710 protein-coding genes, 4 tRNA genes, 1 other RNA gene and 7 pseudogenes are annotated in these 735,401 nt (G+C 67.4%); 316 read left to right on the forward strand and 406 right to left on the reverse strand.

Annotation, left to right across the window (positions count from 1 at the left end):
• From BN3385_RS29085 to rimP, 4 genes are all read right to left on the reverse strand, one after another.
• Positions 1 to 300 (reverse strand): translation initiation factor IF-2 N-terminal domain-containing protein (locus BN3385_RS29085; protein ID WP_059020556.1); only part of this gene is annotated, 300 nt, incomplete at its 3' end.
• A gap of 80 nt (positions 301 to 380) precedes the next feature.
• Entirely contained in the window at positions 381 to 734 is a 354-nt protein-coding gene (locus BN3385_RS27865) for a YlxR family protein (protein WP_082690774.1), read from the reverse strand.
• A gap of 54 nt (positions 735 to 788) precedes the next feature.
• Complete coding sequence (nusA, locus tag BN3385_RS23785) at positions 789 to 1,823, reverse strand: transcription termination factor NusA (protein ID WP_059020558.1); 1,035 nt, start codon at positions 1,821 to 1,823, stop codon at positions 789 to 791.
• The gene (gene rimP, locus BN3385_RS23790; protein ID WP_059020560.1) at positions 1,820 to 2,353 is read right to left on the reverse strand and encodes a ribosome maturation factor RimP; all 534 of its coding nucleotides are present in this window, start codon (positions 2,351 to 2,353) and stop codon (positions 1,820 to 1,822) included. The genes nusA and rimP overlap by 4 nt, the downstream gene beginning before the upstream one ends.
• A gap of 107 nt (positions 2,354 to 2,460) precedes the next feature.
• Between rimP and BN3385_RS23795 the strand changes: the two genes are divergently transcribed.
• Together BN3385_RS23795 and BN3385_RS23800 are read left to right on the forward strand one after the other, a co-directional pair.
• Positions 2,461 to 3,057 (forward strand): hypothetical protein, encoded by a 597-nt coding sequence (locus tag BN3385_RS23795; RefSeq protein WP_231748805.1) that lies wholly within the window; start codon positions 2,461 to 2,463, stop codon positions 3,055 to 3,057.
• Positions 3,054 to 3,521, forward strand: coding sequence for a ferritin-like domain-containing protein (locus BN3385_RS23800; protein ID WP_059020563.1), 468 nt, complete (start codon positions 3,054 to 3,056; stop codon positions 3,519 to 3,521). Before BN3385_RS23795 ends, BN3385_RS23800 begins: the two co-directional genes overlap by 4 nt.
• Positions 3,522 to 3,540: 19 nt before the next feature.
• On the opposite strand, the gene BN3385_RS23805 is transcribed toward BN3385_RS23800, so the two are convergent.
• The 3 genes from BN3385_RS23805 to BN3385_RS23815 form a co-directional block, all read right to left on the reverse strand.
• Complete coding sequence (locus BN3385_RS23805) at positions 3,541 to 5,748, reverse strand: YncE family protein (protein WP_059020565.1); 2,208 nt, start codon at positions 5,746 to 5,748, stop codon at positions 3,541 to 3,543.
• A 557-nt stretch (positions 5,749 to 6,305) separates the two neighbouring features.
• On the reverse strand, positions 6,306 to 8,060 hold the full coding sequence (locus BN3385_RS23810) for a proline--tRNA ligase (protein ID WP_059020567.1): 1,755 nt from the start codon (positions 8,058 to 8,060) through the stop codon (positions 6,306 to 6,308).
• A 25-nt stretch (positions 8,061 to 8,085) separates the two neighbouring features.
• Positions 8,086 to 8,751, reverse strand: coding sequence for a VOC family protein (locus BN3385_RS23815; RefSeq protein WP_059020568.1), 666 nt, complete (start codon positions 8,749 to 8,751; stop codon positions 8,086 to 8,088).
• Positions 8,752 to 8,879: 128 nt separating this feature from the next.
• On the opposite strand from BN3385_RS23815, the gene BN3385_RS23820 reads away from it, so the two are divergent.
• The 3 genes from BN3385_RS23820 (at position 8,880) to BN3385_RS23830 (ending at position 13,017) form a co-directional block, all read left to right on the forward strand.
• Positions 8,880 to 9,590: an ATP-binding cassette domain-containing protein gene (locus tag BN3385_RS23820; RefSeq protein WP_502688088.1), complete on the forward strand. Its 711-nt coding sequence runs from the start codon at positions 8,880 to 8,882 to the stop codon at positions 9,588 to 9,590.
• 3 nt (positions 9,591 to 9,593) lie between these two features.
• The gene (locus BN3385_RS23825) at positions 9,594 to 11,600 is read left to right on the forward strand and encodes a YhgE/Pip domain-containing protein (protein ID WP_059020572.1); all 2,007 of its coding nucleotides are present in this window, start codon (positions 9,594 to 9,596) and stop codon (positions 11,598 to 11,600) included.
• Between the two features lie 82 nt (positions 11,601 to 11,682).
• A complete protein-coding gene (locus tag BN3385_RS23830) occupies positions 11,683 to 13,017 on the forward strand; it encodes a purine-cytosine permease family protein (RefSeq protein ID WP_059020574.1) in 1,335 nt (444 codons plus the stop codon).
• On the opposite strand, the gene BN3385_RS23835 is transcribed toward BN3385_RS23830, so the two are convergent.
• The 8 genes from BN3385_RS23835 to mqo all read right to left on the reverse strand — a co-directional run bounded on the left by BN3385_RS23835 (position 13,014) and on the right by mqo (position 23,222).
• Positions 13,014 to 14,507 carry an MFS transporter gene (locus BN3385_RS23835; protein ID WP_059020576.1) on the reverse strand — a complete coding sequence of 498 codons (1,494 nt, stop codon included), beginning with the start codon at positions 14,505 to 14,507 and terminating at the stop codon, positions 13,014 to 13,016. The two genes, BN3385_RS23830 and BN3385_RS23835, sit on opposite strands and share 4 nt — an antisense overlap.
• Positions 14,508 to 14,591: 84 nt before the next feature.
• A complete protein-coding gene (locus BN3385_RS23840; RefSeq protein ID WP_059020578.1) occupies positions 14,592 to 16,169 on the reverse strand; it encodes an MFS transporter in 1,578 nt (525 codons plus the stop codon).
• 33 nt (positions 16,170 to 16,202) lie between these two features.
• A complete protein-coding gene (gene cobA, locus BN3385_RS23845) occupies positions 16,203 to 17,411 on the reverse strand; it encodes a uroporphyrinogen-III C-methyltransferase (RefSeq protein ID WP_059020581.1) in 1,209 nt (402 codons plus the stop codon).
• The gene (locus BN3385_RS23850) at positions 17,408 to 18,784 is read right to left on the reverse strand and encodes a cobyrinic acid a,c-diamide synthase CobB (protein ID WP_059020583.1); all 1,377 of its coding nucleotides are present in this window, start codon (positions 18,782 to 18,784) and stop codon (positions 17,408 to 17,410) included. Before BN3385_RS23850 ends, cobA begins: the two co-directional genes overlap by 4 nt.
• A complete protein-coding gene (gene cobO, locus BN3385_RS23855; protein ID WP_059020585.1) occupies positions 18,778 to 19,392 on the reverse strand; it encodes a cob(I)yrinic acid a,c-diamide adenosyltransferase in 615 nt (204 codons plus the stop codon). Before cobO ends, BN3385_RS23850 begins: the two co-directional genes overlap by 7 nt.
• A 19-nt stretch (positions 19,393 to 19,411) precedes the next feature.
• On the reverse strand, positions 19,412 to 21,235 hold the full coding sequence (locus tag BN3385_RS23860) for a magnesium chelatase subunit D family protein (protein WP_059020587.1): 1,824 nt from the start codon (positions 21,233 to 21,235) through the stop codon (positions 19,412 to 19,414).
• A complete protein-coding gene (locus BN3385_RS23865) occupies positions 21,232 to 21,702 on the reverse strand; it encodes a GNAT family N-acetyltransferase (RefSeq protein ID WP_059020589.1) in 471 nt (156 codons plus the stop codon). The genes BN3385_RS23860 and BN3385_RS23865 overlap by 4 nt, the downstream gene beginning before the upstream one ends.
• Positions 21,699 to 23,222 carry a malate dehydrogenase (quinone) gene (mqo, locus tag BN3385_RS23870; protein ID WP_059020591.1) on the reverse strand — a complete coding sequence of 508 codons (1,524 nt, stop codon included), beginning with the start codon at positions 23,220 to 23,222 and terminating at the stop codon, positions 21,699 to 21,701. The genes BN3385_RS23865 and mqo overlap by 4 nt, the downstream gene beginning before the upstream one ends.
• A 108-nt stretch (positions 23,223 to 23,330) precedes the next feature.
• Here mqo and BN3385_RS23875 point away from each other — a divergent pair, with 108 nt between their 5' ends.
• Together BN3385_RS23875 and mtr are read left to right on the forward strand one after the other, a co-directional pair.
• Positions 23,331 to 24,356, forward strand: coding sequence for an alpha/beta hydrolase (locus BN3385_RS23875; RefSeq protein ID WP_059020593.1), 1,026 nt, complete (start codon positions 23,331 to 23,333; stop codon positions 24,354 to 24,356).
• Positions 24,357 to 24,364: 8 nt separating this feature from the next.
• Positions 24,365 to 25,774: a mycothione reductase gene (mtr, locus tag BN3385_RS23880; RefSeq protein WP_059020595.1), complete on the forward strand. Its 1,410-nt coding sequence runs from the start codon at positions 24,365 to 24,367 to the stop codon at positions 25,772 to 25,774.
• 84 nt (positions 25,775 to 25,858) lie between these two features.
• Here the strand turns inward: mtr and BN3385_RS23885 are convergent, their stop codons facing one another.
• The 5 genes from BN3385_RS23885 to BN3385_RS23905 form a co-directional block, all read right to left on the reverse strand.
• A complete protein-coding gene (locus tag BN3385_RS23885) occupies positions 25,859 to 26,599 on the reverse strand; it encodes an energy-coupling factor ABC transporter ATP-binding protein (protein WP_059022369.1) in 741 nt (246 codons plus the stop codon).
• Positions 26,596 to 27,372 (reverse strand): cobalt ECF transporter T component CbiQ, encoded by a 777-nt coding sequence (cbiQ, locus tag BN3385_RS23890; protein ID WP_059020597.1) that lies wholly within the window; start codon positions 27,370 to 27,372, stop codon positions 26,596 to 26,598. The genes BN3385_RS23885 and cbiQ overlap by 4 nt, the downstream gene beginning before the upstream one ends.
• Before the next feature lie 5 nt (positions 27,373 to 27,377).
• Entirely contained in the window at positions 27,378 to 27,719 is a 342-nt protein-coding gene (locus BN3385_RS23895) for a PDGLE domain-containing protein (protein ID WP_059020599.1), read from the reverse strand.
• Positions 27,716 to 28,402 (reverse strand): energy-coupling factor ABC transporter permease, encoded by a 687-nt coding sequence (locus tag BN3385_RS23900; protein ID WP_059020601.1) that lies wholly within the window; start codon positions 28,400 to 28,402, stop codon positions 27,716 to 27,718. Before BN3385_RS23900 ends, BN3385_RS23895 begins: the two co-directional genes overlap by 4 nt.
• Before the next feature lie 117 nt (positions 28,403 to 28,519).
• Positions 28,520 to 28,852, reverse strand: a complete 333-nt coding sequence (locus tag BN3385_RS23905; protein WP_059020603.1) for an ArsR/SmtB family transcription factor — start codon at positions 28,850 to 28,852, stop codon at positions 28,520 to 28,522.
• Between the two features lie 78 nt (positions 28,853 to 28,930).
• Between BN3385_RS23905 and BN3385_RS23910 the strand changes: the two genes are divergently transcribed.
• From BN3385_RS23910 to BN3385_RS28755, 3 genes are all read left to right on the forward strand, one after another.
• Positions 28,931 to 29,635: a zf-HC2 domain-containing protein gene (locus BN3385_RS23910; protein ID WP_059020605.1), complete on the forward strand. Its 705-nt coding sequence runs from the start codon at positions 28,931 to 28,933 to the stop codon at positions 29,633 to 29,635.
• Positions 29,636 to 29,820: 185 nt separating this feature from the next.
• On the forward strand, positions 29,821 to 30,114 hold the full coding sequence (locus BN3385_RS23915; protein WP_059020607.1) for a hypothetical protein: 294 nt from the start codon (positions 29,821 to 29,823) through the stop codon (positions 30,112 to 30,114).
• 31 nt (positions 30,115 to 30,145) lie between these two features.
• Positions 30,146 to 30,730: a hypothetical protein gene (locus BN3385_RS28755; RefSeq protein WP_059020609.1), complete on the forward strand. Its 585-nt coding sequence runs from the start codon at positions 30,146 to 30,148 to the stop codon at positions 30,728 to 30,730.
• Between the two features lie 43 nt (positions 30,731 to 30,773).
• Here BN3385_RS28755 and BN3385_RS23925 read toward each other — a convergent pair whose 3' ends face one another.
• On the reverse strand, positions 30,774 to 31,448 hold the full coding sequence (locus tag BN3385_RS23925) for a DUF5134 domain-containing protein (protein ID WP_059020611.1): 675 nt from the start codon (positions 31,446 to 31,448) through the stop codon (positions 30,774 to 30,776).
• A 110-nt stretch (positions 31,449 to 31,558) separates the two neighbouring features.
• Between BN3385_RS23925 and BN3385_RS23930 the strand changes: the two genes are divergently transcribed.
• Positions 31,559 to 33,496: a cytochrome c oxidase assembly protein gene (locus BN3385_RS23930; protein WP_059020613.1), complete on the forward strand. Its 1,938-nt coding sequence runs from the start codon at positions 31,559 to 31,561 to the stop codon at positions 33,494 to 33,496.
• Here BN3385_RS23930 and BN3385_RS23935 read toward each other — a convergent pair.
• From BN3385_RS23935 to BN3385_RS23945, 3 genes are read right to left on the reverse strand one after another with little or no spacing between them, the layout of a single operon-like run.
• Entirely contained in the window at positions 33,454 to 33,762 is a 309-nt protein-coding gene (locus tag BN3385_RS23935) for a WhiB family transcriptional regulator (protein WP_059020615.1), read from the reverse strand. The genes BN3385_RS23930 and BN3385_RS23935 overlap by 43 nt on opposite strands.
• Before the next feature lie 39 nt (positions 33,763 to 33,801).
• Complete coding sequence (locus BN3385_RS23940; protein WP_059020617.1) at positions 33,802 to 34,014, reverse strand: heavy-metal-associated domain-containing protein; 213 nt, start codon at positions 34,012 to 34,014, stop codon at positions 33,802 to 33,804.
• A 3-nt stretch (positions 34,015 to 34,017) separates the two neighbouring features.
• Positions 34,018 to 36,267, reverse strand: a complete 2,250-nt coding sequence (locus BN3385_RS23945) for a heavy metal translocating P-type ATPase (protein ID WP_059020619.1) — start codon at positions 36,265 to 36,267, stop codon at positions 34,018 to 34,020.
• A 190-nt stretch (positions 36,268 to 36,457) separates the two neighbouring features.
• Between BN3385_RS23945 and sigC the strand changes: the two genes are divergently transcribed.
• On the forward strand, positions 36,458 to 37,012 hold the full coding sequence (gene sigC / locus BN3385_RS23950; RefSeq protein ID WP_059020621.1) for an RNA polymerase sigma factor SigC: 555 nt from the start codon (positions 36,458 to 36,460) through the stop codon (positions 37,010 to 37,012).
• A 32-nt stretch (positions 37,013 to 37,044) separates the two neighbouring features.
• Positions 37,045 to 37,578: a hypothetical protein gene (locus BN3385_RS23955; RefSeq protein WP_059020622.1), complete on the forward strand. Its 534-nt coding sequence runs from the start codon at positions 37,045 to 37,047 to the stop codon at positions 37,576 to 37,578.
• Here BN3385_RS23955 and BN3385_RS23960 read toward each other — a convergent pair.
• The 5 genes from BN3385_RS23960 to BN3385_RS23980 are packed head-to-tail and all read right to left on the reverse strand — an operon-like array spanning position 37,523 to position 42,514.
• Positions 37,523 to 38,245 (reverse strand): FadR/GntR family transcriptional regulator, encoded by a 723-nt coding sequence (locus BN3385_RS23960; RefSeq protein ID WP_059020624.1) that lies wholly within the window; start codon positions 38,243 to 38,245, stop codon positions 37,523 to 37,525. The two genes, BN3385_RS23955 and BN3385_RS23960, sit on opposite strands and share 56 nt — an antisense overlap.
• 13 nt (positions 38,246 to 38,258) lie before the next feature.
• Positions 38,259 to 39,044 (reverse strand): 3-oxoacyl-ACP reductase, encoded by a 786-nt coding sequence (locus tag BN3385_RS23965; protein WP_059020626.1) that lies wholly within the window; start codon positions 39,042 to 39,044, stop codon positions 38,259 to 38,261.
• On the reverse strand, positions 39,041 to 40,405 hold the full coding sequence (locus tag BN3385_RS23970) for an aldehyde dehydrogenase family protein (RefSeq protein WP_059020628.1): 1,365 nt from the start codon (positions 40,403 to 40,405) through the stop codon (positions 39,041 to 39,043). Before BN3385_RS23970 ends, BN3385_RS23965 begins: the two co-directional genes overlap by 4 nt.
• Complete coding sequence (locus BN3385_RS23975; RefSeq protein ID WP_059020630.1) at positions 40,402 to 41,145, reverse strand: gamma-glutamyl-gamma-aminobutyrate hydrolase family protein; 744 nt, start codon at positions 41,143 to 41,145, stop codon at positions 40,402 to 40,404. Before BN3385_RS23975 ends, BN3385_RS23970 begins: the two co-directional genes overlap by 4 nt.
• Entirely contained in the window at positions 41,132 to 42,514 is a 1,383-nt protein-coding gene (locus BN3385_RS23980) for a glutamine synthetase family protein (RefSeq protein ID WP_286141850.1), read from the reverse strand. The genes BN3385_RS23975 and BN3385_RS23980 overlap by 14 nt, the downstream gene beginning before the upstream one ends.
• A gap of 206 nt (positions 42,515 to 42,720) precedes the next feature.
• Between BN3385_RS23980 and BN3385_RS23985 the strand changes: the two genes are divergently transcribed.
• Entirely contained in the window at positions 42,721 to 44,292 is a 1,572-nt protein-coding gene (locus BN3385_RS23985; protein WP_059020634.1) for an amino acid permease, read from the forward strand.
• 76 nt (positions 44,293 to 44,368) lie between these two features.
• On the opposite strand, the gene BN3385_RS23990 is transcribed toward BN3385_RS23985, so the two are convergent.
• The 6 genes from BN3385_RS23990 to BN3385_RS24015 are packed head-to-tail and all read right to left on the reverse strand — an operon-like array spanning position 44,369 to position 49,589.
• Positions 44,369 to 45,226, reverse strand: coding sequence for a sulfurtransferase (locus BN3385_RS23990; RefSeq protein WP_059022370.1), 858 nt, complete (start codon positions 45,224 to 45,226; stop codon positions 44,369 to 44,371).
• Positions 45,227 to 45,231: 5 nt separating this feature from the next.
• Positions 45,232 to 46,140 (reverse strand): ABC transporter substrate-binding protein, encoded by a 909-nt coding sequence (locus BN3385_RS23995; protein WP_197415261.1) that lies wholly within the window; start codon positions 46,138 to 46,140, stop codon positions 45,232 to 45,234.
• Positions 46,137 to 46,694 carry a nucleoside/nucleotide kinase family protein gene (locus tag BN3385_RS24000; RefSeq protein ID WP_059020636.1) on the reverse strand — a complete coding sequence of 186 codons (558 nt, stop codon included), beginning with the start codon at positions 46,692 to 46,694 and terminating at the stop codon, positions 46,137 to 46,139. Before BN3385_RS24000 ends, BN3385_RS23995 begins: the two co-directional genes overlap by 4 nt.
• Complete coding sequence (locus BN3385_RS24005) at positions 46,691 to 47,509, reverse strand: energy-coupling factor transporter transmembrane component T family protein (RefSeq protein WP_082690619.1); 819 nt, start codon at positions 47,507 to 47,509, stop codon at positions 46,691 to 46,693. The genes BN3385_RS24000 and BN3385_RS24005 overlap by 4 nt, the downstream gene beginning before the upstream one ends.
• A complete protein-coding gene (locus tag BN3385_RS24010) occupies positions 47,509 to 48,975 on the reverse strand; it encodes an ABC transporter ATP-binding protein (protein ID WP_502688089.1) in 1,467 nt (488 codons plus the stop codon). The genes BN3385_RS24005 and BN3385_RS24010 overlap by 1 nt, the downstream gene beginning before the upstream one ends.
• 2 nt (positions 48,976 to 48,977) lie before the next feature.
• On the reverse strand, positions 48,978 to 49,589 hold the full coding sequence (locus BN3385_RS24015) for an ECF transporter S component (protein ID WP_059020638.1): 612 nt from the start codon (positions 49,587 to 49,589) through the stop codon (positions 48,978 to 48,980).
• Between the two features lie 500 nt (positions 49,590 to 50,089).
• Between BN3385_RS24015 and BN3385_RS24020 the strand changes: the two genes are divergently transcribed.
• The gene (locus BN3385_RS24020) at positions 50,090 to 51,889 is read left to right on the forward strand and encodes an N-acetylglutaminylglutamine amidotransferase (RefSeq protein ID WP_059020640.1); all 1,800 of its coding nucleotides are present in this window, start codon (positions 50,090 to 50,092) and stop codon (positions 51,887 to 51,889) included.
• Positions 51,886 to 53,667 (forward strand): N-acetylglutaminylglutamine synthetase, encoded by a 1,782-nt coding sequence (ngg, locus tag BN3385_RS24025; RefSeq protein ID WP_059022374.1) that lies wholly within the window; start codon positions 51,886 to 51,888, stop codon positions 53,665 to 53,667. The genes BN3385_RS24020 and ngg overlap by 4 nt, the downstream gene beginning before the upstream one ends.
• 2 nt (positions 53,668 to 53,669) lie before the next feature.
• Here ngg and BN3385_RS24030 read toward each other — a convergent pair whose 3' ends face one another.
• From BN3385_RS24030 to BN3385_RS24050, 5 genes are all read right to left on the reverse strand, one after another.
• Positions 53,670 to 54,233: an alpha/beta fold hydrolase gene (locus tag BN3385_RS24030; RefSeq protein WP_059020642.1), complete on the reverse strand. Its 564-nt coding sequence runs from the start codon at positions 54,231 to 54,233 to the stop codon at positions 53,670 to 53,672.
• 60 nt (positions 54,234 to 54,293) lie between these two features.
• Entirely contained in the window at positions 54,294 to 54,962 is a 669-nt protein-coding gene (locus tag BN3385_RS24035; RefSeq protein ID WP_059022375.1) for a hypothetical protein, read from the reverse strand.
• 10 nt (positions 54,963 to 54,972) lie between these two features.
• On the reverse strand, positions 54,973 to 56,478 hold the full coding sequence (locus BN3385_RS24040; RefSeq protein ID WP_059020644.1) for a cobyric acid synthase: 1,506 nt from the start codon (positions 56,476 to 56,478) through the stop codon (positions 54,973 to 54,975).
• A gap of 73 nt (positions 56,479 to 56,551) precedes the next feature.
• Complete coding sequence (map, locus tag BN3385_RS24045) at positions 56,552 to 57,412, reverse strand: type I methionyl aminopeptidase (RefSeq protein ID WP_059020645.1); 861 nt, start codon at positions 57,410 to 57,412, stop codon at positions 56,552 to 56,554.
• A 9-nt stretch (positions 57,413 to 57,421) separates the two neighbouring features.
• Positions 57,422 to 57,997 (reverse strand): DUF1707 SHOCT-like domain-containing protein, encoded by a 576-nt coding sequence (locus BN3385_RS24050; RefSeq protein WP_059020647.1) that lies wholly within the window; start codon positions 57,995 to 57,997, stop codon positions 57,422 to 57,424.
• 61 nt (positions 57,998 to 58,058) lie between these two features.
• Between BN3385_RS24050 and BN3385_RS24055 the strand changes: the two genes are divergently transcribed.
• Positions 58,059 to 58,445: a Rieske (2Fe-2S) protein gene (locus tag BN3385_RS24055; RefSeq protein ID WP_059020649.1), complete on the forward strand. Its 387-nt coding sequence runs from the start codon at positions 58,059 to 58,061 to the stop codon at positions 58,443 to 58,445.
• Positions 58,446 to 58,448: 3 nt separating this feature from the next.
• Here BN3385_RS24055 and BN3385_RS24060 read toward each other — a convergent pair whose 3' ends face one another.
• The 5 genes from BN3385_RS24060 to dxr all read right to left on the reverse strand — a co-directional run bounded on the left by BN3385_RS24060 (position 58,449) and on the right by dxr (position 64,902).
• Positions 58,449 to 60,272, reverse strand: coding sequence for a penicillin-binding transpeptidase domain-containing protein (locus tag BN3385_RS24060; protein WP_059020651.1), 1,824 nt, complete (start codon positions 60,270 to 60,272; stop codon positions 58,449 to 58,451).
• 119 nt (positions 60,273 to 60,391) lie between these two features.
• Positions 60,392 to 61,246 carry a GNAT family N-acetyltransferase gene (locus BN3385_RS24065; RefSeq protein ID WP_059020653.1) on the reverse strand — a complete coding sequence of 285 codons (855 nt, stop codon included), beginning with the start codon at positions 61,244 to 61,246 and terminating at the stop codon, positions 60,392 to 60,394.
• A gap of 47 nt (positions 61,247 to 61,293) precedes the next feature.
• The gene (gene ispG, locus BN3385_RS24070; protein ID WP_059022376.1) at positions 61,294 to 62,433 is read right to left on the reverse strand and encodes a flavodoxin-dependent (E)-4-hydroxy-3-methylbut-2-enyl-diphosphate synthase; all 1,140 of its coding nucleotides are present in this window, start codon (positions 62,431 to 62,433) and stop codon (positions 61,294 to 61,296) included.
• A gap of 31 nt (positions 62,434 to 62,464) precedes the next feature.
• Entirely contained in the window at positions 62,465 to 63,703 is a 1,239-nt protein-coding gene (locus BN3385_RS24075; RefSeq protein ID WP_059020655.1) for a M50 family metallopeptidase, read from the reverse strand.
• Positions 63,700 to 64,902 carry a 1-deoxy-D-xylulose-5-phosphate reductoisomerase gene (dxr, locus tag BN3385_RS24080; protein ID WP_082690620.1) on the reverse strand — a complete coding sequence of 401 codons (1,203 nt, stop codon included), beginning with the start codon at positions 64,900 to 64,902 and terminating at the stop codon, positions 63,700 to 63,702. The genes BN3385_RS24075 and dxr overlap by 4 nt, the downstream gene beginning before the upstream one ends.
• Positions 64,903 to 65,082: 180 nt before the next feature.
• On the opposite strand from dxr, the gene BN3385_RS24085 reads away from it, so the two are divergent.
• From BN3385_RS24085 to BN3385_RS24110, 6 genes are all read left to right on the forward strand, one after another.
• Positions 65,083 to 66,108, forward strand: a complete 1,026-nt coding sequence (locus BN3385_RS24085; protein WP_059020659.1) for an iron ABC transporter substrate-binding protein — start codon at positions 65,083 to 65,085, stop codon at positions 66,106 to 66,108.
• Positions 66,109 to 67,680 (forward strand): ABC transporter permease, encoded by a 1,572-nt coding sequence (locus BN3385_RS24090; RefSeq protein WP_059020661.1) that lies wholly within the window; start codon positions 66,109 to 66,111, stop codon positions 67,678 to 67,680.
• The gene (locus tag BN3385_RS24095; RefSeq protein ID WP_059020664.1) at positions 67,677 to 68,726 is read left to right on the forward strand and encodes an ABC transporter ATP-binding protein; all 1,050 of its coding nucleotides are present in this window, start codon (positions 67,677 to 67,679) and stop codon (positions 68,724 to 68,726) included. Before BN3385_RS24090 ends, BN3385_RS24095 begins: the two co-directional genes overlap by 4 nt.
• The gene (locus BN3385_RS24100; protein ID WP_502688090.1) at positions 68,719 to 71,178 is read left to right on the forward strand and encodes a non-ribosomal peptide synthetase; all 2,460 of its coding nucleotides are present in this window, start codon (positions 68,719 to 68,721) and stop codon (positions 71,176 to 71,178) included. The genes BN3385_RS24095 and BN3385_RS24100 overlap by 8 nt, the downstream gene beginning before the upstream one ends.
• A gap of 146 nt (positions 71,179 to 71,324) precedes the next feature.
• On the forward strand, positions 71,325 to 71,981 hold the full coding sequence (locus BN3385_RS24105; RefSeq protein WP_059020666.1) for a fasciclin domain-containing protein: 657 nt from the start codon (positions 71,325 to 71,327) through the stop codon (positions 71,979 to 71,981).
• A gap of 118 nt (positions 71,982 to 72,099) precedes the next feature.
• Positions 72,100 to 72,699 carry a fasciclin domain-containing protein gene (locus tag BN3385_RS24110; RefSeq protein WP_059020668.1) on the forward strand — a complete coding sequence of 200 codons (600 nt, stop codon included), beginning with the start codon at positions 72,100 to 72,102 and terminating at the stop codon, positions 72,697 to 72,699.
• An 81-nt stretch (positions 72,700 to 72,780) separates the two neighbouring features.
• On the opposite strand, the gene BN3385_RS24115 is transcribed toward BN3385_RS24110, so the two are convergent.
• The 7 genes from BN3385_RS24115 to BN3385_RS24145 all read right to left on the reverse strand — a co-directional run bounded on the left by BN3385_RS24115 (position 72,781) and on the right by BN3385_RS24145 (position 81,520).
• Entirely contained in the window at positions 72,781 to 74,247 is a 1,467-nt protein-coding gene (locus tag BN3385_RS24115; protein WP_059020670.1) for a sugar transferase, read from the reverse strand.
• 183 nt (positions 74,248 to 74,430) lie between these two features.
• A complete protein-coding gene (locus tag BN3385_RS24120; RefSeq protein WP_059020671.1) occupies positions 74,431 to 75,654 on the reverse strand; it encodes a lipase family protein in 1,224 nt (407 codons plus the stop codon).
• Complete coding sequence (locus BN3385_RS24125; protein WP_059020674.1) at positions 75,651 to 76,913, reverse strand: acyltransferase family protein; 1,263 nt, start codon at positions 76,911 to 76,913, stop codon at positions 75,651 to 75,653. Before BN3385_RS24125 ends, BN3385_RS24120 begins: the two co-directional genes overlap by 4 nt.
• Positions 76,910 to 78,154, reverse strand: coding sequence for a lipase family protein (locus tag BN3385_RS24130; RefSeq protein WP_231748806.1), 1,245 nt, complete (start codon positions 78,152 to 78,154; stop codon positions 76,910 to 76,912). The genes BN3385_RS24125 and BN3385_RS24130 overlap by 4 nt, the downstream gene beginning before the upstream one ends.
• Positions 78,151 to 78,822 (reverse strand): YveK family protein, encoded by a 672-nt coding sequence (locus tag BN3385_RS24135; protein WP_059020676.1) that lies wholly within the window; start codon positions 78,820 to 78,822, stop codon positions 78,151 to 78,153. The genes BN3385_RS24130 and BN3385_RS24135 overlap by 4 nt, the downstream gene beginning before the upstream one ends.
• Positions 78,819 to 80,063: a lipase family protein gene (locus BN3385_RS24140; RefSeq protein WP_059020678.1), complete on the reverse strand. Its 1,245-nt coding sequence runs from the start codon at positions 80,061 to 80,063 to the stop codon at positions 78,819 to 78,821. The genes BN3385_RS24135 and BN3385_RS24140 overlap by 4 nt, the downstream gene beginning before the upstream one ends.
• Positions 80,060 to 81,520, reverse strand: coding sequence for a tyrosine-protein kinase domain-containing protein (locus tag BN3385_RS24145; RefSeq protein ID WP_197415262.1), 1,461 nt, complete (start codon positions 81,518 to 81,520; stop codon positions 80,060 to 80,062). The genes BN3385_RS24140 and BN3385_RS24145 overlap by 4 nt, the downstream gene beginning before the upstream one ends.
• Before the next feature lie 192 nt (positions 81,521 to 81,712).
• Here BN3385_RS24145 and BN3385_RS24150 point away from each other — a divergent pair, with 192 nt between their 5' ends.
• Positions 81,713 to 83,035, forward strand: coding sequence for an O-antigen ligase family protein (locus tag BN3385_RS24150; RefSeq protein ID WP_059020683.1), 1,323 nt, complete (start codon positions 81,713 to 81,715; stop codon positions 83,033 to 83,035).
• Between the two features lie 13 nt (positions 83,036 to 83,048).
• Positions 83,049 to 84,581, forward strand: coding sequence for a hypothetical protein (locus tag BN3385_RS24155; protein ID WP_059020686.1), 1,533 nt, complete (start codon positions 83,049 to 83,051; stop codon positions 84,579 to 84,581).
• Here the strand turns inward: BN3385_RS24155 and BN3385_RS24160 are convergent.
• The 8 genes from BN3385_RS24160 to puuE all read right to left on the reverse strand — a co-directional run bounded on the left by BN3385_RS24160 (position 84,538) and on the right by puuE (position 92,993).
• Entirely contained in the window at positions 84,538 to 85,710 is a 1,173-nt protein-coding gene (locus tag BN3385_RS24160; protein WP_059020688.1) for a glycosyltransferase, read from the reverse strand. The two genes, BN3385_RS24155 and BN3385_RS24160, sit on opposite strands and share 44 nt — an antisense overlap.
• On the reverse strand, positions 85,710 to 86,867 hold the full coding sequence (locus tag BN3385_RS24165) for a lipopolysaccharide biosynthesis protein (RefSeq protein ID WP_059020690.1): 1,158 nt from the start codon (positions 86,865 to 86,867) through the stop codon (positions 85,710 to 85,712). The genes BN3385_RS24160 and BN3385_RS24165 overlap by 1 nt, the downstream gene beginning before the upstream one ends.
• Entirely contained in the window at positions 86,864 to 87,979 is a 1,116-nt protein-coding gene (locus tag BN3385_RS24170; protein WP_059020691.1) for a glycosyltransferase family protein, read from the reverse strand. Before BN3385_RS24170 ends, BN3385_RS24165 begins: the two co-directional genes overlap by 4 nt.
• Positions 87,980 to 88,600, reverse strand: a complete 621-nt coding sequence (locus BN3385_RS24175; RefSeq protein WP_059020693.1) for an acyltransferase — start codon at positions 88,598 to 88,600, stop codon at positions 87,980 to 87,982.
• Positions 88,597 to 89,607 carry a GDP-mannose 4,6-dehydratase gene (locus BN3385_RS24180; protein ID WP_059020696.1) on the reverse strand — a complete coding sequence of 337 codons (1,011 nt, stop codon included), beginning with the start codon at positions 89,605 to 89,607 and terminating at the stop codon, positions 88,597 to 88,599. Before BN3385_RS24180 ends, BN3385_RS24175 begins: the two co-directional genes overlap by 4 nt.
• A 9-nt stretch (positions 89,608 to 89,616) precedes the next feature.
• A complete protein-coding gene (locus BN3385_RS24185) occupies positions 89,617 to 90,642 on the reverse strand; it encodes a GDP-mannose 4,6-dehydratase (RefSeq protein ID WP_059020698.1) in 1,026 nt (341 codons plus the stop codon).
• Positions 90,639 to 91,745 carry a glycosyltransferase gene (locus BN3385_RS24190; RefSeq protein WP_231748807.1) on the reverse strand — a complete coding sequence of 369 codons (1,107 nt, stop codon included), beginning with the start codon at positions 91,743 to 91,745 and terminating at the stop codon, positions 90,639 to 90,641. Before BN3385_RS24190 ends, BN3385_RS24185 begins: the two co-directional genes overlap by 4 nt.
• Before the next feature lie 327 nt (positions 91,746 to 92,072).
• Complete coding sequence (puuE, locus tag BN3385_RS24195; RefSeq protein ID WP_059020700.1) at positions 92,073 to 92,993, reverse strand: allantoinase PuuE; 921 nt, start codon at positions 92,991 to 92,993, stop codon at positions 92,073 to 92,075.
• Between the two features lie 72 nt (positions 92,994 to 93,065).
• Between puuE and BN3385_RS24200 the strand changes: the two genes are divergently transcribed.
• Together BN3385_RS24200 and BN3385_RS24205 are read left to right on the forward strand one after the other, a co-directional pair.
• Positions 93,066 to 94,409: a cryptochrome/photolyase family protein gene (locus BN3385_RS24200; RefSeq protein ID WP_059022380.1), complete on the forward strand. Its 1,344-nt coding sequence runs from the start codon at positions 93,066 to 93,068 to the stop codon at positions 94,407 to 94,409.
• 64 nt (positions 94,410 to 94,473) lie between these two features.
• The gene (locus BN3385_RS24205) at positions 94,474 to 94,728 is read left to right on the forward strand and encodes a DUF2631 domain-containing protein (protein WP_059020702.1); all 255 of its coding nucleotides are present in this window, start codon (positions 94,474 to 94,476) and stop codon (positions 94,726 to 94,728) included.
• 82 nt (positions 94,729 to 94,810) lie between these two features.
• On the opposite strand, the gene rlmN is transcribed toward BN3385_RS24205, so the two are convergent.
• From rlmN to rpsB, 13 genes are all read right to left on the reverse strand, one after another.
• On the reverse strand, positions 94,811 to 95,902 hold the full coding sequence (gene rlmN, locus BN3385_RS24210) for a dual-specificity RNA methyltransferase RlmN (protein WP_059020704.1): 1,092 nt from the start codon (positions 95,900 to 95,902) through the stop codon (positions 94,811 to 94,813).
• Between the two features lie 25 nt (positions 95,903 to 95,927).
• Positions 95,928 to 96,821 (reverse strand): phosphatidate cytidylyltransferase, encoded by an 894-nt coding sequence (locus BN3385_RS24215; protein WP_059020707.1) that lies wholly within the window; start codon positions 96,819 to 96,821, stop codon positions 95,928 to 95,930.
• Positions 96,821 to 97,378 (reverse strand): ribosome recycling factor, encoded by a 558-nt coding sequence (frr, locus tag BN3385_RS24220; RefSeq protein WP_059020709.1) that lies wholly within the window; start codon positions 97,376 to 97,378, stop codon positions 96,821 to 96,823. The genes BN3385_RS24215 and frr overlap by 1 nt, the downstream gene beginning before the upstream one ends.
• A gap of 12 nt (positions 97,379 to 97,390) precedes the next feature.
• Positions 97,391 to 98,155 carry a UMP kinase gene (gene pyrH / locus BN3385_RS24225; protein WP_059020711.1) on the reverse strand — a complete coding sequence of 255 codons (765 nt, stop codon included), beginning with the start codon at positions 98,153 to 98,155 and terminating at the stop codon, positions 97,391 to 97,393.
• Positions 98,156 to 98,282: 127 nt separating this feature from the next.
• Complete coding sequence (locus BN3385_RS24230) at positions 98,283 to 98,636, reverse strand: hypothetical protein (RefSeq protein WP_059020713.1); 354 nt, start codon at positions 98,634 to 98,636, stop codon at positions 98,283 to 98,285.
• A gap of 114 nt (positions 98,637 to 98,750) precedes the next feature.
• The gene (locus tag BN3385_RS24235; protein WP_059020715.1) at positions 98,751 to 100,730 is read right to left on the reverse strand and encodes a primary-amine oxidase; all 1,980 of its coding nucleotides are present in this window, start codon (positions 100,728 to 100,730) and stop codon (positions 98,751 to 98,753) included.
• Positions 100,731 to 100,734: 4 nt separating this feature from the next.
• Positions 100,735 to 102,246, reverse strand: coding sequence for an APC family permease (locus BN3385_RS24240; protein WP_059020716.1), 1,512 nt, complete (start codon positions 102,244 to 102,246; stop codon positions 100,735 to 100,737).
• Positions 102,243 to 102,992, reverse strand: a complete 750-nt coding sequence (locus BN3385_RS24245; protein WP_059020718.1) for an ABC transporter ATP-binding protein — start codon at positions 102,990 to 102,992, stop codon at positions 102,243 to 102,245. Before BN3385_RS24245 ends, BN3385_RS24240 begins: the two co-directional genes overlap by 4 nt.
• Positions 102,993 to 102,994: 2 nt before the next feature.
• Positions 102,995 to 103,558: an ABC transporter permease gene (locus tag BN3385_RS24250; RefSeq protein WP_059020720.1), complete on the reverse strand. Its 564-nt coding sequence runs from the start codon at positions 103,556 to 103,558 to the stop codon at positions 102,995 to 102,997.
• A complete protein-coding gene (locus tag BN3385_RS24255; protein ID WP_059022381.1) occupies positions 103,558 to 104,727 on the reverse strand; it encodes an ABC transporter permease in 1,170 nt (389 codons plus the stop codon). Before BN3385_RS24255 ends, BN3385_RS24250 begins: the two co-directional genes overlap by 1 nt.
• Before the next feature lie 94 nt (positions 104,728 to 104,821).
• On the reverse strand, positions 104,822 to 106,240 hold the full coding sequence (locus BN3385_RS24260) for an amidase (RefSeq protein ID WP_059020723.1): 1,419 nt from the start codon (positions 106,238 to 106,240) through the stop codon (positions 104,822 to 104,824).
• A 136-nt stretch (positions 106,241 to 106,376) separates the two neighbouring features.
• A complete protein-coding gene (gene tsf, locus BN3385_RS24265; protein WP_059020724.1) occupies positions 106,377 to 107,192 on the reverse strand; it encodes a translation elongation factor Ts in 816 nt (271 codons plus the stop codon).
• A 12-nt stretch (positions 107,193 to 107,204) separates the two neighbouring features.
• Positions 107,205 to 108,038 carry a 30S ribosomal protein S2 gene (rpsB, locus tag BN3385_RS24270; protein ID WP_059020726.1) on the reverse strand — a complete coding sequence of 278 codons (834 nt, stop codon included), beginning with the start codon at positions 108,036 to 108,038 and terminating at the stop codon, positions 107,205 to 107,207.
• A gap of 282 nt (positions 108,039 to 108,320) precedes the next feature.
• Between rpsB and BN3385_RS24275 the strand changes: the two genes are divergently transcribed.
• Together BN3385_RS24275 and BN3385_RS24280 are read left to right on the forward strand one after the other, a co-directional pair.
• Positions 108,321 to 108,812 (forward strand): M23 family metallopeptidase, encoded by a 492-nt coding sequence (locus BN3385_RS24275; protein WP_059022382.1) that lies wholly within the window; start codon positions 108,321 to 108,323, stop codon positions 108,810 to 108,812.
• A 109-nt stretch (positions 108,813 to 108,921) separates the two neighbouring features.
• Positions 108,922 to 110,352 carry a protein adenylyltransferase SelO gene (locus BN3385_RS24280; protein ID WP_059020728.1) on the forward strand — a complete coding sequence of 477 codons (1,431 nt, stop codon included), beginning with the start codon at positions 108,922 to 108,924 and terminating at the stop codon, positions 110,350 to 110,352.
• 4 nt (positions 110,353 to 110,356) lie between these two features.
• Here BN3385_RS24280 and BN3385_RS24285 read toward each other — a convergent pair whose 3' ends face one another.
• The 4 genes from BN3385_RS24285 to BN3385_RS29245 form a co-directional block, all read right to left on the reverse strand.
• Positions 110,357 to 111,259, reverse strand: a complete 903-nt coding sequence (locus BN3385_RS24285) for a tyrosine recombinase XerC (protein WP_059022383.1) — start codon at positions 111,257 to 111,259, stop codon at positions 110,357 to 110,359.
• Between the two features lie 81 nt (positions 111,260 to 111,340).
• Positions 111,341 to 111,790, reverse strand: coding sequence for a DUF5078 domain-containing protein (locus tag BN3385_RS24290; protein WP_059020729.1), 450 nt, complete (start codon positions 111,788 to 111,790; stop codon positions 111,341 to 111,343).
• Positions 111,791 to 111,816: 26 nt separating this feature from the next.
• On the reverse strand, positions 111,817 to 111,984 hold the full coding sequence (locus BN3385_RS29485) for a DUF8730 family Cys-rich protein (protein ID WP_502688091.1): 168 nt from the start codon (positions 111,982 to 111,984) through the stop codon (positions 111,817 to 111,819).
• A gap of 28 nt (positions 111,985 to 112,012) precedes the next feature.
• Complete coding sequence (locus BN3385_RS29245; RefSeq protein WP_059020731.1) at positions 112,013 to 112,318, reverse strand: metal-sensitive transcriptional regulator; 306 nt, start codon at positions 112,316 to 112,318, stop codon at positions 112,013 to 112,015.
• A gap of 87 nt (positions 112,319 to 112,405) precedes the next feature.
• On the opposite strand from BN3385_RS29245, the gene BN3385_RS24300 reads away from it, so the two are divergent.
• A complete protein-coding gene (locus BN3385_RS24300) occupies positions 112,406 to 112,837 on the forward strand; it encodes an MmpS family transport accessory protein (protein ID WP_059020733.1) in 432 nt (143 codons plus the stop codon).
• Positions 112,834 to 115,812: an MMPL/RND family transporter gene (locus BN3385_RS24305; RefSeq protein ID WP_059020735.1), complete on the forward strand. Its 2,979-nt coding sequence runs from the start codon at positions 112,834 to 112,836 to the stop codon at positions 115,810 to 115,812. The genes BN3385_RS24300 and BN3385_RS24305 overlap by 4 nt, the downstream gene beginning before the upstream one ends.
• Here BN3385_RS24305 and BN3385_RS24310 read toward each other — a convergent pair.
• The 3 genes from BN3385_RS24310 to BN3385_RS24320 all read right to left on the reverse strand — a co-directional run bounded on the left by BN3385_RS24310 (position 115,809) and on the right by BN3385_RS24320 (position 118,354).
• Positions 115,809 to 116,657 carry a siderophore-interacting protein gene (locus BN3385_RS24310; RefSeq protein ID WP_059020736.1) on the reverse strand — a complete coding sequence of 283 codons (849 nt, stop codon included), beginning with the start codon at positions 116,655 to 116,657 and terminating at the stop codon, positions 115,809 to 115,811. The two genes, BN3385_RS24305 and BN3385_RS24310, sit on opposite strands and share 4 nt — an antisense overlap.
• A gap of 83 nt (positions 116,658 to 116,740) precedes the next feature.
• Positions 116,741 to 117,487, reverse strand: a complete 747-nt coding sequence (locus BN3385_RS24315) for a hypothetical protein (protein WP_059020738.1) — start codon at positions 117,485 to 117,487, stop codon at positions 116,741 to 116,743.
• Positions 117,488 to 117,691: 204 nt separating this feature from the next.
• Positions 117,692 to 118,354, reverse strand: a complete 663-nt coding sequence (locus BN3385_RS24320; protein WP_059020740.1) for a TetR/AcrR family transcriptional regulator — start codon at positions 118,352 to 118,354, stop codon at positions 117,692 to 117,694.
• 254 nt (positions 118,355 to 118,608) lie between these two features.
• Between BN3385_RS24320 and BN3385_RS24325 the strand changes: the two genes are divergently transcribed.
• Together BN3385_RS24325 and BN3385_RS24330 are read left to right on the forward strand one after the other, a co-directional pair.
• A complete protein-coding gene (locus BN3385_RS24325) occupies positions 118,609 to 119,760 on the forward strand; it encodes an acetyl-CoA C-acetyltransferase (protein ID WP_059020742.1) in 1,152 nt (383 codons plus the stop codon).
• A gap of 4 nt (positions 119,761 to 119,764) precedes the next feature.
• Positions 119,765 to 120,916, forward strand: a complete 1,152-nt coding sequence (locus BN3385_RS24330; protein ID WP_059020744.1) for an acyl-CoA dehydrogenase family protein — start codon at positions 119,765 to 119,767, stop codon at positions 120,914 to 120,916.
• A gap of 82 nt (positions 120,917 to 120,998) precedes the next feature.
• Here the strand turns inward: BN3385_RS24330 and BN3385_RS24335 are convergent, their stop codons facing one another.
• The 13 genes from BN3385_RS24335 to BN3385_RS24395 all read right to left on the reverse strand — a co-directional run bounded on the left by BN3385_RS24335 (position 120,999) and on the right by BN3385_RS24395 (position 134,219).
• A complete protein-coding gene (locus tag BN3385_RS24335) occupies positions 120,999 to 122,276 on the reverse strand; it encodes a cytochrome P450 (RefSeq protein ID WP_059020746.1) in 1,278 nt (425 codons plus the stop codon).
• 62 nt (positions 122,277 to 122,338) lie between these two features.
• A complete protein-coding gene (locus BN3385_RS24340) occupies positions 122,339 to 123,928 on the reverse strand; it encodes an FAD-dependent oxidoreductase (protein ID WP_059020748.1) in 1,590 nt (529 codons plus the stop codon).
• 28 nt (positions 123,929 to 123,956) lie between these two features.
• Complete coding sequence (locus BN3385_RS24345) at positions 123,957 to 124,142, reverse strand: ferredoxin (protein ID WP_059020750.1); 186 nt, start codon at positions 124,140 to 124,142, stop codon at positions 123,957 to 123,959.
• Positions 124,142 to 125,542, reverse strand: a complete 1,401-nt coding sequence (locus BN3385_RS24350) for an aldehyde dehydrogenase family protein (RefSeq protein ID WP_059020752.1) — start codon at positions 125,540 to 125,542, stop codon at positions 124,142 to 124,144. The genes BN3385_RS24345 and BN3385_RS24350 overlap by 1 nt, the downstream gene beginning before the upstream one ends.
• Before the next feature lie 7 nt (positions 125,543 to 125,549).
• Positions 125,550 to 126,341 (reverse strand): coniferyl-alcohol dehydrogenase, encoded by a 792-nt coding sequence (locus BN3385_RS24355; protein ID WP_059020755.1) that lies wholly within the window; start codon positions 126,339 to 126,341, stop codon positions 125,550 to 125,552.
• 39 nt (positions 126,342 to 126,380) lie between these two features.
• Entirely contained in the window at positions 126,381 to 127,919 is a 1,539-nt protein-coding gene (locus BN3385_RS24360; RefSeq protein ID WP_059020757.1) for an acyl-CoA synthetase, read from the reverse strand.
• Positions 127,920 to 127,923: 4 nt separating this feature from the next.
• On the reverse strand, positions 127,924 to 128,328 hold the full coding sequence (locus BN3385_RS24365; protein ID WP_059020759.1) for an SCP2 sterol-binding domain-containing protein: 405 nt from the start codon (positions 128,326 to 128,328) through the stop codon (positions 127,924 to 127,926).
• 151 nt (positions 128,329 to 128,479) lie between these two features.
• Positions 128,480 to 129,199, reverse strand: a complete 720-nt coding sequence (locus tag BN3385_RS24370) for a hypothetical protein (RefSeq protein ID WP_059020760.1) — start codon at positions 129,197 to 129,199, stop codon at positions 128,480 to 128,482.
• A gap of 2 nt (positions 129,200 to 129,201) precedes the next feature.
• A complete protein-coding gene (locus BN3385_RS24375) occupies positions 129,202 to 130,041 on the reverse strand; it encodes an HpcH/HpaI aldolase/citrate lyase family protein (protein WP_059020762.1) in 840 nt (279 codons plus the stop codon).
• Positions 130,038 to 131,360, reverse strand: coding sequence for a phytoene desaturase family protein (locus BN3385_RS24380; RefSeq protein WP_059020765.1), 1,323 nt, complete (start codon positions 131,358 to 131,360; stop codon positions 130,038 to 130,040). The genes BN3385_RS24375 and BN3385_RS24380 overlap by 4 nt, the downstream gene beginning before the upstream one ends.
• 22 nt (positions 131,361 to 131,382) lie before the next feature.
• Complete coding sequence (locus BN3385_RS24385; RefSeq protein WP_059020767.1) at positions 131,383 to 132,543, reverse strand: acyl-CoA dehydrogenase family protein; 1,161 nt, start codon at positions 132,541 to 132,543, stop codon at positions 131,383 to 131,385.
• 1 nt (position 132,544) lies between these two features.
• Positions 132,545 to 133,777 (reverse strand): enoyl-CoA hydratase-related protein, encoded by a 1,233-nt coding sequence (locus BN3385_RS24390; protein ID WP_059020769.1) that lies wholly within the window; start codon positions 133,775 to 133,777, stop codon positions 132,545 to 132,547.
• Positions 133,767 to 134,219, reverse strand: a complete 453-nt coding sequence (locus BN3385_RS24395; RefSeq protein WP_059020771.1) for a MaoC family dehydratase — start codon at positions 134,217 to 134,219, stop codon at positions 133,767 to 133,769. Before BN3385_RS24395 ends, BN3385_RS24390 begins: the two co-directional genes overlap by 11 nt.
• A gap of 190 nt (positions 134,220 to 134,409) precedes the next feature.
• Between BN3385_RS24395 and BN3385_RS24400 the strand changes: the two genes are divergently transcribed.
• On the forward strand, positions 134,410 to 135,441 hold the full coding sequence (locus tag BN3385_RS24400) for an MBL fold metallo-hydrolase (protein ID WP_059020772.1): 1,032 nt from the start codon (positions 134,410 to 134,412) through the stop codon (positions 135,439 to 135,441).
• Here the strand turns inward: BN3385_RS24400 and BN3385_RS24405 are convergent.
• The 12 genes from BN3385_RS24405 to BN3385_RS24460 form a co-directional block, all read right to left on the reverse strand.
• Positions 135,429 to 137,156, reverse strand: coding sequence for a class I adenylate-forming enzyme family protein (locus tag BN3385_RS24405; protein ID WP_059020774.1), 1,728 nt, complete (start codon positions 137,154 to 137,156; stop codon positions 135,429 to 135,431). The genes BN3385_RS24400 and BN3385_RS24405 overlap by 13 nt on opposite strands.
• Complete coding sequence (locus BN3385_RS24410; RefSeq protein ID WP_059022384.1) at positions 137,153 to 138,760, reverse strand: class I adenylate-forming enzyme family protein; 1,608 nt, start codon at positions 138,758 to 138,760, stop codon at positions 137,153 to 137,155. Before BN3385_RS24410 ends, BN3385_RS24405 begins: the two co-directional genes overlap by 4 nt.
• A 37-nt stretch (positions 138,761 to 138,797) precedes the next feature.
• On the reverse strand, positions 138,798 to 139,658 hold the full coding sequence (locus BN3385_RS24415) for an SDR family oxidoreductase (RefSeq protein ID WP_059020775.1): 861 nt from the start codon (positions 139,656 to 139,658) through the stop codon (positions 138,798 to 138,800).
• 62 nt (positions 139,659 to 139,720) lie between these two features.
• Positions 139,721 to 140,923 (reverse strand): acetyl-CoA acetyltransferase, encoded by a 1,203-nt coding sequence (locus BN3385_RS24420; protein WP_059020777.1) that lies wholly within the window; start codon positions 140,921 to 140,923, stop codon positions 139,721 to 139,723.
• Complete coding sequence (locus tag BN3385_RS24425; protein WP_059020779.1) at positions 140,913 to 142,268, reverse strand: OB-fold domain-containing protein; 1,356 nt, start codon at positions 142,266 to 142,268, stop codon at positions 140,913 to 140,915. Before BN3385_RS24425 ends, BN3385_RS24420 begins: the two co-directional genes overlap by 11 nt.
• Entirely contained in the window at positions 142,265 to 143,473 is a 1,209-nt protein-coding gene (locus BN3385_RS24430; RefSeq protein ID WP_059020781.1) for an acetyl-CoA C-acetyltransferase, read from the reverse strand. The genes BN3385_RS24425 and BN3385_RS24430 overlap by 4 nt, the downstream gene beginning before the upstream one ends.
• On the reverse strand, positions 143,470 to 143,724 hold the full coding sequence (locus tag BN3385_RS24435; protein WP_059022385.1) for a hypothetical protein: 255 nt from the start codon (positions 143,722 to 143,724) through the stop codon (positions 143,470 to 143,472). The genes BN3385_RS24430 and BN3385_RS24435 overlap by 4 nt, the downstream gene beginning before the upstream one ends.
• Positions 143,725 to 143,731: 7 nt before the next feature.
• Positions 143,732 to 144,265, reverse strand: coding sequence for an aromatic-ring-hydroxylating dioxygenase subunit beta (locus BN3385_RS24440; protein ID WP_059020783.1), 534 nt, complete (start codon positions 144,263 to 144,265; stop codon positions 143,732 to 143,734).
• Positions 144,266 to 144,269: 4 nt separating this feature from the next.
• Positions 144,270 to 145,538: an aromatic ring-hydroxylating oxygenase subunit alpha gene (locus BN3385_RS24445; RefSeq protein WP_059020785.1), complete on the reverse strand. Its 1,269-nt coding sequence runs from the start codon at positions 145,536 to 145,538 to the stop codon at positions 144,270 to 144,272.
• Positions 145,535 to 146,320 (reverse strand): enoyl-CoA hydratase/isomerase family protein, encoded by a 786-nt coding sequence (locus tag BN3385_RS24450; protein WP_059020787.1) that lies wholly within the window; start codon positions 146,318 to 146,320, stop codon positions 145,535 to 145,537. The genes BN3385_RS24445 and BN3385_RS24450 overlap by 4 nt, the downstream gene beginning before the upstream one ends.
• Entirely contained in the window at positions 146,317 to 147,120 is an 804-nt protein-coding gene (locus tag BN3385_RS24455) for an enoyl-CoA hydratase/isomerase family protein (protein ID WP_059020789.1), read from the reverse strand. The genes BN3385_RS24450 and BN3385_RS24455 overlap by 4 nt, the downstream gene beginning before the upstream one ends.
• Positions 147,117 to 147,887, reverse strand: a complete 771-nt coding sequence (locus BN3385_RS24460; protein WP_059020791.1) for an enoyl-CoA hydratase/isomerase family protein — start codon at positions 147,885 to 147,887, stop codon at positions 147,117 to 147,119. Before BN3385_RS24460 ends, BN3385_RS24455 begins: the two co-directional genes overlap by 4 nt.
• Before the next feature lie 208 nt (positions 147,888 to 148,095).
• Here BN3385_RS24460 and BN3385_RS24465 point away from each other — a divergent pair, with 208 nt between their 5' ends.
• Complete coding sequence (locus BN3385_RS24465) at positions 148,096 to 148,893, forward strand: SDR family NAD(P)-dependent oxidoreductase (protein WP_059020792.1); 798 nt, start codon at positions 148,096 to 148,098, stop codon at positions 148,891 to 148,893.
• A 35-nt stretch (positions 148,894 to 148,928) separates the two neighbouring features.
• Here BN3385_RS24465 and dprA read toward each other — a convergent pair whose 3' ends face one another.
• From dprA to rplS, 8 genes are all read right to left on the reverse strand, one after another.
• Positions 148,929 to 150,062, reverse strand: a complete 1,134-nt coding sequence (dprA, locus tag BN3385_RS24470) for a DNA-processing protein DprA (RefSeq protein ID WP_059020794.1) — start codon at positions 150,060 to 150,062, stop codon at positions 148,929 to 148,931.
• Positions 150,059 to 151,570, reverse strand: a complete 1,512-nt coding sequence (locus BN3385_RS24475; RefSeq protein ID WP_059020796.1) for a YifB family Mg chelatase-like AAA ATPase — start codon at positions 151,568 to 151,570, stop codon at positions 150,059 to 150,061. Before BN3385_RS24475 ends, dprA begins: the two co-directional genes overlap by 4 nt.
• Positions 151,570 to 151,935 carry a YraN family protein gene (locus BN3385_RS24480; RefSeq protein WP_059020799.1) on the reverse strand — a complete coding sequence of 122 codons (366 nt, stop codon included), beginning with the start codon at positions 151,933 to 151,935 and terminating at the stop codon, positions 151,570 to 151,572. The genes BN3385_RS24475 and BN3385_RS24480 overlap by 1 nt, the downstream gene beginning before the upstream one ends.
• Before the next feature lie 102 nt (positions 151,936 to 152,037).
• Complete coding sequence (locus tag BN3385_RS24485; RefSeq protein ID WP_156432870.1) at positions 152,038 to 155,388, reverse strand: beta strand repeat-containing protein; 3,351 nt, start codon at positions 155,386 to 155,388, stop codon at positions 152,038 to 152,040.
• Positions 155,389 to 155,504: 116 nt separating this feature from the next.
• Positions 155,505 to 155,810, reverse strand: a complete 306-nt coding sequence (locus BN3385_RS24490; RefSeq protein WP_059020803.1) for a DUF2469 domain-containing protein — start codon at positions 155,808 to 155,810, stop codon at positions 155,505 to 155,507.
• A gap of 47 nt (positions 155,811 to 155,857) precedes the next feature.
• Entirely contained in the window at positions 155,858 to 156,559 is a 702-nt protein-coding gene (locus BN3385_RS24495; RefSeq protein WP_156432967.1) for a ribonuclease HII, read from the reverse strand.
• A 12-nt stretch (positions 156,560 to 156,571) separates the two neighbouring features.
• Positions 156,572 to 157,387, reverse strand: a complete 816-nt coding sequence (gene lepB / locus BN3385_RS24500) for a signal peptidase I (protein WP_059020807.1) — start codon at positions 157,385 to 157,387, stop codon at positions 156,572 to 156,574.
• A gap of 63 nt (positions 157,388 to 157,450) precedes the next feature.
• Complete coding sequence (rplS, locus tag BN3385_RS24505; RefSeq protein ID WP_059020809.1) at positions 157,451 to 157,792, reverse strand: 50S ribosomal protein L19; 342 nt, start codon at positions 157,790 to 157,792, stop codon at positions 157,451 to 157,453.
• Between the two features lie 323 nt (positions 157,793 to 158,115).
• On the opposite strand from rplS, the gene BN3385_RS24510 reads away from it, so the two are divergent.
• Complete coding sequence (locus BN3385_RS24510) at positions 158,116 to 159,048, forward strand: serine hydrolase (RefSeq protein ID WP_059020811.1); 933 nt, start codon at positions 158,116 to 158,118, stop codon at positions 159,046 to 159,048.
• 1 nt (position 159,049) lies between these two features.
• On the opposite strand, the gene trmD is transcribed toward BN3385_RS24510, so the two are convergent.
• From trmD to BN3385_RS24540, 6 genes are all read right to left on the reverse strand, one after another.
• Positions 159,050 to 159,739, reverse strand: a complete 690-nt coding sequence (gene trmD, locus BN3385_RS24515; protein ID WP_059020813.1) for a tRNA (guanosine(37)-N1)-methyltransferase TrmD — start codon at positions 159,737 to 159,739, stop codon at positions 159,050 to 159,052.
• Positions 159,739 to 160,269: a ribosome maturation factor RimM gene (gene rimM, locus BN3385_RS24520; RefSeq protein ID WP_059020815.1), complete on the reverse strand. Its 531-nt coding sequence runs from the start codon at positions 160,267 to 160,269 to the stop codon at positions 159,739 to 159,741. The genes trmD and rimM overlap by 1 nt, the downstream gene beginning before the upstream one ends.
• Positions 160,270 to 160,294: 25 nt before the next feature.
• Entirely contained in the window at positions 160,295 to 160,537 is a 243-nt protein-coding gene (locus BN3385_RS24525; protein WP_003881089.1) for an RNA-binding protein, read from the reverse strand.
• Positions 160,534 to 161,031, reverse strand: a complete 498-nt coding sequence (gene rpsP / locus BN3385_RS24530; protein WP_059020817.1) for a 30S ribosomal protein S16 — start codon at positions 161,029 to 161,031, stop codon at positions 160,534 to 160,536. Before rpsP ends, BN3385_RS24525 begins: the two co-directional genes overlap by 4 nt.
• Positions 161,032 to 161,186: 155 nt before the next feature.
• Positions 161,187 to 162,101 carry an amidohydrolase family protein gene (locus tag BN3385_RS24535; RefSeq protein WP_231748808.1) on the reverse strand — a complete coding sequence of 305 codons (915 nt, stop codon included), beginning with the start codon at positions 162,099 to 162,101 and terminating at the stop codon, positions 161,187 to 161,189.
• On the reverse strand, positions 162,080 to 162,496 hold the full coding sequence (locus BN3385_RS24540) for a nuclear transport factor 2 family protein (RefSeq protein ID WP_059020819.1): 417 nt from the start codon (positions 162,494 to 162,496) through the stop codon (positions 162,080 to 162,082). Before BN3385_RS24540 ends, BN3385_RS24535 begins: the two co-directional genes overlap by 22 nt.
• A gap of 103 nt (positions 162,497 to 162,599) precedes the next feature.
• On the opposite strand from BN3385_RS24540, the gene BN3385_RS24545 reads away from it, so the two are divergent.
• Positions 162,600 to 164,174: a diflavin oxidoreductase gene (locus tag BN3385_RS24545; RefSeq protein WP_156432871.1), complete on the forward strand. Its 1,575-nt coding sequence runs from the start codon at positions 162,600 to 162,602 to the stop codon at positions 164,172 to 164,174.
• Between the two features lie 40 nt (positions 164,175 to 164,214).
• Positions 164,215 to 165,084 carry a D-alanyl-D-alanine carboxypeptidase family protein gene (locus BN3385_RS24550; protein ID WP_059020823.1) on the forward strand — a complete coding sequence of 290 codons (870 nt, stop codon included), beginning with the start codon at positions 164,215 to 164,217 and terminating at the stop codon, positions 165,082 to 165,084.
• On the opposite strand, the gene BN3385_RS24555 is transcribed toward BN3385_RS24550, so the two are convergent.
• Entirely contained in the window at positions 165,085 to 165,720 is a 636-nt protein-coding gene (locus BN3385_RS24555) for a DUF1942 domain-containing protein (protein ID WP_082690623.1), read from the reverse strand. It lies immediately after the preceding gene.
• A 158-nt stretch (positions 165,721 to 165,878) separates the two neighbouring features.
• Between BN3385_RS24555 and BN3385_RS24560 the strand changes: the two genes are divergently transcribed.
• From BN3385_RS24560 to BN3385_RS28390, 3 genes are all read left to right on the forward strand, one after another.
• A complete protein-coding gene (locus tag BN3385_RS24560) occupies positions 165,879 to 166,730 on the forward strand; it encodes a D-alanyl-D-alanine carboxypeptidase family protein (protein ID WP_286141851.1) in 852 nt (283 codons plus the stop codon).
• Between the two features lie 36 nt (positions 166,731 to 166,766).
• Positions 166,767 to 168,113 carry an HNH endonuclease signature motif containing protein gene (locus BN3385_RS24565; protein WP_059020825.1) on the forward strand — a complete coding sequence of 449 codons (1,347 nt, stop codon included), beginning with the start codon at positions 166,767 to 166,769 and terminating at the stop codon, positions 168,111 to 168,113.
• 141 nt (positions 168,114 to 168,254) lie between these two features.
• Positions 168,255 to 168,536, forward strand: a complete 282-nt coding sequence (locus tag BN3385_RS28390; protein ID WP_156432872.1) for a hypothetical protein — start codon at positions 168,255 to 168,257, stop codon at positions 168,534 to 168,536.
• Here BN3385_RS28390 and BN3385_RS24570 read toward each other — a convergent pair.
• From BN3385_RS24570 to ftsY, 6 genes are all read right to left on the reverse strand, one after another.
• Positions 168,533 to 169,597: an amidohydrolase family protein gene (locus tag BN3385_RS24570; RefSeq protein ID WP_059020827.1), complete on the reverse strand. Its 1,065-nt coding sequence runs from the start codon at positions 169,595 to 169,597 to the stop codon at positions 168,533 to 168,535. The two genes, BN3385_RS28390 and BN3385_RS24570, sit on opposite strands and share 4 nt — an antisense overlap.
• A 1-nt stretch (position 169,598) precedes the next feature.
• Positions 169,599 to 171,167 (reverse strand): signal recognition particle protein, encoded by a 1,569-nt coding sequence (ffh, locus tag BN3385_RS24575; RefSeq protein WP_059020829.1) that lies wholly within the window; start codon positions 171,165 to 171,167, stop codon positions 169,599 to 169,601.
• Between the two features lie 43 nt (positions 171,168 to 171,210).
• Positions 171,211 to 173,694: a [protein-PII] uridylyltransferase gene (locus tag BN3385_RS24580; RefSeq protein WP_059020831.1), complete on the reverse strand. Its 2,484-nt coding sequence runs from the start codon at positions 173,692 to 173,694 to the stop codon at positions 171,211 to 171,213.
• A gap of 72 nt (positions 173,695 to 173,766) precedes the next feature.
• Positions 173,767 to 174,105 (reverse strand): P-II family nitrogen regulator, encoded by a 339-nt coding sequence (locus tag BN3385_RS24585; protein WP_059020834.1) that lies wholly within the window; start codon positions 174,103 to 174,105, stop codon positions 173,767 to 173,769.
• Positions 174,106 to 174,110: 5 nt separating this feature from the next.
• On the reverse strand, positions 174,111 to 175,490 hold the full coding sequence (locus BN3385_RS24590) for an ammonium transporter (RefSeq protein WP_197415263.1): 1,380 nt from the start codon (positions 175,488 to 175,490) through the stop codon (positions 174,111 to 174,113).
• 177 nt (positions 175,491 to 175,667) lie between these two features.
• On the reverse strand, positions 175,668 to 176,990 hold the full coding sequence (ftsY, locus tag BN3385_RS24595) for a signal recognition particle-docking protein FtsY (protein WP_059020838.1): 1,323 nt from the start codon (positions 176,988 to 176,990) through the stop codon (positions 175,668 to 175,670).
• A gap of 66 nt (positions 176,991 to 177,056) precedes the next feature.
• On the opposite strand from ftsY, the gene fni reads away from it, so the two are divergent.
• On the forward strand, positions 177,057 to 178,076 hold the full coding sequence (gene fni / locus BN3385_RS24600) for a type 2 isopentenyl-diphosphate Delta-isomerase (protein WP_059020840.1): 1,020 nt from the start codon (positions 177,057 to 177,059) through the stop codon (positions 178,074 to 178,076).
• Here the strand turns inward: fni and BN3385_RS24605 are convergent.
• Positions 178,073 to 179,026, reverse strand: coding sequence for a DUF7064 domain-containing protein (locus tag BN3385_RS24605; protein WP_059020842.1), 954 nt, complete (start codon positions 179,024 to 179,026; stop codon positions 178,073 to 178,075). The genes fni and BN3385_RS24605 overlap by 4 nt on opposite strands.
• Positions 179,023 to 180,087, reverse strand: a complete 1,065-nt coding sequence (locus BN3385_RS24610) for a phosphotransferase family protein (RefSeq protein WP_059020844.1) — start codon at positions 180,085 to 180,087, stop codon at positions 179,023 to 179,025. The genes BN3385_RS24605 and BN3385_RS24610 overlap by 4 nt, the downstream gene beginning before the upstream one ends.
• Positions 180,088 to 180,216: 129 nt before the next feature.
• On the opposite strand from BN3385_RS24610, the gene BN3385_RS24615 reads away from it, so the two are divergent.
• Complete coding sequence (locus BN3385_RS24615) at positions 180,217 to 181,080, forward strand: lysophospholipid acyltransferase family protein (RefSeq protein WP_059020846.1); 864 nt, start codon at positions 180,217 to 180,219, stop codon at positions 181,078 to 181,080.
• Here the strand turns inward: BN3385_RS24615 and smc are convergent.
• From smc to BN3385_RS24685, 14 genes and pseudogenes are all read right to left on the reverse strand, one after another.
• The gene (gene smc, locus BN3385_RS24620) at positions 181,073 to 184,672 is read right to left on the reverse strand and encodes a chromosome segregation protein SMC (protein ID WP_059020848.1); all 3,600 of its coding nucleotides are present in this window, start codon (positions 184,670 to 184,672) and stop codon (positions 181,073 to 181,075) included. The genes BN3385_RS24615 and smc overlap by 8 nt on opposite strands.
• 26 nt (positions 184,673 to 184,698) lie before the next feature.
• Complete coding sequence (locus tag BN3385_RS24625; RefSeq protein ID WP_059020850.1) at positions 184,699 to 184,980, reverse strand: acylphosphatase; 282 nt, start codon at positions 184,978 to 184,980, stop codon at positions 184,699 to 184,701.
• A complete protein-coding gene (locus tag BN3385_RS24630) occupies positions 184,967 to 185,383 on the reverse strand; it encodes an OsmC family protein (RefSeq protein WP_059020852.1) in 417 nt (138 codons plus the stop codon). Before BN3385_RS24630 ends, BN3385_RS24625 begins: the two co-directional genes overlap by 14 nt.
• Before the next feature lie 63 nt (positions 185,384 to 185,446).
• On the reverse strand, positions 185,447 to 185,902 hold the full coding sequence (locus tag BN3385_RS24635) for a cupin domain-containing protein (RefSeq protein ID WP_059020853.1): 456 nt from the start codon (positions 185,900 to 185,902) through the stop codon (positions 185,447 to 185,449).
• Positions 185,903 to 185,923: 21 nt separating this feature from the next.
• Positions 185,924 to 186,787, reverse strand: coding sequence for a bifunctional DNA-formamidopyrimidine glycosylase/DNA-(apurinic or apyrimidinic site) lyase (gene mutM / locus BN3385_RS24640; RefSeq protein ID WP_059020855.1), 864 nt, complete (start codon positions 186,785 to 186,787; stop codon positions 185,924 to 185,926).
• 19 nt (positions 186,788 to 186,806) lie between these two features.
• Complete coding sequence (gene rnc, locus BN3385_RS24645; protein WP_059020857.1) at positions 186,807 to 187,499, reverse strand: ribonuclease III; 693 nt, start codon at positions 187,497 to 187,499, stop codon at positions 186,807 to 186,809.
• Positions 187,496 to 188,092 (reverse strand): YceD family protein, encoded by a 597-nt coding sequence (locus BN3385_RS24650; RefSeq protein WP_082690624.1) that lies wholly within the window; start codon positions 188,090 to 188,092, stop codon positions 187,496 to 187,498. Before BN3385_RS24650 ends, rnc begins: the two co-directional genes overlap by 4 nt.
• Positions 188,093 to 188,151: 59 nt before the next feature.
• Positions 188,152 to 188,889 carry a cell division protein SepIVA gene (gene sepIVA / locus BN3385_RS24655; RefSeq protein WP_059020859.1) on the reverse strand — a complete coding sequence of 246 codons (738 nt, stop codon included), beginning with the start codon at positions 188,887 to 188,889 and terminating at the stop codon, positions 188,152 to 188,154.
• Between the two features lie 212 nt (positions 188,890 to 189,101).
• Positions 189,102 to 189,581 carry a pantetheine-phosphate adenylyltransferase gene (gene coaD / locus BN3385_RS24660; RefSeq protein WP_059020860.1) on the reverse strand — a complete coding sequence of 160 codons (480 nt, stop codon included), beginning with the start codon at positions 189,579 to 189,581 and terminating at the stop codon, positions 189,102 to 189,104.
• A 22-nt stretch (positions 189,582 to 189,603) separates the two neighbouring features.
• On the reverse strand, positions 189,604 to 190,158 hold the full coding sequence (gene rsmD / locus BN3385_RS24665; protein ID WP_059020862.1) for a 16S rRNA (guanine(966)-N(2))-methyltransferase RsmD: 555 nt from the start codon (positions 190,156 to 190,158) through the stop codon (positions 189,604 to 189,606).
• Positions 190,155 to 193,553, reverse strand: coding sequence for a pyruvate carboxylase (locus BN3385_RS24670; RefSeq protein ID WP_059020864.1), 3,399 nt, complete (start codon positions 193,551 to 193,553; stop codon positions 190,155 to 190,157). Before BN3385_RS24670 ends, rsmD begins: the two co-directional genes overlap by 4 nt.
• 35 nt (positions 193,554 to 193,588) lie before the next feature.
• Positions 193,589 to 194,158, reverse strand: a complete 570-nt coding sequence (locus tag BN3385_RS29095) for a vitamin K epoxide reductase family protein (protein ID WP_502688113.1) — start codon at positions 194,156 to 194,158, stop codon at positions 193,589 to 193,591.
• Positions 194,141 to 194,926: pseudogene (locus BN3385_RS29100) on the reverse strand (DsbA family protein); the annotation flags it as partial. The gene BN3385_RS29095 and the pseudogene BN3385_RS29100, both read right to left, overlap by 18 nt.
• A gap of 75 nt (positions 194,927 to 195,001) precedes the next feature.
• A complete protein-coding gene (locus BN3385_RS24685; protein ID WP_082690626.1) occupies positions 195,002 to 196,099 on the reverse strand; it encodes an alpha/beta hydrolase in 1,098 nt (365 codons plus the stop codon).
• Positions 196,100 to 196,290: 191 nt separating this feature from the next.
• Between BN3385_RS24685 and BN3385_RS24690 the strand changes: the two genes are divergently transcribed.
• Complete coding sequence (locus BN3385_RS24690; protein WP_059020866.1) at positions 196,291 to 197,130, forward strand: aldo/keto reductase; 840 nt, start codon at positions 196,291 to 196,293, stop codon at positions 197,128 to 197,130.
• 94 nt (positions 197,131 to 197,224) lie between these two features.
• Here BN3385_RS24690 and BN3385_RS24695 read toward each other — a convergent pair whose 3' ends face one another.
• The 3 genes from BN3385_RS24695 to BN3385_RS24705 are packed head-to-tail and all read right to left on the reverse strand — an operon-like array spanning position 197,225 to position 201,797.
• Positions 197,225 to 197,932: an HNH endonuclease family protein gene (locus BN3385_RS24695; RefSeq protein WP_059020868.1), complete on the reverse strand. Its 708-nt coding sequence runs from the start codon at positions 197,930 to 197,932 to the stop codon at positions 197,225 to 197,227.
• Positions 197,929 to 200,148, reverse strand: coding sequence for an ATP-dependent DNA helicase RecG (recG, locus tag BN3385_RS24700; protein WP_059020870.1), 2,220 nt, complete (start codon positions 200,146 to 200,148; stop codon positions 197,929 to 197,931). Before recG ends, BN3385_RS24695 begins: the two co-directional genes overlap by 4 nt.
• A 2-nt stretch (positions 200,149 to 200,150) precedes the next feature.
• Positions 200,151 to 201,797 (reverse strand): DAK2 domain-containing protein, encoded by a 1,647-nt coding sequence (locus tag BN3385_RS24705; RefSeq protein ID WP_059022391.1) that lies wholly within the window; start codon positions 201,795 to 201,797, stop codon positions 200,151 to 200,153.
• Between the two features lie 341 nt (positions 201,798 to 202,138).
• Here BN3385_RS24705 and BN3385_RS24715 point away from each other — a divergent pair, with 341 nt between their 5' ends.
• Together BN3385_RS24715 and rpmB are read left to right on the forward strand one after the other, a co-directional pair.
• Positions 202,139 to 203,368, forward strand: coding sequence for an SfnB family sulfur acquisition oxidoreductase (locus BN3385_RS24715; RefSeq protein WP_059020874.1), 1,230 nt, complete (start codon positions 202,139 to 202,141; stop codon positions 203,366 to 203,368).
• A gap of 137 nt (positions 203,369 to 203,505) precedes the next feature.
• Positions 203,506 to 203,700 carry a 50S ribosomal protein L28 gene (gene rpmB, locus BN3385_RS24720; RefSeq protein ID WP_059020876.1) on the forward strand — a complete coding sequence of 65 codons (195 nt, stop codon included), beginning with the start codon at positions 203,506 to 203,508 and terminating at the stop codon, positions 203,698 to 203,700.
• 12 nt (positions 203,701 to 203,712) lie between these two features.
• Here the strand turns inward: rpmB and BN3385_RS24725 are convergent, their stop codons facing one another.
• The 3 genes from BN3385_RS24725 to BN3385_RS24735 form a co-directional block, all read right to left on the reverse strand.
• Positions 203,713 to 204,024 (reverse strand): hypothetical protein, encoded by a 312-nt coding sequence (locus BN3385_RS24725; RefSeq protein ID WP_231748809.1) that lies wholly within the window; start codon positions 204,022 to 204,024, stop codon positions 203,713 to 203,715.
• 61 nt (positions 204,025 to 204,085) lie between these two features.
• On the reverse strand, positions 204,086 to 204,814 hold the full coding sequence (locus BN3385_RS24730; RefSeq protein ID WP_059020879.1) for a uracil-DNA glycosylase: 729 nt from the start codon (positions 204,812 to 204,814) through the stop codon (positions 204,086 to 204,088).
• A 22-nt stretch (positions 204,815 to 204,836) separates the two neighbouring features.
• Positions 204,837 to 205,793 (reverse strand): thiamine-phosphate kinase, encoded by a 957-nt coding sequence (locus tag BN3385_RS24735; RefSeq protein WP_286141852.1) that lies wholly within the window; start codon positions 205,791 to 205,793, stop codon positions 204,837 to 204,839.
• Between the two features lie 161 nt (positions 205,794 to 205,954).
• Between BN3385_RS24735 and BN3385_RS24740 the strand changes: the two genes are divergently transcribed.
• Both BN3385_RS24740 and BN3385_RS24745 read left to right on the forward strand, forming a co-directional pair.
• Entirely contained in the window at positions 205,955 to 206,191 is a 237-nt protein-coding gene (locus BN3385_RS24740; RefSeq protein ID WP_059020881.1) for an Lrp/AsnC ligand binding domain-containing protein, read from the forward strand.
• Positions 206,181 to 206,747, forward strand: coding sequence for a DUF3515 domain-containing protein (locus BN3385_RS24745; RefSeq protein ID WP_059020882.1), 567 nt, complete (start codon positions 206,181 to 206,183; stop codon positions 206,745 to 206,747). The genes BN3385_RS24740 and BN3385_RS24745 overlap by 11 nt, the downstream gene beginning before the upstream one ends.
• Here BN3385_RS24745 and BN3385_RS24750 read toward each other — a convergent pair.
• The 3 genes from BN3385_RS24750 to BN3385_RS24760 form a co-directional block, all read right to left on the reverse strand.
• A complete protein-coding gene (locus BN3385_RS24750) occupies positions 206,744 to 207,841 on the reverse strand; it encodes a D-alanine--D-alanine ligase family protein (RefSeq protein ID WP_059020884.1) in 1,098 nt (365 codons plus the stop codon). The genes BN3385_RS24745 and BN3385_RS24750 overlap by 4 nt on opposite strands.
• 67 nt (positions 207,842 to 207,908) lie before the next feature.
• Positions 207,909 to 209,018: a cystathionine gamma-lyase gene (locus BN3385_RS24755; RefSeq protein ID WP_059020886.1), complete on the reverse strand. Its 1,110-nt coding sequence runs from the start codon at positions 209,016 to 209,018 to the stop codon at positions 207,909 to 207,911.
• 4 nt (positions 209,019 to 209,022) lie between these two features.
• Entirely contained in the window at positions 209,023 to 210,033 is a 1,011-nt protein-coding gene (locus BN3385_RS24760) for an NAD(P)H-dependent glycerol-3-phosphate dehydrogenase (RefSeq protein WP_197415264.1), read from the reverse strand.
• A gap of 87 nt (positions 210,034 to 210,120) precedes the next feature.
• On the opposite strand from BN3385_RS24760, the gene cofC reads away from it, so the two are divergent.
• The 3 genes from cofC (at position 210,121) to mutT1 (ending at position 214,016) form a co-directional block, all read left to right on the forward strand.
• On the forward strand, positions 210,121 to 210,762 hold the full coding sequence (gene cofC / locus BN3385_RS24765; protein ID WP_059020890.1) for a 2-phospho-L-lactate guanylyltransferase: 642 nt from the start codon (positions 210,121 to 210,123) through the stop codon (positions 210,760 to 210,762).
• 50 nt (positions 210,763 to 210,812) lie between these two features.
• Complete coding sequence (locus BN3385_RS24770; RefSeq protein WP_059020892.1) at positions 210,813 to 212,978, forward strand: RNA degradosome polyphosphate kinase; 2,166 nt, start codon at positions 210,813 to 210,815, stop codon at positions 212,976 to 212,978.
• A 69-nt stretch (positions 212,979 to 213,047) separates the two neighbouring features.
• On the forward strand, positions 213,048 to 214,016 hold the full coding sequence (gene mutT1 / locus BN3385_RS24775; RefSeq protein WP_082690627.1) for an 8-oxo-(d)GTP phosphatase MutT1: 969 nt from the start codon (positions 213,048 to 213,050) through the stop codon (positions 214,014 to 214,016).
• Positions 214,017 to 214,087: 71 nt separating this feature from the next.
• Here mutT1 and BN3385_RS24780 read toward each other — a convergent pair whose 3' ends face one another.
• The 3 genes and pseudogenes from BN3385_RS24780 to leuC form a co-directional block, all read right to left on the reverse strand.
• Positions 214,088 to 214,756 carry an HU family DNA-binding protein gene (locus BN3385_RS24780; protein WP_059020894.1) on the reverse strand — a complete coding sequence of 223 codons (669 nt, stop codon included), beginning with the start codon at positions 214,754 to 214,756 and terminating at the stop codon, positions 214,088 to 214,090.
• Positions 214,757 to 214,955: 199 nt separating this feature from the next.
• Entirely contained in the window at positions 214,956 to 215,552 is a 597-nt protein-coding gene (leuD, locus tag BN3385_RS24785; RefSeq protein ID WP_059020897.1) for a 3-isopropylmalate dehydratase small subunit, read from the reverse strand.
• 44 nt (positions 215,553 to 215,596) lie between these two features.
• Positions 215,597 to 216,988 (reverse strand): annotated as a pseudogene (gene leuC, locus BN3385_RS24790) (3-isopropylmalate dehydratase large subunit); the annotation flags it as partial.
• A 76-nt stretch (positions 216,989 to 217,064) separates the two neighbouring features.
• Between leuC and BN3385_RS24795 the strand changes: the two are divergent.
• Both BN3385_RS24795 and BN3385_RS24800 read left to right on the forward strand, forming a co-directional pair.
• A complete protein-coding gene (locus BN3385_RS24795; protein ID WP_059020899.1) occupies positions 217,065 to 217,766 on the forward strand; it encodes an IclR family transcriptional regulator in 702 nt (233 codons plus the stop codon).
• A gap of 68 nt (positions 217,767 to 217,834) precedes the next feature.
• Positions 217,835 to 218,332 carry a pyridoxamine 5'-phosphate oxidase family protein gene (locus BN3385_RS24800; RefSeq protein ID WP_059020901.1) on the forward strand — a complete coding sequence of 166 codons (498 nt, stop codon included), beginning with the start codon at positions 217,835 to 217,837 and terminating at the stop codon, positions 218,330 to 218,332.
• A 10-nt stretch (positions 218,333 to 218,342) separates the two neighbouring features.
• Here the strand turns inward: BN3385_RS24800 and BN3385_RS27875 are convergent, their stop codons facing one another.
• The 7 genes from BN3385_RS27875 to BN3385_RS24840 form a co-directional block, all read right to left on the reverse strand.
• On the reverse strand, positions 218,343 to 219,860 hold the full coding sequence (locus BN3385_RS27875) for a hypothetical protein (RefSeq protein WP_082690629.1): 1,518 nt from the start codon (positions 219,858 to 219,860) through the stop codon (positions 218,343 to 218,345).
• Between the two features lie 4 nt (positions 219,861 to 219,864).
• A complete protein-coding gene (locus BN3385_RS24810; RefSeq protein WP_082690630.1) occupies positions 219,865 to 221,382 on the reverse strand; it encodes a S53 family peptidase in 1,518 nt (505 codons plus the stop codon).
• 261 nt (positions 221,383 to 221,643) lie between these two features.
• Positions 221,644 to 222,468, reverse strand: a complete 825-nt coding sequence (locus tag BN3385_RS24820) for an alpha/beta fold hydrolase (protein ID WP_059020905.1) — start codon at positions 222,466 to 222,468, stop codon at positions 221,644 to 221,646.
• A 78-nt stretch (positions 222,469 to 222,546) separates the two neighbouring features.
• Positions 222,547 to 222,622: transfer RNA gene (locus BN3385_RS24825), tRNA-Glu, on the reverse strand.
• 95 nt (positions 222,623 to 222,717) lie between these two features.
• Positions 222,718 to 222,789, reverse strand: a tRNA-Gln gene (locus BN3385_RS24830).
• A 113-nt stretch (positions 222,790 to 222,902) separates the two neighbouring features.
• Complete coding sequence (gene gltX / locus BN3385_RS24835; RefSeq protein WP_059022395.1) at positions 222,903 to 224,384, reverse strand: glutamate--tRNA ligase; 1,482 nt, start codon at positions 224,382 to 224,384, stop codon at positions 222,903 to 222,905.
• Positions 224,384 to 225,160: a fumarylacetoacetate hydrolase family protein gene (locus BN3385_RS24840; protein WP_059020907.1), complete on the reverse strand. Its 777-nt coding sequence runs from the start codon at positions 225,158 to 225,160 to the stop codon at positions 224,384 to 224,386. Before BN3385_RS24840 ends, gltX begins: the two co-directional genes overlap by 1 nt.
• A 151-nt stretch (positions 225,161 to 225,311) precedes the next feature.
• Here BN3385_RS24840 and BN3385_RS24845 point away from each other — a divergent pair, with 151 nt between their 5' ends.
• Positions 225,312 to 226,502, forward strand: a complete 1,191-nt coding sequence (locus BN3385_RS24845; protein WP_059020909.1) for an MFS transporter — start codon at positions 225,312 to 225,314, stop codon at positions 226,500 to 226,502.
• Here BN3385_RS24845 and BN3385_RS24850 read toward each other — a convergent pair.
• Genes BN3385_RS24850 through BN3385_RS24860 form a run of 3 tightly spaced genes read right to left on the reverse strand, consistent with a single transcriptional unit; the run spans position 226,499 to position 229,781 of the window.
• Positions 226,499 to 227,509, reverse strand: coding sequence for a 3-isopropylmalate dehydrogenase (locus tag BN3385_RS24850; RefSeq protein WP_059020911.1), 1,011 nt, complete (start codon positions 227,507 to 227,509; stop codon positions 226,499 to 226,501). The two genes, BN3385_RS24845 and BN3385_RS24850, sit on opposite strands and share 4 nt — an antisense overlap.
• The gene (gene serA, locus BN3385_RS24855; protein WP_059020912.1) at positions 227,506 to 229,092 is read right to left on the reverse strand and encodes a phosphoglycerate dehydrogenase; all 1,587 of its coding nucleotides are present in this window, start codon (positions 229,090 to 229,092) and stop codon (positions 227,506 to 227,508) included. The genes BN3385_RS24850 and serA overlap by 4 nt, the downstream gene beginning before the upstream one ends.
• 50 nt (positions 229,093 to 229,142) lie before the next feature.
• Positions 229,143 to 229,781 (reverse strand): NAD(P)-dependent oxidoreductase, encoded by a 639-nt coding sequence (locus BN3385_RS24860; RefSeq protein WP_059020914.1) that lies wholly within the window; start codon positions 229,779 to 229,781, stop codon positions 229,143 to 229,145.
• Positions 229,782 to 229,881: 100 nt separating this feature from the next.
• On the opposite strand from BN3385_RS24860, the gene BN3385_RS24865 reads away from it, so the two are divergent.
• A complete protein-coding gene (locus BN3385_RS24865) occupies positions 229,882 to 230,538 on the forward strand; it encodes a MerR family transcriptional regulator (protein WP_059020916.1) in 657 nt (218 codons plus the stop codon).
• Between the two features lie 57 nt (positions 230,539 to 230,595).
• Positions 230,596 to 232,023 carry a phytoene desaturase family protein gene (locus tag BN3385_RS24870; protein ID WP_082690632.1) on the forward strand — a complete coding sequence of 476 codons (1,428 nt, stop codon included), beginning with the start codon at positions 230,596 to 230,598 and terminating at the stop codon, positions 232,021 to 232,023.
• An 8-nt stretch (positions 232,024 to 232,031) separates the two neighbouring features.
• On the opposite strand, the gene BN3385_RS29250 is transcribed toward BN3385_RS24870, so the two are convergent.
• The 5 genes and pseudogenes from BN3385_RS29250 to BN3385_RS24900 all read right to left on the reverse strand — a co-directional run bounded on the left by BN3385_RS29250 (position 232,032) and on the right by BN3385_RS24900 (position 237,563).
• On the reverse strand, positions 232,032 to 232,919 hold the full coding sequence (locus tag BN3385_RS29250; protein ID WP_502688114.1) for a PecA family PE domain-processing aspartic protease: 888 nt from the start codon (positions 232,917 to 232,919) through the stop codon (positions 232,032 to 232,034).
• A gap of 42 nt (positions 232,920 to 232,961) precedes the next feature.
• Positions 232,962 to 233,433: pseudogene (locus tag BN3385_RS29490) on the reverse strand (PGRS repeat-containing protein); the annotation flags it as partial.
• Between the two features lie 675 nt (positions 233,434 to 234,108).
• A complete protein-coding gene (gene ilvC / locus BN3385_RS24890; protein ID WP_059020924.1) occupies positions 234,109 to 235,110 on the reverse strand; it encodes a ketol-acid reductoisomerase in 1,002 nt (333 codons plus the stop codon).
• Between the two features lie 60 nt (positions 235,111 to 235,170).
• On the reverse strand, positions 235,171 to 235,683 hold the full coding sequence (gene ilvN / locus BN3385_RS24895; protein ID WP_059020926.1) for an acetolactate synthase small subunit: 513 nt from the start codon (positions 235,681 to 235,683) through the stop codon (positions 235,171 to 235,173).
• Positions 235,683 to 237,563, reverse strand: coding sequence for an acetolactate synthase large subunit (locus BN3385_RS24900; RefSeq protein ID WP_059020928.1), 1,881 nt, complete (start codon positions 237,561 to 237,563; stop codon positions 235,683 to 235,685). The genes ilvN and BN3385_RS24900 overlap by 1 nt, the downstream gene beginning before the upstream one ends.
• A gap of 245 nt (positions 237,564 to 237,808) precedes the next feature.
• Here BN3385_RS24900 and BN3385_RS24905 point away from each other — a divergent pair, with 245 nt between their 5' ends.
• Entirely contained in the window at positions 237,809 to 238,228 is a 420-nt protein-coding gene (locus BN3385_RS24905) for a PH domain-containing protein (protein ID WP_059020930.1), read from the forward strand.
• On the opposite strand, the gene BN3385_RS24910 is transcribed toward BN3385_RS24905, so the two are convergent.
• Entirely contained in the window at positions 238,229 to 239,056 is an 828-nt protein-coding gene (locus tag BN3385_RS24910) for a DoxX family protein (RefSeq protein ID WP_059020932.1), read from the reverse strand.
• Between the two features lie 146 nt (positions 239,057 to 239,202).
• Here BN3385_RS24910 and BN3385_RS24915 point away from each other — a divergent pair.
• Positions 239,203 to 240,361, forward strand: a pseudogene (locus tag BN3385_RS24915) (PQQ-dependent sugar dehydrogenase).
• 607 nt (positions 240,362 to 240,968) lie between these two features.
• A complete protein-coding gene (locus tag BN3385_RS24920) occupies positions 240,969 to 241,529 on the forward strand; it encodes a hypothetical protein (RefSeq protein ID WP_156432875.1) in 561 nt (186 codons plus the stop codon).
• On the opposite strand, the gene BN3385_RS24925 is transcribed toward BN3385_RS24920, so the two are convergent.
• From BN3385_RS24925 to BN3385_RS24970, 10 genes are all read right to left on the reverse strand, one after another.
• Positions 241,519 to 242,751: a cytochrome P450 gene (locus tag BN3385_RS24925; RefSeq protein ID WP_059020936.1), complete on the reverse strand. Its 1,233-nt coding sequence runs from the start codon at positions 242,749 to 242,751 to the stop codon at positions 241,519 to 241,521. The two genes, BN3385_RS24920 and BN3385_RS24925, sit on opposite strands and share 11 nt — an antisense overlap.
• Positions 242,748 to 243,584: a hypothetical protein gene (locus BN3385_RS24930; RefSeq protein WP_059022397.1), complete on the reverse strand. Its 837-nt coding sequence runs from the start codon at positions 243,582 to 243,584 to the stop codon at positions 242,748 to 242,750. The genes BN3385_RS24925 and BN3385_RS24930 overlap by 4 nt, the downstream gene beginning before the upstream one ends.
• Positions 243,581 to 244,759 carry an NHL repeat-containing protein gene (locus BN3385_RS24935; protein WP_059020938.1) on the reverse strand — a complete coding sequence of 393 codons (1,179 nt, stop codon included), beginning with the start codon at positions 244,757 to 244,759 and terminating at the stop codon, positions 243,581 to 243,583. Before BN3385_RS24935 ends, BN3385_RS24930 begins: the two co-directional genes overlap by 4 nt.
• Positions 244,756 to 245,646 carry a NifU family protein gene (locus BN3385_RS24940; RefSeq protein WP_059020940.1) on the reverse strand — a complete coding sequence of 297 codons (891 nt, stop codon included), beginning with the start codon at positions 245,644 to 245,646 and terminating at the stop codon, positions 244,756 to 244,758. The genes BN3385_RS24935 and BN3385_RS24940 overlap by 4 nt, the downstream gene beginning before the upstream one ends.
• Positions 245,647 to 245,649: 3 nt before the next feature.
• A complete protein-coding gene (locus BN3385_RS24945) occupies positions 245,650 to 246,906 on the reverse strand; it encodes a tetratricopeptide repeat protein (RefSeq protein ID WP_082690633.1) in 1,257 nt (418 codons plus the stop codon).
• A gap of 13 nt (positions 246,907 to 246,919) precedes the next feature.
• Complete coding sequence (locus tag BN3385_RS24950) at positions 246,920 to 247,171, reverse strand: hypothetical protein (protein WP_059022399.1); 252 nt, start codon at positions 247,169 to 247,171, stop codon at positions 246,920 to 246,922.
• Between the two features lie 21 nt (positions 247,172 to 247,192).
• Positions 247,193 to 247,957, reverse strand: coding sequence for a hydrogenase maturation protease (locus BN3385_RS24955; RefSeq protein ID WP_156432876.1), 765 nt, complete (start codon positions 247,955 to 247,957; stop codon positions 247,193 to 247,195).
• 98 nt (positions 247,958 to 248,055) lie between these two features.
• On the reverse strand, positions 248,056 to 249,663 hold the full coding sequence (locus BN3385_RS24960; protein WP_059022401.1) for a nickel-dependent hydrogenase large subunit: 1,608 nt from the start codon (positions 249,661 to 249,663) through the stop codon (positions 248,056 to 248,058).
• A gap of 45 nt (positions 249,664 to 249,708) precedes the next feature.
• A complete protein-coding gene (locus BN3385_RS24965; protein ID WP_059020942.1) occupies positions 249,709 to 250,680 on the reverse strand; it encodes an NADH-quinone oxidoreductase subunit B family protein in 972 nt (323 codons plus the stop codon).
• Between the two features lie 92 nt (positions 250,681 to 250,772).
• Complete coding sequence (locus tag BN3385_RS24970; RefSeq protein ID WP_059022402.1) at positions 250,773 to 251,309, reverse strand: helical membrane plugin domain-containing protein; 537 nt, start codon at positions 251,307 to 251,309, stop codon at positions 250,773 to 250,775.
• Between the two features lie 229 nt (positions 251,310 to 251,538).
• On the opposite strand from BN3385_RS24970, the gene BN3385_RS24975 reads away from it, so the two are divergent.
• On the forward strand, positions 251,539 to 252,600 hold the full coding sequence (locus tag BN3385_RS24975; protein WP_059020944.1) for an AraC family transcriptional regulator: 1,062 nt from the start codon (positions 251,539 to 251,541) through the stop codon (positions 252,598 to 252,600).
• 78 nt (positions 252,601 to 252,678) lie between these two features.
• On the opposite strand, the gene BN3385_RS24980 is transcribed toward BN3385_RS24975, so the two are convergent.
• A complete protein-coding gene (locus BN3385_RS24980; protein WP_059020946.1) occupies positions 252,679 to 253,884 on the reverse strand; it encodes a GAF domain-containing sensor histidine kinase in 1,206 nt (401 codons plus the stop codon).
• Entirely contained in the window at positions 253,881 to 254,531 is a 651-nt protein-coding gene (locus tag BN3385_RS24985; protein ID WP_059020948.1) for a response regulator, read from the reverse strand. Before BN3385_RS24985 ends, BN3385_RS24980 begins: the two co-directional genes overlap by 4 nt.
• A gap of 312 nt (positions 254,532 to 254,843) precedes the next feature.
• Between BN3385_RS24985 and BN3385_RS24990 the strand changes: the two genes are divergently transcribed.
• Entirely contained in the window at positions 254,844 to 255,419 is a 576-nt protein-coding gene (locus BN3385_RS24990) for an HAD-IA family hydrolase (RefSeq protein ID WP_197415265.1), read from the forward strand.
• A gap of 6 nt (positions 255,420 to 255,425) precedes the next feature.
• On the opposite strand, the gene gatB is transcribed toward BN3385_RS24990, so the two are convergent.
• The 5 genes from gatB to BN3385_RS25015 all read right to left on the reverse strand — a co-directional run bounded on the left by gatB (position 255,426) and on the right by BN3385_RS25015 (position 262,839).
• Positions 255,426 to 256,940: an Asp-tRNA(Asn)/Glu-tRNA(Gln) amidotransferase subunit GatB gene (gene gatB / locus BN3385_RS24995; protein WP_059020952.1), complete on the reverse strand. Its 1,515-nt coding sequence runs from the start codon at positions 256,938 to 256,940 to the stop codon at positions 255,426 to 255,428.
• A 110-nt stretch (positions 256,941 to 257,050) separates the two neighbouring features.
• On the reverse strand, positions 257,051 to 258,082 hold the full coding sequence (locus BN3385_RS25000) for an ATP-dependent 6-phosphofructokinase (RefSeq protein ID WP_059020954.1): 1,032 nt from the start codon (positions 258,080 to 258,082) through the stop codon (positions 257,051 to 257,053).
• Positions 258,083 to 258,123: 41 nt separating this feature from the next.
• Complete coding sequence (gatA, locus tag BN3385_RS25005) at positions 258,124 to 259,608, reverse strand: Asp-tRNA(Asn)/Glu-tRNA(Gln) amidotransferase subunit GatA (protein WP_059020956.1); 1,485 nt, start codon at positions 259,606 to 259,608, stop codon at positions 258,124 to 258,126.
• Complete coding sequence (gene gatC, locus BN3385_RS25010) at positions 259,608 to 259,907, reverse strand: Asp-tRNA(Asn)/Glu-tRNA(Gln) amidotransferase subunit GatC (protein ID WP_059020958.1); 300 nt, start codon at positions 259,905 to 259,907, stop codon at positions 259,608 to 259,610. Before gatC ends, gatA begins: the two co-directional genes overlap by 1 nt.
• Positions 259,908 to 260,028: 121 nt before the next feature.
• Positions 260,029 to 262,839: an AAA family ATPase gene (locus tag BN3385_RS25015; protein ID WP_059020960.1), complete on the reverse strand. Its 2,811-nt coding sequence runs from the start codon at positions 262,837 to 262,839 to the stop codon at positions 260,029 to 260,031.
• A gap of 141 nt (positions 262,840 to 262,980) precedes the next feature.
• Here BN3385_RS25015 and BN3385_RS25020 point away from each other — a divergent pair, with 141 nt between their 5' ends.
• The 4 genes from BN3385_RS25020 (at position 262,981) to BN3385_RS25035 (ending at position 266,302) form a co-directional block, all read left to right on the forward strand.
• Entirely contained in the window at positions 262,981 to 263,928 is a 948-nt protein-coding gene (locus BN3385_RS25020) for an alpha/beta hydrolase (protein WP_059020961.1), read from the forward strand.
• A complete protein-coding gene (locus tag BN3385_RS25025; protein ID WP_059020963.1) occupies positions 263,925 to 264,668 on the forward strand; it encodes an SDR family oxidoreductase in 744 nt (247 codons plus the stop codon). The genes BN3385_RS25020 and BN3385_RS25025 overlap by 4 nt, the downstream gene beginning before the upstream one ends.
• Positions 264,669 to 264,700: 32 nt before the next feature.
• A complete protein-coding gene (locus BN3385_RS25030; protein WP_059020965.1) occupies positions 264,701 to 265,384 on the forward strand; it encodes a nitroreductase in 684 nt (227 codons plus the stop codon).
• A gap of 258 nt (positions 265,385 to 265,642) precedes the next feature.
• Complete coding sequence (locus tag BN3385_RS25035) at positions 265,643 to 266,302, forward strand: ACT domain-containing protein (RefSeq protein ID WP_059020968.1); 660 nt, start codon at positions 265,643 to 265,645, stop codon at positions 266,300 to 266,302.
• A 1-nt stretch (position 266,303) separates the two neighbouring features.
• Here BN3385_RS25035 and ligA read toward each other — a convergent pair whose 3' ends face one another.
• Positions 266,304 to 268,379, reverse strand: a complete 2,076-nt coding sequence (ligA, locus tag BN3385_RS25040; protein ID WP_197415333.1) for an NAD-dependent DNA ligase LigA — start codon at positions 268,377 to 268,379, stop codon at positions 266,304 to 266,306.
• A gap of 84 nt (positions 268,380 to 268,463) precedes the next feature.
• On the opposite strand from ligA, the gene BN3385_RS25045 reads away from it, so the two are divergent.
• A complete protein-coding gene (locus tag BN3385_RS25045; protein WP_059022403.1) occupies positions 268,464 to 268,859 on the forward strand; it encodes an MmcQ/YjbR family DNA-binding protein in 396 nt (131 codons plus the stop codon).
• Here the strand turns inward: BN3385_RS25045 and BN3385_RS25050 are convergent.
• On the reverse strand, positions 268,856 to 270,364 hold the full coding sequence (locus tag BN3385_RS25050) for an alpha/beta hydrolase (RefSeq protein ID WP_156432877.1): 1,509 nt from the start codon (positions 270,362 to 270,364) through the stop codon (positions 268,856 to 268,858). The genes BN3385_RS25045 and BN3385_RS25050 overlap by 4 nt on opposite strands.
• Before the next feature lie 45 nt (positions 270,365 to 270,409).
• Complete coding sequence (locus BN3385_RS25055) at positions 270,410 to 271,420, reverse strand: uroporphyrinogen decarboxylase/cobalamine-independent methonine synthase family protein (protein ID WP_059020973.1); 1,011 nt, start codon at positions 271,418 to 271,420, stop codon at positions 270,410 to 270,412.
• 59 nt (positions 271,421 to 271,479) lie between these two features.
• On the opposite strand from BN3385_RS25055, the gene BN3385_RS25060 reads away from it, so the two are divergent.
• The gene (locus BN3385_RS25060) at positions 271,480 to 272,118 is read left to right on the forward strand and encodes a sensor domain-containing protein (RefSeq protein ID WP_059022404.1); all 639 of its coding nucleotides are present in this window, start codon (positions 271,480 to 271,482) and stop codon (positions 272,116 to 272,118) included.
• Here the strand turns inward: BN3385_RS25060 and mnmA are convergent.
• The 6 genes from mnmA to BN3385_RS25090 form a co-directional block, all read right to left on the reverse strand.
• Positions 272,096 to 273,178, reverse strand: a complete 1,083-nt coding sequence (gene mnmA / locus BN3385_RS25065; RefSeq protein ID WP_059020976.1) for a tRNA 2-thiouridine(34) synthase MnmA — start codon at positions 273,176 to 273,178, stop codon at positions 272,096 to 272,098. The two genes, BN3385_RS25060 and mnmA, sit on opposite strands and share 23 nt — an antisense overlap.
• Positions 273,175 to 274,377, reverse strand: coding sequence for a cysteine desulfurase family protein (locus BN3385_RS25070; protein WP_059020978.1), 1,203 nt, complete (start codon positions 274,375 to 274,377; stop codon positions 273,175 to 273,177). The genes mnmA and BN3385_RS25070 overlap by 4 nt, the downstream gene beginning before the upstream one ends.
• A 56-nt stretch (positions 274,378 to 274,433) precedes the next feature.
• Positions 274,434 to 275,270, reverse strand: coding sequence for a lysophospholipid acyltransferase family protein (locus BN3385_RS25075; protein WP_059020980.1), 837 nt, complete (start codon positions 275,268 to 275,270; stop codon positions 274,434 to 274,436).
• Positions 275,270 to 276,106 carry a GNAT family N-acetyltransferase gene (locus BN3385_RS25080; protein ID WP_059020982.1) on the reverse strand — a complete coding sequence of 279 codons (837 nt, stop codon included), beginning with the start codon at positions 276,104 to 276,106 and terminating at the stop codon, positions 275,270 to 275,272. Before BN3385_RS25080 ends, BN3385_RS25075 begins: the two co-directional genes overlap by 1 nt.
• Positions 276,107 to 276,236: 130 nt before the next feature.
• Positions 276,237 to 277,193 carry an electron transfer flavoprotein subunit alpha/FixB family protein gene (locus tag BN3385_RS25085; protein ID WP_059020984.1) on the reverse strand — a complete coding sequence of 319 codons (957 nt, stop codon included), beginning with the start codon at positions 277,191 to 277,193 and terminating at the stop codon, positions 276,237 to 276,239.
• A 39-nt stretch (positions 277,194 to 277,232) separates the two neighbouring features.
• On the reverse strand, positions 277,233 to 278,027 hold the full coding sequence (locus tag BN3385_RS25090; RefSeq protein WP_059020986.1) for an electron transfer flavoprotein subunit beta/FixA family protein: 795 nt from the start codon (positions 278,025 to 278,027) through the stop codon (positions 277,233 to 277,235).
• 206 nt (positions 278,028 to 278,233) lie between these two features.
• Here BN3385_RS25090 and BN3385_RS25095 point away from each other — a divergent pair, with 206 nt between their 5' ends.
• From BN3385_RS25095 to BN3385_RS25110, 4 genes and pseudogenes are all read left to right on the forward strand, one after another.
• On the forward strand, positions 278,234 to 279,046 hold the full coding sequence (locus BN3385_RS25095; protein WP_059020988.1) for a class I SAM-dependent methyltransferase: 813 nt from the start codon (positions 278,234 to 278,236) through the stop codon (positions 279,044 to 279,046).
• 20 nt (positions 279,047 to 279,066) lie between these two features.
• Positions 279,067 to 280,647 carry a 1,4-alpha-glucan branching protein domain-containing protein gene (locus tag BN3385_RS25100; RefSeq protein WP_059022405.1) on the forward strand — a complete coding sequence of 527 codons (1,581 nt, stop codon included), beginning with the start codon at positions 279,067 to 279,069 and terminating at the stop codon, positions 280,645 to 280,647.
• Between the two features lie 85 nt (positions 280,648 to 280,732).
• Positions 280,733 to 282,063: pseudogene (locus tag BN3385_RS25105) on the forward strand (glycosyltransferase family 4 protein).
• A 10-nt stretch (positions 282,064 to 282,073) separates the two neighbouring features.
• The gene (locus tag BN3385_RS25110; protein ID WP_059020991.1) at positions 282,074 to 282,454 is read left to right on the forward strand and encodes a carboxymuconolactone decarboxylase family protein; all 381 of its coding nucleotides are present in this window, start codon (positions 282,074 to 282,076) and stop codon (positions 282,452 to 282,454) included.
• On the opposite strand, the gene BN3385_RS25115 is transcribed toward BN3385_RS25110, so the two are convergent.
• Complete coding sequence (locus tag BN3385_RS25115; protein ID WP_059020992.1) at positions 282,451 to 282,816, reverse strand: DUF4345 domain-containing protein; 366 nt, start codon at positions 282,814 to 282,816, stop codon at positions 282,451 to 282,453. The two genes, BN3385_RS25110 and BN3385_RS25115, sit on opposite strands and share 4 nt — an antisense overlap.
• 212 nt (positions 282,817 to 283,028) lie before the next feature.
• On the opposite strand from BN3385_RS25115, the gene BN3385_RS25120 reads away from it, so the two are divergent.
• Positions 283,029 to 283,670, forward strand: a complete 642-nt coding sequence (locus BN3385_RS25120) for an NADPH-dependent F420 reductase (protein WP_059020994.1) — start codon at positions 283,029 to 283,031, stop codon at positions 283,668 to 283,670.
• A gap of 27 nt (positions 283,671 to 283,697) precedes the next feature.
• On the opposite strand, the gene BN3385_RS25125 is transcribed toward BN3385_RS25120, so the two are convergent.
• On the reverse strand, positions 283,698 to 284,435 hold the full coding sequence (locus tag BN3385_RS25125) for an acyltransferase (protein WP_059020996.1): 738 nt from the start codon (positions 284,433 to 284,435) through the stop codon (positions 283,698 to 283,700).
• Between the two features lie 88 nt (positions 284,436 to 284,523).
• Here BN3385_RS25125 and BN3385_RS25130 point away from each other — a divergent pair, with 88 nt between their 5' ends.
• On the forward strand, positions 284,524 to 285,810 hold the full coding sequence (locus tag BN3385_RS25130; protein WP_059020998.1) for an outer membrane protein assembly factor BamB family protein: 1,287 nt from the start codon (positions 284,524 to 284,526) through the stop codon (positions 285,808 to 285,810).
• Between the two features lie 3 nt (positions 285,811 to 285,813).
• Here BN3385_RS25130 and BN3385_RS25135 read toward each other — a convergent pair whose 3' ends face one another.
• The 9 genes from BN3385_RS25135 to BN3385_RS28405 are packed head-to-tail and all read right to left on the reverse strand — an operon-like array spanning position 285,814 to position 292,681.
• Positions 285,814 to 286,491, reverse strand: a complete 678-nt coding sequence (locus BN3385_RS25135; protein ID WP_059020999.1) for an esterase — start codon at positions 286,489 to 286,491, stop codon at positions 285,814 to 285,816.
• A gap of 3 nt (positions 286,492 to 286,494) precedes the next feature.
• Complete coding sequence (locus tag BN3385_RS25140) at positions 286,495 to 287,748, reverse strand: THUMP-like domain-containing protein (protein ID WP_502688115.1); 1,254 nt, start codon at positions 287,746 to 287,748, stop codon at positions 286,495 to 286,497.
• Positions 287,706 to 288,719, reverse strand: coding sequence for a class I SAM-dependent methyltransferase (locus tag BN3385_RS25145; protein ID WP_059021001.1), 1,014 nt, complete (start codon positions 288,717 to 288,719; stop codon positions 287,706 to 287,708). The genes BN3385_RS25140 and BN3385_RS25145 overlap by 43 nt, the downstream gene beginning before the upstream one ends.
• A 10-nt stretch (positions 288,720 to 288,729) precedes the next feature.
• Positions 288,730 to 289,443: an enoyl-CoA hydratase gene (locus BN3385_RS25150; protein ID WP_059021004.1), complete on the reverse strand. Its 714-nt coding sequence runs from the start codon at positions 289,441 to 289,443 to the stop codon at positions 288,730 to 288,732.
• Between the two features lie 3 nt (positions 289,444 to 289,446).
• Entirely contained in the window at positions 289,447 to 290,271 is an 825-nt protein-coding gene (locus BN3385_RS25155) for an NUDIX hydrolase (RefSeq protein WP_059021006.1), read from the reverse strand.
• Positions 290,268 to 291,122, reverse strand: coding sequence for an ABC transporter ATP-binding protein (locus BN3385_RS25160; protein ID WP_059021008.1), 855 nt, complete (start codon positions 291,120 to 291,122; stop codon positions 290,268 to 290,270). The genes BN3385_RS25155 and BN3385_RS25160 overlap by 4 nt, the downstream gene beginning before the upstream one ends.
• 13 nt (positions 291,123 to 291,135) lie before the next feature.
• A complete protein-coding gene (locus BN3385_RS25165) occupies positions 291,136 to 291,801 on the reverse strand; it encodes a nucleoside/nucleotide kinase family protein (protein ID WP_059021010.1) in 666 nt (221 codons plus the stop codon).
• Entirely contained in the window at positions 291,798 to 292,517 is a 720-nt protein-coding gene (gene yczE / locus BN3385_RS25170) for a membrane protein YczE (protein WP_059021011.1), read from the reverse strand. The genes BN3385_RS25165 and yczE overlap by 4 nt, the downstream gene beginning before the upstream one ends.
• Positions 292,514 to 292,681, reverse strand: a complete 168-nt coding sequence (locus tag BN3385_RS28405; protein WP_156432878.1) for a hypothetical protein — start codon at positions 292,679 to 292,681, stop codon at positions 292,514 to 292,516. Before BN3385_RS28405 ends, yczE begins: the two co-directional genes overlap by 4 nt.
• 65 nt (positions 292,682 to 292,746) lie before the next feature.
• On the opposite strand from BN3385_RS28405, the gene yczR reads away from it, so the two are divergent.
• Positions 292,747 to 294,243 carry a MocR-like transcription factor YczR gene (gene yczR / locus BN3385_RS25175; RefSeq protein ID WP_059021013.1) on the forward strand — a complete coding sequence of 499 codons (1,497 nt, stop codon included), beginning with the start codon at positions 292,747 to 292,749 and terminating at the stop codon, positions 294,241 to 294,243.
• Positions 294,244 to 294,277: 34 nt separating this feature from the next.
• Here the strand turns inward: yczR and serB are convergent, their stop codons facing one another.
• Both serB and ctaD read right to left on the reverse strand, forming a co-directional pair.
• Positions 294,278 to 295,510 carry a phosphoserine phosphatase SerB gene (serB, locus tag BN3385_RS25180; RefSeq protein ID WP_059021015.1) on the reverse strand — a complete coding sequence of 411 codons (1,233 nt, stop codon included), beginning with the start codon at positions 295,508 to 295,510 and terminating at the stop codon, positions 294,278 to 294,280.
• A 24-nt stretch (positions 295,511 to 295,534) separates the two neighbouring features.
• The gene (ctaD, locus tag BN3385_RS25185; protein ID WP_059021017.1) at positions 295,535 to 297,277 is read right to left on the reverse strand and encodes an aa3-type cytochrome oxidase subunit I; all 1,743 of its coding nucleotides are present in this window, start codon (positions 297,275 to 297,277) and stop codon (positions 295,535 to 295,537) included.
• A 203-nt stretch (positions 297,278 to 297,480) separates the two neighbouring features.
• On the opposite strand from ctaD, the gene BN3385_RS25190 reads away from it, so the two are divergent.
• The 3 genes from BN3385_RS25190 to BN3385_RS25200 all read left to right on the forward strand — a co-directional run bounded on the left by BN3385_RS25190 (position 297,481) and on the right by BN3385_RS25200 (position 300,092).
• Entirely contained in the window at positions 297,481 to 298,545 is a 1,065-nt protein-coding gene (locus BN3385_RS25190; protein ID WP_059022407.1) for an iron-siderophore ABC transporter substrate-binding protein, read from the forward strand.
• A gap of 94 nt (positions 298,546 to 298,639) precedes the next feature.
• Entirely contained in the window at positions 298,640 to 298,915 is a 276-nt protein-coding gene (locus BN3385_RS25195) for a YciI family protein (RefSeq protein ID WP_059021019.1), read from the forward strand.
• 124 nt (positions 298,916 to 299,039) lie between these two features.
• Positions 299,040 to 300,092, forward strand: a complete 1,053-nt coding sequence (locus tag BN3385_RS25200; protein WP_059021021.1) for an NAD(P)-dependent alcohol dehydrogenase — start codon at positions 299,040 to 299,042, stop codon at positions 300,090 to 300,092.
• Here the strand turns inward: BN3385_RS25200 and BN3385_RS25205 are convergent.
• Together BN3385_RS25205 and BN3385_RS25210 are read right to left on the reverse strand one after the other, a co-directional pair.
• Positions 300,089 to 300,421, reverse strand: a complete 333-nt coding sequence (locus BN3385_RS25205) for a DUF3349 domain-containing protein (RefSeq protein WP_059022408.1) — start codon at positions 300,419 to 300,421, stop codon at positions 300,089 to 300,091. The two genes, BN3385_RS25200 and BN3385_RS25205, sit on opposite strands and share 4 nt — an antisense overlap.
• A gap of 88 nt (positions 300,422 to 300,509) precedes the next feature.
• Positions 300,510 to 301,448 carry an oxygenase MpaB family protein gene (locus tag BN3385_RS25210; protein ID WP_059021023.1) on the reverse strand — a complete coding sequence of 313 codons (939 nt, stop codon included), beginning with the start codon at positions 301,446 to 301,448 and terminating at the stop codon, positions 300,510 to 300,512.
• 149 nt (positions 301,449 to 301,597) lie between these two features.
• Between BN3385_RS25210 and BN3385_RS25215 the strand changes: the two genes are divergently transcribed.
• The 4 genes from BN3385_RS25215 to BN3385_RS25230 all read left to right on the forward strand — a co-directional run bounded on the left by BN3385_RS25215 (position 301,598) and on the right by BN3385_RS25230 (position 304,899).
• A complete protein-coding gene (locus BN3385_RS25215) occupies positions 301,598 to 302,176 on the forward strand; it encodes a TetR/AcrR family transcriptional regulator (protein WP_059021025.1) in 579 nt (192 codons plus the stop codon).
• Between the two features lie 55 nt (positions 302,177 to 302,231).
• Positions 302,232 to 303,035: a hypothetical protein gene (locus tag BN3385_RS25220; protein WP_059021028.1), complete on the forward strand. Its 804-nt coding sequence runs from the start codon at positions 302,232 to 302,234 to the stop codon at positions 303,033 to 303,035.
• Between the two features lie 68 nt (positions 303,036 to 303,103).
• A complete protein-coding gene (locus tag BN3385_RS25225; protein ID WP_059021030.1) occupies positions 303,104 to 303,910 on the forward strand; it encodes a hypothetical protein in 807 nt (268 codons plus the stop codon).
• Between the two features lie 119 nt (positions 303,911 to 304,029).
• Positions 304,030 to 304,899: an ABC transporter permease gene (locus tag BN3385_RS25230; protein ID WP_059021032.1), complete on the forward strand. Its 870-nt coding sequence runs from the start codon at positions 304,030 to 304,032 to the stop codon at positions 304,897 to 304,899.
• 10 nt (positions 304,900 to 304,909) lie between these two features.
• Here BN3385_RS25230 and nrdF read toward each other — a convergent pair whose 3' ends face one another.
• The 3 genes from nrdF to BN3385_RS25245 all read right to left on the reverse strand — a co-directional run bounded on the left by nrdF (position 304,910) and on the right by BN3385_RS25245 (position 308,504).
• The gene (gene nrdF, locus BN3385_RS25235; protein ID WP_059021034.1) at positions 304,910 to 305,884 is read right to left on the reverse strand and encodes a class 1b ribonucleoside-diphosphate reductase subunit beta; all 975 of its coding nucleotides are present in this window, start codon (positions 305,882 to 305,884) and stop codon (positions 304,910 to 304,912) included.
• Between the two features lie 162 nt (positions 305,885 to 306,046).
• Complete coding sequence (locus BN3385_RS25240) at positions 306,047 to 307,597, reverse strand: flavin-containing monooxygenase (RefSeq protein WP_059021036.1); 1,551 nt, start codon at positions 307,595 to 307,597, stop codon at positions 306,047 to 306,049.
• 169 nt (positions 307,598 to 307,766) lie between these two features.
• On the reverse strand, positions 307,767 to 308,504 hold the full coding sequence (locus tag BN3385_RS25245; protein ID WP_059022409.1) for a TetR/AcrR family transcriptional regulator: 738 nt from the start codon (positions 308,502 to 308,504) through the stop codon (positions 307,767 to 307,769).
• Positions 308,505 to 308,656: 152 nt separating this feature from the next.
• Between BN3385_RS25245 and BN3385_RS25250 the strand changes: the two genes are divergently transcribed.
• Both BN3385_RS25250 and BN3385_RS25255 read left to right on the forward strand, forming a co-directional pair.
• A complete protein-coding gene (locus BN3385_RS25250) occupies positions 308,657 to 309,835 on the forward strand; it encodes a geranylgeranyl reductase family protein (protein ID WP_059021038.1) in 1,179 nt (392 codons plus the stop codon).
• Between the two features lie 44 nt (positions 309,836 to 309,879).
• Complete coding sequence (locus tag BN3385_RS25255; RefSeq protein ID WP_059021040.1) at positions 309,880 to 310,368, forward strand: hypothetical protein; 489 nt, start codon at positions 309,880 to 309,882, stop codon at positions 310,366 to 310,368.
• 10 nt (positions 310,369 to 310,378) lie between these two features.
• On the opposite strand, the gene ygiD is transcribed toward BN3385_RS25255, so the two are convergent.
• The 6 genes from ygiD to BN3385_RS25285 all read right to left on the reverse strand — a co-directional run bounded on the left by ygiD (position 310,379) and on the right by BN3385_RS25285 (position 316,130).
• Positions 310,379 to 311,155: a 4,5-DOPA-extradiol-dioxygenase gene (ygiD, locus tag BN3385_RS25260; protein WP_059022410.1), complete on the reverse strand. Its 777-nt coding sequence runs from the start codon at positions 311,153 to 311,155 to the stop codon at positions 310,379 to 310,381.
• Between the two features lie 62 nt (positions 311,156 to 311,217).
• On the reverse strand, positions 311,218 to 312,105 hold the full coding sequence (locus BN3385_RS25265) for a phytanoyl-CoA dioxygenase family protein (protein ID WP_059021042.1): 888 nt from the start codon (positions 312,103 to 312,105) through the stop codon (positions 311,218 to 311,220).
• 143 nt (positions 312,106 to 312,248) lie between these two features.
• A complete protein-coding gene (gene nrdE, locus BN3385_RS25270; RefSeq protein ID WP_082690635.1) occupies positions 312,249 to 314,414 on the reverse strand; it encodes a class 1b ribonucleoside-diphosphate reductase subunit alpha in 2,166 nt (721 codons plus the stop codon).
• On the reverse strand, positions 314,381 to 314,863 hold the full coding sequence (gene nrdI, locus BN3385_RS25275; protein WP_059021045.1) for a class Ib ribonucleoside-diphosphate reductase assembly flavoprotein NrdI: 483 nt from the start codon (positions 314,861 to 314,863) through the stop codon (positions 314,381 to 314,383). Before nrdI ends, nrdE begins: the two co-directional genes overlap by 34 nt.
• A gap of 27 nt (positions 314,864 to 314,890) precedes the next feature.
• A complete protein-coding gene (locus BN3385_RS25280; RefSeq protein WP_059021046.1) occupies positions 314,891 to 315,130 on the reverse strand; it encodes a redoxin NrdH in 240 nt (79 codons plus the stop codon).
• Between the two features lie 457 nt (positions 315,131 to 315,587).
• Complete coding sequence (locus tag BN3385_RS25285; RefSeq protein WP_059021049.1) at positions 315,588 to 316,130, reverse strand: NADPH-dependent FMN reductase; 543 nt, start codon at positions 316,128 to 316,130, stop codon at positions 315,588 to 315,590.
• An 88-nt stretch (positions 316,131 to 316,218) separates the two neighbouring features.
• Between BN3385_RS25285 and BN3385_RS25290 the strand changes: the two genes are divergently transcribed.
• Positions 316,219 to 316,821, forward strand: a complete 603-nt coding sequence (locus tag BN3385_RS25290) for a TetR/AcrR family transcriptional regulator (RefSeq protein ID WP_059022411.1) — start codon at positions 316,219 to 316,221, stop codon at positions 316,819 to 316,821.
• Positions 316,818 to 317,864 (forward strand): DNA polymerase IV, encoded by a 1,047-nt coding sequence (locus BN3385_RS25295; RefSeq protein WP_059022412.1) that lies wholly within the window; start codon positions 316,818 to 316,820, stop codon positions 317,862 to 317,864. Before BN3385_RS25290 ends, BN3385_RS25295 begins: the two co-directional genes overlap by 4 nt.
• 3 nt (positions 317,865 to 317,867) lie before the next feature.
• Here BN3385_RS25295 and BN3385_RS25300 read toward each other — a convergent pair whose 3' ends face one another.
• A complete protein-coding gene (locus tag BN3385_RS25300; RefSeq protein WP_059021050.1) occupies positions 317,868 to 318,737 on the reverse strand; it encodes an SDR family oxidoreductase in 870 nt (289 codons plus the stop codon).
• A 4-nt stretch (positions 318,738 to 318,741) separates the two neighbouring features.
• Positions 318,742 to 319,380: a TetR/AcrR family transcriptional regulator gene (locus BN3385_RS25305; protein ID WP_156432880.1), complete on the reverse strand. Its 639-nt coding sequence runs from the start codon at positions 319,378 to 319,380 to the stop codon at positions 318,742 to 318,744.
• Between the two features lie 135 nt (positions 319,381 to 319,515).
• On the opposite strand from BN3385_RS25305, the gene BN3385_RS25310 reads away from it, so the two are divergent.
• Positions 319,516 to 321,000, forward strand: a complete 1,485-nt coding sequence (locus BN3385_RS25310; RefSeq protein WP_059021054.1) for a cytochrome P450 — start codon at positions 319,516 to 319,518, stop codon at positions 320,998 to 321,000.
• Positions 321,001 to 321,045: 45 nt separating this feature from the next.
• On the opposite strand, the gene BN3385_RS25315 is transcribed toward BN3385_RS25310, so the two are convergent.
• The 9 genes from BN3385_RS25315 to BN3385_RS25350 form a co-directional block, all read right to left on the reverse strand.
• Positions 321,046 to 321,537, reverse strand: a complete 492-nt coding sequence (locus BN3385_RS25315) for a 2-isopropylmalate synthase (RefSeq protein ID WP_059021056.1) — start codon at positions 321,535 to 321,537, stop codon at positions 321,046 to 321,048.
• Between the two features lie 166 nt (positions 321,538 to 321,703).
• Positions 321,704 to 322,483 carry a gamma-glutamyl-gamma-aminobutyrate hydrolase family protein gene (locus BN3385_RS25320; RefSeq protein WP_059021058.1) on the reverse strand — a complete coding sequence of 260 codons (780 nt, stop codon included), beginning with the start codon at positions 322,481 to 322,483 and terminating at the stop codon, positions 321,704 to 321,706.
• Positions 322,480 to 323,208: a gamma-glutamyl-gamma-aminobutyrate hydrolase family protein gene (locus BN3385_RS25325; protein ID WP_502688092.1), complete on the reverse strand. Its 729-nt coding sequence runs from the start codon at positions 323,206 to 323,208 to the stop codon at positions 322,480 to 322,482. Before BN3385_RS25325 ends, BN3385_RS25320 begins: the two co-directional genes overlap by 4 nt.
• Positions 323,209 to 323,311: 103 nt before the next feature.
• Entirely contained in the window at positions 323,312 to 324,016 is a 705-nt protein-coding gene (locus tag BN3385_RS25330; RefSeq protein WP_059021060.1) for an ABC transporter substrate-binding protein, read from the reverse strand.
• On the reverse strand, positions 324,013 to 325,398 hold the full coding sequence (locus BN3385_RS25335) for a glutamine synthetase family protein (RefSeq protein ID WP_059021062.1): 1,386 nt from the start codon (positions 325,396 to 325,398) through the stop codon (positions 324,013 to 324,015). The genes BN3385_RS25330 and BN3385_RS25335 overlap by 4 nt, the downstream gene beginning before the upstream one ends.
• Before the next feature lie 30 nt (positions 325,399 to 325,428).
• Entirely contained in the window at positions 325,429 to 326,631 is a 1,203-nt protein-coding gene (locus tag BN3385_RS25340; protein WP_059022413.1) for a cytochrome P450, read from the reverse strand.
• Positions 326,632 to 326,740: 109 nt separating this feature from the next.
• The gene (locus tag BN3385_RS28760) at positions 326,741 to 326,923 is read right to left on the reverse strand and encodes a hypothetical protein (RefSeq protein WP_197415269.1); all 183 of its coding nucleotides are present in this window, start codon (positions 326,921 to 326,923) and stop codon (positions 326,741 to 326,743) included.
• The gene (locus BN3385_RS25345) at positions 326,899 to 327,564 is read right to left on the reverse strand and encodes a cache domain-containing protein (RefSeq protein WP_197415270.1); all 666 of its coding nucleotides are present in this window, start codon (positions 327,562 to 327,564) and stop codon (positions 326,899 to 326,901) included. The genes BN3385_RS28760 and BN3385_RS25345 overlap by 25 nt, the downstream gene beginning before the upstream one ends.
• On the reverse strand, positions 327,561 to 328,301 hold the full coding sequence (locus tag BN3385_RS25350) for a FadR/GntR family transcriptional regulator (protein WP_059021065.1): 741 nt from the start codon (positions 328,299 to 328,301) through the stop codon (positions 327,561 to 327,563). The genes BN3385_RS25345 and BN3385_RS25350 overlap by 4 nt, the downstream gene beginning before the upstream one ends.
• 145 nt (positions 328,302 to 328,446) lie before the next feature.
• Here BN3385_RS25350 and BN3385_RS25355 point away from each other — a divergent pair, with 145 nt between their 5' ends.
• Together BN3385_RS25355 and BN3385_RS25360 are read left to right on the forward strand one after the other, a co-directional pair.
• On the forward strand, positions 328,447 to 329,946 hold the full coding sequence (locus BN3385_RS25355; RefSeq protein WP_059021067.1) for an APC family permease: 1,500 nt from the start codon (positions 328,447 to 328,449) through the stop codon (positions 329,944 to 329,946).
• Between the two features lie 119 nt (positions 329,947 to 330,065).
• Complete coding sequence (locus BN3385_RS25360; protein WP_059021069.1) at positions 330,066 to 330,758, forward strand: DUF305 domain-containing protein; 693 nt, start codon at positions 330,066 to 330,068, stop codon at positions 330,756 to 330,758.
• Positions 330,759 to 330,766: 8 nt separating this feature from the next.
• On the opposite strand, the gene BN3385_RS25365 is transcribed toward BN3385_RS25360, so the two are convergent.
• The 5 genes from BN3385_RS25365 to BN3385_RS25385 form a co-directional block, all read right to left on the reverse strand.
• Positions 330,767 to 331,888: a HAMP domain-containing sensor histidine kinase gene (locus tag BN3385_RS25365; RefSeq protein WP_059021071.1), complete on the reverse strand. Its 1,122-nt coding sequence runs from the start codon at positions 331,886 to 331,888 to the stop codon at positions 330,767 to 330,769.
• Positions 331,885 to 332,598, reverse strand: a complete 714-nt coding sequence (locus BN3385_RS25370; RefSeq protein ID WP_059021073.1) for a response regulator — start codon at positions 332,596 to 332,598, stop codon at positions 331,885 to 331,887. Before BN3385_RS25370 ends, BN3385_RS25365 begins: the two co-directional genes overlap by 4 nt.
• Positions 332,588 to 333,001: a DUF302 domain-containing protein gene (locus BN3385_RS25375; RefSeq protein WP_059021075.1), complete on the reverse strand. Its 414-nt coding sequence runs from the start codon at positions 332,999 to 333,001 to the stop codon at positions 332,588 to 332,590. Before BN3385_RS25375 ends, BN3385_RS25370 begins: the two co-directional genes overlap by 11 nt.
• Positions 333,002 to 333,038: 37 nt before the next feature.
• Positions 333,039 to 333,308, reverse strand: a complete 270-nt coding sequence (locus BN3385_RS25380) for a metal-sensitive transcriptional regulator (RefSeq protein ID WP_059021077.1) — start codon at positions 333,306 to 333,308, stop codon at positions 333,039 to 333,041.
• A 67-nt stretch (positions 333,309 to 333,375) separates the two neighbouring features.
• Positions 333,376 to 333,957: a rhodanese-like domain-containing protein gene (locus BN3385_RS25385; protein WP_059021079.1), complete on the reverse strand. Its 582-nt coding sequence runs from the start codon at positions 333,955 to 333,957 to the stop codon at positions 333,376 to 333,378.
• A 97-nt stretch (positions 333,958 to 334,054) separates the two neighbouring features.
• Between BN3385_RS25385 and trxA the strand changes: the two genes are divergently transcribed.
• Positions 334,055 to 334,429 carry a thioredoxin gene (gene trxA / locus BN3385_RS25390; RefSeq protein ID WP_059021081.1) on the forward strand — a complete coding sequence of 125 codons (375 nt, stop codon included), beginning with the start codon at positions 334,055 to 334,057 and terminating at the stop codon, positions 334,427 to 334,429.
• A 24-nt stretch (positions 334,430 to 334,453) separates the two neighbouring features.
• Positions 334,454 to 334,591: a DUF8730 family Cys-rich protein gene (locus BN3385_RS28765; RefSeq protein ID WP_197415271.1), complete on the forward strand. Its 138-nt coding sequence runs from the start codon at positions 334,454 to 334,456 to the stop codon at positions 334,589 to 334,591.
• Positions 334,592 to 334,621: 30 nt separating this feature from the next.
• On the opposite strand, the gene BN3385_RS25395 is transcribed toward BN3385_RS28765, so the two are convergent.
• Both BN3385_RS25395 and BN3385_RS25400 read right to left on the reverse strand, forming a co-directional pair.
• Positions 334,622 to 335,437: a Fic/DOC family protein gene (locus tag BN3385_RS25395; RefSeq protein WP_059021083.1), complete on the reverse strand. Its 816-nt coding sequence runs from the start codon at positions 335,435 to 335,437 to the stop codon at positions 334,622 to 334,624.
• Positions 335,438 to 335,448: 11 nt separating this feature from the next.
• Positions 335,449 to 336,498 carry a putative nucleotidyltransferase substrate binding domain-containing protein gene (locus tag BN3385_RS25400; protein ID WP_059022414.1) on the reverse strand — a complete coding sequence of 350 codons (1,050 nt, stop codon included), beginning with the start codon at positions 336,496 to 336,498 and terminating at the stop codon, positions 335,449 to 335,451.
• 174 nt (positions 336,499 to 336,672) lie between these two features.
• Here BN3385_RS25400 and BN3385_RS25405 point away from each other — a divergent pair, with 174 nt between their 5' ends.
• Positions 336,673 to 338,205, forward strand: a complete 1,533-nt coding sequence (locus BN3385_RS25405) for an amino acid permease (RefSeq protein ID WP_059021086.1) — start codon at positions 336,673 to 336,675, stop codon at positions 338,203 to 338,205.
• 74 nt (positions 338,206 to 338,279) lie between these two features.
• Here the strand turns inward: BN3385_RS25405 and BN3385_RS25410 are convergent, their stop codons facing one another.
• Genes BN3385_RS25410 through hypF form a run of 5 tightly spaced genes read right to left on the reverse strand, consistent with a single transcriptional unit; the run spans position 338,280 to position 344,094 of the window.
• Entirely contained in the window at positions 338,280 to 339,323 is a 1,044-nt protein-coding gene (locus tag BN3385_RS25410) for a phosphotransferase family protein (protein ID WP_059022415.1), read from the reverse strand.
• Positions 339,324 to 339,355: 32 nt separating this feature from the next.
• On the reverse strand, positions 339,356 to 340,426 hold the full coding sequence (gene hypE / locus BN3385_RS25415; protein WP_059021088.1) for a hydrogenase expression/formation protein HypE: 1,071 nt from the start codon (positions 340,424 to 340,426) through the stop codon (positions 339,356 to 339,358).
• A complete protein-coding gene (gene hypD / locus BN3385_RS25420) occupies positions 340,419 to 341,522 on the reverse strand; it encodes a hydrogenase formation protein HypD (RefSeq protein WP_059021089.1) in 1,104 nt (367 codons plus the stop codon). The genes hypE and hypD overlap by 8 nt, the downstream gene beginning before the upstream one ends.
• Positions 341,519 to 341,794: a HypC/HybG/HupF family hydrogenase formation chaperone gene (locus tag BN3385_RS25425; RefSeq protein WP_059021091.1), complete on the reverse strand. Its 276-nt coding sequence runs from the start codon at positions 341,792 to 341,794 to the stop codon at positions 341,519 to 341,521. Before BN3385_RS25425 ends, hypD begins: the two co-directional genes overlap by 4 nt.
• Positions 341,767 to 344,094 (reverse strand): carbamoyltransferase HypF, encoded by a 2,328-nt coding sequence (hypF, locus tag BN3385_RS25430; protein WP_059021093.1) that lies wholly within the window; start codon positions 344,092 to 344,094, stop codon positions 341,767 to 341,769. The genes BN3385_RS25425 and hypF overlap by 28 nt, the downstream gene beginning before the upstream one ends.
• A gap of 268 nt (positions 344,095 to 344,362) precedes the next feature.
• Here hypF and BN3385_RS25435 point away from each other — a divergent pair, with 268 nt between their 5' ends.
• Both BN3385_RS25435 and hypB read left to right on the forward strand, forming a co-directional pair.
• Positions 344,363 to 344,698, forward strand: a complete 336-nt coding sequence (locus BN3385_RS25435; RefSeq protein WP_059021094.1) for a hydrogenase maturation nickel metallochaperone HypA — start codon at positions 344,363 to 344,365, stop codon at positions 344,696 to 344,698.
• A 24-nt stretch (positions 344,699 to 344,722) separates the two neighbouring features.
• On the forward strand, positions 344,723 to 345,499 hold the full coding sequence (hypB, locus tag BN3385_RS25440) for a hydrogenase nickel incorporation protein HypB (protein WP_059021096.1): 777 nt from the start codon (positions 344,723 to 344,725) through the stop codon (positions 345,497 to 345,499).
• A 3-nt stretch (positions 345,500 to 345,502) separates the two neighbouring features.
• On the opposite strand, the gene BN3385_RS25445 is transcribed toward hypB, so the two are convergent.
• The 5 genes from BN3385_RS25445 to BN3385_RS25465 all read right to left on the reverse strand — a co-directional run bounded on the left by BN3385_RS25445 (position 345,503) and on the right by BN3385_RS25465 (position 351,005).
• Entirely contained in the window at positions 345,503 to 347,632 is a 2,130-nt protein-coding gene (locus tag BN3385_RS25445) for a SpoIIE family protein phosphatase (protein ID WP_059021098.1), read from the reverse strand.
• Between the two features lie 150 nt (positions 347,633 to 347,782).
• Positions 347,783 to 348,448 (reverse strand): SIMPL domain-containing protein, encoded by a 666-nt coding sequence (locus BN3385_RS25450; RefSeq protein WP_059021100.1) that lies wholly within the window; start codon positions 348,446 to 348,448, stop codon positions 347,783 to 347,785.
• Between the two features lie 27 nt (positions 348,449 to 348,475).
• Positions 348,476 to 349,480, reverse strand: a complete 1,005-nt coding sequence (locus tag BN3385_RS25455) for an NAD-dependent epimerase/dehydratase family protein (RefSeq protein WP_059022416.1) — start codon at positions 349,478 to 349,480, stop codon at positions 348,476 to 348,478.
• An 89-nt stretch (positions 349,481 to 349,569) separates the two neighbouring features.
• Positions 349,570 to 349,965 carry a hypothetical protein gene (locus tag BN3385_RS25460; RefSeq protein ID WP_156432881.1) on the reverse strand — a complete coding sequence of 132 codons (396 nt, stop codon included), beginning with the start codon at positions 349,963 to 349,965 and terminating at the stop codon, positions 349,570 to 349,572.
• Between the two features lie 224 nt (positions 349,966 to 350,189).
• Positions 350,190 to 351,005, reverse strand: a complete 816-nt coding sequence (locus BN3385_RS25465; protein ID WP_059021104.1) for a class I SAM-dependent methyltransferase — start codon at positions 351,003 to 351,005, stop codon at positions 350,190 to 350,192.
• Between the two features lie 155 nt (positions 351,006 to 351,160).
• Between BN3385_RS25465 and BN3385_RS25470 the strand changes: the two genes are divergently transcribed.
• Positions 351,161 to 351,835: a winged helix-turn-helix transcriptional regulator gene (locus tag BN3385_RS25470; protein ID WP_059021107.1), complete on the forward strand. Its 675-nt coding sequence runs from the start codon at positions 351,161 to 351,163 to the stop codon at positions 351,833 to 351,835.
• Here BN3385_RS25470 and BN3385_RS25475 read toward each other — a convergent pair.
• From BN3385_RS25475 to BN3385_RS25485, 3 genes are all read right to left on the reverse strand, one after another.
• Positions 351,832 to 353,175, reverse strand: a complete 1,344-nt coding sequence (locus BN3385_RS25475) for a neutral zinc metallopeptidase (RefSeq protein ID WP_059021109.1) — start codon at positions 353,173 to 353,175, stop codon at positions 351,832 to 351,834. The genes BN3385_RS25470 and BN3385_RS25475 overlap by 4 nt on opposite strands.
• 87 nt (positions 353,176 to 353,262) lie before the next feature.
• Entirely contained in the window at positions 353,263 to 355,422 is a 2,160-nt protein-coding gene (locus BN3385_RS25480) for an acyl-CoA dehydrogenase family protein (protein WP_059021111.1), read from the reverse strand.
• Between the two features lie 78 nt (positions 355,423 to 355,500).
• Complete coding sequence (locus BN3385_RS25485) at positions 355,501 to 356,268, reverse strand: SDR family NAD(P)-dependent oxidoreductase (protein WP_059021113.1); 768 nt, start codon at positions 356,266 to 356,268, stop codon at positions 355,501 to 355,503.
• A 131-nt stretch (positions 356,269 to 356,399) separates the two neighbouring features.
• Between BN3385_RS25485 and BN3385_RS25490 the strand changes: the two genes are divergently transcribed.
• Positions 356,400 to 357,941 (forward strand): molybdopterin-dependent oxidoreductase, encoded by a 1,542-nt coding sequence (locus BN3385_RS25490; RefSeq protein WP_059021115.1) that lies wholly within the window; start codon positions 356,400 to 356,402, stop codon positions 357,939 to 357,941.
• An 88-nt stretch (positions 357,942 to 358,029) separates the two neighbouring features.
• The gene (locus tag BN3385_RS25495; RefSeq protein ID WP_059021116.1) at positions 358,030 to 359,565 is read left to right on the forward strand and encodes an ATP-dependent DNA ligase; all 1,536 of its coding nucleotides are present in this window, start codon (positions 358,030 to 358,032) and stop codon (positions 359,563 to 359,565) included.
• Here BN3385_RS25495 and BN3385_RS25500 read toward each other — a convergent pair.
• Complete coding sequence (locus BN3385_RS25500) at positions 359,562 to 360,836, reverse strand: ATP-binding protein (RefSeq protein WP_059021118.1); 1,275 nt, start codon at positions 360,834 to 360,836, stop codon at positions 359,562 to 359,564. The genes BN3385_RS25495 and BN3385_RS25500 overlap by 4 nt on opposite strands.
• A 132-nt stretch (positions 360,837 to 360,968) precedes the next feature.
• Here BN3385_RS25500 and BN3385_RS25505 point away from each other — a divergent pair, with 132 nt between their 5' ends.
• From BN3385_RS25505 to BN3385_RS25520, 5 genes are all read left to right on the forward strand, one after another.
• The gene (locus BN3385_RS25505; RefSeq protein WP_059021120.1) at positions 360,969 to 363,260 is read left to right on the forward strand and encodes a carbon starvation CstA family protein; all 2,292 of its coding nucleotides are present in this window, start codon (positions 360,969 to 360,971) and stop codon (positions 363,258 to 363,260) included.
• Entirely contained in the window at positions 363,260 to 363,397 is a 138-nt protein-coding gene (locus BN3385_RS27885; RefSeq protein ID WP_502688093.1) for a CstA-like transporter-associated (seleno)protein, read from the forward strand. Before BN3385_RS25505 ends, BN3385_RS27885 begins: the two co-directional genes overlap by 1 nt.
• A gap of 126 nt (positions 363,398 to 363,523) precedes the next feature.
• Positions 363,524 to 364,495 carry an esterase family protein gene (locus tag BN3385_RS25510; protein ID WP_059021122.1) on the forward strand — a complete coding sequence of 324 codons (972 nt, stop codon included), beginning with the start codon at positions 363,524 to 363,526 and terminating at the stop codon, positions 364,493 to 364,495.
• A 249-nt stretch (positions 364,496 to 364,744) separates the two neighbouring features.
• Positions 364,745 to 365,977, forward strand: a complete 1,233-nt coding sequence (locus BN3385_RS25515) for an acyl-CoA dehydrogenase family protein (protein WP_059021124.1) — start codon at positions 364,745 to 364,747, stop codon at positions 365,975 to 365,977.
• Positions 365,978 to 367,120 carry an acyl-CoA dehydrogenase family protein gene (locus BN3385_RS25520; RefSeq protein ID WP_059021125.1) on the forward strand — a complete coding sequence of 381 codons (1,143 nt, stop codon included), beginning with the start codon at positions 365,978 to 365,980 and terminating at the stop codon, positions 367,118 to 367,120. It begins immediately after the preceding gene.
• Here BN3385_RS25520 and BN3385_RS25525 read toward each other — a convergent pair.
• A complete protein-coding gene (locus BN3385_RS25525) occupies positions 367,117 to 367,956 on the reverse strand; it encodes an SDR family oxidoreductase (RefSeq protein ID WP_059021127.1) in 840 nt (279 codons plus the stop codon). The genes BN3385_RS25520 and BN3385_RS25525 overlap by 4 nt on opposite strands.
• A 132-nt stretch (positions 367,957 to 368,088) precedes the next feature.
• Here BN3385_RS25525 and BN3385_RS25530 point away from each other — a divergent pair, with 132 nt between their 5' ends.
• Together BN3385_RS25530 and BN3385_RS25535 are read left to right on the forward strand one after the other, a co-directional pair.
• Positions 368,089 to 368,727 carry an SOUL family heme-binding protein gene (locus BN3385_RS25530; RefSeq protein ID WP_059021129.1) on the forward strand — a complete coding sequence of 213 codons (639 nt, stop codon included), beginning with the start codon at positions 368,089 to 368,091 and terminating at the stop codon, positions 368,725 to 368,727.
• Positions 368,728 to 368,780: 53 nt separating this feature from the next.
• On the forward strand, positions 368,781 to 370,448 hold the full coding sequence (locus BN3385_RS25535) for a SulP family inorganic anion transporter (protein WP_059021131.1): 1,668 nt from the start codon (positions 368,781 to 368,783) through the stop codon (positions 370,446 to 370,448).
• Between the two features lie 12 nt (positions 370,449 to 370,460).
• Here the strand turns inward: BN3385_RS25535 and BN3385_RS25540 are convergent, their stop codons facing one another.
• Positions 370,461 to 370,928: a hypothetical protein gene (locus BN3385_RS25540; protein ID WP_059021133.1), complete on the reverse strand. Its 468-nt coding sequence runs from the start codon at positions 370,926 to 370,928 to the stop codon at positions 370,461 to 370,463.
• A gap of 318 nt (positions 370,929 to 371,246) precedes the next feature.
• Here BN3385_RS25540 and BN3385_RS25545 point away from each other — a divergent pair, with 318 nt between their 5' ends.
• From BN3385_RS25545 to BN3385_RS25555, 3 genes are read left to right on the forward strand one after another with little or no spacing between them, the layout of a single operon-like run.
• Positions 371,247 to 371,945, forward strand: a complete 699-nt coding sequence (locus tag BN3385_RS25545; protein ID WP_059021135.1) for a PAS and ANTAR domain-containing protein — start codon at positions 371,247 to 371,249, stop codon at positions 371,943 to 371,945.
• 20 nt (positions 371,946 to 371,965) lie between these two features.
• Entirely contained in the window at positions 371,966 to 372,874 is a 909-nt protein-coding gene (locus tag BN3385_RS25550; RefSeq protein ID WP_059021137.1) for a CPBP family intramembrane glutamic endopeptidase, read from the forward strand.
• A 20-nt stretch (positions 372,875 to 372,894) separates the two neighbouring features.
• The gene (locus BN3385_RS25555; protein WP_059021139.1) at positions 372,895 to 373,563 is read left to right on the forward strand and encodes a M15 family metallopeptidase; all 669 of its coding nucleotides are present in this window, start codon (positions 372,895 to 372,897) and stop codon (positions 373,561 to 373,563) included.
• Positions 373,564 to 373,569: 6 nt separating this feature from the next.
• Here the strand turns inward: BN3385_RS25555 and BN3385_RS25560 are convergent, their stop codons facing one another.
• The 6 genes from BN3385_RS25560 to BN3385_RS25585 form a co-directional block, all read right to left on the reverse strand.
• Positions 373,570 to 374,424 carry a 1-acyl-sn-glycerol-3-phosphate acyltransferase gene (locus BN3385_RS25560; RefSeq protein WP_082690640.1) on the reverse strand — a complete coding sequence of 285 codons (855 nt, stop codon included), beginning with the start codon at positions 374,422 to 374,424 and terminating at the stop codon, positions 373,570 to 373,572.
• An 8-nt stretch (positions 374,425 to 374,432) separates the two neighbouring features.
• Complete coding sequence (gene ppdK / locus BN3385_RS25565; RefSeq protein ID WP_059021141.1) at positions 374,433 to 377,147, reverse strand: pyruvate, phosphate dikinase; 2,715 nt, start codon at positions 377,145 to 377,147, stop codon at positions 374,433 to 374,435.
• Positions 377,148 to 377,229: 82 nt separating this feature from the next.
• Entirely contained in the window at positions 377,230 to 378,249 is a 1,020-nt protein-coding gene (dmpG, locus tag BN3385_RS25570) for a 4-hydroxy-2-oxovalerate aldolase (protein ID WP_059021142.1), read from the reverse strand.
• Entirely contained in the window at positions 378,246 to 379,202 is a 957-nt protein-coding gene (locus tag BN3385_RS25575) for an acetaldehyde dehydrogenase (acetylating) (protein ID WP_197415272.1), read from the reverse strand. Before BN3385_RS25575 ends, dmpG begins: the two co-directional genes overlap by 4 nt.
• Before the next feature lie 8 nt (positions 379,203 to 379,210).
• Entirely contained in the window at positions 379,211 to 379,999 is a 789-nt protein-coding gene (locus tag BN3385_RS25580) for a 2-keto-4-pentenoate hydratase (RefSeq protein ID WP_059021144.1), read from the reverse strand.
• The gene (locus tag BN3385_RS25585) at positions 379,996 to 380,631 is read right to left on the reverse strand and encodes a TetR/AcrR family transcriptional regulator (RefSeq protein ID WP_059021146.1); all 636 of its coding nucleotides are present in this window, start codon (positions 380,629 to 380,631) and stop codon (positions 379,996 to 379,998) included. The genes BN3385_RS25580 and BN3385_RS25585 overlap by 4 nt, the downstream gene beginning before the upstream one ends.
• 107 nt (positions 380,632 to 380,738) lie before the next feature.
• On the opposite strand from BN3385_RS25585, the gene BN3385_RS25590 reads away from it, so the two are divergent.
• The 3 genes from BN3385_RS25590 to BN3385_RS25600 are packed head-to-tail and all read left to right on the forward strand — an operon-like array spanning position 380,739 to position 384,189.
• Complete coding sequence (locus tag BN3385_RS25590; RefSeq protein WP_059021148.1) at positions 380,739 to 382,328, forward strand: bifunctional 3-(3-hydroxy-phenyl)propionate/3-hydroxycinnamic acid hydroxylase; 1,590 nt, start codon at positions 380,739 to 380,741, stop codon at positions 382,326 to 382,328.
• Positions 382,325 to 383,191: an alpha/beta fold hydrolase gene (locus tag BN3385_RS25595; RefSeq protein ID WP_059021150.1), complete on the forward strand. Its 867-nt coding sequence runs from the start codon at positions 382,325 to 382,327 to the stop codon at positions 383,189 to 383,191. The genes BN3385_RS25590 and BN3385_RS25595 overlap by 4 nt, the downstream gene beginning before the upstream one ends.
• Positions 383,188 to 384,189, forward strand: a complete 1,002-nt coding sequence (locus BN3385_RS25600; protein ID WP_059021152.1) for a VOC family protein — start codon at positions 383,188 to 383,190, stop codon at positions 384,187 to 384,189. The genes BN3385_RS25595 and BN3385_RS25600 overlap by 4 nt, the downstream gene beginning before the upstream one ends.
• A gap of 89 nt (positions 384,190 to 384,278) precedes the next feature.
• Here the strand turns inward: BN3385_RS25600 and BN3385_RS25605 are convergent, their stop codons facing one another.
• The 3 genes from BN3385_RS25605 to BN3385_RS25620 all read right to left on the reverse strand — a co-directional run bounded on the left by BN3385_RS25605 (position 384,279) and on the right by BN3385_RS25620 (position 389,010).
• Positions 384,279 to 386,522 (reverse strand): family 1 glycosylhydrolase, encoded by a 2,244-nt coding sequence (locus BN3385_RS25605; protein WP_197415273.1) that lies wholly within the window; start codon positions 386,520 to 386,522, stop codon positions 384,279 to 384,281.
• Positions 386,523 to 386,638: 116 nt separating this feature from the next.
• Positions 386,639 to 387,487 (reverse strand): alpha/beta fold hydrolase, encoded by an 849-nt coding sequence (locus BN3385_RS25615; RefSeq protein WP_059021158.1) that lies wholly within the window; start codon positions 387,485 to 387,487, stop codon positions 386,639 to 386,641.
• Positions 387,484 to 389,010, reverse strand: a complete 1,527-nt coding sequence (locus tag BN3385_RS25620; RefSeq protein ID WP_059021161.1) for a flavin-containing monooxygenase — start codon at positions 389,008 to 389,010, stop codon at positions 387,484 to 387,486. The genes BN3385_RS25615 and BN3385_RS25620 overlap by 4 nt, the downstream gene beginning before the upstream one ends.
• Before the next feature lie 94 nt (positions 389,011 to 389,104).
• On the opposite strand from BN3385_RS25620, the gene BN3385_RS25625 reads away from it, so the two are divergent.
• Positions 389,105 to 389,716: a TetR/AcrR family transcriptional regulator gene (locus BN3385_RS25625; RefSeq protein ID WP_059021163.1), complete on the forward strand. Its 612-nt coding sequence runs from the start codon at positions 389,105 to 389,107 to the stop codon at positions 389,714 to 389,716.
• 13 nt (positions 389,717 to 389,729) lie between these two features.
• On the opposite strand, the gene BN3385_RS25630 is transcribed toward BN3385_RS25625, so the two are convergent.
• The 3 genes from BN3385_RS25630 to BN3385_RS25640 form a co-directional block, all read right to left on the reverse strand.
• Positions 389,730 to 390,608, reverse strand: a complete 879-nt coding sequence (locus BN3385_RS25630; RefSeq protein WP_156432882.1) for a hypothetical protein — start codon at positions 390,606 to 390,608, stop codon at positions 389,730 to 389,732.
• Between the two features lie 125 nt (positions 390,609 to 390,733).
• A complete protein-coding gene (locus tag BN3385_RS25635; protein WP_059021167.1) occupies positions 390,734 to 391,426 on the reverse strand; it encodes a M15 family metallopeptidase in 693 nt (230 codons plus the stop codon).
• A 24-nt stretch (positions 391,427 to 391,450) separates the two neighbouring features.
• A complete protein-coding gene (locus BN3385_RS25640) occupies positions 391,451 to 392,341 on the reverse strand; it encodes a mycofactocin-coupled SDR family oxidoreductase (protein WP_059021169.1) in 891 nt (296 codons plus the stop codon).
• A gap of 117 nt (positions 392,342 to 392,458) precedes the next feature.
• Here BN3385_RS25640 and BN3385_RS25645 point away from each other — a divergent pair, with 117 nt between their 5' ends.
• Genes BN3385_RS25645 through BN3385_RS25655 form a run of 3 tightly spaced genes read left to right on the forward strand, consistent with a single transcriptional unit; the run spans position 392,459 to position 395,593 of the window.
• Positions 392,459 to 394,000 (forward strand): FadR/GntR family transcriptional regulator, encoded by a 1,542-nt coding sequence (locus BN3385_RS25645; RefSeq protein ID WP_059021171.1) that lies wholly within the window; start codon positions 392,459 to 392,461, stop codon positions 393,998 to 394,000.
• 8 nt (positions 394,001 to 394,008) lie between these two features.
• Entirely contained in the window at positions 394,009 to 395,253 is a 1,245-nt protein-coding gene (locus BN3385_RS25650; RefSeq protein ID WP_059021173.1) for an amidohydrolase family protein, read from the forward strand.
• Entirely contained in the window at positions 395,246 to 395,593 is a 348-nt protein-coding gene (locus BN3385_RS25655; protein WP_059021175.1) for a DUF4286 family protein, read from the forward strand. Before BN3385_RS25650 ends, BN3385_RS25655 begins: the two co-directional genes overlap by 8 nt.
• An 18-nt stretch (positions 395,594 to 395,611) precedes the next feature.
• On the opposite strand, the gene BN3385_RS25660 is transcribed toward BN3385_RS25655, so the two are convergent.
• Positions 395,612 to 396,001, reverse strand: coding sequence for a DUF4267 domain-containing protein (locus tag BN3385_RS25660; protein ID WP_059021177.1), 390 nt, complete (start codon positions 395,999 to 396,001; stop codon positions 395,612 to 395,614).
• Between the two features lie 2 nt (positions 396,002 to 396,003).
• The gene (locus BN3385_RS25665; RefSeq protein WP_059021179.1) at positions 396,004 to 396,375 is read right to left on the reverse strand and encodes a hypothetical protein; all 372 of its coding nucleotides are present in this window, start codon (positions 396,373 to 396,375) and stop codon (positions 396,004 to 396,006) included.
• Positions 396,376 to 396,450: 75 nt separating this feature from the next.
• Between BN3385_RS25665 and BN3385_RS25670 the strand changes: the two genes are divergently transcribed.
• Together BN3385_RS25670 and BN3385_RS25675 are read left to right on the forward strand one after the other, a co-directional pair.
• Positions 396,451 to 396,825 (forward strand): DUF732 domain-containing protein, encoded by a 375-nt coding sequence (locus BN3385_RS25670; RefSeq protein ID WP_059021182.1) that lies wholly within the window; start codon positions 396,451 to 396,453, stop codon positions 396,823 to 396,825.
• Between the two features lie 20 nt (positions 396,826 to 396,845).
• On the forward strand, positions 396,846 to 397,319 hold the full coding sequence (locus BN3385_RS25675; RefSeq protein ID WP_231748890.1) for a CAP domain-containing protein: 474 nt from the start codon (positions 396,846 to 396,848) through the stop codon (positions 397,317 to 397,319).
• 290 nt (positions 397,320 to 397,609) lie between these two features.
• Here BN3385_RS25675 and BN3385_RS29110 read toward each other — a convergent pair whose 3' ends face one another.
• Complete coding sequence (locus BN3385_RS29110; RefSeq protein WP_231748811.1) at positions 397,610 to 397,750, reverse strand: hypothetical protein; 141 nt, start codon at positions 397,748 to 397,750, stop codon at positions 397,610 to 397,612.
• Here BN3385_RS29110 and BN3385_RS25680 point away from each other — a divergent pair.
• Genes BN3385_RS25680 through BN3385_RS25715 form a run of 8 tightly spaced genes read left to right on the forward strand, consistent with a single transcriptional unit; the run spans position 397,749 to position 406,865 of the window.
• Complete coding sequence (locus BN3385_RS25680; protein WP_231748812.1) at positions 397,749 to 398,459, forward strand: MlaE family ABC transporter permease; 711 nt, start codon at positions 397,749 to 397,751, stop codon at positions 398,457 to 398,459. The genes BN3385_RS29110 and BN3385_RS25680 overlap by 2 nt on opposite strands.
• A complete protein-coding gene (locus BN3385_RS25685; protein ID WP_059021188.1) occupies positions 398,456 to 399,310 on the forward strand; it encodes an MlaE family ABC transporter permease in 855 nt (284 codons plus the stop codon). Before BN3385_RS25680 ends, BN3385_RS25685 begins: the two co-directional genes overlap by 4 nt.
• A 2-nt stretch (positions 399,311 to 399,312) precedes the next feature.
• Entirely contained in the window at positions 399,313 to 400,629 is a 1,317-nt protein-coding gene (locus BN3385_RS25690) for an MCE family protein (RefSeq protein ID WP_059021190.1), read from the forward strand.
• Between the two features lie 38 nt (positions 400,630 to 400,667).
• Positions 400,668 to 401,696: an MCE family protein gene (locus tag BN3385_RS25695; protein WP_059021191.1), complete on the forward strand. Its 1,029-nt coding sequence runs from the start codon at positions 400,668 to 400,670 to the stop codon at positions 401,694 to 401,696.
• A complete protein-coding gene (locus tag BN3385_RS25700; protein WP_059021193.1) occupies positions 401,693 to 402,958 on the forward strand; it encodes an MCE family protein in 1,266 nt (421 codons plus the stop codon). The genes BN3385_RS25695 and BN3385_RS25700 overlap by 4 nt, the downstream gene beginning before the upstream one ends.
• On the forward strand, positions 402,955 to 404,277 hold the full coding sequence (locus BN3385_RS25705; RefSeq protein WP_059021196.1) for an MCE family protein: 1,323 nt from the start codon (positions 402,955 to 402,957) through the stop codon (positions 404,275 to 404,277). The genes BN3385_RS25700 and BN3385_RS25705 overlap by 4 nt, the downstream gene beginning before the upstream one ends.
• Positions 404,271 to 405,413: an MCE family protein gene (locus BN3385_RS25710; protein WP_059022419.1), complete on the forward strand. Its 1,143-nt coding sequence runs from the start codon at positions 404,271 to 404,273 to the stop codon at positions 405,411 to 405,413. Before BN3385_RS25705 ends, BN3385_RS25710 begins: the two co-directional genes overlap by 7 nt.
• Positions 405,414 to 406,865: an MCE family protein gene (locus BN3385_RS25715; RefSeq protein WP_059021198.1), complete on the forward strand. Its 1,452-nt coding sequence runs from the start codon at positions 405,414 to 405,416 to the stop codon at positions 406,863 to 406,865.
• A gap of 5 nt (positions 406,866 to 406,870) precedes the next feature.
• On the opposite strand, the gene BN3385_RS25720 is transcribed toward BN3385_RS25715, so the two are convergent.
• Positions 406,871 to 407,503, reverse strand: coding sequence for a TetR/AcrR family transcriptional regulator (locus BN3385_RS25720; protein WP_059021201.1), 633 nt, complete (start codon positions 407,501 to 407,503; stop codon positions 406,871 to 406,873).
• A gap of 308 nt (positions 407,504 to 407,811) precedes the next feature.
• On the opposite strand from BN3385_RS25720, the gene BN3385_RS25725 reads away from it, so the two are divergent.
• The gene (locus BN3385_RS25725; RefSeq protein WP_082690643.1) at positions 407,812 to 408,489 is read left to right on the forward strand and encodes a TetR/AcrR family transcriptional regulator; all 678 of its coding nucleotides are present in this window, start codon (positions 407,812 to 407,814) and stop codon (positions 408,487 to 408,489) included.
• On the opposite strand, the gene BN3385_RS25730 is transcribed toward BN3385_RS25725, so the two are convergent.
• Together BN3385_RS25730 and BN3385_RS25735 are read right to left on the reverse strand one after the other, a co-directional pair.
• Positions 408,486 to 409,268, reverse strand: a complete 783-nt coding sequence (locus BN3385_RS25730; RefSeq protein WP_059021204.1) for a hypothetical protein — start codon at positions 409,266 to 409,268, stop codon at positions 408,486 to 408,488. The genes BN3385_RS25725 and BN3385_RS25730 overlap by 4 nt on opposite strands.
• A 12-nt stretch (positions 409,269 to 409,280) precedes the next feature.
• A complete protein-coding gene (locus tag BN3385_RS25735) occupies positions 409,281 to 410,066 on the reverse strand; it encodes a spirocyclase AveC family protein (protein WP_231748813.1) in 786 nt (261 codons plus the stop codon).
• 326 nt (positions 410,067 to 410,392) lie between these two features.
• Here BN3385_RS25735 and BN3385_RS25740 point away from each other — a divergent pair, with 326 nt between their 5' ends.
• Positions 410,393 to 410,977, forward strand: coding sequence for a TetR/AcrR family transcriptional regulator (locus BN3385_RS25740; protein WP_059022421.1), 585 nt, complete (start codon positions 410,393 to 410,395; stop codon positions 410,975 to 410,977).
• 66 nt (positions 410,978 to 411,043) lie between these two features.
• On the opposite strand, the gene BN3385_RS25745 is transcribed toward BN3385_RS25740, so the two are convergent.
• Positions 411,044 to 411,670: a TetR/AcrR family transcriptional regulator gene (locus BN3385_RS25745; protein WP_059022422.1), complete on the reverse strand. Its 627-nt coding sequence runs from the start codon at positions 411,668 to 411,670 to the stop codon at positions 411,044 to 411,046.
• Positions 411,671 to 411,868: 198 nt separating this feature from the next.
• Between BN3385_RS25745 and BN3385_RS25750 the strand changes: the two genes are divergently transcribed.
• Positions 411,869 to 412,903 (forward strand): hypothetical protein, encoded by a 1,035-nt coding sequence (locus BN3385_RS25750; protein ID WP_059021208.1) that lies wholly within the window; start codon positions 411,869 to 411,871, stop codon positions 412,901 to 412,903.
• Positions 412,904 to 412,996: 93 nt separating this feature from the next.
• Positions 412,997 to 414,712, forward strand: coding sequence for a phytoene desaturase family protein (locus BN3385_RS25755; protein WP_059021210.1), 1,716 nt, complete (start codon positions 412,997 to 412,999; stop codon positions 414,710 to 414,712).
• On the opposite strand, the gene BN3385_RS25760 is transcribed toward BN3385_RS25755, so the two are convergent.
• The 5 genes from BN3385_RS25760 to BN3385_RS25780 are packed head-to-tail and all read right to left on the reverse strand — an operon-like array spanning position 414,670 to position 420,308.
• Positions 414,670 to 415,434: a hypothetical protein gene (locus BN3385_RS25760; RefSeq protein WP_059021212.1), complete on the reverse strand. Its 765-nt coding sequence runs from the start codon at positions 415,432 to 415,434 to the stop codon at positions 414,670 to 414,672. The two genes, BN3385_RS25755 and BN3385_RS25760, sit on opposite strands and share 43 nt — an antisense overlap.
• Positions 415,435 to 415,439: 5 nt before the next feature.
• Complete coding sequence (locus BN3385_RS25765; protein ID WP_059021214.1) at positions 415,440 to 417,062, reverse strand: phytoene desaturase family protein; 1,623 nt, start codon at positions 417,060 to 417,062, stop codon at positions 415,440 to 415,442.
• Between the two features lie 53 nt (positions 417,063 to 417,115).
• On the reverse strand, positions 417,116 to 418,096 hold the full coding sequence (locus BN3385_RS25770; protein WP_197415274.1) for a spirocyclase AveC family protein: 981 nt from the start codon (positions 418,094 to 418,096) through the stop codon (positions 417,116 to 417,118).
• Between the two features lie 20 nt (positions 418,097 to 418,116).
• Positions 418,117 to 419,229 (reverse strand): phosphotransferase family protein, encoded by a 1,113-nt coding sequence (locus BN3385_RS25775; protein WP_059021218.1) that lies wholly within the window; start codon positions 419,227 to 419,229, stop codon positions 418,117 to 418,119.
• Between the two features lie 11 nt (positions 419,230 to 419,240).
• Positions 419,241 to 420,308, reverse strand: coding sequence for a DUF7064 domain-containing protein (locus BN3385_RS25780; protein WP_059022423.1), 1,068 nt, complete (start codon positions 420,306 to 420,308; stop codon positions 419,241 to 419,243).
• A gap of 86 nt (positions 420,309 to 420,394) precedes the next feature.
• On the opposite strand from BN3385_RS25780, the gene BN3385_RS25785 reads away from it, so the two are divergent.
• On the forward strand, positions 420,395 to 421,042 hold the full coding sequence (locus BN3385_RS25785) for a TetR/AcrR family transcriptional regulator (RefSeq protein ID WP_059021220.1): 648 nt from the start codon (positions 420,395 to 420,397) through the stop codon (positions 421,040 to 421,042).
• On the opposite strand, the gene BN3385_RS25790 is transcribed toward BN3385_RS25785, so the two are convergent.
• From BN3385_RS25790 to BN3385_RS25815, 6 genes are all read right to left on the reverse strand, one after another.
• On the reverse strand, positions 421,039 to 421,845 hold the full coding sequence (locus BN3385_RS25790; RefSeq protein WP_156432884.1) for a hypothetical protein: 807 nt from the start codon (positions 421,843 to 421,845) through the stop codon (positions 421,039 to 421,041). The genes BN3385_RS25785 and BN3385_RS25790 overlap by 4 nt on opposite strands.
• Before the next feature lie 148 nt (positions 421,846 to 421,993).
• Positions 421,994 to 422,263, reverse strand: a complete 270-nt coding sequence (locus BN3385_RS25795; RefSeq protein WP_059021225.1) for a cytochrome C oxidase subunit IV family protein — start codon at positions 422,261 to 422,263, stop codon at positions 421,994 to 421,996.
• Between the two features lie 2 nt (positions 422,264 to 422,265).
• The gene (locus tag BN3385_RS25800; RefSeq protein ID WP_059021227.1) at positions 422,266 to 422,859 is read right to left on the reverse strand and encodes a cytochrome c oxidase subunit 3; all 594 of its coding nucleotides are present in this window, start codon (positions 422,857 to 422,859) and stop codon (positions 422,266 to 422,268) included.
• Positions 422,856 to 423,575 carry a hypothetical protein gene (locus BN3385_RS25805; protein ID WP_059021229.1) on the reverse strand — a complete coding sequence of 240 codons (720 nt, stop codon included), beginning with the start codon at positions 423,573 to 423,575 and terminating at the stop codon, positions 422,856 to 422,858. Before BN3385_RS25805 ends, BN3385_RS25800 begins: the two co-directional genes overlap by 4 nt.
• Before the next feature lie 80 nt (positions 423,576 to 423,655).
• Entirely contained in the window at positions 423,656 to 424,273 is a 618-nt protein-coding gene (locus BN3385_RS25810) for a TetR family transcriptional regulator (RefSeq protein ID WP_059021231.1), read from the reverse strand.
• A gap of 63 nt (positions 424,274 to 424,336) precedes the next feature.
• Positions 424,337 to 425,872, reverse strand: coding sequence for an aldehyde dehydrogenase family protein (locus BN3385_RS25815; protein ID WP_059022424.1), 1,536 nt, complete (start codon positions 425,870 to 425,872; stop codon positions 424,337 to 424,339).
• A 167-nt stretch (positions 425,873 to 426,039) separates the two neighbouring features.
• On the opposite strand from BN3385_RS25815, the gene BN3385_RS25820 reads away from it, so the two are divergent.
• The 18 genes from BN3385_RS25820 (at position 426,040) to BN3385_RS25905 (ending at position 444,390) form a co-directional block, all read left to right on the forward strand.
• Positions 426,040 to 426,240, forward strand: a complete 201-nt coding sequence (locus tag BN3385_RS25820) for a ferredoxin (protein WP_059021233.1) — start codon at positions 426,040 to 426,042, stop codon at positions 426,238 to 426,240.
• Between the two features lie 130 nt (positions 426,241 to 426,370).
• Complete coding sequence (locus BN3385_RS25825; RefSeq protein WP_059021234.1) at positions 426,371 to 427,237, forward strand: SDR family NAD(P)-dependent oxidoreductase; 867 nt, start codon at positions 426,371 to 426,373, stop codon at positions 427,235 to 427,237.
• Between the two features lie 11 nt (positions 427,238 to 427,248).
• On the forward strand, positions 427,249 to 428,478 hold the full coding sequence (locus BN3385_RS25830; protein WP_059021236.1) for a cytochrome P450: 1,230 nt from the start codon (positions 427,249 to 427,251) through the stop codon (positions 428,476 to 428,478).
• A 7-nt stretch (positions 428,479 to 428,485) separates the two neighbouring features.
• Positions 428,486 to 429,667: an aromatic ring-hydroxylating oxygenase subunit alpha gene (locus tag BN3385_RS25835; RefSeq protein WP_059021238.1), complete on the forward strand. Its 1,182-nt coding sequence runs from the start codon at positions 428,486 to 428,488 to the stop codon at positions 429,665 to 429,667.
• A gap of 4 nt (positions 429,668 to 429,671) precedes the next feature.
• Positions 429,672 to 430,532, forward strand: a complete 861-nt coding sequence (locus tag BN3385_RS25840) for a hypothetical protein (RefSeq protein WP_059021239.1) — start codon at positions 429,672 to 429,674, stop codon at positions 430,530 to 430,532.
• Positions 430,529 to 431,278 carry a Zn-ribbon domain-containing OB-fold protein gene (locus BN3385_RS25845; protein ID WP_059021241.1) on the forward strand — a complete coding sequence of 250 codons (750 nt, stop codon included), beginning with the start codon at positions 430,529 to 430,531 and terminating at the stop codon, positions 431,276 to 431,278. The genes BN3385_RS25840 and BN3385_RS25845 overlap by 4 nt, the downstream gene beginning before the upstream one ends.
• Positions 431,275 to 432,441: a thiolase C-terminal domain-containing protein gene (locus tag BN3385_RS25850; RefSeq protein WP_059021243.1), complete on the forward strand. Its 1,167-nt coding sequence runs from the start codon at positions 431,275 to 431,277 to the stop codon at positions 432,439 to 432,441. Before BN3385_RS25845 ends, BN3385_RS25850 begins: the two co-directional genes overlap by 4 nt.
• Before the next feature lie 34 nt (positions 432,442 to 432,475).
• Positions 432,476 to 433,999, forward strand: a complete 1,524-nt coding sequence (locus tag BN3385_RS25855; protein WP_059021245.1) for a class I adenylate-forming enzyme family protein — start codon at positions 432,476 to 432,478, stop codon at positions 433,997 to 433,999.
• A 325-nt stretch (positions 434,000 to 434,324) separates the two neighbouring features.
• Positions 434,325 to 435,035: an MlaE family ABC transporter permease gene (locus tag BN3385_RS25860; protein WP_082690783.1), complete on the forward strand. Its 711-nt coding sequence runs from the start codon at positions 434,325 to 434,327 to the stop codon at positions 435,033 to 435,035.
• A gap of 37 nt (positions 435,036 to 435,072) precedes the next feature.
• Entirely contained in the window at positions 435,073 to 435,903 is an 831-nt protein-coding gene (locus BN3385_RS25865; protein WP_059022425.1) for an MlaE family ABC transporter permease, read from the forward strand.
• A gap of 2 nt (positions 435,904 to 435,905) precedes the next feature.
• The gene (locus BN3385_RS25870) at positions 435,906 to 437,291 is read left to right on the forward strand and encodes an MCE family protein (RefSeq protein WP_059021249.1); all 1,386 of its coding nucleotides are present in this window, start codon (positions 435,906 to 435,908) and stop codon (positions 437,289 to 437,291) included.
• A gap of 16 nt (positions 437,292 to 437,307) precedes the next feature.
• The gene (locus BN3385_RS25875) at positions 437,308 to 438,342 is read left to right on the forward strand and encodes an MCE family protein (RefSeq protein ID WP_059021250.1); all 1,035 of its coding nucleotides are present in this window, start codon (positions 437,308 to 437,310) and stop codon (positions 438,340 to 438,342) included.
• Positions 438,339 to 439,697, forward strand: a complete 1,359-nt coding sequence (locus tag BN3385_RS25880; RefSeq protein ID WP_059021252.1) for an MCE family protein — start codon at positions 438,339 to 438,341, stop codon at positions 439,695 to 439,697. The genes BN3385_RS25875 and BN3385_RS25880 overlap by 4 nt, the downstream gene beginning before the upstream one ends.
• Positions 439,694 to 441,019: an MCE family protein gene (locus BN3385_RS25885; protein ID WP_059021254.1), complete on the forward strand. Its 1,326-nt coding sequence runs from the start codon at positions 439,694 to 439,696 to the stop codon at positions 441,017 to 441,019. The genes BN3385_RS25880 and BN3385_RS25885 overlap by 4 nt, the downstream gene beginning before the upstream one ends.
• Complete coding sequence (locus tag BN3385_RS25890) at positions 441,016 to 442,167, forward strand: virulence factor Mce family protein (protein WP_059021257.1); 1,152 nt, start codon at positions 441,016 to 441,018, stop codon at positions 442,165 to 442,167. The genes BN3385_RS25885 and BN3385_RS25890 overlap by 4 nt, the downstream gene beginning before the upstream one ends.
• Position 442,168: 1 nt before the next feature.
• Positions 442,169 to 443,545: an MCE family protein gene (locus BN3385_RS25895; protein WP_082690645.1), complete on the forward strand. Its 1,377-nt coding sequence runs from the start codon at positions 442,169 to 442,171 to the stop codon at positions 443,543 to 443,545.
• On the forward strand, positions 443,512 to 443,886 hold the full coding sequence (locus BN3385_RS25900; protein WP_059021259.1) for a DUF732 domain-containing protein: 375 nt from the start codon (positions 443,512 to 443,514) through the stop codon (positions 443,884 to 443,886). The genes BN3385_RS25895 and BN3385_RS25900 overlap by 34 nt, the downstream gene beginning before the upstream one ends.
• Before the next feature lie 15 nt (positions 443,887 to 443,901).
• Positions 443,902 to 444,390 carry a CAP domain-containing protein gene (locus BN3385_RS25905; RefSeq protein WP_059021261.1) on the forward strand — a complete coding sequence of 163 codons (489 nt, stop codon included), beginning with the start codon at positions 443,902 to 443,904 and terminating at the stop codon, positions 444,388 to 444,390.
• A 223-nt stretch (positions 444,391 to 444,613) separates the two neighbouring features.
• Here BN3385_RS25905 and BN3385_RS25910 read toward each other — a convergent pair whose 3' ends face one another.
• The 5 genes from BN3385_RS25910 to BN3385_RS25930 all read right to left on the reverse strand — a co-directional run bounded on the left by BN3385_RS25910 (position 444,614) and on the right by BN3385_RS25930 (position 449,943).
• Positions 444,614 to 445,072 carry a MaoC family dehydratase gene (locus BN3385_RS25910; RefSeq protein WP_059021263.1) on the reverse strand — a complete coding sequence of 153 codons (459 nt, stop codon included), beginning with the start codon at positions 445,070 to 445,072 and terminating at the stop codon, positions 444,614 to 444,616.
• Positions 445,069 to 445,959: an SDR family oxidoreductase gene (locus tag BN3385_RS25915; RefSeq protein WP_059021266.1), complete on the reverse strand. Its 891-nt coding sequence runs from the start codon at positions 445,957 to 445,959 to the stop codon at positions 445,069 to 445,071. The genes BN3385_RS25910 and BN3385_RS25915 overlap by 4 nt, the downstream gene beginning before the upstream one ends.
• Positions 445,956 to 447,089 carry an acyl-CoA dehydrogenase family protein gene (locus tag BN3385_RS25920; RefSeq protein WP_059022426.1) on the reverse strand — a complete coding sequence of 378 codons (1,134 nt, stop codon included), beginning with the start codon at positions 447,087 to 447,089 and terminating at the stop codon, positions 445,956 to 445,958. The genes BN3385_RS25915 and BN3385_RS25920 overlap by 4 nt, the downstream gene beginning before the upstream one ends.
• Positions 447,090 to 447,096: 7 nt before the next feature.
• A complete protein-coding gene (locus BN3385_RS25925; RefSeq protein WP_059021268.1) occupies positions 447,097 to 447,891 on the reverse strand; it encodes an enoyl-CoA hydratase-related protein in 795 nt (264 codons plus the stop codon).
• Between the two features lie 372 nt (positions 447,892 to 448,263).
• The gene (locus BN3385_RS25930) at positions 448,264 to 449,943 is read right to left on the reverse strand and encodes an AMP-binding protein (RefSeq protein ID WP_059022427.1); all 1,680 of its coding nucleotides are present in this window, start codon (positions 449,941 to 449,943) and stop codon (positions 448,264 to 448,266) included.
• A gap of 62 nt (positions 449,944 to 450,005) precedes the next feature.
• Between BN3385_RS25930 and BN3385_RS25935 the strand changes: the two genes are divergently transcribed.
• From BN3385_RS25935 to BN3385_RS26000, 14 genes are all read left to right on the forward strand, one after another.
• Positions 450,006 to 450,737 (forward strand): FadR/GntR family transcriptional regulator, encoded by a 732-nt coding sequence (locus tag BN3385_RS25935; protein ID WP_059021270.1) that lies wholly within the window; start codon positions 450,006 to 450,008, stop codon positions 450,735 to 450,737.
• Positions 450,738 to 450,955: 218 nt separating this feature from the next.
• Positions 450,956 to 451,969: an amidohydrolase family protein gene (locus BN3385_RS25940; protein ID WP_082690646.1), complete on the forward strand. Its 1,014-nt coding sequence runs from the start codon at positions 450,956 to 450,958 to the stop codon at positions 451,967 to 451,969.
• On the forward strand, positions 451,911 to 452,987 hold the full coding sequence (locus BN3385_RS25945; protein WP_059021274.1) for a DODA-type extradiol aromatic ring-opening family dioxygenase: 1,077 nt from the start codon (positions 451,911 to 451,913) through the stop codon (positions 452,985 to 452,987). Before BN3385_RS25940 ends, BN3385_RS25945 begins: the two co-directional genes overlap by 59 nt.
• A complete protein-coding gene (locus BN3385_RS25950) occupies positions 452,984 to 453,808 on the forward strand; it encodes an alpha/beta fold hydrolase (RefSeq protein ID WP_059021275.1) in 825 nt (274 codons plus the stop codon). Before BN3385_RS25945 ends, BN3385_RS25950 begins: the two co-directional genes overlap by 4 nt.
• Entirely contained in the window at positions 453,805 to 455,112 is a 1,308-nt protein-coding gene (locus tag BN3385_RS25955; RefSeq protein ID WP_059021277.1) for an aromatic ring-hydroxylating oxygenase subunit alpha, read from the forward strand. The genes BN3385_RS25950 and BN3385_RS25955 overlap by 4 nt, the downstream gene beginning before the upstream one ends.
• Positions 455,109 to 455,603 carry an aromatic-ring-hydroxylating dioxygenase subunit beta gene (locus BN3385_RS25960; RefSeq protein WP_059021280.1) on the forward strand — a complete coding sequence of 165 codons (495 nt, stop codon included), beginning with the start codon at positions 455,109 to 455,111 and terminating at the stop codon, positions 455,601 to 455,603. Before BN3385_RS25955 ends, BN3385_RS25960 begins: the two co-directional genes overlap by 4 nt.
• Entirely contained in the window at positions 455,600 to 456,361 is a 762-nt protein-coding gene (locus BN3385_RS25965) for an SDR family NAD(P)-dependent oxidoreductase (RefSeq protein WP_059021282.1), read from the forward strand. Before BN3385_RS25960 ends, BN3385_RS25965 begins: the two co-directional genes overlap by 4 nt.
• 27 nt (positions 456,362 to 456,388) lie before the next feature.
• Complete coding sequence (locus tag BN3385_RS25970; RefSeq protein WP_059021284.1) at positions 456,389 to 457,135, forward strand: IclR family transcriptional regulator; 747 nt, start codon at positions 456,389 to 456,391, stop codon at positions 457,133 to 457,135.
• Between the two features lie 94 nt (positions 457,136 to 457,229).
• A complete protein-coding gene (locus BN3385_RS25975; RefSeq protein ID WP_059021286.1) occupies positions 457,230 to 457,664 on the forward strand; it encodes an ester cyclase in 435 nt (144 codons plus the stop codon).
• A 9-nt stretch (positions 457,665 to 457,673) separates the two neighbouring features.
• Positions 457,674 to 458,654 carry a quinone oxidoreductase family protein gene (locus BN3385_RS25980; protein WP_059021288.1) on the forward strand — a complete coding sequence of 327 codons (981 nt, stop codon included), beginning with the start codon at positions 457,674 to 457,676 and terminating at the stop codon, positions 458,652 to 458,654.
• Complete coding sequence (locus BN3385_RS25985) at positions 458,651 to 459,454, forward strand: enoyl-CoA hydratase/isomerase family protein (RefSeq protein WP_059021290.1); 804 nt, start codon at positions 458,651 to 458,653, stop codon at positions 459,452 to 459,454. Before BN3385_RS25980 ends, BN3385_RS25985 begins: the two co-directional genes overlap by 4 nt.
• A 66-nt stretch (positions 459,455 to 459,520) precedes the next feature.
• The gene (locus BN3385_RS25990; protein WP_059021292.1) at positions 459,521 to 461,191 is read left to right on the forward strand and encodes an AMP-binding protein; all 1,671 of its coding nucleotides are present in this window, start codon (positions 459,521 to 459,523) and stop codon (positions 461,189 to 461,191) included.
• Between the two features lie 10 nt (positions 461,192 to 461,201).
• Positions 461,202 to 462,392 carry an acyl-CoA dehydrogenase family protein gene (locus BN3385_RS25995; protein ID WP_059021294.1) on the forward strand — a complete coding sequence of 397 codons (1,191 nt, stop codon included), beginning with the start codon at positions 461,202 to 461,204 and terminating at the stop codon, positions 462,390 to 462,392.
• Positions 462,393 to 462,397: 5 nt separating this feature from the next.
• A complete protein-coding gene (locus BN3385_RS26000) occupies positions 462,398 to 464,365 on the forward strand; it encodes an AMP-binding protein (RefSeq protein WP_059022428.1) in 1,968 nt (655 codons plus the stop codon).
• On the opposite strand, the gene BN3385_RS26005 is transcribed toward BN3385_RS26000, so the two are convergent.
• Positions 464,335 to 465,090, reverse strand: a complete 756-nt coding sequence (locus BN3385_RS26005; RefSeq protein ID WP_059021296.1) for a FadR/GntR family transcriptional regulator — start codon at positions 465,088 to 465,090, stop codon at positions 464,335 to 464,337. The two genes, BN3385_RS26000 and BN3385_RS26005, sit on opposite strands and share 31 nt — an antisense overlap.
• 72 nt (positions 465,091 to 465,162) lie before the next feature.
• Here BN3385_RS26005 and BN3385_RS26010 point away from each other — a divergent pair, with 72 nt between their 5' ends.
• From BN3385_RS26010 to BN3385_RS26060, 11 genes are all read left to right on the forward strand, one after another.
• A complete protein-coding gene (locus tag BN3385_RS26010) occupies positions 465,163 to 466,245 on the forward strand; it encodes an acyl-CoA dehydrogenase family protein (protein ID WP_059021298.1) in 1,083 nt (360 codons plus the stop codon).
• Between the two features lie 73 nt (positions 466,246 to 466,318).
• Positions 466,319 to 467,485, forward strand: a complete 1,167-nt coding sequence (locus BN3385_RS26015; protein WP_059021300.1) for an acyl-CoA dehydrogenase family protein — start codon at positions 466,319 to 466,321, stop codon at positions 467,483 to 467,485.
• Positions 467,485 to 468,261: an SDR family NAD(P)-dependent oxidoreductase gene (locus BN3385_RS26020; RefSeq protein WP_059021302.1), complete on the forward strand. Its 777-nt coding sequence runs from the start codon at positions 467,485 to 467,487 to the stop codon at positions 468,259 to 468,261. The genes BN3385_RS26015 and BN3385_RS26020 overlap by 1 nt, the downstream gene beginning before the upstream one ends.
• A gap of 1 nt (position 468,262) precedes the next feature.
• Positions 468,263 to 469,465 (forward strand): thiolase family protein, encoded by a 1,203-nt coding sequence (locus tag BN3385_RS26025; RefSeq protein WP_059021305.1) that lies wholly within the window; start codon positions 468,263 to 468,265, stop codon positions 469,463 to 469,465.
• Entirely contained in the window at positions 469,462 to 470,688 is a 1,227-nt protein-coding gene (locus BN3385_RS26030; protein ID WP_059021307.1) for an acetyl-CoA hydrolase/transferase family protein, read from the forward strand. The genes BN3385_RS26025 and BN3385_RS26030 overlap by 4 nt, the downstream gene beginning before the upstream one ends.
• Entirely contained in the window at positions 470,685 to 471,629 is a 945-nt protein-coding gene (locus BN3385_RS26035) for a hydroxymethylglutaryl-CoA lyase (RefSeq protein ID WP_059021309.1), read from the forward strand. The genes BN3385_RS26030 and BN3385_RS26035 overlap by 4 nt, the downstream gene beginning before the upstream one ends.
• A gap of 32 nt (positions 471,630 to 471,661) precedes the next feature.
• Entirely contained in the window at positions 471,662 to 472,420 is a 759-nt protein-coding gene (locus tag BN3385_RS26040; protein ID WP_059021311.1) for an SDR family NAD(P)-dependent oxidoreductase, read from the forward strand.
• Positions 472,417 to 473,193, forward strand: coding sequence for an enoyl-CoA hydratase-related protein (locus tag BN3385_RS26045; RefSeq protein ID WP_059021313.1), 777 nt, complete (start codon positions 472,417 to 472,419; stop codon positions 473,191 to 473,193). Before BN3385_RS26040 ends, BN3385_RS26045 begins: the two co-directional genes overlap by 4 nt.
• A gap of 15 nt (positions 473,194 to 473,208) precedes the next feature.
• Positions 473,209 to 474,015, forward strand: a complete 807-nt coding sequence (locus BN3385_RS26050) for an enoyl-CoA hydratase/isomerase family protein (RefSeq protein ID WP_059021314.1) — start codon at positions 473,209 to 473,211, stop codon at positions 474,013 to 474,015.
• A gap of 32 nt (positions 474,016 to 474,047) precedes the next feature.
• A complete protein-coding gene (locus BN3385_RS26055) occupies positions 474,048 to 474,815 on the forward strand; it encodes an enoyl-CoA hydratase/isomerase family protein (protein ID WP_231748816.1) in 768 nt (255 codons plus the stop codon).
• A 12-nt stretch (positions 474,816 to 474,827) separates the two neighbouring features.
• Positions 474,828 to 475,628 carry an SDR family NAD(P)-dependent oxidoreductase gene (locus tag BN3385_RS26060; protein ID WP_059021318.1) on the forward strand — a complete coding sequence of 267 codons (801 nt, stop codon included), beginning with the start codon at positions 474,828 to 474,830 and terminating at the stop codon, positions 475,626 to 475,628.
• Here BN3385_RS26060 and BN3385_RS29115 read toward each other — a convergent pair.
• A complete protein-coding gene (locus BN3385_RS29115) occupies positions 475,589 to 475,831 on the reverse strand; it encodes a hypothetical protein (RefSeq protein WP_231748899.1) in 243 nt (80 codons plus the stop codon). The genes BN3385_RS26060 and BN3385_RS29115 overlap by 40 nt on opposite strands.
• Between BN3385_RS29115 and BN3385_RS26065 the strand changes: the two genes are divergently transcribed.
• Complete coding sequence (locus BN3385_RS26065; RefSeq protein ID WP_231748892.1) at positions 475,742 to 476,515, forward strand: alpha/beta fold hydrolase; 774 nt, start codon at positions 475,742 to 475,744, stop codon at positions 476,513 to 476,515. The two genes, BN3385_RS29115 and BN3385_RS26065, sit on opposite strands and share 90 nt — an antisense overlap.
• 20 nt (positions 476,516 to 476,535) lie before the next feature.
• Here the strand turns inward: BN3385_RS26065 and BN3385_RS26070 are convergent, their stop codons facing one another.
• Positions 476,536 to 478,197: a 1-acyl-sn-glycerol-3-phosphate acyltransferase gene (locus tag BN3385_RS26070; RefSeq protein WP_231748893.1), complete on the reverse strand. Its 1,662-nt coding sequence runs from the start codon at positions 478,195 to 478,197 to the stop codon at positions 476,536 to 476,538.
• A gap of 174 nt (positions 478,198 to 478,371) precedes the next feature.
• Positions 478,372 to 479,802, reverse strand: coding sequence for an HAD-IB family hydrolase (locus BN3385_RS26075; protein WP_231748817.1), 1,431 nt, complete (start codon positions 479,800 to 479,802; stop codon positions 478,372 to 478,374).
• A gap of 327 nt (positions 479,803 to 480,129) precedes the next feature.
• Between BN3385_RS26075 and BN3385_RS26080 the strand changes: the two genes are divergently transcribed.
• The 9 genes from BN3385_RS26080 (at position 480,130) to BN3385_RS29255 (ending at position 488,975) form a co-directional block, all read left to right on the forward strand.
• The gene (locus BN3385_RS26080) at positions 480,130 to 480,984 is read left to right on the forward strand and encodes an alpha/beta fold hydrolase (protein ID WP_082690647.1); all 855 of its coding nucleotides are present in this window, start codon (positions 480,130 to 480,132) and stop codon (positions 480,982 to 480,984) included.
• Between the two features lie 10 nt (positions 480,985 to 480,994).
• On the forward strand, positions 480,995 to 482,425 hold the full coding sequence (locus BN3385_RS26085; RefSeq protein ID WP_059022430.1) for a wax ester/triacylglycerol synthase domain-containing protein: 1,431 nt from the start codon (positions 480,995 to 480,997) through the stop codon (positions 482,423 to 482,425).
• 3 nt (positions 482,426 to 482,428) lie between these two features.
• On the forward strand, positions 482,429 to 482,755 hold the full coding sequence (locus BN3385_RS26090; protein WP_059021326.1) for a hypothetical protein: 327 nt from the start codon (positions 482,429 to 482,431) through the stop codon (positions 482,753 to 482,755).
• Positions 482,756 to 482,881: 126 nt separating this feature from the next.
• A complete protein-coding gene (locus BN3385_RS26095) occupies positions 482,882 to 484,219 on the forward strand; it encodes a cytochrome P450 (protein ID WP_059021328.1) in 1,338 nt (445 codons plus the stop codon).
• A 9-nt stretch (positions 484,220 to 484,228) separates the two neighbouring features.
• The gene (locus BN3385_RS26100) at positions 484,229 to 485,203 is read left to right on the forward strand and encodes a PDR/VanB family oxidoreductase (RefSeq protein WP_059021329.1); all 975 of its coding nucleotides are present in this window, start codon (positions 484,229 to 484,231) and stop codon (positions 485,201 to 485,203) included.
• Positions 485,200 to 486,231 (forward strand): Rieske 2Fe-2S domain-containing protein, encoded by a 1,032-nt coding sequence (locus BN3385_RS26105; RefSeq protein WP_059021331.1) that lies wholly within the window; start codon positions 485,200 to 485,202, stop codon positions 486,229 to 486,231. Before BN3385_RS26100 ends, BN3385_RS26105 begins: the two co-directional genes overlap by 4 nt.
• Positions 486,232 to 486,324: 93 nt before the next feature.
• On the forward strand, positions 486,325 to 487,776 hold the full coding sequence (locus BN3385_RS26110; RefSeq protein WP_059021332.1) for an aldehyde dehydrogenase: 1,452 nt from the start codon (positions 486,325 to 486,327) through the stop codon (positions 487,774 to 487,776).
• An 18-nt stretch (positions 487,777 to 487,794) separates the two neighbouring features.
• Positions 487,795 to 488,775 (forward strand): GAF domain-containing protein, encoded by a 981-nt coding sequence (locus tag BN3385_RS29120; RefSeq protein WP_059021334.1) that lies wholly within the window; start codon positions 487,795 to 487,797, stop codon positions 488,773 to 488,775.
• On the forward strand, positions 488,691 to 488,975 hold the full coding sequence (locus BN3385_RS29255; protein WP_059021337.1) for a response regulator transcription factor: 285 nt from the start codon (positions 488,691 to 488,693) through the stop codon (positions 488,973 to 488,975). The genes BN3385_RS29120 and BN3385_RS29255 overlap by 85 nt, the downstream gene beginning before the upstream one ends.
• Before the next feature lie 47 nt (positions 488,976 to 489,022).
• On the opposite strand, the gene BN3385_RS26125 is transcribed toward BN3385_RS29255, so the two are convergent.
• On the reverse strand, positions 489,023 to 490,129 hold the full coding sequence (locus BN3385_RS26125; RefSeq protein WP_059021339.1) for an NDMA-dependent alcohol dehydrogenase: 1,107 nt from the start codon (positions 490,127 to 490,129) through the stop codon (positions 489,023 to 489,025).
• Positions 490,130 to 490,230: 101 nt separating this feature from the next.
• The gene (locus tag BN3385_RS26130) at positions 490,231 to 491,145 is read right to left on the reverse strand and encodes a 1,4-dihydroxy-2-naphthoyl-CoA synthase (RefSeq protein WP_059021340.1); all 915 of its coding nucleotides are present in this window, start codon (positions 491,143 to 491,145) and stop codon (positions 490,231 to 490,233) included.
• On the opposite strand from BN3385_RS26130, the gene BN3385_RS29260 reads away from it, so the two are divergent.
• The 3 genes from BN3385_RS29260 to BN3385_RS26145 all read left to right on the forward strand — a co-directional run bounded on the left by BN3385_RS29260 (position 491,130) and on the right by BN3385_RS26145 (position 493,870).
• Positions 491,130 to 491,489 (forward strand): ferredoxin, encoded by a 360-nt coding sequence (locus BN3385_RS29260; protein ID WP_082690649.1) that lies wholly within the window; start codon positions 491,130 to 491,132, stop codon positions 491,487 to 491,489. The genes BN3385_RS26130 and BN3385_RS29260 overlap by 16 nt on opposite strands.
• 75 nt (positions 491,490 to 491,564) lie before the next feature.
• Positions 491,565 to 492,506 (forward strand): LuxR family transcriptional regulator, encoded by a 942-nt coding sequence (locus BN3385_RS29265; RefSeq protein ID WP_286141854.1) that lies wholly within the window; start codon positions 491,565 to 491,567, stop codon positions 492,504 to 492,506.
• 95 nt (positions 492,507 to 492,601) lie between these two features.
• Entirely contained in the window at positions 492,602 to 493,870 is a 1,269-nt protein-coding gene (locus BN3385_RS26145; RefSeq protein ID WP_059021346.1) for a cytochrome P450, read from the forward strand.
• Between the two features lie 21 nt (positions 493,871 to 493,891).
• Here the strand turns inward: BN3385_RS26145 and BN3385_RS26150 are convergent, their stop codons facing one another.
• The 3 genes from BN3385_RS26150 to BN3385_RS26160 are packed head-to-tail and all read right to left on the reverse strand — an operon-like array spanning position 493,892 to position 495,513.
• Positions 493,892 to 494,620: a hypothetical protein gene (locus tag BN3385_RS26150; RefSeq protein ID WP_059021348.1), complete on the reverse strand. Its 729-nt coding sequence runs from the start codon at positions 494,618 to 494,620 to the stop codon at positions 493,892 to 493,894.
• Positions 494,621 to 494,644: 24 nt separating this feature from the next.
• Complete coding sequence (locus BN3385_RS26155) at positions 494,645 to 494,920, reverse strand: cytochrome C oxidase subunit IV family protein (protein WP_059021350.1); 276 nt, start codon at positions 494,918 to 494,920, stop codon at positions 494,645 to 494,647.
• Entirely contained in the window at positions 494,920 to 495,513 is a 594-nt protein-coding gene (locus tag BN3385_RS26160; RefSeq protein WP_156432888.1) for a cytochrome c oxidase subunit 3 family protein, read from the reverse strand. Before BN3385_RS26160 ends, BN3385_RS26155 begins: the two co-directional genes overlap by 1 nt.
• Positions 495,514 to 495,679: 166 nt before the next feature.
• Here BN3385_RS26160 and BN3385_RS26165 point away from each other — a divergent pair, with 166 nt between their 5' ends.
• Complete coding sequence (locus BN3385_RS26165) at positions 495,680 to 496,318, forward strand: TetR/AcrR family transcriptional regulator (RefSeq protein WP_082690651.1); 639 nt, start codon at positions 495,680 to 495,682, stop codon at positions 496,316 to 496,318.
• Here BN3385_RS26165 and BN3385_RS26170 read toward each other — a convergent pair.
• On the reverse strand, positions 496,250 to 497,122 hold the full coding sequence (locus BN3385_RS26170) for a hypothetical protein (protein WP_059021354.1): 873 nt from the start codon (positions 497,120 to 497,122) through the stop codon (positions 496,250 to 496,252). The two genes, BN3385_RS26165 and BN3385_RS26170, sit on opposite strands and share 69 nt — an antisense overlap.
• A 114-nt stretch (positions 497,123 to 497,236) precedes the next feature.
• On the opposite strand from BN3385_RS26170, the gene BN3385_RS26175 reads away from it, so the two are divergent.
• Positions 497,237 to 498,280: an LLM class F420-dependent oxidoreductase gene (locus tag BN3385_RS26175; RefSeq protein ID WP_082690652.1), complete on the forward strand. Its 1,044-nt coding sequence runs from the start codon at positions 497,237 to 497,239 to the stop codon at positions 498,278 to 498,280.
• On the opposite strand, the gene BN3385_RS26180 is transcribed toward BN3385_RS26175, so the two are convergent.
• Complete coding sequence (locus tag BN3385_RS26180) at positions 498,271 to 499,515, reverse strand: acyl-CoA dehydrogenase family protein (protein WP_059021356.1); 1,245 nt, start codon at positions 499,513 to 499,515, stop codon at positions 498,271 to 498,273. The genes BN3385_RS26175 and BN3385_RS26180 overlap by 10 nt on opposite strands.
• 211 nt (positions 499,516 to 499,726) lie before the next feature.
• Between BN3385_RS26180 and BN3385_RS26185 the strand changes: the two genes are divergently transcribed.
• The 6 genes from BN3385_RS26185 to BN3385_RS26210 are packed head-to-tail and all read left to right on the forward strand — an operon-like array spanning position 499,727 to position 504,766.
• On the forward strand, positions 499,727 to 500,179 hold the full coding sequence (locus tag BN3385_RS26185; RefSeq protein WP_059021358.1) for a ketosteroid isomerase-related protein: 453 nt from the start codon (positions 499,727 to 499,729) through the stop codon (positions 500,177 to 500,179).
• 14 nt (positions 500,180 to 500,193) lie between these two features.
• Positions 500,194 to 500,694: a ketosteroid isomerase-related protein gene (locus BN3385_RS26190; RefSeq protein ID WP_059021360.1), complete on the forward strand. Its 501-nt coding sequence runs from the start codon at positions 500,194 to 500,196 to the stop codon at positions 500,692 to 500,694.
• 20 nt (positions 500,695 to 500,714) lie between these two features.
• Positions 500,715 to 502,286: an AMP-binding protein gene (locus BN3385_RS26195; protein WP_059022433.1), complete on the forward strand. Its 1,572-nt coding sequence runs from the start codon at positions 500,715 to 500,717 to the stop codon at positions 502,284 to 502,286.
• A gap of 15 nt (positions 502,287 to 502,301) precedes the next feature.
• Entirely contained in the window at positions 502,302 to 503,804 is a 1,503-nt protein-coding gene (locus BN3385_RS26200) for an aldehyde dehydrogenase family protein (RefSeq protein ID WP_059021361.1), read from the forward strand.
• Between the two features lie 18 nt (positions 503,805 to 503,822).
• The gene (locus BN3385_RS26205; protein ID WP_059021363.1) at positions 503,823 to 504,275 is read left to right on the forward strand and encodes a hypothetical protein; all 453 of its coding nucleotides are present in this window, start codon (positions 503,823 to 503,825) and stop codon (positions 504,273 to 504,275) included.
• Positions 504,272 to 504,766, forward strand: coding sequence for a flavin reductase family protein (locus BN3385_RS26210; protein WP_059021366.1), 495 nt, complete (start codon positions 504,272 to 504,274; stop codon positions 504,764 to 504,766). Before BN3385_RS26205 ends, BN3385_RS26210 begins: the two co-directional genes overlap by 4 nt.
• A gap of 2 nt (positions 504,767 to 504,768) precedes the next feature.
• On the opposite strand, the gene BN3385_RS26215 is transcribed toward BN3385_RS26210, so the two are convergent.
• On the reverse strand, positions 504,769 to 505,938 hold the full coding sequence (locus BN3385_RS26215) for a helix-turn-helix transcriptional regulator (protein ID WP_059021368.1): 1,170 nt from the start codon (positions 505,936 to 505,938) through the stop codon (positions 504,769 to 504,771).
• Complete coding sequence (locus tag BN3385_RS29130) at positions 505,935 to 506,930, reverse strand: LuxR C-terminal-related transcriptional regulator (protein WP_059021370.1); 996 nt, start codon at positions 506,928 to 506,930, stop codon at positions 505,935 to 505,937. The genes BN3385_RS26215 and BN3385_RS29130 overlap by 4 nt, the downstream gene beginning before the upstream one ends.
• A gap of 294 nt (positions 506,931 to 507,224) precedes the next feature.
• On the opposite strand from BN3385_RS29130, the gene BN3385_RS26225 reads away from it, so the two are divergent.
• The 6 genes from BN3385_RS26225 (at position 507,225) to BN3385_RS26250 (ending at position 514,876) form a co-directional block, all read left to right on the forward strand.
• Positions 507,225 to 508,094 (forward strand): NAD(P)H-dependent flavin oxidoreductase, encoded by an 870-nt coding sequence (locus tag BN3385_RS26225; RefSeq protein ID WP_231748820.1) that lies wholly within the window; start codon positions 507,225 to 507,227, stop codon positions 508,092 to 508,094.
• Between the two features lie 159 nt (positions 508,095 to 508,253).
• Entirely contained in the window at positions 508,254 to 509,852 is a 1,599-nt protein-coding gene (locus tag BN3385_RS26230; protein WP_059021374.1) for an acyl-CoA carboxylase subunit beta, read from the forward strand.
• A 5-nt stretch (positions 509,853 to 509,857) separates the two neighbouring features.
• Positions 509,858 to 511,843: an ATP-binding protein gene (locus BN3385_RS26235; RefSeq protein WP_156432889.1), complete on the forward strand. Its 1,986-nt coding sequence runs from the start codon at positions 509,858 to 509,860 to the stop codon at positions 511,841 to 511,843.
• Positions 511,844 to 511,895: 52 nt separating this feature from the next.
• Positions 511,896 to 512,681, forward strand: a complete 786-nt coding sequence (locus tag BN3385_RS26240; RefSeq protein ID WP_059021378.1) for a TIGR03084 family metal-binding protein — start codon at positions 511,896 to 511,898, stop codon at positions 512,679 to 512,681.
• Between the two features lie 18 nt (positions 512,682 to 512,699).
• A complete protein-coding gene (locus BN3385_RS26245) occupies positions 512,700 to 513,836 on the forward strand; it encodes an acyl-CoA dehydrogenase family protein (RefSeq protein ID WP_059021380.1) in 1,137 nt (378 codons plus the stop codon).
• Positions 513,837 to 513,844: 8 nt separating this feature from the next.
• Positions 513,845 to 514,876, forward strand: coding sequence for an LLM class F420-dependent oxidoreductase (locus tag BN3385_RS26250; RefSeq protein WP_059021382.1), 1,032 nt, complete (start codon positions 513,845 to 513,847; stop codon positions 514,874 to 514,876).
• Between the two features lie 358 nt (positions 514,877 to 515,234).
• Here the strand turns inward: BN3385_RS26250 and BN3385_RS26255 are convergent, their stop codons facing one another.
• Positions 515,235 to 516,185, reverse strand: a complete 951-nt coding sequence (locus BN3385_RS26255) for a LuxR C-terminal-related transcriptional regulator (RefSeq protein WP_156432890.1) — start codon at positions 516,183 to 516,185, stop codon at positions 515,235 to 515,237.
• Between the two features lie 193 nt (positions 516,186 to 516,378).
• Here BN3385_RS26255 and BN3385_RS26260 point away from each other — a divergent pair, with 193 nt between their 5' ends.
• The gene (locus BN3385_RS26260; protein ID WP_059021385.1) at positions 516,379 to 517,584 is read left to right on the forward strand and encodes a TetR/AcrR family transcriptional regulator; all 1,206 of its coding nucleotides are present in this window, start codon (positions 516,379 to 516,381) and stop codon (positions 517,582 to 517,584) included.
• Between the two features lie 5 nt (positions 517,585 to 517,589).
• Here the strand turns inward: BN3385_RS26260 and BN3385_RS26265 are convergent, their stop codons facing one another.
• From BN3385_RS26265 to BN3385_RS26290, 6 genes are read right to left on the reverse strand one after another with little or no spacing between them, the layout of a single operon-like run.
• Positions 517,590 to 518,360, reverse strand: coding sequence for an SDR family oxidoreductase (locus BN3385_RS26265; RefSeq protein WP_059021387.1), 771 nt, complete (start codon positions 518,358 to 518,360; stop codon positions 517,590 to 517,592).
• Positions 518,361 to 518,396: 36 nt separating this feature from the next.
• Positions 518,397 to 519,500 (reverse strand): 3,4-dihydroxy-2-butanone-4-phosphate synthase, encoded by a 1,104-nt coding sequence (locus BN3385_RS26270; RefSeq protein WP_059021391.1) that lies wholly within the window; start codon positions 519,498 to 519,500, stop codon positions 518,397 to 518,399.
• Positions 519,497 to 520,009: a flavin reductase family protein gene (locus BN3385_RS26275; protein ID WP_059021392.1), complete on the reverse strand. Its 513-nt coding sequence runs from the start codon at positions 520,007 to 520,009 to the stop codon at positions 519,497 to 519,499. The genes BN3385_RS26270 and BN3385_RS26275 overlap by 4 nt, the downstream gene beginning before the upstream one ends.
• On the reverse strand, positions 520,009 to 521,058 hold the full coding sequence (locus tag BN3385_RS26280) for an alpha/beta fold hydrolase (RefSeq protein WP_059021394.1): 1,050 nt from the start codon (positions 521,056 to 521,058) through the stop codon (positions 520,009 to 520,011). Before BN3385_RS26280 ends, BN3385_RS26275 begins: the two co-directional genes overlap by 1 nt.
• A 20-nt stretch (positions 521,059 to 521,078) precedes the next feature.
• The gene (locus BN3385_RS26285; RefSeq protein WP_059022434.1) at positions 521,079 to 523,601 is read right to left on the reverse strand and encodes a 2Fe-2S iron-sulfur cluster-binding protein; all 2,523 of its coding nucleotides are present in this window, start codon (positions 523,599 to 523,601) and stop codon (positions 521,079 to 521,081) included.
• 57 nt (positions 523,602 to 523,658) lie between these two features.
• The gene (locus tag BN3385_RS26290) at positions 523,659 to 524,768 is read right to left on the reverse strand and encodes an LLM class flavin-dependent oxidoreductase (RefSeq protein WP_059021396.1); all 1,110 of its coding nucleotides are present in this window, start codon (positions 524,766 to 524,768) and stop codon (positions 523,659 to 523,661) included.
• A 186-nt stretch (positions 524,769 to 524,954) separates the two neighbouring features.
• On the opposite strand from BN3385_RS26290, the gene BN3385_RS26295 reads away from it, so the two are divergent.
• The 8 genes and pseudogenes from BN3385_RS26295 to BN3385_RS26325 all read left to right on the forward strand — a co-directional run bounded on the left by BN3385_RS26295 (position 524,955) and on the right by BN3385_RS26325 (position 535,380).
• Positions 524,955 to 525,926: an enoyl-CoA hydratase gene (locus BN3385_RS26295; RefSeq protein WP_502688116.1), complete on the forward strand. Its 972-nt coding sequence runs from the start codon at positions 524,955 to 524,957 to the stop codon at positions 525,924 to 525,926.
• An 18-nt stretch (positions 525,927 to 525,944) separates the two neighbouring features.
• On the forward strand, positions 525,945 to 527,159 hold the full coding sequence (locus BN3385_RS26300) for an acyl-CoA dehydrogenase family protein (protein ID WP_059021398.1): 1,215 nt from the start codon (positions 525,945 to 525,947) through the stop codon (positions 527,157 to 527,159).
• 1 nt (position 527,160) lies between these two features.
• Positions 527,161 to 528,228, forward strand: coding sequence for an acyl-CoA dehydrogenase family protein (locus BN3385_RS26305; protein ID WP_059021400.1), 1,068 nt, complete (start codon positions 527,161 to 527,163; stop codon positions 528,226 to 528,228).
• A gap of 22 nt (positions 528,229 to 528,250) precedes the next feature.
• Positions 528,251 to 529,774: pseudogene (locus BN3385_RS29495) on the forward strand (long-chain-fatty-acid--CoA ligase); the annotation flags it as partial.
• Positions 529,772 to 531,406 carry an AMP-binding protein gene (locus BN3385_RS29500; RefSeq protein WP_059022436.1) on the forward strand — a complete coding sequence of 545 codons (1,635 nt, stop codon included), beginning with the start codon at positions 529,772 to 529,774 and terminating at the stop codon, positions 531,404 to 531,406. The pseudogene BN3385_RS29495 and the gene BN3385_RS29500, both read left to right, overlap by 3 nt.
• A gap of 53 nt (positions 531,407 to 531,459) precedes the next feature.
• Entirely contained in the window at positions 531,460 to 533,325 is a 1,866-nt protein-coding gene (locus tag BN3385_RS26315) for a class I adenylate-forming enzyme family protein (protein ID WP_082690657.1), read from the forward strand.
• Entirely contained in the window at positions 533,322 to 534,098 is a 777-nt protein-coding gene (locus tag BN3385_RS26320; RefSeq protein WP_059021401.1) for a class II aldolase/adducin family protein, read from the forward strand. Before BN3385_RS26315 ends, BN3385_RS26320 begins: the two co-directional genes overlap by 4 nt.
• Positions 534,099 to 534,111: 13 nt before the next feature.
• The gene (locus BN3385_RS26325; RefSeq protein WP_059021403.1) at positions 534,112 to 535,380 is read left to right on the forward strand and encodes an amidohydrolase family protein; all 1,269 of its coding nucleotides are present in this window, start codon (positions 534,112 to 534,114) and stop codon (positions 535,378 to 535,380) included.
• On the opposite strand, the gene BN3385_RS26330 is transcribed toward BN3385_RS26325, so the two are convergent.
• Positions 535,374 to 536,318 (reverse strand): D-2-hydroxyacid dehydrogenase family protein, encoded by a 945-nt coding sequence (locus BN3385_RS26330; RefSeq protein ID WP_231748821.1) that lies wholly within the window; start codon positions 536,316 to 536,318, stop codon positions 535,374 to 535,376. The two genes, BN3385_RS26325 and BN3385_RS26330, sit on opposite strands and share 7 nt — an antisense overlap.
• Before the next feature lie 56 nt (positions 536,319 to 536,374).
• Here BN3385_RS26330 and BN3385_RS26335 point away from each other — a divergent pair, with 56 nt between their 5' ends.
• Positions 536,375 to 536,794 carry a nitroreductase family deazaflavin-dependent oxidoreductase gene (locus tag BN3385_RS26335; RefSeq protein WP_059021405.1) on the forward strand — a complete coding sequence of 140 codons (420 nt, stop codon included), beginning with the start codon at positions 536,375 to 536,377 and terminating at the stop codon, positions 536,792 to 536,794.
• Positions 536,795 to 536,801: 7 nt separating this feature from the next.
• Here BN3385_RS26335 and BN3385_RS26340 read toward each other — a convergent pair whose 3' ends face one another.
• Positions 536,802 to 537,164: a YidH family protein gene (locus BN3385_RS26340; protein WP_059021407.1), complete on the reverse strand. Its 363-nt coding sequence runs from the start codon at positions 537,162 to 537,164 to the stop codon at positions 536,802 to 536,804.
• Between the two features lie 267 nt (positions 537,165 to 537,431).
• On the opposite strand from BN3385_RS26340, the gene BN3385_RS29270 reads away from it, so the two are divergent.
• Positions 537,432 to 538,880: a hypothetical protein gene (locus BN3385_RS29270; protein WP_197415277.1), complete on the forward strand. Its 1,449-nt coding sequence runs from the start codon at positions 537,432 to 537,434 to the stop codon at positions 538,878 to 538,880.
• A 5-nt stretch (positions 538,881 to 538,885) separates the two neighbouring features.
• Here BN3385_RS29270 and BN3385_RS26350 read toward each other — a convergent pair whose 3' ends face one another.
• A complete protein-coding gene (locus tag BN3385_RS26350) occupies positions 538,886 to 539,731 on the reverse strand; it encodes an alpha/beta fold hydrolase (RefSeq protein ID WP_082690658.1) in 846 nt (281 codons plus the stop codon).
• 467 nt (positions 539,732 to 540,198) lie between these two features.
• Between BN3385_RS26350 and BN3385_RS26355 the strand changes: the two genes are divergently transcribed.
• The 10 genes from BN3385_RS26355 (at position 540,199) to BN3385_RS26400 (ending at position 549,652) form a co-directional block, all read left to right on the forward strand.
• Complete coding sequence (locus tag BN3385_RS26355; RefSeq protein WP_156432973.1) at positions 540,199 to 540,993, forward strand: MlaE family ABC transporter permease; 795 nt, start codon at positions 540,199 to 540,201, stop codon at positions 540,991 to 540,993.
• Positions 540,993 to 541,853, forward strand: coding sequence for an MlaE family ABC transporter permease (locus BN3385_RS26360; RefSeq protein WP_059021413.1), 861 nt, complete (start codon positions 540,993 to 540,995; stop codon positions 541,851 to 541,853). The genes BN3385_RS26355 and BN3385_RS26360 overlap by 1 nt, the downstream gene beginning before the upstream one ends.
• Before the next feature lie 68 nt (positions 541,854 to 541,921).
• Positions 541,922 to 542,905, forward strand: coding sequence for an MlaD family protein (locus tag BN3385_RS26365; RefSeq protein WP_059022439.1), 984 nt, complete (start codon positions 541,922 to 541,924; stop codon positions 542,903 to 542,905).
• Positions 542,902 to 543,915, forward strand: coding sequence for an MlaD family protein (locus tag BN3385_RS26370; RefSeq protein WP_059021415.1), 1,014 nt, complete (start codon positions 542,902 to 542,904; stop codon positions 543,913 to 543,915). Before BN3385_RS26365 ends, BN3385_RS26370 begins: the two co-directional genes overlap by 4 nt.
• Positions 543,912 to 544,970 (forward strand): MlaD family protein, encoded by a 1,059-nt coding sequence (locus BN3385_RS26375; RefSeq protein WP_082690660.1) that lies wholly within the window; start codon positions 543,912 to 543,914, stop codon positions 544,968 to 544,970. Before BN3385_RS26370 ends, BN3385_RS26375 begins: the two co-directional genes overlap by 4 nt.
• 1 nt (position 544,971) lies before the next feature.
• Positions 544,972 to 546,141 carry an MlaD family protein gene (locus BN3385_RS26380; protein WP_059021417.1) on the forward strand — a complete coding sequence of 390 codons (1,170 nt, stop codon included), beginning with the start codon at positions 544,972 to 544,974 and terminating at the stop codon, positions 546,139 to 546,141.
• Between the two features lie 8 nt (positions 546,142 to 546,149).
• Positions 546,150 to 547,181, forward strand: coding sequence for an MlaD family protein (locus tag BN3385_RS26385; RefSeq protein WP_197415278.1), 1,032 nt, complete (start codon positions 546,150 to 546,152; stop codon positions 547,179 to 547,181).
• Positions 547,178 to 548,149 carry an MlaD family protein gene (locus tag BN3385_RS26390; RefSeq protein ID WP_059021421.1) on the forward strand — a complete coding sequence of 324 codons (972 nt, stop codon included), beginning with the start codon at positions 547,178 to 547,180 and terminating at the stop codon, positions 548,147 to 548,149. Before BN3385_RS26385 ends, BN3385_RS26390 begins: the two co-directional genes overlap by 4 nt.
• 28 nt (positions 548,150 to 548,177) lie before the next feature.
• Positions 548,178 to 548,879 (forward strand): hypothetical protein, encoded by a 702-nt coding sequence (locus tag BN3385_RS26395; protein WP_059021422.1) that lies wholly within the window; start codon positions 548,178 to 548,180, stop codon positions 548,877 to 548,879.
• Between the two features lie 5 nt (positions 548,880 to 548,884).
• The gene (locus tag BN3385_RS26400; protein WP_059021424.1) at positions 548,885 to 549,652 is read left to right on the forward strand and encodes a hypothetical protein; all 768 of its coding nucleotides are present in this window, start codon (positions 548,885 to 548,887) and stop codon (positions 549,650 to 549,652) included.
• A gap of 1 nt (position 549,653) precedes the next feature.
• Here BN3385_RS26400 and BN3385_RS26405 read toward each other — a convergent pair whose 3' ends face one another.
• The 4 genes from BN3385_RS26405 to pgm form a co-directional block, all read right to left on the reverse strand.
• Positions 549,654 to 549,986, reverse strand: a complete 333-nt coding sequence (locus tag BN3385_RS26405; RefSeq protein WP_231748823.1) for a hypothetical protein — start codon at positions 549,984 to 549,986, stop codon at positions 549,654 to 549,656.
• Positions 549,987 to 550,199: 213 nt separating this feature from the next.
• Positions 550,200 to 550,272, reverse strand: a tRNA-Ala gene (locus BN3385_RS26410).
• 142 nt (positions 550,273 to 550,414) lie between these two features.
• Positions 550,415 to 551,680: an MFS transporter gene (locus tag BN3385_RS26415; RefSeq protein WP_059021428.1), complete on the reverse strand. Its 1,266-nt coding sequence runs from the start codon at positions 551,678 to 551,680 to the stop codon at positions 550,415 to 550,417.
• A complete protein-coding gene (gene pgm, locus BN3385_RS26420) occupies positions 551,677 to 553,311 on the reverse strand; it encodes a phosphoglucomutase (alpha-D-glucose-1,6-bisphosphate-dependent) (RefSeq protein ID WP_059021430.1) in 1,635 nt (544 codons plus the stop codon). Before pgm ends, BN3385_RS26415 begins: the two co-directional genes overlap by 4 nt.
• Positions 553,312 to 553,379: 68 nt before the next feature.
• Here pgm and crcB (BN3385_RS26425) point away from each other — a divergent pair, with 68 nt between their 5' ends.
• The 3 genes from crcB (BN3385_RS26425) to BN3385_RS26435 are packed head-to-tail and all read left to right on the forward strand — an operon-like array spanning position 553,380 to position 555,204.
• Complete coding sequence (crcB, locus tag BN3385_RS26425) at positions 553,380 to 553,778, forward strand: fluoride efflux transporter CrcB (protein ID WP_059021431.1); 399 nt, start codon at positions 553,380 to 553,382, stop codon at positions 553,776 to 553,778.
• A complete protein-coding gene (gene crcB / locus BN3385_RS26430) occupies positions 553,775 to 554,140 on the forward strand; it encodes a fluoride efflux transporter CrcB (protein ID WP_059021433.1) in 366 nt (121 codons plus the stop codon). The genes crcB (BN3385_RS26425) and crcB (BN3385_RS26430) overlap by 4 nt, the downstream gene beginning before the upstream one ends.
• Positions 554,137 to 555,204 carry a DUF190 domain-containing protein gene (locus tag BN3385_RS26435; RefSeq protein WP_059021435.1) on the forward strand — a complete coding sequence of 356 codons (1,068 nt, stop codon included), beginning with the start codon at positions 554,137 to 554,139 and terminating at the stop codon, positions 555,202 to 555,204. Before crcB (BN3385_RS26430) ends, BN3385_RS26435 begins: the two co-directional genes overlap by 4 nt.
• Here BN3385_RS26435 and BN3385_RS26440 read toward each other — a convergent pair.
• Genes BN3385_RS26440 through BN3385_RS26450 form a run of 3 tightly spaced genes read right to left on the reverse strand, consistent with a single transcriptional unit; the run spans position 555,201 to position 556,854 of the window.
• Positions 555,201 to 555,533 carry a cupin domain-containing protein gene (locus BN3385_RS26440; protein WP_059021437.1) on the reverse strand — a complete coding sequence of 111 codons (333 nt, stop codon included), beginning with the start codon at positions 555,531 to 555,533 and terminating at the stop codon, positions 555,201 to 555,203. The genes BN3385_RS26435 and BN3385_RS26440 overlap by 4 nt on opposite strands.
• A gap of 16 nt (positions 555,534 to 555,549) precedes the next feature.
• Positions 555,550 to 555,984: a hypothetical protein gene (locus BN3385_RS26445; protein WP_059021439.1), complete on the reverse strand. Its 435-nt coding sequence runs from the start codon at positions 555,982 to 555,984 to the stop codon at positions 555,550 to 555,552.
• Positions 555,985 to 555,993: 9 nt separating this feature from the next.
• Positions 555,994 to 556,854, reverse strand: a complete 861-nt coding sequence (locus BN3385_RS26450) for an LLM class F420-dependent oxidoreductase (protein ID WP_059021441.1) — start codon at positions 556,852 to 556,854, stop codon at positions 555,994 to 555,996.
• Positions 556,855 to 556,886: 32 nt separating this feature from the next.
• Here BN3385_RS26450 and BN3385_RS26455 point away from each other — a divergent pair, with 32 nt between their 5' ends.
• Positions 556,887 to 557,081 (forward strand): hypothetical protein, encoded by a 195-nt coding sequence (locus BN3385_RS26455; RefSeq protein ID WP_059021443.1) that lies wholly within the window; start codon positions 556,887 to 556,889, stop codon positions 557,079 to 557,081.
• A gap of 4 nt (positions 557,082 to 557,085) precedes the next feature.
• Here BN3385_RS26455 and BN3385_RS26460 read toward each other — a convergent pair whose 3' ends face one another.
• Positions 557,086 to 557,421 (reverse strand): hypothetical protein, encoded by a 336-nt coding sequence (locus BN3385_RS26460; protein WP_059021445.1) that lies wholly within the window; start codon positions 557,419 to 557,421, stop codon positions 557,086 to 557,088.
• Between the two features lie 102 nt (positions 557,422 to 557,523).
• Between BN3385_RS26460 and BN3385_RS26465 the strand changes: the two genes are divergently transcribed.
• Together BN3385_RS26465 and BN3385_RS26470 are read left to right on the forward strand one after the other, a co-directional pair.
• Complete coding sequence (locus BN3385_RS26465; protein ID WP_059021447.1) at positions 557,524 to 558,021, forward strand: hypothetical protein; 498 nt, start codon at positions 557,524 to 557,526, stop codon at positions 558,019 to 558,021.
• A gap of 31 nt (positions 558,022 to 558,052) precedes the next feature.
• Complete coding sequence (locus tag BN3385_RS26470) at positions 558,053 to 558,454, forward strand: hypothetical protein (protein ID WP_059021449.1); 402 nt, start codon at positions 558,053 to 558,055, stop codon at positions 558,452 to 558,454.
• A 23-nt stretch (positions 558,455 to 558,477) separates the two neighbouring features.
• On the opposite strand, the gene BN3385_RS26475 is transcribed toward BN3385_RS26470, so the two are convergent.
• Entirely contained in the window at positions 558,478 to 559,320 is an 843-nt protein-coding gene (locus BN3385_RS26475; RefSeq protein ID WP_059021451.1) for an extracellular catalytic domain type 1 short-chain-length polyhydroxyalkanoate depolymerase, read from the reverse strand.
• A gap of 216 nt (positions 559,321 to 559,536) precedes the next feature.
• Here BN3385_RS26475 and BN3385_RS26480 point away from each other — a divergent pair, with 216 nt between their 5' ends.
• On the forward strand, positions 559,537 to 560,961 hold the full coding sequence (locus BN3385_RS26480; RefSeq protein WP_059021452.1) for a glycoside hydrolase family 183 protein: 1,425 nt from the start codon (positions 559,537 to 559,539) through the stop codon (positions 560,959 to 560,961).
• An 8-nt stretch (positions 560,962 to 560,969) separates the two neighbouring features.
• Here the strand turns inward: BN3385_RS26480 and BN3385_RS26485 are convergent, their stop codons facing one another.
• Entirely contained in the window at positions 560,970 to 561,251 is a 282-nt protein-coding gene (locus tag BN3385_RS26485) for a hypothetical protein (RefSeq protein WP_059021454.1), read from the reverse strand.
• A gap of 247 nt (positions 561,252 to 561,498) precedes the next feature.
• Positions 561,499 to 561,735, reverse strand: coding sequence for a hypothetical protein (locus BN3385_RS28430; protein WP_156432893.1), 237 nt, complete (start codon positions 561,733 to 561,735; stop codon positions 561,499 to 561,501).
• Positions 561,736 to 561,832: 97 nt separating this feature from the next.
• Between BN3385_RS28430 and BN3385_RS26495 the strand changes: the two genes are divergently transcribed.
• Positions 561,833 to 564,082, forward strand: coding sequence for a pentapeptide repeat-containing protein (locus BN3385_RS26495; RefSeq protein WP_156432894.1), 2,250 nt, complete (start codon positions 561,833 to 561,835; stop codon positions 564,080 to 564,082).
• Here BN3385_RS26495 and BN3385_RS26500 read toward each other — a convergent pair.
• The 6 genes from BN3385_RS26500 to BN3385_RS26525 all read right to left on the reverse strand — a co-directional run bounded on the left by BN3385_RS26500 (position 564,079) and on the right by BN3385_RS26525 (position 570,176).
• The gene (locus BN3385_RS26500) at positions 564,079 to 564,822 is read right to left on the reverse strand and encodes a ribonuclease T2 family protein (protein ID WP_082690662.1); all 744 of its coding nucleotides are present in this window, start codon (positions 564,820 to 564,822) and stop codon (positions 564,079 to 564,081) included. The genes BN3385_RS26495 and BN3385_RS26500 overlap by 4 nt on opposite strands.
• A gap of 54 nt (positions 564,823 to 564,876) precedes the next feature.
• A complete protein-coding gene (locus tag BN3385_RS26505; protein ID WP_059021460.1) occupies positions 564,877 to 566,436 on the reverse strand; it encodes a B12-binding domain-containing radical SAM protein in 1,560 nt (519 codons plus the stop codon).
• A 152-nt stretch (positions 566,437 to 566,588) separates the two neighbouring features.
• Positions 566,589 to 567,074 carry a hypothetical protein gene (locus BN3385_RS26510; protein WP_231748824.1) on the reverse strand — a complete coding sequence of 162 codons (486 nt, stop codon included), beginning with the start codon at positions 567,072 to 567,074 and terminating at the stop codon, positions 566,589 to 566,591.
• 67 nt (positions 567,075 to 567,141) lie between these two features.
• Positions 567,142 to 568,029 carry an alpha/beta hydrolase gene (locus tag BN3385_RS26515; protein WP_197415279.1) on the reverse strand — a complete coding sequence of 296 codons (888 nt, stop codon included), beginning with the start codon at positions 568,027 to 568,029 and terminating at the stop codon, positions 567,142 to 567,144.
• A 528-nt stretch (positions 568,030 to 568,557) separates the two neighbouring features.
• Positions 568,558 to 569,373, reverse strand: a complete 816-nt coding sequence (locus BN3385_RS26520) for a cutinase family protein (protein WP_231748825.1) — start codon at positions 569,371 to 569,373, stop codon at positions 568,558 to 568,560.
• 191 nt (positions 569,374 to 569,564) lie between these two features.
• Positions 569,565 to 570,176 (reverse strand): TetR/AcrR family transcriptional regulator, encoded by a 612-nt coding sequence (locus BN3385_RS26525; RefSeq protein ID WP_059021467.1) that lies wholly within the window; start codon positions 570,174 to 570,176, stop codon positions 569,565 to 569,567.
• 90 nt (positions 570,177 to 570,266) lie between these two features.
• On the opposite strand from BN3385_RS26525, the gene BN3385_RS26530 reads away from it, so the two are divergent.
• Complete coding sequence (locus tag BN3385_RS26530; protein ID WP_059021468.1) at positions 570,267 to 570,965, forward strand: P-loop NTPase family protein; 699 nt, start codon at positions 570,267 to 570,269, stop codon at positions 570,963 to 570,965.
• 4 nt (positions 570,966 to 570,969) lie between these two features.
• Entirely contained in the window at positions 570,970 to 572,916 is a 1,947-nt protein-coding gene (locus BN3385_RS26535) for a YhgE/Pip domain-containing protein (RefSeq protein ID WP_059021470.1), read from the forward strand.
• An 18-nt stretch (positions 572,917 to 572,934) separates the two neighbouring features.
• Here BN3385_RS26535 and BN3385_RS26540 read toward each other — a convergent pair whose 3' ends face one another.
• From BN3385_RS26540 to BN3385_RS26555, 4 genes are read right to left on the reverse strand one after another with little or no spacing between them, the layout of a single operon-like run.
• Positions 572,935 to 573,897, reverse strand: coding sequence for an NAD-dependent epimerase/dehydratase family protein (locus tag BN3385_RS26540; protein ID WP_059021472.1), 963 nt, complete (start codon positions 573,895 to 573,897; stop codon positions 572,935 to 572,937).
• A 34-nt stretch (positions 573,898 to 573,931) separates the two neighbouring features.
• Positions 573,932 to 574,813, reverse strand: a complete 882-nt coding sequence (locus BN3385_RS26545; RefSeq protein ID WP_082690664.1) for a formylglycine-generating enzyme family protein — start codon at positions 574,811 to 574,813, stop codon at positions 573,932 to 573,934.
• Positions 574,806 to 575,726 (reverse strand): HAD family hydrolase, encoded by a 921-nt coding sequence (locus BN3385_RS26550; RefSeq protein WP_059021475.1) that lies wholly within the window; start codon positions 575,724 to 575,726, stop codon positions 574,806 to 574,808. Before BN3385_RS26550 ends, BN3385_RS26545 begins: the two co-directional genes overlap by 8 nt.
• The gene (locus BN3385_RS26555; RefSeq protein ID WP_059021477.1) at positions 575,723 to 577,267 is read right to left on the reverse strand and encodes an arylsulfatase; all 1,545 of its coding nucleotides are present in this window, start codon (positions 577,265 to 577,267) and stop codon (positions 575,723 to 575,725) included. The genes BN3385_RS26550 and BN3385_RS26555 overlap by 4 nt, the downstream gene beginning before the upstream one ends.
• A 127-nt stretch (positions 577,268 to 577,394) precedes the next feature.
• Here BN3385_RS26555 and BN3385_RS26560 point away from each other — a divergent pair, with 127 nt between their 5' ends.
• Entirely contained in the window at positions 577,395 to 578,504 is a 1,110-nt protein-coding gene (locus BN3385_RS26560) for a serine hydrolase domain-containing protein (RefSeq protein WP_231748826.1), read from the forward strand.
• Between the two features lie 73 nt (positions 578,505 to 578,577).
• On the opposite strand, the gene BN3385_RS26565 is transcribed toward BN3385_RS26560, so the two are convergent.
• From BN3385_RS26565 to BN3385_RS26590, 6 genes are read right to left on the reverse strand one after another with little or no spacing between them, the layout of a single operon-like run.
• The gene (locus BN3385_RS26565; RefSeq protein WP_059022444.1) at positions 578,578 to 579,306 is read right to left on the reverse strand and encodes a hypothetical protein; all 729 of its coding nucleotides are present in this window, start codon (positions 579,304 to 579,306) and stop codon (positions 578,578 to 578,580) included.
• 5 nt (positions 579,307 to 579,311) lie between these two features.
• Positions 579,312 to 579,809, reverse strand: coding sequence for a PaaI family thioesterase (locus BN3385_RS26570; RefSeq protein ID WP_059021481.1), 498 nt, complete (start codon positions 579,807 to 579,809; stop codon positions 579,312 to 579,314).
• On the reverse strand, positions 579,806 to 580,681 hold the full coding sequence (locus BN3385_RS26575; protein WP_059021483.1) for an alpha/beta fold hydrolase: 876 nt from the start codon (positions 580,679 to 580,681) through the stop codon (positions 579,806 to 579,808). Before BN3385_RS26575 ends, BN3385_RS26570 begins: the two co-directional genes overlap by 4 nt.
• Positions 580,678 to 581,541, reverse strand: coding sequence for an alpha/beta fold hydrolase (locus BN3385_RS26580; protein ID WP_059021486.1), 864 nt, complete (start codon positions 581,539 to 581,541; stop codon positions 580,678 to 580,680). Before BN3385_RS26580 ends, BN3385_RS26575 begins: the two co-directional genes overlap by 4 nt.
• Positions 581,538 to 582,416 (reverse strand): SDR family NAD(P)-dependent oxidoreductase, encoded by an 879-nt coding sequence (locus BN3385_RS26585; protein WP_059021488.1) that lies wholly within the window; start codon positions 582,414 to 582,416, stop codon positions 581,538 to 581,540. The genes BN3385_RS26580 and BN3385_RS26585 overlap by 4 nt, the downstream gene beginning before the upstream one ends.
• A complete protein-coding gene (locus BN3385_RS26590; RefSeq protein ID WP_059021490.1) occupies positions 582,413 to 583,657 on the reverse strand; it encodes an NADH:flavin oxidoreductase/NADH oxidase family protein in 1,245 nt (414 codons plus the stop codon). The genes BN3385_RS26585 and BN3385_RS26590 overlap by 4 nt, the downstream gene beginning before the upstream one ends.
• Positions 583,658 to 583,738: 81 nt before the next feature.
• On the opposite strand from BN3385_RS26590, the gene BN3385_RS26595 reads away from it, so the two are divergent.
• The 13 genes from BN3385_RS26595 (at position 583,739) to BN3385_RS26650 (ending at position 595,113) form a co-directional block, all read left to right on the forward strand.
• Positions 583,739 to 584,371 carry a TetR/AcrR family transcriptional regulator gene (locus BN3385_RS26595; protein ID WP_231748827.1) on the forward strand — a complete coding sequence of 211 codons (633 nt, stop codon included), beginning with the start codon at positions 583,739 to 583,741 and terminating at the stop codon, positions 584,369 to 584,371.
• Positions 584,372 to 584,420: 49 nt separating this feature from the next.
• The gene (locus BN3385_RS26600; protein ID WP_059021491.1) at positions 584,421 to 585,101 is read left to right on the forward strand and encodes an SDR family oxidoreductase; all 681 of its coding nucleotides are present in this window, start codon (positions 584,421 to 584,423) and stop codon (positions 585,099 to 585,101) included.
• A gap of 41 nt (positions 585,102 to 585,142) precedes the next feature.
• Complete coding sequence (locus tag BN3385_RS26605; RefSeq protein ID WP_082690665.1) at positions 585,143 to 585,544, forward strand: DUF4345 domain-containing protein; 402 nt, start codon at positions 585,143 to 585,145, stop codon at positions 585,542 to 585,544.
• Between the two features lie 43 nt (positions 585,545 to 585,587).
• Positions 585,588 to 586,412 carry an SDR family oxidoreductase gene (locus BN3385_RS26610; RefSeq protein ID WP_059021492.1) on the forward strand — a complete coding sequence of 275 codons (825 nt, stop codon included), beginning with the start codon at positions 585,588 to 585,590 and terminating at the stop codon, positions 586,410 to 586,412.
• 73 nt (positions 586,413 to 586,485) lie between these two features.
• Positions 586,486 to 587,499, forward strand: a complete 1,014-nt coding sequence (locus BN3385_RS26615; RefSeq protein WP_059021493.1) for an NADP-dependent oxidoreductase — start codon at positions 586,486 to 586,488, stop codon at positions 587,497 to 587,499.
• 153 nt (positions 587,500 to 587,652) lie between these two features.
• Entirely contained in the window at positions 587,653 to 588,633 is a 981-nt protein-coding gene (locus BN3385_RS26620; protein ID WP_059021499.1) for an enoyl-CoA hydratase/isomerase family protein, read from the forward strand.
• A complete protein-coding gene (locus BN3385_RS26625) occupies positions 588,630 to 589,544 on the forward strand; it encodes an alpha/beta hydrolase (protein ID WP_059021501.1) in 915 nt (304 codons plus the stop codon). Before BN3385_RS26620 ends, BN3385_RS26625 begins: the two co-directional genes overlap by 4 nt.
• Positions 589,541 to 589,696: a hypothetical protein gene (locus BN3385_RS28435; protein ID WP_156432895.1), complete on the forward strand. Its 156-nt coding sequence runs from the start codon at positions 589,541 to 589,543 to the stop codon at positions 589,694 to 589,696. The genes BN3385_RS26625 and BN3385_RS28435 overlap by 4 nt, the downstream gene beginning before the upstream one ends.
• Positions 589,693 to 591,159, forward strand: a complete 1,467-nt coding sequence (locus BN3385_RS26630; protein ID WP_059021503.1) for a class I adenylate-forming enzyme family protein — start codon at positions 589,693 to 589,695, stop codon at positions 591,157 to 591,159. The genes BN3385_RS28435 and BN3385_RS26630 overlap by 4 nt, the downstream gene beginning before the upstream one ends.
• Complete coding sequence (locus BN3385_RS26635) at positions 591,156 to 592,781, forward strand: GMC family oxidoreductase (protein WP_059021505.1); 1,626 nt, start codon at positions 591,156 to 591,158, stop codon at positions 592,779 to 592,781. The genes BN3385_RS26630 and BN3385_RS26635 overlap by 4 nt, the downstream gene beginning before the upstream one ends.
• Before the next feature lie 17 nt (positions 592,782 to 592,798).
• Positions 592,799 to 593,536 carry a TetR/AcrR family transcriptional regulator gene (locus tag BN3385_RS26640; protein ID WP_082690666.1) on the forward strand — a complete coding sequence of 246 codons (738 nt, stop codon included), beginning with the start codon at positions 592,799 to 592,801 and terminating at the stop codon, positions 593,534 to 593,536.
• A gap of 51 nt (positions 593,537 to 593,587) precedes the next feature.
• Entirely contained in the window at positions 593,588 to 594,088 is a 501-nt protein-coding gene (locus BN3385_RS26645) for an SRPBCC family protein (protein WP_059021507.1), read from the forward strand.
• An 11-nt stretch (positions 594,089 to 594,099) separates the two neighbouring features.
• Positions 594,100 to 595,113 (forward strand): LLM class flavin-dependent oxidoreductase, encoded by a 1,014-nt coding sequence (locus BN3385_RS26650; protein WP_082690790.1) that lies wholly within the window; start codon positions 594,100 to 594,102, stop codon positions 595,111 to 595,113.
• A gap of 54 nt (positions 595,114 to 595,167) precedes the next feature.
• Here the strand turns inward: BN3385_RS26650 and ssrA are convergent.
• Positions 595,168 to 595,536, reverse strand: a transfer-messenger RNA (tmRNA) gene (gene ssrA, locus BN3385_RS27910).
• A gap of 256 nt (positions 595,537 to 595,792) precedes the next feature.
• Between ssrA and BN3385_RS26655 the strand changes: the two genes are divergently transcribed.
• The 3 genes from BN3385_RS26655 to BN3385_RS26665 are packed head-to-tail and all read left to right on the forward strand — an operon-like array spanning position 595,793 to position 598,611.
• Positions 595,793 to 596,341, forward strand: a complete 549-nt coding sequence (locus BN3385_RS26655) for a TetR family transcriptional regulator (protein ID WP_082690667.1) — start codon at positions 595,793 to 595,795, stop codon at positions 596,339 to 596,341.
• 9 nt (positions 596,342 to 596,350) lie between these two features.
• Positions 596,351 to 597,433 carry a DUF1214 domain-containing protein gene (locus BN3385_RS26660; RefSeq protein ID WP_059021514.1) on the forward strand — a complete coding sequence of 361 codons (1,083 nt, stop codon included), beginning with the start codon at positions 596,351 to 596,353 and terminating at the stop codon, positions 597,431 to 597,433.
• Positions 597,430 to 598,611, forward strand: a complete 1,182-nt coding sequence (locus tag BN3385_RS26665; RefSeq protein WP_059021525.1) for a sulfotransferase family protein — start codon at positions 597,430 to 597,432, stop codon at positions 598,609 to 598,611. Before BN3385_RS26660 ends, BN3385_RS26665 begins: the two co-directional genes overlap by 4 nt.
• On the opposite strand, the gene BN3385_RS26670 is transcribed toward BN3385_RS26665, so the two are convergent.
• The 7 genes from BN3385_RS26670 to prfB are packed head-to-tail and all read right to left on the reverse strand — an operon-like array spanning position 598,612 to position 604,128.
• The gene (locus BN3385_RS26670) at positions 598,612 to 599,457 is read right to left on the reverse strand and encodes a DMT family transporter (RefSeq protein WP_082690668.1); all 846 of its coding nucleotides are present in this window, start codon (positions 599,455 to 599,457) and stop codon (positions 598,612 to 598,614) included.
• Positions 599,454 to 599,960 (reverse strand): SsrA-binding protein SmpB, encoded by a 507-nt coding sequence (smpB, locus tag BN3385_RS26675; RefSeq protein ID WP_059021526.1) that lies wholly within the window; start codon positions 599,958 to 599,960, stop codon positions 599,454 to 599,456. The genes BN3385_RS26670 and smpB overlap by 4 nt, the downstream gene beginning before the upstream one ends.
• A gap of 2 nt (positions 599,961 to 599,962) precedes the next feature.
• Positions 599,963 to 600,859, reverse strand: a complete 897-nt coding sequence (gene ftsX / locus BN3385_RS26680; RefSeq protein ID WP_059021527.1) for a permease-like cell division protein FtsX — start codon at positions 600,857 to 600,859, stop codon at positions 599,963 to 599,965.
• Positions 600,860 to 601,549 carry a cell division ATP-binding protein FtsE gene (gene ftsE / locus BN3385_RS26685; RefSeq protein ID WP_059021528.1) on the reverse strand — a complete coding sequence of 230 codons (690 nt, stop codon included), beginning with the start codon at positions 601,547 to 601,549 and terminating at the stop codon, positions 600,860 to 600,862.
• Positions 601,550 to 601,584: 35 nt separating this feature from the next.
• Positions 601,585 to 602,073 (reverse strand): Rv3103c family proline-rich protein, encoded by a 489-nt coding sequence (locus BN3385_RS26690; RefSeq protein WP_059021529.1) that lies wholly within the window; start codon positions 602,071 to 602,073, stop codon positions 601,585 to 601,587.
• The gene (locus BN3385_RS26695) at positions 602,070 to 603,032 is read right to left on the reverse strand and encodes a mechanosensitive ion channel family protein (RefSeq protein ID WP_059021531.1); all 963 of its coding nucleotides are present in this window, start codon (positions 603,030 to 603,032) and stop codon (positions 602,070 to 602,072) included. The genes BN3385_RS26690 and BN3385_RS26695 overlap by 4 nt, the downstream gene beginning before the upstream one ends.
• Positions 603,022 to 604,128, reverse strand: coding sequence for a peptide chain release factor 2 (gene prfB, locus BN3385_RS26700; protein WP_059021533.1), 1,107 nt, complete (start codon positions 604,126 to 604,128; stop codon positions 603,022 to 603,024). Before prfB ends, BN3385_RS26695 begins: the two co-directional genes overlap by 11 nt.
• A gap of 188 nt (positions 604,129 to 604,316) precedes the next feature.
• Between prfB and BN3385_RS26705 the strand changes: the two genes are divergently transcribed.
• Complete coding sequence (locus BN3385_RS26705) at positions 604,317 to 605,681, forward strand: FAD-dependent oxidoreductase (RefSeq protein WP_059021536.1); 1,365 nt, start codon at positions 604,317 to 604,319, stop codon at positions 605,679 to 605,681.
• 37 nt (positions 605,682 to 605,718) lie between these two features.
• On the opposite strand, the gene BN3385_RS26710 is transcribed toward BN3385_RS26705, so the two are convergent.
• Complete coding sequence (locus BN3385_RS26710; RefSeq protein WP_231748829.1) at positions 605,719 to 606,888, reverse strand: MFS transporter; 1,170 nt, start codon at positions 606,886 to 606,888, stop codon at positions 605,719 to 605,721.
• A 127-nt stretch (positions 606,889 to 607,015) separates the two neighbouring features.
• Between BN3385_RS26710 and BN3385_RS26715 the strand changes: the two genes are divergently transcribed.
• Complete coding sequence (locus tag BN3385_RS26715; RefSeq protein WP_059021540.1) at positions 607,016 to 607,567, forward strand: TetR/AcrR family transcriptional regulator; 552 nt, start codon at positions 607,016 to 607,018, stop codon at positions 607,565 to 607,567.
• Here BN3385_RS26715 and BN3385_RS26720 read toward each other — a convergent pair.
• On the reverse strand, positions 607,564 to 607,887 hold the full coding sequence (locus BN3385_RS26720) for a hypothetical protein (RefSeq protein WP_059021542.1): 324 nt from the start codon (positions 607,885 to 607,887) through the stop codon (positions 607,564 to 607,566). The two genes, BN3385_RS26715 and BN3385_RS26720, sit on opposite strands and share 4 nt — an antisense overlap.
• A gap of 23 nt (positions 607,888 to 607,910) precedes the next feature.
• Between BN3385_RS26720 and hisN the strand changes: the two genes are divergently transcribed.
• The 3 genes from hisN (at position 607,911) to BN3385_RS26735 (ending at position 611,423) form a co-directional block, all read left to right on the forward strand.
• The gene (gene hisN / locus BN3385_RS26725) at positions 607,911 to 608,705 is read left to right on the forward strand and encodes a histidinol-phosphatase (RefSeq protein ID WP_059021544.1); all 795 of its coding nucleotides are present in this window, start codon (positions 607,911 to 607,913) and stop codon (positions 608,703 to 608,705) included.
• Between the two features lie 92 nt (positions 608,706 to 608,797).
• Positions 608,798 to 610,180, forward strand: coding sequence for an acyl-CoA dehydrogenase family protein (locus BN3385_RS26730; RefSeq protein ID WP_059021546.1), 1,383 nt, complete (start codon positions 608,798 to 608,800; stop codon positions 610,178 to 610,180).
• A gap of 28 nt (positions 610,181 to 610,208) precedes the next feature.
• On the forward strand, positions 610,209 to 611,423 hold the full coding sequence (locus BN3385_RS26735) for an acyl-CoA dehydrogenase family protein (RefSeq protein ID WP_059021547.1): 1,215 nt from the start codon (positions 610,209 to 610,211) through the stop codon (positions 611,421 to 611,423).
• Here the strand turns inward: BN3385_RS26735 and BN3385_RS26740 are convergent, their stop codons facing one another.
• Positions 611,424 to 612,278, reverse strand: a complete 855-nt coding sequence (locus BN3385_RS26740; RefSeq protein ID WP_059021549.1) for an oxidoreductase — start codon at positions 612,276 to 612,278, stop codon at positions 611,424 to 611,426.
• An 89-nt stretch (positions 612,279 to 612,367) separates the two neighbouring features.
• Here BN3385_RS26740 and BN3385_RS26745 point away from each other — a divergent pair, with 89 nt between their 5' ends.
• Entirely contained in the window at positions 612,368 to 612,844 is a 477-nt protein-coding gene (locus BN3385_RS26745; RefSeq protein ID WP_059021551.1) for a MarR family winged helix-turn-helix transcriptional regulator, read from the forward strand.
• On the opposite strand, the gene BN3385_RS26750 is transcribed toward BN3385_RS26745, so the two are convergent.
• Genes BN3385_RS26750 through BN3385_RS26775 form a run of 6 tightly spaced genes read right to left on the reverse strand, consistent with a single transcriptional unit; the run spans position 612,807 to position 618,590 of the window.
• Entirely contained in the window at positions 612,807 to 615,089 is a 2,283-nt protein-coding gene (locus tag BN3385_RS26750; protein WP_286141855.1) for a molybdopterin-dependent oxidoreductase, read from the reverse strand. The two genes, BN3385_RS26745 and BN3385_RS26750, sit on opposite strands and share 38 nt — an antisense overlap.
• 9 nt (positions 615,090 to 615,098) lie before the next feature.
• Positions 615,099 to 615,764 carry an FMN-binding negative transcriptional regulator gene (locus BN3385_RS26755; RefSeq protein WP_059021555.1) on the reverse strand — a complete coding sequence of 222 codons (666 nt, stop codon included), beginning with the start codon at positions 615,762 to 615,764 and terminating at the stop codon, positions 615,099 to 615,101.
• 1 nt (position 615,765) lies between these two features.
• Positions 615,766 to 616,473, reverse strand: a complete 708-nt coding sequence (locus tag BN3385_RS26760; protein WP_059021557.1) for a B3/B4 domain-containing protein — start codon at positions 616,471 to 616,473, stop codon at positions 615,766 to 615,768.
• Positions 616,473 to 617,057 (reverse strand): helix-turn-helix domain-containing protein, encoded by a 585-nt coding sequence (locus BN3385_RS26765; protein WP_059021559.1) that lies wholly within the window; start codon positions 617,055 to 617,057, stop codon positions 616,473 to 616,475. The genes BN3385_RS26760 and BN3385_RS26765 overlap by 1 nt, the downstream gene beginning before the upstream one ends.
• Positions 617,058 to 617,095: 38 nt before the next feature.
• Positions 617,096 to 618,376 (reverse strand): cytochrome P450, encoded by a 1,281-nt coding sequence (locus tag BN3385_RS26770; protein ID WP_059021561.1) that lies wholly within the window; start codon positions 618,374 to 618,376, stop codon positions 617,096 to 617,098.
• A 13-nt stretch (positions 618,377 to 618,389) separates the two neighbouring features.
• Positions 618,390 to 618,590 (reverse strand): ferredoxin, encoded by a 201-nt coding sequence (locus tag BN3385_RS26775; RefSeq protein ID WP_059021563.1) that lies wholly within the window; start codon positions 618,588 to 618,590, stop codon positions 618,390 to 618,392.
• Positions 618,591 to 618,724: 134 nt separating this feature from the next.
• Between BN3385_RS26775 and BN3385_RS26780 the strand changes: the two genes are divergently transcribed.
• Positions 618,725 to 619,306: a TetR/AcrR family transcriptional regulator gene (locus BN3385_RS26780; RefSeq protein WP_059021566.1), complete on the forward strand. Its 582-nt coding sequence runs from the start codon at positions 618,725 to 618,727 to the stop codon at positions 619,304 to 619,306.
• A 7-nt stretch (positions 619,307 to 619,313) separates the two neighbouring features.
• Here the strand turns inward: BN3385_RS26780 and BN3385_RS26785 are convergent, their stop codons facing one another.
• The 5 genes from BN3385_RS26785 to BN3385_RS26805 form a co-directional block, all read right to left on the reverse strand.
• Positions 619,314 to 620,153, reverse strand: coding sequence for a mycofactocin-coupled SDR family oxidoreductase (locus tag BN3385_RS26785; RefSeq protein ID WP_059021568.1), 840 nt, complete (start codon positions 620,151 to 620,153; stop codon positions 619,314 to 619,316).
• A 111-nt stretch (positions 620,154 to 620,264) separates the two neighbouring features.
• Complete coding sequence (locus BN3385_RS26790) at positions 620,265 to 621,698, reverse strand: aldehyde dehydrogenase family protein (RefSeq protein WP_059021570.1); 1,434 nt, start codon at positions 621,696 to 621,698, stop codon at positions 620,265 to 620,267.
• Entirely contained in the window at positions 621,695 to 622,501 is an 807-nt protein-coding gene (locus BN3385_RS26795; RefSeq protein WP_059021571.1) for a carboxymuconolactone decarboxylase family protein, read from the reverse strand. The genes BN3385_RS26790 and BN3385_RS26795 overlap by 4 nt, the downstream gene beginning before the upstream one ends.
• Before the next feature lie 13 nt (positions 622,502 to 622,514).
• On the reverse strand, positions 622,515 to 623,327 hold the full coding sequence (locus tag BN3385_RS26800) for a mycofactocin-coupled SDR family oxidoreductase (RefSeq protein ID WP_059021573.1): 813 nt from the start codon (positions 623,325 to 623,327) through the stop codon (positions 622,515 to 622,517).
• 6 nt (positions 623,328 to 623,333) lie between these two features.
• Entirely contained in the window at positions 623,334 to 624,164 is an 831-nt protein-coding gene (locus BN3385_RS26805; RefSeq protein WP_059021575.1) for a mycofactocin-coupled SDR family oxidoreductase, read from the reverse strand.
• A gap of 80 nt (positions 624,165 to 624,244) precedes the next feature.
• Between BN3385_RS26805 and BN3385_RS26810 the strand changes: the two genes are divergently transcribed.
• Entirely contained in the window at positions 624,245 to 624,847 is a 603-nt protein-coding gene (locus tag BN3385_RS26810; protein ID WP_082690670.1) for a TetR/AcrR family transcriptional regulator, read from the forward strand.
• A gap of 57 nt (positions 624,848 to 624,904) precedes the next feature.
• Here the strand turns inward: BN3385_RS26810 and BN3385_RS26815 are convergent, their stop codons facing one another.
• Positions 624,905 to 625,888, reverse strand: a complete 984-nt coding sequence (locus tag BN3385_RS26815; protein ID WP_059021577.1) for an esterase family protein — start codon at positions 625,886 to 625,888, stop codon at positions 624,905 to 624,907.
• A 192-nt stretch (positions 625,889 to 626,080) separates the two neighbouring features.
• Between BN3385_RS26815 and BN3385_RS26820 the strand changes: the two genes are divergently transcribed.
• The 27 genes from BN3385_RS26820 to BN3385_RS26950 all read left to right on the forward strand — a co-directional run bounded on the left by BN3385_RS26820 (position 626,081) and on the right by BN3385_RS26950 (position 651,820).
• Positions 626,081 to 627,196 carry a homogentisate 1,2-dioxygenase gene (locus BN3385_RS26820; RefSeq protein WP_059021578.1) on the forward strand — a complete coding sequence of 372 codons (1,116 nt, stop codon included), beginning with the start codon at positions 626,081 to 626,083 and terminating at the stop codon, positions 627,194 to 627,196.
• On the forward strand, positions 627,196 to 628,380 hold the full coding sequence (locus tag BN3385_RS26825; protein WP_059021580.1) for an alpha/beta hydrolase: 1,185 nt from the start codon (positions 627,196 to 627,198) through the stop codon (positions 628,378 to 628,380). Before BN3385_RS26820 ends, BN3385_RS26825 begins: the two co-directional genes overlap by 1 nt.
• Positions 628,381 to 628,383: 3 nt before the next feature.
• Positions 628,384 to 629,622: a CaiB/BaiF CoA transferase family protein gene (locus BN3385_RS26830; protein ID WP_059022450.1), complete on the forward strand. Its 1,239-nt coding sequence runs from the start codon at positions 628,384 to 628,386 to the stop codon at positions 629,620 to 629,622.
• On the forward strand, positions 629,619 to 630,524 hold the full coding sequence (locus tag BN3385_RS26835; protein WP_059021582.1) for a hydroxymethylglutaryl-CoA lyase: 906 nt from the start codon (positions 629,619 to 629,621) through the stop codon (positions 630,522 to 630,524). The genes BN3385_RS26830 and BN3385_RS26835 overlap by 4 nt, the downstream gene beginning before the upstream one ends.
• 2 nt (positions 630,525 to 630,526) lie before the next feature.
• Positions 630,527 to 630,892 carry an RNA-binding S4 domain-containing protein gene (locus BN3385_RS26840; protein ID WP_059021585.1) on the forward strand — a complete coding sequence of 122 codons (366 nt, stop codon included), beginning with the start codon at positions 630,527 to 630,529 and terminating at the stop codon, positions 630,890 to 630,892.
• Entirely contained in the window at positions 630,889 to 631,536 is a 648-nt protein-coding gene (locus tag BN3385_RS26845; RefSeq protein WP_231748831.1) for a TetR/AcrR family transcriptional regulator, read from the forward strand. The genes BN3385_RS26840 and BN3385_RS26845 overlap by 4 nt, the downstream gene beginning before the upstream one ends.
• A 19-nt stretch (positions 631,537 to 631,555) precedes the next feature.
• The gene (locus tag BN3385_RS26850; protein WP_059021588.1) at positions 631,556 to 632,800 is read left to right on the forward strand and encodes an acyl-CoA dehydrogenase family protein; all 1,245 of its coding nucleotides are present in this window, start codon (positions 631,556 to 631,558) and stop codon (positions 632,798 to 632,800) included.
• A 1-nt stretch (position 632,801) separates the two neighbouring features.
• On the forward strand, positions 632,802 to 633,773 hold the full coding sequence (locus tag BN3385_RS26855; RefSeq protein WP_059021590.1) for a phosphotransferase family protein: 972 nt from the start codon (positions 632,802 to 632,804) through the stop codon (positions 633,771 to 633,773).
• Complete coding sequence (locus BN3385_RS29150) at positions 633,770 to 634,123, forward strand: DUF6285 domain-containing protein (RefSeq protein WP_059021593.1); 354 nt, start codon at positions 633,770 to 633,772, stop codon at positions 634,121 to 634,123. Before BN3385_RS26855 ends, BN3385_RS29150 begins: the two co-directional genes overlap by 4 nt.
• On the forward strand, positions 634,120 to 634,500 hold the full coding sequence (locus BN3385_RS26865; RefSeq protein WP_059021595.1) for a nuclear transport factor 2 family protein: 381 nt from the start codon (positions 634,120 to 634,122) through the stop codon (positions 634,498 to 634,500). Before BN3385_RS29150 ends, BN3385_RS26865 begins: the two co-directional genes overlap by 4 nt.
• Before the next feature lie 16 nt (positions 634,501 to 634,516).
• The gene (locus BN3385_RS26870; RefSeq protein ID WP_059021597.1) at positions 634,517 to 635,044 is read left to right on the forward strand and encodes a YceI family protein; all 528 of its coding nucleotides are present in this window, start codon (positions 634,517 to 634,519) and stop codon (positions 635,042 to 635,044) included.
• Positions 635,045 to 635,085: 41 nt separating this feature from the next.
• Positions 635,086 to 635,490 carry an Rv3143 family two-component system response regulator gene (locus tag BN3385_RS26875; protein WP_059021599.1) on the forward strand — a complete coding sequence of 135 codons (405 nt, stop codon included), beginning with the start codon at positions 635,086 to 635,088 and terminating at the stop codon, positions 635,488 to 635,490.
• A gap of 163 nt (positions 635,491 to 635,653) precedes the next feature.
• Complete coding sequence (locus BN3385_RS26880; protein WP_059021601.1) at positions 635,654 to 636,013, forward strand: NADH-quinone oxidoreductase subunit A; 360 nt, start codon at positions 635,654 to 635,656, stop codon at positions 636,011 to 636,013.
• The gene (locus BN3385_RS26885; protein ID WP_059021603.1) at positions 636,004 to 636,558 is read left to right on the forward strand and encodes a NuoB/complex I 20 kDa subunit family protein; all 555 of its coding nucleotides are present in this window, start codon (positions 636,004 to 636,006) and stop codon (positions 636,556 to 636,558) included. Before BN3385_RS26880 ends, BN3385_RS26885 begins: the two co-directional genes overlap by 10 nt.
• Positions 636,555 to 637,235, forward strand: a complete 681-nt coding sequence (locus tag BN3385_RS26890) for an NADH-quinone oxidoreductase subunit C (protein ID WP_059021605.1) — start codon at positions 636,555 to 636,557, stop codon at positions 637,233 to 637,235. The genes BN3385_RS26885 and BN3385_RS26890 overlap by 4 nt, the downstream gene beginning before the upstream one ends.
• Entirely contained in the window at positions 637,235 to 638,545 is a 1,311-nt protein-coding gene (nuoD, locus tag BN3385_RS26895; RefSeq protein ID WP_059021608.1) for an NADH dehydrogenase (quinone) subunit D, read from the forward strand. The genes BN3385_RS26890 and nuoD overlap by 1 nt, the downstream gene beginning before the upstream one ends.
• A gap of 7 nt (positions 638,546 to 638,552) precedes the next feature.
• Complete coding sequence (nuoE, locus tag BN3385_RS26900; protein ID WP_059021610.1) at positions 638,553 to 639,254, forward strand: NADH-quinone oxidoreductase subunit NuoE; 702 nt, start codon at positions 638,553 to 638,555, stop codon at positions 639,252 to 639,254.
• Positions 639,251 to 640,564 carry an NADH-quinone oxidoreductase subunit NuoF gene (gene nuoF, locus BN3385_RS26905; protein WP_059021612.1) on the forward strand — a complete coding sequence of 438 codons (1,314 nt, stop codon included), beginning with the start codon at positions 639,251 to 639,253 and terminating at the stop codon, positions 640,562 to 640,564. The genes nuoE and nuoF overlap by 4 nt, the downstream gene beginning before the upstream one ends.
• An 82-nt stretch (positions 640,565 to 640,646) precedes the next feature.
• Positions 640,647 to 643,031, forward strand: coding sequence for an NADH-quinone oxidoreductase subunit G (locus tag BN3385_RS26910; RefSeq protein WP_059021614.1), 2,385 nt, complete (start codon positions 640,647 to 640,649; stop codon positions 643,029 to 643,031).
• Positions 643,028 to 644,269 carry an NADH-quinone oxidoreductase subunit NuoH gene (nuoH, locus tag BN3385_RS26915; protein ID WP_059021615.1) on the forward strand — a complete coding sequence of 414 codons (1,242 nt, stop codon included), beginning with the start codon at positions 643,028 to 643,030 and terminating at the stop codon, positions 644,267 to 644,269. The genes BN3385_RS26910 and nuoH overlap by 4 nt, the downstream gene beginning before the upstream one ends.
• Positions 644,262 to 644,846, forward strand: coding sequence for an NADH-quinone oxidoreductase subunit NuoI (gene nuoI / locus BN3385_RS26920; RefSeq protein ID WP_059021617.1), 585 nt, complete (start codon positions 644,262 to 644,264; stop codon positions 644,844 to 644,846). The genes nuoH and nuoI overlap by 8 nt, the downstream gene beginning before the upstream one ends.
• 125 nt (positions 644,847 to 644,971) lie before the next feature.
• A complete protein-coding gene (locus BN3385_RS26925; protein WP_059021619.1) occupies positions 644,972 to 645,733 on the forward strand; it encodes an NADH-quinone oxidoreductase subunit J in 762 nt (253 codons plus the stop codon).
• Positions 645,730 to 646,029, forward strand: coding sequence for an NADH-quinone oxidoreductase subunit NuoK (nuoK, locus tag BN3385_RS26930; RefSeq protein WP_059021621.1), 300 nt, complete (start codon positions 645,730 to 645,732; stop codon positions 646,027 to 646,029). Before BN3385_RS26925 ends, nuoK begins: the two co-directional genes overlap by 4 nt.
• A gap of 11 nt (positions 646,030 to 646,040) precedes the next feature.
• Positions 646,041 to 647,924 (forward strand): NADH-quinone oxidoreductase subunit L, encoded by a 1,884-nt coding sequence (gene nuoL, locus BN3385_RS26935; RefSeq protein ID WP_059022451.1) that lies wholly within the window; start codon positions 646,041 to 646,043, stop codon positions 647,922 to 647,924.
• A 4-nt stretch (positions 647,925 to 647,928) separates the two neighbouring features.
• Complete coding sequence (locus BN3385_RS26940) at positions 647,929 to 649,494, forward strand: NADH-quinone oxidoreductase subunit M (RefSeq protein WP_059021623.1); 1,566 nt, start codon at positions 647,929 to 647,931, stop codon at positions 649,492 to 649,494.
• Positions 649,491 to 651,056 carry an NADH-quinone oxidoreductase subunit NuoN gene (nuoN, locus tag BN3385_RS26945; protein ID WP_059021625.1) on the forward strand — a complete coding sequence of 522 codons (1,566 nt, stop codon included), beginning with the start codon at positions 649,491 to 649,493 and terminating at the stop codon, positions 651,054 to 651,056. The genes BN3385_RS26940 and nuoN overlap by 4 nt, the downstream gene beginning before the upstream one ends.
• Positions 651,056 to 651,820, forward strand: coding sequence for an enoyl-CoA hydratase (locus tag BN3385_RS26950; protein ID WP_082690671.1), 765 nt, complete (start codon positions 651,056 to 651,058; stop codon positions 651,818 to 651,820). The genes nuoN and BN3385_RS26950 overlap by 1 nt, the downstream gene beginning before the upstream one ends.
• 79 nt (positions 651,821 to 651,899) lie before the next feature.
• Here the strand turns inward: BN3385_RS26950 and BN3385_RS26955 are convergent, their stop codons facing one another.
• From BN3385_RS26955 to BN3385_RS26965, 3 genes are read right to left on the reverse strand one after another with little or no spacing between them, the layout of a single operon-like run.
• Positions 651,900 to 652,787: an SDR family NAD(P)-dependent oxidoreductase gene (locus tag BN3385_RS26955; protein ID WP_059021629.1), complete on the reverse strand. Its 888-nt coding sequence runs from the start codon at positions 652,785 to 652,787 to the stop codon at positions 651,900 to 651,902.
• A 31-nt stretch (positions 652,788 to 652,818) separates the two neighbouring features.
• On the reverse strand, positions 652,819 to 653,421 hold the full coding sequence (locus BN3385_RS26960; protein WP_059021631.1) for a TetR/AcrR family transcriptional regulator C-terminal ligand-binding domain-containing protein: 603 nt from the start codon (positions 653,419 to 653,421) through the stop codon (positions 652,819 to 652,821).
• A 41-nt stretch (positions 653,422 to 653,462) separates the two neighbouring features.
• Positions 653,463 to 653,837, reverse strand: coding sequence for a DoxX family protein (locus tag BN3385_RS26965; RefSeq protein ID WP_059021634.1), 375 nt, complete (start codon positions 653,835 to 653,837; stop codon positions 653,463 to 653,465).
• 81 nt (positions 653,838 to 653,918) lie between these two features.
• On the opposite strand from BN3385_RS26965, the gene BN3385_RS26970 reads away from it, so the two are divergent.
• The 3 genes from BN3385_RS26970 (at position 653,919) to BN3385_RS26980 (ending at position 656,781) form a co-directional block, all read left to right on the forward strand.
• On the forward strand, positions 653,919 to 654,437 hold the full coding sequence (locus BN3385_RS26970; protein ID WP_059021636.1) for a MarR family winged helix-turn-helix transcriptional regulator: 519 nt from the start codon (positions 653,919 to 653,921) through the stop codon (positions 654,435 to 654,437).
• A gap of 89 nt (positions 654,438 to 654,526) precedes the next feature.
• A complete protein-coding gene (locus BN3385_RS26975; RefSeq protein ID WP_059021638.1) occupies positions 654,527 to 655,666 on the forward strand; it encodes a phosphotransferase family protein in 1,140 nt (379 codons plus the stop codon).
• Between the two features lie 2 nt (positions 655,667 to 655,668).
• The gene (locus BN3385_RS26980) at positions 655,669 to 656,781 is read left to right on the forward strand and encodes an Rv3169 family protein (RefSeq protein WP_059021640.1); all 1,113 of its coding nucleotides are present in this window, start codon (positions 655,669 to 655,671) and stop codon (positions 656,779 to 656,781) included.
• 70 nt (positions 656,782 to 656,851) lie between these two features.
• On the opposite strand, the gene BN3385_RS26985 is transcribed toward BN3385_RS26980, so the two are convergent.
• Positions 656,852 to 657,829, reverse strand: coding sequence for a TIGR03617 family F420-dependent LLM class oxidoreductase (locus BN3385_RS26985; protein ID WP_059021642.1), 978 nt, complete (start codon positions 657,827 to 657,829; stop codon positions 656,852 to 656,854).
• Positions 657,830 to 657,942: 113 nt separating this feature from the next.
• On the opposite strand from BN3385_RS26985, the gene BN3385_RS26990 reads away from it, so the two are divergent.
• The gene (locus BN3385_RS26990; RefSeq protein WP_059021644.1) at positions 657,943 to 659,280 is read left to right on the forward strand and encodes a flavin monoamine oxidase family protein; all 1,338 of its coding nucleotides are present in this window, start codon (positions 657,943 to 657,945) and stop codon (positions 659,278 to 659,280) included.
• Here BN3385_RS26990 and BN3385_RS26995 read toward each other — a convergent pair.
• On the reverse strand, positions 659,270 to 660,217 hold the full coding sequence (locus tag BN3385_RS26995; protein WP_059022452.1) for an alpha/beta fold hydrolase: 948 nt from the start codon (positions 660,215 to 660,217) through the stop codon (positions 659,270 to 659,272). The two genes, BN3385_RS26990 and BN3385_RS26995, sit on opposite strands and share 11 nt — an antisense overlap.
• A 125-nt stretch (positions 660,218 to 660,342) precedes the next feature.
• Between BN3385_RS26995 and bluB the strand changes: the two genes are divergently transcribed.
• The gene (gene bluB, locus BN3385_RS27000; protein ID WP_059021646.1) at positions 660,343 to 661,008 is read left to right on the forward strand and encodes a 5,6-dimethylbenzimidazole synthase; all 666 of its coding nucleotides are present in this window, start codon (positions 660,343 to 660,345) and stop codon (positions 661,006 to 661,008) included.
• Here bluB and BN3385_RS27005 read toward each other — a convergent pair.
• The 3 genes from BN3385_RS27005 to BN3385_RS27015 form a co-directional block, all read right to left on the reverse strand.
• Positions 660,994 to 662,058, reverse strand: a complete 1,065-nt coding sequence (locus BN3385_RS27005) for an FAD-binding oxidoreductase (protein WP_059021648.1) — start codon at positions 662,056 to 662,058, stop codon at positions 660,994 to 660,996. The genes bluB and BN3385_RS27005 overlap by 15 nt on opposite strands.
• Entirely contained in the window at positions 662,058 to 663,740 is a 1,683-nt protein-coding gene (hcp, locus tag BN3385_RS27010) for a hydroxylamine reductase (protein ID WP_059021650.1), read from the reverse strand. Before hcp ends, BN3385_RS27005 begins: the two co-directional genes overlap by 1 nt.
• A 93-nt stretch (positions 663,741 to 663,833) precedes the next feature.
• Positions 663,834 to 664,535: a Crp/Fnr family transcriptional regulator gene (locus tag BN3385_RS27015; protein ID WP_059021652.1), complete on the reverse strand. Its 702-nt coding sequence runs from the start codon at positions 664,533 to 664,535 to the stop codon at positions 663,834 to 663,836.
• A gap of 69 nt (positions 664,536 to 664,604) precedes the next feature.
• Here BN3385_RS27015 and BN3385_RS27020 point away from each other — a divergent pair, with 69 nt between their 5' ends.
• Together BN3385_RS27020 and BN3385_RS27025 are read left to right on the forward strand one after the other, a co-directional pair.
• Positions 664,605 to 667,139, forward strand: coding sequence for a DEAD/DEAH box helicase (locus BN3385_RS27020; protein ID WP_059021654.1), 2,535 nt, complete (start codon positions 664,605 to 664,607; stop codon positions 667,137 to 667,139).
• A 66-nt stretch (positions 667,140 to 667,205) separates the two neighbouring features.
• The gene (locus BN3385_RS27025) at positions 667,206 to 668,849 is read left to right on the forward strand and encodes a peptide chain release factor 3 (RefSeq protein ID WP_059022453.1); all 1,644 of its coding nucleotides are present in this window, start codon (positions 667,206 to 667,208) and stop codon (positions 668,847 to 668,849) included.
• Positions 668,850 to 669,583: 734 nt separating this feature from the next.
• Here BN3385_RS27025 and BN3385_RS27035 read toward each other — a convergent pair.
• Together BN3385_RS27035 and BN3385_RS27040 are read right to left on the reverse strand one after the other, a co-directional pair.
• Positions 669,584 to 669,982 carry a hypothetical protein gene (locus tag BN3385_RS27035; protein ID WP_502688094.1) on the reverse strand — a complete coding sequence of 133 codons (399 nt, stop codon included), beginning with the start codon at positions 669,980 to 669,982 and terminating at the stop codon, positions 669,584 to 669,586.
• Between the two features lie 92 nt (positions 669,983 to 670,074).
• A complete protein-coding gene (locus tag BN3385_RS27040) occupies positions 670,075 to 670,905 on the reverse strand; it encodes a nitroreductase (RefSeq protein WP_059021658.1) in 831 nt (276 codons plus the stop codon).
• Positions 670,906 to 671,203: 298 nt separating this feature from the next.
• Between BN3385_RS27040 and BN3385_RS27045 the strand changes: the two genes are divergently transcribed.
• Positions 671,204 to 672,406: a pyridoxal phosphate-dependent aminotransferase gene (locus BN3385_RS27045; protein WP_059021660.1), complete on the forward strand. Its 1,203-nt coding sequence runs from the start codon at positions 671,204 to 671,206 to the stop codon at positions 672,404 to 672,406.
• A 107-nt stretch (positions 672,407 to 672,513) separates the two neighbouring features.
• Here the strand turns inward: BN3385_RS27045 and BN3385_RS27050 are convergent, their stop codons facing one another.
• The 8 genes from BN3385_RS27050 to BN3385_RS27085 are packed head-to-tail and all read right to left on the reverse strand — an operon-like array spanning position 672,514 to position 682,303.
• Positions 672,514 to 673,806 (reverse strand): cytochrome P450, encoded by a 1,293-nt coding sequence (locus BN3385_RS27050; protein WP_059021662.1) that lies wholly within the window; start codon positions 673,804 to 673,806, stop codon positions 672,514 to 672,516.
• Positions 673,806 to 674,918, reverse strand: coding sequence for a methyltransferase (locus tag BN3385_RS27055; RefSeq protein ID WP_059021663.1), 1,113 nt, complete (start codon positions 674,916 to 674,918; stop codon positions 673,806 to 673,808). The genes BN3385_RS27050 and BN3385_RS27055 overlap by 1 nt, the downstream gene beginning before the upstream one ends.
• Before the next feature lie 4 nt (positions 674,919 to 674,922).
• Positions 674,923 to 677,118, reverse strand: coding sequence for an MMPL family transporter (locus BN3385_RS27060; RefSeq protein ID WP_059022455.1), 2,196 nt, complete (start codon positions 677,116 to 677,118; stop codon positions 674,923 to 674,925).
• Positions 677,112 to 678,737 carry an AMP-binding protein gene (locus BN3385_RS27065; RefSeq protein ID WP_231748832.1) on the reverse strand — a complete coding sequence of 542 codons (1,626 nt, stop codon included), beginning with the start codon at positions 678,735 to 678,737 and terminating at the stop codon, positions 677,112 to 677,114. The genes BN3385_RS27060 and BN3385_RS27065 overlap by 7 nt, the downstream gene beginning before the upstream one ends.
• Positions 678,734 to 678,985 carry an acyl carrier protein gene (locus BN3385_RS27070; RefSeq protein ID WP_059022457.1) on the reverse strand — a complete coding sequence of 84 codons (252 nt, stop codon included), beginning with the start codon at positions 678,983 to 678,985 and terminating at the stop codon, positions 678,734 to 678,736. The genes BN3385_RS27065 and BN3385_RS27070 overlap by 4 nt, the downstream gene beginning before the upstream one ends.
• A gap of 2 nt (positions 678,986 to 678,987) precedes the next feature.
• Positions 678,988 to 680,001 (reverse strand): 3-oxoacyl-ACP synthase III family protein, encoded by a 1,014-nt coding sequence (locus BN3385_RS27075; protein ID WP_059021665.1) that lies wholly within the window; start codon positions 679,999 to 680,001, stop codon positions 678,988 to 678,990.
• Complete coding sequence (locus BN3385_RS27080) at positions 679,998 to 680,651, reverse strand: DUF8713 domain-containing protein (protein ID WP_059021667.1); 654 nt, start codon at positions 680,649 to 680,651, stop codon at positions 679,998 to 680,000. Before BN3385_RS27080 ends, BN3385_RS27075 begins: the two co-directional genes overlap by 4 nt.
• Positions 680,648 to 682,303: a thiamine pyrophosphate-binding protein gene (locus BN3385_RS27085; RefSeq protein ID WP_059022458.1), complete on the reverse strand. Its 1,656-nt coding sequence runs from the start codon at positions 682,301 to 682,303 to the stop codon at positions 680,648 to 680,650. Before BN3385_RS27085 ends, BN3385_RS27080 begins: the two co-directional genes overlap by 4 nt.
• A gap of 270 nt (positions 682,304 to 682,573) precedes the next feature.
• Here BN3385_RS27085 and BN3385_RS27090 point away from each other — a divergent pair, with 270 nt between their 5' ends.
• Both BN3385_RS27090 and eutC read left to right on the forward strand, forming a co-directional pair.
• The gene (locus BN3385_RS27090) at positions 682,574 to 683,986 is read left to right on the forward strand and encodes an ethanolamine ammonia-lyase subunit EutB (protein ID WP_082690791.1); all 1,413 of its coding nucleotides are present in this window, start codon (positions 682,574 to 682,576) and stop codon (positions 683,984 to 683,986) included.
• Positions 683,983 to 684,756 (forward strand): ethanolamine ammonia-lyase subunit EutC, encoded by a 774-nt coding sequence (eutC, locus tag BN3385_RS27095; RefSeq protein WP_059021670.1) that lies wholly within the window; start codon positions 683,983 to 683,985, stop codon positions 684,754 to 684,756. The genes BN3385_RS27090 and eutC overlap by 4 nt, the downstream gene beginning before the upstream one ends.
• A 3-nt stretch (positions 684,757 to 684,759) precedes the next feature.
• On the opposite strand, the gene BN3385_RS27100 is transcribed toward eutC, so the two are convergent.
• The 4 genes from BN3385_RS27100 to BN3385_RS27115 form a co-directional block, all read right to left on the reverse strand.
• A complete protein-coding gene (locus tag BN3385_RS27100; RefSeq protein WP_059021672.1) occupies positions 684,760 to 685,230 on the reverse strand; it encodes an LppA family lipoprotein in 471 nt (156 codons plus the stop codon).
• A gap of 95 nt (positions 685,231 to 685,325) precedes the next feature.
• Positions 685,326 to 687,134: an alpha/beta hydrolase gene (locus tag BN3385_RS27105; RefSeq protein ID WP_059021674.1), complete on the reverse strand. Its 1,809-nt coding sequence runs from the start codon at positions 687,132 to 687,134 to the stop codon at positions 685,326 to 685,328.
• Between the two features lie 6 nt (positions 687,135 to 687,140).
• On the reverse strand, positions 687,141 to 687,458 hold the full coding sequence (locus BN3385_RS27110; protein WP_059021675.1) for a WXG100 family type VII secretion target: 318 nt from the start codon (positions 687,456 to 687,458) through the stop codon (positions 687,141 to 687,143).
• 133 nt (positions 687,459 to 687,591) lie between these two features.
• Positions 687,592 to 687,665, reverse strand: a tRNA-Met gene (locus tag BN3385_RS27115).
• Positions 687,666 to 687,780: 115 nt separating this feature from the next.
• Between BN3385_RS27115 and BN3385_RS27120 the strand changes: the two genes are divergently transcribed.
• Positions 687,781 to 688,428: a hypothetical protein gene (locus BN3385_RS27120; RefSeq protein WP_082690673.1), complete on the forward strand. Its 648-nt coding sequence runs from the start codon at positions 687,781 to 687,783 to the stop codon at positions 688,426 to 688,428.
• On the opposite strand, the gene BN3385_RS27125 is transcribed toward BN3385_RS27120, so the two are convergent.
• The 3 genes from BN3385_RS27125 to BN3385_RS27135 form a co-directional block, all read right to left on the reverse strand.
• Complete coding sequence (locus BN3385_RS27125) at positions 688,429 to 689,343, reverse strand: ribonuclease Z (RefSeq protein ID WP_059021678.1); 915 nt, start codon at positions 689,341 to 689,343, stop codon at positions 688,429 to 688,431. It abuts the gene before it with no gap.
• Between the two features lie 41 nt (positions 689,344 to 689,384).
• Positions 689,385 to 692,390, reverse strand: a complete 3,006-nt coding sequence (locus BN3385_RS27130; protein WP_059021680.1) for a UPF0182 family protein — start codon at positions 692,388 to 692,390, stop codon at positions 689,385 to 689,387.
• Positions 692,391 to 692,493: 103 nt separating this feature from the next.
• On the reverse strand, positions 692,494 to 693,516 hold the full coding sequence (locus tag BN3385_RS27135; RefSeq protein ID WP_059021682.1) for a YlbL family protein: 1,023 nt from the start codon (positions 693,514 to 693,516) through the stop codon (positions 692,494 to 692,496).
• A gap of 120 nt (positions 693,517 to 693,636) precedes the next feature.
• On the opposite strand from BN3385_RS27135, the gene BN3385_RS27140 reads away from it, so the two are divergent.
• The 3 genes from BN3385_RS27140 (at position 693,637) to BN3385_RS27150 (ending at position 697,236) form a co-directional block, all read left to right on the forward strand.
• A complete protein-coding gene (locus BN3385_RS27140) occupies positions 693,637 to 695,010 on the forward strand; it encodes a zinc-dependent metalloprotease (protein WP_059021685.1) in 1,374 nt (457 codons plus the stop codon).
• A 65-nt stretch (positions 695,011 to 695,075) separates the two neighbouring features.
• Positions 695,076 to 695,888 (forward strand): TOMM precursor leader peptide-binding protein, encoded by an 813-nt coding sequence (locus BN3385_RS27145; protein WP_059022461.1) that lies wholly within the window; start codon positions 695,076 to 695,078, stop codon positions 695,886 to 695,888.
• A 1-nt stretch (position 695,889) separates the two neighbouring features.
• Positions 695,890 to 697,236 carry a macrolide-binding ATPase MABP-1 gene (locus BN3385_RS27150; RefSeq protein ID WP_082690674.1) on the forward strand — a complete coding sequence of 449 codons (1,347 nt, stop codon included), beginning with the start codon at positions 695,890 to 695,892 and terminating at the stop codon, positions 697,234 to 697,236.
• Positions 697,237 to 697,276: 40 nt separating this feature from the next.
• On the opposite strand, the gene BN3385_RS27155 is transcribed toward BN3385_RS27150, so the two are convergent.
• Together BN3385_RS27155 and BN3385_RS27160 are read right to left on the reverse strand one after the other, a co-directional pair.
• Positions 697,277 to 697,546, reverse strand: coding sequence for a WhiB family transcriptional regulator (locus BN3385_RS27155; RefSeq protein WP_059021687.1), 270 nt, complete (start codon positions 697,544 to 697,546; stop codon positions 697,277 to 697,279).
• Between the two features lie 132 nt (positions 697,547 to 697,678).
• The gene (locus BN3385_RS27160) at positions 697,679 to 697,855 is read right to left on the reverse strand and encodes a hypothetical protein (RefSeq protein WP_156432897.1); all 177 of its coding nucleotides are present in this window, start codon (positions 697,853 to 697,855) and stop codon (positions 697,679 to 697,681) included.
• 149 nt (positions 697,856 to 698,004) lie between these two features.
• Between BN3385_RS27160 and tpx the strand changes: the two genes are divergently transcribed.
• The 4 genes from tpx (at position 698,005) to BN3385_RS27180 (ending at position 701,061) form a co-directional block, all read left to right on the forward strand.
• Positions 698,005 to 698,496 (forward strand): thiol peroxidase, encoded by a 492-nt coding sequence (gene tpx / locus BN3385_RS27165; protein WP_059021691.1) that lies wholly within the window; start codon positions 698,005 to 698,007, stop codon positions 698,494 to 698,496.
• Between the two features lie 79 nt (positions 698,497 to 698,575).
• Entirely contained in the window at positions 698,576 to 699,040 is a 465-nt protein-coding gene (locus BN3385_RS27170; RefSeq protein WP_156432898.1) for a hypothetical protein, read from the forward strand.
• 43 nt (positions 699,041 to 699,083) lie between these two features.
• Positions 699,084 to 700,535 (forward strand): DUF1254 domain-containing protein, encoded by a 1,452-nt coding sequence (locus tag BN3385_RS27175; protein ID WP_502688095.1) that lies wholly within the window; start codon positions 699,084 to 699,086, stop codon positions 700,533 to 700,535.
• A gap of 94 nt (positions 700,536 to 700,629) precedes the next feature.
• On the forward strand, positions 700,630 to 701,061 hold the full coding sequence (locus BN3385_RS27180) for a hypothetical protein (RefSeq protein WP_156432899.1): 432 nt from the start codon (positions 700,630 to 700,632) through the stop codon (positions 701,059 to 701,061).
• Between the two features lie 3 nt (positions 701,062 to 701,064).
• On the opposite strand, the gene BN3385_RS27185 is transcribed toward BN3385_RS27180, so the two are convergent.
• Positions 701,065 to 703,164: an ATP-dependent DNA helicase UvrD2 gene (locus tag BN3385_RS27185; protein ID WP_197415281.1), complete on the reverse strand. Its 2,100-nt coding sequence runs from the start codon at positions 703,162 to 703,164 to the stop codon at positions 701,065 to 701,067.
• Between the two features lie 92 nt (positions 703,165 to 703,256).
• On the opposite strand from BN3385_RS27185, the gene BN3385_RS27190 reads away from it, so the two are divergent.
• Positions 703,257 to 703,508: a mycoredoxin gene (locus BN3385_RS27190; protein ID WP_059021699.1), complete on the forward strand. Its 252-nt coding sequence runs from the start codon at positions 703,257 to 703,259 to the stop codon at positions 703,506 to 703,508.
• A 71-nt stretch (positions 703,509 to 703,579) separates the two neighbouring features.
• On the opposite strand, the gene nudC is transcribed toward BN3385_RS27190, so the two are convergent.
• A complete protein-coding gene (gene nudC, locus BN3385_RS27195; RefSeq protein WP_059021700.1) occupies positions 703,580 to 704,494 on the reverse strand; it encodes an NAD(+) diphosphatase in 915 nt (304 codons plus the stop codon).
• Between the two features lie 4 nt (positions 704,495 to 704,498).
• Complete coding sequence (locus tag BN3385_RS27200; RefSeq protein ID WP_059021702.1) at positions 704,499 to 705,572, reverse strand: potassium channel family protein; 1,074 nt, start codon at positions 705,570 to 705,572, stop codon at positions 704,499 to 704,501.
• Between the two features lie 51 nt (positions 705,573 to 705,623).
• Between BN3385_RS27200 and BN3385_RS27205 the strand changes: the two genes are divergently transcribed.
• A complete protein-coding gene (locus BN3385_RS27205) occupies positions 705,624 to 706,028 on the forward strand; it encodes a DoxX family protein (RefSeq protein ID WP_059021704.1) in 405 nt (134 codons plus the stop codon).
• Here BN3385_RS27205 and BN3385_RS29155 read toward each other — a convergent pair.
• Positions 706,003 to 712,317, reverse strand: a complete 6,315-nt coding sequence (locus BN3385_RS29155; protein WP_082690676.1) for a UvrD-helicase domain-containing protein — start codon at positions 712,315 to 712,317, stop codon at positions 706,003 to 706,005. The two genes, BN3385_RS27205 and BN3385_RS29155, sit on opposite strands and share 26 nt — an antisense overlap.
• Positions 712,318 to 712,365: 48 nt before the next feature.
• Here BN3385_RS29155 and BN3385_RS27220 point away from each other — a divergent pair, with 48 nt between their 5' ends.
• A complete protein-coding gene (locus BN3385_RS27220) occupies positions 712,366 to 713,181 on the forward strand; it encodes an alpha/beta fold hydrolase (RefSeq protein ID WP_502688096.1) in 816 nt (271 codons plus the stop codon).
• Between the two features lie 2 nt (positions 713,182 to 713,183).
• Positions 713,184 to 713,483 carry an MGMT family protein gene (locus BN3385_RS27225; protein WP_059021708.1) on the forward strand — a complete coding sequence of 100 codons (300 nt, stop codon included), beginning with the start codon at positions 713,184 to 713,186 and terminating at the stop codon, positions 713,481 to 713,483.
• Here BN3385_RS27225 and BN3385_RS27230 read toward each other — a convergent pair.
• From BN3385_RS27230 to BN3385_RS27240, 3 genes are all read right to left on the reverse strand, one after another.
• Positions 713,480 to 714,334, reverse strand: coding sequence for a TIGR02569 family protein (locus tag BN3385_RS27230; RefSeq protein WP_059021710.1), 855 nt, complete (start codon positions 714,332 to 714,334; stop codon positions 713,480 to 713,482). The two genes, BN3385_RS27225 and BN3385_RS27230, sit on opposite strands and share 4 nt — an antisense overlap.
• A 36-nt stretch (positions 714,335 to 714,370) precedes the next feature.
• Entirely contained in the window at positions 714,371 to 715,549 is a 1,179-nt protein-coding gene (moeZ, locus tag BN3385_RS27235; RefSeq protein WP_059021712.1) for an adenylyltransferase/sulfurtransferase MoeZ, read from the reverse strand.
• Between the two features lie 216 nt (positions 715,550 to 715,765).
• Complete coding sequence (locus tag BN3385_RS27240) at positions 715,766 to 716,803, reverse strand: DUF3152 domain-containing protein (RefSeq protein WP_059021714.1); 1,038 nt, start codon at positions 716,801 to 716,803, stop codon at positions 715,766 to 715,768.
• Positions 716,804 to 716,968: 165 nt separating this feature from the next.
• Between BN3385_RS27240 and fasR the strand changes: the two genes are divergently transcribed.
• Positions 716,969 to 717,646 (forward strand): HTH-type transcriptional activator FasR, encoded by a 678-nt coding sequence (gene fasR, locus BN3385_RS27245; protein ID WP_059021716.1) that lies wholly within the window; start codon positions 716,969 to 716,971, stop codon positions 717,644 to 717,646.
• On the opposite strand, the gene BN3385_RS27250 is transcribed toward fasR, so the two are convergent.
• On the reverse strand, positions 717,643 to 717,891 hold the full coding sequence (locus BN3385_RS27250) for a DUF3107 domain-containing protein (protein ID WP_059021718.1): 249 nt from the start codon (positions 717,889 to 717,891) through the stop codon (positions 717,643 to 717,645). The genes fasR and BN3385_RS27250 overlap by 4 nt on opposite strands.
• 176 nt (positions 717,892 to 718,067) lie before the next feature.
• Here BN3385_RS27250 and BN3385_RS27255 point away from each other — a divergent pair, with 176 nt between their 5' ends.
• Positions 718,068 to 718,628, forward strand: coding sequence for an MmpS family transport accessory protein (locus BN3385_RS27255; protein WP_059021720.1), 561 nt, complete (start codon positions 718,068 to 718,070; stop codon positions 718,626 to 718,628).
• Between the two features lie 4 nt (positions 718,629 to 718,632).
• On the opposite strand, the gene BN3385_RS27260 is transcribed toward BN3385_RS27255, so the two are convergent.
• The gene (locus BN3385_RS27260; protein ID WP_059021722.1) at positions 718,633 to 719,310 is read right to left on the reverse strand and encodes a ferritin-like fold-containing protein; all 678 of its coding nucleotides are present in this window, start codon (positions 719,308 to 719,310) and stop codon (positions 718,633 to 718,635) included.
• A 249-nt stretch (positions 719,311 to 719,559) separates the two neighbouring features.
• On the opposite strand from BN3385_RS27260, the gene BN3385_RS27265 reads away from it, so the two are divergent.
• Both BN3385_RS27265 and BN3385_RS27270 read left to right on the forward strand, forming a co-directional pair.
• On the forward strand, positions 719,560 to 721,068 hold the full coding sequence (locus tag BN3385_RS27265) for a DEAD/DEAH box helicase (RefSeq protein WP_059021724.1): 1,509 nt from the start codon (positions 719,560 to 719,562) through the stop codon (positions 721,066 to 721,068).
• Positions 721,069 to 721,089: 21 nt separating this feature from the next.
• The gene (locus BN3385_RS27270) at positions 721,090 to 722,319 is read left to right on the forward strand and encodes an Rv3212 family protein (protein WP_059021726.1); all 1,230 of its coding nucleotides are present in this window, start codon (positions 721,090 to 721,092) and stop codon (positions 722,317 to 722,319) included.
• Here the strand turns inward: BN3385_RS27270 and BN3385_RS27275 are convergent.
• Positions 722,316 to 723,110: a ParA family protein gene (locus tag BN3385_RS27275; protein ID WP_082690677.1), complete on the reverse strand. Its 795-nt coding sequence runs from the start codon at positions 723,108 to 723,110 to the stop codon at positions 722,316 to 722,318. The genes BN3385_RS27270 and BN3385_RS27275 overlap by 4 nt on opposite strands.
• Positions 723,111 to 723,188: 78 nt before the next feature.
• Between BN3385_RS27275 and BN3385_RS27280 the strand changes: the two genes are divergently transcribed.
• Genes BN3385_RS27280 through BN3385_RS27290 form a run of 3 tightly spaced genes read left to right on the forward strand, consistent with a single transcriptional unit; the run spans position 723,189 to position 725,394 of the window.
• The gene (locus tag BN3385_RS27280) at positions 723,189 to 723,800 is read left to right on the forward strand and encodes an acid phosphatase (protein WP_059021728.1); all 612 of its coding nucleotides are present in this window, start codon (positions 723,189 to 723,191) and stop codon (positions 723,798 to 723,800) included.
• Positions 723,797 to 724,894: an isochorismate synthase gene (locus tag BN3385_RS27285; RefSeq protein WP_059021730.1), complete on the forward strand. Its 1,098-nt coding sequence runs from the start codon at positions 723,797 to 723,799 to the stop codon at positions 724,892 to 724,894. Before BN3385_RS27280 ends, BN3385_RS27285 begins: the two co-directional genes overlap by 4 nt.
• Complete coding sequence (locus tag BN3385_RS27290; RefSeq protein WP_059021732.1) at positions 724,891 to 725,394, forward strand: GNAT family N-acetyltransferase; 504 nt, start codon at positions 724,891 to 724,893, stop codon at positions 725,392 to 725,394. The genes BN3385_RS27285 and BN3385_RS27290 overlap by 4 nt, the downstream gene beginning before the upstream one ends.
• On the opposite strand, the gene BN3385_RS27295 is transcribed toward BN3385_RS27290, so the two are convergent.
• Positions 725,371 to 725,763 carry a hypothetical protein gene (locus tag BN3385_RS27295; protein ID WP_059021734.1) on the reverse strand — a complete coding sequence of 131 codons (393 nt, stop codon included), beginning with the start codon at positions 725,761 to 725,763 and terminating at the stop codon, positions 725,371 to 725,373. The two genes, BN3385_RS27290 and BN3385_RS27295, sit on opposite strands and share 24 nt — an antisense overlap.
• A 47-nt stretch (positions 725,764 to 725,810) precedes the next feature.
• On the opposite strand from BN3385_RS27295, the gene BN3385_RS27300 reads away from it, so the two are divergent.
• Entirely contained in the window at positions 725,811 to 726,764 is a 954-nt protein-coding gene (locus tag BN3385_RS27300; protein ID WP_059021736.1) for a diacylglycerol/lipid kinase family protein, read from the forward strand.
• A gap of 256 nt (positions 726,765 to 727,020) precedes the next feature.
• Positions 727,021 to 727,275, forward strand: coding sequence for a WhiB family transcriptional regulator (locus BN3385_RS27305; RefSeq protein ID WP_059021738.1), 255 nt, complete (start codon positions 727,021 to 727,023; stop codon positions 727,273 to 727,275).
• A gap of 88 nt (positions 727,276 to 727,363) precedes the next feature.
• Here the strand turns inward: BN3385_RS27305 and BN3385_RS27310 are convergent, their stop codons facing one another.
• A complete protein-coding gene (locus BN3385_RS27310) occupies positions 727,364 to 728,860 on the reverse strand; it encodes a sensor histidine kinase (RefSeq protein ID WP_059021740.1) in 1,497 nt (498 codons plus the stop codon).
• Positions 728,861 to 728,865: 5 nt separating this feature from the next.
• Complete coding sequence (locus BN3385_RS27315) at positions 728,866 to 729,081, reverse strand: biotin/lipoyl-binding carrier protein (protein WP_059022466.1); 216 nt, start codon at positions 729,079 to 729,081, stop codon at positions 728,866 to 728,868.
• A gap of 125 nt (positions 729,082 to 729,206) precedes the next feature.
• Between BN3385_RS27315 and BN3385_RS29505 the strand changes: the two genes are divergently transcribed.
• Entirely contained in the window at positions 729,207 to 729,281 is a 75-nt protein-coding gene (locus tag BN3385_RS29505; protein ID WP_085976515.1) for a 50S ribosomal protein bL37, read from the forward strand.
• Positions 729,282 to 729,318: 37 nt separating this feature from the next.
• Here the strand turns inward: BN3385_RS29505 and rsrA are convergent, their stop codons facing one another.
• Positions 729,319 to 729,615, reverse strand: coding sequence for a mycothiol system anti-sigma-R factor (gene rsrA, locus BN3385_RS27320; RefSeq protein ID WP_059021742.1), 297 nt, complete (start codon positions 729,613 to 729,615; stop codon positions 729,319 to 729,321).
• Positions 729,612 to 730,256 carry a sigma-70 family RNA polymerase sigma factor gene (locus BN3385_RS27325; RefSeq protein ID WP_197415339.1) on the reverse strand — a complete coding sequence of 215 codons (645 nt, stop codon included), beginning with the start codon at positions 730,254 to 730,256 and terminating at the stop codon, positions 729,612 to 729,614. The genes rsrA and BN3385_RS27325 overlap by 4 nt, the downstream gene beginning before the upstream one ends.
• A 245-nt stretch (positions 730,257 to 730,501) precedes the next feature.
• Here BN3385_RS27325 and BN3385_RS27330 point away from each other — a divergent pair, with 245 nt between their 5' ends.
• Both BN3385_RS27330 and BN3385_RS27335 read left to right on the forward strand, forming a co-directional pair.
• Positions 730,502 to 730,993 carry an aminoacyl-tRNA deacylase gene (locus BN3385_RS27330; RefSeq protein ID WP_082690678.1) on the forward strand — a complete coding sequence of 164 codons (492 nt, stop codon included), beginning with the start codon at positions 730,502 to 730,504 and terminating at the stop codon, positions 730,991 to 730,993.
• A gap of 5 nt (positions 730,994 to 730,998) precedes the next feature.
• Positions 730,999 to 731,844, forward strand: a complete 846-nt coding sequence (locus BN3385_RS27335; RefSeq protein WP_082690679.1) for an SDR family oxidoreductase — start codon at positions 730,999 to 731,001, stop codon at positions 731,842 to 731,844.
• Here the strand turns inward: BN3385_RS27335 and BN3385_RS27340 are convergent.
• Positions 731,841 to 733,379: an aldehyde dehydrogenase family protein gene (locus tag BN3385_RS27340; RefSeq protein ID WP_059021748.1), complete on the reverse strand. Its 1,539-nt coding sequence runs from the start codon at positions 733,377 to 733,379 to the stop codon at positions 731,841 to 731,843. The two genes, BN3385_RS27335 and BN3385_RS27340, sit on opposite strands and share 4 nt — an antisense overlap.
• A 55-nt stretch (positions 733,380 to 733,434) precedes the next feature.
• Positions 733,435 to 734,196, reverse strand: a complete 762-nt coding sequence (locus tag BN3385_RS27345; protein ID WP_059021750.1) for an SOS response-associated peptidase — start codon at positions 734,194 to 734,196, stop codon at positions 733,435 to 733,437.
• A gap of 908 nt (positions 734,197 to 735,104) precedes the next feature.
• On the opposite strand from BN3385_RS27345, the pseudogene BN3385_RS28455 reads away from it, so the two are divergent.
• Positions 735,105 to 735,401 (forward strand): annotated as a pseudogene (locus BN3385_RS28455) (hypothetical protein); the annotation flags it as partial.

The raw sequence follows: 735,401 nt of genomic DNA on the forward strand, positions 1-735,401 counted from the left end.
GGCCGGAGCCGGGGCGGCCGGCTTGGGGCCGGGAACCGGCGGCGCGGTCGCGACCGAACCGGCGTCGGCCACCGGAGCCGGGCTGGGTGCGCCGTTGCCCGCGGCCTTGGCCGGGGACGGCTTGGCCGCGGCGGGCTTGCCGCCGCCGAAAGATTCACGAAGGCGCCGGGCGACGGGTGCTTCCACCGTCGACGACGCGGATTTGACGAATTCGCCCTGTTCGCTCAGGCGGGCGAGAACTTCCTTACTGGTGACACCGAGTTCCTTGGCCAACTCGTGTACGCGGGCCTTACCTGCCACTACATCTCCTACTCAAGAGGCGACAGCGGTGGTAGGCCGCGCCTCGGGTTTAGCTACGACGCATGGTCATCGTCGGGACTTCACGGTGTGCTCATGTTCTTCGCTACCTGTTCTTCATGGGCCGTGGCGGCCGAGAGGTACTCGACCACCGCGGTTGTGTCCGGTGAACCGGTGATGCGCAACGCTCGCGCAAAAGCTCGCCGTCGAATCGCTACCTCAAGGCAGCGATCGTCGGGGTGCAACCACGCACCCCGCCCCGGGAGGTTACCTGCTGTATCAACGGTGACGGCTGATTGACCGTTCCCGTTCGACACCGCCACCGTCCGGAGGAGATCGACGGCCAACTCTCGCTTCCGGCAACCGATGCATGTCCGCACCGGTCCTTCGGTACGTCGATGCCGGTTTTCGGTGACCGGAATCTCGCGCTGGATCACGGCATAGTCTACCGTCACCGCGGCACTGCTCAGTACCACCCTTGAGACGGGCCTCTACTGCCCGGCGCCGGGCGCGCCGCTGCGATCGGCGGCCTCCTCCGGCTCGGCCGCGTCGCTGCGGATATCGATCCGCCAGCCAGTCAGCCGGGCCGCCAGCCTGGCGTTCTGCCCTTCCTTGCCGATGGCCAGCGACAGCTGGAAGTCGGGCACCACCACACGGGCGGCCCGCGCGGTGGCGTCGATGACGCTGACCGAGACGACCTTCGCCGGTGACAGGGCGTTGGCGACGAACCGGGCCGGATCCTCGTCGAAGTCGATGATGTCGATCTTCTCCCCCGACAGCTCGCTCATCACATTGCGCACCCGCTGCCCCATCGGGCCGATGCAGGCGCCCTTGGCGTTGAGCCCGGAGACCCGCGAGCGCACGGCGATCTTGGAGCGGTGACCGGCCTCCCGGGCCACCGCGACGATCTCCACCGACCCGTCGGCGATCTCGGGGACCTCCAGCGAGAACAGCTTGCGCACCAGGTTCGGATGGGTCCGCGACAGGGTGATGACCGGCTCGCGGGCGCCGCGGCTGACGCCGACGACGTAGCAGCGCAGCCGTTCGCCGTGCTCGTAGCGCTCACCGGGGACCTGCTCGGCGGCCGGGATGACCCCGTCGGCGCCCTTGGCCTCGCTGCCGAGGCGCACCACCACCAGGCCGCGGGCGTTGGCCCGGGCATCGCGCTGGATGACGCCGGCCTGGATGTCACCCTCGTGCGCGGCGAACTCACCGAAGCTGCGCTCGTTCTCGGCGTCACGCAACCGCTGCAGCATCACCTGCCGCGCGGTGGTGGCTGCGACCCGGCCGAAGCCCTCCGGGGTGTCGTCCCACTCGCTGATGAGGTTGCCGTCCTCATCGGTTTCGCGCGCCATCACCTGGACCGCGCCGCTCTTGCGGTCGATCTCGATGCGCGCGTCGGGCTGATGGCCCTCGGTATGCCGATAGGCGGTCAGCAGAGCCGACTTGACGGTGTCGAGCAGCTCGTCCACCGAGATCCCGCGATCGATCTCGATCGCGTGCAGTGCTGCCATGTCGATGTTCATGTTCCGGCCTCCGTTCCGGGAGCTCCGGCCAGCTCCAGTTCCCGTGGGTTGGGTGGCGAAAACTCCACCTGCACAACGGCTTTGCGAATGTTTGCGAGGGGGATCCGGCGCACCGACCAGTCCCGCTGACCGCGGACGACGAGTTCGACGTCACCGTCGGTGATACCGCCGAGACGGCCCTTGACCGTGCTCTCGTCATCGAGTTCGACCTCCACCAGGCGGGTACGGGCGCGGCGGAAGTGTTTCTCTTCGGTCAGTGGGCGATCCACCCCCGGTGAGGTGACCTCCAGGACGTAGGCCTCGTCGCCGGTGTCGAGTTCGTCGAGCAGGGCCGAGGCCGAGCGGGACAGGTCGGCGACGGTGTGCAGGTCCAGCGGGGTGTCACCGTCGGCAGTCACGATGATGCGCGCCGGACGGGAGCGCGCGTCGATCGACACATCGTCGATCTCGTATCCGGCGCGCGCGAACTCGCCATCGAGTAGCTCGATCACCTGCTGCGGGGACGGTAATCCCGTTGACCGGCCAGTCACGGCGAGCTCCTCATCTTGAGTTGTCCTGATCAACCGTCCACGATACGCCAGCGCAGGCGGTGGCAATGGCAGGATGTTTCGCGTGCTCATGCAGGACGGCGGCCCGGGTGCCGCGATCAGCCGACGACGGGTCCTCGCCGACGGCGGCCGCGACCTGGTGGCGTTCGCGCTGCTCGGCGGGGCGATCACGGCGTGCGGAACCGGCGCACCGTCCGGCCCGGACCCCCTCGAGGAGCAGGCCGAGCTGGCCCGCCAGGACAGCGCCCGCGCTGCTCGGCGGGGCGATCACGGCGTGCGGAACCGGCGCACCGTCCGGCCCGGACCCCCTCGAGGAGCAGGCCGAGCTGGCCCGCCAGGACAGCGCCCTGGCCACCGCCGCAGCCGTCGGCGCCCCACCCGCGCTGGCGCGGGCGTTCACCGAAGTAGCCGCCGAGCGGTCCCGGCATGCCACCGCGCTGGTCGAGGAGATCGCCCGGGCGGCCCGCACGCCGGTGCCGACGAGTTCGTCGACCACCACGTCGACAGCTGCCGCGCAGGCACCCGGCCTCGATGACGTCGCGGACGCGCTGCGCAACTCCGCGGACAGCGCCACGAAGGTGGTGCCGACGCTGTCGGGGTATCGCGCCGGTCTGCTGGGGTCCGTGGCCGCCTCCTGCACCGCCCTGCACACGGTGGCGCTGCCGTCCCGGAAGCCGGCGCAGTGACCTCCCCGACCCCGGACCCGAACCGGCCGTCGGAGGCCGACAAGGCCGCCCTCTTCGACGCGGTAGCGGTCGAACATGCCGCGATCTATGGCTACGGCATCGTCTCGGCGCACAGCTCACCGGAAGAGAATCCGCTGGTGTCCGAGGCGCTGGCCCAGCACCGCGAACGCCGGGAGGCGGCGATCGCGATGCTGACCGGGCGCTCGGCCAAGGCGCCGCTGCCCGCCGTCGGCTATCAGCTGCCGTTCCCGGTCACCGATCCCGACGACGCGGCGAAGCTGGCCGTGCAGATGGAGAACGACTGCGCGGTGGCCTGGCGCGCGGTGCTCGAACAGGCCACTGCCGAGGAGGATCGCCGGTTCGCGGTCACCGCGCTGACCGAGTCCGCCGTGCTGGCCGCGCGGTGGAATCAGGTGCTCGGGGTGTGGCCGGCGACGGTCGCCTTCCCCGGCGGCAGCGAGTAGCGGCGCGACAGTGCCGACGCTAGGCGGTCGGCAACGTCACCACCAGGGTTGAGGGCTGACCGAGACCGGGTAGGCCCCAGTTGGTTGTAGCCAACACCACCGCACGGCTGCCGTCTGGGGTGAAGGCTGGTGGCGGTGCGTAACCAATGCCAGACCCGTCGAGACCGACCAGGCTGTGCGGGTTTCCGATCTGAGCCCCCTGGACGGTGTCGATCACGGTCCACTGCTCTGAACTGAAGAGGCCGGTCAAGAAATTGGTCAGCAGCACGACCGGCAGAGCAACGGGATACAAGAGTGGAATGAAGACCGCGATACCGAGGAAGCCCTGAAGGAGTTCGGCGAGCGGTGCCGCCGGGACGGTCCGGATCAGCGCGCGCGTCCCGTCGGGGCTCAAGAAGAGATCTGGGGCGTTCACATCACCTCCGGACAGAACGCGGCCCGTGATGTCACGCGTCGTGCCGACCTGTCGGCCGGTCGCTGTGTCGATCACAACGACTCGCATGGTGTCGTTTCGGTGCGAGCTTTCGATCGTGTACGCACTGATCACCGCGCGCGAGCCAGCCGCGGTCACCACCATCGAGAAACTCGTGCTGTCGCTGGGAAGGTTCACGGTGGAGCCCACCTGGCGGCCGGTGGCCGTATCCAGCACCGCCACCCACGAGGTCACGCCCACGAAGTCATGCTGGTTGGCGGTCACGACGGCGCGGGAGCCGTCGGTGGTCAACACCGCCGACAGGTTGTTCCCGGTCAGCACGTCGCCGACCAGCTGACCATTCGACGTGTCGATCACCGCCGCATGGGAATGGGTGACCACTACCACGCGGGAACCGTCGGAGTTCAAGGCCGTCAGACGGACATCACCAGGGACTGTGACCGTGTGACCGATCTGCTGGCCGGTGGCTGTGTCAAGGACCATTACGGGCACGACGTAGCCAACTCCCCCTTCACCGCCGTCGTAGTTGCCGGGAGCCACGACTGCGCGAGAGCCGTCGGCACTGATGAACGTGGCCCCTGTCGGTCCACCGGAGCCCGGGACGGTGAGAGTGGTCCCGACCTGTCGACCCGTCGCGGCGTCGATCACCGCCACCCTCGATGACCACGTATTGGTGTTGGGGTCGTTGACCCTGACCTGGGCCACCGCACGCGAGCCATCCGGCGTGAGTACCGCCGTGGTCACCGTTTCGGCACCGGAGCCTGCGAGCGCGATCGGATCGGCGACCTGGTCACCGGTGGCGGTGTCGACGACTGCCACCGAACCACCGAGTGCGACAATCGCGCGGGCACCGTCGGCGCTGAAAACCGTTGCCCCGGATGGTATTCCGACGAAGTTCCCGAGGCTGAAGGTGCCGCCCACCTGACTGCCGGTTGTGACGTCGAGCACCGCCACTCGGGCCGTGGAGTGACCTGCGCTGGCCGGGTCGTCGGCCGCGCCGATCAGCACCGCTCGTGAACCGTCCGGACTCAAGGTACATACCCGGAACTGATCGAAGTCGGGATGGTATCCCGCCCCGTCGAAAGTGAACGGGGTGCCAACCTGCTTGCCGGTGGCGGTATCGACCACTACGACTCCGGTAGGCGAGTAGCCGTAGTGGGCGGGATCGAAGACACGGTTGGTCACGACGGCCCGCGAACTGTTCGGCGTGATGCTCAAGGACCCAAGGCCGGCGACGGTGAGTGTGTCGCCGACCTGCCTGCCGGTAGCCGTGTCGATCACCGTCACATGGGTCGACGCCGTGTAGGGGTAGGACGGTATGCCGTAGTTACCGGCTGGCAGTTCGGCATCCAGCCCGGTGGTCACGACGGCACGAGATCCGTCGGCAGTAAGCACAGTCGCCAGGGGCTTACCGGCGAGAGAGAGGGTCTGCCCGACCTGTCTGCCGGTGACGGTGTCGAGCACGGCCAGACTGGTCGTCGCGTTCTCGGCACCACGAGCGGTCACCACGGCCCGCGAACCATCAGCCGTCAACTTGGTCTCCGGGTCGCCGGCACCGGAGATGCTCAGGGTGCGGCCAACCTGCCCTTCGGTGCGGGGGTCGACCACTGCCACAGCGGAATCGGTGGTCACCACCGCGCGTGAGCCGTCTGCGGTGAGCACCCGGCTGATGGGATTGCCGGCGATCGTCGTGCTTCCGATCACGGAAATGCCGAACAGCTTCCGTTCAAGGTCGCGCACGGCGAGCACGACGCCGTCGAGGAACGAGGTGGCCGGCGGCGACGGCGCCGGCACGGCGGGGGCGACCGCGAGCGTGCGAGACGCGACGGTGCGTGCCGACGCTGCCCTTGCGTCATAGCGAACGCCGACCCGCGCAGGACCGGGGGTGAAGGTCGCGGTAGCCGCTGGGGACTGTGCGTCACCGTCGCCGGCTGAGCCCAGGGATGTCAGCCGCACCCCGCGCGGCGGGATTGCGGTGCGCGACCGGGACCGCCCGCCGATCGGCGCGCCGCCGGCATGGGGCCGCGAGACAGCCGCCCCGCGCGCCGGGCCGCCGTCCGCCGACCGAGACGAGTGCGGGCCAGGGGATGGACGCGCGCCGCCATCGTCGGCCCACGCGACTCCTTGCCCAAGCCACAACCCAGCACCCACGCCCAGCACGGCAGCCAACTGACCGACTCGCCCGACACACCGGCTAGCGCCCTCGCTCCGGGACGTCGCAATGATGTTTCGCATGGGCACACCGTGGCCCGTAGCTGCCGAGGCGGACGCAGTACTTCACTACCGCATTTCGGTGCGGAGACGGTGCACAGCCTTCGCTCGGCGACAGCCATAGCTTGGCGACAGTAACCTCAGGGCTGCGGTTCGGCGAGCGCGGCGACGACGGCGGTTGCCGCGTCATTCGCGCTGATGTTCTGCGTCTCTCCGCTGAACCGGTTGCGCAGTTCCACCACGCCGTCGGCCCAGCCGCGGCCAACCACGACGATCCACGGCACGCCGAGCAGTTCGGCGTCCTTGAACTTCACCCCCGGTGAGGCGGTGCGGTCGTCGAGGAGCACTTCCAGACCCAGCCGGTCCAGGTCGGCCGCCAGCTCCTCTGCCCCGGTGCGGGCTTCGGCATCCTTGTTGGCGATCACCACGTGCACATCGAACGGCGATACCGAGGACGGCCAGCGCAGGCCCAGCCCGTCGTGATGCTGTTCGGCGATCACCGCCACCAGTCGGGACACGCCCACCCCGTACGAGCCCATCGTGAGCCGGACCGGCTTACCGTCCTCGCCGAGCACATCGGCCGAGAAGGCGTCGGTGTACTTGCGGCCCAGTTGGAAGATGTGGCCGATCTCGATACCGCGGGCAGAGACCAACGGCCCGGCGCCGTCCGGTGACGGGTCACCGTCGCGCACCTCGGCGGCCTCAATGGTGCCGTCGGCCACGAAATCGCGGCCGGCCACCAGACCGACGACGTGCTTACCGGTCTCGTCGGCACCGGTGATCCAGGCCGTACCGTCCACCACGCGCGGGTCGACCAGATAGCGAACACCGTTGGCCAGCAACGCCTTCGGGCCGATGTAGCCCTTCTTGAGGAACGGGTACCTGGCGAAGTCGGCATCGTCGATCATCGCGTAGTCGGCGGGTTCGAGTGCCGCACCGAGCCGCTTGTCGTCGACGTCGCGGTCGCCGGGCACACCGATGGCCAGCAGTTCCCAGTCGCCGCCGGGCTGGCGGACCTTGAGCAGCACATTCTTCAGCGTGTCGGCGGCGGTGATCTCCCGGCCGAGACCCGCCGAGTTGGCCCAGTCCACCAGCGTCGCGATGGTCGGGGTGTCTCCGGTGTCGTGCACCGTCGGCTCGGGTAACCCGTCGAACGGCAGGGAGTCCGGCACCGCGGTGGTGACGGCCTCGACGTTGGCGGCGTACCCCGACTGCAGGCACCGCACGAAAGTGTCCTCGCCGACCTCACTTTCGGCCAGGAACTCCTCAGAGGCACTGCCACCCATGGCACCGGAGACCGCCGAGACGATGACGTAGCGGATCGCCAGCCGGTCGAACATCCGTTGGTAGGCGTCGCGATGCGCGTGGTAGGCGTTCTTCAGGCCGCCTTCGTCGATATCGAAGGAGTACGAGTCCTTCATGATGAACTCGCGGCCGCGCAGGATGCCGGCCCGCGGGCGGGCCTCATCGCGGTACTTCGTCTGGATTTGGAACAGCAGCAGCGGAAAGTCCTTGTAGGAGCTGTACTCCCCCTTCACCGTCAAGGTGAAGAACTCCTCGTGGGTGGGGCCCAGCATGTAGTCGTTGTCGCGACGGTCCTTGAGCCGGAACACCCCGTCGCCGTATTCGGTCCAGCGGTTGGTGGTCTCGTAGGGCGCCTTGGGCAACAGCGCCGGGAACAGGATCTCCTGGCCGCCGATGGCGACCATCTCCTCGCGCACCACCTGCTCGATCTTGCGCAGCACCCGCAGACCCAGCGGCAGCCAGCTGTACAACCCCGGCGCGACCGGCCGGACGTAGCCCGCCCGGATCAGAAGTTTGTGGCTGGGCACTTCGGCGTCGGCCGGGTCGTCGCGCAGCGTGCGCAAGAACAGCTCGGACATGCGGGTGATCACGGTGGACCAGCCTAGCCATGAGTGTTCAGTCGCGGCCCTGCCAGGTGCAGATGCAGACCTCGTTACCCTCCGGGTCGGCCAGCACCCAGTACGCCGGCGCTGCGGCGTCCGACAGCAACCGGCCCCCGGCGGCCAGTGCGGCGGCCAGCCGGTCGGGGGCGGCATCGTGGGCGACGTCGAGGTCGAGGTGGATGCGGTTGCGTTGCGGGCGCGGGGCGTCCATCTGCTGGAACCAGATCGCCGGACCGCGGCCGGCCGGGTCGATCAGCCCGTCACTGAGGTCCGACGGTCCCGGCTCGTCGACGTAGCCGGTGATCGCCTTCCAGAACGGCCGCACGGCACCGATGTCGAGCGCGTCGATGGCGATCTCGATCGCCTGCACGGTGCCCGGCCTCAGCCGCCACCCGTGCTGAGTGAGGGTCGAGGCCAGCGTCGTGGCCAGGGCGATCTCCACGCCGGAGACCGCACCGGTGGCCGCCGACTGCACCCGCAGCACGACGCGGTCGGCGCGGATGTCCACACCCAGGCGACCGTCGACACCGGCGGCTGTGGCCACCAGCCCGGCGACCTCGGTGCCCTGCGCCAGCGAGGTCGTGGCGACCTCGGCATAGAGGGCGCCGAGGACCAGCCGCCAGCCGGCGGCGCCGACAGCCTCGGAGATGTCCTGACGAGAGGGGGTGACAGGGCTCATAGCGGGCGAGCCTAGTGACGCCGGGTGACATCTCGCTGTTGCGCAGGGTTTTCGGCGCGCGTCCCCGGCCGCGCGTGTTGTGATGTGCGGGATAGCAACGAGCCGGGAGGGTCGCAGTGTCATCGGAAGTGCCCGACCAATCGGAGGATTCCGGCCCACCGGCCGTGCTGGCCCGCGGCATTCGGATGCGCGGACCGTGGGGGCCGGTCTACGGACCCGTCGACCTGGAGATCCCGCGGGGCGGGCTGACCGTGCTGGTGTGCCCGGCCGGGTCGGGCCGCACCGCGCTGCTGATGACGATCGCCGGCCGGATGGCGCCGGAATCCGGCGACCTCGACGTGTTCGGCACCGGCGATGCCCGCCGAATCTTCGCCGCCTCGGCGATCGCCGGAGTCGACGAGGTCGACACCGTGCCTGAGTCGGTCACGGTACGCGATCTGATCACCGAGCAAATGCGTTGGGACGCGCCGTGGTACCGGCTGGTGCGGCGCGCCGACGATGCGGCGTTGACGACGATGTGCGCGCGGGTGTTCGGCCCGCACCCGCTGCCGCCGCTCGACGAGTACTTCGAGGAGTTGTCCGAACTCGACCGCCTGCTGCTGCGGATCGCCTTGGCCAACACCAAGAACCCACCGCTGCTGGTGGTCGCCAACCTCGACTTCGTCACCAGTGACGTCAACCGCGATCTGCTCATCGAACGGCTCATCGACCTCGGCACCGACCAGACGGTGGTGACCGCGACCGTCAACGGGGTCAGCGGCCACGCCGTGCGGTCACAGATCGAAGTGGCCAATACCGACCGGGCCGAACTGTCCACCATGCACAAGGGAACGGGGTAACCGATGCTCGCCGGAATGTCGCTGGGCACCGATCTCAAGCGGTACTCGCGAGGTCTGCTCCCCCGCATCGCCTTGATGACGATCGTGCTGATGCCGCTGTTGTACGGCGCGATGTATCTGTGGGCGTTCTGGAATCCGTTCGCGGCGGTGAACAAGGTGCCCGCCGCTCTGGTCAATGAGGACACCGGCGCACAGGCTCAAGGCAAGCCGCTGCGGGCCGGCGATCAAGTGGCCAAGGCGCTGAAGGATTCCGGCGAGCTGCTGCTGCACGAGGTGTCGGCCGCCGACGCCGCGAAGGGCCTGGCCGACGGCACCTACTACTTCACCATCACCATCCCACCGGATTTCAGCACCCACATCGCCTCGCCGTCCGGTGGCAGCCCCGCTCAGGCCGATCTGCAGTTCACCTTCAACGACGCCAACAACTACCTGGGCTCGATCATCGGGCAGAACGCCGCCCGCGAGGTGATCAACCAGGTCAACGCCAGCGTCGGCGAGCAGACCGTCGGGACCGTGCTGACCGGGCTGACCGATGCCGGTAAGGGCTTGACCGCGGCCGCCGACGGCGCCGATCAACTGGCCTCGGGTCTGGTCACCGCTGACGGCGGCGCCCGCCAGCTGGCCACCGGTTCGGCCACGCTCGCCTCCAGCATGGCCACCGCGCGCGACGGCGCGGCACAGCTGGCGTCGGGCACCCGACAGCTGAGCACTGCGATCACCACCGCCACCGGCCCGCTGGTCGACGTACTGGCGCGGGTGGACAGCCTGGGCATCGACCCGGCGGAGGTCGGGGCGGCCGCCGAACGGCTCAGCGGAGCGGTGCGCTCCACCACCGACCGGATCGCCGCACTCAACATCGACCAGACCCAGGCGGCGGCAATCATCGATCAGGCGATCGCCACCCTGTCGGCCAACCCCGACCCGACGGTGCGCGACGTCGGCGGAGTGCTCGCCGGGGCACAGCGGCTGCTGAAGGCCCAGGGTATCGATCCGGCCACCGATGACGGCCTGAACCGGTTGCGCGACAGCGCATCCCGTCTTGAGGATGAACTCGGCGATCCGAACAGCAAGCTGCGCACTCTGCTCACCCACACCGTGGACGGCACCTTGCGCGCCGATGTCCTCAAACTCCAGTCCGGGGCCAAGCAGCTGGACTCCGGTGCCCAGCGGCTCAGCTCGGGCCTGGTGGCGCTGACCGACGGCAGCCGCCAACTGGCCGCCGGGGCGCAGCGGCTGGCCGACGGCACCGGGCAACTCAAGGCCGGCAGTCAGGAGCTGGCGGGCAAGTTGCGACAGGGCTCGACCCAGGTGCCGTCGTGGACACCGCAGCAGCGCCAGGTCGTCGCCAAGACCGTCGCCTCGCCGGTCAAACTGGATCTGGTCACCCACAATCCGGCGGCCACCTTCGGCACCGGTTTCGCCCCGTTCTTCCTGCCGCTGGCCCTGTTCATCGGTGCGCTCATCATCTGGATGTTGTTGACGCCGTTGCAGTCCCGGCCGATCATCAACGGGCTCGGGGCACTGCGGGTGGTGCTGGCGTCCTACTGGCCCGCACTCTTGGTCGCGGTGTGCCAGGTGGTGGTCATGTACGCGGTGGTGCACTACGGCGTCGGCCTCAAGGCGCGCTACCCGCTGGCCACCGTGGCCTTCCTGATCCTGGTGATCGCCGCCTTCCTGGCGATCATCCAGGCGTTCAACGCGGTCTTCGGGGTGGCGGTCGGACGGGTGGTGACGCTGGCGTTCCTCATGCTGCAACTGGTGTCGGCCGGCGGCATCTATCCGGTGGAGACCACCGCCAAACCCTTCCAGGTGATCCACCCCGCTGACCCGATGACCTACGCCGTCAACGGGTTACGGCAGCTCATCAACGGTGGTATCGACCACCGGCTGTGGGTGTCGGTGGCGGTGCTCACCGGCGTGCTGGCGGTGTCCCTGGCGGCCACCGCCTGGGCGGCCAGGCGCAACCGGCAGTACACCATGGAGCGGCTGCACCCACCGATCGAGGTGTAAGCCGGTCAGCCACTAGGGTGGTCGGGTGACACCTGAAACATCGTCGGGTTCGGCGTTGGCGGGTCAGAGCTACTCCGGTCGCATGCCGGCCCACGCCGGTGACATGGCCGTGGAGACGCACGGCATCGCCCCGATCCCCACCGGCAACCGCTACGGCAGCGCCCGCCGGTTGTTCACGGTGTGGTTCGCCCCGCAGGTCAACATGACGGTGGTCTTCACCGGCACGCTGGCCGTGGTGCTGGGCCTGGGGTTCTGGCTCGGGCTGCTCGCGATGGCCATCGGAACGGTGCTCGGGTGTGTGGCCGTCGGCTACCTGTCCACCTGGGGTCCGCGCACCGGCACCGCGCAACTTCCCAACGCCCGCATGGCTTTTGGCGGCACCGTCTCAGTGGTGGCGGTGATCCAGTGGCTGTCGTCGATCGCCTGGGACGGTCTGGTCGGGCTGTTCGGCGGCGAGGCGCTGGCCGAGTTGCTCGGCCTGCCGTTCTGGCTGGCGGTGGTGATCGTGCTGGCCGCCCAGGGTGTGGTCGGCGTATTCGGCTACGAGGTGATCCACCGCGTGCAGGCGATCATGACGGTCGTGCTGATCGTGACGTTCGCGGTGTTCGCCTGGAAGCTGATCGCCGGCCACCCCGTGGTCTCGCTGCCCACACTGTCCGGAGCCGACCTCAGCGGCGCCTTCGTGCTTGAGGTCACCATCGCACTGAGCCTGGCGATCTCGTGGGCCAGTTACGCCTCCGATTACAGCCGCTATCTGCCGGTGACCACCTCTCGCACCGCGGTGTTCGGCTACACGTTCGGTGGCCTGGCGGTGGCCTACATCGCGGTGCAGGCGATCGGCGTCGCGGCGGCGGGCACGCTGACAGATCAGACCGCAGCCGGTGTGCGCGAGATCATGGGCGGCGGCGTGCTGGGGGCGCTGGCGCTGCTGGTGATCGCACTGGGGTCGGTGGCCTCCAACGCGATGAACGACTACAGCGGGTCGCTGGCGCTGCAGACGGTCGGGGTGCGGGTGCGCAGGCCGGTGTCGGCGGTGGTGGTCGTGGTGATCGCGTTCGCGCTGATCATGTGGCTGCACTCCGGTGACCTGGCGGCCCGCTTCCAGGGTGTGCTGCTGTTCGTCAGCTACTGGATCCCGGCGTTCGTGGCGATCGTGGCCATCGACTGGCGCTACCGCAGTGCGGGCCGTGACGTGGTGAACCCGGCCGAGGAGACGACACCGCGGCGCGACGCCGTAGTGGCGCTGGTGAGCTTTTTTCTGGCGTTCGCCGTGGCGGTGCCGTTCATGCACACCAACCTGATCGTCGGTCCGATGGCCACTGCCCTGCACGGGGCGGATCTGGCGTACTTCGTGAATTTCGTTGTGGCAGCGGCTGTGTACGGCGGCTACCGGGTGTGGCAAGCGCGTCGGGCCTAGAGTTCGCCGGCCTCGACGGCTTCCCGGGTGTGCTGGGCGGTGGCGATCTGGCGCGCCGAGAACCCGATGAAGAACGCGGTGATGCCGACGAGCACCGCCACCGCCGCCACCCACAGCAGGGAATAGGTGTAGCCGGCGTCGAGAGCGTCGAGCTGGCTGGGCGTCATCTGCGCCACCGGACCGGTGGTGCCACCGAGGTACAGGGTGCGCGAGGTCTGCACCGCCTGGATGATCACCAGCACGATGGGACCGCCCAGGTTCTGCACCATGAGCGTGATCGCCGAGACCGGGCCGATCTCGCGGGGGCCGACTTCGGCCACCGCGCACAGCGGCAGGATGACCGAGATCACCCCGATCCCGAAGCCGCCCACCACGATCGGCACGAACAGGTCGGGGAAATACGGGATGGTGCGGGTCAACGTCGAGCCGAACAGCATCGCCCCGAGCACGAACAGCCCGCCGCCGATGATCAGCCAGCGCGGCGCGATATGCGGGGCGGCCCGGGCGGCGAGCACGTTGCCCAGGCCCAACGCCAACGCGAACGGGATGAACCCGATCCCGGCGCGTAAGGCGCTGTAGCCGAGCACGTCCTGGACGTAGAGGCCGATCATCACGGTCAGCGTCAGGAGCACGCCGCCGGCCAGGAACAGCGAGATGAACGTCATCACCCGGTTGCGTTCGCGGAACAACGACATCGGCACCAGCGGGTGGTCGGCGCGGCGTTCGACGAGCAGGAACGCCCAGAGTAGGAACACGGCAGCCACCCCGGCGCCGATCACCCACGGGTCGGCCCAGCCGCGCGGCGGGCCCTGGGTGAAGATCAACACGCCCGCGGCGCAGGCCAGGGTCGCCAGCATGGCACCGGTCACGTCCAGCTTGAGCCGCTCGTGGCGGGTCTCCTCGAGCCGGGTCAGCGCGATCGCGATGATGAGCACACCGATCGGCAGGTTGATCAGGAAGGCCAGCCGCCAGGACACCACGGTCAGTGCGCCGCCGAGCACCAGCCCGAGCACCGAGCCAATGCCCTGCATGGCCGCCGAGATCGCCATCGCCCGGTTGCGGGCGTGCCCGACGGCGTACGTGGTGGCGATCAGAGCGAGCCCGGTCGGAGCGGCCACCGCTGCACCGATGCCCTGGACCGCGCGGGCGGCGATCAGCAGCGGCCCGTCAGTGGCCAGCCCGCAGGCCGCCGAGGCGATGGTGAACACGCCGACCCCGGAGATGAAGGCCCGCTTGTGGCCGATCGCGTCGCCGACCCGGCCGCCGAGCAGCAGCAGACCGCCGAAGGTCAGCACATAGGCGGTGATCACCCAGCTCTTGCCGGCATCGGACAGCGCCAGCTCGGCCTGCATCCGGGGCAGTGCGACGACCACGATCGTGCCGTCCAGAGTGGACATCAGCTGCATACCGGTGATCGCGACGATCGCGACTCCGAGCACGCTGGAAGAAAGCGTTCTGGCAGCCGGTTGGGGACCCCGCGAGCCAGACATGGGTAGCTACCCTACCGAGGCGGCTCCGCCGCGTGATTTCGGCGCGCTCATCGTCGCTGCGCGACGTCAACCGCGCCGAAATCGCTAGAGCTCTCCGGCGTCGATCGCTTCCTTGACTTCCTGCGCGTGCGCCACCTGCTCAGAGGTGTAGCCGATAAACAGCGCCACCGCGCCGACGATCACGGCGACCGCCGCCACCCACAGCAGGCCGTAGGTGTAGCCCTGGTCCAGGGCGTGCAGCTGCGCGGGATTCATGTTCTTCACCGGGCCCGTGGTGCCACCCAGGTACAGGGTGCGGGAGGTGATCACGGCCTGGATGATGGCCAGCACTACCGGCCCGCCCAGGTTCTGCAGCATCAGCGCGATGGCCGACACCGGGCCGATCTGGTCGAAGCCGACACCGGCGATCGCCGACACCGTCAGCGGGACGACGATCATGCCGATGCCGAGGCCACCAACGGTGATCGGCAGGACGAGGTTCGGGAAGTACGGGATGCCGCCGTTGAGCGTGGAGCCGTAGATCATCGCGGCCAGCACCAGCACGCCACCGGCGATGACCAGCACCCGCGGCGGGAACTTCGACACCAGCTGCGACGACAGGCCCAGCCCGACACCGAGCGCGATGACGAACGGGATGAAGCCGATACCGGCGCGCAGTGCGCTGTAGCCCATGATGTCCTGCACGTACAGGCCGATCAGCACGGTGAGCGTGAACATCACGCCGCCGGCCAGGAACACCGCGGCGAAGGTGGCCAGCCGGTTGCGGTCGCGGAACAGCGCGAACGGCACCACCGGGTTGACGGCACGCCGCTCGACGAAGACGAACGCGATGAAGGCCAGCAGGGCGGCGCCGGCGGAGATCAGGGTGACCGGGGTCAGCCAGCCGTTCTCCGGCGCCTGGGCGAAGCCGAACACTGCGGCGGTACAGGCGAGGGTGGCCAGCAGCGCACCGCCGGCGTCCAGCTTCATCCGCTCGCGCTGGGTTTCCCGCAGCGTGGTGCGGGCCAGGTAGATCATCAGCAGGCCGATCGGCACGTTCACCAGGAACGCCAGCCGCCAGGACACCTCGACCAGGGCACCGCCGACCACGAGGCCCATCACCGAGCCGATACCGGTCATCGCGGCGAAGATCGCCGTGGCGGCATTGCGGGCCGGGCCCTTGGGGAACGTGGTGGCGATCAGTGCCAGGCCGGTCGGCGAGGCGATCGCCGCGCCGACACCCTGCAGCAAACGCGCAATGACGAGCGTCGCCTCATCCCAGGCGATACCGCACAGGACCGAGGCGATGGTGAACAGCGCGACACCGACGATGAAGGTGCGCTTGCGGCCGATGGTGTCGCCGAGGCGGCCACCGAGCAGCATCAGACCACCGAACGTCAGCACGTAGGCGGTGATCACCCAGCTGCGGCCCGCGTCGGACAGGCTGAGTTCGTCCTGGATCTTCGGCAACGCCACAATCGCCACCGTGCTGTCCATGGTGGCCAGCAACTGCATACCGCCGATGGCGATGACAGCGGCAATGAAGCGCCGGGACGGCAGCCAGTCCGGGTAGAACTTGCTGGTCTTGGTGAGAGCCTTGGGCTCGAGGCGCATCGGAAGGGCGCGCTCTGAACTGTCGGCGTGGCGATTCATCGCTCGCTCCGCATCGTTGAGAGCCGTCATGATTGGCTACCCTACAGTAATTTTAAGAGAACTTTAAGTGGCGAAGGCTGCCACCGGACCGATGACGACGATTGCCGGCGGCCGAATACCGTCGGTCCGAATTCGCATCGGCGCATCTGCGAGCGTAGTGGTCAGGATCCGTTCTGCGGCCGTCGTGCCGTGCTGCACCACGAGGACCGGCGTTTCCGCTGGTCTACCGCCCGAGATCAGGGCGTCGGCAAACAATTCGATACGTTCGACGGCCATCAACAGAACTAACGTTCCCGACAATTGGGCCAGTGCATTCCAATTCACTAACGATTCCGGATGATCCGGTGCTAAATGGCCGCTGACCACCACGAACTCGTGATTAACCCCGCGATGGGTGACCGGAACTCCGGCCAATGCGGGCACCGATATGGCACTGGTCACACCAGGCACAACTGTGACCGGAATCCCAGCCTCGGCACAGGCGAGAACCTCCTCATATCCGCGCGCGAACACGAACGGATCGCCACCCTTGAGGCGCACCACGAACTGCCCGGCGCGGGCCCGTTCGACGAGGACGTCGTTGATCGCGTCCTGGGCCATCGCCCGTCCATACGGGATCTTCGCGGCGTCGATCACCTCGACGTGCGCGCCGAGTTCGGCCAGCAGTTCCGGCGGTGCCAGCCGGTCGGCGACGACGACGTCGGCGCGGGCCAGCAGCCGCCGGCCGCGCACGGTGATCAGTTCCGGATCGCCGGGTCCGCCGCCCACCAGAGCGACGCCGCCGCGCATCACATCGGAGGTATCGGGGTTGATGACACCCTGCTGGAAGGCCTCCCGGATGGCCGAGCGGATGGCCGCCGAGCGGCGGTGTTCACCGCCGGCCAGCACACCGACCAGCAATCCGTCGTAGTCGAAGGAGGCGGGGGTGACGGCGGTGCCCTCGCGGGCCGCGTCGGCACGCACGCAGAAGATCTGGCGGCTCTCGGCCTCGGCGACGATCGCGGCGTTGACGGCGGGGTCGTCGGTGGCGGCGATGGCGTACCACGCACCCTCGAGGTCGCCGTCGCGGTAGTCGCGCAGCTGCAGGGTGATCCCGGGCTTCTGCTCGGCGAGTGCCTCCACGGCCGGGGTCGCGGCGCGTGCGATGACGTGCACGTCGGCGCCGGTGCCGATGAGGACCGGCACCCGCCGTTGCGCGACAGTGCCCCCGCCGACCACGACGACCTTCTTGCCGCTCAGCCGCAGGCCGACGAGGTAGGCGTTCTCGGTCACCCGGCGAGCTTAGTAAGTGAGGCCGCGGTGCTGACAAACCGTGCGACCGCGGCGGGCTGGGCGGCGGCGTGGGTGTGCAGATACGAAGCGTGCACCCCGCCCAGGACCGCACCGTCGCGAACCGGCTGACCGTCCGAGCCGCGGAACACCCAGGCCGGCTCGTAGTCGGAGCTGAATTCGACTGCGGTGCGGTGGAATTCGTGGCCGACGATCCGCTGCCCGGCTTGGTGCAGTGGCGAGTCCGCCACCGCGACCGCGTCGCGGTAGCCCAGGGTCAGCCGCGGCGTGAACCGGGCGCTGCCGCGTAATACATCGCACATCGGATGACCGTCGAGGTCGCTCATCAGGTAGGCCAGTCCCCCGCACTCGGCGTGGATCGGGGCGTGCCCGGCCAGTTCACGGATCTGGGCGCGCAGAGCGGTGTTGGCCGCCAGTTCCGGCAGGTACTGCTCGGGGAAGCCGCCGGGCAGGACCAGCGCCGCGGTCCCGGCCGGCAGCCCGTCGCTGATCGGGTCGAACTCCACCACCTGGGCTCCGGCGGCGGCCAGCAGTTCGGCGTGCTCGGTGTAGCCGAAGCTGAATGCACGGCCGGCGGCCACCGCCACGACCGGCGCCGACGCCAGTGGCTCCCCGACCGCGTCCCGCGCCGACCAGGGCGGTGCCTGCACGCGGGACGCGGCCAGTGCGGCGACGGCCGGCAGGTCGACGTGGCGGGCCACCAGTGCCGTCATCGCCGCGACCGCCGCATGCGCCTGGTCGCCGTGTTCGACGGCAGTGACCAGACCCAGGTGCCGGGACGGCACCGAGAGTTCGTCGTGGCGCGGGATCGCGCCGAGCACCGGCACCCCGGCGGCCTCACAGGCTTGCCGCAGCACCTGTTCGTGGCGTGGCGATCCGACCCGGTTGAGGATCACCCCGCCGATGTGCACGCCGCGGTGAAAACTCGAAAAGCCATGCAGCACTGCCCCGATGCTCTGGCTCTGGCCGCGGGCGTCGACCACCAGCAGCACCGGGGTGCTCAGTGTTTCGGCGACGGCGGCGGTGGATCCGCGTGCCGGGATCACCGCCTGCTCGTCGATGCGCCCGTCGAACAGGCCCATGACGCCCTCGATCACGGCGATGTCGGCGTCGGCCGAGCCGTGCCGGTAGAGCGGGCCGATCAGGTCCTCACCGACGAGCACCGGGTCCAGGTTGCGGCCCGGCCGGCCCGCCGCCAGCGCGTGGTAGCCGGGGTCGATGAAGTCGGGCCCGACCTTGAAGGGCGCCACCCGGTGACCGGCCTGACGCAGGGCGCCGATCAAACCTGTTGCGACGGTGGTCTTTCCGCTACCTGATGACGGGGCGCCGATGACGACGCCGGGGGTGCTCACCATTCGATGCCGCGCTGGCCCTTGCGGCCGGCGTCCATCGGGTGCTTGACCTTGGTCATCTCGGTGACCAGGTCGGCGGCGTCGAGCAGACGTTGCGGGGCGTCGCGGCCGGTGATCACCACGTGCTGGCCGCCGGGCCGGTTGACCAGCACGTCGACCACCGCGTCGACGTCGACCCAGCCCCACTTCAGCGGGTAGGTGAACTCGTCGAGGACGTAGAAGTCGTGCCGTTGCTCGCCGAGCCTGCGGGCGATCTCGGCCCAGCCGTCGGCGGCCGCGGCGGCGTGGTCGTCATCGGAGCCGGTCTTGCGAGACCAGGACCAGCCGGAGCCCATCTTGTGCCATTCCACCGCCCCGCCGACACCGTGTTCGGCGTTCAGCCGGCCCAGTGCGGCGAACGCCGACTCCTCGCCGACCTTCCACTTGGCGCTCTTGACGAACTGGAACACCGCCACGCTCATGCCGGCGTTCCACGCCCGCAACGCCATTCCGAACGCCGCGGTGGACTTGCCCTTGCCGGGACCGGTGTGGACGGCCAGCACCGGGGTGTTGCGCCGGGCGCGGGTGGTCAGGCCGTCGGCGGGTACGACGAGCGGTTGGCCCTGCGGCATCGGCGGTCCCCTTCCAGGCTCAGGCGGCGCGGCGAACGGCTTGCGCCAAATAGTCTGCGCGCAGCTGCTCGAGCTGCAGCAGCGGGGCCGCCAACTGCTCGGCCAGCTCACCGGCCAAGCCCAGCCGCACATACGAGGTTTCGCAGTCCACCACCACCGAAGCGGCACCTTCGGCCACCAAAAGTGCTGCGGCACTGCGACTGCGGCCCAGCGGGTCGGGCCCGCCAGTAGCGCGGCCGTCGGTGAGCACGACTACCAGCGGGCGGCGGGTGCGGTCGCGCACGCGCTCGCGCAGCACCACGTCGCGGGCGGCCAGCAGGCCCTTGGCCAGCGGTGTGGTGCCGCCGGTGTCGAAGCGGGTCAGCCGCCGCGACGCGATGTGCGCCGAGGTGGTCGGGGGCAGCGCCAGCCGGGCGTCCTCGCCGCGGAAAGTGATGACCGCAACCTTGTCTCGGCGCTGATAGGCATCGCGCAGCAGGGACAGGGCCGCACCGGTGACCACCGACATCCGGTCGCGGGCGGCCATCGAGCCGGAGGCGTCGACGACGAAGATGACGAGATTGCCCTCCCGGCCGACGCGTACCGCGCGGCGGATGTCGTCGGGATCGGGACGGCGACGGCCGTGCCCGGCCGCGGCGAGAACGGTGCCGAACAGATGCAGACCGTGGCCGGTCTCGGGTTGGTCGGTGGCGGTGATCACCGCGCCGGATCGGTTGCGGGCCCGCGACCGTCGGCCCGGGGTGCCCTCCCCCACACCGGGCACCGTCAGCGCGCGGGTGCGAAACGTCGCCGCGGGCGGGGCCGACGGACGAGTCGTCGATGACGACGAATTCTGTTGCGGAGCAGACTGTCCCGAGTCACCGTCGACCGACTGCCCGCCGCCGGGCGGATCGGGTTCGGGCTCGGGATCCGAGCCGGTCTCGGCAGTGGCGGCCAGCGCCTCGTCGAGCTGGGCCGGATCCAGGCCAGGGTCGTCGAACGGGTCACGACGACGCCGGTGCGGCAGAGCCAGTTCGGCGGCCACCCGGATGTCCTCTTCGGCAACGGCGTCGGCCCCGCGCCAGGCGGCGTGCGCGACAGCGGTGCGGGCCACCACCAGATCGGCACGCATGCCGTCGACGTCGAACGCCGCGCACAGCGCCGCGATGCGGTTCAGTTCGGCGTCGGGTAGTTCCACCGCAACCACCCGGGCGCGGGCCGCGGCGATCCGCGCCGCCAGCTCACGGTCCTGCTCGGCGTGGCGGGCGGCGAACCCGCCCGGGTCGGCCTCGTAGGCCAGCCGCTGTCGGATCACCTCGCTGCGCACCGCCACATCGCGGGAGGCTTGCACGTCCACGGTCAGGCCGAACCGGTCGAGCAGCTGCGGACGCAGTTCTCCCTCTTCGGGATTCATCGTTCCGATCAGCACGAAGCGCGATTCGTGTGAGTGCGACACCCCGTCGCGCTCGATGTGCACCCGGCCCATCGCGGCGGCGTCGAGCATGATGTCGACCAGGTGGTCGTGCAGCAGGTTGACCTCGTCGACGTAGAGCACGCCCCCGTGGGCGCGGGCCAGCAGGCCCGGGGAGAACGCGTGCTCGCCGTCGCGCAGCACCTTCTGCAGATCCAGCGAGCCGACCACGCGGTCCTCGGTGGCGCCGATCGGCAGCTCCACCAGCCGGGAGCCGGCGTCCACCTCGGCCAGCACCGCGGCCAGGGCGCGCACCGCCGTGGACTTGGCGGTGCCCTTCTCGCCGCGGATCAGCACGCCGCCGATCTCGGGGCGCACCGCGCACAGCACGAGAGCCAGCCGCAGCCGGTCATGACCGACGAGCGCGCTGAACGGGTAGGCCGGAGTGCTCACTGCTTGCCGGCTTCGAGCGTGGTGCGCCGCACCATCGGCACGTGCGGGATGCCGTCCTCGACGAACTCGTCGCCGTCGACCACGAACCCGTGCCGGGCGTACATCTCGGCCAGGTAGGTCTGGGCGTTGATCCGGCACGGGTGGTCGCCGACGTCAGCCAGGGCGGCGGCCATCAGGCGGGCGGTGTGCCCCTGACCGCGCTGGGAGCGGCGGGTGCAGACCCGACCGATCCGGAACGTCTTCTCACCCCCGGCGTGCTCCTCCATCAGCCGCAGCGTGGAGATCACCGCGCCGTCAGGCTGCTCGAGCCAGAAGTGCCGGGTCTCGGCGAGCAGGTCGCGTCCGTCGAGCTCGGGATAGGGGCAGGCCTGCTCGACCACGAACACCTCGACGCGCAGTTTCAGCAGCTCGTAGAGGGTCGCCGCGTCGAGGTCCTTGGCCCAGGAGCGGCGCAGGGCGACCGTCACACCACCCCTGCCGGCTCCGGGTCAGCCGAAACCGAGTGAGCGGCGCTACCCAGGCCCAGCACCTTGGTGCCGTGCGACCACACCTCGTCGAAGAGCTGCGGGTTCTCGGAGAGCTTGACGCCCAGCGAGGGCACCATCTCCTTGAGTCGCGGCTCCCAGCCCTGGTAGCGGTCGGGGAAGCAGCGGTGCAGCACCTCGATCATGGCCGGCACCGCGGTGGAGGCACCCGGCGAGGCGCCGAGCAGACCGGCGATCGACCCGTCGCCGGCGGCCAGCACGGTGGTGCCGAATTCCAGGACGCCGAGTTTCTTGGAGTCGCGGCGGATCACCTGCACGCGCTGGCCGGCGATATCGAGCTCCCAGTCGGAATCCTCTGCGGTGGGCGCGAATTCACGCAGCGTGTCGACCCGGGCGGCTTCGCTGAGGGCCAGCTGTCCGATCAGGTACTTCAGCAGACCCCACTCGGTGAGGCCCACACCGACCATCGACGCCAGGTTGTTGGGCTTGACCGACAGCGGCAGGTCGGTGACCTTGCCCTCCTTGAGGAATTTCGGCGACCAGCCGGCGAACGGCCCGAACAGCAGCCACGAGCGGCCGTTGATCACGCGGGTGTCCAGGTGCGGCACCGACATCGGCGGGGCACCCAGCGGCGGCAGGCCGTAGACCTTGGCCTGGTGGGCGGCGGCCAGCTCGGCGTCGCCGGTGCGCAGCCACTGGCCGCTGACCGGGAAGCCGCCGAAGCCTTTGGCCTCCTTGATGCCGGCCTTCTGCAGCAGCGGCAGCGCACCGCCGCCCGCGCCGACGAAGACGAACTTGGCGGAGAGCTTGCGCTTCTGCCCGGTACGGCGGTTGATGACCTTGACCGTCCAGCTGCCGTCGGACTCCTGGTGCAGGTCGCGCACGTCGTGGCCGAACAGCGTGGTCATCCCGCGCTGGGTACCGAAGCCCAGCAGCTGACGGGTCAGCGACCCGAAGTCGACGTCGGTGCCGTCGGTGGTCCAGTTCAGCGCGACCGGCTCGGTGAAGTCACGGCCCTTGGCCATCAGCGGCAGCCGGCGGGCGAACTCGTCGGCGTCGTCGATGAACTCCATGGAGGCGAACAGCGGGTTGCGCACCAGGGTGTCGCGGCGGCGGCGCAGGTAGTCGATGTGCTCGGCGCCGTGCACGAAGCTGACGTGCGGGATCGGGTTCAGGAAGTTGCGGACGTCGGGCAGGATGCCGTTCTCCACCGCGTACGACCAGAACTGCCGGGTCACCTGGAACTGCTCGTTGACGGTGACGGCCTTGGCGATCTCGATGCTGCCGTCGGCGTTCTGCGGGGTGTAGTTGAGCTCACACAGCGCCGAGTGCCCGGTTCCGGCGTTGTTCCACGGATCGCTGCTCTCGGCGGCGGCGGCATCGAGGCGTTCCACCAGCGTGATCGACCAGTCCGGCTCGACCAGCCGCAGCAGCGCACCCAGGGTGGCGCTCATGATCCCCGCGCCGACCAGCACCACATCGGTTTTGGTGGTTTCAGACACCGGTTCGTCCTTGTCTCGTGACGGCTGTACTACTTGTCAGGTTATCCCGAGCCACCCCGGACTATTCGGTCGAGTCGCCAGCACCACACCGCCGCTAAGGTAGGCCTCGTGACGGCAGCGCACGCCGAATGGTCGGACGACGTCCTGCTGGGCTTCCAGCAGACCACCGTGGCGCTGGGACCCGACCCCGACGGCGAGGGCGATCTCTTCGCCACCCTGGTCCGCCGCGGCGGCGAAGCGCCCCCCGCAGAGCACTGTGTGCTGGCGGTCCACGGCTTCACCGACTACTTCTTCAACACCGAGCTCGCGCACCATTTCACCGGCCGCGGCTTCCGGTTCTACGCCCTCGATCAGCACAAGTGCGGCCGGTCCTGGCGCACCGGGCAGACCCCGCACTTCACCACCGACCTCTCCCGTTACGACCGCGAACTCGAAGCGGCCGTCGCGATCATCACCGCCGAGAACCCCGGCACCCGGGTGCTGGTCTACGGCCATTCGGCCGGCGGCCTGATCGTCTCGCTGTGGCTCGACCGGGTACGCCGTCGTGAAGCGACGGCACGGCTCGGGATCGGGGGGCTGATCCTCAACAGCCCCTGGCTGGATCTGCACGGCCCGGCGATCCTGCGCACCCGGCTGACGTCGACCGCCATCGGCGCGCTGTCGCGGGTGCGTAAGACCTCGGTGATCCGCGGCACCGGCAAGGGCGGCTACGGGCTGACCCTGCACCGCGAGTACCACGGCGAGTTCGACTACAACCTGCAGTGGAAACCGCTGGGCGGGTTCCCGGTGACGTTCGGCTGGATCCATGCGATCCGTCGCGGCCAGGCCACGCTGCACCGCGGCCTGGACGTCGGGGTGCCCAACCTGATCCTGCGGTCCGATCGCAGCGTCAAGGAAACGACGGTGCCGGACACGATGCAGCGCGGCGACGCGGTGCTCGATGTCAGCCAGATCGCCCGCTGGGCGGGGTGTATCGGCAACCGGACCACGGTGGTGCCGGTGGTCGACGCCAAGCACGATGTGTTCCTGTCGTTGGCGCAGCCGCGCGCCGCGGCCTACCGTGAGCTGGCCGGGTGGCTGGACTTCTATCTCGCGCACTGTGCCGAGACCGCATCGGCATCGGGCCGGGATTAGGGGATCTTGTGGAGCATTTCGACATCGCGATCATCGGAACCGGTTCGGGCAATTCGGTTCTCGACGACCGCTACGCCGAGAAAAAGATCGCCATCTGCGAGCAGGGTGTGTTCGGTGGCACCTGTCTGAATGTGGGCTGTATCCCGACGAAGATGTTCGTCTACGCCGCCGAGGTGGCCGCGACGGTGCGCGACGCCGCCCGTTACGGGGTGGACGCGCACGTCGACGGTGTGCGGTGGTCGGACATCGTGTCGCGGGTGTTCGGCCGGATCGATCCGATCGCGGTGGGCGGTGAGCACTACCGGCGTTCGTTGCCCAATGTCACTGTCTACGACTCCCATACGACGTTCAACGGGCGCACCGACGCGGGCTACCGGCTGCGCACTGAGAAGGGTGAGGAGTTCACCGCCGAGCAGGTGGTGATCGCGGCCGGGGCACGGGCGATGATCCCCGAGGCGATCGCCGGCTGCGGCGTGGACGTCCACACCAGCGACACCATCATGCGGATGGCCGAACTTCCCGAGCACCTGGTGATCATCGGCGGCGGTTTCGTGGCCGCCGAGTTCGCGCACGTGTTCTCCTCGCTGGGATCGCGGGTCACCATCGTGATCCGCGGCGGCACGATGCTGTCGCACTGCGATGACACGGTCTGCGAACGGTTCACCGACATCGCGAGCAAGAAATGGGAGATTCGCAGCCACCGCAACATGATCGGCGCGCGATCGGCCGGCACGCAGACCGTGATCGAGCTGGACGACGGCTCGGAGGTGACGGCCGACGCGGTGCTGGTGGCCACCGGCCGGATCCCCAACGCCGACCTGCTCAACCTGGAGTCGGTGGGGGTCGACGTCGAGGACGGCCGGGTGGTGGTCGACGAGTACCAACGGACCACAGCGCGAGGCATTTTCGCGCTCGGTGACGTTAGCTCGCCGTTTCAGCTCAAGCACGTGGCCAATCACGAGGCCCGGGTGGTGAAGAACAACCTGCTGGCCGACTGGGATGACACCGAGGCGCTCATGCCTTCGGATCACCGGTTCGTACCGTCGGCGGTGTTCACCGATCCGCAGATCGCGTGTGTCGGGCTGACGGAGAATGAGGCCCGCGCAGCGGGTTACGACATCCGCACCAAGATCCAGGACTTTGGCGATGTGGCCTACGGCTGGGCGATGGAAGACACCACGGGGTTCGCGAAGGTGGTCGTGGAAGCCGATACCGGAACGATTCTGGGCGCGCACATCATGGGGCACCAGGCATCGTCGTTGATCCAGCCGTTGATCCAGGCGATGAGCTTCGGGCTGGCCGGTCAGGACATGGCCCGCGGCCAGTACTGGATCCATCCGGCGCTGCCCGAGGTCATCGAGAACGCACTGCTGGCGTTGTGCGGCGAGCCGCCGTGGCCACCCGCCAAGCGGCACTGAGCCATCCGCGAGTGTGCGGTCTCATCCGCACTGCGCGGCGTGTCGGGTATGCCGTTGCACAGTCGCGAGGGATGCCGGCTGCGCTCAGCGGGTGGGAACCACGAAACCCCAGGGCAATTCGAGCCGGTGGGCGGCCAGTAGCTCACTGTTGGACAGCACCGCGGTGACGGTGTCGTCGGCGACCACCACCCCGTGGTCCAGCACGATGGCGCGGTCGCACAGTTGCGCGGCGTACGGCAGATCATGGGTGACGATCAGCATGGTGGCAGGCAATGTGGCCAGCGTCGCGGCCAGCTCGCGACGGGCCACCGGATCGAGGTTGGCCGACGGCTCGTCGAGCACCAAGATCTCCGGTTCGCACGCCAGCACGGTGGCCAGCGCCGCACGCCGGCGCTGACCCACCGAGAGGTGTGCAGGGCTGCGCTCGGCATGCTCGGTCATCGACACGATGTCCAGGGCGGCGTGGACCCGGGCGGCCAATTCGTCGCCGGTGACGCCGAAGTTGGCCGGGCCGAAGGCGACGTCCTGGGCCACCGTCGGCATGAACAGCTGGTCGTCGGGATCCTGGAAGACCAGCCCCACCCGGCGCCGGATATCCCGAAGAGTCTTGCGGTCCAACGTGATCCCGCTGATCTCGATGGTGCCCGACGTCGCCGCGAGCACCCCGTTGAGGTGCAGCATCAGCGTGGTCTTACCGGCCCCGTTCGGCCCGAGGACGGCCACCCGCTCCCCCGGCGCAACGCTCAGGTCGACACCGTCGAGGGCCACCCGGCCGTCGGGGTAGCGGTAGTGCAGGCCCTCGACGCGGATGGCCGGCGGACTCATCGCAGCATCCACGCCGCACCTGCCACCGTGATCGCGGCCGCCGCCGGCGTCAGCGCCGCCAGCCACTGCGCCGATGTCGCGCGCGGCCGGGCACCGACGATCGCCAGTTCGGGCACCTTGCCGTCGAAACCACGCGAGGTCATCGCCAGGTACACCCGCTCGCCGCGCTCATAGGACCGCAGGAACAGGGCGCCAACACCTTTGGCGATGGCACCGGCCTGGTGCAGGGCACGCGGCGAGTCACCACGCGAGATCCGGGCCATCCGCATGCGGCTGATCTCAGCCGACAGCAGGTCGATGTAGCGGATCATCAGCACGAGCATAGAGGTGATCAGACCGGGCACCCCGAGTCTGCTCAGCGCCAGCGGAAGCTCCCGCGCCGAGGTGGTGGCGGCCACCGTCAGCGAGGCGGCCACGCCGAGAGTTCCCTTGACCACGATGCCCCAGGCCGCCCACAACCCGGCCACCGACAGCTGCAGACCGGCGACCTGCACGCGCTGGCCACCCTCGGCGAAGGGCAGCAGCACCGCCAGCACCAGGAACGGCGCCTCGATCAGCATGCGCGGCAGGATCCAGCGCAGCGGAATCCTGGCCACCCGCCACACGACGAGCACGATCACCGCGTAGAGCGCGAACGGCCAGATCATCTCCCGAGGGGTGGCCACCACCGCTAGCACGAACACCACGAGTCCGGCGATCTTGACCTCGGCGGGTGCGTGATGCACCACGGAGTGCCCGTCGCGGTAGAGCGGATGGGAGTGGCCCGCGCCCACGGGCGTCAGCTCCCGGAGCGGCGGCTGCGGGCGAGCAGCCAGAACGCACCGCCGGCCAGCGCCAGCACCACCACAGCGCCGATGATTCCGGCCGCCCCGACGCTGCCGGTATGCCCGAACAGCGTGTAGTCGGCCAGCGGTGACACCGACATCGGGTGCTCGGTGGCGTGCTGGGCGATACAGCTACCGGTGAGCTGTTCGCCGTGGTCGGTCGTGACGACCTGGCAGCCCTGCAGGGTTGCCGAGTCCAGCCCGTCGGGGCTGGAACTGGCGAAGTAGGACACCACCCCGGCGATCAGCACGATGGCGGTGGCGAAACCGGCCCAGAACCGCCAGTGCCGCCTCATGCCGGTACCGCCGTCTCGGTGCGGGTGCGCCGCAGCAGGTACACCAGGTCCGGCCGCGCCCGCGCAACCGCCATGACGGTGACCGCGGTGATCACACCCTCCCCGATGCCGATCAGCACGTGGGTGCCCAGCATGTAGGTCGCGACCGTGGTCAGCGACACCGGGGCGGCACCACCGATCGAATACTCGATCACGAAACCCATTGCTGCGCAGACTGTTCCCACTACGGCGGAGAGAAACGCGACAACGCCGAGGGCGGGGACCGACTGCCCCTGCCCGCGCCGTCGGACCACCGCGTACAGCAGTACGGCGGTCGAGTAGCCGGCTGCCACCCCGATCAGGGCCATATTGGTGGTGTTCATCCCCAGCGCCGTCACACCGCCGTCGGCGAACAGCAGCGACTGCACTACCAGCACGATCGCGATGCACAACACCCCGGTGAACGGGCCCACCAGGATCGCGGCCAGCGCGCCACCGAGAAGGTGTCCGCTGACGCCGGGCAGGATCGGGAAGTTGATCATCTGCACCGCGAAGATGAACGCCGCGACCAGTCCGGCCAGCGGGACGGCACGCTCGTCGAGTTCGGCGCGCGCCCGCCAGGCGCAGAACCCCACTGCGGCGATCGCCAGCGCGGCGAACAACATCGAGGTGGGAGCGTTCACCAGACCATCGCTCATGTGCATGGCTGTGATCTGGACGCTCAACCGGTCCTCCTCGACGCACGGGCACCCGACCGGTGCCCGTGTTCCAACCTAGTGCCGCAGCCAATCATCTGTCTACATGTTCAGATGAACTACTGGTTACTCGTTGTGGGCGGCACCGATCCAGTGCAGGAGGTCGTGGACGGTGTGGTCCTCCAGCCGGTAGCTGACCAGCCGGCCAACCCGGGTCGAGGTCACCCAGCCCTGCTGGCGCAACACCCGAAGAGCTTGGGAGACGGCGTTTTCCGAACGGCCCAGCGCCGACGCAAGATCGCCGACGCAGATGCCGGGAGCGCGGTGCAGGCAGAGCAGGATCTCCAGCCGGTGCGGGTCGCTGAGCAGGTCGAAGCGCTGGGTCCAGCCGTTGATATCGACGTCGGCCAGCGCCGAGGAGGCACGCTCGACCGTCACCTCGTCGCCTGGCCCGTCCATAGCTAAGGAATCTAGCCGAGCACCAGACCAATTCTGATCAGCTGGAACAATCCGGGGCCCGTGCGCGACTATTGATCCGTGGACTGCGATGTCGCCCGTGAGGCGTTGTCGGCTCGGATCGACGGAGAACGGGAGCCCGTGCCGGGCCCCCGTGTCGACGAGCACCTCGCCACGTGTGAGCAGTGCCGCGACTGGTACGCGCGTGCCGTCGATCAGACGCAATTGCTGCGCCGGCTGGCGGGGCGCTCCCAGGTGCAGGCTGTCGCCGCTCCGACCGCGCCAGCCCGGCGATCGCTCATCCCGGGCCTGACGGCGACCTGGCGCCGGTGGGCACTGGGCATCGTCGGCGCCGTCCAGCTCGCCCTGGCCGTCGCCCAGGGGTTCGGCGCTGACGTCGGGACCTCCGCCGGCCACCACGCCATGATGGGCGGGCACCTGCTCAACGAGTCGACGGCCTGGTCAGCGGCGCTGGGTGCGGTGATGATCGGCGCCGCGTTGCGGCCCGCCGCCGCCGCCGGACTCGCCGGCGTGCTGAGCGTGTTCACCGTGGTGCTCGCCATCTACGTCATCAGCGATGCGATCTCGGGGGCGGTCACCGTCGACCGGATGATGAGCCACGTTCCCGTCCTGCTCGGCACGATGCTGGCACTGCTGGTGTGGCGCGACACCCGAAACCCGGGACCGCAGGGCAGCGCCGACGCGCAGGATCTGGTCCTGCCCGACAACGCCGTGCGCGGACGCCGACGCGGACACCTCTACCCCACCGACGGTTCGGCCGCCTGAAACCGGGCAGCGAGGAACTTTTCGCCCTGCCGCGCGACTGATTGTCTGTGCGAATGCTGGGAGTCGCCTGTGTGCCACACCCGACGCGCACACCGATGGAGTAGCTGATCCCCGCAGATGCGATCCCGGGACCACTACACCCCTAACTACTACACAGCGTAGTAGTTATTGCGACAGGAGAACCCATGCAGCACAAACGAAGTCGTCAGGCCGCGCGCCTGCTCGTCACGGCATTCGCCGCGGGAGCGCTCGCCCTGGCCGGGCCGGCCGGCCCCGCGGCGGCACATCCCGGGCATGACCACGGATCGGATTCGGGCAGCGACTCCGGCAGCGGTAGCGGCAGCGGTGGCAGCGCCAAGTCGGGCGGCGCCAAGAGCGGTGCCAACTCCGCAGGCGGTGCGGGCAACGGCTCGAAGTCCGTATGCGCCGACGGCACCACCCGCACTGCCACCACGCCCTGTGACACCACCGCCCGCTGACCCACCCTCCCATCCGAAAGGTATCGACCCCATGACCACTCTCCAGCACACCACCTCACACCGGTTCCTCATCGGCTCCGCGGTCGGGGCCACGGCGCTGGCCGCAGCGCTCACACTGGCCGCCCCGGGTGCGGGGATCGCATCCGCCCACGGCTACAGCACCCCGTCGGGAGACGCCGTCGGGAGGCCGGGCTTCGGCACCGAAAGCGCACCGGGCAACCCGGCGCCCGGGGTCCGAATCGTCCAGGCGCTCGGTGACCGGGTGTTCAATCAGAGCACCCCGTTCAACAAGGCCCTCGACGACTCCGCGCTCGGCGTGGGCTACCACAACGCCTTCGGCACACCGAATTACGACCACCCCACCCACGGGTCCAACGGGTCGTTCGTCAGCCTGCTCAACGGCGGCCTGATCAAGACCACCTACGACCAACTGCAGGCGCAAGGCGTGGACCTGCCTGACGAAGCAGACCTGGACGCGACCTTCATCCGCGCGTTGTCGGGAGTGTCGACCAGCAGCACCCCGCATCGCACGACCGCGAAGGCAGCCGCGGCCAGCTCGAAGTCCTGCACCGTGACGGTCGCCAAGACCACGCTGCGAGCACAGGGTTCCTGCTAGAACGTCGGGCGCTGCGGCCCGGTCCCCGATCGGGTCGCAGCGCCTACAGCATCACGCCGAACATGACGGCCATTCCGATGGCCATCATCGCCTGGCTGAGCAGGCCGAGTTGGTGCACCGCGTCACCGGCTGAACGGTTCTGGCGCGCCACGAGATACCGGTACAGCCAGACCACCGCCGCCACCGCGAAGCCGATGGTGCACACCCAGTTGAGTGCGGCGATCCAGTCCGGGTATCCGGTTGCGGCACCCGCGGAGTCACCCATGTCCATCCCCGGCATGTCGGGCATGTCCATCCCGGGCATGTTCATGTGCCCACCGTGATGCCCGCCCGAGCCGGCGCCCGCAGCCTCCGCCGAGCCCGACGACTGCCCGGGCAGCACCCGGCCGTTCATCACCGCATACATCCACGCCATCGCCAGCATCATCAGCGCGTGGTAGATCGTCGCGATCCGGTGACCGGCCGCCGATGCGGTGCCGGCGATGACGACAAACCAGAGAGTCGCGAGCAGGAAGAAGATCATCGGCGGGATCGTCGGCAGGGCCGCACCACGCGGCCAGGCCATCACCGCCATCGCCACCGCCATGATCGCGTGCAGGGAGTAGCTGACGACGCTGGGCCACCGGCGATGCCCCACGGCGATGGCGAAGACGCATTCGGCAGCGCTGAGCACGAACAGCAGCGTGACGATCCAGCGCAGCGTCAGATCCTGGATCACCGGGCATCAACTTTCGGTCTCGGGACGTGTCTGCAATTGGTCGACCGGCGGCGGCCCGAAGTTCCCACCGCGCGGAATTCACTACGACGAAGAGTCGTAGACTAGCGGCGATGGAGTCGAGCCGCACAGGCAGCCGACCAGCCGGCCGATGGGCACTGGTCGGCGGATACCTTGTCCTGGCCGCAGCGCTGGCGGGGTATGCCGTGGCGTCCGGGGCCGCCCGATTCCGCGAGACCGGTGACTCCTTCCCCGGCCTGCCGACCAGCATCGCCGAGTTCATCGGCTTCTTCACCGCGACCCTGGCCGGGGCGGTGTGCCTGGGCGGTCTGGTCTTCGTCGTCATCACGGCGCGTCCCGACGAGCGCGGCGTGCTCGATGCCGCCTCCTTCCGGGTGCATCTGCTCGCCGAACGAGTCGCGCCGCTGTGGGCGGTGACGGCGGCCGTCATGGTGGTGGTGCAGGCCGCGGCTGCCGCCGGTGTCCCGGTAGCCCGGCTGGTGAGCAGCGGCGCGATCGGCTCGGCGGTGGGCGCCTCGGAGATGGCCCGCGGCTGGGCGGCGGTGACGATCTTCGCCGCGGTGGTGGCCGTGTCGCTGCGCCTGACCGTGCGCTGGGTCTGGCACGTCGTGCTGCTGGTGCCGAGCCTGATCGCGGTGGTCGCGGTTCCGGTGACCGGCAACGCCGGGCAGGGTCCCGACCACGACTACGCCACCAGCGCCGTGATCGTGTTCTCCCTCGCGCTGGCAGTGCTGGCCGGAATGAAGATCGCCGCGGCGATCGCCCCACCGGAGGATGCGCTGCGCCACCGCGTTCTGCTGATCGAACTGATTGCCGGGGCGGTGGCGCTGGTCTACGGCGCACTGCTGCTGTTCCTGCTCACCGATCCCGGCACGCTCACCGAATCGGATTACGGGCGGCTGGGGCTGCTGGCGGCGGCCGTACTGCTGGCCAGCTGGCTGCTCGACATCACGCGGCTGCGCACCGGTAAGCCGGGCGGTCCGGCCGGTGCGGTGGCGATGATCGTCGCGGTGGCCGCAGTGGCGGCGATGGCCGTGCAGACCGCACCCCGGCTACTGGCCCACCAGTTCACCGCGTGGGATGTCTTCCTCGGCTATGAATTGCCGCAGCCGCCGAATGCGGTTCGGCTGCTGACGGTCTGGCGGTTCGACGTGCTGCTCGGTATCGGCGCGGTGGTGCTCGCGGTGCTGTACGTGGTGGCCGTGGTCCGGCTGCGCCGTCGCGGTGACACGTGGCCGCCGGGGCGGACGGCAGCCTGGCTGTTCGGCTGCCTGGCCCTGCTGCTGGCCACCAGTTCCGGGGTGCGGGCCTACGGGTCGGCGATGTTCAGCGTGCACATGTCCGAGCACATGGCGCTCAACATGTTCATCCCGGTCTTCCTGGTGCTGGGCGCCCCGATCACCCTGGCGTTGCGCGCGCTGCCCGCCGCACCCGCCGACCAGCCCCCGGGCCCCCGGGAATGGCTGATGTGGCTGGTGCATTCACCGGCGTCGCGCTTCCTGTCCCATCCGGCGACGGCCTTCGTGCTGTTCGTCGGCTCGCTGTACGCGGTCTACTTCACGCCGCTGTTCGACACTCTGGTGCGCTACCACTGGGGTCACGAGTTCATGACCGTGCACTTCCTGATCACGGGCTACCTGTTCTTCTGGGGCATCATCGGCATCGACCCCGGCCCGCGCCGGCTGCCGTTCATCGGCAGGCTGGCAATGCTGTTCGCGGTGATGCCGTTCCACGCCTTCTTCGGCATCGCCACCATGACCATGACCTCGGTCATGGGAGAGAGCTTCTACAGCAAGCTCGACCTGCCATGGCTGTCCAGCCTGCTCGACGACCAGCACCTCGGTGGCGCAATCGCCTGGGGCTCAAGCGAATTGCCGGTGATCGTGGTGGTGGTGGCGCTGGTGGTGCAGTGGGCGCGCCAGGACCGCAAGGTGGCCACCCGCACCGACCGGCACGCCGACGCCAACTACGACGACGACCTGGACGCCTACAACGCGATGCTGCGGGAGCTGTCCAAGACGCGGCGCTGAGGCCGCAACAACCGCTCGCGCTCGGCGGCCGACAGGCCACCCCAGATTCCATAGGGTTCGCCGGCGTTCAGCGCATGGCGACGGCATTCGGCGATCACCGGGCACCCATGGCAGAGGGTCTTGGCGGCCCGTTCCCGGCGCACCCGCGCGGCGCGGGTCTCACCGTCGGGTCCGAAGAACACCGACGAGTCGGCCGCCCGGCACACCCCGCGGCGCTGCCAGTCCCACTCTTCGACTGCCGGGCGCGGAAAACGTTGTCGCCTCACGCTGTATCGGTCGCGGGGCGCCACTGTCTGGTTCCCGGCTCAGCCGACGACGGAGTACTCGCCCTCTTCGTCGAGGGCGGCCTGCACCTGTTCGACGGACAGATCGGTATCGGCCTGCACCCGCACCGTCGAGGGCTCGCCGAGATCCACCTCGACCCCACTGACGGCGGGTAGCGCCTGCAGCGCGCTGCTCACCACGCGCACACAACTCTGGCAGTGCAGCCCTTCGACCTTGAACGTCTGCTCCGACACGATTCAGCCTTTCCGACCGGTAGCCCCGAAGTTGCGCAGCCGCAAGCTGTTCGAGACGACGAAGAACGAGGAGAACGCCATCGCCGCACCGGCGATGAGCGGATTGAGCATGCCCGCGGCGGCGATCGGGATCGCGGCCACGTTGTAACCGAACGCCCAGAACAGATTGACCCTGATGGTGCGCATGGTGGCGCGGGCCAGATCCAGTGCCTGCGGGACGATGTCGAGATCGTCGCGCACCAGGATGATGTCGGCGGCCCCGATTGCGACGTCGGTGCCACGGCCGATCGCCAGGCCCAGATCCGCCGACGCCAGCGCGGGGCCGTCGTTGATGCCGTCGCCGACCATCGCGACCACCCGGCCGCGCTCGCGCAGTTGCTCGATGACGTCGACTTTGCCCTCGGGCAGCACTTCGGCGATCACCTCGTCGATACCGACCTGGGCCGCCACCGCACCTGCCGCCGAGGCGTTGTCGCCGGTGAGCAGCACGGTGCGCAGTCCCCTGCCGTGCAGGTCCGCCACGGCCTGGGCGGCGGACTCCTTGACCGCATCGGCCACCGCGATCGCACCGCACACCGCGCCGTCGACCGCGACCAGAACCACCGTCTCCCCACGGGATTCGCCGGCCCGCCAGGCGGTCTCCAGTTCGGCGGGCAACGCGGTATCGCCGCGCACCCACGACGGGCGGCCCACGGTGACCTGCCTGCCCGACACCTCGCCGGTGACTCCCCGGCCGGCATAGGAGCGGAAGTCCTCGACCTCCCCCCGGTCCGCCACCGCACCGGTGATCGCCACGGCCACCGCATGTTCGGAGGCCGCCTCGACGGCGGCGGCCAGCGCGAGCACCTCGTCGGCCGTCCAGCCCGGTGCGGCAGTCACGCCGGTGACGGTGAGATGCCCGGTGGTCAGCGTGCCGGTCTTGTCGAACACCACGGTGTCCACGGCGCGGATGGCCTCCAGCGCCCGGTAACCCTTGAGGAAGATACCGAGCTGGGCCCCGCGGCCCGAGGCCACCATCATGGCCGTCGGGGTGGCCAGGCCCAGGGCACACGGGCAGGCGATCACCAGCACGGCCAGCGCGGCCGAGAACGCCCGATCAGCTCCGGCCCCGGACAGCAGCCAGACCGCGGCCGTCACGGCGGCGATGACGAACACCGCGGGCACGAACACCCCGGCGATCCGGTCGGCCAGCCGCTGGGCGTCGGCCTTCTGCGCCTGGGCCTCCTCGACCAGCCGCACCATGCCGGCGAACTGGGTGTCGGCGCCGACCGCGGCCGCCTCGACGATCAACCGGCCGTCGAGCACCACCGTGCCGCCGATCACCCGGCCACCCGGGTGGACGCGGGCCGGCGTGGACTCGCCGGTCATCGCGCTCATGTCGATCGCTGCGCTGCCGTCCATCACCAGGCCGTCGGCGGCGATGGTCTCGCCCGGCCGCACCACGAAGCGCTGTTGTTCCTTCAGCTCGTCGGCGGGGATCACCATCTCGGTGCCGTCGCCCAGCAGGACCGTCACGTTCTTGGCGCTCAGCGCGGCCAGCGCCCGCAGTGCGCTACCGGCCCGCGACTTGGCCTTGGCCTCGAAGTACCGGCCGGCCAGGATGAACACCGTGACGCCGGCGGCGACCTCCAGATAGATCGCGTCGCTGCTGAGTAGGGCCTGCCAGATCCCGTTCGTCTGGCGCAGGCCGTGGCCGAGAAAGATCGTGTACAGCGACCACAGCGTGGCCGCGGAGACACCGACCGAGATCAACGTCTCCATCGAGGCGGTGCCGTGCCGGGCATTGCGCAGCGCCACCCGATGAAACGGCCAGGCGGCCCAGGTGACGATGGGTAGTGCCAGCGCGGTCAGCACCCAGCCCCACCCGGTGAACCGGGTGCTGGGCACCACGGCGAACATCACCGACAGGTCGGCCAGCGGAACGAACAACACGGCTGCGATCGCGAGCCGGCGCAGCAGGCTGCGCGCGGTCTGCTCGTCGGGGTCGGCCACCTCGACCGGCGTCGAGGTGCGCGGCGCGGCGTCGTAGCCGGCCTTGCGGACCACCTCGCACAGATCGTCGGTGGCCACCGAGTCAGCGGCATCGATGGTGGCGACCCGGGTGGCGTAGTTGACCGTGGCGTGCACGCCGTCGACCTTGTTCAGCTTGGTCTCGACCCGTGCGGCGCACGCGGCACACGACATTCCGGAGACGTCGAGTTGGACCCGGCGGACGTCGGTATCGGCGACGCCGCCGACGACGGATGCCGTCATCGTCCTCCTCGTCGATCGACAGTGTTCGGCTCAAGTCGATTAGTCGGACGCCGGCGGCATTCGGTTCCCGCGAAAAAGAAACCCCTGGTGCCGGGCCGTTCGACCCCCTCCAAACTACTCCCGCGGGGGCAGGGTCCGTTCCGACGGGGCTGGACGTGTGGCCGCGGCCGCGATCCCCTAGTCTGCTCTCGTGGCCGAACGCGACGAGGACCAGGTGACCTCATGGGCGCTGGCCGCCGGACGCGGTGACAACGCCGCACTCGACGCCTTCATCCGGGCCACCGAACGTGATGTGTGGCGCACGGTCGCCTTCCTCGGTGACCCCGGCAACGCCGACGACCTGACCCAGGAGACGTACCTCCGGGCGCTGGGTTCACTACCCCGGTTCTCCGGACGCTCCTCGGCCCGAACCTGGCTGCTGTCCATCGCCCGGCGCGTGGTGGTCGACCAGATCCGGCGCAATCAGGCCCGCCCCCGCTCCGCCGGCTACACCGTCGATCTCGACCAGGTGCTCGACACCCGGCGCAGCGCGGCCCGCTTCGAGGACATCATCGAGATCCGGATGCTTCTCGACGGACTGGACGAGGATCGCCGCCAAGCGCTGATGCTCACCCAGGTGCTCGGACTGTCCTACGCCGAGGCCGCCGAGGTGTGCGGGTGCCCGGTCGGCACCATCCGCTCCCGGGTGGCCCGGGCCCGTGATGACCTGATGGTCGCCGCCAGCCGCGACGACCAGGTGGGCTGAGCCGGGAACCACGGGGCGGCGGGATCCGACCAGTGAACGTGCACACCCGTAACGACGACCTCGACGCGATGTGTCGCCGCATCGAGCGACAGGTGTTCGAGGATGTCTGGATCGGACGGCGGCGCACCCGCCTCACCGGGGTGACCGTGGCGATCCTGGTCGCGGCGGCAGCCGCCGGTTGGTCAGACGTCCACACCCGCGCCGCGGACGGTACACCGGGAATCGCCATCTGTTCGGTGGCTCTGGTGCTGTTCACCGCCACGGCGGTGCTGTCATCAATTGCGTTGATGCACAGCACTTTCCGGCGGTGCACCGTGGCGGCTTACGGCGGCGGGCTGGGCACCGTCGTCGGCTTGGGTGTGCTGTGGTGGCATCAAACCACTCCGTACGCCTCGTGCCCCGGACCGGGACCGTGGATGGTGGCCGGGTTCTTGTCGTCGGCGGCGCTGACGCTGCTGTGGTTGACGGCCGTTCTCACCCCGCTGGAACGTTCGCAGCCCGATCTGCGGCTCAGTCCAGAAAGCCGTGCAGCAGCGCGGCCGAGCCCGCGACGTGGGCCCGCATAGCCGACTCGGCGGCCGCCACATCCCCGGCGAGGATCGCGATGACGATGGCCTCGTGCTGTTCGTCGGAGTGGGCGATGTTGCGCCGCAACAACGGAATCTGGTCCAGCAGCGCATTGAGGCGCATCCGGTTCTCGGCCACCAGCGGCACCAGTGATGGTGTGCCGGCGGCCTCGGCGATTGCCAGGTGCAGCCGCGAGTCCAACCGCCGGTAGTCGTCCGGGTCGGCTCCGCGCACGTCGGCCAGCCGCGACCACAGGCCTTCGCGCTCGGCGGCGGTCAGGGTGCGGGTGGCGGCCATCCGGGCGGCTCCGACTTCCAGGACTTCCCGCAGCCGCAGCGCGTCGTCGAGCTCGTCGCGGTTGACCCGGACCGCCTCGTCACTCGGGGCGGGCAATTCCTCGGCCAGGAACGTGCCGCCGTAGCGGCCGCGCCGCGACACCAGGTAGCCGGCGTCGGCCAGCGACTTGATGGCCTCCCGCACGGTGTCGCGGCTGACGCCGAGTTTGGCGGCCAGCTCCCGCTCCGGGGGCAGCGAGTCACCCGGGGCGAGCACACCGAGCCGGATGGTCTGCAGCAGCCGGCCGACGGTGTCCTCGAAGGCGTTGCCGGGCCGCACCGGACGCAGCAGGGCCTCGGAGGCCACTGCTGATTCCGGATCGGCCGACATAGGTGAAGCTCCTTTACAGCGGGGTCACATAGTGGCCACTGATACCACCATCGACCAGGAACGTCGAGCCCGTGATGAACGACGAGTCGTCACTGGCCAGGAACGCCACCGCCGCGGCCAGCTCTTCGGGCTCGGCGAAGCGGCCCATCGGCACGTGCACCAGCCGTCGGGCCGCCCGCTCGGGATCCTTGGCGAACAGCTCCTGCAGCAGCGGGGTGTTCACCGGTCCGGGGCACAGCGCGTTGACGCGGATTCCCTGGCGGGCGAACTGGACACCGAGTTCGCGCGACATCGCCAGCACACCGCCCTTGGACGCGGTGTAGGAGATCTGCGAGGTGGCCGACCCCATCACCGCGACGAACGACGCGGTGTTGATGATCGATCCCTTCTGCGCGGGCACCATGTGCCGCAACGCCGCCCGGCAGCACAGGTACACACTCTTGAGGTTGATGTCCTGCACCTTCTGCCAGGCCGGCAGCTCGGTGTTCTCGATCAGGTCGTCATCGGGCGGCGAGATGCCGGCGTTGTTGAACGCGATGTCCACCGAGCCGTAGGTGGCCGCGGCGGTGTCGAACAGGTTGTTGACCGCGATCTCGTCGGAAACGTCCACCGGCACAAAGGTTCCGCCCAGTTCCTCGGCGACGTCCTTACCGGTCTTGGGGTCGATGTCGCCCACCACGATGGTGGCACCCTCGGCATGTAACCGCCTGGCGGTGGCCAGCCCGATACCACTGGCGGCACCGGTGATGACGGCAACCTTGCCGGACAGCCGTTGGGTCAGATCGACTTTCGAGGTCATGCTTCTCCGATCGCGAAAAAGACGTTCTTGGTTTCCGTGAAGTGCAGCGGGGCGTCGGGTCCGAGTTCACGGCCGAGTCCGGACTGCTTGAACCCCCCGAACGGGGTGTTGTACCGCACCGAGGAGTGCGAGTTCACGCTGAGGTTGCCCGCCTCGACCGCCCGGGAGACCCGCAGCGCACGAGACAGGTTGTCGGTCCAGATCGAGCCGGACAGACCGTATTCAGTGTCGTTGGCCAGCGCGATCGCGTCGGCCTCGTCCTCGAACGGCAGCACGGTGACGACCGGCCCGAAGATCTCCTCGGTCACGGTGCGGTCGGTGCGCGCCGGGGTGAGCACGGTCGGCGGGAACCAGTAGCCGGGCCCGTCGGGCGCCGAGCCGCGGAACGCCACCGGGGCGTCGTCGGGAACATAGGCCGCCACCGAATCGAAGTGCTTGCGCGATACCAGTGGGCCCATCTCGGTGTCGCGTGCCGCGGGGTCACCGACAACCAGGCCCTTGACCGCGGGTTCGAGCAGCTCCATGAACCTGTCGAATACGCTGCGCTGCACCAGGATCCGACTACGGGCGCAGCAGTCCTGCCCGGCGTTGTCGAACACGCCGTACGGCGCAGTGGCCGCCGCCTTCTCCAGGTCGCAGTCGTCGAACACGATGTTGGCGCTCTTGCCGCCGAGTTCCAGGGTCACCCGCTTGACCTGAGCGGCAGCCCCGGCCATCACTGTGGTGCCGACCTCGGTCGAACCGGTGAACACGATCTTGCGGATGTCGGGGTGGCTGATGAAGCGCTCCCCCACCACCGATCCCTTACCCGGCAGCACCTGGAAGAGGTCGGCGGGCAGGCCCGCCTCGAGCGCGAGTTCTCCGAGCCGGATCGAGGTCAGCGGCGTCCATTCGGCCGGCTTGAGCACCACCGCGTTGCCGGCAGCCAGTGCCGGGGCGAACCCCCACGCGGCGATCGGCATCGGGAAGTTCCACGGGGTGATCACGCCGATCACACCCATCGGCTCGTTGAACGTGACGTCCAGGCCGCCGGCCACCGGAATCTGCTTGCCGGACAACCGCTCCGGGGTGGCCGAATAGAACTGCAGCACGTCGCGGACGTGGCCGGCCTCCCACTCGGCGGCGCCGACGGGATGTCCGGAGTTGGCGACCTCCAGGGCGGCCAGCTCACCGACATGGGCGTCGACGATCGCGGCGAACGCCCGCAGCGCGGCGGCCCGTTCGGCGGGGGCCTGTGCCGCCCAGGCCTTCTGCGCCACCGTGGCGCGGGCGATCGCGTCGTCGACACCGGCGACGTCGGTGAGTTCGACGCTGCGCAACACCTGCTCGGTGGCCGGATTGATCAGCTCTGTAGAGGTCACAGGTCAACTTTCTCGGTCGTATACGCCCGCGCGGCATTCACCAGTCCGGCGAACACCCGCAGGTCGTCCAGGGTTTCCTCGGGATGCCACTGCACGGCGAGCACGAAGTCGTGGCCGGGCATCTCGACGGCCTCGATCACGCCGTCGCTGTCCCGGGCACTGACCACCAGACCGTCACCGAGCCGGTCGATGGCTTGGTGGTGGTAGCACTGCGCATCGGAGGTCTCGCCGATCAGTCCGGCGAGCTTACTGCCCTCGATGGTGCGCACCGTCGAGGTGGAGAACACCGCGTTGCCCTGCTGGTGGCGGGTGTGCCCCAGGATGTCGGGCAGGTGCTGGTGCAGCGTGCCACCCAGAGCCACGTTGAGCACCTGGGCGCCACGGCAGATTCCGAGAATCGGCATCCGGCGGCGCAGCGCACCGGCCAGCAGCGCGAACTCCCAGGCATCGCGGTCACGGGCGGGCTCATCGGTGGTGGGGTGCGGGTCGTGGCCGTAGGCGGCCGGGTCGACGTCCTTGCCGCCGGTGATGATCAGACCGTCGATCCGGTCGAGCACGCGCTCGACGATCTCGGCGTCGACGGGCTGCGGGGGCAGCAGCGTGGCGATACCACCGGCCAGCGTCACACCCTGGATGTAGATACCGGGCAGGAAGCTGGCGTGCACATCCCACACCCCGGTCTGCGCCTGCTGAAGGTAGGTGGTCAGGCCGACCACCGGCCTGAGGTCAGAGCCGCTCAAATCCGCGCACCCTTTCCCAGTCGGTCACTGCGGAGTTGTACGCCGCCAGCTCCACGCGCGCGTTGTTCAGGTAGTGCTCGACGACCTCATCGCCAAAGGCCTCGCGGGCCACGGTCGAGGATTCGAAGAGCGCAGCCGCTTCGGCCAACGTGGTCGGAAGCTTTTCTGCCCCACTGGTGTAGGCGTTGCCGGCGAAGGCGTCCGGCAGTTCCAGACCGTTGTCGATACCGTGCAGACCACCGGCCACCAGCGCGGCCACCGCCAGGTACTGGTTGACGTCACCGCCGGGGGCACGACACTCCATCCGCATGGAATGCCCGTGGCCCACCACCCGCAGCGCGCAGGTGCGGTTGTCCAACCCCCAGGCGATCGCCGTGGGCGCGAAGCTGCCCTCGACAAATCGCTTGTAGGAGTTGATGTTCGGCGCGTAGAACAGGGTCAGCTCGCGCAGGGTCGCCAGTTGCCCGGCGATGAAGCTGCGGAACATCGGTGACATTCCGAGCGGTTCGTCGTGATCGGCGAAGACCGGGCTGCCGTCGGCCCCGCGCAGCGAGATGTGGATGTGACAGCTGTTGCCCTCGCGCTCATCGAATTTCGCCATGAACGTCAGGCTCTTGCCGTGCTGGTCGGCGATCTCTTTGGCGCCGTTCTTGTAGATCGTGTGGTTGTCACACGTCACCAGTGCACTGTCGTAGCGGAAGGCGATCTCCTGCTGGCCGAAGTTGCACTCGCCCTTGACGCCCTCGCAGTACATCCCAGCACCGTCCATGCCGAGCCGGATATCGCGCAGCAGCGGCTCCATCCGGGTCGAGGCGTGGATGGCGTAGTCGACGTTGTAGTCGGTGGACTTGGTCAGGCCGCGATAGCCCGCCGCCCACGCCTCGCGGAAGCTGTTGTCGAACACCATGAACTCGAGCTCGGTGCCGACGAAGGCTTCCAGGCCCCGCTGGGCCAGCCGGTCGAGCTGGGTGCGCAGGATGCTGCGTGGCGCCGCGGGCACCGGCCCACCGCCGACGAACGACAGGTCGGCCATCACCAGCGCGGTACCGGGCAGCCAGGGCAGCAGCCGCAGCGTGGAGAAGTCCGGGGTCATCACCATGTCGCCGTAGCCGGACTCCCAGCTGGACATGGCGTAACCGTCGACGGTGTTCATGTCGACGTCGACGGCCAGCAGGTAGTTGCAGCATTCGGCGCCGTGGGCGGCGACCTCCTCGACGAACAGCCGGGCCGCCACCCGCTTGCCGGTCAACCGGCCCTGCATGTCGGCGAAGGCGACGATCACGGTGTCGATCTCGCCGGCGGCCACCAGGGACTCCAACTCGACCTGAGTCAACAGCCCGGATCGGCGGGCACCACCCTCAGACGTCACACGCGTCCCCTTCATCGACGGAATGATTCGACGGAAAGTCAACCATTGGAGCTCGCCTGGTCGGCGCCCTCTGCCACCAGATTTACATAAACGTCACTCCAAAGGTAGGACACCAGACCAATAGCACTCTAAAGTCCCTACTCAGAGCGCGCCGTGCCGACGCCTCCCTGCCACCACGCCCAGAACGGATCAGAAGGAGTAGCGCTGTGCCAGAGGGTCACGAAATACTCGACGAGGACGAACGACACCTCGCCAGCCTGGGGTACTCCCAGGAGCTTCACCGCTCCTGGTCGAGCTTCTCCAATTTCGCCATCTCGTTCTCGATCATCTCGATCCTGGCGGGTTGCTTCACCTCGTTCGGCCTCGGCTGGAACAACGGCGGCCCGGCGGCCATCGCCTGGGGCTGGCCGATCCTGTCGGTGTTCATCCTGCTCATCGGCTTGTGTATGTCCGAGCTGGTGTCGGCATACCCGACGTCCGGTGGAATCTATTGGTGGGCAGCCAAACTCGGCGGCCCCAAGGCTGGCTTCTACACCGGCTGGCTCAATCTGGTCGGCCTGATCGCCATCCTGGCGTCGGTGGCCTACGGATCGGCGACCTTCCTGGATCTCACCCTCGGTACGTTCAGCGAGAGCTGGCTGGCCGGCTACAGCCTGACGCGCACCTTCATCATGTTCCTGGTGATCCTGGTGGTGGTCGCGACCATCAACATCTTCTCCAGCCACCTGCTGGCCGTGATCAACAACATCTCGGTGTGGTGGCACGTCATCGGCGCCGCCGCCGTGATCGTCATCCTGTGGGCCATCCCCGAGCAGCACGCCAGCTTCTCGACGGTGTTCGCCACCACGGTCAACAACACCGGCTTCTTCGGCGGCTCGACCTCCGGGATCGGGTTCCTGCTGTTCGTGCTGCCGATGTCGGCGATCCTGACCCAGTACACGATCACCGGCTACGACGCCTCCGCGCACCTGTCCGAAGAGACCAAGAGCGCGGCCGACGGGGCCGCCAAGGGCATCTGGCGGTCGATCTTCTACTCGGCGATCGGCGGCTGGATTCTGCTGCTGACCTTCCTGTTCGCCGTGCAGGACGTGGACGGTGTGACCAAGGGCGGTGGCGCGGTGGCCACCATCTTCGCCCAGGCGATGGACTCCAAGTGGGTGGCGGTCGTCCTGCTGATCTCGACGGCCGGTCAGCTGTTCTGCACCACCGCGTGCCAGACCAGCGCCTCGCGCATGCTGTTCGCGTTCAGCCGCGATCGCGCGGTGCCCGGCCATCAGCTGTGGTCGAAGGTCAACGCCAACAAGGTGCCGGCCAACGCCGTGATGATCACCGCCGCCATCGCGGCCATCCTGACGTTGCCCGCGCTGGTCGAGGTGGACATCAACGGCGCGCCGGTCCCGATCGCGTTCTTCGCGGTGGTCTCGATCGGCGTGGTGGGTCTGTACCTGTGCTTCGCGGTGCCGATCTACTTCCGCTGGAAGGCGGGCGACTCGTTCCCGCTGGGCAAGTGGAACCTGCGCGGACATCACAAGTGGATGGCTCCGCTGGCGCTGGCCGAGATCATCGTCACCTCGATCATCGCGATGTTCCCCACCTCGATCGGCGGCGCCCCGTGGGACGCCAGCTTCGAGTGGAAGTTCGTCAACTACACCCCGCTGGTCGTGGGCGGCGTGCTGCTCCTGCTGTGGATCTACTGGCATGCCTCGGTGAAGAAGTGGTTCACCGGCCCGATCAAGCAGGTGGATATCACCGGCGAAGAACTGGAGGGGGTTTCCTAACCAAGGAGACGTCATTTCCAGGCCCTCCGTGAGGCGGGCCCCGCGCCCCTCGTGCCATTCGGCCGAGGGGCGCGGTTTATCCGGCGACCTGCAGCGCCGCTTCGGGATCGGCGGCCCACTGCTCGAGCGACCCGTCGTAGATGCGGATGCCACCGACACCGGCCACCGTCAGGGCCAGCGCGTTGAGGCTGGCCGAGATGCCGCCGCCGCAGTACAGCACCACGGGGTGGGCCGTAATACTCGCGTACGCCGACCGCAGGGCCGCGACGGGTAGAAGCAGGCCGTCCGGCCCGAGATGGGCTCGCGCCGGGACGTTGACGCTGCCCGGGATGTGGCCGCGCCGGCGGTATCGGGAGGCCACGGTGCCCGCGAACGCCTCGGCGGACAGTCCGCAGATCAGGGTTCCGGGTGCGGTGCCCGCCGCAATCGCGGCCACCGCCGCCTTGTCGGCCCACACGTCGGCGGGGTGCTCGGGAATCCACGGATCGGCGGGGCCGGGTTCGGGCCGACTTGCGGATGCCACCGGGTAGCGCGCCAGCCAGGCCGACAGCCCGCCGTCGAGCACCCGCACGTCGAGCCCGATCCAGCGCAACGTCCACCACAACCGAGCCGCCCACAACATGTCGCCGCGGTCGTAGGCCACCACCGTGGTGTCCCGGCCGATGCCGCGCCGGGCCAGCCGGGCGGCCAGGTCAGCCGGTTCGGGGACGGCGAAGTGGTAGTCCGCTCGACTGTCGTGCAGTTCGGCGACGAGGTCCAGATGGATCGAGCCGGGAATGTGGGCCTGGTCGAAGAAGTGCCGTCCCGAGTGGGCTTGATGGTCGCCGTCGAAGCGGGGGCTCGGCAGGTCCACCGAGGCGTCGGCGATCACCAGATCCGCGTGCGGATCGGCTTGCAACGCCGCCAGTTCGGCCACCGAGATGAGGTCGGCCATCGCGGTCACACCGCCACTTCGGGGGCGGCGCACACCGCAGTCCATACCGAGGCATCGGCGATGATCCGGTGGCGGGAAAGCCAGTGCGCGTAGGGACCGATGAGCTCCTCACGCAGGCTCCCCCATCGGCCGTCGACGAGCCACGTGGTCGCCACCGCCCGCGCCGAATCCAGCAGGAGACGACGAGGAAAGTACGGCGTGACCGTTTCGTAGAGCTGAGCCACCGCCTCCGGGTCGGCTGCCGCGGCCTGATAGCCGCGGGCGGTGGCGGCCAGCAGCGCCCGCACCGTCGGGGCATCGTCGGCTGCGCTGGCCTCCCGGACCGCAAGTACGTAGTTGTGGTAGCTCAGCCCGAGATGCTCGTCGACGTTCCACGCCAACGCATCCGGGGCATCGTCGCGCAGGTTGTCCCAGGCCCAGTACGAACCGAACGTGGCATCGACGTGGCCGTCGGCGATCTCGGCGAGCGTCAGCTCCCGGGCGCCGAGGTCGACGAACTCGACGGTGTCCGGGTCTCCCCCGTCGCGCTCGACGAGGGATCTCACCACGGCCAGCCCACGCGGTGTCGGGTTGAGGCCGACGCGGTGACCGCTGAGGTCTGCCAGCCGGGTGATGCCGGTCCGGGCGACGGTGCGCACGGTGTCCAGGGCGCACTGGTTGACCGCTGCGACGGCCACCAGCGGTTGGCCCGCACTGCGGCGCTGCAGCAGCCGGTTGAGCGGGACGATCGCCGCGTCGGCATCACCGCGATGCAGGTAGTGCAGTCCGTCTCCGACACCGGGATCGGGCTGCAGGAACTCCAGGTCGATACCGGCCTCGGCGTACCAGCCGGCAGCGCGGGCCAGGTAGAAGCCCGCCGAGTTGGGCCACGGGTGAAAGTACTCGTTGACGATGCGAATCCGGCTGGTGCTCAAGGATTCTCCTCCACGTCGATGACGATGTCGGCCAATTCGGCGGGCCGGTGCGTGCGGATGAATGCTGCCTCCGCGTCGGCCCAGCCGTCCCAGTGCGGCGGGTAGAGTTCGCCATCCCTGGCGAAGGCCCGGCTGCGGCGCAGATCGGAGGGCGCTTCCAGCCACACCCGCCAGGTGGCGTGGGGTGCGCTGCCCTGCGACAGCGCACCCACCCCCTCGACCAGCACGGGCCGGCCCGGTTGGGCGCGGCGCACCGGACCCGGCGCCGCCTGCTGCCAGTCATAGGTCTGCCACTGCGCGTGGCGGCCGGTGGCCAGCGGTTCAACGATCTGGGTGGCCAGGATCTCCACCGCATCCGCCAGGCCGTCCCACCCCGGGTAGATGTCCTCCATGTGAATCAGCTGAACCCAAACCCCTTGTTGGGCAGCGAGATCCGATACCTTCTGGGCCAGGGTGGATTTTCCGGCACCGGATCTACCGTCGATCAGGACGATCGCATCGGAGGTCAGCACGTGCGGCAGTAGCGCCTGCGCCCAGCGGTCCGGTCCGCTCACAGGGTCCGCCAGGTCCCGACGTACACCGACACCCCGACCGCGGCCGCCGCCGTCAGCACGGCGAGCGCAACGAGCACGGCGTCAGCCCAGGACAACGGCGACGGCCGGGCCCAGGTGCGCTTGCCGGCCGCCCCGAAGCCCTTGGCTTCCATGGCGGTTGCCAGCTTGCTGCCGCGGCGGATCGCCAGGATCAGGAGAGTGAAAGCCTGTGCGGCCGTGCGGCGCATCCGGGTCGCGAGATTCCAGCCGTCCTCGACGCCGCGGGCCCGCCGGGCCAGCGACAGGTAGCGCCAGTCCTCGACGAACAACCCGACCAACCGAAGGCCGGCCAGACCGCCGAGGACGAAGCGCGCAGGCAGCCGCATGCGCTGGGCCAGTGCGTCGGCCAGATCGGTCGGGTCGGTCGTGGTGAAGAGCACGACCCCGGGCAGCCCGATGGCCAGAATCCGCAGCGCGGTGGCCACAGCCAGCTGTATCGACCCGTCCGACACGGTCACCGGGCCGAACGCGAAGTGCACCACTCCGCTGACCTGCCCGTACAACACGGTGGTGATCCCCGCCATGACGGCGCTGAGCCAGACCGGCCACGTGGTCACCAGCCAGCGCGGGGTTCCCCTGGCCACCCAGCCCAGCCACAGGGCCTCGCACGCCAGGGCCACCGCGGCCGATACCCAGTCGATCGACAGCAGCAGGACCACGGTGACGATCAGTACCGCAACGAGTTTCGCTGCCGGATTGATCCACCCGTCCGGCCGCGCCGCCGGCCCGGCGTGGGCATCGGAGTAGGAGGCCACGGCCTCACCGGTGCCGGTCATCACGCCGCCGATGCGCCCGGGTAGGCGGCCAGCTCAAGCACCTCGTCGGCGACCGACCCGACGAAATCGTCGTCGTGGGTGACCGCGACGACGGCATGCCCGTCGGCCAGTAGCGATCCCAACAGGTCGACGAGTTCACGCCAGGTCCGCGCGTCCTGCCCGAAGGTGGGCTCGTCGAGGATGATCACCCGCGGCCTGCTCGCCAGCACGGTGGCCACCGACAGCCGGCGCTTCTCCCCGCCGGACAGCGTGAACGGATTGGCCTGTGCCAAAGCGGTCAGCCGCAGCCGCTCGAGCAGATCATCGCTGCGCGCTCGAATCTCGTTGTCCGGCAGACCCAGTGCCCGCGGACCCACCTCGAGTTCGGCACGCACCGTCGTACTGATGAACTGATGCTCGGGTTCCTGGAAGACGGTGCCGATCCGGGTGAGCAGATCCCGGGCCCGCCACCGGATGGGCTGCGGCCCCAGATCGCCGGCGAGAACGTCCGCGGCGCGTAACGCTCCGGACGCCGGGCGCAGCAGGCCCGCCACTGTGAGAGCGAGCGTGGACTTTCCGGCCCCGTTCGGACCGGTGACGGCCAGCGCCCGGCCAGCCCGCACCTCGAAGTCCAGCGAATGTCCCAGCGGCTCATGCTTGGAACGCTCGACGCCGAGCGCCGCCGCGGACAGCAGCACCTCGGTGCCGGCGGGCCGCTCCCGTCGGGCAGGCGCACGGTGGCGGCCGGGCACCCAGACACCGGCGGCGGCCAGATCGTCGGCCCGGGTGGTCAGGACCTGCTCGGGCGGGCCGTCGGCCACTACGCCGTCGGTGGCATCGACCACGATCACCCGGTTGATCACGTTGAGCCACACCTCAACCCGGTGCTCGACGACCACCAGTGTGGCCGCGGTGTCGTCGAGGACCCGGGCCACCGCGTCGCGCACCTCGACGACCCCGGCCGGGTCCAGGTTGGCGGTCGGCTCGTCGAGGAGCAGCAGCCCGGGCTGCAGCGCCAGGATTCCGGCCAGCGCGAGCCGCTGTTTCTGCCCGCCGGACAGCGCCGCCGTCGAGGAGTCCAACGGCACGTCGAGACCGACCGAGGCCACCGCGCGGCGCACCCGCTGCCAGATCTGCGGCCGCGGCACACCGAGATTCTCCGGCCCGAACGCCACATCGTCGCCCACCCGGGATAGCACGACCTGCGAGTCCGGGTCCTGCATCAGCAGACCCACCGAACCCCGCCGGGACTGCGGGGCGGCACCGTCGAGCAGGAGCTGACCGTGCTGCTCACCTTCCTCCGCGCCGCCGAGGACACCGGCCAGCGCATGCAGGAACGTCGACTTGCCCGCGCCGGAGCGGCCCAGCAGCAGCACCCGCTCCCCGGGCTCGATGGTGAGCGTCACGTCGGACAGCGCCCGGGCCTTGCGCCCGGCGTGCCGCCAGCCCCATCCGCACGCCTCGACACGAACTCCGCCGGTCGGCACGCTCAGACCTCCCGGGTGACTTCCCGCCCGGCCGCGAAACGGCTCAGGACACCGGCGCGCGCCAGCGCCTGCACCAGGTAGAAGCCCAGCACACCGGCGATGACGAATCCGGAGATCAGCGAGCCGACCACATAGACGATCCGGAACGTCGCCGTCACGCCCGGGTACCACAGGATGAGGTCGTTGATCGCCAGCGCCAGACCGGCGGCCGCACCGGCCAGCGCGGCCACCCACACCCCGAACCGGCGATACAGGAACACGGCGAACACCAGCTCGGCCCCCAACCCCTGCACCGCACCGGACACCAGGGTCAGGAATCCCCACTGCGTGCCGACGACTGCCGACACCACCGCGGCGAGCAGTTCGGTATAGATGGCGGCCCCCGGTTTGCGGATGACCAGACCGCCGGTGACACCCGCGATGAGCCACACCCCACCGAGAATCGAGGACAGCCCGGGCAGGACCTGCAGCGGTGTGCTCAGCCCGTTGTAGGCGATACCCCACGCCCAATACACGACGCCGAACGCGACGCCGATGACGCTGGCAACGACGATGTCGACCACCCGCCATGTCGGCGTGGACGGTGAGGTGGATGCGACGGTGTCCGAAGACATGACGAGGTTTCCTTTCGACCTGGGAATCGGAGATGGCCAGGCCCACGACGGGTCGGCCTGATTATTCACTCGATGGAGGTACGGCGTCCTGACGACTGTCAGGCTCGGCAACACAGCTGCATGATCAGACCTCCAGGCGAAGTGGTGGTCCCATCCCTCCGATGAGCGGCTCGCGCGTGAGTCTCGGCTCATCCAGGTTCTACGGGTCAGCGAGGCCGTCGACGGCCTGCTCTCTCAGCGGTGCACCCCGTGGGTCCTGCGTGTCGCGAACGCTAGCACCGCACCGTGACCGGATCCGGTGCCGACGCGGCCGCCCGCACCGCGCTGAGCACCGAGAACGCCTGCATACGGGCGGTCCCGGAGTAATGATCACGCCGATCACAACGCGCCAGCCCGCCCGTCGGGCACACGGGTGGGTGTGAGGGCCGTCTCGGCCCGGATTGAGAACCGCGTCCCGCGGGTAAATATCAGCGGCACACAAGCGACAGACGGGATGGCGGATGTGTGGAGCGACCGGCGAAGTCCGGCTCGACGACCAGGCGCCAGATGTGGCGGCAGTGGCCACGATGGCCCAGACGATGACGCGACGCGGCCCGGACGGCTCCGGGGTGTGGTCGGGGGGCCGGGTGGCCCTCGGGCACCGGCGACTGAAGATCATCGACCTGTCCGAAGCCGGGGCCCAGCCGATGACCGATTCCGAGCTGGGCCTGACCATCTGCTGGAACGGCTGCATCTACAACTACGAGGCGCTGCGCGACGAGCTCGCCGGACACGGCTACCGGTTCTTCTCGCACAGTGACACCGAGGTCCTGATCAAGGCCTACCACCATTGGGGTGACGCATTCGTCGAGCGGCTGCACGGCATGTTCGCCTTCGCGATCGCCGAGCGGGACAGCGGCCGGGTGCTGCTGGGCCGCGACCGGCTCGGCATCAAGCCGCTCTACATCAGCAGCGACGCCCACCGGGTCCGGTTCGCCTCCACGCTGCCGGCCCTGCTGGCCGGTGGCGGCGTGGACACCCGTATCGACCCGGTGGCCCTGCATCACTACCTGAGCTTCCACTCCGTGGTGCCCGCACCGCGCACCATCCTGCGCGGGGTGCGCAAGCTCGCCCCGGCCACCCTGCTGGCCATCGAGCCGGACGGCACGCAGACCACCACCACCTACTGGCAGCCGGACTTCACCCGGCGCGCCGACCGGGCCGGCTGGTCCGAAAAGGATTGGCAGGATGCTGTTCTCGCCGCACTGCGCACCGCGGTGAAGAGGCGTCTGGTCGCCGACGTGCCGGTGGGATGCCTGCTCTCCGGCGGAGTGGACTCGAGCCTGATCGTCGGGCTGCTCGCCGAGGCGGGCCAGCACGGACTGTCGACGTTCTCGATCGGGTTCGAATCCGTCGGTGGGGTCAAGGGTGACGAGTTCGTCTACTCCGACATCGTCGCGCAGCGGTTCGGCACCGACCACCACCAGATTCGCATCGACACCGCGCGCATGCTGCCCGCCCTCGACGGGGCGATCGGGGCGATGAGCGAACCCATGGTGAGCCACGACTGCGTCGCGTTCTACCTTCTGAGCCAAGAGGTTTCCCGCCACGTCAAGGTGGTGCAATCCGGGCAGGGCGCCGATGAGGTGTTCGCCGGCTACCACTGGTATCCCCCGATGGGGCACCCGGATGCGGCCGGCCTGCAGGGTTCGGTGAACTCCTACCGGCAGGCGTTCTTCGACCGCGACCACAGCGGGCTCAACGCGCTGCTGTCCGAGGACCTCGCCGGCGACGACAGCCTGGCGTTCGTCACCGAGCATTTCGCCCGGCCCGGTGCGCAGACCGGGGTGGACCGGGCGCTGCGGCTGGACACCACGGTCATGCTGGTCGACGATCCGGTCAAACGGGTCGACAACATGACGATGGCCTGGGGGCTGGAAGGCCGCGTGCCGTTCCTCGACCACGAACTCGTCGAACTCGCAGCCAGCTGCCCGCCGGATCTCAAGACCGCCCACGGCGGCAAGGGTGTTCTCAAAGAGGCTGCCCGACAGGTCATTCCGGCGGAGGTGATAGACCGGCCGAAGGGCTACTTCCCGGTTCCCGCGCTCACCCACCTGGAGGGCCCCTACCTGGATCTGGTGCGCGACGCGCTCTACGCACCGCAGGCCAAGGAGCGCGGCCTGTTCCGCCCCGACGCGGTCGAACGCCTGCTCGCCGACCCGAACGCGACGCTGACACCGTTGGGCGGCAACGAGCTGTGGCAGCTCGGTCTGCTCGAACTGTGGCTGCAGCAGCACGGCATCAGCGCGGCGGCGGTATGACGGCCGAGCGAGTAGCCGAAGGCGGATCGCGCATCGAGCTGAGGTCGGAAGCGATCACGATGGGGCTGCATGATGCGTCGCCGCCCGAGCTCGTCGACGCGATGGACAACGACGTGGTGCTCGAACTGGGTTGGGGCCGTTTGATCTTCGGTCAGACGTTCAGCGACCCGGACAAGCTGGCCGCCGTGCTGCAGCAGGAGGAGCAGGGCCGCCGGGACATCTGCATCTACGCCCGCGAGTCCCACGTCCTGGTCGCCAAGTCCCCGGCCGAACTGTTCATCGACCCCAGCCATACCTATCGCATGCGTTTCACCGGCGACGACTCCCCCGCTCCGCCGCCGATCGGCTTCTCGGTGCGGCCGTTGCGGGACAAGGCCGAAGCCGATGCGATGAACCGGGTGTACGTGCGATGCGGCATGGTGCCCGCACCCACCGATCTGATCTGGGACAACCACCTGCGCGCCGAGGCGGTGGACTACCTGGTCGCGGTGCGCGACGACGACGGCACGGTGGTCGGCACGGTCACCGGGGTGGACCATCGGCAGCTGTTCAACGACCCCGAGGACGGCGCCAGCCTGTGGACGCTGGCCGTCGACCCGACCGCCAGCCTGCCCGGTATCGGCGCCGCCCTGACCCACACGCTGGCCGCCTTGTTCCGCGACCGGGGCCGCGCCTACCTGGATCTGTCGGTGGCCTACGACAACGAGGCCGCGATCGGCCTCTACGAGAAGCTCGGTTTCCAGCGAGTACCGGTGCTGGCGGTCAAACGCAAGAACGCCATCAACGAACCGCTGTTCACCCCGGCCTCGGAGACCGTCGACGACCTGAACCCGTACGCCCGGATCATCGCCGACGAGGCGATGCGCCGCGGGATCCACATCGAGGTGCTCGACGCCGAGACCGGTGAGATGCGGTTGTCGCACGGCGGCCGCAGCGTGGTGACACGGGAGTCGTTGAGCGAGTACACCTCTGCGGTGGCCATGAGCCGCTGCGACGACAAGCGCCTGACCCGCCGGATCGTCTCCGAAGCCGGGATCACCGTCCCACGGGGCAGGTTGGCCACCTTCGACGGCAGCGACCATACCTTCCTCGCCGAGGTCGGTGACGTGGTCGTGAAGCCGACCCGCGGTGAGCAGGGCAAGGGCATCACCGTCGGGGTGGACAGCCCCGAGGCGCTCGACGCCGCGCTCGCCCGCGCCCGTGAGGAACACCCCGAGGTGCTGATCGAGCAGCGCGCCCAGGGTGACGATCTGCGGCTGGTGGTGATCGACGGGAAAGTCGTTGCCGCAGCGGTGCGTAAGCCCGCCGAGGTGGTGGGCACCGGGCGCCACACCATCCGGGAACTGGTCGAGACCCAGAGCCGGCGCAGGTCTGCGGCCACCGGCGGCGAGTCCCGCATTCCGCTCGATGCGATCACCGAATCCACCATCGCCGAGGCGGGCTGGAGTTTCGACGACGTGCTGCCCGAAGGGCAGCGGCTACGGGTGCGCCGGGCGGCCAACCTGCATCAGGGCGGCACCATCCACGACGTCACCGCCGAGGTACATCCCGAGTTGTGCCGCGTCGCGGTCGTCGCCGCGGCGGCCATCGGTATCCCGGTCACCGGAATCGATCTGCTGGTGCCGGATGTGACGCGCGACGACTACGTGTTCATCGAGGCCAACGAACGTCCCGGCCTGGCCAACCACGAGCCGCAACCCACCGCGGCGGCGTTCGTCGACTTCCTATTTCCGGGCAATCCGGGACTACCGCAGGCCTGGACCCCCGCCGGCGCCTGAGTTCACCAGGTACTGGTGCGCAGGACGATTTCAGCGGCCAGCTGTGCGGTGGATTCGGCGGCGTTGCGCCGGCCGGTGAACTCCACCAGGCGGTAGTCGCTGTAGACGTAGCGCTGACTGGCCTTGGCCAGCGCGCGGGCCGCCGGGCTGCTGACCAGCGCGGTGGTGTTGATCTCCACCGGCGGGCAGTCCTCGTCGCGGATGACGCCGTTCTGGTCGGGTACCCGGGGATGACCGCGATCGACCACGACCAGGCCGGTGAAGCGGTCCAGCCGGGTGGCCGCCAGTTCCCAGGCGAGTTCGGCACCGGCCCGGTCGCCGACCAGCACACCCCAGCGCACGTCGAGGGTGTCCAGCAAACCGACCACGGCCTTGGGATGCAGCCGGGGGTCATGACCGATGACGACGGTGCGCACCGAGGCCGTGTGCAGGCGCTGACAGACGGCGTCATAGGCGGCGGGGGCATGCTGGGCAGCACCCAGCACCACCACGTACGGTCCCTTCTCCGGGCCGGTCACGCTCACCTGCACGGGGAACCCGTCGACTGTCACCATCGTCGAAGGCATTTCGCCACGCTACTCCGACAACAGGAAGCGGCGGGCGGTTTCACGAAGCTTCCTCAGCCGCTACTCAGGTAGCCGCATCTTGGCGGCCTGCTTGGTGAATAGATCCAAGAAGGTCTGTGGCAGTGACGCTTTGACTGCTATCGCGGGATTCGGTGTGGGAAAAGCGCTTCCGAACACGGCCAGCTTGCCGACATTCTGAAAAGCCATGTACACACTGTTGGATTCGCCGCCGAGCTTCATCGTCTGCTGATAGGCCAGCACACCATCGGCCGCTCCGGGAAGTTCTGTCGTGGTGATCGGAATGCCCGGTGTCGTGCGGTCGAACAGCGCCTCGAACTGGGCGCAGCGCTCGGCGGCGGCGCGCAGCTTGTCCATGTTCAGCGGCCAGGAGACCACGGTCATGACCATGCGCGCACCGTTGTAGGACACCGCGTATTTGACGGCGCTGCCGGGGCCGCGCTCGGCGGACTGGGCGATCACATTCGTCAGCGCATTGGCGCAGCCTTCCGGCCGCGACAGCATCGCCGGTGGGCCGCCGGCACCGTCGGGCTGACCGGGTTGCTCCACAATGCGGTCGAACTGGACCCCGGGTGGGACGTCGGCCGCGGTCAGGGCAACCTTCTCCAAGGTGGCACCCGGCCAGGTGGCGCTACCGGCCACGGTGGACCCGCAGCCGGCCGTCCCGAGAACCGCCGCCACTGCGACGACCACCGCCCACCGACCCGCCATGGCACCCAGGCTACCGACGCAGCGCCGTGGTGACCGTGGGGCGGCCGGGCGCCCCACCGTCCATCAGCGCGAGAACCGCGTCGATGTCGAGGTGCTCTGCCAGCAGGTCAGCCATCACGTCGAGCTGAGCATCCCGGCGCTCAGGCACGCTGATGTCGTCAGCCACCACGAACCCGTGCCGCCCGGCGGCCACGGCCGCATCGCGCAGCCAACGGCGGCGAAGCCCGTCGTTGTCCAGCAGCCCGTGCCAGTGGGTGCCGTAGACCGCGCCGCGGCGGTAGCCCTGCGGGACTGCGTCGGCTTCGAACCAGGTGTCCTCGTCGTAGCGGGTGACCCGGCCGTGGTGGATCTCGTACCCGGACAGCGGCGTCTCCCATCGGCACAGCACCTTGTCCGGGGCGAACACGACCTCGGCGTCGAGCAGGCCCAGCCCGGCCACCTCACCGCTGCGGGTCTCGACGTCATCGTCGATCCGCCGGCACAGCATCTGGAATCCGCCGCAGATCCCGAGCACCACCCGTCCCGAGCGGGCGTGTGACTCGATGGCGGTGGCCAGTCCCCGCTCACGCAGCCACTCCAGGTCGGCAACGGTGGCCTTACTGCCCGGGATCACCACCACGTCGGCGTCAGCCACCTCAGCGGGGTCGCTGGCCCAGCGCACCAGCACCCCCGGCTCACAGGCCAGCGCCTCGACGTCGGTGGAGTTGGAGATCCGCGGCAGCCGGATCGCGGCCACCCGCAGCCAGTCGCGGCCGCGCGGCGGGGCCGGGGTGCCGACCACCTCGCGGGCCACCACCGACACCGAGTCCTCGGCGTCCAGCCACAGGTCGTCGCAGTACGGCACCACCCCGTAGGTGGGCCGCCCGGACAGCGCCTGCAGCTGGTCGAGGCCGGGTGCCAGCAGTGCCGGGTCACCGCGGAACTTGTTGACGATGAAGCCCGCGATGAGTGCCTGGTCCTCGGGCTCGAGCACCGCGACGGTGCCGAACAGGTGGGCCAGCAGACCGCCGCGGTCGATATCGCCGACCACCACGACGGGCAAGCCGGCCGCCCGGGCCAACCCCATATTGGCCAGATCCGTTGCCCGCAAATTGATTTCGGCCGGAGAACCCGCGCCTTCACAGAGCACCACGTCGAATTCGGCACGCAGCCCGGCCAGTTCGTCGGCAACGACTCCGGCCAGCCGCTCGCGGTGCTCGATGTAGTCCACCGCGCTGACCTGACCGACGGCCCGGCCCCGCACCACCAGCTGCGAGGTGCGGTCGCTACCCGGTTTGAGCAGCACCGGGTTGAACCGGGTGCTGGGCGCCAGCCCGGCGGCACGCGCCTGCATCCCCTGCGCGCGGCCGATCTCCCCGCCGTCGACAGTGACCACGGAGTTGTTGCTCATGTTCTGCGCCTTGAACGGTGCCACCCGGATTCCCTTGCGCGCCAGGAATCGGCACAGCCCCGCGACCACCATCGACTTGCCCGCATCCGAGGTGGTGCCGGCGATCAACAACGCCCCGCCGGTCACGTCGGCCCGCCGAGTGTGCGGTGTCGTACGCGACACGCCGAGGCCGGCGTACGGGAACGCACACTCGCCACGACTACGGGGCCAGGGTCAGGATCTCGGCGCCGTCGTCGGTGACCACCAGGGTGTGCTCGAACTGGGCGGTCCACTTGCGGTCCTTGGTGGCCACCGTCCAGCCGTCGTCCCAGATCTCGTAGTCCAGCGCGCCGAGGTTGATCATCGGCTCGATGGTGAAGGTCATCCCCGGCTCCAGGATGGTCTCCACACTCGGCTGGTCGTAGTGCAGCACCACCAGCCCGTTGTGGAAGGTGGTGCCGATGCCGTGCCCGGTGAAATCACGAACCACGTTGTAGCCGAAGCGGTTTGCATACGACTCGATGACCCGGCCGACAGCCGAGAGCGCGCGGCCGGGCTTGACGGCCTTGATGGCGCGCATGGTGGCCTCGTGGGTGCGCTCGACGAGCAGGCGATGCTCCTCGGCGACGTCACCGGCCAGGAAGGTGGCGTTGGTGTCGCCGTGCACACCGTCGATGTAGGCGGTGACGTCGATGTTGACGATGTCACCGTCCTCGACGACGGTCGAGTCCGGGATACCGTGGCAGATGATCTCGTTGAGCGAGGTGCAGCAGGACTTCGGGAAGCCCTTGTAGCCCAGCGTGGACGGATAGGCCCCGTGGTCGATCATGTAGTCGTGGGCGATGCGGTCCAGCTCGTCGGTGGTCACCCCGGGGGCGACGGCCTTGCCGGCCTCGGCCAGCGCACCGGCGGCGATCCGGCCGGCCACCCGCATCTTCTCGATCACCTCGGGTGTCTGCACCCACGGCTCCGAGCCTTCCTGGACCGTCGGCTTCCAGACGTACTCGGGGCGCTCGATCGACTTGGGCACCGGCAGGGTCGGGGAAACCACTCCGGCACGAAGAGCGCTGCGTACGGTCATGATCAAAGCCTAGCGGCGACGCAGCAGCGGCCGCTTGGGGCCGCGGACGTTGACCATCCCCATCACCACCCGCCCGGTGAGCACCACATGCGGGCTGCCCTCGGCGGGGGCGTCCTTGCGGCGGTCGCGGGCACTGCCGCCGTAGACGGTCACATCGTCGATCGAGGCGCTGGCCCCGTCGGGCAGCCGCAGCTCCAGCGACCCGCGCACCAGGTCGAGTTCGATGACGACGACGGGCCCGGCGAACCGGGCGTTGGTCAGGTCCAGTTCCACCGACCCCACCCGGCGCACCAGGGCCAGCCGGGTCGGCACGGTCCACTCCCCCTGCCGTTTGAGCGATCCGAGCCAGCCCCGCAGCTCCACCCGGTCGGCGGCCGAGGTGACGATGGCGCCCGGCCCGGGCAGGTCGTCGACCAGAACGTCGAGCTCGGTGCGCATCCGGGCCGCCGAGACCTGCGCCGAGCGCTCCTCGAACTCGCCGATGTCGATCAGCCCGAGGGCGACGGCATTGTGCAGCCGCCGCAGGGTCCCGTTGCGGTCGGCGTCGGAGACCCGCAGCGCGGGGGTGTTGTCGATTCCGGTCATGACCTATCCACGGTACCTGCGCGGGACCTCGTGGGATGCCCCTGCACTAGCCTGACGGGCTGTGACTGAACTGACCCGCCGCACCGTGCTGATCGCCGGAGCCATCGGACCGCTGGCGGCCTGCGGGGCGGCCACCCAGAAGATCACCCCGGCCACCCCGCCGGTAGCGGGTCAGGCGCTCTCTGCCACCGCCGAGATCCCGGTGGGGTCGGGCAGGGTGGTCGGCGACACCATCGTCACCCAGCCGGCAGCCGGGACATTCGAGGCGTTCATCGCCCGCTGCACCCACGCCGGCTGCACGTTGCCCTCGGTCAGCGGCGACACCATCGACTGCCCCTGCCACGGCAGCCGGTTCGACCTCTCCGGCGCGGTGCTGCGCGGACCCGCCATGGCGCCGCTGACACCGGTGAAGGTGGCGGTGCGGGGCGGGCTGCTCGTCGCCGAGTAAGCCTCAGGCCAGGTAGTCCGCGGGCAGTTCGTCGAGCATCATCTTGACCATCCGCACGGCGTACTCCGAACTGCCGCCGCCGACGATCAGCGAGGCGAACGCCATATCGCCGCGGTAGCCGGTGAACCAGGCGTGCGATCCGCCGGCGAATTCGGCCTCACCGGTCTTCCCGCGCACGTCACCGGAGCCGAGGATGTCCTTGGCCGTGCCGTTGGTGACTACCAGTCGCATCATCTCGCGCAAACCGTCGAGCACCGCGGGATCGGGTGCCGGGTGCTCGCCGGTCTCGGTGGTCTGCCGTCCGACGATGAGGTGCGGCGTCGGCGTCTTGCCGGCGGCCACCGTGGCCGCGGCCAGCGCCATCCCGAACGGGGTGACCACGACCTTGCCCTGGCCGAAGCCGTCCTCGGTGCGTTCGGCGAGGTTGACGGTGGGCGGCACGCTGCCGGTCACGGTCGTCAGCCCGTCGATCGTGTAGTCCGGGCCGATGCCGTACTGGGAGGCCGCCGAGGTCAGCGCGCTCGGCGGCATCCGGCTGGCCAGTTCGGCGAACGTGGTGTTGCACGAGTTCGCGAACGCCTTGGCCATCGGGACCGTGCCCAGGTCGAACTTGTTGTAGTTCGGGATCGTGCGGTGGCCGATATCGATTTCGCCCGGGCAGCCGACCAGGGTGTTGGGGGTGGCCATATCGCGCTCGATGGCCGCGCTGGCGGTGACGATCTTGAACGTCGACCCGGGCGGGTAAAGGCCGGTGGTGGCCGCCGGGCCGTCGGCGTCGGCCGCCGCGTTCTGCGCCACGGCCAGGATCTCGCCGGTCGACGGCTTGATGACCACGATCATCGCCTTGCGGCCCTGGGTGTCGACGGCGTGCTGGGCGGCGTTCTGCACCGAGCGGTCCAGGGTGATCGACACCGACGGCGCCGGCTGGCCGGGCACCTCGTTGAGGACGTCGACGTCGTTGCCGTTCTGGTTGACGCTGACCACCCGCCAACCGGCCTCGCCGTCGAGCTCGTCGATCACCGACTTCTTGACCTCGGTGATGATGGCCGGCGCGAACGTGTCGTCGGTGGGCAGCAGGTCGGCCTGCGGGGTGACCACCACACCGGGTAGCGCGTCGAGAGCACCGGCCACCTTGTCGCGGTCTGCGGGCCGCAGGGTGATCAGGTCCAGCGGTGTACTCGACGAGCTGGCCTGTTCGGCCAGGCGCTGCGGGTCGAGGGTGTCGTCGAATTGGCGCAGCTGGTCGGCGACCACCCGCGCCGTGGCCATCAGGTCACCGCCGGCTTTGGCGGCGTCGAGCTGATAGCGGTACAGGTTGCCGGGCACCAGGACGTCGGTGCCGCCGAGTTCGTTGACCGACGCGCGGCGCGGCTGGTCGGCCCGCAGGGCGAAGGTCTGGTGCTCACCGAGCTTGGGGTGCAGGTCGCTGGCCGACCAGCGCACCCGCCACGTGCCCTCGTCGCGGATCATCTGCAGCACACCGTCGTAGGTCCAGGTGCGCTTCTTGGGCAGCTGCCAGGTAAAGCGGTAGTTCACGCTGCCGGTGTCCTCGGCGTAGCGCGTGCTGAGGATCTGGGCGTCCAGGTGCCTCGCCTGCAGTCCGGCCCACGCCTCGTTCAGCGCGGCCTGCGCATCGGAGGGCCGGTCGGACAGCTGGGCCGCCGAGGAGGTGTCGCCCTTGGCCAGGTCGGCGAGGAACTGCTGAGCCGCCGGGCCGGGGCCGTCCGGGCGCGGCGTGCACGCCGACAGCGTGGCCGAGGCCGCCACCACCGAGAGCACCGACAGCGCGCCTGTGACTCGTGTTGCTAGTGAGGTGCAAGTAGCCATTGGGGCAGATGTTATGAGTCTGTGACCCCGAACGGTCGGAGGCGCACCGTGGTGATGGCGTCGAACGTCGACTTCCGTGCGTGAAATCCCCGCCGGGGCAACAACAACTCGACGTTGGATCAGTCGAGCAGGACGGTCGCGAACATCCCGACCTCGGCGAAACCCACCCGGGCGTAGGCCGCACGGGCCACGGTGTTGAAGTTGTTGACGTACAGGCTGGCGATCCGCCCGCTGTCCACCACCGAGGCGGCGACCGCCGCGGTGCCGGCGGTGCCGAGCCCGCGGCCGCGGTACTCCGGATGCACCCAGACCCCCTGGATCTGGCCCACCACCGGCGACTGCGAGCCCACCTCGGCCTTGAACACCACCTGGCCGTGCTCGAATCGGGCGAACGCGCGTCCCGCCGCGATCAGCGAGGCGACCCGGCGGCGATACCCGCGGCCGCCGTCACCGATCCGGGGATCGATACCGACCTCGCCGATGAACATGTCGATCGCGGCCACCAAGTAGGCGTCGAGTTCGTCGACCCGCACCCGGCGCACCGCCGGGTCAATGGCACAGGCCGGCCGCCCGCCGATGGCCATCAACGGCTGGCGGTCGCGTACGTCGCGCGCGGGACCCCAGGCGTGCTGCAGCCGGTCCCACATCGGTAGCACGAGTTCCGCCCGGCCCACCAAGGATGAGCAGCGCCGCGCGGTGCTCATCGCCTTGTCGGCGAACGCGAACAAGTCAGACTGCGAGCCGCGCAGCGGGATCAGGTTGGCTCCGGCGTAACACAGCGATTCCTCGGCACGCCTGCGCGTCCAGAGTTCCCCGCCGATGGCCTGCGGATCGACACCGTGCTCGGCGACGCGGGCGGCCACCATGCACGAGCCGACCGGATCGTCGGCCAGCACCCGGCCCACCGCAGCGGCATCGCGAGCCACCGACACCCGTCGTTCATCGACCAGGCGGAACAGTGGCGGAGCCGACATGGGCTTACTTTCTGCGGGGTGTGAAAGCCGCTGCGCGGTTTACGCGCTCAGCTTACGGTCACCACCGGTGAACCGCTGGCAGATGTATCCGTGCCGCGCTGTTCTTCAGCAAGTCGCATCGCCTCTTCGATCAACGTCTCGACGATCTGCGCCTCGGGCACGGTCTTGATGACCTCACCCTTGACGAAGATCTGACCCTTGCCGTTGCCGGAGGCCACCCCGAGGTCGGCCTCGCGCGCCTCGCCCGGACCGTTGACCACGCAGCCCATGACCGCCACTCGCAGCGGCACGTCGAGCCCGTCCAGACCGGCCGACACCTCGTTGGCCAGGGAGTAGACGTCGACCTGGGCACGCCCGCAGGACGGGCAGGACACGATCTCCAGGCCGCGCGGCCGCAGGTTGAGCGACTCCAGGATCTGGGTGCCGACCTTGACCTCTTCGACCGGCGGAGCCGACAGCGACACCCGGATGGTGTCGCCGATGCCGTCGGACAACAGCGCACCGAAGGCCACCGCGGACTTGATGGTGCCCTGGAAGGCCGGGCCGGCCTCGGTCACGCCGAGATGCAGCGGGTAGTCGGTCTTCTCGGCCAGCAACCGGTAGGCCGCCACCATCACGACGGGGTCGTTGTGCTTGACGCTGATCTTGATGTCGCCGAAGCCGTGCTCCTCGAACAGCGAGGCCTCCCACATCGCGGACTCGACGAGCGCCTCCGGGGTGGCCTTGCCGTACTTCTCCAGGAAGCGCTTGTCCAGCGAGCCGGCGTTGACGCCGATGCGGATCGGAATGCCCGCTGCCCCAGCGGCTTTGGCCACCTCGCCGACCCGGCCGTCGAACTCCTTGATGTTGCCGGGGTTGACGCGCACTGCCGCACAGCCGGCGTCGATGGCGGCGAAGATGTACTTGGGCTGGAAGTGGATGTCGGCGATCACCGGGATCTGGCTCTTCTTGGCGATGGCCGGAAGCGCGTCGGCGTCCTCCTGGCGGGGACACGCCACCCGGACGATGTCGCAGCCGGCCGCGGTGAGTTCGGCGATCTGCTGCAGCGTCGCGTTGATGTCGTGGGTCTTGGTGGTGCACATCGACTGCACCGAGATCGGGTGATCGCTGCCCACACCGACATTGCGCACCATGAGCTGGCGGGTCTTGCGGCGAGGAGCGAGTACGGGCGGCGGTGCGGGGGGCATCCCCAGGCCGATGGAAGTCACGTGGGTTCTCCTACTGGAACAACCTGATCGGATTGACCAGGTCGGCGGTCACGGTCAAGAGCATGTAGCCGACCACCACGACGAGGATCACGTAGGTGGCGGGCATCAGCTTCAGGTAGTTGACCGGCGCCGCGGCGACCTTGCCGCGGGCCGATCGGATCATGTTGCGGATCTTCTCGAAGAAGGCGATCGCGATGTGGCCGCCGTCGAAGGGCAGCAGCGGCACCAGGTTGATCGCGCCCAGCACGAAGTTCAGCTGGGCCAGGAAGAACCAGAACGCCACCCACAGTCCGTGATCCACGGTGTCGCCGCCGATGATGCTGGCACCGACCACGCTGATCGGGGTTTCGGGGTCACGTTCACCGCCGCCGATGGCGTGCACCAGTGCACCCACCTTGGTCGGGATGGCCGCCAGCGACTTGCCGAGTTCGACGGCGAGGTCACCGGTGAAGGCGAAGGTGGCAGGAACCGCCGACAGCGGGTTGTACTGCGTCGGGCCGACATTGGCGGCGCTGATGCCGACGGCGCCGACGTTGGTCGGGGCGGCCTCGGTGCTGCCGTCCTTGGTGGTCCAGCGCTGGGTCGCAGCGACGTCGACGTTGGTGGTGAACTCGTAGGTGTCACCGTTCTGGGTGCGCTGCACCACGAACGGGGTGGGGCCGGAGGCCTTGCGGACCGCGGTGACCATCTCGTCGAAGTTCTTGACCTCGGTGTCGCCGACCTTGACGACGGCGTCGCCGGGCTTGATGCCAGCCATCGCGGCCGGGCCGGCGCCGGTGCACGGCTCCAGCTCGCCCTTGGTGACTTCGGCTGCCACACAGGCGGTTTCACCCACAATGGCCTTGGTCGGCGGATGCAGGTTGGGCAGGCCCCAGATCACCGCGATCGCGTAGATCAGGACCAGGCCGATCAGGAAGTTCATCCCGGGGCCGGCGAACAGCACCGCGACCCGCTTCCAGGTCTTCTGCTTGTACATCGCGTACGGCTCGTCTTCGGGGGCCAGTTCCTCCACCGAGGTCATGCCCGCGATATCGCAGAAGCCGCCGGCCGGGACCGCCTTGACGCCGTATTCGGTGTAGCCGAGCCGGTTGGGTCGCAGGGTCGACCACAGGGTGGGGCCGAAGCCCACGAAGTAGCGGCGCACCTTCATCCCGGTGGCGCGCGCCACCCACATGTGACCGCACTCGTGCAACGCCACCGAGACGAGGATGGCGAGGGCGAACAGCACGATGCCGAGAGCGAACATCATCGGATTGACGCGACCTCCTGTGTGACGGCGGCACGGGCGCGTTGCCGGGCCCACTGCTGCGCGTCCAGTACTTCTTCCACGGTAGCCGGTTCGGCAGCCCACTGGTCGGCGGCGTGCAGGACGTCAGCGATTGTTCGCACAATCGCCGGGAACCCGATCTGGCCGTTCAGGAAGGCCTCGGCGGCCTCTTCGTTGGCGGCGTTGTAGACCGCCGTCATGCAGCCACCGGTCTGCCCGGCATGCCGGGCCAGGTCGACGGCCGGGAACACGGCGGCATCCAGGGGTTCGAACTCCCAGGTGGAGGCGGTGCTGAAGTCGCAGGCCGCGGCGGCCCCGGCAACCCGGTCGGGCCAGCCCAGCGCCAGCGAGATCGGCAACTTCATATCCGGCGGGCTGGCCTGGGCGATGGTGGAGCCGTCGGTGAACGTCACCATCGAGTGCACGATCGACTGCGGGTGGACCACCACGTCGATGCGGTCGTAGGGGATGCCGAACAACAGGTGCGTCTCGATCAGTTCCAGGCCCTTGTTGACCAGCGATGCAGAGTTCAGCGTGTTCATCGGGCCCATGTTCCAGGTGGGATGTGCCCCGGCCTGCTCGGGTGTGACGGACTCCAGGTCGGCGGCGGCCCAGCCGCGGAACGGCCCGCCCGAGGCGGTCAGCACCAGCCGGGCCACCTCCTCGGGACGTCCGGAGCGCAGGCACTGGGCCAACGCGGAGTGCTCGGAGTCCACCGGCACGATCTGGCCGGGCGCTGCGGCGCGCAACACCAGCGGGCCACCGGCGACCAGCGACTCCTTGTTGGCCAGCGCCAGGCGTGCGCCGCTGTGCAGCGCGGCCAGCGTCGGCTCCAGGCCCAGTGCGCCCACCAGGGCGTTGAGGACGACGTCGGCCTCGGTGTCCTGCACCAAGCGGGTGACGGCGTCGGGCCCGCTGTAGGGCACGTCGCCGACTTTCTCGGCGGCCTCGGGGTTGGCGACAGCGATATTGGCCACCTGGGTCTCGGCACGCTGGCGGGCCAGCAGGTCGGGGTTACCGCCGCCGGCGGCCAGGCCCACCACCTCGAAGCGATCCGGGTTCTCGGCGATGACCTCCAGCGCCTGGGTGCCGATCGAACCGGTGCTGCCCAGGATCAGGACCCGGAGGCGGTCTGCGGAGTTCACCGTCCCATTGTGCCGCCTCCGGCGGCGATGTCCCACTGTGCCGTCTGCCGCCCCGGTTCCCCTCGCGAGCAGACGCGAACTCGCACGGTTGGGGGCGTATTGATGCGATTTTGTGTCTGCTCGCGGGCATCCTGGCCGGTGGGGCGGGCGCCTGGGCTTCCGGAGCGGGTGGTTATATGGTTAGCCAATCCTTATGGACCGTAGGAAGGGGCGAGGATGCGCCGGTGCTGGAACTCCGTGCGGGTGGCCGCAGCGCTGGTGGTCAGTGCGGTGCTGGCCGCGGCGGGTACGGCCTGCTCCTCCTCCGGCGGCGGTGACGAGCTACTCGTCTACAACGCCCAGCACGAGTCGCTGACCAAGGAATGGATCGAGGCGTTCACCAAGGAAACCGGGATCAAGGTGACTTACCGTCAGGGCGGTGACACCGAACTCGGCAACCAGCTGATCGCCGAGGGCACCAACTCCCCCGCCGACGTCTTCCTCACCGAGAACTCCCCGGCGATGGCCGCCGTCGAACGGGCCGGTCTGTTCGCGCCGGTGGACGCCGCGGTGATCGCCAACGTGCCTGCCCAGTTCCGGCCGGCCAGCAATGCCTGGACCGGGGTGGCCGCGCGCAGCACGGTATTCGTCTACAACCCGTCCAAGCTGCCCGCCGACCAGCTGCCGAAATCGCTGCTGGATCTGGAGAAGCCGGAGTGGAAGGGCCGCTGGGGCGCGCCGCCGCCGAAAGCCGACTTCCAGGCCATCGTCGCCGCGCTGCTCGAGCTGAAGGGGCCTGCGGTCACCTCCCAGTGGCTGACCGGCATGAAGACCAACGCGGTGCTGTACTCCGACAACATCGCCACCCTGCGCGCGGTCAACAGCGGCGAGGTCGCCGGCGGGATCATCTACCACTACTACTGGTATCGCGATCAGGCCAAGACCAAGGAGATGAGCGGCAACACCGCGCTGCACTACTTCGGCAACCAGGATCCCGGGGCATTCCTCAGCCTGTCCGGCGCCGGCGTGCTGAAATCCAGCAAGAAGCAGGACAAGGCCCAGCGCTTCCTGGAATTCGTCACCAGCAAGGCCGGCCAGCAGATTCTGGAGAACGGGACGTCGATGGAGTATCCGGTGGCCAGCGGCGTGCCCGCCAACCCCGCACTCAAACCGCTCGACCAGCTCGACCCGCCCCGGGTGGACCCGTCGGCGCTGCAGCCCCAGCAGGTGTCGGACCTGATGACGCAGGCGGGCCTGTTGTAGGTGACCGTCGTACACGCCCCACCGACCCAGGCGGTCGATCGATCCGGAGGCCGACGCCGGCCCGGACCGCTGATCGCCGCGGTCGTCGCGGGCCTGGTGGTGGTGACGTTCATTCCCCTGGGGTACGTGGCGTGGGCGTTCGTCAGCACCGGACCGGCGCGGGCGGCCGAACTGATCCTGCGACCCCGGGTCGCCGAATTGCTGTTCAACACAGTCGGTTTGGTCGTGGTCACGGTGCCGTTGTGCGTGGTGATCGGGGTCGGCGCGGCCTGGCTGGTGGAACGCACGGACGTGGCGGGCCGCGCGTTGTGGCGCCCGCTTCTGGTGGCGCCGTTGGCAATTCCGGCGTTCGTCAACTCCTACGCCTGGGTGGGTGTGGCACCGGGGTTGCACGGCTTCACCGGTGCGGTCCTGGTGACCACGCTGTCGTACTTCCCGTTCGTCTACCTGCCCGCGGCCGCGACGCTCAAGCGGCTCGATCCGGCGCTGGAGGAATCGGCCCGGTCGCTGGGATCGGGGTCGGCTGCGGTGTTCCTCCGGGTGATCGTGCCGCAGTTGCGGTTGGCGATCCTCGGCGGCGGACTGCTGATCAGCGTGCACCTGCTCGCCGAGTACGGCGCGTTCGCGATGCTGCGGTTCACCACGTTCACCACGGCGATCTTCGAACAGTTCCAGGCGACGTTCGACGGTGCCGCGGGTTCGATGCTCGCCGGCGTGCTAGTGCTGCTGTGCCTCGTGCTGCTGGTCGGCGAAGCCGCCGCCCGCGGTCGGGCCCAATTCGCCCGCGTCGGTTCGGGATCGCCGCGCCCGGTCGCACCGGTGCGGCTCGAGACTATGCGGCCGGTAGCCACGGCGTTCCTCATCGCGGTGGCCGCACTCTCGGTCGGGGTGCCCGCCTGGACGATCCTGCGCTGGCTGCGAATCGGTGGCGCCGCGGTGTGGGATGCCGCCGACATCGGAACGGCGCTGGGTCAGACTCTCGGTCTGGCGACCGCGGGTGCGCTGGCCGCCACCGCGCTGGCGTATCCGGTCGCGTGGGTCGCCGTGCGCACCCGCGGCCCGCTGGCCCGCTTCGTCGAGGGCGCCAACTTCATCACCAGTTCCCTGCCCGGCATCGTCACCGCGCTGGCGTTGGTCACCGTCGCCATCCGCCTCACTCCCCCGCTCTACCAGACGGTTCTGCTGCTGTTGTGCGCCTACGTGCTGATGTTCATCCCGCGCGCGCTGGTGAGCGTGCGGGCCGGGCTGGCGCAGGTGCCGGTCGGCCTGGAGGAGGCGTCCTCGACGCTGGGCACCTCACCGGCACTCACCTTCACCCGCGTCACCGCGCGGCTCACTGCGCCCGCCGCGGCCTCCGGTGCGGCCATGGTGTTCGTGGCGGTGGCCACCGAATTGACCGCGACCCTGCTGCTGGCGCCGACCGGGACCCGCACGCTGTCGATGCGGTTCTGGTCGCTGGCCAGTGAACTCGACTACGCCGCGGCCGCCCCCTACGCCGCGCTGATGGTGCTGCTGGCCCTGCCGGTCACCATGCTGCTGGTCCGGCAGTCGGCGAAAGTGGCCGCACTATGAGCCAGCTCCAGATACGTTCGCTGACAAAGGCTTTCGATCACCCGGTGCTGACCGACCTGGATCTGGACATCGCCGAGGGCAGCATCACCGCGGTCGTCGGCCCGTCCGGTTGCGGGAAGACCACGCTGCTGCGGATCATCGCCGGGTTCGAGACACCCGACGCGGGCACGGTCTCGATCGCCGGGCGCGAGGTGGCCGGACCGCGGGGTTGCGTTCCGCCACACCAGCGCTCGGTCGGTTACGTCGCCCAGGACGGCGCCCTGTTCCCGCATCTGACCGTGGGCCAGAACATCGCCTACGGACTCAAGGGCGGGCTGCGCACGCCGGCGGTCCGCGATCAGGTGACCCACCTGCTGGCGATGGTGTCGCTGGACGAGCACCTGCTGGCGCGGCGGCCCAGCGAACTGTCCGGCGGTCAGCAGCAGCGGGTGGCACTGGCCCGGGCGCTGGCCCGCCGGCCGGCCGTCATGCTGCTCGACGAGCCGTTCAGCTCACTGGACACCGGACTGCGGGCGGCCACCCGGAAAGCCGTGGCGCACACCCTGTCCGAGGCCGGCGTGACCACCCTGCTGGTGACCCACGACCAGGAGGAGGCCTTGTCGGTCGCCGATCAGGTGGCCGTGCTGCGCGGTGGCCGCTTCACCCAGGTGGGGTCACCGCGCGAGCTGTACCTGAACCCGGCCGACCGGTTCACCGCCGAGTTCCTCGGCGACACGGTGTTCCTGCCCGGCACCGTGCGCGACGGCGTCGTCGAGTGTGCCCTGGGACGCCTTGGCGCCGAAGGACATCCGGACGGCCCGGTGACGATCATGCTGCGCCCCGAGCAGCTGTACGCCACCGAGTTGTCCGATGCGATGGCCGATGCCGTCGGCACTGTCGTGGACACCGAGTTCCTGGGCCCGGACGTGCTTCTCACCATCGAGCCCAGTGCCGGCAGCGAGCTCCTGACCGTGCGCCAGCACAGCTTCGGATGTCCCGACCTGCACGCCAAGGTCAGCATCGATATCGTGGGACGACCAGTGATCTTGAAAGGCAGCGGTGCGTGATCTCATCGACCTGATGGCCGGCTTCGCCGATCGTCTCGCCGTCGCCACCGCCGACGAAACCCTCACCTACACCGAACTGGCACAGCGCACCGCCGCCGTCACCGCCGCCCTGGGCGTCGAACGCAAACTCGTCATGCTGGAAGTCAGCAACACCATTCCCGCGCTGGTCGCCTACCTCGCCACCCTGGCGGGCGGCCATGTCGCACTTCCGGTCTCACCCGGCGGCACGCACCGCGAACTCGTCGACACCTACAACCCCGACATCGTCATCGACGCGACCGCGGCGATCCGGCACCGCCGCCGCCACAGCCGCCACCGGCTGCACCCCGACCTCGCCCTGCTGCTGAGCACCTCGGGCAGTACCGGCTCCCCGAAGCTGGTGCGGCTGTCCGCGAGCAACCTGGTCTCCAATGCCGAGGCCATCGCCGAGTACCTGGACATCACCGAGAACGACCGCGCCGCAACCACATTGCCGATGTCGTACTGCTACGGGCTGTCGGTGATCCACAGCCATCTGCGACAGGGCGCGGCCCTGATCCTCACCGAGCAGTCCGTCACCGACGACGACTTCTGGACCCTGATCCGGCACCACCGCGCGACCAGCTTCGCCGGCGTCCCGTACACCTTCGACCTGCTCGACCGGGTCGGCTTCGACACGATGGACCTTCCGCACCTGCGCTACCTCACCCAGGCGGGCGGCCGGATGCATCCGGACTCGGTGCGCCGCTACGCGCAACTGGGTCAGCTCAAGGGTTTCGACTTCGTCGTGATGTACGGGGCCACCGAAGCCACCGCGCGGATGGCGTATCTGCCGCCCACCCTGGCCGACACGCACCCGGAGGCGATCGGCCGCCCCATCCCGGGCGGCTCGTTCACGCTGGCGCCGCTGGCAGGCTGGGCCGAGCCGGACGTCGGCGAACTGGTCTACCACGGCCCCAACGTGATGATGGGCTACGCGCACAGCCCGGCCGACCTGGCGGCCGGACCGGCACTCGACGCGCTGCACACCGGGGACGTGGCCCGCCATCTCGGGGACGGCATCTATCAGGTCGTGGGCCGGCTCAGCAGGTTCGTCAAGCTCTACGGGCTGCGTATCGACCTGCAGCGGCTCGAATCCGCGGTGCACGCGCCCGGTGTCGCGACGATGTGCACGGAGGCCGACGGCCGCCTGGTGGTGGCGGCAGCCGGCCCGGTCGACGCAGCCGACCTGCAACGCCGCACCGCAACCGCGGCCGGTCTGCCGGTGGCCGCCGTGCGGGCGATGCCGATGACCGAGCTGCCGGTGCTGCCGTCCGGCAAGCCGGACTATCCGGCGCTGCGCGACCTGGCCCGCGATCCCGAGCCCGACCCTGCCACCGACCTGCGCCTGCTGTTCGCCGACGTCCTTCAACTCGACGCCGACACGGTGACACCGCAGAGCAGCTTCGTGAGCCTGGGCGGTAACTCCCTGTCCTATGTGGCGGTGTCCATCCAGTTGGAGCGCCTGCTGGGCCGGCTGCCACCGAACTGGCAGGACCGGTCCATCGCCGAGTTGGAGGGTCTGGAACCGGCGACCGGCTCACGCTGGGCCGCCGCCCTGGAAACCAGCGTGGCCCTGCGCGCGGTAGCGATCGTGCTCATCGTCGGCTCGCATGCGGGGCTCTTCGAACTGTGGGGTGGAGCCCACATCCTGCTCGGTGTCGCCGGTTACAACTTCGCCCGGTTCTGCCTGGCCGCCCCGCCCCGCCGACGCCGGGTCCGCCACCTGGTCAGCACGATCGCCTGGATCGCTGTTCCGTCGATCATCTGGGTGGCGATCGCTCTGCTGATCACCAACGACTATGCGGCGACCAACCTGCTTCTGCTGCAGAAGGTTCTGGGGCCCGAGGACAGCATGACCGCCGGACGGCTGTGGTTCGTCGAGGTTCTGGTGTGGACGCTGGTCGCGCTGACGGCGGTGTGCTGGCTTCCCATCAGCGACCGATGGGAGCGCCGGTACCCGTTCGGCTTCGCTGCGGCGTTCCTGGCGCTGGGACTGGCACTGCGCTACGACCTGCCCGGTCTGGGGCTGGGGCGCGACGCCTGGTTCACCGTGCTCGCGTTCTGGTTCTTCGCCGCCGGGTGGGCCGCGGCGAAGTCCTCCACAACCGTGCAGCGGGTGGCGGTCAGTGCGGTCATCGCGGTGTCCGTCGCGGGGTACTTCGGCAATGGCCACCGTGAACTGCTGGTGGCCGCCGGACTGCTGCTGCTGGTGTGGGTGCCGGCACTGCCGGTACCCACCGCATTGACGACGGTGGCCGGGATCGTCGCCGAGGCATCGCTGTACATCTACCTCACCCATTTCCAGGTGTACCCGTTGTTCACCAGCCCACTGGCCGGGGTGCTCGCCTCGGTTCTGGTCGGCATCGGGATCGCCCAGGTGGTGCTGCTGGTGCGCAGCCGGATGCGGCTGCCGGCCCTGTTGCGGCACTAAGCCACCCCCGGGTCCAGGAGTTATGACGCGTTTGTGACCCAGCCATCCGTGACCCGTCCGTGATGCAGTGCACACCGAATCCCTTGCGTAAAGCCGATCAAGACGTGGTCGGTCCGCCGGAACCAGATACGACAAGGGAGTCACTCATGGGATTTCACCGCACCGCACTGACCGCAGCCGGGCTGACCGCAGCCGCCGTACTCTTCGCGGGCTGCTCATCGAGCAGCACCACCACAGCGGAATCGACCAGCACCGAGGCGGCCACCACCTCGACCACGACCACCACCTCGGCCGCGGCCGCTCCGGCGGGCACGCTGGTCGGACCGGGCTGCGCCAGCTACGCCGAGCAGGTTCCGACCGGACCCGGTTCGGTGGCCGGCATGGCCAAGGACCCGGTGACGGTGGCAGCGAGCAACAACCCGTTGCTCAAGACCCTGACCTCGGCGCTGTCGGGCAAGCTGAACCCGAACGTCAACCTGGTGCAGACCCTCGACAGCGGTCAGTTCACCGTGTTCGCTCCGACCGATGACGCGTTCGCCAAGCTCGACCCGGCGACCGTCGAGAAGCTGAAGACCGACTCCGATCTGCTGACCTCGATCCTGACCTACCACGTGGTCCCGGCTCAGGCCAGCCCCGCTCAGGTGGTCGGTGAGCACAAGACCGTGCAGGGCGCGACGGTCACCGTGACCGGCTCCGGCGAGAACCTGAAGGTCAACGATGCCAACGTCGTCTGCGGCGGTGTCCAGACGGCCAACGCAACCGTCTACCTGATCGACACGGTGCTCACCCCGCCCGCCCAGTAACTCCCTACATGAGCCGGCTGCGGGATCGCCGTTCCCCGGCAATGTCGGCGATCCCGCGCCGGCTCCCCCATCAGCGCTGAACCTCTTCCAGCGCAACGCAACACGAAAGGAAACATCGATGAAGGTGTACAAGAAGACCGCCTCCCTGGCGGGTGTGACGGCGGCCGCCGTGATGGGTCTCTCGGTGGCCCTGGCTCCCGCCGCCCTGGCTGACGATCCGGGTGCCAACCTGGTCGGCCCCGGCTGCGCCGCCTACGCGCAGCAGGTCCCGACCGGCCCGGGCTCGGTCGCCGGAATGGCGGTCTCACCGGTTGCCGTTGCGGCGTCGAACAATCCGCTGCTGACCACCCTGACCGCAGCGGTGTCCGGCAAGCTCAACCCGAACGTAAACCTGGTGGACACCCTCAACGGTGGTCAGTTCACGGTGTTCGCCCCGACCGATGAGGCGTTCGCCAAGCTCGACCCGGCTACTGTCGAAACGCTGAAGACCAACTCGGATCTGCTGACCTCGATCCTGACCTACCACGTGGTCCCGGGTCAGGCCGCACCGTCGGCGGTGGTGGGCACCCACAAGACGGTTCAGGGTGCGGATCTCACGGTCGCCGGTTCGGGCAACCACCTCACGGTCAACGGTGCCAACGTGGTCTGCGGCGGTGTCAAGACCGCCAACGCCACGGTGTACCTGATCGACTCGGTGCTGCTGCCGCCGGCCAACTAGGCCCGGCACCCGCAGACCGGCCGGCTGCGGCGGCGCGTTTCTCCTTCACGCCGCCCCAGCCGGCCTTCTGCTGTCCCGAGGTCAATACGCCCCGGTGGCGCGCAGCATGGCGCGCACCGTCTTGACGACGATCATGAGATCGGCCATCAGCGACCAGTTTTCGACATAGCTGATGTCGAGACGCACCGAGACTTCCCACGGCAGATCGGAGCGACCGCTGACCTGCCACAGACCGGTGATGCCGGGCCTCACCAGAAGCCGGCGCCGCACTTCGGCGTCATAGCTGGCGACCTCGCTGGGCAGCGGCGGACGCGGTCCCACGACGCTCATATCGCGGCGCAACACATTGAGGAACTGCGGAATCTCGTCGATGCTGTAGCGGCGCAGCACGCGGCCGACCGGCGTCACCCGAGGGTCACGCCGGATCTTGAACAGCACGCCACCGTCACTCTCGTTCAGTGCACTGAGCTCAGCCAGCATCTGGTCGGCGCCGTTGACCATGGTCCGGAATTTGATCATCCGGAAAGGTTTGCCATCCAGACCAATTCGCTCGGACAGGTAGAACACCGGACCCGAACTGGTGGCCTTGATGAGCAACGCCACCAGCAGCGTCAGCGGCAAGGACAACACCAACACCGCGACCGAGAACGCGATGTCGAACAATCGCTTCTCGAATCCTTTCGCGCCGTTGTACCGCGGCTTTTCCACGTGGATCAGCAGCAGCCCGCCGACCGGCCGCATCAGCAATCGGGGGCTGGCCACATCGACCATGCCGGGTGACACCAACAGGTCGATATCATGCTTCTCCAGCTGCCAGGAAAGATCCCGGATTCCCCTGGCGCCCAACCGCTCCGTGGCGGTCACCGCCACCGCGTCGGCACCGGTCTCCTGGACGGCCCGCACGAGTTCGCCACCGGCGTACACCGGCACCACCCCCACCGACTCGATATCGACGGCGTCGGTGGCTGCGGCCTCGGGGACACAGACGCCGACCACCACGTATCCCGATTCCGATTGCCGCGCCATCGACTCGGCGAGCTCACACACCGCACCGAGCTGTCCCATCGCCACCACCGGCGTGGCATAGCGGCCGAATTTCTTTCTGCCCCTGGCGATCGACCGCCGGACCACCCAGCGCCCGGTCAGCAGGAACGTCAGTCCCAGCGGCAGTGCAATCGCGAGATAGCCGCGCGCGATGTCCAGTTTGAGCAGCATCGCCACGATCGCAATGCCGCCGAACAGCGCCAGCGTCGCTGACAGCACCAGCCGATACTCCTCTGCCCCTTCGCCGATGATCCGCGGCGACCGGCTGCGGTAGATCGACAATGCCGCCAGCCAGGCAACGACCAGCGCCACCGACACCACCGTGTAATCGATCGACTGGAACGAATCTCCCCACCCCGCCGCCACATCGAAGCGCAGCCATTGCGCCGCACAGACCGCGGTGATCACGGCCACCGCGTCCACTTTGCGCAACCGGGACACATACCCCTGCCGCCACGACACCCTGGCCGTGGCTTTTCCTAAGAGAGTCGACTCTATCGACATGCGACGCCTGTCCGATCTCCCCGACCAGCACACGCCAATTTGCGACGATTGTTGCAATGAATACTTTCGCACACTTATTTGCGGAGTGCACGATAAAAACTGTGTCGTGAACTATCCCCAGCATTCACCCAGGTTTGTGCACAACAAATTTCGGAATGCATTCCCAGAATTGGGAGTTGCGGCTTAATTGACGCACCCGTTTGCCGCGGGCTTGTCGTGGAAACGGTCGACGAGCCAGGAGATCTGATCGGCTGCGTCAATATCGGCATGACCTTTCCCGTCCTCCAAACGCCACACGACCATGCCACCCCGGTCGCACGCCTGCGCGATCGCGCGGGTGGTCCACTCCGGATCGATATAGGTGTCCGCGGTTCCGTACACCACCGACAACGGGGCCGCCAACGGGCGCTGCGGCAGCGCCCACTCGCGCAGCAGGCCGGTGAGCACCGCGGCGGCGCGCGGACTACTCGGCGCGAAGTCGAAAGGACCGATATCGGGGGCGACCTCGGCCCTGGTGTGCACCAGTGCACCCGCGCAGGCCGACAGCGCATCCCAGTTCGCCGCGGCCACGCCGTGGCGGAAGTCGTCGAGGTTCAGCTGCGGATGCAGCCTGCCCAACGAGGCCAGCACCCACTGCAGGAGCGGACGCTGGTCGGTGGTGAGTGTGCCGCGCTGCGCCTTCTCCACCAGGCCGACCATGTCCGCAGCAGGCGATAAGGCCACCGCACCCACCAGCGTCAGTTCCGGTGCGTACTCGGCGACCTGCTCGTCGGCCGCCCACACCGCACCGCCGCCCTGCGAGCCACCGAAGGCGCCGAAATGACTCGAGACATCCGGGAAGGTCGCGCGCAGAGCCCGGACCGCGTCGATGATGTTGCGGCCCGCCGTCCGGGCATCCAGGTACGGGTGGTGACCGGGGGAACCCAGGCCCTGATAGTCGGCGAACGCAACCGCGAAGCCGAGTTTGATCCATCCCGCCACCACCGGAGCCTGGCCGAGCAGATTGTCCGACAGCGACGGCGCGCAGGGTTCCTGAATCCCGGTGGTCCCGTGCCCGAACGCCAGCACCGGCCAACCCCCCTGGGGTGCTGTGCCTTTCGGAACGAACACCGTCCCCGACACGACCGTGGGGTCGCCGCTGTCACCGTCGGTCGAGCGGTACACCACCCGCGCAGAGTGCACCCCCAGCGAGGTGAGGGCGCCGGTGAGGGTCGGCATCGTCATCGCACTGACCAGACTGCCCGGGCCGGACCCGCCGAGGGTCGCCGAACTCACCGGGACCGGCGCACCTGCGCCGGCTCCCCGCATCCAGAGCGCACCGGTGCGGTAGGCCACCACACCGGCGGCCGTGAGCACCAGCGAGGCCACCAGGGCACCGAGGATCACCACCGGGCGTGTCCACCTCATCGCCGGTATCGCTTCGCCACGGCCATCGCCGGCTTCTCCACGAAGCGGTGGGTCAGCGCGGCCAGTGCCAGGCTGACCGTCAGCACCGCAGCGACGTTGCGCAGCATGCCCGGCACGGTGTCACCGGCCATCAGCCCCCACCTGCCCAGCATCAGCAACACCGGAAAGTGCCAGAGGTACACCGACAATGAGATCTCGCCGACATAGCGCAGCGGAGCCCAGTCCAGTGCGCTGGCGAAGCGGGACTGCTCACCACGGGCCAGCGGTACCACGATGAACAGGATCATCAGCCCGGACAGCAGTGCCACCGCCGTGCTCGACACGTGCGAGTGCACGGCGATGAGCAGCAGGCTGGCGGCAGCCGCCGTCAGCAGCAGGGGCACGCAGTACCACCGCAGCCGGCGCACGACATGCCCGCTGAGAAGTCCCGAGGCGATCGCGGCGAATAGCACGGCGGCGATCATCCCGAAGGCGAAGTTGTCAGCCAGCGAGACGAAGCTGCGGTTGTACACCGCAAGCCAATTCGGTCCCCACTCCGCAAGATTCGGGTCGTACACGCCGACCCGCTGCTGCACCAGCGGCGCCAGCGCCTTGCCGACCGCACCGATCGCCACCAGAGTCAGTGGCGCCAGTAGTGCCACGGCGAGCGGTGCCAGCCGGGTCCGTCGGCGCAGCGCCAGGGCGATGGCGCCAAAGATCGGCAGGCAGAGATAGAACACCAACTCCAGCGACAGCGACCAGGAGGGGTTGATCCCGGTCTGGAAGTACTGCGGCAGATAGCTCTGCAGCAGAGTCAGATTCGCAAGCAGGGCAACCGGATCGGTCATCCGCCCGGTACCGGAATCGGTTCCGGGCGGTTGGATCGCGACGTTCTCCAGGTAGACGGCCCCGAACACCAGGCTGGTGATCAGGAAGATGGTCAGGTAGGCGGGGAACACCCGCAGCACCCGGTGCACGCCGAAGACCCGGGCGTCGGGTGCCCGCACTGTCCCGGGGTCAGCCAGGATGGCGCGAACGAACGGCAGGTACAGCAGAAAGCCGCTGAGCGCGAAGAAGAACACCAGCGCCTGCCCGAGCAGCTGCAACTTGAAGGCGTCCATCACCTGCGGCGAGTAGTGGGCGTTGACGTGCAGCACCAGCACCGCCGCGCAGGCCACACCGCGCGGGCCGTCCAGACCCATGATCCGGGCCCGCGCCGGTGCCACCGGCGGCACGACAGGTGGAGCTTGGGCACCGATCAGTTTGTCCTGCAGTGTCATTGGCGGTCCTGTCCTTGCGGCTCCTCGGCGCGTGGCGGGCACGCGTTCAGCGGTGGGTCGCCGTCGAACCGCTGGCGGATCCAGTCGAACGCCACCGCCGCGTCGATGTCACCGTGCCCCTTGTCGGGCTGCAGGTAGTACTCCACGGTGCTGCCCATCGAGCAGGTTTTGTCGAGTGCCTGTTTGGTCCAGGCCGGTGAGATGAGTTCGTCACGGCCGCCGTAGATCACGAGCATCGGCGCGGTGGAGCGCTGTTGCGGCACGCTCATCTTTGCCAGATAGCCGCGCAGCGCGTCGGTGGCGGCCGGACTCGAGGGCCGCAGGTCGTCGGCGGTGATGCGCTGGGCGACTTCGGCACGCTGGCTGGCGGTGTCGGGCGAGCAGGACGACAGCACCGCCCAGTTCTGCGCGACAACGCCGCGGCGGTAGTCGTCAAGGTTGAGTTGCGGATTCTCCTGGGCCAGCGCGTAGAGAATCCACTGCAGCAGCGGTCCCTGGTCGGCGGTCAGCGTGCCGGCCGCGGCCGCATCCGCCAAGCCGGTCAGATCGCTGGCGGGTACCAGGCTGACCGACCCGAGCAGATCCAGTCCCGACCCGTAGCTCGCGGCCAATTCGTTCGCGGCCCAGGCGGCCTGGCCCCCCTGCGATCCGCCGAAGGCCACCCAGCGGTTCGATGTTCCGGGGACCAGTTTGCGTGCGGCACGCACCGAATCGATCAGGTTGCGGCCCTCGGTTCCGGCGTCGAGGTACGGGTGGTAGGTGCCGTCGAGGCCGAGACCCTGGAAATCCGACACCGTGACCACATAGCCGCCTTTGAGCAGGGGCACCACCACCTCGGACGTGCCGAGCAGGGTTGGCGACTGGGACGGTGCGCAATCCTTTTGCACGCCGGTGGACCCGTGGCCGAAAGCCACGACCGGCCACCCACCGTCGGGCGGGGTGCCGCGCGGCACGAAGACCGTGCCCGAGACCAACTGGCTGCTGCCGTCGATCCCGGACTCCGAGCGGTAGGTGATGCGCGCGGCCGTCGACGATACGGCGGTGATCCGGCGGTCGATGGTCGGGATCGTCACGGCCGACGTCAGCGTCCCGGGTCCGGAACCGGAGAAGTCACCGGGAAGGGCCATGGCACCGACCTCCGGACGGGCCGGGGCCGGGGGGTGCTGCAGCGCCGAGCAGGACACCATCGCGAGCATCGCGGCCACCCAGATCGGTGTGTGCCACCACGTCTTCGGGTTCATCGGGCACCCTCTCCGATCGCGTCGAGCACCACATGATCGAGCTGACCCACGGTCAGCACGGTGGCACTGCGGATTCCTCTGGTGAGCACCAGCACCGAGCTCAGCACGGCGCCGAGAACCGCGCCCAGCAGGATGTAGCGGCCGACGGCCGGTGTGACCTCGACGACTGCGGCGCTGCCCAGCGGGATCAGGGCACCGGTCGGCCCCTGGCCGGACCATTCCAGTTCACCGGCCACAGCCACCAGGCTGCGCCCGATCGCGTCCGCGGTTGTGGCGGCCTGCCGCGGGTCCGGATCGCTGACCCGCACGTCGAGAACCACCGATCCGGGGTTCACCTGGGCGTTGACACGTTCGGCCAGCAGGCTGGGCGTGGTGGTCAGATCCCGCTCGGCGATCGCGCGGGCCAGCACCTGCCGCGAAACAGCAAGTGCCGCATAGCCTTGCATGCGGGCCAGCGCATCACGGCTCCCGCTGAAGGCACTACGGGGCTCGGCGGCGCCGGGCACGGCGGCGAACACCGCGACGTGGCCGGTGTAGGTCGGCTGCCGGGTCTGTGCCACCCCCCAGCCGACGGCTCCGGCCAGAATCGTGGCCACGACGAGCACCATCCAGGACTCGCGCAGAATCGTCAGGTAGTCGCGCAGCCGGGGCGCCGAAGGTTCGATCATCGTTGCCCCGCACACCCGTTGAACGGACGCTGACCGTCGAACCTGGCCTTGACCCACGGCAGCGACCGGCTCGAGTCCAGATCGGCGTGCCCCTCACCGATCCGTTCCTCGAAATCCACCACGTCGCCCTGCGCGCAGGCATTGCGGATCGCCGTCTTGGTCCAGTCGTCGTTGACGAGCGGATCCATGGTGCCGAACTGCACCAGCAGCGGTCCGGTCGCCGGGTGCTGCGGTAAGGCCATCTGGCGCAACAACTCCCGCAGCCGCGCGGTGGCCTCCCTGGTCGCCGGCCGTAGATCGGTGGCTTGCATACCGTTGACCACGCTGGCGTAGCGGCCCGGATCGGTGGGTGTGCAGTCGAGCAGCTCGTCCCAGTGCGCCCTGGTGTATCCCGACACGTAGTCGGCGAGGTCGAAATCCGGGTGCGACCATGCCATTCCCTGCAGGGCGAAGGCCAGTAGGGGCATCTGCTCGCGGGTCAGCGAGCCGTTGGCAGCGGCGTCGGCAAGCAACGTCATATCCGCCACCGGAACCAGCGCGGCAGTCCCCACCAGGGAGAGTCCGGCTCCGTAACGGCCTGCTTGGTCGGCTGCCGCCCACGCCGCCATGCCGCCCAGTGACACCCCGTAGGCGGCCCACCGCCGGCCGGCCCGCGGATCGATGCGGCGGGCCGCGCGTACCGCGTCGATCATGTTCTGGCCGAACACCCGGGAATCCAGATATGGGTGGGTGAAGCCGGGTACACCCAGGCCCTCGTAGTCGGTCATCGCGACGAGGAAGCCGTTCTGCACCAGTGCGGCGATCATCGGCGCGTTGCCGAGCAGGTTCTCGTACATCGTCGGCGCGCAGCGATTGAGCACGCCCGAGGTCCCGTGTCCGAACGACACCACCGGCCACCCCGCTTTGGGCGGTGGTCCCGGCGGAATGGCGACCAGGCCGGAGACCTCAGTCGGCTCCCCGGTCTCTGATGTCGACCGGTACACCACCCGGAAGGCGGTGGCGTCCACCTCGTCGAGGTCGGCATTGGCCCCGAATCGCTTCACGCTCACCAGGGAGCCTGGCCCGTCATCGCGCAGATCGGGCGGGGGCAGTTCGGCGGCACCGGCGAACGGTGCTGTCAGATCGCGGATCTCACTGCTGGGCGGTGGTGTCAGCGCCACCGGAGGACCCGGTGGAGTGCAGCCACCGACCAGTGCCGCGACCAGGACGAGGATCGCGCTGCGACGCAGGCCGAATGTCACGGCTCGCGGTCACCCACTCGGGACAGGGCCGCCGGCTCGGCGGGTACCTCGACGGTGTCGGCGGCCTGCGGGGCGAGGTCGGCGTCCCTGAGACGGTTACGGTGCCGGGCGATCTCGCGGCGATGACCGGCCTCGAATGTCGCCACCGTGCCGACGATCTCGGCGTGGGTGGCACGCAGTGTCGCGATGGCGCGACGCAGGGCGGGCAATCGGGTCTGGCCCAGTCGCACAACCACGAGCGCCCCGTCGCCCGAGCCGGCGACGAAGGCGCCCTCGGTCCCCAGCGACAGCGGAGGGGTGTCGATGAGCACGTAGTCGAACTGCTCGCGCAGGGCGGCCAACACTTCCCCGGCATCGCCGGCCGGCCACAACCGGCTGCTGACTTTGGGCACCGGACCAGCCGGGACCAGAGCGAACTGGTGGCCACCCGCGTCGGCGATCAGCGCCTTCGAGACGTCGTGATGGCCGGCCAGCACCGTGCTCAATCCCCGCCTACGGGCGGCTGATTGCTGCTCGGCCGTCAACCCCAGGCGCTTGGCCAGGGCCGGATGGGTCAGATCGCCGTCGACGACGACCACCCGGTGGCCGCACCCGGTCAAGGCGGCGGCCAGATCGATCACCACGGTGGTGCGGCCTTCGCCGCGGTTGGCGCTGGTGACCGCGAGCACGCGGGGCCTGCCACCCTCAGCGGTACGCGCGAACTGAAGATTCGTGCACAGCTCGGCCAGCCGATCGGCGTACGGTCCCCCGGCGTCGATGTCGGCGACGTCGACTGTCGCGCGGCCGGGGTCAGCGGGCAGGGTCGCCAGCACCAGCGAGTCGGTGGCGGCCTGGGCGGCTGTACTGCGCCGTAGCTTGGTGTCCAGCAGACCCACCACGATCGTCAGGACCAGGCCGGCCGCCAGACCGCCGGCCACGCCCAACAGGATCTGTGCCAGCACGGTGGGGCCGACCGGCAGCTGCGGGTAGGTGGCGTCATCGACAACGACCGCTCCCGCCGCGGGGCTGCCGCCGCGCCGTGAGGTTTCCAGCTCACTGATCACCTCGACAAGCTGATCGGACACGGCATTGGCGTACATCTGTGCCGTCGCCGGGTCCTTGTCGCGTACCGCGATGTCGAGCAGCACGGTCTTGTCCACCGGGTGCGCCGAAATCCGCGATCGCAGCTGATCCGTCGAGATGCCGGTCTTGAGCTGGTTGGCCGCGCGTGCGGCGACCTGTTCGCTGGTGGCCAGCCCGGCGTAGGAGACCACCCGTTCCTGCGAGAACAGGTTGTTCTGATAGGCCTCGCCGACCGACGTGCCGCCCTGAGTGCTCACGAACAACCGGGCGGTGGACTCGTACATCGGAACGCTGGTCGCCGCAAGGGCATATCCGATACCGCCACCCATCAGGGTGACGACCACAGTGACCCACCAATAGCGGCGGACGATTCTGAGGTAGTCGCCAATACCCAAGCCGGATCTCCATTCCCCATACCTGGTGCCCGACCACCGATAACCATAGACGTACCGAGGCGATTCGGCACAACAAAAGTGTGCTCGCCCTGTTGCATCACGCCGAAGAGATGTAAGCATATTCCTGTGCAGCGCAACAAAATTACGCTCCGGACAATAACTTCCGACCTCGTCATCGTCGCCCTCTGTTGTTTGCTGTCCGGAGCCGCACTGATCGGCGGGGCGCTGCCGGTGGCCATCCTCCTCGGCCTCAGCGCCGCGGTGGTGGGCACCTACATCGGTATCCGACATCCCCTGTGGCTCTACTGGTTACTGGCCGTTGCGTTGGCGGCGCTGCCCTTCGGCTACTTCCCGGGGGTGCACGCACCGCTCACGTTCGGCCTTGGCATCGCGGTTCTCTTAGCTTCGTTGCTACATCGCAACGACAACAACGCGTTGGCGCCCTTGGAGATTGGCCTGATCCTCTTGGTCGTCGCATCAGCGGTATCGGTGGCGGCCACCTTCGAGTCACCCACGGATATCGCAGAATTCGGGAAATGGACGGTTTCGACCCTGCTCGTGATCGCCCTATTGCGGCTTTCCGCAGCCGATCTGAACCGCTTCGGCCGCATCTATGTCATCGCCTCTGCTGTGGCGGCGCTGTTCGCCATTCTCATTGTCGTGGCTGATCCCAACGGTCGTTTGATCAGCTATCTGTCCTTCATCGGGTACGGCCGCGAGTCCAACAGCACCCGATTCGTCTACAGCGACAGCGGAAACACGGTGCGCCTGGCCGGAACATACATCGATCCGAACACCGCCGGGATCGGGCTGCTGGTGGCACTGGCCGTCGCACTGGTGGTCTTCACCGGCTGGCATCGTGTGGCATTGGCCACACTCTTCGTGGTGTCGGTGGCGCTGACCCTCAGTCGCGCAGCCTTGTTCAGCATCCTGGGCGGCCTGATCATCCTCGTGCTGTTCCACGCCTTGAGCGGCAGGCAGCGGCGAACCATCTTCGCGGCACTGGCCGCTGCGGTTCTTGCGGCGGCAGCCACCCCGCAGGTCCGGCGGCGAGTGTTCTCGTCCTTCGGCAGCGGTGACGCCGGCTCCTCGGCGCGGGCCGACGCACTGGACAACTTCACCTCGGTGATGCACGGCCACTGGCTGTTCGGACTGGGCTGGGGCAGGCCGGAATTCAAGGATCCCGGCAAGAGCTTCGAGGTGAACTACGTCGCCAATGCGCCGCTGCTCACGGTGTATCGCGGTGGGATCATCACCGGTCTGATCTTCCTGGTCGTCCTATTGATCGCCATGATCATCGCCTATCGGACCCTGCGCCGTGGCGACACGCCACAGGCTGCGCTGGCCGGCATCGTCATCGGGTTCACCGTGGTCGCGCTGCAGCTCGACTTCCCGGTCGTCACGATCCCGTCGGTGACGATGATGTTCTCGGTGCTCCTGGTGTTCCTCACGAAAGACGATCCACGCCAACAACCATCGGCGCCGCCCCTCGTGGTGGCCGCGGCAGCACACTAGGGCAGGGAGTCCCATGACACCGATCAGGGGCTTGCGTATCAGCAAGCTCGGAACACTGGGTACCGCGGTGCTGATTGCCGCGGCCATCGGCGCCGCGCTCGTGCTGTGGCCGGGCCGAACCGACCGCCACGACGCCGTCGCCGAAGCGGCCGTGATCAATCCCGCACCCACCACGATCGGGTTCTCCCAACCCGGCGAGTTCCTGTCGATGACGGCCACTGATATCGGTCGCACCCTGGACCTCATGGTGGCCACCGGTGCCAAGACCGTGCGCACCGTGATCCCGTGGTCGATCGTCGAACAGACCAAAGGCACGCTGAACTGGTCTCAGGTCGATACCGTCGTCAATGCCGCTGTGGCGCGGTCGATGTCGGTCCTCGGCATCATCGCGTTCACACCGGACTGGGCCAGAGCCGCTGGCACGGCCGCAATGATCGGCAAGCCGTCCTCGGCAGCCGATTTCGGGGCGTTCGCCAAGAAGGCCGCCGCCCGGTACTCGGGCAAGGTCTCGGCGTACGAGATCTGGAACGAGCCGAACTCGTCGCTGTTCTACTCGCCGGGACCTGATCCCGCCGGATACACCGCGCTGCTGAAGGCGGCCTATCCCGCGATCAAGTCGGTGTCATCGTCACTTCTGGTGGTCGCCGGCGCCCTCGGGGCCGACATCACCTCGGCGACGACCACCGATCCGGCGTCATTCCTCACCCAGATGTACGCGGCCGGGGCCAAGGGCTACTTCGATGCCGTGTCATTCCATCCGTATCAATACAGCCTGCCTTTCTCCTCGGGGGTGGATATCGCCAATTCGCCTGTACAGCAATTGATGGACATGCGAACGGTGATGGTCGCCAACGGCGACTCGACCAAGAAGATCTGGGCCACCGAGTACGGTGAGCCCACCGCGGCGGTCGACGAGAACACCCAGAGCACGATGATCAACGACATCGTGACCAAATGGCAGGAGATGCCCTACACCGGGCCGCTGATGATCTACACCACCCGCGACAAAGCGACCGGGAGTTCCGACCCGGAGGACACCTTCGGCGTCTTCCGGTCCGACTGGGCGCCGAAGATCGCCCAGCAGGTACTGCAGTGGCAGATCGCGAACGGAATCCCGAAAACTGCTGAGTACCAGCGATTCAGTGCGGTCACGAACGCGGCTTACGGCGCCGTGCTCAGCCCGGTGTTCAAGGCGACGTCGGCGACCTGGGCTCAGGTACGCGCCAACGCAACGGTTTTCGAGACGTCGGTGGGATATCTGTCCTCCCCCAATCCGGTGGCACTCAAGGCGCGACCCCTCGGCGTCGCTCCCACGGCCGCCTTCGCCAATGGCTACCAGGATTTCGACACCGGTGTGCGAATCTTCTACTCCGCGGCAACGGGAGCTCATGCCGTCGGCAGCGGGATCGCGTCGGCGTGGACATCGGCACTGGGACTGGCGATCACCGACGAGGTTCCGCTGGCCGGCGGCGGTGTCGCGGTCGATTTCCAGAACGGCCGGATCACCTGGACACCCGCGGCCGGCGCGGTGGTGACCCGGTCCTAGCCTGCCGGGCGACCGTCACCAAGTCGGCGAGCGCCCGGTGCGGACGCCGCTGCTCCCAGTGCACGGCGTTGACCTCGTAGAGGGCGGCCCCGTCAGACTGCGCGGCGGCGCGATCCAGCAGGTAGCGCCGGCACGCCTGCACGAACTCGTCGTCGGTGTCGTAGACCGGCAGTCGGAGATGGTCTTTGAGCGATCCCACCGCCGTCGAGCTCCCGACGATCGGCAGACCGGCCCGCGCGGCGTCGAGCACCTTCACCCGGACCCCGCCACCGGTCCGCACCGGCGCGATCAACGCGCGGCAGGTCGCCAGCAGACCGGGAAGATCGTCAACGAAGCCGACATCACGGACACCCGGCGGGTAGGGCGGGTCGACCGCGCCCGGCTTGCGTGCGCCGATGATCACCAGTTCCGCGCCGGGGATACCGTCGGCGATACGTGGCCACAGGCGCAGTGACTCGAGGAAGGCTTCCTGGTTCGGCGGCCAGTCGCGAGTGCCGATGAACGCCAGCCGCGGCCCCGTGCTGCCGAGATCCAGTTGCGGGGCGGGCGGCAGCGTGAGTTCGATCCAGCGGGCTGATGGCACCCCGGATTGCCGATACATCGCCGCTTCCTGCGCGTCGTAGGTCCCGACGGCGTCGGCGGCCCGGGCCACCCGCAGTTCGTCACGCAGCAATCGGGGCGTCTCCCATCGCCCCAGCCGTCCACGCGTCGCCTGCCATACCTCAGACTCGGAGTTCACGGTGTTGACAACCAGGCCCCGGTGGCCGGAATGCGCAGAGCGCAAGAATGATTCGGCCATGTAGCTGTGTTCGGCGAAGAAGACGTCGGCATCGCTGTTCTCGATGGCCGAGACCAGTGCAGGGCTGTCGAATCGGACGTGCACGAGGCTGCGCCGGGTGCGGGCCGACCCGAGCGCCATGCTCACCCGTCGCACCGGCGGCTTGGCCACCTTCACCAGCGGAACGCCGGCAGGCATCGGCACCGACCCCGTAGCCACGTGCGTCGACAGGCAGATGCTGTCGACGTAGCACGATTCCGCGACCAGTGACATCACCAGCCGCGACAGTGTGAGGTCACCGCCGTGTTCGGTCTCGGGATCCTTCGACAGCAGGAAGGTCACCCTCGTCATCAACCACCCCTTCGATACAGGATCTTCAGATACACCCCGAGCAGGACCGCGTCAGTCACGACCGAGGCGATCGCCGCACCCACCGCACCCAGCGGCGCCAGCAGCGCGACACCGGCCAGCTTCACCGGCACCAATCCGGCTGCCGCCCAGGCGCGCAGCAGATCCCGGTGCTGCATGTAGAGGACGGCGGTGTAGACGTAGTTCGCCGCCCGCATGCCGCAGAACACCGACATCAGCACCATCGCGACCCCGAGCTCACGCGGGGCGGGTGACAGCAGCAGCCCGATACCGACCACCGAGATCAGCAGGGCGGCCACCGCCGACACGGTGAGGATGGCCTTCACCGAAGGCCCACTCGCCAGGTCACCGCCGGACTCGCGCAGCGGCTCGTGATACGTCGCCACATACGACTGACCCAACGCCGCGACCGCCCAGGCCATCACGGATGCCACCGAGTACAGGCCGGCCACCCGGGAGTCGGTGAGAAAACCCAGCAGCAGCACATCGCCCTGGATGTAGAGGGCATTGCCGAGATGCTCGATCACCAACGCCGCCACCAGTCGTGGCGGCCCGGGCACGCCGGGCCGGTGACCGCGGACGGTGAACACCGCCAGGACCGCGATCACCAGGTAGGGCACGCAGTACAGCAGGCTGGCCGCCAGCAGGGTCGGATGCCCGACGGCGAACAGGTATCCGGTGGCCAGGGCAATGCTGCTGACCTGCCGGATGGTGTCCAGCCGCATGACCCGATCCGGGTGTCCGTCGCGCAGGTCCCGGCTCTTGTAGGCGTTGAAGATCAGCTCTCCCCCGCCGACCACCAGTCCGAACCACGCGATGTAGTGCACATCGAGCACCGCGACACCCGCGGCCATCAGCAGCAGGCCGAGCCCGACGCGGGTGGTGCGCTCCCGCAGGAAGCGCTCCTCGGACTCGCGCAGCGCGCGCACGTTGAACGGATTGTCCAGCGGGGCGCAGACGATGGCGGCCAGGGCGAATCCCATGGCGTAGAGGCCATAATCGGCGATACCCAGCCGGCTGATCACCGCCAGGGTCCACAGCAGACCGACACCGCGGCCGCCGTACATCCACACCGCGGCCACCACCGTCTTGCCGATTCTGCTGGCCGCGGGCGGCGCCGGGGCGGACACCTCGTTCATCGGGCGCGCACCAGACCAGACCAGTGCTCGGCGTAGGCTTCGGCCACCCGCTGCGGAGATCGCCGGTCACGTTCGAGGATGGCGTTGGAGCCAAGCTCATGGAGCCGGTCGGAGTCCTTGACGAGATAGTCGATGGCCCAGCAGAACTGCTCGACCCCGCCGGTGGTGTCGGTACTCGGTACCCGGACGACGACGGCGCCGTGCCGCTGGTCGAGGTCCACCAGCGCGCCATGGTCACTACAGATCACCGGCGTGCCGTAACCGATGGCGTGTGTCACGACCGCCGAGGACGGATAGGCCGGGCCGTAGAACGTCCGCCGCCCATAGGGCACGACGACGGCACGGACCGACTCAAAGAACGCGTCCTCCTCGGCGCCTTCGACGCCGCCGACGATGTCGATACCCGGGGTGGGCGTCAACTGTTCGGTACCGCGCCCGGCGACGCGGATCGCGACGTCGTCACTCAGCAGCTCGCGGATTCGGCCGATGAGCTCAAACCCCTTGCCGCGGTAGACCAATCCGAAGAATCCCACCGCGAGCGGCCGCTGCGGGGCCGGCGTCACCGCACGGCGCACCGGTGCGATGTGCGGCACCCGTGTCACCCGGGCCTGCGGGTAGGCGGCCGTCAGCGCCTTGGCTCCGCTGTCGGTCAAGGCGAACAGGTGCAGCCCGGCGGCCACCGATCGCTCCACGCGGCGCGACACGGCCTGCAGCGGAACATGCACACCGTGGTTGATCAGCCGGTGGTTGGCCATGAACCGGGTCCGCCAGGGCCACCAGATCAGATGGGGCGGGTCATGCACGGTGGCGCTCACCGCCACGTCGCGGCGCCCGGCAATCGACCAGAATGGTGTCACCGCACCGCCGCTGAGTTCGGCGTGCACCAATGTCGGACCGGGATAGGGCTTTTCGATCAGCGCAGTGACCGCCTGACGATGCCGCCGCAGGTCGGCCACGCCGTCCTCGCCGGGTCCGCCGTGGCGGTACTCGACGACCGTCCCGAACAGCGGGCGCACGGCGTCGAGGAACTGCTGGGCATAGTCCCCGACGCCGCCGGCCCCGTCCCGAGGACCGAGGTAGATGAGCCGTGTGTCGGCCAGCGAGCCGGTCATCTAGTAGAACAGCGGCCGGTACTTGGGGCGGTACTGCAGCGCATCCGGGTTGCGGGTGCTCAGCACCTTGGCGGGCACCCCCGCCACCACCTCCAGCGGGCCGACGTCACCGCGCACCATCGAGCACCCGCCCACCACCGCGCCGCGGCCCAAGGTCACACCCGAAAGGATCGTGGACCTGCTGGCCACCCAGACGTAGTCCTCGATGACACAGGGCTCCAGGATCGGCGCGAAGGACGGGTCGTTGTGATCGTGGTACCCGCCGATGATGTGGACATCGGAGGCCAGAACCACGTTGTCGCCGATCGTGATTCCTCCGCGCGCGTCGAGCATGCAGCGAAACCCGATCGAGCAGGCCTCGCCGATCGTCAGGTTACCGATGTCGAGGATGGTGGTGCCGCGGAAGATCGAGGAGTCCTTGCCGATCGTGGCGCCGAACAGCCGCAGGTAGGCCTGCCGCACATGGTGAGACGGGAAGTAGGTGAAGAACAGGTTGAAACCCAGCAGGCCGATCCGGTTGTACAGCTTGCGGGCGAAGGAGATGTCCTGCATCGGTGGCGGTTTCACCGGGTGCAACCGCGGCGGGGTGTCGTCGTCGGTCACCAGGGGCTCGCTGGTCATAGCTCTCCTCCTACGGCATGTTGTGGGGTTGCGATCTCGTCGAGGTCGTGGCGCACCATCGCGGCCACGATGTCGGTGAAGTCCACCGACGGTTGCCAGCCCAACGTGCGCTGGGCATGGGTGGAGTCGCCGACCATCTCCACCGGATCGGCCGGCCGTCGCAAGGTGGCGTCGGTCTCCACGAACGCCTCCCAGTCGTCGATACCGGCTTCGGCGAAGGCGGCGGCGACGAAGTCGCCGATCGAGTGCGAGGTGCCGGTGGCGATCACGAAGTCGTCCCCGGCACCGCGAAGGGCGATGCGGCACAGGGCGTCGACGTAGTCCGGTGCCCACCCCCAGTCCCGTCGGGTCTCGAGATCACCCAGCGTGACCGAATCCTGCAGGCCGCAAGCAATCCGGGCCACGGCCGTAGTGATCTTGCGGGACACGAAATGGTGCGGCCGAAGCGGCGATTCGTGGTTGTACAGGATGGCATTGGCTGCCGCCAGCCCGCGGGACCGGTAGATCGAACACATCATGTGGCCCGCCGCCTTCGACGCGCCGTACGGCGAGGTGGGCTCGATCGGGGTGGTTTCGGACTGAGGTGATTCCTCGGCACCGGAGAAGATTTCCGCACTGGAGGCGTTCACCACGACGATCGGACTGCCCTGCTCATCCTGCACGCGCAGGCACGCGTCCAAAAGTGCGGTCGTCGAGGTGGCGTTGAAGTTCAGCGTGGCCACCGGATCGCTCCAGGAAGCGGCCACCGACGTCACTCCCGCCAAGTGGAACACATACTGCGGGTCAACGGTTTTGATCAACCTCAGCACCGCGTGACTGTTCTCCAGGTCCACGCGGTGCTCGACCACGGGCGAACCGGGTCGGGTTCGGCCGGGCGGTGAGCCGGGCCGGACCGTCCCGTGCACCGTGAAGCCGAAGGTGTTCAACAACGGGGCGAGGTACTGGCCGTCCTGTCCGGTGACTCCGGTGATCAGAGCGGTGCCGCGCGGGTGGCGTGGGAATGCCATCGGCGACCGCTACAACGCGGCCGCGCGCATGGCGCGCGACTCGCTGTCGAGATCGCAGTACACCATCATTTCGATGAGTTCGCGGAAGCCTACGCTGGGCTGCCAGCCCAGGACGTTCTGGGCCTTGGTGGCATCACCGACCAACAGGTCCACCTCGGCAGGCCGGATCAGCGACTTGTCCAGCTGGACATAGGGTTCCCAGTCGTCGATGCCCACGGTGGCGAACGCGATGTCGAGCATGTCGCGGATGGAATGCGTGCGGCCGGTGCAAATCACGTAGTCGTCGGCCACATCCTGCTGCAGCATCCGGTACATCGCCTCGACGTAGTCGCCGGCAAAACCCCAGTCCCGCCGGGCATCGAGGTTGCCCAGGGTGACGTGGGACTGGCCGCCCAGTGCGATCCGGGCGACTGCCCGCGTCACCTTGCGGGTGACGAATTCCACTCCGCGCCGCGGTGACTCGTGGTTGAACAGGATGCCCGAGCTGGCGTGCATATCGTAGGACTCGCGGTAGTTGACCGTCATGTAGTGGCCGTACACCTTGGCCACCCCGTACGGCGAGCGCGGCCACAACAGCGTCGACTCGGTCTGCGGAACCTGCTGGACCTTGCCGAACATCTCCGAGCTCGACGCCTGGTAGAACCGGACCTTCCGGCCCGCGATGTCCTGGTAGAGCCGAATGGCCTCCAGGATGTTGAGTACCCCGCCGCCGGTGACATCGGTGGTCAGGCGGGCGTTACGCCAGGAGTACGCCACGAAGGACACCGCGCCGAGGTTGTAGACCTCGTCGGGTTCGGCGATGGTCAACGCCCGCATCAGACTCGACATGTCGAGCAGGTCGCCGGTGATGACCTGCACCCCGGGCACGGTCTCGCGCAGCATCGCCTCTTTGGGATTGTTCTGGCCGCGGATCAGCCCGTAGACGGTGTATCCCTTGGCCAGCAACAGCTCCGAGAGGTACAGCCCATCCTGTCCGGTGACGCCGGTGATCAGCGCCGACTTCTTCGGCTCGTTGGTTCCTGGTATGAGTCTCATGCCGCCACCCCTATCGTTGCTCGTATTTCGGAACGCAGCCCGGCGATGAACCGGGCTTCGCTGAAGCGCTCCATTGCGCCGCGGATCGTGTCCTCGTCGAAACGCGAGGACTCCAGCCGCCGGACCGCACGCGCGATATCGGGTGCCTCCGGCCGGTCGAAGAACACTCCGGTGACACCGTCGATCACGGTGTCGACGAACCCGCCCCAGCGCAGGACCACACTGGGCCGGCCCCAGACCCCGGCCTCGATCGGGGTCAACCCGTAGTCCTCGAAACTGGCGGCGACCACAGCGCGGCAGTTCTGGTACAGCCAGACCATCTCGCTGTCCGAAAGCCCTTCGAGCATCAGCACGTTGGGCGGTGCCAGTCCACGGATCCGCTCGGCTTCCGGTCCCCGGCCGACGACGACCAGGGGACGATCGAGCTCACCGAACGCCCGCACCACCTGGTCGACGTTCTTGTAGGGCAGTAGTCGCGAAATGCACAGATAGAACGCGTCATCGGATCGGCCCAGCCAATCCACCACCGCGCTGATCGGCGACGCCTGCTCCCGACCGGTCATCCCGACGGGCGCGGGCAGCACCGGAGCGTCGATGCCGTACGCATCGCGGATGCGTCCGCGGGTCACCGAGGAGATGGCCACGTATCGCTGGCAGGACAACGCCGCCCGCTTGTCCCACCGCTTCAGGTACGGACCGAGGGTGCTCAGGGCGGCCCTCTTCACCAGCCCGGCGCCCTCCCCCAGATACATGTCGCCGGCGTAGAGCCAGCGCGCCGGCGAGTAGCAGTAGACGAGCTTCTCACCCGCGGAGCGAAAACCGTGTGCCCACCCGCTCGAGCTCGTGATCACCAGGTCGGCATCGACCGTCATCGCCTGCGCGGCGAACGGGAGCACCGGCAACGCGGCCCGGTGATGACGGCGCAGGGGGCCGACGCGGTTGAGCGGTGAGACCCGGATGTCGCGGTCGGCGAACTCCGGATAGGTGCCATCAGGATCGAATAGCAACGTATAAATCGGGGCTTCGGGGAAAGCACGGCTAATTGCCAGCACAACTTTCTCGGCACCACCGCGCTGAGTCAGGTAGTCGTGGGCGATCGCCACCGGGTACGAGCCGATATCGTCCCTCCCAAGGTCGGCCGCCCCCAATGCGCAAGTCCGTGCCCAGTGGCACCGTGGACTCCATTGGCGCGGTTAGGTTTCCCGACCCGTGTGAGTATTCAAACTTGGCTGGGCGGGACCCACAACCCCAGGCGACCGCCATGTCTGCTTGTTCACAATTTCGCAATTCATGTAACGCCGCGCTGTTGCGATTTTGTTGTTGTCGAAAATGTTGCTCTAGCAGCAAAATGTCATACCGATATTTACCGGCAAGATAGTTAATATGTGATGCGAATCACACCGGGGGCCGTGAGGCGAATCCGTTGTCCGCTATGCGAATGAGGGCGGGAATCGTTCGATCCAGTGCCGCGCGATGTCGACGCGACGGGTGATCCACACCTTGTCGTGCGATTGGACGTGGTCGAGAAACCGCTCGAGGGCCGCCGTGCGGCCGGGCCGTCCGGCCAGCCGGCAGTGCAGACCGACCGACAGCATCTTGGGTGACCCGGCAGCCCCCTCGGCGTAGAGCACGTCGAAGGCGTCGCGCAGATGCGCGAAGAACTGATCACCGGACCCGAATCCGCCGGGGGTGGCGAACCGCATGTCGTTGGTGTCCAACGTGTACGGCACCACCAAATGGTTAGTGCCGTCCACCCGCGCCCAGTACGGCAGGTCGTCGGCGTAGGAATCGGAGTCGTACAGAAAGCCGCCATGTTCGACGACCAACCGCCGGGTCTGCGGCGAGTCCCGCCCGGTGTACCAACCCAAGGGTGGGGCGCCGGTCAGTTCGGCGAAGAGGCTGACTGCCCGGGCCATGTGCTCGCGTTCGGTGTCCTCGTCGACGAGCTGGTAGCTGATCCAGCGCAATCCGTGGCAGGCGATCTCGTCGCCACGCGCGGTGAACGCCGCCACCGCCTCCGGGTTGCGGGCTAGCGCCAATGCCACCCCGAACACGGTCAGCGGCAGGCCGCGACGGTCGAAAACCCGCAGCAGGCGCCACAACCCGGCGCGCGAGCCGTATTCGTAGAGCGACTCCATGCTCATGTGTCGGTTCGGAAAGGCCTGGGCGCCAACGATTTCGGAGAGGAACGTCTCGGATGCGGCGTCGCCGTGCAGGACGTTGTTCTCGGCACCCTCTTCGTAGTTGAGCACGAACTGCACGGCGATGTTGGCCTGCCCCGGCCACTGCGGATGCGGCGGGGTCGGACCGTAACCCACCATGTCGCGCGGGTAGCCGGCCGCACCGTCCATAGGGCTCATGGCTGCATTCTGGCAGGCAACCCCGACCGGCACCCGGTGGAGCGACAAGGCAGCATGGATGCCATGCCGTCCACACTGCTGTGGTTTCGCCGCGATCTTCGCCTGCACGACCTGCCGCCCCTGCTGGAGGCCGCCGCCGACGGCGCCGAGGTGCTCGGAGTCTTCGTGCTCGATCCCCGGCTCGAACAGTCCTCGGGTCCACGCCGACTGCAGTTCCTCGGCGACTCGCTGCGCGCCCTGGCCGATGCGCTCGACGGCCGGTTGCTGATCGTCCGGGGCAGACCAGAAGAACAGATCCCGGCACTGGCTGCCCAGATCGACGCGGCCACGGTTCACATCTCCGCCGACTTCAGCCCGTTCGGCATCCGGCGCGACAAGGCCGTCGCCGACGCGCTGGCCGCGGACGGCAGAACACTGCAGGCCACCGGCTCGCCCTATCTGGTCTCACCCGGCCGGGTGACCAAGGACGACGGCACCCCCTACAAGGTCTTCACCCCGTTCCTGGCCCGCTGGCGCGAGGTCGGCTGGCGCGGCCCGGCCCAGTCGGCGCAGGCGGGCACCTGGATCGACCCCGCCGCGCTCACCGGCGTCGCCCGGGTCGAGGCCCCCGATCCGGGCGCCACGATGGACATCGAGGGCGGCGAGGCCGCCGCACTGAGCCGGTGGGCGGAGTTCGTCGACGCCGGGCTGGCCGACTACGCCGAGGACCGCAACCGGCCCGACAAGCCGGGCACCAGCCGGATGTCGGGGCACCTGAAGTTCGGCACGATTCATCCCCGCACGATGGTCGCCGACCTCGACGTCCGGAACACCGGTGCCGCGGCCTACCTGCGCGAGCTGGCATTCCGTGACTTCTACGCCGCCGTACTGGCCGAGTGGCCGGACAGCGCCTGGTGGAACTGGAACCGCAACTACGACGCCATCGAGGTCGACACCGACGCCGCTGCGGAGAAGGCCTTCGAGGCCTGGAAGCAGGGGCGCACCGGGTACCCCATCGTCGACGCCGGGATGCGCCAGCTGCTCGAGACCGGATTCATGCACAACCGGGTACGGATGATCGTCGCCTCCTTCCTGGTCAAAGACCTGCACCTGCCCTGGCAGTGGGGTGCTCGGTGGTTCATGGAGCAGCTCGTCGACGGCGATATCGCCAACAATCAGCACGGGTGGCAGTGGTGCGCCGGATCAGGCACGGATGCCGCGCCCTACTTCCGGGTGTTCAACCCGACCGCGCAGGGCGAGAAGTTCGACCCGGGCGGCGACTATGTGCGCCGCTGGGTGCCCGAACTTGCTGACGTCGCCGACGTCCACAAACTCAAGGGCGGCAGGCCCACGGACTACCCGGAGCCGATCGTCGACCATGCCGCCGAGCGCGTCGAAGCGCTGGCGCGTTACGGCCGGATCGGCTGAGCCCGCGGGGGGTGGGTATGCCAGAATGACGGCAGTTGCTTATCTGAGTCCGACAGGAGCCGCAATGCCCAGCACCGAGGTGGAGCGCTACAACGACGTCGACCCCGCCGACGTACCCTCGGCCGCCTGGGGTTGGAGCAAGATCAACTACCGGACCTGGTACGCCTTCGGCATCTTCGCCATCGGCTTTCTGCTGCTCATGCTGCGCGGCAACCACGTCGGCCGGGTCGAGGACTGGTTCCTGATCGGCTTCGCCATCCTGGTGGCCGGCATCCTCATCCGCGACGTATGGGGCCGGCGCCGCGGCTGGCTGCGCTAGACCTCTGCGCCGAGATCGACGTTCTGGCGCGATCTACTCGCACAACCGCGGCGAAACGTTGGTTTCGGCGGATCTGGGCTGACTAGCCCTCGGCGGCGAGCTGACCGCACGCCGCGGCGATCTCACGACCACGGGTGTCACGCACCGTGCAGGACACGCCCTGTGCCTTGACCCGGCGCACGAACTCCCGCTCCACCGGCTTGGGGCTGGCGTCCCACTGACTGCCCGGGGTCGGGTTGAGCGGGATCAGGTTGACGTGTGCCAACGGCCCGAGCGCGCTATGCAACTTCTTGCCCAGCAGGTCCGCGCGCCACGGCTGATCGTTGACGTCGCGGATCAGGGCGTACTCGATGGACACCCGCCGGCCCGTCACGTCGGCGTAGTAGCGCGCGGCGTCCAGCGCTTCGGTGACTTTCCAGCGACCGTTCACCGGGACCAGGGTGTCGCGCAGCTCATCGTCGGGGGTGTGCAACGAGAGCGCCAGCGTCACCCCGAGATGCTCGTCGGCCAGTTTTCGGATCGCCGGGGCCAGCCCGACCGTCGACACGGTCACCGACCGGGCCGAGATGCCGAACCCTTCGGGCGGCGCGGCCGTGATGCGCCGGACCGCGGCCACCACGCGCGCATAGTTGGCCAGCGGCTCGCCCATCCCCATGAACACGACGTTCGACAGCCGCTCCCCGAACTCGTCGCGTGAGCTCACCGCGGCCGCGCGCACCTGCTCGAGGATCTCGGCGGTGGACAGGTTGCGAGTCAGCCCACCCTGGCCGGTCGCGCAGAACGGGCACGCCATCCCGCAGCCGGCCTGCGAGGAGATGCAGACCGTGTTGCGATTCGGGTAGCGCATCAGCACCGACTCGAAGGTGGTGCCGTCATGGGCGCGCCACAACGTCTTTCGGGTCTCCCCCGCGTCGCACTCGATCTCCCGGGCGGGCGTCAGCAGGGTCGGGAACAGGGCGTCGGCAACGGTGTCGCGCACCGCCGCCGGGAGGTCGGTCATCTGCTGCGGGTCGGCCAGCAGCCGGCCGTAGTACTGCTGGGCCAGTTGCTTGGCGCGGAAGGCCGGCAATCCCAGCTCCGTCACCGCCGCCACCCGGGCCTGCGCATCGAGGTCGGCGAGATGCCGCGGCGGCAGTGCGCGACGCGGGGCCTCGAAGACCAGGTCTTGTTTCATCTCGTCCAGTATCGCCGGATCGCGCTCACGCCAGCAGCGTCAGCACGATCCAGCCCACGACCGCCGACGGCAGCATCGCGTCGATGCGGTCCATGATCCCGCCGTGGCCGGGCAGCAGCGTGCCCATGTCCTTGATGCCCAGATCCCGCTTGACCTGCGACTCCACCAGATCGCCGAGGACACCGGTGATCACCAGCATCAACCCGAGCGGCACACCGACCCAGGCGGGCTTGTGCATCAGGAAGGTGACCGACAACACCGCCGCGGTGATACCGAACAGCAGTGAACCGCCCAGCCCCTCCCAGGACTTCTTAGGGCTGATCGCCGGCGCCAGCAGGTGCTTGCCGAACAACACGCCGGCGGCGTACCCGCCGATATCGGCGAACACCACCGTGGCGATCACCGTGAAGACCCGGGCGCCGCCGTTGTCCTGCAGGATCAGCAGGGCGGTGAAGCTGGCGAACAACGGCACCCAGGCGGCCAGCAGCACCGTGGCCGCGATGTCGCGCAGATAGTTGACCGGCTGCTCGCGCAAGCCCTGCCCGACCAGCCGCCACACCATGGCCAGCACGATCGTGCCGCCGTAGGCGCCCAGCGTTCCGGCCACGCCCCAGGGCCACGCCAGCCAGATCATCGCCTGACCGCCGAGCAGCAGCGGCACCGTCGGGATGGCATAGCCGTGTTCGCGCAGCCGCCGGATCACCTCATGGGTGGCGATGGCGATGGCCGAGGCCAGCAGGGGAAACCACCACTTCGGCGCAAAAAGCAGGCTGCCGATGGCCAGTGCGCCGAGAACCACCCCGACCGCGATGGCGGCGGGCAGGTCGCGTCCCGCACGGGATGCCTTCTTTGCCGGCACGTCGGAGCCGGCGGTGCCGGAGTCGGTGTCTGCCACGGGCGATGATTGCTGAGCGGTCATCAGACCTCCAGCAGTTCGCCTTCCTTGTGCTTGACCAACTCGTCGATCTGCGCGACGTAGGTGTGGGTGGTCTTGTCCAGGTCCTTCTCCGCCCGGCTGACCTCGTCCTCGCCGGCCTCGCCGTCCTTCTTGATCCGGGCCAGTTCCTCCATCGCCTTGCGACGGACGTTGCGCACCGAGACCTTGGCGTCCTCGCCCTTGGATTTGGCCTGCTTGACCAGGTCGCGGCGACGCTCCTCGGTCAGCTGTGGGATCGACACCCGGATGACGTTGCCGTCGTTGGTCGGGTTGACACCCAGGTCGGAGTTGCGGATCGCGTCCTCGATGGCCTTCAGCTGGGAGGCCTCGTAGGGCTTGATGACGACCATGCGGGCTTCGGGCACGTTGACGCTCGACAGCTGGGTGATCGGCGTCATCGACCCGTAGTAGTCGACGGCCACGCGCGCGAACATGCCGGGGTTGGCTCGTCCGGTCCGGATGGAGGACAGATCGTCGCGTGCGACGGCGACCGCCTTCTCCATCTTCTCCTCGGCGTCGAACAGCGCCTCTTCAATCATCAAATGTCCCTACTACGTCGTGACCAGCGTCCCGATCTTCTCACCTGCGACGGCCCGGGCGATATTCCCGTCGGTCAGCAGGTTGAAGACCAGGATCGGCATTCCGTTGTCCATGCACAGGCTGAACGCGGTGGCGTCGGCCACCCGCAGCTCGCGGTCGATCACCTCGCGGTGGCTGATCTCGGTGAGCAGCTCGGCCTCCGGGTTCTCCCGCGGGTCGTCGGTGAATACGCCGTCGACAGCCTTGGCCATGAGCACCACGTCGGCACCGATCTCCAGCGCCCGCTGCGCGGCGGTGGTGTCGGTGGAGAAGTACGGCAAGCCCATACCGGCGCCGAAGATCACCACCCGGCCCTTCTCGAGGTGCCGCACCGCACGCAGCGGCAGGTACGGCTCAGCCACCTGGCCCATGGTGATCGCGGTCTGGACCCGGGTGACGATGCCTTCCTTCTCCAGGAAGTCCTGCAGCGCAAGGCTGTTCATCACCGTACCGAGCATGCCCATGTAGTCCGAGCGGGTGCGTTCCATCCCGCGCTGCTGCAGTTGCGCGCCGCGGAAGAAGTTGCCGCCGCCGATGACGACGGCCACTTGCACACCGCTGCGCACCACCTCGGCGATCTGGCGGGCCACCTGGGCCACCACGTCGGGGTCGAGGCCGACGGCTCCGCCGCCGAACATCTCGCCACCGAGTTTGAGTAGGACGCGCGCATACTTCGGGCGCAGTGGCGACGCATTCGACGACGGCTCGGCGCCGTTGGTGCTGGCCGGCTCCCCCATCAGACTCCTCGGATTCGTCGGGCTCCTGGCATGAGAGTGCCATCCCGGCGACGTCCGAGACGGCACTTCCATCCTGCCTCATCGCCGAACTGGGCGAATTCCCGGGTTAGTGGGTGCTGAGGGGCCCTCACCAGAGCACGGCGATGGCCGCCGCAAGGAACGACAGCACACCCACCGAGACGAAGATCGGCCGCGGCACCGGCTCCCCGGTGCGGCGCTGGCGGGCGCCGCCCATGCCGAGCAGTCCGCCGATGATGATCAGGATGACGAGCTTGACGCCGATCTTCGGGTAGTTGTGCACGATGCCGGCCGGCCAGGGCGCGGCCAGCGCCAGCCCCGTCAGCAGCGAGAGCAGCAGCCCGTAGTCCATCACCCGGGTGGTGCGGAACCGCCGGGCCGCCGCCTCGGCGACCCACGCCCCGAAGGTGATGGCAAAGCCGACGATGTGCAGCAAGACGACTACGTGACGTAGTAGCTCCATGCGCGTCAGCGTACGTCACGCCGGGCTGCCAGCCCAGGTCAGCTCACACGCGCGGAAACCGGCGTGCAGGCCCAAGTCGGACCTGCCCGCCGGTCTCACCGCTGCGCGCGGGACTCAGTGATGGCTGTGGCAGCCCTTCGGCGGTGACGGCGGCACGTCCAATGCCGGGTTGCCGTCGAAGAAACCGACCGGCTTCATCTTGAATCCGGTGTAGTGACATGGCATCACCGGCCAGTCCTCCGGACACACGATGTGATGGGCCCCGACGGTGTACCAGAGCACGATGTCGGTGTTCTCCAGCGGCGCATCGTCGGCGACGTACTGCGGCAGCCCCTGGGCGTCGGCGGACTGGTACATGTAGTCCCCCGCGGCGAACTTCTCCGCAGGGTCGTACTTGGTGACCCACAGGTTGTGCTGGACGAAGCGGGCCCGGTCGTAGATGAACGAGCCCTCCTGCACCATCACCGGCACCGGATCGCGCGGCATCAGCTTGTAGCCCACCGGGCTGCCGAGCTCGTTGATCTTCGACGGGTTGACGACCTTCCAGTACCTGCCGGTGGACCAGTTCCAGTCCCGGGCACCGTCGGCCTCCGAGGCCACCAGGGTGTCCTTGGCGATCCAGGCGTTGTGATGCGGATTGAGCTCCGGATCGGGCTCCGGGATCGAATCCACCTCGTAGACACTGTTGTTCGGTCCGTCGACGGTCATGTCGAGCCGGAAGTTGAAGAAGTGCTGGTGATTCGGGCCGTAGATGCCCGGTGCCACCAGCTTGCCCCAACGCGGCAGCTCACCCTCGGGAATCGAGCCGGTGGTCAGCACCCCGGACAGCTTGACCTCCATCTCGATGGAGGCGTCGTTGTAGAGGTACCAGAAGAACCCGTACTCGTAGTTGCCGACGGTGCAGATCATCGAGATCACCAGCCGCCGGGACCGGCGCACCTCGACCTCGTCGGTGCGGAAGTCGGTGTGCTTCCACGAGATCCCGTAGTCCTCCTCATGCATACAGATCGCATTGGGGATCACCACGGCATTGCCGTCGGAGTCGTGCACCGTGCCGTCGAAGTAGAAGATCTCACCCAGACAGTCACACCCGAGCGTGAGCGGGTTGGCCGAGAAGCCCATCCCGACCTCGCCCATGTCGAAGACGTTCTTGTTCCAGTGCGTCGGTGAGGTGTCGCCGTACGGCACCACCATCTCCGAGAGCGCCGCCCGGTACATCACCGGCCGCACCGTGCCGCGGTCGTTGTAGGTGACCTCATGCAGTGTCAGGCCTTCGCGGGGGTTGAAACCCACTCGCAGAGACCACTTCTGCCACTCGACCTTCCAGCCGTCGACGGTGAAGCTCGGGCCGTCGGGCTGGGTGATCTCGATGGTCTTGACGTCATCGCGGAACTGGGTGAACGCCGGACGGTTGTTCTCGTCGAACATGTACTGCGCGGTGTAGTTGCCGGCCTTGGGCGGTAACGGCACCACACCGTGATCCTCGATGTCGAGCACCTTCATGGCGTCGAGGTCGAAGGTGACGATCAATCCCTCGACCGGGCGCGCATATCCATGCTCGGACGGCGCCGCCCGCATGAACGTCAGCGGCCGGCAGATCAACGGCGAGTTCTCGTAGTGGTCCTGCGCGCCGTAGTACCCGGCCGGCCACGGATCGATCATCGCGAGATCGAAGTCGGTGACACCACGCTTGCGCATGGCCTCCTGCCACCGCGGATCAGCGCGCACCACCTCCTCCACACCGGTCATGTGCTCGACGAGGTAGGACGGGAACCGTCCCGGAATCGGCGTCCACGAATCGACCGTGCGGGCTTTGATGTCGACGACGGCCTCGTAGATCAACTTGGCCGCCGGGTCATACATCGTGATGAAGGCCCGCCGTGGCACCTCGGCCGCGTCCGCGAACGTCAGCGTCGCGGTCTTGTCCGGCTCGGCGAGCTGGATCATCACGAATTTGACTGTCTCGCTAGCGAAATCGGATTCCTTGACGATCTGCGCAGCCGCCTCGATCTCGGCACCCGAGAGCGGATCGAGCGGGTAGCGCACGGCGTCGGTGGTCCCCGATCCGTTCAATACAACACTGTCCATCGTCATCGGATCAGGCTTCCTTCGTCTCGGACTTGGTCAGGTCGAGCACCGCCAGGTGCGCCAGGGCGTCTTCCTGGGTCACCTTGTGGGCGGCGCGGCGGCCGAAGATGTACACGATCACGCCAAGGCCGAACATGCCCATGGCGATGCTGCCGGTCCACGCCATCCAGGTGGAGTCGGGCACGTCGGCGATCCACGACTTGGCGAACGAGTAGTAGATGCCACCCATGGTGCCCAGCGAACCGATCACAATGGCGATCCACACCCCGACCATGCCGCCCGGAATCCGCCAAAACTTCTCAGCGGCATAGCGATCGGCGTACTTCTTGCGTGCGATGACGACCGGGATCAGGAAGAAGAACCCGGAGATCAGCCACGCGATGGACAGGCCACCCTGCAGGAACACCGTGACGTTGGCCATGCTGCTCTGCGAGTAGAGGCCCACGATGAGCAGCGAGGAGAGCACACCCTGGATCAGCACGGCGGTCACCGGGTTGCGGGTGCGCGGGTTGAGGTGGGTGAAGATACGCGGCAGGTGACGCTCCAGGCCGGAGACGAAGATCAACCGCGAGTAGGTGACCTGGTAGCTCATCAACGCCACGAACACGATGACGGCCAGCACGACGGCCGCCACTTCCATCACGCCCTTGGGTGCGGCGGTTCCGAGCATCCCGATGACGCCGGTGACCGGGTCGACCTGGTCGGCGGGCAGCACCATGATGGTGCCCAATGTGGTCAGCAGGTAGATCAGGATCAGCGCAATCGATCCGTAGACCACCATCTTCGGCCCGCTCTTGCGCACCGAGAGGAACTCCGCGCCCATGTTGTAGGGCGTCTCGACACCGACCAGGTACAGCAGCACGGTGCCGTAGAGGAAGCCGGCACCGGCAAAATCCGGGACCAGTGCGGCGTGCGCGGTGAACGGCTGAGCCGACCCGTTGCGCAGCGCGTAGATGAGACCGGAGATGAAGATGACCGCGGTCAGTACCCAGTACACGACGAAGACGGTGTTCATGATCCGCTGGTTGGCCGCCAGCTTGGCCAGCGCCAGACCGATGACGGCCCACAGCAGCGCGACCTGAAGGATGATGCTCAGCGTCAGGCCCAGTTCGGCATGGAACGCCAGCAGCAGGAACTGCAGGATGATCGCCGGAGAGGACGCCGAGTTGAGCACCACCGGGATCCACGACAGGTAGCCGCCGATGAAACCCCATGTCTCACCCATGGTTCGGGTGGCCCAGATGTAGACACCGCCTTCACCGGGCCACAGGTTGCCCAGTTCGGCGACGGCCATGCCGGCGGGGATCAGGAAGGTGATGATGCCCAGGATCCACATCGGGATCGCGGTCCAGCCACCGGCCGCCATGATCGACGAGCCGGTGATCCAGCAGATGATGAAAACGTAGGTCGCCGTGAGACCGAAGGTGGTCATCACCTTCGGCAGTACCTGCTCGGGGACGAGTTCGGTCGTCAGCAGCTTGTCGCGCTGGCTCGGCGGCGAGGCCTCGAGTTCTTGTGTCATGCGGTTTCTCCCGATGGCGTTTGACCAGTGATGATTTGTCCGTCTTTCATCCGGACGACACGGCTCGCTTCGTCGGCCACCGTGGGATCGTGGGTGCTGGCGACCACCGTGACGCCCAGCGTCGAGCACAGGTCACGCAGCATGCGCACCACCGTCTCCCCGGTCCGGTGGTCGAGATTGGCAGTGGGCTCATCAGCGAGCACCAGAGTCGGATTACTGATCAGTGAGCGGGCGATCGCGGTGCGCTGCTGCTCACCGCCGGACATCTTGGTCGGCTGGTGGTGCACCCGGTGGCTGAGTCCGACCAGGTCCAGCAGTTCGAGTGCCCGCTGGCGTAGTGCCTTGCGGTCGTAGGGCTCGAACATCAGCGGCAGCTCGACGTTCTCCACCGCGGACAGGAACGGGATGAGGTTGTAGCTCTGGAAGATGAAGCCGATGGTGTCGTGGCGCAGTGCCGCGAACTGACTCTCGGTGAGAGTGCCGGTGTCGCGTCCGCCGATGGTCACCGAACCCTTGGTGGGCCGGTCCAGTCCGCCGATGATGTTGAGCAGCGTGGACTTACCGCTGCCGCTGGGACCCATCAGGCAGACGAACTCCCCCGGCATGACCGTGAGTTCGACCGACACCAGGGCCTTGACCACCTCGTCGCCGAGCTTGTGCAGCTTCCACACATCGCTGACTTCGATGACGGGTGAAGCGCCGGACGCCTCGCCGGTCTCGGGCGTGGCGTCTTCGACTGCGGTCACGGTTAACCTCCGGTCAGGGAACGGATGGGCGGACGCGACGCTGCGTTCCACGTAGGCACGATGCTGGTGGCCACGGCGGCGACGATGCTGACCGCGACGGCGACGACGACACCGACGGACAGGCCCGCGATCGACACGCCGGTGGCAACGAATCCCAACGCCCCCAGGATGATCGAGGTGACGACGGCCAGGACCACACCGGCCAGTGCACCGAGGGTCGCCGCCACGACGGGTTCGACGAGCAGGGCGGCCACCACGGGTCCGCGTGGCACGCCGGTGGCGCCGAGGACGCCGAGTTCCTTGGTGCGGTGGGCCACCGTCCGGGTGGTGGCCACCGCCACCTCCACGACACCGACCAGCAGTACGGTGACCGCGATCAGGATGACCGCCCGCCCGATCTCGGCGGCGTGCCCCAATGACGCTGACTGCTCACGGATTCCGGCCGACATACCGAAGACGATGACGACCAGGAATGCTCCGGTGGCCGTGGTGACGATGGGCAGGATCATCTCACCGACCCGGCGCCGCGCGGCCAGCCAGCCGTAGGACAGTCCCTTGGCGATCATCAGCGGTCTCCCAGCAGGTTGACCGGACGCTGCTGCAGCAACCGGTGCACGGGTACCAATGCGCCGACGATGGCCATCGCCGGGACGAAGCCGGCTACCATACCCGCGGCCTGCAGCCAGGCGATCGGCGTGGCGATGCCTGGGATCACCAGTGCCACAGCCACTCCGGCCGCCAGCACGCCGATGACGTACGCCGCGACGAAGACCACTGCAGATTCCACCAGGAAGAAGTACAGCACCTCGTCGGCCAGGCCGATGCTCGACATGATGCCGAACTCACGGCGACGCTCCTGCACGGCGGCCAGGAATGACGAGACGGCGATGACGAATCCCAGCCCCAGACCGATGATGGAGATCAGTCCGAGCGTCGATCCGGTGACCTTCCCGGAGAACAGTGCGGAGAACTTCTGCTCGAAGGTCAGCGGACCGGAACCGCCGACGGTGTCATAAATCAGCCCGGGGCCGTTGGCTTTTGGCTTCACCGAAGGATCGGACGTCGACGGCAGCCCGACGGCTGCGCCGAGCGTCGAACCCAGGTCGCGGTTCTTCTCCTGGCCGGCCGGGGCGAAGATGGTCCACCAACCGTTGTCGCCCACCAGGGCGTGCGCCACGCCGGTCGGCACTGTCAGCGACTGGCCGGCGCCGACGACCTCGACGGTCAGGCTCTGGCCGCCGACCGTGACCCGATCACCGGTCTTGACACCGAGCCGATCAGCAAGGGCTGAGCCGGAAACAGCTGTACCAGAGGCGATCTCGTCACGTCCGCGGATTGACACCGGCGTGCCATTGACGTCGGCCACCCCGGACAGCGTCCGGAACCCGCGCCAGCCGTCGGGCAGCGTCATCGATGGAGCTGGCCCCTCGGCGACAAGCGCTTGGACGTCGCTGTTGTACTGCACACCGGCCGCGGGCACGGCCCAGAGCTGGGCGCCGCCGAGCACGTCGGTGACCGAATCTTCGCCTGTGATAGCGAAACTCGATGAAATGGTGCGCACGACAGTGACGCAGGTGATGGCCAGGGCGATCCCGAGCACCGACAGCACAAACCGCTCAGGCCTTCGGCGAATATTCGCCAAGGCGAACCGGAGAAGACAGACGAAAGTCTTGTTACCGGAATTGGTGGCGATCGCCGATGGTCGCGAAATCGTGGCGGACACAGTGGACTCCACACCGAAGAGAGTGAGCCCGGCTTGTTTCACCTGCCGCCGCGGCCGGTGTCCGTTTGGTTAACGGGCACCCGCAACCGTTACGGCGCTGTATCGGCTAGGCCGTCACCGCGGTCTGAATCTTCGGGAACGGCTTGGCCGCCTCGAGCTCGTACGCCAGTTCCAGCAGCCGGCGTTCCTGCCCGATCGCCGCGCCGAGCATCATGCCCACCGGCATACCGGATTCGGACTGGGTCAGGGGCAGCGAGATGGCCGGTTCCCCGGTGGCGTTCTGCAACGGCGTGAACGCCACCCAGTCGACAAGCCGGTCGATGATCTGTTGGTAGTCGGCGGTGGGGTCCAGATGGCCGATCTGCGGCGTCTCTTCGGCCAGTGTGGGCGTCAGCAGCACGTCGTAGTTCTGGTAGAACCGCGCAGTGACGCGGCGCAGCCTACTGAGCCGGGTGATGGCGACCGGCATCCGGTGCAGATTGCGGGTGGCGTGGCGGTCAAGGCCAAGGGTCAGGTTGTCGAGCCGGCTGCGGTCGAAGCTCAGGCCAAACGTCCGCTGACCGGTGCGCACCAGCGTCATCGCCAAAAGCGCCCAGTACAAAAGGAAGTCGTCGACGAAGTAGCGCGGGATCGGATTGTGGTCGAGGTGGTCCACGTGGTGGCCGAGGCTCTCCAGCAGCTCGGCGGTCTGCAGGGTCAGCGCCCGCACACCCGGGCTGCTCTGCCGGTTGACCGACTGGGTGACCACGGCAACACGCAGCCGCTGGGCGGCCGGCCCGGTGACCGCGCCAATCGGCAGCAGCCGGCGATCCCGCCAGATGCGTTCGGCCTCACGGTAAAACGCGGCGGTGTCGCGCACCGAGCGGGTCAGCACTCCGTCGTTGACGATGCGCACCGGCATCTGCCGCGACATCTTGTCCAGCGGCAGCCTGCCCCGCGACGGCTTGAGCCCCACCAGCCCGTTGCAGGCGGCCGGGATGCGGATGGACCCGCCGCCGTCGTTGGCGTGGGCGATGGGCACCACCCCGGCCGCGACGAACGCTCCCGACCCCGACGAGGAGGCCCCCGCGGTGTAGTCGGTGTCCCAGGGGTTGCGAACCGCCCCGAGCCGCGGATGCTCGGCCGAGGCGCTGAAGCCGAACTCCGACAGCTGGGTCTTGCCCAGCGGCACCAGACCCGAGGCCAGGAAGAAGCGGGCGAAGTCGCCGTGGCCGGGTTGCGGCCGCGGATCCCAGGCGTCGGTGCCCTGCATGGTGGGCATGCCCTCGACGTCGACGTTGTCCTTGATGAAGGTGGGCACCCCGTCGAAGTAGCCGCCATGGCTGACGTGGGCGTACTCCCGGGCCTTCGCGAACGTCTCGTGGGCCAGTCCGTTGAGGGCGGGGTTGACCGCCTCGGTGCGGGCGATGGCGGCGTCGACGAGGTCGGCGCGGGACACCTTGCCGGTACGCAGGGCATCGACCATGGCAACGGCGTCGAGGTCGCCGAGCGCATCGTCGCGGAAGGCATGCACGTGTCGGGTCACTGAACCGACGCTAGCAGACACGTGTTCAATAGCTTTGCCACTCAAGGCTCATCAATGGCAAAACCCCGCGCCTCCGGGATCACCGGATCTGGCGCGGGGTTTTCCAGTGAGCGGCTTGGTGTGCCGCTCAAGCTTCTTACTGCTGGCCGACCTCGAAGCGGACGAACCGGGTGATGGTCACACCGGCCTCGTCCAGCAGGGCCTTGACCGTCTTCTTGTTGTCGGACACCGACGGCTGATCCAGCAGCACGACGTCCTTGAAGAAGCCGGTGAGGCGACCCTCGACGATCTTGGGCAGCGCCTGCTCGGGCTTGCCCTCGGCCTTGGCGGTCTCCTCGGCGACGCGACGCTCGGTCTCCACCAGGTCGGCGGGGACGTCCGCGCGGGTGAGGTACTTGGCCTTCAGCGCGGCGATCTGCAGGGCAGCCGCGTGCGCAGCGTCCTTGTCATCACCGGTGAATTCGACCAGCACACCCACGGCGGGCGGCAGGTCGGCGGCACGCTTGTGCAGGTAGGCCTCGACGTTGCCGTCGAAGTACTGCACGCGGCGCAGCTCCAGCTTCTCGCCGATCTTGGCGGACAGCTCGGCGATCGCCTGCTCGACGGTCTTGTCACCGACGCTGGCGGCCTTGAGGGCATCGACGTCAGCAGCCTTGGAGGCCAGGGCGGCGTCAACGATCTGGTCGGCCAGGGTCTGGAACTCGGCGTTCTTGGCGACGAAGTCGGTCTCGGAGTTGAGCTCGATCAGGGCACCGCCCTTGGCGGCGACAAGGCCCTCGGCGGTAGCGCGCTCGGCGCGCTTGCCGACGTCCTTGGCACCCTTGATGCGCAACGCCTCGACGGCCTTGTCGAAATCGCCGTCGCTCTCGGCCAGGGCGTTCTTGCAGTCGAGCATGCCCGCGCCGGTGAGCTCCCGAAGCCGCTTGACGTCGGCAGCGGAGAAGTTAGCCATCAGTGCCTTTCCTTACGAGGTTTCTTCAGTGACGGTTTCGGTGGCGACCGGTCCGGCCTCAGTCGGCGCCGACGCGGTGGCACCGGCGAGCAGTTCCTGCTCCCACTCGGCCAGGGGCTCGGCGGCCTCGCCGGCCTCTGCCTTGTTGGCACCGGCACCGGCGCGGGCCTGCAGGCCCTCGGCGACCGCGGAGGCGATCACCTTGGTCAGCAGGGCGGCCGAGCGGATCGCGTCGTCGTTACCCGGGATCGGGTAGTTGACCTGATCGGGGTCGCAGTTGGTGTCCAGGATCGCGATGACCGGGATGCCGAGCTTGATGGCCTCGCTGACGGCCAGGTGCTCCTTGTTGGTGTCGACGACCCAGATCGCCGACGGCACCTTCTGCATGTCCCGGATACCGCCGAGGCTGCGCTCGAGCTTGTTCTTCTCGCGGGTCAGCATCAAGATTTCCTTCTTGGTGCGTCCCTCGAAGCCACCGGTCTGCTCCATGGACTCGAGTTCCTTGAGCCGCTGCAGACGCTTGTGGACGGTGGAGAAGTTGGTGAGCATGCCGCCGAGCCAGCGCTGGTTCACGTACGGCATGCCGACGCGGGTGGCCTCTTCGGCGATGGATTCCTGGGCCTGCTTCTTGGTGCCGACGAACATGATCGAACCGCCGTGGGCGACGGTCTCCTTGACGAACTCGTAGGCCTGATCGATGTAGGTCAGCGTCTGCTGCAGGTCGATGATGTAGATGCCGTTGCGGTCGGTGAAGATGAACCGCTTCATCTTGGGGTTCCAGCGACGGGTCTGGTGCCCGAAGTGGGTGCCGCTGTCGAGCAGCTGCTTCATGGTTACAACAGCCATGAGTCCATGGTTCCTTTATGTGTCGGTTGTCGTCCGGCTCGGGTGAGCCGGACCCTGGCGCCCGCTTCGATGCCGGACCCGCCTCGAGGACGGGACCGCCCGGCATACAGGTGACGAACCAAATGGGTCCGAGCCGCAGACGCGCGAAGTCAACCCGCTCGCGCGAGTTGCAGGGGAAAGTTTACCCGACGCCAAGGGGTGCTTTGTCCACAGCGCCGGGTGCGTGCACAGTTGGCGCCTGCCGGCCTTCCGCAACCGCGAGCAGTGCGCTGAACTGGGATGATGCGCCTGCTCGCGGTCGTGATCGTGGCCACGCTGGGGTTCGCGGCCCCGGCCGGCGCCGAGGGCGGGCGGCTGGCCTGGCCGCTTCGTCCGCCGCCGACCGTCACCCGCCCGTTCGACGCGCCGTCACCGGACTGGCAGCCCGGACATCGCGGCGTGGACCTGGCCGGGGTGCCTGGTCAGCCGGTGTATGCCGCTGGTCCCGGGATCGTGGTGTTCGCGGGTGACCTTGCGGGCCGGCCGGTGGTGTCGCTGGCCCACGAGGGCGGACTGCGAACCAGCTACGAACCCGTCGATGCCCTGGTTCGCGCAGGTCAGCGGGTTGACGAAGGCTCGGTACTGGGCCGGTTGCTACCTGGGCACGCTGGCTGCCCGGCCGCGGCCTGCCTGCACTGGGGTGCCATGTGGGGTGCGGCGTCCCGCGCCGACTACATCGACCCGATCGACCTGGTGGCGAGCACCCCGATCCGGCTCAAACCCGTCGCCGGCTGATCGCCCCGGCGAGCGTGCGTGTCGGTACGCAACACGCCGCCGGTAGCGAGGCGCACGCGCACGCTCGCGGGTACCCAACGTCGATGGGACGTGCGTACCGTGGTTCGCGATGAGCATTGCGCCGGACCCGACCGTCGTCCTCGGCCATCGATTCGCCGCCGAGCTGCCCGAACTCGCCGTGCAGTGGCAGGCCGAGGCCGCTCCCGACCCGCGGCTGCTCGTCCTCAACGAATCGCTGGCCGCCGACGTGGGGCTCGATCCCGAGTGGCTGCGCAGTCCTGACGGGATCGGTCTGCTGGTCGGGACACAGGTGCCGGCCGGCGCGCAGCCGGTCGCGCAGGGGTATGCCGGTCACCAGTTCGGTGGCTGGGTGCCTCGCCTGGGCGACGGCCGCGCCCTGCTTCTCGGCGAACTGACTGATCGCCAGGGCCGGCTCCGCGATCTGCACCTGAAGGGCTCGGGACGCACCCCGTTCGCCCGCGGCGGCGACGGTCTGGCGGCCGTGGGCCCGATGCTGCGCGAGTACCTCGTCAGCGAGGCGATGTACGCGCTGGGAATTCCGACCACCCGTTCGTTGTCCGTCGTCGCCACCGGTAGCCGCGTGCGACGCGAGACCCTGCTCGACGGCGCCGTTCTGGCCCGCGTCGCCGCCAGCCATCTGCGCGTCGGCAGCTTCCAATACGTCGGCGCTGCCGGTGACCTCGCCCTGCTGCGCCGCCTCGCCGACCACGCGATCGACCGGCACTACCCCGCCGCCGCCCGGACTGACAATCCCTATCTGGCCCTGCTCGACGCCGTGGTGAGCGCCCAGGCGACACTGATCGCGCAGTGGATGCTGGTCGGATTCGTGCACGGCGTGATGAACACCGACAACATGACGATCTCGGGCGAGACGATCGACTACGGGCCATGCGCGTTCATGGATGCCTTCGACCCGCAGACGGTGTTCAGCTCCATCGACTCCTGGGGCCGCTACGCCTACGGCAACCAGCCGCCGATCGCCGCGTGGAATCTCGCGCGGTTCGCCGAGGCGCTGCTGCCGCTGATCGCCGAGGATCAGGACCGGGCGATTGTGCTGGCGACCGAAGCGGTGCAGAACTTCCCGCAGCGGTACACCGCGGCGTGGACGTCGGGGATGCGCCGCAAACTCGGACTGGGCGACGAGGTGGACGATGCGGCCGCCGGTCAGCTCATCGATGACCTGATGGGGCTGCTCGCGAGTGAGCGCATCGACTACACCTCGTTCTTCGGCCGGCTGGCGCGCGGCGACGTCGAGCCCGCCGTCGCGCAGTGGGCCGACCGCTGGCGCGACCTGGATCCGGACACCGCTGCGATGCGCAGGGTCAACCCGGTCTACATTCCGCGCAATCATCTGGTCGAGGAGGCCCTGACCGCCGCCGCCACCGGCGACATGGCGCCGTTCCACCGGCTACTCGGCGCGATCAGCTCCCCGTATGACGAACGGCCGGGATGGGAACGCTACGCCGAGCCGGCGCCCGAAGAGTTCGGTCGCTGCTTCCAAACCTTCTGCGGTACTTGATCTTTCAGGCGCGCGGATGGGCCTGGTCGTGCACCGCCCGCAGTCGCGCGACGGTGACATGGGTGTAGAGCTGGGTGGTCGCCAGCGTCGAGTGGCCGAGCAGTTCCTGGACGATGCGCAGATCGGCCCCGCCTTCGAGCAGGTGGGTGGCCGCACTGTGGCGCAGGCCGTGCGGGCCGATACCGGGTGCGCCGTCGACCGCGCCGACGGTCTGGTGCACGACGGTACGGGCCTGGCGGGGGTCCAGCCGCTTACCGCGCGGGCCGAGGAGCAGCGCACTCCCGGAGTGGGCGTTCACCAGCGCCGGACGACCATCGGTGAGCCAGGCAGTCAGCGCGCCCAGCGCCGGCTTGCCGAACGGCACGGTGCGCTGCTTGTTGCCCTTACCCAGCACCCGCAGCAGCTGGCGCCCGGTGTCGACGTCGTCGACGTCCAGACCGCACAACTCGCTGACGCGGATCCCGGTGGCGTAGAGCAGTTCGACGATCAGGCGGTCGCGCAGCGCCAGTGGATCGCCCTGCTCGGCGCCGAGATCGGCGGCAGCCATGGCTGCCAGCGCCTGGTCCTGGCGCAGCACGGCAGGCAGGGTGCGCCGCGCCTTCGGCAGCTGCAGACGGGCGGCGGGGTCGGTATCGAGCAGTCCGCGTCGGGTGGCCCAGGCGGTGAACGTTTTCACCGCCGAGGTCCGGCGCGCCAGCGTGGTGCGAGCGGCGCCGGTGGCGGCCTGGGCGGCCAGCCACGACCGCAGCACCGGAAGGCTCACGGCGCTCAGGCCGGCGCCGGGGGCACGCTCGTCGACAAAGCTGAACAGTGACCGCAGATCGGTCAGGTAGGCACGACGGGTGTGCTCGGACCGGCCGCGTTCCAGCGCGAGGTACTCGGCGTACTCGTCGAGGATCGCGCTCAGGTCGACCGGATCGTGCACTCCCCTACGTTCGCACCGATTCACGGCCGCACCGCCGACCGACGCGGACCCGTATCCGTGCTGTTACCAGTTCCAGACGGACGGGTCGTCGGCCGGATACTGCGCACACACGTCGGTGGCGCGAGCGGCGACACCCTTGTTGTTGAAGAACAGCTTGGCCCAGTTCGGCCACTGCCACGACAGCGGTTCGTAGAACGCATTGGTGGCGGTGTCCTCGGAGTACTGCCGCCGCCCGGCGTAATCCATGGCGAAGAACCAGTGGATACGGTCCCGCACGGCCTGCTGCAGATCCGGCGACTTGTTGTTGTAGTCGATCAGGTAGCGCTCGTAGTACACCGGTCGGACATCACGGACTGCCGCCAGGATCTGCTCGGGCGTGCAGGACGTCCGCAGGATGCGGTTGGGAATCGGATAGTCGTCGGTGGCGTCGGCCGCGGCAGTGCCTGCCCCCGCCAGTGCCACGACGACCGACGCGACGGCCGCGGCCGTCCCGCGCAGCACGTGTCGCTTCATCGCTGTCTCACCTCTTGAACCCTGTCCTACCTCTTGCGCTTGAACGGATTCCACCGTGACGGCGGGGCCTCACTCGGGGCATGACCCGAGCACCACTGCCCGGCGGGCACGCTGCGACGCACGGCGTCGACATGCATACCGCAACCGGCCCAGGTGGTCTTTCCGCAGACGCGGCAGTTGACGGCACGGCACATAGGGAACTCCTCTCGATGGCGAGCCGGCTCAGGCCAGGCTCAAGAACAACTTCTCCAACTCTTCGATCGTCAGCGTCTGGGCGCCCGACCCGGAATCTCCGTCGATGCAGTCCCGCAGACCGGTGGCGATGATGGTGAACCCCGCGCGGTTCAACGCCTTCGACACCGCTGCCAGTTGGGTGACCACGTCTTTACAGCCCCGGCCGTCCTCGATCATGCCGATCACGCCGCCGAGCTGACCGTGCACCCGGCGCAGCCGGTTCAACGTCGCCGACACGGCTGCATCGCACTGCGGCTGTTGGTTGGCCGCATCAACTTTCTCGGTTCGCACCATTTCTATATACCATACCCCCTATGGTATATCTAGAACGTCGGGGCGGGATCCGCTCCGGCCTGAGATTCCAGACGAGGAGATGCGTCGATGCTCGGCTTGATGAAGCGGTTCTGGGTGGTGGCGGTGATCGTCATCGCGGTCATCGCGGCGGTCGCCGTGGTCAGCCGGCTACGCACGTTCTTCGATTCCGACCGGCCCTACATCGCCGCCCCGATGCCGGCTGACGCGATCAAGCCGATCAACACCAAGCGGGTGACCTACGAAATCGTCGGTCCTGCAGAGGCTTCCGGGCGGGTCAGCTACCTCGATGTCAACGGTAAGACCATCGAGGCCGGGTTCACCGGCCTGCCGTGGTCGGTGACCGTCAGCACCACCGATCCTGGCGTGCTGGCCAATGTCGTCGCCCAGGGTGACACCGACGCGCTGGGCTGTCGCATCCTGGTCAACGACAAGCTCGTCGCCGAGGACTTCGCCGACGGCCGCGACGCGCAGGCCTTCTGTCTGGACAAAGCGGCATGAGCGCGCATACCGAGAACAAGCGGACCCGGATACCACGCACCATCCGGTCACTCGCCGTTCCGATCATCCTGGTCTGGGTCGCCTTCACCGCGGCAGTGAATCTGCTTGTCCCCCAGGTGGAGAAGGTCGGGATGGCCAATGCGGTGTCGATGTCCCCGCAGGACGCACCCGCGGTGATCGCCGCCAAGCGGATGGGCCAGAAGTTCGGCGAGTCGACCTCCGACAGCATCGCGATGGTGGTGCTGGTCGGCGATCAACCCTTGGGTGACTCCGCACATCGCTACTACGAGACTCTGGTCGAGAAGTTCAAGGCCGACACCAAGCACGTCGAGCATGTCCACGACTTCTGGGGTGACATGATCACCGCTGCCGGCGTGCAGAGCAGCGACGGCAAGGCTGCCTACGTCCAGCTCAATCTGGCCGGCGACCAGGGCAGCACCGAGGGCAACCACTCGGTGGACGCTGTTCGCACCATCATCGACCACACCCCGGCCCCGCCCGGGCTAAAGGCCTATGTCACCGGTCCCGCACCGCTGACCACCGATTCCCTGGAGGCCAGTGACCGCGGCATGATCAAGATGACCGTGGTGACCATGATCGTCATCACGATCATGCTGGCCCTGGTCTATCGCTCGGTCAGCACGGTGCTGCTGATTCTGGCCATGGTCGGCATCGAGATGGGCGCGGCCCGCGGCACGGTGGCGGTCATCGGCCATCTGGGCGTGATGGACTTCTCGACGTTCTCGGTGCCGTTGATGACAGCGCTGGCGATCGCCGCGGGTACCGACTATGCGATCTTCCTCATCGGGCGTTATCACGAAGCCCGGCAGAACGGCGAAGATCCGGAATCCGCCTACTACACCGCTTTCCACGGTGTCGGCCACGTCATTCTAGGATCAGGACTCACCATCGCCGGTGCGATGCTGACCCTGCGGCTGACCCGGTTGTCCTACTTCAACTCGCTGGCCTATCCGTCGGCGCTGGCTCTGATCATCGTCGTGGCGGCGGCCATGACCGTTGCCCCCGCCATCCTGGTGGTGGCGGCCCGGTTCGGTCTGCTCGACCCGAAGCGGATGATGAAGACGCGTGGGTGGCGCAAGGTCGGCACCGCGACGGTCCGCTGGCCCAAACCGATTTTGGCCGCGGCCACCAGCGTGGTGCTGCTCGGCCTGCTGGCCATGATCGGCTACAAGACCAGCTACGACGACCGGCGCTACATCCCCGCCGACGTCCCCGCCAACATCGGCTACGCCGCCGCCGAAAAGCACTTCAGCACCGCGCGGCTCAATCCGGACATCATGACCATCGAGTCTGATCACGACATGCGCAACCCCACCGACATGATCGTGCTGGACCGGATCGCCAAGGCGCTGTTCCGGATCAAGGGAATTGCCATGGTGCAGAGCATCACCCGGCCGCTGGGCTCCCCCATCGCACACAGCTCGATCCCGTACCAGGTCAGCATGTCCTCGGTGCCGATCACCCAGAACCTGCAGTTCCTCAAGGAGCGAGTGGGTGACATCAGCACCATGTCCGACGACATGGGCGCGATGATCGCGTCGATGCAGCGGATGCAGGCACTGATGGTGAAGTTCTCCGACGCCATGCACACCACCGTCGGATCGGCCAACGGCATGGTGGACTCCGCGCATCGCAGTGTCGACGACATGAACACCATGAAGGCGACCCTCGACGAGATGCGGGACAACATCGCGAATTTCGACGACGAGGTGCGACCATTCCGGAACTACTTCTACTGGGACCCGCACTGTTTCAATATCCCCGCTTGCTTTGCAGTGCGATCGGCGTTCGATGCCATGGACGGCGTCAACACCTTCAGCGACAACATGGCCTCGCTGCAGACCGACATGACCGCGATGGTCGACGGTATGGACAAGATGGTCAACGGGATGGGCGAGATCGACACCCTGGCTCCCCAGATGGTCCAGCAGTTCGGCCCGATCATCGCCACAGCCACCACGATGCAGCAGACCCTGCAGACCATCCACAGCAGCTTCTCCGGGCTCATCGACCAGATGCAGCAGATGACAGATACTGCGACCGCGATGGGTGAGGCGTTCGACGCCTCCAAGAGTGACGACTACTTCTACCTGCCACCGGAGGTGTTCGCCAATCCCGACTTCCAGAAGGGCCTGAAGCTGTTCCTCTCCCCTGACGGCAAGGCGGCCCGGCTCATCATCACCCACGACGTGAATCCGGCGTCCGAGGAAGGCATCTCGGTGGTCGATGACGAGCTGAGCGCCGCGCACGAGGCGATCAAGGGCACCGCGTTATCGGGAGCGGACATCTACCTGACCGGCACTGCGGCCACCTACCGCGACGTGCAGTCCGGGGCCAAGTACGACACCATGATCGCCGCCTTCGCGGCACTGACGCTCATCTTCATCGTCATGCTGATCATCACCCGTGCGCTGGTGGCGTCGATGGTGATCGTCGGCACGGTGGTGATCTCACTCGGGGCGGCGTTCGGCTTGTCGGTGTTCATCTTCGAGCGCGTCGTGGGCATCCAACTGAACTGGATCGTGCTGGCCTTCGCGGTGATCATCCTGATGGCCGTCGGCAGCGACTACAACCTGTTGCTGGTGTCACGATTCAAGGAGGAGATCGGCGCCGGAATCAACACCGGCATCATCCGGTCGATGGGCAGCACCGGCACCGTGGTGACCGCCGCCGGCCTGGTCTTCGCGTTCACGATGGGCTCGATGATCTCCGGTGACCTGCTCAATGTGGGTCAGGGCGGCATGACCATCGGAATCGGCCTGCTGCTGGACACCCTGATCGTCCGGTCGCTGATGACACCCTCGATCGCCGCCATCCTCGGCCCGTGGTTCTGGTGGCCGCTCAAGGTGCGCCAGCGCCCGGCCTACAGCGAACGGATGGGCCTGATGACCCCTAAGCCGACGAGCAAGCAGGCCGACACCGGCGAGGACACCGAGGCGCTGACCCCGGCCTAGGCTTCGCCGGCCTCTGCGGCAGCCAGTTCCCGCTTCCACTGCCGGAAGGTCTCCTCGGTGCGACCCCGGCGCCAGTAGCCGGAGATGGACGCCCACTTGGCGTCCACCCCGCGCTCCTTGCGGATGTAGGGCCGCAGGTTGTGCATGACGGCTTGCGCCTCACCGTGGATGAACACCTGGACCTGACCGGGCAGCCACTGCGCGGTGGTGACCGCCTCGACCAGCGGTGCATGGTCACCGGCGCGGTCTTCCGGGACCAGGTCGGCGCGCCCGCCGCGGTAGATCCAGTAGATGTCCACGCCCTCGGGCGCGATTAACTCGATCTCGTCCTCCGGCCCGGCGACTTCGACGAAGACCTTGCCGATTGCGTTGGGCGGCAGGGCTTCCAGTGCAGCACTGATGGCGGGCAGACCGGCCTCGTCGCCGGCGAACAGGTACCAGTCGGCCGCGGGATCCGGCGCGTAGGCACCGCCGGGGCCCATCAGGTGGATGGTGTCCCCCGGCTGGGCGGCCATCGCCCACGGCCCGGCGACACCGTGTTCGCCGTGCACCACGAAGTCGACGGTGATCTGTCGGGCGTCGGGCTCGACCCGTCGCACCGTATAGGTGCGAACCGTGGGCTGATGCTCCGGCGGCAGCTCGGAGAAGCTGTCCATCGTCAGTGGTTGCGGCAGGGTCGCGACGTCGATGTCGTCCCGCACGAAGGCGAACTTGACGTAGGAATCGGTGTACTCACCCGGGGTGAACGTGTCGAATCCTGTGCCGCCCAGTACGACCCGCACCATATGCGGGGCCAGCTGCTCGGTGCTCACCACCTGAAACGTATGCAGTGGTCGACCAGCCATCGCGCCTCCTGACGGAACTCGTTAGTCAACCTCATCGACTATACGGTCCGCCGGGCGTTAGGGGCCGGCTACCTCCGGCCCGGTTACTGCGCCTCAAGCCGTCTGAGTGCCCGAAATGCATACGGCGTCACCACCGCGATCAGCACGAAGAACATGACGAACACCGCCCAGAAGTTCAGCAGCCCATGCCACGCGAACGGACCCGTTGTCACGAACGGGACCACGCTGAGCGGAAGGTAGATCGCCGCGGTCAGCAAGCTCAGGTAGCCGACCCAGCGCGGGAAGAGCGGCTCGGCGCGGGGATCCATCAGGATCGCGACGCCGAGCGCGACGCTCTGCAGGAACGAGAAGACGAAGGTGAGGTCGAAGAAGAACCAGCCGAAGTCGTACAGCGTCTGAATCGTCTCCGCTGACCGCACCTCCGCACGAAATGCTGCTACCTGCCAGACCACTGCCGGCACCGCCGTGACCACTCCTGTCATCAGTCCGCCGATCAGCTCGGTCATCGACAGGGGTCCCATCGGCCCCTCTATCCGGCTGATGATCTTCGACAGCACGATGCTCCAGGTGTAGTAGAAGGGAGCACCGACGACCATCAGCACCATGCCGGCCTGGATCGCTGTCTGATGTTCGCGAAAGTACGCCGCGATGGTGGCCGCATCCAGATGCTGAGCTGGTGGTGGCCAAAAGCCGGCGAACACGGCGAAGCCGAGTAGCCCCAAGCCGGCATAGACACACACCGAATAGAGCCCGACCCGCAGAAGCCGGAAGTCGACGCGGGCCGGGACAACACCCTGATTCTCAACCGGCGAACCGAGAGCTGCTGTCATAGTTCCTCCCTGAGATTCCCGAACGGGTGACGCGCGGCCGGTCACCGACCCCCGGGAAGCGTAATCGAATAGCGATTAAAAAACATCCGAACCGCGAATCTCCCACTGAAGCGGTCCTCAACAGTGCACAGGAGGGGGCCGCAGCGTTACTTTTTCATCAGGATTCAGAGATCGGCTCCTGACGCGGCCCCGCACCGACCGCGACTAAACGGTCGCCGTTTCGGCAAGCCCGTGCAGAATGACCGATTGGGCGGTCTTGACCACTGCGTCGACGGAGCCACGTCGTGGATTCCACCATTCGACCGCCCAGTTCAACGCCCCCAGCACAAGCATCTGGGCAATGTAGAAATCCAACTCAGGACGCAACAGACCCTCGCGGGCGACATCGTTGATGAGTCGTCGCCAGATTTCGCCGTACCGTTCCTCTTCCCGGATCTGGCGCTTGCGGATGGACTCGGGCACCTGCCCCGCATTCCGGATCGCCGCGGTGGTGTAGTCCGAAATCTCGAGCTCGTGACGGAGATGCGCCTCCACCGCCACCATCAGCCTGTCGGTTGCCGGTGTGCCATCGGGGACCTCGTCGAGCGCCGCCGCGACATGCTCACGCATGTCTGCAATCCCGGCCCACATCACCTCTTCGATCAACTCGTCACGGGACGGGAAGTAGTAGTAGATCGCCGGCGCCTGAAGCTCGGCAACCGCCGCGACGTCGGTCAGCCGTAGGCCTGCATAGCCCCGGTCGGACAGAACTCGAGCGGCGGCGTCGAGGATGCGAGACCGGGTCAACGCGGATTTAGACTCCGCCTCCGGCTCGCCGGGAGGCTTGTCAGCATTCCTCGTCGACAGTCGGGAGTTTTGCCTGGCCATCGGCTCATGATACGGCTGCGACGACTCTCGCCATGGCAAGCTCCGGCTGGTTGGCCGCGGGCGAGCCCGCCCCGAAGACACCGCCAACATCCCTTTTTCACGTCCACGATAAGTATCTGCCGGCCTCGCATCCCCGATGGAGGACAGTCCCGAATCATCGCCGAGCCATCCGAAACCCGCACTGCCCCGGGCCACTGCCCCAGGTCGGGTACCGCGGCTTTTGCCATTTTTGATTCTATGTTAAATTAATTTGCATGACTGAGGCTTTCATCGTTGATGCAACCCGAACCGCAGTGGGTAGGCGCAAGGGCGGTTTCGCTGACGCCCATCCGGCCGATATGGCCGCCCACGTCATCAAGACGATCGTCAGTCGCCACGACATCGACCCGGCCGCCATCGATGACGTGATCCTGGGCTGCCTGGACAACATCGGTTCGCAGGCAGGCGATATCGCCCGCACGTCCGCCCTGGCCGCCGGCCTGCCGGAGTCGGTACCCGGCGTCACGATCGACCGCCAGTGCGGTTCAGCACAGCAGGCCGTGCATTTCGCCGCCCAGGCCGTAATGAGCGGCACCTCCGACCTGATCGTCGCGGGCGGCGTGCAGAAGATGAGCCAGTACCCGATCCTGTGTGCGTTCAACGCCGGTGAGCCGTTCGGGTCGTCGGACCCGTGGACCGACTGCGAAGGCTGGCAGGCACGCTACGGCGACCAGGAGATCTCGCAGTTCCGCGGTGCGGAGATGATCGCCGAGAAGTGGAAGCTCAGCCGGGAGGACAACGAGCGCTTCGCGCTCGAAAGCCACCGCCGCGCATTGGAGGCCATCGCGGACGGACGCTTCGCCCGCGAGATCACCGAGTTCAAGGGCGTCAGCGTCGATGAGGGCCCGCGCGCCGACACCTCATTGGAGAAAATGGCGAGCCTGCCCACGCTCGTCGAGGGCGGTGTGCTGACGGCTGCCGTCGCCAGCCAGATCTCCGACGGTGCCGCCGCACTGCTGGTGGCGTCGAAGGCCGCGGTGGATCGATTCGGGCTCACTCCCCGAGCCCGCATCCACCACATGTCCGTGCGCGGCGCCGACCCGGTGATGATGCTGACCGCCCCGATCCCGGCCACCGAGCATGCTCTTAAACGCGCCGGGATGTCGATCGACGACATCGACACCGTCGAGATCAACGAGGCGTTCGCACCCGTCGTGCTCGCCTGGCTCGCCGATATCGGCGCCGATCCGGCCAAGGTCAACCCCAACGGCGGCGCCATCGCACTCGGCCATCCGATCGGCTGCACCGGCGCCCGCCTGATGACCAGCATGCTGCACGAACTGGAACGCACCGGCGGCCGCTACGGCCTGCAGACCATGTGCGAGGGCGGCGGACAGGCCAACGTCACGATCATCGAACGGCTCTGACGCCATGAAGCGATCACTCTACGACGCCGACCACGAGGCCTACCGCGAGACAGTCCGGGAGTTCCTGGCTCGCGAAGTCGCTCCCTACCAACATGACTGGGACAACGAGCGGTGGATTGACCGGTCGGTGTTCGGACGGGCAGCGAAGTCCGGCATCTACGCCCTGCAGATTCCGGAGGAGTACGGCGGCGCCGGTGAAGACGACTACCGGTACCGGATGATCGTCTGCGAAGAGGTCTCCCGGATCAATGCGTTGTCCTTCGGTCTCACCGTGAGCCTGCAGGACGATCTGGTGCTGCATTACCTGATCGACCTGACCAACGACGAACAGAAGGCACGCTGGTTGCCGGGGTTCGCCGCCGGTGACCTGATCGGTGCCCTGGCGATGACCGAACCCGGCGCCGGGTCGGATCTGCGGGGTATCCGCACCACCGCGCGCCAAGAAGGCGACAACTGGATCCTCAACGGGCAGAAGACATTCATCTCCAGCGGGATCATGTCCGACGTGCTGGTGGTTGCCGCCCGAACGAATCCCGAGGGCGGCTCGAACTCGCTGAGCCTGTTCGTCGTCGAGCGGGACACCCCCGGGTTCGAACGGGGCCGCAAGCTCGACAAGATCGGCCTGCCCGCCCAGGACACCGCAGAGCTGTTCTTCCGCGATGCCGTCGTACCGGCGACGAACCTGCTCGGTGAGCCCGGAAAGGGCCTGCAGTACTTGATGAGTCATCTCCCCCGTGAGCGGCTCGGGGTCACTGCCAAGGCGATGGCCACCACCCGCGCCATCTACCAGATGACCGTGGAGTACTGCCAGAGCCGGCAGGCGTTCGGCGGCCCCCTGACCGACAAACAGCACATCCGGTTCGAGCTGGCGGAGCTGGCCACCGAGATCGACGTCGCCGAGGCCTACACCGACAAGAGTGTGCTCGCCTACAACGCCGGCGAGCTGACACCCGTGGACGCCGCCAAGGGTAAGTGGTACGTCAGCGAACTGCAGAAGCGCGTCATCGACCGCTGCCTGCAACTGCACGGCGGCTACGGCTACATGCTGGAGTATCCGGTGGCGCGCGCCTATCTGGACACCCGTATCCAGACGATCTACGGCGGTACGACGGAGATCATGAAGGAAATCATCGGACGCGAGATCGCCGCGGGCTGAGCACCGTAGCGCTGGAGAGCGAGGCCCTCGACACCGATACAGGTGCCGGGGGCCTCGCTTTCGACGTTGCGTCCCTTCGCTTCTAGTCCAGGGTGTAGGGCAGCCGCTTGACCGCGGTGATGAAGTTACCGGTCAAGTACTCCGGCTCACCCACCCGCAGGTTCGGCGCGCGGGTGATCAGCTCGCGGAAGATCGACTCCAGCTGCATCTTGCCCATGAACGCGCCCATGCAGAAGTGCGGACCGCCACCGCCGAAGCTCAGATGCGGGTTCGGTGAGCGAGTGATGTCGAAGGTGTAGGGATCATTGAACACTCGCTCGTCACGGTTGGCCGAGGAGTACACCATCGTCACCCAGTCCCCCTGCCGGATGTGCTGGCCGTGCAGTTCGGTGTCCTGCGTCGCGGTGCGACGGAACGTCATGACCGGCGTGGTCCACCGCACGAATTCCTCGATCGCCAACTTGATGTGTCCGTCGAAGTCATTCTGCAGCAACGCCTTCTGCTCGGGGAACCGATCCAGTGCGATGGTGGAGAAGGTGGTCGTGGTCTTGGTGGTGTCGTTGCCGGCCACCGAGAGCAGGACGAAGTAGGGGCCGAGTTCGTCGTCGGTGAGTGTGCGGCCGTCGACCTCGGCCTGCACCAGCGAGGTCATCAGGTCGTTCTCGGGCTTCTCCCGCCGCGCCTGGGCGAGACTCATCCCGATATCGAGCAGACCGACCAGGGAGTCGGTGAGCACCTCGCCCGGCTCACGTCCGGCGGCGACATCATGGTCGGCCCACGCGACCATGCCCTCGGCAAGCTGCGCCGCGTGGTCGCGTTGCTCCTCCGGGAGCCCAAGCATGTCGTAGATGGTCCACATCGGCAGGCGTTTGGACACCTGCTCGACGAAATCACCGTCCTTGGTGTCGAGCAGATCATCGACGATCGCCTTTGCCTGGTGGTCGATCTGGTCCTTGATCTTCGCGACCTGGCGGGGCGTGAAGACGGAGCTGACCAGTCTGCGCAGACTGGAATGGGCGGCGCCGTCCATGCCGAGGAAGGACTGCGTGGCATCGAGCATCTCTTCGGGCACCGCCTCAAAGGTGATGCCCTGACCCGAGCAGAAGATCTCAGGATTCTTGCTGACGTAGGCGACGTCCTCGTGCCGGGTGACGACCCAGACACCGTCGATCTCCGGCTCCATCATCGAGCCCTCGATCGGCGGGTGCCAACTCACCGGGCGTTCGTCACGCAGGATCTTGAACGCCTTCTCACGGTCGTCGAAGCTCTGCGCCCAGAAGTCCAGCGACGAGATGCCCACCGGGTCGAAGGGTGGACGCTCGGTGCTTGTCGACGAAGCGGTGACGGGTTCGGTGTTCATACTGCTGCCTCCGGGGCTTTCACAATCGGTTGGGGCTGGTGTTCCTGAGTGATGGGCGGTGGTTACGGGACGCTGGCCGCCGCCAGGAGCGCACCGCGGTCGACGATCTTGACCCGCGGGCGCGAAGCCTGGGCTCCGAGTCGCCGCTCGAGTCCGTCGATCAGATGCCAACCCGCCAGATCGACCACCGCCACACCGCTGTCGCTCAAGGTCTCGGCGTCCAGCCGGGCCGGCTGCCCCGATTCGGGCAGGGCTCCGTTGCGGGCATCGGCGAGCAGGTTCGCGACGGTCTCTCTGGCGCACAATCTATTCGTGCCGATGACGCCCTTGGGGCCACGCTTGATCCAGCCGACCACGTAGACGCCCGGCACCACAGCACCGGCATCGACGACGCGACCGTCGACATTGGGAACCAGCCCGGCGGCGTCGTCGAAGGGCAGGCCGTCGATCGGGGTGCCGCGATAGCCGATCGAGCGCAACACTGTCGATGTTTCGACCGCGGCCACTCCTGTGCCATCAACGACCTCGATACCCTCCACCCGATCGGTCCCCAGCACCCGTACGGGACGTGCCCCGAAGCGCAGCACGATCCGCCGGTTGGCCGGATTGGTTGCCCGCCCGGCATATTCGCTGACGATGTCGAACTTCAGCCCACGCTCGTGATCATCGGGCCGCGCGCCCAGCTCACCCTCGACGACGACATCCACACCGGGGATGTCGCCGAGCGCAAGCAACTCGCCGACCGAGAACGCGCCGTCGGCGGCTCCTCGCCGGCCCAGGATGACCACCTCGCGCACACCGCTACCGCACAGCTGTTGCAGAGCGTGATCGGCGATATCGGTGGCAGCCAGCTGATCGGCGTCCAGAACCAGCATCCGGGCCGCATCGAGCGCCACGTTGCCGTTCCCGACGATCACCACGCGGGGCCCGCGCAGGTCCACCTGCAGCCCGGCACGGTCGGGATGGCCGTTGTACCAGCTCACGAAGTCGGCAGCGCCCATGTTGCCGGGCAACTGTTCGCCGGGGATACCCAGATCGCGGGTTTGGGAGGCGCCCACGGCATAGATCACCACGTCGTGGCTGGCCATCAGCTCGTCGTGCGTGATGTCGCGGCCGACGGTGACATTGAAGAAACACCGCACGTTCGGACTGGCCAGCGCGGTCTCGAAAACCTCGACCACGTCTTTGGTCCGCTGGTGGTCGGGGGCGACACCGAAGCGCACCAACCCGAACGGTGTCGGAAGACGATCGAAGACATCGACTTCCACGCCCGTCGTCAGCGCCAGATCGGCGACGGCGTAGCAGGCGGCCGGACCGGCTCCGACAACCGCGACCCGAAGCGTGTCACGCCCCAACGGGCCGGGCTCCCACTTTGCCGGGTTCGGCCGGACCACCAACGGTTCGGCGGCGAAGTAGTCGGCGTTGATCTTCGCGAACCGTGCCTGCGATGCCGGAACGTCATCCTCGTGGTAAATCGCACCGACCGGGCACACCGCCTCACAGGCCCCGCAGTCCACGCAGGTAGTCGGATCGATATAGAGCATCGGGGCAGCCGTCCCGTCTCGACCGGGAACGGGCCGGATGCAGTCGACGGGACACACCGGGATGCAACTGGCGTCGGTGCAACAGTTTTGGGTGATGACGAAGGCCATCGATATGCCTCTCTAGCTGGCCGGCGGTTCAGTTCTCGACGGTGATGGCGCCGGTGGGACAGGTGGATGCGGCTTCGGCGACCGGGCTCGGGTCGGCACCAGCAGCGGCCAGGACGTGTGACTGACCGTCCTCGCCGATCTCGAAGACGTCCGGCGCGATCATTTCGCACAGCCCAATGCCCGAGCACTTGGTGGTGTCGACACGGATCTTCATCAGAAGACCTTCCGCATGATCCTGATCGCCCGATCGGTGTAGGGCGGATACGTCAACTTCAGATCCGGCTTCGCGGTCTTGGCCAGCACGGCACGACGGTGGCTCAGCGCCTCGAACCCCCAGCGGCCGTGATACTGCCCCATTCCGCTGGCCCCCACTCCCCCGAACGGAAGTTGCGGAACCAGGCAGTGCATCGCGACATGGTTGATCACCGCACCACCGGAGGGAATCGCGTCGACCAGTTCGCGCCCCAACTGCTGTGAGTTGGTGAACACGTAGAGCGCCAGTGGTTTGGGCCGTGAGTTGACGAAGTGCACTGCCGCATCAGTGGATTCAACGGCCAGGATCGGCAAGATCGGCCCGAAGATCTCATCGGCCATCACCGAATCGGTGGGTGCCGGGTCCCTGATCACCGTCGGCTCGACTGCCAGCGTCGCGACGTCCGCGTTGCCACCGGCGACGATGCGTCCGGTGGTGGTCTCGATCAGTCCCGCGATCCTGTCGAACTGTCGCTGGTTGACGATCCGCTGACCGCTGCCGGACTCCTCGGAGCGAAATGCCGCCATGGCCGCGACGACTTTCTCGGTGAAGGTATCGACGACCGCCCGGTCGGCCAGCACGTAGTCCGGGGCGATGCAGGTCTGCCCCGAATTCAATAGCTTCACCCACGCCACCCGCCGCGCTGCGACGTCGAGATCAGCATCCGCGGTGACGATCACCGGGCTTTTGCCGCCCAGTTCGAGGGTCACCGGGGTCAGGGTGGGTGCAGCCGCGGCCATGATCTTGCGGCCGATCTCCGTTCCGCCGGTGAACAGCACATGATCGAACCCTTGGGCGATCAGGCTCTGGGTGGTGTTGGCATCACCCTCGATCACCTGAATAGCCTGTGTATCAAGATATTTCGATACCAGTTCGGCCATGAGCCCAGAGGTGGCCGGGGCCAGCTCGGAGGGCTTGAGCACCGCGCAGTTGCCTGCGGCCACCGCCGCCACCAGCGGGGCCATGCTCAGGTAGAACGGGTAATTCCACGGTCCGATCACCAGGACCACGCCCAGGGGGTCGTACTGCACCCAGCCCCGGCCCGGGAGCTGGGCCATCGGCAGCGGCTGGCGGCTGCGCCGCATCCACTTCTTCAGATGCTTACGCGCATAGGCGGCCTCGCCCTTGGTGGAGGCGATATCGCCCAACCACGCCTCGACCGGCGGGCGGCCCAGGTCCTCGGCCAGTGCCTGCGCGATGGCCGGCTCCTGTTCGTCGCACATCGCCTCGATGGCGTTGAGCTGGTCGAGCCGCCACTGTACTGGCTTGGTGCGCCCCATCGAGAACATCTGGCGCAGTCCGGGAAGAACCGCCTCGGCCGGCTCTCCCACCGGCAGGGGTGTGACTGCATCGATCGTCATCGGAACCTCAGATCTCCGGCGCCGCTACCACTCCGGTGCCCACCGCTCCGGAGATTCCGCCATCGATGGCGAGGGCTTGGCCGTTGACCCACCCCGCTGCGTCGGAGGCCAGGAACAGCACCACGGAGGCGATGTCTTCGGGTTGGGCGTGCCGACCGAGCAGGTCCTTCAGGCCGTCGAGGGTGTCCTTGCCCATCGATTCCTCGAAGTCGACCAGGATCGGCGTCTCCACCGGACCCGGCAGCACGGCATTGATGCGGAAACCCATCTGGCCGAAGGCCAGACCCATGGACATGGCGTAGACGGTGCTGAACTCCTTGGAGAAGTTGTAGGCGTTGCCCTCCTGGGGATTCTCCTTGAACCACGCCGCGCCCTCTTCGAACGTGTCGGTGGCCAGCACGTCACGCAGCGCCTCCAGGCGCAGCGGCCAGCCGAAGCCGGCCGTCGACGACACGATGGTCACCGTGCCACCGGGCACCAGGCGCTCGAAGAACGCCTCACTGAGGTGCCGTACCGCCAGGCTGTTGACGGCGAAGACCAGATCCGCCGGCGCCGTGCCAGGAATGCCCGCCACGTTCATCAGTCCGTCATAGGGACCGTCCAGTGCTTCCAGCGCCGCATCGATGTTGCGCGGGTTGGACAGGTCCACCTCGATGTGTTTGGTGACCTTCGCCGTCGGGGTGTTGCGATCCAGGCTCGTCACCAGGGCACCCGCTGCCAGCAACTGCTCAGCAACCGCATGGCCGATACCGGACGCGGCACCGGTCACCACGTAGTGCTTACCCGTGAAGTCAGTCATCGTTGTTCTCCGCTCAGTCGTGGGGGTGGGCGTGGACGGTTATCGGGTTGCCGCTGCGTAGTGCTGCAGCAGCAGGCGTTTGGCCAGCTTTCCGGTTGCCAGCCGGGGAAGTTGATCGACGAAGTCCACGGTTCGGGGCGCCTTGTAGTGCGCGATGCGCTCCCGTACGTAATCGATGAGTTCGGCGGCCAGCTCGTCGGACGGTTCCTGGTTAGCCGCCAGCTCGACCACGGCCTTGACCTGCTCCCCCATCTCGGGGTCGGGCACCCCGATGACCGCGACATCGCTGATCTTCGGATGCAAGGCCAAGACGTTCTCGATCTCCTGGGGATAGATGTTCACCCCGCCGGAGATGATCATGAACGCCTTGCGATCGGTCAGGAAGAGGTAGCCGTCAGCATCGACATACCCCAGATCACCTACCGTTGACCAGTTGTCGTGTTCGGGATGCCTTGCCGCCCTGGTCTTCTCAGGATCGTTGTGGTAGGCGAACGGCGCCCGGTCGCGTTCGAAGTAGATCGTGCCGACCTCGCCGGCCGCAAGCTCCACCCCCTCGTCGTCGCAGACGTGCAGAATGCCCAGCGCCGCCCGGCCGACCGACCCCCGCTTGGTGAGCCACTCGGGAGTGGTGACGACCGTGATGCCATGCCCCTCGGTGGCACCGTAGTACTCGACGAGAATCGGCCCCCACCAATCGATCATCGCCTGCTTGACGTCGGGCGGGCAGGGCGCGGCAGCGTGCACGGCAAGCCGCAGGGAGGACGTGTCGAAGGACTCGCGCACCTCGGCGGGCAGCTGCAACATCCGGATGAACATGGTCGGCACCATCTGGGTCACCGTGATGCGGTGTTCCTGGATGGCCGTGAGCACACCCACCGGGTCGAATTTCTCCATCAGGACCACGGTTCCGCCGAGGCTGTGCACTCCGCCGCACCACTTCAGGGGTGCGGCGTGATAGACCGGGGCCGGTGACAGGTAGCGATCGTCGGCGTTGACGCCGAAGGCGTGGGCGAGCATGCCGACCAGCGGCTCACCGGGTTCATCGACCTGGATGCCGAGCAGATGCGGCTTGACGCCCTTAGGACGCCCGGTCGTTCCCGAGGAGTACAGCATCTCGGCCCCACGGGGCTGATCCTGCAGCGGCTCGACACTGTCATCGATGAGTATGTCGTAGGGCACGTGGCCGGTGACCTCGCCGCCGAAGCAGTACCGATGGCCGACGTCGGGGGTCAGTGCGGTGATCTCCTCGGCCAGTTCCCGTACACCAGCCGAGGCGAACAGCACTCGCGCACCCGAGTCGTTGACGATGTACGCCGCCTCGTCAGCGCTCAGATGCCAGTTGACCGCCGTGATGTAGAGCCCGGAACGGATTGCGGCCCAATACACCTCGAAAACCTCGAGGACGTTGTCCGACAACAGCGCCACCACGTCACCGGTCCGCAGCCCGGCGTCGGACAGTGCACGCGCAATCGATGCCGATCGCCGGTCAAGTTCGGCGTAGCTCAACACCCGGCCCGACTCGGCCATGACGACGGCCGGCCGGTCGGGAGCCGAGACGGCATGGATTCCCGGGAACATCGACTCAGGCCAGCAGGTCGTCGCGGCCGTCGGCCTTCAGTCGTTCGATATAGGTGGGATAAAGCTTCTTGCCCAGCGGAGCGATCTTGAGCAGGCTGGCGACGTTGCCGTCCACCTTGATCTTCTTCTTGGCCATCGCCATCGGCAGGTTGACCTTGCCCTGCCAGTAGGCGCTGCCGAGGTCCGCGGTCATCGACATCGTCGCGGACGGCGCCGGTCCACCGGCCAGGCCCTCCTGCACCGTCTTGTTGCCCATGTCGATCAACACAACCGAATCGGGATCGGTGAAGTCGAACGCGACGACGAGCCCGGTGGCCTCGAGCTTCGGACCGATCTCAGGATCGGTGAACGCTTCCTCGAAGATTCCGCCGATGTACTTCACGACCTCGGCCGAATTGGCGAACCCCATCGTTCTCCTTAATTTACTTTTGATTCAAAACTGCTGTTGTAACTATGCTCACACCTACAACCCGATAAGTCAATCTCGCGGAAGATCGCCCTACCGCAGACGCCATAGACACTGGCAGGCATACCTTTTGGCCACACGACTGCGCGGCGGTCTAACCCGTCGCCGCCGGAGCCGCGTCGGCCCCTGCCCTGCCGTGGACATCGTCCTTCAGTGCAGCGTTGCGCAGCACCAGACCCATCGCGATCAGGAAGATGGCGTAGGTGGTCAGCGCCAGCCAGAAGATGAAGATGCCGCGCCAGGAGAACGGTCCGCTGTGGAAGAAGAAGGCCAACGGATCGGGCAGAAACGACGCGGCGATCCAGAAGTTCAGGTATCCGACCCAGCGCGGCACAGTACCGCTGTCATCGCGCAGGATGGCCACTCCGATGGCGATGTTCTGGATGATGAACGGGGCGATGGGCGTGATGAAGAGCAACCAGGCGATGTCATTGAGGGTGACGGTGATCTCCGGATTGCGGTCGGGCCGAAACGCGATGACCGTCATGAGCAGCATCGGCAGCAACAGGAACACCCCCGTGCCGGCGCCCGTGACGAGCTGGATCAGTGCCAGCAGGGGATTTCGCCGGTCCATCCGCAGCATGCGGTAGCCGATCAGCGCAATCAGCGGAAAGACCAGACTGACGCCCAGCCCGGCGATCACCAGCCCGGCGATCACCCGCGGGCCGCCGCTGTAGAAGCTGACCACTTCGGCGGTCGTCGACGACGAGCCGAGCGGAAACGGCAGCACCCCCGAAATCAGCCAGCCGATGAACGCCACGACGACGGTGGCCGGGCCACACCACGCACAGACAAGCTGAGTACCACGAGACATCGTCAACTCCATTCCATCACTGCACTGCTCGATCTACTCGCGATGCGGCGAGCACGATCGACGACCGGCTTGTCGACCATCCGGCCGTCGACCACGCACACCTGCCCGTCGGACGCCGCCGTGAGGACCCGTCGGGCCCACTGGACCTCGGCCGCCGAGGGCGAGAAGCCCTCGTTGACCGCGCTCACCTGCGAGGGATGGATGCACAGCTTCCCGCCGAACCCGAGTCGGACGGCAAGTGCCACATCGGAGATCAGCGCGGTGTCGCCCCTGATGTCGGTGGTGACACCGTCGAGTGGCGCAGGACGTCCCGCCGCCGCCGAACCGAGCACGAGTGCGCTGCGCGCGTACTGCAGGGCGTCGGCCGCGTCAGGATCCACGCCCAACTCGGCGGCCAGGTCGATGCTGCCGAAGGCGGCTCGCGCAACTGCTTCGACGCCGCAGACCGAGGCACACGCGTGGATACCCGCGGCCGTCTCGACGAGCGCGATGAGCGGCACGGCGGGTCCCAGGGTGGCCGACACCTCGGCGAGTTGTGCAGCGCTGTGCGCCTTGGGAACCATGACGGCGCAGCCGTGCCCGCCCACCGCCGCCAGATCATCGGCACACCAGGCAGTGTCAGTTCCGTTGATGCGCACCACCGCCGGAGTCGCGGCAGCGGCGAGGAATTCAGCAACGGCAGCCCGGGCCACGTCTTTGTGGCCCGGCGCGACGGCATCTTCGAGGTCGAGCACGACGAGATCCGCGCCACTGGCTACGGCCTTCTCGAATCGATCGGGCCGGTCGCCGGGGACGAACAGCAGACTCCTGGCCGACGCTACGCGCTCGGCGAGGGTGGTCAGCTCCGCACCGCCACGGGGTAGGTGGCGACGATCTTGTCAACCACCAGCTTTGCGGTTTCGGCACATGCGGTCGTTCCGCCGTTGGCGTACTCCTTGACCCCGTCACCGACGTTCCACAGCCCCTCAACGGGAGTCTCGTGGGTCAGGTCGTAGCCGGCAACGGCACGCTGCGGCGGCCACTCATCCCGTGTGACAGCGATATTGAGGATGCGTGCACGGCGGTCGAATTCCGTGATGTTGTCGCGCAGGTCGGCCAGCAGGAGTTCGGTCTCGGCGGCCTCATCGAAGTCTCCGGTGGGGTTGTCGGGCACCGACGTGCCCACATAGAGATTCCAGCCCGCCGGAGCCATTTCGGGGCAGACATCGGTGAAGTTGGCGATATAGGCCAACCGGCGCGACTTGGCGAAACTGAGCATGCCCGGCACATCGATGAGGCGCTCCTGGCTGGCGAAGTTGACCGAGATCATCGACGTCGGCCGGTCTGCCTTCGTGACCGCATCCAGGTAGTCCGCGGGCACGCCGTCCGCACCCAGCAACCTGACGGTGGCGGCCGGTCCGATGTCACTGATGACCAGTGGCGCTTCGATCCGCACGGTCTGGCCGTCGCGGACGACGTCGATTCCCGTCACGGCATTGTCGTCACCCCGATGGATCGTGGTCGCCGACGTCGACAACCAGATCTCGCCGCCGTGGGCCACCACCGCGTCGGCCAGTGCACGCCAGATCCCGATCGTGCCCTCCGGGTGGAAACCGAATCGTTTGAACGCGCTCTTGCGGGTGAAGTAGGTCAAGAAGACCCGCGCCGGCAGATCCTGGGACCCCACGGCGAACACCGAAGCGCACATGTTGCGGAAAATCCCATGCACACCTTCGTTCTTGGTGTACTTCGATACCCAGTCGGCGGTGGACAGTTCGTCTTCGGGAAGCCCGGAATCATTGCGGGCCGCACCAATCCCCTTGACCAGCTTGGCACCCTGGCGGGTGAGCTTGCCGAGCAGCAGACCCCAGCCGCCGCCGGTGACGTCGATATCCTTGCCTGCGATCCGGTACAGAATCGGCGGTGTGGGCTCCCGGATGTCGAACCGCGCACCCACTTCCTCGCACGTTTCCTGGGTGATGCCGCCGACCTCGATCACGATCGCACCGACGTTCACCTTGAACCCGTCGATATCGTCGGTCGACGCGCGGCCGCCCACCTTGTCCAATCGTTCGACAACCAGGGTGCGGTAGCCCTGCTTGGCGAGCCGAGCGGCGGTGAACAGACCGCCGGCCCCGGCACCGATCACCACCGCGTCGAAGTGGTTGTCGCTTGACGTCATCGTCGTTCTCCTTGAATTCCGTTCAGTAGGAACGCGGCAGACCCAGCGAGGTCTGCGCGACGAAGTTGAGCACCATCTCCCGGCTGACCGGGGCGGTGCGCATCAGGCGGGTGACGAACCACAACTCGGACAACCCGTATTCGTGGGACAGCCCGTTGCCGCCGTGGGTCTGGATCGCCTGATCGAGGGCCTTCAGTGCCGCGTCGGAGGCCGCGAACTTGGCGATGTTGGCCGCTTCGCCGGCGGGCTGGCCGGCATCGAACTGCTGGGCGCTGAGTGCGGTGGCCAACCGGCTCAGCTCCACGGCGATATGACTTTCGGCCAGTGGATGGGCCACCCCCTGGTGGGCGCCGATCGGGGTGGACCAGACCGTGCGCTCCCTGGCATAGGCCACCGCCTTGTCAATGGCATACCGGCCGATGCCACCGCATAACGCGCCGACCAGAATGCGCTCGGGATTCAGGCCGTCGAACACCTGGCGCAGGCCGTCGCCGGCCTGCCCGATCAACGCGTCCTCGCCCACCTCAACCTCATCGAGGAAGACGGTGAATTGCCGGTCCGGGGACACGATCGAAGTGTCGATCTGCTGGAAGCTCAGGCCCTTGGCGTCGGTGGGGACGACGAACAGCGACAGCTTGGATTTCTCCGGGGTCGAGTGCTCGGCATCGCGGGCCACCACCAGGACGGCATCGCACTGGTCGATCGCGGAGATGTAGTACTTCGAACCCGAGATCACCCAGCCGCTGGCGGTCTTTCGCGCTGTGGTCTTGACGTTGTGGCTGTTCGAGCCGGCGTCGGGCTCGGTGAGGCCGAACGCCATCTTCTGGCTACCGTCGGCAATGCCGGGCAGCCAGCGCCGCTTCATCTCCTCCGAGCCGTGCATGGCCACGATGCAGCCACAGATGGCCGGCGAGATGACCCAGATCAGTAACGGCATGCCGTGCGCGGCCAACTCCTCGACGACCACGACGGCCTCGGTCATCCCGCCGCCGCCACCGCCGTACTCCTCGGGAAGGTGTACACCGAGGAGCCCGGCGGCGCCGAGATCTTTCCACAGTTCCTCGATGTCGCGGCCATCCCGGCCGCGCTGCAGGAAGTACTGCGCTCCATAGCGTTCGGCGATTCCGGCGACGCTCTCCCGGATCGCGCGGTGTTCGTCGCTGTCGGTGATCAGTCCAGTCATCTCATGCTCCTTCGAAGGAGGGTTGTTGCCGATCCGCGAAAGCGGCAATGGCGGTGGCCGCGTCGCGGGTGTTACCGGTTACCTTGAGTCCGCGCAGTTCCGCCTCGAACTGCCCGTTCAGATCGTTGGCCCAGCTGTCGCGCAGCAGGGCTCGCATCGTGGCGAACGCCACGGTCGGTCCGGAGGCGAGCTCGCGGGCCAAAGCCATTGCCCTGTCGCGAAGTTCGACACTGGGGACGACTTCGGTCACCAATCCCCACTCGAGCGCCTCGGACGCCGAAATCGCCGTGTTGCGCAGGTACGCAGCAGCGGCCCGACGAGGTCCGATCAGCCGCGGCAGATGGTAGGTACCACCACCGTCCCCGGAGAGCCCGATGGCGGCGAAGGCAGTGACGAACCGCGCGTCCTCGGCGGCCAGCACCAGGTCGGCGGCATAGACGAAACCCAGGCCACCGCCGGCCACCGCACCGTGCGCTGCGGTGACAATCGGTGCCGCCAGCTGACTCAGGATGCGGAAGCCCTGATGGAAGGGGGTGACCATCCGGTCGAAAAGGTGTGCAAAACCACCGGACTCCCCCGCCGCTGGATCCTTGTCGACACCAAGGAAGTAGGAGATGTCACCGCCCACCGATAGCGCCGGGCCGTTGCCGCAGATCAACACCGCCCGGACCGACTCGTCGGCCTCGACCCGGCGCGCGACGTCGAGAAACTCTTCGGCCAGCCGCAGATTGATCGCATTGCGGGTGTCCGGTCGGTCCAGACAGATCACGGCCAGCCCGTCCTCGACGCGATAGTCGATGGTGTGCAGCCGTCCGCCGCCGTCGAGGGCCGCGTGCCACGCCGCGGTATCGGTGAACTGGGTCAGGGTGGCGATCCGCCCCTGATCGTCGAAGGACAGGATGTGCACGAATGCCGCGTCGAGGTCAGCCTTGGATCGGCGGGCCGTTCCGCGGTAGGTGCCGATGACGATCAGCCGGCCGTCGTCGAGGGTCTGGAAATCGGCCGCCTCGGCGCGGGCCTTGAAGTGCTCGCCGATCCGCCACCACAGATTGGTGCGCATCGCCTCCGGGCCGACGTGGGTACCACCCATCCTTAACGGCAGCCCCTGGGCGGCGTGACCGACAAAGTCTGATGCCAGGAGACCACCTAGTGCGTCGGCGTCACCGACGGCCAGTGCCTGGTAAAGCGCTTGTGCTGCAGCGACCTTGGCGTCGCGGCCTACGTCAACGGACATAACGGATGATGGATTCGATTACCGCGGCCGGCTTCGCGGCCCCTTCCACCTCGATGGTCGTCACCATCGTTGCCTGCGCGCCACCGTCGACCGCGTCGACCTGGGCGATCCGCGATGCCGCCCGCAGCCGGGCACCGACCGGAACCGGCGTGATGAAGCGGACCTTGTTGAAGCCGTAGTTGATCGCCATGGTGACGTTGTCCACCCGGTAGAGGTGGTGCATGAATCGCGGCAGCAGCGACAGCGTCAGCAGACCGTGCGCGATCGTCCCCCCGAAGGGACCCGAGGCGGCACGTTCGGGATCGATGTGAATCCACTGATGGTCATCGGTCGCGTCGGCGAACACATCGACCCGGTTCTGGTCAACGTCGAGCCACTCGGTGGGCCCCAGCTCGGTACCCGCCGAGGCCTCGAATTCCGCCAGGCTGTCGAACACCTTCATCCGGTGATCCGTCCTTTCACCCATACCTTTGGATCCACTGCGAGCGCCCGTCGGCGATCAGCCGTCTAATCGATATTTGAATTTGTGCACTGCGCCTCAGGCTGCGCCTATCAGGCCAGCAATCTGACCATAACATCATTTTCTAGTATGTGTTAAATTCTGTGGAGGAAGATCAGGAGGAGCGTCCCGGATGCCAGGAACACCGGTCACGGCGGCCACACCCGGTGTTGTGGAAGCCATCACCGACACCGTGGCACGCGTCGTCTTGCCGTTACCGCTGCCGGATCTCCGGTCGGTCAACACCTACGTCCTGCACTCCCCCAGCGACGGCGTCACCCTGGTGGATCCGGGCTGGGCTTTCCCACCCGCTGAGACCGCCTTGATCCAGGCCCTCGATGAACTCGGATACGTCATCAGCGATGTCGACCGGATCGTCGTCACCCATCAGCATTGGGATCACTACTCGCTGGGAGTGCAGTGGCGGGATCGGCACGGCATCGAGTTGATGCTCGGTCGCGAGGAGCGCCACAGCATCGAGTCGTTCGCCAGGCTTCCGCACGAGGTGCACCCGACCCAGGTTCCGCAGCTACGACGGGCCGGGGCGGTCGAACTGGCCGCCGAGATCGACGCGCTCGACTGGGAGCCGTTCGAGCGCGGGGTGTCCTTTGATTACCCGGATCGCTGGCTGGACGACGGGGACGTGATCGACTGTGGCGTCGCGGCTATCACCGTGCGCGCAACCCCCGGCCATACCCGGGGTCATGTCGTGTTCGAGGACTCGGCGCGCAGACTGATCTTCACCGGTGACCACCTGCTGCCCCGGATCACACCCTCGCTCGCGTTCGAACGCGCACCGCAGCCGATGGCCTTGCGGTCCTATCTGGATTCCCTGCAGCTGATCCTGGAACTGCCGGACGCCAGGATGCTGCCGGCGCATGGGACCACCGATCGCACCACCCACGTACGGGCCGACGAACTGCTCGCCCACCATGCCACCAGGCTTCAGATCATCGGTGATCTGGTCGCGGCCGGTCGGCCGCGCTGTATCGACATCGCGGCCGAGATGCGCTGGACGCGAGGGGAACTGGCCTTGGATGCCCTCAACGCCGTACACCGGATGACGGCGGTCCTGGAAGTGCAGGCGCACCTGGACCTACTCGAATTCCAGGGTTGGGTGACCGGTGCGGACGTCGACGGTGTGCGTCACTATCAGGTGGCTTGACCGAACATCGCGCCGATCTGGTCAACCAGCCGGAACTTCTGCACCTTGCCCGTCGGTGTCGTCGGCAGCTCATCGGCGCCGAGGAACACCACCCGCTTGGGCACCTTGAACCGGGCCAGGTTCTGCCGGCACACGTCGAGCACATCCTGCTCGGTGATGTCGCCACCGACGGCGGGGACCACCACCACGCAACCGATCTCGCCCCAGCGCTCATCGGTGAGTCCCACGGCGAAGACCTGACTGATGTCCGGATGCGCGGCCAGCAGATCCTCGATCTCCTTGGGCATCACCAGCTCGCCACCGCTCTTGTAGAGCTCCTTACTGCGACCGGTCACCTGCAGGTAGCCATCGCTGCGAACGCAGCCCAGATCGCCGGAGTGCAACCAGCCGTCACGGAGGGTGCGTGCGGTGTCCTGCGGCCTGTTCCAGTACTCGATCATGGTGGTGGGACCATTCGAGATCAATTCGCCTTCAACACCCGGAGACAGCACGGCACCGGTTGCCGGGTCGACCGCCCGGTAGGTGACCAGCGCATCGGTACCCGGGACCCCGGCCGCACCCGCGATCTTCGGGCGGCCCACGGTCTCGGACAGCACCTCCAGCGGATCCTCGGGCAGGGTAAGCGTCATCGCTCCGCCGCATTCGGTCATCCCGTAGCCGGTGACGATCTCGGTGACGCCGAAGTCACGAACCACTGTCGGCCACAACCATCGCGGCGCGGGCGCGGAACCACACAGGATCGCCCGCAAAGAACTGAGGTCGTAGTCTTTGCGGGCGTCGCTCTGGACCATCGCGACGGCCATCGTCGGTACGCACAACATATCGGTCGCGTGGTGCTGCTTGATACCGCGAAAATAGCCCTCGGCGCTGAAGGCCGGCTGCAGGACGACAGCGCCCCCGACGAACATCACCGACATCAGGCCTTCGACATAGCCGAACATGTGATAGCACGGAAGGGAATACAGCACCCGGCGGCCGTCCTGGTAGGCGCGGGTCAGCGCCGAGGCATAGGCCGTGCGCAATACCGCGTCGTGAGACACGACGACACCCTTCGGGGAACCGGTGGTGCCGGAGGTATAGAGAATATCTCCTGCCGCGAGTGGATTGACCTGCGAGGCAAGCACTCCCGATGTTTCGCTGGCACCGAGTTCGGCAAGGGCCGTAACACTGAGCGCACCGTCGCGGGGGGTCCCTCCGGTGTCGAGGACCACCACGGCACGCAGGTCCGGGACGGTGTCCGTGTCGTCGGGGCGAGTAGCGAAGGCTCCGCTATCCCATCCCGGCGCGATACCGTCGAGCATCTGCTGGTAGTCCAGTGTGCCGTACTGCGTCATGGTCACCAGCACCCGGCAGCCGGAATCAGCAAGGACAAAAGCCAGTTCGCTCTCGCGATAGAGGTAGTTGAACGGCACCGCGATCGCGCCGACCCGGGCGATCGCGAACTTGATGGTGACGAACTCGGGATAGTTGGCCATCACGAGCCCCACCCGATCGCCGGGCTGCACTCCCAGTGCCGCCAGTCCGGCGGCCAACCGCTGCGACTCGTTGCGCACCTGAGCGTAGGTCAACGACGCCGTGTCGGTCAGGACGAACGGCCGGGTCGGGTACTGCGTCGCGCATCGGTCCAGCCACTCGGCAAGGCTCACCGGCTGCCAAGACGGGAACCGATCCCGCAGCGACTGCCGACGTGCCTGGATCGACAACGGGTCCGTCACAGTTCGTCCACTTCGCCGGCGACAACGGCCGTCCGCAGGGCGAACCGTTGGACCTTGCCGGTCGGTGTCGTCGGGAATGTGTCGGTGACAAACCAGCGCGCCGGAACCTTGTACGCCGGCAGGCGTTCACGCGCGTAGTCGACCAGGCTCTGGCGCAGGGCATCCCGATCCGCACCGGTAACGCGGCAGACGAAGGCGACCACCTCGCCCAGCCGTTCGTCGGGCAGACCGATCGCCGTCGCCTCCACCACCTGATCGTGTTCGGCGATCACCAACTCCACCTCCGCGGGGGTGATGTTCTCGCCGCCGCGGATGATGAGTTCCTTGAGCCTGCCGGTGACGGTGAGGTAACCCCGCTCGTCCATCGCACCGAGGTCGCCGGTGCGGACGAAACCGTCCAGATCCAACGCCGCGGCAGTCGCCGCGGGGTCATGCAGATACTCGACGAACTGCTGGTATCCGCGCGCGCAGATCTCACCGATCTCCCCGGCGCCGACGGTGTTACAAGTGTCCGGGTTGATGATCTTGCACTCCACCTGCGGCAGCGGTCGGCCCACTGTGGTGAGCCGGTCGCGCCGGCAGTCGGAGGGCCGGGTTACCGACAGCACCGGTGCGAGTTCGGTCTGGCCGTACAGGTTCAGGACGTCCGCCCCGAAAAGTTCTGCAGCCGCCTCGATCAGCTCGGCGGGAACCGGTGACGCCCCGCCCATGATCACGCTCAACTGTGGTGCAGGAAGGTCGGACCCGTGTTGCTCACCCACCAGTGCATGCAGGATCGCCGGGACATAGAAGAGGACCGACACCTGCTCGTCGCGCAATGTCTGCAGGGCCGGCTCGGCGCCGAATCGCTCGCACAGAATCGCCGTACCGCCCACCCAGAGCGGACCGAGCGTGCCGATCACGCATCCCGCGGTGTGGAACAGCGGCAGCGGGTTGAAACAACGCGCTCCCGGCGCCACCTCACCGGCTTCCACAGTGAGCTTGGCGACGTTGACCAGCGCACGGTGAGTCAGCAACACACCTTTGGGCCGGCCGGTGGTGCCCGAGGTGTATTGCAGCATCACCGGCGCATCCGGGCCTCGCGGGGCGCGACTGGCAGGGACAGGCTCCGAGGACATCCAGATGTCGTTGTCCGACAGGGAGACCCGTCGAATCCCGGGGATCTGTGCGCAGACCCGGGCCGCAACCTCGGCCATCGGGTAGTCGCGGCTGACATCCGCGTGCAGCAGGACCCGGGCTCCGCTGTGGCGCAGCGCATAGTCGAGTTCGCCATCGTGCAGCACCGGATTGAGGGCCACCAGCACCACTCCGGCGAGCGCGGCGCCGTACTGGACGACTGTCCACTCGAGGACATTCGGCGCCCACAGCGCCACCGGCTCACCCGGTTCCGCTAGCGCGCTCAGAGCCGCTGCCACCCGGCTCGCCTCGTCGGCGAGCCGGGCGTACGTCAACCGCTCAAGCGCGCCGGAACCGTGCCGGACCCCGACCAGCGCCTCGCGCAGCGGGTGCTCGCTGGCGCGAAGCCGCAGTAGGTCCCCGACGGTGTGGTCGACCAATGGCACCGACCGATCGGCGGCCCTGAAGGCCGTCGTCAGTCCCGCCATCGTCGACGCGGCATCCGGCACGGCGTCCACCTCGTTGTCAGACGGGATTGCGACCGAGCGTCGCAACGGTCATATCGCTGATCTGAGACCATTGCGCACCGATCTCGGCCAGTGTCGGGGGCTTGGCGAACGTGACACCCTCGTTCTGGAACTGGGCGACCCGCTGCACCAGACCACCGCCGACCACGAACACCGAAGCGGTGTCGGAGTTGTCGGCCGACATCAGGTAGCCGACGGCAGGTGCCACCAGCTCGGGGTCGAGCTTGTCCAGCACCTCCTGAGGCGCGATATCGGCCGTCATCCGGGTAGCAGCCAGCGGCGCAATGGCATTGGCGGTGATCGAGTACTTCGCCCCTTCGATCGCCAGCGTGTTGATCAGGCCGACCAATCCGGCCTTGGCAGCGCCGTAATTGGCCTGGCCGAAGTTGCCGTACAGCCCACTGGTCGAGGTGGCCACCACGATGCGGCCGAAGCTCTGCTCGCGGAAGTGCGGCCAGGCAGCGCGGATCACGTTGTAGCCGCCGTAGAGGTGCACCTTCTGCACCGCATCCCAGCTCTGGAGCGTCATCTTGTGGAAGGCGCCGTCCCGCAGGATGCCGGCGTTGCTGACCACACCGTGGACGGCGCCGAACTCGTTGAGGGCGGTCGCCACGATCCCCTCGGCGCCGCTGGGCTCGGCGACCGAATCGTAGTTGGCCACCGCGCGGCCGCCGGCGCTGCGAATCTCGGCGACCACGGTGTCGGCGGCCTGCGTTCCGGCGCCGGATCCGTCCCGGGCGCCACCGAGGTCGTTGACGACCACCAGCGCGCCGTTGGCCGCCAGGAAGTGGGCGTAGGACCGGCCCAGGCCGCCCCCCGCACCCGTCACGATGACAACTTTGTCGTCCAAACCCGGCACTGCTACTCCTTTTTCACGCTCCCGGACGGGAGTGGGTTGTTATCTCGCTCGATCCGCGCCGCTCAGCTGCGGCGGTGTTGTTCCTTGGACACCACCGACACGAACGACACGCAACCGCCGGGGCGTCCGCCGAGGTTGTGGGTCAGCGCCGTGTGCGGGTCGTCGAGCTGACGCTCGCCGGCCTCGCCGCGGAACTGCAGCCAGGCCTCGTAGAGCATGCGCAGTCCGCTGGCCCCGACCGGGTGACCGAACGACTTCAGCCCACCGTCAGGGTTGACCGGCAGGCGGCCGTCGGGGTCGAAACTCCCGCCGAGAACGTCTTTCCAGGCCTGTCCGGTATCGGAGAAGCCGAGATCCTCCATCAGCACGATCTCGGTCGGGGTGAAGCAGTCGTGCACCTCGGCCAATGACAGCTGTTCGGCGGGCCGGTCGATACCGGCCTGCGCGTAGGCGTCCTTGGCCGCCTTCACCACTTCGGGGAACGTGGTGTAGTCGTAGGCCGAGTCCATGTAGCCCCGAGCCGAACCCGCCACCAGCGACAGACCCTGCACGTACATCGGGCTGTCGGTGAACTCGTGGGCCCGTTCGGCAGAGACGATCAGCGCGCAGGCCGCACCGTCGGAGACACCCGAGCAGTCGAAGACACCGAGCCGTCCGGCCACCTTCGGCGCACCCTCGATGGTCTCCCGCGCCACCGGTGAACGGAACTGCGCCTTGGGATTGCGGGTGCCGTTGTCGTGGTTCTTCCACGCCACGTGGGTCATGGCCGCGCGCATCTCGTCGGGGTGCACCCCGTAGCGTTCGCAGTACGCCGGGTCGAGCAGCGAGAAGGCTGCGGGCGCGGTCATCGAAATCTCCGGTGCTGTCCCGTCGCCGGGCGGATCCTGCCGGAGCAGACCCGAATAGCCGGAGTCCTTGAGCTTTTCCACACCAACGGCCATCACGATGTCATAGGCCCCGGCCGCTACCGCATAGCAGGCGTTGCGGAACGCTTCCGAGCCGGTGGCACAGAAGTTCTCGACTCTGGTGACCGGCTTGTCATCGCTACCGATCGCCCTGCTGAGCGTGAGCCCGCCCAGACCGGAGCTCAGGGTCCCCAGCCAGTAGGCGTCCACGTCGGATCGGTCGACGCCGGGCACCGATGCCAGGCATTCCTGGTACGCCTCGAGGATGAGGTCGTCGGTGGAGGCGGTCCAGCGTTCGCCAAAGGCGCTGCAGCCCATGGCCACCACCGCGACTTTGCCGGCGATCCCGTTACTCGGCATCGTCCTGCACCGCCTTCCAGAAGTAGTCGTGAATGCCGCCCACGGTGAACAGTTTCCGGAACGAGAAGCGGACCCGGCTGCCGACCGCGAGGTGCGCCGGGCGGGCGTCAGCGACCTCCAGGGTGCACCGGCCGCCGCCGTCGATGTCGATCACGGCCTGCACCATCGGTGGTGACGGGGAGTACGCCAACCGGTCCACCGTGTAGGTGACGACGGTCCCGGACAACCGGCCGACGGCGATGTCGCTCATCTCGTCGATCGAGCGACACGAGCGGCAGACGCGGGTCGGAGGCAGGTGCGTGAAACCGCAGTTAACGCAGCGTGTTCCGGTGAAGCCGAACTTCCAGCGCTCGGCGCGTGCGGCGGGCGGCGCGGCTGCGCGATCGGGCTCCGGCCGACGGGGCGACTCCAGCGTGACCAGGCCGCGCCACGACAGGTACGTCAGATGCGGCACCGCAAGGCCGGTCTCGCGCTGCACACTCAGCGGCACGGCCTGGCGAGCATCGGGGAGCGCGTCGGTGGTGCGGAACAGCACCGCATCGCAGCCGTCGACGGCCGACAGCAGCAGCACCGTCTCGCCGGCGTCCGCGTTGTCGAAGGCACCGGCCAGCGCGATCAGCGGATCGGCCGCCCCGGTATGCCCAACGGGTGAGGTGAGCACCGACTTCTGCCCCTTGACCAGGGTGGCGGCCCGCTTGATGACCGCGGTGTTCGGGCAGGCGAGCACCACGTGATCAGGATCGGCCACCCCTGCGGTATCGAGCACCTCGCGGGCCGCCTGCCGGATGAGTGCGCTGTAGCGCTCAGCGCCGAACCGCTCCTCCCACTGATCACCTGTGGGTGACAGCGGATCCCGCCAGCGGTCCAGGAACTCCGCGGTGACCGAGGTGGCTGCCAGAAGGTCCGCGATGGGCTCGCCAGCACCGAACAGCAGTGCTGCCGCGCCGTCGCCACCGCTCTTCTCGTCCGCCGAACCGGGTTTGCCCACTCGGACGTCGGCGGCCACCACCAGACCACCCGTCAGGGCAGCACTCCGCAAGCCTGCGACGGCACTGCGGGCGGTCCCACCGAGATCGGCCGCCAGCACGCCCGAGGGCAGCCCGAGAGCGGCATGCACCGCGCTGGCATTGGTCTTATCGGCGTAGGCCGGCGTGGTGGTGGCCAGGTAGAGCGCCGCTAGTGGGGTCGACGGATCGACGAGCTGCGCGGCGGCACTGACCGCCATGGTGGTCGAGTCCTCGTCATAGGAAGCCACCACCCGATCACCGCGCCGCAGTCCGATATCGGCGGCGGCGAGCCGGTGCCGGGGCAGGTAGCTCGCATACCCGACCACGCCGTAGGTCACGACGGGCTCCTGAAGACAGCCGCAATTCCTTGACCGCCACCGATGCACATGGTTTCCAGCGCCAATCCCCCACCGCGGCGACGCAATTCGTACATCACCGTGGCCAGGATGCGCACACCGGTGGCGCCGATCGGATGTCCGAGTGAGATGCCCGAACCATTGACGTTGAGACGGTCTTCGACATCGTCGGGCTTCAGACCCCAACCGGCCAGCACCGCGAGCACCTGGACGGCAAACGCCTCGTTGATCTCGATCAGATCCATCTGGTCGAACGTCAGGCCGGTGCGGGCGAACAGCTTCTCCACCGCACCCACCGGTCCGATGCCCATCCGGGACGGCTCGCAGCCTACTGCGGCCCAACCCTCCAGAAAGCCGATCGGTTCCAGTCCCAGCTCCTCCAGGCGATCCTCGGCGACCACCAAACATGCTGCGGCAGCATCGTTTTGCTGGCTGGAGTTTCCGGCTGTCACTGTTCCGCCGGTCTGCACGGTGCGCAGGCGGGCGAGGCTCTCGACGGTGGTGTCGGGGCGCACCCCCTCGTCCTGGTTGACAACCACCGGTTCGCCGCGCCGGACCGGCACCTCGACCGAGATCATCTCCTCATCGAACCGGCCCGCACTCTGCGCGGCGGCGGCCAGCCGGTGACTGCGGGCCGCGAATTCGTCGGCGGCGGCGCGGTCGATGCCGTAGTCGGCGGCGAGATTTTCGGCGGTCTCGATCATTCCGCTGATCTCCCCGAATCGCCAGACCGGCTGCGACATCTGGCGGCCGCGGTCCAGCCGGTCGTAGAGCATCTGGTTGCCCGACCGCGAACCCCACCGTGCGGTGGTGGTGTAGTGCTCGATGTTGCTCATCGACTCCACCCCACCGGCGATGACGACGTCGGCGGCGCCGGTCTGCACCGTCATCGCCGCGGTGATCACCGCCTGTAGTCCGCCACCGCAACGGCGGTCGATCTGCAGCCCCGAGACGTTGATCGGAAGCCCAGCGTGCAGCGCGGCCCATCGCCCGATGCACGGCGCCTCGGAGTTGGCGTAGGACTGGGCCATTACGACGTCCTCGATCACCGCCGGGTCCACGCCGCTGCGTTCGACCAGCGCGGTGAGCACCCGGGCGGCGAGATCCTCGGCGCGAAGCGGTCGCAGAGTGCCGCCGAACGTGCCAACCGGGGTGCGGACCGGGCCGACAATGGCTGCGCGCCTCATCGATCTCCCCGCCAACGATCAGCCGACGGGTCCAGCAGGGCGGTCAGCTTCTCCTCGGACAACCACACGATGGTCTCGAGTTCGAGGGCGTCCAGGAAACGCACCCGACCGGTGCGCAGGTCCTCGACCCGAAGCCGCGGTGAGTTCGCCTCGTTGTCGACGCTGACCGCCACCTCGGCGAATTCGCTGCCGACCACTGCTCCCACGCCGGGGATGGTCACCGGTGCCGAGTCGTCGAATTCGATTGCCATCACCACCTCAGATCAGGAAGCTCAGCGACGGAATCGCCTGGTCGGCGTCGACGAGCTGCACCTTCTTGTAGGCCAGCCGAAGCTCACCCGCGACCAGCCGTAGGCGATAGGTGGTGCGGCCGGCCCACACATGATTGCCGCGGGGCCTGGCCTCGACCGCGATGAAGTTCGCCCCGACCTCCAGGTCAAGTGAGCCTTCGGGATTCGGCCTGCCGCCGAGGAATTCGATGTTGGAGACCAGCCGGCGGAGAACAGAGGCGGGTGCTTGCGCATAGCGGCGACCGGTGCGGACCTGCTTGAGTCGGGTCGAAATCCGGCTGCGGTTGTCGTAGATCACCGACATCTGGCTCAGCGGGTCATAGTCCTTGACGTCGGCGGGCACCCAGTACAGGGCATCGTCGGTCCACAACGCTTCCCAGCCGTCGTAGTCGTTCTCGTCGGCCAACCGCGCTTCCCGGTACAGGAACTGCTCGACGGCAAAGCGGTCGAACTCGGTGGGGAAGGCGGTGAGTTCAGCGGAGTCGCTGATCGAGGTTGTCACGGACTCAGTCCTTTTCCATCAGCGACTTGTACTGCGACCAGAAGGCGCGCATACCGGTCTCATCGGTGTTGGTGCCGATCGTGAAGCCGTTGTCGTCGACGGTTTCCCGATTCAGTCCCCGGCGCACATCGAGCCATTCCGGGTTGCGCACCGCGATGCCTTGCTGATTGCGCTCATACATCTCGGTGTCATCGGCCAGCAGCATCCCCGCCGGTCCGACCGAACCGATGCACTGGGACACCATGCGGCGATTGAGTTCCGGAGCCCCGGCGAGCTGGACCGCGGTGGCGTACTGAGTGCACTCGTCCACCGCCACCGGCTGGATGCAGAACACCTGAATCTCGGCGATGAACAGGTTCGGAAAGATCATCACGTGCGGAGCGCCCTCGATAAGGATCTGCTCGGCGTCGGCGCCGTGCTTGGCGCGCATCGCCGCCACGTACTCCGGTACCCGCGACTCCGTCGTGCCGAACCAGCGCATCGGCTGGGCGAACTTGCGGAACTCCGGGCGCAGGTCGTTCTCACTGTGGCCGTTGCCGAGGTCGCGTGTCACCGCCGTCGAGGAGTCGCTGTAGAGCGGGGCGATGGTGCTGCCGGTGACCCCGAAGATGGAGCCGTGGACGAATTGCGGATGGTAGCCGTCAGTTTCGTTCTCGGCGACCAGTTTCCAGTTGGCGCGCGTCTTGTGTTGCAACCATCCGGCGTTCAGCTCGACCCGGCCCTCCGGCGAGAGCCGGGTCAGACGATCGATCTCGCCTGCGGCGGCACCGAGATGCTCCACCAGGGACGGCCCGTCAGTGGCGAAGCTGCCGAACACGAAGCCGCCGTAGGTGTCGACCCGGGGCACCCGGCCCATCGGCATATCCAGCGTGCGCGCACCGTAGCCCTTGAAGAACGGGAAGCCGACGAGGTCGCCGTTGTTGCGGAACGTCCAGCCGTGGTACGGGCACCGGAAGGTGCTCGAGTTGCCCTTGGCGTCGTCGCAGACCTGGCTGCCGCGATGGGCGCACCGGTTGAGCAGCAGGTGCAGCTCGCCGTCGCGGTCGCGGGTCATGATGACGTCCTGCGTGCCGAGCTTCTTGCGCACGTAGTCGTTCGGGTGGGCGACCTCGCTCTCGTGGCCGACGAACACCCACGTGCGGTACCAGATCTTCTCGAGCTCCTCGGCGAAGATGGCCGGATCGCTGTAGAGGCTGCCGTGCACCCGGTTCGGACGGATCAGCCGGTCGAATCGGCCACCGGTGTCAGCTGCGGGATCGATGACTGAGGTCATCTGTGTACTCCTTGTCGTGTGCCGAAGGACGGTCGGCGTTTCTCCGCGAAGGCGGCGACACCCTCTGCGAAGTCGTCGCTTCCGAAAAGCTTTGCCTGATAGGCGGCCTCAACATCGAGGACATCCAGGGCAGGCATGGTCGGCGTCAGCGCCAGCAGGGTCTTGATGGCGCCGTAGGCCTGGGCGGGCCCGGCCGCCAGGCGTGCCGCGTCCGCGCGGGCCGCCGCCAAGGCACCGCCGGGCTCGGTCGTCACGTCGACCAGCCCCCACTGCTCGGCCGCCTCGGCGGTGAACGGTTCGGGAAGCAAGAGCATCTGGCGGGTCCGCGCCACGCCTATCCGGCGGGGCAGCGTGGCGTACGTGCCCATATCGCCGGCCAGCCCCACGTTGGTGAACGTGGTGGCAAAGCGGGTGTCGCGGGCCGCGATCACCCGATCGCACGCGGCCGCGAGCGCTGCGCCGGCACCGAAGGCGGCGCCCTCCACCGCCGCGATGACCGGCTTCGGGGTGTTCCAGATCGCCCGGATCACCCGCTGCGCAAGCTGTACGCGCTCCATGGCCTCGGTCTCGCCCAGCACCCGCATCGTCGAGATGTCACCACCAGAGCAGAACGTTGACCCGGCTCCGGTCAGAATGATCACCCGCACCGTGTCGTCGGCGTCGGCCGCCTCCAGCGCATCGGCCAGTTCGATCCGCAACGGAATGTCGATCGCGTTGCGAACATCCGGCCGGTTGAGGGTGACCGTCCGGACTGCGCCGTCATCGTCGACGAGGACGTTCATCGGCCGGTGAACTTCGCCGGGCGGCGCTCGATGACCGCGCGCAGACCTTCCAGGGCGTCCTCGGTACCGGAAAGCTCTGAGACGGTGCGGGATTCCTCGGGAAGCCGCTCCTCGATGGAGGCGCCCACCCCCGACCACACCAGGCGTTTGGTCGCCGACAGCGCGCGGGTGGGCATCGCCGACAGCTCGGCGGCGATGGCCTGGACGCGGGTCGGCAGATCCTCATCCGCAACGACTTCGGTGATCAGACCGATTTCGGCCGCCTCGTTGGCGGTGAGGGTCGGGTTGGTGAGCAGAATCCGCAGCGCCTGCCGCAGGCCCACCAGCTGTGCCAGGGTCACCGAGGATCCGCCGTCGGGTGCCATACCCACCCGGACCGCGCCGGAGAAGAACTTCGCCGACTGTGCGGCGACGACGATGTCGGAGGCACAGACCAGACCGAGCCCGCCGCCACCGGCGGCGAACCCCTGCACAGCGGTGACCACCGGGACTCGTAACTGGATGAGTGCCGAGGTCGCGAGCTGCAACCAGGCAGTGGCCTCGCGCAGGTAATCCGGCAGCTTGTCGCCCTTGGACTCGAACGTCTTCACGTCGCCGCCGGCGCAGAAGTTGCGACCCGCCCCGGACAGCACGACGACCTTCACCTCAGGATCGGCGTGACAGGTCAGCACGGCGTCGTGCAGCGCCTTGAGCGTCTCGACGTTGAGGCCGTTGGAGGTCTCGGGCCGGTTGAGCCGGATGCTGGCGACGCCGTCGGGGGCCACCTCGCGCAGCACCGCAGGGTTGAGAGTCGCGGTCATACGGTGGCCTCCCTGTTCTTGAATGCCGACACCCCGGCCTGGCCGGCGTCGCCGCAGATCCGCGCGACGACGGCATCGGTCTCCTGGTCGATGGCGGTCTGCAGATCGGTGTGGAGCCCGTGGCTCACCAAGCGCTTGATGGCGGTGACCGCCGAGCGGTCGCGACCGGCGAGCCGCTGCAGGAATGCCTCCACCGATTCGTCGAACTGGTCCGCGGGAAAACACTGCTGGGCCAGGCCTAACAGCAACGCGTCCGGGCCGCGCATCTTGTCGCCGGACAGCAGCAACGTCAGCGCCTGCTGCCGCCCGACGGTGCGAGGCAATCTCGCCGTGCTGCCACCGCCGGGGATCATCCCGAAGTTGATGTGGTTGTCGGAGATGCGCGCCGTTTCGGACACCAGGACGATGTCGACGGCCTGCATCAGCTCGAAGCCACCAGCCGCGGCGACACCGTCGACCGCCGCCACGACCGGGATGTCGGTTCGGCTGACCGCGTCGCAGGCCGCCTTGAACGACGTGAACAGAGTCCGCAGCTGATCCGGGCCGGCGGCACGTAGCCGTTGCACCTCATCGAAGTCGCCACCGGCGCAGAAGTTGCCCCCGGCTCCGCGAATCACGATGACGTTGAGGTCGTCGCGAAGGCCCAGCTCATTAATCGCCGCGCCGAGCGCATCGGCGAGCTCAATACTGATCGCGTTCATCTTGTCCGGGCGATTCAGGGTGATCCGGCCAATAGCGCCCGTGATCTCGGTGAGTACCGGGGTCACATGTCCCCCCGGCTGCCACGGAGCATGACTGCGCCGGCCAACCCCTGCGCGGCACCGGTGGCCACTGCCACCCTCGCCTGCAGCAGTTTGTCCATCCTGGTCTCCCTCGCCCCGTCGCTCATAGACAAATCTAATCCATATTTCTAATCTAGGTTAAATCACGGGGTTGAGCGGGACAAGGATGGCCCCTACGAACTTAAGGATCACCATGGATCTCGGACTGGCCAACGCCCGCGTCGTCGTCACGGGCGGAGCGTCGAACATCGGCCGCGGCATCGTGCACGAATTCGCCACCGAAGGCGCGCGAATCGTGCTCAACGACATCGACGAGCCGCAGGCCAGGAAGGTCCGCGACGAAGCCCTCGCCCTCGGGGCGAGCGCAGTCGAACTCGCAATCGAGGACCTCACGGTGCCCGGGGGCGCGGAACGGACCATCGCCGCGGCCGTCAGCACCTGGGGCGGTGTCGACGCGGTCGTCAACAATGCCGGTTGGAGTGTTCCCGGCTTCGTGGCCACCGACACCGACCGCGATAAGTGGCAACGCACCATCGAGGTCAACTTCTTCAGCGCGGTCGCCATGACCCAGGCCGCGATCGGACCTATGAAGGAAGCCGGTGGCGGGTCGCTGGTCTTCATCGCCAGCGACGCCGCGTTCGGCCAGATCCGCCAGGGCATTTACGGCGCCTCCAAAGCGGCCATGGTGGCCTTCGCACGGACCACCGCGCGCGAGCACGGCCGGCACGGCATCCGCTCCAACATCGTCTGCCCCGGACTGGTGATGCCGGAGGGACCCGACGCCGTCGGCGCCTCGAGCCTGTGGGCGGTCGGCGAGGACGAAGTGTTCAACCCCAAGCAGATTGAGTTCATGCTCAAAGACACTCCGACCCGCACCCTGACCACCGCGGTCGACGTGGCACGGGCCGTGCTGTGGTTCTCCTCGGCGCGAGCGGCGAGCCAGGTGACCGGCCAGATGATCTCGGTCAGCGGCGGCTACACGATGCCGTGACCTGTGGAACACACTGCGGTCCGGCCGCCAGGCGCTCACCGGCCAGCCCGGCCCAACCGCCAACAGCCGTCCTGCTGCTGAATCAAACCCCTGATCTCCAGAGTGGCCAACGGCCCCAGCACGCTGGTCGGCGGCAAGCCAGACTCGACCGCGATCTCGTCGACGCTGCGAACCCCGCGGCGTGGCAGTGCCTCGTAGACCCGACGTTCAGTGTCATTGAGGCCGTCGAGCGGACTGCTTGGATGCGGCTCCTCGGGTGCCAATTCCCCAGCGCGACCGACGAATTCGACCACATCCTCGGCTCGGGTCACCAGTTCGGCACCGCCGCGCAGCAGGATATGACAACCGGTGGAGGCCGCCGAGGTCACCGGGCCGGGCACAGCACCAACGACCCGGCCCAGGGCCCGTGCCCACGCGGCGGTGTTCGCAGCGCCGCTTCGCACCCCCGCCTCGACGACGACGGTGGCCGCAGACAAGGTGGCAACCAGACGATTGCGGGTCAAGAATCGATGCCGGGACGGCCGAACCCCCGGTGGATACTCCGTCAGGAGCAGGCCGGTGGTGCTCACCCTGTGTAGCAGCGCCGAGTGACCAGCCGGATACATCACATCGATGCCCCCGGCGAGTACGGCGACGGTCGAGCCTTCGGCCGACAATGCGGCGCGGTGCGCCACCCCGTCGATCCCGTATGCACCACCGGACACGACGGTCACGTCGTGCTCCGCCAACCCGGCCGCGAGTTCGGCAGCGACGTGCTCACCGTAGCCGGATGCCGCCCGGGTGCCCACAATGGCAGCGGCCCGATCGGTGACCTCGTCGAGGTGGGCCGGCCCGATGGCCCAGAGCACCAAAGGCGGATGCCCTTGCTGTTTGTCTCGGACCGCGCAGCCCCCGAAGGCAACCATTGCCAGCGTGGGCCACTCCACGTCGTCCGGCGTGATCAGACGACCACCCCGTCGCTGAAGCAGTTCGAGATCAGCTCGGGCGGAGTCGATGTCGCGACGCGCGGCCGTTCGTTCGGCGAGCCTGAGTCCGACCTCGCCGTGCCGAATCCGGTCGGCGGCCTCAACAGGTCCCACTTCGCCGACGAGCGCGGACAGTTCGGCGCACGGTGGCTCGGCCACGCGAGACAGATAGGCCCAGGCTTGGCGTGCTTTCTCGTCGCTCATGCGATGGACTCCCCCTGCCGGAAACTCAGTGCCACCGCTACGTCGTCGACGTCTGGCATGGTGCGGCCCGCCAAGTCGGCCAACGTCCACGCAACCCGCAGTGACCTGTCGACGCCTCGGATGCTGAGTACGCCTCGCTCCAACGCCGTCTTGAGCGGTGCCATGGCGACCTTGGACAGCCGGAACTGTCGGCGCAGCACAGTGCCGGTCACCTCGGCGTTGGTGGTGAATCCGTACCGTAGCCAACGCGACGCTGCGGCAGCACGTGCCTGCGCAACCCGCTCACGCACCACAGCGGAACTCTCCGCGGCATGCGAGGCGAACGCGCCGGCCCGCACCATATGCATCTGCACGCGCAGGTCCACCCGATCCATCAGCGGGCCAGAAAGCTTCCCCAGGTAGCGGCGCTTCTGCACGGCCGAACAGAGGCAGTCATTCGGGTCCGCCGGTGCACACGCGCACGGATTGGCTGCCATGACCAGTTGGAAGCGCGCGGGATAGCAGGCGACCCCGTCCCGGCGCGCCAACCGTATCTCGCCATCCTCCAACGGAGTTCGAAGCGCTTCGAGCACGCTGAGCCGCAGCTCCGCGCACTCGTCGAGAAACAGCACGCCGCGGTGCGCGCGGCTCACTGCGCCGGGACGCGCCATGCCCGTGCCACCGCCGGCCATCGCTGCCACGCTCGACGAGTGGTGCGGGGCGATGAAGGGCGGCCGAACAACCAGCGGAGTGTTCTCCGACAGTGTTCCCGCCACCGAATGGATGGCGGTCACCTCCAGCGATTCGCGTTCGCCAAGATCCGGCAACAGCTCCGGTAGTCGTTGAGCCAGCATTGTTTTCCCGACACCGGGCGGCCCCGTCAAGAACAGGTGGTGCGCTCCGGCAGCAGCAACCTCGACGGCAAACCTCGCATGAGTCTGCCCGACCACCTCAGCCAGGTCGATGGTCGACGGCGATGCCGACCGCGACGCGGTGATCCGCCCGTCGAGCGTGCCGAAACCCGCGAGCCAGGCCAGCAGATGCCGCAACGTCCGCACGCCCAGGACCTCGATCCCGTCGACCAGGCTGGCCTCGGCGAGATTGTCCACCGGCACCACCACCGCCTGCCACCCCTGCTGCTTGGCGGCCAGCACTGCAGGCAGCACCCCCCGAACCGGGCGAACCCGGCCATCGAGCGCCAACTCCCCCATCAACACCGTCTTCTCCAGGCGGTCCCACGGTTTCCTGCTGTTCGCCGACAGGATCGCGGCCGCGATCGCGATGTCGTAGAGCGATCCCGTCTTCGGCAGGGTGGCGGGCGAGAGCGCCAGGGTGAGTCGCGACATCGGCCAGGTCTTGCCGCAGTTGGTGATGGCCGCACGCACCCGGTCCCGGGACTCCTGCAAAGCGGCGTCCGGTAGCCCGACCAGATGCACCCCGGGCAACCCGGAGGTGATGTCGGCTTCGATCTCGACGATCACCCCGTCCAGCCCACGCACCGCCACCGAGAACGCCCGTCCCAGCGCCATCAGCCGACACCTTCGAGATGGAACACCTCGGGCTGGCGCTGCCTGCCGACCCGCACGCCGATCACGTCGATGCGCACTGCCGCCCAGCGCCGGTCCTGCTCGGCCAGCCACAGTCCGGCCAGGCGCCGTAGCCGACGGACCTTCTGCGGGGTCACCGCCTGCGCCAAGCCACCGAATCCGTCACCGGTGCGGGTTTTCACCTCGACGAACACCACCGTGCCCGCGCCGTCGGCCGCGATCACGTCGAGTTCGCCGTACCGGCAGCGCCAGTTGCGCGCCAGGATGCCCAACCCCAGCGACCTCAGATACTCGACGGCCCGCTCTTCACCCAGCGCACCCAATTGGCCACGCGTCATCGTTGTCATGTCCGCAGCGTCGGCCAAAGCTCCGACAGCGCAGCGACGCTCAACGCCGAAGAACCCCCCGAGAGTGCCTGTTATCCACAGACGCTCATCTGTCCACAGGCGTCAGGGCACCGTGACCGGCTGACCGTTGAGCGTGAATCCGGTGGCGGTGTAGCTGCTGGCCGGCGCGTTGGTGGCGAACACAGGCAGCGCACTGTCGGTCAGCGCGATGTTCTTGAGCACCACACCGGAGATCCGGCCGGCACCGGGGTCGAGGATGATGCCGGTGGACCGCTGGGCATACTGAGGTGTTCCGCTGATGGCCAGATCGGAGATGGTCACCGTGCTGATGGTGGCGGCCGAGCTTCCCGAGTACACCAGGACCGCGCCCTGGACGATATCGGTGCCGACCGCGGTCTCGACCAGCGAGCCGCCCGTGATCGTCACGTTCGACACCGAGCGGGTGTTCCACGGGGCACCCTCGGCCGCGACGTAAACCGCGGCCGCCCAGGTCCGCCAGACCGAGATGTTGGAGAACGACACGTTGTTACCGCCGACGACGGCGATACCGCGACCGTCGGATCCGCTGACCACCGGGTTGGTGACGACGATATTCTGCGAGATCGGCTCGTCGGCGTAGGACACCACGACCACGGCGTCATCCTCGGTCCACGCGGTCGACGGGTTGATGACCGTACCGTCGTGGCTGCCGCCGGTCATGTGGATACCATCGGCTCGGGTGTAGCGCACGGTGTCGTGATCGAAGGTGAAATTGCTTGCGCCGTAGGCGAATATGCCTGCCGCCGCCGATCCGGTGACGCTGACGTTGCGGACGGTGTCGTGATCGCCGGTGACGAGCAGCTTGTGCTGGTCGAGGCTGCCGTAACGCAGTCCCTCGGTTGCCGCGGTCAGGTTGATGTTCTGCAACGTCACACCGTCGCCGGTGATCTGCACCGAGGAGGTGGCGTCGTTGATCGAGTTGATGGTCGCGCCATTGCCGTCGACCGTCACCGAGTTGTTGCGCAGGTACAGGATTCCCGCGACGTTGTAGGTACGGCCCCGCTGCAGGCGCACCGTGCTGCCCGGGGTGGCCGCATCGAGAATCGCCTGCAGGGCTGCGGTGGCGTCGGCGGCTCCCGCCGGCACCGCCAACGGGCCCTTCTCCGTGACGGTTTCGGTGCTGACGGGTTGTGCGTTGACCCGCCACACCCCGGTCGAGGTGGTCAGGTAGGCCGTCCCGTCGGTGCCGATAGCCACCGCACCGGAGGGCAGTCCGGCCATCGTGTGCCTGACCACACCGTCGGGCGAGATCACGGTCACCACGGTGGTGGCCACACCGCTGGCGTTGACGCCCGAACTCGCTTGGTACACCGTGCCATCAGCCGCGATGACCACCCCGCCGACCGGCTGACCGGACTGGGTGCGGTCGGTGATGGTTCCGTCCGCCGCCCACGCTCGCAGCAAGGTGGTGTACCCGCTCTGGGCGTTGCCGGTGGCGGTGGTCTGATAGACCCGCCCGTCGGCCAGCACCACCAGACCACCGACCGGCTGACCGGACTGGCTGCGTGAGACCACGGTGCCGTCGGATGTGAACTGGTTGACCAGGGTGGTGCCGGCCGCCGAGTCGTAACTGGTCTCGTAGACGCTGCCATCGGCGGCCAGGACAAGATCTGTTGCGGGCGAGCCATTCTGGGTCCGAACCAACGCGATACTGCCATCCGGCCGCACCACGGTGACCGTGGTCTTGCCGGCCGACACGGAGGCCTGGTAGGCGTAGCCGTTGCTACCGACCAGAACACCGCCGACGGGAGTGCCTGCCCACGTCTTGCTGATCCGGCTGCCGCCCGGCGCCACCACTGCCACCGTGGTGCCGCCGATGGCCGTGGTCTGGTAGGCCGTGCCGTCGGCCGCGATGACCGTCGTGGGCCGCACCCCGAACACAGCGGTGCGCGCCGAGGTGGTTCCGTCGGGCCGGATCGCGGTGATGACGGTCGTGAAGGTGTCGGTGTCCTCGGCGTACAACGACGTTGTCTGGTAAGCGATCCCGCCGGTCCCGACGACCAACTGGCCGTCTGGCAGACCGGACAGCGTGTACTCCCGGGAGGTTCCGCCGGGCAGCAGCACCGCGACCACCGTCGACTTATGCATATCGGTTTCGTAGAGGAAGCTGGTCTGATACGCCGTACCATCGGCACCCACGACGAGAGGTCCTGCGGCCTCCCCCCGCTGGGTGTGGGTCGTGGTGGTGCCGTCGGCACGCACGGTGCGAACGACGGTGGTGTAACCGGGATTGGCACTGCCCGCCGTGCTGGTCGCGTAGATGCTGCCGTCCGGCCCGATCACCACAGCACTGCCGGCGCCGATGACACCGGGTTGGGTGTAGTCCACGACGGTGCCGTCCGGGCGCACGGCACGCAGCACCGTGGTATCGCTGCTGTAGTCGATACTGCCGGGCCCGCCCGACGAACTGAGTTGGTAGGCGGTGCCGTTGGCGGCGACGACCACACCGCTGTAGGCCTGGCCGGCCTGGCTCACCGTGGTCGACGTGCCGTCCGGCCGGACGATCGTGACGTAGGTGCGGTACCCGTTGGTGGCATCACCGCCGACGGTGGTCTGGAAGACGATGCCGCCGGGACCCGTCACCGCGGTGCTGAACGGTGCACCGGGCAGGGTGACGACGTCAGGTGGCACCGGGGTGGTGGCCGGGGTGACGTGGACGGTGACGGTGCTGCTGGCCGTGTGGCCGGGGTCGCCCAGCAGACCGAAGGTGAGCATGCTCAGCAGTCCGGACAGACCGTGGATGTGGAATCCGCTCTCGGCGTCGGAGGCGGTGACGGTGAACGTGTCGTCGTAGGCCGTCAGCCCACCCCAGGACGAGGGCGGGGTGTAGGTCGCGGTATCACCTGTGGTCGCCAAGGTCCCGCCGGCGGTGCCCACCCCGGCGTTGGCCACCGTGTACGTCAGTGTGTCGCCGTCGGGATCGGTGCCGTTGAGCGCGAACGGCTGGCTGGTCTGGCCTGCGGCCAGGGTCAGCGGCACGGCCTGCGGGGTGATCACCGGCGTCGAGTTGAAGAAGGTGCGCCGGAACCACCCGATCAGTCCGGTGTCGGCAGCGGCCGTCTGGGCCGGCGTGGCCGGGCTGTTGGGCGCGGTCACCGCTGCGGCCACCGGCGCCGCGGTGGCCATCTCGACCACCCGGCTGCGCCCGACGGCCGCTGACGGCTTCGGCGCGGCGGTGCTCGGCGCAGGAACGACGAGTGCGATCGGTCGGCGCGGGCCTGCGGCGGCCTGGCGCCGGGCCGGGGCAGACCGCGGGGCGGGTTTACCGTGTGGCGCGGCGTTGCCGGTGGTGGTTGCTGAGCCATCGGATGACGGCGCAGCCTCGGCGATCGCGATACCGCCGGCCATGGCGCCGCCGATCCCCAACGCAACCGCGAGTGCGCCGACCCTGCCGACGTAGTTCGCGTGTTTCATGATCCCCCCGACAAAAGCCCAGCGCACTGCGTCGCTGTAGCTCATGCCGAGATTAACTCAGCCCAAAAGCATTTACTGCCAATTAGTCCAATGCGCAAATAAAAAGGGGCACAAAGTCACTCAGGAAGGCGGAGTTCCGGCTTCTCCACTTCCTCGATGTTCACATCTTTGAAAGTGATAACACGTACTTGTTTGACGAAACGTGCCGGCCGGTACATGTCCCACACCCACGCGTCGGTGAGCCGCAATTCGAAGTAGACCTCGCCGTCGGCGTTCCGCGGAACCATTTCGACACTGTTTGCCAGATAGAAACGACGCTCCGTTTCTACGACGTAGCTGAACTGTCCGACGATGTCCTTGTATTCGCGGTACAACGAGAGTTCCATCTCGGTTTCGTACTTTTCGAGATCTTCGGCACTCATTGGCTCAGCGGTCCTCTTGTCTGCTTGTCGTCGGTGTCCATCTTGTCTCACCCCGGTCCGGCGCGCTGCGCCGGTGCGCACTCGGCCACCACTTCGGTTCCGCCGCCCGCCACCCGTCGGACGTTGATGAAGGAGTACCGGTGCTCGCGGCACGGCCCCAGTGCGTTCAGGGCTGCACTGTGCGCCGCCGTGCTGTAGCCCTTGTGCTCGGCGAAACCATAGCCCGGATGATCGGCGTCCATCGCCACCATGAGCCGATCTCGGCTCACTTTGGCCAGCACGCTGGCCGCCGCGATACAGGCTGCCGCCGCGTCACCACCCACCACCGGCAGTGACGGCATCGGCAGCCCCGGCACCCGGAACCCGTCGGACAGCACATACCCCGGCCGCAGCGACAGCCCGGCCACCGCCCGTCGCATGCCCTCGATATTGGCCACGTGCACACCGCGGCGGTCCACCTCGGCGGCCGGGATGAACACCACGTGGTAGGCCAGCGCGTAGCGCCGGATCACCGGGAATAGCTCCTCGCGGGCCTTCTCGGTGAGCTTCTTGGAATCGTCGAGCGCGGCCAGGCTCTCCAGCCGATTGGGCCCAAGCACGCATGCTGCCACCACCAGCGGACCGGCGCAGGCACCGCGGCCCACCTCGTCGACGCCGGCCACCGGCCCCAGGCCGCTGCGATAGAGCGCGGATTCCAGCGTGCGCAGGCCCGACGACTTGCGGATCACCGTGCGCGGCGGCCACGTCATCGCGGGCACGGGTCAGCCCTGCTGCGGGTTGACCGAGGACACACCACCCCAGCGCGACGGCGGCCACGCGATGAACCGCGCCTTGCCGATGACGTTGCTCACCGGAACCGTGCCGGCCATCGGGTCGCCGGTGCACAGGATGCCCTTCTGGGCATCGGCAGGGGTGCTGGTGCAGTGCGCCCGGGAGTCGGCGGAGTGGGTGCGGTTGTCCCCCATCACCCAGAGCCGGTCATCGGGCACCTTGACCGGGCCGAACTCATTACCCAGGCACGGGTAGACCAGCGGGTCGGCCATCATGGTCTCAGCGTTGAGGTAGGGCTCCTTGAGCGGCTTGCCGTCCACGGTCAGACCAGTGTCGGCTCGGCACTGAACGGTCTGACCACCCACCGCGATGACGCGCTTGACCAGGTCGTTCTCATCCGGCGGGACGAAGCCGATGAAGGACAGGGCGTTCTGCACGGTGCGAATCGCGGCGTTGTCCGAGCGGATCGACTTGTAGCCGACGTTCCAGTTCGGCGGGCCCTTGAAGACGATGACGTCACCCGGCTCCGGGTCGCTGAACCGGTAGGTGACCTTGTCCACCATGATCCGGTCACCCGTGCACCCGTTGCAGCCGTGCAACGTGGGTTCCATGGATTCCGACGGGATCAGATACGGGCGCGCCACGAACGTGAGCATCACGTAGTAGAGAACCAGGGCGATCGCGACGAGGATTGCGCCCTCGCGCAGCGCTGAGCGCTTCTTCCCGCCCTTGTCAGAATCGTCCGGAGCGTCCGTCTCAGTGGAGTGTTCCGGCGAAGAGTCGGCCGAGCCTGCTGTGTCGGTCACGTGATCAGCGTAGCCAGCCCGACGGGCTGCTCTGCGTCATGCGGAAGGCCAGAGCGTCGAAGCTCAGCGCTTTTCCTTGATCTTGGCCTTCTTGCCGCGCAGCTCGCGCAGGTAGTACAGCTTGGCGCGACGGACGTCACCGCGGGTGACGACCTCGATGTGGTCGATGTTGGGTGAGTGCACCGGGAAGGTGCGCTCGACGCCGACGCCGTAGCTCTCTTTGCGCACGGTGAAGGTCTCCCGGACGCCGCCGCCGGAACGGCGGATGACGACACCCTTGAAGACCTGGATACGCGACTTGTTGCCCTCGATGACCTTCACGTGAACATTCACGGTGTCGCCGGGGCTGAAGGTCGGGATGTCGTCGCGCAGCGACGCCTGATCGACGAAGTCCAGCGTGTTCATCGGTGACACTTCCTTGCGTTTCGCGGCTGCGGCCGACAACCTGCACGTGGAGCGCAGGCAGCCGTCGAGCCGATGGATTCGGGCACGTGGTGTGTGTCGCAGCAGGCGGAAAGACGTCCGGCCCGCGCGGGCAACTGCTCAATTGTGCCAGATGGGCCGCGAGCAGTGAAATCGCGCGGCTCACCGGCGACCCGCCGAGGTCACGGGGATGTCCCGGAGTGCTAACAGTGCGGTGTACAAAAGGTACGGTTAACCTGAATTAGCGGGCGGCGGCGCGGCAAGCCCACACACTGCCTAACACCGATTCCCTGCAAGGAGAGGCCATGCGACGGCGTCCGTCGGTGCTGGTCACCAGCACCGCAGCGGCACTGATCGGTGTTCTGGTCGCGTCTTCCTCGGCCCAGGTCAATGCCGGTGCCGGCGACAGCGCCCCGCAGCGCGTCACCCTGCTCAGCGCGGACCCGAACTCGATCCCCGACGCCCCGGTGATGGCACCCGCCCCGGAGGCTCCGCCGCCAGCCATCATCGGTCTGGACGTAAGGGCCAAGCAGGCGGCGGCCGAGGCCGCCAACAAGGGCGCCGATATCAGCTTCACCGTCCTGGACCGCAAGACCGGTCAGATGATCTCCGGTGGCGATATGGGCGCATTCCCCATCGCGTCGGTGAGCAAGCTGTTCATCGCCGACGATCTGCTGCTGCAGGTCGCCAAGGGCCAGCGCGAGCTCAGCCCCGAGGAGCGCCAGCAGTTCGACGTGATGCTGCGCTCGTCGGACGACAACGCCGCCGAGATCTTCTGGAGCGAGAGCGGCGGCAACGCGGTCATCAGCCGGGTCAAGGCCCGCTATGGGCTGACCGGGACCACGCTGCCCTATGACGGGCACTGGTGGACCACCATGAGCACCACCGCGGATATCGTCCGCTACTACGACATGCTGCTTGACGGGGCCGGCGGCCTGCCGCCCGAGCAGGCCGCGATCATCCTGTCCGACCTGTCCGCCTCGACGCCCAACGGGCTCGACGGCTACCCGCAGCGGTTCGGCATCCCCGATGGGCTGTTCGCCGAACCTGTTGCGGTGAAACAGGGTTGGATGCCCGGCTGGAACGGCAACAACTGGTTGCACATGTCGACCGGTGTGATCGGGCCCGACCGGCGGTTCGTGATCGCGATGGCCTCACTGCAGCCCGTCGACGATGCCAGTGCCCGTAACACGCTGACGCAGGCCATCAAGACGATGTTCCCCGAAGGGCGTATCTGACCTACTCGCCCAACAGATCCGGGCGGCGTTCGCGGGTTCGCGTCAGCGCTTGTTCGTGGCGCCAGGCGCGCACCTTGGCGTGATCACCGGAGAGCAGTACCTCGGGCACCGACAGGCCCCGCCAGGTGGGCGGCCGGGTATAGCTGGGCCCTTCCAGCAGGCCGGCGTTCTCCGGGGAATGCGAATCATCCTGGTGTGATGCGGGATTGCCCATGACGTTGGGTAACAGCCGGACCACCGCCTCGATCATCACCAGGGTGGCAACCTCACCGCCGGCCAGCACGTAGTCGCCGATCGAGACCTCTTCGACCCGCATTCTCGTGCGGGCGTCCTCGACCACCCGCTGGTCGATTCCCTCGTAGCGGCCGCACGCGAACACCAGGTGCTGCTCTTGCGTCCAGCGCTGGGCGGTGGCCTGGTCGAACAGCCGGCCCGCCGGGGTGGGAACCACCAGAAGCGTTGCCTCGGTGCAGATCTCGTCGAGCGCCTCGCCCCAGACCGGTGCCTTCATCACCATACCGGGGCCACCACCATAGGGCGAGTCGTCGACCGAGTGATGCACATCGTGGGTCCAGCGCCTCAGGTCGTGTACCGCGAAGTCGACGATGCCCGACTCAATGGCCTTGCCGGGCAACGACTCCCGGACCGGATCGAGGTATCCGGGGAAAATGGTGACGACATCGATGCGCATCAGCCCGCGTCGTCCAGATTCAGCAGCCCCTCGGGAGGATCGATCTCCACCACGCCCTCGGCCAGCGACACGGCCGTGACGATGGCGCTGACGAACGGGATGAGCACCTCGGCCCCATTGTCGGTACGGACCGAGAGCAGTTCGCCGGCGGCGGTGTGCAGCACCTCGGCCACAGACCCGACGGGGGTGCCGTCCACTGCGCGGACGGCCAGACCCTCGAGTTGGTGGTCGTAGAACTCGTCGGGGTCCTCGATGGGCGGCAGCTCGGCCGCCTCGACCACGAACAGGTGACCGCGCAACGCGTCAGCCGCGGTGCGATCGGACACCCCGGGCAGCCGGACCAGAAGCCGCCCGCCGTGCGGGCGGGCGGCTTCGATCACGACATCGCGAGCACCCTCACCGCGAGCAGGCCTGAGCCGCAGGCGATTACCGGGCGCAAAGCGCTCTTCGGGTTCGTCGGTGCGGACGTCGACAACCAGCTCACCGGTGATGCCGTGGGCTTTGACCACACGTCCGACGACGAGCTCCATATCGATCCCCGAGTCGCCGAAGGAGCTACTGGTCGGTGTCCACCACGTCGACGCGAATACCGCGACCGCCGATACCGGCGACCAGGGTGCGCAGCGCGGTGGCGGTGCGACCGCCACGGCCGATCACCTTGCCGAGGTCGTCGGGATGCACGTGCACCTCGACGGTGCGGCCGCGACGGCTGGTCACCATGTCGACACGGACGTCGTCAGGATTGTCGACGATCCCGCGGACCAGATGCTCCACGGCGTCGACGACGACCGAGCTCATTCTGCGGCGGCCTCAGTGGCCTCGGCAGCAGGCTCAGTGGCCTCGGCAGCAGGCTCAGTAGCCTCGGTAGCCTCGGTGGCCTCGGCCTCGTCGGCCTTCTTGGCCGGAGCCTTCTTCTTCTTGAGCTGAGTGGCTTCGCCGGTCGGCGCGCCATCGGCGGCGGCCAGGGCGGCGTTGAACAGGTCCAGCTTGCTGGGCTTGGGCTCCTTGACCTTCAGCGTGCCCTCAGCACCCGGCAGGCCCTTGAACTTCTGCCAGTCACCGGTGATCTTCAGCAGCTGCAGCACCGGCTCGGTCGGCTGAGCGCCAACGCTCAGCCAGTACTGCGCGCGCTCGGAGTCGATCTCGATGAGGCTCGGCTCTTCCTTCGGGTGGTACCGGCCGATGACCTCGATCGAGCGGCCATCACGGCGGGTGCGCGCGTCGGCGACGGCGATGCGGTACTGGGGATTGCGGATCTTGCCAAGCCGGGTGAGCTTGATCTTGACAGCCATGAACTACTACTCCTGTTGTGTTGCCACGCTGCAATTCAGCGATGCGGGCGGATGCCCGATCCGGTTTTGCCTCACGTGTGTGACCGCAGGACGGCGCATCCGAAGAAGCCGTACGCGGACAGCCGCCCATTGTGCCAGATCGCGTTGAGCGGGTGTTAATCGCCGGAATGGGCGCTGATCGGCCCAAACAGCGCGGCGGCGTTGTCGTGGAGCACCTTGCGGCACCACTGGTCGCCCAGGTCGAGGGCGACTATCGAGTGCAGCGCGTGGTGGTAGGAGTACGGAATGTTCGGGAAGTCGCTGCCGAAGAGCACCTTGTCGGACAGCTCCTGCAGCGCCGGACGCAGATCGGGCGGGAACGGATCGCGCTGCTCGGTGAATTCGGTGAAGACCATCGTGGTGTCGAGGTAGACGCCGGAATAGCGCTGCGCGAGGTCGATGAACTCCCGGTATTCCGGCAGGCCCATGTGGGCGATGATCAGCCGCAGCGACGGGTGTCGGCGCAGGATCTCGGCCACCGGGCCGGGTCCGGTGTGCCGGCCGGGCTGGGGTCCGGAGCCGGCGTGGATCACCGTCGGGATCTGCGTCTGGGCCAGCAGCTCCCACACCGGATCCAGCAGCGGATCCGTCGGGGTGTAGTCGCCCACCTGGATGTGGCACTTGAAGACCCGGGCGCCCGCCTCGATCACTCGGCGCACGTAGTCCGGCGCCGATGGCTCGGGATAAAAGGTCGCGGTGTGCAGGCAGTCGGGCACATCGGCGGCGAACTGGGTGGCCCACGAATTGAGCCATTCGGCCATATCCGGTTTGTGCGGGTACACCAGCGAGGTGAAGGCGCTGACGCCGAACTGGCGCAGCCGCTGCACCCGCTCGGCTTCATCGAGTCGGTACTCGATGGGCCAGGGCCTGCCGACCAGCGGCCCCACCCCGTCGAAGTAGGCCCACACCTTGTCCATCACCCGCTTGGGCATGAAGTGGGTGTGGACGTCGACAATCGCGTCGAGCCCGATCTGGCCGATCAGGTCGCGGACTGCGGTGACCTCGGCGTTCAGAAGAACTTCTGGATGCACTTGGTCTCGGACCGGCGGCTCATCCGCCAGCCGTCGGCGGTGCGGACGAACTCGTCGTCATACCAGAGCCCGCAGAACATGATCTGCCCGTCGTCACCGAGTTTCATCGGGTTGAAGCAGATCGACCGCGAGGCCGCGGTGTCGCCGTTCAGCCGGATATCGACGTTGCCCAGCATGTGGTAGTACGCCGGGAAGTTCGGCATCACCTCGGCCAGCCACGCCTTCACCTCCGGGAAAAGGCCCGCGATCCCACCCATCTCGGTGTAGTCGATGTGGGCATCCGGGGTGAAGACCCGATCCAAGTCGTCGAAGCGTTGATTGTCGATCGCGGTGGAGTAGTCGATCAGCAGTTGCTGAATCTCCAACCGGTCCGAGATTTCCGCCAGGCTCAGCATCCGTCCGATTCAACACCACGACGGACGGGACGCCCAGGGAGGTCTACCCGGAGGAGCGCTTCCTGAATAAGGTAAGCCTAACCTGATGAAAAAGGAGTGTGTGGTGGACGACCACCCGGGCTTTGCGCCGATCATCGGCTACGCCAGCGATATGGGCACCGCCGAGTACATCGCCGTCCAGCTCTCGGAGCACCTCACAGCCTCCGGCATCGACGTCGGCGAGGTCGAGCTCAATGACATCTCGCTGGGCGACCTTCGTTCCGCGTCGCACGTCATCATCGTGACCTCCACCTTCGGCGACGGCGAGGTTCCCGACAACGGTGTCGTGTTCTGGGAGGAGCTGAGCGCAACCGTCGAGCAGCTCCCCCACCTGAACTACGCCGTCCTGGCGCTGGGAGACAGCTCCTATGAGCTGTTCTGCAATGCCGGACGGATCATCGACGCCCGCCTGGCCGAGCTCGGCGGGTCGCGCCTGGCTGACCGGGTCGAATTGGACTGCTATCGGGAAGGCGACGCCCGGCAGTGGCTGGCCGATATGACCACGATCCTCGAGGCCGCCGGCGCCGAGCGTGCTGGCACAACCCCGATCGTCGCCGCCGCGAGACCGGCCAGACCGGTGACCGAGAGCATCTGGACCGAGGACAACCCGTATGTGGCCACGATCATCGTCAACCGCCTGCTGACTGGCGCAGCATCCGACAAGGAGGTCCGGCATTTCGAACTCGACCTCGGCGACTCCGGAATCACTTATTGCGCAGGCGATTCCGTGGCGATTCACGCGCCCAACGACAGCAGACTCGTCGAGGCCATCCTGGCGACGCTGGGTGTCAGCGGTCACGACGTCCCCAGCGGGCGCGACCTGTCGCTGGCCGAACTGCTCGGCAACCACCTCGAGATCCGCACCCCGTCGCAGGCGCTGCTGACGCTGGTGAGTTCGCGGTCCGGCGCCCCACCGTCGGCCCTACGCGGATGTGACGTGCTTGACCTGCTCGGCCTCGGCGACTTCACCCTCGACGAGGTACTCGAGACCCTGTTGCCCCTGCGCCCACGCGACTACTCGATCGCATCGAGCCCGTTGCACCACCCGGATCACCTTCATCTGACAGTGGCCGCCGTCCGATACGCAAGGGGCGGCCGCCAGCACCACGGCACAGCGTCGACGTTCCTGGCCGACCGGGCCGCCACAGCGCGAATCCACCTGCGGCCCAATCACCATTTCCGGTTGCCCGCCCCCGACGTGCCGATCCTCATGGTGGGTCCGGGGACCGGCATTGCACCCTTCCGGGCCTTCCTCCAGGAGCGCCAGAGCACCAGGGCGCTGGGTAAGTCGTGGTTGTTCTTCGGCGACCGGCGGCGCCACACGGATTTCCTCTATGGGGACGACCTGGAAGGGTTCCTCGCGTCGGGCGCGCTGACGCGGATGGACCTCGCCTTCTCGCGCGATGCCTCGCAGAAGGTCTACGTGCAGCACCGGATGAAGGAGCACGCCCGGGAGTTCTTCGACTGGCTTGAGGACGGCGCCCACCTCTATGTGTGCGGCGCCGACACGATGGCCAAAGACGTCGACCGCACGCTGCATGAGATCGTCGCCGACGTGGCCGGTGTCAGCGCCGAGGCAGCCCACTCGTATGTCAACGACCTGATCAAAAGCCATCGCTACGTGCGCGACGTCTACTGAGGTCTGAGCCGGCCGGCTCCTCCGGTTAGGCTCGGACACCATGCGCAGACTTCTGGCGAGCGCGACGACGGCGCTGATACTGCTCACCTCCACCGCAGGCATCGCCTCCGCTGACACCGACCAGCCGCCCGGCTCCCTACCGATACCTGACGGCCCCGCGCCGGCCTGGATCATCGCCGACATGGACACCGGCCAGGTGCTGGCCGGACGCGACATGTACGCACCGCATCCGCCGGCCAGCACCATCAAGACGCTGCTCGCGCTGACGGCCCTCGACGAGGTGGACCTCAATGCCACCGTGGTGGCCACCGACGCCGCCACTCGAGTGGAGTGCAACTGCGCCGGCGTGAAGCCGGGACGCAGTTACACCGCGCGCCAGCTCCTTGACGCCGTGCTGCTGGTGTCGGGCAATGACGCGGCAAATACGCTGGCCGACATGCTCGGTGGCTATCAGGCCGCCGTCGACAAGATGAACGCCAAGGCTGCCTCGATCGGCGCGACCAACACCCACGCCACCTCCCCGTCGGGGTTGGACGGTCCCGGCGGACCGGGCTGGACCACCCCGCATGACCTGGCGGCCATCTTCCGCGCCGCGATGGCCAACCCCGTGTTCGCCGAAATCACGGCACAGCCGGTGGCGATGTTCCCCACCGACACCGGCGACAAGCCGTTGGTCAACCAGGACGAGTTGCTGGTGCGCTACCCCGGTGCAATCGGCGGCAAGACCGGGTTCACCGACGCCGCCCGCAAGACGTTCGTCGGTGCCGCCGACCGCGACGGCCGCCGCTTGGTGATCGCCATGATGTACGGGCTCATCCACGAAGGCGGCCCGACGTACTGGGATCAAGCGGCGATGCTGCTGGACTGGGGCTTCGCCCAGAACCGTTCCGCCAGCGTCGCGACGTTGTAGCTAGCGGCGTCCGCCCTCGCCGCCACCGTTGAAGCCGGGCTGGGCGACTTCGCTCTCGTTCAGCTGGTACGGCGAGGAGGCGATGTCATTGGGGGTGGCGACGATGGCCGCATCACCTTCGGCCGGCATCGGAGCTGCTGCACCCGCCTGCGCATCCGGGATCACCTGCGAATTCTCGGTCGCGTCCACCGGTCCGGTGTCACTACCGGCCTGACCCGGTACCCAGGCGAGGATGTCGCGGACTCCGTCGTTCCAGACGACGCTGTTGGGAACGTCGCCGACGACGTCGAAGTAGAGCTTGCCGGCGTTCGACGCACCCCAGATCGAGGGGTAGAAATCGCCGGACTGGGCACGCGCGCCGAACCGCTCGATGAACGGCGGATAGTTGCCGCCGAACCCGTCAATCTTCAGCGTGGCCGCGTAGAGCCTGCCGTTGTGCGGCACCGGGTCTGAGCTGGGTGCCAGCGTGCCCACGGTGTAGCCGATGTACGGCAGCCCGTTGGGTCCGTTCAGCTGCTCCTGCACACCGAACACATTGATGCTGTCGGTCGCCGACGCCGTCGCGGCGTTGACGGCGGCGAGTCCGAACGTCACCGCGGTGGCGGCTACGACTCCGGCCAGTTTCGCGATCTTCACAGTGCCTCCCTTACCTGGTCAATGCAGATATCCCCCGGTGTACGTCTGTGCAAACGATACTGCCGACGAGACCACCACCATGGGGAAATGGCGACTGCGACCATTCGGAGACCTTGCCGAACCCGTACCGCGTTCTTGCCCACCTAGCCTCGGCAAACGTGCGTGTGTTCTCCGGGTGGTTGCGCCGTTCCGCGGTGGCAATCGTGGCGGGGTCGGTGGCCATCGCCTCAGCCCCACCCGGCGCGGCCGAACCGTTGCCCGGGGCGGCGGTCATCGCCACCCCGGCAGGGCCCGCGCGGGCGTCGTTGGTCGCCGATCTGGATAGTGGCCGCATCTACGGCGGCCGTGATCCCTACGGCGCGTACGCGCCCGCGAGCACCATCAAGCCGCTGCTGGCCATGGTCGTGATGGACCTGGTCAACCCGGCCGCCGCGATGCGCGCGACAGCGGCCAACACCGACGTCGAATGTTCCTGCGTCGGGCTGGTGCCGGGTGCGGTGTACACCGCGCGGCAGCTGCTCGACGCGCTGCTCATGGTGTCGGGCAACGATGCCGCCAACGCGCTGGCCGACATGGTCGGCGGCTACCAGGTCGCGATCCAGCGGATGAACGTCAAGGCCTACCAACTGGGAGCCCGCAGTACGCGGGCGGGTTCACCGTCCGGTCTGGACGGGCCGGGCTGGGAGTCGGTGACCACGCCGCACGATCTGGCAGTGATCTATCGCGCCGCACTGAACTATCCGCTGTTCACCCAGATCATCCATCAGAGCACCGCGTTGTTCCCCGACGGCAAGGGCGGCGCCAAGCAGATCGCCAGCCACGACCGCCTGCTGTCGAGCTATCCCGGATTCATCGGCGGCAAGACCGGTTTCACCAACCTGGCCAAGGAGACCTACGTCGCCATGGCGCAGCGCGGCGGCAGGCGCGTGATCGCGGTGATGATGTACAGCGACGATGCGCTGTGGGATCAGGGCCGGGCATTGCTGGATTGGGGCTTCGCCCAGCAGTAGCGGTTCTTGTCGGTGGCCGCTTGTAGTGTTTCGAACATGCGTTCGATCATGGCGGTTCTCGACGACCTCGACAGTGTTGTCGAGGAACTCGCCGCCGCCGATCTGGACACCGTCGACGCCGTGACGCGCTACCACGTCCTCGATCGCCTGGAAACCGCCCGCCGTCGCCAAACCGCTGTCGCCCACGACCATCTCGCGCGGCTCGAACACGTTCCCGGCTGCCCACCGCCACCGATCAGCCTGGCCGATGTCCTGCGCATCAGCCGCACCGAAGCCCGCCGCAGAATGCGCGACGCCGAGCAGCTGTCCGACCGCACCACTCTGACCGGCCAGCCACTGGCACCGCTGCTGCCGGCCACCTCAGCGGTGTGGCATCGGGGTCTGCTTGATGCCGAGCACCTTCGGGTCATCCAGAAGTTCTTTCGCGATCTGCCCGACCATGTGCCTCCCGCCGAGATCGAGAAGGCCGAAACCGCGCTGGCCGGGCATGCGGTGAACCTGCGTCCGGACCAGTTGGAGAAAGTCGCCAACCGGCTCGCTCTCACCCTGAATCCCGATGGCACGTTCAGCGACGACGACCGTGCCCGCAAGCGCGGGTTCACCTGGTGCGGCGGCCAACGCGCGGACGGCATGAGTGTCGGCAAGCTCATCGCCAACCCGGAACTGCGGGCCCTGCTGGACGCCTGGTTCGCCAAGTTCGCCGCACCCGGGATGTGCAACCCCGACGACCAGTCACCCACCGTCACAACCGAACCCACCGAGGATGTCGTCGAGCGCGACAGTCGCAGCCACACCCAGCGCCAGCACGACGCCTTGACCGCCCTGGTCCGCAGCCAGCTCGGCAACCCCACTCTCGGGCAGCACAACGGGCTGCCGGTCACCGTCATCGTCTCGGCCACCCTGCACGACCTTCAGGCCAAGACCGGACACGCCGTCACCGCCGGCGGCACCCTGCTCCCGATCGCTGATGTGATCAGGATGGCCACCCACGCGTATCACTACCTGGCGCTGTTCGACGGTGTCAACGGACAGGCGCTCTGGCTGGGCCGCACCAAACGGCTGGCCAGCGGTGATCAGCGAATCATGTTGCACAGCAAGGACCGTGGTTGCACTCGGCCGGGTTGTGACGCCCCCGGCTACCGCACCGAAGTGCATCACATCGACGAATGGGCCAAGGGTGGGCAGACCAACATCGACAAGCTCACCCAAGCCTGCCAGGCCGATCACAAGTTGCTCGACGAAGGCTGGTGCGTGCGCGCCCGCGCCGATGGGACCGTCGAATGGATTCCGCCACCGCAACTTCCGTTCGATGGCGGCGGCGTCAACACCTATCACCACCCCGAACGGCTCGTCGACCGCAGCGACGACAATGACGCGGCATGACTGCGGTCCCCCGATCGGTGGACGTCGAAATCCTCCCCGCACGCACCCGGACGGTGGACAGACGTCGTGGCCGACCCCGCGCATCGTAGGCAGTACAGATCGCTGCCGAGGGGTGGCGGCACCAGCCGGAGGAGTTCCGATATGACGCGCACCACGACGTCTCTGCTAGCAGCACTCGGCGGGATGGCGGCATGTTCGCTGATTCTGGCCGGGCCGGCGGCTGCGGCAGGCCACGGCGGTCCGGGTGAGCCGGGGCCGGGCGTGGGCACGCACATCGGTGTCGAGGGCCCTTCGAGCACTCAAGCGATCGGCTACGAGCTGCCTTTGGCCCCCATCGGTGTGGCCGGTCCTGGTGAGGCAGCACCCAGCGCAGCTACTCATCTCACCAGCGGCGGAGAGCTGCCCTTCGGACCGATCGGCTAGAACACCCGCCCGCGCAGGATCACCCGATCGGGCCGGGACAGCACCGCGGCCCCGTCGCGCGGATCCTGTTGGTAGCACAGCAGATCCGCCGATGCGCCGTGCTCCAGCGCCGGTCGTCCCAGCCAGCTTCTGGCGTCCCAGCACGCCGCGCCGAGCGCCTCGGTGGGCGTCATGCCGATGCCTTTGAGCGCGTCGACCTCGTCGGCGATCCGCCCGTGTTCGACATTGCTGCCGGCATCAGTGCCCGCATAGATCGGGATGCCGGCGTCGCGGGCGGCGGCGATGCGCTGCGGGCAGCTCGCATAGAGCTCGCGCATGTGGGTGGCGTAGACCGGGAATTTGCTTGCGGCGTCGGCGAAATCGGGGAAGTTCTCGATATTGATCAGGGTGGGCACCAGGGCGGTTCCGTGCTCGACCATCATGGCGATGGTGTCGTCGGTCAGGCCGGTGCCGTGCTCGATACAGTCGATACCCGCCGCGATGAGCCCCGGCAGAGCATCCTCACCGAACACGTGGGCGGTCACTCGGGCACCCGCCGCATGGGCGGCGTCGATGGCGGCACGCAGCACGTCGTCGGACCACAGCGGGGCCAGATCCCCCACCGATCGGTCGATCCAGTCCCCGACGAGTTTCACCCAGCCGTCCCCGCGGCGGGCCTGTTCGGCCAGCGCCTCGGTCAGCTGCCATTCGTCCTCGAGCTCGACGGCGAAACCGCGGCCGTAGCGCTTGGGCCTGGCTAAGTGCTTGCCCGCCCGGATGATTCGCGGCAGATCATGGTGGCCATCGATGCTGCGGGTGTCGGTGGGCGATCCGCAGTCGCGCAGCAGCAGCGCCCCGACAGCGCGTTCGGCTTCGGCTTGCGGGATCACGTCGTCTAGCGGCATCTCCCCGTGCGGCCCGAGGCCCACATGGCAATGGGCGTCGACCAGGCCCGGGATGATCCAACCGCCGTCCCAAATAGTGTCGGCGCCCGCGACGGGCTCACTGCGCAGCACTCCGTCGGCGATCCACCACTCGACGGGCTCGCCGTCGGGCAGGCCGCGACCGCGAACGTGCAGCACGCTACTGCTTGCCGGGGAACTTCAGCTTGGACAGATCGAAATCGGCCAGGCCGGGCGGCAACTCGTTGAGGCCTTCGGGCATCCCGGACAGATCGGGGAACCCGCCGGGCATACCGCCGGCGAGCAACGGGTTCCGGGTCTTGGGCGGCGTCGGCCCGCGTCCACCCTTCTTCTTGCCGGCTTGCTTGTTCTTGCCCTTGGCCGCCTTCTTCGAGGAGCGGCGCCCGAAGGGCATGCCCATGGCTCCTGCCATCTGCGACATCATCTTGCGCGCCTCGAAGAACCGGTCGACGAGCTGGTTGACCTCCGACACGCTGACGCCCGATCCGTTGGCGATCCGCAGCCGGCGCGAAGCGTTGATGATCTTCGGGTCGGCCCGCTCCTCGGGAGTCATCCCGCGGATGATCGCCTGCAGCCGGTCCAGCTGCTTGTCGTCGACAGCGGCCAGCGCGTCCTTCATCTGACCGGCCCCGGGCAGCATGCCCAGCAGGTTGCCGATCGGCCCCATCTTGCGGATGGCCAGCATCTGCTCGAGGAAGTCCTCCAGCGTCAGCTCGCCGGAGCCGATCTTGGCGGCGGCCTCCTCGGCCTTCTTCTGGTCGAAAACCTGCTCGGCCTGCTCGATGAGGGACAGCACATCGCCCATGCCGAGGATGCGGCTGGCCATCCGGTCGGGATGGAAGACGTCGAAGTCCTCGAGCTTCTCACCGGTCGACGCGAACAGGATCGGCACACCGGTGACCTCGCGCACCGACAGGGCAGCGCCACCGCGGGCATCGCCGTCGAGCTTGGTGAGCACCACGCCGGTGAACCCGACGCCGGCGCCGAACGCCTCGGCGGTGGCCACGGCGTCTTGGCCGATCATCGCGTCGAGCACAAACAGCGTTTCGTCGGGCTGGACGGCGTCACGGATCGCAGCGGCCTGTGCCATCAGGACGTCGTCGATACCGAGCCGGCCCGCTGTGTCGACGACGACGACGTCGAAGTGCTTGGCCTTGGCCTCGGCCAGGCCTGCCGCGGCGACGGCCACCGGGTCACCCGGACCGGCACCGGCGATCTCGTCGGCATCGGGTGCGGTGCCCGGGTGCGGGGCGAAGACGCTGACGCCGGCACGCTCACCGACGATCTTGAGCTGGTTGACCGCACCGGGGCGCTGCAGGTCGCAGGCCACCAGGAGCGGGGTGTGGCCCTGGCCCTTGAGCCATTTGGCCAGCTTGCCGGCCAAAGTGGTCTTACCGGCGCCCTGCAGACCGGCCAGCATGATGACGGTCGGCGGGTTCTTGGCGAAGGCCAGCTGGCGGGTCTGGCCACCGAGGATGCCGATGAGCTCCTCGTTGACGATCTTGACGACCTGCTGGGCGGGGTTCAGCGCGGCCGAGACCTCGGCCCCCTTGGCCCGCTCCTTGATGCGGTTGACGAACGCGCGGACCACCGGCAGCGAGACGTCGGCCTCGAGCAGGGCCAGCCGGATCTCGCGGGTGGTGGCGTCGATGTCGGCGTCGGTCAGCCGGCCTTTGCCGCGCAGGCCCGCGAGCGCACCGGTCAACCGGTCGGACAGGGATTCAAACACGTCGTAAGCCTATCTGGACCGTGGCGGGCGATTCGCGGCGACGCTAGCTGGCTTCTTCGACCGGCTTGGCCGGCGTCACCACGGGAAGCACCGCGTAGAGCTCGCGCTCCAGCGTGGCGCGGACGTCGTCGACCGAGCTCAGCGCCGGGACGGTGATGCCGAACACGTCCACCACGGAAGAACCCAGCGTGGTGATCTTGGCCCACGCGATGTCCACCCCGGCCCGTTCGAAGACGTTCGTCAGCATTGCGAGGAGTCCGGTGCGGTCGGTGGTGCGGATCTCGACCAGCAGCTGGCCCGGGCCGATGCCGTCGCGCCACAGGATGCGGGGCGGCGCGGGGGCGGAGTTGACCGGCACCGCCGGCTTGGACTCCCCGACCCGTCCGGTCCCGTACTGGGCGGCCTCCCGATCCCGCTTCTCCAGCGATGCGATCACGTCGAGTTCGCCGTCGAGCGCGAGGATGAACTGCTGGCGCAGCAGTTCGGCGGCCGGTGGTGAACCGAAGTGCGGCGACACCACGAACGTGTTGATCGCCGCGCCACTGGAGCTGTTGATGGCCGCGGAGTGCACCCGCAGCGAGTTCAGGGCGAGCACACCGGCGGCCTTGGACAGCAGGCCGCGCCGGTCCGGGGCGATCACCGTGACGTTGTAGGTGTGCGTGGTCTCCCCCGGCGTCATCTCGACGTGCACACCGTGGTCGGCAGCCAGCGAAAGATGATGGGGATCAATGGGATCGGCTTGTGGTAGCGGCTCGCCGGCGATCACCAGGCGGCAGCGCCGTACCAGGTCGCCGATCAGCGACGCCTTCCAGTCGCCCCAGACGCCGGGCCCGGTGGCCAGCGAATCCGCCTCGGCCAGCGCGTCGAGCAGTTCCAGCAGCACCGGATCGCCGCCCAGCGCGTCGAGCACGTCGGCGATGGTCTGCGGATTCTGCAGATCTTTGCGGGTCGCCGTGTCCGGCAACAGCAGGTGGTAGCGCACGATCGCCGAGAGCAGGTCGATATCCGACGGCCACAAACCCAGCCGGGTGCCCACCTGAACGGCGAGCTCGGCGCCGATCACGCTGTGGTCCCCGCCGCGGCCCTTACCGATGTCGTGCAGCAGCGCACCGAGCACCAGCAGGTCCGGTCGAGAGACCCGGGTAGTGAAAGCACTTGCCCGCGAGACGGTTTCGACCAGATGCCGGTCCACGGTCCAGATGTGGATGACGTCGCGCGGCGGCAGGTCGCGCACCGCGCCCCATTCGGGGAACAGCCGCCCCCATAGGCCGGTCCGGTCCAGTGCCTCGACCGTGGCGACCGTGGTCGGACCGGCGGCCAGCAGGACCAGCAGATCTTTGAGCGCGTCACGGGGCCATGGCGTGCGCAGTTCCGGCGCCGAGTCGGCGAGCCGGCTCAGGGTGGACCCGGAGATCGGCAGGCCGGTGGTGGCCGAGGCGGCCGCCACCCGCAGTATCAGGCCGGGGTCACGTTCGGGGCGGGCGTCGCGGGCCAGGATCACCTCGCCGGCGTACTCGATGACACCCTCGTCGAGCGGTCGGCGGACCGGGCGGCGCAGGGCCGAAAGCCCGCGCCGGGGAAGCGCATTGGCTGCGGTGCGCAGGCCCGCGTCGACGTAGTAGCTGATGGTTCGGGCGGCATCGGAGAGCACCCGGGCAAGGTCGAAACGGTCGCCGATGCGCAGCGAGGCGCCGATCTCGTCGGCGTACTGGGCGAGCAACTGGTCCCGGCCGCGCTTGGACACCCGATGCAGTTCGGTGCGCACGTTGAGCAGTGCGAGATGGGCACCGCCGAGCGAACCCGTCGGTGAGGCCAGCGAATGGCTCGGGTAGACGTCGGCGAGTTGGGCGATGGCCAGGGCGTTGAGCAACTGGACATCACGCAAGCCGCCGCGACCGCACTTGAGGTCCGGTTCGGCGCGGTGCGCGATCTGGCCGCTGCGCTGCCAGCGGGCCTGGGTGTGCTCGACGAGTTCATCGAAGCGGGAGGCGATTCCGGTGCGCCACTGCCGGCGGGCACCCCCCACCAGGAGCGAGGACAGCTCGGAGTCACCGGCAATGTGGCGGACCTCGAGCATCGCCAGTCCGGCCGAGATGTCCTCCCCGGCCACCTGCAGCGCCTCGGGCACGGTCCGCACACTGTGGTCCAGCCGAATATTGGCGTCCCACAACGGATACCAGAGCATCTCGGCCACCTGGGTGACGATGTCCGGCGGCATGTTGTCGTGCAGCAGCATCAGGTCCAGATCCGAGTACGGGACCAGTTCCCGGCGACCCAGGCCGCCGGTGGCCACCAGCGCGAACCCGCTGGTGGCGGTGATGCCGATCTCGGCGGCCTTGGTGGTCAGCCAGAATTCGTGCAGATCCAGCAGGGCATCGCGCAGCGCGGCCGAGTCCAGCTGACGCTGACCGCCTTCCAGCAGCTGCTGGTTGGCCAGCGCGAGATCCTTGGCGGGCTTGAAAGAAGCCGCCGCCGGCGGCTCCCAACGGGGAGCGCCGGCGGCGGAATCTCTTGTGTGCTTTGTCATCTCAGTCCTCTCGCGGCCGTCGCCAACTAACGATTTCCCGGTGTGGCCGCAAGAAGACTCACATCGTGTACGTCAGAGGGCGTCAGAGCCCCGCTCGCCCGTGCGAACCCGTACAACGGTTTCCACCGGGCTGACCCACACCTTGCCGTCGCCGATCTTGCCGGTCCGGGCTGCCTGGACGATGACATCGACCACCTTGTCAACGGCGGAATCATCGACCAGGACCTCCACACGGACCTTGGGCACGAAGTCGACGGAGTATTCCGCACCGCGGTAGACCTCGGTGTGACCCTTCTGTCGTCCATACCCCTGGACTTCGCTGACGGTCATTCCGAGGATACCCGCCTGCTCCAGACCGGTCTTGACGTCTTCGAGCGTGAACGGCTTGACGATCGCAGTGATCAGCTTCATTTCCCTCATTCCTCCGCGCCGTGACGACCGAGAACCGAGCCGCTGCCGGCAACCGCGAAGTCGTACGCGGTCTCCGCGTGTTCGGCTTCGTCGATGCCAGACGCCTCGGCCTCACGGTCAAGCCGCAGTCCGATGGTGTACTTGACGATCAAGGCCAAGATAGCGGTACCAACAGCCGAGTAGAGCAAAACTGCGCCCGCACCGACCGCCTGTCGCCACAGCTGCTCGAAGCCGCCGCCGTAGAACAGGCCAGCAACACCGGCACCAGCCTCGGGAGTGGCGACCAGACCGATGAGCAGGGTGCCCAGGATGCCGCCGACCAGGTGGACGCCGACCACGTCGAGCGAGTCGTCGAAGCCGAACTTGAACTTCAGGCCGACCGCCAGGGCGCAGGCCACACCGGCAACCGCACCGATCACCAGCGCGCCAAGCACATTCACCGCCGAGCAGGACGGGGTGATCGCCACCAGACCGGCGACGATGCCCGACGCGGCACCCAGGGTGGTGGCATGGCCGTCACGGATGCGCTCCGTGAGCAACCAGGCGAGCATGGCGGCCGCGGTGGCCACCGTGGTGGTGATGAAGGTCGAGCCCGCCAGACCGCCCGAGGCGGTCGCGGATCCGGCGTTGAAGCCGTACCAGCCGAACCACAGCAGACCGGCACCCAGCATCACGAAGGGCAGGTTGTGCGGCCGCATCGGCGTGGTGGGCCACCCGACGCGCTTGCCCAGGATGATGGCCAGAACCAGGCCTGCGGTACCGGCATTGATATGGACCGCGGTGCCACCGGCGAAGTCGATTGCCTTGAGCTTGTTGGCAATCCAGCCACCGGTCTCGGAGGTACCACCGTCGAACGAGAACACCCAGTGGGCGACCGGGAAGTAGACGAAGGTGGCCCACAGGCCTGCGAACACCAGCCAGCCGCCGAACTTGAGGCGGTCGGCGACGGCGCCGGAAACGAGGGCGACGGTGATGATGGCGAACATCAGCTGGAAGGCCACGAATACCGTTGCCGGCAAGGTGAAGACCAGCGGGATGTTCACCGCATCGACGGCTTCGACACCCGCGGCCGGGTCAGCCGAGACCGCGGCGACGGCGTTTCCACCGATGAGACCCTTGAGCCCGAAGAACTGGGTGGGGTCACCGAAGAGGTTGAACTTGTCCTCGCCGAAGGCGATCGAGTAGCCGTAGAGCACCCAGAGCACCGTCACGAGGCCCATGGAGCTGATGCTCATCATGATCATGTTGAGCACGCCCCTGGCGCGCACCATGCCGCCATAGAAAAAGGCCAGGCCTGGCGTCATCAGCAGCACCAGCGCGGAGCTCGCAAGCATCCACGCCGTGTCGCCGGTGTCCGGCGCGCCCATTACCGGGAATCCATCCACTCGCAGTTTCCTCCTTCACCCATGCCACGGTTAGGCACCGTTGACCTAGGCCAAGACAATGCGCAGTGGTTGTTTCCGCTACGACGCCTGTGTGTTTCGCGAATGTGAACGGATAGAGGGTCTTCGTTTCGCGGTTGTTACATCCCGCAATTCACGCCGCGCCGAACGGATTTGCGGTCAGCCCAGCAGCGCATCGACGAAAGCGCCAGGCTCGAATGGCGCCAGATCGTCGGGACCTTCGCCGAGACCGACCAGCTTGACCGGGACACCCAGCTCCTGCTGCACGCGGAACACGATGCCGCCCTTCGCGGTGCCATCCAGCTTGGTCAGCGCCACGCCGGTGATGTCGACGACGTCGGCGAACACCCGCGCCTGTGCCAGCCCGTTCTGCCCGATGGTGGCATCGAGCACCAGGAGCACCTCGTCGACGGCCGCCCGCTTGCTCACCACACGCTTGACCTTGCCCAATTCATCCATGAGGCCGGTCTTGGTGTGGAGGCGACCGGCGGTGTCGATGACCACGACGTCGGCGCCCGCGGCTATGCCCTTATCGACGGCGTCGAAGGCCACCGAGGCGGGATCGGCACCTTCGGCGCCGCGCACCACCTCGGCACCGACCCGCGAAGCCCAGCTCTGCAGCTGATCGGCGGCGGCCGCGCGGAAGGTATCGGCCGCGCCGAGCACCACCCGGCGCCCGTCGGCCACCAGCACGCGAGCCAGCTTGCCGACGGTGGTCGTCTTGCCGGTGCCGTTGACGCCGACGACCAGCAGGACCGACGGTTTGTCGGCGTGCGGGAGGGCCTTGATCGAGCGATCCAGGCCCGGGTTGAGTTCAGAGATCAGCACCTCGCGCAGCACGGCGCGGGCGTCGGCCTCGGTCCGCACGGTGCTGCTGGCCAGCCTGCTGCGCAGCTGTTCGATGACCGAGGCGGTGACCACCGGGCCCAGGTCGGCGATGAGCAGGGTGTCCTCGACCTCTTCCCAGGACTCCTCGTCCAGGTCACCACCGCCGAGCAGGCCGAGCACGCTGCGGCCGAGCGCGTTCTGGGACTTGGCGAGCCGGCCGCGCAGGCGCTCCAGCCGGCCTTCGGTCGGCGCGATGTCCTCGACAGCGGGGGCCGCGGGGGCGGCCGGCTCAGGTTCGGCCAGAACCTCAGGGGCGACGACGGCCGGAGGCTCCTCGATGACCGGCGGCTCGGGCAGGCGCACCTCGGAGATCGGCCGTTTGACCGAATCGCGGGGCAGCGCGGCATCATCACCGACACCCGGCCTCCCCTGGCCGCTATCCGACGCCGAGTCCAGCGTCGCCGTTGCTGACGATTGTGTGAACGATATGCCCGACGAGGCGGTATAGCCGCCCGACCGGTCAATGGGTGTGGCAGCCTCTGAACTGGGGCGCAAACTGATTTGCCGCCGCCGATAGCGAACCAGACCGATGATCAGTGCAGCGACGACCAGGACGGCGATGACCGCGATAGCGATCCAGAGACCCTCTGACACCGTGCCATTCTTTCAGGGCGCGGTGTGGGCCTGTGTCGCCCCCGGACAACCGGGTAGGCGGTGACCATGGACCGCGGTGGGATTGCGACCCGCAAACTGCGCCATATCGACGCCTGCCTGACCGGCCCGGTCGAGTACGTCGGGGTCACCACCGGCTTCGAGCGCTACGAACTGCCCTATAACGCGCTCACCCAGACCAGCCTCACCACGATCGACCTCAGCGCGCAGTTCCTCGGCACCCAGCTGCGGGCACCCGTTCTGGTCGGGGCGATGACCGGTGGGGCCGAACTGTCGCGCACGATCAACCGGAATCTGGCCGAGGCGGCCCAGAAGCTCGGAGTCGGCATGATGCTCGGCTCCCAGCGCATCATGCTCGACAACGACGAGGCCGCCCGCAGCTTCGAGGTCCGCGAACTGGCTCCCGACGTGCTGCTGATCGGCAACATCGGCCTGGCCCAGCTGTCGGACGCCGTCATCCCCAAACTGGCCGCCGCGCTGGAGCGCGTGGGCGCGAACGCGCTGGCCGTGCACACCAACCCCCTGCAGGAGGCCATGCAGGACAACGGTGACACCGACTTCAGCGGCTCATTGGAGCGGCTGCGCCGGCTGGCCGAGGCGCTGCCCTGCCCGGTGATGGTCAAGGAAGTCGGCCACGGGATCGGGACCGCCGCCGCGCAGCGGCTGCGCGGCCTGCCGATCGCGGCAGTCGACGTCGCCGGAGCCGGCGGAACGTCCTGGGCCCGGGTGGAGCAACTGGTGCGCTACGGCGAGGTCCGCTACCCGGCGATCGCCGAGTGGGGTGTGCCGACCGCGCAGGCGCTGCAGGAGGTACGCCGGACGCTGCCGGACATGCCGCTGGTGGCCTCCGGCGGGATCCGGACCGGGATGGACGCCGCCAAGGCTCTGGCGCTGGGCGCCGATGTGGTGGCACTGGCCCGCCCGCTGCTGGCGCCCGCGATCGAATCGCCCGCCGCCGCCCTCGATGCCCTGGAGGGCTTTGTCGAGGAACTGCGGATCTGCCTGCACGGCTGCGGGGTTGACGACGTGGCCGCGCTGCGCCGCCTCGGTGTCACCCCTGCCGGTTAACGTCCGGCGAGAAACTGCCGGGCGAACTCGCGTTGGCCGGCCATGCTCCAGTTGTCGTGGTCCTCGCCGTATGCGGTGATCCCGTCCCAGGTCCACTCGGTCAGGCAGTTCCATGTCCAGAGGTTGGGGTTGATGGCGAACCCGAGCCGGTTGAGGGTCGAGCCGGCCGCTTCGATGGTGCGGTCGTGCTCGTCGGTGGCGGTGAGCAGCACCCGGGTGGGGGCGCCGGTTGACGCGTCCCGGTCCAGGACGTCACGGCGACCACCGGTGAGCTTGCCCCACAACCCATCCCGGATGATGTAGCCGTGGATGGCGATCGCGTTGCCGTCGCCGAAATCCATGGTGATCGCATGGAATCCGTCGCGCTCCGAGGCGGTGGCGTAGCTGTATCCGCCGCGCTTGCTCGGGGTGGCATGGATACCGACTCCGTGCTGGGTGCGCCGCCCCCACGATCGGTCCCGGAAACCGTAGGCGTCGACCGGGATTCGCTCACCGTGCAGGACGATTTCGCCGGTGAATCGCCCGGGTTGGTCGAGATGGCTCTCGCCGAGCAGATTCGCCTTGGCCACACCGGTGAAGGTCAGGTCGACGTGCAGTTCGTCACCGTCGGGGTCGTGGTAGCCGATGCGATATCGGCTGCCCGGTTCGAGTACCTCGTAGGAGGCCCCGTTGGCGAGCCGAAGATTCGACAGCGGCTCTTCCGGCAGCGGCAGATGCCAGAAGTTCTTGGCGTACAGGCAGTTCCAGATCTGGTCGCCGGTGTCGTCCCAGAAGTAGGCACCGGCGGCCAGCACGCCGAGGGTCGGCTTGAAGAACGGGTAGAGCTGCCCGGATAGACGACGTTGCGGCACGGTGAAGGTGAACCAGCAGGTCTCGGTCCACTCCGGGTCGGCGGGATCAGCCGGCGGGTGGAACTCGTCGTCGCTGTCCGCGTAGGGGCCGATGATCATGACGGCACCATCTCCTGCAGGATAGCCGCGAGGAGTTCGGTGGCCGGGTTGTCCCGCCAGATGGTGTGGTCGGCGGGCACCGCACCGGCCTGCTCCCACTGGTTCATCACGAAGACGACGGTGGTGGCGAATCGGTAGGCGGCAAACAACTCGTACCAATCAAGTTGGGCCACAGGCCGTCCGGCGGCAGTTGCGTAGATCGCCACCTGCTCGTCGCGAGTCGGCTCACCGGCCAGCCGGGCCATTCCGGAGCCCTCGTGCATCCAGCGGTCGGCCATCAGCCACCAGCCCAGATCCAGCTCACGCTCCCCTACCGCGGTGCCCTCGAAATCGGTGAGGGCGCGCGGTGTGCCTCGCGTGGGGTCCCAGATGATGTTGCCCAGCCGGGCATCACCCCACAGCAGCACGACGTCGTCGGCGGCAGGCTGGGGCGGCAGCGTCGATCGCAACCGCTCCAGGGCGGTGTCGAAGATGTCGGCGGACCTGTCCCGTAATCCGTTGCGCAGGTGGGTATCCCAGAGCCCTAGCTGACGGGCTGACCCGGGCTCCTCGACACCGATATCGAGCACTGCCAGTTCGCCGCCACGCCAATCCACCGAGTGCACGGCGGCCAGCGCCGTCAGGCCGTGGGTGATCATCGCCGTGCGCAGATCGGGATCGGCGTCGAGATAGAAACCTTCGGCGGTGTACGGCGGAGTCTCCTTGGGCACCACACCGTCGACGAAGTCCATCACCATGAACGGAGCACCCAGCACACCGTCGTCGAGCTCCACCCCGACCACCGGTGCCACCGGGACCGTCGCGCGCAGCGCCTGCATGGTCGCCGATTGCAGTGCCACCCCGGTGCCCAGCCCGGCGGCCTGCTCGGGATAGGGCTGGGCGTGCGGTGAGTCGACGCGCAGGACATGCGTGCTGGTGCGTTCACCGACGGTGGCGGTGAAGATCAGGTTGTCCGCCGAGAAACCACTGCCCGGCCGGCCGCGGGCCGCCAGGGCCACCGGTCCGCCGAGCCGGGCGGCCAGCCAGCCCTGCAGACTCTCGAGCCTCGCGTCATCGGTCATCGGTGAATTCCCCACGGCGATTGCGGCATTCCCGGAGTGTACAGATTCTGAAATCCGTCTACTGCGGGTTCCGTGAGTGACTTTATGACCAAATCCCCCATTTGGTCAGTTCGTCGGTACAGTCGGGATATGACGACGACCACCGATGACGTTGACCGTCTTGTGAACGAGCCGGCCCGGGTGCAGACCCTGAAGAAGGGGATCTTCGCCCTGGCCGACGGGTTGGCCCCGGCGATCGATCTCTGCAAGATCTACGTCGACGGAACCGAGAACCTGCCGCGGGACGGCCGCTTCCTGCTTGTCGGCAACCACACCGTCTCCGGCTCGGCCGAGATCGTGCTCATCCCCTACTTCGTGCACCGCGAACTCGGCGTTCGGGTGCGGGGATTGGCCAACAAACGGGTGGCCGAAACCACCGGGCTGATGCGCGATGTGCTGGAAGCCGCCGGTGCCGTTCCCGGCCAACCGGAGACCTGCGCGGAGTTGATGCGGCAGGGCGAAACCCTGCTGGTGTTCCCCGGCGGTGGGCGCGACATGCTCAAGTTCAAGGGCGAGGAGTACACCCTGCAGTGGGAACGCCGCAGCGGATTCGCCCGGCTGGCGGTGACGCACGACTATCCGATCGTGCCCGTCGGGCTGGTCGGCGGTGACGACGTCTACCGCAGCCTCGTCGAGCGCGGCGGAACATGGGAAACCGCGACGCGGGGCCTCGGTGAGCGCGTGCACGGGCTGCCCGGCGTGGGCATTCCGCTCGTTCGTGGTGTGGGCCCGACCCTGCTCCCCCGCCCGCAACGCATGTATCTGCGCTTCGGCCAACCGATTTCGACGACCCGGCCCGCACGCACCGGTGTAAACACCTGGATCACGACGGTGAAGGACACAACTCAGGCCGCATTGGAGAAGACCCTTGCCGAACTGCAGGAGGTCCGCGCCGGCGACCCGTTCCGGAATCTGAACCCGCTCGCGTGGCCGCGAGCCGTACAGCCTACGTAGCGGGATTGCCCGAGGCGACGAGCTCCTGGCCGCGCATCCGCTGCGAGATCACGGTGGTGATGCCGTCGCCCTGCATGGTGACGCCGTAGAGCGCGTCGGCGACCTCCATCGTCGGCTTCTGATGGGTGATCACGATCAGCTGAGACTGATCGCGCAGCTGCTCGAACAACCCGATCAGCCGGCGCAGGTTTACGTCGTCCAGTGCCGCCTCAACCTCGTCCATCACATAGAACGGTGACGGGCGGGCCCGGAAGATGGCCACCAGCATCGCCACCGCGGTCAGCGACTTCTCGCCACCGGACAGCAGCGACAGCCGCTTGACCTTCTTGCCGGGCGGACGGGCCTCGACCTCCACACCGGTGGTCAGCAGGTCGTTGGGGTCGGTGAGCAGCAACCGGCCCTCGCCCCCGGGGAACAGAGTGGCGAACACCTGCTCGAACTCGCGCTCGACGTCGGCATAGGCCTCGGCGAACACCTGCAGGATCCGGGTGTCCACGTCGGCGATCACGTCGAGCAGGTCTTTGCGGGCCGCCTTGACGTCCTCGAGCTGGGTGGCCAGGAAGTTGTAGCGCTCCTCGAGTGCGGCGAACTCCTCCAGCGCCAGCGGATTGACCCGGCCCAGCTCGGCGAGTTCGCGTTCGGCACGCTTGGCTCGGCGCTCCTGGGTGGACCGGTCGAACGCCAGCGGCGCCGGGGCCGTCACCTGCTCACCGCGCTCCTTGGCCTGCTCGTACTCGGCCATCTCCAGCTCCGAGGGTGGCAGCGACACATCGGGTCCGTACTCCGCGATCAGGTCGTCGGCGGCCATACCGAACTGTTCGAGCACCATCTCCTCGAGCTGTTCGATGCGCAGCGCCGCCTGCGCCTTGGCCACCTCGTCGCGGTGCAGCGAGTCGGTCAGCGCAGCAATCCGGCTGTTGAGCGTCGTGACCTCCTCGCGGGCGGCGGCCATGGCGGTGGCACGTTCCTGCCGCTCGGCGGACAGCGCATCACGGCGCCGCGAGGCAGCCGCAACCACCCCGGCGAGACGCTCGGCGAGGTGGCGGCCGGACTCGGCCACCGCGCCGGCAACCGTCGCGGCATGCGCGCGGGCGGCGCGGGCCCGCTGGGCGCGGATCCGCGCCTCGCGCTCGGCAGCAGCGGCACGGCGAAGCGAATCAGCCCGCCCTCGAACAGCATTCGCGCGTTCCTCGGCCGTGCGCACCGCCAGCCGGGCTTCCACCTCAATGGCGCGGGCACCCTCGGCGGCGGTCTGCATCTGCTGACGGTCCACCGGAGCGTCGTCGACGACGGTCTGGGTTTCCTGTGCTGCGGCCAGCCTGCCTTCCAGAGCGGTCAGTTCCTCGACGGTCTGCGCCCGGCTGGCTTCGAGTTCGTCACGCTGGGCGACCTGGCGGCGCCAGTCCCCCTCGGCGGCGCGGGCGTCCTGCCCCAAGCGGCCGAGCTGTTCGTAGATCGCCGAGATCGCCGCATCAGACTCGTTGAGCGCGGCCAAGGCCTGCTCGGCGGCGTCCTGCCGGTTGGCCTGCTCACTGAGCGCACCGGCCAGCGCAGCGGACAGCTCCTCGACCTGAGTCTCGGCGGCGGCGAGTTCCGTTTTCGCCTTCTCGATTTCCGACGCGATCTCCAGGGTGCTCGGCTTGCGGTCCGAACCGCCACTGACCCAGCCGGCACCGACCAGATCACCGTCGAGTGTGGCCGCGCGCAGCGCCGGTCGGGCCGCGACCAGATCCAGCGCCGCACCGAGGTCGTCGACCACGGCGACATCAGCGAGCATCGCCGACATCGCACCCTGTAGCCGGGACGGCGCGTCGACCAGGTCGATCGCCCAGCGCGCCCCACCGGGCAGCGGCCCGGTGTCCGCACGATGGCGAACAGGCCAGTCCCCCAACACGATTGCGGCACGGCCGCCGTCGGCTTCCTTGAGCGCACGCACTGCCGAGCGAGCGGCGTCGAAATCGTCGGCCGCAACAGCATCGGCCGCCGCACCCAGCACCGCGGCCAACGCCACCTCGTAGCCGGCGTGCACCTTGACCAGTTTGGCGATCGTGCCGAAAAGTCCTGCGCCACCGCGGTTCTGCACCAGCCACGCGGCGCCGTCCTTGCGCTCCAGACCCACGGCAAGCGCGTCGATCCGGGCCCGCAACGAGGCCACCTGACGCTCAGCGGCCCGCTCGGCGGTCTGTAGTTCCGCGACCCGCTCATCGGCCGCCCGCAGCGCGGCGATGCTGCGGTCATGGTGTTCGTCCAGACCGAGCTCGCCCTGATCGAGTTCGCCGATCCGGCCCTGAACCGTCTCGAACTCGGCCTTGGCCTGCTGCGAGCGGGCGGCCGCCTCTTCGATCGCGTTGGTCAGCCGGGCCACCCCGTCATCGATCGACTCGACCCGGGCCCGCATGGTTTCGACCTGACCGGCCAACCGCGCCAAGCCTTCTCGGCGATCGGCCTCGGCCCGCACAGCCGCCATATGCGCCCGTTCAGCCTCGGCGGCGGCGCGCTCCTTCTCCGTCAGATCGGCGCGGGCCGCCTCCAGCCGGGTGCGCGCCTCGGTCAGTTCGGCCTGCAGCCGCTGCTCACGGGCGGCAACCTCGTTGGCCTCGGCCTCCAGCTTGTCGGGGTCCGGTCCGGTGCTGGCGGCGGGTTCGGTGTCCAGGTATTGGGCCCGCTCGCTGGCGATGCGCACGGTGGCGCTGACCCGCTCAGCCAGCGCGGAGAGCCGGAACCAGGCCTGCTGGGCGGCGTCGGTGCGTTCCGAGAGCGTGGCGACGGCGGCTTCGTGGGCGGCCAGCGCCTCGGTCGCCACGGCCAGCCGCTCGGCGGCTTCGTCGTGCTCGCGGCGCAGGGTGGTCTCGGTGTTGTCGGCGCCGGCGAACTCGACGCGCCGGGCCACCAGGTCATCGGCCGCCAGCCGCAGCCGGGCATCGCGCAGGTCGGCCTGGATGGTCTGGGCGCGCCGCGCCATCTCGGCCTGGCGGCCCAACGGCTTGAGCTGGCGGCGCAGTTCGGTGGTCAGATCGGTGAGCCGGGCCAGGTTGGCCGACATCGAGTCGAGCTTGCGGACCGCTTTTTCCTTGCGCTTGCGGTGTTTGAGCACACCGGCGGCTTCTTCGATGAAGGCCCGACGGTCCTCGGGCCGCGATTCGAGGATCTGCGAGAGCCTGCCCTGGCCGACGATGACGTGCATCTCCCGGCCGATGCCGGAGTCCGACAGCAGCTCCTGGATGTCCATCAGCCGGCAGCTGCTGCCGTTGATCTCGTACTCGCCGGCACCGTCGCGGAACATCCGGCGGGTGATCGAGACCTCGGAGTACTCGATGGGCAGGGCATTGTCGGAGTTGTCGATGGTCAGCGTGACCTCGGCGCGGCCCAGCGGCGCCCGGGTCGAGGTACCGGCGAAGATGACGTCTTCCATCTTGCCGCCGCGCAGCGTCTTGGCACCCTGCTCGCCCATCACCCAGGTCAGCGCGTCGACGACGTTGGACTTGCCCGAGCCGTTGGGGCCGACCACGCAGGTGATGCCGGGTTCGAACCGCAGAGTCGTCGGGGACGCGAACGACTTGAAGCCCTTCAGCGTCAGACTCTTGAGGTACACGGTCAGTGAGATTACCGGCGGGCGGGTCAGCGTTCGCGGAAGCCCACGATCGGCTCGCCGGGTTCGGTGAAGTCCGCGACCACGTTATCCACCGAACCGGGGGTCGAACCGCCGCGCAGCAACTCCAGAAGCCGCTCGCACGCGGGCCGCGGACCCTGCGCCACCACCAGCACGCGTCCGTCGGCCTGGTTACTGGCGTAGCCGGTCAGGCCCAGTTCCAGCGCCCGCGATCGCGTCCACCAGCGGAAACCCACGCCTTGGACGTGGCCGTGCACCCAGGCGGTCAGGCGAACGTCAGGCTCGGCCACCGTCGGCCACCTCGAAATTGACCTCTGCGCCGTTCTTCAGGGTGCGCCCGACGGTGCAGACCTGATCGATCGCCCGGTTGACCACCACGATCAGCCGTTCTACCTCGTCGGGCGAAAGCCCGGACAGGTCGATCTCCAGCTTCTCGGTGAGCAGCGGGTAGCGCTCCTGCTCGCGGTCCGCGTCGCCGGCCACCCGGATCACCGCCGGGTAGTCGTCGCCCAGCCGGCGGCGCAACGGCTGATCGCTGCTCAGCCCGCTGCAGCCGGCCAGCGCGATCTTCAGCAGCTCGCCGGGGGTGAACACACCCTCGTCGGTCTCCGAACCGATCAGAACCTCGGCCCCGCGGCTGCTGCGCCCGGTGTAGCGGCGGATACCGGTGCGTTCCACCCACAGTTCAGTCATGGCACATTCCTACATCTGATGGCTCGGGGTTATTCCACGTCATCGCCGTCATCGTCGTCATCGTCACAGCTGCGGCTCGGCGGCAGCGCCGCGTCCGAGCAGGCGGCGCAGCGCGTGTTTGGCGCGCCTGCCCCAGATGACCTGGGCGCGCAACGGCCCGGGCAGATTAGTACGCAGGACGGCGTGCTTGCGGACGTAGGTGGGCACGTACCAGGTCGCCCAGGTTCCGGCCCGGAAGATCGCCGAGTCCCCGGCGCGCAGCCAGGTCGCGGGAATGCCGTCAGCGCTGACCTCGACCTCACCTTCGATGATGTGGACCGTCTCATCGGATCCGAAGTACCAGCGGAACCGGCCGGCGGTGCAGTCCCAGACGAAGTTGCCCGCCAGACCGTCGGTGTCACTGGACCACCATGAGCTGCGAATCTGCGGATCGCCCTCGATGACCCACTCAGGGTTGATGGTGCCGGGAGTCAGGTCGGTGCCCGCGCCGGAGCGCACTTCGATGGGGCGTTGAGTCATGTGACAGTAGTACCAGGCCGCTCACCGGCCAGCGCGCGGCCGACGCGGCGCGGGCTGGCAGACCGGGCAGTAGAACGACGAGCGGTTCATGAACTTGTCCCGGCGGATCACTGCCCCGCAGCGCCGACAGTTGCGATCCTCCTGGCCGTAGACGTTCAGCGACCGGTCGAAGTATCCGGACTGACCGTTGACGTTGACGTACAGCGAGTCGAACGATGTGCCGCCCTGACCCAGCGCCTCGCGCATCACCTCGGCGGCGGCGTCGAGCAGCTCTGCGAGCTGGCGGCGGGTCAGTTTCTCGGCCAGCCGGGCCCCGTTGATCTTGGCCCGCCACAGCGACTCGTCGGCGTAGATATTGCCGATGCCGGAGACCACGGTTTGGTCGAGCAGCTGACGCTTGATCTCAGAGTGCTTGCGGCGCAACACCGTCACCACAGCGTCGCGATCGAACAGCGGGTCGAGCGGGTCGCGGGCGATGTGCGCCACCGGGGCAGGCACCCGGCTGCCGTCGACGGTCACCAGATCGGCCAGCTGCCAACCACCGAACGTGCGCTGGTCGACGAAGCTGAGCGCGGTGCCGTCGTCGAGCAGGGTGGCGATCCGCAGGTGATCAGTGTTGGGCACCGGACCCAGCAGCATCTGCCCGCTCATCCCGAGGTGGACCACCAGTGCTTCGTCGTCGGAGAGGATGAGCCACAGGTACTTTCCCCGGCGGTCGGTGCCGAGCACCTGTGCGCCGAGAAGCCGGGCGGTGAGGTCGGCGGCACCGGCTTCGTGCCGGCGCACCGCGCGCGGATGATGGACCCGCACCGCGGTGATCGTCTTTCCGGCAACGTGGGCCTGCAGACCGCGGCGCACCACCTCGACTTCGGGGAGTTCAGGCATCAGTGAATCAGGTTGGGACTCAAGCTGTTTCCAGCGCGTTCCACGCCGCCGCGGCGGCCCGCTGCTCGGCTTCCTTCTTCGACCGGCCGATACCGCTGCCGTACTCGGTGTCCATCACGATCACGACGGCGGTGAACTCCTTGTCGTGATCGGGACCGGTGGAGGTGACGACGTAGGACGGCGGACCCAGGTTCCGCGCGGCGGTGAGTTCCTGAAGGCTGGTCTTCCAGTCCAGGCCGGCGCCGAGGGTGGGCGCGGTGTCCAGCAGGTTGCCGAACAGACGCAGGATGACGTCACGGGCGACCTCGATGCCGTGGTGCAGGTAGACCGCACCGAGCAGCGACTCCATCCCGTCGGCCAGGATGCTCGACTTGTCGGCGCCGCCGGTGTTCATCTCGCCGCGGCCGAGCAGCAGGTGCGCGCCCAGACCTTCGTCGGTGAGCACCCGGGCCACGTCGGCCAGCGCCTGGGTGTTGACCACGCTGGCCCGCAGCTTGGCCAGATCACCTTCGGTGCGCTCAGGGTGGCGGTGGAAAAGCTCATCGGTCACCGTCAGCCCCAGCACGGCGTCGCCGAGAAACTCCAGGCGCTCGTTGGTCGGCAGTCCGCCGTGCTCATAGGCATAGCTGCGGTGGGTCAGCGCCAGGGTGAGCAGGTCCTCGGGCAGGTCGACCCCGAGTGCGTCGATCAGATTCTGGCGCGGCGGCGTCACGAGCGCCCCGCTTCCGGCCCGGACCCATCCCCCTCGTCGAACATGCCGGACAGCTTCGCCCAGCGCGGGTCGATCTTGTCGTGGTGATGGCCGGGTTCGGCGGTGGCCAGCGCGACGCCGCAATCCGGGCACAGGCCCGGGCAGTCCTCGGAGCACACGGGTGCGAACGGCAGCGCCAAGCCGACGGCATCGACGATGGCCTGCTCGATGTTCACGGTCTGGTCGATGACCCGGCCCACCTCGTCCTCCTCGGTGGTGGACTCGGTGGCGCTGTCGGGATAGGCGAACAACTCGGTGAGCACGATCTCGATGTCACCGGCGGCCGGCCCCAGGCAGCGCGAGCATTCGCCACTCGTCGGTGCATGGACGGTGCCCGACACCAGGACGCCCTCGGACACCGATTCCAGCCGAAGATCCAGGTCGATGTCGGCGCCGCGCTCGATCGCGATGAGGTCCAGCCCGATCCGCGACGGGCTGGGCACCGTCTCGTGGACCTCCATCATCGAACCGGGACGTCGGCCGAGCCGGGACACGTCGAACACCAGTGGCGAGCGCGGATCCGGGTGCGTCCCTGCACGTTGTGGCGTCGCCATAACCTCGATCTTAAGACGCGGCCCGACAGGTTCCGGACAGCATCTGCCGGTCGCGCAACTCAGTGCTGCACGTAGTCGTGGGTTCCGGCGGCTGTGCGCAGCTGGTGGCGGCCACGGCTGACCGAGCGCAGCGTGCCGTTGAGATAGTCCTCGAACTGGGCGAGCTTGCTGTCGACGTAGATGTCGCACTCGCCGCGCAGCCGGTCGGCTTCGGCGTGGGCGGTGTCGATCAGCCGGGTCGCCTCGGCGGTCGCGGCCTGGACCACCTCGGTCTGCGAAACCAGGCGCTGCTGCTCCTTGATGCCTTCCTGTACGGCCTTCTCGTAGGACATGTTGCCGCTCTCGACCAGGCGATCGGCCTCGGCCTTGGCCCGGCTGGTGGCGGCTTCGTACTCCCGCTTGGATGTCGCGGCCAGCCGCGATGCCTCTTCGCGGGCCTCGTGCACCATGCGCTCACTGTGCTGGCGGGCCTCGGCGACCATCCGGTCGGCCTGCGACTTGGCGTCGGCCAGCAGCCGGTCAGCCTCGGCGCGGGAGTGGCTCAGCAGTGAATCCGCCTCGGCGGTGGCGTTGGCGACCATGGAATCGGCGTGTTCCTTGGCCTCGCGCAGCAGCGCGTCACGGGCGTCGAGGACGTCCTGCGCGTCGTCGAGTTCGCCGGGGATCGCGTCCTTGATGTCGTCGACCAGCTCCAGCACGTCGCCGCGCGGAACCACACAGCCGGCCGTCATCGGCACGCCGCGGGCCTCCTCGACAATTGCGCTCAGTTCGTCGAGCGCTTCAAAAACTCGGTACACGGCGCCGCCCTCCTGGCGTAGTTGGTAGTGACCAGTGTGCCTGGTGTTACGCCTGTGACTGCGGTGGCGTGTCGGTGTGTCGGATTCCGAATTTCGACAGGCCCACTGGTCAGAGGGTGATCCACCCGCACGTGTGCCCCATTATGTCGGCCTGCGCGGGCCGCTGGAACGGATGCGCGAGAGTGCGGAAAAGTCGTCCGCCGGCGGTGCCCTCAGCGCTGGGCGAGCTTGGCCTGCAGCCGGCGGTTCACCGCGTCGGGCAGCAGCGCCGAGACGTCCCCGCCGAGGATCGCCACCTCTTTGGCCAGCGACGACGAGACGAACGAGTACTGCGGGGTGGTCGCGACGAAGAAGGTGTCCACGCCGGCGATGTGCTTGTTCATCTGCGCCATCTGCAGCTCGTACTCGAAATCCGTTCCGGTGCGCAGACCCTTGACGATCGCGGTCAGTCCGCGCTCCTTGACGAAGTCGACGACCAGGCCGCGGCCGGACTCGGCGCGCAGGTTCGGCAGATGGCTGGTGGCTTCGGTGATCATCGCGATGCGCTCGTCGATGTCGAACATCCCGGACTTGTTCGGGTTGATCAGCACCGCGACGATCACCTCGTCGAACTGCGCGGCGGCGCGCTCGAAGATGTCGATGTGTCCCAACGTCACCGGGTCGAACGACCCCGGGCAGACCGCGCCACTCATGGAAGCAGACGCTAGCAGCCCGTCACTGCACCTCAGCAGCCTCGACCCGGGTGTCGCCGTAGCGTCGCTGCGGCCACACCTCCCACTGCGTCGGCCAGGTCAGCGCCGGCGAGGACGCCGCCCGCTCAACCACCACCACCGCGCCGGGGGCCACCCAGCCGTTGCGGTCCAGCAGGCCGAGCAGAGTGTCGATGTCGGCGGCGGGCACGTCATAGGGCGGATCGGCGAGCACCAGATCTGACGGCCTGGCCGGGGCACTGCTGAGCACGGTGGCCACCGCGCCGCGGCGCACGGTCGCACCACTGAGCCCGAGCGACGCGATGTTGCGGGTGATCACCGCGGCGGCCCGGGCGTCATTCTCGACGAACAGTGCCGATGCCGCGCCACGCGACAGGGCCTCCAAGCCCAGCGCGCCCGACCCGGCGAACAGGTCCAGCACATGCAGACCGTCGAAGTCGCGCCGCGCGGCCAGCATGTTGAACAGGGCCTCACGCACCCGGTCGGTGGTCGGCCGGGTTCCCTTGGCGGGCACGTCGATTCGACGTCCACCCGCGACACCGGCGACGATCCGGGTCAGCTTGTTCCCCCCGGGCCGATCACCACCAGCAAGTCACCGCCCTCGACACCGGCGGTGCTGGCGACGGCGACGCGGGTGACGGTGCCGGCCTTGGGGGCGGTGATCGCGGCCTCCATCTTCATCGCCTCGATGGTGGCGATGGTCTGCCCGGCGCTCACCGCGTCACCCACGGCCACCCCGACGGTGACCACACCCGCGAACGGGGCGGCGACGTGATCGGGATTGGCCCGGTCGGCCTTCTCGGCGGTGGGCACGGTATCGGCGATGCTGCGGTCGCGGACCTGGATCGGACGCAGCTGGCCGTTCATGATGCACATGACCGTGCGCACGCCGCGTTCGTCGGGATCCGAGATCGCCTCGAGTCCGACGATGAGTTGCACCCCGCGTTCGAGCTGGATCCGGTGCTCGTCACCCTGGCGCAGCCCGCTGAAGAACTGGTTGGCCGACAGGCCCGAGGTGTCGCCGTACTCCTCGCGGTGAGCCTCGAATTCGCGGGTCGGGCCGGGGAACAGCAGCCGGTTCAACGCGGCCTGCCGCGCCGGGCCGGGCTCGGCGAGCACCTTCTCGTCGGCCGCCGACAACGGCTGCTCGGGCTTGGCCGGGCCGCGACCCTCTAATGCCTTGGTGCGCAACGGTTCCGGCCACCCGCCGGGCGGGTCACCGAGCTCACCGCGCAGGAACCCGATCACCGAATCGGGGATGTCGTGGCGGGCCGGGTCGGCGGCGAACTCCTCGGCGGTGATGCCGGCACCGACCAGGGCCAGCGCCAGATCGCCGACGACCTTACTCGACGGGGTGACCTTGACCAGCCGGCCCAGGATGCGGTCGGCACCGGCGTAGGCGTTCTCCACGTCTTCGAACCGGTCCCCCAGTCCCAGCGCGATGGCCTGGGTCCGCAGATTGGACAGCTGCCCGCCGGGGATCTCGTGGTGGTAGACGCGCCCGGTCGGTGCTGGCAGACCCGCCTCGAACGGGGCGTACACCCGGCGCAGCGCCTCCCAGTACGGCTCGAGGTCGCACACCGCGCCCAGGTCCAGCCCGGTGTCGTACGGGGTGTGCGCCGCGGCGGCGACGATTGCTGACAGCGGTGGCTGGCTGGTGGTACCCGACAGCGGGGCGGCCGCCCCGTCGACCGCACTGGCACCGGCGTGCCACGCCGCGGTGTAGGTGGCCAGCTGGCCGCCCGGGGTGTCGTGGGTGTGCACGTGCACCGGCAGGTCGAAGCGGCTGCGCAGCGCCGAGACCAGCGTGGCGGCTGCCGGTGGGCGCAGCAGGCCGGCCATGTCCTTGATCGCCAGCACATGCGCACCGGCTTCGACGATCTGCTCGGCCAGGCGCAGCCAGTAATCCAGCGTGTAGAGCGTCTCACCGGGATTGGACAGGTCGCCGGTATAGGACATCGCCACCTCGGCGACCGCGGTGCCGGTATCCCGTACCGCGTCGATGGCCGGACGCATCGAGTCGACGTTGTTGAGCGCGTCGAAGATCCGGAAGATGTCCACACCGCTGCGGGCGGCCTCGTCGACGAACGCGTGTGTCACCGTCTCCGGATACGGCGTGTAGCCCACCGTGTTACGGCCGCGCAGCAGCATCTGCAGGCAGATGTTGGGGATCGCCTCGCGCAGCGCGATCAGGCGTTCCCAGGGGTCCTCTTTCAGGAAGCGAAGTGCCACATCGTAAGTCGCCCCGCCCCAGCATTCGATCGACAACAGCTCCGGGGTCATCCGGGCGATGTACGGCGCCACCGTGAGCAGACCCGAAGACCGCACCCGGGTGGCCAGCAGCGACTGGTGGGCGTCGCGGAAGGTCGTATCGGTCACCCCGACGGCCGGTGAATCCCGCAGCCAGTCGGCGAAACCCTGCGGGCCCAGCTCGGTGAGGCGCTGCTTGCTGCCCGGCGGCGGCGTGGTCCCGGCGATGTCGAGGGCCGGCAGTTTGTCCTGGGGGTAGACCCGATCCCGATCCCGGTAGGGCGAGTTCACGGTGACATCGGCCAGGAACTTCAGCATCTTGGTGCCGCGGTCGGCCGAGGAGCGCGCGGTCAGCAACTCGGGGCGCTCGTCGATGAACGATGTGGTGATCCGGCCGGCCCGGAAATCCGGATCGTCCAGAACCGCTTGCAGGAACGGGATATTCGTCGACACCCCGCGGATCCTGAACTCGGCGACCGCGCGCACGGCGCGGGCGACCGCGGTCGGGAAATCGCGGCCCCGGCAGGTCAGCTTGACCAGCATCGAGTCGAAGTGCGCCCCGACCTCCGCGCCCAGATGGGTGCCGCCGTCCAGGCGGATGCCCGCACCGCCCGGTGACCGGTAGGTGGTGATGCGCCCGGTATCCGGGCGGAATCCGTTGGCCGGGTCCTCGGTGGTGATCCGGCATTGCAGCGCCGCCCCGTGCGGGCGCACCGCATCCTGGGACAGGCCCAGCTCTTCCAGCGTCGCCCCGGCGGCGATCCGAAGCTGCGAGGAGACCAGATCGACGTCGGTGATCTCCTCGGTGACGGTGTGCTCCACCTGGATGCGCGGGTTCATCTCGATGAACACATGCCGGCCGCGCTCGTCGAGCAGGAATTCCACCGTGCCCGCACAGCTGTAGCCGATATGGCGGGCAAAGTTGACGGCGTCGGCGCAAATCTGTTCCCGCAGAGCAGGATCCAGGTTCGGAGCCGGGGCAAGCTCGATCACCTTCTGGTGCCGGCGCTGCACGCTACAGTCCCGCTCATAGAGGTGGATGACGTTGCCGTGGGTGTCGGCCAGGATCTGCACCTCGATATGGCGCGGGTTGACCACCGCCTGCTCGAGGAACACCGTCGGGTCGCCGAACGCGGACTCGGCTTCACGGCTGGCCGCCTCGATGGCTTCGGGCAGCGCCTCAGGTTCGCTGACCCGGCGCATCCCGCGCCCGCCGCCACCGGCCACCGCCTTGACGAACAGCGGGAACTCCATGGTCGCCGCCGCGGCAACCAGATCGGCCACCGACGACGAGGGTTCCGACGACGCCAGGACGGGCAGACCCGCCTCCCGGGCCGCCGCGATCGCGCGGGCCTTGTTACCCGTCAACTCCAGGATCGAGGCGTCCGGGCCGATGAAGGTGATTCCCGACGCTGCGCACGCTGCCGCCAGTTCCGGGTTCTCCGAGAGGAATCCATAACCCGGATAGATCGCATCGGCACCGCACGCGAGCGCCGTCTGCACGATCTCGTCGACCGACAGATACGCGCGCACCGGATGGCCGATGTCGCCGATCTGATACGACTCGGCGGCCTTCAGGCGATGCAGGGAATTGCGATCCTCGTAGGGATACACCGCCACCGTGCCGATGCCCATCTCGTAGGCGGCGCGGAAAGCGCGGATCGCGATCTCACCACGGTTTGCGACCAGAACTTTAGAGATCACGGGCAAACCCTACCCTCACCGCGCAGTGGTCGGCGCTAGATGAGAGTGGACCAGTAGTTCCAGAAGCGCACGAGGATCATCAGGATCACGGCGGTGAACCAGAGCACCACGATCGACCACCGCCAGGTGTAGAGCGCGCGGGCCACCGCGTTGCCGGCCAGCGGCCGCAGCGCGATCGAGGACACCACCACGAACAGCGGGATGGTCACCGACCACACCACCATGCAGTACGGGCACAGCGCGCCGATGACGTACAGCGACTGGTAGATCAGCCAGTGCACGAACACCACGCCGAGCCCGGTGCCGACCATCAGGCCGACCCAATACCAGTGCGGCAGGCGGACTTTGGCCACCGCCAGCACACCGGTCACGATGGCGACCGAGAAGCCGGCGATACCCATCAGCGGGTTGGGGAAGCCGAACACCGACGCCTGGTGGGTCACCATCACCGACCCGCACGACAGCACCGGATTGATGCTGCAGGTCGGCACGTAGGTCGGGTTGATCAGCATCTCGATCTTCTCGATCGTCAACGTCGCTGCCGCGACGAAGCCGATCACCCCCGCGATCAGCACCCACCAGGCGCTGGTCGGGCGCACCGGCACCCCGGCCGGGCCGCCCGCCGAGGCGGCGGGTTCGGTCGGCTCTACAGGTGCCGGTGTCGCGACGCTCATGGTGCTGCGGGGGCCGGGGTCGTCGGGGGTCGCCGGGCTGATGTCCTCGCCATTGAGCCGGATGGTCGGGGTGGCGTTGATCTTGGCAGCGGCAGCCAGGCCCTCGATCGTGTCGTTGTACTTGCCGCCGTTGATGCACGAGGAGACCTTGTCGGTCGGCACTCCGGCCTGCCGGGCAGTCTCGATCAGCCGGGCGTTGTCGGGGGCACTGGCGCCCTCCTCAGGCTGCATGGCGAACAGCGCCGAGTGGAATCGGACGAACGCCTCTTTGTCGACGTCGGCGACGCAGTAGGCGGCATTGGCCGCGCGGGTCGAATAGTTGTCGTTCACCCGGGAGTTGAGGATGGCGACCGAGTAGTAGTCGGCGGCCACCGCACCGCTTTCGACCAGCTTGTTGATCGTCGGGCCGAAGGCCTTCTCGAAGTCACGGCAGTGCGGGCACTGGAAGTCCTCATAGACCGACAGGACGGCCTTGGGCTCGTCGGTGCCGTCCTTCTTGATTAGTGCACTGGAGGTGATCCGAACGGCCTGTGCATCACCGGCGGCCGTCTTCTTCTCGTGGCCCATCACGATGTAGAGCACCAGGGCGACGGCGAAGATGACGACGATGGCCGTCAGACCCAGCTGAATGGCCAGGTTGCGTTTGCGGTCCGCAGCCTTCAGGTCGTAGCGGGGCGTGCTTTTCTTGTTGTTGGCCACGGGTCGGGAGATCCTCGCTGATTCTGGACTGTCGTGTTGGCGTCTCCAGAGTACCGGCGTGCGGTGTCGCGCCCGTCAGGCGCGGGCTAGGTGGGCGCGTAACGCCGAGATCATCTCGGCATTCGCCCGGGCGACCTGACCGCCGAGCGCGTTGAGATTGATGAACGCGTGCGTCATCGATCCCATCCGGCGGGCGTCCACGACGACGCCTGCTTCCTGCAGTTTCGCTGCGTACTGCTCCCCCTCGTCGCGCAGCGGATCGAAGCCCGCCGTGATGACCAGCGCCGGCGACAGGCCGCTGAGATCCTCGGCCAGCAGCGGCGACACCCGGGGGTCGGCGGCGTCCAGGCCGGATCCCTCCAGCAGGCATGCGGTGAAGAAGTCCATATCCCGCCTGGTCAGAAGAAAACCGTCGGCGAACAGCGTGCGTGAGCGGGTCTGCCCGCGGAAGTCGGTCACCGGATAGATCAGCCACTGCAGTGCGGGCAGCGGGTCGCCGGCGTCGCGGGCCCGGATCGTGACCAGAGCCGCCAGGTTGCCGCCCGCGCTGTCACCGCCGACGGCTACCCGCTCGGGGTCGGCGCCCAGCTCGGCGGCATGCTCACGGGCCCAGGTGTAGGCGGCGTAGCCGTCGTCGACGGCGGCGGGCGCCTTGTGCTCGGGGGCCAGCCGGTAGTCGACGGCCAGCACATGGACCCCGGCGTCCCGGCAGATCAGCCGGCAGGCGGCGTCGTGACTCTCGAGGTCGCCGACCACATACCCGCCACCGTGATAGAAGACCAGCAGCGGGGCGCGCTCGTCACCGAGCGGCCGGTAATGGCGTGCCGGGATGGCACCGGCCGGCCCGGGTATGGACACCGCACGGGTGGCCGCCACCAGGATGTCGGGCTCGTCGAAGCTGCGGGCGAGTTCGGTGGTCTGGGTGCGGCTGGCCGACGGATCCTCATGGGCGGTGAACCCGGTCAGCCCCTGCAGGCGCTGCGCGGTGGCCAGCATCTGCAGCGACGGGTCCAGGGTGTTGCCGTCGATGGTGACGGCGCGACCGCCGGACACCAGCCGTTTGACGGCACCCGGCAGATGCGGGATCACCTTCACCCCGGCCCGGTTGCCCACTGCGAGCGCCTTGCGTGTCAGCGGACCGCGTGTCGGTGCGCCGGTTGTCGTCGCTGCCATGGCCTCAGCTTTGCACAGCGCTGCGTTGACGGTTTCGACAATTACCCCAGGCCAGTATCGAGACGCGCCGCGCGACACCACCGGCCCTGATCAGGCGGCTGTGCGGCCGGGTACTATCCTCATCCCGACGTCGGAGACCCGCGATGTGGGAGGTGCCCGGCGCAGACCCCTCGACAGCACAGGCAGGTGACATGACACCGGCGGCCGCAATCCCCACCGTCACGCTCAACGACGACAACACCATCCCCGTGATCGGACTTGGCGTCGCCGAGTTGTCGCCGGAGGAAGCGGAGCGGGCGGTGACCGACGCGCTCGCGGCCGGCTACCGGCTGATCGACACCGCCTCGGTGGAGGGCAACGAGGAGGCCGTCGGCCGCGCCGTGGCCGCCTCGGGTGTGCCGCGCGAGGAGCTGTTCATCACCACCAAGCTGGCCACCGCCGACCAGGGCTTCCAGGCTTCCCAGGACGCCATCAAGGTGAGCCTGGAACGTCTCGGCCTGGACTACGTCGACCTCTACCTGATCCACTGGCCCGCCGAGCAGAACGGCAAGTACGTCGACGCCTGGGGCGGGCTGCTGCGGGTGCGCGAGGACGGCCTGACCAAGTCCATCGGTGTCTCGAACTTCACCCCCGAGCACCTGTCGAACGTCATCGACCTGTCCTACTTCACCCCCGCCATCAACCAGGTGGAACTGCATCCCCTGCTCAACCAGGCGGCGCTGCGCGAGGTGCATGCCGAGTACTCGATCACCACCGAGGCCTACAGCCCGCTGGGTGTCGGCAAGCTGGTGGAGAACCCCACGATCGCGTCCATCGCTGCCGCCCACGGCAAGTCCCCGGCTCAGGTGTTGATCCGCTGGAGCCTGCAGCTGGGCAACGTGGTGATCCCCCGCGCGTCGAACCCGGCCCACATCGCCGAGAACATCGACGTGTTCGACTTCGAGCTGACTGCCGACGAGGTCGAGTCCATCAACGGCCTCGACGACGGCACCCGCTTCCGGCCGAACCCGGACACCTACACCGGCGCCTAGTTCCGCATCGGTCAGCTACGCATCGATTCTGCTGTCAGGGCGTCGGATTGACGCTCATTCGCGCCCTCGCCGCAGAATGGATGCGACAGGCCTGTCAGCCAGCCGGGCAGGTGGCCGCCGCGTCCCGGAGTTCGTTGGCCGAGGCTTCGTCGACCGGGAGCGCATAACCGCGCAGCACCGCGATGAACTGCACCGCGTACTGGCACCAGAAGGCGTGATTGGGCGGCATCCAGCTGCCCGGGCCTTGATCGCCCTTGTCCTGGTTGGCCTGTCCGGCCACCGCGATCAGGTTGGCCGGATCGTTGGCGAACCGAATCCGCAAGGCGTCCGGCCAATCCCGGGCACCCATGTCCCAGGCGTAGGCCAGCGGCACGATGTGGTCGATCTGCACAGCGGCACCGACCTGGGCGCCGCGCACGAACGAGACAGTCTCATTGGTGTACGGGTCGTGCAGTACGCCGGTGGCCACCGCGTGCGGGCAGCGCTTCACCGACACATAGGCCTTGTCGACGAGATCGCGGTCCAGGATGTCGTTACGGGTGTCACAGCCGTTGTGCCCCAGCGGCGCGTCATTGTCGTCGTCCCACGCGTCGCCGAACGCCGCGCGCCGGTAGTCGTAGCCGCGTTGCCGTTGCGGCACAACGACAATCCCGGCCAGCACATCCGAGCCCGGTGCCACCGTGGGCACGTCGGCGCGCGCGACGAGCGCCCGGTCATCGGTGGCCGTGCCCACCACCTGGACGGCGACGATCACCGACAGCGCGGTCACTGCCGCGAGCCACAGCAGCTGCCGGCGGGTCACGCCTTGTCCAGAAAATCGACGCGGTCCGAACCGGTGAACTGTCCGGCCAGCACGGCCATCCCGCGGTCGTTCGGATGGGCCGCGTACAAGCGCTGGCACAGTTCCCGGGCCTCGACGATGAGGTCGAGATGTTCGGCCAGCGACAGGAAGCGCAACGTGATGGGACGACCGGACTGGTTGAGCCCCAACACATCTCCCTCCCGACGCTCCTGAAGGTCCAGGTCGGCCAGCACGAATCCGTCCAGGGTGCCGGCCACGGCTTTCAACCGCTCACCGGCCTTCGAGCCCTCGGGCAGCATGGTGGCCAGCAGGCACAGGCTCGGATGCTGGCCGCGACCGATGCGACCGCGCAACTGGTGCAGCTGGCTGATCCCGAAGCGGTCGGCATCCATCACCACCATGACCGTGGCGTTGGGTACGTCGACACCCACCTCGATGACGGTGGTACACACCAGAACATCGATCTCACCGGCCCGGAACGCAGACATCACCGCGTCCTTCTCATCGCCCGAGAGCCGGCCGTGCATCAGGCCCAGACGCAGTGCCGCCAGCGGCCCGCGCGCGAGCTTGGCGTAGAGCGCGACCACGGTCTCGGCCGGCGGGCCGACCTGCTCACCGCCGGTCTTGTCATCCTCGTCGATCCGGGATGCCACCACATAGGCCTGCCGCCCGGCGGCCACCTCCTCGGCGATCCGCTGCCAGGCCCGGTTGAGCCACTGCGGCTTGTCCTTGATGAAGATCGTGTTGGTGGTGATCGGCTGGCGACCGCGCGGAAGTTCGCGCAGTGTCGAGGTTTCCAGGTCACCGTAGACGGTCAGCGCCACGGTGCGCGGGATCGGTGTCGCCGTCATCACCAGCAGATGCGGGGTAAGGCCATCAGGGGCCTTGGCCCGCAATCGATCCCGCTGTTCCACCCCGAACCGGTGCTGCTCGTCGACCACGACGAAGCCGAGGTTGTGGAACTCGACGGCATCCTGCAGTAGGGCGTGTGTCCCGACGACGATCCCGGCCGCACCGGAGACGACCTCGTCACGCACCTGCCGCTTCTGCGCCGCCGACATCGAACCCGTCAGCAGCGCGATCCGGGTGGCATGCTCTGCGCCGCCGAGCTGGCCGGCCTGCGCCAGCGGACCCAGTACGTCGCGGATTGACCGGGCATGTTGGGCCGCAAGGACTTCGGTGGGCGCCAGCAGGGCGCACTGATAGCCGGCGTCGACCATCTGCAACATCGCGAGCACGGAGACGATGGTCTTACCCGAGCCGACCTCGCCCTGCAGCAGCCGGTGCATCGGTTTGGTGGCGGCCAGTTCACCGGAGATCACGCCGAGCACCTCGCGCTGGCCCGCGGTCAGCTCGAAGGGCAGCTGGCCCATCAGATCGGCGAGCAGGCCGTCCTCGCGACGGGGGGCGGGCGGGCCGGACTCGGCCAGTTCGCTGTTGCGCCGCTGGGCCAGCGCCCACTGCAGCCCGACCGCCTCGTCGAAGGTCAGCCGGTGGCGGGCCTCGTCGCGTTCGGCCTCATTCTCGGCCAGGTGGATCGCCCGCAGGGCGGCATCCTCGCTCATCAGACCACGTTCGCGCACAACGCTTTCCGGCAGCGGATCGGTAATGGGATCCAGCACGGCCAGCACCTGACGCACGCAGGCGTAGATCTCCCAGCTCTGCAGTTTGGAGCTGGCGGCGTAGATCGGGAAGAACTCGCGTTCGAAGGCCGACATCGACAGCTCGCCGGTTTCAGCCTGCGACACCTCGGCGATGGTCTTCAGCGACTTGCTGCCGAACTGTTTGGCGTTGCCCGGGGAGCTGAGGACCAGGAAGTCCGGGTGGGTCAGCTGCATGACGCTGCGGAAGTAGCCGACCTCGCCGGACAGCATCAACTTCGTGCCCTTCACCAAGCCGTGCTTGAGGAACTTGGCGTTGAAGAACGTCGCGGTGACCTTGCGCCGACCCTGTTGCAGGGTGATCACCAGGTATTCACGCTTGGGACTGCGATTGGTCCAGCGCACCTCGGCCTTGTCGATCTCGCCGACGAACGTGACGTGTTCGCCTTCCTCCGGGGGCACCTCGTCCTCACCCCACACCGTCATGCCGTGGCTGTACTTGCGCGGGTAATGCCGCAACAGATCGTCGACGGTCTGGAAGCCGAACACCTCGTCGAGCAGACCGGCCGCCTTGGCTCCCACGATTCCGTCGAGGCGATCGGTGAGGCCGACCACGGCTACTCCACCCCGATCAAGAGCGCGTCCCCGCGGTGGCCGGTGTCATACGTCGCCAGCTCGATGCCGGGGTGGCGCCGGTGCATGTGGTCGGCCAGCGACTCGGCGACAGCCGGGTCGACGCCCTGGCCCAGCAGCACGGTCACCAATTCCCCACCGGCGACCAGCAGCAGATCGATCAGACCGGCAGCCGCGGTGGTGATGTCCGGGCCGACCACCAGCACCTCGTCACCGGCGATACCCAGACCGTCACCCGGCTGGCAGGCGCCCGCCCAGGTCAGGGCATGTTCGGTGGCGATCCGCACCGAACCGTGCCGGGCACCCGCCGCGGCGCGGGCCATCGTGTAGCCGTCATCGACGGCCTGGCGGCCCGCATCGTGGACGGCCAGTGCCGCCAGCCCCTGCACCATGGAGGCGGCCGGCAGTGCGACGACGTCGATACCCCAGCCGATCCCCGCGGTCGCACCGGCCACCATCTCCTCGGCCGCCACATACCCGTTGGGCAACACCATGACCTGGGCCGCGCCGGTGTCGACGAGGGCGCGCAGCAGTTGCCGGGCGCTGACCCCGGTGGCCAGGTCCGGTGCCTCGGGGCGCAGCACGAAGGCGCCCTCCTGGCTGAACAGCGCTTCGGCGCCATCGCCGTCGACCACGGCCAGCACCGCGCGTTCCCGGCTCCATCCGCCCGGGGAGACGCGGGCCGGTCCGGTGGTCAGCACCGAGATCTGGATCTTGCTGACGGCACCCGCGAGCAGCCCGGCCTCGACAGCCGCCCCGGCGTCGTCGGTGTGCACATGCACCGAATAGCGATCCGACGCGTCCCCCGCGGCGGCGATGCCCACCGAATCGCCGAGTTCGTCCAGCCGCGCGCGCAGGCTGTCGACCGCCCCTGCCTCGCAGTCGGCGAGCAGATACATCACCTCGAATTGCGGCGGAGCCGGCTCGGCGGCGGCGATCTCCAGTGGCGGCGGCGCGGGCTCGTAGGCCCGACGCGCGGCGGCGTAGCCGCTGATCGTGGCCGTCAGCGCATCCAGCAGCACCAGCAGGCCGCGGCCGCCGGCGTCGACCACCCCGGCATCGGCCAGTACGGCGAGTTGATCGGGCGTGCGCTCAAGGGCCGCGGCGGCCGCATCACCGGCGGCGGCCAGCGCCTCGGCGAGCTCGGCGCCTTCGGCGGCCCAGTGTTCGACCGTTTCGGCCGCGGCCTGCAGCACCGAGACGATGGTGCCGTCGACTCGCTGACCGCCCATCGAGGACACCACCAGCCCGACACCGTGTCGCAGCGCCGCCCCGAGCAGCACCGCATTGATATCGGCGAGCGCGCCCCCGGTGTCGACCGCGGCCGATGCCGTCACGTCGGCCATCCCGCGCAGGATCTGGGACAGGATCACCCCGGAGTTCCCGCGCGCACCGTGCAGCGCGCCTTCGGAGAGCGCCGCGGCCACGGCCGTCACATCACCGGAACCGGCCGACGACTTGGCCTCGGCCAGCGCCGAACGCATGGTGAACAGCATGTTGGTGCCGGTGTCGGAGTCCGCCACCGGGAACACGTTGAGCCGGTTGATCTCGTCGGTGTGGGTGATGAGTTCGCCGACGGCGGTGTGGGCCCAGTCCCGCAGGGCGGATGCGTCCAGCCGTCGGTCCGGCATCGGCACCTCCTCGCGACCCTGGCACACGGCTTCCGTCGCGCCAGCCTAGCCAGTCCGGCCGACAGTGCGACGTCACCGCGGACATCGAGAGTCACCGGGTGTGGATGACCACGACAACTCGATCAGCGTGATTTTTTTCCCGCGTCATCGTCACGCCCGTCGGCTTCACCGGCGGCACCGGTCCGGATTCGTCCGGTGATGGTGGTCTTTCGGGCGCACACCGCCGCCCCCGGCGCTCGCTGTCCCGCCAGCACGAGGCTGTCAGGCCGCCACGACCCGGCCACCGGCCTGATCTGCGCGCGATCATGGCTGCGCATGTATCGGCACAGCCAAGGGATCTGATGACCACCTCACCCGCCGCCGAAGCCGGCACCACCCGAATCGCCTCGGCGCAGCAGGCACTGGCGGTGGCGGCCGAGCTGTCGGAGTGCTTCGCCGTCGGCGCGCCGGTGCGTGATGCCTGCCGCGAACTGCCCTACCAGCAGGTGCAGCAGCTCAAGCGCTCCGGCCTGCTGGCACTGCCGGTCCCGGCCGCCTACGGCGGCATCGACGCGCCCGCCACCGTGCTCGCCGAGGTGTTCCGCCTGCTCGGCCAGGGTGATCCCTCGCTGGCTCAGATCCCGCACTCGCACTTCACCTTCTCCGAGGCCTTGCGGCTGGAGGGCAGCCACGAGCAGAAGGCCTTTTTCTACTCGCAGATCCTCGACGGGGCGCTGGTGGCCAACGCCCAGTCCGAGCGGGGCCCGCACCCGATCGACGTGGACACCACCGCGCTGGTGCCCGCGGGCGGTGATTTCCTGCTCAGCGGCCGCAAGTTCTACTCCACCGGGGCTTTGTTCGCCGACTGGATCGTGGTGCGCGCCTCGCTGTCGGACGGCAACGGCGCGACGCCCAACTCCCGCACCCCCAAGGCGGTGGCGTTCGTCCCCCGCGACGCTCCTGGACTGGACGTCGTCCACGACTGGGACGGCATGGGACAGCGCACCACCGCATCGGGAACCGTGACGCTGGACCGGGTGCGGGTGCCGGCCGCGCACGTGGTGCCCTACAGCCCGATCTTCACGCGGCCGACGATCTACGGCGCCCGCGCCCAACTGCTGCACGCGGCCCTCGACGTGGGGATCGCGACCGGTGCACTGGCCGAGGGGGTGCGCCAGGCCGCCAAGGCCCGGCCGCATTTCGAAGCCGGGGTCGGGGTGGCCGCCGAGGATCCGACGCTGATCGCGGTGGCCGGGGAGGCGACGGTGACCGTGCGGGCCGCGCAGGCGCTGCTGGGCGACGCCGCCCGCGCGGTCGACGCCGCCCGGGCCCTGACCACCGAGGAGACGACGGCCGCGGCCTCGGTCGCGGTGGCCGTCGCCAAGGTGGCCGCCGTGCGGGCCTCACTGGAGGCCTCGAGCGTGCTGTTCGAACTGGGCGGCACCCGCAGCGCCACCGACGCGGCCAATCTGGCCCGGTACTGGCGGGATGCCCGGACCCACACGCTGCACGACGCGACCCGATGGAAACTGCAGCACATCGGCCGGTACACGCTGTCGGGGACCCGCCCGCCGCGCCACGGCCAGCTCTGAAACCATCGAGCTCACGGGCCCCGGGCACGCCATTTTGGCGTTCCCTGCACGCGACGGCTATTCTTGTCAGGTTGTCGGGTCACCCGTAGCTCGGTCGTTGGCCCCTTGACCAGACGTTTACTACAGAGGAGTTCTACATGGCTGCCGTGTGCGAGATCTGCGGAAAGGGCCCCGGCTTCGGTAAGTCGGTGTCGCATTCCCATCGCCGGACCAGCCGTCGCTGGAACCCGAACATCCAGACCGTGCACGCGGTGACCCGCCCCGGCGGCAACAAGCAGCGCGTCAACGTCTGCACCTCCTGCCTGAAGGCCGGCAAGGTCACCCGCGGCTGATGCCGTTCGCCCTCAGGGGCACATGAACGCCCACGGCGGGCAGACGAACGTTCCCTCCGGCAGCGGACCCTCGGCGTAGACCCCGGGCTGGCCGGATACCTGGTGGTATTCGTGGCAGACGTTCGCATCCCAGCTCTTCGACAGGGCTTCGACCCGGAACGTGATCGGGTCGCCCGGGCACCACGTGCCGTGGCATGCCGGATCACAGCGCACGTTGTCGGCGTGGGCGGTCGCGATATCTCCCCCGGCGGCGGTGAGCCACAGGGTCGAGGCCGCGCCGATCCCGGCGATCAGGGCACCGGCGAGGGTTCGGGTGAGTGTCATGGACATCCTTTCGGTCGGCGCCCAGTTCACCCGCAGCGCCGCCCTACCGATCCCAAGGTCGCTAGGGCAGGCGCCAGTCGATCGGTTCGGCGCCCATCCCGGTCAGCAACTCGTTGGCCCGGCTGAACGGCCGCGACCCGAAGAACCCCCGCGAGGCCGACAGCGGTGACGGGTGGGGTGACTCGATGGCCATACACGTGGGTGGAATCCCCGAGTCGCTCCGCTCCTGCCCGCCGGAGCTGCCGGTGAGCATCGGTTTGAGCGTCGAGGCGTCCCGGCCCCACAGAATCGCCACCAGCGGCTGATCGCGCGCGACCAACGCCCGAATGGCGCATTCGGTGACCGCCTCCCACCCCTTGCCCCGGTGCGAGGCCGGGGCGCCGGGCCGGACCGTCAGCACCCTGTTGAGCAGCATCACCCCGCGTTGCGCCCACGGTGTCAGGTCGCCGTTGGACGGCGCCGGATAGCCGAGGTCGGCGGTGTACTCGGTGAAGATGTTGGACAGGCTGCGCGGCAGTGGCCGCACCTCGGGGGCCACCGAGAAACTCAAGCCGACCGCATGGCCCGGCGTCGGGTACGGGTCCTGGCCGACGATGAGCACCCGCACCGACTCGAACGGGAAGGTGAAGGCCCGCAGCACATTCGGGCCGGCCGGAAGATAGCGGTGGCCCTCGGCGATCTCGGCCCGCAGGAACTGGCCCATCTGACTCACCTGGTCGGCCACCGGTGCCAGGGCCCGTGCCCAGCCGTCCTCGACGAGTTCGGTCAGCGGGCGGGCGGTGGTCGTCACGCAGGCCAACCTACCGAGGTCCTCAGTCGAAGGATTGCCAACCCGCCGGTCCGGCCCACGGCTGCCCGTCCACCAGGACTGCCGGGTCGCCGTCGGCGACCGATCCGATCACCCGCCAGCCCTCGGGAACGTCGCCGGCGAAACAGGCGACCAGGGCGTGATCTTCACCACCGGCGAGCACCAGTGACCACGGGTCGGTGCCGGTGGCCGCGGCGGCACCCGCCACGGCATCGACGTCAGGGCGCAACCCGTCTGCGGACAGGTCGATCCGCACCGCCGACGCCCGGGCGATCTGATCGACGTCGGCCAGCAACCCGTCGGACACGTCGGTCATCGCCAGCGCCCCGGCATCGGCGGCCCGCACGCCCTGCCCGTACGGCGGCCGCGGCACCAGATGCCAGCGTCGTAGCTCCTCGAATTCGTCGATTCCCTTGTCCCACAACATGTATCCGGCAGCAGAGCGGCCCAATTCACCGGCCACCGCAAGCACCGAACCGGGTCGGGCCCCACTGCGCAGAACCGGTACGCGCCCGCCCAGATCACCCAGTGCGGTCACCGACACCACCCACTGCGGGCTGGCCACCAGGTCACCGCCGACCACCCCGGCGCCGAATTGCCCGACCTCGGCCCACATTCCGTCCGATACCGCCTTCACGCGCTGCGCCGAGGTATCGGACGGCGCACCGAACGCGACGACGAACGCGGTGGCCCGCGCGCCCATCGACTCCACGTCGGCGGCGTTCTGCGCGATCGCCTTGCGCCCCACATCGTGTGGGGTGGACCAATCCAGCCGGAAGTGCCGGCCTTCGACGAGCATGTCGGTGGTGACGACCACCCGGCCGTCCGGGGCGCTGACCACCGCGGCGTCGTCGCCGGGGCCGACCGTCACCCCCGGCGGCTGCCGGCGGCCGGCCACCAGACGGTCGATCATCGGGAACTCGCCCAGTTCGTGCAGCGTCGGTTCCGGCCCGTCGGCCACCTCGTCTCCCCTTCCACATCAGGCCCGCTCACAACCGCAGGACCTGACAACCTGCGGTAGGTTTGGTGCCTGCCGACGCGCAGCCCGCGTCGCCGTCCCGGCCGTTCACCGATGCCGGTCAGGACACCGGGACACGCCAGTGTAAGACGAGGAGACGACGGGTGGCCGAGGCGTACATGCTGATCCAGACCGAGGTGGGTCGCGCCGAGGTCGTCGCCAAGCAGGTTGCCACGTTGCCCGGTGTGCTGTCCTCGGAGTACGTCACCGGACCCTATGACGTGGTGGTGCGCATCGGGGCGAACAGCGCCGAGGACCTCACCGCCAACATCGTTCCCAGCGTTCAGCAGGTCGCCGGAATCACCCGCACACTGACGTGCCCGATCGCCGATGCCGACTGAGCCGCTGCCCGCTGCCGCCGACGACGACATCTCCGACGGTCCACCCCGCGCTGTCCTGATCGCCGCGCTGGTGATCGCCGTGGTGGCGATCGGCGCTGTACTGGCCATCGCCGCGACGCGGCGCACGCCCACCCAGCCGGTAGCCATCGCGTCGGTACCCGCCCCGCAGGCGGAGTCCGCGGAATGCCGCACCCTGGTGGACGGTCTTCCGGCGACGCTGGGCGACTTCGGCCGAGCACCCGCGATGGACCCGGTGCCCGCGGGTACGGCCGCCTGGCGGGCCGAGGCCGACGGCGACGCGGTGATCCTGCGCTGCGGTATCGGCCGGCCGGAAGAGTTCGTCGTCGGCTCCCCCATCCAGATGGTCAATCAGGTGCAATGGTTCCGGCTGGATGACCCCGCCGCCAACCGCAGCACCTGGGTGGCTGTGGACCGGCCGGTCTATGTGGCGCTGACCCTGCCGTCGGGGTCCGGTCCCACCCCCATCCAGGCGGTGTCGGATCTGATCGCCCGCGTGCTGCCGGAGGTGGCGATCAGGCCGGGCGCGGCGCGCTAACGCAGGCCGGTTCCGCGGGCCAGTGCGGTCTCGACCATGGTGCCCACCAGCGTCGGATAGTCGATACCGCTGGCGCCCCACATCCGCGGGTACATCGAGATGGTCGTGAAACCGGGCATGGTGTTGATCTCGTTGACCACCGGGCCGTCCTCGGTGAGGAAGAAGTCGACCCGCGCCAACCCCTGGCAATCCAGTGCTTCGAAGGCTCGAATAGCCAAGCGCTGCAACTCTTCTGCCACCTCGTCATCGACCTTGGCCGGGACGTCCAACTCGGCGGCGTCGTCGAGGTACTTGGTGGCGAAGTCGTAGAAGCCGTCCTCGCGGCCACGCACACCGGCCACCCGAATCTCACCGATGGTGCTGGCCCGCACCGAGCCGTCCGGGAATTCCAGGACACCGCATTCGAGTTCGCGCCCGACGATGGCGGCCTCGATGATCACCTTCGGGTCGTGCCGCCTCGCCTCATCGATCGCACCGGGCAGTTCGTCGGCGTGCATCACCCGGCTCACGCCGATCGAGGAGCCACCTCGTGACGGCTTGACGAACATCGGGAAGCCAAGGCGCTCAATCTCGTCCAGATCAGGGGCGGCCCGGTGCGGACGCAGCACCACATGGTCACCGATCGGCAGGCCGTCGGCGGCGAGCAGTTTCTTGGTGAATTCCTTGTCCATGCCAGCCGCACTGGCGAACACACCGGCACCGACGTAGGGCACACCGGCCAGTTCCAGCAGGCCCTGGATCGTGCCGTCCTCGCCGTAGGGGCCGTGCAGGATCGGGAAGACGACGTCGACAGCGGCCAGGATCTCCCCCGCACCGTCCAGCGACACCAGTTCGCCGCGACGCTGCGGGTCGGCGGTCAACGCCAGGGCGGTTCCGGCCTCACCGCTGACCTGCGGCAACTGGCGGCCGCTGATGGCCAGGGTTTCGGGACGGGCGTCGGTGAGCACCCAGGAGCCCCCGGGCGTGATGCCGATGGCGACCACCTCGAAGCGCTGCGGGTCGAGGTTGCGCAGGATGCTGCCGGCCGACACGCACGAGATGGCGTGCTCGGAGCTGCGGCCGCCGTAGACGACGGCGACGCGGATGCGTGTCACAAGCTACAGAGGCTACAGCCCGGGCGTCGGGCGCACGATCCGATAACGCGACCTGCGGTTTTGCCGATCAACGGCCGTCGAGGGCCCGCAACACGTCGGCCAGCAGGTCGTCGGTGTCCTCGATCCCCGCCGAAATCCGGGCGTAGCCGTCGCTGACCGGGTCGCCCCAGCGGGCGCGGCGGTCCACTGAGGTGTGCAGCCCGCCGAAGCTGGTGGCGGCCACCAGCAGTTCACTGCGCTCCACCAGGTCGTGGACGGCGTGCGCGTCGGCGAGTTCGACACCCACCAACCCACCGGCGTGGCGCATCTGGGCGCTGGCCACCGGGTACGACGGATCCTCGGGCAGACCCGGATAACGCACCGCCCGCACCGCGGGATGAGTGCGCAACGCGGTGGCCAGCGCGAGCGCGTTCTGGCACTGCCGGGGAAATCGCAGCCCGACACTGCCGATACTGCGCAGCACCAGCCAGGCTTCGAAAGCGCCCAGGATGCCACCGGAGAGCAGGCGCTCGCGTTCCACCGCCGCCATCAGCTCGGGCTGGCTGCCTGCGGCGTACCCGGCCAGCACATCGCTGTGACCGGCGAGCGCCTTGGTGGCGCTGGCCACCACCAGGTCGGCGCCCAGCGACAGCGGCTGCTGCCCGAGCGGGGTTGCGGTGGTGTTGTCGACCACCAGGGTGGCGCCGCGGCCCCGGCAGATGCCGGCCAGCCGGTGCAGGTCCACCACATCCAGGCCGGGATTGGTCGGTGTTTCGGCCAGCACCGCGTCGGCCTGCCCGGCAGCCTCGTAGAGCTCGTCGGCCGCCACCTCTCGGACCGTAACACCCTGGGGGGCAAGACTTTCCGCGGCGAAGCGACGTACCTGGTAGTAGCCGTCGGCAGGCACGACCAGCACCGAACCGGGTCTGGTGACCACTCGCAGCGCGGCGGTGATGGCCGCCATCCCGGAACCGAAACTCAGTGCGGTCGTGGCACCCTCGAGTTGGGCCAGTGCCGATTCGAGGCTCCGCCAGCTCGGGTTGGAGCTGCGCCCATAGGTGTCCGGTTCACTGCCTTCGTCCGGCGAGAGGTGATAGGCCGCAGCAGGAACCGGGACCGGACCGACCGGGCGGCCCGGAACAGCCTCGCCGTCAACCGCTTTCACCGCGCGAGTGGAGTCGCCGTACCCGCCGTTCATCGGGCTACTCCGGCTTGGTGCTGCGACCGAGCAGCAGGATGACGGCCTGATCCACCGACAACCCCTTGTGGCACACCTGCTGCACCGCATCGGTGAGCGGCATTTCGACGTCGTAGCTGGAGGCCAGCGCGAGGATCGAGGTGCAGGAGGTGACGCCTTCGGCCACATGTCCGTCGGTCGCGCGCAGTGCCGCCTCCAGCGTCTCGCCGCGGCCGAGGCGCTCGCCGAAGGTCCGGTTACGCGAGCGCGGCGAGGTGCAGGTGGCGACCAGGTCGCCGACACCGGCCAGGCCGGCCAGCGTAGCGGGCTTGGCGCCCAGGGCAATTCCGAGCCGCATGATCTCGGCGAGCCCGCGGGTGATGATCGCCGCGGCGGTGTTCTCGCCCAGGCCGACCCCCGCGGCCATCCCGCAGGCCAGGGCGATGACGTTCTTGCAGGCCCCGCCGATCTCGGTGCCGATGACGTCGGCATTGGTGTAGGGCCGCAGGTACCCGGTGCTCAGCGCACGCTGCAGGGCCACCGCACGACCCGAGTCGGTACAGGCCACCACGGTGGCGGCGGGCTGTTCGTCGGCGATCTCGGCGGCCAGGTTCGGGCCGGAAACCACCGCGACCTGACCCGGATCGACACCGGTGACCTGCACGATGACCTGGCTCATCCGCATCAGGCTGTCCAGTTCGATGCCTTTGGCCAGGCTCACCAGGGTCGCGCCGTCGGCCAGCAGGCCGCGCCAGTGTTCGAGGTTGGTGCGCAGGGTCTGCGACGGAACACCGAGCAGCACCGTCGTCAGACCGTCGAGCGCGTCGGCCGCGTCGGTGGTGGCGCGGATGCGCGCGGGCAGGTCGACACCGGGCAGATACGAGGTATTGGTGTGCTTGGTGTTGATCTCCTCGGCCACCTCGGGTCTGCGCGACCACAGCCGGACGTCGGCTCCGGCGTCGGCCAGCACCTTGGCCAGCGCGGTTCCCCAAGCTCCGGCGCCCATCACCGCGGCAGTGCCCACCGTGCTCGTCATCCCCATAACCTACCCAGCGGCGCCGGCCATCCGCCGCATGCACTACCGCGGCAGCGGCCCGTCAGCCGACGCTGGCAGGATGGCGCCATGAGCGCTGGGCCCGATGTCGGACTGATCATCGCGGTCAAGCGGCTGTCGCAGGCCAAGACCCGGCTGGCCCCGATGTTCGCCGACGGCGTGCGCGAACAGGTCGTCCTCGCGATGCTCGTCGACACCATCACTGCCGCTCAAGGCGTTGCCGCCGTGCACTCGATCACCGTCGTCACCCCGGATGAGACGGCCGCCGCCGTCGTCCGCGACCTCGGCGCCGACGTGCTGGCCGATCCCACTCCGCCCGGCCACCCCGACCCCCTGAACACCGCCGTCGCGGCGGCCTGGACGGCCGTGACGAGTCACACTCCCAACGCCGTTGTGCTGCAGGGTGATCTGCCGGCGCTGCGCAGTGTCGAGCTGGGCGAGGCTCTGGCGCAGGCCCGCACCCACCCGCGCAGCTTCGTCACCGACCGGCACGGCACCGGTACCTCGGCACTGTTCGCATTCGGAGTGCCGCTCGAACCGCGGTTCGGCGCGCAGTCGGCGGCCTGGCACCGCGACTCCGGTGCGGTCGAGTTGAGCGGTGACTGGCCGGGACTGCGCTGTGACATCGACACGCCCGATGACCTGCAGCAGGCCCGTCAACTCGGTGTCGGTGACGCGACCGCCCAGGCACTGAACCTGAACAACGCCTGAACGGCAGTCGACTTTGCGCTCCTGGCATCCGCGTGCGGCGCGGATAAGGGATGATCGCTGGTGTGACCGATACGGAAGCCGAAGCGAGATCCACGGACGACGACTGGCAGCCGGGTGAGGCGCCGGAAGCTCCGCCCGCGGCCACCGCTGCCGCGGTCGACAATGCGCTGCCCGAGGACCGGTACCTCAACCGCGAGCTGAGCTGGCTGGACTTCAACGCCCGGGTGCTGGCCCTGGCCGCCGACACCTCGATGCCGCTGCTGGAGCGGGCCAAGTTCCTGGCGATCTTCGCGTCCAACCTCGACGAGTTCTACATGGTCCGGGTGGCCGGCCTGAAGCGCCGCGACGAGATGGGCCTGTCGGTCCGGTCCGCCGACGGGCTGACACCGCGCGAGCAGTTGCGCCGCATCGGCGACCGCACCCGGCAGATCTCGCTGCGTCATGCCCAGGTATTCCTGGAATCGGTGCGGCCGGGGCTGGCCGAAGAGGGCATCCATATCGTCACGTGGAACGAGCTGAGCGAGGCCGACCGCGCCGATCTGTCGAAGTACTTCCACGAGCAGGTGTTCCCCGTCCTCACCCCGCTGGCGGTCGACCCGGCGCACCCGTTCCCGTTCGTCAGCAGTCTGAGCCTGAACCTGGCCGTCGCGGTCCGCTCTCCCGAGGACGGCGGAGAGCACTTCGCCCGGGTGAAGGTGCCGGACAACGTCGATCGCTTCGTGGTGCTCAAGAGTGCCGACCCCGAGGACAAGTCGGTCCGCTTCCTGCCGATGGAAGAGCTCATCGCGGCATTTCTGCCGGTGCTGTTCCCCGGAATGGAAATCGTCGAACAGCACGCATTCCGGATCACCCGCAACGCCGATATGGATGTCGAAGACCGCGACGAAGACCTTCTGCAGGCATTGGAGCGGGAACTGGCGCGTAGGCGGTTCGGCCCGCCGGTGCGGTTGGAAGTGGCCGACGACATGACCGAGCACATGCTCGAGTTGCTGTTGCGCGAGCTCGACGTCAACCCCGGGGATGTGGTGGAGGTGCCCGGGCTGCTGGATCTTTCGGCGCTCTGGCAGGTCTACGGGATCGACCGGCCGGCCCTCAAGGACCGCCCGTTCGTGCCTGCCACGCACCAGGCCTTCGGCGAACGCGAAACCCCGAAGAGCATCTTCTCGACGCTGCGCGACGGCGACGTCCTGGTGCACCATCCCTATCACTCGTTCTCGACGAGTGTGCAGCGCTTCATCGAGCAGGCCGCGGCGGACCCGAATGTGTTGGCCATCAAGCAGACGCTGTACCGCACCTCCGGTGACTCCCCGATCGTCAACGCGCTGATCGAGGCGGCGGCCGCCGGCAAGCAGGTGGTGGCGCTGGTGGAACTCAAGGCGCGCTTCGACGAGCAGGCCAACATCAAATGGGCGCGTGCACTGGAAGACGCTGGCGTGCACGTGGTCTACGGGTTGATCGGCCTCAAGACGCACTGCAAGACCTGCCTGGTGGTCCGCCGCGAGGGCTCGACCATCCGCCGCTACTGCCATATCGGCACCGGCAACTACAACCCGAAGACCGCCCGGCTTTACGAGGACGTCGGCCTGCTGACGGCAGCCCCCGACATCGGCGCCGACCTCACCGACCTGTTCAATTCGCTGACCGGGTACTCCCGGAAGATGAGCTACCGCAATCTGTTGGTGGCTCCGCACGGGGTACGCAAGGGCATCGTCGAGCGCATCGAACGTGAGATCGAGGCGCACCGCGCCGGCGGCAACGGCCGGATCCGGCTGAAGGCCAACGCCCTGGTCGACGAGCAGGTGATCGATGCGCTGTATCGGGCCTCGCAGTCTGGGGTCCGGGTCGAGATCGTGGTACGCGGCATCTGCGCGCTCAAGCCGGGTGCCGAGGGATTCTCGGAGAACATCGTGGTGCGCTCGATTCTCGGCCAATTCCTGGAGCATTCGCGCATCTTCCATTTCCAGGCGATCAACGAATTCTTCATCGGCAGCGCCGACATGATGCACCGCAACCTCGATCGCCGCGTCGAGGTGCTGGCCCAGGTGAAGGATCCCCGGCTCACCGGGTACCTGGACGAAATCTTCGAGTCGGCGATGGACCCGTCGACGCGATGCTGGGAGCTGGGGTCCGATGGCAGCTGGACCGCATCACCGCAGGACGGTCGCCAGGTCCGCGACCACCAGGTGTGGCTGATGGAACTCCATCGGCAGCGCTGAGTGCACCTTCCATTACAGCCGGCCCGGTCCCGCCCCGGCGGGAACCTGAATTGACTTGTGGGAGTTGACGTGGCCAAGGGGACGTCACGCGACGGCTCGAAGACCAAATCGACCAAAGACGTTTCGACGAAGAAGGGCAAGCCCGCCCAGCGGGTGATCGCCGCAGGGGCGGTGCTGTGGCGGCCAGACCCGGACACCGGCCTGCCGTGCATCGCCGTCATCCACCGGCCTCGCTACGACGACTGGTCGCTGCCCAAGGGCAAGGTCGACCCCGGCGAGAACGAGCCGGTGGCTGCGGTCCGCGAGATCTGGGAGGAGACCGGCCAGCGCGCATATCTGGGCCGGCGCCTGACCGAAGTGACCTATCCGATTCCGGAAGGCACAAAGGTGGTGCACTACTGGGCCGCGCGCGCCGCCGGTGGCGAGTTCAGCCCGGGCGACGAGGTGGACCGCCTCGAGTGGTTGTCCCCCGCCGATGCCGCCGCGCGGCTCACCTATCCGCATGACCGCGATGTCCTCGCGATCTTCGGTGAACATCCGGGCGACACCCAGACGGTGTTGGTGGTGCGGCACGGAACTGCCGGGGTGAAATCGCGGTACAAGGGCGACGACCGGGGCCGGCCGCTGGACAAAAACGGTCGGGCACAGGCGGAATCCCTGGTCGCGCAGCTGATGGCGTTCGGCCCCACGGCGATCCACGCCGCCGACCGAGCCCGGTGCACCCAGACCGTCGAACCGCTGGCGCAGGAACTCGGTGTGAAGATCACGGTCGAGGCCGATCTCACCGAAGAGGCCTACGCGGCGAATCCGAAAGCCGCGCGGGATCGGGTGCTCGAGATCGCCGCGCATGGCGGGACGCCGGTGATCTGCACGCAGGGCAAGGTGATTCCGTACCTGCTGGCGTGGTGGCGCGACGGTGAGGGCGGGAAGGCCGACAAGGTCCGCAACCGCAAGGGCAGCACGTGGGTGCTGTCGCTGTCCGACGGGCAGATCATCGCCGCGGACTACATCGCCAGCCCGCTGCCGCACACCCACTAGCCAGATGTTCCGGGCCTAGAGACGCGAATACGCCGCGGGCACTGGGCCCGCGGCGTATCCGACGGAGAACTTTAGCGACGGCCCTTCTTGGCCGGAGCCTTCTTGGCCGGGGCCTTCTTGGCGGGAGCCTTCTTGGCCGGAGCCTTGGCAGCAGCCTTCTTGACCGGCGCGGCCTTCTTGGCCGGAGCCTTCTTGGCCGGCGCGGCCTTCTTAGCCGGAGCGGCCTTCTTCACCGGAGCCTTCTTGGCCGGAGCCTTCTTGGCCGGTGCGGCCTTCTTGGCGGGAGCGGCCTTCTTGGCGGGAGCGGCCTTCTTAGCCGGAGCGGCCTTCTTAGCCGGAGCCGCCTTCTTGGCCGGAGCCTTCTTCACGACGGCCTTACGGACCGCCTTCTTGGCGGCGGCCTTCTTGACCGGGCCACCGACAGCGCCGCGCTTGACGGCAGGTCCCTCAGCCGGAAGCTTCTGCGCGCCAGAGACAACAGCCTTGAACTGGGCACCGGGGCGGAAGGCGGGAACGGAGGTCGGCTTCACTTTCACGGTCTCACCGGTGCGCGGGTTGCGCGCAACGCGGGCGGCGCGACGGCGCTGCTCGAAAACACCGAAACCGGTGATGGTCACACTGTCGCCCTTGTGCACCGCGCGCACAATGGTGTCGACGATGTTCTCGACTGCGTCAGTAGCCTGCCGACGATCCACGTTCAGCTTCGCGGTGAGAGCGTCGATCAGCTCTGCTTTGTTCATTCAATTCCTCCGAAAACAGTGGTCCTTTCTGGACCGACTGCCAAACACGGTAAACCCAAGGCCAGCAGATTTCCAAGTGCCACGCCCAATTTCAGGCATTGCTTAGGAGGATTTCAGCAAACCGATTGCCGCCCTAGGGCAGTGAATGTCGCCGCCGCGAACCCCCCGCCAGGGGCGGGAATTCGGGTCTCGGAAGGCCTCAGGAGGGTGTCGAGATGTGCGGTTTCCAGCTCGGCCGCGCCGCTTCGAAGGATTCGATTTCGGAGAGTTTCCGCAGCGTAAGGCCTATATCGTCGAGTCCTTCGAGCAATCGCCACGCGGTGTAATCGTCAATCGTGAACGGCACCACGGTGGTTCCCGCGGTGATATTCCGATCTTGAAGATTCACAGTGATTTCCAGCCCCGGATTCTGCTCGAGCAGCTTCCAGAGCAGTTCGACGTCATCCTGAGCCACTTCGGCGGCCAGCAGCCCGGCCTTGCCGGCGTTGCCCCGGAAGATGTCAGCGAATCGGGACGAGATCACTACTCGGAATCCGTAGTCCATCAGCGCCCACACGGCATGCTCGCGGGAGGACCCGGTGCCGAAATCCGGGCCGGCGACCAGAACTGAGCCGCGGTCGAATGGGCTCAGATTCAGGATGAATGACGGATCGTTGCGCCACGCGGCGAAAAGTCCGTCCTCAAAACCCGTTCGGGTGACGCGCTTCAAATAGACCGCCGGAATGATCTGGTCGGTGTCGACATTGGACCGCCGCAACGGAACCCCGATGCCGGTATGGGTGTGGAAGGCATCCATCGTGTTCTCCTTAGCAGAGCTAGTTTTCGAGATCGGCGGGCGAAGACGGCGGTGGCGGCGGCCACCGCCGGTGACACCAGGTGGGTGCGACCGCCCTTACCCTGCCGACCTTCGAAGTTGCGGTTGGACGTCGAGGCGCAGCGCTCCCCCGGCGCCAGCTGATCGGGGTTCATTCCCAGGCACATCGAGCAGCCGGCCTGGCGCCACTCGGCCCCGGCGGCGGTGAAGATCTCACCCAGGCCTTCGGATTCGGCCTGTGCGCGCACCCGCATCGACCCGGGCACAACGAGCATCCGCACGCCGTCGGCGACCTTCCGGCCACGCAGGACATCAGCGACGACCCGCAGATCCTCGATACGCCCGTTGGTGCAGGAGCCCACAAAGACGGCGTTGACGGCGACGTCCCGCATCGGGGTACCCGGAGCAAGGTCCATATATGCCAAGGCTTTCTCGGCGGCCTGACGTTCCGAATCGGGCATCAACTCCGGGTCGGGCACCGCTTCGGACAGCGGCACGCCCTGGCCGGGGTTGGTGCCCCAGGTGACGAACGGGCTCAGCGTGCTGGCGTCGATGTCGACCTCGGTGTCGAATTCGGCCCCGGGATCGGTCTTCAGCTTCTCCCAAGCCTGCACCGCCGCATCCCAATCCGCGCCGGTCGGGGCATACGGGCGGCCACGCAGGAATTCATAGGTGGTCTCGTCGGGGGCGACCAGCCCGGCCCGCGCACCGGCCTCGATGCTCATATTGCAGATCGTCATCCGGCCTTCCATCGACAGCGATTCGATGGCGCTGCCCCGGTATTCGATGACATAGCCCTGGCCGCCGCCGGTGCCGATCTTGGCGATGACCGCCAGGATGATGTCCTTGGCCGTCACCCCGGGGGGCAATTTCCCGTCGACGTTGACCGCCATGGTCTTGAACGGACGCAGCGGAAGTGTTTGTGTCGCCAGCACATGTTCGACCTCCGAGGTGCCGATCCCCATTGCCAGCGCGCCGAAGGCACCATGGGTGGAGGTGTGGCTGTCGCCGCAGACGATCGTCATACCGGGCTGCGTCAGCCCGAGCTGCGGTCCCATCACGTGCACGATGCCCTGCTCGGCATCGCCCATCGGGTGCAACCGGATTCCGAATTCGGCGCAGTTGCGTCGCAGGGTCTCGACCTGGGTGCGCGAGATGGGGTCGGCGATCGGCTTGTCGATGTCGACGGTCGGGACGTTGTGGTCCTCGGTGGCGATCGTCAGATCGGGCCGGTGCACCGGGCGTCCGGCCAGCCGCAGTCCGTCGAAGGCCTGCGGGCTGGTCACCTCGTGGATGAGATGCAGATCGATGTAGATCAAATCGGGCTCACGCGAGGCACCGCTGCCGGTACCCGCGACCACGACGTGGTCGTCCCACACCTTCTCGGGCAGCGTTCTGGGCTTGTCGATTTGGGCCATCACTTCTCGATTCCTCCGTCGGCCAGCCTCGGTCGGAAACTGGCCATCTCACATTTCGGGACGTTAGTATCTCGATATGAGACAGGATAGCGGCATCGGCGTGCTCGACAAAGCCGTGGGGGTACTGCACTCGATTGCCGAGTCCCCGTGCGGCCTAGCCGAACTCTGCGAGCGCACCGGGCTCCCCCGCGCCACCGCGCACCGGCTGGCCGCCGGACTGGAGACGCACCGCCTGCTGGCGCGTGACAGCGCCGGGCGCTGGCGGCTCGGTCCTGCACTCAGCGAGCTCGCCGCCCAGGTCAGCGATCCCCTGCTTGCGGCGGGCGCGACGATCCTGCCCCGGCTGCGCGAGATCACCGGCGAGAGCGTCCAGCTCTACCGCCGTGAGGGCACGTCGCGGGTGTGCATCGCCGCCCTGGAACCTCCTGCCGGGCTTCGCGATACGGTGCCGGTCGGGGCCCGCCTGCCGATGACGGCGGGATCCGGCGCCAAGGTGCTGCTGGCCTACAGCGATGCCGCCACCCAGCAGGCCGTGCTGCCGTCGGCCAAGTTCACCGAGCGGACACTGGCCGAGGTTCGCCGCCGCGGCTGGGCCCAGAGCGCGGCCGAACGCGAGCCCGGGGTCGCCAGTGTGTCTGCGCCGGTTCGGGATCGTGCCGGGGCGGTGATCGCCGCGGTGTCGGTCTCCGGACCGATCGACCGGATGGGCCGTCGACCCGGCGCACGCTGGGCCGCCGATCTGCTGTCAGCCTCCGAAGCGCTCACCCGCCGGTTGTGATCAGAGCCCGAAACCGCGTAGTGAGACGCCCCCGCAACCGCGACTGAGACACCTGCCACACTGACGCCATGGGAACCAACCAGCGCAACCAGATCGTCATGACCGACGAGGAGATCACCGACTTCGTCGCCCGCAGTCGCACGGGCACGATGGCCACGGTCGGCCCGGACGGCCAGCCCCATCTGGTGGCGATGTGGTACGGCGTGATCGACGGCGAGATCTGGGTCGAAACCAAGGCCAAATCCCAGAAGACGGTCAACCTGCGCCGCAACCCGCGGGTGAGTTTCCTCATCGAGGACGGCGACACCTACGACACCCTGCGCGGCGTCGCATTCGAAGGTGTCGCCGAGATCGTCGAGGATCCCGACACCATCTTCGCCGTCGGCGTCAACGTCTGGGAGCGCTACAACGGCCCCTACTCCGATGACCTCAAGCCCGCCGTCGACATGATGATGAACAAGCGCATCGCGGTGCGGATCGTCACCAACCGCACCCGGTCCTGGGACCATCGCAAGCTCGGCCTGCCGGCCATGCCGCTGGCCGGGTCCACCGCACCGCAGCAGTGAGAGCGACCGGTCAGGGCCGGCGACCGTAGCGGTCGCCGCCCCACCGGAAACTGTTGACGTACTTGCCCATGTCCATGGCGAGTTCCATGTTGGCCCCCGACGGATGGCCGCTGCCGTAGTCCGGGCTGAACTCGTGATAAGGCCCGACCGCGGCCGCGATCAGCGCGTAGTCATGTTTGACCGCGGCCATCACGATGACCCGCAGCCTGGTGAACGAGGCCGCCGAATCCCGCGAGTACACGTCGGCGACCACGCCGTATCCGGGCTGGTAACCCACCGAGGCATTGGGGATTTCGTAGCTGACGACGGCGTCCGGGTACTTCGCCCGCAACACCTGCTCGACGATCTGCCGGGGTGTGCGTGCGCTCGCGGGTTCCCCGAACAGCACCATGGTTCCGGTGTCGCCACCGAGATAGTTGAGTTGGACGCCGTGTAATCCCTGCGGTTCGAACGTCACCTGATAGGCCGCGCCCTGCTCGGGGTAGGCCACCGAGAACGCCCCGTTGTCGCCGCTGTAGCGCGGGTTGGTCTCCACCGGCGTTCCCAGCGGCGGTCGCCCGCAATCCGGCGGGCACACATACGCCTTGGCCGGCGGTGTGATCAGAGCCGACGTCCCGGCACCGAGTGCGGCGACGAGCGCGAGGACCCCGACCAACGGCACCAGCACGCGACGGTAGGTGGTCGGCCGCGGCTCAGGGACATCAGATGTGCCGTCCCCCACCGCAGGTGTCCGTCCGATCGCGATACGCAACGCGATTACGGCGAGCAGCGCGATACCGAGTTGCACGGCGATGTACGGCCGCACCGGCAGCGGCGAGACGTCCACCAGTCCCAGCGCGGTCACCACGAGCAGCACCACGGCCAGCGCACCCGCCTGAGCCCGGCGGGTCGACCAGAGGCTGAGTCCGAAGATGCCACCGACTGCCAGGCAGGCCAACGGCCAGGCCAGCCCCTCGACGATCGCTTCGGCGAGCAGGCTTTCCGCGGACTGGTCGTGGGTGGTGACACCCAAGGCCAACTGCGGCCACAGCAGAACGGCGGTGGCGCCGGCATTGAAGACGGTCGCACCCACCGCGCCGACGGCCATGCCGCTCAGGGGTTCCCGGATCGACCGGCCCGTCACCCGCACCACCACAGCGGGAGCCACCATCAACAGCGCACCGCTGGCCGGAATTGCGACCCCGGACAGCAGGATGTGACCCAGGTCGGTCTGGGCACCCAGTGCGGCGCTGTAGGCCTGGGCCACCACCGGACCCACGATGAACGCCCACCCCATGCCCAGCCCGAGGCCGACGACACCCGCGGTCGCCACCGCGCGCACCGGCAGCCGGATCTGCCGGGCATAGAGGACCACGATGATCGCCAACCCGAAGCAGGCCAGCGTGATCATCGGCGCCTGGAATCGCACCAACGCGAAGCCGGCCAGCGCCACCACGAAGACGAGCAGACCGGCGCTGAATACCGGGCGTTCCGTGGCGGACAGTCGCGGAAAGAGCGCACCTGCCGGCGCAAAGAGCTTGTCCGGCAACGGCTTAACCGCCGACGGGCAGGTAATCGCCGGCGATCGAGCGCGCGGTCTGCGCATCGAGGAGGTCGCTGGCCAGGTTGGCGACGTTGGGGCTGCCGAGTCCGGTCACGAGGTCGTATCCGTCGCCAGGCACGTCGACGGCGTTGCTGCCCAACGTGATGTCGCGGAATCCCGGCAGGTGCGCCCCTTCGGCCACCCGATACAGCAGGGTGTTGATGTCACCGAGCGGCCGGCCGCCGCGGTCGATCACATACTGGTTCATCAACACGGTGAACGCCGCCCAGATCGGTGCGGACTGTGAGGTACCGCCGCCGACCATCGTCGACTGCTGGTAGATCAGCTTCACTCCGGTGAAGGGGTCGGCGACCGCGGACACGTCGGGCACCAACCGGTGCTCGGTGTCGCGTTCCAGCGACAGCTCGTGCTGATAGGCGGGACGGGCGAACAACCGCGACACTCCCCCGCTGGTGCCCTGGGACAGCGGCACATCCACCCAGGCGCTCTCGTCGAGCCAGCGGCCCTGCATATCGGTCGACAGTGTGGTGCCACCGACGGACGTGATCTCCGGAAGCGAGGCGACCGAGTCCACCCCGACGTCATCGGGGCCGGGCGCCGCCGACCAGTCCTCGCCGCCCTTGCATTCCAGGCCGCCGGCATCGCCGCTGGCGTCGAACACCGCGATACCGCGCCGATGCGCATTGGTCAGCGCATCACGGACCGGCTCGAGGTCGGCCGCGGTGACCATCGCTTCGCAACCCCACCCGATCGACAGGCTCCACACCGAACCCGGGTACTGGCGGGCCGCGTCGTCGAACATCCGGCCGATCTTCTCGAAAGCGCCGCCGGCCACCAGCGTCGGCCGGGCGTTGACCACCACCAGCCGGGCGTCGGGGGCGATGGCGTGCGCCACCTCCAGATCCATCACCGTCTCACCGTGCGGCTCGCTGAGCGGGCCGTCGATCACCACCGGCGTGAACCGCGGCAACCCGGAGGTGTCGGAGAACATGTCCAGATCGCGTTGGTCGAACCCGTCGAACGCGAAGAACACGATCGTCTGACCCTTGCCGGTGTAGCCGGCCTCGGCCAGCGGGGTCGCGTTGTAAGCCGTCAGCAGGTGCTGCGGGCTCAGGCCGGGGCGGGGCACGTCGAGCGGCAGCACCGGGCGCGCCATCCGATACGGCAGATAGCTCAGGATGCGGCCGACGGCGGTGGTCTCGGTCCGCACGGCGGCAGGCACGTCGGGCTGGCGCGGTGAGGCGTAGAAGGTCTGGCCGCGCCGGCCCCGGTAGTCGTGGATGGGGACGGCGAAGGCCTCGGCGAGTCGCGGCGCGGGTCCGGCGACGACGGCCCAGTCGTCGCCGTCACGCCAGCGCACCGTCAGTCCGCGCGACTGCGCCCACTCGATGAGTGTGGCGGGGCGCGTTCCGCCGGACAGCGTGACGGTCAGCTGGGCGTCGGCGGCGTGCGAGGGACCGAGGTTGGTCGAGGCGGCCAGCAGCGAGGCGTACGGGCCGGTGATCACCGGCCCGTACGCCTCCGTGCGAGGGACCGAGGTTGGTCGAGGCGGCCAGCAGCGAGGCGTACGGGCCGGTGATCACCGGCCCGTACGCGGCCAGCCGCGAGGGCCAGGGGCCCGCCGCGGCGGCCACGATCAGCAGCACGGTGACAGCGATGATCACCGGCCGGCCTCGCCTGCGGGTGCCCTGGTCGCCGTTCATCGCGCAATCCTCTCAGCAAAGATTCTCAGCGCGAATTATGCCCCTTCATCCGACCGGGCAGACCGTCAGGAGCGAATAAACGTCAGGATGTCGGCGTTGAGGACGTCGGCGTGGGTGGTCGGCATGCCGTGCGGGTAGCCCGGGTAGGTCTTCAGCGTGCCGTTGGGCAGCAGAGCCGCCGAGAGCGGTCCGGCGTCGGCGTAGGGCACCACCTGATCGTCGTCGCCGTGCATGACCAGCACCGGCAGCTGGATCTTCTTGAGGTCCTCGGTGAAGTCGGTCTGCGAGAACGCCACCACGCCGTCGTAATGGGCCTTGGCCCCGCCCATCATGCCCTGGCGCCACCAGTTGGCGATGATCCCCTCGACCGGTTCCACGCCGTCCCGGTTGAAGCCGTAGAACGGTCCCTCGGGAACGGCTCGGTAGAACGCAGCGCGGTTCGTGGCGACCTGCACCTGGAAGTCGTCGAACACCGACTTCGGCAGGCCACCGGGATTGGCGTCGGTCTGCACCATCAGCGGCGGCACCGCCGCGATCAGCACGGCCTTGGCGGCGCGGCTCTCGCCGTGCCGGGCCAGATACCGGACCACTTCGCCGCCGCCGGTCGAGTGCCCGATGTGGACGGCGTCGTGCAGGTCGAGGTGATTGACGACGGCGGCAAGGTCGTCGGCATAGTGATCCATGTCATGGCCGTCGGCCACCTGTTCGGAGCGGCCGTGCCCGCGACGGTCGTGCGCCACCACCCGATAACCCCGGGCCAGGAAGAACATCAGCTGGGCGTCCCAGTCGTCAGAGGACAGCGGCCAACCGTGACTGAACACGATGGGCTGGCCCGATCCCCAGTCCTTGTAGAAGATTTCGACACCGTCGGTGGTCGTCAGTGTGGGCATGATGGCCTTTCGGGGAGCAGGGATCCGGCTCCCACACAAAGCAAACAACCCCTGGAGAAATTCCAGGGGTTGTTGGTTTGGTAGCCCCGATGGGATTCGAACCCACGCTACCGCCGTGAGAGGGCGGCGTCCTAGGCCGCTAGACGACGGGGCCAGAACCAATCCGTGGCGCGCCGTGCGGCGCACCGGGAAGTCAGCATAGCCCAGAGCCTCGTACCAACGAAATCCTGCGCCGTACCGACGAAATTGCTGGGGTACCAGGACTCGAACCTAGAATGGCTGAACCAGAATCAGCTGTGTTGCCAATTACACCATACCCCATTGGCTGCCTATAACCGCTGGTCAGAAGGCTGTCACCCAGTGTAGCGGGTGAACGGAGCCGGTCTGGCATCAGTTGCGGGCCGACGAGCACACTATCAAAGATTTCGGCCCGGTTATTCCAGCCCCCCGACGCCGGCGCGGGCCTGGCGCAGCCGCGCCAGCGAGCGGTCGCGTCCGAGCAGCTCCAGCGACTCGAACAGCGGCGGGCTCACGGTGGCTCCGGTGGCCGCGACCCGGATCGGCCCGAAGGCCTTGCGGGGCTTGAGTTCGAGACCCTCCAGAAGCGCAGACTTGAGGGCGTCTTCGATCCCGGCCGCGGTCCACTCGCCGACGGCGTCCAGTGCGGTGATCGCGGCGCCGAGCACGGGTGCCGAGTCGGGACCCAATTCCTTGGCGGCGGCCTTGGGGTCGAGTTCGTAGGAACCGTCGTCGAGGAACTTCAGCAGGCCCCAGGCATCCGAAAGCACCACGATGCGGGTCTGCACCAGGTCCGCGGCGGTGGCGAAACCCGCGTCATCCAGTCCGGTGTCGTGGCCGTGCTCGGCGAAGTAGGCGGCCAGCCGCCGGGTGAATTCGGCCGGCTCCAGCCGCCGGATGTGCTCGGCGTTGACGGCGTCGGCCTTCTTCTGGTCGAACCGCGCCGGATTGGAGTTGACGTCGACGACGTCGAAGGCGCCCACCATCTCCTCGATGCTGAAGATGTCGCGGTCCTCGGCGATGCCCCAGCCCAGCAGCGCCAGATAGTTCAGTAGGCCTTCGGGGATGAACCCGCGCTCGCGGTGCAGGAACAGGTTCGACTCTGGGTCGCGCTTGGACAGCTTCTTGGTTCCTTCACCCAAAACCGGTGGCAGGTGGGCGAATTCGGGAACCCGATCAGCGACACCGACACGGATGAGCGCCTGGTACAGAGCGATCTGGCGTGGCGTCGACGGCAGCAGATCCTCGCCGCGCAGCACGTGGGTGATCTTCATCAACGCGTCGTCGACGGGATTGACCAAGGTGTACAACGGTTCTCCGGTCGCCCGAGTGAGCGCGAAATCCGGTACCGTGCCGGCGGCGAATGTTGTGGTGCCGCGGACCATGTCGTGCCAGCTGATGTCCTCATCGGGCATCCGCAGCCTCAGCACCGCGTTGCGGCCCTCGGCGGCGTAGGCGTTGCGCTGCTCGTCGGTCAGGTCCCGGTCGTAATTGTCATATCCCAGTTTGGGATTGCGGCCGGCGGCAAGATGGCGGGCCTCCACTTCCTCGGGGGTGGAGTAGGCCGGATAGGCCTCGCCGGCGTCGACAAGCTTGGCCAGAACATCGGCGTAGAGGTCCTTGCGCTGCGACTGGCGGTAGGGCTCGTGCGGGCCGCCGACCTCGGGCCCCTCGTCCCAGTTGAGGCCGAGCCAGCGCAGCGCCTCGAGCAGCGCCAGATAGCTTTCCTCGGAATCGCGCTGGGCGTCGGTGTCCTCGATGCGGAAGACGAAGGTGCCCCCGGTGTGGCGGGCGTAGGCCCAGTTGAACAGCGCGGTACGGACCATGCCGACATGCGGGATGCCGGTTGGCGACGGGCAGAACCGCACGCGCACAGCGTCATTGGCGGTGTCGCTCATCACTTGCCCTTCCGCACGACGGGATTGGTGAGGGTGCCGATGCCCTCGACGCTGACGGAGACGGTGTCACCGTTTTCGATCGGGCCGACACCTTCGGGGGTGCCGGTCAAGATCAGGTCACCGGGCAGCAGGGTCATGACCGCCGAGATCCACTCGATGATGGCGCCGATGTCGTGGATCATCATCGAGGTGCGGCTGAGTTGGCGCACTTCCCCGTTCACCTCGGTGCGGATCTCCAGATCCGACGGGTCGAGGTCGGTGACGATCCACGGGCCGACCGGGCAGAAGGTGTCGTGGCCCTTGGCGCGCATCCACTGGCCGTCGGCCTTCTGCTGGTCGCGGGCGGAGACATCGTTGGCGATGGTGTAGCCGAGGATGTTCTCGGCGGCTCTGGCAGCGGGCACATCCTTGCAGGGCCGGCCGATCACCGCCGCCAGCTCACCCTCGTGGTGCACCGGCGAGGCATGGGCGGGCAGCTGGATCGGCACGCCGGGCCCGATGATCGCGGTGTTGGGCTTGAGGAAGATCACCGGATCCTCCGGCGCCTCCCCACCCATCTCCTCGATATGAGCCTGGTAGTTCTTGCCCATGCAGACCACCTTGCTGGCCAGGATGGGCGCCAGCAGCCGGACGTCGGCCAGCGGCCAGCTCCGGCCGGTGAAGGTCGGGGTACCGAACGGGTGCTCGGCGATCTCACGGGCAACGAGGTCGGACTCGTCGCCTTCGATGCTGACGAAGGCGACACCGTCTGGACTGGCAATTCGACCGAGGCGCATTCGATAGAGCCTAGTGGTCGGCATTTCCGCGTTGGGTGAGGAGTCAGGCACACCTCCACTCGCACTTCCGCTGCGAGATTCCTCACTCCCTGATTCTCATATCCTGAGATACATATTCAGCATAGTGAGAAACGCGTGAAAGAATGGCCGCATGGCCGTCGACACGATCAGCACCGTGCGGCGCTGGTCGATGCTCGTCATCGCACTGTTCGCCACGCTGTCGGCCAACGTCTTCATCAACGGCGTCGCCTTCCTGATTCCCACCCTGCACACCACGATGGGCCTGGATCTGGCCCAGGCCGGACTGATCTCGGCCCTGCCGAGTTTCGGGATGGTCGTCACCCTGTTCGCCTGGGGCTACGTGGTGGACCGCATCGGTGAGCGCTTCGTCCTCACCGTGGGCTCGGTGCTCACCGCGGCCGCGGCGTTCGCCGCCGCCGCCAGCCATTCCCTGGTGGTGATGGGAGTCTTCCTGCTGCTCGGCGGGATGGCCGCGGCCAGCAGCAATTCCGCCAGTGGCCGGCTGGTCGTGGGCTGGTTTCCGCCGCAGCAGCGTGGCCTGGTGATGGGTATCCGCCAGACCGCCCAACCTCTCGGCGTCGGCGTCGGCGCACTGGTGATCCCCCGGCTGGCGCAGACGCACGGTGTCGCCCCGGCGCTGCTGTTCCCGGCGATCGTGTGCGTCATCGCCGCACTGGTGTGCGCGGTGCTGGTGCTCGACCCGCCACGCCCACCGCGAGCCGAGGCTCCCGTTGAACACTTGGCCAACCCCTACCGGGGGTCGGCCATCCTGTGGCGTATCCACGCCGTGTCGGTGCTGCTGGTGGTGCCGCAATGCGTGGTGTGGACCTTCACGCTGGTGTGGCTGATCGCCGAGCGCGGGTGGTCACCGGAATCCGCCGGCGTGCTGGTGATGGTCTCCCAGGTCCTCGGCGCGCTGGGCCGGATCGCCGCTGGCCGGTGGTCGGACTGGATGGGGTTGCGGCTACGCCCGATTCGGCTGATCGCCGCAGCCGCCGCCGTCTCGATGCTGGCGCTGGCGATCACCGATGCGTTGCACTCCCCCTGGAGCATCGCGGTGATGATGGTCGCCTCGGTGATCACCGTCAGCGACAACGGCCTGGCGTTCACCGCCATCGCCGAGATCGCCGGACCGTTCTGGAGTGGCCGCGCGCTGGGCGCGCAGAACACCAGCCAGCTACTGACGACCGGACTGACCCCGCCGCTATTCGGTGCGCTGATCGGCGCGCTGGGCTATCCCGTCGCGTTCGCGGTGTGCGCGCTGTTCCCGGTGGCCGCGCTGCGGTTGGTACCCACCGACCCGCCGAGCACCCAGGTCTAGAGCGCCGCGCGGATTCGCTCGCCCACCTCGCGGGTGGAGTACGTCGCATCCCCGCGGCTCGAAAGGTGTTCTGCCACAGCCTTGTCCACTCGCGCAGCCGCTGCATCCTCACCAATGTGACTGAGCAGCAGGGCCACTGACATCACCGCCGCGGTGGGATCGGCGATCCCCTGACCCGCGATGTCAGGGGCGCTGCCGTGTACCGGCTCGAACATCGACGGGTTGGTTCCGGTGGCGTCGATATTGCCACTGGCCGCCAATCCGATTCCGCCGCAAACCGCCGCGGCCAGATCGGTGATGATGTCGCCGAACAGGTTGTCGGTGACGATCACGTCGAAGCGGCCCGGGTCGGTCACCATGTGGATGGTGGCAGCGTCGATGTGCTGGTAGGCGACCTCGACCTCCGGGTACTCCGCGGCCACCTCGTTGACGACGCGCGACCACAGGCTGCCCGCGAAGGTCAGCACATTGGTCTTGTGCACCAGCGTCAGGTGCTTGCGGCGAGACTGGGCGCGCGCGAATGCGTCACGCACCACCCGATTGACGCCGAACGCGGTGTTGACGCTGACCTCGGTGGCGACCTCCTGCGGCGTGCCGACGCGCAGGGCACCGCCGTTGCCGGTGTAGGGGCCCTCCGTGCCTTCCCGCACCACGACGAAGTCGATACCGCTCACCCCGGACAGCGGACTGCTGACGCCCGGATACAGCCGGCCGGGACGCAGGTTGACGTGATGGTCCAGGGCGAACCGCAGTTTGAGCAGCAGGCCGCGTTCGAGCACACCGCTGGGCACCGACGGATCACCGATCGCACCGAGCAGGATGGCGTCGTAGCCGCGCAACTCGTCGATCGTCTCCTCGGTCAGCAGCTCGCCGGTGGCGTGGTAGCGCCGCGCCCCGAGGTCGTACTCGGTGGTGTCCACACCGGGCAGCACGACGTCGAGCACCTGCAGTGCTTCGCCGATGACTTCCGGGCCGATACCGTCGCCCGCGATCACTGCCAGTTTCACGAGAAATCCACCACTTCCAGGGTCACCGCACCAACAGCGGCACCGATGGCCGCACGGACATCAGCCGGAACGTCACGATCCAGTCGCAGCATCACCGTGGCTGCCTCACCGGTGGTGTCCTGGCTCATCTGTGCGGCCAGGATGTTGACGTCCGCGCCGCCGAGCAGCGTACCGATCTTGCCGAGCGCGCCGGGCTGATCGGTGTAATGCAGGATCAGGTTCACGCCCTCGGCACGCAGATCGAAGTTGCGCCCGTTGATCTGAACGATCTTCTCGGTCTGCTGCGGTCCGGACAGCGTGCCGGACACGTTGGTCGCCGAACCGTCCGGCCCGACCACGCGGACGTCGATCACGCTGCGGTGGTTGATGCTCTCGCTGGCGGTCGTCAGCTCGGTCTGCAGACCGCGGTCGGCGGCCAGGCCCGGGGCGTTGACGAAGGTGACCTGCTGATCGGTGACGGTGGAGAAGAAGCCGCGTAGAGCCGAAAGCTTCAGCACCTCAACATCTTCGGCGGCCAGCTCACCACTGACTCGTACGTTGAGCGTGGTGGGTGGCTCGTTGGTCAGCACACCGACGAGCACGCCGAGCTTGCGGGCCAGATCCAGCCAGGGCGACACTTCGTCGCTCACCGCGCCGGCGCCGACGTTGACGGCGTCGGGCACGAACTCCCCCGCCAGCGCGAGCTTCACACTTTCGGCGACGTCGGTGCCCGCACGGTCCTGCGCTTCCGAGGTTGAGGCGCCCAGGTGGGGGGTGACGACTACCTGCGGCAGCTCGAACAGCGGGCTGTCGGTGCAGGGTTCGGTGGAGAACACGTCCAGACCGGCGGCGCGGACGTGACCGCTCTTGACCGCATCGGCCAGCGCGTGCTCGTCGATCAGTCCGCCGCGGGCAGCGTTGACGATGATGACGCCGGGCTTGGTCTTGGCCAGCGCCTCCTTGCCGAGCAGACCGGCGGTCTCCGGGGTCTTGGGCAGATGCACGGAGATGAAGTCGGCGCGCGGCAGCAGGTCATCGAGCGAGAGCAGTTCGATGCCGAGTTGGGCGGCGCGGGCCGGCGGCACGTAGGGGTCGTAGGCGATCACGTGGGTACCGAAGGCGGCCAGCCGCGCGGCGACCAGCTGGCCGATGCGGCCCAGGCCGACAACGCCGACGGTCTTGCCGTAGATCTCGGTGCCGTTGAACGACGAGCGCTTCCAGGTGTGCTCGCGCAGGGTCGCGTCGGCGGCCGGGATCTGGCGGGCGGCCGACAGCATCAGGGCCAGCGCGTGCTCGGCGGCGCTGTGGATGTTGGACGTCGGTGCGTTGACCACCAGAACACCGGCGGCGGTGGCCGCTGGCACGTCGACGTTGTCCAGGCCGACGCCGGCGCGCGCGACGATCTTGAGCTTGGGTGCGGCGGCGATCACCTCGGCGTCCACCGTGGTGGCCGAGCGCACCAGCAGGGCGTCGGCGTCAGCGATGGCTTCCAGCAGTTTCGGCCGGTCCGGGCCGTCGACCCAGCGCACCTCGACCTGGTCGCCGAGGGCGGCGACGGTGGACTCGGCGAGTTTGTCGGCGATCAACACAACGGGCAGATTCACGCCGGTCAGCCTAGCGTGGCGACGATGCGGTCCATAAAAGGACCGAGGGGCTAGCCGGTGGCGATGGCCGTGACGGCACGCCCGATGAACCGCGGGTCCTCGAGCTGATCGAGCAGCACACCGGCCAGCGCGGTCCGGGTCAGCTGCGAGCGCATCTTCGCCGGCACGGACTCGGCCACGGTGGCGCCGGCACCCGGGTCGCCGTCCACCAGTCGGGGTGGGCGCACGATGGTCCAGTCCAATTCGGCGCCGGCTGAACGAATCTCCTGCTCGGCAGCGTCAGCCTCGGCCAGCCGCTCCGGTCCGGGCACGAACCTGGCGATCATCCGTGCGGGCCGACTCTGGTCGACAATGCTGGACCCGACGCCGATCGTCGACACCGCGACCAGGCGGCGCACACCGCCGGCACGCATCTGCGCGACCAGATTGGCCGTACCCGCGGAGCGCACCGTCCCCGGCGCCTGGCCGGCCCGGACCCCGAGGCAGCTGATCACGGCGTCGGCCCCGCCGAGTGCGGCCCTGACCGCGTCGGCGGCCAGGACGTCCCCCACCACGACCTCGGTGCCGGGGAAGTCCGCGGCCGCGGCGGCGTCGCGCAGCAGCACGGTGACGTGATGGCCGCGCTGCAGCGCTTGGGTGACCACCTGCCGGCCGGTGCCGCCAGTGGCTCCGATGACCAGGATCTTCATGCTTGTTCTCCTCTAATGGAAGGTGGTAATGGATACTTACACTCTCCATTAATAACAGATAGTAGCGCTATCCGCTAGCTGTCTGCGCTACCATGCTCGGGTGCGACTTGCCCAGCTCAGCCAGGCCGCAGGCCTCTCACCCACCACGGTGAAGTGGTACATCCGCATCGGGCTGCTTCCGCGCGGCGAGGCGACCGCCGCCAACCAGGCGCAGTACGACGACACCCACCTGCACCGGTTGCGCCTCATCCGCGCGCTCGTCGATGTCGGCGGCCTGAGCACCGATGCCGTGCGAGCCGTACTGACCGCCATTGATGACCCGCAGCGCCCGATCAACGAGGTGTTCGCCGTCGCCCGGCGCGCCGGCGCCGACACCGCCGCCGACACCCCGCCGCAGGCCGCCGACCTGGCCGGCTCCTTCATCGATCACCGGGGGTGGGATGTCGACGCCGCATCTCCGGCCCGGAGCGAGCTCGCCGCCGTGCTCAACGCGATGGCCGTACTGCAGCCACCGGTCGACAGCGCCGTACCCGCCCCCCAGGTCGGCGACACCACGTCGGTATTCGCTCTCCTGGACCCGTATGCCGATGCGGTCGAACCCTTGGCGCAGGCCGAAATCGCCAATACCCCAACCGATTTGCCACGCGACCTGCTCACCGAGCGAGTGGTCGCCGGCACGGTCCTGATGGAGCGGGCACTGGCCGCACTGCGCAGACTCGCCCAGGAGCACTACGCGGCCCGGCACTTCTCGTCCTGACCGTCCTACCGGGACCGCGGGTTTCCCCCGCCCGACGATGTGAGGTGTACTGGATACGTGGACGTCACCGTGGTCGGCAGCGGGCCCAACGGGATGGCGGCTGCCGTCATCTGCGCACGGGCGGGACTGGCCGTGCAGGTGGCGGAAGCCCAGCCCACGTTCGGTGGCGGGGCCCGGACCTTCGCGGACCCCGAGTACGCCGATGTACGCCACGACATCTGTTCTGCGGTGCACCCGCTGGCGTTGGCGTCGCCGTTCTTCGCCGAGTTCAATCTGGCGGCGCGCGGGGTGGACCTGGTGGTTCCGGAGATCTCGTACGCCAACCCGCTGCCCGGCGGCCGGGCCGCCGTCGCCTACCACGACCTGCAGCGCACCTGCGCCGAGCTGGAGCACGGTGATTCCTGGCGCACCCTGCTGGGCCCGCTGGCCGCGCACCCCGAGGGTGTGCTCGGCTTCTTCCTCGGCGATAAGCGATCGCTGCCACCGGATCTGCCGACCACCATCCGGGCGGGTCTGCGGGTGCTTGCCCAGGGCAGCCCCGCGTGGGGAATCCTGCGCGGCGAGGATGCCCGAGCTCTGTTCACTGGCGTTGGGACGCATGCCATTTCGACGATGCCGTCACCGGTGAACAGCGGCGCCGGGATCATGCTGGCCACCGTGGCGCACACCGCGGGCTGGCCGGTGCCCGTCGGCGGCAGCCAGGTGATCATGGATGCGCTGCTCGCCGACTTCGAAGCCCACGGCGGTCAACTCGTGCTCGGCCAGCCGGTGACCTCACCTCCCCCGGGCGTGGTCATCTACGACACGGCCCCGACTGCACTGCTGGACATCTACGGATCTGCGGTGCCGGACCGCTATGCCAAGGCGTTGCGCCGCTACCGCTACGGTCCCGGGGTCTGCAAAGTGGATTTCGTTCTCTCGGGCGATATTCCGTGGCGCGACGAGCGGTTGGCGTTCGCACCGACGGTGCACCTCGGTGGCACCCGGGCGCAGATGAAGCAGTCGGAGAAAGAAATTGCCTCCGGCCGTCACGCCGAGCATCCGATGACGCTGGCCGCGCTTCCGCATCTGTGCGACCCGTCGCGCATCGACGCCGCGGGGCGCCGCCCGCTGTGGACCTACGCCCACGTACCGGCCTACTCGTCAGCCGACCTGACCGAAACCATCACCGCGATGTTCGAAGAGGCCGCCCCCGGCTTTCGCGACCTGGTGGTGGCGGCGCGCTGCATTCCCGCCTCGGACATGGCCGCTCACAACGCCAACTATGTCGGCGGTGACATCATTGTCGGTGGCGCAACGCTGTTCGCCGCGATCGTCGGACCGACATTGCGCTGGAATCCGTGGACCACGCCGATCCCGAAGGCGTATCTGTCTTCGGCGGCCACACCGCCGGGCACCGGTGTGCACGGGATGTGCGGCTACTACGCCGCGCGCACGGTGCTCAAGCGGGAGTTCGGCCTGCCACTGCCGTCCTTGCGCCCGTAGGCGGGGGTCTATCCGGTCGGTGCGAAGTCGAATACCGCTGTACCGCCATAGAAGTCATCGGGATTCGGCACGTAAGCGGGTGTGTAGGAGAAGTAGATCGGGCCCTGCAGGAACGGGATGATGCCGGTGTTGAAGCCCAGGCTCGCCGGCCACACGGACGGCCCATCCCCCGCGGCAACCTGGTCAGCGGTCACCGTCGTCCGGTAGAGAAGGGTCAGACCATCGGGGGTGAAGACCTCGATGACGGTACCGGCATACAGCGGGTCGTACTCCGGGATCAAGGCCAGGCCCGTCGGCAGCATGGCGGTCGGAACACCGCCGCCGATTCCGCCGCTGTCGATGGTGGAGGTGGCGAGCTTTGTGGTCACCGACTCCGATTCGTAGGTGACCGTGACCGTCAGCGTGGTGTAGAACCAGCCCGGCACGCTGGTGACTTGCGGCAACGGGTTCGCGCCGAAGGTGACCTGGCCGTTCGGCTCGTCGATCAGCAGGCCCTGGCCGAGTCCACCAGGCAGCGTCGGCACGGGACTGGCGATGGCGTATCCGGTGTAGGGACCCACTCCCATGGTCGGGGCCAGGGCGTCGGCGTACTTCTCTTGTGCCCATTCGGATTGCGGCACGTCGGTCCAGGTGCCGTTGACCAGCTCTTCGATGCGGTCGACGACGCCGATCGGGGTGCCGGCGGTCACCATGCCGTTGCCGAAGTCGAGGGTCGCCGCGTGGACGGTATAGAAGAAGCGCCCCCAGTCCGCAAACTGGGTCATGCTGGTGACGCCGAGGGTCGGACCTGGCGGGGCACCAGTGAACATGGTGATCGGAACGACGAGACCCGCTGAGCCCGTGTCGATTTCGACGTTGTCGATCAGCGTGCCGTTGATCGACAGCGCGACGGTCATGAAGTCGGCGCTGGGATCGTAGGTCAGCGGGATGACCGGCGCGCCACCGGCAGCACCCGCGGATCCGTCCACCCCCAGCAGTCCGCCGCGGCCGCCGGCCCCACCCGAAGCCGATACGCCACCGGCACCGCCGGTGCCACCGCTGCCGATAAGCAGGCCACCGGCGCCGCCGGCACCACCTGCGGCTCCGGCACCCCCGGATCCACCCACACCACCGGTGCCGACCACTACCGCACTGCCACCCGCACCCCCGACCGCGCCGGCACCGCCGTCGCCGCCCACACCACCGTCGCCCCACAGCAGCCCGCCGGCACCGCCGGCTCCACCGGCCGCACCCCAGCCACCGACGCCACCGGCGCCGCCCACCCCGATCAACCCGGCAGCGCCGCCGCTACCGGACGCGCCACCGNCCCCCGCCCCCGCCCGCCCCCCCGGCGACGCCCCCCCCGCCGGCGCCTCCGGACCCCACCAGACCGGCGGAGCCGCCGTTGCCGCCGGCATAACCGTCGCCGCCGTTGCCCCACAACAAGCCGGACCGTCCGCCGGTGCATGCCGCACCCTGGGCGCACGTCTGCGAGGTCCAGCTGTAGCCGTTTCCGACGAGGAGACCGGCGTCCGGGTGGGCGGCGGTGCCGTCACCGACCAGCGTGCCGACGATCTGCGCGACGGGGTTCACCGCAGAGGTATTGGCTGCGGTCCGCGCGCCGGTGACGACGGCGGTCCGAGCCGAACGAGCGCGCGGCGCCGTCGATCTCGTCGGCGCTACGGCGTGTTGTGCGCGAGGCGCGGGTGCGCGATGTTCGGATGCGCGGGCCGACGATGCCCCCGTGGAGGGCTTATCGCTGGCGGCCCCGGTGTCGGCGGCCGCCGATCCCGACAGCGACAACGCCGCGGCTCCCAGTGCGACGGTCAGCGCACCGGCCCACCCCAGCGTGCGGGCACAGCCCGTGACACCCGGCCGGCTAGAACCGTTCTCGACAGAATCCGTGACGGCCACAGTGCATCCCCCAGTCGGCGACATCGACGTTGAGCGCCGAGATTACAACCAATCCCGGCCCGTGCAGTCATGTTTGGCCAGCATCGCCGCCGAGGCACTCACTGCGTTCACCACGCCGAAACGCCGAAGCCACGCAGGAGTTCTGAACTCCGTGCGTGGCTTCGGTGGTGCTGAGGTCGAAAGCGCCTGGGGCTAGGCGGTTTCGGTGATGGGACGGTCGACCCAGCTCATCAGGTCGCGCAGCTTCTTGCCGGTGACCTCGATCGGGTGCTCGGCGTTCTTCTTGCGCAGGCCCTCGAGCTCCTTGTTGCCGCCCTCGACGTTGGCGACGAGGCGCTTGACGAAGGTGCCGTCCTGGATGTCGGAGAGGATGTCGCGCATCCGCTGCTTGGTGTCGGCGTCGATCACGCGCGGGCCGGACAGGTAGCCGCCGAACTCCGCGGTGTCGGACACCGAGTAGTTCATCCGGGCGATACCACCCTCGTACATCAGGTCGACGATCAACTTGAGCTCGTGCAGCACCTCGAAGTAGGCCAGTTCGGGGGCGTAGCCCGCCTCGACCATCACCTCGAAGCCGGTCTTCACCAGTTCCTCGGTGCCACCGCACAGCACGGCCTGCTCACCGAACAGGTCGGTCTCGGTCTCGTCCTTGAAGGTGGTCTTGATGACGCCGGCGCGGGTGCCGCCGATGCCCTTGGCGTAGGAGAGCGCCAGGGCCAGGCCTTCACCGGTCGGGTCCTGCTCGATGGCGACCAGGCAGGGCACGCCCTTGCCGTCGACGAACTGGCGGCGCACCAGGTGGCCGGGGCCCTTGGGGGCGACCATGCCGATGGTGACGTCGGCGGGCGGCTTGATCAGACCGAAGTGGATGTTCAGACCGTGGCCGAAGAACAGCGCGTCACCGGACTTGAGGTTCGGCTCGATGTCGTTCTTGAAGATCTCGGCCTGCGCGGTGTCGGGCGCGAGCAGCATGATCACATCAGCCCACTTGGCGACCTCGGCAGGGGTGTCGACCTCCAGGCCCTGCTCGGTCACCTTCTCGCGCGACTTCGAGCCTTCCTTCAGGCCAACCTTCACCTGCACACCGGAGTCACGCAGGCTCAGCGAGTGGGCGTGGCCCTGGCTGCCATAGCCGATCACACCGACCTTGCGGCCCTGGATGATCGACAGGTCGGCGTCGTCGTCGTAGAACATCTCAATGGGATTTGCAGCCACGGTGGCTTTGCCTTTCGTTGTTTCTTCGGTGGGGTCGGGTTATTTGGCGGTGGTCATTCCGCGCGGGCCGCGGGACAGCGACACCACGCCGGACTGCACGATTTCACGGATGCCGTAGGGCTCCAGGACGCGCAGCAGCGCCTCGAGCTTCTCCGGGGTGCCGGTGGCCTCGACGGTCAGCGACTCGGTGGACACGTCGATAACCTTCGCACGGAACAGGTTGACCGCTTCGATCACCTGGCTGCGGGTGCCAGCATCGGCGCGCACCTTGATCAGCGCCAACTCTCGCGACACCGAGTTCTCGGTGTCCTGCTCGACGATCTTGATGACGTTGATCAGCTTGTTGAGCTGCTTGGTGATCTGCTCGAGCGGGGTCTCCTCCGCGGTGACCACGATCGTCATCCGCGACATGTTCTTCTGCTCGGTGGCACCGACCGCCAGCGACTCGATATTGAAGCCACGCCGGGAGAACAGTGCGGCCACGCGGGCCAGCACACCGGGCTTGTCTTCGACGAGCACCGAAAGGGTATGGGTGACAGTGTTTCCCGACATCAGGCCCGGCCTTCCTCGTTGTCGTCGAACAGCGGACGGATGTTGCGGGCGGCCATGATCTCGTCATTACCGGTACCGGCGGCCACCATCGGCCACACCTGGGCGTCGGCGCCGACGATGAAGTCGATCACCACCGGCCGGTCATTGATCGCACGAGCCTGGTTGATGACGTCGGCGACGTCCTCCTCACGCTCGCAGCGCAATCCGACGCAACCGTAGGCCTCTGCCAGCTTGACGAAGTCCGGGATGCGCTGACTGTGGGTGGCCAGATCGGTGTTGCTGTAGCGCTCGCCGTAGAACAGCGTTTGCCACTGCCGCACCATGCCGAGGTTGCCGTTGTTGATCAGGGCGACCTTGATCGGCACACCCTCGACAGCGCAAGTGGCCAGTTCCTGGTTGGTCATCTGGAAGCAGCCGTCGCCGTCGATGGCCCACACCTCGGCGTCGGGCCGGGCCATCTTGGCGCCCATGGCAGCCGGAACGGCGAAGCCCATGGTGCCCAGACCGCCGGAGTTCAGCCAGGTCCGCGGGTTCTCGTAGGAGATGAACTGCGCGGCCCACATCTGATGCTGGCCCACCCCGGCGACGTAGATCGCGTCGGGTCCGGCGATCTTGCCCAGTTCGGAGATGACGAACTCCGGGCTGAGGCTGCCGTCATGCTGCGGTGCCCAGCTCAGCGGGTAGGTGGCCCGGATCCCCGACAGGTACTCCCACCAGTTGTCCAGGTTGACCTTTTCCCCGCCGGTCTTGCGCAATGCCTCGATCAGCTCGACAATCGCAAGCTTCACGTCGCCCACGATCGGGACGTCGGCGTGCCGGTTCTTGCCGATCTCGGCCGGGTCGATGTCGACGTGGATCACCTTGGCCTCGGGGGCGAAGGAATCCAGCTTGCCGGTGACGCGGTCGTCGAACCGCGCGCCCAGGGCGATCAGCAGGTCGCTGCGCTGCAGGGCGGCCACCGCGGCCACCGTGCCGTGCATACCGGGCATACCCATGTTCTGCGGGTGGCTATCCGGGAACGCGCCGCGGGCCATCAGGGTGGTGACGACCGGGATGCCGGTCAGTTCGGCCAGATCCAGCAGCTCAGCGGTGGCCTCGCCGCGGATGACACCGCCGCCGACGTAGAGCACCGGCTTGCGGGCCGCGGCAATCAGCTTGGCCGCCTCGCGGATCTGGCGGCTGTGCGGTTTGGTGTTCGGCTTGTAGCCGGGCAGGTCGATCTGCGGCGGCCAGGCGAAGGTGCACTGGCCCTGCAGGACGTCCTTGGGGATGTCGACCAGCACCGCGCCGGGGCGTCCGGTGGCGGCGATGTGGAAGGCCTCGGCGATCACTTTGGGGATGTCGTCACCGTCGCGCACCAGGAAGTTGTGCTTGGTGATCGGCATCGTGATGCCGGAGATGTCGGCTTCCTGGAAAGCGTCGGTGCCGATCAGCGAGCGGCCGACCTGGCCGGTGATGGCGACGACGGGGATCGAGTCCATCTGGGCATCCGCCAGCGGGGTGACCAGGTTGGTGGCGCCGGGGCCGGAGGTGGCCATCATGACGCCGACCTTGCCGGTGGCGTGCGCATAGCCGCTGGCGGCGTGGCCCGCGCCCTGCTCGTGGCGGACCAGGACGTGACGCAGCTTCTGGGAGTCGAAGAGCGGGTCGTAGACCGGCAGCACCGCGCCGCCGGGGATTCCGAAGATGGTGTCGACGCCGAGTTCCTCCAGCGACCGCACCACCGACTCGGCGCCGGTGAGCTGCTGGGGGGCGATGCGCTTGACTGCCGGTGCGCCCGCCTTGTGGGCGGCCTTACCAGTGGTTTGCGCTGCGGCTTCGGCGCCGTTGGCCGGCGATGTCGCCGACGGCTCGGGTGCTCGCGTGGTCGGTGCGCTCACGGTGTGTCCTCGATGTCCTTGTTGTCGTTTCCTTCGGGCAAGAAAAAACCCCCGTCAGCATCGGCGGCTGTACGAGGGTTGCGCGCTGGTGCGGTTGGCTATACCCGGCAGGGGGCAAGCGCGGCACCAACGCGCTGGCCAATTACTACGAGCATTCCGCCGGACTTCATAACCTGCGACGGTAGCCTCCGCACTGGTCAGACGTCAAATCCCGGTCGTCGTCGCGGTGATGGGATGATGCAGACATGCCTTCCGGTTCCGTCCCCGACCCGTCGCCGGCCGCTACCCGACCCGGGAAACCCGTGGTGATCAGGGTCTCGCCGATGGCTCACTTCGCCTCCGGCTTCCTCGCTCTGGGGTTGCTGACGCTGGTGACGGTGTTCCCCACCTGGGGCATGGCCCTGATGGTGATTCCGGTGGTGCTCTCGGCGGCGATCATCCGGTTCCGCACGGTGGCCGACCGCGAGACCGTCACGGCACGGACCCTGCTGGGCAGCCGCACGGTGCGCTGGGACCAGATCGCGGGGCTGCGATTCGATCGGACGGCGTGGGCCAAGGCCCGGCTCAACGATGACTCCGAGATGCTGTTGCCCGCGGTGACGTTCGCGACGCTGCCGCTGCTGACCGCCGCCAGCGGTGGCCGGGTGCCTAATCCCTACGAGTGACTAGCCAAGCTTGCCGTGCAGGAAGAACCACGCGGCGACACCGCCACCGACACCGATCAGCAGAGCGATGAAGGAGCCGACGAACGGCCGGCGCGCCCAGCCCCGGCCGGCGTCGAATCCGTAGCGGCCCGGGCCGACCAGGATGATCGAGGCCGCGGCGGTCGCGAGCACCAGCAGGTACTCGACGCCGTCGGCGCCGAACACGGCCAGGTAGCCGTCCTGGCGCTGGGCGGCGAAAACGGTGAGCAGGCTGTTGACCAGGTAGGCCAGTGCGCCGGCAGCAGCCAGCGGGGTGAACAGGCCCAGCACCAGCAGGACGCCGATGATGATCTGCGCACCCGCGCCGACGTAGGTCAGGATCCCGGCGTGCTGATAGCCGGCGTCGGCGAGCGCGGTCTTGAAGCCGTCCATGCCCTGGCCGCCCCACCAGCCGAACGCCTTCTGCAGACCGTGGGCGATGAAGATCACGCCGACGACGACGCGCAACAGCAACAGGCCCAGGTCCTGGGTGCCGCGCTTACCGGCGGCCTTCGCGCGCTCCTCGGCGTCGAAGGGCTCGATCTCCATCGGGCCGGCCGCGGTGATCGGCGCCGGCTCGGCGTGCGGCTGCACGTAGGGCAGCGGCTCGGGATCGTGCAGCAGTCCGTATCCGGCCGACGACGCCGGGGCGGGCCCCGGGCTGTACGGCGGGATCTTCGTGGTCTCGAAGTCGCCGCCGTAAGTGGCGGAGGGAAGGTCGTCTTCCGGGTCGACCAGCTGGGCCGACGCCGGTCGCACCGAGGAATCGTCGGGTCGTTGCCAGCGTGATTCGGGGCCTTGACTCGTCACGAAAGTCAGAGTAAGTGCAACTTCGCCCAAATCGGGGATTTGAGCGGCGCTTCTACCGGCCAATATTGGCTGCCGTCGCGGCCCGGTGGCCGGACTCGGCCGGTCGTCGTGGCGAACACCGGCGCTGTATCCGTAACCTGGCGGGCATGCGAGTGCGCCGGCCGGTTCATGGGGTGCTGGCCGCGGTGTGCGCGGCGGGCCTGGTGCTGTCGGGCTGCGCGAAGTTCAACAACTCGATTTCGCAGCCGTTCACCACCGCTCCGGAGCTGGCCCCGGGTGCGACGTCGACGCCGCCGCCTCCCCCGCCGTTGCCGCCCAAGCCGTTCCCGAAGGCATGCCCCGCCGTTGCCGCCCAAGCCGTTCCCGAAGGCATGCCCCGCCCCGGGCGTGATGCAGGGCTGCCTGGAAAGCACCAGCGGCCTCATCATGGGACCCGACAGCAAGACCGCCCTGGTCGCCGAGCGCACCACCGGCGCGGTCAAGGAGGTCTCGGTCAGCGCCGAGCCCAAGATCAGGACGGTCATCCCCGTCGACCCCAGCGGTGACGGCGGGCTGTTGGACATCGTGCTCTCGCCCACCTACTCGCAGGACCGGCTGATGTATGCCTACATCAGCACGCCCACCGACAACCGGGTGATCCGGGTGGCCGACGGCGACATTCCCAAGGAGATCCTGGTCGGCATCCCCAAGGGCGCGGTCGGTAACACCGGGTCGCTGATCTTCACCAGCCCCACCACCCTGGTGGTGCAGACCGGCGACGCCGGCAACCCGGCACTGGCCGCTGACCCGAATTCGCTGGCGGGCAAGGTCATTCGTATCGAACAGCCGACCACGGTCAACCAGGCCCCGCCGACCACCGCGCTGTCGGGGATGGGCTCGGGTGGTGGCATGTGCATCGACCCGACCGACAAGTCGCTCTATGTCACCGATCGCACGCCGGCCGGTGACCGGCTGCAGCGGATCGGACCGGATTCGAAGGTGTCGACGGTGTGGACCTGGCCCGACCGTCCGGGCGTGGCCGGGTGCGCCGCTCTGGACGGCACGATCCTGGTGAATCTGGTCAACACCAAGCAAACGGTCGCGGTGCGGCTGGCGCAGGGCACCGGTGCCGTCACTGGCGAGCCGGAGGTGGTGCGCCAGGACACCCACGGCCACGCCTGGGCGCTCCAGGTGTCGCCGGACGGAAACATCTGGGGCGCAACGATCAACCGCACCGCCGGTGATCCGGAGAAGCTCGACGACGTGGTCTTCCCACTCTTCCCGCAGGGCGGCGGCTTCCCGCGCAGCAACGCCGACAACACCTGAGCCCCGCATTCGCTGGGCCGCTGTGCGGCAAACACCTTGAGTCGCAATGGATTCAAGCCTCGGGTCACTGATCCGACTCTGCCGTGCATCGGTTTCATAACTGCGCCGCCGTCAGCTTGTCTGGGGCGCACAACCCGATACCGTCTGATTGACGAATCAAGATCACCGACAGACGGGGAAGTGTTGTCACCGAACCTTGACCGGCCGACAGTCCTGTCGGCCGGCATCACCACGCTGATCTTGTTCGGTTTCTCCCTGCAACCACTGGCCGGTGCCGACACAGCGACCAGCCCCGGCGTGCCCTGCGGCAGCATCATCGAGCAGTTCACCGCTTCCCCGGAGACCCTGCCCGAGGTGCTGGGCAATGCGATCCCGGACTCCTCGGCCCTGGCTCCGGCCCCGGCCGCGGCGGCAGCCCCGCTGGCGGCGCCGGCTCCGGTCGCGGCGCCCGCGCCCGCGGCCGCAGCGGCCTTGCCGGTGGAAGCCGCCCCCGTCACCGAGAGCGCGCTGGGCCCGGCCGCCGCACCAGCGGCGGTTCCGGTGGTGCCCGCCGCCGTTCCGGTGGTTCCGGCACCGCTCGGTGTGCCCGTCGTACCGGGCCCTACCGGTGGAACAAGCTCCCGCACAAGCCCTTCCGGTCGCGCCCCCTCCTGCCGCCGCGGCCCCCGACGTCGCACCGGCTGCTGCGCCCGCCGCCGTACCGGACGCCGTACCCGCGGCGGCCGCGGTGCCGGCCGACGTCCCGGTCGCCGCACCCATCGAAGACTCCGCCCTGGCTCCGGTGGCCGCGCCGCCGGCGGCAGTTCCGGTCATCGTTCCGCCGGTGGGTGTCCCGCTGGGCGCACCGGTCCCGGTGGTTCCCGCGCCCGCCGCCGCGGCACCGGCTCCCCTGCCGGCCGCGGTTCCCGAGATTCCGGCTGCCGCAGCGGTTCCGAACATCCCGGCCGCGCTGACCACCTTGCCCGACACCGCAGCGCTCGCTCCGCCACTGCCGGTGCAGTCGATCGTCGACGCCGTTCCCGGCGGCGGGTTGCTACCCGACCAGATTCCGGTGCCGCACGATCTGGTGTGTGAGGGCACCGCCTGGTCGGCCCACGCACCCTCGGCCGCCGACGATCACGAACCGATTGAGCACCGGCAGTTCTGGGCCGACGGCGTCAAGCCCTGACGGTCCCGTCGACCGCCAGTTCCAGATAGTCGTAGCGGCGCGCCAGCACGCTGGGCAGCCACGGGCCGACATCGGCGGCACTGAACCAGGACGTCCGCCCCAGCAGCATCGGCAGCACCGTCATCGCCTCGAGCCGGGCCAGCGGAGCACCGAGACAGAAATGGGCGCCTTTGCCAAAGCTCATGTGGCCCTTGGTGTTCGACCGATCCATCCGGAACTCGTCGGGCGCTTCGAAATGTGCCGGGTCGCGATTGGCCGCACCCCACACCAGCAGCACCCGAGAGTCGGCGGGAATCGCGACCCCGGCGAGTTCGGTGTCGCGCAGTACGTGGCGGTAGTGCGCCCGGAACGGCGGCTCCATCCGCAGCGTCTCTTCGACGAACGTGCCCATCAGGTCCGGGTGCTCGCGCAGCTGGGTCTGCAACTCCGGGTTGGTGGCCAGGAAACCGACCGCGGTGCCCAGCAGTGAGGCCGTCGACTCCCCGCCCGCACTGAACAGCGACACCAGGATGAGCTGGGCGGTCAGGTGATCGAGCCGGCCGTCACCGACCGCTGTGGCCAGCTCGCCGATCAAGTCGTCGCGGGGATCGGCGGCGGCTCGGGCCAGGTGCTCATCGATGTAGGTGGTCAGCTCGATGATCGCCGACATCGACGCCGACAGCTCCTCGGCCGACATCAGTCCGTCGAGCAGCTGGGTGCTGGCGTACCCCCAGTGCGCCAGCTGGTCGGCGTCCTCGTCGGGTACACCGATCAGCCGGGCCACGATCATCATCGGCAGCCGGTTGGCCACCGCGTCCATCCATTCGATGCGGCCGTCGGCCAGGTTCTGCTCCCACAGCGTGTCGAAGATCTCGGCGATCAGCGGCTCGAAGGCACGCACCCGCTTCGCGGTGAACTGGGACAGCACCAGCTTGCGGTGCGCGGCGTGTATCGGGTCATCGGCGGTGACCAGGATGTGCGTGGGCCCGCCGACCCCGTCCATAGCGAAGGGCGTGACCCCACCATCGGCGGTGTAAGTCATCGTCGCGGTGAGGTTGGAGGAGAAGTCCTCCGGCCGGGTGACGACCTCGGTGATCGCGGCCCAGTCGCACACCAGGTAGAAGCCGGAGTCGCCGACCCGGTGCACCGGCCCGGCCTCCCGCAACCGGTTGTACAGCGGGTAGGGATCCTGGATCGCGGCGGTACCGAAAAACTCGGCCGGGTCGAGCAGCAGTGCCGTCATGTGATCAGACCTACCAGACCGGGGTCGAATGTCGCCCGGGAAATCACCGAAGCCGCGGCCGCGGACACGATCAGCGTGGCGTCGGCCTCGTGCCCTTTCGGGAACACGATCTCGGCGCTGTCGGGGTCTTCGCGGTGAGCCATCAGCCAGTCGTAGAGCAGCCAGTCCACCGCGCAGGTGACTGCCAGCGGGTCGGCCTCCGGCGAACGCGCCGAGGACACCACGGCCTGCAGCGCGTCGCGGTGCTCGGTGCGGGCGGCATCCTTGTTGACCCCGGAGCTGTCGAACAGCAGCATCGACAGGGTCAGCGGAAACCGTTGGCCGGCTTCAGTCCGCAACACCCAGCGGCCGCCCTTCCACGGCTTGTCCGGGTCGATCTGGTGGAATTCGCCGAAGCCGCCGATCACCCCGATCGACGGGTCGTCGAGTTCCCCGTCGAACGGCGCCGGCCCGAGCAGTCCCAGCGGCTGGCGAGCCCGGATCGACAACAGCGCCGCGGTGCCGATGATCTTGCCGGCCCGCACGTCAGCGACCGCATCGGTCTTCTCCAACGCCGCCGCATATTCGAAGCAGAGCCGGTCCAGGCTGCGGTGTAACTCGACGAGATCGTCACGTTCGTCGGGGCCGGCCGGCGCCCGACCGCCACCGAGGACGTCGCCGAATCTCGTGGCGGCACCGATGAGCGCGTCGTCGAGGGCCTCCAGGTGAGTGGCGAGCAACCGGTCGGGTTCATCGTCGTCGGCCACCAGAGCCTGCAACGACGTCGGCGTCCCCGCCGGGGTGGCCCAGTAGAAACCGATCTGGTCGTCGGTCTGGACGATCCGGGGTCTCACGAATTCCTCCACACCATGACCCGGTTGTTGCCCGAGTCCGCGACCGCCAGCGTGTCGCCGCGCAGCGACAGCCCGTACGGCCAGCACAGGGTGTCCCGCTGCACCGAGGTCCACCGGTTCTCGCCGTTGGAGCTGAAATCGTGCTGAGCCAGAACATAATCGGCACCGCGGCCGTCTACCGGCACACCGTCCCACAGCAGGATGCGGTTGTTCGCAGTATCCGCGACGGCCAGCCTGCCACCATCGAGACAAGCCGCGTACGGAAACCGGAACCGGTCGTTGGTGTGCGGCCCGTAGGGCCATTCGTCGGCGGTGGTGAAGTCCGGCTGTCCCAGCACCAGGTCGGCATCACGGTCGGACTGCGGCGGCGGAGTCCAGCCGAGCACCCGGTGGTCACCGGCATCGGCGATCAGCAACAGGTCCTCGTGACCGGTGATGTCGTGGGGCCAGCGGAAGCTGGCCGGGCCCGCCGCGGCACCACGGTTCTCCTGCCGCGAGGTGGCGTCCGGCTGACCCAGCACAATGTCGGCGGGTTGATCCGGCTCCGGAATCCCGTTGCTCCAGCCGAGGATCCGGCGGTTGCCGGTGTCGGCGACCCAGAACGTGGACCCGATGACGGCGATCCCGAACGGCCAGTAGAAGCTCGATGCCGAACACTGCCCACCCCGGTTCTCGGCCACCGACGAGGCGTCAGGCTGACCAAGGATCACATCAGGTGCCACATCACTGGCCTCGGGCACACTGTCCCACACCAGGATTCGGTGATGCCAGGCGTCAGCGACGATCAGCCTGCCGTCGTGCACCAACACCCCGGTCGGCAGATTCATCCCCCGTTCGGGGCCACGGCCCCCCGCGCCGTGGCCCTCGGTCTCACCATCGGGCTGACCGAGCACCACATCGGCCGGTTGCTCGTCGCAGCAGGGCATCTCATGCCAGATCAGCACCCGGTGGTTCCCGGAGTCGGCGACCACCAGGTGCTGATCACCGACGAACACCCCACGCGGGGAGTACATCCAGGCCATCGACGGCTTGGCGGGCGGCAATGCCAGGCCACCGGGCGCGGGTGCACCTAACCACAGCGACGGCGCCCAGCCGCCGCTGCGGTCGACGGCCGGCACGACATCGGGCTTGGTGCCCAATCCACTGATGTTGTGTCGAACGGTGTAGCGGCTCATCCGCCGACGCGAACCCAGACGTCACCGTCATCGACCCGCAGCGGCAACTGCTCGAGTTGAGCGCCGGGGGCGCTGAGGCACTCCCCCGATGTCGCGTCGTAGCAGAAACCGTGCCAGGGGCAGGTCAGGGTATTGGTGCTCAGATCGAGCACCGCGTTGTCCAGTGGCAGTGCCTCGTGCGCGCACTCGTTGCGGTAGGCCGACAGTCGCTGGCCGGCGTTGACGACGATCACGCTCACCTGAGCGCCGGCGGCGGTGCTCAGCGTCAGGGTGGTCAGGTCGTCGACGGGCAGATCCGCGGCGGCGGCGGCCTTCACCCAGCCGTCCTCGGCGGGGTCGCGGCCGATCCGCAGCGCTTCCAGCGGGATCAGCGTCGGGGTGGGCTCGTTGGGCAGTACCTCGACCGCGGTGATCGACGGAACCCCCTGTACCAGCGACTCTTCCACCAGGTTGCGCAGTGTCACCGAGGACATCGAGCAGCCGTTGCAGGCCCCCTCCAGGCGCACGTAGGCGGTGCCGTCCTCCACCCGCACCAGGTTCACATCACCGCCGTGGCTGTGCAGCTGTGGCCGCACCTGGGCCAGCACCTGGTTGGCGTGGGTGACCGGATCGGGGCGCACAATCCCGTGCAGCGAGAGCAGCAGATGCACGGTCGGGTCGTCGACGAGGTCGAACAAGGCCTCCCGGGCGGCGTCGTCGGCGCGCATCCGGCGCACCATGGCCACCAGCCCGGCGCGGTGGATGGCCTCGATCGCGGACTTGAGTTCCTCGGCCACCGCCCGGGCCGCCGGTTCCAGCTCGGCCAGTGCCGCCACGGCCTTGTCGACGCGGGTGGCCAGTTCCTCGAAAGTCGGCTCGGTGACGGCTCGTTCGGTGGTGGTCGACATCTCCTACTCCTGCTCGGTGTCGGTCCGGTTCAGCGCGGTGTGGCGGGCGATCTCGTCGAGCACACCGCGTACCGTGCGCATAGCGTCGTGGTCGCCGAACTCTTCGAAGATGAACCGCGCCTCATACAGTTTGGCCTTGGCCTGATCGAACACCCCCAGGTGCGCCAGCACGTTGCCCTGGTTGGCCAGCACCCGCGCCCGGCCCAGCGGATCGCTGTCGCGGTCGCGCGCCTCCAGCACCGCCTCGTACAGCTCGACGGCCTCCACCAGGTTGTCGGCCTGATGCTTCGACGGGGTGTACACCAGCGAATTGGCCAGGTTGAGTTGCACGCTGGCCCACTGCTCGGGGTACTCCTCGCGGGTGTACACCTTCAGCGCCGAGCGCAGCGACTGGGCGGCCACCCCCAAGCGCAGCTGGCCGGAGGCCTCCGTCATCGGCATCGTCAGGTAGGCGGTGGCCAGGTTCGCGTGCGCGGAGGCCCACAGCAGCGGTGCCTCCTCACGCAAGACCAACTGCAGCGCCGAATGATAATGCGGGACAGCGGCATTCAACAGCTCCGGGCGCTCGGTGGCCCGCTCGTGCAACAGGCCGGCCAGGTTCAGGTGCAGTTCGGCGCGGGCGACCCGCAGGCCGTCGGCACCCTCGAGGGCCGCCAGCGCGGTCTCGAAGCGCCGAATCGCATCGTCGTTGCCGCTGTGGGCGGCGATCGACGCCGCTGCCCCGAGTAGCACGCCACACAGCGGGGCGGAGACACCGGTGGCCTCGTCGACCGCCTGATCGAGCAGACCGGTGGCCAGGATCTCGGCCCGCTCGTTGAACGCCTTACTGGCCTGCGCCGAGAGCACCAGCGCGGCCAGTTCCGCCGTCGCTCCGTCCAGGTGCGGCGGAGTGTCGGTGCGACCGAGAGCGAACAACACCACGTCGACGAGAACGCCGAATTCACCCAGAGCCGAACGCAACTCGTCGGCATCTTCGGAATCAGGGTCCATGACGAACCGGTTGTACCGGCTCACCGGATCATCGCCGGTCAGCGCGGCCAGTGCGCCATCCCGATCACCGGCCAGGGCCAGTTCGTGCGCCCGCAGGCTGGCCGGCCACTGCTCGGGCACCCGGCCGGCGAGCAGCGCCGCGCGGGCGTCCTCGGTGTCCGGTGCGGCCGGAATCAGCATGTAGCCCAATGGGAGCGGGAATGCTCCCAGCGGCTGGGGGCGCACGGCCAGCACGGTCGGGTCATCGATATCGGTCGATATGGCAGTCACCGCATACCCTTCTTCACCCGTTGATGGGTCCACGAATGTCGCGCTCGGCGGCGCGTCTGATCAGATTGGCCGACAGTTCGGCGCGAGCCTTGGTGTTGTGGGTGTCGATGCGCTTACGCACCACCCCGTCGGCGAACACCACCACGATCTCCACGGCCCACCGGCCGCGTTCCTCGACCACGACCGTCTGGACGTCCAGCGCGTCATCGGTCGAGGTGACCTCGGGAATGCTGGTTTTCGGGCGAGCCGGGGGTTCCTCGCACATCGCGATCACAGCCCGGGCCCTCTAGTGCCGATCCAACCGGATCCGCAGCGCCTTGTGTGCATCGTCCCAGGATGCCTCACGAACGCCCGCGGGGATACGGTCTGACAACACCTCGCGGACCAGGACGGCCCGGTCCCCGGCCGGGGTGCGCTGCTTGAGCAACAGGCCGCCACTGCGCGGCCCGCGCAACGGGATCAGCCACAGGTCATCGTCACGCACCACGGCGGCCACCGCGTCGGAGGGAAAGCGACTGGCCGCCAACGCGGCATCCAGGCGCAGGTATCCGTCGGCGGTGAGTTCGACCGTGTGCTCGGCGCCGGTGTGCGGGCGCAGCGGGGCCAGATAATCCCGTTCGACCAGTTCGATCACCTGCTCCATGGCCGCCGACACCGGTTCGGACAGATCGGCACCCAACTCGACACCGGCGGCCTCGATGAGGAACACGGTGATATCGGTCGGGCAGGCCTCACCGAGTGCCCAGCGGGCGAAGGCGATGGCGTGATCCCACCGGAACGAATGGGTGTGCAGGCCCTGCAGCGGGGGCAGATCCTCGAGTTCCTCACCGGGAACGCGGAAGATGGTGCCCGGTGCCGAGCCGGTCGCCGAGGCGTCGACGATCACCACCCGGTCGGCGCCGCGCATCTGGAACGCCACGTCCATCCCGGCTGTTCCGCCGTCGACCAGCTTCGCGCCGGCCGGCACGCCCCGCTCCCAGAGGTGGCGGACCAGCACCGGACCGACACCGTCGTCACCGCGCAACAGGTTTCCGCACCCGACGAGGAGCACCGCACACCCAGGCGGCTCGATATCCAGAGGAGGGGGTTGGATATCGACACCGCCTGGGTCGCTGCGGGATTCGGGTGACCCGGGCTCGTGTGCCGGGCTCACACCATTCCGTTGATGACGAACTTCGAGAGCTCCCTGCCGGTCTTGCCGTCGTAGGCATGCACGGTGCACACCAGGCAGGAGTCGAAGCTGCGGGCGACGTGTCCGAGTTCGACCGGATCCTCCGGGTCGACGATGGGTGAGCCGACGAGGGCCTTCTCGATCGGGCCCAGGACGTCCTTGCCGTCGCGCGGGCCGATGTTCCATGCCGTCGGGGTGACCACCTGGTAGTTCTTGATCTTGTTGTCCTCGATGACAATCCAGTCCGACAGTGCGCCGCGGGCGGCCTCGGTGGAGCCGAAGCCCTTACCCTCGGCGTACTCGGTGGGCTTGCTGTAGAAGCTCTCCTTGAGGTCGAGCTGATCCAGCCAGGTCTTCACCCACTTGTAGTACTTCGGCCCCTCGTGCATGCGGGCCAGCTGGCGGGTGAGCACGCTGGGCCCGATCTTGTTGAGGATGTCGACGAACAGCGGGTCGTTGTCCTGGTGCGGTGCGGCATTCGGGCCACCGGCGGCCATCCGGCGGGCCAGCGGACCGGCCTCCAGCGGGATTGTGCCCAGGTCGCCGACCGCGTAGCGCGGTGACTTCGCCCAGCTGTACTTGCCCTGCTTCTTGCCGGCCTCGGGGTCGATCGGGATGGTCTCGCCGTCGAACGGGTGCAGCGGCTGGCTGCCCTCGTAGAACGAGTGCGAGACGTCCTCGCGCACGTTGGCCTGATCGAACTCGTACCACTGGCCCTGCGCGTAGACGCCGCTGCGGCCGATCAGCGCCGCGTTGCGGCCGTCGATGGTGGGGTTCTCATACAGCGTCGGGTCGAAGTAGGTGCCGGTGGAGATGTAGTTGCCCACCCCCTGGCCGTACTTGTCCAGGCCGATGTCCAGGCAGTAGCGGATGAAGAAGCCACAGTCGCTGTTGTACTGCGACTCGTTCTCGTCGACCCAGGCCAGTACGTCTTCCCAGGTCTTGTTCTCCAGCCAGCGGTCGATGCTGCAGCCCAGCCATTCGCCCTCGAGCCAGTTGTCCTTCCAGTGCTCCAGGATGGCGATCGAGCGGGTGACGTCCGACAGCGTCGGGGCGCACATCACACCACCGGGCACCATGAAGCTGGAGTGCGGCCACTGCCCACCGAAGATGGCGTAGACCTCGACCGGCTTGTTGGAGAGCACCACACCCTTCTGGTACGAGGTGCCGACGTAGGGGGCGAACCGGCGCACGGCCTCGTCGTACAACGCGGACTTGGCGTAGTTCTTGTTGGTCAGGTCGATGGCGAACAGCGCGTAGAAGTAGCGCGGAATCGATTGCAGCGTTTCGCACGCCTGGCAGATATTGCGCACCAGGGTGGCGTTGGCCGGCATGTGGGTGCGCCAGGCCGTGTCCAGTGCGTAGGCGGACTTGTACAGGTGGCTGCCGCCGCAGATGCCGCAGATGCGCGGACAGACCACGAGACCGGCCTGGGGGTCCTTGCCCCGCAGGATGATCTCGAAGCCGCGGAACATCGCGGCCTCGGTCCACGCCGACGTCACCACGCCGTCGTCGATGGTGACGCGGACGTCGAGGTCACCCTCGACACGTCCCAGTGGACTGACGTACAGGTCGAGCGAGGTCATGTGCAGTTCCTCCAAAGAGTGTGGCTGAAAACAGGTCTGGTGGGTCTAGACGACGAACATGTCCTCTTTGGACCACTGCGGTGCGGCGATCCGGGCTGCCGCGGCGTGCGCCATGTAGGTGAGGTGATCGGATCCCTCCGGAACTTCCTTGGGGATCACGCCGCCGACCTTCTGGGTCTTGAACAGCGTTCCGGGTGCGAGGTCGAAGTGCGGGAACTCCGGTTCGGTGCAGCCCAGGCACGGCATCCCGGCGCGGGTCTTCGACGACTGCCGATTCCACAGGATGCGGTTGCACGGCGAGTGGGTCATCGGGCCGCGGCAGCCGAACTCGTAGAACAGGCAGCCGGTGCGGGTGCCCTCACCGAACGACATGGTCGACTGCTTGTATTCGAAGAATTGCACACGGGTGCAACCGGTTTGGGTGAACGTCTTGAAGAACGTCTCGGGCCGGTGCAGTTCGTCCAGGGCGATGTCACCGGCGCGGCCGGTGGCCAGCGCCACGATGATCTGGGTGATCCAGTCCGGGTGCGCGGGGCAGCCCGGGATGTTGATGACGGGCAGGCCCATCTTCGAGCGGAAGTCCGGCCCCAGGAAGCCGCCCTTGTCCCGCTTGTGGAACTGCAGACCGGTCGAGGCCGACGGGTTGGGCTCCATCGCGGGAATGCCGCCCCAGCAAGCACAGTCGCCGATGGCGACGACGATCTGGGCCGCACCGGCCAGGTCGGTCACCCAGTCCTTCATCGGGCGGTCGGCGAACATGTCCATCCGGCCGGTGCCGTTGGGCGCCTCGATGACAGTGCCCTCGAAGACGAAGATGTCCAGCGGCCGGTCACCTTTGGCGCAGTCCCAGAACACCTTCTGGGCGTTCTTGCCCAATTCGAGTCCCAGCGACGGATGCCAGATGAGGTCCAGGCCGAAGTCGACGATCAGGTCGACGACGTTGGGTTCCTCGGCGTTGAGGAACGACATGGTGTTGCCACTACATGCCCCTCCCTGAAACCACAGAACGGAAGCCATGCAGAACTCCTCTCAGAAACCCCAGGGCGAGGCTGACGCGGGCTGACGAACGACAGATCGAGCGGTGGGCGAACAGGCGGGCTGGGAGCTCACTACTGGCCCACTCGCCGGCCGAAGGATTTGGCGACCGCGAGCAGGAAGCCCAGGCCGCGGGCGACGTCGGGGTCCTTGGTCGCCTTGTACAGGCCGTAGAGACCCTTCGGCGGGTTGGCCGCGCCGGCTTTGCCGTCGACCAGAGCATCGCCGACCGAAGCCAGCAGCTGCGCCGTCTGCGGGTCGGTGAGTTTGGAGGTCAGCAGGGTGTTCAGCGCGGGCGTGGCGCCGACGACCGACCCGGACAGGGTGGCCAGGCTGGCGGCCAGACTCTGCAGATCGACGCCCTTGAAGGCATCCGCACCGGGGATCGCACCGGCCACCGAGGCGCCGCGGAACTCCGATACCGCCGAGGACACGCTGCTGGCGATGGTGTCGCCGCGCCGGACGAAGCCGTCCAGCCCACTGACCAGCACAGCAAGCACGTCGGCATGGTCGAGCAGGGTATTGAGCGCTTCAGCGACCTGGGGATCATCGAGTCGGTCCCGAACCGAATCCGCGGGAGTGACCGCTACTGCCTGCCCGTTAGCCGTCATGCAAACCTCCTGGGTCGCCACAGATGTCACACCCATGGCAGCTGTGGCTTCAATCACAAAAGTAGACCTATGGGGTTGGTGTGCCTATCGCTTTCGCGCAGCGGCTGTCAGGATTGCGAAGAATTGCCCGCGTTGAAGCGACGCCGATGTTTAGGAGGCTGGACGTGTTGTTTGCAAGCAAACTTATGTCGGCCGTCCTGGAGCAAGCTGCAGATTCCGGCGAACCCTGATGTCGCGCCTCACGCGACTCGGCTACATCGACGTCCGGCGCACCAGCAACCCGGTCCGCCGCAAAGTCCGCTCGCGGGGTGTTCCACCGGCGCTAGCAAACAATGAGATCTTCTACACCGAGGACGTGAAGTCCGCGGCCCGGCTGATCGCCAAGACCCTGGGGCCGCTGAATCTGACCGTCGGCCCCGACGAATCACCGGGGTTCGCCGCCACCATGCACGGGGTGCGGCTGCGCAACGTCAGCCTGCTCTACCTCGACCTGCACGTGGCCTCGGCTGTCGACATCCCCATGCTGGGGCCGCATTACGCGGTGCACATGCCGATGAACGGACGCGCGCTGGTCGAGCACCGCGGCCACACGTTCGAGGCCAACACCATCTGCTCGGTGGTCAGCAGCCCGGGCGCCTCACTGCGCATGGTGTTCGACCACGACTCCCCCCAACTGATCATCCGCATCGAAGAGCGCGCCCTGGCCGCGCATCTGACCCGGCTACTCGGCCGCAGCATGGACCGCCCGCTGATCTTCGATCCCGAGTTCGACATGGCCACCGAGGCGGCCATGCGCTGGCACGCCGCCGTGCAATTGATCCACACCGAGGTCTTCCACGAGGGGTCGCTGATCCAGCGCGGTCAGGGCATCGGGGCGGTCGAGGAATTCGTGATCAGCAGCCTGCTGCACCTGCAGCCGTCGAACTATCACGCCGAGTTCCTCGCCCCGGCCCAGCCCGACCAGCGCCGCGCGGTGGTGCAGAACGCGATGAACTACATCGAGGACCACCTCGCCGAGCGCATCACGATGGAGGCGGTGGCCAAGGCCGTGCACATGAGCGTGCGATCCATCCAGCAGGGCTTCCGCGAGGAACTCGGGATGACGCCGATGACCTATGTGCGCGAGCGCCGCCTGGAGCGGGTGCACGAGGAGCTCACCGACGCGATCCCGGCCGACGGTGTGACGGTGACCCAGGTGGCCGAACGGTGGGGCTTTCACCATCTCGGCAGCTTCGCCGTCGAGTACCGCAAACGCTGGGGCGAAGCACCCTCGGAAACCCTGCGCCGCTAGTCCCCACCCTCGTTTCGCCGAACCCGACAATTGGGCGCGAAAGTGCGAGTGCAGAGCGCCATTTCGTCGATCTCGGCGCTAGCTGTCGAGCGGAATCGTCACCGTCACCGTGGTGCCCATGCCCGGCCGGGACCGTACCTTCAGGGTTCCGCCGACCAGTTCGGCGCGCTCGGCCATCGACAGCATGCCGTAGCCACCGGCCGAGGACACCGGACCGGTCTCGAAACCCACCCCGTTGTCGACGACCTCGAGCCGGGCCACCCCGTCGGTCACCGTGAACGTGACGGTGGCGACCAGAGCGCGGGAGTGCTTGACGACATTCTGAAAGCATTCCTGGGCAATGCGATACAGCGCCACCTCGATGTGCTCGGGCAGCCGCTCATCGGCCAGGTGCAGTTCCAGGTCCACCTCCGGGATGGAGGCGGCCAGGCTGGCCAGGCCACCGACCAGACCGAGGTCGTCGAGCACCGGCGGGCGCAGGCCGCTGATCGCCGAGCGCGCCTCGGCCAGGGTGAGATCGACCAGATCCCTTGCCTTTTCCAGCTGTTCGGCAGCCGCCGGCTGGTCGCCGTCGTCGACCGCCCTGGCCGCGGCGTCAAGCCGGTAGGTCAGCCCGACCAGGCGTTGGGAGATGCCGTCATGGATGTCACCGGCCAGCCGCCGGCGCTCACTTTCCTGCGCGGCGATCACCTGTTCGGCGAAGTTCTCGTGCGCACGTTCGCGCGCCGAGAGCTGGCGGTGCAACCGGGCCTGATGCAGGGCACCGGCGATCAGCCGGCCGATCACCAGCAGCAGTTCGATATCGCGCGGGGTGAAGTCTCGGCGTTCGATGTTGTGCACGTTGAGCACCCCGACCAGGCCACCCGGCTCGGTCTCCATCGGCACCGAGGCCATCGAGGTGAAGTCCCTGCCGCGCAACGCCGCGATCGGCACATACCGTGGGTCGGCTTCCTTGTCGCTGACGATCACCACCGGCTCGCGGTGACTGGCCACCCAGCCCGACACCCCTGATCCCAGTGGCAACCGCACCAGGCCCACCTGTTCGTCGAACGGCGGGGTGGCACCGGCCAGCGTCAGCGACCGGTCGGTGTCGTCGAGCACGTGTACGAAGCACACATCGGAAGCGGTTGCCGCGGTGATCATCTGGGCCACGGCCGCGGCCATCGGCTCGACACCGGGTCCCGAGGACGTCGCGGCGATGATGTCGAGCAGCAGGGCCACCTCGCGGTCGGCGTCGACGAGCCCGTGGACGGCGTGCGGGCTCACACCGCGGGGGGTGTTCATTGAAAGATGCCCTCACGCAACGCCGTTGCCGCCGCACTGGTGCGATCGCTGACCCCGAGCTTGCGGTAGATCGAGCTGAGGTGGGTCTTCACGGTCTCTTCCCCGATGACCAGTTTCGAGGCGATACCCCGGTTGGAGAGCCCGGTCACCACCAGCGAGAGGATCTCGCTTTCCCGCTGGGTCAGGCCGTGCCGGGCGCCGGGCCAGAACTGGTCGCTCTGCAGCCGGGCGGCCGTCTCGGCCGCGCGCGCGGCCAGCCCGGCGTCGATCGCCGTCGACCCGGCCTGCACCCCTTCGAGCTGGCGGACCAGTTCGTCGCTGCTGATGCCCTTGAGCAGATACCCGGAGGCACCCACCCGCATGGCCTGGAACAGGTACTGCTCGTCGTCGTAGACCGACAGCAGGATCACCTTCTGGCCGGGATCGCGCTGGCGGATCTCGCGGCACAGGTCCAAACCACTGGCCCCCTGCATGCGGACATCGCACAGCACGATGTCGGGATGCAGTTCGGCGATCACCGGCATCGCCTTCTCGGCGCCGACCGCCTCGCCGACCACCTCGACCCGTTCGGCGAACGGCGCGAGCATCGCCTTGAGGCCCTCGATAACCATCTCGTGGTCGTCGACGAGCACCACCCGCACCGTCATGGGATCACCGTAGCGGCGGGCACCACCGTCGTCACCGCAATTTGGACTAAACCTCCCCCGCGCGTCGCTCCAACTCCCCCGCGGACTCGACACCTGTCGATTCTGGAAACCAACCTCCCCCGCGCGTCGCTCCAACTCCCCCGCGGACTCGACACCTGTCGATTCTGGAAACCTGCACCGCCACAGTCGATTCCGCCGTCCGGTTCGACCCACGCCCATCGCCGCACCCGGTGATTCGGGGGACACCACCCACCCTCGGCATCCCCTGATCGGGGGATGCCCTGGCCGGTTCGGCGGGGCCATACTGCGCTCGTGGTCGCAACTCTGGACACTCTCCCCCGGAGTCGATCCTTCTGGTGGGATCGCGCGCGCTGCGCGCACGCCGACGTGCCCGTCCTCGAGGCCGTCATCTTCGACTTCGACGCGCCGGTGGGCGCGACCGAACGCGACGCCCACATGTTCCGCGATCTGATCTGGAGCCTGCACTGCGCCGACATCCGGATCGCCGTCACCGCCGAGGGCCGCCGTGGCCGCATCGAACCGCTCGTGCGTGAGCTGATCGGCGACGGTGTCGTCGAGGTTCTCATCACCGGCGATGACGTGCTGGCGCCCAAACCCGATCCCGAGGCTTACCAGCGGGTGCTGTCCGAGCTGGGCGTCGGTGCCGCCAACGTACTGACCTTCGAACACTCGATGACGGGTTTTCACACCGCGCGCTCAGCCGGGCTGGCGACCGTCGTGGTCATGACCGATCAGCTCCGCGACCACGACTTCCACGGCGCAGCCGAGGTACTCGACCGGCACGACTGGCCCGATCCGCTGTCGGCCGATCGATGTCGGCGACTTCACGAGCGCTGGTGGATCAGCCGGAGCCGGCTCAGCGCCTAGCCCGACCTAACCTGCCTGGCCGCACGCGGCCATGACCAACTCGCGCACCCGCGCCGCGTCCGCCTGGCCCTTGGTGGCCTTCATGACAGCACCGACGATCGCGCCCGCCGCCTGCACCTTGCCGCCGCGGATCTTCTCGGCGACGTCGGGGTTGGCCGCCAGCGCCTCGTCGACGGCCGCCTGGATCAGGGAATCGTCGCGCACCAGCGCCAGCCCGCGGTCGGCCATCACCTGCTCGGGCTCACCTTCCCCGGCCAGCACACCCTCGACCACCTGACGGGCCAGCTTGTTCGACAGCTTGCCATCGTCGACCAGAGCCACCACCTTGGCCACCTGAGCCGGGGTGATCCCCAGCGCGTCGAGTTCCACCCCAGCCTCATTGGCCTTCTGCACCAGGAAGTTTCCCCACCAGGCGCGGGCGGCCTCGCTGGGCGCACCGTGAGCGACCGTCTCGGCGACCAGGTCCACCGCGCCGGCGTTCACCAGGTCGCGCATCACCTCGTCGGAGACACCCCACTCCTGCTGAATCCGCTTGCGCGACAACCACGGAAGCTCCGGGATGGTGGCGCGCAACCGCTCCACCAGCTCGTCGCTGGGGGCCACCGGTTCGAGGTCGGGCTCCGGGAAGTACCGGTAGTCCTCGGCGGTTTCCTTGTCCCGGCCGGGCGAGGTGTACCCGTCCTCGTGGAAGTGCCGGGTCTCCTGGTGGATCTTGCCGCCCTCCGCGAGAATCGCTGCCTGACGGCGCATTTCGTAGCGGACGGCGACCTCGACGCTCTTGAGCGAGTTGACGTTCTTGGTCTCGGTGCGGGTGCCGAACTCGGCCTGACCGATCGGCCGCAGCGAGACGTTGGCGTCACAGCGCAGCGAGCCCTGGTCCATCCGGACGTCGGAGACATCCAGCGCGCGGAGCAGGTCGCGCAACGCGGTCACGTAGGCGCGCGCCACCTCCGGCGCGCGGTCCCCGGCACCCTCGATCGGCTTGGTGACGATCTCGATCAGCGGCACGCCGGCCCGGTTGACGTCCAGCAGCGAGGTGGTGGCGCCGTGAATGCGGCCGGTGTCGCTGCCGACGTGGGTGAGCTTGCCGGTGTCCTCCTCCATGTGGGCCCGCTCGATCTCGACCCGGAAGGTGCTGCCGTCATCCAGCGGCACGTCGAGGTAGCCGTTCAAGGCGATCGGCTCGTCGTACTGGGAGATCTGGTAGTTCTTCGGCTGGTCCGGGTAGAAGTAGTTCTTCCGGGCGAACCGGCACCACGGGGCGATGCTGCAGTTCAGCGCCAGCCCGATCCGGATGGCCGACTCGACGGCGGCGGAGTTGAGCACCGGCAGCGCCCCGGGCAGGCCCAGGCACACGGGGCAGACCTGGGTGTTCGGCTCGGCGCCGAACGTAGTGGCGCAGGGGCAGAACATCTTGGTGGCCGTCGACAGCTCGACGTGCACCTCCAGACCGAGCACCGGGTCGAACCGGGCCACGACCTCGTCGTAGTCCATCAGTTCGGCATTCGCAGTGATCGTCATGGCATCGATCCTAGTGGGGCCGGTTCTCCCGTCGCCGAGTGTGAACCCACAGCGACTTTTCGGGCGATTTCTCGCAGTGGTCGCACGTTCGGCGAGATCCCACCAGCGCTCTAGCCGAAGAAGGCGGCGGCGTCGTCGTAGCGGGTCTGGGGTACCAGCTTGAGCTGGCGCACCGCGTCGGCCAACGGCACCCGACCGATGTCATTGCCCTGCAGCGAGACCATCATCCCGTACTCACCGGCGTGCGCGGCGTCGGCGGCGTTCACCCCGAACCGGGTGGCCAGCACCCGGTCGTAGGCGGTCGGCGTGCCGCCGCGCTGGACGTGGCCGAGCACGGTGACGCGAACTTCCTTCTTGATCCGCTTCTCCACCTCGATGGCCAGCTGCTGGGCCACCCCGGTGAACCGTTCGTGGCCGAACTCGTCGACCCCGCCGGAGCGCAGCGCCATGGTGCCCTCGGCGGGTTTGGCGCCCTCGGCGACCACGATGATGAAGCTGGACTCGCCGCGCTGGAAGCGCTTCTTGACCAGCCGACACACCTCTTCGACATCGAAGGGCTGCTCGGGGATCAACGTCATGTGCGCCCCGGAGGCCAGCCCGGCGTTCAGCGCGATCCAGCCGGCGTGCCGGCCCATCACCTCGACGAGCATCACGCGCTGATGCGACTCGGCGGTGCTGTGCAGCCGGTCGATGGCGTCGGTGGCGATCTGTAGGGCGGTGTCGTGGCCGAAGGTGACGTCGGTGCAGTCGATGTCGTTGTCGATCGTCTTGGGCACTCCAACCACCGGCACGCCCTCCTCGGACAGCCAGTGCGCGGCGGTCAGCGTGCCCTCGCCACCGATCGGGATCAGCACGTCGATCCCGTTGTCCTCCAACGTCTGCTTGATGTCATCGAGCCCGGCGCGCAGCTTGTCGGGATTGGTGCGCGCGGTACCGAGCATGGTGCCGCCCTTGGCCAGCAGCCGGTTGTTGCGATCGTCGTTGTGCAACTGGATGCGCCGGTCCTCCAGCAGGCCCCGCCAGCCGTCGAGGAAGCCGACCACCGACGAGCCGTAGCGGGCATCGCAGGTCCGCACGACCGCACGGATGACGGCATTGAGGCCAGGACAGTCGCCACCACCGGTGAGAACTCCGATACGCATGGGACCTATCTTGCCCGCTGGCACGTTCTGAGGCAGCGCATCTACAACGCCGACGGCAACGCCCCGCGGGCGGCCTCGTAGGCCGCGCCCACCCGGTAGAGCCGGTCATCGGCCAGTGCGGGCGCCATGATCTGCAGGCCGACCGGCAGATTGTCGTCCGGCGACAGCCCCGAGGGCACCGACATTCCGCAGTGCCCGGCCAGGTTCAGCGGCAGCGTGCAGAGGTCGAACAGATACATCGCCAGCGGATCGTCGACCTTCTCACCGAGCCGGAACGCCGTGGTCGGGGTGGCCGGGGACACCAGCACGTCGACCATTTGGTAGGCGTTGTCCAGATCGTTGGCGATCAGGGTGCGAACCTTCTGCGCCTGGTTGTAGTAGGCGTCGTAGTAGCCGGCCGACAGCGCGTAGGTGCCAATCATGATGCGGCGCTTTACTTCCGGGCCGAAGCCGGCGGCGCGGGTCAGCGCCATCACCTCTTCGGCGCTGTGGGTGCCGTCGTCGCCGACCCGCAGGCCGTAGCGCATGGCGTCGAAGCGGGCCAGGTTGCTCGACACCTCCGACGGCAGGATCAGGTAGTACGCCGACAGCGAGTAGTCCAGGTGCGGACAGTCGACCTCGGTGATCTCTGCTCCCAGAGCGGCCAGCTGATCGACGGCGGCGTTGAACGAGGCGAGCACACCGGGCTGATAACCCTCACCGCTGCGCAGCTGCTTGACCACACCGATCTTCACCCCGGACAGGTCACCGGCGGCACCGGCACGCGCCGCGCCGACGACGTCGGGAACCTCGGCCTCCACCGAGGTGGAATCCCGGGGATCGTGGCCGGCGATCACCGCGTGCAGCAGCGCGGTGTCCAGCACGGTGCGGGCGCACGGGCCGCCCTGGTCCAGCGACGACGCGCAGGCCACCAGGCCGTAGCGGGACACGGTGCCGTAGGTGGGTTTGACGCCGACCGTCGCGGTCAGCGCGGCCGGCTGGCGGATCGAGCCGCCGGTGTCGGAGCCCAGCGCCAGCGGCGCCTGGTAGGCGGCCAGCGCGGCGGCGCTGCCACCGCCGGAGCCGCCGGGCACCCGCTCGACGTCCCACGGGTTGCGGGTCGGGCCGTAGGCGGAGTTCTCGGTGGAGCTGCCCATCGCGAACTCGTCCATGTTCGTCTTGCCGAGGATCGGGATACCGGCAGCCCGCACCCGGGCGGTGACGGTCGCGTCGTACGGCGACACCCAGCCCTCGAGGATCTTCGAGCCGCAGGTGGTCGGCATGTCGGTGGTGGTGAACACGTCCTTGAGTGCCAGCGGCACCCCGGCCAGCGGCGAGGGCAGCTGCTCACCGGCGGCCACGGCCGCGTCGATGCGCGCCGCGGTGGCCAGCGCCTGGTCGGCGGCGACGTGCAGGAACGCGTTGAAACGCTCATCGGTGGCGGCGATCTGGTCCAGGCAGGCCTGGGTGACCTCGACCGAGGACAGTTCCTTGGCGGCGATCTTCTCGCCGAGGGTGGCGGCATCGAGCCGGATCACGTCGCTCATTACTCCGCCTCCCCCAGGATCTGCGGCACCGCGAAGCGCCCTTCGGCGGCGGCCGGCGCCTCGGCCAGGGCTTCATCCTGGGTCAGGCACTCTTCGACCACGTCAGGGCGGGTCACGTTGACCGATTTCAGCGGGTTGCCGGTCGGCGAGACGTCGGTGACGTCGACGGCCTGAATCTGGCTGACGTACCCCAGAATGGCGTCGAGCTGGCCGGCGAAATTGTCGACTTCGTGGTCGGTCAGGGCGAGCCGGGCCAGCTTTGCCAGCCGGGCTACCTCGTCACGGGAGATCTGGGACACGGTGGACAAGCCTAGTTCGCCCCGGAGCCGGACCGGGCACGGAGGTGCTCGAGTTGCGCGGCAGTGCAGACGGGACGCTGTGCGGACGGCTCCCTTTCGATCACTGGCTTCGCAGCGCAGATCAGTTCGTCGGCTGATCGCTTGCCACCGGGATCCAGGGCTTCCTGCGAAGTTCGCGCCGGGACCGAATCTGTAGTTTGGCGAACACTTTCCGCAGGTGCCACTCAACAGTGTGGGCGCTGACGAATAGCTGTGCTGCAATCTCCTGATTGGTCAGGCCCTCCCCGGCAAGTTGTGCGATATGCAGTTCCTGCGGACTCAGGCCGCTATCGGCTGAGCGTGAGGGCACATTGATCTTCTGTCCGGCTGCCAGTAGCTCGCGGCGGGCACGCTCAGCGAAGGCATGCGCGCCGATCTCACGCAGCTGCGTGTAGGCGCTGCGCAGCGGTTCCCGGGCCAGCGCGGGTTTGCGGCGTCGTCGCAACCACTCTCCGTAGAGCAGGCTCGCCCTGGCCGCGTGGACTCTTAATCGGGTACCGGCCAGACGCTCAATGGCTTCTCGATAGAGCTCCGGCGCTTCACCGTCATCGGCCAGCAAGGCACGGCACCGTGCGAGCAGCCCCAGTGCGCCGTCGGCTGCACTGGCCGGTATGCGTTTCTGCAGCCGTGTGAGCGCCTCGGCGGCGCCCTCGCGGTCTCCGACACGCACGGCCGCTTCGATCAGTTCTGGCAAGACGCCCCCGCCGAAGCCCAAGTCGTCGAACTCGGCGCACTCCCGGGCATGGCCCAGCGCAATCGGGTAGCGACCGAACCCGTTGTTGAGTACCGCTGACAGGTAGTGGACCAGCCCCATGAGCCGTCCCTCGCCCCGGCTGGCCGCCTCCTGCATCGCTGACGACACCAGCGTGGTGAAATCGCGTTCCGCACCGCTCCAGGCGGCCAACCCGATCCCGTGATAGGTGACCGGCGCGTATCCGGTCGCCGCAGTGATATCACCGGCCTCGGCGATACAGATCCGGGCCGACGTGAACTCCCCGGCTTCCAGGTGAGCACCGGCCCGTGACGCCAGTGCAGTCGGTAGCAGCGCCAACGCGGCGGTGTCGGTTGCGGTGCGAACCGCGTGTGCGGCGATATCTGCCCAGCTGTGGTCATCCCATGTTTCGTGGATCAGCGACTCATGCACAATCGGGAACGCCCGCCACAACCAGCCAGGATCGTCATTGTCTTGCTGAGTGACGGCCCGGGTGACGGTATCGATCGCATCGAGCATCGCTGGCATGGCCGCTTCGGCCCCCGCTGCGAGCCGCAGAGCCAGCGCCCGGGTTACCTGGTGTACCGGCTGGCGGACCATGTCGTCGGGAAACGCCGTCAACGCCGCCGCAGCAATCTGCGCGGTGACGCCCTCGACGTCGTAGCGCCCGGCATACATGGCGACGCTCAGTGCGTCGAGGTAGGTTGCCGCGGCCAGCGATGAGTCGAAGGGAACCAATTCCTTTGCGGTAGAGGCTAACTCGGCAGCGATGACAATCAGTGGACGCGGCACACGGCCAGAGCGCGCCGCGGCGAGCGCCAGCCGATTACGCAGCAAGGCGGCTCGGCAGTGTCCCAGCGTCGAGAGTGGGCCCAGCTCAGCGATGGCGACCAGCCGCAACGCCTGCTCGAAAGAGGCCAGCTCACGGTGCGTTTCGGCGGCATCGAGCGCCCTGGCGGCCCGACGCGCCGGGTCCGGCGTCAGCTCCGTTGCCCGGGTCTGAAATGCCGCTGCGGCGGCGATACCGCCCTGGGCACTGGCCCTCACCGCAGCGTGTTCCAGGTCGGTGGCGATCGCCTCGTCGGGCCCATCAGCAGCCGCGGCACGGTGCCAGGCGCGCCGGTCGGGGTCCAAACGTCCGTCGGTCGCCTCGGCCAGCGCGCGATGGGCTGACCGGCGTTGGTCGAGCGCCGCCGCCCGATAGACCGCGGCTCGAACCATCGGATGGGCGAATTGGACACGAGCACCGAGGGTGACCAGCCCGGCGGCCTCCGCCGGCGCCAGGCAAGCGGCATTGAGCCCCAGCTGAGTCAGCGCGCTCGTCAGCAGCGTCGGGTCACCCAGCGGTTCTGCGGCGGCGGCGAGCAGCGCCATCCGTGTCTCACTTGACAGCATCGCAATCGCCGACCGATACCGGCCTTCGATCTCGTCATCGACCGGATGCGCGTCAGGTGTGTGATAGCCGCCGGCCAGCCCGACGGCATCGACATCTCGCGTCAGCTGCAACAGCGCCAGCGGATTGCCGGTCGCCTCGGCGAGGATGCGCTCGCAGATCGCACCATCGAGCCGACCGGGAAACGCCGATTCAAGCAGTGCGCGCGCATCGTGGTCGGCCAGTGGACCGACCTCCAACAACGGCAGACCTGCCGAGCCCTGCACCTGCTGTCGCAGAGCGAACACCAGCCCGATCCGCTCAGCCAGCAGCCGGCGGGCGACGAAGAACAAGGTTTGCGCCGAGGCATGGTCGAGCCAGTGCACATCGTCGACGACACAGAGCAGCGGCTTGTCATCGGCGGCGACCGCCAGCAACCCCAGGACGGCCAGACCTACCAGGAACCGGTCCGGAGCCGTCGCGGATTCACGCAGGCCGCAGGCCTGCTCCAGGGCCGCATGCTGGGGTTCTGGCAGCTGGTGACGGTGCTTCAGCACGGGAGCACAAAGCTGTTGCAAGCCCGCGTAGGCCAGTTCAATGTCTGCTTCGACGCCACCAGCACGCAGAACGGTGAAATCGCCAGCCGTCGCAATCAGATCGCCCAGAAGTGCGGTCTTTCCGATACCAGCTGAACCTTCCAGCACCAGACTTTGGCCTCGGCCCGCGCGCACTGCCACCAGCAGCTGGTCGAGAGCCCGGCGCTCGGTTCCTCGACCCTGCAGAGCACCTGCTCGGTGACCGGGTGTCATTGCCGCCCTTGTTCTGACCGGTTCTCTTGCCGTGAAATCTACCGCCGCTGCCAACCAGGGCCGGGCCCGCCGCCGTTGCGGCGAAACCAACTACGGGTTTTCCGGGGTCCCTGCGGCAGCCCGCGCCGACAGGATGAGCTCATGTCAGAGCACATTCTCGAACCGGCGGCCCAGCGGTTCGCCGATGCCACCGCCAACCCGCCATTTCTTTACGAGCTGGGCCCCGCTGGAGCCCGAACGGTACTCGACGACGTGCAAGCCGCACCCGTCGCCAAGCTCGACATCGACGAACGCTGGGTTACTGTGCCATGCGATCACGGCGACGTGGCAGTGCGCATCCTGACCCCGCCCGGGGTAGCGGGCCCGCTGCCGGTAGTGCTCTACATCCATGGCGGTGGGTGGGTGCTCGGGAACGCCGCCACCCACGACCGACTTGTCCGTGAACTGGCCGTCGGCGCCGAGGCGGCGGTTGCTTTCGTCGAGTACGACCGCTCGCCGGAGGCGCAGTACCCAGTGGCCATCGAACAGGCCTATGCCACCGCCCAGTGGATCACGCACCACGGAGCCGGGGCTGGTTTGGACGCAACCCGGATGGCCGTCGCCGGTGATTCGGTCGGCGGAGGCATGACGGCGGCCGTCGCGATCATGGCCCAGCAACGCGGCGATGTCAGGTTCATCCAGCAGTCGATGTACTACCCCGTCACCGATGCCGCTCAAGACACCGCCAGTTACGCAGAGTTTGCCAACGGCCCATTCCTGACGGCCAAGGCGATGGCGTGGTTTTGGGACTGCTACCTGCCCGAAGTCCCCCTACGTGCCGAGATCACCGCCTCACCCCTGCGGGCGAGCATCGACGAACTACGAGGACTGCCCACGGCATTGGTGATCGTCGATGAGAACGACGTATTGCGCGACGAAGGTGAGGCCTACGCCCGCAAGTTGACCGCCGCCGGTGTGCGCACCACCAGCCTGCGGGTCAACGGGATCATCCACGACTTCATGATGCTCAACCCGGTTCGCGACACAGCCGCCACCACGGCGGCGATCGAAATTGCCATCCACACACTACGAAAGGCATTTGTCCAATGAAGATCACCGTCGTCGGAGCAACCGGACTCATCGGCACCAAGGTTGTCGCCATCCTGCGAGCCGCCGGGCACGATGTCGTGGGCGCCGCCCGCAGCACGGGTGCCGACGTCCTCACCGGGGACGGCTTGGCTGACGCGCTCGACGGGGCCGAGGTCCTGGTCGACGTCACCAACTCGCCGTCCTTGGAGGATCAACCGGTACTGGCGTTCTTCACCGCCGCATCAGCCAACCTGGTTGCCGCCGCGAGAGCCGCCGGAGTCGGTCACTATGTGGCGCTGTCGATCGTGGGTGTCGATGGGCTACCGGAGAGCGGGTACATGCGCGCCAAGGTCATTCAAGAGCGAACCATCATCGGGTCGGGGTTGCCCTACACGATCGTTCGGGCGACCCAGTTTCACGAGTTCGCCGACATGATCGTCGGCTCATTGCTCCTCGAAGGGGCCGTCCACGCCCCCGATGCCAGGATCCAACCAATCGCCGCTGCCGAGGTGGCCGCCGAAGTCGCCGACGCGGCGCAAGCCTCCCCTGCCAACGGAATCATCGACATCGGCGGACCCGAGAAGATGAGTTTCACTCAACTGGCGCGGACCCTGTTGGCCTCGCGAGACGACGACACGCCGGTCATGGTGGACCCAGCCGCCACCTACTTCGGTCTCCCGGTGGGGGCCGACAGCCTGGTCACCGGGCACGGTGCCGTGATCGCCGACACCAAATTCAACGACTGGCTCGCGACGCGATGAGCCAGGAGCCGAGCAGACCGGAGAAATACCCGATGACCTCGCTTGAGGATGTCGTCAGGCGCCGGCATTCGACACGACAATTCTTGTCCGATCGGCAGGTGCCGCGGCATGTACTGAACGACGCGCTCGAACTTGCCATGCGGGCACCGTCGAACTCCAATTCGCAGCCCTGGGAGGTCTACTTCGTCGGCGGTGAACAGCTCCGGAAACTCTCGGCCGCACTGCTCACCGCTGTCGATGCCCATCCGCCGACGTTGGCCTCGGCCGGCCTACCTGATCGGTTCGCTGATCGTCGCCGGGAGAGCGGAGCGCTGATCTATGGCGCCATGGGAATCGCCCGCGACGACCAGAAGGGTCGCTGGGCGGCGCAACGACGCAACTGGGAGTTCTTCGGTGCACCGATCGGTGGCATCGTATGCATGCATCGCGAGTGCGGCCCGTTGGATGCAGTCGGCGTCGGCATGTTCCTGCAGACGTTCCTACTGAGCCTCACCGAGCAGGGTGTCGACAGTTGCGTTCAGGTTTCGATTGCGTTGTACGACAGCGTGCTTCGCCGACAGCTTGGCATTCCCGAGGAACTGGCGATTCTGTGTGGGATGTCAATCGGCTATGCCGACCCCGCCTTCGCTGCCAATAACGTCCGACTACCCCGAGACCACCTGGACAGCCACGTGACGTGGTTGACGGCCGACGCCCCACCGGAACGTCCGACATGAGCGATGCTCCCAACTGTCCTCGCCACGAAGGCGGTGGAAACCGTCCTGGTGGCACGGTCCGAGCGCACCGCGAAGGACAACTCGTGTGATTGGCCGCCGTGGCTTCCGGCGACCAGCGAATGATCGTCGAATCCTCGTCGGGCTGAGGAGCCCGGAGTCCATGTCGGCTCATCGGGGGCGGCACGCACCGACAACGCGGGAGTTCTATCCCGGCTCGGCTGGAGTGCCGCGATCGGACGACTGTGAAACAGTGTGCGCGTGCCTTCGTATCTACTGCGGGTTCAGCTCGAGGACCGCCCCGGCAGCCTCGGGTCCCTCGCGGTTGCCCTGGGCTCGGTCGGTGCGGACATCCTGTCGTTGGACGTCGTCGAGCGCGTCACCGGCTACGCCATCGACGACCTCGTGGTCGAGCTGCCGCCCGGCACGATGCCGGACATGGTGATCACCGCCGCCGAGCGTCTCGAAGGGGTTCGGGTGGACACCATCCGGCCGCACACCGGGCTGCTCGAGGCACACCGCGAACTGGAACTCATCGATCACATCGCCGCTGCCGACGACCGCGACGCCAAACTGCAGGTGCTGGCCGACGAGGCTCCCCGGGTGCTGCGGGTGGGCTGGTGCACCGTGGTCCGGTTGACCGAGTCGGGGCTGGAGCGGGTGGTCGGCAGCCCGGGCTCGCCGGAGACTCAGGCGCAGAGCGCGCCGTGGCTGCCGCTGGCCCACGCCGAAGCGCTCGACGGGACCGCCGACTGGGTGCCGCAGGTCTGGCGGGACATGGACACCACACTGGCCGCTGCCCCGCTGGGCCAGCCGCATACCGCAGTGGTACTCGGCCGCCCGGGCGGCCCGTTGTTCCGGCCGTCGGAAGTGGCCCGGCTGGGCTATCTCGCCGGGATCGTGGCCACCATCGTGCGCTGAGCTACTCCGGGCTCTCCGGCGGGCTTTCGGCGAATTGGTCGGGGCCGCTTTCCAGCAGCGCCCGGAAACCGTCCTCATCCAGGATCGGCACCCCGAGTTCGACGGCCTTGTCGTACTTGGAGCCCGGCGCATCCCCGGCCACCACGAACGACGTCTTCTTCGACACCGAACCGGCGGCCTTGCCGCCGCGGGTGATGATCGCCTCCTTGGCCTCGTCGCGGGAGAACCCGGCCAGCGACCCGGTGACCACGATCGACAAGCCCTGCAGCGTCGGGGCGATCCCGGTGTCGCGCTCGTCTTCCATCCGCACCCCGGCGGCGCGCCACTTGTCGACGATCGCGCGATGCCAGTCGACGGCGAACCATTCCGTGAGTGCGGCGGCGATGGTCGGGCCCACGCCTTCGACGTCGGCCAGCTGTTCCTCGTCGGCGGCCATGATCGCGTCCAGGCTGCCCAGCGCGGTGGCCAGCGCGCGCGCCGCGGTGGGGCCGACGTGGCGGATCGACAGCGCGACCAGGATGCGCCACAGCGGACGGTTCTTGGCCTGCTCCAGGTTGGCCAGCAGGCGCGCACCGTTGGCCGACAGCACACCCTTGTTGGTGCGGAAGAACTCCGCGGTGAGCAGGTCCTCGGCGGTCAGGGCGAACAGGTCGCCTTCGTCGCCGATGACCTTGGCGTCGAGCAGGGCCGTGGCCGCCTCGTAGCCCAGGCCTTCGATATCCAGCCCGCCGCGACCGGCGAGGTGGAACACCCGCTCGCGAAGCTGCGCCGGACAGGACCGGGCGTTCGGGCAGCGGATGTCGACGTCACCCTCCTTGGCGGGGGCCAGCGGGGTGCCGCACTCCGGGCAGTGGGTGGGCATCACGAATTCGCGCTCGGTGCCGTCGCGCAGGTCGACCACCGGCCCGAGCACCTCGGGGATGACGTCGCCGGCCTTGCGGATCATGACGGTGTCGCCGATCAGCACGCCCTTGCGTTTGACCTCCGACCCGTTGTGCAGGGTCGCCATCCCGACGGTGGAGCCGGCGATGCGCACCGGGGTCATCACGGCGAACGGGGTGACCCGCCCAGTGCGCCCGACGTTGACCTGGATGTCGAGCAGCGTGGTCTGCGCTTCTTCGGGCGGGTACTTGTAGGCCACCGCCCAGCGCGGCGCGCGTGAGGTGGCGCCGAGACGCCGCTGCTGGGCGAAGTCGTCGACTTTGACCACCACACCGTCGATTTCGTGCTCGATCTCATGCCGGCGTTCACCCCAGTAGGCGATCTTGTCGCGCACCGCGGCCAGACCGGCCACCCGGGTGGTGTGGTCGGACACCGGCAGCCCCCACGCCTTGATCGCGAAGTAGGCGTCATGCAGGCTGGCCGGGTTGAACCCGTCGGTGTAGCCCATGCCGTGGCAGATCATCCGCAGCGGGCGTCGCGCGGTGACCGCCGGATTCTTCTGCCGCAGTGAGCCTGCCGCGCTGTTGCGCGGGTTGGCGAACGGGGGCTTGCCCTCCTCGACCAGGCTGGCGTTGAGATTCTCGAAGTCGGCCACCATGAAGAACACCTCACCGCGGACCTCGAGCACCGCGGGGATCGGGTATTCGCTTGAGGGCGTGAGGGTTTCGGGGACATCACCGATGGTGCGGGCATTGAGGGTGACGTCCTCCCCCACTCGCCCGTCACCGCGGGTGGCGGCGCGGTCCAGCTTGCCGTCGCGGTAGACCAGCGCGATGGCCACGCCGTCGACCTTCAGCTCGCACAGGTAGTGCGGATCGGGACCGAGTTCACTTTCCACCCGCGCCGACCAGGCGTCGAGTTCGTCGGTGTTGAAGACGTCGTCCAGCGAGAGCATCCGCTCCAGGTGCTGGGCTTCGGCGAACTCCGTGGCGAACCCGGCGCCGCCGACCAGCTGGGTCGGCGAGTCGGCCACCTTGAGCTCGGGATAGCGGTCTTCCAGGGCGACGAGTTCGTTGAAGAGCTTGTCGAAGTCGGCGTCGGAGATGATCGGCGCATCTTTGATGTAGTAGCGGAACTGGTGCTCGCGCACCTCGTCGGCAAGCTCCTGCCAGCGCCGCCGCACGGACGCGTCGATCGGGTCGGTTTCCGGATCGTCAGGGGCCACCCTCGCAGGCTAGTGGACCGCCCCGACAACCTCGTCACGTGGCAGGGTGAGGGTGTGGGGCATCCGATCATGTTCGACAACGACGATCCGGCGCTGGCTCGGGTCCGCGCCATCGCGCTGGGCTTTCCCGAGGCCATCGAGAAGATCTCGCACGGCCGGCCGACGTTCTGCGCGCCGAAGATGTTCGCCGTCTACGGCGGCAGCCGCAAGAACCCGAGCGGGCCGATGCACCGCTATCCGCACGCCCTGCTGGTCAAGGTCGACGACAGCGAACGCACCGCGCTGCAGCAGGATCCCCGGTTCTTCTTCCCCGCCTATCTGGGCCCGTTCGGCTGGCTGGGCTTGGACTTCGAGGCCGCCGAGGTGGACTGGGACGAGGTCGGCGAGTTGATCGACGCCTCGTTCCGGCTGCAGGCACCGCCGCGGTTGGTCCGGTTGCTCGACGGCTAGGTGTTCGGCGGGCAGCGGAACACCGGCCCCGGCGGCAGGGTGCCCTGCTTGAGGAAGGCCATCAAGGCATCCTCCGCGCAGGTGTTCTGACTGCTGGCGATATGCCCTTCGGCCGGTGCCACCACGAGCGTCGACGCCTTGATCTGGTTGTGCAGGGACTGCGCCCACGACAGCGGGGTCGCGGGGTCGCCGGTGGTGTTGAGGATCAGCACCGGCCCCGCACCGGACGCCCGGACCGGACCGGGCTCGCGCACCGACGGTGCCGGCCACATCTCGCAGGGCTCCAGTGACCAGGCCCGGTTGCCGCCGCTGATCGGGGTTTCCATCGCCCACACCGGGGCCAGCCGTTTGGGCTTCTCCGGATCGCGCCGGTCAGCGAAATCGATGCACACCACCGACAGGTATTCAGAGTCGGCCGGGTTGACCATCAGGTCCGGCGAGTAGGCGGCATCGAGCACCGGCGCCCACTGCCCGTCGACCGCGTGGCGCAGCGTCTCACGCAGGCTGGGCCACCCGGAATCCGGGAAGTACTGCGAGGATTCGACCAGCGCCAGCATCCGGGCACCTGACAGCACGCGACCGTCAGGACCGGCGTAGGGCTGACGGTCCAGGGCGCCGATCAGGTCGGAGATCTGTTGCAGCGCAGCGCCACTGGGCCCGGTGAGTGGGCAGTCCGGCCGGGTCAGGCAGTCGTCGACGAACGCGGCGACGCTGCGCTGCATCCCCTGGGCCTGGCCGTGGCGGACCTCCTGGTAGTTCAGCATCGGGTCCATCACCGAGTCCAGCACGATCCGGTCGGTCTTGCCCGGGAACATATCGGCGTAGAGGGCGCCAAGGAACGTTCCGTACGAATAGCCGAGATAGCTGATCTGGTCGAAGCCCATCGCCTTGCGGATCTCGTCCATGTCGCGGGCGACGTTGGCGGTGCCGACGTGGGCCAGGGCGTCGCCGAACTGGCGCTGGCAGGCGTCGCGGATACCGGCGGCCAGCTCGGTGGCGCGGTCGATCTGCGCGGTAGTGGTCGGCACGCTGGGCTGGTTGAAGATCGCCTGGCGCTGCGCATCATCCAGGCACGTGATCGCGGGCTTGGACCCGCCGACACCGCGCGGGTCGAAGGACACCACGGTGTAGGTATCGGCGAACTTCTCGAAGTACTCCCGGTTGGTCCGCAGATCGGTGAAGCCGCTGATGCCGGGGCCGCCGGGGTTGGTCACCAGCAGCCGGGGTTTGTCGGCCTTGGACGGAACCCGGATCACCGGGATGGTGAAGGCCGGACCGTCCGGGAGTGCATAGTCGAAAGGCACTGTGAGGGTCGAACATTCGACGCCCGGATAGGCGCCGTTGGAGTCCGGCATGGACTCGGTCATCACGCAGGGACCCCACGGGGCGAGCTTCACCGCTGATGTCGCCTCGGGGGCGTCGGCCGGAGCCGAACACCCCGAGCCGACCAGCACAGCCAGGACCGCGGCCCCGGTCCACCACTTCACCCCCGCGGAAGCAGACACGCCTTATCTTCTAACACGTTCGGCGGGCTGCGGTACGGAAGTCGATCAGATGGCTTCCGGGTCGTCGGCGACGGCATCGGCGGCGCGTTGCGCCAGTTCGACCGCGATACGCGCCCACCCGGCGCTGGCACCGGCCAGCCCGCAGGACGGGCTGATGCCGACCCGGTCGCGAACCACCGCACGGGGGAAGCCGATTCGGTCGGTGATCGCCACGGCACCGGCGGCCACTTCCTCCGCGGACGGACGGTGCTGCGGCGCACTGGAGGGCAACAGCCCGAGCACCGCGGTGCGCCCGGAGTCCAGGAACTCCCCCAGGCCGTCCAGGCCGGCATCGCCCAGTACCGAGGTGTCGACGGCCACGGCATGGATCGAGCTGCGCTGCAACACCTTCCAAGGAATATCAGTGGCGCAGGTGTGGACCATCACCTCGGCACCAGCGGCGGCCACACACACGTCGAGCAGCTCGACGGCAATCGCCTCGTCCACCGGATGCACCGGATTAAGCGTGCTCACCCCGGCCAATCGGCCGGCCAGGGCCGCGGGCAGGGTGGGTTCGTCGTACTGCACGACCACCGTCGTGCCCAGCCGCCTGGCCAGTTCGGCGCGGTGCACGGCCACCCCTTCGGCCAGCGATGCCACCAGATCACGGACGGCACCGGGGTCGGTGATCGCGCGATGCCCGTTGGACAGCTCCAGTCCCGCCGCCAGGGTGATCGGTCCGGGCGCCTGCACCTTGACGGTGCGGCCGGCCACCGCGCCACCGGCCTTCTCCCAGGCCTCCTCGAGGGCGTCGATGTCCTCGTCGAGCAGGCTGGCGGCCCGGCGCATCACCGCACCGGGCCGGGCGGTGATCCGGTAGCCGCGCGGCACCGTGTCGAGGGCGATGTCGACCAGCAGAGCACCGGCGCGCCCGATCAGATCGGCGCCCACTCCGCGGGCCGGGAGCTCGACGAGATGGGGCAGCCGGTGCAGCTCGCCGACCACGATCTGGGCGGCTTCCCGCGGCGCCGAACCGGGCCAGGAGCCGATACCGGTGGCCGCCGCGAAAACACTCACCCGGCAACCGTATTGGACACCCCACGCGGAGGCACCCACGGGGGCCTACGGTGGAGGCCATGAGGCTGCGGGCCGGACTGTGCTGCGCCGTGCTGGCGGTGGCGGTCACCGGCTGCACCCAGTGGACCGCCGGGGCACCGCTGCGGGCACTGACCGAGCCGCCCTATCAGCCGCCAGGCGTGGTCGACGTCGACGCGGTGCTGCTCAGCCAGGCCCAGATGCAGTCGATCACCGGCGGCGGCACCGACCTGACGATCATCCCGAGCATGGACGGCAAGGTCCCCGTCGACATCGAGGATCTGGCCTCCTCGGTGCCCGCCGAGTGCCGGTTCATCTTCGCCGAGACGGCCGTGTTCGGCACCGACGTCGACGACTTCCACAAGACCAGCTTTCAGAATCCGCCCCGGGCGGCGCTGATCTCGCAGGGCGCTGCCGCCTACGGCGATCCCGCGCGCGCCCGGCGGGTGTTCGACGCACTCGCCGAGACGGCCTCCCGTTGCGCCGACAGCTCGTACGGGGCACTGCTGGTCGGTGCGGTCACCGGCGACGCACAGACGCTGAGCATCCGGCCCGGCAACTGCGGGCGGGACTACCGGTTGAAGGGCACGGTGCTGGTGGAGGTGACGTTCTGCGCGTTCCCCGAATCGGTGCCGCAGATCGTGCTGGCCAATATCCTCAGCCGGATTCCGGGCGGTTGACGATCGTGGCGCTGCCGATGACCTCGTCACCGGCCGGGTCCGGCCGGTAGAGCACCAGGGTCTGGCCGGCGGCCACCCCGCGCAGCGGCGAGCGCAGTGTCACCTGCACCTGCTCGCCGACCAGCTCGGCGACCGCGGGCACGATGCCGCCGTGCGCGCGCACCTGCACCTCGCACTCGACCGGGCCCTGCGGGGCAGCACCGGAGGTGAAGACCGGTTGCTTGCCGGTCAGGGCCCAGGTCTGCAGATCGCCGGCCGCGCCCACTCGCACGGTCTGGGTCTCGGCATCGATCTCGGTGACGTAGCGCGGTGTGCCCTCGGGGCCGGGTCCGGCGATGCCGAGGCCCTTGCGCTGGCCGATGGTGAAACCGTGCACGCCGTCATGCTCGGCGAGCACCGTGCCGCTGGCGTCGACCACCGCGCCCCGGCGCACCCCGATGCGGGCGCCGAGGAACGCCCGGGTGTCACCCGAGGGGATGAAGCAGATGTCGTGGCTGTCGGGCTTGCTGGCCACCGGCAGGCCGCGCTGGGCGGCTTCCTCGCGGATCTGCGGCTTGGGGGTGTCGCCGATCGGGAAAAGGGCGTGCCGCAACTGGGTGGCGGTCAGCACGGCCAGCACGTAGGACTGGTCCTTGTCGGCGTCGACGGCGCGACGCAGCCGGCCGTCGGCCAGCCGCGCGTAGTGGCCGGTGGCCACCGCATCGAAGCCCAGTGCCAGCGCCCTGGCCGCCAGCGCGGAGAACTTGATCTTCTCGTTGCACCGCACGCACGGGTTGGGGGTCTCACCGCGGGCGTAGGAGTCGACGAAGTCGTCGATCACGTCCTGCTTGAACTGGTCGGCGAAATCCCAGACATAGAACGGTATTCCGAGGACGTCGGCCACCCGGCGGGCATCACCGGCGTCCTCGCGCGAGCAGCAGCCGCGCGAGCCGGTGCGCAGCGCGCCCGGGGCACTGGACAATGCCAGATGCACACCGACCACATCGTGGCCGGCGTCGACCATCCGGGCGGCGGCCACCGACGAATCCACACCGCCGCTCATCGCGGCCAGCACCCTCATCGCAGACCACTCAACGTCGAACTGGCCAGCGCGGCCTGCCGGGCGCGCTCGACGGCGGCGGGCAGCACGCGCAGCGCGGCGTCCACGTCGGCTTCGGTGCTGGTGTGCCCCAACGACAACCGCAGCGAGCCGCGGGAGACGTCGGCGTCGGCACCCATCGCCAGCAGCACATGTGAGGGCTGGGCGACACCGGCGGTGCAGGCCGAACCGGTGGAGCATTCGATTCCGTTGGCGTCCAACAACATCAGCAGCGAGTCACCTTCGCAGCCGCGGAACGTGAAGTGGGTGTTGCCGGGCAACCGGCGCTCACCGAGCGCACCGTTGACCTGGGTGTCGTCGATAGTGTCGAGCACGCCGGTGATCAGGCGCTGCTGCAGTGCGCGCAGTCGTGCCGCGGTGGCGTCCAGGGATTCGACGGCAATGCGGGCCGCGGCGGCCATCGCGACCACACCGGCGACATCCGGTGTGCCCGAACGCACGTCGCGCTCCTGGCCACCGCCGTGCAGGAGCGGCACGCAGGCGGCGTCGCGGCGCAGGAACAGCGCTCCGACTCCGGTGGGTCCGCCGAACTTATGGGCGGTGATGCTCATGGCCGATAGCGCGGTGTCGCCGAAGCGGACCGGCAGCTGGCCGACGGCCTGCACGGCGTCGCTGTGCATGGGGACGTCGAATTCGGCCGATACCGCCGCCAGTTCGCTGATCGGCATGATGGTGCCGACCTCGTTGTTGGCCCACATGATCGTGACCAGGGCCACGTCGTCGTGTTCGGTGAGCGCCTCACGCAGCGCGGCCGGTGTGACCGAACCGTCGGGTTCGGTGGGCAGGTAGGTGACCTCAGCGCCCTCATGCTCGGCCAGCCAGATGACGGCATCGAGCACCGCATGGTGTTCGACCGCGGTGGTGACGATGCGCCTGCGCTTGGGGTCGGCGTCGCGGCGGGCCCAGTAGATGCCCTTGACCGCCAGGTTGTCACTCTCGGTGCCGCCGGCGGTGACGATGATCTCCGACGGGCGGGCGCCGAGCAGGGCGGCCAGGGTCTCCCGGGACTCCTCCATCCTGCGGCGCGCATCCCGTCCGGAGGTGTGCAGCGAGGACGCGTTGCCCACCGTGGCCAGCGCAGCCGTCATCGCCTCGATGGCAGCGGGGTGCATCGGGGTGGTGGCGGCGTGGTCGAGGTAGACCGGCGCGGTCGGGCTCATGGCCTGTCCAGGATACCGGCAGGCCAGCGCCCACCCGTCCCCGCCGAACCTGGGGGCTAACCGGCCAGCGCGTGGGTGTGCTCGTAGCCGGTCACGATGCGGCCCCGCACGGCCACCTCACAGCGCGCCGCCAGTTCCCGCCGATCGGTGCCGGGCAGCTCCAGCGAGGCCACCTCCACGTCGACCACGGTGAGCTTGGTCCGCGCGGTGCGGCTCAGCGTCTGCCACAGCGTGTCGTCACCGATGAACGCGGGCAGCGTCGAGGGCTGACCGTCGCGGTGGTGGTAGGTCAGCCGCAACGGCTGGACCGGGCGACCCGAGTCGACGGCGGCCTGGAACATGGCCGGACGGAACGGCCCGTACGCCAGCCCGCACCAGGTGGTGCCCTCGGGGAAGGCGACGACGGTCTGACCGCGCCGCAGCCGTTCAGCCACCATCGCCACCACGTGCGGGAGGCGACGCAAGCTGGAGCGGTCGATCGGGATGATCTTCATGATGCGCGCGGCCAGGCCGACGGCGGGCCAGTCGATCAGGTCTGCCCGGGCCACGAACGCGCCGGGCAGCACCGAGCCGATGACGAAGATGTCCACCCAGGATACGTGGCCGCTGACCACCAGCACCCCGCTCAGGTTTCGAATGGGGCCGCCGGACATCGTGATTCGCACGCCGAGCCCGCGCAGGAACAGCCGGCAGTACAGCCGCTGCACCCGTGAGCGGCCCGGCAGTGGCACCGCCAGCAGAGGCAGTGCGGGCAGCATGAGCACCGCGACGGTGACGCGCCGGATCAGCCGCAGCGTGGCCAGGACGGGATCGCCCGGCGTTCCGCTGCCGGCCCGCACGCAGCTGTCATCGCAGCTGGCCCTGGGCAGCCAGGCGTGCTCGACGGCGCTCATCAGGCCATCCCCATCTCGGTGGCCGCCGAGACCGACCGCAGCCGGGTCAGGTAGCGGGTGTCGGCCTGACGTTTGTCCAGCAGGGCCGGGAAGTCGCCGACACCGAAGTCGGGGTCGTGTGCGGGTTCGCCGCACACCTTGGCCCCCAGCCGCAGGTAGCCCCGCATGAGGGGTGGGATGGTGGGCCGCGCGGGCGGGTCGATGTCGTCGAGGTGGCGGCCGTCGATGACCACCGGCCGGTAGGGCCGGACGGTCAGTTCCGGGGCGGCGGCGTGGCGGCGCAGCACGAAGTCACGCACCCCGCGCAGATGGCTGCCCGGGACGCCATCACCATGGGTGGGCACCGAGACGCAGCCGGTCACATAGTCGTAGCCGCTGCGGTCGAGGTAGGCCAGGATGCCACCCCACATCAACAGCACCACCGCGCCGTTGCGGTGATCGGCGCGCACCACCGCACGCCCCATCTCCACCAGCGAGGGCCGCAGCACATCGAGGGCTGTGACATCGAATTCGGTTGCGGTGTAGAGACTTCCGGCGGCGATGGCACCGGGCGGGGGCAGCATGCGGTAGCAGCCGACGATCTCGCCGCTGGTGTCCTCACGGACCAGCAGGTGATCGCAGAACTCGTCGAAGTGGTCGGCATCGAGACCGGACGGGTGTTCGTCACCGCCGGCCGGCAGGGTGAACCCGGGCTCGGTGCTGAACACCTGGTAGCGCAGCCGTTGGGCGTCCTCGACCAGCGCGGGCGCGGTGGTCAGCAGCAGCGTGTAGCGGGGGCCGCTCAGAGCGGCGGATTCGGCATGGTCGGGGGCTATGAGTACAGAGGCAGTGCTCATGCCTGCACGGTCGCCGCTGCGTTCAGCGGGATACCAACGACTGCGTGACGTGTTCGTGCACTCTGGATGACGAATAGAAGCAGAAAGCCCCGGACACCGAGATGTCCGGGGCTTTCTGGTGAAGCCTTGCTCAGCCCTTGCGAGCCTTGACGGCCTCGGTCAGCTGCGGGGTGACGTTGAACAGGTCACCCACGATGCCGTAGTCGGCGATCTCGAAGATCGGCGCCTCTTCGTCCTTGTTGACGGCGACGATCGTCTTGGACGTCTGCATCCCGGCGCGGTGCTGGATCGCCCCGGAGATGCCCAGCGCGATGTACAGCTGCGGCGAGACGGTCTTGCCGGTCTGGCCCACCTGGAACTGGCCCGGGTAGTAGCCGGAATCGACGGCCGCGCGGGAGGCGCCCACGGCACCGCCCAGCGAGTCGGCGAGCTCCTCGACGACGGTGAACTTGTCGGCGCTGCCGACGCCACGGCCACCGGAGACCACGACGCTGGCCTCGGTGAGCTCGGGGCGGTCGCCGGCGACGGCGGGCTGGCGCGAGGTGATCTTGGTGGCGTTCTCGGCCGGGGCCGGGACCTCCACGCTGACCTGCTCGCCGGCACCGGCGGCAGGTGCGGCCTCGACGGCACCCGGACGCACGGTGATGACCGGCACCTCGGCGGTGACCTGGGCCTCGACGGTGAACGCGCCACCGAAGATCGAGTGGATGGCCTTGCCACCCTCCTTGACCTCGACGACGTCGGACAGCACGCCCGAACCGATCCGGGCAGCCAGCCGGCCCGCGATCTCCTTGCCGTCAGCGTTGGCAGCCAGCAGCACGGCGGCCGGCGAGGCCGACTCCACCAGCGACTCCAGCACGTCGACGAACGGGGTGATCAGGTAGTTCTCCGCGTCGGCCGACTCGGCGACGTAGATCTTGGCCGCACCGGCGGCCTTCAGGTCGTCGACCAGCGGGGCGGCGGTGCCGGGGGCACCGACCACGACGGCGGACGGCTCGCCCAGAGCGCGGGCGGCGGTGATGAGCTCGGCGGTGACTTTCTTCACCGCACCTTCGGAGTGCTCGACGAGCACCAGTACTTCAGCCATAGCGGTTGTTCGCCTCTTGTTCTCGTTAGGTGGTCTGTTCTAGATGATCTTCTGGGCCACGAGGTACTCGGCGATCTTCTTGCCGCCCTCGCCCTCGTCGGTGATCTTCTCGCCCGCGGTCTTCGGCGGCTTCGGGGTCGAGGACAGCACCGAGGAGCCGGCATTGGCCAGACCAACCTCGTCAGCCTCGACGCCGATCTCGGCCAGCGTCAGGGTGGTCACTTCCTTCTTCTTGGCGGCCATGATGCCCTTGAAGGAGGGGAAACGGGGCTCGTTGATCTTCTCGTTGACGCTGATCACGGCGGGCAGCGACGCCTCGACGGTGAACACACCCTCGTCGGTCTCACGCTCGCCGGTGATCTTGCCGCCCTCGACGGAGACCTTGCGCAGGTGCGTCAGCTGGGGCAAGCCCAGGTACTCGGCGATGATCGCCGGGACCGCACCGCCGGTGCCGTCGGTGGCCTCGTTACCGGCGATGACCAGCTCGGTGCCCTCGATGGCGCCCAGCGCGCGGGCCAGGGCCCAGCCGGTCTGCACCATGTCCGAGCCGTGCAGGCCCGGATCGAGAAGGTGCACGGCCTTGTCGGCACCCATGGACAGCGCCTTGCGGATGGCCTCGGTGGCGCGCTCGGGACCGGCGGTCAGCACGGTCACGGTGCCGGCGGCGTCGCCTTCCTTCTCCTTGATGAGCAGCGCTTCTTCAACCGCGCGCTCGTTGATTTCGTCCAGCACGGCGTCGGCGGCGTCACGGTCAAGGGTGTAGTCACCGTCGGACAGCTTGCGCTCGGACCAGGTGTCTGGGACCTGTTTGATCAGGACCACGATGTTCGTCATGAGTCTTCCTACGTCCTCCTGGCAGGCGTCCTGCGGCCGAGAAGGACGCAAGACATTGGGTCACTTTCGCAACTCACACCATGTTACTCGCCGGTAACTTTGAGTGGTTCGCACGAACACCATAGCTGAGCGAAGTTTGTGTTCTTGCAGCCCATCGGTACCCGAGCGGTTCGCGATCCGCCGAGTTCGGGTTAGCCTGCCTTGCAATGAGCGCATCTGTGACGGACGCAGGCGACGGCGGTTTGCCGTTGACCGGCGAGCGGACCATCCCGGGTCTGGCGGAAGAGAACTACTGGTTCCGCCGGCACGAGGTGGTCTATCGGCGTCTGAGTAGCCTTTGTGCAGGTAGAGACGTCCTCGAGGCCGGTTGCGGTGAGGGCTACGGCGCCGATCTGATCGCCGATGTGGCCCGCCGGGTGGTGGCGGTGGACTATGACGCCGCCGCGGTGGCCCATGTTCGCGCCCGCTACCCCCGGGTGGAGGTCGTGGCGGCCAATCTGGCCTCGCTCCCGCTGCCGGATACTTCGGTTGACGTTGTGGTGAACTTCCAGGTCATCGAGCATTTGTGGGATCAGCCACAGTTCGTGACGGAATGCTTACGAGTACTGCGCCCGGGTGGGCTGCTGCTGATGTCGACCCCGAACCGCATCACCTTCTCCCCCGGCCTGGATACCCCGGTCAACCCGTTCCACACCCGCGAACTCAACGCCGCTGAGCTGGCCGAACTGCTCACCGACGGCGGTTTCCGGATGCAGTCGATGAGTGGCGTCTTTCACGGCCCACGACTGGTCGAGATGGACGCCCGCCACGGCGGGTCGATCATCGGCGCCCAGATCGACCGGGCGGTGGCCGACGCCCCCTGGCCCGCGGACCTGCTGGCTGACGTGGCCGCGGTGCAGTGCGAGGACTTCGACCTGCTCGACGCTGGACCACTCCCCGGGTCGCTTCGCTCCTGCCCGCCGGGATACCGAGACATCGACGACAGCCTGGACTTGGTGGCAATCGCGGTGCGCCCGTGACTTCGCCGATTCCCCGGTCGCTGCGCTCCTGCCCGCCGAGCTCCCCGCCCGAGCCCGTTCCCGGGCAGTTCACCCTCGTCCTGCACACCCATCTGCCGTGGTTGGCCCATCACGGGCGCTGGCCGGTCGGTGAGGAGTGGCTCTACCAGTCGTGGTCGGCGGCTTACCTGCCGCTGATGCGGGTGCTGCGCACACTGGCCGCCGAGGATCGCCGCGGTCTGATCACTCTGGGCATGACGCCGGTGGTCACCGCCCAACTCGACGATCCGTACTGCCTCGACGGGATGCACCGGTGGCTGGCCAACTGGCAGCTGCGGGCCCTGGAAGCAGCCAACCTGCACACCCCGACCGGTGCCGCCGACGGGACGGCCACCACGCCGGAAGCGTTGCGCGAGTTCGGTATTCGCGAGTACGAGGAAGCCGGCCGCGCGCTGGAGGACTTCACCACGCTGTGGCGTCACGGCGCCAGCCCATTGCTGCGTCAGCTCATCGACGCCGGCACGGTCGAGCTGCTCGGCGGGCCGCTGGCCCACCCGTTCCAGCCGCTGCTCAACCCCCGGCTGCGCGAATTCGCGCTACGCGAGGGGCTGGCTGACGCCCGGCAGCGGTTCGCCCACACCCCGGCGGGCATCTGGGCCCCCGAATGCGCCTACGCCCCCGGCATGGAACACGACTACGCCGCCGCCGGCGTCGGTCACTTCATGGTCGACGGACCCTCACTGCACGGCGACACCGCCCTCGGCCGGCCCGTCGGGCAGTCCGACGTGGTGGCCTTCGGCCGCGACCTGCAGGTCAGCTACCGGGTGTGGTCGCCGAAATCGGGCTATCCGGGCCACGCCGCCTACCGCGACTTCCACACCTACGACCACATCACCGGCCTCAAGCCCGCGCGGGTCACCGGGCGCAATGTCACCTCCGAAGACAAGGCCCCCTACGACCCGGTGCGGGCCGACCGGGCGATCGACACCCACGTCGCCGATTTCGTCTCGGTCGTCCGGCAGCGGCTCATCTCCGAGTCCGAGCGCATCGGGCGCCCCGCGCACGTCGTCGCGGCGTTCGACACCGAACTGTTCGGGCACTGGTGGTACGAGGGTCCGATCTGGCTGGAGCGGCTGTTGCGCGCGCTGCCCGAGGCCGGCGTGCGGGTCGGCACGCTCAGCGACGCCCTGGCCCATGGCTTTGTCGGCACACCCGTCGAGTTACCGCCCAGCTCTTGGGGTTCCGGTAAGGACTGGCAGGTGTGGGCCGGTGAGAAGGTGGCCGACCTGGTGGCGCTCAACGCCGAGGTGGTCGACACCGCGCTGACGACGGTCGACAAGGCGCTGGCCCAGACCGACACCGCGCCGACCCGTGACTTCGTCGCCGATCAGATCCTGCGCGAGACGCTGCTGACGGTGTCCAGCGACTGGCCGTTCATGGTCAGCAAGGATTCGGCCGCCGACTATGCGCGCTACCGCGCGCACCTGCATGCCCACGCCACCCGGGAGATCGCCGACGCACTGGCCTCGGGCCGCCGTGACGCTGCCGAACGACTGGCCCAGGGCTGGAACCGCGCCGACGGTCTGTTCGGTGCGCTCGACGCTAGGCGGCTGCCCCGATGACCCACCTCCGCGAGCGTGCGTGTCGGTACGCCGACACGCCGATAGGCCGGTCAGTTGGTGCACGCTCGCGCCAGGGAGACCCCCGATGAAGGTCCTGATGGTGTCGTGGGAGTACCCGCCGGTGGTGATCGGCGGCCTCGGGCGTCACGTTCATCACCTGGCTACCGCCCTGGCCGCCGACGGGCATGAGGTGGTGGTGCTCTCGCGCCGGCCCACCGGCACCGACCCCTACACCCACCCGACCACCGACGAGGTCCATGAGGGGGTGCGGGTGATCGCCGCCGCCCAGGACCCGCACGAGTTCGACTTCGGTCGCGATCTGATGGCCTGGACGCTGGCGATGGGGCACTCGATGGTGCGTGCCGGACTGACCCTGCACGCCAAGGGTTGGCAGCCCGACGTGGTGCATGCCCATGACTGGCTGGTGGCCCACCCGGCCATCGCGCTGGCCGAATTCTTCGATGTGCCAATGGTGTCCACGGTGCACGCCACCGAGGCGGGCCGTCACTCGGGCTGGGTGTCGGGCAAGATCAGCCGTCAGGTGCACGCCATCGAGTCGTGGTTCGTCCGCGAGTCGGACTCGCTGATCGCTTGCTCGGCCTCGATGTCCGACGAGATCTCCGAGCTGTTCGGCCCCGGCCTGGCTGAGATCAGTGTCATCTGCAATGGAATCGATTCCAGCCGTTGGCCGTTCGCCCACCGGCGCCGTCACGACGGTCCGGCTGAACTGTTGTTCTTTGGCCGACTGGAGTACGAGAAGGGTGTGCACGAGGCCATTGCCGCGCTGCCGCGGATCCGCCGCACCCATCCGGGTACCACGCTCACGGTGGCCGGTGACGGCACGCAGCAGGAGTGGCTGATCGAGGTGGCCCGAAAGCACAAGGTGCTCAAGGCTGTTCAGTTCGTCGGCCGCGTCGACCACGATGAACTGTTACATCTGCTGCACCGCGCGGATGTCGCGGTGCTGCCCAGCCACTACGAGCCGTTCGGCATCGTCGCACTCGAGGCGGCCGCGGCGGGCATCCCGCTGGTGACCTCGACTGCCGGCGGGTTGGGCGAGGCCGGGGTCAACGGCCGTTCGGCATCGTCGCACTCGAGGCGGCCGCGGCGGGCATCCCGCTGGTGACCTCGACTGCCGGCGGGTTGGGCGAGGCCGTGATCAGCGGCCAGACCGGGGTGTCCTGCCCGCCGCGTGACGTCGCCGCGCTGGCTGCCGCCGTCCGCAGCGTGCTCGACGATCCGCAGGCCGCCCAGCAGCGGGCCGTGGCCGCCCGGGAGCGGCTCACCTCGGATTTCGACTGGCACACCGTCGCCGCCGAGACCGCTCAGGTGTATCTGGCGGCCAAGCGCCGCGAGCGTATCCCCCAGCCGCGCCGGCCGATCGTCGAGCACGCGCTGCCGGGCCGATCCGACTGAAGGCAGGGACATGGTGTCTGAGAACTACGCCAAGGGCCGTCGCATCCGGAGCCAGGTCCTCGGCGAGGAGTACGTGGCCAAGGCCTTGGCCGATGCCGACGAGTTCAGCGCTCCGCTGCAGGATCTGGTCACCGAGTACTGCTGGGGCGCGGTCTGGGGCCGCGAGGAGTTGGCGCTCAAGACCCGCAGCATGCTGAACCTGGCGATGATCGCGGTACTCAACCGCCCCCACGAACTACGCACCCACATCCGCGGCGCGCTGAACAACGGCGTCACCCGCGAGGAGATCCGCGAGGTGTTTCTTCAGGTCGCCGTCTACGCCGGGATGCCTGCGGCGGTGGACAGCTTCCGCATCGCTCGCGAGGTGTTCGCCCAGCTCGACGACGCCTAGGCGATCGCCAGCAGCAGGGCCGCAGCGGCGGCCGCCTCGACCAGACAGTAGAACCAGTTGGGGTAGAACGACGTTCGGTCACCGCACAGGGCCGAGACCACCCGCCCGAAGGCCATCCCGGCGAGCGCCACCGCGACGGTGAGCACGATGCCGGCGCGGATCTCCGGATGCGTAAACGCGTAGCCGAGGACGCCGGCGATCGCGACGCCGAAGCCGCCGTAGACCGCACGCACCTCGGCGCGCGCGACCGGACGGTCCAGGACCACCCCGAAGGGCTTGATGAGGCTCGCCGGTGCGGCCAGCCCGTAGAGACCCATCCCGAGGAAGAAAACGCCGACGACGGCGATGACGACAGAGGCCATACCGGCAGTATGTGGGCGCCACCACGGCGGCGTCGACGACACGCACCCCACAGATCAGGCCATGGGAGCAACCGGCCCATCGCCGGCATTGGTGCGCTCAACTCCGCCAATCCGGTTGCGACCTGCGGTGACTCACCGCCCCAGCGCGATCGGATATACACGGTTGCAGGGGATGTGGTCCTGATCGCAAAGACCCCGACTAGAGGAGCAGCATGAAGATCGGCATCATCGGCGCCGGCAATCTGGGTACCGGAATCGGTAAGCGTCTTGCCCGCCATGGCCACGACATCGTCGTCAGCTTCGCCCGCAGCGACGACAAACTCACCGAAGCGGCCCGCATCATCGGAGGTGGCTGCCGCACCGGCAAACCACGTGAAGCCGCCACCCACGCGGACGTGGTCATCATCGCCACCCCCTGGCCGGTCACGCTCCCGACGCTTGCCGACATCGCCGACGTCCTCGTCGACAAGATCGTCTGGGACACCACCAACCCCCTCAAACCCGACATGACCGGACTCGAGATCGGCACCACCACCTCCGCCGGCGAACAGGTCGCCGCCGCGCTGCCCGGTGCGCGCGTCGTCAAGGCCATTGCACCGTTCGCCGAACTGCTGCACTCGGCCAACACGGCGGTCCAGGGCATGCCGCCCGGAGTGGTCGCCTGCGGTGACGATCCCGACGCGCGCAGCACGGTCCTGGGTCTTGTCGGCGACCTCGACGCCGCCGGCGTCGACGCCGGCCCACTGCAGCTTGCCCGCTACACCGAACCGCAGGGCATGCTGCTGGTCCAGCTCGCCTACCAACAGGGCTTCGGCGCCCGCATCGCGACCGCACTGCTGCACGAACCCAGCTGAGCCGAGACGTGCGGGCCGCGCAACCGGCTAGTGGCTGGCCTTCTTGCGCTCGATATCGGCCAGCGCGGCCGCCAGCTCGGCCCGCTGCGCCGCCGAGGTCTCCCAGGCCAGCTTGCGGTTCTTGACCACCTTGGCCGGTGAGCCGACCGCGATCGAGAAGTCCGGGACATCGCCCTTGACCACGGCGTGCGCACCGAGCACGCAGCCGCGGCCGATGGTGGTGCCCCGCAGGATCGTCACCTTAGTGGCGATCCAGGTGTCCGGACCGATGCGCACCGGGCTCTTGATGATGCCCTGGTCCTTGATGGGCATCTCGATGTTGTCCATCTTGTGGTCGAAGTCGCAGACGTAGCACCAGTCGGCCATCAACGCGGAATCGCCGAGCTCGATGTCGAGGTAGCAGTTGATGACGTTGTCGCGGCCCAGCACGACCTTGTCACCGAAGCGCAGCGAACCTTCGTGCGCCCGGATGGTGTTCTTGTCGCCGATGTGCACCCAGCGGCCGATTTCGAGCTGCGCGAGTTCCGGGGTGGCGTGGATCTCGACGTTCTTGCCGAGGAACACCATGCCCCGGGTGATGATGTGCGGGTTCTGCAGCTTGAACTTCAGCAGCCGCCAGTACCGAACCAGGTACCAGGGCGTATAGGCGCGGTTGGCGATCACCCACTTCAGCGACGCCATGGTGAGGAACTTCGCCTGGCGCGGGTCCTTGAGCCGCGAGCCTGCCCACCGCTTGTGGATCGGCGCGCCCCACATCGTCGTCATGGCCTGAGAGCCTAACGCCTACCCCGCACGCGTTACCCTCGCCTGTACTGTCCCAGTGGCGCGATGGCGTGATGAAAGGGTGGGTGGAGTGCTGCGGCGATTGCTCGCGTCGGCGTCGGCGGCACTGGTGGTGAGCACCATCGCCGGCTGCGGCACCACCGATTCCTGGGTGGACGCCACCTCAGCGCAGGGCTGGGCCGCCCAGTACGCCGATGCCGCCAATACCAGCTACACCCCCACCGCCGGCACCCCGGACCTGACCCTGAGGTGGAGCCGCTCGGTCAAGGGCGCCCTGGACGCGGGCGCCGCACTGGGGTCCGGCAGCTACCTCGCGGTCAACGGGCAAACCGCGGGCGGCTGCTCACTGATGGTCTGGGAGATCGACAAGAACGGCCGGCAGCGCTGGTGCACCCGGATGGTGCTCGGCGGCGGCTTCACCAGCCCGCTGTTCGACCAGTTCGACAACCTCTACATCGGACAGCCCGGAATGATGCTGTCCTACCCGCCCACACAGTGGGTCCGCTGGCGCCAGAACGTGATCGGAATGCCCACCACCGCACGCTTTCTCGGTGGCGGCCAGCTGCTGGTGGTGACCCACCTCGGTCAGGTCCTGGTATTCGACAGCCACCGCGGAACGGTCACCGGAACCCCGATGGATCTGGTCGAAGGCCTGGACCCCACCGACTCCACCCGCGGCCTCGACGACTGCCCGCAGGCGCTGCCACAGTGCCCGGTGTCGGCGCCGCCGGCGTTCTCGTCGGCCACCGACATGATCGTGCTCGACGTCTGGCAGCCCGGCGCCAAGGCGTCGACTCTGGTGGGCCTGCAGTACCACCCCGGCCAGACCCCGCTGATCACCAAGGAGTGGACCAGCGACGCGGTGACCGCCGGGGTGATCGCCGCGCCGGTGCTCTCCGCCGACGGCAAGACCGTGTACGTCACCGGCCGCGACCGCCAACTCTGGGCTCTGAACACCGCAGATGGCAAGGCGAAATGGTCTGCGCGCCTTGACTTCCAGCCGCAAACACCGCCGTCGATCGGCCCGGACGGGTTGATCGTGGCCGGCGGCGGCCCGGATACCCGACTCGTCGCGATCAAGGACGCCGGTGACCGCGCCGAGGTGCAGTGGCGCCGCGATGACGTCGCACCGCTGGCCACCTCGAGTCAGGCCGGACCCGAGGTCGCCTACACCGTGGTCGCGACCGCGAACGCGGGCCTGTCGCTGCTGGTGTTCGACCTCGCCGACGGCCGCACGCTCAAGGACTACCCGCTGCCCGAGGCCGACGGCTACCCGGTCGGTATCTCGGTCGGCCATGACCGCCGGGTGGTGGTGGCCACCAGCGCTGGCCAGGTGTACAGCTTCGACCCGTCCTGAGTCTCAGAGCACCAACGGCGACAACGCATTTCGCGGCACCGACGCCGAGGTGGCGCCGGCGTCGGACGGCAGTAGTTCACCCTGGCCGAAGAAGAAGATCACCGCGTCGTCGGTGATCGCGAAGTTCTGGTAGTGCGTCGGGTCCATGCCGTCGCCGGTGGAGATGACGCCCGTCAGCCCGGTCTGGCGTTCCAGTTCGCGCTGCACGATCGGGAAGATTACCGCCAGCGGTTTGACACCCGGGGCGAACAGGGTGTCGAACGTGACGGGCTTGCGCTGGCCGACGTTGTAGGTGAACGCCTTGTACCAGGTGGTCGGATGCGCACCGCCGACGTCCTGGAACAGCTTGAGGACCACGCTCTGGGTCTGCGCCGAGGCGAAGGTCTGTGCGGTGACGTCCATCTCGTAGGGCAGATTGCGGGAGCCGGGCTGGGCGACGTTGACGAAGCCGTCGCGGTTCTGCGCCAGGTAGTCCGTGACGGCCTGTTCGTCGGGGTAGTCGAGCGGGAACTGCACATCCATCGTGTAGGTGGGCGCGCTGGTGGTGATGTGGCAGATGTTGCCAGCCTCGACCGCACCGCCGAGTGCGGCGCAGTCAGTCTGAGCCTGTGACACGGCGATGGTGGGTGTGCCCAGCAGAGCACCGGCGGCCAGCAGTGCGGCCAGACTCGGTATGCGCATGCATCAATCCTCGCGCTGTGGAACGGCCCCTGCGCCGTCGCCGCCAGCGTACCCGCGCGACGCTCGGCACAGGAAGACCACGGTGCGCTCCGACGGCCCCGCCCCGATCCGGGTGATCACCAGCGACAGCGGCACCGCGCCGGCAGGTCGCAGCTTGCGCCGCAACGCGTCGGGGTCCACGTCGACGCCGCGCACCAGGATCTCCAGCGGTCCGCAGTCGTGCTGCGAAAGTGCTTGGCGCAGAATCTTTTCCCGTAGCGGTAGCTCGTCGAGCACCTCGAATCCACGGACTCCGGCGGGTAGCCGATCACCGGTGAGGTAGGCGATGTCGGGGTCCAGCTGCCACAGCCCGTGCCGGGCGCCGTAGTGGCGCACCAGCCCGGCGCGCACCACCGCCCCATCGGGGTCGACGATCCAGCGGCCCGGTGGCCCGGCGGGACAGTCATCGGGGTCGGCGTCGGTGATCTGCTCGCCACGGTCGAGCAGCGACGCGCGCCGTCGTATCCCGGCGACGGCCAGCGGTACCGACCACAGGCAGGCCTCGCGCACCGATCCGCCGGCCGAGGTCACCTCGATCTCGCCGTCGAAGCCGAGGTCGCGCACCGCCTCGAAGTCGATGCCGGGTGCGCATTTCACCACTGTCGCGCGGCCGCGGTAGACGTCGAGGACCTCGTCGAGCGGCGGAGTGTAGGCCCGCGGGTCGAATCGGCGCCGTCCGCCGCTGCGCCGGGCGGGATCGATCAGCACGACGGTGTCGCGGCTGATCGGACGCAGCGCGTCGGCCCGGCAGACCGGCACATCGGGAACGTTGTGGTGGGCCATGGCCAGCCGGACCGGGTCGAGGTCGCTGCCCAGCACGAACGATGCGGTAGCGCGCAGCGCGGCCAGTTCGGTACCCACCGAGCAGGTGGCGTCGTGCACGGCGGCACCGGCGAGCCGGGCGGCGCGGTGGCCGGCCACCGGCGCCGCGGTGGCCTGCTGCAGCGCCTCGTCGGTGAACAACCAGCCCGACACATCGGCCAGCCCGGCCAACTTGGCAGCGGCCTTGCGGCGCAACAGGGTGGTTTCGATGAGGACCGTGGTGCGCTCCCCGAACCGCTGCCGGATGGCCGCGACGTCGGCGACCCGGTCGGTCAGCGGGTAGCCGGCGACCTCCTGCAGGGCGGCACGGCCGGCGTCGCTGGTCAGATAGGCGACATCGGCGGCCGTGAAGGTCAGGACGGTTTGACCCCGGTGATCATCACGTTGTAGTACCAGCCCTTGGGCACCACACGCCGCCACACGTTGTCGTCCACCCAGCTCAGCGTGATCCAGCTGTTGAACGCGAACTTGGCCCAGCCCCAGCCCAGCCGCCCGGGCGGCACGGCGGCCTCCAGGGTGCGCAGCGGCCAGCCCAGCATCGCGGCGGTGAACTCGGTGGTGGCCGTGGACACCTCGCGGGCACCGGCGTTGCGCGCCATCCGCTCGAGGTCTGCGGGGTCGAAGGTGTGCAGGTCCACGACGGCCTCCAAGGCCGCCGCGCGCGAGGACTCGTCGAGTTCGGCCTGCGGCCGGCGCCAGTCGCCCAGCCCGGGCAGCTTGGTGACGTTGGTGGCGACCCGCCAGGTCAGCGTCGACAGCGACCGGGCGTAGGTGTTGCCCACGGTCGTCGGCTCACCGGCGAAGACGAATCGGCCACCCGGCTTGAGCACCCGCACCACCTCGCGCAGCGACTTCTCCACATCGGGGATGTGGTGCAGCACGGCATGCCCGACGACGAGGTCGAAGGTGTTGTCCTCATAGGGGATGCCCTCGGCGTCGGCGACCCGGCCGTCGATGTCCAGGCCCAGGTTCTGGCCGTTGCGGGTGGCGACCTTGACCATGCCCGGCGACAGGTCGGTGACCGACCCCCGGCGCGCCACCCCGGCCTGGATCAGGTTGAGCAGGAAGAACCCGCTGCCGCAGCCCAGTTCCAGGGCGCGGTCGTAGGGCAGCTCACGAAGCTCCTCGGCCGGCACGGTGGCGTCGAAGAGGTCGCGGGCGTAGTCCACGCAACGCTTGTCGTAGGAGATGGACCACTTGTCGTCGTAGGTTTCGGCTTCCCAGTCGTGATACAGGATCTGGGCCAGCTTGCTGTCCTTGAGCGCCGCCTCGACCTGTTCCGCGGTGGCGTGCGGGTTCGGGGCCGGAGCGGGGTCGCCCGCGACATCGGGCGTCGGGGCGGACGCCTCCGGGTCAGTCGTCGTCATGCAGGGCAGCCTAACCGCCCGCGCCCGCGGCGAAGACCTCACCGTAGCGTTGTGCCTGCTCACCGGCATCCAGCCCGCCGTCGATCAGGGCCTTGGCGCCCGCAACGGCGGCTGGCGGGGCGTCGACGAACCGGCCCGCCCAGGCCGCCGCGGCCTCGAACACGTCATCCGGAGCCACCATCTCGTCGACCAGGCCGAGCGCCAGGGCCTCCTTGGCGTCCACGAACCGGCCGCTGAACGCCAACTCCTTGGCGCGGGCCGGGCCGACCGCGCGGGCCAGCCGCTCACATCCCCCGCCGCCAGGGACCAGCCCGGCCAGGATCTCGGTGGCGCCGAACTTGACGTTGTCGCCACTGACCCGCCAGTCGGCGGCGAGCGCGAGACTCAGCCCGCTGCCCAGCGCGTAGCCGGTGATCGCCGCCACCGTCGGCTTAGGGATGGCGGCGACGGCGTCGATGGCCGCCCGGCGGACCCGGTCGGCGGCGACGGCCTCGTCACGGTTGAGGGTGCGCAGTTCCGGGACGTCGTCGCCGGCGGAGAAGATCTCATGGCCGCCGTAGAGCACGACGGTGGCGATGTCGGCGCGCTCGGCCACCTCGGCGGCAGCCGCGGCCAACTCGCGGTAGACCTGCCGGGTCAGCGCGTTGGTGGGTGTGCGGGCCAGCAGCAGCACGCCGACACCGGGATAGTGCTCACCGACGTGGATGCTGACGAACTCGTGCACGGCTCACTCCCCGCCGTAGCCCTGGGGGGCCCGACGGTTGCGTGCCGCGTTGTAGCGGTCACTGTTGAAGAATTCGATCTCCCAGTTACCTTCGCGCACAGCGAGATTCGGCTGAACGACCACGATCTGGCGCTCCAGGGCCAGCACCTCGTCGACGGTGCGCCCGGCCAGCGAGTCCAGCTGGGTCCAGGTCGGGGGCAGCAGGAACGAGCGGCCCTCGGCGAAGTCCTCGATCGCGGCCTGCGGGCTGGTCCACGCCGCGTGGTCGGATTCGGTGTTCTGCCCGTCAGCCCGCTGACCCTGCGGCAGGGCACCGACGAAGAAGTAGGTGTCGTAGCGGCGGGTCCGCTCCTCTTCGGGGGTCACCCAGTTCGCCCACGGCCGCAGCAGGTCGGCCCGCAGCACGAGGTGCTCCCCGCGCAGGAAATCGGAGAACGACAGGCTGCGGTCCACCAGTGCAGCGCGGGCGTGGTGGTAGATCGAGGCGTCGGCGACGATGCCGTCGGGGTCATCAGCCGGTCCGGCGAACAACACTCCGGACTCCTCGAAGGTCTCCCGCGCCGCCGCACACACCAGCGCCTCGGCCAGGTCCTCCTCGATACCGAACCGTTCGGCCCACCAGTCCGGGCCCGGGCCGTACCAGGCGATGTCAGAGTTGCGGTCGCGGTCGTCGACGCCGCCGCCCGGGAACACCATGACCCCGCCGGCGAACTCCATGCCGCGGTGGCGGCGCATGAGAAAGACCTCGACACCGCCCTGCGGGGTGTCCTGGATCAGCATCACCGTCGCCGCCGGCCGTACCGGCAGCGGTTCGGGTTTGTCGGTCATGCACGCCTCCTGTGCGCCGCGCGGGTGCGCACCCGCCGCGCGAAGTACCGGCCGTCGATGGTGTCCAGGGCGATGGATTGCCCGAACGCCGTCGACAGGTTCTCGGCGGTCAGCGTGTCATGCAACAGACCGGCCGCCACCACCTGCCCCTCGGACAGGATCAGGCAGTGGCTGAACCCGGGCGGGATCTCCTCGACATGGTGGGTCACCAGCACCATGGCCGGTGAGTCCGGGTCGGCGGCCAGATCGGCCAGCCGGGCCACCAGTTCCTCGCGCCCACCCAGATCCAGGCCGGCCGCAGGCTCATCGAGCAGCAGCAGTTCCGGGTCGGTCATCAGCGACCGGGCGATCAGCACCCGCTTGCGCTCCCCCTCGGACAGGGTGCCGTAGGTCCGCTCGACCAGGTGCTCGGCGCCAACGCTTTCCAGCATGTCCACGGCCTGGGCGTAGTCGACGTCTTCGTAGGTCTCCCGCCAGCGACCCAGCACCGCGTAGCCGGCCGAGACCACCAGATCGCGCACCACCTCGTCGTCGGGCACCCGCTGGGACAGCGCGGAGCTGCTCAGGCCGACTCGCTGGCGCAGCTCCGACATGTCGACGCGGCCGAGCCGCTCGCCGAGCACATAGGCGGTGCCCGAGGACGGATGCTCCATGGCCGCGGAGATGCGCAGCAGTGAGGTCTTACCGGCGCCGTTGGGTCCGATCACCACCCAGCGTTCGTCGAGTTCGACCTGCCAGGTCACCGGCCCGACCAGGGTGCGCCCGCCGCGGCGCAGCGAAACCTTCCGGAAGTCGATCAGCAGGTCGGGATCGGTGTCTTCTACCTCGGCGTCTGCCCTGTCGACTGGCACCCGCTCATCGTAGTCACGCCGATATCGACCAGCCGTGTGCGCCATTGAGGATCACCCGGTCGGCCACGGCGGCGGTCTGCGCCACCAGTTGCGCGTTGCGTTCGTCGACGCCCTCGACCCAGTCCCGCGCGGCCTGCGGGCTCTTGCCGAACTCGACGTGGCGCGCCACCAGTCGGCTGGTCCGCACGGTCTGATCGGCCGTGACGAACCAGACCCGGTCCATGGCCCGTCTGGGCCGCGCCCACACCGGCTGCTCGAGCAGGAGGTAGTTGCCCTCGGTGACCACGAGCCGGGCCGAGGGTTCCACCACCAGTGCGGCGGCCAGCGGCTGTTCGAGCACCCGGTCGAAGCCGGGTGCGTAGACCTCGGACTCGGTCTCGGTGCGAACCCGTTCGAGCAGATGGGCGTATCCCAGCGCGTCGAAGGTGTCCGGTGCGCCCTTGCGGTCCAGCCGCCCGAGCCGGCGCAGTTGCGCGTCGGCGAGGTGAAAGCCGTCCATCGGCACATGCGCGACCCAGCCCGCGCCCTGCCGGTGTTCGATCCTGGTCAGCAGCTCCTCGACGAGGGTGGATTTCCCGGCTCCGGGGCTGCCGGCGATGCCCAGGATGGCGCGCGGTGCCGCGTTGGCGAGGGCGATGGCGTCATCGGCCAGCCGGTCCAGCACGCCAGCACCGGTCATCCCGCGGCTTTCTCCCTCCGACTCCTCGCGGCCCCATCATGGGCCCGGCCCACGGTGTCACCAAGGACATTGTCGACCCCCGCCGCATCGACGCCGCGCTGGGCTGAGTCCACCGCGGCCCACCCGCTGACCGCCAGCAGCCGCCGCGGAACCAGCCGCAGCACCAGTTGCACCAGCGGCCCGATGCCGAACGCATAGATGACCGTGCCCACCCCGACGCTGCCGCCCAGCAGCCAGCCCAGGCTCAGCACGGTGGCCTCGATACCCGTGCGCACCAGGCGCACCGAAAGCCCGGTCCGCACAACCAGTCCCGTCATCAGGCCGTCCCGCGGGCCCGGCCCCAGACCGGCCCCGACGTACAGCACGGTGGCCACGGCGTTGAGCAGCACCGCGCCGAGCATCAGGGCCACCCGGGCCGGCAGGGACTGCGGTGCCGACAACACCGCCAGACCGGCGTCGACGGTGATCGCGATGACGATCACGTTGGCCACCGTCCCGATGCCGGGCCGGTTGCGCAGCGGGATCCAGGCCAGCAGGACGACGACACCCACCACGGCCGAGGCCGTCCCGATGGTCATCGGCGTGTGCAGGGACAGGCCCTGATGGAAGACGTCCCACGGGTCCAGGCCCAGACCGGCACGGACCATCATCGCCATCGAGAAGCCGTAGCAGCACAGTCCGATCAGCAGGGCCGCGGCGCGGATCGTCGCCGTCATCGATGATCGGCGAACCGCACCCGGATCGCGTCGAGGTCGGCGCGTTGACGGCGAACGTCGGCGTCAACGTCATTCCAATCGTGCGATGGGGCGTTCCACGGTCCGGCGTGCGGGTCGATCAGGGCCGCCAACCGCTCGGCCACCCGCGAAAACCACGTACTCATGTCCACCATGGTTCTGCGCGACTGGCTTGCCAATCAATAGCCAGTTAGCCAATACTGGCCTTGAAATGACGACATCTATGGCCGCTCGGGCGCTCGATCCGGACCTCTTGGCCCGCGAATTGGGCAATTGGCGCACATCCAGTCGCAGCGGGCCCAGCTACCAGGCCCTCGGCGACGGGCTGCGCATGCTGATCGTCGACGGCCGGCTGCCGGTCGGCTCCCGGCTGCCCAGCGAGCGCGCCCTGGCCGACGCGCTGCGGGTCTCCCGCACCACGGTCACCGCGGCCTACACCGACCTGCGTGACACCGGCTATCTGCACGCCCGCCGCGGCGCCAGGGCCACCGTCGCCCTGCCGCACGCCTATCTGCACGCCCGCCGCGGCGCCAGGGCCACCGTCGCCCTGCCGCACGCCCCGGTGGCCGTCCCCGCCGAATCGGCGCCGACCGTGAACCTCGCCGTCGCAGCGCTGGCCGCTCCGGCCAGCGCCGTGCAGGAGGCCTTTCACGAGGCCACCCAGCAGGCGGCCAGCTATCTGCAGCAGACCGGCCACGATCTGCGCGGTGTGCTGGCCCTGCGCTCGGCGATCGCCGAACGGTATTGCGCCCGTGGGCTTCCCACCGATCCCGATCAGATCATGGTGACCAACGGCGCCCAGCACGCCATTGCGCTGATCCTGACCACCTACGCCCAGCCCGGTGACCGGGTGCTCGTCGAGCAGCCGACCTATCACGGTGCCCTGGGCGCGATCTCGACCGCGGGCGCCCGCCCGGTGCCGGTGGCGCTGTCCCCGGACGGCTGGGAACTCGACGCCCTGCACGCCGCCGTCCGCCAGCTTGCCCCGACACTGGCCTACCTGGTGCCCGACAACCACAACCCAACCGGATTATCGATGCCAGCCGCCGACCGAAAGCGGTTGGCGGACATCATTTCTGAGACCCGGACCCGCACCATCATCGACGAGACCATGACCGACGTCTGGCTCGACGAACCGGTGCCGGCTCCACTGGCCGCGTCGATGCGGTCACGCACCGATCTGGTCATCACGGTCGGCTCGCTGTCCAAATCGTTCTGGGCCGGGCTGCGCATCGGCTGGATCCGGGCCGAACCGAGCACGCTGGCGACCATCCGGGCGATCCGGCCGTCCATCGACCTGGGCACCTCGGTGATCGAACAGCTCGCTGCCGCATACCTTCTCACCGAGCGGGCCGCTGACACGCTGCCCGAGCGCAGGGACATCCTGCGGGCCCGCCGCGATCTACTGCTGCGCCTGCTCGATGAACACCTGCCGGAGTGGCGGCCGCTGCCCGGCGGTGGTGGGATGTCGCTGTGGGTAAGGCTGCCGGCGCCGGTCAGTTCGGCGTTGTGCGCCTCGGCGTCCCGGCTCGGTGTGGAACTGCCGCCGGGCCCGCGGTTCGGCGTCGACGGCACCCTGGAGCGTTTCGTCCGGATTCCGTTCACCCTGCCCGAAGAGCACCTGACCGAGGCCGTCACGCTGCTGAGCCGGGCCTGGCGCAGCGTGACCGGGTCGGCCACCCCGGACCCGTCGGCCGTGGTGGTGTAACGGCGCTCAGTCCGCCCGCCGAATCTCGGCGCGTCTATTCGGGCGGAATCTCGACCCGGCGCAGTACGCCGTCGACGGCGTCGGCCGCCTCGATCTCCGCGCGAGTGATCCCGAGGATGAACAGCACGGTGTCCAGATAGGGATGGCTCAGCGAGGTGTCGGCCACCTCGCGCAGGGCGGGTTTGGCGTTGAATGCCACGCCGAGACCGGCCGCGGCCAGCATGTCGATGTCGTTGGCGCCGTCACCGACAGCCACGGTCTGCTCCATCGGAACACCCACCGCCTGCGCGAAATCACGCAATGCCTTGGCCTTGCCCGCGCGGTCGATGACCTGCCCGATCACCCGGCCGGTGAGCGTGCCGTCGACGATCTCCAGTTCGTTGGCGGCCACGAAGTCCAGCATCAGCTCATGCGCCAGCGGCTCGATCACCTGACGGAACCCGCCGGAGACCACACCGCAGTGAAAACCCAAGCGGCGCAGGGTCCGAATGGTGGTGCGCGCACCAGCGGTGAGCTCCAGCTGTTCGGCGACATCGTCGAGCACCGACGCCGGCAGACCAGCCAGGGTGGCCACCCGGGCGTGCAGGGAATCGGCGAAGTCCAGTTCGCCGCGCATCGCCGCCTCGGTGATCTCGGCGACCTTTTCACCGGCACCGGCCCGCTCGGCGAGCATCTCGATGACCTCACCCTGAATCAGGGTGGAGTCGACGTCGAAGACGATGAGGCGCTTGGCCCGACGCTCCAGGCTGTAGTTCTCCACCGCGATGTCGACACCCTGCTCGGCGGCCACCCGGGCCAGCACAGTGCGCAGTTCGCCGCTCACACCCCGCGGCACCGACACCCGCAGTTCCAGGCCGGTCACCGGATAGTCCGACACCCCGCGGATGAAGTCGATGTTGACGCCCAGCGCGGCAGCCTCCCGGGCCACCACCCCGAACGCCGCGGCCGTGATCGGCCTGCCGAGGACCACGATGGTGTGGGTCGAGGGCTCGCCGATGACCGGGACGTCGTCGCTGGGCTCGATGCTGACATCGAGGCCGACGCGGTGGATTGCCTCGGTGACATCGCTGCGCAGCTTCTCGCCGGCGGCCACATCAGGTGAGCCCGAGACCAGGACGCCCAGCGTCAATCGGCCTCGGATCACCACCTGCTCGACGTTGAGGAGCTCAACCTCGTGCTGGGCGAGCACCTCAAACAGCGCCGAGGTAACCCCGGGCTGATCGACACCGGTGACGGTGATCAGCACCGACACCTTGTGTTTGGTCATACCTGGGGCGCGCTACCTTCCGTTCTAGCTGCGGACGTTCTCGTCCAGCCGCGTCACGTCGCCATCAGAGGGACCGTGGGCACGGCCGATGTGCGCCTCAGCGCGCATCCGCTCCACCATATGCGGGTAATGCAGCTCGAAGGCAGGCCGCTCCGAACGAATCCGGGGCAGCTCGGTGAAGTTGTGCCGCGGAGGCGGGCAGGAGGTCGCCCACTCCAGCGAGTTGCCGTAGCCCCACGGATCGTCGACCGTGACGACCTCGCCGTACCGCCAGCTCTTGAAGACGTTCCAGGCGAACGGCAGCACCGAGATGCCAAGGATGAACGCACCGATGGTCGAGACGATGTTCAGCGTCTCGAAGCCGTCGGACGGCAGGTAGTCGGCGTAGCGGCGCGGCATGCCCTCGTCACCGACCCAGTGCTGCACCAGGAAGGTGGTGTGGAAGCCGATGAAGGTCAGCCAGAAGTGCAGCTTGCCCAGCCGCTCGTCGAGCAGGCGTCCGGTCATCTTCGGGAACCAGAAGTAGATGCCGGCGTAGGTGGCGAACACGATGGTGCCGAACAGCACGTAGTGGAAGTGCGCCACCACGAAGTAGCTGTCGCTGACGTGGAAGTCCAGCGGCGGGCTGGCCAGCAGGACGCCGGACAGGCCACCGAGCAGGAAGGTCACCAGGAAGCCGATGGAGAACAGCATCGGCGTCTCGAACGTCAACCGGCCCTTCCACATCGTGCCGATCCAGTTGAAGAACTTGATGCCCGTCGGGACCGCGATCAGGAACGTCATGAACGAGAAGAACGGCAGCAGCACCGCTCCGGTGACGTACATGTGGTGCGCCCACACCGCCACCGACAGCGCGGCGATGGCGATGGTCGCGTAGATCAGGGTGGTGTAGCCGAAGATCGGCTTGCGGGAGAACACCGGGAAGATCTCCGAGACGATGCCGAAGAACGGCAGCGCGATGATGTAGACCTCGGGGTGCCCGAAGAACCAGAACAGATGCTGATAGAGCATCGTGCCGCCGTTGGCCGGGTCGTAGATGTGCGCGCCGAGGTGACGGTCGGCGGCCAGGCCGAACAGCGCGGCGGTCAGCAGCGGGAAGGCGACCAGCACCAGGATCGACGTGACGAAGATGTTCCAGGTGAAGATCGGCATCCGGAACATCGTCATGCCGGGGCAGCGCATGCAGACCACGGTGGTGATCATGTTGACCGCACCGAGGATGGTGCCCAGACCACCGACGGCCAGGCCGAGCACCCACAGGTCACCGCCGGCACCCGGGGAGTGCACCGCATCCGAGAGCGGGGTGTAGGCGGTCCAGCCGAAGTCGGCGGCACCGCCGGGGGTGATGAAGCCGGCCATGGCGATCAGCGCGCCGAACAGGAACAGCCAGAACGACAGTGCGTTCAGTCGCGGGAACGCGACGTCGGGGGCGCCGATCTGCAGCGGCAGCACGAGGTTGGCGAACCCGAACACGATCGGGGTGGCGTAGAACAGCAGCATCGCCGTGCCGTGCATGGTGAACAGCTGGTTGTACTGCTCGTTCGACAGGAACTGCAGACCCGGAACCGCCAACTCGGCCCGGATGAACAGCGCCATCAAGCCGCCCATGAAGAAGAAGGCGAAGCAGACGACGCAGTACATGATGCCGATCAGCTTGTGATCGGTGGTGGTGAGCAGCTTGTAGATCAGGTTGCCCTTGGGGCCCGTACGCGCCGGAAAAGCACGCTTGGCCTCGAGTTCTCCCTGCGAAGGCACAACGGCAGTCAACAGTCCTCCAAAAAATCCGAACCCGGTTAGCACCCCGAGAACCTGGTGTTGATCCTAGACCCACCCGGGCCGCAACGGAGGGTGGGTCCTACATTGCGTCGTAATACCGTCACGACCACGCCGCCCGCAGCTCAGCGGCAGGTTTGCGGCCGGGTGTTACGGTCGGCGGCGTGCGGTTGCGCGGTCTTCCCCCGGGTGCGGTGATGTCGGCTGCGGCGGTCCTTTCGGCCGCCGTCATGACCATCACCAGCGGCTGCTCCGGGTCGTCGGAGGCGCCGTCCGCGGAGGCCACCCGCAGCGTGGTCACCAGCACCACCAAGATCGCCAGCGCCGGCGTGCTGGGCAACCAGCGCAGGCCCGATGAATCCTGCGCCCCCGAGCCGGCCCGCCTGGACCCTGCTCCCCCGCCGCCGGTGCGCCACGCCGCCGGCGAGACCGAGGTGGTCCCCGACCCGCAGCGCATCGTGGTGCTGGCCGGCGACGAACTCGACGCGCTGTGCGCGCTGGGGTTGCAGTCCCGGATTGTGGCGGCGGCATTGCCCGACGGGGCCACCGGCCAGCCGTCCTATCTCGGGACCGTCATTCACGACGTGCCCGGCGCGGGGACCCGCAGTGCACCGGACTTCGCGGCCATCGCGGCGGCCAAACCGGACCTGATCCTGGGCTCAGCGGGGCTGACACCGCAGGCCTACCCGCAGCTGGCGGCGATCGCCCCGACGGTGTTCACCGACGCCCCCGGCGCCCGGTGGCAGGACAACCTGCGCATCGTGGGCGCGGCGACGGGCCGCTACGACGCCACCGGCGACCTGCTGGCCGGTTTCGCCGACCGGGCCCGGCAGGCCGGCGCCGCCAATGACGCCCCGCACTTCCAGGCCTCCATCATCCAGTTCACCGACACCACGATGCGGGTATGGGGCGCGGACAACTTCCCGGCCAGCGTGCTGGCCGATGTCGGCGTGGATCGCCCTGCCGCGCAACGGTTTACCGATAAGCCCTACGTCGAGGTCGGGATCACTGACGCTGACCTGGACCGCTCCCCCGACCTGTCGGCGGCCGACGGTGACATCGTCTACCTGTCGTTCGCCTCACCGGCGGCCAAGGATCGCGCACCCGCGGTGCTCGAGAGCGCGGCATGGCGCAAGCTGTCGGCCAACCGCGACAACCGGGTGTTCGTGGTGAACAACGAAATCTGGCAGACCGGTCAGGGTCTGGTGGCCGCGCGCGGCATCATCGACGATCTGCGTTGGCTCAACGCCCCGATCAACTAGCCCCCCTGCCGCCGAATTTCACGTTTCGCAGGACAAGTGCGAGTGAAGCGGGGCAAAACGTGAAACTCGACGGTCCCCGGGTAACGTTCGAGTCGTGTTCCACGTGCTGACGATCGCCTACGAGAAGCCACTCGACGAAGTCGACCAGACCCGGCCTGCGCATCTGGCCTTCCTCAACGACGAGGTGGAGGCCGGCCGGCTTCTCCTTGCTGGGCGTCTCGAGGACGGCAGCGGCGGTGTGCTGATCACCGGGGACATCAGCACCGAAGCTGCCCAGAGCATCATCGACCGCGACCCCTACACACTGGCAGGCGTAGCCAGCTATCAGCGGTTATCGTTCAACGGCGGGGTTCGCGCAGCCGGGCTGTGAATCCGCTGGGATGGGATTAATCCGCCCGTCCGCCTTGGTTGCTGATAGCGGCCGCATTGTCGCGGACCGCCTAATGACGCTGAAATCGATCAGTGCTGATTTGACATGACGACGCGAGGACACGATGAGCACAGTTACCGCTTATGCAGCAACATCGGCCACCGAGCCGCTGACCAAGACGACCATCACCCGCCGGGACATCGGCGCACATGACGTCCAGTTCGACATCCACTTCGCCGGCATCTGCCACTCCGACATTCACACCGTGCGCGCCGAATGGGGCCAGCCGCGCTACCCCGTGGTGCCCGGCCATGAGATCGCCGGTGTGGTCACCGAAGTCGGCCCCGAAGTCACCAAGTTCAAGGTCGGCGACCGCGTGGGCGTGGGCTGTTTCGTCGACTCCTGCCGGGAGTGCAAGAACTGCAAGGCCGGTCTGGAGCAGTACTGCACCGGCGGCGGCAACGTCGGCACCTACAACGCCATCGGCAAGGACGGCCTGCCCACCTACGGCGGCTACAGCTCCAGCATCGTCGTCGACGAGAACTATGTGCTGCGCATCCCTGACGGTCTCGCCCTGGACGCCGCCGCACCGCTGCTGTGCGCCGGCATCACCACCTACTCACCGCTGCGGCACTGGAATGCCGGGCCCGGCAAGCGAATTGCGGTGGTGGGCCTCGGCGGCCTGGGCCATATGGGCGTCAAGCTCGCCAAGGCGATGGGCGCCGAGGTGACCGTGCTCTCGCAGTCGCTGAAGAAGATGGAAGACGGCCTGCGCCTGGGCGCGGACAACTACTACGCGACCGGGGACCCCGACACCTTCAAGAAGCTGCGCAATTCGTTCGACCTGATCCTCAACACGGTGTCGGCCGATCTCGACTTGCGCCGGTTCCTGGGCTTGCTGGATCTCGACGGCACGTTCGTCGAGCTCGGCCTGCCCGAAAACCCGCTCGTGGTTCCGTCTTTCGCGGTTGTCGGGATGCGGCGCAACCTGTCGGGCTCGGCGATCGGCAGCATCGGCGAAACGCAGGAGATGCTGGACTTCTGCGCTGAGCACGATGTCACGCCCGAGATCGAAGTGATCGAGCCGGACTACATCAACGAGGCGTTTGAGCGCGTGGTCGCCAGCGACGTGCGGTACCGCTTCGTGATCGACACGGCGCCCCTGCGGGAAAGCTAACTCTCGGTATCGCCGAGCTCGACGCCGGCCAGGGGCCAACCGGCGGCCGCCAACTTTGCGGCGACCCGCTGGATGTTCTCCGGGCCGGCGTCGTGGTGGGCCACCCCTTCGATGAACGTCGCGATCTCATCGTGGTCGATCTTGTGGCCGGCCGGTGCGTTAGCTTCGGCTTCGGCGATCGAGCGGACCACTTCCTTAACCTGCTCCTCGGTCAGCGGGGTGTTACGGAGCAGGGCGAGCAGGGGCACCCGGTCCGGGCCGGGGACACCGCTGGGGTAGCCGGCGCGCAGCCAGTTCAGCACCTTCTGGACGAGCGAGGGCGAGGTCACGCTGACAGTGTCGTCGCCGGTGACCCAGCGCGCCAGCACCGGCCGCACAGTTCGGTGGTGATTCACCGTCCGTTCACCGGCTGAGGTTTTACGTGGGCAGGTGGTAGGCGAACGACTTCTGCTGGCGCTGGGTCATCTTCTGGATGCACTGGTGGTGCTTGCGTGCGTGGTAGGCCAGCGGGAAGTACGTCAACCGGTCCGGCAGCACGCGGTAGGCGATCCGAATCGCGGTGTAGCGCCTGGTCAGTTGGCGCTGTTCGCGTTCACTCCAGCTGACACCGAGCTTGTCGCGCAGCCGGGGATCCAGCAGTCCCACGATCGAGAGGTAGTTGAGCCGCAGCAGCGGCAGCAGGGCGCGCCGGATCAGCGGCCGCAGCAGCGCCGGAACGGTGGGCGGCAGGTCGACCTTGCCGGTCTGCAACTCCTCGATGAGCTGGCGAGCTTGGGGGGTGCCCTGCAGGGTGTCGATCATCGACTCGAAGTAGTCGACGAACTCCGCATGGTTCTGCGGGTAGCCCTTCATCGGCACATGCACGATGCGGGCGATCCTCAGGTTGTCGCGCAGCAGTTCCTCTTTCTCAACGTCGGTGAACTCCCGGCCGATCAACAGTGGGCCGGCTTGCGAGTTGATGATGTAGGCGGTGGCGATAACCCATTGGTACGCCTCGACATTCAGCGCACTGATCTGCTTGCCACTGCTCGGGCTCTTCATGGTGATCGGCCTATGCATCGCGCGCACCCGGTCACCTTCCTTGGACGCTTCAGCCCCGCCGTAGATCCAGCGCAGCACCGAGTCGACGGAGCGGATCGCCCGTCCCCCCGGATCCCCATGGAAGGCAGCCGAATAGCGGCCGGTGATCTCGGCGATCACCGGGTGCATCGCCTGCATCATGAACGCCGCGCCGTCGAGGATCAGGAAGGTCCACCGGCCGGTGTGCTCGCCGGTCAGCGAGTCCATCGGCACCAGTTCCAGCGGCTCGTCCGCGCCATCCTGGAGGGGAACGTCGATCTGCGCACCTGCGGTCATTGCCTCGGCCACCTCCTGCTCTGGGCTGTTGACAGAGCAGGCTAATCTGACCATTCGGTCGCGTTCAAGTCGCGTAAGGAGGCGTGTTGCCGTCAGAAAAGCCCAGTTCAAGCGGACGTAAGCCACCGCAGCAGGCACGCTCTCGTGAGATGGTCGCAAAAATCGTGCGGGCGACGGCCACTCTGCTGCGGACGATGGAGCCCGAGCACGTCACCACCAACCTGATTGCCGAGACCGCCGACGTCAGCAAGGGCTCGATCTACCAGTACTTCGCCAACAAGGACCAGATCGTCAACGCCGCAGTGGAACTGATCGCCGCGCAGGAAGCACCCGCCGTCGAGAACATGCTGCGCACGATCACCATGGACCGGCCCGAGACGGCGATGGCCTCGGCCATCGACATGCTCATCGACTACACCATCGCCAACCGACGGCTGATCCGCTACCTGGCCGAACGGCCCGAACATGTGCGAACCTACGAGAGCATCTCCGGACTGCCCGCGACCATGTTGGCGATGTCCACCCTGCACATGAGCCACTACCGCGACCAGTACCGACATGAGTTGTCCCCCAACGCCTTGGCGTGGCTGTTCATCAACATGGCGATCGCGACCACCATGCGCTACATCGAGGCCGATGACCCGATCTCACTCGACGAACTGCGCAACGGACTGAAGTTCGCCTCGACCGGACTGCTCGCCGGCGGACAGCGACTCGACGGGCCGTGAAGAGGAGGCGGCCAAACCGCGGTCGAGCGCACCGATATCCGCCTACGCTGCCCTGATGAGCCGGCCGTTGCTGCGCATCCTGGGCGCCGTCGTGATTCCGCTCGTCTTCGTCGGACTCGTGCCGTTCGCACCGGCCTCGGCCGCAGGGCCACTACCGGCGAATCAGGTTGTGTTCACGGTGAGTACGGGCGGTGGTTTCGTGCCGCCGGTCGTCTACGCCCTGGAATCGCCGTCGTTGATCATCTACGGCGACGGCCGGGTCCTGTCGGTAGTCCGGGATCCCGCCGGCGCCGTGGTGCCGGTGCGCTACACCCTCAACCAGGTCGATCCGGCTGCCATCGCATCCTTCGTGTCATGGGTCTCCGAACGCGGAATCGTCAACTCCGACACCGACTTCGGCCAGCCTCCGGTCACCGACATGGACTCCACCGCCGTGATGGTGCACGGCAGCGGTGCGCCCACCACCGCGAGCGTGTACGCGTTCTATCCGAGCTTCGACAAGGACGTGAGCGCGGCCCAGCAGAAGGCACGGGCTGCCCTGCGCGACGTGGTCAACGAGGCGACGACCCTGACCGGCGTCGGGCCCGCCTACCCCTACCCGCCGAACCGCGTCGTCGTCTATGAAGTAGAGACCGGGTCGTCGGATACCGCGACCACGGCGTGGCCCGGACCGCCACCGGCGTCGTTCCTGAGGCCGAGCACGCAGAGCCGATCGCAGGCCTGCGGCTACCTCACCGGCGATGCCGCCACCGCGGCGTACCAGGCGGCCTTGAACAATCCCGGTGCGCAGTGGCTGGTCGGCGGCACCACCCGGGTTCTGGCGGTGAACCCGAACCCGCTGACCGACGCCTGCCCGTAAGCAGCACAACGAACCTGTCGGTACCCCCACTTAACCTGTCGCCAACAACAGCCGGAAGGGCAGACAGGGTGGCCAGCAACAACGACGGGTGCGCCAAAGGTGCAGGCGGCACGGTGTTCTTCGTCATCTTCCTCATCGCCGCGGTGCCCAAAGAGGTCTGGATCGGCGTGGGCATCTTCCTTGCCGTGGTCGTCCTGATCGTGGTGGCCGTCAAGGGCGCCGAAGCCTACGACCAGCACCGGGCGGCCGAGGAGGAACGCGAACGCCAGGAGAAGGCCGCGCAGGCCGCCGCCGCCAAGCGTGAACGCGCCCAGAAGGCCCGCAGAATCCAGCAGCACCGCATCGACACGCTGGGCGCGCAAAACGCTCGGGTGGTCGAAGCGACTCTCGGTGCGGTGAAGCAGATCAAGGCCTCGGAGGCCGCCCGCGACGGGTGGCTGGGTGAGGTGGATTTCGCGCCGGACATCAAGCGCATCACCGAGGGCTTCGAAAAGGCCTACGCCCTGCGAAAAGTCGCTGCCGAGCTGTCCGCGCTGGACAAGCCCAGCGCCGATGACCGCAGGATTCTCACCGAGGCCAACGCGACGGCCTCCGGCCTGGAAGCTCCGGCCATGCAACGGGTCGACCTCATCGCCAAGTGCGCCACCGAGGCACAGGCCATCGACCAATCGCTGGAGGATGAACGCCGGGATGCCAAGACCGCTGAGCAGCGCGCCGAACTACATGCCGAACTCGGCGCCATGCTGTACGGCATTGAGGCGGCGCCGAGTGTCTCCCCGGTGAGCTCGGCAGCGGAGGCGGTGATGGCGCGCGTCGAGGCCTACCGGGAGATCAAGCACCAGATCCAGCGGGCCCGCGACGGCGAGCAGGGCTGACGGGCGCGCCGCGGTCCCCGCCGGGAGAAGCACTTCGGCGCGATCACCTGGGACGAACGGCCCTAGAGAGTGTTTCCCCGAGCGAGGACCTTGAGCTATGTGGGACGACGACGTCAACGATGCGCCGCGCCGGGCGACCGCCCGTGACGTATCGCGCCGTCTTCCCCGGTGTCATCCGCGCCCTTGAGCGGCCGGGGGCGGTGCTCAGCCGCATCGGCGACCAAGCGCTCTTCTACGGCCGGGCCATCGGAGGTATCCCCTACGCGGTGCGCTGGTACCGCGCTGAGATCGTCCGCCTGATCGCCGAGATCAGCATGGGCGCCGGCGTTCTGGCGATGATCGGCGGGACGCTGGTGGTGGTCGGGTTCCTCACCGTGGCCACCGGCGGCACCCTGGCCGTGCAGGGCTACAGCTCGCTGGGCAACATCGGCATCGAAGCGCTTACCGGCTTCCTCGCGGCGTTCATCAACGTGCGGATCTCCGCGCCGGTGGTCGCCGGGATCGGGCTGGCCGCCACCTTCGGCGCCGGGGTCACCGCCCAACTCGGGGCAATGCGCGTCAGCGAAGAGATCGACGCCCTCGAGGCCATGTCGATTCGGCCGATCGCCTTTCTGGTGAGCACCCGGATCGCTGCCGGGATGACGGCCATCGCACCGCTGTACGCGGTCGCCGTCATCCTGTCGTTTCTGGCCAGCCGCTACACCACCGTCGCGCTGCTCGGGCAGTCGGCAGGCCTGTACGACCACTACTTCTCGACGTTCCTCAACCCGATCGACCTGCTGTGGTCCTTCACCCAAGCCATCCTGATGGCGTTGGCAATCCTGTTGATCCACACCTACTTTGGCTTCTTCGCCTCGGGTGGACCGTCAGGTGTCGGCGTCGCCACCGGCGACGCCGTCCGCACCTCACTGGTCGTCGTCGTATCGGTGACGCTGCTCGTCTCGCTGGCCATTTATGGCCGTGGCGGCGGATTCAATCTGGCGGGGTAACCCGCCCGGATCAGAAGTCCCAGTCCTCGTCTTCGGTGACGACGGCCTTGCCGATCACGTAGCTCGACCCCGAACCCGAGAAGAAGTCGTGGTTCTCATCGGCGTTGGGCGACAGCGCCGACAGGATGGCGGGGTTCACCTCGGTCTCGTCCTTGGGGAAGAGCGCCTCGAAGCCCATGTTCATCAGCGCCTTGTTGGCGTTGTAGCGCAGGTACTTCTTGACGTCCTCGGTCAGACCGACCGCGTCGTAGAGATCCTGGGTGTACTCAATCTCGTTCTCGTACAAGGCGAACAGCAGCTCGTAGGCGTAGTCCTTGAGGTCCTGCTTACGCTCGTCGCTCTGCGTCGCGTAGCCCTTCTGGAACTTGTAGCCGATGTAGTAGGCGTGCACGGCCTCGTCGCGGATGATCAGCCGGATCAGGTCGGCGGTGTTGGTCAGCTTGGCCCGGCTCGACCAGTACATCGGCAGGTAGAAGCCGGAGTAGAAGAGGAAGGCCTCCAGGAACACCGAGGCGATCTTGCGCTTGAGCGGATCGTCGCCGCGGTAGTAGTCGAGGATGATCTGCGCCTTGCGCTGCAGGTTGACGTTCTCCTCCGACCAGCGGAAGGCCTCGTCGATCTCGGCAGTCGAGCACAGTGTGGAGAAGATCGAGCTGTAGCTCTTGGCGTGCACCGACTCCATGAAGGTGATGTTGGTCAGCACGGCTTCTTCGTGGGGTGTCAGCGCATCGGGGATCATGCTGACCGAGCCGACCGTGCTCTGGATGGTGTCGAGCAGCGTCAGGCCGGTGAACACCCGCATGGTCAGCTGCTTCTCGGCATCGGTCAGGGTGTTCCACGAGGGCATGTCGTTGGACAGCGGCACCTTCTCGGGCAACCAGAAATTGCCGGTCAGCCGGTCCCAGACCTCCGCGTCCTTCTCGTCAATGACACGGTTCCAGTTGATCGCCGTCGCCCGGTCGATCAGCTTCGTCCCATCGCTCACCGAAACCCCACTTCACCACGATGTATTGCCCGTTTCCGGCTGACGACCAAACACTACCCCTGGGGTCCGACAACACGCCGCAACACAACAAGTTGTGTTTTACCGATCTCGAACACACAGGTCGGCCGGGCGCGTCGAACCCGCTCGGCGTGTCGTGTTGCCTCAGCGGCGCGCGACCCGCCTCAGCAACCCGCGCCGCCGGCGCCGGCCCACCCCGGAGAACCGGTACTCCGAGCGTTTCAGCGAACGCGTCGCCAGCCAGTACTGCCACGTCATCCCGCTCCACAGCGTGCGGTTCTTGCCGTGCTCGTCCAGATACCAGCTGCTGCACCCGCCGGTGTTCCAGACCGAGCGCTCCAGCGCCTCATGCAGTTCGGCGTTGAACGCGTCCTGGGCGGTCCGCGTCGGCGCCAGCGCCAGAGCTCCGGCCTTGTCGACGGCCTCGATCGCCTGCCCGACGTAGCCGATCTGGGACTCGATCATGAACACCACCGAGTTGTGGCCCAGCCCGGTGTTGGGCCCCAGCAGGAAGAACAGGTTCGGCATATCGGCCACCGCGATTCCGCGGTGGGCCTGCACACCCTCCCGGCTCCATCGGTCCACCAGGTCCTCGCCGCCCGGCCCCTTGACGTCGACATAGGTGTAGGAGTCGGTGACGTGGAAGCCGGTGGCGAACACGATCACGTCGACCTCGCGCTCGACGCCGTCGGCGGTGACGATGCCGTGCGGCGTGATGCGGGCGATCCGGTCGGTCACCAGTTCGGACTTCGGCTGGTCGATGGCCCGGAAGTACTTGTCGGAGAACAACACCCGCTTGCAGCCCACCCGGTAGGTCGGCGTAAGCCTGCGACGCAGCTCGGGGTCGCGGACCTGACGGCGGATGTTCCACTTGCCGGCCAGCTCGCCCAGGGTGAGCAGCTCAGGGCGCTTGGTCATCGCGAAACCCAGCGCCTCCTGGAACCAGTAGATGCCGGTGCGCAGGGCCGCGCGGGTACCGGGCACGGTGGCGAAGGCCTCCCGCAGCCGGGCCGGGATCGCGTCGTTGCTGCGCGGCAGCACCCAGGCCGGGGTGCGCTGATAGAGCTGCAACTGGCCGACCTGATCGACGATCTGCGGCACGATCTGGATGGCGCTGGCCCCGGTGCCGACGACGGCGACCCGCTTACCGGTCAGGTCGACACTGTGATCCCACTGCGCGGAGTGGAAGGCGGCCCCGCCGAATTCGTCGAGACCCTCGATGTCGGGGATCGACGGGATGTGCAGCGCCCCGGCGCCTGAGATGAGGAACTGCGCGACGTACTCCTGCCCGTCCTTGGTGAAGACGTGCCAGCGGTACTCGGCGTCATCCCAGTGCGCGCGCTCCACGTGCGCACCGAAGCGGATGTAGCGGCGAAGCCCGTACTTATCGGTGACGCCTTCGAGGTAGTCCAGGATCTCGGGCTGGAACGACCACATGTGGCTCCAGTCCGCCTTGGGTTCGAAGGAGAACGAATAGAGGTGGGCCGGGATGTCGCAGGCGCAACCCGGGTAGGTGTTGTCCCGCCAGGTGCCGCCGATCGCGTCGGCTTTCTCCAGGATCAGGAAGTCGACACCCCGGCGTTGCAGTTCGATGCCCATGCCCAGCCCGGAGAACCCGGTGCCGATGACGAGGGCACGGGTGTGCACCGGTGCCGTGGTGGACTCGGCGGGGGCCTGCGATTCGGCGACGGTCATGCCACCAAAGTACCCAATACCGCCGGTATCGGCTAAAGGGACTTAAGGCCTGAAATCCGGGGCCGTCAGCTCACGGCGGCGCGTCGCGGCATCGCGACGGTCATGCCACAAAAGTACCCAATACCGCCGGTATCGGCTAAAGGGACTTAAGGCCTGAAATCCGGGGCCGTCAGCTCACGGCGGCGCGTCGCGGCATCGCGTCGCGGATGGGCCGGTTCTGGTCGAGGTCGATACCGAGCAGTTCGGCCGTGCCGTTGATGGTGCCCAGCATGATCGTCGTCAGGTGCTTGACGAAGTCTTCCGACGGCATCCGGCGCGGGCTCGACGGTTCGGGGCCCAACCACCAGTCGGTGGCCGCGGAGGCCGAACCGAACGTGGCCGAGGCGGCCAGCTGCAGGGCCGCGGGGTCGAGCTCCATTTCGCGCAGCTCGTGGTTGAACATCTCGGCGATGCCCATGGTGATCTCGCGGCCCTCGTTCAGCGCCCGCACCGTCGACTCGGACTGCTCCGGAAAGCGGCCCTGAAGCATGAACCGCAGCACGTTGGGGTGCTGGTCGACCAGGTTGACGTACTCGGCGACGCTGCGATGCACCACCTCGCGCACCGGATCGGTGGCGAAGTTGACGTTCGGGAAGATCGCCGCCCAGAGCATGTCGCGCAGCCGGGCGCCGATCGCGGCGAACAGGTCGGACTTATCGGTGAAGTGCCGGTAGATCTTGGGCTTGGCGGTGCCGGCTTCCTCGGCGATCTCACGCAGGCTGACCTCGGGGCCGCGCTTGTCGATGGCCCGGAACGAGGCGTCGACGATCTCCGCGCGCACCTTCTTACGGTGCTCACGCCACCGTTCGCTCCGTGCGTCGACTTTGCCCGAATCGCCCCCCGGCCGCGATCGTGTCACTCTGCGCACGTCATGCACTGTACCCGCAGGTATTGGCTGACCAGGACAGACTGTTTGCGAGGTCACCATTTCGTCCGCACTGTGCGGGCTTTCCCACCGCGAGCGGTTCATTTTTCTCGGCTAGCATCGACAAGTCGGGCCATCGAGTGAGACGGGGAGTTGTGACCGAGCGATTCGACCTGGTGATTGCCGGCGGCGGTCCATCAGGATCCGCCGCCGCGTGGCAGGCCGCCCAGACCGGCGCCAAAGTGGTGGTCCTGGACAAGGCGGAGTTCCCCCGCGACAAACCCTGCGGTGACGGCCTGACCGCCCGCGCCGTCAGCTACCTGCAGAAGATGGGCCTGGCCCACGAGGTGTCGCAGTTCCACCGCATCAGCGGCGTGACGGTGTACTCGCCGTCGGAATGGGAGCTGTCGTTCCCCAAGCGCCCCGGCATGCCCGACCACGGCCACACCGCCAGCCGCACCGAACTGGACACGCTGCTGCTCAAGCACGCCGAGTCCGCCGGCGCGGTGGTGCGCCAGGGCGCCGAGGTGGCCGGGCCGGAGTTCGACGAACGCGGTCGCGTGGTGGGCGTCGTCCTCAAGAGTGGTGAGAAGGTCCTCGGCGACGCGGTGATCGCGGCCGACGGCGCCTACTCCCCCATCAAGCGGGCCCTGAAGATCGACTCCGACTACAACGGCTACTCCGCGATCGCGATCCGTTCGGAAATGCACGCCAACCGGGCGGACTCCGACCGCTTCGAGATCTACCTCAAGCTGTTGTTCCAGGGTGATCAGCTGCCGGGTTACGGCTGGATCTTCCCGATGGGCGGCGGCCGGTTCAACATCGGCCTCGGTTACGTCAACAGCTACAAGAACTGGCAGTCGATCAACGCCACCCACTTCTTCGGCGACTTCCTCAACAGTCTTCCGCGCGAGTGGGAGCTGCCCTCGGTCGACGAGCTGAAGAAGAACAAGACCGTGCGGGCCTGGCGACTGCCGATGGGCTTCACCGCGTGGCCGCCGTGGCGTCCGGGCGTGCTGTTCACCGGCGACTCGCTGGGTGCGGGTAAGCCGGTGTCCGGCGCGGGCATCTCCAAGGCACTCGAGTCCGGCCTGGCCGCCGGCGAGTGCGCGATCGCCGCGCTGGAGAACGGCGGGCCCGACGACTTCACCAACTACCAGCTGCGGATGGAAGCCGCCTGGGGCCGGGAGTACAAGCGCGGCCGCTTCTTCAACAAGCTGGCCGGCTACCCGCAGGTCGCCGGGACGGGCCTGAAGTTGCTGGACAATCACACCTTCCGCGACTTCCTGCTCAAGTCGCTGTACAAGAAGCAGCAGAGCCCGTCGCACACCTAGGGGCACAGGCGTCGCAACGGCTCCGGGAACTCGGCGTCGCGCCGATGGCACCCGGCCTGAGCGACGACGAGGTGGCGGGGATCGAAGCCGAGTTCGGCGTCGAGTTCGCCGATGAGCATCGGGCGTTTCTGTCCGCCGGGCTGCCGGTGGGTGATTCGTGGCCCGACTGGCGGGACGCGCCGCGGCGCAGCCTGCAGCAGCGACTCCAGTTGCCGGCGGACGGAATTCTGTTCGCCGTGGAGTGGCGGGACTTCTGGGGCGCCGGGTGGGGTGTACGGCCAGCGCGGATGAAGGACGCCTTGCGCAGCGCGCGCTATCACCTGGAGCGGGCGCCGCGGCTGATCCCGGTGCACGCGAACTGCTACCTGCCCGCCGGCCGCGGTTCGGGTGCCCAACCGGTGCTGTCGGTGTATCAGGCCGACGTAACCTGTTGCGGCGCAGACCTTCTGGCGTACATCGAGTCGACGTTCGGCGACGGTGCTTCTAGTGGGGAGGCGGGGGCAGTGCCGTTCTGGTCGGAGCTGATCAGCTGACGAGCGGCGCTCAGTTCAGCACATAGGACGTCATCGACAGCGAGCCCCACTCGCAACCGTCCGTTATAACGGTGGCGGTGTCATCCTGCGCGGCCGCCAGACCCGCGAAGTACAGCAGCGGGATGAAGTGGTCCGGGGTGGGCACAGCAGCCCGGTAGTCGCCGTCATCCTGCAGCCGTGCCGCCTGCGCCGGGTCGTCGAGGATCTGCGCCCGGGCAGCGTCGTCGAAACGCTGCGCCCAGGCGAAACCGGACTCCCCCATCGACGGCTCCAGTGCGCCGAGGTTGTGAACCACGTTGCCGCTGCACACGATCAGGACGCCACGCTCGCGCAACGCCGCCAGCTTGGCGCCGAGTTCGACGTGGTAATCCAGCGGCTTCTCGGCGTTGATCGACAGCTGCACCACCGGCACCGAGTGATCCGGGAAGGCGTGCGCCAGCACCGACCAGGTGCCGTGATCGATGCCCCAGCTGTCGACGTCGGCACCGACCCAGGTGGGCTGCACCACGTCGGCGATCTCGTCGGCGAGATCCGGCAGACCCGGTGCGGGGTACTGCATCTCGAACAGTTCGGTCGGGAAGCCGTAGAAGTCATGGATGGTGCGCGGCTGGGCCATCGCGGTGACGGCACTGGCGTTGATGTACCAGTGGGCGCTGATCGCCAGGATCGCGCGGGGTGTGCCGTGCGTCGCGCGCACCGATTCCCCGAACGCGTGCCACGCCTCGGTGTAGCGGTTGGTCTCCAGTGCGTTCATCGGGCTGCCGTGCCCGATGAACGCGGCGGGCATCACGGCGGTCATCCGTTCAGTTAACCGCTACCGGCCGCTAGTGGCCAGTTAGGTCACGCACGTCACTCGCTGTGGGTGACCAGGTTGGCGTAGGCGGCACTGGCATTGCCGTTGAGCTTGGCCGCGTCGAAGCCGTAGCCGACGGCATCGCCCCGGATGGCGCGCAGCGGGTCCTCGAAGTCGCGGAAGTACCCCATCGCCCACGCGCCCTCCTGATAGCCGATCAGCTTCAACAGGTCGTCGTCGAGCGTGCGTGCGACTTCCGGTGGGACCGAGAGGAACTGGTTCTCCTCCTGGCGCACCCAGCCCACGCAGTAGTTGACGTTGATGGCGCGGCGGACCTTGGCGCTGCGGTTGGCGGCGCCGCTGTGCACGATCTTGCCGGTGTACAGCAACACCGATCCGCGCGACATCTCGGCCTGCAGGCATTCCTCGTCGGCATAGTCGGTGGGCTTCTTGTCGCCGACCTGGCTGCCCGGCACTACGCGAGTGGCACCCATCTCGGCGGTGTAGTCGGTCATCGCCCACAGCGTGTTGCACTGCACGTGGTAGTCGTCAGGGAACGGGTAGAAGTCGAAGGCGTTCTGGTCGCGGTGCAGTGCCTGATCGGACTCGCCCGGCTCGATCGAGATCACCTGGGTGAGCATGAGCTGGAAGGCGCTGGCGTGGCCCAGAAAGTCGTGACACACCCCGAGGATGGTCGGGTTCTGGATCAGCGTGCGGCAGGCCGGCGAGCGGGCGACGAGTGCCCCGGTGCGCCGGGTCTTGGTGCCGATCATCGCGTTGTAGCCCATCGGTGTGGCATCGAGATGGGGAGCTAGCTCATCAGAGATGGTGTCCATCAACGACTCTGGGACCAGGTTATCGACGATGACGTAGCCGTCGCGGCGCAGGTGGTCGGCGAGGTCGGCCGCCGATGTGCTGGCTGGAACGTGCGTCAGCTCGGTCATGTGACCCAGTATCTCGGCGACGTGTGTTGACCAGGTAAAACAGCGTCACGCACCCGTTACGCCACCCAGAAATGCCGAACGGCCAGTTAGTGCACGATTTCTGACGAAAAGTGTGCAGTAACTGGCCGCTCGACGGAGATGCCCTACAACATGCAGGACACGCAACCCTCCACCTCAGTGCCCTCCAGCGCCATCTGGCGAAGCCGGATGTAGTAGAGCGTCTTGATTCCCTTGCGCCAGGCGTAGATCTGGGCCTTGTTGACCTCGCGGGTATCGGCGGTGTCCTTGAAGAACAGCGTCAGACTCAGCCCCTGGTCCACATGCTGGGTGGCCGCGGCGTAAGTGTCGATGATCTTTTCGTAGCCGATCTCGTACGCGTCCTGGTAGTAGTCCAGGTTGTCGTTGGTCATGTAAGGCGCCGGGTAGTAGACGCGACCGATCTTGCCTTCCTTGCGGATCTCCACCTTCGAGGCGATCGGGTGGATCGAACTCGTCGAGTGGTTGATGTAGGAGATCGACCCCGTCGGCGGCACCGCCTGCAGGTTCTGGTTGTAGATGCCGTGCTTCTGCACCGACTCCTTGAGCCGCAGCCAGTCGTCCTGGTTGGGAATGCGAATCCCCGCCTCGTCGAACAGCTCCCGCACCCGCGCAGTGGCCGGCTCCCACACCTGCTCGGTGTACTTGTCGAAGAACTCGCCGCTGGCGTACTTCGACTTCTCAAAGCCCTTGAACGTCGTGCCACGCTCGATGGCGATCTTGTTCGACGCCCGCAAGCAGTGGTAGAGCACCGTGTAGAAGTAGATGTTCGTGAAGTCGACGCCCTCGTCTGACCCGTAGTAAATCCGTTCGCGCGCAAGGTATCCGTGCAGGTTCATCTGCCCGAGGCCGATGGCGTGCGAGTCGTTGTTGCCCTGTTCGATCGACGGCACCGACCAGATGTGGGTCTGATCGCTGACCGCGGTCAGACCGCGGATGGCCACCTCGATGGTCTGCGCGAAGTCCGGCGAGTCCATCGCCTTGGCGATGTTCAGCGAACCCAGGTTGCAGGAGATGTCCTTGCCGACTTTGGAGTACGACAGGTCCTCGTTGAACTCCGACGGTGTCGAGACCTGCAGGATCTCCGAGCACAGGTTGGAGTGCGTGATCTTGCCGTCGATCGGGTTGGCCCGGTTCACCGTGTCCTCGAACATGATGTAGGGGTAGCCCGACTCGAACTGCAGCTCGGCCAGCGTCTGGAAGAACTCGCGCGCCTTGATCTTGGTCTTGCGGATTCGCGCGTCGTCGACCATCTCGTGGTACTTCTCGGTGACCGAGATGTCGGCGAACGGCACGCCATAGACCCGCTCGACGTCATAGGGCGAGAACAGGTACATGTCCTCGTTGCGCTTGGCCAGCTCGAAGGTGATGTCCGGAATGACCACACCCAGCGACAGCGTCTTGATGCGGATCTTCTCGTCGGCGTTCTCCCGCTTGGTGTCCAGGAAGCGGTAGATGTCGGGATGGTGGGCGTGCAGGTACACCGCACCGGCACCCTGCCGGGCGCCGAGCTGGTTGGCGTAGGAGAACGAATCCTCCAGCAGCTTCATGATCGGGATGACACCCGAGCTCTGGTTCTCGATGTTCTTGATCGGTGCGCCGTGCTCGCGAATGTTGGTCAGCAGCAACGCCACTCCACCACCGCGCTTGGACAGCTGCAGCGCGGAGTTGATCGAGCGGCCGATCGATTCCATGTTGTCCTCGATACGCAGCAGGAAGCAGCTCACCGGCTCGCCGCGCTGCTTCTTGCCCGAGTTGAGGAACGTCGGGGTGGCCGGCTGGAACCGGCCGTCGATGATCTCGTCGACCAGCTTCTCGGCCAGCGTCGTGTCGCCGTCGGCCAGGGTCAGCGCCACCATCACGACCCGGTCCTCGAAGCGCTCCAGGTAGCGCTTCCCGTCGAAGGTCTTCAGCGTGTAGGACGTGTAGTACTTGAACGCCCCGAGGAAGGTCGGGAAGCGGAACTTCTTGGCGAACGCGCGGTCGATCAGCGTCTTGACGAAGTTGCGCGAGTACTTGTCCAGCACCTCACGCTCGTAGTAGTTCTCCCGGATCAGGTAGTCGAGCTTCTCGTCCTGATTGTGGAAGAACACCGTGTTCTGGTTGACGTGCTCGAGGAAGTACTGGCGCGCCGCCAGCCGATCCATCTCGAACTGAATCTTGCCGTCGGCGTCGTACAGATTCAGCATCGCGTTGAGCGCGTGGTAGTCAGTCTCCCCCGGCAACGCGTGCGTCGGGGCTACAGGCTCAGCAGCTGTGACCGTTGGTGGCACGTGTCCTCGTCCTTCCAGAATTCAGCCAGTACCGCACGGACGGCTTCCACGTCCTCTGCGGTTCCCATCATTTCGAAGCGGTGTAGTACCGGCACCGTGCACTTGTGCGAGACCAGCGTGGCCGCAAAGCAGTACTCGGCACCGAATTGGGTGTTCCCTGCCCCGATCACGCCGCGGATCAGGGAACGGTTGTGCGGGTTGTTCAGGAACGCGATGACCTGCTTGGGCACGTAGCCCTTGGCGTCCAGCGTCGGGCTGTCCCCGCGGCCCTTGCCGTATGTCGGCAACAGCAGCACGTAGGGGTGCTCGACCTCGATGCGCTCGTGCAGGGGAATCCGGATGGCGGGCAGCCCCAGCTTGACCGCGAAGCGATGGGTGTTCTCCGAAACGCTGGAGAAGTACACCAATCGCGCCGGGCTCTCGTGGAGCAGGCTGCCATCCGGATTCATCACGTTCTCCCAGTGGCGCCTGGGCCGTCAGGCGCTCAGCGCGACACTGGCGAGCGCCTTGATCCGATCCGGCCGGAAACCCGACCAGTGATCGTTGCCGGCGACGACGACAGGCGCCTGCAGGTAGCCCAGGGCCATCACGTAGTCACGCGCCTCGGGCACCTCGGTGATGTCGACGATGTCGTAGGTGAGGCCCTCTTTGTCCAACGCCTTGTAGGTGGCATTGCACTGCACGCACGCGGGCTTGGTGTACACGGTGATGGTCATCTTCGGTATGGCTCCTCAGCGAAACATAGAGATGGACTCAAGTCGGTTACGGGACTGGCTGTGCGCAGGCACTCACGGATATTCAGCTCACCTGCGGACCCCTGAATTCCCGGCTGGTGGAGTGGTCTGAATCGAGACTTGCGTCCCGATTTCGGCGCTCCGGCGAACCTGTGAATCTTGTGGTCTTTCGGCCTCCCAGACACTACACCTAGTGTCCGACAACCAACAGAGATACAAGATGTTCTGAATAACAATTTTGAAATTCCCAGGTCGTAAGCACTCCGCCACCTCCCGATGCGGCGTGTCGCATGTCACAACACGCCGGTCCGACAACCCTCACTCCAGGTCTATCAGGGGGTACCGACAGATTCGGTCCGCGGCCGCCGGCGGGGGCCCCGAAACAGCAAAGCCGCCAGTGAGTCGGAGTGACTCACTGGCGGCTTCGGCGATGACGGGGTCAGCCCACCTCGGCGGCGAGCTTGCCGACGGCCTCGCGCACGGCCTCGGACACCTCGGCGACCTCCCGCGGGTGCTTGCCGTCGAAGGTCGGGGTCGGCAGCGACAGGCTGATCGACTCCACCACCCGCGGCCCGGCGATCCCGAAGGACTTGCGGGTCTCGTCGTGGGCCCATACCCCGCCGTACTGGCCCAGGGCGGCACCGATGACGGCCAGCGGCTTGTCCTTGAGCGCGCCGTTGCCGTACGGCCGGGACAGCCAGTCGATGGCGTTCTTGAGCACGCCGGGGATGCTGCCGTTGTATTCGGGGGTGACCACCAGGGTGGCGTCGGCCTCGGCGGCCGCGGCACGAAGGTCGGCCACCGCGGCCGGCGCGTCCTCGGTATCGAGGTCCTCGTTATAGAACGGGAGCTCACCGAGCCCCTCGTAGATGGTGAGGGCCACCCCCTCGGGGGCCGACTCGACCGCCGCCTCCGCGAGCTGCCGGTTGATCGACGCCGCCCGCAGGCTGCCTACCAGTACCAGGACCTTGATGTCCGCCATGTCTGTTCCTTCCGTGTGTATTCGGATCTTCGCACGAGGTAACCGGACTGCGGTCCGATTAATTCCACCTTGAGCTAAAGTGGCGTACGTGACAGCGGTCGACGGCGTGGGCGGGCTGCCGCTCTCTGCGCCACAAGAGCGCGGCGACGCCGCGCGCAACCGGCTGCTGCTGCTCCAAGCCGCTCGCACCCTCATCGACGAGCGGGGCACCGAGGCGGTGTCGATGGATGACATCGCTAGCGCCGCCGGCGTCGGCAAGGGCACCCTGTTCCGCCGCTTCGGCAGTCGCGCGGGCCTGATGATGGTGCTGCTCGACGAGGACGAACGCGCCTTGCAGCAGGCCTATTTGTTCGGCCCGCCGCCGCTGGGACCCGACGCCCCGCCGCTGCAGCGGCTGCTGGCCTTCGGCCACGAGCGGCTGCGCTTCGTTAAGGCCCACCGTGAACTGCTCTCCGAAGCCAACCGCGACCCCGACTCCCGCTACAACGCCCCCTTCGCGGTGATGCGCACCCACGTCCGGGTGCTCCTGCAGGCGGCAGGCACCACCGGCGACGTCGACGCCCAGGCCGACGCGCTGCTGGCGCTGCTCGATCCGGACTACGTCGCCCGCGAGCTTGCCGGGCCGGGCCGGGCCCTCGAGGATCTCGCCGCCGCGTGGGACAGCGTCGCGACCAAGCTGTGCGGGACGTGACCGGGACCGAATCCCGTGACTGGGTCCTGCATGTGGACCTCGACCAGTTCCTGGCGTCCGTCGAACTGCGTCGCCACCCCGAACTGGTCGGCCTGCCCGTCATCGTCGGTGGCAGCGGTGATCCGACCGAGCCACGCAAAGTGGTGACCTGCGCCTCCTACGAGGCCCGCGCGTTCGGTGTGCACGCCGGGATGCCATTGCGCAGCGCCGCGCGGCGCTGCCCCGATGCAACGTTCCTGCCGTCGGATCCAGCGGCCTACGACGAAGCGTCCGATCAGGTGATGGGTGTCCTGCGCGACCTCGGCCACCCGGTGGAGGTGTGGGGCTGGGACGAGGCCTACGTCGGCGCGCACGTCGCCGACCCGGTGGCCCTGGCCGAGCGGATTCGCGCCGAGATCGCCGCGGAGACCGGGCTGTCCTGCTCGGTGGGGATCAGCGACAACAAACAGCGCGCCAAGGTGGCCACCGGGTTCGGCAAGCCCGACGGGGTCTACACCCTGACCGACGCGAACTGGATGGACGTCATGGGCGATCGTCCGGTCGACGCGCTGTGGAGCGTCGGCCCGAAGACCGCCAAAAAGCTTGCCGCCCTGGAGATCACGACCGTCCGACAGCTGGCGAACACTGATGCCGAGCTGCTCACCGGAACTTTCGGGCCACGCACCGGGCTGTGGCTACTGCTGCTGGCCAAGGGCGGCGGGGACTCGACGGTCAGCGCCGAACCGTGGGTGCCGCGTTCCCGCAGTCACGTCATCACCTTCCCGCAGGATCTCACTGAGCGGGCCGAGATGGACTCCGCCGTCGTCGATCTGGCGAGTCGCGCCCTGGCCGAGGTGGTCGCCGCCAGCCGCATCGTGACCCGGGTGGCCGTGACGGTGCGGACCAACACCTTCTACACCCGCACCAAGATCCGCAAGCTCGAACAGCCGAGCACCGACCGCGACGTCATCACCGGCACCGCATTGACGGTGCTGGACCTCTTCGAGCTTGACCGGCCGGTGCGACTGCTGGGCGTGCGCCTGGAATTGGCTGCGCCGCAGTGATTCTCAGGCCGGCGGCAGTGACTGCGCGCCGCGCGGTCGCAGCGCGCGGGTGAAGAAGACGTTGACCCGCGTCATCGCCACGCTGTAGGGCCACCAAGCCAGCCGCTTGAAGGTGTACAGCGCCCGGATGTCGGACGAGGTGTAGATCAGGAATCGGTTCTTAGTGACGCCGACCAGAATGCAGGCCGCCACCTTGTCCGGGGTGACGGCGTGCCCGCTGAACAGCTTGACCCAGCGTTGCACCTTGGGGTGCTCACGGTCCACCCCGGCGATATGCACGGTCTGGACCAGCGGTGTGTCGACAGCGCCAGGCACCACCAGCGACACCCCGATGTTGTGCCGGGCCAGGTCGAAGCGCAGCACCTCGGACAGGCCGCGCAGCCCGAACTTGCTGGCGCTGTATGCCGCATGCCAGGGCAGTGCCACCAGTCCGGCCGCCGAGGACACGTTGACCAAGTGGCCGCCGCGGCCGGCCGCGACCATCGGCGGCAGGAACGTCTCGATCACGTGGATCGGGCCCATCAGGTTGACGTCGATCATCGACCGCCAATGCTGGTGGGTGAGCTGCTCGACGGTCCCCCACGCCGAGATACCGGCGATGTTCATCACCACATCCATCGCGCCGTGGCGGGTGTGGATGTCGGCGGCGAACCGGGCGACGGCGTCGTAGTCGGAGATGTCCAGCGCGCGGTACTCGGGCACCTCGGCGCCGAGCGCCCGGACCTCGGCCACCGTCGACTCCAGACCGTCGGCGTTGACGTCGGTCAGATACAACTCGGCACCCTTGCGGGCCAGGCGTAGCGCGGTGGCACGGCCGATACCGCTGGCCGCACCGGTGACGAACACCTTCTTGCCGGCGAAATCGCCCGTCATCGCATCAGCCGCCGACCTGTCCGCCCCACAGCGAGCGAAGCCACAGCTTCTCGAGAATTCGCACGGCGGCGTCCATATCCTGCTCCGGACCCAGGTAGGCCGACTCCCCGGACAGGGTGAACCCGGTGGTGGCCACCAGGGTGCGGACCAGGCCGTGGATGTCGTCGGTGATGGGATCGGCGGTGCCATTGCGGATCTCGGCCTCGACGATCGGCACGATCTGGGCGACGACGGCCTCGTTGTAGCTGTCGAGGATCTCCCGGATCTCAGCGTCGGTGTGCCGGGCGGCGTTGCACGCCCTCATCAGCGGGTCGTTGTGGGCGTAGACCGCGGCGGCGCTGCGGACCATGCGCTCGGCGAAGGCGGTCGGCGTCTCCTCGGCACCACGCGGTGCATACGAGTGGGTCAGGTCGTCGAGTTCCTGGCCGGCCTCGCCGATCAGATGCGCCAGCACCGCGTACTTCGAGTCGAAGTAGAAGTAGAACCCCGAGCGGGCCACCCCGGCCCGGTCGCTGATCATGCTGACCGACAGCTCGGAGAACGGCTTCTCCTCGAGCAGTTCGCGAACTGCCTGCACGATGGCATGCCGCTGCTTGTCCCCGCGGCGACGGGGCGCCTCGGTGGTGTGCTGCTGCGCGGTCACCCGTTCACCATGCACCACGCCACGCCCGAAGTGAAACTTGACACACGTCAAGTGTCGTGGTGAGGATGGTGCTACCTCAGGTACCGGCACCGGCCGGACCGCATGATCCGTCCTACCGTCCTTTCCCCAGGAGCGTTGATGGCCACGATCAGTACCCCGCACTACCTGCTCGACCAGGCGAAGCGCCGGCTCACCCCGACGCTGAACACCATCCCCGGGATGGGCGCGGTGGAAAAGCGCCTGCGTGAGCGGGACTGGCCGCAGTTCCCGCTGGCCGAGCCGCCCGCCGGAAGCGACCTGAAGACCATCATGGGCGACTCGGGCCTGCCGCTGCTGGGCCACATGATCGAGACCTTCCGCGGCGGCCCCGACTACCTGATGCAGGTGTACCGCAAGTACGGGCCGCTGCATTACGCCTACTCCCCCGCGCTGCCGGCGGTTGTCGCCCTCGGCCCGGACGCCACCCAGGCCGTGTTCTCCAACAAGAACAAGGACTTCTCGCAGAAGGGCTGGCACCCGGTGATCGGGCCGTTCTTCAACCGCGGCCTGATGATGCTCGACTTCGAAGAGCACATGTACCACCGCCGGATCATGCAGGAGGCGTTCACCCGCACCCGGCTGGCCGGCTACGTCGAGCACATCGACCGGGTGGCCTCGGCCGTCATCGCCAGCGACTGGGCGACCAACGACCCGCGATTCCTGTTCCACCCCGCCGTCAAGGAGCTGACGCTGGACATCGCCTCGGTGGTGTTCATGGGCCATGAGCCGGGCTCCGACCACGAGCTGGTGACCAAGGTGAACCAGGCCTTCACCACCACCACCCGGGCCGGTGGCGCGATCATCCGCACCAGCGTGCCGCCGTTCAAGTGGTGGCGCGGTCTGCAGGCCCGCAAGGTTCTCGAGGAGTACTTCGTCGAGCGGCTCAAGGAGCGCCGCAACTCCGGCGGCACCGACATGCTCGCGGTGCTGTGCGAGACCAGCGACGAGGACGGCAACAGCTTCACCGACGAAGACATCGTCAACCACATGATCTTCCTGATGATGGCCGCCCACGACACCTCGACGTCGACGCTGACGACCATGGCCAATCAGCTTGCCGCCAACCCGGATTGGCAGGAACGCTGCCGCGACGAGTCGGCCCGGCTGGGCGACGGCCCGCTGGACATCGAGGCGCTGGAGAAGCTGGAGACCCTCGATCTGGTGATCAACGAGTCACTGCGGATGGTCACCCCGCTGCCGTTCAACGTCCGCCAGGCGGTCCGCGACACCGAGCTGCTGGGGCATTTCGTGCCGGCGGGTACCAGCGTCAACATCTGGCCCGGCCTCAACCACCGGCTGCCCGAGCTGTGGACCGATCCGGAGAAGTTCGACCCGGACCGCTTCGCCGAGCCGCGTTCCGAGCACAAGCGGCACCGGTACGCCTTCGCCCCGTTCGGTGGCGGCGCGCACAAGTGCATCGGCATGGTGTTCGGCCAGCTGGAGATCAAGACCGTCATGCACCGGCTGCTGCGCAAGTACCGGCTGGAGTTGCCGCACCCCGGCTACCAGGCGCACTACGACTACGCCGGGATGCCGGTGCCGATCGACGGTATGCCGATCGTGCTGCGTCCGCTGCGCTGAGCGCACGCGCCGAGATCGACGAAATGGCGCTCGCTACTCGCACTTTCACGCCGAATCGTCGGCTTGGGCGAGGAGGCGGTTGGCGCAGGCGATGACGGCGCGCAGCGCCGACTCGGTGGGGTCGGCGGCCCACCCCATCGCCCACCGGTGACGGCGGCCGTCGGCACCCCGGATGAATGTCGCGATGTCGGCACCGGACCGCAGTTGGTGAAAGGACGTCACCTCGACGCCGATCCCGCGCTCGTGGAGCATCGCCGTCAGGGCGGCCAGCGGGCCACTGGCATGCGCAGTCGCCGTGTCGATGCGGTCGCCGACGGCGAGGGTGGCCCGGAACGCGCACGCCTGCGGGCCGAGCCTGCTCGACGGCCGGCCCAGCTGATCGGACTCCCAGGCGCCGAGCCGCAACGGGCCGCCGGCCGGGCTGTATCGGGCGACGAACGCGTCCCAGGGCAGCGCGTCGGCATCCTCACGCAGATCGCGCGGCAGGGGCGCACAGAACCGCGGCGACGGCTGGCGGGCGGTGGTGATGGTGCTCATGCGGTGGTCTTCTCGTCAGAGGTGGAGATGACCGACGTCGTCGTAGCTTCCGACCCACAGCGGGGGGTCGGTCTGGATCAGACCCCGCTGTGGGTTGCTACTACGAGTCGCACGCGCTGCACGATCGCCGATGGTAGACCTCGTCGCCGAGGCGCTGCAAGTGAGTTCACCGCTGCTGAGCGGCGGTCAGAAAGGCGTCGAACAGCAGCATCCGGTCGGCCTGCGGCCCATCGTCGTCCTCGGGGTGCCACTGCACGCCCAGATAGAACCGATCGGGGTCCTCGATCCCCTCGGTGATGCCGTCCAGCGCCCTGGCCGCGACCACGAGTCCGCGCCCGACGGCGTCGACGGCCTGGTGGTGACCGGAGCGGCCGACCACCCGGGTGGTGTTGAGGATCGACGCGAGCCGGGTGCCCGGCACGATGTCGATCGGCTCGTCGACGAACTCCGGCTCCCCGGGGGCGCCGTGGTGCAGTGTGTAGTCGACGATGTCGGGGATGATCGTGCCGCCGCGCGCGACGTTGAGCAGTTGCGACCCGCGGCAGATGCCGAAGATCGGCCGGCCCGCGGCCTCGGCGGCAGCGATCGCGTCCAACGCGTCGCGGTCGGCGCGGGCGTCGACGCCGTAGGTGGTCGGGTTCTGCGCGCTGGACCCGTAGCAGCGGCCGTCGATATCGCCCCCGCCGAGCAGCAGCAGACCGTCGAATTCGGCTGCCGCCGAGGGATTGTCGAGTGCCGAGCCGGTGTCCCAGAGCTCGAAGGATGCGCCGAGGTCGACCAGGGTGGTCAGCGCGACCCGGGTGAACCGCCGGATCAGGTCGACGTCGGCGGCGCTGATATCGGGGTAGTTCAGCGAGCCGAGCACGCAGATGTGCGCCCGGGGCGTCTGCGGCATCGGCAGGTCGGGTAGGACGTCCTCGCGGCGTACCCGGCAGTCGGTGGTCATCGTTCCTGCTTTCGTGTGGCGGCCCGGTCGACGAGGTCGGCGAACAGGGCGGCATCGGATTTCGAGGTGGTGTGACGGTCTTCGGGATGCCACTGCACGGCCAGCACGTCGGCGTCGCGGTGCTCCACGGCCTCCACGACACCGTCGGCGGCTGTGGCGCTGACGGTCAGGCCGCGGCCCAGCTGTCCGAGGGCCTGATGGTGGTAGGACGACACTTCGATACTCGCCGCGCCGACGATGTTGTGCAGGCGCGACCCCTTGTAGACGGCGATGTCGTGGACCGAATTGTGGTGTGCAGTGGTTGTTTCCGGTACGTGCTGGACCAGGGTGCCACCGAGCATCACGTTGAGGACCTGCATGCCCCGGCAGATGGCGAGGGTCGGTGTGCCCAGGTCCAGCACCGCGGCGATGACGCCCAGGTCGAACTCGTCCTGGAACGCCAATCCTGCCCGGGTCTGCGGCATCGGCTCGGCACCGTAGCGCTGGGGCTCGACATCGGCCCCGCCGGGCAGCACCACACCGTCGAACCGCGCCAGCCGATGCGGCAGGTCGACGCAGGGATCGGCGGCCGGGCCGTGCAGCACCGCCGGTTCCCCGCCGGCCGCCCACCCCGCTTCCCGCCGGGCAGCACCACACCGTCGAACCGCGCCAGCCGATGCGGCAGGTCGACGCAGGGATCGGCGGCCGGGCCGTGCAGCACCGCCGGTTCCCCGCCGGCCGCCCACACCGCTTCGCAGATCGCCTCGGCGGCAAGGGTTGCCGAGAACCGCAGGATCGGCACCTGCGTGCAGCGCTGCCCGACCACGGCCACCAGTGGCCGTGGGTGCCTCACTGCCCGAACGGGTAGTCGAGGGTCGGCAGCCAGGTGGTCCACACGTTGCGCAGCGTTCCGGAATCGATCAGCCGGCCCAGTGCACCGTCGATCTCGGCCAGGGTGTCCGGCCGGTCCTTGGCCACCGCGATGCCCCACTTGTTCGCGGTCTGCACGGTGAACGCCAACTCGTAGTCGGGGTGGGTGGCACCGAGCGGGACGAAGACCACGTCGTCGTCGATGACGGCATCGACCTCACCGGCGAGCAGTGCGGCCAGCATGTCGGCGTAGACGTCGTCGGATCCCGCGCCGAACGCCACCGGGATCGCCCCGGCGAAAGTCTGCGCCAGCGTCATGTTGGTGCTGTTCTCGATCGCCGCCACCTTCCGGTCCACCAGATCCTGCGGGCTGTGGATGCCCGCACCTCGGCGCACCAGCACGCCTTCGTGGAAGACCGCGTACGGCCGGGTGAAGTCGACCTGGGCCTGCCGCTCGGCGGTGATGCCCTGGCCGCACAGCACCGCGTCGGCGTCCCCGCGCTGCACCGCCGGGATCATGTCGACCCACGGCACCCGTACCCATTCCACCGGCCTGCCGAGTTCGGCGCCGAGCGCCTCGGCCACCCCGGGCTCATAGCCGGTGCGCCCGTGTTCCGGCGTCCACAGCGAAAACAGCGGCGGCGCTTCGGCATCGAGGCAGGCCAATCGCAGCGGCGCGGTCACGGTGTGTCATCCCAGTACATATCTCGCTCCCAATCGGTGACGTATCCACAGAATCGGGCCCACTCGTCGGCGTGGAAGTCGACGAGCAACTCAGACAGCGCGGGCCCGAAGGTTGAGGTCAGCAGGTCGTCGGCCCGGAACGCCTCGATCGCCTCGCCGAGGGTCAGCGGCAGCGCGGGGAACCGGTCGTCCTGCGGAGTGTCGTACGAGGATCCCTGTGTCGGCGGCCCGGGATCGATGGCGTTCTTCATGCCGTCCTCGCAGGCGGCCAGGATCACCGCGTGCGACAGGTAGGGATTGACGGCGGCGTCGGGCAGCTTGTACTCCAGCCGCCCCACGGTCGACAGCCGCACCGTGCAGGTCTTGTTGTCCAGACCCCAGTCGATCCGAGACGGTGCGAATTGGCCGGCGTCCCAATACCGTTTGTAGGAGTTCACCGTCGAGCCGTTGATCAGCATCGCGCCGGCGGTGTGGGCCAGCAGACCGCCCAGGGCGTGCTTGCCGATCTCGGAGAGGTGCAGGTCGCGGCGGCCCGGTTCGGCCAGCACGTTCACGTCGTCACGCCAGAGGCTGAAGTTGTGGTGACAACCGTTGCCCATCATGCCCGTTCGCGGTTTGGGCATGAAGCTCGCCTGGATGCCGAGCTCACGGGCTACCTGCTTGCAGATCTGCCGGTAGGTGGTGAGCCGGTCGGCGGTGAGGTCGGCGCGGTCGTACATGAAGTTGAGCTCCACCTGGAACTCGTCCTCGTAGTCGCCTTCGACCATGTCCAGGCCGAGCGCCTGGGCGTACTCGATGACCTTCTTGACGATCGGGCGGTTCCGCTCGAGATGCTCGATGTGGTACGCCGGGCTGGATCCCGGCCGGAACTGGGCCTCCAAACCCTCACCCTGCCAGGTCATCTCGGGTTCGCATCCGGTCCGCAGCTCCAGGCCGGTCCGGTCGGTGAATCCGGCGTGCAGCCGGCGCAGCAGTCCCCTGGTGTCCGAGGCGAACTCCGTGCCCGCCCCCTCGGGCAGATGGTCGGGTTCATAGAGCCGGCAGAACACCCGGGCGAAGCTGGTGTCCCACGGCAGCACCGCGAAGGTGTCCAGGTCCGGCAGTGCGGTGTACTCAGGGGCGTTCACCCCGCCGGCGAGCAGGATGCCCCCCCGGGTGCCCTGCAGATTTGCCACCGCGGTCTGGTGCTGCTGCACGCCTTTGACGGCGAGCCGTTCGAAGTGCCGGGCCGGGGCCACCTTGCCCACGACGCGGCCGGTGATGGTGATCGCCTGGAAGTAGACGAATTCCACACCTCGCTCGGAGATGGTCGCCAGCGCGGCGGCCAGGTCGGGGCTCGTGGCGTTGGCCTGGCGGTGGACGTCCAGTGCAGTGGTGCTCATCGGGATCCTTTCGGTGGCCGGATCGGGTGGTCAGGAGCCGGGGGTGAACCCGATGGGAAGCGTGTTGGGCCCGGTGTTGCCGGAGTCCGGCAGCCAGCTGGCACCCGGCAACTCGTGCGGGTCGCGCATCCGGCGGGCCAGCAGCGGCAGCGCCTCGCTCATGTCGGCGCGGGCCACGAAATGCCCGAGGCAGTAGTGCACCCCGCCACCGAAACCGAAGTGCGGCTTGCGGTCTGCGGTGAGGTCGAAGCCCGGCGCGAAGACCCGGGGGTCGGTGCCCGCCGATTCGGCGTAGAGATGCACGGTGGTTCCGGCCTTCAACAGCACCCCCTCGTACTCGAAGTCCTCGATGACCTCGCGGGTCACCCAGCGGGTGGTGGGGTTGAGCCGCATCACCTCCTCGACGGCCTTGGCCCCCAGTTCGGGGCGCTGGGCCAGCAGCTGCCACTGGTCGGGGTGGGCAAGGAACGTCTGCATGGCCAGGCCGAGCTGGTTGCGGGTGGTGTCGAAGCCGCCGAAGATCAACAGCACCAGGCCATCTCGTAATTCATCATCGCTGAGCCGACCCTCCTCGGGCGAGGAGGCGTTGACCAGAGCGGTGACGAAGTCATCGCGCGGATGGGCCCGGCGCTCGGCCACTGCCGCGTCGCAATACGCGTACAGGCGGGCCAGCGCGTCCTCGATCTTGGGGAGATCCTGCTTGAGGGTCACCCCCATGGCCAGGCCCAGCGTCGCGGATTCGGTGGCGATGACCTCCCACTCCGATTCGGGAAGTCCGAGCATGATCGCGATGACCCGGGCCGAGTAGGGCTCGGCGAACTCGCTGACGAACTCACAGCGGTCCGGTTCGGCGAAGTTGTCGACGAGTTCGCTTGCCAGCGCCTGAAATCGGGGGACGAGGCTGACGATGAGCTGCTGGGAGAAAGCCGGGGTCATCAACCGGCGCAGCCGCCGGTGCTCCTCGCCCTCCTTGTTGAGCAGCCAGCTCGACCACCACCGGGCGAACGGTCCTTCGGTGACGCCGTTGTGGGCCGGCCAGGCCACCGACCCCTGCCGCAGCTGTCTGCTCTTCAACAACTTGTTCATCTGCTCGTAGCGCAGCACCGCGATGCCGTAGGGCGTGGTCGCGTACCAGCTGCGCTCACGGGCCTGGTGCACGGCTTCGGAGGTGATGGAGAACGACGGGTCGGCAACGTCGAAGGCGGGCACCGGGTCGAGAGCAGCAGACGACATGCAGATCACCTTCAGCAGCGGGGCATCAAACCGTCACTAAATACTCTAGAAGTAGAGGCTTCATGTCAATGGGGAAACACAAAGTGCTCACGGTCGTAACGTGAAGTTTTCAGACTGCGGAGTCGGGCCAGGCGATGGCCAGCAGCCACTCGGTGCCCAACGGCATCTCCGCGACGTCACGAAAGGCCGCCGGATCGGCGGCCGGGCCGGCCTGCGGCATCGACGGCAGCAGCGACCCGACGATCCAGCGCGGCGTGTTGGCGGCGATCACCCGCCGTTCGGTGTTGACCACGACGGCGTCCTGCGGGGTCTGGCGCAACACCTCGATGAGGGCGCGCTCGACGTCCCCGACGGACAGGTCGGCGCCCGCCGTTCGGTGTTGACCACGACGGCGTCCTGCGGGGTCTGGCGCAACACCTCGATGAGGGCGCGCTCGACGTCCCCGACGGACAGGTCGGCGCCGGCCACCCCGAGGAACGCCCCATCGGCCACCACCGGGATGGTCGCGGTGATCGTGTAGAGGTCCGATCCGCTGTAGTCCACGTAGGGGCCGTAGGCCACCCGCGCCTGGCCGCGCTGGGCCAGCTGGTACCAGTCCATCTGGAGATAGTCGTAGACGTCGATGCTGGTGGGGTCGAAGTTCAGGCGCAGCCGCGCCACCCGCTCATGGTTGCGCTGCCACCAGGCCATGTAGCGCTCGCGACCGTCGACCACGAACGGCGCGGCCACAAACCCCATCCCCCAGATCCCGTGCTCGTGGGTGAGCAGATCGGCGAGCAGGCGCTGCAGACCGCTGAAGTGCGACTCGGTCAGGGCCGCGCGGGCCGGCCTGCTGCGCAGTACCTCCGCGGCGACCCGGCCCAGCAGGTCATAGATGGGTTCCAGCGCATCGGAGGCCCGTGTAGCCAGGTCGCTGGCCCGCGCGTCGGTCATCGGACCGCCCCCTCGGTCGACAGCTCGAGATTGATCCTGGTCAAACGGGCCAGCTGACCCATCACATGGTCTTCAGCAAGCCGCCGCGCCTCGGTGGGATTCTCCGAGGCCACCGCCGCGGCGATGTCGTGTTGCTGTTCGACGTGGGCGGCCACATCGACCGGCGGGCCGATTGGCAGCCAGATCAATCCGGCCACCTCGGCCTGCAGGTTCGCCTCACGGCGGGCGAGCCGGGCGGACTGCGAGGCCACCGCGACCTGGATGTGGAACCGGCTGTCGGCGCGGATGCGGTCACCCAGTGTGGCCGCCGACCCGAGCTGATCGGTCAGGGCAAAAAGCCGACGCACCGTATAGGAGGCCGCCCGCTCGGCGGCCAGCTTGGCCGCCTGACCCGCGATCGCGGTGTGCTCGTCGAACAGATCGCGAAGGTCGGAGGCGCTCATCGCGGCCAGCCGGGCGGTGAGTTGGTCGACCGGCGGGCCTTCGGGGCGCCGCACGAACGAGCCGCCGCTACGCCCGCGCCGGGTTTCGACCAACTGCTGATCGCGCAGTGTCGCCAGCGCCTCGCGCACGGTCATCGGAGCCACCCCGAACTGCGCAGCCAGGTCGACCTCGACGGGCAGCCGCTCGCCGTCGTCGAGCAGGCCCAGATGAATCGCCTCGGTGATCCGCTGCACGATCTCGTCGGCCCTACTGACCGGGGTTTCCGGCGCGACGAGCGGCGACAGCGATGACATCGGCCCCTCCTCAGCGCACGCCCCACGATGGGCCCGTGGTCGGCAACTTACCTGATTTTCGACGAATTCCGCCGTTCCTGTTGCCGCATAAACAATAGTTCTGTAGTTTTTGGCCACGCCCGGCCCTATGGAGGAAGGCAGTCACATGACCACATCCAGCACGCCCACTCCGCCCGACGACGGCTACTACGGATTCCACGAGGAAGACGACGTTCGCCATCTGCACGCGCTGGGCTACCAGTCGGAGTTCAAGCGGGATATGAGCCCGTGGGCCAACTTCTCGCTGGGCTTCACCTACCTGTCCCCCGTCGTCGGGGTCGACACGCTGTTCGCCTATGCCCTGGCGACCGGCGGGCCGCCGATGATCTGGAGCTTCCTGATCGTCGGCGTGGGCCAGCTGCTGGTGGCGCTGATCTTCAGCGAGATCGTGGCCCAGTTCCCGGTGGCCGGCGGGGTGTACCCATGGGCCCGCCGACTGTGGGGCCGCCGGTACGCCTGGATGACGGGCTGGGTCTATATGGTCGCGCTCCTGGTGACGATCGCGTCGGTCGTCTACGGTGCCGGCCCTTACGTCGCAGCGGCTTTCGGCGCCGAGGTCACGGTGAACAACACCATCCTGTTCGCCCTTGTCCTGCTCGCGGTGGCGACTGTCATCAACTTCATGGGCACGAAAGTGCTTGCCACCGCTGCGATTATCGGCTTCACCGCCGAGATCATCGGAGCACTTGTGGTCGGCGGCTGGCTGCTGATCGCGCACCGCGAGCACAATCTCGGCATCATCTTCGACCGGTTCGGCGCCGGCGGCGACGGCAACTACCTGTGGGCGTTCGCCGCGGCAGCGTTGATCGGCATCTACCAGTACTACGGATTCGAGGCCTGTGGCGACGTCGCCGAGGAGGTGCCCAACCCGGGCGGTCTGATCCCCAAGGCCATGCGCCGCACCATCTATGTCGGCGGCGCGGCGGCCACCTTCGTCTGTCTGGCCCTGGTTCTTGCCGTCACCGACATTCCGGCCGTGATCGCCGGCGAGGACGCCGACCCGGTGAGCACCGTGCTCAACGAGGCCTTCGGCACCGGCGGCGCGCGCATCGTCCTGCTGATCGTGCTGATCTCGTTCCTGTCCTGCGCGATGAGCCTGCAGGCGGCGGCGAGCCGGTTGGCCTACTCCTACGGCCGCGACGGCATGATCATGGGCAGCTCGCTGCTCAAGAAGTTCTCCGCCAGCCGCCACGTTCCGCCGTATGCGCTGCTGCTGGCCGCGCTGGTCCCGGCGGTGATCGTGGTCGGCTCGAAATTCTCCACCGACGCGATCACCAAGATCATCAGCTTCGCGGCGTTCGGCATCTACCTGGCGTTCCAGATGGTGGTGCTGGCCGCCCTGCGCGCCCGGCTCAAGGGCTGGGTGCCCAGCGGCAAATACACCCTGGGCAAGTGGGGGCTGGCCGTCAACGTCGCGGCGCTTATCTACGGCGTGACGGCCATGGTCAACATGGCGTGGCCGCGCACCCCGGACGCACCGTGGTACGACAACTGGATCGTGGCCCTGTCGGCGGCCATCGTCGTCGGGATCGGCCTGATCTACATGGCCGTACATCCGCTGCACGACCGCAGCACCGCCCCCTACGCCGACGCCATCCCCAGCTAGGTGAGCGCCTTTATCGAAACTTCATCGAACGTCTAGCGAAAGCCGCAGCAGCGGCGGCAACCCTCGATGACAGGACGCGCGGCACCCCGCCGCGCGCACTGACGGAGAGGACGCATTCGATGAACACCCGTTCTGTGGCCGTGGCCGGCGCGGCCGTGGCGGCACTGATCACGCTGACCGCCTGCGGTGGCGCGACCAAGACCGCCAGCACCCCGCCGGCTTCGGCCGCCCCGGCGGCGAGTTCGACGACAGCGGCACCGAACACCGCGGCGCACAACAACGCCGACGTGATGTTCACCCAGCACATGATCCCGCACCACCAGCAAGCCATCGAGATGAGCGACGACATCCTGGGCAGGCAGGGCATCGATCCACGGGTGACAGCCCTGGCCCAGCAGATCAAGGCCGCTCAGGGTCCCGAGATCCAGCAGATGCAGGGCTGGCTGTCGCAGTGGGGAGTCCCGGCGATGCCGATGACGCCCGGCGGCGGGATGGACGATATGCCCGGCCATGGCGGGATGACCGGCATGCCCGGGATGCCTGGCCACGACATGGGCGATATGGGTGACATGGGTGCCGGGATGGGCATGATGTCCGAAGCCGATATGGCTGCCCTGCGCGACGCTCAGGGCCCGGCCGCGAGCCGGTTGTTCCTGACCCAGATGATCCAGCATCATCAGGGCGCAATCATCATGGCGCAGCGGGAGATCGGCGCGGGCCAGTACCCGGCCACCATTGCGCTGGCGAAGTCGATCGCCGAGAGTCAGCAGAAGGAGATCGACGAGATGAACAAGATTCTGGCCTCCTTGTAGGAGCCGGATTACGCGTTGACCGTGGCGACGGGCGCGGGTACCAGCGGCAGTTCGATGGTGAACACGGTGCCCGCGCCCACGCCGCCGCTGCGGACGGTGATGCGGCCGTCGTGGGCCTCCACAAGAGCTTTCGCGATGGCCAGGCCGATGCCACTGCCGCCCTGGGCCCGGCCCCGAGCGGGATCCACCCGGTAGAAGCGTTCGAACAGGTGCGGTAGATGCTCGGCCGGGATGCCTTCCCCGGTGTCGGCCACCGTGATCACCGTCGAGCCCTCGGCGGCGCCGACCGTCACGTCGACGCGTCCACCGGCCGCAGTGTGCCGCAGCGCGTTGTCGAGCAGGTTGCCCACCACCTGGCCCAGCCGGTCGGCGTCGATCCACAGCAATCTGGCATCAGCAGACACGCTCGAGTGCAGGCTGATACCGCTGGCGGCGGCGCGATCGGCTACCGCGATCAAGGCCCTGCTCACGAAGGTTTCGGCGTCGACCCAGCCGCGCGAGATCGTCCTGGCCTCCTCGGCTTGCGCCAGCGCGTTGACATCCTCGGCCAACCTCACCAGCCGCCGCGCCTGATCGCGCATGACGGAAATCGATTCGGCATCAACAGTTTTGACACCGTCTTCCACCGCTTCGAGATAGGCCTCGAGTACCGCGACGGGGGTTCTGATCTCGTGGGCGAGGTCGCCGAGAAGCTGTCGCCGGGTGCCCTCGACGGCTTCGAGCCGCGACGCCATCGCGTTGAAAGCTGCTGCCAGCGAGTCGAAATCGGCACCGAGGTGCGGCGGCGACACCGTGACGTCAAACCGCCCGTCGGCGATGCGGGTCGCCGCCGCCGAGACCTCGGCCAGCGATCGGCGCAGCCGGCGGCTGACGTACCAGGTGACCACCAGCGCCGTGAGCGCCGCGGCAAAGACGGCGACGGCGACCGAGATCGCGGTGGCGTAGGTGTAGGCCTGCTCGGCGTGGAATTGCTCGTGGGAATCGGTCGGCACGCCGGCGCGATGAAGGTGTTCGCGAAACAGTGGCGGCCCCACCACCATCGCGACCACCGCGGTCGTCACCGCACCGGCGATCACCACCAGCACCTGGGCCAGCAGTAGTCGGCTGCCGAGTCCCCGCGAGCGGCTCATCGCCCGCTGCCCATCCGGTAGCCGACGCCACGCACGGTCAGCACGTACCGAGGATTGGCGGGATCGTCGCCCAGTTTCCGGCGCAGGTGGCCGATGTGGACGTCGATGAGGTGATCGTTGCCGACCCAGTTGTCACCCCAGACGGCCTCGAGAAGCTGCCGGCGGGTGAACACCAGGCCGGGGCGGGCCGACAAGGCGGCCAGCACGTCGAACTCGGTGCGCGTGAGCGTGATCGGCTGATCCCCGACCCACACCTCCCGGCCGGCGATATCGAGACGCAGATCGCCGAACACCCGCGGCGGCGGCTCGACAGCCGCCCCGTTGGTGGTCCGCGGCCTGCGCAGCATCGCCTGGACGCGGGCGACAAGTTCCCGGGGGCTGAACGGTTTGGTCATGTAATCGTCGGCACCCACCGACAAGCCGACGATGGTGTCCACCTCGGTGTCCCGCGCGGTCAGCATCACCACATAGGCGTCGGAGAACGTCCGCAGCTGCCGGCAGACCTCCAGACCGTCGAGTCCCGGCAGGCTGAGATCCAGGATCACCACATCCGGGTCGGTCTCCCGGGCCAGTCGCAGTGCGTCGAGCCCGTCGGCGGCCGAGGCGACCTCGAAGTGTTCGCGCTGCAGATAGTCGGCGACGATGTCGGCCAGGGCGGTCTCGTCGTCGACGACGAGCGCCCGGTGTGCGTCGGTGGTTCTAATCGTCACCGAGCGAGTCGATCGCCGACTGCAGTTTGGCACCCACCTCATCGGCGACCGCGCGCAGTTCCGGCTCGCCGGTGACCTCGACGAGCAACTGCGGATTCATGGCTTCGACGACGACCGATCCCTCGTGGTCCGGGTCGGCCCGCACCACGACATTGCAGGGCAGCAGCAGCCCGATCTGGCGGTCGATCCCGACGGCGCGATGTGCCAGCGGCGGGTTACAGGCGCCCAGGATGAGGTAGTCGCCGAGCTCGTTACCAGCGGCCTCACCGAGCTTCTTGCTCAGCGTGGCCTTCATGTCGATCTCGGTCAGCACCCCGAAGCCCTCGGCTGCCAGCGCCTCCCGCGTGCGTGCCACGGCGTCGTCGAACGACCCCCGGACGGTGGTCGACAGTGCGATACCCATGTGTCACTCCCCCTTGAGTCGAATCAGGCCGGTCGAATCAGGCCAATGCGAGGAACAGCTTCTCCAGCTCGGCTTCGTTCATCGGGGTTCCACCGTCGGCCGCGCTTCCGCTGACGCATTCGCGCAGGCCGGTGGCGACGATTTTGAAGCCGGCCCGGTCGAGTGCCCGCGACACCGCGGCGAGCTGGGTGACGACGTCCTTGCAGTCGCGCCCCTGCTCGATCATCGAGATCACACCCGAGAGCTGACCCTGCGCCCTGCGCAGTCGATTGAGCACTGCTGCGATGGCGTCTTCATCTCCGACCATGACAACCCTCCTGAGGTTCTGTACGTCCAAGCGTACCCGCAGGGGTATAACCGCACGGATCAGCGATTCATGCCCGCGCGCCGGGCGGGGCGGCGACCAGCTGGGCGACGACGCTCCGGGGATCGCATCGCGGCCCCCGGTTGTAGGGCAGGCGGGCCAGCATCATGCCCATCAGACAGGTGTTGGTGGCCGCGGCGACGGCCAGGCCGGCACCCATGACGAACGCCACCCACTGGAAGCCGGGAATGACCATGGCGACCAGCACGCTCACTGCCACGATGAGGCCGGCCACGAATCGAACCTGTCGCTCCAGCTCCCACCGCTGGGCGCCCCGGTTCACCGGAAACCCGCCGGCCTGCCAGGAGTTCATCCCCCCGTCGAGGATGTGAACGTTGGCCAGACCTGCTGCCCGAAGGGTCTGCTCGGCCTGTTCGGCACGCTGCCCGGACCGACAGACCAGAACCACCTCATCGGCGAGGTGGGCCCGGATCTCGTCGCGGTGTTCCCGCAACAGATCCAGGGGCACGTTGTAGGAACCGGCGATGTGCACCGTCTCGAACTCACCCGGAGTCCGGACATCGAGCATGCGGGGCGCGGCGCCGGCGCTGATCAGACTGTGCAGTGCGGCCGCGTTCATCGGCGAGGACATCGGTCACCTTTCGTTGGAGGAATACCCTATGGGGTATATTGCGTTCATGATATCAATACCCACAGGGGTATATAACTGCTACCGAAAGGACCACATCATGAGCACCGTGAACCTGACCTTCGACGACTTCGAATCGACGATCACCAGCAAGCCGATCGTCATCGTCGACTTCTGGGCGTCGTGGTGCGGCCCGTGCCGCGCCTTCGCACCCGTCTTCGACCGCTCCGCAGCCGCCCATCCCGACGTCGTGCACGCCAAGGTCAACACCGAAGCCGAGCAAGAACTCGCGGTCGCGCTGCAGATCCGCTCGATCCCGACCGTCATGGCGTTCCGCGACGGCATCCTGGTCTACAGCCAGCCCGGCGCCATGCCGGCACCCGTCCTGGAGGAGTTGATCACCAAGATCAAGGATCTCGACATGGACGAGGTTCGTGCGACCATTGCCGCGCGCAAAGACACCGCCCACGCCTAGCCTTCAGACACACGAGGAGTGATCATGTGCTATCCCGTTGAATGCCCGAGTTGCCACAAGACCACCTGGGCCGGCTGCGGCGAACACGTCGCCGACGTCAAGAGTTCCGTCCCGCCCGCCCAGTGGTGCACGTGCGACGCCAAGGAACCGGCTCACCACTAGGCAGGAGCTGAAACAGGCTGTCGCGCGGCGCTATTCGGCCGCCGACAGCGCGTGCAGGAACACCGGCAGGAACGGCCGATGATTGGCCGTCCCCCCGCGCCGGAACGGCATGCTGTCCCGTGACGCGGCATACCACTGGTTGCGGCCGACCGTCGACAGGTCGAGGCGATGACCGCACAGCGCGGCCAAGGTGTGCAGCAGCAGCGTGCCGGTGCGGCCGTTGCCCTCCCGGAACGGGTGCACCTGGTTGTAGTCGGCGTACCAGCGGGCGCATTCGTAGGCCAGCCGGGCGGTGTCGGCCGGGTCGAGATCGGCAGGCACGTCCCGGGCCCGCGCATCGAGTTCGGCGACGGCATCGGCCAGGTCGGCCTGCCAGGCGAACACCGTCTCGCCACGACGCAACTCGGTGACCCGCAACCGGCCGGCCCAGGCGTAGACGTCGGCGAAGACCTGCTGATGCAGCGCGCACACGTCGAGGTCTTCCGTGCCGGCCGCACCGGCAGCGAGGTGCTGATGCCACTGGGCAGTGCGTCCGGCAGTGGCGACGAACTCCAGATCGGCCAGGACCTCGGCCGAGTCGGTGCCGAAGTTATTGCGCAACATCGTGGTGCCCGGGATCAGGTACGGACGCCGGCGACGAAGCAACTGCCGCCGGGCCGGCTGGGGCGGCGGGTGCCGCACCCGGTGCTCGGCGAGGTAGTCGGCGAACGTCCGCTCCCCCGCCATCAACTCGGTGAGCGTGGCGAGGTGGTGCTCGCCGGGACGCCAGCCCTCCAGGCGCTGAGCGGCCACCGCCTGCTGCAGGCCGTGGCGAAGCTGCGGCGACAGCCGATCGCGGGGGTCCATCCGGCCGCCGATTACTGCGGTATCGAGGACAGGAAGTTCAGCTTGCGCCGGATACCGCTGACCTCGCGGGCCACCGTGCGCAGCGTGGCGCGTTCCTGCGGAGCCAGTTCCGCCATCGACACGACATCGTCGACCTGCCGGCCGGCCAACCAGGGCTCGGTGCGCAGACGCCAGCGGATACGCGACAGCGCCACGTAGCAATCCCGCAGGCTCGAGGCGTCGTCGGTGTCCAGGACTGAGGCGGCCGCCGCGTCGTTCAGGCGTTCCATGGTCGTCAGTGCATCCGACCCTGCCGACAGCGCACCCCAGCGGGCGATCTTCACGATCGGGTCGATCACCGCGGCCTTGAGATCGGCCCGGTCCACCTGGGTGGCGAAGATCCGCAACCGCGACGGGATCGAGGCCCGCACCCAGGTGGCGTCCTGCAGCATCGACTTGCGGGCGATCGGGTGACGGCGGGCCGCGGCGATCGCGTGCGGACGTAGCCGCTCGTGCCGTTCGGTCTCGGTGACGCTCCAGGCATCGGCCAGCAGGCCGAGCATCACCACCCCACGGTCGAGTTCGGGTTCGGCGGCCCACCGCTCGATGCCCTCGGCCCAGCTCACATCGCGCCGGCAGAATCGCAGCCGGCTGGCCAGCACGCCGTTGTCGTCGAGTCGCAGGCCGCAGGACTCAAGCAGTGCGTGCACCTCGGCGGCCAGCGTCAGCGCATGGGTCTTGCCGTCGTCGTCGACGTCGTCGGCCAGCGCGACCAGCGTCTCGACATCGGATCCGGGGACGGCTTCCCCGCGGCCGACGCTGCCGGAGACGAACCACGTCCAGCGCGGTTCTGGGCCTTCGGCAGCGGTCGCGACCAGCCGGGCCGCCGTCGCGACCGTGCTGCGCATCGCCTCCGACCAGCCGGCGGCCAGCGCCAGCGTGGGCATGTGACGGCCGAGTTCGGCAGCGACAACCTGCTGGGCGCGTTTGACCGCCGCGCACAGGGCGGCCTCGTCACCGGCGGCCTCGATGTCGGCGACGGTCGCGACGATGCCGCGGCTGGACTCCGATTCGGCGGGCATGAGCATGATTCTTGCCTGCTTGGCCGCTGCCCGGGTGACCTTGGACTGGTCACGCAGATGTGATGTCGCCGAAACGGCCCCGACAAACTTCCGACCTAAATTTCTGTCACACGACAGTTATTAGCCCCGGGTCAACGGCGATCCGGCTGCCCCCGATCACAGGAGCACCGCCACATGACCGCCACCTTCGATCCGGCGATCTCGTCCCAGGAGGACGCCGAGACACTCTCCGAACTGGGCTATACCCAGGAACTGCACCGCGGGATCGGCGGCTACGCCGCCTTCGCCTCGGGCTTCTCGTTCGTCTCGATCCTGACCACTGTATTCGCCTTCTTCCCGCTGGGCTTCGCGCTCGGCGGCCCGGCGTTCTTCTTCACCTGGCCGATCGTGTTCGTCTGCCAGTTCTGCGTGTGTCTGGTGTTCGCCGAACTGTCCGGCAAGTTCCCGGTGGCCGGCGCGATCTACCAGTGGTCGCGACGGCTGGCCGGCAACGCGGTGGGCTGGTTCGCCGGCTGGTTCATGCTGATCGGCTACATCGTGTCCATCGCCGCGCTGGCGATCGCGATGCAGACCGTCCTGCCGCCGATCTGGAGCGGCTTCCAGATCGTCGGCACCGACATGGATCCGCTGTCGGTCGACGGCGCCACCAACGGCATCATCCTCGGCGCGATCACCATCGTGCTGTGCACCATCATCAGTGCGGCGGGGGTGAAGTTCATGGCCCGTATCACCGTCACCGGCGTGACCATCGAGATCATCGGCGTCGTGCTCATCATCGCGGCGATGTTCTTCACCGCCGAGCGCAACCCGGCCCAGGCGGTGCTCGACACCGGCGGCCACGGCAGCGGGATCAGCTACCTGCCCGCATTCCTGGCCTCGATGCTCATGGCCGCCTACGTGATGTACGGATTCGACAGCGCCGCAGAGCTTTCCGAGGAGACCAAGGATCCCCGCCGCACCGCCCCCAAGGCGATCGTCAACGCGCTGCTGGTGTCCTTCGTGGGCGGTGGACTGATGATCCTGGCCGCCCTGATGTCGGCACCGGTACTGGGCGACGACCTGGCCCACGGCGGCATGGCCTGGGTGATCGAAAGCCAGCTCGACACCTGGCTGGGCAAGACGCTGCTCGCACTGGTCGCCGTCGCGATCTTCTCCGCCACGCTGGCCATCCAGGCCTCGGCGTCCCGGGTGATGTTCTCGATGGCCCGCGACAATCGGCTGCCGTTCGGCACGTTCCTGGCCAAGGTCAACAAGCGCACCGGCACCCCGGTGATCACGGGTATCGCGGTCAGCCTACTGGCCATCCTGGTGCTGCTGGTCAACCTCGGTCAGTCCAGTGTGTTCGCCGCGATCGCCTCGGTGTCGGTCGTGATCGTCTACCTGGCCTACCTGATGGTGACCGTTCCCGCACTGATCCACCGGTTGCGCGGCACCAGCCTGTCCTACGGTCCGCCGGTGATGGATCTGGGTAAGTGGGGCATCCCGGTGAACCTGATCGCCGTGGTGATGGGCGGACTGTTGGTGATCAATATCGGCTGGCCCCGCCAAGAGGTCTACAACCCGGCCGGTGACTCGCTGTTCCTGCAGTACTTCGCGCTGATCTTCACCGCCGCGACGCTGGTGGTCGGCTATGTCGCCTACCGAGTGGTCAAAGACCGCGAGGGTGCACCCGACCCGGTGGACGCCCTGGTCGGCAAGAAGAAGTAGGGGTCTGGCTCCGCGAGTGTGCGGTGTCGTACGGCAGCGACGGCGAGTCGCGTACGACACCGCACACTCGGCGTTCAGGTAAAGGGATTGTCGCCGGCCGTGACCCGCTCCCCCAGGCCGATCAGCCGGGTCGCCGAATCATGCAGGCGCTCACCGGCTTCCCGGTGGGCCTGGCCGGCCAGATACCGCGAATAGGTACCTTCGATGACGATGGCGAGCTTGAAACACGCCATCGCCACGTACCAGTCGAGGTGTTCGGTGGGCCGACCGCCCGCCTCGGCGTAGGCGGTGACGAGTTCACTGCGCTGGGGTAACCCGCCCAGGGCGGCCAGTTCGCGGCCGGCGTTGATCGGGTCCGGGTCGTGCGGCCAGCACACCAGGATCCAGCCGAGGTCCAGCAGCGGGTCCCCGACGGTGCACATCTCCCAGTCCACGAAGGCCGCCACCTGCGGCACCTCCCGGCGCAGCAGCGTGTTGTTCAGGTGGGCGTCGCCGTGCATGATTCCCGGCTCGGCGTCGGGCGGCCGGTGCTCGTCGAGCCACTGCGCCAGCCGCGTCACCTCGAGGGTCTCGGGACGGTAGCGGTCGTGGCGGTAGCTCTCCAGCAACCCGAGGAAGTTCGGAACCTGGCGCTGCAGAAAAGAACCCGGCCGCTGCAACTGCTCGAGCGGACGGCCACGCCACGGCGCGCGGTGCAGTTCTGCCAGCGCGGCGGCGTAGTTCAGGCTGACCTGGTGGCGCAGCGCCGGATCGGCCGCGTACGCCGGGGCCACCTCGGTGGCCGGGTTGAATCCGTCGACGTCCTCCATCAGGTAGAAGACGACGCCGAGGACGTCGAGATCCTCGCAGGCGGCGACGAACTCGGGGTGCGGCGCGGCGCTGCCGGACAGGGTCTGCAGCACCGCGATCTCGCGCTGCATGGTGCGGTTGCTGTTGGCTCGGGGGTGCGGCGGCGGCCGACGCAACACCAGCGGGCGCCCGTCGAGGCGAAGCCGCACCACCACATTCTGAGTACCGCCGGCCAGGGGTTCGACATCGGAGACCGACGCTCCGATGCCCTGCCCGCGCACCCACGCGGTCAGTGCCGCCAGCGCGGCGCCGTCGAGAGTCCCGGGCACCTCGGCGGCCCGGTCAGCGGTATTGGCCACCGTCAGCAGATCCGCGGAAGTTGTTCGCCCAGTTCGCGTTCGATCACCCGGGTGGTGCCGAACGCGGTGCGCCCCACCACCATGCCGGGGTGCTCCTCGACGGCGCGGCCGATGATCACCGCACCCGCACCCTCCGGGCGTGCCCGCATGGCCGCCAGCACCGCCTCGCTGTGCGCGGGGTCGACGAAGGCGACCAGCTTGCCTTCGTTGGCGACCTGCAGCGGATCCAGGCCCAGGAAGCTGCACGCCGAGGACACCGTTTCGGGCACCGGGATCCGGTGCTCGTCGAGTTCGACGCCGACACCCGAGGATCGGGCGATCTCCACCGCCGAGGCCACCAGTCCGCCACGGGTCGGATCACGCAGGGTGTGAACCACATTCGGGTCCTCGACAGCGGCCAGCATCGCGGCCACCAGCCGGTGCAGCGGCGCGCTGTCGGTGGTCACGGTGGTGCCGAAGTCGATGCCCTCGCGCACGCTCATGATCGCCACACCGTGCTCGCCGAGATTGCCCGAGACGATCACGTGGTCACCGGGGCGCACCTGATCGGGTCCGATCCGGACTCCGTCGGGCACCACGCCGACCCCGGCGGTGTTGACGAAAAGCCCGTCGGCTCCGCCTTTTCCGACCACCTTGGTGTCCCCGGTGACGATTCCGACCTGTGCCTCGGCCGCCGCCTTGCCCATGGTCTGGGCGATCGCACCCAGCACCTCGAGTTCCAGGCCCTCCTCGATGATGAATCCGGCGGTCAGGCCCAGCGGTTGCGCTCCGCTCATAGCGAGGTCGTTGATGGTGCCGTTGACGGCGAGGTCGCCGATGTTGCCGCCCGGGAAGAACAGCGGGTTGACCACGTAGGAGTCGGTGGTCAGCGCGATGCGCCCGCCGGCGACGTCGAGCAGCGCCGAGTCGCGGGCCGGACCGCCGGCGGAACCGAACGCCGGCAGGAAAAGGTTCTCGATCAGTTCCTCGGACAGGATGCCGCCGCCGCCGTGGCCCAACACGATGCGCTTGGTCTCACGCAGCGGCAGCGGGCACACCCAGTCCGACGGATCGATACCCACCGGTTCAGACATGGGCAGAGGTCTCCAACCGCCGGAACTGGTAGTAGGCCGCACAGGCGCCTTCGCTGGACACCATGGTGGCGCCCAGCGGGGTGCGTGGGGTGCAGGTGGTCCCGAACGCCGGGCATTGATTGGGTTTGAGCAGACCTTGCAGCACCTCACCCGCATGGCAGTCGGCCGACTCCGCGACCGTCAGATGGCCCACCCCGAACTTGCGTTCGGCGTCGAACTGCGCGTACCGCGGTGACAACGCCCAGCCGGATTGCGGAATCATGCCGATACCGCGCCACTGCCGGTCGGTCACCGCGAACACGTCGGCCAGCGCTTGCTGCGCCACGACGTTGCCCTCGGCGCTGACCGCGCGTGGGTAGGCGTTGCGCAGTTCGGCCTTCCCGGACTCCAGCAGGTCGACCGCCTGGCGCACCCCCTCGAGCAGGTCGAGCGGTTCGAACCCGGTGACCACGATCGGCACGCCGTACTTCTCGACCAGCAGGCCGTACTCCGAGGTGCCCATCACGGTGCACACATGCCCGGCCGCCAGGAAACCCTGGACCCGGTTGGTCGGCGAGCTGAGGATCGCCGCCATCGCCGGCGGAACCAGGACGTGGGAGATCAGCACGGAGAAGTTCGTCAACCCCAGACGCTGGGCGTGCAGTACCGACATCGCATTGGCCGGTGCGGTGGTCTCGAAGCCGACCCCGAAGAACACCACCTCTTTGTCGGGGTTCTCGGCGGCCACCCGGGTGGCGTCCAGCGGCGAGTAGACGATGCGGACGTCACCGCCGCGGGCACGCACACTGAACAGGTCCTGGTGGCTGCCGGGCACCCGCAGCATGTCGCCGAACGAACAGAAGATGACATCGTCGCGGGAGGCGATCTCCAGCGCGCGGTCGATCATCTCCAGCGGTGTGACGCATACCGGGCAGCCCGGGCCGTGAATGAATTCGACTGCGCCTTCGAGCAGCTGGTCGATACCGTTGCGGATGATCGAATGCGTTTGTCCGCCACAGACTTCCATGATCGTCCAGGTGCGGGTGGCGCGCCGGCGGATGGCGTCCACCAGAGCCTTGGCCGCGACCGGATCGCGGAACTCGTCGAGGTACTTCATGCCGGTTCCCTCCTGCCCTGCCCCTCGGCGCCGCTGAGCTCCTCTTCCAGGATGCCGAGGTCTTCGAACATCTTCAGCGTCTCGTTGGCCGACGCTTCATCAAGCCGGGTGATCGCGAAACCCGCATGGACGATGGTGTATTCACCGATCTCCATGTCCGGCAGGTAGGCCAGGCACACCGTCTTGGTGGTACCACCGAAGTCGACGGTGGACATCCGGGTGCCCGCCTCTTCCCAGATCTCGATCACTTTGCCGGGGATTCCGAGGCACATACGCCATTCCTTTCCGGTACTGCCGCCGAGCCCGCGCTGCGCAGCATTGCGGCGGCGATAGCAGCCTGGCCGAGTGCCAGACCGCCGTCGTTACAAGGGACGATTCGATGGCTGAGGACCTCGAAGCCACGCTCGGTGAGCGCGCGCCGAAGCCCTTGCAGCAGAATGCGGTTGGCGAAGACGCCACCGGTCAGTCCGATCACTGGGATACCGGCCGCGCGGGCACACGCAGTGGCCGCATCGGCCGTCGCCCGGATCACCGCGTGGTGGAATCCGGCTGCCAGATCGGCCACGGGTGTCCCGGCCTGCAATCCGTGAACGATGCCGGCGATCACGGGCGCGGGATCCAGCACGCCGTCGGTCACGGCGAAGTCGAGTGCCGCCGGGCTACCCGATCGGGCCAGGTGTTCGAGTTCGACGGCGGCCTGCCCCTCATAGGTGACCTGCTGGCAGACACCGAGCAGGCTGGCCACCGCATCGAAGAGCCGGCCCATGCTGGTGGTGGTCACGCAGCCGAGGCCGCGCGGGATCTGCTGGCCCAGGATGTGGCGCGCCGTCTCGTCGAGTGCCGCGACCGCCGGCAGCTCGGTGGCCCACGGCAGACCCGCCCGGCTGAGCAGGTCCAGGGCGATCCGGGCCGGCTGGCGGGCCGCACCATCCCCGCCCGGCAGCGCGAACGGTGCAAGGTGGCCCACCCGGGTGAAGTGGGCGGGATCGGTGACGGCCAGCAGTTCGCCGCCCCAGATGGTGCCGTCGGTGCCGTAGCCGGTGCCGTCGTAGGTGACCGCGAGGATGGGGGTGCCCAGGCGCCCGTGTTCGGCGAGCAGCGACGCCGCGTGTGCGTGGTGGTGCTGGACCGCGATCGCGGGCCGGCCGGCGGCGTACCGCCGGGCCCAGGCGGTGGTGGCGTAGCCGGGGTGCAGGTCGTGCACGATCACCTCGGGCCGGCGGTCGGTCATGAAGGCCAGGTGCTCCAGGGCCGCCTCGAAGCAGGCCTGGGTGCGCGGGTCGGCCATGTCGCCGAGGTGCGATGACATGTGGGCGTGCCCGTCCGGGCCCATCAGGCAGAACGTCGTCTTCAGGTCTCCGCCGGTGGCCAGCAGAACCCGATCGGGCCGGGGCTCGGGCACGGATACCGGCAGCGGCGCGTAACCGCGGGAGCGGCGCAACGGCAGCTGGTGGCCCTGGTCGTCGAGGGTGATCACCGAGTCTTCGCAGGGCACGTGGATGGGCCGGTCGTGGGTGAGCACCGCATCGGCCAGGCCGTCGATCCAGGACAGGTCGGCATCGCGGAACACGATCGGCGATCCGCCCTGGTTGGCCGAGGTCATCACCAGCGGCAGGCGGCCGAGTCGGTCGAACAGCAGGTGGTGCACCGGCGAGTAGGCCAGCATCACCCCGAGTTCGCCCAGTCCGGGGGCCACCTCGTCGGCAAGCGCACCCGCGCGGCGCGGCACCAGCACGATGGGGGCGGCCGGCGAGCTGAGTGCGGCCACCGCGGCATCGTCGAGGTGCCCGACGACGGCGGCGGCCGTCAGATCCGCCACCATGACGGCCAGTGGTTTGGCCGGCCGGTTCTTGCGGCTGCGCAGTTCGGCGACGACGGTGGCGTCGTCGGCACGGCAGGCCAGGTGGTAGCCGCCGATCCCCTTGACGGCGACGATCGCCCCGGCCCACAGGGCCGCCGCCGCCGCCCCGATCGGGTCCTCGCCACAGGTGGTGCCCGCCTGCTGGAACACCAGCTGTGGCCCGCAGTCCGGGCACGCGATGGTCTGGGCGTGGAAGCGCCGGTCGGCCGGGTCGTCGTACTCCGCGGCACACGCCGGGCACATCGGGAACCCTGCCATCGTGGTCAGCGGCCGGTCGTAGGGCAGATCGGTGATTACGGTGTAGCGCGGCCCGCAGTTGGTGCAGGTGATGAAGGGGTGGCCGTGCCGGCGGTCAGCCGGGTCGCGCAGTTCGGTCAGGCAGTCCGCGCAGATCGCGATATCGGGCGGGACCAGGGTCCGCGACTCGTCCCCGGATTGGCTGTCGATAATGCAAAACCCGTTGCCGCCCTGAATGTTCAGTGATTCGGACCGGATCGTGTCGATTCGTGCCATCGCCGGCGCGCGGTGCTGGATGGCCTCGATGGCCGCTGCCACATCATCGCGCACACCCTCGAGTTCGGCATGCACCGACCCGGCGTCGTTGTAGACGAAGCCACTCAGCGCGTACTCGGCCGCGATCCGCGCGACGGCAGGGCGAAATCCGACGCCCTGCACCACGCCGGTGATGTCGAGGCGCACCCGGACGGTCATCGGGTCTCCTGAACCTCAGCCGGCCGGCCGCAGGGGTAGAAAGGTGCTCATGAACCTCCGCAGCGATACGACAACCCGCGTCGGTGGGCTGTCCGCGCGGGTAGATGCCGTCCACGCTAGTCCGGCACCCCTATGACCACAATCACAATTTCGCACCGAAACTCTGCGTTTTTCCGCCCTGAAACACCCGCGTCCCGAGCCGTGCCGGACGTAGGGTGCAGGCCTGCACGATCAGGGGCGAATGGGGTGACAGGCATGGGGCGCGACGGTGCATGAGTTGTCGTTGTGCCAGGCGATCGCCGGGGTGGTCAGGCCGTACGCCAAGGACCGGCGCATCGACGTCGTCCACGTCCAGATCGGCGCGCTGCGCCAGGTCGTCCCCGAGTCGCTGACGTTCTGCTGGAGCATGGTCCGTGAGCACGAGAGCATGCCGGGAGCCGAACTGGACTTGGAGTTCGTCACCGCCGCGGTGCACTGCCGCGGATGTGACCGTCAGTCCGAGATCACCTCGCGCTGGTCGGTCAGCTGCCCGCAGTGCAATAGCGCCGATGTCGAGGTGGTCCGGGGCAACGAGTTCCTGGTGACCTCCCTCGACGTGTCCTGACCACAGCAGCGAAAGGTCCTGACCATGGGTCGATTTCACCGTCACGACGACGGCACCGCGCATTCGCACGACCACGACCACGACCACGACCACGACCACGACCACGACCACGGTGATCACAGCGGCTATGACACCGGATCTGAGCGCATCGAGGTGCTCGAGTCGATCTTCGCCGAGAACGACACCCGCGCCGATATCAACCGCTCGGCGTTCGAGAGCAACGGCATCCGCGCGCTCAACCTGATGAGCTCACCGGGCTCGGGCAAGACCACGGTGCTCGCGGCCACCCTCGACGAACTGGCCGCAGACCTGGCCGTCGGCATCATCGAAGGTGACATCGCCACCGATATCGATGCCGCGCGGCTCGGCGGCCGGGGTGCGCAGATCTCACTGCTGAACACCAACAACGGCTTCGGTGGCGAGTGCCACCTGGACGCCCCCATGGTCAACCGTGCATTGCAGGGCCTGGACCTGCCGGCACTGGACCTGGTGATCATCGAGAACGTCGGGAACCTGGTGTGCCCGGCGGAGTTCGACGTCGGCGAGCACGCCAAGGCGATGGTCTATTCGGTCACCGAGGGCGAGGACAAGCCGCTGAAGTACCCGGTGATGTTCCGCTCGGTCGATGTGGTGCTGCTCAACAAGATCGACCTGGTGCCACATCTGGACGTCGACGTCGACACCTACATCGCCCATGTGCGACAAGTGAATCCGACCGCCACCATCTTCCCGGTGAGCGCTCGCACCGGCGAGGGCATGTCCGCCTGGTTCGACTGGCTGCGCACGTTCGCCGCCACCTGAGCACTAGCTGCCGAAACGCACCGCGACCACGCACACGTCGTCGTTGCGAGGCGCCGGCGCCAGGGTCTGCGACAGCCGCTGGCAGGCCTGCGCCAGTGGTTCGTCGTCCGACCACCGCGCGATGAGCTGCTGGGCCCAGCGCAGCCCGGTCTCGATGTCCTGGCCGCGCCGCTCGATCAGCCCGTCGGTGTACATGACCACGATGTCGCCGTCAGCCAGCCTGGTGTAGCCCTGTGCGTAGCTGATGTCCTCGACCGGGCCCAGCACCGGGCCGTGGCCGGTGGCCAGTCGGCCCACCTCGCCGGTGGCAGCCCGGCGCAGCAGCGGTGGCGGGTGGCCCGCCGAGGCATAGGACAGCGACCTGTCCCGCGGATCGAAGATCGCCACGCTCATGGTGGCGAACTTGCCCTGGCTGGCGTGGCGGGTGAACGTGTTGAGTTCCGCGAGCAGCCGCGCCGGCGACAGCCCCTGCAGCGCGAGTGCCCGAGCAGCACTGCGCAACTGCGCCATATCCTCGACGGCGGGCAGACCGTGCCCGACGACATCGCCGACCGCCACGTAGGTGCGGCCCTCGCGAAGGGCCATCGCGTCATACCAGTCGCCGCCCAATCCCTGTTCGGCGTCGGCGGGTTCGTAGCTGATCGCCACGTCCATACCCTCGATCGCCGACGGGCTGCTCGGCAACACCGCCGCCTGCAGCACGACGGCCCGGGCATGCTCGTCGGCGTAGACCCGGGCCCGCACCAGGGCCTGACCGGTCATCGTGGCGACCGCCGAGGCGTAGGCCAGCTGCGCGGTGTCCAGGGGTTGCGGAGTGTCCCAGATCAGCACCAGCGCGCCGATCGCCTTGCCCCCGGCGGTCAGCGGCCAGGCCACCAGGCAGGCCGCACCGCTGGCTTCCAGCCAGGCCGCGTTGTCGGCGTAGCGGCGCCGGTACTCCAGTGGGTTGCGGATCACCACCGGCTGCCCGGTGCGGACGACCTCGACTGCCGCCGTCTGTTCGTCGAGGGACACCCCGCGGCCGAATCGGGCGACGACGGCCTCCGGGTAGCCGGCCATCGTGACCCAGGTCAGTCGGTTGCCGCCCGGTTCGACCAGGCCGAAGTGGACCGCGGACGCGCCGGCGTCGTTGAGCACCTGCGACTCGACCGCGTCGCCGATCTGCTCCTCGGTCAGCGCTCCGGACAGCAACTGGCCGAGCCTGGCCAGTGTCTCCAGCCGGAGCCGTTCCCGCCGTTCGGCCTGGCGCTGCCGGATCGCGGTGATGCGGCCTGCGGCCTCCTGGGCGATCAGCATCGCCACGAGCACCACGACGGCGATGAAGGCCTGGGCGACGGCCAACCGCCCGGCCGGGGCCAGATCGAGGTTCGCGAACGCGCCGTAGCCGCCGTCGGTCATGAAGTTCGTGGTCAAAGCCAGCACCGACCCGGCCAGCGCGGCACCGATGACGTCGAGCCGGAACGCTGCCCATGCCAGGACCGGCAGCAGGAACAGCGCAGGCGGCAGGTCGGTCAGGAACGCCACCACCGACAACCCTGCGGTCACGAGCAAGGTCAGGGTGGCTTCGACCTTGCGGGCAGCGAGTACGCGGGATTGCCTGGGCCACAGCAGAATCGGGGCGGCCACCACCAGGACGCCGATGCCGTCACCCGCCCACCAGTGCACCACGGCCGCGAACCGCCAGGCGCCGTCACGCAGTCCGATGACGAGCCCGCCGATGAGACCGCCCGCCAGCGGACCCAGGATGACCGCGCCCAGCACGAACCGAGCCAGGTCGTCGCGGCGTCGCAGATCGGGCGGCCCCTTGCACCACCGCCGCACGAGCGTCGCCCCGACCAGTGGTTCGACGGTATTGGCGACGGCGAAGCCGATGGCGGCGAGCCAACTGAAGTTGTAGCGCAGATCGACGGCGAACTCGGCGAGGAAGATCGCCGCGATGATCACCGGCCACTGAGAGCGGCGGGTCAGCAGCATGGCCGCGACCGTCACCCCGGCGGCCGGGAAGAACGCCGGCCCGATGTCGGCACCGAAGGTCTGCCACGACAGCACCGCGCCGACGATGTAGGCCAGAGCGACCCAACCGAACAGACCCGTCGCCGCCCCCAGACGGTCCAGACGGTTAGAGCCGGTCAAACAGGTTCACCCCACTTCGACTGCTCCGCCACCTGGAGAGCACCCGACGAGCCTAGTCACCCGGGCAGCAAGCTCGCAGCCGAACTCCCCGACAGCCGGCAGCGGTACCGCCGTCGAGCACTCGGTCGGGCCGGATGACCTTGCCGCCGTTTACTTCTCAGCGACCACGAAGGTGGCCTCGACTTCCGCGCTGACCTCCACATCCTGCGGCCGCAGAGCGAATTCCTCGGCGCCGCCGCCCGGCGGTGCGGCCTGGGCGAGCATCGCCGCCCGGGGTGCGGGCGCGGGCCGGTTCAGTCCCGGGTCGCTGACACTGCGCACGGTCACCGCCCCGAGCTCCAGGGCGTCGGCGTAATCCTGTGCGCGGCGGCGGGCATCCTGCACCGCGTGCTGGCGGGTGGCGCGCTCCAGCGCCAGCCGGCGGCTGTCGGTCAGTTCCCAGTCGAGGTAACTGATCGACAGGCCCTCCACTCCAGCCGCCGAGGCCACCCACGCCGCCAGCGCGTCGAAGTCGGCGAAGGTCGCCTCGACGGTGACCGAGGCCGAGTGCACCAGCGGCAGCTTCTTGCCGTCCTTGTGCCAGGGGCGGTGTGAGCCCATCCGGACCTGATCGACCGAGTACCGGGTCACCGGCCCCTGGTCGGGATGATGACGGGCTTCCAGAGTCGCCTTGACCTCGGCCAACGAGCTGGACACCGCGCGAAACACCGGCTCGGGCGCAGGACCTTCCAGCGCCAGCGTGACGTGGACGGTCCCGCGTTCGGGCGGCACGGTCACGGAGTGCGCGCCGCGCACATGGATCTCAACGTCGCTCATATCGCCCACCCTAGGCAGGTGGGTTGGTCAGCGGGCGCGCTCGCGGCGACGCTGGAGGAAGAACTCGGCGGCAGCGCGGATCGACTCGTGGACGTCTCGGGGCTGCCAGCCGAGTTCACGAACCGCCTTGCTGTGGTCCATCGGGCGCATGATGTCCATCAGCCGCACCGACGTCGGGGTGAGTTGCAGGTCGCGACCGGTGATGACCGCGGCGGCCCCACCGATCAGACCTGCCACCCGCATGACCGGCTTGGGGATACCCCACCGCGGACCGGGCACGCCCGCGGCTTGCGCCGCGGTGTCATAGAGCTCGCGGTAGGGCAGGAAGCGCTCGGAGATGATGTAGCGCTCGCCGACCCGGCCGCGCTCCCCGGCGAGCAGAAGAGCACCGGCTGCGTCCTGCACACCCACCACCTCGGTCGCCATCCCGGCCATGTAGAAGCCAAGCTTGCCGAACGCGGCGGCCGCCACCAGCGCACCGTGCGGGGTGGGCTGCCAGTCGCTGGGCCCGTAGGTATTGGACACACAGAGCGCCACGGCGGGCAGTCCCTTGTGCCGGGCGTAGCTGAGCACCAGATCTTCGGCCTGGACCCGGGATCGGATGTAGGCACCGCCCTCGGAAGCCCAGTCGAACGGGGTGTCCTCGTCGACGGTTCCGCCCGCACCCAGACCGATGGTGCCGATGCTGCTGGTGAAGACGAAGCGATGCAGATCGGCAGCGAGGGCGGCGTCGAGCACGCGGCGCAGTCCCTCGACGTTGGTCCGGTAGAGCGGGGCCGGGTCACGCAGGTAGGCGCGGGTGTCGACGACGCAGTAGTAGACGACGTCGCAGCCGGCCATCGCCGACCGCAGCGCGTCGTCATCGAAGATGTCGCCGTAGTAACGCTGAACCGGCAGGTCATCGATCGCCCGCGTGGAGCTGGTGGTCCGCAGCATCACCCGGACCGAGTCACCGCGCTCCACCAGCTGGCGTGTGACATGCGAACCGAGGAAGCCGCTCGCGCCGATCACCAGCTTGTCCGCACCCGCCATGCCCCGCAGCATGCCCGATGAGCAGCAGAGAAGACAACATTTAAAATTTGTTCACTCAATGTGCGGGGTGAGCAGCCCGACCGGATTCACTAGGATCGGCCGGGACCGATACCGCGGAGGCAGAGCACCATTTCGACCACCACTTCCCCCGACACACCGACCACGGCGACCACCCGGCCGTTGTACATCGGCACCGGCCATGACATCAGCGCGGCGGCCGCCGGGATCGAAGCCCTCGACGCTGACCGGCCGTGGTCGGCGGCGGCCGTTTCCGAGACGGAGTTGCCCGACTTCAGCCCGCAACGGCGGTGGACCTCGGTGCTGCTGGCGGCGGCGGGCATCGTCGCCCTCGCGGCTTTGGTAGCCGCGGTGATCACCATGGCCAACCGGACCTCGCACCCGGCCCGGGAGATGCCCCCGGCGCCGGCACCGACAACGCCGTCGGCCACCACCACCGCCCCGGGAGATGCCCCCGGCGCCGGCACCGACAACGGCGTCGGCCACCCCCACCGCCACTGCGCCGCTCCCGGCCCCGTCGTCGGTACCGTCCGCCGCTCCCCTGCCCCCGCCGGACTTCTCGAGTGTGACCGCCACAGCATCCACGCTGGCTCCACCGCCGCCGGCACGCCCGGGTCAGCCGGAGCCGAAACCCGGTGTGCGCGAACGACTACGGGACCTGTTCCCGAGGTTGTTCCCCGACCGTTAGGCCTCAGCGGCGAACGCCGTTGACGATCAGGTACTCCCACTGCATCACCGACGTCCCGGCCAGTGCCGTCTGCCCGAGCGCGGCCAGGTCAGCATCGAGGGCGGCCACCCGGTCGGGGTCGTCGGCGATCGCGCGGTAGGCCGCCACGATCGGGCCGTACTTCGCCTTGAAGTAGTCCCGGAATGCGGCACCGTCGGCGAAGGCGTCGACGCGTAGTGCGCCACGGGAACTCTCGATGTCGACGCGGTCGCCGAACAGGGCCTGCACATGTCCTTCGTCACCCCACAGCGGTGCGGGCTGCACTCCGGGCGGCGGTGGCGCCACATAGGGCTTGAGGGTGGCGAACATCTGACCGATGAACCCCTGCGGTGTCCAGCTGAGCACCGTGATCCGCCCGCCTGGCCGACACACCCGGACCAGTTCGTCGGCAGCCTGCTGATGGTGCGGGGCGAACATCACCCCGATACAGGAGATGACACTGTCGAATTCGGCGTCGGCGAACGGCAGTGCCTCGGCGTTGGCCTCCAGGAACTCGACGTCCGCCCCCTGCTGGGCAGCCAGTGCGCGGCCGTGGGCCAGGAGGTCGGGGCACAGGTCACTGGCGATCACGTGGGCTCCGGTCGCGGCGGCGGCAAAAGCCGCGTTACCGGTGCCGGCGGCGACGTCGAGCACCCGTTGGCCGGGCCCGATTCCGGCGGCAGCCACCAGCTCGGCACCCAGTGGTACGACGAGATCGGTGGCCACCGTGCGGTAGTCACCCAACGCCCACAACGCCCGGTGCCGGGCTTCCAGATCGCGGTCGACGGTTGGTGCACTCATGATGTTCTCCCTTCCTGACGTGCTGCAGTCATGCTGCGCCGCGCCGGTGTAGCGGTTCCAGTGCCGGATCTGAACCGGTGCCGGTACAGGATCTGTACTAGCCAGCCGCACCGCCGGTGACGTCTACTGGAAGACATCCACGAAAGGGGGCGGCCATGTCGGGTTATGGCCAGTTCTGCCCCGTCGCCAAGGCGATGGAACTCCTCGACGAGCGGTGGACCCTTCTGGTGGTCCGCGAATTGCTCAAGGGCAGCACTCATTTCAACGATCTGCGCCGCGGGGTACCGAAGATGTCGCCGGCCCTGCTGTCCAAGCGGCTGAAATCACTGACCCGGGCGGGTCTGGTCGAGCGCACCGAGGTCGACGGCCGCACGTCGTACTCGCTGACCGAAAGCGGGCGGGAACTGTCCGATGTGGTCGAGGCCCTGGGCGCCTGGGGTGTGCGCTGGATCGGCAATCTCGGTGACGACGATCTGGATCCGCACCTGCTGATGTGGGATATCCAGCGGACCATCCCGATCGAGAGCTGGCCACGGGCGCGGACCACGGTGGCCTTCCGGTTCGACGGCGTCACACCGAAGGCCGCCCACTGGTGGCTGGTGGTCTCCGAGGGCGAGGTCGACGTGTGCGACTTCGACCCCGGTTACCAGACCACCGCCACCGTCGAGACGAATCTGCGGACGCTGACCAGGATCTGGCGCGGCGACGAATCATGGTCGCGGGCGCTGCTGGATGGCAGTGCCACCATCACCGGTTCCGGCGAGGCCCGAAAAGCGGTGCCGCGCTGGATCGGGCAGTCGACCCTGGCGGCGATTCCGCGTCCGGCCTAGTCCTTGAGGCAGGACTGGGCGCCGTTGATGACGCCGTCGCGGTAGTGCCGGATGCGTTCGAAACCGGCTCCCTGCCGTTGCACGTCGCCGTCGCCGCGGAACACCAGCAGCGCGGTGATCGCCTCGTCGAGGTCACCGGGTGAGATGCGGAAACTACTTGTCTCCGAGCGGTTTCCGAGCACCACACTGGCGGTGTAGGCCCCAGCGAAGCAATCCCCCCGCAACGACTGCGTCTTGTCGTCGGACTGGTCGTTGGCCCGGGTCATCGCAGCCAGGGCGTACTGGGTGGCCAGCAGGGTGGCCACCGCGAAGTCACCACCCTGGCGGTACACCTCGGGCATCGCGTCGACGTTGTCCCAGCCGATGTAATCGTCGGGCACGCAGTAGAACAGCGCATAGTCCTTGGTGGAGTTACCCCCGCACAGCGGCGGATCGGCGGGGTCGAACGGCTCCAGACCCTTGACCGGAACCCACTGCTGGCCGTCGGTCAACTCCGGGTACACCTGGGACCAGTAATCCTCCAAGTCGTAGGGCACCCCGTTGATGATCGAGTCATACGGCGCGTCGCCGCCGCTGGCCAGGTCCTCTTCGTCGTTGAACGGCAGTTCCACCACCACCGGGTTGTCATCGCGGTAGGCCTTGCAGGCTTGCGGCCCGTTGTCGTAGCCGTCCTGGAAGGCGCCCACCCGGTCGAAACCACTGCCGTGCGCCGAAGGGTCGATCTTGCTGGTGCCCGGCGAATCGCGCAGTTCCAAGATGCCGGCCAGCGCGGTGTCCAGTTCGGCGGCGTTGACCTTGAACACCCCGGTGTCCTGAGCGTGTTTAGCCCAGCCGCCGGCGAAGCAGTCGGCCTGCAGTTCCTTGGTGACCGTGCGTGCGGTGAAGTTCGACCGGCCCTGCACCGCATGCCCCCACTCATGGGCCAGCACGATGGGGATGACGAAATCGCCGAACTTGGCCTGCAATTGGGGCAGCAGGTCCTCGGAATCCCAGGCCACCACGTCTTTGGTCGAGCAGTAGAACGCGTTGCCCGCGATATCGCTGGCATCCGACGCGCACGGCGGCAGATCACCGGACGACGGGATGACCGCGTAGAAGCCACCTTTCACCGGTTCGTAGTCGCCCTTGTAGAGCTTGGGATACTCGTCGGCCCAGTACTTCTGCAGGTCTTCGATCGCCGCAACGGCGATCTTGTTCACCGGGGTCGAGGCGTCACCGTGGATGGTGATGTCACTGGACTGCGGTGCTGGCGATGCCGGGGTGGGCACCACGGGTTTCGGTCCTCCGCAACTGGCCACCAGCAGGGCCGCCGCGGCGAGGGGCAGTACACGCGCGCGCATGCGCGAAGATTAGCCAGAATCGACGCCAATCACCCGGGATATGCCGAAACCCGGGTGATCGACGTGTACCGAGACGTTGCTGTCGCGCTACTTGATCAGCGGGTCACGCGGCATCCCGAGGATGCGCTCGGCGATCTGGTTGCGGGCGATCTCCGAGGTGCCGCCAGCGATGGCCATGCCGCGCGCGCCCATCGTCGCGCGGGCCGCCAATTCGGCTTCGCCACCTTCCAGCGCCAGGTCCGGCCCCACCAGGCTGACCGCAATCAGGCCCTGCTCCTGGAACTGATCGGCCAGCTTGAGCTTGGTGATATTGCCCTCCGGCCCGGGGCCGGCGCCTTCGATGCTGCGCACCACCCGGCGCAGGTTGAGCAGGCGCAGCGCGTGGTCCTCGGACAGGAAGCGACCCACCCGCTGCACCGCACCGACCACCCGGTCGCCGTTGCGCTTGGCCAGATCCAGCAGCCACGCCGAGGCGGGTGCGATATCCCCACCGCCGCCGCCGATGCTGACCCGCTCGTTACCCAGCGTGGCCCGCGCCACCGTCCACCCCGCGTTGGGCTCGCCAACAACATCCTCGTCGGGGACGAAGACGTCATTGAAGAACACCTCGTTGAACTCCGAGCCGCCGGTGATCTGCCGCAGCGGACGGACCTCCACACCCGGTGCCTCCATATCGAGGATGACCATGGTGATGCCCTGATGCTTGGGCGCATCGAAATCGGTGCGCACCGTGGCCAGCCCGCGCTTGCAGTAATGCGCCCCGCTGGTCCACACCTTCTGCCCGTTGATCTTCCAGCCGCCGTCGACGCGGGTGGCACGGGTCTTGACCGCGGCGGCATCCGAGCCGGCGGACGGCTCGGAGAACAGCTGGCACCAGATCTCGTCCTTGCGCAGCGCCTTCTCGACGAATCGCTCGATCTGCGAGGGGGTTCCGTGCTGGACCAGGGTCAGGATCACCCAGCCGGTGATGCCGTAGTCGGGGCGCTTGACGCCGGCGGCGGCGAACTCCTCCTCGATGAGCACCTGCTCGATGGCACCGGCGGCGCGGCCCCACGGCTTGGGCCAGTGCGGCTGGACATAACCGGTGGCGATCAGCTCGTCGAGCTGAGCCTTGCCCTCCAGCTTGGCCAGTTCGGCTGCATCCGAACGGATCTGCTCGCGCAGGACGTCGGCATCGGCAGGCAGTTCCAGGCTGTTGGCGCGGCCCACTCCGGCGGCGGTCAGGTTAAACACATCAGTGGCGGGGCCGTCCCCGCCCAGCAATGCCTGCAGCGTCAGCGCCCGGCGCAGGTGCAGATGCGCGTCGTGCTCCCAGGTGAATCCGATACCGCCGTGCACCTGAATGTTCAACTCGGCGTTGCGAACATAAGCGGGGAACGCCAGCGTCGCCGCCGCGGCGGCGAGCAGTTCGAACTGCTTGGCGTCGTCCCCCGCTGCGCGAGCGGCATCCCACACGACCGCGATCGCCGACTCGGACGCCACCACCATGTTGGCGCAGTGGTGCTTGACCGCCTGGAAGGTCGCGATGGTGCGGCCGAACTGCTCACGCACCTTGGCGTATTCGACGGCGGTGTCCACACAATCCGACGCGCCACCGGCCGCCTCGGCGGCGAACAACGTCCGCGCGTAGGCCACCGCGGCAGACCGCGCGCCGGCCAGGACCGCGACCACGGGTGCGCCGGTCAGCGTCACCCGGCCCGACCGCCGGGCGCGGTCGAGGTTTCCGGGCACCTCGACCGACACCCCACTGGCAGCGCGCTCGACGACCACGACGTCGTCACCAGCGACCAGCACCAGCAGATCAGCCAGTCCGGCACCCAGGACCACGCCCGCGTCACCGCTGGCCGTGTCACCGGAGAGGGTGACCGAGCCGCCCAAACCGACTGCGGCCGTGACGGATCCGTCGATCAATCCCGGCAGCAGGCGGGCCTTCTGGTCGTCGGAGCCGACGCCGGCGATCAGCGCCGAGGCGACCACCGTGGGCACGAAGGGTCCCGGTGCCACGGCGCGGCCGAGTTCGTCGACGACGACGACGAGCTCGGGCAGTCCATAGCCCGAGCCGCCGTACTGCTCGTCGACGTGCAGGCCGAGCCAGCCGAGTTCGGCCAGCTCGGCCCAGAACGCCGGGCGCGCTTCGTCGTCGGCATCCAGCAGCTCGCGTGCGGCCCAGCGGGCCTTCTGCGCGGTCAGGAACGAACGGGCGACCTCGCCGAGTTCGCGGTGGTCGTCAGTCAGTGCGATACCCATCGGTGTCCTCTCGAGGCTGCTGCCGGTACTACTAATGCCTTACCACAGCCGGGATACCCGACCGACGAAAGGCCGTTCTCACTTGGGCGCGAAACGCTGTCCCGCGTCCAGCCGGATGCACTGCCCGTTGAGCATCGGGTTCTCGACGATCGCCGAGACCAGCTTGGCGAACTCCTCGGGCTTGCCCAGCCGCTTGGGGAAGGCGGCGTCCTTGGTCAGTGCCTTGGCGAACTCGTCGGGAATACCCTTGGTCAGCCCGGTGGCGAACAGGCTCGGCGCAATGGCCAGGGCACGGATACCGACCGGCCCCAGGTCGCGGGCCATGGTCAGGCACATCCCGGCGATACCGGCCTTGGCCGCGGTGTAGGCGACCTGGCCGATCTGCCCCTCGAACGCGGCGATCGAGGCAGTGTTGATGATGACGCCCCGCTCGCCGGTCTCCTCGTCCTCGGGCTCGTTGGTGGCCATGTGGGCGGCGGCCAGCCGGCTGATGTTGAAGCTGGCGATCAGGTTGAGGTCGATGGTGCTGCGGAAGGTCTCCAGGGCGTGCGGGCCGTTCTTGCCGAACGTCTTCTCCGCGACGCCGCCACCGGCGGTGGTCAGGATGACGTGCAGACCACCGAGAGCCTCGACGGCATCGGCCAGCACCTTCTCGGTCCCGGCGAAGTCGGTGACGTCGACAGCGAAGAACGGGCCGCCGACCGCAGCCGCAACCTCGGGACCGTCGGTGCCCTCGCGGTCGAGGATCGCCACACTGGCACCGCGCGAGGCCAGCAACTCCGCACTTGCCCGCCCGAAGCCCGAGGCGCCGCCCACGACGATCACCTTCTTGCCCGAGATCTCCATCCCATTCCTCCTGTTGTCGACGCCGCCGCGGCCCTTACCGTGCGACTTTCAGTTCCAGATCGGTAGGCACGTTACCGCTCGTCATGGGTCGGTAATGACGTGGGTCACCACCCCGGCGGTAGGTTGGATTCATGGCCCGAACCAGCATCGGTCTGCGGATGGGTGCCGGCATCGCCGCTGCAGCGGTGGCCGTCGGCGTGGCGCAGTTGTTGGCGGTGCTCTTCTCACCAGCGGCCGACGCCCGCACCGCGGTCGGCACCGCCGTCATCAACCTGACCCCCGGACCGGTCAAGGAATGGGCGATCCAGACCTTCGGCACGGCCGACAAGCTGTTCCTGTCGGTGATGGTGATCGTCGTGATCGCCGCACTGGCCGCCGTCACCGCGATCTGGGAGCGGTCCCGGATTCCGACGGGGACGCTGGCGATCCTGGCCGGCGCGGTGGCCGGCAGCGCGGCGGTCCTGGCCCGGCCCGGTGCCCAGCCCGCCGACATCATCCCGACTCTGGTCGGCGCCGCGGCGGGGATCGCCGTGTTGCGCTGGCTGACCTCCGGGCGAATCACCGAGGGCAAGGCGACCGCGTCGACGGTAGCCGCCGGCGTCGACCCGGGGCGCCGGCTGTCGCTGGTGACGCTCGGATTCGCCGGACTCGGCCTACTCAGCGGCGTGGCCGGAGCGGTGATCAGCCGCGGCCTGCGATCGGTGTCCGGCGACCGGGACAGTTTCGCGCTGCCGCAAGTGAAGTCCCCGGCCCCGCCGATCCCCGCCGACGTGCAGCCCACCGGCGTCCAGCTGCCGAGCTTCATCACCAGCAACGCCGACTTCTACCGCATCGACACCGCGTTGAGCGTGCCGCAGGTGTCGCGGGCCGACTGGCGGCTGCGCATTCACGGCATGGTGGACCGCGAGATCACCTACACCTTCGAGGATCTGCAGAAGTTCGAGCCGGTCGAGAAGGTCGTGACGCTGACGTGCGTGTCGAACCCGGTCGGCGGTGACCTGATCTCCAACGCCACCTGGACCGGGTACCGGGTGCGGGACCTGTTGGCCGACATCGGAATACACCCGGACACCGACATGGTGCTGTCGACATCGGTCGACGGGTTCACCGCCGGCACCCCGGTCGAGGCGCTGACCGACGGCCGAGATTCCCTGCTGGCGATCGGCATGAACGGCGTGCCGCTACCCGTCGAGCACGGCTACCCGGCCCGGCTCGTCGTCCCCGGGCTGTATGGATTCGTCTCGGCCACCAAGTGGGTGACGGATCTGGAACTGACCCGCTTCGATCGGGTGCAGGCGTATTGGACCAAGCTCGGCTGGTCGGAGCGTGCGCCGATCAAGACCGAGTCGCGCATCGACGTCCCGCGCGACGGGCAGAAGGTGGGTAAGGGCCCGGTCACCTTCGGCGGGGTGGCCTGGGCGCAGGACCGCGGCGTCAAGTCCGTGCAGGTACGCATCGACGACGGCGAGTGGCAGTTCGCCCGGCTCGGGGCGTCGTACTCCAACGACACCTGGCGGCTGTGGAGTTTCCCGTGGACGGCCACCCAGAGCGGTGTGCACACCATCACGGTGCGCGCCACCGACAACACCGGCGCGGTGCAGACCCAGGATCAGGCGCTGCCGGCGCCCGACGGCGCCACCGGCTGGCATGCGGTGACCTTCGAAGTGACCTGAGTCCTGCGCCGAGATCGACGAAATGGCGGGATCTTCTCGCCTTTCCGCGGCGGTTTGTCGGTTTGGGCGAGCACCGAGATTGGGAGGGATGATGCTCGGCGATGTGGCGGCGGCCTCGGCCGAGGTGTCGGCGACGTCGTCGCGGCTGGCCAAGGTGGCCCGGATCGCGGAACTGCTGACCGCGACGACGGACGCCCGCTTGATCGCCATCGTGGTGTCCTGGCTGTCCGGCGAGCTGCCGCAGCGCCAGATCGGAGTCGGCTGGGCGGCGCTGCGCTCGCTGCCCGAACCGGCCGACACGGCGTCACTGACAGTGGACGCGGTGGACGCCGCGTTCAGCGAGATCGGCGCGGTCGCCGGCAAGGGGTCCCAAGCCCGGCGCGGCGCCCTGCTCGGCGCACTGTTCAGTGCTGCCACCGCCGACGAGCAGGTGTTTCTGCGCCGGCTGCTGTCCGGCGAACTGCGCCAGGGTGCGCTGGCCGGGGTGATGGCCGACGCGGTGGCCAAGGCGGGTGGCCTGCCCGCGGCCGTGGTGCGCCGGGCCGCCATGCTCGGCGGGGATCTGCCTGCGGTCGCGGCAGCCGCGCTCACCGGCGGTGTGCCGGCGCTCGACGAGTTCACCCTGCGGGTCGGCAGGCCGGTCGGGCCGATGCTGGCGCAGACCGCGACGGGGGTGGCCGACGCGCTCGAACGCCTCGGCGGCGAAGCGGTTTTCGAGGCCAAACTCGACGGCGCCCGGGTCCAGATCCACCGCAGCGGCGATGACGTGACGGTGTACACCCGTAGCCTCGACGACGTCACCGCCCGGCTGCCCGAGGTGGTCGAGGCCACCCGCGCGCTTGCCGTGACCGACCTGATCGCCGACGGCGAAGCCATCGCCCTGCGGCCGGACAACCGCCCGCACCGCTTCCAGGTCACCGCCTCCCGGTTCGGCAAGAGCGTGGACATTGCGACAGCACAAGCGGCCCAACCGCTTTCGGTGTTCTTCTTCGACATCCTGCACCTCGACGGCGTCGACCTCCTCGATGAGCCCGCCCACCGCCGGGTCGCCGCATTGGACGCGATCGTTCCCGAAGGCCAGCGCGTCGACCGGCTGGTTACCACTGATCCCGCTGCAGCGCAACAGTTTCTGGACCGCACACTGGCCGCCGGGCATGAGGGGGTGATGGCCAAGTCACCGGCCAGCCCGTACGAGGCGGGCCGCCGTGGGGCGGGCTGGCTGAAGGTCAAGCCGGTGCACACCCTGGACCTGGTGGTGCTGGCCGTCGAATGGGGGTCGGGCCGGCGCACCGGCAAGCTGTCCAACATCCACCTCGGCGCGCGCGATCCGGCCGGCGGATTCGTGATGCTGGGCAAGACCTTCAAAGGCATGACCGACGCGATGCTGGACTGGCAGACCGCCCGGTTCACCGAGCTGGCGACCGGGCCGCTGGACCACTACGTGGTGCCGGTGCGCCCCGAACAGGTCGTCGAGATCGCCTTCGACGGCGTGCAGGGATCCAGCCGCTATCCCGGCGGGATGGCGCTGCGCTTCGCGCGGGTGCTGCGCTACCGCGACGACAAGGGCCCGGCCGAGGCCGACACGATCGACACGGTGCGTGCGTTCTACGAGCGCAGCTCCTAGACGCGGGCGAATTCGGCCTTGCCGTGCTCGAATTCAGCCAGCATCTCCGCGGTCAGCGTCGGCCGGATCTCGCCGATCGCATTGAGATAGTCCTCGGTGCTGGCGGGTTCGCCCCGGCTGTCCCGCATTTCGCGTTCGAACGCAGCCTGGGATCCCTTGCGTGCCGCGAATTCGATATCGGCAGGGGTGAAGAACTCCGAGGCGTCGACCAGCCGGTCGACATCGACATAGACACACGCCTTGCCGAGGTAACGCTGCCACACCGCGCGGCGAGCTGGCTGATCCGGCGGCCCGACCGGGATGACGTAGTCGAACCGGCCCGGCCGCAGGAAGGCCGAGTCCAGCGAGTGCACGGCGTTGGTGGCGCACACCAGCAGCCTGCTGTCCTTCTGCCGGAACGCCGGAATCAGCTTCAGCAGTTCGTTGGTGACACCCAGTTCGGCCGTCGAGGCCCCGGAGCGCGCGGTCGCGATCTCCTCGACCTCGTCGATGAACAACACCAGTTCGTCGAGTTCGGCCAATTCGGCGAAGGCTTCCCGCAGCGAGGCCGCCAGTCCACCGCTGCCGCTGGCCAGCCGCGACGGGAACAGCTCGACGAATGGCCAGCCCAGCCGCGACGAGATCGCCTTGGCGAAGCTGGTCTTGCCGGTACCCGGCGGGCCGAACAGGATGACTGCCTTCGGCGGCTGCACGCCGTAGCGTTCGGCGACGTCGGGGTGCGCGAGCGGGTCGACGATGCGGCGCTCGATGATCTGCTTCTCCTGCTCCATGCCGGCCATCTCGCCGAGCAGGCCGGGCGGTAACAGCTGGCCGCCGAGTTCGTCGAGCAGGTTGGCCTGATCCAGCCCCAGGTGCTCGATCATTTCGAAGTACACCAACCCGTCGCGGCGGGCGTAGCCGGAGTTCTCCAAAGCCGCCGCGCCGGTGGCACCTTCGGGCATCACCGCACAGATCCGCCGCACCCCCTGGGCCCGCAGTCGCCGCTCGAGGTCGGCGAGCAGGGCGCTGCCGATGCCTCGATGCCGCCACCGCGAACTCAACGCGATCAGCTGGATCCAGGCCCGCTCACCCTGGGTTTGGGCCACCGCCATACCCACCACCTCGTCGCCGACCTCGGCGACGACGGCCGGCTGACCGGTGCGCGCGGCGGCCATCACCTCGGCCACGGTGAACACCGGCTCACCCGAGCCCGGGGTACGGCTCTGGTCCCACACCTGGATCGCCTGATCCAGGTCCTCGTCGTGGTAATCACGTAGGCGCCACGGCGGCATCGCAGACCTCCTCAAGGGTTTCCCAGAGGGTTACGGATCCAGCGCTTTTGGGCATCCCCCAACCGGGTGGGGTGCCCGGGTGAAAAGATCACCGCACTGCCGGACATTGCAGCCTCACCAAGGGAGAACACCGTGGCTTCACCGACTGCGCCGTCGGAGTACATCGAGGAGACCAAGGGCGACGTCACCTACATCCGCACCGAGGCCGATCTGCCTCCGGTCGCGATCATCGACCGGTCCCCGATCACCACCCGGCACAAGCTGATCTTCGGGGCCATCGCAGTCCTGGGCGCGATCGCCTGGGCGGTGATCGCGTTCTTCCGCGGGGAGACGGTCAACGCGGTGTGGTTCGTCGTCGCGGCGATCTGCACCTACGTCATCGGCTACCGGTTCTACGCCCGCCTCATCGAGATGAAGATCGTCCGCCCGCGTGACGAGCACGCCACCCCCGCGGAGATCCTCGAGAACGGCACCGATTACATGCCCACCGACCGCCGGGTGCTGTTCGGTCACCACTTCGCCGCGATCGCTGGCGCAGGCCCTCTGGTCGGTCCGGTGCTGGCCACCCAGATGGGCTATCTGCCGGGCACCATCTGGATCATCATCGGCGCGGTGTTCGCCGGGTGCGTCCAGGACTATCTGGTGCTGTCGATCTCGAGTCGGCGCCGCGGGCGCTCGCTGGGCCAGATGGCCCGCGACGAACTCGGGGCGGTCGGCGGCGCGGCGGCCATCATCGGCGTGCTGGTGATCATGACGATCCTGCTGGCGGTGCTGGCCCTGGTCGTGGTCAACGCGCTGGCCGAAAGCCCCTGGGGCGTGTTCTCCATCGCGATGACCATCCCGATCGCCATCTTCATGGGCCTGTATCTGCGCTTCTTCCGACCCGGCCGGGTCTCCGAGGTGTCCCTGATCGGTGTCGTGCTGTTGCTGCTGGCCGTGGTGGCAGGCGGCTGGGTAGCCGGAACCGACTGGGGCACAGAGTGGTTCACGCTGTCGAAGGTGACGCTGTCGTGGTGCATCATCGTCTACGGCTTGGCCGCCTCGGTGCTGCCGGTGTGGTTCCTGCTGGCCCCCCGCGACTATCTGTCGACGTTCATGAAGGTCGGCACGATCGCCCTGCTGGCCGTCGGAATCCTGTTGGCCCGACCGGTGATGGAGGCACCGGCGATCTCGAAGTTCGCCGAGTCCGGCACCGGCCCGGTGTTCGCCGGTTCGCTATTCCCGTTCCTGTTCATCACCATCGCCTGTGGTGCGCTGTCGGGTTTCCATTCGCTGATCTCCTCGGGCACCACACCCAAGCTGCTGGAGAAGGAAAGCCAGATGCGGCTGATCGGCTACGGCGGCATGCTCACCGAGTCCTTCGTCGCGATCATGGCGTTGATCACCGCCTCGATTCTCAACCAGCACTTGTACTTTGCGATCAATGCGCCGTCGGCGGCGACGGGCACCACCGCCGAGACCGCGGCCAAGTACGTCAACGGCCTTGGCCTGTCCGGGGCGCCGATCACACCGGCCGAGATCACCGCGGCCGCCGAGAGCGTGGGTGAGGAATCGATCGTCTCGCGCACCGGCGGTGCCCCCACCCTGGCGTTCGGGATGTCGGAGGTCCTCAGCCAGGTCTTCGGCGGGACCGCACTCAAGGCGTTCTGGTACCACTTCGCGATCATGTTCGAGGCGCTGTTCATCCTCACCACCGTCGATGCCGGAACCCGGGTGGCCCGCTTCATGCTTTCCGACGGTCTGGCCAACCTCGGCGGACCGCTGACCAAACTGCGCAATCCCAGCTGGCGAGTCGGGGCTTGGGCGTGCAGCATCCTCGTGGTCGCCGGCTGGGGTTCGATCCTGCTGATGGGCGTCACCGATCCGCTCGGCGGCATCAACACGCTGTTCCCGCTGTTCGGTATCGCCAACCAGCTGCTGGCCGCGATCGCGCTGACGGTCGTCACCGTCGTCGTGATCAAGAAGGGTCTGCTGAAGTGGGCGTGGATTCCCGGCATTCCGCTGCTGTGGGATCTGACCGTCACACTGACCGCGTCGTGGCAGAAGATCTTCTCCGGCGATCCGAAGCTCGGCTACTGGACCCAGCACTTCCAGTACCGCGCCGCCCAGGAGGCCGGCAAGACGTCATTCGGCTCGGCCAAGAACGCCGACCAGCTGCACGACGTCGTGCGCAACACCTTCATCCAGGGGACGCTGTCGATCGTGTTCGCGGTCGTGGTGCTCATCGTGGTCGCCGCCGGCGTGGTCATGTCGCTGCGGGCGATCCGCGGCGGCGGGCGGCCACTGGCCGAGGAGACGCCGGTGCCCTCCAAGATCTTCGGTCCGTCCAGCCTGATTGCCACCGCAGCCGAGAAGGAGGTGGCCAAGCAATGGGACGCGCTACCAGCGCCGCACGCCAAATCCGTTGGTATATCGGCGCATTGATGGGCGATAGCCACTACCAGCGCTACGTCGAGCACCGCCGCCGCACCCATCCGGGCGAACCGGTCATCAGCGAAGCCGAGTACTGGCGCATGCGCCACCATGCCACCGATACCAGTCCGACCCCACGCTGCTGTTAGCGCCTGCGTGACAGTTGTGGCAGGTGTGACGACGGCACCCGAAAAAGTGTCGCGGGCGTAACTCATGGCCGGTCACCCCCGATAGGCCAGTAGGTCGGGGACGACGACCGCAAAGCAGGACACTTCATGAGTTCATTTCTGACCGCACGCAGCCGGGGGATCATTCGGGCCGCCATCGCGGCCGCCATCGCACTACTGGTGCTGGGCATCGTGACCGCACCACCGCCGACGGCCCGGGCCGCCGAGGTCGAGTTCCTCAGCGTCCCGTCACCGTCGATGGGCCGCAACATCACCGTCCAGTTCCAGGGCGGCGGGCCCAAGGCGGTGTATCTGCTCGACGGCCTGCGCGCCCAGGACGACCGCAGCGGCTGGGACATCAACACCGGGGCGTTCTCCTGGTTCAACGACTCCGGCCTGTCGGTGGTGATGCCGGTGGGCGGCATGTCCAGCTTCTACACCGACTGGTATCGACCGGCGGTCGGCAACGGCACCACCCAGACCTACAAGTGGGAGACGTTCCTGACCTCCGAGCTTCCCGCTTGGCTGTCGGCCAACAAGGGCGTCAGTCCCAGCGGCAACGCAGTGGTCGGGCTGTCCATGTCGGGCAGCGCGGCACTGATCCTGGCGGCCTATCACCCCGGGCAGTTCGTCTATGCCTCGTCACTGTCGGGCTTCTTGAACCTGTCGGCCAGCCCATGGCCGATCCTGGTCTCGGTGGCCATGGCCGATGCCGGCGGCTTCAACGCCCTCGACATGTGGGGCGCCTACGGCGGCGGGGCCTGGCAGCGCAACGACCCGATGCTGCACATCGGTCAACTCGTCGGCAACGGCACCCGGATCTGGGTCTACAGCGGCAACGGCAACCCGACCGATCTGGACGCCGGGCTGGGCAACGCGCAGATTCCCGCGCAGCTACTGGAGGGCCTGACGATCCGGACCAACCAGGAGTTCCAGCGTCGCTACCAGGCGGCCGGCGGCAGCAACGGCGTCTTCAACTTCCCGCCCAACGGCACCCACAGCTGGGGCTACTGGGGCGGGCAGCTGCAGGCGATGAAGCCCGACATCCAGCGGGTGCTGGGCGCCGCACCCGCGGCCTGAGGTCGCGCCGAGTGGCCACTTAGCGCACGCTTTTCGCCCTCCGAGCGTGCACAGGTGGCCACTCGGCCCGGGTATGCGAAAGGCCCGGTCCCTTGTTCAGGGACCGGGCCTCTCCGTGTCACGTCTATCCGCACCCCACGGCACTTGTGACCATTCCCGCCGCAGCGCGCACCCAAACCCGATTGCGCGGAAAGATAGGTCACGGTTTACCTTCTTCTGATAACAGCCGTACGCAGATAGGGGTCGTGGATGGATCTGTCCTGGTCAGCAGAGGATCTGAGGTTTCGCGACGAGGTTCGCGCGTTCCTCGACGAGAAGCTCACCCCCGATCTGCGCCAGGCCGGCCGGCTGATGACCAGCGTGTACGCCGACCACGAGGCGAGCATGGAATGGCAGGCGATCCTGCACGAGCGGGGCTGGGCCGCCCCGGCTTGGCCGGTCGAGTACGGCGGCTGTGACTGGACGCTGACCCAGCACTACATCTTCAGCCGGGAGTCCACCCTGGCCGGTGCGCCGTCGCTGTCGCCGATGGGCATCCGGATGGTGGCTCACGCCATCGTGGCGTTCGGCACCGACGAGCAGAAGGCGTTCTTCCTGCCGCGGATCCTCACCGGCGAGGTGTTCTTCTGCCAGGGCTACTCCGAGCCGGAAGCCGGCTCCGATCTCGCCGCGCTGACGATGGCCGCGGTCGACGACGGCGACGATCTGGTGTGCACCGGCAGCAAGATCTGGACCACGCACGCGACCGAGGCGAACTGGATTTTCGCGCTGGTCCGCACCTCCCGGTCGGCCAAGAAGCAGCAGGGCATCACGTTCGTGCTCATCGACATGTCCACCCCGGGCATCGAGATCCGTCCCCTGGTGATGACTTCGGGCGAGAAGGTGCAGAACCAGATCTTCTTCGACGCCGTGCGGGTGCCGAAGGCCAATGTGCTCGGCCAGATCGACGACGGCTGGACGGTGGCCAAGTATCTGCTGGAGTTCGAACGCGGCGGCGGCGCCACCGCCCCCGCCCTGCAGGTGATGGCCGAGTCGGTGGCCACCGAAGCCGAAAACCAGCCCGGCCCGGTCGGCGGCGCCCTGATCGACGACCCGGCCTTCGCCGCGAAACTCGCCGATATCAGGATCCGCACCGAGGTCCTCGAGATCCTCGAATACCGGGTGCTGGCAACGGTTGCCGAGGGCAAGAACCCCGGCGCGGCCTCCTCGATGCTCAAGGTACTGTCCACCGAACTCTCCCAGGCCATCACCGAGCTGGCGCTGGAAGCAGCCGGTCCGCGCGGGCGGGTCTACCAACCGCACGCCACCCGGCCCGGCGGGCCGGTGGAGGATTTCGAGCCACCCGCCGACCGCTATGTCAGCGGTGAGCCGTGGCAGGCCGTCGCGCCGCTGCGCTACTTCAACGACCGGGCCGGCTCAATCTATGCCGGCTCCAACGAGATTCAACGCAACATCCTGGCCAAAGCGACCCTGGGACTGTAAATGGACTTCAACCTGAGCAAAGAGCAAGAGCTGTTGCGCGACGGCCTGGGCAAGTTTCTGGCCACCCGCTACGAATTGGAGAAGAGCCGCACCGCCGCCAAGGTGGGCCTCGGCTGGCAACCCGAGATCTGGCGTGGCTTCGCCGAGGAACTGGGCATCCTGGGCGCCACCCTGCCTGAGTCGGCCGGCGGGATCGGCGGCGGCGCGACCGAAATCATGGTCATCGCAGAGGAATTGGGCCGCGCGCTGGTGATCGAACCCTTCGTCGATACCGCGGTGGTGGCTGCCGGGCTGCTGCAACGCGCCGACGGACCGGCGTCCACCGCCCTGCTGGAACGCATTGTGGACGGTACGGCGGTGGTCGCGGTGGCGGCTGCCGAACCGGGTTCCGGGGACCGCTGGAACAGCGTGTCCACCACCGCGGTCCGCGACGGTGCCGACTGGGTGCTCACCGGGAGCAAAGCTGTCGTCGTCGGCGCCCCGATCGCCACCCACCTGCTGATCACCGCCCGAACCTCGGGACATGCCGATGAGGCCGAAGGTATTTCGCTATTCCTCATCGAGTTCGACCCGGCCGCCCCGCCGCGCGGGCTGACGGTGCACGGCTTCCGCACCATCGATGACCGGCGTGCCGCCGACCTCGAGTTCGACGGGCTGCGGCTGCCGGTGGACGCCCTGCTCGACGACAACGTCTGGCCCTCGCTCGCCCAAGCCCGTGACGAGGGTGCGGCCGCGGTGTGTGCCGAAGCCGTCGGCGCGATGCGCAAGGTGCTCGCCGACACCGTCGACTACTGCAAGCAGCGCCAGCAGTTCGGCCAGCCGATCGGGTCGTTCCAGGTTCTGCAGCACCGCATGGTGGACATGTACATGGAACTCGAGCAGGCCGTCTCCGCGGTTTATCTGGCCGTGCTCAACCTCTCTGCCGAAGCGCATGTACGGGCGAGGGCGGTATCGGCGGCCAAGGTCACCGTCGGGCGTGCGGCCCGCTTCATCGGGCAGAACGCCGTGCAGCTGCACGGCGGTATGGGGATGACCGAGGAGCTGGCGATCGGCCACTACTTCAAGCGGCTCACAGCTGTGCAGTACGAGTTCGGCTCTACCGACTTCCACCGCAGCCGGTACGCGAAACTGACCCGCTCCTAGGCGCTTTGGGCGGCCTTGCGGGCGCGCTCGCGCATCGAGGCGATCACCCCGCCGTCGTTGAGGATGTCGGTTCCGGTGAGGTAGGCGGCGCGGTCGCTGGCGCAGAACGCGAACAGCTCGGCCATTTCCTCGGCATGGCCCCACCGGGGCACGGCGAAGTCGGCGACCATCGCACCGGCTCCGGCCTGCTCTTCGAGCAGACCCATCTCGGTGTCCACCGACCCCGGTGACACCGAGACGATGCGCAGTCCGCGGCCGTTGAACCGTTCGGCCTGCGAGGTGCTGTACCACCGGACGAAGCATTTGCTCAGGCTGTAGGCCAGCCCGGAGCGCATCGCCTCCCCCGCGAGGTCGCAGGCCGCCAGCATCTCGGCGAGGAACCGTGCGTCATCGGTGAACGCGACATCGAAATGCTGGGTGGGCACGATCTCGTCGGGCAGCATGTGCGAGGCCATTGACGCGACGTTGACGATGGCGGCGCCCTGGCCGGCGACAGCGAAGAAGACCTCGTTGACGTGCAGCGTGCCCAGTGCGTTGGTGGTCATGATGTAGTCGGCATCGCCCATGCTGGGGCTCACCCCGGCGGTGTGGATCACCGAGGCGATCGGCCCGAGGGCGGCGGCAGTTTCGAACAGCCGGGTGACGGCGTCGCGGTCGGTCACGTCCCCGTGGAACGGCGTCGCCTCGATGCCGGCCTCGCTCAGCGTCGCGACCGCCTGCTCCAGCCGGTCGGCCCGTACGTCGCACAACACCAGGGCGTGATCGCGACCGACGATTCTGGCCGTGGCCAGGCCCATGCCGCCCGCCCCACCTGTGATTACCGACACCCGAGTCATGTCGGTGAGCTTAGCTAAGCAACTGCTCAGCGGAACTGTGGGGGTGTGCCTCTGCGTTAGAAAGTCGTCATCGGCGAGCGCCTGACAGATCGGCCGTCATTGGCTTGACTGATGTCAGAGAGGAGAGCGACCATGCTCAGCAAGATTGCCAGTGCGGTGACGCAGGTCGCCGAGGCCGGCGGAACCATCGTCGGGATCCGGCACGGCACCGAGGAACCCGACTACACCGTGGTCCGTGAGATCGACGGCGTGCAGATCCGTCGTTACGGGACGCGTATCGCTGCCGAGACCACCGTCGACGCCGCCAACGAAGAGTCCAGCCGCAACGAGGGCTTCCGCAGGCTGGCGCGCTTCATCTTCGGGTCGAACTCGGCCAAGGACAAGATCGCGATGACCGCCCCGGTGGCCCAGCAGCAGAGCCAGAAGATTGCAATGACCGCCCCGGTGGCCACTCAGCGCGGCTCGACCGGCGACTGGGTGATCCAGTTCTTCATGCCGTCGAAGTACACGATGGACACGCTGCCCACTCCGAAGGACGAGCGGGTCCGCCTGGTCGAGGTGCCCGGGGAGACCGTCGCCGTGCTGCGCTTCAACGGCTCCTACGGCCCCGACGCCGTCGCCGGCAAGACCAGCCAGCTGTTGGACACGTTGCGCCGCAACAACATCGACACCATCGGCGAACCGCGATCGTGGTTCTACGATCCGCCGTGGACGGTGCCGTTCCTGCGTCGCAACGAGGTTCTCGTCACGGTGGCCGACACCGCGGCCTAGCCGTATCTCGGCTTCCCGCGAACCGTAGCCCGGACGATGTCACAATTCCGGGCGTGCCCCATTCGCCCTGGCTGATCCCGGCCATCCGGCCCTATCACGCCCGTTGGTTGCGGGCCGATATCGTGGCCGGGCTCAGCACCGGGGCGGTCGTGATCCCGTTGGCGATGGCGTACGCCACCGTTGCCAACGTTCCGGTGCAGATGGGCCTGTACACGTGCATCTTCCCGGTGATCGTGTACGCCTTCATCGGCGGCGCCCGGGCCGTCAGCGTCAGCACCACATCGACGGTGTCCACACTGACCGCGTCGACCATGCTAGCCGGCGGGATACTGATCGGCTCCACCGACCAGCGCGGCGACCTGGTGACGCTGACGCTTCTGGTCGGGCTATTCCTGTTGATTGCCAGGGTGTTTCGGCTCGGCATGCTGGTGGACAACATCAGCGACATGACGCTGGTCGGCATCAAGATCGCGGTCGGCCTCACCGTCGCCGCCGCGCAGCTGCCGCGGTTGCTCGGCGTACCGCCGCATCCCAACACCACCGGATTCGTCCGGGTGGCATGGGCAGCGCTGTCTCAGGTTCGCCAAGCCAGCCCGGTGACGGTGGGTATCTCCGCGCTCAGCATCGCGGTTCTGGTGGCGCTGGCACGGTTTGCCGCCCGGATTCCGGGACCGCTGGTGGTCATCGCCGCCGGAATCGCGGCCAGCGGTCTGCTGGCGCTCCCCGCTCACGGGGTGGCGCTGATCCCGCCAGTGCCCTCCGGGCTGCCGCTACCCGAACTGCCGCACCTCGACCACCACATCGTGCCCCTGCTTCCGGGTGCGCTGGCGATCGCCGTGATGGCGTTCCTGGAGTCCATCGCCGTTGCCCGCACCTCGCGGCGCGCCGGTGAGGCGCCGATCGAACCCGATCGTGAACTCCTGGCGCTGGGGGTGGCTTCGGTGGCCGGATCGTTCTTCCACTCACTGCCGCCGGCCGGGGGTTTCGCCCAGACCGCGGTGAACCTGCGCTCCGGGGCGCGCAGTCAGATCAGCGGCCTGGTGATGGCGGCGCTGGCGATTCTGGTGGCGTTGGTGGTCGCCCCGATCCTCGACCGACTCCCCCAGGCGGTGCTCGGCGCGGTCGTGGTGGTGGCGGTTTCACGTCTGGTCGACATCGAGGCGCTGCGTCGGCTGTACCGGATCAACCCGCGAGAGTGCCTGGGCGCCATTGCTGTTGCCGCTCTGGGGCTGGCATTCGGGCTCATCGTGGCGGTGGTGGTAGCCGTGGCGGTGACCCTGCTGATGGTGCTGCATGTGGTCAACAGTCCGCATGTGGTGCAAGTGCTGCGCCGGGAATCCGGTGCATGGGTGGAGGAGCCGGAGAACGCGCCGCTGACGGCGGCCGATCCACTGGTGCTGCGCTGCCTGGTTCCGCTGTACGCGGCCAACGTGCGCCCCAACATCGCCGCGATCCGCACCGCCGCGCTGGAGGCCGAGACCACGCCGAGCGTCGTGGTTCTGGATCTGGTGCGTCAGACCGTCTTGGAGTCGACGGTGCTGCACATCCTGGTGGACCTCGATCTCGAAATGTCCGGCTCCGGTGTGCGGCTGATGTTCACCGGGCTGCCTGAGCGGGCCTTGCACACGGTGGGGCGCACCCGGTGGTGGCATCAGGTGAGCGCCGACGGGCGCTACCACCCCGACCTCGACAGCGCGCTGCAGGCCGCCGAGCAGCGCTGAGTCGCCCGCCCGTCAGGAGGCCGGTGCGGCTGTGGGCGCGGGGGTCTCGGCCGCCGGGGCCGAGGACCCGACCGGACCGGACGGGGCCGCGGACTGCCCGGGCCCGGCATTCGCACTCATCGGTCGCTGAGCCAGCAGCAACAGCGCGTCGCCCATGGTGACGTCCTGGGTCTGGATGGCATGCCAGATATCGCGCAGGTAGCCCATGTTGCGGGTCTGCGTCGGGGCGTCGGTGGTGCCCGGCGGCAGGTTGTCGGGGCTCGGCAGATGCGGCACGCCGTCGGTGAGCGGACTGGACGCGGCCACCGCGGGCGGGCTGGCCGGATCGGCGGGCACCACCGGCACCACCGGCGTCGGCGTCGGCGCCGGGGCCGGCGGGTCAGCGGGGTCGGCCATCGCGGTGGGTGCACCCAGAAGGGCCAGCCCGGCCCCGAGTGTGGCAAGGCCCAGGCAGGCGCGGCGCGCCAGAGTGTTCGTCATGGTTCCTCCGCGGTCGTTCCGGACGGCGGAAACCGGTCGATATCGGCCGGTCAGCGCCCCTCTACCGGTGATTCCGATGCTGCGTCCATTTTGTTACACCCGTCACTCTCGTCACCCGCGTTTCACCGAATTCGGGAACACTCGGTGTCGCCGACGCGCCAGCTTGAAACACCCCTGCCCCGGGTGTAAGACTTCGATGCCCGCAGAACCTGGGAATCCGGGGGTTCTGGCGCGCCTGAAGTTCCGAAATTTCTCAGCTGATGCGGCCGTTCCGACTAGAAATGGCGAACAGAATGCTGTTCGGACAGGGGTAAGGCAATGCAGGTTCCGGGTGACGATCCAGTGACCGGGGGCGCCGACGTCGGTCGCGGCGAGCCCGGCGGCCCGCAGCGGGTCGGCTGGTTCCGGTTCTACTTCGATGACGATCGCTGGGAATGGTCACCCGAGGTCCAACTCCTGCACGGCTATGAGCCCGGCACCGTTTCCCCCACCACCGAGTTGGTGCTGTCGCACAAGCACCCCGACGACTACCAGGCCGTCGCGGCCACCCTCGACGAGGTCCGCCGCCAGCATCAGGCGTTCAGCACCCGGCACCGGATCATCGACACCGCGGGCCGCATCCACCACGTCATCGTGGTGGCCGACAAACTGCTCGACGACGACGGCGAGGTCATCGGCACCCACGGCTTCTACGTGGACGTCAGCCCCACCGAAGATCACCAGCAGAAGCGACTGACCCAGGCGATCGCCGAGATCGCCGAGAACCGGGCGGCGATCGAGCAGGCCAAGGGCATGCTGATGGTCGTGTACGGCATCGAGGCCGACGCCGCGTTCGACCTGCTGCGCTGGCGGTCCCAGGAAGCCAACGTCAAGCTCCGCCTGCTCGCCGAACAGGTGGTCGCCGACTTCGTCCGGCTCACCCAGGGCGAGAAGGCTCCGCCTCGCTCGGCCTACGACAACCTGCTGCTGACCGCCGACCGCCGCATCGGCAGTTCGCCCGAGCCGCAACCGTACTGAGCCCCGCCTATGCTCCGGTGATGCCCGAGCGCACCATCACAGCGCGGGTGGCGGGGTCGCTGCGTGCCCGCCCACTCGTCTGGTTCTTCGTCCTGTCCTACGGCGTGACCTGGCTGCTGTGGGCGCCACTGGTGTTCAGCGGGGTGCCGGCGTTCTCCGAGACCACCCACACCCCGTCGTGGTACGCGCTGCCCGCCGTCGCCATCGGGGTCACCGGCACGGCGTTCTTCATGACCGCGGTGACGCAGGGACGCGCCGGGGTTCGTCGGCTGCTGGCGCGCCTGACGAACTGGCGGGTCGCCCCGGTGTGGTTCGCAGTGGCGATCCTGTTCATCCCCGTCGGCCAGGTGCTTGTCACCGCGGCGCTGGTGAGCCCGGAAGCGCTCCGGGCGCTGACGCCGTCGGCGCTGGCGATCTACCCCTCCTCGTACATCGCCCACTTCGTCTTCGGACCGCTGTTCGAGGAGTCGGGCTGGCGCGGCTTCGCCCTGCCGCGCCTGCAACACCGGTACGGTCCAGTACGCGCGACGCTGCTCCTCGGACTGCTCTGGAGCGGCTGGCACTTCTTCCTTTACGCCCCGTCGTGGTTCGCCGGAGGTGCCGTCAATGGTGTTGTGGGCGTTGCCATTTTCGTGGTCTTCACCACCAGCATCAGCTTCCTGTTCACCTGGCTGTTCAACAACACCGGGGCCAGTCTGCTGTTGGCCATCCTGTTGCACGGATCGGTCGACGGCACCGCCACCTATCTGCTGCGGCTGGCCGACAAGGGGGTGATCTCCTCGGACGTCGCCAGCTTCAGCGGCCAGTTCGGCGTGTTGATCCTGTGCCTGGTCACGGCCCTCGTTCTGGTGATCGTGACCCGGCGACAGCTGGGCTATCCGCGGTACCGCGACGGCTCCGAGCGCCTCGACATCGGCGACGCGCACTGACCGACGGGCACAATGCAGGCATGCGCTGCTTCGCCCGCCGGAACGCCGCCGTGATCGCGCTGGTCGTCGCTATCGTCCTGGCGCCGGCGGCAGCCGCCGCTCCGGACGCTGGTGTGCCGCCGGTGAGCCCGCAGGCCGCGGCGGCAGGTTTCGTCGACGTGCGCACCGTGGTGCCTGACGCGATCGTCGATATGCGCTATGCCACGGCGGACAACTTCACCGGTGTGCAGCTCTATCCCGCCGATGCGCGGTGCCTGGTGCATGAGTCGATGGCGCCGGGCCTGGCGACGGCAGCGCAGACGCTGCGGGCGCAGGGCGATCAGCTGGTGTTCTGGGACTGCTATCGCCCGCACGACGTGCAGGTGAGGATGTTCGAGGTGGTGTCGAACCCGGCCTGGGTGGCCAAACCCGGGCCGTATGCGCGCAGCCACGAGGCGGGCCGCTCGGTGGACGTGACACTGGCCGAACAGGGTCGCCTGGTGGACATGGGCACCGGTTTCGACGACTTCTCCCCGCGCGCCACCGCGTATGCGACCGACGGGGTCAGCGCCCAGGCCCAGGCCAACCGGGCGCGGCTACGCGCGGCCATGGCCGCCGGCGGGCTGGCGCCGTACTCGGGTGAATGGTGGCATTTCGACGGCCCCGGCGCCGGCGTGCAGCGGCCGATTCTCGACGTGCCCGTCGACTGACGTCGCTCACCCCAGCAGCGGGTGGCGATGGCTGGTCATCTCCGTGAGCGCATCCTGCATCGCCGCATGGACCCGCTCACCGAAAGCGTCGGCATCCTCGCCCGGCGCGGCGGTGGTGGCCGCCAACACTCGGGTCTGCAGTTTGGTGGGCAGCGGCAGGTAGGGCACCATGCCGACGGCACCGATGTTGAAGCCCCACGGCAGCGAGATGCTGGCCGGCAGCGCCTTGACCCGCAGCAGCTTGTCCAGCCGAAGCGCCCGGGCCAGCCGCTCACCACTGGTGAGCACCAGCAGCGACTCCCCCGCTCCGGCGGTCACGATCGGCACGATGGGGACCTTCTCCTCCATCGCCAGGCGGGCGAATCCTCTGCGACCGCCGAACACGATCTGGTTGCGCTCGCTCCACGACTTGGCCGCATCCAGGTCACCGCCGGGGAAGACCACCACGTGCTGGCCTGCCGCGAACGCGGCGTGGGCGCTCTCCCGGCTGGCGGGCCGGGCACCGAGATGCTCGACGATCGGCCCGACCCCCAGCGTCCAGGCCAGCTGGTGGGTCAGGAAGGTGACTGGCCGGTCCACCGCCAGCTCCTCGAGCACCGCCCCCACCGCCAGCACGTTGAGGTCCACGATCCCACCGAAGCCGTGGTTGGCCACGAACAAGACAGGTTCACGCAGAGCTGTTGTCTCCAGCTCGATCTCGAGCCGGTTGTAACGGCGGACGAAGTCGATCGCCATCCGGCGGACTGTCTGCAGGGCGGAGTCCAGCACGCCGGACTCCTTCTCGACGCCCTCTTCAACCGCGTCGAGGAGGGCGTCGGCGAGCCGGTCCACGTCGGCGTCGTGCTGCGCCCCGTCTGCCATGCCGCGACTCAAGCCGACGATACCGATCGCGCGGTGATCGCCGCGCGACCGGCTTCCAGGCGGGCCACCGGTAGCCGGAACGGTGAGCAGGACACGTAATCCAGGCCGGTGCGGTGGAAGAAGTGGATCGATTCGGGGTCGCCGCCATGCTCACCGCAGACGCCGAGTTTGATGTGCGGCTTGGTCTTCCGGCCCTCGTCGGCGGCGATCTCCACCAGCCGGCCCACGCCGTCGGCGTCGATCGTCTCGAACGGCGAGATGGTGAAGACGCCCTTTTCGAGGTAGGCGGCGAACACCGTCGACTCGACATCGTCACGGGAGAAGCCCCAGGTGGTCTGGGTCAGGTCATTGGTGCCGAAGGAGAAGAAGTCAGCGGCATCGGCGATCCGGTGCGCGGTCAGCGCAGCCCGCGGCAACTCGATCATGGTGCCGATCGGGACGTTGAGCGCCACACCGTTGTCGGCGGCGACGTCGGCGAGGATCCGCTCGGTTTCGTCACGCACCAGATGCAACTCCATCACCGAGCCGACCAGCGGGACCATGATCTCGAACTTCGGGTCCTTGCCGGCCAGGATCTGATGACAGGCCGCCTCGCTCAGCGCCCGAACCTGCAACGCGAACAGACCCGGCGTCAGCAGGCCCAGCCGCACGCCACGCAGGCCCAGCATCGGGTTCGACTCATGCAGCCGCTCCACGGCGGCCTGCAGTTTGCGGTCGGCCTCCACCTCCGGGCCGGTCTCGCCGCGTGCTTCGGCCAGCGCCACCTTGACCGCCAATTCGGTTCGGTCCGGCAGGAATTCGTGCAGCGGCGGATCGAGCAGCCGGATCGTCACCGGCAACCCGTCCATCGCGTCGAGCAGTTCGGTGAAGTCCTCCCGCTGCAACGTCAGCAGGGCGGCCAGCGCGTCGTCGCGCTCCTCGGCGGTGCCGGCCAGGATCACCCGTTCGATGAGCACCCGGCGGTCGCCGAGGAACATGTGCTCGGTGCGGCACAGCCCGATGCCCTGGGCGCCAAGCGATCTCGCGCGCGCGGCGTCGGCGGCCGTATCGGCGTTGGCGCGCACCGCCAGGCGGCGACGGGCATCGGCGTGGGTCAGCAGCCGGTCGACGGCCTTGACCAGGGCGGCGGTTTCGTCGTCGGCCCCGTGCAGGGCTGCTTCGACACCGGCTTCGAGATAGGTCTCGACCGGGGACGGGACCACGGGCATCGCGCCGAGGAAGATCTCGCCGGTCGAGCCGTCGATGCTGATCTGGTCACCCTCGCTGATCACGATCGACCCGATCCGCGCGGTGCGGCTGGCGTTGTCGACGTCGAGTTCCTCCGCGCCGCACACGCAGGTCTTGCCCATGCCGCGCGCCACCACCGCCGCGTGCGAGGTCTTGCCGCCGCGCGCGGTCAGGATGCCGTCAGCGGCGATCATGCCTTCGAGGTCATCGGGATTGGTTTCCCGACGGACCAGCACCACCTGCTCGCCACGGTCGGCCCACGCCTTGGCGGTGGCCGAGTCGAACACCGCCCGGCCCACCGCCGCACCCGGCGAGGCGGCCATCCCCTTGGTCAGCAGGTCACGCGGGGCCGAGCGATCGAACTGCGGGAACATCAACAGCGCGAGCTGGGAGCCGGACACCCGCGACAACGCCTCGTCCATCGTGATCAGGTTCTCGTCGACCAGTGTCGCGGCGATGCGGAAAGCCGCTGCGGCAGTGCGCTTTCCCACTCGGGTCTGCAGCATCCACAACGTGCCGCGTTCGATGGTGAACTCGATATCGCACAGGTCCCGGTAGTGGGTTTCCAGCCGCCGCATCACCTTCAGCAACTGCTTGTGTGACTTGGGATCCAGCTCTTTGAGGTCATCGAGCGACAGGGTGTTGCGGATACCGGCGACCACGTCCTCGCCCTGTGCATTGGCCAGGTAGTCGCCGTAGGCCCCGCTGCGCCCGGTCGCCGGGTCCCGGGTGAACGCCACACCCGTGCCACTGGAGGAACCGAGGTTGCCGAACACCATGGTGCAGATGTTGACCGCGGTACCCAGATGCTGCGGGATGCGCTCGCGGCGGCGGTAGAGCCGGGCCCGGTCGGTGTTCCAGGAGTCGAAGACGGCGTCGATGGCCATATCGAGTTGTTCGCGCGGATGCTGCGGGAAGTCCTGGCCGGAGTGCTGGCGCACCGCGTCCTTGAAGACGGTGACCAGCGCCTGCAGGTCGTCGACGTCGAGGTCGACGTCGCTGGCGACTCCCTTGGCCGACTTGGCCTTATCCAGGGCGTCGGAGAACACCTCGCCGGGGATCTCCAGCACCGTCTTGCCGAACATCTGGATCAGCCGCCGGTAGGAGTCCCAGGCGAAGCGGTCGTCGCCGGACTCCTCGGCCAGGCCCTTGACGCTGGCATCGTTGAGTCCGATGTTGAGCACCGTCTCCATCATGCCGGGCATCGAAAACGCCGCGCCTGAGCGGACACTCACCAGCAACGGATCGTGCCGGTCACCCAGCCGGCGGCCGATGTTGTCCTCCAGCTGGCGCAGCGCCATGGTGACCTGCACGCGAAGCTCTCCGGGTGCGCTGCCGTGCGCCAGGTATTCGCGGCAGGCCTCGGTGGTGATGGTGAACCCGGGCGGCACCGGCAACCCCAGCTTGGTCATCTCGGCCAGGTTCGCGCCTTTTCCGCCGAGCAGGTCCTTCTGATCCTTGTCGCCCTCGGTGAAGTCGTACACGTACTTGGTCATCGGGTTCCCTCCTCGCTGCCGGCGTATCAAACGGTAGGCCGCGAAGTCGCCCGGTTCGGGCGGTTCGGCGAATAGTCCCGGCTCAGCGGACCGATGTGCCGCCGGTCAGGTCGAGGGCGATGTCGATGAGCATGTCTTCCTGGCCGCCCACCATTCCGCGCCGGCCTGCTTCCTCGAGCAGGCTGCGGGCGTCGATGTCATAGCGGGCGGCGGCAGCCTCGGCGTGCCGCAGGAAGCTGGAGTACACCCCGGCGTAGCCCAACGTCAGTGTCTCGCGGTCGACGCGCACCGGCCGATCCTGCAGCGGACGCACCAGATCGTCGGCGGCGTCCTGCAGCGCGTGCAGGTCGCAGCCATGCCGGTAGCCCATCCGGTCGGCGGCCGCGATGAACACCTCCAGCGGGGCGTTGCCCGCTCCGGCTCCCATCCCGGCCAGGGAGGCATCGACGCGGTTGGCGCCGTGTTCGACGGCCGCGATCGAGTTGGCGACGCCCAGTGAGAGGTTGTGGTGGGCGTGAATGCCGATTTCGGTTGTCGGGAGCAGGGTTTGGCGAAGTGCGTCGACGCGTTCCGCGATGTCGCGCATCACCATCGCACCGCCGGAGTCGACGACGTAGACACAAGTGGCGCCGTAGCTCTCCATGAGGGCGGCCTGAGTGGCCAACGCGGTGGGACTCGTCAGGTGGCTCATCATCAGGAATCCGACGGCATCCATCCCGAGTTCTCGCGCCGCGCCGAGGTGTTCGGCGGCGATATCGGCTTCGGTGCAGTGGGTGGCCACCCGCACCACGGTCGCCCCGGCCCGATTCGCTTCTGTGAGGTTGCGTACCGTGCCGATGCCCGGCAGGAGCAGGGTGGCGACCTTGGCGTGCTGTACCGCGCCGGCGACGGCGTCGATCCACTCCAGGTCGGTGTGGGCGCCGAAGCCGTAGGTGCAGGTCGATCCGGCCAGGCCGTCGCCGTGGGCCACCTCGATGGAGTCCACCCCGGCCGCGTCGAGTGCGCTGGCGATGGCCACCATCTGCTCGATGCTGTACTGGTGGCGGACCGCGTGCATTCCGTCGCGCAGCGTGACGTCGCTGATGTAGAGGTGGTGAGTCATGCTGTGGCCCCAGCAGTTCGCGTGGTGTGGATCGCGATGCGTTCGGCGGTGGCCTTGGCCGCCGAGGTCATGATGTCGAGGTTGCCCGCGTAGGCGGGCAGATAGTCGGCGGCACCGGCCACCTCGAGCAGGACGGTGACCCGGCTGCCGGTGAACTTGCCGGTTTCCGGGATGTACAGCGGCTCATCGGCGGTGAACCGCTCGAACTGGACCGCCTGCTTGAGCCGGTAGCCCGGTACATAGGCGGCCACCCTGTCGACCATGGCGTACACCGAACGTTCGATCGCCTCATGGTCGACGTCCCCGTCCACCAGGCAGTGCACCGTGTTGCGCATCAGCACCGGCGGATCGGCCGGGTTGAGCACCATCACCGCGCGGGCGCGCTGCGCACCGCCGACGGCTTCCAAAGCCGCAGAGGTGGTTTCGGTGAATTCGTCGATACTGGCCCGGGTGCCGGGGCCGGCCGACTTCGAGGAGATCGAGGAGACGATCTCGGCGTACGAGACGAACCCGGCCTGACCAACCGCGGCGACGATCGGAACGGTGGCCTGTCCCCCGCAGGTGACCATGTTGAGGTTCGCCGCGTCGAGGTGGTCCTCGAGGTTCACCACCGGCACGCAGTGTGGTCCGACGGCGGCCGGGGTGAGGTCGAGCACCCGAACCCCGGTGTGCTGCAGCTTCGCCCAGTTCGCCCGGTGCCCGGCCGCCGAGGTGGCATCGAAGACCACCTTGATGTCGGCGAACTCGGGCATCGCCAGCAACCCGTCGATACCGTCGGCGGTCACCGGTACACCCATCCGCCGTGCGCGGGCCAGACCGTCGGAATGCGGGTCGATGCCGACCATGGCCGCCATGGTCAGTGGCCCGCCGCCGCGCAGGATCTTGATCATCAGATCGGTACCGATGTTGCCCGAGCCGATGATCGCCACCGGCCAGTTCGGTTGTGCGGTCATGGTGTTCCTCAGGTGAAGGTCAGCGACACGGTGCCCAGGCCGCTGATGGTGGCCGACGCGCGATCACCGGAGTGGACGAACGCCGCGGTGGTGAACGAGCCGGACATGATGAACTGCCCGGGAAGGATGTCGGTGCCGAACGGCGCCAGCGCATTGGCCAGCCAGGCCACCGCCGCAGCGGGGTCGCCGAGCACCGCCGATCCCAGCCCGGAGTCCACCTCGGTTCCGTTGAGCTGCAACGATGCTCGGGCGTCGATGAGGTCGACATCCGAGGTGAACGGCACCCACTCGCCGAGGACCACCGCGCCCGAGCTGGCGTTGTCGGCGACGGTGTCGCGCAGCGTCAGCTTCCAGTCCGCGATCCGGCTGTCGACGATCTCCAAGGCGACGGCCACCGACTCGGTGGCCGCACGCACGTCGGCGGCGGTGACGCCAGGGCCGCGCAGCGGTTCACGCAGCCGGAAGGCTACCTCGGGCTCGACGCGGGGTGCGCAGAAGCGGCTGCGCGCGATGCTCGCGCCGTTGGCGACGACCATGTCGTCGAGGATGTAGCCGAAATCCGGCTCGTCGACACCCAGCAGGGTCTGCATCGGTGCCGAGGTCAACCCGATCTTGTGACCGACGAGGATGCGGCCGCTGCCGAGCCGTCGGGTCAGGTTGACCTGCTGGACGGCGTAGGCATCGGCGAGTTCCATCGCCGGATACCGCTCGGTGAGCGGGCTGATGGGCCGGCAGTCGGTGTCGGCGGCGAACAATGATTCGGCGGCCTCATCGATGGTCGTGTCGCGTAACGTCATCGGGTCTCGTTCTCCTCGATCATCCGCAGCGCGGTGTCGTAGAGAGCACGGCCGTGAACGGCAAAGAGTGCGCCCAGGTCCACACTGTCCCCGCCGATCTCCTTGGCGATGAACAACCCGTCGGCTCCGGCGATCGCGTAGGTGGCCAGCTGGCGCGCCTGCTCTTCGGTGAGCCCCGGGGCAAGGCCATTCAGACTCTGGATGAGGGCGGCGAAGGCCTGATCCCGGACCTGGATGTACATCGCCCGGGCACGGGGCTCGACGGGCCGGCGCTCCAACGCCAGCATGAGACCCAGACGCAGGAAGTCCGGCGAGTCCGCCACCGCCTTGGCCGTGCCGGCGGCGACCTCCATCAGCCGTTCGCGGGCCACCAGATCGTCGGGCAACTGCCAGACCTGCAACCAGTTGCCGAAACTTCGCTCGATGACGGCGGCGATCAGATCGTCCTTGTCCTTGAAATGCCAGTAGATGGAGCTCGCCGGAAGCCCGCACTTGCCACTCACCGCGCCAATGCTGGTGCCCTCGTAGCCACGCTCGGCGGCGATCTCGGTCGCTGCATCCAGGATGCGGTTGCGGGACTGTTCACCGTCCGCGCGGCGCTGACGACGCTTTGGCTGCTCATTGCTGACCAATTCGACACCTACCTCTTGACTCCGTAGTGATCGCTACACTACCGTAGCGATCACTACAGAACAAGTCCCCGGTCAACGCGGACACGGACGACGAATGAGAGATAGTCATGAGCTCACCGGATGACCTCGAGACCGCTGTCTACGACGTCGCGATCGTCGGATACGGACCGGTCGGCGCCACCGCCGCCAATCTGCTCGGCCAGATGGGCCTGCGGGTCGCGGTCATCGAGCGCGACCCCGACATCTACTTCCGCGCTCGTGCGATCTCCACCGACGAGGAGGTGCTGCGGATCTGGCAGCAGGTGGGCCTGGCCGACCGGCTCAACGCCGACATGCAGCCCGGGGCCGGCGCGAACTTCGTCGACCCCGACGGCGTCCCCATCATCAAGCTGCTGCCCGCCGACCGGGGCAACGGCCACCCACCACAGCAGTTCATCTACCAACCCGCGGTGGACAAGGTCCTGCGCGACGGTGTCGACCGCTTCGGGAATGTCTCGATCCTGCTCGAGCACGAATGCCTACGACTCATCCAGCATCCCGAGAACGTCGAGTTGATGCTCGCCGACCTGACCAAGGACGAGTTCGTCCGTATCCGGGCCCGCTTTGTGATCGCCGCCGACGGCGGGTCCAGCGCGATTCGCGGACAACTCGGCATCGGCTTCAGTGGCCGCACCTTCTCCGAGCGCTGGATCGTCATCGACACCAAGGTGATTCGCGAATGGCCCGGGCACGACAAGCTGCGGTTCCACTGCAACCCGGCCCGCCCGGCGGTCGACTGTCCCACCCCGCTGGGACATCACCGCTGGGAGTTCCCGATGCGCGACGAAGAAGACGAGGCGGCTCTGCTGACCGAGGAGGCCATCTGGAAGGTGCTGGGCGGCCAGGGGATCACCCAGGACGACGTGCGGATCATCGGGTTCGCCTGCTACAGCCACCATGTCCGGTTCGCCGACCGGTGGCGGGTCGGACGGGTGTTCCTGGCCGGCGATGCCGCTCACGCGATGCCGCCGTGGATCGGCCAGGGCATGTGCGCCGGGGTGCGCGACGTCGCCAACCTGTGCTGGAAGCTGCAGGCCGTCCTGTCGGGCGCACTTCCCGAATCCATCCTGGACAGCTACCAGGCCGAGCGCCTTCCCCACGTCAAAGAAGTCACCAACCGGGCCGTCAAGGTCGGCAAGGTCATCGTCGATCGCCATCCGCTGCGCGCCACCGTGCGTCGGCATGTCTTCCGCACCGCGAACAAGCTGCCGGGGTTCAGCACCTGGCTGCGCAACCACCGCTGGCTTCCGCCGGCGCACTACAGCGCGGGACTGCTGGCGCGCAACGGCAACCCGGCGGTCGGCTGGCTGATCCCGCAGCCGTGGGTGATCGACGACAGCCGCGATCGGGTGCGGTTCGACAACGTCGTCGGCGGTACCTGGACGGTGCTGCACACCGGACCGGATGTGGCTGCGCCGCAGTGGCGTTCGGCCGGCGTACCCGTCATCCACATCGCTGCGCCGGGCAGTGCTCCCGGCCCTGATCGGATCGTCGACTGTGACGGCGCGCTGACCCACTGGCTGCAGAGCAAGAAGACGTCGGTCGTCGCGCTGCGTCCCGACGGATTCGTCTACGCCGGCGGCACATCCGATCAGCCGCTGCCCCCGCCACCCGCCGGCTTCACCGCCGCGGCCCACCGAGTGAAGGATCACGCATGACCACCGCAGAACTGACCGAACACGCCGTCACCGTCGGCGGCCGGCCGATCTTCGTCGCCGAAAAGGGCTCCGGCCCGGCCATCGTCCTGCTGCACGGCGGCGGCCCCGGCGCGTCCGGGGTGTCCAACTACGGGCGCAACATCGATGTGCTGGCCCAGTCCCACCGGGTCATCGTCCCCGATATGCCCGGGTACGGCCGCTCGCACAAGTTCGTCGATCACAGCGATCCGTTCGGCTACCTTGCTGACACCATCCGTGGTCTGCTTGACGAATTAGGCTTGCAGAAGGCACATCTCGTCGGCAACTCCTACGGCGGGGCGGCCGCACTGCGGCTGGCCCTGGATACTCCGCATCGCGCCGACAAGCTCGTGCTGATGGGACCGGGCGGTATCGGCACCACCCGCGGTCTGCCTACCGATGGGCTGAAAGCCCTACTGGCCTACTACGGCGGTGACGGCCCGAGCCGCGACAAACTGGCTTCGTTCATCCGGACCTATCTGGTGTACGACGGCGCCGCCGTCCCCGACGAGCTGATCGACCTGCGCTACCAGGCCTCACTGGATCCGGTGGTGGTGGCCAACCCGCCGCTGCAACGGCCCTCGGGGCTACGCACGCTGTGGCGGATGGACCTCACCCGCGACCGGCGACTGCGCACGCTGTCCAATCCGACGCTGGTGTTGTGGGGGCGGGACGACAAGGTGAACCGGCCCTCCGGCGGCACGCTGCTGCTGAACCTCATGCCCAACGCCGAACTCGTCATGACCTCGCACACCGGACACTGGATGCAGTGGGAGCGCGCCGACCTGTTCAACCAGCTCGTCACCGAATTCCTCTCCCCCGACTCACGATTGGCGCTGTCATGACCGACGTCTTCGGCAAGGTCCACCTCGGCTACCTCGTCATCGAGACGAACAAGTTCGACGACTGGCGGCGGTTCGGCCGCGACGCGATCGGCATGCATGTCGATGACACGCTGCCCGATGTCCTACGCTTCCGCCTCGACGACAACGAGTGCCGGTTCCTCCTGCAGCGCGGCCCGGCCGAGGACACCACCGCCCTGGGGTGGGAACTCGACGACCACGCCACCTTTGACGCCATCGAGAAGCGGATCCGCGATCGTGGTGTCCCGGCCATCGAGGGCTCCGTCGAGGAGGCGGCGCTGCGTGGCGTCGAGCGGTTCCTGCGTTTCCCCGGCCCCAATGGCCTGGCCCAGGAGATGTACGTGCGCGCCCACGCCTCAGCGCAACCGCTGAGCCTAGCTGCCGCCGGCGGATTCGTCACGGGTGCCGACGGGATGGGCCATGTGGCCATCGCCACCAAGAAGCCGCGCCAGATGCGCGGTTACTACAGCACGGTGTTCGATGCCCGGTTGTCGGACTACATCGATGAGACGATCAATGGACTGAAGTTCAAGATCCGCTTCCTGCGGGTCAACGAACGCCACCACACCGTCGCGATCGCGGCGGTCAACCGGTTGCCCGTCAACCCGATTCGGACCCGGATCCAGCACTGCAACGTCCAGGTCGCCGAGCTCGACGACCTGACGCTGGCCTATCAGCGGGTCAAGGAACTCGGCTTCGACATGGCGTTGTCGATCGGCCAGCACACCAACGACAAGGAGTTGTCGTTCTACGCGATGACGCCGTCGGGCTTCGAGTGGGAGCTCGGCTGGAATCCGATCGTGGTCGACGAATCCACCTGGGAGCCAACGACCCACCAGGGCATCAGCATCTGGGGCCATACCCCGGAAGGCCAGACCATCGTCGATCTGCTCGGCCGGTTCAAAACGGGCGCGCAATCGGTGTTGCACCGGGAGGACGTCGTTCCCGCCCTCGCCGGCGCAGGGATCGCCGACAGCTAAGGCCCTTGCAACACCGATCCTGTAGCTATCGACACATCCACTCGCAACTTTGATCGATACCAACAGCTTCGGCGACGACGGCAGAGGCGCTACACCCGAGGATCGTGCACGTAGGTCCGGAACACGTCGGCCGGGATGGCGTTGCCGGTGAACAGGTCGTGGATCAGGCTGACGCTCGGTCGCGGCGTGCGCTCCAGCGTCACCGGGTCATAGGAGTACAGCCCGTACTTCGGGTCGTAGCCGAGCACCCATTCCAGGTTGTCGGTCAGCGACCATGCGGTGTAGCCCTTGATGTCCATCCCCTCGGAGATCGCCTTGCTGATCACCGCCAGATGCCGCACCGTGTAGGAGGCGCGCTTGGTGTCGGCGGCGTCGGCCAGGCCGTTCTCGGTGACCCACAACGGGACTCCGTAGGAGTTGGCGATATCGAGGACGTCGCGCAATCCGGCGGGGTTGATGATCTGCGCAGTGTCGCTGCACTCGGTGGCCGGGCACCCGCCTGCCACCACATTGAGTAGCGGGGAGAACTCCGGGTAACCCTTGATGATCGGCAGCGCGGCGTCGCTGAACGCGCCGCGGTAGGCGGCCACGATGCCCTGGCTGTAATAGTTCACCCCGAAGTAGTCGGCCTTGCCGGCCAGTTCGGGATGGATCTCGTCCGGGGTGATGACACCGTCGAAGTTGGCGTCGACCTCGCCGCGGATCACCGCGTCGGGGAACCAGCGGTTGTAGAAGTCGCTGAAGTCGGCCGCGGCTTGCTGATCGACCGGATTGGCCGGGTCACCCCCGCGCCAGGAGTACATGTTGAGCGCGAAGCCCACCTCGGCGTCCGAATCCAGTTGGTGGATCAGGTCATAGGACGCGGAGTACGCCTTGGCCTGGTTGAGCAGGCCGAGCGCCACCAGGTCCGGCCGACTCAGCGCCGGCGGGAAGTTGGTGGCCAGCGGGATCGCATAGTAGGAGGTGAGCATCGAGTTCACCGGCTCGTTGAGCACCACCCACGTCTTGACCTCGGGGCCGAATTTGTAGGCGAGGTAGGCGGCGTACTTCTCGAACTCGGTGACCGTCGACGACGACACCCAGCCGGCACCCGACTGCGGGGTCTGGCCCAGGATTTCCTGGATCCGGGCCTGCGCCGGGTTGTTCACCCACAACGGCAGCGTGAAGTGGTTGATGGTGACCATCGGTGCCAGGCCCGCGGCGTTCATCGCCGTCAACACGTCCTGGTAGTGGCTGACCGCGTCCTGATCGGCCAGCGCGTCGAGCTGGGCCAGTACCTCCTGCGTGAACCCGTTGGAGATGTCCACCGAGGCAGTCGAATTCGGGAAGATCCGGCTCCACTCGATACCCATCCGGAAGGTGTCGGCACCAACTCCGTTGCGGGCCAGGTCGATATCGGTCTGGTATTGACTCCACGCGCCCGGGCCGTCCTCGGGCACCGCACCCTTCCAGCCGAGCAGCAGCTTGTTGGCGACGTCATGGGTCCACTGCCACCAGTCGGAGTTGACGTCCAACGACGCGCCGGCGCCCATCTCGGACTGGAAGCCCGCGGTCGAGACACCCCAGTGGAACCCGTCCGGGAAAGCCAGTGCGGTGGTGGCGCCCGTCCCGTCGAAGGTCAGCTTGACGGTGGCCGTGGTCGTCGCCCTCGGCAGATAGTCCGAGAGCAGTGATCCCAGGAGCGGAATGCTGCGGATCAGGTCGGTCGGGACCGCCTGCAGGCCGGCCAGGCCGTGGATGTGGAAACTGGTGTCGTCGCTGACGGCGACGGTGAAGGCGTCGTCACCGCCGTAGGACCCGAAGTCGACCACCGGGGTGTACGTGAAGGCGCCGGTGTTCTGGTCGATGGTGACCCGACCGAGGGTGGGCGCGCTGATCACGCTGTACACCAACCGATCGCCGTCGGCGTCGGCACCGCCGATGGTGCCGGTCACCACCCCGTCGACGGTCTGCGAGGTGATCGTCGGATTGGTAGTCGGGTACTTGTTGAGGAAGGTGCGCTCGAGTTCGCGCCGCGCACCCTCCAATAGGCTCAGGACGGTCGTGCTGCTGGCCGGTGCTATCGGCGCGCCGGTGCGCACCGCCCTCCCGGTCGTCAGTGGCGCAGCCGAGGTGACGGTGCGCTGCGCGCTCACAGATGCAGAAACCTTGGTGCGCTTGGCATTTGGTGACGCTGGTGCCGTCCGGGACGACGATCGCGCCGACTGCCCGTGCGTCGAGCCGGCCGACCGGGCACTGCCCGCATCCGAGGACCCGCTGTCGGCGCTGGCCGGTGCGGCCAGCCCGGTCGCCACCGCCGCCCCGATCCCCAGGGCCACGGCGAGCGCACCCACGCGCCCGATGCTGGCCGCCGCACGCGTCGGCCGCCGATGCGCTGTTCTCATGTCCGAACTCCCGCCCCGTCGCGGTGTCAATTAACGGACATGATGGTTGCGCCCGTCAGGGCACGTCAAGCACCCGCGCGGGACAGGAACGGCAGCAGGCGGTCGGCGAACCGCGTCGGGCATTCGATCTGCGGCATGTGGCCGACCCCCGACAGCAGGTGCACCTCGGCGTGCGGGTAGACCCGTTGCGCCTCGCGGATGTGGTGGGCCGGCAGTACGCGGTCCTTGCTGCCCCACATGATCAGGGTGGGCCGAGGGTTCGCCGCGACCGCCGCAGCCAGGTCGCGCCGCCACTCGGGTTTCACACCGCGCGGCGTCCCCAGCGACAGCGTGGTTTCGCGCAGCACGGCGCCGGCATGGGGCTGCCGGGCGACGGCATAGGCGTGGTCGATGCGTTCCTTGGTGGCCACCGCCTTGTCGGCGTGGATCAGCCGTTCCAGCAGCACCGCGTTCAGCCGGGAGGGCTTGCGGATGGTCAGCTCCCCGAGCACAGGAACGGTCAGCATCCGCAGCAGCGGGGTGACCTCGGTGCCGAATCCGGCGCTGTTGATCAAGGCCATGCTGGCCACCCGGTCCGGCTGGTCAGCCAGCATCTGCTGGGCGATGGCGCCACCGAGGGAGTTGCCGACAATGTGCACCGGCCGGGTTTCGCCGAGCTCGTCGAGGGTGCGCCCGACGCCGCGCGCCAGCACCGCCAGGGTGATGGCCTCGCGGGGCCGGTCGGAGAACCCGAACCCGGGCACGTCGAGCGAGATCACCCGATGGTTGCGAGCCAGACGCTCATGCTGCGGCGCCCAGTCCTCCAGGCTGCGGCCGATGCCGTGGACGAGCAGCACCGGCGAGCGATCCGGGTCGCCGTCGACCCGGACCCGGGTGCGTCGCCCATCGACGTCGATGAAGGCGGGCCTGCTCATGCCGTGGCGAAGTCCGGCTTGGCGGCCACCGGGGTGACGGTGCTGAACCGCAGCGCGGCGTCGGCCACCGGCCCCTTGCGCAGCCGCTCGTGGTCGGACTTGTAGTCCATCGCCACGGTCCACGGGCCCGTGGTGCCCTGCTGCGGGAAGGTGTCGAGTGCGCGCAGGACGTAACCGGCCGAGAAGTCCAGCAGCGGGCGCCGCTCGATGCTCGGGTCGTCGAGCACCGGGACCACGCTGGTGTAGCCGTGCTGATCCATGTAGGCGAGCAGCCGGCACAGGTGCTCGCACACCAGATCCACCTTGAGCGTCCACGAGGAGTTGGTGTAGCCGATCGCGAAGGAGAAGTTCGGCAGACCCGACAGCATGAAGCTCTTGTAGGCCAGGCTCTCGTGCAGGTCCACATCGTTCCCGTCGACGGTCAGCGTCATGCCGCCGAAGGCCAGCAGCTTCAGGCCCGTCGCGGTGACGATGATGTCGGCCTCGATCTCCTTACCGGATTCCAGCAGGATGCCGGTCTTGGTGAAACGGGCGATCCGGTCGGTCACCACCGAGGCCTTGCCCGCGGAGATCGCCTTGAACAGATCCGAATCCGGCACCGCGCACATGCGCTGATCCCACGGGTTGTAGGCCGGGTTGAAGTGGGTATCGACCTCGTAGCCCTCCGGAAGGGCCTTGACGTTGAGGGCGCGGATGATCCGGCGTACCTGCTTGGGGTAGCGCTGGCTGGCGCTGTAGATGAGCCGCTGGCGACCGACGTTGAGCTTGCGGGTGATCCGATAGGCCAGCTTCTCGGGCAGCGCCTTGCGCAGCGAGTTCGCGATCGGATCCTTGCGCGGCAGCGGCATCACGTAGGACGGCGAGCGCTGCAGCATGGTGATGTGGGCGGCGTCGTCGGCCATGGCCGGGATCAGGGTGACGGCGGTGGCACCGGATCCGATGACCACCACCTTCTTGCCGCGGTAGTCGAGGTCCTCGGGCCACTGCTGCGGGTGCACGATCACACCCTGGAACTCGTCCTCACCGGCGAACTCGGGGCGATACCCGCCGGCGTAGTCGTAGTAGCCCGCGGCCGAGAACAGCCAGTCACAGGTGACGACGGCCTGCTCGCCGCCGCGCTCCAGGGTGACCGTCCACTGGGCGGTCTGCGAGTCGAAGTTGGCACCGATCACCTTGTGCTGCAGGTAGATCCGGCGGGCCAGGTCGTCCTCTTCGATGACCTCGTGGAGGTAGTCGAGGATCTCGTGGGCGTCGGCGATGGCGTTCTCCGAGGTCCACGGCTTGAACTCGTAGCCGAAGGTGTGCAGATCGGAGTCCGAGCGGATGCCCGGGTAGCGGAACAGGTCCCATGTCCCGCCGATGGCCTCGCGGCCGTCCACGATCGCGAAGGTCTTGCCCGGCTGCTTGGTCACCAGGTGATGGCCGAGGCCGATCCCGGAGATGCCGGCGCCGACGATCAGCACGTTGACGTGGCCGGTCAGTGGCTGCTTGGGGCGGGCCTGGTTGAACGAGGTGACGGTCATCGGGAACACTCCGCATCGAGGGTAGAAACTGTAACGCGAATAATGTTATAGTTTTCCCGGCAGCTGTCAAGAGGTCGAGAAGAAGAGGATGCACATGACCACAGTGGTTCCGCGGCGGGCGCCGGTGCAGGCCCGCAGCCGGCAGACCGTGGAGCGCATCCTCGATGCGGCGACGACGATCGCCGACGAAGACGGCATCGACGCCGTCACCACCCGCACCATCGCCGACCGCGCCGGGGTGTCCTATCCCTCGCTCTACCGCTTCTTCGCCGACCGCGACGCGATCCTCGACGAGCTGATGGAACGGCACTGCGCCGAGATCGACGCCCTGTGTGTGGCCGCCGAGCAGACCTGGGAGATCACCTCGTTCGCCGAGTTGTTCAACAACGAGATCGACCTGCACGTCGCGTACTACCGGCAGCATCCCAGCTCAGCGAGCCTCTGGATGGGTGGGCGGACCTCCCCCACCGTCACCAAGCACGTCCACCTGCGGATGCAGACGCTGGCCAACCGACTGCACGACATCCTGGTCGACCGGGGGCTGATCCCCGCCACCACCGACCGGCGCAACATGCTGGTGGCCGTCGAGATGGCCGACCGCGTACTGGAGTTGTCCTACCGCGACAACAGCGATTTCGACGAGCACATTCTCGACATCGGCCGCACCGCACTGGTCGCGTTCGGCCACGCGCTCGCCGGCTCCTGAACAAGCGCGGGCATTAGACCGCCGAATCGGCGACGAACGTGCGCATGTGCTTGAGCCCGCCGTGGCGCCATGCTTCGAATGCCCAGATCGCCGCGATGAACGGCAGCGGCCCGAACGCCGCCCACCAGCGAGCCGAACTCGGCAGGAGATCGGCGATGAACTGGGCCCGGGGCTGACCGTCGACCACCGGCGGCAGCCACCCGTTCAGCAGGATCGACAACATCCTGGTGGTCTCAAACGGGCCGACCACCGTCGCCAGCGACCACCCCAGCGAGGCGATGAGCAACGCCCACGGCCAGGCCAGGAGCAGCGACTGGTCATCGACGATGTCCGCCGCACACCGGATCGACTCGGCGATGAAGGCGATCGACAACGCACCGACCAGGCAGGCGACCTGAGCGGCCAGCAGATCGTCGAGAACGGTGGTGCTGGATTCCGCACCGTGCCGATTGGGCAGACCGATGGCCAGCGACAGCAACCCGGCCACGATCGCCAACAGGGCGATCCGTCCGGTGGTGTCCTCCACGCGGCTGAACGACGTGAACAGGGTGTCGATCACCAGCCGCGAGGCTGCCCGCGGGCGAGTGCGGTACAGCACCATGACGATCACCCCGGACAACACGATCGCCGTCAGCCAGGCCACCACCGCGGTGCAGATCGCCGCCAGCGCAAGTGATCCGACGATCGGCACCATCCACGAGTCGGTCCGGTCGCTGCTCTGCACGACGATGAGCGGCACCACTCCGATGGCGAGCACGCCCACGAATCCGACCAGAAGCGGCACGGTGAAACTGGTGACGTCGCCGGCATCGATGTCGGGATCGCGGTTGCGGATCGCCGCGAATTCGGCCGCCAGGACGGCGCGCACCCGTTGGCGTGACGGGCGGACCACCGTCAGCCTCCGCCGACTTGGTTGAGAACCACCATCTCGATCTACCTCAGCGGTATCGCGTCTGCGGACAGATCGCGAAATCGGGCGCCGAAATCACGATCTGTCCCCAGACTCGGCGCCATAGCTCAGGGCTTCTCGAAATGCTGGTAGTCGATCGGGTTGTGCCAGCTTCCGCCCCAGACCCAGCCGCGGTCGGTGAACGCCCGCACCGCCGGGTCGCCGGCGTGCAGGATCCCCGGATCGCGGCGGCTGCGGTCCAGGTACGCCGCGGCGGTTTTCGGTTGCAGGTCACCTGATGTCGTGATGTACGGGTTGAGCAGAGGATTGATGTCGACGGCGCGGCCATAGGCGTGCTGTGACCATGCCCGTCCGGAGGGCAGCGGACGACAGTTGAATGCCGAGGTGTTGTTGTCCTCCATCGACAACTCGTCCTCGGCGTTGGGGTAATGCTCGACGGTCTGCATCCTCGCGATCGGATAGCGCTGCCTGAGCAGATCGCCGAAGATCGCGATCACATCGGCCGCGACGGCCTCGTTGACCACCAGCGCACCACGATGCACCTCGCCGTCGAAACCCACATAGTCGAGTTCGACACGGCGCAACTGCTGCGGCGCGACGGGACAGTCCGGGTGCCAGGTGGCGCCGAGGTCGGCGGCGGTCACCGGACGCACGACGGCCTGCTGCTGCTCCGCGGTGGGGACGGCCGCCGCCGTCGAACCGGGCGTGACGACCGGCGGCGGCGCCGGTGCCTCGGGCTGCGCACACGACGTCAGCACCAGGGCCGCAGCGACTACCAGCGACACCGGACGCAATGACATGGCGGGAGCCTACGCGCAGGCGATCTACTGCCCGGGACCCTTGGGCCACTTGGCCATACAGCCGAGATCGATCGGGATGCTGGTCCCGGTCATGTGCTTGGCGGCGTCCGAAGCGAGGAACAACACGAGTTCGGCAACATCCTCCGGCTCCAGCCACGGCGCAGGTAGCGCATGGTAGGCCGCCGAGGCCACCCGGAAGTCGTCCTTGCCGACCTCGCCGTCGAGATCGGGCCGGAACACCTGATAGATCCCGGGCGCGTTCATCAGATGGGTGTTGCAGTTCGTCGGGTGCACGATGTTGACCCGCACTCCGGTCGGCGCCAGGTGCAGTGCCATCTCCTGGGTGTAGGCGACAAGGGTCTGCTTGGAGAAGCTGTAACCCGCGCCGCCGGGTCCCATGATCATCCGGGGATCGGCCGACGAGGTGGTGTTGGGGATCAGCGCAGCCGTCGAGCCGGTGATGACGATGGACGCGCCGGTTCCCGACGGGATCAGGTGCGGCACGGTGACCGCGACGGTGTTCATCACGCCGATGAGATCGACGTCGACGGCGTCCTGGAAGTCCATCGGCTCGGGGTCCCCCATGGCCAGCGGCAGGATGCCGGCGTTGGCCATGACGGTGGTGAGCCTGCCGAATTCGTCGATCCCCTCGTCGAGCGCTTGGCGCAGCGCGTCCCGATCGCGGACGTCGGCCTTGATCGCCACGCATCGCCGACCCGTCTGTTCGACGAGCGTCTTGGTCGTCACCAGGTCGTCCCACCCCGCCATCGGGTAGGGGTTGGAGGCGATGTCCTCGCAGATGTCCACGGCGATGATGTCGGCGCCCTCCAGCGCCTGCAGAACGGCGTGGGCCCGCCCCTGTCCGCGGCCAGCTCCGGTGATGAACGAGACCTTGCCCGCCATACGTCCTGCCATATGCCCTCCTCGACCCGCTGCCGAAACTAACGATTCTTCCGACACCACGTCAACTATTTCCCGGCTTTCTCATAAATAGTTGACGAGGTGCAACTCGGTGCGGTTAGCTCGACAGCGATGGCCACAGTCCCGCCTTCCCATGACGCCGCACGGCGTGCGGTAGCCAGCCGCACGCCGCAGAAGGCGTCGCATCTCCTGGCCGCAGACCTGCGACACCGGATCCTCAGCGGCGAGCTGTCGGCCGACCAGCAACTCCCCCGCGAGCCTGAACTCGTTGCCCAGCTTCAGGTTTCCCGCGACACCCTGCGCGAGGCGCTGCGCATTCTGGAATCCCAGCAACTCCTCGAGGTACGGCGCGGTCGCGGCGGCGGCGCGGTGGTGCGCAAACCTGGCCTGCAGTCGACGGCGCGCTACGTCGCCCTCCTCTTGCAGCTGCGCCGGACCACCCTGGCCGACCTCGAAGAGGTCAGGTCGGTCGTCGAGCCGCCCGCCGCCGAGCAGGTGGCGCTGCGCGACGGTACCGATCATCTGGCCGAACTCGAGTCGCTCTATGAAACCGAGCGGGCAAGCCGCGACGCGCTCGCCTTCGTCGCCGCGATGTCAGCGTTCGATCAGGCTGTCGTGGACCTGTCCGGCAACCAGGCCCTCGGCGTGATCGCGGGCGTCTTCCGCGACATCTACGCCGGTCAGATCTACGCGGCGGTGCGCGACGGTGACGCCACCCTCGCCGAGCGGATCGCCTGGCGGGTGATCGCCAGCCACAGCGCCTTCCTGGAGGCGGTACGCCGCCGCGATGCACCCTTGGCGCAGCGGGCGTGGAGCGACTACCTCTACACCACGGGCCGAATGCTGTTGCGCCGTAACGTCAGCCGCCAGCCCATCAATATGACGCCGCTGTGGCGTGCCCAGGCAAGCCAGACCGGCTCCAGCACACGACGGGCGATGTCGGTGGCCACCGAGATCCGGGCCCGCATCGCCGAGGGCACCCTGCGGGAGGGGGATCGCCTTCCACCGCTGGCCGAACTCGGCGCGGAGTTCGAGATCTCTCGACCCATCCTGCGGGAAGCGCTGCGCATTCTGGAGATGGAGTTCCTGCTCGACCTGCGCAACGGGGACCGCGGCGGGCCGATCATCCGCACACCCTCGACCCGGATCGCCGCACAGCAGGCCGGAATCGTACTGCAGGCTCGCGGAACCACCCTGGTGGACTTCCATCGGGCACTACGCGTCGTCGAACCGACGATCATGGGGTTGGTCGCCGGCCGAATCACGGCCAAACAGCTTGCCGCCCTGCGCACCTACGCCGCCGAACTGCGGGACTGCACCGACGACACCGCCCACTTCGTCACGACCTGGCGCGACGCGGAGAAGTGCGCATTCGCCGCGGTGAAGAACCCTGCCCTGACGGTGATCGCCGAGATCCTGCACTGGGTGCGGGTGGAGGTCGAACCGACCGTGACCGCCGACGCCAAAGGCTTGCCGACCGTCGGCACGTCCAACCGCCGCGCCCAGGCGCTGTTCGCGCAGTTCGTCGATGCCACGGCAGATGGGGACGAGCAACGCGCTGTACAGCTGTGGGACAAGACATTCCGGGCCACCGCACCGTGGCTGGAGGGCTCCGGTATCGGCCAGCGCCTGATCCTCGACGTCACCACCTAGGAGAGCTGATGGATATCGACGACATGATCCTGGTCAGCGTGGACGACCACGTCATCGAACCGGCGCACCTGTTCGACGGCCGGGTGCCCGTGAAGTATCGCGATAGCGCGCCGCGCTTCGTCACCCGCGATGACGGCACGATGGCGTGGCGGTACGGCGGCCAGGAGATTGTCAACACCGCACTCAACGCGGTGGCCGGCCGTCCCCGCGAGGAGTTCGGCCGCGAGCCCACCCGTATCGACGAGATACGGACAGGCTGCTACGACATCGACGACCGGGTCCGCGACATGGACGCCAACGGAGTGCTCGGGTCGTTGTGCTTCCCGTCGTTTCCGCGGTTCTGTGGCCAGTTGTTCATGGACACCACCGATCGCGGTGAAGCCGCCGCCATGGTCCGGGCCTATAACGACTGGCATATCGAAGAATGGGCGGGCACCCATCCGGGCCGCATCATTCCCCTTGCCCTGCCGATGATGTGGGACCCGGACGCAACGGCTACCGAGGTGCGTCGCGTCGCGGCACTGGGCTGCCACGCCGTGACATTCTCTTCCAGCCCCTACGACCTCGGCCTGCCCAGTCTGTACTCGGATCATTGGGATCCGTTCTGGAGAGCCTGCGAAGAGGAAGGCACCGTGGTGTGTCTGCACCTGGGGTCCAACTCGCTGCCGCCGATCACCTCGCCGGACGCCCCGATCGAACTGGTCTACACACTGTCGCCGGTGAGCCTGTTCGCCACCGCGGCGGACCTGTTGTGGAGTCCGATCTTCCGCAAGTTCCCCGCGCTACGGGTGGCGCTGTCCGAGGGTGGTATCGGCTGGCTGCCGTACTTCCTGGAGCGGGTGGACTACATCTACAGCCACACGAAGTACTGGAGCGGAATGGATCTCGGCGATCGTCTGCCGTCGGAGATTTTCTCCGAGCACGTGATCCTGTGCTTCATCGATGATGCGGTGGGTATCGAGAACCGCCATCACCTCAATATCGACAACATCACCTGGGAATGCGACTACCCGCACTCGGACAGCACCTGGCCGCACGCACCCGAGGTCCTCATGCCGTCGCTGCACGGTGTCCCGGACGACGTGATCGACAAGATCACCCACCGCAATGCCATGCGGCACTTCCGGTACGACCCGTTCAGTCACATCCCGCGCGAGCGGGCCACCGTCGGTGCGCTGCGGGCTCAGGCGGCCGGGTGGGACATCAGCATCCGGTCGGTCAAACGGGGCAAGGAGGACTGCCTCCATGGCTGACCGATTCGTCCAGGTCGTCTTCTCCAATCCCGTCGCGGGCAGGGAGGACGAGTTCAACGAGTGGTACGACAACGTCCATATTCCCGAGCTGCTGACCGTGCCCGGCATGGTGTCGGCAACCCGCTATGCGCTGCACGAGGCGGCCATCTATCGCGCCCCGGGCGCCACGGCGCCCGAGCACAAGTACATGTGCATCTACGAAATGGAAGGCGACGTCGACGAGATCATGGCCGCCATCCGCGCCGGTGTGGCCAGCGGCGCAGTGCACATGAGCGACAGCCTCGACCTGTCCAGTTCGCGGCTGTCGTTCTGGACGCGCGCCGCGACCTTCCCGCAGTAAGCCCGTTTGGCCGCGGGATCAGTCCGCTGCGGATGCCCGCTGTGGACGGCGGGTCGCTCCCCACAAGCCGACGCCGATCCCGACCGCCGCACCGCCGAGTCCGATGATCTGCTGCCCGCGGGTGAGGTCGTGATGCACACTCGCACCACCCAGCAGGTCGGCGGCATCGGCGCCACCGGAGGCCAGGAACCAGCCGCGAGTGTCCTTGCCGCGCAAGCCTGCCGACAGCAGAAGCCCGCCGATGAGTGCGTCGCGGTAACCCATCGACCGCAGCAACAGCCGCGCCGACGGGCCGGGGTCGTTGGGTTCTCCCCACATCCGGTTGGCGCGCAGCGGATCGGCAAGGAAGGACAGGCCCGACGCCAGCCGGATACCGCCGGCGACGAGCGCGGCGCGATCGACAGCCATGCCTAGAGAGTCGCCGTGAACGGGCCGAGGATCTGGCACGGCGGCGACGCCGGCTGCATCGCCCACGCCGCGCACCCGCGCCCCGTGGCGACGTAGGTAGTGCCCGGGTGAAACGGCACCGAGATCGTGGCCGGGTCCGCGCCGCGAGCCTGGGCGCACTGGATCACCGAATCCGTTCCCAGCGGTTGGATACACGCGACCGCCGAGTAGGGCCCGGCGGCAGCACCACATCCGGCGATCACCGCGGTGGCGCTGACGGTCGCCCCGGTGACCTCCGGCAGCGACAGGGTGTACGTGCAGGGCGCATCGGGGCCGGCGTACGCCACGCCCCCGCCAATGGCGCTGCCCAGCGTCAGCACCACGACCGCTGTCACTATCCGGAATGGCCGTTTCGTGGCCGAATCGTAGAACAGTACGACGTACGCGACGATGGCTTTAGACTCACCGCCATGGCCATTTCTGCTGCACATACCGCACGCCTTCTCGTGGCCGGCGCCGTGGCAGCCTGTACCGCAGCGGCTGGCCTGGCCACCGCGCAGACAGCGTCGGCCGACAGCGTGGCCTATCTGGTCAATGTGACGGTGCGCCCCGGCTACAACTTCGCCAACGCCGACGCCGCGCTGTCCTACGGCTACGGGCTGTGCGACCAGATCGCCGCCGGCACCGGTTTCAGCCAGCTGGTGAACACGGTCAAGTCGGACTTCAACACCAGCGACGACTTCCAGGCCACCTACCTGCTCAGCCAGGCCTCGCAGGAACTGTGCCCCGCCCAGATCTGGCAGCTGCGACAGTCCGCAGCAGGCTGGGTCCCCTCACCGCAGTAAGGAATCCCTCGATGCACCGGATGGTCCATGCCGCCACCGCGGCCGGCTCGGTCGCCGTACTCGCCGTGCTGTCAGCTCCGGCCGCGCACGCCGACAACTCGCGGTTGAACAACAGCGTGATCGCCAATGTCTACACCGTGCAACATCAGGCCGGCTGCAGCACCGACATCAAGCGCAACCCGGCTCTCACACTGGCCGCACAGTGGCACGCCAATGATGTGCTGAACAACCGCTCCCTCGACGGCGACCTCGGATCAGACGGTTCGACCGCCCAAAGCCGAGCCGCCGCAGCCGGTTTCACCGGCACGGTCACCCAGACGGTGGCGATCAATCCCGCCCTGGCGATCAACAACCTCGACGTGATCAACCAGTGGTACTACGACCCGGTCGATTTCGGGATCATGTCGAACTGCGCCAACACCGCGATCGGGGTGTGGTCGGAGAACAGCCTGGACCGCTCGGTCGTGGTGGCGGTCTACGGTCAGCCGGCCTGAGGGCACACTCTCCCCAGCTCGCCCTGAGGTCGTCGCCGGACAACTGCCACGGACTGCACATCGGACCCTCTAGACTCTGTTATTTTAGTCGAACATAGATTAAATTATGAGCCACGATGGCCGCTGCACCAGATGCATCTCCTAGCTCTTGCACTGGAGGGCAGCGCACACGCGGCGCCAAAGAGCCTGATCAGAGGTGCTTGATCGGGCCGGTCCGCCACTCGACCAACCATCTTGAACAATGGACAAAGTTTGTTGTACGTTCTTTGCGGCAATCTGTGCGATCCAGGTCACACCCGCTGAGCCACCCCACCGCGATCGGAGGTCAGGATGAAGCAAGCCGCTCCGGCGACGCCCCTCCCCCGCCTGGCTCGTAGCGCGGTGTCGTCGGCCTTGAAGCCGGCCGCCGCAGTCGGCGGGTTCGTCGCCATGTCCGTCGACACCCTGATCCTGATGTTCAAGCCACCGTTCGCGTGGCGTGAGTTCCTGCTGCAGAGCTGGTTCGTTGCCCGTGTCTCGCTGGTGCCGACCATCATGCTGTCCATTCCTTTCACCGTGCTGACCGTGTTCGTCCTCAACGTTCTGCTCATCGAATTCGGCGCGGCGGACTTCTCCGGCACCGGCACCGCGCTCGGAGCGATAACGCAGATCGGCCCGGTGGTCACTGTTCTCGTGGTGGCAGGCGCCGGTGCGACGGCGATGTGCGCCGACCTCGGAGCGCGAACAATTCGCGAGGAACTCGACGCACTGAGGGTGCTGGGAATCAACCCGATTCAATCCCTCGTCGTGCCGCGGGTACTGGCCGCCACTGTCGTTGCCCTGCTGTTGAACTCGATCGTTTCGGTGATCGGCCTCGGCGGTGGCTTCCTGTTCTCGGTATTCGTCCAGCACGTCACGCCTGGTGCGTTTGCCGCTGGCATGACCATCCTGACAGGGCCCGTCGAGGTCATCGTGGCGCTGGTGAAGGCGGCTGTGTTTGGCCTGGCAGCAAGTCTGATCGCCTGCTACAAAGGCATTTCCGTCGGCGGTGGGCCCGCTGGCGTCGGGAACGCTGTCAACGAGACAGTGGTGCTCTCGTTCATGGCGCTGTTCTTCATCAACGTCATCGCCACCGCCATCGGCGTGCAGGTCGCCCAATGACATCGACACGACCCAGCAGACGACTCGGTTCACTGGGACGCCTGGCACAGCAGTTCGGCCGGGGCTGGGAGTCGGTCGGGTTTCAGATGGCGTTCTACACCAGAACGCTCGCAGAGGTCCGAAACGCGTTCGCACACTACAAACTGGAGATCGTTCGGCTCATCGCGCAGATGAGCCTGGGAACCGGAGCACTGGCGGTGATCGGCGGAACCGTGGTGATCATCGGGTTCCTTACGCTATCGGCGGGCGCCATTATCGCCGTGCAGGGCTACAACTCATTGGCCGGTATCGGGGTGGAAGCACTCACCGGATTCATCTCGGCATACGCGAACGTGCGCATCATCGCGCCCGTCGTCGCCGGGATCGGACTGGCCGCCACCATCGGTGCGGGCGCAACGGCCCAACTCGGCGCGATGCGCATCAGCGAGGAGATCGACGCGCTCGAAGTCATGGGCATCCGCTCGATCGCCTACCTCGCCTCGACCCGCGTCGTCGCCGGAATCATCGTCGTCATGCCGCTGTACTGCATCGCAGTTCTCGCGTCCTTCTTCGCGGCGAGGATGGGTACCACGTTCGGTTACGGACAATCCACCGGTGTCTATGACCACTACTTCAACACGTTCCTGCATTCGACCGACCTGATCTGGTCGTTCTTCCAGGCGGTGATGATCGGCATCGTCGTGATGCTGGTACACACCTACTACGGGTACACCGCGTCTGGGGGCCCGGCTGGCGTGGGAGAAGCCGTCGGCCGCGCCGTGCGAACCTCGCTGATCGCGGCTGCCTTCGTTTCGGTCATCATCACGCTGTCCGTGTACGGCCAGTCCGGCAACTTCGACCTGGCCGGATAGCGATGTTCGACGACCGTCAGGGCACACGAATCAAGCCGGCCTGGTGGACGGCCATCTTCCTGGCTCTCGTCGTCGGCCTGGTCTTCATGACCATTGCTCTTTTCACCGGCGCCTTCCGCTCGTTCGTACCAGTCACCCTGACCTCCGACCGCTCAGGTCTGATCCTGGAATCGGGTGGCAAGGTGAAGTTGCGCGGCGTACAGGTCGGCCGGGTCGCCTCGGTGAGCGGCACCGGTCGCGGTGTGACCGTACACCTGAACATCTTTCCCGACGCTGCCGCCGACATTCCGCAGAACGTCGATGCACAGATCAGGGCCACAACGGCCTTCGGCGCCAAGTACGTCGATCTGATCTACCCGGAAAACCCAAGTCCACAACACATCTCGGCTGGCACCGTCTTGGTCTCGCGCAATGTCAGCACCGAGGTCAACACAGTCTTTGAGAACCTCAGCAAGCTCATCGCGAAACTCGATCCGATGAAACTCAATGCCACATTGACCGCCCTTGCCGACGGAGTCCGCGGACAAGGCGAACGCATCGGTGAGGCCACCGTGGATGCCAATCAGGTTCTGCTCGCCGTCAATCCGCGGATGGACACTGTCGCCGCGGATTGGCGGGCGCTCAGAGACTTCTCTGACACCTACAGCTCCGCTGCACTGGACATCCTCACGACGCTGGATTCGGCCACTGTCACCAGCACGACAATCACCGACCACGCCGCGCAACTCGATGCGGCGCTCCTGGGGACCATCGGCTTGGCTCAGACCGGCACGACTGTCCTGGGCCGCAACGCCAATGACCTCGTTCATCTCATGGGAGCTCTGGTGCCGACCACGGATCTGCTGCACACCTATGACCCGACCTACACCTGTGCCTTGCAGGGCGCCTCCTGGTTCCTCAAGAACGGCGGGACGGAAGCCATGGGGGGCAATGGCAAGTCGGTGATCCTGGACGCCGCACTGCTGCCCGGCGACGACCCCTACAAATACCCCGACAATCTGCCCATCGTGGCGGCCAAGGGCGGTCCGGGCGGAAAGCCGTCATGCGGGTCCCTTCCCGATCCCAGCAAGAACTTCCCGGTGCGCCAACTGGTGACGAACACGGGTTGGGGAACCGGGTTGGACTGGCGTCCGAATCCGGGAATCGGCCACCCGTGGTTGTACAACTGGTTCCCGATCACCAAGGGCGTTCCCGAACCACCCAAGGCCCATGGGGACGGCCCACCGGCGATCGGCCCGGTCCCCTATCCCGGGGCACCGCCCTACGGCGCTCCGCTTTACGGACCTGACGGCACTCCGCTCTTCGCTCCGGGCTCCTGAGCCGCCCGATACAAGAGCTCATACCAAGGAGACTTGCGGTGCGAGACAACCTGGCAGGCGCCGTCTGGCGACTCGCCATCTTCGTGATGGTCTGTGTGTTGGGCATCTTCGCGATCTTCGCGATCTTCGCGCAATTGCGTTTCCAGGATGAAGACACCTATCGGGCCGAATTCACCGATATCACCGGACTGAAGTCAGGCGATTTCGTCCGGATCGCCGGCGTCGAAGTCGGCAAGGTGAGCGACATCTCGATTCGTCCGGACACCATCGTCACAGTCCAGTTCAGCACTGACCAGTCGGTGGTGTTGACCCACGGCTCCCGGGCCGTCATCCGCTGGGACAACCCGATCGGCGACCGCTACCTGGAACTTCAGGAAGGCGCCGGCGACCCGAAGCGACTGCTGCCCGGACAGACGATTCCGGTCAGTCAGACTGAGCCCTCTGTCGACCTCGACGCACTGATCGGCGGATTCCGGCCGCTGTTCCGCGCGCTGGACCCCGAACAGGTCAATGCTCTTACCGGACAACTGATCCAGGTGTTCCAAGGGCAGGGCGGCACGATCAGCTCGTTCCTGAGCCAAACCGCGCAGTTCACCAGCACGCTGTCCGACCGCGATGATCTCATCGGCCAGGTCATCCACAACCTGAACGTTGTGCTCGGGTCGCTCGCTGATCAGAACAAGCAATTCGGCAGCGCGATATCGTCGGTGTCCGAACTGATGAAGGGACTGTCCGCCCGGCGGGACGACATTACCAACGGACTTGCCTACACCGACGCCGCCGCGGAATCGATCGCTGACCTCATGGCAGCGGCACGTCCTGCTCTGCAGAACACGGTCGCACAGACCGACCGGGTGGCGGGCTTGGCGATGGCCGACTACGGCTTTCTCGATCACACGCTGGCCACCCTGCCCGAGGCCTATCGCGCCCTATCCCGGCAAGGCGTCTACGGCGACTTTTTCAGCTTCTACCTCTGCGATCTGTTCCTGAAGGTCAACGGCAAGGGCGGTCAACCCGTGTACGTCAAGCTCGCCGGGCAGGACACGGGAAGGTGCACGCCCCAGTGAAGATGATCTCCGAGCGCAACCCACGTGTCGTGGGCGCTATCGGCATCGGCGTCGCCGCGGTCCTCGTGGTCGGCGCGCTGCAGTACAAGAATCTCCCCTTCTTCGACAACGGCAATACCTACTCGGCGTACTTCAGCGAGGCCGGCGGGCTGACAGTTGGTGCGCCGGTGCAGATCTCGGGATTCAAGATCGGCCAGGTGACCGATCTGGACCTCGATGGCAACCGCGTCCTGGTCACCTTCGACGTCGAGAAGGACATGCCACTGGGTGATCGCACCGAGGCCGCCATCAAGACGCGGACCCTGCTGGGATCCAAGGTCCTCGAGATCAGACCACGGGGCGAAGGCAGCTTGACCGGCCCCATCCCGGTGGACCGGACCACTCCGCCCTACCAGCTTCCCGATGCGCTCGGTGACGTCGCCTCAGCAATCAACGGGTTGAACACCGACCAGCTGTCCGACTCGCTGTCCACCCTGGCCGAGACATTCAAGGACACCCCTCCGGATCTTCAGGTGGCAGTGGCGGGTGTCGCGAAGTTCTCTGACACGCTGGGAAAGCGGGACCAGGAGTTGCGGAGCTTACTCGCCAATGCCGAGAAGGCGACCGCGGTTCTCGCGGAACGAAGTTCGGATATCGCTGGTTTGGTCAACGACACCAACAACCTGCTGAGCAGCCTGCAGAGTCAGAGCGGCTCGCTGGACGCCATCGCCGGTCACCTCTCGGCAGTCTCCCGACAGCTGTCCGGCGTCGTCGCCGACAACAGCGGAAAGCTCAAACCCGCGCTCGACAAACTCAACGGCGTGCTGGCCCTGGTCAACAAGTACAAGAACAATGTCGCCGAATCGCTCAAGATGTTGAACGCGTATGCGATGTCTTTCGGCGAAACCCTCTCGTCGGGACCGTTCTTCAAGGCCTACCTGGCGAATCTGCTTCCCGGACAGTTCGTGCAACCCTTTGTCGACGCGGCATTCTCCGACCTCGGTCTGGACCCGAACGTCAAGCTGCCTTCGCAGCTGAGCGACCCCCAGGTCGGTCAGCCCGGTACTCCTCCCCTGCCGATGCCCTTCCCGCGTACCGGCCAGGGCGGTGAGCCGAACACCTCGCTGCCGGAGGCCATCACCGGCAATCCTGGTGATCCGCGATACCCGTACCGAGAGCCGCTGCCCGCTCCGCCACCCGGTGGTCCCCCACCCGGTCCGCCCGCAGTCGTATCACCCGAGCCGACACCAGAGCCCGTCCTGGTTGAACCGGAGCAGCCATGAGTAAGCGAACGATCAAGCTGCTGATAGCTGTACCGCTGGTGCTCACACTCGTTGCCGGTGCCGGGCTGCTGATCAGATCCGCGCTCTCGGCGAATCGGGTTCACCTGACCGCCTACTTCGACAACAGCAACGGCATCTTCCCCGGTGACGAGATCCGCATTCTCGGTGTGCCGGTCGGCAAGATCGACTCCATCGCGCCGCAGCCGCAGGGCGTCAAAGTCGCCTTCTGGGTGAACAAGAGATACAAGGTCCCTGCGGACGTGCATGCGGCGATCCTTGCGCCATCCCTGGTGACTGCGCGCGCCGTCCAGCTCACGCCCGCCTATACCGGTGGTCCGGTCATCAAACCTGGCGCCGTGATTCCGCTGGACCGCACCATCGTTCCGGTCGAGTGGGACGATCTGCGCGAACAGCTCGAGAAGCTCACTGAGACGTTGCAGCCCACAACGTCTGGCGGTGTCAGCCCGTTGGGTGCCTTCATCAACACCACGGCAGACAACCTGCGTGGACAGGGGGCCGATATCCGCCAGGCCATCATCACGATGTCGGAAGCGTTCTCCGCTCTTGGTGATCACAGCAAGGACATCTTCGGCACCGTCAAGAGCCTGTCCACGTTGGTCACCGCGCTTCAATCCAGCACCGACGTCATGCGTCTGCTCAACGGAAACCTCGCATCGGTGACGGCACTGTTCGCGAACGCCCCCAACGAGATCGGCCAGGCGATGACCGACCTCAACATCGCGGTGCGAGACGTCCACTCCTTCCTTACCGAGAACACGAGTACGATCGGCACCACTTCTCAACAGTTGGCGGATGTGGCTGCAGCACTGGGCGAAAGCCACGACGAGATCGAGCAGTTTCTGCACATCGGGCCGACCACGGTGCAGAACTTCCTCAACATCTATCAGCCGGCCCAGAACGCCCTCACTGGCGTCCTCGCCTTGAACAACTTCGCCAATCCGGTGTCGTTCCTGTGCGGTGCAATACAGGCCGCTTCCCGGCTCAACGCCGAGCAGTCCGCCAAGCTGTGCGTGCAGTATCTTGCGCCGATCGTCAAGAACCGGCAGTACAACTTCCTGCCGTTTGGTGTGAACCCCTTCGTCGGCGCCGCAGCCCGCCCGAACGAGTTGACCTACAGCGAGGACTGGCTGCGGCCGGACCATCAACCGGCACCACCGGCGGACAGTCCCGTTGCACCGGCCACCGCATCTGCGCCAGCTGCGGTCGAGCCTGCAGCCCCGCTACCGGCCGAGGCAGTACCGACAGATCCCCAGGCCGGCCTCGGCGGCATGATGACTCCCTCGGCGGGTGGATCGTGACGTTCCGGATCGGTACCGCACTCGCCTCGGCCGTGTCCTGCGCCGTCATCGGCGCCACCTCCGGATGTTCCGATTGGGAGGGTGCGAACTCATTACCGCTACCCGGGACGCAAGGCAACGGACCCGGTTCGTTCGAAGTGCGCGCCGAGATGCCCGATGTCACGAACATTCAACGCAATCAACGTGTTCGGGTGGGTGACGTCACGGTTGGACATATCACCGACATCCAGCGACAGGGCTGGCACGCATTGGTGACCATGCGGCTCAACGGTGATGTCGATCTTCCGGCCAACGCCACCGCCAAGGTCGGCATGACCAGTCTTCTCGGCACTCTCCATGTTGAGCTGGCCGCGCCGACAACGGAACCACCCCAGGGACACCTGCATCAGGGGTCGTTGATTCCGTTGTCCTCATCGGGGTCCTATCCCACGACCGAGCAGACCCTCGGGTCACTATCGCTGTTGTTGAACGGCGGCGGTATTGGGCAGCTGCAGGACATCACCAAGGCCTTTGCGACCGCGTTCACCGGTCGCGAAGCCGACCTCCGCAGCTTTATCGACCAGCTGAATGTGTTCATCAGCAAGCTCAATGGGCAGACCACCGACATCATCGAAGCCAATGTGAGCCTCAACAGCCTCGTCGGGCAGATCGCAGAACAGAAGTTCGTCCTCGACAGCGCCTTGCACACCGTGCCGCAGGCGATCGCCGAACTGAGCAGGCAGCGGGACACACTGATCGAGGCGGTCGACAAGTTCGGGAAATTCAGTGCGCTGGCAGCGGATCTGACTCATCAGACCCGTGACAGCCTGGTGCAGAACCTGCGCAACATCGCGCCGGTGCTCAAGTCGTTGGCCGACGCAGGGCCTGACATGACGCAATCGCTCGGACTTCTGGCGACCTATCCGTGGCCAAAGGAGAATCTGCTCAAATGGTTCCGAGGTGACTACGCGAACCTGACGGCCATCATCGACCTGACCCTGAGCCGGATCGACGCGTCGTTGTTCACCGGCACCCGGTGGGAGGGCAACCTCACTGAACTCGAACTGCAGTGGGGGCGCACCATCGGGCAGATGCCCAGCCCCTATACCGCCGGCAACCCGCTGGTGGTGCCCTACCACCTCGACCAAGGACCGTAGATGCACCTGTCCCGAGGCATCAAGATCCAGCTCGCCATCTTCGGTGTCGTCAGCCTTATCGCGGCACTGATCATGGTGTTTGGTTACATCAAGCTGCCGGTGCTGCTTTTCGGGGTCGGCCGCTACACCGTCACCGTGGAACTGCCACGCTCGGGCGGGATCTACGCCAGTGGCAATGTCACTTACCGCGGGGTCGAGGTCGGTCGAATCGAGGGTGTGAAGGTCACCCCCCAGGGCGTCGCGGCGACATTGTCGCTGAAGTCCGGGATCGACATTCCCTCCGATGTCAAAGCCGAAGTGCACAGCGTCTCAGCGGTCGGCGAACAGTACGTCGCATTGATTCCGCGCAGCTCCAACGGTGCACCTCTGAAGGACGGTGACGTGATCCCGATGGCGGACACCTCGGTCCCGCCGGACATCAACAGCCTGCTCGACTCCGCCAACACCGGCCTGGAAGCCATCCCCGGCGACGCCCTGAACACGGTGGTGAACGAAAGCTACACAGCGGTCGGTGGTTTGGGGCCAGAACTATCCCGCATTGTGAAGGGTTCGACCGCGCTCGCCATCGATGCCCGTCAGAATCTCGGCTCGATCACAGGCCTCATCGACGGGTCGAAGGCGGTGCTGGACAGCCAGTCCGACACATCACCGGCCATCGACGCGTGGGCTGCCCAGCTCGCCGACATCACCACACAGCTCAAAACGCAGGATCGTTCAGTCGCCGGCCTGATCGACAATGCCGCTCCCGCTGCAGCCCAGGCGCAACGGCTGTTCGACACACTCCACCCCACTCTGCCGACCATCCTCGCCAATCTTTCCGGCATTGCCGATGTCGCCGTGACCTACAACGCAAGCGTGGAACAGCTTCTGGTCCTGATTCCCCAGAGCCTGGCCGTCGAAGCCGCGCTCGCCGTGCCGAACGCCAACACCGAGCAGAAGCTTCGCGGCCTGTACCTCAGCTTCAACCTCAACATCAACATCCCGCCGGCCTGCACCACCGGCTACATTCCCGCTCAGCAGCAGCGCACACCGGACCAGCTCGACTACCCGGCACGACCACCCGGCGACTTGTATTGCCGGACAGCACAAGACGCAACATTCGGGGTCCGCGGTGTCAAGAACACGCCCTGCCCGACCAAACCCGGAAAGCGGGCCCCCACGGCGAAGATGTGCGAGAGCGACGAACAGTATGTGCCGCTCAACGACGGCGAGAACTGGAAGGGCGATCCGAACGCCACGTTGTCGGGTCAGCCCATCCCACAGCCTCGGACGGGAAGTGCTCCACAAGCAACTCCCGCCCAGCCTGTGCCCCCGTCGATTGTCGCCGTACCCTACGATCCGGCAACCGGGTCGTACATCGGTCCTGACGGTAAGACCTATGTCCAAAGCGATCTCGGGCAGGCTGCACCGAACCACCAAACGTGGCAATCAATGTTGACGCCGTCAGGCTAGGCCGGTCACGGCCCCGTGGGAGCGCTGACTCCGGTGGGCAGAAAGGCCGGCAGCACGAACGACCGGAGCATGGTGCGGTGGCCGGGATCGTCGGCTCGGACGAAATCGAGGCGACCGACGAGGATCAACTGAACCAGGGCCAACCACTCCGCTACATCACCCATCGCGAGGTCGTCGCGAATCTCGCCCCGTTCAGCGGCTGTCTCAAGGATTGGCGCCCACATCTCGCCGGTCAGTGCCGCTGCGAGCCCGGCGCCACCCACCAACGTGGTGGCTAGTTCCATCCGTTCCGGGCTGACGAGGATTCGCACGATCGGATCCTTCCGGCCGTGGTCAACGAGATAGATCAAACCCTCGACGAGTTGATCGGCGAACGTCTCATGGCTGGCGATGTAGGTTCGAGCGCGGACGAACAGCATTCGCGATCGGCGCTCGATGAGCGCGCTCAACAACGAATCGCGGTCGGCGAAGTACCGGTAGACGGTGGGCCGTGAGACTCCCACCGCCTTGGCGATATCGTCCATCGTGGTCTTGTCAACGCCGAATCGCAGAATGACCTCCTCGGCGGCGCCGAGAATCTGCTGGCGCGCCTCGTCGGCATCCGCACTGAGCCCAGTGCCGCCCCGTCGGCGAGCCATGTTGTCTCCTGTCACTGGGAGGTTCGGCGAAAAGACGTCCGACCCCTCATGGAATTTTACAATCATCCATTATTGTCAGCAGTTGTATCAGCGATTATCTTCGGCACGCCGCGACCGCGGCACCCGACCCTGAAGACGGTGCAGCCCAAGCGAAAAGATCAGTACCGGAGGTCAGTCCAGAGTGCGGACTTCGCTTTACGGCTAGCCATCAACATTGCAGACCCGCCGAGACCCCCGATCACGGCCCGTCTTCGACAACCGGGGCCTACCTCGCCGTATTGACCACCCCTAACCCATACAATCGAACCATGGCTAGAAAACCGCGGGGTGCTGCGCGGCCGGATACCGAGCCCGAGTCCAAGTCCCAACGCACCCGTCAGCGGATCCTCGATGCAGCGGCCCATGTTCTGAGCGTCAAGGGTTTCGCCGGCACCCGACTCAATGATGTCGCCGAGTATGCCGAGTTGCAGGCACCCGCCATCTATTACTACTTCCCCTCCCGGGAAAACCTCATCGAAGAAGTCATGTACTGCGGGATCAGCGACATGCGGCAGTACCTGCAGGAGACGTTGGACGCGCTGCCCGACGGGACGGCACCGCTGGAGCGCATCCTGACTGCGGTGGAGGCACACTTACGCCACGAACTCGAACTGTCCGATTACGCGACCGCGTCGATCCGCAATTCGGGCCAGATCCCCGAACACCTTCGCACCCGCGAACGCAAAGAGAGCGCTGCGTACGGCAAAATCTGGCAGCGCCTGTTCGACGATGCCGCAGCCGAGGGTGAGATGCGTGACGATCTCGATCCGCGAATCGTGCAGGGCCTGGTGCTGGGCGCCCTGAACTGGGCGGCGGAATGGTGGGATCCCCGCCGCGGATCTTTGGACACCATCGTGGCCAGCGCACAGGCGTTGGTCCGAAGCGGTATCGCTCCGGTACCCGCCAAGCCGGCGCGCCGCAGGAGCAGCGAGCGACCCAAGGCCTAAGCGATGCGGTCGGCTTCCGACCGCTGCGCAACGAGAATCCGGCCCAGCAGTCCGACAGTGCTGGCAATGGCTCCCACCACCGTAAGCGCGGCCAGATGGACCAGCACCATCGGCGGTTGGTCGACCGAATGGCGCACCGACAGGTACAGGATGCCGGAGCCGAACAGCCCGGCCGCGAATGCCATCGGCACCACCGGGATGAGGTAGAGATAGGCGAATCCATTGAATCGCGGGGCCAGCCGGTAGATGACGATTCCGCTGACCAGTGCCGACATCGCGTTGGTGAAGCCGAGGAAGATCGGGTAGCCGAACACGACGAATGGCTGGCTGTCCTGATAGTCATAGACTTTCAGCACAGCGATGTAGGTGATCTCTGCTGCGACGGCCATCACCACGATGAACGCGTACATCGTCCACACTGTGCGCATCGTGGGGCGTTTCGCCAAAGCGCGGGCAATGAAGACGGTGGCGCCGCCGTAGAAGGTCAGGTAGGCCGCGGGCACCCAGATCGGCTGGTGACTGCCGAATGTCGTGTAAAGGTGCCACTGCCCCTGCTCCCGGAACCACAACCCGTATAGATGGTCGAAAAGCGGTTCCATCAGGCACGTGAGCGTTCCGCTGATGAGCACGAAGTACGGCCAGACGATCGCTTCCCGACGGCACAGGCGCGCAACCAAGATCAGGACCGCGACAGCAAGTCCGAATGTGAGCACAGTCGCGATCAACTGGCCGACCGGCCACACCGGTGTGTCGATCCCCGCCGTCGTTACGGGAGCCATCACATTCTCCGATCAGCCGGGCAGCAGGTAGCTGGGCAGGTCGGCATACGACGTCCCGATCAAACCGAGCCAGTTGAAGGGCAGGTGGTACACAAACACCAGCGTCACCATGCAGAATCCGAGCACAGCGAAGTTCCGCACGTGGGGCCGCAACGCCGGGCGCCAGCGCTGCGCACCGAGTTCGATCGGCGACTCTCCCACCGGCCGCTCCTCCGCTTCCATCCGCGCCCAGGTGAAGACACACCCTACGAATGCCACCAGGATGGACTCATAGATCGGGAACTGATGCACTTCACCGGGCCACAGGGTCAGGGGTTCATAGGTTTTGGCGAAGGCGTAGGCATGGGTGGTCCGGATCACCACATTCTCCACCACGAAATCGAAGACAAATTCGAAAATGAAGATAAAGACAAACAGGCGGAACTTGGACATGGCCGGCCACCGGCGCCGCAGGCGTTTTGCCTCGTGGCACGCCACGATGGCCACGCCTGCACAGAAGTAGATGTACATCGGCGGACCCCAGATCAACGACTCCGCGTAGCGACTCGGTGCATCCGGGTTATGGAACGGCAGGAATCGGACCCAGACACCGCGATTGACGTTCGCGCTGTTCCATGCGAACAGATACTGCTGGACATTGAGGAACGCATCCGCCACAAAGCAGATGATGCCGCCGATGACGAACTTGCCGTCCAGGCTCAACGAACCCGTCCGGCGGAGCGGCTTGACCACGCAGTACCAGATGAACGCCGCCATCACCGCAAGACTGATCGCCTCAAAGATGCGCAGGGCGATCAATCGCCCAGTGTCCATGACGTCAGGTCCCACCCGTGGCGCGGGAGTGAACTCCTCCCCCGAAGTCACCCATCGCACAACGACTTCGACGCATACCACGAACCACACAACGCCGATGAGGGCAAGGAAGGTCGCAGGACCCTGCCGACCGAGTGGCGGGGGTTCGGACACCGGCCGCTTCTCGACGACCGCGCCACCGGGACCAGGGGTCAACGACATCTCGGGCACCTTTGGTAGACAAACTAGATCTTTTGTAACCAGCTGGGTGATAATGACCCGGTGTATGCAGATATGTCAACCAGCGGCCGACACCCGAGGTGGGCGTGGACATGACTCCGGGCCCCCGCGCCGCCGCCAGGCAGCGCATCATCAGCGCCGCACGGGAACTGTTCTGCACCAGCGGTATACGTGCGGTGACCATGGCCGACGTCGCGAACGAGGCGGGCTGCAGCCGGCAGATGGTCTACAAGGTGTTCTTCGACCGGCGGGAGCTGATCCTGGCCGCCATCATCGATCGGATCGTCGAGATCGCCGACTCCACCGCGGATGCGGTTCCCGACGCCGGCTTCACCGAGTCGTTTGTCGAACTGTCGGTCCGGATCATCGAGACGCTGCGCAACGATCCCGAGCTGTCGACGCTGCTGGGTGACAGCAGTCCGGTCACTGCACACGAAGCACTATGGGAGCCGGAGCTGGTCGAACGTGCGGTGCGCTTCTGGCAGCCCTGGCTCGACATCGGCAGGCAACGACACCTACTCCGAGACGATCTCTCCAATCGCGATCTCGCCGACTGGCTGCACACCGTCTACGCCTCGATCATCCTGCGCCGCAACATACCTCAGGAAGACGAGCGGGCAATGATCGAACGCTTCGTCATGACCTCGCTGGCGATGGCCAGTAGCGTGCCCCGCTGACATCGAGTTTCACGTTGTGCAGCGCTGCTCTCGAACTTTCCCTGCGAAACGTGAAACTCGAACTGCTCAGTTGCCGTAGAGCGTGCCGTTCCACATCGCCACCAGTGGACCGACCATTGATTCCTCGTCGGTCAGTTCAGGATCAACCCCCATACCGGCGATATGCAGCACCCGTTCTGTGCTCCAGAAGAGTGTGGCGGCAAGGGTGCGGCTCGGCAGATCCGAGGTGATCAGGCCGGCCTCCCGTTCTCGATCGATCTCAACGGCGCCGGCGGCGACAAACCGCTCGACGACAGCGAGCCACAGCGTCCGCAGTGCGGCCTCGCTGTGCCAGTGCTGGTTGGCCGCCTGCAAGACCGAGCGATGCCGATGCCATGCATGCGTCACCGCGCGGATGCTGCGCTCCAGGGCAATCGACGGTGGGGTCTCGGGCGAGCGTTCCAGAAATGGTTGCACTGTTCTGAAGATGTCTTCCATCGCCGCCTCGAGCAGACCGGCCAGCACCGAGAACTTCGACGAGAAGTAGAAGTAGAAGGTCGCCCGCGACACGTTCGCCTCGGTGAGAATCTGCGCCACGCTGATATCAGCGAATGCCTCACGCTCCATCAGCCGAGCCGTCGCGGCGTACATGGCATCGACCGCAGGTACTCCGTTGAGATCTACCGATCGTGGTCGACGCGTGGGCTCCGTCATCTGCGTCACCTTACCGTCGCTCGCAGCGACCATCCCGCACCCCCGCGCAGAAATCTAATCCGATTTCAAATGAGGTATACACAATGTCTAGACACGGTGTTAGTGTGAGCTGGTCCACACCAGCCGATACCGGCTGTCAGGGAGAAAACCGCATGTCACGGGCATGCGCGTCCGAGATCACCACGAGAGGACACACCGATGAGTCCCATGTTGAGCGCGACATGGTCGCCCCTCATTCAGGGCCAGGGCTGGCCGCCCAATATCCAGCCGGCTCCCGGCAACTTCAGCGCCAGCTTGGGCGCCGAGATCGCATTCATCCTCATCGCCGGCGCCTTGGTGATGGTGCTGGCCTTGCCCTGGGCGATCAGGGCCGCGGTCAAGAGCCGCAACTTCGTCCCGCTGATCGTGATGGCTAGTGGTTTGATCTGCAGCCTGCTCGAGCCGATGCTCGATCTACTCGGCCATCTGCACTGGGCGAACAATCTCATGCCGGCCTTCACCAACTTCGGCATCACTGTCCCGCTGCTGATTCCACCGTGCTATGTGGCGTTCCTGGGACTCGAGGCCTACTTCTGCTACTTCGTGATCCGCAATGGCGCGCACGCATCGACCTTCGTGATGCTGCTGGGCATGGGCATTGTCACCGACGCGGTCATGGAAACCATCGGTATCAACCTCGGCACCTACCTCTACTACGGCGTGCAACCGTTCACTTTCCTGGGCTTCCCGTACTGGTGGGGTTTCATCAATGGCGGCTCGTTCGTCACGATCGGCGCCATCCTGGCTTTCGCAGTTCCGAGACTCAAAGGCGCACAACAACTGCTGCTCCTGCTGGTGGCTCCGTTCGGCATGATGGTCGCCTACTTCGGCGTCGGATTCCCGCACATCCTGATTCACAACTCCACGTTGCCGACCCCGGTGCGCTGGCTGGGAGCCGCTGTCATGATGGCCATGATGGTCGGCTGGATGTTCATCCTGCACCGGCTGGTCGGCCGTCCCAACACACTGCCGGCTCCCAAGTGGACGTTCTGGCGAGTCTTCGCTTACGGCAAGTTCATCCCGACCCGCCGGGGCCGCGCGGAACTGTGGCGCAAGATGTGCGAGGAGGGTGGCGTGAAGCCGGGCGACGGGATCGCGGTCGATCCCGAGGATCCGTCTCAGGCCGTCCCGGTCGGCCCGACGATCACCTTCGACGGCGGGCCCCGCAACCGCGAGCCAGCGGCGTCAATCTGACCCACGACGCGGTGGGTCGGTGGCGACGAGAATCGCCCCGGCCCATCGCGTTTCGGCCACCACCCTGTGAGCACTATCTGTTGAGGATCATTCATGTCTGGAACTGCCCAGCCCCCTCGTGAAGCCGATGTCGTCGTCGTCGGTTCCGGCCACAACGGTCTGGTCGCCGCGGCCTATCTGGCCAAAGCCGGACTCAACGTCCTGGTTGTGGAAGCGGCCGCGACCGCCGGCGGTATGACGTCGACGAACTCGTTCGCTCCGGAGGCCCCGGAGTACACCATCAACGAGGCCTCCATCCAGGCCTCGCTGTTCCGCACGACCACGATCAACGACGACCTCGAGTTGTCGACTCGGTACGGGCTGCGACAGACGGTGATCGATCCGGCCCACTTCCAGCTCGCCGCCGATGGGAGTTCACTGGGCCTGTGGCGTGACCCGCGCAAGACCGCAGCCGAGTTGGAGTACTTCTCCAAGAAGGACGCCCGCGCTCTCATCGAGCTGTACGAGGTCATCGACGCGGCGGTCGAGATCGGTCTGCCGATGATGCAGACCAATGTCGTCACGCCTGACATCTCCGCAATCCTGAAGGCCGCCAGGGGTGTTGCCAAGAACCGCAAACAGCTCAGCGCCATCGGTCGCTGGATGGCGAGTTCGCAGACCGAGGCGGTCGAGGAGAGCTTCGAGCACGACATGATCCGCGCCCCTCTGCTCACCTCGCTACCGTTCATGCCGTTTGACGCCGACCTGTCCGGCTGGTCGCTGATCTATCTGGGCGTGCTCTCCAAGTACGGCGTCGCTATGTTCCACGGCGGGACCGGTTCCCTGCCCAAGGCACTCATTGGAGTGATCAAGGACAACGGCGGAGACATCGTGACGAACTCCCCCGTCGAAGAACTCATCATCGAGCACAACCGCTGCGTCGGTGTTCGGGTCCGCGGTGGCACCGAGATTCGCTCCCGCCGTGGCGTACTCACCGCGTGCAGCCCGAAGACGACCCTGACCAAACTCCTGCCGCGCGGAATCCTGGAGCACAAGAAGCAGGTCGCCGCCGATCACATCCCGACCCGAAAACGCGGTATCGCCGACGCGAAAGTCAATGTCGCACTGTCGGGGCGGGTGGACATGTCCAAGCATGAGAAGTGGCGTGGCGACGGGATCGATCTGCGGTTGGCCTGCAACTGCTACCACACCTACGAGCAGGCCAAGGAAGCTGCTAAGGCCTGTGTGCGTGGCCAGGTTCCCGACGCGATCCCCGGCCTGGCACAGGTGACCAACGCCTTCGATCCCTCGATGTCACCCCCGGGCAAGGACCTCTGGTGGTTCTGGACCGGTCTCACACCGTCCTTCCCCGAGGAGGGCTGGGACGTAGCCCGAAAGAAGATCACCGACAGCATCATCAAGGACGCCGACGAGTACTACAAGGGTGTCGAGGACCTGCAGGTTGCGGTCCGACCACTGGTGCTTCCCGATATCGAGGAACGCTTCTGGGCCATCGACGGTTCGGTGTACCACGTCGATCCGACGATCAGCAGGTTCGGTCCCAATAAGCCGGTAGCCGGCTTCGCGGGATACCGCACTCCGGTCGAGGGGCTCTTCCTGACCGGTTCGGGAACCCATCCTGTTGCCGGGATCAGCGGGATGCCGGGCCAGAACGCGGCTCGCACGATGCTCAAGCAGTTCCGGTTGGAGGACAAGGGCGGTCGATTAGGTGCACTCAAAGACCGGCTGCGCCGCGAGCGTCGCCGAGCCGCGCTCGTCGACGATCCCTACTCCAGTGGGCCCAACGACCCGTTTCCGGCCGAGTTGTAGTCTGCCGCAGCCTCATCCTTGATCGCGCGGAATACCAGCCACGCCGTGACGAGATACCAGACACCGAAAACGGCTGCCGGTATCCAGAATCCGATGAGACCCGTCCAGGCGAACGGACCGCTCTTGAAGAAGATGATCATGCTCGCGGGAAGTAGCAGCAGCGCGACCCACAGATTGAGGTAGCCGAACCAGCGCGGGAACACCGGGCGGGGATTCTTGTCGGTGAAGATCGCGGTTGCGAGCGATCCCAACTGACCGAGGATGGGCGGCCACGGCAGGATGAGCATCACGTAGGACAGATCGTTGACAAGTTTGGTCAGTTCCGCAGGCCGTTCGGGCCGGAACAACCCGCCGATGAACAGCAGCACCGGGATGATCAGGACGACGGTAACGATCAGCCCCGAGGCAAACTGCAGGATGGCCAGGCTCGGGACTCGACGCTCGGCCCGCCGCATCTGCATGCTGATCGCGAAGAAGAACGGCACCGTGAGGAAGATGCCGATCAGGCCTAACAGCGCGCCGAGGCGATGCAGGTTAACCCCATTGCCGTAAGCGTGGGCCACCTGCTCGGCGCTGTAGGTCGCAGGGATGAGCGGGATGAAGCCGCCCATCAGTCCCCAGCCGCCGAACAGCAGGACGACGAACACCGGCCCACACCAGGCACAGACGGTCTGAATCTTGCGGGAAAGTTCCACATCCCGGCGGAACTCGGCTGCATCCATTGCTGCTACCCGTCCTTCGCGGCGAGGTCTCGCAGCACGGTCTGGGCGGCGAGCTTGCCCGGCAGTGCGCACACCCCACCGACCGGATGTGTTCCGGCGCCACTGAGATAGAGGCCCGCGACCGGTGTCCGGTAGGCACCGAGACCCGCGGCGGGCTTGAGCGGCCCGAAGCGGGTGATGAGCGGATCGACGTGATACACGTTGCCCGCCGGGGCATTGAAACGCTGCTCGATGTCGGGGCCGCCCAGGACCGTTCGATCGATCTCAAGGCTGTCCAAGCCTTCGTAGTACAGAGCCGCGTCCCGCAGAACCGAGTCCCCGATCTTGTCCCGCACGTCCTCCCACGGCTCCTTGGGCGTCACCGGGATGACACCGGACCACAGCCAGAACGTGCTGGAACCAGGCGGGGCCTGGGTGGGGTCGACAGCAGACGGGATGATCGAGCAACTCACCGGCACCGGATCGGGCCACTCGCCCCGGACCAACGCGTTCCAGCCGGCATCCTGCTCGGCGAGGGTGTGCCAGGCCACCAGGTACTTGCGAAGGTCGAGCCCGTCGTTGCGCCACGTCTCGTGCCGGTGCATCGATACCTCGCCGTCCACCGCGACGTTGATCTTGAGTGAGGTGGCGTGGGTCTTTCGGATCGGGATGTCCTTGGCGCGGGTGGATAGCTTGGTGTCGAGCACACCGTCCGGGAGCAATTCGTTGAGGGTGATCACCGGATTGCAGGTGGCGATGACGCCCTTGCGTGCCGTGACGGTGCGACCATCCTCCAGTCGCACGCCCGCAACGCGGTCACCCGACATGACGAATTCGCCCACCCGACAATCGGTGTGGACCGTGCCGCCATGCGCCAGAAGGCAGCGATGCAGCGCCGCGGGTAGCGCGCCGGTACCACCGACCGGCATCGCGTTCGACACCTTCTGCACCACGCCCAGATAGATCATTGCCCATGCAGTCATGTCGAGCCGCATCTGCGAGAACGCCGCCATCGCGGCCAGAGCACCCTTGGGCAGTTCGGTCTCGAAGGTCTCCTCGAGGAACTCGGTGTGCGAGGCGGTGGCCATGTTCCGCAACGACCACAGTCGCTTCGGATGCCGGACTGCCCGCGCCAGCGCCTTGCCCATCTCGGCGTTGAAGGGCCGAAGTGGGTGAGACTTCATGTACGCCACAACAAGATCCATCGCGGGATCCAGTGCGTTGGCCATATCGAGCCAGGCCCTGGCGTCCTTTGGCGAGAACCTGCGCAGTTCGTCTGCGGTGCGGCCGGCATCTTTCCAGATGGCCAGTGAGCTGCCGTCGGGGTCAAGCTGGACATGGGCGGGATCCACCTCGATCTGCCGGAGGCCGTACTTGTGCAGTTCGAGTTCTTCGGCGACACCGGACAGTCGGAAGATCCCGGTCAGTTGGATCGCGCCTTCATTGAACCGGTGCTGCGGCGCGGCCGACAGGGTGGCGTTGGTGGCTGTCATCCCGCCCACCAACGGCGATGCCTCCACGATCGTCACCCGGTGCCCCGCTTTCGACAGGTAGCAGCCGGCGGTCAGTCCGTTGTGACCCGCACCCACGATCAAGAAGTCAGTCTCCGTGGGCGGATTCGGGGTTCCCGGGAATCCATCTCCGAACATGACGTGTCAATCCTCTCGGTATGTCGAGCTGTCTGAAGTCGAGTGGTGGAAGCTCACTGTGGTCCCGGCAACATGTATGACGGCGGCGTGATGATGGAGTCCGGATTGACCGACATCCAACTCCACGGGATGAAGTAGGCGACTGCCGCCCACACCGCGCAGAACCCGATCGTGGCCAACAACATGATGGGGGTGCGCAATCGCGGCGCCCAACGTTCGGCGCCGCGATGCAGGAAGGGCAAGCCATCGGGACTGTCATGTGCCGACATCCGTAGCGCCGTGAATCCCGCTGCGTAGACAGCCACGAAGAGGCTCTCGTACACCGGGAATTGGTAGGGAGTCCCCGCGAACAGTGTCAACGTCTCCCATGTGCGGGGAAACGCATAAACCCTGGTGCGAATGAAGATCTGCTCGAGAACGACATCCAAACACAGGATCGCCGCGAACGCGATGGCGAACGACCGCACATTGGGCATCGCGGGGTAGCGTCGGCGCAACGCGATGATGATGCGGCACTCGATGGCGGCCAGGCCGATTCCCAGGTACAGATACTGCGGAACGAACCAGGCCAAACCTTCCGCATACCGCGTGGGTCCCTGGTGGAGCGGGAAGAATGCCAACCACGACCCCAGATTGAAGGCGTGGGCGTTCCAGGCGAACGTGTAGTGAAAGTAGTTGATGAGTGGGTCGATCCCGGACGCGAGCAGTGAGCCGACGACGATCATCCCGTCGAGGGTCAATCGACGCGTGGCGATCAGGGGTTTCAGCAGGAACACCCAGATCGTCGCGGCGGCGATCAGCAGACTGACGATCTCGATCACCCGCAGCGTCAGCAGCGCTGCCCCGTCGAAGCGATCGGGACCAAAGACCGGTGCCGGACCGAACTGGGTGTCCGAGGCAATCCACCGCGTCCACGCCTGTCCGATAAACAGGATCCATGCGACACCAACGATCGCCCAGATCGACACCGTGCCAGCCCGGTTGGCCACCTGAGGCGACTCGGACCGTCCCTCCAGGTTCATCGGCTGAGCCATGTCCTGCGCCATGCCGACGACTACCGGTTTCCGATGAACGAGGTGGTAGCTCCGGTCGGTGCGGGCAGGTCGAGCAACGCTGCGAGCAACTGGCTTGCCGGGTTGTTGAGCGCCATGGGATTGTCGGCCGGCAACAAGCCAAGGGCGATCATCATATGCGCGGCACGCACCATGATGATCGAGAGTTTGGCCCCGGCAAGCACTTCGAAGTACTCCACGTGGAGTGGCGTGTACCCCGACCGGTCCTGGTAGTAGTCGAGTGTCTGCTCACGATCCGGGATGCCTTCTGGCAGCGGTAGTCCAATCCCCTCAGTGTGATGGCGCATCAGGAACAGCCACCAGCCGAGGTCGACCTCCCGGGCACCCAAACCCACCATCTCCCAATCCAACACTGCTGCAACGTCGAATTCCTCGGTGAAGATGATGTTGCCGACCCTGGCATCACCCCAGTTGAGGACCTTCGGCAGGTCGACGGCCGGCCGGTTGGTCTCCAACCAGTCCAGGGCGCTCTCGATGGTCGGATTGGGCTCACCCTCAGCGGCCCACGTGAAGGTCTCCCGCCACGAGGCCAGATGCGCGTCGAGTCCACTGCCGTTGGCGTCGGTATCCAGAAACTGCAGTCCCAGCGCGTGCCAGTCGGCCCCGTGGATACCGATGAGTGTGTCAAGGCTGTTGTGCCACATACGTGTCCGCTGTTTAGGGGCGAGATCCAGGACCCAGCCGGCGGCGGTGAACGGCGGATCGTCCGACGGCACCTGCCCGGCGACCCGTTGCATCACCAGGAAGGGGCTACCGAATACGGCGGGATCATCCTCGAAGAACAGCACCTCCGGAACCGCGACCTGAGTTCCGGAGCCCAGCGCACCGATCACCCGCGCTTCCTTGGCCAGATCGTAGGCGGGGAACACCCCGGGTCCGTCGGGCTGCACTCGAGCCACCAGCTCCCGGCTCACGAAGTCGGCACCCTGCTCCCACGATGCGGCGAACAGAACCGTCTCGTTCGACAACCCGGCTGACGGCGGGACGAACAGGTCGGTTACCCGAACATTCTGGGCATCAGGGATTTTCGCCTGCAACCAGACCGCCAGCCGCTGTGCGGCCACCTCGGTGTCGATGGCATTCTTCAGCGCCATAAGTATCTCCTCTAGGCCTTGCTACCCGACGACAGACGGCTGACCATCGCCTTCTGATAGGTGTCGAACCAGATCTCCTGGTATGTGCAATAGGTGACGCGACCCTCGTCGTCCTCCCAGCGGTAGACGCTGTCGTGAAAGGACACGTTGGGCCATGCCGGAAGTGAGGCGCTGGCAATTGCCTGACCGCGGAAGCGGTAGTGCTCACCGCGGTCGTCGACGGCGGTGATCTCTTGGCGCGCAGCCATGTGGATTCGCGGATGGTATTCGCCGACATCCCTGCGTACCGACGTGATGGCGCGGGTCTCGCCATCCCTGATCAGCCAGGCAAAGTGATGCGATGGTCGATTTCCGACGTCGTAGAGTCCCTTCCACCGCGGCTCGGTGTCGAGAGGCTCGAAGCTGATCTGATTGAAGATGAGGTCCGGTCCGAAGTACATCGGAGACCACCCGACCGGCGGACTCGGAACAGCGCCGCGTTTCTCCACTCGGACCTGCCGCCATGACCGGTCACGTGGAGCGAAGCAGTCAACAGCAAAGTCCGAACCATTCAGTCGCAGTTGACCGGTGACCCGCATGAACTGCTCACTGCCGCCAGGCTCCCGGAGCCGGTCGTGGTGATCGTCCTCCCCCGGCATGACGTGGCCGCGGGCGAGTAGTGGCGTCACTGCCTCTGCCACCACATCGAAGGACAACGCACCGTCAGCCGCGGTGTAGCGCAGCCGCGCTGTTCGCCCGGGCTCGAGGAATTCAATGGAGAGTCCGTTGTCCGTTGTGATGGTGTTCGCGTCGATGTGAGGCCAGGGCATGGTCATCTCGTAGTCCAGGAACGCGATGTCGGTCAGTTCGACGTTGTCGTTTCCCTGGAAGACACAGACACCGCCCTGGGACAGCGGGAAGGCAGGTTGGTAGCGGATGTACACGAAGGCACCGATCGCGGCTTCTGGCACCGAAAAGCCGAAGTAATGCGTGTGAATGGTGTGTGGATCCCACTGCTCACCGGGCTCCGGCAAGGGAACCAGGAGATCCGTCTCGCCGGAACGAACAGCGATGTAGGCAGCTGCCCCATCAGTCTTCATGGATTCCTCTCCGTCGAGATCCACTTCGCAACGACGCCGTCAGAGTAACGTTGAATGAACTTAGTCTCACGTATGAAAGTTGATTCATGTTGGAGAATGTGACGGTGCCGAACACCGCCAAGCCGAGCCGGACCGAACGCCTTCGGCAGCGAACCCGCCGACAGCTTCTCGATGCGGGCCGAGTCCTGATCGCCGCCAAAGGTGTTCCGGGACTGCGTATTCAAGAGATCACCGAGGAAGCCGACATCGCCCTCGGGTCGTTCTACAACTACTTCGCCTCCAAAGAGGAGTTCCTCGAAGCCGTCATCACCGAGAGCCTGTCCGACTTGGCGTCGGCCATCGTCAGCAATGCCGATGAAGCAGCCGATGCGGCCGAGGTTGTCGCGCTGGCCAATCTCAGGGTGATCCGGCTGGCACGCAACGAGCCGGACTTCGCCCGGTTGATCATCAACATCAGCCATTCCGAGGCGGTGTTCGGCGACGCGTTGCACCCGCACGCACGCGCGGCCGTCGAACGCGGGATCGCGACCGGCCGATTCACGGTGCCGGACATCGAGGTGCTGCTCACGGCGATCTTCGGCGGGGCGCTCGCGCTCATCCGGGAGATTCTGGACGGTCGGCACGGCCCGAATGCCGAACGCGCCTTCGCTCAGGTCTCGCTCACCGCGCTCGGCCTCACACCGCAGGACGCCGCGGCGGTGGTCGCCAAAGTCGTTGCCGCTGAACATAGCTAGACGGTTGCCGCTTCGGGGGCCTTCGACGTCGAGCCACCGAAGATAGCCGCTTTGAGAATGCCCGTCTTGGTCTTGATGAAGACTTGGTCATCCGGCTTCGCGACGACGAAGGACAGGATCCACACCGCGGTGAGCGCCAACCCGAGGGTGACCAGCCAGGCGAAGTGAGTGACCCACAACGAGGCGTCCAGATTCAACGCCGTCCATACCGGCCAGGCCGCCGCACCATTGGCCATGCCGTCTGACATCGGGATGAAGGCGATGACGAGGGCCAACCGCCACCCCGGCAGGTGCGGGCTCATCCGGTAGATGAGCGCGCCGGCCGTCATCGGCATCAACGGGTTGACGCATACCCACCACAACGGAAGCCCCCAGAAATTGAGCGGCTGGGGCCCGTAGTACTCGTACGCACCCATCAGCACACCGGGACTCTCGAGCCAGATGTTGATGAAGACGTCGATCAAGTACAGCTGGAAGACGGCCTTGCGCGTCACGCCGGTCTGATAGATGCGGAAGGCCAGATAGGCCAGGCCCCCGACGTACCAGATGTAGACGAAGTTGATGAACAGCGGGAAGTCGCGGCCCATGGACGAGAACGTCGTCGTGACCGCCCCCTGGCGGATGTAGCACAGCCCCAGGGTGTCGACGATCGGTTCGAACAGGCACGCGATACCGCCGCCGATCAAGCAGAAGGCGAGCAGCGGCCCACGGCCGGTCAGCAGATGCTTGATGGCGAAGAAGGCGCCGACAAGCACTGGGATGCCGAGAAAGACGGTGAAGATCATCTCGGGCACGAACGGCATGGGCGTGGTCGGATGCGCTGGAATCGCAGGCGCGGCAGGCAAATAGGTAAGCACGGCGGTGTGGTCCTCCACGGCACTGGGAGCGGTCGGCTGTCCCAGTACCGTAGCCGTGCATGAACGCTATTTCAAGTATGAATGTATGTTCACTTCAGGGTTTGACCGCCAGGTCGAGGATCACCAGGGCAAGGAACACCGCAAGCACATAGCCCTCGAACACGGCCCGTAGTGCCACCGGCGCGACACGCAGGTCCATGAAGTGCAGGCCGATCAGGCGCACCTTGAAGAGCGCGATCGCGACGATCACGATCGCGGCGACATCGGCGAAGTTCCTGCCCTGCTCGATACCGACCGCGAACGAGCCAAAAGTCAGTGCCATCAACGCAACCCATACCAACGTCAACCGACGAGTGGTCGTCATCCTCACCTCACCAGGTAGAAGAGCGCGAACAGGACAACCCACAGCAGGTCGACCATGTGCCAGAAGATTCCCCCGCTCTCGCATAGCTGGATCTGCTTGGCCTCGAGCGCGGGGCGGCGTGTCATGGTGATCAATCGGCTGACGATCACCAGTCCGATGAGGACGTGCATGAGGTGGATGCCGGTGAAGACGAAGTAGTAGGAGAAGAACTCGCCGCTTCCGACACCCTTGCCTGCCCGGAACAGCGCCGTCCACTCGACGACCTTGACGACCACGAAGCCGACACCACAGCTCAGGGCGCCGGTAAACAGACTTGGCGCCTGGGTATTTCGGCCGGCGAGCACGTGATGGACTGCGAGCGCAACCAGCAATGAGCTACCCAGCAACAGAACCGTGTTGACGGTACCGAGGGCGAGATGCAGTTCGCTGTGCCCCTGGGCGAAAGCCTGGCGGTTCTTGCCGCGCGAGTACATGAACGTTCCGAAGAACAGGGCGAATACGGTCATGTCGCCCAGGACGAAGACCCAGATGCCCTCTTCGCCGGGGATCCTGCGCTGCCGCGTTCCAGGCGGAGCCGCGCCATTCAGTACCGTCATGACACCGCCGAGCGCTGCGCTGGCCGATGTTCGATGTCATCGGCGGCGCCCGGGATGCTCGACCAGAGTTGCCACGACATCACCAGGAACCAGGCGCCGAAGAACACCGCGACCAGCCAGAAGGCCAGCAGCCCGTTCCACGCGAAGACGCCGTCCTTGAAGAGCACGACCAACCCGCCGGCGGCGAAGATGAAGGCACACCAGACGTTGAAGTAGCCCAGCCACCGCGGCCAGACGCTCGTGGCGGCACCGAAGATCGCAAACCCGATGGCCAGGCACTGAATGGTGGCGGCCGGCCAGTTCATCACGAACGGGAGCCACCCGAGATCGTTGAGCGCCTGGGTGATCTCCGGGTCCCGTTCGGGCCGATACGAGGCGGCCGCGAAGGCGAACGTGGGCAACAGGATCGCCACCACCGCCATTCCGGTGGCCACCAGCTGGGTATAGGCCAGCGCCGAGTGCCGTCCACCCTCCATCTGCCGGATCCGGATCGCAATCAGTGCACCGAACGGCGCCTGTAGGCCTGCTGCCGCCAGCAGGATGACCAGGCCGAATCGCTTGAGCCCGGTATCAGTGGACCAGAAGTCGGCGACCTGCTGGGCGGTGCGCATAGGTGAGATCGGCGGCAAAAGCCCCGTGATGACGATCGCCGGGAACAGCAGCACGACAAATGCCGCCCCGCACAGCGCCATGGTGCGTTCAATCCCGCGCGTCATGAGAAATCCCTTCGTCAAAATTTAATCTCTACTAGATTAAGGAGACAAGTCAAGAGGTAGATCGCGCGATGCACGATCTGTCAGCCGTGCACGACTCCAGAGAGGAAGCTGCGAATCCGTTCCGCGAACAGCTCCTTGGCCGTGCGTTCATTGGCCGCCAGCGCCTTGGTGAGATGCGGGTGCTCGACTGGGTCGGCAGCCGAGAAGGCGGCTTCCCTGCCCCGCGGGCCCCGCACCGCCTCCACGAGTACCGCACCGATGCACAGCGTCTCAATACCGTCGAGGATCTCGACGTGAAGCTCGACCGGAACCCCGGAGTCACTGAGGAATCGGGCGGCGTCCTCGAAGCTGCCAACGAGTGTCTCCCGGGGCAGATACTCCACCAGGATCGGGGCGGCGTTGCGATGCCGCAGAACGGATTGCCGGAAGTTCAGCCCCAGCGTCACGAAGTACTCGGGCCAGTCCGGCCCTGGCGCACGCCGCGGCTTGGTCACCGACTTGCCGCCGATGTACCGCGCGATCGCGTTGAGGATTTCGGTCTTGTCGGCGAAGTGGTGATACAGCGACGGGGCCTGGACGCCCATGTGCTTGGCCAGCCGGGGCAGACTGAAGGCGTCCAACCCCTCGCTGTCGATGATCTCGATGGAGGCTTGCACCGCTGCCGCACGGCTGATCAGCGGCTTGGATGGTCGCGCCATGTCAGCCCACCCAGCCAACCCGCGCCATCGGCACAGTATAGGTGTGGGGCATCTGCTGCAGAGTCATCGTCGCGGCCGCCCGAAACGCCTGCGCCAGTCGTGCGCACCGAGCATGCGCGCGATTCTGGCGATTGCTCGAGACTTCACCGGCCTGACCGGATACCACAGCGGTTCGGACTTCAGCGCGAAGCGCTCCTCCACCACGGATTGCTCACGGCAGTACTTCAACACGCCGCGCGCCCCGCCAAAACGGGTGCCCATGCCGGAATTCTTCCAACCGCCCATCGGGATGGGGAGCTGGAAGGTGGCCACGAGCGCATTGTTGACCGAGACCGACCCCGCCTCGATGCGCCGGGTCAGCCGAGCTGCCTTTCGTCGATCACGCGTCCACACACTCGAACTCAGTCCGTACTCGCTGTCATTGGCGAGGGCGATCGCCTCGTCCTCGTTTTTCACGGCCATGATGGCGATGGTGGGACCGAACGTCTCCTCGCGCATACACGCCATCGAGTGATCGACGTCCACCAGAACCGTCGGCTCGAAGAACCTGCCCCCGGGTTGGGTCGAGCCACCCAGCAGCAACCGTGCCCCCTTCGCGACGGCGTCGTCGACATGGCGTTGGACAACGTCCGCCTGGGACGCGGTCACCATGGCGCCGATGTCACAGCTGAAGCTGCCCGGCGAGTCCATACCCTGCCGAAGCGCAGCCGCCTTCTGCGTCACCAACGACACGAACTGGTCATACGCCGCTGCCTCGACATACACCCGTTCGACACTGATGCAGGCCTGCCCGGCGTTGGTCATCGACCCCCAGACCGCAGCGCCGGCGGCGCGCTCCAGATCCGCATCGGCGAGCACGATCATCGGATCCTTGCCGCCGAGCTCAAGGCTGCAGGGGATCAGCCGTTCGGCGCACCGCACGGCGATGGCACGGCCGGTCCGCACCGAGCCGGTGAACATCACCATGTCGACGCAGTCGACCACCGCCGCCCCGGCACTGCCACCACCGGTGACACACGCCAGAACCGGTGGCGCCCCGATGTCATCCCGCCAGCCACGCGTGACCTCTGCCCAGGTCAGCGGAGTCACCTCCGACGGCTTGGAGATCACCGCGGCGCCGGCGACGAGCGCTCCGACGACATCCATCATCGGCCCGCCCAGCGGCCCGTTCCACGGGGTGATCAGACCGACGAGCGGATATGGCCGAACCTGTACCCGCAGCCTGCGCACAGAGTTGGCGATCCCAGCGGGTTTGACCACGCGGTCGGCCAGGAACTTCTCGGCGTTCCTGGTGAAGTAGTTGATCACGTCGATGGCGACCGCCATCTCCATCGACGCGTCCGCCCAGGACTTCCCGGTCTCGGACTGCACCAGCTCCAAGATCCGTTGTTCGTTATCGAGCAACCAATCCAGCCACCGCAGCAGCCATGTCGCGCGGCCACCCGGCCCCAATGCCTCCCAAGCCGGTTGCGCACTGCGCAACTCCGCGCAGACCTCGCCGATGGCCTCTGCATCCATGTCGGGGACGGCACCGACCAGGCGGCCGTCACCCGGGCAGTACACGTTGATACCCGTCGGCCGATCGATACCCGCCGTCATAGCCACCACCTCATTGATCCACACCCGAAGGCATCACCAAGCAACTCTATTACCTACAGCGATAAGTTTTCAGCACTTCGCCGACATGAGGGCGCATAGATGCCAACCACGCTTGAAAAACTAATGGCCGTAGATTTATAGTCGCCGTGAAGCGACGGAGAGGTGGCATGAGAGTCAGTCTGGAATCCGGTAGGTGCAACGGTCACGCGCAGTGCTATGCCGTTGCACCAGAACTGTTCCCGATCAACGATGAGGGCTACTGCATCCTCGAGGAGCACGTCGTCGCGCCGGGCGATGAAGAACTCACCCTGGCCGGAGCAGCCGCCTGCCCGGAGGCGGCGCTGATCATCACGGATACCGGCGATTGACGCTTTAAACCTACACACGTAAGGTTTCTGTGACCGGGTGTCCCAGATCACACGACCGGAAAGAATCCAACTGACGGGTGGCAGCTCGGCAGAGCGCGACAACCGTCATCCACGAGGAGCAGACCAAGGCATGAGACTCGAAGGCAAAGTCGCCGTCATCACCGGAGCCGGATCGGGCCTGGGACGGCAGTGCGCGCAATTGTTCACTGCCGAGGGCGCCAAGGTGGCGATCATCGACATCGACGGCGACCGCGCTGAGCAGACCCTCAAGCTCGTCACCGAGGACGGCGGCGACGCCATCGCGATGACCGCCGACGTGTCGGACAAGACCCAGATCACCGAGGCTGTCAACCAGGCCGCCGCGCATTACGGCAAGCTCGACATCGTCTGGGCCAACGCAGGCATCGTCTCCCGCGGCGGCGCGGCCGCTCTGGGCCTCGAGCAGGAGGTCCTGTTTGAGGACATGACCGAGGACGACTGGAATGACGTCCTCGGTGTCAACCTCACCGGAGTGATCTACACGGCGCAGGCCGCGGTACCGCACCTGAAGGCCAACGGCGGCGGCACCATCCTGGCCACCTCCTCGGCCGCCTCATTGGCCGCCTACCCGAACATCCCGATGTACTGCGCTACCAAAGCCGGGGTCAACGGACTGGTAAGGGCACTCAGCCTGGATCTGGGCCGCTACGGGATCCGAGTCAATGCGATCGCCCCGACGCACGGCATGTCCCCCAACTTCCTGCTGCCGCCCGGCTCGCCGGTGGTCGGCATGTCCTACGAGGAGTCAGCCGGTGAGTGGAACCCGACCGTCTCGCCGATTCCGCTGAAACTCAAGCGTCCGCCGTCACTTATCGACAACGCCAAGGTGGCACTGTTCCTGGTCTCTGATGACTCGGCGTACCTGTCAGGCGTGACCCTTGGATCCACCGACGGTGGCACGCTGGCCCGGGTCGGGATGTGGTTCCCGCAGGACCTCAACCCCGAACCGATCGCCTGAGGAGACCCGGGATGACCACCATCGAGAAAGTCCCCAGCCACCTCGTCACCGACTTCGACGTCTACGATCCGACCCTTGCCGAACCGGTCGACGTCATGCAGGACAAGATGGCCGAACTCGCAGCCATCGGACCGGTCGTCTACTCGACCGCGCACGGCGGGCACTGGATCATCACCCGCTACAAGGAAATCCACGACGTCCTGACCGATACCGACACCTTCTCCAGCTATCCGAACAACCTGGTCACTCCGGCCGACTTCGGCCGGTTCATCCCGCTGGAGCTCGATCCGCCGGAGCACACCGCCTACCGCCACGCCCTGCAACCGCTGTTCAGCCCTCAGCGCATGAAGCGGCTGGCCGACGAGATCCGTGACGTGGTCAACGAGCTGATCGACGGATTCGCCGCCACGGGACACGCAGAGTTCGTTGAAGAATTCGCTCATGAACTGCCCGCGAGAGTCTTTCTGGCACTGATGGACTGGCCCCTCGCGGATGCCCCGATGTTCACCGAAGCCACCGACACGGTGCTGTTCGGCAAGCCCGGCGGCACCAAGGAGGAATCCGACCAGGCCATCATGATGGCGGCGATGACGATCGCCGGCTACTTCAGCACGGTGATCGCCGATCGACGGGCCAACCCCGGCGATGACGCCACCTCGACACTGATCCACACCGAGGTCGAACTTCCCGACGGCACCCGCCTGCTCACCGACGAAGAACTGTTCCGGATGTTCTTTCTGCTCCTCATGGGGGGCCTGCACACCGTCCAAGGGTCGCTCGCGTGGTCGATCGTGCACTTGGTCAACAATCCCGAGCAACGTCAGGCGATCATCGACGACCCCACCTTGATCCCGAAGGCGGTTGAAGAGATTCTCCGCATGGAGGCCGCCGTCTCGGCAGGCCGTCGTGTCACCCGCGACACGGAACTGGCCGGGGTCGAGCTGTCCGAGGGAGACCAGCTGATCGTCCTGCTGTGCACCGCAAACCGGGATCCGGAGTACTTCGACTCCCCCGCCACCTTCGATGTCGGGCGCACTCCCAACCGGCACCTGTCGTTCGGGTCCGGACCGCACCGCTGCCTGGGGTCCCATCTCGGACGCATCGAGCTGACCGTCGCCCTCGAGGAACTCCACCGACGCATCCCCGACTACCGACTCGTCGAGTCCGATCCCCCGGTGTTCCACTCCACCCAGGTGCGGGGATGCCGCCGAATGCCGATCACCTTCACCCCCGAGAAGTGAGACCGCAATGACCACGTCACTTCCCCGCCAGGACCGAATTCGCCGGGCGATCGAACTATTGCGCAATGACACCACTGACAAGCTCGACGACGTCGTGGGATTCACCGCGGAGGAGTTCATCGATCCGGTGCTGGCTCAGGAGGAACGCGACTACGTCTTCGGACGGGTGCCGTCCATCGTCGCGCACGGCTCGGAGATCGCGAAACCGTACGACTTCCTCACCGTCACGATGCCCCGCAACAACGTCCTGGTGGTGCGTCAAAAAGACGGTGGCGTCAAGGCATTCGTGAATCTGTGCCGGCACCGCGGTGCGCTGCTGGAACAGAACGAGAAGGGTCGGTGCCGGTTCTTTTCGTGCGCCTACCACCGGTGGTCCTACGACCCTGACGGGTCGCTACGGATGATCACGCGGGACAACACGTTCGGCGACATCGACCGCAGCGCACAGGGTTTGGTCGAACTGCCCTGCGAGGAACGCCATGGCTTCATCTGGCTCGTCGACAACGCACAGGCCTCGATCAACGTTGCCGAATGGTTGGGCCCGGAGATGGACGCGATCCTCGCCGGCTATCGCCTCGACGAACTGACGTGCTTCCGTGCGGCCGGATTCGACGAACCGACAAACTGGAAGATCATGCAGGACGCGTTCCTGGACGGCTACCACATCCAGTACGCGCACCCGAACTCCGCGGGCAAGATCATCCACACCAATGTGATGGCCTTCGAGGATTTCGGGAGGCACTGCCGGTTCATCGCACCGCGCAAGTCCATCGACCGCTGGCTCGAAGAGGACCCCGGGGATCAGCCACTGGACCCCTATGTCACCGAAACGCACTTCCTGCTGCCCAACAGCACCCTGTTGCGCCAGCCCGATCATTTCCAGCTGCTGACGTTCCGGCCGCATCCGAGCGACCCCACCCGGTCGCGGATGGAGCAGCGTCTGATGGTGCCCTCGGTGGAGGCATCCGGCATCGAAGAAGCGCACTGGCAGAACCGGTGGGACAAGAACTGGCAGATCCTGCTGACCGTGCTGCACGAAGAGGACTTCCCGCTGCTTCGCGACTCCCAGCAGGGCATGGGAAGTGCCGATGCCGGCGGAATGTTACTGGGCCGCAATGAGGTTGCCAATCAGGTGTTCCACCGGGAGATCAGGAAGCTGCTCGCTGCCGGCCGCACCGCCACGTCATGATCCGATGATCAAGTACGAGTGGCGAACCGACCTCAGCGCCCCCGAGGCCGACGAGCTGGCCGATCTTCTGCACCGCGCATCGGTCTACGATGCCGAACCCGGCTACAGCACCATTGATTTCGAGTCGGTACTGCAAGCCATGTCGTCGAAGGACTCTCGGGACCGACATCTGCTCATCTGGATGCTGCCGCACCCGACCGCATTGGATCAGCCCGACGTGCCCGAGCGGATCGCCGGTCTGGTCCGCCTGCGACACCTCGGAGACGGACATGCCGACGGCACAGCCGTCATCGATCCGAACCTGCGCTCGATCGGCATCATGACGTTGTTGACCGAACGACTAGGCCTCGACACCACGGGCCCAAGCGGCTGGCTCGGCACCGGCGCCCACACCATCTCCTGCTGGGCCAGGGGTAACCACCCGGCCGCTGGACGGCTCAGCAATCGGTTCCTGGTCCCCCGAATTCGGCAGGTGTGGCAACTCATCCGCGGCACCGAGCCGGACCCGGACCTTGCCGGCGCCCCGGTCCTCGAGCCACTTCAGACCACCGACGCGCTGACGCGCTATGCGCTGCGGGAAGCGGGCCGCATCGTCGCGGCCGCATCGCTGAACACCCGCACGGTCGACTCCGAGGAGTTCGGCCTGTGCGGCGTCGTCAGTGACATCGACACGCCGCCATCAGCCCCCGCCGGTGCGCTGCGGCGATTCCTCTGCGGCATCGGCGTCGTCGCCCGGGATGCAGGCCGCACGGGTGTGGTCATCAACGTCGACTCCGACGAACTGCCTGTCGTCCAAGCCGCCCGGCTGGCCGGCTTCCACCATGACCGCACCGACGTTCGTTACCAACTCGGAGGTATCCCGTGAGCGTGGCGCTCGCACCCGACGACCTCGTCGCCACGGTCGAGGCCCACGGCCGGGCCGTCGCCGCCGCCGACAACAAGACCGTGCTGGCCGACTTCATGCCAGACCGGATAGGCCAACTGATCGCCTCGGCCGACGTACCACGAACCCTGAAGTGTTCACAGGTGCAGAGCATCACCGCGGTTGCCGACGGCGGTTACGACGCCGTGATCCGTTACACCAGACCCGACGACAGCTGGTTGGAACTGCGCAGCCGCTGGATCTTGTTCGAGGACGGCACCTGGCGGGTGCGCTCGGTGCGCAACATTCCCGATACTCCACCATGGATCGATCTGACGGGTCCCTCCCCCGACGGGCTCGACGCGCCGCACTGGGAGGGCCTGCGCGCGGGCAGGCTGGTGCTGCAACAGTGCAGCGATTGTTCGAGCTGGATCTGGTCGCCGCGACCGATCTGCCCCCAATGCCATTCCTTCGCCATCTCGTGGCGGGCCGTCGAACCGGTGGGCACCGTGTTCTCCTGGACGCGCACCTGGCAACCGTTCTCGCCGCAGAGCACCGGACATCTGCCGTACGTCGTCGTACTCGTCGCTCTCCCCGCTGCCGGCGGACGCCGTGTCGTCGGGGTGTTGACCCCGGCAGACGGGGTGACACCACGAATCGGCGCTTCGGTAAGGGGGACGATCGAGCAACCACCCGATGAGCACCACTGGCCGCTGCTGCGCTGGCACCTCGAGGAGACGCCCCGATGACCGGGTTCCGTGGCTCGACCGCGGTTGTCGGGGTTGGTGCCACCGACTACTACAAGCGCGGCAGCAGCCCCTTCTCGTCGGCACAACTGGTATTGCAGGCCATCCTGGCGGCTTGCCGGGACGCCGGCGCAGACCCCCGACGGATCGACGGATTCGTCTCATACGCAGGCGATTCCAGCGAGGGACTTGCTATCGGCGCGGCCCTCGGGGTACACGAGGTGCGCTGGTCAACCCAGATCTGGGGTGGTGGCGGCGGCGCGGTGGCCGCGGCGGTGAACTGTGCCGCCGCGGCGGTCTACAGCGGCCAGGCCGAGTGCGTGGCCGTCTACCGCGGACTCAGCGAGGCCACCGACGGCCGGGGGGCGTTCAACAAGGGGCACATGGGCCACCTCTACACCGCGCACGGCATGCTGGCACCGCCACAGGTCTGCGCACTGCGCACTCAACGCATGCTGGAAGTCGACGGCGTCCCGGTGTCGGCCCTCGAGGCAGTGTCGATGGCCGGTTATCACCACGCGCAGAACAACCCTCGGGCCGTGGCCTATGGCCGACCGTTGGACCACGACCGCTATACCGACTCCCGGCCCATCTCCGAACCGCTGCGGTTGTTCGACTGCTCGCGGGAAAATGACGGCGCCACAGCCATTCTCGTGGTTGCCGCCGACAAGGTGGCCGACTATCGCGGCCGCCCCGCCTACATCCTGTCCGGAGTTCAGGGTGCGGCGGCGGGCTGGAGCGAATCAGTGGAGAACGAGGATCGTTACACCAGCGCGGGTTTCCACCCCGCTCTGGTGGAACGGCTCTGGCAGGGCGCAGGCATCACGGCCGACGACGTGGATGTGGCCCAGGTGTACGAGAACTTCACCGGACCGGCGGTGGCCTCGATGATTGACCACGGGCTCTGCCCGCCCGGCCCCGCTGCCGGAGAGTTCCTGACACTGCAGAATCTGACCGTCGAACGCGGTCGATTGCCGATCAACACCGCGGGCGGCAACATCGCCGAGGGCTTTGTCCACGGTATCGGGTTGGTGGCCGAGGCGGTGCGTCAGATCAGAGGCGGATCACCCAATCCTGTTCCGAACGCAGAGATTTCCCTGCTGATCGGCGGCCCCATGGCACCATTGGTGAGTTCGACCGTATTCGGCGCCGCTGCCACAGTGTGACCGCGACAAGCGATATCACGTATCAAGGAGAACGATGGCGACGACAGTAGCTTCGGCACTGCGCTGGTGGGCCCGGACCGAGGGCGACCGCGAAGCCCTGGTGGTCGGTTCGGATCGGCTCAGTTATCGCCAGCTCCACGCTTGGACGGGTCGGCTGGCCCGCCGGTTGGCCGACGACGGGGTCAAGCCCGGGACGCGCATCGGCCTGCTGGCCCCGAACTCGCTGCAGTGGCCGGTCATCGCACTGGCGATCATGAAAACTGGTGCGGTACTGGTCCCGCTCAACGCTCGGCTCAAACCCGCTGAGATTCGCAAGATCGCCGACGACGCTGAGATCAGCGCCATCATCGCCGCGCCCACTCACCTCTGCGAGGCGAACGAGGCCGCCACGGCCGGGCGCGAGTTCGCCGTGTGGGATGCGGCCGCCGCCGACAGTCTCCGCGTCGGCGAGGTCGATGATTTCGTGGTCGATCCAGACCCCCAGGACCCGATCGCCATCATCTTCACCAGCGGCTCAACCGGCCTGTCCAAGGGTGTCATTCTGACCAGCCAGACACTGATGGGCATGGTGCTGGAGAACACCCTCACCGAGGCGGGCTTCTGTCCGGGCACCGTGACCCTGCTCGTGTTGCCGCTGGCCTTCACCCCCGGGCTGGTCTACGGCGTGCTGATCACCACGGTCCTGGGCGGCACGCTGATCGTCGAGCCTGAACTCAAGCCGGCCAACGCTGTCACCCTGATCGAAAAGTACTCGGTGAAAACCTTATTCGGTGTTCCACTGGTCTTCGACGCCCTTTCCCGGACTCAGGAGTTCGCCCATTCGGATCTGAGTTCACTGCAGACCGCCATCGTGGGCGGGGCAGCCGTACCACCGGATCTGTTGCGCCGGTGGGCTGACAAGGGTGTGCTGCTCCGCCAGATCTACGGCATGACCGAGGCAGGCGGTGTGGCAACCGCGACGATCACGTCCGAAGCCCTCGACCATCCGGACTCCTGCGGTAGTGGCTCGATCTTCACCGAAGTAGCCGTGATGACGGCTGACGGGTCATTGGCAGCACCTGGAGAGCCTGGTGAACTGGTGGTGCGCGGCCCCGGTGTGACGCCCGGGTACTGGAACGATCCGCAGACGACGGCCGTCGCATTCCGCGACGGCTGGTTGCACAGCGGGGATCTGGGCGTCGCGGACGACGCGGGACGGATCCGGTTCCTGGACCGGATGAAGGAGCTCATCATCTCGGGTGGGATCAACATCTCCCCCGTGGAATTGGAGTCGACGATCGCCACCCTGGGCGGGGTTGCCGAGGTCGCCGTGATTGCGGTAGCCGACGAGCGTTTCGGGGAGACTCCTGCTGCGATCATCACGGTCACCGGCGGCGCGGCACTCGACGAGTCCGCCGTAGTCGCGCACTGCGAGAAATTGTTGTCCGATTACAAGGTCCCGCGCTATGTGGTGCTTCAGCGCGATCCGCTTCCCCGCTTGCCCAGCGGCAAGCTGGACAAGAACGCCATCCGCTCGGCGTACCGCGACATCCCGGATCGATTCGGCAAGGTGCGTTGATTGGTCACCGACAGCGGTGCGCCCATACGCTGGCGGATAGCCTCACGAGGCGGCTACCTGCATAAACCGGCGGGCTAGCCCTTAAGGGGTACAAAATAGCCCCCATCGAGGAGCAGCAACCGCAGCAAAGGTCAAGATACGGTTCGGCAATGCCGCCGGTCGCCAACGTCGAGCCCGGGCAGCTGACCGTTCCGGCGCTGCCACCGGTCCGGTTCCGCGCGAACCGGGGCGATTCCAGCAACTCCGTTAAGCGCTCCGGAGAGCGCCCGTGACCGCGAGCAGCACCCTCGCCAAGCCGGTACGGGCCTTTGGTGGATTCATCGGCATGTCCTTGGACACGTTCGTGTTGATGTTCCGCCCACCGTTCGCGTGGCAGGAGTACCTCCTGCAAACCTGGTTCGTCGCGCGCGTATCGGTGCTGCCGGCGTTGATGCTCACACTCCCGTACTCGGTGCTCCTGGTGTTCACCTTCAACATTCTTCTCGGCGAGTTCGGTGCGGCTGACTTCTCCGGCACTGGCGCCGCTATCGGCACCGTGAATCAGATCGGTCCCATCGTCACGGTTCTCGTGGTCTCGGGCGCAGGGGCGACCGCCATGTGCGCTGACCTCGGAGCCCGAACGATCCGGGAGGAGCTCGACGCGCTGAAAGTGATGGGCATCAATCCCATTCAAGCGCTGGTCGTCCCCCGAGTGCTCGCAGCGACGACCGTCGCGCTGGCCCTATCGGCGACAGTAATCCTCACCGGCCTCGCGGGCGCCTACATCTTCTGCGTGTACATCCAGCATGTCTCACCGGGCGCCTTTGCCGCCGGAATGACGCTACTCACCGGGATGGGCGACGTCATCGTCTCGCTGACCAAGGCAACCCTGTTTGGTCTCGCGGCGGGTCTTATCGCTTGCTACAAAGGCATTTCCGTCGGCGGCGGCCCCGCCGGGGTCGGCAATGCCGTCAACGAGACCGTCGTGTTCACCTTCATGGTCCTGTTCGCCATCAACGTGATCGTCACCGCGGTCGGCATCCAGTTCACCGTGTGATGGGGGCCGACCAGTGACCGTGGGATTTCCGAGCAGCCTGCGACCCAAACTCAGCGCCGGCGTCCAGGATGCGACGGCGGCGTGGGATCGCATCGGCGCCCAGACCCGTTTCTACGTCAAGACTTTGGCTGCCATCCCCGAGGCCGCTACCCGCTACCGCAAGGAATTACTACGCCTCATCGCGCAGATGGGGCTGGGTGCCGGCGCCTTGGCAGTCGTCGGCGGAACTGTCGCCATCGTGGGATTCCTGACCATGACCACCGGAGCCCTGGTCGCTGTGCAGGGCTATAACCAACTGGCCTCGGTGGGTTTCGAGGCGCTCACCGGGTTCGCCTCAGCCTTCTTCAACGTCCGCCTGATTGTCCCGGGAACCGTCTCGGTTGCTCTATCGGCGACCATCGGGGCGGGAGCCACCGCACAGATCGGCGCGATGCGGATAAACGAGGAGATCGACGCGCTCGAAGTCATCGGAATCCGCTCCGTCACCTACCTCGCATCAACCCGGGTGATGGCCGGCGTGATCGTCGTGATCCCGCTCTACTGCATCGCGGTCATGATGGCGTTTCTGGCGGCCCGGACCGGAACGGTGCTGATCTACGGTCAGGGGTCGGGCGTCTACGACCACTACTTCAATACGTTCCTCAACCCCACCGACGTGATCTGGTCGTTCATGCAGTCGGTTGCCATGACCATCGTGATCATGCTGGTGCACACCTACTACGGCTACACAGCCAAGGGTGGTCCGGCAGGCGTGGGTGAAGCGGTGGGCCGGGCGGTCCGCACCTCGATGGTCGTCGCCGCAGTCGAAATCGTGATGATCTCACTGGCCGTCTACGGACAGTCCGGCAACTTCAACCTGGCGGGCTGACGATGGAAGCCCGCCCCGGTGAAGAACGACTCCATGACCGTTGGTGGACGGTCATTCTGCTGGTCGCGATTGCCGTGTTCTTCTTCGTCACCGGCACTGCGTTCGCCGGTACGTTCCGGTCCTATGTTCCGGTCACGCTGACCGCCGATCGCTCCGGCCTGGTCATGGAAACGGGCGCCAAGGTCAAGATGCGTGGCGTTCAGGTCGGTCGAGTCAGCCAGATCAATGGCGGCAGCGGACCCCCGACGCTTCGACTCGAGATCGATCCCGACCAGATCAAGTTCATTCCGGCGAATGTTTCTGCACAGATCAAGGCCACCACAGCGTTCGGCGCAAAGTTCGTCGATCTGGTGTATCCGGCGGACCCCAGCCCACGACGACTGTCAGCCGGTGCTGTGTTGAAGTCGAACAACGTCACCACCGAGGTCAATACCGTCTTCCAGAACGTCGTGAACCTTTTGGACATGGTCGATCCGGCCAAGCTCAACGCGGTGCTGACCGCGGTCGCCGACGGCGTGCGGGGAATGGGGCCCCAGATGGGCCAAGCCACCACCGATCTCAATCAGGTGCTCAAGGCGCTCAACGATCGCAGCGACACCATTCGCGAAGATTGGCGCTCGTTCAAGGATTTCAACGACACCTACGCGGCAGCGGCACCCGACATCGTGACAATCCTGAATGCCGGCAGCACATTCAGCGACACCGTCGCGAGCCGGGCGTCGTCGCTGGATGCACTGCTGCTCAACACCATCGGCTTCTCCTACTCAGCCCGAGAACTGCTCGAGGCGAGCGAGGACCCACTGGTTCGCGCGGTGAATCTCCTCGAGCCCACCACCAACCTGCTGTTGAAGTACAACCCGGTCTACACCTGCTGGCTGCAAGGGGCCTACTGGACCCTGACCACCGGTGGGGCCTACGACATCTGGGGCGGCAAGGACGGCAAGTCGGCCAACTTCGACGTCGCCCTCCTGCTCGGCAACGACGCCTACCAATACCCCGACAACCTCCCGATCATTGGCGCTAAGGGCGGGCCGGGCGGCAAGCCGGGGTGTGGGTCGATGCCGGACCCCAGCAAGAACTTCCCGGTTCGTCAGCTGATCACGAATACAGGCTGGGGTACCGGGCTCGACATTCGGCCCAACCCGGGCCTCGGACATCCGTGCTGGGCCAATTGGTTCCCGGTCACCCGCGCGGTGCCGGAACGGCCGAGCATTCGTCAATGTCTCCCCGGGCCTGCGCCCGGCCCGGACATGGGGCCCGGGATGCCGCCCTATGGCGCAGCCTGGTACGGCCCCGGCGGCGTCCCACTCTGGCCGGGCGTACCACCTGCCCCGGAACCGGCCGCATCACCGCCGCCGATGTCACCCGCACCGCCACCGACACCGTGACAACCCGACAGGAGAGATGAACGTGGGAAGCCAATTGAGGGGCACCGTCTGGCGCCTCGCTGTGTTTCTCACGGTGTGCTTTTTCGGTGCGTTCGCTCTCCTGGCTGTCTTTGCGCAGTTCCGGTTTGGCGGTGGCAAGACCTACAACGCTGAGTTCACCAACGTGACGGGTTTGAAGTCCGGCGACTTCGTGCGCATCGCAGGTGTCGAGGTAGGCAAGGTCGAGGACATCGCGATCAATCCGGACGCCACCGTCCGCGTCGAGTTCTCCGCGCGCGATGACGTGGCCCTGACCGAGGGCACTCGAGCAGTGATCCGCTACGACAACGTGATCGGCGGCCGGTTCCTGGCTCTCGAGGAGGGCGCCGGTGAACTCAAGCGCCTGGCGCCGGGCGCGACGATTCCCGTCGCTCGAACCGCCCCGGCACTCGACCTCGATTCGGTGATCGGTGGATTCAAACCGCTGTTCCGGGCGCTGAGTCCCGAACAGGTGAATGCGTTGAGCGGACAGCTGGATCAGGCGCTTCAGGGACAGGGCCCAACCATCTCGTCCTTTCTCAATCAGGCTGCCGTCCTGACCAACACACTTGCCGATCGCGATCAATTGATCGGCGAAGTCGTCACCAACCTCAACACGGTCCTCGGCACCGTCGGCGGGCAAAGCGCGCAGCTCGACAAGGCGGTCACCAACCTGTCCGGATTGATCGACGGACTCAATGCTCGCCGGACCGACATCGCCGACGCCTTCGCGAGTACCAGTGCCGCCGCCGCGACCGTCGCTGACCTGTTGGACCAGACGCGGGAGCCCATCAAGAAGGTGGTCCACGAGACCGATCGGGTCTCGGCCATCGCCGTGGCCGACCACGAGTATCTCGAGAAGCTGATTGACACGCTGCCGGACAAGTACCGGGCGCTGGGACGCCAAGGCATGTACGGCGACTTCTTCAGCTTCTACCTCTGCGATCTGGTGCTGAAGATGAACGGCAAAGGCGGACAACCGGTCTACGTCAAGGTCGCAGGGCAAGACACTGGGCGGTGCACTCCGAAATGAAACCCTTCTCTGATCGCAATCCCTTCATTCTCGGCGCCATCGGCGCCGTCGTGATCACCGGAATCGTTCTCGCCGCACTGAACTGGCAGAAAGTCCCGTTCCTCAATCCCGGTCGCAACTACTCCGCGTACTTCGCTGATGCCGGCGGACTGTTCACCGGCGCCGGAGTGGAGGTGTCGGGCCTACCGGTCGGCAAGGTGTCCAGTATCGAACTGGACGGCCGGCAAGTATTGGTGAAGTTCCGCATCAAAGGCGATGTGCGCCTTGGGGAACGGACCATGGCGGCCATCAAGACCAAAGGCCTACTCGGCACCAAGATGCTCGACGTCACCCCGCGGGGGGACGGCACACTCACCGGTCCCATTCCGCTCGACCGAACCACCTCGCCGTACCAGCTGCCCGACGCCCTTGGCGATCTGACCACCACCATCAGCGGTCTGGACACCAACCAGCTGTCGGCATCATTGGCGACCATGGCGCAGACCTTCGCCGACACCCCACCGGATCTGCGAAACGCAGTGGCCGGCGTGGCTCGATTCGCCGACACCCTGAACAAGCAGGATGCGCAGTTGCGCAATCTGCTCACCAACGCGGCCAAGACCACCGATGTGCTCGCCAAACGCACCGACCAGATCGTCCAACTGGTCCGGCAGACCAACTCGCTGCTGATGGCGCTCAATCAGCAGAGTGCCGCCTTGGATCAGATCTGGCGCAACATCTCGGCCGTATCGCTCCAACTGAAAGCATTCATCGCCGAGAACCGCACGACGCTGAAGCCCGCTCTGGAGAAGCTGAACGGCGTCCTGACGATCGTCGATGACCGCAAGGCGAAGGTCCAGGACGCGATCAAACGGCTCAACAGCTACGCCATGTCACTGGGCGAATCCGTGTCCTCCGGGCCGTTCTTCAAGGCGTACGTGGTCAACCTGTTCCCCGGCCAGTTCGTGCAGCCGTTCATCGATGCCGCGTTCTCGGACCTCGGCGTGGATCCCGCGACGCTGCTGCCCTCGCTTCGTACCGACCCGCAGGTCGGGCAGCCCGCGACCCCGGCCTTGCCGGTCCCGTACCCGCGAACCGGTCAGGGCGGCGAACCACACCTCAACCTGCCCGACGCCATCACCGGCAATCCCGGCGACCAGGGCTGTGGCCCCCCTGGCCTGCCGCTGCCCGGACCCACCGGCTGCTACCCCTACCGGGAGCCGCTACCCGCTCCCCCGCCGGGTGGCCCGCCGCCGGGTCCGCCGGCGGCGTCCCCGCCCGCGATCGCCTCGGTGCCCGAACCGACGCCGTCTCCGGTCTTGGTGCCGGCGCCCAACGAACAACCGGCAGACGCCCAGGCCGGAGGAACACGATGACCAAGCTGCTGAAGTCGCGTACCGCCATTGCCGTCGTCCTGGCCCTGACGTTGGTCGCCGGTGCGGTGGTGGCGGTGCGCACCGTCGATCGCATGGACCGCACCGATGTGGTCGCCTATTTCGAAAACAGCACCGCCCTGTTTCCTGGCGACGATGTCCGCATCCTGGGCGTGCCCGTTGGACGCGTGACCAGTGTCGAACCGCAGCCCGACGGCGTGAAGATCTCCTTCTGGTTCGACCGCAGATACAAGGTCCCCGCGGACGCGAAGGCCGCAATCCTGTCTCCCATGCTGGTGACCGGACGAGCGATCCAGCTGACCCCGGTCTACACCGACGGACCCGCGCTGAAGGACGGCGCCGTGATCCCCCGCGACCGGACGGCGGTCCCCGTGGAGTGGGACGAGGTGCGGACTCAACTCAAACGCCTGACCGAACTGTTGGCACCCACCAAGCCCGGTGGAGTGAGCACACTCGGCGCCTTCATCGACACCACCGCGGACAATCTTCGCGGGCAGGGCGGCAACATCCGCGAGACGATCATCAAACTCTCGCAGGCGATGTCGGTGCTCGGCGATCACAGCAACGACATCTTCTCCACCTTCAAGAACCTGTCGATCCTGGTCTCGGCGCTACGCGACAGCAGCGGCCTGCTGGTCCAACTGAACAACAACCTCGACTCAGTCACGGGTGTGCTGGCCAGTGATCCGGGCAAGATCGGTGACGCGTTCGTCCAAATGAATTCTGTCATAGGCGATGTCAAGACATTCACCGAGGAGAACAGCGGGACGATCGGAACAACATTCGACAAGCTGGCCTCCATCAGCACGGCGCTGAATGACAGCCTCGATGACATCAAGCAGACCCTGCACATCGCTCCGTCCACGGTCCAGAACTTCAACAACATCTACGAGGCCTCGAACGGCGCGTTCACCGGAGCCCTCGCCGTGAACAACTTCGCCAACCCGATTTCGTTCCTGTGCGGCGCCATTCAAGCCGCCTCCCGACTCGGGGCCGAACAGGCTTCGAAGTTGTGCGTGCAGTACCTGGCACCCATCATGAAGAACCGCCAGTACAACTTCCCGCCGATCGGTGAGAACTTCCTCGTCGGTGCCCAAGCCCGGCCCAATGAGGTCACGTATAGCGAAGACTGGATGCGGCCTGACTATGTACCGCCGGCGACGAGCCCGGCGCCGTCCGCGCCGGCACCCGCAGGCGCCGCCGAAAGCGCCCCACTGGCGGCCGAGACACCACCCATGATCGAGACCGACCCCAACGCGGGCCTGGCCGGGTTGATGGCACCCCCTGCTGGTGGCGGCTCATGACCCGCCGGCGGTGGTATCGCAGGGCGATCGTCGTCGCGCTGGTGCTCGGCCTCGCCGGCGGATCGTCGGGCTGCGGCCTCAAGAACTGGCAGGGACTGAACTCGTTGCCGCTTCCAGGCACTGTCGGCGGCGGCCCCGGTTCATTCGTCATCAAGGCGGAGATGCCCGATGTCAACAACATTCAGCCCAATTCCCGGGTGCGCATCGGTGATACCACCGTCGGTCACATCACCGCGATCGAGCTGCAAGGCTGGCACGCACTCGTCTCGATGCGCCTCGACGGCGATGTCCAGCTACCGGCCAACTCGACGGCGAAGATCGGCCTCACCAGCATCCTGGGCTCCCAGCACATCGAGCTGAGCCCGCCCACAGATGCTCCACCGGAGGGCCGACTACACGAGGGGTCGGTCATCCCATTGTCCAATTCGGCGTCCTATCCGACCGTCGAGCAGACCCTGGCCGCAGTCTCGATGGTCCTCAACGGCGGCGGGCTCGGCCAGATTCAGGACATCACCGAAGCGTTCAGTACCGCCTTCCGTGGGCGCGAACAAGACCTGCGCAGTCTGGTCGGCGAGTTGGACAGGTTTGCCGCCAATACCAACGGACAGACCGACGACATCATCGCCGCCACCGAGAGCCTGAACACGCTGGCCGGCACATTCGCGGCGAATCAACCGGTGCTGGACAAAGCACTCAAGTCGGTGCCCGAGGCGTTGGCTGTGCTCAACAACGAGCGGGAGAACCTCGCCGAAGCTGCCGACGCACTGGGCCGGTTCGCCGATCGGGTGGTCAGCACCGTCGACCAGACGAAGGCCAATCTGGTGAAGGAACTCAAAGAGATTGGCCCCGTGCTCGAGTCGTTGGCCAACGCCGGGCCCGCCATGACGCGGGCGCTGAGCCTGATCCTCACCTTCCCCTTCCCCAACGAGACCATCGAAAAATGGCAGCGCGGCGACTATGCGAACATGACCGCGATCGTGGACCTCACGCTCTCCCGCATCGACCAGGGCATCTTCACCGGTACCCGCTGGGAGGGCGACCTCACCGAGTTGGAGATGCAGTGGGGCCGAACCATCGGCCAATTCCCGAGCCCTTACACCCAGGGCAATCCCTTGGTCGCGCCCTACCGCTTCGATCAGGGGCCCTAACATGCATCTGAGCAGACGAATGCTGATCCAGCTCGCGGTCTTCACCACCATTGCGTTGCTCGCGGTTGCGTTGATGAGTTTGCAGTTCCTCAAGCTGCCCGCCAAGTTGTTTGGCATCGGCCGCTACACCGTGACCGTGGAGTTGCCGGAGAGCGGCGGACTGTATGGCACCGGCAATGTCACCTATCGTGGCGTCGAGGTCGGCCGGGTTCAGTCGGTGGATCTCACCGATACCGGCGTCAAGGCGGTGCTGTCGCTGAAGTCGGGCATCGACATCCCGTCCGATCTGAAGGCGGAGGTACACAGCCAGTCAGCAATCGGTGAGCAGTATGTCGACCTGATGCCCCGCAATGGCACTTCACGCCCGCTCAGAGACGGTGACGTCATTGCGGTCTCCGATACCTCGGTGCCGCCGGACATCAACTCACTACTCGACTCCGCCAACACCGGCTTGCAGGCCATTCCGAAAGACAATCTCAAAACGGCTATCGACGAGGCCTATACCGCCGTTGGCGGCCTGGGCCCGCAACTCTCTGAGATCGTCAAGGGGTCAACAACGTTGGCCATCGACGCGCGGAAGAACCTCGACCCGCTGATCGATCTCATCGACAACGCCAAACCGGTACTGGATTCGCAGAGCCAATCCGCACAGGCGATCAAGGCCTGGGCGGCCCACCTTGCCACGGTGACCAGCGACCTTCAGCAGAACAACGACGCGGTAGCGGGTTTCATTGACCAGCAAGGGATCATCGTGGCGTCTGACGAGGTGCGCAACCTCATGGAGCGACTCAAACCCACCTTGCCGGTGCTGGCGGCCAACCTCGCCAGCGTTGGCCAAGTCGGCATCGACTACCAGAACAGCATCGAGCAATTGCTCGTCACACTTCCCCAAGCGGTGGCCGTCGGTCAGGGCACCTTCCTGGCCAACGCGAATACCCAACAGGCCTACAAGGGTGAGTACCTCTCGTTCAACCTGAACATCAATCTTCCGCCGGCTTGCACCACCGGTTTCCTTCCGGCACAACAGGCTAGGGACGCCAGCCTGACCGACTATCCCGACCGGGCACCGGGAGACCTGTACTGCCGCACTCCGCAGGATTCGCCCTTCAACGTCCGGGGGGCCCGCAACATCCCCTGTGAGACCAGGCCGGGCAAGCGCGCCCCCTCGGTCAAGCTCTGCGAGAGCGACGAGCAGTACGTACCACTCAACGACGGGTACAACTGGAAGGGCGACCCGAACGCGACGCTGTCAGGTCAGGACATCCCGCAGCTCCCGCCGGGCGCTGTCCCGCCGCTTCCCGGCATGCCGAGCGCTGCCAGCCCGACGACCAACCAGGACAAGACATGGCAGTCAATGCTGTTGCCGCCCGGATCCTGACAGCGGTTGGGCTGCTGACACTCTGCGGTCTCGGCGATGTGGTCGCCGCCCCGGCCGCGGATGCCGATACGGTCGCCTACCTGGTGAACGTCACGGTGCGACCGGGATACAACTTCCCCAATGCAGACGTCGCATTGGCGTATGGCAATGGGATCTGCGCCAAGATCGGAGCGGGAAAGTCCTACCGAGATCTCGTCGGCGAAACAATGTCTGACTTCGCCACGGGCGACGAGTATGCCGCCGTGTACCTCATCAACCAGGCGGCCAATGAACTGTGCCCGCAACTCATCTGGCAGCTGCGCCAGTCTGCGGCGCACTACGTCGGCCAACCGCAACAGTAGAAAACGGGAGCCGCGATGAACGGTCAGCATGTCCGAGCACTTCTGGCGTCGTCGACGATCGCGGTGTCGGTGGTTGCGCTGAGCCATGCCACTGCACACGCCGACAATTCGCGGCTGAACAATGGGGTGGTCGCCAATGTCTACACGATTCAGCACCAAGCGGGATGCACCACCACCATCAAGAAGGACCCCGCTCTGACACTGGCCGCCCAGTGGCACACCAACGATGTCCTGCACAATCGCTCGTTGGACGGCGACACGGGATCGGACGGTTCGACGCCCCAAAGCCGAGCGCAAGCGGCGGGATATCGGGGAGCCGTAGCTCAAACCGTGGCCATCAATCCGGCCCTGGCGATCAACAACGTCGACATCCTCAACCAGTGGTACTACGACCCGGTCGCCTTTCAGATCATGTCGGACTGCGCCTATACCTCGATCGGCGTGTGGTCGGAGAACAGCCTCGATCGCTCGGTCGTGGTGGCCGTGTACGGCAAGCCGGCCTGACTCGATCCCCGACTCCCCTCATCGGTCGTCCGGCGCGCCAGGAGTCGGATCGCAACAGGGCCGAACACACCCAGAGTCAGGCCGGCCAGGAGCCAAGTCGGACCGTCGGCCAGGGCACCTGCAATCGCCATACCCAGTCCCGCCATCGCGCACAAGGACGACATCAGCGCGACGGCCAGCGACTCCGCACCGCGATACTCACTGGCCGGCACGTACGGATCCATCAGAAGATGTACCGTCCGATCATCTCGGCCACGGCCGCAGGCTTGTCCTTTCCCTCGATCTCGACGGTGTGCTGGGCGGTGAGTGCAACGGTGCTGTCATCGACCCTCGTCGCATCGGCCAGAAGCGATCGCACCCGCACCCTGGAACCCGCCGGCACCGGCGAGATGAACCGGATCTTGTTGAAGCCGTAGTTGATACCCATCTTCACGTTCTCGACGACAAAGCACTGCTTGCTCAGTGCCGGTATCAGCGACAAGGTCAACAGTCCGTGGGCAATCGTTGTGCCATAGGGACTTTCTGCAGCCGCACGATCTGAATCGACGTGGATCCACTGGCGGTCACCGGTGGCATCGGCGAAGGCGTCGATCCGCTCCTGGTCGACGGTCAGCCAGTCACTGACGCCCAACTCGGTACCGATTGCGGCGACGGCGTCCTCGATGGACGTGATCGTTCTCATACGCTGCGCTCTGCTTTCGCCGCTGCGGAAGCGGTCTTGCTCCGCTCGCGGGCGTGGGCCCAGTCCTCGTCGCTCATGGAGGTCAGCGCCGCGAAGGTGTTCGGGCCCGCGAGGCGCTGGCCGCCGTCCATCGCGATGGTCTCACCGGTCAGGTAGTCACAGGCATCGGAGAACGCGAGGATGGTCAGGTTGCCCAGCTCGTCGATGGTACCGGTGCGACCGAGGGGAATCTGGTCGGCCTGAGTCGCGCCTGCCGAACTCTCCTCCGTCGGGTTGAGCATCTCCCAGGCATATTCGGTCGGAATCGGTCCTGGCGCAAGGGCGTTGAGCCGGATGCCATAACGGCCCCACTCGACGGCCAACGACATCGTCATCGCGTGGACGGCGGCCTTGGCCATCGCCGAGGGCACCACGAAGGCCGATCCGCTCCACACCCAGGTGGTGAGGTTCGAGAGCACCGACCCGGGCAGCCCTTCGGCGATCCAGCGCTTGCCGGCCGCCAGCGTGGTGTTGAACGATCCCGTCATCACGGTCGAGGTGACGGCCTCGAACGCCCGTGGGCTGAGGCTTGCCGTCGGGGCGATGAAGTTGGCTGCGGCGTTGTTCAGCACTCCGGTCAGCGGCCCGTGGCGATCCCAGATCTCACCGATCGCAGCTGAAACTGCTTCGAAGTCGCGGACATTCACCGTCTGGTAGTGCGCCGAGCCGGGATGACCCGCGGATATCTCCGCGACCGCCTCGGCCAGAACGTTCTCCCGCCGTCCCCAGACATGCACCTGTGCGCCGTGGGCGACCAGCCGGGCAGCCACGCCGCGTCCCAGTCCGGTCCCACCACCGGTGATCAGGATGCGCTTGCCGGCCAGGACGTCCGGCGAGTAGATGCTCACAGTCCGAGGCTCTTTGCGACAATATCCCGCTGAACCTCGTTGGCACCGCCGTAGATCGGCGGCGCCAGCGCCTTTCGAACCTGAAGCTCCATGCCGTACTCGATGGTGTAGCCGTTGCCGCCCATCAGTTGCACACCCTCCAGCGCCGCCTGTTTGGCCACCTCGGTGCATTTGAGCTTCGCGATCGATCCCTCCCTGGCGAGCTGGTCCTCCAACCCGGCATCGATCTGGGCAGCCACCTGATAGACGTAGGCGCGGCAGCAGTCGATCTCGGCGACCAGATCCGCCAGCCGGTGCCGAACCGCCTGAAAGGTGCCGATCGACCGGCCGAACTGCTCGCGCTGCTTGACGTAGGCGATGGTGTCCTCGACCGATCGGCGGGCCGCACCGATGGACATCGCGGCGATGATCAACCGCTCGACGTTCAATCCGCGCATCAGCCGATGCCAGGCATCACCCACCCCACCGACGACATTGGCAGCCGGAACGGCCACATCGGTGAAGAAGACCTCGTTGACGGTGTGCCCGTCCATGGTCTGGATCGGCTTGATGTCCAGCCCGGGGGTGTCGGTGGTCAGGTACAGCAGGGTCAGACCCTGGTGCTTGGGGCCGTCGGTCGACGTCCGGGTCAGCACCAGCAGATGATCGGCGAGATGCGCGGCGGTGATCCAGATCTTCTGCCCGTTGATGATGAACCGGTCGCCGTCGCGAACCGCGCGGGTGCGCACGGAACCCAGGTCGGAGCCAGCGCCCGGCTCGGAGAGCGCGATCGCCTCGAAGCGCCCGCTGCAGAGATTGCCGAGTACCTCTTTCTTCTGTTCCTCGGTGCCGTGCCGCAGGTAGGTCTGCGCCGCGGTCAGCCCCGTTCCGTAGGCGTGGATGGGCGCCTGCCCGCGTGCGGTCTCCTCCAGGAAGATGCACTCTTCGACCATGCCGGCGCCGCCGCCGCCGTACTCAGCCGGCAGGGAGACCCCGAGCCAGCCAAGTTCGGCCAGTTGAAGCAGCAGTTCGGGACTGTTCGACAGCGTTCCGCCGTCGGTGAGCGCATCGCGCTGTTCGGCGGTGGCGCAGTTGTCCGCGCAGAACTGTTCGATGGCGCGGGCGAAATCCTGTTGCTCGGCGGTGAACAGCGGCACGTCAGTTGCCCCGGTAGGGCGCAAAGTCGGGCGCCCGCTTCTCGTTGAACGCCGTGACGCCTTCCTTGGCCTCCGGGGTCTCGCCGAAGAGTTTGAGGTTGGAGTAGGCCATCTGACCGAGCGAAGCGAACTGCTCAGTGTCGGCGTTGAACGACTGCTTGAGCACCTTCAACGACGTCGGCGAGAGCTGGAGGATTTCGTCGGCCCAGGCCCGCACTTCGGTCTTGAGTTGGTCGGCGGGCACCACCTTGTTGACCAATCCCCATTCGTAGGCCTGCTGCGCGGAGTACCGGCGGCACAGGAACCAGATCTCCCGGGCCCGCTTCTCACCGACCACCCGGGCGAGGTACCCGGTGCCGAAACCGGCGTCGAACGAGCCCACCCGCGGTCCGTTCTGGCCGAAGACGGCGGTCTCCGACGCGATGGTCAGGTCGCAGAGCACATGCAGGACATGTCCGCCGCCGATGGCGAATCCGTTGACCGCGGCGATGACAGGCTTGGGTGCGTCCCGGATCACCCGGTGCAGCGAGTCCACCTCGAACAGACCACTGTCCGACGGCCCGTAGTCGCCGGTCTCGGCGCGCTGCTTCTGGTCACCACCGGTGCAGAACGCCTTTTCCCCGGCGCCGGTCAGGCAGATCACGCCGACCTCGGAGCTGCCCCAGGCCAGCTTGAAAGCCTTGATGAGCTCGTCCACGGTGCGGGCACGGAAGGAGTTGTATCGATCGGGGCGGTTGATGGTAATCCAGGCCAAACCGTTGTCGACCTCGTAGGTGATGTCGGTGAACTCAGTCATCTTGTCGTCCTTCGTCTTTGAAAGCCGGCCAGCCGCCCGGGGTCGATGTAAAGCATTGTCTTTGGTCATACCATAATACCAAAGCTGACAGTCATCAAGAGACCACCGCCGTTACCGCAACATTGCTCGATTCGCGGGCTCTCGTCGCGCCCCTACAGATAGAGACTTCGTCCCCCTGTCGAGGCATATTGGAAAAGCCGGCAAGCCGCCCGGGGTCGATGTAAAGCATTGTCTTTGGTCATACCATAATACCAAAGCTGACAGTCATCAAGAGACCACCGCCGTTACCGCAACATTGCTCGATTCGCGGGCTCTCGTCGCGCCCCTACAGATAGAGACTTCGTCCCCCTGTCGAGGCATATTGGAGCCCGTTCAGCTCTCCCTGAACTCGTCAGGAAGCCGGTCGGCCGCGCTTTCCCGATTGCGCAGTTCGACACGGCGGATCTTCCCGGAAATGGTCTTTGGCAACTCGTCGGTGAACTCGATGCGCCGGATGCGTTGATAGGGCGCCAGGTTGTCGTGTGCGTGGGCGAAGATGGCATCTGCGGTGGCTCGGTCCGGCGACCAGCCCGACGCGAGGCTGATATAGGCCTTGGGCACCGCCAGTCGGAGGTCATCGGGCGCGGGCACGACTGCGGCCTCCGCGACCGCCGGGTGTTCAATGAGGACGCTCTCGAGTTCGAACGGCGAGATCTTGTAGTCCGAGGCCTTGAAGACGTCGTCGGTGCGTCCGATGTAAGTGATGTAGCCATCCGCGTCCCGGCTCGCGACGTCGCCGGTGTGGTAGCGGCCGCCAGCCATGACTGCATCGTTACGCTCGGGGTCACCGAGGTACCCGGTCATCAGGTTGACCGGTCTGGTCGTCAGGTTCAGGCAGATCTCACCTTCATCGGCCGCCTCGCCGGTGATCGGGTCCACGATCACGACCGGGATGCCCGGAAGTGGCCGGCCCATCGAACCGGGTTTCACCGGGCTGCCCGGGGTGTTACCGATCAGCGCAGTGGTCTCGGTCTGGCCGAAGCCGTCGCGGATGGTCAGGCCCCAGCTGTTACGGACCTGGGCGATCACCTCGGGATTGAGCGGCTCACCAGCGCCCATGGCTTCCCTCAGCGCAGGCGGCCGCTCTCCCAGGTGAGCCTGAATCAGCATGCGCCACACCGTCGGTGGCGCACACAGCGATGTCACGGCGACGTGCTGCAGCATCTCCAAGAATCGTGCGGCGTTGAACCTCGCGTAGTTGTAGGCCACGATCGTGGACTCGGCGATCCACGGCGCAAAGAACGAGCTCCACGCGTGTTTGGCCCAACCAGGCGAACTGATGTTGAGGTGAACGTCACCCGGCCGCAGCCCGATGAAGTACATGGTGGACAGATGCCCGACGGGATAGGACCGGTGGGTGTGCTCGACCAGTTTGGGGTGACTCGTCGTGCCCGAGGTGAAGTAGACGAGCATGGGGTCATCCGGCGCCGTCGTCGTGCGCAAGGGTGCGGCCGCGTCAAGGGCGTCAGAATCGCGGTACCGCCGCCACGGTGCTTGCGCGTCTCCGACCGAGATTCGGCCGTAGCCGCCCGCGATGGCAGCGAACTTCTCGGTCTCCTCGGCGTTGGTGATCACGTGTGACACTGCGCCCCGCGAGAGCCGATCGGCCAAGTCCTTCGGACCCAGCGCGGTCGTGGCCGGCAGGATGACCGCGCCGAGCTTCATGACGGCCAGCATCGACTCCCACAATTCGACCTGATTGCCGAGCATCAGCATCACGCGGTCACCGGGTTCGACGCCGCCGTCGGCGAGCCACCGGGCGACACGATCTGAGCGATGGGCCATGTCGTCGAAGGAGTAGGACTCGTCGGAACCGTCGTCACCGACGATACGTAGCGCCGTTCGCGGGTTGCCCCGCGCGATGTGGTCGAACCAGTCGATTGCCCAGTTGAACTGAGTGCCCACGTCCGGCCACTGGAACCCTGAGGCTGCAGCTTCATAGTCCTCGCGATGGGCGATCAGGTGATCGCGGGCTGCACGGTAAACCCGGCTTGCCGTTCTGGCTTCAGTCATCGCCGCCTCCTGGAAGTTACTATCTCGGTATTCGGGATCGTTCCCGCTGAAGGAGGCCATGGATGGCACGCCGTGAACCGGCGGCGCGCTCGTCGCGGGCCGAGGTGGTGGCCGCCGACCTCGAACACAAGATCATGTCCGAGCGCCTTCCGGTGGGGGCCCACCTCGGTCGGCGCGCGGAGTTGATGGACCGGTTCGGCATTAGCCCGACCGTGATGAACGAAACCTTGCGAATCCTGCGGGACCGTGACCTGGTATCGGTGCGCCCGGGACCCGGCGGCGGCATCACCGTTGCCAATACCCCGCCACAGGTCCGGACCGGTGCGCTGGACCTGTGGTTCCAGCCGTCCAACCCTCATCCCCTCGACCTGTTCGAGGCGCGTCTCTATCTGGAGTTCGGACTCACCAAGGCCGCCTTCGAGCGAGCGACCAGCGAGGACATCGCGGCGATGCGCGAGGCGATGGTGCAGATGCGAGCCAGCCGCGAAGCACGTGAGTTCTTCGACGCAGTGCTGAACTTCCATGCGACCGTCGCAGCCGCCGCGCACATCCCGGTTCTGGAGGGCATGCACCAGCTCGTGATCACCAGCATCAAGGCGGTGCTGAGCCGTGTGACGTTCGTGACCGACCATGAGCAGATGCTCGCCGACAGCCTCGTCGTCCACGACGACATCGTCGCCGCCATCGCGGTCCATGATCAGGCGGCGTTCGTCGACGCCATCAACCGCCACGATCGTGACCTGATCCGGGCCGACGATCCCGAGCGAACCCCACACACGCCGCAGCACCCCTGACAGCGGCTGTACCCGCCAGAACCCCGACGCCCGTTGCGTTCTGGGGTGCCCCGAAGCTGCCTTCATGCCGTAACTCCTACCACTGCCAGGATGTGATCCACAACATTCTGCATAAACATCTTGAATTATGACTGCATAATTGCGTAGGCTCCTTCTCGACCGCTCCACCGCCCCCGGAGGCCGCCATTACGTCTCGCGCACCGACTGGCCTGATCGACGTGCACACCCACGCCATCGATCCGGATCTCCCTGAGCTGGTCCGGCGCTATCCCGCCGACCACTGGCCGAGCGTGGAGCGCACTGGCCATACCGCCGCGTGGCTGAACTACGGTGCCCGGCGATACCGCCGAATCGACCACCGCTGCTGGTCAGCGGATGCCCGCCTGGCAGATATGGACCGCGATGGTGTTGCACTGCAGGTGCTTTCGCCGATCCCGGTGACCTTCTGTTATGACGCCGACCCCGCCGGGGCGGCGGAACTGGCTGCCGCGCAGAACGACTTCTTCGCGCGGATGATCGCCGACCATCCGACCCGGTTCGCCGCGCTGGGCGCGGTGGCACTGCAGGACACGGACCTCGCGATCGCCGAACTGCGGCGCTGCATGAGCCGCCCCGGGTTCCTCGGAGTGGAGATCGCGACCCAGGTGCGTGGCCAGGAACTCGCCGAGGAACAGTTCGACCGGTTCTTCGCCGTCGCCGGCGAATTGGGCGCACTGGTGTTGGTCCACCCCCGCGACGAGGACCTGCCCGCACGAATGGCGGGGCTGGCGATGGGGTTCGGGGCCGGCATGCCGATCGAGACGGCCACCGCTGCGGCGGCACTTCTGACCAGCGGGGCCTTGGCCCGCCGGCCCGGTGTCCGGCTGTGCCTGGCGCACGGAGCCGGCGCGCTTCCCGCGATCATCGGCAGACTGGACAAGGGCGCCCAGATCGGCGGAATGGCAACGGATTCCGAGGATCTCCCGAGCCGACTGGCCACCTCTCTGTGGTGTGACTCGCTGACCTACAACCAGACCGCACTGCAGGCGGCGGTGGAGTTGGTGGGCGCTGATCACGTGGTGTTCGGGTCCGACTACCCCTTCCCCGCCGTACCCGAACCTATCGACCACATCGTCGCCGACCTGCCTGCCGGCCTGAGACACCACATCGCAAGAAGGAATCTGGAGAACATCTATGGCGCACTTCCTCGGACTGGGCCTGACGCACTATCCCCTGCTGGCCGGCACGGATGAGCACATGGCCAGCCTGTTGCGCTGGACCCTCACCGATCCCGACATTCCCGAGGCCAACAAGGACCCGTCGAACTGGCCCGGGCTGATGCAACACGAGTGGGGTGCCGACAAGGGTGTCGCCGCGGCAGCCCAGCATCGAAAAGTACTGGTTGACAACCTTGCTCGCTGCCGCGCGGCACTCGACGACTTCGAGCCCGATGTGGTGGTGGTCTGGGGGGACGACCAGTACGAGAACTTCCGCGAGGAGGTGGTCCCGCCGTTCTGCGTCCTGGCCTACGACGATCTGGAGGTCGAACCGTTCGAGCTGATGACCGAACGGGGCAGCCCCAACGCCTGGAGCCTGCCCGATGACACCACCATCACGGTGCACGGCAGCGCCGACGAAGGTCGGTGGCTGACCAATGAACTCATCGAGCGCGGGTTCGACATGGCGTACTCCTATCGCAAGCGGGAGAACTCGGCCTTTCCGCACGCAATCGTCAACACCCAGCTGTTCCTCGACTACGCCAACGCCGGCTCGGCCTTCCCCTATCCGCTCTTGCCGATCACGGTGAACTGCTACGGCCCGCACGTGATCGCCCGCCGCGGCGGCTTGGTCACCTTCGCTCAATCCCGCGGTGAACGTCTCGACCCGCTCGGCCCCTCACCGGCGCGTTGCTTCGCACTCGGTCGCGCCGTGGCGCAGGCGTTCGCCGGAACCGACCTCCGGGTCGCCCTGGTGGCCTCCTCGAGCTGGTCGCATGCATTCCTCGTCGACAAGACCTGGCATCTGACCCCGGATACGGAATCCGATCTGAGGCTCTACGGGCTGCTGACCGACGCCGATTGGGACGCCTGGCAGGCAACCCCGACCACGGACCTGCTCGATTCCGGCCAGCAGGAGCTTCTGAATTGGTTCTGCATGACGGGCGCCGCCGCCGAACTCGGACTCGAGCTCGCCTGGTCGGACATGGTCGTCACCGATGTCTTCAACTCCAACAAGTGCTTTGCGATCTACCAGGAAGGCGGCACTCAGTGACCTCGACGCTGACACAGTCACACACCATCGACGCCGGTGGCATTGACACCGCCTATCTCGAGGCGGGAGCCGGGGAGCCGGTGCTGATGCTGCACGGATCCGGTCCGGGAGTCTCGGCGACCGCGAACTGGCAGCTCAACATCGGGCACCTCGCGAAACGCTTCCACGTGCTGGCCCCGGACATCGTCGGGTTCGGCGCCACCGAGCGTCCCGACGACGTCATCTACTCGCTGCGGACCTGGACCGACCACGTGTGGGCATTCCTGGACGCCAAAGGAATCGACCGGACGGCGATCGTCGGCAACTCCCTCGGCGGGCGGATCGCCCTGCAGATGGCCACCGACAGCCCGGAGCGGATCAGCCGGATGGTCCTGATGGGCTCCCCCGGTGTCGGGATGACACCGACCGAGGGGCTTGCCGCACTGCGCGCCTACCAACCCTCGCACGAGGCCATGCGCCATCTACTGAAAACCTTCTTCGCGGTGAACCCCGACCTGATCACCGAGGACCTCGTGGCGATCCGCTACGAGGCCAGCGTTGCCGACGGCGCCTACGAAGCCTATCGGTCAATGTTCTTCGATCCCAGGCACAAAGGCTCGGAGTTGGCAATCACTGCCGACGAGGTGCGAGCCATCGCGACTCCCACTCTGCTCATCCATGGACGAGAGGACAAGGTCGTGCCGCTGGCAGTCTCGGTGACCATGCTCGACCTATTGCCCAACGCCGACCTACACGTGTTCAGCCGATGCGGACACTGGACCCAGATCGAGCGCGCCGACGAGTTCTCCGCGCTGGTCGCAAACTATGTGGAGGGCTCATGAGCACCGTCGAAGACTGGACGACAGAGTCGGCCACACCTGCGGCCGGCCAACCATTGGTCGTCGATGACCAGGACCGCAACACGTTCCGGGTACATCGTTCCGCGATGACGTCCGAAGAGGTGCATCGCGCCGAGGTGGAGCGGGTTTTCGGACACTCCTGGCTCTATGTGGGCCACGAGTCGGAGATCCCCGGGCCCGGCGACTTCGTCCGCCGCAATGTCGCCGGACGGCCGATCTTCATGGTTCGCGGCGTCAAGAGTGGCAACGTGAACGTGTTTCACAATTCCTGTACGCACCGCGGCGCGCTGGTATGTCGACAGGACTCCGGCAACTCCAAGGTGTTTCAGTGCTTCTACCATGCCTGGACGTTCGACAGCGAGGGCACGCTCAAAGGCGTGCCTGACCGGGAGGGCTACTCCAACGGCCTGAACTTCGACGAACTCGGACTTGTGAAGGTCGCCCGCGTCGAGTCCTACCGCGGCTTCGTGTTCACCAGCTACGACCGCGACATCGTCGACCTGCCAACATGGCTGGCGGGCGCGGCGGAGTACATCGACCTGGTGGTCGACGGTTGCGGGGGCTCCGTCGAAATCATCAAGGGCACCAATGAATACAGCTTCGACGCCAACTACAAGCTGCTCGTCGAGAACAGTGCCGACGGCTACCACGCAGCATCCACCCACGACACCTACTTCAAGTACCTGGTGTCGCTGGGCACCGATCTGCAGGGCGGGGTGATCGGCGAGGCCGTGACACTCGGAAACGGCCACGCCGTCATCGAGTACTCGTCCCCGTGGGGTCGGCCCGTCGCCAAGTGGGAACCGCTGTTCGGCGAGCAGGCGAAGGTCGAGATCGACCGGATCCGTGCCGAATTGATCGACCGCTACGGCGAGGAGCGGGCCCACAAGATGTGCGAGGTGAACCGCAACCTGATCATCTATCCGAACCTCATCATCAACGACATCATGGCCGTGACGGTCCGCACGATGTTCTCGCCCGCACCCAACCGGGTCGACGTCACGGCCTGGGAGTTGGCTCCCACCAACGAGACACCGAGCCTGCGCAACCGCCGCCTCGACAGCTTCCTGACCTTTCTCGGACCCGGCGGCTTTGCGACCCCGGACGACATCGAGGCACTCGAATCCTGCCAGCTGGGCTTCTCCAGTGGCGGCTGCGAGTGGAATGACATCTCCCGCGGCATGGGGCGCGGACCGATGGCCAACGACGAGGAACAGATGCGGGAATACTGGCGGCGATGGCAGCAACAGATGGGTGATGCCGCGGCCCTGGGCGGTCCTCGATGACCATCGTCGCCGTAACCCGTTCTGAGATAGAGGATTTCCTCTACCACGAGGCGTCTCTGCTGGACGCCTGGAACCTCGACGGCTGGCTGGATCTGTACACCCCGGACGCCAAATACGAGGTGCCCTGCAATGACAAACTGGACGCCGACCCGGAGCGTGACCTCCTGCTCATCGACGACGACCACCGCCGCATGCAGGCGAGGGTGGAGCGCCTGAACAATCGCAGGGCGCACCGCGAATACCCGCACTCGCGCAGTAACCACCAGGTCTTCAATGTGCGCGTCGAGCCGGCCGGTCTGCAAGACGGGGAGATCACCGTGACCGCCTCGTTCACCGTGTGGCGATTCAGGGGCGGGAAGTCGAGCGCCTATGTGGGCCGATACCGCTACCGGTTGCGACCGGTCGACGGCAGCTTCCGAATCGCCTACAAGCGAGTCGAGTTGGACATGACCGATCTGCGCCAGGTCGCCGACGTGGCGATCATCTTGTGACCGGTGCACTCGACGGTCGGACCGCGATCGTCACCGGGGCTGCCTCCGGAATCGGGCTCGGTATCACCAGTCAACTGATCGCCGACGGGGCACGGGTCTTCATCGCCACCCGATCGCAGGAGGACCTCGATCGGGTGACGTCACTTGCCGTCACCGGTGGCTTCATCGGCGAACTTCACAGACCCGGTGTGGCCGATGATCTCCTTGCCGCGGCAATCCAGGCGCTCGGCCATGTCGACGTTCTGGTCAACAACGCCGGCGGCGGCGTGATCAAGCCGACCCTGGAACATACCGAGGAGACGCTGCAGGCCACCATCGACAACAATCTCTGGACCACCATCAGGTGTATTCGAGCGGTCCTGCCGCACATGGTCTCCCGCGGCCACGGCCGGATCATCAACATCGGCGCCGACTCGGTGCGCACCGGTCTGATGGACCATGCCATGTACAACGCTGCCAAGGGCGGAGTGCACGCCATGATGACCGGCCTCGCCCGGGAGTTCGCCGACTCGGGCATCACCACCAACACTGTGGCACCGTGCTACGTCCTCACTCCCGAACTGGCGGCCCTGTTCGCGTCCGGTGAAGCGCCGCCGCGGCTGCGGCAAGTCGTCGAACAGGGCACCGAGATCGTTCCCATGGGCCGCCCGGGAGTTCCGGCTGAAGTGGCCGCCACCGTGGCATTCCTGGCCGGTGACGACAGCAGGTTCATCACCGGCCAGACCATCTACGTCAATGGCGGCGCCAGCATGGGCTGAGGCCCGTTACGAGCGGAAGGATCCTTCATGCCAGTGTCCAGGGTGCACCGCATTTCGGCGTTGCTGGCGGCCTTCGAAACCGGTGACCGAAGCCTCGGCATCAGCGAATTGTCCAGGCGCACCGCAATTCCGAAAACGGCCGTATTCCGGTTGATCAAGGATCTGGAGGAAGTCGGATTTCTCGAACGCAGTGGTGACGGCGTCGTTCTCGGCGTGCGACTGTTCGAACTGGGGCAGCAGGCGTCTGCCAGGAGTTCCGTACGCAACGTCGCTCTGCCACTCATGGCTGATCTGCGGGAGGCCACCCGCCAGACGATCCATCTGGCCATCCTGGACGGCACCGACGTGGTGTACATCGAGGTTCTGCGCGGACGCAACGCCCCACGGTTGCCGTCCGTGGTCGGTGGACGCCTGCCCGCCCATGCGACCGGGGTCGGCAAGGCGCTGCTCGCCGGATCAGGTGGTGACGCGACCGACGCCGTGATCACCGCGGGCCTGACCCGCGTCGGCCCCAGGACGATCACCGCCGCAGATGCGTTTCGGCGCCAGCTGATCGGGATCGCCGCCCGCGGCATCGCCTACGAACACGAGGAGTCCGCGTCCGGGGTCGCGTGCGTCGCCAGCGCTATACGCCGACATGACGGAACACCGATCGCCGCCATCTCAGCGTCGGGACGGGCCGACACGGTCGACATCCGCCGTATCGGTCCTGCAGTCCGCATCGCCGCGCAGAGCATCACCAGGGTTCTCACGGCCACGCTCGAAGCGGATTGAGCGGTCATAACTGCACCTCGCCCCCCTGGAGGTGACTGAAAAACCCTCATAAGGGAGACGCAGGCACATCGGAGGCACAACTAGCGTGGCCCCGATGAGCGCCGACCCGGCCGACCTCCTCGGCTACCCCGCCCGCTACTTTGCCGCCTGGAGCCAGCGTGACCTTGCCAGCGCTCTTGACGTGATCGCCGAGAACGTCGAGTGGCAGGACCCGTCGCTGCCCGAACCCCTTACCGATCGCGACGGCGCCGCCGGGTTCTTCACCGCGGCGTGGAGCGGGTTCCCCGACATGGCCTTCCATGCGATTGGCGAGCCGCTCATCGACGTCGCCAACAACAAGGTCACCCAAGAGTGGCGGATGACCGGCACTCACACCGGGGAGGGTTTCCCGCCCGGAGTACCACCCACCGGCCGAGCGTTCGATGTCACCGGTATGGACGTGTGGAAGGTTGACGATGCCGGCCGTGCGGTGTCGGTGCATGCCTACTGGAACGTCGGAACCCTGCTCACTCAACTCGGCCTGGTCTGACCGCCCGACGTGCACGCTGTCGTCCTCCACGAGTTCGGCGACCCGGCAGTTCTGAGGCCCGGTTCGTTCCCCGACCCACCCGACCAACCGGGCTGGGTGACCGTCGAGCTCAAGGCCGCGGCGCTGAATTGGCACGACGTCCTGGTCCGCCAGGGTCGCTACCGCTCCCCCTTGCCCCACGTCATCGGCGCCGACGGAGCCGGGGTACGTCGGGATACCGGTGACGACGTGGTGATCGTCCCGTCCCTGCACTGGGGTCAGCGCGACGAGGCTCCGGCACCGGGGTGGGAAATTCTCGGCGACCATGTCCCGGGTACCTACGCCGAACTGGTGAGCGTGCCGGCAGAATGCCTGGCTCCCAAACCGGCAGGATTCAGCTGGGCGCAGGCGGCAGCCCTGCCACTTGTCGGCCTGACCACCTACCGCGCCTTGTTCAGCCGGGGCCGGCTGCGGGCCGGCGAGTCGATGCTGGTGGTGGGTGCCGGCGGCGGAATCGCCACCATGGCAGTGCAATTGGCCTCACACAGCGGTGCCTCGATCACGGTCACCTCGTCATCGGCCGACAAGATCACCGCCGCGGTCTGCGAGGGTGCTACCGGCGGAGTGCTGCACACCGACCCGGACTGGCCGGAGCAGGCTCGGCAGATGTCGCCCTCGGGCGGCGGCTTCGATCTTGTCCTCGACCCGGTGGGACGCTGGCCGGAATCCGTTCGGGCACTTCGGCCCGGCGGTCGGCTGGTGGTGCTGGGTGCCAACGCCGCCGAGACAGCGCCGATGGATGTGCGCGCGTTCTACTTCGGCCAGTACGACCTGCTCGGCACGACGATGGGCAACGTCCGCGACTTCGCCGGGCTGCTGGCCCTTCTCGCCGAGCATCGGGTACCCCCGCCGGTCATCGACCGAGCCTTCCCCCTCGACGAAGCAGCCGAGGCCCATACCCACCTCGAGACCACCAGAGGATTCGGAAAGACCGTATTGGAGATCGCATGACCCAGCTCGTCGCTTACGACCCGCGCCGCACGGGTCCGGAACCGGACGCGCCGCTGGCCGCCTACCTGATCCTGGATGACCCACAGCGGCGCAACGCGTTGTCCGACGCCCTGCTCGACCAGCTGATGGAAGGGCTCGACCGCGCGGCGGCGGACCCCCATGTCCGGGTGATCGTCCTGACATCATCACACGACAAGGTGTTCTCCTCCGGCGGAAATCTCGACGCGTTCGCCGACACCCGTCCGACCATCACCAAATACGCCGGCCTGAACCGCTTTCCGGACTTGTACCGAACCCTCACCGCAATCAACAAGCCCGTGGTCTGTGCCGCTAACGGTGACGTCCTCGCCGGGGCCCTCGGGATTGCGTTGGCCTGCGATCTGGTGATCGCCAAACAATCGGTCCGGCTGGGCTGCCCCGAGATCAACATCGGCGCATTTCCGTTCATGATCTCCGCCCTCATCTTCCGGGCGACCGGGCGACTGGCCGCCAACGAGCTGATGATGACCGGCCGACTGTTGTCGGCGGACGAGGCACTCGACGTTGGTCTGGTGAACCGCGTTGTGCCCGACGAGCAGTTCGATGACGCGGTACGCGACTGGGTCGCCACGATCGCGTCGAAGTCGCCACTGCTGCTCGGGCTGGGTAAGAAGGCACTCGCCGCAACCCGGGATCTGCCACTGGACGCAGCGCTGGACTACCTGCAGGCCCAGCTTGCTCTGGCCTTCACCACCGAGGACCTGACCGAGGGGGTGCGCGCGTTCAAGGAGAAGCGTGCCCCCGTCTGGCGCAATGCCTAGGTCGCCTCTTGCCTTTTTGGTCTGACCATAATAAGGTTTCGCCATTCACCGAAGGGATGACCAGCGATGAAGCCTGGTAAGCACACCGATCGCTACACACCCGACGAGATCCGCGCCTATCGGGACGCGGGCCTGTGGAGCGACGAAACCATGTTCGACTTGCTGTCACTGCAAGCGGACACTCGCCCGGACAAGGTGTTCGCCACCGACGGGGAACGCTCGCTCACCTACCGGGAATTGCACGACTCCGCGCTGCGACTGGCGGCCGGATTCCACGCCCGAGGCTGGCGGGCCGGCGACACCGTCGCGGTGCAGCTGCCCAACTGGGTGGAGTTCATCGAAGTGGTGGCCGCTCTGTCACGGCTCGGGATCATCACCGTGCCGATCATGCCGATCTACCGCCGCGACGAGGCCGGCTATGTCGTCGGCCACGCCGAAGCACGCGCGGTGATCGCTCCGTCGATGTTCAAAGGCTTCGACTACCTCGGCATGTACCGCGATGTGCGTACCGAGCATCCCGAGTTGGAAATCGTGGTAGCCCGTCCGGATGCCGCCGCGTTGGCGACTGCCGGTGAAACGGGAAGTGGTGTTAGCACTTTGGACGGTGTACGCGCTGAGACGGTGCCGGCCGAGTCCGATCTGCCGCCCCAACCGAGCGCCGACGACCCGTTCCTCATCGTCTACACCTCCGGCACCACCTCCCGGCCGAAGGGCTGTGTTCACACCTTCAACACCTACTGCTCCGGAGCACGCAGCCTCACCAAGGCATTCGGCTACACCGAGGCCGACGTGCAGTTCGGCCCTTCGCCGATCACCCACACCACCGGCCTGGTGACCAGCGTGCTGGTGCCGTTGCTCAACGGTGCGGCCACCCACGTGATGGCCGAGTGGGAGCCGGTTCGCGGTGCGGCCGAAATCGCCAGATTCGGCTGCACCCAGGCCGTCACCGCAACCACCTTCCTGCAGATGCTGCTGGAGGCGTTCGACCCGGAACGCGACGACCTGTCCAGCCTTCGCCTGTGGGTGTGTGCCGGCGCACCGATACCCCGTGCCGTCGTCGAGCGCGCCCATGACACGCTCCCCCACCTCAAGGTCCTGAGCCTGTACGGCCGCAGCGAAAACCTCATGACCACAACCTGCACGATTACCGACGACACCAGTCGGGCGCTGAACTCCGACGGCTCCGCGATGGACGGACACACGGTTGCCATCGTCGACGAAGAGGGCCGCGAGGTTCCCCGCGGCTCCGAAGGGGACATCGCCTACCGCGGGCCGTCGCACATGATCGGCTACCTGGGCAACCCGGAGGAAACCGCCGCCCTGTTCACCCCTAGTGGATTCTCGCGGTCCGGCGATCTTGGCGTCATGGACGCGGACGGCTTCGTCCGAGTCACCGGACGACTCAAGGACATCATCATTCGGGGCGGCATGAACATCAGCGCCCGAGAACTCGAGGAGCACCTCGTGGCGCACCCAGCGCTGAGTGACTCGGCCGTTGTGGGATACCCCGACGACCGACTGGGAGAGAGGGTGGCAGTCTTCGTCGTCGCCCGATCAGGCCACTCCGAGCCGTCGGTCGAGGAATTGCGGGCCTACCTCACCGGGCACGGGGTCGCGATCCAGAAGACGCCCGAGCGGGTGATCAGCGTCGAGAGCCTGCCCATGACCGCAACCGGCAAGGTACAGAAGCACCAGCTGCGCGAACAGGCCGCCAAGATCACCGAGGCTGGAAAGTAGAAGCACCGGAATGGAACTCAAGGACAGTCCCGCTGAAGCCGACTTTCGCCAGCGGATCCGCGCTTGGCTGGCCGACACGCTGCCACTGCTCGGCGGACCCGAACCACATCGACTCGAGGACAAGCGCGACTACTGGGGACGCTGGCAGCGCCTGCTGTTTGATGCCGGCTACGCCGGTTTGTCCTGGCCCACCGAATTCGGCGGCGGTGGTGCCGACGCGAAGATCAAAGCGGTCTTCACCGAGGAGATGGACCGCGCCGGCGCACCAGAGCGGTTGAACATCATCGGCGAGGATTTCGGTGGTCCGACGATCATCGCCTTCGGCACAGCTGACCAACAGCAGCGCTACCTGCGACCAATCCTGACCGGGGAACACATCTGGTGCCAGTTGTTCTCCGAACCGGAATCCGGGTCCGACCTGGCGTCGCTGCGGACGGCGGCGGTCAAAGTCGACGGCGGTTGGAAGATCACCGGCCAGAAGATCTGGACCAGCCGTGCTCAACTGGCCGCCCACGCAATACTGTTGGCCCGCACCGGCGGTGGTCCTCGACACCGCGGAATCACCTACTTTCTGCTCGACATGGCGGCTCCCGGAGTGCGCGTCCGCCCCCTCGAGCACATGCTCGGCGAAGCGGAGTTCAACGAGGTGTTCCTCGACGACGTCTTCATCCCGGATTCCGACGTCGTCGGCGCAGTCGATGACGGATGGCGGGTGGCCATGGGAACGCTGGCCTTCGAGCGGGTTGCCATCGCCACCGGGCGGGTCAACACCACCGGCGCCGTCCAGGATCTGATCGGCGAGATCGCCGCGCTCACCGGTGACGACGGCCGCCCGCTGGGCACCGACCCGTTGATCCGGCAGCGCATCGCGGACCTCTACGGGCGTGCGCTGACGCACTACTCGATCAGCCAGCGGGTGATCAGCGGCGCAGCGAGCGGAGAACCTCCGGGACCGGTGACCTCGATCGGGAAACTCTTCTTCTGCCCACTGGTGGAGGACATCGCCGATTTCGGTCTGTCACTGTCGGAGCTGGACGGCCAATTCTCGTTGCCGGACAAGGACTCCACCGCAGCGGACGCCACCGCCGAGCGCTGGCTCCGGCTGGCCAACCAGGGACGCGGCACCGCGATCGCGGGCGGTTCCACCTTCATCCAGCGCAACATCGTCGCCGAGCGCATTCTCGGCATGCCCAGGGAGTGATGGACATGAGTGACTACGTCTGGAAGCCCACACCGGAGTACATCGACCACGCCAACGTCACCCGACTGGCCCACAAATATGGCCTGCGGGACATCACCGAGTTGAGAGAACGCTCGGTAGCCGACCCCGCCTGGTACTGGAATGCCGTATTGGAGGATCTCGGCATCCAGTTCGCCACGCCACATACCGAAGTACTGGACCTCAGCCGCGGCATCGAGCACCCGGACTGGTTCGTCGGAGCCGAACTCAACGTGGTCGAGACCTGCCTGCGCCGCTGGCGAGACGCCGGACCGGATCGCATCGCCGTGCGGCATGAGGCCGAAGACGGGTCGGTGCAGACCCTGACCTATGCCGAACTCGCCGAGCAGGTCGCCCGCGCGGCGGCCGGTCTGCGGCGGCTCGGCATCGGTCGCGGTGACGCCGTGGGGCTCTATCTCCCGATGATCCCGGAGGCGGTGGTGGCGGTGTACGCCGTGGCAGCCCTGGGTGCGGTTCTGGTTCCGCTGTTCTCCGGCTTTGCTGCCGCGGCGATCGCCTCGAGGCTTATCGATGCCGACGTCAAAGCGGTGGTGGTGGCTGACGGAACCGTTCGGCGCGGACGGACCGTCGCGATGCTGCCGCAGCTGGCCACGGCCCTCGCGGACGCTGGGCACGTCGAGCACCTCGTCGTGATCGAGAACGTGGGCGACGCAGCCGATATCGACTCCCCCATTGCCGTCACGCGCTGGTCTGAGCTCACCGGCGCGCCGGCCGACCTCGTCACCGAGCGTGTCCCCGCCATGCATCCGCTCATGCTGGGGTACACCTCCGGGACCACGGGTCGGCCCAAGGGCGCCGTGCACACCCACGCCGGGTTCTTGGTCAAGACCGCGAGCGAGGTCGCCTACTCCTTCGATATGACCAGCGATGGGGTGTTCTGCTGGATCACCGACATGGGCTGGATCATGGGACCTCTGTCGATCATCGGCACCCATGCCAACGGTGCGGCGCTGGTCCTCTATGAAGGCTCTCCCGACGTTCCGGACAACTATCGACTGTGGGATCTCGTTGAGCGGCATCGAATCTCCATGCTCGGTGTGTCGCCGACGCTGATCCGGACGCTCAAAGGATCGGATCTCACTCAGATTCGCGCCCGCGACCTGTCCTCGGTCCACGTGCTCGGATCGACCGGAGAGCCATGGGATCCGGATTCCTACGACTGGCTGGCCCGCGATGTCTTCGACAGCCGGGTTCCGGTGATCAACTTCTCGGGCGGCACCGAAGTCGGCGGCTCGTTTCTGGCGCCGTACCCGGTCGAGCCCATTCACAGCTGTTCGCTGGGCGGGCCCTCACTCGGCATGGACGTCGACGTCGTCGACGACCGCGGTGACTCGGTGCGCGGCCAGGTGGGTGAGCTGGTGTGCCGCCAGCCGTGGCCGTCGATGACGCGCGGGGTGTGGAAGGACGATCAGCGTTACCTGGAGGCCTATTGGTCGCGCTTCCCCGGCATGTGGACCCACGGGGACTTCGCCATGGTCGACGACGGCGGCCAGTGGTTCATCCTCGGCAGATCCGACGACGTCATGAACGTCGCGGGCAAGCGGCTGGCACCGGCTGAAGTGGAGGCAGCCCTGTCGACACATTCGGCGGTGAGCGAGTCCGCGGCAGTAGGTGTACCCGACTCGGTCAAAGGTGAAGCCGTGTGGGCGTTCTGGGTGGCCCGGGATCCGGCCTCGGTCGACGAGGAGACGGTCTCGCGGGAACTCAGGGAGATTGTCGGCAAGGAACTCGGCAAGCCGTTCGCGCCGTCGAAGGTATGGCGCGTTGATGCCCTGCCCAAGACGAGGTCGGCCAAGATTCTGCGGCGCGCCATTCGCGCGGCGGCGCTGGGCACCGATCCCGGTGATCTGTCGGGCGCGGAGAACCCGGAGGCTATCGACCGGATTCGGGAAGCAGTCGTTGATCAGTCGTCGACGGTGATGGAGTCACGTTGATCGACTTCCAGGGCAGCCGAGGCGTAGGAGTGCACGTGTCTGCGCATCCGTCGTCCGGCGGCTTCGGCGTCGCGTTCGCGGATGGCCCGGGTGATCGACTTGTGCGCCCGCGTGGTGACGTCCCGCACCGACTCGTCGACGAACGAGGCGTTCTCGGTACCGGCGTAGATGGCCTGCGAGAGGCCTGTCATGAAACCGATCAACAGTTCGTTGTGACTCGCGATCGCGACGCCGACGTGCCAGTCCAGGTTGGCCAGCAGGAACCGGGACAGGTCGGCGTTCGGGTCGGCGATCGCCTCATTGGCGCGATCCAGCCTTTCCAGGTCCTCGCTGGTCCGCTTGGCCGCCGCAAGTTCGGCGCAGAACGGCTCGAGTGCCTCCCGCGTCTCCATGAGATCAGCCAGCTTGATCTGTCTGCCTCGGATCAGCATGCTCACGGTGTTGGCCATCGAGGCCGTACTCGGGCGCTGAACGAAGGCACCGCCGGCACGACCGGCCTTGACCCGAACCAGGTTCTGAACTTCCAGAATCCGCAGCGCTTCGCGCACCGTGGCCCGGCTCATCTGGGTCTGCTTGACCAATTCACGTTCGGCCGGAAGCGCGGCGCCTTCGGGAAGTTCCCCGCTGAGGATCCGTTCGCGCAGTTCACGTGCCAGCACGTCGGGCGCCTTGGGAACGTCGACGGGTCCGAGCGTGATTGCCGACCTTGCCGCGCTCTCACCCATCAAGAGCCTCCTCCATCGACCTAATGGTCTGACCTTAGCACCTAACAGCAACGATCACCTGCGGAGACATCCATGCACTGGGAACTATCCGATGAGCAGCACATGTACGCGGAATCACTGCGCGACTGGCTCGCCGGCAAAGCCGACTCCGAACATCTTCGCGCGTGGCTCGACTCAGGAGACCACCGCAGCTTCGACGACGCGCTCACCCAGGAGGGCTGGGCCGGGGTGGGGTTCGACGAGTCACGCGGCGGGCAGGGCGGCGGATTGTTGGAGTTACTGCTTACTGCGCGCGAGTTAGGCCGCGCTGCAGCGCCTTCCGGGAGATGGCTGGCCCGGGCGGTGGCTGATGTGGCACTGGAGAACGAGCCGGAACTCGCGACCGCCGCACAGGAAGCGGGTGAACTGACCGTTGCGGCTGTGCGATCCGACCGCATACCCACCTCCCGTTCGGGGGTGCGTTGGCATAACGGCAGCGTGACCGGCGAGGTTCGGTGCGTGCTCGCCGCCGACGACGCCACGCGGCTCATCGTGCCGGTCCAGAGTCCCGACGGCGACCGGCTGTTGGTGGTCGATCGTGAAGCCATCGGCGTGGACGTGCGCCCCCGAGCGGTACTGGACCGCTCCCGCAGCGCCGCCGATGTCCTGTTCCACGACGCGCCGGCACGCCCTCTCGACACTGACTGCGGGGACCGCGTCTGGGATCGATTGGCCGACCGCGCGGCCGTCCTGGTGGCGGCCGACGCGCTGGGCGCCGCCGAGCGCATGCTCGACATGACGGTGGAGTACGCCAAACAGCGCAAACAGTTCGGCCGACCTATCGCCGCGTTTCAAGCTGTGAAACACGCGGCCGCTCAGATGTTGGTGACCGTCGAATCGTCCTACTCGGTAACGCTTCTGGCGGGTGCCTCACTGCAGGAGGGTGCCGATGACGCACAACTGCACGCTGCGGCGGCGAAGGCACAGGTGACGCAGCATTGCGCCGAACTCGCCGACTCCGCGCTCACCGTCCACGGCGCGATCGGCTATACCTGGGAGTACGACCTGCAGCTGTTCTACAAGCGAGCCAAGCTCGATCGCGTCCTGTTCGGTAGCCCGGAGGCGTGGAACGAACGCATCGCGGCGCTGCTCCCCCTCGTTCCCAGCCCCGGCTGACCATCGCCACATCTTCCAATTTGGTCTGTCCATTAGTATTATTCGAACATCAACCTCGACCTGGAGAGTCACCGTGGACTTCGAGCTCAGCGACGATCAGCAGACCATCCGTTCCGCCGTGGCCGAACTTGCCGGAAAGTTCGATGACCACTACTGGATGACCAAGGATCACAACCACGAGTTTCCGCAGGAGTTCTACGACGCCTTCGCCGATGGCGGCTGGCTGGGTATCACCACACCCGAGGAGTACGGCGGCCACGGCTACGGCATCACCGAGGCATGCCTGCTGCTCGAGGAGGTCGCCGCATCCGGCGCCGGAATGAACGGCGCCAGCTCCATTCACATGTCGATCTTCGGCATGCATCCGGTGATCCTGCACGGCTCTGAAGAACTCAAGGCCCGCACCCTGCCTCGGATCGTCAACGGCGATCTGCACGTGTGCTTCGGGGTCACCGAGCCCGGCGCGGGATTGGACACCACCCGGATCACCACGTTCGCCAAGCGTGACGGGGACCGCTACATCGTCAACGGACGCAAGGTGTGGATCTCCAAGGCGATGGAGTCGGAGAAGATCCTCCTGCTGACTCGCACAACGAAATTCGAGGACTCGCCCCGCAAGACCGATGGCTTGACCCTGTTCCTCACCGATCTGGATCGCACCAAGGTCGACGTGCGCCCGATCCCCAAGATGGGCCGCAACGCGGTGAGCTCCAACGAGCTGTTCATCGATGGCCTCGAGATTCCGGTCGAAGACCGCGTCGGTGAAGAAGGCGAAGGTTTCAAGTACATCCTCGACGGGCTCAACCCCGAGCGATGCCTGATCGCGGCCGAAGCGCTCGGCATCGGTCGCGCCGCGCTTCGCGCCGCCGTCCGTTACGGCAATGAGCGCGAAGTGTTCGGTCGTCCGATCGGAATGAACCAGGGCATCCAATTCCCGCTGGCCGACTCACTGGCCAAACTCGATGCCGCGGAGTTGATGCTGCGCAAAGCCACCTGGCTCTACGACAACGGGAAACCGTGTGGGCGCGAGGCTAATACGGCGAAGTACCTGTGCGCCGAGGCTGGATTCGACGCCGCCGACCGGGCATTGCAGACGCACGGTGGCATGGGCTATTCCGAGGAGTACCACGTGGCCCGCTACTTCCGCGAGGCCCGCCTCACCCGGATTGCACCGATCAGCCAGGAAATGATCCTGAACTTCCTCGGATCGCACGTCCTCGGCCTTCCCCGGAGCTACTGATGACGACCCCGACGCAACTGGCGGCCGCCTTCCGATTGGACGGACGTTCTGCATTGGTGACGGGAGCGGGCGGCGGTGTGGGCGCAGCCGTCGCGCAGGCCTTCGCCGCGGCGGGGGCCGCTGTTCTGGTCTCCGACATCGACAAGGACGCCGCCGCCGCGGTGGCGGGCACCATCACCGCTGCCGGCGGACGCGCCGAGTCGTTCGGCTTTGACGTCCGCGATGCCTCCGCCGGCGCGGAGGCAGTCTCCCGAGCCGCGGCGCTGGCCGGGGACACCCTGCATGTTCTGGTCAACAATGCCGGCGCGATCGCCCCGGCGATGCTGGCCGACCAGACCGAAGAAACCTTCCGCCGCATCATCGACATCCACCTGGTCGGCAGCTTCCTGTGCAGCCACGCCGCACAGGCGCTGTTGCCGAGCGACGGGACCGGACGCATCATCAACGTCACCTCGGCAGCCGGACTGACCGGCACGATCGGGCAGGTCAACTATGGTGCGGCCAAAGCCGGCATCATCGGGCTGACCAAGTCACTGGCGCGCGAACTGGCCCGCAACTCCGTCACCGTCAACGCGATAGCCCCACTCGCAGCGACCGCCATGACCGCGAACATCAGGTCCAATGAGAAGCTCGCCGCCAAGACTCTCGCCCGTATTCCGTTGGGCCGCTGGGCAACCCCGGAGGAGATCGCCCCCAGCTTCGTGTTCCTGGCCTCCGACGCCGGGTCCTACATCACCGGCCAGGTGCTCCCGGTCGACGGCGGGACGGTGATCTGACATGGCGCGCGACATCGACGGTCCTTTCACCCGTGCCGGACGGCCGGTGTTCATCGCCGAGGCGGTGCGCATCCCGATCGGCAAGTCCCACCCCGAACGTGGGTGGTTTCGCGATGTGCACCCGAACGCCATGCTCGCGGCCTGCTACACCGACCTCATCACCCGGACGGGGATCGACCCGGGTGCGGTCGAGGACCTCGTCATCGGCTGCACCGCACCATTCGGCGAGCAGTCCCGCAATATCGGCCGCAACGCCTGGCTGCAGGCGGGCTACCCGCCGGAGGTTCCGGCAACCGTGCTGGACCGTCGGTGCGGCTCCGCACAGACCGCCGTCGAAATGGCCACCGCGCTCATCGCATCGGGTACTCACGACATCGTGATCGCCGGCGGTGTGGAACACATGGGCCACATCCCCATCGACTCCCCCACCAAGATCAGCGAGCTCTACGGCGACCCGTGGCCCCCGGAACTCCGTGAGCTCTACAGCTTCGTCCACCAAGGCGAAAGCGCCGAACTGATCGCCGACCGCTGGGGCATCGGGCGCCAGGAGATGGACGAATTCGCCGCCCGCTCACACGAGTTGGCTGCCGCGGCGATCGCCGACGGCCGGTTTGGCTCCGAGATGGTGCCGATGACACTGGACGGCGAGGTGCGCACCAGCGACCAGTGCGTGCGGCCCGGCACCACCACCGAGACGCTGGCCGGGTTGAAGCCGGCGTTCCGCAAGGAGGACGGCCGGATCACCGCGGGAAGCTCCTCGCCGATCTCCGACGGCGCCGCGGCGGTGCTGCTGTGTTCGGCCGACGCCGCGGAGCGGTACGGCCTGAAGACACGGGCCCGGATCGTGGACCAGACCACCGTCGGTGTCGATCCGATCATCATGTTGACCGGGCCCATCCCGGCGACCCGGAAACTGCTGGACCGCAACGGCCTGACCGTCGACGACATCGACCTCTTCGAGGTGAACGAGGCGTTCTCCTCGGTGGTGCTGGCGTGGCAGCGGGAGCTGAAGGCCGACCCCGACCGGGTCAACGTCAACGGCGGGGCGATCTCGCTCGGCCACGCCGTCGGGGCCACCGGGGCCCGGCTGATCGCCACCCTGGTCGCCGAACTCGAACGGCGCGAGGCAGATCTGGGCCTGGTCACCATGTGCTGCGGCGGCGGGCTGGGCACCGGGACACTGCTGCAGCGAGTCCCCACTTGATCGACTTCACCAGGTTCCTCTCGCGTGGCGACGGGGTGTGGTGGGGACAGGCCGCGGCCGAGCCCCGCCCCCTGGTCGACGCGCTGATCACCCAGAACGCCCGGATCGGACCGATCCGCACGTTCACCGGACTGTCCTGGAACGACCAACTGGCCGTCACCATGCCCGACCGGGTGTCGATGGTGTCCTACGGCGGTCTCGGGGAACTTCGGGAGCTCAGCCGCACCGGGCGCCTGGAGGTGGTGCCGTGCCACTACTCGGCGCTGCCCAGGATGTTCGCCGAGCATCATCTGCCCTGCGACGTGGGGTTGGTCCAGGTGTCACCGCCCGACCGGAACGGCCGGTGCTCGCTCGGTGTCGGGGTCGACTACGTCGCCGACGCGGTACCGCACACACCGGTGCTGATCGCCGAGATCAACGCGCAGATGCCGGCCACCATCGGATCGGACCCCATCCCGCTGGACCGGTTCACCGCCACCATCAGCACCGACCGCCCGCTGCCCGAAGACCCCTCGCGCGATCCCGACGAGGTGGACCGTCGGATCGCGGAACGTATCGCAGAGCTGGTCGACGACGGGGACACCGTGCAGCTCGGCGTGGGATCGCTGGGTTCGGCGGTGCTGGATTCCCTTGCCGGACACCGCGATCTGGGCTTCCACACCGGGATGATCACCGACGGCCTGATGCGGCTGGTCGACAACGGGGTGGCCACCGGAGGGCGCAAGGAGCTCGACGCCGGTCTGATCGTGGTGGGTACCGCGCTGGGCTCGGCGGAACTCTACAAACGCGTCACCGAGCTACCGATCCGATTCCTGCCGACCAGCTACACCCACTCCCCGCAGATCCTCTCCCAGCTCGCCTCACTGGTCTCGATCAACTTCGCCGTCGAGGTCGACCTGTCCGGACAGGTCGGCGCCGAGGTCAGCGGCGGTGTCTATGTCGGAGCGGTCGGTGGCCAGGTGGACTTCACCCGCGCCGCCGCCCTGACCGGTAAGCGTTCGATCATCGCGGTGCGCTCCACCTTTCGCGGACGTTCGACGATCAAGCCCCGCCTGGACGGTGGCATCGTGACCACCGCGCGCGCCGACGTCGACGTCGTCGTCACCGAACACGGGGCGGCGCACCTCCGCGGATGCAGCATCGGTGAGCGGGCCCGGCGCCTCGTCACCGTCGCAGCCCCGGAATTCCGGGACCAACTCGAGAAGGAGATCAATCAGCTATGAGCCCGAAACTGCCTGTGGCCGCGCGTATCCGGGAGGTCGGTCCCCGCGACGGATTCCAGAACGAACCGGAGGTGATCAGCACCGCCGACAAGATCAGGTTGATCAATCTACTGGGGCAGACGGGCCTGGACCGCATCGAAGTAGCCAGCTTCGTGCGGCCCGACGTCATCCCACAACTGTCCGATGCCGTGGAGGTACTCAACGGCATCGACGTCCCTGAGCACATCTCGTTGACCGTACTGGTCCCCAACAGCCGCGGACTGGACAACGCCTTGCAGGTTCGGGAGCGATTCCACGAGGTCGCGTTGTTCGTCAGCGCGTCGGAGACGCACAACAAGCGCAACGTCAACCGATACATCGATGAGTCGATGGCCGACAACGAGATCGTCGCCAAGCGCATCGACGCCGAAGGTCTGAAGCCCACCGCGGTGATCGCGACCGCCTTCGGTTGCCCGTTCGAGGGCAAGGTTCCGATGGAGCGCACCCTGGAGATCGCCGAACAGTTCGCGGCTGCCGGATGCCAGGAGATCGGATTCGGTGACACCACCGGAATGGCGCACCCGGCTTATGTTTTCGACATCTTCTCCGCGGCAATCGAGCGGCTGCCGGGAGTGGAGATCACCGCGCACTTCCACAACACCCGAGGTCAGGGGCTGGCCAACGCCTACGCCGCGTTGCAGGCCGGCTGCACCAGCTTCGAGTCGAGCTTCGGCGAACTCGGCGGCTGCCCGGTTCCGGCCGGCTCGACCGGCAACATCGCCACCGAGGACCTCATCAACATGTTCCACGAGATGGGCGTGCCGACCGGCGTCAGCCTGCCGGCGGTCATCGACGCCGCCCGCACCGCCCAGGAGGTGCTGGGCCGCAAACTGACCAGCCATTGCATCGTCGCCGGACCGGTGGACTGGAACCCCGACCCCGACGGCCCCTCCTGCCACTGACACCGACGCAAACACTGAAAGGCTATGGACACATGACTTCTCGAGTCGCATTCGTGACCGGCGGCGCCCAGGGCATCGGCGGCGGAATCTCCGAGGTCCTAGGTGCCCACGGATTCCGGGTCGCCGTCGCCGACCTCAATCTCGACGCGGCCAAAAAAACCGCCGCCCGGATCACCGCAGCAGGCGGCCAGGCGATCGCCGTGCCCATCGACGTCACCGACACCGCCTCCGTGCGCGACGCGGTCACCGAGGTGACCACCGGGCTCGGCGAGATCGAGATCGTGGTCAACAACGCCGGGTGGGACGACTTCATGCCGTTCCTCACCACCACCGAGGACTTCTGGGACAGGATCCTCGACATCAACTTCAAAGGTGCCCTGCGGGTCTGCCACACCGTGGTCCCCGGCATGGTGGAGCGCGGGTTCGGCCGGGTGATCAACATCGGTTCCGATGCGGGCCGGGTGGGATCCTCGCTGGAAGCCGTCTACTCCGGGGCCAAGGGCGGGATCATCGCCTTCACCAAGACACTGGCACGCGAGGTCGCCACCAAGGGCGTCACGGTCAACACCGTCTGCCCCGGGCCCACCGACACCCCGGCACTGCGCAAGTTCGCCGACAACTCCGGCGAGGATGCCGACAAGGTCATCGGCGGTATGGCCAGGTCGGTGCCGATGAAGCGGCTGGGAACACCGCAGGACGTTGCGGCGGCGGTGGCCTTCTTCGCCTCTGACGCCGCCGAGTACATCACCGGCCAGACCTTGTCCGTCAGCGGCGGATTGACGATGGCATGAGTCAGCAAAACGCCGCCGTCTCCTGGTCAGCCGACGGCTCAGTGCTGCATATCGTGCTCAACCGGCCGCCCGCCAACGCCCTGGGCCCAGCCATCACCGAGGGCTTGCACGCCGCCCTGGACGAGGCGGACGCCTCGGCACCCAAGGTCCTCATCGTGTCCTCGGATCTGCCCGGCTTCTTCGCGGCGGGCGCGGACATCAAGCACATGACGACCGTCGACGCCGCCTCATTCAAGGCCTACGGTGACGGACTGCGCTCGGGACTGGACCGGCTCGCCGCGCATCCCGCCCTATCGATCGCAGTCATCGAGGGACTCGCGCTCGGCGGCGGTCTGGAACTGGCGATGGCCTGCACGCTGCGGGTCGCCGGTGCGGACGCCAAACTTGGCCTGCCCGAAGTCAAACTCGGCCTCATACCGGGCGCGGGCGGGACCCAGCGGCTGCCACGACTGGTCGGCCGAGGCGCCGCGCTCGACATCATGCTCACCGGACGACAACTCGACACCGCCGAAGCGCTGCGGATCGGACTGATCGACCGACTGGCGCCGGCCGGTTCGGCGTTGGCGGCTGCCAACGTGCTGGCAGCCGAGCTCTGCGCCGCATCCGCACCCGCCCAGCAGGCCGTGGTCCGCACCGTCACCGCCGCGTTCGACCTGCCACTGGAATCCGGCCTCCGTTTCGAGGTCGAACAGATCCAGGAGCTGTTCGAACACGGCGAGGCCGCAGAGGGCTTGCGCGCGTTCGTCGACAAACGTCGCCCGAACTTCGCCTAACCCTAGGAGCACTCCGTGGCACCATCCGAGTACCAGACACTCATCGTTTCGCACCCCGCAGACGGTGTGGTCCTGGTGACGCTCAACCGGCCGGATCGGCTCAACGCCATGACGGTCACCATGTTCGACGAACTCGAACACGTCGCGCGGGATCTGAGCGACGACAACGACGTTCGCGTCGTCATCCTCACCGGGGCAGGTGCCGGATTCTGCGCCGGCTATGACCTCGACGACGCCGAGCGACTTCCGGAACTGTCGCCGCTGGGCATGTTCGATCAGCAAAACCGGGCCGCGCGCGCCCTGGCGGCGATCCGCGCCATTCCGGTCCCGGTGATCGCCGCGGTCAACGGTGCGGCCGCGGGCGGTGGCTTCTCGCTGAGCTTGATGGCCGACATCCGGTTGGGGTCGCCCAAGGCCAAGTTCAACGCTGCATTCGTCAAGATCGGGCTCTCCGCGGGGGATCTGGGGGTGTCGTGGTTGCTGCCGCGGCTGATCGGTCCTGCGCAGGCCGCCGAGATGTGCTTCAGCGGCCGGATCGTCGAGGCCGACGAAGCCGAACGGCTCGGACTGCTGAACTTCCTCACCGGCCCCGACGATCTGATCGAGCGTGCCCTCAAGATGGCGGCTCAGATCTGCGCCAACTCCCCGGGCGGAATCAAACTCTCCAAGCGGGCCTTACAGTCCAACCTCGAGATCAGTTCCTTCGCTGCAGCTTTGGAGCTGGAGAGCCGAGGGCAGGCTCTGCTGACCCGCTGCGCGGACATGCCCGAGGCGCTGGCCGCGTTCCGGGAGAAGCGCCCACCGAACTTCACGGGGCGCTGATGTCGGGCTGGAACCGGGTCAGCACCCGACCCATGACCGACATCCTGGCCGAACTCGGCCGGGCGACCACACTGACCATCGCCGAGCCGCGGCCGGGTATCGCTGTCATGTCCGTCAACCGGCCCGACCGGGGTAACTCGCAGACCGTCGAGATGTTCGGCGAGATCGCCTGGTACGCACACGTGTTGAGAAAGGCTCCGCTGCGCGCCCTGATCATCACCGGCGCCGGAGGTGCGACCTTCTGCACCGGATTCGACCTTCAGGAGGTCGAGGTCATCGCGAAGATGACGATCCCCGAGTTCAACGAACTGGTCGACACGGCCTCAGCCGGAACGTCTGGTCTGCGGTCCCTGCCCTACCCCGTCATCGCCGCGATCAGCGGTCCCGTGGCCGGCGGCGGTCTGTCGCTGGCGCTGTCCGCCGATATCCGGCTGGCGACGGCCACAGCAAGTTTCAGCGCAGGATTCGTCCGGGTCGGGCTGTCCATCGGCGAGCTCGGCGCCTCCTGGCACCTGGCGCGCGTCGTCGGTCCCGCGCGGGCCGCCGAGATCTCGTTCACCGGGCGCACCGTGAAAGCCGACGAGGCGGTTCGGATGGGCCTGGCCAACCGGATCGTGCCGGTCGCGGGTGACGACGTGGTGGCGGCGGCGATCGCGCTCGCCGAGGAGATCGCCGACAACGGTGCCGAAGGCATTCGCGCCGCCAAGAACTCGCTGATCCGAAGCGCCGAGATCGACTCGTTCCTCTGCGCCCTCGAACTCGAGAACCGCAGCCAAGTGGTCTGCCGGACCACCCTGTAGAACGGAGCCCACATGAGTGCCGACACTGAACTCCCCCCGCCCAAAGAGCTGAGCGAGTGTGGCGCGCTGATCATCGGCGGCACCGCCGGTATCGGCTTCGCCACCGCGAAAGCCTTGGCCCGGGCCGGAGTCCCGCGGATCGTGATCGTCGGCCGCACCGTCGAACGGGGTGAAGCCGCCGCGGCAGAGTTGCGGGAACTGGGAACCGAAGCGCACTTCGTAGCCGGCAGCCCGCTGGATCCGGCCGACGCCGCAGGTCTCGCGGCCGAGGCCGAACGACTCCTGGGTGCCATCGACATCATGATGTGCACCACCGCCGCCGACGGCATCGCGCCAGAGTTGTTCAAAGACATCCCGTCGACCGAGATCAGTCGCATCCTCACCGAGATGGCCACCCCCGCCATGCATATGGCCAGCGCTGTGCTGCCCGGCATGCGTGCCCGCAAGGGTGGCGTCATCGTCAACGTCGCCTCCGACGCCGCAAAGACGGCGACACCGGGTGAGGCGATGATCGGCGCCGCCAAGGCCGCCATCGTCATGTTCACCCGGACGATCGCGATCGAAGAGAAGCGGTACGGGATCCGCGCCAACGCCCTCACGCCGTCGCTGGTGCACGGCACTGCCTCCACCGAGCGAATCACGACCGGCGAGGGATTCAGCGCGAAGCTATTTGCCAGTGCGGCCAAGCAGGCCGCACTCGGCGTACCCGACGCCGACGACGTCGCCGCGCTGGCGGTGTTCGTCTGCAGCGCCGCAGCCGGGAAGCTGACCGGTCAGGCGATCAGCGTCAACGGCGGCATCTCGGCGGCATGACGCTTCCACAGCGATTCTCCTACCAGTCCGCGGATGGCGTGGAGTTGGTCGGCCACCGCTGGGCGCCCGACGGCGACGTACACATCATCGGCGTGGTGCTGCTCGCGCACGGCATGGGCGAACACATCCGGCGGTACGACCACGTGGGCCAGGCTCTCGCCGAGCACGGATTCGCGGTATACGGTCACGATCACCGCGGTCACGGCTTATCGATCTCGGCCGACTGTCTACCCGGTCACCTCGGACCGGCCGGTTGGCAGGCATTGGTGGCTGACCTGAACAGGCTTACCGCCCTGGCGAAGTCGGAACATCCGAAGCTGCCGGTCGCAATCGTCGGTCACAGTATGGGGTCGTTTGCGACCCAGCAGTTCCTGCTCGACCATGCCGGGGACGTCGATGCGGTGGCGCTCACCGGCACCGCGGCCCTCGACCTTCTCGAGCCGGCCCTTGATCTGTCCGGCGATGTCGATCTGTCGGCGTTCAACGCGCCGTTCCAGCCGGCACGGACGGACTACGACTGGCTTTCTCGCGACGAGGCGGTCGTCGATGCCTACGTCGCAGATCCGCTGTGCGGGTTCGGTATCGATGCCGAGTCGGCCCGGGCGATGTTCGCCGGTGCCCATCGAGCCGCCGACACTGACCAGTTGGCACAGCTCCCTGATGATCTCCCGGTATACATCGCAGGCGGATCGAAGGATCCGGTCAATGCCGGCCTCGTGTTGCTGCATGCGTTGGCAGACCGCTACCGGGCGGCCGGGCTGACCGATGTCACCGTCGCCGTCTATGAGGGCGCCAGGCACGAGATCCTGAACGAAACCAACCGCTGCGAGGTGATCGCGGACCTCCTGAGGTGGCTAGAGCGCGTGACCGCACGCACCCCCGGATAGCGGCACGCGGACAACGGCTGTCATGTCGACGCCACGCGCCGGCGTATCCGGCCGAGTTGAGCGATCGAAGACTGCAGCCCCGTGAGTTCGGTGACGAGCTCGGCGCGCCGCCGCGCCAGCTCGTCCGCCGGGATTTCGGTGTCCAGCAACCCGCGGTGCCGGGCCATCTTCACAGCCGTACTGAACATCTCGCCCGAGACCGATTCCTCGGTGATGCGGTGTTGCAGTGACCACTGCCTGCCCAGCCGCAGACATGTCTTGAGCAGTTCCTGCTCGGCGATCGCTCTGCCAGGGTCGACTGCCGCCAGCTCCTCAGCCACCACCCGGTAGGCATCAACGAACGGCCGCAGCACGAGATCGGCGACGATCAGATCGCTGCTCTGGAGGATCCGCGCTGCTTCGTCGGATTCGAGCGAGGCGTTCGGATCATGGTCGCATCCGGACATGATCGCGATTTCGCGCCAGATCTCCTCGGCGAATTCCGCGCGGCCCGGAAAGAAGAAGTCAAACTTGAGCAGTTCCCGGATTTCCAGGGCGCGGTCCCATCCGACGCGCTTCGTCAGTGCCGGTGAATCAGCTATGGCGAGCAGCGCCAACTCGGCGATCGCCCGCATCAGCAGCACGTGGATGGCGCTGTTGCGGTAGACCGCCACGATCAGATGCTGATCCTGCCCGATTCCCCACACCGTCGTCGCTCCCCCGGAATAGCGGGTCAGGACTCCCGAACCCACCAGATCATGCAGAGTCTGGGAGACCGTGGCGCGCTCGGTGAGGTCCGCGCCTCCGGCCACGGGCCAGCCCCGGGCCCGCAGATACCGGGCCAGCGGCGCGACGGTGGCCGACACCTCGTCGAGGGTCAGAGCACGATCTTCGCCGAGCATTGCCACACATACCGCCGCGGTGGCCGAGACCGGAGTGGCGCGATTGAGGCGGTGACAGATGTCCAAGGCGACGCGCTCCACCACCTGCCGGTCGTTGAGGCCGTCCGCGCGCAGTGCCTCGATCCGCTCGCGGAGTGGCACGGGCGCACCGAAGTCGATGTAGATGCGCCCCAGTCGCTGCCGCAAGCCCCGCGCATAGCTGATCAGCCAGCGCAGGTTCTCCGGCTTCTTGGGGAGCCCGCGTGACTCTTCGACCATGAGCTTGACCTCGTGCAGGGGCAGTTGGTCGAACAGGATCGAAACCGGAACTGCCATGGTCTGCGTCGAGCCGTCGCTTTCGACAGCGTCGGTGACGTAGCGCAAGAGACCGTATCTCGGTGGTCGGAGCTTTCCGGTGCGGCTCCGACCACCTTCGATCGACCAGACGAGATTCTGACCGCGCGCCACCAGTCGCCCGACGATTGCCCGCAATGCCCAGCGATACACCGGCAGATCACCGGTCGAACGGCGCACCGGAATGAAACCGTTCCGGCGGCCCAGGGTGCCCAAAGGGAAGAAATTCAGATTCGCCCCGGCCAGTCCAAAGGTAGGCGTGATGCCGCCCTGCAGCAGACGTGGTGGAAGTGAGAACTGATCGAGGTATGAGCGGTGGGAGATCAGCAGGATCAACGCATGATCGCGATCGAGCGCCCGGAGCCTGGCCAACTCATCGTCATCGACGATCACCTGATACCCACGAACCATCCAGGCGGACAGCGCATGCCAGGCGCGAACGACGACCGGAACGTGAGAAACCGCCATCTCCCGCACGTATCCGGCAGCCTCCTGGCGGACCTCGGTGACGTCGCGACCGAGCTCAGCGGCAAGCTCTGCCGTTTCGTGGCTGAACTGGGCCGACTCGAGAAGCGCGGCGATGTCCCCGGGGTTGTCTCCACGAATGAGGTATCTGAGCCGATCGCGCGCTGCAGTCATCACCTATCCCTTTGCTGCTGATTCCGCGATCGCTGCCGACCAGCGGGCAGCGGCAGCAGCTCCCGGCCAGTCGTCGAGGGTGTCGATATAGAGCTGGCGCATCCGGGGCACCCATGTGTCAAGGTCGGTCTTCGTCCACTCCGCAGTCGGCAGCGGCTGATGTACCACGACCTCGATGGTCCCCTGCTGCGCGACCTTCGCATTGCGCCACATGATCTCTCCGGCATTCCGAATGACGATCGGGATGATGGGAACACCGGCATCCCAGGCCATGTGGAAGCCGCCCTTCTTGAAAGCGCCTACCGTCGGACTGTAAGAGCGCGTTCCTTCCGGCGAGATGACGACCGATACTCCCCGGCGCAGCCTGTCGACGGCAGGATCCAACGCCGACAATGCTTTCGACGTGTTCGTCCGGTCGACGAAAGCCACATCGGCCAACTCCAACAGCTTTCCCAGCACCGGCAGTTGCGCCAATTCGGCCTTGGCGACCGCAGTGAAGCCCCGTTGCACCACTCGTGTGGTCACCAACAGGTCGATCATCGCGCTCTGATGGTTGATGAAGAACACCGCGGGACGCGCCGCCGTGTGCTGCTCACCGGTCACCTCGATGCGAATGTCACTCAGCCAGCCGCCGAGGCGGCCGAACACCGAAGTGGTGATGTCCACCCCGGCGCGACGGTCCTGTGCCAGCACCCCGGCTACCAGGCCGCCGGTCAGAGCGGAAGCGAACCCACCGAGCAAACCGGCAGTGCGTATTACGGCGCGCGGATTGAACTGACTCTGCTTCCCGTCGAGTCGAACTGTTGCCCAACCCTTTTCAGCGGCATGCCGAGCCAGTTGTGCCCCTGGGTTCACCGGATGCGGATGACCCACGCCGCCGAGAAAGGGCACGTCCTCGTCACCGTTGGCATAGGCATGGCATCTCCCCAGGGCGAGTCGGCGGCGCTTCGCGAATTCGCGCACCGCCGCCAGCTTGCCGTCTCCCCACGGCGGACGCCCGACGATCCCGCCGGTGACAATGCCATCCCGCAGTTCCAGCTCCGTGCACAGGATGTGCTCGATTCCCAGCTCGCGCGCCATCGGAGCGACTTGCAGCCGCGTCGCAGACGAGGCCACCACCACCGTATGGCCCTGGTTCTGGTGAGCCCGGACAAGTCGCCATGCCCCATGGAACAGGGCACCGGCAATGTCCTGGGTGAACAACTCGTCTCCGAGTTCGTCCAGTTCTTCCTGGGATCTGCCCGCCCAGCCCCGGATACCCTGCAGCAGAAGCTCTTTGAAGGTGGCCTCATCCAGGGGGCCGCCGGTGGCGGCCCGAAGCGTCCCGAAGAACTCGTCGGCGCCCAACTGGAAGTTGCGAGCCCGATGAGCCAGCAGTGCGCCAGCCGAGTAGCCCTGGATCAGGGTTCCGTCGAAGTCGAAGAACGCCGCCACCTTCGGGCCACTCGGCCCGGCCTTGATCTGCGCGACAAGGTCATCGACGGTCGCTACCGGTGGGCCGTCAGCCATGTCCATTCCCGTCCGACTCGTCGCGATAGATCGCGTCCGATCGCAAGTATGGGAGCCAACCACGCTGCCGACATCACCCCAGAGCCAAATATCCCCCCTCGGCGGTACGAAACTGCCCCAATATGGCGGCGCATCGGCACCTGCGCGAGCGGCACACTCACTCGTACGCGAAACTCTTTAGCCCACAAGGCTGTCAGAACTCGCGGCGCTCGTTGGTGAGCAGAAGTCGGGTGGAATGCCCGTCGGAGAGGCATGACTGGCGACATGGGCCAAAGTGACATTGCTCCGCCGCTGGAACTGACCGCCCTGCACCGCGGCGGGAGCGGGGAAGCGCTGCTCCTCCTGCACGGAATCGGCGGAATCTGGCGGGCGTGGTCACCGCTGCTGCCCTACCTTGAGCCGCACCACGAGGTGATCGTTCCGACACTGCACGGGCACGCCGGCGGTCCCCCACTTGATGCCGGCATCGAACCCTCCGTCGACGCGCTGGCCGACGCCATCGAGACCGAACTCGACCGGCTGGGCCTGCAGCGGGTGCATATCGCCGGGAACTCCCTCGGCGGCTGGCTGGGCATCGAGCTCGCGAGGCGTGGGCGGGCGCGCTCGCTGGTGTTGTTGAGTCCGGCTGGGGCGTGGCGTTCGCCGCGCCGAATCAAGATGGCATCGGTCGGGGTTCGGCTCGGGCTCCTCACCCTGGCGCGCTACTCCGGCCGGGCCGAGCGCCTGGCCGAGCGTCGTCTCATGCGCTGGTTGATGCTGGGCCGCCAGGTCGCCCATCCGCATCGGGTGCCGAAGGAAATGCTGGTGACCTACATCCACGCCACCGGCCACGCACCCATCGTCGAACCGCTGTTGCGGGTGCTCCACCTGCGCCCGGTGGATCCGCTGCCCGCCGATCGGGACTATCCGGTGCGGCTGGTGTGGGGCGAGCAGGATCGCGTCCTGCCGTTCAAACACTTCGGCTCGCCCATGCTCGAACGCCTACCGGGAGCGGAACTGATCCGACTCGAGGGTGTCGGGCACGTCCCGATGTACGACGACCCGGCGCGGGTCGCAGACCTCATCCTGCAAGTGACCCGTGATTCCACGGGTGCGGCGGCTCCGTAAGGAGATGGATATGGCAAGCACCGACCCGGACATCCTGGCCTCGTGGGGCGGCGGGCCCGACATGAGCGCCTGGGAGGCGCTGATGTGGCGCAGTTCGGGAGACTATCGCACCCGTTCGACCGGGGTGATCATCGAAATTCTGGACACCGAGCCCGACTGGGACCGCCTCGTCGCCGCGCACGATGTGTTCACCCGACGGGTTCCACGACTGCGCGAGCGCGTCATCGAACCCGCCCTGCCACTGGTGTCCCCCGCATGGTCTCCGGATCCGAACTTCGACCTGGCGTATCACCTGCAACGGGTACGGCTGGCCGGCAATGGATCGCTGGCCGACCTGCATGAGCTTGCTGCCCAGTTCGGGGCCAGACCGGTGGACCCGGAGCGCCCGCCGTGGGAGGCGATGCTCGTCCTCGGTCTCGACGGCGACCGGGCCGCCTACCTGTTCAAAGCGCACCACAGCCTCAGTGACGGCATCGGATTCCTCCAACTACTCGACATCTCCCACGCGCACACCCGAAAGCACACCCCGGTAGCGGCCACCCCGGTACCCGACCCCCGCCCGAGCGCATCTCCAGAGGGACTGCTGGTCGACCGGCTCGGGAACCAAGCCGTCAACGCGCCGGTCAGCACCGCGCGCGGACTACTTGCCGCGGCCGGGCGGTTCGTCGGCGACCCGGTGGGAACCACCACCACCGCAGTCGAATTCGCACTGTCGCTGCGGCGCGTTCTGACCCCACCCGACGCTCCGCATTCTCCGGCGCTGACCGGCCGTGGATCCGGGTACCGGCTGGATACCTTCGACGTGCCACTCGCCGATCTCAAGGCGGCAGCCAAGACCGCCGGCGGATCGGTCAACGACGCCTTCCTGGCGGGCCTGCTCGGCGGATTTCGGCGATACCACGAATCGCTCTCGCTGTCGGTCGATGTGCTCCCGATGGCGATTCCGGTCAGCATCCGCACCGACGCCGACCCGATGGGAGCCAACAGATTCGCCGCGGCCCGATTTGTCGCACCCGTCGGCGAGCCCGACCCTCGCGCCCGCATCGCCGCAATCCACGAGTTTGTCGTCGACGCGCGCAATGAGCCGGCCCTCGGGTTCCTCGATCTCATCGCGCCTGCGCTAAGCCGCCTCCCCGAGATCGCGCTCACCCGTGTCGCCGGGCAGATGACCGAGCTCAATGACCTGCAGGCGTCCAACCTCGGCGCAATTACCCGGCCCCTGTACCTCGCCGGCGCCAAAGTCACCCGCATTTATCCCATGGGTCCGCGGCCGGGCCTGCCAGCCATGGCCACGATGCTGACCTACGAGGGCACCTGCTGTATCGCGGTGAACTACGACCCCGACGCCATCACCCAGCCGGACGATTTCGCCACGTGCCTGCGCGCCGGATTCGACGAGGTGGTCGCGCTGGGAACCGGCAAACCACGATCGAAAGGCTGACCAATGAAATTTGACGACGTCATCGACATCCTGGATCGCTCGGTCGGCGGCCCCGACGCCGACGTGTCCTCCCACGGCCCGTTCTGGCGTGGTGTCACCCGAGACCGCTTCGTTGCGATGAAGGTCGGGGGCCGCAAGCTGGTGACCCTCGGCGACGGCGCCGAGTCGAACCTGGTGAAGTCGCTGCGGGGCATCGCACCGTTCGGATCCGACCTGGAGCCCGCGCCTGAGGGGGCCAGCATCATGCGGATGCCGGCCTACCTGGACCCGATCTCCGACCAGGACATTGATCGAGTCGCGGCATGGATCGACGAGGGCTGCCCGGATTAGGCAGGGCGATACCCCCCAAAAGCGGGAGCAATCACTCCACCTAGTGGTGACGCGTCTGGGCCAGCAAGCGATGAGACTTGGCTCACGCCGTCAACAGGCGCAAGCCCCGTCGGAAAGAGGACTGAAGTGACAACCGTCCAAGACACCCAGGAAGCCGTCCTCCCGGACGAGATCGCTCGCCGGATCGTGCTCCCCGAGGGCCACGCCGACCTTCCCTCGCTGTACGAGGCGTACAAGTGGATGCGCCACAACATGCCGGTGGGCAAGGCGGTGGTAGACGGATACGACCCGCTGTGGCTGGTCAGCAAGTACGCCGACATTCAGGAGGTCGAAAGCCTCCAGCCCGATGTGTTCTCCGCCGGTGGCGGCGCCCAACCGGGCACCCACAACCCCATCCTCGCCAACCAGGCCGGCGACGAGTTCACCAAAAGCCTGCTCGGCGGCAGCCTGAGGTTGATGGACGCACTGCCGTTCCTCGACCCACCGGAGCACACCACCGTCAAGAACATCGTGTTCGACTACTTCAAGCCGGGTCGACTCAAGGCCCTCGAGGGCCGGACGCAGGAACTGGCCAACGAGGCCATCGAGAAGCTCAAGGCACTGTCGGCGGGCGGTAAGCAGATTGACCTCGTAGACGACTGGGCTCTGGGCTACCCACTGCACGTCATCATGACGCTGCTCGGCGTACCCGCGTCCGATGAGCCTCAGATGATGGCGCTCACTCAGGAGTTCTTCGGCACAGCCGATCCCGAGCACCAGACCGAAGGTGTCGACGTCGAGGTCACTCCCGAGGCGATGGCCCAGCAGTTCGCCAACACCGTGCAGACCTTCTACAAGTACTTCGACGTCCTGGTGGAAGACCGGCGCGCCAACCCGCGCGACGACCTGGCCACTCTGATCTCCCTGGCCAAGACGCCCGAGGGCGAGTACTGGCCCGCGCCGTACTCTTACGGCTGGTTCATGGCTATCTGTACGGCCGGTCATGACACCACTTCGGCGACATTGGCCGGGACCCTGCAGCAGCTGGCCCTGCACCCGGATGTGTTGGCCAGGGTGAAGGCTGACCCGACACTGATCGGCAGGCTCATCCAGGAAGGCCTGCGCTACGTCGCACCGGTCAAGCACTTCATGCGCCGCGCCGAGCAGGACCACGAACTCAACGGCCAGCTCATCAAGAAGGGCGATCGGATCATGCCGCTGTTCCAGTCGGCGTGCCGCGACGAAGATCTGTTCACCGACCCCGACCGGTTCGATATCGATCGTAATCCGAACAACCACATGGCCTTTGGGTTCGGGCCTCACACCTGTGTCGGTCAGCACCTGGCCAAGATGGAGTTGCGGGTGATGTTCGAGCAGTTGCTGCCCCGATTGGACTCGATCGAGGTGCTCGGACCGGGCAGTGTCACGCACACCAACTTCGTGGGCGGTCTCAAGCACCTGCCCGCGACGGTGCAGGTGTCTTAACCGCACACGATGTCCACAGCCAGCGTTCACGAATACACCGCTGATCTGATCGTCCGGCAGCGCGGCGCTCCCGCTGAGGGCGTCGTGATGCTGGACCTCGCTCACCCAGACGGCGACGATCTGCCCCGGTGGCAACCCGGCGCCCACATCGATCTGATCCTCGCTGATGGGTTGACCCGCCAGTACTCGCTGTGCGGTGATCCCCGCGATTCGACCACATGGCGTATCGCGGTGCTGCTCGACCCGAACACCCGCGGTGGTTCACAGCATGTCCACGACAAGCTCCGCATCGGCGACACTGTGCAAGTTCGGGGACCGCGGAACCACTTCCCGTTGGTCGATGCGGACCGCTACCGATTCGTAGCCGGTGGTATCGGAATCACCCCCATCATGGCGATGGCCGAGAACGTCGCGCGAAGCGGAGGCGACTGGACGTTGCTGTACGGCGGACGGACAAGAGCCTCAATGGCTTTCGCGGACGATCTGGCAGGTCGATACCCCGACCGCGTCACGGTCTGGCCGCAGGACGAGCTGGGTCTGCTGGACCTCGATGCGCTTCTGGGTCAACCCGAGGACGGAACTCTCGTCTATTGCTGCGGACCCGAGGCACTGCTGAACGCGGTCGAGGAGCGGTGCACCCGTTGGCCGGAGGGCTCGCTGCACATCGAGCGGTTCGCCGCGAAAGTGCCGACGCCGCAGCAGCAGGCCGAAGCACTCGATCAGTTCGAGGTGGTGTGCCAACGGTCCGGTGTCACGCTGGCCGTGTCGGCGGAAGATTCCATCCTCGAGTTGGTCGAAGCGGCGGGCATCCCGATTACTACCAGTTGCTACGAGGGTGTCTGCGGCAGTTGTGAAGCACGAATCCTTGACGGCGTTCCCGAGCACCGCGATTCGGTGCTCAATGCGCAGCAGCGCGACGCCGGAGAGGTGATGCTGATCTGCGTGTCACGCTCTCGCACCGAGAGGCTGGTGCTCGATCTGTGAGCAACTATCCGCTGAAGTGCTGGTACGTCGCGGCGACCGGGGACGAAGTCGACGGCGCACCGGTCGGGCGCAGACTTCTCGGCACTGAGGTCGTGTTGTGGCGGGCCGGCAACGGGCAGCTCAGTGCATTCGAAAACCGTTGTGCGCATCGGGCTTTCCCATTGACGCACAGCATCATCGATGGCGATCAGCTCGTCTGTGGATACCACGGCTGCACCTATGACCTCGACGGTAGATGCGTCCACATCCCCTCCCAGGAACGCGTTCCGAGCGGAATGAAAATCCGGGTCTTCCCGGTGATCGAAGATCCGCCGTTCATCTGGATCTGGATGGGATCGCCCGGTACCGCAGCGCTGCACCGGCCACCGACCGTGCCCTGGGTGGGTGAGCCCGGCTGGGACACCTTCCACAGCTCCTGGGATGTCGCGGCGAATTACCTGATGGTCCATGAGCACTACCTGGACTTCAGTTACGCACCGATCCTGCATGCCGCTGACATTCCCGCATCGATTCGCAGCATGCCTGCCTTCAGTGACGTAGAGGTCACCGAGACGACGGTGAAATACACCCGGGTACTGCCGCCGGCATGCCCCACCGACTGGGAGGCCGAAGCAGCCGGACTCGACCGGGACATCGAGTACGAACGCACTGAGACCGGGACCTTCGCATCGCCGGCACTGCACCTGCACCGTTGGGACGTCCACACCCCCGCCGGCGAGGTGCTGACCACGACTCGGATTCACGCCATCACGCCTCGAGACGACACATCGACACGTATCACGATGATGGGCTCGCGCAACTACGCACTGGGGCAACCCGCTGCCACCGAGCGACTCACAACCTTCCTCGGCGCCGTGGCACAGCGCGATACCGCGGTCCTGGAAATGGCTACCCGGTACTCCGGCTACGACAGGTGGCGCGATGGCGTCGAGTTCCAGGCCGATCTTGCCAGCCTCCGCCTCCGGCGGATCGTTGACGACCTGCTCGACCAGGAGTCCAGGTCGGCGCACGTTACCCAAAGCCGATGATTTTTGGCCTGACCATAATAACAATTGAATTCTCAGCCAAAATCTGGGAGGCTGTTCGTGACAGCGATCACAACGCAGCCACGGGAGGCCTGGATGCCCACGATTGACTACCGCCAGCTCTACATCGGCGGCCAATGGCGGGATCCCGCCCAGTCGGCCACGATCGACGTGCAGTCACCGACCACCGAGGAGATCATCGGCTCGGTGCCACGCGGCACTGAGCGTGACATCGACGCCGCCGTGGCGGCCGCTCGTGCCGCCTTCGACGACCCCGGCGGATGGGCCACCTGGCATCCCAAACAGCGCGCCGACGTGCTGGAGAAGTTCGCCGCCGAACTCGAGGCCCGCGGCGCGGAAACCGCCGCCCGGGTGTCGATGCAGAACGGCATGCCGATCTGGCTGGCCCACCAGTTCGAGGCCGGCTTCCCGCCGCTGCTCCTGCGCTACTACAGCGACCTGATGAACGGCGCACCCGTCGAGGAGGAGCGCCAGGGCATGCTCGGCGGCGTCTCCCTGGTGTCGCGCCAACCGGTCGGTGTCGTCGGAGCGATCGTGCCGTGGAACGTGCCACAGGGCATCTCGTTCCTCAAGCTCGCCCCGGCCCTGGCGGCGGGGTGCACGGTGGTCCTCAAGCCCGCCGAGGAGACCGTCCTCGACGCGTTCCTGGTGGCCGAGGCCGCTGCGGCAGCGGGCCTGCCGCCCGGGGTTCTCAACATCGTTCCCGGCGGACGCGAGATCGGTGCCCATTTGGTGGCACACCCGGGCATCGACAAGGTGTCTTTCACCGGCTCCACGGCGGCCGGTCGCGCCATCGCTGAGACCTGCGGGCGCCTCCTGCGGCCGGTGACGCTGGAATTGGGCGGCAAGTCCGCTGCCATCGTGCTCGACGACGCCGACATCGCCGGATCCATCGAATCCTTCTTCGGCGCAACGCTGCTCAACAACGGCCAGATCTGCTGGCTGAACACCCGGGTTCTGGCGCCGCGAAGCCGCTACACCGAGATCGTCGACACCATCACCGGTTTGGCCTCGGCCTTGACGATCGGCGATCCGCTCGACCCCGAGACCAAAATCGGACCATTGGTCTCCAGTCGCCAACGCGAGCGCGTCGAGGGCTACATCGCCAAGGGCAAGCAGGAGGGCCGCCTCACGACCGGGGGTGCGCGACCCTCGAGCCAGAGCCGAGGATGGTTCGTCGAGCCGACCGTCTTCGCCGACGTGGACAACAACGCCGTAATCTCCCGCGAGGAGATTTTCGGCCCGGTACTGTCAGTAATCCCCTATTCCGACGAGAACGAGGCGATCGCGATCGCTAACGACAGTGCCTACGGACTCGGCGGCACGGTCTGGTCCTCGGATGCCGATCGCGCCGTCAGTGTCGCGCGCCAGGTGCGTTCGGGATCTGTCGGCGTCAATCACTACGTCAACGAACCGGTGGCTCCGTTCGGCGGGGTCAAAGACAGCGGTATAGGCCGCGAGTTGGGCCCGGAGGGTCTGGATGCGTTCCTGGTCTACAAGACGATCTACCTGCCGCCGGCGCAGTAACCACCAAGGGAGACGGCCATGGCAACGAAGCCACACCACACCAATGCCGAGGAATGCATCGAACGCACCCGGGAAGTGCTCAGCGCAACGGCGACCTTGCTCGCAGACGATGACCTCCTCCTGCCCGCCGACGGCGACCTGGACGCCAGCGACAGCGCTCTGAACTCGGCCCGCCGGGCGCTGGCCGACTGCCTCGCAGACAACCCCGGAGCGCTACCGGGCGCGCGCACGGCGGCGCTGTTCCTGGACTCCGTTGCTGTGCAGACCAGTGTCAAGGACGCTCTCCTGCAACGACGGGCCGACGTCGCCACTGGTGCCCGCGAAGCGGTCTCCGCTCTTCGCAATGCTCCGTCGGCCAGCGCGCTGGCTGAACGCGCACCGATCGAGGTGCGGCGGATCGGTTTCCGGCGGGCGCTGTTCTCCCGGATCGAACAGGGAACATGGCTGGCGCGTTCTGGTTTCGCCATCGACGATCCCGAGTTCGGCGGAGCGATGGTCGAAATCGGTCGCGCCCATCCCCGTCGGCTCAACGGACCGCTCCTGGAGAGCGAGATGGTGCGCCGCGGTGCGCCGATAGTGATATCCGACCCGCAGACCAATCCGCGGGTACACGCCGAGTTCATCAGGTTCACCGGCACCACCAGCTACGTGGCCGCGCCGGTCCTCGCCTGGGGCGAGCCGGTCGCCATGATCCACGCCGACCGCGATGTCGACAGCGAGGTCGACGAGTTCGACCGGTGCATCCTGGGCACCTACGCGGAGGGACTTGGCCTGGCCATCGAGCGCGCCCAGTTGATGGAGCGACTACAGGCGGTGCGGCGGGCGACCTCGGACTACGTCGCCGGCGTGCACGCGATCGCCGACGATTTCACGCCGGCGTGCACGCGATCGCCGACGATTTCACCGCCGATGTCGTGGACACCTCGGCGCTCGCCGGGGATCTCGGCTGCGACCCGGTCCACCCCCGGGCACTGCTCGACGAGCGCGGCGAGCGGCTGACGCTGCGCGAGTGGGATGTGTTGCGAAACCTCGCCTCCGGCAAGACCAATGCTCAGATTGCCAACGGATTGTTCGTCACCGAGGGCACCGTCAAGTCACACGTCAAGCACATTCTGCGCAAGCTCGGGGCCACCAACCGCACCGAGGCGGTGGCCCGCTACCACCGGATGATGTCGACAGCCGGTGCCAACGTCGGCTGACCGGCTGCCCGTTCACAGCGCCGGCATCAGCCGATCGGCTCACTCTTTCAGAACCGGATGATGCCGCGGATGTTGCGGCCTGCCAGCATGTCCTCGTAGCCCTTGTTGACGTCCTCGAGCCGGTACTCGCGGGTGATCAACTCATCGAGCTTGAGCTCCCCGAGGTTGTACATCTCCAGGTAGCGCGGAATGTCGTGGCGTGGGTTCGAGGAACCGAACAGCGATCCGTGGATGGACTTCTCGTAGAGGGTCAGCTCGAACAGCGAACCGCCCATGGTCAACTCGGTAGGATGTCCGATCGCGGTCACAATGACTTTGCCGCGCCGACCGACCAGGCTCAAAGCCTCGGCCACGTAGGAACTTTCAGCCGTGTCGGTGGTGATGACACAGGCGTCGGCCATCACGCCGCGAGTCAGCTCCGTGATCAGTGCCAGGGCTTCCGGAACATCGGCCACCGCGTGGGTGGCGCCGAAGATCTTTGCCTGCTCACGCTTGTACTCCACCGGGTCGATCGCCACAATGTGGCGTGCTCCGGCGCTCTTGGCGCCCTGCAGCGCGTTGGCGCCGATGCCGCCCACTCCCATCACCACGACCGCATCGCCGGGACGAACCTCAGCGGTCTTGACCACGCTGCCGAAACCCGTTGGAACACCGCAGCCGATCACCGCGGCGCGGTCCAGCGGGGTACCGTCATCGACCTTGACCACCGAGGCCATCGGAACCACCGTGTACTCGGCGAAGGTGCCCAGCAGGCACATCTGGCCCAGGCCCTTTCCCTGGGAATGGAAACGGTAGGTGCCATCGAGTTGCGGGCCCTGGATGATCTGGGCACCGAGGTCGCACAGGTTGGTCATTCCGCGGGCACAGTGCGAACACTTGCCGCATGCCGGGAGAAAGCTGAGTACCACCGAATCACCGACAGCGACGTCGGTAACCCCGGGCCCCACTTCGGCAACGACGCCGGCGCCCTCGTGGCCACCCACGTACGGCAGGCCGACCGGAATGTCGCCGGTGACGAGGTGGTAGTCGGAGTGGCACAAGCCGCTCGCAGTCATCTTGATCATCACCTCGCCGGCCTTGGGCGGATCGAGGTCAACCTCGTCAACCTCCCACTTGCCCCCGAGTTCCCACAGAACCGCAGCCTTCGTCCGCACGGGCGCACACCTTTCGCTAGACAACTGGCCCAATGGTGACGCGCGACACCACGTCGGCACATCTTCCGAAAGGGTCAAATCTGCTAGCGGTCCGTATCCCCTCAGAAGTACCGGGGGAAGCGACTCCAGTCCGGCTCGCGCTTCTCCAGAAAGGCGTCACGGCCCTCTACGGCCTCGTCGGTCATGTAGGCCAGCCGGGTGGCCTCGCTGGCGAAGATCTGCTGGCCGACCAGACCGTCGTCGAGCAGGTTGAACGCGAACTTCAGCATGCGCTGGGCCTGGGGAGACTTGCCGTTGATCTTGTCAGCCCACTCCAGGCCGACCTTCTCCAGGTCGGCGTGGTCGACGACCCGGTTGACCGCGCCCATCTGATGCATCTCTTCGGCGGTGTAGGGCTCGCCAAGGAAGAAGATCTCGCGGGCGAACTTCTGGCCCACCTGCTTGGCCAGATACGCACTGCCGTAACCGCCGTCGAAACTGCCGACGTCGGCATCAGTCTGCTTGAACCGGGCGTACTCACGGCTGGCCAGGGTGAGGTCACAGGTCACGTGCAGGCTATGCCCGCCACCGGCGGCCCAGCCATTGACAAGGCAGATCACCACTTTGGGCATGAACCGGATCAACCGCTGCACCTCCATGATGTGCAACCGCCCCGCGCGAGCCGCGTCAACGGTGTCGGCGGTCTCCCCCGACGCGTACTGATATCCGCTGCGGCCGCGGATTCGCTGATCCCCGCCAGAGCAGAACGCCCAGCCACCGTCCTTGGGAGAGGGCCCATTTCCCGTCAGCAGCACCACGCCCACCTCCGGCCACATTCGGGCATGGTCGAGGGCGCGGTAGAGCTCATCGACGCTGTGCGGCCGAAATGCGTTGCGAACTTCAGGTCGGTTGAACGCCACCCGGACCGTCGGCTGGGGCACGCCATCACGGATGTGTCGGTGATAGGTGATGTCGGTCAGGTCCTCGAAGCCCTCGACGGGCTGCCACATGTACGGATGAAATGGATTGTCGGGCATGGCGGCATGGTAGAGCCCGTCGGCTGCGGTGCCCCTTCCGGAGCGTAAAGACCTCTCTTTCGACAACTGGTTTTCCCTCCGCTGAGGTGTTGTCGTGGAGTCTGGCGGATTGGACCGACGAAGGAGGAGAAGTGGCCCACGGATGTCGGATCATCTTCAATCGCAGCACGTGCGCCGGAATCGGCCTCTGTGAGATGCACGCTCCGGATTACTTCGAAATTCCGGACGACGGCGACGGGCTGATGACGCCGCGCGCGTTGACCGTCGACGACGAACATCTGGAGACGGTGAAACACGCCGCGTCGAGCTGTCCCACAGCGTCCATCACCCTGGTCGATCTCTGAATCCCACCGGGGAGGCAGAAGCTATCCCCCCGTTGGGAGATGTGCCAACGATCCGCAGTGCTTAGCGTTGAGCCCGTGGCAGCCCCCGACATGAGGGCGGAGCCGGCCGGTGCCGGCTCCGACCACGGGGTGCCTCGAAGTTCCCGGGCCGGTGCCACCCAAACCGCGTTGGCCCGGCTCCGCGGCGTATCGAGCAACCATGACCTGGCTGATCGCATCCCTGCCGAGTTGTGCCGCGCCGGGTTCGGTCGGGTGTTGTTCTCCCTGATCAGACAGAACACCTGGTTGGTGCGGTCAGCGCATACCCCCGCCGACGCCCACCTCGCTGCGACGCTGCTCGAGGTGGGGCGGGCCAACCCCCGTCGACTGTGCCGTCCGCTTCCAGAGAGCGCGATGCTGCACAGCAGGCAACCGATCCTGGTCGAGCATCCGCAATCGGATCCCCGGGTGAACTCGCGGCTGGTTGCCGTCGTCAAACCCGACGTCTATGTGGCCGCGGCAGTGCACGTGTGGGATACCCCGGTAGCTCTGCTGCACGCCGATGCCCCCACCCATGTCGGTGATGTCGGACCTGAGGACCGGGATGTGCTCGGGGTCTTCGCCGAAGGGCTCGGCGCGATCATGGAACGCAATATCGTTCTGCAACGGGTGCAAGCTCTGCGGACCGGCGCCGAGGAGCACTCGCGGCTCCTGGAATCAATGACGGAGACACTCGTCGAAAAGGGTGGAATCGGCTTCGAGTCAACCATTTTCGAGCACGACTCATCGCACCCCGACGTGCCGAACCTCGGCGATATCGCCCAGTCACTCACCCGCCGTGAAGTCCAAGTCCTCAACCTGCTCGCCGCCGGAAAGACCAACGCCCAGATCGGCGCGCGCCTGTTTATCTCCGAGGGCACGGTGAAGGCGCACCTCAGGCACATCATGGACAAATTGGGCGCCGCCAACCGCACCGAAGCCGTCGCACACTATCGGGAACTGACCCGTGGTCATCCCCCCTCCGGTCGGCAAACTTAACCCCATTTGCCGATGTGGCCGCGGTCACATCTTCCTAACTTGGACTCGATGACTGCCGGGCTCGGGCCCGGCGCACCCGAGAGCTGAGGACAAGCATGACCGCGTCGACCGAAGAGATGGACACCCGCCTGAACTCGCTGGAGTTCTGGGCTCGGCCCCGGGCCTACCGGCACGAAGCGTTCAAGTGGCTGCGCGAGAACAAGCCGATCAGCTGGAACGAACCGCCGGACTCCCTGGACCCGAACCTGCAGAACGCCAAGGGCTTCTGGTCGATCGTCAAACACGCGCACCTGCGTGAGGTCTCTCGCAACGTCGAGGTCTTCAGCTCGGCCGAAGGCGTCTTCATCGACGACTTCCCGCAACTCGAGACCATGCTGTCGTTCATCGTGACCGATCCGCCGCGGCACACCGAGCTGCGCAACATCGTGACCGTCGCCTTCACCCCGCGCAACATCCGGAAGATGACCGACCGGATCGCGGGAATCGTCAAGGGAATCGTCGACAACGTGGCCTACCGCGGCGAAGGCGATTTGTGCGAACTCATCACCAAAGAGGTTCCCGGGCAGGTGTTCTGCAGCATGCTCGGCATCACCGACCGAGACCAGATCCAGTACACGATGGACGCCGCCGAGCAATTCGCGTGCTGGAACGACCCGGAGTACGCCCACATCGGCTCGCCGCTGATGGTGTTCGCCGACGCCTCGATGAAGCTGGCCACCCTCGCCAATGAGCTGGTGCCCGAGCGGATGAAGAATCCGGGGGACGATCTGCTCAGCTGGGTCGCCGAGGCGCAATACGAGGGCAACAAGTTGACCCAGGACGAAGTAGGCGTCTTCTTCGCCCTGTTGGCGGCCGGCGCCAACGACACCACCCGGCACGCCATGGCCAGTGCCCTCGACCTGTTCCAGAAGCACCCGCAGCAATTGGCCTACCTGATGGAGGATTTCGACAATCGCGTCGATGACGCCGTCAACGAGGTATTGCGAATGGAACCGCCACTGATGCACTTCCGCCGCACCGCGACCCGGGACTACCAACTGGGCGACGTCACCTTCAAGGAGGGCGACAAGGTCGTCATGTGGTACATCGCCAGCAACCGTGACGAGGATGTGTTCGAGAATTCGATGGTGATGGACATCAGCCGCGACGAGAAGCACAACCCGCACCAGTCCTTCGGCGCCGGCGGCCCGCACTACTGTCTCGGCCACATCCTGGGCCGCGAGGTGCTCAAGGCGCAGATGCGCGAGATCTACCACCGCATGCCGAACCTTGAGGTCGGTGAGCCGGATCTACTGCTGTCGAACTTCATGAACGGCACCAAGCGGCTGCCGGCGACATGGACCCCGGAGAAGAAGCCGTCCTGACCTGAGTCCGGCCGGCCGGAGTTACGCCACGGAAGCGGCGGGCTCCGACCGGTCGGGTGAGCGCTTGAGTTCCTGCATCATGAACCATGTCGTGCCGCAAAGGTAGGCACCCCAGACGGCGACGGGCATGTAGAACGCCAGGAGCCCGTGGTAAGCGAACGGACCACTCTTGAAGAAGGCGGGGCCGGCCGCAGTGATGATCGACAGTGCACCGGCCAGAGTGAGCCAGGTGAACCAGCGCGGGATCATCGGGTGCGGCCGGTCGTCCATCAATTCGACGATTCCGGTGGCTGCCATCTCGATGGCCAGGTAGATCCAGCCCAGCAGGAAGGCGAACCAGGCCCAGTCGTACCAGGATTGGATGACATCAGCACCGTACTCGGGGCGGTAGGCGGCGACGATCCACGCGCAGCAGTTGAAGAACACGATGAGCGATATGAAGACACCACAAACCGCAGTGGTGTAGGACCACAACGGGTGACGTCCCTCGATTCTCGACAGCATGATGCCGAACACTATGGAGCCGGGGGTCAGGATTCCGGCCGCGATGTAGAACAGCGTGCAGCCGACGATGACCCCCCAACGATGAGTCTCGGTAAACCAGACTTTGGTGGCATCCAGGCCGAGGTCGGCACGGGCGGGCGCGATGAAGTGCGCAATACCCAACCAGCCGATCGCGGTCAATGCGACAAAGATCCAGTTACACCACAGCCCGATCTTCAGCGAGCTCTCTCTGGCAATAGCAGCCATGAAACTATCTCCCTTCCAAGGGTTTCAGTCGATCCCAGCGGTGAAAAACCAGAAGACGAGAATCAGGACCGTCACCGCGGCGATCCATCCCTCGAACACCACACGAACCGGCAGCGGTGCCGTCCGGAGCTCCATGAAGTCCAGCATCACCAACCGGACCTTCACCGCAGCCACCACAAAGATCCCCGTGACGGCAACGGTGGGCCCGACGACCTCCTTGGACAGCACCCACGTCGTCAGGATCGTGAGGACCAGCAGTCCCAGCCAGACCACGGTGACTCGCTCACGCAGCAGCGACATCAGTGCGCCGCCTTCATCAGGTACAGCAGCGGAAACAGCACGATCCATACGTAATCCACCAGGTGCCAGAACGACGCGACGGACTCCGGCACGGCCGGGTTGGCGCCGTCGTACCGTCCGCGACGCGTACGGAGCCAGACCACAGTCAGCAGCGCGGTGCCCAGGATCACATGGAACAGGTGGATCCCGGTCAGCGTGAAGTACCACATGTAGAAGGGGTTGGTCGCCGGTGTGATGCCGTGACTGATCTTGGTCGTGTACTCGACGAACTTGGACACCATGAACAGGACACCGGTCAGCACCCCGCCGAGCAGACAGCGCGATGCCAGGTCGGTGTGTTCGCGTCTGAGACACTGAATCGCCAACGCGACCAACCACGAACTGGTCAGCAGAATCAAGGTATCGACGCCACCGAGGTTCACGTCCAGGGTAAGGCGGGACGCCTCGAAGAGCGCGGGGTGATGCCGGCGTTCCACCATGAAACTGCCGAAAAGGATCGCGAAGAGCAGCGAGTCGGCCCCGATCAGGGCCCAGATGCCGTCGAGCCCGGGCAGCCTGCGAGTGCGGTCCACCGCAGCGGCCGACACAGTCACGGATAGATCGTCACAGCCGCAGGCGATCTCGGCGTCACCCCAAGGGACCCAATTGCTCTCTCTTGGGAGATATCAGTTGCGGCTCCGTCAGACGCTGATGTTGACGCGACCTGACTCCCATATTCACTAGCACCGATGCATATCTTGTGGTCAGCAAGGATGCATAATGAATCTCCATGCACTTTCGGAGGTGGGCATCATCGTCGCTGATCCCTCGGGTACCGCCCGGGTAACCCCGCGTACCCGCGACCCCGAGCGCAAGTCACGGATCCTGGCCGCGGCCGCCGACCTGATCGCCCGTAAGGGGTACCACGCCGTTTCCATCGCGGAGATCGGCGCCGCCGCCGGTATCACCGGCTCAGGGGTTTACCGCCACTTCGACAGCAAATCTGCCGTTCTGGTGGCGCTGTTCGACCAAGCCATCGACGATTTGCTGCTCGACGAGCAGCAGATCTTGCAGACCACCGACGATTTGACCCGCGCGCTGGACCGGCTGATCGCCGGACAGGTCGAATTCGTGGTCAAAGACCGGGAATTGGCGCAGGTCTACCACAACGAGATCAACCACCTACCCGAAGACGACCAGCGTCGGCTGCGGCGCAAGCAGCGGCTGTATCTCGAGGAGTGGGTGCACCTGGTCGACGAGCTGCGGCCCGACCTCAACGACGCCGAGGCGCGCACCGTGGTCCACGCCGCGATCGGTGCGATCCAATCGACGCTCTTCCACGGCGTCGGTCTAGCGGAAGACCGCCTGCGGCTGCTGCTCACCGATGCTGCCCGCGCGGTGCTCGACATTGCCGGCTGACGCCGGTGCCTCGTTGACCGGGCCATCCGGCAGGAACCTGCTCAGCCCGTACACCGCGAAGGCGCACAGCGAGATCGAGACGGCCGTCGCGGCTGCGACAAGCGCATCGGTCGACAATCCGTCGTCCAGATGCAACGCGATGATCACCGGTGCACCGAGACCGAAATTCGCGCCGAAGAAGGTCACCGGGAACACCACGAAGAGGCTCAACAGGCCCCAACTTGTCGAGACCTTCCGCCACACCAGAACCGCGACGACAGTGAAGAGCACAGTCTGGGTCCCCTCCAGCACACCGATGACTGCCGGATAGTTCCAGATGCGCCCGACGAACGGTCCGTAGTAGGTATAGACATCAGTTCCGGTCCCGATGACTTCGAACGCAATCGACATCGACATCTCGGCACCCCAGACCAGGAACAGACCTCGCCTCCCCAACCGTCCTTCGTAGATTCTCCGGCCGATGTAGAGGGGCGCGGCGGCGTAGAGAATGATGTAACCGCTGTGAGTCCAGATCGGTTGCACGACACCGAATGCGGAGAAGTGACTGAATGCAGCACCTGGAGTCCCATCAGCATGGGCATCGTAGAACCACAGATCGAATGCGACGTCGTAGAGCGGCTCGGCGAATGCCGCCACTCCCGCCGCCAGGAGGGCGATCACATAGAACGGCGTCCGCTGCCGCAGTCCCATGAGGATGGCAACGACCAGCATGATCAGGACGATTCCCCAGCTCGCCCAGGTGAAGATGTTCTGCCAGAGCAAGCTCAGCGGATGTTGCATTACCTCGTCAGACATGCGGCCCATACCGCCAACGTATGGCGCCGGTCACACCGGGTCTGCTCCACTTGGGGGTATTTCGGTCCCCCGACCGGAGAATGCAGGTAGTCCGCAACGAGCCGCCCGTGCCAGGCTGCACTGGTGTATGTGGACACCAACATCGGCGGCACCATCGACGGCACTGAAGGCGCCGACTTCGATGTCCTCGCCAACCAGATTGCCGACGCCCAGCGCATCGGGTTCGACGGCATGTGGTCCACCGAGGTGAGCCGGGATCCGTTCCTGCCCTTGATGGTCGCCGCACAGCAGGCACCAACCATGCAACTGGGAACCGCCGTGGCCGTGGCATTCGCGCGCAGTCCGATGACCGCGGCCGTGGTGGCCAACGACTTGAACACCTTCAGCAAGGGTCGTTTCGTGCTCGGTCTCGGCTCCCAGATTCAGGCCCACATCGAACGCCGGTTCAGCATGCCGTGGTCGGCGCCGGCCGAGCGGATGCGTGAGTACGTCCTGGCGCTGCGGGCCATCTGGGCGAGTTGGCAGACCGGTGCGAAGCTGGACTTCCGCGGCGAGTTCTATCAGCACACGCTGATGACACCGATGTTCAGCCCCGAACCCAGCGCCTTCGGGACGCCGCGGGTGGTCGTCGCGGCTGTGGGCCCGAAAATGACGGCGGTCGCGGCCGAGGTGGCCGACGGCATGCTCGTGCACGGATTCACCACCGCTCGCTACCTGGGCGAGGTGACCATGCCGGTGATCGACGCCGGGCTGAAGGCGACCGGCCGGGCGCGGCCGGATTTCACCGTCTGCTATCCGGGCCTTGTGGTGACGGGTGCCGACGAGGAGAGCTATGTGGCTGCACTGCAACAGGTTCGGCGCCAGATCGCCTTTTATGGAGCGACTCCCGCCTATCGCGCCGTACTGGACCTACACGGCTGGGGAGCTCTGCATACCGAACTGCATCGACTGTCGAAGGACGGCGCCTGGAACGAGATGACGGCGCTGATCGACGACGAAGTGTTGTCGGCCTTCGCAGTAGCCGGCGAGCCGGCGCAGGTCGGTCGGGAAATCGCTCAGCGCTTCGGCACCCTGGTGGACCGCTTCACGCTCTACACGCCGTATGCCCTCGACGACGCCACCAAGGCGGCCGTCGTCGAGGGCATCCGCTGCGCTGATCAGGACTGATGTGCGGCCGCAGCCGTGTTGAGCATGAACTCGCCAATGTAGGTCTGGGTCTGGTCGGCGTTGAGCGGCTGGAACATCGACGCCGCTGAATCCCGGTAGAGACGCTCGAAGATGGTGCCCTTACGGAACGACTCCCCGCCGACCATGCTCATTGCCCGCTTTGCCATGTGCATGACATTCTCGGAGGTGAAGGTCTTGGCGATACCCAGGTACGGAAAGCGCAGTTCCGGCGCCCAGTTCTTGTCCCGGCCGTGGATCAGGTCCTCACAGGTCTGATAGACGACGCGCTTCGACAGCTCCACCTTGGTCGCCATCTCACCGATGCCGTCGACGATGTGCCCGATGTTCTTGACCTCGGTGTCGGCGGCGACGATCGCTCCAAAGGTGGCGCCCAGATGCTTCTTGGAGAGCTTGGCAACAGTCTCCTCCAGAATCCGGTACTGCATGCCGAGGTAAATGCTCGCGAACATCAGCGACGCCCATTCCAGCACACCGAAAGCGCCTGCGCGCCAAGGGCAGATGAACCCGTCCTCGGGAACGTAGTACCCGTCGAAGTGAATGACCTGGGTTCCGGTGGCGTGCATACCCAACGCGTTCCAGGTCTTCTCGATCCGGACACCGTCGCCGATGCCGTTCTCGTCGACCTTGAAATCGCCAACGAACAGCTTCTCGGCAGCGACTCGACCGTCGAAGGTGTCCGGCAACTCCCCGTCGGAGTTGGTTTCGGTCGCGTTCGTGGTGATGATGTCGGCCGCCTCGCTCAACGTGCCCCAGGTCTTCTTCCCGTACAGCTTCCACCCGCCGCCCGGCTGCGGCACCGCCCGCATGTCGGCCAGGCCGGAGAAGCCGGCGCGCTTCTCCGAGAACGGCCCGAAGATCAGGGAGCCGTCAGCCACCCGGCCGAGCCAGACCTTCTTTTGCTCTTCACTCATCAGATTGCCGGCGATCCCGACCATGATGTAGTGCATGTTGTAGGCCAGCGTGATGGCGGAGTCCCCACGCGACATCTCTGAGACCACCTTGGAGACGTGCAGGATGTTGCCGCCCGCCCCGCCGTATTCCTTGGGCACGGGCAGAGCACCCAGTCCCGACTTCTTGAAGACGTCGACCGAGGGGTACGCGAACGTGTTCTCTTGGTCGTACTTCGGGCCGATCTCACGGAAGAACTGCGAGACCTCCTGCGCTTTGGCGAAGTAGGGGGCGAACTCTTCGTCGGTCATGTCCTGATTCAGCATTGCTTTCTCCATCTCCGATCCGTGCTGATTGAGGCCGATGCTGCTCCCCCGAGCGCCCGTGCACACCCCTCACAGGGGGTAACTCGCTCCAACGACAGGGGAAGCCCTCCCCCCTTGGGGCAGTCGGTTTCCTCCCGGTGGTAGTCGCCGCGCCAACACGGCGCTGCCTACCGTCAGGACAGTCGCCCGCACCGTCAAGGAGAACCGCTTCATGAGTCATGCATTCGCCGTCAAATGGCTGAAGGCGTTCCGGGAAAGCGCCGAAGCCGTCGTCGCTCTCTACGCCGAGGACTTCCTGTTCGAGGATCCGATCCTGGGCCAGTCGATCACGTCGAAGGACGAACTGTTGCGGGTGTTCGCGCCCTACGCCAACAAGGACGTCACCAATGGCATCGGAATCAACAATTTCCGCATTGATGAAGTGGTTGGTGACGAGCGGGCCGCCATCTACCGCTGGACATGGCAGGCGCCGACGGCTGCTGCGTTCGTCGGCGTGCCGACCAACGGCACGGTGCCGGGGGCCCGCGGTATCACCTTCCACATCTACGACGCCGACGGCCGCATCAAGCGCGAAGAGAGTTTCTGGGACTGCGCCACCGCCGTGCGGGATCTGGGCCTGCCCGTCGATCCCAGTGCCGTCGCCAAGCTTCCGGCCCTGGTCTGAGAGGAATCGAGAACATGAGCTTGGCCACCGACCACGCCAACCGCTGGGTCACCGCACTCACCACCGACACTGCAGCCGCAGTGGGTCTGTACGCCGATGATCTGGTTTATGACGATCATGCGGACTCTGACCACATGATCGACACCGCGATCACGAAGGCAGAGCTGGAGCCGCGGCTGGCCCCATTCGCCAACACCGACCGTGACAACGGAGCAGGAATTCACTCGTTCACCGCAACCGAGGCGTTCGAGCTGGCCGGTGTCAACGGCAATCCGGCGGTCGTGATCCTGTGGGACTGGACCGGAGAAGGCCTGAGCACCTACCGGGGAGTGGCCACCGGCGGCAAGACGCTGACCACCCGTGGAATCACCTGGCACCAGCTCGACGGAGACGGCCGGATCGAGCGGGAGACCACCTACTGGAATGACACCCCGGTGCTGCAAGAGCTCGGCCTGCCGATCATCACTCCGGAGTACTGGGTCGAAGGGTTCGACCCCGCAGCGCTGGCCCGGTAGTGAACCAGCCGAACCGCGGAATGTGGGGGGTGCTGCCCGACGTCCTGGATCGGGCCTGCACCTACTACGCCGAGCAGACCGCGATCGTCGACGGTGACCGAAGTATCACCTATCGCCGGCTCGGCCAGTGGCGCAACCAGATTGCGCAGGCACTGGTCGCCTCCGGCGTGCAGAAGGGTGAGCGGGTCGGCCTACTGATGCCGAACTGCCTGGAATTCATTCCGATCCAGCAAGGCATCTGGGCGGCAGGCGCGGTGCTGGTGCAGATGCCGACGCGCGCTGCCGCCGACGGATTCCGCTCCAACCTCGCCCAGACCGACGCCACCACGCTCATCTATCACGCCAAGTTCGAAAACGCCGTCGCCTCCATCAGGGCCGAGCTGCCCAAGCTGCAGACGGTGATCCGGGTGGGCACCGCAGACCGGACCGAGGTCGACGCCCTCGACTTCGGCGACCTCGTCGACTCGCAGCCGACAGCGCGCCCCGACGTGCTCATCGACGAGCACGACGAAGCCTATGTGCTGTTCACCTCCGGCAGTACCGGTGAGCCGAAAGGCGTTGTCAACTCGCATCTCACCTGGAGCTACTACAGCATCTCGGCCGGCCTCGAGATCGGCGACATCGCCTTCGGCGAGGTATTCGCACACGGCGCCCCGCTCACCCACTTCTCCCAGATCTTCGTGATGCCCACCTTCATCCGCGGCGGCACCAACGTGATGCTGCCCGGCCTGGAGGCCGAAGGGCTGATGAGAAACGTCGAGCGACACCGGATCACCGCCACTGCGCTCGTGCCGACGATCATCTATCTACTGCTGGACCATCCGCAGCGCCAGGACTTCGACCTCGGCTCGCTGCGCACCATTGTCTACGCCGGCGCACCCATCGCCCCCGATCGGCTGCGCCAGGCCATCGAGGTGTTCGGACCGATCTTCATCCAGACCTACGCCGGCACCGAGCAGGGCTACGTCTCGTGCCTACGCAAGAACGAGCACCGCATCGACAACGATGTGTGGGCCGCCCGGTTGGCCTCGGCCGGCCGCCCAATGTTCCAGGTGCAGATCAGCATTCAAGACGACGATGATCGTCACGTGGCGGCCGGCAGCGCCGGGGAGATCTGTACACGCCAACTCGGCCAGATGCTGGGCTACCTCGATCCGGCACGTAATGCCGAGACGGTGCGCGGTGGTTGGGTGCATACCGGCGATGTCGGATACCTGGACGAAGCCGGGTTCCTGTTCATCGTGGACCGCAAGAAGGACATGGTCGTCAGCGGTGGCTTCAATGTTTTTCCTCGCCAGGTTGAAGACGCCCTGTCCAGCCACCCCGCCGTCGCACAGAGCGCGGTCATCGGTGTGCCACATCCGAAATGGGGTGAGGCCGTCCTCGCCGTCGTCGTCGCGAAGTCCGGTGAGATCACTGGCCCCAGCCTCGAGTCGGAGCTCATCGACCACGTCAAGCGCGCGCTCGGATCGGTTCCGGCACCCAAAAACGTCCTGTTCACCGACGAGTTGCCGCTCAACCCGGCCGGCAAGGTCGACAAGAAGGCTATCCGTAAACCCTACTGGCAGGACCGGTCTCGCCAGATCGGCTGACGCGAAGGAGCTGTCATGACCAAGCACTACTCGATGTACATCGACGGCAAGTGGATCGATTCCGACGAGGTATACGAAATCCGCAGCCCTGCAACCGAAGAGCTGGTCGCCACGGTTGCGAAAGGCACGACCGACCATGTTGACGCCGCTGTCGCCGCAGCACAGGGCGCGTTCGACGAAGGCACGTGGCGGCGCACCCCGCCTGCACAGCGGGCGGGGCTGATCAACACCGTCGCAGAACGACTGACCGCACGCACCGACGAGCTGGCTGCGTTACAAGCCCGCGAGAACGGTGCGACCATCCGTATCACCGGCGCGCTGCACGTCGGCCTGTCGGTAGGCCAGCTACAGTACCTGGCCGCAATCGCCCAGCAGTATCAATGGGAGACAACAGGTCCGGCCATCGAACCCGTGGCCGCCGACGGTATCGTCGTGCGCGACCCGATCGGAGTCGTCGCCGCCATCGTGCCGTGGAACATCCCGCTGCTAACCACGGTATGGAAGATCGGCCCAGCCTTGGTAGCCGGCAACTCGGTGGTGCTCAAGCCCGACGAGCACGCTCCCCTACTGGCACTGGAACTGGTGCGCGAGTTCGAGGCGGCCGGCCTGCCGCCCGGAGTCCTCAACCTGGTGACCGGCGATGGCGAGCCGGTAGGCGCTCACCTGTCGGGACACCCGCTGGTCCGCAAGGTGGCTTTTACCGGCTCCACCGCGGTAGGCAAGAGCATTCTGCGGCAGTCAGCCGACACCGTCCGCCGGGTGACCCTGGAGCTTGGGGGTAAGGGCGCCAACATCATTCTGGACGACGCCGACATCGACATGGCGGTCGACGGCTCGCTGTTCGCATGCATGGCCAACAACGGCGAAGCCTGCGAAGCCGGCACCCGCCTGCTGATCCCGGCCAGCCGCCGGGACGAAATCGTCGGCAAGTTGGTCGAACGCGCCTCCACTCTCAAATTGGGAGACCCTCTGGAGCCCACCACCCACGTCGGCCCCATCATCTCGGCCGAACAGCGTGATCGGATTCTCGAGTACTTCCGGATCGCGACAGACGAAGGAGCCAAGGCCGCCATCGGCGGTAGCGCCCCGACGGGTCCGGAATTCGAGAAGGGCTATTGGGTGGAGCCGACGATCTTCGTTGACGTCACCAACGATATGCGGATCGCCCGCGAAGAGGTCTTCGGCCCAGTTCTGGTGGTACTGACCTACGACTCCGACGACGAAGCTGTCAAGATCGCCAACGACACCAACTACGGCCTGTCGGCTGGTGTGTGGGGCAGTAACGACCGCGCGCTCGAGGTGGCACGGCGCCTGGAGGCAGGCTCGGTGTGGATCAACAACTGGCACACCATCCACCCAGCCTATCCGTTCGGCGGGTTCAAGGAGAGCGGCCTCGGCCGTGAGGGCGGCCCGCACTCCATCGACGAGTACGTCGAGGAGAAGTTCATCGCCCTGGACCGCTCGGGCGGGATCGAGAACAAGGCGTTCGCGATCGTTATCGATCCGGCAGTGAACTAACCCGATTCGGAGGAAGCCATGGTCGACATCGATCTCAGAGACCGGTCACCGCTGCGATTCGGTGTGGCGCAGGACGACGACGTGTGTTGGTACCGGGATGCCGCGGCCGAGCGGGTCCGGGGCGTCGATCTCAGCGATCTGGCACGCAGATCGGCGCGCCTGCGGAGCGCAGCCCCGGGAGCCGAGGTAGCCGCGGACATCGACGTCGTCATCGCCTCGGACGCAGCGACAGCGCGCGCGCTGCTCGCCCAGCATGACGGCGAAAGAAATTCGGGTGCGCTACTTTACGTCGGCACACCCACAGGGCTGGCCGGATTGGTAGCCGACATCTATTCGCTCGGAATCGCCGACGGCGCAGTGCTCATCCCGGGGGCGCCGGGTGTTGTCGAGCTCATCCGCGACGCAGTGTTTCCCGCGTTGCAGACGATGGAGCTGTTGAACGACGCTGTCTCCGAGGCGCTACCGGCATGAACGTGACCTCCGATGAGTACCGGGCCGCCCTGCGCAGGCATCCCGCGGGCGTGGTGGTCATCACTCTGATGGCGCAGTCCGGGCCGGTAGGTTTCACCGCGACCTCGTTCGCGTCACTGTCCCTCGATCCTCCACTGGTGTGCTTCAACATCACCCACACCTCCTCGAGCATCGGAGCCCTGCGCACAGCGCGCTCGATCGTCGTCCACCTGCTCGACGAAAAGCAACTCGAGCTGGCACAGCGGTTCTCGGCCAGTGCCGATCATCGTTTCGCGGACACCAGCCTGTGGACCACCTTGGAGACAGGTGAACCGCTACTGCTCGGCACACCGACGTGGTTGTGTGCCGGTATCGATCAGCTTGTGGCAGCTGGTGATTCGACGTTGGTCATCGCGCGGGTCACCCGGATCCATCGCGACGACGACGCGGCTGGAGCGCCGCTGCTCTACCACGACGGCAGCTACCACCGCGCCGAGTCTATGACGAACTGACGTCAGCGGTCTTTCAACGCCCAGGCGATGGCCTGGGCCCGGTTGACCGCACCGTACTTGCGCAGGATGTGCTTCACGTGAGACTTCACCGTGCCCTCGGTGATCACCAGCTGATCGGCAATGGCCTGATTGGTTGCGCCGGTGACCATCAGATCGAGGACTTCGGCCTCACGCTCGGTCAGCTCGACAGCAGCCGTTGCCCCGCAGTCGGATTCAGCTGCCGAATCCTCATACCCGCGGACTGATTCCGCGCCGGATTCGCAGAGCTGATCGATCTTGTCGACGGTTCCGAAGAAGAGCTCGCGAACGCTGTCCCGCTGGGTACGCAACCGCTCCAGCAGGATCGCACGCTCGTAGATGTGGCTGAAGCCGTCGGCGAACGCCCACAATACGTCCCGGTCTGCCTCGTCCACCCTGCGTGGCAATGGATGGTGATCGGTATGCAAAAACCCCATCACATCGTCGCCGACCACCAGCGGCGCAACCACGTAAGACCGGGACTGCCCGGCCGCGACGATGAGCGGTCGATAGACCGGGGCATTCGCAGTGTCGTAGACCAGCGATGGACGCCGGCGAGACAACATCTCGGCCTCCGGAGCGGTCGCCGACAGCGGTACGCGTTGGTTGATCCAGTCGCTGAACCAGGACGTTTCAGTACCGGCACTGCGGTCATGGATGATCAGTGGTTTCCAGCTGCGACTTTCCACCTTCGAGAGCACGGCCCGGTGGAAACCGCACCGCAACACCAGCTCCTCGCACGCATTCTCGACCAAAGCGGTCGACGTGGGCAGGCCACGAAGCCGGGACAAACCGGCCGCGCAGTCGGCCAGACGTTGGCCGCGCATGGCCGTGTCGTGCAGGTACCAATCCATCGCCAGCTGTTGCAGGTCGAGGATCACATCGCACAGATGACCGGCGTCGACGACGGCGCCGTCCGGAGTGTGGCGCAACCTGTCGATACACGCATGGGTCAACGTCGAGATCATCTCCGCAGCGCGCCACGGGACATCCCACTCGACGGTGGGAAGCGTCAGGTGGGTGCCGAGCACCGACTGGGTGTGCTCGCTGATCACCCGCAGCCGTTCCACGAGTTCGATCTCGCGCGACCACCATTCGGTTTTCGATCGCGCCGCACTGGACCGGGTGCCATCGTTGGCCAAGGAAACACTCATTGCGGCCGCCGTTCATCTCGTCGGGACTCTCGCAGATAGCACGCGATGGCAGCCGCGCGGTTGCCGGCGCCGAGCTTGTGGAGGATGTGCTTCACATGCGACTTCACCGTGCTCTCGGCCACCGTCAACCGGTCGGCCAACTGCGCGTTGGTGGCCCCACTGGACAGGAGTGCCAGCACCTCGCGCTCACGGGTCGTCAAGCGCGCCAACCGGTTCGACAACCGGCCGTCGGCGTAGTCCGCTACCGGGGCCGGCCCCGCGAGAGCGGGCGACACCGGCACCTGAGCGGCGAGGGCGAGGGTGGGCACCTGGTCGAGTTCGGTGAGAGCCCGAACGGCTGCGTCGCATACCTCGGCGACGCTGCGGCGCTGCTGTTCGGCACGGTCGTTGAGGACGGCCCGTTCATAGGCGACTCCCACACCGTCGGCGAACAGCCGCAACAGGTCACGATCAACCGCCGTGACCGCCGGGCCGCTCGGCCGGTCTGCATGCAGGAGGCCCACCACCGCCGACATCGCTACCACCGGTGCCACCACGTAGTCGCGACAGCCGGTCCGCTGAACCAGTGGTCCGTAGGTGCGCGGTTCGCTGGGCGCGTCGTTGACCAGCGCCGGCACCCGGCGCCGGACCACCTCGGCCTCCACCAGAGGAGATGCCAGCGGGATGTGCAGATCGGCGATCTCGTCGTCGATCTCGAGGGCAACCTGCCCGGAGTCGCTCAGTACATACAGGGCCTCGGGCGTCCACATCGAGCCGCGGACGGTCGAGAACATCACCCGGCCGAAGGCCCCACATCCGCACAGCCGTCGGGGGGCGCTGCGGAGCACCGCGTCGGTGGCGATTTCGGCACGCGTCTGCTCGAGCGCGTCGAGCACCGAGCTCAGCGCCGCAGCGGACAGCTCGTTGTGCCGCTGTACCGAACCAAGGCGCGCAGCGCTGAGCTCGGCCAGTTCGTCTGCGACCTGACCGAGGCCCAGCACTTCGGGCGACACACCGACGTCGATGGAGACACACTCCTTACGTTTCCTGCACTTCCACAGACCAATGCGGCCCACCGTTAACTAACTCCACATCATTCGTGACCTGCATCACGCTTGTCAACCATGTTCCTGAACGGGCTTTTATCCAGATGTCGCCGTAAGAAACCCGCTCGTCGGCGGCCGAGCCTTGACCAAGGAGGGTCGGCTTTAGTTATTCTCGATTCACTACAACCGGCAAGAAAGGGACTCGTGCCGATATCCGAGGCTTGGTCGAGCCGACTCGCACTACCGGCGATCGCCGCGCCGATGACCGCCGTCTCAGGCCCCGACCTGGTGATCGCTGCCTGCCAATCCGGCGTGATCGGCGCGTTTCCCACTCACAACGCGCCCAGCTCCGCGGCCCTGGATGAATGGCTGGACCGCATGGGCGGCGAGCTGCGCCCGGGCTCCGCCCCGGTCGCAGCCAACCTGGTGGTCCACCGGACCAACCGGCGGCTCGCGTCCGACCTGGAGTGTCTGACCCGGCACCACGTCGAGCTCGTCATCACCAGCGTTGGCTCGCCGGAGCCCGTCGTCGGGCCGCTGCACGAAACCGGTGCCCAGGTGTACGCCGACGTCGCCAGCCTCGGACATGCCGAGCGGGCGCTCGCGGCCGGAGTGGACGGACTCGTTCTGCTGACCGCGGGGGCTGGCGGACAGACCGGGTGGGCCAATCCGTTCGCGTTCGTCCGTGCGGTTCGCGCGAATTACTCCGGCCCCCTGGTCCTGGCCGGTGGCATCAGCGATGGCCGATCGATCGTGGCCGCACAGGCGCTCGGAGTCGATCTTGTCTATCTCGGAACGCGTTTCATCGCGACCGAGGAGAGCATGGCCGAGGACGATTACCGGGCCGCCGTCGTCGCCGCGAGCATGGATGACGTCAGGCTGTCCAACAGGGTTGGCGGTATCCCGGCCAGCCTGCTCGCCGCCTGGCTGACGACGGTCGAGGAGGCCGAGGCGGCCGGCCACGAGCCGAACCCGGGCTTCGACCAGAACCAGCTGCTGGCCAACCGTGCGGCATGGAGCGCGGGCCATAGCGTCTCAGGAGTGCGCGCCGTTACCCAGGTCGCGGAGCTTGTCGCCATGCTCGTCGACCAGTACGAGCAGGCTTACCGACAGTTAGTGACCAATGAATAGCCTCGATCGCACCTCTCTACCACCCGCGGAGCGTCTGTATCACCAGATAGAGGTGACTATCGGGATTCCATTGGCAATCCAGCCGCGCGACCTTAGTGTTTCATCGTTCACTATCCGATTGCGGCCCCATCTACACTGCCGCCGGGACAAGGAATCCAGATGCCGGTCTTGAGCACGGACGTCGACACCAACTCAGACACCTATCGGTCAAACCGTGACGTGCAGTCTGCCGCGGTGGCTGCGTTGGACGAGCAACTTGAACTCGTCGCGGCCGGCGGTGGTCCCCGGTACGTCCAACGCCACCACGAACGCGGACGGTTGCTGGCTCGCGAGCGGATCGAGCTCCTCGTGGACCGCGACGCTCCGTTCATGGAACTGTCCGCGCTGGCGGCCTGGGGTACCGAGTTCAACGTCGGCGCCGCGATCGTTACCGGCATCGGGGTCGTCAGCGGTACCGAGTGCATGATCATCGCCCACGACCCCACCGTGCGCGGCGGCACGATGAACCCCTACACCCTGCGAAAGAACTTGCGCGCGTTGGAAATCGCCCGGGTTAACCGCCTCCCGGTGGTGTATCTCGTCGAGTCCGGCGGCGCGGACCTGCCGACCCAGGCTGAGCTGTTCGTCCCCGCGGGCCGGATCTTTCACGAGCTGACCGAGTTGTCCGCCATGGGCATTCCGAGTATCGCGCTGGTGTTCGGCAACTCCACCGCGGGAGGGGCCTACGTACCCGGAATGTGTGACTACGCAGTCCTCGTGGACAAGCAAGCCAAGGTGTTCCTCGGCGGCCCACCCCTGGTGAAGATGGCTACCGGCGAGGATGCCGACGACGAGGCACTCGGTGGCGCTGACATGCACACCCGGGTCTCCGGGCTCGGTGACTATTTCGCCGTCGACGAAGTGGACGCGATCCGGATCGGGCGTGACATCGTCACCCACCTGAACTGGCGCAAGCTCGGGCCCGGACCCACCCAGCCTGCCGACGACCCGCTCTACGACGGCGACGAACTACTCGGAGTAGCCTCCGGAGACTCGCGGATCCCGTTCGACCCGCGGGAAGTCATCGCGCGTATCGTCGACGGCTCGCGCTTCTCCGAGTACAAGCCGCGCTGGGGCACCAGTATCGCGACCGGATGGGCGTCGATCCATGGCTTCCCGGTCGGCATCCTGGCCAACACCCGAGGTGTGCTGTTCTCCGAAGAGTCCAAGAAGGCAACCGAATTCATCCTGCTGGCCAACCAGACCGACACCCCGCTGATCTTCCTGCAGAACGTCACCGGATACATGGTGGGCACCGAGTACGAGCAGGGCGGCATCATCAAGGACGGCGCGAAGATGATCAATGCCGTCACCAACAGCACGGTCCCGCACATCACCGTCAACATGGGCGGCTCGTTCGGAGCCGGCAACTACGGAATGTCCGGGCGGGCCTACGACCCCCGCTTCATGTTCAGCTGGCCCAACGCCAAGCTGGCGGTGATGGGCGCGGCGCAGCTGGCTGGTGTGCTCTCGATCGTGGGTAAGGCAGCCGCCGAAGCCGCCGGGCGCGCGTTCGATCACTTGGCCGATGCGACACGGACCGCCGAGATCGAAGCCCAGATCGAACGGGAGTCTCACTCGTTCTATGTCTCGGCGCGCATCTATGACGACGGCGTGATCGATCCGCGCGACACCCGATCGGTCCTGGGCATGGCGCTGTCAGCCGCACACTCCAACGTCATCGAGGGACGCCGTGGCTTCGGCGTGTTCAGGATGTGAGAAACGTGATCACCAAACTGCTCATTGCGAACCGCGGCGAGATTGCCGCACGCATCATCCGCACGGCGCGAGAAATGGATATCACCACCGTTGCGGTGTACTCCGACGCGGACCGCGATGCACCTTATGTCGGTGCGGCCGACGAGTCGGTACACCTGCCCGGTACGGCACCGGCCGACACCTACCTCCGTGCCGACCTGGTGCTGGCTGCCGCCGAACTCACCGGAGCGGACGCGATCCACCCCGGTTACGGATTCCTCTCGGAGAACGCTGATTTCGCGGCGGCGTGCGCCAAGCAGGGCCTGATGTTCGTGGGGCCCAGTCCGGCAGCGATCACGGCCATGGGATCGAAGATCGCCGCCAAAGACCTGATGGCGCAGGCCGGCGTGCCGGTCCTGCCCGGCGCAACGGTGGAAAGCGGCGACGACCTGGACGCCGAGGGTCTCGCCGCGGCCGCCGCAGCCATTGGCTACCCGATCCTGGTCAAGGCCGCGTTCGGCGGCGGCGGGCGCGGCATGCGGATCGTCGCCGACGCGCACAGCCTCGTGGAGGCCGTCCATAGCGCACGCCGCGAGGCGGCCTCCGCGTTCGGTGATGGCACCGTCTTCCTCGAGAAGTTCGTCGAGTCACCCCGGCATATCGAAGTGCAGATCTTCGGCGACAGCCATGGCACCGTGGTGCACCTCGGCGAGCGGGAGTGCTCGATTCAGCGCCGGTACCAGAAGATCATCGAGGAAGCACCGTCCACTGCTGTCGACGCCACACTCCGCGACGAACTCGGGCGGGCCGCCGTCGCCGCGGGCAAGGCCTTGGACTACCAGGGCGCAGGCACCGTCGAATTCGTGATGGCACCCGACGGATCCTTCTACTTCCTGGAGGTCAACACACGCCTGCAGGTCGAGCATCCGGTCACCGAAATGGTCACGGGCATCGATCTGGTACGCGCCCAACTTCTGGTTGCGGCCGGCCAGCCGCTGCCTGACGAGATGATCGACGTCCAGCCGCGAGGCCACGCCGTCGAGGTCCGGCTCTACGCCGAAGATGTTGCAGCAGGGTTCATTCCGGTGTCCGGGACGCTGACGACTCTACAGTTTCCCAACCTGCCGGGTATCCGGGTGGACGCCGGGTTCGAGTCCGGATCGGTGATCAGCACGTTCTACGATCCCATGCTGGCCAAGGTGATCGGATACGGCCACACCCGTGAGGACGCTTGTGCGCGGCTGGCACGGGCCCTGGCCGAGACGCGGGTCCACGGCGTAGCGACAAACCGTGACCTCTTGATCGGCATTCTGCGCGAACCGGAGTTCCGCTCGGGAGCCATCGACACCGGTTATCTGCAGCGCCACGATCCCGGCGCGCTCGCCGGATCCGATGACGCCGAGGTTTCGGCCATCCACGCCCTGGTCGCCGCGGTGGCAGATCAGGCGCAGCGCCGAACGGCGACAAAGGTTCTGCCCGGACTGCCCTCGGGATTTCGCACCCTGCCCAGTGCCGACCAGCGGGTCAGCTTCATCCATGGCGAAACGACCATCGATGTCGCCTATCGCTTCCGTCGAGGTCACCTCACCGCGACGGTCGCGGGGCGCGCAATCTCCAGCCGCATCGTGGCGGCCTCGGCCACAGTGGTCGATGCCGAGGTCGACGGAATACGTCGGCGGTACACGGTGATCCGCGACGGATCCCATCACTACATCGACAGCTCGCTCGGCTCGACGGCGCTACGCGAAGTGGATCGGTTCCCCGACCCATCCGCCAACGCCGAAGCCGGCTCGCTGATGGCACCCATGCCGGGGGCGGTCGTACGCATCGAGGTTATTCAGGGCACCCGGGTGCAGGCCGGTACCCCGATCCTGGTGCTGGAGGCCATGAAGATGGAGCACACCGTGCGGGCACCTGCCGATGGCGTGGTCACCACGATCTCGGTGACCGCCGGAGACCAGGTCGAATCCGGTCAGGTGTTGGCCGTCGTCAGCGCGGACGACGCGCAATGAACAGTGACCGCGAGGACTGCTCGCCAGTCGTCCCGGTCGGAAAGGGACGCTGATGGCGCTGGACTATCCAGGCTTACTCGAGGATCTGCGCCAGGAGTCCGGGCACCTGATCGCACATCTGCGTGAACTCAGCCCACCGCAGTGGGACCTGGCCACCCCCGCTCCTGGGTGGGCCATCCGCGACCAAGTAAGCCATCTGGCCTTCTTCGACGACACTGCGCGGCTGGCCATGCAGGATGCCGACCAGTTCCGGACCGAGGCGGATCGGCTGATGGCCGGCGGTATGGACTTCCCTGACCGAATCGCTGCCGAATACCGTGGCATGCCCGCGCCGAGCCTTCTCGACTGGTTCCTCGGCGCCCGCGAGCACTTGCTGTCCGCCTTCGAGGACGACGACCCACGACGGCGTCTCCCGTGGTTCGGACCGGACATGAGCGTGGCATCGTCGGCGACCGCACGACTCATGGAAACCTGGGCCCACGGCCAAGACGTCTACGACGCACTGGGCCTTCCCCACCCGCCCAGCCGCGGCCTGCGCAGCATCGCCCACCTTGGGGTGGCCACCTTCGCCTTCGCGCACACGCTCAACGGTCTGGAGGTACCCGAGCAGCCGGTCCGGGTCACGCTGCACTCCCCCGACGGCGAGATCTGGTCATGGGGTCCGGATGAGGCCGCCGACGAAGTCGTCGGTACCGCTGAGGATTTCGTGCTCACCGTCACGCAGCGACGGCACTGGACGGAGACGGACCTGGAGGCCAACGGCCGGGTAGCGCCCCGCTGGCTGGATATCGCGCAGGTGTTCGCCGGCGCACCCAGCCGCCGGGCGGTGCCGCGATGACCACGGGCCGGTGAGCTGATGGACCTCTCCGAATCTCCCGAACACAGTGACCTCCGCAAGGCCGTCGCCGCGGTCACCCAGCGCTACGGGCACGACTACTTCGCCGAACGCGCCGCGGCCGGTGAACCAACCACCGAGTTGTGGCGTGACCTCGGCGGGCACGGATTCATCGGGATCAATTTCCCCGAGCACTACGGCGGTGGGGGCGCCGGCATGGTGGAGCTGGCCATCGTGTGCGAAGAGACTGCCACGAACGGGTGCCCGCTTCTCTTGCTACTCGTCTCGAGCGCCATTTCCGGGGAACTTCTAGCCCGATATGGCACTGCTGAGCAGTGCCGAGAATGGCTGCCCCGCATGGCTTCCGGCGATACCAAGGTCGTCTTCGCCATCACCGAACCCAACGCCGGATCCAACAGCCGTCAGATCAGCACCACAGCGGTTCGTGACGGCTCCGACTATCTCCTCAACGGCACCAAGTACTACATCTCCGGTGTCGACGAGGCCGAGGCACTGATCGTCGTCACCCGGACAGCCGCCGAGAAGCTCTCCCTGTTCCTGGTGCCTACCGATGCGCCGGGACTGGTGAAGCACCGGCTGCCGGTGGGGATTTCGGTTCCGGAAAAACAGTTCACCCTGCATTTCGACAATGTCCGAGTCCCGGCGGCCAGTCTGGTGGGTACCGAACACGAGGGATTCCGCCAGGTCTTCGACGGGCTCAATCCTGAGCGGATCACCGGGGCGGCGGTCTGTGTCGGCGTCGGGCGGCATGCGGTGCGGCGAGGCGCCGACTACGCCCGCACGCGTGCGGTGTGGGGGCCGCCGATCGGCAGTTATCAGGCGATCGCACACCCGCTTGCCCAAGCCCAGATCGCCGTCGAGCTCGCCGCCATGATGACGATGAAGGCCGCCTGGCTCTTCGACGAGGGACTGCCCGCAGGGGAGGCCGCCAACATGGCGAAGTACGCCGCCGCCGAAGCCGCCGTACAGGCCGCCGACCACGCGATCCAGGTGCACGGCGGGAACGGGCTATCCACCGAGTACGGGCTGCTGCCCCAGTGGGGCCTGGCCCGCTTGCTGCGCATCGCTCCGGTCAGCCGGGAGATGGTTCTGAATTACGTCGCACAGCACACCTTGTCCCTGCCACGGTCGTACTAGAGGTCCACGTGAAATTTGGTCTACAGCTGGGCTATTGGGGTGCCCAGCCGCCGGCGAACCATGCCGAACTCGTCGCCGCCGCCGAGAAGGCCGGCTTCGACACGATGTTCACCGCCGAGGCGTGGGGTTCCGACGCCTTCACCCCGCTGGCCTGGTGGGGGCGCCAAACTCAGCGGATGCGGCTGTGCACGTCGGTGGCGCAGCTGTCAGCGCGCACGCCCACCGCATGTGCAATGGCCTCACTGACCTTGGATCACCTCTCCGGGGGTCGCCACATCCTGGGGCTGGGTGTCTCGGGACCGCAGGTGGTCGAGGGCTGGTACGGGCAGCGATTCGCAAAGCCGTTGGCGCGCACCCGTGAGTACATCGACATCGTGCGTCAGGTGTGGGCGCGGGAAGCACCGGTGAGCAGTCCCGGTCCGCACTACCCGCTGCCACTGACCGGTGAGGGTGCCACGGGATTGGGCAAGCCGCTGAAGTCGATTGTTCATCCGCTGCGGGCCGACATCCCGATCATGCTCGGTGCGGAGGGACCCAAGAACGTGGCGCTGGCCGCCGAGATCTGCGACGGCTGGCTCCCACTGTTCTACTTCCCGCGACTGGCCGGCATGTACAACGAATGGCTTGACGAGGGCTTCGCCCGGCCCGGCGCGCGGCGCTCGCGCGAGGACTTCGAGATCTGCGCGACCGCACAGGTCGTGGTCACCGACGACCGCGCTGCTGTCTTCGACAGGATGAAGCCCGTGCTCGCCCTGTACATGGGCGGCATGGGAGCCGAGGACACGAACTTCCACGCGGACCTGTACCGGCGGATGGGCTACGCCGAGGTGGTCGACGATGTCACCAAGCTGTTCCGCACCGGACGCAAGGACGACGCGGCCAAGGCGGTACCCGACGAGCTGGTCAACGACTCCGCCATCGTCGGCGACATTGAGTATGTGCGTCGCCAGATCGCCGAGTGGAGCAAGGCCGGCGTGACGATGATGGTCATTGGTGCGCACAGCGTGGACCAGATCGCGGAAGTGGCCGGCCTCATCTGAGCCAACGGCGCGGTACCCCAGCCGGCAACGAGTGGTGCGTATTCGGAGCGGCGCCCACGAGTGCCGTCGACGCCGCCTGAACAGCGGCTCGGCAGCTAGACCGTCACCGGCGGCCCGGACCCACCCCGAAGCTAATGACGCTCTGGCAAAAATTCTTAGCGACCTGTTAGCGCTGGAAGGCCGGTACCTTAATTTCCGCCCCTACCTTTGGGGTCATGTTGCTCGATGTTCGATGGCTTCAGTACCTGCTGAAGCGGCCTGCACACAAGTAAGCCCATTCGTCGCCCCGACGTGGCACGCGTTGATCGCGCCCACGTCACTCGAGACATTTCCCTACCGTCACTTCTTCCGTACACCGTCACGGTCCGCGCCGGGTCAGTCGGTGATATAGGCCGGCGGCTTCGGTCCGATTCGAGGCCCCGAGCTTGCGCAAGATTCTCTTGACGTGAACCTTGACCGTGTTCTCCGTCAGGAACAGCCCGGCTGCGATCTGGGCGTTGGTCTTGCCCAGCGCGATGCTGCGCAGCACGTCCCACTCACGCAATGACAGCCGGTCGGTGGCCGGTTCGGCTCCGGCCAGTGAGGACACCGCGGCCAGCCGGACCTGGGGCGCCGCCGAAGCCTGCTCGTCCACACGGTGACCGAACGACGCTGATGCCTCGTTGATCACCCGTAACCGGTCGGCGAGTTGCGCACGTTCGATCGCCAGCCCCAGCCCGCGGGAATAGAGCCCCAGTAGACGCCGGTCGATGTCGTCGGCATTGAGGTCGGGATATCGGTCGGCGTGGATCATTCCCACGGGATGGCCCCACACATGCACAGGAGCCGCCACGTAGTCGGTGGTCCGGGCGAACCGCGCCAGTCTTCGGTACACCCGGGGATTGCTCTGGGCATCGCGCACCAGGATCGGGTTGCCGGTGAACAGCATCTCGGACTCGAGTAGCTGCCCCGCGAGCCGTCGCGAATGGGCGGTTCCGAAAGCCACCAGCTGCTCGGCGAATTCGGGATCGTGGACCGCGAAAGCGTGTTGCGTCAACCAGATTCCGTGATCGACGCGGGAGAACAACGCGCGGCTGAATCCCATCAGGGTGGCCGCTTCGGGCGCCAGCGCGCAGACGTCATCCGCCGAGGAGGCGGACATCAGCTTGTCGAAGGCCTGCTGGACACCACCGACCGCATGCGTCAGCTCGCCGATCGCCCGCTCCGGCACGTCGGAGTGCGCCGGGTTGGTGCCACCGACAACCGCCGGCAGGTGGCTCAGAGCAGTCTCGCTGGGAGCTTTAGCCACCGCATCGAGACGACCGATCACCACCGCGAGAGTACTCGGCTGATCCCATTATGTCTATGGCTAGTACGACACGTATCTCCGAACTACGCCAGCTTTCTGCATTACAGAGAGATTCGAGCAAGAAATATGTACTCTTTCGATACGCTCACCTTGACCGAACCGGCCAATCTGGGAAGATGTGTGCCGGTAGGCCGACAGGAAGGGGCACCGACAGATGCAGACAGCCGCCCCGGCCATCAAGCGCAGGCCCAAGGACCGCAAAGAGCAGATTCTCGAGCAGGCCGTGCAATTGTTCACCGAACGCGGCTTCCATTCGGTCAAGCTCGAGGACATCGCCGAGGCCGCCGGCGTCACCGCCCGTGCGCTGTACCGGCACTACGACAACAAGCAGGCGTTGTTGGCGGCCGTGATCCGCACCGCGCAGGACAACTATCTGCACGCCCGTGATCCCGATGGTCCGCGTGGAGACGCCGCCGCACGTCCTCTGGACGCCGAGCTTCCGGATCTGATCTCCGCGGCGATCACCACGCGCGCGCTGACCGTGCTCTGGCAGCGTGAAGCGCGCTACCTCAACGCGGCAGACCGTGCCGATGTCCGCTCCCGGATCAACACCATCGTCGCGGGGATGGAAGCCAGCGTCCGGCTGGAGGTTCCCGACCTCGGGCCGCGCCACTCGGAATTACGGGCGTGGGCGGTCTCGAGCACCATGACCAGTCTGGGCCGACACCACCTCACCCTGCCGCGGGACGACCTCACCGAACTCCTGCGGCGGGCGTGCAGCGCGGCCGCCCGGACACCCGTCGTGGGCGACCTCGAGCCGATCGAGGGCACGCGCGACACCGAGGGCGCCCTGTTCTCCCGCCATGAGACGCTGCTCGCGGCCGGGGCCCGCCTGTTTCGCGCCCAGGGCTTTCCCGCCGTCAGCACCAGTGACATCGGCAAGAAGGTCGGCATCGCCGGCCCCGGTCTGTACCGGTCGTTCTCGTCCAAACAGGCGATCCTCGACACCCTGCTGACCCGATTCGATGAGTGGTCGGCGCTGGAGTGCATCCGGGTGGCCCGCACCGACGCCGAGGCGGCCGAGCGGCTGCGCGGGCTGGTGGCGGGCCGGGTCAGGATCTCGCTGGAGAATCCGGACCTCGTGGCGGTGTCGATCACCGAACTCCCCTATGCCTCCGCCGAAGTCCGAGAAGTGTTCGTCAGGAACCAATCCGACCGCGATGGGCTGTGGATCGACCTGCTGCGCAAGGCTGTTCCGGAGACCGGGGCGGCCGAGGCCCGCCTGTTGGTCGCCGCGGCCGTCAGCTTCATCGAGGACGTCGCCCGCACCTGGCATCTGACCCAGCGAACGGACGTGGCCGAGGAGATGACGGCGATCGCGATGTCGATCCTGACCAGTCAGGCCGCCGCCGAGGGCTGAGCCGATCACCACAGCGCGGCGACGGTTCCGCCGTCGGCCAGCTGGGCCGTCCCGTTGACCATGGCGGCATCGTCGGACAGCAGGAAGGCCACCACCCCCGCCATCTCCTCGGGACCGGCCATCCGGCCCTGCAGGCGCCCGATCATGCCGGTGGCGCCGCCCTCGCCGAGGGCCTCGTCGAACATCGTCATCGCCGTCTGCTGCATGGGCGTGTCGACGAACGCCGGGAGCAGCGCGTTGGAACGGATGTTGGCCGAACGTAATTCGGCTGCGGTGATGCGGCTGAGATGGATGATGCCGGCCTTGGACATGCCGTAGGCCGAGGTTCCGCCCGCACCCACCAGACCGCCGAGCGAGGACATGTTCACGATCGCACCACCACCGCGCTCGATCATCCGCGGTGCCGCGTGCTTGGTGCACAGCCACGCGCCCCGCAGGTTGATCCTCATGATCCGGTCGAAATCCTCCACCGTGGTCTCCAGCAGAGGCGCGAAGTGGACCACGCCGGCATTGGCAACCAGTTTGTCCACACCGCCGAACGCCTCGACGCACGCCTGCACCATCGCGATCACCTGGTCTTCGTCGCTGACGTCGACGCGATGAGCGACCGCACCGCCGCCGATCGCCGCAGCGGCTTTCTCGGCGGTTTCGGCATTGATATCGGCGCACAGCACCCGGGCACCTTCGTCGGCCAACCGCTGGGCGATGGCCAGGCCGATTCCGGCGCCCGCGCCGGTGACGATCGCCGCCTTGCCTGCCAGGTCTGGGTGAGCCATCCTGCTACCTCGTGTTCCCGTGCGTTGGAGCGCTTCTCATCCGGCCGCCGACCACACCGACGGGCGCGATTCGACACACAGTCCATGCTCGCGGATCGCCCCGAACATCAGAAGCCCGAGTTCCGGTGCATCGTCGTCGAGCCTGACCGTGTAGACGCCGAGATCGCGCAGAATCCAGGCGACCGTCTCCGACACCCGGCCCACGTCCGTGTGCCCATCGGAGAACACACCGCACGCCCGCGCGCCGGGCAGGCGCAGGTAGATGATCATGCCCGAACCCGTCGCGTTCATCGCCGCGACGGCGGCATCCAGGTCCCGGCCGCATCGGCAGGCCATCGATCCGAACACATCACCGCTGAGACATTCGACGTGCACGTGCAACGGCATGGGAGCATCGGCGCCGGCGGGCCCGGCCAGTATCGCAAGGTGCTCGCAGTCGTCCCGCACGCCGCGGTAGCCGACAGCACGAAAATCACCCGCAGCAGCCGGCAGTGCGGTCTCCGCGCAACGCATCACCTGCGGTTCCAGCCGGCGCCGGTACGCGGCGATCTCGGCGATCGACACCATCGGCAACCGGTGTGCCTCCGCGAACGACGCGAGCTCAGCGTCATCAGCCATCCCGGCCGGATGACGTTGCGAGACAATCTCACACAGCACACCGGACGGCCGCCGACCGGCGAGGGTAGCGAGGTCGATCGCCGCCTCCGCGCCACCGGCCCGGCTATCGAGAACCCCGTGCGGTCCGGCCAGCACCGGCACCACGTGACCGGGCCTGCGAAAGTCGGCGGCGGTGGCGTCAGCGGCAGCCAGGGTCGCGATCGTGAGGGCGCGATCGGTGGCCGAGATTCCGGTACCGACTCCACAGGCGTCCACCGCAACCCGGTGCGCCGCCGATGATGTGGAGGCCGTCGGCTGCAGGCAGATCGGCGGCAGGTCGAGTCGCTCGCAGTCCTCGGCGGGCAGGGCGACCCGGACGTAGCCCGAGGTGTGCCGCACGGTGAAGGCGAGCAGGGCCGGTGTCGCGGCGTCAGCCGCGTACATCAGGTAGCCCTGGGCGGCGGTCTCGTCGACCACCACCACGGCGCGTCCCATCGCCACTGCCGAGATGGCGCGGCGCACGCGCCCATGGGCGGTTCTCATCTGGACTCCTCGTGACCGACGGCGGCCAACCGTCGAAATCGGCTGCCGTGGAACACCAGCGGCGGGGTAGCCGGGTCAGCGCCGAGCGCACCGACCTGCAGAACGACGATGCTGTGGTCACCGGCGGGGATCTCGCTGTACAAGGAGCAGTCCAGCCACGCACTGGCACCGTGGACCAGCACGCTCCCCCCGGGCAGGGACTCCCAGTGCACACCGGCGAACCGGTCACCGACCTTGCGCGACAGACTCATACAGACCTCACCGTGCTCTTCGGCCAGCACGCTGAGCCCCAACTTGGGTGCGACCCGCAGCACCGGCCAGGTGGTCGAGGTGTTCTGCACACACACCGACACCAGCGGCGGATCCACCGACACCGAGGTGAACGAGCTGGCCGCCATCCCGACGGGCACCCCGTCGGTCATGGCACACACAGCGGCCACGCCGGACGGGAAGCAGCCGAACACCTTCCGCAGCTCGGCGCCGTCGGTGGGACAGGGGCGCAGCTCCACTAACGCAACCCGCCCAGGAAGTCGAGCAGCAGCCGGTTGGTCTCCTTGGGTTCCTCCTGCTGAATCCAGTGCCCCACATCGGCGATCATGTGGGTGCCGCAGTAGTTCGGCATCACCTCGTCGGCACGTTCGACGGCCTCGGCCCCCCAGGTGGTGCCGACGTCGTACTGGCCGCCGATGAACAGTGCGGGCGGCGTGAGCGGCGTGCCCTCCTGGTCGGCGAGATCATGCCAGTCGTTGTCGATATTGTGATAGAAGCTCAGCGGCCCGCCGAACCCGGAGCGCTCGAATTCAGCTGTGTAGAAGTCCAAGTCGGCCTCGGTGAACCACTCCGGCATCGGATCGGGGTAGACGAAGGCGTCCTTGAGCCGCGCCCCCTCCTCCATGCACAGCGGCCCGGAACGAATCACCTCGATCGGGCTCATCGCGGTCAGATCGACACCGGCCGCCACTGCCGCCTCGGTGGCGGCGATCATGCCCTGCCCCGACACCGTATAGGTGAGGCCGAGCAGCCAGCTGCGCAGGTCTTCCTCGATCTCGGTGATGATGGCGTCCTGCTCGGAGAAGTAGTCCTGGTACCAGACCTTTCCGGGTCCGGCCAGCTCCAGGTGATAGTCATTGGGCCGCCGCTCGCCGAACGGGCTTCCGGGCAGACCGATCACCCCGCGGCCGGCAAACGGCACGCTGATCCCCACCACACCCCGGCAGCGCTGCGGATGCAGCCAGGCGAAGGTCCAGGCGACCGGGGCGCCCCAGTCGTGGCCCACCACCACCGCCTGTTTCTCCCCGTAGGCGTCGATCACGCCCACGATGTCGCCCACCAATTCCTTGATCCGGTAGGCGGTTTGCACCCGGTACTTCGAGGAGCGGCCGTACCCGCGCTGGTCGATGGCCACCACCCGGTAACCGGCGTTGGCCAGGGCAGGAATCTGGTGACGCCACGAGTACCACGATTCGGGGAAGCCGTGCACCAGGATGACCAGGGGCCCCTCCCCCTCCTCCACGGCGTGGATGCGGGTCCCGCGGCAGTTCAGCATTGTGTGGATCATGTCGCTCCTTGTCTCTGGCTTTACTGGCCGCGTCCGGCGGCCGCGAGCGCGTCATCGGCCGGCACGACGATGCCGACCGGTGGGACACCGCGATCGGCATAGTTGCGCTCGATGAGCGTCTTCTGCCCGGAAAGCTTGGTGCGCGCCCATTTTCCGATCACCCGTGAGGCCACCCGCGGGGTCATCAGCGCCGCCGCGGGTTTGACCAGGTGCACCACGGCGAGGAACTCGTTGTAGGTGTCGGGATCGTCGTGGACGAACTCCATCACCCGGTCCATGTACCAGGTGAGCGCCCCGAAGTAGAACGGACGCTTCTTCTCGACATCCTTGAGCCAGTCGAAACGCAGGTTCTGCTCGCGGATGACGAACCAGGCGGTGTCGGCCATCTTGGCGATGGTGCGGAAGTACCGCCGAGGCAGCCGGGGATCGCTGGGCCCATACTTGTCCAGCAGCAGCTGCATCTCCCGAACTTCCTTGAGCGCCAGGGTCATCCCCAGGCCGGACACCGGGTCCGCGCTGGTGTAGGCGTCGCCGACCACCAGCAGTGCCTTGGGCAGGTTGCGCTTCTTCTCGTAGTGCAACCGCAGCATGTTCGGGTAGCGGAAGTTGTAGATCGGCGACGCCGGCTCCAGGCCGTCGATGTTGTCCCCGATCACCGAAGACGGCATCTGCTTGGCGAACTCACGGAATTCCGCGGCCGTGCGCGGCGGCGAGTAGCAGTTGTAGGCGACAAGCGTGGTGGACAGCGTGGTCCGCGTGCTGTCGGTGTAGTACTGCGCGGCGTAGGTGTCCTCGAACGGCCGGTAGGCGTAGCAGATGACCATCACCTTGTCGTCCCACTGCCGCTCCGGAGGGACCGTGTGGAACATCGTGGAATAGAAGCAGTTGATGATGTCCTGCTCGACCTCGGGCGAACCGATACCCAGGCGATCCAGGATCTCCGGGACACGGGTGTTCTTGCCCGAGGCGTCCACCACGAATTCGGCAGGCACCACCTCGAGTTCGTCACCGTCGCCGGCGATGGCAACCCCAATGATCGCATCACCGCTACGGTCATAGACCAGGTCGGCGACCTCGGCGTCATAGCGGAACGTCACCCGCGGTTCAGTGTCGAGCCGTCGCCGGACGCACCATTCGAGCAACGGCCTTGCCGCGCAGACGATCTGAATGTCACCCGTGCCGGGCTTCTTCCATTCGCCGCCGAGGCGGATCCGGTACTGGGCGGCCATGTCGACGTCGAAGGCGCCCTCGCGCACCATATCGTCGATGATGCCGGGGAAGAACCGCTCCAATTCGATCCGCCCGGCGGTCAGCAGGTGGTGCAGATGCCACCCCTGCGCTGCGCCCGGCCTGCCCTCGCGACGGGTGTGCGGAGCGTCCTTCTCCAGGACGATGACCCGGTCGAATTTCTCGGTGAGCACCTTGGCCGCGGCGATCCCGGCGATACTGCCGCCGATGACCACCGCGGTGCCCCGACCCCGTGACCGCACGTCGGCCACGTCGATGGCGGTGTAGTCCAGTCGCGCAGCGGTGCGGCGCCGGGCCGAGCCGCTCGGAACGAACTTCTCGTAGTACAGCCCCGTTCCGTGAATGCCGTTGTCGGTCAGCCAGTTCCGGGTGGCTTCCACCATGGCCGCCGGACCGCACAGGTACACATCGGCGTCACCGCCGCCGAACATCGACGGGTCGAGGAGATCGGTGACCCGCCCCACCGACCCGTCCCAGTCTGCGTTCGGACGGGACACGACGGTATGCACTTCCAGCCCGGGCAACCGCGCCTTCAGCGCCTCGAGGTCGTCGAGCTTGCACAGGTCTTCGGCGTGGCTAGCACCGTAGACCAGATGGACCGGCAGGTCGGTGTCGAGACTCTGGGCCATCGCCAGGATCGCCGAAATCCCGGTGCCACCGGCGACCAGGACCAGTGGCCGCACGACGGGACGAAGATGGAAGCTGCCCTTGCTGGCGCGCATCGCGATCCGATCGCCCGGCTTGGCCCGATCCCGAAGGTAGTCCGACATCGCCCCACTGGGCAGCAGCCGGACGATGAACTCGACCTCAGTCCTGCCCGCGGGGTGGGCATAGGAATAGTTGCGCCACGCCGTGGTGCCGGGCACCTGCAACTGGGCGAACTGCCCGGCCCGATAGGCCAGCGGACCCAACTCGGAGGTGTCCATCCGAAGCAGCGCGGTGGTCGGCGACAGCTGCTCGACGGCGGTCACCGTGCCCGTGCCGGCGACCAGCCGTGCCGCGTTGTCGTCAGCCGGGTACTGCAAGTCGATCACACAGTCCGAGGACGCGAACGTCTGACAGGTCAGGATCTTTCGCTCGTCGCGTTCGACCTCCGACAGGCCCTCGGTGCGCCCCATCTCGTAGGCACCCGAGGTGCAGGTGGCCACGCAGGTCCCGCAGATGCCGCTCTGGCATTCGTTGACGATGGCGACACCGTGTTCCTCCGCGGCGTCCAGGACCGTCTGGTCCGGCCGGGCCGGCATCGTCTTGTGCGTACCGTCCGAATACCGGACGGTGATCTGTCGCGCCTGCATGTCCATGTCTTTTCAGCGTCCTTTCGGCGTCCCTGTCGGCCCCCGGTGGATGTTCTGCTAGACGATCGCGGCGGCCGGCTTCTTGGCGATCCGCGCATTGAGCCGCGGCATGACCTCCTCGGCCAGCAACCGCATCGATTCCTTCCACGGTCCCGGGTTGTCCCGGTAGTCGAACCCGAGGATCAGCAGATGGCCGAATCCGCCGACCTGGTCGTAGGTGGCTTCGAGCTTGTCGACCACGGTCTCGACCGACCCGACCACAAAGGTGTTCTCCGCCAGGTATTCCGGCGTGACGTCCTCGTCGGGGACTGATGGGTTGTGCTTGTAGAACTTGGTCATGCCGAACATCCGGAACGTCGGCAGCACGTACTCGCGCATATTGCGGCCCATCATGCCGTCGACGGCGTAGCGGAAGGCCTGTTCGTCGGTTTCGGCGACGACGACCTCGCGCACCAGACGCCAGTCCTTGCGGTCGGGAGTGCGCCCGGAGCGGGCCGCGCCTTCCAGCACCGCGTCCCAGTGGGTGGCCACGTACTCGGTGTTGAGGTCCAGGCTCATCGGGAGATAGCCGCGCTCGCCGGCCAGCTTCAGCGTCTCCGAACCGGCGCTGAATCCGGTGACCCCGATCGGCGGGTGAGGCGCCTGGAACGGCTTGATGTGCCGTTTCATCAGGCCTTCGAACATCGGCGCAATCCCGTTGGCGTTCCAGTACTTTCCGCGGAACTCCCAGGGTTTGTCGTCGGTCCAGACCTTGAGCATGATCTCGAGGGCTTCGCGGGTCATCTCCCGGTGCTCGCCGTTCTGGCCGTCGACGTCGAACAGGGCCCAGTCCCCGGGGATGCCACTGGCGCCGACGCCGAGCATGAAGCGACCCTGGGCCAGGTGGTCGAAGTAGGCCACGCGGTGCGCCAGCTCGACTGGGTGGTGGTAGGGCAGCAGGTGTGCGCCCGGGGCCAGCTTGATGTTCTTGGTCCGCAGCAGCGCCTGGGCCAGCAGGAGGTCGGGGGCGCAGATCGGTTCCCACGGGACGGTGAAGTGTTCACCGACCCACGCCTCCACGTAGCCCAGCTGATCGGCGAGCTCGATGAGTTCCAGGTCCCACTGGGTCGCGTCGTAGAGGCTGCGCTCCGGCGGATGCGCCGGCATCAGGAACAGTCCGATCTCCATGGTGAACCCTCTCGGTAGTGGTCGAACGACCGCGCGTGGCACATCAGATGCGACGTACAACACAGTACTAGCAAGATACTTCGTTCGGCGCAAGTTGCAATTTTCTTCGTCATATGTGTCTCATTAGGGCCAGAAATTGCCGTATCGACTATGGACATAATTGCGCGGAGCCGCGTAGCGTGCAGCATCAGCGGCGGTCACCCGCGGCAAGGGAAGGGAGCATTCGTGCAGCATTTCGACTACATCTCCTACGAGGTCATCGGCGGGCAGGAGCGCAGCGACCCGGGAAATCAATCCGGCGGCGGCCGGATCGCCGTCATCACGCTCGACCGCCCGAAGCAGCGCAATGCGCAGAACCGGGGGATGCTCGTCGAACTCGGGCAGGCGTTCGAACTCGCTGAAGAGGACGACACCGTGCGCGTGGTGATCCTGCGCGGAGCCGGTCCGAGCTTCTCGGCCGGCCATGACCTCGGCTCCTCCGACGACGTGCGGGAACGCTCCCCCGGCCCCGGCCAGCACCCGACGTATGCGTGCAACGGCGGAACCCTCACCGGCGCCGACGCCAGGCACCGCCAGGAGTGGCACTACTTCTTCCAGAACACCAAGCGGTGGCGCAATCTGCGCAAGATCACCATCGCCGAGGTGCACGGGATGGTGCTGTCCGCGGGACTGATGCTGGCCTGGTGCTGCGATCTGATCGTCGCCGCCGAGGACACGATCTTCGCCGATGTCGTCGGAACCCGGCTGGGCATGTGCGGGGTGGAGTACTTCGGCCACCCCTGGGAGTTCGGGCCCCGCAAGGCCAAGGAGTTGCTGCTCACCGGTGATTCACTGAGCGCCGACGACGCGCACGCCCTGGGCATGGTCAGCAAGGTGTTCCGCACCGATGAACTGTCCGAACGCACTCTGGAATTCGCCGCCCGCATCGCCAAGGTCCCCACCATCGCGGCCCTGCTGATCAAGGAATCGGTGAACCAGAGCGTTGATGCGATGGGATTTTCCAACGCCCTGGACGCGTGCTTCTCGCTGCATCAGCTCAACCACTCGCACTGGGCAGAGCTCACCGGCGATCCGCTGGGCATCGGCACCGTGGAGTACGGGCTCGAGGACTGGCGCCTCGCCCCGGAGATCCTGCCCGCCGACAAGAACCGTCCCTGAACCCGGAGCGAAGAACACGTGGACATCGACTACCCGCCCGCAGCCGAAACGTTCCGTCAGGACATCAGGGCCTTCCTGGCCGAGGCATTGCCTGCCGATTGGTCCGGCCCGGGTGCGCTGCCCGCCGAGGAGCGCGACGAACTGCGCCACCAGTGGCGCAAGATCCTCTCCGACCGTGGCCTGGCCGCGGTCTCGTGGCCCCGGCAGTACGGCGGCGGCGGACTGTCGGCCATCGAGCAGGCGGTACTGGCTGAGGAGTTCGCCCTCGGTGGGGCGCCCGAACGCGAAGAGAACGACATGTTCGGGATCGACCTGCTCGGCAATGCCATGATCGCGCTGGGCACCGAAGAGCAGAAGGGCCACTTCCTGCCGCGCATCCTGTCCGGCGAAGATCGCTGGTGCCAGGGCTTCTCCGAGCCGGAAGCCGGCTCAGATCTGGCGTCGGTGCGCACCAGGGCCGTCCTGGACGGCGACGAATGGGTGATCAACGGGCAGAAGATCTGGACCTCGGCGGGTCCGACGGCGAACTGGATCTTCGTGCTCGCCCGGACCGATCCGCACGCCCCTAAGCACAAGGGTCTGTCCATGCTGCTGGTCCCCGTCGACCAGCCCGGTGTGGTGGTCCGGCCCATCGTGAACGCGGCCGGGCACGAATCGTTCTCCGAGGTGTTCTTCACCGACGCCCGCGCCCGTGCCGCCGACGTGCTCGGCGGGGTCGGCGGCGGGTGGGCCGCCGCGATGACGGTGCTCGGATTCGAGCGCGGATCCCAGATCACCACCGCAGCCATCGAATTCGGCCGCGGACTGGACCGGCTACGAGCACTGGCGACCGAACGCGGCAAGAACACCGATCCCCTGATCCGCGACGAACTGGCATGGTGCTATTCGCGGGTTCAGATCCTGCGCTACCAGGGCTACCGCGGGCTGACACGACTGCTCAACGGGCAGCGTCCGGGCGTGGAAGCCGGGGTGAACAAGGTGATCTGGAGCGAATACTTCCGCCGCTACACCGAACTCGCCGTCGAGATCCTCGGACTCGACGCCCTGTGCACCGAGGGACCGGGCAACGGAGCTGCGCTGATCATGCCGGCGGCCGGAACACCGAACTGTGCCTCGGCCTGGCTCGACGAACTGGTGTACGCGCGCGCGGCCACCATCTACGCCGGCAGCTCGCAGATCCAGCGCAACGTGATCGGCGAACAGCTCCTGGGACTTCCGAAGGAACCACGCTGAGATGGACTTCCAGTACGACACCGACCAGGAGGACTTCCGGCAGTCGGTCCGCGACTTCCTTCAGGACACCGCGCCGTTGGCCCGGGTCCGGCAGATCGCCGGCAACACCGGTCACGACGAACGGCTGTGGCAGCGGCTCTGCCGGGAACTCGAGCTGCCGGGGCTGCACGTGCCCGTCGAATACGGCGGAGTGGGTGCCACCCTGGTCGAGTCGAGTATCGCGTTCGAAGAACTCGGACGCGCGCTGACACCGACGCCGCTGGCCACCCACATGTACGCGGTGAACGCGATCCTCCTCGCCGGAGACGAGGAGCAGCGACACCGCCTGCTGCCCCGATTACTCAGTGGGGCGCGCATCGCGACGTTCGCCGACACCGCCCCGGTGAACGCCGAGCGCACCGCGGACGGTCTTCTGCTGACCGGTGTGTGCAGCCCCGTGCTGCACGGACATCTGGCCGACGAGATCGTGGTCCCCGCCGTCCTCGACGACTCGGTGGTGCTCGCCGTCGTGGCCGCCGACTCGATCGAGGTCAGTGTCGAGGAACTCCCCTCGTTCGACATCACCCGCCCGGTCGCCCGGGTGACACTGCAGGCGGCGGCGGCCGAAATCCTCGCCGGGACACCGGACGCCCGGGACCGGGCACAGGACGCCGCCCGGGTGCTGCTGGCCGCCGAGATGCTCGGCGGCGCGCAGGCCTGCCTGGACCTCTCCGTCGACTACGCCCGTAGCAGAACACAATTCGATCGTCCGATCGGATCGTTCCAGGCGGTCAAGCACATGTGCGCCGACATGCTGATCGAGATCGACGCAACCCGGGTGGCGGTGATGTTTGCGGCGATGACCGCCGACGACCCCGCCGAACTGGCCGTCGCCGCACCGCTGGTGAAGGCCCAGGCTGCCGACACGTTCAGGCTCTGCGTGGCCAATGCCATCCAGGTACACGGCGGCATCGCGTTCACCTGGGAGCACGACCTGCACCTGTACTTCCGCCGCGCCAAGACCACCGAGGCGTTATTCGGCAGCAGTAGCCACAACCGGGCCCTGCTCGCCGATCGCATCGGCATCTAGCCCGCACTGAGAGGACGCAACGATGACCGTCTCGGCGTCAACCGGGATCACGCTGAGCGACGTTCTGGCCCGGCACGCCCGGGCGCGTCCCGACCAGGTCGGCTTCGTCGACCCGCAGCGGCGCAGCACTTTCGGTGCGATGGACGAGCGGGTCACCCGACTGGCCAACGCCCTGGCACAGCGGGGAATCCGGCGCGGCGACCGGGTCGCCGTGCTCGGGATGAACAGTCTGGACCTGGTTGAAAGCTGGCTCGCCGCATTGCGTCTCGGCGCGGTCGCGGTGCCGGTGAACTTCCGCCTGGTCGCCGACGAGATCGCCTACCTGCTGGCCGACAGCGGTGCGTCGGCAGTCGTGGTGGACGCCGCGCTGGCGCCCGTGCTGGATGCGGCCCGGCAGTCGGCCACTTCGGTGCACACCGTCCTGACCATCGGTGGTGACCTGCAGGAGGTGATCGACGGATCGAGCCCCGAACCCGTGCTCGTCGACGTCGGCGACGAGGATCCGGCATTCATCGTCTACACCTCGGGCACCACCGGATCCCCGAAAGGCGCGGTGCTGACCCACCGCAACCTCTACCTGCACGCGTTCAGTTCGATCGGCACACTGGGGCACCGCGCCGACGACACCTGCTGGATGGGCGTCGCGCCCCTGTTCCACACCGCCGGGGTGTCCGGGATGCTGCCCGCGTTCCTGACCGGAGGCACCGTCGTCATTCCCCCGTCGACGGGTTTCGACCCGGAGGCGATCCTGCGCACCATCGTCGAGGAGAAGGTGACCTCGTGCTGGATGACACCGGCCCAGTGGCAGCTCGTCTGCTCGACGGAGGGCCTGGGCGACTGGGACTTCTCCCGGCTGCGCCGGATCTGGTGGGGCGCGGCACCGGCGTCGAAGACGTTGCTGCACAGCATGATCGATGCGTTCCCGCACACCGAGATCATCGCCGCCTTCGGTCAGACCGAGTGCAGCCCGATCACCTGTCTGCTCAGCGGGCCGGACGCGATCCGCAAGATCGGCTCGGTGGGCACGCCCATGCTCAACGTCGAGGTCAGGATCGTCGACGACGACATGAACGACGTGCCGCAGGGCAGTGTCGGCGAGATCGTCTACCAGGGACCGCTGGTGATGCGGGAGTACTGGAACAAGCCTGCCCAGACCGCGGAGGCATTTCACGGCGGATGGTTCCATTCCGGCGACCTGGTCCGGCAGGATGAGGACGGCTACATCTATGTGGTCGACCGGAAGAAAGACATGATCATCTCGGGTGGAGAGAACATCTACAGCGCCGAGGTGGAGAATGCCGTCGCGGCGCACCCGAAGGTTGCCGAGGTAGCCGTCATCGGGGTGCCGGATCCGACCTGGGGCGAAACCCCACTGGCGGTCATCGTGCCCCGCGACCCCGACGACCCACCGACCGTCGACGAGATCGACACCCACTGCCGCATCCACCTCGCCGGCTACAAGCGCCCCCGGCGGATCGCCATCGTCGACACACTGCCCCGCAACGCCAACGGAAAGGTCCTCAAGAACGTGCTGAAAGACACGGTGGGCGAACAGCACCACGCGCCGACGTCGTATGCCGCCGGCGACCAGACCGTCGCCCTGCTCGAGGAGACCATCGGCGCGAACTTCGAACGCACGGCGGCACAGCATCCCAGCGTCGAGGCTCTGGTCGACGTGCCGACCGGTAGACGCTGGACCTACGCCGAACTGGACGCCGAGATCAACCGCATCGCACGCGGTTTGATCGCCGGCGGCATCGAACAGGGTGACCGGGTGGGTATCTGGGCCCCCAACTGTGCGGAATGGGTGATCCTGCAGTACGCCACCGCGAAGATCGGCGCCATCCTGGTGACCATCAACCCGGCGTACCGAACGCATGAGCTGGCCTATGTGCTGACCCACTCCGGCGTACGAATGTTGTTCTCGGCCACAGAGTTCAAGGGATCCGACTATCGCGCGATGGTGGCCGAGGTCCGGCCCGAGGTCCCTGATCTGGCCGACGTCGTCTTCCTCGGCACGCCGGACTGGGACCGGCTTCGGGAGCAGGCCGACAACGCCACCGACGAGGATCTGCGGGGCCGGATGGCCGCGCTGAGCCCGTCGGACCCGATCAATATCCAGTACACCTCCGGCACCACCGGCTCCCCCAAGGGCGCGGTGCTCTCCCACCGCAACATCCTCAACAACGGCTACTTCGTCACCGACCTGATCAACTTCTCCCCCGACGACCGGCTGTGCATCCCGGTGCCCTTCTACCACTGCTTCGGCATGGTGATGGGCAACCTCGGCTGCACCACGCACGGTGCGACCATGGTGATCCCGGCGGCCGGTTTCGACCCGGCGGCCACGCTGGCCGCCATCGAGCAGGAACGCTGCACCGGCCTCTACGGTGTGCCCACGATGTTCATCGCCGTCCTCGGCCACCCGGACCTGGCCAGTAGGGACGTGTCGTCGCTGCGGACCGGGATCATGGCCGGCTCACCCTGCCCGGTGGAGGTGATGAAGCGGTGCATCGACGAGTTGAACATCGCCGAGGTGTCGATCGCCTACGGCATGACCGAGACCTCACCGGTGTCCTGCCAGACCCTGATCGACGACGACCTGGAGCGCCGGACGGCGACGGTCGGGCGGGCCCACCCGCACGTCGAGATCAAGATCGTCGACCCCGACACCGGCGCCGTCGTCCCCCGCGGTGAGACCGGCGAGTTCTGCACCCGCGGCTACTCGGTGATGCTGGGCTACTGGCGCGACGAGGCCAAAACCCGCGAGGCCGTCGACGCCGACGGCTGGATGCACACCGGCGACCTCGCGGTCATGCGGGAGGACGGTTACTGCCAGATCGTCGGGCGCATCAAGGACATGGTGATCCGCGGCGGCGAGAACGTGTACCCGCGCGAGATCGAGGAGTTCCTGCACTCCCATCCCGATATCGACGACGTCCAGGTGATCGGCGTGCCCGACGAGAAGTACGGCGAAGAGATCTGCGCGTGGATCATGGTCCGCGCCGGCGCCGAGCCCCTCGACGCCGCCGCGGTGCGGGAGTTCGCCACCGGCAAGCTGGCCCACTACAAGATTCCCCGCTACGTCCGGGTGGTCGACGAATTCCCCATGACCGTGACCGGCAAGGTGCGCAAGGTCGACATGCGCGCGGAGTCGATCCGCCAGCTGGGTCTGTAGCGCCCGTCCCACAACCGGACTCAAACCCGAACGCTCTTTCCTATGATGCGACGATGGCCGTCGACGCTGCCGCCACGACGAGCGCCGAAGCCGCGCAGTATCGCGCCGCGGGCTGGTGGACCGACGCCACCCTGTCGGACTTCGTCGCCGGCCACGCCGCCTCGGTACCCGACAAACCCGCCTACATCGACTTCGAGGCGGCCAGGTCCGGGCAGGTCCTGACCTGGTCGCAGTTCGACACCGCCGCCACCAACCTGGCCGCTCAACTCCAGGCACTCGGCGTCGCCCGGGGTGATCGGGTGGCGGTGTGGCACGGCGACACCTCGTCCATCCACGTGCTGCTGGTGGCCATCGAACGCTGCGGGGCCGTCACCGTCGGCCTGGGCGCCCGGGCCGGGGTCCGCGAAGCCGCCCACATCCTGCGCAGCAGCGCACCGACAGTTCTGGTCAGCGACGCCACCCGCCGCGAGCAGGCTGCGACCGCCGCGGCCGAGACGTCGGTGCAGGCGGTGGGTCTCGACGCCACCGGCGACCTGCGGATCGACACCGTGCCCGGCCCCGGGGTGACGCTGTCCCCGGTCGGACCCGACGAGCCGTTCCTGATCAACTCCACCTCGGGCACCACCGGCCTGCCCAAGTGTGTGGGGCACACCCAGAACCGCTGGCACTACCGCGAAGCCGCCCACATCCTGCGCAGCAGCGCACCGACAGTTCTGGTCAGCGACGCCCCCCGCCGCGAGCAGGCTGCGACCGCCGCGGCCGAGACGTCGGTGCAGGCGGTGGTTCTCGACGCCACCGGCGACCTGCGGATCGACACCGTGCCCGGCCCCGGGGTGACGCTGTCCCCGGTCGGACCCGACGAGCCGTTCCTGATCAACTCCACCTCGGGCACCACCGGTCTGCCCAAGTGTGTGGTGCACACCCAGAACCGCTGGCACTACTTCCACCTGAAGGCCGTCGCGAACGGCGAACTCACCGCCGAGGACGTGTTCCTGCCGATCATCCCCACCCCGTTCGGTTTCGGGCTGTGGACCTCACACACCACACCCATCCATCTGGGCACCACGACGGTGCGCATCGAACGCTTCGACGCCGCAGCCACCTGCGCGGCCATCGAACGGCACCGCGCCAGCGTGCTGTGCTGTGTCAGCACCCAGCTGATGATGATCCTGGCCAGCGACGCCTCCCGCGAGCACGACCTGAGCAGCTTGCGGGTGGTGTTCACCGGTGGCGAGCCGCTGCCCTACACCCAGGCCGCCCAGTTCGAAGACCTCACCGGGGTGACGATCCTGCAGTTCTACGGGTCCAACGAGACCGGTGTGCTCAGCGCGACGACCACCAAGGACTCGCTGCATCACCGGCTGCGCACCGCCGGGCGCATCGTCCCGGAGATGCAGGTACGGCTGTTCGACGGCGACACCGACGTGACGGAATCCGGCCGCGGACAACCGGTTTGCCGCGGACCGGCACTCAGCATGGGATACCTGGGCGGTGTCGACCACGACAAGCTGTACACCCCGGACGGCTGGATGCGGATGGGCGATATCTGCGAGCTGGACGCCGACGGTTATCTGCGGCTGACCGGACGGACTTCGGATTTCATCCTGCGCGGCGGCAAGAACATCAGCGCCGTCGAGGTGGAGGAGGTGGTGGCCACCCACCCCGCGGTGGCGGTGGCCGCCGCGGTGGCCATGCCCGATCCCCTCTTCGGCGAGCGGGTGTGCGTGTACGCCGAACTCAAGGACGGCTACACGCTTGATCTGCCGGACCTCGTCGAGCACCTGCTGGCCCAGGGCATGTCCAAGGAACTGCTGCCGGAGCGGCTGGAGATCCTCGACGAGCTGCCACGGTCCTCCGGCGGCAAGATCGCCAAAGGCCAACTTCGCGAGCTCATCCGATCGACACTGGAGACATCATGAGTACCGAAGGAGAAGTGCGACAGGGTGGATTGGGAGTGTGGGCGCCGTCGAAGGTTCCCCGGATCGGTGTCGACCTGACCGATGAGCAGAAGATGGCGATCGCCTTCCGCCACCTCGCCGACACCGGGTTCGCCGAGAACATGGCCGGCCACATCACCTGGCAGCCCGAGGGGCACAGCGACATGTATGTCAACCCCTGGGGGCTGTGGTGGGCCGAACTCACCGCCTCCGACATCTGCGAGGTCGACGAGGACGCCCACGTGGTACGCGGCCGCTGGGATGTGACCCCGGCGATCCACATCCACACCGAGATCCACCGGCATCGGCCCGACGCGCGGGTGGTGATCCACAATCACCCCTACTACGTCAGCCTGATCGCCGCCCTCGGCGTGCTGCCCGAACTGGTTCACCAAACCGGCGCACTGTTCCTCGACGACATGTATCTGGTCGACAAGTACGACGGTGAGATCGACACCCCTTGGCGCGCAGCAGAATTGGCCCAGCAGATCGGTTCGGCGAATCTGGTGATCCTGGCCAACCACGGCGTGATCGCGACCGGCCACGACCTGGCGGCCGCGGTCTACCGCGCGGTGTCCATCGACCGGGTGTGCCGGCTGGCCTACGACGTGATGCTCACCGGGCGCACGCCCTCGCAGATGAACCGCGGCGACATGGTGGGCATGCAGGCCTCGCTGATCGAGCGGGCGGCCGACGTGTACTGGGCGGGCGCGGCCCGGATGACCATCAAGGCCGACCCCACCGTCCTCGACTGAAGGAGCGTGACCCATGGCGTCCATCGACGAGTTGCAGACGAACCTGAACTTCACCACCGCCAAGACCGGCGCCGACCGGACGGTGACCTTCCTTCCCGACCCGCCGCGCGCCACGCGGCACTACACCGTCATCTCCGTCGACGACCACATCGTCGAACCCCCGGACACCTTCGAGGGGCGGGTGCCGGCCAAGTTCGCCGACCGGGCGCCGCGGGTCGTCGACACCGACGACGGTGGCCAGACCTGGATGTATGACGGGCAGTCGCTGCCGAACGTCGGCTTCAACGCGGTGGTGGGCCGGCCGGTGTCGGAGTACGGCTTCGAACCGGCCCGGTTCGACGAGATGCGCCGCGGCGCCTGGGATATCCACGCCCGGGTGGCCGATATGGACCTCAACGGGGTGTATGCCTCGCTGAACTTTCCCTCGTTCCTTCCGGGATTCGCCGGCCAGCGGCTGCAGCAGGTGACCAAGGACCGTGACCTGGCGATGGCCTCGGTGCGGGCTTGGAATGACTGGCACATCGAGGCCTGGGCGGGTGCCTACCCGGACCGGATCATCCCCTGCCAGCTGCCGTGGCTGCTGGATCCTGACGTGGGCGCGAAGATGATCTACGAGAACGCCGAGCGCGGGTTCCACGCGGTGACGTTCAGCGAGAACCCCGCACTGCTGGGCCTGCCGACGATTCACTCCGGCTATTGGGAGCCGCTACTGGCCGCTTGTGCCGACACCGGGACCGTGGTGAATCTGCACATCGGGTCGTCGGGAACCTCGCCGTCGACCACCGATGACGCGCCACCGGACGTCGCCGGTGTCCTGTTCTTCGCCTACGCCATCACCGCAGCGGTGGACTGGCTGTACTCCGGGGTGTGCACCCGCCACCCGGAGCTGAAGATCTGCCTGTCCGAAGGCGGAATCGGTTGGGTGGCAGGACTTCTCGATCGGCTTGACCACATGCTGAGCTATCACGAGATGTACGGCACCTGGAAGGCGCTCGGTGAGACCCTGACGCCGGCGGAGGTGTTCAGCCGCAACTTCTGGTTCTGCGCTGTCGAGGACCAGTCCTCGTTCATCCAGTACGAGCGGATCGGTGCCGACAACATCCTGCTCGAGGCCGACTACCCGCACTGCGACTCCACCTGGCCACACACCCAGGAGACCATCCGCGAGCAGATCCACGGCCTGCCCGCCGAGATCATCCGGAAAGTGACCTGGGAGAACGCCTCCCGGCTCTACCAGCATCCGGTGCCGGTGGCCGTGCAGCAGGATCCGGACGCCTACTGACCCTCGAGCCAACCCGAGATCGCCGCGACCGCATCCCGGAAGAAGATCCGGTAGGGACGGTCGGCGACGTAGCCGATATGCGGGGTGGCCAGCACGTTGTCGAGTGTGCGCAGCGGGTGGCCGACCGGTAGCGGCTCGGTATCGAAGACGTCGAGGGCTGCACCGGCGATAGCCCGACGTTGCAGCGCCTCCATCAGTGCCGCCTCGTCGACAATCGGACCACGAGAGGTGTTCACCAGGAACGCCGTTGGCTTCATCATGCCGAGTTCGGCCGCACCGACCAGTCCGGTGGACCGTTCACTGAGCTTCATGTGGATGGTCAGGACATCAGCGGTGGCGAACAGTTCGTTTTTGGTGACGAGGGTGGCACCGGCTTCGGCGGCCGCATCAGGGGTGAGGTTCTGGCTCCATGCGATGACCTTCATGCCGAAGGCTTCACCGATGCGGGCGACGCGGGCGCCGATACGCCCGAGCCCGAGCACACCCAGCGTGCGGCCCGACAGCTCACGCCCCACCGACGTCTGCCAGCCGCCGGCGCGCACCGAGGCGCTCTCGCCCACCAGGTTGCGCGCGGCGGCCAGGATGAGCGCCCACGTCAACTCCACCGTGGAGGCCACCGTGCCGCCGGTGGTGCCGACCACAATGCCCCGTTCCTGCGCAGCGGCCATGTCGATCGAGGCGTTGAAGGGACCGGTGGAGGCGATCATCTTCAGCCGGGGAAGACGTTCGATGATGCTGCGCGGCAACGGTGTTCGTTCCCTCATCACCATCACCACATCGAAGCCGGCCAGCCGCTCGACCAGTTCGTCGGGATCCCAGAGGTGATCGGTGAAGACGGTCAGGTCGGCACGTTCGGTCACCGGCGTCCAGTCCGCCATCTGCAGCGCGACGTTCTGATAGTCGTCGAGGACGGCGACCTGCATGCGGGCGACTGTCATGACGGCAGGTTAGCCCTACCGGGAATAGCCGCACCGCCGGTAGTGTTGAGCGGGCCATGACTGACGCAGAACTGAGCCCCACCGACTGGGTACGCGAGCAGACCGAGCAGATCCTCAAGCAGGGCACCACCGACGGCGTGGATATCATGGGCCGCCCGGTCGTGCTGTTCACCACCACCGGGGCGAAGTCCGGCAAGAAGCGTTATGTGCCGCTGATGCGCGTCGAGGAGAACGGCCGCTACGCCATGGTGGCGTCCAAGGGCGGCGACCCGGCGCACCCCTCGTGGTACTTCAACGTTAAGGCCCACCCGACCGTGACCGCCCAGGACGGCGACAAGGTGTTCACCCTGACCGCCCGGGAAATCTCCGGCGAGGAGCGCGAGCACTGGTGGAAGCTGGCCGTCGAGGCCTACCCGCCCTACGCCGAGTACCAGACCAAGACCGACCGGCTGATCCCGGTTTTCGTGCTGGAGTAGTTCCGGCTCACATTCGCAACGCCACGCCGAGCAGGGCGACCACGCCCAGCCCGGCGATCATGGCGGCCACGATCGAGGCGATCGAGTACCGCATCGGGCCGAATTCGGCCTTCAGTGCCCGCAACTCCTGACGGTGCTGAATCCAGCCGAGGATGAGTGCCGCCAGCCCGACCACGATCATCGCGAAGCCGAAGATCTGCGGGCTGACATAGGGGTCGCGCAGCCGATCGTTTTCCGACAGGTACCGGAAGATCTGGTAGATCGTGAAGCCGAACGCGATCAGCGAGGTGCTGGTACGCGTCCACGCCATCAAGGTCCGCTCCAATGCCAGCCGGTTGCGTTCGGCCGCGAGCCGCGTATTGGCGTCCACCCCAGAAGTACACACCACGGTGCGAACTTTTCGCCTAACGCCCGTTACCGCAATGGGCTCACCACGGCTGATGAATTAGCCACAGCTGCACCATGCTTCGCATTTTGACCAATACGTCGCGCAGGATCCGTTTTTTCGCAGGTCATTGCCGCTGAAATAATTTGCTGAAATGCTAGGCATTCGGCTCGTCGCAACATACTGTAACGACGTCGGAAACCATGGGGGGCGCCCGACTTCGGGCCGGATGTTGCGCGAGAGGAGACGGGCGTGTCCTCCGGGAGATTGCGCGCACTGCCCCGTGTCGTCGTCATGACCGGAATCTCCGGAGCCGCCGTCATCGGCGGCAGCGTGTTCATGGCCGCCACTGCCACCGCCGCGCCTCCGGATTCCGGCTGCGTCGTGACCGCGTCCGGCCAGTGCACCAGCGGCCACTCGGCCCGGACCCCCGCCCCTGCCGCGACCACCACCGTGTCAGCGAACAGGGCCCAGGCCGCCTTGACCATCACGAGTAACGGCCCCTTCCTTGGTTTGATCGGCGACGGCTTGGATGCGGCCTCCAACTGCGTCGGCTCGGCGTGCAACGGCGGCCGTGGCGGTCTGCTCTGGGGCAACGGCGGCGACGGCGCCAACGGCGGCACCGGTGGCGACGCGGGGTTGTTCGGCAACGGCGGCAATGGCGGCAACGCCACCACCCTGGGTCAGGCCGGCGGCCGCGGCGGCAACGGCGGACTGTTCTGGGGTAATGGTGGCGACGGCGGCAACGGCGCTGACGGCATCCCCGGATCCGCAGGCGTGAACACGGCAACGGTCAACGGTAGCTTTGCCAACGCGGGTAGCTGGGGCTACAGCGCGAGCGGTTACGACGATCAGGTGGGGGGCGACGGCGGAACCGGCGCCCCCGGCGGCCAGTACAACTTCTTGTTCGTCACCCCGATCGGTGGCGCCGGTGGTCCCGGCGGATGGGCATTCAGCTTCTACGGCAACGCCACCGGTGGTAACGGCGGCACCGGCGGTGCGGGCGCATTCGGCGGGCCGGGCGGTCAGGGCGGCACCGGCGGCGTGGCCAGTGTCGGCTCGACCGGGATATCGATCAGTGGCAACGGTGGCACCGGCGGCGTCGGCGGCACGGGCGCATCCGGCGGCCAGGGCGGCACCGGCGGCGTCACCTGGGGAGCGCTCGGTATCGCGGGCGACGGCGGCACCGGCGGCACCGGTGGCGTCGGCGCCACCGGCGGGACCGGCGGCGACGGCGGAGCCGGTGGTAACGGCGGCCGCGGTGGTCTGTTCGGCGGCGACGGCGGCAACGGCGGCCAGGGTGGCAATGGCGCCAACGGCGGGACCGGTGCCACCGGCGGCCAGGGCGGCACCGGCGGCACCGGGGGCACAAGCATGTATGCAACCGGAACTGCCGGTGATGGCGGCACCGGCGGCACCGGCGGTGGAGGTGGAGCCGGCGGCGACGGCGGCAACGGCGGTAAGGGCGGCACCGGCGGGCGCACCTTCCTGTCCGGGACCCCCGGCACCAGCGGGGGATCCGGCGTGGCAGGTACCGGCGGCTCAGGCGGTCAGGGCGGCACCGGCGGAACCGGCGGCACCAGCGGAACCGGGACCGCAGGCACGTCCGGCCAGTCCGGGTCCAGCGGTCACGCCGCCAGCGGACGCCAAGGCGGCGCGGGCGGAACCGGGGGCACCGGCGGGACCGGCGGAACGGCCTGACCCAGTCAGATAGCTGCCTCGCCGGCGGCGAGCAGTCGGCGGGCGAAATCGGCCGGATCGGCGAACGGCGACATGTGCGCCCAGCCATCGATCACGTGTAGCGACGCGCCCGGCAGGTCGGCGGCCAACGTGGCCATCACCTCCGGCGTGCACCCGAGGTCCAGTCGCCCGCACAGCAGGACCGCGGGCACGTCGATAGCGCCCACCTCAACGCGACGGTCATAGCTCGCCAGCGCCTGCAGCATGGTCGCGTAGGACCGCGGTGGCACGGCGGCAAGGCGATCCCGTGCGTAGCGCACCACCGGACCGGCCTCGGCGACCTCGTCAGCAGTGAACCACCGCCGGATCGCGGCCTCGACATCGACGGCACCACCGTCGCGCAGCGCACGGGCGGCCTCGTGAAACTCCGGCACCGGCACGTCGCGGGTGCACACCAGAATCAGTCGCGTGATGCGGTCGGGCGCCAGCAGAGCCATCTCCAGTGCCACCTGACCACCCAACGAATGCCCCACCACTACCAGCGGGCCGTCGGGTTCTTCGGCCAGCACGGCAGCGGCCAGATCGCGCTGCAGCGTCGCGGGCGGAAAGTCGCGGTTCAGGTCGGGAGCAACGGTGGCCATCGGAAGATGACGGCGCACCTCGTCCCACCCAGCGGGATCGAGCGGTGCCCCGTGCAAAAGCATCCATCGAGGTTCGGCTGCGGTCATATGTCCTCGCCGGCCATTGTCTCCCGGCGAGGCTTCGCTGGCAGCAGGCGGTGCCGACGATTTTTTGTCGTCACACGCGTCACAAACCGGGACCGGCGGTACCGAGTGGCCGCGGTTCACAGCCAACTTTGACCTAGTCCTCATGCTCGTGGCACCCAGCAGTACCCCCGCTTGACTCTTAATTGAGGCCTACGTCACACTCAATTGCTTCGATGAACAGATGCTTGCTGACACTGTTAGAACGCACATACCCAGAAGTACGGGTGACCCCGCGTCAATAAGCTCGCATCTTTGCCAGGGAGAAGGCGTGACCGCATTGAAGGAGGTGCCGGCCGTTGACCGCAGGTGTCGATGACGCGACAGCGGCTGAGACGGAAGGCACTGCACTCCCCTGCGTCGAACTAGTCGACGTTGATGTGGATGTAGACGTGGACGTCGATGTCGACGATGCCGTCGGCATCGACGACATCCCCACGCCCGATACCGACGACCACGCTGCCGACGACACCGTCGATCTCGCCACGCAGGGCTCGCAGGATCAGCCCGCCGCCGCACCGGCGGCCGCCGCCAGCCTGCTGAGCACGTTGCTGAACGGTCCGCTTGGCCGGCCGATGCGCTACGGCATCAACCAGTTCGACTCCTCCCTGAAGACACTCGGCCGGTTCTTCGAGCTCGGGGTGCTGGCGTTCGTGCACCTCGCCAAGGACCTGGTCCGGCTGCGGCATCCGTGGCGCGACACGATCAACCAGGCCTGGTTCATCATCAGCGTCACGGCCATCCCGGCCCTGCTGGTGTCCATCCCGTTCGGCGTCATCGTGGCCGTGCAGGTCGGCAACTTCATCTCCCAGGTGGGCGCCTCGTCGGTCTCCGGCGCGGCCGGTGGTCTAGGGGTGATCCGCCAGGGCGCGCCGATCGTCGCCGCACTGCTGCTGGGCGGGGCGGCCGGATCGGCGGTGGCCACCGACCTGGGCACCCGAACCATTCGCGAAGAAGTCGACGCCCTGCGCGTCATGGGTGTCGACCCGATCCAGCGGCTGGTCACCCCACGGCTGGCGGCGATCGTCTTCGTCGCCCCGGTGTTGTGCTCGTTCATCATCTTCATGGGCCTGGCCGCCGGCTACGCGATCAACGTCGGCTTCCAGTCCGGCACCCCGGGCAGCTACATCGCCTCGTTCGCGTCGTTCGCCAGCGTCACCGACGTCGTGGTGGCCGTCATCAAGACCTGGTTGTTCGGCATCGTCGTGATCCTCGTGGCCTGCCAGCGCGGCCTGGAGACCAAGGGCGGCGCGCGCGGGGTCGCCGACGCGGTCAACGCCTCGGTGGTCATCGGTGTGGTCGCCGTGTTCGGCCTCAACCTTCTGATCACCCAGGGTCTGTCGATGTCGATGCCGCTGAGAGTGGGCTGATGGCGACACCGTCGCGGTATGTCCCCAACGCGTTGCGCGCCCCGCTGTGGGTTGCCGGCCAGGGCGATTCGATCGTCCAGCGCCTCGGCCATCAGGTCACGTTCCTCGGCCAGGTGCTCGGCGCCATCCCCACGACCATCAAGCACTACCGGCATCAGACCGGGGTGCTGCTGGTCGACATCATGTGGGGCAACGGCTCACTGATCGTCGGCGGCGGCACGATCGGCGTGCTGGTGTTCATGGGCGCCGCGGTCGGCGGCTCGGTGGGCATCGAGGGCTACGGCGCCCTGGACATGGTGGGCATGGGTCCGCTCACCGGATTCGTCTCCGCCTACGCCAACACCCGCGAGATGGCCCCGATGATCGCCGGGATCGGATTCGCGGCGCAGGCCGGTTGCCGGATGACCGCCGAAATCGGTGCGATGCGCATCTCCGAGGAGATCGACGCGCTGGAGGCGCTGGGCATCCGGTCGATCCCGTTCGTCGTCACCACCCGCGTCATCGCCGGCATGCTGACCATCGTCCCGCTCTACGTGGTGACGCTGGCGCTGAGTTACCTGTCCTGTGTGGTGGTGGTCAACGTGCTGCACGGGCAGTCCTCGGGCACCTACTACCACTACTTCGACTCGTTCCTGCAGCCCTCCGACGTGGTGTTCTCGGTGCTCAAGGCCGCTATCTTCGTCACGCTGATCATCGCCATCCACTGCTATCACGGCTACTACGCCGAGGGCGGTCCGGAAGGCGTCGGCCGGGCCTCCGGCCGGGCCATCCGCGCCAGCATCGTCACCGTGGTGGCCGCCGACATGGTGCTCACCCTGCTGTTCTGGGGTAACAGCCCAGGGGTTCGGATTTCTGGATAGTCATGTCGTTGTCTGCTGACCAAGGCGCGCGTGCGCCGAGTTCGCGCAAGTTGCGCATCCGCGGGGTGATCGCCGCGGTGGTGCTCGGGATCGCCGGGATCGGGCTCTACCAGCTGGGCACCGGTGGCTACACCAAGACGTTCAATCTGACCGTGGTCGCCGACACCCTCGGTGAGGGTTTGACACCCGGCGCCGAAGTGAAGTTCCGCGGTCTGACCATCGGATCGGTCGGCACCCTGCAGACCACCGGTTACAACAAGCAGAAGATGACGCTGGAACTCGAGCCGGACCAGGCCACCGCGCTGGCGGCCGACACGACCGCGAAGTTCGTGTCGTCCAACACCTTCGGGCTCGCGGCGGTGGAACTGGTGAGCACCGGGCAGGGCGCGAGGCTGCGGCCGGACCAGACCCTGCTGATCAACTCCGATGTCCCGCCCACGTCCATCACCGGTCTGTTGCGCCAAGGCCAGCAACTGGGCCAGATCGTGGACTCCGCCGATGTCGAACACATCATCGCGGTGGTGAGCCGGCATTCCGACCTGACCGAGCCGGTGACGCGCTCGTTCTTCGACCTGGCCAAGATGCTGGCCGACTCGCAGAAGGTTCCGTTCTCGCAATCGCTTTCGGTGTTCGCCTCGGTGGCTAACGGAGCCAGCGACGCCATGCCGCTGATCAGCCTGGCCTACGACCTGCTCAACGGCATGTCGTTCCTGGCCCAGCCCGAAGGCGTGCAGCGGGTCAATGTGATCCTCGATCAGTCAGCCAAACTGCTCTACGACGCCGACGCCGTCTTCGCGCGCAACGTGTCGTGGATCGTCCCGTTCGTCGACGCGATGCGCAATGTGCTGCTGCCCACCGCTTACACCCTGGGTAGCCTGGGCCCCGCCTACGACCGGCTCTCGGGGCTGATCGACCGCACGAGTGCGGCGTTCCCGATGATCAACGGCAAAGTCCGGCTGCAGATCGAGGTCATCATGGACACCATGCCGGGCCTGCCGGCCGCGCTGGATCCCGGGGCCGCGCCGCCCGCACCGCAGGGGGCCGGCGGATGAGAAGTGTCACCAAAGCCGTGGTCTGGCTGACGATCTTCAGTGCCATCGCCGTGGTGTGCACGCTGATCGTGGTCACCGCGCTACGTTCGCCCGTCACCGGGACGGCCTCGCGCTACACCGCGGCGTTCACCGATGTCTCCGGCCTCTACGTCGGCGACGACGTCCGCATCTCCGGGGTGCAGGTGGGCAAGGTCGAGACCATCCGGCTCGACGGCCGGATCGCCAAGGTCGACTTCACCGCCCAGGACAACCAGCCGGTGTTCACCAACACCGTTGCCGCGGTGCGCTACCAGAGCCTGATCGGTCAGCGCTACGTCGAACTGATCCAGCCCGCCAAACCGGACAAGCGGATACCGGCCGGCGGCGACATCCCCCTCGGGCAGACCATCCCGTCCTTCGATGTGGCCAAGCTGTTCAACGGTTTCCGGCCGATCTTCCAGACCGTCGACCCGGCGCAATTCAACCTGCTGGGCGAGAACCTGCTGCGCCTGATCCAGGGCGACGAGAACGGTGTCGGGCCGTTCCTGCACGATCTCGACGTGATCTCCCGGTTGGCTACCGACCGCAAGGCCGTCATCACCGCGATCATCCACAACCTGAGTTCGATCTCCCAGGATCTCGGCGGCAAGTCCCAGCAGCTGTTCCAGTTGATCGCCACGCTGAATGACATTCTGACGCAGTTCGGTTCGAAGGCCGAAGAGTTCCGCAGCGCGTTGGACTCCGGGCTGCCGGTGCTGCGCAACACCACCCACATCCTGCAGTACATCGAGCGCACGTTCGACGGGCAGACGGTGCCGATGTACGACCTGACCGCCCGGATGTGGCCGCAGACCCCGACGATCATCGCGGGCCTGTCACTGGTGCCCTCGCTGATCCAGGGGGTGCGTGACACGCTGATCGACGACCAGCCCGCGACGCCGACGTTCACCTGCTCCAACGGCGAAGTCACCCTGCCGGGTATCGGCCAGGTGTCCTTCGCCGAACAGAACCTGGTGGTGTGCAAGCCATGACGCTGCGCAACCGGCTCAGTGCCGTCGGCAAGAAACTCGAACTCGAGACGTGGCTGGGTCCGCGGGCCGGGCTTCTCGACGAGCGCGCGGCAGCCACCCGCAGCCGTCGCCAGGGCATCCTCGGGGTGATCCTCATCGTGGCGGCACTGGCGGCCACCGCCGCGGCCTACCTCAACCCGACCAACCAGAGCAGCTATACCGCGCACCTGACGAACTCGGCCGGCGTGCGCGCCGGCGACCAGGTTCGCATCGCCGGGATCACGGTCGGCAAGGTCACCGGGGTGCGGTTGGCCGGTGCGGTGGTGGAGATGACGTTCGACGTCGACAAAACGGTGAGCGTCGGGTCGGACTCCACGCTGGACGTCAAGTTGCTGACCCCGCTCGGCGGCCACTATGTGGCGCTGGATCCCAAGGGCGGTCGGCCGTTGGGGCGTGCGGTGATTCCCCCGCAACGGGTTACGCTGCCGTTCGAGGTCAATGACATCATCCAGGCGGCGACCCCAGTCATCAAAGAAGTCGACGGCAATGTCATCCACGACACCTTCGCTGAAGTGGCCAACGCCGCCAACAAGTATCCCGACGCGATCCGCAACCTGCTGCAGTCGGCCAACGAGCTGACCACCACGCTGAGCGATTCCACCGATGACTTCCACCGCAGCCTGGACTTCGCCAACGACAGTCTGCGGGCGATGGCCGCGGGCCGAAATCAGCTCATCACGTTCTTCCAGCAGTTCGACATCCTGGGCAAGATGTACACCTCGAAGGCTGTCGACATCGTCGAATTCTTCGGGCTCATCAACGAATTGGCACGCATCATGGACCGCATCACCACGGCGTATGCGCGTGAGCTCGAGCCGGTGGTCAACGGGATCGACGACATCATCGACCACCTGCACGCCCACCCCGACCAACTGGGCAAGGCCGGTGACGCGATGGGTCAGCTGCTGCGCATCGTGATGCCGATGCTCAGCGGCAACGGCGTGAAGATCGACGAGGGCAACTATCTGGTCCCCGGCCAGGACCTGTGCCTGCCGAGCATCATGAGGGACTGCTGAGATGACAGTGCTCTCGAAGCTGCGCTCGCGACTGCGCTCACCGTTGGGGGCGGCGGTGGCGCTGGGTGTCGTCGCGGTGGTGACGGTGGCGGCCGTCACGGGGGCGAAAATGGTGCTGCCGCAGGTGAACAACACCAAGGCCATGTGCGCCGAGCTCACCGACGCGGTCGGCTTGTACACCGGAAACAAGGTGGCCCTGCTGGGCATCGACGTGGGCTCGACGACGGCGATTGTGAACAAGCCCGACCATGTCCAGGTCGACTTCACCGTGCCCGCCGATCTGGACCTGCCCGCCGACGTCGGCGTGGTCACCTACTCGCAATCGATCGTCACCGACCGCCATATCGAGCTGACCAAGGCCTACACCGGTGGCCCGAAGTTCACCGGCCCGGGCTGCATCAAGCTGGCCAACACCCGGACCCCGATCAGCGTCAGCGAAACCTTTACCGCGGTCAGCAATCTCGCCGACACCGTGCTGGGCCCGCACCCGGGCAAGGACGCATCCCAGGCTCCCGGTGTGCAGGCCATCAACGACAGCCTGCGGGCGGCCAGCCGCTCGCTGGAGGGATCCGGTGAGGCCCTCAACCAGACGTTGCGCAATCTGGTGACGATGCTGGCCGACCCGTACAAGGCGGACTCGACCTACCGCGGTCTGTTCGAGAACGCCGAGATCCTGACCTCGGACTTCCTGAAGAACTGGGACAGCTTCGCCTCGGTGATCCAGACCCTGCCCACCACTGTGGTCTTGATCGAGTCGCTGTCCGACAACCTGTCTGAGGCGTTGGCCCGCGTCTCGCATCTGCTGCCGATCCTCGTCGAGGCCAGCACCCGGCTGGCGCCGCGGATCTACCACAACATCAGCGACAAGCTGATTCCCTGGATCCGTGACGTGCTCAACCGTCATACCCCGGCGATCCTGGCGATGATCAATTCCTGGCCGCAGTTCAGCAATTGGATGTCCGACATCTACGAGTCGTCCTGGGGCACCCACAACGTCACCTACATCCCGCCGCAGGTGGCGATCGCCCCCACCCAGGCCGGTGCCATCTGTCAGGTGCTGCAGCAGCGCCACACCCCCGGTGCGGCGGCGGCATGCGCGTCGGGAAGTTCCTCGGACCCGGTGACTCTCGGGCTCACCGACCTGATCCTCGGGGCGGCGCTGGGCGGATGAAGCGTTGGATGCGGAGCGGTTTCGCGGTGTTGGCGGCGTTGGCCCTCACCCTGGCCTCGGCGTGCTCGCTGGATCCCACCCGACTACCGGTTCCGGGCGCCTACTCCCCCGCCGACCCGTACCGGCTGAAGATCGAATTCTCCAGTGCGCTGAACCTTCCCGCGCGAGCCAAGGTGGATACCGGCGGCATTCAGGTCGGCGTCCTGGATCACGTTGCCCTGGACGGTTCGACGGCGGTCGCCTATGTGGACATCGCCGGGGACACGAAACTCGCCGACAACACCCGGGCCGAACTACGCCAGGCCACCCCGCTCGGTGACATCTACATCGCGCTGCTGCCGCCGGCGAAGCCGTCGACCGCGCAACTGGGCAACGGCGACACCATTCCGCTGAGCCAGACCGCGCCAGCCACCAACGTCGAGGATGTGCTGCGGTCGGTGTCGAACCTGATGGCCGGGGGTGCGATCGGCACCTTGCAGGACGCCGTCATCGACGCCAACAAAGCCTTCCCCAAAGACCCCAACGAGCTGACCCACATCCAGACCACGATCGGCGGGATCCTCAACGACCTGGCGTCCAATCAGGAGACGATGAGCGGAATCCTGTTGAGCCTGGAGAACATCAGCGCCAGCCTGGCCGCCAATACCGCGGTGTTCAACCGCCTGGTGACCGAGGGACCGGCGAAGGCGGCCGGCCTGTCGGCGGTCACGCTGGGCATCCTCAAACTGGTGGCCGACTCCAAGGATCTCGGCAAGCTCGGCGGCGAGGTCATTAACCCGGTGACCGGGGACATCATGCAGATGCTGTCCAACATGACGCCATTGATCGGGTCGATGGCGACCGTCGACACCACGATCCCGGTGATCGCCGACAAGCTCAATGCGATGGTGCGCGACAAGCTGATTCCGTTCTTCGGTAAGGGCGGACCGCGCTACACCATCACCGAACTGCGGCCGCCGAGCGACAACGAGGGCGTCGATCCCGCGGACAAGGCGGACCAGGCGGTCTCGGCGATGCGGACGATGGGACTGCTGCCGTGAAGTTCAACGCGCGTACCACCATGATCATCCTGGCGGTGATGACGCTGCTCGGTGCGCTGTACATGTCGATCGGTGTGCTCGATGTCAACCCGGCCAAGAAGGTCACCCGACTGACGTTGATGCTCAACACTTCCGGCGGCCTGCTGCCGACGTCCGATGTGACGATGCGCGGCATCAAGATCGGCAAGGTGACCGGAATCCGCACCACGGCCACCGGCCTGGCGGTGTCGATGGACATCGATCAGGCTAACCAGGTACCCGCCAGCAGTGCGATCGCGGTGGAGAACCTGTCGGCGGCCGGTGAGCAGTACGTGGACTTCAAGCCGAAGATCATTGCGCCGCCGTTCTTCACCGACGGCGCGGTGATCTCACCGGACCGGGTGGCACCGATGGTCACCGGCAGTGAACTACTCACCAAAGCCAACGCGCTGATCTCGGCGTTGAACCCCGAAGACCTGCGCACCATCGTCACCAATGTCTCGGGAGCGCTGGAGGGCAACGACGGCACCCTCGACTCACTGGCCACCACAGCCGGTTTGGCGGCCAAGGTGGTCCACGACGACAAGCAGATCCTGACCACCCTGTTCAGCAATATCTCGACGCTGACCACCAATCTGGGCGACCTTAATGCCGGCCAGGTGATCAGCGAGACCGGCAAGCTGCTGCCGAAGTCGGTGCCGGCGTTCCTGCGCCTGGTCAAGGAGTTCGAGAATCTGTCCTACAGCGGGTCGGGTCTGCTGGGACCCGACGACCCCGGTGGTGTGCTGATCGCCAAGATCAGCGAATACATGGACATGCTGGCCGAACCGCTGAGCACGTTCACCACCGTGCTGCAGCCGGCGGTGGCCCCGCTGCACGACATCAAGATCGACGCCGGACACTGGCTGGACTTCTGGGAGTCCACCTTCAACGATCAGGGCGCCCTGCGGATCCAACTCAACGTTCCCGAGTGGCACCAGGGACAGTGAACGGCGCACTAGCGTAGAAAGAACGACAATGACTACCTCACCGAGCGGTGACGACAAAGCCGAGGACAAGGCCGAAGACACCGCGGACGCCGACAAGCCCGAGACCGTGGAGACTGCGGAGCCGGAGAAGCCCGCGCAGGCCGCCACGAGCAGACAGCCCTGGAAGTGGGTGGCCGCCGTTCTGCTGATCGCCGCGATCGGCGGCGGGGCGTTCGGGTTCATCAAGTATCAGCAGGTGGCCCGGGAACTCACCCAGGCGCGGCAGGTCCAGGCCGATCGCGAAGCCGCGGCCAAGCTTGCCAAGGAGTACGCGCTGAAATCGCTGACGTACACCTTCGAAGACCCGGACGCCTTCTTCCGGTCGGTGGAAGACGGTGTGTCACAACCACTCAAGGACAAGTACGTCAACGCCACCGACCTGCTGAAGAGCATCATGCTGCAGGCGCAGGTGAGCTCCAGCGGCGAGGTGCTGGCCACCGATCCGGTGCTGCAACCCGACGGCACGTACCAGGTGGTGGTATCGGCGCATCAGACCACCCGCAATCTGCAGAACCCCACTCCGAAGGTGTCGATCATCCTGCTGCGCGTCACTGTCGCCAAGGCCGGTGACGGTTGGCAGGTCACCGACATCGGCCCGGAGACCGGAACTCAGCAGGCCACGGAGCAGCAGTTGCCGGGGGCTCCAGCCCCGCCGCCGCCCGCGCCCACCAAGCCGGCTCCGAAGGGCTGAGTGGTGTGAAGCGGCTTGCTCTGCCGCTGGCGGTGGCGCTGGTGTTCACGTCGGTTGCGTTGTCCCACAAGGCCACCGCCGATACCACGCTGCCGCCGTGCCCGCAGAGCGGGGCGGTGATCACCCCGAGCGGCCAGACGCCGAAAGTGGACTGCACCCTGCATTCCGGTGACCTCGATTTCGCGGTGAACTACTGGAGCGCGCCGGAGCTGCCCGAGCCGCGAGCGGTGAAGGTGACCGTCACCGACTCGGCCGGTGCGGTGGTGCAGACCATCAACGAACTGCTGGAGCCGTCGAGCCCAGGTGGTGTGGGCCTGGAGGACGTCGACGGTGATGGCCGCGAGGAACTGATCATTCCCATGGGGCAGAACATCTTCAACGGCAGCCCCAACACCCGGTTCTCGGTGTGGCGAGCACCCGGCGACCGGCGGCACTACGAGCGCACCCAGATGGTCGGCCAGGCCGTCTACCCCAGCGACGGGTACGCGGTGAGCAACGGCGGAGCGTTCACGGCCCGCGATCTCACCTTCTATCTGCCGACCGGTGCCGGTTACACGCTGGTGGTGGTGATCACCATCGAAGTCGAGCAGGTGGATCCCGACACCCATCAGGTGCTCACGGTGAACTGCCGGGCACACCAGGAAGACGGGCTGCACGCCATCGACATGGACGTCTACCAGGCCGAGGACTTCTTCTGCGCCTCCCCCGCCGCGATGGCGATTTGGCCTGGGGCACAGCGCTTGTCGCTGCGGCACCGGCCCGCGGGCCGCTGAGTCAGGGCGCGCAGTCAGCGCGGACCGCAACCAGATTCTGCCGGGCTTTGGCCAGATCACTGGCCATCTGTTCCGGGTTCGCCGGCCGGTAGGGGTCGGAGTTGTCGATCTGGGCGGCCACCATGTCGGAGCGGATTCGCAGGTCGATAGAGCTAGGCACCGTCAACCCATAGAGCGGCGACAGTGCGTTGCGGAGTTGGCCGGCGACATAGAACGGAGTCCCACCGGGCGACACCATGTTCAGCGCCGTCTCGATGCGGTTGGCTGCGGGCACCATGACGTCGCACTCCCAGGCCTCAACAGCCGTCGCGGGCGCGGCCGGAAGGAATAGCACAAGCGCGGCTGTCGTCAGGGGCACGCAGAGAAGTCGTCGGCGCATCGGCGCTAGCTTCCCATCCGGAGCATGTGCCTGTCCGCAAATATGGCCACTTCGGGTTTTCGCCTCAGCCGGGCGCAGCTGGGACACGCTGACCGAGATCGAGGCGACGCTGCGCGGCTGAAACAAGAAAACCCGCCTCGACGGTGTCGAAGCGGGTTCCCTCAAACGTGGAGCTAAGGGGATTCGAACCCCTGACCCCCACACTGCCAGTGTGGTGCGCTACCAACTGCGCCATAGCCCCGTCGTGCCCATCGAAGTTACACCACCGGCACGTGCCCCTCAAAATCGCTGGTCAGCGCGGCTGGGAATGCCCAGATTGAACTCCTGCAGACCGCTACTCGCACTTTTCCGGCGTGAATGCAGTCTCGGCGGCAGGCGCCGAACTACGGCAGCTCGCCGGCCGCCTCCGGCCCCAGCGGGCGCGCCGGGGTGGGCTCCAGCGGCGGGCGATCCCGGGTTTCGGGGGCGAACATCCACCCCACCGAGGCCAGCACCAGAATCACCCCACTGAGCGCGAACGCCCACTCGTAGGACAGGTGCTGGGCGATCTGTCCCACCCCCAGCGAGCCGATAATCGACCCCAGGTCCGACATCATCTGGAACGTCGCCACTGCCGTGCCGCCGCGGGACTTGCCGATGATGTCGGCCACCGCGGCCTGCTGCGGCGAGGTGAACACGCCGGTGGCCGCACCCGCCACGAACGCCCCGGCCAGGAACAGCGGCAGCGACGTCGCCGCGCCCACCACCGCGGTCGTCAGCCCGGAGATCGCCAGGCCGGTGATCAGCAGCGGCCGGCGCCCGGTGCGGTCGGAGAACCGGCCCGACGGGATCACTGCGGCCACATTGCCGGCCGCGAAGGTGGCCACCGCCGCACCGGCGATCCCCGGCCCGCGGTGCAGCGCCTCGGTGACGAACAGCGGCACCAATGCCACCCGCAGCCCGAAAGCCGACCACCCGGTGGCGAAGTTCGACAGCAGCGCCGCCCGGTAGGCCGGGTGGCGCAGGGCGACGCGCACCGTGACGGTCAGCTCATCGCTTGGGGCCGGCGCGGCCAGCTGGGAGTGACGCAGGCTGATGAACACCACTGTGGCGGCGATCAGCAGGGCCGCGCCGTAGATGAGGAAGGGTGCGGCCAGCCCCAGCCCCACGGTGAGGCTGCCCAGCAGGGGGCCGGCCACCGAGCCCACCAGGAAGGCACTGGAGAACATGCCGGCCACCCGGCCGCGGGCGTTGTGTGGGCTGATCCGGATCATCAGGCCCAGTGCCGAGACGAAGAACATCGTCGAGCCGATCCCGCCCAGCGCCCGGAACACCAGCAGCTGCCAGTAGGTGTGAGCGAACGCGCAGGCGCCCGTCGACAACGCGACGATGATCAGGCCGCTGACGTAGATCGGCCGCTCCCCCAGCCGCTGCACCAACATGCCCGATGCCGGGGCGAACAGCAGCCGCATCAACGCGAAGGCCGTGATGACGAAGGTGGCCGCGCTGATGCTGACGCCGAAGTTGCGGGCGAAGTGCGGCAGCACCGGCGCCACCACCCCATAACCGAGGGCGATGACGACGTTGGCCGCGATCAGGACCCAGACCTCACGCGGAAGCCTGTCCTCTACTTCATCAGCGGGACAGTCCCCCTCGGCGACGGAACTCACGAGATGACTGTATTCACCACTTCCCGGGCCGCTTCCTGGACCTCCGCCAGATGCTCGGGACCCTTGAAAGACTCGGCGTAGATCTTGTAGACGTCCTCGGTGCCCGACGGGCGTGCGGCGAACCAGCCGTCTGCCGTGGTCACCTTCAACCCGCCGAGCGCGGCGCCGTTACCGGGTGCGGTGGTGAGCTTGGCGGTGATCGGTTCACCGGCCAGTTCGGTGGCGCTGACCTGATCCGGGGACAGTTTGGACAGCCGGGCCTTCTGCTCCCGGTTGGCCGGCGCATCCACCCGGGCGTAGACCGGCGCCCCGTACTTGGCGGCCAGCTCCGCATAGCGCTGCGAGGGCGAGCTACCGGTGACGGCCTGGATCTCCGAGGCCAACAGCGCCAGGATGATGCCGTCCTTGTCGGTAGTCCACACCGAACCGTCGCGGCGCAGGAACGATGCTCCCGCCGACTCCTCGCCGCCGAAACCGATTGTGCCGCTGATCAATCCGTCGACGAACCACTTGAACCCAACCGGCACCTCGATCAGCTTGCGGCCCAGCCCGGCCACCACCCGGTCGATGATCGAGGAGCTCACCGCGGTCTTGCCCACCGCCACGCTGCCCGGCCAGTCCGGCCGGTGCGAGTACAGATAGTCGATCGCCACCGCCAGGTAGTGGTTGGGGTTCATCAGGCCACCGTCAGGGGTGACGATGCCGTGCCGGTCGGAGTCGGCGTCATTGCCGGTGGCGATCTGGTAGGCATCCCGGTTGGCGATCAGCGAGGCCATCGCATTGGGTGAGCTGCAGTCCATCCGGATCTTGCCGTCGGTGTCCAGGGTCATGAATCGCCAGGTGGCGTCGACCAGCGGGTTGACCACCGTCAGATCCAGGTTGTGCCGTTCGGCGATCGCACCCCAGTAGTCGACGCTGGCCCCACCCAGCGGGTCGGCCCCGATCCGGATCTTCTCGGCGCGGATGGCGTGGATGTCCACGACGTTGGGTAGGTCGGTGATGTACGCGTCGAGGTAGTCGTGGCGCTGCGCGGTCTGCAATGCCCGGGCCAGGGGAATACGCTTCACCTCGGCCAGGCCCCCGCGCAGGATCTCGTTGGCGCGCTTGGCGATTGCGCCGGTGGCATCGGTGTCGGCCGGGCCACCGTTAAGCGGGTTGTACTTGAACCCGCCATCACGCGGCGGGTTGTGCGACGGGGTGACGACGATGCCGTCGGCCAGATCGCTGCTGCGGCCCCGGTTGTAGGCCAGGATCGCGTGGCTGACGGCCGGGGTCGGGGTATAGCGGTCGGCCGAATCGATCAGCGCCACAACATCGTTGGCGGCCAGCACTTCCAGCGCCGACACCCAGGCCGGTTCGGACAGTCCGTGGGTGTCGCGACCGATGAACAGTGGCCCGGTGGTGCCCTGCCCAGCTCGGTACTCCACAATCGCTTGCGTGGTGGCCAGAATGTGCGCCTCGTTGAACGCCCCGTCCAGACTGGAGCCCCGATGACCCGAGGTGCCGAACACGACCTGCTGGTCGATGTTGTCCGGGTCCGGTTGCACCGTGTAGTACGCGGTGACCAGATGGGGCAGATCGACAAGGTCTTCGGGAAGCGCCGGCTTACCGGCGCGGGGGTTAGCCGCCATGGGACCCAATTCTGCCCGCCACGGGCGATACTGGCTCGCGGATTCACTGACGGTTAAGGGGGTAGCCCGTGTTCGGCCATGACAACCGCGAATTGGCGGCGGTCTTCGCCGGCGGCGCGATCGGCACCGCCGCCCGCGCGGCGCTGGCCACCCTGGCTGTCCCCGATCCGGCCCACTGGCCCTGGCCCACCTTCGTGGTCAACATCGTCGGGGCGTTCCTGCTGGGCTACTTCACCACCCGCCTGCTGGAGCGGTTGCCGGTCTCGAGCTACCGCCGCCCACTGCTGGGCACCGGCCTGTGCGGCGGGTTGACGACGTTCTCCACCATGCAGGTCGAGACGGTGCGGATGATCGAGCACCAGCACTACGGTCTGGCGGTCGGCTACACCGCGGCCAGCATCGCCGCCGGCCTGCTGGCGGTCTACGCCGCGACGGTCATGGTGCGCCGGGTCAGGATCCGGGCATGAACGTCGCGGTGTGGGCCGGTGTGCTGGTCATCGGCGGGCTCGGATCGGTGGCCCGCTTCATGGTCGACAAGGCCGTCGCCCGCCGCGCGGCGCGGTCCTTCCCGTTCGGCACCCTGACCGTCAACATCTCCGGTGCGGTCTTGCTGGGGTTCATCACCGGGCTGACGCTCAGCCACGCAGCCGCCCTGCTGGCCGGCACCGCGTTCGTCGGCGCCTACACCACCTTCTCCACCTGGATGCTGGAAACGCAGCGCCTCACCGAGGAGCGGCAGATCAAGCCGGCGGTGGCCAACCTCGTCGTCAGCGTGGCGCTGGGTCTGCCCGCCGCCATGCTCGGCCAGTGGATCGCGAGCCTGTTATGACCTATCTCAAGCTGACCACCTATTTCGGTGAGCGCGCACGGGCGGGCTCACAGTTCCTGGCCGAGGCCCTGCTCGACATGTACGACGAGCACGAGGTGGCCGCCAGCGTGCTGCTGCGCGGGATCGCCAGTTTCGGCCCGCGCCATGTCATTCGCAGCGACGAGTCGCTGACCCTCTCGGAGGATCCGCCGGTGGCACTGGCCGCCGTGGACACCGAGGAGGTGATCGGTGCGCTGATCGCCGAGGCGGTCGAGATGACCCCGCGGGGTCTGATCACCCTGGAACGGGCACACCTGCTCAGCAGTGATCTGGCACAGGCTCCGCTGCCCGACGGCGACGCCGTCAAGCTCACGATCTATATCGGCCGGCGGCGCCGGGTGAACGGCCAGCCGGGCTACTACGCGGTGTGCGATCTGCTGCACCAGAGCGGGTTCGCCGGCGCCACCGTGTTCCTCGGCGTCGACGGCACCGCCCACGGCCACCGCCGCCGCGCTCACTTCTTCAGCCGCAATGTCGACGTGCCGATCATGATCATCGCGATCGGCACCAGCGCGCAGGTGCAGCAGGTACTCCCCGGCCTTGAAGCCGTGCTGTATCAGCCGCTGGTCACCGTCGAGCGGGTCCGGGTGTGCAAACGCGACGGCCAGTTGCTGGACCGTCCACCAGCACTGCCCGCGGTCGACGCCCACGGCCGCGAACTACGCCAGAAGCTGATGATCTACACCTCGGAGTCCAGTCACTACGACGGCGCCCCGATCCACCGTGCGCTGGTGCGCAAGCTCTGGGAGTCCGAGACTGTCAGCGGCGCAACGGTATTGCGCGGCATCTGGGGTTTCCACGGCGACCACAAGCCGCACGGCGACAAGCTCATCCAGTACGGCCGCCAGGTGCCGGTGACCACGATCGTCGTCGACACCCCCGAGGTCATCGCCGGGTGCTTCGACCTGATCGATGAGGTGACGGGCACCCATGGCCTGGTGACCTGCGAGATGGTGCCCGCGCTGTTGATGCTCGACGGCGGACAGCGCCGCGGCGCCACCGATCTGGCCGACTACCGTTACTAGCTGTCGGCCAGCACGGTCAGCAGGATCACCGAGTCGTCGGCGGCGTGCAGGCCGTGGCGCTCCCGCGGCACCACCAGCAGATCGCCCGGCAGGCCGTCCCAGCTGTCGTCGGCGGTGCTGAGCTGGACGTGACCGCGCAACACCTGCAGGGTGGTTTCCCCCGGGCTCTGGTGCTCGCTGAGATCCGATCCGGCCGCCAGGGCGATCAGGGTCTGCCGAAGCTGATGATCATGCCCGCCGTGCACGGTGTGGGCCGACCGGCCGCTCTTGGCCGACCGCGCCGCACTGAGGTGCTCGTCGGCGAGCTGGGACAGGGACACGAATTCCATCACAACCTCCGAAGATTCACGCGCCGAGCAGCAGGACGCCGCCGACCAGCAGGGCCGCCACCTTGACGACCTCGAACCCGACATAGACGAAGTGGGCATGCGAACGACCGGACTCGGCCTGGCCGGCGTCAGCGAGCACCGCATCCGAGCGGCGCGTCAGCGCCGGGCGCACCCCGATCACCTGGACGAGCAGCGCACCGATGGCCACCAGCGCCGCCGCTGTGATCGCGCCACTGGGCCGGCCCACCACCAGCGCCACGACGACCACCGCCGCCAGCACGATCTCGCACGCGTTGAGCGCCCGGAACACCAGCCGCCCGATGCCCAGGCCCAGCGGGATCGTCACGCCGGGCGCACGGAACTTCAACGGTGCTTCGAGGAACGAAATGGCCAGCACCATGCCCAGCCACACGAAAATCGCTGCGACCGCGACCGCCACCCAGGTGTCCACGACTCCCCCTCACTGCCACACTGCGGCGAGACCCCCCACCCATTCTGCAGCCTGCGTCGCATCCTCCGGCGGCGAGGCCACCAGAACGAGTTCGTCCACGCCTAACTCTGCCAGCCGCCCGGCATCAGACGGGTGCGGATCGACCAGGGCAACGGCGACGTACAGATCACCGATGTCGCGGCCGGCCTGCGCGCAGAAGGCGGCCAGCGTGCCGAGCTTGTCGGCGACGTCGTCGCAGTCACGCAGGTTGAACCCGTACCACCCGTCACCCCACTGCGCGACCCGGCGCAGCGCGGGCTCACTGTTGCCGCCCAACAGAATTGGGATCCGCCGATCACGCACCGGTTTGGGGTTCACCCGGATTCCGGCAAAGGAGGCGAATTCACCGGTGTACGTGGCAACATCGTCGCGCCACAGCGTGCGCATAGCCGCGACGTAGTCGGCGGTGCGAGCGGCCCGGCGTTCGAAGGGAACACCGAGGGCATCGAATTCCTCACGCGACCAACCGATTCCGATGCCCAGCGAGAACCGGCCGCCACTGAGCTTGTCGAGGCTGGCAGCCTGCTTGGCGACGATCACCGGGTTGTGCTCCGGCAGCAGCAGCACGCCGGTCGCCAGCCCGATGCTGGTGGTCGCCGCCGCCGCGAAGGACAGCCCGATCATCGGGTCGATCCAGTCGGCGACCGCCGGAACCGCGATCTGTCCGTCGTCGGCGTACGGGTAACGCGACGCGGAGTCGTCGACCATGACCACGTGCTCACCGGACCACAAGGTGACGAAGCCGTGCGTCTCGGCGGCGCGAGCGACGGTCTCGATGACGGCCCGCTCGGAGCCCGAACCGATACCCAGTGCGTGCAGGCCGATTCGCATGCCTCGCATCATGGCACGGGCATCATGGGCTGGTGGGCGATGATGCGGTAGCGGTATTGCAGCGCTGGCAGGATGCCGGGGCCCGCTGGTCGGTGATCGCCCGCCACGGCGCTTCGGTGACGGTGGGGCTCTATCGCTGCGACGGCGGCGAGGAGGTGGATCGGATCATCTCCGACGATCCGCGCCTGCTGGCGTTTCTCGCTGATCGACTCAGCAGCGACGACTAAAGCCTCAGAGCTGGATGAAGCCGCCGTTCCACCAGACACCCCACGCGGGCAGGTCGGGGTTCCACACCACCGGCAGCCACGGCGCCCACACCGGCGGCGGGGGCGGCGGGGGTGCCCACACCGGAATCACACCGTCGATGTCTCCGCGGTGTCCGGGCGGCGGCAGATAGCCCTGCCCGGGCGGCAGCGGATTACCTGGTGCGCCGACGTTCACCCCAGGGCCGCCGGGAATCCACGGCGGTCCGGGCTGGCCAGGCGGGTCCGCGTGTGCAGCACCGGCTGCGAAGCCGAGTGCGGCCGCCGCCAGCACGCCGGCCGCGGCGATGTTTTTCCACGTCATATCGGTTACTCCTGGATCGGGCCTGCTCACCGGCAGGACACACCACGACCCCCTTCGAACAGGTTCTGTACCCGGGCGGCGCCGTCGGGTAAACACGGCGGTATGCGAGGCATCGGGTGGGTGGTGGTCGGGTGTGCACTGATGCTCGCGGCGTGCGGCGCCCGCCCGGACACCACCGCAACGCCGAGCCCGACGTCCTCCACTGCGTCCTCGACGCCCACGACTGCCAGCACGACGGTGGCCGCCGCTCCGGTCCAGCGCACCGTGCGCTGGGTGGATCTACAGCCCGGTGATTGCCTGGCCGACCCGCCGCCCAGCGACCCGGCCGTGGTGATGGTGACCGTGATCGACTGTGCCGCGCCCCATCAGGCCGAAACGTTTCTGCGGGCGCCCATTCCGGTCAACGACGCGCTGACCGACGTCGGCAACCAGCAATGCGGTGCCGGGTTGACGGCCTACACCGGCGGCGGGCCATACACGATCAGCTACCTCATCGACTCCGAGCAGGACCGCACGTCCAACAACCCGTACCCGAGCACCGTGATCTGCCTGCTGCAGGCCCCCGGTGGACAGTCGCTGACCGGATCCGCGCGCCGCTGAGCTTGTCGGTACCCGCCGCTACCGTGGCGCGATGGCCCAGGTGTTCGAAGCGACGTGGTTCTTCCTGCCGGGTATACCGCCCTATGCGGTCTGCGACGACCTGGAGGCGTTGGCCGCGTGGGCACATGAACACCTGCCCCGGCAGGGCAAGCGGGCCCGCCCACTGCTGGTCGGCGACGACAGGTCGCTGTGGTTCCTGCAGTCCGACGGCAGCCTGAGCGCCATCTCGCGGATCCGCCGGTCGTGGCGCTTCCCCAGTGCCAGCGACGCCTACTGGCGGGCCCGGGAAGGCCTTGACGCATGGAATCAACGCCCACACCCGCCGCACACACCGGAACGCCGCAGACACATCCCGATCGTGGTCAGTACGCTGAGCGCCGACGAACACGGCTATCTGCAGTGGCTGGAGGACAACTGGCAGTCGGTTGACTGAGCAGTATTGCCGCCCAGAGCTTTTCAGGCCACGGAGGAGAAGAACTGTCCGGTGGCCGCCGAGGCGTTGAAGGCCGGGCCGACCGGCCACACATGTCCGCCGCCGTCGACGCTGACGAATTCGACCCGGGTCCCACCGGCGCATCCGGTGGCCATGAATCCGCTGGGGTCGGGTGCGGGTGGGGCCGGGCAGTTGTCAAGTGCGCGCCACCGCTCGGCCATCGAGGGTGCGCTCACGATGTCGCTGGGACCGCCGCGGCCGACCATGGCCCCGCCGGTGTAGGGCACCACCGGATCGGCGGTGCCGTGGACGGCCAGGACCGATACCGGCCGCGACGGGTTGCACCCGATGCTCATGCTCAGTGTCCCGGCCACCGGTGCGACCGCCGACACCAGATCGGCACGCTCACACGCCAACCGGTTGGCCATGAAGGCGCCCGCTGACATCCCGGTGACGAACACCCGGCCAGGCGGGATGGCGAAGTCCCGGCTGAGTTGCGCGATGAGGGCGGCCAGGAAACCCACATCGTCGACACCCTCACGGTCGGGTAGCGAGGCGCCGCGACCGTCAGCCCAGCTCATGTCGATGCCGTCGGGATAGGCCACCACGAACCCGTACTGGTCCGCGACGGCGTTGTAGTTGGTCACCCCGGCCTGCACGGCTCCGGTCTGCCCGGCACCGTGCAGATTGATCACCAGCCCGGCGGGTTGGGTCAGGCCGGGCGGCACGTGCAGGACGTAGGTGCGCTGCAGGCCACCGAAGGTCAGGGCACCGGGCGGGTCACCGGGTGCGGCCGACGCCGGCGCCACCGCAACGGCAGCGCTGACGAACAACGCAGCCACCAGTGCTGTCGTACGCGCGATCACGCTCCCAGTGTGCCTAGCGCGACGGGGAAGTTGGCCAAACGTCGAATTTTCGTGGCCGGAAGTTCGCCCGCTGGTCACCGCGCACGGTGGTTGCGACACGGTCACGGATGGATACCTTTTCGTGCATCACTGATCACAGCAGCCTCAACAGTCCCTATCGTCACATGGATCAATCCTCGGCGTCTCCCGCGACGTCTCACCCCCGAAAGGTGTGCTGTGGCGCCGCGTCTCCGCATCCCCGCGCGACCGACGGCCTCGGTGCTTGTCCTGGGTCTGTGCGCGTCGCTGTGCACCGCCCCGCCCGCGTCGGCCGAGCCATGCCAGGGCGCCTCGGCAGAAGCGCAGCCACTGCCCAACCAGGCCTTCGAGATTCCGAACCCGTCGCGGATCGCCCCGTTCGACCGTCCGATCGGCCATAAGCCGGCCGGTGCCAACGACGAGGCCCCGCTGCCCAAGCTCGGCCAGTTGCCGTTGGCGATCATCAAGGCGCTCATACCCAATTCGGGTCAGGTGCAAAAGCAGGCTGCGGTCACGCCCGTACAGCCCGGCACCGCCACCACCCAGACCCCGCCGGTCGCCCAACAGGCGCCGGCACCTGCGGCCGCTGCCCAGCCCGCACCGTCGACCGCGCCGGCCGGGACCTCGCTCGTCGGCTGGGTCACCGGACCGGACAGTCCCAACCGCACGGTGCAGCGTTTCGCCATCACTGGCACCGACCTCGGAATCATGTGGGACAACGGCGATCCCGCCAACCAGCAGGTGCTAATGGCGTTCGGCGACACCAACGGCTTCTGCATGATCCCCGGCAAGCAGTGGCGCTACAACGTGCTGTTCCGCACCTCGGACCGGTCGCTGGCCAACACCATCACGGTGGCCGACGGGGTGCCGGGCAACCCGTACTCCGGCTCGCCGGTGTGGCGTCAGGGCATCTCCAAGCAGGTGATCAACAGCATCAACGCCGCACCCGAAGAGACCGGCATCATCCCGACCGCTGGTGTCGGCTTCGGCGGCAAGCAGTTCATGAACTTCATGTCGATCAGAAGCTGGGACGCCAACGGCGCCTGGAGCACGAACTACTCGGCGATCGCGGTCTCGGGCGACAACGGTGAGACCTGGGGGGTGTATCCCAACACCGTGCGCACCCCGGGCGGCGGCAACGAGAACTTCCAGATGGGCGCTTTCCTGAAGCCCGGCCCCGGCGATCCGTACCTCTACACGTTCGGCACGCCCAACGGGCGCAGCGGTTCGGCGTTCATCGCGCGGGTCCAACCGGCCTACATCCCTGATCTGAGCAAGTACGAGTACTGGAGTTCGGGCAGCAACTCGTGGGTTCCGGGCAATCCGGCGGCGGCGACTCCCGTCATCCCCGGACCGGTCGGCGAGATGTCGGCTCAGTTCAACACCTATCTCAAGCAGTATCTGGTGCTGTACTGCAACGGCAACAACGATGTCGTGATGCGGACGGCGCCGGCGCCGCAGGGGCCATGGGGACCTGAGCAGATGCTGGTGTCCTCCATGCAATTCCCCGGCGGCATCTACGCGCCGTTCCTGCATCCCTGGTCGACGGGCCGCGAGCTGTACTACAACCTCTCGCTGTGGTCGGCGTACAACGTGATGCTGATGCACACCGTGCTGCCCTGATCTCAGACCTAGTTGGTCGGATCAGTCGTCGGCGCGGCCGGGCCCTTGGAGTACTGGGTGAGGAACGCGAACGCCGACACCCCGGCGACGACACCGATGACGCCCCAGAGGATCACCGAGAAGATCAGCGAACCGAACAGGAAGTCGTAGGTCAGCGCGAGGTAGAGCGCCCACACCACCCGGTAGGCGCACCACAGCGCCACCAGCCCGGAGCTGATGCCGATGGCGAGGCTCTTCTGGCGGTCCACGCGGGCGATCTGCTGCTCGACGTTGGGGGGCAGGATCTTCATCTGTCGTCCTTTCAGGATGCGACGCCGGACTGGCGTCGGCTGGCCAAGTCCATCCCCCTCACCGGGCTACCGATACCAAGAATGTGACGGCTGCAGCCTTGCGGTTGTATTTGACGACGACGTCACGCTACTGTTCGCAAACCTTCTCGCTGCGGGCGCAACGACGTGCCCACAGCAAAGCCGCCGATCTCGGGAGTGCAAACGTGGACAAGCCATTGGATGGCTTACGAGGGGTAAACAGCAATCCTCAGCCGGCCATCCGGTGGCTGCGGGCCGGTGTTGCTGCGGCCGGTGTCGGCGCCGCGATCGTGTTCAGCACACCCGGGATCGCCCACGCCGACGACACCTCCGATCCGTCGACCACCGCCTCCAAGTCCGCAGGACATTCCAAACGCCCCCACTCGGCCGCGGACTCGAAAGCCAAGCCGGCGGACGCCCAGGGTGCCACCACATCCCAGGGCCGATCGGGACGTGCGACCGGCACCGGTAGCGAACCCGACACACAGCAGGCGACGGAAAGCACTGCGCCTTCCCGCATTTCGTCTGCAAGGACCCGGCAGCGGACCGCACTCACCGCACCGGTGACGACCGTTCACACAACTCCGCGCAGCGACGTGTCAGCGGCGACACCAGCCGCGACCGCCGCTGCCACCGACCTTGTCGCGGCATCGAGCACAGTGACCACCACCGCCGTGCGCACTACGGCGCCTGCCGCGCTGTCGGCGAGTGTGAGCACCTCTCCGATCGCCACAGTGGTGCGCACGTTCCTGGACTCGGCCACCAACTGGTTGTCGACTCTCCCCTCGAACCCGGTCACCGATTTCGTCCAGGGCGCGTTGCTGCTGGTTCGTCGCCACCTCTTCCTCGGCGATGGCGCCGCCAAGACTCCCCCGGCCTGTGTTGCCACCAAGAACTGCTCCGGCCAAGATTTCTCCGGGCAGAACCTGGCCGGCCTGGACCTGACCAGGGTGAACTTCACCGGCGCAAACCTCACCGACACCAACCTCACCCAGGCCAACCTGACCGAGGCCAACTTCCACGACGCCACACTCACCGATGCAAACCTGTCGAGTGCCTATGGCTACGGCGCCAATCTGAGCCAGGCCGACGTCAGCAGCGCCAACATGTCCGGCATGTTGCTCTACGGCGCCAACCTGACCGGTGCAGACCTGACCGGATCAGATCTGAGCAACGCGTTCGCGTGGCGTGCGACGTTCACGGGCGCGGATCTGACCGGAGCCATCCTGACCGGGATCGGACTGCGCGACGCCAACATGGCCGGGGCCATCCTGACCGATGCCACGCTGTCGCGGGCCGATGCACGGAATGTGAACCTCAACAGCGCTGTCCTGGACGGTGCGCTGCTGGACAACGCGGATCTCACCGGCGCTCGCCTCATCGGCGCCAGCCTGAAGAAGGCGGACCTTTCCGACGCCACCTTGACCAACGCCAACCTGAAAAACGCCGTCCTGACGAAAGCCACCCTGAACGACGCCACCGTGTACGGCGCCTCGCTGCAGGGCGCTGACCTCACCGACGCGACGCTGCAGGGCGCGGATCTGACCACTGCGGATCTCAATCACGCGAAGCTCGAACAGACCGACTTCACCGGGGCGACCCTTCGGCTGGCCAACCTCTCGAGTGCCGACCTCTCCGAGGCAAACCTGACAAATGCGAACCTGCGGAGTGCCACCCTGCTGGGTGCCACGCTCTCCGGGGTGACGGCCAATGGCGCCAGCTTCATCAACGCCAATCTGGCCAATGCCGACCTCCGGCAGGCCGTCCTGGGTAATGCGAACCTGCGCAGCGCAAACCTTCAGGGCACCAACCTGTCTCAAGCCAACCTCTCCCAAGCTGTGCTGCAAGACGTCAACGCCAACGGCGCGAACTTGAGCCAGGCCAATCTCTCCGGTGCGGATCTCACCGACGCATCGCTGCGAGGCGCCGACCTGACCCTGGCCAACCTCAGCACGGCGAACGCCCAGGGGACGGATTTCACCAACGCGATCTTCAAGGACTCGACGCTGCGGGGTACCAACCTGCGGAATGCGACGTTGATCAACGCCGACCTGCGAGACGCCGACCTCAGCGGAGCCACGTTTAACAACACCAACTTTCAGGGCGCCAACATGTCCGGCGCGGCGCTGGCCGGACTGAATCTGCGCGGGGCCAGCCTGACGCAGGTCAATCTGACCGGAGCCGACCTCAGCGGTGCAAACCTCACCGGCGTCGACCTGGAGGGGGCGAACCTCACCAATGCCGACCTGTCCGGAGCCGACCTGGCGCAGGCCGACCTGACCGGGGTGATCGGCAGCGGAGCGAACCTGGAAGAAGCCGACGCGACCGGAGCCAACCTGACCGGTGCCAAGCTGGACAACACCGGCCTCGGTAATGCCAAGTTCGTCAATGCCATCCTGATCAACGCCGACCTCAGTGGCGCCCAAGGCCTGGAAACCAACTTCATCGGGGCGAACCTGACCGGGGCGAACCTGACCGGCGCCGCACTGACCGCTCCGATCGCGACGAACGCGAACTTCACCTCGGCCATCCTGGACGGCGCCAACCTGCAACTGGCGCGTCTGGAGAATGCGAACTTCACCGGCGCCTCGCTGGTGGGTACCAATCTGACTGGCGCCAAACTGATGTCGGCCGACATGACCAAGGCCAATCTCACCGGCGCCATCTTGACCGGGGCGATCCTGACCGGAGTGATCTGGGACCAGACCACCTGCCCGGATGGTCAGGTCCGCGACAGTTGCGGGCCGGCCGCCGGTGCTGCGGTCAGCTCGGCCGCAGCGCTGTCACCGGTCACCGAGGCGAGACGCGACTAGCGCGGCACACTCCCCCGCCGGCAGCCGCCGGAAAGCGTTGGGCCCTTGGCGATCACGTCACGCAGTGAGACATCCGGCACCTGTGCCAGATCGGCCACGGACGGCAGCGACAGCCTGACCTCGTAGGCGAGCGGCCCGCGGTCGGTGTCACGACAGATCAGCATTACCCGCTTGCCCGCTCCGGCTGAGAGCCCGGCGTCCAGGGCGGCCCGGATCGCCTCGATCGTTACCCGGCCGTCGGCGGTGCGAAAGACCGGATCCAGGATGGCGCCGGCCTGCTCGGCCAGTGTCGACGAGACGCGGAAGTATTCGGTCGCGCTGACCCCCGAACAGCTGCCGTGGGTCTTCCACTCGTGGGGAGCCATGATGCCGACGTCGGACATCTTCGACTGCAGGTCGTCGGTGAGATCAGCCGGCAGCTGGAGCGAGGGCAGATCTCGTTGGCCACTGGGCAGCGGGCAGTACTGCTCGCTGGTGGGTTGCGGCCACAGGCCGTGCAGGATCAGGGTTGGGCCCAGCCCCTTGACATGACCGCTACGGCACCCCGGGTTGGACCGTTCCACCGAGCACAGGCTCGGACCCCAGGTCACCACGAGCAGGCTCGACGTGCTGGTGGATGCCGTTGCCGGCGTGCGGTTGTCCCGGTTGGAGTAGAGCAGCGCGACCACAACGACGGCGACGAGGACCAGGACGACCGGGACGCCGAGCGCCCACCGACGGCTTCGATTCCGAGTACGCATGGGACGGATGGCTTCTACCGGTCGCGGCACTGACACTCGGAGCCGCGCTCATTCCTAGAAGGTATTGACCAACCTGCCCGCATCGGACATCTCCCTGGACATCGTGTAGTGGTGATAGTGCACCGCACACTTCACCACACAGACGAACAGAACTGCCGGGTCGGGCCGTCGACGAAGAATTGTCGCCATCCGGCGGCGGTAGATCCGTCGCAGATGTCGATCTGGAACGTTCTTCATCAGCAACGCGAAGAGCCCGAGGGCACGCGCGGCGTCAAGGAACTGTGATTGTCGCCTGCGCCAGGGGTGGCTGCGCCAGTACTCGGTGCGGGCCCGCCCGAACTCAAAGTTTCTCGTCAGAAAGAGGTTTTCGATTCGGTCGAAGAAGAAGTCCGGGTCATACAGTTCCCGCATCATGCCGACATAGCCGTCACGCAACTCGTCACGCGTCATCCCCAGCGGAATGACATTCGTGCCGAAGGGCTGCTCGTCGGCGAGATCCAGACGGCCCTCGTCGTGCAGTCTCTTGTGCAGGGGCGTCTTCGGAATGGCCGAGAGCATGCCGACCATCGCATGCAGAATGTCGGTCTGCCGGATGAAATCGACTTGTTCCTTGAAGATTCGGGCATCGTCATTGTCGAAGCCGACGATCATGCCGCACCAGACTTCAAGACCCGCGTCCTGTACTTTGCGGACCCGGTCCACGATCGAACCGCCCTTCTTCACGTTCTGGTACTTCTTGGCTTCGCGCAGGGACTCTTCATTCGGGCTTTCGATTCCGATGAACACCACGGTGATGTTCGCCGCCACCATCAGCTCCATCAGTTCGTCGTCCTCGGCCAGATTCAGCGACGCCTCAGTGAAGAACTGGAACGGAAAGCCTTGCGCAGCCTGCCAATCGGCGATATCGCGCAGGAGAACTTTCACGGCGACCTTGTTGCCGATCAGATTGTCGTCGACGATGAACGCGATCGGTAGATTCTGCTGACGCAGAGCTTCCAATTCGGCGATGACCTGGGCACTGGTCTTCATTCTCGGCTTGCGCCCGAATGTGACGATGATGTCGCAGAACTCGCACTGAAATGGACATCCGCGACTGAACTGGATGCTGCCGAAGACGTAGTTCTTGGTCTTCAGCAGGTCGTACCGCGGCACCGGAACACGGGTCATATCGGTGCGCTCGGCCTGCTCATATCGCTGGTGGTGCCGGCCGTGGGCCCAATCGTCGAGGAACTGGGGCCATGTCGTCTCGGCCTCGCCGACAAAGATGACGTCGGTCAGGCCGTCGAAGTAATCCTCCTGGACGCTGACCCATGGACCGCCGACCACGGTGAACACGCCCCGCGCCTTCAGTTCACGGAGGATTTCTCGCATCCGCTGGCGCTGAACACTCATGCCGGTGAGTCCGACGATGTCTGCTCGTGCCAGGCGGTCGTAGTCGATCGGCTCGACGTTCTCGTCGACCAACGTCACGTGATGACCGTCCGGCGTCAGCGCTGCAAGCAGAGGCAAGCACGCGGTGGGCAAGTTGCATTTCTTACCGAGCAGCTTGAGTGCATGCTCAAGTCCCCAGTAGGACACCTCGAACCGGGGGTTGACTAGGACGATGTCGGCCATGGTCGCCCCATTTCTCACGGCGGCGTAGATTCTCGGAGATTAACACCGAGCCAGCGGCAGATCTGCCGTTTGCGCCCAAGCAGCCGGTAGCCGTGCGCACTGATGCGATAGGCGACGACGACGGGGTCCCTAATGTGCTTGGGACCAGGGATTTAGCGGTCGCTGCGCTTGCAGTTAGGGTCAGCGGGTTTGGTCGGCCAGGCACAGACGTCGATGTAGGTCTTGTCTGACCAGCCGCCGCCGTCGATCACGCTGTAGGCCGCTCCGTTAGTACCGGTGTAGGTGGCACCGCCATCGGAGGTGACGACGCTGGTGACGTCCCACTTCTTGGCTTCCAGCGCCTCCTTGTAGGCCTTCATCACGTCAGCGGGCGAGCCGGTCACCTGGAAGAAAAGGTGAATTCCGTTGTCGGCCAGACTATCCGGCCCCTTGGTGGTGTTGGTGTTGGCCGGGGCTGGCACGAGCGACTCCAACTGACCCGAATCCGCCGCGGCCGCAGCAGATGTCGTTGCCGCCGCGGATGTCGTTGCCGCCGAAGAGGAAGTCGACGAGGCCGCCTTCCCGGAGTCCGAGCTGCTGCACGCCGTTGCTCCCAGCGCGATCGCCGCCGCCAGCACCACCATCGCTTGACGCATCATGAGCACTCCCCGCTTTCGTCTCGCGCACCGTAGCAAAGTCTTGTGTCGTCGGATGGCGATTGGCGAATCAGCTCTGCCGCAAAGCGTGGCCGGTGTGGGTCCCTACTCCGCGGCCGACACCCAGCTGCTGTTCGATGGCACGCAGCGAACTCATGGCGTCCGGTAGCGGGGCAAACAGCGGCCAGCCGTGAAACTGGCCGTCGCGCAGCACAAACGTCATGTCCAGGCCCTCGGTGATCGCCCGCTGGCGCAGACGCACGGTGTCCGGCGCCAGCAGATCAAGAGACCCGCTGTAGACCGCGGTGGGCGGCAGCCCCTCCAGCGAGCCGTACAGCGGGCTCACCCGAGGATCGGTGAGGTCCAGCCCGTGCGCCCAGGCCAGCCCGAAGCTCTGCAGTTGTTCCACATCGAGCAGGGGATCCCAAATGACCTGGCTGGCCGGATCGCTGACGGTCGCATCCAGCCAGGGCGAGACAAGAACCATCCGGCCCGGAGTGCTGGCGCCACGGCGCACCAGCTCCTGGGTCGCCGCCAGGGCCAATCCCCCGCCCGCCGATGCCCCGGTCAGGCTGACGTGATCGGCGCCGTAGGCGTTGACCAGGGTACTGAGAAAGTCCGCCATCCCGGGAACCACGGTGGCCGCGGTGCCGCCCTGTTCGGCTAACGGGTACATCGGGACCACCACGGTTGCTCCGGTCTGCCGGGCGATCGCGCCATTGGCCAGCCATTCAAAGACCAGTGGCTGGCTCACGTAGCCGCCGCCGTGCAGCGAGACCACATAGTCCCCGGAGGGCGCCGACGACGACAACGTGTAGACCGGCATGCCGTTGAAGTCCGCGCGCCCCACGGTCAGCCCCAGCGTGCTGAACCAGGGCGGCGAATCCTGGTTGAGCACCGTCGGTGAGGGCAACAGCGTGGTGTGCGTGGTGACCTGTTCCAGTCCCCACAGGGCCACGTTGAAAATTTGGTTGACCAGACTCGGGCGACCAGTGAACAGGTTCTGATCTACCGACCAATCGGTGTATGGCACAACAGGATTCGACGGCTGACTGTTGGATGTGCTGGGCGCCGCCGGAGTTGGACGTGCGGACCGACCGGCTGCGGCCGGCGCGCGGACGCCAGCCGTGTTGGTACTGCGCGCGATGCGGGGCGCCGGGACGGTAGCGCGCTGGTGTCGGCGTGCCGCAGGGGCGTGGCCAGTCCCGGCAGGGGACGCGGCGCTGCGGCCACTGCCGGCCGATGCGGTTGTTCCCGCGTCGGCCGAGGAGACGGCCGAACCCAGAAAAATCAGGGCAGCAACACCCGCGACGGCAGCAGCCGACAGCCGAACCACGCACCCGAGTCTGGTCATCCCCCTGGACCCCCCTGGCCCTGAGCATACGGTTCGAGGGCGCCGCGGCGGCGGGAACTGCTGTTTGCCAGATTGGTCAGGCCAGTGAAGCCCAGCGCGTCGCGGGTTCACCTGGGCAAAAGCGGAGCCGCCTCAGGCGATGGTCGAAAACCCGGGTTCCGGCGACGGCGTCACGCCGGGCGACGTATCCGGGCCGGGCAGGACGGGACTGTAACCCGGCATCACCGGCCCGTATCCGGGTTGCGGCCCGTGGATCGAGGTCTGCGGGTCGTAGCTGGGGGTGGCCGGGCCGTACCCCGGAAGCGGGCCGTAGCCGGGCAGCGTCGGCAGCGACCCGGCCAGCAGCTTGGCCGCGACGAATGCCGCCGCCTGATCGGTGTAGCCGGGAACATAGCCCTCGGTATGACCGCTCCAGGCGTTGCCCGGCCCGGCGTGGCAGATCGGGTCACCGGGATTGCACAGATCGATGGCTTTGGCACCGAGCAGTGCGCTCTGGGTCGGCAGCGACCCGCCGGTGCGGGCGGCCACGTTGCCGAAGGTGGCCACCGCCGCGACGTTGTCCGAGTATTCGGGCGGCAGCGCGCTGCCCCACGTGATGCCGGCCATCGGAACCCCGGCCACGATATCGATCACGCTCGCGCCCTGCGAGTAGCCGCCCAGGACGATCTTCGTGTCGGGACAGGAGGCCACCGTGGACTTGACGTGGGCAATCACGTCATTGGCACCGTCGCCGCCGTGCAGCTGCAGCTTGCCGGCCTTGTAGTTGACGGCGTAGCTCGCGATGTTCATTGCGGGCAGCTCGCTGCGCAGCGAGTCGACGAGAGCGTCACCGACGCGGCCCATACCCGCCGGCTCATCGGTGCCGCGAGCAAAGATCACCTCCGCGTCGGGGCAATCGGCCGCAGACGCGACAGGTGGCGCTGCGAGCAGCAGGCTCGCGATGAACATGGGCGAAGCAACCAGCCCGACCCAGCGACCGGATGACCAGTCGTCCCCCACCGGATGCCTTCGCATGCAGCGAAGAGGCATCCGATGAATCTAGCGCACTTGCGGTGTCCATGGACCTGCAGTGCCGATTCATTGCCACGGCTGATATTGACGGAAAGGCAAACAGGGCTTACTTTTTCGCGCGCTGACGGTCAGGCTGACAGTCCTTCGACGACGGCCAATGCGGTGAGGTAACGAACCTCCTCGGTGGCCGCGCGATCGCTGAGGAACTGACCGGAGGCACCGGCCTGAGCCGCCATCAGCGCCCGGGTGAAGATCTCCGGCGCGACAGTCATCGTTCGGCCGGTCTTGGCGATCAGTTCGACGAAAATCCCCTGCAGACCATCGCGAAGGCGTTCGACTTGGTCGTCCAGGGCGCGGGCGATATCGGGCTGGTGAGCCGCGCGAGCCACCAGAGCGGCGTGCAGGGCGATGCGCGGTTGATCGGTGACACCGGCCTTCAGCAGCTGGCGCACCACTCGATCGGTCTTGAGAACGCCCTGGGTGCGCAACAGGGGTTGGGCGGTGCGCCGCAACCGTTCGACGAGGGCATCGTTCTGCTGTTCGTAGACCTCGAAGAGCAGATCCTGCATATCGTCATAGCTCGAGTAGAAGGCGCCGCGGGTGTAGCCGGCCGCTCGGCACACCTCCTCGACGCTAAACCAGGTCCGGCCACTGTCCTGAATGAGTTCGTCGGTGGCCTCGATCAACCGGGCCCGGGTGTTGCTGCGCCGGCGGGTTTCCCGCGCCTCTGTGACCTTCACGACAAACTGCCCCTCAGACTCGATACATTCCGTATTGAATACATATCGTATTGAAGTACCACCACGACAGCAACCCTCAGGAGGCGTTCCATGAGCCGACACGCTGCGGTTCCCGCTCCGCAGGTGCATTCCGGCGCCGATAGCGACGCGATCATCGTGGCGCGGGGGTTGACCTTCGACGGTGAGCACTTCCCGCTGTACAAGAACGTCGACCTCACCCTGGACCGCGGCCTGCACGCAGTGCACATGCCCGGCGGTCACAGCCAGAAGGCACTGCTGCTCACCCTGGCCGGCCGGCTCAAGCCAACCTCCGGGACGGTGACGGTGTTCGGCGAGACCACGCCACGGGCCATCCGCCGGCACTGCGCCATCGCGGCCTTCGGCGACATCGACGATCTCGACGACTCGGTCACGGTGGGCACAGTGGTGACCGAACAGCGCCGCTGGCTGGCTCCCCTGTTCCGCCGGTCACGCGACGACTCCGGACGGGACGTCCTGGCCGAGGTGTTCGGGGAGATCGACCGCCCGGCGCCGACCGACTACATCGGCGATCTGGGCGACCTGGAGATGTTCCTGCTGCAGATCACCCTGGCGCTGTACTCGGATCGGCCCGTGCTGGTGGTCGGTGATCTCGAGCAGGTCCGCGACAACGCCCGACGGGCACAGGCGGTCCAACGCCTCGGTGCCATCGCCGCCGACCGTCTGGTCGTTGTGGGCGTGACGAATTCGCTCGGCGATCAGGCACCCGAGCATGAAGTACACATCCCGAACAGCACGGAAAAGGACTGAGAAGATGGTGGGCGGACTTGCCCTGGGCTCGGAGATCAAACGCTTCGCCCGCAACCGGATGACGCGGATCGCCGTCGTCGTCCTGATGCTGATGCCACTGACCTACGGTGCGCTCTACCTGTGGGCGTACTGGGATCCGTTCGGCCATGTGAACAAACTGCCCGTCGCACTGGTCAATTCGGACCGGGGCACCGAGGTGTCCGGTCAAGAGATGAACGTCGGCAAGGAGATCGCCAAGGGTCTCACCGATGACAAGAGCCTGGACTGGCACCTGGTCGACGACGCCGAGGCACGCGACGGCGTGGCGCACGGCAAGTACTACTTCATGCTGGAACTGCCGCCGGACTTCAGCGAGGCCATCGCCTCGCCCACCACCGGGAACCCCCGCAAGGCTCAGCTGATCGCCGAGTACAACGACGCCAACAACTACATCTCGTCGAGCATCGGCCGCACCGCCGTGGAACAGGTACTCAATGCCGTGTCGACCAGAATCTCCGGACAGGCCGTCAACCAGGTGCTGTCGGTGATCACCACCTCGGGTGCGGGCATCCAGCAGGCGGCCGACGGAGCACACCAGCTCTCCGACGGCGCAGCCCAACTCGACTCTGGCGCAGGCCAGTTGGCGGCCGGCCTGGATGCCGCCCGCAGCGGATCCGCGGAGCTGGCCGCCGGCTCACGCAAGCTGTCCGACGGCATCAACACCGCCACCGATCCCCTGCTGAAGATCACCAACCTGCTGGCGCAGATCGGCACGCAAAGCGATCAGGTCAACGGCCAGGTCCAGGACAGCTCGTCGGCCCTGACAGCGGCATCTGACGAGCTCGACACCGTCACCGCAGCGCAGGATGCCGCCGCCCAGTCATTGACCTCGGTCATCGACAACCTCTCGGCCAACCAGGATCCGGTGTCGGTGATGGCCACCGCCAAACTGCGCGAGACCCGCGACCAGCTACAGGCCCACGAGCGCACCCCGAACATCCAGGCGAAACTCGACAAGGCCCGTGCGGCCGCCGACGCGGGCGGTCCGGTCGGTTCGGCGCTGACCGACATCTCCGCCAAGGGTAGGGAACTCAGCGACAAGCTCACCCAGCTGCGGGATGGCGCCCAGCAGGTGGCGTCCGGCAATGCTCAGCTCAACGCCGGCCTGGTGAAGCTCGACGACGGTGCCCGGCAGCTGAAAACCGGTACAGCACAGTTGAGTGCCGGGTCAGCGGAGCTGGCGACCAAGCTCGCCGAGGGCGCGCAGAAGGTACCCGACTGGACACCCCAGCAGAAGGACGCCATCGCCGAGGCGATCGGCGGCCCGGTCCAGCTGACGAGTTCACACGAGAACTCGGCACCGAACTTCGGCACCGGCATGGCACCGTTCTTCCTCACGCTTGCGCTGTTCTTCGGCGCCATGCTGCTGTGGATGGCGTTCCGTCCGTTGCAGACCCGGGCCATCGCCGCGGAGATCAGCCCGATCCGGGTGACGCTGGCCAGCTATCTGCCCGCCGTCCTGATCGGGATTCCCCAAGCAGTGATCCTGTACTGCGTCGTGCGCTTCGCCCTGCACGTACACGCCGAGCATCCAGTGGCGATGCTGGGCTTCATGATCCTGGCGTCCTGCGCCTTCATCGCAGTGGCACAGGCGATCAGCGCACTGCTCGGCCCGGTGTTGGGCAAGGTGCTGCTGATGACGCTGCTGATGGTGCAATTGGTCAGCGCCGGTGGGCTCTACCCCGTCGAGACCACCACCAAGCCGTTCCAGGCGCTGCACCGACTCGATCCGATGACGTACGGCGTCAACGGGTTACGACAGTTGATCCTCGGCGGTATCGACGGCCGGCTGTGGCAGGCGGTGATCTTCATGGTCGCGCTGTGGCTGGGGTCGATGTTGCTGACCTCACTAGCGGCCCGGCGCAATCAGCTGTGGAACCTCACCCGGCTGGTGCCCAGCGTCAAGATGTAGCGGTCCCCGAGGACGCCGTCAACTCGTCAGAAGCCCGGCTGCCTGCAGCCAGTCCTGGGCCCGCGCCATCCCTTCGTCGAGCTCGACGCGGGGCTCGAAACCCAGCATCCGGCGGGCCTTCTCATTCGAGTAGGTGCCGCTCCGGGTGAGATAGCGCACCGAGGTGGCGTTGGCCTCGGTGGGCCGCCTGCGTAGCGACGCGGTGAACGCATTCGCCTGCGCCGCCGAGAGAGCCAGCCAGGTCGGCAGGAGTACCGGACGCTTGCCCAGCATCCGGTAGTAGTGGCCGAAGAACTCCTTGCAGGAGACGCCGCCGGCCGACAGTTTGAAGATCTGACCGGCCGCTTCCGGATGGTGGGCAGCCAGGAGGACTCCGTCGACGAGGTCGTCGATGTAGATCGGGCTGAAGAGCCCCCGGCCCATGGCCGGCAACACGAAGGTGTTCTTTCTGATCAGTTCGACCGGCAGTATCGTCCACGGCCGGGATCCGGGCCCGTACACGTCGGCGGGCCGCACAATCGTGACCGGGACGTCGCCGGCGATATGTGCTTGCAAAGCAACGTGTTCCGCGGCGATCTTGGTGTCCACATAGGGGTCGCCGTCCGGGCGTACCGGGAAGTCCTCGGTGACGTTGTTGGGAAAACTGAGGTCGGAGAACGCCCGAACCGATGACAGGACAACGACGCGCCCGGCGCCACCGCGAGCGGCCGCGTCGAGCACATGGCGGGTACCGAGGACATTGACCCGCCATTGGGCATCCATACCCACGGCATTGGAGACCACCGCCGCGGTGTGAATCACCGCATCCGCGCCGGCAACATGCTCTTGCCAGGGCCCGATGCTGCCGATGTCACCGGCGACGATGTCCCGATCGGGGTCGGCGACGACGTCGACACCACTGACCTGATGGCCGTCCTCGCTCAGACGCCGTGCCAGCGCGCGCCCGATGAATCCGTTGGCACCGGTGATGAACACTCGCATGATGACAACTTAACGTCGGACCCGAAGGTGGGCCCTACCGCTTGACGCAGCGGATTCCGATGTGGCTCATCCCGGTGTCGACCATCTGGGGTCGTCGTGCCGCCGGGCGGTAGCGCAGGCAGTAATTGTCCGCGCAGAGGAACGAGCCGCCCTTGATGACCTTGCGCGGGACGGTGAACTGCGGCTGGGCCGGGTCGTAGCTGCCGGCCTCACAGCAGGGATCTGCGGCGCGGGTGTCGGCATACCAGTCGGTGGTCCATTCCCAGACGTTGCCCGCCATGTCGAACACGCCGTAGCCGTTGGGCGAGAAGGTTCCCACCGGTGTGGTGCGGCCGTAGCCGGCGTCCGGACGCCACGGGAATTCGCCGTGCCAGTAGTTGGCCAGCTTCTGACCGGGCTGCTCGGGTTCGTCTCCCCACGTGTAGGTGGTGTGGTCGAGTCCGCCGCGGGCGGCGGTCTCCCATTCAGCCTCGGTGGGTAGCGAAAGCCCGGCCCACTCGGCATAGGCTTCGGCGTCCTCGAACGCGACGTGGACCACCGGGTGGGCGGCGCGTTTGTCGATCGTGGAGAGCGGTCCGACGGGGTGACGCCAGGACGCGCCGGGGGTCCACATCCACCACTGGCTCAGATGGCGCAGGTCCACCGGGCCGCTCGTGCGGTGGAAGACCATTGATCCCGGCACCAGGTTCTCCGCCGGGGCACCGGGAAAGTCTGCCGCATTCAGGGGTCGTTCAGCGACGGTGACATAGCCGGTGGCCTCGACGAATTCCGCGAACTGAGCATTGGTCACCGGGCGGGCCTGAATCCAGAACCCGTCGACGGTGACAGAGCGGGCCGGGGCCTCCTCCGGGTAGTGGCGGTCGGATCCCAACATGGCCGTCTGGCCCGGAATCCACACCAGGTCGGCGTCAGTCACCGAACACGGTCACCCAGTCATTGCGGAGGCTGGCGACGGTCCACCCGTGCGTCTCGGCGTCTTCCAGTGCGCGCTCCGCCCCTGCGGTGTAATCGAATTCGCGCTCGGCATCGTCGTGCAGGACGAGCATGCTCATCGACAAGCCCGGTGCCGCATCGGTGAACTGGAGCATCTCGATATCACCGTTGGAGTTGCCCGCTGCGAAGATCGGTCGTCTGCCGGTGCGTCCCCAGATGCGCACCGCCTTGACGGGTCCGTCGTTGAGGAACTCCGGCCGCGACGTGGTCAGCAGCTGGCCGTCGGCATAATCCAGGCCGACCGAGCTACCGATCACCCGCTCGGGCGGTATCCCGTACATCGTCGTCGTCACCGGCCGCATGAAGTCACGCCCGCCACCGGAGACGATGTAGTTGACGAACCCGTGCGCCTCCAGATAGGCCAGCAGCTCCACCATCGGCGTGTACCCGCATGAGGTGTACGCCCGGTCCAGGGTCGGGTGCCGGGCGGTGGCGAAGAACGCCTGGACCTGCTGCGCGTGCTGCTCGACCGTCAACCCCTGGTAGGCCGAGAAGATGCCCTCAGCAAGAACTTTCAGTCCGGAATCGTCGCCCTCGTAGTGCTTGGTGACGGCGTCACCGAACCACTTGAGGTCACCAGAGACCGCGGCCGCGTAGGGCTGCCGATTGGCCAGCGCGGCGTCGGCGACTGCCAACTCGGCGAGCCGCCGCACCAGGAAGTCCAGTTGGACGTAGGCCGGCTTCTCCACCCACAGCGTGCCGTCGTTGTCGAAGACGGCGATGCGCTCCTCGGGCGCCACGTACTCCGGGCCCTCGGTGGTGACCCGGCTGACGAAGTCGACGATCGACGACTTCGCCGGTCCATCGCGCCAGGAATCCAAACCGGCCAAACTCAAGCGCCCGCCGACTCGATGGCCTTCTTGAGTTTCTCCACCGCGGCGGTGATGGTGAACGACGCCGGCTCGGCCCGCGGCGGGAACTCCTTGAAGGTATCCAGGAAGCGCAGGACGAGCGCGTTGGCGTACAGGCACAGGTAAACCCGCTGTAAGACCCAGTCCCAGTACGTGTTCGACGTGACGTCGGCGCGTTCGAAGGGATCGGTGCGCAGATTGAACAACTTGGGTGCGCGCAGTTCGGTGAACGGCTCGAACCAGATCTGCAGGGTGCCCTGGCAGCGCTGCTCCAGGAAGACGACCTTCCAGTTCTCATACCGCACCCCGAGAACGTCGCAGTCGTCGGAGAAGTAGATCAATCCCTTGCGCGGACTCTCATCGACCTCACCGGTCAGATACGGCAGCAGGTTGTAGCCGTCGATGTGGACGTGATAGGTCTTGTCGCCGATCGTGTGGCCTTGTTTGAGCTTGTCGATGATGGTCGGCTCACCGGCGGCAGCGAGGAACGTTGGCAGCCAATCATGATGCTGGACAATCTCATTGGATACCTCGCCGGCCGGGATCTTGCCGGGCCAGCGAATCATCTCCGGCACCCGGAAAGCACCCTCCCAGCCCGTGTTCTTCTCGCTGCGGAACGGGGTGGTGGCGCCGTCGGGCCAGCTGTTGGCGTGCGGGCCGTTGTCGGTGGAGTAGATGACGATGGTGTCCTCGGCCAGGCCGAGTTCATCCAGGCAGTCGAGCAACTGCCCGACGTGACGATCGTGATCGATCATCGTGTCGTGATACTCGGACTGCCAGCGGCCTGATTGTCCGACGCTCTCCGGCTTGGTGTGGGTGCGGAAATGCATGTGGGTCATGTTCATCCACACGAAGAACGGCGTGTCCGAGGCGGCCTGCCGCTTGATGAAGTCGACGCACGCGGTGGTGGTCTCGTCATCGATGGTTTCCATGCGCTTGGCGGTCAGCGGCCCGGTGTCCTCGATGCGCTGCTTGCCCAGCGGGCCGAAGCGCTCGTCGACCTCATCGGAGGCCTCCTCGGTCGCCCAGGAATGGATGACACCGCGGGGCAGCAGCATCTTGCGCAGCAGGGGCGCCTCTTCCTCGGTGGGATAGTCGGGGCTCTCCGGCTCCTCTTCGGCATTGAGGTGATAGAGGTTGCCGAAGAACTCGTCGAAGCCGTGCGCGGTGGGCAGGTGCTTGTTGAGGTCGCCGAGGTGGTTCTTGCCGAACTGGCCGGTGGCGTAGCCCAGCGGCTTGAGCAGTTCGGCGATCGTCGGATCGTCGGCCGACAGGCCCATGTCGACGCCGGGCATCCCGACCTTGCTCAGGCCGGTGCGGTACACGCTCTGCCCGGTAATGAAGGACGACCGGCCCGCGGTACAGCTCTGCTCGCCGTAGGAGTCGGTGAACCGCATCCCTTCTTTGGCGACGCGGTCGATGTTGGGCGTGCGATAACCCATCAGCCCGTCGCTGTAGCAGCTCAGGTTGGTGATCCCGATGTCATCGCCCCAGATGACCAGAATGTTCGGCTTACCTGCAGGCATTGGGCTCTCACTTCCAGTTCGCGGTGCTCGAACTCTAGCTCAGGCCGGGTGACGTCTCAGGTCATTCCGTGATGCGATCGGCCGAGAATCATCACACCTGCTCCTGGTGCACGCCTACAGTCAGGCCATGCGGACTCTGTCTGTTGTGGTGCCTGTGATGTTGCTGTGCGCCTGCGCCCAGACAGAGGTCACAGACGATGCCTCAACGGTGTTGTCCACCAATGCATCTCTTTCTCCATCGACCACCGCCACCGCTGACCGCGCGGACCGCAGCCTGAAGGTGTTGCAACGCGTCATCGAGAAGAGCGAGCCGGGTTGTTCGGCGGCGGTGGGCATCGAAGGCAAGGTGGTCTGGTCGGGCGCGCGCGGCATGGCCGATCTGAACTCCGGGACTGCGATCACCGCTGATACGGCATTCGATATCGCTTCGGTGTCCAAACAGTTCACGGCCACTGCCGCGCTGCTCCTCGTCGGGGCCGGAAAGCTATCGCTGGGCGCATCGGTGGCCGACTACGTTCCCGGGCTCCCGGAGTGGTCGCGAACGGTGACAATCAGCGAGTTGATTCACCAGAACAGCGGTATCCCGGACTACATCGATCTGCTCTCTGACGCGGGATACCAGGACAGCGATCGAACGACCAACGCCGACGCACTGAAGGCTCTTGCACAGGTGCAGGAATTGGAGTTCGAGCCCGGGACCCGGTGGAACTACTCCAACTCCAACTACCTCTTGCTCGGCGTTGTCGTCGAAGCGGTATCGGGCACATCGCTTGCGGACTTTCTCAGCGCCGAGGTTTTCACCCCTCTGGGCTTGGACATGGTGCTGGATCCCGCTAAGCGGGTGCCGACGCTGGCCGTTTCATACACGTGGGAAGACGGCAGCTACACCGTCGCCCGCTCCGCCTGGGAGCAGACCGGTGACGGCTCCATCCAGACCACACCGGGCCAGCTCGTGATCTGGGGCGATAACTACCGCACCGGCGCGGTTGGCGGCCCTGAGTTGCTCGCTGCGCAGGTGGACGGTGCCGTGGAAACCGGCGAGGAAACGGGCGAACGCTACGGCGCCGGAATCTCCATTGGGGCCGACGGGTCACTCGAGCATGACGGTTCGTGGGATGGATTCCTCACGGATTTCGCCGTCAGCGCTGCCCGGTCTCACTCGGTGGCCGTCAGCTGCAACAGCGATCACCAGGACCCGACCGCCATCGCCGGCGAGCTCGCGGAAATCTGGCGATGACACCGCGTGGGCTGACGCCGCACTCCCGGGCAGCGGCACGCGCCCACTACGTCGACTCGGTGGGTGTCATCCGCTATCCGCGCACGGCGGGTGGTAGATCGGGAAACGCCGGCGAATCCAGTCCCAGCGCCCCAGAACTTGCCAGCGGTCGGACCTGCAGATAGACCCCGACCCGGTGGGTGTCGACGGCTCGGACATGATCCATGGCATGCCGGTGTCCACCCGGGGCATACGCATAGTCACGCGCGAGTTTCGCTGTGCTCCACAGGCTGACGGAGGTGTGCTCGAACGGAAGTTTCGAGGAGATGTCGACGCTGCCGCGATGACCGGGATGGAAGGCAGCCCTCGACGCGGCATGCACATTGTTCTTGAGGAACCCGGGCAGATGCCGTGGCCTGAGAATGCCGTGCACGATCACGACCAGGGGTTCATCGGACGCAATGGGCGTGCTGCCGTCATCCGACGGAAGCCACCCATACCAGTCATCCTGGGGATGTTCGCGGTGCACCCGGACGACCTCGCCGTCGAGACTGTATCGACGGGGAGACTGCACGACGCAGGCGAGCGGTCCGCGGAAGGCTGCCACGGCCGACTCCGGTGAATCCCACGCCGCGACAAGCGCCCGACCCGGCGGGAGGTAGCTCGACGGTCCTAACGCATGCGACAGGTGGTTGGAGTGGTTGACCGTCGCCGCCCGCAGACCCGGGATGTCCGTCGTCAACGCGGCCTTCACAGTCCTGCTCCACAGCCATGGTCCCCGCGGCGGTCGGTCGTAAACGTCGACGGTCAGAAAATCAGCCACTCCGGTCACCTGTCCTGGAGTGGGAAGACCAACAGGCTGCCGGAGGCAGTTGCCACCACCCTGCCTTCGCTGTCCAGGACCTCGCCCTCGGCGAAGGCGACCCGCCGCCCTGGCTTGGTGACCCGCCCGTTGCACGTCAAGGCGCCGGTGCCGGCCGCGACTGGCCGCAGATAGTTGACCTTGATCTCGATCGACGTGTAACCCATACCCGCAGGGAGCGTCGTGTGAGTGGCACACCCGAGGGCGGAGTCCAGCAGCGTGCACACCAGGCCGCCATGGACCGTGCCGACCGGGTTGTAGTGCGATGCATCAGGAATGCACCGGAACGTGACGGCGCCGGATTCCACGTCGATCACGTCCATCGCGAAGTGACTGGCCATGGGCGCACCAGGGAGTTCGCCGGCCGCCATCTTTTTCATGAAGTCGATCCCGCTCAGCGCGGGAAGGGCAGTCAGCGCGGGTGCGGGATCGCGCCACCGGACGGTGGTCTCACGTTGCGTCACTGCGGATCCCCGTCAGCGAGAAATCGCAGCACCAACGGCACGAATGCGTTGTGGTACTGGAAGATTCCGCCGTGTCCGGAATTCGGATAGATGATGAGCTGTGAGCCGGGGATGCGGCGGTGTAGGTCGTCGGACAGAACCGTGGGCACCATCCGGTCGTGGTCGCCGTTGGCGATCAGGGTGGGTTGGCTGATCCTCGACAGGTCGGCCGGCGTCGAGCGCCCCCATCGTTTGATCGCTTTGAGTTGCCGTTGAAGCACCGGGACAGTGACGGCTCTATCGCGGTCCCGGGTGCGTTCCTTGAGGCGGTCGACGAACTCGCGCGCCGTTCGCCGGCCAGTCTCGTCGCGATTGAAGAACAGGAACTCCTTGGGGTCCTTGCGGCTGAGCGTAGCGCGCAACGTGTCGTAGTAGGTCAGCCCAGCGACCTTGTCGATTCCCTTTCCGCCGGCCGGTCCTGTGCCGGTGAGGATCAGTTTGCGCACGAGTTCGGGGTGCTTGAGCACGAGCGCCTGGGCGACCATGCCGCCGAGGGAGAAGCTCAGGATGTCGACCTTGCGGTGGCCCAGTGCCCGAATGAAGGCGGCAATGTCCTCGGCCATCGCCTCGACGGTGAGCGGTGCTTTGCCTGTGGAAGCTCCGACACCGCGGTAGTCGACGGTGATGACGTGATGGTGCTCGGCGATCGGGTCGATGACGGCCGGATCCCAGTTGTCCAGGTTGGCGGCCAAATGAACCAGGAATACAACGGGCACTTCGCTTTTGGGGCCCAGTTCCCGGTAGGCGAAGTTCACGCCTGCGGCGCTGATCGAGCGGGTCGGCGCGTCGCGGTAGTGCCGGATCGGCCGAGCGGCGCTGTGGAGGTTGGTCATTGTTCGCCTTCGTTGTTGTGGGTGGGGTCGTCACCGAGAAAACGCAGCGCCTCGGCGAGGAACGTCTGGTGGTACTGGAACACCCCGCCGTGCCCGGAATTGGGATAGATGATGAGTCGTGCGTTGGGCAGTCGGCGGGCCATGTCGGCAGAGTGGCTGCTGTCGACCATCAGGTCGTGGTCTCCGTTGGCGATCAGGACGGGCTGGGTGATGACCGAGAGATCGTCGGGTGCGGACTTGCCGGCGTGCCGGATTGCCCTGATCTGGCCGATCCGGGCCTGCAGGGAGATTCCCTTATCGCGGTCGTACGTGCGCTCCTGAAGGCGATTCAGGTAGTCGGCCGCGGCGCGTTTGCCTTCGGGCGTGCGGGGGAAGAACAGGAAGTTCCTCGGATCACTGCGGGTGAGCGCTGCTTTGAGATAGGCGGTGCCGACGATGGTGGCCATCTTGTCGATGCCGCCCCCACCGCGCGGGCCGGTGCCGGCCAGGATCATCCGGCGGACCAGTTGCGGCTGTTGGAGCGCAATCATCTGTGCGACACCACCGCCGAGGGAGAAGCCGAACAGGTCGACGTAGTCGAGTCCCATGGCGCGGATGAAGGCGATCGCGTCGGTCCCCATCTGCTCGACGGTCCCGGGTACCGAGGAGCCGGTGGCCCCGACGCCGCGGTTGTCGAACGCGATCACGCGGTGGTGTTCGGCGATGCCGTCGATGATGCGCGGATCCCAGTCGTCGAGAACCGCGGTCAGGTGGTGCAGGAACACCACCGGAACGCCCGATCCTGTCCCGAGTTCCCGGTAGGCGAAGTCGACGCCGTCGACGTTGACTTTGCGAGTAGGGGTGTCTTTCCAGGTTGTCACGGTGTGCCTTTCGATTCGGGTGCCTTCTCCGTGGCGGGTCGCGTGTCGAGTGCCGACAGTGCGGCCTGTGTCCGAAGATCGCGGCTCATCCGGGCATCCAGCACAGGGTTGACCAAGCCGCGAAGCGCCGACAGCGGCTTCCACCGGGAGGGTGCGAAGACCGTCGTTGATCGACGGGCAAGTCCGTCGACGAGGGCAGTCGCGGCGGTTTCGGGCGCGATGCGCTTCAACATGGTCTGCGGCATCGTCGCGAGCAGTCGGTCGACCAGCGGATCGCCGTCCAGGCCCTGCGTGATCATCGCGGTGTTCACCATCGAGAAGTAGGCGACCAGGGTGGAGACGCCATGGTTGGCGAGTTCCACCCGCAATCCTCGGCCGAGTTGCTCCACGGCGGCCTTGCTCATGGCGTAGGGAATGGTGCCCATCCCGTTGACGAATGCGAACACCGAACTGATCAAGGCGATTTGGCCGCGGGTTGCGATGACCTGACTCATTGCGGCCTGAACGGTGTTGACCACACCGGTGACGTTCACCGCCAGGAGGGACTCGACCGAGGACAGCGGTGTGGTGCGCAATGTCCCGGTTTGAGCCAGGATGCCCGCGTTGGCGATCGCGACGTCGAGGCGGCCGAAGCGATCCACGACGGCATCCACGGCGGCGTCGAGAGTCTCGCGGGCACGAACGTCGGCAACCACCCCCATGGCCGACGTCGACGACATCGCCGCTGCGATCTGAGGGGTCCGGGGGTCGAGGTCGGCGATGGCCACCTTTGCGCCGCGGCGCAGCAGTTCGCATGCTGTGGCACTGCCGATTCCGCCGGTTCCACCGGTGATGAGGACGACCTTGTCGCGCAGTTCGTAGCCGGGCGTCTTCATCGGACACCGCGCTTGGGACGCCGCGATACGGTGCCGTTGCGGCGCAGCAATGCAATCGTGGTGGCAAGACGGCCACGTTTGAGGTCAGGTTCTTTCCCGGCGCCCATCCGCTGCAGCTGATCGGTGTGCCAACCGATATTCAGCAAGCCGTCGAGCGTCTTGCCATCGATCGCCTTCAGCGCCTTGGGAATCCCGTAACTCAGTTCACGGGTCGTCAGCACCGGCTGGCGCTCAGACAGGATGGCCTCCGCGGCGCCGGGATCGATGGCCGCCGGACGAGCGATGCCGATCACGTCGCAGTCCCCCGATTGCAACGCCTCCTGCATGGCTGCGCGCGAGCGGAATCCGCCGGTCACCGCCAAGGGCACTCCCCCGGCGATCTGCCGCACCGTTCGGGCATACTCCAGGAAGTACGCCTCGCGGGCCCGGGTGCTCGCCGCGGCCGAGCCCGCCATCGCGGGCGATTCATAGTTGCCACCGCTGATCTCGAGCAGGTCGATACCCTCGCCGGCCAAGGCGGCCACCACAGCACGGGATTCCTCCTCGCTGAACCCGCCGCGCTGGAAGTCCGCGGAGTTGAGCTTCACGCCGACTGCGAAACCGGGTGACACCCGGGCGCGGATCCGGCGGACGATCTCGAGCAGGAACCGCATCCGTCGCACCGGGTCGCCGCCCCACTCGTCGGTGCGCAGGTTCGACAGCGGCGAGAGGAACTGCGTGACGAGATAGCCGTGCGCACCGTGAATCTGGACGCCGTCGAATCCGGCTGTCTCGCAGACCGCCGCCGCCGTCGCGAATCGGTCGATGATGTCCTCGATCTCCGCGGCGGTCAGTTCGCGCGGTGTCGCCGCGCCGGGCAGATTCAACGGCACCGCACTCGGAGCAACCGGGGTGTGGCCGATGGCCAACGGATTCGACTGCCGACCAGGGTGATTGAGCTGGGCCCAGATCGGCACCCCGCCGTCGTGCGCGGATTTCGACCACCGCGTGAGCGCGTCGAGGTCTCGGTCGTCCTCGATTACCACATTTCCGGGTTCGCCCAGTTGAGTGCGGTCGACCATAACGTTGCCGGTGATCAGCAGCCCGTACCCCCCGTGACTCCAGGTGCGGTACAGCTGTTCGAGGCGCGCACCTGGGGCGTGGGTCGAGTCGGCGAGCGCCTCGCTCATCGAAGCCTTCATGATCCGGTTCGGCAGCACCAACCCGCAGGGCAGCGTTATGGGGTCACGCAGGTCAGTCATCGGCAGGCACCTAACTCTTGATTGAATTACGACTGTAATATTATGATCGTAAGTCAATGCGCTACGATGTGCAAGAAGCCGATGACGACTAGGGAGGTGACGGTGGCGCGCTACACCGCAGAGCACAAGAACGAGACACGTAAGCGGATTCTCGAAACCGCCGGTCGCAGGTTCAAGCGCGACGGCATCGACAGTTCGGGCATCGCCGCGATCATGTCGGACGCGCAGCTGACCAACGGCGCGTTCTACGCGCACTTCACATCGAAGGACGATCTGGTCGCTAACGTCGTGGCCGACCAGATGCACGGGTGGCTGGCGACCATCGGCTCGTCGCCGAACAGAGCGGAGCTGGAGGCATTCGTCGGCGAGTACCTGTCACCACAGCACCGTGACCATCCGGAAACCGGATGCCCATCCGCCGCTCTGCTCGACGAAATCGGCCGCTGCGACACGGCCACCCGGCGCTCCTACACCCAGGCGATGCAGGATGTCGTCGACCTGGTGGCCGCCGGGTTGTCTCCAGACGATCCCTCCTCGGCGCGGTCGGACGCGATCGGACTTTTCACGATCCTGGTAGCCACCATGCAACTGGCACGCGCCGTGACCGACCGTGCGTTCTCCAACGAGATCCTCGAATCCGGTATGGCCAACGCCCAAACGATCCTGAGCCGCACGCAACGTCCACCATCCACCCACTCCCGAAAGCGCTCCTGATGAAAAATCTCTCATTCCCCCAGAGCAATTCAGCTGCTGGATTAGTGCTGTGACGGCGCTCCACGGACAGGCCGTCCTCGTCACCGGGGCCAACCGCGGCATGGGCCACGAGTACGTCACACAACTACTCGACCGCGGGGCCGCCAAGGTCTACGCCGCCGCTCGGGACCCGCGCACCATCGACCACGACGATCCCCGCGTCATCCCGCTGCCACTCGACGTGACCGATGCGGCGTCGATCGCCGCCGCCGCCGAGGTCGCCACCGACCTCGGCGTGCTGATCAACAATGCCGGCATCGCGCGCATGACACCGGTTCTGCAACCCGACTCCACTGCGTTGCGCGAGGAGTTGGAGACCAACCTGTTCGGCCCGCTGGCGTTGGCCGCGACGTTCGCCGACCGGATCGCCGATCACAAGGGCGCGATCGTCAACGTCTCCTCGGTACTCGCGTGGATGCCCGGCGGCAGCTACGGAGTGTCCAAAGCCGCGCTGTGGAGCGCCACCAACGCCATGCGAGCCGAGTTGACGCCGCGTGGCGTTCAGGTGGTGGGCGTCTACGTCGGCCTGGTGGACACCGATATGGCGTCCTTCGCACCCGATAGCGCCAAGTCTCGCCCGGAGGATGTCATCCGGCAGGTACTCGACGGCATCGAATCCGGAGCCAACGAAGTGCTGGCCGATGAGATGACTCGCCTGGTCAAGGCAGAGCTGAGCAAACCGATCGCTTAGGCCACGTCGGTAGACACCCGACGGATAAGGAGCTGGACGTCATGCAGCGCAGTAGTGGCAGTCGCCGACGACTGCAATGGACGCTGGGGGCACTCGCGGCGATACCCATGGCCAGCGCAATGGGAGAAATTGTCAGGGGCCCGCAGGGCGTTCCGGGTGGCTCTCCGGACGTGACACCGACCGTGGACAGTTCGCTGCGGTACGCCAACGTGTTCAAATTCGCTGTGGGACCGGTTATCTGGTCTCAGCTAGGACATGTAGAGCGCTCGCCCGCACTCTCGTTCGCGATCATCACAATCGGTCTCGGTGGCCTGGCACGGCTGCGATCGTGGCAGCAACGCGGCAGACCGCACCCCGTCACGGTGGCGGCGATCGCACTCGAGGCCGTTGGCGGGCCACTCCTGTTGATCTGGCAGCGGCGTCTTGCTTCCAAGCAGCGGTGACGTCCCGACCACACCCATCGCACGATAAGAGAGAAGAACAGACATGCCTTCCGTATTGGTTACCGGAGCGGGCCGCGGAATCGGCCTGGCGATCACCGAGCACATGAGCCGGCGTGGTTGGGACGTCTATGCCACCGCCCGATCCGACGCCGCACTGCAGAGCCTGGACCGCTTACCCAAAGTGCACGCGGTGCCACTCGACATCACCGATCGGGCTGCGATAGCCGCGCTTCCCGACCAACTTCCGCCTGAGCTCAACGGGGTCGTCAACAACGCCGGCATCATCGTCAACGGGCCGGTGGAGGGTTTGACGCTTGACGACCTGACCAAGCAGCTCGACGTCAACGTCATCTCGCAGATCGCAGTGACGCAGGCAGTGCTTCCGAAAATCCGCGCATCCCGGGGGCGGATTGTGTTCATCTCATCGGTCAGCGGGCTGATCACGACACCCGGCACCGGCGCCTACAGCGCATCGAAGTACGCGATCGAATCCCTGGCCGATGCACTCCGGATGGAGTTGCGGCTCTGGAAGATCCCGGTTTCGCTCGTCGAACCCGGGCCAATCCGCACCGATATGTGGGCCGACGTCCTCGGCGACCACGATCGGATGGTCGAGCATCTCGACGACGACCACCGCCGCCTGTATGCCTCGCACCTCGCCGGAACAAGAAAGCTGTTGAGCCGCATGCAGAAGCTCGCCGCCGACCCCAAGAAGGTCACCAAGGCCGTCGACCACGCGTTGACATCGAGGCGCCCGAAGCGTCGCTACCTGCTGGATGTGGCCAGCCGCGCCCAGAAGGCGATCGTGGCCTTCACACCAACTGCGATCAGCGATGCGGCGCTGGCAGCCGCGACCACATCGAGATGACGCCCACTGTTCGACAACCTATGGCGGTCTCAAGTTCGGGCTACCCGATGAACAGTGATGAAAGGACCGGGCCGTGAAGGCATTTGTGGTTGATCGGTACGCGAAGAACGCCGACCTTCGGGCGGCCGAGGTCCCTGTCCCGGTCCTGGGTGACCACGACGTGCTGGTAGCTGTACACGCTGCAGGGGTCAATCTGCTTGACGCCAAGATCCGTGACGGCGAATTCAAACTCGTTCTCAAATATGGATTTCCGCTGATATTGGGCAACGATCTCGCAGGTGTGGTGGCGCAGGTGGGGCCGCGGGTATCCCAGTTCAAAGCGGGCGACCGGGTCTACGCGCGTCCCGACAAGGACCGCATCGGGACTTTCGCCGAGTTCATCGCCGTCGACGAAAAGGATCTGGCACACAAACCTGCCAGCCTCAGCATGGCGGAGGCCGCGGCCGTTCCTTTGGTCGCTCTGACCGCTTGGCAAGCTCTGGTCGACATCGCTGACGTGAAACCCGGACAGCGGGTGTTCATCCAGGCCGGTACGGGCGGCGTGGGAACCATCGCCATCCAGCTGGCCAAGCACCTGGGCGCAACGGTGGCAACCACATGCAGTGCCCGGAGCTTCGAGTTGGTCAAGAGCCTCGGCGCCGATGTCGTGATCGATTACAAAACACAGGATTTCGCGGAGATTCTGCACGACTACGACGTGGTGGTTCACAGCCAGGACAGCGCCGAGCTGGCGAAATCGCTCCGGGTACTGAAACGCGGCGGTCACGTGATCTCGATCAGCGGACCGCCCGATCATCACTTCGCCCGGGAAGTCGGTGCACCGTGGCCGGTGGCCGCGCTGCTGAGAATGATGAGCGCCGGGGTCCGGCGGAAGGCACGCAAACTCGGCGTCGAGTACTCGTTTCTGTTCATGAAGGCCGACGGCGCCGAACTTCAGGCGATTGCCGATCTGATCGACCGCGGCGTGATCCGACCGGTCATCGACTCCGTACTCCCGTTCAGTGGCACCAACGAGGCGATCGCTCGCGTGGCAGCGGGACATGCCAAGGGCAAGGTCGTCATCACAGTCGCGGGCGCCGCTTCCTAGGCGACTTGTCGGTCGTCACCTGCTCGCGGTCAACGGCCCATCCCGCAACGCCGGGGTCGAACCGGCCGAAGCAATGCCCGCAACCCCATTGCATTCTTCTATAACTTCGTTATAGTGACTATAACGAAGTTATAGAAACCCGGAAGGACAGCCATGTCACAGCAGGCAAGAGGCGAGATCGTGATCGAGGACCGCGGCTCGGTGCTGGTCGCAACACTGGACGGCGGGCCGCACAGCTTGTTCGGCGTCCAGATCGCCGACCAGCTCGATGCGTTGGTCGACCGGGCCGACAAAGATCCCAACGTGCACGCGGTGGTCTTCACCGGTGCGCGTGACGGCCGCTTCGTCAGCCACGCTGATGTCCGATGGCTGCAGGCCGAAGGTGCTGCCGTGCCGGAACTGCCCAGGCGCGCGGCCTCGGCAGTGCTGCGGATGGCCCGCGGCGTCGACCACGCCCGCGCACTGGATCCCGTGGTGCAAAAGACGCCGATGCGCGGTGTGGCCCAACTGGATCGACTGCACAACACATTCCTGCGGATGAACGGCAGCGGAGTCGTTTTCGTCGCGGCTCTCAACGGGTCCGCACTCGGTCTCGGCGCCGAGTTCGCGTGGGCGTGCGATCTGCGGATCATGAGCGACGACGACACGTTCTTTATCGGCCAGCCCGAGGTCCTGCTGGGCATCATGCCCGGCGGCGGCGGTTCCCAACGGCTCCCCCGGCTGATCGGCACGCACAAGGCGCTCGTCGCAATCCTCGAGGGCAAGCCGTTCTCGCCCGCGCAGGCGCTGGCCAACGGCGCGGTCGACGAAGTGGTCCCAACCGAGCACGTGGTGTCGCGGGCAGTGGAGGTGGCCGAATACCTCGGTCGGCGAAGCAAAGCGTCGATCCGGGCGATCAAACGCTCGGTCTACCTCGGTGGCTCGATGACGCTGCCGGAGGGTTTGCACATGGAACGCACCGAGTTCCTGGGCCTCGACCAGTCGACGCACGGCCAACAATTGATGTTGCAGTACCTCGACGACACCGAATCCGTCGGCGAATTGCCGCTGTATCACGGCGATACCTACGAGCAAGCCCTGGAATCCGGCAGCGTACCGGCGATCGGCCGCAATGCCGCGGCGGTAACCCGATGAGCACGCCGTCGGTCAACCGTCATGATGTCTCGATACCGTCCGGCGCGGACACCTGCGCGGGCTGGCTCTACCTTCCCACTGGTGTGACCAAGCCACCGGTCGTGATCCTGGGCCACGGCCTGGGCGCGACGCGGGAGATGCGCCTGGACGCCTTCGCCGAACGTTTCGCCGAGGCCGGCATCGCGGCGCTGGCCTTCACCTACCGCCACTTTGGCGACAGCACCGGCGAACCCCGGCAGCTACTGTCGATCAAGCGACAACTGGAGGACTGGGATGCCGTCATCGCTTATGTGAAGGGCCGGCCTGAGGTCGACGGCACCCGCATCGCGGTGTGGGGCAGCTCGTTCGGTGGCGGGCATGCGGTCACCGTCGCCTCACGGCATCCAGAGCTGAAAGCCGCTGTGGCGCAGTGTCCGTTCACCGATGGTCTGGCATCGGCGATGGCGTTGGGACCGCTGGCCTCGCTCAAGGTTCTTCCCCTGGTCGCCAAGGACTACCTGTCGATCCTGCGTCGGCGTCCACCTGCGATGATTCCGCTGGCGGGCCCGCCCGGGTCGCTGGCTCTGATGAACGCGCCCGACGCTCTGCCCGGTTACCAGGCCCTGCTACCGAAGAACAGCACGTTCCGCAACGAAGTCGCCGCCCGCGTGGCTCCGACGATCATGCGATATCGGCCCGGAAAACAGGCCCACAAGATCGTGGCTCCAATCCTGTTCTGCATCAGCGACACCGACTCGGTCACCCCACCTCAAGAAACCGAGCGCTACGCCAGGACCGCACCCCGCGGTGAGATCAAGCACTACAGCGCAGGGCATTTCGAGTTCTACCTCGGCGACGCATTCGAGCAGCTGGTCTCCGACCAGGCCGCGTTCCTCACCCGGCACCTGCACCCGGTCACATCGCCGTCATGAACCTCGCCACGCTACCCGACCGCCGGGCCGCTGCGGATCCGGCCGGACCGGCGGTCGCCGACCTCAGGCAGCGGTTGACCAATGCCGAGCTGCGCGATCAGGGGAACGCCGCTGCACATCAACTGCGCGATAGCGGAATCGGCGCGTCATGAACCTCGCCACGCTACCCGACCGCCGGGCCGCTGCGGATCCGGCCGGACCGGCGGTCGCCGACCTCAGGCAGCGGTTGACCAATGCCGAGCTGCGCGATCAGGTGAACGCCGCTGCACATCAACTGCGCGATAGCGGAATCGGCGTCGCGGACGTGGTTGCGGTGAAGCTGCGCAACCGCGTCGAGTTCGTCGTCGCCTTGTTCGCGGCCTGGCGGATAGGCGCGGCAGTCACCCCGGTCAACCCCGCACTCAACGATGGCGAGGTGGCCCGTCAACTCGCTGACTCCTCCGCACGGCTACTGGTGGTCGACGACGGCGGCGCGGCACCGATCGGAGCCGACGTACCCATCCTCACCGTTGGTGAACTGACCACCACGATCGACCGTTCCACACTCACTCCGCACGCAGATCCGCACGCCCTGGCGCTGTTGATCTACACCAGCGGAACCACAGGCACCCCCAAGGGCGTCATGCTCGACCACGCCAACCTCGACGCAATGGCGGCCATGAGTCGCGATGCGCTGTCTCTCGGACCCTCCGATCGCTGCCTGCTCATCCTGCCCCTGTTTCACGTCAACGGCATCGTCGTCAGTGTGGTCAATCCTCTGCTGGCCGGTGCCAGTGTCATGATCGCCGACAGGTTCGATCCCACGACGTTCTTCCCGGTGGTCGAAACCGAGAGGCCCACCTACTTCAGCGCGGTGCCGACCATCTACACCATGTTGGCCGCGCTGCCCGCGGACGTCACCCCGGATACTTCGTCGGTGCGGTTCGCGATCTGCGGTGCCGCACCTGCTTCGCCGGAGTTGTTGAGTCGCTTCGAATCCCGCTATGGATTTCCGGTGATCGAGGGTTACGGACTGTCCGAGGGCACCTGCGCCTCCACGCTCAATCCCCCTGATCGCCCGCGCGCCGGGACTGTAGGCAAGGTGCTGCCGGGTCAGCGGATCCGGATCATCGACGGCACTGGGGCGGACGTCTCCACCGGTATCGATGGCGAGGTGCTGGTCGCCGGACCCAACGTCATGCGCGGCTACCTCGGACGTCCCGAGGACACCGCCCACACCGTCATCGACGGGTGGCTACACACCGGGGACATCGGCCACCTCGATAGCGACGGCTACCTGACCCTGACCGGGCGTTCGAAGGACATGATCATCCGCGGCGGCGAGAACATCTATCCCCGCGAGATCGAGGATGTGCTGGCCGGCCATGCGTCGGTGCTGGAAGCCGCGGCGATCGGCGCACCCGACGAGAAATGGGGCGAGGTCGTGATCGCCTACGTCTCCCCGCGTCCAGATGCCACCGTCGATCCCGACGAGTTGCACGCACTGTGCGCGCGCAGCCTCGCCGGTTACAAGAGACCGACGAGGATCATTGTCACCGAGGCCATTCCGAAGAACGCCATCGGGAAGATCGACAAGACACCGCTGCGCGCCGCCCACGCCAAGGGAACGCCATGAGCGACCTCGACTTCGACTGGCTGGTGATCGGGTCCGGTTTCGGCGGCAGTGTATCCGCATTGAGACTGTCCGAGAAAGGCTTTCGCGTCGGCGTGCTCGAACGCGGTCGGCGGTACCGGCCGGACGATCTGCCGTCATCAGCCTGGCAGTCCGACAAGTTCACCTGGGCGCCCAGGCTCGGCAAGCTCGGGATCATGCGCACCACGGTGTTCCGTCATATCGCCCTGCCCTCCCAAAGCGGGGTCGGCGGCGGCAGCCTCGTCTACGGCGGGGTGCTGTACCGCGCAAAGAAGGAGTTCTTCGACTCTCCCCAATGGAGCGAACTGGGCGACTGGGAGAGCCTGCTTGCCGCGCACTACGCCACCGCCGAGCGGATGCTGGGCGTCGGCCCCGTCCCGTTCGATTCCGTGCATCAGCAGTGGATCCGGGACATGGGACGGTACTTCGGCACCGAGAACACCGTCACCCGCGCACCAACCGGAGTCTTCTTCGGCGAGCCCGGAAAGACAGTGCCCGACCCGTACTTCGGCGGGGCGGGCCCCGATCGGACCGGCTGCACCCGCTGCGGTGCCTGCATGGTCGGCTGCAGAGTCGGCGCGGTGAACTCACTGACCCAGAACTACCTATGGTTCGCCGAACGCAACGGCGTACAGATCCTGCCCGAACATCAAGTCGTCGACGTAACCCCACTGGGTAACCCGGACGGCCGCGACGGATACCAGGTCACTACCGAACACCCTCGTGGGGGCCGACATCGCAATCGCCAGACCTACACCACCGGCGGGGTCGTCTTTGCCGGCGGAGCGCTGGGCACCAACGAACTGCTGGCCAATTGCAAACACGGCGGATCACTGCCCCGCATCAGCGATCGGCTCGGCCAATTGGTCCGCACCAACAGCGAATCCGTCCTCACGGTGCGGCTGCCCGAGGACCGCGGCACCTGGCGTGATGTCACCGCCAGCAGCAGCGTGCATGTCGACGCCGACACACATATCGAGTTCCTCACCTACGGTCCGAGGGCGGACATGCTCGGGCTGCTCTACACGGTGCTTGTCGGAGACGGCACCCGTGCCACCCGTCCGCTGAAGTGGCTCGCCGCCATCGCGGCCCACCCGATGCAGTGGCTGCGCACGCTATGGCCCGTCGGCTGGAGCCGTCGCATGGTGATGCTGTTGGTGATGCAGTCACACGACAACGCAATCGGCTTCCGTGCGCGCAAGCGACGCTTCGGCCGAGGCTACCGATTGGCCACCGTCCAGAACACGGACAGACCGAACCCCACCTACATCGACATCGGCAACCAGGCAGCACGGTGGCTCGCCGAGCGCACCGGCGGCATCGCCCAGAGCAACATCCTCGAAGCTCTCGCCAACATCCCTACGACCGCGCACTTGCTCGGCGGCGCGGCCCTCGGCGCCGACGCGGCGCACGGTGTCGTGGACCAGAAGCTAAACGTCTACGGGTACCGGAATATGCTGATCTGCGACGGTTCGGCGCTGCCGGCCAACCCGGGCGTCAACCCGGCCCTGACCATCACTGCCCTTGCGGAGTACGCGATGACGCACGTTCCAGCAGCGCAGCCCATCGCCGCGCCGATCACGTTCTCCACAGCCATCGACTGAGGACAGAGGTCTCGACCATGCCCAAGCCCGCCAAGGCGGCAACGAGTCCCACCGCCGACGGCAAGCGCAAGGAGCCGGTCACCCGTCTCGATAACGAACAGGCCATCAGTCATCTGGTGGCGGCGGCTATCGAACTGCTGGCCGTCGATGGACCTACTGCGATCAAGGTCCGCACCGTCGCAGAGGCCGCGGGTCTGTCCACTATCGCGGTGTATCACCACCTGGGCGGACTGCCCGAATTGGTCGCTGCCGTCGTCGACCAGGGCTTCCGCGACCTCGGCGATGCCTTGCTGCAGGTGCCGACCACCGAAGACCCCGCGACCGCCCTCTTCGCGATGGCGCTGGCGTCGCGTCGGTTCGCTCGGGCGAACCCGCACCTCTACGACCTGATGTTCGGTCTGTCGACCCGTGGCAGCTACCGACCGTTGCCGTCTCCCGAGTCCACAGCGCAGGGCCGCAGTGACAACTTCCAACTGGCCTACTCCCACCTCGCCAATGCCTGTGGGCGTCTGATGGCCAGCGGTCGAGTCAGCGCGCCGCAGGATTCCGAAACCGTTGCCCCGCAACTGTGGAGTGCGGTCCACGGAATGGTCACCCTCGAACTCGGCGGCCACCTCTCGACATTCGACGACCCCGTACACCAGGTTCTGCTGCCGATGATGACCAACATCCTCGTGGGCTTGGGAGACGATCGCGACGCGGCGAACGCATCCCACGAGGCCGCCCTGGACCTGGCGCCACCTGAACACCAGTAGCCGATCCCAGGCAACACTGAAGCCCACTACAGCCACGGAGGAAGCGGACCCATGCGCTACCGCGATCAGCCCACCGTCGAAGCCACCCAACGACTGTCCTGTGACACCGAGACCGCCTGGCGGTACGTCACCGACATCACCTTGCCGGCACGGGTCTCCACCGAACTGGCAGGCGTGGAATGGCTTGATGGCGCCGACCACGTGGCGGTTGGCGCCCGCTTCACAGGCCGCAATAAGCACGAGGCCCTCGGCGAGTGGGAAACCATCTGCGAGATCACCGAAGTCGAACCCGGTCGACGATGGGTGTGGAATGTCATCCACCCCGCCGGCGTGGGGGCGACGTGGGGATTCGAGGTCGAGGCGTCCTCGCAGGGGTCGATCGTGCGTCAGTGGGCCCGGATGGGTCCGGCGCCATCAGGACTGACGTTCGCCATCACCGCCCAGCCCGACAAAGAAGCCCGCATCGTCGCGCGCCGCCTGGAGGAGTGGCTGACCAACATGCGCGCGAACCTGGCCTACATCGCCGAGCAGACGGGCGGCGGCTCACAGTGAGGATCGGTTTGGTGGTCGAACCGCGACTGCCCGGATCCGCTGAATTCGCCAGGAGGGCTGAACAACTCGGCGTCGACTCCCTGTGGGTACCCGAGGTGTGGGGCTATGACGCCCTCACCGGATTGGCCTACCTGGCCGCGTGCACCGAAAAAATCCGGCTCGGAACCTTCGTCGTCCAACTGGGTTCGCGCTCTCCCGCCCTCCTGGCCACCTCAGCTCTGAGCCTGCAGGAAATGTCCGACGGCCGATTCCTGCTCGGCATCGGAACGTCCGGGCCCCGAGTCATGGAAGGTTGGCACGGCGTCCGATTCCACCATCCCGTCCAGACCACCCGGGAGACCGTGGAGATCATTCGCATCATCTCCGGCGGCGGTCGCCTCGAGCACGAGGGCGAGATCTATCCCCTGCCCCTGCCCGACAGCAGAGGCGCCGCCCTACAGCCCCTGGTGCGCCCCCGGCCGGTGCCGATCTACAACGCCGCGATGGGCCCAAAGAACCTGCGCCTCACCGGCGAAGTCGCCGACGGCTGGTTGGGCAACCTCTTCATCCCCGAATCCGCCGAAACGTTCCTCGACCCCCTGCGGGAAGGCGCGGAGTCGGCGGGGCGCCCCCTGGCCGAACTCGACCTTGTCGCCCCAGTCGCCGTTGAGTTTCACGAGAGCGCCCAAGACACCGCCGCTGCGGCCCGCCGCCACGCCGACGGATACGCCTTCACCATCGGCGCCATGGGAGCCGGTGGAACGAACTTCTACAACGACGCCATTACCCGGCTGGGCTACGCCGAACAGGTCGCCGAAGTCAGCCGGCTGTGGCAATCGGGGCACCGCGACGAGGCCCGCGCCGCTGTTCCACTCGATCTTGGCCGACTCACCAATCTTCTCGGCAGCACGACCGAAATCGCCGAGCGCATCAACGCCTACCGGGGCACCGGCATCAACACCCTGCTCGCCAAAATCGACGGCGACCACAACCACCAGCTGCACACCATCGAGCGCCTACTGGAAGCGGTTGCGCTCAGCCGCTAGCCGTGACGTTGCCAAACAAAACAGGCCAGGCCTTTCGGCCTGGCCTGTCTCTCTCGGTGGAGCTGCCGGGAATTGAACCCGGGTCCTACGGCATTCCCTCGAGGCTTCTCCGTGCGCAGTTCGCTATGCCTCTACTTGGATCTCCTGATCACGCGAACAAGTCAGGATGACGATCCCAGTCGCTGTTTGATGTCCCCACGGGTCCCGCGACCGAACCCGTAGGTTTGTCCCTCTAGCTGATGCCAGGGTCCGGGCCGAGGGCGCTCCCGGTCTGACAGACACACCGTCGCTTAGGCAGCGAGGGCGTAGTCGCGCTGATGAGAATCGGCGCTTAATTGGTTGCAACGACGCTTACGGTGGTCATTTGCCTGCACCGGCACGCTTCCCTTGATTCGATGCGCGAAGTCGAAACCGTTCAGCCCCTCGCACCCCGGCCGACGTTCGACCGGACTTTCCATCGTACGCGGTGTACAACCGCGTCACGAAGCACATTAATCCCGGCCACCGACAGCCCCGTACCCCACGCACCCGCCGAGATCGACGTATTGGTGCACCTGACCTGGGCTTTTTCCGCCCGTCTGTTGGTTTCGGCGAAATGGGGAGCACAAAATGAGACTTTGTCTATAGTGAGACTGTGTCTAACCTGCGACTGCGCAAACAGCAGCGGACGCGCGAGCGGATGGCCGCCGCCGCGGCCCGGCTGGTGATGCAGGACGGCCTGGCCGCCGTCACCGCCGACCGCATCGCCGCCGAGGCCGAGGTAGCCCGAGCCACGTTCTTCCGCTACTTCGAGTCCAAGGAGTACGCCGTCGCCGAGGGCTTCACCGCCCTGTGGATCTCCGCCATCACCGACGCGGTGCGCCGCCAGCCCGAGCAGCTCTCCCCCACCGAGGCGCTGCTCGGCGCGTTCGACGAACTGGGGGCCGGGTTCGATGAGATCGAAGGTCAGATCGCCGAGATCGAACGCCAGACCCGCGACTCGCTGAGCCTGCGGGCCTGGACGCTGCTGTGCTACCTGAGCTTCGAGACCGCCATCGCCGAAGCCGTCGCCCCCCGGTTACGTGACCTCACCGTCGATGACCCCCGGCCCCGGCTCATCGGCGCGCTCACCATGGCCGCAGTGCGCATCTCGCTGGATGACTGGCTGCGTGACGGCGGCTCACTGCATCACCGACTCTGCCGCGCCATCGCCTCGATGGCGCCTCAACCGATCAACGACGAAAGGTAGCGGCTGGACATGAGTGGCGAACAGTCCTTGGAGGCATGGGGTTTCGTCCGCAAGGTGCTCGACGACATCACCGAGCAGATCAAGCAGGACGCCCGTGACGAACGCGAACTGCTCGAAGGCCTGCGGGTGCTCAACCGGGTGACCGCCCTGTGTACCGAGCTCACCATCGACGCCGACCTCGACGATCCGCACTTCGTCCAGATGACCACCCCTCAACGGTTCATCGGCGGGCCCAACCCGCACGGCACCTACCCGCTGGCCAGCATCAGCGGCGACCGCTCCTACCGCGTCACCGGCGTCCGGGGCACGTCGACCTACCTGGGCATCCAGGTACTCGCCGGCACCGGCCTGAACCCGCGCCGGATGAGCAACTACGTCTCCGACCGTGACCTGATCCTCGACGAAGACGGACATTTCACGCTGATCTTCTCGGCGACCACACCGTCCGACGACGATCTGGCCGGGGCCACCTGGGTGCAGATTCCCGACGACGCCAGCTCGATCGTGGTGCGCGAATACATCGCCGAAACCAGCACCGCCGTACCCGTCCAGCTCGACATCGAACTGCTCGGACCGCCGCGGCGGCCACAGCCGATCACCGACGACGTACTCGCCCAGCAGCTGACCGCGATGGGCTGGATGATCGTCAAGCTGACCACCCTGCACCGCACCGTGCGCCCGGATCTCCTCGATAGCCCCAACAAGCTGATCACCTCCGAATCCGAAGCGCTGGGTAGCGAGAACACCACCCCTGACAACCTCTACATGCTCGGGGTGTTCGACCTGGAACCCCAGCAGTCCCTGCAGCTGGAGTTCACCCCACCCCAAACCCGGTACTGGGCAGTCACTCTGGAGAGCCTGTGGCATGAATGCCCCGAGCCGCTGCGCACGTCGAGCTCCGTGACCAACAAGGGAATCGAGCCCGGCCCCGACGGCCTGATCCGGATCAACATCGGCGCACAGGACACCGGCGACGGCTACTGGCTCGATACCGGCGGGCGCACAAGGGGATTCGTCACCCTGCGCTGGCTCGACCACCCGAGCGCCCCCGAGGTCATCACCCGTGTCGTGGAGAAGGAGGCCGCGCGATGACCAGTGCCATCGAAGCGCGCCTGGACGCCGACAAGCTGATCGAGCAGGCCTGCGAACTGGCCGGCAGCGACGATTTCGGAGAGGACGACGGCTGGCGGGCCAATCTGGATCGCCTGCTGGAATCCTTCATTGAGACCGACGACCTCTCGCCGATCGGTGTCGAGATCGCGGCAGCCGACGTCATCGCACCGCTGCGGAACCGCCTGCAGATCACCGCCTGGCGCCGCGAGCATCCCGAGGTGGCGCAGGAGAGGATCGAGCGCCCGATCATCATCCTGGGCCAGCCCCGCACAGGCACCACGATCCTCTACGACCTGCTGACCCAGGATCCCGACCTTCGGGCGCCGCTGACGTGGGAGGTCGACCAGCCGTTCCCGGTGCCGCAGCCCGAGACCTACGAGACCGATCCGCGCATCGCGCAGACCGAGGCCGCACTGGAGATCAGTGAGCAACTCAATCCCGGCTTCATGAAGTTCCATCCGATGAGCGCGCGCGGCGGCCAGGAATGTGTCCGGATCACCATGGGCACGTTCTGCAGCATGACCTACAGCACCCAGTACTTCCTGCCGAGCTACCAGCGCTGGCTGATGCACGAAGCCGATCACGCTCCCGCCTACCGGTATCACCGAAAGTTCCTGCAGCACTTGCAGTCCGGTGTTCCGGGTCAGTGGCTGCTGAAAAGTCCCGCCCACCTGTGGAACCTGGACACGGTGCTGGCCGAATACCCCGACGCGATCCTGGTGCAAACCCACCGCGATCCGCTGGTGGTCATCTCCTCGATCAGCGCGCTGATGGGGTACCTGCAGAAGTTGGCCAGTGAGAAGTCCACCGTGGCGCGGGTGGCCGGGCAGTGCGCCGAGGAGAACATCCTCGGACTCGAGCGCCTGATGAACTGGGTCGACGGCGGGTTGCCGGGTGCCGACCGGATCATTCACGTGCGCTTCGCCGACTTCATGAAGGATCCGTTCGCGACCATCGGGACGGTCTACGAACGCATCGGCCGCGACCTCACCCCGGATGCGGAAAAGCGCATGCGCGCGCATCTTTCGGCCAACCCTGGCGACGGTGGCGGCAACCGCTACACGTGGGCCGACACCGGGCTGGACGCCGGCGAACTGCGCGAGCGGTTCCGCGCCTACCAGGAACGCTTCGACGTTCCCAGCGAGACGCTGAGGTAGCTAGTGCGCTGAGATCATCGCGACGGCCACCAGCGCCAGCACCATGCCGACCACCTGCCAGCGGGTCACCCGCTCGCGCAGGACGACGATGGCCAGCAGCACGGTGGCCGCCGGGTAGAGCGAAATCAGCACACCGGCCAGCGACAGCATCGAGGCCTGTAGCGCCAGCAGCATCGCCACATTGGCGCCGGTGTCCAGCAGCGCTGCGGCCAAGGCCAGTCGCAGCGGAAGGCCGTGCGGCGCGCGGAAATTGCCGGTGAAGGCCGCCACCACGAGCACGATCGCGGTGGCCGACAGCCGGGCGAAGAACAGCGGCCACAGGCCCGCTTCGACCGGCGCCTGGTGGATGAGGACGAAGTTCAGCCCGAACGCCAGGCCCGACCCCACCGTCAACCAGGCCACCGTCTTGGTGAACCGGTGCGGGCTGACGTCCTCGTCGGTGGCCTCGCGGCTGACCAGTACGACGGCCAGCAGTGCCAGCACCGTGCCGATCCCGGCCACCGGGCCGGGCCGCTCCCCCAGCGCCAGGCCCACACCCACTGGCACCGCGGCCACCAACACGGCGGTCAGCGGGGACACCACCGAGATCGGGCCGGATCCCAGTGCGGCGTAGAACCACCACACCCCGAACGCCTGGCTGATCCCGCACAGCATGCCCCACACGATCGCCGGGGTGGAGATCGTGCCGCCGACGATGGCCGCCAGCACCCCGAGCAGAACCATCGCGATCGGATAGGAGATCAGCACTACCCGCAGCGCGGCCACCCGTCGGGAGGCGATACCGCCGACGAAATCGCTGACGCCGTATCCGATCGCGGAGGCCAGCGCCAGCAGCACCCCGATCAGGACATGCCCTTGGCGCGCCTGCCGAGTTCGCGGACCACCTCGCGCTGGGCGTCGCGGCGGGCCATGTCCTGTCGTTTGTCGTGGGCTTGTTTACCGCGGGCCAGAGCCAGCTCGACCTTCACCCGACCTTCGGAGAAGTACAGCGACAGCGGCACCAACGTCAGGTTGCCGTCGCGGATCTTGCCGACCAGTTGATCGATCTGCTTGCGGTGCAGCAGTAGCTTGCGGTTACGCCGCGGCGCGTGGTTGGTCCAGGTGCCGTGGTGATACTCGGGGATGTGCAGATTGCGCAGCCAGATCTCGCCGTCGTCGACGGTGGCGAACGCATCGGCCAGCGACGCCTGCCCCTCGCGCAGGCTCTTCACCTCGGTGCCCTGCAGAACTACGCCGGCCTCGTAGGTGTCGAGGATCGCATAGTTGTGCCGGGCCTTGCGATTGGTGGCGACGACCTTCTTGCCACCCTTGACATCGCCTGCCTTGGTGGGGTCCGCCTTCTTGCTCACCGCTACCTCCGCACGTACAGCCGCAAGGTGACGTAAGCGGTGACTCCGGACATCGCGACACCCAGGAAGACCAGCCACGGCGTGACGAAGTACAGGATGTCGGCATAGTTCACCTTGGCGATGAGGTTGGCCCGATAGAACTGGTCGAGCGCGCGCTCCAGGAACAGTGCCCGCACCACGATCAGCCCGACGATCGCGAAGAACACCCCGATCAGGGCCGCCAGCACCGCCTCGAGAAGGAACGGTAGCTGGGTGTACCAGCGTGTCGCGCCGACCATGCGCATGATGCCGATCTCGGTGCGTCTGGTGTAGGCCGCGACTTGAACCATGTTGGCGATCAACAGAACCGCGCCGATCGCCTGCACGACGGCGACGGCGAACGCCACATTCGACAGGCCGTCAAGCACGGCGAACAGCCGGTCGATCAGTTCCTTCTGGTTGAGCACGTTGAGCACGCCGGGCTGGCCTTGCATCGCGGCGTCGAAATCCTTGTGCTGCTCGGGATTGTCGAGCTTGACGATGAACGACGCCGGGAAGGCGTCCTTACTGGCCAAGTCCTTGAACTGAGGGTTCTTGGCGATGGCGTCGTCGTAGGCGTCGGCCTGGTTGAGGAAGCGCACCGACTTCACGTCGTCGCGGCCCTCGATCTTGGTGCGCAGCGCCTTGCAGACGTCACCGTCACACGTCGGGTCGTTGGCCGAGATGTCATTGGTGAGGAACACCTGGCTCTCGACCCGGTCGAGATAGATGTGGCGGGACTGGTCGGCCAGTCGCAGCACCAGCAGGCCGCCGCCGAACAGACCCAGCGAGATCGCCGTGGTGACGATCATCGCCACGGTCATCGTGACGTTGCGGCGAAGTCCGGTGAAGACCTCGTTGAGCAGGAAGCCGAAGCGCACTTAACGATCCATTCCGTAGACACCACGCTGCTCGTCGCGCACGAGCCGGCCCAGGGACAGTTCGACCACGCGCTGGCGCATTGAGTCGACGATGTGGTGGTCGTGGGTGGCCATCAGCACCGTGGTGCCCGTCCGGTTGATCCGTTCGAGCAGGTCCATGATGTCCTTGCTGGTGTCGGGGTCGAGGTTTCCGGTGGGCTCGTCGGCCAGCAGCACCAGCGGCCGGTTGACGAAGGCCCGCGCAATGGCGACGCGCTGCTGCTCACCGCCGGACAGCTCGGCGGGCAGCCGGTTGGCCTTGCCGGACAGGCCGACCATCTCTAGTACCTCGGGTACCACCCGGTTGATGCTGTCGGGCTTCTTGCCGATCACCTCCAGCGCGAAGGCCACGTTGTCGAAGACGGACTTCTGCTGCAGCAGCCGGAAGTCCTGGAACACGCAGCCGATGACCTGGCGCAGTTTGGGGATGTGCCGCCCGGAGAGCTTGTTGACGTGGAACTTCGACACCTGGATCTCGCCGGAGGTCGGTGTCTCCTCGGCCAGCAGCAGCCGCATGAAGGTCGACTTGCCCGAACCGGACGGGCCGATGAGGAAGACGAACTCACCCTTGTCGATCTTGACGCTGACATTGTCGAGGGCTGGTCGAGCCGACGACTTGTACTGCTTGGAGACATGGTCAAGGGTGATCATCACGGCACGCCAGTGTAGCTGTCGGGGGTTGTCGGTTACTGCGTCGGCGCGGCGGGCGTCGACATCGGACCCTGTCCGGGCGCCGGTGACGGCGTCGGAGTCGGGCTCGGGGCGCCCGCTGTCGGCGACACGCCGGGCGGTGCCGGAGTGGTCGGCGTCGGCGGCGTAGGCAGGGTCGGCGAGGTCGGTGACGTCGGCGGTGTCTCACCGGGCGACGTCGTCTCCGTCGGCGAGGTCGTCTCGGTCGGCGTCTCGCTGGTCGTCGTCGTGGTGGTCGTCGGCGTCTGGGTGCGGCGCTGGACGTCGGTGCGCGGCACCCAGGTGTAGGACGGGTCGGGGATGAACCCCGGCGGCACCACCTGGGTGGCAGGAGCCTCGGTTTCGGCTTGCGGCTGGTAGGTGTCGTACAGCCACCATGTGCCGATGAACGCGATCAGCAGCACGGCCGTGGAGGTACGCACCCGGCCCCACAGGATGTAGTTGGGCCAGCCGCGGCCCTCTTTGCGCGTCGGTGTCAGCTTCATTTCTGCACCGGCCCCTGGGTCTGCTCGGCGCCGCCCGCGGTCGCGGGGTGCACCAGCGCCTCCACCATCGGGGTGCTGTCGCCGGGGCTGACGATCCCGGCGCGCACCAGCGCGGCGACCACCAGCAGCCGCAGCCGCCGGCCCGCCTCGAACTGCTTACCGGGCAGCGTGCGCGCCACCATCCGCAGGTTCACGGTGTCGACCTCGATGCTCTCCACACCCATCAGCTGCGGCTTGTCCAGCAGAAGTTCCTTGAGTTCGGGATCCTGCATCGCCGAGTCGCAGACCGCGTGCAGCACGTCGTTGGCCTTGCTGAGGTTGGCCCCGGTGGGCACCGGGATGTCGATCACGGCGCGAGCCCAGTCCTTCGACAGGTTCAGCGACTTCATGATCTGACCGTTCGGGATGGTGTACATCTCCCCTTCGGAGGTCCGCAGCTTGGTGACCCGCAGGGTGACGTCCTCCACGGTCCCCATCGCGTCGTTGGCCGATCCCAGGGTCAGCTGCACCAGGTCGCCGAAGCCGTACTGCTTCTCGGTGATGATGAAGAACCCCGACAGCAGGTCCTGCACGATGCGCTGGGCGCCGAAACCCAGCGCCGCACCCAGGACGGCGGCGGGAGCCACCAGCGAGCTGACCGGGATGGCCAGAATGTCGGTGACCTCGACCACCACCATCACCGCCAGCAGGGCGATGGCGACGTAGGAGATCACCGAGGCGACGGCCTGGCGGTGCTTGGCGCTTTCGGAGCGGACCAGTGCGTCGCTTTCCCGGAAGTCGGCGTCGATGCGGCGGCTGATCTTCTGGGCGGCCCAGTTGATGAACCGGGCGGCCAGCAGCCCCCCGATGAGCAGCAGGGCGATTCGCAGCCCGCGGCTCAGGATCCATTCCCCGATGTCGCCATGCCAGAAGTCATGCCAACGTTCGGAGAACGGGAACGCCAAAAAACTAGTCGTCATCTCGCCGGTTACGCCACCGGATTCCCGCCTCCAGGAACCCGTCGATGTCCCCATCCAGTACCGCCGTGGGATTGCCGACCTCGTACTCGGTGCGCAGATCCTTGACCATTTGGTAGGGGTGCAGAACGTAGGAGCGCATCTGGTTCCCCCAGGAGCTGCCGCCGTCGCCCTTCAGGGCATCCATCTCGGCGCGCTCTTCCTGACGCTTACGTTCCAGGAGTTTGGCTTGGAGCACGCGCATCGCCGAGACCTTGTTCTGCAGCTGCGACTTCTCGTTCTGGCAGGTCACTACGATACCGGTCGGGATGTGGGTGAGTCGAACCGCCGAGTCGGTGGTGTTCACCGACTGTCCGCCCGGCCCGCTGGAGCGGTAGACGTCGACGCGCAGATCGGTCTCCGGGATCTCGATGTGATCGGTGGTCTCCACCACCGGCAGCACCTCGACCTCGGCGAAGGAGGTCTGGCGCCGGTTCTGGTTGTCGAACGGGCTGATCCGCACCAGCCGGTGGGTGCCCTGCTCGACCGACAGCGTGCCGTAGGCATACGGGGCGTGCACGGCGAACGTGGCGCTCTTGATGCCGGCCTCTTCGGCGTAGGACGTGTCAAACACCTCGACGGGGTACTTGTGCTGCTCGGCCCAGCGGATATACATCCGCATCAGCATCTCGGCCCAGTCAGCGGCATCCACCCCGCCGGCACCGGAGCGGATGTTGACCAGCGCCTCGCGCTCGTCGTACTCCCCCGACAGCAGGGTGCGCACTTCCATGGCCTCGACGTCGGCCTGCAGCGACTTCAGTTCGGCGTCAGCCTCGGCGAGCTCGTCCGCGCCGCCCTCTTCGGCAGCCAGCTCGTAGAGCACCGGCAGGTCGTCGAGGCGGCTGCGCAGACCCTCGACCCGGCGCAGCTCACCCTGGGCGTGGGAGAGCTCGCTGGTGACCTTCTGAGCATGGTTCTGGTCATTCCAGAGGTTCGGATCGGCGGCCTCGTGCTCGAGCTTCTCGATCTTGGCGCGCAGACCGTCCACGTCGAGCACTCGCTCCACCGTGGTCAAGGTGGTGTCAAGGGCGGCGATGTCCGACTGTCGATCGAGGTCCACGGGTCCTCAGGTTACCGGCGCCGCGGCGCGTTGTGATCCACGGCGGTGTTCCGGGCGGTCGGCGGGCTGACGCGTTTAACATCACTTCTGTAACCAGGATGTGCGCCGCGCGACGTTTACGCGACGCTTCCCGACTGCGCCGCGCCAGCCCACTCGCGAGCAGCCCGGGCCGGACAGGAAGTTCGAAAATGCGTCCTTACTACGTCGCGATTGTCGGCGCAGGCCCTTCCGGATACTTCGCCGCGGCCTCGCTGCTGAAGTTCGGCGACGGCTCCGCAGCCGGCGGCGGCCCCGATATGCGCGTGGACATGCTGGAGATGTTGCCCACCCCGTGGGGGTTGGTGCGCTCGGGCGTGGCGCCCGACCACCCGAAGATCAAATCCATCAGCAAGACCTTCGAGAAGACTTCCAGCGACCCTCGGTTCCGGTTCTTCGGCAACATCACCGTCGGGGAGGACGTCAGCGCCGAGGAACTCACCGACCGCTACGACGCGGTGGTCTATGCGGTGGGCGCCCAGTCCGACCGCGCCCTGCACATCCCCGGTGAGGAGCTGGCGGGCAGCGTGGCAGCGGTCGACTTCGTCGGCTGGTACAACGCCCATCCGCACTTCGAGGAGATGGCGCCGGACATCTCCAGCGGCCGCGCCGTCGTGGTTGGCGTCGGCAACGTCGCACTCGACGTGGCTCGGATCCTGGTCAGCGATCCCGAGGTGCTGGCCAACACCGACATCGCCGACCACGCCCTGCAGTCGCTGCACGACCGGGGCGTCGAGGAGGTGGTGATCCTCGGCCGGCGCGGGCCGCTGCAGTCGACGTTCACCACCCTGGAATTGCGTGAGCTCGGTGAGCTCGAGGGCGTGGACGTGGTGGTGGACCCGGCCGATCTGGCCGACATCACCGACGAGGACGCCGAACAGGCCGGAAAGCTGGCCCGCGCCAACATCAAGGTGCTGCGCGACTACGCCGAGGGCACCGCCCACGAGGGCAACCGCCGCATCGTGTTCCGCTTCCGCACCTCGCCGATCGAGATCCTCGGCGAAGAGCGGGTCGAGGCAATCGTGTTGGGCCGCAACGAACTTGTCGCCGAGGACGGCCGGGTGGTGGCCAAGGACACCGGGGAACGCGAGACGCTGCCCGCCCAGCTGATCGTCCGCGCGGTCGGCTATCGCGGCGTGCCGGTGCCGGGCCTGCCGTTCAACGACAAGGCCGGCACCATCCCGCACGACGAAGGCCGAATCACCGGGCGCGCCAACGAATATGTGGTCGGCTGGATCAAGCGCGGCCCCTCCGGCGTGATCGGGTCCAACAAGAAGGACTCGGCCGACACCGTCGAGACGCTGGTGGCCGATCTGGCCGGCGCGACCCTGCGTGAGGTCGGACCCGGCCACGCCGACGAGCTGGTCGCGTGGCTGGCCGAACGGCAGCCGCACCTGGTGACCGACGACCACTGGCAGGTGATCGACGCCCACGAACGCTCGGCCGGCGAACCGCATGGCCGGCCGCGGGTCAAGATCGCCAACGTCGCGGAGATGCTGCGCATCGGGCGGGGCTGACGCCACGGGGCACCAGATCCGGTGCCCCGCAGCGTCGTTAGGCCGCTCCGGTGCGGCAGAGCCGATCGTCGTCCTCGACGACGCGCGACGACACGGACAGACCGTCGACCGGTCCGGCGGCCCGGGCGATCAGCGGCGTCACCGCCGCCGCCAGGGCCAGACCGGCCGATGCCATGAACACCCCGAACGGGCCCGCGGAGTCGGCGATCACGCCGCCCAGCGCGGTACCCATCGCACCGCCGACCAGCGCACCGCTGTTGAGCCAGCCGAACGCTTCGGCGGCCGACTCCTGATCGGTCTCATGCGAGACCATCACGTACAGTGCGGCCAGCGCCGGGGCGAAGCCCAGACCCGAGGCGAACAGCGCGGCCAACTGCAGCCAGTAGCTGCCGGCCAAGCCGAACATCATCGTGCCCAGCGCCACCGCCATCAGCGACAGCACCAGCCCGCGCACGCCGAGGCGGCGATGGCCGAGCACCACGCCACCGACCAGCGAACCCACGCTGGCCGCGGCCAGCGCCACACCGGCGGAGATCTTGTCCTCGCCGAACAGCGCGAGGACACCGACCTCCAGCGCCATGAACGAGGCCACCAGCGCCAGGCTGGCCACCATCGCCAGGATCACCGACGGCTGGGTCAGCACCTTGCCGAACGCGGCGGCGCTGCGGGCGATCTGCGGCCGGAACCGGCGCGCGCTGAGCAGGAACCACAGCGTCCCGACCACGGTGACGGCGCCGGAGAACACCAGCGGGATCGACGTCGACACGGCCGAGGCCAGGAAGGTCGCGGCCACCGGGCCGATCACCCAGATCAGTTCCTGGGCCGTGGTGTCGAGCGCGAACAGCGCACGCAGCCCGTCACCGGGCACCATCTGCGGATAGAGCGCCCGCACGGCGGGCAGCAGCGGCGGCACCGAGGCGCCGACCAGGAATCCCAGCGCCATCAACACCGGCGTGGACACGTGCGCGAACGCCAGGACGGCCATCGAAACGCCGTTGACCAACGCCGCCGCCACCAGGGTCGGCGCCATACCGATCCGCCCGAGCAGCCGCGCCGTCATGGGCATGGCCACCGCCTCGCCGATGCTGGCCGCGGCAACGACAGCGCCACCGACCGCATAGGAGCCGGTCAGCTCCTGGACGTGCAGCAGAATCGCCAGCGACAACAGACCCAGAGGCAGTCGCGCGAACAGCTGTGACGCGGTCACCCCCACAACACCTGGCACTCGGATGAGCTCCATGTAGGCCCGCACTGGTATCACTCCCTAACTCGTTTTGATCCTCCTACTGTACCGTCCGGACGGTACAGTCCGAAAACGAATTAAACTCGGGGCGATGACGACCTCGCGCGAGCGCATCCTCGACGCGTATGCCGATGTGCTCACTGACGAGGGCGAACGTCACGCCACGCTGGAGGCGGTGGCCGCCAGGGCCGGGGTGTCCAAAGGCGGACTGCTCTACCACTTCCCCAGCAAGGATCAGCTCGCCGAGGCTCTGTGCGACCGGCTGGTCGCGCTGGCCGCCGAGGACGTCGAGGAGATGCGGACCTCCGCCGACGGGCCGGCCCGGCACTACATCCGCACCTCGCATTACGCCGACACCCCGCTGGACCGGACGTTCGTCGCGGTGGCACGGCTGCAGCAGGCCGGCGACCCACGAGCCCGCGCCGCGATCCGGCAGATCTCCGATCAGTGGCTCAACACGCTGCACGAGGCACTCGGGGACCGCGACGTCGCCCGCGCGATCAAACTCATCGGCGACGGCCTCTATCACAACGCGATGTCCAGCACGCTGGGCGGACAGCACCCGCAGGCCGAAGTCGACGAGGGGCTGCTGGCCGTGATCGACCGGCTCAGCGGCGCCGCGGTCCGGGCCCCGAACCCCTAGTTCGGCTGGGCGGGCGCGAAGAACCAGTTGTCCGGGTTCTTCGGCGAATACACCACCGGGATGAGCTGGCCCATGGTCGGCCAGCTGTTCACATCGACCGCCATCCGCTGGTAGACGACGTGCTCATTGACGGTCGGACCGTTGATCACGCCGCTGATGGTGACGAACTGCTCACCCTCGGCGTCCGGGCGCGGACTGACCCCGGTCACCAGCAGCGTGCCCTGCGCCATCTCCCCGCGCGGGCCACGGCGCATCAAGCGCGGTCCGAGGAGCAGGACCAACGCCCCGACGATCAGCAGCAGCACCGCGAATTCCCACATGCGGCCATGGTAGGACTGCAGCCATGAGCGGCAAGGATGTGCAGGCAGACCTGACGGTGGCGCTGGAACTGGCGAAGCGGGCCGACGCGATCACACTGGCCCGGTTCGGGGCGCTGGATCTGCGGATCGACACCAAGCCCGACCTCACCCCGGTGACCGACGCCGACGAGGCGGTCGAGGCCGACGTCCGGGCCGTGCTGGCCGATCAGCGCCCCGACGACGCGGTGCTGGGTGAGGAGTACGGCGGCACCGCGGCCTTCCAGGGCCGGCAGTGGGTGGTCGACCCGATCGACGGCACCAAGAACTTCGTGCGCGGCGTGCCGATCTGGGCCAGCCTCATCGCACTGCTCGAGGACGGGGTGCCGGTGGTCGGTGTGGTGAGCGCGCCGGCGCTGGGCCGACGCTGGTGGGCCGGGCGCGGTGTGGGCGCCTACGCCGCTGTCGGTGACGCTGAGCCGCGGCGCATCTCGGTGTCGGCGGTGGCCGAATTGGCCTCGGCCAGTTTGTCGTTCTCCAGCCTGTCGGGGTGGGCCGACCTCGGCCTGCGGGACAACTTCATCGGCCTGACCGACGCGGTGTGGCGGGTCCGCGGCTACGGCGACTTCTTCTCGTACTGCCTGGTGGCCGAGGGTGCGGTGGATGTGGCCGCCGAACCCGAGGTCAAGCTCTGGGATCTGGCCCCGCTGGACATCCTGGTCCGCGAGGCCGGTGGCCGGTTCACCAACCTGGCCGGGTCCGACGGTCCGCATGGCGGCAACGCGGTGGCCAGCAACGGATTGCTGCACGACGCGGTGCTCGCGCACCTGTCCGGCGTGTGAAATAGCTAACAGGGTCTTCGTACCTTACTCCAGAGTAAGATACGGTTGTGTCAGCGTGATCAGCACCGCCCACCACCTATGAGGCTGCCGATATGACCAACACCCTTCCGTCCAAGCCGAAGAGCGCCCGCGCCCGCGACAGCGCCGTCGGCGCCTACAAACACAAGCGCTCCGCCACCGACATCGGCCTGGCGCTGTTGACTCCCCTGCTGGGCCAGGAATTCCTGGACCGCTACCACCTGCGTGACCCGCTCAACCGGGGCATCAAGTACGGCGTGAAGCAGGCGTTCTCCACCGCCGGCGCCACCACCCGGCAGTTCAAGAAGATCCAGGGTCTGGGCAAGGAGCCCACCCGGTTGCGCCCGAGCGGGGCCGACTACTTCGACCTGACCCCTGACGACGACCAGAAGATGATCGTCGAGACCGTCCGGGAGTTCGCCGAGGAGATCCTGCGCCCGGCCGCCCATGACGCCGACGAGGCCGCCGCCTACCCCGCCGACCTGATCGCCAAAGCCGCCGAACTGGGCATCACCGCCATCAACGTCCCCGAGGATTTCGACGGTATCGCCGAGCACCGCACGACGGTGACCAACGCTCTTGTCGCCGAAGCACTTTCGTACGGCGACATGGGACTGGCGCTGCCGATCCTGGCACCCGGCGGCGTCGCCTCCGCGCTCACCCACTGGGGCAGCGCCGACCAGCAGGCCACCTATCTCAAGGAATTCGCCGGCGAGAACGTGCCGCAGGCCTGCGTCGCGATCGCCGAGCCGCATGCGCTGTTCGATCCCACCGCGCTCAAGACCACCGCGGTGCGCACCCCGAGCGGCTACCGGCTCGACGGCGTCAAGTCATTGGTGCCCGCCGCCGCCGAAGCCGAATTGTTCATCGTCGCAGCACAACTCAATGGCAAGCCGGCGCTGTTCATCGTCGAGGCCGACGCCGAAGGTGTGACGGTGAAGGCGGACCGCAGTATGGGCATCCGGGCCGCGGCGCTGGGCCAGGTGGAACTCAACAAGGTCACCGTGCCGCTCTCGGCCCGCCTCGGCGAGGACGGCGCGGCGGACAGTGACTACTCGGAGGCCATCGCCCTGGCCCGGCTGGGCTGGGCCGCGCTGGCGGTCGGCACCTCGCACGCGGTGCTCGACTACGTGATCCCCTACGTCAAGGAGCGCGAGGCGTTCGGCGAACCGATCGCCCGCCGCCAGGCGGTGGCGTTCATGTGCGCGAACATCGCCATCGAACTCGACGGCCTGCGGCTCATCGCCTGGCGGGGCGCCTCGCGCGCCGAGCAGGGCCTGCCGTTCGCCCGCGAAGCCGCGCTGGCCAAGAAGTTCGGCGCCGACAAGGCCATGCAGATCGGGCTGGACGGTGTCCAGCTCCTCGGCGGCCATGGATTCACCAAGGAACACCCGGTCGAACGCTGGTACCGCGATCTGCGGGTCATCGGCGTCGCCGAGGGTGTCGTGGTGCTCTGAAGTCCTCTAGCGAACGGAAAAGACTGTCATGGCAATCAATCTGGAAATGCCGCGCAAGCTGGAAGCCGTGATCGAGAAGGCACACCAGGCCGCCGCGGAGATGCTTCGCCCGATCTCCCGTAAGTACGACCTCAACGAGCACGCCTACCCGGTCGAGCTCGACACCCTGGCCACGCTGTTCGAGGGCCTCTCGGAGGCCAACACCATCTCGTTCGCGGGCACTGATGCCTTCCGCGACAGCGAGGACGGGCCGAAGGGGAATGTCAACGGCGGCAACATGTCCGCGCTGCTGAACTCGCTGGAGATCTCCTGGGGCGATATCGCCCTGCTGCTCTCGGTGCCCCGCCAGGGCCTGGGCAACGCCGCGATCGCCGGCGTGGCCACCGACGAGCAGCTCGAGCGGCTCGGCAAGAACGTCTGGGCGGCGATGGCCATCACCGAGCCGTCGTTCGGCTCCGACTCGGCCGCGGTGTCCACCACCGCGGTGCTCGACGGCGACGAGTACGTGATCAACGGTGAAAAGATCTACGTCACTGCGGGATCGCGCGCCACCCACATCGTGGTGTGGGCCTCCCTGGACAAGTCCAAGGGCCGCGCGGCGATCAAGTCGTTCATCGTGCCGCGCGAGTACCCCGGCGTCACCGTCGAACGTCTCGAACACAAGCTCGGCATCAAAGCCTCCGACACTGCGGCCATCCGCTTCGAGAATGTCCGCATTCCCAAGGACAACCTGCTCGGCAGCCCGGAGATCCAGGTGGAGAAGGGTTTTGCCGGGGTCATGGAGACCTTCGACAACACCCGGCCCATCGTGGCCGCGATGGCGGTCGGCGTGGCGCGTGCCGCGCTGGAGGAACTGCGCACACTGCTGACCGAAGCCGGCGTGGAGATCGACTACGACAAGCCGGCTCACGCCCAGAGCGCCCCGGCGGCGGAGTTCCTGCGGATGGAGGCCGACTGGGAGGCCGGCTACCTGCTGACCGTGCGGTCGGCGTGGCAGGCCGACAACTCGATCCCGAACTCCAAGGAAGCCTCGATGGGCAAGGCCAAGGCTGCCAGGGTGGCCAGCGACATCACCCTCAAGGCGGTCGAATTGGCCGGCACCACAGGCTATTCCGAGCAGACACTGCTGGAGAAGTGGGCCCGCGACTCGAAGATTCTGGACATCTTCGAGGGCACCCAGCAGATTCAGCAGCTGGTGGTGGCCCGCCGGCTGCTGGGGCTGTCGTCCACTGAGCTGAAGTAGTCAGGCCACCGCGTTCAGCTCGTGGCGGGTCTGATCGTCGAGGTCGATATCGGCGACGGCCAGGTTCTCCTCGAGATGGCTCAGTGACGACGTTCCCGGGATCAGCAGGATGTTGTCTCCGACGCCGAGCGTCCACGCCAGGGCGATCTGCGCGGGCGTGTAGCCCAGTCGCTGCGCGGCCTCTTCGATGATCGGGTTGGTCAACACCGGATTGACCTCATGGAAGGCCGAGCCGAGCGGGAAGAACGGCACGAACGCGATGTCTCGGGCGACGCATTCATCGAGCACCGACTGCGAGGAGCGGTCCACCAGGTTGAACGGGTTTTGCACACAGGCGATCTCGGTGATCTCCAGGGCGTGCAGCAGCTGTTCATAGCTGACGTTGCTCAGCCCGACACCACCGATAAGCCCCTCATCACGGGCGTTGACCATCGCGCCGATCTGATCGGTGAACAGCTGGCTGGGTTCGTCCTCACCGAGCACCCGCAGGTTGACCGCGGCCAGGTGGTCGACTCCCAGGCTGCGGAGGTTCTCCTCGATCCCGGCGCGCAGCCGGTCCGGTTCGGCGTCGGGAAGCCAGTCACCGGTGTCGTCGCGGCGCGCGCCCACCTTGCTCACCAGGGCCAGGTTGTCCGGGTAGGGATGCAGCGCTTCCCGGATCAGCTCGTTGGCCACATCAGGGCCGTAGAACTGGGCGGTGTCGATGTGGTCGACGCCGGCGTCGACGGCCCGGCGCAGCACGGCCAGGGCCTGGTCGCGATCTCGGGGTGGGCCGAACACGCCCGGCCCCGGTAGCTGCATAGCGCCGAATCCGACGCGGTGGACGGTGAAGCCGGCCAGCGGAAATCGCTGCATGGGACCATCTCCTATTGAGATCAAATGATTTGATATCAATGTATCTTGCCTACCCGCTAAGCTCCTGTCAACACAGGAGGTGACTACCCATCGCTGACCGCCGTGAACGTGCCACCGAGCTTGCCGATGCGTTCGGCCGCGCCGGCAAGACACTCGTCCGCGCCCTCGACGAGCGGCTCGGCGGCCAGGGGGTTTCCACTCCCCGTTCGAAGGTTCTGTTCGAGGTGAGCAGGCTCGGGCCGGTTCGACTCACCGACTTGGCCCGGGCCGTCGGAATCACCCAGGGCACGGCGTCCACGCTCATCGATGCGCTGGCCCGCGAGGGCCTGATCGAACGGCGAGCCGACGACTCCGATCGGCGAGTGACCCTTCTGGAGACCACCGCCGCCGGACAACGTCAGGCGCAGTCGTGGGCGGCTGCCTACACCGAGGCCGCCGACGAGTTGTTCGGCATCCTGAGCAGTGCCGAACAACAAGCCCTGACCGAGATGCTCAATCGTCTTGCCGACTCCCTCAGCGACGAGCGGGTCAGTGCACGCGCCGAACCTGGCACGGAACCCCGTTAACCACCTGGGTGTTACTCGGAACGTCGAGCAGATCCGGCGGATTGAGCACGTTCGCGTTCACGCCGGGGTGGGCGTTGGCCACCTCGAGCCGGGTGCCCGGCTGATCATGCCCCCAGCCGTGAGGTAGTGACACCACCCCGGGCATCATCTCGTCGCTCACCTCGACGGGCACCGACAGCGTGCCCTCTGCGGTGCTGACTTCGGCGACATCTCCGTCGCCAACCCCTACCCGGTCGGCGTCGCCGGGATGGATCAGCAGGGTGCACCGGTCCCGGCCGCGCATCAGCGAGGGCACGTTGTGCAGCCAGGAATTGTTGGAGCGCAGATGGCGCCGGCTGGTGAGCACCAGGGGTTCGTCGGCGCGGTCCAGCCGGGCCCGCAGCCGCGGCACGTCGTCGACGAAGATGTCATGCAGCAACTCGATACAGCCCGACGGTGTGCTGACCGCTGAATCGAGCCGCCCGCCATCGAGTTCACCGAGGCGCAGCCCATCGGGGTGGGCACGCACCTCCTCCAGCGTCAGACCGCCCGGTCGGGTTCCCAGGCCGTCGCCCCACGGGCCGATCCGGACGTAGAGGTCGACAAGGCGTTGCGGCCCTTGACTTTTCAGCAGTCCCATGACGTCGTTGGGGTCGCGTCCGGTCAACGGGGTGCCGGGCTGGGTGCACAGGGTCGCGACCAGGCCCGCGGTGTAGAGGTCGTCCATCGCTGTGACGTCGACGTCGGGTACCGGCGTACCCAGCAGCGCCCCGGCCACGCGCAGCAAGATCTCCCATTCGGCGGGCCTACCCGGGTCGGGGGCGAACACCGGCTCGGACCACTTGAAGCAGGACGACAGCGCGTACATCCAATACAGGTCATCGGCGTGCGGGCGCTCCAGCGGCGACAGACCAGGCAGGATGACGTGTGCGTGGCGGGTGGTCTCGTTGAGCCAGTTATCCACGCAGACAAGCGCATCGAGAGATGCCAACGCCTCACTGATCCGCCCGGCGGACGGTGCGGAAACGGCCGGATTGCCGGCGACGGTGATCAGGCCGCGCAGACGACCGTCGCCTGGCGTGGTGATCTCCTCGGCCAGGCAACTCACCGGATACTGGCCCAGCACCTCACCGATGCCACGGACCCGCGAAGCGAAACGCCCGAACTCCCAGCGCGACCCGGTCTGATCCGGCGGCTTCATGAACATCGGCGAGTACACCGCGGGCGTCGGGAACACCGCTCCCCCACGCCGGTCGACCGCGCCCAGCGCGGTATTCAGGACGAATACCAGCCAGGTGGCCAGCGTGCCGAACTCCTGGGTGCAGGCCCCGATCCGGCTGTAGAGCACCGGATTCGACGCGGCGGCCAGGTCGCGGGCCAACCGGCGGATCACGTCCGCCGGGATGCCGCTGGGCCCGGCGACGGCCTCCGGGGTGAACGGTTCGGCCAGCGCGATGACCTCGTCGAGGCCCTGGACGCGACCACGCAGGTGCGGGTGCTCGCGCAGCAGACCGTCGGCGGCCAGCGTGCGCAGGATGGCAAAGAGCACCAGCGCGTCGGTGCCCGGGCGGATGGGAACCCATTCGGTGGCGCGCTGGGCGGTTTCGGTGCGCCGGGGATCGAGGACCACCACCGAGCCGCCGCGGCGCCGGATTCCCGCGAGGTGTCCCACGACGTTGGGAGCCGAGAGCATCGAGCCCTGGGAGGCAGCGGGATTCGCGCCGATCACCAGCAGATGGTCGGTGCGTTCGAGGTCCGGGATGGGCGCATTCCACATCCCGCCGAACAGCAGGGTGCCGACCACGTTGAGCGGCCACTGGTCGACGGTCCCGGGCGAGTAGTAGGCGCCCATCCCGGCCGCCGTTCCCATGCCGACAAGGGCGCCGATGTAGGTGGCCAACCCGAGGTTGTGCGCCACCGGGTTGCCGACGTAGACGGTGACCGCCCGGGCACCGTCGGTATCGAGGATGGGACGCAGGATCCGCTCGGTCTCGGCGAAGGCGTCCTCCCACGACACCGCCACATGAGTTCCGTTGCGCTGCTTGACCATGGGTACCCGAAGCCGGTCCGGATCGGCGTGCAGGTGACCCAGCGAGGTGCCTTTCGGGCAGATGTGACCCGCCGACCAGACGTCGTCGGGGTTGCCGCGAACATCGGCGACATGGCCGTCCTGCACCGTGACCCGCAGGCCGCACATGGCCTCACACAGCGGGCAGGTCACCCGGTGAACGGTGGGCGCACCCCGATCCAACGGATTTCTGGACACCTGTCCATATTAAGAGTCGGCGCGGCGACTGCGCCAGTCCCCGATCGCGTCGAGCCGGCGGCGCTGCTGGGCTGCCGCACCGGCATCCAGGCCGTGACCGCGCTGCTGAAGGTGGCCGATGACCCGCTCCCGGTGCTCGACCGGGTTGGCGTCGTCGTACTTGAACTTCGCCTCGACCCGCAGCACCGCCAGTCGCACCCCGCGGATGCCGGGCAACATGCGCCCGTACGGATCCTCGCCGACCGCCACAGGCGCATGCCTGCCCTCCGGCTGGAAGTCCCCGAGCTGGGCTCGCAGAATATCCGCCTTACCCTCCGGGTCGTCGACGATCGTTGGGCGACAGACGAATTCGACGGCCGAGTAGTAGCTCGTCGGAACACCGTCCTCGTCGGGGCCGCCCGCCTTGGCCCGCCAGTACGTCGGGATGTAGGCGTAGTCGCCGATCACCGCCATTCGCACCTCGGTGGCTGCTTCCAGGTGCGCCCAGACCGGGTTCGGCCGGGCGAGGTGGATCAGCAGTTCGTCGCCGGACAGCGTGAAGTGGGTGGGCAGCATCAGCGGGGCCTGCGCGGGGTCGACGTTGTTGACGGCCAGGATTCCAAACCGATCGGTGGCGGCCAGCCAGTCCCGCCATTCGGCGGCGTCAACGGCGGCATCCCAGGGATGGATCAGCACGTCAGTCTCCTCTGCGTAGCAGTCGTCGGGCGATGCGGACCTCGGGTCCGAACCGGCGCAGATGCGCCACCAGATCGTCGGCCGCGGTGTTCAGCGCGTCGTCGGTCATCGGTTCGAGCGCGTCCAGGATGAACAGGGCGGCGGTGGTGTCGTCGCGCAGTTGGGTGCGCCGGGCCTGTCGCCAGTTCCACCGCCGGCAGGTCACTCCAGCGTCGTCGCACCACACCACCTCGCCGGGTTCGGGGTGTTCGATCACCGGCTCGCCGCCCGCCGTGGTATCGAAGGACTCGGTTCCGATAGCGCGGACCAACCGCGGCGATCCGGTGTAGCGGTGCAGGTCTTCACCGCCCACAGGCACCTCGTAGCGGACCGAGATGGCGTTGTAGAGGTCGGTGAGCCGATTCACCCGCGGCAGACCGGCCTCCGCGCGCCTGATCAGCGCCTCGACGCTGTTGCGGGTGCGCTGCGGCTTGGCACCGAAGGCCCGGTAGGCCTCCCGCCAGGCCGCCACATGCGGCAGCTCTTCGACCGGCTGATCCTGCAGACGCTGGCGCACAACGGTTTCCGCGTTGGCCAGCAAGGCCTCGCTGTCGTCGTCACTGGGACCGGGGACTAGACCGTCGATGGCCAGCAGCAGCGCCCGGTAGTCGGGACGCACCGCGAACACTGCCGAGTCCACGGTGGCGGGAGCAAGGACGTCGTCGAGCATCAGGTGACTCCCCCGACTCCGGGCTCGAACACCGCCAGCGCGAAGCGCGCCGTCGAGCGGCCGGGATTGGTGTAGGAATGGGCGACGTCCCCGCCGAACGTCATCGCATCACCGACCTTCAACCGGACCACCTCACCACCGACCTCGACGACGACGGCGCCCTGCTGGACATGGATCAGCTCGGTGGTGCCCGCAGCGTGAGCTTCGCTGCTGTGGGCCTCACCGGGCGCCAGGGTCCAGTCCCATAGCTCGACCACATCCGGGGGTGCGGTCCCGGCGACCAGGATGCCCTGGCCACCGCCGTCCCCGCGCCACAGCACCGCCCCCTCACCGCGGCGGGTGATCTTCACCCACGGCCGGTCTGGCGGTTCGACCAGTGACGGCAAACCGATCCCCAGGGCATCAGACAACCGCAGCAGTGTCCCCACACTCGGGTTGACCTCGCCCTGCTCGACACTGACGACCATGCGTCGGCTCACGGCGGCTGCAGCCGCCAGCTGGTCGAGAGTCCACCCCCGAGCCGAACGCTCCTGTTTGACCCGGGCGCCGATGGCGGCGGCCAGGGCTGCCGCGTGGTCGTCCATGCAGTGCACTATAACGCACTATGAGTGCACTGCGGTTCTCATTCAGCGGGCGTGAAGGTGAGGTGCAGGTTGCTTAGTCCGCGCAGCAGGAACGTCGGCTCGTAGCGGTAGTGCCGATCCCCCGCCGGCCCGTGCTGGGTGTCGTCGATGGCGATGTCGCGCATGCGGTCCAGCAGACGGTTCACGGTGACTTTGGCCTCGACGCGGGCCAGCGGGGCACCCGCGCAGGTGTGAATGCCCCGCCCGAAGGTGATGTGCTCCCGCACGTTCGTGCGGTCCAGCCGGAACTCGTCGGGATTCTCGAACTTGCGCGGATCCCGGTTGGCCGCACCGAGGCACAGCATGAGCACGCTGCCGGCCGGGATGTGGACGCCACCGAGGGTTGCGGTCTTGCGCGCCAGCCGGAAGTCGACCTTGGTCGGGCTCTCGATGCGCAGCGACTCTTCGAGAAAGTTGCCGATCAGGGTGCGATCGGCACGCAGTCGGTCCTGCAGTTCGGGATGTTCGGCCAGGGCCCGGGTGGACGCGCTGAGCAGCTTGACCACCGTCTCCTGGCCGGCGGCGAACAGGAAAGTGGCCTGACGAACCACCTCGAGGACCTCGGGAGTCGAGCCGTCCGGGTAGGTGGCCGCGGCCAGCGAACTCAGCACATCCTCACGGGGCTCACGACGCCGTTCGGAGATATAGGCGACGAACCTCTCCTCCAACCACTCCAGCGGATTGACAGCGACGGGAGTGTGGTCGAGCGCACCCACGGCGCTGCCAGGAGCGTTGCCGGCACCCAGACTCTTGCGGAACTCCGCTCGGTCCTCCCGCGGCACCCCCAGCAGATCGGCAATCACCAGGGTGGCGAAGGGTTTTGCGTACTCACCGAGGAACTCGCAGCGGCCGTTGGCGATGAACTCGTCGAGCTGGCGGTCGGCCAGCTCCCACATGAAGTCCTCGTTCTCCTTGAGCCGGGCGGGTGTCAGCAGCCGGCTGAGCAGCGAGCGCGCCCGGGTATGCGCGGGCGGATCCATCGTGACCATCAGCTCGTTGATGGGGAACAGATGGCGGTGGGCCTCGATCTGTTCGGAGATGTCGTCGCCTTCCGGCGTGAACGGCAGCGGCGGGAACGGGCCGCCGATGGCGTTGACCGCGGAGAACGATTCGTGGTCCTTGAACGCCGCGACGGCCTCGTCGTAGCCGGTGACCGCGAACACGCCGTAGTGCGGTTCGCGGAACACCGGATTCTGCTCCCGTAGCGATCGTAGATACGCGTACGGGTCCTGCGCGATGTCCTGATCGGAGAAGTAGTCGGCGGTGGCCAAATCGGTCATCGGTGCGGGCCTTTCAGGAGACGACGGTGATGGCTTGGCGCGGACAGGCGGCCACCGCGGCGTCCACCTGCTCGCGCAGGGCGTCTGGCGGACTGTCGACACAGGTGGCCTGGTCGTCGGGGCCGACATCGAACACGTCGGGGGCCAGTTCGACGCACAGCGCGTGGCCCTCACAGAGATCCCGGTCGACGTGTACCCGCCAGCCCTGCGTCACTTCGCCTCCATCGTTTGATCGATCGATCAAAATTGATCGTGTGTCATGGATACCATGAGCTGAAATCTGGGGCAAGGTCCGGATCGGCGCGCTGATCTGGCGCAGATGAGCGCACTACTGACAGGATGAGTCGCATGCCGTCCACAGCCAAGAGCACCGAGAAGGACACCGGCGCGCGCGAGCGCCTGATGGAGGCGACCGCTCAGATCATGCGCGATGAGGGGTACGCCGCCGCCACGTCGCGGCGGGTGGCCGCCCGGGCGGGCGTCCGGTCGGCACTGGTCTACTACTACTTCCCCACGATGGACGATCTGTTCCTCGCGGTGCTGCGATCGGGCTCCGAAGCGTCCCTGGCCCGGATGCGACAGGCCATCACCGCCGACGAACCGCTGCGTGCGCTGTGGGACATCAATACCGACACCCGTTGGAGCACTTTGTATATGGAGTTCATGGCGTTGGCCAACCACCGCAAGGTGATCAGCGCCGAGCTCAAGTCCTACGCCGAACGCGTCCGCGATATCGAGACGGCCGCGACCACGGTGGCGCTCCGCGCGCACGGCGTCGATCTCGACGAGTTCCCTCCGGTGGCGATCTCGATGCTCGTCGCCCAGATCGCCCGGAGCCTGTGTAACGAGAGCGCCATCGGAATGACGGTGGGCCACCAGGAGTTACGTGCCCTGGTGGACCGCCTACTGAGCCAGCTCGCCGAGAAGTAGACCTCCGCTACTTGAGCATGCTGCCGGCATCGACCGTCATCGGCAGACCGGTGACATAACGAGATTCGTCGGAGGCCAGGAACAGCACCGCGTTGCTGATGTCCACCGGCTCGACCCACCCGATGGGCAGCACATGCATCATCTGCGCCACGACCGCCATATCCTCGGGGCCCGGGTTCTCCAGGTCCGGACGGAACAGCTTCATCGTCCCCTCGTTCATGAACAGCGGGGTGTTGACGTTGGTCGGATGCACCGAGTTCACCCGGATGAAGTGGTGGCCGAGTTCGACGGCGAAGGTCCGCATCAACCCGACGACGCCGTGCTTGGCGGCGATGTAGTGGCCGGTATGCGGGTAGGCCTTGAGCCCGCCGACCGAGCTGGTGAGGATGATGGATCCGCCCTGTCCGCCAGAAATAAGATGGGGCACAGCGGCTTTCACGGTCTTCCAGACACCTGAGAGGTTGACGTCGATCATGTCGGTCCAGTCGGCCTCGCTGGTGTGATCCAGGGTCTGCCCACCGTTGCCGATACCGGCGTTGGCCACGATGATGTCCAGCTTGCCCAACTGCTCGACGCCGCTGTCGACGGCGGCCTTCACCGCGTCGTAGTCGCGCACATCGACCTCGGCCGTGACGATCCGACGGTTGAGGTTCTTGACCAGGTCGGCGGTCTCGGCGAGATCATCGGGCGTGGGCGCGGGAATATCCTCATTGCTACTGATCCGCTTGCACACGTCGATGGCGATGATGTCGGCACCCTCCTGCGCCAGCCGCACCGCATGACTGCGGCCCTGACCGCGCGCGGCACCGGTGATGAACGCAACCTTGCCTTCGACCCGTCCGGCCATGACTACCCCACACTCCTCGTTCTCAATTTGATCGATCGATAAAACACTCTGGCAGCGACGGCCCCCAGTGTCAACCACTTGATCGAAAGCCGGACCAGGCCGGCCGATCGGTCAGCTCATGCCGATGCGAATGTTCTTGACTTGCAGGAACTCCTGCAGGCCCTCAAGTCCGCCGGTGCGCCCGAAACCGCTCTGCTTGTAGCCGCCGTAGGGACCCTGCGGCGAGATGTTGCTGAAGGTGTTGACCCAGACCGATCCGGACTCCAGGCGCCGTGCCACGGCGTGGGCACGCACCAGATCGCGAGTGTGCACAAACGCGTTCAGCCCATAGGTGGTGTCGTTGGCCATCGACACGGCCTGCTCGTCGTCGCTGAACCTCATCAGCGACACCACCGGCCCGAACGTCTCGATCTGCGCCAGATCCGACGCGTTGTCCACATCACTGAGCACCGTGGGTTCGACGTAGAAGCCCTGCGCCAGGTCGCCGCCGATCCGACGGCCACCGGTGAGCAACGTGCCGGCTCCCCCACGAACGGCCTCCCCGACCACCGCGATGATGCGGTGCAGCGACGATTCACTGATGACCGGACCGAACGAGACCGCGGGATCCAAGGGATCACCGATGTTCGCCGACCAGATCCGCGACAGGAAGGCATCGACGAACTCGTCGTAGACCCTCTCGTGCACCAGGATCCGACTGGCGCAGGCGCAGCTCTGGCCGGACTGCATCAAGGGTCCCTGATGGGCCGCCAGCGTCGCCGCAGTCTGCAGGTCGGCATCCGCGAAGACGATGTTGGCCGACTTGCCGCCCAGTTCGGCCACCACCGGGGTCAGGTTCGCACTGGCCGCGGCGATCACCTGGCGTGCAGCCGGTGCGCCACCGGTGAAGTGGACCTTGCGGATTCCCGGATGCCGCACCAGGAACTCACTACCCCGGGCATCGGCTGGCAGCACGTTGACCAGACCGGGCGGCAGACCCGCCGTCAGACAGAGCTCGCCGAAGCGCAGCGCCGCCAGCGGCGCCAGTTCCGAGGGTTTGAAGATCACCGCGTTGCCCGCCGCCAGCGCCGGGGCGACGCATGATCCTGCGACGGCAAGCGCACCGTTCCACGGTGCGATCACCGCCACCACACCGTAGGGCTGCCGTTCGATGAGGTTGACGTCGAACGAGCCGTCGACTGGGGTGCTGGAGCCCTGTGGCTTGTCGACGTAGCCGGCGAAGTGACGCAGGAAGCGTTCCAGCAGCAGGGCGGTTCCGGCGTACGAGATCGGCACCGCGTAGTCCGCGACGTTGAGCCGCGCGAGTTCGTCAAGGTGCTCGTGGACCACGTCGGCCAGGTGGATCAACATGTCCCGGCGGCGGTCCACGGTCAGCGACATCCACTGTGCCTGCGCCGACCACGCCGAGGCCACCGCATGGTCGATCTCGTTGGCACCGGCCAGCGGCACCATCGCATTGGGCCGGCCGGTAGCCGGATAGATGTGCTCATGCACACCGCCCGATGCCGACGTCAGCCGCTCGGCACCGATCAGCAGCGCGGTCATGCACCCGCCTCCGCGGCCCACTCGTCGAGAACCCGCTGCTTCTGCTCGCCGATCACCTGGGCCAGATGCGAGGCTTTGGGCCAGCCGTAGTAGGCAGCGAAATGCAAAGCCAGCTCATCCATCTCGTCGAAGGACACGTCGCGGCTCTTCAGCGCGGCGTAGACGTGGCTGAGGATCGGCAGGTGGGCGTCCTGGAAGGCCACACACGCGACGGTGATCAGGCGGCGCTCCTTCATCTCCAGGCCGGGACGCAGCCACATCTCGCCGAAGACGAAGTTCAGAATGCCCGCACCCGAGTAGGGGTTGTCCCGGGTCGGGGTGAAGGGCAGGCAGTTGACGGAGCGGAACGACTCCTCGCCGACCGTCAGCCGGGCCTCGGGGTCACTCGGGGTGGTCAGCGGCAGCAGCGCTGCCCCGGGCGGTGTGTCCAGTCCGCGGTCACGGTGGATGCGCTCCCACTGCTCGTCGACCACACCGTTGAAGCGCGACGCCTTGGGCCACCCGGCGTAGACGGCGAAGTGCAGCACAGCTTCTCGCATCTCGGTGATGGAGATGTCCGCACTGTTGAGTGCCGCGTAGACGTGGTCGCGAAGCGGGTCGTCGGCGTCGGCCGCGGCCACACACGCCAGCGTCACGAAGCGCCGGTCGCGGCGGCTGAGCACGGGTCGCGACCAGATCTCGGCGAAGACGAAGTCGAGCAGACCCTGGTTCACCGGTGCCTGATCCGGCGGCGGGGCGAACGTCATCACCTCGTCGAAGGCGCGCCGGCCACGGTCGCGCCGATTCGTGTCGATGGTGGTCATCGGGACTCCCTACTCAACGGATGGTGACGCCGGCGTCGACCTTGAGTTCCAACCCGGTCACGTACCGCGACTCGTCAGAGACCAGGTAGAGCACGGCATTGCTGATATCGACGGGTTCGGCCATCACGATCGGGAGTGCGTTGAGGAACAGCGGCACGAGGTCGGGCCGGCGCTCGCCGAGCAACCCGTGCAGCGAAGCCGGCTGCATGCCGGTCTCGACTCCGGTCGGGTGCACCGTGTTGACCCGGACATTGACTGCGGCAAGTTCATTGGCCAGTGCCCGGCTCAGGCCGACGACGCCGTGCTTGGACGCGGTGTAGGGCAGGTGCAGCGGGGTACCTTTCAGCCCGGCCGCCGAGCTGATGTTGACCAGGCTGCCGCCGCGCTCGACCAGATGCGGCAGCGCGGCCGCACAGGTGTTCCAGGTGCCGATCAGGTTGACGTCCAACACCGTTCGCCACTGTTCGGGTGTCGTGGTGTCCCAGGTGCCCACGGTCAGGACTCCGGCGTTAGCCACCGCGGCGTCCAGGCCACCGAGCCGCTCGGCACCGTCGGCGACCGCGGATGCCAATGCTGCAGCATCGCGGACGTCGACGACGTGGCTGACGGCACGTCGACCGTGCTTCTCGACCAGCCCGGCGGTCTCCTCGAGATCCTGCCGCGTAGAGAGCGGATACTCGACCTCCGGCAGAGACTCGCAGATGTCCACCAGAATCAGGTCGGCACCCTCTTCGGCAAGCCGGACCGCGTGGCTTCGGCCCATCCCCCGTGCGGCACCGGTGACCAGAACCCGCTTGCCCGCAACGCGCCCTCGTGTTTCGCCCATATCTGCCTACAGTTTGTTGCAGAATCCGGCGTCGACCGGAAAGGTCACGCCCGTCACGTATTTGGCGTCATCGCTGACGAGATAGGCGATTGCCGCGCTGACATCCTCGGGCTCGAGCATGTCCACCGGAAGCGGATTCTGCAGGTGCGGTCCGCCGTCGGGATAGTTCTCCAGGAACGACACCATCGCGGGGTTGACCGCCATCATCGTGCGCACCGCAGTGGGGTGCACGGTGTTGACTCGGATGTTCTGCGGGGCAAGGGCATTGGCCAGGGTGCGCATCAGGCCGACAATGCCGTGCTTGGATGCCGCATAGCCCAGGCCGCCGCCTTGCAGGCCACCGAAACCCTTCAAACCCGCGGTGGAGCTGGTGAACACGATCGACCCGCCCCGCTGGCCGGCGATCAGATGCGGGATCGCCGCCTTGGCGGTGTGGAACGCACCGACGAGGTTGACGTCGAGTACGTCGGTCCACTGTTCGAGCTCCTCGTCGATGGTGAGCTCGCGGAAGGCCATGGTGGCGATGCCGGCGTTGGCCAGCACGATGTCCAGCCGGCCGAACTGTTCCACACCACGATCGAGCGCGGCCTTGAGGGCGTGGAAGTCGCGGACGTCGGCGACCGCGGCGAGCATCTTGCCGCCCACGCCCTCGACCAGCCCGACCGTCTCGTCCAGTTCCTGCCGGCTGGCCATCGGGTAGCCGTTGGACGCGATATCGGCGCAGATGTCGACCCCGATGATCGAGGCGCCCTCTGCCGCCAGCCGGATCGCGTGACTTCGGCCCTGACCGCGGGCGACCCCGGTGATGAAAGCGACCTTGCCGTCCAGAGAACCCATCGATCCCTCCAGTGTGTAACCGTGTTACTGCGGTACAGTAACCACGTTACTCAGCCGACGGCAAGGGGTTAGGGCGAATCGTGGTCAACACCGGGAGCGCGGCGCAGACGGTGGCGCAACCGCCCACCGAAGGTCGCGACGCCGTGCTCGACATCGTCGTCGACATCCTGGAAACCGACGGCTACGAGGCGGTGCAGCTGCGCGAGGTCGCCCGGCGTTCGCGCGCGTCACTGGCCACGATCTACAAGCGTTATCCCAACCGGGACAGCCTGATCCTGGCCGCCCTGGAGTCGTGGATGGACGAGAACCGCTACGCCGGCCTGGCCGATCAGCGGGTCGAACCGTCGGAGTCGCTGCACGACGGCCTGATGCGGGTGTTCCGCACGATCTTCGAACCCTGGGAACGCCACCCCGCGATGCTCAAGGCGTTCTTCCGGGCCCGTACGGCTCCGGGGGGTGAACGCCTGCTGCACCGCGGTCTCGACGTCGTCATCCCGACCGCCATGCGGGTGCTCGACGGCGTCGACCCCGGCTTCATCGACGATCTCGACGCGATCGTCAGCAGCCTGGTTCACGGGCTCACCGGACGCTTCGCCGCTGACGAGATTGCGATCACCGACATCCTGCCGACCATCGAGCGCACGGTCTACTGGCTGACCGCCGGGTACCAGGCAGGCGCCTGAGCCAGAAATGCGGAACGGGCCGCCGGCTATGCCGACGGCCCGTTCCGTTGAGTTATCTCAGGCGGCGCCGAGAACGCGCTGCAGATCCGGCTTCATGGCCTGCAGTTCACGACCCCAGTACGCCCAGTTGTGCGTGCCGTTGTCCGGGAAGTTGAACACACCGTTGGTGCCACCGGCCGCGAGGTAGTTGTCGCGGAAGGTGATGTTCGTCCGGATGGTCAGGCTCTCGAGGAACGTGGCCGGGACGTCGCCGCCACCGAGCTCGTTCGGCTTGCCGTTACCGCAGTAGATCCAGATGCGGGTGCCGTTGGCGACGATCTTGGGGATCTGGACCATCGGGTCGTTGCGCTGCCAGGCGTTGTTCGGATCGCCGGTGGGCAGCCACATGTCGTCGGCCTTGAAGCCGCCGGCGTCACCCATCGAGATGTTGATCAGGAACGGCCACCAGCCCTCGGAGGGGTTCAGGAAGCCCGACATCGAACCCGCGTAGACGAACTGCTCGGGGTGGTACACCGACAGGATCAGCGAGGCCGAGCCCGCCATCGACAGGCCGATCGCGGCGCTGCCGGTCGGCTTGACGTTCCGGTTCGCGGCCAGCCACTGGGGCAGCTCGCTGGTCAGGAAGGTCTCCCACTTGTAGGTCTGGCAACCGGTCTTGCTGCACGCCGGCCGGTACCAGTCGGCGTAGAAGCTGGACTGTCCGCCCACGGGCATCACGATGGACAGGCCCGAATCCAGGTACCACTCGAAGGCCTGGGTGTTGATGTCCCAGCCGTTGAAGTCATCCTGGGCACGAAGACCGTCCAGCAGGTAGACGGCCGGAGAGTTGGCGCCACCGCTCTGGAACTGGATCTTGATGTCGTGGCCCATCCCAGCGGACGGAACCATCAGGTACTCCACCGGCAGACCGGGGCGCGAGAACGCTCCCGCCGTTGCCGATCCGCCCACCAGGCCGATCAGACCCGGAAGAGTCGACGCCACCACGGCGGCGATTGCGAATCGGCGCGGCCATCCGCGCACCTTGTCGAACAGGGATTTCACCAATCCACCCCAGCTTTCTATGACCCCGCTTGATCGGACTGCAGTGACGAGTAAAACACGTCGTCGGGAAGCTGTGAAAGTCCGCGGCGTGGCGCATTCGCGTTTCGGCTCTTGTCAGCGCGTCAAACGAAAACTAATGTCACTTTTAGTTTTCGGTACGCCCACACCCCCTCGCCCACCTCGGGAGATTCCATGGAATCGTTCACCCACCTGCGCAAAGGTAAGACTCCGCGCCGGGTTCACGCCGACCTCGACGGCCTCAAAGACGACGAATTGGGTCGGGGCGGTTTTACCGGACGGACGGCCAACATTTATCGGCGTAACGATCCCACTGCATTTCGCGCCGTAGGCCCGTTACGACCTGTGGATGTGCTGGCAAGTGAGCTCAAACCGAGCGACGCCACCGATGCCGCGGGCACCCCACTGCTGTTGTTCTCCAATAACGACTGCCGCATCTTCCTCAGCCGTCGCAGTGAGGCCATGCCGTTTCACGTCCGCTATATCGACGGCGATCTGCTCTGCTTCGTCCACCAGGGTTCGGGGCGGCTGGAGACCGAGTTCGGGCCGCTGACCTATCGGACCGGGGACTGGATCTACATCCCCAAAGCGTGTACCTGGCGGCAATCTCCAGAGTCGGAAAGCACCTGGCTGATGATCGAGGCCACCGACGAGTTCCGGGTTCCCCCGGCCGGCCCGCTGGGCCGGCACTGGCCGTTCGACCCGTCCCAGGCCGTCATCCCCGAACCGGAGGTCCTCGAGGTGAATCCGGCCGGCGACGGCCGCGACAGCTATGAGGTGCGGCTCTATCACCGTCCCGTCGATGACGTGCAGACCACGACGCTGACCTATCCGCACCACCCGATCGACGTGGAGGGGTGGCGCGGTGACAACTACGCCTTCACCTTCAACATCGAGGACTACAACGTCATCACCTCCGATAGCGTCCACCTGCCGCCGATGGTGCACCTCTTCATGGAGGCCACCGGGGTCTACGTCTGCAACTTCCTGCCCAAGCCGGCCGAGAGCGTCCCGGGCACCGAGCGCACCCCCTGGTATCACCGCAACGTCGACTTCGACGAGATCGCCTTCTTCCACGGCGGCTCTCTCTACGGCATCCCGATGCCACCCGGGCTGATCAGCCACGCCCCGCAGGGTGTGCACCACGGCGCCCCGGAGAAAGCCCGCGAGCGTGCCCGCCGCAAGTTCGACGACTACAGCAGCGTCGACTGGCAGGTGATCGCCATCGACACCCGGCAGCGGCTGGTGCCGTCGGCCGAGGTGCTGGCCAACGATTTGGGGCAGCACTGATGGTGACGCCGGTGAAGCGGGCCTACGAGCGCATCCCGTATCTGATTGCCTACCAGAATGATTCAGGCGTCCGCGACGTCTACGGCGGGGTTGCCGAGCTGGTGGTCCTGGAAAGTTACCTGCTCAAGCCGACCACCCCGAGCGATACGGTGCTGGTGTTCATGCATCCGATCGGCGGCGGGGCCTACCTGCCGATGATCAACGCGCTGGCCCGGGCCGGCCACCACGTCATCTACTGCAACAGCCGGTTCCGCGGCACCGACTCCGCACTACTGATGGAGAAGGTGGTCCAGGATCTCGGCGAGGCCATCAAGGACGCCAAGAACCGGCTGGGTTACCAGAAGGTGGTGCTGGCCGGCTGGAGCGGCGGCGGGTCGCTGTCGCTGTTCTACCAACAGCAGGCCCAGAAGCCGACGATCACCGCCAGCCCGTCGGGAGACGGCCCAGACCTCACCACGCTGGGCCTGATCCCCGCCGACGGCATCATGCTGCTGGCCGCCCACATCAGCCGCCACGGCACGCTGACCGAATGGCTGGACGCCTCGATCCTCGACGAGTCCGACCCGAGCAAGCGCGATCCCGAACTCGACCTCTACAACCCGGACAATCCCAACCAGCCGCCCTACACCCCGGAATTCCTCGAGCGCTACCGGCAGGCCCAGGTGGAGCGCAACCGCCGAATCACCGCGTGGGTCAAGGCCAAGCTGGCCGAGCTGAAGGCCGCCGGGCGCTCGGATGAGGAGTTCGGCTTCGTGGTCCACGGCACGATGGCCGACCCGCGGTGGCTGGATCCGACCGTCGACCCCAACGATCGCACCCCCGGCACCTGCTATCTGGGCGAGCCTGCCGTGGTGAACATGAGTCCGGTCGGTCTGGCGCGGTTCTGCTCGCTGCGTAGCTGGCTATCCCAGTGGAGCTATGACGACGCCAACGGCGACGGCGTGGAATGCGGGCACGACATCGCGGTCCCGGCATTGGTGATCGGCAATCTCGCCGACGACGCCTGCACACCGAGTCACACCCGGCGGCTGTTCGAGGCGATCGGGCATCCGGACAAGGAGATGTACGAGATCGAGGGTGCCAACCACTACTACTCCGGACCCGACCAGCGTGAGACGCTGGCCAGGGCAGTCGGCGTGGTGACCGACTGGTTGGTGCGGCACGATTTCGCAAAGGCGGACTAGGTGATACCTGAGCGCAGGAAGAAGGACCGGAACACCACCCCACCGAAAGGCGCGCTCGACGGCATCCGGGTGATCGAGGTCGGGACGCTGATCTCGGGCCCGTTCGCCGGCCGGTTGCTCGGTGACATGGGCGCCGACGTCATCAAGATCGAGCCGCCCGGCTCCCCCGATCCGCTGCGCACCTGGGGCCAGGCCGAGGTCGACGGCCATCACTTCTTCTGGACCGTGCACGCCCGCAACAAGAGGGCCGTCACCCTCAACCTGCGTGAGCCCCGCGGCCGGGATCTGTTCCTGCGCCTCGTGGAACGCTCCGACATCATCGTGGAGAACTTCCGGCCCGGCACCCTGGAGAAGTGGGGGCTCGGGTATGACGTTCTGCGCCAACACAATAAGGGCATCATCCTGGTGCGGGTCTCCGGCTACGGGCAGACCGGTCCGGATGCCAACAAGGCGGGGTACGCCTCGGTGGCCGAAGCGGCCAGCGGCCTGCGCCACATGAACGGCTTCCCCGGCGGGCCGCCGCCGCGGCTGGCCCTCTCGCTGGGCGACAGCCTGGCCGGGATGTTCGCCGTGCAGGGTGCGCTCGCCGCGCTGTACCGCCGCACCGTCACCGGAGAGGGCCAGGTGGTCGACACCGCGCTCACCGAAGCCTGCCTGGCCGTCCAGGAGTCGACGATTCCGGACTACGACATGGGTGGGATCGTGCGGGGACCGTCGGGCACCCGGCTGGAAGGTATTGCGCCGTCGAACATCTACCGCAGCGCCGACGGCAGCTGGGTGGTGATCGCAGCCAACCAGGACACCGTGTTCCGCAGGTTGTGCGCGGCGATGGGACAGCCGGAGCTGGCCACCGACAGCCGCTTCGTCGACCACGTCGCACGCGGCCGCAACCAGGACGAGCTGGACACGATCATCGGCGACTGGGCCGCCCAGCGCCAACCCGACGACATCATCGAGACCCTGAGCGACGCCGGCGTCATCAGCGGACCGATCAACACCGTCGCCGAGGTGGTGCGCGATCCGCAACTGCAGGCCCGCGGCATGCTGGTCGAGCACTACGACGAGGGTATCGGCCGAAATGTGTTGGGCCCCGGCGTCATTCCGGTGCTTTCGGAAACCCCGGGCGGGGTGCGCAACGCCGGATCGGCCAAACCCGGCCAACACAACGGCGAGGTGTACGGGGACCTGCTGGGGCTGAAGGCCGCCGAGATCGCCGACCTGGAGTTCCAGGGGGTGCTGTGAGCGAGCTGCCGTCGCACGTCACGATCCGGGAGGTCGCGCTGCGCGACGGCCTGCAGATCGAGGCGCCGATTCCGTTGAGCGCCAAGCTGGATCTGCTCGCTGCGATCGCGGCCACCGGTGTCCGGGAGGTGGAGGCCACCGCCTTCGTATCCCCCTCCAAGGTGCCTGCCCTGGCGGATGCTCCCGAGCTGGCCGCCCGGCTGTCAGACTACCCCGACATCGACTTCTCCGCCCTGGTGGCCAGCCCGAACGGCGCCACGCGGGCCATCGCGGCGGGTCTGCGTTCACTGGAATACGTCGTGTCGGCAGCCGACGGGCACAGCCGCGCCAACGTCGGGCGGACCAGCGCGGAGGCCACCGCGCAGATCGCCGACATCGTCGCGATCGCGCGCGATTCCGGGGTCACGGTGGAGGTCATCATCGCGACTGCCTGGGACTGCCCGTTCGACGGACCGACGCCGCCCCAGCGGGTGCTCGACATCGTCGACGCCGCAGTCGAATACGGGGCCGACCGGCTGGCCATCGCCGACACCATCGGCACCACCACGCCCGGCCGGGTCACCGCGCTGGTGAACCAGGTCCGGCCACGCATCGGCGACCTGCCGCTGGGAGCGCACTTCCACAACACCCGCGGGGCCGGGCTGGCCAGCGCGTACGCCGCCGTCGCCGCCGGGGTGACCCGGCTGGATTCCTCGGTCGGGGGCCTCGGTGGCTGCCCGTTCGCACCCGGCGCCAGCGGCAACATCGCCACCGAAGACCTCACCTATCTGCTCCGCGACAGCGGCATCGGCACTGACGTCGACCTGCAGGCGGCCATCGCGGCGGCCCGGGTCGCCCAGGACGCCGTCGGCCACGACCTGCCCAGCGCGCTGCTGCGGGCCGGTGACCGGATCCTGGCGTGAGCATGGACTCGACCCGGGTGGATCGCTGGCTGTGGTCGGTCCGGCTGGCCAAGACCCGCCCGGACGCCGCGGCCGCGTGTCGCGGTGGGCATGTCCGGGTCAACGACCGGCTGGCCAAGCCGTCGACGATGGTGTCTGCCGGCGACGAGGTTCGCGCTCTGATCGGCAGCACCACGCGGATCGTCGTGGTGGCGCGCGTGATTCAGAAGCGGGTTGGCGCGGCTGACGCAGTGACCTGCTACCTGGACCGGACACCGGCGCCGCCGCCGGCGTCGGCCGTTCCGGTGGCCGCCCGTGACCGCGGCGCCGGCCGGCCGACCAAGCGCGAGCGCAGAGTTCTGGACAAATGGCGCGCGAGCCTGCGGTGACAGAACCGACTGCAGGCGGGGCGTCGCCCACCCCGCGAACACTGAGCAGCAAGGGCCGCCAGACCCAGCAGGCCATTGAGCACGCGGCCCGGAAGTTGTTCGCCGAACGCGGTTTCCACGGCACGACGCTGTCCGACATCACCTCGGCGGCGGGCAAGTCCCCGGCCGTGTTCTACCGCTACTTCGACGACAAGGAAGACCTGCTGGCCGCGCTGGCCGAGGAGTTCCTGCGGGATGTGGTGCTGCCGTCCGGCATGCGGGTCCATCTGCCGGAGTCACCGCAGGACGACGGTTTCTTCGTCACCGCGGTGCGGACGTACTGGGAGATGTTCAAACAGAACATCGGGATCATGGTGGGCGTGGACCAACTCGCCGCCACCGAGCAGCGGTTCGCCGCGCTGCAGAACCAGTTCCGCCAGTTCGGTATCGACATCGTCGCGGCCTCGGTGCGCCGCGCCCAGGAGCAGGGCCACGCCACGACACTGAACGCCGAACACACCGCGCTGGCGATCGCGCTGCTCTTCGAACAGTTCACCACCGTCTGTATGCGCCCCGACACCTCAGGTCTGGGCCTGCGGCTCTCGGATGCCGAGGCCATCACCACCCTGTCCACCATTTGGAAGAAGACCGTGTACGGCTTCTGACGAGAGCAAGGAGATCACTGTGGATTTCGAACTGCCCGAACACCTTCCGCCACTGCTGGCCGAGATGGACGCGTTCATCGAAGCCGAGATCAAGCCGCTCGAACGCGAGCACATGCAGTACTTCGATCAGCGCCGCGAGTTCGCCCGCACCGATATCGACAACGGCGGTATCCCGCGGCGGGAGTGGGAGGACCTGCTCGACGAGATGCGCCGCCGCGCCGATGCCGCGGGCTGGTTGCGGTACGGCCTGCCCTCGAAGTTCGGTGGCCGCGACGGCAGCAACCTCGACATGGCGGTGATCCGGGAACACCTGGCGCACAAGGGCCTCGGGCTGCATAACGACCTGCAGGACGAGTCGTCCATCGTCGGCAACTTCCCCCAGGTCATCATGATGGACCGGTTCGGCACCGACGAGCAGAAGAAGGACTGGATCGAGGCGATGCTGACCGGCAAGCGCTCGATGGCCTTCGGCCTGACGGAGCCCGCGCACGGCTCCGACGCGACCTGGCTGGAGACCCGGGCCGAGCGCGACGGGGACGACTGGGTGATCAACGGCACCAAGCGCTGGAACACCGGCGTGCACCGGGCCACCCACGATCTGGTGTTCGCCCGCACCTCCGGGGACGCCGGGCAGGCCCGCGGCATCACCGCGTTCCTGGTGCCCTGCGACGCCAAGGGCTTCGAGGTGCCGTTCTACTGGTGGACCTTCAACATGCCCAGCGACCACGCCGAGGTCGAGCTGCGCGATGTGCGGGTGCCCGCCGACGCCGTCCTCGGACCGATCGACCACGGTCTGGAGGTGGCCCAGACCTTCCTGCACGAGAACAGGATTCGGCAGGCAGCCAGCAGTCTGGGTGCGGCGCAGTACTGCATCGACCGGGCGGTCGAGTACGCCGGGCAGCGGGTCACCTTCGGTAAGCCGCTGTCGGTGAACCAGGCCATCCAGTGGCCGCTGGTGGAACTGCAGACCGAGGCGCAGATGGTGCGGCTGCTGGTCCGCTACGCCGCGTGGGAACTGGACCGCAACCACCATCTGGAGGTTTCCGACAAGGTGTCGATGGCCAACTACCGGGCCAACCGGCTGGTCTGCGAGGCGGCCGACCGGGCCATGCAGGTGCACGGCGGGATCGGCTACAGCCGCCACGAGCCCTTCGAGCACATCTACCGGCATCACCGTCGCTACCGGATTACCGAAGGGGCCGAGGAGATTCAGATGCGCCGGGTGGCCCAACGCATGTTCAAGTTCGGCAAGCCGGCCCGCTGACGTGACAGCAGAACAACTCGCCGCCGACCTCGCCGCCGTCCTGCGCCCGCAGTTGGGTGAGGCCACCGAGGTGGTCAACCTGCGGGCGCTCACCGGCGGAGCCAGCCGTACGACGTGGGCGTTCGACGCGCAGACCGGATCGCAGCGCCGCGCCCTGATCCTGCGCACCGGACCACCCGATGATGTACACGCGGGCATGGAACTGGAAGCCGCCGTACAAACCGCGGCGGCCGAGACCGGAGCACCCGTCCCCCACGTGCTCGTCGCCTCCGATTCGACTGCGGCGCTGGGCAATCCGTTTCTGATCTGTGACGAGATCGCCGGCGAGACCATCGTGCGACGGATCCAGCGCACCCTCGACGACGACGGCCGGCGCGCCCTGTTGCAGCAGTGCGCGTCCGCGCTGGCCGCCATCCACCGGGCCCGCACCGACGCGCCGGGCCTGGCCGAGCAGGAACAGCTCGGCGAATGGCACCAGCGGCTCGACGAGATGGGCGACACCACCGCCACATTCGAATGGGCGTTCCGCTGGCTGGCCGCCAACCGCCCAGCGCCCTCCCCCGCCGTCCTGGTGCACGGCGATTTCCGGATGGGCAACCTCATCGTCGACGGGTCGACCCTGGCCGCGGTACTGGACTGGGAGCTGGTGCACATCGGCGAGATCTACGAGGACCTGGCCTGGTTCTGCATCCGCGCCTGGCGGTTCGGCGCCCCGGCACGCCTGGCCGCCGGGGGCCTGGGCAGCATCGAGGAGTTCGTCACCGCCTACGAAGCGGCCGGCGGTGCCACCGTCGACCGGGCGGCGCTGCGCTGGTGGCTGGTGCTGGCGACGCTGCGCTGGGGTGTGATCTGCCGGTTCCAGGCCGAACGGCACCTGTCCGGACAAAGCCGCTCGGTGGAGCTGGCCGCGATCGGCAGGCGCGTCTGCGAAACGGAATGGGACGTTCTCGACCTTCTGGAGGGGGTGTCATGAGCGGGCTCAACGGGCGGCCCACCGCCGCCGAACTCGTCGCCGCCGTCGCGGAATTCCTCGAAGGCGACGTCCGCGCCAACACCAGCGGCTCGGTTAATTTCCATGCCCTGGTGGCCGCCAACGTGCTGCGCACCGTGGAGCGGGAACTTCTCGACGAGTCCGCCGGTGAACCCCTGGCAGCGCTGGCCGCACTCGGTTTCGACGACGAGGAGGCGCTGGCCGCCGCCATCCGCTCCGGTGACCTCGACGGACGCGCCGGCGAGGTGGTGCCGTGCCTGCGGGCACTCGTCCGCCACCGGTTGTCCATCGCCCATCCCGGCTATGACCGGCCCGAAGCAGGAGTGTCATGACCGAAACCCAGATCCTCGACGTCGCCGACCGGTTGTTCGCGGCGATCGAACAGGGCGATATCGCCGCGCTGACAGCGATGTGGGCTGACGACGTCCTGGTGTGGCGTCAGGGCGGCGGGCGGGAACGTGACAAGCCCCGCGCACTCGGTGTCATCGAGTGGTTCGTCGGCGCCACCACGGCACGCCGCTACGAGGTGCTGGACCGTCAGGTGTTCGACGGCGGGTTCGTCCAGCAGCACATCCTGCACGCCACCACCGGCGCGGGTGCAGAGGTGGCGCTGCGGGTGTGTCTCGTGGTCAAGTTGGACCAGCACGGCCTGATCCGGCGCATCGACGAGTACCTCGATCCCGCCGAACTGGCCCCATTGTTGGGATGATTCGCATGGAGGCGACATGACCGGCCTGCAATCGGTGACCGAGTCTCCGGGCACCTGGACGCTGGATCCCGCGCGGTCCTCGCTGCGGTTCGTCAATAAGACCCTGTGGGGTCTGGTGCCGGTGAAGGGCGAATTCACCGACGTGAGCGGACAGGGTGACGTCGCCGCGAACGGCGCGGTGTCCGGGTACGTCGAGGCTCGGGTGGCGTCGCTGCGCACAGGTATCGGCAAACGTGACGAACACCTTCGGGCCGCCGACTTCTTCGACGCCGACGCGCATCCCACCGTGCGCGTAGTCGTCACCGGCGCCGAGCCGACGGGTGCCACGACCGCCGACCTGCGCGCCGAGATCACGGTGCGCGGTACCACCCGGCCGCTGCCGTTGGCCGCCACCGTTGAACGCCTCGACGAGGCCACGGTCCGGGTGAGTACGCAGACCAGCATCGACCGGACCAGCTTCGGTGTCGGCGGCAATCCGCTGGGCATGTTGCCGACCACCACCAAGCTGGCGGCCGATCTCGTGTTCACCAAAGCCGGCGGCTAAACCGCAGACCGGGCAGGGGTTTTCGCAGTAGCATCGGCGGCGTGTCTGGCTCCGGCGCACAGCCCATCCACATTCTGGTGTACAGCAGCAATGCCCGCACCCGCGAACAGGTGCGCCTGGCGCTGGGCAAGCGGGTGCACCCGGAGTTGCCGGAGCTCACCTACACCGATGTGGCCACCGGGCCGATGGTTGTGCAGCTGATGGACCGCGGCGGGTTCGACCTCGTCATCCTCGACGGGGAAGCCTCCCCCGTCGGCGGGCTGGGCATCGCCAAGCAACTCAAGGACGAGCTCGACCACTGCCCTCCGGTGCTGGTGCTGACCGGTCGTCCCGATGACGCCTGGCTGGCCAATTGGTCGCGGGCTGAAGCGGCGGTGCCGCACCCGATCGACCCGATCCGGCTCGGCGAAGCGGTTGTGGGGCTGCTGCGGGCTCCGGTCCAGTAGCCCCGAACGCCAATTTAACTGTCGCCCTTGCCCTCTCACATCGCGCGGGGCTGCGTCCAGTTCTTGAAGTCATCCTAACGAAAACGTGTAGACCCACGTCACAAGATCGCTACGCTGTGTCTTAGCTCACATCGACAGCCCAAGCGAGGAGTGGCACAGCGGTATGAGTCTTTACACACCCATCCTGGTGCTGGGAGCCATTGCGGCGGGGTTCGCGGTGGTGTCTGTGGTCATCGCCCTGGTGATCGGTCCGCGGCGGTTCAACCGCGCCAAGCTCGAGGCTTACGAGTGCGGTATCGAGCCGGTGGCCGGCGAGACGATCGGCCAGCGCTTCCCCATCAAGTACTACCTGACGGCGATGTTGTTCATCGTCTTCGACATCGAGATCGTCTTCCTCTACCCGTGGGCGGTGGCCTTCGACCAGTTGGGCACCTTCGCGCTGGTGGAGATGCTGATCTTCATGGCGACGGTGTTCGTGGCCTACGGGTATGTGTGGCGGCGGGGCGGGCTGGAATGGGACTAGAGGAGCAACTGCCCGGCGGCATCCTGCTGTCGACGGTGGAGAAGGTGGCCGGGTTCGTCCGCAAGGGGTCGTTGTGGCCGGCGACGTTCGGCCTGGCCTGCTGTGCGATCGAGATGATGGCGACGGCCGGGCCGCGCTTCGATATCGCCCGGTTCGGGATGGAGCGGTTCTCGGCCACCCCGCGGCAGGCGGATCTGATGATCGTGGCGGGGCGGGTGAGCCAGAAGATGGCGCCGGTGCTGCGGCAGGTGTACGACCAGATGGCCGAACCGAAGTGGGTGCTGGCCATGGGGGTCTGCGCCTCCAGTGGCGGCATGTTCAACAACTACGCGGTGGTCCAGGGCGTTGATCACATCGTCCCGGTGGACATCTACCTGCCGGGCTGCCCGCCGCGGCCGGAGATGCTGCTGCACGCCATCCTGACGTTGCACGCCAAGATCGCCGAGATGCCGTTAGGTGTGCACCGCGAGGAGGTGGTGGCCGCCGCGGAGCAGGCCGCGCTGTCGGCCAAGCCGACCATCGAACTCAAGGGCCTGCTGCGGTGAGCGAGAACGACCAGGAGACACCTGGAGACGTCATCGGCGTGCGCCGGGGCATGTTCGGGATCAACGGCAGCGGTGACACCTCCGGCTACGGCCGCCTGGTGCGGGAGGTCGCCCTGCCGGGCAGCACACCCCGGCCCTACGGCGGGTACTTCGACGAGGTCGTCGACCGGCTGGCCGAGGTTCTCGGTGCCGAGACGTTCACCGCCGCCGTCCTGCGTGTCGTGGTGTTCCGCGAGCAGCTGACGCTCGACGTCGCCCGCGAGCATCTCGTTGCGGTGGCGGCGGCACTCCGGGACGACGCGGCACTGCGATTCGAACTGTGTTGCGGCGTCTCGGGTGTGCACTATCCGGAGGACGCCGGCCGGGAGTTGCACGCCTTCTATCCGCTGGTGTCGATCACGCACAACCGCCGGGTACATCTGGAGGTGGCGTGTCCGGACGCCGATCCTCATATCCCCTCGCTGTTTTCGGTGTACCCGACCTGCGACTGGCACGAGCGCGAAACCTACGACTTCTTCGGGATCGTGTTCGACGGCCATCCCGGCCTGACACGCATCGAGATGCCCGACGACTGGGTGGGCCACCCGCAGCGCAAGGACTATCCGCTGGGCGGAATTCCGGTGGAGTACCACGGCGCCCAGATTCCCCCTCCGGATGAACGCAGGTCGTATCACTGATGAGTACACATATCGACGATGAGGACGGTGTGGTCGTCCTGGGTGGTCAGGACTGGGACGAGTTGGTGGCCGCCGCCCGCGCAGGCGAGGCCGGCGAGCGGATCGTGGTCAACATGGGTCCCCAGCACCCGTCGACGCACGGGGTGTTGCGACTGATCCTGGAGATCGAGGGCGAGACCGTCACCGAAGCCCGCTGCGGCATCGGCTATCTGCACACCGGGATCGAGAAGAACCTGGAGTACCGCACCTGGACCCAGGGTGTGACGTTCGTGACCCGGATGGACTACCTGTCGCCGTTCTTCAACGAGACCGCGTATTGCCTTGGTGTGGAACGTCTTCTGGGGATCACCGACGACATCCCGGAGCGCGCCTCGGTGATCCGGGTGATGTTGATGGAACTCAACCGGATCTCCAGCCACCTGGTGGCCCTGGCCACCGGCGGGATGGAACTGGGCGCGATGTCGCCGATGTTCTTCGGCTTCCGCGACCGCGACCTGATCCTGTCGTTCTTCGAAGCCGTGACCGGGCTGCGGATGAACAACGCCTACATCCGGCCCGGCGGGGTGGCCGCTGATCTGCCCGAGGACACCGAGGCCCGCCTGGGTGAACTGCTGGCTGTGCTGCCCGGCCATCTCGACGAACTGGGTGCGCTGCTCACCGAGAGCTACATCTGGAAGGCCCGCACCCAGGGCATCGGCTATCTGGATCTGACCGGCTGCATGGCGCTGGGCATCACCGGGCCGGTGCTGCGCTCCACCGGTCTGCCGCACGATCTGCGCAAGTCCCAACCGTATTGCGGGTATGAGACCTACGACTTCGACGTCATCACCGACACCGGGGCGGATTGCTACGGGCGCTATCTGATCCGGGTCAAGGAGATGTACGAGTCGGTGAAGATCGTGCGCCAGTGCCTGGAACGGCTCGAGCCGGGACCGGTGATGATCACCGACAAGAAGCTGGCCTGGCCGGCGGATCTGAAGCTGGGTCCCGACGGTCTGGGCAACTCCCCTGAGCACGTCGCCAAGATCATGGGCACCTCGATGGAGGGGCTGATCCACCACTTCAAGCTCGTCACCGAAGGATTCCGGGTACCGGCCGGCCAGGTCTACATCGCCGTGGAGTCCCCGCGCGGCGAGCTCGGGGTACACATGGTCTCCGACGGCGGAACCCGGCCCTACCGGGTGCACTACCGGGACCCGTCGTTCACGAATCTGCAAGCGGTGGCGGCGATGTGCGAAGGCGGCATGGTCGCCGACGTGATCGCCTCGGTGGCCTCGATCGACCCCGTGATGGGAGGCGTAGACAGGTGAGTGCTAGGTGAGTGTCGATCTCGTGTTGGGTCCGCGGCCCGAGGAATCCGGTCCGCCGATCGGCGGCCGGGACGCCTACCCGGCTGATGTCACCGCGCGGCTGGCCGCCGATGCGGCCACCATCATCGGCCGCTATCCGCAGCCGCGTTCGGCGCTGCTGCCGCTGCTGCATCTGGTGCAGTCCGAAGACGGCTACCTGACCAAGGCCGGGATCGCGTTCTGCGCCAAGCAGTTAGGGCTCACCGACGCCGAGGTGACCGCGGTGGCCACGTTCTACTCGATGTACCGGCGCACCCCGACCGGTGACTACCTGGTGGGCGTGTGCACCAACACGCTGTGCGCCATCATGGGCGGTGACGCCATCCTGGAGGCCCTGGAAACCGAGCTGGCGATCCACCCGGGCCAGACGACAACCGACGGCCGGATCACCCTCGAACATATCGAATGCAACGCCGCCTGCGACTACGCCCCCGTAGTCATGGTCAACTGGGAGTTCTTCGACAACCAAACTCCCAGCAGCGCAAAAGAACTCGTTCAGGCCCTGCGCGACGGCGCCCCGGTGACTCCCACCCGCGGCGCCACCCTGTGCCCATTCCGCGAGACCGCCCGCACATTGGCCGGCGTCGGCCCCGACGTCACCGACACCAGCCTGCCGGGCGATGCGACACTCGCCGGCCTCCGGGTAGCCCGCGCGGAAGGGGTGCAATGACGCTGACGCCCGTGCTGAGCCGGTTCTGGGACGAGCCCGAGCCCTGGACGCTGGACACCTATCTACGCCACGACGGCTATCAGGCATTGCGCACCGCGCTGGGAATGAAGCCCGACGACGTCATCTCGACGGTCAAGGAGTCCGGCCTGCGCGGCCGCGGGGGCGCGGGCTTCCCCACCGGGACCAAGTGGTCGTTCATCCCCCAGGACGCCACCGGCGCCGGCGCCAAACCCAAGTACCTGGTGATCAACGCCGACGAGTCCGAACCGGGCACGTGTAAAGACATTCCGCTGATGTTCACCACACCGCATTTCCTGGTGGAGGGTGCGATCATTGCCGCGTATGCCATCCGCGCCCGGCACGCGTTCATCTACGTGCGCGGCGAGGTGGTGCCGGTGCTGCGCCGCCTGCAGAGCGCGGTGGCCGAGGCCTATCAGGCGGGCTATCTGGGCACCGACATCCTGGGCTCGGGTTTCGATCTGGATCTGATCGTGCACGCCGGTGCCGGGGCCTACATCTGCGGTGAGGAGACCGCGCTGCTCGACTCGCTGGAAGGCCGCCGCGGTCAGCCCCGGCTGCGCCCGCCGTTTCCCGCGGTCGCGGGTCTGTACGCCAGCCCCACCGTCGTCAACAACGTGGAATCCATCGCCAGCGTCCCGCCGATCCTGCACAACGGGGTGGACTGGTTCAAGTCGATGGGAAGCGAGAAATCGCCCGGCTTCACACTGTATTCGCTGTCCGGGCACGTGACCCGGCCCGGCCAGTACGAAGCCCCACTGGGGATCACGTTGCGCGAACTGCTCGACTACGCCGGCGGTATCCGCGCCGGGCATGAGCTCAAGTTCTGGACCCCCGGCGGCTCGTCCACTCCGCTGCTGACCGCCGAACATCTCGACGTACCACTGGATTACGAAGGCATGGCCTCGGTCGGGTCGATGCTGGGCACCAAGGCGCTGCAGATCTTCGACGAGACCACCTGTGTGGTGCGCGCGGTGCGCCGCTGGACGCAGTTCTACGCCCACGAGTCGTGCGGCAAGTGCACACCATGCCGGGAAGGCACCTACTGGCTGAGCCAGATCTACGAACGGCTGGAAACCGGCCGCGGCACCACCGAGGACATCGACAAGCTGCTCGACATCTCCGACACCATCTTCGGAAAGTCGTTCTGCGCGTTGGGCGACGGCGCAGCCTCACCGATCATCTCCTCGATCAAGTACTTCCGCGAGGAGTACGAGGCGCACCTGGAGGGCAGCTGCCCGTTCGACCCGTACGCCGCCATGCTGTCGGCACCGGAAGGAGTCGGAGCATGACGCGCGCGAGCGTTGAGTGTGCGCTCAGGGCGCGTAATCGGCGGAATTCCCGCCCTGGACGCACACTCGACGGGAGGCGGCGATGACACAGGCCCCGGAAACCCAGGTGCCGGCAACTCCACCCGTCGAGATGGTCAACCTGGTCATTGACGACGTCGAGGTGGCGGTCCCCAAGGGCACCTTGGTGATTCGCGCCGCCGAACTGCTCGGTGTGCAGATCCCCCGGTTCTGCGACCATCCCCTGCTCGACCCGGTGGGCGCCTGCCGGCAGTGCCTGGTCGAGGTCGAGGGCCAGCGCAAGCCGATGGCGAGCTGCACCACCACCGTCAGCGACGGGATGGTGGTGCGCACCCAGTTCACCTCGGCGGCCGCCGACAAGGCCCAGCACGGGGTGATGGAACTACTGCTGATCAACCACCCGCTGGACTGCCCGATCTGCGACAAGGGCGGGGAATGCCCGCTGCAGAACCAGGCGATGTCCAACGGCCGGGTGGAGACCCGCTTCACCGATATCAAGCGCACCTTCCCTAAGCCGATCAACCTGTCCAGCCAGGTGCTGCTGGACCGGGAACGCTGTGTGCTGTGCGCACGGTGCACCCGGTTCTCCAACCAGATCGCCGGGGATCCGTTCATCGAGCTGCTCGAACGCGGGGCCCTGCAGCAGGTCGGCATCGCCCCCGGCGAGGCGTTCGACTCCTACTTCAGCGGCAACACCGTGCAGATCTGCCCGGTCGGCGCCCTGACCGGTACCGCCTACCGGTTCCGGGCCCGCCCGTTCGACCTGGTGTCCAGCCCGAGTGTGTGCGAGCACTGCGCCTCGGGCTGCTCACAGCGCACCGACCACCGCCGCGGTGTGGTCCTGCGCCGGCTGGCCGGCGACGACCCCGAGGTCAACGAGGAATGGAACTGCGACAAGGGCCGCTGGGCCTTCACCTACCCGACCCTCGGTGACCGGATCACCGCTCCCCTGGTGCGCGACGACGACGGCAGCCTTCGCCCGGCGTCCTGGTCGGAGGCCATCGCCACCGCCGTCGCCGGACTGACCACCGGACGCACCGGCGTCCTGGTCGGCGGTCGGACCACCACCGAGGACGCCTACGCCTACGCGAAGTTCGCCCGAATGGTGCTGCGCACCAACGATATCGACATGCGCAGCCGGCCCCACTCCGACGAAGAGGCCCAGTTCCTCGCCGCCCACGTCGCGGGCCGCCGGGCCATCAGCTACGCCGACCTGGAAGCCGCACCGGTGGTGGTGCTGGCGGGCCTGGAACCCGAAGAAGAGTCGCCGATCGTGTTCCTGCGACTGCGCAAAGCGGTCCGCAAGCATGGCCTGAAGGTCGTGGCGGTCGCGCCGCTGGCCTCCCGCGGCTCGGTCAAGCTCGCCGCCGCTGTGATCGCCACCGCCCCGGGCGCCGAAGCCGACGCCCTGGACGGACTCGACCCCGCGCTGCTGTCCCAGCCCGGAGCGATCCTGCTGATCGGGGAACGGCTGGCCACCAGCCCCGGCGCCCTGTCGGCGGCCGCGCGGGTGGCCGAACGCACCGGCGCCCGGCTGGCCTGGGTACCGCGACGCGCCGGGGAACGCGGTGCGGTCGAGGCCGGCTGCCTGCCCAACCTGCTGCCCGGCGGACGGCCGGTGTCCGATGCGGGGGCTCGCGAACAGCTCGCCGCCGCCTGGCATATCGACGAGATCGCCGCCGACACCGGCCGCGACACGTCCGCGATCCTGTCCGCAGCCGCTGGCGGTGACCTCGACGCGCTGCTGATCGCCGGTGTCGAACCGGCCGACCTGCCCGACCCGCACGCCGCGCTGGCTGCGATCGAGGCGGCCGGTTTCGTGGTGAGCCTGGAATTGCGAGAATCCGCGGTCACCGCCCTGGCCGATGTGGTGTTCCCGGTGGCACCGGTCGCCGAGAAGGCCGGATCGTTCACCAACTGGGAAGGCCGGAGCCGGCCATTCGAGCCAGCACTGGCATCCAATGCGTTCTCCGATCTGCGGGTGTTGCAGACCATGGCCGACGACGTCGGTGCCGATCTGGGCTTCCGCACCGCCGATGAGGCCCGCGCCGAGATGGCCGCACTCGGCGTCTGGGACGGCGAGCGGCCCGCCGCACCTGACGTGGCCCCGGTCCCGCCACCCGCGCTCGACAGCGACGAGGCGGTGCTGGCCGGTTGGCGAATGCTGTTGGACGACGGCCGGTTACAGGACGGCGAGCCGTACCTGGCGGGGACGGCACGTCCGCCGGTGGTGCGGTTGTCCGCGGCCACCGCGGCGGGTATCGGCGCCACCGAGGGTGAGCTGGTCAGTGTGTCCAGCGGGCGCGGCGCGATCACGTTGCCGCTGGCGATCACCGAGATGCCCGACGGGGTGGTGTGGTTGCCGCTGCGGTCACCGGGAAGCGCGGTGCACGAGCAGCTGGCGGTGACCACCGGCACGGTGGTCCAGATCGAGCGGGAGGCGCAGTGAAGTATCCCGACCCGGCGGTGTTCGGCCACGATCCGTGGTGGCTGATCCTGGCCAAGGCGCTGGCGATCTTCGTGTTCCTGTTGCTGACGGTCCTGGTGGCGATCCTGGCCGAACGCAAGATCCTGGGCCGCATGCAGTTGCGCTACGGCCCGAACCGGGTCGGCCCGTTCGGGCTGCTGCAGTCCCTGGCCGACGGCATCAAACTCGCTCTCAAGGAGGGGCTGACGCCAGCCGGGGTGGACAAGCCCATCTACCTTCTGGCGCCGATCATTTCGGTGATCCCCGCCATCACCGCCTTCGCCGTGATCCCGATGGGCCCGGTGGTGTCGGTGTTCGGCCACCAAACCCCGCTACAGCTGACCGACCTGCCCGTCGCGGTGCTCTACATCCTGGCCGTCACCTCCATCGGGGTGTACGGGATCGTGCTGGCTGGCTGGGCGTCGGGCTCGACCTATCCGCTGCTGGGCGGGCTGCGCTCCAGCGCCCAGGTGGTGTCCTACGAGATCGCGATGGCACTGTCGTTCGCGGCGGTGTTCGTCTACGCCGGAACGATGTCGACCTCCGGAATCGTTGCCGCCCAGGAGAAGACGTGGTACGTGTTCCTGCTGCTGCCCTCGTTCGCGGTGTACGTCACCGCCATGGTCGGGGAGACCAACCGGGCGCCGTTCGACCTTCCCGAAGCCGAGGGTGAACTGGTCGGCGGGTTCCACACCGAGTACAGCTCACTGAAGTTCGCGATGTTCATGCTCGCCGAGTACGTCAACATGACCACCGTCTCGGCGCTGGCGACCACCCTGTTCCTGGGCGGCTGGCATGCGCCGTGGCCGCTGAGCCTGATCCCGGGCGCCAACTCGGGGTGGTGGCCGCTGATCTGGTTCGTGGCCAAGGTGTGGACGTTCCTGTTCGTGTTCATGTGGCTGCGGGCCACGCTGCCACGCATGCGCTACGACCAGTTCATGGCGCTGGGCTGGAAACTGCTCATCCCGGTCTCCCTGGTCTGGATCATGATCGTGGCGGTCTTGCACTCGGCCAACATCACCGGTGTCACCCCCGGCCTGATCGCCGCCGCCGGCCTGCTGCTGGCCCTGCTGGCAGTGAATGCGCTGCGCCGCAAGCTCGCCGAGCGGCACACCACCCCGCCGCCATCGCCGGCGGATATCGGCGCATTCCCGATTCCACCGCTACCCGGCCAATCGGCGCCCGGCGCGACGACAGCGAGGGAGACAGCAGATGCCTAAGTTCATCGACGCCGTCAAGGGTTTCGGCGTGACGTTGGGATCGATGTTCAAGAAGCCGATCACCGAGGGTTATCCGGAGAAGCCGGGGCCGGTGGCACCGCGCTATCACGGCCGTCATCAGCTCAACCGCTACCCCGACGGGCTGGAGAAGTGCATCGGCTGCGAGCTGTGCGCGTGGGCGTGCCCGGCTGACGCGATCTACGTCGAGGGTGCGGATAACACAGAGGCCGAACGGTTTTCGCCCGGTGAGCGCTACGGGCGGGTGTATCAGATCAACTATCTGCGTTGCATCGGCTGCGGACTGTGCATCGAGGCCTGCCCCACCCGGGCGCTGACCATGACCAACATCTACGAGCTCGCCGACGACAACCGCGGGGATCTGATCTACGGCAAGGACAAGCTGCTGGCCCCGCTGCAGCCGGGGATGCAGGCCCCGCCGCACGCAATGGCGCCCGGCAGCACCGATGACGACTACTACCTGGGGCGCGTCGCCGGCGGGTTGGGGGTACCTCCCGCTTGCGGGGGCGAGCGAAGCGACTCGGGGATCAGGTCCGGCACGGAGGAGGTGACGCGATGACGATCACCCAGCACCGATGACGACTACTACCTGGGGCGCGTCGCCGGCGGGTTGGGGGTACCTCCCGCTTGCGGGGGCGAGCGAAGCGACTCGGGGATCAGGTCCGGCACGGAGGAGGTGACGCGATGACGATCACCCTGCTGGCCGCCGAGACCCTGACCCGCACCTCGACCGCCGAAGCGGTGGCGTTCTGGATCCTGGGCGCCATCGCAATTGCCGGCGCGATCGGCGTGGTCGTGGCCCCGAAGGCCGTCTACGCCGCGATCTTCCTGGCCTCGACGATGATCGCGCTGGCCATGATCTATGTGGCCCAGGATGCCCTGTTCCTCGGGGTGGTGCAGGTGGTGGTCTACACCGGAGCGGTGATGATGCTCTTCCTGTTCGTGCTGATGCTCATCGGCGTGGACTCCTCGGAGTCGCTGGTGGAAACGCTTCGCGGGCAACGGGTTGCAGCCATCGTCGCTGGACTGGGATTCGGCATCCTGCTGATCGCCGGTATCGGCAACGTCGCCACGACCGGTTTCGTCGGGCTGGCACAGGCCAATGCGGGCGGCAATGTCGAGGGTCTGGCCACCCTGATCTTCACCCGCGATCTATGGGCCTTCGAGTTGACCAGCGCCCTGCTGATCACCGCCGCACTCGGTGCGATGGTGCTGGCCCACCGGGAACGCTTCGAGCGGCGCAAGTCCCAGCGTGAGTTGGTGATCGAACGGTTCCGCACCAATCAGCGGGCCACACCACTGCCCGCGCCCGGCGTCTTCGCCCGGCACAATGCTGTCGACACCTTCGCCCGGCTGCCTGACGGCTCCGATGAGAGCTCCTCGGTGTCCACCATCATCGCGCGCCAGAAGGTGTCGGTGCCCGACGGCGGGAACGGTGAGAAATGAACCCGGCGAACTATCTGTATCTGTCGGTGGTGCTGTTCAGCATCGGCGCGGCCGGAGTGTTGTTGCGGCGCAACGCCATCATCATGTTCATGTGCGTGGAGTTGATGCTGAACGCCTGCAACCTGGCGTTCGTCACGTTCTCGCGGATGCACGGCCACCTCGACGGTCAGGTGGTGGCCTTCTTCACCATGGTGGTCGCGGCCTGTGAGGTGGTGGTCGGGCTGGCGATCATCATGACCATCTTCCGAACCCGACGAAGCGCCAACGTCGACGACGCCCACCTGCTCCGGCATTGAACGGCGACGTCATGCAGACACTTCTGTGGTTGACCATTGCGCTGCCCCTGGCCGGGGCGGTGATCCTGCTGCTGGGCGGCAAGGCCACCAACGCCTGGGGCCATCTGCTCGGCTGCGCCACGGTGATCGGCGCATTCGCCTGCGGCGCGGTGCTGTTCACGCATCTGCTCGGCCTGCCCGCCGAGGAGCGCAGCGTGCACGAGGTGCTGTTCTCCTGGGTTCCGGTCGGGGTGCTCAACGTGGACTTCGGCCTGCAACTGGACGCGCTGTCGGTGTGCTTCGTGCTGCTGATCACCGGGGTCGGTGCACTCATCCACATCTACTCGGTCGGCTACATGAAAGAGGACGGCGGTCGTCGTCGATTTTTTGCCTACCTCAACCTGTTCGTCGCCGCCATGCTGCTGCTGGTCCTGGCCGACAACTACCTCGGCCTCTACATGGGCTGGGAAGGCGTCGGATTGGCGTCCTACCTGCTGATCGGCTTCTGGTCGCACAAGCCCAGCGCGGCCGCCGCCGCCAAGAAAGCGTTCGTGGTCAACCGGGTCGGCGATATGGGCCTGGCGATCGCGCTGATGGTGTTGTTCGCCTCGGTCGGGTCGGTCACCTTCAGCACCGTGTTCGCCGCGGTGCCGGGCATGACCAACGGCGCACTGACCGCCGTCGGCCTGCTGCTTCTGCTGGGTGCCTGCGGCAAGAGCGCCCAGGTGCCTCTGCAGTCCTGGCTCGGTGACGCCATGGAGGGTCCTACCCCGGTCTCCGCACTCATCCACGCCGCGACCATGGTCACCGCCGGGGTGTACCTCATCGTGCGCTCCGGCCCGATCTTCAACGCCGCCCCCGCCGCGCAGACCGCCGTCGTGATCGTCGGTGCGGTGACCCTGCTGTTCGGCGCGATCATCGGCTGCGCGAAGGACGACATCAAGAAGGCACTGGCGGCGTCCACGATGTCCCAGATCGGGTACATGGTGCTGGCCGCGGGCCTGGGCCCGGCCGGGTACGCGGTCGCCATCATGCACCTGCTCACCCACGGCTTCTTCAAGGCCGGCCTGTTCCTCGGGGCCGGATCGGTGATGCACGCGATGGACGACGAGACCGATATGCGCCGCTTCGGCGGGCTGCGTCCCCTGCTGCCGGTCACCTTCGCCACCTTCGGCCTCGGCTATCTGGCCATCATCGGGGTGCCGCCGTTCGCGGGCTTCTTCTCCAAGGACGCCATCATCGAAACCGCCTTCAACTCAGGCGGAGTCAAGGGCTTCGCCCTTGGTGGCGCCGCGCTGCTCGGCGCCGGTATCACCGCGTTCTACATGACGCGGGTGATGCTGCTGACGTTCTTCGGCAAGGCCCGCTGGAAGCCCAACACCCACCCGCACGAATCCCCCGCGGTGATGACCTGGCCGATGATCGTGCTCGCCGTCGGATCAGTCGGCGCCGGCGCCTTCCTGGCTATCGGCCACACCCTGCAGAACTGGCTGGAGCCCGTCGTCGGCAGCCACGAAGCCGAACACACCATCCCGGTCTGGATGATGACCGTCACCGCACTGGGCGTCGTCGCCATCGGCGTGGCCGTCGCCTACCGCCAGTACGCCATGCACAACGTTCCCGAGACACCGCCGCAGGATGTCTCGGCACTGACCGTCGCCGCCCGTAAGGACCTCTACGGCGATGCGATCAACGAGGCCACCTTCATGCGCGGTGGCCAGGGACTGACGAAGGCCCTGATCCTGGTCGACGACAAAGCCGTCGACGGTGCAGCCAACGGACTGGCCGCCGTGATCGGCAAGGTCTCCGACGGCCTGCGCACGGTCCAGACCGGCTTCGCCCGCTCGTATGCGCTGTCGATGCTGGCCGGGGCGGCGCTGGTGATCGCCGCGGTGCTGATCCGGACGTGGGGGTGAGACGATGACGACCATCCCGTGGCTCACCTTGCTGTGGGCGATTCCCGTCCTCGGTGCGGCGGTGATCATCGTGCTGCCGGCGTCGCTGCGGCAGTTCGCCAAGTACGCCGGACTGGTGGTGGCACTGGCGGTGCTGGCCCTGTCCCTGATGCTGGCGGCGCGCTTCCAGCCCGGGGGCGAGCAGTTCCAGTTCGTGGAGAACCATCCGTGGATCCCGTCGTTCGGCACCGGCTACATCCTCGGATTGGACGGCATCGCACTGGTTTTGGTGGTTCTCACCGCGGTGCTGGTACCGCTGCTGCTGATCGCCGGCTGGAACGACGCCGACGACCGGCCGGGACTGTCCGGCCGCGGAACACACAGCTACATCGCTCTGACGCTGGCCGTCGAGGGCATGGTGCTGATGTCGCTGGCGGCACTGGACATCCTGCTGTTCTACGTGTTCTTCGAGGCGATGCTGATCCCGATGTACTTCCTCATCGGCGGTTTCGGCGGGGAGAACCGCTCGAAGGCCGCCGTGAAGTTCCTGCTGTACAACCTCTTCGGCGGTCTCGTGATGCTGGCCGCGGTGATCGGCCTGTACGTCGTCACCTCCGCCAGCAAGGCCTTCGACGCCGGCACCTTCGACTTCCGGGCGATCGCCGATGCGGTGGCCAGCGGACAGTTCGTGATGCAACCCGGGGTGGCCAACGCGCTGTTCCTCGGTTTCATGTTCGCCTTCGCGGTGAAGGCACCGTTGTGGCCGTTCCATCGCTGGCTGCCCGACGCTGCCGTGCAGGCCACCCCGGCGTCGGCGGTGCTGATGATGGCGGTGATGGACAAGGTCGGCACCTTCGGCATGCTGCGCTACTGCCTGCCCCTGTTCCCGGATGCGTCAACCTATTTCCGGCCGGTGATCGTCGCCCTGGCAGTGATCGGCATCGTCTACGGCGCCATCCTGGCCATCGGCCAGACCGACGTCATGCGGCTGATCGCCTACACCTCGATCAGCCACTTCGGCTTCATCATCCTGGGCATCTTCGTGATGACAAGTCAGGGCCAGGCCGGCTCCACGCTGTACATGGTCAACCACGGCATCTCCACGGCCGCGCTGTTCCTGATCGCCGGCTTCCTGGTGAGCAGACGGGGCACCCGGGTGATCGCCGACTACGGCGGGGTGCAGAAGGTGGCGCCAGTCCTCGCGGGCACCTTCCTGGTCTCCGGGCTGGCCACGCTGTCGCTGCCCGGGCTGGCGCCCTTCATCAGTGAATTCCTGGTCCTCATCGGCACCTTCACCCGATACCCGGTGTTCGCGGTGTGCGCCACCATCGCCCTGGTGCTCTCGGCGCTCTACGTGCTGTGGATGTACCAGCGGATGATGACCGGACCGGTCACCGAGGGCAATGAGAACGTCCGTGATCTGGGGCGCCGGGAACTTCTGGTCATCGCCCCGCTGATCGCGCTGCTGATCGGTTTGGGCGTGTACCCGAAAGTCGCTCTGGACGTGATCAATCCGGCCGTCACCGCCACCCTCACCTCGATCAACCAGCCGGACCCGGCTCCCACCGTCGCGGAAGGAGCCCGGCCATGACGGCGCCCAGCATCGAATACAGCCAGCTGGCACCGATGTTGATCGTGTTCGGCGTCGCGGTGGCCGGTGTGCTCGTCGAGGCGTTCCTGCCCCGCAAGGCCCGCTACCCCGCCCAGGTGACACTGAGCCTGGCCGGTCTGGTGGTCGCGCTGCTCGCGGTGATCCGGCTGGCCCGCGACCTCGGCGACGGCCTGGGGCAGTCGGCGGTGGCCGGGGCCGTCGACATCGACCGGCCGACCCTGTTCCTGCAGGGCACCATCCTGTTGATCGGGGTGCTCAGCGTGCTGCTGATCGCTGAACGGCGCGCCCCCTCCGAATCACCCGATGGCGCAGTGGCGTTGGATGCCTTCACCCCCGATGCCTCCACCGTGCCCGGCAGCGTCGCCGAGAAGGTGGCGACCAAGGCTGCGCTGATCCAGACCGAGGTCTTCCCGCTCACGATGTTCGCCGTCGGCGGGATGATGCTGTTTCCGGCCGCCGGCGACTTCCTGACGATGTTCATCGCGCTGGAGGTCTTCTCCCTGCCGCTGTACCTGATGTGCGGGCTGGCCCGGCGTCGTCGGCTGCTGTCTCAGGAAGCGTCGCTGAAATACTTTCTGCTCGGGGCATTCTCGTCGGCGTTCTTCCTGTTCGGCATCGCCATGCTGTACGGCTATGCCGGCACGATGAGCCTGACCGGTATCCAGCAGGCCATCAGCGACCGCGCCGACGACACCACGCTGGCGATGGTGGGTACTGCGCTGGTCACCGTCGGTCTGTTGTTCAAGGTCGGCGCGGTGCCCTTCCACTCCTGGGTGCCCGACGTCTACCAGGGTGCTCCCACCCCGATCACCGGGTTCATGGCCGCGGCCACCAAGGTCGCCGCGTTCGGGGCGATGCTGCGGGTGTTCTACGTGGCGCTGCCTGCGCTGCATCATGGTTGGCGGCCGGTGCTGTGGGTGGTGGCGATCCTGACGATGGTGGTCGGCACGATCACCGCGGTCACGCAGACCGACGTCAAGCGGATGCTGGCCTACTCGGCGGTGGCGCACGCCGGTTTCATCATGACCGGTGTGATCGCCGGCAACCGGCCGGGCCTGTCGGCGACGCTGTTCTATCTGTTCGCCTACGCGTTCTCCACCCTGGGCGCTTTCGCGGTGGTCAGCGTGGTCCGCGACGCCAACGGGGCCGAGGAGACGTCGATGGCCCGCTGGGCCGGACTGGGACGGCGCTATCCCCTTGTCGGCGTGGTCTTTTCGCTGTTCCTGCTGGCATTCGCGGGCATCCCGCTGACCAGTGGATTCGTCAGCAAGTTCGCGGTGTTCAAGGCCGCGGGCCAGGGCGGGGCCATCCCGCTTGTGGTGGTCGGTGTGGTGGCCTCGGCCATCGCGGCGTACTTCTATGTGCGGGTGATCGTGCTGATGTTCTTCACCGACCCGCCGGAGGATGCCCCGGAGGTCATCACCCCGAGCGCATTGAGCGTCGCGACGATCACGCTGACGGCAGCCATCACCTTCGCGCTCGGGGCGCTGCCCCAGCCGCTGCTGGACCTAGCGAACAACGCCGCTAGATTCTTGACCTGATGATCCTTCTGAGCGAGGACCACGGCGCGGTCCGGGTCCTGACGATGAACCGACCCGAGGTGCGCAACGCGTTGAGCACCGAACTGTTCGAGGCGTTGTATGCCGCCCTCGGCGAGGCCGACGCGGACGACGCGGTTCGGGCGGTGGTGCTCACCGGCACCGACCCGGCGTTCTGCGCCGGAGTGGACCTCAAGCAGGCCCAGCATCTCGGGATGAACTACTTCTCCCGCTTCGACAAGATGAACTGCATGGACCGCATCGCCGGACTCGGTAAGCCGGTGGTCGGGGCCATCAACGGTGCGACGTTCACCGGCGGGCTGGAGATCGCCCTGGCGTGCGATTTCCTGATCGCCTCCGAGCGGGCGGTGTTCGCCGACACCCATGCCCGGGTCGGCATCCTGCCCGGCGGCGGGATGACCGCGCGGCTGCCGCGGCTGGTCGGCTCGGGGATGGCGCGACGGCTGTCGATGACCGGCGAGGTGGTCGATGCGGCGCGAGCGGAGAAGATCGGTCTGGTCACCGAAGTGGTTGCCCACGAACAGCTTCTACCCCGCGCCCTGGAGCTGGCCGGTCAGATCGCCGAGGTTCCCGGACCGGTGATGTCGGGCTTGAAGGAGATCTACCGGACGGGTTCGGCGGCGATCATCGACCCGGCGCTCAAGGCCGAGCGCGCGGTGTCGGCCAACTCGCATGTCAGCACCGAGGAGCTTGCGGCCCGTCAGCGTGAGGTCGCCGAACGCAACAAGCGCCAGATCGCGGACTGACCTGACAGGTCGCCCAAACCAACGTTTCGCCGCAGAAGTGCGAGAGAAGCGCTGCAGAACGTCGATCTCGGCGACCCGATTAGCCCAGCGCACTCGAGACATTGGTGAACGGGCTGAAGCTGCCGTCGAGCACCTCGAGGTGACCGATGGTGCGGCCGGTCACGACATTCGGATCAACCAGCGTGAGTTCAACGGCGGCCCGGGCGAATTCGTCGTCCGGTGACACGCTGTCGAACTCGGTGCGGTAGTACGACAGGCCGGGTGTCGGGATCGGCCGGGACGGGGCCAGCGCATTGACCGCGATATTGCGCCGCTGCAGATCGAAGGCCGCACACCAGGTCAGGTGTTCCAGCGCGGCCTTCGAACCGCCGTAGCCCGGCAGCACGCCACCGGCGAAATTCTGATACGGCCCATCGCCGGGCACCCGGGAGGCCACCGAGGTGACATTGATGATCGACCCGAGTCCGGCGTCGAACATGTCCGGGCACACCAGCTGCATCAGCTCGTAGGACGCGAACACCCCGATCTCGAAGTGCCGCCGGTAGGCACCCAGCGGGATCGACAGGAATCCGGGCCAGTCGGCGTTGGCCGCCTTGGGGGCACCAGCGGGCTTGGCCGCCTTCGGCGCGGCGTCGGCCTTCGGCGGCCGGCCGGGCGCGGTGAATGCGGCGTTGTTGATCAGGATGGTGATCGGGCCCAGCGCGGCGCGGGCCTCCTCGACCAGCCGCGGGATGTCCTCACGCTCAAGCAGATCCGCCTGAATCGGCACGGCGGTTCCACCGGCGGCCTCGACGGCGGCGACGGTCTCCCCGATGGTGCCGGGCAGCCGTTCGTCCCACTGCTGGGAGGTGCGGGCCACCACCGCGACGGCAGCCCCCTCGGCCGCCAGCGCCAGCGCCGTGGCCCGGCCCAGCCCGCGGCTGGCTCCGGTGACAATCGCCGCGCGTCCCGTCAACCGTCCCGTCATCGCATCGTCCTCTCCGTCACAGGGCACTTCATCACAGGGCGACGCCGTGCACGAGGATCGCCGTCGTCTGGTCCACCCAGTCGTCGTCGAGGTCGCCCTCGGGCACAAGCAGTAACCGCATCATCGTCGCACCGCCGATGAGTTCGATGAGCCGGTCGGGTTCCACATCGGGGTGCACCTCCCGGCAATGCACCGCCTCGACCAGGCGATCGCGGACCAGCGCGAAGAGTCCGGTGAAGCGGGCCATCACCCGTGCGTTCAGCGCCGGGTCGGCACCCATGTCGGCGATCAGGCCCGGTAGCGCAGCACGCACCACCGGGCTGGTGAAGACGTCGCGGGTCGAGGCCAGCATGGCCCGCACATCGTTGGCGACATCACCGGCCGGAGCGAGCAGCGCGGTCGGCGCGGTGGGGAACGCCGCCTCGTGCACCAGTTCCGCCTTGCTCGACCACCGCCGGTACAACGCGGTCTTGGTGGTGCCGGCCCGCTCGGCGACCGCCGCCAGAGTCAGGTTGGCATAACCGATCTCGACCAGGAGCTCGGCGGTGGCGCGCAGGATGGCGGTGTCGATGCGAGGATCGCGGGGACGGCCCGCGGCCCCGGCCTTGTCCACCGACGACGGATCAGCGCTCATAACGCTACTGAGCGTATCGTAATCGCCGCCGGTTGTGGCGATCAGAAGGCGTACGGCCCGAACCGCCCCCAGGCTACGAACAGCGCCAGCGCCAGCAGCACCACATTGGCCGCGATCATCGGCGTCTCCTTGCGACGAGCATGCACCACCGCGGCGCCGATCATGGTGGCCGCCAGACCGACCGCCGCCAGCGGCACTAGCACCGGCGCGATATGCACCAGGGCAGGCAGGATCAGGCCCACCGCCCCGAGGATTTCGACCGCGCCGATGGCTTTGATGCTCGAGGCGCTGAAATCCGACGCCCACCCCATCCCGGACTCCACCAGCTTCTCCGGCGTTGAGACGAGTTTGAACGCACCCGCGCCGGCGAAGACGAGGGCCAGCACGGCCGCCACGATCCACAGAGCAAGATTCACAACAGTTCTCCTATCACTTCAACAGTGAAGTGAACTCTAGAACGGATGACTTCAATGTTCAAGTGAAGCTAGGATCGGGGCATGAGCGACGAGCACCGCTGGCTCGACGATGCCGAGCAAGAGGCCTTCTTCAGCTTCGCCAACGTGGTGATCCGGCTGCCCGGCGTGCTCGATGCGCAGTTGCAGCGCGACGCGGGCATCAGCCACTTCGAGTACGTGGTGATGGCACGGCTGTCGATGACCCCCGACCACGCATTGCGGATGAGCGTGCTCGCCGAGAACGTCCAGGCCTCGCTGTCGCGCCTGTCGCAGGTCGTCGCGAGACTGGAACGCCGCGGCTGGATCGCCCGCAGCCCCGATCCCGACGACGGGCGCTACACCATCGCGACGCTGACCGAGGACGGGATGGCCAAGGTGGTGGCCACCGCTCCCGGGCACGTGGATACCGTGCGCCGCTACGTTTTCGACCGCCTGTCCCCCACTCAGGTCCGGCAACTCGCCACCATCTCCGAGCTCATTCTGGAGACGCTGCCGCCGGACGCAACCTGGCCGGCGGAAGCCTCGCGGCCACGGAAAGGGCGCAAACCACCCACTGGCTGAGACTCGGCGTGGGTGACCCTTGTCTTCGGACGACGGGTCTGCTTTTATAACGCTACTTCCAGTATCGAAATAGGGGTTGGAGGACAACGGTGACCAACCAACCGAACGTCGAAACCGACGTCGACCACCTGCAGCGGTCCGGCCGCGACGTCAGCACGGTGCCCGCGCTGATCTCCGACTGGCTGTCCGGGCATCTGCCCGGCGGGGTGAAGCCGGAGGTGACCGTCGAGAGCGGTATCGACTCCAACGGCATGTCGTCGGAGACGATCATCCTGACCGGCCGCTGGGAACAGGACGGCAAGAAGGTCGAGGAGAAGTGGGTCGCCCGAGTGGCGCCCACCAACGAAGACGTCCCGGTGTTCATCACCTACCGGATGGACCACCAGTTCGACGTCATCCGCCTGGTCGAGGAACTGACCGACGTACCGGTGCCCAAGGTCCGCTACATCGATGCCGAAGGCACGGTGCTGGGCGCCCCGTTCTTCCTGATGGACCACGTCTCGGGCATCGTGCCGCCCGACGTGATGCCGTATACGTTCGGCAGCAACTGGTTTGCCGATGCCAGCCCGGAGGACCAGCGGGCCCTGCAGGACGCCACCGTCGAGGTACTGGCCAAGCTGCACTCGATTCCCGACGCGGAGAAGACATTCGGATTCCTCACCGAAGCCGTGCCGGCCGGTGACACCCCGCTGCGCCGTCAGCTGAACTGGCTGCAGGAGTGGTACCAGTTCGCGGTACCCGACATCGGCCGCTCACCGCTGGTGGAGAAGTCGCTGGAGTGGCTGGAGAAGAACTTCCCCGCCGATATCGCGGCGAAGGACACCGTGCTGGCCTGGGGTGACTCGCGGATCGGCAATGTGCTGTACGAGGACTTCCGCCCCGTCGCCGTGCTGGACTGGGAGATGGCCACCCTGGGTCCGCGCGAGCTGGACGTCGCGTGGATCATCTTCGCGCACAATGTCTTCCAAGAACTGGCCGGCCTGGCCGGAATGCCAGGCCTGCCGGAGGTGATGCGTGAAGAGGATGTGCGCGCCACCTACGAGAAGCTCACCGGCGTCGAACTCGGCGACCTGAAGTGGTTCTACGTCTACTCCGGGGTGATCTGGTGCTGCGTGTTCATGCGCACCGGTGCCCGGAGGGTGCACTTCGGTGAGATCGAGAAGCCCGAGGACGTCGAGTCGACGTTCTACCACGCAAGCCTGCTACGCCGTCTGATCGAGGAGAACTGACCATGCTCGGACCCATGGACGAATACCCGGTTCACCAAGTCCCCCAACCGATTGCGTGGCCCGGATCCTCGGATCGCAACTTCTACGACCGGTCCTACTACAACGCCCACGACCGCAGCGGCGACATCTTCGTCATCACCGGTATCGGCTACTACCCCAACCTCGGCGTGAAGGACGCGTTCTTCCTGGTGCGCCGCGGTGACACCCAGACCGCGGTGCACCTGTCGGACGCCATCGACCAGGATCGGCTCAACCAGCACGTCCTGGGGTACCGCGTCGAGGTCATCGAAGGCCTGCAGAAGCTGCGGATCGTGATGGACGAGACCGAGGGCATCTCCGCCGACCTCACCTGGGAAGGCCTGTTCCCGGTGGTCCAGGAGCAGCCGCACATCATGCGCCAAGGCAACCGGGTGACGCTGGACGCGCAGCGGTTCGCCCAAGTCGGTTCGTGGGCAGGACATATCACGATCGACGGCGAACGGATCGCCGTGGATCCGTCGGTGTGGATCGGCAGCCGCGACCGGTCCTGGGGTATCCGCCCCATCGGCGAGGCCGAGCCTGCCGGCCGTCCCGCCGACCCGCCGTTCGAGGGCATGTGGTGGCTGTACGTGCCGATGGCCTTCGAGGACTTCGGGATCGTCGTCATCATCCAGGAGGCACCTGACGGCTTCCGCTCGCTCAACGACTGCACCCGCATCTGGCGGGACGGCCGGGTGGAGCAGCTGGGCTGGCCGCGGGTGAAGATCCACTACCGCTCCGGCACCCGAATCCCCACTGGCGCAACGATCGAGGCCACCGACGCCAACGGTGCGCCGCTGCGCTTTGATGTCGAGTCCAAGCTGCCGGTGCCGATCCACGTCGGTGGCGGCTACGGCGGCGACTCGGACTGGATCCACGGTGTGTGGAAGGGCGAGAAGTTCACCGAGCGGCTCACCTACGACATGAACGACCCGGCCATCATCGGCCGCGCCGGCTTCGGCGTGATCGACCACGTCGGCCGTGCGGTCTGCCACGACGGCGGGAAGACCTCGGAAGGCTGGGGTCTGTTCGAGCACGGCGCGTTGGGTCGCCACGACCCGTCCGGCTTCGCCGACTGGCTCACCGTCGCCCCCTGACGCATTCAGTCAGAACTCACGCATAACTCCACTCGCACAGTGGCTGCGTGAGTTCTGACTCAACGCAGGGCTAAGTCAATTCGTCGACGATCGCGGCCAGTGCGTCCAGGTCGATCGGACCGGGCTGGTACAGGCACACCGTGTCAGCCAGGCCGTCCACCCGGTTGCGGATGTGCTCGGCGATCTGCTTGGGCGTACCGCAGGCAGCGATGGTGTGCAGCATCTCGTCGGTGATCAGCCCGGCCATCTCCAGCCACTTGCCCTGCTTGGACATCGCATTGAGCTCGGGCTGCAGATCGCCCCAGCCGTGGATGTCGAGCACCGGACGATAGGCCGGCGTCGACCCGTAGAACGACAGCAGCCGGCGCGCGGCGTCATGGTTATCGCCCGCCGACAGGATGATCTCGGGAACGATCGCGAAGTCCGCCTCCGAACGCCCTGCGGCAGCGAGGCCTTCGCGTACCGCGGGCATCGTGGACTCGCGCAGGAACTTCGCCGACCCGAACGGCATCACCAGCAGACCGTCAGCCACCTCCGCGGTCGCCTTGGTGAGCCGCGGCCCGAGTGCGCCGACGTAGATGGGCGGGGGCCCAAAGGGATTCGGCCCGGGATTGAAGGTGGGCGTCATCAGGGTGTGGCGGTAGAACTCGCCGCGGAAGTCGAGGCGTTCACCGGTTTCCCAGGTGTTGAAGATGGCGCGCAGCGCCCGCACCAGTTCGCTCATCCGGGCCACCGGCTTGTCGAACGCCGCCCCGTAACGCTTCTCCACCTGGGCCCGCACCTGGGTGCCCAGGCCCAGGGTGAACCGCCCCTGCGCCAGCAACTGGTGGTCGTAGGCCTGGTGGGCCAACTGGATCGGGTTGCGCGGGAACGCAATTGCGACATTCGTCATGATGTCGAGCCCGCCCACCCCGGCCGCCAACGTCAGCGGCGCGAACACGTCGTGCGGGCCTTCGAAGGTGAAGACGCCGCTGGCGCCAGCCTCTTTCAGCGCGCGGGCACGATCAACGGCATCGGTGGGCCCGAACAGGGCGGTGAGCACCTTCACAAGTCAATGACAGTAATCGAATTCGCGCCGAGATCGACGTTCTGTCCCACTCCACTCGCAGTTGTGCGCCCGTTTGTTGGTTTGGGCGAAGGACAGGAGGGACACTGGGAGCCATGGGCTACGACGTGGTGGTGATCGGGGCGGGATTCGCAGGCCTGACGGCAGCGCGTGAACTGGTCCGTCAGGGATTGAACGTGGTGATCCTGGAGGGCCGCGACCGGGTCGGCGGCCGTTCGAGCACCACCACGCTCTCCGGTGTTCACGTCGACCTCGGCGGCACCTTCGTCGGCCCCACCCAGGACGCCGTGCTGGCACTGGCCGCCGAACTGGGCTGCCCGACGACACCGACCTACATCGACGGCACCAACCTCATCCGCTGGCGCGGCCGGGTGCGCTCCTACCGGGGCACCATCCCGCGCCTCTCGCTACTGAGCCTGCTCGACATCGGCCGGATCCAGTGGCAGGTGGAAAGCCTGTCCCGCGGGGTCGACATCCACAGCCCCTGGACCGCCCCCAAGGCCAAGCACCTGGACAGCATGTCGCTGGGCGACTGGCTGCGCTCGGTCAGCGCCAGCGCCTCCTCGCGCGACCTGATGGCCATCATGGCCCGGGTCACCTGGGGTGCCGAACCCGACGACGTGTCGATGCTGCACGCGGTGCGCTACATCAAGGCCGCCGGCGGCATCAACCGCATGCTCGACGTGGTCGGCGGGGCGCAGCAGGACCATTTCCACGAGGGCACCCAGCAGATCGCGCTGAAGATGGCCGCCGAACTCGGCGAGCGGGTCCGGTTGAACGCCGGGGTGTCGCGCATCGAGTGGTCGGACGACGCCGTCGCCGTCACGTCCAGCGCCGGGGTGGTGGAGGCCCGCCGCGCGATCCTCGCGATTCCGCCGGCGCACCGGATGGGCATCGACGTCGCCCCGGCCCTGCCGATCGAGTACCAGAAGCTGGCACAGCGCTGGCCGCAGGGCGCCCTGAGCAAGGCCTACGCGGTGTACCCACGGCCGTTCTGGCGGGCTGCCGGGCAATCCGGCCAAGCCCTGTCCGATGAGGGCCCGGTGTTCATCACCTTCGACGTCAGCCCGTCTGACGACGGGCCGGGTGTGCTGCTCGGCTTCGTCGACTCCCGCGGCTTCGATGCCTTGGCGCCCGACCAGCGCCGCGATAAAGCCATCAAGGGCTTCGCCGGGCTGTTCGGGGTGGAAGCCGAGAACCCCATCGACTACCTCGACCACTGTTGGGGCGCAGAGACATTCGCCCCCGGTGGGCCGACCGCCGCCGTTCCGCCCGGGTCGTGGACGGAGTTCGGCCCGCTGCTGCGCACGCCGGTGGGCCCGCTGCACTGGGCAGGTACCGAAACGGCCGACGAGTGGACCGGGTTCCTGGACGGCGCGGTGCGCTCCGGTCAGCGCGCCGCCGCTGAAGTCAGCGCGGCCCTCAGGAACTGATGCGCCGTTCGGCCACCACGGACTCGACCAGCGCCCGCAGGTGGCCGTTGACGGTCTCGGGGTGTTCCAGGATCGCGCAGTGCCCACCGGGCACCTCGACCAACTCGACCAGATTCGGTGCAGCCTTGGCGATCTTGCGGGCCTGGCACATCGGCAGCAGCCGGTCCTTGGTGGAGCCGATCACCAGCGTCGGCACGGTCAGACCGGACAGGTCGATGTGGCGGGGGCCCATCTCGTCGACCAGAACCCGCGCCCAGGCCCCGCGGCCCGACGGCGGGGTGGTGGCGAACAGGTCGTGGATGAACTCCGAGATCGACGGGTCAGCGTCGGCGCCGACGGCCATCAGCGTGACGAACCAGCGGCTGCCGGGCTGAGCTCCGCGCAGCAGCGGCGCCCCACCGAACGCCTGGATCATCCGCTTGGCGGCCAGCGACCGTCCGCCGGCCAGCAGGGTGGGCACCCGCAGCAGGTTGATCTCCTCGAGCAGGTCACCGGTGGTGGTGTTGATCAGGGCGACGGCGTCGGCGCGCTCGGTGACGCTGTCCCGGTGCCGCTCAGCCCACGAGCTGATCGCGATACCGCCCATCGAGTGCCCGGCGATGACGGCGCGCTCCCCCGGCCGCAGCGTGGCAGCCAGAACGGCGTCTAGGTCGCCGGCGAGGTGACCGAGGCTGTAGGCCGAGCGGTGCGGCAGACCGCTGCGGCCGTGGCCGCGGTGGTCGTAGGCGATGACGCGGTAGTCGCGGGACAGCTCGTTGATCTGCTCGTGCCAGACGCGCAGCGCGCAGGTGATGCCGTGGGCCAGGACGATCGGGTAGCCGTCCTCGGGTCCGAACACCTCGGTGTGCAGGCGGGTCCCGTCGGCGGCGCGGACCTTGACGGTCCGGCTGGGCGGCAGCTGGGGGCCACGAACGGTGGCCACTGGTGACGCTGGCATGGTGACTCCTCGGTGGCGCAGCGACATTGCCGCGCCGGATCCACAGACTAACCGCCGAATGGCCGGAAAAAGTGCGGTCTCGGCCGCGTCGTTATCGCTTCGAGCCCGATCCCTAGGATGAGCCGGTGCCTGACCACGCGTTTTCCCCTGATCAGCGGCGGGCGGTCTACCGGGTGATCGCCGAACGTCGGGACATGCGCCGGTTCACCCCGGGCTCGATCGTGTCCGACGAGGTCCTGGCCCGTTTGCTGGCCGCCGCGCACGCCGCCCCCAGCGTGGGTCTCATGCAGCCCTGGCGCTTCATCCGGGTCACCGATGACGCGTTGCGCCGCCGGATCCACGCGCTGGTCGACGACGAACGCCGGCTCACCGCCACCGCGCTGGGCGAGCGGGCCGACGAGTTCCTGGCCCTGAAGGTCGAGGGCATCCTGGATTGCGCCGAACTACTGGTCGTGGCGCTGGGCGAGGGACGCGAGGCGCACGTCTTCGGCCGGCGCACCATGCCGCACATGGACCTGGCCTCGGTGTCGTGCGCGATCCAGAACCTGTGGTTGGCCGCGCGTGCCGAGGGGCTCGGGATGGGCTGGGTGTCGTTGTTCGATCCCGGTCGCCTGGCCGAAGCGTTGGCCATGCCGGAGGGCGCCGAACCCGTCGCGATCCTGTGCCTGGGGCCGGTGCCGGACTTTCCGGACCGGCCCGCACTGGAACTCGACCAGTGGGCGTTCGGGCGCCCACTGGCCGAGTTCGTCAGCGAAAACGGTTGGGATACCGCGACCTCAATGCACGGCTGAGAACCGCTCGGCGTGGATCTGCTCGCGCGGCACGCCGACCGCGGTCAGCTGGGCGTAGGCGGCGTCCACCATCGGCGGCGGCCCGCACACGTAGACGTCGGGCCACTCGTCGAGCAGGGCCGCCTCGGCGGCGGCGAGTTCGACGGGATTGCCGGTGGCCCCGGACCATTCACTGTCGGGACGCCACACCACGGTGTCGAACCGGAAGTCCGGCAGCGTCGCGGCCAGCGCCGCCAGCTCGTCCTGGGCGAACACCTCGGCGGGCCGGGTGAGCCCGAAGAACAGCCGGGCCGGCTGAGGATCACCCCACTCCGCCATCCGGCGCACCATCGACAACAGCGGGGACAGTCCCGTTCCGCCCGCAATGAACCACCGCGGCCGAAGCCCGTTCTCCGCCAACGTGAAATCGCCGGACGCGGTGGAGACAGTGAGCTCGTCACCGAGCTGGGCCTGCCCCGTCAGGTACTCCGACATCAACCCGCCGGGCAGCAGCCGGATGAAGAACTCCAGTTCGCCGTCCCAGTTGGCCACGTTGGCCGGTGAGTAGGCCCGCCGGGCGTCGCTGCCGGGGACGGTGATCCGGAGAAACTGGCCGGATTCGAAGTCCGCAGAACAGGTTCCATCGCCGTCGAGCAGCGTGACCCGCAACCGCATCACCGCGTCGGCCACCTGGTCGAGTCCGGTGATGCGGGCCTGGTGGCGCGCCGGTGGCGCGGTGACCACCTGGCCCCGGTCATACGGCAGGTCGATGCGGCAGTCGGTGCGCGGGAAGCTGCGGCACAACAGGATCCCGCCGTCATCCTCGGGTGTCTCGATGACGTCGGGGTCGTGCTCGCCCATCTCGATGCGCCCGGCGGCGAGAACCGCCGAGCAGGCCCCGCAGCCGCCGGACTGGCACGCTGATTTCAGCACCAGCCCGGACCCCTCAGCGGCTGCGAGAACCGTTGTCCCGGAGTCACATCGGATCGTGGACTCCACCCCCTCGTTGGTCACCAGGACGACGTCATACTGCACTTCGGTGTTCACCGGATGCTCGGCGATCTCGGTCATCAGTGCCCCGCCATCGCGTCGGCCAGGTCCTGGGCCGGGTCGCCGATCGGCTTGAGGGCGAACTTCTCCACCAGGATGTCGACCACGGCCGGGGTCAGGAAGGCCGGCAGCGTGGGCCCGAGGCGGATGTTGCGGATGCCCAGCGACAGCAGGGTCAGCAGCACCGCGGCGGCCTTCTGCTCGAACCAGGACACGAACAGGCTCAGCGGCAGGTCGTTGACACCGCAGTCGAAGGCGTTGGCCAGCGCCAGGGCGATCTGCACCGCGGAGTAGCTGTCGTTGCACTGCCCGACGTCGAGCAGGCGCGGGATGCCGCCGATCTCACCGAACTCGTGGGTGTTGAAGCGATACTTGTTGCAGCCCAACGTCATCAGGATGGTGTCGTCGGGTGCGTGATCGGCCACATCGGTGTAGTAGTTGCGGCCCGGTGCCGCGCCGTCGCACCCGCCGATGAGCAGGAATCGCTTGATCGCGCCGTCCTTGACGGCCTGGATCACCGTATCGGCGACCGAGAGCACCGCATCGCGGCCGAACCCGGTGGTGACGGTTTCGGCGGGCACCTCGGTGGTGAAACCGGGCAGCGACTGGGCGGCCTTGACCACCAGCGACAGGTCGGCGGTATCCACGTGGCGGATGCCGGGCCAGCCCACCGGTCCGGTGGTGAAGATGCGGTTGCGGTAGGCCGGTTGCGGCTCGATGAGGCAGTTCGACGTCATGACGATCGGGCCGGGGAACGCGGTGAAGTCGCGCTGCTGGTCCTGCCAGGCGCCGCCGTAGTTGCCGGCCAGGTGGGCGTACTTGTGCAGCTCGGGGTAGCCGTGGGCGGGCAGCATCTCGCCGTGGGTGTAGACGTTGATGCCGGTACCGTCGGTGGCCTCCAGGACCCGGGCCAGGTCATGCAGGTCGTGGCCGGAGACCAGGATCGCCTTACCGACCACCGGTGTCACCCGCACCGGGGTGGGCACCGGGCTGCCGAAACTGCCGGTGTTGGCCGCATCCAGCATCGCCATCACCGCGTAGTTCAACGAGCCGAGTTCCAGGGCGTGCGCCAGCAGAGCGTCGGCGTCGGCAGGCCCTTCGGCCAGGAAAGCCAGGGCGGATTCGATGCCGGCGTCGGTCTCGTCGGTCCGGTAGCCCAGGGCGTGCGCGTGATGGGCGTAGGCGCACACGCCCTTCAGCCCGTACAGGTTGAGGTTGCGCAAGCCGATCACATCGGGGCCCAGGGTGGCCAGCCCGGCGTCGACACCGACGTCGGCGCCCTGGGCGACGACCCCGGAGATCGTGGCAGCGGGCTCGAATTGTGCAGCGCCGGTCAGGGTCTGGGGCTCGACGCCAGCCGCCTTAGCGGCGGCCTCGTAGGCCCGCCGGGCCGTGTCGCGGACCCCGACGGCTTCGGCGATCATCGCCATGAAGCGGGTGGCGTTGAAGTTGACGTTGGTCAGGGTGGTGAACAGGTCGAAGCTGGCGTGCGCAGCGAACTGCGGATCCGGCGCGCCGAGTTCGCGCGCCTTCTGCGCGTACTGACCGATGCCGAGGTTGATGTGGACCAGCACGTCCTGCAGGGCGGCGGTGGTGGCGTCCTTGCCGCAGTTGCCCTTGGTGGCCGAACAGCCGAAGCTCAGCAGGTTCGGGCGGTCCGGGGAATCGGTGCGGTCGGTCTGTTCGCACTGGTAGCAGAACATCGGGTCTCCTTCGTAGCTGGCTGACGACGCTCACGCTAGGAAGGACGGCGAGGACCCACCTTGACCTAGATCAAGACCCGGATGTGGCCCGCCTCACAGTTCGGACTGGCTGCGGGCGTAGGCGTCCAGGGCGCTGACGTCGGGAATCTCCACCACCGAACCGTCGACACGGACCAGGCCCGCTCCGGTCAGTGTCCGCATGGCCCGGGAGAACGTCTCCGGCGTCATACCCAGCCGGGACGCCAGTACCTGCTTGAGTGCGGGCAACTCGATACTGGCCGCCTGGCTCGGCGAGCCGTCGTCGGTGTCCGCCGCCCCGAGGATGTAGGCGATGATCCGCTGGGTGGCCGACTGCAACGACAGCATGGCGATGTCCTGAATCTTCGACTGCAGCCGCTTGGCCATCGAGGCCAGCATGATGCGGGCCATCGCGGGGTCTTCGTCGAGGAGCCGGTCGACGGCGGTCGCCGGCACAAACACCAGAGCGGTGTCCTCCAGTGCGGTCGCGTCGACGGGGTAGGGCTCCCGCAGGAACATCACCGCATGCCCGAAAGCGAATCCGGGACTGATGATTTCGACCACCTTGACCATGCCTTCGGAGTTCGACACCGACAGCTGCATGCGGCCCGCCCGGACCATGTAGAACCCAGTGGACGGGGTGCCGCGCCGGAACAGCACCTGGCCGCCGGGAAGGGAGATCAGGCGGCTCTGTTGCGCGAGGATCGCCATGTGCGCCTGGTCGAGTTCACCGAACATCGGCGCCGACGCGATGGCCTCGTTTAGCTCCTCACTCATTGATGGCGACGCTACCGGTCTGCGGCCCGCTTGGGCTAATGGCCGGGATCGGGCACGCTGATACTCACAATGTCTTCTCCCCTCCTCGCCGACCCGAGCGACCTGAACGAGCTGCGCGCGACCGGTGCCGACCCGGACAGGCTGTTCGAGTCCTTCGCCACGTGGGCGCAACAGTCCGGCACCACGCTGTACCCGGCGCAGGAGGAGGCCCTGATCGAGGTGGTCAGCGGCGCCAATGTCGTGCTGGCGACGCCGACCGGTTCGGGCAAGTCGCTGGTGGCCACCGGGGCGCTGTACTGCGCGCTGGCTCGCGACCAGCGCAGCTACTACACCGCGCCGATCAAGGCGCTGGTCAGTGAGAAGTTCTTCGCCCTGTGCGACGTGTTCGGGGCCGCCAACGTCGGCATGCTCACCGGCGATGCCGCGGTCAACGCAGAGGCACCGATCATCACGTGCACCGCCGAGGTGCTGGCCAACATCGCGCTGCGCGAAGGCGCCGACGCCGACATCGGCCTGGTGATCATGGACGAGTTCCATTTCTACGGCGACCCGGACCGCGGATGGGCGTGGCAGGTGCCGCTGCTGGAACTCCCCAAGGCACAGTTCCTGCTGATGTCGGCCACCCTTGGCGATGTCACGTTCCTGCGCGAGGACCTCACCCGGCGCACCGGGCGCCCCACCGCACTGGTCGCGAATGCCCAACGGCCGGTCCCGCTGTTCTATTCGTATGCGACCACGCCGATGCAGGAGACCATCGGCGACCTGCTCGACACCAAGCAGGTGCCCATCTACGTCGTGCACTTCACCCAGGCTTCGGCTCTCGAGCGGGCGCAAGCACTGATGAGTGTGAACGTCTGCAGCAAGGAAGAGAAGGCCGCGATCGCCGATCTGATTGGTGCCTTTCGCTTTTCGTCGGCGTTCGGCACCACGCTGTCGCGGTTGGTTCGGCACGGGATCGGAGTGCATCACGCCGGCATGCTGCCCAAGTACCGGCGCCTGGTCGAACAGCTTGCCCAGGCCGGGCTGCTCAAGGTCATCTGCGGCACCGACACCCTCGGCGTCGGGATCAACGTCCCGATCCGGACCGTGGTGTTCTCGGCGCTGTCGAAGTACGACGGCACCCGCACCCGGCTCCTCAACGCGCGCGAGTTCCACCAGATCGCCGGGCGGGCCGGACGCGCCGGCTACGACACCGCGGGCACCGTCGTCGTCCAGGCACCCGACCACGAGGTGGAAAACCTCAAGCAGTTCGCCAAGGTCGCCGACGACCCGAAGAAGCGCCGGAAGCTGGTGCGCCGCAAGGCCCCCGAAGGCATGGTGCCGTGGAGCGAGTCCACCATGACCCGGCTCATCGACGCCGTCCCCGAACAGCTGACCTCGAACATGAAGGTGTCGACGGCGATGATCCTCGACGTCGTCGACCGCCCCGGTGACCCGTTCGTCGCGATGCGCCGGCTACTCACCGAGAACCACGAGCCACGCAAGCGCCAGCTCGCCCACATCCGGGAGGCGGTCGGTATCGCCCGGTCGCTGCTGCAGGCCGGAATCCTGGAACGCCTCGCCGAACCCGAGGCCGACGGACGCCGATACCGGCTCACCGTGGACCTGCCACCCGACTTCGCCCTCAACCAGCCACTGTCGACGTTCGCCCTCGCCGCGATCGAGGTCCTCGATCCGGCATCGGAAAGCTATGCCTGCGATGTGGTTTCGGTGATCGAGGCGACGTTGGAGGACCCGCGCCAGATTCTGGCCGCCCAGCTGAACAAGGCCAGGGGCGAGGCCGTCGCGGCGATGAAGGCCGAGGGTATCGAGTACGAGGAGCGCATCGAACTCCTCGACGACGTCACCTACCCGAAGCCGCTCGACGAACTGCTGCGGCACACCTTCGAGGTGTACCTGCGCAGCAACCCGTGGGCCGCCGACGGCCGGCTCTCGCCGAAGTCGGTGGTGCGCGAAATGTGGGAGCGAGCGTTCACCTTTCGGGAGTTCGTCAGTGTCTACGGGCTGACCCGCTCCGAGGGCGCGGTGCTGCGCTACCTCTCCGATGCGTTCAAGGCGCTGCGCTCAGGGGTGCCCGCCGCCGCGCGTACTGAGGAACTCACCGACATCGTGGAATGGCTCGGCGAGCTAGTGCGCCAGGTCGACTCGAGTCTGCTTGACGAGTGGGAGCAGCTCACCAACCCGGACCGGCCCGATGACGTCCCGGTGGCCGTGCCTAGCCGTCCGCGCCCGCTGACCGGCAACCAGCGGGCCTTCACTGCGATGGTGCGCAATGCCCTGTTCCGGCGCGTCGAACTCTTCGCCCGGCGCCGCTCGGCTGAGCTCGGCGCGCTGGATTCCGGATCAGGCTGGACCGCGCAGCGCTGGGCCGAGGTGATCGACGACTACTTCGACGAATACGACGAGGTGGGCACCGGGGCCGACGCCCGCGGTCCGGCGCTGCTGATCTTCGACCGCAGGCCGGAGGTGTGGCGGGTGCGCCAGATCCTGGACGACCCGGCCGGTGACCACGACTGGGGCTTTGAGGTCGAGGTGGACCTGGCGGCATCCGACGAAGAAGGAATGGCCGTCATCCGGCTCGTCGACGCTGGTCGCCTCGACTAACCAGGGCAGCAGCACACCGGCGCGATTGGCTGTTTGGCGTCCGGGGCCAATACCATCAGCACCGTCATGACAGATCAGGACACCGAAGCACGGACCGCCCCCACCAGCAAGGCTGCCGAGAAGCTGGCCGCCGAAGCCGGCCGCCGCCGCACTTTTGCGGTGATCAGCCACCCCGACGCCGGTAAATCCACCCTCACCGAGGCGCTGGTGCTGCACGCGCGGGTGATCACCGAGGCCGGCGCCATCCACGGCAAGGCGGGCCGGCGCGCCACGGTGTCGGACTGGATGGAGATGGAGCAGGCCCGCGGCATCTCCATCACCTCGACCGCACTGCAGTTCCCCTACACCTCCCCGGACGGGCAGGACTGCGTGATCAACCTGCTCGACACCCCCGGGCACGCCGACTTCTCCGAGGACACCTACCGGGTGCTGTCCGCGGTGGACTGCGCGGTCATGCTGATCGACGCGGCCAAAGGCCTGGAACCGCAGACCCTGAAACTGTTCCAGGTGTGCCGTCACCGCGGCATCCCGATCCTGACCGTGATCAACAAGTGGGACCGCCCGGGCCGCCACGCACTGGAACTGCTCGACGAGATCACCGAACGCATCGGGCTCAAGCCCACGCCGCTGACGTGGCCCGTCGGTATCGCCGGCGATTTCAAGGGTGTGCTGGACCGTCGCACCGGCAACTTCATCCGGTTCACCCGCACCGCGGGCGGTGCCACCGCGGCGCCCGAGGAGCACATCACGCCGGAGAAGGCCGAGGAGGCCGCCGGGGTGGACTGGATCAACGCGGTCGAGGAATGCGAGCTGCTGTCCGCCGACGGCGGCGACCACGACCAGGAGTCCTTCCTGCGCGGCGAGACCACACCGGTGCTGTTCACCTCGGCGGCACTGAACTTCGGGGTGAACCAGCTGCTGGACAACCTGGTGCGGCTGGCGCCGCCGCCGGGCGCCCAGCGCGACGCCGACGGGAACATCCGTCCCGTCGAATCCCCTTTCAGCGCCTTCGTCTTCAAGGTGCAGGCCGGCATGGACTCGGCTCACCGCGACCGCATCGCCTACGCCCGGGTGTGCTCGGGTTCCTTCGAGCGCGGCGACGTGTTGACCCACGCCGCCACCGGAAAGCCGTTCGTCACCAAGTACGCCCAGTCGGTGTTCGGTCAGCAGCGCTCGACCTTGGACAGTGCGTGGCCGGGTGACGTGATCGGGTTGGCGAACGCGGCGGCGCTGCGGCCGGGCGACACCCTGTTTCGTGATGTGCCCGTTCACTTTCCGCCGATCCCGAGCTTCTCCCCCGAACACTTCGCGGTGGCCCGCGGCACCGATCCCAGTAAGCACAAGCAATTCCGCAAGGGCATCGAGCAGCTCGACCAGGAAGGCGTGGTGCAGGTGCTGCGGTCCGACCGGCGCGGTGATCAGGCGCCGGTTCTCGCCGCCGTCGGCCCGATGCAGTTCGAGGTCGCCAGCCACCGGATGGCCACCGAGTTCAGCGCGCCGATCACGCTGGAATTCCTGCCGTACACGGTGGCCCGCGCCGCCGACCCCGAGGACGCCGAGTTCCTGCAGAAGCAGGTGTCCATGGAGGTCCTGACCCGCACCGACGGCGTCATGCTGGCGCTGTTCACCACCAAGTGGCGGCTGCAGGGATTCCAGGAGGACAACCCCGGTGTGACGCTGCGGTCGCTGGTGGCCGCGGGCGACAACTGATCAGTCGGCGACTGCGCGGGCTGAACGCCCGGTCGCCCCGGCGGCGCGGGTGTGCGAAGCCACTGAACGCGACGCTGACGTGCTGGCCGCAGCTTTCGCGCTCGCGGCTGGTGCGGCGACGCGAATCACCCTCTCGGACAACATGAGTGGCTGCCGGGTCGCCGGCCGGATCCGCGGGGAGCGGTGCGCTGTCGGGCGGGCGGGTGCTGCGGAAACCGTGGGAGTCTGCTGCGTAGCAAAAGGGCTATCGGCCTCAGCGGCGCGGACGGCTGCAGCTGGTGTGGGGACCGAGCCCGGCAAGATGTTCGCCAAGAATGCTTGGACTGAGTACACGAAGTTCTGGACGGTGTAGTAGATCGGGGCAACCACAATGGCGAAGAACGCCAACAGGAGCCAACACACGCCGAACGTGCCATCGATGCCACACCCGTTGCCGGTCACCGTGGCTGAGGCTGTGGGGGTAGCGGCTGCCGGCCGCACGGACGGCACGGCGATCTCGGCCCGCAGGTCGGTCACCACCGACTGCAGCGACAGCGTCGCGTGGCGCGTGGGAACTGGTGGGCTCTCAACGCGATCCGGCGGAACCATGACGAGGCTGAGCACCAGAGCGCCGATGCATACCGCAGCGCAACTCGTCGACGCCGGACGTTGGCTTGCCGGTCGTGTCATCCCGCACCCCCAATACCCGTGCGGAGTGTATCCCCGCACGGGTATCGGACGTGCGAATTCTCGGTTTAGCCGACTGACGCGCAGCCCACGTACGGGATGCAGCCGCTAGCCCCACCGGGACCGGCCGTGCCGCTCGGGCCACCGGGGATCGAGCCGCTGGCCCCACCCGGGCCGGCTGAGCCGCCGGGACCGCCGGGGATCACGCCGGAGGCGCCACCGGGGCCGGCCTCACCAGCGGGACCACCCGGGATGGCGCCCGAAGCGCCGCCCGGACCGGCCTCACCGGCAGGACCACCGGGAACGGCCCCGGAAGCGCCGCCAGGTCCGGCCGTGGCGGTCGGACATGCGGTGCCGTCGGGGTTGACGCAGGCGGGATCGGCCGTCGCCAACGGGGCGGCGGCGATCGCCGCAGCGGCGGCACCGGCGAGGAAAACGGACGTCAGGGACATCTTCTTCATTGCCATGACAATGGCTTACCCCCATCGGCGGGACTTTCAACCATGAATTGACGCACTGGCGGGAATTGACGACTTCGAGGCGGCTCGACGCGTCTGAATCACACTGCCCAGGTCGTGGTTTCGCTCACCGACCGGCGATCGGTGGCCGGCTGGAGGTCAGCAGCCTCGGGGGCGATTCCGACCCGGATCAACGCCTGCGGGTGGGCGGCGCCGTCGAACACCTCGCACGCCAACCCCAGGCGGGTGCCCATGTCGTTGAGCGGCTCGGTCAGCGGGCAACTCGCCAGGCCCATCGCGGTGGCCGTCAAGGTCAGATGGCTGATCGCCTCGCCGGCGCGCAGCCGCATGGCATCGTCATCGCTACCGGTGCCCACCACCAGCAGCACCGCATCGTCGGCGGGATCCTCGATCGCGGCGCCGCTGTAGTGCAGCACAACGGTGCCGTCCGCACCGCGGGTCCAGCGCGAGCGGGGTACGACGCCGAGTTCCACACCCAGCCGGGCGGCCCGGATGTAGAGCATCTCCAACGTGCCGGTCGGGACCCGCTCGGCACGGTAGCGCCGCCGGTCGGCGTGGCGGCGCGCAATGGCCGCCGCTAGTTCGAGGTGGGCATCGCGGGCCGGGGTCTCGACGACGTCGACCAGAGCCAGATGAGTGTGATTGCCGCCGTCCGGGAAACGGTGGATCCGGGGCTGCCAGCCGGCTGCGGCCAGCGCCACCGCACAGTGATCCAGGACGGCGCCACAACCCAGCAGCACGTCGCGCCGATCCGAGGGCGCGTCACCGGCCTGCCGGCTCCAGTCGGCGAACAGGTGCACGGCGTCGGGTTCGACCCGCCACTGCCACGGCTGGAGGTTGCGCAGCGAAGGGGCGCGCGCGGCAACGTCGAGCACCGTCGCCCAGGTTTCCCTGTCGGGCGCAGCTGTCACGTCTCACCTCCTCGTTGCCGCATTCGATTATCACCAGAGCTGCGCGGTTCCCAAGGCACAGCAGCGGCGATGTAGTGGTGAACCGCCGGGCATGATGCCTCTGACCTGCAACTTCAACGAATGTGACAAGTTCTTACGAAACTGTGCCCAGCGCTCGCTCCGCCCACCGGCGAACCCGGCGACGTCGGCTGGGACGGCTGCGTCTGCCCAGCTCACCGGCTATTGTGCGAACTCACAGGCCATATCGCCGTCGCTCACGGGCGTATCTGCCACACTTTGCCCGGGTGAGAGGAACTGGATGAAATTCGCACGGTCGAGCAGGTTGTCCGACCTGTCTTACGACATGGCGGGGCCGATCGCCGAACACGCTGCACGACTGCAAGCCGAAGGCCATGACGTCCTGCGTCTGGACACCGGCGATCCCCACCCATTCGGATTCCTGCCCCCGGCGGCCTTGCTCCGCGACATCGCGGCGAATCTGGCGGACTCGGCCGGTTACGTCGGCCCGAAGGGGCTGCCATCGGCGCGTGCCGCGGTGGCGGGTTACTGCCACTCCCAGGGTGTCCCCGGCGTCGACGTCGAGAACGTCTTCCTGGGCAACGGCGCCTCCGAACTCATCGTGATGGCGATGACAGCACTGCTGGAGTCCCGGGACGAGGTACTGATCCCCGCCCCCGACTTCCCCGTCTGGACCGCCGCGGTCCAGCTCAACGGTGGCCGGGCGGTGCACTACCGCTGCGACGAGTCCTCGGACTGGTACCCCGACGTCGCCGATATCGCCGCGAAGGTCACCTCCCGCACCCGGGCGATCGTGCTCATCAACCCGAACAACCCCACCGGGGCGGTCTATTCGCCCGAGGTGCTCACCGACATCCTGGAGATCGCGCGGGAGAACAACCTGGTGGTGTGCTCCGACGAGATCTACGACCGGATCCTGTTCGACGGCCTGACGCACACCGCGACCGCCTCATTGGCGCCCGACCTGCTGTGCCTGACGTTCAACGGGCTGTCGAAGGCCTACAGCAGTGCGGGGTTTCGGGCCGGCTGGCTGGCGGTGTCGGGTCCCACCAACCACGCCACCAGCTACCTCGACGGCCTGACGATGCTCGCCAGTCTGCGCCGGTGCGCGAATGTTCCTGCCCAGCAGGCGATTCCAGTTGCACTTGCCAGCTCCGGGTCCGATCTGCAGCTGCCGATCGAGCAGTTGCAGGAGCGGCGGGATAGGGCCTGGTCCGTACTCAACGGCATCCCAGGCATCTCGTGCATCAAACCCAGGGGCGCGCTGTATGCGTTCCCGAAGATCGACCTCGACATGTATCCGATCCGCGACGACGAGCAGTTCGTCCTGGATCTATTGCTGCAGGAGAAGATTCACATCGTGCCGGGCTCTGCCTTGAACTGGCCGGGTTCTGACCATGTGCGGATCGCGACACTGCCACCAGCCGACGACCTCGCGGCGGCGATCGAGCGGATAGGCCGGTTCCTGGCGACGCATCGCTAGTTCCCAGACCCGCGCGCCCGCCAATGTGCGGCCAGGCTGTAGCCATCGTGATGGTTACTCGCACTTTTGCGCGATAACTCCAGCCTGGGCGACGTGGCGACGCATCGCTAGCGACGGGCGAGCACGTCCAGCACGATCTCCCGGCTGGGGCGGGTGGCGATCCCCCGCGGCACCGCCCTGGGCGGGCGCCGGTGGTGCTGCGCCATGCGGAGGTCCAGTGTGCGGACAATGGTGCCGATCGCCACCGCCAGCTCGGATTGGGCGAACGCCGCGCCGATGCACCGGCGGAAGCCGCCGCCGAACGGCGCGTACTGGAACGGTGACGGCTTGCCGTCGAGGAAGCGGCTGGGGTTGAACGTCGCCGGATCCTGCCACAGTGCGGGATTGAAATGCAGCGCAGGCAAGGCGATGCCGACGATATCGCCGGCCGAGCAGGGTTGGCCGGCCACGGTGAGCGGGCCGGTGAGCCGGCGCAGCACGATCGGTACCGCCGGGTGCATGCGCAGCGTCTCCTGGATCACCGCGGCCAGGTAGGGCAGGGCGGCCAGATCGGTAGGCGTTGCGGCAGTGCTGACCTCGCGCACCAGACGGTCGCGGACATCCTCGTCGCTGTAGATGTGGTGCAGCGCCCACGCCAAGGTTGTCGACGTGGTCTCGTGGCCCGCGGCGAGCATGGTCCGCAGTTGCCCGTACAGCGCTTCGTCGCTCAGGGTGTTGCCGTGCTCGTCGGTGGCGCCGAGGATCAGATCCAGGACGTCGCCGCGATGTTCGCCGCCGGCACGCCGTTCGGCGATCTCCTCAGCCAGCAGCCGGTCGAGTTCGTCGCGCGCCCGGACCAGCCGCGCCCACGGGCCCCGGCTCCCGCGGCGCAGCAGGGGCACCAGCATCAGCGGTGCACTGCCTGAACTCAGCAGTTCGCTGGTCACCTCCGCGTACCGCTCGCGGCGTGCGGAGTCGGTGACACCGAACACCACCCGGATCACAACGTCGAGGGTGATCGCTTGCGCCACTTGCCCGGCCCGCAGTTGGTCACCGGCTTTCAGGCCAGCAATGGCCAGGTCGGTGGCGTGGGCGATGAGGCCGACGTAGCCGCGCATCAGCTCGGCGCGAAACGGCGGGGCGAGCAGGCTGCGGGCCTGGCGGTGCGGTTCGCCGGACATCAGGATCAGTGAGTTCTCCCCGACGACGGGTTCGATCGGGTTGGGCAGCGGTGCGCGGCACAGCGTCGACGGCGCGGTCAGGATGTCGCGGGCGCCGTCCTCGGTGGCGAAGAACCGCACCGTGCCCAGGCCGGGGAATTGCACGGTGAACGGTTCGGTGTCCGCGGCGTGGCGCCGGAACATGCCGTCGGGATCAACCCCGGCCCAGATCGCCCGGCCGATGGCCGAGGCCGCACCCATCACACCGGCCCGTCGGCTGCGGCCATCACGACGGCCTCGACCACGCTGAGCGGGGAGGCGGTCGGTACCACCCGAGTCAGCCGGAAACCGGCCTGGCTCAACAGGTCCCGGTACCCGTCGGCGGATCGTTCCCGGGAGCCGAGGTTGATCAGCATCTCCAGGTCCACCCAGTTCTCCGGCCCGTCACGGCCGTTGTCCTGGGTCACCATCTCGACCAGCAGCACCGTCGCACCGGGCCGGGCTGCGGCGCGGATGTTGCGCAGAATCTGCAGTGCCTTGTCGTCGGGCCAGTCGTGGATGATGTTCTTCAGCAGGTAGGCGTCGCCGCCGGGCGGGACGCTGTCGAAGAACGACCCGCCGACCACCTCGATGCGGTTGGCGATCGCGTTGTCGCCCAGAATCTTCGGGGCATCGACCACCACCTGCGGCAGGTCGTAGAGGACACCGCGCGAGGTGGGTGCGGAGGCCAGGACCGCGGCCAGCAGCGCGCCCTGCCCGCCGCCGACGTCGACGATGGTGCGGTAGGGGCTGAAGTCGTAGCTGCCCACCACGACGGCGTGGGTCATCTGGGCTAGCGCGGTCATCGTCCGGTTGAACAGATCGGCATGCTCGGGGATGTCGTCGAGATAGTCGAAGCCGTCCTTGCCGCGCAGCGCCGGAACGATGGACTGACCCGATCGCACCGAGTCGGCCAGCAGGGTCCAGCGTTCCCGCTGTTCCTGAGAGCCCTGGAACAGGGCGGCACCCTTCAGCGAGATCGGCGCATCGGAACGCAGCGTGGCGGCAAGGGAATTCAGCGCGTAGCGGCCATCGCGGCGGCGCCGGAAGATACCGCGGCCGATCAGGGCGCGCAGCAGCCGGCCGAGCGCGTCAGCGTCGACGTCGAGTCGGCGGGCCAGTTCGTCGAGTGGCAGCGGACCGTCGGCCAGCGCGTCGGCGATGCCGAGCTGGGCGGCGGCGGTGATGGCCTGCGCGGGCCAGCCCGAGACGATGAGTTCCATCATCGACATCGGCGCGGGGACCAACCGCTGATGGATTCGCAGCAGGTGGTGGCGGATCCACTCGATCACGCGGGCCGCGGCAGCGGGCGGCACCTTGGCGGATGTCGGCATGTCCTCATCCTCCCCCGGGCACGCTCGGAACGGCTTCCCGAATTCCGATCCGATTGTGCAGGCGCACCAGCGGTTTCGGGGCCCACCAGTTGTAGCGGCCCATCAGGTGCATGAATGCCGGAACCAGCAGGGTCCGCACCAGGGTGGCATCGGCCAGGATGGCCAGTGTCAGGCCAACACCGAGCATGCGCAGGAAGGACACCTGCGCACCGGAGAGTGCGGCGAAGGTGATGGCCATGATGAGCGCAGCTGCGGTGATCACACGGGCAGTGCGGGCCAGCCCCAGCGCCACGCTGGTGTCGTTGTCCTCGTGCTGCTGCCAGTATTCGCGGATACGGGAGACCAGGAACACCTCGTAGTCCATGGACAGCCCGAACGCGATGCAGAACAGCAGCACCGGGATGCTGATGGCCAGCGTCCCGGTGGCCGTGGTGCCCAACGCCCCGAGGTTGCCGTCCTGGAAGATCCACACCAGCGCCCCGAAGGCGGCGGTCAGCGATAAGACGTTGAGCAGCAACGCTTTCAGCGGCACCACCACACTGCCGGTCATCAGGAACAGCAGGATGACGGTGACGGCGGCGATGATGCCCAGCACCCAGCCGAGCCGGGAGGCGATGGCGGCCGCGGTATCCCGGTTGACCTGGGCGGTGCCGCCGAACAGCACCGCATGACCGTCGGGAGTGGGGATGGCCTGCAGGCGGTCAAGTTGATCGTTGGAAGCCTGCGAGTAGAGCGGGGCGCGGCTGCTGACGGTGAGGAACGCCGTGCCGTCCGAGATCGCGGTCGGCGCCGATGGTGGCCCCGACTTCCGGCCGGCCACGAAGGTGCCACCCGGGGCCGAGACCGCCGACACATCGGCAACCGTCGACAGATCCGCGGCGTAGCGGTCGATCTCGGCCGCACTCGCACCGTCGGGAATCACCAGCGTCAGGTTGGTGGCCAGGTCGGAGGCGAACTGGGTGCGCAGCTGGTCGCCCACCACGTGCGCCGAACTCGACGTGGGCAGCACCCGGTCGTCGGGCACGCCCCATTTCACACCGGCGAACGGCGCGCCGAGTGCAACCAGAAGGGCCACCACCGCCACGCCGACGGGCACGGCCCGGCGCATCGCGAATCTCGCCACCCGATACCAGCGGGACTGCTCGACCGGACGCGGTTGCGGCGTTGCGCGCCGCAGCGACAGCGCATTCAGCCGGTCACCGAGGAGCACGATGGCGGCCGGGGTGACGACGATCGCGGCCAGCGACGCGAACGCCACCACCGCCACTCCGGCGTAGGCGAAGGACTTCAGGGCGTAGATGGGGAACAGCACCATCGCCGCCATCGACAGCGCCACGGTCATCGCGGAGAACAGCACGGTGCGGCCCGCCGCGATCATGGTGCGCGTCAAGGCCGCGTCGCGCTCAACCCCGGCCGCGCATTCATCGCGAAAACGGCTGAGCAGCAGCAGCGTGTAGTCGATGGCCAGCGCCAGACCCATGGCGACAGCGAGATTGAGCGAGAAGATCGACACGTCGGTGGCGAAGCTGATGAGCCGCAGCACCGCCATCGCCCCGAAGATCGCGACCGCCCCCACCGCGACCGGGACCGCGGCGGCGACCAGTCCACCGAACACCCAGACCAGGATCAGGAAGCTCAGCGGAAGCGCCACGCCCTCCATGATTTTCAGGTCTTTCTGGCTCTGCTGGGTGATTTGCAGTTTGAGCACCGATTCGCCGCCGGCGTGCACGCTCACGCCGTCGCGGTCGTGGACCACCTGGTTGATCAGGGTGTCAGCGTTCTTGGGTGCGCCGTTCTCCCCGCCGGTGATTCCGGCGACGATCACCCCGATGGTGCCGTCCCGACTGATCAGTGGCGCCGCGGCCGGTGGCGGCGCGGTCCACGGTGAGGTCACGGTGGCGACCACTGGCGAGCCGGTGAGCGTCTGCACGATCTGGGTGCCGACCGCCCTGGCAGCCGGGCTGTTGACTCCGCCGGGTGCGCTGACGGTGATGAGGAGCGGCATATCGCCCTGCCCGAACCGCTCGGCCAGCACCCGGGCGGCTTGTGAGGATTGCGCGCCCGGGTCGGTGAGGCCACCAGCCGAGAGACGGGCCGCCACCGGCACTCCGAAAACGGCGGTGCCAATCATCACGAGGAGCGCCGCCACGATCAACCGTCGCGGGGCGCGCAAGGACAGGCGGGCGAGCGCGGCTAGCAGAGGGTCCTCCCGGGCAGCTGCGCCGACGGGAGGGTGCCGGCCAGCCACTGGTCGCGGGCGGCGAGCCGGCGCATCTTGCCGCTTGAGGTGCGCGGCAGCGCACCGGGTTCGACGAGTTCGACATGGCCGACGGTGATGCGGGTGCGGTCCAGGACGCGGGCGGCGATGTCGGCTGCCAGCTCCGGTGTCGCCTCCGGGGTGACTTCGGCGAGGATGGCCAGCGCCTCCTCGCCTGCGTCTGCGCTGGGGTAGCCCACGGCCACCGCGCAGCCGGCGCGCACCCCGGCCAGCCCGTCGAGGGCGGCTTCGAAGTCCTGCGGGGCGTGATTGGCGCCGCGGATGATGATGGTGTCCTTGCTGCGGCCGGTGACGAACAGTTCTCCGTCGTGGATGAATCCGAGGTCACCGCCGTCCAGCCAGCCGTCGGCGAGGACCTGCGCGGTGAGGTCGGGGCGGTTGAAGTAGCCGGGCATCACGCTGGGGGCGCGGACCACGATGCGGCCCACCTCGTCGTCGGGCAGTGGCCGGGAGTCGGCGTCGCGGATCTGGACCTCCACGCCGGCCAGCGGACGTCCCACACTCACCACACCACGGTGTGTTCCGACCGGGGCATCCGCCGGGGTGAAGGTGACGGCCAACGAGGCTTCGGCGAGGCCGTAGACCGGTGTCATGGCCGTGTTGTGAAATCCCCAGGCGACGAACCGTTCCGAGAACTGTTGGGCGACCTCGGCGTTGACCATCTCCGCGCCGTTGAGGCACAGCGTCCAGGAGCTGAGGTCGACGCCGTCGAGTTCGTCGTCGCGGATCCGCTTCACACACAGCCCGAAGGCGAAGTTCGGTGCGGCGGTGACGTTGCCGCGGTGCCGGGAGATCGCGCGCAGCCAGGCTCCCGGGATCGCCAGGAACAGCTCAGGCGGCAGCAACACCAGCGGGCACGGAAGATAGAACGCGGACAACAGGTTTCCGATCAACCCCATGTCGTGGTAGAGCGGCAGCCAGGTGACGCCGATGACCTCGCTGATGCCGGCACCAGTGAAGTAGTCAGCCAGCGCGGCGAGGTTGTGCAGCAGGTTGGCGTGGGTCAGGGCCACCGGTTTGGGATCGTGGGTGGTGCCGGAGGAGAACTGGATCAGGGCGATGTCGTCGGGGCTGGCGGTGGCCGAAGGTGCTGCTTCACCGGTGATCTCGTCGGCCAGGGCACAGCCCAGGCGCGGTGCGGCGTCGGCCACCGGGGCGTCGAGGGCGGGCCGGATGCGGGCGTCGGTGATGACCAGGGCGGCCTGCACCGCCCGCAGCATCGTCGCGGTGCGCTGGTGGTACTCGTCGAGCTTGGCCAGCCGCACCGGCGGATACAGCGGCACCGGGATCGCCCCGGCCACCAACACACCGAAGAAGGAGGCGACGAACTCCGGACCCGTGGGCAGCACCAGCGCCACCCGGTCCCCCGCTGCCACACCACGGCTGTGCAGACCGCCGGCGATCTGATGGGCGCGTACGCGGATCTCGCTGAGCGACGCCGGGTGGTCGGTTTCGTCGCGGCCCACGAAGATGAGCGACTTGTCGCTGCGCGCGGCGGCGTCGAGCATCTCGGTGAGAGTGGCGAACCGTGGTGCGCTCACGCGCGTTCCTCGATGCGGCGCACCACCAGTGCCGCCAGGTCGCCGATGGTGGTCAGGTCGTCGCCGTCCTGGGCGTCCAGGTCGATGTCGTAGCGGGCCTCGATCCGGAAGACCAGGGACAGCAGGTGCGCGGAATCCAGTCCGGCGTCCTGTAATCCGGACTCGGGGCCGAGGTCGGCGACACCGGATTCGGCGCGCACCAGCTCGACGATCTCCTGGGTGACGGCGGCCGGGGTGGCGGGGGGCATGGTCACGTCGGCCGTCCACCCCAGCGCACGGCGGCGGCCGCCGCGAAGTCCCCGGCGTGGGCGAAGCCGGCCATCATCACGATGTCGCCGGGCTTGACCTGGCCGTCGCGGATCGCGGCGTCGAAGTTCACCGGAATGCCGACGGCGAAGAGGTTGCCGCATTCGTGAAAAGTGTCGCGGTGGTGTTCAGGGTCGATGCCCAGCGCCTCGTTCCAGTTGCGCAGCAACAACCGGTTGGGCTGATTGGTCACCAGCATGTCCAGGTCACCGGACTTGACGCCGATCCGCTCGCACACCGCCCGAACCACCTGCGGCACTTGCCGATTGCCGCGGGCCAGCACCTTGATGATCTTGCCCTCGTTGAATCCGACGTAGCCCTCACCGGAACCGGCTTCCCACCACCGCCGCGGCGGGTCGGTGGCCAGCGTCATATCGGTGGCGTTCTCCCCGAAGTAGCGGCATTCGATGTCGAGCACCGGCGAGGTGTCCGACAACGTGACCAGGCCGACGGCCGCCCCGTCACCCGGAACCGAGGCCTGCGCCTTGGCACGCACCTGCTCCTGCTCGAAGATCTTGCCGGCCGCGTTCTGGGCCACGGCGATCAGCGCGGTACGTCCGGCTCCGCCGGTGAGCAGTTGGCCGGCCAGCTTGAGCATCAGCACGAAGGCCGCGCAGCCACCGTTGTGGACGTCGATGACCCATTCCGGGTTGATGCCCAATCGGTGTGCGAGTTCCCCACCGGCGCCCAGGATCGGCAGGTCGGGTAGCTGGGAGTGGGTGAGCAGCACGTCGACCTCGTCGAGCACCTGCGGGCCGTGGCGTTCGACGAGAACCTTCACGGCCTGCTCGATCATGTCGACGTTGGACTCGTCGTCGGCGGCGTGATGGCGGAAGTCCGGCGGCCGGAACATCGGGTTGTCCCGCAGGTCGTCGTCCCCGCTGTACTGGGTGTACCACTCTGCGGGGAGCCGCTTTTCGGGCAGATAGGTGGCGATATCGACGAGGCTGACGGTCATCGGTTGCGCATCCAGTCCGGGGTGACGGGCAGGCCGTGGCGGTGCCGGTATTCGGCGATGGCCTTGAGGTTCTTGAGTTCCAGCAGATGCCCGGCGCCGAACATCTCCCAGAAGTCACCGACCCACACCGGGCGTTGCGGCGGCGCGGTGTCGGGATAGGGGTTCTTGTCGTAGAACGGGTGGTGGCAGTTGGTCCACAGCACCACCGAGCCGGGCTTGTTGAACACCACCTGCGCGTCGACCACCCGCATCAGGTAGATCATCCAGAGGTGCTTGCCCTGATCCCAGGCGCAGTGGTAGTCGACTGTGCGGGCTTCGCAGTTGGCGACGGTGCGGGTGTAGATCTCGGTCTCGTTGCCCAGCCGGTCATAGGCCACCCACAGGCCGGGCTCGTCGGTTTCGGTGAAACCGCGCAGGCTGTACGTCCACTCCTCCAAAGACCTTGTGTCGGAAAGATACTCGAACAGTTCATCGGGCGGGCAGTCGACATACTCGTTGACGGTGCAGTACTCGCCGAAGACCTCGTCGTGCGGGTAGACGGCGTGGATCATCTCCATCAGGACGGGGGTGGCCTTCTCCCGCGGCGATGTCTCGATCCGCATCAGGCCGGGCAGCGGGTCATTGATGTCCTCAAGGGCGGGCAATGTCATGGGTTGTCCTTCGGGTCGGATGCCAAAAAGGCAGTGAAGGGCGGGATTTCGTCGGCGGAGCATTCGACGGCGACGACGGAGGGGCCGTCGACCTCCAGTGCGGTCTTGATGGCCGTGCCCAGGTCGGCGATGTCGGTGACGTCGACGGAGGGCAAGGTGGGGAACATGGCGGCCAGACCGGCGCCCAGGCGGCTGGGGCCGAACCGGTTGAAACTGTAGTGCCCGCCGTAGAACATCTGCTCACGGGTCACGCACATGGCGTGGGCCTGATTGTCGAACAGGATGAACGTCACCGGCAGCCGGTGCTGGATGGCGGTGTGGATTTCCATGCCGTGCATGTAGAACGAGCCGTCGCCGGCGATCACGACGGTGCGACGCCCGCTGGCGAAGGCCATCCCGAGGCCGGCGCCGAAGCTGTAGCCCATACCGCCCATACCGAGCGCCACCAGGAAGCGGCCGTCGCGGCGGGCCGGCAGCCAGTGGATGGCGGCGGCGCCGATATTGCCGGCGTCGACCGCGATGTCGGTGCCGTCGGGCAGGGCGGCGTCGAGTTCGGCCATGGCCTCGCGGTAGCGCACGCCGGGCCCGCTGTGCGGCGGGGTGCTGAGCTCGGTGGGCGTCTGCGCTGGCGGTGGCCTGCTGGTCAGCGCCTCGGCCAGCCAGGGCAGCGCGGTCGTGAGGTCGTCGGTATGGACGTGGGTGGCGGGCAGGTAAGGCTCGGCGGCGCCGAGGGACACGATCGGGATGGCGGCCAGGGCGTCGAGGCCGCGGCGGGCCATCAGCGGCAGCCGGCTGCCGACCAGCAGGCAGACGGCACTGTCGGCCAGGGCGGCGCCGACGGAGGGATGGCCCATCACCCCGGCCACTCCGAGTGCCGTCGTCGACGCATCTTTGGCGTCGGGCTCGGTGACGACGACGGCGTTGAGTGCGTCGCGGAGCAGTTCCAGTTCGGCGCTGGCACCGTCGCGGGTGACCTGATCGCCGGCGACGATGGTGACGGGGCCCTCGACGCCGCTCAGGAGGTCGATGAGCGCGGTGAGGTCCACCGGCCGCGGCGGCGCCTCGGGGATGTCGTCTTCGGCCGGTGCATCGATGAGGGCTTGCTGAATATCCTTGGGCAGCAACAGGACTGCGGGGCCGCGGCGTCGAGTGGCCGCGTCGAGGGCGGCGGGCAGCGCGGTGACGATGTCGTCTGCCGTGGTGATCCGGCGGCAGAACACCGACACCGCGGAGAACAGGGCCACCGCGTCGAGGGTGCCGTTGACGCCGCTGGTGTCCTGGAAGGGGCCGCGTCCGTCGTCGGCGGCGGGAGCCTGGCCGATGAGGGCGAGCACGGGAACCCGACTGGCCAGCGCCTCCCCCAGACCGGGCACGGTGTTCAGCGCCCCACCGCCGGAGGTGGCGGCCACGACGCCGAGGGTGGGTGCGGTGCGGCTGTAGGCGTCGGCCATGGCGGCGGCGGAGAACTCATGCTTGGCGACGATGGCGGTGACGGCCGGGTGGGCGTGGGCGGCGTCGTAGAGGTCCTCGATATTGGCGCCGTCGACGCCGAAGACGTACTGGATACCACGACGGGCGAGGTACTGGACGATATAGTCGACGACCCGCAGGCCTGCGGTCCCCGCACCGCCCTGATCAGGGATAACCGGCATGACGTTCGAGCGCAGCCGCTCCCGGTACGTGCCCACAACCAGCGCTCGCCATTCCCCGCCTGCCTACTTCCACCGACTCCGACGAAGGCTAGATCAGGGTGCTTAGTTTACGGGTGTGTTTGGGGATCTCACAGGACACCTGGGCCCCGAGTGGATGGTCCACGCTTGCGGTGGACAAGATCGCCGACATCGGCGACACTTTAAAGGTCGAAGAACCAACCTTTAAAGAGATCCACGGTGGCTCTCCCCCTGCTAGCCGAGGAGTCCGCCATCTACCGCCAACAGCTCTCCGGCGTCACCTACAGCTTCGACGGCCTCGTCGAGGTCATGGCCAAGGCCACACCCCTGCGTTCCGGTGACCAGCTGGCCGGGTGCGCGGCCGAATCCGACGCCGAACGCGCCGCGGCCGCCTGGGTGCTGGCCGATCTGCCGCTGCAGACCTTTCTCACCGAGGCCGTGGTGCCCTACGAGAACGACGAGGTCACCCGGCTGATCATCGACAGCCACGACCGGCAGGCCTTCTCCCCCATCTCGCACCTGACCGTCGGCGGCTTGCGAGACTGGCTGCTGGACACCGCGTCTCGGCCCGATGGCGCGTCCCAGCTGGCCGCCGTCAGCGCCGGCATCACCCCGGAGATGGCCGCCGCAGTCAGCAAGATCATGCGCAACCAGGACATGATCGCGGTGGCGGCGGCGATCGAGGTCAGCGCCGCGTTCCGCACGACGATCGGCCGCCGTGGCACGCTGGCCACCCGCCTGCAGCCCAATCATCCGACCGACGATCCCCGCGGTGTGGCCGCCGCGGTGCTCGACGGGCTGCTGCTGGGCTGCGGTGACGCCGTCATCGGGATCAACCCCGCGACCGATTCCCCGCACGCCACCGCTGACCTGCTGGAACTGCTCGATTCGATCCGGGTCCGGTTCGACATCCCCACCCAGTCCTGCGTCCTGTCGCACATCACCACCACCATCGGGTTGATCGAGGACGGCGCACCCGTCGACCTGGTGTTCCAGTCCATCGCCGGCACCGAGGGCGCCAACCGCGCGTTCGGCGTGGACATCGCGGTGCTGCGTGAAGGCAATGAGGCCGCCCGCTCCCTGCATCGCGGCACCGTCGGCGACAACGTGATGTACCTGGAGACCGGGCAGGGCTCGGCGCTGAGCTCGGGCACGCACCTGGGCACCGGAGGTAAGCCGGTGGATCAGCAGACATTGGAGGTGCGCGCCTATGCGGTGGCGCGGGATCTGCAGCCGCTGCTGGTCAACACCGTCGTCGGCTTCATCGGGCCCGAATACCTCTACGACGGGCGCCAGATCATTCGGGCCGGTCTGGAAGACCACTTCTGCGGCAAGCTGCTGGGCCTGCCGATGGGCGTCGACGTCTGCTACACCAATCACGCCGAGGCCGACCAGAACGACATGGACAACCTGCTGACGCTGCTCGCCGCGGCTGGGGTGGCTTTCGTCATCACCGTCCCGGGAGCCGACGACATCATGCTCGGCTACCAGAGCCTGGCGTTCCACGACGTGCTGCTGACCCGCCAGACCCTGGGGCTGCGCACGGCTCCGGAGTTCGAGGCGTGGCTGCGGGGCATCGGCATGATCGACGAGACGGGCAGGCTCATCCCCTTCGACGTGACCCGCTCGCCGCTGCGGGAGCTGACCTCGGCGGGACCTCGATGAGCGCCGACGACCTGGCCCGCCGGGAGTTCTGGGCAGGCCTGCGGGAAGTGACGCAGGCGCGAATCGGGTTGGGGCGCGCGGGAAATGCGCTGCCCACCCGGGATGTACTGGAGCTGTCGGCGGCGCATGCGGCCGCGCGCGACGCGGTGCACGTGCCGCTGGATGTGCCGCGGTTGGCGGCGGCCGTCGGCGCGCTCGGGATCGGCGAGCCGGCCGTCGTCACCAGCCAGGCGTCCTCGCGCGGTGAGTACCTGCGCCGGCCCGACCTCGGACGGCTGCCCTCCGACCTGTCCGGGGTTGCGTGCGTGCCGGCCGATATCGGAGTGGTGCTGGCCGATGGGCTTTCGCCGACGGCGCTGATGCATCACGGGGCCTTGTTGCTGGAAGCGCTGATTGCGGAGCTTGATGGGTACACGCTGGCGGCGCCGGTGATCGCGACGCAAGCCCGAGTGGCGCTCGGCGATCACATCGCGATGCGGGGGCAGTACACGACGCTGCTGGTGATCATCGGTGAACGGCCGGGCCTCAGTGTGGCGGACAGTCTGGGCATCTATCTCACGCACCGGCCGCGGCCGGGATGCAGTGACGCCGACCGCAACTGCATCTCCAACATCCATCCGCCCGACGGGCTGGGGTATCGCGACGCCGCCCGGATCGCGGCGAGTCTGGTGGCCGGGGCGCGGGCGCTGGGCCGATCGGGTGTCGCGTTGAAGGACACGTCACGCGGTGCGGCGATTGAGGTCGACGACCGGGTGCGCGAGATCCGTTAGGTGTCAGTGCTTGTCGGCGGGGAGCCGGCAGCCTGTGTGCCCGGAGAGCAGGGCGGCCTTCTGGGAGGCCAGCCGCACGATGGTGCCGGTGTCGCCGGAGAACTGCACATCGTGGTCGCCGGGTGCGTCCTTGAACACGGTCACGGTCGTCGCGCCGAGGGTCTTGGCCGCGGCGGCGGTGATGTCGTAGGCCTGCTTCCAGATCTGTTCCGGGATGGGCACATCCGAGACGTAGCTGGGGAGCATGATCACCTGGCCCTCGGATTGCTCGTAGGGCGGGCGGCAGCCGACGCGGCTCTCCTCGTGCCGCCACGCGAAGCTCACACCCGCTGCGAGTGCTGAGATCTGTTGTCCGGTCTGCTCGATCGCGGCTGTCAACTGGGCCTTGGTGTCTTCCAGTGTGGGCAGTGCGGTCAAGGATGCCGCGGCCTGGCTGGCCTGACCCGGTTCGGTCGGCTTGTAGGGATTGCTCACGTGACATCCTGTGGTCGTGGTGATCGCCAGGGCGCACGCCAGCGCGCCGAGGAGGTGGGCGGGGCGAAATCGTCGCTGTGTCATGGCTTGTGCGCTCACTTCTGCGGAATCGGGGCCGTGCCGGCGATGACCGCGGCGATGTTGTAGCCGGTGGTGTAGAGCTGATTGTTGGCCGGGTCCCAGCGCGGGTAGTCGCTGTGGCCGCTGGCCGCCTGCAGGGTGCGCCCGTCCGGGACGTTGACGGCGCCGGTCTCCAGATGGGTGAAGTTGGGGTTGGTGGCGGGGTTGGGCCCGAACTCCCCCGCGCCGGTGAGATCGGCGACGGCGAGACCGGATTCGGCGAGCTGGTTGAACGGCGGCGGCAGGAGCGGTGCCACGGTGTGCGCGATCGGCGGGCCGTCGTAGACCATCTGGATCGGGTCGTCGGGGGTTTCCATGGTGTAGACGTGACCGGGCTGCAGTCCCAGCTGCTGGGGTGTCGTCGCCTCGATGCCGGGTGAACCGTAGAACAGCGCCTTGTCCACGCCGTGGTCGCCGGCTTCCTGCAGCGCCAGGCCGGTGGTGAGCGAGCCGTAGGAGTGGCCGATGGCGGTCAGGTCGAGGGGGCCGTGATGGGCGGCGGTGATGCCGTCGTAGAACCGGGACAGATCGGCCGCGCCCGCCTTGGCGACGTCGTCGTGGCTGACCTCCCAGCCGCCCTGCAGCGAGGCGGCCAGGTTGTCGGTGCCCGGGACCTGGGGCGGGTCGTAGCCGATCCAGGCGATCGTCGCCACCGACTCGTGGCCGCGCCCGGCCGCGTCGAGTTGTTGGAGTGCTTCGTTGCGGGCGTAGGCCGCCTCGTCGGCCATTCCGCCGATGGCATCGTGGACGGTGGTGTTGAGGCCGGGGGCGGTAACCGCGACGTGTTGCGCACTGTCCGGGTCGCCGACGGCGATGGCGGCGCGGGCCTGACGCCCGGTCTGGGTGTCCAGCAGCATCAGCTTGCGTTCGGGGTGATCGGCGACAGCCTTGTCGACCTGCTGCAGGTCGGGCAGGTACTTGGCTCGGCTGAGGGCGTTGTCGTACTGCGCTTGCCAGGCCTGGTACTGGTCACGATCGCGGGCGTAGTTGCCGGCTCCGCGCGGGTTGGGCAGGTTGCGTCCGGCGGCCCAATCGGGGTGTTGGTTCTTGAGCGCATCGGCCTGCGCTTGGGCGGCCTGGGCAGTGCGCAGTTGGTCGGCGAGGTTGAGCCGGTTGTAGTGATCAGCGCCTGGATAGAGGTCGTCGCCGGCCGGCATGCCCGGGTGATTGCCGATGTTGTGGTCGCGGTTGTAGAGGTAGTCCTTCTGTTCCCGGGACAGGGCGCGCCAGTAGTCGGCGAACTGTTTCGGGTCGTCGGGCGGCGGACGGTCGGGCTGTGGACCCTGCGCCGGGATGGGCGTAGCGCCGCTGGCCATGTTGATCGCGTTGGCTAGGGCGAGGTCGACGAGGTTGGCTTCGGCCACGATCTTGTCGAGGCGGGGTTGAAGCTGGGCGCGTTGTAGTTCGGCTTCCATCGGGTTGCGGACTTTGGGGCCAGGGACGACCGTGCCGGCGACGGGATCGATCTCCATGCCGAGGGATTCGGCGTCGGCCTTGAGGGAGGCCAGTTCGGATTTGATGTGCTCGATCTCGTCGGCGGCGGTGCGTGCCGCGTTGGCTACGGACAGTGCTTCAGTGCCATGGGCGTCGAGGTCCTTGCGGGTCTTGCCGATCGCGTCGCGGGCGGCGTCGGCGGCGTGGCCGCCCCACGTCTCGAACGCCGGCAGGCTGGCCAAGCCGTCAGCGGCGTCGAAGGCTGCTTGGGCGCGACTGGTCGCCGCGTGGAAGACCTCGCGGACGTCGCCGGGGTTCCAGCGTTCGATGTCGAGGACGGTCAGGGTCACACCGGGTCACTGAGTGATCTGCGCGGCGGTCTGCGCGGGCTGCTCAAGCGCGTGGGTGTGGCGCTGCTCCATCTCGGCGAAACCGTTGGCGCTGGCGTGCAGTGCCTGGGCGTGATCGCTGAGCTGGGTCAGCAGCGCGCTGGTGGTGGCGGTCCACTGCTCGGTGAGTGCGCTGATGGCGGCTGCCGAGGTGCCCTGCCAGCCGGCTTGAGCCGCGTCGATGCGGCCCGCTGCGGCGGCGTGTTTGACCGCTAGGTCTTCGCCGTGGCCGGTGACCGCGGTTCCCGATGCGGCCACATCTGCGATGGTGACCTGAAGCGACATGCCATCCCCCTTCAGACCTGCTGGCCTATGGATACCAGCAAACGGGTGGGGGATGCTAGTCAGTCGGGCGTTGGCGACAACGTCGACAACGAAAACAGGCCCCGGAGATTCTCCGGGGCCTGTCTCGATTTAGTAGCGGGGACAGGATTCGAACCTGCGACCTCTGGGTTATGAGCCCAGCGAGCTACCGAGCTGCTCCACCCCGCGTCGGGTGAACACAACGTTACCCAATGCCATCGAACGCAACCAAATCGTCTGGTCAGAGCCCTACGAGCAGGGAGATTTGAAACCTGCGCCGATTCCCGACAGTCTCGATACAGACATGACCACGACGCACCGCACCCGCACCCTCGCCGCTCTGACCCTCGCCGCCACCGCCCTGATCGCCACCGCCTGCGACAACGAGGCCGGCGTCCCGGGAGCCACCACCTCCAGCGCTCCGGCCGTCCTGGCGCCCCTGACACCCTCCACCACCAAGACCACCAGCGCGCCGCCCAAGAACGCCGCGCAGCCGCTGGACTACACCCGCCTGCTGCTGGAAGGCCGGGACATCTCCACGGCCACCGACACCTACACCGCGCAGCCGGCCACCGCGAACCCCGACACCAAGGCCGGCGCCGAAGTGCTGCTGGTCAACCAGGACCAGACCAAGGCCGTCAACATCTTGCTCGCTGGCCTGCCCGACGCGGCCGCCGCTCCGTCCGCTCTGCAGGAGGCCCAGGCCAATCTCGGCACAGCGCTGACCGGCGGCCAGCCTCAGCCCTCCCCGGTGGGCACCGGCGGCACGGTGGTGACGGGCACCTCCCCCGATGGCACCAAGTCGGTGACCGTGCTGCTGTTCACCGAGGGCGCCGCGCTGGCCCGCATCGAATTCGACGGCGTCCCAGGCGAACCCGCCGCGCGTGACTTCGTCACCAACGTCGGGCAGAAGCAGGACATCGCGCTGCGGGTCGGCCTCGCCAAGCCCTAACTAAGGCCGCCGCTTGGGCACTGCCACCCGCATGAGGTCCTCGGCCACCACCGTGTCACCGGAGAACTCGCGGGCCGCCTCCTCCCGGTAGCGCTCCGACGCATTCGGGTAGCGCTGCGAGAAGTGCGTCAGCACCAGCCGGCGCACCCCGCACTCGCGAGCCACCCGGGCCGCCTGCCGGGCCGTCAGATGGCCGTATTCGGTTGCCAGAGCCGCGTCCTCGTCGAGGAAAGTCGCCTCGATGACCAGCATGTCGACGCCGTCGGCCAACGCATACACGTTGTCGCACAACCGGGTGTCCATGACGAACGCGAAGCGCTGGCCCCGCCTGACCTGACTCACCTCGTCGGCCTCCACCACCCGCTCACCGATCCGCAGCGCGCCCGTGCGGTCCAGCTCACCCACGTCGGGGCCGTCAATACCCAAGGCGGCCAACGACTCCGGCAGGAACCGCCGCCCGTCCGGCTCGACCAGGCGGTAGCCGTACACCTCGATCGAATGATCCAGGGGCATCGCCTCGAGGACTCCGAAGCGGCCCACCGCCACCGGCCCCTGACCGGCAATGGGTTCTTCGTGCACCTCGACGGCATCATGGAACACCGAAGCATGCCGCAACCGATCGAAGTACACCTGCCCCGAGTGAGGATAGTGCGCCACCACCGCGCGCTCGCTGCGATCCAGGGACAGCCGCTGCAGCACCCCCGGCACGCCCAGGCAGTGATCGCCGTGAAAGTGCGTGAGGCACAACCGCGTCACGCTGGTGGGCGCCACCCCGGCCAGCAGCATCTGGCGCTGGGTGCCCTCCCCCGGGTCGAACAGCAGGCCCTCCCCGTCCCACCTCAACAGGTACCCGTTGTGGTTGCGGTACCGGGTGGGTACCTGGCTGGCCGTCCCCAGGACGACGAGTTCACGCACGCGCCGCTACTTGGCTTGGTCTGTCACGCCAATTCGCTTCGCTACTTGGCGGCGTCGTAGGCGTTCATCGCGTCGTTGAGCTTCTGCAGCGCCGAGCCGTAGTCGGCGAAGTTGCCGCCCTGCTGGGCATCGCGCACCGCGGTCAGCGCCGACTCGATGTCCTTGAGCGCGGCCGCCTTCGCCGGTGACAGTGCCGTCGGCGCACCCGGCTGCGCGGGCACCGCCGCGATCGGCGTCGGGACCTCCGGTGCAGCACCCGGCGGCGGTGTGCCTGCCGGCGTATCCGCCGGTTTGGCACCCGGTGCGGGCACACCCGGACCGGAGGCCGGAGCCGGACCGGTGGCCGTCGCCCCCGCGCCGGCACCGAAGATGCCGTCCAGGGCGGCACTGACCGTCGGGCCGTAGCCGACCTTGTCGTTGTACATCATCGCCACGCGGATCAGACGCGGGTAGGACGACGCGGCGTCACTGGCCCCCGGCGAGGCATACACCGGCGCCACGTACAGCAGGCCCCCCTGGCCCACCGGCAGCGTCAGCAGATTGCCCCACCGGATCCGGTTCTGGTTGTCGCGGCCGATCACGCCGAGGTCCTGGCTGACCGCGGTGTCGGTGCTGATCGCGTTGAACGCCAGCTTCGGGCCGTTGACCTGACCCGGGATGGTGAGCACCGTGATCTTGCCGTAGGTGTCCGGATCGGAACTCGCGCTGATGTAGGCCGCCAGGAAGTCTCGGCGGAACCGGTTCATCGCACTGGTCAGCTGGAACGAGGCCGAATTGTCATTGCGGGCAATGTCTTTGGCCACAATGTAGTACGGCGGCTGGTAGCTGCTGGCCGTCGGGTTCGGATCCAGCGGCACGTCCCAGAAGTCCGAGGTGGAGAAGAATGTCACCGGGTCGTCGACGTGGTATTTGGCCAGCAGCATGCGCTGCACCTTGAACAGGTCCTCCGGGTAGCGCAGGTGCGCCGCCAGATCCGGGGTGATGTCGCTCTTGGGCTTGATGGTGCCCGGGAACACCTTCATCCACGCCTGCAGCACCGGATCCTTCTCGTCCTGCGCGTACAGCGTGACGGTGCCGTCGTAGGCATCGACGGTGGCCTTCACCGAGTTGCGGATGTAGGACACCTGCTTGTCGGGTGCCAGCCGGTTCAGCGCCACCTCATTGGAGTCCGCCGTCGCCGACGACAGCGACGTCAGCTCGGAGTACGGGTAGTTGTCCAGCGTGGTGTAGCCGTCGACGATCCACACCATCCGCTTGTTGACGATCGCCGGGTACACCGCCGAATCGGTGGTCAGCCACGGCGCCACCGCCTCCACCCGCTGCGCGGGATCACGGTTGAACAGGATCTTGCTATTGGAGCCGATCACGTTGGAGAACAAGAAGTTCCGCTCGGCGAACTTGGCGGCGAACACCGTGCGCGCCAGCCAATTGCCCACCGGCACACCGCCGGTGCCGGTGTAGGTGTAGTTCTTGGTCTCGGTGTTGGTCTCGACGTCGTACTCGCGGTCGGCGCCGTTCTTGCCGACGATCGCGTAGTCGGCGGCGGTGTTGGCGATCACCGGGCCGTAGTAGATGCGCGGCTGATCCAGCGGGGCCGGCCCGGGCGAGATCACATTGCCGTTGGCCCCGACAACGCTGGCCAGGAACTCCGGGTAGCCACCGTTCTGGTTGGGGTCGTTGGCAATTCCGCGCACCGTGTTGGCCGGCGAGGCGATGAAGCCGTTGCCGTGGGTGTAGACGGTGTGCCGGTTGATCCAGTCGCGCTGGTTGTCGATCAACCGGTCCGGGTTGAGCTCGCGGGCGGCGACCACGAAGTCGCGCAGGTTGCCGTCCGGACCGGCGTAGCGGTCGATCGAGAGCTGATCCGGGAAGTAGTAGAAGTTCTTGCCCTGCTGGAACTGGGTGAACGCAGGGCTGATGATCGTCGGATCGAGCACCCGGATGTTGGACGTCGTCGCGCGGTCGGCGGCCACCTGCTGGGCCGTCGTCGGCGCGGTGCCGCTGTAGTCGCGGTAGGTCACCGAATCGTTGGTCAGCCCGTACGCCTGCCGGGTGGCGGTGATGCTGCGGCTGATGTATTCGCTTTCCTTCTGCGCCGCATTGGGTTTGACGCTGATCTGCTCGACGATCATCGGCCAGCCCGCACCCACGATCAGCGAGCTCAGCAGCAGCAACACCAGACCGATCGCGGGGATCCGCAGATCACGCAGGAACAGCGCGGAGAACACCGCCGCCGCGCAGATCAGCGCGATCGCCATCAGGATCAGCTTGGCCGGCAGAACGGCATTGATGTCGGTGTAGCCCGCACCAGTGAACGGCTTTCCGACCCGGGTGTGGCTGAGCAGCTCGTAGCGGTCGAACCAGTACGCGACGGCCTTGAGCAGCACCAGCGTTCCGACCAACGCCACCAGCTGGATTCGGGCCGGACGGCTCAGCGCGCCGGCGCGCCCGGCCAGCCGGATACCGCCGAAGATGTAGTGGCTGACCAGATTCGCCAGAAACGCCAGGAACACCGCGGCGAACAGGAACGACAACACCAGCCGGTAGAACGGCAGATCGAAGGCGTAGAAGCCGAGATCCTTGCCGAACTGCGGGTCGGTGACCCCGAAGTCCCCACCATGCAGGAAGAGCTGGATGCGCGGCCAGTAGCTCTGCGCCACGACACCGGCCAGCACGCCGATCACCGCGGGCGCCCCGATGCCGAACAGCTTGAGCCGGGCCATCACCGCGGTGCGGTAGCGGGCCACCGGATCGTTGGGTCCGGTGGTCGGCACGAACACCGGTCGGGTGCGATAGGCCAGCGCCAGGCCGGCGAACACGATCGCACCGACGAGCAGCCCGGCCACCAGGAACACCACCAGGCGGGTCACCAGCACCGTGGTGAACACCGAGCGGTAGCCGAGTTCGCCGAACCACAGCCAGTCCACGTAGGTGTCGATAAGCCTGGGACCCACCAACAGCAGGACCACCACAACCAGCGCGACGCCGATGAGGATTCGGCTACGTCGGGTCAGCTTCGGCATCCTGGCAGCCGGCCGCATACTCACCTGTCAGGCTCCTGTTTCGTCTCGGGCAGCGGGTCATGCGCTGTCGGGAGAAGTACGGACCCAACTCTACGCATCGCCGCCGCACAACCGGTTGGCGGCGAGATCAGCAGCTCGGCGGGCGTCCGCCGGAGGTCAGCGTCTTGAGTGAGTCCACCGCCCCGCTCAGGGTGTCGACCTTCACCAGCTCCATCGAGTCATCGCGCATGCCCCTGGCCTCGTCGCAGTTGTCGGCGGGCACCAGGAACACCGTGGCCCCGGCCTCCTGGGCGGCCATCATCTTGTGCGTGATGCCGCCGATCGGGCCGACCTTGCCGTCCTCACTGATGGTGCCGGTGCCGGCGATGAACTTCGAGCCGTTGAGGTCACCGGTGGTCAGCTTGTCGATCACCGCCAGGCTGAACATCAGCCCGGCCGACGGGCCGCCGATGTTGGCCAGGTTGAAGTCGATAGTGAACGGCGCCCACGGCGCGTCCAGGACGGCCACCCCGAGGTAGCCGTAGTCGCGGTCCTCGTTCTTGCCCAGGGTGATCTTGGCGCTGCCGGGCGGGGCGTTCTTGCGGCGGTAATCGATGACGATCTCGTCGCCGGGCTTGGTGGCCTTCAGCAGCGCGGTGAACGCTTTCACGTCGGACACCTTGGTGCCGTTGACCGCGTCGATGGCGTCACCGACCTGTAGCTTTCCCGCCGACGGGCCGGGGTCGTTGACCTTCTCCACCCGCACCGCCTCCGGGTACTTCAGGTAGCCCAGGGCGGCGTACTCGGCGCTGAACTCGGACTGCTTGAAGTCGGCGTTCTGCGACTTCTCGACGTCCTCGCGGGACTTGTCCGGCGGGAACACCAGATCACGCGGCACCAGCTGCTCTCGGCCCGACACCCACAGGGTCAGCGCCTGTCCGAGCGTCAGGCCGTCGCGCTGGGCCACCGTCGTCATGTTCAGGTGACCCGAGGTGGGATGCGTCGTGGTGCCTTCGATGTCGACGACCTGCTTGCCGTCGACCTCGCCGAGGGTGTTGAACGTCGGACCCGGTCCCAGCGACACGTACGGCACCGTCACCACCGCCAGCAGCACACCGAAGACCACGATCGGCACCAGCGCAGCCATCAGCGTCAGAATCCGCCTGTTCACGCCGCCAAGAGTAGTTCCGCCGGACAGGAGTGAAGCGACCCGGGGAAAGGATCCCGCGGGTTCACTGACAGCGTGATCGCCGGTTCGCCACCAAACCCGCCAGGTGAGTACGGTTGACATATGGCTGACCTGCCCTTTGGCTTCTCCACCGGCGACGACCCCAACCGGGACAAGCCGAAGAAGGACCGCGACTCCGCCGGCAACGACCCGTTCGGGTTCGGCGGCGGCGATTTCAATCCGTCCGACCTCGGCCAGATCTTCACCCGGCTGGGCCAGATGTTCAGCGGTGCCGGCACCGCGATGGCCGGCGGATCCTCCGGACCGGTGAACTACGACCTGGCCCGCCAGCTCGCCTCCAGCTCGATCGGCTTCGTCGCCCCGATCCAGGAGGGCACCGCCTCGGCCATCGCCGACGCCGTCCACTTGGCCGACACCTGGCTCGACGGCGCCACCGCGCTGCCCGCCGGCGCCACCCGCACCGTGGCCTGGACCCCCAGCGACTGGGTGGACAACACCCTGGACACCTGGAAGCGGCTGTGCGATCCGATGGCCGAGCAGATCTCCTCGGTGTGGGTCTCGGCGCTGCCCGAGGAAGCCAAGGCCATCGCCGGGCCGCTGATGGCGATGATGACCCAGATGGGCGGCATGGCGTTCGGCTCGCAGCTGGGCCAGGCGCTGGGCAAGCTGTCCCGCGAGGTGCTGACGTCCACCGACATCGGTCTGCCGCTGGGACCCAAGGGTGTCGCCGCGCTGATGCCCGAAGCCATCGAAGCCCTCTCCGAAGGCCTCGAGCAGCCGCGCAGTGAGGTCATGACCTTCCTAGCCGCCCGCGAAGCCGCCCACCACCGGCTGTTCAGCCACGTGCCGTGGCTCTCCAGCCAGCTGCTCAACGCCGTCGAGTCCTACGCCAAGGGCATGAAGATCGACATGAGCGGCATCGAGGAGCTGGCGCAGGGCTTCAATCCGGCCTCGCTGACCGATCCGGCCGCCATGGAACAGCTGCTCAGCCAGGGCATGTTCGAGCCCAAGGCCACCCCCGAGCAGACCGCCGCCCTGGAGCGCCTGGAAACGATGCTGGCCCTCATCGAGGGCTGGGTGCAGACCGTGGTCAGCGACGCCCTGGGCGACCGCATCCCGGGCACCGTGGCGCTCTCCGAGATGCTGCGCCGCCGCCGGGCCACCGGCGGCCCCGCCGAGCAGACCTTCGCCACCCTGGTCGGGCTGGAACTGCGGCCCCGCAAGATGCGCGAGGCCGCCGAGCTGTGGGAGCGGCTGACCCAGGCCGCCGGGATCGACGCCCGCGACGGGGTGTGGAATCACCCCGACCTGCTGCCCAGCTCTGAGGACCTTGACGAGCCGGCCGGCTTCATCGACCGTGTCATCGGCGGCGATACCAGCGGGCTGGACATCGACGCGGCGATCGCGGAGTTCCAGAAGCTCGACGAGCAGGCCGAGAACAAGAAAGACGGCGACGACGGGTCTGTGGATAGCTGATCGGCCCGTCGCCCGCGAGGTGCGATCCTCGCTGCGTGGGCCGGCTCTATGCGCTCGACCCGGCGATGCCGGTATTGCTGCGACCCGACGGCGCAGTCCAGATCGGCTGGGATCCCCGGCGCGCGGTTCTGGTTCGCCCACCCGACGGCGTGAGTTCGACCGACCTGGCCGCACTGCTGCGCGGCCTGCAGATACCGCTGGACCTCGGCGCCGTGCAGCAGCTGGCCGGCACCCACGGACTGCGTGACACCGCCGCCCTCGATGACCTGCTCGACGCCCTGGTGAGCGCCGGGGTGGTCCGGCACCGCACCCGGCGCCCGGCACCCCGCGCCCTGTCGATCCGGGTGCACGGCTGCGGCCCGCTGTCCGAAGTCCTCGTCGACGCACTGCGATGTTCCGGTGCCCGGGTGGCGCAGAGCAGCCACGCCAACGCCGTCGTCTCGGCGGCCGGGGTGGACATGGTGGTACTGGCCGACTACCTGGTCGCCGACCCGCGGCTGGTGCGCGACCTGCACGCGATCGGGGTGCCGCACCTGCCGGTGCGGGTGCGCGACGGCGCCGGCCTGGTGGGACCGCTGGTGATTCCCGGTGTCACCAGCTGTTTGGGGTGCGCCGATCTGCACCGCGCCGACCGGGATGCGGCCTGGCCGGCGGTAGCCGCCCAGCTTCGCGATGTGACCGGTACCGCCGACCACCCCACTGTGCTGGCCACCGCGGCCGTCGCGCTGGGTCAGTTGCAGCGGATCATCACCGCGGTGCGCGGCGCCGAGCCGGCCGGCGAGCCACCCGCCACCCTGAACACCACCCTGGAAGTCGACGTGAGCAAGAACACCATCTCGGCTCGTCGCTGGTCACGGCATCCGCGCTGCCAATGCTGACATCGGTGGTTGCCAGCGTTGCGTCGTCGGGGATGATGGTGTGGTGGCAGACATCAAGCGCGGCCGCGCCGCCCGCAACGCCAAGCTGGCCAGCATCCCGGTCGGCTTTGCGGGCAGGGCCGCCCTGGGCTTCGGAAAACGGCTAACCGGCAAGTCCAAGGACGAGGTCAACGCCGAACTCATGGAGAAGGCGGCCAACCAGCTGTTCACCGTTCTCGGTGAGCTCAAGGGCGGCGCCATGAAGGTGGGTCAGGCGCTGTCGGTGATGGAGGCCGCCGTCCCCGAACAATTCGGCGAGCCCTACCGCGAGGCGCTGACCAAGCTGCAGAAGGACGCCCCGCCGTTGCCGGCGGCCAAGGTGCACCGCGTCCTGGACGGCCAGCTCGGTACCAAGTGGCGCGAACGGTTCACCTCGTTCGACGACAAGCCGGTGGCCTCGGCCAGCATCGGGCAGGTGCACCGGGCGGTGTGGCACGACGGCCGCGACGTCGCCGTCAAGATTCAGTACCCGGGTGCCGACGAGGCCCTGCGCGCCGACCTGAAGACCATGCAGCGCATGGTCAGCGTGTTCAAGCAGCTCTCCCCCGGCGCCGACGTCCAAGGCGTGGTCGACGAACTCATCGAACGCACCGAGATGGAGCTAGACTACCGCCTGGAAGCCGAGAACCAGCGGGCGTTCGCCAAGGCCTACGACGGCGACCCGCATTTCATCATTCCGCATGTAGTGGCCAGCGCACCCAAGGTGATGATCACCGAATGGGTCGAGGGTGTGCCGATGGCCCAGATCATTCGCTCGGGCACCGTCGATCAGCGCGACCTCTGTGGCACAAGGCTTCTCGAGCTGACGCTCGGCGCGCCGGCCCGGGTCGGGATGATGCACGGCGACGCCCACCCGGGCAATTTCATGCTGCTCGACGACGGCCGGATGGCGGTTATCGACTTCGGCGCGGTGGCCCCGCTGCCCGACGGCATCCCGGTCGAACTCGGCCAGATCATCCGGCTGGCGCGGGAGCGCAACTACGAGGAACTGCTGCCCACGATGGAGAAGGTCGGCTTCATCCAGAAGGGTGAGCAGGTTTCGGCCAAGGAAATCGACGACATGCTGCGCCAGTACGTCGAACCGATGGAGGTCGACGTCTTCCACTACACCCGGCGCTGGCTGCAGAAGATGGCGGCGGCCAACATGTCGGTGTCGGCCGAGCAGATCAAGACCGCGCGGGCGATGGACCTGCCGGCCAAGCTGGCGATCCCGCTGCGGGTGATCGCCTCGGTCACGGCGATCTCGGCCCAGCTCGACGCGCACATACCGACCAAAGAGCTCACCGAGCAACTGGTCCCCGGGTTCTGACCCGAACCCGCCGGGCAGGCGGGTCCGGGTCAGCGACTGCCTAGGCCGCGATCACATCCTTGCGGGGGCGTCCCCGCGGGCGCTTGCGCGCCACGACGGTGCCGCGCTCGATGATCTCGCCACCCCAAACACCCCACGGCTCACCACGATCCAGCGCGGCAGCAAGGCACTGCCGCCGGATCGGACAATCCCCGCAGAGCACCTTGGCGCGCTCCAGGTCCACGGGGCTCTCAGCGAACCACAGGTCGGGATCCCCGACGTGGCACGGCAACACCGGCAGTTGTTCCTTCCGGACTGTCAGTGTCGACATGTCCGTTCACCTGCTTCCTGGTCGTCTTTTCGTATCTCTTCTTCGGATCCGGCCAGGGAGTGTGTGGAAAAACTATGGCCACGGATCCTGTGACTTCGGGTCCGTGGCCAGTGGCTGTGTCTGGGAGCTTTCCTAGATGAAGCTCCTGTCCACGGACGCGATGGTCGGGGCGGCGTTGGCGCGACGCTTGCGCTGGGCAGCGGCGGCGTGGGCAGCCGTAATGGCGTGGAAGGTCCACGTGCGATGCGCCATACCCGCTACGCCGCAAGAACCGGTGTAGGTGTTCATCGTCGGACCCTCCTCTCTCATCACGGTGCCTGCGAGCCATCGGTCGGAACGCAGATGTTTCGAGGGTAGACCTTAACACGATTTCGCCACAAGCGATTTTCTGACCTGCGGTTTTACGATTTGGTCACCCGAACAACCACGCGCGCCGCGAAGCTGACAAACTAATGCCCATGGCACAGATAACCCTGCGTGGAAACCCGATCAACACCGTTGGTGAGCTGCCCGCCGTCGGCGCTGCCGCTCCCGAGTTCAGCCTGGCCGGAACCGACCTCGGCGCCGTCGAGAGCGGGCAGTACAGCGGTAAGGCCGTCGTGCTCAACATCTTCCCGTCGGTCGATACCCCGGTGTGCGCCACCAGCGTGCGGACCTTCAACGAGCGCGCCGCCGCCAGTGGTGTCGCGGTGGTCAACGTGTCCAAGGACCTGCCCTTCGCGCTCAAGCGGTTCTGCGGTGCCGAGGGCATCGAGAACGTCGTCTCCGCATCGGCGTTCCGCAGCAGCTTCGGTGAGGACTACGGCATCACCATCACCGACGGCCCGATGGCCGGCCTGCTGGGCCGCGCCGTGGTGGTGGTCGGCGCCGACGGCACCGTGACCTACACCGAACTGGTGCCGGAGATCGGCCAGGAGCCGAACTACGACGCCGCGCTCGCCGCACTGTAGTTCTGCGCTAGAGCACTCACACATGTGAGTGCTCTATGAGTCCCGTGACCCGGGCGAATTCCGCCGTCACGCTTGAGGTATGGAACAGACAGCACGAAATGACCTCAAGCAGAGCGCTTTTCGCACGACGACTCCGTTCGTCCGGGTGCTCGGGGCTACCGCGTTGTCCGCGGCGGTCGCCCTGATTTCCTCGCCCGTCGCCTTGGCGGACGGCCACAAGACCGGTGCGGGGTGGAGCCCGCCGGTCGAGATCGAATCGGGCGCGATCGCCGGTGCTGGCGGCGGACCCACCCTCGGCGTCGGGGGCCCGTCCAGCTACAGCGGCGGTTCGACGTCGAACAGCTTGTGCCAGCGCCACTGCGGCGCGACGCTGGGCGTCGGTGGGCCGTCGAGCTACACCGGCGGTTCGACGGCCAATCACCCGGGCGGCACGGCGACCCAGGGCGTCGGCGACGTCAACAGCTACACCGGCGGCGGCACCCCGGGAACCACGAACAATGGCACCAACTCGACGACACGCACCGGAAATTACGGACCCGGCTGATGAAATCCACCGAACAAGGATGCGGATACCGCATCCTTGTTCGGTGAAGTGTCGCGCCGTACTTGCCGCCGTCCTGCTCGTTGCCCTGACCGCCGGATGCGGCGGGGCCAACAAGGCCAAGGAGACGACGAGTTCGTCAGCCCCGCCCAGTTCCACCGCCGCCTCTGGCGCCGTCACCCCCGAGCAGGCCCGCGCCATCGCCAAAGAGGCCTACATCTACGGCTTCCCGATGGTCGACAGCTACCGCATCCAGTACTCCTACTTCGTCGACTCGCACAGCCCGGAGTACAAGGGCGACTGGAACCAGGTGCACAGCATTGCCCGGGTCTATACCCCGGCCGACACCGCGGTGCAGACCCCGAACTCCGACACCCCGTACTCGATGCTCGGCGCTGATCTGCGGGCGGAGCCGCTGGTACTGACCATCCCGCCGATCGGCCAGGACCGGTACTTCTCGGTGCAGTTCGTCGACGCCTACACCTACAACTTCGCTTACGTCGGCAGCCGCACCACCGGCAACAGTGGCGGCAAGTACCTGCTGGCCGGGCCGGGCTGGAAGGGCGACAAGCCCGAGGGCATCAACGAGGTGATCCGCTCCGACACCGACTTCGCGCTGGGCATCTACCGCACCCAGCTGTTCGGTCCCGACGACCTCGAGAACGTCAAAAACATCCAGGCCGGCTACACGGTGCAGCCGTTGTCGGCCTTCCTCAACCAGCCCGCGCCGCCGGCCGCTGCGCCGGTCAACTTCCCGGTGCCGCTGAGCCCGGATGAGGAGAAGACCTCGCCGAAGTTCTTCGAGTTGCTGAACTTCACCCTGCGCTACGCGCCGGTGTTGCCGTCGGAGAAGGAGATTCGCGACCGGTTCGCCACCATCGGCATCGGATCGGACGGCACGTTCAACGCCGACACGCTGACCCCGGAGATGCGCACGGCGATCACCGACGGGATGGCTGACGCCTGGACCGAACTGAACACCTTCAAGAAGGACAAGCTGGAAACCGGGCAGGTGACCTCCGGTGACCTGTTCGGTTCCAAGGAGGAATTGAAGGACAACTACCTGTACCGGATGGCCGGGGCGGTGCTGGGCATCTTCGGCAACACCAAGGCCGAGGCGATGTACCCCAACTACAGCACCGACGCCGACGGGCAGCCGCTGACCGGCGCCAACAACTACACGCTGACCTTCCCGGCCGGCCAGCTGCCGCCGGTCAACGCGTTCTGGTCGCTGACGATGTACAAGATGCCGGAAAGCCTGCTGGTGGAGAACCCGATCAACCGGTATCTGATCAACTCCCCCATGCTGCCCAACCTGGTCAAGAATCCGGACGGCAGCCTGACGCTGTACCTGCAGAACCAGTCGCCGGGTCCGGAGAAGGAAGCCAACTGGCTGCCCGCCCCGGCCGGACCGTTCTCGGCGATCCTGCGGCTGTACTGGCCCAAGCCGGATGCGCTCAACGGCACCTGGCAGCCACCGAAACTGGTGAAGGCCTGACCCCGCAACTCCCCTAGTCACGTCGTTCTTCCCTCGACGTGCCCTCCTCGCGCGTAGCCTGGTGAACATTAGGTGAACGAGAGGGGGCTCAATAGTGAACAGAACGCAAACGATCAGGGCCGGTGCGATGGCCGTCGCGCTCGCGACCATCTCGCTCGGTGTCGTTCCCAGCGCGACAGCCTGGGCCGATGGCGAATCGGGAGCGGTGACCGGAGCGGGCTTCGGGCCGACTGCCGGCGTGGGCGATGCCACCAGCTACACCGGCGGCTCGACGTCGAACAGCCCGTGCGGAGAGTCCTCGCCGTATGCCGGGGCCTTCCCGTCCACCACCTGCGCGGGCGCCTCGCTCGGCGTGGGTGACGCGTCCAGCTACACCGGCGGCGCGTCGGTCTCCAACCCGGGCGGTACCGCCAGCCTCGGCGTCGGCGACGTCAACAGCTACACCGGCGGCGGCACTCCCGGCGTCGCCGACAACGGAACCAACTCCACCACCAGGACGGTGAACTTCGGCCCCGGCCACCCCTGAGGTCTACTGGCGGGCGCGCACCAGATCGAGCACGTCGGCCCCGAACTGCTCGAGCTTGCGCGCACCGATGCCCGGAATCGCCACCAGCGCGGCGTCGTCGGTAGGCAGTGACTCGGCGATGGCGATCAGGGTGTTGTCGGTGAAGACCACGTAGGCAGGCACTTTCAGCTCTTTGGCGGTCCGCAGCCGCCAGTCCTTGAGCTGGGTCAGTAACTCGTCGTCGATATCCACCGAGCAGGTTTCGCAGCGGCGCAACATGATCGCCGGTGGGGTGGTGAGCGCGGCGTTGCACACCCGGCAGCGGGGTGTCGCGCCACGCTGCCGGCGCGGCTTGTTCGGTGTGGGCTCGGCCTGGGTCTGCGGGGCGATGCCGTTGAGGAACCGCGACGGGCGCCGGCCCTGCCTGCCGCCCGGGGTGCGGGCCAGCGCCCAGCTGAGCTCCAAATGCACTCGCGCACGGGTGATTCCGACGTACAACAGCCGGCGCTCTTCCTCGACGGCCTCACTATCGGGACCGTGGGCCAGCGCGTGGCTGATCGGCAGGGTGCCGTCGGCCAGGCCAACCAGGTACACCGCGTCCCACTCCAGGCCTTTGGCGGCGTGCAGCGAGGCCAGCGTGACGCCCTGAACCGTCGGTGGGTGGCGGGCGTCGGCACGCAGCCGCAACTCGGCGACCAGACCGGGCAGGTCGAGAGTCGGGCGGGTCGCGACCTCCTCGTCGACCAGTTCGGCCAACGCCGCCAACGCTTCCCACCGTTCGCGGGCCTTGGTGCCCGGCGGGGGTTCGGCGGTCAGCCCGAGTGGTTCCAGCACGGCGCGGACGATCTCGGGCAGCTCTCCGTCGACGTCACGGTCGGCCGCGCGCTGCAATGCCACCAGCGACTGACGGATCTCCTGGCGGCTGAAGAACCCTTCGCCGCCGCGCACCTGGAACGGGATACCGGCCTCGGTCAACGCCTCCTCGTACACCTCCGATTGGGCGTTGATGCGGTAGAGGACCGCGATTTCGGCTGCGGCAGTGCCGGATTCGATGAGCTGCTTGATGGAGCGCGCCACCGCAGTAGCCTCGGCGACCTCGTCGGGATATTCGTGGAAGGTCGGTGACGGGCCGGGATCACGCTGGCCGACGAGGTGCAGCTTGCTGCCGGCCATCCGGCCGCGGGCCGCGGCGATGACGCGGTTGGCCAGTGACACCACCTGCGGTGTGGAGCGGTAGTCCCGTTCCAGGCGAACGACGGTGGCCTCCGGAAAACGTCGGGAGAAGTCGAGCAGGTAGCGCGGGGAAGCCCCGGTGAACGAGTAGATGGTCTGGTTCGCGTCGCCGACGACGGTCAGGTCGTCGCGGTTGCCCAGCCACGCCGAGAGCACCCGCTGCTGCAGCGGGGTGACGTCCTGGTACTCGTCGACCACGAAACAGCGGTAGCGGTCCCGGAACTCCTCGGCGACCGCCGGGTCGTTCTCGATGGCACCGGCGGTGTGCAGCAGCAGGTCGTCGAAGTCCAGCAGGGCGATACCGTCGCGGTTGGCTTTCAGCTTCTCGTAGGCGGCATAGACCATCGCCACCTTCTGGGCTTCCAGCGGGATATCGCGGCCATTCCTGGCCACCTCGGCGGCGTAGGCCTCCGGGCTGATCAGGGAGGCTTTGGCCCATTCGATCTCACCGGCCAGATCGCGGACATTGTCGGTGCTGACCTGAAGTTTGGAGCGGTTCGCGGCCTGCGCGACGACGGCGAACTTGGAGTCCAGCAGCTGCCAGCCGGTATCCCCCACGACCCGAGGCCAGAAGTACTGGAGCTGACGGCGGGCGGCGGCGTGGAACGTCAGCGCCTGCACCGAACCCACCGGGGCACCGGAGCCACCCGCGGCGTCCATGGCGCGCAGCCGGGCCCGCATCTCCCCGGCGGCCCGGGAGGTGAACGTCACCGCCAGCACCTGCCCGGCCGCGACGTGACCGTTGGACACCAGATGCCCGATGCGGTGGGTGATGGTGCGGGTCTTGCCGGTGCCCGCGCCCGCCAGCACGCACAGCGGCCCACGCGCGGCCAGCACGGCTTCGCGCTGCTCCTCGTCCAGGCCGGCCAGAAGGTCTGTGGTCACCGGCATGGCGTCCATCTTGTCAGGGGCCGCCGACATTTCCCGGTGAGCGCCGCGCCGGTTGCGGGCATGAACGGGGCCTCGGCTAGGTTGATGCACTTATGAGTGCCAGCGATTCCCAGCTCACGATGTACACCACGGTGTGGTGCGGGTACTGCCGTCGTCTCAAGACGGCGCTGAAATCGGCGGGGATCCCCTACACCGAGGTCGACATCGAGGTGGATCCCGCCGCCGCCCAGTACGTGATGTCGGTCAACAACGGCAACCAGACCGTGCCGACGGTGAAGTTCGCCGACGGTTCGGCGCTGACCAACCCGAGCCTCAAAGAGGTTCAGGCCAAGCTGGCGTCCTAGCCCGCGCCGAGATCGACGAATTGGCGCGATCCACTCGACTTTTCGCGCCCATGTGTCGGTTTCGGCGAAAGTTAGGCGTGGGCCCAGGACTCGATGATCTCGCGGGCGATCGAGATCGAGCCGGGCAGCAGCAGCCGCGACTGTGAATCGCTGCTCCAGTCGCCCTGATCCAGTGCCTCGCGGACTTCGGCGCGGGTGAACCAGGCCGCCTCGGCGATCTCGCCGTCGTGGAAGGTGAACTCCTGCTCGGGGTCGCCGATGGCATGGAAGCCCACCATCAGCGAGCGCGGGAACGGCCACGGCTGGCTGCCCAGGTAGTGCGGGTCGCGCACGGTCAGGCCGATCTCCTCGGCGACCTCGCGCACCACGCACGACTCGAAGGACTCACCGGCCTCGACGAAACCGGCGATCAAGGAGAATAGCCGCGGCGGCCACACCGTCTGGCGGGCCAGCACTGCGCGGTCGTGCCCGTCGTGCACCAGCACGATGATGGCCGGGTCGATGCGCGGGAACTCCTCATTCCCGGTGAGCATGTTCACCCGCGACCAGCCGGCCTTGGCCAGCTTGGTCGGCGAGCCGTCGAGCGCGCTGAACCGGGCCTGGTCGTGCCAGTTGAGCAGCGCGGTGGCCGAGGCCACCAATTGGGCGCTGACGTCATCGAAGACGTGCCCGGCGCGGCGCAGATCCAGCACCTCGGCCTGCACACCGTCGGGCGCCTGCAGCGTCGAGCGCACCGCCCACACGTGACGGCCGTCGGCCACCCGGCCGAGGAACACCGCGTCGGCCGGAGGGGTGTCACCGACCTCGGTGGCGGCGCCGAGCACCACGCTGCCGTCGGCGATCAGGACCTGGTTGCGGTTGTCGACGCGCAGCAGCAGGGCGTCGGCCCAGCCGGCGATCGCGGCGTCGAGATCGGTGCGCAGCGCGTCGGCACGGTCGGCACCGACGCGTGAGAGCAGGGGGATGTTGCGCAGGGTGAAGGTCACCGGCTCACTCTCCGGTGCTGCGGACGTAGAGCAGGCGGTCGGTGCTCTCGAGGGCGTCTGCGTTGGGGTCGTCGACCCGCAGCAGCTTTCCGTCGCGGACCACGCCGAGCACGATGTCGGGCAGGTGCCGCGGCGAGCCACCGACCTCCTTGGGTTCGACCTCCCGCTCGGCGATGGCGAATCCGGCGTCCGGGGTCAGCAGGTCTTCGATGATCTCGACAACGCTGGGTGTGCTGGTGGCGATGCCCAGCAGGCGCCCGGCGGTCTCCGAGGACACCACCACCGAGTCCGCCCCGGATTGGCGCAGCAGGTGCTGATTCTCGGCCTCGCGCACCGAGGCGATGATCTTGGCCTTGGGCGCCAGTTCCCGCGCAGTGAGCGTGACGAGCACCGCGGTGGGATCGCTGTTGGTGGCCACGATGATGGAGTGCGCGTGCTGGGCGCCGGCCAGCCGCAGCACATCGGATTTGTTGGCGTCTCCGCGCACCGTGACGAGACCGGCCGAGTTGGCTCGGTCCAGTGAGGTCTGGTCGGTGTCGACGACGACGATGTCGGCGGGCGCGGCGCCGTCGCCGATCATCGCGGCCACCGCGGTTCTGCCCTTCGTGCCGTAGCCGATGACGACGGTGTGGTTACGCACGCTGTTCCTCCAACGCTGGATCTTGAGAGCCTGCCGCGACGCCGTGGTCAGCGTTTCCACGGTGGTACCGACCAACACGATCAGGAATGCCACCCGCAGCGGCGTGATGACCAGGACGTTAACCAGTCGGGCCGTCTCGGTATAGGGCGTGATGTCGCCGTAGCCGGTGGTCGACAGTGACACCGTGGCGTAGTAGAAGCAGTCCAGGAACGTCAGCGGGTCGTCGCGGACGTCGCGGTAGCCGTCGCGGTCGAGGTAGACGATGAGGACGGCGGCGAACAGGGCGCCGAACGCGTAGAGCAGGCGCCGCGCGATGCGCCGTCCGGGGCTGACGAACTTCTCGGGGATGTGCAGGTAGTCGACGAGCGCACTGTCCGGTTTGGCGGCCAGATTCTCGTCGATCGCTTCGAGCCTGCGCCGCAATCTACCTTTGGCCACGCGACTCCATCACCTTGCGCCCGGCTACCACCACATGAGCATTATGTACCCATGCCGACGACGACACCGGAACCCGCACGCACCAACAGCCAGCTGCCCGCCTACCGCACGGCGGCGATGCTGATCGCGATCGGCCTCGGCCACTTCGCCGCGCCCAAGCCGTTCGACACGATCGTGCCCGCCGAACTGCCGGGCGATCCCCGGTTCTACACCTATGCCTCCGGTGTCGCCGAAGTCGGTGTGGGCGCCATGCTGCTGGTGCCGCGGACCCGTCGGGCCGGAGCGCTGGCGGCGGTCGCGCTGTATCTGGCGGTGTTCCCGGCCAACATCAACATGGTGCGGCTGTGGTGGGACAAGCCGCTGCCGATGAAGCTGGCCGCGCTGGCCCGACTGCCGTTCCAGGTGCCGATGATCACCCAGGCGCTGGCGATCAGGCGCAACGCTCCCCGCTACTAGCCGCGGCGAGCAGTTCCACCAATTCGTCTGCCCCGGCGAGGTTTTCGGGCATGACGGTCTTTCCCGAGCGCACGTAGTGGAAGGCCGCGCGCACGCAGGATTCCGGCTGGCCGGTCAGGGCTGCCCAGGCCAGGCGGTAGACCGCGAGCTGGATGGCGGCGTGCTTGCGGGCCTGCTCGTCGGCGGGCGGTTCGCCGGTCTTCCAGTCGACCACGGTGACGCTGCCGTCCGGGTCCGCGAAGACGGCGTCGATGCGGCCGCGGATCACGGTGTCGCCGATGGCCATCTCGAAGGGCACTTCGACGTCCACCGGGGTGCGCAGCGCCCACGGGGAAGCAGTGAACCTGTCCTGCAGCGCGGCCAGTTCAGCAGTCTGGCTGGGCCCGTCGTCGACCGCGCCGGGCAGGTCGTCGAGGTCGAAGAGCCGCTCGGCGCCGTAGAACCGCTGCACCCATTCATGGAAGGCGGTACCCAGGATGGCGTGCGGATCCGGTCGGGACGGCAGCCGGCGGGTCAGCCGCCGGGCCGCCCCCACCGGGTCGCGGTCGAGTTCGACCAGCGCGCTGACCGACAGCTGACCGGGCAGGGCGGGCGCCGGCGGCTCGGCGGTGCGGGCGCGTTCGGCCAGCAGTGCGTCGACGTCGGCGGCCCAGCCCTCGGGGTCGGTGTCGGTGTGCTCGGGCAGCCCGCCGGCCAGGGCGGCCTGCACCAGCGCCGCCCCCCGCTCGACGTCACGTCGGGTGCGACCCAGCGGGTCGGCGGGCCAGACCGCTTCGCGGGTGATGCCCTGCAACGGGTTTGGTTCACCGTCGGCGGGTTCGGGCGCCCAGTGCTCGACCTCGCCGCACGGCTGGCCGGCCTCGGCGGCGGCGTCGATGATCTCCTTGATCTCGACGAGGAAGTCCGACGGCCCGCGCGGCGTGGACCCGGTGAGCCCCCAGTGATGACCGGTCAGCAGCAGGGTGTCCTCGGCGCGGGTGATCGCGACGTACAGCAGCCGGCGTTCCTCGTCGATGCGACGCTGACCCAGTTGATCGCGGTGGGCAATGATGCTGTCGGACAGCCCTTTTCGGTCGGCGACCGTGGCGGTGTCCAGCACCGGCACCCCGTGCAGCCCTTCGTGGGCGCGGTCGCCGCGTAGCAGCGGCGGCAGGTCGGAGGGGTCGGACAGCCAGGTCCGCTTGGACGCGGTGGACGGGAACACCCGGGCCGACAGGTGCGGGACGGCCACCACCTGCCATTCCAATCCCTTGGCGGCATGGACGGTGAGGATCTGCACCCGGTCAGTGGCGACGCTGACCTCCGCGGGCGCCAAACCGTTCTCGATCGTCATCGCAGCGTCGAGGTAGGCCAGCAGGTCCTCGATGCCGATACCGGGCCGCTGGGTGTAGTCGGCGACGACGTCGGCGAACCGGTCCAGATGCTCAGCACCGGTCCAGCCTGCGGCCACCGGCCGGGCCGCGCGGGCCTCGACATCCACCCCGAGGGTGCGGCGCACCTCGGCGACCAGTTCGGTGACCGGATGGCTCAATAGTGTTCGCAGCCGGGCCAATTCGTCGGCCAGTTCGGTGATCCGCCGATACCCCTCTTCGGAGTAGGCGCCCGCCGGGCCGGGATCGGCCAGCGCGTCGGCCAGGCTGGCGTCATCGGCGTCGGGTGCGGTGGCGGCGATGATCTGCTCCAGGCCGGCTGCCGCGGCCCGCTGCCCGCCGAGGAGGACGGCGCGACGCCACAGCGCGGCGACGTCGTGGGCGCCCAGCCGCCAGCGTGGACCGGTCAGCACCCGCATGGCCGCCCCACCGGCTGCCGGGTCAGCGACCAGCCGCAGCATCGCCACCACGTCCGCGACCTCCGGGATGGACAGCAGGCCGGCCAGTCCGACCACCTCGACCGGAACCCCGCGCGCGGTCAGCGCCTCGGCCATCGGGCCGGCATCGGCGTTGCGCCGCACCAGCACTGCGGCGGTCGGCGGCGGGCCGCCCTGCTCGGCGGCCTGCGTGTAGCGCCGCGCGATGTGGTCGGCCACCCAGTCCCGTTCGGTGGCGACGTCGGTGAGCAGCGCGCAGGTGACGGTGCCCGGCTCCGCACCGGGGCGGGATTGCAGCGGGCGCACCGCCACCGACCGGCGACGGGCTTCGGCGGATACCTCGTTGGCGACGTGCAGGGTGGTCGGCGGATTACGCCAACTGGTGCGCAACTCCAGCGTCGGGGCCGGGCTGCCGTCCGAGAGCGGGAAGTCGGTGGTGAACCGCGGCAGGTTGGTGGCCGACGCCCCGCGCCAGCCGTAGATGGACTGGATCGGGTCGCCGACCGCGGTCAGGGCCAGGCCGTCGTCGGCTCCCCCGCCGAACAATGAGGACAGCGCGATCCGCTGGGCGTGGCCGGTGTCCTGGTACTCGTCGAGCAGGACCACCCGGTAACGGCTGCGCAGTTCGGCTCCGACCTGTGGGCAGGCGGCGGCCAACCGGGCCGCCGCCGACATCTGGGACCCAAAGTCCATCACCTTTTCGGCCCGCATCCGGCGATGGACGGCGTCGATCAGCGGCACCAGGGCGGCACGCTCGGTCTGGGTGGCCAGCATGCCGAGCAGGAACTGGCTGGGTCCGCGGTCGCGCTGGTAGCGGCCGGCGGGCAGGGTGTGCACCAGGCGTTCCAGTTCGACGTGGGTGTCGCGGAGTTGCTCGGTGTCGACCAGGTGCTCGGCCAGTTCACCGGCGAGCCGCAGCACCATCTCGGTGACGCGCGCCGGGTCCTTGTCGGTGTCCAGCGGTCCGGGATGGGAGCGGACCACGTCGTAGGCCAGCTGCCACATCTCGGTTTCGCTGAGCAGCCGGGCGTCGGGCTCGACCGGCAGCAGCAGTCCGTACTCGCGCAGCAGCGTGCCCGCGAACGCGTGGTAGGTGCTGACGGTCGGGGTGCCGACGGCGGCTGGCGCACCCAGGTGGCCGGCCAGCCTGGCCAGCCGGGACCGCACCCGGCGCAGCAGCTGCCCGGCTGCCTTCCGGGTGAAGGTCAGGCCCAGCACTTGGCCGGGATCGGCGAATCCGTTGGCCACCAACCACACCACGCGCGCGGCCATGGTCTCGGTCTTGCCGGCCCCGGCCCCGGCGATGACGACCAGCGGCCCGGGCGGGGCCCCGTCCTCCGTGCGGGGTGCGGTGTGGGCGGGGCAGGACGGCCGCATCGGGCAGTGCGAGCAGCCGTCGTTGACCCGGGCGACGAAGTGCGGTCCGGCGGTGGCGGCGGCCGCGTCGCGGACGCTCTGGGTCCACTGGGTGTGGCTGTCCTCGGTGAGTGCGGACTGCTCGCGCTCGGTGGCGCCGCCGGCGCTGGGCTTTCCGATGTAGACCAGCCGGCCGCCGCCGGGTTGGGCGTCTTCGCCCAGCACACCCTCGGCGACCGCAAGCTGATAGAAGCCGAGCTGGGCGTGGCGTTGCGCATCGTCCTTGGTGACCGGGCTCTTGCCGGTCTTGACGTCGACGATGACCAGTCGGCCCTCCGGGTCGCGCTCGAGCCGATCGACCCGGCCGCGTACCCGGACACCGGGACCGTCGGCACCCGGCTCGGCGACCGTTCCGTCGACGTCGATCTCGGTACCGACCTCGGTCAGTTCGTGGCGGGTGGCCGACCGCCAGGTGTCGAAGGTCTCCAGCATGGCGCGGTGCCGCGCGAGTTCGTTGTCGGCATACCACGCCGAATCGAATGGCAAGGCAGCCCAATGCCTTTCCAGTTCGCTGATCAACTGCTGGGCATTCTTCCCGGACTCGGCGATCAGCGCGTGCACGATCGTGCCGAGGGTGGACCGCAGCTCGCGGCGGTCGGTGGCGCCGTGCCGCTCGGCCAGCCAGCGCAGCGGGCAGTCGGTCAGCGTCTGCAGGGTCGACGGGCTCAGCGTGACGGTGTGCTCGTCACCGGACCACAGTGGCTGCTCGGTGCTGACCGCGGCCATGCCGTACCACTGGGCCGGGTCCGCACCTGGCACACCTTCGGCGGCCAGCCGGGCCAATTGCGTTGCCGCGGTGCGGCGCTGGTCCTCGTCGACGGCGCCGTCGGGGGCGCACACCACCGCCCGCAGCCGGCCCACCACCGCCGCCGGTGACAGCACGGGGGGCGCGCAGACCGGTGCCGGGGTGGGCACCGGGTCCTCGCCGGTGGACCACTGGGCGATCTCGTCGACGAACGGTGACGGCAGCGCTGCGTCGTCGCCTTCGGCACTGTCCACCGCCGTGATGAGCAGGCCCCGGCGGGCCCGGCCCATCGCGGCGATCAGGAGGCGGCGTTCCTCGGCCAGCAGCGGCGCCCGGACCGAGACGTCGTCACCCAATCCGTCGAGGACGTCGAGCAGCCGTTGGGTGCCCAGCACACCGCCGCGCGGAGTGGTGTTGGGCCACAATCCATCCTGCAGCCCGGCGATGACCACCAGTTCCCAATCCCGCTCGAGCGCCGCGTGCGGGCTGAGCACCGCGACGGTCTCGCTCGGGGTGGCGCTGTCCGCGGCCACGGGCGGCAGCTGCAGTGCGGTGACGTGGTCGAGCAGACCGCGCAGCGAGGCGCCGGTGGTGCGGGAGACGTAGTCATCGGCCAGGTCGAACAACGCCGTCACGACAGCGAGATTGCGATCGGCGGCCGCCCCCTCGGTACCGCCCCGCTCAGCCACCGAGAGCCAGCGGCGCTGCAGGCCACTGCGTTCCCACACCTGCCACAGCGTGTATCGCGGATCGCTGGTGCCGCGATGCGCCTTGGCGGCGGCGGTCAGGACCGCACGAACCCGGTTGACCGGCCGGGCCAGCGTCGCGGGCAGATCCGGTGCGCCGCCGGTGAGCGCCTCGACCAGAAGACCGCCGACATCGCGGGTCGGGTCACCGGCGTTGCGCCGCAAGGCCCGTCGGAGCTGGCGCAGCGACACCGGGTCGACCCGGCCGATCGGGCCGGCCAGCAATGCCAGCGCCTGCTCGCCGTCCAGACCGTCGCAGGTGGCGGCCAGCACGGTCAGCAGTGCGCGGGCGGCCGGCTGGTCGGCGATGGGGCCGGTCACCGAGGGGGAGGTGACGGGAACTCCGGCACCGGCCAGCGCGCGGGTCAGCGACGCGGCCGCCGACGCCGATCGCACGATGACCGCCAGCTGCGACCAGGGCACGCCCTCGATCAGGTGCGCGCGGCGCAGCCGGTCGGCGATCACAGCGGATTCGGCGTGCACCGAGGCGGCCACCTGCACCGTGACCGAGCCGCCCTCACCGTCACTGTCCAGGGCCCGCCACGGGCCGCTGCCCGGCAACCCGGCGGCGATACCGCTGATCGCCCGGGCCACCGCGGGTGCGCAACGGTGCGAGCGTTGCAGTTCCAGTACCGGAGTGTCGTTGGCGGTCAACAACTCCGGGTCGGCGCCGCGGAACCCGAACACCGCCTGATTGGGGTCACCGGCGAGCAGCGTCAGCTCGGCTCCGGCGGCCAGCACCCGAACCAGCCGGGCCGCTTGCGGGTCCAGGTGCTGGGCGTCGTCGACCAGCAGCAGCCGGATCCGCGCGCGTTCAGCGGCCAGCAGCTCGGCGTCGGTACCCAGCGCCTCCAGCGCGGCGCCGACGAGCTCGGCAGCCCCCAGCGCGGGCACGGTGGCCTGCGGCGCGGCGGTGCCGACCGCCGCACGCAGCAGCATCACCTGCTCGTACTGCTGGGCGAACCGGCCCGCAGCCGCCCATTCCGGGCGACCCGAGAGCCGGCCGAGACGCTGCAACTGCAAGGGGTCCACCCCTCGCTCGGCGCAGCGGGCCAACAGGTCCCGCAGCTCGGTGGCGAATCCGGCCGTGCCCAGCGCGGGGCGCAGTTGCACCGGCCAGCCCGACACCGATGCGTCCCCGTCGGCGAGATCACCGGCGAGCAGTTCGCGGATGATGCCGTCCTGCTCGGCCCCGGTGACCAGGCGCGGCGGCGGGTCACCGGCGCGGGCGGCTGCCTGCCGCAGGACCGCGAACGCGTAGCTGTGCACCGAGCGCACCAGCGGCTCGCGCACCACCGCGCGGCACGGCTGCGCCGAGCAGGCCCGCAGCAGCTCCGCGGTCAGGGCGCTGCGGGCCGATGCGGCCAGCCGGCCCGAACCGGTGAGCAGCAGAACCGATTCCGGGTCGGTCCCGGCGGCGATATGTGCGGCGGCCGCCTCGACCAACAGGCTGCTCTTGCCGGTGCCCGGTCCCCCGACGATCCGCACCGTGCCGCGCAACCCCGGCCGCGCCACGGCGTCCGGCTCGGTGAGGGCGGCCAGCGAACCGGAGTTCACGCGGTCGGGGGTGGTCATGCCGGAATGACACCACGGGGGTCCGACAAGTTCGGGCACTGCCGATCAATGCCTAATCGATGGCAGCATGAAGCCGTGAGCAACGACCTGCACCTGTACCGCTTCGGACCGACCGGACCCGCCGCGGTGCTGGCCATCCACGGCCTGACCGGACACGGCAGACGGTGGCAGGCGCTCAGCGATGGCCACCTTCCCGACGTCGCGATGGCGGCACCCGATCTGCTCGGCCACGGCCGCTCGCCGTGGTCGGCACCGTGGACCATCGAGGCGAACGTAGCCGCGCTGGCGACGGTGATCGAGGAGCAGGCCGACGGGCCGGTGGTGGTGGTCGGGCATTCGTTCGGCGGTGCGATCGCGCTGAACCTCGCCGCGGCCTGCCCCGATCTGGTCTCCGGGCTGGTGCTGCTGGATCCGGCCGTCGGCCTGGACGGCGGGTGGATGGCGGAGATCGCCGACGCGATGCTGGCCTCTCCCGACTACACCGACCGCGACGAGGCCCGCAACGAAAAGTTCAGCGGCTCATGGGCGGACGTGCCGCCCGAGCAGCTCGAGGCCGAACTCGACGAGCATCTCATCCCGCTACCCAATGGCCGCTACGGCTGGCGGATCAGCGTGCCGGCGATGATGTCGTACTGGAGCGAACTGGCCCGCGACATCGTCCTGCCGCATCCGGGAACCCGCACCACCCTGGTGCGGGCAACGTGGACCGAACCGCCGTACGTCAGCGCCGAACTCATCGACGGGCTGTCCGAACGCCTCGGCGACGCCTTCACGCTGGTCGACCTGGACTGCCTGCACATGGTGGCCCAAGCCAAACCGGCCGAGACCGCAGCCATCATCCGGGGCTTGCTCGAAGCGGGTTAGCGATGGCCCCGGTGACCGACGATCAGGTGGAACTGGTGCGCCACCTGGTGGCGTCCATCCCACCGGGCCGGGTCGCGACCTACGGCGACATCGCCTCGGCTGCAGCGCTTTCCAGCCCCCGCATCGTCGGCTGGATCATGCGCACGGATTCCTCGGACCTGCCCTGGCACCGGGTGATCACGGCCTCGGGACGCCCCGCAGCCCACCTGGCCACCCGGCAACTGAAACTGTTGCGCGCCGAAGGACTGCTGGCCCGCGACGGCCGGATCGACCTGACCGCCGCCCGGCATTCGTTCGGCTAGAGGATCAGCCGGATCAGCGCCGCGGTGCGGGCCAGACCGGGGAAGGCAGCGGCCGTCGACCGCGGATGCAGGGCGTGCACGGCGAGGCGGAACATCAACGCCCGCAACAACATCTGCGGCCATTCCGGCAGGGCGTCCCACCGTTCGATCAGGCCGTCGTCGGCCTCACCCCAGGCCAGGGCGTCGACGACCACCACACCGGCCGCCCAGGGCGCAGGGCGCCAATACGGCGTGATGTCGGTGATACCCGGTGCGGCCGACCCGGCGAACAGCACGGTCCCGTAGAGGTCGCCGTGCACCAACTGGCTGGGGCTCTTGGTGGGCTTGCGCAGGCCGGCCAGCTGGTTGAGCAGCTCCACCGAGCGTTCCCCGTCGGCCGAACCCGGCGCGACCGTCGCCCCCGGCGGCAGCGATTGCAGCGGCCGGTCCTCCCAGGCCGCGCGGTCGGCGGCGATGAAGACGTCGACGTCGCTCCACGGCGCCACCGGGGCCTGGGTCAGGAAGCGGGGGCGTTCGAGTTTCGCGGTCGCCTCATGCAGGCGCACCCCCGCCGAGACCACCTCGTCGTGGCGGGGTTCGGGGGTTCCGGCGACGAAGGTGTCGGCCCGCCACCCGGCCACCACGTAGCGGCCGTCGGTCGAGCGCACCGGCCTGGCCAGTCGGACCCCGTCGACGAACAGGGTTTCGCGGACCTTGGCCGACCAGGCGGCGCGGGCGTGGTCGGCGATCGTCGACAACACGACCTCACCGCAGCGCCAGCCACCTTCCCAGCCGGCGCCGAGAGGTTCAGGATCGATGTACTTGAGACCGAAAGCCGCCAGGACGTGGTCGGGCGGGCGTTCGTCGGTCACCCCGTCAGGTTAAAGGGTGGCGACGCCGACAGGCCGTCAGTACATCACCATGTCGGGTTCGAGTTGCCGTGCCCAGGCCACGATGCCGCCCTGAAGGTGCAGCGCGTCGGAGAAACCGGCCTTCTTCAACGCGGCCAGCGCCTCGGCTGAGCGGATACCGGTCTTGCAGTACAGCACCGGGATGCGGTCCTGCGGGATCTTCGCGAGGCCTTCGCCGGACTCCAGCGCCGACTTCGGGATGAGCTCGGCACCCTGGATGTGGTTGATCTCCCACTCCACGGGTTCGCGGACGTCGATCAGCGCCACCTTCTTGTCCGAGTCGAGCAGGTCGCGCAGTTCCTGCGGGGTGACCGTCGAATCGTGGGCGGCCGCGGCGGCGTCCTCGGAGAGCACGCCGCAGAACGCCTCGTAGTCGATGAGCTCGGTGATCTTCGGCGTCTCGGGATCCTTACGGATCTTGATGGTCCGATAGGTCATGTCGAGGGCGTCGTAGACCATCAGGCGGCCCAGCAGCGGGTCGCCGATGCCGGTGATCAGCTTGATGGCCTCGGTGCCCATCACCGACGCGATCGAGGCGCACAGGATGCCGAGCACGCCACCTTCGGCGCAGGACGGCACCATGCCCGGTGGCGGCGGCTCGGGGTACAGATCGCGGTAGTTCAGGCCCAGGCCGTTGGGGGCGTCCTCCCAGAACACCGATACCTGGCCTTCGAAGCGGTAAATCGAGCCCCACACGTAGGGCTTGTGGGCCAGCACCGCGGCGTCGTTGACCAGGTAGCGGGTGGCGAAGTTGTCGGTGCCGTCGATGATGAGGTCGTACTGCTCGAACAGCTCGACGGCGTTGTCCGGCTCCAGCCGCAGCTCGTGCAGCCGGACGTTGACCAGCGGGTTGATCTCCAGGATGGAGTCGCGGGCGCTCTCGGCCTTGGAGCGGCCGATATCGGACTGGCCGTGGATGATCTGGCGCTGCAGGTTGGACTCGTCGACGACGTCGAACTCGACGACGCCGATGGTGCCCACCCCGGCGGCGGCCAGGTAGAGCAGGGTCGGCGAGCCCAGCCCGCCGGCGCCGATCACCAGCACCTTGGCGTTCTTCAGGCGCTTCTGCCCGACGACGCCGAGGTCCGGGATGATCAGGTGACGGCTGTAGCGGGCCACTTCCTGACGGGTGAGCTCGGCAGCTGGCTCGACCAGCGGCGGCAACGGTGAGGACACCGGGTAACTCCTCGGGTTGAACGTTCCCCGCCCATCTCAGCAGGTAGTCGAATCAACGGCAAACAGGGCGGAATGCTTCCCCCCTCGGCGAGCGTGCGTGTCGGTACGGCGACACGCCGCGGCGGCGTGACGGCCGCGCACGCTCGCGCAGAAACTAGTTACGCGATACCTGATGGCCTGACTCCTCCTCGGGCTCGTTCCTCGCCCGCATCGTCGTCAGGCGATCGGATACGGCCAGGGGTTGAACCGGCAGGTCTTGCCGTCGGCCTTGACGTACTCGGGGTCGAACTTCGAGGCGTCGTCGTCGGAGGTGGAGAACGTCTGCTGCATCATCACCGGCGCCAGCCCGCCGTTCTCATCGCACGGCTCGTGGTTGCGGTAGCCGATGGCGTGGCCGACCTCGTGGTTGATCAGGTACTGCCGGTAGGAGCCGATGTCGCCCTGGAACGGCACCGCGCCGCGGACCCAGCGCGCCTCATTGAGGAACACCCGCGGTTCGGCGTCCGGGCCGTAGGCCGGGTTGTAGCAGGACGACTCCAGCGGGATCTCGTAGCCGCAGCCTTCCCGCACGGTCATCGGCGAGGTCAGCGACACCCGGAAGTCCGGCTTGGCCTCCGGGGTGATGGCATCGATGCGCTGGAACGCGAACTGCGGATTGTGGATCCAGCTCTTCGGATTGGCCAGCGTCTCGGTGACCATCCGGGCGAAGCCCTCGTCACCGCCGAACGACGTGGTGTCCACGCCGTCCTCCACCTCGATGGTGTAGGTGAACGTCTTGGCCGTGCCCTGCCCCACCTTCGGGGTGGTGCCTGGCACGATGTGCCACGTTTTGGCGCCGGCCTCGGTGAACGCACCGCCCTCGGGCAGGATGCCGGTCGGCAGGTTGGCGTCGAAGGCCGTCAGGCCGCGCGGCGGGGCCCCGATGATGGCGGTGCCGCTGGACCCGATGGTCGGCGGCCCCTGCACCGTGCCGTGGGTCTCGACAGCCGGGGCGGCCGTGCCGGTGATGGTCTGGTAGAGCACGATCCCGGTGACCACGATGAGCACCGGCAGCGCATAGGCGCGCCAGCCATAGGTGGAGATGAACCGCCCCAGCCAGGTCTGTTTACGCCACTGACGGCGCTGATCGCGGTTGGAGCGGGAGCGCCCGGAATCGCCGGCGAGCGGGTCGCGCTGGGCACGCAACGGCTCACGCCATTCGCTGCGCAGCACCGGTACACGACCGTCCCCGCGGTGCCCCGGGTCGTAGGTCACCGACCCAGGATGGCACAACCCGTGGTCGGCCGACTTCCGGCGCGCCCGTGCTCGCCACCCCGAGACGGCTACGGGCCAGTAACGAGGCCCGAGTAGTAGTGTCGGTGCGACGAGCCGGCAGCGCGAAGCAGCGCACGTTCGGTCGAACCACCAGATTGAGGACTCATGAGCGATCTCGCCAACACCGCCGAGCGTAAGCCCGCCCGGTCGGCCGGTGGCGACCGTCCCGCAGGCACCCCGGCCCGCCGCGGGAGCCGGCTGCCCCGTGACGAGCGCCGCGGCCAGCTGCTGGCCGCCGCCAGCGAAGTCTTCGTCGACCGCGGCTACCACGCCGCCGGGATGGACGAGATAGCCGACCGTGCCGGCGTGAGCAAACCCGTTCTCTACCAACACTTTTCGAGCAAGCTCGAGCTGTATCTGGCGGTCCTGCAGCAGCACGTGGACAACCTGGTGTCTGGGGTGCGCCAAGCGCTGCGCACCACCACCGACAACCGTCAGCGGCTGCGCGCCGCCGTCCAGGCGTTCTTCGACTTCATCGAGCACGACAGCCAGGGCTACCGGCTGATCTTCGAGAACGACTACGTCACCGAGCCGCAGGTGGCCGCCCACGTCAAGGTCGCTACCGAGGCGTGCACGGATGCGGTGTTCGACCTGATCAGCCGTGACTCCGGTCTGGATCCGCACCGGGCGCGGATGATCGCGGTCGCCCTGGTGGCCATGAGCGTCGACTGCGCCCGCTACTGGCTGGACGCCGAACGGCCGATCTCCAAGGAAGACGCGGTCGACGGCACGGTGTACTTCGCCTGGGGCGGACTGTCACACGTGCCGCTGACCCGGGGCTAAGCGCCCGCGGGACCTGCAGCGATTCCGAAGCCGACCCGGCGCACGTCGGCGACGCCGATCTCGACATAGGTGATCTTCGAAGCGTGCACGATGATGCGACGGCCCTTGTCGTCGGTCAGGCTCAGCACGTCGGGGCCCTTGCCTGACAGCGCCGCCGTCACCAGGTCCTCGACCTCCGCGGGCGTCTGCGAGCTGCTGAAGACGAGCTCACGCGGGCTGTCCGAGACACCGATCTTGACCTCCACGCTGGACCCTTCCGTTCGTGTTCGCGTTACCCCAGAAGGCTAGTGGACGCCCACCACCCCGGTCGCGGCCAGGCGTTCGCGGATAGCGAATAGGGCATCAAGCTGCGGTAACAGCATGGCAACAGCTGCGCGCGGCGTGTCCGGCCCGCCGCTGGGCGTCCCTAGCCTTGGCGGTGATGAACGACACCGGCCGCCGCGCACCCGTGCCCCTGTGGCAGCGGGTGAGCCTGACTGCCATGGGTGTGGCGGTCGCGGCCGTGGCGACGACGTTCGTGGTCAAGACCGGCGACCCTGCCAGCGTCAGCTCCACCGAAAGTCCCAAACGCACCGTGGTGGCCACCTCGGGTCCGCGCACCTCCACCCCGCCGCCGGCGCCTGTCACCGTCACCGTCGACGGCCTGCCGCCGGAGACACCCGTCCTGGTCCCGCCCACCACGCCGGCCGCCGCGGCGCTGGCCGCCCCGATGGTCGATCCGCGCCAGGTGGTCTACACGGTGTCGGGCAACCAGCGGCCCGACGACCCGGTGACGGTGACCTATGCCGACGAAACCGGCGCGCTGCGCACCGTGGAGAACGTCGCGTTGCCCTGGCAGCTGACGGTGGTTCCGGTGATGCCGGTCAACTACGTCACCGCCAGCAGCGGGGGAAGTCAGCTGAACTGCTGGATCACCGACGCGACGGGAGCCACCGTCGCCGCCCAAACCGACAACGCGATCTCGGCGACCTGCAACCGCTGACCGGTCAGGCCAGCCCGAGCTGGCGCATCCGGTCGTCGTGGGTCTGCTGCAGGCGGGAGAAGAAGTCGGCGACCTGGCCCAGGCCACCCGGGCCGGACAGCACCAACTCGACGAGTTCGTCGTGGTCGGCCAGCACGTACTGCGCCTGGGTGATGGCCTCCCCCAGCAGCCGGCGCGACCACAGCGCCAGCCGGCTGCGCTGCCGTCCGCTGGCGGTGACCGCCTCGCGCACTTCGCTGACGACGAACTGCGAGTGACCGGTTTCAGACAGCACCGCGCGCACCACGCCGGCGACCTCGTCGGGCAGCACGTCGGCGATCTCCAGGTAGAAGTCGGCCGCCATCGCGTCGCCGACATAGGTCTTGACCAGCGCTTCCAGCCACGTGCTCGGCGTGGTCAGCCGGTGGTAGTTCTCCAGCGCCGGGGCGTAGCGCGTCATCGCCGGCACCACGTCCACCCCGCGCGCGGCCAGCGCGTCGCGCAGCAATTCGTAGTGGCCCATCTCGGCGGCGGCCATGCTCGCCATGTTGATCCGCCCGCGCAGATTCGGGGCCATCCGGGCTTCTTCGGTGAGCCGGTAGAACGCCGCCACCTCGCCGTATGCGAGCAACGCGAACAGCTCGTTGACGGCGGGATGATCTGCCTGGACTCGTGGCGCCGAGACGGGCTGCGAGGCATTCATGGCCGTCACTGTAGTCCCGGCCGGGACACAAACCCTGACCGAAGTCGCCGACCAGCTATGATGTAGGCGGACGACGGTGACAAACCGTAGTTCAGGAAATGTGCGTGCACGCAGTGGGCCCGCCTCCCTCAGCGCAGGGCCCGGCGAATCGGCATCGTCAAGATCGCCGAATCCATTCCGATTGTCAGAACTCGTGCGCGCGTGACAGCACATACGAGGAACGACAACGGAAGGCACAACGCCACACTTATGACTGCACTTTCACATCACCAGATCACCTTCGCTGAGCTGGGAGTTCGTGACGAAATCGTCCGCGCTCTGGCTGAAGACGGCAAGGAATTCGCTTTCGCCATCCAGGAACTGACCCTGCCGATGGCACTGGCCGGCGACGACCTGATCGGCCAGGCCCGCACCGGCATGGGCAAGACGCTGGCATTCGGCGTCCCGCTGCTCAACCGGATCACCGCCGAAGCCGAGACCCGCCCGCTCAACGGCACGCCGCGCGCACTGGTCGTGGTTCCCACCCGCGAGCTGTGTCTGCAGGTGTTCGACGACCTCAAGGGCGCCTCGAAGTACCTCGAAGCCGCTGACGGCCGCAAGTTCAGCGTCGTCTCCATCTACGGCGGACGTCCCTACGAGCCGCAGATCGAGTCGCTGCAGAAGGGCGCCGACGTCATCGTGGGCACCCCGGGCCGGTTGCTCGACCTCGCCCAGCAGGGCCACCTGCAGCTCGGTGGGCTGTCAGTGCTGGTGCTCGACGAGGCCGACGAGATGCTCGACCTGGGCTTCCTGCCCGACATCGAACGCATCCTGAAGCTGACCCCGGACAACCGGCAGTCGATGCTGTTCTCGGCCACCATGCCGGACCCGATCATCACGCTGGCCCGCACCTTCATGAACCAGCCGACCCACATCCGGGCCGAGTCGCCGCAGTCGTCGGCCACCCACGACACCACCGAGCAGTTCGTCTACCGCGCGCACGCGCTGGACAAGGTGGAGATGGTGGCGCGCATCCTGCAGGCCGAGGGCCGCGGCGCGACGATGATCTTCACCCGCACCAAGCGCACCGCCCAGAAGGTCGCCGACGAACTGGCCGAGCGCGGTTTCAAGGTCGGCGCCGTCCACGGTGACCTGGGCCAGATCGCCCGCGAGAAGGCACTCAAGGCGTTCCGCACCGGCGAGGTCGACGTGCTGGTGGCCACCGATGTGGCTGCCCGCGGTATCGATATCGACGACATCACGCACGTCATCAACTACCAGATCCCCGAGGACGAGCAGGCCTACGTGCACCGCATCGGCCGCACCGGCCGGGCCGGCAAGACCGGTATCGCGATCACGCTGGTGGACTGGGACGAACTCGAGCGCTGGTCGATGATCGACAAGGCCCTCAAGCTCGACTGCCCCGATCCGGCCGAGACCTACTCCAGCTCGCCGCATCTGTTCGAGGAACTCGGCATCCCCGCCGACGCCACCGGCAATGTCGGTGCCGCGCGCAAGCGGCCGGACCCCAAGGGCGCCAGCCGGATCAGCTCCACAGACTCCGAGCGGGAGCGGCCCAGCCGCAACCGGTCGCGCCGCCGCACCCGCGGTGGGACGTCGGCGACCGGTCACGTCGAGAAGGCCGCTGACGGCCAGTCCGACGGCGACGCCACCGAGCCCGCTGCCGCCACCGGTGACGGGGCGGCCCGCAAGCGCCGGCGGCGTCGTCGTCCGCGCAACGCGGCCACCGAGTCGGCGGCCACCCCGACCGCCGGCTGAACCGCCGCTATCGTCGGCTAGATGGTCAGACCCGAACGCCGCACCAAGGGCGATCTCGTCGCAGCTGCGGCGATCGCGCTTGTCGTGGCCGTCGTCGCCGCCTTCTTCTGGTGGAACAGTTCGGCGCGGGCCACGATCAGCCGGCCGGCATCCGACGACGCACCCAACCCGGTGCCGGCGCGGACGGTCCCCGACACGCTGCGTCAGCTGTGGACCGCGACCAGCCCCCGCACACTGAGCCCGATCGTCGTCGACGGCACGGTGGTCACCGGCGAGGGCCGCACCGTGACGGGCCACGACCCCAAGACCGGCGCGACCCGGTGGACGTTCGCCCGCGATAGCGATCTGTGCGGGGTGTCCTACGTCTACGACCTGGCGGTCGCGGTCTACCCCGACGTCCGGGGCTGCGGTCAGGTCAGCAGTATCAACGGCGGTACCGGCCGGCGCGGACCAACCCGAACGGCCTACGCGGACAAGCAGATTGTGCTCAGCGCCAGCGGCAGCACCATCCTGGCCGCCGGGCCCACCCGGCTGGAGATGTGGCGCTCGGATCTGGTGCGGATGCTGTCCTACGGCGAGATCGACGCCCGGGTCAAGCCGGTCAACCAGGGTGTCGGCACCGGCTGCACGCTGATGTCGGCGGCGGCCAGCGATGAGGCGGTGGGCGTACTGGAGGCCTGCCGCGATCAGAAGGATCTGCGGCTGACCCTGCTCAAACCGGCCAAGGAAGAAGACGAGCCGGACACCAAGAACATCCCACTGCCGGGTGTGGCCACCGATTCCGAGGCCCGGGTGCTTGCCGTCTCGGGCACCACTACAGCGGTCTACCTGCCGTCCCCCAAACCGGAGATCGCCGTCTACGACGACACCGGGACGAAGGTGTCCTCCACGCTGATGAAGGATCCGCCGGTGATGACGAACCCGGCGCAGGCGGTGACGAAGGCCGGTGACATGTACACCTGGTGGACCGGCGACGGTGTGGAGGTCTTCGACGGCAAGCTGGGGTACCGCTACACGATCGGCGCGGCCGGGGCGGTGCGGCCGGTCGGCCCGGCGGCGATGATGGGCGGGCGGCTGCTGATCCCGCTGACCACCGGGATCGGGGTGTACGACCCGGCCAGCGGCGCCAACCAGCGGGTGATTCCGATCAGCCACCCGGCGGGCAGCGGACCGGTGGTCCCCACCGTCACCGGCTCTCAGCTCATCGAGCAGCGCGGCGCGGCACTGACGGCGTTCGGGCCGCCGAGCTAGATCTCCGGGGCGTAGGTCGGCAGCGCCTTGCCGGACTTCCAGTGCTTCAGCAGAGCGGTCGCCAGCTCACGATAAGCGTTGCCGCCCTTGTTCTTTCGGCCCGCCAGCACCGACGACCCGGACGCACTGGCCTCGGCGAAGCGCACCGTGCGCGGAATCGGCGGGGCCAGCACCGGCAGGTCGTAGCGGTCGGCGACGTCGAGCAGGACGTCGCGGCTGTGCGTGGTGCGCGAGTCATACAGCGTGGGTAGCGCGCCCAGCAGCTTCAGATCCGGATTGGTGATCTGCTGGACGTCGGACACCGTGCGCAGGAACTGCCCGACCCCGCGGTGCGCAAGCGTCTCGCACTGCAGCGGGACGATCACCTCACCGGCGGCGGTGAGGCCGTTGAGCGTCAGCACTCCCAGCGACGGCGGGCAGTCGATGATCACCACGTCGAACTGATCGTCCAGCTTGGCCAGGGCACGCTTGAGCGCGTACTCGCGGCCTGCCCGCATCAGCAGCATGGCTTCGGCACCCGCCAGATCGATGTTGGCCGGCAGCAGCGTCATCCCCTCCGCCGTGGTGACGAGGGCCGCACTGGGCTCGACGTCACCCAGCAGCACCTCGTGCACCGACACCGGAAGCTTGTCCGGATCGGTGCCCAGCGAGAACGTCAGACATCCCTGCGGGTCGAGGTCGACGAGCAACACACGTTTTCCTGCGTCGACGAAAGCCGCCCCCAACGACGCGACCGTGGTTGTCTTGGCCACCCCACCCTTTTGATTGGCCACCGCCAGTACTCGGGTCACGTGACCATCCTGACAGGTTCCGGGCCGACGCGTCCCGGCTGCCACGCCTCGCCAGGTCATCGGGCAGAATCGGTGGACGTGAGCGTGGGCACCCATCGGCTGGTCCTGTTGCGGCACGGCGAGACCGAATGGTCGCGGGACCGCAAGCACACCAGCCGCACCGACCTGGACCTCACCGACCACGGTCGTGAGCAGGCCACCCTGGCGGCGCTGACCCTCGAACACCTCGGCCTGGAGAATCCGCTGGTGGTGAGCAGCCCACGCAAGCGGGCGCTGGCCACCGCAGAACTGGCCGGCCTGACCGTCGACGAGGTGTCCCCGCTGCTGGCCGAGTGGGACTACGGCGACTACGAAGGCCTGACCACCCACGAGATCCGCACCGAGACACCGGGCTGGCTGCTGTGGACCTACGGCTGCCCGGGCGGTGAGAGCGTGGACCAGGTCAGCATGCGGGCCGACCAGGCGGTGTCCTACGCGCTCGAGCACATGGTGGACCGGGACGTGGTGTTCGTCGGGCACGGCCACTTCTCGCGGTCGGTGGTGACCCGCTGGGTCGAACAACCGCTGCGGGAGGGCGCGCGATACGGGTTCGGCGCGGCTTCGGTGGCGGTGTGCGGCTTCGAGTACGGGCTGCGGCAGCTTTCCGCGCTGGGGATGACGAGTCACCGAGAGCCGGTCACCGGCGCGTGACCGATCACCCCTCGTTCGTGCTGAGCGGACCCGCAGGCACGATCGTCGCCGACGGCATCGAGGCCGGCTACGCCAGTGCCGCCGCCGCCTCGGCAGCGCTGGCCGACGGATCGGCCGATCTGGTGGTCGGCGCCCTGCCGTTCGATGTGCGCGGCGCGGCGGCACTGCTGGCACCGCGGACGGTGACGTTCTCCGATGCCCTGCCGTCCTGGCCGGTGACGTCGTTGCCGACGGTGCGTATCGATGCCACGCTGCCCCCGCCCGAGGAGCACCGGGCGCGGATCCGCACCGCGTTGAAGTACCTCAACAACGCCGAAAGTGGTTTGCAGAAGGTCGTTTTGGCGCGGGCGCTGCGCCTGGTCGCCGACGGCGCCCTGGACGAGCGGACGATCCTGCGCCGTCTGGTGGAGGACGATCCGGAGGCCACCGCCTATCTGTCCGACCTGTCGCCCGCCGGCGGCGACTACGCCGGGACCGCACTGGTGGGTGCCAGCCCTGAGCTGCTGGTGGCCCGCTCCGGTGATCAGGTGACCTGCCAGCCGTTCGCCGGATCGGCACCCCGCTCGGTCGACGCCGCCAGCGACGCGGCCAACGGCGCGGCATTGGCGGACTCGGGCAAGAACCGCCACGAACACCAGCTTGTCGTCGACACCATGCGGGCCGCGCTGCAGCCGTTGTGCACCGATCTGGACGTGGCGGATGAACCTCAGCTCAGCCGGACCGCCGCGCTGTGGCACCTGTCCACCCCGATCCGGGGAACGCTACGCGATACCTCAACGACGGCAATCGATTTGGCGCTGGCCCTGCATCCCACGCCGGCGGTCGGCGGGGTGCCCACCGCGGCCGCCGTGGACCTGATCGCCGACCTCGAGGGCGACCGCGGGTTCTATGCCGGGGCCGTCGGCTGGTGCGACTCCCGCGGCGACGGCCGGTGGGTGGTGGCGATCCGCGGCGCCCAGCTGTCGGCGGATCGCCGCGAGGCGCTCGCCCTGGCCGGCGGCGGTATCGTCGCCGAATCGGACCCCGACGACGAAGTCGCCGAAACCACAACGAAATTCCGAACGATCCTGTCGGCTCTGGGAGTACCGCAATGACCACACACATCCGCCGGGCCCGGCCGGGCGACGAGGCCGACATCGTCGGCATGATCCGGGAGCTGGCCGAGTTCGAGCGCGCCTCACATGAATGCACAGTGGTCGAATCTCAGATCACCACAGCACTTTTCGGCGACGATCCGCTCGGCTTCTGCAATATCGCCGAGGTCGACGGCGAGGCGGCGGCGATGGCGCTGTGTTTCCGCAACTTCTCCACCTGGGACGGGGTGGCCGGGGTCTACCTCGAGGACCTGTTCGTGCGGGAGAAGTTCCGCCGCCGGGGCCTGGCCCGCACCATGCTGGCCACCCTGGCCCGCGAGTGCGTGGATAACGGTTACAGCCGGCTCAGCTGGGCGGTGCTGGACTGGAATGTCAATGCCATCGCGCTCTACGACGCCGTCGGCGGCAAGCCGATGTCGGAGTGGATCACCTACCGGGTGTCGGGTCCGGAGCTGTCGGCACTGGCCTCGGAGGCCTCACCGGTCGTCGACGGCGCCTAGCCACTGCAGCGTCGACGGGCTGAACAGCAGCACCAAGGTGACCAGCGCGACCAGCGCGATCGGGATGGCGTAGAGCCACTGATGTGAGCCCACGCCGATGTACCAGGTCACCGGCAGCAGCAGCAGCTGGGCAAACACCGCGATCCCGCGGCCCCAGCGCCGCCCGGTCCACAGCGCCCACGCGCCGGTCAGCACACCTGCGCCGACCAGGGCGAACCAGGCGGCGTTGCCGAATCCGCTGACCACGTGCTGGTCGGCGCCGGCCAAGCCGCGGACCAGGAACACGATGGCGCCGACCACGGCGACGGCACCTTCGAGGGCCACCAGCACGGCGGCCTGTCGCACGGTTGCGGGGGCGGGAACGGTCACGACGACGAGCCTAAGGGCTACGCCGACTGCCGATAGGCTGGTGCCTCGTGCGCGCCGTGCTGATCGTGAACCCGAACGCCACCTCGACGACCGCCGCCGGCCGCGATCTGCTGGCCCACGCGCTGGAGAGCCGGGTGGACCTGAGGGTGGTCCACACCGACCACCGTGGGCACGCCATCGAGATCGCCGAGTCGGCCCGCGATGACGGCACCGACCTGATCATCGTGCACGGCGGCGACGGCACGGTGAACGAGATCGTCAACGGCCTGCTCGGCAAGCCGGGGCCCCTTCTGGTGCAGAAACTGCCGGCGGTAGCCGTGGTGCCCGGCGGCTCGGCCAACGTGTTCGCCCGCGCCCTGGGCATCAGCGCCGACCCCATCGAGGCCACCAACCAGCTCATCGACCTGATCAGCGCGCACCGCAACGGCGAGCCCTGGCGGCGGATCGGGTTGATGGACTGCGGGGAACGCTGGGCGGTGTTCACCGCCGGGATGGGAGTCGACGGTGACGTGGTCGCCGCGGTGGAGGCCCAGCGCGCCAAGGGGCGCAAGGTCACCGCGGGCCGCTACATCCGGGTCGCGGTCCGCGAAGTGCTGTCCAGCGTGCGCAAAGAAGCCCGCCTGACCCTGGAACTGCCCGGGCGAGAACCCGTGAGCGGGGTGCACTTCGCGTTCATCTCGAACTCCAGCCCGTGGACGTACGCCAACACCCGCCCGGTCTGGACCAACCCGGACACCACGTTCGAGACCGGCCTGGGCGTCTTCGCCACGACCAGCATGAACGTCTGGAGAAATCTGATGCTGGTGCGACGGATGTTGTCCAAGAGGCCCACGATCAAGGCGAAGCATCTGGTCCGCGACGACGACGTCGCGTGGGTGAAGGTGACGGCCGACGAACCGGTTGCCTGTCAGATCGACGGGGATTTTCTCGGCCTACGCTCAGAAATGACTTTCCGTGCCGTTGCGGAGGCCCTCAGCGTGGTGGCTCCACCGGCTAAGTAAGCCTGCTACCAGCGCAGATGCGAAGGCTGGAGCTGATTTAGAGCGCAAGTGGGTTGAGTGTAGTACAACCGGGTGAGGGCTACGGGAACCCACCCCTGTAGTGAGATTGCACACGTGTTAACTGAGTTCTCTTGACTTCCGCCGCGGCTGTGAAACGATCGGATGCAACAACGCAGAAACATTTGTGTGCACGCGTTAACAGCCGAAGGTAAACAGAGTGCGCTTTGTTGCGCACACAGTTAAGGAGTAGCGACTAATGGATTGGCGCCACAAGGCGGTCTGCCGTGACGAGGATCCGGAACTGTTCTTCCCGGTCGGGAACAGCGGTCCGGCACTCGCGCAGATCGCTGACGCGAAGCTCGTCTGTAACCGTTGTCCGGTCACCACTGAGTGCCTGACCTGGGCTTTGGATTCCGGCCAGGACGCCGGCGTCTGGGGTGGTATGAGCGAGGACGAGCGCCGTGCGCTCAAGCGCCGCAACGCTCGCACCCGGGCCCGCAGCGGAGTCTGACGCACCCTTCGCAATAGCGAAATGACGCGACCCCGGCAAATGCCGGGGTCGCGTCATTTTATTTGAGTGTATTGCGCGTCACACTTTGCTATTGCGGCACACGCGCAGCTGATCGGCGGCCTAACGGCACACGCAGCACCACATCGGTTCCGCCGTCGGGAACATCGTGCATTCCCAACGATCCGTCGAGCTCCGCGGAGACCAGCGTCCGCACGATCTGCAACCCCAGCCGGTCGGACTTCTCCAGCGAAAATCCCTCCGGCAGGCCGCGGCCGTCGTCGTGCACCACGACGTCGAGCCAACGCGCCGACCGCTCCGCCCGAATCGTCACGCTGCCCTTCTTGGCCGACGGGTCGAAGGCATGCTCGATGGCGTTCTGCACCAACTCGGTGATCACCATGACCAGCGCGGTGGCCCGGTCGGCGTCCAGGACGCCCAGCGCCCCGTCCCGGTTGATCCGGATGGGCGCGTCGACCCGGGCCACGTCGTTCATGATCGGCAGGATCCGGTCGATCACCTCGTCGAGGTTGACCTCCTCGTCCACCGACATCGACAGCGCCTCGTGCACCTGGGCGATGGAGGCCACCCGGCGCACCGACTCCATCAGAGCCTCGCGGCCCTCCTCGTTGTTGGTCCGCCGCGCCTGCAGCCGCAGCAGGGCCGCCACCGTCTGCAGGTTGTTCTTCACCCGGTGGTGGATCTCGCGGATCGTGGCGTCCTTGGACAGCAGAGCGCGGTCGCGGCGCTTGACCTCGGTGACGTCCCGGATGAGCATCGCTGCGCCCGCAGCGGCGCCGTGAACCACCAAAGGCAGCGTCCGCAGCAGCACGGCCGCACCGCCGGCGTCGACCTCCATCCGCATGCTCGAGCCGCCGGAGAGCGAGTCGCGCACGTGCTCGGCCAGTTCCTGCGCCTCGAATGGATCGGAGATCAGCGGGCGGGTGATGGCCACCAGGTTGTGGCCCTCCAGCTCGGCGGCCAGACCCATCCGGTGATAGGCCGACAGGGCATTGGGGCTGGCGTAGGCCACCACGCCGTCGACGTCGAGGCGGATGAACCCGTCACCGACCCGCGGGCTCGACCGCGACATCGCCAGATCACCGACATTGGGAAACGTGCCCTCGGACAGCATGTGCAGCAGGTTGCCCGCGCAATCCAGATAAGCCTTCTCCAGCGGCGAGGACGTCCGCCGTTCGGCCAGCGCGGTCTGGTGGGTCAGCACCGCCACCACCTGGTTGTTGCAGCGCACCGGTACCGCCTCGACGTTGAGCCCGGCCTCGCGCAGCGACGGGTCTCCCCCGCCACGGCCGATCTCCCCGGAGGTGAATGCCTCGATGACGAACGGCAGGTCGGCGTCGGCCACCACGGTGCCCACCGCGTCCTTGAGCAGCACGGTCGGGGCGGTGTTGGGCCGGCACTGCGCCACACACACCAGGGCGCCGTCGTCGCGGCGCACCCACATCAGATAGTCGGCGAACGAGAGGTCCGCCAGCAGTTGCCACTCGCCGACCACCGCGTGCAGGTGATCCACGGCGCTGCCCGGCAGCACCGTGTGCTCGGCGAGCAGGTCACCGAGGGTCGACACGAGGGCTAGTCGATCACGGCAATGAGGTCGCCGGCCTGGATGACATCGCCCACCGACACGTTGACCTCGGTCACGGTGCCTGCCACCTCGGCGAGCACCGGGATCTCCATCTTCATCGACTCCAGGAGCACCAGGGTGTCGCCCGCGCCGATCTGGTCACCCTTGCTGACCACGACCTCGAGCACGCTGGCCACGATTTCGGCGCGAACATCCTCGGCCATCTCCACCCTCACTCTGCAAACCGCTCCATTGAAATGCTGTCCTATCGAACCACACGACCGGGTGGTCAGCGGTGCGATGGCGCCGTGAGACACTAGAGGTAACGATCAACCACTGGAGGTACACCATGGCCAAGCGTGGCCGTAAGAAGCGGGACCGCAAGCACAGCAAAGCCAATCACGGCAAGCGGCCCAACAGCTGACGAAAGTGCCCGGCAATCTGCCGGGCACTTTTCTGTTTCAGGACTCTTCGCGGGTGATGATCGTGGTCCGCCGAATCTCCAGACGAACCCGCTCGAACAGATGCCGCGGGGCCTTCTCACCACTGCACTTGCTGGCGATCAGCTGCTTGATCCGCTCCTCCACCCCGTAGTGCCGCAAGCAGGTCGGGCACTCCTCGAGATGGTGGCGCAGGCGTTCGCGGGTCTCGGCGGTGCACTCACCGTCAAGCAGGGTCCATACCTCGGCGATCACCGCGGCGCATTCGGGATGGTCGGGGTCGATCGGCCCGATCGGCGGGCGCCATTCTTCGCTCATGACGTCACCTCCTCGGCGGCATCGCCGCGGACGAACCCGCGGTCCTTGGCCACATCGGCGAGCAGGGTGCGCAACTGGCGCCTCCCGCGGTGCAGACGGGACATCACCGTCCCGATCGGGGTGTCCATGATCTCGGCGATCTCCTTGTACGGAAAGCCTTCGACGTCGGCGTAGTACACCGCCATCCGGAATTCCTCCGGCAACGCCTGCAGCGCTTCCTTGATCTCGGAGTCCGGCAATGACTCCAAAGCTTCCACCTCGGCCGATCGCAGACCCGTCGAGGTGTGCTCGGCGTTGGCCGCCAGCTGCCAGTCGGTGATCTCGTCGGTCGGATACTCAGCCGGCTGCCGCTGCTTCTTGCGGTAGCTGTTGATGTAGGTGTTGGTCATGATCCGGTAGAGCCATGCCTTGAGGTTGGTGCCCTCGCGGAACGACCGGAACGCGCCGAAGGCCTTGACCATGGTTTCCTGCACCAGGTCCTCGGCGTCGGCGGGGTTGCGGGTCATCCGCAGGGCGCCGCCGTAGAGCTGGTCCATCAACGGGATCGCGTCGCGCTCGAAGCGCGTCAGCAACTCCCCGTCGGATTCGTGCACGGCGGTATCGGCGGGGCCGGAACCGTCGGTGCCGTCGATGTCAGTCATCGTGAATGACGTGGTCCCTTCTGCCGCGGCGCCCTCTCGGAGCTCCGGCAGCGGTATCGGACGGATGAGATACGACAGCGTGAGCTCGTCGCGAACCAGGGTCATGGCAGCCGACACCGGCCTCTCACCTTCCAATCCTAGAACCGTGGCCAACAAATTTTCTCTCGCGGCCTGCTTCACCGCGTCCAGCCACACCCCATAACGGGATTGGCGGCCCCGGTAATTCCCCGCCTACGCTGACCGGCGTGGCAGGTGCGGCAACCCCGGCGATCGCGGCGTTGATCAAGGCCGGCGTCGATCACGAGGTGCTGCGCTATCACCACGACCCGCGCTCGGAGTCGTTCGGCGACGAGGCGGTGGCGGCACTGGCCGGCACCGGCCTGGAGCCCGAGCAGATCTTCAAGACGCTGGTCATCGCCGGTCCGACCGGGCTCGCGGTGGCCGTGTTACCGGTGCCCTGGAAGCTGTCACTGAAGGCCGCGGCCGCCGCGTTGGGGCTGCCCAAGGCCACGATGGCCGAGCGTGCGGCGGCCGAGCGATCCACCGGATACGTCCTGGGCGGCATCTCCCCACTGGGGCAGCGCAAACGGCTGCCGACCGTGGTCGACAGCTCCGCACTGACCTTCGACCGGGTGGCGTGCAGTGCCGGGAAACGGGGTTGGGACGTAGCGCTGGCACCGGAAAATCTGGTTCGCGTCACCCAGGCTGTGACAGCCGATATCCGCGCCCTAGGGTGAGGTCCATGACCTTCGCCGGCAAGACCATGTTCATCTCCGGAGCCAGCCGCGGCATCGGCCTGGCGATCGCCAAACGCGTCGCGGCCGACGGCGCCAACATCGCGCTGGTGGCCAAGACCACCGAGCCGCACCCGAAGCTGCCGGGCACCATCTACACCGCGGCCAAGGAGATCGAAGAGGTCGGCGGGCAGGCCCTGCCGATCGTCGGCGATGTGCGCGACGGTGACTCGGTGGACGCGGCGGTGGCCCAGGCCGTCGAGCAGTTCGGCGGCATCGACATCTGCGTCAACAACGCCTCGGCGATCAATCTGGGCTCCATCGAGGAGGTTCCGCTCAAGCGGTTCGACCTGATGAACGGCATCCAGATCCGCGGCACGTACGCGGTGTCGCAGGCCTGTATCCCGCACATGAAGGGCCGGGAGAACCCGCACATCCTGACGCTCTCGCCGCCGATCCGGCTGGAGCCGCAGTGGCTCAAGCCGACCGCCTACATGATCGCGAAGTTCGGAATGACGTTGTGCGCGTTGGGCATTGCCGAGGAGATGCGCGCCGCGGGGATCGCGTCGAACACGCTGTGGCCGCGCACCATGGTGGCCACCGCAGCGGTGCAGAACCTGCTCGGCGGCGACGAGGCGATGGCCCGCTCACGCAAGCCCGAGGTGTACGCCGACGCCGCCTACGCCGTGCTGAGCAAGCCGGCCCGCGAGTTCACCGGCAACACCCTGCTCTGCGAGGACGTGCTCCTCGACGCCGGTGTCACCGATCTGTCGGTCTACGACTGCATTCCGGGTTCGGAGTTGGGGGTCGACCTGTGGGTCGACACCCCCAACCCCCCGGGATACTCCGGTTAGCCCTTCTTGCCTAAACCGAAGCGGCGCTTGCCGTTTCCGGCGAAGGCACGCATCGCCAGCAGAGCGAAGCGGTTCTGCTTCTTCGGCGACGAGTACCACATCATCTCGGACTTCTGAGTGGGCAGCCGCGGCTCGGTGATCGCCTGCTGGCGGCAGAACTTGATGAGGCCGGCGGCGCCGCCACCGCGGTAGCCGATGCCGGATTCCTTCCAGCCGCCCATCGGCAGGCCGGGGCAGAACACGTTGGCCAGCGCGTCGTTGATGTTGACCGCACCGACCTCCAGGCGGCGCGCCACCTTTTCGCCGCGCTCGTTGCTGCCGGTCCAGACGCTGGCCGACAGACCGTAGACCGAGTCGTTGGCCAGCCGGATGGCCTCCTCCTCGTCGGCCACCTTGATCACCGGCAGCGTCGGACCGAAGGTCTCCTCGGCGATGCAGGTCATCTTCGGGTCGACGTCGGCCAGCACCGTCGGCTGGAAGAAGGTGCCCACACCGGTGGGCTTGCCACCGGTGAGCACCTTCGCCCCGGCGGCGACGGCCTCGTTGACATGGCGCTCGACGATGTCGCGCTGGGCCGGGGTGGCCATCGCGCCGGTGTCGTACTGGAAACCGGACTGTTCCTGCCCCTGCTGGATGGAGCGCACCTTCTCGGTGAGCTTGGTGACGAACTCGTTGTAGACCGGGGCCTCGACGAACACCCGCTCCACCGAGATGCAGACCTGACCGGAGTTGAACATCCCGCCCCAGGCGATGCCGTTGGCCGCCCGGTCGATGTCGGCGTCGGCCAGCACGATGGCCGGGTCCTTGCCGCCGAGTTCCAGGCTGAACGGGATGAGGCGCTCGGCGCAGGCCACCGCGACCTTGCGGCCGGTCGCGGTGGAGCCGGTGAAGTGCACGTAATCGGAGTTGGCGATCACCGACGCGCCGGTATCGCCGTAGCCGGTGGCCAGGGTGAGGACCGGCGGCGCGCCGACCTCGTTCCAGCCGCGGGCCAGCTCAACGGCCGACAGCGGCGTCACCTCAGAGGGCTTGAGCAGAACGGCGGCACCGGCGGCGAGCGCGGGCACCAGATCGAGCGCCAGCATGGCGATCGGGAAGTTCCACGGCTCGATCATGCCGACCACCGGGTAGGGCCGGAACACCGTGGTGAGCTTCTTGACCTTGAACAGCGGGCTGTGCGCCTTGGGGTGCCGGTCGGCCAGGAACTCCTCGGCGTTGCCCGCCCAGTACTTGATGGCATCGGCCATGGCGACGGCCTCCAGGCTGGCGTCGGTGCGGGACTTGCCGCTCTCCGACATCAGCACCTCGGTGAGGTGGTCGGCGTTGTCGAGGATCCAGTCCTGCCACTTGCTCAGCCAGACCTTGCGACCGCGGGGGCCGATCTCTTCCCACTCCGGCTGGAATAGCCGCAGCTCGCGGGCCTTGGCGGCCACGGTGTCGGGGGCATCGATCGGGACGCTGCCGACGACGCGGCCGTCGGCCGGGTTGTGGACGGTGATGGTGGCCTGATCGGACTTGGGTTCGACCGCGGTCATGGCCGCTCCTCTCGCTGGGCGGATTTCGCCTGTGAGCGTAGCTGGCCTGGGCTGACTAGAACAGGCCAACCGGTTGGTTGTCTGGCTCGGCCGGCGCGATGAGCTCCGGGCCGTTGTTGCGGACGCTGTTCACCAGGGTCGAGACCTCCCGCACGGCGATCCCGCCGATATCGGGCGGGGTGGCCAGCAGATCGGCCGCGGCGGGTTCGTCGGGATCCAGCCAGCGGTCCCAGTCGCGCTCCTCGACCACCAGTGGCATCCGGTCGTGGATCTCGGCGAGCTGGCCGACGGCGTCGGTGGTGATGATCGTGCAGGTGAGCAGTGGGCTGGCGTCCTTCTCCGGCCGCCACACCGACCACAGTCCCGCCATGAACAGCGGCTCGCCGTCGGCGCGGTACATGAAGTACGGCGTCTTGCGGGCCTTCTTGCCGGCCGGGGTGTCCGGGTTGGGCTTCCATTCGTAGTAGCCGTCCATCGGCACCAGGCAGCGCTTGCTCTTCGCCGAGGCGCGAAACGCCGGTGAGGTGGTCACCTTCTCGGCGCGGGCATTGATCAGCATGGGGCCCTTGGTCTCCGGGGTGCCCTCCGCGGTGGGCTTCACCCACGGCGGCACCAGGCCCCAGCGCATCAGCCGGACCCGGCGGCTGGGGGTGTCGTCGGGCTCGTCATGGCGGCTGACGACGGTGGCCACGGTGGCCGTCGGCGCGACGTTGTAGTTGGCGCCCCGGCTCTTCCCCGTCGCGGTGGCTTCGTCGATGGCCTGGATCTTCTCGGCCAGCAGGGCTGGGTCGGTGGTGACCGCGAATCGTCCGCACATATCTCCATGGTTACCCACTGGTGCGACACGTCGGCGTTGATGCCCACGTCACGACGGTAGAAACAGCGAGCCCATCCGCTTCCGGAGGACGCTGTGCGTTTCCGGCAATGAACGATGTGTTCGCCAAATATGCACACTGCGCCGCAAACCGGTCTCACATGATCCTCAGATTGAATTCAAATGCTGCGCTAGCTCTCGGTGAACCGGACGTATCGTCTTTTTCTTCGCAACTAGTCATCCCCGTTAAGCGCGCAATTCTTACATCTTGTCTTTCACTCAGCATGATCTTTCGGATCCGTAGCAGACCACGCCGGTGATGCGTTAAATGGACCTTCGGATCTTTTGTTGTCAGCGTCAATTCTTTGCTGGAGGCAGTTGTGGTGAAGCGCACCGCGGTCAACATGTCACGCCGGACAGTGGCCGAGGTGCAGCCCATCGAGTACCCCCGGAGCACAGTGAACCTGACGGCACCGAAGAACCCGGCCCGATACGTGGGTCGGGTTGGTGCGTTGGCGGTCGCGCTGGGCGTCGGGTCGGCCGTGGCAGCGATGCCGATCGCCTTCGCCGATCCGAACGGCTCACCGGGAGCGACGGGCACGGGTTCGTCCGACAGCTCTGCGGCGTCCTCTGGTTCTACCGCCGGATCTGCACGCGACTCGCGTCCCCGACCGCGGGTGAAGCCGACAGCCCCGACGTCGACGGGTGCCGGCTCAGCAACGTCGGGCAGGGACACCACGGCGCCGACACACCCGGCGGCCGAGAACCCACGCAACAGTCGATCGGAGCGCCCGACCAGAGCCGAGGATCCCTCAGACCCCGAGACCGAACCAGTCAGCGGCGTCGCCGGATCGGGTCGCGAGAACACGCGCCAGCCGGAGCCGAGTTCGTTGCCACCCGCCCCTGAGCCGGTGTCTACCGACTCGGTGAGCCAACTTGACGAGGTACTGACAAGGGCAGCAGGCCCCGCCGATGCGGCGCCGGTGATCCGCGCGGCCCGTCCCACGGCAGCGGTGGCGGGTTTGGGCCCGTCCTTGCCGTCCTGGCTGGCGGCCGACGGGAACTCCGGCGGCCCGGCTGCAGCGCCATTCGTGTGGACCGCGGCGGCGTTTGCCCGCCGCGAATTCGAGGGCAAGGCCCAGTCCCCGGCAGCGGCCACGACCAGTGGTGAGCCCGCTGGCGACCCGTTGGTGGGACCGGCGGGGGGG

The organism is Mycobacterium sp. M26 (assembly GCF_001494595.1).
Taxonomy (GTDB): Bacteria; Actinomycetota; Actinomycetes; order Mycobacteriales; family Mycobacteriaceae; genus Mycobacterium.

Coding starts and splice junctions, on each gene's coding strand:
- nusA (WP_059020558.1), bottom strand. CDS start 1,823: ATGAACATCGACATGGCAGCACTGCACGCGATCGAGATCGATCGCGGG.
- BN3385_RS23815 (WP_059020568.1), bottom strand. CDS start 8,751: ATGAGCCCTGTCACCCCCTCTCGTCAGGACATCTCCGAGGCTGTCGGC.
- BN3385_RS23825 (WP_059020572.1), top strand. CDS start 9,594: ATGCTCGCCGGAATGTCGCTGGGCACCGATCTCAAGCGGTACTCGCGA.
- BN3385_RS23830 (WP_059020574.1), top strand. CDS start 11,683: ATGCCGGCCCACGCCGGTGACATGGCCGTGGAGACGCACGGCATCGCC.
- BN3385_RS23835 (WP_059020576.1), bottom strand. CDS start 14,507: ATGTCTGGCTCGCGGGGTCCCCAACCGGCTGCCAGAACGCTTTCTTCC.
- BN3385_RS23840 (WP_059020578.1), bottom strand. CDS start 16,169: ATGACGGCTCTCAACGATGCGGAGCGAGCGATGAATCGCCACGCCGAC.
- BN3385_RS23850 (WP_059020583.1), bottom strand. CDS start 18,784: ATGGTGAGCACCCCCGGCGTCGTCATCGGCGCCCCGTCATCAGGTAGC.
- cobO (WP_059020585.1), bottom strand. CDS start 19,392: ATGCCGCAGGGCCAACCGCTCGTCGTACCCGCCGACGGCCTGACCACC.
- BN3385_RS23885 (WP_059022369.1), bottom strand. CDS start 26,599: ATGAGTCCGCCGGCCATCCGCGTCGAGGGCCTGCACTACCGCTACCCC.
- BN3385_RS23895 (WP_059020599.1), bottom strand. CDS start 27,719: ATGAGGCGGCACTGGCGGTTCTGGGCCGGTTTCGCCACCGCCATCGTG.
- BN3385_RS23900 (WP_059020601.1), bottom strand. CDS start 28,402: ATGCACATGAGCGATGGTCTGGTGAACGCTCCCACCTCGATGTTGTTC.
- BN3385_RS23905 (WP_059020603.1), bottom strand. CDS start 28,852: ATGGACGGGCCAGGCGACGAGGTGACGGTCGAGCGTGCCTCCTCGGCG.
- BN3385_RS23915 (WP_059020607.1), top strand. CDS start 29,821: ATGCAGCACAAACGAAGTCGTCAGGCCGCGCGCCTGCTCGTCACGGCA.
- BN3385_RS28755 (WP_059020609.1), top strand. CDS start 30,146: ATGACCACTCTCCAGCACACCACCTCACACCGGTTCCTCATCGGCTCC.
- BN3385_RS23930 (WP_059020613.1), top strand. CDS start 31,559: ATGGAGTCGAGCCGCACAGGCAGCCGACCAGCCGGCCGATGGGCACTG.
- BN3385_RS23945 (WP_059020619.1), bottom strand. CDS start 36,267: ATGACGGCATCCGTCGTCGGCGGCGTCGCCGATACCGACGTCCGCCGG.
- BN3385_RS23960 (WP_059020624.1), bottom strand. CDS start 38,245: ATGTCGGCCGATCCGGAATCAGCAGTGGCCTCCGAGGCCCTGCTGCGT.
- BN3385_RS23965 (WP_059020626.1), bottom strand. CDS start 39,044: ATGACCTCGAAAGTCGATCTGACCCAACGGCTGTCCGGCAAGGTTGCC.
- BN3385_RS23990 (WP_059022370.1), bottom strand. CDS start 45,226: ATGGCCGACCTCATCTCGGTGGCCGAACTGGCGGCGTTGCAAGCCGAT.
- BN3385_RS24005 (WP_082690619.1), bottom strand. CDS start 47,509: ATGACCGGCACCGGTGAGGCCGTGGCCTCCTACTCCGATGCCCACGCC.
- BN3385_RS24015 (WP_059020638.1), bottom strand. CDS start 49,589: ATGTCTTCGGACACCGTCGCATCCACCTCACCGTCCACGCCGACATGG.
- BN3385_RS24020 (WP_059020640.1), top strand. CDS start 50,090: ATGTGTGGAGCGACCGGCGAAGTCCGGCTCGACGACCAGGCGCCAGAT.
- ngg (WP_059022374.1), top strand. CDS start 51,886: ATGACGGCCGAGCGAGTAGCCGAAGGCGGATCGCGCATCGAGCTGAGG.
- BN3385_RS24030 (WP_059020642.1), bottom strand. CDS start 54,233: ATGCCTTCGACGATGGTGACAGTCGACGGGTTCCCCGTGCAGGTGAGC.
- BN3385_RS24035 (WP_059022375.1), bottom strand. CDS start 54,962: ATGGCGGGTCGGTGGGCGGTGGTCGTCGCAGTGGCGGCGGTTCTCGGG.
- map (WP_059020645.1), bottom strand. CDS start 57,412: ATGACCGTACGCAGCGCTCTTCGTGCCGGAGTGGTTTCCCCGACCCTG.
- BN3385_RS24050 (WP_059020647.1), bottom strand. CDS start 57,997: ATGACCGGAATCGACAACACCCCCGCGCTGCGGGTCTCCGACGCCGAC.
- BN3385_RS24060 (WP_059020651.1), bottom strand. CDS start 60,272: ATGGCTACTTGCACCTCACTAGCAACACGAGTCACAGGCGCGCTGTCG.
- BN3385_RS24065 (WP_059020653.1), bottom strand. CDS start 61,246: ATGTCGGCTCCGCCACTGTTCCGCCTGGTCGATGAACGACGGGTGTCG.
- ispG (WP_059022376.1), bottom strand. CDS start 62,433: ATGCCCCCCGCACCGCCGCCCGTACTCGCTCCTCGCCGCAAGACCCGC.
- BN3385_RS24075 (WP_059020655.1), bottom strand. CDS start 63,703: ATGATGTTCGCTCTCGGCATCGTGCTGTTCGCCCTCGCCATCCTCGTC.
- BN3385_RS24085 (WP_059020659.1), top strand. CDS start 65,083: ATGCGCCGGTGCTGGAACTCCGTGCGGGTGGCCGCAGCGCTGGTGGTC.
- BN3385_RS24095 (WP_059020664.1), top strand. CDS start 67,677: ATGAGCCAGCTCCAGATACGTTCGCTGACAAAGGCTTTCGATCACCCG.
- BN3385_RS24105 (WP_059020666.1), top strand. CDS start 71,325: ATGGGATTTCACCGCACCGCACTGACCGCAGCCGGGCTGACCGCAGCC.
- BN3385_RS24110 (WP_059020668.1), top strand. CDS start 72,100: ATGAAGGTGTACAAGAAGACCGCCTCCCTGGCGGGTGTGACGGCGGCC.
- BN3385_RS24115 (WP_059020670.1), bottom strand. CDS start 74,247: ATGTCGATAGAGTCGACTCTCTTAGGAAAAGCCACGGCCAGGGTGTCG.
- BN3385_RS24120 (WP_059020671.1), bottom strand. CDS start 75,654: ATGAGGTGGACACGCCCGGTGGTGATCCTCGGTGCCCTGGTGGCCTCG.
- BN3385_RS24125 (WP_059020674.1), bottom strand. CDS start 76,913: ATGACACTGCAGGACAAACTGATCGGTGCCCAAGCTCCACCTGTCGTG.
- BN3385_RS24130 (WP_231748806.1), bottom strand. CDS start 78,154: ATGAACCCGAAGACGTGGTGGCACACACCGATCTGGGTGGCCGCGATG.
- BN3385_RS24135 (WP_059020676.1), bottom strand. CDS start 78,822: ATGATCGAACCTTCGGCGCCCCGGCTGCGCGACTACCTGACGATTCTG.
- BN3385_RS24155 (WP_059020686.1), top strand. CDS start 83,049: ATGACACCGATCAGGGGCTTGCGTATCAGCAAGCTCGGAACACTGGGT.
- BN3385_RS24160 (WP_059020688.1), bottom strand. CDS start 85,710: ATGACGAGGGTGACCTTCCTGCTGTCGAAGGATCCCGAGACCGAACAC.
- BN3385_RS24165 (WP_059020690.1), bottom strand. CDS start 86,867: ATGAACGAGGTGTCCGCCCCGGCGCCGCCCGCGGCCAGCAGAATCGGC.
- BN3385_RS24170 (WP_059020691.1), bottom strand. CDS start 87,979: ATGACCGGCTCGCTGGCCGACACACGGCTCATCTACCTCGGTCCTCGG.
- BN3385_RS24175 (WP_059020693.1), bottom strand. CDS start 88,600: ATGACCAGCGAGCCCCTGGTGACCGACGACGACACCCCGCCGCGGTTG.
- BN3385_RS24180 (WP_059020696.1), bottom strand. CDS start 89,607: ATGGCATTCCCACGCCACCCGCGCGGCACCGCTCTGATCACCGGAGTC.
- BN3385_RS24185 (WP_059020698.1), bottom strand. CDS start 90,642: ATGAGACTCATACCAGGAACCAACGAGCCGAAGAAGTCGGCGCTGATC.
- puuE (WP_059020700.1), bottom strand. CDS start 92,993: ATGGACGGTGCGGCCGGCTACCCGCGCGACATGGTGGGTTACGGTCCG.
- BN3385_RS24200 (WP_059022380.1), top strand. CDS start 93,066: ATGCCGTCCACACTGCTGTGGTTTCGCCGCGATCTTCGCCTGCACGAC.
- BN3385_RS24205 (WP_059020702.1), top strand. CDS start 94,474: ATGCCCAGCACCGAGGTGGAGCGCTACAACGACGTCGACCCCGCCGAC.
- rlmN (WP_059020704.1), bottom strand. CDS start 95,902: ATGAAACAAGACCTGGTCTTCGAGGCCCCGCGTCGCGCACTGCCGCCG.
- BN3385_RS24215 (WP_059020707.1), bottom strand. CDS start 96,821: ATGACCGCTCAGCAATCATCGCCCGTGGCAGACACCGACTCCGGCACC.
- frr (WP_059020709.1), bottom strand. CDS start 97,378: ATGATTGAAGAGGCGCTGTTCGACGCCGAGGAGAAGATGGAGAAGGCG.
- pyrH (WP_059020711.1), bottom strand. CDS start 98,155: ATGGGGGAGCCGGCCAGCACCAACGGCGCCGAGCCGTCGTCGAATGCG.
- BN3385_RS24230 (WP_059020713.1), bottom strand. CDS start 98,636: ATGGAGCTACTACGTCACGTAGTCGTCTTGCTGCACATCGTCGGCTTT.
- BN3385_RS24235 (WP_059020715.1), bottom strand. CDS start 100,730: ATGACGATGGACAGTGTTGTATTGAACGGATCGGGGACCACCGACGCC.
- BN3385_RS24240 (WP_059020716.1), bottom strand. CDS start 102,246: ATGACACAAGAACTCGAGGCCTCGCCGCCGAGCCAGCGCGACAAGCTG.
- BN3385_RS24250 (WP_059020720.1), bottom strand. CDS start 103,558: ATGATCGCCAAGGGACTGTCCTACGGCTGGCTGGCCGCGCGGCGCCGG.
- tsf (WP_059020724.1), bottom strand. CDS start 107,192: ATGGCTAACTTCTCCGCTGCCGACGTCAAGCGGCTTCGGGAGCTCACC.
- rpsB (WP_059020726.1), bottom strand. CDS start 108,038: ATGGCTGTTGTAACCATGAAGCAGCTGCTCGACAGCGGCACCCACTTC.
- BN3385_RS24275 (WP_059022382.1), top strand. CDS start 108,321: ATGCGCCTGCTCGCGGTCGTGATCGTGGCCACGCTGGGGTTCGCGGCC.
- BN3385_RS24280 (WP_059020728.1), top strand. CDS start 108,922: ATGAGCATTGCGCCGGACCCGACCGTCGTCCTCGGCCATCGATTCGCC.
- BN3385_RS24290 (WP_059020729.1), bottom strand. CDS start 111,790: ATGAAGCGACACGTGCTGCGCGGGACGGCCGCGGCCGTCGCGTCGGTC.
- BN3385_RS29485 (WP_502688091.1), bottom strand. CDS start 111,984: ATGTGCCGTGCCGTCAACTGCCGCGTCTGCGGAAAGACCACCTGGGCC.
- BN3385_RS29245 (WP_059020731.1), bottom strand. CDS start 112,318: ATGGTGCGAACCGAGAAAGTTGATGCGGCCAACCAACAGCCGCAGTGC.
- BN3385_RS24300 (WP_059020733.1), top strand. CDS start 112,406: ATGCTCGGCTTGATGAAGCGGTTCTGGGTGGTGGCGGTGATCGTCATC.
- BN3385_RS24305 (WP_059020735.1), top strand. CDS start 112,834: ATGAGCGCGCATACCGAGAACAAGCGGACCCGGATACCACGCACCATC.
- BN3385_RS24310 (WP_059020736.1), bottom strand. CDS start 116,657: ATGGCTGGTCGACCACTGCATACGTTTCAGGTGGTGAGCACCGAGCAG.
- BN3385_RS24315 (WP_059020738.1), bottom strand. CDS start 117,487: ATGACAGCAGCTCTCGGTTCGCCGGTTGAGAATCAGGGTGTTGTCCCG.
- BN3385_RS24320 (WP_059020740.1), bottom strand. CDS start 118,354: ATGGCCAGGCAAAACTCCCGACTGTCGACGAGGAATGCTGACAAGCCT.
- BN3385_RS24325 (WP_059020742.1), top strand. CDS start 118,609: ATGACTGAGGCTTTCATCGTTGATGCAACCCGAACCGCAGTGGGTAGG.
- BN3385_RS24330 (WP_059020744.1), top strand. CDS start 119,765: ATGAAGCGATCACTCTACGACGCCGACCACGAGGCCTACCGCGAGACA.
- BN3385_RS24335 (WP_059020746.1), bottom strand. CDS start 122,276: ATGAACACCGAACCCGTCACCGCTTCGTCGACAAGCACCGAGCGTCCA.
- BN3385_RS24340 (WP_059020748.1), bottom strand. CDS start 123,928: ATGGCCTTCGTCATCACCCAAAACTGTTGCACCGACGCCAGTTGCATC.
- BN3385_RS24345 (WP_059020750.1), bottom strand. CDS start 124,142: ATGAAGATCCGTGTCGACACCACCAAGTGCTCGGGCATTGGGCTGTGC.
- BN3385_RS24350 (WP_059020752.1), bottom strand. CDS start 125,542: ATGACGATCGATGCAGTCACACCCCTGCCGGTGGGAGAGCCGGCCGAG.
- BN3385_RS24355 (WP_059020755.1), bottom strand. CDS start 126,341: ATGACTGACTTCACGGGTAAGCACTACGTGGTGACCGGTGCCGCGTCC.
- BN3385_RS24360 (WP_059020757.1), bottom strand. CDS start 127,919: ATGTTCCCGGGAATCCATGCCGTCTCGGCTCCCGACCGGCCGGCCGTC.
- BN3385_RS24365 (WP_059020759.1), bottom strand. CDS start 128,328: ATGGGGTTCGCCAATTCGGCCGAGGTCGTGAAGTACATCGGCGGAATC.
- BN3385_RS24370 (WP_059020760.1), bottom strand. CDS start 129,199: ATGTCTCGTGGTACTCAGCTTGTCTGTGCGTGGTGTGGCCCGGCCACC.
- BN3385_RS24380 (WP_059020765.1), bottom strand. CDS start 131,360: ATGACGTCAAGCGACAACCACTTCGACGCGGTGGTGATCGGTGCCGGG.
- BN3385_RS24385 (WP_059020767.1), bottom strand. CDS start 132,543: ATGACTGGACTGATCACCGACAGCGACGAACACCGCGCGATCCGGGAG.
- BN3385_RS24390 (WP_059020769.1), bottom strand. CDS start 133,777: ATGTCCGTTGACGTAGGCCGCGACGCCAAGGTCGCTGCAGCACAAGCG.
- BN3385_RS24395 (WP_059020771.1), bottom strand. CDS start 134,219: ATGAAGGTGTTCGACAGCCTGGCGGAATTCGAGGCCTCGGCGGGTACC.
- BN3385_RS24400 (WP_059020772.1), top strand. CDS start 134,410: ATGCCAGGAACACCGGTCACGGCGGCCACACCCGGTGTTGTGGAAGCC.
- BN3385_RS24410 (WP_059022384.1), bottom strand. CDS start 138,760: ATGGCGGGACTGACGACGGCCTTCAGGGCCGCCGATCGGTCGGTGCCA.
- BN3385_RS24420 (WP_059020777.1), bottom strand. CDS start 140,923: ATGCCGAGTAACGGGATCGCCGGCAAAGTCGCGGTGGTGGCCATGGGC.
- BN3385_RS24430 (WP_059020781.1), bottom strand. CDS start 143,473: ATGAGGCGCGCAGCCATTGTCGGCCCGGTCCGCACCCCGGTTGGCACG.
- BN3385_RS24435 (WP_059022385.1), bottom strand. CDS start 143,724: ATGGCAATCGAATTCGACGACTCGGCACCGGTGACCATCCCCGGCGTG.
- BN3385_RS24445 (WP_059020785.1), bottom strand. CDS start 145,538: ATGACCTCAGTCATCGATCCCGCAGCTGACACCGGTGGCCGATTCGAC.
- BN3385_RS24450 (WP_059020787.1), bottom strand. CDS start 146,320: ATGAACGTCCTCGTCGACGATGACGGCGCAGTCCGGACGGTCACCCTC.
- BN3385_RS24455 (WP_059020789.1), bottom strand. CDS start 147,120: ATGACCGCGACTCTCAACCCTGCGGTGCTGCGCGAGGTGGCCCCCGAC.
- BN3385_RS24465 (WP_059020792.1), top strand. CDS start 148,096: ATGGATCTCGGACTGGCCAACGCCCGCGTCGTCGTCACGGGCGGAGCG.
- dprA (WP_059020794.1), bottom strand. CDS start 150,062: ATGAGCGACGAGAAAGCACGCCAAGCCTGGGCCTATCTGTCTCGCGTG.
- BN3385_RS24475 (WP_059020796.1), bottom strand. CDS start 151,570: ATGGCGCTGGGACGGGCGTTCTCGGTGGCGGTGCGTGGGCTGGACGGG.
- BN3385_RS24480 (WP_059020799.1), bottom strand. CDS start 151,935: ATGACAACGATGACGCGTGGCCAATTGGGTGCGCTGGGTGAAGAGCGG.
- BN3385_RS24485 (WP_156432870.1), bottom strand. CDS start 155,388: ATGAAACACGCGAACTACGTCGGCAGGGTCGGCGCACTCGCGGTTGCG.
- BN3385_RS24490 (WP_059020803.1), bottom strand. CDS start 155,810: ATGAGTGCCGAAGATCTCGAAAAGTACGAAACCGAGATGGAACTCTCG.
- BN3385_RS24495 (WP_156432967.1), bottom strand. CDS start 156,559: ATGACGTGGCCGCCGCGCACGGTGATCCGCAAGTCGTCGGGCCTGCGC.
- rplS (WP_059020809.1), bottom strand. CDS start 157,792: ATGAACACGCTGGACTTCGTCGATCAGGCGTCGCTGCGCGACGACATC.
- BN3385_RS24510 (WP_059020811.1), top strand. CDS start 158,116: ATGCGACGGCGTCCGTCGGTGCTGGTCACCAGCACCGCAGCGGCACTG.
- trmD (WP_059020813.1), bottom strand. CDS start 159,739: ATGCGCATCGATGTCGTCACCATTTTCCCCGGATACCTCGATCCGGTC.
- rimM (WP_059020815.1), bottom strand. CDS start 160,269: ATGGAGCTCGTCGTCGGACGTGTGGTCAAAGCCCACGGCATCACCGGT.
- BN3385_RS24525 (WP_003881089.1), bottom strand. CDS start 160,537: ATGAGCTCGGTCGTCGTCGACGCCGTGGAGCATCTGGTCCGCGGGATC.
- rpsP (WP_059020817.1), bottom strand. CDS start 161,031: ATGGCTGTCAAGATCAAGCTCACCCGGCTTGGCAAGATCCGCAATCCC.
- BN3385_RS24540 (WP_059020819.1), bottom strand. CDS start 162,496: ATGCTGAGCCTGGCGGAAATCTCGGACCGGTTGGAGATTCAGCAACTG.
- BN3385_RS24550 (WP_059020823.1), top strand. CDS start 164,215: ATGCGCAGACTTCTGGCGAGCGCGACGACGGCGCTGATACTGCTCACC.
- BN3385_RS24565 (WP_059020825.1), top strand. CDS start 166,767: ATGCGTTCGATCATGGCGGTTCTCGACGACCTCGACAGTGTTGTCGAG.
- BN3385_RS28390 (WP_156432872.1), top strand. CDS start 168,255: ATGACGCGCACCACGACGTCTCTGCTAGCAGCACTCGGCGGGATGGCG.
- BN3385_RS24580 (WP_059020831.1), bottom strand. CDS start 173,694: ATGACAAAGCACACAAGAGATTCCGCCGCCGGCGCTCCCCGTTGGGAG.
- BN3385_RS24585 (WP_059020834.1), bottom strand. CDS start 174,105: ATGAAGCTGATCACTGCGATCGTCAAGCCGTTCACGCTCGAAGACGTC.
- fni (WP_059020840.1), top strand. CDS start 177,057: ATGGACCGCGGTGGGATTGCGACCCGCAAACTGCGCCATATCGACGCC.
- BN3385_RS24605 (WP_059020842.1), bottom strand. CDS start 179,026: ATGATCATCGGCCCCTACGCGGACAGCGACGACGAGTTCCACCCGCCG.
- BN3385_RS24610 (WP_059020844.1), bottom strand. CDS start 180,087: ATGACCGATGACGCGAGGCTCGAGAGTCTGCAGGGCTGGCTGGCCGCC.
- BN3385_RS24615 (WP_059020846.1), top strand. CDS start 180,217: ATGACGACGACCACCGATGACGTTGACCGTCTTGTGAACGAGCCGGCC.
- BN3385_RS24630 (WP_059020852.1), bottom strand. CDS start 185,383: ATGACTGAACTGTGGGTGGAACGCACCGGTATCCGCCGCTACACCGGG.
- BN3385_RS24635 (WP_059020853.1), bottom strand. CDS start 185,902: ATGACTCAACGCCCCATCGAAGTGCGCTCCGGCGCGGGCACCGACCTG.
- mutM (WP_059020855.1), bottom strand. CDS start 186,787: ATGCCTGAACTCCCCGAAGTCGAGGTGGTGCGCCGCGGTCTGCAGGCC.
- BN3385_RS24650 (WP_082690624.1), bottom strand. CDS start 188,092: ATGGCGACGCCACAACGTGCAGGGACGCACCCGGATCCGCGCTCGCCA.
- coaD (WP_059020860.1), bottom strand. CDS start 189,581: ATGAGTGGCGCGGTCTGCCCGGGGTCGTTCGACCCGGTGACGTTGGGA.
- BN3385_RS24685 (WP_082690626.1), bottom strand. CDS start 196,099: ATGGCAGCGACGACAACCGGCGCACCGACACGCGGTCCGCTGACACGC.
- BN3385_RS24690 (WP_059020866.1), top strand. CDS start 196,291: ATGACACCGGCGGCCGCAATCCCCACCGTCACGCTCAACGACGACAAC.
- BN3385_RS24705 (WP_059022391.1), bottom strand. CDS start 201,797: ATGCCGGACCGACGGCTGGACGCATCCGCCCTGCGGGACTGGGCCCAC.
- BN3385_RS24715 (WP_059020874.1), top strand. CDS start 202,139: ATGACCACCTCACCCGCCGCCGAAGCCGGCACCACCCGAATCGCCTCG.
- rpmB (WP_059020876.1), top strand. CDS start 203,506: ATGGCTGCCGTGTGCGAGATCTGCGGAAAGGGCCCCGGCTTCGGTAAG.
- BN3385_RS24725 (WP_231748809.1), bottom strand. CDS start 204,024: ATGACACTCACCCGAACCCTCGCCGGTGCCCTGATCGCCGGGATCGGC.
- BN3385_RS24745 (WP_059020882.1), top strand. CDS start 206,181: ATGCCGACTGAGCCGCTGCCCGCTGCCGCCGACGACGACATCTCCGAC.
- BN3385_RS24755 (WP_059020886.1), bottom strand. CDS start 209,018: ATGAACGGCGGGTACGGCGACTCCACTCGCGCGGTGAAAGCGGTTGAC.
- BN3385_RS24760 (WP_197415264.1), bottom strand. CDS start 210,033: ATGACGAGCACGGTGGGCACTGCCGCGGTGATGGGCGCCGGAGCTTGG.
- cofC (WP_059020890.1), top strand. CDS start 210,121: ATGAGCGCTGGGCCCGATGTCGGACTGATCATCGCGGTCAAGCGGCTG.
- BN3385_RS24770 (WP_059020892.1), top strand. CDS start 210,813: ATGATCGCTGGTGTGACCGATACGGAAGCCGAAGCGAGATCCACGGAC.
- BN3385_RS24780 (WP_059020894.1), bottom strand. CDS start 214,756: ATGAACAAAGCAGAGCTGATCGACGCTCTCACCGCGAAGCTGAACGTG.
- leuD (WP_059020897.1), bottom strand. CDS start 215,552: ATGGATGCCTTCCACACCCATACCGGCATCGGGGTTCCGTTGCGGCGG.
- BN3385_RS24795 (WP_059020899.1), top strand. CDS start 217,065: ATGAGACAGGATAGCGGCATCGGCGTGCTCGACAAAGCCGTGGGGGTA.
- BN3385_RS24800 (WP_059020901.1), top strand. CDS start 217,835: ATGGGAACCAACCAGCGCAACCAGATCGTCATGACCGACGAGGAGATC.
- BN3385_RS24820 (WP_059020905.1), bottom strand. CDS start 222,468: ATGCCCACACTGACGACCACCGACGGTGTCGAAATCTTCTACAAGGAC.
- gltX (WP_059022395.1), bottom strand. CDS start 224,384: ATGAGCGACACCGCCAATGACGCTGTGCGCGTGCGGTTCTGCCCGTCG.
- BN3385_RS24840 (WP_059020907.1), bottom strand. CDS start 225,160: ATGCGCCTCGGTCGAATTGCCAGTCCAGACGGTGTCGCCTTCGTCAGC.
- BN3385_RS24845 (WP_059020909.1), top strand. CDS start 225,312: ATGGCCGTCGACACGATCAGCACCGTGCGGCGCTGGTCGATGCTCGTC.
- BN3385_RS24860 (WP_059020914.1), bottom strand. CDS start 229,781: ATGAAGATCCTGGTCATCGGAGCCACTGGCGGCACCGGCCGGCAGGTG.
- BN3385_RS29250 (WP_502688114.1), bottom strand. CDS start 232,919: ATGACCGTCGCGCTGTCGATCAACGGCACGCTGATCGACAACGTCGAA.
- ilvC (WP_059020924.1), bottom strand. CDS start 235,110: ATGTTCTACGACGACGACGCCGACCTGTCGATCATCCAGGGCCGCAAG.
- ilvN (WP_059020926.1), bottom strand. CDS start 235,683: ATGTCGGGAAACACTGTCACCCATACCCTTTCGGTGCTCGTCGAAGAC.
- BN3385_RS24905 (WP_059020930.1), top strand. CDS start 237,809: ATGCCTTCCGGTTCCGTCCCCGACCCGTCGCCGGCCGCTACCCGACCC.
- BN3385_RS24925 (WP_059020936.1), bottom strand. CDS start 242,751: ATGACGGCACTGCTGCTCGACCCGGCCGAGTTTTTCGGTACCGCCGCG.
- BN3385_RS24935 (WP_059020938.1), bottom strand. CDS start 244,759: ATGAGCCGCTACACCGTTCGACACAACATCAGTGGATTGGGCACCAAG.
- BN3385_RS24940 (WP_059020940.1), bottom strand. CDS start 245,646: ATGTCGACCACCACCGAACGAGCCGTCACCGAGCCGACTTTCGAGGAA.
- BN3385_RS24950 (WP_059022399.1), bottom strand. CDS start 247,171: ATGTGCGAGGAACCCCCGGCTCGCCCGAAAACCAGCATTCCCGAGGTC.
- BN3385_RS24960 (WP_059022401.1), bottom strand. CDS start 249,663: ATGACCTCGCTCGACCTGTACGTCAGTCCACTGGGACGTGTCGAGGGT.
- BN3385_RS24965 (WP_059020942.1), bottom strand. CDS start 250,680: ATGGCTTCCGTTCTGTGGTTTCAGGGAGGGGCATGTAGTGGCAACACC.
- BN3385_RS24970 (WP_059022402.1), bottom strand. CDS start 251,309: ATGACGGCTAACGGGCAGGCAGTAGCGGTCACTCCCGCGGATTCGGTT.
- BN3385_RS24975 (WP_059020944.1), top strand. CDS start 251,539: ATGTCGCGCCTCACGCGACTCGGCTACATCGACGTCCGGCGCACCAGC.
- BN3385_RS24980 (WP_059020946.1), bottom strand. CDS start 253,884: ATGAACACCCCCCGCGGTGTGAGCCCGCACGCCGTCCACGGGCTCGTC.
- BN3385_RS24985 (WP_059020948.1), bottom strand. CDS start 254,531: ATGACGGTGCGGGTGGTGCTCGTCGACGACCACGAGATGGTTATCGAG.
- gatB (WP_059020952.1), bottom strand. CDS start 256,940: ATGACGATCACTGCGAATGCCGAACTGATGGACTACGACGAGGTCGTG.
- BN3385_RS25000 (WP_059020954.1), bottom strand. CDS start 258,082: ATGCGTATCGGAGTTCTCACCGGTGGTGGCGACTGTCCTGGCCTCAAT.
- gatA (WP_059020956.1), bottom strand. CDS start 259,608: ATGAGCGACGTGATCCGGCTCGATGCCGCCACCCTCGGCGAGAAGATC.
- BN3385_RS25015 (WP_059020960.1), bottom strand. CDS start 262,839: ATGACACCCGGTCACCGAGCAGGTGCTCTGCAGGGTCGAGGAACCGAG.
- BN3385_RS25020 (WP_059020961.1), top strand. CDS start 262,981: ATGTCAGAGCACATTCTCGAACCGGCGGCCCAGCGGTTCGCCGATGCC.
- BN3385_RS25025 (WP_059020963.1), top strand. CDS start 263,925: ATGAAGATCACCGTCGTCGGAGCAACCGGACTCATCGGCACCAAGGTT.
- BN3385_RS25030 (WP_059020965.1), top strand. CDS start 264,701: ATGACCTCGCTTGAGGATGTCGTCAGGCGCCGGCATTCGACACGACAA.
- BN3385_RS25060 (WP_059022404.1), top strand. CDS start 271,480: ATGAGGCTGCGGGCCGGACTGTGCTGCGCCGTGCTGGCGGTGGCGGTC.
- mnmA (WP_059020976.1), bottom strand. CDS start 273,178: ATGAGGGTGCTGGCCGCGATGAGCGGCGGTGTGGATTCGTCGGTGGCC.
- BN3385_RS25070 (WP_059020978.1), bottom strand. CDS start 274,377: ATGAGCCCGACCGCGCCGGTCTACCTCGACCACGCCGCCACCACCCCG.
- BN3385_RS25075 (WP_059020980.1), bottom strand. CDS start 275,270: ATGAGCGCCGTCGAGCACGCCTGGCTGCCCAGGGCCAGCTGCGATGAC.
- BN3385_RS25080 (WP_059020982.1), bottom strand. CDS start 276,106: ATGAGCACTGCCTCTGTACTCATAGCCCCCGACCATGCCGAATCCGCC.
- BN3385_RS25085 (WP_059020984.1), bottom strand. CDS start 277,193: ATGGCTGAAGTACTGGTGCTCGTCGAGCACTCCGAAGGTGCGGTGAAG.
- BN3385_RS25090 (WP_059020986.1), bottom strand. CDS start 278,027: ATGACGAACATCGTGGTCCTGATCAAACAGGTCCCAGACACCTGGTCC.
- BN3385_RS25095 (WP_059020988.1), top strand. CDS start 278,234: ATGAGCGCATCTGTGACGGACGCAGGCGACGGCGGTTTGCCGTTGACC.
- BN3385_RS25110 (WP_059020991.1), top strand. CDS start 282,074: ATGGTGTCTGAGAACTACGCCAAGGGCCGTCGCATCCGGAGCCAGGTC.
- BN3385_RS25115 (WP_059020992.1), bottom strand. CDS start 282,816: ATGGCCTCTGTCGTCATCGCCGTCGTCGGCGTTTTCTTCCTCGGGATG.
- BN3385_RS25120 (WP_059020994.1), top strand. CDS start 283,029: ATGAAGATCGGCATCATCGGCGCCGGCAATCTGGGTACCGGAATCGGT.
- BN3385_RS25125 (WP_059020996.1), bottom strand. CDS start 284,435: ATGACGACGATGTGGGGCGCGCCGATCCACAAGCGGTGGGCAGGCTCG.
- BN3385_RS25135 (WP_059020999.1), bottom strand. CDS start 286,491: ATGCGCATACCGAGTCTGGCCGCACTGCTGGCCGCCGGTGCTCTGCTG.
- BN3385_RS25145 (WP_059021001.1), bottom strand. CDS start 288,719: ATGACGACGACTGACCCGGAGGCGTCCGCCCCGACGCCCGATGTCGCG.
- BN3385_RS25155 (WP_059021006.1), bottom strand. CDS start 290,271: ATGACCGACAAACCCGAACCGCTGCCGGTACGGCCGGCGGCGACGGTG.
- BN3385_RS25165 (WP_059021010.1), bottom strand. CDS start 291,801: ATGACCGGTGCTGGCGTGCTGGACCGGCTGGCCGATGACGCCATCGCC.
- yczE (WP_059021011.1), bottom strand. CDS start 292,517: ATGACGGCGACGATCCGCGCCGCGGCCCTGCTGATCGGACTGTGCTGC.
- BN3385_RS28405 (WP_156432878.1), bottom strand. CDS start 292,681: ATGAGTACGTGGTTTTCGCGGGTGGCCGAGCGGTTGGCGGCCCTGATC.
- yczR (WP_059021013.1), top strand. CDS start 292,747: ATGACGACATCTATGGCCGCTCGGGCGCTCGATCCGGACCTCTTGGCC.
- serB (WP_059021015.1), bottom strand. CDS start 295,510: ATGACCAAACACAAGGTGTCGGTGCTGATCACCGTCACCGGTGTCGAT.
- BN3385_RS25190 (WP_059022407.1), top strand. CDS start 297,481: ATGTCGGCTGCGGCGGTCCTTTCGGCCGCCGTCATGACCATCACCAGC.
- BN3385_RS25200 (WP_059021021.1), top strand. CDS start 299,040: ATGAGCACAGTTACCGCTTATGCAGCAACATCGGCCACCGAGCCGCTG.
- BN3385_RS25210 (WP_059021023.1), bottom strand. CDS start 301,448: ATGACCGCAGGTGCGCAGATCGACGTTCCCCTCCAGGATGGCGCGGAC.
- BN3385_RS25215 (WP_059021025.1), top strand. CDS start 301,598: ATGGTCGCAAAAATCGTGCGGGCGACGGCCACTCTGCTGCGGACGATG.
- BN3385_RS25220 (WP_059021028.1), top strand. CDS start 302,232: ATGAGCCGGCCGTTGCTGCGCATCCTGGGCGCCGTCGTGATTCCGCTC.
- BN3385_RS25230 (WP_059021032.1), top strand. CDS start 304,030: ATGCGCCGCGCCGGGCGACCGCCCGTGACGTATCGCGCCGTCTTCCCC.
- BN3385_RS25240 (WP_059021036.1), bottom strand. CDS start 307,597: ATGACCGTCGCCGAATCGCAGGCCCCCGCCGAGTCCACCACGGCACCG.
- BN3385_RS25255 (WP_059021040.1), top strand. CDS start 309,880: ATGGCACCCGGCCTGAGCGACGACGAGGTGGCGGGGATCGAAGCCGAG.
- ygiD (WP_059022410.1), bottom strand. CDS start 311,155: ATGCCCGCCGCGTTCATCGGGCACGGCAGCCCGATGAACGCACTGGAG.
- BN3385_RS25265 (WP_059021042.1), bottom strand. CDS start 312,105: ATGACCGAGCTGACGCACGTTCCAGCCAGCACATCGGCGGCCGACCTC.
- nrdI (WP_059021045.1), bottom strand. CDS start 314,863: ATGAATCCGGATGGCAGCCTGCTCCACGAGAGCCCGGCGCGATTGGTG.
- BN3385_RS25280 (WP_059021046.1), bottom strand. CDS start 315,130: ATGACCATCACCGTGTACACCAAGCCCGCGTGCGTGCAGTGCAATGCC.
- BN3385_RS25285 (WP_059021049.1), bottom strand. CDS start 316,130: ATGGCGGACATCAAGGTCCTGGTACTGGTAGGCAGCCTGCGGGCGGCG.
- BN3385_RS25300 (WP_059021050.1), bottom strand. CDS start 318,737: ATGACGGGCGATTTCGCCGGCAAGAAGGTGTTCGTCACCGGTGCGGCC.
- BN3385_RS25315 (WP_059021056.1), bottom strand. CDS start 321,537: ATGAGCACCATCACCACCGCCCGCCAGCCGTCGCCGCGGTTCTGTGCG.
- BN3385_RS25320 (WP_059021058.1), bottom strand. CDS start 322,483: ATGACCACCGACTGCCGGGTACGCCGCGAGGACGTCCTACCCGACCTG.
- BN3385_RS25335 (WP_059021062.1), bottom strand. CDS start 325,398: ATGAGCACCACTGCACTGGACGTCCACCGCCAGGCCAACGCCACGAGC.
- BN3385_RS25340 (WP_059022413.1), bottom strand. CDS start 326,631: ATGTCGTCTGCTGCTCTCGACCCGGTGCCCGCCTTCGACGTTGCCGAC.
- BN3385_RS25345 (WP_197415270.1), bottom strand. CDS start 327,564: ATGACCGACGCGCGGGCCAGCGACCTGGCTACACGGGCCTCCGATGCG.
- BN3385_RS25350 (WP_059021065.1), bottom strand. CDS start 328,301: ATGTCATCGCTGTCGCCGCTCGTCGCGCCGGAAACCCCGGTCAGTAGG.
- BN3385_RS25355 (WP_059021067.1), top strand. CDS start 328,447: ATGACCACATCCAGCACGCCCACTCCGCCCGACGACGGCTACTACGGA.
- BN3385_RS25360 (WP_059021069.1), top strand. CDS start 330,066: ATGAACACCCGTTCTGTGGCCGTGGCCGGCGCGGCCGTGGCGGCACTG.
- BN3385_RS25365 (WP_059021071.1), bottom strand. CDS start 331,888: ATGAGCCGCTCGCGGGGACTCGGCAGCCGACTACTGCTGGCCCAGGTG.
- BN3385_RS25375 (WP_059021075.1), bottom strand. CDS start 333,001: ATGGGTATCGCACTGTCGACCACCGTCCGGGGGTCGTTCGACGACGCC.
- BN3385_RS25380 (WP_059021077.1), bottom strand. CDS start 333,308: ATGGTCGGAGATGAAGACGCCATCGCAGCAGTGCTCAATCGACTGCGC.
- BN3385_RS25385 (WP_059021079.1), bottom strand. CDS start 333,957: ATGTCCTCGCCGATGAACGCGGCCGCACTGCACAGTCTGATCAGCGCC.
- trxA (WP_059021081.1), top strand. CDS start 334,055: ATGAGCACCGTGAACCTGACCTTCGACGACTTCGAATCGACGATCACC.
- BN3385_RS28765 (WP_197415271.1), top strand. CDS start 334,454: ATGTGCTATCCCGTTGAATGCCCGAGTTGCCACAAGACCACCTGGGCC.
- BN3385_RS25395 (WP_059021083.1), bottom strand. CDS start 335,437: ATGGACCCCCGCGATCGGCTGTCGCCGCAGCTTCGCCACGGCCTGCAG.
- BN3385_RS25400 (WP_059022414.1), bottom strand. CDS start 336,498: ATGCCCGCCGAATCGGAGTCCAGCCGCGGCATCGTCGCGACCGTCGCC.
- BN3385_RS25405 (WP_059021086.1), top strand. CDS start 336,673: ATGACCGCCACCTTCGATCCGGCGATCTCGTCCCAGGAGGACGCCGAG.
- hypE (WP_059021088.1), bottom strand. CDS start 340,426: ATGTCTGAACCGGTGGGTATCGATCCGTCGGACTGGGTGTGCCCGCTG.
- hypD (WP_059021089.1), bottom strand. CDS start 341,522: ATGAAGTACCTCGACGAGTTCCGCGATCCGGTCGCGGCCAAGGCTCTG.
- BN3385_RS25425 (WP_059021091.1), bottom strand. CDS start 341,794: ATGTGCCTCGGAATCCCCGGCAAAGTGATCGAGATCTGGGAAGAGGCG.
- hypF (WP_059021093.1), bottom strand. CDS start 344,094: ATGACCGTCCGGGTGCGCCTCGACATCACCGGCGTGGTGCAGGGCGTC.
- hypB (WP_059021096.1), top strand. CDS start 344,723: ATGGGTCGATTTCACCGTCACGACGACGGCACCGCGCATTCGCACGAC.
- BN3385_RS25450 (WP_059021100.1), bottom strand. CDS start 348,448: ATGAGCGACGTTGAGATCCATGTGCGCGGCGCGCACTCCGTGACCGTG.
- BN3385_RS25455 (WP_059022416.1), bottom strand. CDS start 349,480: ATGGCGGGTGCGGACAAGCTGGTGATCGGCGCGAGCGGCTTCCTCGGT.
- BN3385_RS25465 (WP_059021104.1), bottom strand. CDS start 351,005: ATGAGTGCACCAACCGTCGACCGCGATCTGGAAGCCCGGCACCGGGCG.
- BN3385_RS25470 (WP_059021107.1), top strand. CDS start 351,161: ATGTCGGGTTATGGCCAGTTCTGCCCCGTCGCCAAGGCGATGGAACTC.
- BN3385_RS25475 (WP_059021109.1), bottom strand. CDS start 353,175: ATGCGCGCGCGTGTACTGCCCCTCGCCGCGGCGGCCCTGCTGGTGGCC.
- BN3385_RS25480 (WP_059021111.1), bottom strand. CDS start 355,422: ATGGGTATCGCACTGACTGACGACCACCGCGAACTCGGCGAGGTCGCC.
- BN3385_RS25485 (WP_059021113.1), bottom strand. CDS start 356,268: ATGGAGATCTCGGGCAAGAAGGTGATCGTCGTGGGCGGCGCCTCGGGC.
- BN3385_RS25490 (WP_059021115.1), top strand. CDS start 356,400: ATGGCCCGAACCAGCATCGGTCTGCGGATGGGTGCCGGCATCGCCGCT.
- BN3385_RS25495 (WP_059021116.1), top strand. CDS start 358,030: ATGATGCTCGGCGATGTGGCGGCGGCCTCGGCCGAGGTGTCGGCGACG.
- BN3385_RS25500 (WP_059021118.1), bottom strand. CDS start 360,836: ATGCCGCCGTGGCGCCTACGTGATTACCACGACGAGGACCTGGATCAG.
- BN3385_RS27885 (WP_502688093.1), top strand. CDS start 363,260: ATGGGCGATAGCCACTACCAGCGCTACGTCGAGCACCGCCGCCGCACC.
- BN3385_RS25510 (WP_059021122.1), top strand. CDS start 363,524: ATGAGTTCATTTCTGACCGCACGCAGCCGGGGGATCATTCGGGCCGCC.
- BN3385_RS25515 (WP_059021124.1), top strand. CDS start 364,745: ATGGATCTGTCCTGGTCAGCAGAGGATCTGAGGTTTCGCGACGAGGTT.
- BN3385_RS25520 (WP_059021125.1), top strand. CDS start 365,978: ATGGACTTCAACCTGAGCAAAGAGCAAGAGCTGTTGCGCGACGGCCTG.
- BN3385_RS25525 (WP_059021127.1), bottom strand. CDS start 367,956: ATGACTCGGGTGTCGGTAATCACAGGTGGGGCGGGCGGCATGGGCCTG.
- BN3385_RS25530 (WP_059021129.1), top strand. CDS start 368,089: ATGCTCAGCAAGATTGCCAGTGCGGTGACGCAGGTCGCCGAGGCCGGC.
- BN3385_RS25540 (WP_059021133.1), bottom strand. CDS start 370,928: ATGACGAACACTCTGGCGCGCCGCGCCTGCCTGGGCCTTGCCACACTC.
- BN3385_RS25545 (WP_059021135.1), top strand. CDS start 371,247: ATGCAGGTTCCGGGTGACGATCCAGTGACCGGGGGCGCCGACGTCGGT.
- BN3385_RS25550 (WP_059021137.1), top strand. CDS start 371,966: ATGCCCGAGCGCACCATCACAGCGCGGGTGGCGGGGTCGCTGCGTGCC.
- BN3385_RS25555 (WP_059021139.1), top strand. CDS start 372,895: ATGCGCTGCTTCGCCCGCCGGAACGCCGCCGTGATCGCGCTGGTCGTC.
- BN3385_RS25560 (WP_082690640.1), bottom strand. CDS start 374,424: ATGGCAGACGGGGCGCAGCACGACGCCGACGTGGACCGGCTCGCCGAC.
- ppdK (WP_059021141.1), bottom strand. CDS start 377,147: ATGACCAAGTACGTGTACGACTTCACCGAGGGCGACAAGGATCAGAAG.
- dmpG (WP_059021142.1), bottom strand. CDS start 378,249: ATGACTCACCACCTCTACATCAGCGACGTCACGCTGCGCGACGGAATG.
- BN3385_RS25575 (WP_197415272.1), bottom strand. CDS start 379,202: ATGACCGCACAACCGAACTGGCCGGTGGCGATCATCGGCTCGGGCAAC.
- BN3385_RS25580 (WP_059021144.1), bottom strand. CDS start 379,999: ATGACGTTACGCGACACGACCATCGATGAGGCCGCCGAATCATTGTTC.
- BN3385_RS25590 (WP_059021148.1), top strand. CDS start 380,739: ATGAGCTCACCGGATGACCTCGAGACCGCTGTCTACGACGTCGCGATC.
- BN3385_RS25595 (WP_059021150.1), top strand. CDS start 382,325: ATGACCACCGCAGAACTGACCGAACACGCCGTCACCGTCGGCGGCCGG.
- BN3385_RS25600 (WP_059021152.1), top strand. CDS start 383,188: ATGACCGACGTCTTCGGCAAGGTCCACCTCGGCTACCTCGTCATCGAG.
- BN3385_RS25615 (WP_059021158.1), bottom strand. CDS start 387,487: ATGAGCAGGCCCGCCTTCATCGACGTCGATGGGCGACGCACCCGGGTC.
- BN3385_RS25620 (WP_059021161.1), bottom strand. CDS start 389,010: ATGACCGTCACCTCGTTCAACCAGGCCCGCCCCAAGCAGCCACTGACC.
- BN3385_RS25625 (WP_059021163.1), top strand. CDS start 389,105: ATGACCACAGTGGTTCCGCGGCGGGCGCCGGTGCAGGCCCGCAGCCGG.
- BN3385_RS25635 (WP_059021167.1), bottom strand. CDS start 391,426: ATGTCATTGCGTCCGGTGTCGCTGGTAGTCGCTGCGGCCCTGGTGCTG.
- BN3385_RS25640 (WP_059021169.1), bottom strand. CDS start 392,341: ATGGCAGGACGTATGGCGGGCAAGGTCTCGTTCATCACCGGAGCTGGC.
- BN3385_RS25645 (WP_059021171.1), top strand. CDS start 392,459: ATGGCCACAGTCCCGCCTTCCCATGACGCCGCACGGCGTGCGGTAGCC.
- BN3385_RS25650 (WP_059021173.1), top strand. CDS start 394,009: ATGGATATCGACGACATGATCCTGGTCAGCGTGGACGACCACGTCATC.
- BN3385_RS25655 (WP_059021175.1), top strand. CDS start 395,246: ATGGCTGACCGATTCGTCCAGGTCGTCTTCTCCAATCCCGTCGCGGGC.
- BN3385_RS25660 (WP_059021177.1), bottom strand. CDS start 396,001: ATGGCTGTCGATCGCGCCGCGCTCGTCGCCGGCGGTATCCGGCTGGCG.
- BN3385_RS25670 (WP_059021182.1), top strand. CDS start 396,451: ATGGCCATTTCTGCTGCACATACCGCACGCCTTCTCGTGGCCGGCGCC.
- BN3385_RS25675 (WP_231748890.1), top strand. CDS start 396,846: ATGGTCCATGCCGCCACCGCGGCCGGCTCGGTCGCCGTACTCGCCGTG.
- BN3385_RS25680 (WP_231748812.1), top strand. CDS start 397,749: ATGTCCGTCGACACCCTGATCCTGATGTTCAAGCCACCGTTCGCGTGG.
- BN3385_RS29110 (WP_231748811.1), bottom strand. CDS start 397,750: ATGGCGACGAACCCGCCGACTGCGGCGGCCGGCTTCAAGGCCGACGAC.
- BN3385_RS25685 (WP_059021188.1), top strand. CDS start 398,456: ATGACATCGACACGACCCAGCAGACGACTCGGTTCACTGGGACGCCTG.
- BN3385_RS25690 (WP_059021190.1), top strand. CDS start 399,313: ATGTTCGACGACCGTCAGGGCACACGAATCAAGCCGGCCTGGTGGACG.
- BN3385_RS25705 (WP_059021196.1), top strand. CDS start 402,955: ATGAGTAAGCGAACGATCAAGCTGCTGATAGCTGTACCGCTGGTGCTC.
- BN3385_RS25715 (WP_059021198.1), top strand. CDS start 405,414: ATGCACCTGTCCCGAGGCATCAAGATCCAGCTCGCCATCTTCGGTGTC.
- BN3385_RS25720 (WP_059021201.1), bottom strand. CDS start 407,503: ATGGCTCGCCGACGGGGCGGCACTGGGCTCAGTGCGGATGCCGACGAG.
- BN3385_RS25725 (WP_082690643.1), top strand. CDS start 407,812: ATGGCTAGAAAACCGCGGGGTGCTGCGCGGCCGGATACCGAGCCCGAG.
- BN3385_RS25730 (WP_059021204.1), bottom strand. CDS start 409,268: ATGGCTCCCGTAACGACGGCGGGGATCGACACACCGGTGTGGCCGGTC.
- BN3385_RS25740 (WP_059022421.1), top strand. CDS start 410,393: ATGACTCCGGGCCCCCGCGCCGCCGCCAGGCAGCGCATCATCAGCGCC.
- BN3385_RS25745 (WP_059022422.1), bottom strand. CDS start 411,670: ATGACGGAGCCCACGCGTCGACCACGATCGGTAGATCTCAACGGAGTA.
- BN3385_RS25750 (WP_059021208.1), top strand. CDS start 411,869: ATGAGTCCCATGTTGAGCGCGACATGGTCGCCCCTCATTCAGGGCCAG.
- BN3385_RS25755 (WP_059021210.1), top strand. CDS start 412,997: ATGTCTGGAACTGCCCAGCCCCCTCGTGAAGCCGATGTCGTCGTCGTC.
- BN3385_RS25760 (WP_059021212.1), bottom strand. CDS start 415,434: ATGGATGCAGCCGAGTTCCGCCGGGATGTGGAACTTTCCCGCAAGATT.
- BN3385_RS25765 (WP_059021214.1), bottom strand. CDS start 417,062: ATGTTCGGAGATGGATTCCCGGGAACCCCGAATCCGCCCACGGAGACT.
- BN3385_RS25770 (WP_197415274.1), bottom strand. CDS start 418,096: ATGGCTCAGCCGATGAACCTGGAGGGACGGTCCGAGTCGCCTCAGGTG.
- BN3385_RS25775 (WP_059021218.1), bottom strand. CDS start 419,229: ATGGCGCTGAAGAATGCCATCGACACCGAGGTGGCCGCACAGCGGCTG.
- BN3385_RS25780 (WP_059022423.1), bottom strand. CDS start 420,308: ATGAAGACTGATGGGGCAGCTGCCTACATCGCTGTTCGTTCCGGCGAG.
- BN3385_RS25785 (WP_059021220.1), top strand. CDS start 420,395: ATGTTGGAGAATGTGACGGTGCCGAACACCGCCAAGCCGAGCCGGACC.
- BN3385_RS25790 (WP_156432884.1), bottom strand. CDS start 421,845: ATGCCGTTCGTGCCCGAGATGATCTTCACCGTCTTTCTCGGCATCCCA.
- BN3385_RS25795 (WP_059021225.1), bottom strand. CDS start 422,263: ATGACGACCACTCGTCGGTTGACGTTGGTATGGGTTGCGTTGATGGCA.
- BN3385_RS25800 (WP_059021227.1), bottom strand. CDS start 422,859: ATGACGGTACTGAATGGCGCGGCTCCGCCTGGAACGCGGCAGCGCAGG.
- BN3385_RS25805 (WP_059021229.1), bottom strand. CDS start 423,575: ATGACGCGCGGGATTGAACGCACCATGGCGCTGTGCGGGGCGGCATTT.
- BN3385_RS25810 (WP_059021231.1), bottom strand. CDS start 424,273: ATGGCGCGACCATCCAAGCCGCTGATCAGCCGTGCGGCAGCGGTGCAA.
- BN3385_RS25815 (WP_059022424.1), bottom strand. CDS start 425,872: ATGACGGCGGGTATCGATCGGCCGACGGGTATCAACGTGTACTGCCCG.
- BN3385_RS25820 (WP_059021233.1), top strand. CDS start 426,040: ATGAGAGTCAGTCTGGAATCCGGTAGGTGCAACGGTCACGCGCAGTGC.
- BN3385_RS25825 (WP_059021234.1), top strand. CDS start 426,371: ATGAGACTCGAAGGCAAAGTCGCCGTCATCACCGGAGCCGGATCGGGC.
- BN3385_RS25830 (WP_059021236.1), top strand. CDS start 427,249: ATGACCACCATCGAGAAAGTCCCCAGCCACCTCGTCACCGACTTCGAC.
- BN3385_RS25835 (WP_059021238.1), top strand. CDS start 428,486: ATGACCACGTCACTTCCCCGCCAGGACCGAATTCGCCGGGCGATCGAA.
- BN3385_RS25840 (WP_059021239.1), top strand. CDS start 429,672: ATGATCAAGTACGAGTGGCGAACCGACCTCAGCGCCCCCGAGGCCGAC.
- BN3385_RS25850 (WP_059021243.1), top strand. CDS start 431,275: ATGACCGGGTTCCGTGGCTCGACCGCGGTTGTCGGGGTTGGTGCCACC.
- BN3385_RS25855 (WP_059021245.1), top strand. CDS start 432,476: ATGGCGACGACAGTAGCTTCGGCACTGCGCTGGTGGGCCCGGACCGAG.
- BN3385_RS25860 (WP_082690783.1), top strand. CDS start 434,325: ATGTCCTTGGACACGTTCGTGTTGATGTTCCGCCCACCGTTCGCGTGG.
- BN3385_RS25870 (WP_059021249.1), top strand. CDS start 435,906: ATGGAAGCCCGCCCCGGTGAAGAACGACTCCATGACCGTTGGTGGACG.
- BN3385_RS25875 (WP_059021250.1), top strand. CDS start 437,308: ATGAACGTGGGAAGCCAATTGAGGGGCACCGTCTGGCGCCTCGCTGTG.
- BN3385_RS25880 (WP_059021252.1), top strand. CDS start 438,339: ATGAAACCCTTCTCTGATCGCAATCCCTTCATTCTCGGCGCCATCGGC.
- BN3385_RS25885 (WP_059021254.1), top strand. CDS start 439,694: ATGACCAAGCTGCTGAAGTCGCGTACCGCCATTGCCGTCGTCCTGGCC.
- BN3385_RS25890 (WP_059021257.1), top strand. CDS start 441,016: ATGACCCGCCGGCGGTGGTATCGCAGGGCGATCGTCGTCGCGCTGGTG.
- BN3385_RS25895 (WP_082690645.1), top strand. CDS start 442,169: ATGCATCTGAGCAGACGAATGCTGATCCAGCTCGCGGTCTTCACCACC.
- BN3385_RS25900 (WP_059021259.1), top strand. CDS start 443,512: ATGGCAGTCAATGCTGTTGCCGCCCGGATCCTGACAGCGGTTGGGCTG.
- BN3385_RS25905 (WP_059021261.1), top strand. CDS start 443,902: ATGAACGGTCAGCATGTCCGAGCACTTCTGGCGTCGTCGACGATCGCG.
- BN3385_RS25910 (WP_059021263.1), bottom strand. CDS start 445,072: ATGAGAACGATCACGTCCATCGAGGACGCCGTCGCCGCAATCGGTACC.
- BN3385_RS25925 (WP_059021268.1), bottom strand. CDS start 447,891: ATGACTGAGTTCACCGACATCACCTACGAGGTCGACAACGGTTTGGCC.
- BN3385_RS25930 (WP_059022427.1), bottom strand. CDS start 449,943: ATGACTGAAGCCAGAACGGCAAGCCGGGTTTACCGTGCAGCCCGCGAT.
- BN3385_RS25935 (WP_059021270.1), top strand. CDS start 450,006: ATGGCACGCCGTGAACCGGCGGCGCGCTCGTCGCGGGCCGAGGTGGTG.
- BN3385_RS25945 (WP_059021274.1), top strand. CDS start 451,911: ATGGCGCACTTCCTCGGACTGGGCCTGACGCACTATCCCCTGCTGGCC.
- BN3385_RS25955 (WP_059021277.1), top strand. CDS start 453,805: ATGAGCACCGTCGAAGACTGGACGACAGAGTCGGCCACACCTGCGGCC.
- BN3385_RS25960 (WP_059021280.1), top strand. CDS start 455,109: ATGACCATCGTCGCCGTAACCCGTTCTGAGATAGAGGATTTCCTCTAC.
- BN3385_RS25970 (WP_059021284.1), top strand. CDS start 456,389: ATGCCAGTGTCCAGGGTGCACCGCATTTCGGCGTTGCTGGCGGCCTTC.
- BN3385_RS25975 (WP_059021286.1), top strand. CDS start 457,230: ATGAGCGCCGACCCGGCCGACCTCCTCGGCTACCCCGCCCGCTACTTT.
- BN3385_RS25985 (WP_059021290.1), top strand. CDS start 458,651: ATGACCCAGCTCGTCGCTTACGACCCGCGCCGCACGGGTCCGGAACCG.
- BN3385_RS25990 (WP_059021292.1), top strand. CDS start 459,521: ATGAAGCCTGGTAAGCACACCGATCGCTACACACCCGACGAGATCCGC.
- BN3385_RS25995 (WP_059021294.1), top strand. CDS start 461,202: ATGGAACTCAAGGACAGTCCCGCTGAAGCCGACTTTCGCCAGCGGATC.
- BN3385_RS26000 (WP_059022428.1), top strand. CDS start 462,398: ATGAGTGACTACGTCTGGAAGCCCACACCGGAGTACATCGACCACGCC.
- BN3385_RS26005 (WP_059021296.1), bottom strand. CDS start 465,090: ATGGGTGAGAGCGCGGCAAGGTCGGCAATCACGCTCGGACCCGTCGAC.
- BN3385_RS26010 (WP_059021298.1), top strand. CDS start 465,163: ATGCACTGGGAACTATCCGATGAGCAGCACATGTACGCGGAATCACTG.
- BN3385_RS26020 (WP_059021302.1), top strand. CDS start 467,485: ATGACGACCCCGACGCAACTGGCGGCCGCCTTCCGATTGGACGGACGT.
- BN3385_RS26025 (WP_059021305.1), top strand. CDS start 468,263: ATGGCGCGCGACATCGACGGTCCTTTCACCCGTGCCGGACGGCCGGTG.
- BN3385_RS26035 (WP_059021309.1), top strand. CDS start 470,685: ATGAGCCCGAAACTGCCTGTGGCCGCGCGTATCCGGGAGGTCGGTCCC.
- BN3385_RS26040 (WP_059021311.1), top strand. CDS start 471,662: ATGACTTCTCGAGTCGCATTCGTGACCGGCGGCGCCCAGGGCATCGGC.
- BN3385_RS26045 (WP_059021313.1), top strand. CDS start 472,417: ATGAGTCAGCAAAACGCCGCCGTCTCCTGGTCAGCCGACGGCTCAGTG.
- BN3385_RS26055 (WP_231748816.1), top strand. CDS start 474,048: ATGACCGACATCCTGGCCGAACTCGGCCGGGCGACCACACTGACCATC.
- BN3385_RS26060 (WP_059021318.1), top strand. CDS start 474,828: ATGAGTGCCGACACTGAACTCCCCCCGCCCAAAGAGCTGAGCGAGTGT.
- BN3385_RS26065 (WP_231748892.1), top strand. CDS start 475,742: ATGGGCGAACACATCCGGCGGTACGACCACGTGGGCCAGGCTCTCGCC.
- BN3385_RS26070 (WP_231748893.1), bottom strand. CDS start 478,197: ATGGCGGTTTCTCACGTTCCGGTCGTCGTTCGCGCCTGGCATGCGCTG.
- BN3385_RS26080 (WP_082690647.1), top strand. CDS start 480,130: ATGACTGGCGACATGGGCCAAAGTGACATTGCTCCGCCGCTGGAACTG.
- BN3385_RS26085 (WP_059022430.1), top strand. CDS start 480,995: ATGGCAAGCACCGACCCGGACATCCTGGCCTCGTGGGGCGGCGGGCCC.
- BN3385_RS26090 (WP_059021326.1), top strand. CDS start 482,429: ATGAAATTTGACGACGTCATCGACATCCTGGATCGCTCGGTCGGCGGC.
- BN3385_RS26100 (WP_059021329.1), top strand. CDS start 484,229: ATGTCCACAGCCAGCGTTCACGAATACACCGCTGATCTGATCGTCCGG.
- BN3385_RS26110 (WP_059021332.1), top strand. CDS start 486,325: ATGCCCACGATTGACTACCGCCAGCTCTACATCGGCGGCCAATGGCGG.
- BN3385_RS29120 (WP_059021334.1), top strand. CDS start 487,795: ATGGCAACGAAGCCACACCACACCAATGCCGAGGAATGCATCGAACGC.
- BN3385_RS29260 (WP_082690649.1), top strand. CDS start 491,130: ATGGATTGTCGGGCATGGCGGCATGGTAGAGCCCGTCGGCTGCGGTGC.
- BN3385_RS26130 (WP_059021340.1), bottom strand. CDS start 491,145: ATGCCCGACAATCCATTTCATCCGTACATGTGGCAGCCCGTCGAGGGC.
- BN3385_RS26145 (WP_059021346.1), top strand. CDS start 492,602: ATGACCGCGTCGACCGAAGAGATGGACACCCGCCTGAACTCGCTGGAG.
- BN3385_RS26150 (WP_059021348.1), bottom strand. CDS start 494,620: ATGGCTGCTATTGCCAGAGAGAGCTCGCTGAAGATCGGGCTGTGGTGT.
- BN3385_RS26155 (WP_059021350.1), bottom strand. CDS start 494,920: ATGTCGCTGCTGCGTGAGCGAGTCACCGTGGTCTGGCTGGGACTGCTG.
- BN3385_RS26165 (WP_082690651.1), top strand. CDS start 495,680: ATGAATCTCCATGCACTTTCGGAGGTGGGCATCATCGTCGCTGATCCC.
- BN3385_RS26170 (WP_059021354.1), bottom strand. CDS start 497,122: ATGGGCCGCATGTCTGACGAGGTAATGCAACATCCGCTGAGCTTGCTC.
- BN3385_RS26180 (WP_059021356.1), bottom strand. CDS start 499,515: ATGCTGAATCAGGACATGACCGACGAAGAGTTCGCCCCCTACTTCGCC.
- BN3385_RS26185 (WP_059021358.1), top strand. CDS start 499,727: ATGAGTCATGCATTCGCCGTCAAATGGCTGAAGGCGTTCCGGGAAAGC.
- BN3385_RS26190 (WP_059021360.1), top strand. CDS start 500,194: ATGAGCTTGGCCACCGACCACGCCAACCGCTGGGTCACCGCACTCACC.
- BN3385_RS26195 (WP_059022433.1), top strand. CDS start 500,715: ATGTGGGGGGTGCTGCCCGACGTCCTGGATCGGGCCTGCACCTACTAC.
- BN3385_RS26200 (WP_059021361.1), top strand. CDS start 502,302: ATGACCAAGCACTACTCGATGTACATCGACGGCAAGTGGATCGATTCC.
- BN3385_RS26205 (WP_059021363.1), top strand. CDS start 503,823: ATGGTCGACATCGATCTCAGAGACCGGTCACCGCTGCGATTCGGTGTG.
- BN3385_RS26210 (WP_059021366.1), top strand. CDS start 504,272: ATGAACGTGACCTCCGATGAGTACCGGGCCGCCCTGCGCAGGCATCCC.
- BN3385_RS26215 (WP_059021368.1), bottom strand. CDS start 505,938: ATGAGTGTTTCCTTGGCCAACGATGGCACCCGGTCCAGTGCGGCGCGA.
- BN3385_RS26225 (WP_231748820.1), top strand. CDS start 507,225: ATGACCGCCGTCTCAGGCCCCGACCTGGTGATCGCTGCCTGCCAATCC.
- BN3385_RS26230 (WP_059021374.1), top strand. CDS start 508,254: ATGCCGGTCTTGAGCACGGACGTCGACACCAACTCAGACACCTATCGG.
- BN3385_RS26240 (WP_059021378.1), top strand. CDS start 511,896: ATGGCGCTGGACTATCCAGGCTTACTCGAGGATCTGCGCCAGGAGTCC.
- BN3385_RS26245 (WP_059021380.1), top strand. CDS start 512,700: ATGGACCTCTCCGAATCTCCCGAACACAGTGACCTCCGCAAGGCCGTC.
- BN3385_RS26260 (WP_059021385.1), top strand. CDS start 516,379: ATGCAGACAGCCGCCCCGGCCATCAAGCGCAGGCCCAAGGACCGCAAA.
- BN3385_RS26265 (WP_059021387.1), bottom strand. CDS start 518,360: ATGGCTCACCCAGACCTGGCAGGCAAGGCGGCGATCGTCACCGGCGCG.
- BN3385_RS26270 (WP_059021391.1), bottom strand. CDS start 519,500: ATGAGAACCGCCCATGGGCGCGTGCGCCGCGCCATCTCGGCAGTGGCG.
- BN3385_RS26280 (WP_059021394.1), bottom strand. CDS start 521,058: ATGATCCACACAATGCTGAACTGCCGCGGGACCCGCATCCACGCCGTG.
- BN3385_RS26285 (WP_059022434.1), bottom strand. CDS start 523,601: ATGCAGGCGCGACAGATCACCGTCCGGTATTCGGACGGTACGCACAAG.
- BN3385_RS26290 (WP_059021396.1), bottom strand. CDS start 524,768: ATGGAGATCGGACTGTTCCTGATGCCGGCGCATCCGCCGGAGCGCAGC.
- BN3385_RS26305 (WP_059021400.1), top strand. CDS start 527,161: ATGGACTTCCAGTACGACACCGACCAGGAGGACTTCCGGCAGTCGGTC.
- BN3385_RS26315 (WP_082690657.1), top strand. CDS start 531,460: ATGGCCGTCGACGCTGCCGCCACGACGAGCGCCGAAGCCGCGCAGTAT.
- BN3385_RS26320 (WP_059021401.1), top strand. CDS start 533,322: ATGAGTACCGAAGGAGAAGTGCGACAGGGTGGATTGGGAGTGTGGGCG.
- BN3385_RS26325 (WP_059021403.1), top strand. CDS start 534,112: ATGGCGTCCATCGACGAGTTGCAGACGAACCTGAACTTCACCACCGCC.
- BN3385_RS26330 (WP_231748821.1), bottom strand. CDS start 536,318: ATGACAGTCGCCCGCATGCAGGTCGCCGTCCTCGACGACTATCAGAAC.
- BN3385_RS26335 (WP_059021405.1), top strand. CDS start 536,375: ATGACTGACGCAGAACTGAGCCCCACCGACTGGGTACGCGAGCAGACC.
- BN3385_RS26350 (WP_082690658.1), bottom strand. CDS start 539,731: ATGAGGACTAGGTCAAAGTTGGCTGTGAACCGCGGCCACTCGGTACCG.
- BN3385_RS26355 (WP_156432973.1), top strand. CDS start 540,199: ATGCGCTACGGCATCAACCAGTTCGACTCCTCCCTGAAGACACTCGGC.
- BN3385_RS26360 (WP_059021413.1), top strand. CDS start 540,993: ATGGCGACACCGTCGCGGTATGTCCCCAACGCGTTGCGCGCCCCGCTG.
- BN3385_RS26370 (WP_059021415.1), top strand. CDS start 542,902: ATGAGAAGTGTCACCAAAGCCGTGGTCTGGCTGACGATCTTCAGTGCC.
- BN3385_RS26375 (WP_082690660.1), top strand. CDS start 543,912: ATGACGCTGCGCAACCGGCTCAGTGCCGTCGGCAAGAAACTCGAACTC.
- BN3385_RS26380 (WP_059021417.1), top strand. CDS start 544,972: ATGACAGTGCTCTCGAAGCTGCGCTCGCGACTGCGCTCACCGTTGGGG.
- BN3385_RS26385 (WP_197415278.1), top strand. CDS start 546,150: ATGCGGAGCGGTTTCGCGGTGTTGGCGGCGTTGGCCCTCACCCTGGCC.
- BN3385_RS26395 (WP_059021422.1), top strand. CDS start 548,178: ATGACTACCTCACCGAGCGGTGACGACAAAGCCGAGGACAAGGCCGAA.
- pgm (WP_059021430.1), bottom strand. CDS start 553,311: ATGGCGGCTAACCCCCGCGCCGGTAAGCCGGCGCTTCCCGAAGACCTT.
- crcB (WP_059021433.1), top strand. CDS start 553,775: ATGAACGTCGCGGTGTGGGCCGGTGTGCTGGTCATCGGCGGGCTCGGA.
- BN3385_RS26435 (WP_059021435.1), top strand. CDS start 554,137: ATGACCTATCTCAAGCTGACCACCTATTTCGGTGAGCGCGCACGGGCG.
- BN3385_RS26440 (WP_059021437.1), bottom strand. CDS start 555,533: ATGGAATTCGTGTCCCTGTCCCAGCTCGCCGACGAGCACCTCAGTGCG.
- BN3385_RS26450 (WP_059021441.1), bottom strand. CDS start 556,854: ATGCGAATCGGCCTGCACGCACTGGGTATCGGTTCGGGCTCCGAGCGG.
- BN3385_RS26460 (WP_059021445.1), bottom strand. CDS start 557,421: ATGACGTGGAAAAACATCGCCGCGGCCGGCGTGCTGGCGGCGGCCGCA.
- BN3385_RS26465 (WP_059021447.1), top strand. CDS start 557,524: ATGCGAGGCATCGGGTGGGTGGTGGTCGGGTGTGCACTGATGCTCGCG.
- BN3385_RS26470 (WP_059021449.1), top strand. CDS start 558,053: ATGGCCCAGGTGTTCGAAGCGACGTGGTTCTTCCTGCCGGGTATACCG.
- BN3385_RS26485 (WP_059021454.1), bottom strand. CDS start 561,251: ATGAAGATCCTGCCCCCCAACGTCGAGCAGCAGATCGCCCGCGTGGAC.
- BN3385_RS26500 (WP_082690662.1), bottom strand. CDS start 564,822: ATGCGTACTCGGAATCGAAGCCGTCGGTGGGCGCTCGGCGTCCCGGTC.
- BN3385_RS26505 (WP_059021460.1), bottom strand. CDS start 566,436: ATGGCCGACATCGTCCTAGTCAACCCCCGGTTCGAGGTGTCCTACTGG.
- BN3385_RS26510 (WP_231748824.1), bottom strand. CDS start 567,074: ATGATGCGTCAAGCGATGGTGGTGCTGGCGGCGGCGATCGCGCTGGGA.
- BN3385_RS26520 (WP_231748825.1), bottom strand. CDS start 569,373: ATGTTCATCGCGAGCCTGCTGCTCGCAGCGCCACCTGTCGCGTCTGCG.
- BN3385_RS26530 (WP_059021468.1), top strand. CDS start 570,267: ATGAGCCGACACGCTGCGGTTCCCGCTCCGCAGGTGCATTCCGGCGCC.
- BN3385_RS26535 (WP_059021470.1), top strand. CDS start 570,970: ATGGTGGGCGGACTTGCCCTGGGCTCGGAGATCAAACGCTTCGCCCGC.
- BN3385_RS26540 (WP_059021472.1), bottom strand. CDS start 573,897: ATGCGAGTGTTCATCACCGGTGCCAACGGATTCATCGGGCGCGCGCTG.
- BN3385_RS26555 (WP_059021477.1), bottom strand. CDS start 577,267: ATGCCTGCAGGTAAGCCGAACATTCTGGTCATCTGGGGCGATGACATC.
- BN3385_RS26560 (WP_231748826.1), top strand. CDS start 577,395: ATGCGGACTCTGTCTGTTGTGGTGCCTGTGATGTTGCTGTGCGCCTGC.
- BN3385_RS26575 (WP_059021483.1), bottom strand. CDS start 580,681: ATGACCAACCTCCACAGCGCCGCTCGGCCGATCCGGCACTACCGCGAC.
- BN3385_RS26585 (WP_059021488.1), bottom strand. CDS start 582,416: ATGAAGACGCCCGGCTACGAACTGCGCGACAAGGTCGTCCTCATCACC.
- BN3385_RS26590 (WP_059021490.1), bottom strand. CDS start 583,657: ATGACTGACCTGCGTGACCCCATAACGCTGCCCTGCGGGTTGGTGCTG.
- BN3385_RS26595 (WP_231748827.1), top strand. CDS start 583,739: ATGACGACTAGGGAGGTGACGGTGGCGCGCTACACCGCAGAGCACAAG.
- BN3385_RS26605 (WP_082690665.1), top strand. CDS start 585,143: ATGCAGCGCAGTAGTGGCAGTCGCCGACGACTGCAATGGACGCTGGGG.
- BN3385_RS26610 (WP_059021492.1), top strand. CDS start 585,588: ATGCCTTCCGTATTGGTTACCGGAGCGGGCCGCGGAATCGGCCTGGCG.
- BN3385_RS26620 (WP_059021499.1), top strand. CDS start 587,653: ATGTCACAGCAGGCAAGAGGCGAGATCGTGATCGAGGACCGCGGCTCG.
- BN3385_RS26625 (WP_059021501.1), top strand. CDS start 588,630: ATGAGCACGCCGTCGGTCAACCGTCATGATGTCTCGATACCGTCCGGC.
- BN3385_RS28435 (WP_156432895.1), top strand. CDS start 589,541: ATGAACCTCGCCACGCTACCCGACCGCCGGGCCGCTGCGGATCCGGCC.
- BN3385_RS26630 (WP_059021503.1), top strand. CDS start 589,693: ATGAACCTCGCCACGCTACCCGACCGCCGGGCCGCTGCGGATCCGGCC.
- BN3385_RS26635 (WP_059021505.1), top strand. CDS start 591,156: ATGAGCGACCTCGACTTCGACTGGCTGGTGATCGGGTCCGGTTTCGGC.
- BN3385_RS26640 (WP_082690666.1), top strand. CDS start 592,799: ATGCCCAAGCCCGCCAAGGCGGCAACGAGTCCCACCGCCGACGGCAAG.
- BN3385_RS26645 (WP_059021507.1), top strand. CDS start 593,588: ATGCGCTACCGCGATCAGCCCACCGTCGAAGCCACCCAACGACTGTCC.
- BN3385_RS26655 (WP_082690667.1), top strand. CDS start 595,793: ATGGCCGCCGCCGCGGCCCGGCTGGTGATGCAGGACGGCCTGGCCGCC.
- BN3385_RS26660 (WP_059021514.1), top strand. CDS start 596,351: ATGAGTGGCGAACAGTCCTTGGAGGCATGGGGTTTCGTCCGCAAGGTG.
- BN3385_RS26665 (WP_059021525.1), top strand. CDS start 597,430: ATGACCAGTGCCATCGAAGCGCGCCTGGACGCCGACAAGCTGATCGAG.
- ftsE (WP_059021528.1), bottom strand. CDS start 601,549: ATGATCACCCTTGACCATGTCTCCAAGCAGTACAAGTCGTCGGCTCGA.
- BN3385_RS26690 (WP_059021529.1), bottom strand. CDS start 602,073: ATGAAGCTGACACCGACGCGCAAAGAGGGCCGCGGCTGGCCCAACTAC.
- BN3385_RS26695 (WP_059021531.1), bottom strand. CDS start 603,032: ATGACGACTAGTTTTTTGGCGTTCCCGTTCTCCGAACGTTGGCATGAC.
- BN3385_RS26705 (WP_059021536.1), top strand. CDS start 604,317: ATGCGTCCTTACTACGTCGCGATTGTCGGCGCAGGCCCTTCCGGATAC.
- BN3385_RS26715 (WP_059021540.1), top strand. CDS start 607,016: ATGACGACCTCGCGCGAGCGCATCCTCGACGCGTATGCCGATGTGCTC.
- BN3385_RS26720 (WP_059021542.1), bottom strand. CDS start 607,887: ATGTGGGAATTCGCGGTGCTGCTGCTGATCGTCGGGGCGTTGGTCCTG.
- hisN (WP_059021544.1), top strand. CDS start 607,911: ATGAGCGGCAAGGATGTGCAGGCAGACCTGACGGTGGCGCTGGAACTG.
- BN3385_RS26730 (WP_059021546.1), top strand. CDS start 608,798: ATGACCAACACCCTTCCGTCCAAGCCGAAGAGCGCCCGCGCCCGCGAC.
- BN3385_RS26735 (WP_059021547.1), top strand. CDS start 610,209: ATGGCAATCAATCTGGAAATGCCGCGCAAGCTGGAAGCCGTGATCGAG.
- BN3385_RS26740 (WP_059021549.1), bottom strand. CDS start 612,278: ATGCAGCGATTTCCGCTGGCCGGCTTCACCGTCCACCGCGTCGGATTC.
- BN3385_RS26760 (WP_059021557.1), bottom strand. CDS start 616,473: ATGCTCGACGACGTCCTTGCTCCCGCCACCGTGGACTCGGCAGTGTTC.
- BN3385_RS26765 (WP_059021559.1), bottom strand. CDS start 617,057: ATGGACGACCACGCGGCAGCCCTGGCCGCCGCCATCGGCGCCCGGGTC.
- BN3385_RS26770 (WP_059021561.1), bottom strand. CDS start 618,376: ATGACCGATTTGGCCACCGCCGACTACTTCTCCGATCAGGACATCGCG.
- BN3385_RS26780 (WP_059021566.1), top strand. CDS start 618,725: ATGCCGTCCACAGCCAAGAGCACCGAGAAGGACACCGGCGCGCGCGAG.
- BN3385_RS26785 (WP_059021568.1), bottom strand. CDS start 620,153: ATGGCCGGACGGGTCGAAGGCAAGGTTGCGTTCATCACCGGTGCCGCG.
- BN3385_RS26790 (WP_059021570.1), bottom strand. CDS start 621,698: ATGACCGCGCTGCTGATCGGTGCCGAGCGGCTGACGTCGGCATCGGGC.
- BN3385_RS26795 (WP_059021571.1), bottom strand. CDS start 622,501: ATGACCACCATCGACACGAATCGGCGCGACCGTGGCCGGCGCGCCTTC.
- BN3385_RS26800 (WP_059021573.1), bottom strand. CDS start 623,327: ATGGGCGAAACACGAGGGCGCGTTGCGGGCAAGCGGGTTCTGGTCACC.
- BN3385_RS26805 (WP_059021575.1), bottom strand. CDS start 624,164: ATGGGTTCTCTGGACGGCAAGGTCGCTTTCATCACCGGGGTCGCCCGC.
- BN3385_RS26820 (WP_059021578.1), top strand. CDS start 626,081: ATGGAATCGTTCACCCACCTGCGCAAAGGTAAGACTCCGCGCCGGGTT.
- BN3385_RS26825 (WP_059021580.1), top strand. CDS start 627,196: ATGGTGACGCCGGTGAAGCGGGCCTACGAGCGCATCCCGTATCTGATT.
- BN3385_RS26840 (WP_059021585.1), top strand. CDS start 630,527: ATGGACTCGACCCGGGTGGATCGCTGGCTGTGGTCGGTCCGGCTGGCC.
- BN3385_RS29150 (WP_059021593.1), top strand. CDS start 633,770: ATGAGCGGGCTCAACGGGCGGCCCACCGCCGCCGAACTCGTCGCCGCC.
- BN3385_RS26865 (WP_059021595.1), top strand. CDS start 634,120: ATGACCGAAACCCAGATCCTCGACGTCGCCGACCGGTTGTTCGCGGCG.
- BN3385_RS26870 (WP_059021597.1), top strand. CDS start 634,517: ATGACCGGCCTGCAATCGGTGACCGAGTCTCCGGGCACCTGGACGCTG.
- BN3385_RS26880 (WP_059021601.1), top strand. CDS start 635,654: ATGAGTCTTTACACACCCATCCTGGTGCTGGGAGCCATTGCGGCGGGG.
- BN3385_RS26885 (WP_059021603.1), top strand. CDS start 636,004: ATGGGACTAGAGGAGCAACTGCCCGGCGGCATCCTGCTGTCGACGGTG.
- nuoD (WP_059021608.1), top strand. CDS start 637,235: ATGAGTACACATATCGACGATGAGGACGGTGTGGTCGTCCTGGGTGGT.
- nuoF (WP_059021612.1), top strand. CDS start 639,251: ATGACGCTGACGCCCGTGCTGAGCCGGTTCTGGGACGAGCCCGAGCCC.
- BN3385_RS26910 (WP_059021614.1), top strand. CDS start 640,647: ATGACACAGGCCCCGGAAACCCAGGTGCCGGCAACTCCACCCGTCGAG.
- nuoI (WP_059021617.1), top strand. CDS start 644,262: ATGCCTAAGTTCATCGACGCCGTCAAGGGTTTCGGCGTGACGTTGGGA.
- BN3385_RS26925 (WP_059021619.1), top strand. CDS start 644,972: ATGACGATCACCCTGCTGGCCGCCGAGACCCTGACCCGCACCTCGACC.
- nuoK (WP_059021621.1), top strand. CDS start 645,730: ATGAACCCGGCGAACTATCTGTATCTGTCGGTGGTGCTGTTCAGCATC.
- nuoL (WP_059022451.1), top strand. CDS start 646,041: ATGCAGACACTTCTGTGGTTGACCATTGCGCTGCCCCTGGCCGGGGCG.
- BN3385_RS26940 (WP_059021623.1), top strand. CDS start 647,929: ATGACGACCATCCCGTGGCTCACCTTGCTGTGGGCGATTCCCGTCCTC.
- nuoN (WP_059021625.1), top strand. CDS start 649,491: ATGACGGCGCCCAGCATCGAATACAGCCAGCTGGCACCGATGTTGATC.
- BN3385_RS26950 (WP_082690671.1), top strand. CDS start 651,056: ATGATCCTTCTGAGCGAGGACCACGGCGCGGTCCGGGTCCTGACGATG.
- BN3385_RS26955 (WP_059021629.1), bottom strand. CDS start 652,787: ATGACGGGACGGTTGACGGGACGCGCGGCGATTGTCACCGGAGCCAGC.
- BN3385_RS26960 (WP_059021631.1), bottom strand. CDS start 653,421: ATGAGCGCTGATCCGTCGTCGGTGGACAAGGCCGGGGCCGCGGGCCGT.
- BN3385_RS26970 (WP_059021636.1), top strand. CDS start 653,919: ATGAGCGACGAGCACCGCTGGCTCGACGATGCCGAGCAAGAGGCCTTC.
- BN3385_RS26980 (WP_059021640.1), top strand. CDS start 655,669: ATGCTCGGACCCATGGACGAATACCCGGTTCACCAAGTCCCCCAACCG.
- BN3385_RS26990 (WP_059021644.1), top strand. CDS start 657,943: ATGGGCTACGACGTGGTGGTGATCGGGGCGGGATTCGCAGGCCTGACG.
- BN3385_RS26995 (WP_059022452.1), bottom strand. CDS start 660,217: ATGCCAGCGTCACCAGTGGCCACCGTTCGTGGCCCCCAGCTGCCGCCC.
- BN3385_RS27005 (WP_059021648.1), bottom strand. CDS start 662,058: ATGACCGAGATCGCCGAGCATCCGGTGAACACCGAAGTGCAGTATGAC.
- hcp (WP_059021650.1), bottom strand. CDS start 663,740: ATGTTCTGCTACCAGTGCGAACAGACCGACCGCACCGATTCCCCGGAC.
- BN3385_RS27015 (WP_059021652.1), bottom strand. CDS start 664,535: ATGAGTGAGGAGCTAAACGAGGCCATCGCGTCGGCGCCGATGTTCGGT.
- BN3385_RS27020 (WP_059021654.1), top strand. CDS start 664,605: ATGTCTTCTCCCCTCCTCGCCGACCCGAGCGACCTGAACGAGCTGCGC.
- BN3385_RS27025 (WP_059022453.1), top strand. CDS start 667,206: ATGACAGATCAGGACACCGAAGCACGGACCGCCCCCACCAGCAAGGCT.
- BN3385_RS27035 (WP_502688094.1), bottom strand. CDS start 669,982: ATGGCAATGAAGAAGATGTCCCTGACGTCCGTTTTCCTCGCCGGTGCC.
- BN3385_RS27045 (WP_059021660.1), top strand. CDS start 671,204: ATGAAATTCGCACGGTCGAGCAGGTTGTCCGACCTGTCTTACGACATG.
- BN3385_RS27050 (WP_059021662.1), bottom strand. CDS start 673,806: ATGGGTGCGGCCTCGGCCATCGGCCGGGCGATCTGGGCCGGGGTTGAT.
- BN3385_RS27055 (WP_059021663.1), bottom strand. CDS start 674,918: ATGCCGACATCCGCCAAGGTGCCGCCCGCTGCCGCGGCCCGCGTGATC.
- BN3385_RS27070 (WP_059022457.1), bottom strand. CDS start 678,985: ATGCCCCCCGCCACCCCGGCCGCCGTCACCCAGGAGATCGTCGAGCTG.
- BN3385_RS27075 (WP_059021665.1), bottom strand. CDS start 680,001: ATGACCGTCAGCCTCGTCGATATCGCCACCTATCTGCCCGAAAAGCGG.
- BN3385_RS27080 (WP_059021667.1), bottom strand. CDS start 680,651: ATGACATTGCCCGCCCTTGAGGACATCAATGACCCGCTGCCCGGCCTG.
- BN3385_RS27085 (WP_059022458.1), bottom strand. CDS start 682,303: ATGCCGGTTATCCCTGATCAGGGCGGTGCGGGGACCGCAGGCCTGCGG.
- eutC (WP_059021670.1), top strand. CDS start 683,983: ATGAGCGCCGACGACCTGGCCCGCCGGGAGTTCTGGGCAGGCCTGCGG.
- BN3385_RS27110 (WP_059021675.1), bottom strand. CDS start 687,458: ATGTCGCTTCAGGTCACCATCGCAGATGTGGCCGCATCGGGAACCGCG.
- BN3385_RS27120 (WP_082690673.1), top strand. CDS start 687,781: ATGACCACGACGCACCGCACCCGCACCCTCGCCGCTCTGACCCTCGCC.
- BN3385_RS27140 (WP_059021685.1), top strand. CDS start 693,637: ATGGCTGACCTGCCCTTTGGCTTCTCCACCGGCGACGACCCCAACCGG.
- BN3385_RS27145 (WP_059022461.1), top strand. CDS start 695,076: ATGCCGGTATTGCTGCGACCCGACGGCGCAGTCCAGATCGGCTGGGAT.
- BN3385_RS27155 (WP_059021687.1), bottom strand. CDS start 697,546: ATGTCGACACTGACAGTCCGGAAGGAACAACTGCCGGTGTTGCCGTGC.
- BN3385_RS27160 (WP_156432897.1), bottom strand. CDS start 697,855: ATGAGAGAGGAGGGTCCGACGATGAACACCTACACCGGTTCTTGCGGC.
- tpx (WP_059021691.1), top strand. CDS start 698,005: ATGGCACAGATAACCCTGCGTGGAAACCCGATCAACACCGTTGGTGAG.
- BN3385_RS27170 (WP_156432898.1), top strand. CDS start 698,576: ATGGAACAGACAGCACGAAATGACCTCAAGCAGAGCGCTTTTCGCACG.
- BN3385_RS27185 (WP_197415281.1), bottom strand. CDS start 703,164: ATGCCGGTGACCACAGACCTTCTGGCCGGCCTGGACGAGGAGCAGCGC.
- BN3385_RS27190 (WP_059021699.1), top strand. CDS start 703,257: ATGAGTGCCAGCGATTCCCAGCTCACGATGTACACCACGGTGTGGTGC.
- BN3385_RS27205 (WP_059021704.1), top strand. CDS start 705,624: ATGCCGACGACGACACCGGAACCCGCACGCACCAACAGCCAGCTGCCC.
- BN3385_RS29155 (WP_082690676.1), bottom strand. CDS start 712,317: ATGACCACCCCCGACCGCGTGAACTCCGGTTCGCTGGCCGCCCTCACC.
- BN3385_RS27220 (WP_502688096.1), top strand. CDS start 712,366: ATGCCTAATCGATGGCAGCATGAAGCCGTGAGCAACGACCTGCACCTG.
- BN3385_RS27225 (WP_059021708.1), top strand. CDS start 713,184: ATGGCCCCGGTGACCGACGATCAGGTGGAACTGGTGCGCCACCTGGTG.
- fasR (WP_059021716.1), top strand. CDS start 716,969: ATGAGCGATCTCGCCAACACCGCCGAGCGTAAGCCCGCCCGGTCGGCC.
- BN3385_RS27255 (WP_059021720.1), top strand. CDS start 718,068: ATGAACGACACCGGCCGCCGCGCACCCGTGCCCCTGTGGCAGCGGGTG.
- BN3385_RS27260 (WP_059021722.1), bottom strand. CDS start 719,310: ATGAATGCCTCGCAGCCCGTCTCGGCGCCACGAGTCCAGGCAGATCAT.
- BN3385_RS27265 (WP_059021724.1), top strand. CDS start 719,560: ATGACTGCACTTTCACATCACCAGATCACCTTCGCTGAGCTGGGAGTT.
- BN3385_RS27270 (WP_059021726.1), top strand. CDS start 721,090: ATGGTCAGACCCGAACGCCGCACCAAGGGCGATCTCGTCGCAGCTGCG.
- BN3385_RS27290 (WP_059021732.1), top strand. CDS start 724,891: ATGACCACACACATCCGCCGGGCCCGGCCGGGCGACGAGGCCGACATC.
- BN3385_RS27305 (WP_059021738.1), top strand. CDS start 727,021: ATGGATTGGCGCCACAAGGCGGTCTGCCGTGACGAGGATCCGGAACTG.
- BN3385_RS27315 (WP_059022466.1), bottom strand. CDS start 729,081: ATGGCCGAGGATGTTCGCGCCGAAATCGTGGCCAGCGTGCTCGAGGTC.
- rsrA (WP_059021742.1), bottom strand. CDS start 729,615: ATGAGCGAAGAATGGCGCCCGCCGATCGGGCCGATCGACCCCGACCAT.
- BN3385_RS27325 (WP_197415339.1), bottom strand. CDS start 730,256: ATGACTGACATCGACGGCACCGACGGTTCCGGCCCCGCCGATACCGCC.
- BN3385_RS27335 (WP_082690679.1), top strand. CDS start 730,999: ATGACCTTCGCCGGCAAGACCATGTTCATCTCCGGAGCCAGCCGCGGC.
- BN3385_RS27340 (WP_059021748.1), bottom strand. CDS start 733,379: ATGACCGCGGTCGAACCCAAGTCCGATCAGGCCACCATCACCGTCCAC.
- BN3385_RS27345 (WP_059021750.1), bottom strand. CDS start 734,196: ATGTGCGGACGATTCGCGGTCACCACCGACCCAGCCCTGCTGGCCGAG.